The organism is Rhizobium sp. USDA 3886, assembly GCF_056279785.1.
In genome coordinates, this window is the sequence record NZ_JBWCDC010000001.1 from 2,062,178 (window position 1) to 2,958,546 (window position 896,369).

Annotated in this window: 859 protein-coding genes, 9 tRNA genes, 26 pseudogenes and 1 riboswitch (2 of these 895 running past the window's edge); of the genes and pseudogenes, 402 read left to right on the top strand and 492 right to left on the bottom strand. The window is 60.2% G+C overall.

Annotated features, from left to right (window positions below; genetic code table 11):
• From ppdK to ACZ9BX_RS10715, 5 genes are all read right to left on the bottom strand, one after another.
• Positions 1–96 carry the 5' end (the start) of a pyruvate, phosphate dikinase gene (gene ppdK / locus ACZ9BX_RS10695; RefSeq protein WP_476217745.1) on the bottom strand. It extends 2,577 nt beyond the left edge of the window, so only the first 96 of its 2,673 coding nucleotides appear in the window; the start codon lies at positions 94–96; the stop codon falls past the left edge of the window.
• Positions 97–499: 403 nt separating this feature from the next.
• Positions 500–3,961: a chromosome segregation SMC family protein gene (locus ACZ9BX_RS10700; RefSeq protein ID WP_476217747.1), complete on the bottom strand. Its 3,462-nt coding sequence runs from the start codon at positions 3,959–3,961 to the stop codon at positions 500–502.
• Between the two features lie 267 nt (positions 3,962–4,228).
• Positions 4,229–4,921, bottom strand: a complete 693-nt coding sequence (locus ACZ9BX_RS10705) for a DsbA family protein (RefSeq protein ID WP_027507677.1) — start codon at positions 4,919–4,921, stop codon at positions 4,229–4,231.
• Positions 4,922–5,141: 220 nt separating this feature from the next.
• Positions 5,142–5,408: a type II toxin-antitoxin system ParD family antitoxin gene (locus ACZ9BX_RS10710; RefSeq protein ID WP_476217748.1), complete on the bottom strand. Its 267-nt coding sequence runs from the start codon at positions 5,406–5,408 to the stop codon at positions 5,142–5,144.
• A 58-nt stretch (positions 5,409–5,466) separates the two neighbouring features.
• Positions 5,467–5,952 (bottom strand): DUF721 domain-containing protein, encoded by a 486-nt coding sequence (locus ACZ9BX_RS10715; protein ID WP_132560068.1) that lies wholly within the window; start codon positions 5,950–5,952, stop codon positions 5,467–5,469.
• A 97-nt stretch (positions 5,953–6,049) separates the two neighbouring features.
• Here ACZ9BX_RS10715 and mutY point away from each other — a divergent pair, with 97 nt between their 5' ends.
• Positions 6,050–7,141: an A/G-specific adenine glycosylase gene (gene mutY, locus ACZ9BX_RS10720; RefSeq protein WP_476217749.1), complete on the top strand. Its 1,092-nt coding sequence runs from the start codon at positions 6,050–6,052 to the stop codon at positions 7,139–7,141.
• Positions 7,142–7,143: 2 nt separating this feature from the next.
• A complete protein-coding gene (locus ACZ9BX_RS10725; protein WP_476217751.1) occupies positions 7,144–7,761 on the top strand; it encodes an HAD family hydrolase in 618 nt (205 codons plus the stop codon).
• Between the two features lie 122 nt (positions 7,762–7,883).
• Here ACZ9BX_RS10725 and ACZ9BX_RS10730 read toward each other — a convergent pair whose 3' ends face one another.
• From ACZ9BX_RS10730 to ACZ9BX_RS10740, 3 genes are all read right to left on the bottom strand, one after another.
• Complete coding sequence (locus ACZ9BX_RS10730; RefSeq protein WP_476217753.1) at positions 7,884–9,014, bottom strand: DNA methyltransferase; 1,131 nt, start codon at positions 9,012–9,014, stop codon at positions 7,884–7,886.
• Positions 9,015–9,303: 289 nt separating this feature from the next.
• Positions 9,304–9,651, bottom strand: a complete 348-nt coding sequence (locus ACZ9BX_RS10735; protein ID WP_476217754.1) for an antibiotic biosynthesis monooxygenase family protein — start codon at positions 9,649–9,651, stop codon at positions 9,304–9,306.
• Entirely contained in the window at positions 9,648–9,977 is a 330-nt protein-coding gene (locus ACZ9BX_RS10740; RefSeq protein ID WP_027507683.1) for an NIPSNAP family protein, read from the bottom strand. The genes ACZ9BX_RS10735 and ACZ9BX_RS10740 overlap by 4 nt, the downstream gene beginning before the upstream one ends.
• Positions 9,978–10,049: 72 nt before the next feature.
• Here ACZ9BX_RS10740 and ACZ9BX_RS10745 point away from each other — a divergent pair, with 72 nt between their 5' ends.
• Both ACZ9BX_RS10745 and ACZ9BX_RS10750 read left to right on the top strand, forming a co-directional pair.
• A complete protein-coding gene (locus ACZ9BX_RS10745; protein WP_476217755.1) occupies positions 10,050–10,736 on the top strand; it encodes an ArsR/SmtB family transcription factor in 687 nt (228 codons plus the stop codon).
• Between the two features lie 118 nt (positions 10,737–10,854).
• A complete protein-coding gene (locus ACZ9BX_RS10750; protein WP_476217756.1) occupies positions 10,855–11,544 on the top strand; it encodes an HAD family hydrolase in 690 nt (229 codons plus the stop codon).
• 20 nt (positions 11,545–11,564) lie between these two features.
• Here the strand turns inward: ACZ9BX_RS10750 and ACZ9BX_RS10755 are convergent, their stop codons facing one another.
• Entirely contained in the window at positions 11,565–12,212 is a 648-nt protein-coding gene (locus ACZ9BX_RS10755; RefSeq protein WP_476219975.1) for a hypothetical protein, read from the bottom strand.
• A gap of 198 nt (positions 12,213–12,410) precedes the next feature.
• On the opposite strand from ACZ9BX_RS10755, the gene thrC reads away from it, so the two are divergent.
• Genes thrC through ACZ9BX_RS10775 form a run of 4 tightly spaced genes read left to right on the top strand, consistent with a single transcriptional unit; the run spans position 12,411 to position 18,688 of the window.
• Positions 12,411–13,811: a threonine synthase gene (gene thrC / locus ACZ9BX_RS10760; RefSeq protein ID WP_476217757.1), complete on the top strand. Its 1,401-nt coding sequence runs from the start codon at positions 12,411–12,413 to the stop codon at positions 13,809–13,811.
• A gap of 25 nt (positions 13,812–13,836) precedes the next feature.
• Positions 13,837–15,135: a M16 family metallopeptidase gene (locus ACZ9BX_RS10765; protein ID WP_132559647.1), complete on the top strand. Its 1,299-nt coding sequence runs from the start codon at positions 13,837–13,839 to the stop codon at positions 15,133–15,135.
• A gap of 29 nt (positions 15,136–15,164) precedes the next feature.
• Entirely contained in the window at positions 15,165–15,779 is a 615-nt protein-coding gene (locus ACZ9BX_RS10770) for a GNAT family N-acetyltransferase (RefSeq protein ID WP_132559645.1), read from the top strand.
• The gene (locus tag ACZ9BX_RS10775; protein WP_476217758.1) at positions 15,776–18,688 is read left to right on the top strand and encodes an EAL domain-containing protein; all 2,913 of its coding nucleotides are present in this window, start codon (positions 15,776–15,778) and stop codon (positions 18,686–18,688) included. Before ACZ9BX_RS10770 ends, ACZ9BX_RS10775 begins: the two co-directional genes overlap by 4 nt.
• 172 nt (positions 18,689–18,860) lie before the next feature.
• On the opposite strand, the gene ACZ9BX_RS10780 is transcribed toward ACZ9BX_RS10775, so the two are convergent.
• Entirely contained in the window at positions 18,861–19,946 is a 1,086-nt protein-coding gene (locus tag ACZ9BX_RS10780) for a zinc-binding metallopeptidase family protein (protein ID WP_476217760.1), read from the bottom strand.
• A gap of 133 nt (positions 19,947–20,079) precedes the next feature.
• Positions 20,080–20,685, bottom strand: coding sequence for a YqgE/AlgH family protein (locus tag ACZ9BX_RS10785; RefSeq protein WP_027507692.1), 606 nt, complete (start codon positions 20,683–20,685; stop codon positions 20,080–20,082).
• Positions 20,686–20,825: 140 nt separating this feature from the next.
• Between ACZ9BX_RS10785 and ACZ9BX_RS10790 the strand changes: the two genes are divergently transcribed.
• The 3 genes from ACZ9BX_RS10790 (at position 20,826) to ACZ9BX_RS10800 (ending at position 22,950) form a co-directional block, all read left to right on the top strand.
• Positions 20,826–21,668, top strand: coding sequence for a protein-disulfide reductase DsbD domain-containing protein (locus ACZ9BX_RS10790; RefSeq protein ID WP_476217762.1), 843 nt, complete (start codon positions 20,826–20,828; stop codon positions 21,666–21,668).
• Between the two features lie 62 nt (positions 21,669–21,730).
• Entirely contained in the window at positions 21,731–22,216 is a 486-nt protein-coding gene (locus tag ACZ9BX_RS10795; protein WP_027507694.1) for a peroxiredoxin, read from the top strand.
• Between the two features lie 308 nt (positions 22,217–22,524).
• Entirely contained in the window at positions 22,525–22,950 is a 426-nt protein-coding gene (locus ACZ9BX_RS10800; protein ID WP_476217764.1) for an NUDIX hydrolase, read from the top strand.
• Positions 22,951–22,974: 24 nt separating this feature from the next.
• Here the strand turns inward: ACZ9BX_RS10800 and ACZ9BX_RS10805 are convergent, their stop codons facing one another.
• Entirely contained in the window at positions 22,975–23,781 is an 807-nt protein-coding gene (locus tag ACZ9BX_RS10805; RefSeq protein WP_476217766.1) for a nucleotidyltransferase domain-containing protein, read from the bottom strand.
• Between the two features lie 203 nt (positions 23,782–23,984).
• On the opposite strand from ACZ9BX_RS10805, the gene ACZ9BX_RS10810 reads away from it, so the two are divergent.
• From ACZ9BX_RS10810 to ACZ9BX_RS10825, 4 genes are read left to right on the top strand one after another with little or no spacing between them, the layout of a single operon-like run.
• Positions 23,985–24,107 carry a hypothetical protein gene (locus ACZ9BX_RS10810; RefSeq protein ID WP_281029310.1) on the top strand — a complete coding sequence of 41 codons (123 nt, stop codon included), beginning with the start codon at positions 23,985–23,987 and terminating at the stop codon, positions 24,105–24,107.
• Complete coding sequence (locus ACZ9BX_RS10815) at positions 24,104–24,844, top strand: metal ABC transporter ATP-binding protein (RefSeq protein ID WP_476217769.1); 741 nt, start codon at positions 24,104–24,106, stop codon at positions 24,842–24,844. Before ACZ9BX_RS10810 ends, ACZ9BX_RS10815 begins: the two co-directional genes overlap by 4 nt.
• Positions 24,841–25,713: a metal ABC transporter permease gene (locus ACZ9BX_RS10820; RefSeq protein ID WP_132559629.1), complete on the top strand. Its 873-nt coding sequence runs from the start codon at positions 24,841–24,843 to the stop codon at positions 25,711–25,713. The genes ACZ9BX_RS10815 and ACZ9BX_RS10820 overlap by 4 nt, the downstream gene beginning before the upstream one ends.
• 16 nt (positions 25,714–25,729) lie before the next feature.
• Positions 25,730–26,629 carry a metal ABC transporter substrate-binding protein gene (locus ACZ9BX_RS10825; RefSeq protein WP_476217772.1) on the top strand — a complete coding sequence of 300 codons (900 nt, stop codon included), beginning with the start codon at positions 25,730–25,732 and terminating at the stop codon, positions 26,627–26,629.
• 36 nt (positions 26,630–26,665) lie between these two features.
• Here ACZ9BX_RS10825 and ACZ9BX_RS10830 read toward each other — a convergent pair whose 3' ends face one another.
• On the bottom strand, positions 26,666–26,974 hold the full coding sequence (locus ACZ9BX_RS10830; RefSeq protein WP_027507698.1) for a Dabb family protein: 309 nt from the start codon (positions 26,972–26,974) through the stop codon (positions 26,666–26,668).
• 276 nt (positions 26,975–27,250) lie between these two features.
• Between ACZ9BX_RS10830 and ACZ9BX_RS10835 the strand changes: the two genes are divergently transcribed.
• Complete coding sequence (locus tag ACZ9BX_RS10835) at positions 27,251–28,450, top strand: NAD-dependent formate dehydrogenase (protein WP_165928106.1); 1,200 nt, start codon at positions 27,251–27,253, stop codon at positions 28,448–28,450.
• Between the two features lie 85 nt (positions 28,451–28,535).
• Here ACZ9BX_RS10835 and ACZ9BX_RS10840 read toward each other — a convergent pair whose 3' ends face one another.
• Positions 28,536–29,222, bottom strand: a complete 687-nt coding sequence (locus tag ACZ9BX_RS10840) for a GntR family transcriptional regulator (RefSeq protein WP_476217775.1) — start codon at positions 29,220–29,222, stop codon at positions 28,536–28,538.
• 216 nt (positions 29,223–29,438) lie between these two features.
• Between ACZ9BX_RS10840 and ACZ9BX_RS10845 the strand changes: the two genes are divergently transcribed.
• Positions 29,439–30,209 carry an alpha/beta fold hydrolase gene (locus tag ACZ9BX_RS10845; RefSeq protein WP_476217777.1) on the top strand — a complete coding sequence of 257 codons (771 nt, stop codon included), beginning with the start codon at positions 29,439–29,441 and terminating at the stop codon, positions 30,207–30,209.
• Between the two features lie 27 nt (positions 30,210–30,236).
• Here ACZ9BX_RS10845 and ACZ9BX_RS10850 read toward each other — a convergent pair whose 3' ends face one another.
• From ACZ9BX_RS10850 to ACZ9BX_RS10900, 11 genes are all read right to left on the bottom strand, one after another.
• On the bottom strand, positions 30,237–30,962 hold the full coding sequence (locus tag ACZ9BX_RS10850; protein ID WP_027507702.1) for an amino acid ABC transporter ATP-binding protein: 726 nt from the start codon (positions 30,960–30,962) through the stop codon (positions 30,237–30,239).
• Positions 30,940–31,599, bottom strand: a complete 660-nt coding sequence (locus ACZ9BX_RS10855) for an amino acid ABC transporter permease (protein WP_027507703.1) — start codon at positions 31,597–31,599, stop codon at positions 30,940–30,942. Before ACZ9BX_RS10855 ends, ACZ9BX_RS10850 begins: the two co-directional genes overlap by 23 nt.
• Positions 31,596–32,267 (bottom strand): amino acid ABC transporter permease, encoded by a 672-nt coding sequence (locus tag ACZ9BX_RS10860; RefSeq protein ID WP_027507704.1) that lies wholly within the window; start codon positions 32,265–32,267, stop codon positions 31,596–31,598. The genes ACZ9BX_RS10855 and ACZ9BX_RS10860 overlap by 4 nt, the downstream gene beginning before the upstream one ends.
• A gap of 75 nt (positions 32,268–32,342) precedes the next feature.
• A complete protein-coding gene (locus ACZ9BX_RS10865; RefSeq protein ID WP_476217781.1) occupies positions 32,343–33,128 on the bottom strand; it encodes a transporter substrate-binding domain-containing protein in 786 nt (261 codons plus the stop codon).
• Positions 33,129–33,132: 4 nt separating this feature from the next.
• Complete coding sequence (locus ACZ9BX_RS10870; protein WP_476217783.1) at positions 33,133–33,879, bottom strand: GntR family transcriptional regulator; 747 nt, start codon at positions 33,877–33,879, stop codon at positions 33,133–33,135.
• A gap of 169 nt (positions 33,880–34,048) precedes the next feature.
• Positions 34,049–34,852 carry an endonuclease/exonuclease/phosphatase family protein gene (locus ACZ9BX_RS10875; protein WP_476217785.1) on the bottom strand — a complete coding sequence of 268 codons (804 nt, stop codon included), beginning with the start codon at positions 34,850–34,852 and terminating at the stop codon, positions 34,049–34,051.
• 22 nt (positions 34,853–34,874) lie between these two features.
• Positions 34,875–35,315, bottom strand: coding sequence for a ribonuclease HI (gene rnhA / locus ACZ9BX_RS10880; RefSeq protein ID WP_132559615.1), 441 nt, complete (start codon positions 35,313–35,315; stop codon positions 34,875–34,877).
• On the bottom strand, positions 35,312–36,277 hold the full coding sequence (locus tag ACZ9BX_RS10885; protein WP_476217788.1) for a homoserine kinase: 966 nt from the start codon (positions 36,275–36,277) through the stop codon (positions 35,312–35,314). Before ACZ9BX_RS10885 ends, rnhA begins: the two co-directional genes overlap by 4 nt.
• A 63-nt stretch (positions 36,278–36,340) precedes the next feature.
• Positions 36,341–37,345 carry a 4-hydroxy-3-methylbut-2-enyl diphosphate reductase gene (gene ispH, locus ACZ9BX_RS10890; RefSeq protein WP_476217790.1) on the bottom strand — a complete coding sequence of 335 codons (1,005 nt, stop codon included), beginning with the start codon at positions 37,343–37,345 and terminating at the stop codon, positions 36,341–36,343.
• Between the two features lie 230 nt (positions 37,346–37,575).
• On the bottom strand, positions 37,576–38,328 hold the full coding sequence (locus ACZ9BX_RS10895; protein ID WP_476217792.1) for an SURF1 family protein: 753 nt from the start codon (positions 38,326–38,328) through the stop codon (positions 37,576–37,578).
• Positions 38,321–38,704, bottom strand: coding sequence for a DUF983 domain-containing protein (locus ACZ9BX_RS10900; RefSeq protein WP_476217793.1), 384 nt, complete (start codon positions 38,702–38,704; stop codon positions 38,321–38,323). Before ACZ9BX_RS10900 ends, ACZ9BX_RS10895 begins: the two co-directional genes overlap by 8 nt.
• A 126-nt stretch (positions 38,705–38,830) precedes the next feature.
• Here ACZ9BX_RS10900 and ACZ9BX_RS10905 point away from each other — a divergent pair, with 126 nt between their 5' ends.
• Entirely contained in the window at positions 38,831–39,472 is a 642-nt protein-coding gene (locus ACZ9BX_RS10905) for a chloramphenicol phosphotransferase CPT family protein (protein WP_476217795.1), read from the top strand.
• Between the two features lie 60 nt (positions 39,473–39,532).
• Here ACZ9BX_RS10905 and ACZ9BX_RS10910 read toward each other — a convergent pair whose 3' ends face one another.
• From ACZ9BX_RS10910 to coxB, 6 genes are all read right to left on the bottom strand, one after another.
• Positions 39,533–40,408: a cytochrome c oxidase subunit 3 gene (locus ACZ9BX_RS10910; protein ID WP_027507712.1), complete on the bottom strand. Its 876-nt coding sequence runs from the start codon at positions 40,406–40,408 to the stop codon at positions 39,533–39,535.
• A 60-nt stretch (positions 40,409–40,468) separates the two neighbouring features.
• Complete coding sequence (locus tag ACZ9BX_RS10915) at positions 40,469–41,077, bottom strand: cytochrome c oxidase assembly protein (protein ID WP_476217797.1); 609 nt, start codon at positions 41,075–41,077, stop codon at positions 40,469–40,471.
• Positions 41,078–41,081: 4 nt separating this feature from the next.
• Complete coding sequence (locus tag ACZ9BX_RS10920) at positions 41,082–41,219, bottom strand: hypothetical protein (protein WP_027507714.1); 138 nt, start codon at positions 41,217–41,219, stop codon at positions 41,082–41,084.
• Positions 41,219–42,175 carry a heme o synthase gene (locus ACZ9BX_RS10925; protein ID WP_086997933.1) on the bottom strand — a complete coding sequence of 319 codons (957 nt, stop codon included), beginning with the start codon at positions 42,173–42,175 and terminating at the stop codon, positions 41,219–41,221. The genes ACZ9BX_RS10920 and ACZ9BX_RS10925 overlap by 1 nt, the downstream gene beginning before the upstream one ends.
• A gap of 66 nt (positions 42,176–42,241) precedes the next feature.
• The gene (gene ctaD, locus ACZ9BX_RS10930; RefSeq protein ID WP_476217800.1) at positions 42,242–43,927 is read right to left on the bottom strand and encodes a cytochrome c oxidase subunit I; all 1,686 of its coding nucleotides are present in this window, start codon (positions 43,925–43,927) and stop codon (positions 42,242–42,244) included.
• Positions 43,928–43,945: 18 nt separating this feature from the next.
• Positions 43,946–44,833: a cytochrome c oxidase subunit II gene (gene coxB / locus ACZ9BX_RS10935; RefSeq protein WP_476219977.1), complete on the bottom strand. Its 888-nt coding sequence runs from the start codon at positions 44,831–44,833 to the stop codon at positions 43,946–43,948.
• Between the two features lie 344 nt (positions 44,834–45,177).
• Here coxB and ACZ9BX_RS10940 point away from each other — a divergent pair.
• The 3 genes and pseudogenes from ACZ9BX_RS10940 to ACZ9BX_RS10950 all read left to right on the top strand — a co-directional run bounded on the left by ACZ9BX_RS10940 (position 45,178) and on the right by ACZ9BX_RS10950 (position 47,808).
• Positions 45,178–45,808, top strand: a pseudogene (locus ACZ9BX_RS10940) (invasion associated locus B family protein).
• Between the two features lie 76 nt (positions 45,809–45,884).
• Positions 45,885–47,300: a metalloprotease TldD gene (gene tldD, locus ACZ9BX_RS10945; RefSeq protein ID WP_476217801.1), complete on the top strand. Its 1,416-nt coding sequence runs from the start codon at positions 45,885–45,887 to the stop codon at positions 47,298–47,300.
• A 16-nt stretch (positions 47,301–47,316) separates the two neighbouring features.
• Positions 47,317–47,808, top strand: coding sequence for a GNAT family N-acetyltransferase (locus ACZ9BX_RS10950; protein WP_476217803.1), 492 nt, complete (start codon positions 47,317–47,319; stop codon positions 47,806–47,808).
• Between the two features lie 42 nt (positions 47,809–47,850).
• Here the strand turns inward: ACZ9BX_RS10950 and ACZ9BX_RS10955 are convergent, their stop codons facing one another.
• On the bottom strand, positions 47,851–48,150 hold the full coding sequence (locus ACZ9BX_RS10955; protein WP_476217805.1) for a pyrophosphatase: 300 nt from the start codon (positions 48,148–48,150) through the stop codon (positions 47,851–47,853).
• An 80-nt stretch (positions 48,151–48,230) separates the two neighbouring features.
• Positions 48,231–49,493 (bottom strand): D-alanyl-D-alanine carboxypeptidase family protein, encoded by a 1,263-nt coding sequence (locus tag ACZ9BX_RS10960; RefSeq protein ID WP_476217807.1) that lies wholly within the window; start codon positions 49,491–49,493, stop codon positions 48,231–48,233.
• A gap of 220 nt (positions 49,494–49,713) precedes the next feature.
• On the opposite strand from ACZ9BX_RS10960, the gene ACZ9BX_RS10965 reads away from it, so the two are divergent.
• The gene (locus tag ACZ9BX_RS10965) at positions 49,714–50,760 is read left to right on the top strand and encodes a polysaccharide deacetylase family protein (RefSeq protein WP_476217809.1); all 1,047 of its coding nucleotides are present in this window, start codon (positions 49,714–49,716) and stop codon (positions 50,758–50,760) included.
• A 5-nt stretch (positions 50,761–50,765) separates the two neighbouring features.
• Here the strand turns inward: ACZ9BX_RS10965 and pdxH are convergent, their stop codons facing one another.
• The gene (gene pdxH / locus ACZ9BX_RS10970; RefSeq protein ID WP_476217811.1) at positions 50,766–51,386 is read right to left on the bottom strand and encodes a pyridoxamine 5'-phosphate oxidase; all 621 of its coding nucleotides are present in this window, start codon (positions 51,384–51,386) and stop codon (positions 50,766–50,768) included.
• 66 nt (positions 51,387–51,452) lie between these two features.
• On the opposite strand from pdxH, the gene ACZ9BX_RS10975 reads away from it, so the two are divergent.
• The 4 genes from ACZ9BX_RS10975 (at position 51,453) to ACZ9BX_RS10990 (ending at position 54,870) form a co-directional block, all read left to right on the top strand.
• Positions 51,453–51,911, top strand: coding sequence for an RT0821/Lpp0805 family surface protein (locus tag ACZ9BX_RS10975; RefSeq protein ID WP_476217813.1), 459 nt, complete (start codon positions 51,453–51,455; stop codon positions 51,909–51,911).
• Between the two features lie 242 nt (positions 51,912–52,153).
• Positions 52,154–53,311, top strand: coding sequence for a DnaJ C-terminal domain-containing protein (locus ACZ9BX_RS10980; protein WP_476217814.1), 1,158 nt, complete (start codon positions 52,154–52,156; stop codon positions 53,309–53,311).
• Between the two features lie 122 nt (positions 53,312–53,433).
• Positions 53,434–54,252 (top strand): enoyl-ACP reductase FabI, encoded by an 819-nt coding sequence (gene fabI, locus ACZ9BX_RS10985; protein WP_027507728.1) that lies wholly within the window; start codon positions 53,434–53,436, stop codon positions 54,250–54,252.
• A gap of 27 nt (positions 54,253–54,279) precedes the next feature.
• On the top strand, positions 54,280–54,870 hold the full coding sequence (locus ACZ9BX_RS10990) for a histidine phosphatase family protein (protein ID WP_476217816.1): 591 nt from the start codon (positions 54,280–54,282) through the stop codon (positions 54,868–54,870).
• Between the two features lie 6 nt (positions 54,871–54,876).
• Here the strand turns inward: ACZ9BX_RS10990 and ACZ9BX_RS10995 are convergent, their stop codons facing one another.
• Entirely contained in the window at positions 54,877–55,137 is a 261-nt protein-coding gene (locus tag ACZ9BX_RS10995; RefSeq protein WP_132559581.1) for a DUF1344 domain-containing protein, read from the bottom strand.
• A 245-nt stretch (positions 55,138–55,382) separates the two neighbouring features.
• Between ACZ9BX_RS10995 and ACZ9BX_RS11000 the strand changes: the two genes are divergently transcribed.
• The 3 genes from ACZ9BX_RS11000 (at position 55,383) to ribB (ending at position 60,920) form a co-directional block, all read left to right on the top strand.
• Entirely contained in the window at positions 55,383–58,562 is a 3,180-nt protein-coding gene (locus ACZ9BX_RS11000) for a bifunctional diguanylate cyclase/phosphodiesterase (protein WP_476219978.1), read from the top strand.
• A gap of 145 nt (positions 58,563–58,707) precedes the next feature.
• Entirely contained in the window at positions 58,708–59,805 is a 1,098-nt protein-coding gene (aroC, locus tag ACZ9BX_RS11005; RefSeq protein WP_476217817.1) for a chorismate synthase, read from the top strand.
• An 11-nt stretch (positions 59,806–59,816) separates the two neighbouring features.
• A complete protein-coding gene (gene ribB, locus ACZ9BX_RS11010; RefSeq protein ID WP_476217819.1) occupies positions 59,817–60,920 on the top strand; it encodes a 3,4-dihydroxy-2-butanone-4-phosphate synthase in 1,104 nt (367 codons plus the stop codon).
• A 285-nt stretch (positions 60,921–61,205) separates the two neighbouring features.
• Here the strand turns inward: ribB and ACZ9BX_RS11015 are convergent, their stop codons facing one another.
• Positions 61,206–62,402, bottom strand: coding sequence for a winged helix-turn-helix domain-containing protein (locus ACZ9BX_RS11015; RefSeq protein WP_476217820.1), 1,197 nt, complete (start codon positions 62,400–62,402; stop codon positions 61,206–61,208).
• A gap of 98 nt (positions 62,403–62,500) precedes the next feature.
• Here ACZ9BX_RS11015 and ACZ9BX_RS11020 point away from each other — a divergent pair, with 98 nt between their 5' ends.
• Genes ACZ9BX_RS11020 through ACZ9BX_RS11030 form a run of 3 tightly spaced genes read left to right on the top strand, consistent with a single transcriptional unit; the run spans position 62,501 to position 64,371 of the window.
• On the top strand, positions 62,501–63,175 hold the full coding sequence (locus tag ACZ9BX_RS11020; RefSeq protein WP_476217822.1) for an energy-coupling factor ABC transporter ATP-binding protein: 675 nt from the start codon (positions 62,501–62,503) through the stop codon (positions 63,173–63,175).
• On the top strand, positions 63,175–63,783 hold the full coding sequence (locus tag ACZ9BX_RS11025; protein ID WP_476217824.1) for an energy-coupling factor transporter transmembrane component T family protein: 609 nt from the start codon (positions 63,175–63,177) through the stop codon (positions 63,781–63,783). The genes ACZ9BX_RS11020 and ACZ9BX_RS11025 overlap by 1 nt, the downstream gene beginning before the upstream one ends.
• A 24-nt stretch (positions 63,784–63,807) precedes the next feature.
• Positions 63,808–64,371 carry a biotin transporter BioY gene (locus ACZ9BX_RS11030; protein ID WP_027507737.1) on the top strand — a complete coding sequence of 188 codons (564 nt, stop codon included), beginning with the start codon at positions 63,808–63,810 and terminating at the stop codon, positions 64,369–64,371.
• A 9-nt stretch (positions 64,372–64,380) separates the two neighbouring features.
• Here the strand turns inward: ACZ9BX_RS11030 and ACZ9BX_RS11035 are convergent, their stop codons facing one another.
• On the bottom strand, positions 64,381–64,782 hold the full coding sequence (locus ACZ9BX_RS11035; RefSeq protein ID WP_476217827.1) for an acyl-CoA thioesterase: 402 nt from the start codon (positions 64,780–64,782) through the stop codon (positions 64,381–64,383).
• 167 nt (positions 64,783–64,949) lie between these two features.
• On the opposite strand from ACZ9BX_RS11035, the gene ACZ9BX_RS11040 reads away from it, so the two are divergent.
• Both ACZ9BX_RS11040 and ACZ9BX_RS11045 read left to right on the top strand, forming a co-directional pair.
• Positions 64,950–65,885: a histone deacetylase family protein gene (locus ACZ9BX_RS11040; protein WP_027507739.1), complete on the top strand. Its 936-nt coding sequence runs from the start codon at positions 64,950–64,952 to the stop codon at positions 65,883–65,885.
• A 2-nt stretch (positions 65,886–65,887) separates the two neighbouring features.
• Positions 65,888–66,139, top strand: a complete 252-nt coding sequence (locus ACZ9BX_RS11045) for an exodeoxyribonuclease VII small subunit (protein ID WP_027507740.1) — start codon at positions 65,888–65,890, stop codon at positions 66,137–66,139.
• Between the two features lie 3 nt (positions 66,140–66,142).
• On the opposite strand, the gene ACZ9BX_RS11050 is transcribed toward ACZ9BX_RS11045, so the two are convergent.
• Positions 66,143–66,493: an HVO_A0114 family putative DNA-binding protein gene (locus ACZ9BX_RS11050; protein WP_476217830.1), complete on the bottom strand. Its 351-nt coding sequence runs from the start codon at positions 66,491–66,493 to the stop codon at positions 66,143–66,145.
• Entirely contained in the window at positions 66,490–66,921 is a 432-nt protein-coding gene (locus tag ACZ9BX_RS11055) for a toxin-antitoxin system TumE family protein (RefSeq protein WP_476217831.1), read from the bottom strand. Before ACZ9BX_RS11055 ends, ACZ9BX_RS11050 begins: the two co-directional genes overlap by 4 nt.
• On the opposite strand from ACZ9BX_RS11055, the gene ACZ9BX_RS11060 reads away from it, so the two are divergent.
• Positions 66,894–67,817 carry a pirin family protein gene (locus ACZ9BX_RS11060; RefSeq protein ID WP_476217833.1) on the top strand — a complete coding sequence of 308 codons (924 nt, stop codon included), beginning with the start codon at positions 66,894–66,896 and terminating at the stop codon, positions 67,815–67,817. The two genes, ACZ9BX_RS11055 and ACZ9BX_RS11060, sit on opposite strands and share 28 nt — an antisense overlap.
• Before the next feature lie 102 nt (positions 67,818–67,919).
• A complete protein-coding gene (dxs, locus tag ACZ9BX_RS11065; protein WP_476217835.1) occupies positions 67,920–69,836 on the top strand; it encodes a 1-deoxy-D-xylulose-5-phosphate synthase in 1,917 nt (638 codons plus the stop codon).
• A gap of 99 nt (positions 69,837–69,935) precedes the next feature.
• Here dxs and ACZ9BX_RS11070 read toward each other — a convergent pair whose 3' ends face one another.
• Positions 69,936–71,861 (bottom strand): methyl-accepting chemotaxis protein, encoded by a 1,926-nt coding sequence (locus ACZ9BX_RS11070; RefSeq protein ID WP_476219979.1) that lies wholly within the window; start codon positions 71,859–71,861, stop codon positions 69,936–69,938.
• A gap of 304 nt (positions 71,862–72,165) precedes the next feature.
• Between ACZ9BX_RS11070 and ACZ9BX_RS11075 the strand changes: the two genes are divergently transcribed.
• Both ACZ9BX_RS11075 and ACZ9BX_RS11080 read left to right on the top strand, forming a co-directional pair.
• Positions 72,166–72,912, top strand: coding sequence for a TlyA family RNA methyltransferase (locus tag ACZ9BX_RS11075; protein WP_476217837.1), 747 nt, complete (start codon positions 72,166–72,168; stop codon positions 72,910–72,912).
• Complete coding sequence (locus tag ACZ9BX_RS11080) at positions 72,909–74,159, top strand: class I SAM-dependent RNA methyltransferase (protein ID WP_132559555.1); 1,251 nt, start codon at positions 72,909–72,911, stop codon at positions 74,157–74,159. Before ACZ9BX_RS11075 ends, ACZ9BX_RS11080 begins: the two co-directional genes overlap by 4 nt.
• 87 nt (positions 74,160–74,246) lie before the next feature.
• Here ACZ9BX_RS11080 and mcpU read toward each other — a convergent pair.
• From mcpU to ACZ9BX_RS11095, 3 genes and pseudogenes are all read right to left on the bottom strand, one after another.
• Positions 74,247–76,341, bottom strand: a pseudogene (mcpU, locus tag ACZ9BX_RS11085) (methyl-accepting chemotaxis protein McpU).
• Between the two features lie 206 nt (positions 76,342–76,547).
• Positions 76,548–77,300, bottom strand: a complete 753-nt coding sequence (locus ACZ9BX_RS11090; protein ID WP_476217839.1) for a crotonase/enoyl-CoA hydratase family protein — start codon at positions 77,298–77,300, stop codon at positions 76,548–76,550.
• Positions 77,301–77,308: 8 nt separating this feature from the next.
• On the bottom strand, positions 77,309–79,087 hold the full coding sequence (locus ACZ9BX_RS11095; protein ID WP_476217840.1) for an acyl-CoA dehydrogenase: 1,779 nt from the start codon (positions 79,085–79,087) through the stop codon (positions 77,309–77,311).
• 200 nt (positions 79,088–79,287) lie between these two features.
• Between ACZ9BX_RS11095 and ACZ9BX_RS11100 the strand changes: the two genes are divergently transcribed.
• Positions 79,288–80,283 (top strand): transporter, encoded by a 996-nt coding sequence (locus ACZ9BX_RS11100; RefSeq protein ID WP_476217842.1) that lies wholly within the window; start codon positions 79,288–79,290, stop codon positions 80,281–80,283.
• Between the two features lie 55 nt (positions 80,284–80,338).
• On the opposite strand, the gene ACZ9BX_RS11105 is transcribed toward ACZ9BX_RS11100, so the two are convergent.
• Together ACZ9BX_RS11105 and ACZ9BX_RS11110 are read right to left on the bottom strand one after the other, a co-directional pair.
• Positions 80,339–80,851, bottom strand: a complete 513-nt coding sequence (locus ACZ9BX_RS11105; protein ID WP_476217844.1) for a BA14K family protein — start codon at positions 80,849–80,851, stop codon at positions 80,339–80,341.
• 159 nt (positions 80,852–81,010) lie between these two features.
• Positions 81,011–82,255: an aromatic ring-hydroxylating oxygenase subunit alpha gene (locus ACZ9BX_RS11110; protein WP_476217846.1), complete on the bottom strand. Its 1,245-nt coding sequence runs from the start codon at positions 82,253–82,255 to the stop codon at positions 81,011–81,013.
• Between the two features lie 383 nt (positions 82,256–82,638).
• Between ACZ9BX_RS11110 and ACZ9BX_RS11115 the strand changes: the two genes are divergently transcribed.
• Genes ACZ9BX_RS11115 through ACZ9BX_RS11125 form a run of 3 tightly spaced genes read left to right on the top strand, consistent with a single transcriptional unit; the run spans position 82,639 to position 85,731 of the window.
• Positions 82,639–83,247, top strand: coding sequence for a DUF6656 family protein (locus ACZ9BX_RS11115; RefSeq protein WP_027507754.1), 609 nt, complete (start codon positions 82,639–82,641; stop codon positions 83,245–83,247).
• A gap of 56 nt (positions 83,248–83,303) precedes the next feature.
• Positions 83,304–84,281, top strand: coding sequence for an L-threonylcarbamoyladenylate synthase (locus ACZ9BX_RS11120; RefSeq protein ID WP_476217848.1), 978 nt, complete (start codon positions 83,304–83,306; stop codon positions 84,279–84,281).
• Between the two features lie 19 nt (positions 84,282–84,300).
• On the top strand, positions 84,301–85,731 hold the full coding sequence (locus ACZ9BX_RS11125; RefSeq protein WP_100772529.1) for an FAD-binding oxidoreductase: 1,431 nt from the start codon (positions 84,301–84,303) through the stop codon (positions 85,729–85,731).
• A 12-nt stretch (positions 85,732–85,743) separates the two neighbouring features.
• Here ACZ9BX_RS11125 and ACZ9BX_RS11130 read toward each other — a convergent pair whose 3' ends face one another.
• The gene (locus ACZ9BX_RS11130) at positions 85,744–89,094 is read right to left on the bottom strand and encodes a DUF1217 domain-containing protein (protein WP_476217850.1); all 3,351 of its coding nucleotides are present in this window, start codon (positions 89,092–89,094) and stop codon (positions 85,744–85,746) included.
• A 311-nt stretch (positions 89,095–89,405) separates the two neighbouring features.
• Here ACZ9BX_RS11130 and ACZ9BX_RS11135 point away from each other — a divergent pair, with 311 nt between their 5' ends.
• Positions 89,406–89,972, top strand: coding sequence for a DUF6101 family protein (locus ACZ9BX_RS11135; protein WP_027507758.1), 567 nt, complete (start codon positions 89,406–89,408; stop codon positions 89,970–89,972).
• A 57-nt stretch (positions 89,973–90,029) separates the two neighbouring features.
• Here the strand turns inward: ACZ9BX_RS11135 and ubiA are convergent, their stop codons facing one another.
• The 5 genes from ubiA to ACZ9BX_RS11160 all read right to left on the bottom strand — a co-directional run bounded on the left by ubiA (position 90,030) and on the right by ACZ9BX_RS11160 (position 95,932).
• The gene (ubiA, locus tag ACZ9BX_RS11140) at positions 90,030–90,989 is read right to left on the bottom strand and encodes a 4-hydroxybenzoate octaprenyltransferase (RefSeq protein WP_476217852.1); all 960 of its coding nucleotides are present in this window, start codon (positions 90,987–90,989) and stop codon (positions 90,030–90,032) included.
• A 54-nt stretch (positions 90,990–91,043) separates the two neighbouring features.
• On the bottom strand, positions 91,044–91,529 hold the full coding sequence (locus tag ACZ9BX_RS11145; RefSeq protein WP_476217853.1) for a class I SAM-dependent methyltransferase: 486 nt from the start codon (positions 91,527–91,529) through the stop codon (positions 91,044–91,046).
• A gap of 67 nt (positions 91,530–91,596) precedes the next feature.
• Positions 91,597–92,178 carry a histidine phosphatase family protein gene (locus ACZ9BX_RS11150; protein ID WP_132559530.1) on the bottom strand — a complete coding sequence of 194 codons (582 nt, stop codon included), beginning with the start codon at positions 92,176–92,178 and terminating at the stop codon, positions 91,597–91,599.
• A 46-nt stretch (positions 92,179–92,224) separates the two neighbouring features.
• On the bottom strand, positions 92,225–93,484 hold the full coding sequence (locus ACZ9BX_RS11155; RefSeq protein WP_476217856.1) for a class I SAM-dependent methyltransferase: 1,260 nt from the start codon (positions 93,482–93,484) through the stop codon (positions 92,225–92,227).
• Positions 93,485–93,622: 138 nt separating this feature from the next.
• Positions 93,623–95,932: a Tex family protein gene (locus ACZ9BX_RS11160; RefSeq protein ID WP_476217858.1), complete on the bottom strand. Its 2,310-nt coding sequence runs from the start codon at positions 95,930–95,932 to the stop codon at positions 93,623–93,625.
• A 416-nt stretch (positions 95,933–96,348) separates the two neighbouring features.
• Here ACZ9BX_RS11160 and glyS point away from each other — a divergent pair, with 416 nt between their 5' ends.
• The 3 genes from glyS (at position 96,349) to ACZ9BX_RS11175 (ending at position 99,772) form a co-directional block, all read left to right on the top strand.
• Entirely contained in the window at positions 96,349–98,661 is a 2,313-nt protein-coding gene (glyS, locus tag ACZ9BX_RS11165; protein WP_476217860.1) for a glycine--tRNA ligase subunit beta, read from the top strand.
• Between the two features lie 74 nt (positions 98,662–98,735).
• Positions 98,736–99,116, top strand: a complete 381-nt coding sequence (locus tag ACZ9BX_RS11170) for a cupin domain-containing protein (RefSeq protein WP_476217862.1) — start codon at positions 98,736–98,738, stop codon at positions 99,114–99,116.
• Positions 99,117–99,277: 161 nt separating this feature from the next.
• On the top strand, positions 99,278–99,772 hold the full coding sequence (locus ACZ9BX_RS11175; RefSeq protein WP_476217864.1) for a 2-thiouracil desulfurase family protein: 495 nt from the start codon (positions 99,278–99,280) through the stop codon (positions 99,770–99,772).
• 65 nt (positions 99,773–99,837) lie between these two features.
• On the opposite strand, the gene ACZ9BX_RS11180 is transcribed toward ACZ9BX_RS11175, so the two are convergent.
• From ACZ9BX_RS11180 to ACZ9BX_RS11220, 9 genes are all read right to left on the bottom strand, one after another.
• Entirely contained in the window at positions 99,838–101,658 is a 1,821-nt protein-coding gene (locus tag ACZ9BX_RS11180) for a methyl-accepting chemotaxis protein (RefSeq protein ID WP_476217866.1), read from the bottom strand.
• 357 nt (positions 101,659–102,015) lie between these two features.
• Positions 102,016–102,480, bottom strand: coding sequence for a plant virulence effector HPE1-like domain-containing protein (locus ACZ9BX_RS11185; protein ID WP_027507768.1), 465 nt, complete (start codon positions 102,478–102,480; stop codon positions 102,016–102,018).
• A 107-nt stretch (positions 102,481–102,587) separates the two neighbouring features.
• Positions 102,588–103,859, bottom strand: a complete 1,272-nt coding sequence (gene purD, locus ACZ9BX_RS11190) for a phosphoribosylamine--glycine ligase (RefSeq protein WP_476217868.1) — start codon at positions 103,857–103,859, stop codon at positions 102,588–102,590.
• Positions 103,860–104,095: 236 nt separating this feature from the next.
• The gene (locus tag ACZ9BX_RS11195; protein ID WP_476217870.1) at positions 104,096–106,030 is read right to left on the bottom strand and encodes a DUF2207 domain-containing protein; all 1,935 of its coding nucleotides are present in this window, start codon (positions 106,028–106,030) and stop codon (positions 104,096–104,098) included.
• 43 nt (positions 106,031–106,073) lie between these two features.
• Positions 106,074–107,336 carry a 3-phosphoshikimate 1-carboxyvinyltransferase gene (locus ACZ9BX_RS11200; RefSeq protein WP_476217872.1) on the bottom strand — a complete coding sequence of 421 codons (1,263 nt, stop codon included), beginning with the start codon at positions 107,334–107,336 and terminating at the stop codon, positions 106,074–106,076.
• A gap of 92 nt (positions 107,337–107,428) precedes the next feature.
• The gene (locus ACZ9BX_RS11205) at positions 107,429–107,980 is read right to left on the bottom strand and encodes a LemA family protein (RefSeq protein WP_027507772.1); all 552 of its coding nucleotides are present in this window, start codon (positions 107,978–107,980) and stop codon (positions 107,429–107,431) included.
• Positions 107,981–108,312: 332 nt separating this feature from the next.
• Positions 108,313–109,272 (bottom strand): glycine--tRNA ligase subunit alpha, encoded by a 960-nt coding sequence (locus tag ACZ9BX_RS11210; protein WP_476217874.1) that lies wholly within the window; start codon positions 109,270–109,272, stop codon positions 108,313–108,315.
• Between the two features lie 95 nt (positions 109,273–109,367).
• Positions 109,368–109,559: a membrane protein gene (locus ACZ9BX_RS11215; protein WP_027507774.1), complete on the bottom strand. Its 192-nt coding sequence runs from the start codon at positions 109,557–109,559 to the stop codon at positions 109,368–109,370.
• 18 nt (positions 109,560–109,577) lie between these two features.
• Complete coding sequence (locus tag ACZ9BX_RS11220) at positions 109,578–110,438, bottom strand: S49 family peptidase (RefSeq protein WP_476217877.1); 861 nt, start codon at positions 110,436–110,438, stop codon at positions 109,578–109,580.
• Positions 110,439–110,602: 164 nt separating this feature from the next.
• Here ACZ9BX_RS11220 and ACZ9BX_RS11225 point away from each other — a divergent pair, with 164 nt between their 5' ends.
• Positions 110,603–111,943, top strand: a complete 1,341-nt coding sequence (locus ACZ9BX_RS11225) for an Nramp family divalent metal transporter (RefSeq protein WP_476217879.1) — start codon at positions 110,603–110,605, stop codon at positions 111,941–111,943.
• On the opposite strand, the gene ACZ9BX_RS11230 is transcribed toward ACZ9BX_RS11225, so the two are convergent.
• Complete coding sequence (locus ACZ9BX_RS11230; protein WP_476217881.1) at positions 111,921–112,712, bottom strand: tRNA1(Val) (adenine(37)-N6)-methyltransferase; 792 nt, start codon at positions 112,710–112,712, stop codon at positions 111,921–111,923. The genes ACZ9BX_RS11225 and ACZ9BX_RS11230 overlap by 23 nt on opposite strands.
• A 7-nt stretch (positions 112,713–112,719) precedes the next feature.
• Positions 112,720–112,947 (bottom strand): putative signal transducing protein, encoded by a 228-nt coding sequence (locus tag ACZ9BX_RS11235; RefSeq protein WP_476217883.1) that lies wholly within the window; start codon positions 112,945–112,947, stop codon positions 112,720–112,722.
• Between the two features lie 108 nt (positions 112,948–113,055).
• Between ACZ9BX_RS11235 and ACZ9BX_RS11240 the strand changes: the two genes are divergently transcribed.
• The 4 genes from ACZ9BX_RS11240 (at position 113,056) to moaB (ending at position 117,482) form a co-directional block, all read left to right on the top strand.
• On the top strand, positions 113,056–114,072 hold the full coding sequence (locus tag ACZ9BX_RS11240; RefSeq protein ID WP_476217884.1) for a polyprenyl synthetase family protein: 1,017 nt from the start codon (positions 113,056–113,058) through the stop codon (positions 114,070–114,072).
• A gap of 132 nt (positions 114,073–114,204) precedes the next feature.
• Positions 114,205–116,037, top strand: coding sequence for a tetratricopeptide repeat protein (locus ACZ9BX_RS11245; RefSeq protein WP_027507780.1), 1,833 nt, complete (start codon positions 114,205–114,207; stop codon positions 116,035–116,037).
• A gap of 6 nt (positions 116,038–116,043) precedes the next feature.
• Positions 116,044–116,931 carry a 4-(cytidine 5'-diphospho)-2-C-methyl-D-erythritol kinase gene (locus ACZ9BX_RS11250; RefSeq protein WP_476217885.1) on the top strand — a complete coding sequence of 296 codons (888 nt, stop codon included), beginning with the start codon at positions 116,044–116,046 and terminating at the stop codon, positions 116,929–116,931.
• Positions 116,931–117,482, top strand: a complete 552-nt coding sequence (gene moaB, locus ACZ9BX_RS11255) for a molybdenum cofactor biosynthesis protein B (RefSeq protein ID WP_476217887.1) — start codon at positions 116,931–116,933, stop codon at positions 117,480–117,482. Before ACZ9BX_RS11250 ends, moaB begins: the two co-directional genes overlap by 1 nt.
• Before the next feature lie 44 nt (positions 117,483–117,526).
• Here moaB and ACZ9BX_RS11260 read toward each other — a convergent pair whose 3' ends face one another.
• Positions 117,527–117,841 carry a hypothetical protein gene (locus tag ACZ9BX_RS11260; RefSeq protein WP_132559491.1) on the bottom strand — a complete coding sequence of 105 codons (315 nt, stop codon included), beginning with the start codon at positions 117,839–117,841 and terminating at the stop codon, positions 117,527–117,529.
• A gap of 186 nt (positions 117,842–118,027) precedes the next feature.
• Complete coding sequence (locus tag ACZ9BX_RS11265; RefSeq protein WP_027507784.1) at positions 118,028–118,546, bottom strand: glycosyltransferase family 2 protein; 519 nt, start codon at positions 118,544–118,546, stop codon at positions 118,028–118,030.
• A gap of 138 nt (positions 118,547–118,684) precedes the next feature.
• Here ACZ9BX_RS11265 and ACZ9BX_RS11270 point away from each other — a divergent pair, with 138 nt between their 5' ends.
• On the top strand, positions 118,685–119,842 hold the full coding sequence (locus tag ACZ9BX_RS11270; protein WP_476217890.1) for a PA0069 family radical SAM protein: 1,158 nt from the start codon (positions 118,685–118,687) through the stop codon (positions 119,840–119,842).
• A gap of 187 nt (positions 119,843–120,029) precedes the next feature.
• Positions 120,030–120,722 (top strand): ribonuclease HII, encoded by a 693-nt coding sequence (locus ACZ9BX_RS11275; protein WP_476217892.1) that lies wholly within the window; start codon positions 120,030–120,032, stop codon positions 120,720–120,722.
• A gap of 156 nt (positions 120,723–120,878) precedes the next feature.
• Here the strand turns inward: ACZ9BX_RS11275 and ACZ9BX_RS11280 are convergent, their stop codons facing one another.
• The 11 genes from ACZ9BX_RS11280 to apbC all read right to left on the bottom strand — a co-directional run bounded on the left by ACZ9BX_RS11280 (position 120,879) and on the right by apbC (position 131,101).
• Complete coding sequence (locus ACZ9BX_RS11280) at positions 120,879–121,322, bottom strand: DUF4168 domain-containing protein (protein WP_476217894.1); 444 nt, start codon at positions 121,320–121,322, stop codon at positions 120,879–120,881.
• Between the two features lie 178 nt (positions 121,323–121,500).
• Positions 121,501–122,181 (bottom strand): aminoglycoside phosphotransferase family protein, encoded by a 681-nt coding sequence (locus ACZ9BX_RS11285; RefSeq protein WP_476217896.1) that lies wholly within the window; start codon positions 122,179–122,181, stop codon positions 121,501–121,503.
• 162 nt (positions 122,182–122,343) lie between these two features.
• A complete protein-coding gene (locus tag ACZ9BX_RS11290) occupies positions 122,344–122,835 on the bottom strand; it encodes a F0F1 ATP synthase subunit B (protein WP_476217898.1) in 492 nt (163 codons plus the stop codon).
• A 3-nt stretch (positions 122,836–122,838) separates the two neighbouring features.
• Positions 122,839–123,483 (bottom strand): F0F1 ATP synthase subunit B, encoded by a 645-nt coding sequence (locus ACZ9BX_RS11295; RefSeq protein WP_476217899.1) that lies wholly within the window; start codon positions 123,481–123,483, stop codon positions 122,839–122,841.
• A 79-nt stretch (positions 123,484–123,562) separates the two neighbouring features.
• Positions 123,563–123,790: a F0F1 ATP synthase subunit C gene (locus ACZ9BX_RS11300; protein WP_027507791.1), complete on the bottom strand. Its 228-nt coding sequence runs from the start codon at positions 123,788–123,790 to the stop codon at positions 123,563–123,565.
• Positions 123,791–123,858: 68 nt separating this feature from the next.
• Positions 123,859–124,611 carry a F0F1 ATP synthase subunit A gene (locus ACZ9BX_RS11305; protein ID WP_027507792.1) on the bottom strand — a complete coding sequence of 251 codons (753 nt, stop codon included), beginning with the start codon at positions 124,609–124,611 and terminating at the stop codon, positions 123,859–123,861.
• 70 nt (positions 124,612–124,681) lie between these two features.
• Positions 124,682–125,026 carry an AtpZ/AtpI family protein gene (locus tag ACZ9BX_RS11310; protein WP_027507793.1) on the bottom strand — a complete coding sequence of 115 codons (345 nt, stop codon included), beginning with the start codon at positions 125,024–125,026 and terminating at the stop codon, positions 124,682–124,684.
• A gap of 282 nt (positions 125,027–125,308) precedes the next feature.
• Positions 125,309–126,487 (bottom strand): cell wall hydrolase, encoded by a 1,179-nt coding sequence (locus ACZ9BX_RS11315; protein ID WP_476217900.1) that lies wholly within the window; start codon positions 126,485–126,487, stop codon positions 125,309–125,311.
• A gap of 148 nt (positions 126,488–126,635) precedes the next feature.
• The gene (locus ACZ9BX_RS11320) at positions 126,636–128,534 is read right to left on the bottom strand and encodes a potassium transporter Kup (protein WP_027507795.1); all 1,899 of its coding nucleotides are present in this window, start codon (positions 128,532–128,534) and stop codon (positions 126,636–126,638) included.
• Positions 128,535–128,552: 18 nt separating this feature from the next.
• On the bottom strand, positions 128,553–129,530 hold the full coding sequence (locus ACZ9BX_RS11325; RefSeq protein ID WP_476217902.1) for a magnesium transporter CorA family protein: 978 nt from the start codon (positions 129,528–129,530) through the stop codon (positions 128,553–128,555).
• A gap of 410 nt (positions 129,531–129,940) precedes the next feature.
• On the bottom strand, positions 129,941–131,101 hold the full coding sequence (gene apbC, locus ACZ9BX_RS11330) for an iron-sulfur cluster carrier protein ApbC (protein ID WP_476217904.1): 1,161 nt from the start codon (positions 131,099–131,101) through the stop codon (positions 129,941–129,943).
• A gap of 512 nt (positions 131,102–131,613) precedes the next feature.
• Between apbC and ACZ9BX_RS11335 the strand changes: the two genes are divergently transcribed.
• On the top strand, positions 131,614–132,588 hold the full coding sequence (locus ACZ9BX_RS11335) for a small ribosomal subunit Rsm22 family protein (RefSeq protein WP_476217905.1): 975 nt from the start codon (positions 131,614–131,616) through the stop codon (positions 132,586–132,588).
• A 63-nt stretch (positions 132,589–132,651) separates the two neighbouring features.
• Here the strand turns inward: ACZ9BX_RS11335 and ACZ9BX_RS11340 are convergent, their stop codons facing one another.
• Positions 132,652–133,383 carry a helix-turn-helix transcriptional regulator gene (locus ACZ9BX_RS11340; RefSeq protein ID WP_476217907.1) on the bottom strand — a complete coding sequence of 244 codons (732 nt, stop codon included), beginning with the start codon at positions 133,381–133,383 and terminating at the stop codon, positions 132,652–132,654.
• 233 nt (positions 133,384–133,616) lie between these two features.
• Positions 133,617–134,411 (bottom strand): IclR family transcriptional regulator, encoded by a 795-nt coding sequence (locus tag ACZ9BX_RS11345; protein WP_476217909.1) that lies wholly within the window; start codon positions 134,409–134,411, stop codon positions 133,617–133,619.
• 97 nt (positions 134,412–134,508) lie between these two features.
• On the opposite strand from ACZ9BX_RS11345, the gene ACZ9BX_RS11350 reads away from it, so the two are divergent.
• The 5 genes from ACZ9BX_RS11350 (at position 134,509) to ACZ9BX_RS11370 (ending at position 138,588) form a co-directional block, all read left to right on the top strand.
• Positions 134,509–135,279: an SDR family NAD(P)-dependent oxidoreductase gene (locus ACZ9BX_RS11350; RefSeq protein WP_476217911.1), complete on the top strand. Its 771-nt coding sequence runs from the start codon at positions 134,509–134,511 to the stop codon at positions 135,277–135,279.
• Positions 135,279–136,196, top strand: a complete 918-nt coding sequence (locus ACZ9BX_RS11355; protein WP_476217913.1) for a 2-dehydro-3-deoxygalactonokinase — start codon at positions 135,279–135,281, stop codon at positions 136,194–136,196. The genes ACZ9BX_RS11350 and ACZ9BX_RS11355 overlap by 1 nt, the downstream gene beginning before the upstream one ends.
• A gap of 13 nt (positions 136,197–136,209) precedes the next feature.
• A complete protein-coding gene (locus tag ACZ9BX_RS11360; RefSeq protein ID WP_132560054.1) occupies positions 136,210–136,842 on the top strand; it encodes a 2-dehydro-3-deoxy-6-phosphogalactonate aldolase in 633 nt (210 codons plus the stop codon).
• Positions 136,843–136,846: 4 nt separating this feature from the next.
• On the top strand, positions 136,847–137,734 hold the full coding sequence (locus tag ACZ9BX_RS11365; RefSeq protein WP_476217915.1) for an SMP-30/gluconolactonase/LRE family protein: 888 nt from the start codon (positions 136,847–136,849) through the stop codon (positions 137,732–137,734).
• A gap of 242 nt (positions 137,735–137,976) precedes the next feature.
• Positions 137,977–138,588 (top strand): PRC-barrel domain-containing protein, encoded by a 612-nt coding sequence (locus ACZ9BX_RS11370; protein ID WP_476217917.1) that lies wholly within the window; start codon positions 137,977–137,979, stop codon positions 138,586–138,588.
• A 171-nt stretch (positions 138,589–138,759) separates the two neighbouring features.
• Here ACZ9BX_RS11370 and ACZ9BX_RS11375 read toward each other — a convergent pair whose 3' ends face one another.
• Together ACZ9BX_RS11375 and ACZ9BX_RS11380 are read right to left on the bottom strand one after the other, a co-directional pair.
• Positions 138,760–140,121, bottom strand: a complete 1,362-nt coding sequence (locus tag ACZ9BX_RS11375; RefSeq protein WP_476217919.1) for a putative bifunctional diguanylate cyclase/phosphodiesterase — start codon at positions 140,119–140,121, stop codon at positions 138,760–138,762.
• Positions 140,122–140,237: 116 nt separating this feature from the next.
• A pseudogene (locus ACZ9BX_RS11380) lies at positions 140,238–141,963 on the bottom strand (response regulator).
• A 180-nt stretch (positions 141,964–142,143) separates the two neighbouring features.
• On the opposite strand from ACZ9BX_RS11380, the gene mutL reads away from it, so the two are divergent.
• From mutL to ACZ9BX_RS11395, 3 genes are all read left to right on the top strand, one after another.
• Positions 142,144–143,985: a DNA mismatch repair endonuclease MutL gene (mutL, locus tag ACZ9BX_RS11385; protein WP_476217921.1), complete on the top strand. Its 1,842-nt coding sequence runs from the start codon at positions 142,144–142,146 to the stop codon at positions 143,983–143,985.
• 64 nt (positions 143,986–144,049) lie between these two features.
• A complete protein-coding gene (locus tag ACZ9BX_RS11390) occupies positions 144,050–144,280 on the top strand; it encodes a DUF2093 domain-containing protein (RefSeq protein ID WP_022716573.1) in 231 nt (76 codons plus the stop codon).
• Positions 144,281–144,294: 14 nt separating this feature from the next.
• Positions 144,295–144,504 (top strand): hypothetical protein, encoded by a 210-nt coding sequence (locus tag ACZ9BX_RS11395; protein ID WP_476217923.1) that lies wholly within the window; start codon positions 144,295–144,297, stop codon positions 144,502–144,504.
• Between the two features lie 296 nt (positions 144,505–144,800).
• On the opposite strand, the gene lpxK is transcribed toward ACZ9BX_RS11395, so the two are convergent.
• The 6 genes from lpxK to ACZ9BX_RS11425 form a co-directional block, all read right to left on the bottom strand.
• Positions 144,801–145,844, bottom strand: a complete 1,044-nt coding sequence (gene lpxK / locus ACZ9BX_RS11400) for a tetraacyldisaccharide 4'-kinase (protein ID WP_476217925.1) — start codon at positions 145,842–145,844, stop codon at positions 144,801–144,803.
• A gap of 103 nt (positions 145,845–145,947) precedes the next feature.
• The gene (locus ACZ9BX_RS11405; protein WP_027507810.1) at positions 145,948–146,667 is read right to left on the bottom strand and encodes an HAD family hydrolase; all 720 of its coding nucleotides are present in this window, start codon (positions 146,665–146,667) and stop codon (positions 145,948–145,950) included.
• A gap of 8 nt (positions 146,668–146,675) precedes the next feature.
• On the bottom strand, positions 146,676–147,995 hold the full coding sequence (gene waaA, locus ACZ9BX_RS11410) for a lipid IV(A) 3-deoxy-D-manno-octulosonic acid transferase (RefSeq protein ID WP_476217927.1): 1,320 nt from the start codon (positions 147,993–147,995) through the stop codon (positions 146,676–146,678).
• A gap of 181 nt (positions 147,996–148,176) precedes the next feature.
• Positions 148,177–148,416 carry a DUF4170 domain-containing protein gene (locus tag ACZ9BX_RS11415; protein ID WP_476219980.1) on the bottom strand — a complete coding sequence of 80 codons (240 nt, stop codon included), beginning with the start codon at positions 148,414–148,416 and terminating at the stop codon, positions 148,177–148,179.
• A gap of 61 nt (positions 148,417–148,477) precedes the next feature.
• Positions 148,478–149,287, bottom strand: a complete 810-nt coding sequence (locus tag ACZ9BX_RS11420) for a 3'(2'),5'-bisphosphate nucleotidase CysQ (protein ID WP_476217929.1) — start codon at positions 149,285–149,287, stop codon at positions 148,478–148,480.
• 29 nt (positions 149,288–149,316) lie between these two features.
• A complete protein-coding gene (locus ACZ9BX_RS11425) occupies positions 149,317–150,663 on the bottom strand; it encodes a TldD/PmbA family protein (RefSeq protein ID WP_476217931.1) in 1,347 nt (448 codons plus the stop codon).
• 119 nt (positions 150,664–150,782) lie between these two features.
• Between ACZ9BX_RS11425 and ACZ9BX_RS11430 the strand changes: the two genes are divergently transcribed.
• On the top strand, positions 150,783–152,591 hold the full coding sequence (locus tag ACZ9BX_RS11430) for a monovalent cation:proton antiporter-2 (CPA2) family protein (RefSeq protein ID WP_476217933.1): 1,809 nt from the start codon (positions 150,783–150,785) through the stop codon (positions 152,589–152,591).
• Here the strand turns inward: ACZ9BX_RS11430 and ACZ9BX_RS11435 are convergent.
• The 3 genes from ACZ9BX_RS11435 to ACZ9BX_RS11445 are packed head-to-tail and all read right to left on the bottom strand — an operon-like array spanning position 152,588 to position 155,914.
• On the bottom strand, positions 152,588–153,469 hold the full coding sequence (locus tag ACZ9BX_RS11435) for a patatin-like phospholipase family protein (protein ID WP_476217935.1): 882 nt from the start codon (positions 153,467–153,469) through the stop codon (positions 152,588–152,590). The genes ACZ9BX_RS11430 and ACZ9BX_RS11435 overlap by 4 nt on opposite strands.
• 26 nt (positions 153,470–153,495) lie before the next feature.
• The gene (rsmD, locus tag ACZ9BX_RS11440) at positions 153,496–154,056 is read right to left on the bottom strand and encodes a 16S rRNA (guanine(966)-N(2))-methyltransferase RsmD (RefSeq protein ID WP_132559438.1); all 561 of its coding nucleotides are present in this window, start codon (positions 154,054–154,056) and stop codon (positions 153,496–153,498) included.
• Positions 154,037–155,914, bottom strand: coding sequence for a pseudouridine synthase (locus ACZ9BX_RS11445; protein ID WP_476217938.1), 1,878 nt, complete (start codon positions 155,912–155,914; stop codon positions 154,037–154,039). Before ACZ9BX_RS11445 ends, rsmD begins: the two co-directional genes overlap by 20 nt.
• Before the next feature lie 91 nt (positions 155,915–156,005).
• On the opposite strand from ACZ9BX_RS11445, the gene ACZ9BX_RS11450 reads away from it, so the two are divergent.
• Together ACZ9BX_RS11450 and ACZ9BX_RS11455 are read left to right on the top strand one after the other, a co-directional pair.
• On the top strand, positions 156,006–156,443 hold the full coding sequence (locus tag ACZ9BX_RS11450) for a nucleoside deaminase (RefSeq protein ID WP_476217940.1): 438 nt from the start codon (positions 156,006–156,008) through the stop codon (positions 156,441–156,443).
• Positions 156,440–156,748, top strand: coding sequence for a hypothetical protein (locus ACZ9BX_RS11455; RefSeq protein ID WP_476217942.1), 309 nt, complete (start codon positions 156,440–156,442; stop codon positions 156,746–156,748). Before ACZ9BX_RS11450 ends, ACZ9BX_RS11455 begins: the two co-directional genes overlap by 4 nt.
• Before the next feature lie 12 nt (positions 156,749–156,760).
• Here ACZ9BX_RS11455 and ACZ9BX_RS11460 read toward each other — a convergent pair whose 3' ends face one another.
• The 4 genes from ACZ9BX_RS11460 to ACZ9BX_RS11475 all read right to left on the bottom strand — a co-directional run bounded on the left by ACZ9BX_RS11460 (position 156,761) and on the right by ACZ9BX_RS11475 (position 162,514).
• The gene (locus ACZ9BX_RS11460; RefSeq protein WP_476217944.1) at positions 156,761–157,384 is read right to left on the bottom strand and encodes a hypothetical protein; all 624 of its coding nucleotides are present in this window, start codon (positions 157,382–157,384) and stop codon (positions 156,761–156,763) included.
• 139 nt (positions 157,385–157,523) lie between these two features.
• The gene (gene ileS, locus ACZ9BX_RS11465) at positions 157,524–160,424 is read right to left on the bottom strand and encodes an isoleucine--tRNA ligase (RefSeq protein ID WP_476217946.1); all 2,901 of its coding nucleotides are present in this window, start codon (positions 160,422–160,424) and stop codon (positions 157,524–157,526) included.
• A 243-nt stretch (positions 160,425–160,667) separates the two neighbouring features.
• Complete coding sequence (locus ACZ9BX_RS11470) at positions 160,668–161,651, bottom strand: bifunctional riboflavin kinase/FAD synthetase (protein WP_476217948.1); 984 nt, start codon at positions 161,649–161,651, stop codon at positions 160,668–160,670.
• 14 nt (positions 161,652–161,665) lie between these two features.
• Positions 161,666–162,514: a TIGR01459 family HAD-type hydrolase gene (locus tag ACZ9BX_RS11475; protein WP_476217950.1), complete on the bottom strand. Its 849-nt coding sequence runs from the start codon at positions 162,512–162,514 to the stop codon at positions 161,666–161,668.
• 351 nt (positions 162,515–162,865) lie between these two features.
• Here ACZ9BX_RS11475 and groES point away from each other — a divergent pair, with 351 nt between their 5' ends.
• From groES to ACZ9BX_RS11490, 3 genes are all read left to right on the top strand, one after another.
• A complete protein-coding gene (gene groES, locus ACZ9BX_RS11480) occupies positions 162,866–163,162 on the top strand; it encodes a co-chaperone GroES (RefSeq protein ID WP_004675403.1) in 297 nt (98 codons plus the stop codon).
• 56 nt (positions 163,163–163,218) lie between these two features.
• Positions 163,219–164,859 carry a chaperonin GroEL gene (gene groL / locus ACZ9BX_RS11485; RefSeq protein ID WP_100773020.1) on the top strand — a complete coding sequence of 547 codons (1,641 nt, stop codon included), beginning with the start codon at positions 163,219–163,221 and terminating at the stop codon, positions 164,857–164,859.
• A 642-nt stretch (positions 164,860–165,501) separates the two neighbouring features.
• Complete coding sequence (locus ACZ9BX_RS11490) at positions 165,502–165,954, top strand: hypothetical protein (RefSeq protein ID WP_476217953.1); 453 nt, start codon at positions 165,502–165,504, stop codon at positions 165,952–165,954.
• Between the two features lie 102 nt (positions 165,955–166,056).
• On the opposite strand, the gene ACZ9BX_RS11495 is transcribed toward ACZ9BX_RS11490, so the two are convergent.
• Entirely contained in the window at positions 166,057–166,350 is a 294-nt protein-coding gene (locus ACZ9BX_RS11495; RefSeq protein ID WP_476217957.1) for an isocitrate lyase/phosphoenolpyruvate mutase family protein, read from the bottom strand.
• A gap of 62 nt (positions 166,351–166,412) precedes the next feature.
• Positions 166,413–167,126 carry a glutathione binding-like protein gene (locus ACZ9BX_RS11500; RefSeq protein WP_476217959.1) on the bottom strand — a complete coding sequence of 238 codons (714 nt, stop codon included), beginning with the start codon at positions 167,124–167,126 and terminating at the stop codon, positions 166,413–166,415.
• 216 nt (positions 167,127–167,342) lie between these two features.
• On the opposite strand from ACZ9BX_RS11500, the gene ACZ9BX_RS11505 reads away from it, so the two are divergent.
• Positions 167,343–167,789, top strand: coding sequence for a DoxX family protein (locus ACZ9BX_RS11505; protein ID WP_476217961.1), 447 nt, complete (start codon positions 167,343–167,345; stop codon positions 167,787–167,789).
• Positions 167,790–167,864: 75 nt separating this feature from the next.
• Here the strand turns inward: ACZ9BX_RS11505 and hisG are convergent, their stop codons facing one another.
• The 3 genes from hisG to hisS all read right to left on the bottom strand — a co-directional run bounded on the left by hisG (position 167,865) and on the right by hisS (position 171,523).
• Entirely contained in the window at positions 167,865–168,560 is a 696-nt protein-coding gene (hisG, locus tag ACZ9BX_RS11510) for an ATP phosphoribosyltransferase (RefSeq protein ID WP_476217963.1), read from the bottom strand.
• The gene (locus ACZ9BX_RS11515) at positions 168,557–169,678 is read right to left on the bottom strand and encodes an ATP phosphoribosyltransferase regulatory subunit (RefSeq protein ID WP_476217965.1); all 1,122 of its coding nucleotides are present in this window, start codon (positions 169,676–169,678) and stop codon (positions 168,557–168,559) included. The genes hisG and ACZ9BX_RS11515 overlap by 4 nt, the downstream gene beginning before the upstream one ends.
• A gap of 243 nt (positions 169,679–169,921) precedes the next feature.
• The gene (gene hisS / locus ACZ9BX_RS11520; RefSeq protein WP_476217967.1) at positions 169,922–171,523 is read right to left on the bottom strand and encodes a histidine--tRNA ligase; all 1,602 of its coding nucleotides are present in this window, start codon (positions 171,521–171,523) and stop codon (positions 169,922–169,924) included.
• A 136-nt stretch (positions 171,524–171,659) separates the two neighbouring features.
• Here hisS and ACZ9BX_RS11525 point away from each other — a divergent pair, with 136 nt between their 5' ends.
• The 4 genes from ACZ9BX_RS11525 to copM all read left to right on the top strand — a co-directional run bounded on the left by ACZ9BX_RS11525 (position 171,660) and on the right by copM (position 173,797).
• Complete coding sequence (locus ACZ9BX_RS11525; protein WP_476217969.1) at positions 171,660–172,418, top strand: hypothetical protein; 759 nt, start codon at positions 171,660–171,662, stop codon at positions 172,416–172,418.
• 220 nt (positions 172,419–172,638) lie between these two features.
• Positions 172,639–172,938, top strand: a complete 300-nt coding sequence (locus ACZ9BX_RS11530; protein WP_476217971.1) for a BrnA antitoxin family protein — start codon at positions 172,639–172,641, stop codon at positions 172,936–172,938.
• A gap of 53 nt (positions 172,939–172,991) precedes the next feature.
• Positions 172,992–173,348: a hypothetical protein gene (locus ACZ9BX_RS11535; RefSeq protein ID WP_476219981.1), complete on the top strand. Its 357-nt coding sequence runs from the start codon at positions 172,992–172,994 to the stop codon at positions 173,346–173,348.
• Positions 173,349–173,422: 74 nt separating this feature from the next.
• Positions 173,423–173,797, top strand: coding sequence for a CopM family metallochaperone (gene copM, locus ACZ9BX_RS11540; protein WP_476217973.1), 375 nt, complete (start codon positions 173,423–173,425; stop codon positions 173,795–173,797).
• A gap of 63 nt (positions 173,798–173,860) precedes the next feature.
• Here copM and ACZ9BX_RS11545 read toward each other — a convergent pair whose 3' ends face one another.
• Positions 173,861–174,910, bottom strand: a complete 1,050-nt coding sequence (locus ACZ9BX_RS11545) for an aldo/keto reductase (protein ID WP_476217974.1) — start codon at positions 174,908–174,910, stop codon at positions 173,861–173,863.
• 241 nt (positions 174,911–175,151) lie between these two features.
• Here ACZ9BX_RS11545 and ACZ9BX_RS11550 point away from each other — a divergent pair, with 241 nt between their 5' ends.
• Entirely contained in the window at positions 175,152–175,856 is a 705-nt protein-coding gene (locus ACZ9BX_RS11550) for an HAD family hydrolase (RefSeq protein ID WP_476217976.1), read from the top strand.
• Between the two features lies 1 nt (position 175,857).
• Here the strand turns inward: ACZ9BX_RS11550 and ACZ9BX_RS11555 are convergent, their stop codons facing one another.
• Positions 175,858–176,361: a hypothetical protein gene (locus tag ACZ9BX_RS11555; RefSeq protein ID WP_476217978.1), complete on the bottom strand. Its 504-nt coding sequence runs from the start codon at positions 176,359–176,361 to the stop codon at positions 175,858–175,860.
• A complete protein-coding gene (locus ACZ9BX_RS11560; protein WP_476217980.1) occupies positions 176,358–176,987 on the bottom strand; it encodes a DNA-3-methyladenine glycosylase I in 630 nt (209 codons plus the stop codon). The genes ACZ9BX_RS11555 and ACZ9BX_RS11560 overlap by 4 nt, the downstream gene beginning before the upstream one ends.
• A 212-nt stretch (positions 176,988–177,199) precedes the next feature.
• On the opposite strand from ACZ9BX_RS11560, the gene ACZ9BX_RS11565 reads away from it, so the two are divergent.
• Complete coding sequence (locus ACZ9BX_RS11565; RefSeq protein ID WP_027509997.1) at positions 177,200–177,943, top strand: L,D-transpeptidase; 744 nt, start codon at positions 177,200–177,202, stop codon at positions 177,941–177,943.
• 136 nt (positions 177,944–178,079) lie between these two features.
• Positions 178,080–178,751 (top strand): L,D-transpeptidase, encoded by a 672-nt coding sequence (locus ACZ9BX_RS11570; RefSeq protein ID WP_027509996.1) that lies wholly within the window; start codon positions 178,080–178,082, stop codon positions 178,749–178,751.
• 582 nt (positions 178,752–179,333) lie between these two features.
• On the opposite strand, the pseudogene glcF reads toward ACZ9BX_RS11570, so the two are convergent.
• The 3 genes and pseudogenes from glcF to ACZ9BX_RS11585 all read right to left on the bottom strand — a co-directional run.
• A pseudogene (gene glcF / locus ACZ9BX_RS11575) lies at positions 179,334–180,629 on the bottom strand (glycolate oxidase subunit GlcF); the annotation flags it as partial.
• A gap of 216 nt (positions 180,630–180,845) precedes the next feature.
• A complete protein-coding gene (locus ACZ9BX_RS11580) occupies positions 180,846–182,045 on the bottom strand; it encodes an FAD-binding protein (RefSeq protein ID WP_476217984.1) in 1,200 nt (399 codons plus the stop codon).
• Positions 182,042–183,481: an FAD-linked oxidase C-terminal domain-containing protein gene (locus tag ACZ9BX_RS11585; protein ID WP_476217986.1), complete on the bottom strand. Its 1,440-nt coding sequence runs from the start codon at positions 183,479–183,481 to the stop codon at positions 182,042–182,044. The genes ACZ9BX_RS11580 and ACZ9BX_RS11585 overlap by 4 nt, the downstream gene beginning before the upstream one ends.
• A gap of 136 nt (positions 183,482–183,617) precedes the next feature.
• On the opposite strand from ACZ9BX_RS11585, the gene ACZ9BX_RS11590 reads away from it, so the two are divergent.
• From ACZ9BX_RS11590 to ACZ9BX_RS11615, 6 genes are all read left to right on the top strand, one after another.
• Positions 183,618–184,514: a LysR family transcriptional regulator gene (locus ACZ9BX_RS11590; protein WP_476217988.1), complete on the top strand. Its 897-nt coding sequence runs from the start codon at positions 183,618–183,620 to the stop codon at positions 184,512–184,514.
• Between the two features lie 296 nt (positions 184,515–184,810).
• Positions 184,811–185,323 (top strand): NUDIX hydrolase, encoded by a 513-nt coding sequence (locus tag ACZ9BX_RS11595; protein WP_132559382.1) that lies wholly within the window; start codon positions 184,811–184,813, stop codon positions 185,321–185,323.
• Positions 185,324–185,385: 62 nt separating this feature from the next.
• Positions 185,386–186,885 carry an inorganic phosphate transporter gene (locus ACZ9BX_RS11600; RefSeq protein ID WP_476217990.1) on the top strand — a complete coding sequence of 500 codons (1,500 nt, stop codon included), beginning with the start codon at positions 185,386–185,388 and terminating at the stop codon, positions 186,883–186,885.
• 15 nt (positions 186,886–186,900) lie between these two features.
• Positions 186,901–187,638, top strand: a complete 738-nt coding sequence (locus tag ACZ9BX_RS11605; RefSeq protein WP_132559378.1) for a 16S rRNA (uracil(1498)-N(3))-methyltransferase — start codon at positions 186,901–186,903, stop codon at positions 187,636–187,638.
• Between the two features lie 148 nt (positions 187,639–187,786).
• A complete protein-coding gene (locus ACZ9BX_RS11610) occupies positions 187,787–189,160 on the top strand; it encodes a glutamate--cysteine ligase (RefSeq protein ID WP_476217992.1) in 1,374 nt (457 codons plus the stop codon).
• Between the two features lie 85 nt (positions 189,161–189,245).
• Complete coding sequence (locus ACZ9BX_RS11615) at positions 189,246–190,106, top strand: DUF937 domain-containing protein (protein ID WP_476217994.1); 861 nt, start codon at positions 189,246–189,248, stop codon at positions 190,104–190,106.
• An 88-nt stretch (positions 190,107–190,194) separates the two neighbouring features.
• On the opposite strand, the gene ACZ9BX_RS11620 is transcribed toward ACZ9BX_RS11615, so the two are convergent.
• Complete coding sequence (locus ACZ9BX_RS11620; protein ID WP_087003090.1) at positions 190,195–190,494, bottom strand: DUF1127 domain-containing protein; 300 nt, start codon at positions 190,492–190,494, stop codon at positions 190,195–190,197.
• A 203-nt stretch (positions 190,495–190,697) separates the two neighbouring features.
• On the opposite strand from ACZ9BX_RS11620, the gene ACZ9BX_RS11625 reads away from it, so the two are divergent.
• Complete coding sequence (locus ACZ9BX_RS11625; RefSeq protein ID WP_037141876.1) at positions 190,698–191,654, top strand: LysR substrate-binding domain-containing protein; 957 nt, start codon at positions 190,698–190,700, stop codon at positions 191,652–191,654.
• A 3-nt stretch (positions 191,655–191,657) separates the two neighbouring features.
• On the opposite strand, the gene ACZ9BX_RS11630 is transcribed toward ACZ9BX_RS11625, so the two are convergent.
• The gene (locus ACZ9BX_RS11630) at positions 191,658–192,287 is read right to left on the bottom strand and encodes a TetR family transcriptional regulator (RefSeq protein WP_132559370.1); all 630 of its coding nucleotides are present in this window, start codon (positions 192,285–192,287) and stop codon (positions 191,658–191,660) included.
• A 326-nt stretch (positions 192,288–192,613) separates the two neighbouring features.
• Between ACZ9BX_RS11630 and ACZ9BX_RS11635 the strand changes: the two genes are divergently transcribed.
• Entirely contained in the window at positions 192,614–193,519 is a 906-nt protein-coding gene (locus ACZ9BX_RS11635) for a hydrogen peroxide-inducible genes activator (RefSeq protein WP_476217997.1), read from the top strand.
• Here the strand turns inward: ACZ9BX_RS11635 and ACZ9BX_RS11640 are convergent, their stop codons facing one another.
• The 5 genes from ACZ9BX_RS11640 to ACZ9BX_RS11660 all read right to left on the bottom strand — a co-directional run bounded on the left by ACZ9BX_RS11640 (position 193,520) and on the right by ACZ9BX_RS11660 (position 198,181).
• Positions 193,520–194,395, bottom strand: a complete 876-nt coding sequence (locus ACZ9BX_RS11640; RefSeq protein WP_476217999.1) for a dienelactone hydrolase family protein — start codon at positions 194,393–194,395, stop codon at positions 193,520–193,522.
• Between the two features lie 83 nt (positions 194,396–194,478).
• Positions 194,479–194,898, bottom strand: a complete 420-nt coding sequence (locus ACZ9BX_RS11645) for an MAPEG family protein (protein ID WP_476218001.1) — start codon at positions 194,896–194,898, stop codon at positions 194,479–194,481.
• A 67-nt stretch (positions 194,899–194,965) separates the two neighbouring features.
• Positions 194,966–195,526: a hypothetical protein gene (locus ACZ9BX_RS11650; RefSeq protein WP_476218003.1), complete on the bottom strand. Its 561-nt coding sequence runs from the start codon at positions 195,524–195,526 to the stop codon at positions 194,966–194,968.
• A 2-nt stretch (positions 195,527–195,528) separates the two neighbouring features.
• On the bottom strand, positions 195,529–197,010 hold the full coding sequence (gene guaB, locus ACZ9BX_RS11655) for an IMP dehydrogenase (RefSeq protein WP_476218004.1): 1,482 nt from the start codon (positions 197,008–197,010) through the stop codon (positions 195,529–195,531).
• Between the two features lie 178 nt (positions 197,011–197,188).
• Positions 197,189–198,181, bottom strand: coding sequence for an MBL fold metallo-hydrolase (locus ACZ9BX_RS11660; protein WP_476218006.1), 993 nt, complete (start codon positions 198,179–198,181; stop codon positions 197,189–197,191).
• Between the two features lie 246 nt (positions 198,182–198,427).
• Between ACZ9BX_RS11660 and ACZ9BX_RS11665 the strand changes: the two genes are divergently transcribed.
• A complete protein-coding gene (locus ACZ9BX_RS11665; protein WP_476218008.1) occupies positions 198,428–199,849 on the top strand; it encodes an MFS transporter in 1,422 nt (473 codons plus the stop codon).
• Between the two features lie 3 nt (positions 199,850–199,852).
• On the opposite strand, the gene ACZ9BX_RS11670 is transcribed toward ACZ9BX_RS11665, so the two are convergent.
• The 3 genes from ACZ9BX_RS11670 to ACZ9BX_RS11680 are packed head-to-tail and all read right to left on the bottom strand — an operon-like array spanning position 199,853 to position 202,616.
• The gene (locus ACZ9BX_RS11670; protein ID WP_476218010.1) at positions 199,853–200,236 is read right to left on the bottom strand and encodes a VOC family protein; all 384 of its coding nucleotides are present in this window, start codon (positions 200,234–200,236) and stop codon (positions 199,853–199,855) included.
• Between the two features lie 58 nt (positions 200,237–200,294).
• Positions 200,295–201,014, bottom strand: a complete 720-nt coding sequence (locus ACZ9BX_RS11675) for an RlmE family RNA methyltransferase (RefSeq protein ID WP_476218012.1) — start codon at positions 201,012–201,014, stop codon at positions 200,295–200,297.
• 6 nt (positions 201,015–201,020) lie between these two features.
• Positions 201,021–202,616: a Ppx/GppA phosphatase family protein gene (locus ACZ9BX_RS11680; protein WP_476218014.1), complete on the bottom strand. Its 1,596-nt coding sequence runs from the start codon at positions 202,614–202,616 to the stop codon at positions 201,021–201,023.
• A 247-nt stretch (positions 202,617–202,863) separates the two neighbouring features.
• Here ACZ9BX_RS11680 and ACZ9BX_RS11685 point away from each other — a divergent pair.
• The 7 genes from ACZ9BX_RS11685 to ACZ9BX_RS11715 all read left to right on the top strand — a co-directional run bounded on the left by ACZ9BX_RS11685 (position 202,864) and on the right by ACZ9BX_RS11715 (position 213,279).
• Positions 202,864–202,937, top strand: a tRNA-Gln gene (locus tag ACZ9BX_RS11685).
• Positions 202,938–203,434: 497 nt separating this feature from the next.
• Positions 203,435–206,797, top strand: coding sequence for an adenylate/guanylate cyclase domain-containing protein (locus ACZ9BX_RS11690; RefSeq protein ID WP_476218016.1), 3,363 nt, complete (start codon positions 203,435–203,437; stop codon positions 206,795–206,797).
• Between the two features lie 408 nt (positions 206,798–207,205).
• On the top strand, positions 207,206–207,895 hold the full coding sequence (locus ACZ9BX_RS11695) for a peptidyl-prolyl cis-trans isomerase (protein WP_476218018.1): 690 nt from the start codon (positions 207,206–207,208) through the stop codon (positions 207,893–207,895).
• Positions 207,896–208,090: 195 nt separating this feature from the next.
• The gene (locus ACZ9BX_RS11700; RefSeq protein WP_476218019.1) at positions 208,091–209,098 is read left to right on the top strand and encodes a HupE/UreJ family protein; all 1,008 of its coding nucleotides are present in this window, start codon (positions 208,091–208,093) and stop codon (positions 209,096–209,098) included.
• A 161-nt stretch (positions 209,099–209,259) separates the two neighbouring features.
• A complete protein-coding gene (locus ACZ9BX_RS11705; RefSeq protein WP_476218021.1) occupies positions 209,260–210,237 on the top strand; it encodes a hypothetical protein in 978 nt (325 codons plus the stop codon).
• A 58-nt stretch (positions 210,238–210,295) separates the two neighbouring features.
• Complete coding sequence (locus ACZ9BX_RS11710) at positions 210,296–212,257, top strand: DUF3604 domain-containing protein (RefSeq protein WP_476218022.1); 1,962 nt, start codon at positions 210,296–210,298, stop codon at positions 212,255–212,257.
• Between the two features lie 746 nt (positions 212,258–213,003).
• Positions 213,004–213,279 carry a hypothetical protein gene (locus tag ACZ9BX_RS11715; protein ID WP_476218024.1) on the top strand — a complete coding sequence of 92 codons (276 nt, stop codon included), beginning with the start codon at positions 213,004–213,006 and terminating at the stop codon, positions 213,277–213,279.
• A gap of 312 nt (positions 213,280–213,591) precedes the next feature.
• On the opposite strand, the gene ACZ9BX_RS11720 is transcribed toward ACZ9BX_RS11715, so the two are convergent.
• Together ACZ9BX_RS11720 and ACZ9BX_RS11725 are read right to left on the bottom strand one after the other, a co-directional pair.
• Positions 213,592–215,217 carry a GMC family oxidoreductase gene (locus tag ACZ9BX_RS11720; RefSeq protein WP_476218026.1) on the bottom strand — a complete coding sequence of 542 codons (1,626 nt, stop codon included), beginning with the start codon at positions 215,215–215,217 and terminating at the stop codon, positions 213,592–213,594.
• Between the two features lie 206 nt (positions 215,218–215,423).
• Positions 215,424–216,206, bottom strand: coding sequence for an alpha/beta fold hydrolase (locus tag ACZ9BX_RS11725; RefSeq protein WP_476218028.1), 783 nt, complete (start codon positions 216,204–216,206; stop codon positions 215,424–215,426).
• Between the two features lie 143 nt (positions 216,207–216,349).
• Between ACZ9BX_RS11725 and ACZ9BX_RS11730 the strand changes: the two genes are divergently transcribed.
• Positions 216,350–216,817 (top strand): MarR family winged helix-turn-helix transcriptional regulator, encoded by a 468-nt coding sequence (locus ACZ9BX_RS11730; protein WP_476218030.1) that lies wholly within the window; start codon positions 216,350–216,352, stop codon positions 216,815–216,817.
• 20 nt (positions 216,818–216,837) lie between these two features.
• On the opposite strand, the gene ACZ9BX_RS11735 is transcribed toward ACZ9BX_RS11730, so the two are convergent.
• Positions 216,838–217,617: an SDR family oxidoreductase gene (locus ACZ9BX_RS11735; protein ID WP_476218031.1), complete on the bottom strand. Its 780-nt coding sequence runs from the start codon at positions 217,615–217,617 to the stop codon at positions 216,838–216,840.
• On the bottom strand, positions 217,617–217,937 hold the full coding sequence (locus tag ACZ9BX_RS11740; RefSeq protein ID WP_476218032.1) for a nuclear transport factor 2 family protein: 321 nt from the start codon (positions 217,935–217,937) through the stop codon (positions 217,617–217,619). The genes ACZ9BX_RS11735 and ACZ9BX_RS11740 overlap by 1 nt, the downstream gene beginning before the upstream one ends.
• 96 nt (positions 217,938–218,033) lie before the next feature.
• Between ACZ9BX_RS11740 and ACZ9BX_RS11745 the strand changes: the two genes are divergently transcribed.
• Positions 218,034–218,930 (top strand): LysR family transcriptional regulator, encoded by an 897-nt coding sequence (locus tag ACZ9BX_RS11745; RefSeq protein ID WP_476218033.1) that lies wholly within the window; start codon positions 218,034–218,036, stop codon positions 218,928–218,930.
• An 885-nt stretch (positions 218,931–219,815) separates the two neighbouring features.
• Here ACZ9BX_RS11745 and ACZ9BX_RS11750 read toward each other — a convergent pair.
• The 5 genes and pseudogenes from ACZ9BX_RS11750 to ACZ9BX_RS11770 all read right to left on the bottom strand — a co-directional run bounded on the left by ACZ9BX_RS11750 (position 219,816) and on the right by ACZ9BX_RS11770 (position 223,721).
• The gene (locus tag ACZ9BX_RS11750; RefSeq protein WP_476218034.1) at positions 219,816–220,622 is read right to left on the bottom strand and encodes a GNAT family N-acetyltransferase; all 807 of its coding nucleotides are present in this window, start codon (positions 220,620–220,622) and stop codon (positions 219,816–219,818) included.
• A gap of 59 nt (positions 220,623–220,681) precedes the next feature.
• On the bottom strand, positions 220,682–221,155 hold the full coding sequence (locus tag ACZ9BX_RS11755; protein WP_476218035.1) for a nuclear transport factor 2 family protein: 474 nt from the start codon (positions 221,153–221,155) through the stop codon (positions 220,682–220,684).
• Complete coding sequence (locus ACZ9BX_RS11760; protein ID WP_476218036.1) at positions 221,152–221,775, bottom strand: pyridoxamine 5'-phosphate oxidase family protein; 624 nt, start codon at positions 221,773–221,775, stop codon at positions 221,152–221,154. The genes ACZ9BX_RS11755 and ACZ9BX_RS11760 overlap by 4 nt, the downstream gene beginning before the upstream one ends.
• Before the next feature lie 121 nt (positions 221,776–221,896).
• A complete protein-coding gene (locus tag ACZ9BX_RS11765; RefSeq protein ID WP_476218037.1) occupies positions 221,897–222,886 on the bottom strand; it encodes an MBL fold metallo-hydrolase in 990 nt (329 codons plus the stop codon).
• A gap of 125 nt (positions 222,887–223,011) precedes the next feature.
• Positions 223,012–223,721: pseudogene (locus ACZ9BX_RS11770) on the bottom strand (alpha/beta hydrolase).
• Positions 223,722–224,007: 286 nt separating this feature from the next.
• Between ACZ9BX_RS11770 and ACZ9BX_RS11775 the strand changes: the two are divergent.
• The 3 genes from ACZ9BX_RS11775 (at position 224,008) to ACZ9BX_RS11785 (ending at position 227,040) form a co-directional block, all read left to right on the top strand.
• Positions 224,008–225,909, top strand: coding sequence for a PAS domain S-box protein (locus tag ACZ9BX_RS11775; protein WP_476218038.1), 1,902 nt, complete (start codon positions 224,008–224,010; stop codon positions 225,907–225,909).
• The gene (locus ACZ9BX_RS11780; protein ID WP_476218039.1) at positions 225,899–226,516 is read left to right on the top strand and encodes a response regulator transcription factor; all 618 of its coding nucleotides are present in this window, start codon (positions 225,899–225,901) and stop codon (positions 226,514–226,516) included. Before ACZ9BX_RS11775 ends, ACZ9BX_RS11780 begins: the two co-directional genes overlap by 11 nt.
• Before the next feature lie 170 nt (positions 226,517–226,686).
• The gene (locus ACZ9BX_RS11785; RefSeq protein ID WP_476218040.1) at positions 226,687–227,040 is read left to right on the top strand and encodes a cyclophilin-like fold protein; all 354 of its coding nucleotides are present in this window, start codon (positions 226,687–226,689) and stop codon (positions 227,038–227,040) included.
• Between the two features lie 448 nt (positions 227,041–227,488).
• On the opposite strand, the pseudogene ACZ9BX_RS11790 reads toward ACZ9BX_RS11785, so the two are convergent.
• The 3 genes and pseudogenes from ACZ9BX_RS11790 to ACZ9BX_RS11800 form a co-directional block, all read right to left on the bottom strand.
• Positions 227,489–228,036 (bottom strand): annotated as a pseudogene (locus ACZ9BX_RS11790) (transporter); the annotation flags it as partial.
• Positions 228,037–228,127: 91 nt separating this feature from the next.
• Positions 228,128–228,922, bottom strand: a complete 795-nt coding sequence (locus tag ACZ9BX_RS11795; protein WP_476218042.1) for a hypothetical protein — start codon at positions 228,920–228,922, stop codon at positions 228,128–228,130.
• 46 nt (positions 228,923–228,968) lie between these two features.
• Positions 228,969–230,276 carry an alpha/beta hydrolase gene (locus ACZ9BX_RS11800; protein WP_476219983.1) on the bottom strand — a complete coding sequence of 436 codons (1,308 nt, stop codon included), beginning with the start codon at positions 230,274–230,276 and terminating at the stop codon, positions 228,969–228,971.
• Positions 230,277–230,814: 538 nt separating this feature from the next.
• On the opposite strand from ACZ9BX_RS11800, the gene pepT reads away from it, so the two are divergent.
• On the top strand, positions 230,815–232,047 hold the full coding sequence (gene pepT, locus ACZ9BX_RS11805) for a peptidase T (protein WP_476218044.1): 1,233 nt from the start codon (positions 230,815–230,817) through the stop codon (positions 232,045–232,047).
• 22 nt (positions 232,048–232,069) lie between these two features.
• On the opposite strand, the gene ACZ9BX_RS11810 is transcribed toward pepT, so the two are convergent.
• The 6 genes from ACZ9BX_RS11810 to ACZ9BX_RS11835 form a co-directional block, all read right to left on the bottom strand.
• Entirely contained in the window at positions 232,070–233,692 is a 1,623-nt protein-coding gene (locus ACZ9BX_RS11810) for an ABC-F family ATP-binding cassette domain-containing protein (protein ID WP_476218046.1), read from the bottom strand.
• A 179-nt stretch (positions 233,693–233,871) separates the two neighbouring features.
• Positions 233,872–234,036 carry a DUF1328 domain-containing protein gene (locus ACZ9BX_RS11815; protein WP_132559334.1) on the bottom strand — a complete coding sequence of 55 codons (165 nt, stop codon included), beginning with the start codon at positions 234,034–234,036 and terminating at the stop codon, positions 233,872–233,874.
• A gap of 78 nt (positions 234,037–234,114) precedes the next feature.
• Positions 234,115–234,642, bottom strand: coding sequence for a hypothetical protein (locus ACZ9BX_RS11820; RefSeq protein WP_132559332.1), 528 nt, complete (start codon positions 234,640–234,642; stop codon positions 234,115–234,117).
• 78 nt (positions 234,643–234,720) lie between these two features.
• Complete coding sequence (locus tag ACZ9BX_RS11825) at positions 234,721–235,512, bottom strand: anti-sigma factor family protein (RefSeq protein WP_476218048.1); 792 nt, start codon at positions 235,510–235,512, stop codon at positions 234,721–234,723.
• The gene (locus ACZ9BX_RS11830) at positions 235,509–236,114 is read right to left on the bottom strand and encodes an RNA polymerase sigma factor (protein WP_132559328.1); all 606 of its coding nucleotides are present in this window, start codon (positions 236,112–236,114) and stop codon (positions 235,509–235,511) included. The genes ACZ9BX_RS11825 and ACZ9BX_RS11830 overlap by 4 nt, the downstream gene beginning before the upstream one ends.
• Positions 236,115–236,152: 38 nt before the next feature.
• Positions 236,153–236,698, bottom strand: a complete 546-nt coding sequence (locus tag ACZ9BX_RS11835) for a tetratricopeptide repeat protein (protein WP_476218050.1) — start codon at positions 236,696–236,698, stop codon at positions 236,153–236,155.
• A 169-nt stretch (positions 236,699–236,867) separates the two neighbouring features.
• On the opposite strand from ACZ9BX_RS11835, the gene ACZ9BX_RS11840 reads away from it, so the two are divergent.
• From ACZ9BX_RS11840 to ACZ9BX_RS11850, 3 genes are all read left to right on the top strand, one after another.
• A complete protein-coding gene (locus tag ACZ9BX_RS11840; protein ID WP_476218052.1) occupies positions 236,868–237,920 on the top strand; it encodes a type III polyketide synthase in 1,053 nt (350 codons plus the stop codon).
• The gene (locus ACZ9BX_RS11845) at positions 237,917–238,420 is read left to right on the top strand and encodes an isoprenylcysteine carboxyl methyltransferase family protein (RefSeq protein ID WP_476218054.1); all 504 of its coding nucleotides are present in this window, start codon (positions 237,917–237,919) and stop codon (positions 238,418–238,420) included. Before ACZ9BX_RS11840 ends, ACZ9BX_RS11845 begins: the two co-directional genes overlap by 4 nt.
• Positions 238,421–238,497: 77 nt before the next feature.
• Entirely contained in the window at positions 238,498–239,745 is a 1,248-nt protein-coding gene (locus ACZ9BX_RS11850) for an NAD(P)/FAD-dependent oxidoreductase (protein WP_027509953.1), read from the top strand.
• 27 nt (positions 239,746–239,772) lie between these two features.
• Here ACZ9BX_RS11850 and ACZ9BX_RS11855 read toward each other — a convergent pair whose 3' ends face one another.
• From ACZ9BX_RS11855 to ACZ9BX_RS11915, 13 genes and pseudogenes are all read right to left on the bottom strand, one after another.
• The gene (locus ACZ9BX_RS11855) at positions 239,773–240,159 is read right to left on the bottom strand and encodes an ester cyclase (protein ID WP_476218057.1); all 387 of its coding nucleotides are present in this window, start codon (positions 240,157–240,159) and stop codon (positions 239,773–239,775) included.
• 38 nt (positions 240,160–240,197) lie between these two features.
• Positions 240,198–240,731 carry a gluconokinase gene (locus ACZ9BX_RS11860; protein ID WP_476218059.1) on the bottom strand — a complete coding sequence of 178 codons (534 nt, stop codon included), beginning with the start codon at positions 240,729–240,731 and terminating at the stop codon, positions 240,198–240,200.
• A gap of 29 nt (positions 240,732–240,760) precedes the next feature.
• The gene (locus ACZ9BX_RS11865) at positions 240,761–241,714 is read right to left on the bottom strand and encodes a peptide ABC transporter ATP-binding protein (protein ID WP_087003149.1); all 954 of its coding nucleotides are present in this window, start codon (positions 241,712–241,714) and stop codon (positions 240,761–240,763) included.
• On the bottom strand, positions 241,711–242,727 hold the full coding sequence (locus ACZ9BX_RS11870; RefSeq protein ID WP_476219985.1) for an ABC transporter ATP-binding protein: 1,017 nt from the start codon (positions 242,725–242,727) through the stop codon (positions 241,711–241,713). Before ACZ9BX_RS11870 ends, ACZ9BX_RS11865 begins: the two co-directional genes overlap by 4 nt.
• Positions 242,727–243,638, bottom strand: a complete 912-nt coding sequence (locus ACZ9BX_RS11875; protein WP_476218061.1) for an ABC transporter permease subunit — start codon at positions 243,636–243,638, stop codon at positions 242,727–242,729. The genes ACZ9BX_RS11870 and ACZ9BX_RS11875 overlap by 1 nt, the downstream gene beginning before the upstream one ends.
• 10 nt (positions 243,639–243,648) lie before the next feature.
• On the bottom strand, positions 243,649–244,653 hold the full coding sequence (locus tag ACZ9BX_RS11880; protein WP_476218063.1) for an ABC transporter permease subunit: 1,005 nt from the start codon (positions 244,651–244,653) through the stop codon (positions 243,649–243,651).
• 86 nt (positions 244,654–244,739) lie between these two features.
• Positions 244,740–246,335: an ABC transporter substrate-binding protein gene (locus tag ACZ9BX_RS11885; protein ID WP_476218065.1), complete on the bottom strand. Its 1,596-nt coding sequence runs from the start codon at positions 246,333–246,335 to the stop codon at positions 244,740–244,742.
• Positions 246,332–246,637, bottom strand: a complete 306-nt coding sequence (locus ACZ9BX_RS11890; RefSeq protein ID WP_476218067.1) for a hypothetical protein — start codon at positions 246,635–246,637, stop codon at positions 246,332–246,334. Before ACZ9BX_RS11890 ends, ACZ9BX_RS11885 begins: the two co-directional genes overlap by 4 nt.
• Before the next feature lie 40 nt (positions 246,638–246,677).
• On the bottom strand, positions 246,678–247,154 hold the full coding sequence (gene rirA, locus ACZ9BX_RS11895) for an iron-responsive transcriptional regulator RirA (RefSeq protein ID WP_476218069.1): 477 nt from the start codon (positions 247,152–247,154) through the stop codon (positions 246,678–246,680).
• Between the two features lie 128 nt (positions 247,155–247,282).
• On the bottom strand, positions 247,283–247,504 hold the full coding sequence (locus tag ACZ9BX_RS11900; protein WP_476218071.1) for a M48 family metalloprotease: 222 nt from the start codon (positions 247,502–247,504) through the stop codon (positions 247,283–247,285).
• A gap of 14 nt (positions 247,505–247,518) precedes the next feature.
• Positions 247,519–247,929, bottom strand: a complete 411-nt coding sequence (locus ACZ9BX_RS11905) for a M48 family metalloprotease (protein ID WP_476218073.1) — start codon at positions 247,927–247,929, stop codon at positions 247,519–247,521.
• 137 nt (positions 247,930–248,066) lie between these two features.
• A pseudogene (locus ACZ9BX_RS11910) lies at positions 248,067–248,192 on the bottom strand (DUF898 family protein); the annotation flags it as partial.
• Between the two features lie 177 nt (positions 248,193–248,369).
• A complete protein-coding gene (locus tag ACZ9BX_RS11915; RefSeq protein WP_476218075.1) occupies positions 248,370–249,866 on the bottom strand; it encodes a CoA-acylating methylmalonate-semialdehyde dehydrogenase in 1,497 nt (498 codons plus the stop codon).
• A gap of 199 nt (positions 249,867–250,065) precedes the next feature.
• On the opposite strand from ACZ9BX_RS11915, the gene ACZ9BX_RS11920 reads away from it, so the two are divergent.
• Both ACZ9BX_RS11920 and ACZ9BX_RS11925 read left to right on the top strand, forming a co-directional pair.
• Entirely contained in the window at positions 250,066–250,398 is a 333-nt protein-coding gene (locus tag ACZ9BX_RS11920; RefSeq protein WP_476218077.1) for a putative quinol monooxygenase, read from the top strand.
• A 32-nt stretch (positions 250,399–250,430) separates the two neighbouring features.
• Positions 250,431–251,312 (top strand): LysR family transcriptional regulator, encoded by an 882-nt coding sequence (locus tag ACZ9BX_RS11925; protein WP_476218079.1) that lies wholly within the window; start codon positions 250,431–250,433, stop codon positions 251,310–251,312.
• On the opposite strand, the gene ACZ9BX_RS11930 is transcribed toward ACZ9BX_RS11925, so the two are convergent.
• The 5 genes from ACZ9BX_RS11930 to ACZ9BX_RS11950 form a co-directional block, all read right to left on the bottom strand.
• Positions 251,273–251,473, bottom strand: a complete 201-nt coding sequence (locus ACZ9BX_RS11930) for a hypothetical protein (protein WP_476218081.1) — start codon at positions 251,471–251,473, stop codon at positions 251,273–251,275. The two genes, ACZ9BX_RS11925 and ACZ9BX_RS11930, sit on opposite strands and share 40 nt — an antisense overlap.
• Positions 251,474–251,498: 25 nt before the next feature.
• Positions 251,499–251,933 (bottom strand): DUF4174 domain-containing protein, encoded by a 435-nt coding sequence (locus ACZ9BX_RS11935; protein ID WP_476218083.1) that lies wholly within the window; start codon positions 251,931–251,933, stop codon positions 251,499–251,501.
• Positions 251,934–252,068: 135 nt separating this feature from the next.
• On the bottom strand, positions 252,069–252,314 hold the full coding sequence (locus ACZ9BX_RS11940) for a helix-turn-helix domain-containing protein (RefSeq protein ID WP_027509938.1): 246 nt from the start codon (positions 252,312–252,314) through the stop codon (positions 252,069–252,071).
• A gap of 194 nt (positions 252,315–252,508) precedes the next feature.
• Positions 252,509–252,585, bottom strand: a tRNA-His gene (locus ACZ9BX_RS11945).
• A gap of 130 nt (positions 252,586–252,715) precedes the next feature.
• Positions 252,716–253,165 (bottom strand): phasin, encoded by a 450-nt coding sequence (locus tag ACZ9BX_RS11950; protein WP_027509937.1) that lies wholly within the window; start codon positions 253,163–253,165, stop codon positions 252,716–252,718.
• Positions 253,166–253,379: 214 nt separating this feature from the next.
• Here ACZ9BX_RS11950 and ACZ9BX_RS11955 point away from each other — a divergent pair.
• Positions 253,380–256,896, top strand: a pseudogene (locus ACZ9BX_RS11955) (ATP-binding protein).
• Between the two features lie 226 nt (positions 256,897–257,122).
• On the opposite strand, the gene ACZ9BX_RS11960 reads toward ACZ9BX_RS11955, so the two are convergent.
• Positions 257,123–259,075 carry an acetoacetate--CoA ligase gene (locus tag ACZ9BX_RS11960; protein ID WP_476218086.1) on the bottom strand — a complete coding sequence of 651 codons (1,953 nt, stop codon included), beginning with the start codon at positions 259,073–259,075 and terminating at the stop codon, positions 257,123–257,125.
• Positions 259,076–259,237: 162 nt separating this feature from the next.
• Here ACZ9BX_RS11960 and ACZ9BX_RS11965 point away from each other — a divergent pair, with 162 nt between their 5' ends.
• Positions 259,238–261,127, top strand: a complete 1,890-nt coding sequence (locus tag ACZ9BX_RS11965; protein WP_476218088.1) for an AsmA family protein — start codon at positions 259,238–259,240, stop codon at positions 261,125–261,127.
• A gap of 1 nt (position 261,128) precedes the next feature.
• On the opposite strand, the gene ACZ9BX_RS11970 is transcribed toward ACZ9BX_RS11965, so the two are convergent.
• The 5 genes from ACZ9BX_RS11970 to ACZ9BX_RS11990 all read right to left on the bottom strand — a co-directional run bounded on the left by ACZ9BX_RS11970 (position 261,129) and on the right by ACZ9BX_RS11990 (position 266,753).
• Positions 261,129–261,947 carry an ABC transporter permease gene (locus ACZ9BX_RS11970; protein ID WP_476218090.1) on the bottom strand — a complete coding sequence of 273 codons (819 nt, stop codon included), beginning with the start codon at positions 261,945–261,947 and terminating at the stop codon, positions 261,129–261,131.
• Between the two features lie 3 nt (positions 261,948–261,950).
• Positions 261,951–262,862 (bottom strand): ABC transporter permease subunit, encoded by a 912-nt coding sequence (locus ACZ9BX_RS11975; RefSeq protein ID WP_476218092.1) that lies wholly within the window; start codon positions 262,860–262,862, stop codon positions 261,951–261,953.
• Between the two features lie 3 nt (positions 262,863–262,865).
• Complete coding sequence (locus tag ACZ9BX_RS11980; protein ID WP_476218094.1) at positions 262,866–264,008, bottom strand: ABC transporter ATP-binding protein; 1,143 nt, start codon at positions 264,006–264,008, stop codon at positions 262,866–262,868.
• A gap of 95 nt (positions 264,009–264,103) precedes the next feature.
• A complete protein-coding gene (locus ACZ9BX_RS11985; protein WP_027509930.1) occupies positions 264,104–265,201 on the bottom strand; it encodes a polyamine ABC transporter substrate-binding protein in 1,098 nt (365 codons plus the stop codon).
• 139 nt (positions 265,202–265,340) lie between these two features.
• The gene (locus ACZ9BX_RS11990; protein ID WP_476218096.1) at positions 265,341–266,753 is read right to left on the bottom strand and encodes a helix-turn-helix domain-containing protein; all 1,413 of its coding nucleotides are present in this window, start codon (positions 266,751–266,753) and stop codon (positions 265,341–265,343) included.
• A 185-nt stretch (positions 266,754–266,938) separates the two neighbouring features.
• Here ACZ9BX_RS11990 and aceA point away from each other — a divergent pair, with 185 nt between their 5' ends.
• From aceA to ACZ9BX_RS12005, 3 genes are all read left to right on the top strand, one after another.
• Positions 266,939–268,228 (top strand): isocitrate lyase, encoded by a 1,290-nt coding sequence (gene aceA, locus ACZ9BX_RS11995; protein WP_476218097.1) that lies wholly within the window; start codon positions 266,939–266,941, stop codon positions 268,226–268,228.
• A 22-nt stretch (positions 268,229–268,250) separates the two neighbouring features.
• Positions 268,251–268,487 (top strand): SMc00767 family acetate metabolism repressor, encoded by a 237-nt coding sequence (locus tag ACZ9BX_RS12000; RefSeq protein ID WP_027509927.1) that lies wholly within the window; start codon positions 268,251–268,253, stop codon positions 268,485–268,487.
• 105 nt (positions 268,488–268,592) lie between these two features.
• Positions 268,593–269,684: a helix-turn-helix transcriptional regulator gene (locus tag ACZ9BX_RS12005; RefSeq protein WP_476218100.1), complete on the top strand. Its 1,092-nt coding sequence runs from the start codon at positions 268,593–268,595 to the stop codon at positions 269,682–269,684.
• Between the two features lie 2 nt (positions 269,685–269,686).
• Here the strand turns inward: ACZ9BX_RS12005 and ACZ9BX_RS12010 are convergent, their stop codons facing one another.
• The 5 genes from ACZ9BX_RS12010 to ACZ9BX_RS12030 form a co-directional block, all read right to left on the bottom strand.
• Complete coding sequence (locus ACZ9BX_RS12010) at positions 269,687–270,556, bottom strand: LysR family transcriptional regulator (RefSeq protein WP_476218102.1); 870 nt, start codon at positions 270,554–270,556, stop codon at positions 269,687–269,689.
• 303 nt (positions 270,557–270,859) lie between these two features.
• On the bottom strand, positions 270,860–272,704 hold the full coding sequence (locus ACZ9BX_RS12015; protein ID WP_476218104.1) for a methyl-accepting chemotaxis protein: 1,845 nt from the start codon (positions 272,702–272,704) through the stop codon (positions 270,860–270,862).
• A 213-nt stretch (positions 272,705–272,917) separates the two neighbouring features.
• On the bottom strand, positions 272,918–275,449 hold the full coding sequence (locus ACZ9BX_RS12020; RefSeq protein WP_476218106.1) for a methyl-accepting chemotaxis protein: 2,532 nt from the start codon (positions 275,447–275,449) through the stop codon (positions 272,918–272,920).
• 298 nt (positions 275,450–275,747) lie between these two features.
• A complete protein-coding gene (locus ACZ9BX_RS12025; protein WP_165928104.1) occupies positions 275,748–275,891 on the bottom strand; it encodes a hypothetical protein in 144 nt (47 codons plus the stop codon).
• Positions 275,892–276,041: 150 nt separating this feature from the next.
• On the bottom strand, positions 276,042–277,175 hold the full coding sequence (locus ACZ9BX_RS12030) for a BaiN/RdsA family NAD(P)/FAD-dependent oxidoreductase (RefSeq protein WP_476219987.1): 1,134 nt from the start codon (positions 277,173–277,175) through the stop codon (positions 276,042–276,044).
• Positions 277,176–277,348: 173 nt separating this feature from the next.
• Here ACZ9BX_RS12030 and ACZ9BX_RS12035 point away from each other — a divergent pair, with 173 nt between their 5' ends.
• The 5 genes from ACZ9BX_RS12035 (at position 277,349) to edd (ending at position 284,291) form a co-directional block, all read left to right on the top strand.
• Entirely contained in the window at positions 277,349–278,785 is a 1,437-nt protein-coding gene (locus ACZ9BX_RS12035) for a glutamine synthetase family protein (protein WP_027509921.1), read from the top strand.
• A 13-nt stretch (positions 278,786–278,798) separates the two neighbouring features.
• Complete coding sequence (locus ACZ9BX_RS12040) at positions 278,799–280,097, top strand: NAD(P)/FAD-dependent oxidoreductase (RefSeq protein WP_476218109.1); 1,299 nt, start codon at positions 278,799–278,801, stop codon at positions 280,095–280,097.
• Between the two features lie 135 nt (positions 280,098–280,232).
• Positions 280,233–281,708, top strand: a complete 1,476-nt coding sequence (gene zwf, locus ACZ9BX_RS12045) for a glucose-6-phosphate dehydrogenase (RefSeq protein WP_476218111.1) — start codon at positions 280,233–280,235, stop codon at positions 281,706–281,708.
• Positions 281,709–281,719: 11 nt separating this feature from the next.
• The gene (gene pgl / locus ACZ9BX_RS12050; RefSeq protein ID WP_476218113.1) at positions 281,720–282,418 is read left to right on the top strand and encodes a 6-phosphogluconolactonase; all 699 of its coding nucleotides are present in this window, start codon (positions 281,720–281,722) and stop codon (positions 282,416–282,418) included.
• Positions 282,419–282,470: 52 nt separating this feature from the next.
• Positions 282,471–284,291: a phosphogluconate dehydratase gene (gene edd / locus ACZ9BX_RS12055; RefSeq protein ID WP_476218115.1), complete on the top strand. Its 1,821-nt coding sequence runs from the start codon at positions 282,471–282,473 to the stop codon at positions 284,289–284,291.
• A 49-nt stretch (positions 284,292–284,340) separates the two neighbouring features.
• Here edd and ACZ9BX_RS12060 read toward each other — a convergent pair whose 3' ends face one another.
• The 6 genes from ACZ9BX_RS12060 to ACZ9BX_RS12085 form a co-directional block, all read right to left on the bottom strand.
• Complete coding sequence (locus ACZ9BX_RS12060) at positions 284,341–284,694, bottom strand: hypothetical protein (protein WP_037141864.1); 354 nt, start codon at positions 284,692–284,694, stop codon at positions 284,341–284,343.
• A gap of 169 nt (positions 284,695–284,863) precedes the next feature.
• On the bottom strand, positions 284,864–285,952 hold the full coding sequence (locus ACZ9BX_RS12065; RefSeq protein WP_476218117.1) for an ABC transporter ATP-binding protein: 1,089 nt from the start codon (positions 285,950–285,952) through the stop codon (positions 284,864–284,866).
• 20 nt (positions 285,953–285,972) lie between these two features.
• Positions 285,973–287,625, bottom strand: a complete 1,653-nt coding sequence (bglA, locus tag ACZ9BX_RS12070; RefSeq protein WP_476218119.1) for a beta-galactosidase BglA — start codon at positions 287,623–287,625, stop codon at positions 285,973–285,975.
• 35 nt (positions 287,626–287,660) lie between these two features.
• Positions 287,661–288,824, bottom strand: coding sequence for a carbohydrate ABC transporter permease (locus ACZ9BX_RS12075; protein ID WP_476218121.1), 1,164 nt, complete (start codon positions 288,822–288,824; stop codon positions 287,661–287,663).
• Position 288,825: 1 nt separating this feature from the next.
• Positions 288,826–289,839, bottom strand: a complete 1,014-nt coding sequence (locus ACZ9BX_RS12080) for a carbohydrate ABC transporter permease (protein ID WP_476218123.1) — start codon at positions 289,837–289,839, stop codon at positions 288,826–288,828.
• A gap of 166 nt (positions 289,840–290,005) precedes the next feature.
• A complete protein-coding gene (locus tag ACZ9BX_RS12085) occupies positions 290,006–291,367 on the bottom strand; it encodes an ABC transporter substrate-binding protein (protein ID WP_476218125.1) in 1,362 nt (453 codons plus the stop codon).
• Between the two features lie 274 nt (positions 291,368–291,641).
• Between ACZ9BX_RS12085 and ACZ9BX_RS12090 the strand changes: the two genes are divergently transcribed.
• Positions 291,642–292,664, top strand: coding sequence for a LacI family DNA-binding transcriptional regulator (locus tag ACZ9BX_RS12090; RefSeq protein ID WP_476218127.1), 1,023 nt, complete (start codon positions 291,642–291,644; stop codon positions 292,662–292,664).
• A gap of 2 nt (positions 292,665–292,666) precedes the next feature.
• Here ACZ9BX_RS12090 and folD read toward each other — a convergent pair whose 3' ends face one another.
• The 4 genes from folD to ACZ9BX_RS12110 form a co-directional block, all read right to left on the bottom strand.
• Complete coding sequence (gene folD, locus ACZ9BX_RS12095) at positions 292,667–293,566, bottom strand: bifunctional methylenetetrahydrofolate dehydrogenase/methenyltetrahydrofolate cyclohydrolase FolD (protein WP_476218129.1); 900 nt, start codon at positions 293,564–293,566, stop codon at positions 292,667–292,669.
• Between the two features lie 120 nt (positions 293,567–293,686).
• Positions 293,687–295,363 carry a GumC domain-containing protein gene (locus ACZ9BX_RS12100; RefSeq protein ID WP_476218131.1) on the bottom strand — a complete coding sequence of 559 codons (1,677 nt, stop codon included), beginning with the start codon at positions 295,361–295,363 and terminating at the stop codon, positions 293,687–293,689.
• 118 nt (positions 295,364–295,481) lie between these two features.
• Positions 295,482–296,321 carry a WecB/TagA/CpsF family glycosyltransferase gene (locus tag ACZ9BX_RS12105; RefSeq protein WP_476219988.1) on the bottom strand — a complete coding sequence of 280 codons (840 nt, stop codon included), beginning with the start codon at positions 296,319–296,321 and terminating at the stop codon, positions 295,482–295,484.
• Between the two features lie 266 nt (positions 296,322–296,587).
• Positions 296,588–297,520: a LysR family transcriptional regulator gene (locus tag ACZ9BX_RS12110; RefSeq protein ID WP_476218133.1), complete on the bottom strand. Its 933-nt coding sequence runs from the start codon at positions 297,518–297,520 to the stop codon at positions 296,588–296,590.
• Between the two features lie 95 nt (positions 297,521–297,615).
• On the opposite strand from ACZ9BX_RS12110, the gene ACZ9BX_RS12115 reads away from it, so the two are divergent.
• Complete coding sequence (locus ACZ9BX_RS12115) at positions 297,616–298,461, top strand: NAD(P)H-dependent oxidoreductase (RefSeq protein ID WP_476218134.1); 846 nt, start codon at positions 297,616–297,618, stop codon at positions 298,459–298,461.
• Here ACZ9BX_RS12115 and ACZ9BX_RS12120 read toward each other — a convergent pair.
• The 23 genes from ACZ9BX_RS12120 to ACZ9BX_RS12230 all read right to left on the bottom strand — a co-directional run bounded on the left by ACZ9BX_RS12120 (position 298,415) and on the right by ACZ9BX_RS12230 (position 319,672).
• The gene (locus tag ACZ9BX_RS12120; RefSeq protein ID WP_476218135.1) at positions 298,415–298,951 is read right to left on the bottom strand and encodes a hypothetical protein; all 537 of its coding nucleotides are present in this window, start codon (positions 298,949–298,951) and stop codon (positions 298,415–298,417) included. The genes ACZ9BX_RS12115 and ACZ9BX_RS12120 overlap by 47 nt on opposite strands.
• Positions 298,951–299,316, bottom strand: coding sequence for a hypothetical protein (locus ACZ9BX_RS12125; protein ID WP_476218137.1), 366 nt, complete (start codon positions 299,314–299,316; stop codon positions 298,951–298,953). Before ACZ9BX_RS12125 ends, ACZ9BX_RS12120 begins: the two co-directional genes overlap by 1 nt.
• An 11-nt stretch (positions 299,317–299,327) precedes the next feature.
• Positions 299,328–299,891 (bottom strand): rod-binding protein, encoded by a 564-nt coding sequence (locus tag ACZ9BX_RS12130; protein WP_476218139.1) that lies wholly within the window; start codon positions 299,889–299,891, stop codon positions 299,328–299,330.
• A gap of 31 nt (positions 299,892–299,922) precedes the next feature.
• Entirely contained in the window at positions 299,923–300,336 is a 414-nt protein-coding gene (locus tag ACZ9BX_RS12135; protein ID WP_476218141.1) for a hypothetical protein, read from the bottom strand.
• 5 nt (positions 300,337–300,341) lie between these two features.
• On the bottom strand, positions 300,342–301,094 hold the full coding sequence (locus ACZ9BX_RS12140) for a flagellar biosynthetic protein FliR (protein ID WP_027509901.1): 753 nt from the start codon (positions 301,092–301,094) through the stop codon (positions 300,342–300,344).
• Positions 301,091–303,178 carry a flagellar biosynthesis protein FlhA gene (gene flhA, locus ACZ9BX_RS12145; RefSeq protein WP_132559229.1) on the bottom strand — a complete coding sequence of 696 codons (2,088 nt, stop codon included), beginning with the start codon at positions 303,176–303,178 and terminating at the stop codon, positions 301,091–301,093. Before flhA ends, ACZ9BX_RS12140 begins: the two co-directional genes overlap by 4 nt.
• A gap of 89 nt (positions 303,179–303,267) precedes the next feature.
• On the bottom strand, positions 303,268–303,534 hold the full coding sequence (gene fliQ / locus ACZ9BX_RS12150) for a flagellar biosynthesis protein FliQ (protein WP_027509899.1): 267 nt from the start codon (positions 303,532–303,534) through the stop codon (positions 303,268–303,270).
• Between the two features lie 75 nt (positions 303,535–303,609).
• Positions 303,610–304,035 carry a flagellar hook assembly protein FlgD gene (gene flgD, locus ACZ9BX_RS12155; protein WP_027509898.1) on the bottom strand — a complete coding sequence of 142 codons (426 nt, stop codon included), beginning with the start codon at positions 304,033–304,035 and terminating at the stop codon, positions 303,610–303,612.
• On the bottom strand, positions 304,026–304,475 hold the full coding sequence (gene flbT, locus ACZ9BX_RS12160; RefSeq protein WP_027509897.1) for a flagellar biosynthesis repressor FlbT: 450 nt from the start codon (positions 304,473–304,475) through the stop codon (positions 304,026–304,028). Before flbT ends, flgD begins: the two co-directional genes overlap by 10 nt.
• Positions 304,472–304,819, bottom strand: a complete 348-nt coding sequence (gene flaF / locus ACZ9BX_RS12165) for a flagellar biosynthesis regulator FlaF (protein WP_027509896.1) — start codon at positions 304,817–304,819, stop codon at positions 304,472–304,474. Before flaF ends, flbT begins: the two co-directional genes overlap by 4 nt.
• A 36-nt stretch (positions 304,820–304,855) precedes the next feature.
• Positions 304,856–305,902: a flagellar hook-associated family protein gene (locus ACZ9BX_RS12170; RefSeq protein ID WP_476218145.1), complete on the bottom strand. Its 1,047-nt coding sequence runs from the start codon at positions 305,900–305,902 to the stop codon at positions 304,856–304,858.
• Positions 305,903–305,905: 3 nt separating this feature from the next.
• A complete protein-coding gene (flgK, locus tag ACZ9BX_RS12175; protein ID WP_476218146.1) occupies positions 305,906–307,402 on the bottom strand; it encodes a flagellar hook-associated protein FlgK in 1,497 nt (498 codons plus the stop codon).
• Positions 307,403–307,421: 19 nt separating this feature from the next.
• On the bottom strand, positions 307,422–308,732 hold the full coding sequence (locus ACZ9BX_RS12180; RefSeq protein ID WP_476218148.1) for a flagellar hook protein FlgE: 1,311 nt from the start codon (positions 308,730–308,732) through the stop codon (positions 307,422–307,424).
• A gap of 129 nt (positions 308,733–308,861) precedes the next feature.
• Positions 308,862–309,533, bottom strand: a complete 672-nt coding sequence (gene rem / locus ACZ9BX_RS12185) for a transcriptional activator Rem (protein ID WP_476218150.1) — start codon at positions 309,531–309,533, stop codon at positions 308,862–308,864.
• 281 nt (positions 309,534–309,814) lie between these two features.
• Positions 309,815–310,234 carry a transglycosylase SLT domain-containing protein gene (locus ACZ9BX_RS12190; protein WP_476218152.1) on the bottom strand — a complete coding sequence of 140 codons (420 nt, stop codon included), beginning with the start codon at positions 310,232–310,234 and terminating at the stop codon, positions 309,815–309,817.
• Positions 310,225–311,763, bottom strand: a complete 1,539-nt coding sequence (gene fliK, locus ACZ9BX_RS12195) for a flagellar hook-length control protein FliK (protein ID WP_476218154.1) — start codon at positions 311,761–311,763, stop codon at positions 310,225–310,227. Before fliK ends, ACZ9BX_RS12190 begins: the two co-directional genes overlap by 10 nt.
• 1 nt (position 311,764) lies before the next feature.
• Positions 311,765–313,069 (bottom strand): chemotaxis protein MotC, encoded by a 1,305-nt coding sequence (gene motC, locus ACZ9BX_RS12200; protein WP_476218156.1) that lies wholly within the window; start codon positions 313,067–313,069, stop codon positions 311,765–311,767.
• Positions 313,070–313,073: 4 nt separating this feature from the next.
• Positions 313,074–314,333 (bottom strand): MotB family protein, encoded by a 1,260-nt coding sequence (locus ACZ9BX_RS12205; protein WP_476218158.1) that lies wholly within the window; start codon positions 314,331–314,333, stop codon positions 313,074–313,076.
• Positions 314,330–314,968 (bottom strand): hypothetical protein, encoded by a 639-nt coding sequence (locus ACZ9BX_RS12210; protein WP_476218159.1) that lies wholly within the window; start codon positions 314,966–314,968, stop codon positions 314,330–314,332. Before ACZ9BX_RS12210 ends, ACZ9BX_RS12205 begins: the two co-directional genes overlap by 4 nt.
• A 193-nt stretch (positions 314,969–315,161) precedes the next feature.
• Complete coding sequence (locus ACZ9BX_RS12215) at positions 315,162–316,115, bottom strand: flagellin N-terminal helical domain-containing protein (RefSeq protein WP_476218161.1); 954 nt, start codon at positions 316,113–316,115, stop codon at positions 315,162–315,164.
• Between the two features lie 300 nt (positions 316,116–316,415).
• The gene (locus ACZ9BX_RS12220; RefSeq protein WP_132559211.1) at positions 316,416–317,321 is read right to left on the bottom strand and encodes a flagellin N-terminal helical domain-containing protein; all 906 of its coding nucleotides are present in this window, start codon (positions 317,319–317,321) and stop codon (positions 316,416–316,418) included.
• A gap of 246 nt (positions 317,322–317,567) precedes the next feature.
• Positions 317,568–318,479, bottom strand: a complete 912-nt coding sequence (locus ACZ9BX_RS12225; protein WP_476218164.1) for a flagellin N-terminal helical domain-containing protein — start codon at positions 318,477–318,479, stop codon at positions 317,568–317,570.
• Between the two features lie 284 nt (positions 318,480–318,763).
• Positions 318,764–319,672, bottom strand: coding sequence for a flagellin N-terminal helical domain-containing protein (locus ACZ9BX_RS12230; RefSeq protein ID WP_027509883.1), 909 nt, complete (start codon positions 319,670–319,672; stop codon positions 318,764–318,766).
• A gap of 382 nt (positions 319,673–320,054) precedes the next feature.
• Between ACZ9BX_RS12230 and ACZ9BX_RS12235 the strand changes: the two genes are divergently transcribed.
• Positions 320,055–321,986, top strand: coding sequence for an O-linked N-acetylglucosamine transferase, SPINDLY family protein (locus ACZ9BX_RS12235; protein ID WP_476218167.1), 1,932 nt, complete (start codon positions 320,055–320,057; stop codon positions 321,984–321,986).
• 86 nt (positions 321,987–322,072) lie between these two features.
• Here ACZ9BX_RS12235 and fliP read toward each other — a convergent pair whose 3' ends face one another.
• The 13 genes from fliP to flgF all read right to left on the bottom strand — a co-directional run bounded on the left by fliP (position 322,073) and on the right by flgF (position 331,043).
• Positions 322,073–322,810 (bottom strand): flagellar type III secretion system pore protein FliP, encoded by a 738-nt coding sequence (gene fliP, locus ACZ9BX_RS12240; protein WP_132559207.1) that lies wholly within the window; start codon positions 322,808–322,810, stop codon positions 322,073–322,075.
• Positions 322,807–323,328 carry a flagellar basal body-associated FliL family protein gene (locus tag ACZ9BX_RS12245; protein ID WP_476218170.1) on the bottom strand — a complete coding sequence of 174 codons (522 nt, stop codon included), beginning with the start codon at positions 323,326–323,328 and terminating at the stop codon, positions 322,807–322,809. The genes fliP and ACZ9BX_RS12245 overlap by 4 nt, the downstream gene beginning before the upstream one ends.
• A 12-nt stretch (positions 323,329–323,340) precedes the next feature.
• Positions 323,341–324,057: a flagellar basal body L-ring protein FlgH gene (gene flgH, locus ACZ9BX_RS12250; protein ID WP_132559203.1), complete on the bottom strand. Its 717-nt coding sequence runs from the start codon at positions 324,055–324,057 to the stop codon at positions 323,341–323,343.
• A complete protein-coding gene (locus ACZ9BX_RS12255) occupies positions 324,054–324,575 on the bottom strand; it encodes a MotE family protein (protein ID WP_476218172.1) in 522 nt (173 codons plus the stop codon). The genes flgH and ACZ9BX_RS12255 overlap by 4 nt, the downstream gene beginning before the upstream one ends.
• 17 nt (positions 324,576–324,592) lie before the next feature.
• Positions 324,593–325,714: a flagellar basal body P-ring protein FlgI gene (locus ACZ9BX_RS12260; RefSeq protein ID WP_027509877.1), complete on the bottom strand. Its 1,122-nt coding sequence runs from the start codon at positions 325,712–325,714 to the stop codon at positions 324,593–324,595.
• Positions 325,711–326,193 (bottom strand): flagellar basal body P-ring formation chaperone FlgA, encoded by a 483-nt coding sequence (flgA, locus tag ACZ9BX_RS12265; RefSeq protein WP_027509876.1) that lies wholly within the window; start codon positions 326,191–326,193, stop codon positions 325,711–325,713. The genes ACZ9BX_RS12260 and flgA overlap by 4 nt, the downstream gene beginning before the upstream one ends.
• 18 nt (positions 326,194–326,211) lie before the next feature.
• Entirely contained in the window at positions 326,212–327,000 is a 789-nt protein-coding gene (flgG, locus tag ACZ9BX_RS12270) for a flagellar basal-body rod protein FlgG (protein WP_476218175.1), read from the bottom strand.
• A gap of 20 nt (positions 327,001–327,020) precedes the next feature.
• The gene (gene fliE / locus ACZ9BX_RS12275) at positions 327,021–327,350 is read right to left on the bottom strand and encodes a flagellar hook-basal body complex protein FliE (RefSeq protein WP_086997674.1); all 330 of its coding nucleotides are present in this window, start codon (positions 327,348–327,350) and stop codon (positions 327,021–327,023) included.
• Positions 327,350–327,766, bottom strand: coding sequence for a flagellar basal body rod protein FlgC (flgC, locus tag ACZ9BX_RS12280; RefSeq protein ID WP_027509874.1), 417 nt, complete (start codon positions 327,764–327,766; stop codon positions 327,350–327,352). Before flgC ends, fliE begins: the two co-directional genes overlap by 1 nt.
• Before the next feature lie 4 nt (positions 327,767–327,770).
• Positions 327,771–328,163, bottom strand: a complete 393-nt coding sequence (flgB, locus tag ACZ9BX_RS12285) for a flagellar basal body rod protein FlgB (protein WP_476218176.1) — start codon at positions 328,161–328,163, stop codon at positions 327,771–327,773.
• Between the two features lie 159 nt (positions 328,164–328,322).
• The gene (locus tag ACZ9BX_RS12290) at positions 328,323–328,883 is read right to left on the bottom strand and encodes a flagellar protein (RefSeq protein ID WP_476218178.1); all 561 of its coding nucleotides are present in this window, start codon (positions 328,881–328,883) and stop codon (positions 328,323–328,325) included.
• A gap of 2 nt (positions 328,884–328,885) precedes the next feature.
• Positions 328,886–330,292, bottom strand: coding sequence for a flagellar protein export ATPase FliI (gene fliI, locus ACZ9BX_RS12295; RefSeq protein WP_476218180.1), 1,407 nt, complete (start codon positions 330,290–330,292; stop codon positions 328,886–328,888).
• Positions 330,293–330,308: 16 nt separating this feature from the next.
• Positions 330,309–331,043, bottom strand: coding sequence for a flagellar basal-body rod protein FlgF (flgF, locus tag ACZ9BX_RS12300; protein ID WP_027509870.1), 735 nt, complete (start codon positions 331,041–331,043; stop codon positions 330,309–330,311).
• Positions 331,044–331,296: 253 nt separating this feature from the next.
• Here flgF and motA point away from each other — a divergent pair, with 253 nt between their 5' ends.
• The 6 genes from motA (at position 331,297) to ACZ9BX_RS12330 (ending at position 336,478) form a co-directional block, all read left to right on the top strand.
• On the top strand, positions 331,297–332,169 hold the full coding sequence (gene motA / locus ACZ9BX_RS12305; protein ID WP_476218182.1) for a flagellar motor stator protein MotA: 873 nt from the start codon (positions 331,297–331,299) through the stop codon (positions 332,167–332,169).
• Positions 332,170–333,117, top strand: a complete 948-nt coding sequence (locus ACZ9BX_RS12310) for a FliM/FliN family flagellar motor switch protein (RefSeq protein WP_476218184.1) — start codon at positions 332,170–332,172, stop codon at positions 333,115–333,117.
• Between the two features lie 64 nt (positions 333,118–333,181).
• A complete protein-coding gene (gene fliN, locus ACZ9BX_RS12315; RefSeq protein WP_476218186.1) occupies positions 333,182–333,754 on the top strand; it encodes a flagellar motor switch protein FliN in 573 nt (190 codons plus the stop codon).
• 28 nt (positions 333,755–333,782) lie between these two features.
• A complete protein-coding gene (gene fliG / locus ACZ9BX_RS12320) occupies positions 333,783–334,823 on the top strand; it encodes a flagellar motor switch protein FliG (protein ID WP_476218188.1) in 1,041 nt (346 codons plus the stop codon).
• A gap of 129 nt (positions 334,824–334,952) precedes the next feature.
• Positions 334,953–336,032 (top strand): flagellar biosynthesis protein FlhB, encoded by a 1,080-nt coding sequence (flhB, locus tag ACZ9BX_RS12325; RefSeq protein WP_132559179.1) that lies wholly within the window; start codon positions 334,953–334,955, stop codon positions 336,030–336,032.
• Between the two features lie 5 nt (positions 336,033–336,037).
• Positions 336,038–336,478, top strand: coding sequence for a hypothetical protein (locus ACZ9BX_RS12330; protein ID WP_027509864.1), 441 nt, complete (start codon positions 336,038–336,040; stop codon positions 336,476–336,478).
• A 69-nt stretch (positions 336,479–336,547) separates the two neighbouring features.
• On the opposite strand, the gene visR is transcribed toward ACZ9BX_RS12330, so the two are convergent.
• The 13 genes from visR to ACZ9BX_RS12395 all read right to left on the bottom strand — a co-directional run bounded on the left by visR (position 336,548) and on the right by ACZ9BX_RS12395 (position 348,856).
• Positions 336,548–337,297: a transcriptional regulator VisR gene (gene visR / locus ACZ9BX_RS12335; RefSeq protein ID WP_476218190.1), complete on the bottom strand. Its 750-nt coding sequence runs from the start codon at positions 337,295–337,297 to the stop codon at positions 336,548–336,550.
• Positions 337,298–337,306: 9 nt separating this feature from the next.
• Positions 337,307–338,047 (bottom strand): transcriptional regulator VisN, encoded by a 741-nt coding sequence (visN, locus tag ACZ9BX_RS12340; protein ID WP_476218192.1) that lies wholly within the window; start codon positions 338,045–338,047, stop codon positions 337,307–337,309.
• Positions 338,048–338,629: 582 nt separating this feature from the next.
• Complete coding sequence (fliF, locus tag ACZ9BX_RS12345; protein WP_476218194.1) at positions 338,630–340,321, bottom strand: flagellar basal-body MS-ring/collar protein FliF; 1,692 nt, start codon at positions 340,319–340,321, stop codon at positions 338,630–338,632.
• Between the two features lie 111 nt (positions 340,322–340,432).
• On the bottom strand, positions 340,433–340,822 hold the full coding sequence (gene cheT, locus ACZ9BX_RS12350; RefSeq protein WP_027509860.1) for a chemotaxis protein CheT: 390 nt from the start codon (positions 340,820–340,822) through the stop codon (positions 340,433–340,435).
• A gap of 16 nt (positions 340,823–340,838) precedes the next feature.
• Positions 340,839–341,393: a chemoreceptor glutamine deamidase CheD gene (gene cheD / locus ACZ9BX_RS12355; RefSeq protein ID WP_086997698.1), complete on the bottom strand. Its 555-nt coding sequence runs from the start codon at positions 341,391–341,393 to the stop codon at positions 340,839–340,841.
• Positions 341,390–341,779: a response regulator gene (locus ACZ9BX_RS12360; protein WP_022718672.1), complete on the bottom strand. Its 390-nt coding sequence runs from the start codon at positions 341,777–341,779 to the stop codon at positions 341,390–341,392. The genes cheD and ACZ9BX_RS12360 overlap by 4 nt, the downstream gene beginning before the upstream one ends.
• Positions 341,779–342,822 carry a protein-glutamate O-methylesterase CheB gene (gene cheB, locus ACZ9BX_RS12365; RefSeq protein ID WP_476218198.1) on the bottom strand — a complete coding sequence of 348 codons (1,044 nt, stop codon included), beginning with the start codon at positions 342,820–342,822 and terminating at the stop codon, positions 341,779–341,781. The genes ACZ9BX_RS12360 and cheB overlap by 1 nt, the downstream gene beginning before the upstream one ends.
• The gene (gene cheR, locus ACZ9BX_RS12370; protein WP_476218200.1) at positions 342,819–343,730 is read right to left on the bottom strand and encodes a protein-glutamate O-methyltransferase CheR; all 912 of its coding nucleotides are present in this window, start codon (positions 343,728–343,730) and stop codon (positions 342,819–342,821) included. The genes cheB and cheR overlap by 4 nt, the downstream gene beginning before the upstream one ends.
• The gene (locus tag ACZ9BX_RS12375; RefSeq protein WP_476218202.1) at positions 343,727–344,194 is read right to left on the bottom strand and encodes a chemotaxis protein CheW; all 468 of its coding nucleotides are present in this window, start codon (positions 344,192–344,194) and stop codon (positions 343,727–343,729) included. Before ACZ9BX_RS12375 ends, cheR begins: the two co-directional genes overlap by 4 nt.
• Before the next feature lie 3 nt (positions 344,195–344,197).
• Complete coding sequence (locus tag ACZ9BX_RS12380; RefSeq protein ID WP_476218203.1) at positions 344,198–346,486, bottom strand: chemotaxis protein CheA; 2,289 nt, start codon at positions 346,484–346,486, stop codon at positions 344,198–344,200.
• 16 nt (positions 346,487–346,502) lie between these two features.
• On the bottom strand, positions 346,503–346,868 hold the full coding sequence (gene cheY1, locus ACZ9BX_RS12385) for a chemotaxis response regulator CheY1 (RefSeq protein WP_003570362.1): 366 nt from the start codon (positions 346,866–346,868) through the stop codon (positions 346,503–346,505).
• A complete protein-coding gene (locus tag ACZ9BX_RS12390; protein ID WP_086997710.1) occupies positions 346,865–347,161 on the bottom strand; it encodes an STAS domain-containing protein in 297 nt (98 codons plus the stop codon). The genes cheY1 and ACZ9BX_RS12390 overlap by 4 nt, the downstream gene beginning before the upstream one ends.
• 63 nt (positions 347,162–347,224) lie before the next feature.
• Positions 347,225–348,856 (bottom strand): globin-coupled sensor protein, encoded by a 1,632-nt coding sequence (locus ACZ9BX_RS12395; RefSeq protein ID WP_476218206.1) that lies wholly within the window; start codon positions 348,854–348,856, stop codon positions 347,225–347,227.
• Between the two features lie 641 nt (positions 348,857–349,497).
• Here ACZ9BX_RS12395 and ACZ9BX_RS12400 point away from each other — a divergent pair.
• The gene (locus tag ACZ9BX_RS12400; RefSeq protein WP_476218208.1) at positions 349,498–350,925 is read left to right on the top strand and encodes an ArnT family glycosyltransferase; all 1,428 of its coding nucleotides are present in this window, start codon (positions 349,498–349,500) and stop codon (positions 350,923–350,925) included.
• Here ACZ9BX_RS12400 and ACZ9BX_RS12405 read toward each other — a convergent pair.
• Positions 350,922–351,230, bottom strand: a complete 309-nt coding sequence (locus tag ACZ9BX_RS12405) for a helix-turn-helix domain-containing protein (protein WP_027509851.1) — start codon at positions 351,228–351,230, stop codon at positions 350,922–350,924. The two genes, ACZ9BX_RS12400 and ACZ9BX_RS12405, sit on opposite strands and share 4 nt — an antisense overlap.
• A gap of 34 nt (positions 351,231–351,264) precedes the next feature.
• Here ACZ9BX_RS12405 and ybaL point away from each other — a divergent pair, with 34 nt between their 5' ends.
• The 4 genes from ybaL (at position 351,265) to ACZ9BX_RS12425 (ending at position 356,948) form a co-directional block, all read left to right on the top strand.
• On the top strand, positions 351,265–353,067 hold the full coding sequence (gene ybaL, locus ACZ9BX_RS12410; RefSeq protein WP_476218211.1) for a YbaL family putative K(+) efflux transporter: 1,803 nt from the start codon (positions 351,265–351,267) through the stop codon (positions 353,065–353,067).
• 15 nt (positions 353,068–353,082) lie between these two features.
• Positions 353,083–353,502 (top strand): hypothetical protein, encoded by a 420-nt coding sequence (locus ACZ9BX_RS12415; RefSeq protein WP_476218213.1) that lies wholly within the window; start codon positions 353,083–353,085, stop codon positions 353,500–353,502.
• An 87-nt stretch (positions 353,503–353,589) separates the two neighbouring features.
• Entirely contained in the window at positions 353,590–356,151 is a 2,562-nt protein-coding gene (gene secD, locus ACZ9BX_RS12420; RefSeq protein WP_476218215.1) for a protein translocase subunit SecD, read from the top strand.
• Between the two features lie 89 nt (positions 356,152–356,240).
• A complete protein-coding gene (locus tag ACZ9BX_RS12425) occupies positions 356,241–356,948 on the top strand; it encodes a sensor histidine kinase (protein ID WP_476218217.1) in 708 nt (235 codons plus the stop codon).
• A 6-nt stretch (positions 356,949–356,954) separates the two neighbouring features.
• Here the strand turns inward: ACZ9BX_RS12425 and ACZ9BX_RS12430 are convergent, their stop codons facing one another.
• The 3 genes from ACZ9BX_RS12430 to ACZ9BX_RS12440 form a co-directional block, all read right to left on the bottom strand.
• Positions 356,955–357,392, bottom strand: coding sequence for a response regulator (locus ACZ9BX_RS12430; protein WP_476218219.1), 438 nt, complete (start codon positions 357,390–357,392; stop codon positions 356,955–356,957).
• A gap of 14 nt (positions 357,393–357,406) precedes the next feature.
• Positions 357,407–358,102 (bottom strand): response regulator transcription factor, encoded by a 696-nt coding sequence (locus ACZ9BX_RS12435; protein ID WP_476218221.1) that lies wholly within the window; start codon positions 358,100–358,102, stop codon positions 357,407–357,409.
• Between the two features lie 462 nt (positions 358,103–358,564).
• Positions 358,565–358,945, bottom strand: a complete 381-nt coding sequence (locus ACZ9BX_RS12440; protein WP_132559151.1) for a response regulator — start codon at positions 358,943–358,945, stop codon at positions 358,565–358,567.
• Between the two features lie 189 nt (positions 358,946–359,134).
• On the opposite strand from ACZ9BX_RS12440, the gene ACZ9BX_RS12445 reads away from it, so the two are divergent.
• The 7 genes from ACZ9BX_RS12445 to ACZ9BX_RS12475 all read left to right on the top strand — a co-directional run bounded on the left by ACZ9BX_RS12445 (position 359,135) and on the right by ACZ9BX_RS12475 (position 368,985).
• A complete protein-coding gene (locus ACZ9BX_RS12445; RefSeq protein ID WP_476218223.1) occupies positions 359,135–361,279 on the top strand; it encodes a sensor histidine kinase in 2,145 nt (714 codons plus the stop codon).
• Positions 361,266–361,691: a response regulator gene (locus ACZ9BX_RS12450; protein WP_476218224.1), complete on the top strand. Its 426-nt coding sequence runs from the start codon at positions 361,266–361,268 to the stop codon at positions 361,689–361,691. The genes ACZ9BX_RS12445 and ACZ9BX_RS12450 overlap by 14 nt, the downstream gene beginning before the upstream one ends.
• A gap of 3 nt (positions 361,692–361,694) precedes the next feature.
• Entirely contained in the window at positions 361,695–363,314 is a 1,620-nt protein-coding gene (locus ACZ9BX_RS12455) for a response regulator (RefSeq protein WP_476218226.1), read from the top strand.
• Positions 363,315–363,376: 62 nt separating this feature from the next.
• Positions 363,377–364,954, top strand: a complete 1,578-nt coding sequence (locus ACZ9BX_RS12460; RefSeq protein ID WP_476218228.1) for a VOC family protein — start codon at positions 363,377–363,379, stop codon at positions 364,952–364,954.
• A gap of 498 nt (positions 364,955–365,452) precedes the next feature.
• A complete protein-coding gene (locus ACZ9BX_RS12465) occupies positions 365,453–366,385 on the top strand; it encodes a glycosyltransferase family 2 protein (RefSeq protein ID WP_476218230.1) in 933 nt (310 codons plus the stop codon).
• Between the two features lie 53 nt (positions 366,386–366,438).
• Positions 366,439–367,929 (top strand): lipopolysaccharide biosynthesis protein, encoded by a 1,491-nt coding sequence (locus tag ACZ9BX_RS12470; RefSeq protein WP_132559139.1) that lies wholly within the window; start codon positions 366,439–366,441, stop codon positions 367,927–367,929.
• Positions 367,930–367,962: 33 nt separating this feature from the next.
• The gene (locus ACZ9BX_RS12475; RefSeq protein WP_476218232.1) at positions 367,963–368,985 is read left to right on the top strand and encodes a polysaccharide pyruvyl transferase family protein; all 1,023 of its coding nucleotides are present in this window, start codon (positions 367,963–367,965) and stop codon (positions 368,983–368,985) included.
• 1 nt (position 368,986) lies between these two features.
• Here the strand turns inward: ACZ9BX_RS12475 and ACZ9BX_RS12480 are convergent, their stop codons facing one another.
• Both ACZ9BX_RS12480 and ACZ9BX_RS12485 read right to left on the bottom strand, forming a co-directional pair.
• A complete protein-coding gene (locus tag ACZ9BX_RS12480; protein WP_476218234.1) occupies positions 368,987–369,883 on the bottom strand; it encodes a DMT family transporter in 897 nt (298 codons plus the stop codon).
• 125 nt (positions 369,884–370,008) lie between these two features.
• Positions 370,009–370,434 carry an OsmC family protein gene (locus ACZ9BX_RS12485; protein WP_476218236.1) on the bottom strand — a complete coding sequence of 142 codons (426 nt, stop codon included), beginning with the start codon at positions 370,432–370,434 and terminating at the stop codon, positions 370,009–370,011.
• Positions 370,435–370,552: 118 nt separating this feature from the next.
• Between ACZ9BX_RS12485 and ACZ9BX_RS12490 the strand changes: the two genes are divergently transcribed.
• The 8 genes from ACZ9BX_RS12490 (at position 370,553) to ACZ9BX_RS12525 (ending at position 382,841) form a co-directional block, all read left to right on the top strand.
• On the top strand, positions 370,553–371,764 hold the full coding sequence (locus ACZ9BX_RS12490) for a TIGR03862 family flavoprotein (protein ID WP_476218238.1): 1,212 nt from the start codon (positions 370,553–370,555) through the stop codon (positions 371,762–371,764).
• Positions 371,765–372,604: 840 nt separating this feature from the next.
• Positions 372,605–373,447 (top strand): hypothetical protein, encoded by an 843-nt coding sequence (locus tag ACZ9BX_RS12495; RefSeq protein WP_476218240.1) that lies wholly within the window; start codon positions 372,605–372,607, stop codon positions 373,445–373,447.
• Positions 373,374–375,305 carry a S8 family serine peptidase gene (locus ACZ9BX_RS12500; RefSeq protein ID WP_476218242.1) on the top strand — a complete coding sequence of 644 codons (1,932 nt, stop codon included), beginning with the start codon at positions 373,374–373,376 and terminating at the stop codon, positions 375,303–375,305. Before ACZ9BX_RS12495 ends, ACZ9BX_RS12500 begins: the two co-directional genes overlap by 74 nt.
• Positions 375,306–375,442: 137 nt before the next feature.
• Positions 375,443–376,081, top strand: coding sequence for a nuclear transport factor 2 family protein (locus ACZ9BX_RS12505; RefSeq protein WP_476218244.1), 639 nt, complete (start codon positions 375,443–375,445; stop codon positions 376,079–376,081).
• Positions 376,082–376,091: 10 nt separating this feature from the next.
• Positions 376,092–377,906 (top strand): hypothetical protein, encoded by a 1,815-nt coding sequence (locus ACZ9BX_RS12510; protein WP_476218246.1) that lies wholly within the window; start codon positions 376,092–376,094, stop codon positions 377,904–377,906.
• A gap of 132 nt (positions 377,907–378,038) precedes the next feature.
• Positions 378,039–381,323, top strand: coding sequence for an AAA family ATPase (locus ACZ9BX_RS12515; protein WP_476218248.1), 3,285 nt, complete (start codon positions 378,039–378,041; stop codon positions 381,321–381,323).
• Positions 381,324–382,376: 1,053 nt separating this feature from the next.
• Positions 382,377–382,565: a hypothetical protein gene (locus ACZ9BX_RS12520; protein ID WP_476218250.1), complete on the top strand. Its 189-nt coding sequence runs from the start codon at positions 382,377–382,379 to the stop codon at positions 382,563–382,565.
• A gap of 96 nt (positions 382,566–382,661) precedes the next feature.
• Positions 382,662–382,841 carry a hypothetical protein gene (locus ACZ9BX_RS12525; RefSeq protein WP_476218252.1) on the top strand — a complete coding sequence of 60 codons (180 nt, stop codon included), beginning with the start codon at positions 382,662–382,664 and terminating at the stop codon, positions 382,839–382,841.
• 390 nt (positions 382,842–383,231) lie between these two features.
• On the opposite strand, the gene ACZ9BX_RS12530 is transcribed toward ACZ9BX_RS12525, so the two are convergent.
• The 11 genes from ACZ9BX_RS12530 to ACZ9BX_RS12580 all read right to left on the bottom strand — a co-directional run bounded on the left by ACZ9BX_RS12530 (position 383,232) and on the right by ACZ9BX_RS12580 (position 390,058).
• Positions 383,232–383,528, bottom strand: coding sequence for a hypothetical protein (locus ACZ9BX_RS12530; protein ID WP_476218254.1), 297 nt, complete (start codon positions 383,526–383,528; stop codon positions 383,232–383,234).
• Positions 383,529–384,126: 598 nt separating this feature from the next.
• Positions 384,127–384,202: transfer RNA gene (locus ACZ9BX_RS12535), tRNA-Phe, on the bottom strand.
• Between the two features lie 181 nt (positions 384,203–384,383).
• Positions 384,384–384,593: a DNA gyrase inhibitor YacG gene (yacG, locus tag ACZ9BX_RS12540; RefSeq protein ID WP_476218256.1), complete on the bottom strand. Its 210-nt coding sequence runs from the start codon at positions 384,591–384,593 to the stop codon at positions 384,384–384,386.
• Positions 384,594–384,610: 17 nt separating this feature from the next.
• Positions 384,611–385,231, bottom strand: coding sequence for a Maf-like protein (locus ACZ9BX_RS12545; RefSeq protein ID WP_027509829.1), 621 nt, complete (start codon positions 385,229–385,231; stop codon positions 384,611–384,613).
• Positions 385,232–385,277: 46 nt separating this feature from the next.
• Complete coding sequence (infA, locus tag ACZ9BX_RS12550) at positions 385,278–385,496, bottom strand: translation initiation factor IF-1 (protein ID WP_003545338.1); 219 nt, start codon at positions 385,494–385,496, stop codon at positions 385,278–385,280.
• A gap of 119 nt (positions 385,497–385,615) precedes the next feature.
• On the bottom strand, positions 385,616–386,092 hold the full coding sequence (locus ACZ9BX_RS12555) for an arsenate-mycothiol transferase ArsC (protein ID WP_027509828.1): 477 nt from the start codon (positions 386,090–386,092) through the stop codon (positions 385,616–385,618).
• A gap of 5 nt (positions 386,093–386,097) precedes the next feature.
• On the bottom strand, positions 386,098–386,571 hold the full coding sequence (locus ACZ9BX_RS12560; RefSeq protein WP_027509827.1) for a UPF0262 family protein: 474 nt from the start codon (positions 386,569–386,571) through the stop codon (positions 386,098–386,100).
• Positions 386,572–386,574: 3 nt separating this feature from the next.
• A complete protein-coding gene (gene hisD / locus ACZ9BX_RS12565) occupies positions 386,575–387,873 on the bottom strand; it encodes a histidinol dehydrogenase (RefSeq protein ID WP_476218260.1) in 1,299 nt (432 codons plus the stop codon).
• Positions 387,874–387,909: 36 nt separating this feature from the next.
• The gene (locus ACZ9BX_RS12570; RefSeq protein WP_132559097.1) at positions 387,910–388,347 is read right to left on the bottom strand and encodes a DUF2948 family protein; all 438 of its coding nucleotides are present in this window, start codon (positions 388,345–388,347) and stop codon (positions 387,910–387,912) included.
• A gap of 118 nt (positions 388,348–388,465) precedes the next feature.
• Positions 388,466–389,758: a UDP-N-acetylglucosamine 1-carboxyvinyltransferase gene (murA, locus tag ACZ9BX_RS12575; RefSeq protein WP_476218263.1), complete on the bottom strand. Its 1,293-nt coding sequence runs from the start codon at positions 389,756–389,758 to the stop codon at positions 388,466–388,468.
• A gap of 105 nt (positions 389,759–389,863) precedes the next feature.
• Complete coding sequence (locus tag ACZ9BX_RS12580) at positions 389,864–390,058, bottom strand: hypothetical protein (RefSeq protein WP_476218265.1); 195 nt, start codon at positions 390,056–390,058, stop codon at positions 389,864–389,866.
• A gap of 152 nt (positions 390,059–390,210) precedes the next feature.
• Here ACZ9BX_RS12580 and ACZ9BX_RS12585 point away from each other — a divergent pair.
• From ACZ9BX_RS12585 to ACZ9BX_RS12595, 3 genes are all read left to right on the top strand, one after another.
• Positions 390,211–390,285 (top strand) — tRNA-Thr (locus ACZ9BX_RS12585).
• Positions 390,286–390,426: 141 nt separating this feature from the next.
• Positions 390,427–390,771 (top strand): hypothetical protein, encoded by a 345-nt coding sequence (locus tag ACZ9BX_RS12590; RefSeq protein ID WP_027513345.1) that lies wholly within the window; start codon positions 390,427–390,429, stop codon positions 390,769–390,771.
• A gap of 257 nt (positions 390,772–391,028) precedes the next feature.
• A complete protein-coding gene (locus ACZ9BX_RS12595; protein WP_027513344.1) occupies positions 391,029–391,271 on the top strand; it encodes a DUF982 domain-containing protein in 243 nt (80 codons plus the stop codon).
• A 254-nt stretch (positions 391,272–391,525) separates the two neighbouring features.
• On the opposite strand, the gene ACZ9BX_RS12600 is transcribed toward ACZ9BX_RS12595, so the two are convergent.
• Positions 391,526–391,786: a hypothetical protein gene (locus ACZ9BX_RS12600; protein WP_476218268.1), complete on the bottom strand. Its 261-nt coding sequence runs from the start codon at positions 391,784–391,786 to the stop codon at positions 391,526–391,528.
• A gap of 175 nt (positions 391,787–391,961) precedes the next feature.
• Here ACZ9BX_RS12600 and ACZ9BX_RS12605 point away from each other — a divergent pair, with 175 nt between their 5' ends.
• Positions 391,962–392,087, top strand: a complete 126-nt coding sequence (locus ACZ9BX_RS12605) for a hypothetical protein (protein WP_260307628.1) — start codon at positions 391,962–391,964, stop codon at positions 392,085–392,087.
• Between the two features lie 3 nt (positions 392,088–392,090).
• Here the strand turns inward: ACZ9BX_RS12605 and ACZ9BX_RS12610 are convergent, their stop codons facing one another.
• Positions 392,091–392,354, bottom strand: coding sequence for a BON domain-containing protein (locus tag ACZ9BX_RS12610; protein WP_476218271.1), 264 nt, complete (start codon positions 392,352–392,354; stop codon positions 392,091–392,093).
• 163 nt (positions 392,355–392,517) lie between these two features.
• Here ACZ9BX_RS12610 and ACZ9BX_RS12615 point away from each other — a divergent pair, with 163 nt between their 5' ends.
• Together ACZ9BX_RS12615 and ACZ9BX_RS12620 are read left to right on the top strand one after the other, a co-directional pair.
• Positions 392,518–392,778, top strand: a complete 261-nt coding sequence (locus ACZ9BX_RS12615) for a hypothetical protein (RefSeq protein WP_476219989.1) — start codon at positions 392,518–392,520, stop codon at positions 392,776–392,778.
• A 92-nt stretch (positions 392,779–392,870) separates the two neighbouring features.
• The gene (locus tag ACZ9BX_RS12620; protein ID WP_476218272.1) at positions 392,871–394,931 is read left to right on the top strand and encodes an ATP-dependent helicase; all 2,061 of its coding nucleotides are present in this window, start codon (positions 392,871–392,873) and stop codon (positions 394,929–394,931) included.
• Here ACZ9BX_RS12620 and ACZ9BX_RS12625 read toward each other — a convergent pair.
• The 4 genes from ACZ9BX_RS12625 to mscL all read right to left on the bottom strand — a co-directional run bounded on the left by ACZ9BX_RS12625 (position 394,928) and on the right by mscL (position 399,035).
• Positions 394,928–395,989 (bottom strand): enoyl-CoA hydratase/isomerase family protein, encoded by a 1,062-nt coding sequence (locus ACZ9BX_RS12625; protein WP_476218274.1) that lies wholly within the window; start codon positions 395,987–395,989, stop codon positions 394,928–394,930. The genes ACZ9BX_RS12620 and ACZ9BX_RS12625 overlap by 4 nt on opposite strands.
• Before the next feature lie 86 nt (positions 395,990–396,075).
• Positions 396,076–397,110: a UDP-glucose 4-epimerase GalE gene (galE, locus tag ACZ9BX_RS12630; protein WP_476218276.1), complete on the bottom strand. Its 1,035-nt coding sequence runs from the start codon at positions 397,108–397,110 to the stop codon at positions 396,076–396,078.
• A 203-nt stretch (positions 397,111–397,313) separates the two neighbouring features.
• Entirely contained in the window at positions 397,314–398,480 is a 1,167-nt protein-coding gene (locus ACZ9BX_RS12635; RefSeq protein WP_476218278.1) for a pyridoxal phosphate-dependent aminotransferase, read from the bottom strand.
• A gap of 120 nt (positions 398,481–398,600) precedes the next feature.
• Positions 398,601–399,035, bottom strand: a complete 435-nt coding sequence (gene mscL / locus ACZ9BX_RS12640; RefSeq protein ID WP_132560146.1) for a large conductance mechanosensitive channel protein MscL — start codon at positions 399,033–399,035, stop codon at positions 398,601–398,603.
• A gap of 216 nt (positions 399,036–399,251) precedes the next feature.
• Between mscL and ACZ9BX_RS12645 the strand changes: the two genes are divergently transcribed.
• On the top strand, positions 399,252–402,755 hold the full coding sequence (locus ACZ9BX_RS12645) for a hybrid sensor histidine kinase/response regulator (RefSeq protein WP_476218280.1): 3,504 nt from the start codon (positions 399,252–399,254) through the stop codon (positions 402,753–402,755).
• Here ACZ9BX_RS12645 and ACZ9BX_RS12650 read toward each other — a convergent pair.
• Positions 402,715–403,302 (bottom strand): TetR/AcrR family transcriptional regulator, encoded by a 588-nt coding sequence (locus ACZ9BX_RS12650; RefSeq protein ID WP_476218282.1) that lies wholly within the window; start codon positions 403,300–403,302, stop codon positions 402,715–402,717. The two genes, ACZ9BX_RS12645 and ACZ9BX_RS12650, sit on opposite strands and share 41 nt — an antisense overlap.
• A 136-nt stretch (positions 403,303–403,438) precedes the next feature.
• On the opposite strand from ACZ9BX_RS12650, the gene ACZ9BX_RS12655 reads away from it, so the two are divergent.
• Positions 403,439–404,641, top strand: a complete 1,203-nt coding sequence (locus ACZ9BX_RS12655) for an MFS transporter (RefSeq protein ID WP_476218284.1) — start codon at positions 403,439–403,441, stop codon at positions 404,639–404,641.
• 60 nt (positions 404,642–404,701) lie between these two features.
• On the opposite strand, the gene ACZ9BX_RS12660 is transcribed toward ACZ9BX_RS12655, so the two are convergent.
• The 8 genes and pseudogenes from ACZ9BX_RS12660 to ACZ9BX_RS12695 all read right to left on the bottom strand — a co-directional run bounded on the left by ACZ9BX_RS12660 (position 404,702) and on the right by ACZ9BX_RS12695 (position 413,227).
• Positions 404,702–405,034, bottom strand: a complete 333-nt coding sequence (locus tag ACZ9BX_RS12660; protein ID WP_476218286.1) for a hypothetical protein — start codon at positions 405,032–405,034, stop codon at positions 404,702–404,704.
• A gap of 116 nt (positions 405,035–405,150) precedes the next feature.
• Positions 405,151–405,528, bottom strand: coding sequence for a VOC family protein (locus ACZ9BX_RS12665; RefSeq protein ID WP_476218288.1), 378 nt, complete (start codon positions 405,526–405,528; stop codon positions 405,151–405,153).
• Between the two features lie 177 nt (positions 405,529–405,705).
• Positions 405,706–406,932: an HlyD family secretion protein gene (locus ACZ9BX_RS12670; protein ID WP_476218290.1), complete on the bottom strand. Its 1,227-nt coding sequence runs from the start codon at positions 406,930–406,932 to the stop codon at positions 405,706–405,708.
• A 3-nt stretch (positions 406,933–406,935) separates the two neighbouring features.
• Positions 406,936–407,376: a hypothetical protein gene (locus tag ACZ9BX_RS12675; RefSeq protein ID WP_476218292.1), complete on the bottom strand. Its 441-nt coding sequence runs from the start codon at positions 407,374–407,376 to the stop codon at positions 406,936–406,938.
• 274 nt (positions 407,377–407,650) lie between these two features.
• Positions 407,651–409,867 (bottom strand): FAD-dependent oxidoreductase, encoded by a 2,217-nt coding sequence (locus ACZ9BX_RS12680; protein ID WP_476218294.1) that lies wholly within the window; start codon positions 409,865–409,867, stop codon positions 407,651–407,653.
• 34 nt (positions 409,868–409,901) lie between these two features.
• Positions 409,902–410,093 (bottom strand): hypothetical protein, encoded by a 192-nt coding sequence (locus ACZ9BX_RS12685; protein ID WP_132560164.1) that lies wholly within the window; start codon positions 410,091–410,093, stop codon positions 409,902–409,904.
• 26 nt (positions 410,094–410,119) lie between these two features.
• Positions 410,120–411,328 (bottom strand): acetyl-CoA C-acetyltransferase, encoded by a 1,209-nt coding sequence (locus tag ACZ9BX_RS12690; RefSeq protein ID WP_132560166.1) that lies wholly within the window; start codon positions 411,326–411,328, stop codon positions 410,120–410,122.
• A 101-nt stretch (positions 411,329–411,429) separates the two neighbouring features.
• A pseudogene (locus ACZ9BX_RS12695) lies at positions 411,430–413,227 on the bottom strand (acyl-CoA dehydrogenase C-terminal domain-containing protein).
• 199 nt (positions 413,228–413,426) lie between these two features.
• On the opposite strand from ACZ9BX_RS12695, the gene ACZ9BX_RS12700 reads away from it, so the two are divergent.
• Positions 413,427–413,903, top strand: a complete 477-nt coding sequence (locus ACZ9BX_RS12700; RefSeq protein WP_476218296.1) for a VOC family protein — start codon at positions 413,427–413,429, stop codon at positions 413,901–413,903.
• A 34-nt stretch (positions 413,904–413,937) separates the two neighbouring features.
• On the opposite strand, the gene ACZ9BX_RS12705 is transcribed toward ACZ9BX_RS12700, so the two are convergent.
• The gene (locus ACZ9BX_RS12705; RefSeq protein ID WP_476218298.1) at positions 413,938–414,798 is read right to left on the bottom strand and encodes a DMT family transporter; all 861 of its coding nucleotides are present in this window, start codon (positions 414,796–414,798) and stop codon (positions 413,938–413,940) included.
• Positions 414,799–414,903: 105 nt separating this feature from the next.
• Between ACZ9BX_RS12705 and ACZ9BX_RS12710 the strand changes: the two genes are divergently transcribed.
• On the top strand, positions 414,904–416,325 hold the full coding sequence (locus ACZ9BX_RS12710; RefSeq protein ID WP_476218300.1) for an aminotransferase-like domain-containing protein: 1,422 nt from the start codon (positions 414,904–414,906) through the stop codon (positions 416,323–416,325).
• Positions 416,326–416,421: 96 nt separating this feature from the next.
• Entirely contained in the window at positions 416,422–416,793 is a 372-nt protein-coding gene (locus ACZ9BX_RS12715) for a hypothetical protein (RefSeq protein ID WP_476218302.1), read from the top strand.
• Between the two features lie 5 nt (positions 416,794–416,798).
• On the opposite strand, the gene ACZ9BX_RS12720 is transcribed toward ACZ9BX_RS12715, so the two are convergent.
• Positions 416,799–418,082 carry a cystathionine gamma-synthase family protein gene (locus ACZ9BX_RS12720; protein ID WP_132560178.1) on the bottom strand — a complete coding sequence of 428 codons (1,284 nt, stop codon included), beginning with the start codon at positions 418,080–418,082 and terminating at the stop codon, positions 416,799–416,801.
• Positions 418,083–418,533: 451 nt separating this feature from the next.
• On the opposite strand from ACZ9BX_RS12720, the gene ACZ9BX_RS12725 reads away from it, so the two are divergent.
• The gene (locus ACZ9BX_RS12725; protein ID WP_476218305.1) at positions 418,534–422,274 is read left to right on the top strand and encodes a peptidoglycan-binding protein; all 3,741 of its coding nucleotides are present in this window, start codon (positions 418,534–418,536) and stop codon (positions 422,272–422,274) included.
• A 64-nt stretch (positions 422,275–422,338) separates the two neighbouring features.
• Here the strand turns inward: ACZ9BX_RS12725 and ACZ9BX_RS12730 are convergent, their stop codons facing one another.
• On the bottom strand, positions 422,339–422,902 hold the full coding sequence (locus ACZ9BX_RS12730; protein ID WP_476218307.1) for a nucleotidyltransferase family protein: 564 nt from the start codon (positions 422,900–422,902) through the stop codon (positions 422,339–422,341).
• Between the two features lie 194 nt (positions 422,903–423,096).
• Between ACZ9BX_RS12730 and ACZ9BX_RS12735 the strand changes: the two genes are divergently transcribed.
• Positions 423,097–423,711 carry a C39 family peptidase gene (locus ACZ9BX_RS12735; RefSeq protein ID WP_476219991.1) on the top strand — a complete coding sequence of 205 codons (615 nt, stop codon included), beginning with the start codon at positions 423,097–423,099 and terminating at the stop codon, positions 423,709–423,711.
• 36 nt (positions 423,712–423,747) lie between these two features.
• A complete protein-coding gene (locus ACZ9BX_RS12740; protein WP_476218309.1) occupies positions 423,748–424,818 on the top strand; it encodes a D-alanine--D-alanine ligase family protein in 1,071 nt (356 codons plus the stop codon).
• A 15-nt stretch (positions 424,819–424,833) separates the two neighbouring features.
• Here ACZ9BX_RS12740 and ACZ9BX_RS12745 read toward each other — a convergent pair whose 3' ends face one another.
• Positions 424,834–425,043: a hypothetical protein gene (locus tag ACZ9BX_RS12745; protein WP_476218311.1), complete on the bottom strand. Its 210-nt coding sequence runs from the start codon at positions 425,041–425,043 to the stop codon at positions 424,834–424,836.
• Positions 425,044–425,273: 230 nt separating this feature from the next.
• On the opposite strand from ACZ9BX_RS12745, the gene ACZ9BX_RS12750 reads away from it, so the two are divergent.
• Positions 425,274–426,194: a sulfite exporter TauE/SafE family protein gene (locus ACZ9BX_RS12750; protein WP_132560188.1), complete on the top strand. Its 921-nt coding sequence runs from the start codon at positions 425,274–425,276 to the stop codon at positions 426,192–426,194.
• The gene (locus ACZ9BX_RS12755; RefSeq protein ID WP_476218313.1) at positions 426,194–427,000 is read left to right on the top strand and encodes a TIGR02186 family protein; all 807 of its coding nucleotides are present in this window, start codon (positions 426,194–426,196) and stop codon (positions 426,998–427,000) included. Before ACZ9BX_RS12750 ends, ACZ9BX_RS12755 begins: the two co-directional genes overlap by 1 nt.
• Here the strand turns inward: ACZ9BX_RS12755 and ACZ9BX_RS12760 are convergent, their stop codons facing one another.
• A complete protein-coding gene (locus ACZ9BX_RS12760; protein WP_476218315.1) occupies positions 427,001–427,507 on the bottom strand; it encodes a winged helix-turn-helix transcriptional regulator in 507 nt (168 codons plus the stop codon).
• 118 nt (positions 427,508–427,625) lie between these two features.
• Here ACZ9BX_RS12760 and ACZ9BX_RS12765 point away from each other — a divergent pair, with 118 nt between their 5' ends.
• The 3 genes from ACZ9BX_RS12765 (at position 427,626) to ACZ9BX_RS12775 (ending at position 429,414) form a co-directional block, all read left to right on the top strand.
• Positions 427,626–428,186: a dihydrofolate reductase family protein gene (locus ACZ9BX_RS12765; protein WP_476218316.1), complete on the top strand. Its 561-nt coding sequence runs from the start codon at positions 427,626–427,628 to the stop codon at positions 428,184–428,186.
• An 87-nt stretch (positions 428,187–428,273) separates the two neighbouring features.
• Positions 428,274–428,711 carry a universal stress protein gene (locus ACZ9BX_RS12770; RefSeq protein ID WP_086996817.1) on the top strand — a complete coding sequence of 146 codons (438 nt, stop codon included), beginning with the start codon at positions 428,274–428,276 and terminating at the stop codon, positions 428,709–428,711.
• Between the two features lie 121 nt (positions 428,712–428,832).
• Positions 428,833–429,414 carry a transglycosylase SLT domain-containing protein gene (locus tag ACZ9BX_RS12775; RefSeq protein ID WP_476218319.1) on the top strand — a complete coding sequence of 194 codons (582 nt, stop codon included), beginning with the start codon at positions 428,833–428,835 and terminating at the stop codon, positions 429,412–429,414.
• Between the two features lie 170 nt (positions 429,415–429,584).
• Here ACZ9BX_RS12775 and pdeM read toward each other — a convergent pair whose 3' ends face one another.
• From pdeM to ACZ9BX_RS12790, 3 genes are read right to left on the bottom strand one after another with little or no spacing between them, the layout of a single operon-like run.
• Positions 429,585–430,313: a ligase-associated DNA damage response endonuclease PdeM gene (gene pdeM, locus ACZ9BX_RS12780; protein WP_476218321.1), complete on the bottom strand. Its 729-nt coding sequence runs from the start codon at positions 430,311–430,313 to the stop codon at positions 429,585–429,587.
• Between the two features lie 19 nt (positions 430,314–430,332).
• Positions 430,333–432,843 (bottom strand): ligase-associated DNA damage response DEXH box helicase, encoded by a 2,511-nt coding sequence (locus tag ACZ9BX_RS12785; RefSeq protein ID WP_476218323.1) that lies wholly within the window; start codon positions 432,841–432,843, stop codon positions 430,333–430,335.
• 47 nt (positions 432,844–432,890) lie between these two features.
• Positions 432,891–433,526, bottom strand: a complete 636-nt coding sequence (locus ACZ9BX_RS12790) for a YitT family protein (protein ID WP_132560196.1) — start codon at positions 433,524–433,526, stop codon at positions 432,891–432,893.
• A 129-nt stretch (positions 433,527–433,655) separates the two neighbouring features.
• Here ACZ9BX_RS12790 and ACZ9BX_RS12795 point away from each other — a divergent pair, with 129 nt between their 5' ends.
• Together ACZ9BX_RS12795 and ACZ9BX_RS12800 are read left to right on the top strand one after the other, a co-directional pair.
• Positions 433,656–434,156 (top strand): RrF2 family transcriptional regulator, encoded by a 501-nt coding sequence (locus ACZ9BX_RS12795; RefSeq protein ID WP_476218325.1) that lies wholly within the window; start codon positions 433,656–433,658, stop codon positions 434,154–434,156.
• A gap of 23 nt (positions 434,157–434,179) precedes the next feature.
• Positions 434,180–434,641 carry a carboxymuconolactone decarboxylase family protein gene (locus ACZ9BX_RS12800; RefSeq protein WP_476218327.1) on the top strand — a complete coding sequence of 154 codons (462 nt, stop codon included), beginning with the start codon at positions 434,180–434,182 and terminating at the stop codon, positions 434,639–434,641.
• Positions 434,642–434,722: 81 nt separating this feature from the next.
• Here ACZ9BX_RS12800 and ACZ9BX_RS12805 read toward each other — a convergent pair whose 3' ends face one another.
• From ACZ9BX_RS12805 to ACZ9BX_RS12815, 3 genes are all read right to left on the bottom strand, one after another.
• Positions 434,723–434,857: a hypothetical protein gene (locus ACZ9BX_RS12805; RefSeq protein ID WP_281029313.1), complete on the bottom strand. Its 135-nt coding sequence runs from the start codon at positions 434,855–434,857 to the stop codon at positions 434,723–434,725.
• A gap of 98 nt (positions 434,858–434,955) precedes the next feature.
• Entirely contained in the window at positions 434,956–435,591 is a 636-nt protein-coding gene (locus tag ACZ9BX_RS12810) for a YitT family protein (RefSeq protein ID WP_476218330.1), read from the bottom strand.
• 216 nt (positions 435,592–435,807) lie between these two features.
• The gene (locus tag ACZ9BX_RS12815; protein ID WP_476219993.1) at positions 435,808–436,734 is read right to left on the bottom strand and encodes a class I SAM-dependent DNA methyltransferase; all 927 of its coding nucleotides are present in this window, start codon (positions 436,732–436,734) and stop codon (positions 435,808–435,810) included.
• A gap of 143 nt (positions 436,735–436,877) precedes the next feature.
• Here ACZ9BX_RS12815 and ACZ9BX_RS12820 point away from each other — a divergent pair, with 143 nt between their 5' ends.
• From ACZ9BX_RS12820 to ACZ9BX_RS12830, 3 genes are read left to right on the top strand one after another with little or no spacing between them, the layout of a single operon-like run.
• A complete protein-coding gene (locus ACZ9BX_RS12820; RefSeq protein WP_476218332.1) occupies positions 436,878–437,144 on the top strand; it encodes a DUF6460 domain-containing protein in 267 nt (88 codons plus the stop codon).
• A 2-nt stretch (positions 437,145–437,146) separates the two neighbouring features.
• Complete coding sequence (locus ACZ9BX_RS12825) at positions 437,147–437,644, top strand: CAP domain-containing protein (protein WP_132560204.1); 498 nt, start codon at positions 437,147–437,149, stop codon at positions 437,642–437,644.
• Positions 437,645–437,675: 31 nt separating this feature from the next.
• A complete protein-coding gene (locus ACZ9BX_RS12830; RefSeq protein ID WP_476218333.1) occupies positions 437,676–439,022 on the top strand; it encodes an MATE family efflux transporter in 1,347 nt (448 codons plus the stop codon).
• On the opposite strand, the gene ACZ9BX_RS12835 is transcribed toward ACZ9BX_RS12830, so the two are convergent.
• A complete protein-coding gene (locus ACZ9BX_RS12835) occupies positions 438,998–440,086 on the bottom strand; it encodes a quinone-dependent dihydroorotate dehydrogenase (protein ID WP_476218335.1) in 1,089 nt (362 codons plus the stop codon). The two genes, ACZ9BX_RS12830 and ACZ9BX_RS12835, sit on opposite strands and share 25 nt — an antisense overlap.
• Positions 440,083–440,437 (bottom strand): annotated as a pseudogene (locus tag ACZ9BX_RS12840) (DUF952 domain-containing protein). Before ACZ9BX_RS12840 ends, ACZ9BX_RS12835 begins: the two are co-directional and overlap by 4 nt.
• 119 nt (positions 440,438–440,556) lie before the next feature.
• On the opposite strand from ACZ9BX_RS12840, the gene ACZ9BX_RS12845 reads away from it, so the two are divergent.
• The 5 genes from ACZ9BX_RS12845 to ACZ9BX_RS12865 all read left to right on the top strand — a co-directional run bounded on the left by ACZ9BX_RS12845 (position 440,557) and on the right by ACZ9BX_RS12865 (position 443,697).
• Complete coding sequence (locus ACZ9BX_RS12845) at positions 440,557–440,958, top strand: hypothetical protein (RefSeq protein WP_476218336.1); 402 nt, start codon at positions 440,557–440,559, stop codon at positions 440,956–440,958.
• 90 nt (positions 440,959–441,048) lie between these two features.
• The gene (locus ACZ9BX_RS12850) at positions 441,049–441,696 is read left to right on the top strand and encodes a response regulator (protein ID WP_132560214.1); all 648 of its coding nucleotides are present in this window, start codon (positions 441,049–441,051) and stop codon (positions 441,694–441,696) included.
• Between the two features lie 104 nt (positions 441,697–441,800).
• Complete coding sequence (locus tag ACZ9BX_RS12855) at positions 441,801–442,466, top strand: S24 family peptidase (protein WP_476218339.1); 666 nt, start codon at positions 441,801–441,803, stop codon at positions 442,464–442,466.
• Positions 442,467–442,477: 11 nt separating this feature from the next.
• Positions 442,478–443,218, top strand: coding sequence for a thermonuclease family protein (locus tag ACZ9BX_RS12860; RefSeq protein WP_476218341.1), 741 nt, complete (start codon positions 442,478–442,480; stop codon positions 443,216–443,218).
• Positions 443,219–443,280: 62 nt separating this feature from the next.
• A complete protein-coding gene (locus ACZ9BX_RS12865; protein ID WP_027513295.1) occupies positions 443,281–443,697 on the top strand; it encodes a tellurite resistance TerB family protein in 417 nt (138 codons plus the stop codon).
• Here ACZ9BX_RS12865 and ACZ9BX_RS12870 read toward each other — a convergent pair.
• Complete coding sequence (locus ACZ9BX_RS12870; protein WP_476218344.1) at positions 443,691–444,563, bottom strand: transporter substrate-binding domain-containing protein; 873 nt, start codon at positions 444,561–444,563, stop codon at positions 443,691–443,693. The two genes, ACZ9BX_RS12865 and ACZ9BX_RS12870, sit on opposite strands and share 7 nt — an antisense overlap.
• A gap of 556 nt (positions 444,564–445,119) precedes the next feature.
• Positions 445,120–445,542, bottom strand: a complete 423-nt coding sequence (locus tag ACZ9BX_RS12875) for a hypothetical protein (RefSeq protein WP_476218346.1) — start codon at positions 445,540–445,542, stop codon at positions 445,120–445,122.
• A gap of 1,171 nt (positions 445,543–446,713) precedes the next feature.
• On the opposite strand from ACZ9BX_RS12875, the gene ACZ9BX_RS12880 reads away from it, so the two are divergent.
• Together ACZ9BX_RS12880 and ACZ9BX_RS12885 are read left to right on the top strand one after the other, a co-directional pair.
• Positions 446,714–446,878, top strand: a complete 165-nt coding sequence (locus ACZ9BX_RS12880; protein ID WP_476218348.1) for a hypothetical protein — start codon at positions 446,714–446,716, stop codon at positions 446,876–446,878.
• Positions 446,879–446,946: 68 nt separating this feature from the next.
• Positions 446,947–447,397: pseudogene (locus tag ACZ9BX_RS12885) on the top strand (helix-turn-helix domain-containing protein); the annotation flags it as partial.
• A gap of 81 nt (positions 447,398–447,478) precedes the next feature.
• Here the strand turns inward: ACZ9BX_RS12885 and ACZ9BX_RS12890 are convergent.
• A complete protein-coding gene (locus tag ACZ9BX_RS12890) occupies positions 447,479–448,441 on the bottom strand; it encodes a GNAT family N-acetyltransferase (RefSeq protein WP_476218350.1) in 963 nt (320 codons plus the stop codon).
• Between the two features lie 803 nt (positions 448,442–449,244).
• On the opposite strand from ACZ9BX_RS12890, the gene ACZ9BX_RS12895 reads away from it, so the two are divergent.
• Complete coding sequence (locus ACZ9BX_RS12895) at positions 449,245–449,568, top strand: site-specific integrase (protein ID WP_476218352.1); 324 nt, start codon at positions 449,245–449,247, stop codon at positions 449,566–449,568.
• A gap of 42 nt (positions 449,569–449,610) precedes the next feature.
• Here the strand turns inward: ACZ9BX_RS12895 and ACZ9BX_RS12900 are convergent.
• Positions 449,611–449,684 (bottom strand) — tRNA-Gly (locus ACZ9BX_RS12900).
• 45 nt (positions 449,685–449,729) lie between these two features.
• Positions 449,730–450,824, bottom strand: a complete 1,095-nt coding sequence (locus tag ACZ9BX_RS12905; RefSeq protein ID WP_476218353.1) for a 2'-deoxycytidine 5'-triphosphate deaminase — start codon at positions 450,822–450,824, stop codon at positions 449,730–449,732.
• Between the two features lie 73 nt (positions 450,825–450,897).
• Positions 450,898–450,976: riboswitch (SAM riboswitch) on the top strand.
• A gap of 46 nt (positions 450,977–451,022) precedes the next feature.
• Between ACZ9BX_RS12905 and ACZ9BX_RS12910 the strand changes: the two genes are divergently transcribed.
• Both ACZ9BX_RS12910 and apaG read left to right on the top strand, forming a co-directional pair.
• On the top strand, positions 451,023–452,207 hold the full coding sequence (locus ACZ9BX_RS12910; RefSeq protein ID WP_476218355.1) for an O-succinylhomoserine sulfhydrylase: 1,185 nt from the start codon (positions 451,023–451,025) through the stop codon (positions 452,205–452,207).
• 222 nt (positions 452,208–452,429) lie between these two features.
• Complete coding sequence (gene apaG, locus ACZ9BX_RS12915) at positions 452,430–452,822, top strand: Co2+/Mg2+ efflux protein ApaG (RefSeq protein ID WP_027510700.1); 393 nt, start codon at positions 452,430–452,432, stop codon at positions 452,820–452,822.
• On the opposite strand, the gene ACZ9BX_RS12920 is transcribed toward apaG, so the two are convergent.
• The 3 genes from ACZ9BX_RS12920 to ACZ9BX_RS12930 form a co-directional block, all read right to left on the bottom strand.
• Positions 452,823–453,818 carry an Hsp33 family molecular chaperone gene (locus ACZ9BX_RS12920; RefSeq protein ID WP_476218357.1) on the bottom strand — a complete coding sequence of 332 codons (996 nt, stop codon included), beginning with the start codon at positions 453,816–453,818 and terminating at the stop codon, positions 452,823–452,825. It abuts the gene before it with no gap.
• Positions 453,819–453,911: 93 nt separating this feature from the next.
• Entirely contained in the window at positions 453,912–454,829 is a 918-nt protein-coding gene (gene argF, locus ACZ9BX_RS12925; RefSeq protein WP_027510702.1) for an ornithine carbamoyltransferase, read from the bottom strand.
• A 40-nt stretch (positions 454,830–454,869) separates the two neighbouring features.
• Positions 454,870–456,069: an acetylornithine transaminase gene (locus ACZ9BX_RS12930; RefSeq protein WP_476218359.1), complete on the bottom strand. Its 1,200-nt coding sequence runs from the start codon at positions 456,067–456,069 to the stop codon at positions 454,870–454,872.
• A gap of 420 nt (positions 456,070–456,489) precedes the next feature.
• Here ACZ9BX_RS12930 and ACZ9BX_RS12935 point away from each other — a divergent pair, with 420 nt between their 5' ends.
• A complete protein-coding gene (locus ACZ9BX_RS12935; protein ID WP_476218361.1) occupies positions 456,490–457,023 on the top strand; it encodes a GcrA family cell cycle regulator in 534 nt (177 codons plus the stop codon).
• Between the two features lie 70 nt (positions 457,024–457,093).
• Here ACZ9BX_RS12935 and phoB read toward each other — a convergent pair whose 3' ends face one another.
• From phoB to phoR, 7 genes are all read right to left on the bottom strand, one after another.
• Positions 457,094–457,777 carry a phosphate regulon transcriptional regulator PhoB gene (gene phoB / locus ACZ9BX_RS12940; protein ID WP_027510705.1) on the bottom strand — a complete coding sequence of 228 codons (684 nt, stop codon included), beginning with the start codon at positions 457,775–457,777 and terminating at the stop codon, positions 457,094–457,096.
• A gap of 34 nt (positions 457,778–457,811) precedes the next feature.
• On the bottom strand, positions 457,812–458,525 hold the full coding sequence (gene phoU, locus ACZ9BX_RS12945) for a phosphate signaling complex protein PhoU (protein WP_027510706.1): 714 nt from the start codon (positions 458,523–458,525) through the stop codon (positions 457,812–457,814).
• Between the two features lie 34 nt (positions 458,526–458,559).
• Positions 458,560–459,375 carry a phosphate ABC transporter ATP-binding protein PstB gene (gene pstB / locus ACZ9BX_RS12950; RefSeq protein ID WP_027510707.1) on the bottom strand — a complete coding sequence of 272 codons (816 nt, stop codon included), beginning with the start codon at positions 459,373–459,375 and terminating at the stop codon, positions 458,560–458,562.
• 15 nt (positions 459,376–459,390) lie between these two features.
• Entirely contained in the window at positions 459,391–460,710 is a 1,320-nt protein-coding gene (pstA, locus tag ACZ9BX_RS12955) for a phosphate ABC transporter permease PstA (RefSeq protein ID WP_476218365.1), read from the bottom strand.
• Positions 460,707–462,188 carry a phosphate ABC transporter permease subunit PstC gene (gene pstC / locus ACZ9BX_RS12960; protein ID WP_476218367.1) on the bottom strand — a complete coding sequence of 494 codons (1,482 nt, stop codon included), beginning with the start codon at positions 462,186–462,188 and terminating at the stop codon, positions 460,707–460,709. The genes pstA and pstC overlap by 4 nt, the downstream gene beginning before the upstream one ends.
• A gap of 160 nt (positions 462,189–462,348) precedes the next feature.
• Positions 462,349–463,383 carry a substrate-binding domain-containing protein gene (locus tag ACZ9BX_RS12965; protein ID WP_476218368.1) on the bottom strand — a complete coding sequence of 345 codons (1,035 nt, stop codon included), beginning with the start codon at positions 463,381–463,383 and terminating at the stop codon, positions 462,349–462,351.
• Positions 463,384–463,574: 191 nt separating this feature from the next.
• Positions 463,575–464,795: a phosphate regulon sensor histidine kinase PhoR gene (gene phoR / locus ACZ9BX_RS12970; protein ID WP_476219994.1), complete on the bottom strand. Its 1,221-nt coding sequence runs from the start codon at positions 464,793–464,795 to the stop codon at positions 463,575–463,577.
• Positions 464,796–465,034: 239 nt separating this feature from the next.
• Between phoR and ppk2 the strand changes: the two genes are divergently transcribed.
• Entirely contained in the window at positions 465,035–465,916 is an 882-nt protein-coding gene (gene ppk2 / locus ACZ9BX_RS12975) for a polyphosphate kinase 2 (protein ID WP_476218370.1), read from the top strand.
• Positions 465,917–465,919: 3 nt separating this feature from the next.
• On the opposite strand, the gene ACZ9BX_RS12980 is transcribed toward ppk2, so the two are convergent.
• Entirely contained in the window at positions 465,920–467,104 is a 1,185-nt protein-coding gene (locus ACZ9BX_RS12980) for a regulator (RefSeq protein WP_476218371.1), read from the bottom strand.
• 278 nt (positions 467,105–467,382) lie between these two features.
• Here ACZ9BX_RS12980 and ACZ9BX_RS12985 point away from each other — a divergent pair, with 278 nt between their 5' ends.
• Together ACZ9BX_RS12985 and ACZ9BX_RS12990 are read left to right on the top strand one after the other, a co-directional pair.
• A complete protein-coding gene (locus ACZ9BX_RS12985; protein WP_476218373.1) occupies positions 467,383–468,342 on the top strand; it encodes an NAD(P)H-dependent flavin oxidoreductase in 960 nt (319 codons plus the stop codon).
• Positions 468,343–468,466: 124 nt separating this feature from the next.
• Positions 468,467–468,542: transfer RNA gene (locus ACZ9BX_RS12990), tRNA-Thr, on the top strand.
• A gap of 62 nt (positions 468,543–468,604) precedes the next feature.
• Here the strand turns inward: ACZ9BX_RS12990 and ACZ9BX_RS12995 are convergent.
• From ACZ9BX_RS12995 to ACZ9BX_RS13020, 6 genes are all read right to left on the bottom strand, one after another.
• Positions 468,605–469,483 (bottom strand): SDR family NAD(P)-dependent oxidoreductase, encoded by an 879-nt coding sequence (locus tag ACZ9BX_RS12995; protein WP_476218375.1) that lies wholly within the window; start codon positions 469,481–469,483, stop codon positions 468,605–468,607.
• The gene (locus tag ACZ9BX_RS13000; protein ID WP_476219996.1) at positions 469,480–470,268 is read right to left on the bottom strand and encodes a hypothetical protein; all 789 of its coding nucleotides are present in this window, start codon (positions 470,266–470,268) and stop codon (positions 469,480–469,482) included. The genes ACZ9BX_RS12995 and ACZ9BX_RS13000 overlap by 4 nt, the downstream gene beginning before the upstream one ends.
• A 10-nt stretch (positions 470,269–470,278) precedes the next feature.
• Positions 470,279–470,866 (bottom strand): protein-S-isoprenylcysteine O-methyltransferase, encoded by a 588-nt coding sequence (locus tag ACZ9BX_RS13005; RefSeq protein ID WP_476218377.1) that lies wholly within the window; start codon positions 470,864–470,866, stop codon positions 470,279–470,281.
• Positions 470,867–470,938: 72 nt separating this feature from the next.
• Positions 470,939–471,520: a hypothetical protein gene (locus ACZ9BX_RS13010; protein ID WP_476218379.1), complete on the bottom strand. Its 582-nt coding sequence runs from the start codon at positions 471,518–471,520 to the stop codon at positions 470,939–470,941.
• 152 nt (positions 471,521–471,672) lie between these two features.
• Complete coding sequence (locus ACZ9BX_RS13015) at positions 471,673–471,810, bottom strand: ABC transporter (protein ID WP_084606495.1); 138 nt, start codon at positions 471,808–471,810, stop codon at positions 471,673–471,675.
• 169 nt (positions 471,811–471,979) lie between these two features.
• Entirely contained in the window at positions 471,980–472,567 is a 588-nt protein-coding gene (locus ACZ9BX_RS13020; protein WP_027510719.1) for a L,D-transpeptidase, read from the bottom strand.
• Between the two features lie 269 nt (positions 472,568–472,836).
• Between ACZ9BX_RS13020 and ACZ9BX_RS13025 the strand changes: the two genes are divergently transcribed.
• Positions 472,837–473,595, top strand: a complete 759-nt coding sequence (locus tag ACZ9BX_RS13025; RefSeq protein ID WP_476219998.1) for an SDR family NAD(P)-dependent oxidoreductase — start codon at positions 472,837–472,839, stop codon at positions 473,593–473,595.
• Positions 473,596–473,616: 21 nt separating this feature from the next.
• On the opposite strand, the gene ACZ9BX_RS13030 is transcribed toward ACZ9BX_RS13025, so the two are convergent.
• Positions 473,617–474,522 carry a GntR family transcriptional regulator gene (locus tag ACZ9BX_RS13030; protein WP_476218382.1) on the bottom strand — a complete coding sequence of 302 codons (906 nt, stop codon included), beginning with the start codon at positions 474,520–474,522 and terminating at the stop codon, positions 473,617–473,619.
• 225 nt (positions 474,523–474,747) lie between these two features.
• Between ACZ9BX_RS13030 and ACZ9BX_RS13035 the strand changes: the two genes are divergently transcribed.
• The 7 genes from ACZ9BX_RS13035 (at position 474,748) to ACZ9BX_RS13065 (ending at position 482,713) form a co-directional block, all read left to right on the top strand.
• Positions 474,748–476,250 carry a UxaA family hydrolase gene (locus tag ACZ9BX_RS13035; protein WP_476218384.1) on the top strand — a complete coding sequence of 501 codons (1,503 nt, stop codon included), beginning with the start codon at positions 474,748–474,750 and terminating at the stop codon, positions 476,248–476,250.
• A gap of 30 nt (positions 476,251–476,280) precedes the next feature.
• Positions 476,281–477,300 carry an aldo/keto reductase gene (locus ACZ9BX_RS13040; RefSeq protein ID WP_476218385.1) on the top strand — a complete coding sequence of 340 codons (1,020 nt, stop codon included), beginning with the start codon at positions 476,281–476,283 and terminating at the stop codon, positions 477,298–477,300.
• A 10-nt stretch (positions 477,301–477,310) separates the two neighbouring features.
• Positions 477,311–477,757, top strand: a complete 447-nt coding sequence (locus ACZ9BX_RS13045) for an RbsD/FucU family protein (RefSeq protein WP_476218387.1) — start codon at positions 477,311–477,313, stop codon at positions 477,755–477,757.
• Positions 477,758–477,966: 209 nt separating this feature from the next.
• Entirely contained in the window at positions 477,967–478,953 is a 987-nt protein-coding gene (locus ACZ9BX_RS13050) for a substrate-binding domain-containing protein (protein ID WP_476218389.1), read from the top strand.
• Between the two features lie 122 nt (positions 478,954–479,075).
• Positions 479,076–480,626, top strand: a complete 1,551-nt coding sequence (locus ACZ9BX_RS13055) for a sugar ABC transporter ATP-binding protein (protein WP_476218391.1) — start codon at positions 479,076–479,078, stop codon at positions 480,624–480,626.
• Positions 480,627–480,654: 28 nt separating this feature from the next.
• Positions 480,655–481,629, top strand: a complete 975-nt coding sequence (locus ACZ9BX_RS13060; RefSeq protein WP_086996862.1) for an ABC transporter permease — start codon at positions 480,655–480,657, stop codon at positions 481,627–481,629.
• A 64-nt stretch (positions 481,630–481,693) separates the two neighbouring features.
• Positions 481,694–482,713 carry a zinc-binding alcohol dehydrogenase family protein gene (locus ACZ9BX_RS13065; protein WP_476218393.1) on the top strand — a complete coding sequence of 340 codons (1,020 nt, stop codon included), beginning with the start codon at positions 481,694–481,696 and terminating at the stop codon, positions 482,711–482,713.
• On the opposite strand, the gene ACZ9BX_RS13070 is transcribed toward ACZ9BX_RS13065, so the two are convergent.
• Together ACZ9BX_RS13070 and ACZ9BX_RS13075 are read right to left on the bottom strand one after the other, a co-directional pair.
• On the bottom strand, positions 482,710–483,432 hold the full coding sequence (locus ACZ9BX_RS13070; protein WP_476218395.1) for a copper homeostasis protein CutC: 723 nt from the start codon (positions 483,430–483,432) through the stop codon (positions 482,710–482,712). The two genes, ACZ9BX_RS13065 and ACZ9BX_RS13070, sit on opposite strands and share 4 nt — an antisense overlap.
• Positions 483,433–483,463: 31 nt before the next feature.
• Positions 483,464–484,675 carry a LysR family transcriptional regulator gene (locus ACZ9BX_RS13075; protein WP_476218397.1) on the bottom strand — a complete coding sequence of 404 codons (1,212 nt, stop codon included), beginning with the start codon at positions 484,673–484,675 and terminating at the stop codon, positions 483,464–483,466.
• Between the two features lie 41 nt (positions 484,676–484,716).
• Here ACZ9BX_RS13075 and ACZ9BX_RS13080 point away from each other — a divergent pair, with 41 nt between their 5' ends.
• From ACZ9BX_RS13080 to ACZ9BX_RS13110, 7 genes are all read left to right on the top strand, one after another.
• The gene (locus ACZ9BX_RS13080) at positions 484,717–484,911 is read left to right on the top strand and encodes an acetyltransferase (protein ID WP_476218399.1); all 195 of its coding nucleotides are present in this window, start codon (positions 484,717–484,719) and stop codon (positions 484,909–484,911) included.
• 182 nt (positions 484,912–485,093) lie between these two features.
• On the top strand, positions 485,094–486,002 hold the full coding sequence (gene osmF / locus ACZ9BX_RS13085) for a glycine betaine ABC transporter substrate-binding protein OsmF (protein WP_027510732.1): 909 nt from the start codon (positions 485,094–485,096) through the stop codon (positions 486,000–486,002).
• A gap of 61 nt (positions 486,003–486,063) precedes the next feature.
• Positions 486,064–487,230 (top strand): ABC transporter permease, encoded by a 1,167-nt coding sequence (locus tag ACZ9BX_RS13090; RefSeq protein ID WP_476218401.1) that lies wholly within the window; start codon positions 486,064–486,066, stop codon positions 487,228–487,230.
• Positions 487,227–488,171 carry an ABC transporter ATP-binding protein gene (locus ACZ9BX_RS13095; protein WP_476218403.1) on the top strand — a complete coding sequence of 315 codons (945 nt, stop codon included), beginning with the start codon at positions 487,227–487,229 and terminating at the stop codon, positions 488,169–488,171. The genes ACZ9BX_RS13090 and ACZ9BX_RS13095 overlap by 4 nt, the downstream gene beginning before the upstream one ends.
• Entirely contained in the window at positions 488,168–488,917 is a 750-nt protein-coding gene (locus ACZ9BX_RS13100) for an ABC transporter permease (RefSeq protein ID WP_476218405.1), read from the top strand. The genes ACZ9BX_RS13095 and ACZ9BX_RS13100 overlap by 4 nt, the downstream gene beginning before the upstream one ends.
• A 47-nt stretch (positions 488,918–488,964) precedes the next feature.
• A complete protein-coding gene (locus tag ACZ9BX_RS13105) occupies positions 488,965–489,360 on the top strand; it encodes a VOC family protein (RefSeq protein ID WP_132560284.1) in 396 nt (131 codons plus the stop codon).
• Positions 489,361–489,369: 9 nt separating this feature from the next.
• Positions 489,370–491,814: a glycoside hydrolase family 2 protein gene (locus tag ACZ9BX_RS13110; protein WP_476218408.1), complete on the top strand. Its 2,445-nt coding sequence runs from the start codon at positions 489,370–489,372 to the stop codon at positions 491,812–491,814.
• Positions 491,815–491,873: 59 nt separating this feature from the next.
• Here ACZ9BX_RS13110 and ACZ9BX_RS13115 read toward each other — a convergent pair whose 3' ends face one another.
• The gene (locus ACZ9BX_RS13115) at positions 491,874–492,266 is read right to left on the bottom strand and encodes a PRC-barrel domain-containing protein (RefSeq protein WP_476218410.1); all 393 of its coding nucleotides are present in this window, start codon (positions 492,264–492,266) and stop codon (positions 491,874–491,876) included.
• Positions 492,267–492,493: 227 nt separating this feature from the next.
• Here ACZ9BX_RS13115 and ACZ9BX_RS13120 point away from each other — a divergent pair, with 227 nt between their 5' ends.
• The 5 genes from ACZ9BX_RS13120 to ACZ9BX_RS13140 all read left to right on the top strand — a co-directional run bounded on the left by ACZ9BX_RS13120 (position 492,494) and on the right by ACZ9BX_RS13140 (position 498,124).
• Positions 492,494–494,194, top strand: a complete 1,701-nt coding sequence (locus ACZ9BX_RS13120) for a long-chain-fatty-acid--CoA ligase (RefSeq protein ID WP_476218412.1) — start codon at positions 492,494–492,496, stop codon at positions 494,192–494,194.
• A gap of 136 nt (positions 494,195–494,330) precedes the next feature.
• Complete coding sequence (pgi, locus tag ACZ9BX_RS13125; RefSeq protein ID WP_476218414.1) at positions 494,331–495,956, top strand: glucose-6-phosphate isomerase; 1,626 nt, start codon at positions 494,331–494,333, stop codon at positions 495,954–495,956.
• A 246-nt stretch (positions 495,957–496,202) separates the two neighbouring features.
• Positions 496,203–497,138 (top strand): HEPN domain-containing protein, encoded by a 936-nt coding sequence (locus ACZ9BX_RS13130; protein WP_476218416.1) that lies wholly within the window; start codon positions 496,203–496,205, stop codon positions 497,136–497,138.
• A complete protein-coding gene (locus ACZ9BX_RS13135) occupies positions 497,135–497,257 on the top strand; it encodes a hypothetical protein (RefSeq protein ID WP_476218418.1) in 123 nt (40 codons plus the stop codon). Before ACZ9BX_RS13130 ends, ACZ9BX_RS13135 begins: the two co-directional genes overlap by 4 nt.
• Before the next feature lie 63 nt (positions 497,258–497,320).
• On the top strand, positions 497,321–498,124 hold the full coding sequence (locus ACZ9BX_RS13140) for an alpha/beta fold hydrolase (protein ID WP_476218420.1): 804 nt from the start codon (positions 497,321–497,323) through the stop codon (positions 498,122–498,124).
• A 1-nt stretch (position 498,125) separates the two neighbouring features.
• Here the strand turns inward: ACZ9BX_RS13140 and ACZ9BX_RS13145 are convergent, their stop codons facing one another.
• Both ACZ9BX_RS13145 and ACZ9BX_RS13150 read right to left on the bottom strand, forming a co-directional pair.
• Positions 498,126–499,052 (bottom strand): carbohydrate kinase family protein, encoded by a 927-nt coding sequence (locus ACZ9BX_RS13145; RefSeq protein ID WP_476218422.1) that lies wholly within the window; start codon positions 499,050–499,052, stop codon positions 498,126–498,128.
• Between the two features lie 90 nt (positions 499,053–499,142).
• Positions 499,143–499,832 carry an orotate phosphoribosyltransferase gene (locus ACZ9BX_RS13150; protein WP_476218424.1) on the bottom strand — a complete coding sequence of 230 codons (690 nt, stop codon included), beginning with the start codon at positions 499,830–499,832 and terminating at the stop codon, positions 499,143–499,145.
• Between the two features lie 154 nt (positions 499,833–499,986).
• Here ACZ9BX_RS13150 and ACZ9BX_RS13155 point away from each other — a divergent pair, with 154 nt between their 5' ends.
• Complete coding sequence (locus ACZ9BX_RS13155; RefSeq protein ID WP_476218426.1) at positions 499,987–501,258, top strand: MgtC/SapB family protein; 1,272 nt, start codon at positions 499,987–499,989, stop codon at positions 501,256–501,258.
• Between the two features lies 1 nt (position 501,259).
• Here the strand turns inward: ACZ9BX_RS13155 and ACZ9BX_RS13160 are convergent.
• Positions 501,260–501,920 (bottom strand): annotated as a pseudogene (locus tag ACZ9BX_RS13160) (TetR/AcrR family transcriptional regulator).
• A 96-nt stretch (positions 501,921–502,016) separates the two neighbouring features.
• Between ACZ9BX_RS13160 and ACZ9BX_RS13165 the strand changes: the two are divergent.
• Together ACZ9BX_RS13165 and ACZ9BX_RS13170 are read left to right on the top strand one after the other, a co-directional pair.
• On the top strand, positions 502,017–502,841 hold the full coding sequence (locus ACZ9BX_RS13165; RefSeq protein ID WP_476218428.1) for an NmrA family NAD(P)-binding protein: 825 nt from the start codon (positions 502,017–502,019) through the stop codon (positions 502,839–502,841).
• A 2-nt stretch (positions 502,842–502,843) separates the two neighbouring features.
• Positions 502,844–503,326, top strand: coding sequence for an anthrone oxygenase family protein (locus ACZ9BX_RS13170; RefSeq protein WP_476218430.1), 483 nt, complete (start codon positions 502,844–502,846; stop codon positions 503,324–503,326).
• A 36-nt stretch (positions 503,327–503,362) separates the two neighbouring features.
• Here the strand turns inward: ACZ9BX_RS13170 and pyrC are convergent, their stop codons facing one another.
• The 5 genes from pyrC to ACZ9BX_RS13195 all read right to left on the bottom strand — a co-directional run bounded on the left by pyrC (position 503,363) and on the right by ACZ9BX_RS13195 (position 508,139).
• Complete coding sequence (gene pyrC / locus ACZ9BX_RS13175) at positions 503,363–504,403, bottom strand: dihydroorotase (RefSeq protein ID WP_476218432.1); 1,041 nt, start codon at positions 504,401–504,403, stop codon at positions 503,363–503,365.
• 89 nt (positions 504,404–504,492) lie between these two features.
• The gene (locus tag ACZ9BX_RS13180) at positions 504,493–505,119 is read right to left on the bottom strand and encodes a nucleoside triphosphate hydrolase (protein ID WP_476218434.1); all 627 of its coding nucleotides are present in this window, start codon (positions 505,117–505,119) and stop codon (positions 504,493–504,495) included.
• The gene (locus tag ACZ9BX_RS13185; protein WP_027510751.1) at positions 505,116–505,898 is read right to left on the bottom strand and encodes an ATP-binding cassette domain-containing protein; all 783 of its coding nucleotides are present in this window, start codon (positions 505,896–505,898) and stop codon (positions 505,116–505,118) included. The genes ACZ9BX_RS13180 and ACZ9BX_RS13185 overlap by 4 nt, the downstream gene beginning before the upstream one ends.
• 2 nt (positions 505,899–505,900) lie before the next feature.
• Positions 505,901–506,965 (bottom strand): ABC transporter permease, encoded by a 1,065-nt coding sequence (locus ACZ9BX_RS13190; protein ID WP_476218436.1) that lies wholly within the window; start codon positions 506,963–506,965, stop codon positions 505,901–505,903.
• A gap of 154 nt (positions 506,966–507,119) precedes the next feature.
• Entirely contained in the window at positions 507,120–508,139 is a 1,020-nt protein-coding gene (locus tag ACZ9BX_RS13195; RefSeq protein WP_476218437.1) for a substrate-binding domain-containing protein, read from the bottom strand.
• A gap of 239 nt (positions 508,140–508,378) precedes the next feature.
• Here ACZ9BX_RS13195 and ACZ9BX_RS13200 point away from each other — a divergent pair, with 239 nt between their 5' ends.
• Together ACZ9BX_RS13200 and ACZ9BX_RS13205 are read left to right on the top strand one after the other, a co-directional pair.
• The gene (locus ACZ9BX_RS13200; protein WP_476218439.1) at positions 508,379–509,626 is read left to right on the top strand and encodes an ROK family transcriptional regulator; all 1,248 of its coding nucleotides are present in this window, start codon (positions 508,379–508,381) and stop codon (positions 509,624–509,626) included.
• The gene (locus ACZ9BX_RS13205; protein WP_086996896.1) at positions 509,610–510,086 is read left to right on the top strand and encodes an RbsD/FucU family protein; all 477 of its coding nucleotides are present in this window, start codon (positions 509,610–509,612) and stop codon (positions 510,084–510,086) included. Before ACZ9BX_RS13200 ends, ACZ9BX_RS13205 begins: the two co-directional genes overlap by 17 nt.
• Positions 510,087–510,089: 3 nt before the next feature.
• Here ACZ9BX_RS13205 and ACZ9BX_RS13210 read toward each other — a convergent pair whose 3' ends face one another.
• The 7 genes from ACZ9BX_RS13210 to ACZ9BX_RS13240 form a co-directional block, all read right to left on the bottom strand.
• Positions 510,090–511,127, bottom strand: a complete 1,038-nt coding sequence (locus tag ACZ9BX_RS13210) for a 4-hydroxyproline epimerase (protein WP_476218441.1) — start codon at positions 511,125–511,127, stop codon at positions 510,090–510,092.
• A gap of 12 nt (positions 511,128–511,139) precedes the next feature.
• Positions 511,140–511,850 (bottom strand): SDR family oxidoreductase, encoded by a 711-nt coding sequence (locus tag ACZ9BX_RS13215; protein WP_476218442.1) that lies wholly within the window; start codon positions 511,848–511,850, stop codon positions 511,140–511,142.
• A 9-nt stretch (positions 511,851–511,859) separates the two neighbouring features.
• Positions 511,860–513,110 carry an NAD(P)/FAD-dependent oxidoreductase gene (locus ACZ9BX_RS13220; protein ID WP_476218444.1) on the bottom strand — a complete coding sequence of 417 codons (1,251 nt, stop codon included), beginning with the start codon at positions 513,108–513,110 and terminating at the stop codon, positions 511,860–511,862.
• 80 nt (positions 513,111–513,190) lie between these two features.
• Positions 513,191–514,444, bottom strand: coding sequence for an alpha/beta hydrolase (locus tag ACZ9BX_RS13225; protein WP_476220000.1), 1,254 nt, complete (start codon positions 514,442–514,444; stop codon positions 513,191–513,193).
• A 438-nt stretch (positions 514,445–514,882) separates the two neighbouring features.
• Positions 514,883–515,518 (bottom strand): TetR family transcriptional regulator, encoded by a 636-nt coding sequence (locus ACZ9BX_RS13230; protein WP_132560324.1) that lies wholly within the window; start codon positions 515,516–515,518, stop codon positions 514,883–514,885.
• A 15-nt stretch (positions 515,519–515,533) separates the two neighbouring features.
• Positions 515,534–516,196 carry a class I SAM-dependent methyltransferase gene (locus tag ACZ9BX_RS13235; RefSeq protein WP_476218447.1) on the bottom strand — a complete coding sequence of 221 codons (663 nt, stop codon included), beginning with the start codon at positions 516,194–516,196 and terminating at the stop codon, positions 515,534–515,536.
• Positions 516,197–516,442: 246 nt separating this feature from the next.
• Positions 516,443–516,757 (bottom strand): hypothetical protein, encoded by a 315-nt coding sequence (locus ACZ9BX_RS13240; RefSeq protein WP_476218449.1) that lies wholly within the window; start codon positions 516,755–516,757, stop codon positions 516,443–516,445.
• A gap of 213 nt (positions 516,758–516,970) precedes the next feature.
• On the opposite strand from ACZ9BX_RS13240, the gene ACZ9BX_RS13245 reads away from it, so the two are divergent.
• Positions 516,971–517,441, top strand: a complete 471-nt coding sequence (locus tag ACZ9BX_RS13245) for an aminoacyl-tRNA deacylase (RefSeq protein ID WP_476218451.1) — start codon at positions 516,971–516,973, stop codon at positions 517,439–517,441.
• 391 nt (positions 517,442–517,832) lie between these two features.
• Here ACZ9BX_RS13245 and ACZ9BX_RS13250 read toward each other — a convergent pair whose 3' ends face one another.
• The 5 genes from ACZ9BX_RS13250 to ACZ9BX_RS13270 all read right to left on the bottom strand — a co-directional run bounded on the left by ACZ9BX_RS13250 (position 517,833) and on the right by ACZ9BX_RS13270 (position 526,145).
• Positions 517,833–519,371, bottom strand: a complete 1,539-nt coding sequence (locus ACZ9BX_RS13250; protein WP_476218453.1) for a Fic family protein — start codon at positions 519,369–519,371, stop codon at positions 517,833–517,835.
• Between the two features lie 549 nt (positions 519,372–519,920).
• Entirely contained in the window at positions 519,921–521,810 is a 1,890-nt protein-coding gene (locus ACZ9BX_RS13255) for an adenylate/guanylate cyclase domain-containing protein (protein ID WP_476218455.1), read from the bottom strand.
• Positions 521,811–522,302: 492 nt separating this feature from the next.
• A tRNA-Arg gene (locus tag ACZ9BX_RS13260) sits at positions 522,303–522,379 on the bottom strand.
• Between the two features lie 121 nt (positions 522,380–522,500).
• Positions 522,501–524,003 carry an ATP-binding protein gene (locus ACZ9BX_RS13265; protein ID WP_476218457.1) on the bottom strand — a complete coding sequence of 501 codons (1,503 nt, stop codon included), beginning with the start codon at positions 524,001–524,003 and terminating at the stop codon, positions 522,501–522,503.
• Between the two features lie 144 nt (positions 524,004–524,147).
• Positions 524,148–526,145, bottom strand: a complete 1,998-nt coding sequence (locus ACZ9BX_RS13270) for a methyl-accepting chemotaxis protein (protein ID WP_476218458.1) — start codon at positions 526,143–526,145, stop codon at positions 524,148–524,150.
• A gap of 453 nt (positions 526,146–526,598) precedes the next feature.
• On the opposite strand from ACZ9BX_RS13270, the gene rpmH reads away from it, so the two are divergent.
• The 4 genes from rpmH to yihA all read left to right on the top strand — a co-directional run bounded on the left by rpmH (position 526,599) and on the right by yihA (position 529,729).
• Positions 526,599–526,733, top strand: a complete 135-nt coding sequence (rpmH, locus tag ACZ9BX_RS13275) for a 50S ribosomal protein L34 (RefSeq protein ID WP_016552555.1) — start codon at positions 526,599–526,601, stop codon at positions 526,731–526,733.
• Between the two features lie 20 nt (positions 526,734–526,753).
• Positions 526,754–527,152 (top strand): ribonuclease P protein component, encoded by a 399-nt coding sequence (gene rnpA, locus ACZ9BX_RS13280; protein ID WP_476218459.1) that lies wholly within the window; start codon positions 526,754–526,756, stop codon positions 527,150–527,152.
• Positions 527,152–528,945, top strand: coding sequence for a membrane protein insertase YidC (gene yidC / locus ACZ9BX_RS13285; protein WP_086996978.1), 1,794 nt, complete (start codon positions 527,152–527,154; stop codon positions 528,943–528,945). Before rnpA ends, yidC begins: the two co-directional genes overlap by 1 nt.
• A gap of 127 nt (positions 528,946–529,072) precedes the next feature.
• Positions 529,073–529,729: a ribosome biogenesis GTP-binding protein YihA/YsxC gene (gene yihA, locus ACZ9BX_RS13290; protein ID WP_476218460.1), complete on the top strand. Its 657-nt coding sequence runs from the start codon at positions 529,073–529,075 to the stop codon at positions 529,727–529,729.
• 51 nt (positions 529,730–529,780) lie between these two features.
• On the opposite strand, the gene ACZ9BX_RS13295 is transcribed toward yihA, so the two are convergent.
• The 3 genes from ACZ9BX_RS13295 to ACZ9BX_RS13305 form a co-directional block, all read right to left on the bottom strand.
• Positions 529,781–530,338 carry a fasciclin domain-containing protein gene (locus ACZ9BX_RS13295; protein ID WP_476218461.1) on the bottom strand — a complete coding sequence of 186 codons (558 nt, stop codon included), beginning with the start codon at positions 530,336–530,338 and terminating at the stop codon, positions 529,781–529,783.
• A 110-nt stretch (positions 530,339–530,448) separates the two neighbouring features.
• A complete protein-coding gene (locus tag ACZ9BX_RS13300; protein ID WP_476218462.1) occupies positions 530,449–531,168 on the bottom strand; it encodes an anti-sigma factor in 720 nt (239 codons plus the stop codon).
• Complete coding sequence (locus ACZ9BX_RS13305) at positions 531,165–531,704, bottom strand: sigma-70 family RNA polymerase sigma factor (RefSeq protein ID WP_027510775.1); 540 nt, start codon at positions 531,702–531,704, stop codon at positions 531,165–531,167. The genes ACZ9BX_RS13300 and ACZ9BX_RS13305 overlap by 4 nt, the downstream gene beginning before the upstream one ends.
• A 145-nt stretch (positions 531,705–531,849) precedes the next feature.
• Here ACZ9BX_RS13305 and argB point away from each other — a divergent pair, with 145 nt between their 5' ends.
• Positions 531,850–532,737: an acetylglutamate kinase gene (gene argB, locus ACZ9BX_RS13310; RefSeq protein WP_007529633.1), complete on the top strand. Its 888-nt coding sequence runs from the start codon at positions 531,850–531,852 to the stop codon at positions 532,735–532,737.
• 1 nt (position 532,738) lies between these two features.
• Here argB and ACZ9BX_RS13315 read toward each other — a convergent pair whose 3' ends face one another.
• Positions 532,739–533,518, bottom strand: coding sequence for an isocitrate lyase/PEP mutase family protein (locus ACZ9BX_RS13315; protein ID WP_476218463.1), 780 nt, complete (start codon positions 533,516–533,518; stop codon positions 532,739–532,741).
• Positions 533,515–534,594: a bifunctional transcriptional activator/DNA repair enzyme AdaA gene (locus tag ACZ9BX_RS13320; protein WP_476218464.1), complete on the bottom strand. Its 1,080-nt coding sequence runs from the start codon at positions 534,592–534,594 to the stop codon at positions 533,515–533,517. The genes ACZ9BX_RS13315 and ACZ9BX_RS13320 overlap by 4 nt, the downstream gene beginning before the upstream one ends.
• Positions 534,595–534,690: 96 nt before the next feature.
• Here ACZ9BX_RS13320 and ACZ9BX_RS13325 point away from each other — a divergent pair, with 96 nt between their 5' ends.
• Both ACZ9BX_RS13325 and ACZ9BX_RS13330 read left to right on the top strand, forming a co-directional pair.
• Positions 534,691–535,398 (top strand): pyrimidine 5'-nucleotidase, encoded by a 708-nt coding sequence (locus ACZ9BX_RS13325; RefSeq protein ID WP_476218465.1) that lies wholly within the window; start codon positions 534,691–534,693, stop codon positions 535,396–535,398.
• A gap of 110 nt (positions 535,399–535,508) precedes the next feature.
• Entirely contained in the window at positions 535,509–536,165 is a 657-nt protein-coding gene (locus ACZ9BX_RS13330) for an EF-hand domain-containing protein (protein ID WP_476218466.1), read from the top strand.
• A 48-nt stretch (positions 536,166–536,213) separates the two neighbouring features.
• On the opposite strand, the gene ACZ9BX_RS13335 is transcribed toward ACZ9BX_RS13330, so the two are convergent.
• Positions 536,214–537,080 carry an LOG family protein gene (locus tag ACZ9BX_RS13335; RefSeq protein ID WP_476218467.1) on the bottom strand — a complete coding sequence of 289 codons (867 nt, stop codon included), beginning with the start codon at positions 537,078–537,080 and terminating at the stop codon, positions 536,214–536,216.
• Between the two features lie 192 nt (positions 537,081–537,272).
• On the opposite strand from ACZ9BX_RS13335, the gene dapD reads away from it, so the two are divergent.
• The 3 genes from dapD (at position 537,273) to ACZ9BX_RS13350 (ending at position 540,023) form a co-directional block, all read left to right on the top strand.
• Positions 537,273–538,133 (top strand): 2,3,4,5-tetrahydropyridine-2,6-dicarboxylate N-succinyltransferase, encoded by an 861-nt coding sequence (dapD, locus tag ACZ9BX_RS13340; RefSeq protein WP_476218468.1) that lies wholly within the window; start codon positions 537,273–537,275, stop codon positions 538,131–538,133.
• A 113-nt stretch (positions 538,134–538,246) separates the two neighbouring features.
• Positions 538,247–539,440: a succinyl-diaminopimelate desuccinylase gene (dapE, locus tag ACZ9BX_RS13345; RefSeq protein ID WP_476220003.1), complete on the top strand. Its 1,194-nt coding sequence runs from the start codon at positions 538,247–538,249 to the stop codon at positions 539,438–539,440.
• Positions 539,427–540,023, top strand: coding sequence for a hypothetical protein (locus tag ACZ9BX_RS13350; RefSeq protein WP_476218469.1), 597 nt, complete (start codon positions 539,427–539,429; stop codon positions 540,021–540,023). The genes dapE and ACZ9BX_RS13350 overlap by 14 nt, the downstream gene beginning before the upstream one ends.
• Before the next feature lie 24 nt (positions 540,024–540,047).
• Here ACZ9BX_RS13350 and truA read toward each other — a convergent pair whose 3' ends face one another.
• The 3 genes from truA to def are packed head-to-tail and all read right to left on the bottom strand — an operon-like array spanning position 540,048 to position 542,340.
• Positions 540,048–540,851 (bottom strand): tRNA pseudouridine(38-40) synthase TruA, encoded by an 804-nt coding sequence (gene truA / locus ACZ9BX_RS13355; protein ID WP_476218470.1) that lies wholly within the window; start codon positions 540,849–540,851, stop codon positions 540,048–540,050.
• Positions 540,851–541,786 (bottom strand): methionyl-tRNA formyltransferase, encoded by a 936-nt coding sequence (gene fmt / locus ACZ9BX_RS13360; RefSeq protein WP_476218471.1) that lies wholly within the window; start codon positions 541,784–541,786, stop codon positions 540,851–540,853. The genes truA and fmt overlap by 1 nt, the downstream gene beginning before the upstream one ends.
• Positions 541,787–541,824: 38 nt before the next feature.
• Positions 541,825–542,340, bottom strand: coding sequence for a peptide deformylase (gene def, locus ACZ9BX_RS13365; RefSeq protein ID WP_476218472.1), 516 nt, complete (start codon positions 542,338–542,340; stop codon positions 541,825–541,827).
• 183 nt (positions 542,341–542,523) lie between these two features.
• Between def and ACZ9BX_RS13370 the strand changes: the two genes are divergently transcribed.
• From ACZ9BX_RS13370 to ACZ9BX_RS13380, 3 genes are all read left to right on the top strand, one after another.
• Positions 542,524–543,744: a DNA recombination protein RmuC gene (locus ACZ9BX_RS13370; protein ID WP_476218473.1), complete on the top strand. Its 1,221-nt coding sequence runs from the start codon at positions 542,524–542,526 to the stop codon at positions 543,742–543,744.
• Between the two features lie 50 nt (positions 543,745–543,794).
• Positions 543,795–544,694: a ribokinase gene (locus tag ACZ9BX_RS13375; RefSeq protein WP_476218474.1), complete on the top strand. Its 900-nt coding sequence runs from the start codon at positions 543,795–543,797 to the stop codon at positions 544,692–544,694.
• A gap of 228 nt (positions 544,695–544,922) precedes the next feature.
• Positions 544,923–547,265, top strand: coding sequence for a methyl-accepting chemotaxis protein (locus ACZ9BX_RS13380; protein ID WP_476218475.1), 2,343 nt, complete (start codon positions 544,923–544,925; stop codon positions 547,263–547,265).
• A 77-nt stretch (positions 547,266–547,342) separates the two neighbouring features.
• On the opposite strand, the gene ptsN is transcribed toward ACZ9BX_RS13380, so the two are convergent.
• From ptsN to lptC, 6 genes are all read right to left on the bottom strand, one after another.
• Complete coding sequence (ptsN, locus tag ACZ9BX_RS13385; RefSeq protein ID WP_027510792.1) at positions 547,343–547,807, bottom strand: PTS IIA-like nitrogen regulatory protein PtsN; 465 nt, start codon at positions 547,805–547,807, stop codon at positions 547,343–547,345.
• Between the two features lie 70 nt (positions 547,808–547,877).
• Positions 547,878–548,453 (bottom strand): ribosome hibernation-promoting factor, HPF/YfiA family, encoded by a 576-nt coding sequence (hpf, locus tag ACZ9BX_RS13390; RefSeq protein WP_027510793.1) that lies wholly within the window; start codon positions 548,451–548,453, stop codon positions 547,878–547,880.
• Between the two features lie 255 nt (positions 548,454–548,708).
• The gene (gene rpoN / locus ACZ9BX_RS13395; RefSeq protein WP_476218476.1) at positions 548,709–550,247 is read right to left on the bottom strand and encodes an RNA polymerase factor sigma-54; all 1,539 of its coding nucleotides are present in this window, start codon (positions 550,245–550,247) and stop codon (positions 548,709–548,711) included.
• Between the two features lie 156 nt (positions 550,248–550,403).
• On the bottom strand, positions 550,404–551,192 hold the full coding sequence (gene lptB, locus ACZ9BX_RS13400) for an LPS export ABC transporter ATP-binding protein (RefSeq protein ID WP_476220005.1): 789 nt from the start codon (positions 551,190–551,192) through the stop codon (positions 550,404–550,406).
• A gap of 39 nt (positions 551,193–551,231) precedes the next feature.
• A complete protein-coding gene (locus ACZ9BX_RS13405) occupies positions 551,232–551,837 on the bottom strand; it encodes an LptA/OstA family protein (protein WP_132560372.1) in 606 nt (201 codons plus the stop codon).
• A 14-nt stretch (positions 551,838–551,851) separates the two neighbouring features.
• The gene (gene lptC, locus ACZ9BX_RS13410) at positions 551,852–552,517 is read right to left on the bottom strand and encodes an LPS export ABC transporter periplasmic protein LptC (protein ID WP_132560374.1); all 666 of its coding nucleotides are present in this window, start codon (positions 552,515–552,517) and stop codon (positions 551,852–551,854) included.
• Positions 552,518–552,735: 218 nt separating this feature from the next.
• Between lptC and sppA the strand changes: the two genes are divergently transcribed.
• The 3 genes from sppA to ACZ9BX_RS13425 all read left to right on the top strand — a co-directional run bounded on the left by sppA (position 552,736) and on the right by ACZ9BX_RS13425 (position 554,459).
• Entirely contained in the window at positions 552,736–553,686 is a 951-nt protein-coding gene (sppA, locus tag ACZ9BX_RS13415) for a signal peptide peptidase SppA (protein ID WP_476218477.1), read from the top strand.
• A gap of 29 nt (positions 553,687–553,715) precedes the next feature.
• A complete protein-coding gene (locus tag ACZ9BX_RS13420; protein WP_027510799.1) occupies positions 553,716–554,015 on the top strand; it encodes an integration host factor subunit beta in 300 nt (99 codons plus the stop codon).
• A 111-nt stretch (positions 554,016–554,126) separates the two neighbouring features.
• Positions 554,127–554,459 carry a LapA family protein gene (locus ACZ9BX_RS13425; protein ID WP_132560378.1) on the top strand — a complete coding sequence of 111 codons (333 nt, stop codon included), beginning with the start codon at positions 554,127–554,129 and terminating at the stop codon, positions 554,457–554,459.
• Between the two features lie 7 nt (positions 554,460–554,466).
• Here ACZ9BX_RS13425 and ACZ9BX_RS13430 read toward each other — a convergent pair whose 3' ends face one another.
• Both ACZ9BX_RS13430 and ACZ9BX_RS13435 read right to left on the bottom strand, forming a co-directional pair.
• Positions 554,467–554,901: an N-acetyltransferase family protein gene (locus ACZ9BX_RS13430; protein WP_476218478.1), complete on the bottom strand. Its 435-nt coding sequence runs from the start codon at positions 554,899–554,901 to the stop codon at positions 554,467–554,469.
• 46 nt (positions 554,902–554,947) lie between these two features.
• Positions 554,948–555,400 (bottom strand): SRPBCC family protein, encoded by a 453-nt coding sequence (locus ACZ9BX_RS13435; protein ID WP_476218479.1) that lies wholly within the window; start codon positions 555,398–555,400, stop codon positions 554,948–554,950.
• Positions 555,401–555,515: 115 nt separating this feature from the next.
• On the opposite strand from ACZ9BX_RS13435, the gene ACZ9BX_RS13440 reads away from it, so the two are divergent.
• The 5 genes from ACZ9BX_RS13440 to olsB all read left to right on the top strand — a co-directional run bounded on the left by ACZ9BX_RS13440 (position 555,516) and on the right by olsB (position 561,241).
• Positions 555,516–556,613 (top strand): class I SAM-dependent methyltransferase, encoded by a 1,098-nt coding sequence (locus ACZ9BX_RS13440; RefSeq protein ID WP_476218480.1) that lies wholly within the window; start codon positions 555,516–555,518, stop codon positions 556,611–556,613.
• Entirely contained in the window at positions 556,610–557,470 is an 861-nt protein-coding gene (locus tag ACZ9BX_RS13445; RefSeq protein WP_476218481.1) for a TrmH family RNA methyltransferase, read from the top strand. The genes ACZ9BX_RS13440 and ACZ9BX_RS13445 overlap by 4 nt, the downstream gene beginning before the upstream one ends.
• Positions 557,467–557,970 (top strand): signal peptidase II, encoded by a 504-nt coding sequence (gene lspA, locus ACZ9BX_RS13450; protein ID WP_476218482.1) that lies wholly within the window; start codon positions 557,467–557,469, stop codon positions 557,968–557,970. The genes ACZ9BX_RS13445 and lspA overlap by 4 nt, the downstream gene beginning before the upstream one ends.
• A 55-nt stretch (positions 557,971–558,025) precedes the next feature.
• Complete coding sequence (locus ACZ9BX_RS13455) at positions 558,026–560,263, top strand: hybrid sensor histidine kinase/response regulator (RefSeq protein WP_476218483.1); 2,238 nt, start codon at positions 558,026–558,028, stop codon at positions 560,261–560,263.
• A 99-nt stretch (positions 560,264–560,362) separates the two neighbouring features.
• A complete protein-coding gene (gene olsB, locus ACZ9BX_RS13460) occupies positions 560,363–561,241 on the top strand; it encodes a l-ornithine N(alpha)-acyltransferase (protein ID WP_476220006.1) in 879 nt (292 codons plus the stop codon).
• A gap of 60 nt (positions 561,242–561,301) precedes the next feature.
• Here the strand turns inward: olsB and ACZ9BX_RS13465 are convergent, their stop codons facing one another.
• A complete protein-coding gene (locus ACZ9BX_RS13465; RefSeq protein WP_027510808.1) occupies positions 561,302–563,584 on the bottom strand; it encodes an NADP-dependent malic enzyme in 2,283 nt (760 codons plus the stop codon).
• Between the two features lie 111 nt (positions 563,585–563,695).
• On the opposite strand from ACZ9BX_RS13465, the pseudogene mutS reads away from it, so the two are divergent.
• The 4 genes and pseudogenes from mutS to murJ all read left to right on the top strand — a co-directional run bounded on the left by mutS (position 563,696) and on the right by murJ (position 571,315).
• Positions 563,696–566,423 (top strand): annotated as a pseudogene (gene mutS / locus ACZ9BX_RS13470) (DNA mismatch repair protein MutS).
• Positions 566,424–566,433: 10 nt separating this feature from the next.
• The gene (locus ACZ9BX_RS13475; protein WP_476218484.1) at positions 566,434–566,709 is read left to right on the top strand and encodes a hypothetical protein; all 276 of its coding nucleotides are present in this window, start codon (positions 566,434–566,436) and stop codon (positions 566,707–566,709) included.
• A 131-nt stretch (positions 566,710–566,840) separates the two neighbouring features.
• Positions 566,841–569,738, top strand: coding sequence for a [protein-PII] uridylyltransferase (locus ACZ9BX_RS13480; protein ID WP_476218485.1), 2,898 nt, complete (start codon positions 566,841–566,843; stop codon positions 569,736–569,738).
• Positions 569,735–571,315, top strand: coding sequence for a murein biosynthesis integral membrane protein MurJ (murJ, locus tag ACZ9BX_RS13485; RefSeq protein ID WP_476218486.1), 1,581 nt, complete (start codon positions 569,735–569,737; stop codon positions 571,313–571,315). The genes ACZ9BX_RS13480 and murJ overlap by 4 nt, the downstream gene beginning before the upstream one ends.
• 16 nt (positions 571,316–571,331) lie before the next feature.
• On the opposite strand, the gene ACZ9BX_RS13490 is transcribed toward murJ, so the two are convergent.
• Positions 571,332–571,760, bottom strand: coding sequence for a YcbK family protein (locus tag ACZ9BX_RS13490; protein ID WP_476218487.1), 429 nt, complete (start codon positions 571,758–571,760; stop codon positions 571,332–571,334).
• A gap of 377 nt (positions 571,761–572,137) precedes the next feature.
• Between ACZ9BX_RS13490 and ACZ9BX_RS13495 the strand changes: the two genes are divergently transcribed.
• The 16 genes and pseudogenes from ACZ9BX_RS13495 (at position 572,138) to trmB (ending at position 586,187) form a co-directional block, all read left to right on the top strand.
• Positions 572,138–572,542, top strand: a complete 405-nt coding sequence (locus ACZ9BX_RS13495; RefSeq protein WP_476218488.1) for a VOC family protein — start codon at positions 572,138–572,140, stop codon at positions 572,540–572,542.
• 89 nt (positions 572,543–572,631) lie between these two features.
• The gene (trpS, locus tag ACZ9BX_RS13500; RefSeq protein WP_476218489.1) at positions 572,632–573,696 is read left to right on the top strand and encodes a tryptophan--tRNA ligase; all 1,065 of its coding nucleotides are present in this window, start codon (positions 572,632–572,634) and stop codon (positions 573,694–573,696) included.
• 206 nt (positions 573,697–573,902) lie between these two features.
• Positions 573,903–574,394 (top strand): universal stress protein, encoded by a 492-nt coding sequence (locus tag ACZ9BX_RS13505; protein WP_027510816.1) that lies wholly within the window; start codon positions 573,903–573,905, stop codon positions 574,392–574,394.
• 128 nt (positions 574,395–574,522) lie between these two features.
• Positions 574,523–575,089, top strand: coding sequence for a NifU family protein (locus tag ACZ9BX_RS13510; RefSeq protein WP_132560408.1), 567 nt, complete (start codon positions 574,523–574,525; stop codon positions 575,087–575,089).
• A gap of 77 nt (positions 575,090–575,166) precedes the next feature.
• The gene (gene tsaB, locus ACZ9BX_RS13515; protein ID WP_476220007.1) at positions 575,167–575,826 is read left to right on the top strand and encodes a tRNA (adenosine(37)-N6)-threonylcarbamoyltransferase complex dimerization subunit type 1 TsaB; all 660 of its coding nucleotides are present in this window, start codon (positions 575,167–575,169) and stop codon (positions 575,824–575,826) included.
• Entirely contained in the window at positions 575,823–576,323 is a 501-nt protein-coding gene (locus ACZ9BX_RS13520) for a GNAT family N-acetyltransferase (protein ID WP_207917147.1), read from the top strand. Before tsaB ends, ACZ9BX_RS13520 begins: the two co-directional genes overlap by 4 nt.
• A 38-nt stretch (positions 576,324–576,361) precedes the next feature.
• The gene (locus tag ACZ9BX_RS13525; protein ID WP_132560411.1) at positions 576,362–576,790 is read left to right on the top strand and encodes a Fur family transcriptional regulator; all 429 of its coding nucleotides are present in this window, start codon (positions 576,362–576,364) and stop codon (positions 576,788–576,790) included.
• A gap of 30 nt (positions 576,791–576,820) precedes the next feature.
• Positions 576,821–577,618 carry a lyso-ornithine lipid O-acyltransferase gene (gene olsA, locus ACZ9BX_RS13530; RefSeq protein ID WP_476218490.1) on the top strand — a complete coding sequence of 266 codons (798 nt, stop codon included), beginning with the start codon at positions 576,821–576,823 and terminating at the stop codon, positions 577,616–577,618.
• A gap of 49 nt (positions 577,619–577,667) precedes the next feature.
• Positions 577,668–579,095, top strand: coding sequence for a tRNA (N6-isopentenyl adenosine(37)-C2)-methylthiotransferase MiaB (gene miaB / locus ACZ9BX_RS13535; protein ID WP_476218491.1), 1,428 nt, complete (start codon positions 577,668–577,670; stop codon positions 579,093–579,095).
• A gap of 13 nt (positions 579,096–579,108) precedes the next feature.
• The gene (locus ACZ9BX_RS13540; protein ID WP_027510823.1) at positions 579,109–580,161 is read left to right on the top strand and encodes a PhoH family protein; all 1,053 of its coding nucleotides are present in this window, start codon (positions 579,109–579,111) and stop codon (positions 580,159–580,161) included.
• Positions 580,161–580,676 carry an rRNA maturation RNase YbeY gene (gene ybeY, locus ACZ9BX_RS13545; RefSeq protein WP_476218492.1) on the top strand — a complete coding sequence of 172 codons (516 nt, stop codon included), beginning with the start codon at positions 580,161–580,163 and terminating at the stop codon, positions 580,674–580,676. The genes ACZ9BX_RS13540 and ybeY overlap by 1 nt, the downstream gene beginning before the upstream one ends.
• A complete protein-coding gene (locus ACZ9BX_RS13550) occupies positions 580,673–581,803 on the top strand; it encodes a hemolysin family protein (protein ID WP_132560421.1) in 1,131 nt (376 codons plus the stop codon). The genes ybeY and ACZ9BX_RS13550 overlap by 4 nt, the downstream gene beginning before the upstream one ends.
• A 78-nt stretch (positions 581,804–581,881) precedes the next feature.
• Positions 581,882–583,487, top strand: a pseudogene (gene lnt / locus ACZ9BX_RS13555) (apolipoprotein N-acyltransferase).
• A 150-nt stretch (positions 583,488–583,637) separates the two neighbouring features.
• On the top strand, positions 583,638–584,057 hold the full coding sequence (locus ACZ9BX_RS13560) for a helix-turn-helix domain-containing protein (RefSeq protein ID WP_027510827.1): 420 nt from the start codon (positions 583,638–583,640) through the stop codon (positions 584,055–584,057).
• A gap of 178 nt (positions 584,058–584,235) precedes the next feature.
• A complete protein-coding gene (gene metK / locus ACZ9BX_RS13565; protein WP_476218493.1) occupies positions 584,236–585,489 on the top strand; it encodes a methionine adenosyltransferase in 1,254 nt (417 codons plus the stop codon).
• Positions 585,486–586,187, top strand: a complete 702-nt coding sequence (gene trmB, locus ACZ9BX_RS13570) for a tRNA (guanine(46)-N(7))-methyltransferase TrmB (protein ID WP_476218494.1) — start codon at positions 585,486–585,488, stop codon at positions 586,185–586,187. Before metK ends, trmB begins: the two co-directional genes overlap by 4 nt.
• 9 nt (positions 586,188–586,196) lie before the next feature.
• Here trmB and ACZ9BX_RS13575 read toward each other — a convergent pair whose 3' ends face one another.
• The gene (locus ACZ9BX_RS13575) at positions 586,197–586,454 is read right to left on the bottom strand and encodes a BQ00720 family protein (protein WP_027510830.1); all 258 of its coding nucleotides are present in this window, start codon (positions 586,452–586,454) and stop codon (positions 586,197–586,199) included.
• A 47-nt stretch (positions 586,455–586,501) separates the two neighbouring features.
• Complete coding sequence (locus tag ACZ9BX_RS13580) at positions 586,502–586,927, bottom strand: Hsp20 family protein (protein WP_476218495.1); 426 nt, start codon at positions 586,925–586,927, stop codon at positions 586,502–586,504.
• A gap of 267 nt (positions 586,928–587,194) precedes the next feature.
• Between ACZ9BX_RS13580 and ACZ9BX_RS13585 the strand changes: the two genes are divergently transcribed.
• The gene (locus ACZ9BX_RS13585; RefSeq protein ID WP_476218496.1) at positions 587,195–588,139 is read left to right on the top strand and encodes a nucleoside hydrolase; all 945 of its coding nucleotides are present in this window, start codon (positions 587,195–587,197) and stop codon (positions 588,137–588,139) included.
• Between the two features lie 32 nt (positions 588,140–588,171).
• Here the strand turns inward: ACZ9BX_RS13585 and grpE are convergent, their stop codons facing one another.
• Together grpE and hrcA are read right to left on the bottom strand one after the other, a co-directional pair.
• On the bottom strand, positions 588,172–588,804 hold the full coding sequence (grpE, locus tag ACZ9BX_RS13590) for a nucleotide exchange factor GrpE (RefSeq protein ID WP_476218497.1): 633 nt from the start codon (positions 588,802–588,804) through the stop codon (positions 588,172–588,174).
• 98 nt (positions 588,805–588,902) lie between these two features.
• Positions 588,903–589,991 (bottom strand): heat-inducible transcriptional repressor HrcA, encoded by a 1,089-nt coding sequence (gene hrcA / locus ACZ9BX_RS13595; RefSeq protein ID WP_027510834.1) that lies wholly within the window; start codon positions 589,989–589,991, stop codon positions 588,903–588,905.
• Between the two features lie 183 nt (positions 589,992–590,174).
• Between hrcA and rph the strand changes: the two genes are divergently transcribed.
• The 4 genes from rph to hemW are packed head-to-tail and all read left to right on the top strand — an operon-like array spanning position 590,175 to position 593,172.
• Entirely contained in the window at positions 590,175–590,894 is a 720-nt protein-coding gene (rph, locus tag ACZ9BX_RS13600) for a ribonuclease PH (RefSeq protein ID WP_476218498.1), read from the top strand.
• Positions 590,891–591,307, top strand: a complete 417-nt coding sequence (locus tag ACZ9BX_RS13605) for a VOC family protein (RefSeq protein WP_476218499.1) — start codon at positions 590,891–590,893, stop codon at positions 591,305–591,307. Before rph ends, ACZ9BX_RS13605 begins: the two co-directional genes overlap by 4 nt.
• An 8-nt stretch (positions 591,308–591,315) precedes the next feature.
• Positions 591,316–591,960: an RdgB/HAM1 family non-canonical purine NTP pyrophosphatase gene (gene rdgB / locus ACZ9BX_RS13610; protein ID WP_476218500.1), complete on the top strand. Its 645-nt coding sequence runs from the start codon at positions 591,316–591,318 to the stop codon at positions 591,958–591,960.
• A 36-nt stretch (positions 591,961–591,996) separates the two neighbouring features.
• Positions 591,997–593,172, top strand: a complete 1,176-nt coding sequence (hemW, locus tag ACZ9BX_RS13615) for a radical SAM family heme chaperone HemW (RefSeq protein WP_476220009.1) — start codon at positions 591,997–591,999, stop codon at positions 593,170–593,172.
• Positions 593,173–593,175: 3 nt separating this feature from the next.
• Here the strand turns inward: hemW and ACZ9BX_RS13620 are convergent, their stop codons facing one another.
• Complete coding sequence (locus tag ACZ9BX_RS13620; protein WP_027510839.1) at positions 593,176–594,090, bottom strand: DMT family transporter; 915 nt, start codon at positions 594,088–594,090, stop codon at positions 593,176–593,178.
• Positions 594,091–594,301: 211 nt separating this feature from the next.
• Between ACZ9BX_RS13620 and gcvA the strand changes: the two genes are divergently transcribed.
• The 4 genes from gcvA (at position 594,302) to ACZ9BX_RS13640 (ending at position 599,397) form a co-directional block, all read left to right on the top strand.
• Positions 594,302–595,186, top strand: coding sequence for a transcriptional regulator GcvA (gene gcvA / locus ACZ9BX_RS13625; protein WP_476218501.1), 885 nt, complete (start codon positions 594,302–594,304; stop codon positions 595,184–595,186).
• Between the two features lie 152 nt (positions 595,187–595,338).
• Positions 595,339–597,507 (top strand): TonB-dependent siderophore receptor, encoded by a 2,169-nt coding sequence (locus tag ACZ9BX_RS13630; RefSeq protein ID WP_476220011.1) that lies wholly within the window; start codon positions 595,339–595,341, stop codon positions 597,505–597,507.
• Between the two features lie 28 nt (positions 597,508–597,535).
• Complete coding sequence (gene fhuF, locus ACZ9BX_RS13635) at positions 597,536–598,270, top strand: siderophore-iron reductase FhuF (protein ID WP_476220013.1); 735 nt, start codon at positions 597,536–597,538, stop codon at positions 598,268–598,270.
• Positions 598,267–599,397, top strand: a complete 1,131-nt coding sequence (locus ACZ9BX_RS13640) for an ABC transporter substrate-binding protein (protein ID WP_476218502.1) — start codon at positions 598,267–598,269, stop codon at positions 599,395–599,397. The genes fhuF and ACZ9BX_RS13640 overlap by 4 nt, the downstream gene beginning before the upstream one ends.
• Here ACZ9BX_RS13640 and ACZ9BX_RS13645 read toward each other — a convergent pair.
• The 5 genes from ACZ9BX_RS13645 to mutM all read right to left on the bottom strand — a co-directional run bounded on the left by ACZ9BX_RS13645 (position 599,394) and on the right by mutM (position 605,173).
• A complete protein-coding gene (locus ACZ9BX_RS13645) occupies positions 599,394–600,476 on the bottom strand; it encodes a saccharopine dehydrogenase family protein (protein WP_476218503.1) in 1,083 nt (360 codons plus the stop codon). The two genes, ACZ9BX_RS13640 and ACZ9BX_RS13645, sit on opposite strands and share 4 nt — an antisense overlap.
• A gap of 130 nt (positions 600,477–600,606) precedes the next feature.
• The gene (gene dnaA / locus ACZ9BX_RS13650; RefSeq protein ID WP_132561100.1) at positions 600,607–602,160 is read right to left on the bottom strand and encodes a chromosomal replication initiator protein DnaA; all 1,554 of its coding nucleotides are present in this window, start codon (positions 602,158–602,160) and stop codon (positions 600,607–600,609) included.
• Positions 602,161–603,026: 866 nt separating this feature from the next.
• A complete protein-coding gene (rpsT, locus tag ACZ9BX_RS13655; protein WP_027510846.1) occupies positions 603,027–603,305 on the bottom strand; it encodes a 30S ribosomal protein S20 in 279 nt (92 codons plus the stop codon).
• Positions 603,306–603,498: 193 nt separating this feature from the next.
• On the bottom strand, positions 603,499–604,272 hold the full coding sequence (locus tag ACZ9BX_RS13660) for an enoyl-CoA hydratase (RefSeq protein ID WP_132560450.1): 774 nt from the start codon (positions 604,270–604,272) through the stop codon (positions 603,499–603,501).
• A gap of 10 nt (positions 604,273–604,282) precedes the next feature.
• On the bottom strand, positions 604,283–605,173 hold the full coding sequence (mutM, locus tag ACZ9BX_RS13665; RefSeq protein WP_476218504.1) for a bifunctional DNA-formamidopyrimidine glycosylase/DNA-(apurinic or apyrimidinic site) lyase: 891 nt from the start codon (positions 605,171–605,173) through the stop codon (positions 604,283–604,285).
• A gap of 150 nt (positions 605,174–605,323) precedes the next feature.
• Between mutM and ubiE the strand changes: the two genes are divergently transcribed.
• The 8 genes from ubiE (at position 605,324) to ACZ9BX_RS13705 (ending at position 615,143) form a co-directional block, all read left to right on the top strand.
• Positions 605,324–606,100: a bifunctional demethylmenaquinone methyltransferase/2-methoxy-6-polyprenyl-1,4-benzoquinol methylase UbiE gene (gene ubiE / locus ACZ9BX_RS13670; protein ID WP_027510849.1), complete on the top strand. Its 777-nt coding sequence runs from the start codon at positions 605,324–605,326 to the stop codon at positions 606,098–606,100.
• 5 nt (positions 606,101–606,105) lie between these two features.
• Entirely contained in the window at positions 606,106–607,680 is a 1,575-nt protein-coding gene (gene ubiB, locus ACZ9BX_RS13675) for a 2-polyprenylphenol 6-hydroxylase (RefSeq protein ID WP_476218505.1), read from the top strand.
• Positions 607,681–607,775: 95 nt separating this feature from the next.
• Complete coding sequence (locus tag ACZ9BX_RS13680) at positions 607,776–609,335, top strand: aromatic amino acid lyase (protein WP_476218506.1); 1,560 nt, start codon at positions 607,776–607,778, stop codon at positions 609,333–609,335.
• Between the two features lie 46 nt (positions 609,336–609,381).
• On the top strand, positions 609,382–610,764 hold the full coding sequence (locus tag ACZ9BX_RS13685; RefSeq protein ID WP_476218507.1) for a dihydroorotase: 1,383 nt from the start codon (positions 609,382–609,384) through the stop codon (positions 610,762–610,764).
• Complete coding sequence (locus tag ACZ9BX_RS13690; RefSeq protein WP_476218508.1) at positions 610,761–612,023, top strand: Zn-dependent hydrolase; 1,263 nt, start codon at positions 610,761–610,763, stop codon at positions 612,021–612,023. The genes ACZ9BX_RS13685 and ACZ9BX_RS13690 overlap by 4 nt, the downstream gene beginning before the upstream one ends.
• Positions 612,023–613,120: a DUF917 domain-containing protein gene (locus ACZ9BX_RS13695; protein WP_476218509.1), complete on the top strand. Its 1,098-nt coding sequence runs from the start codon at positions 612,023–612,025 to the stop codon at positions 613,118–613,120. Before ACZ9BX_RS13690 ends, ACZ9BX_RS13695 begins: the two co-directional genes overlap by 1 nt.
• Before the next feature lie 3 nt (positions 613,121–613,123).
• The gene (locus ACZ9BX_RS13700; protein ID WP_476218510.1) at positions 613,124–613,468 is read left to right on the top strand and encodes a TfoX/Sxy family protein; all 345 of its coding nucleotides are present in this window, start codon (positions 613,124–613,126) and stop codon (positions 613,466–613,468) included.
• 13 nt (positions 613,469–613,481) lie between these two features.
• On the top strand, positions 613,482–615,143 hold the full coding sequence (locus ACZ9BX_RS13705; RefSeq protein ID WP_476218511.1) for a urocanate hydratase: 1,662 nt from the start codon (positions 613,482–613,484) through the stop codon (positions 615,141–615,143).
• Between the two features lie 15 nt (positions 615,144–615,158).
• Here ACZ9BX_RS13705 and ACZ9BX_RS13710 read toward each other — a convergent pair whose 3' ends face one another.
• The 5 genes and pseudogenes from ACZ9BX_RS13710 to ACZ9BX_RS13730 all read right to left on the bottom strand — a co-directional run bounded on the left by ACZ9BX_RS13710 (position 615,159) and on the right by ACZ9BX_RS13730 (position 617,980).
• Positions 615,159–615,560: a GFA family protein gene (locus ACZ9BX_RS13710; RefSeq protein ID WP_476218512.1), complete on the bottom strand. Its 402-nt coding sequence runs from the start codon at positions 615,558–615,560 to the stop codon at positions 615,159–615,161.
• Entirely contained in the window at positions 615,560–616,048 is a 489-nt protein-coding gene (locus tag ACZ9BX_RS13715; protein ID WP_476218513.1) for an SRPBCC family protein, read from the bottom strand. The genes ACZ9BX_RS13710 and ACZ9BX_RS13715 overlap by 1 nt, the downstream gene beginning before the upstream one ends.
• Positions 616,032–616,361, bottom strand: coding sequence for an ArsR/SmtB family transcription factor (locus ACZ9BX_RS13720; RefSeq protein WP_476218514.1), 330 nt, complete (start codon positions 616,359–616,361; stop codon positions 616,032–616,034). Before ACZ9BX_RS13720 ends, ACZ9BX_RS13715 begins: the two co-directional genes overlap by 17 nt.
• 51 nt (positions 616,362–616,412) lie before the next feature.
• Positions 616,413–616,722: pseudogene (locus ACZ9BX_RS13725) on the bottom strand (VOC family protein); the annotation flags it as partial.
• Between the two features lie 19 nt (positions 616,723–616,741).
• Positions 616,742–617,980 (bottom strand): MFS transporter, encoded by a 1,239-nt coding sequence (locus ACZ9BX_RS13730; RefSeq protein ID WP_476220015.1) that lies wholly within the window; start codon positions 617,978–617,980, stop codon positions 616,742–616,744.
• A gap of 112 nt (positions 617,981–618,092) precedes the next feature.
• Here ACZ9BX_RS13730 and ACZ9BX_RS13735 point away from each other — a divergent pair, with 112 nt between their 5' ends.
• Entirely contained in the window at positions 618,093–618,965 is an 873-nt protein-coding gene (locus tag ACZ9BX_RS13735) for a LysR family transcriptional regulator (protein ID WP_476218515.1), read from the top strand.
• Position 618,966: 1 nt separating this feature from the next.
• On the opposite strand, the gene ACZ9BX_RS13740 is transcribed toward ACZ9BX_RS13735, so the two are convergent.
• Positions 618,967–619,872, bottom strand: coding sequence for a LysR family transcriptional regulator (locus ACZ9BX_RS13740; RefSeq protein ID WP_476218516.1), 906 nt, complete (start codon positions 619,870–619,872; stop codon positions 618,967–618,969).
• Between the two features lie 122 nt (positions 619,873–619,994).
• On the opposite strand from ACZ9BX_RS13740, the gene ACZ9BX_RS13745 reads away from it, so the two are divergent.
• The 3 genes from ACZ9BX_RS13745 (at position 619,995) to coaBC (ending at position 623,228) form a co-directional block, all read left to right on the top strand.
• A complete protein-coding gene (locus ACZ9BX_RS13745; RefSeq protein WP_476218517.1) occupies positions 619,995–620,759 on the top strand; it encodes an SDR family oxidoreductase in 765 nt (254 codons plus the stop codon).
• Between the two features lie 262 nt (positions 620,760–621,021).
• Positions 621,022–621,939 (top strand): DMT family transporter, encoded by a 918-nt coding sequence (locus ACZ9BX_RS13750; RefSeq protein WP_476218518.1) that lies wholly within the window; start codon positions 621,022–621,024, stop codon positions 621,937–621,939.
• A gap of 77 nt (positions 621,940–622,016) precedes the next feature.
• Positions 622,017–623,228, top strand: coding sequence for a bifunctional phosphopantothenoylcysteine decarboxylase/phosphopantothenate--cysteine ligase CoaBC (gene coaBC / locus ACZ9BX_RS13755; RefSeq protein ID WP_476218519.1), 1,212 nt, complete (start codon positions 622,017–622,019; stop codon positions 623,226–623,228).
• Here coaBC and ACZ9BX_RS13760 read toward each other — a convergent pair.
• On the bottom strand, positions 623,215–624,024 hold the full coding sequence (locus ACZ9BX_RS13760; protein ID WP_476218520.1) for a class II glutamine amidotransferase: 810 nt from the start codon (positions 624,022–624,024) through the stop codon (positions 623,215–623,217). The two genes, coaBC and ACZ9BX_RS13760, sit on opposite strands and share 14 nt — an antisense overlap.
• A 520-nt stretch (positions 624,025–624,544) precedes the next feature.
• Between ACZ9BX_RS13760 and ACZ9BX_RS13765 the strand changes: the two genes are divergently transcribed.
• The 6 genes from ACZ9BX_RS13765 to otsA all read left to right on the top strand — a co-directional run bounded on the left by ACZ9BX_RS13765 (position 624,545) and on the right by otsA (position 630,763).
• Complete coding sequence (locus tag ACZ9BX_RS13765; RefSeq protein WP_476218521.1) at positions 624,545–625,222, top strand: FadR/GntR family transcriptional regulator; 678 nt, start codon at positions 624,545–624,547, stop codon at positions 625,220–625,222.
• Positions 625,219–626,508 carry a CynX/NimT family MFS transporter gene (locus ACZ9BX_RS13770; RefSeq protein WP_476218522.1) on the top strand — a complete coding sequence of 430 codons (1,290 nt, stop codon included), beginning with the start codon at positions 625,219–625,221 and terminating at the stop codon, positions 626,506–626,508. Before ACZ9BX_RS13765 ends, ACZ9BX_RS13770 begins: the two co-directional genes overlap by 4 nt.
• Positions 626,509–626,607: 99 nt before the next feature.
• Positions 626,608–628,101 carry a S10 family peptidase gene (locus ACZ9BX_RS13775; protein ID WP_476218523.1) on the top strand — a complete coding sequence of 498 codons (1,494 nt, stop codon included), beginning with the start codon at positions 626,608–626,610 and terminating at the stop codon, positions 628,099–628,101.
• 7 nt (positions 628,102–628,108) lie between these two features.
• Complete coding sequence (locus tag ACZ9BX_RS13780) at positions 628,109–628,510, top strand: GFA family protein (protein ID WP_476218524.1); 402 nt, start codon at positions 628,109–628,111, stop codon at positions 628,508–628,510.
• Between the two features lie 37 nt (positions 628,511–628,547).
• Positions 628,548–629,345: a trehalose-phosphatase gene (gene otsB / locus ACZ9BX_RS13785; RefSeq protein ID WP_476218525.1), complete on the top strand. Its 798-nt coding sequence runs from the start codon at positions 628,548–628,550 to the stop codon at positions 629,343–629,345.
• Positions 629,346–629,389: 44 nt separating this feature from the next.
• Positions 629,390–630,763 carry an alpha,alpha-trehalose-phosphate synthase (UDP-forming) gene (otsA, locus tag ACZ9BX_RS13790; RefSeq protein WP_027510872.1) on the top strand — a complete coding sequence of 458 codons (1,374 nt, stop codon included), beginning with the start codon at positions 629,390–629,392 and terminating at the stop codon, positions 630,761–630,763.
• On the opposite strand, the gene ACZ9BX_RS13795 is transcribed toward otsA, so the two are convergent.
• The gene (locus tag ACZ9BX_RS13795) at positions 630,744–631,664 is read right to left on the bottom strand and encodes a choline sulfate utilization transcriptional regulator (RefSeq protein WP_476218526.1); all 921 of its coding nucleotides are present in this window, start codon (positions 631,662–631,664) and stop codon (positions 630,744–630,746) included. The genes otsA and ACZ9BX_RS13795 overlap by 20 nt on opposite strands.
• A gap of 235 nt (positions 631,665–631,899) precedes the next feature.
• Here ACZ9BX_RS13795 and betC point away from each other — a divergent pair, with 235 nt between their 5' ends.
• Positions 631,900–633,414 carry a choline-sulfatase gene (gene betC, locus ACZ9BX_RS13800; RefSeq protein ID WP_476218527.1) on the top strand — a complete coding sequence of 505 codons (1,515 nt, stop codon included), beginning with the start codon at positions 631,900–631,902 and terminating at the stop codon, positions 633,412–633,414.
• Positions 633,415–633,439: 25 nt separating this feature from the next.
• On the opposite strand, the gene ACZ9BX_RS13805 is transcribed toward betC, so the two are convergent.
• Positions 633,440–634,147 (bottom strand): glutathione S-transferase family protein, encoded by a 708-nt coding sequence (locus ACZ9BX_RS13805; protein ID WP_476218528.1) that lies wholly within the window; start codon positions 634,145–634,147, stop codon positions 633,440–633,442.
• A 112-nt stretch (positions 634,148–634,259) separates the two neighbouring features.
• On the opposite strand from ACZ9BX_RS13805, the gene ACZ9BX_RS13810 reads away from it, so the two are divergent.
• Positions 634,260–635,156, top strand: coding sequence for a LysR substrate-binding domain-containing protein (locus tag ACZ9BX_RS13810; protein WP_476218529.1), 897 nt, complete (start codon positions 634,260–634,262; stop codon positions 635,154–635,156).
• Positions 635,157–635,164: 8 nt separating this feature from the next.
• Here the strand turns inward: ACZ9BX_RS13810 and ACZ9BX_RS13815 are convergent, their stop codons facing one another.
• Positions 635,165–635,467, bottom strand: a complete 303-nt coding sequence (locus tag ACZ9BX_RS13815; protein WP_476218530.1) for an ArsR/SmtB family transcription factor — start codon at positions 635,465–635,467, stop codon at positions 635,165–635,167.
• 51 nt (positions 635,468–635,518) lie between these two features.
• Between ACZ9BX_RS13815 and ACZ9BX_RS13820 the strand changes: the two genes are divergently transcribed.
• Complete coding sequence (locus ACZ9BX_RS13820) at positions 635,519–636,463, top strand: threonine/serine dehydratase (RefSeq protein WP_476218531.1); 945 nt, start codon at positions 635,519–635,521, stop codon at positions 636,461–636,463.
• On the opposite strand, the gene ACZ9BX_RS13825 is transcribed toward ACZ9BX_RS13820, so the two are convergent.
• A complete protein-coding gene (locus ACZ9BX_RS13825) occupies positions 636,464–636,991 on the bottom strand; it encodes an Lrp/AsnC family transcriptional regulator (RefSeq protein ID WP_476218532.1) in 528 nt (175 codons plus the stop codon).
• Positions 636,992–637,072: 81 nt separating this feature from the next.
• Here ACZ9BX_RS13825 and ACZ9BX_RS13830 point away from each other — a divergent pair, with 81 nt between their 5' ends.
• Positions 637,073–637,459 (top strand): RidA family protein, encoded by a 387-nt coding sequence (locus ACZ9BX_RS13830; protein ID WP_476218533.1) that lies wholly within the window; start codon positions 637,073–637,075, stop codon positions 637,457–637,459.
• A gap of 7 nt (positions 637,460–637,466) precedes the next feature.
• Here the strand turns inward: ACZ9BX_RS13830 and ACZ9BX_RS13835 are convergent, their stop codons facing one another.
• Positions 637,467–639,050: a peptide chain release factor 3 gene (locus ACZ9BX_RS13835; protein WP_476218534.1), complete on the bottom strand. Its 1,584-nt coding sequence runs from the start codon at positions 639,048–639,050 to the stop codon at positions 637,467–637,469.
• Between the two features lie 90 nt (positions 639,051–639,140).
• Between ACZ9BX_RS13835 and dut the strand changes: the two genes are divergently transcribed.
• Both dut and ACZ9BX_RS13845 read left to right on the top strand, forming a co-directional pair.
• The gene (dut, locus tag ACZ9BX_RS13840) at positions 639,141–639,611 is read left to right on the top strand and encodes a dUTP diphosphatase (RefSeq protein WP_476218535.1); all 471 of its coding nucleotides are present in this window, start codon (positions 639,141–639,143) and stop codon (positions 639,609–639,611) included.
• Positions 639,608–640,507, top strand: a complete 900-nt coding sequence (locus ACZ9BX_RS13845) for a GNAT family N-acetyltransferase (protein ID WP_476218536.1) — start codon at positions 639,608–639,610, stop codon at positions 640,505–640,507. Before dut ends, ACZ9BX_RS13845 begins: the two co-directional genes overlap by 4 nt.
• A 26-nt stretch (positions 640,508–640,533) precedes the next feature.
• On the opposite strand, the gene ACZ9BX_RS13850 is transcribed toward ACZ9BX_RS13845, so the two are convergent.
• Positions 640,534–641,016 carry an Lrp/AsnC family transcriptional regulator gene (locus tag ACZ9BX_RS13850; protein ID WP_063829607.1) on the bottom strand — a complete coding sequence of 161 codons (483 nt, stop codon included), beginning with the start codon at positions 641,014–641,016 and terminating at the stop codon, positions 640,534–640,536.
• A gap of 88 nt (positions 641,017–641,104) precedes the next feature.
• Between ACZ9BX_RS13850 and ACZ9BX_RS13855 the strand changes: the two genes are divergently transcribed.
• Positions 641,105–642,001: a DMT family transporter gene (locus tag ACZ9BX_RS13855; RefSeq protein WP_476218537.1), complete on the top strand. Its 897-nt coding sequence runs from the start codon at positions 641,105–641,107 to the stop codon at positions 641,999–642,001.
• On the opposite strand, the gene ACZ9BX_RS13860 is transcribed toward ACZ9BX_RS13855, so the two are convergent.
• Complete coding sequence (locus tag ACZ9BX_RS13860) at positions 641,988–642,548, bottom strand: cysteine hydrolase family protein (protein WP_476218538.1); 561 nt, start codon at positions 642,546–642,548, stop codon at positions 641,988–641,990. The two genes, ACZ9BX_RS13855 and ACZ9BX_RS13860, sit on opposite strands and share 14 nt — an antisense overlap.
• A gap of 104 nt (positions 642,549–642,652) precedes the next feature.
• Here ACZ9BX_RS13860 and ACZ9BX_RS13865 point away from each other — a divergent pair, with 104 nt between their 5' ends.
• Entirely contained in the window at positions 642,653–643,270 is a 618-nt protein-coding gene (locus ACZ9BX_RS13865; RefSeq protein ID WP_132560526.1) for a LysE family translocator, read from the top strand.
• A gap of 134 nt (positions 643,271–643,404) precedes the next feature.
• A complete protein-coding gene (cysK, locus tag ACZ9BX_RS13870; RefSeq protein ID WP_476218539.1) occupies positions 643,405–644,367 on the top strand; it encodes a cysteine synthase A in 963 nt (320 codons plus the stop codon).
• Positions 644,368–644,404: 37 nt separating this feature from the next.
• On the opposite strand, the pseudogene ACZ9BX_RS13875 reads toward cysK, so the two are convergent.
• Positions 644,405–644,704, bottom strand: a pseudogene (locus tag ACZ9BX_RS13875) (ATP-binding protein); the annotation flags it as partial.
• Between the two features lie 203 nt (positions 644,705–644,907).
• Here ACZ9BX_RS13875 and ACZ9BX_RS13880 point away from each other — a divergent pair.
• Both ACZ9BX_RS13880 and ACZ9BX_RS13885 read left to right on the top strand, forming a co-directional pair.
• Positions 644,908–645,585, top strand: coding sequence for a glutathione S-transferase family protein (locus ACZ9BX_RS13880; protein WP_476218540.1), 678 nt, complete (start codon positions 644,908–644,910; stop codon positions 645,583–645,585).
• A 317-nt stretch (positions 645,586–645,902) separates the two neighbouring features.
• Entirely contained in the window at positions 645,903–646,658 is a 756-nt protein-coding gene (locus ACZ9BX_RS13885; protein WP_476218541.1) for a DUF4336 domain-containing protein, read from the top strand.
• 299 nt (positions 646,659–646,957) lie between these two features.
• Here the strand turns inward: ACZ9BX_RS13885 and ACZ9BX_RS13890 are convergent, their stop codons facing one another.
• The 13 genes from ACZ9BX_RS13890 to ACZ9BX_RS13950 form a co-directional block, all read right to left on the bottom strand.
• Positions 646,958–647,146: a VOC family protein gene (locus tag ACZ9BX_RS13890; RefSeq protein ID WP_476218542.1), complete on the bottom strand. Its 189-nt coding sequence runs from the start codon at positions 647,144–647,146 to the stop codon at positions 646,958–646,960.
• Between the two features lie 153 nt (positions 647,147–647,299).
• Positions 647,300–648,247, bottom strand: coding sequence for a glutathione synthase (gene gshB, locus ACZ9BX_RS13895; protein ID WP_086993311.1), 948 nt, complete (start codon positions 648,245–648,247; stop codon positions 647,300–647,302).
• A 96-nt stretch (positions 648,248–648,343) separates the two neighbouring features.
• Positions 648,344–648,847: a cupin domain-containing protein gene (locus ACZ9BX_RS13900; RefSeq protein ID WP_476218543.1), complete on the bottom strand. Its 504-nt coding sequence runs from the start codon at positions 648,845–648,847 to the stop codon at positions 648,344–648,346.
• Between the two features lie 94 nt (positions 648,848–648,941).
• On the bottom strand, positions 648,942–650,048 hold the full coding sequence (locus tag ACZ9BX_RS13905; RefSeq protein WP_476218544.1) for a sn-glycerol-3-phosphate import ATP-binding protein UgpC: 1,107 nt from the start codon (positions 650,046–650,048) through the stop codon (positions 648,942–648,944).
• Between the two features lie 2 nt (positions 650,049–650,050).
• Positions 650,051–650,899, bottom strand: coding sequence for a sn-glycerol-3-phosphate ABC transporter permease UgpE (gene ugpE / locus ACZ9BX_RS13910; protein WP_476218545.1), 849 nt, complete (start codon positions 650,897–650,899; stop codon positions 650,051–650,053).
• Between the two features lie 10 nt (positions 650,900–650,909).
• Positions 650,910–651,794: a sn-glycerol-3-phosphate ABC transporter permease UgpA gene (gene ugpA / locus ACZ9BX_RS13915; protein ID WP_476218546.1), complete on the bottom strand. Its 885-nt coding sequence runs from the start codon at positions 651,792–651,794 to the stop codon at positions 650,910–650,912.
• Positions 651,795–651,855: 61 nt separating this feature from the next.
• Positions 651,856–653,181, bottom strand: a complete 1,326-nt coding sequence (gene ugpB / locus ACZ9BX_RS13920) for a sn-glycerol-3-phosphate ABC transporter substrate-binding protein UgpB (protein ID WP_476218547.1) — start codon at positions 653,179–653,181, stop codon at positions 651,856–651,858.
• A 128-nt stretch (positions 653,182–653,309) separates the two neighbouring features.
• Positions 653,310–653,675, bottom strand: a complete 366-nt coding sequence (locus ACZ9BX_RS13925; RefSeq protein ID WP_476218548.1) for a YraN family protein — start codon at positions 653,673–653,675, stop codon at positions 653,310–653,312.
• Entirely contained in the window at positions 653,672–654,586 is a 915-nt protein-coding gene (gene rsmI / locus ACZ9BX_RS13930) for a 16S rRNA (cytidine(1402)-2'-O)-methyltransferase (protein WP_476218549.1), read from the bottom strand. Before rsmI ends, ACZ9BX_RS13925 begins: the two co-directional genes overlap by 4 nt.
• Before the next feature lie 70 nt (positions 654,587–654,656).
• Entirely contained in the window at positions 654,657–655,130 is a 474-nt protein-coding gene (gene ybaK / locus ACZ9BX_RS13935) for a Cys-tRNA(Pro) deacylase (RefSeq protein WP_476218550.1), read from the bottom strand.
• Between the two features lies 1 nt (position 655,131).
• Positions 655,132–655,482, bottom strand: a complete 351-nt coding sequence (locus ACZ9BX_RS13940) for an ArsC family reductase (RefSeq protein WP_476218551.1) — start codon at positions 655,480–655,482, stop codon at positions 655,132–655,134.
• A gap of 1 nt (position 655,483) precedes the next feature.
• Complete coding sequence (locus tag ACZ9BX_RS13945; protein WP_476218552.1) at positions 655,484–656,545, bottom strand: M14 family metallopeptidase; 1,062 nt, start codon at positions 656,543–656,545, stop codon at positions 655,484–655,486.
• A 115-nt stretch (positions 656,546–656,660) separates the two neighbouring features.
• Entirely contained in the window at positions 656,661–656,807 is a 147-nt protein-coding gene (locus ACZ9BX_RS13950) for a hypothetical protein (RefSeq protein WP_476218553.1), read from the bottom strand.
• A 661-nt stretch (positions 656,808–657,468) separates the two neighbouring features.
• Here ACZ9BX_RS13950 and ACZ9BX_RS13955 point away from each other — a divergent pair.
• Positions 657,469–658,032 carry a methylated-DNA--[protein]-cysteine S-methyltransferase gene (locus ACZ9BX_RS13955; RefSeq protein ID WP_476218554.1) on the top strand — a complete coding sequence of 188 codons (564 nt, stop codon included), beginning with the start codon at positions 657,469–657,471 and terminating at the stop codon, positions 658,030–658,032.
• 298 nt (positions 658,033–658,330) lie between these two features.
• Here the strand turns inward: ACZ9BX_RS13955 and ACZ9BX_RS13960 are convergent, their stop codons facing one another.
• Positions 658,331–659,353 carry a LacI family DNA-binding transcriptional regulator gene (locus tag ACZ9BX_RS13960; RefSeq protein ID WP_476218555.1) on the bottom strand — a complete coding sequence of 341 codons (1,023 nt, stop codon included), beginning with the start codon at positions 659,351–659,353 and terminating at the stop codon, positions 658,331–658,333.
• A gap of 110 nt (positions 659,354–659,463) precedes the next feature.
• On the opposite strand from ACZ9BX_RS13960, the gene ACZ9BX_RS13965 reads away from it, so the two are divergent.
• The 11 genes from ACZ9BX_RS13965 (at position 659,464) to ACZ9BX_RS14015 (ending at position 671,670) form a co-directional block, all read left to right on the top strand.
• Positions 659,464–660,549: an ABC transporter ATP-binding protein gene (locus tag ACZ9BX_RS13965; protein ID WP_476218556.1), complete on the top strand. Its 1,086-nt coding sequence runs from the start codon at positions 659,464–659,466 to the stop codon at positions 660,547–660,549.
• Positions 660,550–660,571: 22 nt separating this feature from the next.
• Positions 660,572–661,777 carry an ABC transporter substrate-binding protein gene (locus ACZ9BX_RS13970; protein WP_476218557.1) on the top strand — a complete coding sequence of 402 codons (1,206 nt, stop codon included), beginning with the start codon at positions 660,572–660,574 and terminating at the stop codon, positions 661,775–661,777.
• 180 nt (positions 661,778–661,957) lie between these two features.
• Complete coding sequence (locus tag ACZ9BX_RS13975; RefSeq protein WP_476218558.1) at positions 661,958–662,878, top strand: carbohydrate ABC transporter permease; 921 nt, start codon at positions 661,958–661,960, stop codon at positions 662,876–662,878.
• 3 nt (positions 662,879–662,881) lie between these two features.
• Complete coding sequence (locus tag ACZ9BX_RS13980) at positions 662,882–663,751, top strand: carbohydrate ABC transporter permease (RefSeq protein WP_476218559.1); 870 nt, start codon at positions 662,882–662,884, stop codon at positions 663,749–663,751.
• Between the two features lie 56 nt (positions 663,752–663,807).
• On the top strand, positions 663,808–664,482 hold the full coding sequence (locus ACZ9BX_RS13985) for a cytochrome b561 domain-containing protein (RefSeq protein WP_476218560.1): 675 nt from the start codon (positions 663,808–663,810) through the stop codon (positions 664,480–664,482).
• 150 nt (positions 664,483–664,632) lie between these two features.
• Positions 664,633–665,637, top strand: a complete 1,005-nt coding sequence (locus ACZ9BX_RS13990) for a LacI family DNA-binding transcriptional regulator (protein WP_476218561.1) — start codon at positions 664,633–664,635, stop codon at positions 665,635–665,637.
• Positions 665,638–665,678: 41 nt separating this feature from the next.
• On the top strand, positions 665,679–666,971 hold the full coding sequence (locus ACZ9BX_RS13995) for an ABC transporter substrate-binding protein (protein ID WP_476218562.1): 1,293 nt from the start codon (positions 665,679–665,681) through the stop codon (positions 666,969–666,971).
• A 98-nt stretch (positions 666,972–667,069) separates the two neighbouring features.
• Complete coding sequence (locus tag ACZ9BX_RS14000; protein WP_476218563.1) at positions 667,070–667,996, top strand: carbohydrate ABC transporter permease; 927 nt, start codon at positions 667,070–667,072, stop codon at positions 667,994–667,996.
• Positions 667,989–668,882, top strand: a complete 894-nt coding sequence (locus ACZ9BX_RS14005; protein ID WP_086993346.1) for a carbohydrate ABC transporter permease — start codon at positions 667,989–667,991, stop codon at positions 668,880–668,882. Before ACZ9BX_RS14000 ends, ACZ9BX_RS14005 begins: the two co-directional genes overlap by 8 nt.
• 3 nt (positions 668,883–668,885) lie before the next feature.
• Positions 668,886–670,607, top strand: a complete 1,722-nt coding sequence (locus ACZ9BX_RS14010; protein ID WP_476218564.1) for a glycoside hydrolase family protein — start codon at positions 668,886–668,888, stop codon at positions 670,605–670,607.
• A gap of 19 nt (positions 670,608–670,626) precedes the next feature.
• Positions 670,627–671,670, top strand: a complete 1,044-nt coding sequence (locus ACZ9BX_RS14015) for an ABC transporter ATP-binding protein (protein WP_476218565.1) — start codon at positions 670,627–670,629, stop codon at positions 671,668–671,670.
• Between the two features lie 386 nt (positions 671,671–672,056).
• On the opposite strand, the gene ACZ9BX_RS14020 is transcribed toward ACZ9BX_RS14015, so the two are convergent.
• The 3 genes and pseudogenes from ACZ9BX_RS14020 to ACZ9BX_RS14030 all read right to left on the bottom strand — a co-directional run bounded on the left by ACZ9BX_RS14020 (position 672,057) and on the right by ACZ9BX_RS14030 (position 675,016).
• The gene (locus ACZ9BX_RS14020) at positions 672,057–673,814 is read right to left on the bottom strand and encodes a phospholipase D-like domain-containing protein (RefSeq protein ID WP_476218566.1); all 1,758 of its coding nucleotides are present in this window, start codon (positions 673,812–673,814) and stop codon (positions 672,057–672,059) included.
• Positions 673,815–673,936: 122 nt separating this feature from the next.
• Positions 673,937–674,231: pseudogene (locus tag ACZ9BX_RS14025) on the bottom strand (DinB/UmuC family translesion DNA polymerase); the annotation flags it as partial.
• 194 nt (positions 674,232–674,425) lie between these two features.
• Entirely contained in the window at positions 674,426–675,016 is a 591-nt protein-coding gene (locus ACZ9BX_RS14030; protein WP_476218567.1) for an SOS response-associated peptidase, read from the bottom strand.
• Positions 675,017–675,075: 59 nt separating this feature from the next.
• Here ACZ9BX_RS14030 and ACZ9BX_RS14035 point away from each other — a divergent pair, with 59 nt between their 5' ends.
• Entirely contained in the window at positions 675,076–675,582 is a 507-nt protein-coding gene (locus tag ACZ9BX_RS14035) for an SOS response-associated peptidase family protein (protein ID WP_476218568.1), read from the top strand.
• Between the two features lie 362 nt (positions 675,583–675,944).
• Positions 675,945–676,835, top strand: coding sequence for a LysR family transcriptional regulator (locus ACZ9BX_RS14040; protein WP_476218569.1), 891 nt, complete (start codon positions 675,945–675,947; stop codon positions 676,833–676,835).
• Positions 676,836–676,946: 111 nt separating this feature from the next.
• On the opposite strand, the gene ACZ9BX_RS14045 is transcribed toward ACZ9BX_RS14040, so the two are convergent.
• Together ACZ9BX_RS14045 and ACZ9BX_RS14050 are read right to left on the bottom strand one after the other, a co-directional pair.
• The gene (locus tag ACZ9BX_RS14045) at positions 676,947–677,099 is read right to left on the bottom strand and encodes a hypothetical protein (protein WP_476218570.1); all 153 of its coding nucleotides are present in this window, start codon (positions 677,097–677,099) and stop codon (positions 676,947–676,949) included.
• 54 nt (positions 677,100–677,153) lie between these two features.
• The gene (locus ACZ9BX_RS14050) at positions 677,154–678,803 is read right to left on the bottom strand and encodes an ABC transporter ATP-binding protein (protein WP_476218571.1); all 1,650 of its coding nucleotides are present in this window, start codon (positions 678,801–678,803) and stop codon (positions 677,154–677,156) included.
• Positions 678,804–678,955: 152 nt separating this feature from the next.
• Here ACZ9BX_RS14050 and ACZ9BX_RS14055 point away from each other — a divergent pair.
• The 9 genes and pseudogenes from ACZ9BX_RS14055 to ACZ9BX_RS14095 form a co-directional block, all read left to right on the top strand.
• Positions 678,956–679,072, top strand: a pseudogene (locus tag ACZ9BX_RS14055) (LysR family transcriptional regulator); the annotation flags it as partial.
• A gap of 157 nt (positions 679,073–679,229) precedes the next feature.
• Complete coding sequence (locus ACZ9BX_RS14060) at positions 679,230–679,370, top strand: hypothetical protein (RefSeq protein ID WP_476220086.1); 141 nt, start codon at positions 679,230–679,232, stop codon at positions 679,368–679,370.
• A gap of 137 nt (positions 679,371–679,507) precedes the next feature.
• Entirely contained in the window at positions 679,508–680,050 is a 543-nt protein-coding gene (locus ACZ9BX_RS14065; RefSeq protein ID WP_476218572.1) for a lasso peptide biosynthesis B2 protein, read from the top strand.
• Positions 680,051–680,135: 85 nt separating this feature from the next.
• On the top strand, positions 680,136–681,677 hold the full coding sequence (locus tag ACZ9BX_RS14070; protein ID WP_476218573.1) for an asparagine synthase-related protein: 1,542 nt from the start codon (positions 680,136–680,138) through the stop codon (positions 681,675–681,677).
• Positions 681,678–681,895: 218 nt separating this feature from the next.
• Entirely contained in the window at positions 681,896–682,258 is a 363-nt protein-coding gene (gene tnpA, locus ACZ9BX_RS14075; RefSeq protein WP_132568908.1) for an IS66-like element accessory protein TnpA, read from the top strand.
• Positions 682,255–682,602: an IS66 family insertion sequence element accessory protein TnpB gene (tnpB, locus tag ACZ9BX_RS14080; protein ID WP_006204819.1), complete on the top strand. Its 348-nt coding sequence runs from the start codon at positions 682,255–682,257 to the stop codon at positions 682,600–682,602. Before tnpA ends, tnpB begins: the two co-directional genes overlap by 4 nt.
• 72 nt (positions 682,603–682,674) lie before the next feature.
• Entirely contained in the window at positions 682,675–684,240 is a 1,566-nt protein-coding gene (tnpC, locus tag ACZ9BX_RS14085; protein WP_132568907.1) for an IS66 family transposase, read from the top strand.
• Positions 684,240–684,545 carry a hypothetical protein gene (locus ACZ9BX_RS14090; RefSeq protein WP_132568906.1) on the top strand — a complete coding sequence of 102 codons (306 nt, stop codon included), beginning with the start codon at positions 684,240–684,242 and terminating at the stop codon, positions 684,543–684,545. Before tnpC ends, ACZ9BX_RS14090 begins: the two co-directional genes overlap by 1 nt.
• A gap of 50 nt (positions 684,546–684,595) precedes the next feature.
• Positions 684,596–686,242, top strand: coding sequence for an ABC transporter ATP-binding protein (locus ACZ9BX_RS14095; RefSeq protein WP_476220016.1), 1,647 nt, complete (start codon positions 684,596–684,598; stop codon positions 686,240–686,242).
• Positions 686,243–686,321: 79 nt separating this feature from the next.
• On the opposite strand, the gene ACZ9BX_RS14100 is transcribed toward ACZ9BX_RS14095, so the two are convergent.
• From ACZ9BX_RS14100 to ACZ9BX_RS14115, 4 genes are all read right to left on the bottom strand, one after another.
• Complete coding sequence (locus ACZ9BX_RS14100) at positions 686,322–688,271, bottom strand: MacB family efflux pump subunit (protein WP_476218574.1); 1,950 nt, start codon at positions 688,269–688,271, stop codon at positions 686,322–686,324.
• A 3-nt stretch (positions 688,272–688,274) separates the two neighbouring features.
• On the bottom strand, positions 688,275–689,456 hold the full coding sequence (locus ACZ9BX_RS14105) for an efflux RND transporter periplasmic adaptor subunit (protein ID WP_476218575.1): 1,182 nt from the start codon (positions 689,454–689,456) through the stop codon (positions 688,275–688,277).
• Positions 689,438–690,079, bottom strand: a complete 642-nt coding sequence (locus ACZ9BX_RS14110; RefSeq protein ID WP_476218576.1) for a GntR family transcriptional regulator — start codon at positions 690,077–690,079, stop codon at positions 689,438–689,440. The genes ACZ9BX_RS14105 and ACZ9BX_RS14110 overlap by 19 nt, the downstream gene beginning before the upstream one ends.
• A 214-nt stretch (positions 690,080–690,293) precedes the next feature.
• Entirely contained in the window at positions 690,294–690,494 is a 201-nt protein-coding gene (locus ACZ9BX_RS14115; protein ID WP_476218577.1) for a hypothetical protein, read from the bottom strand.
• Positions 690,495–691,340: 846 nt separating this feature from the next.
• Between ACZ9BX_RS14115 and ACZ9BX_RS14120 the strand changes: the two genes are divergently transcribed.
• The 8 genes and pseudogenes from ACZ9BX_RS14120 to ACZ9BX_RS14155 all read left to right on the top strand — a co-directional run.
• A complete protein-coding gene (locus tag ACZ9BX_RS14120) occupies positions 691,341–692,231 on the top strand; it encodes a LysR family transcriptional regulator (RefSeq protein ID WP_476218578.1) in 891 nt (296 codons plus the stop codon).
• A gap of 131 nt (positions 692,232–692,362) precedes the next feature.
• Positions 692,363–693,166, top strand: a complete 804-nt coding sequence (locus ACZ9BX_RS14125) for a carbon-nitrogen hydrolase family protein (protein ID WP_476218579.1) — start codon at positions 692,363–692,365, stop codon at positions 693,164–693,166.
• A gap of 11 nt (positions 693,167–693,177) precedes the next feature.
• A complete protein-coding gene (locus tag ACZ9BX_RS14130) occupies positions 693,178–693,849 on the top strand; it encodes an RraA family protein (protein ID WP_476218580.1) in 672 nt (223 codons plus the stop codon).
• Positions 693,850–693,885: 36 nt separating this feature from the next.
• The gene (locus ACZ9BX_RS14135; protein WP_476218581.1) at positions 693,886–694,926 is read left to right on the top strand and encodes an ABC transporter substrate-binding protein; all 1,041 of its coding nucleotides are present in this window, start codon (positions 693,886–693,888) and stop codon (positions 694,924–694,926) included.
• A gap of 30 nt (positions 694,927–694,956) precedes the next feature.
• On the top strand, positions 694,957–696,069 hold the full coding sequence (locus ACZ9BX_RS14140; RefSeq protein WP_476218582.1) for an ABC transporter ATP-binding protein: 1,113 nt from the start codon (positions 694,957–694,959) through the stop codon (positions 696,067–696,069).
• Positions 696,066–696,947 carry an ABC transporter permease gene (locus ACZ9BX_RS14145; protein ID WP_476218583.1) on the top strand — a complete coding sequence of 294 codons (882 nt, stop codon included), beginning with the start codon at positions 696,066–696,068 and terminating at the stop codon, positions 696,945–696,947. The genes ACZ9BX_RS14140 and ACZ9BX_RS14145 overlap by 4 nt, the downstream gene beginning before the upstream one ends.
• A gap of 4 nt (positions 696,948–696,951) precedes the next feature.
• Positions 696,952–697,746, top strand: a complete 795-nt coding sequence (locus ACZ9BX_RS14150; RefSeq protein ID WP_476218584.1) for an ABC transporter permease — start codon at positions 696,952–696,954, stop codon at positions 697,744–697,746.
• A 45-nt stretch (positions 697,747–697,791) separates the two neighbouring features.
• A pseudogene (locus ACZ9BX_RS14155) lies at positions 697,792–697,924 on the top strand (spore coat protein U domain-containing protein); the annotation flags it as partial.
• 106 nt (positions 697,925–698,030) lie between these two features.
• Here the strand turns inward: ACZ9BX_RS14155 and ACZ9BX_RS14160 are convergent.
• A complete protein-coding gene (locus tag ACZ9BX_RS14160) occupies positions 698,031–698,234 on the bottom strand; it encodes a hypothetical protein (RefSeq protein WP_476218585.1) in 204 nt (67 codons plus the stop codon).
• Between the two features lie 362 nt (positions 698,235–698,596).
• Here ACZ9BX_RS14160 and ACZ9BX_RS14165 point away from each other — a divergent pair, with 362 nt between their 5' ends.
• Positions 698,597–698,881 carry a tetratricopeptide repeat protein gene (locus ACZ9BX_RS14165; protein WP_476220017.1) on the top strand — a complete coding sequence of 95 codons (285 nt, stop codon included), beginning with the start codon at positions 698,597–698,599 and terminating at the stop codon, positions 698,879–698,881.
• Positions 698,882–698,999: 118 nt separating this feature from the next.
• Here the strand turns inward: ACZ9BX_RS14165 and ACZ9BX_RS14170 are convergent, their stop codons facing one another.
• Positions 699,000–699,416, bottom strand: coding sequence for an LbetaH domain-containing protein (locus tag ACZ9BX_RS14170; protein ID WP_476218586.1), 417 nt, complete (start codon positions 699,414–699,416; stop codon positions 699,000–699,002).
• Between the two features lie 199 nt (positions 699,417–699,615).
• On the opposite strand from ACZ9BX_RS14170, the gene ACZ9BX_RS14175 reads away from it, so the two are divergent.
• Complete coding sequence (locus ACZ9BX_RS14175) at positions 699,616–701,502, top strand: GGDEF domain-containing protein (RefSeq protein WP_476218587.1); 1,887 nt, start codon at positions 699,616–699,618, stop codon at positions 701,500–701,502.
• 77 nt (positions 701,503–701,579) lie between these two features.
• On the opposite strand, the gene hisI is transcribed toward ACZ9BX_RS14175, so the two are convergent.
• A complete protein-coding gene (gene hisI / locus ACZ9BX_RS14180; RefSeq protein ID WP_476218588.1) occupies positions 701,580–702,080 on the bottom strand; it encodes a phosphoribosyl-AMP cyclohydrolase in 501 nt (166 codons plus the stop codon).
• Entirely contained in the window at positions 702,077–702,721 is a 645-nt protein-coding gene (gene folE / locus ACZ9BX_RS14185; RefSeq protein ID WP_476218589.1) for a GTP cyclohydrolase I FolE, read from the bottom strand. The genes hisI and folE overlap by 4 nt, the downstream gene beginning before the upstream one ends.
• Positions 702,722–702,816: 95 nt before the next feature.
• Between folE and ACZ9BX_RS14190 the strand changes: the two genes are divergently transcribed.
• The 3 genes and pseudogenes from ACZ9BX_RS14190 (at position 702,817) to cysS (ending at position 705,866) form a co-directional block, all read left to right on the top strand.
• Positions 702,817–703,275, top strand: coding sequence for a Fur family transcriptional regulator (locus ACZ9BX_RS14190; RefSeq protein ID WP_476218590.1), 459 nt, complete (start codon positions 702,817–702,819; stop codon positions 703,273–703,275).
• Positions 703,276–703,354: 79 nt separating this feature from the next.
• Positions 703,355–704,326, top strand: coding sequence for a CobW family GTP-binding protein (locus ACZ9BX_RS14195; protein WP_476218591.1), 972 nt, complete (start codon positions 703,355–703,357; stop codon positions 704,324–704,326).
• 151 nt (positions 704,327–704,477) lie between these two features.
• Positions 704,478–705,866: pseudogene (gene cysS, locus ACZ9BX_RS14200) on the top strand (cysteine--tRNA ligase).
• 313 nt (positions 705,867–706,179) lie between these two features.
• On the opposite strand, the gene ACZ9BX_RS14205 reads toward cysS, so the two are convergent.
• Positions 706,180–706,791, bottom strand: coding sequence for a TetR/AcrR family transcriptional regulator (locus ACZ9BX_RS14205; RefSeq protein WP_476218592.1), 612 nt, complete (start codon positions 706,789–706,791; stop codon positions 706,180–706,182).
• A gap of 97 nt (positions 706,792–706,888) precedes the next feature.
• On the opposite strand from ACZ9BX_RS14205, the gene ACZ9BX_RS14210 reads away from it, so the two are divergent.
• Positions 706,889–708,316, top strand: a complete 1,428-nt coding sequence (locus tag ACZ9BX_RS14210) for a coniferyl aldehyde dehydrogenase (RefSeq protein WP_476218593.1) — start codon at positions 706,889–706,891, stop codon at positions 708,314–708,316.
• A gap of 41 nt (positions 708,317–708,357) precedes the next feature.
• Positions 708,358–708,831 (top strand): GFA family protein, encoded by a 474-nt coding sequence (locus ACZ9BX_RS14215; RefSeq protein ID WP_476218594.1) that lies wholly within the window; start codon positions 708,358–708,360, stop codon positions 708,829–708,831.
• 358 nt (positions 708,832–709,189) lie between these two features.
• On the opposite strand, the gene ACZ9BX_RS14220 is transcribed toward ACZ9BX_RS14215, so the two are convergent.
• On the bottom strand, positions 709,190–710,086 hold the full coding sequence (locus ACZ9BX_RS14220) for a LysR family transcriptional regulator (RefSeq protein WP_476218595.1): 897 nt from the start codon (positions 710,084–710,086) through the stop codon (positions 709,190–709,192).
• 267 nt (positions 710,087–710,353) lie between these two features.
• Between ACZ9BX_RS14220 and ACZ9BX_RS14225 the strand changes: the two genes are divergently transcribed.
• Positions 710,354–711,091, top strand: a complete 738-nt coding sequence (locus tag ACZ9BX_RS14225; RefSeq protein WP_476218596.1) for an SDR family oxidoreductase — start codon at positions 710,354–710,356, stop codon at positions 711,089–711,091.
• Between the two features lie 174 nt (positions 711,092–711,265).
• Positions 711,266–711,865 carry an NADPH-dependent F420 reductase gene (locus ACZ9BX_RS14230; RefSeq protein WP_476218597.1) on the top strand — a complete coding sequence of 200 codons (600 nt, stop codon included), beginning with the start codon at positions 711,266–711,268 and terminating at the stop codon, positions 711,863–711,865.
• A gap of 154 nt (positions 711,866–712,019) precedes the next feature.
• Here ACZ9BX_RS14230 and ACZ9BX_RS14235 read toward each other — a convergent pair whose 3' ends face one another.
• From ACZ9BX_RS14235 to ACZ9BX_RS14270, 8 genes and pseudogenes are all read right to left on the bottom strand, one after another.
• Positions 712,020–712,634, bottom strand: a complete 615-nt coding sequence (locus ACZ9BX_RS14235) for a type IV toxin-antitoxin system AbiEi family antitoxin domain-containing protein (RefSeq protein ID WP_476218598.1) — start codon at positions 712,632–712,634, stop codon at positions 712,020–712,022.
• A 200-nt stretch (positions 712,635–712,834) separates the two neighbouring features.
• A pseudogene (locus ACZ9BX_RS14240) lies at positions 712,835–713,209 on the bottom strand (transposase); the annotation flags it as partial.
• A 159-nt stretch (positions 713,210–713,368) separates the two neighbouring features.
• Positions 713,369–714,484, bottom strand: a complete 1,116-nt coding sequence (locus ACZ9BX_RS14245; RefSeq protein ID WP_476218599.1) for an ABC transporter ATP-binding protein — start codon at positions 714,482–714,484, stop codon at positions 713,369–713,371.
• Positions 714,481–715,554, bottom strand: coding sequence for a carbohydrate ABC transporter permease (locus tag ACZ9BX_RS14250; RefSeq protein ID WP_476218600.1), 1,074 nt, complete (start codon positions 715,552–715,554; stop codon positions 714,481–714,483). The genes ACZ9BX_RS14245 and ACZ9BX_RS14250 overlap by 4 nt, the downstream gene beginning before the upstream one ends.
• Positions 715,551–716,726: a carbohydrate ABC transporter permease gene (locus ACZ9BX_RS14255; RefSeq protein ID WP_027510625.1), complete on the bottom strand. Its 1,176-nt coding sequence runs from the start codon at positions 716,724–716,726 to the stop codon at positions 715,551–715,553. Before ACZ9BX_RS14255 ends, ACZ9BX_RS14250 begins: the two co-directional genes overlap by 4 nt.
• A gap of 13 nt (positions 716,727–716,739) precedes the next feature.
• The gene (locus ACZ9BX_RS14260; protein ID WP_476218601.1) at positions 716,740–718,233 is read right to left on the bottom strand and encodes an ABC transporter substrate-binding protein; all 1,494 of its coding nucleotides are present in this window, start codon (positions 718,231–718,233) and stop codon (positions 716,740–716,742) included.
• 161 nt (positions 718,234–718,394) lie between these two features.
• Positions 718,395–719,054 carry an anhydro-N-acetylmuramic acid kinase gene (locus tag ACZ9BX_RS14265; protein WP_476220018.1) on the bottom strand — a complete coding sequence of 220 codons (660 nt, stop codon included), beginning with the start codon at positions 719,052–719,054 and terminating at the stop codon, positions 718,395–718,397.
• Positions 719,055–720,441: 1,387 nt separating this feature from the next.
• A complete protein-coding gene (locus ACZ9BX_RS14270) occupies positions 720,442–721,176 on the bottom strand; it encodes an SDR family NAD(P)-dependent oxidoreductase (protein WP_476218602.1) in 735 nt (244 codons plus the stop codon).
• 141 nt (positions 721,177–721,317) lie between these two features.
• Here ACZ9BX_RS14270 and ACZ9BX_RS14275 point away from each other — a divergent pair, with 141 nt between their 5' ends.
• Positions 721,318–721,896, top strand: coding sequence for a TetR/AcrR family transcriptional regulator (locus ACZ9BX_RS14275; RefSeq protein WP_086993442.1), 579 nt, complete (start codon positions 721,318–721,320; stop codon positions 721,894–721,896).
• A 186-nt stretch (positions 721,897–722,082) separates the two neighbouring features.
• On the opposite strand, the gene ACZ9BX_RS14280 is transcribed toward ACZ9BX_RS14275, so the two are convergent.
• The 3 genes from ACZ9BX_RS14280 to ACZ9BX_RS14290 all read right to left on the bottom strand — a co-directional run bounded on the left by ACZ9BX_RS14280 (position 722,083) and on the right by ACZ9BX_RS14290 (position 724,732).
• Positions 722,083–722,763 (bottom strand): FMN-dependent NADH-azoreductase, encoded by a 681-nt coding sequence (locus ACZ9BX_RS14280; RefSeq protein ID WP_476218603.1) that lies wholly within the window; start codon positions 722,761–722,763, stop codon positions 722,083–722,085.
• 3 nt (positions 722,764–722,766) lie between these two features.
• Positions 722,767–723,738 carry an alpha/beta fold hydrolase gene (locus ACZ9BX_RS14285; protein ID WP_476218604.1) on the bottom strand — a complete coding sequence of 324 codons (972 nt, stop codon included), beginning with the start codon at positions 723,736–723,738 and terminating at the stop codon, positions 722,767–722,769.
• 205 nt (positions 723,739–723,943) lie between these two features.
• Positions 723,944–724,732 (bottom strand): enoyl-CoA hydratase/isomerase family protein, encoded by a 789-nt coding sequence (locus ACZ9BX_RS14290; RefSeq protein WP_476218605.1) that lies wholly within the window; start codon positions 724,730–724,732, stop codon positions 723,944–723,946.
• 136 nt (positions 724,733–724,868) lie between these two features.
• Between ACZ9BX_RS14290 and ACZ9BX_RS14295 the strand changes: the two genes are divergently transcribed.
• Positions 724,869–726,098 carry a TetR/AcrR family transcriptional regulator gene (locus ACZ9BX_RS14295; protein ID WP_476218606.1) on the top strand — a complete coding sequence of 410 codons (1,230 nt, stop codon included), beginning with the start codon at positions 724,869–724,871 and terminating at the stop codon, positions 726,096–726,098.
• 58 nt (positions 726,099–726,156) lie between these two features.
• Here the strand turns inward: ACZ9BX_RS14295 and ACZ9BX_RS14300 are convergent.
• The 8 genes and pseudogenes from ACZ9BX_RS14300 to ACZ9BX_RS14335 all read right to left on the bottom strand — a co-directional run.
• Positions 726,157–727,002: pseudogene (locus tag ACZ9BX_RS14300) on the bottom strand (tyrosine-type recombinase/integrase); the annotation flags it as partial.
• A 287-nt stretch (positions 727,003–727,289) separates the two neighbouring features.
• On the bottom strand, positions 727,290–728,852 hold the full coding sequence (gene guaA, locus ACZ9BX_RS14305) for a glutamine-hydrolyzing GMP synthase (protein ID WP_476218607.1): 1,563 nt from the start codon (positions 728,850–728,852) through the stop codon (positions 727,290–727,292).
• A gap of 94 nt (positions 728,853–728,946) precedes the next feature.
• Entirely contained in the window at positions 728,947–729,585 is a 639-nt protein-coding gene (locus ACZ9BX_RS14310; RefSeq protein WP_132560696.1) for a 5'-methylthioadenosine/S-adenosylhomocysteine nucleosidase, read from the bottom strand.
• Positions 729,582–730,031 (bottom strand): PaaI family thioesterase, encoded by a 450-nt coding sequence (locus ACZ9BX_RS14315; RefSeq protein WP_132560698.1) that lies wholly within the window; start codon positions 730,029–730,031, stop codon positions 729,582–729,584. The genes ACZ9BX_RS14310 and ACZ9BX_RS14315 overlap by 4 nt, the downstream gene beginning before the upstream one ends.
• Before the next feature lie 118 nt (positions 730,032–730,149).
• Positions 730,150–731,241: a DUF1513 domain-containing protein gene (locus ACZ9BX_RS14320; protein ID WP_476218608.1), complete on the bottom strand. Its 1,092-nt coding sequence runs from the start codon at positions 731,239–731,241 to the stop codon at positions 730,150–730,152.
• Positions 731,242–731,245: 4 nt separating this feature from the next.
• A complete protein-coding gene (locus ACZ9BX_RS14325; RefSeq protein ID WP_476218609.1) occupies positions 731,246–732,340 on the bottom strand; it encodes an imelysin family protein in 1,095 nt (364 codons plus the stop codon).
• Complete coding sequence (locus tag ACZ9BX_RS14330; protein ID WP_476218610.1) at positions 732,340–733,878, bottom strand: di-heme oxidoreductase family protein; 1,539 nt, start codon at positions 733,876–733,878, stop codon at positions 732,340–732,342. The genes ACZ9BX_RS14325 and ACZ9BX_RS14330 overlap by 1 nt, the downstream gene beginning before the upstream one ends.
• A 47-nt stretch (positions 733,879–733,925) precedes the next feature.
• Entirely contained in the window at positions 733,926–735,200 is a 1,275-nt protein-coding gene (locus tag ACZ9BX_RS14335) for an imelysin family protein (RefSeq protein ID WP_476218611.1), read from the bottom strand.
• Between the two features lie 205 nt (positions 735,201–735,405).
• Here ACZ9BX_RS14335 and ACZ9BX_RS14340 point away from each other — a divergent pair, with 205 nt between their 5' ends.
• On the top strand, positions 735,406–735,918 hold the full coding sequence (locus ACZ9BX_RS14340; RefSeq protein WP_476218612.1) for an HPP family protein: 513 nt from the start codon (positions 735,406–735,408) through the stop codon (positions 735,916–735,918).
• On the opposite strand, the gene ACZ9BX_RS14345 is transcribed toward ACZ9BX_RS14340, so the two are convergent.
• From ACZ9BX_RS14345 to ACZ9BX_RS14365, 5 genes are all read right to left on the bottom strand, one after another.
• Positions 735,915–737,204 (bottom strand): RsmB/NOP family class I SAM-dependent RNA methyltransferase, encoded by a 1,290-nt coding sequence (locus ACZ9BX_RS14345; protein WP_476218613.1) that lies wholly within the window; start codon positions 737,202–737,204, stop codon positions 735,915–735,917. The genes ACZ9BX_RS14340 and ACZ9BX_RS14345 overlap by 4 nt on opposite strands.
• Positions 737,205–737,347: 143 nt before the next feature.
• Complete coding sequence (locus ACZ9BX_RS14350; protein ID WP_476218614.1) at positions 737,348–737,716, bottom strand: septal ring lytic transglycosylase RlpA family protein; 369 nt, start codon at positions 737,714–737,716, stop codon at positions 737,348–737,350.
• Positions 737,717–738,113: 397 nt separating this feature from the next.
• Entirely contained in the window at positions 738,114–738,986 is an 873-nt protein-coding gene (locus ACZ9BX_RS14355) for an SDR family oxidoreductase (protein WP_476218615.1), read from the bottom strand.
• A complete protein-coding gene (queG, locus tag ACZ9BX_RS14360) occupies positions 738,986–740,143 on the bottom strand; it encodes a tRNA epoxyqueuosine(34) reductase QueG (protein WP_476218616.1) in 1,158 nt (385 codons plus the stop codon). The genes ACZ9BX_RS14355 and queG overlap by 1 nt, the downstream gene beginning before the upstream one ends.
• Before the next feature lie 12 nt (positions 740,144–740,155).
• Positions 740,156–740,848 carry a glutathione S-transferase family protein gene (locus ACZ9BX_RS14365; protein ID WP_027510601.1) on the bottom strand — a complete coding sequence of 231 codons (693 nt, stop codon included), beginning with the start codon at positions 740,846–740,848 and terminating at the stop codon, positions 740,156–740,158.
• A gap of 149 nt (positions 740,849–740,997) precedes the next feature.
• On the opposite strand from ACZ9BX_RS14365, the gene ACZ9BX_RS14370 reads away from it, so the two are divergent.
• Positions 740,998–741,798, top strand: coding sequence for an undecaprenyl-diphosphate phosphatase (locus tag ACZ9BX_RS14370; RefSeq protein ID WP_476218617.1), 801 nt, complete (start codon positions 740,998–741,000; stop codon positions 741,796–741,798).
• A 52-nt stretch (positions 741,799–741,850) separates the two neighbouring features.
• Here the strand turns inward: ACZ9BX_RS14370 and ACZ9BX_RS14375 are convergent, their stop codons facing one another.
• The 7 genes from ACZ9BX_RS14375 to dnaN all read right to left on the bottom strand — a co-directional run bounded on the left by ACZ9BX_RS14375 (position 741,851) and on the right by dnaN (position 746,851).
• On the bottom strand, positions 741,851–742,003 hold the full coding sequence (locus ACZ9BX_RS14375; RefSeq protein ID WP_476218618.1) for a hypothetical protein: 153 nt from the start codon (positions 742,001–742,003) through the stop codon (positions 741,851–741,853).
• Between the two features lie 285 nt (positions 742,004–742,288).
• Entirely contained in the window at positions 742,289–743,269 is a 981-nt protein-coding gene (locus tag ACZ9BX_RS14380; RefSeq protein ID WP_476218619.1) for a complex I NDUFA9 subunit family protein, read from the bottom strand.
• Positions 743,270–743,382: 113 nt separating this feature from the next.
• On the bottom strand, positions 743,383–743,670 hold the full coding sequence (locus tag ACZ9BX_RS14385) for a DUF1330 domain-containing protein (protein WP_476218620.1): 288 nt from the start codon (positions 743,668–743,670) through the stop codon (positions 743,383–743,385).
• Positions 743,671–743,739: 69 nt separating this feature from the next.
• Positions 743,740–744,432 carry an orotidine-5'-phosphate decarboxylase gene (gene pyrF / locus ACZ9BX_RS14390; protein ID WP_476218621.1) on the bottom strand — a complete coding sequence of 231 codons (693 nt, stop codon included), beginning with the start codon at positions 744,430–744,432 and terminating at the stop codon, positions 743,740–743,742.
• A 1-nt stretch (position 744,433) separates the two neighbouring features.
• Positions 744,434–745,021, bottom strand: coding sequence for a histidine phosphatase family protein (locus ACZ9BX_RS14395; RefSeq protein ID WP_476218622.1), 588 nt, complete (start codon positions 745,019–745,021; stop codon positions 744,434–744,436).
• Between the two features lies 1 nt (position 745,022).
• Positions 745,023–745,616, bottom strand: coding sequence for a phospholipid N-methyltransferase PmtA (gene pmtA / locus ACZ9BX_RS14400; RefSeq protein ID WP_086993492.1), 594 nt, complete (start codon positions 745,614–745,616; stop codon positions 745,023–745,025).
• Between the two features lie 116 nt (positions 745,617–745,732).
• Positions 745,733–746,851: a DNA polymerase III subunit beta gene (dnaN, locus tag ACZ9BX_RS14405; protein ID WP_476218623.1), complete on the bottom strand. Its 1,119-nt coding sequence runs from the start codon at positions 746,849–746,851 to the stop codon at positions 745,733–745,735.
• Between the two features lie 324 nt (positions 746,852–747,175).
• Here dnaN and ACZ9BX_RS14410 point away from each other — a divergent pair, with 324 nt between their 5' ends.
• Complete coding sequence (locus ACZ9BX_RS14410; RefSeq protein ID WP_476218624.1) at positions 747,176–748,429, top strand: aminopeptidase; 1,254 nt, start codon at positions 747,176–747,178, stop codon at positions 748,427–748,429.
• Here the strand turns inward: ACZ9BX_RS14410 and ACZ9BX_RS14415 are convergent.
• Complete coding sequence (locus ACZ9BX_RS14415; protein ID WP_476218625.1) at positions 748,377–749,288, bottom strand: EamA family transporter; 912 nt, start codon at positions 749,286–749,288, stop codon at positions 748,377–748,379. The two genes, ACZ9BX_RS14410 and ACZ9BX_RS14415, sit on opposite strands and share 53 nt — an antisense overlap.
• Before the next feature lie 100 nt (positions 749,289–749,388).
• Between ACZ9BX_RS14415 and ACZ9BX_RS14420 the strand changes: the two genes are divergently transcribed.
• Positions 749,389–749,871 carry a MarR family winged helix-turn-helix transcriptional regulator gene (locus tag ACZ9BX_RS14420; protein WP_476218626.1) on the top strand — a complete coding sequence of 161 codons (483 nt, stop codon included), beginning with the start codon at positions 749,389–749,391 and terminating at the stop codon, positions 749,869–749,871.
• Here the strand turns inward: ACZ9BX_RS14420 and ACZ9BX_RS14425 are convergent, their stop codons facing one another.
• From ACZ9BX_RS14425 to ACZ9BX_RS14435, 3 genes are all read right to left on the bottom strand, one after another.
• Positions 749,872–750,462, bottom strand: a complete 591-nt coding sequence (locus ACZ9BX_RS14425) for an NAD(P)H-dependent oxidoreductase (protein WP_476218627.1) — start codon at positions 750,460–750,462, stop codon at positions 749,872–749,874. It abuts the gene before it with no gap.
• A gap of 8 nt (positions 750,463–750,470) precedes the next feature.
• Positions 750,471–752,051, bottom strand: coding sequence for an exodeoxyribonuclease VII large subunit (gene xseA, locus ACZ9BX_RS14430; protein ID WP_476218628.1), 1,581 nt, complete (start codon positions 752,049–752,051; stop codon positions 750,471–750,473).
• Positions 752,052–752,119: 68 nt separating this feature from the next.
• Positions 752,120–753,958, bottom strand: a complete 1,839-nt coding sequence (locus tag ACZ9BX_RS14435; protein ID WP_476218629.1) for a hypothetical protein — start codon at positions 753,956–753,958, stop codon at positions 752,120–752,122.
• A 159-nt stretch (positions 753,959–754,117) separates the two neighbouring features.
• Between ACZ9BX_RS14435 and ACZ9BX_RS14440 the strand changes: the two are divergent.
• The 4 genes and pseudogenes from ACZ9BX_RS14440 to ACZ9BX_RS14455 all read left to right on the top strand — a co-directional run bounded on the left by ACZ9BX_RS14440 (position 754,118) and on the right by ACZ9BX_RS14455 (position 756,614).
• Positions 754,118–755,121, top strand: a pseudogene (locus ACZ9BX_RS14440) (glycosyltransferase).
• A gap of 29 nt (positions 755,122–755,150) precedes the next feature.
• Complete coding sequence (locus ACZ9BX_RS14445; protein WP_132560740.1) at positions 755,151–755,855, top strand: class I SAM-dependent methyltransferase; 705 nt, start codon at positions 755,151–755,153, stop codon at positions 755,853–755,855.
• Between the two features lie 11 nt (positions 755,856–755,866).
• A complete protein-coding gene (locus ACZ9BX_RS14450; protein ID WP_476218630.1) occupies positions 755,867–756,229 on the top strand; it encodes a DMT family transporter in 363 nt (120 codons plus the stop codon).
• Positions 756,222–756,614 carry a GtrA family protein gene (locus ACZ9BX_RS14455; RefSeq protein WP_476218631.1) on the top strand — a complete coding sequence of 131 codons (393 nt, stop codon included), beginning with the start codon at positions 756,222–756,224 and terminating at the stop codon, positions 756,612–756,614. The genes ACZ9BX_RS14450 and ACZ9BX_RS14455 overlap by 8 nt, the downstream gene beginning before the upstream one ends.
• On the opposite strand, the gene ACZ9BX_RS14460 is transcribed toward ACZ9BX_RS14455, so the two are convergent.
• Complete coding sequence (locus ACZ9BX_RS14460; RefSeq protein WP_476218632.1) at positions 756,615–757,601, bottom strand: Gfo/Idh/MocA family protein; 987 nt, start codon at positions 757,599–757,601, stop codon at positions 756,615–756,617.
• A 180-nt stretch (positions 757,602–757,781) separates the two neighbouring features.
• On the opposite strand from ACZ9BX_RS14460, the gene ACZ9BX_RS14465 reads away from it, so the two are divergent.
• On the top strand, positions 757,782–758,729 hold the full coding sequence (locus ACZ9BX_RS14465; RefSeq protein ID WP_476218633.1) for an aldo/keto reductase: 948 nt from the start codon (positions 757,782–757,784) through the stop codon (positions 758,727–758,729).
• Positions 758,730–758,740: 11 nt separating this feature from the next.
• The gene (locus ACZ9BX_RS14470; RefSeq protein ID WP_476218634.1) at positions 758,741–759,184 is read left to right on the top strand and encodes an N-acetyltransferase family protein; all 444 of its coding nucleotides are present in this window, start codon (positions 758,741–758,743) and stop codon (positions 759,182–759,184) included.
• On the opposite strand, the gene ACZ9BX_RS14475 is transcribed toward ACZ9BX_RS14470, so the two are convergent.
• Positions 759,174–759,791 (bottom strand): hypothetical protein, encoded by a 618-nt coding sequence (locus ACZ9BX_RS14475; protein WP_476218635.1) that lies wholly within the window; start codon positions 759,789–759,791, stop codon positions 759,174–759,176. The genes ACZ9BX_RS14470 and ACZ9BX_RS14475 overlap by 11 nt on opposite strands.
• A gap of 169 nt (positions 759,792–759,960) precedes the next feature.
• Between ACZ9BX_RS14475 and ACZ9BX_RS14480 the strand changes: the two genes are divergently transcribed.
• Positions 759,961–760,320, top strand: a complete 360-nt coding sequence (locus ACZ9BX_RS14480) for a nuclear transport factor 2 family protein (protein ID WP_476218636.1) — start codon at positions 759,961–759,963, stop codon at positions 760,318–760,320.
• A gap of 64 nt (positions 760,321–760,384) precedes the next feature.
• On the opposite strand, the gene pheT is transcribed toward ACZ9BX_RS14480, so the two are convergent.
• The 5 genes from pheT to infC form a co-directional block, all read right to left on the bottom strand.
• Complete coding sequence (gene pheT, locus ACZ9BX_RS14485) at positions 760,385–762,808, bottom strand: phenylalanine--tRNA ligase subunit beta (RefSeq protein WP_476218637.1); 2,424 nt, start codon at positions 762,806–762,808, stop codon at positions 760,385–760,387.
• Positions 762,809–762,824: 16 nt separating this feature from the next.
• The gene (pheS, locus tag ACZ9BX_RS14490; protein WP_476218638.1) at positions 762,825–763,907 is read right to left on the bottom strand and encodes a phenylalanine--tRNA ligase subunit alpha; all 1,083 of its coding nucleotides are present in this window, start codon (positions 763,905–763,907) and stop codon (positions 762,825–762,827) included.
• A gap of 146 nt (positions 763,908–764,053) precedes the next feature.
• Positions 764,054–764,458 carry a 50S ribosomal protein L20 gene (rplT, locus tag ACZ9BX_RS14495; protein ID WP_027510575.1) on the bottom strand — a complete coding sequence of 135 codons (405 nt, stop codon included), beginning with the start codon at positions 764,456–764,458 and terminating at the stop codon, positions 764,054–764,056.
• 39 nt (positions 764,459–764,497) lie between these two features.
• The gene (rpmI, locus tag ACZ9BX_RS14500) at positions 764,498–764,701 is read right to left on the bottom strand and encodes a 50S ribosomal protein L35 (RefSeq protein ID WP_004108077.1); all 204 of its coding nucleotides are present in this window, start codon (positions 764,699–764,701) and stop codon (positions 764,498–764,500) included.
• 300 nt (positions 764,702–765,001) lie between these two features.
• A complete protein-coding gene (infC, locus tag ACZ9BX_RS14505) occupies positions 765,002–765,538 on the bottom strand; it encodes a translation initiation factor IF-3 (protein ID WP_037142171.1) in 537 nt (178 codons plus the stop codon).
• A gap of 182 nt (positions 765,539–765,720) precedes the next feature.
• Between infC and ACZ9BX_RS14510 the strand changes: the two genes are divergently transcribed.
• Together ACZ9BX_RS14510 and ACZ9BX_RS14515 are read left to right on the top strand one after the other, a co-directional pair.
• On the top strand, positions 765,721–766,521 hold the full coding sequence (locus ACZ9BX_RS14510) for an alpha/beta hydrolase (protein ID WP_476218639.1): 801 nt from the start codon (positions 765,721–765,723) through the stop codon (positions 766,519–766,521).
• 183 nt (positions 766,522–766,704) lie between these two features.
• On the top strand, positions 766,705–767,304 hold the full coding sequence (locus ACZ9BX_RS14515) for a transglutaminase-like cysteine peptidase (protein ID WP_476218640.1): 600 nt from the start codon (positions 766,705–766,707) through the stop codon (positions 767,302–767,304).
• Between the two features lie 170 nt (positions 767,305–767,474).
• On the opposite strand, the gene mbfA is transcribed toward ACZ9BX_RS14515, so the two are convergent.
• Positions 767,475–768,458 carry an iron exporter MbfA gene (gene mbfA, locus ACZ9BX_RS14520; RefSeq protein WP_132560762.1) on the bottom strand — a complete coding sequence of 328 codons (984 nt, stop codon included), beginning with the start codon at positions 768,456–768,458 and terminating at the stop codon, positions 767,475–767,477.
• 169 nt (positions 768,459–768,627) lie between these two features.
• Here mbfA and ACZ9BX_RS14525 point away from each other — a divergent pair, with 169 nt between their 5' ends.
• Positions 768,628–769,095: a group III truncated hemoglobin gene (locus ACZ9BX_RS14525; protein ID WP_476218641.1), complete on the top strand. Its 468-nt coding sequence runs from the start codon at positions 768,628–768,630 to the stop codon at positions 769,093–769,095.
• Here the strand turns inward: ACZ9BX_RS14525 and ACZ9BX_RS14530 are convergent.
• The 5 genes and pseudogenes from ACZ9BX_RS14530 to ACZ9BX_RS14550 all read right to left on the bottom strand — a co-directional run bounded on the left by ACZ9BX_RS14530 (position 769,092) and on the right by ACZ9BX_RS14550 (position 772,868).
• The gene (locus ACZ9BX_RS14530) at positions 769,092–770,003 is read right to left on the bottom strand and encodes an EamA family transporter (RefSeq protein ID WP_132560766.1); all 912 of its coding nucleotides are present in this window, start codon (positions 770,001–770,003) and stop codon (positions 769,092–769,094) included. The genes ACZ9BX_RS14525 and ACZ9BX_RS14530 overlap by 4 nt on opposite strands.
• A gap of 99 nt (positions 770,004–770,102) precedes the next feature.
• On the bottom strand, positions 770,103–770,657 hold the full coding sequence (recX, locus tag ACZ9BX_RS14535) for a recombination regulator RecX (RefSeq protein ID WP_476218642.1): 555 nt from the start codon (positions 770,655–770,657) through the stop codon (positions 770,103–770,105).
• 13 nt (positions 770,658–770,670) lie between these two features.
• Positions 770,671–771,696 carry a histone deacetylase family protein gene (locus ACZ9BX_RS14540; protein WP_476218643.1) on the bottom strand — a complete coding sequence of 342 codons (1,026 nt, stop codon included), beginning with the start codon at positions 771,694–771,696 and terminating at the stop codon, positions 770,671–770,673.
• 60 nt (positions 771,697–771,756) lie between these two features.
• Positions 771,757–772,278: a GNAT family N-acetyltransferase gene (locus ACZ9BX_RS14545; RefSeq protein ID WP_179213731.1), complete on the bottom strand. Its 522-nt coding sequence runs from the start codon at positions 772,276–772,278 to the stop codon at positions 771,757–771,759.
• Positions 772,279–772,297: 19 nt separating this feature from the next.
• Positions 772,298–772,868 (bottom strand): annotated as a pseudogene (locus ACZ9BX_RS14550) (helix-turn-helix domain-containing protein).
• Positions 772,869–773,013: 145 nt separating this feature from the next.
• Between ACZ9BX_RS14550 and lepA the strand changes: the two are divergent.
• Positions 773,014–774,846 (top strand): translation elongation factor 4, encoded by a 1,833-nt coding sequence (gene lepA / locus ACZ9BX_RS14555; protein ID WP_476218644.1) that lies wholly within the window; start codon positions 773,014–773,016, stop codon positions 774,844–774,846.
• Between the two features lie 137 nt (positions 774,847–774,983).
• Here the strand turns inward: lepA and ACZ9BX_RS14560 are convergent, their stop codons facing one another.
• Positions 774,984–775,436 carry a GFA family protein gene (locus ACZ9BX_RS14560; RefSeq protein WP_027510563.1) on the bottom strand — a complete coding sequence of 151 codons (453 nt, stop codon included), beginning with the start codon at positions 775,434–775,436 and terminating at the stop codon, positions 774,984–774,986.
• A 135-nt stretch (positions 775,437–775,571) separates the two neighbouring features.
• Positions 775,572–776,120 (bottom strand): sugar O-acetyltransferase, encoded by a 549-nt coding sequence (locus ACZ9BX_RS14565; RefSeq protein ID WP_476218645.1) that lies wholly within the window; start codon positions 776,118–776,120, stop codon positions 775,572–775,574.
• Between the two features lie 174 nt (positions 776,121–776,294).
• Between ACZ9BX_RS14565 and ACZ9BX_RS14570 the strand changes: the two genes are divergently transcribed.
• The gene (locus ACZ9BX_RS14570; protein ID WP_132560783.1) at positions 776,295–776,588 is read left to right on the top strand and encodes an Rdx family protein; all 294 of its coding nucleotides are present in this window, start codon (positions 776,295–776,297) and stop codon (positions 776,586–776,588) included.
• Positions 776,589–776,591: 3 nt separating this feature from the next.
• Here ACZ9BX_RS14570 and ACZ9BX_RS14575 read toward each other — a convergent pair whose 3' ends face one another.
• Positions 776,592–777,011, bottom strand: coding sequence for a BA14K family protein (locus ACZ9BX_RS14575; protein WP_476218646.1), 420 nt, complete (start codon positions 777,009–777,011; stop codon positions 776,592–776,594).
• Positions 777,012–777,214: 203 nt separating this feature from the next.
• Between ACZ9BX_RS14575 and ACZ9BX_RS14580 the strand changes: the two genes are divergently transcribed.
• Positions 777,215–777,301: transfer RNA gene (locus tag ACZ9BX_RS14580), tRNA-Leu, on the top strand.
• A 66-nt stretch (positions 777,302–777,367) separates the two neighbouring features.
• Here ACZ9BX_RS14580 and ACZ9BX_RS14585 read toward each other — a convergent pair.
• The 4 genes from ACZ9BX_RS14585 to ACZ9BX_RS14600 all read right to left on the bottom strand — a co-directional run bounded on the left by ACZ9BX_RS14585 (position 777,368) and on the right by ACZ9BX_RS14600 (position 780,989).
• Positions 777,368–778,003 carry an NrsF family protein gene (locus ACZ9BX_RS14585; RefSeq protein ID WP_476218647.1) on the bottom strand — a complete coding sequence of 212 codons (636 nt, stop codon included), beginning with the start codon at positions 778,001–778,003 and terminating at the stop codon, positions 777,368–777,370.
• Positions 777,990–778,556 (bottom strand): sigma-70 family RNA polymerase sigma factor, encoded by a 567-nt coding sequence (locus ACZ9BX_RS14590; protein WP_476218648.1) that lies wholly within the window; start codon positions 778,554–778,556, stop codon positions 777,990–777,992. Before ACZ9BX_RS14590 ends, ACZ9BX_RS14585 begins: the two co-directional genes overlap by 14 nt.
• A gap of 392 nt (positions 778,557–778,948) precedes the next feature.
• Positions 778,949–779,281, bottom strand: a complete 333-nt coding sequence (locus ACZ9BX_RS14595; protein ID WP_476218649.1) for a hypothetical protein — start codon at positions 779,279–779,281, stop codon at positions 778,949–778,951.
• 115 nt (positions 779,282–779,396) lie between these two features.
• Positions 779,397–780,989, bottom strand: coding sequence for a GumC family protein (locus tag ACZ9BX_RS14600; protein ID WP_476218650.1), 1,593 nt, complete (start codon positions 780,987–780,989; stop codon positions 779,397–779,399).
• 133 nt (positions 780,990–781,122) lie between these two features.
• Between ACZ9BX_RS14600 and ACZ9BX_RS14605 the strand changes: the two genes are divergently transcribed.
• The 10 genes from ACZ9BX_RS14605 (at position 781,123) to ACZ9BX_RS14650 (ending at position 793,825) form a co-directional block, all read left to right on the top strand.
• The gene (locus ACZ9BX_RS14605; RefSeq protein WP_476218651.1) at positions 781,123–782,187 is read left to right on the top strand and encodes a glycoside hydrolase family 5 protein; all 1,065 of its coding nucleotides are present in this window, start codon (positions 781,123–781,125) and stop codon (positions 782,185–782,187) included.
• Positions 782,166–783,434, top strand: a complete 1,269-nt coding sequence (locus ACZ9BX_RS14610) for a hypothetical protein (protein WP_476218652.1) — start codon at positions 782,166–782,168, stop codon at positions 783,432–783,434. Before ACZ9BX_RS14605 ends, ACZ9BX_RS14610 begins: the two co-directional genes overlap by 22 nt.
• A gap of 216 nt (positions 783,435–783,650) precedes the next feature.
• Positions 783,651–784,535, top strand: a complete 885-nt coding sequence (purU, locus tag ACZ9BX_RS14615) for a formyltetrahydrofolate deformylase (protein WP_132560795.1) — start codon at positions 783,651–783,653, stop codon at positions 784,533–784,535.
• A gap of 99 nt (positions 784,536–784,634) precedes the next feature.
• A complete protein-coding gene (locus ACZ9BX_RS14620) occupies positions 784,635–787,562 on the top strand; it encodes an aminotransferase (RefSeq protein WP_476218653.1) in 2,928 nt (975 codons plus the stop codon).
• Positions 787,563–788,082: 520 nt separating this feature from the next.
• Entirely contained in the window at positions 788,083–788,277 is a 195-nt protein-coding gene (locus tag ACZ9BX_RS14625) for a hypothetical protein (RefSeq protein WP_027510551.1), read from the top strand.
• A 123-nt stretch (positions 788,278–788,400) separates the two neighbouring features.
• Entirely contained in the window at positions 788,401–789,387 is a 987-nt protein-coding gene (locus ACZ9BX_RS14630) for a P1 family peptidase (RefSeq protein WP_476218654.1), read from the top strand.
• Positions 789,388–789,428: 41 nt separating this feature from the next.
• Complete coding sequence (locus ACZ9BX_RS14635) at positions 789,429–790,334, top strand: LysR family transcriptional regulator (protein WP_476218655.1); 906 nt, start codon at positions 789,429–789,431, stop codon at positions 790,332–790,334.
• A gap of 119 nt (positions 790,335–790,453) precedes the next feature.
• On the top strand, positions 790,454–791,986 hold the full coding sequence (locus ACZ9BX_RS14640) for an ABC transporter substrate-binding protein (protein ID WP_476218656.1): 1,533 nt from the start codon (positions 790,454–790,456) through the stop codon (positions 791,984–791,986).
• A 37-nt stretch (positions 791,987–792,023) separates the two neighbouring features.
• Complete coding sequence (locus tag ACZ9BX_RS14645) at positions 792,024–792,971, top strand: ABC transporter permease (protein WP_476218657.1); 948 nt, start codon at positions 792,024–792,026, stop codon at positions 792,969–792,971.
• A gap of 2 nt (positions 792,972–792,973) precedes the next feature.
• Positions 792,974–793,825, top strand: coding sequence for an ABC transporter permease (locus ACZ9BX_RS14650; protein ID WP_476218658.1), 852 nt, complete (start codon positions 792,974–792,976; stop codon positions 793,823–793,825).
• 2 nt (positions 793,826–793,827) lie between these two features.
• Here ACZ9BX_RS14650 and ACZ9BX_RS14655 read toward each other — a convergent pair whose 3' ends face one another.
• From ACZ9BX_RS14655 to ACZ9BX_RS14665, 3 genes are all read right to left on the bottom strand, one after another.
• Positions 793,828–794,682 (bottom strand): C40 family peptidase, encoded by an 855-nt coding sequence (locus ACZ9BX_RS14655; protein WP_476220020.1) that lies wholly within the window; start codon positions 794,680–794,682, stop codon positions 793,828–793,830.
• 10 nt (positions 794,683–794,692) lie between these two features.
• Positions 794,693–795,043, bottom strand: a complete 351-nt coding sequence (locus ACZ9BX_RS14660; protein ID WP_086993554.1) for a MarR family winged helix-turn-helix transcriptional regulator — start codon at positions 795,041–795,043, stop codon at positions 794,693–794,695.
• Between the two features lie 116 nt (positions 795,044–795,159).
• Positions 795,160–796,545 carry a leucyl aminopeptidase family protein gene (locus ACZ9BX_RS14665; protein ID WP_476218659.1) on the bottom strand — a complete coding sequence of 462 codons (1,386 nt, stop codon included), beginning with the start codon at positions 796,543–796,545 and terminating at the stop codon, positions 795,160–795,162.
• Positions 796,546–796,688: 143 nt separating this feature from the next.
• Here ACZ9BX_RS14665 and ACZ9BX_RS14670 point away from each other — a divergent pair, with 143 nt between their 5' ends.
• The gene (locus tag ACZ9BX_RS14670; RefSeq protein ID WP_476218660.1) at positions 796,689–797,513 is read left to right on the top strand and encodes a tetratricopeptide repeat protein; all 825 of its coding nucleotides are present in this window, start codon (positions 796,689–796,691) and stop codon (positions 797,511–797,513) included.
• A gap of 6 nt (positions 797,514–797,519) precedes the next feature.
• On the opposite strand, the gene ACZ9BX_RS14675 is transcribed toward ACZ9BX_RS14670, so the two are convergent.
• The 10 genes from ACZ9BX_RS14675 to ACZ9BX_RS14720 form a co-directional block, all read right to left on the bottom strand.
• Positions 797,520–798,149 carry a LysE family translocator gene (locus ACZ9BX_RS14675; protein ID WP_476218661.1) on the bottom strand — a complete coding sequence of 210 codons (630 nt, stop codon included), beginning with the start codon at positions 798,147–798,149 and terminating at the stop codon, positions 797,520–797,522.
• A 128-nt stretch (positions 798,150–798,277) separates the two neighbouring features.
• On the bottom strand, positions 798,278–799,261 hold the full coding sequence (locus tag ACZ9BX_RS14680; protein WP_476218662.1) for a type II secretion system F family protein: 984 nt from the start codon (positions 799,259–799,261) through the stop codon (positions 798,278–798,280).
• 16 nt (positions 799,262–799,277) lie between these two features.
• Positions 799,278–800,285, bottom strand: a complete 1,008-nt coding sequence (locus tag ACZ9BX_RS14685) for a type II secretion system F family protein (protein WP_476220022.1) — start codon at positions 800,283–800,285, stop codon at positions 799,278–799,280.
• Entirely contained in the window at positions 800,285–801,760 is a 1,476-nt protein-coding gene (locus tag ACZ9BX_RS14690) for a CpaF family protein (RefSeq protein WP_476218663.1), read from the bottom strand. Before ACZ9BX_RS14690 ends, ACZ9BX_RS14685 begins: the two co-directional genes overlap by 1 nt.
• A gap of 32 nt (positions 801,761–801,792) precedes the next feature.
• Positions 801,793–803,073 carry a CpaE/TadZ family protein gene (locus ACZ9BX_RS14695; protein ID WP_476218664.1) on the bottom strand — a complete coding sequence of 427 codons (1,281 nt, stop codon included), beginning with the start codon at positions 803,071–803,073 and terminating at the stop codon, positions 801,793–801,795.
• 17 nt (positions 803,074–803,090) lie between these two features.
• On the bottom strand, positions 803,091–803,828 hold the full coding sequence (locus ACZ9BX_RS14700; protein ID WP_476218665.1) for a CpaD family pilus assembly protein: 738 nt from the start codon (positions 803,826–803,828) through the stop codon (positions 803,091–803,093).
• Complete coding sequence (locus ACZ9BX_RS14705) at positions 803,825–805,330, bottom strand: type II and III secretion system protein family protein (RefSeq protein ID WP_476218666.1); 1,506 nt, start codon at positions 805,328–805,330, stop codon at positions 803,825–803,827. Before ACZ9BX_RS14705 ends, ACZ9BX_RS14700 begins: the two co-directional genes overlap by 4 nt.
• Positions 805,331–805,340: 10 nt before the next feature.
• Complete coding sequence (cpaB, locus tag ACZ9BX_RS14710; RefSeq protein ID WP_476218667.1) at positions 805,341–806,153, bottom strand: Flp pilus assembly protein CpaB; 813 nt, start codon at positions 806,151–806,153, stop codon at positions 805,341–805,343.
• Positions 806,154–806,263: 110 nt separating this feature from the next.
• Positions 806,264–806,776 (bottom strand): A24 family peptidase, encoded by a 513-nt coding sequence (locus ACZ9BX_RS14715; RefSeq protein ID WP_476218668.1) that lies wholly within the window; start codon positions 806,774–806,776, stop codon positions 806,264–806,266.
• Between the two features lie 82 nt (positions 806,777–806,858).
• Positions 806,859–807,056 (bottom strand): Flp family type IVb pilin, encoded by a 198-nt coding sequence (locus ACZ9BX_RS14720; RefSeq protein ID WP_476218669.1) that lies wholly within the window; start codon positions 807,054–807,056, stop codon positions 806,859–806,861.
• A 412-nt stretch (positions 807,057–807,468) separates the two neighbouring features.
• Here ACZ9BX_RS14720 and ACZ9BX_RS14725 point away from each other — a divergent pair, with 412 nt between their 5' ends.
• From ACZ9BX_RS14725 to ACZ9BX_RS14755, 7 genes are all read left to right on the top strand, one after another.
• Positions 807,469–807,882 carry a pilus assembly protein N-terminal domain-containing protein gene (locus ACZ9BX_RS14725; RefSeq protein ID WP_476218670.1) on the top strand — a complete coding sequence of 138 codons (414 nt, stop codon included), beginning with the start codon at positions 807,469–807,471 and terminating at the stop codon, positions 807,880–807,882.
• A 72-nt stretch (positions 807,883–807,954) separates the two neighbouring features.
• Positions 807,955–808,578 carry a TadE/TadG family type IV pilus assembly protein gene (locus ACZ9BX_RS14730; RefSeq protein ID WP_476218671.1) on the top strand — a complete coding sequence of 208 codons (624 nt, stop codon included), beginning with the start codon at positions 807,955–807,957 and terminating at the stop codon, positions 808,576–808,578.
• Complete coding sequence (locus ACZ9BX_RS14735; RefSeq protein WP_476218672.1) at positions 808,578–809,162, top strand: TadE/TadG family type IV pilus assembly protein; 585 nt, start codon at positions 808,578–808,580, stop codon at positions 809,160–809,162. Before ACZ9BX_RS14730 ends, ACZ9BX_RS14735 begins: the two co-directional genes overlap by 1 nt.
• A gap of 97 nt (positions 809,163–809,259) precedes the next feature.
• The gene (locus tag ACZ9BX_RS14740; protein ID WP_476218673.1) at positions 809,260–810,480 is read left to right on the top strand and encodes a phosphopentomutase; all 1,221 of its coding nucleotides are present in this window, start codon (positions 809,260–809,262) and stop codon (positions 810,478–810,480) included.
• Positions 810,477–811,445 carry an adenosine deaminase gene (locus ACZ9BX_RS14745; protein WP_476218674.1) on the top strand — a complete coding sequence of 323 codons (969 nt, stop codon included), beginning with the start codon at positions 810,477–810,479 and terminating at the stop codon, positions 811,443–811,445. The genes ACZ9BX_RS14740 and ACZ9BX_RS14745 overlap by 4 nt, the downstream gene beginning before the upstream one ends.
• Positions 811,446–811,550: 105 nt before the next feature.
• Positions 811,551–812,180, top strand: a complete 630-nt coding sequence (gene upp, locus ACZ9BX_RS14750; protein WP_027510526.1) for a uracil phosphoribosyltransferase — start codon at positions 811,551–811,553, stop codon at positions 812,178–812,180.
• Positions 812,181–812,305: 125 nt separating this feature from the next.
• The gene (locus tag ACZ9BX_RS14755) at positions 812,306–812,872 is read left to right on the top strand and encodes a TIGR02281 family clan AA aspartic protease (protein WP_476218675.1); all 567 of its coding nucleotides are present in this window, start codon (positions 812,306–812,308) and stop codon (positions 812,870–812,872) included.
• On the opposite strand, the gene deoA is transcribed toward ACZ9BX_RS14755, so the two are convergent.
• From deoA to ACZ9BX_RS14805, 10 genes and pseudogenes are all read right to left on the bottom strand, one after another.
• Positions 812,873–814,180: a thymidine phosphorylase gene (gene deoA, locus ACZ9BX_RS14760; protein WP_476218676.1), complete on the bottom strand. Its 1,308-nt coding sequence runs from the start codon at positions 814,178–814,180 to the stop codon at positions 812,873–812,875.
• A gap of 2 nt (positions 814,181–814,182) precedes the next feature.
• On the bottom strand, positions 814,183–814,959 hold the full coding sequence (gene deoC / locus ACZ9BX_RS14765; RefSeq protein ID WP_476218677.1) for a deoxyribose-phosphate aldolase: 777 nt from the start codon (positions 814,957–814,959) through the stop codon (positions 814,183–814,185).
• Positions 814,952–815,761: a purine-nucleoside phosphorylase gene (locus tag ACZ9BX_RS14770; protein WP_476218678.1), complete on the bottom strand. Its 810-nt coding sequence runs from the start codon at positions 815,759–815,761 to the stop codon at positions 814,952–814,954. Before ACZ9BX_RS14770 ends, deoC begins: the two co-directional genes overlap by 8 nt.
• The gene (locus ACZ9BX_RS14775) at positions 815,758–816,147 is read right to left on the bottom strand and encodes a cytidine deaminase (RefSeq protein ID WP_037130908.1); all 390 of its coding nucleotides are present in this window, start codon (positions 816,145–816,147) and stop codon (positions 815,758–815,760) included. The genes ACZ9BX_RS14770 and ACZ9BX_RS14775 overlap by 4 nt, the downstream gene beginning before the upstream one ends.
• Positions 816,148–816,150: 3 nt before the next feature.
• Positions 816,151–817,122 carry an ABC transporter permease gene (locus ACZ9BX_RS14780; protein ID WP_027510520.1) on the bottom strand — a complete coding sequence of 324 codons (972 nt, stop codon included), beginning with the start codon at positions 817,120–817,122 and terminating at the stop codon, positions 816,151–816,153.
• A 12-nt stretch (positions 817,123–817,134) separates the two neighbouring features.
• Entirely contained in the window at positions 817,135–818,238 is a 1,104-nt protein-coding gene (locus tag ACZ9BX_RS14785) for an ABC transporter permease (RefSeq protein ID WP_476218679.1), read from the bottom strand.
• Positions 818,239–818,245: 7 nt separating this feature from the next.
• Complete coding sequence (locus ACZ9BX_RS14790; RefSeq protein WP_476218680.1) at positions 818,246–819,757, bottom strand: ABC transporter ATP-binding protein; 1,512 nt, start codon at positions 819,755–819,757, stop codon at positions 818,246–818,248.
• A gap of 71 nt (positions 819,758–819,828) precedes the next feature.
• A complete protein-coding gene (locus tag ACZ9BX_RS14795; protein WP_027510517.1) occupies positions 819,829–820,821 on the bottom strand; it encodes a BMP family lipoprotein in 993 nt (330 codons plus the stop codon).
• Positions 820,822–821,046: 225 nt separating this feature from the next.
• A pseudogene (locus tag ACZ9BX_RS14800) lies at positions 821,047–821,262 on the bottom strand (peptide-methionine (S)-S-oxide reductase); the annotation flags it as partial.
• Positions 821,263–821,282: 20 nt separating this feature from the next.
• Positions 821,283–821,600 carry a hypothetical protein gene (locus tag ACZ9BX_RS14805; protein WP_476220023.1) on the bottom strand — a complete coding sequence of 106 codons (318 nt, stop codon included), beginning with the start codon at positions 821,598–821,600 and terminating at the stop codon, positions 821,283–821,285.
• Positions 821,601–821,822: 222 nt separating this feature from the next.
• On the opposite strand from ACZ9BX_RS14805, the gene ACZ9BX_RS14810 reads away from it, so the two are divergent.
• A tRNA-Ser gene (locus tag ACZ9BX_RS14810) sits at positions 821,823–821,912 on the top strand.
• A gap of 65 nt (positions 821,913–821,977) precedes the next feature.
• Here the strand turns inward: ACZ9BX_RS14810 and ACZ9BX_RS14815 are convergent.
• Entirely contained in the window at positions 821,978–823,222 is a 1,245-nt protein-coding gene (locus tag ACZ9BX_RS14815; RefSeq protein ID WP_476218681.1) for a DUF763 domain-containing protein, read from the bottom strand.
• A 114-nt stretch (positions 823,223–823,336) separates the two neighbouring features.
• Positions 823,337–824,377, bottom strand: coding sequence for a glutamine synthetase beta-grasp domain-containing protein (locus tag ACZ9BX_RS14820; RefSeq protein ID WP_476218682.1), 1,041 nt, complete (start codon positions 824,375–824,377; stop codon positions 823,337–823,339).
• Positions 824,378–824,784: 407 nt separating this feature from the next.
• Here ACZ9BX_RS14820 and ACZ9BX_RS14825 point away from each other — a divergent pair, with 407 nt between their 5' ends.
• Positions 824,785–824,976, top strand: coding sequence for a DUF2735 domain-containing protein (locus tag ACZ9BX_RS14825; RefSeq protein WP_476218683.1), 192 nt, complete (start codon positions 824,785–824,787; stop codon positions 824,974–824,976).
• A 54-nt stretch (positions 824,977–825,030) separates the two neighbouring features.
• Positions 825,031–825,999, top strand: coding sequence for a DUF72 domain-containing protein (locus ACZ9BX_RS14830; protein WP_476218684.1), 969 nt, complete (start codon positions 825,031–825,033; stop codon positions 825,997–825,999).
• Positions 826,000–826,005: 6 nt separating this feature from the next.
• On the opposite strand, the gene pncB is transcribed toward ACZ9BX_RS14830, so the two are convergent.
• The 7 genes from pncB to ACZ9BX_RS14865 form a co-directional block, all read right to left on the bottom strand.
• Complete coding sequence (gene pncB / locus ACZ9BX_RS14835; RefSeq protein WP_476218685.1) at positions 826,006–827,310, bottom strand: nicotinate phosphoribosyltransferase; 1,305 nt, start codon at positions 827,308–827,310, stop codon at positions 826,006–826,008.
• A 166-nt stretch (positions 827,311–827,476) separates the two neighbouring features.
• Complete coding sequence (locus ACZ9BX_RS14840) at positions 827,477–827,845, bottom strand: flagellar basal body-associated FliL family protein (protein WP_476218686.1); 369 nt, start codon at positions 827,843–827,845, stop codon at positions 827,477–827,479.
• Between the two features lie 98 nt (positions 827,846–827,943).
• Complete coding sequence (locus tag ACZ9BX_RS14845) at positions 827,944–828,903, bottom strand: 2-hydroxyacid dehydrogenase (RefSeq protein ID WP_476218687.1); 960 nt, start codon at positions 828,901–828,903, stop codon at positions 827,944–827,946.
• An 8-nt stretch (positions 828,904–828,911) separates the two neighbouring features.
• Positions 828,912–830,549 carry an ABC transporter ATP-binding protein gene (locus ACZ9BX_RS14850; protein ID WP_476218688.1) on the bottom strand — a complete coding sequence of 546 codons (1,638 nt, stop codon included), beginning with the start codon at positions 830,547–830,549 and terminating at the stop codon, positions 828,912–828,914.
• Positions 830,546–831,694 carry an ABC transporter permease gene (locus tag ACZ9BX_RS14855; protein ID WP_476218689.1) on the bottom strand — a complete coding sequence of 383 codons (1,149 nt, stop codon included), beginning with the start codon at positions 831,692–831,694 and terminating at the stop codon, positions 830,546–830,548. Before ACZ9BX_RS14855 ends, ACZ9BX_RS14850 begins: the two co-directional genes overlap by 4 nt.
• Entirely contained in the window at positions 831,694–832,779 is a 1,086-nt protein-coding gene (locus tag ACZ9BX_RS14860; RefSeq protein ID WP_476218690.1) for a microcin C ABC transporter permease YejB, read from the bottom strand. The genes ACZ9BX_RS14855 and ACZ9BX_RS14860 overlap by 1 nt, the downstream gene beginning before the upstream one ends.
• A 161-nt stretch (positions 832,780–832,940) precedes the next feature.
• On the bottom strand, positions 832,941–834,779 hold the full coding sequence (locus tag ACZ9BX_RS14865) for an extracellular solute-binding protein (protein ID WP_476218691.1): 1,839 nt from the start codon (positions 834,777–834,779) through the stop codon (positions 832,941–832,943).
• A 242-nt stretch (positions 834,780–835,021) separates the two neighbouring features.
• On the opposite strand from ACZ9BX_RS14865, the gene mepA reads away from it, so the two are divergent.
• The 6 genes from mepA (at position 835,022) to ACZ9BX_RS14895 (ending at position 840,967) form a co-directional block, all read left to right on the top strand.
• Positions 835,022–836,080 (top strand): penicillin-insensitive murein endopeptidase, encoded by a 1,059-nt coding sequence (mepA, locus tag ACZ9BX_RS14870; RefSeq protein ID WP_476218692.1) that lies wholly within the window; start codon positions 835,022–835,024, stop codon positions 836,078–836,080.
• Between the two features lie 85 nt (positions 836,081–836,165).
• Entirely contained in the window at positions 836,166–836,546 is a 381-nt protein-coding gene (locus tag ACZ9BX_RS14875; RefSeq protein WP_027510503.1) for a methylglyoxal synthase, read from the top strand.
• A gap of 20 nt (positions 836,547–836,566) precedes the next feature.
• Positions 836,567–837,583 carry a glucokinase gene (locus tag ACZ9BX_RS14880; protein ID WP_476220024.1) on the top strand — a complete coding sequence of 339 codons (1,017 nt, stop codon included), beginning with the start codon at positions 836,567–836,569 and terminating at the stop codon, positions 837,581–837,583.
• 95 nt (positions 837,584–837,678) lie between these two features.
• A complete protein-coding gene (locus ACZ9BX_RS14885) occupies positions 837,679–839,466 on the top strand; it encodes an ABC transporter ATP-binding protein (RefSeq protein ID WP_476218693.1) in 1,788 nt (595 codons plus the stop codon).
• A gap of 18 nt (positions 839,467–839,484) precedes the next feature.
• Positions 839,485–840,309 (top strand): 4-hydroxy-tetrahydrodipicolinate reductase, encoded by an 825-nt coding sequence (gene dapB / locus ACZ9BX_RS14890; RefSeq protein ID WP_476218694.1) that lies wholly within the window; start codon positions 839,485–839,487, stop codon positions 840,307–840,309.
• Positions 840,310–840,331: 22 nt separating this feature from the next.
• Entirely contained in the window at positions 840,332–840,967 is a 636-nt protein-coding gene (locus ACZ9BX_RS14895) for a 2,3-bisphosphoglycerate-dependent phosphoglycerate mutase (RefSeq protein WP_132560887.1), read from the top strand.
• A gap of 46 nt (positions 840,968–841,013) precedes the next feature.
• Here the strand turns inward: ACZ9BX_RS14895 and phnF are convergent, their stop codons facing one another.
• Positions 841,014–841,745 carry a phosphonate metabolism transcriptional regulator PhnF gene (gene phnF, locus ACZ9BX_RS14900; protein WP_476218695.1) on the bottom strand — a complete coding sequence of 244 codons (732 nt, stop codon included), beginning with the start codon at positions 841,743–841,745 and terminating at the stop codon, positions 841,014–841,016.
• 97 nt (positions 841,746–841,842) lie between these two features.
• Here phnF and phnG point away from each other — a divergent pair, with 97 nt between their 5' ends.
• The 15 genes from phnG (at position 841,843) to phnN (ending at position 854,320) form a co-directional block, all read left to right on the top strand.
• Entirely contained in the window at positions 841,843–842,310 is a 468-nt protein-coding gene (gene phnG, locus ACZ9BX_RS14905) for a phosphonate C-P lyase system protein PhnG (protein WP_476218696.1), read from the top strand.
• Positions 842,310–842,918, top strand: a complete 609-nt coding sequence (phnH, locus tag ACZ9BX_RS14910) for a phosphonate C-P lyase system protein PhnH (protein WP_476218697.1) — start codon at positions 842,310–842,312, stop codon at positions 842,916–842,918. Before phnG ends, phnH begins: the two co-directional genes overlap by 1 nt.
• Before the next feature lie 3 nt (positions 842,919–842,921).
• Positions 842,922–844,028, top strand: coding sequence for a carbon-phosphorus lyase complex subunit (locus ACZ9BX_RS14915; protein WP_476218698.1), 1,107 nt, complete (start codon positions 842,922–842,924; stop codon positions 844,026–844,028).
• On the top strand, positions 844,025–844,231 hold the full coding sequence (locus tag ACZ9BX_RS14920) for a hypothetical protein (RefSeq protein WP_476218699.1): 207 nt from the start codon (positions 844,025–844,027) through the stop codon (positions 844,229–844,231). The genes ACZ9BX_RS14915 and ACZ9BX_RS14920 overlap by 4 nt, the downstream gene beginning before the upstream one ends.
• Entirely contained in the window at positions 844,228–845,106 is an 879-nt protein-coding gene (locus ACZ9BX_RS14925) for an alpha-D-ribose 1-methylphosphonate 5-phosphate C-P-lyase PhnJ (protein ID WP_476218700.1), read from the top strand. Before ACZ9BX_RS14920 ends, ACZ9BX_RS14925 begins: the two co-directional genes overlap by 4 nt.
• Positions 845,103–845,879 carry a phosphonate C-P lyase system protein PhnK gene (phnK, locus tag ACZ9BX_RS14930; protein WP_476218701.1) on the top strand — a complete coding sequence of 259 codons (777 nt, stop codon included), beginning with the start codon at positions 845,103–845,105 and terminating at the stop codon, positions 845,877–845,879. The genes ACZ9BX_RS14925 and phnK overlap by 4 nt, the downstream gene beginning before the upstream one ends.
• Positions 845,880–845,891: 12 nt before the next feature.
• On the top strand, positions 845,892–846,602 hold the full coding sequence (phnL, locus tag ACZ9BX_RS14935) for a phosphonate C-P lyase system protein PhnL (protein ID WP_476218702.1): 711 nt from the start codon (positions 845,892–845,894) through the stop codon (positions 846,600–846,602).
• Positions 846,599–847,216, top strand: coding sequence for a DapH/DapD/GlmU-related protein (locus tag ACZ9BX_RS14940; RefSeq protein WP_476218703.1), 618 nt, complete (start codon positions 846,599–846,601; stop codon positions 847,214–847,216). Before phnL ends, ACZ9BX_RS14940 begins: the two co-directional genes overlap by 4 nt.
• A gap of 115 nt (positions 847,217–847,331) precedes the next feature.
• The gene (gene phnC, locus ACZ9BX_RS14945) at positions 847,332–848,177 is read left to right on the top strand and encodes a phosphonate ABC transporter ATP-binding protein (RefSeq protein WP_037142168.1); all 846 of its coding nucleotides are present in this window, start codon (positions 847,332–847,334) and stop codon (positions 848,175–848,177) included.
• 90 nt (positions 848,178–848,267) lie between these two features.
• Positions 848,268–849,176 (top strand): phosphonate ABC transporter substrate-binding protein, encoded by a 909-nt coding sequence (phnD, locus tag ACZ9BX_RS14950; RefSeq protein WP_476218704.1) that lies wholly within the window; start codon positions 848,268–848,270, stop codon positions 849,174–849,176.
• Positions 849,177–849,266: 90 nt separating this feature from the next.
• Positions 849,267–850,229, top strand: a complete 963-nt coding sequence (phnE, locus tag ACZ9BX_RS14955) for a phosphonate ABC transporter, permease protein PhnE (protein WP_476218705.1) — start codon at positions 849,267–849,269, stop codon at positions 850,227–850,229.
• A gap of 10 nt (positions 850,230–850,239) precedes the next feature.
• On the top strand, positions 850,240–851,748 hold the full coding sequence (gene phnE / locus ACZ9BX_RS14960) for a phosphonate ABC transporter, permease protein PhnE (RefSeq protein ID WP_476218706.1): 1,509 nt from the start codon (positions 850,240–850,242) through the stop codon (positions 851,746–851,748).
• 129 nt (positions 851,749–851,877) lie between these two features.
• Complete coding sequence (locus ACZ9BX_RS14965) at positions 851,878–852,573, top strand: DUF1045 domain-containing protein (protein WP_476218707.1); 696 nt, start codon at positions 851,878–851,880, stop codon at positions 852,571–852,573.
• An 11-nt stretch (positions 852,574–852,584) separates the two neighbouring features.
• Positions 852,585–853,724 carry an alpha-D-ribose 1-methylphosphonate 5-triphosphate diphosphatase gene (locus ACZ9BX_RS14970; protein ID WP_476218708.1) on the top strand — a complete coding sequence of 380 codons (1,140 nt, stop codon included), beginning with the start codon at positions 852,585–852,587 and terminating at the stop codon, positions 853,722–853,724.
• Positions 853,721–854,320 carry a phosphonate metabolism protein/1,5-bisphosphokinase (PRPP-forming) PhnN gene (gene phnN, locus ACZ9BX_RS14975; RefSeq protein WP_476218709.1) on the top strand — a complete coding sequence of 200 codons (600 nt, stop codon included), beginning with the start codon at positions 853,721–853,723 and terminating at the stop codon, positions 854,318–854,320. Before ACZ9BX_RS14970 ends, phnN begins: the two co-directional genes overlap by 4 nt.
• Positions 854,321–854,619: 299 nt before the next feature.
• Here phnN and ACZ9BX_RS14980 read toward each other — a convergent pair whose 3' ends face one another.
• Together ACZ9BX_RS14980 and polA are read right to left on the bottom strand one after the other, a co-directional pair.
• Entirely contained in the window at positions 854,620–856,887 is a 2,268-nt protein-coding gene (locus ACZ9BX_RS14980) for a DNA translocase FtsK (protein ID WP_476218710.1), read from the bottom strand.
• A gap of 157 nt (positions 856,888–857,044) precedes the next feature.
• Complete coding sequence (gene polA / locus ACZ9BX_RS14985; protein WP_476218711.1) at positions 857,045–860,035, bottom strand: DNA polymerase I; 2,991 nt, start codon at positions 860,033–860,035, stop codon at positions 857,045–857,047.
• A 98-nt stretch (positions 860,036–860,133) separates the two neighbouring features.
• Here polA and ACZ9BX_RS14990 point away from each other — a divergent pair, with 98 nt between their 5' ends.
• The 5 genes from ACZ9BX_RS14990 to ACZ9BX_RS15010 all read left to right on the top strand — a co-directional run bounded on the left by ACZ9BX_RS14990 (position 860,134) and on the right by ACZ9BX_RS15010 (position 864,127).
• The gene (locus tag ACZ9BX_RS14990; protein WP_476218712.1) at positions 860,134–860,511 is read left to right on the top strand and encodes a hypothetical protein; all 378 of its coding nucleotides are present in this window, start codon (positions 860,134–860,136) and stop codon (positions 860,509–860,511) included.
• Between the two features lie 358 nt (positions 860,512–860,869).
• A complete protein-coding gene (locus tag ACZ9BX_RS14995) occupies positions 860,870–861,286 on the top strand; it encodes a MarR family winged helix-turn-helix transcriptional regulator (protein WP_476218713.1) in 417 nt (138 codons plus the stop codon).
• Between the two features lie 244 nt (positions 861,287–861,530).
• Positions 861,531–862,919 (top strand): M20/M25/M40 family metallo-hydrolase, encoded by a 1,389-nt coding sequence (locus tag ACZ9BX_RS15000; protein WP_476218714.1) that lies wholly within the window; start codon positions 861,531–861,533, stop codon positions 862,917–862,919.
• Between the two features lie 53 nt (positions 862,920–862,972).
• Positions 862,973–863,158: a hypothetical protein gene (locus ACZ9BX_RS15005; RefSeq protein WP_476218715.1), complete on the top strand. Its 186-nt coding sequence runs from the start codon at positions 862,973–862,975 to the stop codon at positions 863,156–863,158.
• Positions 863,159–863,296: 138 nt separating this feature from the next.
• Entirely contained in the window at positions 863,297–864,127 is an 831-nt protein-coding gene (locus ACZ9BX_RS15010) for an SH3 domain-containing protein (protein ID WP_476218716.1), read from the top strand.
• Between the two features lie 190 nt (positions 864,128–864,317).
• Here ACZ9BX_RS15010 and ACZ9BX_RS15015 read toward each other — a convergent pair whose 3' ends face one another.
• Positions 864,318–864,500 carry a hypothetical protein gene (locus ACZ9BX_RS15015; RefSeq protein WP_476218717.1) on the bottom strand — a complete coding sequence of 61 codons (183 nt, stop codon included), beginning with the start codon at positions 864,498–864,500 and terminating at the stop codon, positions 864,318–864,320.
• A 235-nt stretch (positions 864,501–864,735) separates the two neighbouring features.
• Between ACZ9BX_RS15015 and ACZ9BX_RS15020 the strand changes: the two genes are divergently transcribed.
• The 4 genes from ACZ9BX_RS15020 (at position 864,736) to ACZ9BX_RS15035 (ending at position 870,974) form a co-directional block, all read left to right on the top strand.
• Entirely contained in the window at positions 864,736–867,021 is a 2,286-nt protein-coding gene (locus tag ACZ9BX_RS15020) for a transglycosylase domain-containing protein (protein ID WP_476218718.1), read from the top strand.
• Between the two features lie 277 nt (positions 867,022–867,298).
• Positions 867,299–869,209, top strand: a complete 1,911-nt coding sequence (dnaK, locus tag ACZ9BX_RS15025) for a molecular chaperone DnaK (protein WP_027510474.1) — start codon at positions 867,299–867,301, stop codon at positions 869,207–869,209.
• 78 nt (positions 869,210–869,287) lie between these two features.
• Positions 869,288–870,427, top strand: coding sequence for a molecular chaperone DnaJ (gene dnaJ / locus ACZ9BX_RS15030; RefSeq protein WP_476218719.1), 1,140 nt, complete (start codon positions 869,288–869,290; stop codon positions 870,425–870,427).
• 340 nt (positions 870,428–870,767) lie between these two features.
• The gene (locus ACZ9BX_RS15035; RefSeq protein WP_027510472.1) at positions 870,768–870,974 is read left to right on the top strand and encodes a hypothetical protein; all 207 of its coding nucleotides are present in this window, start codon (positions 870,768–870,770) and stop codon (positions 870,972–870,974) included.
• An 83-nt stretch (positions 870,975–871,057) separates the two neighbouring features.
• On the opposite strand, the gene ACZ9BX_RS15040 is transcribed toward ACZ9BX_RS15035, so the two are convergent.
• Complete coding sequence (locus ACZ9BX_RS15040; protein ID WP_027510471.1) at positions 871,058–871,414, bottom strand: helix-turn-helix domain-containing protein; 357 nt, start codon at positions 871,412–871,414, stop codon at positions 871,058–871,060.
• Between the two features lie 104 nt (positions 871,415–871,518).
• Positions 871,519–872,562, bottom strand: a complete 1,044-nt coding sequence (locus tag ACZ9BX_RS15045) for a SagB/ThcOx family dehydrogenase (RefSeq protein ID WP_476218720.1) — start codon at positions 872,560–872,562, stop codon at positions 871,519–871,521.
• A gap of 403 nt (positions 872,563–872,965) precedes the next feature.
• Between ACZ9BX_RS15045 and ACZ9BX_RS15050 the strand changes: the two genes are divergently transcribed.
• Entirely contained in the window at positions 872,966–873,184 is a 219-nt protein-coding gene (locus ACZ9BX_RS15050) for a hypothetical protein (protein WP_027510469.1), read from the top strand.
• Here the strand turns inward: ACZ9BX_RS15050 and ACZ9BX_RS15055 are convergent.
• Positions 873,181–873,984: a helix-turn-helix domain-containing protein gene (locus ACZ9BX_RS15055; protein ID WP_476218721.1), complete on the bottom strand. Its 804-nt coding sequence runs from the start codon at positions 873,982–873,984 to the stop codon at positions 873,181–873,183. The two genes, ACZ9BX_RS15050 and ACZ9BX_RS15055, sit on opposite strands and share 4 nt — an antisense overlap.
• Positions 873,985–874,157: 173 nt before the next feature.
• The gene (locus ACZ9BX_RS15060) at positions 874,158–874,481 is read right to left on the bottom strand and encodes a hypothetical protein (RefSeq protein WP_476218722.1); all 324 of its coding nucleotides are present in this window, start codon (positions 874,479–874,481) and stop codon (positions 874,158–874,160) included.
• 103 nt (positions 874,482–874,584) lie between these two features.
• Between ACZ9BX_RS15060 and ACZ9BX_RS15065 the strand changes: the two genes are divergently transcribed.
• Positions 874,585–875,373, top strand: coding sequence for a YdcF family protein (locus tag ACZ9BX_RS15065; RefSeq protein ID WP_476218723.1), 789 nt, complete (start codon positions 874,585–874,587; stop codon positions 875,371–875,373).
• A gap of 4 nt (positions 875,374–875,377) precedes the next feature.
• Here the strand turns inward: ACZ9BX_RS15065 and ACZ9BX_RS15070 are convergent, their stop codons facing one another.
• Complete coding sequence (locus ACZ9BX_RS15070; protein WP_027510466.1) at positions 875,378–875,845, bottom strand: hypothetical protein; 468 nt, start codon at positions 875,843–875,845, stop codon at positions 875,378–875,380.
• Positions 875,846–875,964: 119 nt separating this feature from the next.
• Here ACZ9BX_RS15070 and ACZ9BX_RS15075 point away from each other — a divergent pair, with 119 nt between their 5' ends.
• On the top strand, positions 875,965–876,600 hold the full coding sequence (locus tag ACZ9BX_RS15075; protein WP_027510465.1) for a trimeric intracellular cation channel family protein: 636 nt from the start codon (positions 875,965–875,967) through the stop codon (positions 876,598–876,600).
• 4 nt (positions 876,601–876,604) lie between these two features.
• Here the strand turns inward: ACZ9BX_RS15075 and irrA are convergent, their stop codons facing one another.
• Positions 876,605–877,021, bottom strand: coding sequence for an iron response transcriptional regulator IrrA (gene irrA, locus ACZ9BX_RS15080; RefSeq protein ID WP_027510464.1), 417 nt, complete (start codon positions 877,019–877,021; stop codon positions 876,605–876,607).
• A 298-nt stretch (positions 877,022–877,319) separates the two neighbouring features.
• Here irrA and fabA point away from each other — a divergent pair, with 298 nt between their 5' ends.
• Genes fabA through fabI (ACZ9BX_RS15095) form a run of 3 tightly spaced genes read left to right on the top strand, consistent with a single transcriptional unit; the run spans position 877,320 to position 879,929 of the window.
• A complete protein-coding gene (gene fabA / locus ACZ9BX_RS15085) occupies positions 877,320–877,835 on the top strand; it encodes a 3-hydroxyacyl-[acyl-carrier-protein] dehydratase FabA (protein ID WP_027510463.1) in 516 nt (171 codons plus the stop codon).
• A gap of 59 nt (positions 877,836–877,894) precedes the next feature.
• On the top strand, positions 877,895–879,118 hold the full coding sequence (fabB, locus tag ACZ9BX_RS15090; protein WP_476218724.1) for a beta-ketoacyl-ACP synthase I: 1,224 nt from the start codon (positions 877,895–877,897) through the stop codon (positions 879,116–879,118).
• Between the two features lie 4 nt (positions 879,119–879,122).
• Entirely contained in the window at positions 879,123–879,929 is an 807-nt protein-coding gene (gene fabI / locus ACZ9BX_RS15095; protein WP_476218725.1) for an enoyl-ACP reductase FabI, read from the top strand.
• 120 nt (positions 879,930–880,049) lie between these two features.
• Here fabI (ACZ9BX_RS15095) and ACZ9BX_RS15100 read toward each other — a convergent pair whose 3' ends face one another.
• The 11 genes from ACZ9BX_RS15100 to rimP all read right to left on the bottom strand — a co-directional run bounded on the left by ACZ9BX_RS15100 (position 880,050) and on the right by rimP (position 893,248).
• A complete protein-coding gene (locus tag ACZ9BX_RS15100; RefSeq protein ID WP_476218726.1) occupies positions 880,050–880,961 on the bottom strand; it encodes a nucleotidyltransferase and HEPN domain-containing protein in 912 nt (303 codons plus the stop codon).
• Positions 880,962–881,135: 174 nt separating this feature from the next.
• Positions 881,136–882,152: a class I SAM-dependent methyltransferase gene (locus tag ACZ9BX_RS15105; protein ID WP_476218727.1), complete on the bottom strand. Its 1,017-nt coding sequence runs from the start codon at positions 882,150–882,152 to the stop codon at positions 881,136–881,138.
• A gap of 75 nt (positions 882,153–882,227) precedes the next feature.
• Complete coding sequence (gene pnp, locus ACZ9BX_RS15110) at positions 882,228–884,369, bottom strand: polyribonucleotide nucleotidyltransferase (RefSeq protein ID WP_132560950.1); 2,142 nt, start codon at positions 884,367–884,369, stop codon at positions 882,228–882,230.
• Positions 884,370–884,707: 338 nt separating this feature from the next.
• Entirely contained in the window at positions 884,708–884,977 is a 270-nt protein-coding gene (gene rpsO / locus ACZ9BX_RS15115; protein WP_026283114.1) for a 30S ribosomal protein S15, read from the bottom strand.
• A gap of 156 nt (positions 884,978–885,133) precedes the next feature.
• Positions 885,134–885,985, bottom strand: coding sequence for an alpha/beta fold hydrolase (locus ACZ9BX_RS15120; protein ID WP_476218728.1), 852 nt, complete (start codon positions 885,983–885,985; stop codon positions 885,134–885,136).
• Between the two features lie 103 nt (positions 885,986–886,088).
• Positions 886,089–887,021 carry a tRNA pseudouridine(55) synthase TruB gene (truB, locus tag ACZ9BX_RS15125; protein WP_476218729.1) on the bottom strand — a complete coding sequence of 311 codons (933 nt, stop codon included), beginning with the start codon at positions 887,019–887,021 and terminating at the stop codon, positions 886,089–886,091.
• A gap of 12 nt (positions 887,022–887,033) precedes the next feature.
• Positions 887,034–887,441, bottom strand: coding sequence for a 30S ribosome-binding factor RbfA (gene rbfA / locus ACZ9BX_RS15130; protein WP_476218730.1), 408 nt, complete (start codon positions 887,439–887,441; stop codon positions 887,034–887,036).
• Between the two features lie 76 nt (positions 887,442–887,517).
• On the bottom strand, positions 887,518–890,187 hold the full coding sequence (gene infB / locus ACZ9BX_RS15135; RefSeq protein WP_476218731.1) for a translation initiation factor IF-2: 2,670 nt from the start codon (positions 890,185–890,187) through the stop codon (positions 887,518–887,520).
• Between the two features lie 99 nt (positions 890,188–890,286).
• On the bottom strand, positions 890,287–890,973 hold the full coding sequence (locus tag ACZ9BX_RS15140; protein ID WP_037144073.1) for an RNA-binding protein: 687 nt from the start codon (positions 890,971–890,973) through the stop codon (positions 890,287–890,289).
• On the bottom strand, positions 890,973–892,583 hold the full coding sequence (gene nusA, locus ACZ9BX_RS15145) for a transcription termination factor NusA (RefSeq protein ID WP_132560960.1): 1,611 nt from the start codon (positions 892,581–892,583) through the stop codon (positions 890,973–890,975). Before nusA ends, ACZ9BX_RS15140 begins: the two co-directional genes overlap by 1 nt.
• Before the next feature lie 59 nt (positions 892,584–892,642).
• Positions 892,643–893,248 carry a ribosome maturation factor RimP gene (rimP, locus tag ACZ9BX_RS15150; protein WP_476218732.1) on the bottom strand — a complete coding sequence of 202 codons (606 nt, stop codon included), beginning with the start codon at positions 893,246–893,248 and terminating at the stop codon, positions 892,643–892,645.
• A 235-nt stretch (positions 893,249–893,483) separates the two neighbouring features.
• Here rimP and ACZ9BX_RS15155 point away from each other — a divergent pair, with 235 nt between their 5' ends.
• Entirely contained in the window at positions 893,484–895,115 is a 1,632-nt protein-coding gene (locus tag ACZ9BX_RS15155) for an MFS transporter (protein WP_132560964.1), read from the top strand.
• Positions 895,116–895,196: 81 nt separating this feature from the next.
• Here ACZ9BX_RS15155 and ACZ9BX_RS15160 read toward each other — a convergent pair.
• Positions 895,197–896,369 (bottom strand): annotated as a pseudogene (locus ACZ9BX_RS15160) (lytic murein transglycosylase) (it continues 82 nt past the right edge of the window).

Here is an 896,369-nt window from a genome sequence, read left to right on the forward strand (position 1 = left end):
CTCGGCCAGATTGGCGCCCTTGCCGCCCAAAACGTCATGGTCCCGTGCGCGACCTTCCGCCTGCCCGTTGCCGAACGTATAGACCAGTTTGGTCATCTTCCCCCCGATATCAAAATCAGGACCAGCTTATTCCCTTGGTCCTGAAATGAAAATCGACAAATACGGCGAAATGTTGCACCGCACAATGGATGCGCACAGTTTCGAACCGTTTGAATGGAGGAGGGAAGAAAAAAAGCTTTGCGGGACTGCAACAACCGTCCCGCAAAGCCTTATTTCCGTCCAGCCAGGAAACTGGACGGGGGGTACGCTAAACCGGGTCAATCGGACCACCCTCGTCCAACATTATACCCGGCAAATCCAACATGCGCATAGCCGACCCTCAGGCCCGCCGCATGGAAACAACTTCTAATTCAATTCCGCAAAATGTGCATCACCCAATTGGGTTAACGCGTCCTTTGCGACCTGACCTTTTTTGGGTATTTATGAAAGCGCTTATTTTTCAAGCCGTTTCGCGAAGGCGTTCGGCGGTTTGCAGGTCGACGGAAACAAGCTGCGATACGCCCTGCTCCGCCATCGTTACACCAAAAAGTCGATTCATGCGCGCCATGGTGATCGGATTGTGAGTGATGATCACGAATCGGGTCTCGGTCGATGCGGCCATTTCATCCATCAGGTTGCAATAGCGCTCGACATTGTGGTCGTCGAGCGGCGCGTCCACTTCGTCGAGCACGCAGATCGGGGCCGGATTGGTGAGGAAGACGGCGAAGATCAGAGCCATGGCGGTCAGCGCCTGCTCGCCGCCGGAAAGCAGCGTCATCGTCTGCGGTTTCTTGCCGGGGGGGCGCGCGAGGATTTCGAGGCCCGCTTCCAGTGGATCGTCGGATTCGATCAGTTGCAGCTCCGCCGTACCGCCGCCGAAGAGGTGGGTGAAAAGGCGCTGGAACTGGCCGTTGACGACATCGAAAGCGGCGATCAAGCGTTCGCGGCCTTCGCGGTTGAGGCTCTGGATCGCGCCGCGGAGCTTGCGGATGGCATCAATGACGTCGTCGCGCTCCCTGATCAGCGCTTCCAACTTTTCGGTGAGCTCCTTCTGCTCTTCCTCGGCGCGGAGATTCACAGCCCCAAGGCGCTCGCGCTCCATCTTCAGCCGCTCCAGCTCGCGCTCGACTTCGCGCAGGTCTGGAACGGTCTGCATGGCCTGCAGGCCCGTCAGGCGGAACGCCTCGTGCGGCGGAACATTGAGCGCTTCCCGGATGCGGCTCTCGCTCTCCTGCCGCTTTTCGCGCGCCGAGACGAGGCGCTCTTCGGCGCGGCCTCGACGCTCTCGGCTTTCTGCGAGTTCGGAAAGGGCGGTGGCAGCCTTGTGATCGGCTTCGCGCTGCACGAGTTCGGCGGCAGCCAGAAGATCTGCGGCCCCCCGGCGTGCAGCTTCTGCTTTCTGCAGTTCGTTCAGCAGCGCATGGCGCTTGTCTTCGAACTCATCCGGCGCCATTTCGAGTTCGATGGCTTCTTCGCGGGCCTCCTCCTCGCGGTCGCGCAGGGTCGCTATGTGCTCTTCGGCGCCTGCGGCGCGCTGGCGCCAGGTCTCCCGCTCCTGGCCAATCGCCACGATGCGGCGCTGGCGGGCCTCGTTTTCGCGGTTCAGGCTTTCATGGCGGGCACGAGCTTCAGCCGCAAGGCCGCGATCGGTTGCGACCTCGGCCTGCTGAATGCGCAGCCGGTCGTCGAGCGCGACGATATCCGGCGCGTCCTCAAGCTCGATACGCGCATTCTCTTCCTGAACGGCGAAATCTTCCTGCTGCGACTGGATCTGGCTGACGGCTTCCGCGATCACGTCGCGGCGGCGGATGAGATCACCGGCGGCGCGTTCGGCAGCGGCCAGCGCGTCGCGCGCCTCGGCAAGGTGCCTTGCCGAAAGGCGGCTCATGTCCCGCACTTCGTTGAGCCTGCGTTCCTCGCCGCGAATGGCCTCGCTCGCCATTGCAAGCCGCTCTTCCGCTTCGGCCAGAACGTCGCGGGCAAGTGAAACTTCGCTTTCCAGCTCGTCGAGACGGTTCTTCTGGGCGAGGCGCAGGGCAGCCGCGCTCGGGGCGTCGGCGCCGGTTACATGGCCGTCCCAGCGGTAGACGGCGCCGTCCTTCGTCACCAGCCGTTGCCCGGGCTTCAGCTCCTTCATCAGCCGCGCGGCGTCGGCATCGGCGACGAGGCCGATCTGCTTCAAGCGGCGCGTTAGTGCAGCCGGCGCGCCGACATGGTTCCGCAAGGGCTCGGCGCCCACCGGCAGCGCGGGGTCAGACGCGCCGTCGCCATTTCCCGACCAGTGGGCCGGCGCCCTCGGGTCGAGAGGCGATTCCAGATCGTCGCCGAGTGCAGCACCCAACGCCGTTTCGAAGCCTCGATCGACACGGAGATCATCGGCAACGGATGGAAATTCCCCCGCCGCCGCACCTGCGGCAAGCATGCGCGAGATGGTGCGAGCTTCGGTTTCCAGCGCATTCAGCTTCGAGCGCGCCTCCTCGACCGGCCCGCGGGAAAGCGCTTCGGTCTCGCGGGCTGCGGCGAGCGCCTGTTCGACCGCCTGAATCACCGTTTCGGCTTCCGCGACGGCGATCTCCGCGGCTTCGACAACCGCTCGCTTTTCATCGGGATCGGGCAGCGCAGCGATCTTTTCGGTCACGCTGGAGAACTCGCGACTTGCCTCGTCCAGCTGCCGTTCGAGGCGCATCTTGCGGTCGGCGAGATCGCGGATCGCGCGTTCCAGCTGATGGCGTCCGGCCGCGGCCTCGGCGCGCTCCGCGGTCAGTGCCGCGAAAACATGCTCGCTGTCGGCAAGCTTTGCCGCCGCACCTTCGAAAGCTTCGCGCAACTCGTCGGCATGGCGTCCGGAATCCGCCAGTATTTCCGTAATATCCGCGTCCTCTGCGTCGAGACGCGCTAGGATTGCGGCATTGTCCGAGACCAGCCGCTCCTCGCGCTGAATGTCCTCGGCAAGCTGCGCCAAGCGGCGGGTCAGCTCGTCGCGGCGGCGCAGGATACGGTTCGCGTCATCCTCAAGCTGGGTCTTGGCGATCTGCAGCCGCTGGAGGGCGGCAGCGGCACGCGCCTCGCTCTCGCGCAGCTCCGGCAGCTTCAGGCTGGCGACGCCTTGGGCCTTTGCCGCCTCCATCTGGATCTGGGCCTTTTCCGCAACGACGACGGTCGCCTGGTTAAGGGCGCTATCGGCCTCGGCTTCCGCCTCCTTCGCCTGCACCCAGCGGATATGCAGGAGTGTCGCTTCACGCGCGCGGATTTCGGCGGACAGCGTCTTGAAGCGATTCGCCTGGCGTGCCTGGCGCTTCAGGCTCTCGATCTGGCCTTCGAGTTGCGAGGTCACGTCATCGAGGCGTTCGAGGTTGCCTTCGGCGGCGCGAAGCCGCAGCTCTGCCTCGTGACGGCGGGAATACAGGCCGGAAATGCCGGCCGCCTCTTCCAGCAACTGACGGCGGGCCTGCGGTTTGGCCGAAATCAGCTCGCCGATCCGCCCCTGGCCTACCATCGACGGTGAACGCGCGCCGGTCGAGGCATCAGCGAAGAGGAGCTGCACGTCCTTGGCACGGCTTTCCTTGCCATTAATTCGATAGATCGAACCCTGCTCGCGCTCGATGCGGCGGGTCACCTGAATTTCGTCGCTGTCGTTGAAGGCGGCAGGCGCCGTGCGCTCGCTGTTGTCGAGATAGAGCGCGACTTCGGCCGTGTTGCGCGCCGGGCGGTTTCCCGAACCGGAGAAGATCACGTCGTCCATGCCGGAGGCGCGCATGTTCTTGTACGAGTTCTCGCCCATCACCCAGCGCAATGCCTCGACAAGATTGGACTTGCCGCAGCCGTTAGGCCCGACAACGCCGGTGAGGCCCCGCTCGATGATGAATTCCGTCGGCTCGACGAAGGATTTGAAGCCGATGACGCGGAGCTTGTTGAACTTCATGCGAGGGCTCCGGAAGAAGCGGCGGAGGGTTTGATACCTCCCTCTGCCCTGCCGGGCATCTCTCCCATTGGCGGGAGGCGGCGGCTTCCCCAAACAACCGGGCCATCGGCTAAAACACTTGTGACGGGCGGGAGAGCTGCCCCATCCGATCTCCCCCCTTGTGGGGGAGATGTCCAGCAGGACAGAGGGGGGTGCTCGCGCCAAGCCTTGAAACGAAAAACAGGCAGACAGCCACGGCCAGCGCCCGTCATCGCCAAACGGTACGGATCAAAGCAGGCTGTCGATGAGGGCCGACATGGTGTCAACCGGCATGTCTCCAGAATAACGCTTCCCGTTGATGAGGAAAGTCGGCGTGGCATCGATGCCGAACTCCTTGGAGCCCCTTTCCCGCGTGGCGTTCACTTCATCCAGAAGCTTCTGGTTCGTCAAGCACTTCGTAAAACTATCCTCACTAAATCCAGCGAGTTTAGCCATCTGGAGAAGTGCAGCACGCCGATCTTCGGCGGCGGCCCAGGTTTCCTGCTGTTTGAAAAGCATGGAAACCATCGGGAAATACTGTTCCGGCGTGCTCAATTCTTCCGGCTTGGAGGCGTTGCAGCGGGCGAGCATGAAGGCTGCGGCAGCCGCCGGATCGAACGGGAATTCGCGGATGATGAAGCGCGCCTTGCCGGCATCCACGTACTTCTTCTTGATCTCGTCGAAGGTCGTGTTGTGGAAGTGGGCGCAATGCGGGCAGGTCATCGACATATATTCGACAATGGTGACCGGGGCATCTTCCTTGCCAAGCGCCATTTCCGGCAGCGGACCGGGCTTCAACACTTCCGTCATGTCGACATCGCCAGCCGGCTGCGGAAGTTCGGCTGCTGCGTTTGTCGCGCTTGCGACCGCAAGTGTCGCCGTCGCGGCGGCCATGCCGCTCAGAAGCTGGCGTTTCGTCAGTTGCATTTCAGAGATCAGCATGGGTTCCCCTAATCAAGAGTGGCGGCTGAATGTGCGATATAACGGCGCGCAGCCGCGAACAAGGCACGCTTCGCCAACTTTCTTCAAAGAATTGTGACCTGGTGGGACGAAAGCTTGCGTTGCACGCCACATCTGCAATTTTCAGTTTCGCCGCTTGCTATGTACTCGTAGATTTCGAGCAAATCCTTTTCTGACCTGGGGCGGAATACGACGCCGGCTGTCACTGTCCGCTCTTCATTCGCTCGGCATGGAGGCGCTCGATACGATCAAAAACGACATCCGCATTGATATCGAGAGCCGGATCATCAATCGCTTCACGGATTTTCTCGCGCACGATTTCGTTGAGCGCTTCCTCTTCGCGATCGAGCGCCCTCAGCGCTGCGCGCAAGACCTCACTGGCGGAACTGTACGCGCCGGATTCAAGCCGAGCATCCAAACTTTTCTGCTGGGAGCCGAGTGTGACGGTGATCGGTTTGCTGGTTCGCACCAACCCTGCCTTCTGTTGATAATTACACTGCAATACAGAAAGGCAAGTTCACGCGGCGCTATCGCCGCTTCCCCAATACCGCGGTGCCCAGCCGCTTCACCGCCTCGCGCAGCTTGTCGCCTTCGATACCTTCCATCATGCTTTCAAGCTTTCGGGCCGCCTCGCCCTTCAGCGGCTGCGGCGGACGCGATCGTTTGGCCGCCTGCGAAACCGGCTTCTGGACGATGCGGATCTGGTGGACGGCGGCGAAGCCGAAGAAGCTGTTGATGCGCTGGATGAGTTCGCCCTGCGCGTGGGTCAGGAACAAAGCGCGTGCGCCTTCGCAGGCGATCGTCAGGACGCCGGGCTTATAGGTGCCATTTTCATTGCCGCGCACCCAGGCGATCTTTTCTGGCCGCGTGCAATCGGCGAAATCCTCGCCGACGATTTCGTCCCAGCAGCCGAGCAGCGCGGTGTTGATACCGGCGCGTTTTGCAAGCACCGGATCGATGAGCCCGTTCGCCAGTTCGGATATCTGCTTTTCAGCTTTACGTGGATAACTCATCGAAACCTTCAGGTGCCGCCGCCATTCGGCGCTGCCGCCTTGATCGCGCAGCATTGCTCCGCCAAGTATAGGGCACTTCCCCGTCCCGCGGCAAATGATGACATCAACGATACTCGACGCGCCGACCGCGCAGCCCCTTCTCGACTGGTACGACCGGCATCACCGGGACCTGCCCTGGCGCGTTTCGCCGCCTATGGCGCGACGCGGCGTGAGGGCCGATCCTTATCGCGTCTGGCTTTCGGAGGTGATGCTGCAGCAGACGACCGTGCAGGCCGTGAAGCCCTATTTTGCAAATTTCCTGACGCGCTGGCCAACGGTTCGCGACCTCGCCGAGGCGCCGACCGAGGACGTTATGGCAGCCTGGGCGGGACTCGGCTACTACGCCCGCGCCCGCAATCTCAAGAAATGCGCCGAAGCGGTCGCCACGCAACATGGCGGCGTCTTTCCGGATACGGAGGACGGCCTGAAATCTCTGCCCGGTGTCGGCGACTATACGGCAGCGGCGGTCGCGGCGATCGCATTCAACCGGCAGGCCGCCGTCATGGACGGCAATGTCGAGCGGGTGATTTCCAGGCTCTACGCGATCGCCACGCCGCTTCCGGCCGGCAAGCCGCTGATGAGGCAGAAGGTGGCGCTGCTGACGCCGGCCACCCGCCCCGGCGATTTTGCCCAGGCCATGATGGATCTCGGCGCGACGATCTGCACGCCGAAGCGGCCGGCCTGCTCGCTCTGTCCGTTCAGGGGATCGTGCGAGGCTCTTCGCCTGCATGACCCCGAACAGTTTCCGGTGAAGGCGGCGAAGAAGGAAAAGCCGGTGCGCCTGGGTGCGGCCTTTGTCGCCGTGACGGCGGATGGCGAAATCCTCCTTCGGCGGCGGATCGCAAGCGGGCTGCTCGGCGGCATGACAGAGGTGCCGACGACGGCATGGACGTCGCGGATCGACGGCGAGACGTCCGCGGATGCGGCGCCCTTCCCCTCTCAGTGGGAGGAATGCGGCACCGTCACACATGTGTTCACGCATTTCGAGCTCCGGCTTTCGATCTACCGCGCCGCGATCCCATCGCACATTCAAATCGATGACGGATGGTGGGAAGCGGTTACAAATCTTGAAGCGCAGGCGCTGCCGACCATCATGAAAAAAGCGATCGCGACCGCTATTCCTCGTGCGTTTGCAATGCCCAAGGGGTGACCATGACTGCATCAATCCATCATATCGTTTTTGATATCGGCAAAGTTCTTATCCATTACGATCCGAATATTCCCTACAGCCGCCTCATTCCCGACGAGGCAGAGCGCAAGTGGTTCTTCGACAATGTCTGCACCCATGACTGGAACGTCGAGCAGGACCGCGGCCGCACCTGGGCGGATGCCGAAGCGCTGCTGATTGAAATCCATCCTTCGCGTGAAGAGCATATCCGCGCCTTCCGCAAGCACTGGCACGAGATGGTGCCGCATGCCTATGAGGGCAGCGTCGCGATCATGGAGGGACTGATCGCGGACGGCCGCGACGTGACGATGCTGACGAACTTCGCCTCCGATACGTTCCGCGAAGCGCAGAAGCGCTTTGCCTTCCTGACCAAGCCGCGCGGCGTCACCGTTTCCGGCGATGTCGGGCTGATCAAGCCGGATATCGCGATCTACGAAACGCATACGAGGAGCTTCGGACTCGAGCCGGCGGCGACGATCTTCATCGATGACGCGCCTGCGAATGTCGAAGGCGCCAAAGCGGCAGGATGGAACGCCGTGCTCTTCACCGGCGCCGACAAGTTGCGCAGCGATCTTGCCGACTATGGCGTGGGTGCAAGGTGACGGAGCTTGGCCTTCTCAAAGAAAAGGCGCCCGGGGATTGATCCCGGGCGCCGTAAGCCTTCTTCCGCAACTGGAGGTACAAAAACCGGAAGAAGGTAGTCTCGATAAGGTCAGGCCGCTGCTCATCCCGCCTTTGCCAGATCACTGCGGATCACGGACCGCAAGTCGTCGATGGGGCGCAGGGATTGCCCATCGTCAAAGTGCCAGAATGTCCATCCGTTGCATGCATCAAGCCCCTGCACCTTCGCGCCGAGACGATGAATCGAACCGGCCTCGCCACCGGAGGCCACCGTGCCGTCGGCGCGGACGATCGCGCTGTGGCGGCGGCGGGCATCTGTCAGCACCTGGCCGGGCTTGATGAGGCCGCTTTCCACCAGGACGTTGAAGGCGATGCGAACCTCCTGCTTCTTGCCGGTCATGACGGTCAATTCCGCCTTGCCGAGCGGCTCGACGGCGGCGATGCGGGCGGACGCCGCATCGATATAGTCCTGCTCGCGCTCGATGCCAACGAAGTGGCGGCCCAGGCGCTTGGCGACAGCGCCCGTGGTGCCGGAGCCGAAGAACGGGTCGAGGATGATGTCGCCGGGCTTCGACGACGCCATGATGACGCGGGCGAGCAGTGCTTCCGGCTTCTGCGTCGGATGCGCCTTCTTGCCGTCCTCGCCCTTCAGCCGCTCGGAGCCGCTGCAGATCGGGAAGAGCCAGTCGGAGCGCATCTGCACGTCGTCGTTCGCAGCCTTCATTGCATCGTAGTTGAAGGTATAGCCTTTGGCCTTCGCGTCCGGGCTTGCCCAGATCATCGTCTCATGGGCATTCTGGAACCGGCGGCCCTTGAAATTCGGCATAGGGTTTGTCTTGCGCCAGACGATGTCGTTGAGGATCCAGAAATTCAGGTCCTGCAGGGTGGCGCCGACACGGAAGATATTGTGATAGGAGCCGATCACCCAAATGGTGCCGGTCGGCTTCAGCACGCGGCGGCAGGCAAGCAGCCAGGCGCGGGTGAAGGCGTCGTATGCTTCGAAGGACGCGAATTGATCCCATTCGTCATCGACGGCGTCGACCAGTGACTGGTCCGGACGGTGGAGCGTGCCGCCGAGCTGGAGATTGTATGGCGGATCGGCAAAAATGACGTCGACGGAGTTGGTCGGCAAAGCTTCGAGGGCTGCAACACAGTCACCCTTGATGATCGTGTTGATCCAAGAGCCCGGTGTTGCGGAGGTCTTGAGATCGGCAAGCGGAAAAACAGACGCCATATGGATACTCGCTCATGCACATTACGCTTTTTACTCGCCGTTATGGTTACTCAAGTTGGTTACCAAAGCCTGAACCGGTGGATGATTTTGGGAAATTATTCGTAGTTGAGGGTGGTGCTTTAGCCGATTTGTCCCTTCTGGTTGCTGGCGATCCCCTCGGGCTCCGTCATCCTCGGGCTTGACCCTAGGATCCACCCATGGCCAAAATGCTTGAAGAATGGATCCTCGGGTCAAGCCCGAGGATGACGGAGAGTGGGGTTCCCTCTCCAAGCGAAACCCAGCCTCTAGACTAAGCCGTGTGCACCTTCAGGCTATCCGCCGGCGCCTCAGCCCGCTCGAACATGCCGTAGTCGCGGACGACGTGGCCGATGCGCAGGCGGTAGTCGGCGAAGATGCCGTTTCGGCCGGCCTTCTGCGCGGCGCGGTGAGCTTCGAGGTTGCGCCATTCTCTCACCGCCTCTTGGTCCCGCCAGAACGAGAGCGACAGCAGTTTGCCGCGCATCGTCAGGCTCTCGAAGCGTTCAATGGAGATGAAGCCGTCGATCTTTTCCAGTTCGGCGCGCAGGTCACCGGCAAGGTCGAGATATCTGTGGCGTTCGCCCAGATAGGGGACGACTTCGAAGATGACGGCGATCATGGCAGCACCAGCGGGGAATGAGGGACGGACACGTTCTTCAGGAAGATGCGGTCCTCCTTGAGAATGAAGCGTTCGCGTTTGGCGAACTCGTAGTTTTGCTTACCGAGCGGATCGGCTGCGAGGCGGGCGCGATAGGCCTCGTAAGCGGCAAGGCTTTCGATGTTATAGACGCCGTAGGCGGTTGTCGCAGACCCCTCGTGCGGACCGAAGTAGCCGATGAGATCGGCGCCGTTGCGTGGGATCGCCTGCCCCCAAACGCGGGCATATTCGGTAAAGGCATCCTTAGTGAAGGGGTCGATCTCGTAGCGGATGAAGCAGGTCAGCATCTCTTTCTCCTTTGCTTGTGAAAGGCGTTTTCGCACATTGCACGACGACAATGCTTCGGTTACGATCGAAGTATGAAGGAAGGACCGGACATTGCCCAGATCGGAGCGCTGATCGGCGATCCTGCGCGCGCCAACATGCTGGCTGCGCTGTCAGGCGGCCGGGCGCTGACGGCGACCGAGCTTGCTGCAGTCGGCGGCATCACCCTTCAGACGGCGAGCACGCATCTCGCCAAGCTCCAAACCGGCGGCTTGCTTACCCAGCGCAAGCAGGGCCGACACCGCTATTTCACACTCGCAGACGAGGCGACTGCCCGGCTGATCGAGAGCATGATGGGCTTCGCCGCCAGCCGCGGCCATCTCAGACACCGGACGGGTCCGAAGGAACCGGCGCTGCGCAAGGCGCGTATCTGCTACGATCATCTGGCCGGCGATTACGGCGTGCGCATGCTCGACAGTCTCGTGGCTTCGGGCGCGATCGACGCCCTCGGCGAAAGCCTGTCGGTCACGTCGAAAGGTGAAAGCCAACTGAAATGCATCGGCGTCGATATCTCCGATCTCAAGTCGTCACGCCGCCCGCTCTGCCGCTCGTGCCTCGACTGGAGCGAGCGGCGCGCGCATCTTGCCGGCAGCCTCGGCAAGGCGCTGCTTTCCAACTTCTTCGACAAGGGCTGGGCGCGGCGGACGGCGGGAAGCCGTTCGGTGATCTTCTCGCCAGAAGGCGAGCGGCACTTCCTGTCGCTCTTTCCGCTGGAAGCCTGACGGCCGACAGCAGCAGCCAGCCGCCCGCGAGGCGCATCCCAGCCATGCCCGCCTGCCGGTTGAGCTTTCGGCGTCCATCGTGTAAGTCGCATCATCCCCCAACAAGGCTTGAGAGTACATGGACGGCTTCGACCTCATCATTTTCGACTGCGACGGCGTTCTGGTCGATTCCGAAATTATCGCGGCGGACGTGGAGTCCAAGCTTCTGACGGACGCGGGCTATCCGATCAGCACCGAAGAGATGGCCGAGCGGTTCGCAGGCATGACTTGGAAGAACATCCTTCTGCAGGTGGAGCGCGAGGCGAGCATCCCGCTTTCCGCGTCGCTGCTCGACAAATCCGAAAAGGTGCTCGACCTGCGCCTCGAGCGCGACGTGCAAGCCATTCCGGGCGTCGAGTTCGCCGTCTCGCGCCTTGATCTGAAGCGTTGCGTCTGCTCGAATTCCAGTTCGCACAGGCTCGACATGATGCTCGGCAAGGTGGGATTGAAGAAGCTGTTTGCTCCGAATGTCTTTTCCGCAAAAGATCTCGGGCCGGATCGCGTCAAGCCGAAGCCGGACATCTTCCTGCATGGCGCCGAAAAGATGGGCGTTTCGCCGTCGAAGACGGTCGTCGTCGAGGATTCCGTCCATGGCATCCATGCGGCACGCGCCGCCGGCATGCGCGTCATCGGCTTCACCGGTGCATCGCATACCTATTCCTCGCACGCCGACCGCCTGACGGATGCCGGAGCAGAGACGGTCATCTCGCGGATGAACGACCTGCCGGGCGTGGTTGCCGCTCTTTCGGAATGGGCTGGCGTCCTCTGACGAGGAACGCCGAAGCGCCCTTAGCTGCTCTTCTTGGTCTTTGCGGCCTGCCCCTGATCGAAGCCGATATTGATGCGCACCAGTGCACCGGAGCCGACGGGCAGCTTGAAGCCGTCCTTGCGGAAGAGGACTTGAGCGGCCGTCTGCCCTGCCGGAATTTCGGCGGCAAACGGAACCACTTCCGAAGAGACGACATCCTGGCCGTCGTATGCGGTGATCCGCAGCGGCAGCGTGACGCGGCCCGGGCCGCCGGCTGGGCCGGCGATCAGGCGGATCTGCGCCACGACTGTCATCGACAGGTTCTGTTCGTTCAGCGTGCACTGGCGCGTGTAGTCGCCGATTGCCGCCTGATGGACGATCTGGCTGTTGTCACCCGTCTTGCCCTTGGCATAGGTGCGGAAGATCGCGTCCTGATCCTTCATGAAAATCTGCGGGCAGGTGCCCTGGACGACCGGCTGGGCGGCACCCTGAACGTTGGTCGCCGTGCCGATCGGCGCGTTGCTGGAAGAGGGATTGGCGGGCGCAAGCGGCATGATTTGAGCATTGCCGTTCGTCTGCGCCGCTTCGGTGGACTTGCTTTCGCCGCCGACACCCAGGGAGTTGCAGCTGGCAAGAAGAGCGGCGACAGATACGGAAACGATGAGACGCGAGACTTTGCCGAACACGATTATTCCACCCTCTTACAAAGTTTCTGGCAGGCCTCGAAGTCTTGTTTGCGGGGCCTTTCGTGACAGTTTGCGATGGTCTATATCAGCGGCGCAAAGAAAAATCGATTGGTTAAGCACCGTTTTGACGCACATTTCGATCTGCTGCAATTCCGGCGCCTGGCTCCTCCATCCGGATCTCTTCCGGCCATAACGTCAAGGATGAAGAACGTGGACTATATCTCGACCCGCGGCGAGGCCCCTTCCCTCGGCTTTTGCGATGCGTTACTGACGGGTCTTGCGCGCGACGGCGGTCTCTATGTTCCTCGCCAATGGCCGCACTTCTCCAAGAAGGAAATCCGGGCGCTGCGCGGCAAGAGCTACCAGGAGATCGCGTTTGCGATCCTTTCGCCCTTTACGAACGGCGAAATTCCCGCCGCCACCTTCCGGGCGATGATCGACGAAGCCTATGGCACTTTCCGGCATCCGGCGATCGCCCCCCTCGTCCAGACGGGAGCGAACAGCTTCGTCATGGAACTTTTCCACGGCACCACGCTCGCCTTCAAGGACGTGGCGATGCAGCTTCTGGCGCGTCTGATGGACTATGCACTGGAAAAGCGCGGCGAGCGAGCGACGATCGTCGGCGCGACGTCGGGCGATACGGGCGGGGCTGCGATCGACGCCTTCGCGGGCCGCGAACGCACCGATATCTTCATCCTCTTTCCGCACGGCAAGGTTTCGCCAGTGCAGCAACGGCAGATGACCACCTCGACGGCGGGCAATGTCCATGCACTGGCGGTCAAGGGCAATTTCGACGACTGCCAGAACCTCGTCAAAGCGATGTTCAACGATGTGGCCTTCCGCGACAAGGTTCGCCTTTCCGGCGTCAACTCGATCAACTGGGCGCGCATCATGGCCCAGATCGTCTACTATTTCACGACGGCGATCGCACTCGGCGGGCCGGACCGCAAGATTTCGTTCACCGTGCCGACCGGCAATTTCGGCGACATCTTTGCAGGCTACGCCGCGAAGCGCATGGGCCTGCCGATCGGCAAGTTGGTGATCGCGACCAACGAGAATGACATCCTCGCCCGCACGATGAGGACCGGCCGCTACGACATGAAGAAAGTGAAGGCGACAACCTCACCATCGATGGACATCCAGATTTCCTCGAACTTCGAGCGGCTGCTTTTCGAAGCCTACGACCGGGATGCTTCCAAGGTGCGCCATGCGATGGACAGCCTGAAGCAGTCGAACGGTTTCGAGATCACGCCGAAGGCGCTTGCCGCGATCAGGAAGGATTTCCGCGCCGGCCGCGCCAGCGAAAAGCAGGTGGCGCAGACGATCAAGACTACCTATGCCAAAACCGGCTATCTTCTCGACCCGCATTCCGCGATCGGTGTCTTCGTCGCCGCCAAGCACGAAAAACCGAACACGCCGATGGTGACGCTTGCGACCGCGCACCCGGCAAAATTTCCCGCAGCGGTAAAATCCGCCTCCGGTATTGACCCGGCGCTTCCGACGTGGCTTGCTGGTCTGATGCTTAAGGAGGAGCGCTTCCAAGTCGTCGATCAGGAACTTAAGGCCATTGAAGGCTTTATCGGCAAACACGCCCGGACGTGATGCGGCAAGCGCAGAAAGATAGCCAATGACAGTTGAGTGCACCCGGCTCAAATCCGGGCTGACGGTAGTAACCCAGACCATGCCGCATCTTGAAAGCGTCGCTCTGGGCGTCTGGATCAAATCGGGTTCGCGCAACGAGACGGAAGACGAGCATGGCATAGCGCATCTGCTCGAACACATGGCGTTCAAGGGCACGGCCCGCCGTTCGGCCCGCGACATCGCCGAGGAAATCGAGGATGTGGGCGGCGAGGTGAACGCTGCCACGTCGACCGAAACGACGTCCTATTATGCCCGCGTGCTGAAGGATTACCTGCCGCTTGCCGTCGATATTCTCGCCGACATCCTGACCGAATCGGCCTTCGAGGAAGACGAACTCGAACGCGAGAAGCAGGTGATCCTGCAGGAGATCAACGCGGCGAACGACACGCCGGACGACGTGGTCTTCGACAAGTTCTCCGAGACCGCCTATCGCGACCAGACGCTCGGCCGCGCCATCCTCGGCACGCCGCAAACCGTCGTCTCCTTCTCGCCGCAGCAGATCCGCAGCTATCTCGGCCGAAACTACACGACCGACCGCATGTTCGTCGTCGCCGCCGGGGCGGTCGATCATGACGAATTCGTGCGCATGGTGGAACAGCGCTTCGCGAGCCTGCCTACCGCGCCGAGCGCGCCGCCGGTCATCGAGACAGCCCGCTACATCGGCGGCAGCGTGCGCGAGACGCGCGACCTGATGGATGCGCAGGTCCTGCTCGGATTCGAGGGCAAGGCCTACCATGCCCGCGACTTTTACTGTTCGCAGATCCTTGCCAATATCCTCGGCGGCGGCATGTCGTCCCGCCTCTTCCAGGAAGTGCGCGAAATTCGCGGCCTGTGCTATTCGATCTATGCCTTCCACTGGGGCTTTTCCGACACCGGCATCTTCGGCATCCATGCCGCGACCGGCGGCGAGAACCTTCCTGAACTCGTGCCGGTGATCGTCGACGAGCTGCACAAGTCGGCAGGCTTCATCGAGCAGAAGGAGATCGAGCGCGCCCGCGCGCAGATCCGCGCCCAGCTTCTGATGGGGCAGGAAAGCCCGGCCGCACGCGCTGGCCAGATCGCCCGCCAGATGATGCTCTACGGCGAGCCTATCTCCAATCAGGAAATGATGGAACGGCTCGAGGGCATCACCATCGAGCGTCTCACCGACCTCGCCGGCCGCCTGTTCTTTGACACCGTGCCGACCCTTTCGGCAATCGGCCCGCTGGAGCGGCTTGCACCTATGGAAGATATCGTCGCCTCGCTGTCCGCTCCCTTAGTGCAGTCGAAAACAGCAAGCCGCTGAGCCGCGTTCCATCCTGCCGGGAGTGATCGATGCCAAAATCGGTTTTTCGGTTCCTGTCGCGGCAGCCGGAAGCGGTGGAGATCGAGAATGACCGCTATGCGCTGAGGCTTCCGCGCTACCAGGATTTCAACCAGTGGCACAAGCTGCGCGCCGCCAGCCGCAAGTTCCTGGAACCCTGGGAACCCACATGGCGGCGCGATGAGCTGACGGAGGGCGCCTATCGCGCCCGTGTCATCCGCGGCAAGCAGGAATACGCCTCCGGACAGGCGATCCCGCTGTTCCTGTTCCTGAAACCGGACATGGAACTGCTCGGCGGGATCACGATCGGCTATATCCGTCGCGGTGCGGCGCAGAGCTGCATGATCGGCTACTGGATGGGCGAGAAGCATGCCGGCCAAGGCCATATGTTCGCCGCACTTCAGTTGGTTATACCCTATATCTTCGCAGGGCTTGAGTTGCACCGTATCGAGGCAGCCTGTATTCCGGAGAACGCACGAAGCATTCGCCTGCTTGAAAAGGCTGGGTTTCAGCGGGAAGGCTATCTGCGCGGATACTTGAAAATAAACGGTCAGTGGCATGACCACGTGATGTATTCACTGCTTGCCACCGATACGGATACAGGCAGGAAAACCGACAGCCGATGACCACGAACCGCATGCTGCCCAAATCACCGTCCGGCCGATTGATCGCGGTGATCGCAGCTCTTTTCCTGTCGATGCTTGCATTGGCTGCAGGCGTTGCGCAGGCGGCGGAACCGGTGAAGATTTCCCGCGACGACACGGCGCTCGATCTGACCGGGACGACGGAAATCTATGCCAACCAGGGCGAGGCCTTCCAGGTTTCGACGGCTGCAGGCGCAGACGGCATCCGCCGGCGCATCGAGGTGCGCGCCAGCTCCGAAAATCACCAGGGTGACTGGGCCGTCTTTGCGCTCGCCAATGTCTCGGAAGAGCAGCTCGAGCGCGTTATCGTCGCTCCGCATTTCCGCCTTGTGAATTCCAAGCTTTTCTGGCCGGACCTCGGCTCGCAGCGCATCATGGCGATTACGCCGAGCGAAGGCTTTGCGCTCGACCGCCAGCCAAGCGACGAGGCCGACGTCTTCCGCATCACGCTGAACCCCGGCGCGGTCATCACCTTCGTTGCCGAGCTTGCGACGCCCGAGCTGCCGCAGATCTATTTGTGGGAGCCGGACGCCTATAAGGACACGATTAACGCGTTCACGCTCTACCGCGGCATCGTGCTCGGGATTGCCGGCCTGCTTGCCGTGTTCCTGACGATCCTCTTCGTCGTCAAGGGAACTTCGATGCTGCCTGCGACGGCGGCACTCGCCTGGGCGGTGCTCGGCTATATCTGCGTCGATTTCGGTTTCCTTGGCAAACTCGTCAGCGTCGCCTCGGCGGACCAGCGAATATGGCGCGCCTGTGCCGAAGTGGCGCTGGCGTCGAGTTTCGTGATCTTCCTGTTCACCTATCTGAACCTCAACCGGTGGCACACGCATCTCGGCTACGCCACGCTCGCCTGGGTGCTCGGCCTTGCGCTGCTCTTCGGCGTCGCGATCTACGATCCCTCGATCGCCTCCGGCATTGCGCGGCTTTCCTTCGCGCTGACTGCGACGATGGGCATCGTGCTCATCATCTATCTCGGCTTCAACCGCTACGACCGCGCCATCCTGCTGGTACCCGCCTGGGCGCTGATCCTGGTCTGGTTGTTCGGAGCATGGCTGACCGTGACAGGCCGGCTTGACAACGACATCATCCAGCCGGCGCTCGGCGGCGGCCTCGTCCTCATCATTCTGCTGATCGGCTTTACAGTGATGCAGCACGCCTTTGCGGGCGGCGCCTTCCAGCAGGGCCTGTTCTCCGATCTCGAACGGCAGTCTCTGGCGCTGACGGGCTCCGGTGATATGGTCTGGGACTGGGACGTGGCGCGCGACCGCGTCGTCACCATTCCGGATGTTTCCGTGAAGCTCGGATTGTCGCCTGGCACCATGCATGGTGCAGCCCGCAACTGGCTGCCGCGGCTTCACCCGGACGACCGCGACCGCTTCCGCGCGACGCTGGACGTGCTGCTCGAACATCGCCGCGGGCGGCTGAACCATGAGTTCCGCATCCGCGCCGAGGACGGACATTTCCATTGGCTGCTGATCCGCGCCCGGCCGGTGCTCGGCTCGAACGGCGAGATCATCCGCTGCGTCGGCACGATCGTCGATGTCACGGAGCAAAAGAATTCCGTCGAGCGGCTGCTGCATGACGCGTTGCACGACAATCTCACCGGCCTGCCGAACCGCCAGCTCTTCATCGACCGCCTACAATCGGTACTGGCGCTTGCGCCCGGTGGCGAAACGCTCAGGCCGACGGTGATGGTGATCGATATCGACCGCTACAAGCTGGTGAACGATTCGCTCGGCGTCGCAGCCGGCGACAACATTCTGATCGCGCTCACCCGCCGCCTCCGCCGTCTCCTGAAACCGCAGGATACCCTGGCGCGCCTTGCGGGCGACCAGTTCGGTCTCATCCTCGTTTCCGAGCGCGATCCGGCGAAGGTCGCCGATTTTGCCGATGCCGTCAGCAAGGCGATCATGGTGCCGATCAATTTCGGCAATCGCGAAATCATCCTGACGGCCTCGATCGGTCTTACCTCATGGGTCGATCAGCAGGAAAACGCCGCCGGCATGCTGAGCGATGCAGAGCTTGCCATGTACCGTGCCAAGCGCGCGGGCGGCAACCGCGTCGAACCCTTCCGCCCCGCCTTCCGCGATTTCGGCGCCGACCGCCTGCAGCTCGAATCCGACCTCCGCCGCGCCATCGAGCGCAAGGAACTGTCGATGGTCTACCAGCCGATCGCGCGGCTGGAGGATGTCGAGATTGCCGGCTTCGAGGCGCTGATGCGCTGGGAACATCCGAAGCGCGGCAACATTCCGCCATCGGAATTCATCCCGATCGCCGAAGCGTCGGATATCATCGGCTCGCTTGGCTTATTCGCGCTCGAACAGGCGACCAGCGACCTGATGGCCTGGCAGAACCAGACCGGCGAACTGCCGATCTTCGTCTCGATCAACCTGTCGAGCGTGCAGCTCCTCAACAACGAACTCTATGACGACGTGCGCTCGGTTCTTTCGAAGACCCATTGCGAGCCGTCGCGCTTGAAGCTGGAGCTGACGGAATCCATGGTCATGGAAAATCCGGAGCAGGCGCGGCTCGTGCTGCAGAAGCTCAAGGAGGCCGGCCTCGGCTTGGCGCTCGACGACTTCGGCACGGGCTACTCGTCGCTCGCCTACCTCACCCGCTTCCCCTTCGACACGATCAAGCTCGACAAGGCGCTGGTTCGCGACGACAGCGACAAGAAGGCAACCATCCTCAGGTCGGTCATCTCCATGGCGCGCGAGCTGGACATGCAGGTCGTCGCCGAAGGCATCGAATCCAATGAGGATGCCATCGAGCTTGCCAAGATGGGCTGCAGCTACGGCCAGAGCTATCTTTTCGGCCCGCCGATGGGCTCCGATTCCGTGCTGCGCCTGCTGAAGGAACGCTTCCCGCTGACGAAGCGGGCTTAAGGCATTTCAAATCAATGCTGGTGCGAATGGCCCCTCACCCTGCCCTCTCCCGAGGGGAGAGGCGAAGCCGAGATGCCGGTTACCTCCTCGATACATCCGAGAGCTTTGTGAGCGTCAGCCGCATATCCCTTCCCCCGGCGGGTAGAAGGTGCCGGCAGGCGGATGAGGGGGCTCACGCCGCAGTTCTCGGTGACAGCGCCGACGCATCCTGAATGAGCTTGTGCAGATATTCGAGCTTCGCAACGACGGCCCGGGACAGCACGAAAGGATAGGCGTCCGGCTGGCCCATGCTGCGCTGGATGGCGTTGATTGCGACGCTGAGCGGAACCCAGGCGCTGACGAGCTGTTCGGCGCTTTCCGCCCTGTATGGATTGAAATCCACTTCCGAAGCCATTTCCTCATGGCCGCTGGGATCGATGGCGATGCCGAAAGCTCGGGCTGTCTCCAGCGTATCGACGATATGGAGGTAGTGGGCGAAGCACTCGGCGAAGTCTTCCCATGGGTGTGAAGATGCATAGGCGCTGATGAACCTCTCCCGCCAGCCGACGGGCGGGCCGTTGGCATAGTGGTTCTGAAGGGCTGAGCGGTAATCCTGGCGTTCGTCGCCAAAGACGGCGCGGAAGGCATCGAGGCCGTTAACATCGCGCACCAGCTTGTTCCAGACGAAGTGGCCGGCCTCATGGCGGAAGTGGCCGAGCAGCGTGCGGTAAGGCTCGTTCATCATGGCGCGGGCCTGCTCGCGCGTGGCGTCGTCGGCTTCCGCCGCGCGGATGGCGATCAGGCCCTCCTCATGTCCGGTCCTCGCGGGAAGGATGTTGCCGTCATTCTGAACCGTATCTTCGAGGAAATCGAAAACGAGCCCGCCGGCGGGATCTTCCTGCCGGTCGGGATGCGGCAGGTTCCAGCGCAGCAGCGAATAGAAGAGATGGCGTTGCGCCTGGCTGATGCGGCGCCAGCGCGCAATGCCGTCCTGGGTTTGGGTATTCGGCACCAGCCTATTGTGGCGGCAGGCGATACAGAATTCATGGGTGTCATCCTCCGCAAGCAGCCAGTTGCAGATATCAAGACCGGCATTGGCGCAGAAACGGATCCTGCGTTCCGGATTTGTGACGAGCCGCCACTGCATTTCGTCGCGCGGCTCGAGCGCGTGCATGCAGAGATCGTCCGGCAGGAAGCCGAGGCGATGATTGCAGCGGACGCAATGGCGGTTGTCGAAGTGGACGACCTGGTCGCAATTGTCGCAGGCGAAGAGCCTCATGATTACCCTCAACGAATGCCGACGAACCAAAATGCCTGCTGCGCGGCGCGCAACAGGCATTTCGGCGGCGCGCCATCTGGCACGCTTGCCGGAAGAAAACGTCATGTCAACGAAATCGTTCCTGGATTAGAGATCACGCATGCCCGGCTTCGGCGGAAAGCATGGCGGCGGTAATGCCCATGCCCGCAAGCGCGCGTTCGTATTTGTCATCGAGATTGCGGTCGAAGATCAGCGCCTCATTGGCAGCGCAGGTCAGCCAGCCGTTGCTCGCGACTTCCATTTCCAACTGGCCGGCACCCCAGGAGGAATAACCGAGCATCATCGTTGCCCTCTTCGGCCCGCCGCCCTTGGAAATCGCGCGGACAATGTCGAGCGTTGCCGTCAGGCAGATATCGTCGCTGATCGGGATGCTGGAGTCGCTGATGTAATCATCGGAATGCAGCACGAAACCGCGGCCGCTTTCCACGGGACCGCCTGTCTGGATCGGGAAATCCCGGGCGTGCTCCGGCAGGACGATCGGCTCCTGGTCGTTGACCATTTCGAGATGCAGCAGTACGTCGGTGAACGTGAGGTTCTGGGGGCGATTGATGATGAAGCCCATGGCACCGGCCTCGGAATGGGCGCAGATATAGATGACCGAACGGAAGAAGTTGCTATCTTCCATGCCCGGCATCGCAATCAGGAACTGCCCGTCGAAAAAGCCGCGTTCCCGTCTGTTTTTCAGCGTGGATAGGGACATATTTCCTCCTGCTGCCAGACGTACCAACAGCCCTATAAAAGAAACATGGGGCAATGCTGCAGATCAATCAACCGAAAATGAAGAATTTAGATGGCCGAACTTCTGGCGGCGAAAGGCGATTTTCGATAAACCGTTGTTCCATGACGACTATTTCTATCGAATTTCGCCGGCTTCTGTACACCGCCGTCTGCGTGGCCGCCCTGGCCACCTCCGTCGGGCCGGTGCGCGCCGAAATGAGCGGCTGGGCCGACAATCAAGGCGGACGGATGCGGCTGATCGCGCTACCGCCGGACCTCGACGGCACGATGCGCGGCGCGCTGCAGATCGAGCCGCGGCCCGGCTGGATCACCTATTGGCGCGAGCCCGGCAACAGCGGGATACCGCCCCAGATCACGGTCGCGCCGGAAAGCGGCATCGAGCTGAAGGCAATCCGCTACCCGGTGCCGAAGCATCTCGTCGACGGCAAGATAGACGACATCGCCTATGACGCGCCCGTTTTGCTGCCGCTGACCTTCTCGGCGAAGGACGCCTCCCGGCCGCTCGAACTGAAGGCGAGCGCATTCATCGGCATCTGCAAGGATATCTGCATTCCGTTCCAGGCCGAATTCTCGCTTCCTGTTGGTTCCGCCAATCAATCCCGCCCGGAGGAAGAAGCGATTCTCAAGAATGCCGAGGCCTTCCTGCCGGAAGAGCCGTCGTCGCAGTTCAACGTGACGTCCCACACGTTTTCGGAAGACATGAAGCAACTCCGCCTGCAGGTTGCCCTGCCCGACGGCGGCGACACCGCGCCGGAGGTGATCCTCACGGGGCCGAACGGATACGTCTTCACCAGGAAGCTGATGAACAAGCGCGACGGAAAGAACTTTTCGACATCGATCGCCATCGACAAGCTTCCGAAGAACTATGAGGTTGCCGGGAAAAGCTGGAGCGTCCTGATCATCGACGGCGGCCGCGCCATGGAGACGCCGCTTGCCTTTGACTGACCGGCTTTTATAGTCGGCTCCAACCCGTCCCCGCCGCAATCATCTAGACCGAGGAGAAACCCATGACCATCGCGATCGGCGATAAGCTTCCTGCCGCCACATTCAAGGAAAAAACCGCGGATGGCCCCGTGGAGATTTCGACCGAGCAGCTCTTCAAAGGCAAGCGCATCGTGCTTTTCGCCGTACCCGGCGCCTTTACGCCGACCTGCTCGCTGAACCATCTGCCGGGCTATCTCGAAAACCGCGATTCCATCCTCGCCAAGGGCGTTGACGATATCGCGGTTCTCTCCGTCAACGACTGGCATGTCATGGGCGCCTGGGCCGAACAGTCCGGCGGCATGGGCAAGATCCACTTCCTCGCCGACTGGGACGCAGGCTTCACCAAAGCACTTGGCCTCGAAGCCGACCTTTCCGCCGGCGGCCTCGGCGTGCGGTCCAAGCGCTACTCGATGCTCGTCGAGGACGGCGTCGTGAAGTCGCTGAACGTCGAGGAAAGCCCCGGCCAGGCAACTGTCTCAGGCGCTGCGACGATGATGGAGCAGCTCTGAGACGACTGGCAAAGACGGCGGCTGAACCCAGCCGCCTCAGGCCGGTAAATTGGTTTATTTCCGCAGGTTCTTGTCGACCAGGAATTCAGGCAGGAACCGGCGCATGAGGCTGACTTGGCCGGCGAGTTTCCCGCAGTGTAGCGCCTTTTCGCCGCGGGATTGTCGCGGTGGATGGCGTTACCCGCGCAAAGATCGAAACGCGGGCGATACGTGTTGTTCAACCTGAATGATTTCAGGAGCGCTCGCCCGGGGATACTGCCTGCCACCAGATACGCATTGGCAAATTGTCGCCCCATCGTGAGGTTGTTGTGACGCGAATTGCATGCGCTGCTTTTGTAAGAAACGGCTTTATCTTTTTGGTGAAACGGGGACCGCATAAAGCCCGGTACCCAAGCCATTGGGATCTGGTGGGTGGCCATGTAGAGCCTGGCGAAACCATTGAGGCAGCTCTCGTCCGGGAAGCACAAGAAGAGGTCGGCTTAACGCCCTTGCGGTTTAACAGGGTCGCAGAGTTTTCAGAACTGCAAGCAGCCAGCGCTCCCCGCACCTGCTACCATGTTTTCGTGGTAACGGAATGGGATGGTGGCGAGCCAACACTGCTGGGTGACGAACACGCTGAGCTGCAGTGGGTTGCGATATCTCACGCTTCGAGTCTTGAAGGTATCGCACATCCGCAATATTCGCGTATTTTCTCCCATTTGCCGCTGTGTAGTGACGCCTTAGGACTGCTCTGACGCGAATCCGGATACTCGCGGCGGTTATTGCCAATCAATTGGATATTCAGTTCCGAATTCAGCCGTCAGCATCTGCCGCGTTGCCGCTTCGAAGCTATTCGGCCAAGGAATATTGAGTTTTTCCGCCAAGGCCCTGGCCCGAGGGAAAAAGCATCGCGCAATCTGAAAATTGGCCTCAATGACCTCGCCGCTTTCCGGCCTCGGAAACGGGAGGGATAGCAGCAGCTTCATATCCTCGGCGGGAAGAACCTTGCTCAAATGGAGAGCACCGCCGCGATCAGGCAAACTCACCTCTTCAAGCATCAAGCTCGTAAGATGATCCCGCAGCATCCCGGCACCAACCACGGCCGTAAGGTATTCGCCCCGGCCGGTAACCACCCGCAGCAAACCCAGAACACGGATGAACTCGCTGATCAAAAACTGCACGCGCTCAGGATCGGGTTTCCTGGCGGGCAAAGTTTCCGGCAAGGCATCATAGAAGCCTTGCGGATCGATGAGCGGCTTGATTGTATCGCGCGCTCGGCCGGAAAGCCCTGTTGGCGGCATAATGATCAAGTCGCAACGCAGCCAATCCACAGTGACTGCATTCAACAGCACACGGCTCTGGCCGCTTTGATTCCAGAAGACAATCGGGGTAATGCGCTCTAAAAGGCTGCGCCATCGGGTGGCAACTTCAGCATGCTCATTAGAATCGACAAGGGCTATCAGATCGACATCGCTGTATGCGTCAGCTGTTCCTCGACCATAGCTTCCTCCGAGAAAGAGCGCCTGAACCAATTTCTGGTCCGCTATCCTGATCGTGATCTGGCTTATCAAAGCGCTCTGATCCATAAGCCCCTCCTCCCTCGCAGCACTTCCGGCTAAAGGCGATATTTTCTACGTCTGAATTTTGCAACGTGACAAGGCAAGCTTTTGGCTTCCAGTCCTTATCTGTATCCGCGCTTTTTGCTTTTCGGCCGGCTCGACAACGCCGTCAATTTGACATATTCGTTATAACATATCTTGTAATGTTATTACATTTACGAGCATCACTTATGAACAGATTGCCTTTCGCCTCCGGTCTGCTCCTGCCCTCCGCCGCATCCCGTGTTGCCTGCGTGCTCGGTGTCATCGCCCTCCTCTGGGCGGCGATCCACTGGGCAATCGTCCTGCCATGAGCGGCGCACTGATCGGGCTCGACAACCTGACCGTCGCTTATGATCGGCACCCGGCGGTGCACCATGTTTCCGGTTCCATTCTCGCAGGCAGCCTGACGGCGATCGCGGGGCCGAACGGTGCGGGAAAATCGACGCTTCTCAAAGCCATCATGGGCGAGCTGCGGCCCGCCGAAGGGCGGATTTCCCATCGGCTGCAGCGCACGGATTTCGGCTACCTGCCGCAGGCGGCCGAGATCAACCGGCGCTTTCCGATCTCGGTGTTCGATGCCGTGCTGCTCGGTGCCTGGCGAAGCAGCGGCGCTTTCGGACGCGTCTCCGCGCACGAGACCGCCAAGGCCCGCGAAGCGCTTTCCGCGGTCGGGCTCGAAGGTTTCGAGAAACGCCATATCGGTTCCCTGTCGGCCGGGCAGTTTCAACGCGTGCTTTTTGCCCGGTTGCTGCTGCAGGACGCCAAGCTCATCCTGCTCGATGAGCCGTTTACCGCCATCGACGCCCGCACGACGAAGGATCTGCTCGATATCGTCGCGCGCTGGCACGGCGACGGGCGGACCGTCATTGCCGTGCTTCACGACTTCGACCAGGTGCGGGCGCATTTCCCGGAGACGCTGCTGATTGCCCGCACGCTGATCGGCTGGGGGCCGACCGGCGATGTGATGTCGGCCGCTAATCTTCTCAAGGCACGCGCCATGGCCGAGCGCTGGGACGAAGACCCGAGTGCCTGCGAGCCTGCGGCATGACGGCCTACGACATCTTCCTCGCGCCATTTGCCGATTACGGCTTCATGCGCCGCGCGCTCGTCGCCTGCCTTTGCCTCGGGCTCGGCGCCGGCCCGATCGGCGTCTTCCTGATGCTGCGGCGCATGAGCCTGATGGGTGACGCGATGAGCCATGCCGTGCTGCCGGGTGCGGCGATTGGCTACCTCGTTGCGGGATCGCTATCGCTCACCGCCATGGGCATCGGCGGCCTTATCGCCGGGCTTTCCGTCGCGCTGCTGTCGGGCATCGTCAGCCGGACGACGGTGCTGCAGGAGGACGCGAGCTTCGCAAGCTTCTATCTCGCGTCGCTGGCGCTCGGCGTGCTGATCGTTTCGCTGCGCGGATCGAACGTCGACCTGCTGCATGTGCTCTTCGGCACCATTCTGGCGATCGACGCTCCTTCCCTCGTCCAGATCGGGGCGATCACCTCGGTGACGCTCGTCGTGCTTGCCGTCATCTACCGGCCGCTGGTGGCTGAATGCTTCGACCCCGGGTTCCTCAGGGCCGTCGGCGGCCGGGGACCGGTCTATCACGTGCTTTTCCTGTTCCTCGTCGTGCTCAACCTCGTCGCCAGTTTTCAGGCGCTCGGCACGCTGATGGCCGTCGGCTTGATGATGCTTCCGGCGGCGATCGCGCAGCTCTGGTCGCGCAGCCTGCCATCGATGATGGCGATCGCGGCGATCAGCGCCACCTTCTCCGGCTACCTCGGGCTTATCGCCTCCTATCATCTCGAGCTCGCCTCCGGCCCGACCATCATCATGACGGCGGCGGTGATCTACGGGCTTTCCATCCTCTTCGCGCCGTCGGGCCTTGCCCGGCGCCTCTTTCCCCGCCCGCATCTGAAGGGCTGAACTCAAGGAGACTTCGATGATTTCCCGCAGACTGCTTCTTTCCGCGGCCCTTCCCGCGCTGATCGCCCTTTCGGCCTCATCCGCCTCTGCCGGGACGCTGAAGGTGGTCGCCTCCTTCACCGTGCTTGCCGATGTCGTCAGCCAGGTGGGCGGCGACCACGTGACTGTCACAAGCCTCGTCGGCCCGAATGGCGACCCCCACGAGTTCGAACCGTCGCCTGCCGATGCCAAGCATCTGAAGGCCGCGCAGGTGGCCTTCGTCAGCGGCGAAGGCCTGGAAGGCTGGATGGACCGGCTGATTTCCGCCTCCGGCTACAAAGGAACGCCGGTCACCGTTTCCGACGGCATCAAGACGCGCACGATGGAAGAGGACGGCGAGACGGTCACTGATCCGCACGTCTGGAACAGCCCGGTCAACGTGAAGGTCTGGGTCGCCAATATCGAAAAGGCGCTGTCGGCCGCCGATCCGGCGGATGCCGGCGCCTTCAAGGCGAATGCCGAGCGCTACACGAAGACGCTCGACGCGCTTGACGCCTATGCGCATTCGAAATTCGACGCGGTTCCAGATGACCGGCGCAAGGTGCTGACGAGCCACGACGCCTTCGGCTATTTCGGCCGCGAGTACAATGTCAGCTTCCTCGCGCCGCTGGGCATGTCGACCGAAACCGAAGCCTCGGCCGCCGACGTCGCCAAGCTGATCGAGCAGATCAAGACGGAACATGTGAAGAGCTATTTCTTCGAAAACTCTAACGATCCGCGCCTCGTCAGGCAGGTCGCCAAGGCAACGGGCGCCGAACCCGGCGGCGAGCTCTATGTCGAATCGCTCTCGGATGCGAAGGGACCGGCGCCGAGCTATGAGAAGATGTTTCGCTACAATGTCGACCAGATCGCCGCGGCGCTGGGAAAATCGAGCTGACTGCAGACAGGGCCGCGGAGAAATCCGCGTCCTCTCTCAGAGATTGAAATCGAAGACCAGGAGGCCGGCAAGGCCTCCATCCGTCGAGGAGATAATGCGCTCGCCGACGGCCACATGCTCGGGATGCACGAGATAGGCATCCCGTGCGCCTGCACTTTCGAAGGTCACAACGAAGCCATCGACGAAGCCGCCATGCAGCCCCTCCGGCGAGACGTTGGGCCCATGTTTGATGTCGAGAATGCCGGGAATCACCTGCTTCAATGCGACGACCGATTCGAACAGCGCCTGCTTCTCCTCGCCCGTCATCGCGGCCTTCAGCCGCAGAAATACGCAGTGCAGGATCATATGGTGGCCTCCCTATGGTGTTGCCGGCAGAATAGAGGGAACGAGGCAGAGGGCAAGGGGATTGCTGTGGACTTTCCGGCTACTCTCCTTGAAACCCTGTCCGGGTCCTCCACCTTTCCAGAGTGGTGCCAATTACGAATGCGGGAGCGCCAGGAGCGAGCCTGCTGGCCACAGATCATTCAGCAGAGCACATCGCCCTGCTGTTCGTCCGCATTGACCGGCGGCTATGAAAGATTCGGGGCCCTCCCTCTTCGTTTCAAATGAAGGGAGATGGAAATGGCAAAGGTCGTTTGCGTCCTCTATGACGATCCGGTCGACGGATATCCGAGCGCCTATGCGCGCGATGGCCTGCCGAAGCTCGAACACTACCCGGACGGCGAGACGCTTCCCACCCCGAAGGCCATCGATTTTCAGCCGGGGGTGCTGCTGGGCAGCGTTTCCGGCGAACTGGGCTTGCGGACGTTTCTCGAAAGCCAAGGGCACAGCCTGGTCGTGACCTCGGACAAGGATGGTCCCGGCAGCGTCTTCGAACGCGAGCTTGCCGAGGCCGAGATCGTGATCTCGCAACCTTTCTGGCCAGCCTACCTGACCGCCGAACGGATCGCCAAGGCGGCCAAGCTGAAGCTGGCAATCACCGCCGGCATCGGCTCGGATCATGTCGATCTCCAGGCCGCGATGGACCGCGGCGTCACCGTGGCCGAAGTGACCTACTGCAACTCGATCAGCGTGTCCGAACATGTGGTCATGACGATCCTCAGCCTTGCGCGAAACTATATCCCCTCCTACCAGTGGGTCGTGAAGGGCGGCTGGAACATAGCCGACTGCGTCGCGCGTTCCTACGACATCGAGGGCATGGAGATCGGCACGGTGGGCGCCGGGCGGATCGGCAGCGCAGTGCTGCGCCGGCTGAAGCCGTTCGACGTCAAGTTGCACTATACCGACCGCCACCGGCTTCCCGATGCGGTCGAGAAGGAGCTTGGCGTTACCTTCCACAAGACCGCGGCGGACATGGTGCCGATCTGCGATGTCGTGACGATCAACGCGCCGCTCCATCCGGAGACGGAAAACCTCTTCGACGCGGCGATGATCGCCAAGATGAAACGCGGCGCCTACCTGGTGAATACGGCGCGCGGCAAGATCTGTAATCGCGATGCCGTCGCGCGGGCACTGGAGAACGGCCAGCTTGCGGGTTATGCCGGCGATGTCTGGTTCCCGCAGCCTCCGCCTAAGGACCATCCGTGGCGATCGATGCCGTATCACGGCATGACGCCGCATATTTCAGGATCGTCGCTGTCCGCCCAGGCGCGTTACGCCGCCGGCACGCGGGAAATTCTCGAATGCTGGTTCGAAGGCAGGCCGATCCGCGAGGAATATCTGATCGTCGACGGCGGCAAACTCGCCGGCGCCGGCGCGCACTCCTACAGTGCCGGCGATGCGACGCGCGGCTCTGAAGAGGCGGCGCGTTTCAAGAGCTGAAGGCGGGTTATTCGGAAGGCCGGACCGGCTCTCGTTGCTCGCCGAGAGCCGACGCGGTTGCAGGCATGAATTACCGTCGGCAATGTTATGCCGACTTGTTCGCTTCAATGAAACGACGGAGCGCTGTGGCAGCGTTCAGCATATGTGCTCGCATGCGCCGAGATGCCATTTCGCCGTCACCCTCCGCGATCGCCTGCATGATGGCATCGTGCTCGTCCCGGGATTTACGCATCCGATCGCCTTGTCGAAGTTGCGTGCGCCGGAAGGCGTTCAGCCTCGTGCGCACCGCTATCGCTTGTTCGGCAAGAAAGCCGTTGTGGGTGGCGCGATAGATCGTCTCATGGAATTCGCGGTTGAAAGCATCGTACGCGTCAAAATCACCGTTCTCGACAATCTCGTGGGACATGTCGTGCAGTCCGATCAGGTGGCTTCGCTCCAGCGGAGTCATACGGTAAGTCGCAAGCCGCACGCACATGGCCTCGATTTCGGCCGACGTCTCAAACATGTCCATGATGCGCTCCGGGGTCATGCGAGCGACGACGACGCCTCGCCGTGCGCGAACCTCGACGAGGCCGCTGGCCGCCAATTGACGCAGCGCTTCCCGAACCGGAGTACGGGAGGCACCGAAACGGTCGGCGAGCTGCTGTTCGTCCAGCGAAGCACCCGCTGCCAGCGTGCCCGCTGCAATTTCATCCGTCAGCGCGTTGCGAATACGGTCAGACAGGAGTTCCCGATCATCGCCATCATCTCCAACTTCTGATCCGTTTGCCATGCAAAACCTCCCTGAACCGGTCGTGCTTCCGGCCCGTATGCGAATATGCGTAAACACAGGTTAAGCGCATGCAAAACCATTATCACGAAGCTGTTATGCATTCAATTATTGAAAAAATAACGTCATAAGAATACATTCTTCCGATCAATGTGACGTCCTGCATACATAAAAGCTTGCAAAGCCTTCAAATTATTCGACGCAGAAGGAAGCCAAATCATGATGATGACAAGACGTACTTTCTCAGCCGCCATCGTTGCCAGCGCTGCTGCCTCTCTTCTCTCAACCCGCAGCATGGCCGCACCCTCTGGTACGGTGAAGGCCCGCAACGTCGTCCTGGCGCATGGGCTGTTCGCCGATGGGTCGTGCTGGTCCGAGGTGATTACCCGACTGCAGGCGGCGGGATTCAATGCGACGGCCGTGCAAAATCCGCTAACGACGCTGCCTGAAGCGGTATCCTCCGTTGAGCGGGTGCTGGCACGGCAGGATGGCCCGACGGTTTTGGTCGGGCATTCCTTCGCCGGAATGATAGTCACGGAAGCCGGGATGCATCCTAACGTATCGGCACTCGTTTATGTCGCGGCGCGGGCGCCGGATGCGGGCGAGGATTATACGGCATTGGCCAAGACATTTCCCCCGCCGCCGGCTTCCGCAGGCATTGTTTTCGATGGCGACGAAGGGCGCCTCAGCGAGGCGGCATTCCTGCGTGATTTCGCGGGCGACCTACCGGAAGCAAAGGCGAAGGTGCTTTATGCAGTCCAGGCGCCATTCAACAAGGCTCTCCTTACAGGCAAGACCACACATGCGACTTGGCGTTCGAAGCCAAGCTGGTACGCCGTTTCGACAGAAGATCGTACGATCAATCCAGAACTCGAACGCTTCATGGCCAAGCGCATGGGAGCCAAGACCATCGAACTGAAGGCCAGCCATCTTTCACTGATTTCCCATCCCGATGAGATCACCCAGCTGATCATCGAGGCGGCGGGATAACATACGTGACCTGGCGGCGCGGGCCCCTCAATGCATGCCAAGAAACTGCTTGAGTTCGGCAGTCTTCGGATTTGCGAAGACGTTTTCCGGCCGGCCGATTTCGTGAACGCGGCCTTCGTGCATGAAGACGACCCGGCTGCAGACGTCGCGAGCGAACCGCATTTCGTGCGTCACCATCAGCAACGTCATCCCCTCGGCGGCAAGCTCGCGCACGACAGCCAGGACTTCGGCGACGAGTTCCGGATCGAGCGCGGAGGTGATCTCGTCGCAGAGCAGCGCGATCGGCTGCATCGCAAGCGCACGGGCGATCGCGACGCGCTGCTGCTGACCGCCGGAAAGCTCGTCGGGATAGGCGTCGAATTTGTGGCCGAGGCCGACCCGGTCGAGCATCTTGCGGGCGACCGCTGCGGCCTCCGCCTTCGGCGTCTTCTTGACGACGGACTGCGACAGCATGACGTTGCCGCCGGCCGTCAGGTGCGGGAAAAGATTGAACTGCTGGAAGATCATGCCGACCTTCAGGCGCAGCGCCTTCAGGTGCAGTTCGTCGTCCAGAAGCTGGGCTCCGGCCACCGAGATCGAGCCTTGGGTGATGCTCTCAAGGCCGTTGATGCAGCGCAGCAGGGTCGATTTGCCCGAGCCGCTCTTGCCGATGATGGCGATGACTTCGCCCGGATCCACATCCAGGTTGATGCCCTTCAGCACCTCGTTCGTGCCGTAGCTCTTGCGGACTTCAGTGATTTCGATGAGCGACATTGAGCTTCCTTTCGAGGATCTGGCTGCTCTTCGACAGAGGCCAGCAGAGCGCGAAATAGATGAGTGCGACGAGCCCGTAGACGGTGAAGGGCTGGAAGGTGGCGTTGGTGACGACGGTGCCTGCCTTCGACAGCTCGACGAAGCCGATGATCGAGGTGAGCGCCGTTCCCTTGACGACCTGGACGGAGAAGCCGACCGTCGGTGGCACGGCGACCCTCAGGGCCTGCGGCAGGATCACGTAGCGCATCTGCTGAAGCCGGCCCATGCCGAGGCTGGCAGAGGCCTCCCACTGGCCTTTTGCGACCGATTCGACGCAACCGCGCCAGATTTCGGCAAGGAAGGCGGCGGTCCAGAGGATCAGCGCCAGGCCGGCGGCAAGCCAGGCCGGTACATTGATACCGAACAGGCCGAGGCCGAAGAAGGCGATGAAGAGCTGCATCAGGAGCGGCGTGCCCTGGAAAAGCTCGATGTAGTATTTTGCAAGCGCCCGCAGCGATTTGCGCTTGCTGATGCGCAGGAGGAGCAGTCCGAGCCCGACCGCGCCGCCGCCGATGAAGGAAATGAGCGAGAGCAGGACTGTCCAGCGGGTGGCGAGCAGCAGGTTGCGCAGGATATCCCAGAGCGTGAACTCGATCATCGGGCAAGCCTCCTCGGGAAGATGAACCCACCGGCCACCGCCAGCACCTGCCTCAGCAGGATCGCCAGCGCCAGGTAGATGGCCGTCGAGACGATGTAGGCCTCGAAGGCGCGGAAGGTTCGCGACTGGATGAAGTTGGCGGCAAAGGTCAGGTCCTCCGCGGCGATCTGCGACACGACGGAGGAGCCGAGCATGACGATCACCACCTGCGAGGAGAGTGCCGGCCAGATGCGCTGCAGCGAGGGCACCAGTACGACGTGGCGGAAGGTTTCGAACGGCGTCATGGCGAGACTGGCGCCCGCCTCGAACTGCCCCTTCGGCGTCGCCTGGATGCCGGCGCGGATGATTTCGCAGCTATAGGCGCCGAGATTGACGACCATGGCGAGATTGGCGGCCGTCAGCTCGGAAAGCTGCAGACCCAGCGACGGCAGGCCAAAGAAGATGAAGAAAAGCTGGATCAGGAATGGCGTATTGCGGATCAGCTCGACGTAACCCGCGACCACAGGCTTCAGCCACGCCGGACCGAGCGCGCGCACCCAGGCACAGAAGGTGCCCAGCGAGATGCCGAGCACACCGCCGATCGCGACAAGCTCCAGGGTGATTACTATGCCCTTGACGACCTGTGGATAATACTGAAGCAGCCAACCGAATTCGAAATGGTAGCTCAAAACACTGTCCCCTCCTTGAATACCGACGGCGAGTAGTCACCCCGCGGCGGCGGGATGACCATGCTGGACCGGTTTTTAGAGGTCTTTCGGGAGATCGGTGCCGAGCCACTTCTGGGCAATGGCGTTCAGCGAACCGTCGGTCTTAGCGGTGGCAATGATGCTGTTCACCTTTTCGAGAAGCGCAGGCTGCTCCTTGCTGAGGCCGATATAGCAGGGCGAGTTCTTAATGAGGAACTTCAGTTCGGGACGCTTCGGCGGATTCTTGGCAAGGATGGCGGCGGCAACGACATTGCCGGTCGCAACAGCCTCGACCTGGCCGGAGAGGAAGGCGGAGATCGTGCCGTTGTTGTCCTCGTAGCGCTTGATCGTGACATCGGCAGACGCAATCTTCGTCAGCTCGAGGTCTTCGACGGCGCCGCGGGTGACACCGACCGTCTTGCCGGCCAGATCTTCCACCTTGGCGACGGAAAGATCGCCTGGCGCGAATACGCCGTTGAAGAAGGGCGCATAGGCCGTCGAGAAATCGATCACCTTTTCGCGGTCCGGATTCTTGCCGAGGCTGGAAATAACCAGATCGACTTTGTTCGTCTGCAGGTATGGAATGCGGTTGGCACTTGTGACCGGCACGAGTTCGGTTTTGACGCCGAGCTTTTCGGCAATCAGATTGGCCATGTCGATGTCATAGCCCATCGGCGCCATGTCAGTACCGACGCTGCCGAAAGGCGGGAAATCCTGCGGGACGGCGACGCGCAGCGTACCGCGCGCGGTGATGTCGGCCAGCGCATCGGCGTGGGATGCGGAGCCGAAACCGACGGCGGCCGCGAGCGTTGCGATTGCAAAGAATGTTCTTCTCGTCAGCATGTGTTCATTTCTCCTTTGAAGTTGCGGTTTTTCGTATGCCGGATGATTGGGAAGGCACGGTCCTGGGAGGGAGGGACAGGGAACTGCGCAGTTCCGAGAGAGGGTCCGGACGCGTCGTGAGGTCCAGGCCCGTTTCCACCTCGTCCAGATGTTCGACGGAGAGCTCGGCGGCCCTGACGAAATCGCCGGCTGCCATGGCCTCGAAGATGCGGCAGTGCCCCTCATGGGATTGCACTGCATGAAATTCCGACTGATAGAGCATCGAAATGAGGATCGTGCGGGCAGTGAGATCGCGCAGGATGTCGACAAGGATCGGGTTGCCGCCGAGTTCGGCAATGCGGATGTGGAAATCGCCCATGAGGCAGGTGAGACGCTGGCGATCCCCAACGGCCATCGCAGCCTTTTCCTCGTCGAGATGCGCGGTGAGAACCTTGCGGCCTTCGTCCGTCAGCGCCCGCATGCCGCGCAGCAGGCCGGATTCGATGACGCGCCTCGCCTGGTAGACGGTCATCGCCTCCTCGGCGGACGGCTCGACGACGAACCAGCCCCGGCGCGGGCTTACAGTGACGATGCCGCGCGTTTCCAGCCGCATCATCGCCTCGCGCACGCGGGTTCGCGAAACGCCGAACACGGCTGCAAGCTGGTTCTCGCTCAGCCGTGTACCGGGTCTGATCCGGGCGGAAAGAATGCCCGAAATGATGGCCTCTTCGATGTTGTTCTGCGCGGTCTCAGCTGTATGGCTATCTTGCATACAAGACGGGTAAGCAAGCGATATGCCAATTTCAGAAATGCTTCATCTACAAGGGTTTGCCTGCCCGCCGCGGAAGAAAGTGGCAGCAGTGATGACTATTTAAGCAGTTTTGTGCCCTGAATAATTTGGGAGCGCCGCTATCAACGGCAAAGCGTGAAAAGATAGGCGGCTAGCCGATCTCCAGCAGGAGCGGCCGATGATCCGACACTTCCGGTTCCGCAACCACATCGAACCTCGCAACCGCAACGTCAGGCGTCACCAGCATGTAGTCCGCAAAGCGCCCGTCTTTCGCGTAGTGCGATGTCCTCGTATCCGTGAAGCCGCGGGAGGTGACGAGATCGGTGAGGCCGAGCCCGCCGAGCGCATCGAATATTACGCTTCCGGGTAGCACGTTGAAGTCGCCGCAGACGACGAGGCGCTCCTCCTTACGCCAGATCTGCCGGATCAAACTGACGAGTGCATCGGCCTGTCCCCGGCGCGCGGGCGTATCGCCCTTGCCGGCCATGTCACGCAGGCCATGCAGTTGGGCGATTGTCACCGGATGGCTGGCCTTATAGTCGAACAGGCGGATGGCATGGGCGTTGCGGGCGCGCGGATGCGGACCATAGCCGTCTGCAAAGAAATCGCCATGTACGAAATCCATGGCATGGCCGATGACCGCAACCGACCTGCGCACGAACGTCGCCAGCCCAAACTCCGAAGGCACGCTGCTCCCGCCATCGAAGAGCTCGCCTTTCGCCGTCGGCGCGAAGAAGGCGTCATGCTCCGGAAGAACCGCCTTGATCTCCTCGAAGAGGTTGGCGCGCTGGGGCAGGATGTGGCTGCCGTCGCGATATTCCAGCCAGTCGCTCTTGACAGTGACGGAGCGGGTGACCTCCTGCAGGCAGAGCACGTCCGCCTCGATGGTTCCGAGATAGTCGATCAGCGGCTGATGCAGCTTGCCGCCCCAAGCATTCAGCGAAATGATGCGCAATGTCGCCTCCCCGGATTTCGCCCTACCGTTTCTTGAAGGGCGCCATGGCCATGCGCGCCAGTTCGTCGGCACGCTCGTTTTCCAGATGGCCGGCATGGCCCTTGATCCAGTGGAGCGTCACCTTGTGCTTGTTGCGCGCTTCCTCCAGCGCCTGCCACAGCTCGGCATTCTTCACCGGCTTCTTGTCCGCGGTCTTCCAGCCATTTTTCTTCCAGCCGAAAATCCACTTGGAAATACCGTCCTTGACGTAGGCGCTGTCTGTATAGAGATCGACCTCGCAGGGCGTCTTCAGCGCCGAAAGCGCCGAGATCGCGGCCATCAGCTCCATGCGGTTGTTGGTCGTTTCCGCCTCGCCGCCGGAAAGTTCCTTTTCGATGTCGCCGTAACGCAGGATCGCGCCCCATCCGCCGGGACCGGGATTGCCCGAGCAAGCGCCGTCGGTAAAAATATCGACGTGCTTCATGCCGAAAGCCCGTATTCGGCCGCCGATGCGACTTGCCGGTGGAAGCGCAGCTTGCGCAGATATTCGAGCGGATCCTTCTTGGTGACCATCGCGCCCTCCGGCGTGGTCAGCCAGTCATAGAGGCGGGTCAGGAAGAAGCGAAGCGCGGAGCCGCGGGCGAGCACGGGAAGTGCCGCGAGCTCTGCAGCGCTGAGAGGGCGGATGCTCTGATAACCTTCCAGCATGGCAGTGCCCTTGGTGATGTTATAGGCGCCGTCCTTTTCGAAGCACCAGGCGTTCAGGATGATCGAGACGTCGTAGGCGAGCAGATCGTTGCAGGCGAAATAGAAATCGATCAGGCCGGATAGTTCGTCGCCAAGGAAGAAGACGTTGTCAGGAAAGAGATCGGCGTGAATGATGCCCGCCGGAAGATCCTTCGGCCAGTGGGCCGACAGGAAATCGAACTCCCCGCGAATTTCAGCGCACAAGCCTTTTTCGACCTCGTCGGCGCGCGCCTCAGATTTGTCCCAGAGCAGCTTCCAACCCTCGAGCGACAGCGCGTTCGGCCGCTTCAGCTCGAAACTTTCGCCGGCAAGATGCATCTGTGCCAGGGCCTTGCCGACTTCGCGGCAATGTTTCGCTTCGGGCTTTCTCAGCCACATGCCTTCGAGGAAGGATATCAGCGCCGCGGGACGATCCGAAAGCGTGCCGAGCAGCGCGCCGTCCCTGCGCGGCAGCGGCAGCGGGCACGATACGCCGCGGGCGGCAAGATGCTGCATCAGGCCGAGGAAGAACGGTAGGTCGGATTTTTCGACACGCTTTTCATAAAGCGTCAGGATCAGCGGCTTTTTGGTGGTGTGCAGCAGGAAGTTGGAGTTCTCGACGCCTTCCGCGATCCCCTTGTAGGAAAGCAGAGTGCCGGCGTCATACTCCGTCAAAAACCACTTCAAATCATCTTCTGAAATATCGGTATAGACGGCCAAGGCGGACTCTCACATTAAATTTTGTTCTACGGCGGTTTGGGCTCGGAGTATGCGACACCCCCTCTAATCCCCGTTCACAAAGGCCATGTCGGCCGTCGTCAGCGCGATATTACGCAGTTCCCGGTTCACGAGGAAATGCTCGTTCTCCTGCACGGTCTCCGCAAGCTCGACCTTGGCACTAAAGCGCGACCGGAAGGCCTCGATGATCTCGTTGACGATCACTTCCGGTGCCGAAGCGCCAGCAGAAAGGCCGAGCGTCGAAATCGGGCCGATCTCGTTCCAATTGAGTTCAGCAGCGCGCTGCACGAGGATCGATTTCTTTGCCCCCGACCTCAGCGCGACTTCGACGAGGCGCTTTGAGTTGGACGAATTTGGCGCGCCGACGATGATGAAGAGGTCGCAGCCGGGTGCGGCCTGCTTGACGACTTCCTGACGATTAGTCGTGGCATAGCAGATCGAATCGGCCGCCGGTGCGGTCAGGTTCGGGAAACGCTGCTCCAGTCGCGCAATCACGCCGGCCGTATCATCGACCGAGAGCGTCGTCTGGGTGACGTAGCCCAGATTGTCGGGATCGGCGGGCTGATACGCATCGGCATCTTCGACGGTTTCGATCAGCGAGACGGAACCTTCGGGAAGCTGGCCCATCGTGCCGATGACTTCCGGATGACCGGCATGGCCGATCAGCACGACATGGCGTCCGAGACGGTTATGCCGCATCGCCTGCTTGTGGACCTTGGAAACCAGCGGACAGGTGGCATCGAGATAGAAAAGATTCCGCGCGTTCGCGTCTGCCGGAACGGACTTCGGAACGCCGTGCGCAGAAAAGACGACCGGCTGGGCGCGGTGCTCTTCCGGGATCTCGTCGAGTTCCTCGACGAAGACCGCACCCTTCGCTTCCAGTCCCTCGACGACGTAGCGGTTGTGCACGATCTCGTGGCGGACATAGACCGGCGCGCCGTAGGATTTCAGCGCCAGCACGACGATCTGGATGGCGCGGTCGACGCCGGCGCAGAAGCCGCGCGGACCGCAAAGCCTGATCGTCAAAGGAGGTTTCGCTGCGATGTTCATGTCGTTCCTTTAAGGCTGCCCTCGTTCCTGTGCTTGTCACAGGAATCCAGTGCGCCCAGGTCCTTGGGCGCGAAAGACTCATTTACGGTGCAGACGCGCCGTGGCTGGATTCCCGTGACAAGCACAGGAATGAGGGAAAATAGAGCTTCGTGCAGCACCACGGAAGAGACAGTCCCACGTTTACGACTTGAGCGACCTCTAGCCCAATATAGAAAAGAATTGAAGCGATACTATTGCGAAGTCCTGCCGCGCCCGCGGAACCACGAGATTACAACGATCACGACCAGCACCGCCGCCAAGCCATACCAGGTAAAGGCGTATTGCAGGTGGTTGTTCGGCAGGTCGACTTCGGTGACGCCGCCGATCGGCAGGCCCTTCGGGTTGGGCGTCGAATCGGCATCGACGAAGAACGGCACGACGCTCGCCTTGTCGAGGCCGGTGCTTGTCGCCATGACGTCGAGGTCCTTCCAATAGAAGATGTTCTTGGCCACATCGTTTTCCGGCACCACCCAGGAAGGCTTTCCGGGCAGCTTGTTGCGCGCCAGGCCGGTGACGGTCTGCTCGCCGGTCAGTTGGCCCTGCATGCGTTTTTCCGGCTCCTTGTTTTCAAAAGGAACGAAGCCGCGGTTGACGAAGAGATAACGTCCGCCGGCAACCTCAAGCGGCGTGTAGACGTAATAGCCGGTCCGGCCGCGCCAGGTGGCGAAGAAATGGCGCTCCTTGTCGTTCACATAGCGGCCGGTTGCCGTTACGGGGCGATATTCGATATCCGCGCCCGAGGCGAGCATCCGCTCGATATCGGCGAGCGGTACCGGAGCCGATGCGCGGCGTTCCGCGATGTCGGCGATCAGGCTCTCCTTCCAATACAGGCGTTCCACCTGCCAGGTACCCAGCGAAATGAGGATGGCGAGCGCAATCAGCACGGCAATGCCGGTGAGGACCGGCAGGCTGCGGCGTGCGGCGACGATCTCAATGTCAGTCACTGGAGATGCGTCCTTCACGGGCATTATGGCGGAACTGCATGGCGATCAGGATGCCCTTGCACCAACGCAGCGCCAACAGCGAAAGCATGATCGTCAGCGGAGCGAACAGCAGAATGTGCAGCCAGATTGGCGGCGAATAGTTCACCTCCAGCCAGAGCACAGAGCCGATGACGATGAAGCCGACGATGAGAATGACGAAGACGGCAGGGCCATCGCCCGAATCGGCAAAGGAATAATCGAGGCCGCAGGCAGCACAGCGCGGCTTCAGCGAGAGCAGGCCGTCAAACAATTTTCCCTGTCCGCAGCGCGGGCAGCAGCCCCGCATGCCGGTCTTTACGGGATCCACTGGGGGGAAATGTGCACTGTCTTCGCTCATCGTCTTCCTTTCGGCCGGGGTCATTTCCGGCCGTGCCTTAACTCTCCCATAAAGTATCCGCAGGACGAATGGAAATAGCTGCGCGATTTCGCCTCAGTGATTCGCGCCAACAGAAGAAGAAAACGGATGAGCAACGATAGCCCTGCCGGCCAGATCGTGATCCTGAACGGGGCGCCGCGCAGCGGCAAGACGACGATCGCGAGAACCATTCAGCAACAGTTTGAAGGACCGTGGATGAACCTCGGCGTCGATGCTTACAATGCCGCGACGCCGGCACGCTACCTGCCGGGCATCGGCCTTCGCCCCGGCGGCGAGCGACCCGACCTTGAAGAACTGGTGCCGTTCTTCTACGCGGCGCTCTACGAATCCATCGCCATCCATGCCGGGCTTGGGCTCAATATCGTCGCCGATCTCGGCCATCACGACGCCTATTCGCGGCCGCTCGGAATTCTTACGGATTGCGCCCGGCGGCTTGAAGGCTTCCCGGTTCTCTTCATCGGCGTGCTCTGCCCGCTCGACGTCATCATGAAGCGCCGCGACATCGAGGAGCCGGGACGCGAGCATCTTTACGCAAGAGGTAGCGACGAGGTTCCGGTTCCGGATGCCGTGCGGCGCTGGCAGGAAGAAGTGCACCGGCCGGGCATCTACGACCTTGAGGTCGATACGTCGGTGCTGACGCCATACGAATGCGCCGAGGCGATCCGGCAGCAACTCGATCTCGGCATTCCGGAGCCATCGGCCTTCGAGCGGATCGCTGCTTCAAGGTAGTCCATAGAAAAAGGCGGGCATCGGTTGGCGCCCGCCTTTTTTGATTTTCTCTGCGTTTTGTCAGCCGGCGACAGGTGCGCCCCAGCCGCCCCAGACATAGATGGAGAAGAACAGAAACAGCCAGACGACGTCAACGAAGTGCCAGTACCAGGCGGCCGCTTCGAAGCCGAAGTGCTGCTTCGGCGTAAAGTCGCCGCGGATCGCGCGGATGAGGCAGACTGTCAGGAAAATCGTACCGATCAGCACATGGAAACCGTGGAATCCGGTCGCCATGAAAAAGGTCGCGCCGTAGATCGAGTTCTTGAAGTCGAACGGAGCGTGGGCATATTCGTAGCCCTGGACGCTGGAGAACAGGATGCCGAGAAGGACGGTGAGCGTCAGACCCTGCACCAGCCCCTTGCGGTCGTTATGCAGGAGCGCATGGTGCGCCCAGGTGACCGTCGTGCCGGACAAAAGCAGGATCACGGTGTTGTAGATCGGCAGGTGCCAAGGATCGAGAACCTCGACGCCTTTCGGCGGCCACTGGCCACCTGTATATGCAAGGCGCGACGCCTGGATCGCTTCGTTCGCAAAGAGGCTCGCGTCGAAATAGGCCCAGAACCAGGCAAGGAAGAACATCACTTCCGAAGCGATGAACATGATCATGCCGTAGCGCAGGTGCAGCGAGACGACGCGGGTATGGGCGCCCTCATGGGCCTCCTTCACCGTATCGGACCACCAGCCGTACATGACGTAGAGGATCAGCGCGAGGCCGATATAGAACAGCCAGGGCTGGGCCCATTCGATGCCGAAGAGATGCAGCGAACCGCCATTCAGGTAGCGCATATAGCCGACGCCGCCGAAAGTGACGATAAAGGCGCCAAGCGACGCCAGAATCGGCCACGGGCTTGGGTCGATGATGTGGTAGTCGTGATTTTTCTGATGCGCATCGGCCATGTCAGATCCCCGGATGTCTTCCTTCGCTTCGCCTCCGGCATAGCCGGAAACGATCCTCAATCAAAGTTTCTTTTCAACCTTCTGCGCCCCACCCTCGTTCGAAGCCACGGGCTTCGGTCCCTCTTTCGGGTAGAACGTATATGACAGCGTAATCGTGTGGATGTCTTTCGACTCGACGGCCTTTGTAATATCCGGATCGATATAGAACACCACTGGCATTTCAAGCTTCTCGCCCGGCTTCAGGTCCGTTTCGGTGAAGCAGAAGCACTGGATCTTGTTGAAATAGACGCCCGCCTCGCCCGGCGTCACGTTGAAGACCGCCTGTCCGCGTTGCGTCTCGTTCGACTTGTTTTCCGCGACGAAATTGACCTGAATGGTCTCGCCGATGCGCGGATTGACCTCGCGCTGCACCGGCTTGAAGTCCCAGTACAGGCCCGACGCCACATTGGCGTCGAAGGTGACGCGCATTTTCCGGTCGAGGATGACGCTTGACGCCTGCTCGACGCGCTGCGTCGTGCCGTTATAGCCCGTCATCTGGCAGAAGATGCGGTAGAGCGGAACCGCGGCATAGCTCATCGCCGTCATGCCGACAACGAAGCTCAGGCACATGAAGACGACGGCGCCGTTGTTGCGGCCCTGCTTCGTCGGTGCGTTTGCGGTGTCGCTCATCAGCTCAGCCTCCGTGCCCGGTGAACTTCACGATGGTGATGGCGTAAAAGAGCACGCAGAGGCCCGCAAGCGCGAGGCCGAGGGCGACGTTCCGGTTGCGGCGCGACTTGCGCTGCGCGTCCGTGAGCTTGACGGTTTCCATTAGAACAAACCTCCTGCACGGGAGACCAGCATGGAAGCGAGCCGGTCTATCAACAGGGCAGAAAAGATGGCGAAGAGGTAAAAGATCGAGAAAGCAAAAAGCTTCTTCGCCGGGATCATCTTGAGATCGCCATCCGGCATACGCCAGACGGCGATGGAACAGTATATGAAGACCGCGCCGAGCGCCGCTGCGACGAGGCCGTATCCGACGCTCGCAAAGCCGAGAAACGACGGAACCACGCCGCACATGGCCGTCAATACGGCATAGGCGACGATCTGGTGTTTGGTAACGCGCTCGCCGGAGACGTTCGGCAGCATCGGCACACCGACGGCCTCATAATCGCGCATCTTGAACAAGGCAAGCGCCCAGAAATGCGCCGGCGTCCAGAGGAAGATGATGAGAAACAGGACGGTGCTTTCGATCGTCACCGAATTCGTCACGCAGGCCCAGCCGATCATCGGCGGGAAGGCGCCAGCGGCACCGCCGATGACGATGTTCTGCGGCGTCGAGCGCTTCAGCCACATCGTGTAGATGACGACGTAGAAGAAGATCGTGAAGGCGAGGATCGAGGCCGAGAGCCAGTTGACGGCAAGGCCGAGGATGACCACCGAAAAACAGGAGAGGATCAGACCGAAGGCCAGTGCTTCCTTCGGCGTGATGCGGCCTGCCGGAATTGGCCGGCGGGCGGTGCGGGTCATGATGGCGTCGATATCGGCATCGTACCACATGTTGAGCGCACCCGAGGCGCCTGCGCCGATCGCTATGCAGAGGATCGAAATCAGGCCGAGGACGGGATTGATGTGGCCGGGTGCCAGCACCAGGCCGGCAAAGGCCGTGAAGACCACGAGCGACATCACGCGCGGCTTCAGAAGCTCGAAATAATCGCGCGCACTGGCTTCCGACAGGAGATGTTCGCCGTCGTTCACAAGTACCTCGTGATTGTTTATGACCCTCATTCTTCCGTCCTGCATTCTTCAAGGCCGGACGCCGCATTTGCAAGCGGCGCCCGGGATATCAGCATCTTACTTGATGCGCGGGAGCTGTTCCCACTGGTGATATGGCGGCGGCGAAGGCAACTGCCATTCGAGCGTCGTGGCACCTTCGCCCCACGGATTGTCGCCGGCGAGGCGCTTCCTGGCGAAGGCTTCGAAGACGCCGAAGAGGAAGATCAGTACGCCGAAAGCCGAGATGTAGGAGCCGATCGAGGAAACATAGTTCCAGCCGGCAAATGCATCCGGATAGTCGATGTAGCGGCGCGGCATACCGGCAAGTCCGAGGAAGTGCTGCGGGAAAAACACCAGGTTGACGCCGATGAACATGATCCAGAAGTGTAGCTTGCCGACGAGCTCGTTGTACATGTAGCCGGTCATCTTCGGGAACCAGTAGTACCAGCCGGCGAAGATGGCGAAGACGGCGCCGAGCGACAGAACATAGTGGAAGTGAGCCACGACGTAATAGGTGTCATGCAGCGAGCGGTCGAGACCGGCATTTGCCAGCTGGACGCCGGTAACGCCACCGACCGTGAACAGAAAGATGAAGCCGATCGCCCAGATCATCGGCGTGCTGAAGGTGATCGAGCCGCCCCACATCGTCGCGATCCAGGAGAAGATCTTCACGCCCGTCGGAACGGCGATGACCATGGTTGCGAAGACGAAGTAGCGCTGCGCATCGAGCGACAGGCCGACCGTGTACATGTGGTGAGCCCAGACGACGAAGCCGACGGCACCGATCGCGACCATGGCGTAGGCCATGCCGAGGTAGCCGAAGACCGGCTTGCGCGAGAAAGTCGAGATGATGTGGCTGACCATACCGAAGCCCGGCAGGATCAGGATGTAGACTTCCGGGTGACCGAAGAACCAGAACAGATGCTGGTAGAGGATCGGATCGCCGCCGCCTTCCGGTGCAAAGAAGGTCGTGCCAAAGTTGCGGTCGGTAAGCAGCATCGTGATGCCGCCTGCCAGAACCGGCAGCGACAGCAAGAGCAGGAAGGCGGTGATCAGGACGGACCAGGCAAAGAGCGGCATCTTGTGCAGCGTCATGCCCGGCGCGCGCATGTTCAGGATCGTGGTGATGAAGTTGATTGCACCCAGGATCGACGAAGCGCCGGCCACATGCAACGCGAAGATCGCCAGATCGACCGCGGGGCCTGGTGTCCCGGAGGTGGCAAGCGGCGGATACATCGTCCAGCCGCCGCCCGCGCCGTAGGCGCCTGCCGGTCCCTCGACGAACATCGACAGGACGAGCAGCAGGAAGGCCGGAACGATCAGCCAGAAGGAGATGTTATTCAGGCGCGGGAATGCCATATCCGGCGCGCCGATCATGATCGGCACCATCCAGTTGGCAAAACCGCCGATCATTGCGGGCATGACCATGAAGAAGATCATGATCAGCGCGTGCGCTGTCGTGAACATGTTGAACATCTGCTTGGCGCCGTCGATGGCAGCATCGCCTTCGTAGCCGTAAACCATGGAAGCCAGGCCGTGGAAGATCTGGATGCCCGGCTCCTGCAACTCCATGCGCATGGCAACGGAGAGCGCGCCGCCGATGATGCCGGCGACAATCGCGAAGATCAGGTAGAGCGTGCCGATGTCCTTGTGGTTCGTCGAGAAGAACCAGCGATTGACGAAGCTCGGCTTGTGCGAGTGGTCGTGATGATCGTCATGCGCATGGGCGTCATGAGAATGATCGTGAGCGGAAGGTCCAGCCATTGTCCCGAGCCCCTTCTATTACTGAACGTTTTCGGCGACGTCGACGGTCTTTGCCTGACCGTCGGTGGCAGCCATGAGAGCCTTGTAGGCTCCGGGAAGATCAGAAGCAGCAGCCGTCAGCCACTGCTTGTACTTGTCTTCGGAGACGACGCGGATCGCGATCGGCATGAACGCATGGTCCTTGCCGCAAAGCTCGGAACACTGGCCATAGAACAGGCCTTCGCGCTCCGTCTTGAACCAGGTTTCGTTCAAACGCCCGGGAACGGCGTCGATCTTGATGCCGAAGGACGGCATGGCGAAGGCGTGAATGACGTCGGTCGGCGCGGCGGTCACGAGAACACGGACCGTCTTGTTGACCGGCAGCACGACTTCGTTGTCGACGGCAAGCAGGCGCGGATAGGTGGCGAGGTCGACCTTGCCGGCAGCCGCGCGATCCGGATCCTTGAGCAGATAGGAATCGAAAGTGAGAGGCGTCTCGCCCGAGCCTGCGTATTCATAATTCCACTGCCACTGGGTGGCCGTCGCCTTCAACGTGACATCCGGGTTTTCCGGCAGGGTGAGCTGCGCCGTCAAAAGGTTGAACGACGGAACAGCGAGGAAGAGGAGAATGAGAACTGGCCCGACGGTCCAGATGACTTCGATGATCGTGTTATGGCTCGTCTTCGATGGCACCGGATTTGCGCTGGCACGGAACTTGAAACAGACGACGAGCAGCAGCACGAGAACGAAAAGCGTAATCGGAACGATGAACCACAGCGTATATTGTTCGAACCAGCGGATTTCCCGCATGATCGGCGTCGCCGCCGGCTGCAGAGTTGCCTGCCACGGCAGCGGCTGATCGGCAAAACTGCCGGAAGCAAAAAGCAGACAGACCAGCGCGGTCAGTGCTGCATAAGCCTTCTTCATCACTTTAGTATCTCCCTCGAGCGCTTGATCTGCCACAAATCGAACGCAGAATCCTTGCCATCTTCAGCGCTTCAAACCACAGTTTGCCATCTACCGCAACAGGCCAGAGCGATTGTCTATGCGGCATTTTTGCCCAAAGTCAAATTCCGCAGCCAGGGCAAAACATTGCTGAAGATTTTCATGGTCATACGAAAAAGACCGGCCGGGGCCAATACGCCATTTCGACATTCTCGGCGAAAGGTCCTATTTCTGCCGTAGTCCCCCGGTTTTGACGGGGCGGGGCTTTTCATTTCCGATGGCGGCCTCCAACAATAGCGGCACTGATTCGAATTCCAGAGGTTTCCATGGGTTTCCGTTCCCTCGCGCGGTCGCTTATTCTGACCAGCAGCATCGCAGCCGCGGCGACAATCCCCGTATTTGCCCAGCAGCAGCCTGCACCGAAGCCGCCCGCGCAACAACCGGCACCGGCACCGGCCCAGCAACCGGCACCGGCCCCGGCCGGCTCCGCCGCAGCAGGCAGCGCCCGGACAAAGCCAGCCGCAGGCTCCCGGAACCGTAAAGTCGAACCACGGCGCCTGGTCCGTCGTCTGCGACAAGCCGGCCGGCGCTTCCGCCGAGCAATGCGCGCTGATGCAGAACGTGATTGCCGAAGACCGGCCGGAAGTCGGCCTCTCGGTCGTCGTGCTGAAGACCGCCGACCGCAAGTCGAAGATCCTCCGCGTTCTGGCGCCGCTCGGCGTGCTGCTGCCGAACGGCCTCGGCCTCAATGTCGACGGCAAGGACATCGGCCGCGCCTATTTCGTGCGCTGCTTTGCCGACGGCTGCTACGCCGAAGTCGTGCTCGAGGACGAACTGCTGAAGACATTCCGCAGCGGCACCAGCGCCACTTTCATCGTCTTCCAGACACCGGAAGAAGGCATCGGCATTCCCGTCGACCTCAAGGGCTTTGCCGAAGGCTACGACGTCCTGCCCTGATAAGGGCTTGCTCGAACAGCCCTGCGGACCTACATCGGCTTGGAAGCGTTTCTGCTTCGAAGCGGAGGATATGATCATGAATACCGACCTGCTGACGCTGTTCGACGCCGACGAAGCGACAATGCGCAAACATGTTGCCGAGGCGCTTTCCGGCTCCGATGACGGCGAGCTGTTCATCGAGCATGCGCAGGCGGAATCGCTGATGTTCGACAACGGCCGCCTCAAGGGCGGCAGCTTCAACACCGAGCAGGGTTTCGGCCTTCGCGCGGTTGCCGGCGAGGCCGTCGGCTACGCCCATGCGGGCGATCTTTCGGTCGCGGCGCTGAAGCGCGCGGCTGAGGCTGTCGGCGCGGTCACGAAAGGCTATTCCGGAAGCTATGCCGCCGCACCCCAACGCACGAACAAGAAATTCTACGGCGACGAGAACCCGATCGGCTCGCCGACCTTCGAAGAGAAGGTCAAGGTGCTGACCGATATCGACGCCTATCTGCGCGGCAAGGACGACAAGGTGCGCCAGGTGACGGCATCGGTCGCTGCGAGCTGGCAGGTTGTCGATATCCTTCGTGCCGACGGCCATCGCGTTCGCGATATCCGCCCGATGACGCGCATCAACATCTCCGTCATCGTCGGCGAAGGCGACCGGCAGGAGTCGGGCTCCTATGGCAGTGGCGGGCGCGTCGGCTTCGGCGATTTCATTGCCGAGGGAAGCTGGCGGTACGGCGCAGACGAGGCGCTGCGCCAGGCGCTCGTCAATCTCGAGGCGATCGAAGCCCCGGCGGGCACGATGGATGTCGTGCTCGGCTCCGGCTGGCCAGGCGTCATGCTGCACGAAGCAGTCGGCCACGGTCTCGAAGGGGATTTCAACCGCAAGAAAACGTCTGCCTTCGCCGGGCTGCTTGGCCAAATGGTCGCCGCACCAGACGTGACCGTCGTCGACGACGGCACGATCGACAGCCGCCGCGGCTCGATCACCATCGACGACGAGGGTACGCCGTCCGGCTACAATGTACTCATCGAGAACGGCAAGCTCGTCGGCTACATGCAGGACCGGCAGAACGCCCGGCTGATGGGCATGCAGCCGACCGGCAACGGGCGCCGCCAGGGCTATTCCCATGTGCCGATGCCGCGCATGACCAATACCTACATGCTCGGCGGCGACAAGACGCCGGAAGAGATCATCGCCTCGGTCAAAAAGGGCGTCTATGCCGTCTCCTTTGGCGGCGGCCAGGTTGACATCACGTCCGGCAAGTTCGTCTTCGGCTGCACCGAAGCGTACCTGATCGAAAACGGCAGGATCGGCGCACCGATCAAGGGCGCGATGCTGATCGGCAACGGCCCAGATGCCATGAAGCGCGTCTCGATGATCGGCAACGACATGAAGCTCGACACCGGCATCGGCAATTGCGGCAAGGCCGGGCAATGGGTTCCGGTCGGCGTCGGACAGCCACATCTGCGCATGGACCAGGTGACCGTCGGCGGCACGAAGGCCTAACGATCGGGAGGTGGCGATGAGCGAGATCGAGATCAGACCCTTCGCCGCCCCTGATATCGATGGCGTGTTTTCGGTCATTCTGCCGATCCAGCGTGACGAATTCGGCTTCGCGATCACCGCTGACGACCAGCCGGACCTGCAGGTCATCCCGGATTTCTACCAGTCCGGCAAAGGCCAGTTCTGGGTCGCGGAACTTGACGGCGTCATCGTTGGCACAGTCGGCCTCAAGGACATCGGCAACAACCGGGCAGCGCTCCGCAAGATGTTCGTCGCCGCACCCGTGCGCGGCCCCGGGCATGGCGTTGCCGCAAAGCTGCTCGACACGCTCCTTGCCCATGCCAAAGCGCACGGCATCCGAGACATCTTCCTCGGCACGACCGACAGGTTCCTGGCCGCGCATCGCTTCTACGAGAAGAACGGCTTCACCGAGATCAAGCGCGGCGACCTCCCCCGCTCCTTCCCGTTGATGGCCGTGGACAACAAGTTCTACCGGCGGGCTGTGGGTTAGGTGCGCTTCTTTTCAAGGCGGGCGACCGCGGAAAGCCGCGAGTTAGGGCCTGAACCGCCACTTCCGTTCGATCGCCGGATCGAGATCGATGTGGTTGCGGCGGGCAAAGAGCAGGATGTGGCCGAGCATGTCGGCCGTTTCGTCGGCGAGGTCTTGCTTCAGTTCGTCCGGCGTCTTGCCTTTCGGGCGCCCTCTGCCGCTCAAGCGGTTCCAGGCCTGCGTGAGTTCGCCCATTTCTTCCTGCAGCTTCAGGAGATACCAGTCCGGATCCCGTTCAATGCCATTCACTTCGGCGTAACGGCGGGAAGAGGATTCGAATTTTTCGGCGAGATCGGCAAGCATCGGCGTTCTCCTTTTGTATCCAAAGCAGGAGAATGCCGATTCGTCCGGATTGTCCAGCGAATGGCGTTCGGAGCTTAGCCTTAATTGGCGAGCAGCACGCAGTCGTAGGAGCGCTTCTTGAGGGCTTCGCAGGCGGTGGTGGCGGCCTTTTCGGTGGCGAAACCGACGAAGCGGGCGCGGTAGATGGCGTTGGCGCCAGTGCCGAAGGCTTCGGTATAGGGAGTTGCGGACTTCAGTGCCGCACCGCCTTCGGACTTGGCCTGGGCAAGCAGGGCACGGGCGGCATCGGCGCTCGGAGCGGCGGAAATCTGGATCTGCCGGCCTTGGGCCGACTGCTGCGGCTTGCCGACGTTGACCATTTCCTCAAGTGCTGCCGGACGCTCCAGGGGAACGGTTGCAGTGTCGGAATAACCGAGCGCGAAGGGAACATTGCCGGCTTCGACTTCGCTCTTCGTCGTGACGCCCGGAAGCGAGACGTCCGTACCGGCGGCGGCGGATGCAATCTCGACGGGTTGCTTCACGCCGGCGCTTGCAAGCAGCCTGCCACCGCTGGAGGCGCGGCCGAGATACTTGTCGAGAAGGGCTTCCATCTGAGCGTCGCGGCTGCGGGCCGTGCGACCGCCGAGGACGACGCCGACGACGCGGCGGTTGCCGTCGCGCACGGCGCTCACGAGATTGAAGCCGGAGGCATTGGTGTAGCCCGTCTTGATGCCGTCCATGCCCTGGTAGCGAACCATCAGGTTGTTATGGCCGCGGATGGTCTTGCCGCGGAAGGTGAAGGCCGTCATCGAGAAGAGACGGTACTCGCTCGGATAGTGCTTGAGCAGCGCAACGCCGAGCGTCGACATGTCGCGGGCCGTCGTCACCTGCCGCGCATCCGGCAGACCGGAGGCGTTATAGAAGGCGGTGCGGTTCATGCCGAGCTGACGGGCCTTCTGCGTCATAATGCGGGCGAAGTTGCTTTCGGAGCCCGCGAGCTTTTCGCCGACCGCGGCCGCGGCATCATTCGCGGACTTGACGATCATGCCATAGACGGCTTCGCGAATGGTAATCGTTCCGCCCGCCTTCACACCGAGCTTGGTCGGCGGGCGGCTGGCCGCGTATTTCGACATGACGATCGGCGTATCCCAGGTGATCTTGCCGCGCTTCAATGCCTCGAAGGTGAGGTAGAGCGTCATCATCTTGGTGAGCGAGGCCGGATGGTTCAGGACATCGCCGTTCTCGGAAGCGAGAACCTTGCCCGTTCGGGCATCAAGGATGAGGGAGGCGTTGCCGGCGATCGCCGCGAGGGGTGCCGAAACCGCAAACGTCACGGCTAAAAATGCGGCCACCAACCTTTTCATGAAATCCCCTCAATCAAAATGCCGCACCGGCGAAGTCAGATGTGTGTCCCGTTCTGCGACAGAAGCCGCTAATCTGGCGCGACTTTGAGGCAACGGACACCAATTTTTTGAGTTTTCTTTGCTCCTGGTGAACGGAACGTAAAGATTTCACTCGGAAATGCAACGTTCAACAACGCTTAACACCATAATTGATAGGCTCGCCCGTCTTCAGGGAGGCGGTATGCACAGGCTGTGGAAAAGTCGCGCGAAACGGATCGCCATCACCGGCGGGCTCGAGGCCGCTCATCTTGTCGCTGCTCTCCGGCTGATGCGCAACGCGCGCGGACGCGGCGCGATCTTTACCCTGCATCATGTCAGGCCGTACGAGCCGCATGCCTTCGAGCCGAACAGGCACCTGGAAATCACCCCCGAGTTTCTCGATGTGGCGCTGACGCGGCTTGCCCATGACGGTTACAGGTTCGTCGCGTTGGACGAGATTCCGGCATTGCTTTCCGGACCGGCCGGCGACCAGCCCTTTGCAGCGTTTACGCTGGACGACGGCTACCGCAACAACCTCGTTCACGCCTATCCGATCTTCGAGAAGCACGAGGCGCCCTTTACCGTGTTCGTGACAAAGGGCCTCACGGAGCGCACCCACACGATCTGGTGGGAGACGCTTGCCGCCATCCTGCGGAAGGCGGAAGAAGTCCGTTTCGATTTCGGCGCAGGCGAAGAGACGATCACGCTTGGCACACTGGCCGATCAGCATGCGGCATTCTCGCGATTTGCAGCGCATGTCCACCGCACCGACGAGGCCTCAGCGGTTGCGAAGATCGATGCGCTAGCCCGTCACCGTGAGATCGATCCGGCCGAACTCGTCGACGATCTCGTGATGGGTGCGGCGGAACTCAACCTTCTCGACGCAAGCCCCCTCGCCTCCATCGGCGCCCATACGGTCAGCCATCGCGCGCTTGCGCGGCTTCCAGAAGCCCAAGCGCGGGAGGATATGGCGCTTTCTGCCGATCACGTAGAGGCGATCACCGGCAAACGGCCAGAAGCCTTCGCCTTCCCTTATGGCACGCCCGAGGCCGCAACCTATCGCGAGGCGAAAATCGCGGCCGAACTCGGGTTCAAGGTCGCGGTGACGACACGGCCCGGCATCATGCGGCCGGACCTGCCCGGCGGCACGGCCTATTTGCCGCGGCTCTCGCTCAACGGGTTTTACCAGAGGCCGCGTTATGTCTCGGCGCTCGCCTCCGGCATCCCGCTGAAGCTGATGGGCCGATAAGCCCGTTACGGATACATCCTGACCTTTTCCCAATCGCCTTCCGCCGTTGTGCGGCGGAATTCGATGCGGTCGTGCAGGCGGAAGTTCTGGTCCTTCCAGAATTCGATCGAGACTGGCTTGATGCGGAAACCGGACCAATAGGGCGGCCGCGGTATTTCGCCGATGGCATAACGCGCCGTATATTCGGCAACGGCTTTTTCCAGCGCGAAACGGCCTTCCAGCGGGCGGGATTGCTTGGACGCCCAGGCGCCGATGCGGCTACCGCGTGCGCGGGTCTTGAAATACGCATCGGCTTCCTCGTCGGTCACGATTTCCACAGGACCGCGAACGCGCACTTGCCGGCGCAGCGTTTTCCAGTGAAAACACAGGGCCGCTTTTTTCTGTCCCAAGATTTCGCGGCCTTTCTGACTTTCAAAATTGGTGTAGAAGACGAATCCGTCGCTATCGAATCCCTTCAGGAGAACCATGCGGACATTGGGAAGGCCATCTTCATCGACCGTCGCAAGTGCTACCGCATTCGGATCGTTTATCTCGGAACCCTCGGCATCTTTCAGCCATTCGGCGAATAGCTTGAACGGCTCGTCGCGCTCGGTGAAGTCACTGCTTGTTAACTCATTTGCCGACATATTATCTCAAATGCCCCGGGTTTATTGGTTTAATGCCCAGCTTTTCACGACTGGACAGGACGCAGGGTGAAAGTCATAGCAAAGTCAAATCGCCATACAAAGGGCCGGCTATGCCGTTGTACCATGTTGTTCGTCATCGGAGCGGCGATGCTGCCGCTTTCCGGCTGCATGACGGGCGGATTTGACTTCTTGAGCGATTCCAAGGTGGACCGTTCAGTCGCCACCGGCACCGTGCCGCAGACGCCGCCGAGCACCGATACCCTTTCCGACGAAATGACGGTCCGCAACGCAGTCACCTCCGCCGACATCCAGAGGATGGCCGGTCAGCCACTGCCTTGGGCGAACTCCTCCACCGGCAGCGCCGGCGTCATAGACACGATCGTCGAGAATAACGACCAGGGCCAGGTCTGCCGCCAGTTCCGCACGACACGGCACTCCTATGCGGGCGTTGCCAAATTCTACGGCAAGACTTGCCTCGTGGGCGGCGGTAACTGGCAGCTGCTGAGCTTCCAGCCGGAAGGCTGATCCGCTTCAAAACATAATTAATCGCCGCCGCGATGCTTAGCAGAAAGCTAACCATTTGCGGAGAAAGCCGCATTCCCCTCCCCAAAAATAAGGACTGATTAGTAACTCTGACGCACGATCGGCTCACAGACGCGTGTTCCGGTTCCTCTCAAATGGGCCAGATGGCGCGCAGAGAGTTGTCATTGGGCTTCGGGGTGCTGGGCAAGGACAGGCACACCGCATCGGAACACCGGCGGTTTATTATGCGCGATCCTTACAAGATTTTGGGCGTTCCTCAGGACGCAGGGGCAGACGAGATCAAGGCCGCTTGGCGCAACAAGGCCAAGGCCGTCCATCCGGACCATAACCAGGGCGACCCGACGGCAACGGCGCGTTTCGCCGAGGTCGGTCGTGCCTATGAGACATTGAAGGACCCCAAGAAGCGCAGCCTTTTCGATACGGCGGCACGGATGGCGGAGGCGCGCGTGAGCGGCGATACGATCATGCAACAGCGGCAGGCCGCCCGCGAGGCGGCAGTCCGGGCGAAGGCAGCACAGGCGAATGCCGAACGGGTGATGGAAGAACTCACCCGCGCCAACGCGCAAAAGGCGGCGAGAGCCGCCACCGAAGCGGCAAAGCAGCAGCAGGCCAGCCCGGAATCGGCCGAAGACATGGTCGAGCGAATTTTTGGCGCGCAGGCTAAAGCTGCAAGCGCAGGTGCGACGGTTCATCCACAGGCAAATGCCAGCCGGCGACCGGAGGCGGAGGCAGGCAAACCGGAGGCGGAGGCAATCAAGCCCGAGGAGGAAGGTGCAGAAACTGCTGCCGTCGCGGCTGCTGGCGGTATTCTTCAGCCCTTGAGCATCCTGACGTCGCTCGTGCGCCGCTTCACCGGCAGCACGCCCGCACCGGAAAAGGCGCCGGACCAGTTTGCACAGACGACTGTAACAATAGAAGATATACTGAAAGGTAACTGGGCCACCGTGCAGCTCGGCGAGAGCCGCGAGGCAAGCTTCGCACTATCGGCCGGAACGCGGGAGGGCCATCAGGTCCGGCTGAAGGGTCAGGGCTACAAGCTGCCGAACATGCAGCGCGGCGATGCGGTCGTCAGCATCCACATCGAGCCCGACGCGCGTTTCACCGTCGATGGGTTCGACCTCCACACCGTGCTTCCTGTGACGATCGAAAATGCCGTTCTCGGCACCGACGCACGCATCGACGGACCGAACGGGCCGGTCGACGTCACCGTTCCCGCCTGGTCAGGATCCGACAAGACGATCCGAATCTCCGGCCAGGGCCTGCCCGACGACACCGGCGGAAAGGGCGACCTGGTCGTCGAACTGCGCATTATGTTGTGGGAAAAGCCGGACGATAAGGTCACAGATCTCATGCGAAGCATGCGCGAAGGGCTGTTTCTGTGAAATTTTCGTGACAAGCGCACCCTTTGTTACGATCCCTTACAGTTGATGATTGCCCGCAATCTTGAACCGGTGGACGGCCTATGCCATAGGCAATTTCCAATTGGATCATTAGGGGGCAAAATATGGCTCAAGCAACAGGCCTCATGTCAGGCAAGCGCGGCGTCATCATGGGCGTCGCCAACAATCGTTCGATTGCGTGGGGCATTGCCAAAGCCATTCATGCACAGGGCGCCGAAATTGCATTTACATATCAGGGCGATGCCCTGAAGAAGCGCGTCGAGCCGCTGGCTGCCGAACTCGGTGGCGTACTCGCCGGCCACTGTGATGTCAGCGACGAAGCGAGCATTGATGCCGTTTTCGAGAACGTCGAAAAGATGTGGGGCAAGATCGATTTCGTCGTTCACGCGATCGGCTTCTCGGACAAGGACGAGCTGACCGGTCGCTATGTCGACACTTCGCCGGACAATTTCGCCAAGACGATGCAGATTTCCGTCTATTCGTTCACGTCTGTCGCACGCCGCGCCGAGAAGCTGATGACAGAGGGCGGATCGCTGCTGACGCTCACCTATTACGGCGCCGAGAAGGTCATGCCGAACTACAACGTCATGGGTGTTGCCAAGGCCGCGCTCGAGGCGAGCGTCAAGTATCTCGCCGTCGATCTCGGACCGAAGAACATCCGCGTCAACGCGATTTCGGCAGGCCCGATCAAGACGCTCGCAGCCTCCGGCATCGGCGATTTCCGCTATATCCTGAAGTGGAACGAGTACAACGCTCCGCTCCGCCGTACCGTCACCATCGAAGATGTCGGCGATGTCGGCCTTTACATGCTGTCGGACCTCTCGCGCTCGGTCACGGGTGAAGTACACCATGCCGACAGCGGATATCATGTGATCGGGATGAAGGCGGTAGACGCGCCGGATATTTCGGTTATCAAAGACTGATCGAAGTCCAATCAAGCGGAACCTGCCTTGCTCATCTATGTGGTCCGACACGGTCAGACCGACTGGAATGCCGAACGCCGCCTGCAGGGCCAGAAGGATATTCCGCTGAACGCCATCGGCCGCGAACAGGCGCGGCTGAACGGCATCGATATGGCCGAGATTCTCAGGGTCGAAGCCATTTCCTTCGATTTCGTCGCAAGCCCGCTCCAGCGCACGCGCGAGACGATGGAGATCATGCGCGCGGCGATGGGCCTGCGGCCGAAGGAATACCGCCCGGACGATCGGCTGGTCGAGGTTTCCTTCGGCGACTGGGAAGGCTTCACGATCAAGGAACTGAAGGCGACGCAGCGCGAGCGCATCAACGAGCGCAATATCAATAAGTGGGATTTCATTCCGCCGGGCAACGATGCCGAAAGCTACGAGATAATGTCGTGGCGCATCCGCTCATGGCTGAATTCGATCGAGTGCCCGACCGTCTGCGTCACGCATGGCGGCGTTATCCGCAGCCTTTTCAAGATGATCGCGGACCTGCCGAAGCACGAGGCTGCCGAGGGGGAGATTCCGCAGGACCGCATCCTGAAGATCGACACCGCAAGAAGACTGATCGGCTGGATATAATCCCTCTCACTGCACGATATCGAGGTCGTTGATCACCCGCTTGCCATCGACTTCCGTGTAGAAGATCACCACTTTCACGCCGGCCTTCAGCCCCTCGAAGTTGAACTCCTCCGGCGCCTGATAGGTCTTGCCGTCATCAAGCGTCAGGCTGAGGCCGTTCATGTCGACCGTTTTGATGGTCGCTTCGACGTCGGCGCTTTCCGCAAAGCCGCTGATGGGCGACAGGAAACTTGCTGTAGCCAGCAGCGTGGCAACAAAAAAACGCATCGCGGCAACCCTCATGAAACTCGACGCAAAAATCCGGTGAGACACAGATAAGCTCCTGAATATGGCGAAAATTGCCCGGAAGAATGACTTTCCGCGCCTCATTGATGAATAGCATTTTAACAATAAGCAAGAGCAACCGCTAACCATTAGGGCGCACTTCATTACAAGCAACGAAGACGAACCATCGGGAAATCGTAAATTAACCGGTTCCTCCTAGAGTTCCGCCGAACAAGGGGGACGTGTTTTTGCTTTTGCGGCTCAGTGCCAATATTCATTTACGGCGGTTACTCAAGAATACCTGGGTCTCACTGCTGGTTTCCACTCTCGTCGCATTTGTGGTCGTTGGGGTCGGCTTCACACTCGATCGCGCAAATACGGCCGCCCATCTGCGGGAACTGCAGATTCGCACGGAAAACGAAGCAAGCCTTATTCGCGCTCGCATGGCGGCACAAATCAACATGGACATCACCGTCGCCCGCGATCTGTCCAACATGATTTCCGTGAGCGCGAAAACCAACCAGGAGGAGATGGAGCGCCAGATCAATTGGTTGCTCATCCAGAACCCCCATTTCATCAGTATCGCCGTCGCACCGGATTTCGTCGTCAGCAGCGTCTTCCCGACGCAGCCCGGCAAGAGCCGCATTGGCAAGGATGTGCGTCAAACGCTGATGCTGCGCCAGTCCGTCAGGCGCAATACGGGACACCAGCAGGCACGCTTTTACGGCCCGATCACGACCGGAAGCGGCAAGGGTGACTTTGCGATCTTCTTCCCGATCTTCGTCAAGGAGAACGGGCAGCGCAACGTCTGGGGTGCAGTCGAAGTCACCATCGACCGGGATATGTTCTACGAGAACACCGGTCTAAAACCCGCGCGCAACAGTGAAAACCAGGAGCGTTATCCGCATCTCGGCCACCTTTCGATCGCGGTGCGCGACCTGGGCACGGCGGCCGAGGCCTCCGCCCTTCCCTTCTTCGGCAGCGCCGATGTGTTCGACAAACAGCCGCTCCGGCGCAAGATCACTTTTGCTGGCGGGCGCTGGGAACTTTCGGCTGTGCCGATGACCGGATGGAACGAACCCCCGCCGAACCAGCTTCAGCTTCGCTTGATCATCATCGCCGCCGGCTGCGTCATCATCGTCCCGATCTTCTTCGCGACCCTGCTGCTTGGCGAGCGCAACCGCAATATCAGCGAGCTGGAGGCGCGCGAGGGGAAGCTGCTCGAGCTTTCGCAGCGGCTGAACCTGGCGCTGGATTCCTCCAATATCGGCATCTGGGAACTGCAGGATCATGGCCACAGCCTTTACTGGGATACGCGGGCCTCGGCTCTTCACGGCCAGCCTTCCGGCGACGGCAGTCATCCGCTTGAAAGCTGGCTCGAGGCAATCGTGGCGGCAGACCGGCCGATCGCCGAAACACACTTCTTCAACTGCAGCCTGGCAGGCACCTCCTGCACGGCTCAGTACCGCGTCAGGCTTTCGAACGGCGGCGTCCGGCATCTGCGGTCGGTCGGCTCCTTCTATACGGATGCGGGGGGAACCGGCAGGACGATCGGCATCGTCGCGGACGTGACTGCAGACGCTGAGGCTGCCGATATGCTGCGCAAGGCGAAGGAAAACAGCGACATCAAGAATGCCGAGCTGGAATTGGCGCTGGACGAACTCTCCCGCCGCGAGACGCAGCTTGCCGAACTTTCAACCCGCCTCGACCTGGCGCTCGATTCCTACCAATGCGGTATTTGGGAGACGACGCTCGGCGCCGCCGGCTCCGTCTGGGACGAGCGCATGCATGAACTCTACGGGTTAGAACCAAGGCATGGGTTCATGACCCAGGATGTCTGGCTTTCCCGCATTCATTCGGAAGATCGTGATCTTGCGCTCGAAAGCGCACGGCATTTCAAGAAGCTCGGCGACAAGCACACGCTCATCTGCCGCGTGCCGGCGGAGGACGGCAGCATTCGCTACGTCCGCTCGACCGGCAAGGTGCACCAGGCGGCAACAGGACAGCTGAAACTCATCGGCGTCGCGTTCGACGCCACCGAAGACGCGCTGCTGACAGCCGAGCTCAAGGCAGCCAAGGACGATGCGGTTGCCAAGAATATCGAGCTCGAACTTGCCAAGAATCGCATCGAGCACAATTCGCTGCATGATCCGCTGACGGCGCTTGCCAATCGCCGCAAGCTCGACATCGCGCTGGAAAATCTGACTGCCGGCAGCCGGTCGCAGCGGCAGAAATTCGCGATCCTCCATATCGACCTCGATCGCTTCAAGCAGATTAATGACACGCTCGGCCATGCAGCAGGCGATGCGATGCTGGTGCATGCTTCGAAAGTGCTTTCGGAGAATGTCCGCGGCAGCGATGTCGTCGCGCGTATCGGCGGCGACGAGTTCGTCATCCTCGCCCTCGATGTCGGCGACGAGGATATGGCCGCGCTGGCGGGCCGGATCATCGAAGAAATGCGCCAGCCCGTTAATTTCCAGGGCTTCCCCTGCCGCTGCGGCGTTTCGATCGGCATCGCGCTTGCAAACGGCATCCATGTCGACGCGCGCAAAGTGCTGATCAATGCCGATATCGCGCTCTATCGCGCCAAGAGCCTGGGTCGGAATCGCTACGAATTCTTCAACCAGAACCTCCAGGCCGACATCATCAACAGCAAGCGCACCGCCGACGAGATTCTCGCCGGCATCGAGAATGGCGAATTCACGGCCTGGTACCAGCCGAAATTTTGCGCACAGACTATGCAGCTCACCGGCGTCGAAGCTCTGGTGCGCTGGCATCATCCGGCCCGCGGCTTGCTGACGCCGGACAAATTCCTGCGCATCGCCGACGAGATCAACGTCGTGCAGGAGCTCGACCGCATCGTTCTCGAAACCGCGCTGAAGGACAAGATGCGCTGGTCAGCACTCGGCGTTGCCGTGCCGCAGGTCTCCGTCAACGTTTCGGCGCGGCGGCTGCACGACGGCAGCCTTTTTGAATCGCTGAGCGACCTGCAGATCCGGCCAGGCGAAATCTCCTTCGAGCTGGTGGAATCGATCTTCCTCGACGAGAGCGAGGACGTGGCGGCGCACAATCTCGACCGTATCAAGGCGCTCGGCATCGATATCGAAATCGACGATTTCGGCACGGGCCATACCTCGATCGTAAGCCTGCTGAAGCTGAAGCCGAAGAGGCTCAAGATCGACCGCCAACTGGTGCAGCCAATCCTCCATTCGCCGCAGGAACGCGCGCTGGTACGCTCAATCATCGATATCGCCCGGTCGCTCGGCGTCGAAACGGTGGCGGAAGGGGTCGAGACGATTTCGCATGCGGACATGCTGCGCGATCTCGGCTGCGACCTGCTGCAGGGATACGCCTTCTCGCGGCCACTCTCCTTCGACGACTTCACGGCCGCTGCAGCGGACGGCGCGCCATGGCGGCTCGCCTCCTGAGCGCATCGTTCGCAAGTTGCGGAAACAGCATTTCTTCCTCACGCGGATTTCGCGCAAAGAAAGGCTTTTGCCTCCACCTCTTTTTGGCCTATGAGTGTCGCGCATTTTGGAGAATGGCGCGGGTTGCCGCGCGTGGTCGGAACACATGTCGCACAATACATTCGGTCATCTCTTCCGCGTGACAACCTGGGGCGAGAGCCACGGGCCTTCGCTCGGCTGCGTCGTCGACGGCTGCCCTCCCGGGCTGCGCTTCAGGCTGGAGGACATTCAAACCTGGCTCGACAAGCGCAAGCCCGGTCAGTCGCGTTTCGTGACGCAGCGCCGAGAGGCGGACCTCGTGAAGGTGCTGTCCGGCGTGATGCTGGACGCCGACGGCGAGACGATGACCACGACCGGAACGCCGATCTCGATGATAATCGAGAACACCGACCAGCGCTCCAAGGATTACGGCGAGATTGCCCGGCAATACCGCCCCGGCCATGCCGACTACACCTACGACGTCAAATACGGCATCCGCGATTATCGCGGCGGCGGCCGCTCCTCCGCCCGCGAAACGGCCGCCCGTGTCGCGGCCGGCGGCATCGCCCGCCTCGTCGTGCCGGACATGAAGGTTCGAGGCGCCCTCGTGCAGATCGGCAAACACAAGATCGACCGCCAGAACTGGGATTGGAATCAGGTCGATCAAAATCCCTTCTTCTCGCCGGACGCCACGATCGTTCCCGTATGGGAGGAATATCTCGACGGCATCCGCAAGAACGGCTCCTCGATCGGCGCCGTCGTCGAAGTGGTGGCGGAAGGCGTTCCGCCCGGGCTCGGCGCGCCGATTTACGCCAAGCTCGATCAGGACATCGCCTCGCTGCTGATGTCGATCAATGCCGTGAAAGGCGTCGAGATCGGCAACGGCTTCGGTGCGGCCGAAATCACCGGCGAGGAAAATGCCGACGAGATTCGCATGGGCAACGACGGCAAGCCGCTGTTTCTTTCCAACCACGCCGGCGGTATTCTAGGCGGCATATCGACCGGCCAGCCGGTCGTCGCGCGCTTTGTGATCAAGCCGACGTCTTCCATTCTTACCGAGCGGCGCTCGATCGATGCCGATGGCAACAATGTCGATATCCGCACCAAGGGCCGGCACGACCCCTGCGTCGGCATCCGCGCCGTGCCGATCGGCGAAGCCATGGTCGCCTGCGCTATCGCCGACCATTACCTCCGCGACCGCGGCCAGACCGGCCGGCTGAAATAGGAACTGCTCCCATGCCTTATGACCAGAAGCGTGTCGTCGATGCCATCCGGGCGTTCGAAGCCGGCGAGATCGTCGTCGTCATGGATGACGACGACCGCGAGAACGAAGGCGACCTGATCGTCGCCGCCGTCCACTGTACGCCGGAGAAGATGGCCTTCATCGTGCGCCATACCTCCGGCATTGTCTGCACGCCCATGCCGAAGGAAGAGGCAAAGCGCCTGAACCTCAACGCCATGGTGGCAGAAAACGACTCCGCGCATACGACGGCCTTCACCGTGTCCGTCGATTTCAAGCATGGCACGACGACCGGCATTTCCGCTGACGACCGGACGCTCACGGTGCGCAATCTCGCCAATCCGAATGTCGGTGCGGCCGATTTCGTCCGTCCCGGCCACATCTTCCCGCTCGTTGCCCGCGAAGGCGGCGTCCTGATGCGCTCCGGCCATACGGAAGCGGCTGTCGATCTCTGCAGGCTTGCCGGACTGCCGCTGATCGGCGTCATCAGCGAGCTCGTCAACGATGACGGCACGGTCACGCGTGGGCAGCAGGTCATCGATTTCGCGGAAAAACACGGCCTGAAGCTCCTCTCGGTCGCCGACCTCATTGCCTATCGCCAGCGCAAGGAAACTCTGATCGAACTCGGCGACAGCTTCGATATCGAGACGCCGTTCGGCAAGGCCAAGGCACATACCTACTCACTCCCCTGGGATCCGATGCAGCACCTCGCCGTCGTCTTCGGCGATATCCGCGACGGCATCGACATCCCGGTTCGCCTGCATCCGGAAAACGTCGCCGAGGACCTTTTCGGCAAGAAGAGCCCGGTCGACCACTACATGCAGAAGATCGCCGAGGAAGGTCGCGGCATCATTGTCTACCTCCGCGAAGGCTCCGTCGGCGTCGGCCATTACGACAATGGCCGCAAGAGCCGCAGCCAGGACCGCGAATCCCACGCCGAAGCCAAGACCCGCGAAAGCGAGTGGCTGGAAATCGGATTGGGCGCACAGATCCTGAAAGACCTCGGCGTCAGCTCGATCAGGCTGCTGACGAGCCGGGAGCGCCACTATGTCGGCCTCGAGGGCTTTGGGATTAAGATATCGAAGACGGAGATTTGGTGAGATTCAGCTAAATAGTGTTGGCTGAGATTTGGAGATCGACAAGGCGATTGCTGCGATAGGTTATCGAGAAGCTGTACGAATCGGGCTGCCGAAGGTAATACCAGCGCCGCCACTGTCCTATTAGGCTCCTACAGCTCTCGGTATTCTTAGTGCATAGGAAGCTAAGCGTGCGATCGGAAACGTTTGGTTGAACGCGTGCAAAATCGTTGTAATCGAGATGGTGTGCGCTCAGCCAAGCAGCTCGAAGAATGCGGCGAAACTCGATAGAAGCAAGCATCGCTTTTTCTAGCCTCTCGTGTACCAGCCGTCGAGAAGCACAACCCTCTCCACCCCGGCAAACTTTGCCACGCGCTCCAGTTCCGCCTGCAGCCTTTCCAGGCGCCCAGCAGACGCTTTTACGCCAGGCTCCAGCCATAGCCGCTTGACGTCCAGCGTCCCCTTCTTGCGATCCGCCTTCATGTCGATGCGGCCGATGAGCTTGTCGCCTTCGAGCAGCGGGAAGACGTAATAGCCGTATTCGCGCTTCGGCTCCGGCACGAAGACTTCGATGCGGTAGAAGAAGCCGAACAGGCGTTCGGTGCGGTTGCGGTCGCGGATCATCGGGTCGAAGGGGCTCAAGACGCGAATGCGCGCCGGTGCATCGGGATAATCGTCAAGCATCGACAGAAAATCCATAAAGGCCCAGGAAGAGCGCGGCTTGCCGCCGAGTGCCGGTTCGATCAGTATTTCGGTCAGTTCTTCGCGATGCGCGCTGACCCACACCTTCGCCTCGTCCGGCGAAAGCAGGTTCCAGAAAGCAGCAATCTCGCCATGAGTCGCAAAGCCAAGCCGCTTCAACGCGCTTCGGCAGGCCCAGTCGACAAACTCCTCGCGGCTAACCTCCGGCTCGCGGAACTCCGCCGGGATGACACGTTCGACCAGATCGTAAATCTTCTGGAAATTGGATCGGCCGGCGATCGCGAACTTGCCGGTGTGCCAGAAATATTCGAGTGCGGTCTTGTTGGGGTGCCAGTTCCACCAGCCGCCGGAGGTGTGGCCATCAGCCTTGATCTCGCGCGCCATGATCGCGCCGTCGCGCGCCACGCGCTCGTAGGTCTCATCGAAGGCATGCTCGAAGCCCTCACCGCGCCATTTGCGCCAGCGCTCGACAAGCACTTCCTCCTGGTGCCGGAACTTGTGCTTCCAGTATTTGAAGAAGGCGCTTGGCAGGATCGAGGCGTCGTGCGTCCAATGTTCGAAGAGCGCGCCGTCCTTCTCCAGGAGCGCGGTCAGGTGTTCGCGTCTGTATGTCTGATTGCGGGAAAAGAGGATCTGGTGATGCGCCCGTTCCACCGTCTGGATGCTGTCCACCTGCACGAAACCGATTTCATGAATCAACTGCAGCAGTCCCGCCTTGGTCAGGGCGCGGTTCGGCGGCGTGCTGAGACCCTGTTTCGCTAGGAAGACGCGGCGGGCATCGCTGTTCGAAAGGAGATTCGTCATGGGCACATCATATTCGGGAAAATGTTCCTAGCCACCCGGTTTTGCACTTTTGCCGCTGCGGTTATAGAACCAGCATCGGATTGTGACAGGGGAATGATTTGAACATCCGCTTTGAAGGAGCTGCAGTCACTTATGGGACGCGGGAGGCTCTCTCACCACTCACCCTCACCCTCACTGAAAACCGCATCGGTGTGATCGGCCTCAACGGCTCGGGAAAGACGACCTTCGCGCGGCTGATCAACGGTCTAACGAAGCCGACGACAGGACGGGTGATCGTCAATGGCCGGGACACGGCCACCTCCCATTCCGCCCTTCCTGATGTCGGCTTCATTTTCCAGCAGCCGCAGAACCAGATCATCCTGCCGATCGTGCGCGACGACATCGCCTTCGGATTGAAGGGCCGCGGCTTTTCGAAGGCCGAGATCGAAGCGAGGGTCGAAGCTGCGCTCGGCCGTTTCGATGCCGCCCATCTGGCAGCGCGCCGGGCACACGAGCTTTCCGGCGGCGAGCTACAGATCGCCGCCCTCTCCGCGGTTCTGGTGACCGGCCCGGATATCCTGATCCTCGACGAGCCGACGAACCAGCTCGACCTCAAGAACCGCGCACTGGTACAGAAGATCATCAAGGGCCTGCCCGAAAACGCCATCGTGATCAGCCATGATCTGGAACTGGTCGCGGATTTCGGCCGCGTCCTGCTCTTCCACGAGGGCAGGCTTGCGACCGATGCACCAGCGGCCGAGGCAATCGCGCGCTACCGGGAGATTACCTGCTGATGCAATCGCTTTATGTCGAAGGAAACAGCTTCATGCACCGGCTTCCGGCGCGCTCGAAGCTGCTTGTTCTCGCGATTCTCGGCATCATTCTCTTCACCACCCGCAACATTCCGCTGCTTTCGATCGGCATGCTGATGACAGGCGCCGTCTATTTCAGCCTTGGCCTGTATTTCGGGCAAGCGATCGCGCGGCTGAAGCCCGTGCTGCTGACAATCCTCGTCGTGGCGCTCTTCAGCTTATTGTTCAATCCATGGCACGGTGCGGTCGTGGCGCTTTTGCGGCTGACGGCGTTGATGCTCTTTGCGGCGGCAGTCACGGCAACGACGACGATCAGCGAGTTCATCGACGAGATCACGCTGCTTGCCCGTCCGCTGGAGCGAGCCGGCCTGGTGGCGGCGAACGACGTCGGCCTGGCGGTCGGTCTCGTGGTCCGTTTCGTGCCGGAAATTCTGAGCCGCTACCAGGCGATCAAGGAGGCGCATGCGGCGCGCGGCATCAAGGTGCGGCCGGTCACGGTGCTTGCGCCGCTCATCATTCTCACGCTCAGAGATGCGGATAATATCGCGACGGCAATTGACGCGCGCGGCGTCCGGCGGCATGTCAGTTAATATTCTGTAAACACGGAGCCCATGATGAGCACCCGCGACCTCGTTCTCTCAGCCCTCTTTGCCGCAATCATCGTGGCGCTCGGCATTCTGCCGCCGATCACGCTCGGCTTCATCCCGGTGCCGATCACCGCGCAGTCGCTCGGCGTCATGATGGCAGGCGTCGTGCTCGGTGCGCGCCGCGGCGCAATCGCTGTGCTTATCGTCCTGGTTCTGGTCGCAATCGGCCTTCCGGTGCTTTCGGGCGGACGCGGCGGCCTTGCAGCCTTTGCCGCGCCGACGACCGGCTTCCTCGTCGGCTGGCTCTTTGCCGCCTTCGCCACCGGCTATATCGCCGAGCGCCTCGTGAAGGCGGAGCAGTCCGGCCTGGTGCAGACGGTCGGGTTCTTCCTCGCATCCGCGATCGGCGGCATCGTCGTTCTCTATGCTTTCGGGATCGCCTATCTCGCGTTTGCAGCCGGCATAGGCTTTCAGCAGGCTTTCGTGGGCTCGATGGCCTTCATTCCCGGCGACGTGATCAAGGCATTCGTCGCAGCGCTTGCCGGCCGCGCCGTCATGGCGGGCTATCCGCTGCTGCCGGCTCGTACCTAGGATCAGGGGCTAATCAACGAAAGTGTAGAGCCAGTCGCGCGTCACTTCGGGGAGCGCGGCAGGCGAGAGGTCTTCGCGGTTGCGCGCCTGCCAGATGATTTCGACCTCGGCGGCGCGTTCACCTTCCGCCTCGACTGCAATCAGGAAGCCGACGGAACGGACTCCGATCTTGTCGACCGCGGTGGTGAATTCCACCAGTTCGTCGTAATACAAGGGCCGGTGTAGGATGCAAGAAATCTTGCTTGCAGTATAAATTGGCTCGCCTTCCACTTCCGGCCGAGCCAGCCAGAAATTTACAAGTACGGACTCGGCATAGGAAATATAGGACGAGATGAACATCTCGCCGTGCATGTCCACATCTCGAAACGGGACACGTATTTCCGCTGCATTTGAGCCGCTTGACTTTGCCATCAGCATCCCTGTCCTTGCTCCCTTGCTCTCCTGCTGAAAGACTAGCGCAATGCAAGCCGAAGTAAACGGTGGAGATGACGGGCTCACGACAGCGTGCGTGTTGAAATTGCCGCTATTCGCGCCATCTGGTGTGGAACATGACTGGGGCAAGCGATAAGAGTATCCGCATGAGCACCCGCCTTTACGAACACCCGATCTTTCTCGAGCACGTCACGCCGGCAGGCCATCCCGAGCGCTCGGACCGGATGCGGGCGATCAACGTTGCACTCGGCCATCCGAATTTCGAGCAGCTGGACCGGAAGCAAGCGCCGCAGGCAAGCGAGGACGCCGTGCTGCTTGCCCACCCGGAAGAGCATCTGCGCGCCGTCATGCGCCAGATTCCCGAAGGGGACGGCGAGATCAACCAGATCGAGGCCGATACCTATGCGAGCCCGAAGAGCCTACAGGCGGCGCTGACTGGCGTCGGTGCGGCCATGGCTGCTGTGGACGACGTCTTCACAGGCAAGGCCGACAACGTCTTCGTCGCCGCCCGCCCGCCCGGCCACCATGCGGAAAAGACGACGGCGATGGGCTTCTGCTTCTTCAACAACGCGGCGATCGCCGCCCGGCATGCGCAGAAACGCCACGGCGCCGAGCGTGTGGCGATCGTCGATTGGGACGTGCACCATGGCAACGGCACGCAGGACATCTTCTGGGACGACGCGTCCGTGCTCTTCTGCTCGACGCATCAGATGCCGCTTTATCCGGGATCAGGAGCGAAGGACGAAAGCGGCAAGCACGGCACGATCGTCAACGCACCGCTTTCGCCGAACGTGGGCAGCGATCATTTCCGCGAGGCATTCAAATCGCGCGTGCTGCCGGCCCTAGTCGATTTCCGGCCGGATCTCATCATCATCTCCGCCGGCTTCGACGCGCATCACCGCGATCCCTTGGCGCAGATCAATCTCGTCGGCGAGGATTTCGACTGGGCGACCGGAAGATTGCTGGAGATAGCCGACAAAAGCGCCTCCAACCGGGTCGTCAGCCTGCTGGAAGGCGGCTATGATCTGGAAGGGCTTGCCGAATCGGCGGGCCTGCATGTGCTTCGATTGATGAAGGGTTGAGTATGACTGACAGCGCCAAACCGGAGGTTTCCGGTCTTTCCTTCGAAGCAGCGGTTGCCGAACTCGAAAGCATCGTGGCCCGCCTCGAGCGCGGCGACGTGGCGCTCGATGAATCCATCGAGATCTACGAGCGCGGCGAAGCGCTGAAGAAGCACTGCGAGACACTGCTTTCGGCCGCCGAGAACCGCATCGAGAAGATCAGGCTCGACCGCGCCGGAAAACCGCAGGGCACGGAACCGCTGGACGGGGCGTGAGGCCTAGAGAGCGATTATAGTCCTGATTTCGTTGTAGCCTGCTCGCAGACCATCATGATCCCGTTCGACAAGGCCTGCCTCCGAGAGGATTTCCACATCTTCGTGGACGCGGCGATAATCGCGCTTCAGGCTTTTCGCCAAAGCGGAAATGCTCGTCTGAGGATTGCGGTGCAGATGGCGGAGAAGTTCAAGCCGCTTTGCAGTCATCGTTCGCGAGAAAGCCTCCCACCCCACGAAGGTAAGATGATCCTCAGTGACGGGTTCGCCCATCTCGGCCTTGTGCCAGGCATCAGCGACGCGCTTTGCGACATCCTCAAAGGAGGAGCCGATATGCAGTTCTATATCCTTGCTCATATCCGTTCTCCTCTCAGCTTTTCCACGTCGCTCCGGAAATCTGCGATCATCTGCTCGATCGAGATAAATCCATAGCGTTCTTCGTGCTGATCGTAGTGCCGGTGATCGCCCTTGCCCCGCTCATTGTCATAGCAAATCAAACGCAATGCGGGCTTTCCGTAGAAAAGCAAATACTTCAAAAAGTGCTTGGAGCCTGGCATTTGCGCCGGCACACGCCACACCTTGATATCGATGATCGCGCCGTCGCCAAAAACGATCCGTTCGCGAAAGACGCGCTCAGCCTTCACAGGTAGGTTATGACATCGTTCGCCATATGACGTCAATCGACATAAAGTTTTTGCTATCCGTGAATGGTCATTGCCGCTAGTTTCGCCCTTGCAGTCCCCTTCGGAGAACCGCCATGTCCTTCTTCCCCGGTAAAGACCCACTGCCCGGTGACGCCTTCGCCTGCGACGCCATCGAGAATCTGATCATCCCGCGGACCAGCGATATCGGCGGTTTTCAGGTGCGGCGCGCGCTTCCGACGCGGCAGCGGCGGCTGGTGGGGCCGTTCATCTTCTTCGACCGGATGGGTCCGGCGATCCTGAAGCCCGGCGAGGCGCTCGATGTGAAGCCGCATCCGCATATCGGTCTTTCGACGGTCACGTATCTCTTCGATGGCGAAATCCGGCATCTGGACAGCCTCGGCACCGAAAAGGTCATTCGCCCCGGTGACATCAACCTGATGACGGCCGGGCGCGGCATCGTGCATTCGGAGCGCACGCCCGACAATCTGCGTGGCCACCCGCTGCTGATGTCGGGGCTGCAGACCTGGCTGGCACTGCCGGACGACAAGGAGGAAATCGACCCTTCTTTTGTCCATACTGAGAAAAGCGAGATGCCGCTGATCGATGAACGTGGCGTGAGAGGGCGCGTCGTCATCGGCTCCTTCGAAGGCATGACGTCGCCGGTCAAGGTGTTTTCGGACACGCTCTATGCCGACCTCGATATTGAACCGGGTGCGAGGTTCCCCTTCGGCGCGGCTCATGAAGAGCGCGCCGTCTATGTGCTTTCGGGCGAGGTCGTCATTGCCGGCGACCGTTTTGCCGCAGACCAGCTGCTCGTCTTCCGGCCAGGCGACGCGATCACGCTCGAAGCAGGCCCTGCGGGCTGTCATCTGATGCTTTTCGGGGGTGCGGCCCTCAACTCCAGGCGCTACATCTGGTGGAACTTCGTTTCCTCCTCCAAGGAGCGGATCGAGAAGGCGAAAGAGGAATGGCGCACCGGCCGCTTCGATATCGTTCCGGGGGACGAAGAGGAATTCGTGCCTTTGCCTGAAGAATGAACTCCTTTAGAATTATGGGGTTGCGGTTCTTGAAATGCACTTGTTTTGCCGCAATCTAGTCGAATAAGCAAAGCCAAGAACCATAAGAAAGAGCTCCCGCCCGTGACACATCAGCCGAAAACCCCGCTGCTCGACCAGGTCAAATATCCCGCCGACCTGCGCAAGCTCGAGGATCGCGACCTGCCGCAGCTTGCGCGCGAAGTCCGGGATGAGATGATCGATGCGGTCTCGCGCACGGGTGGCCATCTTGGCGCAGGCTTGGGCGTCGTCGAGCTGACAATCGCCATCCACAGCGTCTTCGATACGCCCGAGGACCGGCTGATCTTCGACGTCGGCCACCAATGTTATCCGCACAAGATCCTCACCGGCCGCCGCGAGCGCATCCGCACGCTGCGCCAGGAAGGCGGCCTCTCGGGCTTCACACGGCGCGCGGAGAGCGAATACGATCCCTTCGGGGCGGCGCACTCCTCGACCTCGATCTCCGCCGGCCTCGGCATGGCGGTTGCCGCAGAACTCAGCAACACCGACCGGCGCGTGATTGCCGTCATCGGCGACGGCGCCATGTCGGCCGGAATGGCTTACGAAGCGCTGAACAATGCCGGCGCACTCGATGCGCGGCTGATTGTCATCCTCAACGACAACGACATGTCGATCGCCCCGCCGACGGGGGCCATGAGCGCCTATCTCGCCCGCCTCGCCTCGGGGCGGACGTATATGGGCTTCCGCGATTTCGGCAAGAAGCTGACGGCCTATCTCGGCGAGAAGGTCGACCGGGCGCTCACCCGCGCCGTCGAACATGCGCGCGGTTATGTGACCGGCGGAACGATGTTCGAGGAAATGGGCTTTTACCATATCGGCCCGATCGACGGCCATTCCTTCGAGCATCTGCTGCCCGTGCTGCGCAATGTGCGCGACAACGCCGAAGGTCCGGTCCTGATCCACGTCGTCACGCAGAAGGGCAAGGGTTATCCGCCAGCCGAAGCAGCAGCCGACAAGTATCACGGGGTCAACAAGTTCGACGTCATCACCGGGGCACAGGCCAAGGTGAAACCGAATGCGCCGAGCTATACGAGCGTCTTCGCCGAAGCGCTGGTGCAGGAGGCGACGCTCGACGAAAAGATCGTCGGCATCACGGCGGCCATGCCGAACGGCACGGGCCTGGACAAGCTCGCCGAGATCTTCCCTGCCCGCTGTTTCGACGTCGGCATTGCCGAGCAGCATGCCGTCACCTTCGCCGCCGGCCTTGCCACCGAGGGGTACAAACCCTTTGCGGCGATTTACTCTACCTTCCTGCAGCGCGCCTACGACCAGGTCGTCCATGATGTCGCAATCCAGGGCCTGCCGGTCCGTTTCCCGATCGACCGCGCCGGCTTCGTCGGCGCCGACGGCCCGACGCATGCGGGATCGTTCGACACGACTTTCCTTGCGACACTTCCCGGTTTCGTCGTCATGGCTGCGGCCGACGAGGCGGAGCTGAAGCATATGGTGCGCACGGCAGCGGCTTATGACGAAGGCCCGATTTCCTTCCGCTACCCGCGCGGCGAAGGCGTGGGGGTCGAGATGCCGGCGCGCGGCGAAATCCTGGAGATCGGCAAGGGCCGCATCGTCAGGGAGGGCACCAAGGTCGCGCTGCTCTCCTTCGGCTCGCGGCTTGCCGATTGCCTGCTTGCCGCGGAAGACCTTGAAGCCGCCGGCCTTTCGACCACGGTTGCCGATGCGCGCTTCGCCAAGCCTCTGGATCATGGACTGATCCGCCAGCTCGCCCGCCACCACGAAATGCTGATCACCGTCGAAGAAGGCGCCATCGGCGGCTTCGGCAGTCATGTGCTGCATTTCCTCGCGACCGAAGGGCTGCTCGAAAGCGGCCTGAAGGTCCGCTCGCTCACCATGCCCGATATGTGGATGGAGCAGGCAAAACCCGAGGTGATGAACGCCCATGCCGGCCTCGACCGCGCTGGCATCGTATCGACCGTCTTCCGCACGCTCGGCCACGGCGCCGCCGTGGGCGTCGCGGGCTGACGGCAAGCGCTAAGAAAGGCAAAGGGCAGTGCAGCACACACCGCACTGCCCTCATCCGACCCTTTAGCTACTTTCTCCCGCCTGGAGACGGGAAGCCAATCAGAATTCCGTCCAATCGTCCTGGACGGCCGCGGCGGTTGCCGCCTTGCCGCCGAAGGCGCTGGCGAGCTTGCTGGTCAGCGCGCGAGCAGGCGATGCGACAGGGCGGGCGCCGGATTGTGCGGCAACTGTACGGGGCGTGGCCGCAGGTGCTGTCTGGCCGAGCTTGAACTGTTGCAGCAGGGCGTCCAGCGCGTGGGCTTCTTGGGCGAGCGCGTGGCTTGCTGCCGTCTGCTCTTCAACCATAGCGGCATTCTGCTGCGTTCCCTGGTCCATGTTGTTGACGGCGGTATTGATCTCCTGCAGGCCGATTGACTGTTCGCGCGTTGCCGTGACGATCGCACCGATGTGGCGGTTGATCTCCTGGACCTCGCTCACGATCTCGGCGAGCGCCTTGCCGGTTTCATCGACAAGCGAGACGCCGGTGTTGACGTGATTGCCGGAGGTATTGATCAGCGCCTTGATCTCCTTCGCCGCGTTGGCGGAGCGCTGAGCCAGTTCACGCACTTCCTGGGCGACGACGGCAAAGCCCTTGCCAGCATCGCCGGCGCGGGCGGCCTCGACGCCTGCGTTGAGCGCGAGCAGGTTCGTCTGGAACGCGATGTCGTCGATGACGCCGATGATGTTGCTGATCTCGCTCGACGATCTCTCGATCTGCTGCATGGCGGTGACGGCCTTGCGGACGACATCGCCGGAGCGCTCGGCGCCGAAACGCGCACGCTCGACCAGATGGCCGACATCTTCGGCGCGCTTGGCGCTGTCGCGGACGGTCGTCGTAACCTGCTCAAGTGCCGCGGCAGTTTCCTCGACGGCAGCGGCCTGCTGCTCGGTGCGGCGAGCGAGATCGTCGGCGGCAGAGCGGATCTCACCGGCGCCAGCATTGATCGCGGAAGCGTTGCGGCCGACCGCTTGCAGCGCCGACTGAAGCTTCTCGGCCGCATGGTTGAAGTCGTTTCGCAGGCTGTCGAACTGAGCGGAGAACGGCGCTGCGATGCGGCTTGCGACATCGCCGTTGGCAAGGTTCGAAAGACCGCTTGCGAGGCCCTCGATCACGATGCGAATTTCGGCTGCCTCGCGGGCCTTCTCCTCGTCGGAGAGCTGGCGCTGGCGTTCGGCGTCGTCACGCATGCGGTCGGTCTCGCCGGAAAGGCGCTGCTTTTCGATCGCGGCTTCCTTGAAGACGAGCACTGATTTTGCCATCAGGCCGACTTCATCGCCGCGGTCGAGCGCCGGCACGTCGATATCGTTATGGCCAGCCGCCAAGCGCCCCATGGCCGCGGTCATGCCGACGATCGGCTGTGCAATGGTGCGCGACAGAAGCCATGCCAGCACGGCTGCGGCAAGCGATGCGGCGATGCCGCCCGCGATCAGCGTAAAGGTCAGATCCTTGTTGGCGTCGAGCTGGGATGCAGCAAAGGCCGCCGACTTTTCTCGGGCGACTGCCTTGATCTTGGCGGAGGCCTGACGGAACCCGTCGAGCTGTCCCTTGGTGGCGTTCACACCGATCTTGACGACGTCAGCGATCGGCGTCTCGGTTTCCTTGCGCGCCTTGGCCTGCGGTTCGGCAAGTTCGTGGAAATAGAGATCGGCGGCCTTCTGCATGCCGTCGATCATGCCGACCAGTTCCACCTCGCCTGCAGCAGTCTGCTTCGCGGCGGCAATCGCCTTCAGCATCCGCTCGCGATTGGCGAAGAGATCGCCATAGGTGCTGTCGCTGCGGAAGAGGATGAAGCCGCGCAGGTTGACGGCCTGCTCTAGCATCGCCTGCAGCGCATCGTCGATGTGATCGACGAGGAGCTGCGATTTCTCCTGTTCGGCGGCGGCAGCGGCCGAGGCGCTCGCCTTGCTGTACACATAGGCTGAGACGGAAACGAAGATGAGGATCAGCGCGGCAAATGTTGCGGCAAGCTTTCCCTTCAAGGACATGTTGGCGAACACCGGTCAACTCCTGACAAAAACGGCGAAGCGGGCCGCGCGGGACGCAGCGGCACAGCGAATGAAACTGAAACATGATCTGCAGGTGGAGGTTATGATGCCATCATGGCAGGAAACGGCCGGGTGGACCGCTGCAATCGCGGCAAAGTTACGTGGGCGGGCTTTAAATTTGTTTAATCCGCGCTGCATAAAAATTGGGGTGCCGTTATATGCGGCCGTTGGCAGACCGCGCGGTCAGCACGGCCACGGCAACAAAAGGCTTGCAAGCGGCGGCTTTGCCGGTCATGGACAGCCAATGTCTAATCAGAACACCCAGCGCCTCGACCAGCTTCTCGTCAGCCTCGGCCTTTTTGCCAGCCGCTCACGGGCACGCGATGCCGTAAGCCGCGGCACCGTGAAGGTTAGCGGCGCTGTCGTCACCAAGCCGGGCGCTCTCTTTGCCGGAGATGCCGTAATCGAGATCGACGATCCTGCACAGGATTATGTCTCCCGTGCCGCGCTCAAACTCATTGCAGCGCTCGATCATTTCCATCTCGATCCGGCGGGCCACCACTGTCTCGACGTCGGCGCTTCGACGGGCGGCTTCACGGAAGTGCTGCTGGAGCGCGGTGCAGCGCATGTGACCGCCATCGACGTCGGTCACGGGCAGATGCATCCGCGCATCGCAAGCGACCCGCGGGTCAGGAATATCGAGGGGCTGAACGCCCGAAACCTGAAGGCAGAGGAAATTGGCCGGCCGATCACCTTCGTCGTCTCGGACGTTTCGTTCATTTCGCTTAAGCTGGCGGTGGCGCCTGCGTTGCAAATCGCCGAGCCCCGCGCGGTTGCTGCGCTGCTGGTAAAGCCACAATTCGAGGCCGGGCGCGAAGCGATCGGCAAGGGCGGCCTGTTGAAGGACCCCTCCTCCGCGCGTGCGGTTGCCGACGAGCTCGGGCGCTGGTTCGCCAAAGACATGGGCTGGAAGAGCCTCGGGCTCATCGCCTCGCCGATCGCTGGCGGCGACGGCAACCAGGAATTTCTACTCGCAGGAACGAAGCCGTGAGCACCGAAACAATCACGATCCTAAAGCTCGGCGCCCAGGGCGACGGGATTGCCGACGGCGCGGACGGCCCGATCTACGTGCCTTTCTCGCTGCCCGGCGAAAGCGTGGCGATCGCGCGCGTCAAGAACCATGGCACGATCATGTCGATCGCCAAGCCTTCGCCCGACCGGCAGGAGCCGCCCTGCCGCCATTTTGGCCCGGACGGTGTCAACGGCACCTGCGGCGGCTGCACGCTGCAACATATGGTGGATCAGTCCTACCGGGCCTTCAAGCGGCAACTGGTGCTCGATGCGCTGAAATCGAAGGGCATATCGGCCGAGGTAGGCGAGCTCGTCGCGGCGCATCCCGGCGAGCGGCGGCGCGTCGTCTTTGCGGCACGCAAGACCGAGAAGGATATGTTGATCGGTTTCAACCAAGCCGAAAGCCACCACATCGTTGCGATCGAGGAATGTCCCATCTCGTCGGCAGCGATCCTCGCGCGGCTGCCGGCGATCAAGGCGATTGGCGCGACACTTGCGACCAGCGCCGAAGCCTTCCGCATTTCAGTTCTTGAGACACTGTCGGGGCTCGATCTCGCCGTCGACGGGATCCAGAAGCTGCCGGACCCGCAGCGGCGCAAAGCGATCGAAACCGTGCTTGGCCTTCGCGGCATCGCGCGCGTTTCGGTGAACGGCGAAATCCTGGTCGAGCCGTCCAAGCCGACCGTCGATTTCGGTGGCGTGCAGGTCTCGCCGCCGGCTGGCGGCTTCACGCAGGCGACGAAGCCAGCCGAAGAGGCGATGGCCGAGCTGGTACTTGCCCATGTGGGCAAGGCAAAGCGCATCGCCGACCTCTTTGCAGGCGCCGGCACCTTTTCCCTTCGGCTTGCCCGGATCGGACGCGTGCATGCCGTTGAAAGCGATGAGAAAGCCCTTTCCGCACTCGACCAGGCGGCGCGCAGGACGCAAGGCCTGAAGCCGGTCAGCGTCGAGAAGCGCGATCTCTTCCGCCGCCCGCTGATGACGTCCGAGCTGAAAGTCTATGACGCGGTGGTCTTCGATCCGCCGCGGGCCGGAGCGGAATTCCAGTGCCAGGAGCTCGCTCGCTCGGCGGCGAAGAAGATTGCCGCCGTCAGCTGCAATCCGGTGACACTGGCGCGCGATCTCGCCATACTCATCGAGGGCGGGTACCGGATCACCGGCGTCACGCCGATCGACCAGTTTCTCTGGACCTCGCATGTCGAGGTGGTGGCGACGCTGGAAAAATAGACGCTGGCCGGGCCGCCATTGCGATCGAGCGCGCAAACAAAAATGCCCGCGGCGAGCGCGGGCACCTTCTGGTTTGAAGCGTCAGGATCAAGCAGCGCGGCGGCTGGCCAAAGCCGTCGTTGCGCGTCCCCCGGACTGCAGGTTGAACTGCGCCAGAAGCTGCATCAGCTTTGCGGCCTCCGTTGCGAGACCGTGGCTTGCTGCCGTCTGCTCTTCGACCATTGCGGCGTTCTGCTGCGTGCCCTGATCCATTGTGTTGACGGCTGTATTGATCTCGTGAAGGCCGGTCGATTGTTCGCGAGTGGCGGTGACGATTGCGCCGACATGACGGCTGATTTCCTGCACCTGCAGAACGATCGCCTCCAGCGCCTTGCCGGTATCGCCGACCAGCGTCACGCCGGAGCGAACCTGGGAATTCGAGGCGGTGATCAGGCTCTCGATCTCCTTTGCCGCCTTGGCGGAACGCTGCGCCAGTTCGCGGACTTCCTGCGCGACGACGGCAAAGCCCTTGCCTGCCTCGCCGGCACGCGCGGCCTCGACACCGGCATTGAGTGCCAGAAGGTTGGTCTGGAAGGCGATGTCGTCGATGACGCTGATGATGCTCGAAATCTGCTCGGATGACTGCGCGATCCCGTTCATCGCGACGACTGCCTTGCGGACGATCTCGCCGGACTCTTCGGCGCCGGCGCGCGTGCGGTTGACGAGATTGCCGGCTTCCTCGGCGCGGCGGGCCGTGTCCTTGACGGTCGTCGTGATCTCCTCGAGAGCCGCAGCGGTCTCTTCGACCGAAGCGGCCTGCTGCTCGGTGCGGCGGGCAAGGCCATCGGCGGCCGTGCGGATTTCCGAGGCACCGGCGTCGATCGCATGTGCGTTGTGGCCGACCGTCTGCAGCGCTGCGTGCAGCTTGCCGACGGCCGTGTTGTAGTCGCTGCGGAGACGGTCGAGATGTGCGGCGAACGGCGTTTCGATACGGTGGGCGAGATTGCCCTCCGAAAGCGCACCGAGTGCTCCAGCCAGCGCATCGACGGCGGTGCGGATTTCCGTTGCCTCGCGCGCTTTCTGCGCTTCCCGGTCCTGACGCTCGCGCTCGGTCAGCGCACGGCCGGTCTCGGCCTCGCCTTCCAGACGCTCGCGATCGATCGCATTGTTCTTGAAAACGGCGACCGCTTCGGGCCATCGAGCCGATCTGGTCACGGCGCTCCTCGCCGGGAATGGTGGCGGAGAGATCGCCAGCGGCCAGCTTCTGCATCGCAGCCGTCATAGCGGTGACCGGACGGATCACGAGGCCGTGCAGCAGCCATGCCATGGCGGCGATCATCAGACCAACGGCAAGAAGCGTGGCGATGGTCGCGGCGATACGGAACTCGTTCAGAGACGCGAAGGCCTTGTCGCTGTCAACGACGAAGCCGAGATGCCACTGAACTGTCGGCAGGCCATCGACCGGCAGGAAGCTGATGAGAACCGGCTTGCCGTCGAATTCGCTCTCGATCAGGCCGGAACCGATCGACGGCGTTGCATTCGGGAAGGTATCGGCAAGCGTCTTGGTAACGAGCTTGGCATCCGGATGGATGAGAATCTGGCCGCTCTTGTTGACCAGGAAAGCCATGCCTTGGCCGCCGAGATCGATCTCCTTGATCATCTTCACCATGGTATCGAGCGAGAAATCGCTGCCGACGACGCCGGCCAGCTTGCCGTCGCGCTTGACCGGAACGGCGGCGCTGATGATGAGATCGCCGCTCGAGGCGTCGGTATAGGGCTCGGTCAGCACAGGGGCGCCGGCTTTGACCGCGTCCTGATACCACGGGCGCTTGCGAGGATCGTAGTCCGCCGGGAGCGGCAGGTCCGGCCAGGAGGTGAACACGCCCTGCTCATCGCCGAGGTAGGTGCTGACGAACTGCTTCGTCAGGACGTCATTCTGCAATACGCTGACGACACCGGCGCGGTCGGTAGCCTTGGCGGAGGCGTTCGCGACCATGGCGGTCAGCGTGACGCGGCCGTTCATCCAGTTGGCAAGGCTGCGTGCAGCCTGCTCGCCGGAAGACTGGATATTCGCTTCGATCGAGGCCGTCGTGACACTGCGCTGGACCGAATTGATGTAATAGGAAAAGGCGGCAAAGGCCGCGAGAACGACGGCGGACGCGGCGACAAGGATGCGCGTCATCAAATTCGTTTTCTTTTTCAAGATAGGTTGCTTTCGGATCGTCTGCCGTCCCGCCGGCGCGCAGGCATGCGGGCGGGAGCGCTGAACGGGCAGAGGGCTCATGGAGACAAGGCTGCGCAAAGCGCCTCATGCGCCCGGACGACCGAATGGAATCAGCTCGTCACCCCCTGATTATTAGGGGTTGCTTAAAACAGGCTTAAAATTTAGCAGATATCCTTGCTTCGGCGTCAGCGGCGCATGAAGGCCTCGAAGGCAGCACGGGCTTCCGCGCTCTTCAACTGTGCGGCAAAATGCCGGGCCTCATGATCGATGCGCTCGATGATTTCCCCACGATCGCCGCGGATGAGATTGCGGGCGATCTTCAAGGCCTCCGGCGGCTTGGCAGCGAGTTTTGCGGCAGCTGCAAGTGTGAGGGATTCGACGTCCGCCGCGGCGCAGACTTTCCAGAGCAATCCTGCGTCCTTAGCCTCCTCCGCCGAGAAGGCTTCGCCGGCAGCGAGAAGCGCGAAAGCGCGCTGATGACCCATGATGCGCGGTGCAAGCAGACTGGAGGCGGCTTCGGGCACGAGCGCCAGATCGACGAAGGGCGTGCGGAACTGGCTGCGGTCGGAGGCGATCGTCAGATCGCAATGCATGTGCATCGTCGTGCCGATACCAATCGCCAGCCCATCGACGCCGGAGATCAGCGGCTTTTCGGCATTGACGAGCGCATAGAGGAAATCGAGAAGCTCACGGCCGAGGCTGCCGCCCATCGCGGCCGCAAGGAAATCACCAATATCGTTGCCCGCCGAAAAGGCGCCTTCCGTGCCGAGGAAGACCGTCGCGCGGACGGCACTGTCCTCGTTCGCGGCCTTGAGCGCTTCCGTCATCCGCACATACATGGCGCGGGTGATCGCGTTTTTCTTTTCCGGACGGTTGAAGCGAATGATCTGGACGCCGGGATGGTCGGCGGATTGTTCGACGACAATGTGATCGGACATCATGATCCTCAGGCAAGAGCAATGCGGGCAGCGGCGAGGCTTGCTGCGCCGTTGACGACGCTATCCCTCAACGCCGCGGTTTCCGGCAGCAGATTTTCGGCGGCAAAGCGGCAAAGGGCAATGCGGCTTTCGCCCGCACCGTCAGACACCCCGGCAAGCCCGCCCTTGGCGAGATAGCAGCCGGTCAGGACAAGGCCGAAGAGGCGCTGATAGGGTGTCGCGCCGGAAAGGGCTTCTGCCAGTTTGCCGTCCGCCTGCGCCTTCAGCAGCCAGGCAGTTGCCTGTTCCAGATCGGCGATGGCCGCATCAAGCCGCGACGCTGTTTCGCCGAAGCTGTCGAGGTTGGAACGGCGCACCTGATCGGCGGTATCGCGAAGCTCGGCGATGAAACCCTTGACTTGGCCGCCATTCGAAAGCGGCAGCTTGCGGGTGACGAGGTCAATCGCCTGGATGCCGTTGGTGCCCTCGTAAATCGGCGCGATGCGCGCGTCGCGCAGGAAGCGGGCGGCGCCTGTTTCCTCAATGAAGCCCATGCCACCATGAACCTGGATGCCGAGCGAGGAAACATCGACGCCGGCATCGGTCGAGAAGGATTTGGCGATCGGCGTCAGAAGCGCAGCGCGCTCCTGCCAGTGCTGCTTGTCTCCACTCGCGCGATGCGACATGTCGATCGCGTGGGCGCAGACGTAGGAAATGGCGCGTGAGCCCTGCGTCAGCGCCTTCATCGTCAACAGCATGCGGGCGACGTCCGGGTGCTCGATGATCGGGCTCATGCCGCTGCCGGTCCAGCCGGGCGCCCTGCCCTGCGTGCGCTCCCTGGCATAGGCGATCGCCTTCTGCGTTGCGGCTTCGGCGATCGCGACACCCTGCATGCCGACCGTCAGGCGGGCATTGTTCATCATCGTGAACATGCAGTTGAGGCCCTTGTTCTCCTCGCCGACGAGCCAGCCGACCGCACCTTTCTCCTCGCCGAACCTGCCGTCACCGTAGATCATCGTGCAGGTGGGCGAGCCGTGGATGCCCATCTTGTGTTCCAGTGAATGGCAGAAGAGATCGTTGCGGCGTCCGAGCAAACCATCGCTGTTGACGAGGAATTTCGGCACAAGGAACAGTGAAACGCCGCGCGTGCCGGCCGGTGCATCCGGCAAGCGGGCAAGAACGAGGTGGATAATGTTGTCGGTCGCGTCGTGCTCGCCCCAGGTGATGAATATCTTCTGGCCGAACAGGCGGTAGGTGCCGTCGACGCGCCGCTCAGCGCGGCTCTTCAGGCCGCCGACGTCGGAACCCGCATGCGGCTCGGTGAGGTTCATCGTTGCGGTCCACTCGCCGGAGACGAGCTTCGGCAGATATTTGCTCCGAAGCTCCTCACTGCCGTGAGCGCTCAGCGCCTCGATCGCTCCCATGGTCAGCGTCGGGCAGAGCGCGAAAGCGGTCGCACCGGAATTCCACATCTCAAGCGCGGCAACGTTCAGCATGTTTGGCAGGCCCTGGCCGCCATATTCCTCGGGGGCCGAAAGACCGTTCCAGCCGCCGGCGATCCAGTCCTGATAGAGCTTTGCCCAGCCGTCCGGGGTCTTCACGTTGCCATCGACGAGACGAGCCCCTTGGCTGTCGCCGATCTCCGCCAGCGGAGCAACCTCTTCCGTTGCGAAACGGCCGGCCTCGCTCAGGATCGCATCGACGAGATCTTCGCCGAGATCGCCAAACAGGCCCTTATCGATCGCGTCGCTCAGTCCTGCGACATGTTTCAGGGTGAACGCGATGTCCTCGACGGGCGCCTTGTACATATCATCTCCTCGCATCTCAAACGGAACCATGGTTCCGCGCCTCCGGTGGAAGAGCTAATTGATTTTTACGTAAACGTCAATTTGGAATTCGTGTTCCTGCATTTGGCGATATTTTGCCGTTTACGGACCTTCGCACTTGCACAAACAACCGTCATGGAGAATCTCTACGGAGACTGATCGCATCGAAAGGATCGCGACCGATGGACACATTGCCCGCCAATATACCAGGCCTCGTTTGGGCCTACAGCTTCCCGGCAGGAAGCGGCAAGGCGGTACGCCTGCAGAACAGCGCCTTTCCGGCCGAGCTGCTGTCCGGCGAAGGGTTTTACTGGCTGCATCTCAACCTCGCCGATGCGCGAGTTCCCGCCTTGCTCGATACGCTGGACGGCCTTTCCGAGGATGCCAAGGCGGCTCTGACGACGCGGGATACACATGCCGCGATCACCGTCGACGAACAGATGCTCTTCGGCACGCTGATCGATTGCCAGCGCGAATTCGACCAAGACACCGCCGATCTCGGCTGGCTGCATTTCGCGATCTCCGATCGCTTCATTATCACCACGCGGCTACAGCCGCTGCGCAGCCTCGAGCGGACACGCGCGATGATCGAAAAGAACTCGGCAAAATTCTCCCGGCCGGTCGACCTTTTCGAGCTACTGGTGATCGAGTTCCAGCGTACGCTGATTGCCGTCGTGATGGAACTCACCGAAGAGCTGAACCTCATCGAAGACTTCGTCTATGACAACGTTTCTCGCGACGAACGACGGCGGCTGGCGCCGGCACGGCGCACGATCGTGCGGCTCCATCGGCACCTCAGAAACGTGCTGACGCTCATGCGGCGCGCCTCGGCCTCCGACGAGGACGAGATGCCCTTCGGCTTCGAGGACATCGCCGGCAGGCTGACGAGCAGGCTGGAGGCGGTCGACCACGATATCTATGCGCTGCAGGAGCGCGCGCGCTTGCTGCACGAGGAAATCGACTCGAAGCAGTCCTCCGAGACCAATCGCCACCTCTATATCCTGTCGCTGATGACCGCCTTCCTGCTGCCGCCAACGCTGGTGACCGGCTTCTTCGGCATGAATACCACCAATCTCCCCTTCGCCGAAGGGGCCAGCGGTACGGCATATGCGGGCGCGTTGATCGTCGCTTCGGTACTGCTCGCCTGGTGGCTCCTTAAGCGTGTCAATATTCTTTGAAACGAAAAAGCCCGGCATCGCTGCCGGGCTGATCGATCCAAAGGTACGCCGAGCCTCAGTTATAAGGCGAGTAGCACTGCTGGCGCGGGCCGTTATAGGGCTGGAACGTATTGTCATAAGCGCGGTATGAACGGTAGCGGTTTGCGCACCAGGCAACATGGCCACCGCCGCCGCTGTAGGCCGGCGGGGCAACGTAGCGCGGCTGGGAAGCGATAGCGCCGCCGATGATCGCGCCGGCGCCGAAGGCAGCCAGAGGGTACCAGTAGCCGTTATACTCGCGATAGCCGCGGCGGTAGGAAGGGTAGCCGCGATAGCCACCATACCAACCTGGACGATAGGCCGGGCGATATGCGGGGCGGTAACCGGGGTAGTATCCGGGACGATAGCCTGGACGGTAACTGGGGCGATAGCCCGGCGGATAGTAGCGGCGGTACTGGACGTTCTGCACGTCCGATTTTTCGATCTGCGGTGCTGCCGGCATCTGAATGGCCTGCGACGGCACGAAGCTCGTCAGGACGACAACGGCGGAAAAGACTGCACTCGCAATCTTCTTACTGAGCCCATTCATTGTATTCTCCAATCCCAAGCGCGAATCTGGCCTCGCCGGTAACGCAGAGGTGCGGAACACTTTCCCAACACGCTCCGTTCGGCATGAATCGGATTTCTACCGGAATGCAAATGAACCGGGGATTAACCGGTTCATTTTCCGCAATTCGAACGGGAAAAATCAGGCAACGACGGAAAGCTGCGCCTGGTCGCCCTGAAGGCGGTTCACCATGAAGTTCGAATACCATTCGAGGAACTGCATGACGCCCCCTTCGTGGAGCATCGAATAGGGACCGGGCTCATAGGCCGGCGAGTGAATGCCGAAGGCATTTTCCTCGACGATGCGGCGATCCTGGTCGTTGGTTTCTGTCCAGACGTGCGTCAGTTCCTCGAGATTGTAGTCCACGCCCTCGACGGCGTCCTTGTGCACGATCCACTTCGTCGTGACTGCTGTTTCGTTGGCGCTGAGCGGCAGCACGCGGAAGGTGATCGCGTGGTCGCCGAGCAGGTGATTCCATGTCGTCGGATAGTGGAAGAGCAGCATGGTGCCGATGCGGTCGATTGTGACGTCCTCGGACAGCTTGCGCTTGACGGCCGGGCGGCCGGACATGGTGTAGCTTTCGGCATCCTCGATCAGCGGCATGCGGGCCGTGCGGAACTGGCCGTCGGGCGAGATCTGGAACTTGCTCGGAAGGCCGGCCGCCTCGCAGCGCGCCCAATGACCGGCGATTTCCGGATCGTCGGCACCTCCGTCCGTACCCGTGACGCTCGGGGCTTCCGGATAGGTGCGGCAGAGTTCGGGATGGTTGGCGGCGCAGTGATAGCACTCGCGATTGTTTTCCCAGACGAGCTTCCAGTTGCCCTTCTCGATAATGGTGCTCTGGAAGGCGACCTTGCCTTCGCTGAGACGGTGGGGAAGGATATAAGGGCTGACCATGTCGCGAACCGGCTGGAAGTCCGGCGCCGTGTCAGCCAGGCAGATGAAGATGTAGCCCGCGAAGCTCTCGCAATGCACGGGCTTCAGGCTGTAGCCGCTCTTGTCGAAATCATCCCCCATGTGGCGGGCGAAGGCGAGCTTGCCGTCGAGGTCATATGTCCACTGGTGATAGGGACAGACGAGACGGACCGACGAGCCGTGCTCCTTGGTGCAGACGCGCGAGCCGCGGTGGCGGCAGCTGTTGTGGAAGGCACGGATGACGTTGTCGCGGCCACGGACGATGACAACCGGATACTGGCCGATCTGAACGGTGAAATAGGCGCCCGGCTTCGGCAGTTCGCAATCGTGTCCCATGAACAGCCAGTCGCGATAGTAGATCATCTCCATATCGAGCTTGAAGTAATCTTCGTCGATATAGAAAGGCTGCTCAAGGCTGAAGCCTGCGTTCCGGTTCCTGAGCTGCCGCAAAACGTTGCTGCGAATATCCATCTGCTTATCCTCGTGCCATAGGCCGCCGCCGCGAAGGCGGGATGGAGGCGCCCGCTTCTTCTCCGTGCGGGAGAATTATCATGGCGCCATTTAAACACCGGCCATGACTGCGGCTTGGTTGTAATGCGACATCGGCTTCGAAATTGACGACAGCGCGGCGAGGCAAGATGATTTTCGGCATCCCCGCCGCGAAGCCTTCAAATGCGACATCCGAAAAGTTCAAATATGACGGCGGAATCAACCGCCCTCCAGCGGCATTATCGCATCTGCGACGCCCTTTCGCTACAGGCGCCCGCCATCATGCGCAAGAGACGGGTTTAACAGGCCATTAAGCATAAACTTCTATTCTTCCCTTATCGAACAAAGCAGATGGAATGCGAACCATGGCGAAACTTCGCTATTTCGACGCCAAAGAAGATGCCAGGCCACAGGACAAGAGACCTGCCGCACCGCATTCCGAATTTCTCCGCACCGGCAAGATCACTCGCGATCGGGCGCACTGGCTCGCCGAAGAACGCCGCTACCTGACGCATAAGGAAGTAAGCGAGAAAACCGGCCGGAAGCTGCAAACGGCAGGCATCAAGGCGCATCAGCAGATCAACGGCTTCCACCGCACGATCCAGTTTCCCAAGATGGTGTTTCACCGCACGCTCGCCGACAGCCCGCATCTCGGCTACTGCCATGTCACGGCCGCCCGCACAAAGTTCGACCGCTACGAGGACGTCAGCTGGGCCTTCTACATCGCCAACTTCTATGCCGACATCGGCGACAACGACAATTTCTTCCATCACATCGATATCAAATATTCCCGCATGTATTTCGCCGTCGCGATCAAGCCGGGCGAACATACGCCGGAGAAAATGACGATTGACCGCTCCATTCGCGGCAACGGCGTGCTCTTCAGAACCGACGATCCGCAGGTGGCCATCAGGAACGTCCTTCTGCTCGGCGCGCGCAACGAACAGCTTCGCGAAATCATCCGCCAGCTCTGATATTGATCGAAAGCTTTCAAAGGCCTATGGGACTGCCTGGAAACAACGGGCGGTACATGGCACGTATAATCGACATCGCAGAACATCGAGATGAAGCGCTGCAAATGGCGGCCGCCGTGCTTTCGGAAGGTTTTCCGGTCGCCATCCCGACCGAGACCGTCTACGGCCTTGCCGCCGATGCCACCAATGCGGCGGCGATAACCCGTATCTACGAGACCAAGGGGCGGCCGCGCTTCAATCCGCTGATCTGCCATATGAGCGACCTTGCGATGGCAGAGGACTATGCGGAGTTCGATCCGGTCTCGCGCGCGTTGGCGGAAGCCTTCTGGCCGGGGCCGCTGACGCTCGTCCTGCCCTTGAAGGCGGATAGCCATATCCATGCGCTAGCAACCGCCGGTCTGGATACGGTCGGCATCCGCGTGCCGAAGGGATTTGCGGGCGATCTGATCCGCGCCTTCGGCAAGCCGCTCGCAGCGCCCAGCGCCAACACATCCGGCAGGATCAGCGCCACCAGCGCCGCGCATGTCGACGCCGATCTCGGCAGCAAGATCAAGCTCATCATCGATGCCGGCGCCAGCACCGTGGGCGTCGAATCCACCATCGTCAAGGTGGAGGACGGCGAGTTGAAGCTTCTGCGGCCCGGCGGGCTTCCGGCATCCGAGATCGAACGCGTCGCCGGCAAGCGGCTGCGGCGCGCCGGAAAGGCATCAGCGGCGATCGAGGCTCCCGGCATGCTTGTCTCGCATTATGCGCCTGGTGCCAACGTCCGTCTCGATGCCGGGGCCGTCACACACGACGAGGCCCTGATTGCCTTTGGCTCTGCCGATGTCGTGGGTGCCAGCGAAGCCGCCATAGTGCTCAACCTCAGCCCCCGCGGCGATCTGGCCGAGGCGGCAGCCAATCTTTTCGACTACATGAAAAAGGCCGATGCCAGCGGCGCGGCAACGATCGCCTTTTCGCCGATACCGGACGAGGGTCTTGGCGAAGCGATCAACGACCGTTTGCGGCGCGCTGCCGGGCCGCGTGACGAATAACCAGGAAGGAATGAGCTCGATGAGCGCTGCCGTCTCCCCCGAACTTCTTGACCGCTTCGCCGCCATCGTCGGCGAGAAATACGCGCTGCGCAGCGAGGCCGAGCTTGCGCCGCACCTGATCGAGAACCGCGGGCTTTATCACGGTTCCTCCCCTCTCCTGCTCAAGCCGGCGAATGTCGAGGAAGTTTCGGCGATCTTGAAGCTTGCGACGGAAACCGGCACGGCGGTCGTGCCGCAGACCGGCAATACCGGCCTTGTCGGCGGCCAGACGCCGCGTGAGGGCAAGTCGGACATCATCATCTCGCTCGAACGCATGAACAGGATCCGCGACGTCGATCCGGTGGCGAACGTGCTGGTTGCCGACGGCGGCGCGATCCTTGCCGACGTGCAGAAGACGGCCGAGGCGCATGGAAAGCTTTTCCCTCTTTCGCTCGGCGCCGAAGGCTCCTGCCGGATTGGCGGTAACCTCTCGACGAATGCCGGCGGAACGGCGGTGCTGGCATACGGCAACATGCGCCAGCTCTGCCTCGGCCTCGAAGTCGTGCTGCCAACCGGCGAAATCTGGGACGGCCTGCGCCGCCTGAAGAAGGACAACACCGGCTACGATCTTCGCGATCTCTTCATCGGCGCCGAAGGCACGCTCGGCATCATCACCGGTGCTGTCCTCAAGCTTTACCCGCAGCCACTTGGCCATCAGGTCGCCTTTGCAGGGCTCAACTCCGTGGAGGAGGCGCTTGCCCTCTTCAATCTCGCGGGCAGCCTCTGCGGCACCTCGTTGACCGGCTTCGAACTGATGCCGCGTTTCGGCGTCGAGATCACCGCCAAGCATATCGAGGGCGTGCGCGATCCGCTGGAAACGGCTTACCCGTGGTATGTGCTGATCGACATCTCGACCTCGGATTCAGCCGAGACCGCCGAGCGGATGATGAATGCGCTGCTTGAACAGGGGTTTGAAGCCGGACTCGTGCAGGACGCGGCGATTGCCTCCTCCGTCGCGCAGCAGAAGGCGCTCTGGCACATGCGCGAGAGCATGTCGGAAGCCCAGAAGCCAGAAGGCGGCTCGATCAAGCATGATGTCTCCGTGCCGGTCTCGAAGATCCCGCATTTCATGCAGGAGGCCGGCGACGCCGTCATGGCGGTAATGCCCGGTGCTCGCATCTGCGGGTTCGGCCACATGGGCGATGGCAATATTCACTACAACATTTCCCAGCCGGTCGGCGCCGACAAGGACGCCTTCATTGCCCGCTGGCATGAGATGAACGAGATCGTGCACGGCATCGTGCTCTCTCACGGCGGCTCGATCTCGGCAGAGCACGGTATCGGCCAGCTGAAGCGCGACGAACTTGCCGCGATCCGCCCCGCCATCGAGATCGATCTGATGCGCCGCATCAAGCGCGTCTTCGATCCGGCGAACATCATGAACCCGGGGAAAGTGGTCAATGTGGAGTAAAAACGTGGCGGCCTAGCCGCCACCGGTCAGAATCTGCAGTGCCGGCGATTGCGTCGTGACATTCTGAATATCGTACATCGCCGTGAACCGCTTCAACAGCTTGTCGACCTTCTTCGAGTCGCCAAGATCCTTCAGGTCCACAAACTTTTCAAGAAGCGAGACCTGCTTCTCGACATCCATGCTGGAGATCTGGCTCGGCAGATTGTAGGCCGTCTGGATAACTTGGAAGAGAGCCTTGTCGCCGAGGATCGAATACATCGAGGTGACGTCCGGCGCCTTGCGGGCGAAGTAAAGCGCGAGGCGGGTGCCATCGTTCGACTCGCCTTCCTGCGTCTCGAGCGTCTGCCGCAGATAGGCATCCTGGGTGCGATCGAGCGCACCTTGATCCTGAACGGTGCCCAGCTTGGCGCGCGTGAGATTGCCGGCCGTGTCGAAGTTGAAGTCGGCGACGATGTTCTTGAACTTCGAGTCGGCCTTGGTGTTCAGATAGCTCTTTGCATCGTTGGGATCGGACGTGAATATCTTCTTCAACGTCTCTTCGTTGTAATCCTTCGGATCGAGACCGACAGACTTCAGGATGAAGTCCGTCAGCTCGCTGTTACTCAAGAAGTCGTCCAGCGACTTGACTTCTTCCATGCCCTTCGCAAAGGCATCGACCTCCTTGGTCGCATCCTTGGAAGCCTTGTCCCTGAGCGGCCCATCGTCCATGAACATAGTGGCATGCGATTTGTAATTCGTCGCATATTTTGCCATCGCTGCATCCGAAAGCGGCGCCAGATGCGGACCCACCTTGCCATCGCTGCCGAAATTGAAGGCGCGAGCAAAGTTGGTAATGCGCTCATCCTTGAAGGACGCCACGTAGCCCTTTGGGTCATAGGCGTCGCTCATCAGCAGCTTGCGCGCGACGGATTTCGGCAGGTCCGCTTCGGTCAGGCCGAATGCCTGCAGGGCGACATGATAGATATCGGGGAGATCGTCGTTCGTCGTGTCATGATCGCCACGCTTGTTGTCGCGCAAGAGATCGTTGATGTCTTCGATATCCGCAAAATTGTCGAGCGACGAGCTCGGCGTCATGCGAGATTTGTAGCTGGCGGTGATATCGGCGATATAGGCCTTCGCCTCGTCGTCGTAGCGAGCCATATACTGCTCAGACGTCTGCTGCAGAACCGCAGCACTCTGCGGGCCTGTCGAGGGGACTACCGTGCCGTCCGCCTGGAAATTGAATGCGGCAACGGCATCGGGATAACCTGCTGCCGGATCAAGCAGAGCCTGCTTGAAGTCGGCATCGCTCATCTCCGAGGGCACGTTGTAGGCGAGCTTTACAATGTTTGCCAGCTTGGGGTCCGCGATCAGGGCATCGACGCTGGAGACGCTTCTGGCATTCGCCGTGTAGTAGGAAAGGTTGCTTTGAAAATATGTGAGAGCATTGTCCCTCTCGCCAATATCCTGAAATGTCCCGGAAACCGAGCCGTCGGGCTGGAAATTAAAGACTGAATTCACATCCGAATAGCCCTGCGCCGCGGCAAAAGCCGGGTCAAGAAGGATATTCTTGAAGTCACTGTCGCTCATGTCAGCCGGGATGTCGTAGGCGCTCCGGTAGAAATTCACGAGCTTCGTGTCAGTCATGAAATCGTTGATGTTGGTCGGGCCAGTACCTGATCCCGTATAGTTCCCTACAAAATACGCCGTGCCATTGTTGTTAGCAGCCTGGGCCGTCGCCGAAGTCTGGTCCGCCGTCTGAGCCGGTTCGCTCCCCGCCACAGTGCCGTCCGCATTGAAATTGAACGCGTCGTGGACATTCAACAGCCCAAGCTGGTTTGCAAAGGCGCTGTCAACGAGCACCGCCCTCAAACCGGAATCGCTCAACTCATCGGATATGCCCAAGCCATAGCCGTATTTGCCGAGGCTGAAGGAGGCCTTGATGTAAGCGGTCATCCGGCTGTCGGCGATAAGATCGTCGACGTTGGTGATGGTTTTGATCTTCGCTTCGTAATGCGCCTTGTTGTATTCGGCTGCGGTCTCCGTCGTGTAGTAGACGTCCGGCTTATCGTCGTTGTCCACGACGACCGTGAGCGAGTTCAGATTATACTTCTCGATCAGACCATTTTTCTGCGCGGTCGTTTGCGCGGCACCGATGAGCGAGCCATCGGCATTGAAATTGAAGGCTGAAGCTGCGTCCGGAGCACCCAACGACGCCGCATAGGCCGGGTCGGTCAGCAGCTTCCTGAAGTTTGCTTCGGTCATGTCGTAAGGCATGCCATAAGCAAGTTTCACGAAAGCCGTGAGCTGCTGGTCGTCCACCAAATCGTCAAGGTCCGTCACGACCTCGACCTTTGTTTCGAAATAATGTGCAAGCTGATCAAAGAGTGCTGAACTGCCCGCTGTTTGAGCGGCAGTCTGGGCGCTGCCGTTGACGCTGCCATCGGTTTGAAAATTGAAGGCGGCGTTGAGGCCCGAGGCTCCCTTGCTGGCGGCAACCGTCTGATCCGTCAGAATGCTCTTCAGCTGCGCGTCCGCAACACTATCCGCCACGCCATAGGCAGCGCGCACGAAGATGTTAAGCTTCTGGTCGGCGAGTAGTTGATCCACATTGGTCACACTGCCGATCATGGATTCGAAATATGTCTTGCCGTTTGCGCTGGCCCTGCCGATCAGATCGCTGGTTTGCGCGTCGGTCTGCGCGGGCATCAGCGTCGTGGACGTATTTCCGTCGGCGCCGAAATTAAAATAGGAAGCCAGATCCTGGTATTTCGCATTGGCCTGCGTGTTGACGAAGCTCGTGGGATCGTTGCGGTCGCTTGTCAGGACTTTCTCGAGGAAATCTCTCGAGACGTATGTGCCATCGATGTTGAAGGTCTTCAGCACGTAATTCTTCAGGCGGGAATTACCAAGCAGATCATTCACATTCCGGACTTTGGATATGGCCAGCTCGAAATAGTCAGTTTCGACCGCGGCAGCCTGTTCGCCCTTTTGGAAAGACTGCGTATAGAGGCCGATCAGATCGTCTTCCTGGGCATCCGTCTGCGCATCGGGCTTCGGTGCATTGAAATTGAACGCCGCAGCAAAAGTTTTATAGCGCTGATCCGAAAGCTTGTTGGCGAAACTGTCGGGATCGGTCAGGTCGCTTTCCAGCACCTTCTTCATGAAGGCCTTGGCATAGGTCATGTCGTCAAGGCCATAGGCCTGCATCGCATAGCTGTAGAGCTTGTAGTCGCCGAGGAAGTCGTCGACGTCCTTCACCCTGTTGATATTGGCGGCGTAATATTCGGCGTCCCTTTTGATCGTTGCCTGCGAAGCAATGCGATCAAGACTCGTCTTCGGATCGCGACTTATGATCGCGTAGGCAACGGAGGCGGAAATCATGAATGCGCCCTTAAACAGCAAAACCTAAAAGAACAACGCGGGATCCTGCGCGTATTTTGCCATGGAAAGCTTACTTGAGACTTACCTGACGCTGTCCCGCTTTGACGCGACCACCCTCTCCGATCCGTTCATGGTCCGGAAACCCTGCCACATTGGTTTTTGATAACCATCAGGGAAGGCAAAGTTTTCTTAACCGCAAATTTTAAGTGGTCCGGAAGAGGCCCCGCCTATTGTCGAGGCATAGAGGGCGAAAAAGCCCCGAGGAGAAGACCGGAAACCGGCTCTCAGGTAAGACAAGGGTAGAAATGAACATGAACAACACCGTTATGAAGCCCGCTTGGGCTGGAACGACACTGCGTCTCGATCCGTCGCGCTTTCCCCAGCAGGTCAGCTACGCCATCCACGACTCCACAAGTGACGTCAGCATAACGATCGATGAACGCGGCGCCATCCTCCGCAAGATCCTTCCCTCCAGCGGTCTGCCGCTTTCCATCGCCCTGCCGAAGCGCGCCTTCAAAGGCGTTGCGGCCCGGGCGATCGACCATGGCGACGGCGAAGTGACCGTCACGCTGGAACTGCACCATGAAGACCCGGACCTCTGCGTGCCGCTGCTTGTCGCACATGATCTCTCCGATATCGCCGCCGACTGGCGGGGCTGGTCGGAAGCGTTCCGCATTCCGATGCTGATGGTGGAGGCCGACGGCATTGCCCGTCCGCTCGAAGATCATCTCGGCGATCTGCGCACCAGCCACATGAAGCCACGCCGCCGCCATTCCTACTTCGCCAATCGCCGTCCGCGCTTCCTAGTGCGCCGCACGATCGGCAAACTCGGCGTGACGATGAAGATCGAAGGCAAGGAAATTATCGCCCGCAATTAAGAATTCGGCGAGTGACCCAATCTGAAACCCGGCTTCGCGCCGGGTTTTTTGTTTCAATCAGGGAAGGGCAAAGAGCACCGAGACGAACAGTCCGGCAAAGATGATCAGGCCGACGCGGTTGTTCGACCGAAAAAGCGCCAGGCATTGCGTGGCGTCGTTTATATCGAGCCTGGCGATCTGCCAGGCGAACATGCCGGCGGCAATCAACAGCCCGATATAGGACGCGAAACCGGCGCCGGCCAAAACAAAGGCGAGCAGCATCAGGACTAGTGTTGTGCCATAAAGGCCGATCAGCCACTGCCGTGTCTGATCGCCGAAAAGCCGCGCGGTCGAACGCACGCCGATCAGTTCGTCGTCTTCCTTGTCCTGATGCGCATAGATCGTGTCGTAGCCGATCGTCCAGACGACGGAGGAAAGATAGAGCCCAATCGCAGCGAAAGAGAGCGTGCCGAATATGCCGGCCCAGCCCATCAGTGCGCCCCAGGAAAAGGCGAGGCCAAGGAAAAACTGCGGCCAGTCCGTGAAGCGCTTGGCAAACGGGTAGAGCGCGACGATGCTAAGCGACAGCACGCCTAGCATGACTGCGAACCAGTTGAACTGGAGAAGCACCAGCAGGCCTGCCAGCGCCTGCAGCACCATGAAGACCTTTGCCTGAGTGCGCGTAACGCGTCCGGACGGCAGCGGCCGTGAACGTGTGCGCGCGACCTCCATGTCGATATCGTGATCAACCAGATCGTTGTATGTACACCCTGCCCCGCGCATGGCAACGGCGCCGATGAAGTAGAGAAGCAGGTGAAACAGCATCTGCGAGCCGGAAAACAGGCCCTGCGCCGCGGCCGCATTCGCGGCAAGCGCCACCGACCAGAAGCAGGGCCACATCAGGAGCTGCCAGCCGATCGGCCTGTCCCAGCGCGCCAGCTGCGCATAGGGCCAGAGCCACGGAGGCAAGATCCGATAAACCCAATTGTCCGAAGGCGCATCGGCGACGCGCCCGTTAAAGCCGCCAATCTGTTGCATGCGGCCATCTAGCGACGGGGCGCGGCGCGGGTCAATAGCGCAGGCACCAGGCGCTCATCTTCGCCGATAGAGGAAGTAACGGCCTTTCCCGACGGATGCGGGCAGCGGCATTTCCTCCAGTTCAGGATGCATCAATTCCAGGCCGCTTACCGCCAATCCGCCCGGCGCCAGCACCGCAACCACTCTCGACGGCAGCCACTCCCGGATGACGACATCCTTCTCCGGATACCCGGTGCCGATATCGGCATGCCCGATAGCTGCCCTTTTGCCGGTATAGCTCAGGCAGGTTTCCTTGATATCGCCGAGCACCACATCGCCATCGTCGGGCCGGCAGCTTCCATGGGCGCCGTTTTCGCGATCGAATGCAATGATGTGCCGATTCGGGAAGCGCACTCTTAAGTGGCTGTAGGTTCTGCCGTTGCCGAGGCCGATTTCCAGTATCGGTCCATCGGGCAGGCTCGCCTGCTTTTCCGCGATGTAATCGAGAATGTCCCTCTGCGCGGAAATCCGGCTGATGAAATCGTCGAGACGTGTTCGCATAGACAGCTCCGGTTCTCGAGCTCGAAATAAGCTTTAAATTCAATAGTTCAATCACACCGCTCCGCTGCTAACGCTGGTTCCAGCGCCGGATGACCGGCTCGGTCAAGTCGTGCTCATAGCCGAGGGTGCTGATGCTTGCAGTGTCGAGGACGAAGCGCGAGCCGTCTTCCGGCGGCAGGCCGAGCCAGCGGGCGGCGAGCACGCGGAGGAAATGGGAGCTGGAGAAGATCAAGATCGGCGCGTTGGCGTCGCGAATTTCGCTGACGATATAGTCCGCCCTTGCACCGATATCCGGGGCCATCTCTCCCTCTGGACATCCGTCGCGGAACAATCGCCAGCCGGGTCGGGCCGCGAGGATTTCCTTTGTCGTGATGCCCTCGTAAGCGCCATAGTCCCATTCGGCGAGATCGGGCTTTATCATGGCATTTGCACCGAACCCGGCAAGAGCACAGGTGTTTCTCGCCCTTTGTGAGGGGCTCGACCAGACGGCGGAAGCCTCCAGTCCCTTCAAGCGGTCTGCGAGTTTGCGGGCGGCCGCCTCGCCGTTCGGGGTCAGGGGGATATCCGTTCTGCCGGTATGTTTTCCGGAGAGCGACCACTCCGTTTCGCCGTGGCGGACGAGATGGATTTCGGGGAATGCACTGCTCATCTGCATGCCTTCCTTAAAGAAAGGGCGCGGTCGCCGCGCCGTGATGTCAGAAAACCACCTTTTCCAAGGGCGGCCGTGTGGCCTCGAACTCCTTCAGCTTCGCCTCATTCTCGGCAATATAATTGCGGTTGTCCGGTGTCGAGTACTGGTTCTTGGAAATCTGGATCTGCATGACGAAGAGTTCGTCCCAGCGGAAGCCCATTTCAGAGCCGGCGAGATAAAACTCCCACATGCGGAAAAACCGCTCGTCGTAAAGGGCAACGGCCTCCGCCTTTCGCGCCACGAAGCGCTCCCGCCAGTGGCGGAGCGTATAAGCATAATGTAGCGGCAGGACTTCGATGTCCCTGATCAACAGCCCGGCCTTCTCGATCGCAGGCACCGTCTCGCCGATCGAGGGGATGTAGCCCTGCGGGAAGATGTATTTCTCGATGAAGGCATTCGTCGCAAAGCTCGGCTTTGGGCGGGCGATGGAATGCACGAGCATGACGCCATCGTCGGCGAGAAGCTCGTGCACCTTGCGGAAATAGTTGCCGAAATTGCCGATGCCGACATGCTCGAACATGCCGACCGAAACGATGCGGTCGAACTTCATGCCTGTCATCGTGCGGTAATCCTGCAGTTCGAAGCGGACGCGATCCGCAAGGCCACGCTTTTGGGCGCGCTCGCGCGAAATTTTCAACTGCTCCTCGCTGAGCGTGATGCCGGTGACATCGACGCCTGTCGTCGACTCCGCCAGATACATGCCCATGCCGCCCCAGCCGGAGCCGATTTCCAGAATGCGCTGATTGGGTTCCAGCAGAAGCTTGGCTGCGATATGTCGCTTCTTGGCGACTTGCGCCTCCTCCAGACTGATGCCCGGCGGGTCGAAATAAGCACAGGAATATTGCCAGTCTTCATCAAGGAAAAGTGCAAAAAGCTTTTCCGACAGATCGTAGTGGTGGGCGACATTGCGCTTGTTGTGATTGATCGGCAGCCGGCTCTTCAGCTGCTGCAGGGCGATGCGGCCGACCAGACGTGCGGCCATCGGAATATCGAAGATTTCGTTGGTGGTGTTCTGCTTCACCATCGAAAGGAAATCGTAGATGTTGCCCTGCTCAAGAATGAACCGGCCGTCCATGTACATTTCGCCGAGCTTGAGTGTGGGATCGCGGCGGATGAGCTTCTCGGCCTCCTCGTCTGCTACGCGGACGACGACCAGATCCCCGCGGCCATCGCCAATCGCATGTGTCTCGCCATTGGCCAGCGTGAGCTTCAGATTACCCTTGCAGATGATTTTTTTGACAATCGATAAAAATCCCGACGCCATGCACTGGGCCTCGCAAATGTGACAGGATGATACGGATTAAACTTAGTCCCTCTCCTCCGCCACACAAGCGCCGTATTTGGCAGTTCCGCAACAAGGCTGCCAAACTGTGACATTTTTGCAATGGGTGTAGCTAAGCCCTTATTTTCGCTTCATGGCCTCTGCGAGCGCAGCGCCGAAGGCGCCTTGTGTTTCCTGTCTCGGGACAAGCGGACGCCGGTCGTTCTGCGGCCGTGCACCCTGATTTCCACGAGGCTCGCCGCGCGGTGCCGAAGCCGGGGAACCGTCATCCTTGCGCATCGAAAGACCGATGCGCTTGCGCTTCGCATCGACTTCGACGACCCGCACCTTCACCACATCGCCGGCCTTCACAACTTCGTGAGGATCTTTGACGAAGCGGTCGGCTAGCTGCGAGACATGCACAAGGCCGTCCTGATGCACGCCGATATCGACGAAGGCGCCAAAGGCCGCGACGTTGGTCACCGTGCCTTCCAGCACCATGCCCGGCTTGAGATCAGAGATTTCGTTGACGCCTTCGGCAAAGGTGGCCGTCTTGAAGTTCGGGCGCGGGTCGCGGCCGGGCTTTTCCAGCTCGGTGAGGATATCCTTGACCGTCGGCAGGCCGAACTTCTCGTCGATGAACTGGCGCGGATCGATCGCCTTCAAAGCGGCGCTGTCGCCCATCAGCGAACGCAGATCGCGGCCACAGGCGGCGACGATCTTCTTCGCCACGCCATAGGCTTCCGGATGGACCGATGATGCGTCGAGGGGCTCCTTACCGTTCGGAATGCGCAGAAAGCCCGCCGCCTGCTCGAAGGTGCGGTTGCCGAGGCGGGCGACCTTCAATAGGTCGCGGCGGCTTCCGAACGGACCGTTCTGGTCGCGATGGACGACGATGGCTTCGGCAATCGACGGGCCGAGGCCGGAGACGCGTGACAGCAGCGGCGCAGAAGCCGTGTTGAGATCGACGCCGACGGCATTCACCGCGTCTTCGACGACGGCATCGAGCGATCGCGACAGCTTCTGCTGGTCCACGTCATGCTGGTACTGGCCGACGCCGATCGACTTCGGCTCGATCTTGACGAGTTCTGCCAGCGGATCCTGCAGGCGGCGGGCGATGGAAACGGCGCCACGCAGCGATACGTCGAGGTCCGGGAATTCGGCTGCAGCAGTCGCGGACGCGGAATAGACCGATGCGCCGGCTTCCGAAACGATAACCTTGGTGGGCTTTGCGCCCGGAAGATCGACCAGCATGTCGGCTACCAACTTTTCGGTTTCGCGGCTGCCGGTGCCGTTGCCGATCGAGATCAGTTCGACATTGTGCTTGCGGATGAGCGAGGCCAATTCCACCTGAGTGCCACGCACATCGTTCCGCGGCTGGAAGGGGTAGACCGTGGAGGTTGCGACGACCTTGCCGGTGCCGTCGACGACCGCGACCTTGACGCCCGTGCGGATGCCCGGATCGAGGCCCATCGTGGCACGCGAACCTGCAGGCGCCGCAAGCAGCAGATCCTTCAAATTACGCGCAAAGACGTGGATCGCTTCCTCTTCGGCGCGTTCGCGCAATTCGCGCATCAGGTCGAGCGACAGCGACATGGAAAGCTTCACGCGCCAGGTCCAGCTTGCGACATCCATCAGCCAGCGGTCGCTGGGGCGGTTCGGACCGATCTCGTAAGCTTCGGCGATCATCCGCTCGACTGGCTTGTTGGGCGAGGCGGTCTCGGCATCGGCTTCGATCGTCAGCGTCAGCACTTCCTCGTTCCAGCCGCGCAGCATGGCAAGCGCGCGGTGGCCGGGCACCGTCGCCCATCGTTCGGAATGGCCGAAATAGTCCGAGAACTTCTCGCCCGCCGCCTGCTTGCCATCCACGACCTTGGCCTTCAGAAGCGCGGCTCTGCGCATATGGGCGCGGAGCTTACCGAGCAGATCGGCATTTTCCGCAATGCCTTCCGCGATGATATCGCGTGCGCCTTCGAGCGCCGTTTTCACATCCGGCACATCGGCAGTGATGTAGCCTTCAGCCAGCGCCGCGGGTTCCTTCGAGCGGTCGGCGACGATCGCTTCGGCCAGCGGCCCGAGGCCGCGCTCGCGGGCGATTTCGGCACGGGTGCGGCGCTTCGGCTTGTAGGGCAGATAGAGGTCTTCGAGCTCCGCCTTGGTGGCGGCGCTCGCGATCTTGGCCATCAACTCGTCGGTCATCTTGCCCTGGCCGGCGATCGATTCGACGATCGTGTCGCGGCGGGCCTCCAACTCGCGCAGATAGACGAGGCGTTCGGCGAGCGTGCGCAGCTGCGTATCATCCAGCCCGCCCGTCACTTCCTTGCGGTAGCGCGCGATGAAGGGAACGGTCGCGCCCGCATCGAGCAGCTCGATCGCGGCTTTGGCCTGGTCCGGCCGGGCATTGATTTCGGAGGCGATGACTGCGGCAAGCGAGCGAAGGTCTGCGGTCATGGGATTTCCCTGAATTCACGAAAGTGCCGGGACCATAGCGGCGAAAAGCGGCAAGGCAATGCCCGAGATGGGTTTCCACAGAGAGGAGGCCCCACTAATGCGAAAACCTCCCACCCCTTTGGGACGAAGACGCCTCTCCAATCTTCGAAAGGCCCCTCCCCAACCCCCACAAGGGGGAGGGGCTTAACTGCCACCATCGTTCGCCGCAAAGCGACCTCTTCGTGGAACAACGCTGCGAGAGGGCATTAAGTGAGCGGCATCGTAGCCCCTCCCCCTTGTGGTGAGGGGTTGGGGAGGGGCCTTTATCGTGATCGCCCTCCTCCGCTTTTTTGCGGTTGTGCGAGGACCGCTTTCTTTGCTAGCAGAAGCCACCGTTTCAGACCGCTTTCTTCCGACGGTGCAAGGATCATAGTCACATGCCGAACCTGCTTCTCGAACTTCGCTCCGAAGAGATTCCCGCCCGCATGCAGCGCAAGGCCGCAGGCGATCTCAGGAAGCTGGTCACCGATGCGCTGGTGGAGGCAGGTCTTTCCTATGAGGGCGCCCGCGAATACTGGACGCCCCGGCGCCTAACGCTCGACATCCACGGCTTGACCGCCCGCTCCGCCGATGTGCGCGAAGAGCGCAAGGGGCCGCGCACCGACGCCAACGAGAAGGCAATCGAAGGCTTTTTGCGCGGCGCCGGCCTTTCCTCGATTGCCGAGGCGCAGGTGCAGAGCGACCCGAAAAAGGGCGATTTCTACATTGCCGTCGTTTCGAAGCCCGGCCGCGCCGCCGAAGAAATCATCACCGAGGTGATGCCCGGGATCATCCGCGATTTCCCCTGGCCGAAATCCATGCGCTGGGGCACGGCCTCATCGAGGCCGGGATCGTTGCGCTGGGTGCGCCCGCTGCAATCGATCATCTGCACCTTCGGCACCGAGCATGAGGAAACCTCGATCATCCCCTTCGAGATCGACGGCGTCGTTGCCTCCAACGTCACCTACGGCCATCGCTTCCATGCGCCCGGCGCCATTACCGTCAAGCGCTTCGACGACTATGCCGCAAGCCTCGAAAGGGCGAAGGTCATTCTCGACGCCGAGCGCCGCAAGGACATCATCCTGCACGACGCCCGCGACCTTGCTTTCGCGGCCGGACTGGAACTGGTCGAGGACGAAGGCCTGCTCGAAGAGGTCTCCGGCCTCGTCGAATGGCCGCAGGTGCTGATGGGCGCCTTCGAGGAGGATTACCTCTCGATCCCCTCCGAAATCATCCGGCTGACGATCAAGACCAACCAGAAGTGCTTCGTCACACGCAAACCGGGCGACGAGACGCTTTCAAACAAGTTTGTCCTCGTTTCCAACATTGAAGCGAGCGACGGCGGCAAGGAAATCATCCACGGCAACGGCAAGGTCGTCCGCGCCCGCCTTTCCGACGCGCTGCATTTCTGGAAGCGCGACCAGGGGAACTTGCCTGACCTGGAGACGCTGGAGGTTTCAGCGAAAAAGTTCGGGCTTGATCTGAAGAAGCCGCTGGATCAGCGGATGGCAAAGCTCGATGCGCTGCATGTGACGTTCCATGCTCATATTGGAACGCAGGGCGAACGGGTAACCCGCATTCGCACCCTTGCCGGCGAAATCGGGAAAGTGGTCGATGCAGATGCCTTAAAGGTCAGCCGTGCCGCAGTGTTGGCAAAAGCGGACCTGCGAACTGAGGTGGTCGGCGAATTCCCCGAACTGCAGGGCACAATGGGGAAGAAATACGCGCTGCTGCAAGGTGAAGATGAATCGGTGGCGGCGGCCGTGGAGGACCATTATAAGCCTCAAGGCCCCACAGACCGCGTGCCTACCGACAAGGTCGCCATAAGCATCGCTCTTGCTGATAAGGTCGACACGCTCGTTTGGTTTTGGCGCATAAATGAAAAACCCACCGGCTCAAAGGATCCGTTCGCGCTAAGACGCGCAGCGCTAGGATCTATACGGCTGCTGCTGGAACGAGGAATCAGAGCATCCCTCATCCCGCTGTTTCGCGCTGCGTTTCGCAGCGAATGGGCTGTGGCCTTCGCCAGCCATGAAGCTTCGATAGGACTCTTCGAGCTTAGGATCCAACAGGGTGAGGATAAGTCCGAATTCGAGAAGCTCATAAAAGAACAATACGCAGCTATCGAATACTGCAAAACCTATCTCGCTGACGGCCACCCAAAGACAATCGAGGAAGAATATGAGCTGGCAATCAGCCTCCTCTCCTTCTTCCACGACCGCCTCAAGGTCTATCTCCGCGATCAAGGTGCCCGCTACGATCTGATCGACGCCGTTGTCTCTCCCGAAGCCGACGACCTCCTGATGATCGCCCGCCGCATCGAGGCGCTGACGGCATTCATCACCTCGGAAAACGGCAAGAACCTTTTGGTCGGCACCAAGCGCGCGACGCAGATTCTCGCCGCCGAGGAGAAGAAGGGCACAGTGATCGCCGACGGCGTTTCGGAAAATCTGTTCCGGCTTGATGCCGAGAAAGAGCTCTTTTCAGCCATCACGGGGGCCTCGGCCGAGGCTTCCGCTGCAATCGCCAAGGAAGACTTCCGTTCGGCGATGGAGGCGCTTTCGAAGCTCCGCGCCCCGGTCGACCGCTTCTTCGACGACGTGCTCGTCAACGATGAAGACGCGGCGATCCGCGCCAACCGCCTCGCCCTGCTGCGGCTCATCCGCGAGGCGACGGGGACAGTTGCGGACTTCTCGAAGATCGCCGGATAGAATCCGGTCACAAACGTACAAGACGGCTGATCCATCCTTGTTTATCGACTGCAGCCTGCAGAATGGAGATCAAGATGGATCAGACGACCAAGGGCTACGCACCCATCAACTTTGCCGACAAGCTTTCGAAGTTCAGCGATCAGTGGCAGCCACGCGTCATTGCCGAACTCAATGACTATCAGTTCAAGATCGTCCGCATTGAAGGGGACTTCATCTGGCACGATCACCCGACGACAGATGAAGCTTTCATCGTTCTCGACGGTGTGCTCAGGATTGATTTTCCGGATGGCTCCGTGTCGATCGGCCCCGGAGAGATGTACATCGTCCCGAAAGGCGTCAAGCACAAGCCATACGCAGCTTCCGAAGTGAAGATGCTGCTCATCGAGCCGCGCGGAACACTGAATACCGGTGATGAAGGCGGCGAAAGGACGGCCCAGAACGACATCTGGATCTGACCGCCGCAAGACTTCGGAGCTAGATTTCTGGTGGGCAGAGAGACGTACCTCCCGCCTGGCGCTGGTTTCGCGATTCGATCGCATCGCTGCGGCCTGCTTCCGATGTCTGATAGCCCCCACTGGCACTGGCATTTGAGACGCAGCAGAGCTATCAGACAATCATGACCGGAAAAATTCTCGTCAGCGCCTGCCTCATGGGCCATGCCGTCCGTTATGACGGCCGGGCGAAGCCGCTTGCGCATCCGGCGATCGACCGGTGGCGGGCGGAGGGCAGGCTCGTGACGATGTGTCCGGAGATGTCGGCGGGCATGCCCGTGCCGCGGCCGCCGGCGGAAATCGCGGGCGGGGCGAGCGGCGAAGATGTGCTTGCGGGTAGAGCGCGCGTCGTCGAGATCACCGGCGACGATGTAACGGCGACATTCCGGCAGGCGGCAGAGAATGCGCTCAGGCTGGCTCAAGAGACGGGCTGCACCCACGCGCTGCTCATCGACGGCAGCCCCTCCTGCGGTTCCGGCTTCATTTATGACGGGTCTTTCAGCGGCGCGCAGCATAGCGGCAGGGGCGCCACCGCTGCCCTGCTGATGCGCGCGGGAATCCAGGTCTTCTCCGACCGGGAAATCGACCGGCTGGTGGAAAGCCTCGCCGCGGCCGTCTGAGAAAAAAGAAGCGGCCGCCGGATTTCTCGGGCGGCCGTAATGTGTTCCCTTTGAAAACGACTGGCTTAGGCCGCGCGGCGTGCCGGAGCAGTGATCGTCTGAGCCGCACTGCCGACACGGAAGCCGTGGATGAGGCCGAGCAGTTCGTCGGTATCGGCCGCCAGCGTTTCCGCCGATGCCGTCGTTTCCTCGGCCATCGCCGCATTCTGCTGCGTTGCCGTGTCGAGCTGGTTCATCGAGGACGCTATCGAGCGCAGCGTCGTGTCCTGCTCCGAGGCGCTGTGGGCGATCTTGGCGACGATCTCGTTGGCAGCCTTGATCTGATCCGAGATGCGCTTGAGCGCTTCCCCTGCCTCGCCGACAAGGCGGACGCCCTGATCGACCTGGCTGGAAGAACGGGCGATCTGATCCTTGATCTCCTTGGCGGCAGCGGCGGAGCGCTGAGCCAGTTCGCGGACTTCCTGGGCGACCACCGCAAAGCCCTTGCCGGATTCGCCGGCGCGTGCAGCTTCGACACCGGCATTCAGCGCCAGCAGGTTCGTCTGAAAGGCGATATCGTCGATGACTCCGATGATCTTGCCGATCTCGTTGGACGACTTTTCGATGCCGCTCATCGCTTCGATCGCTTCGGTGACGACCGCATCGCTGCGGTTCGCTTCGGTGCTGACGGCGTGTACGCGCTTGGCGGCCTCGTGCGCGCCTTCCGCCGTCTGTCGGACGGCGACGGTCAGTTCGTCGAGAGCGGCCGAGGTTTCCTCCAGACTCGCGGCCTGGCGCTCGGTGCGCTGCGACAGTTCGTTCGAGGCGCGGCGGATTTCCTCCTTCGCCATGCCGATATCACCGCCCTTGGCGCTGACCTTGGCCATCGCGGCTTCGAGATGCGAAAGCGCGTCGTTGAAGTTGTCGCGAAGGGCGGCGTATTTCTGGCCAATATCGGCGCAGCGAACCGTCAGATCGCCGCGGGCAATCAGTTCCAGTGCCTCGCCGATCGTGGAGACGACGCCTGCCTGCATACGGGCTTCTTCCTGCTGCAGGCGGAGATTGTTTTCGCGCTCGGCATTCAGTGCCAATTCCTGCTCGGCCTGATGCAGGGCCAGCGCCTGCCTTTCGCGGATTTTTTCCTGAAGCGCCTTCGTAGCCTTGGCCATCATGCCCACTTCATTACCCATATCGGCGTGGGGGATAGCAACCGACACATCCTCGTCGGCGACGGCCTTCAGGGCTGTGTGGACATCTGAAAGCGGCCTGGAAATACCGCGGATGACGAAATAGGCAGCCGCGATCGCAAGGATGAAAAGGACGAGGCTGCTGATGAGCGCCGTCATGATCCTGCCGCGCACTTGCACATCGAGATCGTCCATGTAGACGCCGGTGACAACCACGATCTTCCATGGCGCGAAGTCGAGCGCATAGGCGGTCTTCCGGAAAGTCGCATCCTTGGGCTCGCCTGGCTTGCTCGCATAGTAATCCGTCATACCGCCGCCGCTTTGGCCGAGCTTGACGAGTTCCTCGCGATACAAGTGGTTCTTGACATCCGGCTGGCCCTTCACGTTCTGGCCGACCTTGGTCTTGTCGTAGTGAAAGACGATGGTGATGTCGTAGTCATAGGCGAAAAAGTAACCGTCTGGATTATACTTCATGCCGGTAAGCGTGGCGTACGCCTGCTTCTTCGCGTCGTCCAGCGTCAGTTCGCCAGCTTCGACCCTGGACTGATAGAGCTTAAGGACGGAGACGGCGGATTCCACTTCCGTGCGCAGCATTTCGTAACGCTCGTTGTAGATGCCGTCGGCAGACGATTTGAGTTGCAGGCTGGTGGCGATCGCAAAGGCAATCATCAGGCCCGTCACCAGCAATATCAGTTGTTTTGAAATCTTTAGGTTTTTCATGAATGTCTCGCGAAAAATGGTGAGTTTGCAACACCGGATCGGTCAACTCCCGTCCCTTCGCGCGTGTCACCACGCACGTTCAGCAAGCGCAATCATGCTCACTCCGGTCCTCCGTAAGTAAAATTATTGTGAATGGCTGAATGATTACTTAACGCTTCTGAGATTGCTGAAGATCAACAGTGCCAAATCTGAGTCATGCTTTCTTGCACAATTTGCTCAGGTTGCATGAGTACTTTGCAATTCAATTAAAAAAGAATGCGCCCCTGCTTCTCTTCAGGAGCGCATTCAGTCCGCCAACGAGGCGGAACCCCGAACGATCAAAACTTTGATCGGGTCAGGGGCAGGGAACTTTGGAAATCACATCCGCAGCTTGAAGCCGGAAACGTCGAGCGGCGCGGTTTGTTCCATCGAGACGGACATGCCGGCAACAACAGGCTTCGCATCGCCTCCGATCACCGAGGTCGTTGCTGTGGGGTCTATGCCCTCGGCGGGAACGGTTTCCTTGAAGGCTGCAATGACTTCGGGCGTTGCCTTAGTCACGAAAACGACGGGCGAGCCGCCCATCCAGCCTTCGGTGCGGTAGAGCTTCGGCTCTCCTGCCACATCGCGGAGCGCGCTTTCCTGGATTGCGCCGGGCGGCAGCGCCGGCACCGTGTAGTCCTTCTTACGCTCGGTCGATTGCAGCGGCGGGCAGCTAGCGCAGGTCTCAGTCACGATGCTTTCGCCGCCGGTGCGCGGCGTCTTGCCGATCACCTCGATCGAAGAGGCCATCGCCGAACCGGCTGCCAGAAGAATTGCCGCACCGAGAATGAATTGACGCATGGAAGCTGCTCCGACTTACTATGGGAGCAGAATAGAGCGCCTTTATTTCCATCCCGTCAGGGGAAAGGGTAAAAATTTAGAGAACTGACCCGATTTTGGGCCGAAGGTTAAGCTTTTTCGCGCTCGATCGCCCGCCAGCCGATATCGCGGCGGCAAAAGCCGTTTTCCCATTCCACCTTGTCGACCAAGGCATAGGCGCGGTTCTGCGCCTCGCCGACGGTTCTGCCGGTGGCGGTCACATTCAGCACGCGGCCGCCGGTGGCGACAAGTTCGCCGTCCTTTAATGACGTGCCGGCATGGAACACTTTCGCGCCGTCGCCTGCCTCCGGCAACGAGACGATCGGCGTGTTCTTCTCGTAGGAGCCAGGATAGCCCTTGGAGGCAATCACGACGGTCAGCGCCGGATCGTCGCTCCACTCGGCCATGACTTTGTCGAGGGTGCCCTCGGCGGCTGCCAGCAGCAGCGGCAGCAGATCGCTCTTCAGCCGCATCATCAGCACCTGGCACTCGGGATCGCCGAAACGGACATTGTATTCGATCAGTTCCGGGCCTTTTGCGGTGATCATCAGTCCGGCGAAGAACACACCGGAGAAGGGGTACCCGCTTTCGGCCATGCCGCGGATCGTCGGCTCGATGATTTCCTTCATCGTCCGCTCGATCATTTCGGCAGTCATCACCGGCGCCGGCGAATAGGCGCCCATGCCGCCGGTATTGACGCCGGTGTCGCCCTCGCCCACCCGCTTGTGGTCCTGGACGGTTGCCAGCGGCAGCGCGTTCCGGCCGTCACACAGGCAGAAGAAGCTTGCCTCCTCGCCGTCGAGATAAGCCTCGATGACCACCTCGGCACCGGCTGCGCCGAACGCGCCTTCGAAACAATCGTCAACGGCGGCAAGTGCCTCCTCAACAGTCATCGCCACCGTCACGCCCTTGCCGGCGGCAAGACCATCCGCCTTGACGACGATCGGGGCACCCTGTTCGCGAATATAGGCTTTTGCCTTCGGGGCGTTGTTGAAGCGTTGGTAGGCGCCCGTCGGGATGTTGTAGCGGGCGCAGATATCTTTGGTGAAGCCTTTGGAACCTTCGAGCTGGGCCGCGGCAGCGGAAGGGCCGAAAACCTTCAAGCCATAGGCACGCAGGCGGTCGGCAAGGCCTGCAACCAGCGGCGCCTCGGGGCCGACGACGACGAAGTCGATCGCTTTTTCCCGGCAGAAGGCGGCGACCGCCTCGTGATCCTCGACATTCATGGATACGAGCGCTGCGTGCTCCGCAATACCCGGATTGCCCGGCGTGGCATAGAATTCCGTCATCAGCGGCGATTGCGCCAGCTTCCAGGCAAGCGCATGCTCGCGTCCGCCCGAACCGATCAACAGAACCTTCATGCCCGATCCTTTCCCGTTTCCGTCTGGCGGTTAAGGGGCCAAGAGCGAAAGGTCAAGTGTTGGTGGCGAGTGGGAGGGCTTAATCGCCTGCGATATACCGCGTGGGCCCCTTATCCGGCCCTTCAGGCCACCTTCTCCCCGAAGGGAGAAGGGAGCGGGACGTTGCGGCATATCCCTTCTCCCAGCGGGGAGAAGGCGGCGGCAGCCGGATGAGGGGCTGCCAAGCAGCGCGTCTTTTACCAGCCGCCGCCTCCACCGCCTCCCCCGCCACCACCGGAGGAGCCACCGCCGCCGGAAAAACCGGAAGAGGAACTGGAGGGTGGCGGCGAGGGAATGGTCGAGGCGATGGTCGACGCCATCGACGACGAGAAGCCGCCGATGCGGTCGGAGAAGCTGCCGCTGCTGAAGTTGCCGGAATACCAGGACGGGGCATAGGCCGCGGCCGCACCGGCAGCAGCCGCCGCGAGCCAGGTTTCGAAGGTGCGGGTCCAGGGCTTCTCGACACCGAGCGCAACCGCATAGGGCAGCAGCTTCTCGAAATGTTGCGGCGACATTTCCGGCGCACCGGCCATGTTCATCCGATCCTTCTCGGCAAGCGTCAGATACTGGCGAAGGCCGTCGATGCCATCCATCATCTTCGAGCCGAGCGGCGTCGGCGCACCCATGATAAAGACATAGAGCAGGTTGAGCAGCACGATGCCGCCGACTGCAAAGAGCATTGGTGTCTCGTGGAATTCCAAGAGCGTGGAGAAAAGCGCCAGACCCAGCGATGAAATGATGCTGAAGCCGATGAAGACAGCGAAGGCGATCGCGATCACCGCGACGATCTTGCCGCCCAAGGCCCCGCCGGGGCGGATCGATCTTGCAAAGCCTGCCACGAAGATGGCAACGAAGACGGAAACGACGATCGGGATGATCATAAGCGCGATCGTATCAGGCTCCAGCGTGCCGAAAACGAAGAGAGCGACGAGTGCTGCGACGCTGAGCGCGATGCCGCCTGCGGTATAGGCGGTGTTGGAATTATAGTATTTGCCGCGATGCTCCCGCTCGATCGAAGAGCGGAAGCTTTGGCCGACCGACTTCACACGTTCGCCGTTTGCCTTGTCGATCGTCAGTGATCCCTTGCTGCCGACGGCGTTCAGGAGGCTGGTATCGCCGGCTTCCAGCTTCTCTTTACCAGCCGGCTTTTCCGTGCGGCGCACGATGATCGATTGCTTGAGGTCTTCAAGAACGACATAGCCGCGAACCGCAAGGTTCAGTGCCGTTGCCGAAAGCGCCGACCAGCCCCCGCCGGAAAAGCCCCTGTTGTCGATATAATTGACGAGCGCAGGCGAGATGCCGTCCGGGGCGTCCCAGCGCGGCACAAGGACGCCGCGGGAAGGATCGCGCCCGACCTTCAACCAGGCGCGGGTGTAGTAGAGGAAAACAAGGATGAGGCCGCCGAAGCCGATGAAATAGTCCCGGTTGTCGCTCAACCACCATCGCTGCCGATCCTCGGCGCTCGGCGGATCGATCGCACCCTTCGGAAACTTGACAGCGATCGTCAGGCCCTCGTTGGCATTGAGCGACCTGGTTGTCGAGAAAATCGGTCGAGTGTCGCTGCCCGAGACGCGGGCATTCTTGTCCGTCGCGCCAAACGGGCCGGTGAAGAAATTCGTATCTGTTGCGCTAACACCATCCGGTAGAGTCACGGTCGCAGTCGCGGCCATGATCGGAAAGATCCAGCCATTGCCGGTGACGTTCCAGTAAAGCTCGTCGTGATCTTCGAAATACCGGATCTGGCGATTGGTGGTGTAGGTGAAGGCATATTGATGGCGGCCGGGCGGAAGCATGACGTCTTCCGACCCAGCATAGATGCGGATGCCGCCGGAAATGGATTCCGTCTTCCACGGCTCGTCATTTCCGTCGCGCTTCACCGAGACGACGTCGAAGTCGACGGTGCGGCGGCGGTCCTCGTCATCGACGAACGTCAGCGGAAAGTCGCGGAAGATGCCGCGCCTGATACGGTCACCTTCGGCATTGACGGTGATCGTCTCCGTCACCGTCATGGCGCCGCTCTTTTCGAGCTTTATATCCGATGCGAAGGAGTTGATGATCTCCGCAGCACTTGCCCTGTGCGCGACAAACGCCAGAAACAGAATGAAGCAAAGGCCGAAAAGCCGCCGGATCATCATACCTCTCCCCGCCGGCGGCGCGCTGCCGCCTCAGAAAATGTCAGCCCTCGTTCGCATATCTGACGCCCAGTCCCGCCAGCGTCCGCCAATAGGCAGGGAACGTCTTGCCGACGCAATCCGGATTAAGGATCGTGATACCGTCGATCTTCAGCCCGGCAAGCGCGAAGCTCATGGCGATGCGGTGGTCGGCGAAGGTGTCGATCTCGGCGGGAAGGTGCTTTCCGGCCAGCGACGGATCGGATTGAACGATGAGATCATCGCCTTCCTCGCGCGCCAGATCCGAGCGGATCTGCGTCAGGCCGGTCGATAGCGCGCGGATGCGGTCGCATTCCTTGACGCGCAGATTGGCGATGCCGACGAAGCGGACGGGCGTCCTGTTGAACGCTGCGAGCACGGCGAGCGTCGGGACAGCATCCTGCATCTGCGAGCCGTCGATTTCGGCCGGCAGGTGCGGGAATTTGGCGATCATATCGTAAGCCTTCGCGTCCGGCTGCGTGAAAGCGCCATTCGGAACGCCGAGGTCGATGGAGCCGCCGGTCAGGACTTCGGCCGCCCAGAGATAGGTTGCCGCCGACGCATCCGGCTCGATGACGAAATCGGCTGCGGAGTAACCGGTCGGCTCGACGCGCCAGACGACCGGGCTGGTCTTCTCGACACTCGAGCCGAAGGCGCGCATCGCCGCCGTGGTGAGATCGATGTAGCCGAGCGCGCCGATATCCTCACCGAGGAGTTCGATATCGACCGGACGGTCGCCGCCGGCCGCCATCATCAGCAGCGCGGACACATACTGGCTGGAGAGACCGCCATCGATCCCGATTCGGCTCGCCTCGAAGCGGCCGGTGCCATTCACCACCACCGGCGGGCAGCCGGTTTCGGCCGTCGCATCAATGCCGAGCGACCGCAGCGCGTCGACCAACGGGCCGATCGGGCGCTTGCGCATATGCTGGTCGCCGTCGATGACGACAGTGCCATCAACGAGCGCCGCAGCGGCCGTCAGGAAGCGCGTCGCCGTGCCCGCATTGCCGAGGAAGAGCGGTGCCTTCGGCGGCAGCAGCTTGCCGCTTCCGGTGACGACGAAGCTGGTATCGTCCGGCTCATCGATGGAGACCCCCATGGCGCGCAGGGCATCGGCCATATAGCGCGTGTCGTCGCTCTTCAGGGCGCCGGTCAAGCGGCTGGTGCCCTTGGCGAGGCCCGCCAGAAGCAATGCGCGGTTGGTGATCGACTTCGAACCCGGCGGCACCGCGCGCCCAACGAGCGCCGCCTTAACCGGGATGATGCTGAGTTTCTTGTCCTTGCTCATGACGCCTGTCTATTCCGTCCACTGCGCTGGCCGCACTGCGGCCTTAACCGGCCCTGCTCATAGCAGCTTTTGCGCAAAGGCAAACGCCCATATCAGAATTTGACGGCCGGAACGGCGCGGTCGGCCTCGTTGGTGATCTCGAAATATTCCCGCTTCTGGAAACCGAACTGCCCGGCGACCAGATTGGACGGGAAGCTCTCGACCTTGACGTTGAGATCACGGGCAGCACCGTTGTAATACCGGCGGGCCATCTGGATTTCGCTCTCCATGGTTTCGAGCGAGGCCTGAAGCTCGGAGAAGTTTTCGTTCGCCTTCAGGTCCGGATAGGCTTCCGCCAGCGCCAGCACGCGGCCGAGCGCCTGGCCGAGAAGGCCTTCCGCCTGCGCCCTGCCCGCAACATCGCCTGCCGGCACCGCCTGCGCCTTGTTGCGCAGCTCGACGACCTCTTCCAGCGTGCTCTTTTCGTGGGTGGCGTAACCCTTGACCGTTTCAATGAGGTTCGGGATCAGATCTGCACGGCGCTTCAGCTGCACATCAATGCCGGACCATGCTTCCTCAGCCATCTGCCGAGCGCGGACGAGACCGTTGTAGACAAAGACAAGATAAAGCGCGATCAGAGCGATCGCACCGAGAAGGATATACATCGCGAATTCCCCGCAACGGCGCAAATGTTGGTTGGAGACTATGCGGCTTCGGCCGGATTGTCATCCCGCATTTCCGCTCCTTCTCCGACAAATTCCACCATAACTAGTGAAATATCGCGATACCGCGCGCGGAGAATCGGCTGTATCTTTCTGTTACGCGACTGGTTGCGGCATACTTGAAACTCATGACGAGGAACAGTCAGACAATGAGCGCAGCAATCTTCTTATTGGGCCTGTCGGCGATCGCATCTCTTGTCGTCTTCCGGAACACCCCGCGGCCGGCACCCCGGCGCGTTATTATCCGGTCCAACAACCGCCACTGAGCGGTATTTTCAGGCGGCGGCGCTCGCGATGTTCACGCCACCCGCATCCGTCAGCAGGAAGGCTTCCCCGCAGGCCTTGGCGAGCGTGCGCACCCGCAGAATGTAACTCTGACGTTCGGTGACCGAGATCACGCCGCGCGCATCCAGCAGATTGAAGACGTGGCTTGCTTTGATGCATTGGTCGTAGGCCGGAAAGACGCATTTATGCAGCCGCTGATTGTCGCCGTCGCCCGGAGCACCGGCGGCGAGAAGCGCCTGGCACTCCTTCTCCGCATCGATGAAATGGCGATGCAGCATCTCGGTGTTGGCGAACTCGAAGTTGTGGCGCGAATATTCCTGTTCGGCCTGCAGGAAGACGTCGCCATAGCTGATCTTCTCGTCGCCTTCGCGGCCGTTGAAATTCAGGTCGTAGACGTTGTCGACACCCTGCACATACATCGCCAGACGCTCGAGACCATAGGTCAACTCGCCGGCGACCGGCGAGCATTCGATGCCGCAAACCTGCTGGAAGTAGGTGAACTGCGAGACTTCCATGCCGTCGCACCAGCACTCCCACCCAAGCCCCCAGGCGCCAAGCGTCGGGCTTTCCCAATCGTCCTCGACAAAGCGAATGTCGTGCAGCAACGGATCGAGACCGATCGCCGCCAACGAGCCGAGATAGAGTTCCTGCAGATTCGGCGGGTTCGGCTTCAGGATGACCTGATACTGATAATAGTGCTGCAGACGGTTCGGGTTCTCGCCATAGCGGCCATCCGAAGGGCGGCGCGACGGCTGGACATAGGCAGCCTTCCACGGCTTCGGGCCGAGCGCGCGCAGCGTCGTCGCCGGATGGAACGTACCGGCGCCGACTTCCATGTCGTAAGGCTGCAGGACCGCACAACCCTTGTCCGCCCAGTAGTTATGAAGCGTCAGGATCAGCGCCTGGAACGAGCGCTTCGGGTTCATATGGTCGGGGATCGATGCAGACATGGATGGCTTCCGAATTCGTACGAAAAGTGCGCGGACAGGTGCCACGGGAGGCGATAGGGGTCAAGGCTTTTGCGGAAATGCCCGTGACGCCAAGCCTACTCATCCTCCCGCTTCACACGATACTCGCCGGTCGCCGGGTCTTTGACGAGCGTGCCGACGGCGCCAGTCTGGCGTTCCTTTTCGGCACGGCGGGATTTTTCCTGCAGGCGCTTGGCATCGGAGATGAAGCGGCGGTAGAGCCACCAGGCGGCGCCGACCAGGATTATGATTGTTATAAGCTGCGCCATCTCCCTTCGCTTCTCCTCTCAGAGCCCGTAGCGGCCCCACAATGCTCTTTCTTCCGCCGCTTCGACAAGTCCTGCTGCGAAACCTGTTGCCACGCCATCAAACGAGATGGGCGATACACCTGGCACCCGCCGGCCAAAAAGGCTGCGGGCGGCGGTGACGAGCTGCAGCCTAGTCTTCGGGCCGTAGCGCCTTTTCAACTCCTGGCGCATGTCGCCCAGGCTGTCGACGAGGCCGAGTTCAAGCCCGCGCGTGCCGCTCCAGAATAGGCCGGAAAAGACGGTTTCGTCATCCTTCAATTTGCCGGCGCGGCGTTCGCGCACCATGGCGATGAAGACCTCGTGGATCTCGAGCTGAAGGCTTTTCAGATATTCGATGTCCTTCTCCTTTTCAGGCTGGAAGGGATCGAGGATCACCTTGTTTTCACCGGCGGTATAGACGCGGCGCTCGACGCCGATCTTCTTGAGGAGTTCGGGAAACCCGAAGCCGCCGGAGACAACGCCGATCGAACCGACGATAGAGGTTGGGTCGGCAATGATTTCATCGCCGGCAAGGGCAATCATATAACCTCCAGAGGCCGCCACATCTTCGATGAAGACCAGCACCTTCTTCTGCTTCTCACGGGCAAGCTCGCGGATGCGGGTGAAGATGAGCCGCGACTGGACCGGCGAGCCGCCAGGCGAATTGACGGCGATGGCGATAGCAGGAGCATCCTTGTCAGAGAAGGCTTTTTCCAGCACGGGCGCGACATTGGCGAGATTGAGCGTCGGGCGGAACTGGCCGCCGCCGCTCATGATTGCACCCTGGAGCCTGACGACCGGGATAACCACCCCTTCCTTGCGGAAACGCTTCGGTACCAGTCTTCTCAAAAATCCGGCCATTTCAAATCCTTCTCGCTCTCGGCGTCGCAATCCATGTATGCAATGGAACGGCAAACGCAATGGCCGCCTTCCCAAGGTGCATCCGATTTTTCATTTTGCGAATGACTTGCATTATCATTCTAATCGGGCATAGTGCGGACATTGGTACCAAAAGCGGAAATCACATGGATGTTTTGAAGCGTACTCCAAAAGGCGGCTGGCGGCACGACCGCGAAGAAGCCTCGCTTTCAGACGTTTATCGCACGATAGGAACAGGCCGCCCGGGATCGAAACTCCGGCGGATTGCCGCCTTTGCCGGCCCCGGCTACATGGTCGCGGTCGGCTATATGGATCCCGGAAACTGGGCGACGTCACTCGCCGGCGGCTCGAAATTCGGCTATGCGCTACTGACGGTCGCGTTGCTTTCGAACCTCATGGCGATCGTGCTGCAATCGCTTTGCGCCCGGCTTGCCATCGCCTCTGGCCGCGATCTGGCGCAGGCCTGCCGGGACGCTTTCCCAAAATTCGTTTCCGTGCCGCTCTGGGCTTTTGCGGAAATCGCCATCATCGCGACCGACATCGCCGAGGTGATCGGCACGGCGATCGGCCTCAACCTGATTTTCGGGGTCCCGCTGGAACTCGGCGTGCTGATCACGGCACTCGACGTTTTCCTCATTCTCTATCTGCAAAAGCTCGGCTTCCGCTGGATCGAAGCCTTCATCATCACGCTGCTCGGCGTCATTGCGCTTTGCTTCGGCGTGCAGATATTCCTGGCTGATCCGCAGTGGGGCGCTGTCATCAAGGGCTTCTTCCCGACGACGGAAATCATCAGCAATCCGGAAATGCTTTATCTGGCGCTCGGCATTCTCGGCGCGACCGTGATGCCGCATAATCTCTACCTGCATTCCGGCATCGTGCAGACCCGCGCCTACGGTCATACCGTGCCGGAAAAGCGGGAGGCGCTCACGTATGCGACGATCGACTCGACCTTTGCGCTCTGCTTTGCCCTGCTGATCAACGCCTCGATCCTGATCCTGGCGGCAGCCGCGTTCAACGCCCACGGCCGGACGGATATTGTCGAACTCGGCGAGGCGCATTCGCTGCTCTCACCGCTGCTTGGGCTTGCGATCGCGCCGACGCTTTTCGGTATCGCGCTGCTCTGCTGCGGCCTGAATTCGACCGTGACGGCAACGCTTGCGGGCCAGATCGTCATGGAAGGCTTCCTGAAGATCAAACTCCAGCCATGGGTGCGTCGTCTGATCACCCGCGCCATCGCGATCGTGCCGGCAGCCATCGTGACGATCTGGTACGGCAATCAGGGCACGGCACAATTGCTGATCCTGACGCAGGTCGTACTCAGCCTGCAGCTTTCTTTCGCCGTCTTCCCGCTGGTGATGTTCACCGCCAGCAAGGCAAAGATGGGCGAACTCGTCGCGCCCCGCTGGCTGAGCGCCATTGCCTACGTGGTCGCAATCGTCATCGCTGGACTGAATATCAAGCTGCTTATCGATTTCGTGACCGGCTAAGCCTCGCATAGGCCGCGCGGCCGTTGTTCAGATCATCGACTAAGGGGGAGAACTTATGTGTTCCCTCCTCGTGCATGATGAGCGGTGTGCGCAATGAAAGCCGCGCCCGCGACCCCTTGATCGCCGTCACCAGGATTCGGACGGCATTCTCGCCCTCGCGCGGGTGGATGGCGGTAATCTCTATGCCGCCGAAGCGCCGGCCGCAGGCGGTGATGATCTCGGCGATCGATTGCGGCCGCGCAATCAGCGACAATTGCCCTCCAGGGATCATGATCGCGCAGGCGGTACGAATCCAGCCTTCGAAAAGATCATCCGTCATCGCATGCGCCTCGGCCTTCAGGGCATCCGGCGTCCGCCGGTCGCCTGCGTCGTTGAAAGGCGGGTTCATGATGACGTGATGGAAGACCTCATCGGCAAGGCCCGCATCGTTTCGCGCCTTCGCCGTCAAGGTGACATCTGCCTCGACGACCGAAACGCGGCCTGCCAATTGGGCGTTTTCGGGCAAGGCAATGCTGCGCCGGGCGTAATCGGCCATTTCCGCAGAGCGCTCGAACAGCACAGCTTCCGCCTTCGGCAGCCGGGAGAGCACGGCTAACCCTGCAGCACCGGCGCCAGCACCGAGATCGGCGACCTTTATCGAGCGGTCATCGGCGACGAGGGCGGCCAGCAGCATGGCATCCATGCCCGAACGGTGCCCCCTGCCCTTCGGCTGGACGACGTGGAAGCGGCCGCGATGGAAGGCATCGATCGTGTCGGAAGCGCCGTTCATGGCCGCATCATTTCGCCGTGCGGAGTTCGCCGGCGAGGCCGGCATCCGTCAGGATGCGGCGGGCCTGATCGGCCCGCTCCTCCTCGACAAGCAGACGGCGCGGCAGCATGCCGAGCGAGCCTTCGAGAATGCTCATTCCCTGATCCGCGACAAAGCAATGAATCCCCGCATCCTTCAGCAGACTCTGCGCATAGGACAATAGAACAGGGTCATTGGCGCGGATAAGTTCATGCATTTGCGGTCAATTCCATTTCAATTCTGTGTTGCGCGACAATTCACCCCTTGCCGCTTCAATCGCCCCTTTCTATTGTCAATCCCAAAGAATGAACAGGAGTCCGGGTCGTTGGGCGTGGTCATACCGCTTGAAGAAAGCAAAAACAAACTGGCATCCGTCAAGCCCCTAGTCGATTTGACCCGGGCGGACATGGAGCGGGTCAACCAGCTTATCCTTTCGAAGGCCGGTTCCAACGTGCAGATGATCCCGGAGGTCGCAAACCACCTGATCTCTTCCGGCGGCAAGCGCCTGCGCCCTATGCTGACGCTCGCCTCGGCCTGTCTCTTCGACTACAGGGGCGAGAACCACGTCAAGCTGGCAACCAGCGTCGAGTTCATGCACACGGCAACGCTGCTGCATGACGACGTCGTTGATGAAAGCGATCTTCGCCGCGGCAAATCGACAGCGCGCACGATCTGGGGCAACCAGGCAAGCGTTCTCGTCGGCGACTTCCTGCTCGGCCAAGCCTTCCGCATGATGGTGGATGTCGGCTCGCTGGATGCGCTCGACGTCCTTTCGTCCGCCGCCTGCGTCATCGCAGAAGGCGAGGTGCTGCAGCTTTCCGTTGCCAAGAACATGGAGACGACGGAGGACGACTATCTTTCCGTCATCCGCGCCAAGACGGCAGCACTGTTTGCCGCTGCTGCCGAAGTCGGCCCGATCGTCGCGGACGCCGGCAAATCCGGCCGCAACGCGATGAAATCCTACGGCATGAACCTCGGCCTTGCCTTCCAGCTCGTCGATGACGCGCTGGACTATGGCGGCAAGGCTGCGGATCTCGGCAAGAATGTCGGCGACGACTTCCGCGAAGGCAAGATCACGCTTCCGGTCATCCTTGCCTATCGCCGTGGAACGCAGGACGAGCGGGCCTTTTGGCGCGATGCAATCGAGGGCGGCGACAGCACGGATGCCAACCTGGAAAAAGCCCTCGGCCTCATTACTAAATACGGCACGCTGAGCGACACGATTGCCCGGGCGGTCCATTATGGCACGATCGCCCGCGACGCACTGGCGCCGCTTCCCGAAACAGCCTGGAAATCGGCCCTCATGGAAGTGATCGACTTCTGCATCGAGCGGGTCAACTGATCAAAGGTCCTTGATCGCGGGCTGATTTTCTTGCGGGGCCGCTTCAAAAAAGCCATCCTATTGTGAATCAGTCATAACAACTGATTTCGCAGCCGGCCGGATGAATCGGCTGCCCTGATGAAAGGTTTTCTAATGCGGCAGAGATATGCCATCCGTCTTCTTTCGAGCGCAGCCCTTGCAGCGGTCCTTTCGCTCGGCGCGCTTGGCGGCGTGAATGCCGAAGAAGCGGCCAAGACGGATGATGCCAGCAAGAACGTGATCTTCGACCCGGATACGGTCGGTACCTTCGCAGGCGCATTCCTCGCTGCCCGCACGGCCGATGTCGACCATGATTACAAGACGGCGATCGAGCTCTACAAGAAGGCCCTGCAGATCGAACCGGGCAACCCGGAGATCCGCCAGCGCCTGATGATCTCGCTGCTTTTGAACGGCAACATCGAAGATGGCGTGAAATATGCCAACGACCTGAAGAAGGACCCGTCCGTCGAGCGCATCACCACCGTCGTGCGCAGCATGGATGCGATGCGCCGCGGCGAGTTCAAGACCGCCGAAGCGATCCTGAAATATGACGGCCCGAACGACCTCGACCGCATGATGAACGACCTTTTGCTCGCCTGGGCGCGCGCCGGCGCCGGCCGGAACAAGGAAGCGCTGTCGATGGTCGAGAAGATGAAGGGCCCGGAATGGTTCGGCATCTTCCAGAACTATCATGCGGGCGCGATTGCGATTGTGACCGGCAATGTGACGGCCGCGCGCAAGCATCTGAACGACGCGGTTCTGGACAAGGACGGCGGCGCGACCGCACCCGATACCTTCATGCGCTCGGTCATGGCGCTTGCCCGACTCGAAGCATCGCAGGGCAACAAGCAGAAGGCACTCGACGCGATCTCGGTCGGTGACAACATGCTGCCCAACTATGCTCCGCTGAATGCGCTGCGCCAGAGCATCGAGAAGGGCGAAAAGCCGGAACAGCAGGTGCGCACCGCCGCCCAGGGTGCTGCCGCCGTGCTTTTCTCCATCGGCAGCGCGCTGAACCGCGACGGCGCCGAGGACATCGTCTCACTCTATCTGCAGACCGCCAATACGCTTGACCCGAAAAGCGCCGATACGCTGGTCCTCCTCGGCGGCATCGCCGAAAAACAGGAGCAGACGGACCGCGCAATCGAATTCTACAGGCGCGTGCCGGAAAACTCGCCGATGCGCCGCATCTCGGAGCTTCAGCTCGGCCTTGCCTTGGCACAGGGCGGCAAGACGGACGAGGCCCGCAAGCATCTCAAGGCGCTGATCGATTCCGACCCGAAAGACGTCCGCTCCTATCTCGCTTATGGCAGCGTGCTTTCCGACGCCAAGGACTACGCGGAAATGGCGGAGAACTACGACAAGGCGGCGGAGGTGATCGGCCCGCTGCCGCGCCGCGCCGACTGGACGGTCTTCTTCCAGCGCGGCATCGCCTATGAACGCCTGAAGAAGTGGGACCAGGCGGAGCCGAACTTCCGCAAAGCGCTCGACCTCAACCCGGATCAGCCGCAGGTTCTGAACTATCTCGGCTATTCCTGGATCGACATGAACCGCAACCTCGACGAAGGCCTGACGATGATCAAGAAGGCCGTCGACCTGCGTCCGGACGACGGCTACATCATCGACTCGCTCGGCTGGGCCTATTACCGCCTGAACCGCTACGACGATGCCGTTGCCGAACTGGAGAAGGCCGCCGAGATCAAGGCCGGCGACGCGACGATCAACGACCATTTGGGCGACGCCTACTGGCGCGTTGGACGCAAGCTCGAGGCCGTCTATCAGTGGAACCGGGCGCTGGGCTCGGAGCCGGAAGAGAGCGAGATTCCGAGGATCAAGGACAAGATCGCCAACGGCCTGACGACGCAAAACGACGACGCCAAGGCTGCGGACAAGAAGCAGCCGGATCCGGCGCCTGTTACGCCGCCGCCGGCCGATAAGAAGTCCTGACGAGCCATGCCTGATGCGGGCATGAGCACCGGCTTCGCGGTTACCGAAGATGCTCTTGCGAAAATCAATCTGGCCCTGCATGTGACGGGCCAGAGAGCCGATGGCTATCATCTGCTGGACATGCTGGTGACCTTTGCCGGCCATGGTGACAGGCTGGGCTTTTGCACTTCGCCGTCGGACGGATTCACCATCAGCGGACGGTTCGGTTCCGCTCTCGGCATCGATTCCCGCAGCAATCTGGTGCTCAAGGCACGCGACATGCTTCGGCAGGCAGCGCTGGCGCAGGGCGACCATGCACCGCCGGTTCATATCCATCTCGAAAAGAACCTGCCGATCGCCTCCGGTATCGGCGGCGGCTCCGCGGATGCGGCAGCCGCCCTTCGCGGCCTCATGCGGCTTTGGAACCTCCGCCTGCCCGGCGGTAGGCTGTCGGCGATCGCTCTTGGGCTCGGCGCCGACGTTCCCATGTGCCTTGCGAACCGGCCGCTGATTGCGCGCGGGATCGGCGAAGAGATCGAACCCGTTTCGCTGCCCTCCTTGGCGATCGTGCTTGCCAATCCGCTGAAGGCGGTCTCGACGCCCGAAATATTCCGGCTGCTGACGGCGAAGAACAATCCACCGCTTGCCCTGCGCGGCGGCGACTGGCTGGCAGCGATCGAGGCCAGCCGGAACGATCTCGAGCCGCCGGCCCGCGAACTTGTTCCCGAGATCGAAGACGTCTCAGCGGCATTGAAGAGCGCTGGCGCAAGACTTGTCCGCATGTCCGGCTCCGGTGCGACGTGCTTCGGCATTTTCGGCTCAACTGAAGCGGCTGAGGCTGCCGCGGCAAAGCTTCACAGCGAACGGCCGGACTGGTATCTCCAGGCGACGGAAACGCTCTCGGGAGGCAGGTGATGGCAGGTATCGATGAACAGCGGCCGTTCATTCCCGTCGGCATTGCCGTGCTGACCGTTTCGGACACGCGCACGCTGGAGAACGACAAATCCGGCGACACGCTTGTGGCGCGGATCGCCGCGGCCGGCCACAGGCTGATCGACCGCGCCATCGTGCGCGACGACAAGGCAGCCATCGCGGCCCGGGTCAACGCCTGGACGGAGACCGACGGCATCGACGTGGTGATCACCACCGGCGGCACCGGCTTCACGGGCCGCGACGTGACGCCCGAAGCGCTGGAGCCGCTGTTCGAGAAGCGCATGGACGGCTTTTCGGAGGTCTTCCACCGCATGTCCTATGACAAGATCGGCACCTCGACGATCCAATCGCGGGCGACGGCGGGGGTCGCCAAGGCGACCTTCATCTTCGTGCTACCCGGCTCGCCCGGCGCCTGCAAGGATGCCTGGGACGGCATCTTGAAGGCGCAGTTGGACTACCGCCACATGCCCTGTAATTTCGTGGAGATCATGCCGCGGCTCGATGAGCATCTGAGGCGCGGTGCGGCGAAATAGAAAAAGCATTGCCCTCGCCGCGCCAAGGGCAATACTTGCGTTCGCTATGTGTGCGGGCCCGGCAGACCGGGTATCGTTTCCCAGCTATCACCCGACAGCAGCAAGCAGCTGACGCCGTGAACGTCCGTTATGATGAGCGTCCAGGTACCGCTTTCGGCGGCATAGACTTCAAGAATAGCGTTCTGGTTGATCAGACCGACTGCCGTGAGCTTTTCGGCAAAGTTCTTGTCCAGGAAACTGACGACTTCGGATCGGCCTGCGCAACTGCGCATCATCTGCGATGCTGCCGAATGCGGATGCGCGATGATCAATGTCGTCAATATGACGGCCAGCGGGCCGCGGATCATATTGCGTTTCATGACGCACCTCCTTCCGCCGGGAAAACCGGCAGAAGAGGAGACTTCCGCTGTGACCTGTTCTGCCGTCTACCGGCATTCCATGGTCAACCGCCATAAAGCGAGGCGCTCGGGCGGCGCCACGAGCAAATTATAGCGCGAAATCGTATCGGGCACCATTTCTTTGCGCATTCATCGAAACGGCAATGACTACCGTGCGGCGCGGGCGACCCAGGAAGGAATCAGCTCGCTGGAAAGCTTGCGTAGCTTTTGTCCCGTTGCGAATTCCGAAAGGCGCATCCCGCTTCTTGCGGCGGCGATCGCCTGCTTCTTCGGCAGGAGAAGACCGAGTTCCAGAGGCGGCGGCGAACGGCCGACCCGCTGAAAGAACGGGCGTCTGTATCCGCGCGAGGCGGTGAAGCGCGCCGGCACCTTGTTCAGGGCGACATATTCGGCGATCTCATCTATCCAGCCGGTCTGCGGCCGCGCGCCGGGCTCCACGAAAAGCAGCCACTCGCCGCGGGCCGAGCGCAATATGTCTTTGATATCCCACTGTGAATGGAACCGGCATCCAGCCGCATCGGCCACGCTGGACGTGCCGTCGCGCGAGCCGTGGTCGAGCACGACCACGTCGCTTACAAGCCCTTCGACTGCACCCGCCACCAGCACCGATAAAGTCTGCGCCAGCTCGGGTTCCTGATCCTGGCACTCAAGAACGACCGTCAACATTGCCTGTTTATAAAGCGCCGCACAAAAATTTGCCAGCGCCACTTTCCTCGTTTTGTTCTTGCATTGTTCTCCTTTCCACGATAGGAATTTAATCATCGAGACGGACGAAGGCAATCGCCTTGGTCGCGGGAGAATCCGATGAACAAACAGTCCCTTGCAGGGCAGGCCGCGTTTGCGCCTGCCAATACGGCGGATGTTGCCGAAGCGATGATCACCTCTTCCAGCCTTCGCATCGAGGTCGACCGGCGCCGCGGCCGTGCGGCCGGACTGAACCCCAGCGGGCGCTTCGAGCCGACGCGCCGCGAGACTTTCGACGACGGCTGGCAAACGCTGGAAGAACTGCCGCCGTTCAAGACCGAAGTGCAGATCGAAAAGCCGCGCACGGCAATTACCCGCAATGAGTCGCCGGACATTCCCTTCGACCGTTCGATCAATCCCTATCGCGGCTGCGAGCATGGCTGCATCTACTGCTTCGCCCGGCCGACGCACGCCTATATGGGTCTTTCGGCGGGCCTTGATTTCGAAGCCAGGCTGTTCGCCAAGCCGGATGCGCCCAAGCTTCTGGAGCGGGAGCTTGCGAAGCCTGGCTACAAGCCGCGGGTGATCGCGATTGGCACCAATACCGATCCATATCAGCCGATCGAGAAGGAATGGCGCATCATGCGGCAGATCCTCGAGGTGCTGAACAAGGCGAATCATCCGGTCTCGATCGTCACAAAGTCGGCGCTGATCCTGCGAGACATCGATATTCTCAAGGAGATGGCTGCCAAAGGCCTTGTGCGCGCATCACTTTCAGTGACCACGCTCGACCGGAAGCTCGCGCGCACGATGGAACCGCGCGCAGCAACGCCGCCGCGGCGCCTGGAGGCAATCCAGGCCCTGAGCGAAGCGGGCATCCCGACCTCGGTGATGGCCGCCCCCATGATCCCCGCGCTCAACGATCACGAGCTGGAACGCATTCTCGACGCGGCGAAGGCTGCCGGTGCGCTGGAGGCGGGCTACGTCATCCTGCGTCTGCCGCTGGAAGTCGCTCCGCTCTTCCGTGATTGGCTGCTACAGAACTATCCGGACCGCTACCGGCACGTCATGTCGCTGGTGCGCTCAATGCGCGGCGGCAAGGACTATGACGCGGACTTCGGCAAGCGCATGAAAGGCGTCGGCCCCTATGCCTGGCAGATCGCCCGGCGCTTCGAGATGGCGACGAAAAGGCTCGGCATGACGAGGCGCAGCATGCCGCTTCGCGACGATCTCTTCGTACCACCGGACGGCAGCGGCGTGCAGCTTTCGCTGCTTTAGCCGCCCGTCCGAGCACCGGCGTTCCCTCAGATCGCCCAGCATAACGAGTTACCCCCGCAGGAGGCCGCCGCCCTGGCCTCTTGCAGCCGCGAACGGCTCCCCTGCCCGTTTGCGGTCTAAGCCCCCGGTACGCCGCCCTGATCCGGGGGCTTGCAGGAAATCGGGTTGGTGTGCGAGGTTCAGCCGCATGAAACCTCGCACGCCACCCGATTCTCCTCTGCTTTTCGAAGAGGTGCCGCTCGTTCCGGACTTCAAGCTGGAATTGAAGGCGCGAAAGGCCGGCCACTGGCCGGTCGCAGGCGCCGATGAAGCAGGGCGCGGCCCTCTGGCCGGGCCTGTCGTCGCCGCCGCCGTCATCCTCGATCCCAGGCGTATCCCGGACGGGCTGAACGATTCCAAGCAGCTTTCGGCGCAGCGGCGTGAAGAGCTCTTCGTCCAGATCCTCGCAACCGCGACGGTTTCCATCGCGTCGTCCAGCTCCACCCGCATCGACCTCACGGATATCCGCAAGGCGAGCCTAGACGCCATGCGCCGGGCGATCTGCGGCCTTGCTATCCCCGCAAGCTATGTGCTGACCGACGGCCTCGACGTGCCGCCGGGCCTCGAGTGCCCAGGGCAGGCCGTCGTCAAGGGCGACGCGCGCTCGGTCTCGATCGCCGCGGCCTCGATCGTTGCCAAGGTGACGCGTGACCGGATGATGGCGCGCGTACATCTCGTCTTTCCCGACTACGGCTTTGCCGCGCATGTAGGCTATGGCACGGCGCAGCACCGCGCCGGGATCGAGCAGCATGGCCCCTGCTCGCTGCACCGCATGAGCTTCCGGCCGTTGAAGAAGAACGGCACCGAAGGCGCCATGATGGACGAAATGTTCGAGGAGTAACTGCTGCCAGTGCGGAACTGGCTTGCGACAGAAACCTGCGTTCCGGCTTCAAAGAAGCGGCATCTTCCGCTCACACATGATGATTGAAGCGGCCATTCAGGCCGCTTCAATGGAACCAGTAACCACACCGACTCAGGTGCAGTCCCGGCGCACAGCTTACTGCTGCGTCGCGGGCGGCTGCTGCGCGGGCGCGGATTCCTGAAGCTTTTCCTGAACTCTCTTCACGAGCGCCGGATCCTGCTGCGCGGCGGTTAGAATTGAGTTATATTCATCCAGCGATATCGGGGAGGCCTCCACGGCCTGAACCATTTGCTTGCTGGCCTCGGTCTGCAGCTGTTGCTTCGCTGCCGTGTCCTGTGTTGCTCCGATCTTGGCCGAGTATTCCTGCCGAACCTTGTCGACCTGGAGATAGGCGACCGCAAAGGCCTCGATCTTCTGATCGCTGACGGCCGCGGGTGCACCTTGGCTTCCTGTTTGTCCTTGTTGGGCCGGCTGCTCCGGAGCAGCCTGCTGTGCGGAGGCAGGGTTGCTGAGAAACATCAAGCTGAGAGCTGCAGCGGTCAACGATGCAACAGGGGTATATCGAGTGATCATATTCATTCCTCTGTGATGGCGTGGACGACGGCATACTGCCTTGGCCGCCGGTTAGGGTCGAGGAACGATCCGGCGACAGTGTGACTCTCAGACGTTTTCGGTGTGGCAATAGCAAGGCGATCTGCCGACCATCGAGCGGCAGCTTTATGGCAGGCTTTGCCGATTCGGCTTGCTGCCCGCCCAATCAAGTGGCCATGAGTCCGGCCGCGATTTGATCCCGATGCACGCGGATGTAGCCGACATCATCGCGATAAAGCCGATGATGGCCCTGCTCGATATCCCTACGGTATTTTTCCGATCCCTGCGCTGCCTCCGCTTCCATGAAAGCGACGAGCCCCTTCAAACGCTCAATGACAAGATCGGGCAAAGCGGCGCGCTGATCGGCTGGTAGGCCGTAAGTGTCGAGGAAGTCCCGCGCCCGGCTGATCTGCTCTTCTATCGTGACGATGCGCTCTGCCGCGATATGTCTCGACAGAGGCGCCCACCGATAGACGGCATAAGCGATATCCCAGGTTCTTGGGCCGGGATGTGCAGCCTCGAAATCGATGATGCCTATCGCTTTGCCAGCATGTATGACAACGTTGTACGGCGCAAAATCGCCGTGACAGATGACTTCAAACGGCGGCTGCGGCTTCAGCTGCCAGATGCCTTCGGCGAGCGGCTGAAAGGACGCCGAGCAATCGTGGTAGATGCGCAGCAATCGCGCCGCAGAAGTCAGTACCGTGACCGAACGCATTTGGAGATTATCGAGGTCGCCGCTCTCACCCTCGATAAAAGTCACGCGCTCGAAATTCTCGTCATAGCCCGCCGATCGGGGCGCAGCATCGAAGCCGCCCTGCTTCACGTGCTCAAGCAAAGCGTGCACATTCGTAGTCCATGGACGCGTGGCACGCCATACAAGCCCGTCACGCAAGATCGGTCCGGACCCGTCTCATCCGTCGGCATCGGCGACTCCCTGGCAGCTGCACCGCCGCCAATAAAAAAGCCCCGTTGCCGGGGCTTTTCCAGATCAACATGAAAAGAGTGCTCAGTTCAAGCGTGTCTTCACTTCGCCGACGGCGCCCTTGAAGAGGTCGGCCTGGACCTTGCCGTCGGCCTTCTTCGCGAGGACCCTTTCGGCCGCGGCAATCGCCAGATCGACGGCGGCCGAACGGACGGCCTTCATCGCATCGGCTTCCGCCTGCTTGATCTTCTGTTCCGAAAGGGCCGTGCGGTTGACGACGAACTCCTCCGTCTTCTTCTTCGCTTCGGCGGTCAGCATCTCGGCTTCGCGCTCGGCGGCGGCGACGATATGCGCAGCCTCCGCTTCGGCTTCCTTGCGCTTGCGCTGGTATTCGGCCAGCAGATGCTGGGCCTCCTCGCGCAGGCGCTTGGCTTCGGCCAACTCGTTACGGATCTGATCGGCGCGGTCGTCGAGCGACTTTGCCATCATGCCCGGAACCTTCAGGTAGACGACGAGGGCCAGGAACAGGACGAGGCCGACAAAGGCGAAGAAAGTTGCATCAAAAGCAAATTCCATCGATCAAGCCTCCTTCTTGGCGGCTGCGACAGCAGCAGCAACATCGGTCTTGGCGGTTGTGCCGCCGATCAGCTGTTCGATAACGGCAGCGGCCGTATCCTCGGCAATTGCGCCGACGTCTGCAAAGGCCTTGGCCTTGATCTCGCCGATGCGGCCTTCGGCAGCCTTCAGCTTCTCGGAGAGGCTGGCTTCGACGGCGCGGCGATCGTCTTCGGCCTTGGCCTTGGCGGCGTCGCGAGCGGCCGAGCCGATCGAGTTCGCCTTGGCCCGGGCCGCAGTGAGTTCAGCTTCATAGGCTGCAACATCCGCATCGGCTTCCGCCTTCAGGCGGCTTGCCTCGTCGAGATCCTGCGAGATGCGCTTGTGGCGCTGCTCCAGGATACCGCCGATGCGCGGCGTGATGACCTTTTGCATGAGCAAGAAGAAAATGGCGAACGTGATCGCCAACCAGAGAAGCTGGGACGCGTAAGTCGACGAATCGAAAGGCGGGAAAACGCCGCCGCCGCCATGCTCGCCACTGGGAACGCCGGTCTCGGTATGGACCGAGCCGGGCGCCGGAGCGGCATGCGGGTCCGTCGCGGGCGCTGCACCCGGTTCTGCCGTTCCCGCCGGAGCTTCTTGAGCATAGGCCGGGGTCACAAAAAACATGCTCACCTCCAGGTGTACTGCAAATACAAAGGATCACGGCTTGCTGGTCGCAGGCCGTGATCCCTCAATCCCGCCAATATTAGACGGCGAAGAGCAGAAGGAGAGCGACGAGCAGCGAGAAGATGCCCAGAGCTTCCGTAACGGCGAAGCCGAAAACCAGACGGCCGAACTGGCTGTCAGCAGCAGACGGGTTGCGCAGAGCGCCGGCGAGGTAGTTGCCGAAGATGTTGCCAAGGCCGAGAGCCGTACCGGCCATACCAAAGCAAGCCAGACCTGCACCGATGAACTTTGCTGCTTCCGCTTCCATGTTGAACTCCTTTGAAATGGTTGTTGCGGCGAATTGACTGACGCCCTTTGACGTCAATGTCGGTATCCTTAGTGGCCACCCGGGTGAATTGCGTCGTTGAGGTACATACAAGTCAACACCGCAAAAACGTAAGCCTGGAGGAAGGCGACGAGGAACTCGAGACCGGTCAGGGCGACCGTCATGATGAGGGGAAGAATGGCGCCGCCAACACCGAGTGCACCGAAGGCTCCAAGCGAGGCGACGAAGCCTGCGAACACTTTCAGCGTGATGTGACCGGCGAGCATGTTGGCGAAAAGACGAACAGAGAGTGAAATGGGGCGGGACAAGAAGGAGATGATTTCGATCGTCACCACCAACGGCAGAAGAATGCCCGGAACGCCCGAGGGCACGAAGACATTCAGGAAATGGAAGCCGTGCTTGTAGAAGCCGTAGACGAGAACCGTGCCGATGACGAGCAGCGCCAAGGCGAAGGTGACGATGATCTGGCTCGTCACCGTGAAGAAATACGGGAACATGCCAAGCAGGTTCGCCGTCAGCACGAACATGAAGAGCGAGAAGACCAGCGGGAAGAACTGCATCCCCTTGGTTCCTGCACCTTCCTTCAGCATTCCGGCGATGAACTCGTAGGACATTTCCGCGACCGACTGTGAGCGGCCGGGAACGATCGCACGGTTAGACGTCGAGAAATAAAGGAAGCCTGCGGCAACGGCAGCGGATGCCGCCATGAAGAGAGAAGCGTTGGTGAACGAGAAATCAATTCCGCCGATTTCGATCGGCACAATCTTCTGGATCAGGAACTGATGGGTCGGATCGTTAGCCACCGCTTGTTCTCTCTTCTTTGGCCCGCGATTGCGGGATCATCACACTGGGCAAGGCGCCTGCCGCCCTGCCCTATTTCTTGCCGTTTTCGGCCTCTCCAGGCCCCGGTTTCGCAACCTTGCCTGCAGAACGAAGAACGTTCAAAACACCGGCACAGAATCCGAGAAGCAGAAGAACAATCATTCCCCAAGGCGCCGTGCCGACAAAACGGTCCAAAAGATAGCCAAGAAGGGCACCGACGACGATCGCGGAAATGAACTCGCTCGAAAGCTTCATCGCCTCAGCATAGCCTTTGCGGCTTACCTCGGCGCGGGCTTCGTTCGCCTCGTCCTCTCCCGCATCTATGCGCTTGGCTTTGAGCTTCGCTCCCAGCTGCGCACGGCGCTTTTCAAGACTTTCCTCGCGGTCATCCGTCATGGCTTCCTCCTCGTCTTCCGCTGTCCGCGATCCCCGCTACCCCGGTTTTCAGGACAACGGACACAAGGTGTGAAAACCTTTCGGCCCGTTCTGAAGTCGCGCGCAACATAGTTTTAGGGGAAACCATAGTCAAGGCGTAGGAAGCTTATGTCCAGCCATAAAATTATCGTTCGGAATCAATGATTTGATCCGAACTTTTGGCCACCTTGAAAATTCGAGCGAAAGAATCCGCTTTCGAAGCCGATAATGGGCAGTGAAATCCGCTGCCGGACCGACTTTTCGTCAGCTCCACCCGCCGCCATAGGTGCGATAGAAGACGTGCAGGCCGATGCGGCCGACCTTTTCCATGGTCCTTGCCCATTTCGGCCGGACATAAACTGCATGGTAATGGGTGGCGGACCCGACCTGCGGAAGCCAGATCTTGCCGGCCGTGACTGCCATGGCGACGTCGCGGGCAACGCGCCAGTGATTTTCGGAGTTCACGCGGTCGCGGATATTGTCGCAGGCAAAGGAAAACTGGCAGCGGTTCCGCCAGTCTTCGTTCTGGTAGACCACGCCGCAGATGGTTTTCGGATAGGCCGGGTTCCTGACGCGGTTGAGGATGACCTGCGCGACCGCCGCCTGCCCCTTTACCGGTTCGCCGCGAGCTTCGAAATAGATGCCGGACGCAAGGCACTGCTGCTCGCGCGCCGAAAACACGCTGGCGGGCAGGATGCTCGCCGCCCAGGCATGATCGCCGGCGCGTATTTGGGGAACGAAACGGCCGTCATTTGCCTGATCGGCAAGGATCGAATCGAAGGGCGATTGACGGGCGTAGTCCGGGGCTGCCGGCGCATAGGCGGTCGCCAACACGTCCGCCTTGTCGTTTGTAACAAGGCTTGCAAGCATCGCCGAAACACCAGGCGACGGCATGACCGGCTGCTTCCTGTAGAAATTGGTGGCGATTTCGATTTCCTTGCCCACGATCTTCGGCTTCACGAAGGCGGACTTGTCCTTGAGATCGAAGCTCGGCTGGAACAGGAGCTGCGTGCGCTGGAGAATGGAGCCTGCGGAGAAATCCTTCGGCGGCTGCATCTTCTCGACGGCCACGATGCGGCCCTTCTTGGTCCCGCGGTTGACGCGCTCCTCATCGGGCGTCGCCTCGTGGCCCTTGCCCTTCGCGACGAAGGCGACCTTGCGGCCATCCGGAAGAACCATGCCCGCGCCGGCCGCTATCGTTCCCGTCACGATCGGATCTGCGAAAGCGAGTTCGGCCTGATGAATGGAGCCGGCGGGTGAATTGGTCATCACCATGCGCCAGTTGTCACGGCTTTGATCAAGCCCCGCGAGCATGGCGGCGAGATCGGCATGCGATGCGACGGTGGGGAATGCGAGCCACCCGCAAATGCCGAAGATGGCGGGTGAAATCCAGCTCTGAGGGAGGGAACGCAGCTTGCTGCGAACAACGCGATTTCGACGCAACGCCAGACTCCGGACACGGGACGCTTCAACAGTCAGACGAAAATCACCCATTAACCTTGATGCTTGGTTAATGCGGTGTCCCAGAATTCATCCGTGAGCGGTTTTTCGGCTTCTCCCCTGGCGGGGAGAAGAATGTTTGGAAGGAATGTCAGATGATGACGTGCGAGCCGAGTTCGACCACGCGATTCGCCGGAAGGCGGAAGTAGTCGGAGGGGTTCGCCGCTGCGTTGGCGAGCGCGATATAGAGCCGGTCTTGCCAATAGGGCATTCCGGACTTCGCATCCGGCACTAGCTTGCGCCGGCCGAGATAGAAGGAGGTCGTCATGATGTCGAACTTCAACCCGGTCTTTCTGAGTGCCGCGAGCGCTTGGGAGACGTTCTGCGTTTCCATGAAGCCGAAGAGCAGTTCGACACGCGAGAAGCGCTCGGAAACCTGATCGACCTTGTAGCGTTCAGAGTTCGCAACGCGCGGCTTGTTGACCGTGCGGATCGTCAGGATGACGTTGCGGTCATGCAGGACGTGGTTGTGCTTCAGATTGTGAAGCAGGGCGGCAGGCGCCGACTCCGGATCGCTGGTGAGGAAAATCGCAGTACCGGGGACATGGGCGGGCGAATGATCGCTCTTGCGTTCGATAGAGCTGACGAATGACGGCAGTGGGATGTCGGTGTGCCGGGTCTTTTCCATGAGCAGCGCCGTGCCGCGGCGCCAGGTCCACATGACAACGATGAAGGCGGTGGCGATCAGGATCGGGATATAGCCGCCGTCATGGATCTTGAGCAGATTGGCACCGAGGAAGATCAGCTCCAGCACAAGCAGCGGCACGAGAACGATGGCAGCCACCGGAATCGACCAGTTCCAGCGCGTCCGCACGAATTCGAAAGCCATGATCGTGGTGACGACCATCGCGCCAGTGACCGAGATACCATAGGCCGTTGCAAGAGCTTCTGACGTCTGGAACGTGATAACCAGGAACATGACGCCCAGAAAGAGCACGGTGTTGACGGTCGGCAAGAATATCTGCCCGGTATTGGTCTCCGAGGTGAAGAGGATCTCCATTCGCGGCAGGAAACCGAGGTTGATGCCTTGGCGCACAAGCGAGAAGGCGCCCGTGATTACCGCCTGGCTGGCGATGATCGTTGCGGCCGTCGCCAGAATGACAGCGAAAGGCAGCGCCCACTTCGGGAACATCAGATAGAAGGGGTCGGACATCGCCTCCGGATTGCCGAGGACGAGCGCGCCCTGGCCGAGATAGTTCAGCGCGAGCGCAGGAAAGACCAGTACGAACCAGGCCCACTGGATCGGGCGGCGGCCGAAATGGCCAAGGTCGGCATAGAGCGCTTCGGCGCCGGTAACCGTCAGGAAGACCGCGCCCAGAACGACGATGCCGTAGAATCCTTCGTCGAGCAGGAAGCTGACGGCATAATACGGATTGAAGGCTGCCAGGATGCCGTAGTCGTCGGAGATGTGCGAAACGCCGGCAATCGCTAGGACGATGAACCAGAGTGCGGTGATCGGTCCGAAAAAACGACCCATGGCGCCAGTACCGTGCGATTGGAAAACGAAGAGCAAGACAAGAATGGCGGCCGAAATCGGCACGATGTAAGCCGACAGGCTCGGGGCCATCAGCTTGACGCCTTCAACGGCAGACAGAACCGACAGCGCCGGCGTGATCATCGCGTCGCCGAGGAACAGGGCCGCACCCGCCATGCCGAGGGTAAGCAGCAACGCGGTGTGCCCGTTCGCCGTCTTCATCAACAGAGCAAGCAGGGAGAGCGTACCGCCCTCGCCCTCGTTATCGGCGCGCAGCAGCAGCAGGACATATTTGAGGGTGACGATGATCGTCAGCGCCCAGAGCATCAGCGAGATAAGGCTGATGATCTCGAAACGGGTGAGACCATCATGCGCGACCGGCTTCAGCGCTTCGCGGAATGCGTAGAGCGGGCTGGTGCCGATATCTCCATAGACGACACCGACGGAGCCGAGCGCAAGATAGAAGAGTTTGCGCGGCGTCATGTGGCGATCGTGCGAATGGCTTTCGTTGGACATCAGGTGACAACAGGCTCCTTAGAGCCAGCCTTTCCATCGGAAAAAGAGGAACGGAATGACAGCGGATAGCACCATCAGGCCCAGCGAAGAGGGGTAACCCGCGGCCCATTGCAGTTCCGGCATGAATTCGAAATTCATACCATAAATCGATGCGACAAGTGTGGGCGGCAAGAACACGACGGATGCGATCGAGAAGATCTTGATGATCGAGTTCTGCTCGATATTGATGAGGCCGAGCGAGGCGTCGAGCAGGAAGGTGATGTTTCCGGCGACGTAAGAGGCGTGCTCCGTCAGCGACTGGATATCGCGCGAGACGGTGCGCGATAGTTCCTTCGTCGCCTGATCCTTCTGAACCGCGGGGATCGTGTAGAAGAAGGTCATGAGGCGCGCGAGCGAGGCGAGGCTGTCTCGCACCTTGCTGACAAGGCGCTGGTGGCCGGCGATGTCGCGGAGCTTTACCTCGAGATAGTTCGAGGGTTTGCGAACCTTCTTGGCGCGGTCGCCGAAGACGTGCATCGAAAGGATGTCGATGCGGGCAACCGAGACCTCGAGGATTTCCGCGGTCCGGTCTGTGATCGTCTCAAGCAGCTTGGCAAGCAAGGCAGCGCCGCTTCGCCACTCTTCCGGCACCCGATGAAGGGCTGCAATAAACAGCCCAAAGGATTTCGGATGGGCGTAACGAATGGTGATCAGCCGATTTCCGATAAGGATAAAAGCGACATCCGTCAGCGTCGGCGCCTCGGCCTCGGCCTTCCAGACCAGCGAAGCCGTCATGAACGCAGCACCATTTTCAGTGTAGAGGCGTGCCGACGGTTCGATATCCTTCAGGTCGTCGCGGGTCGGAACCTCGATACCGACGATCTTTTCGACGTAGAGCTCCTCCTCCCGGGTCGGTTCTAGCAGATCGATCCACACCGCATCGTCCGGAAACTCCGCGCCGTGCGACAGATCGCGGATTTCGACCGACTTGCAATTTGAACAATAAGCAGTGATCACCGGGCGTTGCTCCAGCCGCCGGCATGCCTTGCAATGCCTGCGCTTTTCATCGAAAGCCTTTCACTGGAACGGCCGCCGTCACGGCGCCGTACGGGCTAACAGTCTTCGATCTTGCCAGACGCGGAAAAACGTTCATACAACTCCAGCTGCATCCGGTCACAACCCGGCCATGCATTCTGCTCAACCGCATCGCAGTCACCAATCCTTCGATCGACAAGATAACTCCGAACATGCAGGCTGGCCGAAACTTTTCAAGCAGGGCGGCCATCATCGAGCATCCGCAGAAACCGCCATCATGGCGACGGCGGGCCATATGACGGAAAGCTGTGAAATAATCAAGTCATCTTACGCGAACCGGGCAATTTCACCACATTTCCCCCCTAATTTGGGTATGCGGCGGACTGAAACAGCTACTCGAAAACGATCGTCGGCGCCTGGCGCTGCGGCTGACCGCCGAGCTGTTCCCAGACCTTCGAAGCGATATTGCGATAAATGCCCGCCACAATGCCGTTCGGCTCGGAGGCGACGAGCGGCGTGCCTGCATCCGAGGTTTCGCGGATATTGATCGTCAGCGGAACCTCGCCAAGGAAGGGCACGCCAATGCGCTCGGCTTCCTTGCGCGCACCGCCATGGCCGAAAATGTCGTAACGCGTACCGGTATCCGGCGCGATGAAATAGCTCATGTTCTCGATGATGCCGAGAACCGGGACTTCCACTTTGCGGAACATATTAAGCCCCTTGCGGGCATCGACAAGCGCCAGATCCTGCGGCGTGGAGACGATGACAGCACCCGCAAGCGGCACCTGCTGGGCCATCGTCAGCTGCGCATCGCCGGTGCCGGGCGGCATATCGACGACCAGTACGTCCAGTTCGCCCCAGGCGACTTCACGCAGCATCTGCATGATCGCCGACTGCACCATCGGGCCGCGCCAGATCATCGCCGTCTCCTCATCGACGAGGAAACCCATCGACATGACCTTGAGGCCGTAATTTTCCATCGGATTGATGATGCGGCCGTCGATCTGCGTCGGGCGGCCGGAAATCTTCAGAAGACGCGGCATGGAGGGGCCGTAGATATCGGCGTCGAGAATGCCGACGCGAAGCCCGTTCGCCTGCAGGCCGAGCGCGAGATTGACGGCCGTCGTCGACTTGCCGACGCCGCCCTTGCCGGAGGCAACCGCTATGATCGCATTGATGCCGGGCACGCCGATCTTGCCGGCGCGCGGCGGCTGTTGTTGCGGGGCATGTGCATGGCCCTCATGGCCGTGGCTGGCATGAGCTGCTGCGGGACGCGCGGCGGGCGCGGATGCGGGGGCCGCCTTCTTGTCGGCGGTCAGTGCCACGAGCGCACCCTTCACGCCCGGCAGTTCCTTGATGACGCGCTCGGCGGCCAGACGCAGCGGCTCAAGCTCTTTGGCGCGCTCGGCCGGAACGGTGATCGAGAAATAGACCTTGCCGTCCGAAATGAAGACGTCGGATACCATGCCGAGCTCGACAATATTATGTTCGAGATCGGGACCACGCACGGTCTTCAGCGTTTCGAGAACCTGTTCCTTGGTGACGTCCGTCATTCCACCCTCACGCACAGTCTTTGAAAAGAGGTAGATAGTGGAGGGCTGTGGCTTCGCCAAACGAAATCGGCATCAAGGGCGACGGAAATCGCGCTCGATCAAGTTCGTGGCGAAATCCGTTGCGGCCATCTGGTCCGCCGGGCTTTCGCCCCGATGGCCGCAACGGTCTGCCCGATACCCGGCGCAACGCAGGCCGAAGTAGAACAATGTCCGGAAATAACCAGAGGGAAAATCACACCAAAACACGGGGTGGAGCGACATCATGGGAGGGTCGTTACAAAAAGGCAACAACCGCCGCCGGCAACGGCTGCAGGAGACATGCATCAACGCTGCCGGACGGCGGGTTGCCGATGGCGCCATTCTTTTTTGGCGCTCTTCCAAAGTCCCCTCTGGACCTCTGAAGACTAGGAAGCAAGGCCCGTGCCAGATGATGATAGGCAAGCGCTTCATATGCCGCTTGGCATGGCAGTTACCCGGCTGTATGGCGTGATCGATCAATACGGGCGACAGCGATGGAATTGCCAAGAATATTGCGTGAACAGGTGGAGGAGATGCTGGAGGGCCAGCCGCTCGACGGGCTGAAGCGCGCCGCAGCACGCCTTTCCAGCCGCTATCGCCAGGAACTGCGCGACGGCAGCTTCCACATCAGCGACGGTCTTGCAGCCAAGGCTTATCTCGCCGCACGGCTGCCCGCCACATATGCCGCGACCCGCGCCGCCTATGAAATGATTTCGGAAGTCCGGCCCGATTTCGCGCCTGAGCATTTCGTGGATGTCGGGGCTGGTCCAGGCTCGGCACTCTGGGCCGCCGCTGGCTGCTGGCCGGAGATCAAAAGCGCCGTGATGGTGGAGGCAAGCGACGCAATCCGCGACGTCGGAAGAAAACTCTCGGAGAGGCTCGACCTTCAGACAGATTGGCTGGATGGCAATCTTATCAAGGCGTTGCCGAAAATCGCGCCCGCCGATCTTGTCACCATCGCCTATGTGCTCGATGAGATAGAGCCGCATCAGATCGCCGCGTCGATCGACAAGCTCTGGGCCCTGACGCTAGACACACTCGTCATCATCGAACCCGGAACACCGGCCGGCTGGGACCGTATTCTCACGGCGCGTGATCTGCTCCTCTCAAAAGGGGCGCACCTGATAGCACCCTGCCCGCATGCAGCGGACTGTCCTCTCACGCGGCCGGATTGGTGTCATTTTTCACGTCGCGTCGCCCGTTCGAAAATGCACCGGCTGGTCAAGGATGCGGACGTGCCGTGGGAGGACGAAAAATATATCTTCATCGCCGCAAGCCGTTTCGCAGACGAGGCTCCCCAGGCCCGCATCATCGCGCCGCCTCAGGGCTCGGGCGGTGTGACCAGGCTGAAGCTCTGTCAAAGCGACGGAACGGCCGGCGAGCGCACCTTCTCCAAACGCGACGGCGCCACCTTCAAATGGGCGCGACGGGCGAATTGGGGCGACGCGCTGGAAAGCGACGGACAATAGCAACGGATGAAGGAAGCAACCCTGCTCATCTTTTGAGCCAAACTGCCAATATTTTCAGCAGGGTCACTTGATGATGCCGACGCGCAGCGCCTTTGCGACGGCCTGCGTCCGGTTGACCGTGTCGAGCTTCTTCGTTGCGCGATTCAGGTAGTGATTGACGGTATGCTCCGAGAGATTGAGGATATCGGCGATTTCCGCACTGGTCTTTCCTGCCGCCGTCCAGTTCAGGCAATCGATTTCGCGATCCGTCAGTGCATCCGTCATGCGCGTATCGAGACTGCGGATTTCGGCGAGCCTGTCGAAGACATGGATAGAGATATAGAAAAGGTCCCGCATCTCCTCCGGCGCGAAGGGTTCGCGATCGCCCGCGAACGAGACCGCACCCCGCATGCCTGATGGCTCGTGTGTCGGGAAAAACGCGCAACGCATCATCTTGAAGCGCTCGAAAAGCGTCACGGCCATTGAAGTCTTGCCGTCGTCCCGCCGATGGCCCTTGGTGACGTCGACGAAAAAGGGAACCGACGAAGTGCGCAGACGGCGTATGACAGGGCTGTTCGCCAGCAGGTTTTCCTGATCGTAAAGCGACAGGAGCTCGGCCGGCCAACTGGTGATCACCGTCGCACTTTGGAGTTCGAATGACGTGACCGGTGGCAAGTTGAGGACCATGAACGCCCTGCTCCGGCAAGCTTCCGTCACGCGCTTCATGAAGCGGAAGATGTCGAACTGGGTCTTCAGGCCCGCAATTTCCTGAATATATCCATCTGCATCGAAAGATGCCCGTGACAGTGCTGTCATCTACTTTTCGTCTTCTCAAGAGCGGCGGCGCCGTTTCAGATCAATTTGTGCCCGCAAGCCAAACGCGCCCGCATGAAATAAAAAACAACCTGGCCGAAATACAATGGCCGAAGAGACTATACGTTTTAACAAACTACCGCAGTTGGCGTGATTCGCAGCTAAATCTCAATATCGCACGCATCATAAGCGTGCTCTGTGAAAGCGTCCACCCGAATGCATCGTCACGTAGGCTGCTATCGGCGCGGGCCGAGACGGACGCGCATCGCATCCGCGATGCATTCCGCAGCCTGCTTTATGGGGGCCGCCCATTCCTCGAGACGCTCGATCGTCAGCCTGTAGGCCGGACCGGTGATCGAAACGCCGCCGGTAAAGCTTCCATCCTCCATCCCGATTGGCGCCGCGATGCAGCGGATACCTGGCTCGTGCTCCTCGCGGTCGAAGGCGAAGCCGGTTTTGCGGATTATCGTCACTTCGGCCAGCAATGCCTCGGCCGAAACCAGGGTCTGCGGCGTAAAGCTATCGAAGGAGAGTCTTCGCACCAGCGCTTCCAGCGCATCGTCCGGCAAAACCGAAAGAGCAGCCTTGCCGACGCCGGTGCAATAGACCGGCGAGGCGTTGCCGATCTGCGAATACATGCGAACAGACTGCTGGCCTTCGATCTTGTCGAGGTAGATGATAGAGGCTCCGCGCAGAACGCCAAGATGGACGGTCTCGCCGCTCATCTGCTGCAGATGCCTGAGATGCGGTTCGGTAATCAGCCGGAATTCGTTCTTCGCCCAGCTTCGCGACGCGAGATCGAGAAGCCGCAATCCCGGCGCATAGCGTCCGTCGGCGTCGAATTCCAGGAGCCCTTCTTCGACGAGATGGGCGAGTTGGCGGTGCAACGTGCCGCGCGGCTGGCCGGCGAGAGCAAGAATATCGGTAAAGCGCAGGGGACGTTCGGCATGCGTCACGAGGTCGAGCAGCGCTATCGCCTTGCCCAATGTCCCCGTTTCACTTTCTCTCGATATATCTTTTCGTAGAGCCATTGATTGCCTACCGTCGGCCTTGACACAGCTGGCAGCGTAATCGGATAGTTCCAAATAGTCAAATTGAGTTCCAAATAACGGAACATTGGAGAGCACCGTGACCTGTATAGTCGCGCAGTTTCCGGAATTCAGGGATCGTAGCGTGCTCGTAACGGGCGGCGGCACCGGCATCGGTGCGGCGATCGTCGAGGGCTTCGCCCGGCAGGGTGCGAAGGTTTCCTTCATCGACATCGCCGAAACGGAAAGCCGGGAACTCGCGATGCGGCTCTCCCGCGATTGCGAGCATCCTGTGCATTTCTTCAAGGCCGACCTTCGCGATATCGGCGCGATCCGGCAGACCGTCGATGCGGTGGTCGCACAATCGGGACCGATCACTGTGCTCGTCAACAATGCGGCCTGGGACGACCGGCATGATTTCGACGCAGTCACCGAAGAATACTGGGACAACAACCAAGCGACGAACCTCCGCCATGTCTTCTTCACCGCCCAGGCTGTCGCGCCATCCATGCGGGCGGCAGGCGGCGGCGCGATCATCAACATGTCATCGATCGCCTTTCTCCTGAACATGCCGGATTTTCCGGCCTATTCCACTGCCAAGGCCGGCGTGATCGGTCTCACCAAGAGCCTGGCGGGCAAGCTTGGCCCGGACAATATCCGCGTCAACTGCATCCTGCCAGGCATGATCGTGACCGAACGGCAGATGAAGCTCTGGCTGACCGAAGAGGGCGTTGCGCAGACCATCAAGCGGCAATGCCTCAAGAAGGTCCTGCATGCCGATGCGATCGTCGGTCCGTGTCTGTTTCTTGCATCCGACTGCGCGACCGCGGTGACGGCGCAGTCCTTGATTGTCGATGGAGGCATTTTCTGATGGCAAATCCCGCTTATGTCGCGGTGGATTGGGGTACGAGCAGTTTCAGGCTCTGGCTGATCGGTAAGGACGGCAGCGTTCTTGGCGAGCGCCGCAGCGGCGAAGGCATGACAACGGCGGCCAGGACCGGCTTTGCCGATGTGCTGGCGTCGCATCTCGCCGCACTCTCGGTGCCCGAAAACGTGCCGGTCATCGCCTGCGGCATGGTCGGCGCCAAGCAGGGCTGGATCGAGGCGGGCTATATCGACGTGCCCGCCTCGATTTCTTCGATCCTCGCCGGCGCCGTTTCCGTTCCGGGCCAAAGCCGGGATGTCCGTATCCTCCCCGGCCTTGCCCAGCGCGACAAGGCATCGCCCGACGTCATGCGCGGAGAGGAAACGCAATTGCTCGGCGCACTTGGCCCCGACAGCAAGGGATTGCAGGCCGTCTGCATGCCAGGCACGCACTCGAAATGGGTTCATGTCCAGGATGGCGAAGTGATCGGGTTTTCGACCTTCATGACCGGCGAACTCTTCGACGCGATCAGCAAGCATACGATCCTGTCGCATGCCGTTGCGGGCGCCGACGAGGCTCAGGCGGGCAATTCCGCCTTCAAGGCAGCGGTTTCGGCCGCTTTCAGGCAGCCTGCCATTGCGTCCAACCTTCTCTTTACCGCACGCTCGGGCCAGCTTCTTCACGGACTGACGGCGGCCGGTGCGCAGGCAAGGATTTCCGGCACACTGATCGGTCTCGAAATCGCCGGCGCGCTTTCCGATGCTCCGAACGACACGCCTGTCACGCTCGTCGCTTCGGGCCACCTCCAGGGCCTTTATGAAACGGCCTTCAAGTTCCTATCTGTAAAATACACCGCCATCGATGCCGACACGGCCGTGCGCCGCGGGCTTTCGGCCGCTGCCGAAGCCATCTGGCCGAATTGAGGAATTTCTCATGATCAACCGCATCCCTTTCCCTTCCATGAAGCGTCCGCTCATCGCCATTCTGCGCGGCATCAAGCCGGAGGAAACCGAAAGCGTCGTCGGCGCGCTGATCGAGAACGGCCTCACTGCGATCGAAATCCCGCTGAATTCGCCCGAGGCCTTCAAGTCGATCGAAATTGCCGCGAAAATGGCGCCGCCGGGATGCCTGATCGGCGCGGGCACCGTGCTGACGGTCGATGCCGTCGACAGCCTTCACAACGCCGGCGGCAAATTGCTCGTCACGCCGAATGTCGAGCCTGACGTCATCGTCCGCGCGCGCAGCTACGAGATGGTCTCGATGCCGGGCGTCTTCACGCCGACCGAGGCCCTCGCCGCCGCCCGCGCAGGCGCTACGGGCCTGAAGTTCTTCCCCGCCAGCGTGCTTGGACCTTCGGGCATAACGGCCATTCGCGCCATTCTGCCGCCCGATCTCGTGATTGCGGCGGTCGGCGGAGTCTCCGACAAGAATTTCGCGGACTACACGAAAGCGGGCATTCTAGCCTTCGGCCTCGGCACCAGCATTTACATGCCCGGAATGACGGCCGCAGAGGTTGCCGAGCGCGCCAAGGCCACCATTTACGCCTATGACGCAGCCGTGGGAGCGTAGGCATATGACTGAGATTTACGAGTTCGAGGGCAAAACGCTTTGCAATACCAGTTCGGTACTTGGCGAAGGCCCGACCTACGATCCGGATACCGACACCGTCTGGTGGTTCAACATCCTCGGCAAGGAACTGCACGAATTGAATCTCGGCACTGAGGAAAAGAAGATGCATCCGCTTCCGATGATGGCGAGCGTGCTTGCGCGCATCGACGCCAACCGCCAGCTTCTCGCAACCGAAGAAGGGCTTTTCGTCCGCGATATTGGCAACGGCAATCTGACCTTCTATGCCGCGCTTGAAAACGACAAACCGGAAAACCGCTCGAACGACGGCCGCACGCACCCATCTGGCGCACTCTGGATCAGTACGATGAGCAAGCGGGCGGAGAGCCAGGCAGGCGCGATCTATCACGTTGCAGGCGGCAAGGTGACGAGGATCTTCAGCGGCATCAGCATTCCTAATTCAATCTGCTTCTCGCCCGACGGCACGACCGGCTATTACACGGATACGCGCATCAGCCGCCTCATGCGCGTGATGGTCGATCCGCAGACGGGGCTCCCGGCGGGCGAGCCGATCGTGATGGTCGACAGCATGGATGATCCCGGCGGCCTCGATGGTTCTGTCTGCGACGCGGACGGCTATATCTGGAACGCGCGCTGGGGTGCAGGCGTCGTCGACCGGTACAGCCCTGACGGCCTGCGTATCGCCCGCTACAAGGTTCCTGCCGCACAGCCCTCCTGTCCGGCCTTCATCGGCGTCAATGCGGACCGGCTGGCAGTGACGACCGCCTGGGAAGGGCTCGACGACACCGCGCGCTCATCGCAGCCGCAGGCCGGTGCGCTGCTGGAGCTTGGCGTGACGGTTAAGGGCGTTTTCGACCCGGTCTACGTGCTCTGAAAGGCAAACCTTCAACGACAACGGCGCGTTTCCGGCGGAAGCGCGCCGTTTTCGTTGCGGCCGCCAAAATCACACGCATATCGATAAAAATTCCGTGAAGATCGCGCGATTTTCGGTGTCTATTCCCGGAACCAAAAGCCTATCCAGTCATTTTCCTTTTGAACCGGCACGGAAAAAGACGCCAAGAACAGAACCGGCGGCCGCGCTTAAGACCACTCGAGGAACACAAAGGTAGGTTCGAAATGACACGCAAACTTCTGACGACCGTTGCCGCTGGCGCCTTGTTTGCCACGGCTTTCGCGCCGGCGGCATTCTCGCAGACTGCACCGCAGCCGGCCACCCCCGATGCAACCCAGACGGCTCCGGCCGACCCGGCAGCACCAAAGATGCCGAATGCAACCGCTCCGGCTGGTAACGAGGCCCAGGCTCCGGCCCCGGCCCCAACGACAGATACGGCGCAGGCAGGTGCTGGCGGATACCTGACAGAACAGGGTCCGGACCAGATCAGCGCCAATTCCTATATTGGCCAGTCTGTCTATAACGGCCAGAACGAAAGCATCGGTAGCGTCAACGACCTGATCATGAAGAAAGATGGCGGCTTGGTTGCTGCTGTGATTGGTGTTGGCGGCTTCATTGGTATCGGCGAAAAGAACGTCGCAGTGCCGATGGACAAGATCACCGTTGCCCAGAACACTCAGGACGGCAGCCTTAAGCTGACGACCTCGGAAACGGTAGACTCTCTGAAGGCCGCTCCTGAATTCAAGACCCTGCAGGCCCTGGCTGCTGAAAAGGCTCCGGCGCCTTCGGGCACGATGCCGTCAGACCCGACCGCTACGGGTTCGACCAATAAGTAATCCCGCGCGGTGAGTATAGCGTAGGCGGCGGTGCCCAGTTGGGCGCCGCCGTTTTCTATAGAAGAGAGTAAAAGTGCGAGGCGTCGTAGATTGCCGCATGGACATCAGTGTCAGATGCTTGAACAAGGATCATGGCGCGGGGCAGGATGAATTGCATGCCTTGCACAGGTCTCAGGCCGGCACGCGATCGATCGCGGTCGCATCGTAATAGTTCTCGTGGAGGAAGCGCAACGTCGCGATACCGTCTGCCGGCTTGCCAAAATGGTAGCCCTGCCCCATGCCGCAACCGAGCGACCGCAACTTCACGGCCTCCGAATAATCTTCGATGCCCTCGGCAACCACTTCGAGATCGAGCCCCTCGCACATCGTCAGGATCGCCTTGATGATATGCTCGGAGGCGCGATCGGAATTGATGCGCGAGACGAAGGCGCGGTCGATCTTCACCTTGTCGAAGATGAAGTCGCGCAGGCGCCCGAGGCTCGATTGACCGGTGCCGAAATCGTCGAGCGAGATGCGCACGCCCGCCTGCCGCAGATCGGAAAGGATGCGGTGGGCGGTGTCGGCAGAGCTCATGACGGCCGTTTCGGTGATTTCCAGCTCCAGCCGGTGCGGATCGAATCCGACGCGGCCGAGGATGGAGAGCACGTTACTGCTCGTGCCGGGATCCATGAGCTGCGCGGAGGACAAGTTGAAGGACAGGAACAGTTCGCGGGGCCAGGAGAGTGCTGCTTCCGCCGCCTTCCGAAGCAAGGTTTCCGACAGCGCGTCGATAAAGCCGCGTTCTTCGGCAAGCGGCACGAAGACGCCCGGCGAAACGAAACCGAGATCAGGATCGTTCCAGCGTGCCAAAGCCTCAAAACCGACGACCTGACTATTCGACAGGGAGACGATCGGCTGGAAATGCACATCGATGGCGTCCGAGATGATGGCATTTCGGAGCGCCTGCTCGAGTTGCGTCGCGCGCTTCATCTCCTGCGCGATCTCGCGCGAATAGACGGTGATCTGGCTGCGGCCGCGGCGTTTGGAACGATAGAGAGCGGTTTCAGCGCTTTTCAGAAGCTCATCGAATTCTGCGCCGGCAAAAGGGTAGATCGCAAAGCCGAAGGAGGAGGAAAGCCGGACATTGCGGTCGCCGAGATCATAGGGCGCCGACAAGACCTCGCGGATCATCTGGCCGAACTTTTCAGCACTCGCGCGCTCGAAGATCAGCGGCAGCACAAAAGCGAACTCGTCACCGTCGTGGCGGGTGACCAGTGCGCCGTCCGGAATACATGCCTTCAGGCGATGAGCCACCTGGCAGAGAATTTCGTCGCCGGCTGCAGAACCGAAGAGGTCATTGATCGGCTTGAAAGAATCGAGGTTTGCGATGCCGACGGTGAACGGCGCCGGATCGCTCGCGCGTTCGGTGGAAATCTGGGTGACCCTGTCGCGCATGCGGTGTCGGTTGCCGAGCCCGGTCAGCGGATCGGTGTAAGCCATGACCTGTAGCTCGTTCTGGCTCACAGGCAAGAAGGGTATGTCCACCGACTTCATCGTTCAACCTGAGATTTCGTCACTCCCTTCGGGAAGAATGGCGGGCAAGTCTTAACAAACCGATAGTAAGCCGGCTCGAAGCCGTGCCCGGCATGAGCCAGCGGCAACGTTTCCGCTCAGAGGCGTGCCCGCAGCGGCTCGCCGGCAAGATGCTTCTGGAACAGCGTCTCCAATATGTCCGGGCTGACTGGCTTCATGATGACGTCGTCCCATTCCCGCCTTCGCACACTCGGCGCGATCCCGCTCGAATGCCTGCGTCAGGACGCCGATGATTGGCGTCCTGTTCGGATGGCCATCTTCCATCTGGCGGATCACGCGCGCCGCCTCGAAGCCGTTCAATCCCGGCAACGAAATGTCCATCAGCACGATCTGCGGCCTGTGTTCCGCCCAGAGACGTACCGCCTCGTCGCCGCTCGGCGCGATCAGGTAGCGATAGCCCAATCCCTCCAGGATCTGGGAGAAGACGATCTGGTTGATGTCGTTGTCTTCCGCTACCAGCACCTCCAGCAGATCTGTCTCGGAAACGGTGTTGATTTCCCAGTCAGCCTCGCCCACGGCTGCGGAAGCACGGTTGTTACGGTTGAAGTGGCGGGCGATCTGGAAGGTCAGCTCATTGGCAAGCTGGAAGCCGTCCATGACCAGCGCCGGGATACCATAATGTCCAGCGAGCTCCAGGCAGCGCATGCCCATCTGATTGTCGACGATCAGAAGATCCAGCGAGATGCCGGACGAGGTTGCGATTTCGAGGAAGCGCTCCTCCTCGTCATCGCCGCGAACCGAGCAGGCCTCGAAGCCATATTTCGCAAGGGTGCGGAGTGCGGCCGTTTCGGCAGCGAGGTCGGCGGTGACGACCAGAATCTTGCGGCCGGAGAAATTCTCCGGAACGATCGTCTCCATGGCGGCCGGCGGCCGGCGCTCGTTGTCGCCATTCAGCGGTACATAGGCGCGGCGAAATGACTGGCTGCTGGAAGCGGTGACGGATGTTGCCTGCTCGAATTCGTCGAGATCGGCGCCATCACGCGGCAGATCCTGCATCGTTGATACGATGAAATAGCGCCCCGGCTTGCCAATGCGGTGCTTGCGGCTGACAATGTCGCGCTCCGAACCGTCGCGGGCGACCTGCCGCTGCCGCACGACCGACATTTCGCCCGTCTCCAGGACATGCCGGTCGCTGTCTTCGAAGCGTTTGGCGATATCTGGGGAGAAGAGGTCGCCGCTCTTACGGCCGAGCACTTCCTCGGCGGTCGTCTGGTATTTCTCGCAGAAGGCGATGTTGACCGCGACATAGGTGAGATTGCGATCCTTGACGAAGAGCGGGAACGGCAGATTGTCGAGGACATCCTCGGTCAGCTGCACGCGTTGGAGGTCGGAGCGCCACTGCTCTTCGCGCTTCTTCTCCTCGGAAATATTGGAAATGATCGATACGCAATAGCCGCTCGGCAGACGGCGCTTGACCAGACGGATCCAGCGGTCGCTGCCATGGCGCTCGACGATTTCGAAGCGCTCGCGCCAGTGGGACGCAATCTTCTGGGACAGCCAATCCTCGCGTCCGAGCGGCACGCCCGGTTGCCTGGCTGGATATTGCTGGCGCACGCCGGTGTCGTAGACGGCGCCGAGAAAATCGCGAAGCCGGGTTCCAGGCTTCAGCGTCACGGATGAAATCGGGAAGAAATCGAGCACCTGACGGCTCGCGAAGATCATTTGATCGTTCTTGTCGTAGATGATAAGAGCAGCCGAAAGGCCATCCGAAATGGCGTCGAAGAGCGCTGCCTGCAGGTCGATTTCGGCCGGCATTTCATCGCTCACGGATGATGCGTCCGCCTTTTCGAAGCCGGCACTCATTACTTCACGTCCCACATCTATCCGATTTCATAGCACTGTCTGGTTGTGTGCGATCAAAATGCCAGCTTTCTCCTAACGGCGGCTTAACGCTAAGCACCCCAATTCATGGGGGAAACACAGTCCCTGCGGATGGAGCGTTTTCGCCCTTCCCTCGGCCACGCGAATCCACGAAAATGAAGCATGGCCATCAGACAGCTCTCCGAAACGCTCATCAACCAGATCGCCGCCGGCGAAGTCATCGAACGCCCGGCAAGCGCGGCGAAGGAGCTGATCGAAAATGCGCTGGACGCCGGCGCGACCCGCATCGAGATCGCCACGTCCGGCGGCGGCAAAGGCCTGCTGCGGGTCAGCGACAACGGTTCGGGCATGGATGCGGCCGATCTCGAACTTGCCGTGAAGCGGCATTGCACCTCGAAGATTTCCACGACGCTCGACGACATCCGCACACTCGGCTTTCGCGGCGAAGCGCTGCCTTCGATCGGCTCCGTGGCGAAGCTCAGCATTTCCAGCCGCCGCAAGGATAGTGCGGACGGCAGCGAGATTGCGGTTGCGGGCGGCAAGGTGCTGCATCTGAGACCCTCGGCCGCCAACCCCGGCACGATCGTCGAAGTGCGCGACCTGTTTTTCGCAACGCCCGCGCGATTGAAATTTCTCAAGACAGAGAAGGCGGAAGCGGCGGCCATCACCGACGTCGTCAAGCGCATGGCGATCGCCTTTCCCGGCGTTCGCTTCGTGCTCTCCGGCACCGATCGCAGCACGCTTGAATTTCCGGCGACCGGACAGGATCACCTCGCGCGCATGGCGCAGGTGCTCGGCAAGGAATTCCGTGACAATGCGATCGAGCTCGATGCTGAGCGCGAAGGCATCACACTCACCGGCTTTGCCGGCGTGCCGACCTTCAACCGCGGCAACTCCGCCCATCAATACGCCTTCGTCAACGGACGGCCGGTCCAGGACAAGCTGATCCTTTCGGCGATCCGCGGCGCCTATGCCGAGACGATCCCCGGCGGGCGCTATCCGGTGGCCGTCCTGGCGCTGACGCTCGATCCGGCGCTGGTTGATGTCAACGTGCATCCGGCGAAGTCGGACGTGCGCTTTCGCGATCCGGGCCTTGTGCGCGGCCTGATCGTCGGCGCGGTGCGCGAGGCGCTGGCGCGCCATGGAAGCCGGGCGGCGACGACCGGCGCGGACGACATGCTTCGCTCCTTCAGGCCCGGTTTCAAGCCGAGCTACCAGCGGCCGCAGCAAGCCGCATGGTCGGCCGAGACCTCCCCATCGCGCCCCTTTCAGACCGCAAACGGCGGTTTTGGTCAGACCTCAAATGGCCGTTTTGGCGAAAGGCTGCAGGCGTCCTTCGACGGGCTGAGCATGCCGACCGCACGCGCCGAACCGCAGGCGCAGGCATGGCAGCAGCCCGCACCGGCCGAAGAGCCGCCGCCGCGTTACCCGCTCGGCGCCGCTCGGGCGCAGATCCACGAAAACTACATCGTCGCGCAGACGGATGACGGGCTTGTCATCGTCGACCAGCACGCCGCGCATGAGCGGCTGGTGTTCGAGGCAATGCGCAAGGCGCTGCATTCGAAGCGGCTGCCGTCGCAGGTGCTGCTAATCCCGGAAATCGTCGACCTTCCGGAAGAAGATTGCGACCGGCTGATGGTGCATGCCGAAGGCCTCGGAGAACTTGGGCTTGCGATCGAGCGCTTCGGGCCGGGGGCGATTGCCGTGCGCGAAACGCCGGCCATGCTCGGCGAGGTCGATGCGCAGGGCCTCATCCGCCAGCTTGCCGACGAGATTGCCGAATGGGATACGGCTTCCGGCCTTTCGGCCAAGCTCGAATACGTTGCCGCGACTATGGCCTGCCACGGCTCGGTGCGCGCCGGCCGCAGGCTCCGGCAGGAGGAAATGAACGCGCTGCTTCGGCAGATGGAAGTGACGCCGGGCTCCGGCCAGTGCAATCACGGGCGGCCGACCTATATCGAACTGAAGCTGGCTGATATCGAGCGCCTGTTCGGACGCAGCTGAAAAGGCTGGCAATAATGCTTTCGGCGCGATATTGGCAGTCGAAGGCAACAGGGAACGGAGCAGGATGAACTTGTTTGAAGGAAACGGAAACCGCGAGGCGAAGATCCGCTATCTCGATGCAGATTTCCAAATCCTGTCGCCGGGCTCCTACGTGATCTGCGCCATGACCGGCAAGCATATCCCGCTCGACGAGTTGCGCTACTGGAGCGTCGCCCGCCAGGAACCCTATGCGGACGTCGTTTCTTCGCTCGAAGCCGACAAGCGCGCCGGCGTTCTGCCGAATCAAAAGCGCTGATCCAGGAAACGCTGGTGAAAGAGCGCTCACTCGGCCGCCCGATCATTCATGCCGCGAGGCGCATTCCGGAGCGCAATATTCACGAAGGCCTGAGCGTCAGTCTTGAGCCGCTGAGCGAGGCACATGTTGAAGCGCTGTGGAGCCCGGCAGCGAACGCCCCTTCGTCGTTCGACTATCTGCGTTATGGCCCATTTCCGGCTTCCGGCAGTTTCGTGAGTTCGTAGCGTCGCTGGGAGCGCGCGCCGACCAGCCCTTCTGGGCAGTTCGCCCGAAGATCAGCGCTTCCGCCGAAGGCTGGCTCTCGCTTTGCGACATCTATGCCGAGGACTCGTCGATAGAGATTGGCAGCGTCTGGTTTTCGCCGCGGATACAACGAACGCGCGCCGCCGCGTAAGCCGTGTTTCTATTGATGCGGCATGCACAAGGCGGTGATCGAAGCTTGGCTCGACGAGAGCAATTTTGGCTCTGACGGCATTGCCAAGGTCAGTCTTTCCGAAATCCGCGGCAGGCGCCCCTAAACTCACCCGGACTTCCGGCCTTTCCTCAGCCGCCGCTCCCGGCAGGCTTCAATCGCACGATCGATTATGAGACCGGGCGCCTGCGGGTCTTCGAAGGCCATTTCGACTTCTATGACGCGGCATTTGGCGGCGAGTTCCTCTGCCTTGCCATGGTGTCCGGCAAGCCGCACGAAGTCCTTCGAGGTCGTGACGATCAGCAGGTTTTCGCGTTCGGCGGTCGACAGCAGATCGGTGATCTCATCGTCGCTCAGGTGTTCGTGGTCGCCGAAGGATCTGCCAATCGCGATTTCGGCGCCGAGCGACTCCACCGTCCGGAAAAACTTGTCCGGATCGGCAATGCCTGCGAAAGCCAGCACCTTCCGGCCGGTAAGATCGTTCTCGCCGCAAACCTTCAGCGATGCGGTAAAATAGGGTTTCGCGGCGCGGGCAGCCATGCGGACGATCGCGTCGGCGGCATTGGCCGTCCCCACCTTCAAAAGCGCGCTGGCATAGCGCATCTGCACGGAAATCGGCGCGCGCACCGGGCCACCCGGCACCGTGTGCCCATTGCCGAGGCCGCGCGTCGCGTCGATGACGAGCAATGCGTAGTCGATCTCCAGCCGTGCGCTCTGGAAGCCGTCATCCATGATAATGAGGTCCGCGCCTTCTCTCACCAGCCTTTCGGCGCCTTCGACGCGGCGGCGGGAAACGACGGTCAGCGCCTCGCGGGCAAGCAGCAGCGGCTCGTCGCCGACGGCGACCGCACGATGATGGGCGGGATCGACGACCACCGTGACGTCCAGAGAGCCGCCATAGCCACGGCTCAGGAAGCCGGGCTTCAGTCCCTTGGCCTTGGCGGCACGGGAGATCGTCAGCGCCGTCGGCGTCTTTCCGGCACCGCCGACGGTGAAGTTGCCGATGCAGATGACGGGAACAGGAAGGGAGGCGCGGCGCGCATGGACCATCCGGTAGCCGGCGATCCGTCCATACAGGAAGGAAAAGGGCGAGAGCGCCCATGCCCGCCAATCAGCTTTCGTCCACCAGAACGGCGGCGCCTCGGATACCATATTTGCCGCCCTACGCTCCTCCGGTGCCCTCCGGCAACCGGCTGCCCCCTCGACTGGCGGGAAAGAAAGGGCAAAATTGCAGAAAAAGCAAGCTTCGGTGAAATCACGCCGGCTGATGGTCCGGAAGAAGCGCCTCGAGTTCGGTGATATCATTGAGGCAATAATCGGCTGCCGCCGCCAGCGATTCCCGCGAGCCTGTGCCCGTCAGCACGGCGACCTTGAGCCCGGCCTCGGCATTGTGGCCCATATGCAGATCGTGATTGTTGTCGCCGACGACCGCCACTTGCGCTGGCGTGAGCCCCGTCGCCTTACAGAAGCCGAGGACCATTCCAGCATCCGGCTTGCTACCGAAACCGCTGTCGTAGCCGGCGATGTAGTCGATGAATTCCGCGAAGCCGAAGCGCTGCGCCGTCTGGCGGATGGAGCGCTCGTTGTCGCTGGACGCGACCCCGAGCTTGAAGCCGCGGCGATGCAAGCGCCCGAAGAAGGCGGCAAGATCGGTGACCGGGACGGAGAAGTCTGCGGCATGGGAAAAGAGTGCGTCGAGCTTGATCGTCATTTCCGCGACATCGAGCCTGGAACCCGCCGCGACCAGCCCCTCGGCGATCTGCCTGGTGTTGCCGGCGGCCAACAGACTGTCGGGCACGATATGGCCGCTCACCGGGTCCATCCCGGTCGCCTTCAGCAGATGGTCGGCCAGAGCCGGATCGTCTTGCGAGGCGATGCGCGCCAATTCGCGGTTCACCGGCAGCCAGCTTTCATCGTAATCGAGCAGCGTGCCATCCTTGTCGAAGAGAATTCCCTTGATGTTCGCAGCCGTCATCTTTTCCTTCAGCCCTCTGCCATGGTCTTCGGCAGCAGTCTTGCCTTCACCGTGAGCGGATTGATGTAAGGCTCGAGAGACTTCACCGTCGCCGTCAGCGCGCCGCGCATTTCCTGCACGGCCATGATACCAGCCTCGATCATATTGCGCCGCGCCTCGTCATTGATGAGCAGATAATGCACGCCCTTGGCCAGCATCTCGGTATCGCGCACCATGCGGGCGCTGCCGCGGCGGGCGAGCTTCTGATAGGCGTCGCGGAAATTCTGGACGTTGCTGCCGGAAAGCACCGCACAGCCGAGCATGGCTGGCTCCAGCGGGTTTTGCCCGCCTTCGGCAAAGAGCGAACGGCCGACGAAGGCAACTTCCGTCAGTCGCAGGTAAAGACCCATTTCGCCGATCGTATCACCGAGAAAGATGTCGATATCCGGCGACAGCACGTCGTTACGCGTGCGGCGGGCAACCTTGAGGCCCTGCTTGACGAGCATTTCCTCGATCTCATCGGAGCGCTCGGGATGGCGCGGCACGATGATCGTCAGCTGGCCGTTGCGCTCCTTCAGCGTTCGATGGACGACTGCCGCGGCATTCTCCTCGCCCTCGAAGGTCGAGATCGCGGCCCAGGTTTTGCGGTCCCCGATCTGCTTCTTGTAGCGGGCGAGGACGGATGCGTCATAAGGCGGTGCGTCGGTATCGACCTTGAGATTGCCGGAGGTCGTCACATGCCTGGCGCCGAGATCGCGAAACCGCTCGGCATCAATATCCGACTGCGCGATGACGAGCGCGAGATTTTCAAAGAGCGCTTCGGCAATGGACACGCGCCGCTGCCAGCGCGCGAAGGAGCGATCCGACATGCGCGCATTGACGAGGATCTGCGGAATGCGGCGGCGGCCGAGTTCCATGACGGTGGCCGGCCAGATCTCGGATTCCGCGATGATGGCGCAATCGGGCTGCCAGTATTCCAGGAAGCGGCTGACGGCAGGTTTCAGGTCGAGCGGCACATATTGGTGGATCGCCTCGTTTCCGATGCGCTCGGCGGCGAGCCTTGCCGAGGTTATAGTTCCGGTGGTCAGGATCACATGAATATCGCGGCGGCGGATTTCGCGGATGAGCGGAATGACAGCGTTGGTCTCACCGACGCTTGCGGCATGGAACCAGACAAGCGGCCCCTGCGGCCGGTTTGCGCTAGCATAACCAAAGCGCTCCGTGCGGCGCGCACGCTCTTCCTTGCCCTTCGCGGTCCGGTAGGCGAGATAGGCACCGACCAGCGGCGAAGCGACTACCCCCGCGGTCCGGTAGACGCCCAGCGCGAACCGCGCTCTCGGCGAACTCATCTAAAACGCCTCCGATCAGCAATGATCGACATCAAACCCATTCCCCAATTATTGTTGCGGCCGGAATGACCGAGTAATTTGTTCAGAATGCGTCAATCGATAGCGCGCATCTGGCAATGCGCGGGACGGCGCTGCCGATTGAGCGGCCATCGATGCATAAAACGCTTAAAAATCAGTTGGTTCAGGACTGATCCTGCGGGTCGAGCAAGCGGTGCATATGAACAATGAAATAACGCATATGCGCGTTGTCCACCGTCGACTGCGCCTTGGCCTTCCAGGCCGTCAGCGCAGAGGCATAATCCGGGAAAATGCCAACGATATCGAGATCGTTCAGATCGCGGAATTGAACGTCGGTCAGGCTTTCCAGTTCGCCGCCAAATACGAGATGCAAGAGCTGCTTTTTGCCGCCAGATTCCGTCATTTTCTTCTCTTTCTTTTCTGGTCTCCTCCGCGCTTTCATCTGCGGGATTTTGACGCAAACGTCAACTGCTTCGTATGCCAGCAAGCCCTTCGAGAAACTCCGCAACGCGAGGGCCGGCAGCGCCGCAAAGCTCGGCATGACTGACCTCAGGACGGTTGTAGAGCACCGCGCGCCCATCGAGATCGGTCAGCCGGCCGCCGGCGCGTTCGAGGATGAGATCGGCGGCCGCAAGATCCCAATCATGCGAATTGCGCTTGACGAAGGTGCCTTCGAGACGGCCGTCTGCGACCATCGCGATGCGATAGGCGAGCGAGGGCACATGCTTCACCCTTTCGATTTTCCGCCGGAAAGGATCGGGGGACGCCTTCAGGATGTCTTCGCCGATCGCAAAACGGCTGACGGTATCCGGTCCCTTGGCGGATACGGCTATTGGCTTGCCGTTCTTCGTCGCGGAACCGGCTTCGACCGCCTCGAAAAGCTCGTCTAGGGCGGGCGCGTAAAGCACTCCGGCAACTGGCCTGCCGCGGTGGACGACGGCGACGCTGACACACCAGAGATCTAGGCCGCCAAGGAAGGCGCGCGTGCCGTCGATCGGATCAATGACGAAAAGCGTCTCAGCCGACAGACGGGCGGCGCTGTCTTCGGTCTCTTCGGAGAGCCAGCCGTAATCCGGCCTGGCGAGGCGCAGGATGGATTCAAGCTTTTCGTTGGTGGCGAAATCGGCAGCGCTGACGGGCGAGCGCCCCCCATTCTTCCACCAGACTTCCGGCGACTGATTGAAGAAGCCGAGAGCGACATCACCCGCCTGCTTCGCGGCATCGGCGATCAATTCGAGATCGCTCCGCCAGCGGGCCGTTTGAACGTCACTCATTGCATCAATCCAATTCAAGGTCAGGGCGCTTAGCGTCCCGCCAGCGTCATACCCTCGATCGCCAGCGTGGGAGACGCAACGCCGTACTTGCGGTCGATGTCGTTTGCGGGCGTCACGTGCATGAACATCTCCTTGAGGTTCGAAGCGATCGTCACTTCGGAGACAGGGAACGTCAATTCACCGTTTTCGACCCAGAAGCCGGTCGCGCCACGGCTGTATTCGCCGGTGAGCATGTTGACGCCCTGGCCGATCAACTCGGTCACATAGAAGCCGTTCCCGACGCTCCGGATCAGCTCTTCGGGCGAGATATCACCCGGCTCCAGAGCGAGGTTCGTCGAAGCGGGCGTCACCGAATTGCCGCTGCGCACGCCGCGGCCGTTGGTTTCCATGCCGATTTCACGCGCCGTCGCAGTCGAAAGGAACCAATGCTTCAGGACGCCGTCCTCGATCATCACCAGCCGCTCGCCCGAAATGCCTTCGCCGTCGAAAGGACGCGAGGACGGGCCGCGGACGATCAGCGGATCATCGGTAATCGAAAGGCCATATTTCAAGACCTGCTGGCCCATCTTGTCGCGCAGGAAGCTGGATTTGCGTGCAACCGACGCGCCATTGATGGCGCCGGCGATATGGCCGACAAAACCGCGAGCCATGCGCGGATCGAAGACGACGGTAACGTCCTTGCCGGTATCGACCTGGCGCGGATTGAGGCGCTTGACCACGCGCTCGCCGGCGCGGCGGCCGATCTCGGCGGCATCGTCGAGCTCGGAATAATAAAGACGGCTGTCGTAATCGTAATCGCGCTCCATGCCGGTGCCTTCTCCGGCAATGACGCTGACGGAGCGGCCGAACCGCGAGCCCATATAGCTGCCCTCGAAGCCGTGCGAGGTGACGAGGACCATTCCGCCGTAGCCGGCGGAAGCCCCGCCGCCGGACGAGTTGGTGACACCCTTGACCTCAAGTGCCGCGGCCTCCGTCGCAAGGGCTGCCTCGCGCAACATGCCGGCGGAAACCTCCGCCGGATCGAACAGCTCCAGATCGGGATAGGACTTCGCAAGCCGCTGCTCGTCCGCAAGGCAGGCGAAGGGATCTTCGGGCGAGACTTTCGCCATCGCGACAGCACGTTCGGCGAGCGCCTGCAGATCGAAACCGGGATTGGCGGAAACGCTCGCGACCTTCCGCCCAACGAAGACGCGCAGCGAGAAATCGTCGCTTTCAGACGATTCCGTGCCTTCGACTTTGCCGAGGCGGACGCTGACGGATTGCGAGCGCGAGCGCACGACAACCGCATCGGCGGCATCGGCACCAGCCTTTCTGGCGAGATCGATCAACTGGCTTGCACGGGAAAGAAGTGTCGAGGAGTCTATTTCTGAGGACATGAGTTGGCCTTTCCTTGGGCTTCCATTTATTGTGCACTTCCGAAAGCATCAAGGCCGCGGCCGCCGATTCTTTTTCGCGCGGCTTGCGCGCATCCCGCCATTGAAAGAAACTCCGCGACATGTCCGCCCCCAATGCCCTCTTTTCCGAAACAATCCTGCTGCTCGGCGGTGCGGTCGTCGCCGCGCCCATTTTCAAGAAGCTCGGGCTCGGCACGGTGCTCGGCTATCTTGCCGCGGGCGTCGTCATCGGCCCGATATTTCACGGCATTACCGACGGCGAACAGATTTTGAGCGTTGCCGAGCTCGGTGTCGTCTTCCTGCTCTTCATCATCGGCCTCGAGCTGAAGCCGTCGCGGCTATGGCAGATGCGCCGGGATATCTTCGGTCTCGGCACCGCGCAGGTAATGCTGACGGGATTGTCACTGACGGCGCTTGCTTATCTCTCCGGCGTGCTCGATTGGCGGGGGAGCATCGTTGCGGGCTTCGGGCTGGCGCTTTCCTCCACTGCCTTTGCGATGCAGATTCTCGACGATGACGGCGAGGTGAACACAAAATACGGGCAGCGCTCCTTTTCGATGCTGCTCTTCCAGGACCTGGCGATCGTTCCGCTGCTCGCGCTGATCACCATCCTCGACGGCGAAACCGGCAGCAATGCGCCGCTTCTGGATTTTGCTATCGCGGTCGGCGCCGTCGGCGCGATGATCGTCATGGGACGCTACCTGCTGACGCCGCTTTTCCAAGTGATCGCAAGGACTGGCGCACGCGAGGCGATGATCGTCGCCGCCCTCTTCGTCGTTATGGGATCGGCAAGCCTGATGCAGTTCGCCGGGCTTTCCATGGCCATGGGCGCGTTCCTCTCCGGCGTCATGCTCGCCGAATCCTCCTACCGCCACGAACTTGAGGCGGATATCGAACCTTTCCGCGGTGTGCTGCTTGCTATCTTCTTCATGGCGGTCGGCCTGTCGCTGGAACTTGAGGTGCTGATCGACAACGCGCTCTTCATCGTCGCCGCCGTGCCGATCGTGATGGCCGTCAAAGCGCTGATCATCTACGGCCTCTGCCGGGTGAGCGGCTCCTCGCACGACGATGCTATCCGCATTGCTTTCCTGCTGCCGCAGGGAGGCGAGTTCGGTTTCGTGCTGTTCACGACCGCGGGTGCCGCAGGCCTTATGCCCTTTAGCACCGCATCGCTTCTCGTGGCGATCGTTACCCTCTCGATGGCGCTGACGCCGCTCGGGGCAGCACTTTCGAAGCGCATGCTGAAAGGCGACGAGCAGGAGGAGCTCGATGAGGATTTCGAGGGCGCGGGCGCCGATGTGCTGATGGTCGGCTTCTCGCGTTTCGGCCAGATCGCCGCGCAGATCCTGCTCGCGGGCGGGCGGGACGTAACCGTCATCGATTTCTCCGCGGACCGTATCCGCCAAGCTTCGTCCTTCGGCTTCCGTATCTACTTCGGCGACGGGACACGAAAGGACGTGCTGCGCTCGGCCGGCATCGAAAGGGCGAAAATCGTCATCGTCTGCACGCAGAAGCGGGAAATCACCGACAAGGTCGTGGACCTCGTGCAAGCCGAATATCCGCATGCGAAGCTGTTCGTGCGCTCCTATGACCGCGTCCATTCGATCGCGCTTCGCAACAAGAACGTCGATTATGAATTGCGCGAAACGCTGGAATCCGGCCTGCTGTTCGGTCGCCGCACGCTTGAAGCACTTGGGGTCGACGAGGCGGCCGCTTTCGAGATCGGCGAGGATATCCGCAAGCGCGATGAGGAGCGGCTGGCGCTTCAGGTAACCGGCGGGCTGCAGGCGGGGCGCGACATGCTCTTCTCGCAGCCGGTCCGGCCGGAACCGCTGGTGAAGCCGAAGCGAGCCATGGATTTCGACGAAGACCCGCTGGCGGGCACGGCGGAGGTCACGGCAGACGCCTAAGCCCTGAGGCGGGCTTCGAATTCCTGATCGAGTGCGCGCTTCAGTTCGTCCTTGACGCCCGCCGACATCGCCAGCACTTCGCGCGCCTTGAGAAAATCCATGACGCCGGTGCGGCCGACGGCGGGGCGCAGGAAGATCTGCGGCGACTGAAGCTTGAGTTTCAGCGTGATTGCCGTCTGCATCATCAGCTGGCCGGAACCGAAAATGCTTTCCATGCGGTTTGGAATATGCGTGCCGTCGCCTTCCGGCGCGCCGACGACATCGACGCCGATGACGATATCGGCGATATCCATCAGGCACTCGTAGGGAACCGGATTGCTGATGCCGCCATCGATCATCACCCGACCGTGGAGGCGCACGGGCATGAAGACTGCTGGGATGGAAGACGATGCGGCGAGCGCCGGAAACAGCGCTCCTTCGCCGATGATGACTTCGCTCTGCCCGTAGTAATCGGTCGTGATGACGTTCATCGGAATAGGCAAATCTTCGAAGCGATCGGGCAGGCCGGCCGGCAAGAAGGCCTTGAGGATGCGCTCGAGATTGAACTGGCCGATACGGATGCCCTTTGCGACGGCATCCCGGACCGTCTGCGGCCGAAGACCCCAGATGCGGCTGACGACAGCTGTCCTGTTGCCGACCGTCATCAGCGCGTGCTCGCGGATCGCTTCGCCCGTCATGCCGGCCGCCATGCCGGCACCCATGATCGCGCCGATCGACGCGCCGGAAATCGCGACAGGGCGGATACCGAGCTCATCCAGCGCCTCAATCACGTGTATATGGGCAAGCCCACGTGCGCCGCCGCCGCCGAAGGCGATGGCCACGGTCGGCATGCCGCTTGGAACAGGCATGTCGTTACTCGCAATAACCGCCTGCCGCACGAACTCAACTCCGGATGACCCGCCGCCTACAGAGGCTGGTAGCGGAAGAAATGTACCCTTGTATCGCCGAAGACACGGTCTTCCAGAAAGAGATAGGAAGGATCGGCGGAAACGGCAACATCCGAACGCTCTTCCAGAACGGCGATCGCGCCCGGCGCGAGCCAGCCGCCCTTGGCGGCAGCGGCCATCGCCTTTTCGCCAAGACCCTTGCCATAGGGCGGATCGGCGAAAAGCATGTTGAACGGCTCGAGATTGCCAACGGAGCCCAGATCCGTGGCGTCACGCCGCAGGATGCGGGTGCGGCCGTGAAGACCGAGGGCGTCGATATTCTCCCAGAGAAGCCCCCTTCCCTCGACGCTGTTTTCGACGAAGAGCGCATGACGGCAGCCGCGCGAGACGGCTTCAAGGCCGACGGCGCCGGTGCCGGCAAAGAGATCGAGAATCCGGGTGCCGTCGATGCATTCCGGATAGGCGTGACTCAGGATGTTGAACAGGCTCTCCCGCGTCCGGTCGGCAGTCGGCCGGATATCATTCGACTTCGGTACGGCGAGCGACCGTCCGCGAAACTCACCGCCGACGATCCGCACCGCGCGTCATTCCCTTTCCTTTTGGTCCACCCCGCGAAGGCCCACCCGAAGGCTTGCCGCCACCGCCCGGCCGATCGCCCTTGGGCTTGCCGGAGAAATTCTTGGAGCCGCCACCCGGCTTGCCGCCGAAGCTCTTGCCACGCGGTTTGTCGCCCGCAGGCTTATCGCCAAACGGCCTTTCGCCGCGCGGACGTTCGGAGCGACCCTCGCCGGGAGCGCTGCGGGCAGTGCGCGGACGATCGCCGAAGGAACGAGGACGCTCCTCACCCTCTTCGCGTGGTCGGCGGTCAACACGGGGCTTGTCGCCAAAAGGACGGTCACCACGCGCGGGACGGTCACCGAAAGAACGGGGACGTTCGCCACCCTCAGCACGTGGTCGGCGATCGCCGCGAGGCTTGTCGCCGAAAGGCCGATCCCCACGCGGAGGACGGTCACCGGACGGGCGGTCGCCACGAGCCGGGCGGTCGCCAAAACCGCGATCCGGGCGTGCAGGACGATCGCCGAATGAGCGCTTGCGGCCAAAACCCTCCCCGTCATCCTTGGACTTCGGCGAAACTTCGCTGGAGCGGATCCACTCGCCTTCTTCGTCGCGGGCGCGGTTGATCTGCACACGTGGCCGGTCGTCGCCGTAGCTGGAGGGCTGCGGCTTACTGCCGCCCGGCTTCTCGCCACGCTTGCGGGCGGTCTCGGCATTCTTCGCAGCCTTGGCGGCCGCCTTTTCGCCGAGCGGACGGGCGCCGGGTGCCATCCACACGTTGGCGTTCCTGCGGCTGCCAACTGGGGGGCGCTTGGGCCGGTCGTCTTCCTTTCTGCCACCATCGCGGCCGCCTTCACGACGGTCATCCCGGCGATCGTCGCGCTTGGTGTCGAGGCGGCTCAGTGCACGCTCGCGCTTGTCTTCCGGCTTCCACGAACGTTCGCGGCGCTCCGGCCTTGCTTCAGCCTCTTCTTCGGCAGCAACAGCGGGGCTATTGTAGATCGGCGCGTCGAAATTCGCCTTGGCGTCCTCGATCAGACGCGGACCAAGCTGGTCGCGGAGGGTGCGTCCGCGCACTTCGACAACCTCGCGCTCCGGCAGGTCGCCGAGCTGGAACGGGCCGTAGGAAATACGGATGAGGCGGTTTACGTCGAGGCCGAGAGCGCCGAGAACGTTCTTGATTTCGCGATTCTTGCCTTCGCGCAGGCCCATCGTCAGCCAGACATTCGAACCTTGTGTACGGTCGAGCGTCGCTTCGATCGCGCCGTAAAGCACACCGTCGACGGCAATGCCGTCCTTCAGCTTGTCGAGCGCCTCCTGATCGATCTCACCGTGGGCACGGACGCGGTAGCGGCGCAGCCAGCCGGTGGTCGGCAGTTCGAGCGCGCGGGCAAGACCGCCGTCATTGGTCAGCAGCAGCAAACCTTCGGTATTGATGTCGAGCCGGCCGATCGACATGACGCGCGGCAGCTCTTCCGGAAGATTGTCGAAAACCGTCGGGCGGCCTTCCGGGTCGGAATTGGTGGTCACGAGGCCGGCCGGCTTGTGATAGAGCCAGAGGCGCGTGCGCTCGATGCCGCGGATCGGAACGCCGTCCACTTCGATCTTGTCGGCGAGCGTCACGTTGACGACTGGCGTGTCGAGCGTCTTGCCATTCAGCGTGACGCGGCCTTCCATGATCATGCGCTCGATGTCGCGGCGCGAGGCGACGCCTGCGCGCGCCATGACCTTGGAGATGCGTTCCGCCTTGGTCTCGCCTTCGGCCTCTACGGCTGCAGCCTTCGTGGGCACGCTTCTTGCCGGTTTGCCTTCGGTTTTCGGCCGCGCATCGCGCTCGAAGGGCTTGCCGCCCGGCCGTTTTGGCTTGTCTTTGAATGTCATTTGTTGTTTGCCTGCCTTTTGGGGCCTGTCTATCAGGTCACGCCCCTGCGGTTAAGTGGGAATTTGCCGGATCGTGAAGACAAATTGGTTTATGGAGATGGCGCTCGACGAAGCGCGGGCGGCGGGCGGGCGCGGCGAAGTGCCTATCGGCGCCGTGGTGGTGCTTGATGGCGCCGTCGTTGCGCGCGCGGGCAACCGGACGCGGGAACTCAACGATGTCACGGCGCATGCCGAGGTCGTTGCGATCCGGATGGCCTGCGAAGCCCTAGGGCAGGAGCGTCTGGTTGGAGCCGATCTCTATGTGTCGCTGGAACCTTGCACCATGTGTGCGGCGGCCATCTCGTTCGCGCGCATCCGCAGGCTTTACTACGGCGCAGAAGATCCGAAGGGCGGGGCGGTCGACAACGGCGTGCGGTTCTACGCACAGCCAACATGCCATCATGCGCCGGAGGTCTATTCCGGTTTGAACGAAACGGAATCAGCAGATATTCTCAGGACGTTCTTCGCCGAAAAGAGGCAGCTGCCATGACACCGGCCATCCTTGTCCTCGCCGCCATGATTGCGCTCGCTGCCTGGGCTTACTGGGCAGTCGCGCCGGGTGCCGAAAAAATCCCGATGCAATGGTCTTTGCGGGGCAATGTGAATTGGTCGGCGCCGCGGCTTATCGCTTTCGGCTTTGTGCCGGTGCTCGCCATCGCCATTAGCATCCCAATAACTGCGAGCGGCCTGATCGGCGCAAATGCACTTCTGCTCCCCGCCTGCATTCTCTTCGGATGTCAGTTGCTGCACATCGTACTCGTCCGCCGCTGGTCCGCGGCGCCGCGGCAAGCCTGAGATGGCCTGAACTTACTGAAGGAAGTTCCACCACTTCTTGCCGGTACCGGCGACGGCGGCATCCTTCTTGCGCTGCTTCGCCTTCTTGAGTTCGGGCTCCCCGAGATCTTCCAGCTTGGCGGGATCGTCGACCTGACGATAGGTCGTCGGCGGATCGGAAATGTAGCGGCGCTGATCGAGATAGGCACCCTTCTGCAGGGCGCGGGCTTCGCGATAGGCCTTGGTCTGCGCGTCCGTCGTCTGGCGGCCGCCTTCCACGCCGTTCTTGGCGAGCGGCGAGACGTAGGTGTACTTGTCCTCGTTCTCGTCCGCTTCCTTAACGAGGCGTGCACGGGTTTCTTCCGGCGACTCGACCCACTGAGGATTTTCCTTGCTGGCGATCGTCTGCTGCGGCTCGACCAGCGTTTCCTTCGACGCTTGGGCCGGCAGGACCAGCGTCGGGCGCGGCGTGTACTTGACGCCCTTGTTCTTCGGCTCTCGGGGAGCCAAGGACACGGACTGGCCGAGATCGTCGCCGAGCTGCGACATCGCCGTCGTGCCGGTGCCGTAGGTCGGGCTGCAGCCGGACGCTATCGAGCCCGCCGCCACAACAACAGTCAGGCAAGCGCCTACACGGAACCAACGCTTTGCTAACATGAAAACCCTTCCAGCCATGCCGGTGCAATCATCGCCCTACCGGATAATCGTCCCCCTGACGTAAAAATCCGGCCATTTTCAGGCAGCTTTTACCGGATGAACTGCAAAAGAGCAATTCATCCGGCAATTTTCTTCAGTATTACAATCCGAGTTCACGCAATGCAGCAGCATCGCGTGCCGATACATCCGGATACTGCGGATCGGAGCCGACATCCTTGGTGATACGCCAGGAACGGGCGCATTTGGTGCCCTCGGCAAGCTTTGGCTCGACGCTGACGCCTGGAACTTCCGGTAGCCGGAAGGCTTCAACCGGACCTTTGCCGCCATCAACGCCGATGTCCGAGGTGATGCAGATTTCCGAGAAATCCAGGCCGTCGAGAGCGGCACGAAGCGCGCCGTCCGTGACATGCACGACGGGTGCCGCTTCCAGCGACGAGCCGATCCGCTTGTCCTTGCGCTCGATCTCCAGAGCGCCGGTGACAACCGATCGGATCGCACGGACCTTCTTCCACTTGGCAGCCAGCGCCTCGTTCCTCCATTCCGCCGGGATTGCCGGGAACTGTTCGAGATGAACCGAGACCGCCGATGGATCGCGCGACAGCCATGCCTCTTCCATCGTGAAGGGCAGCATCGGCGCCATCCAGGTCACCATGCAATCGAAGATGTTGCGGATGACATGGAGGGCCGCACGGCGGCGCAGGCTCGACGGCGCGTCGCAGTAGAGCGCGTCCTTGCGGATGTCGAAATAGAAGGCCGAGAGTTCGACATTGGCGAAGTCGATCAGCGCGCGGGCGATCTTCTTGAAGTCGAAGGCATCGTAATTTTCGCGCACGAGCTCATCGAGTTCCGCCAGGCGGTGGAGCATCAGCTGCTCCAGCTCCGGCAGGTCGGCGAGCGCGATCACCTCGCCCTTGTCGTGGGCAAGCGTGCCGAGCATCCAGCGGATCGTGTTGCGGAGCTTGCGGTAGGCATCGACGTTCGTCTGGATGATCGTCTTGCCGACGCGCAGGTCGTCCGCATAGTCGGAGGTCATGACCCAGAGGCGGAGGATATCCGCACCTGCATCCTTCATGACTTCCTGCGGCGCAGTCACGTTGCCCTTGGACTTCGACATCTTCTCGCCCTTCTCGTCCATGGTGAAGCCATGGGTGAGGACGGCATTGTAGGGCGCGCGGCCGCGGGTGGCGGCCGATTCCAAGAGTGAGGAGTGGAACCAGCCGCGATGTTGGTCCGAGCCTTCAAGGTAGAGGTCGGCCGGCCATTTGAGGTCCGGGCGGTCTTCCAGCGTGAAGGTATGCGTCGAGCCCGAGTCGAACCAGACGTCGAGGATATCCATGACCTGCTTCCACGGCTCGTTCGCCTTCTTTCCGAGGAAGCGCTCACGCGCGCCTTCGGCGAACCAGGCGTCGGCGCCTTCCTTTTCGAAGGCTTCGAGGATGCGGGCGTTGACCTCGTCGTCCTGCAGGATCTGGCCCTGCTCATCGACGAAGACGCAGATCGGCACGCCCCAGGCGCGCTGACGCGAAAGCACCCAGTCGGGGCGCTGTTCGATCATGGCGCGCAGGCGGTTCTGGCCGGCGGCCGGCACGAAGCGGGTCTCGTCGATCGCGTTCAGCGCGCGGGAGCGCAGCGTCGCGCCGTTGCCAAGTTCCTTGTCCATATAGACGAACCACTGCGGCGTGTTGCGGAAGATGACCGGCTTCTTCGAGCGCCACGAATGCGGATAGGAATGTTTGAGGCGGCCGCGTGCGAAGAGCGCGTGACGGGCGATCAACGCCTTGATGACGCGCTCGTTGGCATCGCCCTTCTTGCCGCTGTCGTCGATGACGCGCGCCGCGCCGCCTTCCGCGTCCGGACCAAATCCGGGCGCATCGACGGTGAAGAAGCCCGCGTCGTCGACCGGGAACGGGATCGTGGAGGAGATGCCGCGCGCTTCGAGCTCCCGTACATTGTCCATCCAGGCATCGAAGTCTTCGCGGCCGTGGCTGGGGGCCGTATGGACGAAACCGGTACCGGCATCATCGGTCACATGCTCGCCATCAAGCAGCGGCACATGGAAATCATAGCCGCCGCCCAGGCCATGCAGCGGGTGCGCGCAGGTGACGGCGGCAAGTTCATCCGCTTTGATATCGCGAACGAAATTGAAGGTCACCTTCGCCTTGGCTGCGGATTCCTCAGCCAAGCGCTTGGCAAAGATCAGCTTCTCGCCCGGCTGCGGACCGAAGTCGTTCTCGGCGGTCGCAACTTCATAGAGACCGTAGGGGTAGCGCGACGAAAACGCGATCGCCCGGTTCCCGGGGATCGTCCAGGGAGTCGTCGTCCAGATGACCACGAAGGCGCCGGCCAGGGCGGCAGGGCCTTCCGCGACCGGAAACTTCACCCAGATCATGTCGCTTTCGACATCGGCATATTCGACCTCGGCTTCCGCCAGCGCCGTGCGCTCGACGACTGACCACATGACCGGCTTGGAGCCGCGGTAGAGCTGGCCGCTTGTCGCGATCTTCAGAAGCTCGCCGGCGATGCGGGACTCCGCGTGGAAGTTCATCGTCGTATAGGGATTGTCGAAGTCGCCTTCGATGCCGAGGCGCTTGAACTCCTCGGACTGCACCTTGATCCAGCCGGCGGCGAAGTCGCGGCATTCCTTGCGGAATTCGTTGACCGGAACCTCGTCCTTGTTCTTGCCCCTCTCGCGGTACTTCTCCTCGATCTTCCATTCGATCGGAAGGCCGTGGCAGTCCCAGCCGGGAACATAGTTGGCGTCAAAGCCGCGCATCTGGAACGAGCGGTTAATGACGTCCTTGAGGATCTTGTTCAGCGCGTGGCCGATATGGATGTTGCCGTTGGCATAGGGCGGGCCGTCGTGGAGGACGAATTTTTCGCGCCCGGCGGCAGATGCGCGCAGCTTCTTGTAGAGGCCCATCTGCTGCCAGCGGGCGACGATTTCCGGCTCCTTCTGCGGCAGGCCGGCACGCATCGGGAAGTCGGTTTCGGGCAGGTAGAGGGTCTTCGAGTAGTCGATCTTTTCGGCTGTGTCGGTCATGTTCAGCAATCGTTTCTAAGCGCCTTCAAGGCGCGACGGCTTCAAAAATGTCTGGTGACGGAAGCGCTCGTTTGCCCAAGCGCCAAAAACCCGGACCTTCCGGCGGCTTAGCGCGCGCGGAAGGCCGGGCCGATAATTCGCATCGCACTCGGCAGCCGGACGTTATTCATAGCGCCGGTTCATAGGCGTTTTTACCGGGAAAAGGAAGAGGGATTTGAGCCCGCGCGAACCAGCGTCGCGGCGTCAGACGAAACAAAGCTTGAGGTCGAGTTCGCCAAGCGGCCGGACACCCGCAAGCAGCGCCCTCGCCTCCTGCTCGTCGCGCTTGATCTGGTCAACGAGCGGTTCCAACCCCTCGAACTTCAGTTCGGGCCGCAGGTAGCCGAAGAAGGAGACGGAACAGGTCCGGCCGTAGAGGTCGCCACTGAAATCGCAGAGGTAGGTCTCCAGTAGCGGCGTGCCGTTTTCGATCACCGTCGGGCGGCGGCCGTAGCTCGCAACCCCATCGTAAAGCCTGCCGTCGTCCAGGCGGAATCGAACGGCATAGATGCCGGCGGCAAGTTCGGCCTCCGGCGGAAGCTGCATGTTGGCAGTTGGGAAACCAAGCTCGCGGCCAAGCTTTTCGCCGCCGATTACCTCCGCCTCTAGTGTGTAGCGGTAGCCAAGCTCCGCTGCGGCTTCGCTGACATTGCCGTCCTTCAGGAGCGTGCGGATATAGCTTGAGGAGACGACCTCGGCATTCTCGTCGCGGAAGGCGTCGATCAGCGTGACGCCGAAGCCGTATTTGTGACCGGCATCCATCAGGAAGGCCGGGCCGCCCTCGCGGTTCTTGCCGAAATGGAAATCGAAGCCGGTGACGACTTCGGAGGCGCCGAGCCAATCCTTCAGGATGCCGTGGATGAAATCGTCCGGCGAGCGCTGCGAGAATTCGCGGTCGAAGGGATATTCGATGACGGCGTTGAAGCCGAGCGTCTCCAGGATGCGAGCTTTCAGCGGCGCCGGCGTAAGACGGAAAACCGGCGTTTCCGGCCTGAAGACGGTGCGGGGATGCGGCTCGAAGGTCAGCACTAGCGCCGGGATGCCGCGTTCCTTGGCGATTTCCAGCGCGCGGTTCAGCACCGATTGATGGCCGCGATGCACGCCGTCGAAATTGCCGATGGCAATCACCCCGCCCTTCAGATGAGCGGGCAAGGGTTCGCGGGTTTCATTGCGGTGGAAAACGGTCATCGGCGGGCTTCTTCTTATGCGAGGCGCGGCATCCACCACTTGGGCGCGGCCCTCTCGCGTTCGAGATAGGCATGCAGGATCGCCTCGTCGGTCTCGCCGTTCAACGTGTATTCCTTCGCGTGAATACCGCCGCTGATATAGAGAAGATCGAGGCCGTAATCGAGAGCGCCGCGCACATCCGTCGGCATGCCGTCGCCGATGGCGAGAATGCGGCTCTTCGGGAAATCGCCGTGGAGTTCGTGCGCGGTTGCCAGCACGGCGTCGTAGATCGGCGCGTGCGGCTTGCCTGCAATGCGGATCTCGCCGCCAAGCTGGTGGTAGTAGGCAGCCATGGCGCCGGCGCAAGGTATGATGCGATGGCCGCGCTCGACGACGAGATCGGGATTGGCGCAGATCATCGGCACGTTGCGCGCCTGAAAATACTTGAGCATCTCCGTATAGTCTTCCGGCTTTTCCGTCTCGTCGTCGAAGAAGCCAGTGCAGACCACGGCTTCAGCCTCCTTCGCATCGACGCGCTCAACACCGAGGCCTTCGATGAGCGCCAGATCGCGGTCAGGGCCGAGCAGGAAGACCTTTTTCGGGCCTTCGGCAATCAGGCGCCGGGTAACATCGCCGGAGGTGACGATGCGGTCATAGGCACCGTCTTGGATGCCGATCTGGCGAAGCTGGGCGACCACCTGCGGGGCGATGCGCGGGGAATTGGTGATGAGGATGACGGCTAGCCCCTCGCCGCGTGCGGCCTCCAGTGCGGTGGCGGCCTTCGGGAAAGGATCGACGCCATTGTGAAGCACACCCCAGACATCGCAGAACACCGCATCATACTGACTGGTGATCTCCGCAAAACTTCCAATCCGCTTGGCCATCCGATTTCCCGATTTGCTTTCAGTCAGGCGTGACATTGCAAAGGCATGCGGCGATGGCAAGGGATTTTCAGACGATCGCCGGCAAAAACCGCGGGAGGATTGCCAGAGAAACGCGACGGCTTCCGCAAGCCCGCCGAAGCTCAGGCAGTCAAAGGCATCGAATCGGCCAATGCTTCAGACAATTCCCCACCCTCTTCACAATTCCGGCACAAAATTCCGTGATGGGTCTTCTTGACTCCTTCTGGAGCCATCCCTAAATGCTCGGCGGTAGCACTCCTCAACGGAGAGTGCTAGCACTCATCCATGTGGGCCGCCCGGCCTGCGAATGTCATTTGATCGAGGGATTAGACAATGGCAAGCACCAACTTCCGCCCCCTTCACGACCGCGTCGTCGTTCGCCGCGTTGAATCCGAAGAAAAGACTAAAGGCGGCATCATCATTCCCGACACCGCCAAGGAAAAGCCGCAGGAAGGCGAAATCGTCGCCGTCGGTTCCGGCGCTCGCGACGAGTCCGGCAAGGTCGTCGCTCTCGACGTCAAGGCTGGCGACCGCGTTCTGTTCGGCAAGTGGTCCGGCACCGAAGTCAAGATCAACGGCGAAGATCTGCTGATCATGAAGGAAGCCGACATCATGGGCATCATCGGCTGATCCAGCCGATCGCTTTTTCCCGAAATTGCTGACAACCCTATTCTGGAGTTTTCAAAATGGCAGCTAAAGAAATTAAATTCGGCCGCACCGCGCGCGAAAAGATGCTGCGCGGCGTCGATATCCTCGCTGACGCAGTCAAGGTAACGCTCGGCCCCAAGGGCCGTAACGTCATCATCGATAAGTCCTTTGGCGCTCCGCGCATCACCAAGGACGGCGTCTCGGTCGCCAAGGAAATCGAACTTGACGACAAGTTCGAGAACATGGGCGCCCAGATGGTCCGCGAAGTTGCTTCGAAGACCAACGACATCGCCGGCGACGGTACCACGACCGCGACCGTTCTGGCTGCGTCGATCATCCGCGAAGGCAACAAGGCGGTTGCCGCCGGCATGAACCCGATGGACCTCAAGCGCGGCATCGATCTTGCCGTTGCTGAAGTCGTCAAGGATCTCCAGGCCAAGGCCAAGAAGATCTCGACCTCGGAAGAAGTTGCGCAGGTCGGCACGATCTCTGCAAACGGCGACCGGCAGGTCGGTCTCGACATTGCCGAAGCCATGCAGAAGGTTGGCAACGAAGGCGTCATCACCGTCGAAGAAGCCAAGACCGCCGAAACCGAACTCGAAGTCGTCGAAGGCATGCAGTTCGACCGTGGCTACCTCAGCCCGTACTTCGTGACTAACCCGGAAAAGATGGTTGCTGACCTCGACGACGCCTACATCCTTCTGCACGAGAAGAAGCTCTCGAACCTGCAGTCGATGCTCCCGGTTCTCGAAGCTGTCGTCCAGACCGGCAAGCCGCTGCTCATCATCGCTGAAGACGTCGAAGGCGAAGCGCTTGCAACACTCGTCGTCAACAAGCTGCGCGGCGGCCTGAAGATCGCTGCCGTCAAGGCTCCGGGCTTCGGCGACCGCCGCAAGGCCATGCTCGAGGACATCGCCATCCTGACGGGCGGCACGGTGATCTCCGAAGACCTCGGCATCAAGCTCGAGTCCGTTACCCTCGACATGCTCGGTCGCACCAAGAAGGTTTCGATCTCCAAGGAAAACACCACGATCGTCGACGGCGCCGGCGCCAAGTCGGACATCGAAGGCCGCGTTGCCCAGATCAAGGCGCAGATCGAAGAAACCACCTCCGACTACGACCGCGAAAAGCTGCAGGAACGTCTTGCCAAGCTCGCCGGTGGTGTTGCCGTCATCCGCGTCGGCGGCTCGACGGAAGTCGAAGTGAAGGAAAAGAAGGACCGCATCGACGACGCCCTCAATGCGACGCGCGCTGCTGTTCAGGAAGGTATCGTCCCCGGCGGCGGCGTTGCCCTGCTCCGTTCCTCCGTCAAGATCACGTCCAAGGGTGTGAACGACGACCAGGAAGCCGGCATCAACATCGTTCGCAAGTCGCTGCAGTCGCTGGTTCGCCAGATCGCTGACAACGCTGGTGACGAAGCTTCGATCGTCGTTGGCAAGATCCTCGACAAAAATGACGACAACTACGGCTACAACGCCCAGACGAGCGAATATGGCGATATGATCGCCATGGGTATCGTCGACCCGGTCAAGGTCGTCCGCACGGCTCTGCAGAACGCAGCTTCGGTTGCTTCGCTGCTGATCACCACGGAAGCCATGATCGCCGAGCTGCCGAAGAAGGACGCTCCGGCTGGCATGCCGGGCGGCATGGGCGGAATGGGCGGTATGGACATGATGTGAGACTGAGGTCTCGCATCTGAGCCATCCGGTTCAGTTCAGGAAGGGCGGTCTTCGGGCCGCCCTTTTTGTTTTGAGCGCGATTCACAGCTGCGCATGCGCGGGGCAAAGCCGCCGACTTGGTAAAACGTTTAACTTGGCTTGCCCTCCTGCCGCCACCAGCCTGGAGCTTGCGCCAAGCTTGCGCCGCCAGATTTTCGGTAAGCGCTCAAATCCCGATCCGAGACGCATTTGCATAGGCAGAAACTGCCGCTTTGAGATGTGAAATTCGTCATAATCGATCAGAAATTGAGGATTTTTCATCTTCTGTCGGCTGTTTCAAGACACGTTGCCGGCCGCACGGCCTTGGCGCGCTAGGGAATTAGCCTTGAAAAAGCCGTTGCCGTTTGGCGAAAAGCTCCTATAAATCCGCGCTGCAATTGATGCGCGTTCGAGGAACGTTTTTCGCCCGCCAGCGACGCCGCAACGCGATTGTAACATGCGCGAACATTCGGCCACGAACGTCTCCGCGATAAGCAAGAGCAAGCCTCAATGCCCCCGCCGGCGATCGAGGTTCCAGACCGCAGGCATGATGCCCGGCGCCGTATGACCCTGTTTCGCTCAGACTACAGCGCAGCGAAGACTGCGCCCGAACCGGGGAACCCCTTGTTTAAGATCGCCAAAGCAACTGTTGCCGCCCCCTTGATGCCTGGCTCGCTGGATATGGCCCATCACAACCAGGAAATGCTTGCGCAGTTTTCGGTTTCGGAGTCCTGGACCGGAGAATTTTCGAGCGGTATCATCCGCCTCGGCGATTGGAGCAGCACGCTGCATGGCTTTTCGATGCAGGAATGCGGCCTTTTGAGCCTGCTGCGCTGCTACGATCCGAAAGATCGCGCCCATATCCTCGCGCTTTTCGAGCAAGCTGCAACGCTTTCATCGTCCTTCTGTTTTTCCACCACGATCATCATGCCGAACGGCCTGCTCCAGCCGGTTTTCTGCATGGGCGAGTCGAGCGGAGTGGAGGAAAAATTCAGCGGTAGCATGGCGGGAGTCTTCCTCTTCCCACGCTTCAAGCTGGAAGGCGCCAACCAGACCGCAGGCCGCCAAGCTTCCTAGGAATAGAAAAGGCCGGTCCTGTGGCCGGCCTTAACTAGAATGCAGAAGGCTTTTCAGCGACAACGGAATTGGAAGCGAATGTCAGGGATTTCTGCGACATTCTCATGCCTTCGTTGCTCCGGTGAAAAACCCCTCCAACTCCGCAAAGCCCATAGCCTGGTCTGAGAAATGGAAGGTACCTGCCGATCGCATTTCCCGCGCCGCATTCACGAAAGTGCCGAAGGCGAGCCTCGCCAACCCCGAACCGACGCTGATCCGTTTGACGCCCGCTTCCGCCAACTCAGCTACGCAGAATGTTGCGCCGGGCATTCCCATCACAACGTTGACGGGTTTCGTCACGGCCTCGCAAACCAATCGGATCGTGCCGAGGTCATCAAGGCCGGGTGCGTAGAGCACGTCAAGCAAAGCCGCAAATTTTAGAGGCCGGTCCCGTGGCCGGCCCCTTCCTTTGGGCCGGACTACTCCTCCGGCTTCACGGGGATGTTCAGGCCCTTGGCGCTGGCCGGGCGCGCAATGCAACGATCGAGCCAGGCCATGACGGACGGGAACTTCGCGTAGTCCAGGACTTCCCGGCCGCCGTAGAAGACATCGGCGCCGCGGATCCATGGGAATGTGGTGATGTCCGCTATGGTGTAGGCGTCGCCCATGATCCACCGCCGTCCCTTCAGGCGAGCTTCCAGCACGCTCAGCAGCCGCTTGGCTTCGTCGCGGTAACGCTCCATCGGATAGGAATTGTTGGCGACCTTGTCGGCCGCGAATTTGTAGAAGTGGCCGAACTGGCCGAGCATCGGGCCGATGCTCGCCATCTGGAAGAATACCCACTGGATGGTCTCGTAGCGACCCGCAGCATCCGGCGGTAGGAGTTGGCCGGTCTTTTCCGCGAGATAGAGGAGAATCGCACCGGATTCGAAAAGGCCGATCGGCTTTCCGCCCGGCCCGTTCGGATCGATGATCGCCGGGATGCGGCCGTTCGGATTGAGCGAGAGGAATTCGGGGGACTTCTGATCGTTGGTTCCGAAGGAGATGTAATGAGGCTCGTAAGGCAGGCCAAGTTCTTCCAGGGCGATCGATACCTTCACGCCGTTCGGCGTTTGCAGCGAATAAAGCTGAACCATATTCGGGTTCTGCGCCGGCCAGCGCTTGGTGATCGGAAATGCGGAAAGGTCTGCCATGCGGTTTCTCCTGGGGGTGGAGGCCGAACATAGAAGACCGGCGGAGCAAAAGACAAGCCGTTCAACGGGAGTGATCGTTTCAGATTAGTGAACAAACCATCCTCTTTTGTTTATCTTCTCACTGCAGCTAAAAAAGGCGACAACACCGGCCAATCGGGGTTCAAACGGTGCCGGGGCACGGGGACCTCCAGAGCAATTCAAACGGAGATCACGTCCATGTCGAATACCAATAACATCGTCCTTCTTGTTGCCCGCATCCTGCTTTCGTTCATGTTCATCATGTCCGGCTTCGGCAAGCTTGCCGATCCGGCCGGTACGGCCGGCATGATTGCCGGCGCCGGCCTTCCTGCCGCGACGCTTCTGGCCTTTGCCGCTGGCCTCTTTGAGCTTGTTGCGGGCGTTGCTGTCCTCGTTGGCTTCCAGACCCGCATCGCCGGCTGGGCGCTCGCCGTCTTCTGCGCCTTCACTGGGTTCGTCTTCCACAGCGGCACGATCAACCTTCCGGATTTCCCGGCTGCAGCCAATGGCTGGATCAACCTGCTCAACCAGATCATGCTGATGAAGAACCTGACACTGGCTGGCGCCTATATCCTCCTCGCCACCTTCGGCCCAGGCGCCTATTCGCTCGACGCACGCCGCGGCGCATATGCCGTCGCCGCCTAAGCGCGCAACACCTCCCAAACATAAGACAACCCGCTGTCGGAAGACGGCGGGTTTTTCATTTGGTCTGCGCTAAAATTAAAGGGCGTTGCGGACCGCGTCGACAATCCTTGCCACAGACGGCTCGTTGGCGTGACTGTCCTTGCGGGCGCGGACAAGGCAGGCTTCCGAGCGCAGGATCACGCCGTCGTTCAGCACCCGCAAATGGTTTGCCCTCAAGGTGGAGCCCGTCGTGGTGATGTCGACGATGATGTCGGCCGAGCCGGAGGCGGGAGCCCCCTCCGTCGCGCCAAGGCTTTCGACGATACGATAAAGCTGGATGCCATGCTGGCTGGAGAAGAACTGCTGCGTCAGCCGCCAGTACTTGGTCGCGATCGCCAAACGCCGGCCATGGCGGGCGCGGAAATCGGCCGCAACGTCGCCGAGATCGGCCATCGTATCGACATCGAGCCAAATCTCCGGAACGGCCACCACCACGTCGGCGCGGCCGAAACCGAGGCGGGCGCAGATTTCCACCCGTTTGTCAGCTTCCGCCAGGCCTTCCCGCACGAGGTCTTCACCGGTCACGCCGAAGTCCACCGTACCGTTGCCGAGTTCGCGCGAGATTTCAGAGGCGGAGAGGAAGGCGATCTCGACGTCGTCCCAGCCCTCGACACGGCCGCGATAGGAGCGGTCATTGCCGACCGATGCGATCGTCATGCCGGCGCGTTCGAAGAGCGCCGAGGCATCGTCCTTCATCCGGCCCTTGGAAGGCAGCGCGATGGTGATGGTCATGGGGCCGCCCTTTCCGTTTCGATGCGGTCGAGCCAGAGCGAGAAGCCGACGGCCGGAATGCGGTCCCTGGCGCCCAGCAGCGTCAACAGTTTGTCAAAGCGGCCGCCGCCTGCGAGCACGGCGGACGATCCTTGGATGCCCACCTCGAAGACAAGGCCGGTGTAATAATCGAGCGGGCGGCCGAAGGCGGCGCGATAGCCGACGGAGGCAAGATCGATCCCGGCATTGCCGAGGGCGGCCACCCGGCCATCGAAGCGGGAGAGCGCGTTGCCGAGCTTCAGGCCGGCAGTATCGGCAAAACCCGCCAGGGCAGCCGACGCGTTGACGAGTGGCACGCTGAGGGACAGGAACTCTTCCAGCACGCGGAAGGCCGCGTCATTGAGGCGCGTTTCGGAAAGGACCAGTTTCTCCTTCAGGCGGCGGGCGATTTCGGCCGGCGAGCGGCTGGCGTTCGAGGAATAACCCGTCCTCTGCATCGTCGCGTCAATGTAGGCGATGAGTGCCGCCTCGTCGTCGGCGGCAACCAGCCGGGCGACATCGTCATCCAGGCCGGTCACGAATTGCGGGCTGACGAGGCTTGCGAGCAGCGCTTCAAGCTGGCCCATGTTGCCGAAGGCGTGGATCAGCCGCTTCTGCCAGCCGAGCGGCAGGCCGAGCGCCTGGACCACGGCTTCGAAAACGGCTTGATCGCCAAGCGTGACTGACAAGCGCTTGCCGGGAAGAAGCCGTGCGAGAATATCGGTCGCATCGCTGATTGCGCGGGCGTCGGCGCTGGCGATATTGATGTCGCCGAGGTCTTCGATGCCTGCCTGATAGAATTCGTTTCCGCCCTCGCGGCGCTGGCGGAAAACCTCGCCGAGATAGGAATAGCGCTTCGGCGTACCGGTCGCCGCCTCGATGTGGCGAATGCAAACGGGAATGGTGAATTCCGGGCGCAGGCAGAGGCTGGCGCCGGTCTCGCTCTCCGTCATGAAGATGCGGCGGCGGAGATCTTCGCCGGCGATGTCAAGGAAGGGCTCGGCCCGCTGGATGACCGGCGTATCGATCCGCTCCGTCTTGCGGGCGGCAAATTCATCCAGCAGATCACCGGCGAAGTCGGGCAGGTTGATCAGGGGCATGGGGTGGCTCCCAAATAAAGTCCCCTCCCCGACCCCTCCCCACAAGGGGGAGGGACTAACCTGCGGCGGCCGCCGAAAGAGAAAACCCCTCCCCTCCGCCTCGCTCCGACCCTCCCCACAAGGGGGAGCGTTAGAACTGCCGCGCCACTGCGGAACAGACCGCAACGCAAGAAGGATGGAACGGCAAGCGCCAACCGCCAACATGCCCCCTCCCCCTTGTGGGGAGGGTTGGGGAGGGGAAAACTACGCATTCGACCCCGCCTTCGCGCGATCCTCCGTCTGCGCCGCCAAAATCTCTTTCACCTTGGCCACCAGATCTGCCTCGGCGACGGTTTCCTGCGCCACACGCGCCTCGCGCCAACTGGCATTGTCCTCGATCTCGCCGGACAGGCGCTTGCCTTCGATCAGATCCTTGATCTGCACGACGCCCTCAGCACGCTCGTCGCCCCCCTGGATGATGGCGATCGGGCAGCCGCGGCGGTCGGCATATTTCAGTTGGTTGCCGAATTTCTTCCAGTTTCCCTGGTACATCTCGGCGCGGATGCCGGCGGCGCGCAGCTCTTGCGTCATGCGTTGATAGCGCCCCATGCTTTCGACATCGCCATCCATGACGGTGACAAGCACCGGCTCGACGACCTCGCTCTGGCCGAGCTTGCCGAGGTTTGTCAGCGCCGTCATCAGGCGCGAGACGCCGATCGAGAAACCCGTCGCCGGAACCGGCTGGCCCATGAAGCGGGAGACGAGGCCGTCGTAACGCCCGCCGCCGCCGACGGAGCCGAAGACGATCTTTTCGCCTTTTTCGTTGGTGACGTCGAAAAGAAGTTCGGCTTCGTAGACCGGGCCGGTGTAGTATTCGAGGCCGCGAATAACAGTCGTGTTGATAGCTATTCGATCTGGCCCGTATCCTGCCTGTTCGAACAGCGCCAACATCAGCTCAAGTTCCTCAATCCCAGCGTTCCCGCTTGGCGTTTCACCCACAATCCCCCTAGCAGCCTCGATGGAGTTCCAAGAATTGTCGACCCAAAGGATGTCGTCTTCTTTGGAAGGGCGTCCTATCAACGGATGGACCCTGCTTCGAGACTGATCTGCGGGTGTGAGGCTAGAGCCGGATAGAAAAGGAATGATCAGGCCGATTTGGGTCTGAGCAAGACCTGCACCTTTAGTGAAATCACCACTTTCATCCTTGCGGCCAGTCCCCAACAGCTGGATTACGCCGTCTGCACCAAACTTATCGTGCTTATCCAGCGCGCGAAGAACGGCAAGCTTCTGAAGGGGGTCCGACACTTCGATCTTTTCCATCAGACCGTCAAGAACCTTGCGGTTATTCACCCGGATCACATAATCCCCGCGCTTGATGCCAAGCGCTTCCAGCGTATCGGCCATCATCATGCACATTTCCGCATCGGCCTGGACGCCCGGGGCACCGACGGTGTCGGCGTCGAACTGCAGGAACTGGCGGAAGCGGCCGGGGCCCGGCTTTTCGTTGCGGAAGACGTAGCCGGCGCGGTAGGTGCGGTAGGGAAGCTGGATCTCGTTGAAATTCTCCGCGACGTGGCGGGCGAGCGGCGCCGTCAGGTCGTAGCGCAGGCTCATCCACTGGTCGTCGTCGTCCTGCAGTGAGAAGACGCCCTCGTTCGGGCGGTCGCTGTCCGGCAGGAACTTGCCGAGCGCATCGGTATATTCGAAGAGCGGCGTTTCGACGGGATCGAAACCATAATGCTCGTAGACTTCGCGGATCTTCGCGGTCATCTCGTTGACGGCGCGGATATCGGCGGCCGAACGGTCGATGAAGCCGCGCGGCAGGCGAGCCTTGAGCTTTTGTGGTTTCTTCTGCTTGTCGTTCATTTCCAACGCATTCCGCTCAATCGTGACAGTGGCGGTTTCCTAGCGGATTGGGCGGGGTGCGGCAAGGGCGAAGGGACTTGAAGCGCAAGCCGGAATCGAAGATCGAAGGACAGCCCACCGAATTGCGGGACCGACCATGATCACTGAAGCGCTTCACTATCTCGCGACGCTGCCCGTTACCGGCAAGGCGAACCGCAGGTTCATCCGCTATTCGATCAATCTCTGGTCCCGCGCCCGGCGCTGCAGCCGGGAATGGGCGACGCATGAGGAGAACAGCCGTACAGCCATCCTCTCCGCGATGGACGGTCTTCGTCAGAAACGCACCGCCGTCGTGCTCGGCTCCGGCCTGCTCCGCGACGTGCCGATCGGCGCACTTTCGAAGAGTTTCGATACGGTCGTTCTTGTCGATCTCCTGCACGTCGCTTCGGTGCGCCTTTGGCTGCACGCGAAGGGCTACCGCAATGTCCGGCTGATCGAGCGCGATCTCTCCGGTTATGACGAAGTTGCGGCAGGGCAGAACGCGGAGCCGCTCGGCTTCCTGCGAACTGTGCCCTATCTCGATTTCGTCGTCTCTGCGAACCTGCTCTCGCAGATCGGCCGCGGCGTGAAGCGGCGTATCGAGGCGGAGCAGCCGAACGGGATGCCGGACGACACCGTCGCGCGACTGCTCGGCGCTCATCTATCCGGCTTGGCTGCCCTACCCTGCCGAACTTGCCTCCTCACCGACGTCTCCTATGCCGTCATCGACCGCAACGGCAAAACCCACGAGGAAGCCGACCTATTGCATCGCATTGCGCCGCCTGCAGCCCGGGCCAACTGGTCATGGCCGGTCGCACCGCTCGGCGAAGAAAACGCCGACTACCAGATCATCCACAAGGTCATTGCCGCCTACTGAATTGCAGGCCATCGTCGATACAATCAATGATTTATCATATCACTTTTAATTTGCCGTATTCTGCGCCGGGCAAAGCGTAGACGAATCATGGCGATCAGGCGCTTTGCGATGGGCGATTGCCGCGATCTTTGCAAAACTGGGCATCGAAGGCATCTCGATAATTTCCATGAGACCCCGCACGCAAGAACGAAAGGAGGCTGCTGAATGACGTCCAAGAAAATTGAGACCCAGACAGACCGAATTTCGGGAAGGCAGAGGCTATTCCAAGCAGGACCGGGACGAGGTCTCCGACAATCCCGAATGGACTGGAGAGGACTTCAAGAAGGCTCGCCCGTTTGCCGAAGTCTTCCCTGAGCTTGCCGAGGGCATCCGCCGTTCGCGCGGGCGGCCGGGGGTCGAAAAACCGAAGCGGCAGATCTCGCTGCGCCTCGATCCGGATGTGATCGATGCCTTCAAGACGACCGGCAAGGGCTGGCAGGGCCGCATCAACGAGGCGCTGCGCGAGGCGGCCAAGCTTTGAAATTCACACATGGGCCGCTTGGCTTCCCTACCGGGCGTGCCTATCTTGGTGGCATGCGTGTCTTCGCCATCACGACGATGCTTTTCGGCTGGCTGTTCTACAGCGCGATGTCCGCGCTGGCGGGCTGCCCCATGTGCGCGTCGATGCAACAGCCTATCGTGGCCGAAACTCATCGCGATATGGCCGGTATGGACATGGCGGCTCATGAAAAGACTGACACGAGCAAGGATCCCTGCACAACAGGCGACGCGGCGCATATGGCCTTTTGCGCTGTATGTCTTATCGTACCGCCGCCGCTCATGATCGATACTAGCGCGAAACCTGTTTTCGCCTATCCTTCACCGGGCGTTGCGCATGCGCTCGCCGATCTTCGTCCTGCCCCGCACGCGCCGCCTCCCCGCCTCGTCTGACAATACTTTCCGTGTACCGAAGCGCGGTATCTGCCGCGCATAAGCACTCATGTCAGACAGAGGAAGGAAGTCCCATGTCTTTGAAAATTATCGCCTTTACTGCAGCCTTCGCCTTCGCCGCCCCGGCGCTTGCCCAGGATAAGCCGATGCATATGAATATGCAGATGAACATGAGCAAGCCGACGGGCGTCCAGGGGCCTTCAAGCCAGGCCTTTGCCGAGGCGAACGCCAAGATGCACGAGGATATGGCGATTGAAATGACGGGCGATGCCGATGCCGATTTCGTTCGCAGCATGATCCCGCATCATCAGGATGCGATCGACATGGCAAAGATCGAGCTGCAATACGGCAAGGATCCGAACATCCGCAAACTCGCCGAAGCGGTGATCAAGGCCCAGGAAGCGGAGATCGCAGACATGAACGCCTGGCTTAAGGCCCACGCGAAATAAGCTAACCGCCGAAGGCAACGGAAACGCCGATGCTTCACGCATCGGCGTTTCCGTTTTCTATTCTCAGGCGTTCGGCTCGAAGGGTTCCGGACGGCGGGCGGCACCCTGGCGGGTCAGCATCCAGCCCGGATATTCCGGTGCTAGCGCGCTGACCTCATCGAGCTTTTGCATGTCGCCGGCATCGAGCTTCAGCTTGACGGCGGCAAGGTTCTGGTCGAGCTGATCGATGCGTCTGGCGCCGATGATGACGCTGGTGACGAAGGGCTTGGCGAGAACATAGGCGAGTGCGACGGTCGCAACGCTGCTGCCGTGTTTTTCGGCGATCTCGCGCATGACGGTAACACAGGCCCAGGCTCTGTCCTTGTCCACCGGCGGGAAATCGAAACTGGCGCGGCGGCCCTCGCCGTTCCCAGGCGCACCCGGGCCAAACTTCCCGGAGAGCAGTCCGCCGGCGAGCGGCGACCAGACCATCAGCCCGATCTTCTCCTCATTCATCAGCGGCACGATTTCGCGTTCGAGATCGCGGCCGGCGATGGAGTAGTAGGCCTGGACGGTCTCAAAGCGGGCAAAGCCGCGGCGCTCGGAAATGCCGAGCGCCTTGGCGATCCGCCATGCCTGCCAGTTGGAGACGCCGATATAGCGCACCAGACCGCGTGAGACGAGATCGTCGAGAGCACGCAACGTCTCGTCGATCGGCGTCACGGGATCGGTTGCATGGATCTGGTAGAGATCAATGTGATCCGTCTGCAACCGCTTCAGGCTGGTTTCGACGGAATCCATGATGTGGCCACGCGACGCGCCGCGATCGTTCGGCTTGTCGCCCATCACGCCGTAAACCTTGGTGGCGATGACGACGTCCTTGCGTGGGACGTCGAGGTTCTTCAGCGCTTGGCCGAGCAACCTTTCGGACTCGCCAGAGGAGTATACGTCGGCGGTATCGATGAAATTGACACCGGCTTGAAGCGAGCGCGCGACGATCTGATCCGCCGCCTTCTGGTCCACGTCGGCAATCGAGGCCCACATTGTGCCGCCGACCGCTTCGCCGAATGTCATGGTGCCGAGGCAGATTTCCGAGACGAAAAGTCCCGTATTTCCGAGTTGATTGTATCGCATAGAGAAATTTCCTTGTGTCGGCCGCAAGCGGGCGCTTGCGGACTGCTGAGCGATATTTTTTGATTATCGGCCTGCACATATCAGGCACAGCCGGGGCTGGCTGCAGGGTAGGCGTTATTTACCTAATCCCGATTGTTTGCTTTTCAACGCCGCTGCAGCGTGCTGCGACGAAAAAGCAAAAGCCCTTGTCTCGACGCGGCCGCTCAATAGATTGCGGCTTCATGGGTTGCAGGAGCCTGAGATGAGCAAGCATGCGCTGACGACGATTGGCTTCGATGCCGATGACACGCTTTGGCAGAACGAACAATACTACCGGCTGACCGAAGAGCACTTCAGGGAATTGCTCGCCGATTTCGCCGAGGGTCCGAAGATTTCGGAACGCCTGCTGGAATCCGAAAAGCGCAACCTCAGCCACTATGGCTTTGGCATAAAAGGCTTCACGCTGTCGATGATCGAGACGGCGATCGAAATCACCGAAGGCAAAGTGCCGACGAGCGTGATCGCCCAAATTCTCGATACGGGCCGCGATCTTCTGTCCCATCCGGTCGAGACCATGCCGCATGTGCGCGAAACGCTGGAAGCACTGGCCGGAAATTATTTGCTGGTACTGATCACCAAGGGCGACCTGTTCGACCAGGAACGCAAGCTCGCCCAATCGGGCCTCGGCGATTTCTTCGATGCCGTCGAGATCGTCTCAGAGAAGACCGCGGTCACCTATCGCCGGATTTTCGCGAAGGTCGGCGATGGGCCGGAACGGGCGATGATGGTCGGCAATTCACTGAAATCCGACATCGTGCCGGCAATTGCCGCCGGCAGTTACGGCGTCTTCGTGCCACATGAGCTGACCTGGGTTCTCGAGCACGTCGACGAACCGAAGGATGCGCCGCGCTTTCGCAAGATCGCCCATCTCGGCGAGCTTCGCGGCCTGCTCGACGGATTACCCTGACCTACTCGCCGGTGCCGGATTTCGAAGGGGCGGGCGGAAAAAGCGAACGGCGCTCAGGCTCTTGCGGGGTGGCGGGCTGCGGCTCGCCGGCTGGCTGAGGCTCGACGAGCAGCGTATAGGGCGCTCCAAGGCCACGGCGCGGCGAGGCCTTGGAATAATAAGGCCGCAGAAACCACGTGGTGTTTTCCTTTACGGTCACATCAAGCGTCGTGCCGTCCTCGTCGGTGCCGAAGAAGGCTTCGTCATCCGGCTTCGAAAGGTCGAAGATCGCAAGAAAGGCGAACTGGCTCTTGGTCGTGAAACTGATCTTCACGTGCTGGCCGGCGCGCACCGGCAGGGTATAGACATGGCTGTTGCCGAATTTGGTCCAGCCTTTGATCTGCATGGTAACAGCCGGAAACTGGAGCTTCTCCAGCTTCTCGCCGGGATCGAGCGGCGGCGCCTGGGCAAATGCCGCCGTAGCGGACAATAGGACTGCCGCAACGGTTCCGATCCAAGCTTTCATGGGCGTAGCAATGCCGCGCGCATCGCCTCCACTTCGGCGCGGCAAAAGCAGCCTTCGATATGATCGTTGACGAGACCCATTGCCTGCATGAAGGCATAAACTGTGGTCGGACCGACAAAGGTCCAGCCGCGCTTCTTCAAATCCTTCGATATCCTGATAGAAACCGGCGTCGTCGGATTGGCCGCCACATGCTGGCGGTCAACACGGGTCGGACGTTCGTGAAGTTGCGGCTCATAGCTCCAGAAGTAATGCGCGAGCGAGCCGAATTCGGTCCGTAGCGCGATCGCGCACCTGGCATTGTTGATCGTTGACACGATCTTGCCGCGGTGGCGGACGATTCCGGCGTCGGCGAGGCAACGCTCGATATCCTGCCCGTCGAAGAGCGCGATCTTTTCGAAATCGAAGCCTGCGAAGGCGGCGCGGAAACTCTCGCGCTTGCGCAGAATCGTCAGCCAGGAGAGACCGGACTGAAAACCCTCGAGGCAGATTTTCTCGAAGAGACGGATATCATCGGTCACGGGACGGCCCCATTCCTCATCATGATAACGCATGTAGTCGGGGAGATTCGCGTGCCAATGGCAGCGGCTCTTGCCGTCTTCGCCGGTGATAACGCCCGATTCGCTCATTCTTCTCCGCAGCTCCTGCACTCGAAAATCCGGCTTTACCATTTGCCAACCTTGTTTCCAAATCGAACAGTAACCCTGACGAAAAGTTTATTCCGCCGGCCGGCTTCTAATGAATCGATCTTTACCATTCGCTCGCGGGATGGTGGCAGCATCCCAGCAGGCGGAAATGCCGCCTTCATGCATTTTCGGCCATTTTGTAGAGAGTCCGTCCGATGATGAAATCCATCTTGATTGCCGCCGGCCTGATTGGCCTTCTTGCCTCACCGACGCTCGGCGACGATCGTTATGCGAGCCGCCCGCCCGTCGTTCTCAGCCCCGATCTCACCGCGCCGTGGCTCAACCAACTCGGCGGCGGTAGCGTCCGCCCTGTCGTCTATCAGCGCCCTGCCGTACAGCAGCGTGGCTTCGGCTTCTTCCAGCGCCGGTTCTTCCGCCGCGCACCGGCCGCGCAGCAGGTCGCGTCCGTTCATCCCGGAGTACCGGTGATCCGCCATCAGATCGAGCCGCAATATCTACCGCAGATGGTCGATTACCAGACCAAGGAAAGACCGGGGACGATCGTCATCGACACCAACAACCGCTTTCTCTATCTCGTGATGGCGAACGGCAAGGCGCGACGTTATGGCGTCGGCGTCGGCAAGCCGGGCTTCGAGTGGGCCGGCGTGCACAAGATCACCCGCAAATCGGAATGGCCGATTTGGACGCCACCTTCCGACATGATCAGCCGCGAAGCCGCGAAAGGGCATTACCTGCCCGCACGCATGGATGGCGGCCCGGAGAACCCACTCGGCTCCCGCGCCATGTATCTCGGCTCGACGCTTTACCGTATCCACGGCACGAACGCGCCCTGGACAATCGGCAGCGCCGTTTCCTCCGGCTGCATCCGCCTGCGCAACGAAGACGTTGTCGACCTTTACGAACGCGTCACCGTGGGTACGCGCGTTATCGTCATGTAATGGCCGGATTTAGTTCCGCTCTGCAAGAACAGCCGGCCGGCACACTCAAAAATTGCTATGGTGGCGGCAACTGATCTTGAATCGGGCTGAAGTTCAGGTAGCTTCAGCCCGATCTTGCTTTTGAGGGGAATCAATCATGCTGAAAGTCGCCTCCGGCCTCATGGCCGCCGGCATTGCGTTTTCCGTCGCAATAACGCCCGCCGTTGCCCAACCGGCGCGCGATGCAGCGCCGGTCGTCCGCGTCGCGCAATCGAAGTTCGTCAAGCCGCAATATAAGCGCAAGCTCGTGCGGCTCGTAACCGACGAAGCACCCGGGACGATCATCGTCGATACCAACAACAAGTATCTCTACTTCGTCGAGTCGAAGAACCGCGCCACGCGCTACGGCATTGGTGTCGGCCGCGACGGCTTCGGCTGGTCGGGCGTCGTCAAGGTCGGCCGCAAGGCAGAATGGCCGAGCTGGACGCCGCCAGCCGAGATGCGTGTCCGCGAAGCCCGCAAGGGCCACATCATTCCGGCCTTCCAGGAGGGCGGCGAGGACAATCCGCTCGGTGCACGCGCCATGTATCTCTATAAGGGCGGCCGCGACACCATTTTTCGCATCCACGGCACCAATCAGCCGTGGACGATCGGCCTCAATATGTCTTCCGGCTGCATCCGCATGATGAACAACGACGTCATGCACCTTTATTCACGCGCTCCGGTCGGCACGAAGGTGATCGTCATCGGCCCCGGCAACAAGCAGGGCAACGTCGCGTTCCAGGACAGGGGCATCGACGTGCTGCGCACTGTCTTCGGTGGCGGCTGATACGTCGCTGATGACCTGATGACGAGGGCGGCTTTGCGCCGCCCTTTCATATCGACGTCAGGTGAAATTGTTACGGCCTGTTCAATCCGGCGCGGCTCACTTGGAGCCGCAGCTGACCTTGCCGCTGGCGGTGAACGGCTTTCCGTCCCCGCTGATCATCAGTCCGTAGGTACCTGAAAAGTTCTTCCCGCGGCCTTCGGCGAGAATGACGAGGCTCAGCGACTGGTCTTTGGCATCTTCGCCGCCATCATCGAAAATCTCGAGGCGGAGTTCACCGTCATGCGACCAGCGGTTCGTGAGTTTGCTGGAATCGAACACGCGTTTCCTGAAAGCGCCGGGAACCGAGGCATTCTTGACCATCAGCGCGCCGCGGAAATGATTAAGCTTATGGCCTGCCTCGTCCTGAAAGCCGCTTTCGATCGTGAACCGGGCGCTATTATCGTCCGTCGAGCAAAAGAAGCGGCTGTCGGCGTGAGCGGCACCTGCCGCGCCAAGCAAACCTGCAAGCAAAGTGATTGTACGCCGCATAGCGCCGAACTCCGTGACCGGCCGAAAACCGGCCGGTCTCACGCTAGCGGAAAAACCTCTTAATTTTTGCGGTATCTCGCCACCATAGGCCCAATCAAGCAATTCAACCGTATGCAGAATTGGGATCGCCGTACCGGTGGCGATCTGCGTGATGCAGCCGATATTGCCGGTCGCGATCACATCCGGCTTCGTCACCTCGATATTCTTCACCTTGCGCGCCTTCAGTGCCTCAGAGATATCCGGCTGCATGATGTTATAGGTTCCGGCCGAGCCGCAACAGAGATGACCTTCCGCCGGATCGCGCACCGTGAAGCCGGCCGCTTTCAGAAGCTGCTTCGGCGCCATGGTGATCTTCTGGCCGTGCTGCATGGAGCAGGCAGAATGATAGGCGACCGTCAGGCCCTTCGGCATAGTGGCAGGCAGGTCCAGCGAGGCCAGGTATTCCGTGACGTCCTTCGCCAGTGCCGAGATGCGCGCCGCCTTTTCTGCATAGGCGGTATCGAGGCGGAGCATGTGGCCGTAGTCCTTAATCGTCGTGCCGCAGCCGGAGGCGGTGATGATGATTGCGTCCAGACCGCCCTTTTCGATCTCGCGCATCCAGACGTCGACATTCGCTCTTGCGCTTGCAAGCGCCTGTTCCTCGCGGCCCATGTGATGCACCAGCGAGCCGCAGCAGACCTCGCCAAGAGGCGCCACGACCTCGATGCCGAAGCGCGTCAAAAGCCTGATCGCCGCTTCGTTGATGGCGGGATCGAGGACCGGCTGGGCGCAGCCGGTCAGGATCGCGACCCGGCCGCGCATTTCCACCTTCGGAGCATAGACCGCCGGCCGTGAGAAGGGCGACGGCGCTGGAATGTGCCGCGGCGCAAGCGCCAGCATCGCGGCAAAGGGCTTCAAGGCTGGCGCACGCATCAGACCCTTGAGCGGTCTACCGACCTGTGCAAGCTTCAATGCCAAGCGGAAGCGGCCCGGATAGGGCAGCACCGCCGCCAGAATGCCGCGCGTGACCCGGTTCATGAACGGACGTTTATAGGTCTTCTCGATATGCGCCCGGGCATGATCGACGAGATGCATGTAGTCGACGCCGGATGGACAGGTCGTCACACAGGCAAGGCAGGAAAGACAGCGGTCGATATGCATCACCACTTCGGCATCGGCGGCCCGGCCGTTCTCCAGCATGTCCTTGATGAGATAGATGCGGCCACGCGGGCTATCGAGCTCGTTGCCGAGCGTCACATAGGTGGGACACGTCGCGGTACAGAAGCCGCAATGCACGCATTTGCGCAGGATCTTCTCGGATTCGGCGACATGCGGATCGGTTAGCTGCTCGGCGGTGAAGTTGGTTTGCATCAGGCAACTCCCGGCCGTAGGGAGGCATACCGCGCTCTGTCCTGCCGGACATCTCCCCCACAAGGAGGGAGATCGGATGAGGCGGGCTCATTGTCTCTCAGGGCACGCGGGTGCGGAAGTGGGGCAACCCGTCTATTGCCGATCTCCCGCCTTATGGGGGAGATGTCCCGTAGGGACAGAGGGGGGTGCTGCCACGATCGGATAACGGCCATCATATCACCCCATCTTTCCCGGATTGAGTATTCCCACGGGATCGAATTTCTCCTTCACCCGCGCAGAAAGCTGCGCGACGGCTTCAGGCTGCGGCTGGAACGCCGACACGGCAGCGCGCGCCGTGTCACTTGCCCGGATCAGCGTGACATGGCCACCTCCGAGCGCCTTGACGACGCGGCGGATCAGCTCCGCCTCTGGATCCGCCTCCATTCGCATCCAGACCAAGCCGCCCTGCCAGTCGTAAAACGCATCGACGCCGGCTTCGAGGCGGAGGGCGGCGACGAGCTGATGGCCGATGGTCGGGGCGACGGACGCGCGCCAGACCGGACGCATCGTTCCATCAGCATAAGGAAGCACATCGCGGACTTCGCGCCAGAGCTGGCGGCTGGCGAACTCACCCAATCTCGCGACCGTGCCGAAGGCCGACATCGCCGAGGCCAGCTTTTCAGCGCGCGCTTCGACGGAGCCAGGCAGACCTTCGATCCTGAGAATGGTCGCCTCGCCCTCCGGCAGCTTGCCGCCAAGGAATTTCCAGGTAACGGTCAAGGGAAGGTGAGCAGCCCCTGAGACCTCGACTGGCTGCGCCATCGCGGCGGCCATCGCGCCCGCCGCTTCCGCGTCGTTGAGGCTGGAGATGACGATCGTCTCTTCTGTTTTCGGCCGCGGCGGCACGCGGAAGGTGACTTCCGTCAATAGACCGAGCGTGCCGTGCGAACCGGTGAGAAGCTTGACGAGATCGAGGCCGGTGACGTTCTTCATCACCCGTCCTCCCGCCTTGACGATCTCGCCCTTGCCGTTGACGAAGCGGATGCCGAGCAGGCTGTCGCGTGCGGCGCCCGCGACGAAGCGGCGAGGACCGGAGACGTTGGCGGCAAAGACGCCGCCGATGGTCGGCTCACCGGACGTGCCCATGACTGGGCGGTGGTCCATCGCCTCGAAAGCCAGCATCTGGCCGTTTCCCGCAAGCGCCGCCTCGACCTCCGCAAGCGGCGTTCCGGCACGCACGGTCATGACCATCTCGCCGGGATTGTAGGAGACGATCCCGGTCAGACCAGTCGAGCACAACCGGTCCTCCGCCTTCACGGCATTGCCGAAGCCCGAGCGCGTGTTGCCGCCACATACGGCAAGCGCCCTGCCCGCGGCCGCGTGTTCACGGATGATCGAGGCTGCGGCCTTGTCCGTCTCCGGCAGAAAATCGGTCATGTGGCGCCGCGTCCGTCTAGCGGAAAGACCTTGGATGGATTGAGCAGCCAGCCGGGATCGAAGGCGGCGCGCACCGCCATCTGCTGGGAGAGATCCACGTCGGAGAACTGATGCCGCATCAGCTCGCGCTTCTCGATGCCGACGCCATGTTCGCCCGTGAGACAGCCGCCGGCATCGACGCAGAGCTTCAGGATATCGTTGCCCGCGGCCTCCGCGCGCGCTGCGTCTTCCGGATCGTTGGCATTGAAAAGGATCAAAGGGTGCATGTTGCCATCGCCGGCGTGAAAGACGTTTGCGACGCGAAGGCCGTAGGAATCGACAATCTCCGACGTCTTTTTCAGCACGTAGGAAAGCTGACTGAGCGGCACCGTGCCATCCATGCAGATATAGTCCGCGACCCGGCCCGTGGCTCCGAATGCGGACTTGCGGCCCTTCCATATCTGCGCCGCCTCCGTCGCTGACTGGCTTTCGCGGATGGTCTTTACGCCATGGCGGCGGGCGATCTCGACGATGCTTTTCAGCGTGTCGTCCATTTCCGCCTCCGAGCCCTCGACCTCGACGATCAGCAGCGCGCCGGCATCGAGTGGGTACCCCGCATGGGCAAAGGCCTCGCATATCTCGATTGCCGGCTTATCCATGAACTCGATCGCCACGGGGATGATGCCTGCCGCGATGATATCGGCAACACAGGAGCCTGCCTCCTCGGACGTATCGAAACCGAAGAGCACCGGCCGCGCGCCCTCGGGCTTGGCGATCAGACGGACCGTCGCTTCGGTGACGATGCCGAGTTGGCCCTCGTGGCCGCAGACCAACCCCAGCAGGTCGTAACCTCCGGCATCCAGCGCCTTGCCACCGAGCTCAATGACGGTTCCATCCGCCAGCACCATCTTCACGCCCAGCAGGTTGTTGGTCGTGACGCCGTATTTCAGGCAGTGCGCGCCACCGGAGTTCATGCCGATGTTGCCGCCGATGGTACAGGCCAATTGCGAACTGGGATCGGGTGCATAGAAGAAGCCGTCCGCGGAGACGGATTCTGAGATGTTGAGGTTGGTGACACCTGCTTGGACGACGGCCGCGCGGTTTTGATAATCGACCTCCAGAATGCGGTTCATCTTCGAAAGGCCGATCACGACCGCATCCTCCTGCGGGATGGCGCCGCCCGAGAGCGACGTGCCTGCCCCGCGCGGCACGACCGGAATGCCGTAGCGATGGCAATATTTCATCACGGCCGCGACTTCGGCGGTGGTGCGCGGCAAGGCGACGGCAAGCGGCACACGGCGATAGGCAACGAATGCGTCGGTTTCGAAGGGCACGAGTTCGCGCGCTTCATGAACGAGACATTCGGGCGGCAGCAGGTCGACGAGATCGCCGACGATCTGGCGGCGGCGGGCCAGCACATCGGCACGCGGAGCGAGAAAAGAGATGGCGTCGGACATGGCGCGCTTCCTTCGGACGAATGGCGGCGAAACCGGCGCGTCCTCCACGACAACCGGCCCGTTCGGCTTAGCACTTTCCCGAAACTGGCGCAAATGCTAGGCATTTATGCCAAAAGGGAAAAAGTCTAAAACCAATATGACAAATCTGGGTGATCTCGAGATATTTGCCAAGGTCGTTTCGACCGGCAGCATGTCGCTTGCCGGGCGCGTGCTCGGCTTTTCGCCGGCCGTTGTTTCGAAGCGTATCAAACGGCTGGAAGACAGGCTCGGCACACGGCTCTTGCAACGCACCACCCGGCAGATTTCGCTGACCGAGGCCGGCCAGGGTTTCTATGATCGCGTGCTCGGCATCCTCGCCGGTCTGGAGGAAGCGGAATATTACATCTCCGGCCGCTCGGCGCTGATGCACGGCACATTGAAGATCTCGGCACCAACCTCGTTCGGCCGCATGCATATCGCGCCGCATCTCAAGACATTCATGGACGCGCATCCGGAGCTTGTGATCAACCTCGTGTTGACGGATGAATTCAGCGATATCGTCGGCGGCGGTTTCGACCTTGCAATCCGCATTGCCGAGCTTGCCGATTCGAGCCTCGTCGCCAGACGGCTTGCGCCGGTCCGGCGCCTGCTCTGTGCTGCACCCTCCTATCTCGAAGCGCATGGGATGCTGCAAAGCATTGAGGACCTGAAGAACCATCGCTGCCTGCCCGCACATAACAACGATGCCTGGCGGCTCGAAGGTCCAGGCGGCGCGATGAGCCTGCGGCCGGAGGGCATGCTTGTTACCAATTCGAGCGAGGTGATCCGCGAGGCGGTGATTGCCGGGCTGGGCATCGCGTTGCGCTCCACCTGGGATGTCGGCGAGGAACTCAAGAGCGGCAAGCTCGTGCAGGTGCTGCCGGCCTATGAAGGATCGCGCAACGTGGCGCTGTCTGCGGTCTATCCCAGCCGGCAGTTTTTGCCGGCCAAGGTTCGCCTCTTCATCGACTATCTGGCCGAGCTCTATGGCCCGGTTCCCTACTGGGAACTCTAGGCAACAGATGAGAGTTGAGCAGTGGAAGACAAATAGCCACCATATCTTGAAAGAATCCGGAGGAACAATTGCCCCCGGCATTGAATGAGACGTCAGCCGGGAGCATATTGAACACCTGTGCAACGACGGAATCAGGACGTGATTCGGCGGGATTCCGAAGCGCAGCGGTCATGAATTTCCTTATTTGGAAATCAATCGTGTTCCGCACCGTCGAACGGCGTATGGATCGCGCAAGCTTTCCATGCGATGATTATATTAGTGATTCATGAGGTAGACTCAAAAAGGTGACCCGACAATTGACGATTCTAGCCCGACTGGCTTCCGATGTGCAGCTGATGTTCCGGCGCCCGCCGCGCCTGCAATATGCCGCGCTCTGCTACCGGGTAAAGAAGAAGGTCAATAACGTCGAGGTCCTGTTGATGACGAGCCGCGATACGGGCCGCTGGGTCATTCCCAAGGGCTGGCCGATGAGCGGCAAGTGCTCCTATGAGGTCGCAGCCCGGGAGGCCTTTGAAGAAGGGGGCGTCCGCGGCGCTGTCGAGCACGAGCCGCTCGGCTCCTACACCTATCCGAAGGTACTGAAGGACGGGCTGAAGGTGACCTGCAAGGTTCAGGTCTATGTGCTCGAAGTCGCCGATATCGCCAAAAACTTCAAGGAAAAAGGCGAGCGCAAGATCGAGTGGGTCTCCTGCGACGAGGCAGTCAAGCGCGTCAACGAGCCCGAGCTTCGAGATCTCTTCCTGCTCTTCAAGAGCAAAATGGCTGAGCGGCTTCAGGCAAGCTTACCCAAGCAGATTCCGGCGGAATGATTCCTGCCATCTTGCGCTGCTAGAAATAACGGCGCTAATGCAGGCTTCGACCAAGGAACAGCATGCCCAGCCGCACTCCCGTTTTAACGAAACGAACGCTCGACAAGGACCTCGACAAGATCACCCATGCCGAGGATGCGGCTAAGTTCGTCTCGCGGAAGCTGGTGGCGCCGGGCCTCGGCCTGATCTTCCTTGGCTTGGCCATGCTTTTTGCGGGCGTTTACGTCTTCGACCGGCCAGGTGCCGTTCTCATCATTGCAGCCGCCGCGCTCGGGGCCTACATGGCCATGAATATCGGCGCGAACGACGTGACGAACAATGTCGGCGCTGCCGTCGGCGCGCGTGCCATGACGATGGCGCAGGCGCTTGTCATTGCGGCCATCTTCGAAGTCCTCGGCGCGACGATTGCCGGTGGAGCGGTGGTCAGGACGATCTCGTCGAGCATCGTCGATGCCGTGCAGGTGCCGGAAGGGCGGCTTGCCTGGATCATGATGGCGGCATTGATGGCCGCCGCGCTCTGGATCAATCTTGCGACATGGCTGAACGCGCCGGTCTCTACCACGCATGCGATCGTCGGCGCAGTGATCGGCGCCGGAATTGCCGCTGTCGGGCCTCAGCCCGTCAACTGGCAGGTCATGATAGAGATTTCCTCCAGCTGGATGACCTCGCCCCTGATCAGCGGTGTGATCGCCGCCGGCCTGCTTTTCCTCGTCAAGACCTTTATTATCTACCAGGACGACAAGGTCGCCGCAGCGCGGCGCTGGGTTCCAGTGCTGATCGCCATGATGGCAGGCGGTTTCACAGCCTACATGGTACTGCAGCTTGTATCTCCCGGCCGATTTTCGGCGCTAACTATCCTTGCATTCGGGCTACTTGTTTGTTTCGTTGCCTGGATTGCCGCAATGCCGATCGTCGCACGGCAATCGCAAGGCCTCGAAAACCGCAACAGTTCGCTGCGCGTTCTCTTCAAATTCCCGCTGATCGGCTCTGCGGCGCTGCTTTCCTTCGCGCACGGCGCCAACGACGTTTCGAACGCCATCGGCCCGCTTTCGGCGATCGTGCGCGCAACGAGCGATCTTTCGGTGATCGGGGAAAGCAGCGCGCCGCTCTGGGTGATGCTGATCGGTGCCCTCGGTATTTCCGTCGGCCTGCTGCTTTTCGGCCCTCGCCTCATCCATCTCGTCGGCGAGCAGATCACCAAGCTCAATCCGATGCGGGCCTATTGTGTCGCGCTCTCGACAGCCTTTACCGTCATCGTCGCTTCTTGGTTCGGGCTGCCGGTCAGCACGACGCATATCGCGGTCGGCGCGGTCTTCGGCGTCGGTTTCTTCCGCGAATGGTACACGCGCAATTCCAAGCGCCGTATCGAATATATGCACCGCAAGGCTGAGGCCTGGGCGATCGATGAACCGGAAGATCCGAACGTTCATGAGGCGCGCCGCCGCTATCTGGTGCGGCGTTCGCATTTCATGACTATTGTTGCCGCCTGGATCATCACTGTTCCGGCTTCGGGCGCGCTTGCGGCGTTGCTCTATTGGGTTATGTTCGCCCTTTTCGTTTGATCGGGATTATTTGAGATGCGCGCCAATTTCCGCATGCAGCGGCTTTTCGTCGATGCTTCCTTGTCGCCGGGCGCCGCTGTGGAGGCTAGTTCCGACCAGTACAATTATCTCGCCAATGTGCTGCGCATGACGGACGGCGCCGAAATTCTGGTGTTCAACGGCCGAGACGGAGAGTGGAAGGCAAGCCTTTCCTTTCCGACCCGCAAGCGCATCGTGCTGATGCCGACCGAGCAGACCCGGCCGCAGCCGGCACCGTCCGACCTGCACTACCTCTTTGCGCCGCTGAAGGTCGGCCGCCTGGATTACCTCGTGCAGAAGGCGGTCGAGATGGGCGCAGGCGTGCTGCAGCCGGTCATGACGCAACATGTTCAGGGCAAGATCACCAACCTCGACAAGCTGAAGGCCAATGCCGTCGAGGCGGCAGAGCAATGCGGCATCCTCGCCATCCCGGAAATCACCGAGCCGGTGAAGCTCTTCGACCTGCTCGACAACTGGCCGAGGGAGCGGCGGATCGTCTACTGCGACGAGGGCGATACGGGGCAGAACCCGCTGCCGCTGCTTTCAAAGATCAAAGAAAGGCAGCTTGCGCTTCTCGTCGGGCCGGAAGGCGGCTTCTCGGAGGAGGAGCGTAACCGGCTGCGCGGTTTGGATTTCGTGACGGCCATCCCGCTCGGGCCGCGTATCCTGCGCGCCGACACGGCTGCGGTCGCGGCCATGGCGGTGATCCAGGCAGCGGTCGGCGACTGGAATTAACCTTCAAATCAGGCTCCGTTGAAACAGCCTGCTATTTTTTTGATGCGTCGTTGAAAGAATTTCACTTGCAACATAGGTGAGAGCGGCACTAATCACCCTTCCAATTGTCCGGACTACCGGGCGTTCCCCAGAATACAGGTTACGTTGAATGGCTCGCGATACTACAGACCAGACGCCGATTTCTTCGGTGCAGGAGCTGACCGATTATATCGCCGCGGGGAACAAGCCGAGCGAGAAATTCCGCATCGGCACCGAGCATGAGAAGTTCGCCTTCTTTCGGGCGGGCAACAACCCGGTTCCCTATGCCGGCGAAGCCAGTATCTCAGCTCTTTTGAAGGGCCTGCAGGTGAAGAACGGCTGGGAGCCGATCATGGACGGCGACAATATCATCGGCCTTTCCGAGCAGCACGGCATGGGCGCGATCTCGATCGAGCCGGGCGGCCAGTTCGAGCTTTCCGGCGCGCCGCTGGAAACGATCCACGAGACCTGCAGGGAATCCAATTCGCACCTCGCGACGCTGCGCGAAATCGCCGAACCGATGGGCATCCGCTTCCTCGGCATCGGCGGCAGCCCGAAATGGACGCTCGCCGAAACGCCGCGCATGCCAAAATCCCGCTACGATATCATGACCGGCTACATGCCGAAGGTTGGTACCAAGGGTCTCGACATGATGTACCGCACCTGCACGATCCAGGTGAACCTCGACTTCTCCTCCGAAGCCGACATGCAGAAGAAGATGCGCGTGTCGATGAAGCTTCAGTCGTTGGCAACCGCGCTCTTTGCCTCCTCGCCCTTCACAGAAGGCAAGCCGAACGGGCTGCTTTCCTGGCGCGGCGACATCTGGCGAGACACCGACAACCGGCGCTCCGGTCTACTCGATTTCACCTTCCGCGACGACTTCGGCTTCCATCACTATATGGAATGGGCGCTCGACGTGCCGATGTATTTCATCGTCCGCGACGGCCACTATCACGACTGTACTCACGTCACGTTCCGCCAGTTCATGAATGGCGCGCTGAAGGGCGAGGTTGCCGCTTGGGAGCCGACGATGGGCGACTGGACGAACCACCTTTCGACGCTCTTCCCCGATGTTCGCCTGAAGCGTTTCCTCGAGATGCGCGGTGCGGACGGCGGCCCGTGGCGCCGCATCTGTGCCCTGCCCGCCTTCTGGGTGGGCCTGCTTTACGACGAAGCCGCGCTCGATGCGGCCGACCAACTGACGAGGGACTGGACTTTTGCCGAAGTCAGTGTGCTTCGCGACGCCGTTCCGGCAGCGGGCCTGAGGGCCGAATTCCGCGGCCATGCCCTTTATGAAACCGCCCGCGAGGTCATCGGCATTTCGAAGGCGGGTCTGAAGTCGCGCAACCGGCTGAACAAGGAAGGCCAGGACGAGAGCATCTTCTTGTCGCCGCTCGACGAGGTGATGGCGAAGAAAGCCACGCTCGCGGAGGACCTGCTGGCGCGTTACAACGGCCGCTGGCAGCACTCCGTCGAGACGGTCTTCGAGGAATATCAGTACTGAAGCCTTCGGCAAAAAGCCGTTTGCGCATTCCCATTTCCGTTTATAGTGGCGATTCACAAGCACTACCAAGCGGGGGAGGACTGTCATGCTGCCACTCTTCGACATGATGATGCAGGCACAGAATGGCGCGGCGATGGATGCCATCTCCAAGCAGTTCAATCTTGCCCAAGAACAGGCAACCAAGGCGATGGCGGCGCTGATGCCTGCCTTTTCCGCCGGGCTGAAACGCAGCACGAGCAATCCCTATGACTTCATGGGCCTGATGCAGGCGGTCGCGTCCGGCAACTATGCCAAATATTTCGAAGATATGACGAAGGCCTTCACGCCGGAGGGCATCTCCGACGGTAACAATGTCCTCGGCCAGCTTTTCGGCTCCAAGGAGGTCTCGCGCGCCGTCGCCGCACAAGCCGCGCAGATGACCGGCATCGGCCAGGAGATCTACAAGCAGATGCTGCCGGTGATAGCCGATACGCTGATGGGCGGGATCTTCAAGCAAACGACCGGACAGATGGCCTTGCCCGTCAACCCCTTCGTCAATACCGCGATGGGCGAGACGATCCAGAAATGGCTGGAAAGCACCGGTTTTGCGCCGAAACCGAAAACGGCACCCGAGCCGAGCATCTTCGACAATCCGTTCACGCAGGCGATGCAGCTGATGTTCAGCACGCAGCGGCCGGAATCCAAGAAGGCTCCCGCCAATCCGTTCCTCGACAATCCTTTCGCCAAGGCCTTTCAGGACATGATGGGCGGCCTCAACCAGCCGGCGATGCAAAAGGCGTCGGAGCCGCCGAGGGAAGAGGCCAAGGAACAGGCGGAGAACTATGTGAATATGCTCAACACCATGTTCGACAGCGGCCTGGAAGTGCAGAAGAATTATCAGAAAAGCATGGAAGCTATTTTCGATTCCTATCTGCCTAAGAAGGGCCAACCTACCCCCAAAACATAAAAAAACCCGGAGACGGCTTGGGAAAGCCGGTCACCGGGTCAAGGGGCAGGGCTATTGGCTATCACCCTGCGGGGAAAACTGGCCGCTCCTAATCGACGCAGGAGCGGAATATCGCGAGGCGCCAGCGGCGGCGCGCCGAGTTCGTCAGATGTGCCGACGGGTCCTCGAAGAAGGTCGACGTCAACAGTGCGGCGGTGACGTCGGCCCGTGTCAGGCCGATATCCCGCAACTGATTGTCATCGAGATCATTCAGGCCATTGATCGCTCTCCGATTGCGGAATGAGCGAAAGAGAGCCGTCAGCGGCGCAAGGGTTCCGCCGAGACGCTGGGAAAACGTCGCAGGCTGCCTGGCACAGTCGAGTTCTACTGTCTGGTCAATCATGCGCATCGAACTCTCCTTTCTTTCGGGCGCAACAGCCCGCCCCTCCCGCGAGGTCTGAGCGGGAAGAAGGAGGGCTGAAACCTAGGCGGGACAGCAGGGTGTCTGTCCGTCACTTTGCTTGATTTGCATCCCGAAGATGCCAAAGACCTATTGATCAGTCCAACGAATGTTTCTAATGATTATTATCAGAGATCGTTATAGGTGAGCCCATGTCCGCGCCTCTTGATACTGACCAGTTGCAGACTTTCATCGCCATCATAGATTCCGGCAGCTTCACCAAGGCCGCTGATCGCGTCTACAAGACGCAATCCGCCGTCTCGATGCAGATGCGCCGCCTGGAAGAGCGGCTCGGCAAGCAGCTCTTCATCAAGGACGGCCGCGGCAACCGGCTGACGGTCGAGGGCGAGAAGCTTCTGAATTACGCTCGCCGTATCATCCGCCTCAACAACGAGGCGATCGCTGCTTTCGACGACAACCGCCTCGAAGGCATGCTGCGCATCGGTACGCCGGACGACTACGCCGACCGCTATATGCCGGAGATCATCGGCCGTTTCGCCAAGACCCATCCGAATGTCGAGCTTTACATCGTCTGCGAGCCTTCGGTGGATCTGGCCGAGCGCATGCACAAGGGCGAGCTCGACATCGCGCTGGTAACGCATAACCCGCGGGAACGCATGTCCGATGTCGTCAGAACCGAACCGCTCTGCTGGGTCGGCTCCGCCAACCACCCGATCCGCGACGACGCGCCGGTCCCGCTCGCTGTCGGCCGCCGCGATTGCCAGTGGCGGCAGCTCGCCTGCTCTGCGCTCGATGCCGTGGGCCGCGAGCACCAGATTCTCTTCACAAGCTGGTCATGCACAGTGGTTGCCGCTGCCGTGCTTGCCGGCATGGCGGTTTCGGTGATGCCGGAATCGGCATTGCGGACCGGCATGAAGGTGCTGAGCCAGGCTGACGGCTTCCCTGCCCTGCCGCCGGTGCAGATCGGCATCATGAAGCGCCCGGGAGTTTCTATCTCGCTGATGAATGCGATCACGGCGCATATCACCGCCTGCCTCGACAACATCACGCCCGCGGTGGTCGACGACAATCTGGAGCCGGATGTGAAGACGGGTTATGCACGGCAGTATCCGCGCCTCAAGGCCGCCAATATGGTGCCGAGCTGGTAGGCTTCAGGCTGCCTCGGCAAAAAGCGAAGCGCGGATGACGCGCTTCCATTCGTCCAGCATCCTTTTTGCCAGCTTTTCTTCGCTCTTGACCGCGAGGCGGATCGACGCGCCGATCAGGTGGCTGAAGAGGTACGTGCGCGCCTGCATGTCGACCTCCGGCATCTCCGGGGCGATGCGTTTTATCGCCTCGAGGAAGATTTCGGCCACGCGATTGCTGTGGTCGATATTGAGCTGCAGAAGGTCCTGGTCGGTCTCCGTTCCCATCCAGACACCGAGATAGGTGGGGTCGTTGCGGTATTCATCGTAGTACCAGTCGATCATCACCGAGATCAGATCCAGTGCTTCATCGAGGGACTGGACGTTGGCAAACATGGCAGCCGTTTTCGCCTGGACTGCGGCCGCATGCCGGTCGAAGAGCGCTTTGACGATCGCCGCCTTTTCCGGGAAGTACTGGTAGACTGAACCGATCGGAACCTTGGCGGCGGCGGCAAGCTCGGTCATGCGCATGGCGCTGACGCCCTTTTGGGCGATCAGCTCTGCGGCAGCGGCAAGGATCAGATCGAGTCTCTGGATGCTGCGTTCCTGCTTCGGCTTCCGGCGGAGGCCGATGCGATCCATACCCTGCGCGCTCATATCGCTCCCACAATTTATAGTTGAGCGGCGGCAGATGGCTCAAACCGACGCATCCGAGCGATATGGCACGCAGGCATTCATGCGCCGTAAATCGAAAAGCTCGCATTTTAACGGATGCCGGAAGCATGTGAAAATCGGGGCGATTAGCCCCGATTTGGTCAGTCAAAGCTGTGAATCAGTTATTCGGCAGCCGGCGATCGGACATGAAATCCTCCTTACGGTGAGTTTTGAAAACCCTCTGCGAGTTCCAACGGCATTGTTCTCCCATTGACATTCGATAATTTCCAATTCGTATTTGATGAAGGTATCAATCGGAAAAACTTATCATGTTGACGCTTCGCCAGATGCGCTATTTCGATGCCCTTGCTACCACCCGGCATTTCGGGCGGGCCGCCGAGATGGTTCACATCAGCCAGCCGGCGCTTTCAGTGCAGATCATGGAAATGGAGGAATATCTCGGCGCCAAGCTGATAGAGCGGATGCGCACCAACACTATGCTTACCCAAAAGGGCGAGGAGGTTCTGCTGCATGTGCGCGCAATCCTCCAGCAGGTCGATCTGCTCGAGCAGACGGCCAGGAAGGGCGGCGGCCCGCTGGAGGGGCTGATCCGCATTGGCATCATTCCGACGGTGGCACCCTATCTCGTGCCTCAGTTCATTCCGCATCTGCGCCGGACCTATCCGTCCGTCGACGTGGAGCTCAAGGAAGCAATGACTGACCGGCTCATGGCCGATCTTTCGGCAGGCAGGCTAGATGCCGTCATCGCCGCCCTGCCCCTCGACATCGAAGGCATCAAGACGCGGCCGCTCTTCACCGACCGCTTCTATATGGCGGTCGCCGAGAACGGCGAAAACGTGTTGCTGTCGCCGCTCACCGAGAACGAGGTGAATGTCGACCGGTTGCTGCTTCTGGAAGAGGGCCATTGCCTGCGCGATCAGGCGCTTGCCGTCTGCAGCGCCAGCAAGCGGAGCCTGGTCAATTTCGGTGCGACCTCCATGGCGACCCTGCTGCAGATGGTGTCGCACGACATGGGCATGACGTTGATCCCGGAAATGGCGATCGCCACGGAGACCAGCCGCAACTCGATCCGTATCGTGCCTTTCGCCGAGCCTCAGCCCTCGCGCGAGATCGGACTTGCCTGGCGGCGCAGCAGCCACCGCGCCAAGGAGATGGACGCGCTGGCGGAGGCGATCATTGCCGCCTCGCCCGTTGCGCGCGATGCCGCCGCCTGATCAGGCAAGATTCTTCTTCAGGAACTCGACGGTGCGGCCCCAGGCAAGATCGGCCGCTTTCTTGTCATAGCGTGCTGAAGACGTGTCGTTGTTGAAGGCATGGTTGGCGCCGTCGTAGATGAAGATCTGGAAGCTCTTGCCATTTGCCTCCAACGCCTTCTTGTAGGCGTCGATGCCGGCGTTGATGCGGTCGTCGAGACCGGCATAATGCAGCATCAGCGCCGCCTTGATGTTCGGCACCTCTTCCGCTTTCGGCTGCGCGCCGTAATAGGCGACCGCCGCCTTCAGCTCCGGCGATTTCGTCGCAAAATTGTTGGCCACCCCACCGCCCCAGCAAAAGCCGACAACGCCGACGTTGCCGTTCGAAACCGGGAGTGTCTTCAGGTATTTGAGGCTCGCTTCGGCATTCGCGACAGTCGCGGCAGCCTCAAGCTTGCTGAACATTTCCCGCGCCTGATCTTCGTTTTCCGGTGTGCCGCCGAGCGGCGAAAGGAGATCCGGCGCCAGCGCTACGAAGCCTTCCAGCGCCATGCGGCGGGCGACGTCGCGGATATGCGGGTTGAGGCCGCGATTTTCGTGAATGACGATGACGCTGCCGAGCTTTCCGGAGGCGTCCTTCGGCTCGGCCAGATAGCCTTTCATCTCGCCGCTGCCGCCGGGATAGGCGACGTCGTCAGCCTTCAGCCGCTCGTCGTTGGCCGGGACCATTTCGGCGCTCGCCTTGTTCGCCGCCAGCATCGGCGCGATGACGGCGGCAGCACCCGCCGATCCTGCAAGCTTCGTCAGCTTGTCCATGAAACTGCGGCGATCGAGCGTCAGATGCGTATATTCATCGTAGGCGTTTATCATCGCCTGCGTGATTTCCGGCTTGTCCATGTGAACCTCCTGTTTCCTACGCAGCTCAGTGCCAAGTGAGGGAAGATAGGTCAGGGCCTGGTAACGCGAGGAACAAAACTGCGTTACCCGCTGAAGGCCATCCAGCCGGCGAGCCACGCCCACATGGCGGCAAGCACCACATAGCCCGCAGCAAAGAGTGGACTGCGGAAACGCATGCGATTGCTCGTCACATGTACGAACGCGTGGGCGTACCGCAAAGCGACAAAACTCCAGGCGAGCACGAGGGCAGCCAGATTGTCGGCCTCGGTGATGTAAAGCAGGATGCAGCAGACATAAAAGAGAACCGGCAGCTCGAACTGATTGGCGATGCTGTTCTTGACGAAGAGGCTCTCCGGCGGCTCGCTGCGGTTTTCTCGATAGTCCGAAAGCCGCGCCTTACCCGCCCGCACCGCCTTCCGGCGGCGGACGCTCAGCAGTATGAAGAGGCCATAGACCAGCGCGACATGGGCGATGATGGGCCAGAACATCTCGTAGCCGGTCATGGTGTCTCCTTCGCGGCTTCTCTCATATTTTTCAAAGCAGTAGAGGAAAATCCCGGCGCTTGCCAGCCTATCGCCGGTCGATATCGCCGGGTGAGAGACGGATCAGAAGGAAGCGAAGGATGACGATTGCCGAGACGACGAGTGCTGCGAATTTCAGCTTTGTCATCCAAGGCAGCAACGCCGCGGCAGATGAAGCGGCGTTGTCGTCGCCGAAGGCAATCAGGCTGGAGATATTCTCAGCATAATCGGCAAGGCCGTAGATGAACGGCAGGGCATAGATCGCCTTGATCAATGCTGGATGCATCGGCTTGCCGAAATAGCTGCCGCCTGGCTGGAGCTTCAGGAAAATCGAGAAGAGTAGCATCGTCACCAGCGCGGGGAGGACGAGCTCCGGGCCGAGGTACATGCCGCGTAGCAGCGCCTGCGCGACATCGTTCTCGCTCAGCAGCTTCTGCATGGCGGCAACCGTGGGCTGATCATAGCCGGTGAAATAGGTATCGAGCACCGCTTCGCCGGTTTCATGCTGGAAAGGCAGGACGAAGCCGAAGGTCGTCCATGCCAATACTGCAAGGCAGAGAATGGCGAGCAGCCCGATCATCCAAGATGGTATCCGGCTACCCGCAGTCATGATCAGGCGCCTACGCCCGGATAGTTCGGGCTCTCGCGGGTGATCGTCACGTCGTGGGCATGGCTTTCGCGAAGGCCGGCGCCGGAGATGCGCACGAAGGTCGCGCGTTCCTGGAACTCCTTGATATCCCTGCCGCCGACATAACCCATGGCCGCCCTCAGTCCGCCTGTGAGCTGGTGCAGGACGCCCGATACCGGCCCCTTAAACGGCACTTGGCCTTCGATGCCTTCCGGCACAAGCTTCAGCGTGTCGCGGACTTCCGCCTGGAAATAGCGGTCCGCCGAACCGCGCGCCATGGCACCGACGGAACCCATGCCGCGATAGGCTTTGAAAGAGCGGCCCTGATAGAGGTAAACTTCGCCCGGGCTTTCATCGGTGCCGGCGAGCAGCGAGCCGACCATGACAGCCGACGCGCCGCAAGCGATCGCCTTGGCAAGGTCGCCGGAGAACTTGATGCCGCCGTCGGCGATCACCGGAATATCCTGGGCACGTGCGGCTTCGACAGCCGACATGATGGCAGCGAGCTGCGGCACGCCGACACCGGCGACAATGCGCGTCGTGCAGATCGAGCCCGGGCCGATGCCGACCTTGACGGCATCCGCGCCGGCATCGATCAGCGCCTTGGTGCCATCCGAGGTCGCGACGTTGCCGGCCATGACGCGGACCGAGTTGGACAGTTTCTTGACGCGGGTGACGGCGTCGAGAACACGCTGCGAATGGCCGTGCGCGGTATCGACCACGAGCAGATCGACACCGGCTTCGATCAGGCGCTCGGCGCGCTCAAAGCCATCATCGCCGACGCTGATGGCGGCAGCAGCGCGAAGACGGCCCTGCGCATCCTTGGAAGCATTCGGGTTCAGCTGCGACTTTTCGATATCCTTGACGGTGATGAGGCCAACGCAGCGGCCTTCCGGATCCACGACGAGCAGCTTTTCGATGCGGTGCGAATGCAGCAGGCGCTTGGCCTCCTGCTGGTCGACATTCTCCTTCACCGTGATGAGGTCCCGCGTCATCAGCTCGTGGATCTTCTGCGCCGGTTCGGAAGCAAAGCGGACGTCGCGGTTCGTCAGGATGCCGACGAGGCGGCCGGACTTTTCAACGACCGGAATGCCGGAAATACCGTGCGTCTTCATCAGCGACAGAGCTTCGGCGAGCGTCGCATCCGGGCCTATCGTCACCGGGTTGATAACCATGCCGCTTTCGAACTTCTTGACCTGCCGGACCTGCTCGGCCTGCTCGATCGGGGTCAGATTGCGATGAATGACGCCGAGACCGCCGGCCTGCGCCATGGCGATCGCCAATCGGCTCTCAGTGACGGTGTCCATTGCCGAGGAGAGGATCGGGATGTTTAGGTCGAAATCGGTTGCGATGCGCGTTGCGATGTTCGTCTGACCGGGCATGACCTCGGAGTGACCGGGCTGCAGGAGCACGTCGTCGAAGGTGAGCGCGTCCGCTCCGGTTGCCGTTTCTATGATGCGAGCCATGGCCAATTTCCTTCAATCGAGAAAAATGCGACCCACCCGGAACGAATCGTCCGCACCGGTGGTGTGCAAGGGTTGCTTTGGAAGTTGGCGAGGGCTCGTAACACGTCTGTGAGAGGAAGGGAATAGCAAAACGCCCGGCGCATGCACCGGGCGTGTAATGGCTGCCATGCGCCTGGGATCAGATGTCGAACTGGTAGGTTTTCGGCACGAAACGGTAGCCCGTTCCCTCCTTCACCGCGAAGCCGACGGCAGGGAACGGCATATGGTAGCCGAGGAAGGCCGCCTTGTCGGTCGCGATCATATCGAAGACCTTCTTGCGCGAGGCAGCGGCCTGCGCCTTGTCCATGTCGAAGCGAACCTCCCATTCGGGATAGAGGAGCGACAGGATGTAGTGGTTGGCGGTGTCGCCGGCAAAGACGATCCGCTTGCCATCCGATTCGGCATGGAAAATCATGTGGCCCGGCGTATGGCCTGGCGCCAGCATCGCGGTCACGCCGCTCACGATCGAATCTCCTTCCTTGATGAAGGTGGTCTTTTCGGCGAGCGGAACGACATTGGATAGAACAGCCTTGTGACCGCCTTCGGCCGGCGTTCCCTCACGCGCCTTGCTGGACCAGAAATCGTATTCCGCCTGACCTGCCACATAGCGCGCATTCTTGAAGGCCGGAGCGCCGTTTTCCATGAGGCCGCCGATGTGATCGCCGTGCATATGGGTCAGCGCGACGACGGTAACGTCGTCTGCCGAATAGCCCGCAACCTTGAGGCTGTCCTGCAGCTTGCCGAGGCCCCGCTCGCGGCCGGCGGCACCGAAGCCAGTGTCGACCAGAACGACGTCCGAGCCGGTATCGATCAGCGCCGGCGCATAGCTGTTCACGAATTTCTCCGCCGGCAGGAAATTGTCGCCGAGCAACTTCCTGACCACTTCGGGATCCTGGTTTGTACCGAAAGTTTCGAAGGGCTTGTCCAGGACATTGCTGCCGTCTCTGATCGCAACGATCTTGAAGGAGCCGAGCTTGAACTGGTTGATCTCGGGCAGCGCCATTGCATTCATATTGCTTTGTTCTCCGCTTACGGCCGCTGAAGCCGTTGCTCTTAAAATAACAGGCGCAGCGAGCAGGCCGATGCCTGCGGCAAAAAGCGTGCGCCGCTTCATCCCCAACGAAGCTGCCATATATCGATCCTCCAATAGTGTGCGGCGCGTCGCCGCACCGACGCTGATGATTCTTGCAGCCGGGATTCTCGCCCCGGGCGGCTCAAACATATGTCAATTTTGAAAGGAGAAGTTGTCCGGCAAGCCGTCTCACGCACTAGTGATACGAACGTGTAACTCCAGCAGTTTCGGGGATTGGCAGAGGCGGCAACCGGGACTAAACAGCACATGCTCCCCGCCACCTCCGAGTCGTCAAGGCTTTTGCCTATGAACCGCATCGTTCCGCTGATACTCGCCGTCGCGCTCTTCATGGAGCAGATGGATTCCACCGTCATTTCGACCGCCCTGCCCGCGATCGCCAACGACCTGCATGTCGGGCCGATTACGCTGAAGCTGGCGCTGACCTCCTACATGGTGTCGCTTGCGGTCTTCATTCCGGTCAGCGGCTGGATGGCGGACAGGTTCGGCGCCAAGCGCATCTTCCGACTTGCGATTTGCGTCTTCGTCATCGGTTCGATCTTCTGCGCGGCATCCTCAAACCTGGTCGAATTCGTCTTCGCCCGCTTCCTGCAAGGCATGGGCGGTGCGATGATGACGCCGGTCGGCCGCCTCGTTCTCCTGCGTACCACCCAGCGGAGCGAACTGGTTTCCGCCATGGCGCTGCTGACGATTCCTGCCCTTATCGGTCCGCTCGCCGGTCCGCCGCTCGGCGGCTTTATCACCACTTATTTCAGCTGGCACTGGATCTTCCTGATCAACGTGCCGGTCGGCATCATCGGTGTCTGGCTCGCGACAATCTTTCTGCCGGAGGTTGAAGCAACGATGCCGCCGAAACTGGATTTCACCGGCTTCATGCTGACCGCGCTTTCCGCCGCGGGTGTCGTTTTCGGCCTTTCGGTCGTCAGCCTTCCGGCACTACCGCCGGCGATCGGCGTCACGTCCACCTTGATCGGCTTCCTTTGCGGCTATCTCTATGTGCGTCACGCCAAGCGCCATCCGGCCCCGATCCTGAACTTGAACCTCTTCCGTAACCCGACCTTCCGCACTGCGACGACGGGCGGCAACCTGTTTCGCATCTGCATCGGCGCCATGCCCTTCCTGACGCCGCTCATGCTGCAGCTCGGCTTTGGCCTGACACCGTTCCAGTCCGGCCTCATCACTTTTTCCGGCGCAATCGGCGCAATCACCACCAAATTCATGGCGCGTCGCGTTTTCGCCGCTACCGGCTTCCGTACAACGCTTCTTTCGGCAGCCGCGGTCACGACTATCGTTACAATCGCGACAGGCTTCTTCACGCCCGCAACGCCGCATCTCGTCATCATCGCGGTGCTGCTCGTTGGCGGCTTCTCACGCTCCTTCATGTTCACCGGCGTGAACGCGCTCGCCTTTGCGGACATTGACGACAAGGAGGCAAGCCAGGCAACCTCGATGAGTTCGGTGATGCAGCAGATCAGCCTCGCGCTCGGCGTCGCCGTGGCGGCAGCGATCCTCGAGACGTCCATCTATTTCCGCGGCGAGGCGCTGCAAGTCGCCGACTTCCACGTGGCCTTCTACGTCATCGCCGGACTGACGGTCGTGGCGATGATCCCCTTCATCCTCATGGACAGGAATGCAGGAGCACTGGTTTCCGGCCATGGCGCCAAGCGGGTCCGGCCGGCCATCGAGGCCGAGCAGCAGGCCGTGAAGTAGCGGCTATTTCGGACTTTCGCAGACGGCGGCAAGCTTGTTGCCGTCGGGATCGCGGACGTAGGCGGCGTAGAAATTCGCGTGGTAGGAGCGCAAGCCGGGCTTACCGTCATCAGTACCGCCTGCCGCAAGTGCTGCCGCATAGAACGCATCGACATCCGCGCGAGTTTCGGCGCTGAGCGCGACCATGGAACCATTGCTGCCGGTGGCGCGGCGGCGATTGAATGGCGTGACGATCCAGAGGCGCGACCGCGTGTCGCCGTCGGCGGAGTAACCGATCTCTTCGTCAGAGAGACGTTGTAGCTTGTAACCGAGCACCGGCAGCACGGCGTCATAGAAGCGCCGGGCGCGTTCGATGTCGTTGGTTCCGAGAGTGACATAGAGAAGCATGAGGTCGCGGCATTCCAATCCTGTAAGCCGTCATCATCGCCATAGACGATACCAAAGATCAAGCTTCCGCAACGTCGGTGGCCGGCTTGCGGCCTTTAAAGCCCTTCGCCAGCAGGAACATCTCGACCGATTCGGCGCGCGAGGAAGCGGGCTTGACGTGCACAACCTGGCGGAAATGCTGTTTCAGCATGTTTAGCAATTCGCGCTCCGTGCCGCCCTGAAAGGTCTTGGCGAGGAAATGGCCGCCCTCGGCCAGAACCTCAACGGCAAAGTGCGCCGCGACTTCGCAGAGATGCATCGTGCGCAAATGGTCGGTGCGGTGGTGGCCGGTGGTTGGTGCCGCCATGTCGGACATCACCAGGTCCGGCGTGCCGCCGACCGCTTCCATCAGTTTCGCCGGCGCTTCCGGATCAAGAAAATCGAGCTGCAGGATCTTCACGCCGGGAAGCGGCGCCATTTCCAGGAAATCGATGGCCGCAACGCGGATATCCTCGTCGGTCGAGCCGGTCACCTTTGCGGCGATCTGCGACCAGCTGCCCGGTGCGGCCCCAAGATCGATGATGCGGCGCGCGCCTTTGAGGATATTGTGCTTCTCGTCGATCTCCAGCAGCTTGAAGGCAGCGCGGGCCCGATAGCCTTCGAGCTGCGCGCGCTGCACGTAAGGATCGTTGATATGGCGCTGCAGCCACTGGCGCGATGAGGCCTTGAGCTTCTTTTTCTTGACGCGCTGGCCGAGCTTGCGGCCGGTGCGGTTGCCCGCGATCGGTGCCTTGGTCATTCTTTCCTACCTTGCGCGCTGGCCGCGGCGGTTTCGATGACGCCGCCAGACGCCGTCGTCCGCCATCATGTCGGTCAAGAGGCCTTCCCTCAAGCCGCGATCGGCAACGCGCATGCGCGGGCTCGGCCAGCGGCGGCGGATCGCCTCCAGAATGGCGCAGCCGGCGAGCACCAGATCGGCGCGGTCCGGCCCGATGCAGGGATTGGCGGCGCGGCTTTCGAAATCCCAAGAGAGGAGCTTCGCCTGCATGGCCGAGACCTCGTCATCGGAAAGCCAGATGCCATCCACCTTGCGGCGGTCGTAGCGCGGCAGGTCGAGGTGGACGCCAGCCAGCGTCGTTACCGTGCCGGACGTGCCGATCAGGTGAAAGTCGCCGGAATGTGCGATCTCAATTTCCGGGCAGTCGAAGCGCGCAAGCATGCCCCCCACTTCCGACACCATGGTCTCGAAGCTCTCGGGCGTTACATGTTGCCCGCCATGGCGCTCGGACAGCGTGACGACGCCGACCGGCAGCGAGGTCCAGTGGGTTATGTGATTGGCAAGGCGGCTGAAGCGGCTCTCGCCGATACGGATCACAGCGATTTCCGAGGAACCGCCGCCGATATCGAAAAGCACGACTGAACGTGTTTCGCGGCCGACCAGTGACGAGCAGCCGGATACGGCAAGGCGCGCTTCGGTTTCGCGGTCGATGATCTCGAGTTCGAGGCCGGTTTCCGCCACGACGCGCTCAAGGAAAATGTCGCCGTTTGCGGCCTGACGGCAGGCTTCGGTAGCGATCAGCCGCATGCGGCGGATCTCGCGGCTCTTGAGCTTTGAGGCGCAGACACGCAGCGCATCGACGGCGCGGTCCATCGCCTCGCTGGAAAGGCGGCCACTAGCGGCAAGCCCCTCGCCGAGGCGGACGATTCGCGAAAAGGCATCGACGACGCGGAACTGGCCCGGCCGGGTGGGTTGGGCAATCAGCAGGCGGCAGTTGTTCGTGCCGAGGTCAAGCGCGGCATAGAGTTCGTCCGGCCAGGGATGCTCGCCGGCGTGGTCGCGGCGCTCGCGTTCAGGCGGCCGGCCGCTGCTATTGAAGCCACCGTCGCGAGGCTCGGAATGCCCATTGGCTTTTGAGATCACTGGGGCTTTCGCGATAGCTGGAGCTCTCGCAATGGCGGAATTCTTGGCAGTAGCAGCAAGTTCGGCCGTGATCGCTGGCTGATCGACGGCCTTGCCGGGCGCCAGCGGTCGTCCCTGCAGGCCGCGTTTTCCCCGGTGCTTGCGACGGTTGCGGCGGCTGGACGAAGCCTCACCATCTGCCCGCGCGACTGGAGCCGGCTTTTCATGCTGCTGGATCGCTGGGGATGCATCGTCACGGCGCTGGCCGCCGTTACTGCGGCGGCGGCGTTTGCGCTTGCGGGCCGGGTTCCCGGCCGCAGCTTCCATCGGGCGCGCTGCCTCTCCGGATGTCTCGGAGGAGGCCTGCGAAGCGGCATGAGGCGCGTTGCGGGGCTGGTCGCCCCGTTTGCCCTTGCGGCGCCGGGATTTCTTGCCGTCCCTGCGCACTGCCGCTGACGCCCCGTCAAATTGCGGCTTTGCGCCGCCTTCGGGGTCTTCCACGTTTCGTTTTCCACGCGCCGCGCAAGTCCATGACGGTATGCAGCAGGCGCTCATTAGATTTTTGCGTTGCCGCGAGAATACCAGCGCGATGCAAAATCGCCAAATTCTTTTTGGATTCAAAAATAGAGACCTGCTCAACCTCACCCGATCAGGGTGCAGAAATTTTCCAAACAGGTATTTGCATTCCTCCGGCTTTTGTTTATAAGCGCCGCACACCAGCGGAGCCGCTTTGACGGCCGCACGCTGCTGGGGAATAGTTCAATGGTAGAACAGCGGACTCTGACTCCGTCGATCTTGGTTCGAATCCAGGTTCCCCAGCCAATTCTCTCTAAAACCCCTGAATTCCTTGATTTTCCAGTCGTGCCGGATATCGTTTTGGCATTATTGGCGACCTGATGCCCAGAACTGTAGCCCACAGGTGATGCCCCCCGCCAAAGTCGCGTGGCGGCGTCGCAGGTGGCAGGCAAGGGCAACTACCCCAAGGGACTGCAGACCCTAGTTAATGGCTATCAAAGGTCGGATTTCAAAGCCTTGCCATGATCGGGTTCCGAGCAGGGACCTCGACGCAGAATATTTCAGTCCGCGTTTCCAATGCCCCGTTCGCGGTTGCCGTCGCGCACCGCGAAGCTGGAAGGTCGCGGGCTAATCGCGAACCCTGACGAGCCTTCAGGAAAGGCGTTGGTGGTCGACCGCTTGCTGCTCGTGGGACTGAATTGACGAGGACTGATCAGGGCGACAGGTGTAAGCTGTATATCCTCGACTCGTGGGAAAGCGCCTCAGAGCAATCCGAATTCGACCATGTCAGAGGATGCTAGGTCATGCCCGACATCGGAGACTGGCTCGCCAGCATCAGGCTTGAGCGGTATCGCCAAACCTTCTTGAAGAACGGCATCGATCTCGATGTCGTCCACGATCTCACCGATGCCGACCTCAAGGAGCTCGGACTGTCCCTTGGTGACCGCAAGCGTTTTCTCAGGGCGGCCGCGGCTCTGGCTCAGCAGTCGCCGCCGCCCACGGCGGCACTACGTCCCTCCGTGTCACCGATCCACAGCGAGGCGGAACGGCGACAGCTTACGGTGATGTTCTGCGATCTCGTTGGATCGACAGCACTCTCCGCCCGCCTCGATCCAGAAGACCTACGGCAGTCGATCGTTGCGTACCGTGCTTGCGCCACCGAGATCGTCGGCCGGTACGACGGTTTTGTTGCCAAGTATATGGGCGACGGCGTCCTCGTATACTTCGGCTATCCCCAGGCTCACGAGGAAGATGCCGAGCGGGCCGTGAGGGCCGGCCTCGCGGTCGTTGAGGCCGTGGACCGGCTGGATGCGGCCGGCGAGCACCTGGCTGTTCGGATCGGAATCGCCACTGGCCTGGTCGTGGTGGGTGACATCATCGGCACCGGCCAGGCCGAGGAATGCAGCGTCGTAGGTGAAACGCCGAACCTGGCGGCCCGCCTACAGGAGTTGGCCGGATCCGGCACAGTGGTCATTGCCGAAGCAACACGCGCACTGCTGCGGGGCCAGTTCAAGCTCGAAAGCATCGGACTGCGGCCGATCAAAGGTTTTTCCGGGGCGGCTGAAGCGTTTCGGGTGCTCGGCGAAGTGCGTAGCGACGACCGCTTCGAGGCCGGTCACGCGACCGTGCTGCCGTTGGTCGGCCGTGACCCGGAACTCGCATTGTTGGTCGATCGCTGGACTCAGGCCAAGGCCAAGGAAGGTCAGGTCGTCCTGCTCGAGGGTGAGGCCGGAATCGGCAAGTCGCGTCTCGCCCTGGCCCTTCGCGAGCGTCTCCTTCGAGAACCACACAGGTTGCGCCGCTACTTCGCGTCGCCATACCACATCAACAGCGCGCTTCGTCCGGTGATTGGCCAGCTTGAACAGGAAGCGGGATTTGAACGCGAGGATTCGTCGGTCGTGAAGCTCGCCAAACTCCAGGCGCTGATCGCGGAACAGGTGGGTGAGGTGAGCGAAGCGCTCCCATTGTTGGCCGAGCTTCTCGGAATTCCAGGCACTGGCCGCTGTCCAATACTGGATCTCGCGCCCCAACAGCGTAAGAACCGAACCTTCGACGTGCTCATCGCCCAGCTTAGCAGACTGGCTGCGAAGCAGCCGGTGCTCCTGGTGCTTGAGGACGCTCACTGGCTGGACGCGAGTAGCCTTGAGCTGTTCGGCTTGTTCGTGAACCACATCCGGCAGCTCCCGGTGCTGCTGGTCATTTCCCACAGGCCCGAATTCGTCCCGCCCTGGCGTAGTTACCGGCACGTGACAAAGGTGGTCCTGAATCGCCTCGACCGGATGCACGCTCAATCGCTGGTCGAACGGCTGACCGGCGGAAAGGCACTGCCTGCCGGAGTGCTCGATTACATCCTGGTCAACACCGATGGCGTACCGTTGTACCTTGAGGAGTTGACCAAAACCATGCTCGAATCTGGTCTCCTGGGAGTGGCCGGCGATCAGTTTGGACTGGCTGCACATATGCCGCCGCCGACGATCCCGGTAACGCTATACGACTCGCTGATGGCCCGCCTCGACCGCCTCGGCAGGGCCAAGGTGGTGGCCCAGATCGGCGCCTGCATTGGGCGCGAGTTCTCCTATGAGCTGATTGCGGCGTTAGCAGTGCTCGATGAGCATGAGCTGCAGAGGAGCCTTGATCAACTGGTTGCTACTGAGCTAGTTTTTCGGCGCGGAAGCCCCCCTAACGCGATCTACAGCTTCAAGCACGCGCTCGTCCGAGATACTGCATATCAGTCGCTCCTCAAGAGCCGCCGCCGGGAACTACATCGCCGTATTGCGCAGGTCTTCGAAGAACTCGCCCCACATGTCGTGTCCGCTCAGCCGGAGCTCCTGGCCCATCATCTGACGGAGGCAGGAGAGCTGCCGCAAGCCGTCGTGTTCTGGCACCGGGCCGCCGAGCACGCAAACGAGCGGGCGGCGAATGCCGAGGCCGTCGGCCATTTGGCCAAGGCACTCGACCTGCTCGCCCAGATGCCCGAGAATCCGGAGCAACTCGAGCTTGAGCTGACGTTGTTGATCACCATGGGACGAGTGCTTACCGCCGCGAAGGGCTATGGCCACCCGGAGGTCGAGCGCGTCTACAACCGTGCTCTCAACCTGGCGGAGCGGATCCAGGAAACGCCGAGGCTGTTCCCGGTGCTCCTCGGTCTCACCATTCATCATGCGGTGCGGTCCGAGCTTTCCGCGGCGCGGGACCTTGGCGAACGGCTTCTGAGGTTGGCGCAGCAGATCTCGGATCCTGTGCTCGTGGTGGAAGCGTCCTATGCTTTGGGCATTACCTGCTCCTGGCGTGGCGAATTCGCCTCGGCATGGAAGCACTTCGAGCACGGGATCAGCCAATACGACATCGCCCAGCACCGGGCCCATCTAGCGCTCTATGGACAGGATGGAGGACCGATCTGCCTGTGCCGTGGCGGCATGGCGCTGTGGTATCTCGGCCACGACGACCGGGCGCTGGAGCTGATGGACGAGGCGCTCGCCATGACCGCGAGCCTCAGGCATTTGTTCAGCCGTGCCTATGTACTGACATGGGCCGCGATTTTGCAGGTGCATCGACGCGACATCGCCAAGGCGCAAGAGGCGGCGGAGTTGGCGTTGGCGTTCGCGGCCGAACACGAATTTCCATTCTGGCACACCCAGGGAGTCTTCCTGCAGGGGTGGGTGCTGGCGGAGCGGGGCCAGATCGCGGAAGGCATCGAGCGGTTGCGAGACGGGTTGGCTGGCATGCAGGCGATCGGGTCAGGAATGACGGCGCCTTGGGCGATGGGCTTACTCGCGGAGGCGCATGGAAAGGCTGATCGTTTTGCCGAGGGTAGCACCTTGATTGACGAGGCGCTTACCATTGTCGCACGCACTGGCAACCGCTGGTGCGAGGCGGAGCTACATCGGCTCAAGGGCGAACTCATATCATTGAGCTCAGGATGCGATCCTGCCGAAATCGAGGCGTGCTTCCGCTGTGCGCTCGACATCGCCCGCATGCAGGAGGCGAAGATGTGGGAACTGCGCTCGGCGGTGAGTTTGGCCCGGCTTTGGCGAGCACAGGGTCTTAGGGCGCAGGCCTGCGAGCTGCTCATGCCGCTCCTCGGCTGTCTCTCTAACGGCCACAGGACGCTCGATCTTCAGGATGCTCAAGCGATCCTTGAGAGCTGCGGAGGTAGTAGCACCTGAACACTTGCTCCGCTGCCACGACTTTGTCGTAACTCCCGATGGAGCGATGATGGATAATTTCTCCCTCGTCGCGCTTGTGCAACGTGATTCCATATCGAGTCAATCTGTGGTCGCAAAAAAATGTTGGCAGGGGACCCTTTTGAAGAGTGGAACTTGCTTCCGAACTAACGATGCTCTCAACCTGGAACCGAAAAGGCGAAGGGCCACGTCTTTCAGTCGCCCGGCCCGCACCGGTGAAATAATCCCATCCGCCCCCTATTGAAGCCACGTGATGCTGTTCGTCGTAGTTCGGGACTGTCGTCTTGCCAAAGACAACAAACAGTAGCAGTATTTCAGCGATTCCGAATATTCGCGCCCCCCCGCCTTGACAATGCCTCGTGAGCACTCCTGCATCTGAAGGGATGTCCCGTGAACCTCCTCAGGGAACCACTGCTCCACTTCGTCCTCGGAGGCGCGCTGTTGTTTGCGGGATACGCATGGCTGGACCGTGAACAGACCAATGCCAGCCGCCTCGAACCGGTCCGGATTGGTGAAGGCGAGGTACGCTGGTTGAAGGAGACCTGGGTCAACCAGTGGCTCCGCGCACCTAACCCTCAAGAGCTGCAAGAGCTTGTCGCCGATCTCGTGTCCGAGGAGCTGCTCGCCCGCGAGGCGCGGGAAATGGGTCTCGACAGGAACGACACGATCGTGCGTCGCCGCCTGGCACAAAAGCTGAAGTTCCTAGTCGAGGACACCTCGGGTCTCATCGAGCCAAAGGAAGGAGAGCTTCGGCAATTCTATGAGGCCAACGCCGCCCGCTTCCGAAGCGGCGCGCGGGTGTCTTTCACGCAAATCTTCTTCAACCCGGCGCTGCGTAAAGACGCCTCCTCGGATGCAAAGGCGGCGCTTGTGGAGCTAAAGGGCGCACGCGATACCGACCTTGCGGCGATGCTCGGTGACAGACTGTTGCTTGACGCCGAAATCCGCGATGCAGACGAGCAGGCGGTATCCGGCATGTTCGGGCCGGATTTTGCGCGGGCGGTTTTCGCCCTCAAGGCCCGGCATGTGGAGCGAGCCGGTCAAATCTGGATACGGCATTCATCTTGTCTCGATTGCTAGCAGCAGCGCCGGGAGGCAGCCCCCCTTTGAGGAGGTTCGCGATGAGGTCCTGCAGGAATGGCGACGTGAGAAAGAGAGAATCGCAAATCGGGATTACCTTGCTCGACTTCGCGAGAAATATGGGGTCGTGCTCGACGCTAGCGTAAAGGAATTGCTCGGCACCGAGGATCGTGTCGCTGACACGGCAGCCGCACGATGAGGCGGATCTGGAACTCCGGCGCGGTGTTAGTGCTGTTGACACTCAGCATTGGCCTTATTTCCCTAGTCGGTGCGTCCGCACATGAAGTGCGTCCTGCCTACCTCGAACTCCGCGAAGATGTGCCCAACGAGTTCAGCGTTCTACTCAAGACGCCCATGCGTGGCGACGCACGGCTGGCGCTGGCTGCGGTATTCTCGGGTAAGGTTGAGAACATCACGCCGACCGTCTCGCGCCCGACTGGCGACGCCATGGTTCAGACCTGGCGTATGCGGACGATCGAGCCGCTCACCGGCCAAAAGGTTTTGATCGACGGGCTGCGGAGCACCATGACAGACGCGCTGGTGCGGGTCGAGTTTGCCGGTGGCGGCGCATGGGTCGCGCGGCTAACGCCCGGCGCGCCGGAGGCCACCATTCCCATGACACAGACCCGCGGGATGGTGGCCACCACTTATCTCAAGCTCGGGATTGAGCACATTCTGCTAGGATTCGATCACCTGCTATTTGTGCTTGCCCTTCTCATCATCACGCAAGGAAGCTGGCGGCTCGTAAAGACCGTCACTTCATTTGCCGTTGCCCATAGCATCACGCTGGCGCTGGCGACGCTCGGCTTTGTTCACGTACCCTCGCCGCCCGTGGAGGCCGTGATCGCATTGTCGATCGCGTTTGTCGCGGTCGAGATCGTCCACCTTCGACAGGGGCGCAGAAGCCTTTCTGCCCGAGCACCTTGGATAGTGGCCTTCGCCTTCGGGCTTCTCCATGGCTTCGGCTTTGCCGGTTCCCTGAGTGAGATCGGATTGCCGGCGGGACAGATTCCATTGGCCCTGCTGTTCTTCAACGTCGGGGTGGAGATTGGTCAGCTTCTTTTCGTCGGAGCCGTGCTTGCACTTGTCGCACTCATCCGATCAGCCAAGCGGCCTTTGCCCGCCTGGCTCGAACTCGTGCCGCCATACGCCATCGGCACGGTCGCTATGTTCTGGGTCATCGAAAGGGTCGCGGCGTTTTAAGATCATCAGGGGGATGGCACATGGACACCTCATTCGCGTTCATCGCAGCTCGCGGGCCAATGAACGCCGTCCTGGCTTGGCTGATACCTATGATTGCTGTTGCGGTTCTCGTCGTCGCGACGCCCGCTGACGCGTGCGTGCTCTGCTTGCCCTATCCTCAAATGACGAATGCCGATCAGGTCATTGGAAGTGATACGGCGGTTTTCGCCCGCGAGAATCCGGCAAAGCCTTTCTCCTACGTGGTGCTGGAAACATTCAAGGGACATTACGACGGCAGCGTGATCCCTCTGTTCCTCGATTCGATGACAGGTCGCGCCCTCCGGCTGAATCCGACTGTTCAGGTCATTCTCGTTCAGAACCGTCCCGGCGGGATCTGGAAGGTCCTAGGTTTGGCGGGAAGCGAGTATCAAGGTGTGATGCGCCAGGTCGCCATTTGGGATGTGGGCTCGAAGACGCCAGCCGAACGCACGATATTCTTCGCCCCTTACCTTCGGCACGAAGATCGCAGTCTCGCGGAGCTGGCCTTTCTTGAGGTCGGGCGCGCGCCCTACGCAACGCTGCGCGATCTCAAAACAAATGTGGGGCGAGATGACATTTATCGAATCGTCAACGACTTCTTTCATGTCGAATGGCATGGGCTCTATATCCTCATGCTCGGCACGTCGGACCGACCGGACGACATCGCCTTCGTTCGCGGAAAACTGAAGACTGCGGCGAAGTATGGGCTAACGACCAACCTCGCTGCTTATGCCACTGCACTCATCGAGATGACGGGCGCGGACGGGGTGAGGCAGCTTGCGGAAGAATACTTCGCCGAGCCGAGCCGAAGTAACGGCGAGTTGCTCGAAATCGTGAAGGCGCTGTCGGTACAGGGAACGGGCGGGGCAGTCGAATTGCGGGCCTCGATCGTCGACGCATATGGCGGTTTGCTGGCGGTTCATCCCGAGCTTGCCGGGTATGTTGCAAATGATCTGTCCGACTGGAAGGTGACTCGTTTCGTGCCCCGGCTACGTGAAATTCTGAATGCTGGCGTCGGCCTGGACGACGCATCGCATTTTGCAGTCGCCGTGTACCTTTCAAGCGCCGATGAAGGCGGGAGCTCCGAGGGCGGGCTCACTCCGTCCGATGGTCTCCGATGAGCAGTTTCCAGGGAATAATTGGCTTGGCATGCACCAACCGAACAACATGGAGGAAACAATGAAAACCCATCGCCTTTTGCCGCTTGCTTCAGCCGTTATCCTTGTCGGAGTCCTGACAGGCATTTCACCTGCCGCGTCACAGGACGATACGGCAGCCCTCGATTCGGGGACTCTCAACAAGGAAACCGCCGACCAGCTCTATCCGACCAAGCGGCCCTATTCGCCCTATGCCGGCCGAAAGTTCCCGACGCGGCCGCTGTTCGGCGACACGCACCTGCACACGTCCTTCTCTATGGACGCGGGCGCCTTTGGCGCCCGGCTGGGACCAAGGGACGCCTATCGCTTCGCCAAGGGCGAGGAGGTCACATCGTCCACTGGCCAGCCGGCAAAGCTGTCGCGACCGCTCGACTTCCTCGTCGTTGCCGATCATTCCGACAATATGGGCTTCTTCCCCGACCTGTTTGCCGGAAACCCTGCGATGCTCGCCGATCCGACCGGCCGTAAATGGTACGACATGATTCAATCTGGCAAGGGAGCCGATGCAGCTATCGAGATCATCGTCGCTTTTTCCCATGGAACCTTCCCCAAGGATCTGATGTATTTTCCCGGTACGACCGCGTATCGGGGCGCCTGGCAGGAAACTATTGCCGCTGCAGAGGAGCATAACGATCCTGGCCGCTTCACCGCCTTCATCGGCTACGAATGGACATCCAACACCGGCGGCAACAATCTGCATCGCAACGTCATCTTCCGCGACAATGGCGACAAGGCGAGCCAGGTTGAACCATTTACGGTCTATCCGCCCATGGGCAGCGACAATCCGGTCGACCTCTGGAAGTGGATGGAAGCCTACGAAAGCAAGACCGGCGGAAACGTGCTGGCCATTGCTCACAACGGCAACCTAAGCAACGGCACGATGTTTCCAATCGTCGAGGCTTTGGGAAAGAGACTCGACAGCCAATATGCCGAAACCCGCGTGAAGTGGGAACGGCTCTACGAGGCGACGCAGACCAAGGGCGATAGCGAGGCGCATCCCTTCCTGTCGCCGAACGACGAGTTCGCCGATTTCGAGCGATGGGACAAAGGAAACCTCGACGGAAGCGTCGCAAAGACCAAGGAGATGCTGGAGTTCGAATATGCGCGCTCGGCGCTGAAAAACGGCTTGAAGCTTGACAAGCGACTCGGGGTCAATCCGTACAAGTTTGGACTGATCGGCAGCAGTGACGCGCACAACTCGCTGAGCGCGCTGGAGGAAGACAATTTCTTCGGCAAGACAGTGCCCCAGGAGCCGAGCCGGGAGCGCACCACCGCCGCGTTCATCGACAACAAGCAAACCGGCGTGAAGATCATGGACTGGGAGGTTTCCGCTTCGGGTTACGCAGCCGTCTGGGCCATGGAGAACACGCGCGAATCCCTATGGGATGCGATGGAGCGGCGCGAAACCTATGCCACTACAGGCCCACGCATGGCGGTGCGCCTGTTCGGCGGATGGGATTTCAACGCCGATGACGCCAACACCAGAAATCCGGCCATCGCCGGCTATACCAAGGGCGTGCCGATGGGCGGCGACTTGGTGGCGGCGCCCGAAGGCAAGGCGCCGACCTTCCTGGTTGCCGCACTGAAGGACCCGATCGGCGCGAACCTCGACCGCTACCAGATCGTCAAGGGCTGGGTCGACGCCGCCGGCGAGGTCCATGAAAAGATCTATGACGTCGCCTGGTCGGGCGACCGCAAGCCCGGCGTCGACGGCAAGCTGCCGGCGGTGGGCAACACGGTCGACGTCGGCAATGCGACGTGGAAGAACACGATCGGAGCGCCCGAACTGGTCGCCGTCTGGACCGACCCGGAATTCGACCCAGCGCAAAGCGCCTTCTACTACGGCCGGGTGCTGGAGATTCCGACGCCGCGATGGACCGCTCATGACGCCAAGTACTACGGCGTTACGGTGCCGCCGGAAGCCAAGATGGAAATCCAGGAACGCGCCTACACATCGCCGATTTGGTATTCACCTACGCCTTGAACAGGTCTCGTTTGCGGGCCGCGCGGCTCGCGTGTGCGATGCCGCCACTCGCCTTGACGGTTTGGATAACGATTTACGTGAAGCCCGCGTTCGATGGCCGCGTTGGCCGGCGAAGGCCTGGCGTTGATCGATGGCCGATTCACCGTCGCCCGTTCGATTTGATGCTTTCCACTCCGCTGCCCACGGCTGGCGCGAGCGAACCGTCGCACACCCACTTTAAATGAAGATTTAAAGCCTTCGCGCGTTTCCGTTTCGGCGGAGCCAGCGGAAATTATTGCCGTTCAACCCTCCAGTTGATTGAGGCCCAAAGCCAGGGCACAAAGGTGGCATCCACGGTCGCTCACGACAGGAAAACAGAGGGAATTTCAAGGCTTTTCCGCTAAGCTTTTGAAATCATGTGAGAATCCAAGGTCCCTAGGCAAGCCATTTTTGGACCTATTCCCTCAGTTTAATAGCTGCCATTCCCCACCAGAAAAAGTGACGTCTTTGCAGCTACTTGGCGCGATTTCGCGTCAAGAACCATGTGACGTCCTCCAGATCCCAGGGATACCTGGAGCTCTGTAAAAAGACGGCTGGGGACCCTGGTCGACTGCCTCAAACAAGCCGTGACCAATGACAGTGTCGAGGCCGGTAGCTGTCATTCCGCTGTCGGCCAGAGCCTAGCATATATACCAGTCCGTCGCTCACCTCATGTCGGTCGTCTCAAGGCCACAACCGACTTTCAGAAGCCTTGGCCTCGGGTGCCGATGATGCGGGCGATCGACAAGGGCTTGGTGAATTCGCGCGTCGGTGTCGTTTTGGTGACCCCGGCTATGTTGCGGCGCCTCCCGGCAGAAGGCATCGCAGACAAAGAGCTTTCGGCGCTAGTCCGGCGAGAGCGGCTCGTCCCGGTTGTTCACGGAACGACCTATGAAGAGCTTGAACAGGTCAGACTCCTGCTAGCCTCCCGAGCCGGGCTGAATACTGCCGAGGAGCCGATGGCAGAAGTCGCCGCTAAAATCGCCGAACTGGTCGCTACTTAGTTATGCCGGAGGTCAAATCGAGGGCGAATCGATGTTTTTCGTCGGATACCGCAGGTTTCTGCGGCGACTTGGCTTCCTCCTGCACTTCGACAATTTCGGAAGTGACTGTCTGCTTTTGCGGGCTCTATCTCGGAGCCTCAATGCCCGATTGGGTGCGCGACACTGCCGTCAATATGCTGAGCACAACTCAGTAAGCGCTCATCTGTTGAGGCGCTAGTAGAAGGTCTTGAAACACGCCGAACGGTTGACCCAAGAGGGCGCAAAGAGCTGGACCCCAGTGTATGCTGGCCGCCGAGCTCTTCTAAAGCATCTTCAGGCGAATGGAGCGACACCACTCAAGTCAGCAAGACCATGCGTCTTCCTGATCAAATCGCCTGCGCGCTCTCCGATGACGACACACGGTGCCATCGTGTTTCCGGTGGTGATACGCGGCATGATCGAGGCATCTGCGATACGAAGACTTTCAATCCCGTAGACCTTGAGCTCGTTATTGACCACGGACATGCTGTCGCGTCCCATTTTGGCCGTGCAGGACTGGTGCCAGTAAGTGACGGCCGACTTTCGGATGAAATCGATCATCCCTGCCCGGTCGCGTGTGCCCGGAGCTGCCTCGCTCGTGACCAGCGGCGTGAAGGCGTCGCTGTTTCCGAGTTCGCGGCACAGCTCAACCGCGGCCAAGGCGGCAGCCATGTCTTCCGGCTCACTGAGAGAATTTGGTTCAATCAGGATAGGGTCGTTTGTATTGGGGCCGGAGAGCCTCAGCCGGCCACGGCTTTTCGGCTGCGCAAGCCCTGAAACCATCGTCCAGCCATGCGCCGGGGTTTCCAGACCTGTTTCCGCCGGCGAAGGTACGGCGAACTCCAACTGGCACTGAAGAATGTCCGGCTGAGAGAGGCGAGAGTCGCTTTTCCAGAAGAGTTTTGCTTCGCAACCTCCCCCACCGACGCCCTCCGGCTTTCGATATGCCCACGTGCAGCCGAACGCGAGATGATCCTGATGATTTCGACCCACACCAGGGAGATGCTGCACGACAGATATCCCGTGAGCTTTCAGTTCATCCTTCGGGCCAATGCCTGACTGCATCAGCACCTTTGGCGTGTTGATCGCACCCAGCGACAACACCGTTTCGCATCGCGCAGTGAACGCACGCCGCTGACCGTTGACGAGAACCTCAACGCCTGTCGCCCGTTTGCCATCGAAGATGATGCTCGTGACCAACGCGTCGGTGAGGACCGTAAGGTTTGGTGACATGAGCGGACGAACATAGGATCCGAATACGGACTCCCGCTTGCCATCCCGGATGCGCAGTTCCGCGATCGATGCACCTCCGGCACTTTCCATCAGTTCGCCGTTCGGAGTGTCGAATACCGGAATGCCAATCGCCGATGCAGCGTTCAATAGAGCCTCCGCGATGGGCTGTGGCGAACGTGGCTGGGCGACATAAACCGGCCCTCCAGCGCCGCGGCGCACAGCATCTGGCGGGCCGCGCCAGTCTTCGATCCGCCGATAGTAGCCGAGAACCGATTCATAGCCCCAGGCTTCATCGCCCGCTTCGGCCGCGAAATGATTCCAGTCTTCCTTGTGGCCTCGCGCCCAGACCATGACATTGATGCTCGAGCCGCCGCCCAGACCCTTGCCCATGCTGAGAGGAAGCCGCCTACCGCAGAGCTCAGGCGCCGGCTCTCCAACGAAACCCCAGTCACGGCTCGTGCCGAGATTGAGTGGCCATTGCGCCGGGTCTCTAACAGACTCGGCTACGTCATCGCCGCCTGCCTCAAGAAGCAAGACGCGGGCGTTTCCGCATTCTGCCAGTCGAGCGGCAATGACTGAACCACTGGAGCCGGCTCCACATACGATAAAATCAAAATCGTCTGAAACCTCATGACGTGTTGGTGCCGGATTTTCATGTCGGTTTAGGTCATGCGTATTCTGATCCACGGGGTTACCCTTGTGAATTGATGAGCTTAAATTGTGAGAAATGGCGGTGAGCGCTAACGGCTCAAAGGCGCAATCGATCTCAATTGGAGATCGACGGTTTTCCATACTGGCTGCAGTGCCGAGCGTAGTGGGAGGTGAGGACGTTCCAGCATGCAATCATCGGAACAGGGATGCCTGTCCCGATGATAAAGCTCGAATGATCATCCTTACTGCGCCGAAACAGTTTTCGCGGCCTCGTCGATAGTGTCCGCCACCACCGTCGGCTGCGTCATGAACAGCGCGTGGCTTGCTGAAACCTTCGTAATCTTGGCTTTAATCCGCTCTGCCATATGGATCAGCATGGCTTGGTCGAATGCCTTGTCTTCGGTGGCGATGACAGCCCAGCTTGGCTTGGTTCGCCAAGCAGCGTTTTCCAGCTTCGTGCCGAACGCCGACATGTTGATGGGGACCTGCGCGTCCCGCATGAAGGCGACGTCGGCGTCGCTGACGTCATGCGCAAATCCCGCCTTGAATTTTTCGGGGCTGACATAACCAAAACCATCTTTCGTGGTCTCGATGACGAATTCCGTTGCAGGGGCAAAACCTTCATACTGCTGGGCCGTCGTCTCGCCTGCGTCCGGTGACAGCGCGGAGACGTAGACCAGCCCCGCGACCTTCGCATCGATGCCGGCTTCCGTAATGACTGTACCACCCCATGAATGGCCTACCAGAATGGCGAGACCATCCTGTCGTTCGATTGCGCGCCTGGTGGCGGCAACATCGTCTTCGAGGGAGGTCAACGGATTCTGGACGACGGTGACGCGATATCCGCGCTTCGTGAGATTGTCGTAGACGCCCCTCCAGCCAGAGCCATCGGCGAAGGCACCGTGAACGAGTACAACGTTTTTCACGGTCTGGTTTTCAGGGATTATGTCCGCAGCGTTCGCAGGCACTGCGGCGGATATTGCGGCTGCGGCTGCGACGGCGGCCAATATGGTCCTGGTGGTCATGGCTTTCTCCTCTTTGTGTATGCGATAACTGTTATCGCGATAACTATAAGCTGGCAGATTTCATTTTTCGTGTCAACATCATTTATCGCGATATTGTTTTTTGCGGTATCATTTGCTATTTCTGAGCCGATAGGAGTTTACAAATGACCGAACGGCATAACGATCCACCAGCGCTTCATGATCAGCTTTGCTACGCAATCTACACCGCGGGCATCGCTATTCAGCGCGCCTATAAGCCATTGCTCGACCAACTGGGCTTGACCTATCCGCAGTACCTCGTGCTCAACGTCCTCTGGCGTGAGGATGAGCAGACGGTTGGTGCCATCGCCCATACCCTCGCTCTGGAATCCAGCACGCTTACGCCACTTCTGAAGCGTCTTGAAGCATCGGGTTTGCTGCGACGGACACGAAATCTGAGCAATGAACGGCAGGTTGTCGTTGCATTGACGAACGAGGGACGCACGTTGCAGCACAGGGCCGGCTGCCTCAGCGACACCCTGCTCGCAACCTCTACACAGACGCCTCAGGAGTTGGCATCCTTGAATCGCGATGTCCGGCATCTCCGCGACGCCATCTATTCACAGATCGGCGGCTGGGACACACCCGCCTGATCCGTGAAGGCGTCTCGTCCCTAAGCTGTTGGCACAGTTCCTCCATCGATGGTGTATTCGGTACCAGTGATCGATGCAGCGCGATCCGATGCCAGGAAGGCAATCAGGTCTGCGACTTCCGTCGGCTTGGCCGGGCGCCCGAGAGGTATGCCACCCAAGCTATCCATGATAATTTTCTTGCCGCCCTCAAGGTCCGTGCCCGCCTTGTCCGCCAAGCGCTGGGCCAAGTGGACGGACGCTTCCGTTTCGATCCAACCCGGAGAAACTCGCACGACGCGGACGCCCTTGGGCGACACCTCCTTGGACATGGCCTTGCTATAAGTCGAGAGTGCTGCCTTGGCTGCAGCGTAAGCGGTAGTCGCTTCCGGGAGAGGCAGCACTCTTTGGATGGACGTGACATGCACAACCACACCGGTTCCGCGTGCGACCATGTCTGGAACCAGTTCGCAATCGAGTCGAACAGCGGGAAAAAGATTGAGAGACATTTCTTTGTGCCACTCGGCATCAGTTAGCGCCCCAAAGCCACCGCCGGCTGCTGACGAGCCACCCAGCATATGAACGATGATATCGATGTTGCCGAGACGTTGACGCGCAACGTCCGCGACGGCCGCGCACCCCTCTTCAGTCGTGAGATCGGCCTCGACAAACAATTCCTTCGGCAGGTTCTCAGGACGTGCCCGCGCGGTCGTCAACACCTGCGCGCCGAGTTCCCGAAACAGGCTGACGGTCGCAGCCCCGGCGCCCTTGGTTCCAGCAGTGATGAGGGCTCGTTTGCCTCTCAGGTTGAGAAAGTCTGTCATCACCGGATCTCCAGCTTAGCGATCTTGCCGTTCTTGATGGTGAAGGCATATGAGAGCGTCACCGGACTGCCGGGAAACTGGCCGCTAACTTTGGCTCGGACGAGCACTCTGTTGCCGTCAATGGTGGATTCCAAAGGTTCAGAAACGTACTGAGTCGCCTTCTTCGCTGCCACCCACCATTCACGGATTGCGACGACGCCTTGATGGCGCGATCCCTCATCTTCGACAACGGCTTCGATCGCAAAGGTGTCCGACAGCGCATCCGCGTTGCTGCCGCTGTCAGCGTCAAAGTACATGTTCACGATATCGGGCATATCCATTGTGTTTCTCCTCACTGGTTGACCCGATAGTTAGCGCTCGACCATTGCGTAGATAAGTGGGATAAACCGGCATGCGGTAATGAACAGACCGGGACAATGGAACAGACCAGCCTGAAAGAACTTGAAGCGGTTATTGCTATTGCCCGGCGTGGGACATTCCGCGCAGCGGCCATCGATCTCGACATGTCCACGACCGCGCTGAGCCACACAATTGGCAGGCTTGAGGCGGGGCTGGGAGTGCGATTGTTCAACCGCACCACACGCAGCGTGTCGCTCACAGATGCCGGCAAGCTCTTTGTGCAGCAGGTGGCGCCGTCGCTCCAGGATCTCTATGCCGCTTTGGATTCGGTGCGTGCGCAACGTGAGACACCTTCCGGAACAATACGGATCAACGCGGCGCCGTTTGCGGCTCGCGCCATCATCTCACCGCTCGTGATTGAGTTCCTGCGCCGCTATCCCGACATGAATGTCGATATTGTAACTGAAGGAAAGATGGTTGATATCGTCAAGGACGGGTATGATCTGGGGGTTAGGGTTGCGGGCCTCGTTCCCAGCGACATGATTGCCGTTTCGCTCGGCCAGCCCCAGCGACATGCTGTGGTTGGGTCTCCTGAATACTTCGAGAGGCATGGGAAGCCGGTGGTCCCTCCCGACCTTCTCAGCCATCGATGCATTCGCGTTCGCCTGCCCGATGGCTCCTCGTTTCGGTGGCGTTTCGAGAAGGACGGGGAGCAGGTGCAAATCGATGCACGCGGTCCGATATCCCTGGACGAGGCTGGCCTCACAAGAACCGCTGTCCTGGAAAGCGCCGGTATAGGCTACATCTTCGAGCAAGACATTTTCCCGGACATTGAGGCGGGGCGCGTCGTCCGTGTACTGGAAGACTGGACGCCACCATATCCGGGGCTTTGCCTTTACTACCCCGGGCGCCGAAATCTGTCAGCCGGGGTGAGGGCGTTCTTGGAACTTGCGCGTGAGCTCTCGCGACAGTGAGCTAATTGAACCGCCAGTGGAGAAGCTTGTTTGTCTCTACAACGCTCCAAGCGGACACAGAGGCGGGGCCGGATGGCGCCGGTTGCAAATCTCATTGGTGACGGGCCCCTTGGTGTCCGACTCCCATGCGTCGACCGATAAGACTCCGGCCGCGTGGCAAACGTCTCGTACTGCTTCAAGTGAGATGTTGCAGTCTAAGCCAACACAATTGAATCCGGTGCAACGACGACGCTCCGGCGTGTGCGCTAACCATGGAGCGGCAAATTTTATCTCAGCGACTGATATGCGGGCGCGAAGCTGCCGTGCGCGTTATGACCGCGGGACGGCGAACCTGGGTCCAAGAGCGGAAATTATTGCCGCTACCCCGCCTGTTGACTGATGCCCAAAGCCAGGGCACAAAGGTGGCATCCACGGTCGCTCGCGGCGGAAAAATATAGGGAAATCAAAGGCGATTTTGCTGAGCCTTTGAAATCATGTGAGAATCCAAGGTCCCCAGGCAAGCCATTTTTGGACCTATTCCTCCGGTTAATAGCTGCCACTCCCCACCAGAAAAAGTGACGCCTTTGCAAGCTACTTGGCGCTATTTCGCGTCGAAACCATGCGACGGCCTCCAGATACCGGCGATGCCTGAAGCTCTGTAAAAAAAGGCTGGGGACCCTGTTCGACTGCTTTAACAAGCCGTGGCCCTAAGCCGCCGTCCGCAGGAGGTGCTCCGGCGCGCAGTGATGCACAGAGGGCTCAAAGGTGCGGCCGAGATCGATGATCAGCATCAGCATCTACGATAACAGCGCGTACTGGAGTTGCGTCTTTACCAAACAGGATCAGGTTTCTGGTTGTCGGTCCAAGAGTTCACGCGATGACCGAAAGGATGACGCCATCGATGGGTTACAGCTTGAAGTTCTTACGGTTATATGCGTGCCGGAAACCCATTTTTCTGAGGTTTTCATAGGAAATACTGGGTTTGCCAAATGAGGGTACTTCTGTTTCGACGACGAACGTCGAGACGCCTTGTGTGATCCCGTGATCGGTGCGGATCTGGATGAGCGCCTTTTGAACGCCGCGATTTCGGAATTCAGGAAGTGTGGTACCACCACCCAACCACGCATATGTCCCGGACACGTAGATGGCGCCAGTTCCGATAGGCGTTTCACCATCCAAAGCGAAAAAACATGACCAGCCCTCTTTGTCCACAATGGCTGACCAAAGGGAAGCCAAGGTTAGCGGGAAACTGAAACCCTTGCACATCATCGATCCGAAGAGCGCGGCTTCGTCAACTTTTACCCGTCGGGTACGGACACCGCCCGGTAACTCGAGGCGGCTAAAGGGAGCGCTGCGGCTAAGCTTTGCCCATCCGGGACCGTGTTCATGCAGATCCTTACTTTGGATCCAGTTTCTCACCTCGTCCGAGGCCGCGTCTGCATTTAGTTGCAGGAACCGGTTCCCTGCCTTTCGTCGCATCCAGTTATATGCTTTGTCCAGATCCTCGACAGAGCCTAGCCCCAGAATGCGATTGAGGCCGATCGCAGGTGCGTTTGGCAGCGAGACCGCGCATCCTCCGTTGATGGGAAGGCATTCGAATTGCTCCTCATCCCGGAGATGTTCGGGTGAGAGCCTGTGCAGATCCACGAAGGCCTTGGCCTCAGTGGCGTCTTCCTCCGCTGGGAGGGAGCGTTTAAAAAAAAGGGAAATCAAGATTGGCTCCTGAGCCGCTGCCTTTGAGTGCCAGATGAACAGAGACAGGCTACTCTCGACTAAAAGCCGAGTTCGCTGAGTCCAGGATGATCATCTGGCCTGCGGCCAAGCGGCCAGTGGAAGCGGCGGTCCTCGGCGCGGATAGGCAGGTCGTTGATGCAGGCGTAACGCTTTCGCATCAGGCCACTATCGTTGAACTCCCAGTTCTCGTTGCCGAACGATCTGAACCAGTTCCCACTGTCGTCATGCCACTCATATGCAAACCTGACGGCAATTCGGTTGCCGCCGAAGGCCCAGAGTTCCTTGATCAACCGGTAATCCAGCTCTCTCCGCCACTTTGTCGAAAGGAACGCTACGATCGCTTCGCGCCCGCTCACGAATTCAGCACGGTTACGCCACTGGCTGTCTACCGTATATGCCAGAGCGACCCTCGCCGGGTCGCGGCTGTTCCAGCCGTCTTCAGCAAGACGAACTTTCTCGACTGCGCTTTCAAACGTAAAAGGCGGAAGGGGTGGTCGTTGAGCTTCGGTCATCTTTCAGGGTTCTCCAACCGTGCGCGCAAAGTCGCGTTCTCGGTTTCCATTCGCTGCAGTTGCTCACGAAGAGGAGCGACAGCTTGTTCAACCTGCTGCTCGGTGTAGCGCGGGATGATGTGCTGTGGGCAATTCCAATCGAACGCCTCAAGCCGAAGCTTGAAGATCCGTTCCGCCCTTCCTTTGTAGGTCGGGTCGGACACCAGATCCGTGAGTTCCTGGTCAGCATCAAGCGCCAGTCGCTCCACATACGCATAAATTTTGAGCCGTGCCCGCCGCACATAATCTATCAAGAACAGACAGGCCCGATCGTTAGCTGCAAAATTGCCGGCGCTGATGTACTGGCGATTACCCCGGTAGTCGGCGAAGGCCATCGTGCGCTGATCGACGACCTTAAGGAAGCCGGCTTTTCCTCCACGGTGTTGAACATATGGCCAACCCGTTTCGGAGACCGATGCCATATAGAAGCTGTCACGTGAGGCGATGAAGGCGATCTCGTCTTCGGTGAGGGTGTCTGAAGGGCGGTTGTCAGCGCCCAGCCATATCTGGTCCACCCCCATGTTCGCCTGAGCTGCTCTGACGCTCGGCGTCACAGCAACCTCAAGAAAATGATATGGCATGCCTATTCTCCTTGCTCAGGCAGGCTCGCATCGTTGTCTCACGGTGCGAGCCCGTATCTATCTTTGGCGGGCCCAATTCAGTGCCTTGCAATTTTGCCCTTCAGACCGCTGAACGCGGACATCAGTCCTGCAAGGCCCAGTCTGCGACCTGCCAGCGCATCTCGCCACGATCGGCGACGATACGGCCGAGCCCGGGGAACGGCATGTGCGTGGCGGCGATGAGCGCACCCTCCGACGCGGCACGCGGAAAGAAGCGATCGCGCATGGCTTTCGCTGCGGCACGGTCCTGCTCAAACAAGAAGAACACATCGGTCGCGGCCGGATGCACGACCGGAAAAATCATATCCGAAACCATGATCATGCTCTTCCCGCCATCTTCGACCCGCACGCCGATATGGCCGGGTGTATGGCCGGTCAGGTCGACGATTGAAACGCCCCGCATGATCTCACGCTCTCCGTCGATCGCTTGGAGCCTCGGATATAGCCGCACGACCTCCTCCGCCATCCTAAAGCTCGTCTGCAGGTAATCAGGCGCGCCGTTGCGCTTGGCCGGATCGGTCCAATGGGTGACGTCGCGACGATCGATATAAAGATCGGCCTCGGGGTAGTTGTTCTTGCCTCCCAGAACAAGCCCGCCCATGTGGTCTTGGTGCATATGCGTCACGATGACCGCGTCGATCTGGTCGGGCCGCAGACCGAGCGCTGCGAGTGCCTGTGGCAACTGTCCAGTCTGCCCGATCGAACCAGCCGCCCCTGCATCGATCAGGATGCGGCGCTCACCATCCTCGACGAGATATTGATTGAAGAGGAACCGAACCCCACTCGGCCGAGCGGTAAACTGTGCGCTTGCCGCGCTCTCGACCTCGGGCGCCGCACGTCCCGGAAAGTAGTCGTCATACGGCATGTCGGCATAGCCGTCCGTCAGGGCCGTAACGGTGAACCGGCCGATGCGGATCTGTGCGAACGGGGTCACCGCAACAGGCTCCCTGGCAGTGTCCTGTGTCGCCGCACCGGCTGGGGAAAAGTCTAGCAGGCCTCCACCGAGGAGGCTTCCCCCGATGAGGCCAAGAGGTAGGGCGCCGGCAAAGGCGCGACGTGAAAGTTGAGGCATGACGTCTTCCTCCCGATCGGTCGGTGATGCTCGCGGCGTTGGCGAACGTGTAGGCATGAACAATTTACGCATCTTACTTCCCCAGTTGATGGTCGATGGGTTCACCGCGGCTGGTTTTCCGGGCGTCAGCTTTTTGTTGCTTCGGTTTCAGCCGCGGCCTTAGTAATCGCTGCGACTTCGTCAGGCTGTGACAACATCACCGCGTGGCTGCTGCGCACTTCCACGACCTTCGCGCCTGCTCGCGCCGCCATCATTGCCTGCGCTTCAGGGGGGATCATTCGATCCTCGGTGGCAAGCAGGTAGAAGGAGGGCTTGGCTCTCCACGCCGGCGAAGTGATCTTGCCCTGAACCGCTTCCAGCCCCCAAGGCCGTTGGGCGACGGCCATGAAACGGCGGCGAAGGCCATAGGAAACTTCGCGGGATCCACCCGGATAAATCCATCGGTCGGCGGAAGGAGGGGAGCTTTTTCAGCACCTGGAACATCCTGAGAAGCCAGATCGAATACCGACTCCCCGACTTCCGGTACGAAGGCGGCCAAATAGACCAGGCAACGGACCTTTTCATCGGCCCCGGCTTCCGTGATTACGGCGCCACCATACGAATGTCCAACGAGGACGACCGGAAAGGTTGCCTCCGCAATCGCGCTCCGCGTGCGCTCGACATCGTCGCTCAAGCTGACGGCAGAGTTCTGCACGACGAGAACTTCATAACCGTCATGCGACAGAACCTGAAAAACCGTCTGCCATCCGGAGGCATCTACAAATGCCCCGTGTACGAGCACGATTGTGACGGATTTGTTGGCGGTATCTGCAAGTTTTTGTACCTGAAGTGTCATGGGTCAACCTCCAAGGTTGCTTCAAATCCGGTCTGACCGAGCTTAGGAGAATAGGCACGTATCGCTTGTGCAGATCGCCTCCTGGGTACGCCGGCGCTGACACTTATTTTCTCTTCATGAGTAGGCCGGTTCTGGCCCGGTCTCAATTGCGATCTAGGTCACATGAAACTAGACGGAGGCACTGCAAAAATAGACCTTCGTCTATCAATCTTGCCTAACGCAGCGCCGGGAAAGGGAGTAGCTTTTCAGCCCTCTGCTGGAAACGCGAAGAGCTGAGGGGATCGACTTGGAGAAACAGAGGGACGCCGATGCGATCATTGACCTGATCCCGGCAATGGCATGGTCCACAACGTCTGATGGCATGCTCGATTTCGCCAATCAGCACTTTCTTGAATACATCGGCTTGCCACTTGCAGATATTGCCGGTGAGGATTTCTACCGTCTTTTTCACCCCGATGACGTCGCTCATTTAGGCTCGGAGTGGCGGAGTATCATGGCTTTCAAAACGGGAAGGGAAGTCGAAGGTCGGATTCGACGCGCGGATGGCACCTATCGCTGGTGTAGTCTTCGGCAGAAGCCTCACCTTGATTCCAAGGGAAACGTCGTGAAATGGTATGGTGTTGTTCTTGATATCGAAGATCGTAAACAAGCTGAAGATGCGCTCAAAGAGACAAAATCGGCACTTGCGGCGAGCGAAGAAAATCTCAGGCTCATCATCAATTCACTTCCGGTTCTCGTATGGTCTGCGCGGCCCGACGGAAGTGCCGATTTCGTCAACAAGAGTTGGCTTGACTACGCCGGACTGCCGGCTGAGCAGATCCTTGAATGGGGTTTTCTGGACCTTTACCATCCCGATGATATTCCCGAGATGGTGGAGATCTGGAAGCGGGACCTTGAGCACTCCGATCATACCCAGTTGAAAGGTCGCATCCGTGGGGGAGATGGACGATACCGCTGGTTCTATTTCTCCGGTCGGAAACTGACGGATGCCAACGGAATCGTGCGCTGGTTCGGTGTCAACATCGACATTGAGAACTTGCAGTATGCCGAGAATGCTCTTCGAGAGAGCGAAGCCGCGCTCAGAGAGAGCGAACACAAGCTCCACCTCATCATCAACACGATCCCTGCCATGGCGTGGTCATGCACGCCGGATGGGCGGCTTGAATACTGGAACCAGCATCTAACCGATTTTGTCGGCCTTCCCTTCGAAGAGATCGTAGGCTTCGGTTTTTACCGGATGTTTCATCCTGATGACGTTGAACGCATGCGCACGAGCTGGGAAGAAGTCGTTGCCACCAAGCAGCCCAATCCAGTAGACGCCCGTATCAGACGGTTCGACGGCGAATACAGGTGGTTCAACCTCCAACAAAGTCCACTACTCGATCCAGAAGGAAATGTCGTGCGGTGGTACGGCGTTGTTGTGGACATCGAGGATCGCAAACGAGCGGAAGAGTCACTTCGGCAGAGCCAGAGCCACCTTGCACACGTTACCCGGCTGACCACCATCGGCGAGCTGGCCGTCTCGATAGCACACGAGATCAATCAGCCGCTCATGGCGATCGTTACCAATGCCGGGACCTGCCTGCGCTGGCTTCAGGACGGACATACAGATCTTGAGCAGGCTCGCCTGGCCGCGGAGCGGGTTGTGCATGACGGGCATCGTGCCGGCGAGATTGTCGCCAGCATACGTGCAATGGCCCAGAGATCTCCTGTACGGATGGAGAGGACCGACTTTAAGCGAGCGCTACATGATGTGCTTTTTCTTCTGCGGGAAGAGCTGCAATCGCGGCGCTTGGAGGTCGTAACGGATCTTCCGCCAGAACCCATCGATGTCTTAGGTGATCGCACGCAGCTACAGCAGGTTCTTCTTAATCTAATAATGAACAGCGGTGAGGCGACACCTCATGGCGCGGAGGCAGTGATCAGGGTGAGTTGTACGCAGAGCCAAGAGGGCGAAGTTGAGGTCAGCGTTTCTGATACGGGGCAAGGGATATCGCCCGAACAGCTCGACCGGGTATTTGAGCCGTTCTATACCACGAAATCCGATGGGATAGGGATGGGCCTTTGTATCTGCCGCTCCATCGTTGAAGCTCACGGAGGGCGCATCTGGGCTACAACCAATCATCCTCGCGGAAGCTCATTCAACTTCACGCTCTCCAACTTCAAGGACATGTCCGTTGATCAATGACAGGAAGAACAGGCGACCCACTGTCATTGTCATAGATGACGATCAAAGTGTCCGCGAGGCCCTCAAGGGGCTGTTCGAGTCCGTGGGCCTAAGTGCTGAGACACACGGCTCCGTCAAAGAGTTCATAGCCGCAGACGATCCCGAAAAAGCTGGATGTATCGTCCTCGACATTCGCCTTCCCGGCCAAAGTGGACTTGAGTTTCAGGAGGCGTTGGCGAACAGCATTCTTCCTCGGTCCGTCGTCTTGATTAGCGCCCATGTCGATGTGCCCATGGCAGTGCGGGCGATGAAGGCGGGCGCTATAGACGTTCTTAGCAAGCCGGTTCGGGAGCAGGATCTGTTAGAAGCCGTCAACCGCGCGATCGCCAATGACGCCGCTCGCCGAGAGGAAAGAACAGCGAAAGTTGCAATCCAATCCAGATATATGACGCTAACGGAACGTGAGCGACAGATTATGGCATTAGTGATCGCCGGTAGACTGAATAAGCAGATTGCCGCAGAGCTTCAAATCGCAGAGCCAACGGTGAAGCTTCACAGGGGCCACATGATGCAAAAAATGAAGGCAACATCAGTCGCCCATCTCGTCAAGATTGCTGATGGCCTGTAGGTGCTTTTTGAGCCGAAATCCCAGAGGCACCGGCGGCGAGCACCCGTCAGCCTGCAATAGCGCTTTCGGCTTTTGTGACCCACCAGACGCAAAACCGAAACGGAGGCGAACACGTGCTTAAGACAATGTTTGCCTCTGCTGCGATCGCCATAGGAGCGACTGGATCTGTCATGGCCCAAGAGACTATCCGAATTTCTTCCGCATGGGGCGAAGTCACCGCCACCCTCGCCGACAATGAGGCTGCCAGATCCTTGGCCCAGATGCTGCCACTGACGATCGACATGTCGGACCATCTGCGCCAGGAAAAAACCGGAAATCTACCCTCCGTCCTGCCTGAGGTAACACGGCAGAGAGACTTTTCTGTCGGCACGCTCGGCCTGTGGAGTTCAGATCATTTCGTGATCTACTATCGGAGCGGCCGCGTTCCCTCCCCCGGCATCATCATCCTAGGACACGTGAACGGCGATGTTTCGATCTTCGACTGTCCGGGATCCGTCACCGTAAAGCTCGAAGCGGCCAACTGAGCGACGCATGAAGCCGTTGCCGCTCCCGCATCTGCTGCTCGTGATCCCGACCTCAGGCAGTGGGTAAATGTCTGTTCATGGGGAGTGTCAGAGCAGACCTATACGACCGACATTGGGGGGCGCATGGCGGCCCCCATTCGTGTTTTCCGGACGGCGGCCACAATGCGGGAAGCGGAAATTATTGCCGGTAAACCCGCCTGGTTGACTGATGCCCAAAGCCAAGGCACAAAGGTGGCATCCACGGTCGCTCGCGGCAGGAAAACAGAGGGAATTTCAAGTCGATTTCGCTAAGCTATTGAAATCATGTGAGAATCCATGTTACCCAGCCAATTCTTGCTAAATCTCGTTATTTCCTTGATTTTTCGGACGTGCCTGAACCCGTTTCGGCGTCAGCGACCTGACGCCCACTGTAGCCCACAGGTGATGCCCACGCGAAAACCGGATGCGTGGCCTCGCCGGTGGCGTACGACAGGAAGGGCTGGACGAACGTGCTCCTGATATCGCTTCGGTCGTCGCTGCCTGCGAACGACCAGATGTCGTTGGCAAGCACGCCATTAGGTCCAGGACCCTCCTGGTTCAGTGCCACTACCGTCGGCCCGGCACCCATTTCTCACCGCCAAGCAAGTCGTCCGTCGCCGTCGGAATCAGAAACACCGGACGGCACCCCAGATGATGCCACTCCCGGTCGGCTTTGCGGGCGACAGGAAGAAGTTTTGCACGAGATCGCCTAGGCCGAACTGCGAGCCGGATGGGCCTGCTACGTCATTCTGCCATGTCACAGGAAGGATGGTGCGCGAAATGACGTTCCAGTCTCGTTCAGCGATATGGAATGACCGGCTGGATATTGAGCGTCGCCTTATCGCCATCGAGGGGGCCGTGGCCGTGGTCGCGGTTGAACTGAAAGGGTACGCTGATCAGCGATGCGATCGGGTTTGAAAGCTTCTTTGCGAGTTCAGTACTCGAATCCTGGGCATGAAGCGAACCCGCCCAAGCGATGAAGAGGCGAGGTGCTTGAAGGACGTGATCGACATTGCTTCCCCTTTATCTGTGGACCCTTTTTCATTGGTGCTCCGCTTTGACCGGTGGGCTAGAACTTTATGGCCAGCCCCAGGATCGGTCCTTGCTGGACGACGTCGAAAATGAAACCGTCATCGCTATAATCAACTCCAAGCGCTCGATATCCGGCGATGGCTGAAATCCTGTCGTTGAAATCGTAGCCGACGCCCAAGGCGACATCCCAGTCGATGTCGGCTCCACCGCCGCCGACCAGTCCCCAGCCCGTCAGATAGATCTCCGGCGTGAAGGAGTATTTCCCGCGCAAGCCGACCATGCCATCTGCCCATGTGGCGCTGTCGCTTGCATCAACACCGCCGAGCAGACCGCCATTGAACGACAGCGTCGTGTCGACCGACCAGAGCCTCACGCCACCGACGACGTCCAGGTGTCCCGACGGGCCGTCAAGGACGGCGTAGCCCACGCCGAGCAGGCCCGCGAACGTCTTCGAATTCACCTCGACATCGGTCGCCAATACTCCGAATGGTGTTTCGCCGTCGGCGGAGAGCTTCGTGTAGATGACGTCGCCGATAACACTGAAACGGTCGTACCGGGCTTCGCCCGCCGCCATGAAGGCGAAGTCGAGATTCTTCAGGATATCCCCGAAATCGGCATCGATGTGCACCGTGGTGGGAATCCCGAATTGCGCCGTATCACCCGAGATGCCGGCTATCCAGAAATATGGAGCGATCGAAAAAGTCCAGCCATCCGCGGCTTCCGCTGGCTTTGGTTCCTGCGCCAGGAGAGGCGCTATGTCGGCCGCCTGGGCACCGCCGCAAATCATGGCGGCGACAGCCGCGCAGAGCCCGAGTTTCAAAAACTTCGTCATCGTCCTATCCCTTTCTGTCGGAAGGCACCGCTGCCCCGTTGCTTCCTCAGTTCCGCGCCGCGCGGCATGCCGGATCCCGTGTCGCTGCCTGCTTCGATGTGCAATCGTTCACCGCAATCTTCTGCTCTCCACGGACGCGTCCAGCCATCCCGGGTACGTGGTGGGCGTAGTTGTCTCGGGTATCCGGATCCACCGCGGCGACCGGGGCGGCAAGGATCAGACCTGCGGCGTTGCCGGCCGCTGTCGCTACCCCCGTCGTTCCCGCAATGAGGTGATCCCCAAGGCCCATCCGGCTGTCGGTCAGCGTCTGGCCCTCGGAGATGCGTGCGCCGATGAGCTGGACCACCTGCGGGGATTCTGCGAACTTGCTGTGGTGGAGACCGTCGCCGGCCTTCACCTTCGTCAGATCGATGACGGTGATGCTGTTGTCGGCCAGTTCCTGCTTGTACGGATCGGATTCAGGATCGATCGAGCCCAGCCGCGGGATGTCGCCCCAGACCCTGCGCGAAAAGGCGAGCGCGCGGTCATCGCGGGATACGAACAATGTGAATCGTGGCTGCCGCATGCCCATGTCCTCGATCTGCGAGCGGAACACGTCGACATCGACGTCCGGAGCAGCAAGCATCACATTCTTGAACTTCGGGGGCAGACCACCGTTGCGGATCGCCATTTGGCGTAACCCTTCGAGGGCCAGCCAGTTGCCCATCGAATGCGCGAGGATAGAGACCTCCTTCACTTCCGGATCGGCGGCCAGATACTGAAACAATTTCTCCAGGGCGTTGCGCGTGTAATTGGTGCTTTCGCGGTCGTAGCCATAGGCAAGCAAGCTACCCCGCGATGGCCACGTCACCAGCACAGGCGCACTCTTGACGCCTGAGTCATGAACGATCTGCGCGAAGCGGTAGACGGAGTCCTCGAAGCGGTTATTGAACCCGTGGATGAAGACGAGCACGCTGCGATCGGGGCTCTTCTTCACCGCGGCATTGAGCCAGGTCTTTGCCTCCTCTTGGCCGATCTCTTCCGCCTTGAGCGTCGCGAAATCAGTCGCTGGATTGGAAGGAAGCCTCTTCGGCCAGGCGACATCGCCGACCTTGCGGATCGGAGGAATCGACACCGTGATGTCCGCGAACGCAGGCGCGCGCGCCCGCTCGCCCGTGAACATCTCTCCGGCATGCTCCGAGCGGCCACGCGTGGTGGTGATCAGCATGCTGACCCGGCTCGAACCAGGCGACGCGTCGGCAACGGGCGCCAACACGTGCTTTGGATGCCCACCACATCCCGCAGGGACGATGAGCGCAACGCAAAGCGACAGCCGCCGAAGACAACGAAGAGACGATGATACGGTGACGCGGATGCCACCACTGCGTAGACTGCTCACGCTTCCCCCGAGCCTAAGTCATGTTCATTTAGCGCAGCAAGCATCCCCAAGCCGTCTGCGCATTCGCAAAGACAAATCAGCTCTCTTCAAATAGCAAGTATTGCGGCAGAAGCACAGCAATACTTGCTCGTGCTGAGGTGACCGGCCCGGCCGTATATCTTTGTCATCATTTCGTGCCGGTTACTTCCCGCAATTGCCTCACCACCTCTGCAAACTGTGGACCGCCTGGCCGCAGGCTGGCAAGCGCCTCGGCATATTCCAGTCTCTCCGGAAAGCGTCTGAGCTTCAGTCCATACCTGACCGCGGTACAGAGCAGATCGCCGTCCGGCTCTCCAAGGTTGAGTTCATATTCGCACGGGTATTATGCAAGTCTACAATTTCAGATTTAATTTTAAAATAGTTACACGCCATTCCTTTCTCGTGCAAAGCGCGCTGGAAATCAAAAATTCCTTCACCACGACGCGGATGAAGGTTACAGCAATCCATCGCTGACGATCATGCATTGGACCTGCCCATGACCGACACTGTTACCGATCGCTTCCTCCGCTATGTCGTTATCGACACGCAATCGGATCCCACATCGTCGACGCAGCCTTCCACCGAAAAGCAGAAGAACCTCGGCCGGATGCTGGTCGATGAACTGCTGGCAATTGGTCTTGCAGACGCGCATCTCGACGAGCACGGCTACGTCTACGCGACCATTCCGTCCAATGTAGACAAGCCAGTGCCGGTCATCTGCTTTTGCTCGCATATGGACACGGCGCCGGACTTCACCGGAACCAACGTCAGCCCGCAGATCGTGCGGAAGTATCGCGGCGGCGACATAAGGCTCTCAGGCGATCCGCGGCAGGTCATTCGCGTCAGCGACAATCCGGCGCTCAACGACCAGATCGGCAGCGATGTCATCACCACCGACGGTACAACGCTGCTCGGCGCCGACGACAAGGCCGGCATTGCCGAGATCATGACGGCGGCGCAAATCCTGGTCGACAATCCGGATATCAAGCACGGGACGATCAAGATCCTCTTCACGCCGGACGAGGAAATCGGCCGTGGCGTCGACAAGGTCGATCTTGAAAAGCTCAGCGCCCGGTTCGCCTACACCATGGATGGCGAGACGGCCGGCCATGTCGAAGACGAGACCTTCTCTGCTGATGGCGTCGAGATCACTGTTCAAGGCGTGGCCATCCATCCCGGCTTCGCCAAGGGAAAGATGGAGAACGCCATCAAGATCGCCGGCGCGATCATCAGCCGGCTGCCGAAGGATTTGGCACCGGAGACGACGGCGGGCAGAGAGGGATTCGTGCACCCGACGGGCGTCACGGGCTCAATGGAAAAGGCAGCCCTCAACCTCATCGTCCGTGACTTCAATGACGATGGCCTCGCGGCCAAGGAAGCCATGCTGGAGACGATCGTGAAGGAGATCATGGCGGACTATCCCGGCTCCTCCTACAGCTTTAAGGTCAAGCAGCAGTACCGTAATATGAAGGTGATCCTCGACCGTCATCCGGAGATCGTCGAGAACGCCGTCGAGGCCGTTCGGCGCGCAGGCATGGAGCCGGTACGCGGCAGCATTCGGGGCGGCACCGACGGCTCGCGGCTTTCGTTCATGGGCCTGCCCTGCCCCAACATCTTCGCCGGCGGCCACGCCTTCCACTCGCCGCTCGAATGGGTCAGTCGACAGGACATGGAAAAGGCGGTGGCGACGCTCGTCGAACTGGCGAAAATCTGGGAAGAGCGCGCTTAATCGCGCTCTTACTGCTCTTTACTCAACTGCGCAGGCCGGGCGCCTCATGGCCGGTGCGCGCCACGTATTCCGTGTAGCCGCCGCCAAATTGGTGAATGCCTTCTGGGGTCAGTTCCAGCACCCGATTGGACAGAGCGCCCAGGAAGTGCCGGTCGTGCGAGACGAACAGCATCGTGCCCTCGTACTCGGAGAGAGCCTTGATGAGCATTTCCTTGGTGTCCAGATCCAGGTGGTTCGTGGGCTCGTCCAGCACGAGGAGGTTCGGCGGATCGAAGAGCATCGTCGCCATGACGAGCCGCGCCTTCTCGCCGCCCGAGAGCACCCGGCATTTCTTCTCGACATCGTCGCCGGAAAATCCGAAGCAGCCCGCCAGAGCGCGCAATGAGCCCTGCCCTGCCTGCGGGAACTTATCTTCCAGCGACTGCAGTACGGTGCGTTCGCCTTCAAGAAGGTCCATGGCGTGCTGGGCGAAATATCCCATCTTCACGCTGGCGCCCAGCGCGACGCTTCCCTCGTCCGGCTCCGCCGAACCCGCAACCAGCTTCAGAAGCGTCGACTTTCCGGCACCGTTAATGCCCATGATGCACCAGCGCTCGCGGCGCCGAACCATGAAATCCAACCCCTCGTAGATGGTTCGGCTGCCGTATTTCTTGTGCACGTTCTTCAGGTTGATAACATCCTCGCCCGAGCGCGGTGCCGGCAGAAACTCGAACGAGACGACCTGGCGGCGCTTGGGCGGTTCCACCCGGTCGATCTTCTCCAGCTTCTTCACGCGGCTCTGCACCTGCGAAGCATGCGAGGCGCGGGCCTTGAAGCGCTCGATGAACTTGATTTCCTTGGCGAGCATCGCCTGCTGGCGCTCGAACTGCGCCTGCTGCTGCTTCTCGTTCTGCGCCCGCTGCTGCTCGTAAAAGGCATAGTCGCCCGAGTAGCTGTTCAAGTTGCCGCCATCGATCTCGATGATCTTGGTGACGATGCGGTTCATGAACTCGCGGTCGTGCGAGGTCATCAGCAGCGCGCCATCGTAACCTTTCAGGAACTCCTCCAGCCAGATGAGACTTTCCAGATCCAGATGGTTGCTGGGTTCGTCGAGCAGCATGACGTCCGGGCGCATGAGAAGAATGCGGGCGAGCGCCACACGCATCTTCCAGCCGCCCGACAGCGCACCGACATCACCGTCCATCATTTCCTGGCTGAAGCTCAGACCGGCCAGGACTTCGCGTGCGCGTCCTTCGAGAGCGTAGCCGTCCAGTTCCTCGTAGCGCGCCTGCACCTCGCCGTAGCGCTCGATGCTCACATCCATATCGTCGGCTTGTTCGGGATCCGACATGGCAGCCTCGAGCTCCCGCAATTCGGCCGCAACGATGCTCACGGGGCCGGCACCGTCCATCACCTCGGAAACGGCGCTGCGGCCCTCCATTTCGCCGACATCCTGGTTGAAGTAGCCGATGGTCACGCCCTTATCGGCAGAAACTTGCCCTTCATCAGGCTGCTCCTCCTGCGTGATCATCCGGAAAAGAGTCGTCTTGCCGGCGCCGTTCGGACCGACGAGACCGACCTTCTCGCCTCTGTTGAGCGCCGCGGTCGCCTCGATGAAAAGGATGCGGTGGCTGTTCTGCTTGCTGATGTTTTCGATACGAATCATATGCGGATAAGGACCTAGAAAAGTTTTTCGGAGGCCTTATGCCACGGGTTGCAGGGTCTGTCGCAAACTTTCGGCATCAAAATCTGTTTGCGATGCCGGGATGGCGGCATCGCGCCTCATCGATACAAAAAAACCCGGCGCCGCGGCACCGGGTTTTTTCAACGTCTCATTTCGTCGCACTATTCGCGGCGCATCAGGCGCATGACGAGCGATACGACGAACAGCACCAGGAATATGAAGAAAAGAACCTGTGCTATGGAAGCCGAAGCGCCTGCGATCCCGCCAAATCCAAGAATGCCGGCAATCAGGGCTACGACGAGAAATACCAAAGCATAGTAAAGCATGGTGAACTCCTCTTTCGATTCTGACCTATCAACGGCTATCCTTGGCAATTGGTTCCAGAACGCCTAGTTTCAGGGGCATCAGCCAAACTGGACGAGACGCTGATGCGAGCCGTCACCTTGGTCGGGGGCAGGCGGCTCGGCTGCTTCTAGGTAGAACTTCACGGGCGCTGTCAGCACGAACCAGATGCATGCGCCTGTCATGAAGGCTGATCCGACCGGATCGTCGATGCGTGTTGCGAACGGCAGCCCGGCCGAGGCGAAGAGAACGGTCATCCGCAGAGACCATTCCGCCTCACGCTTGCTGATCGCTCGGGCTCGGAGCGATTTGTAGCGCCGGGCGTCATAGCCGCCGCTTCCCATGGATGCGGAGGAAGCCAGCTTCCAGATGGACGGCAGAGCCAGCATGAACAATGCTGCAAGGCTGAGGGCAAGGGGCTGACTCGAAAGATGGTACCGGCTTGCGATTGCCAGGAAGGAAAGCGCCGCCAGGTTCCACACTGGCTCCAAACGCTCCGGATGCTGTGCCGTGTAGACATGCCAAACCCGCAGCGTACGCGCCGCGCCGGAAAGCAGCGGCTCGTCGATATAACGATTGATCCAATCCATGCTGAAATGCCGGTCCCTGTCGCATCGAGATGATCGGCAACACCATGCAATCTCGTCATCATGATGGCGGCACGGCATTCATGCCGTCAATTTTGACCTGAGGTTATCGACGATTTCCTGCATGCGGTCTGCCGGGGCATGGCCGATCAGCATGAAGGCATGGCTCCGGCTGGACCAGTAGATGACATTCATGCCATTGCGGCCCTCGATGTCTGGCGTCTTTTCGCCCTTGTCCGAGCGGATGATGCAGAGCGCCATCGGGCCGGTCTCGGGATCAAGATAGGCGATCTGCGCAAGCGGTTTTTCGTCATATTCCAGGAGCAGTACGCGCTTGAAGTCGACCCCCTGCAACGCAACCATCCCGGGAGAAAGCGCAAGGCCGAGCTTTCGGTCGATCTGGGCAAGCTGAATGCTCTGCACATCGGCAGGCGGAACGGGACCTGCCAGCGTGTCCGGCGTGTAGAGCGAGATATATTCGGCGACGACAGCGCGCCATTCGGCCCCCTCGTCCTTCGAAAGGTTGCGGCTGATTCCGAGATAGGCGCGGTCTGCAATGACGCCGGCGACGACCGAGGCGGCCAGAGCACCGAGAAAGCCGCGTCGGCTCATAAAGCTAGGCGCTTTGCCTTCCTGCTTCGAGTGGATCGCGGCAAGCATCGATTCCAGGCTAGCTTGCGGTGCTGCAGCAAGTAGCGGAGCAAAGGCGTCCTTGAACGGCAGGTTGCTGCGAGACAGGAATTCCAGCCGCGCAGCCACGCGTTCGTCGGCATTAACGAGCGCTTCGATGCGCGCGGCATCCTGCGGCGGCAGTTCGCCGTCGATGAAGGCAGTCAGCTCTTCGTCAAAGGGTATGTTGATGTCGTTGCTCATTGCCGTCCCTCGTCCGAAATGGCGCCGGAAAGCGTCGCACGCGCTGCCGCCAGCCGGCTCATCACCGTTCCGATCGGTATAGCCAATACATCCGCCACCTCGCGATAGGAGAGCCCTTCCACATAGGCGAGGAAGACGGCGCTGCGCTGTGCTTCCGGAAGCGCATCCACCTGCCGCAGCACCTGGTTTGCCATGACATGCGTTTCGGTGTCGCGGGCTCCGTCGAAGACCAGCGCTTCCTCCGGAGCAGCGAAACCCGCGCCTTGGCGAACCTTGCGGGAGCGGATCTCGTTCAGCCAGATCGAATGCAGGATCGAAAACAGCCAGCGATCGAGCCGCGTTCCCTGTTCGAATTGCCCGCCGCGTTCCAGCGCCCGGACGCAGGTCTGCTGCACGAGGTCGTCGGCCACATCGCGCTGCCGCGAGAGCACGAGACCATAGCGCCAGAGCCTGGCAAGGTTCTCCGTCAGGCCTTTCCTGATATCCGCTTCGCTCGCGATGGCCGCCTCCGCCCCAGTTCGTCCTCCGGGGATCGCCAACCGAAGCGGCGATCCCGTTTCCAGACGACTATAGGCAGGAAATGTGGTGCGCGCGACCGGCATTCGATTATCTCTCCTTGCCGCCCCGCGCCGCCTCGATTTCAGATCTTCGACGGATCGAGGATCACCGCGTTGAGGTCCTGATATTCCTCGCAGCCCGTGCCGCAGATCGCCTTGATCATGTTCAGCTGCTCCTTGGCGAGATCGACGCGGCCTTTGACGACGTAGGCTTCGCCGAGATACTCACGGACCTTCGCATATTGCGGATCGAGCTTTACCGACTGAAGGTAATAGGAGATGCCTTCATCTGTGCGGCCGAGCTTGCGGGTGGCATAGCCGCGATAATTCAGCACTTCCGCATTGTTCTGATCCTTGACGGTGTCGAGCATGGCCAGCGCTTCCTCGTATCGGCCAGCCTTCGCCAGCGAATAGGCATAGTCGGTACGGTTCTCATCCGTCACATTGGCGCTCTGCTGCTTCACACACTGCTTCGACCTCTTGTCATAGATCTGACCTTTCTTGCAGGTGGGTGTGCCCGCGCCGCCGCCACCACCGCCGCCGACGGCGAAGACCGGGGTGGAAAGCATGGAAGCGGCGATGCAGCCGCCGAGGACGAGAGAAGCGATACGGACAATCGTAGTCGTCATGGGATATCTCCGGGAAAATGACGTTGCCGCGAAAGAACACCCCTACCCCGCATTTTATTCGGGTGGCGCAAGGCATTTCCCATCACATTTTTGTGACGTCGGCGGCGGGAATAAATCGCCGTCAGAAGTGTTCTTCGTATTGCCGTCGGGGGGCAAAAAGGAGAATGCCGTGAACGATACGGTCCAATTTCTGAGCCTCGCCGTCGCCGTGCCCGAGCACATCATCACGCAGACGGAAGCAGCCGAGGCATCGGCCCGCCTCTTTGCCGGCCGCTTCGAGGATTTTCGGCATCTTGCGAGCGTCTTCGACAATGCCGGCATCGCCAAGCGGCATGCCGCGCGGCCACTCTCATGGTTCGATGAGCCGCATGGCTGGCAAGACCGGATGGAGGCCTATGCCGAGGTTTCAAGCCGCCTTTTCGTCGAAGCGGCGACCAAGGCACTGCGCCAGGCCGATCTCAAGGCAAGCGACGTCGATTGCGTCGTCACCGTCTCCTCTACCGGGTTTATGACGCCGAGTCTGGATGCGCAGCTTGCCGAAAAGATGGGGTTCCGGGCGGATATAGAGCGCGTGCCGGTATTCGGGCTCGGCTGCGCCGCCGGCGTCTCGGGATTAGGCATCGCGTCGCGCTTGGCGAAGGGCAAACCGGGCAAGACCGTGCTCTTCGTGACGATCGAGCTTTGCACCCTCGCCTTTCGGCTGGACGAGCTGACGCGGCCCAATATCGTCGCAACCGCGCTCTTCGGCGATGGTGCCGCAGCATGCGTGCTTCGAAACGGCGGAGATGGCATAGCCGAAGTGGAATCGAGCGGCGAACATCTGTTTCCCGACACTCTCGACATCATGGGTTGGAAGATCGACGACACGGGCTTCGGCATCGTGCTTGCGCAGTCGCTGCCGCCCTTCGCGGAGACGGAGCTCGGTCCCGCTGTGGACGGGATACTCGCCCGCAATGGCCTTTCACGCCCGGACATCAGCCGCTTCATATGCCATCCGGGCGGGACCAAGGTGCTGGCGGCAATGGAAAGCGCGCTTTCGCTCGCGCCAGGTTCGCTGGATCACGAGCGCGCGGTGGTTTCCGATTATGGCAACATGTCCTCGCCGACCGTGTTCTTCGTGCTGGAACGAGCGATCCACGCGGGCCTGCCCGAACGCGCGGCGATGATCGCCATGGGACCAGGTTTCTCCGCGAGCTGCGTCACGCTGCGGAGAACTGCATGATGCCCGCCTCCATTGCGCTTCTGACCTTCGTCACGCTCCAGCGCCTCAGTGAGCTTGTCCTTGCCAGGCGCAATACGGCCGCGCTCTTTGCAAAAGGCGGATACGAGACCGGGGCAGAACATTACCCCTACATGGTCGCACTGCACGCGACCTGGATCGGCGGATTGTGGCTGCTTGCCACGGACAAGCCGATGAACTTTTTTTGGCTCGGCATCTTCCTGTTGCTGCAAGTCATCCGCCTCTGGGTGCTTGCCACTCTCAAGGAGCGGTGGACGACGCGGATCATCGTTCTGCCTGCGGCACCGCTCATCCGCAGCGGACCCTATCGCTTCATGCGGCATCCCAATTATGCGGTGGTCGCCGGCGAGATTGCGGTTCTGCCGCTTGCCTTCGGCATGCCGCTCTACGCAGCCGCTTTCACGATCCTGAACGCGCTCATGCTTGCCATTCGCATCCGGGCCGAAAATGCCGCACTCAAAACGGCAATGATTTTGAAATGAAATGCGATTTTTCAATTGCGCCTTCGCGATCCTAAGGGCATTTTCGACCCTTGGAATTCAGTGGGCTGCAAGAAAAAATGACCAAGAACGCAATCGTGCTCGGTGCCGGCATCATCGGTGTCTCGGCCGCAATTCATCTGCAACGGCGTGGGCGGCAGGTAACGCTGATCGACCGCAAGGATCCCGGCAGCGAGACCTCGTACGGCAATGCGGGATTGATCCAGCGTGAAGGTGTCGTGCCCTACGGCTTTCCCCAGCAGATCGGGCTGCTGCTGCGCTATGCGCTGAACAACCGCATCGACGCGCATTATCACCTGAAGGCGCTCCCGGGCCAGCTCGCCTTCCTTGCCCGCTACTGGTGGAACTCCAATCAACGCCGCCACGAGATGATCACCCGCGCCTATGCGCCGCTGATCGAGAACTCGATCCTGGAACACAAGGACCTGATCGAGGCGTCACATGCAGAGCAGTTGATCCGGAAAGACGGCTGGATGAAGATCTTCCGGACCGAGGTAAGGCGCGACGAAGAGCTTGCCGAGGCCGGAAGCTGGCAGAAGGAATTCGGCGTCAGCTACGAAACGCTGTCTTCCGCGGACATTGCACGCATGGAGCCGAGCCTCATGCAGACCTTCGCCGGCGGCATTCGCTGGCGCGACCCCTGGTCGGTCCTTGACCCGCAGGCGCTGACTGCCGCCTACCGCGCCTATTTCGAAAGCCTTGGCGGCCGCTTTGTCATCGGCGATGCCGCTTCGCTCGGCCAGTCGGGTTCCGGCTGGAAAATCATGACGTCCGAAGGTTCGCTCGAGGCAGACGACGCGGTGATGGCGCTCGGCCCCTGGGCTGCGGTTGCCACCAAGCGGCTCGGCTATTCCTTCCCGCTTGGCGTCAAGCGCGGCTATCACATGCATTATGCCGCGGAAGGCAATGCGGTCCTCAACAACTGGACGCTCGATGCCGAGCGCGGTTATTTCCTCGCGCCGATGAACCGCGGCATCCGGCTGACCACCGGCGCGGAATTTGCCGCACTCGACGCGCCGAAGACGCCGGTTCAGCTCGACCGCGCGGAAAAGGTCGCCCGCGCCGTCTTCCCGCTCGGACGCCGGCTCGATCCCGAGCCATGGATGGGTGCGCGTCCCTGCACGCCGGACATGATGCCGATCATCGGCAAGGCGCCGCTGCACAACGGCCTGTGGTTCGCCTTCGGGCATGCGCATCACGGCCTAACGCTCGGTCCGGTGACCGGCCGCGTGCTGGCGGAACTGATCACCGGAGAAACGCCGTTCATCAATATTTCCGCCTATTCGCCGCAGCGCTTCAATCCGTAGCGGCAGGACAACACGTGGCGGCTTTCATCAGAGCTGTGCTTCGATCGCCGCCTTGTCGATGACCGACCATACCTCGTCGATCTTTTCCCGATCGAAGCGATAGAAGACGTTTTCGGTGAAAGAGACGCGCTTTCCGTTGACTGGAAGGCCGAGGAACGTACCCTGCGGCGTGCAATCGAAAGCGAGCCGGCTAGCGACAAGGGGCGGGTCGGATGTGAGCAGTTGGACGTCGAAACGAAGGTCGGGGATCGCCTGGAAATCCCGCGCCAGCATCGCCTGATAGCCTGGCAGGCCGAGCTGCCGGCCATTGTGGCGCACATGGTCGCCGACGAAGCGCCCCAGCCGATGCCAGTCCTGCGCATTAAGACACGCGATGTAATCGCGATAGATCGCTGAAAGTTCATCTTTGCTCAACGCGAGTCCTCCGGCTCTGGCTTCTGCGGCGGCCGTAGTCAGGAAACGCCGAGCGGCGCGAGCTTCTTTCTAGCCTCTTCGGCAATGCCTTCGACTGTGTCATCGATATCGACGGTCACTACACCAGGTTCGCCCGTTGGCGCTTCCAGCGTTTCGAGCTGGCTTTCAAGCAGGGACGACGGCATGAAGTGCCCCTTGCGATGCCCCATCCGCTCGGTCAGCAGTTCCCTCGAGCCTTCGAGATAGACGAAAAATAGATTGCCGCCGGCCGCAGCGCGCAGGCGCTCACGATAGAGGCGCTTCAGCGCCGAGCACGTGACGATGACACCCTCGCCTTTTGCTAGGGCGTCCTTCATGGCTTCGCCAATGAGATCGAGCCAGGGCATGCGATCCGCATCGCTCAATGGAATCCCTTTCGACATTTTCTCGACGTTGGATGCCGGATGAAGCTGGTCGCCTTCGATGAAGCCGAGGCTCAGCGCCTCCGCCAGCTTCTCGCCGATTGAGGATTTTCCGGAGCCGCTGACGCCCATGACAATGATTGCGTGGGCCTTGTTCGTCCGCTCCGGCATTTCAGTCCTCCGTCGTCGCCTGCATCCGCTCAGTCGAGCGGGAAATGACAGGCGTATTTTTGTTCACCCTCTCCACTTAGTTCAGGCTCTACCCGGCGGCAATAGTCCTGCGCCTTCCAGCAGCGCGGGTTGAAGTGACAGCCGCTCGGCGGCTTCAGCGGCGAGGGAAGCTCGCCCTGGAGACGGATACGGTTCTTAGCGCGATCGGGATCGGCGATCGGCGTCGCCGACAGAAGTGCCGCCGTATAGGGATGACGCGGATGCGCAAAGACTTCCGCTGCGGGCCCGGTTTCGACCGGGCGGCCGAGATACATGACCATCACGTCGTCGGCGATGTGGCGGACGACCGACAGGCCGTGCGAGATGAAGAGATAGGCAAGGCCCATCTCCTTCTGCAGGTCCATCAACAGGTTCAGCACCTGTGCCTGGATGGAGAGGTCGAGCGCCGAAACCGGCTCGTCGAGCACCAGCACCTTCGGCCGCAGCATGAGTGCGCGAGCAATGGCGATACGCTGGCGCTGGCCACCGGAGAACATATGCGGATAGCGGTCATAGTGCTCAGGCCGCAGACCGACGCGCGCCATCATTTCCTCCGCCTTCCGGCGTCGCTTGGCGGCATCCAAGTCGGTGTTGATCTTCAGCGGCTCTTCAAGGATTGCACCGACCTTCTGGCGCGGATTGAGCGATCCGTAAGGATTCTGGAAAACGATCTGAACCTGGCTGCGCAGGGTGCGGTCGCCGACGCGGGCAGGCTTGCCATCGATCAGCAGTTCGCCGGCCGTCGGGTCTTCGATCATGGTGACGAGGCGCGCAAGCGTCGACTTGCCGCAACCGGATTCGCCGACAACGGCGAGCGTCTTACCGGAGTAGAGGCTGAAGCTCACGCCGTTCAGCGCCTTGACGGTCGCCTCCGGTTTGAACATGCCGCGATTGACGGTGTAGAAACGGGCAAGATCCTTGCCCTCGAGAACGGCGCCGGTCATACGAAGTCTCCAGCGGATTGCTTCAGCATCACGCCGGGGTGACCGAGCGGCTTGCCGTCTTTCAAAGGATAGTTACAGAGTGCGAGGCCGAGCTCCGGCCCCTGACGGACAACGCCGCGATCGCACTCGACCGTGGCATAGCCGCAGCGTGGTGCGAACAGACAGCCGCGCGGCCGGTCATGCTGACCGGGAACGACACCGGCTATCGACGGCAAATGCTGGCCGACTTGGGCACGCTCCGGCAGGGCGGAAAGCAAGGCGGCGGTGTAGGGATGATGCGGGTCGCGGAAGAGTGCCTTGACCGGCTGCTCCTCGACCTTTTGTCCGGCATACTGAACCTGCACGCGCTCGGCGGTTTCGGCGACGACACCCATATCGTGGGTGATCAGCACCAGCGCCATGCCCTGCTCCTTTTGCAGGCGCACGAGCAGGTCGAGGATCTGCGCCTGGATAGTCACGTCAAGTGCGGTCGTCGGCTCGTCGGCGATCAAGAGCTTCGGATTGCAGGCGAGCGCCATGGCGATCATCACGCGCTGGCTCATGCCGCCGGACATCTGGTGCGGGAAATTCGACAGGCGATCTTCCGGCGCCGGGATGCCGACGAGGTTCAGGAGCTCGATCGAGCGCTCGCGGCGCTCCTTGCGGTTGAGGCCCATGTGCACCCGCAGACTCTCGCCAAGCTGGAAGCCGACGGTAAAGCACGGGTTCAGGCTCGACATCGGCTCCTGGAAGATCATCGCCATGTCCTTGCCGATGATCCTGCGGCGCTGGCGGCCGGAAATGCCGACGAGCTCCTTGCCGTCGAAAGTCATGCGGTCGGCAGTGATCTTCGCCGTCCAGGGCAGAAGGCCCATCATGGCGAGCATGGCAACGGACTTGCCGGAGCCGGATTCGCCGACGATCGAGAGGATCTCGCCCTTGTCGCAGCTGAGCGATACGCCGTCGACGGCGCGGAAGAGGCCGGAAGACGTCTGGAATTCGACGGTCAGATTCTGAATATCGAGAAGTGGCATCATGACCTCTTCAGCTTGGGATCGAGCGCATCGCGCAACCCGTCGCCCATCAGGTTGATGGCGAGAACGGTGACGAGGATGGCAAGACCCGGGAACGTTACGACCCACCAGGCGCGCTGGATGAATTCTCGCGCTTCGGCGAGCATGGTGCCCCATTCGGGTGTGGGAGGCTGCGCGCCCATGCCGAGGAAGCCGAGGGCAGCCGCGTCCAGGATCGCCGCCGAGAAGGCGAGCGTCGCCTGAACGATCAGCGGCCCCAGACAGTTCGGCAGGATGGTCTTGAACATCAGCCGCAAGGTGCCGGCACCGGCAACGCGGGAGGCAATGACATACTCCTTCTCACGCTCGGCCATGACCGAGGCGCGTGTCAGGCGTACGAAATGCGGCTGGTTGACGATGGAGATTGCAATCATCGCATTGACGAGACCGGGTCCAAGGACCGCGACCAGCACGAGGGCCAGAAGCAGCGACGGGAAGGCCAGGATGATGTCCATCAGGCGCATGATGGCGATATCAATGCGGCCGCGGAAATAGCCGGCCACGAGGCCGATCAGAACGCCTGCGATCACCGAGATCGTCACGACGACAACACCGATGAACAGCGAGAAGCGCGCGCCGTAGATCAGGCGCGAGAGAATGTCGCGTCCGACAGCGTCCGTCCCAAGCGGGAAGGACGAGCTGCCGCCTTGCATCCAGAAAGGAGCGAGAAGCAGCATCTGCCGGTTCTGCTCGTTCGGCGTATGCGGCGCAACGAGCGGCGCAAGCAGCGCCACGACGAGAATGACGATGAAAACGGCGAGGCCGATGACGGCGCCCTTATTTCGCGAGAAATAATACCAGAATTCCGCAAGAGCGGATGGGTGGGCGATTTTTGCAGCGACCGTGCCGGTTTGGATGTTTGTCGTACTCACGGGACCGCTCCTAGTGCCGAATGCGTGGGTTGATGAAGCCGTAGGTGATGTCGACGATCAGATTGACCAGCATGATGATGCCGGCAATCAACAGAAGACCACCTTGGACGACTGCATAGTCCCGCCTGAACACCGAATCGACCATCCACTTGCCGATACCGGGCCAGGAGAAGATCGTCTCGGTCAGGATCGCGCCCGCGAGCAGGACGCCGATCTGCAGACCGATGGTCGTCACAACCGGTATCATGGCGTTGCGCAGCGCATGCACGCCAACGACCCGAAGCGGCTTCAGGCCCTTGGAGCGCGCAGTACGCACATAGTCTTCGCCAAGCACTTCGAGCATCGCCGAGCGCGTCTGGCGCGCAATGACAGCAAGCGGGATGGTGGCAAGCACGATCGTCGGTAGAATAAGATAGCTGACAGCGGAGCGGAAAGCGCCCGCCTGACCGGATAGCAGGCTGTCGATCAGCATGAAGCCGGTGACCGGCTTGAAGAAATACATGAGCGAGATGCGGCCCGAAACAGGAGTCCAGCCGAGATAGCCGGAGAAGAAGATGATGAGCAGCAGACCCCACCAGAAGATCGGCATCGAATAGCCGACAAGGGCGACCCCCATCACGCTTTGGTCGAACCACGTGCCTCGCTTGACGGCGGCAAAGACGCCGGCGGGCACGCCAAGACAGACCGCGAGAAGAATGGCACACAGCGAGAGCTCGAGCGTTGCCGGGAAGAGCGCGCTAAAATCACCGAGAACCGGGCGCTTCGTGACGATCGACGTTCCGAAGTCGCCCTGTAGCACCTTGCCGAGGTAATCGAAGTACTGGATGTACATGGGCCGGTCGAAACCGAGATCGTGCATGATCTGGGCATGACGCTCAGGCGCCATCACGCGTTCACCCGACAAAAGCATGACGGGATCACCGGGAAGCATGCGGATGAACGAGAAGGCAATGAGCGTGACACCGAGGAATGTTGGGATCAGGACCGCGAGGCGCCCGATGAGAAATCGCAACATGGCAGATGTTCCAATAGTTTCCGGCGGTCAGGGAACCTGACCGCCGGCCAGCCCGGTTTTCACCGGGCATTCTTGCATAGTTCTTGTTATTCGGAAATGTCGACGCCGTCGAAGCGGTGGTAGCCGAGCGGATCCTGCACGAAGCCGGAAACCTTCTTGCTGACGGGGATGAAGACGAGCGAGTGATCGAGCGTTGCCCAGGGAGCTTCCTTCTTAAAGATCAGCTGAGCCTGTTCGTAGAACTTGGTGCGCTCTGCAACGTCGGCCGTCGTCTTGGCCTTGATCATCAGATCGTCGAATTCCTTGTTGCACCACTGCGCACGGTTGTTACCGCCGACAGCATCGCAACCAAGCAGGGTGTGCATGAAGTTGTCCGGATCGCCGTTGTCGCCGGTCCAGCCGAGGATGACGGCACCGTCACGGTCCTTGGCGGACGAGAGCTTCAGGTATTCGGCCCATTCATGGGTGACGATCTCGACCTCGACGCCGATCTTCGCAAGGTCAGCCTGCATCAGTTCAGCCGCGCGGCGGGCGTTCAACATGTACGGACGCGAGACGGGCATCGCCCAGAGCTTCATCTTGAGATCCTTGACGCCGGCATCGGCAAGCATCTTCTTTGCCGCATCCGGATCATACTTGTCGTCTTCGACGGCATCGTTGTACGACCACATCGTCGGCGGGATCGGGTTCTTGGCAACCGCTGCAGCGCCCTGGAAGACGGCATCGATGATCGCCTGTTTGTTGATCGCCATGTTGAGAGCCTTGCGGACTTCAACCTTGTCGAACGGCGGGACCAGCGTGTTGTAGGCGACGTAGGAAACGTTGAGGCCGGCCTCTTCAAGCACGGTCAGGTTCTCGTCCTTTTTCAGTTCGGCGACATCTGCAGCATTCGGGTACGGCATGATGTGGCATTCGCCGGCCTTCAGCTTCTGCGCGCGGACGGCAGCGTCGGAGGTGATCGCGAAAACGAGATCATCAACCTTTTCCTTGCCCTTGAAGTAGCTCTCGTTGGCCTTGTAGCGGATGACGGCATCCGGCTGGTAGGCGACGAAGGTGAACGGACCGGTGCCGAGCGGCATCTGGTTCATCTGGTTCATCTTGCCGTCGGCGGCGAGCTTGTCGGCATATTCCTTCGACAGGATCGACGCAAAGTCCATGGCAAGATCGGCCATGAAGGGTGCTTCAGAGTGCGTCAGCGTGAACTTGACCGTCAGGTCATCGACCTTCTCGATGGACTTGATGAGCTCCGGGAAGCCCATGCCGGCGGCGTATTCATAAGAACCGCCCTCGACATACTTGTTCCACGGATTGTCGGCCTTTAGCTGGCGCTCGAAGGAGAAGATGACGTCGTCGGCGTTGAGATCGCGCGTCGGCGTGAAGAATTCAGTGGTCTGGAACTTGACGCCCGGCCGCAGCTTGAAGGTGTAAACCATACCATCGTCGGAAACGGTCCAGCTTTCGGCGAGACCCGGCTCGATCTCGGTGCTGCCGTGCTTGAATTCGACGAGGCGGTTGTAGACCGTGCGCGAGGTCGCATCGAAGGTCGTGCCTGCGGTGTAGAGGCCCGGATCGAAGCCTTCCGGCGAACCTTCAGAGCAATAGACAAGGGTTTTTGACCAGGCCGACGTCGCCATGACCGAAGCCAGGGCCGTCGCTGCCAGCAGGACGGAGAGCTTTTTCATAATTTTGTTTCCCAGGTTTGTTCTTTTTTGATCTTTGGAGATCGAGCACAAATATTCCCGATCAGCGGGCCGATGGAACGATATTTATTTGCTGAAAGCAACGGTATCCGCAGAAAATTTTTCCAGTCGGACAACTTTAGAAATTTTCCGTCAAAAATCGGCCTCATTTGGAAATAATCGGGCGAATGAGGCCGAACTTTTGTCGCTTTTGGTATAATTTCGCGCTTTTTGGATACACAAAAAGCCTCTCCGCATTCAATTCGGCAGGCCGAAAACGCAAGAACCGCAGTTGCATGCTGCAACTGCGGTTCTTGCGTATATTCGACTATTACGTGCCGGAGGTTAAGCAGCCGGAACGCTAATTGCGGGCTTGCGGTAATCCTCACCGGTCAGACCGAGGAGGAAATTGATCTGCGGCCGCGCCCTCACCAGATCGTCGATCGAATATTCGGCCAGCACGTCGAAGAAGGCGTTGAGCGCTTTGCGAAGCGCCGAGTTCAGACCGCAGCTGTCGACCAGCGGGCATTCGGCTGCGCTGTCTTCAAAGCATTCGGCCATCGCAAAGCTGTCTTCGGTGACTTTGACGACGTCGAAAAGGCTGATCTCCTTCGCCGGTTTGCCAAGTCGGACGCCACCGTTGCGGCCTCGAACGGTTTCGACAAGGCCCGCTTTGTTCAGCGGCTGGAGAATCTTGAACAGGAAGAGTTCAGAAACCCCGTACGCCCTGGCAATTTCGGGAATCCGGCTCAGACGCCCTTCATTGGCAGCGCAATACATCAACATGCGAACCGCATAGTTGGTCTGCTTCGTCAATCGCATGCCGTTCTCCTGAATCGCGTGGGCTCAATGCCCGTATGGAAGCTATATAGTGGCTTTCCTAGTTTTGAACAATTCCAAAATATGAAATTTGCATTCACGTTTGCGCCGCTGGCCGCTGCCGTCCGATTTCAGTCGGCGTCTGCGGCGTATTTCGGGATGGCTTCTTTCCTGTCAGGCGTACCAGGATGCGTGGAAAGCATTCTGGTTTTGGAGTGGTCACCGAGCATCGTCTCGATCGTATCGAAAAAGCGCGCGATCGCGGCCGGGTCCATGCCGGAATTCCTCATGAGATCGAGGGACCGGCGATCGGCTTCGCCTTCGGCGGATCGCGAGTAGGAAAGCGCCAGCAATCCGCCCCCTTGGGTCAGTGCCTGATCCGACGTCGCCAGGGATCAGCATCACCAGACCCGCGACGCGATAGGTTTGGCACAGGCTGTGGCTTGTGCTCGATATGGCCGATCTCATGGGCAAAAACGGCAGCAGTCATTTCAGTGTCGCCGCCTGCCAATTCCACGGGTTCGTCCGTGATGACGATATTGCCGTCCGGAAGCGCAAAGGCATTCGGGCCAATCCGGCCCCCGGAGCGGAGGTTGAGCTTGCAGCCCTTGACGCCACCCTCCGCACCGGCTGCCACGCGCTCGAACCGCTCGAGGATATCTTGCCGGCGATCCGCAGACCGGCGGCTCGGCGAAAAGGCGGTATTGTCGAGAGCGTTGATGGCACCGGATGAAATCAGCTGCGGCGGAGGCGTAATGAGGACTACAACCTCGACCATTGCCGGAAGCGCATAGCGATAGATATTGAATGCCAGCAGAACAACGCCGAGGGTAAATAGAAGGATGCGCGGATGAAACTTTTGCAGGTGATAGGCGCGGCTGACGGCCTTCCCTCCCCAGGCCGAACCTTCGCCTAGGCGGAATAAATACCCAGCGTGACGATCGTGAGAAGCACGTTCACGATCCAGATGCCGAAATACTCCGAAGCGCTGCCCGTGAATTTCGCGTGTTGAAACGGATTTGCCGGCGTGTCCGCCAGCATCTGGTTCTTAAAAAGCACCCGCTGTTTTCCTACCCCTTCGCCGACCTATGCGGCGTCTGCACGAAAACTCGCCACTCTTCCTCAAGTTGAGAAGCACGCGTCAACAAATTTAACAACTTAACATCGTAAAATTGGGGGCGGTGTGGCCCCCAATCGGTATTAATCTGCTCTTCGATCCTACTTCATCGTCGGCATGACGAATTCAGCGCCGTCCTTGACGCCTGACGGCCAGCGGGCGGTGACGGTCTTGGTCTTGGTCCAGAACTTGATCGAGTCCGTGCCGTGCTGGTTGAGGTCACCGAAGCTCGAGGCCTTCCAGCCGCCGAAGGAGTGGTAGGCAAGCGGAACCGGGATCGGGACGTTGATGCCGATCATGCCGATGTTGATACGCGAAGCGAAGTCGCGGGCGGCATCGCCGTCGCGGGTATAGATCGCAACGCCGTTGCCGTACTCGTGCTTCATCGGCAACGACAGGGCTTCTTCGTAGTTATGAGCGCGGACGACAGAAAGCACAGGTCCGAAGATTTCGGTCTTGTAGATGTCCATGTCCGGCGTGACGTGGTCGAACAGCGAGCCGCCGACAAAATAGCCGTCTTCGTAACCCTGCAGCTTGAAGCCGCGGCCGTCGACGACGAGTTTCGCCCCCTGCTCGACGCCGCGATCGATCAGGCTGTTGACGCGGGCATAGGCTTCCTTGGTGACAAGCGGCCCCATGTCGGCCTTCTCATCGGTGTAGGGGCCGATGCGCAGCGACTCGATCTTCGGTGTCAGCTTCTCGACGAGGCGGTTTGCGGTTTCCTCGCCGACCGGAACGGCAACCGAGATCGCCATGCAGCGCTCGCCCGCCGAACCATAGCCTGCGCCCATCAACGCGTTGACGGCTTGGTCCATGTCGGCATCCGGCATGATGATCATGTGGTTCTTGGCGCCGCCGAAGCACTGGGCACGCTTGCCGTTCATGGCGGCCGTACCATAGACATAACGGGCGATCGGCGTGGAACCGACGAAGGTGACGGCGCCGATATCCGGGTCCGTCAGGATCGCATCGACGGCGGCCTTGTCGCCGTTGACGACGTTCAGGATGCCTGCCGGAAGTCCGGCTTCGATCATCAGTTCGGCAAGACGCAGCGGAACGGACGGATCACGTTCGGAGGGCTTGAGGATGAAGGCGTTGCCGCAAGCAATTGCGGGGGCAAACATCCACATCGGGATCATGGCCGGGAAGTTGAACGGAGTGATGCCGGCGCCGATGCCGACGGCCTGGCGGATGGAGTACATGTCGATCGCCGGGCCTGCGCCTTCGGTGAATTCGCCCTTCTGCAGATGCGGAATGCCGCAGACGAATTCACAGACTTCAAGACCGCGGACGATATCGCCCTTGGAGTCTTCGACGGTCTTGCCATGCTCCTTGGAGAGCAGTTCGGCAAGCTCGTCCATATGCTTGTTCAGGAGTTCCACGAACTTGAAGAAAACGCGGGCGCGACGCTGCGGATTGGTTGCGGCCCACTTCGGCTGCGCCGCCTTGGCATTTTCGACCGCGGCGCGGATTTCCTCGACGCTTGCGAGCGCCACGGTTGCCTGAACTTCGCCAGTGGCCGGATTGTAGACGTTGCTGCTGCGGCCGCTTTTGCCCGCAACATGCTTGCCGCCAATGAAATGACCGATCTCGTACATGGATGTGCCTCCTCTTGAATTCCCTTGATAGCGCCACAATCGCACTTCAATTTGCACAAATCAATGCACTGCGATAAGCAACCGTTGTGCAAAAATCGAAGCCCCAACGTGCGAGCACTCCTCCAGCAGGCCTTCTCCAAGGCGCAACCCTGGACAGCCGCGCGCAAGAGGCTGAACTCAAGAGGAGGGTCGTCCATCGATGAGCGGCAAACGTGTCGTGAGAATGGCGGAACTGGAGATAGACCCCGCCCAGCTCGATGCCTATCGTGCGCTCCTGGCTGAAGAAATCGAGGCGTCGGTCGCGTCCGAACGAGGCGTGCTGACCTTATACGCGGTCTCGATCAAGGATCGTCCAGAAAAAATCTGCATCTTCGAAGTCTATGCCAGCCAAGAGGACTACGAAGCGCATCTCCAGACGCCGCATTTCCTCAGGTACAAGACGTCGACCGCCCACATGGTCACGTCGCTGTCACTCATTGATGTCGATCCCATCATTCTGCGCGGTAAGACCGGCAATCATTTGGCGACGTAGGTTCGGGACTCGGGCAGCAAGGACTTAAGGACATGAACTGGGACGACGTCCGCATCTTCCTCGCCGTAGCCAGAACGGGGCAGATCCTTGCCGCCTCCAAGCGGCTGGGGCTCAACCACGCCACCCTCTCGCGGCGCGTGACGTCGCTCGAGGGGGCACTGAAGTCTCGGCTCTTCACCCGCCGCACCAATGGCTGCGAGCTGACTGCCGAAGGCGAAGTGTTCCTCGCCTCGGCAGAGCGGATGGAGACGGAGATGCTCGCCGCGCAGGCTAACCTCGGTCGCACCGACACGGCTATCGCCGGCACGGTCCGGGTCGGGGCGCCGGACGGCTTCGGCGTTTCCTTTTTGGCCCCGCGTATCGGACGGCTGATCGAGCGTCATCCGGAGCTGAAAATCCAGTTGGTGCCAGTGCCGCGCTCCTTCTCACTATCGCAACGCGAGGCGGACATCGCCATCACGCTGGAACGGCCCGAACAGGGTCGCCTCGTATCCTCGAAGCTGACCGACTATACGCTCGGGCTCTATGCCTCGCGCCGCTACGCTGAACTCAACGGCTTGCCCGACAACAACGAGGCGCTCAAGCAGCATCGCCGCATCGGTTATGTGGAGGACCTGCTCTTTTCTCAATCGCTGAATTTCACCGGCGAGGTCATGCGCAACTGGAGCGCTGGCTTTGAGATCTCCTCGGCGACCGGCCAGACGGAGGCAGTGCGCTCCGGGGCTGGTGTCGGCATCCTGCACGACTACATCGCCCGGCAGTATGACGAACTGGTTCGTATCCTGCCCGACGTCTCGATCCGGCGCGCCTACTGGACGACTTATCACGAGAGCGCCCGCGATCTGGTGCGCGTGCGCACTGTCGCCGACTTTCTTCAGGAAGTGGTCGGCGCAGAACGGCAGATATTCCTCTGACCGCCGGCCTGCTTTGGAGGCTCTTCGTTTTCGTCCGGATTGGGATTGGGCGTCTCGTCCGGCAGGCGATCGGGATCGGGCTCCTTGACGGGCGGCTCCGGTTTCCAGCCAGGTCCGGGCATCGGCGGCTGATCGGGAATAGGTTCGTTGGGAACGGACATCCTGCTCCTTCCGTCTTCTATTTGCTTATTTGTCGGGTTTCAGGGATTCGGCCGCACGCATCGGCATGCTGTCGATGATGGCAAGGAGTTCGCCGTTGCTCACCGGCTCGCTCACCTTGAGTTTCACCGTTCCATCCTTGCCGACCAAAACAGCTCCGAATTCGCCGGCCTCGGGAGCATCGAGCTCCTTTCGAAGCGCCTTCTCGTTCAGATTGCCGCCTCCGCCGAAGATCGGCTTGACCGTGCTGCCGGAAACCTTGAGAACGACCATATCGCGCTCCTCCAGGCCGGTGCGATCGGCAAGTAGCTGGTTTTCCTGGCGGGCGGCGCGGCTGTTGTCCTTGTCGGCGAAAATGACCAGAACCCGGCTCTTCCATCGAAACTGTTCGAGGCTAGCGACCGCCTGGGCGCCGCCCGTCTCCTCGACCTTGGTCGCACCGTAAAGAAAGGTTTTCGGCATCCTCATTCTCCCGTCCGTCTGTAGAACGGCCGGAGGGATGGGCAGGTTCCATCATTTCGGATGGCATGGCGCAAAGCCACACGAAAAAAGCCGGTCAAAATCTGACCGGCTTTTTAGTTCGTTCACATTGTCATCTTACATAGGAACGAAGTCGGACGGCGGAACCTGCAGGGCGGCAGCAATGCGCCGCAGCTTTGCGGGATCGGCATTTTCCCCATTTTCGATTTCGATGATTTCATTGGTGACGAGGCCACAGGTGACCGCTAGGTCATCGACGCTGTAGCCTACGGCTTCGCGCGCTTTCCTGACCTCGGCGGCAACGTTGATCGCTGAAACCACCGTCGCTTTGGATCCATCCAGATTCTTGAGAGAAATGGACATTAAAGTCTCCTTCTAAAAGCACTCTTGATGTAACCCCCGGCGCAAAATGACACTCCCGCTCACATTTTGCAACGCAATATAACACAAAGTTTACCTGCGTTGCCGGGAGTAGATAGGCGGCACATGCCGGAGGGCAATGGTCAGCAAACGATAAGCCGAATGGCTCGATATGCTGAATTCGTTTTTGAGAGGAATGGTACGGTTGGGGGGGATCGAACCTCCGACCTCAGGTGCCACAAACCTGCGCTCTAACCAACTGAGCTACAACCGCACAAATCGCGCCCGGCGCGACGGGGGTCACATACGAGGACTTGGAAATTAATTCAAGCCCTATCTCCCCTCAATGTACAAAAAGGCCGGACATACGGTCCAGCCTTTTGTTTTGTTGCACCGGTCGCGGATCAGGCAACCTTGAAGGAGGCCATGACCTTTTCGGCAGCTTCCTTGGTGGGCTTTGCGAGCTTTTCAGCGACCTGCTTGGAGGTTTCCTGCATCGACTTCGCCTGCTCAACGGTCAGTTCCGCCTGCTTGCGCAGGAAAGCGGTCTGAAGTTCGACGAGCTCTGCAATCGACTTCACGCCGAGCAGCGCTTCCATGTGCGACAGCGAATTTTCAGCGTTTATGCGGAGCGCGTCAATCGCCTTCAGGCCGATTTCGACAGTGCCGGCCTGCGCGGTCTGAACCGTGGCTTCGAGGGTCTTGCCGGCATCTTCGCCAGCGGCCTTCATCTTTGCATAGGCTTCACGCGACTGCTGGGCGCCTTTTTCCGTGAAGTCACGGAAGGATTCAGCGAACTTGGACGGGTCGAAAGAGGACATTGAAAAAACGTCGTCGATCTTTATGTTAGCCATCGAATTAAGCTCCTTGGGTTCAGGCGGATAACGCCTGCGTAGTTTGGATGCATCTTATATAGGCAAGTTTATTGTGCATTGCAACATAATTTGTGCGCCGCACAACGAATTAACCTTTCCGCCCGAAATCCGCCCCCCAAGCTGGACCCGTTTCCGGCGCATCGTTATTAATAGACTGTTAACTTGAAGAGGCCGAAAGGGACAAGGTTCCGACATGCCCGCAGTCCAGTACCCGTTCATCGACATCGCCGTGCATCAGCGGGTGCGGGAACGCTTTTCGCGCGGCGAAGCGTTATTGCTTTTCTCGGCCGACCTTTCCCGTCTGCTCTGGGCCAACGGCGCCGGCGCGGAACTCTTCGGCCAGACGGCGGTCTATGATCTTCTCGATCAGGGCGTGAACCGCGCCGACATCACCTTCCGTCAGATCGAGACCACGGCCCGCCAACTCGCCGCGGTCGGCGACAGCAGGAACCTGATGATCCGGATTGCCAAAGGCTTCCAGCGGGCGCCGGCGCAGGCAACAGCCGAACTGATTGGGCTCTCCTCCGGCGAGCGCGCCATTCTGTTCTCGGTCCCCGTTTCCTCAAAGCCGCTTTCCGCCGCGGAGTCCGCAGCGCGAATGCTTGAGGGGCTCGACGATCCCGATACGCACATGGCCGTGATCGGCGCGGAAGGCGAAGTCATTGCCTCCTCGCCCGGCTTTGCGTCGCTCGGCATCACCCAACAGACGGCGAAGACGCTGACAGGTCTGGCAGGCACCCATCCCGACCGGCTCGTCAAGCGGCCGGTCGCCACCGGCAAGGGTTACCTGCCCGCTGCCGTCGGTAAGCTCAGCGACGAACCGGCGCTCAATCTTCTCTTCGCCGTCGAAACCGTGCTCGGCCATCTCGACCCGATCGACGCGGCAGCGCCGGAAGAACCGTTATCCACAGCCGCCGTTAACCATATCGATGAGCCGAGGGGCGCGAAATTCGCCGACGCGCTCGATGCTGTTGCGGACATCGAGGATGTGGAAGAGGCGCTTGAGAGTGTCGACGGCGAGGAAGCCGAGAGTGCAACGGAAGCTGCGGATGAGCCAGTCACCGACCATGAGGAGCAGCAGGAGCTTATCTTATCCGAGCCGGAACGACCTCCTGCAGACTATACGGCGGAGCTGGAGACCGAGACGGAACCCGCCTCAGCGCTGATCGAGGCCGAGCCTGCCGAAAACAATCCAGGGCATGGAACCGAGCCCGGCGGCGAAGACAGGGCTGAGGGCAAGCCTGTATCCGAGGGCTTTAAGTTCAAGCCGAACAGCCGGGCGACGCGCTTTGTCTGGAAGATCGATGCTGACGGCCACTTCAGCGAAGTGTCGGGCGAATTCGCAGATGCCGTCGGTCCGCACGCCGCCAATATTATCGGCGCGGCCTTCTCTGACATTTCGGCGCTCTTCAATCTCGATCCCGAAGGGAAGATCGTCGACGCACTCGAACGCCGGGACACATGGTCCGGCAAGACAATCCATTGGCCGATCGAGGGAACGAGCCTGATTGTTCCGGTCGATCTCGCCGCGCTGCCTACCTATACGCGCAACCGGGAATTCGACGGTTTCCGCGGCTTCGGTGTTGTCCGGCTTTCCGACACGACCGAGGATCCGCTGGCGCTCGGCCTGACCCTCGGCCCAGATGCCGCCGGCCGCGACGCGACCAGCCTCGACCAGCCGCCGGAAAAATCTGCGGAAGAGGCTGCGCCAGAGGCATCTGACGTGCAGCCTCAGCCGGAAGCCCCGGCAGCCGCACTTGAGCCCGAGGCAGCCTCCGAAGCCGAGCCTCGCGAAGAGCGGCCAGCCCTGCGTGTCGTGGAAACGCCGAGTCGGCGGCTGACGGACAAGATCATTCAACTCCATGGCGCGGGTCCGACGCTGAGCGCGGCAGAGCAGGCAAACTTCCGCGAGATCGCCAAGCGGCTGGAAGCTTTCGGCGTTCGCGACGAGGAGCCCGCGCCTGCAGAGGGCGCGGCTGCTACTGGACCGGTGGAGCCTGCCGAAGGCGAACCGGACGAGCAGATCTTCGAGAGTGCGATTGCCGCCGAAGAACCGGCCGATGCGGCGGAATCTGCTGACGAAGGTGATGACGCGGCTCAGCCGTCCGAGCTGGACGAGGATGATGCCACCGAAGGCCTGCACGAAACCTTCAGCCCGATCGAAGTGCTGCACAGCGCCATTCCGCCGCGGGTGAAGATGACGGACGGGCTATCGGCCAACACCATCGACCAGTTGCCGGTTGCCGTGCTGGTCCATGCCGGCGATGCGCTGATCCATGCCAATCCCGAATTCATGCGCCTGACCGGCTATGCGTCTCTTGAGGATCTCAGCGATGTCGGCGGGATCGACGCGCTGCTGCAGCGCCGCGACCTGGACGAAAAAGCCGGACGCCCGGGCGCAATGATGCTCGTTACCGCCGACGACGCACTTATGCCGGTTACCGCCCGCCTGCAATCGATCCGCTGGGAAGAATCCAGCGCACTCATGCTTGCTCTGATGCCGGTCGAAGGCAGCGACGTGGCGCCGGCCCAGAACGAAGAGGCACGCCTGGACAGCCGCTCCGACCGCATGGTCGAGAAGGTTGCCAAGCTGCAGATCGAGGTGGAAGAGCTTCGCTCCATCCTGGAGACGGCGACGGACGGCGTGGTCGTCATCGGCGCCGAGGGCGACATCCGTTCGATGAACCGCTCGGCGAGCGCGCTTTTCAACTACGATGAGGAAGAGACACGCGGCAAGCCCTTCGTGATGCTCTTCGCGCATGAGAGCCAGAAGGCGGTGCTCGACTATCTGAACGGCCTTTCCGGCCATGGCGTCGCCAGCGTTCTGAACGACGGGCGCGAAGTGATCGGGCGTGAGTCATCCGGCGGCTTCGTGCCGCTGTTCATGACTATGGGCCGGCTGACCTCCTCCAGCGGTTATTGCGCCGTCATCCGCGACATCACGCAGTGGAAGCGCACCGAGGACGAGCTTCGCAATGCCAAGGGCGCCGCTGAAACGGCGAACGCCCACAAGACGGATTTCCTGGCGCGTATCAGCCACGAAATCCGCACGCCGCTCAACGCCATCATCGGCTTCTCGGACATGATGGCGAGCGAGCGCTTCGGGCCGATCGGCCATCCGCGCTACATCGAATATGCAAACGACATCGGCCGCTCCGGCCGCCATGTGCTCGATATCGTCAACGACCTGCTCGATATCTCGAAGATCGAAGCGGGCGAGATGGATCTCGATTTCGCATCCGTCGGCCTCAACGAGGCGATTTCGGAAGCCGTGGCACTGGTCCAGCCGCAGGCGAACGGCCAGCGCGTCATCATCCGCACGGCGCTGTCGCAGTCGGTTCCGAATGTCGTTGCCGATCTCCGTTCGATCAAGCAGATCGCCCTCAACATCCTTTCAAACGCCATCCGCTTCACCCCGTCGGGCGGCCAGATCGTCGTATCGACGTCGTATGAAGCCAGTGGCAGCGTCGTGCTGCGCGTGCGCGATACCGGCATCGGCATGACGCGCAGTGAACTCGACCAGGCGATGAAACCGTTCCGGCAGGTTTCCGCGCAGTCGCGCCACCGCGGCGACGGCACGGGTCTCGGCCTACCGCTGACCAAAGCGATGGTGGATGCAAACCGGGCGATCTTCTCGATCAATTCGGGCGCCGAACGAGGGCACGCTTGTGGAGGTCACCTTCCCGTCGCAGCGCGTGCTGGCAGGCTGAATCAAAAAAGGCAGCCGAGAAAGGCTGCCTGGAATTTGGTGCTGTTCAACAAGACCTTAGTCGATCAACATCATGTTTCGGGGAGCCCGGTTGGCCCCAAGCTGCGTTGTTCATTTGCAGCCCTAAGTTACCTTTACCTTTGACAAACCTTTCTTAATAAAAGGTTTCCTGGCCGATGAAGCTATAAACCGTGAAAGCTTGTAGTTTTCACTGCATTTGATTGAAGTCAGAAGCGCAATTCCTCGAGCCCGACGAACAGGTCGAGCGCCTCGGGATTGGCGAGCGCCTCCTTGTTCTTCACCGGCCGGCCATGCACGACCTCGCGCACCGCCAGCTCGACGATCTTGCCGGATTTGGTGCGCGGAATATCAGGGACCGCGATGATCTTCGCCGGCACATGGCGCGGCGAGGCGCCGGTGCGGATGCGGCTCTTGATGGCTTTGACGAGTTCGTCCGTCAAGGCTGCACCCGGCGCGAGGCGAACGAAAAGCACCACGCGCACATCGTCCTCCCAATCCTGGCCGATGCAGAGCGCTTCGGCCACTTCCTCCATTTGCTCGACCTGATTGTAGATCTCGGCGGTGCCGATACGCACACCGCCGGGGTTCAGCGTCGCGTCGGAGCGGCCATGAATGACGAGACCGCCATGCTCGGTCCATTCGGCAAAATCGCCATGACACCAGATATTGTCGAAGCGCTCGAAATAGGCCGCCTTGTATTTCGCGCCGTCCGGATCGTTCCAGAAGCCGGCCGGCATCGACGGGAAGGCCTTGGTGCAGACCAGTTCACCCTTCTGTTGGCGGACGGGCTTGCCTTCATCGTCCCATACGTCGACGGCAAGGCCGAGGCCCGCCCCCTGAATTTCGCCGCGCCAGACAGGCTGCAGCGGATTGCCGAGCACGAAACAGGAGACGATATCCGTGCCGCCCGAGATCGAGGCCAGCTGGATGTCTTCCTTGATGCCCTCGTAGACGAAGGTGAAGCCTTCGGGCGAAAGGGGCGATCCCGTGGATGTCATCAGACGCAGGCTCGAAAGATCGTGGGTGGTCCGCGGCGTCAGCCCGCCCTTGCGCACCGCATCGATATATTTTGCGGAGGTGCCGAAGACCGCGAATTTTTCAGCCTGCGCATAATCGAACAGCACATTGCCGTCCGGCGCGAAGGGCGAGCCGTCGAACAGGCAGAGCGTGACGCCGGTGGCAAGGCCGCTCATCAGCCAATTCCACATCATCCAGCCGCATGTGGTGAAATAGAAGAGCTTTTCGCCCCGCTTCAAACCGCAATGCAGCACATGCTCCTTCAGATGCTGCAGCAGCGTGCCGCCGGCGGAATGAACGATGCATTTTGGCACGCCGGTGGTGCCGGAGGAGAAGAGAATATAAAGCGGATGCGCAAAAGGAAGTCGCACGAACTCGACGGCTTTGGGCTGGTACGGCCTAATGAATTCTTCCAGCGTCTTTGCTTTGGGCGTTTCGCCCGCAACCGCTGCGGCATCGCCGGCATAGCGGACAACCACCGCCGGAGCGCCGAGGCTCTTTGCGACCGCAGCAACCTTCGCCTTTACGTCCTGCAGCTTGCCGCCATACCAATAGGCGTCGCAGGCAATGAATAGCTTGGGGCCGATTTGCCCGAAGCGGTCGAGGACACCCTGTTCGCCGAAATCCGGTGAACAGGAGGACCAGATGGCGCCGATCGAAGCGGCAGCCAGCATGCAGGCGACCGTTTCCGGCATGTTCGGCATCATCGCGGCGATGCGATCCCCCTCGCCGATACCAAGCGCGCGATAGGCCTGCTGCAGCCGTGATACGAGCGCGTGGAGCCGGTCCCACGACCAGCGATATTCGACTTTGTCCTCGCCGCGGAAGACGATTGCGTCAGCCGGCCCTTCGCTCGATAGCAGGTTCTCGGCGAAATTCAGTTTCGCATCAGGAAAGAAGCGAGCCTTGAGCATGAGATCGCCATCGGCGAGCGCTCGTGCGCCTTGCTCCCCCTTCACGCCACAGAATGCCCAAACCGAGGTCCAGAACTTTTCGCGCTCAGCGATCGACCAAGCGTGAAGGTCCGGATAGGTTTCGAGCTTCAGACCAAACTCGGCGTTGCAGCGCTGCATGAAGGCATGCATCGGGCTTGCTTCAATCGACTCTCTCGAAGGTACCCAAAGCGGCACTGTATCACTCATTTAATCTCCTCCCCTATTATTTGCTATATACCATGCTGCACCGCATTATAAAGTGTGCATCGCCCCGGACGCGGCTCTCCGGATTTGCATCTATCCGCCGTTTCATATATCCGGCGAAATCAGCACATAACGGATAAGCAGCTGAAAATACTGGCGGAGCTTATGGGTACGTCAAGACAACCAAAATGGCGGCGCAAGATGATACCCGTTTCCCGCTGGCTGCCCGGGTTTGCGCGGGTTGCAACTGGCCTCCTCCTTGTTGCCGCTATCGTTTTCGTGGCGCTGCGCGTCGCAGCCCCCTACCTCGTTTCAAGCGGGCTGGTGCGCTCCGGCATCGAGGACGTCGTGTCGAAATGGACCGGCTATCAGGCCGAAATCAAGGGCACGCCAGTCCTGGAATTCTGGCCGACGCCGCGCATCAGATTGAATGAGATCATCATCCGGCAGCCTGAAAGCAGCGGCAACAAGCTGCTCGGCACGATCGAGAGCCTTTCGGCCGATTTCAGCCTCGTCGATGCCATTCGCGGCCGTGCCAGCTTTCACGAGTTCCATCTGCTGCGCCCCAATCTTTCCCTTACGCGCGACCAACAGGGGCTGATCGACTGGACCTATGCGGGGCAGCTTGCGAAGGCGATCGACGGCGCGCGCCAGGAAGGCGGTACCGAAATCCTCGATCAAAGGCTCGACGCAACCATCGGTGCAATCACCGTCGAGGACGGCACGCTCAATGTCGCCGATCTTGCGAGCGGCAAGACCTATCATTTCGAAGGCGTAACCGCCGATATCACCTGGCCGCGGCTTTCAAGCCAGATGACGGCGGTGCTGATCGCGAGAACGAGCGGCGAAGACCTGAAGCTCGACTTCTCTTCCAACAGCCCGCTGCTGATTTTCGGCGGCAAGGTTGCTCAGATCAAAACCGCGCTCACCTCCAGGCTCATAACGGCAGAATTCACCGGTATTGGCGGTATCTCCAGCCTCGCCGGACTGTCCGGCAACACGGCGGTCAATATTCCGGACCTGCCAGCGCTATTGGCCTGGTCCGGCAAATCCATTCCGGGCATCGAGACGCTGAGATCGTTTTCGATCGAGAGCGATGTATTTTCCGCCGCCAATGGCCTGCGCTTCAATGAAGTCGCGCTTGGGCTCAACGATGCGAATGCAACCGGCGTCATGGACATTTCCGTTGGCACGAACGCGCGGGCAAAGCTCGGCGGCACGCTGGCCTTCGACCATATGAACCTCAAGCCCTTCTTCGACGCCTTTGCCCTTCGTCTGGCCGCTGGCGAGGCAGGCGCGCCGGAAGACGGCGGTCCGCTGCAGAAGCTTGATGTCGACCTCAGGCTTTCCGCCAAGGGAATGCAGCTTCCGCCTTTCCAGCTCTCCGATGTCGGGGCAAGCATCATCGTTTCCAGCAACGAGGCCAAATTCGATATCGGCGACAGCCAGTTCGAAGGCGGCGAAATGACGGCGCATCTCGAGGCAATGCGCGGGGACTTCGACGGCGGCGGCAAGCTGCGAGTTTCGATCCGCGGCGCCGATTTTGCGGGGTTGACCGAGCGGCTACAGTTGAAGGGTCCGCTACCGCTCGCGAACGGATCGCTCGACATTTCGCTGAAAACCAGCAAGCCAATCTGGACGGCAGGCGCTGCCGACGTGAGCGGACAGCTGACGTTCCGTGGCAACGCGGGCTCGATTGCCGGTCTTGACGCCGAAGCCATCCGAAGCCAGGCCGCGCTGCAGAAATTCTTCCCGCTGAGTGCCGTTTCGGGCCGGGCATTTGACTTCAACCGCATCGACATAACCGCTACCCTTGCGGATGGCTCGGCGGAGCTTCGCGGCGTCAGCGTTCAAGGCGCAGACGAGACGCTGACCCTTTCGGGCATCATCCCATATGAATCCAACGGACTGGCTCTTTCCGGATCGCTGCAGGCGACGGATGCCGCCAAAACGGCAGAATTGCCGCCTCTGCCGTTCTTCGTCGGCGGCTCTTGGCCGAATCCGGTGATTTCGCCGGTGCCGGTGATCGATCAGCAGGCTCCCGGCGTCCAGTGATTCAGGCGGCGTTCGCCGCCGTACGCTCATCGCGCTCCCGCTGCACCTCGCGGCGCTTGGTTACGATCGAGGCGCAGATGACGCCAACCGTCACGACGCCGATCAGGATCGTGCAGACCGCGTTGATTTCAGGGGTCACGCCAAGACGCACCTGGCTATAAATTCGCATCGGCAGGGTCGTGGCGCCCGGACCTGACGTAAAGCTCGCAATCACAAGGTCGTCAAGCGACAGCGTAAAGGCCAGAATCCAGCCAGAGAAGACGGCAGGCGCAATGATCGGCAGCGTCACCTCGAAGAAAGTCCGAACCGGCGGAGCGCCGAGGTCCTGCGCCGCTTCTTCGATCGAATGATCGAAACTCACCAAGCGCGACTGCACGACGACCGCCACGAAGCACATCGTCAGCGTCGTATGCGCCAGCGTGATCGTCCAAAAGCCACGGTCAAATCCGATCGCCACGAAGAGCAGGAGCAGCGAAAGACCGGTAATCACCTCCGGCATCACGAGCGGCGCGTAGACCATCCCTGAGAAAAGCATGCGGCCGCGAAAGCGCGGATAGCGCACGAGCGTGAGCGCCGCGAGCGTGCCGAGAACCGTCGCCAGCGTGGCGGAGAGCACGCCGACGCGCACCGTCACCCAGGCGGCATCGAGCAGCGCCTGATTATACAGCAACTGCGTGTACCATTTCGTCGAGAAACCGCCCCAGACGGTGACGAGTTTCGACTCGTTGAACGAGAAGATCACGAGCAGCACGATCGGCAGATAGAGGAAGGCAAAGCCGAGCGTGATCGAGACGATATTGAAGCGGGTCCATTGCAGCATGGCTTACCTCCCCTGCTCGTCGGCTTTGGCTTGCGCGTTCTGGAAGAAGACGATCGGGATTACCAGGATCAAAAGCAGGATCGTCGCCACCGCGGAGGAGACCGGCCAATCGCGGTTCGAATTGAACTCGCTCCAAAGCGTCTTACCGATCATCAGCGTCTGCGATCCGCCGAGCAAGTCGGGGATGACGAATTCGCCGACGGCCGGGATGAAAACCAGCATGCAGCCGGCGATAACACCGGGTAGCGACAGTCGGAACGTGACGCGCCAGAAGGCCGTGATCGGCGGGCAGCCGAGATCCTGCGCGGCCTCGACCAAGGTGCCGTCCATCTTCTCCAGCGAGGAATAGAGTGGCAGCACCATGAACGGCAGGTAGGAGTATATGATGCCGATATAGACCGCGATGTTGGTGTTCAGGATGATGAGCGGACTGTCGATGATGCCGCTGGCGAGCAGCACCTGGTTCAGCAAGCCTTCCGGCTTTAGGATCGCGATCCAGGCGTAGACGCGGATCAGGAAGCTCGTCCAGAACGGCAGGATAACGAGCATGAGCAGTGTCGGGCGGATGCTGCGCGGGGCCTGCGCCATGCCATAGGCGATCGGATAAGCGATGAGCAGTGTAAGAAAAGTCGAAACCCCGGCAATGACGACGCTCGAGACATAGGCGTTGAAATACAGCGGATCATCGATGAGATAGCTGTAATTGTCGAAGGACAAGGTCGATAGCTTGTCCCAGAAGCCGGCCCAGCCGTCGCCGGGCGAGAAGACGGGCATATAGGGCGGCATCGCGATCGCCGTCGTCGACATCGAGATGCGGAAGACGATGAAGAACGGCGCGAGGAAGAAGATGAGCAGCCAGGCATAGGGAATGATGATCACAAGGCGGCTGTAGATCGCGGAACCGAGCTTGCCCATGGATCAATCCCTCAGAAGCACGCCGGCATCATCGGCGAAGGAGATCCAGACTTCCTGATCGTATGTGAAGGGATCGTCGACCGCGCGCTGCGCGTTGAGCGAGGAAGCCTTCACGACCTTGCCGGTCTTCAGCTTGACGTGGAAGACCGTCATGTCGCCGAGGTAGCCGATGTCCCAGAGTTCACCGGAAGCCGCATTGACGGATGGGTTTGGCGGCGGATGACGGAGCACCTTCAGTTTTTCCGGACGGACCGCAAAGCCGGCGTTGCTGCCGTTTGCAGGCTTGTCAGATGTCGCGACCTTGATGGTAAAGCCGCCCTCGACTGCAATCTCGACCGTGCCGCCTTCGGCGGAGGTCACCTGGCCGTCGAAGATGTTCACATCGCCGATGAAATCCGCAACGAATCGCGAGTTCGGCGCCTCGTAGATTTCCGCCGGCGTCGCCACCTGGACGACCTTGCCGTGGCTCATAACGGCGATGCGATCCGCCATCGTCATCGCCTCTTCCTGGTCATGCGTCACGACGACGAAGGTGAGGCCGAGATTCTGCTGAAGATCCATGAGCTCGAACTGCGTTTCCTCGCGCAGCTTCTTATCGAGTGCGCCGAGCGGTTCGTCGAGCAGCAGCACTTTCGGACGCTTGGCGAGCGAGCGGGCGAGCGCCACGCGCTGACGCTGCCCGCCGGAAAGCTGGTTCGGTTTGCGGGAGGCGAACTGCTCCAGCTTCACCATCTTCAGCATCTGCAAAACGCGCTCGATAATCTCGTCCTTCGGCATGCCGTCCTGGCGAAGGCCGAAGGCGATGTTCTTCTCGACCGTCATGTGGGGGAAGAGCGCGTAGGACTGGAACATCATGTTGACGGGCCGCCTGTAGGGCGGGGTACCTGCCAGGTTCGTGCCATCGAGGATCACTTCGCCGGAAGTCGGCTGCTCGAAGCCCGCCAGCATGCGCAACAGTGTCGACTTGCCGCAACCCGATGCACCAAGCAATGCAAAGAACTCGCGATGATAGATATTCAGCGACAGATCATTCACGGCGGTAAAATCGCCGAACTTCTTCGTCACGTTCTTGAAGGAGATAAACGGTTTGGAAGCCGGATCGGCCCAAGGCGCGAAGGTGCGGCGAATATTGCCAAGTGACTTCATTTGGTTCCCCGAGACATGATTTGAGAACCGGCCCTCCCCACAGCCGGCAGCCGTCAAGAAAAGGCCCGGGCGTTTCCGTCCGGGCCTGAATTTCCTTATTGGCCGGTGACGACTTTCGTCCAGAGCCGGGTCGCGGTGCGCTGCGTTTTCGGCTCCCAGGGCGAGACCGTGAAGAGCTTCTTCATCACGTCTTCGGTCGGATAGATCGCCGGATCTTCGAGCACGTCCTTGCTGATGAACTGCTGGGAAGTCTTGTTGCCGTTGGCGTAGAAGACATAGTCGGTCGCCTTGGCGATGACCTCCGGCTTCATGATGTAGTTCAGAAACTCGTGTGCTTCGGCAGCATGCGGCGCATCAGCGGGGATCGCCATCATGTCAAACCACATCTGGGCGCCCTGAGACGGGATCGAGTAGTTGACCTCGACATTATTATTGGCTTCGGCAGCGCGGTCGCGGGCCTGCAGCATATCGCCGGAATAACCGAAGGCGATGCAGATGTCGCCGTTAGCGAGCGCATTGATATATTCAGACGAGTGGAACTTGCGGACGAAAGGACGGATGGAGGTCATCAAGTCCTCAGCTTTCTTGAAGTCATCCGCGCTGGTCGTGTTCGGATCGACGCCGAGATACTGGAAGGCAGCAGAAAGGACATCCTTCGGCGCATCGAGCAGATAGATGCCGCAATCCTTGAACTTCTCGGCAACCTTCGGATCGAAGATCACTTCGAGCCCCGGCGTGGCGTCAGGCCCGAGAATTTCGGCAACCTTTTTGACGTTGTAGCCGATGCCGTTCGTGCCCCACATGTAGTCGATGGCGTACTCGTTGCCCGGATCATACTGCGCCGTGCGCTGCTGGATCACATCCCACATGTTGGAAATGTTCGGCAGCTTCGACTTGTCGAGCTTCTGGAAAACGCCGGCCTGGATCTGGCGCTGCAGGAAGTCCGCGGTCGGCACGACGACGTCATAGCCGCTGCCCCCCGCAAGAAGCTTCGTCTCGAGCGTCTCGTTGGAATCGAAAGTGTCGTAGACAACCTTGATGCCGGTTTGCTTGGTGAAATCCTCGAGGATGGAACTGTCGATATAGTCCGACCAGTTATAGACGTTGACGACGCGCTCCTGCGCGAAGCCCGGCGCCGCAGCGAAAACGGCAACGACGGCCGTGGCCGCAAGTCTTGCGATTCTTGACCTCATATTATCTCCTGTCCGTTCTTATTATTGGCAATTGCAGGCATCACCCCGGACACCTTTTCCCTCTGGATTTTGGATTAGAGTAGAAAGGATTCTGTGAGGCGACAAGCGAAAAATCCTGCACTCTCAATGATTTCACCGATCACTGAAAATCGAAGGCACCGAGCCCCGCCACCATCTCATCTAAGCCAAGCGGGCGAGTGACAGGCGGCTCGGCACGCGCAAGACAGCCCTTCCTTTCGCAGAGGCGGCAGGCCGGCCCGATTGCCACCGGATGCGGGGTCGCAGAAAGGGCCTGGCCATATGTCGTGTTGTCTTTGAGCGCGATGTCGCAGCCGAGCAGAACTGCAGTACGCCGGACCCGTTCGCCAAAGGGCGCATGCGGCCCTTCGAGCGTCCGCGCTATGGTAAGATAAGCGGAGCCATCCGGCATCTCGGCAGCCTCGGCCAGAACCTGGCCCGGCTGGAGAAAGGCAGGATGGATGTTGAGCTTCGGACAGCCGCCGCCGAAGCGCGCATGCGGAAAACCTGCCGCTCCGCCCCGCCGCAGCCGATGGCCCGCGGTATCGATCTCCATGATAAAGAACGGAACGCCGGCGTTCGCCGGCCGCTGCAGCATCGTCAGCCGTGTCGCAGCCTGGCCGAACGAACAGCCGAAGCGAGCGCAGAGAATATCGATGTCGTAACGCGATGTCTTTGCTGCGGAGAGAAACGCGTCATAAGGCATCATCAGCGCAAGGGCTGCGTAACGCGCGAGCTCGAAGCGGGCAATGCGCCTCGCCTCCTGCGTCGAGAGGTTGAGTGTTTCCAGCTCTCGCATAATGGCTTCGCGAAGCGCGAGCGTCGCGACCTCGACGGCGACTTCCTGGATCTGATCGGAAGCCGCAAGGCGCTCCGAAATGAAAAGCCGCATCGAATGCCGGTCGAAGCGGCGGCGCAGATCGGGCATCACATGCACCGGCAGGATGCGGACGCTGATGCCGTGCTCCTTCTGCAACCAGCCCTTAAGGACCTGCGCGCGCTCACCCGCCGGCAGAGCGACGAAGAAAGCCTCAGCGGCCTCTTCAAGCGCGCCAAAATAGGCAGAACGGCGTTCCAGCACGTCGCGCACTTCATCTGCCGGCAGCCGCGCGCCGGCGGCCGGAGCCTGTCCGTCGCCAGCCATCAGGACCGTCAAGTCGGAGAGTCGCGCAGCCTGCTCGCGATAGGCGCGATAGAGCTTCACGACGCCGCTTGCAGCATTGGGTGCGGCTTCGGCGACTTCGATGAGTTCCTGGTCTCCGGGCAATTCGCCCGAAAGCAACGGATCGGCAAAGACTTCACGCAGTTGGGCGAGATTGTTTCCGGGCTCGCTCTGCAGTTCCTCCAGGTCGACCTTGTAGACCGACGCCAGCTTCAAGAGGAGTTGCACCGTCAATGGCCGCTGATTGCGCTCGATCAGGTTGAGGTAGGATGGCGAAATTCCCAATCCCTCGGCCATCGCCGTCTGGGTGATCGCCAAGCCGTTGCGAATGCGGCGAACTTTCGGACCGGCGAATATCTTCCGCTCGACCATTCGACACCTCCCGTATCGACATGAATTTACAAGCATTTACAGATTTACAAACTTGCTTTGTAAATGCTCCCGCAACCTAACCTCAATTTCTTCCCAAAAATCAAGCTTTCTCTGGCGGCTTCGAGGATTTTTGTAAATTATGTCACACAGCCGAATGAGGCACATTCATCGAGAAGGAGGAAATCGTGACAGAATTTGACAAGCTTATCCGCAATGCGCCGGCAGGCCGTTTCGACGGTATCGAGCGACCCTATTCGCCCGAGGACGTGAGGAGATTGCGAGGCTCCGTCGAACTCCGCTATTCGCTTGCCGAGATGGGGGCGAACCGGCTGTGGCAACTGCTGCGTGAGGACGATTTCGTCAATGCGCTCGGTGCACTTTCGGGCAATCAGGCAATGCAGATGGTCCGTGCCGGGCTGAAAGCGATCTACCTCTCCGGCTGGCAGGTCGCAGCCGATGCGAATACGGCTTCGGCGATGTATCCCGACCAATCGCTCTATCCCGCCAATGCTGGACCGGAGCTCGCCAAGCGGATCAACCGCACGCTTCAGCGCGCCGACCAGATCGAGATATCGGAAGATCGCGAACTTTCCGTCGAAACATGGTTTGCGCCAATCGTTGCCGATGCTGAAGCCGGCTTCGGCGGACCGCTCAATGCCTTCGAGATCATGAAGGCCTATATCGAGGCCGGCGCTGCCGGTGTCCACTTCGAGGATCAGCTAGCATCGGAAAAGAAGTGCGGGCACCTCGGCGGCAAGGTGCTGATCCCGACGGCGGCGCACATCCGCAATCTGAACGCGGCGCGGCTTGCCGCAGACGTGATGGGTGTTCCGACCCTCGTCATTGCCCGCACGGATGCGGAAGCGGCCAAGCTTCTGACCTCGGACATCGACGAGCGCGACCAGCCCTTCGTCGATTACGACACCGGCCGCACGGTCGAAGGCTTCTATCAGGTGCGCAATGGCCTCGATCCCTGCATCGCCCGTGCGGTTGCTTACGCGCCGCATTGCGATCTCATCTGGTGCGAAACCTCCAAGCCGGATCTGGAGCAGGCGCGGCGCTTTGCGGAGGGCGTGCACAAGGTCCATCCCGGCAAGCTGCTCGCCTACAACTGCTCGCCGTCGTTCAACTGGAAGAAAAACCTTGACGACGCGACGATCGCCAGGTTCCAGCGGGAGCTCGGCGCGATGGGCTACAAGTTCCAGTTCATCACGCTAGCCGGTTTCCACCAGCTGAACTTCGGCATGTACGAACTGGCACGCGGCTACAAGGACCGGCAGATGGCGGCCTATTCGGAACTGCAGCAGGCGGAGTTCGCCGCCGAGGCACAGGGCTACACCGCGACCAAGCACCAGCGCGAAGTGGGAACCGGCTATTTCGATGCCGTATCGCTCGCCATCACCGGCGGCAAGTCCTCGACCACTGCCATGAAGGAATCGACCGAACATGCACAATTCAAACCCGCAGCCGAGTAGCCACACCAAAGGAGAAAAGGCCATGGCTTCCATCGCACGTGTCCGCGAAAGAGCGGAAGAACAATCCTCCAGCATGAGCGCCGATCAGCAGACGATGATCCGCATGCTCGCAAACGATCTGCACAGGCTGAACCAGTCCGTCATGAAGGCCGTCGAGGCGGGGGTCTCGGTCGAGCTCGTGCGCTCCGCCCGCCACCATGGCGGAGACGGCAATTGGGGCGATCTCCTGATCCCTGTCATCGTCGCCAACAGGATGTAGGATAAAAGATGGCGGCGCCGCGGCGTCGCCATCTGCGTTATTCGACGTAATTGTCACTGTCACGAAAGGCGGGCATAATAAGCATCCGCTCATATGAGATGTCTGATGCCCGCCACGACGCATGCCAATCTCGAATCTCTCACTGACCTGGTCTACGGCGCATTGTTTGGCGAAACGGACTGGCAGGACTTCCTCGACACCCTCAACACGAGGATGCCCGATGCGAAGACGACGCTTTTTTATCACGACAGCGTCGCGGGTGCCGGTGCCTTTTCGCTATGCTCAGGTTTGGACGGTTCCAGTCTGGAAGACTACAACCGGTATTATTGCACCGTAAACCCGTGGATGCCGAAGGCAGCCGTCCGGCCGGTCGGCCTCGGCGTCATCGCGGACCAGATGCTGCCGCATGCCGAACTCGTCAAGACGGAATTCTACAACGAGTATCTGCGCAGCATCGGTTGTCGGAGCAGCGTCGGCGTGACGATTCTGCGCGAGAACAGCAGGTCCTTCAATCTCTCGACGCTGACATCGAGCACCGACACCGGCTTCAATCGCCTCAACGCCGATCTCCTGACACAACTCGCACCGCATTTGCAACGAGCCTTCGATTTCATGCGCAGGGAAAAAGCGAGCAATGAGACGGGCCGTTCGCTGTTCGACGCCATCGGTGTCGGCCTCGTCTATATCGGCGAAGGCTGCCAGATCCGGTCGATGAACCTTGCCGCGGAACAGATGTTCGCCGAAGATGCCGGGATCAGTGTCACGCCAACAGGACATCTCGTCTGCAGCGACCGGGATTTCCTCGGGCGTCTTACCTCCGCTTCACGCTACCGCGCCCCCGCCGCGGCAGAACCGTTCATCGCGAGATTCAGGTCTTCCTGCGCGTCGTTCAAATGCACGCTCGTGCGCCTCACGTCCGATTTGATGACCGAGTTCCTGCAGGGGCCGACGGCGGCACTCATCATCGAGCGCATGCCCGTGGCATGCCCGGAACTGAACGACCGTTTGTCCGCAAAGGAGCAACTGACCGCAGCCGAGCTGCGGATCGCCTCCTCCATCGCGGCAGGCCTTTCGCCGCGCGAGGCGGCCAGGCTGCATGGCATCAGCTACGAGACGGCCCGGACGCATCTGAAGAACATCTATTCCAAGCTCGGCGTGAACAGCCAGGTCGCGCTCGTGAGACGTCTGATGCCGTAGAATCAGCTGCGACTGGCGCGCTTTCCGGCGAACAGATCGGCATAGCTTTTCAGCAGCTTTGTCATACGGTCGGCGACGGTGCGGATTTCCGGGCGGTGGCGATCCTCGTTGTTCAGCACGATCCATTGCCGGTGGCGCAACTCCGTCAGTTCGCCGCCGAGCCGCTGCAGCTCCGGATCGAGATCACCCACGAAGCAGGGGAGCACCGCCTTTCCCGCACCGGCCCGGACGAGATCCGGCAGCGAACGCGGCCTGTTGACCGTCGCAACGACGGGCTCCGACGCCTGGCGGTGCGGCCAGCGGAGATAGGCGGAAATGGCATCATCCTCGGCGACCGCAATCCAGCGGTTTTCGACCTCGCCGGCATTGCGCCGGACATAGACGGCATAGGCGACTTCCCCCAAAAGCCGAGCAGCGAGATTGGATTCGTCCGGCTCGAAGGCGCGAATGCCGATATCGCTCTCGCGGTAGGCGAGATTGGCGCGCGCCTCGCCGATCGTCAGCGCGATGTTGAAACCGTCGGCAGGTATGCGGATCGCGGAGAAGTTTTCGGTCAGCATCCAGGCAACCCAGGTTCCGGCTGCGATCTTTACCGTTACGCCTCCTTCGCCTGCCTGGCGCCAGGCATCCACCTTCCGGGCAGCGGCTTCCATCTCCTGAAGGTGGTCGAGGAGGATCTGGCCATCGGCCGTCAGGCGGTAGCCGGTCTGGCTGCGGGCGAAAAGCATCCGCCCCGTTTCCTGCTCCAGCTCAAGCATGCGCCGTCCAATCGTGGCCGGGCTCAAGCCGGTCGCCGCGCTCGCACCGGTCAGCCCGCCGAGGCGCGCGACCTGCAAAAAAAGCTGATAGGAGTCCCATGCGGCGTTTTTCATTGATGAAAAACATAGCCGGATCTTCGATGTTTATGAAGCGATTTTTGATGTGTATTTGAAAGGATGTCTTTTAATGGAGGACATCACAATGATCGATCAGATCATGATTGCCAGTTTCCTCGGCCTTTCGCAGAGCTGCCAGCCCATCCAAAAACGTGCCAGGACTGAGGACGAATTCTACAGGGATTTTGGAAGCTCGCCTATCGTAAGCGTTGGCAGGTGGCTCAACAGCATCGGCGCAAAAAAGCAAAAGGACCGCGCGTTACCGGCGCGATCCTCCATACCTTCAAGCTGCAGGCCCGATCAGGCTGCCCGCCTTGCCCGGCCGTGAGACTGTACCGACGCTTCGATGCGGAACTGCTGCAGCAGGCTCATCAGCGTGTCGGCCTCGTCGGCGAGCTGACGGCTTGCCTGTGTGGTTTCCTCGACCATCGAAGCGTTTTTCTGGGTCATCTGGTCCATGGCATTGACCGAACCGTTGACCTCCTGCAGCGCCGCCGACTGATCCTGGCTCGCGGTGGCGATGGTTTCGACGTGTTTGCTGATCGCAATGATCTCCTCGCTGATTGAAGCGAGCACGCTGCCGGTCTTCTGGACCAGCGCAGAGCCGACCGTGACCTCCTGGCTGGATTTCTCGATCAGGCCCTTGATCTCGCGGGCGGCATCGGCCGAGCGCTGCGCCAGTTCGCGGACTTCCTGAGCGACAACCGCAAAGCCCTTGCCCGCCTCGCCGGCGCGCGCCGCTTCGATACCGGCATTGAGGGCCAGGAGGTTCGTCTGGAAGGCGATGTCATCGATGACTTCGATGATCTGCTCGATCTGCCGCGACGCCTGCTCAATGCGGCCCATAGCGGCGACAGCGTCGCTGACGACCACTCCGGAGCTGTCGGCAGTCTTTTTCGTGGAGGTGACCGCGTTGTTGGCTTCGCGAGCGCGCTCAGCGGACGAGCGGACGGTCACGGTGATCTCTTCGACGGCAGCCGCCGTTTCTTCCAGGTTTGCCGCCTGCGCTTCGGTGCGCTTCGAAAGCTCGCCGGCAGAAGTCAGCATTTCGCCGCTGTTGCGCTGGATGGCATTGGCGTTCTCGCGGATCTGCACGAGGGTATCCTGCAGGCGGACAAGCGATGTGTTGAAGTCGACGCGAAGCTGCTCCAGCCGGCCGACGAACGGCGTCTCGATCGTCTCTGAGACATCGCCCTGGGCGAGGCGCCCGAGGCCAGTTGCAAGCTGGTTCACGGCGAAGTCGATCTGACCATCGAGCGAACGCTTATCGGCATCGTTGCGGGCACGCTCGGCTTCGCTCAGCGCGCGCTGTTCCGCAGCCTGCGTCTCGAGATCCTGCCGGGCGCGGGCGCTGTCGCGGAAGGCAACCAGAGCGCGGCCGATCTCGCCGAATTCGTTGTTCTTCTCAAGACAGGGGATCGTGCTGTCGAGTTTACCGGCGGAAATCGAGTGGACCGTTTCCGTCAGCGCAAGCAGCGGCCTCACGGACGCGCGGATCGCGAAGAAGGCAAGCATGCCGACAAGCAGCATGACGGCAGCGCCGGCGCCGAGAACCATAGTCTGCAGATGATTGATGCGGGCGAAATAGACCTCCATCGGAATGCCGATGAAGAGGATGCCGACATTGGCGCCGGCCGCACTCTTGACCGGGAAGTAACCGGTCATGAAGTTCTTGCCGAAGAGCTGCGCGGGACCGTAGTAGGCCTTGCCGTTTGCGAGAGCCGGCTGCGCCGGATGATCGGCGGCAAGCTTGGTGCCAACGGCACGGCTGCCGTCTTCCTTCTTCACATTGGTCGAAACGCGGACATAGTCGTTGCCCTGCTTCTGAAAGACTGTTGCAACGCCGGCAATTGATTGGGCCGTGCGATCGACGAGAGCGTGATCCTTGAGTTCGAGAATGCCATCTTCCGTCACGGAGAGAAGTTCGTCACCCGTGACACCGACAGCCGCATTCGCATCCGCGGCACCATAAAGCACCGCCATGGTGCGGCTTGCGCCTTTTGCGTCCGAAACGGCGCTTTCCATCACGTCGCGGCTGAGATTGTGATAGGTGACAGCGACGATCGCGGCGGTGCTGACGACGAGCAGAGCGAGCGTGATCGCAACAACCTGACGCACGATGGACGTCGAAAAGAAACGCGGCATGAAGGCCTCCGGTGAATACAACTATAGTAAGAATAGGCTAAAAGCGTTAAGGAATTCCTCGGTTTCCCGGCTTCTTCAGAGGAAGCGTCCCTTTCGCCTGCTGGGTAACAACTGGCGAGGTTTTGGAATGCGTAGACCGGCATAGCAAATTGCAACCATAGGAAAGCGGCCCCGGAAGCCGGAGCCGATTCGCGAATTGCAAGATGATGCCGATTATGCCGCGCGGTAGATCGCCGCCTCGGAACTTTCGCCGTCGATCTTGAACTGCTGGACGAGACCGAGGAGCGCATCCGCCTGACCGGCAAGCTCGCGGCTTGCGGCGGTCGTCTCTTCGACCATCGCGGCATTCTGCTGGGTCATCTGGTCCATCTGATTGACGGTCGAGTTGACTTCCTGCAGCCCGCTCGACTGATCATGGCTTGCGCGGGCGATCATCTCGACATGCTGGCTGATCGTCACGATCTGGGCGCTGATCTTGGCAAGCACCGTGCCGGTCTCCTGAACGAACTGCGAGCCTGAGCTGACCTCCGTCGTCGACTTGTTGATCAGGCCCTTGATTTCCTTTGCAGCAGCGGCGGAGCGCTGCGCCAGTTCACGGACTTCCATGGCAACGACCGCGAAGCCCTTGCCTGCGTCGCCGGCACGTGCGGCTTCGATGCCGGCATTCAGCGCCAGGAGGTTGGTCTGGAAGGCGATCTCGTCGATGACGCCGATGATCTGCTCGATCTTGCGGGACGCGTCCTCGATGCGGGTCATCGCATCGATGGCATTGCTGACGACCGTTGCCGAGTCGTCGGCGCTGCGCTTGGCCTGGCGAACGATCTGGTCGGCATCCTTGGCACGCTCTGCCGACGAACGGACGGTGACGGTGATCTGATCGACGGCGGCAGCCGTTTCCTCGAGAGAGGCGGCCTGATGCTCCGTCCGTTTCGCAAGGTCCTCGGCGGACTGCGCCATCTGATTGCCGTTGCCCTGGATCATTTCAACATTGTCGCGGATCTGGCTCATCGTTGCCTGGAGACGCAGCATAGAACCGTTGAAGTCCTGACGCAGCTGCTCGAGGCGGCCGATGAAAGGCGTTTCGATCGTGGTGGAAATGTCGCCCTGCGCCATCCGCTCAAGGCCGGCCGCAAGCTCGTTGACGGCGAATTCGATCTGGCGATCCATCTCGCGCTTTTCGGCGTCGTTGCGCTGGCGTTCCTGTTCGGCGGCCGCGCGCTCTTCTTCGCTCTCTTCCTCGATGCGGATCTTCGAGATCGCATTTTCCTTGAAAATGCCGAGGGCGCGGGCCATGTCGCCGATCTCATCGGACCGTTTTTCGCCGGAAATACTGGTATCCAACGAACCGTCGGCGATGCGGCGCATGGCGGCCGTGATCTGGCCGATCGGACGCTGCAGCGTCAGCACGAGGGCGAAGCCGCCGATGATCGAAACGAGGATGCCGAGGCCGGTCGTCAGAACGGAGATGCTGTTTGCCTGCGTGCGCTCAGTTCCGGCCGACTGCTTCTGCAGCTCGGCGAAGGTGGTGAGTTGGCCCCAGACGCTGTCGAGCTGCTGACGGGCGGCTGCATAGTCGGTAGTACGCTGGGCGATCGTCGCGACCAGCTTTTCGCCGTCGCTGTCCATGGAAGCAAGTGCGGGCGACATGACGGCAACGATGTCTTCCGCGAAGTCCATGCCCTTGGCGCTTGCCAGCAATGTGTTCAGGTTGGTGCCAAGCGTCGTGATTTCCTGATGCAGGCGAACGCGGTTGTCCGGATTCGGCTTGGCGGTGAAGTCGCCGAGCACCAGCTGCAGCGAATAGATCGAGATCTCGAGGCGGCGAGTATCCTCGAGAACGGAGTTCGTCTGAGCAATGCGGCCGTCGAGTTCGACGAACGTCGTCGTCGCTTCCCGCATCATCTGCGTTGCCGTCAGCTGCGTATAGGTCGACATCTGGCGGAAGCGAGAAACGAGGCGGCCAAGGTTGGCGATCGCTTCGTCGGTCGCTGCATCAGGTGCCGCGGCCTGCGTCTTGAGGTCGCTGATCGTCTGGGCGATCGACTGCGTCATACTCTTCTGGTTCTGCGGCACGGAGATTTCGATGAGGCGCTGCGCTTTGGCGATCTGCGGGATCGCGTCGGTGACGACTTTCAGCTTATCGGCGGCCGCCTGCGCCTTGTTGAAGGCTGCCATGACGGAGGCAAGCGTATCGCCACCCTTCAACAGCCGGTCTGCGGCGCGGAGCGTCGCGGTGGCATTGCCTTCATCGTTGCGGATATTTTCCTGGAGCTGCTGTGCGTCGTAATTGACGTTGAACCGGCTGCTGATCAGCGTCTTCTGTGCGTCGTCGATCGACTTGCGGAGCGCCAGCTCCTGTTCATGAAGAGACCATAGCTTGCCGACGGTATCCGCAATCCCAGCCGTGCCGTTTGACGCGGCCTGCAGGTTTTCGCGGCCGTCCTTGTCGCCGATCTGGTCCAGGGTGGCTTTCAGCGTATCCTGCTGCGTCTTGATGTCGGCGTAGAGCTTGTCGCGCGCTTCCTGGTTGGTAACCTGCAGGAAATCGCCCATCGAACCATAGAGATCCTTGAAGCCGCTCAGCGATTGGAGAACGCTGTTCGAAATCTCCATGCGGCCCTGCAGCAGGCCGGAAGCATAGAGGCCTGTCAGGCCGACGGCGGAAATGGTGACCACGAAAGGCAGGACGAAGATCAGGACCTTGGTCTTGATCTTGAAGCGCGAAAGAATCTTGTCAATAAACATGGCGATACCGGCCTTCCATACACCACTCCTCCCACCGGCTGAAATCGGCGCCGGCCGAGTGCATCGAGCTGACTGTGAGACACTGGGGAAACCCGAGGGGTCAGGCGGCAGTCATTGCCAAATCATCGCAAGCAGCAGAAGGCGGCGATGCCCAAACATTCGCGGTGAATGTGACAGAGGATATCTTAATTTTCGGATAAGCTGATGCAATCGAAATCGCATCGTTGCATGGCGGGCGTCCGCGCAACCGGTTTGCCGCGCAAGGGCAAACCTCAAAAAGGACGACGAAGGAAATGCCTTAAAGGGCGTGAGCGATCAGGAGGGCCACAAGTGCGGCCGTTGCGCCGGTCGCGAGCATGAGGAAGCGGACGGCTGCGAGCTTTGTATCAGGTCTTGCCTGAGCGATTGCAATGGCGCGGGCGCGTTGTGTGTTCCTGTTCATGCGTAGAACCTCACTTCCTTCAAGACTCAACAATCCACCAAAACGGCTTGCCGGTAAAGCTTAATTTAGGAAGCTCTTTCCATACGGCCATTGGGACACGATGGCGCACCGTGATTAAGAAGTCTTGAATCCCGTTCCCCAGATTCGTCCCTACAAGGATTCGCCTGCGGCAAAGCCCGAGGCCCAGGCCCATTGGAAATTATAGCCGCCGAGCCATCCGGTCACGTCGACGCATTCACCGATGAAATAGAGGCTGGGCACGCCTTTTGCCTGCATCGTGCGGGAATCGAGTCCGGCGGTATCGATGCCGCCGAGCGTCACTTCCGCGGTGCGATAACCTTCGGAGCCGGAAGGCTTGATCTTCCAGTTCTGCGCTGCATCGCAAAGACGGATGAGCACCTTGTCGGAGAGGTCGGCCATGTTGCCTGATATGCCTTCGCGCTCCGTCAGATATTGCGCCAGCCGCTTCGGCAGGATTTCCCCGAGCACCGTCTGCGCCGACTGACGGCCGTTTAGTTGCTTGGCTTTCTTCAGATGCAGAAGAAGATCGACATCCGGCTCGATACCAATGGCGATCTCGTCTCCCTCCCGCCAGTAGGAGGATATCTGCAGGATCGCCGGGCCGCTGAGACCGCGGTGGGTAAAGAGCAGGGCTTCACGGAAGCCGGTTTTTTCATGCCGGATTTCGGCGGGCGCCGAGATGCCGGATAGCGGCGCAATGCTCTCCAGCAAGAGGGGATCAAGCGTCAGCGGGACGAGACCGGGGCGCGTTTTGAGCAGCGAGAGACCGAACAATTCGGCGATGCGGTAGGCAAAACCCGTTGCCCCCATTTTCGGTATCGACTTGCCGCCGGTCGCCACGACGAGCGAAGTACACTCGTATTCGTCGTCGGATGTCCTGACGCGAAAGCCGTCGATGCCTTTTTCGACGGCCAGGATTTCGGTCTGCAACCGCAGTTGTACGCCTGCCGCCTGCATCTCGTCGAGCAACATGCGTATGATATCCCTGGCGCTGTCATCGCAGAAGAGTTGGCCGAGCGTCTTCTCGTGCCAGGCAATCCCATGGCGGTCGACCATGGCGACGAAATCGGCCGGCGTGAAGCGGGCGAGCGCGGATTTGCAGAAATGGGGATTGGCCGACAGGAAATTCTTCGGGCCGGCATTGACGTTGGTGAAGTTGCAGCGGCCGCCGCCCGAGATGCGTATTTTCTCGCCCGGCGCTTTCGCGTGATCGAGCACGACCACTGAGCGGCCGCGCTGCCCGGCGCGGATGGCGCACATCATTCCGGCGGCGCCCGCGCCTATGACGATCACGTCGCTCTTCAGTCTCAAGCCATTTTCCTTCCGTGAATGGGCTTTCTTTTTCTATCGAATGGCGAAAGTCAACGCTGCCGCCCCTCGCCAATTGCCAAACTCCGGCTATGATGACCTTCCGATCAACCGCGAACATGTGTGTCATGTCACCAAAAAAGACGACGCTGAAACCTGCTAGAAACGTGCCTGCCTCTACGAAAATTCCCCCGGATCCCGGATCTTCGCGCGGTGTGGCAAACTGGAAGGAAGCGGCGCAGTGGCTTCGCACACGCGGCATCGAGGACATCGAATGCATCACTCCCGACCTCGCCGGCGTTCCGCGCGGCAAGATGATGCCGACCTCGAAATTCACCTCCAATACGTCGCTCGCTCTGCCCTCGGCGATCTATCGCCACACGATCTCCGGCGAATATCCCGAGGAGACCGAGAGCTTCCGCTACGAGCCGCGCGACAGCGACCTAAAGCTGATGCCCGATCTTTCGACGCTTTCCGTCGTTCCCTGGGAGACGGACCCGACGGCGCAGGTGATCTGCGACATCGTCAACTCGGAAGGCGAGGAGGTCCCCTATACGCCGCGCAACCTCCTCAAGCGGATCATGGGTCTGTACGCCGAACGCGGCTGGAAGCCGGTTGTCGCGCCGGAGATCGAATTCTATCTCGTTGCCAACAACGACGATCCCGACTATCCGCTGCGCCCGCCGAAGGGCCGCTCAGGCCGCTCGATCCTCGGCGGTCAGGGCTATTCGATCGCCGGCATCAATGAATTCGACGAACTGATCGACGATATCTACCACTTCTCCGAGAAGCAGGGCCTAGAGATCGATACGCTGATCCACGAAGAGGGTCCGGCGCAACTGGAGATCAACCTGCGCCACGGCAACCCGATCGAGCTTGCCGACCAGGTCTTCATGTTCAAGCGCACGATCCGCGAGGCGGCGCTGAAGCACGATATCTACGCGACCTTCATGGCGAAGCCGATGCAGGGCCAGCCGGGCTCGGCGATGCATATCCACCAGTCGGTCGTCAATATCGAGACCGGCAAGAACGTCTTTTCCAATCCCGACGGATCGGCGTCGAAAGAGTTTTTCCACTTCATCGGCGGCATGCAGAAATACGTGCCGAGCGCGCTTGTGATGCTCGCGCCTTACGTCAACTCCTACCGGCGCCTCGCTCCGAACATGTCCTGCCCGGTTAACAACGCCTGGGGTTACGACAACCGCACCACGGCATTCCGTGTGCCGGTTTCCGACCCGCAGGCGCGGCGTGTCGAAAACCGTCTGCCGAGCTCGGATGCTAACCCTTATCTGGCGTTGGCCGCGTCGCTGGCATCCGGTCTTCTCGGCATCATGAAGGAAATCGAGCCCACGGCACCGACCGAGGACGCCGCCAACGAAGGGTCGATCGACCTTCCACGCGGCCTGCTCGAAGCCGTTGCCTTGATGGAAGATGAACCGGCATTCGAGGAGGTCTTCGGCAAGGAATTCATCGGCCTCTATGCAGGCGTGAAGCGGGGAGAGTTCGAAACCTTCATGCAGGTGATCAGCCCCTGGGAACGCGAATTCCTGCTGCTCAACGTGTGAGGAGGCTCACCTCATGACGGTGCAAGAAAACTGGCAGAGCCCCATCGCGCCCGGCGTTTCTTGGTATCAGGCGACGGTGGGGGAGCGGCCGACCTATCCGGAGCTTGACGGATCGAAGACATGCGACGTCGCCATCGTGGGCGGCGGCTATACCGGTTTGCAGGCGGCATACAATCTGGCGAATGCCGGTGTTTCGGTCATCCTGATCGATGCCTGCCGTTTCGGAGACGGGGCATCCGGCCGCAACGGCGGGCAGCTCGGCACCGGCCAGCGCTCGTGGCCGGAGGAGTTGGAAGAGAAGATCGGCTACGAACGTTCCAAGGCACTCTTCGATCTTGCGGAGGCTTCCAAGAAACACCTGCTTGATTTTGCGACCGAGTATCAGATCGACATCGAATTCATGCCCGGTCAGATGAACGTCTCGCACAAGGAAAGCTACAAGCGCTACTATTACGAAAATGCCGAGATTGCAGCGTTGCGCTACGATTATCCACATCTGCGATTCATGGACAGGGAAGAGACGCAGGAACGCCTTGGCTCCAAGCGCTACTACTGCGGCGTGCGCGACACCGGCACCGGCCACATTCATCCGCTGAAGCTGCTGATCGGGTTGGCGCGCGTTGCGGCCAAAGCGGGGGCGCAGATTTTCGAGATGACCAAGGCGACCGCAATCCGCCAGGGCAGCGGCAAGGTGACGATCGAAACGCCGAAGGGCACGATCACCGCCGGCCGCGCGCTGATTGCCTGCAACGGCTATATCGGCAATCTGGAGCCGGTAACGGCAAGCCATGTCATGCCGATCCGCTCGTTCATCGGCGCAACCGTGCCGCTCGACAAATATCCCGCCGTGCTTCCCGGCGGGGAGGCCGTCGCCGACTCGCGTTTCGTCGTGCGCTATTTCCGGAAGTCCAAAGACGGGCGGCTGCTCTTCGGCGGCCGCGAAGCCTATACCGCCGACAATCCGCGCGAAATTAGCGAACATATCCGCCGCCAGATCGCCGAAATCTATCCGGATCTCAAGGACATCGAGATCACGCATGCCTGGGGCGGCAGCGTCGGCATAACGATGCCGCGCCAGCCCTTCGTGCGCGAAGTGATGCCGGGCGTTACCTCGATCGGTGGTTATTCGGGCCATGGAGTGATGCTGTCAAATTACTGCGGCAAACTTTATGCAGAAACGGTGCTTGGAAAATCCGCCGATCTCGAGCTCTTCAAGGCGCTCGATATTCCGGCATTTCCCGGTGGTGCGGCAATGCGCGCACCGTTGCTTTTCCTGGCCTTGTCGTGGTTCGCGCTGCGCGACAAGTTTTAGGGGCGATTGCGGGATTTCCTCCCGGGGCAATTCGCTTTAAAACCGGGACCGGACAGATTCATTGCATCGCACACTGGCTTTTTTAAATCGATTAGATTAAAACGGCCGCAACCAGCCTGATTGAGAGAAGAGCTCATGAGCAGCCAGATCATTCCCGTCGAACCCTTTGATTATGTCGTCTTCGGCGGCAGCGGCGATCTTGCCGAGCGCAAGCTCCTTCCCGCCCTCTATCACCGCCAGATCGAGGGCCAGTTCACCGAGCCGACGCGCATTATCGGCGCTTCGCGCAGCCCGCTTTCCGACGACGAATACCGCAAGTTCGCCAAGGATGCCCTCAAGGAGCATCTGAAGAAGGGCGAATATGACGATGCGGAAGTCGAGAAATTCTGCAGGCGCCTTTTTTACGTCTCCGTCGACGCGCGTTCTGACGGCGGCTGGGATCAGCTGAAGAAGCTGCTGGAGGAGGGCAAGGACCGCGTCCGTGCCTTTTATCTTGCCGTCGCACCCGGCATCTTCGGCGACATCTCCCAGAAGATCGCGGACCACAAGCTGATCACCAAGTCGACCCGCATCGTTGTCGAAAAGCCGATCGGCCGCGACCTTTCCTCGGCGCTGTCGCTGAACGACACGATCGGCCGCGTCTTCAAGGAAGAGCAGATCTTCCGTATCGACCACTATCTCGGCAAGGAAACGGTGCAGAACCTGATGGCGCTGCGCTTTGCGAACGCCCTCTACGAGCCGCTGTGGAACGCCAATTACATTGACCACGTGCAGATCACGGTTGCCGAAGCTGTTGGCCTCGAGGGACGCGCGGGCTACTACGACACTGCCGGCGCATTGCGCGACATGGTGCAGAACCACATCCTGCAGCTCCTCTGCCTGACAGCCATGGAGGTGCCGTCGTCGATGGATTCCGAAGCTGTCCGCGACGAGAAACTGAAGGTACTCCGTGCCCTGAAACCGATCGATGCGTCGAATGTCGAGCAGGTTACGGTTCGCGGCCAATATCGCGCCGGCGCTTCTGGCAGCGGCCCGGTCAAGGGCTATCTGGAAGAGCTCGAAGGCGGCGTTTCCAACACCGAAACCTTTGTTGCCATCAAGGCCGAAATCAACAACTGGCGCTGGGCAGGCGTTCCTTTCTTCATACGCACGGGCAAGCGCCTTGCCGGCCGCATGTCGGAAATCGTCATCACCTTCAAGCCGATCCCGCACGCGATCTTCGATCAGGCGGCCGGACGCATCAACCAGAACCAGCTCATCATCCGCCTGCAGCCGGACGAAGGCGTCAAGCAATCGCTGATGATCAAGGACCCCGGCCCCGGCGGCATGCGCCTGCGCAACGTTTCGCTCGACATGAGCTTTGCGTCAGCCTTCAACGTGCGCAATCCGGACGCCTACGAGCGCCTGCTGATGGACGTCGTCCGCTCCAACCAGACGCTCTTCATGCGCCGCGACGAAGTTGAAGCCGCGTGGCGGTGGGTCGACCCGATGCTCAAGGGTTGGGAAACGACCGGCCAGCTCGTTCAGGGCTATACCGCCGGCACCTGGGGCCCGAGCCATGCCATCGCGCTCATTGAGCGTGAAGGCCGCACCTGGCACGACAACATCTAGGATCGCGAGCGATGGCAGCCACCTTGCATGCTTTTACCAATGCCGCGGAACTCGCAAGCAGCCTTGCAGACGAGGTGACGGAGCGGCTTTCTGCAGCGATCACGGCCCGCGGAGTGGCCAGCATCGCCGTTTCCGGCGGTTCGACCCCGAAAGCCTTCTTCCAGGAACTCTCCACCCGCGGCCTCGACTGGAGCAAGGTGACGGTCACGCTTGTTGACGAGCGCTTCGTTCCCGCGGACAATGAACGTTCGAACCATCTGCTGGTCGCGAACAACCTGCTGCAGAACAAGGCGAAGGCAGCGCGCTTCGTGCCGCTCTACCAGAAGACGGACTCTGCCGAATATGCGGCAAAGCTCGCGACTGCCGAGACGAAAGCGATCAGCAACCCGTTCGACGTGGTGATCCTCGGCATGGGCGGCGACGGCCACACCGCATCGTTCTTTCCCGGCGGCAGCAACCTTGCTGCCGCACTCGATCCGGCAACGCCGCGTGGCATCATCACAATGGAAGCCAAAGGCGCCGGCGAGCCGCGCCTGACCTTCACCTTCTCCAGCCTTCAGGATGCCGCGCTCCTGGTGCTTCACATCGAAGGCGCGGGCAAGAAGGATACGTTGGCGAAAGCGGAAGATGCCGGAGAAGAAGCAGAGATGCCGATCCGGGCCGTTCTGCGCCGGGCGGCTTCCCCCGTCGAAATCTACTGGGCGCCGTAAGGCAGAGCCGCCGAACATAAAACTTGAGAGCAACAAAGGCAGGATACCTCCCATGTCCGCTAACGCACGCATTTCCGCGATCACATCCCGCGTCGTCGAACGATCGAAACCGACGCGCGAACGATATCTGGAGCGCCTGCGCGCCGCGGCTTCCAAGAGCGTGAACCGCTCGATCCTCGGCTGCGCCAACCTCGCGCACGGCTTTGCGATCTGTTCGCCCGCCGAGAAGGATGCACTGGCGGGCGACCGTGTGCCCAATCTCGGCATCATCACCGCTTACAACGACATGCTCTCGGCCCATCAGCCGTTCGAGACCTATCCAGCGATCATCCGCGAAGCTGCGGCGGAAGCCGGCGGCATTGCCCAGGTCGCCGGCGGCGTCCCTGCCATGTGCGACGGCGTCACGCAGGGCCAGCCGGGCATGGAGCTGTCCCTCTTTTCCCGCGACCTGATTGCCATGTCTGCAGGCATCGGGTTATCGCACAACATGTTCGACGCAGCGCTCTTCCTTGGCGTCTGTGACAAGATCGTGCCGGGTCTGGTGATTGCTGCGCTTTCCTTCGGCCACCTGCCCTCGATCTTCGTTCCGGCAGGGCCTATGACCAGCGGGCTTCCCAACGACGAGAAGTCGCGTGTCCGCCAGCTCTATGCGGAAGGCAAGGTCGGCCGCGCGGAGCTGCTCGAAGCAGAGTCCAAATCTTATCACGGCCCGGGCACATGCACCTTCTACGGTACTGCGAATTCGAACCAGATGCTGATGGAGATCATGGGTTTCCATCTGCCCGGCTCTTCCTTCATCAATCCGGGCACGCCGCTGCGCGAAGCGCTGACGCGCGAGGCGGCAAAGCGCGCGCTGGCGATCACCGCGCTCGGCAACGAATTCACGCCGGCCGGTGAAATGATCGACGAGCGTTCCATCGTCAACGGCGTCGTCGGCCTGCATGCGACCGGCGGCTCCACGAACCATACACTGCATCTCGTCGCCATGGCGCGCGCTGCCGGCATCCAGCTTACATGGCAGGACATCGCCGAGCTCTCCGAGGAAATCCCGCTGCTTGCCCGCGTCTATCCGAACGGTCTGGCGGATGTGAACCATTTCCACGCCGCAGGCGGCATGGGCTTCCTCATCAAAGAGCTTTTGAAGAAGGGCATGCTGCACGATGACGTGCGCACTGTTGCCGGCCAAGGTCTCGAAGCCTACACGATCGACATCCGCCTCGGCGACAACGGCACGGTAGTTCGTGAACCGGCGCCGCAGAAGAGCCACGATGCCAAGGTGCTCGCCACCATTGAAACGCCGTTCCAGGCGAATGGCGGCCTAAAGATGCTGCGCGGCAATCTCGGCAAGGCGGTCATCAAGATCTCCGCGGTAAAGCCGGACCGCCATATCATCGAAGCGCCGGCGATCGTCTTCCACAGTCAGCAGGAACTGCAGGACGCCTTCAAGGAAGGCAAGCTCAACCGCGACTTCGTGGCGGTCGTCCGCTTCCAGGGTCCGAAGGCGAACGGCATGCCAGAGTTGCACAAGCTAACGCCACCGCTCGGCGTGTTGCAGGACCGCGGTTTCCACGTCGCGCTGCTGACGGACGGACGCATGTCCGGTGCGTCGGGCAAAGTGCCGGCTGCGATCCATGTCACGCCGGAGGCCGTCGAAGGCGGGCCGATCGCCCGCATCCAGGACGGCGACATCATCCGGCTTGATGCGATCCGCGGCACGCTGGAAGTCCTCGTCGATGCCGCCACCCTCGCAGACCGCGAGCCGGTGACGGCCGACCTCTCCGACAACGAATTCGGCATGGGCCGCGAGCTCTTCGCCCCGTTCCGCCGCGCCGTCGGCGCCTCGGACCACGGTGCCAGCGTCCTCTTCCACTAACGCAAAAAAGCCCGCGCTCGCGGGCTTTTTTAATTCCAATGCCGTCCGATCAGGCGCGGACGTCGAGAACGTAGTCGCGGTGCGCCGGATGCGTGCTGTAGACGAAGATCTTGTTCATCTCCTTCTGCGTCAGCAGGCGCAGAAAGCGAACTTCGATGGTGTTGTTGGTATTCACCCGCATCAGCATGCAGCCGACCTTGGTGATGCGCGCGTCCGGAATGTCCAGATAAAACTGCTTCGGCAGAGTGAATTGCGTCAGGATCGCAAGGACCGCGCTGCTCATCGAGATTCGGATAATGTCGCAGCGCCGAGACGCCATGTGCATGACGCCCTTCTCGGTATATTCGATACGCGCCGCGTTCATCGTATCCTCCATTTTGAACCGCTGTTCGCGGTCGTACATGAAGGATTCTTCCTTGTTCAGAAAATGCCCTGGAGGCAATGGATTGGATGCACCCACGACCCTAATTCCCCTTAAAACTATAAGGCGAAGCTAGCAGCGGATGTTTAACAGAAGGTGATGATCGCGGCGTTTCCGGCGCTCACAAAAGAAGCGCCCAAAAAATGGTTTCCTACTTTCTGTAAGTGTGGCCTTCCGCATCGAAAAGATGCAGCTTCGAGCGATCGGCGGCGAACCTCATGTTCTGCCCCTTCTTGATGTCGGTAATGCCCGGAAGCTTGACGATGATCGGTTCTCCCGGCACCAGGCCTTCGATGTAAAGCAGCGTGACTTCGCCGAGCGCTTCGACGATCGAGACCTTGCCTTCGAACATGTAGTCGTCGCCATTGGCGATCTGAAGGTCTTCGGGGCGCACGCCGAAGCTTACCGTCTTGCCCTTTTCGGAAGCGGCGGTCGGAATGTCGAGCGTGACGGACTTTCCGCCTGTCAGCGTGATCGTCGTGGTGGCACCCGCTTCACTGATGGTCGAGGGAATGATGTTCATGGCCGGAGAGCCGATAAACTTCGCGACGAAGAGGTTTGCCGGACGCTCGTAGAGCTCCAGCGGCGCGCCAACCTGTTCGATGTGGCCGGCCGATAGCACGACGATACGGTCGGCAAGCGTCATCGCCTCGACCTGGTCGTGGGTGACGTAGATCATCGTCGTATCGGCCATCTGCTCGTTGAGGCGGGCGATCTCGATGCGGGTTGCGACGCGTAGCGCCGCGTCGAGGTTCGACAGCGGCTCGTCGAAGAGGAAGACTTTCGGATCGCGGCAGATGGCGCGGCCGATCGCAACGCGCTGGCGCTGGCCACCGGAAAGCGCCTTCGGCAGGCGATCGAGATAATTGGTAAGTTGCAGGCTTTCGGCAGCGGCCCTCACCCGCCTGTCGATCTCCTGCTTGCTTTCGCCGGCGATCTTCATGCCGAAGGCCATGTTGTCGTAAACCGTCATGTGCGGATAGAGCGCATAGGACTGGAACACCATGGCAATGCCGCGCTTCGACGGCGGCACGTCATTGACGAGCTGGCCGTCGATATACATGTCGCCGCCGGTGATGTTCTCCAGCCCGGCTATCATCCGCAACAGGGTCGACTTGCCGCATCCGGACGGTCCCACGAAGACGATGAACTCACCCTGATTGATCTCCAGGTCGATACCATGCAGCACGTCCACCGATCCATAAGACTTGCGGATTTCCTTAAGCGTCAGTCCCGTCATCGAATGCCTCCCTCTGATACTTACGCGAGACGGGCGAAGTGTGCCCCCCAAGCCGGAATATCGATCTTCCCGCCGTAGTTATTGCTGGTGAACCCATGCCCCGTCAATGTCTGCCAATCGCCTGCGGGCAATGTTACGGCAGCTTCGCCCGGGCTCATGTTGAAAATGCAGAGCAATTGCTCGTTGCCATGTCTGCGTGTGAAGACAAGCGCATCACCTTGCGGCTGCTCGAATTCGATCTCGCCCTTGGCAAAAGCCGGGTAATGCTTGCGGAAGGCGAGGAAGCGGCGGTAGTGCTCGAGCACGGAATTCTCGTCGCCCTGCTGCACGCTGACGGCGCGCAGGATATGCTCGACCGGAACCGGCAGCCACGGCGTGACGGTTGAGAAGCCGCCCTGGGAAACCTGCGAGTCCCAGACCATCGGCGTGCGGCAGCCGTCGCGTCCCTTGTATTCCGGCCAGAACTGGATGCCGTAGGGGTCCTGCAGGTCCTGATAGGCAAGATCGGCTTCGGTCAGGCCGAGCTCCTCGCCCTGATAGAGGCAGACGGAGCCGCGCAAGGTCATTAGCAGCGAGGCATATTGCTTGGCAAATGCGTCATGATCGGCGACGAGCGAACCCCAGCGGCTGACGTGACGCATGACGTCGTGATTGGAGAATGCCCAGCAGGCCCAGCCATCGGGCGCGGCGGCGCCGAAATCCTTCATCACCTCTTCGACACGCTCCGGGGAAAGCGGATCGGGAGCGAGGAACTCGAAGGCATAGCACATATGCATCTTGTCGTTTCCGGAGGTGTATTCGCCGACGATCTCCAGGCCCCGCTGGCTATCGCCCACTTCGCCGACGGCTGCAATTGCTGGAAACTCTTCCAAGACAGCGCGGAAACGCGTCAAGAACGCGATATTCTCAGGGCGGTTCTTGTCGTAGACGTGTTCCTGGAAATTATAGGGGTTGACCGCCGGCGCGGTCGAAGCATTGCGGCGTGCAGGCGGCAGAGCCGGGTTGTCGCGCAGTTGCTGGTCGTGGAAATAGAAATTGATCGTGTCGAGACGGAAGCCGTCGACGCCGCGCTTTAGCCAGAAGCGGACGACGTCGAGCAGCCGGTCCTGCACTTCCGGATTGTGCAGGTTCATGTCCGGCTGCGAGGTCAGGAAGTTGTGCAGATAATACTGCATGCGCCGCGGATCCCACGCCCATGCCGAGCCGCCGAAAATCGACAGCCAGTTGTTCGGCGGCGTGCCGTCCGGCTTGGCATCCGCCCAGACATACCAGTCCGCCTTTGCATTCGTCTTGCTGGAACGGCTTTCGGCGAACCACGGATGCTGGTCCGAGCTGTGCGAAATGACGAGATCGATCATCACCTTGATGCCGAGGCGATGGGCCTCTGCTATCATCGTGTCGAAATCCACCAGCGTGCCGAAGATCGAATCGACGTTCTCGTAGTCCGAGACATCGTAGCCGAAATCGCGCATCGGCGAGGTGAAGAAGGGCGAAATCCAGATCGCGTCAGCGCCGAGGCTTGCTACATGCGGTAAACGGGCGGTGATGCCCTTCAGGTCACCGATGCCGTCGCCGTTCGAATCCTGAAAGGAGCGCGGATAGATCTGATAGATTACCGCGCCGCGCCACCAGTCCTTATCGACCGTCAAAGTGGATTGGGATGCTATGCTCATGTGTGTTCCTGTGGGATGTGTCGTCTTGGGATGGATCAGCCCCCCTTGACCGAACCCGTAAGCAGCCCGCGTACCAGATAGCGCTGTAGCCCGAAGAACACGAGCAGCGGCACGACGATGGTAACGAAGGCGGACGCCGTCAGGATTTCCCAGTTGCCGCCGCGCGAGCCAAGTAGCGCGTTCAGCGCGCCGGTCAGCACGAGGTGCTGCCTATCGGTGCCGAGGAAGACCATGGCGACAAGCAGGTCGTTCCACACCCAGAGGAACTGGAAAATCGCGAAAGACGCGAGCGCGGGAAAGGATAGGGGCAAAACGATGCGGACGAAGATCTCAAAGTCGCTTGCGCCATCGACGCGCGCCGATTCGATGATCTCCTTCGGCAGCCCTGCGATATAGGCGCGGAGCAGAAAGATGGCGAGCGGCATGCCGAAGGCCGTGTGTGCCAGCCAGATGCCGGGATAGGTCTTCGACGGAACGTCGAAAGCCGAGCCCACCATGTTGTAGAGACGCAGCAGCGGGATCAGCGACATCTGCAATGGCACGACAATAAGGCCGACGACGAGGGCGATTAGCAAGCCACGGCCCGGGAATTCCATCCAGCTCAGGGCGTATGCCGCGAAGGCGGCAATCAGGATCGGAATGATGGTTGCCGGAATGGTCACAGTCAGCGAGTTAATAAACGACTGGCCTATCCCCTCGCCTGTGAGCACGGTCTTGTAATTCTGCAGCGTGAATTCGGGCGGCGTTGAAACCGCGACATAGACGCGGCGGCCGGCGTCGTCATCCGTGAAGGCGGCGTTCTTCATATAGCGATAAGTGCCGTCCTCATTGACCTGGAGGCTGAGGCCTTCGCCGAGATTGGCTGTCTCGCCCGCCTGGTAGGCTGACGGCTGCTGGATGCGTGTGCCGAAAGCCTTCAACGAGCGACCATTCTGTCCCTCCAGCAGATTGCCGGAAATGACGTAGGTGGCGCCTTCCTGTTTCTGCTGGTCGGCGGTACCGACACGGGCGGCAACCGTGCGTGTCGAGCCGGCAAAGGCCGTCCACCAGCCGGAAACGACGATCTGGTCCTTATCGCGTACGGCGCTGACGAAGATGCCGAGCGTCGGGATCAGCCAGATGATGACGATCAGAAGGACGCAGACGTGAACGAAGAGACGCGCCGGGCCGATCTTGAGGAAGCGTGCTGACAATGTCATCTCAGTTGCCTCCGAGTTCGCGGTTCGCGCGGCGGACGTTCCACACCATGATCGGCGTCACGGCCAGCATGATGATGAGGGCGATGACTGCGCTTCGGCCGGAGTCGCCACCACCGCGGAACATCCAGTTGAACATCAGGTTGGCGAGCACCATCGAGTCCCACTGACCGTTGGTCATGGTCAGGACGATGTCGAAAACCTTGAGGACGAGGATGGTGATCGTGGTCCAGACGACGGCGATCGAGCCCCAGACCTGCGGCACCATGATGCGCCAGAAAATCTGCCAGCCATTGGCGCCGTCGATGACGGCAGCCTCGATCGTTTCTTCCGGTATGCCACGAAGGGCGGCCGAGAGAATGACCATCGCAAAGCCGGTCTGGATCCAGATGAGGATTACCATCAGGAAGAAATTGTTCCAGAAAGGAACGGATATCCAAACCTCCGGCGTGCCGCCGAAGAGCTGTACGATTGCATTCAGGAGGCCGATCTGGACGTCGTTGCCGCCGCGATATTCATAGATGAACTTCCAGATGACCGAGGCGCCGACGAAGGAGATCGCCATCGGCATGAAGACGATGCTCTTTGCGATATTGCCCCACCAGATGCGGTCGGTCATGACGGCGATGACCAGGCCGAAGAACGTGCAGGCGGCCGGAACGACAGCGAGCCAGAGGATATTGTTTAAAATCGATTGGCGGAATTCGCGGTCGCCGAAGGCCCACTGATAATTGGCCAAGCCCACGAAATTCGAGCCGGAACGGTCATAGAATGACAAAATAAGCGTCGCGATGACCGGATAGACGAGATAGACGATCAGCAGAAACAGCGCCGGGCCGAGAAAGAGCCATGGGCGGATCATCGCGCGGCGGTTAAGATTGCGCGTAGCCGCGCGCATGCCGCCGTCTTTGACTGGCAGCGCCAGATCCAGAATCTTGTTCGAGAAATAGAAGTAGGCCGAGCAGGCGAATACCGCCACGACCACAACGCCCAACGCGGAAACTATCTGCGACAGCATTCGTCCCTCCCGTGCGACCCCTGACTATCTTGAAGGGCTGACACCAGTTACCGTCAACTTCTTTGTTGCATTTGATCACAGTATCCGGCGTTGGCCGGACCCCCACAGCTCCGGCCATCATACCAGCAATGCCGCGGGTTTCCCCCGCGGCACCGATTATCGATGATTACTTGATGGCATCCCAGGCGGCCTGGACTTCCTTGCCTGTGTCTTCCGCAGACTTGCCGCCGACGAAATCGACCATGCCGGTCCAGAAGGCGCCTGCGCCGATCTTGCCGGGCATGAGGTCAGAACCGTCGAACCGGAAGGTCGTGGCCGTCGTCAGGATCTCGCCTTCGCGCTTCATCTGCTCGTTGGCGTAGGCCGCGGTGCTGACGCCCTTGTATGGGGTCAGGAAGCTCGACTGCGCCATCCAGACCTCATGCGCGATCGGCGTCTTGAGGAACTCGACGAATGCGCGAGCAGCCTTCGAGTCCTTGGTGATCGACACGAGCGTGCCGGCACCGAGAACCGGCTTGCCGAGATCGGCGTGCGCTGCGAAGGTCGGCATGTAGAAGAAGTCGGCATCCTGGCCGAGCTTCGTGCCCTCCGGGAAGAAGGAGGGGATGAACGAAGCCTGATGGTGCATATAGCACTTCGGCGGAACGGCGAAGAGACCCTTCGGACTGTCGCGGAAATCGGTCGAAGCAACGGCCGCAACGCCGCCATCGACATAGCTCGCGTTCTTGGCGAACTTTCCGAATTCATCGATCGCGGCAATGACCGCCGGGTCGGTGAATTTCACTTCGTTCGTGGTCCACTTGTCATAGACATCCGGCTTCTGCATGCGCAGCATGAGGTCTTCGATCCAGTCGGTTGCCGGCCAGCCGGTCGCACCGCCGGAGCCGAGGCCGATGCACCACGGAACGCCACCATCCTTGACGATCTGGTCCGTCAGGGCATGAAGCTGTTCCATCGTGGTCGGAACCTTGTATCCGGCTTCCTTGAAGTTTTCCGGAACGTACCAGACAAGCGACTTCACGTCGGCCTTGTAAGGGAATGCGTAGTAGCCGTCCTTGCCGTCCTTGCCTTTGTAGGTGCCGTAACCGACCCAGCTATCGCCGGCGCCGTAATTTTCCTTCACCCACTTGGAATTCTCCTCTCCCAGCGGCGTCAGGAGCCCCTTGCTGGCGAGATCGGCAAGAAGGCCCGGCTGCGGCAGGATCGCGACGTTCGGCGGCGAGCCCGCTTGCGTATCGATGACGATCTGCTGTTCGTAGTTTTCGGAGGACGAATAGGTGGCGTCAACGCCCGTCGCCTCGGTGAAATAAGCGAGAATGCTGCGGAAGAAGGCTTCGTCCTCACCGCGCCACGGCCCGAAGATCGTCAGCGGCTCACCTTTCAAATCGGCGTGAGCAGCTTTGAACTCGTCATAGCTCTTCCAGTTGAACTTCGTATCCTGACCGGGTGAAAACTTCAGATCGGCAGCAGAAGCTGCCCCGGCAACCAGCGCCGCCGCGGCAACGCCCATCAAAAGAATCTTCTTCATGTGATCAACCTCCCATCACAATCCCAACGGCGCTTCCCAACCTCCCGAGAGCGAATTTTCAAAGCGCTTTGACACTCATTTCACTTTCGGCAGAAAAGAGTCAAGCCATTTCCAAAATACCGCGGAATGAGACGCTTTGATTGCCCATTGCGGCGGCACCTGAAGGGGAATATGGAGCGATTTTTCTTGAGTCAAGCGCCATAGCTGATACATAATTGAAAGCGCTTTGGGCACACATGGGAGGTGTGTGGGCGCTGAGGAGGAAACGCGGCCGGTGAATCTCAAACAGCTCTCGGAATTGCTTGGTCTTTCGCAGACGACCGTCAGCCGCGCGCTCAATGGCTATCCTGAAGTCAGCGAGGCAACGCGCGAACGGGTGCTGCGCGCTGTGAAGGAAACCGGATACCGCCCAAACAAGGCGGCTCAGCGTCTTGCGACCGGTAAGGCGGGCTCGATCGGACTGGTGATGCCGATGGCGCATGGCCATCATTCAGACGTCCATTTCGGCGAATTTCTGGCCGGCCTCGGCGAGGAAGCCGTCCGGCAGGACTTTCATTTTGTCATCATGCCCTCGGACCCGAACGATGAAGTGGCAGCGCTGCGCCGCCTGGCGATCAGCGGCAATGTCGATGCGCTTTTCGTCGCCTATATGCGCGCCCATGATCCGCGGCTTGTGATGCTGAAGTCGCTGGCGATGCCTTTCATCGTCCATGGCCGTTCGTTCGGATCGGAGCCGGACTATCCCTACCTCGATGTCGACAACGAGGCCGCTTTCTACGATGCGGCGAAACTGCTGCTGCAGCTTGGTCACACGCGGTTCGCGCTGATCAACGGACCTGAGCATCTCGATTTTGCGATTCGACGGAAAAATGGCGTCGCGTTGGCGCTCTCCGAACGTGGGCTGACGCTCGCCGAAACCTGCGTCAGCCACTCGCTGATGACCGACGAGCATGGGCTGATCGCGATGGAGCAGTTTCTGCAGCTTCCGAAGCCTCCGACCGCCCTGCTGTGCTCCAGCACCGTGCTCGCACTCGGCGCGATCCGCGCCCTGAACCAGGCCGGATTGAAGCTCGGTGAGGATATCTCGCTCATCGCCCATGACGACGAGCTGCCGCTTCTGAAGCCGGAGAACTTTTCGGTCCCGCTGACGACGACGCGCTCGTCCCTTCGTGCCGCCGGCGCCCGCATTGCGCAGCGCCTGATCGGCACCGTCAAAGAGGCCGGCTCCTTTCCGGAGCAGGAGCTGTGGAAAGCTGAGCTGGTCGTCAGGGCCTCGACCGGCCCTGCCTCGCAATAGGCTCAGAACGTCGGCGGTGTCTGTCGGGCTGCGCGATGCGCGGCAATGACGGTATTGGCCATCAGCATGGCGATCGTCATCGGACCGACGCCACCTGGAACCGGGGTGATCACCGCGGCAACATTGGATGCTTCCTCGAAGGCGACATCGCCGACGAGCCGTGTCTTGCCCTCGCCCCTTTCCGGCGCGGCAATGCGGTTGATACCGACGTCGATGACGGTAGCGCCGGGCTTTACCCAATCGGCTTTGATCATCTCGGGGCGGCCGACGGCGGCCACCAGGATATCGGCATTGCGGCAGACGGCCGGTAGATCCTTGGTACGCGAATGAGCGATCGTCACCGTCGCGTTGGCATTGAGCAGCAACTGCGCCATCGGCTTGCCGAAGAGGTTCGACCGGCCGACGACGACGGCGTTCAGCCCGGACAGGTCCTCGCCGTGCATGCGGCGGACGAAGACCATCGCGCCAGCCGGCGTGCAGGAGACGAGGCCGGTTTCAAGGTCGCCGGTTGCAAGCTTTCCGGCATTGACGACGTGCAGTCCGTCGACATCCTTTTCCGGCAGGATCGACTGAATGATCGGCTCGGATTTCAGATGCTTCGGCAGCGGCAGCTGCACGAGGATGCCATGAATTGAGGGATCGGCGTTGAGCGACGAAACGAGTGCGGCAAGCTCTTCCTGCGTCGTGTCGACCGAAAGCGTGTGCTGCACCGACTTGAAGCCGCATTCCTTGGCCATCCTGCTCTTCGAGCTGACATAGGCATGGCTTGCCGGATCGTCGCCGACGATCACCACGGCAAGGCCGGCCTTCACGCCGCTCTGCTTTTCCAGCGAAGCCGTCGCCATCTTTACCGTTTCGATTACCGAAGCCGCTACCTGCTTGCCATCGATCACTGTCGTCACGCGATTCTCCTGCCCTGCGTCGCGCGCAAGCTAGGCTCTCGCCAGCCGCGCTGTTTGCCTCAGAACGCCGTATCCTGTTTAAAAGCGGCAAATGCAAGAGCTATGATGCCGCGGCAGGGATCAACGATAGTCTGCGCCGTGGGATTGCAGCCTGTCGCGCAGGCCGGCGAGTCGATCGCGCAGCAGTTCGAGTTCGCCGGCTACCGCCTCCGGCTGTTCCGGGACCGTTAGCGTCTCCGCTACAGGTACGGGGCGCCGTCGCACGCGGCGGAAACCGAGCATGCCCGCAAGACCGATCGCCATTCCGAGTGCAATCCCGACGGCGGAGCGAACCAGCAGTCCGGGGCCGGCAAGAACGGTAGTGGTTTCTATCGGCTTCACGGCGGTGATCGGAGCGGCGGTGGAAGCCGTCACCGTAACGGCATCCGCCATCCGCGATCTCGCCGCCTCCGTCTTGTCGCGCAGTTCCGTCAGTTTCGCGAGATCGACGCCGGTGTCCCGGCTCTGAGCGATCAGCGCATTGCGCTGATCGTTCAGCGTCTTTCGTGCTTCTGCGACGGCCTTGAGAGCGGCATTTGCCTCCTGTGCCTGACGCGCCAACTCTTTCGTGACCTTGTCCTTGAGGCCATCAACGACAGCCTGCTGTCCGAGAAGGCGCGGATGGCGCGGGCCGAGCTCGGTCGAAAGCAGCGACAGCGTCGTCTTCTCGGTGACGTATTTGTCGCGCGCGTCCTGCAGCGCCGGCGAGATCGCTTCGAGCGGCAAGGAGCCATTTAGCACATCGCCGGGCTTGGCCGCCTTCAGGCGATCGGCCTCTTGCTTGGCAAGCGTGATTCGCTGCTCGGCGATCTTAAGATCGGCGTCAAGCTGGTTGATGCGCTGCTGAAGATCGCTTGCGACTTTGACGTTGCCTTCGCCGCTGCTTGCGTTGAAGGCGGCCAGCTTCGCCTTCGCATCGTCATAGGCCTTGCGCAACCCGGCACCTGCTTCCGCCGATACAGGAGTGCCGCCGGACGTCAGCATACCGGAAAGCCAGGAAGCGATACGCGAAGACTTGGCGCTATCGGCCGTCGTGACTTTCAGACGGACTGTGCCCTGCGTTCCATCCGCATTTGCCTCGACCATTCCCGCAAGAGCCGCTTCCGCGCGCGACGCCGAGTCGGCCGCCGCGCCGCTGCCCGAAAGGAGATCGAGCGCGACGCCGATCGTGGATTGCCTGCCAGTGAACTCCGGATCGCGATCGAGCTTCAAAGCTCCGACGGCGGCAGACATGGTGCGGGCGGAAAGCAGGCGTTTCAGGGCTGCCGCGGTCATGGCGCCGCGCTCCGCATTGTCCGCCTGCACATGAAATGCCGCCTCCGCCGCATAATGCGCGGGTTCCGCCGGCGTCAGCAAGGGAACGCCCGCGCCGATCAAGGCAGCAACGGCGATTGCGCCGATCGGCTTTGCCAAACTGCGGCGACGGACGGGACGCGCGTTGAGATTTGCTGCATCTACCCGCCGGACGTCGACAGGCGCAGATGATTTGGGCTGCGGCGACTCTGGGGGACGGACATCGTTTGCGGCATGCGGCCGGGTTCCGAGGATTGTCTCGATGCGGTCGACCAGATGCGGCGGCTCTGGCAGTGCGCTCCGCTGTTGGCGCTGCTCTTCGAGTGCTTTCCCGATGACATTCAGCAGTTCGGCCTCCGAGGGGCGAATCGGCAGGGTGTCGAGATTGCGGCCTCGAACATCGACACGCGTCGTCGCTGCCGGCGGCCGTCCCTGAGTGCTGCTTCTTAACCTGCTGTCATACATGACGCCATTATCTCATGCGCACGAGCCGAGTCACCTGTCCGCAGGAAGCGGATGATTAAGGCACTCTAAATATTCATGGCAAAGAAATGGTTAACCGTGCGAGGCAAGAAGCAGGGTCTCAGTGAGCTGCCTCGTTCTGCTCCTGCGGTAAGGGCAAGGGAACGTTGCTGCCCACCTGGCTAAGGATGCGCTCGCGGCGGTTGAAGCGGTAGTGCATCACGTAAAACAGAAAAACCGGGATGCCGAGCACATAGCGCCGCCACAGCCTGGCCGGCTCCTGCAGCAGACGGTAAGCCCATTCCAGACGCATCACGCGAACCATTTCCGGAGCGCGGGGAACAGCCCCCGAAATGAAATCAAAAAGCGCCCCGACAGTCAGAACAAGCCGGGCGTGATCGGCGCGAATGTGATGATGCGCCCACTTCTCCTGCAGCGGTGTTCCCATGCCGATGATCAGGATGTCGAGCTTCTGGCGCCCGACCTCGTCAATGAGCTCCGCCGGGTTCTCCTTATCGAAATAACCGTCCGAAACGACGACGAATTCGTGCCAGGGCGCATGCTTGCGGAGATTCGCCGCGGCCTTTTCGACGACCTCGCGCCGGCCGCCGATCAGGCCGACACGGCGCGGATTTTCCATATAGGTCAGAAACGCGGGAACGAAGTCCGTTCCATTCAGATTGGCAGGAAACGGAGCACCGTGCGCTATCTGTGAAGCGATGTTCAGGCCGATGCCGTCCGGCAGGACGAGATTCTGCAGGAGGATATCCCGATATTCACCATCGCGCAGCGTCGTCAGCATGTTGTGAGCGTTGACGAAGGAAATGACGGTCTGGCCGACAGGAAGCGACGCAAGCTCGTTGATGAAGACGAGCGCGTCGTCCCACCCGAGGTCGCATACCGGCACGTCGAAGATCGTGCGGCGCGATGCGAGAACCGCGAAATTCGCGATCAGGTTCATTCCAACCTCCAGCCAGGGGTGCTTCATGCGCCCAGCATCCCGGAAAACATAAGATCCATTCTGCACCAGCAGGTTTCATGAACCAGCAGCGTCCCGCCCGCCGCCGCAAGTCCCGAATGCTGCGCCAAGCCTATGAGGCGAGCTATAGCAGGTCTGTTTCAAGCAACTCTTAGGAAAGTCGCTCGAATTTCGCTGCTGCCGTCAAGGTTTTGTTAAATTTATGCGCCAAAGCAAAACTGTATTGAGGCGCTATTGATGCTCACCGATTAACGCTCCGGCTGTGGCTTCCCGATCCCCGGAATGCCGCCAATCTGCCCGACGAGAAACTCGACCAGCAGCCGGACCCTGGCGACGCCTGCCCGCTCCGGAACGATCAGCATGCTCAGCGGGATGTGCGGCAGCGAATAGTCCGGCAGGATCGCCTCAAGCCGGCCGGCTGCCAGGAGGTCATCGACAAGCCACCGATGGGCGGGTGCGATGCCGCGTCCGGCGACGAGGGCCTCGCGCGCTGCGAGCCCATGGTCGACCCGGAAGCGACCGCCGAACGGCACGGCATGGCGCTCGCCGCTTGGTCCTTGCAGGGCAAGCGTGTCGCTGCCCGCCACGTTCGACATGCGGATGCCCTCATGGGCGGACAAATCCTGCGGGACGGCCGGCCTGCCCCGCGCTGCCAGATAGTCCGGCGCTGCGACCAGTAAGCGCCGCGACTGGCCGAGCGCCCGCAGCTTCATGGAACTGTCGGTGAGCGGGCCTAACCGAAGGGCGATATCGACGCCTTCCCGCACAAGGTCGACGCGCTCATCGGTGAGGCTGAGGTCGATCCCGATATCTGGATAGCGGTCCTGAAACGCGAAGGTCAGCCGGCTGACGTGCAAAACCCCGAAAGCTGCGGTACAGGATATCCGGATCGTGCCGGCCGGCGCGCCGCGCGTCCCCCGCGCCTCATCGCCGGCCTGTTCCACAAGGCGCAGGATCTGGAGGCTATTGGCATAATAACGGCTGCCTTCGTCTGTCAGCGTCACACGCCGGGTGGTCCTACTGAGCAAAGGTACGCCGACGGCCTCTTCAAGCTCCCGCAAATGCCGCGTGACAGTCGACTGACCGACGCCGAACTCGCGCGCAACCGCCGACAGGCTGCCACGCTCGGCAACGCGGACGAAGGTGCGCATACGTTCCAATGTGACGTCTGAATTATCCATTATTCGGCATAATCTTATGCATTATGCACATCTACTGGATGGTTTATGTCCTGTCTACCTATGAGCCAGTTCTCACACTCACAGGATCACTGACCATGAAAGTTCTGCTTGTCTTCGCTCATCCCGAACCGCGCTCGCTCAACGGTGCGCTGCGCGACATCGCCATCAAGGAGCTCGAGGCCCAAGGCCACGAGGTGCGCGTGTCCGACCTATATGCCAAGGGCTGGAAATCCGAGGTCGACCGCGCCGACTTTCCGTCGTTGGCATCCGAGACGCGGTTCATTCCGGCTGCGGCATCCAAGAAGGCTTTTGAAACGGGTGAGCTGACGGAAGACGTCAAGATCGAGATCGATAAGCTTCTATGGGCCGATATGCTGATCCTCCAGTTTCCACTCTGGTGGTTCAGCATGCCGGCCATCCTCAAGGGTTGGGTCGAGCGGGTCTATGCCTATGGGTTCGCCTACGGCGTCGGCGAGCACAGCGACAACCGATGGGGCGATCGCTACGGCGAAGGAACTTTGGCGGGCAAGCGGGCGATGTTGATCGTAACCGCCGGCGGCTGGGAGGAGCATTACTCGGCCCGCGGCGTCAACGGGCCGATCGACGACCTGCTGTTCCCGATCAATCACGGGATCCTTTATTACCCGGGCTATGACGTCCTTCCGCCTTTCGTGGCCTACAGGGTCGATCGTCTCGACGAGGCCGGCTTCGAGCGCGCCGCCGAGCACCTGCGCGAGAGGATGCGCACGCTCGAGTCCACCCTGCCCATCCCCTACCGGCAGCAGAATGGCGGAGACTATCTGATCCCCAGCATGCAGCTCCGCCCCGAGCTGGGCGAACCGGGCGCGTCCGGCTTTGCACTTCACCTGAACGGCGCAGGCGAAGCCGGCGAGACTAGTGGGCAGTGGCCGCCGCAGCTTCAGGCGGCGGGGGCTCGATGATCTTGACCGGATCGGCCGTTTTCCTCTGCTGACCGGAGGCGTTGGCTTTGACGTCGTCCTTGGAAAGGTAGTCGAGCTGCTCCAGCATGACCTCGGAGACATATTCGCCGCCGAGTTTCTCGTTCATGCCTTTCTTGATCGCCTCGCGGAAGGCTTGGGGATCGAAGGATTTCAGCTTGCTGATATCGACCATCTTGTTGCCGACGAGCAGGGTAAAGAGCTCGTCGGTCGTCATTTCGGTCAGTGGCAGGGTCATTCCCTTCACCGTGTCCTTGTTCATCATGAAGGACACCCGCCCGAGGAAATAGCCGGTCACCGCACCATCGCCGATGATCGGAACGGTAATCGTCTCGCCCTTAACAAGCTCGAGCTGGCCCTGTTTCGAATCGTCAGCCGGCGGCGCCGGCGCCGTCGCCAGTTTCACGGAGAAATAGACCGAAGCCAGCGTGATGGCGCAGACCCAGATGCCTGTCAGGACGAGCTTCACCATCAGGCATCACGCGCGACGAACTGTTCCTGGGAATAGGTGCCGTCGGCGTCCGCATCCTGAACGGCGTCCTTCAGAAGGTCGGCAACCGCACGAACGGCTTCGAGATGCGCCTCAACGCGCCGGGCGTTGAGCGTCAGCTTCTGCTTCAGCCCGTGAAGCTGTTCGAGATGCGACGCGGCAAGCTCGGCCGGATCCGTATCGCGAAAGAGCATCGACAGCTCATAAAGGCAGCGGCTCTTGTGCGCATTCGAGACCTTGAGATCGAATTGCGGGTCGCTGCCGATCCGCGTGTTCTCGTTGTCAATGATCATTTCCAGGCGGCCGAGGACCGACTTGATACGATATTCGTTCGAGATGATTTCCATTTTATCCTCGGCTATGCTTCATTATTGATCTTGGCATCCGCCGTCGGCGTGCCGAATGTCTTGCGCTGGAATTCGTCGATCATGCTGAAGGCGACCTTGCGGTCATCCTGGTCCGCCGACGCGTTCACGATGGCGCCTTCCTTCTTGCGAAGAGCCTCGTTATACATCTGCTTGGCTATGCCGACGCCGTCACCTTCGGAGATGACGTTGCCGAGCTGCTCGGCCATCATGCCCTTCCAGATGTCGCCCGTGGCGCCTTTGCCGTAAACCTGCTCGCTGTCGCTGGGCAGCATGTTCTTGATGAAATTCTGAAGCACCATGGCCTCGAACTTCCGGTAGATTTCCGGAATCTCCTCGGTCTTGGCGCGATTCTTGACGTTGTCGAGACCGGTCTTCTCGGTGGCGCCGTCAAGCACGTCGACCTTAGCAGAGAAGCCGTCGCCGTTTTCGGTAAGGCTCGTTGCGCGGAAGGCGGCGCGGCTCGCTTTCAATTTTTCCTGGGCCACCTGAACCTCCATCGGGTCGGCGGCTTTGACAACATCCAGGACCAGATCACTCGGGGGTGAAATAGCCAATGTCACAATCCTCTAAATTAAGTTGTAGGGATTATGGTTTTTGAAGCTTGCTGGAGGCTTGTGTTGCAAATTTCTGATCGATGACGTCGTAGACCGCGTTGTCATCGGCCTCGCGCCTTTCGGCTTCAAGGGCTTCCTTCATGCCCTCTTCCAGCCGGTCGCCCTTTGCCCGCTCGCGCTGCAGGCGCATCTCGTGCAACTGCTGCATGCCGGTCAGTTGCTTGTCCTTCGTGCTCAATCGCTCGAAGCGATCGGCATAGCTTTGCGAAAAAGCGCGATGGACGGGATCCAAGGAGCCGAGCGCCGTGACGACGTTGTCGATCGATTGGTTGACCTCGGTGCGCTGCCGGCTCGTTTCGGCAAGGTCGTATTCCGCCATCTGCTCCAGATGCCGCTGGACTGCGACGAGCCGCTTCAGTTTTTCGGAACGCGTTTTGTCCGTCATCCACGCTACCTTCCGATGAATACGCTCGGGAAGGACTGCGCGTACTGGCTGATCAAGGCGGCAACCGCAAAATAAAACAGGAACAGGCCGCCAAGCAGCATGTAGGGCGTCGAGATGAAATAAACCGGAATCTGCGGCGCCAGCTTGTTGATGAAGCCGATCGAGACGTTGAACATCATGCTATAGATGAGGAACGGGCTTGCGAGCCGGAGCATGATGTAGGTCGTCGATTGCAGCGTATCGGTGAGCGAAATCAGATTGGCGCGCATATCTGCGATGCCGCCGAAGGGCATCGTCGTGTACGAATCGATCAGCGCCCGGAACACGACGTGATGGAAGTCCATCATGAAGAGGATCATCATTCCCGCAAACGTGATGAAGCCGGAAAGACTCGTTTCCACCGAATCTTCGATGATATCCGACGCCCCCGGCGAGGTGTATCCGACCATCATGGCGATGATGCTGGCGGCGAACTGAAAGCCGAGCGTGTAAAAACGTGCCAGCAGGCCGTACATGACGCCGATCAGCGATTCGCTGACGATGAGCCCGATATAGGTCGCGCCGGTATTGCTGACTGCCGGATAGACCGTATCCCAAAGAACCGGCAGCACGGCGATCGACAGGCCGCCGGCGACAAAGACTCTCAGCAATTCCGGCACGCGCGCTGAAGAAAAGCCTGGCATCACAAGGATACAGCCGCCAATCCGGCAGAAAACCAGAAAGAGCGCCAGGACAGTCCCCTGCGGGTCGGAAATCATGAAATAGAGCCCAGAATCTTTATCTCGATGCCCTTGGCAAGTTCGACGTGCGAGAGGACCGGAAGCGTGGCGAACAGCCGTTCGATGATCATGCGCACATAGGAGCGTGTTTCCGGCGACGTGACAAGGGCGAATGGCAACCCGCGATCCATGAATTCACGGATAACCTTCGTTGCCTGCTCGCTGAACTCCTCAAGGCTGCGCGGGTCGATGTCGAATTCGACGACCTCGCCTTTGTTGTCGCGCTTGAGCGCCTGGTGGAAGGCCATGTCCCATTTGCTGCCGAGCCGCAGGACGCGCAATACGCCGTTGTCCGCCAGGTCTCCGCAGAGCTGCTGCGCCATGCGGATGCGCACATGCTCGACGATCTGTTCCGTCTTTCGGACATGTGGAGCAAGCTCGGCCACGGCTTCCAGGATCAGATGCAGGTTGCGGATCGAGACGCGCTCGGCGAGCAGCAGTTTGAGGACGGCCTGCAGGCCCGAATAGGACATATGCGAGGTGCAGATCTCGTCCGCGAGCTTCTTGTATTCGGGATCGAGACGATCGATCAGCACCTTCACGTCCTTGTAGGACAGAAGCTGCGGCAGGTTGTTGCGGATGACCTCGCTCATGTGGGTGAGGACCACCGAGACGTTGTCGATCGGCTGGAACCCTTCGCGTTTCAGGTCCTCTGCGAAAGCCTCGAGAATGGAAACCGCAGGCATACCGAAGGCCGGTTCGCGGATTTCGTCGCCGGGAATGCGTGGCTTGCGGCCGGAACCGGTGACGACCAAGACTTCGCCGACGCGCAGTGCGTTCGACGCCACCGTCGTGCCGTGGATGCGGATCTGGTAGGACTTTTCGGGAATGTTGATATCGTCCGTGACCTTGATCTCCGGAACGACGAAGCCGTATTGCGTCGCAAATTTCTTGCGCATCTTGCCGACGCGGAAGGCGAGTTCCTGATGCGCGCCGAGGAGGCGGGTCGACACCATCTTGCCGAGCGCGAGTTCGATTTCCGAGGTGCGCAGGACCGATTTGACGGAGTCCTTTTCGAGCTCTTTGGTCTGAACGACCTTCTTTTCCTCCTGCTCGCGGCGGACCTTATTTTCCGCTTCGATCTGACGCGGGATGAACCATGCGCCGAATGCCATAAGGCCGCCGAGGGACAGGAACGGAAGCATCGGCAGGCCGGGCATCAGACCCAGGATCGCCATCAGCACGGCTGAGACTGAAAGTGCACGCGGATAACCGCTCAGCTGATTGACGACGGCCTGGTCCGTCGAGCCAACGGTGCCGCCGCGTGAAACGAGAAGGCCAGCGGCCAGGGAGACAATGAGGGCCGGCATCTGAGCGACCAGACCGTCGCCGACCGAAAGCTTGACGAAAACATCGGCTGCTTCGGAGATCGGCATGCCGTGGCGGAAATAGCCGATGATGATGCCGCCGAAGATGTTGATGGAGGTGATGATAAGGCCGGCAACCGCATCGCCGCGGACGAATTTGGAGGCACCGTCCATGGCGCCGAAGAAGGAGCTTTCCTCTTCCAGCTCCTTGCGGCGGCGTTGCGCCTCCTTCTCGTCGATGATGCCTGCCGAAAGATCGGCGTCGATCGACATCTGCTTGCCGGGGATGGCGTCCAAGGTGAAGCGCGCGCCGACTTCCGCAATACGCGTCGCACCCTTGGTGATGACGATGAAATTGATGGTGATCAGGATCAGGAAGACGATCAGACCGATCACGAAGTCACCGGACATCACCAGGCTTGCAAAGCCCGCGATCACACCGCCGGCGGCATCATGTCCCTCATTGCCATGCGAAAGGATCACGCGCGTCGTCGCAATGTTCAGCGACAGCCGCGTCATGGTCGCGATCAGCAGGATGGTCGGAAAGGACGAGAATTCGAGAGGCTTCTGGATCCAAAGGGCAACCATCAGGATCAGAACGGAAAACGCGATCGAAAATGCTAGCCCCAGGTCGATCAGAAATGGCGGAATCGGCAGGAAGAGTACGCAGATGATGACCATGATGCCGAGGGCAAAACCGACATCGCGTAGGCTTGGAGCAGATTTCGGAAGGGGTAGTGCGGGTGGTTGCGCCATTTCGATTCCGTCTCTTCATGAGAGGAGGCAGGTACAGCCCTGCCCAATACGGATCGAGAATTAACCAGCGAAGCTTGCGCGAAGGTGGTTCAGAAGCCGGACTGGATGCGCGAGAAGACCATGTCGGTGAAAATGGAGATCTGGGAGCCCACAAACGGAGCGGATATGCCGACGGTAATGAGAACGGCGACAATCTTCGGAACGAAAGTGAGCGTCGCTTCCTGAATCTGCGTCAGCGCCTGGATCAGCGCGATGACGAGGCCGACGATCATGGCGGCCGCAACCGCGGGACCGGCTGAGATCAGAACGGTCCAGATCGCCGCCTGGAAAAGGTCGAGTGCATCGGCTTCATTCATCGTCAGGCAACCTCATATCGCCTTCCGGTCCGCCCCGCAGAAGCCGGACCGTTATTGCGTTTATTGCAAGTCAGTTCAAGACGACGTGTCTGTCGCCGGCGCTTTATCCGCGAGCGTGATTCCCGCTTGTATGAGAATACTCTTCCCGTCCGTCGTCGTCGCGATAATTCCGTCGGAATACACCTTGACCGAGGCGACGGTGCCTTTGACGGTGCCGTCGGCGCTTTCCATGTACTTGCCGATATAGCTGCCTGCCTGAGTGAGGCTGGAGCTTGCGAGCAGCGTGTCCAGTTTCGTGTTGGTCTGGATCGTCTGCTCGACCTGCGAGAAGCTCGCGAGCTGGGACATCTGTTCGCCGGCGTCCATCGGATCCGTCGGATCCTGGTTCTTCATCTGTGCGATGAGCAGCTGCAGGAAGTTGTCGTAGTTGAGCGTCGCCTTCTGCTGCGCAGTCGTCGTGGTCGACGTCGTGCCGACGTTGGAGACGCCATCTACCGCCATGGTGCGATCTCCTTGCGGATCTGCTCGACCATCGCCGGGTGCATTTCCTGGTTGTTCAGGATACCGTCCTCGATTGTGTAGAGCGCGCGGATGGCCTTCAGGGCATCGAATGCGCGGCCCGTCGAGACGAGGCCATCGATGCGCTTCAGTTCGGCGAGAACCTCCTCGTTCTTGAAGCAGGTCAGCAGCATGGTGATCGACTTGCGGAACATCGTCGTCGACTGCTCCTTGCCTTCCGGATTGATCAGGATCATCTGCGCGATGAAGTAGAGCTGGCGCAGCGGCGTCGTGGCGTCTTCCGGCTGAAGAACATGATTTTCCAGAAGAAATGTCACATCATTCAGGAACTCCAGCGCGACCTTGCGGTCAACGCGCAGGACCGCGCCGTTGATGAAGATCCTCTCTCCGGCTTTAAGCGAAATGCGAAGTGTACTTTTCATTTAAGTCCATCCCTGATGATGGTGGTAACGTCGATAATGCCTTGGTAGTTACTTGACTGACGTCGCCTGATCTTGTCGCATTCCTTCAAAATCCAGATTGCGATCGAAATCAGGTTGGCCCGCAGCTCGATCTCGAGCTGATTGTCGGGGTGCTTGAGATCCTCGACAAAACTCACCCAAACACGCCGGGTGTAGAACAGTGCCTCAACGGATTCCCGGCTGTACTTTTCCTTGTCGCGCGCCAGCGAGAGCAATTCGATTGACCGGTCGAGAACTTGCCGCTCCCGCTCTTTCGCGTCGGTCACCGAGTCTTGCATGACCTCGGCATAAGAGAATTGATACATTCATGCATCCTTCTTTGTATTGCGCGCCTTTGATCATCAAAGGTAGTTCACGAGGCTCAGCTGCTGTATTTTCGATACGATCGTGTAAGCAGTTTCCAGCTGCGTTTCCAAAGTCTTGACGAGGGTCGAAGCTTCCGCCGGATCGACACCCTGGAGGTCCACAACCTTGTTGTTGATGATGGCAGCCTGAGCATCGAGAGCGTCGTTCGCTTTCTCGACACGCTCCTGCGACAGGCCGAGCTGGCTCTGTTGCGATACGAGGCCCGAGGTTGCCTGTGCGGCATAGCCGATGGCGCGTGAGGAAACCGCGTCCATGGCGTCAGTGGAAAGACCCTGGTCGATCAGCGCATTCGTCATGACTGTCGCCATTGCCAGGTAGCGCATGCCGTCGGAATTGGCGTTCGTGGACGAGGTGATGACTTCCGAGTTGCTGATCCGGCTCGTCATGTTCTGGTCGGAAGCCTTGGACCAGCCGGTGGTCGGATTCGTCCACGCGGCAGCGCTGAACATCGGCTCCACGGTGTTGGTCATGAAGGTATTGATTTCAGCCGCCGACAGCGCGCTGACCGGCTTGCCCAGCCCGGTTGCATAGGAGTTCAAATCGGTGACGATCTGCGCCTCGACGGTCGCGCTGCGATCCGTCAGCGGCGGGACATCCGTATTGATGCCGGAAAACAGGTATTCGCCGTTGGTGATCATGTTCCCGGAGTCCATCAGCTGCGAAAGTGCCGCTGCCGAGGACTGGAGGGTCACGGTGATGGCAGTCGAGGCCTGGCTTCCCTTGAGCGCTGTCAGGTTCTTGACCAGAGCGTCGCTGGCCTTCTGCATATCGGCCAACCCGCTCTGGGACATCTCAAGACGAAGATTGACCGTCGAGTTGCTGTCCTTGAACGAGGAGATACGATCAAGTTCGCGCGAATAGTTCACGCTCTTGGCGGCGTCGATGCCGAGCGATACGCCGATATCGGCGTAGGTCTTCGTCGTGGCTTCGATCGAAGCCTTGACCATCTGGTTCTGCGACTGGCGGATCGTCATTCGCATGGCGTTCTGAATGGCTGAACTAGAAATAAAAGAGCTCTTCATGGCTTAACTCGCTATATCCAGCAATGACTTCAACATTTCATCGACGGCGTTCAGAATCTTCGTCGCCGCCTTGTAGGATTGCTCGATGTCGAGAAGCAGCGTCAGTTCCTCGTCTAGGTTGACGCCGGTCTCGTTGGAATAGGCCTCGTCGGACCGGGAATACGCTGCCGCGGTGATCTCCGCAGCGCCACTTGCGTCGCTGCGGTACTGTTCGAACCAGCCGATCGAGTTCGACGAGAAATCCATGATGCTAACGTTCGAATCGATGCCCGTTGCCGAGTTGAAGCCGATGACGCCGGCGCCTGGATCGAAATCCATCTTGGCGCCCATGGCCGTGTAGAGCTTGTCGAGCTGCGCGGTGTAGCCGCCGTTAGCGGCGGCATTCTGATTGAAGGCGGCGCCGTTGATCGAACCGTCACGCAGCTTCATCGGATCGCCGCCCAGAGAGGTCACCACCGCCGGATTGACCGAGATGGAACCGGCAATGCCGTCGATGATCGTGGCCGTCGTCGGCGTTCCGCCGGCAGCACCGCTCGGCAAGGTCCAGGTAAAGAGACCCGGCTGCGTGCTGGTTGCAGTCGTGTTCGTTTCCGAAAACAGGGCGACGAGGCCTTTGGCGATTTCGTCGAGCTGGGATTGGAATGTCGGTGCGACCTCGTCGCGAAGCTGGAGGAGCGCCTGGAGACTGCCCTGCGCCGACGTCGTACCGCCAGAACCCTTGCCGAGCGCCACGCCATCGATGTAAACGCCGTTGCCGTCGGTGGAGGCGCCGTAGCTCTGGGTCGGCTTGAACGTCACCGTGCGCGGAATGGTCTCGAAAAGCGTCACCCCGTCCGAGGTGTAGAGCACCATGTCATTGTTATCGCGCGTAACAGTGGTGACGCCCACAATCCCCGAAATCTGCTTGAGCAAGGCATCGCGCTGATCGAGCGCTTGCGACGGATCGGCACCGGAGGACGTGGCGGACTTGACGGCGTTGTTCGCGGTCTCGAATTGCGCCAGAAGCTCATTCAGCTCCTCGACGGAATTCGCAATCGATTTGTCGGCATTCGTCCGCACCTGCTGGACGGCGCTGGTCGCATTGTTGAGCGAGTTCACGACGTCCTGTGCTGCCGTGATCGCCCCCTGGGCCGCAATCGTGCTGTTCGGCGCGGCTCTGAATGCACTAAGTTTGTCGCGGAAGGCAGCCAGATAGGTTGAGGGTGCCGTCTCGTATGCGTTGCCGCCGATGACCGACTTGATGTCTTCGAGACCATTGAGAAGGGTCTGCTGCGCACTGTCCTGAGAATTGCTCTTCAGATACTGCCGCAGGAGAGCGTCCTCCTGCGCGCGGTTGATCTTGACCACCTGCGCGCCGTTCAACGAGGTGGTGAGCATCGCCTGCCGACGCACATAATCCCTATTGCCGGCATTGGCGATATTGTTCGATACGACGCTGCTCTGAGCGCCCGTATTGTTGAATATGCTCTGTGCCGTATTAAGTGCGGAAGTGAGCGACATGGCTTAGCCGTTACCTTACTTATCTCTTGAGGTTGACGAGAACGTCCATCAAGTCCGAACCCGTCTGGAACACCTTCGAGTTTGCCGTATAGCTGCGCTGCGACTCGATCATTTCCGTCAACTCGCCCGCCATATCGACGTTCGAGCCTTCGAGAGCGCCCGACTGAATCTTGCCGAAGCCGCTTGTCTGCGGGAAGCCGGTGACGGTAACGCCGGACCTGCCGTTTGCCGAGTAGACGTTGCCGGACATCAGCGTCAGCAGGTCGGGGCTCGGGACCGTTGCGAGCGGAATTTGGAAGATCGGCTTGGTACTGCCATCGTCATACTTGGAATACACCACGCCATCGGCGTCGATCGTGATGTCGATCGGAGAATTCGCGCCCTGTCCATCCACGTTGCCCGTGCCGGAGAAGTTGTCGCCGACCTGGGAAAGATCGAGGCTCATATTGATGGTGAGACCAGTCACCGGATCGACAATGTCCGTGGTGCCGGTGTGCGTCGCATCTGTCAGCATCTGCCCCGAGCTGTTGAAATATACCCGCTTCACGTCAACGGCGGGAGAAGTGTACGGGAAGGAGCTCGTGCCGGTCGCGGCCTTGTCGGCATTGCGGAATACGGCCATTTCCCATTCGTAGGCGGTGCCAGTCGGCGGCAGCGGCGCTGCGGCCGTGACCGGAACCTTCGTGAAATAGATATCGTACATCACCTTGCTGCCGAGCTTGTCATAGGTGACGATCGAGTATTTCTGCGTGTCGGATGTGGCCGTTGCGGCGTTTGCGCTCGGAAGGTTGGCAGGAACGGTCACGATGGGCGAGGACGGTTTGAGGTTGCCCGTCCACGTCCCATTCGCCGTCGGCACCGCTTCCAGCTTCTGATCGCCGAGGACATTGATCGGAACGAGACCATCGAAGCCGTTGACGACGACAGCCGGAGCAGAAGCACCGTAGGGATAACCCATCAGCGTGTAGCCTGCCGAATTGACGAGGTTGCCTTCGTCGTCCTTCGTGAAGTCGCCGGCGCGGGTCAGGACCGGCGTGCCGTCTGCGCCTTCCACGATGAAGAAGCCGTCGCCGGAGATGGCGAGGTCATAACCCGAAGTCGTGTAAGAGATGTCGCCCTGATCGGAAACAGCCTGACGGACGGACGTCTGCACACCACCGGAATTGTAGTTGCCTGCCGTGGACGGCAGGACGAGGGAGGAGAAAGCCGTAGAGACGGCCTTGTAGCCCGTGGTGTTTGCGTTCGCGATGTTGTCGGCAACGGTGCTCAGGCGGTTTGCCTGTGCATTCATGCCGGACACTGCCGTCTTCATGCTGCCAAAAATGCTCATCTGAAAACCCCGTTTTCCTTGATAGCTTGGAGAGTATTTGGCGGGCCTTGCGTGAAGCTGTCTGTAGCGGAGCTGCCGGATCGAAATATTGAAGGCACGTTTCCGCGAGCCAGGCCCGCCGCTGAAAAATCAGTTCCAGTCGATGCAGTAGCCAAGGAAGCGCTTCGAATCGATCGGGTCGACGCCGAGCGTCTTGCGCAGCTTCTTGCGCAGCTTGGAGATATGACTTTCAACGACGTTTTCTTCGACTTCCTCGTCGAAGATGCCGTAGATGGCGTTGAATATCTGGGTCTTGGTGACGCGGCGGCCGCGATTGGCGATCAGGTATTCCAGAATGCGGCGTTCGCGGCGGGGAAGCGCAAAGACTTCGCCGTTGATTTCCGGATCCCGGCCGTCCGAAAAGACGCGGATCGCGCCGATATCGGTGTGGGTCGAAATCGCCTTCAGGCGGCGACGGATTGCCGCGGCGCGCGCCAGGATTTCGCGGGGGTGGACCGGCTTGCGGACAACGTCGTCGACGCCGCAATCAAAAAGTGCAAGGGTGTTTTCGAGCGAATGCTGGTCGCTGACCGCGATCACCGGCGCCTGGGAGCGATCCCTTATCGCCCGCGGCAGCTCAAACATTTGCTGGCCTTGGCCGATCAGGAAAGCTTCGACGGCCGCTATATCGGAATCCGCCGCCGTTTGCACCCACTCGCCAAATTCGCCTGGATCAAAGCCGGTTGAGGGAATGCCCTCCCGGCCAAATAATGATGTGTAACCATCTTTCACGAGCTCACGCTCATCAACCACTACGATCATTCGTCCGCCTCCGAATCAGTGTGGCACCTCAATGATCTATGGGTACGAATCGCACGAATCTGGGACAAGCTGCTGGAACTTAATGGCAGGAATTAATAGTTGATTAAGAATTGGGTCCCGATTTGATCTATATGTAGTATGCCTTGTCGGTTACGCACACAAAAATTTCGTGGAAAAGTTAACAGGCGGTAAATTAGTCCTTGTGCATCCAATTTTCGGCCAATTCCTGCCACATTATGGCACGATTCCGTTTTGTTCACGGTTTACTATTTTTGATTGCATCAGTTCCGGCAGAAGTTACTCGCATTGGGAGTCCACTTGCCATAGCCAGTGGCGACCAGATTGGCGATCACGCGGCAGACATACCGCTTCTGCGCAGGGTCGTTGTTCGGTCCGGCGTGGTATCTCGCTACCGCCATCGTCCAGGTTTCATGCCGGTCATGAAGATTACGGAGGAACTTCGCCGCATATTCGACATTGCGGTGCGGGTCGAACATAGCTTCCGCCGAGCTGAAATTCTCTCCATGAAAGTAATGGTTGATCTGCATGCAGCCGATGTCGATGAGCTTGGCTCCGCTTTTGCGCGCCGAATAGAACTGCATCATGGCGTCCTGCTCGGACGGCGGAAAGACTGCCTTGCCTTCTATATTGAGCGCAAAAGGATAGAGCGACCCCTTGCGTCCGGTCTCCGTCAGGCCCACGGAATAGAGAATGCCTTCCGGTATGCCGTATTTGGCGGCAGCGGATTGGATTTCGTTTTCGCAGGCTCCGTTGGAGGCGCTCGCCTCAGAGGTAAACGCCCGCCAGGAGTACTGCCGCCAATGGCGCCAGAAGCAATATCTTCAACATCGGTCCCCCCTGCATCGCTGAAGCCTCCATTGCCGCGCTGTGCCGTCTGAGTGTGGCGCTCGCGTGCCTCACCGCCCTGCCCCTGCTGCAGAGATTGCTGCTGGGAAGACTGCTCTTGCGCATTTGCCTGGCTGCCCGCAGCCGGCTTTTCGACCGGCGCCATGCTGATGGTGACGTTGTCGATGACATAGCCCTGGCTGCGGAGCGCCTCGACGATCTTGCCATGGTCCTCCTTGAGCTGCCTATAAGCCGCACCGGTTTCGACCTTCAGATCGACGTTCAGGGCATCGCCGGAAAGGCGCATCGTTGCCGTCACGAGGCCGAGGTCGATCGGCGTCATCTGGATCTTGAGGGTGTTAACCACCTTGCCAGTGCTCGTCCATTCGGCGGCATTCGAGAGCGCGGAGCCCGGCTGCATTGCGCGCGTCCACTCGCTGTCACCGAGGATTGAAGCAGTCACGGATGCGGAATTCTGCGCGAGGCCGATATAACGGCGCGAATCGAGAACCGTGACGTTTTCGATATCGCTCTTCGCCTTGCCGGCGGGCGCTTCCTGATCAGCACCGATATGGATGTCCATGGACTCGCCGCGGCCGTCGGCGCGGCTCAGACGGAACGTCTTGCCGTCGAGATTGGCTGCGCCATCAACGGCCGGCATCTGCGCGTCGTCCTTGCCGGCGCTGATCGCTGCCAGGGCATCGGCCGCGGGCGCGATACCGGTGTCACGGCCATGGAGGTTGGCACCCTTCTCCTTGCCAACGCTATCGTCCTTCGCATTCACATGGACCGCGGACAGGAGTGCCGCAGGGATTGCGGCAACGGAGGTATCCTTGTTCAGAAGCCCAAGCGCATCGGCGGCAGAGGTCGTGTCCGAGAGCGAGTCTTCATCGTCTCCGGCCGTACTCTCCAAAGCTTTATCCGGCTTGGCGCCCTTTGCAGCCTGCGCTTTCGCGTCTTCCACGACCTTGCCGGTATCCCCCTTGGCGTGGAACTTCACCGAAGCCGTATCGACGCGGCCCTTTACCTGTTCGTTGCCGGATTTGCCCGTGGCAGTCGCAATCGTCTGCGGCTGCACCGCGGCCTGTTGCTTCAAAGATGCGTCACTGAGTGCGATCATCGGTTTGCTGCGGGCACGCTCTCGCAGGTTAAGAGCGACGATATCGGCGGCGCTTTCATCGCCGGCCGTCTGGGGGTCTTCAGCCGTGGATGTCTTTGCGGTCTCGTCGTCGGCGTTTTTTTGAGAATTGCTTCCGGCCTTGGAGAGCACGTCCGAGAAGCCACCCTTGCCGGCGTCGTCGCCCGTTGCTGCGTGGCCATTGCCTCTAGCAGGCTGCGGCGCTTCCGTTGCGGCCGCTCCGCTCAAAACGTTGATATCGATCATTTCAATTGCTCTCTTGGCTCAAGAGACCGTCGATTTCATCGAGTTTCGAACGGCTCGTCGTCACAAAGGATTTGAATGACGGGTCAGCCTCCTGCTTCGCGCCGTCCGGCATCAGCGCCGGCGCCGCCCCATCGTCAACAGGCTCGGAGGGCGCCGCGATCTGTGCGGGTTGCGATCCGCCTACCGCAGAAGCGGCGGCCTGTTCAGAAGTGATTTCTTCATTAGCAGGTTTAGATTCGGACGCTTGCGTCAAGCTTGCCGGATCCGGCGGCTGCAACACCTGTTCCGCAATTGATTTGGCCGCAGCGCGTAGCGCGCGGTCGCGCGGGGAGAGCTCGCTGTCGGCAACGCTGCTGATGCTCTTTGCGGCAGCGTCCACATCAGGCGTGGAGACGGAGGCCATGTTGCCGTAAAAATCGGCGAGCGCGCCGAGCGCATTGTTCGCATCACCGGCAAGCGATTGCGCATATGCGGCCGCCGTTCTGGCAAGCTCCGCCTTGCCGGCAATGCCGGCGGCGCGTGCAATGCGAAGATAGACCTCGCGCCGCCGTGGCTCGTCCATGAAGGAGAGGATGCTGACGACATCCTCCGTCTTCACCTGGTTATGGTCGACGATCAGCTTGACGAAGAGATCAGCGAACTGGCTCGCATAAGGCGAATGGAGGAAGCGCCGCACATAGCGCTGCGAATAGGCAAGCCCCTTCTCGACGAGGCCAGCCTCGACGCAAATCGCCACCGAGCGGCGGAGGGCTGCTTCCTCAACGATGGTACCCGGCGCGGAAAGCCGAGCCTGGTCGTAGAGCTTCAATGCTTCGTCAGGACTCCGCGCCACCATGACATTGCCGCCGACAAGAGCGAGATAGGGGCCGATTTTCTTGTCGCGATATTCGTTGGCAGTATCAACCAACGTCTTTGCGACGAGCAGACCCTTGCCGCTCAGGTATTTGCGCAGGACATCGGTTACGCGACTATCGAAATAGCCGTTCACATCCCGGGCGATGAGATATTCGAGCGTCGCTGGATTGCCGCCGCTCATGGCATAGACGAGGGCCGCATCGACATTGCGGTCATCATCGAAGATCGAGGCGTCCGCAGAACGCAGGCGCTGGTCGACCGTACCGAGCATGAAGCGCTGCATCTCCGCCGCCGAATGGTCGCCGAGGGCGACCGAATCCTGCACGAACTGCAGCGAGCGCAGCATCTTGTACGGTGCCAGGCTCTCCTGCTCCTCACCCGCAGCGACGGCCGGCGAAGCGATCGCCAGTCCGAGAGCTAGGAGAAGATGCCGGTGCTGCGGGCGCGCCATGAGACTATCCTTGATCCGCCTGAACTAGGATTTCGATACGGCGGTTGGCGGCGTTGAACGGATCGTCGGGAAGCTTCAGCCTGCGATCGGCGAAGCCGGAAACCTGGGAGACGCGCTTCTCGTCCACTCCGCCGCGAACGAGCATGTAATAGGCTGCCTGCGCGCGATCCATCGAGAGACTCCAGTTCTCGTTGTCGGCGCCCTTGTATTGACGGCCGTCCGTATGGCCACGGATCACGACTGCGCCCTGACGGCTCTTCAGGATTTCGCCGATCTTCTCCATCACCAGCACCATTTCCTTGCGCGGAACGGCGGACCCGATGTTGAACATGGAGCTGTCGCTCTGATCAGCGATGCTGACGAGCAGCCCGCCTTCGGCTGCCGTAACGGTCAAGCCCTCTGCAAGCTTGCCCGCAACGCCGCTGATCTGCTTGGCGATCTGCTGCTGCAGTTCCTCGGCCTGCTTCTGTTCATCGCCGAGCTTCTCCGCATCGGCCGGCGACGGGTCGCCGGGTTTCCGTTCGTCGGCTGCGCCCGGCTTGTCTTGCGGTTCGCCGGCGGTGGCGGACGCCTGATTCGCGGTCGCGGGCTTCATAGCCTCCGCCTTGGCCAGTTCGGTCGCATCGGGTTTCTTCTCTGGGTCGGCCTCGCCGGCTGCGGCCTGTTCGGCCTTGTCCGTTTGTGTGACCTCGACCTGCTTCGTCCAGAAGTCCGGATCGAACGGATCGCGATATGCTTGGCCACCATCCGCACCGGTTGCAGGGCCGGAATCGCTCGCCCCGCCCTCGCCTTTCGCGCTGACATTTGCCTGCTGGCCGACTTCCTGGGCGATTTCAGCAAGGACCGAATAGGGATTCTCGAAGAAATCGGCTTCGGAGTAATTCGTCTGGTCGCCCGAGGTCGATGTCTGATCGTCGCCGTTTGCTGCGGACGCACCCTTGGTAGGTTCGTCCTCCTTCTCCTTCGACTTGTCCTGCTTCTCCTGGCCATCGGCCTGATCGACAGGCTTCTTCAAGCCCTTTTCGGTGGGCTTTTCATCGGCGAGTTTGATCGGATTGAAATAGGTGGCGACCGAGGCCTTGGTTTCCTCGTTCGCCGCGTTGACCAGCCACATGACGAGGAAGAACGCCATCATCGCTGTCATGAAGTCGGCATAGGCGATTTTCCACGCACCGCCATGTGCGCCGTCATGATCGCCGCCGCCGTGCCGCTTGACGATGATGACTTCGTTCCTGCCGTGGTGGTGGTTTTCGCTTTCGCTCATGCAAGAACTTTCTTCAGGCTGGCAGACCAGGCGGAAATGCGCGTGACCAGCACGGAATCACCAACTTCAACGGCAAGATCGACATCATCGCTCTCCTGATGACGCAACAGATCCGGCCTTTCACCCATTTCGGCCTTCAGTAATTCGAAGAGCCGCACCGGGCCTTTGACCGTCATCGAGCCTGCCGCGCCTTCCGAAATCGCTTCGCGCAACAAGGTCGCAAGACTTGAGACCGCCTGAGCCGTGAGCGCTTCCGTCAACACCGGCGCAACCGCCTTTGCGGTCGCCGCGCTCACGAGATTTGCGACCTCGGCGGCGATCTCATCGAGACGGCGCGCAATCACAGCTGCCGTCTCTTCTTCGTGTCTTGCCGTCAGCTCTTCGATCTCGCGCTGGTGCACAAGAGCGACTGTCTGAGCCTCCAGCTCGTATTTTTCCGTCAGCTCGACTGTTGCCGCGGCATAGCCCTCGCCATAGGCCACGCGGCGCTCGGCTTCGAGATCGACCGGAGGTTCTTCCGGGATGTCCGGCAAGCCGCCGAAGACGTCATCTGCGAAACTGTCCTTGTCGACCGGCGGCGCGGCAGGTTTCGTCTCACCGAAGTCCTTCAAATACCGGGAAAGCATAGCGCTCATCAAAACCACCCGGCATCTGCAATCAATTCCGACATGCGCGCCCCGCTTGCACGAACCAAATCCTCACGCCGGCAACGAACACGAAGGCATTCTTCAGCCCTCGGCACAGGTCACAGCGTCTCTTGTTCAGACTAGAAAGCCAAACTTGCGCGAGGATGAATGGCAGGCTTTTCGCCTGCCGTTCAGGCTGACACTACTCGAGCAGGATCAGGACCTTGCTCGCGGACGTATTCATGATCGAAAGTGCTTCGGTTGCCATGTCACGTGCCGTTTGAGCTGCGGACAGGCGGATCGACGCTTCGTCCATATCGGTATCGACAAGGGCGCCGATACTGGTCTTCAGCGATTTCGAGAGCGTGGCGACGAAATCCTGCCGGTCTTCGATACGCGCATTCATCGTGCCGAGACCTGCGGCGGCCGTATTGAGGCTGGAGAGGATATTGTCCAATACCGTCAGCATGTCCTGCAAGTCCTGCGACGTCGAACTCGCGGAAATCGATATTTCAGTACCGGTCGCCGGTGTCGTCGAGCCTGCATCGAGCAGATAGTAGTTGCGGGCCGGTACGGCATCCGGATCGGCATTGATCGATTTCGTCAGCAGACCGCGGCTGGCATCGTTCGTGTCGATCATGATCGTATTGGCCGCCGGATAGGTAATATTCTGCGGGTAATATTCACCGTTCGAGCCCCGGACGAAGCCGCCGATGACCGATCGCTGCGCGGGCGCCGTCGCGTCCCGGTTCAGGAGCCAGTTCTCGCCGGAAAAGTTGACGGAGTTTACGGCGCTTTCCAATTGCGTCTTATACTGCTCCATCGTGACGCTGAGCTTGTCGCGATCGTTGGCCGGGTCGGTCGCTGATACGACGGTCTTGCGGATCTCGGAAACCACATCGATCAGTGATGTCATTGCCGTATAGGCGGTATCGACCTTCGCGGCACCGAGACCGAGCGCATCGCCGATCGTCTTCAACGCATTCTCGTCTGACCGCAAGGTCGTTGCGGAAGCCCAAGAGGATGCATTGTCCGCCGCCGTCTGGACGCGCAGCTCCGATGATACCTGCCGCTGAACGGTATCGGCTTCCTTGCTAACGCCGCGAAGAACAGTGAGCACGTTCAACGCGCCTACGTCTGTGATCGTGTAGGCCATCGATAAATCCCTGAAACGAAATGAATGGGACAGGCCGGATTGCCGGCAGCGACTTAACTGGCTTCATGCCGCCGGCTGGTCCCTCCAGGCCGGTGTGTCGCAAACAAATCAACTCTACAATGACGTTAACCCGACATTCACCTTGACGGCAAGAGGTTGAAAGCGCTCGCCGAACGCGCTGGCAAGCTTGACGCAAGCTCTTGATTTCCAAAACCGAAATCGCGCCAAAGCGGCGCGATTTGCTGTCTGTCGATGCGGCTGTGGATCGCCGCATGAATGGTTGTAGCTTCAATCGGAAGCTTAATTTTGGAAGAGCGACAAAATATTCTGCGCGCTGGAATTCGCAATCGACAGCGACTGGATCGCAAGCTGCTGCTGTGTCTGCAGCGCCGTTAGCTTGCTGGACTCTTCTTCCATGTTCGCATCAACGAGACGGCCGACGCCTGAATCGATCGAATCGCTCAGAGCCGAGACGAAGCCTTCCTGCAGCTGGATGCGCGTCGAAATCGAGCCAAGCTGGGAGGCTGCTCTTGTCATCGCCTCAAGGCCGAGTTCAACCGCCGTGAGCGCCAAGGAAATTCCATCCGTTCCGAAGGATGTAATGTCCATCGAGTAGATGGAACCGATGGTGCCGTTCGAGGAACCGATGATACCGGTCGAGGTTTCGATCGCGCCGCCGCTCATCCCGAACAGAACGTTGCCGGTCGATGAGGAGTCGAGCTTATAATCGGTGGTGGTAACGGATGTGTTTCCGTTGCCATCGCGGACGAAAGAGGAGACAACGCTTTTGGTCTCGCTGCCTGCGACCCAGTTTTCGCCGGAGAAGGATGCGGATTGCGCAATGCTGAGGAGCTGCGCCTGCAGCTGCTTGATCTCTTCCTGGATTTTGGTTCTGTCGACACCCTTTTCGGTCGCAGCAACCAGCTTGGCCTTGATTTCGGTCACAACGTCGACGGCGCTGTCCATGGCGGAATAGGCGGTATCGACCTTGGCGGCACCAAGCCCGAGAGCGTCGGAGACAGCCGAAAGCGCCTTGTTGTCGGAGCGCATGGTTGTTGCGATCGACCAATAGGCAGCATTATCGGCTGCCTTTTCTACGCGATAACCAGATGAAACATGATTTTGAGTTTCTTCCAGGCTGTCGTTGATGCCGCGCAGCGTCTGGAGAGCGGCCATTGCCGCGACGTTGGTCAAAATGCTGGTCATAAAATGATTGCCCCTTGTTGGCACACATTCAGGAAGGGACATTCCGGACTACCGGGAGCGGCGGTCAGCTTTCATGCCTGTTAACCGAAAATCAATATTGGTTAACCCGCCGTCTCGTTGAGCGCAGAAGATGCCAAAATGGTTAACAAATGGTTAACGCCAACAGAAAAAGCCGCGCTTCGACGGAGCGCGGCTTCCTGATTGCGGCCCGCCGGCAGCGCCGGCAGGCGATTTTTCGTCGACCTATTAGCCGCGGAAGAGCGACAGGATGTTCTGCGAAGAGGAGTTGGCGATCGAGAGAGACTGGATCGCCAGCTGCTGCTGCGTTTGCAGGGCGCTGAGCTTGGAAGATTCTTCTTCCATGTCGGCATCGACGAGACGGCCGATACCGGAGTCGATCGAGTCGCTCAGAGCCGATACGAAATCGTCCTGTAGTTCAATGCGGGTGGAGATCGAGCCGAGCTCTGCGCCAGCCGAAGTCATCGCCTTCAGTGCGGATTCGACGTTGGACAGAGCCGTCGAAAGCTGGCCCAGCGTGAAGTTGGTGATGTCCATCGAGTAGACGGAACCGGTTGCGCCCGTCGAAGTACCGAGGATGCCGGTGGAGGTTTCGATCGTGCCACCGCTCATACCGAACAGGACGTTGCCCAGCGAGGTGTTGTCGAGCTTGTAATCGGTCATCTTGACCGAAACACCGTTCGAGCCATCGCGAACGAAGGTCGAAACAACGCTCTTCGTGGTGTTATTTGCGCCGGCAACCCAGTTTTCACCGGAGAAGGAAGCCGACTGAGCAATGCTCATCAGCTGTTCCTGAAGCTGATCGATTTCTTCCTGGACCTTGGCCTTGTCGACGCCGTTTTCGGTCGCGGCAACCAGCTTGGCCTTGATTTCGGAAACGACGTCGATGGCGCTGTCCATCGCGGCATAGGCAGTGTCGACCTTGGCAGCACCGAGGCCGAGAGCATCGGAAACGGCCGAAAGCGCCTTGTTGTCGGAACGCATGGTCGTTGCGATCGACCAGTAAGCGGCGTTGTCAGCAGCCTTGCCGACGCGCAGGCCAGACGAAACGTGGTTCTGGGTTTCGCTGAGACCCTGGTTAATGCCACGGAGAGTCTGGAGAGCTGCCATTGCAGCATTGTTGGTAACGATACTCGTCATGTCTATTTGCCCCTTTGGCAGGAAAAACAAGGAAGGGACATTCCGGAATTTTTAGCCGGCCCACCGCGATCAGCATCATGCCTGTTAACCATTTCTATTAAGGTTAACTCGCCGTTTCGATGGGCCTAGAAAACAGCAAGATGGTTAAGGAATGCTGAAGTCAAATAGGAAATTTAGTTAATGAAATCTGAATGTTAAATGCAGTTTGGTTAACCTGTTCTTAAAACATTTCTCGGCCGGGAGTAACCCGGCCGAGAAACCCGTACTTGTCGGTTCGACCGCTCTTAGCGGAAGAGCGACAGGATGTTCTGCGAAGAGGAGTTGGCGATCGAGAGAGACTGGATCGCCAGCTGCTGCTGCGTCTGCAGGGCGCTGAGCTTGGAAGATTCTTCTTCCATGTCGGCATCGACAAGACGGCCGATACCGGAGTCGATCGAGTCGCTCAGAGCCGATACGAAATCGTCCTGCAGCTCAATACGGGTGGAGAGCGAGCCGAGCTCGGCACCAGCCGAAGTCATCGCCTTCAGTGCGGATTCGACGTTGGACAGAGCCGTCGAGATCTGGCCCAACGTGAAGTTGGTGATGTCCATCGAGTAGACGGAACCGGTTGCACCGCTCGAGGTACCGAGGATACCGGTGGAGGTTTCGATCGTACCGCCGCTCATGCCGAACAGGACGTTGCCCAGCGAGGCGTTGTCCAGGATATAGTCGGTGGTCTTGACGGACACGCCATTCGAACCATCGCGAACGAAGGACGAAACAACGCTCTTCGTGGTGTTGTCTGCGCCGGCAACCCAGTTTTCGCCATTGAAGGAAGCCGACTGAGCGATGCTCATCAACTGCGCCTGCAGCTGGCCGATTTCTTCCTGGACCTTGGCCTTGTCGACGCCGTTTTCGGTCGCGGCAACCAACTTGGCCTTGATTTCGGAAACAACGTCGATGGCGCTGTCCATCGCAGTATAGGCGGTGTCAACCTTGGCAGCACCCATACCGAGAGCGTCCGAAACGGCCGAAAGCGCCTTGTTGTCGGAACGCATGGTCGTTGCGATCGACCAGTAAGCAGCGTTGTCGGAAGCCGCGCCAACGCGCAGACCCGTCGAAACGTGGTTCTGAGTCTGGTTCAGGCCCTTGTTGACGTTACGCAGCGTCTGGAGAGCTGCCATGGCAGAGTTGTTCGTATTAATACTTGTCATAAGTCTGTCCCCTAGAAAACTAGATACAAAAAGGAGGACATTACCGGACTGCTTACCGGCGATGACGGACCAGCTTCATGCCCCTCGGTGCCCTGTATTCTTGGCCCAAACCCGTCATGTCGGGGAGCAATCTCGCAGGCAATGCTTGCCAACTTCTTAAAAACGAAGCAGTGCCCGAACGCGGGCAGCAGGCGTAGTTAATGCGCGGTAAATATCTGTAATCTCAGGCTAAAAACATTTCATAGAGCGCATTTGCTGGCCACCTGTTTCAAGCAAGCTTCGCCCGGCATTATGCGATTACCAGGGTTGGGATAATTGCGCCTTTGCGGCGCCGTGGCCCCCGCGCGACCCTGAATGGCGACATTCAAACGGACATTTCCGCATGGAGTTGGTTTTGAACAGCAAAGTTTCGTTTTCGGCAGCCTCCAAAGACTACCAGATGGGCCGCTACACCCAATCGCTTGTGACACTGAACCAGCTCATCGACAGGCAACAGGACGCCAAGACCTACGCGCTGCTTGCGAAGAACCTTCTACAGTTGGGCTTCAAGGCGGATGCGGCAAGATCCTATGCGCTCGCTGCTCAATACGACAGCCCGAATGCCTACGAATACCAGAAGCAGGCTGCACGTCTGCATTTCGAGAGCGGGAACGAAGACGACGCATTGCTGATCGGCATGCGCAATCTTTCGAAGGCGCAGGATGACGCTGAACTCGCCTATATCCTGACCTCGATTTACCTGAACCGCCAGCAGCGCGACATCGTGAAGCCGTTCAAGAGAGTGCTGTCGGAAAGCGCCAATCCGGACCACTCCAGGCTCGCCGCCCTGCTTCTGACTGACGATCTGCATGACCAGACCAACCAGATGCTCGCGCGCAATCTTTTCAAGCGGTACCCCGGCAATATCGCTTTCCGCTTTCTCTATCTAGTCTTCTTGCGCGAGTTCAACGATTTCGACGAAACCGAGAAGCATAGCGGCCCGATCATCGAGCGCATCGCCAAAGGCGATCTCGACGTGCTTCGCAAGGACAACCCGTTCTACCATCTTCACTGGAATGGCGACGAGAGGCTGAACCGGCTTGCCACGATCGGTACGACGCCCCTCAATCCGGAACGCGTCGCCATGCGACGCAAGATGCCGCATGCTTGGTCCGACAAGATCCGCGTCGGCTACATGTCCTCGGACTTCTGGGATCACCACGCGACGATGAAGCTCCTGCAGCGCATCCTCGAACTGCACGACACGGGTCGCTTCGAAGTCACCCTGTTCTGCCACACCGAGCCGGAGCATCTCACGAAGAACACGACCGACCGCAGCCGTTGGGGAAAGGTCGTCGATGTGTACGGCCTTTCCAATGAAGCAATCGCTGCCATCGTTCGCGAGCACAACATCGATATCATGGTGGACCTGAAGGGCCACACCGCTGGCAGCCGGGCGTCGTCTTTCAATCTGCCGCTGGCGCCTGTTCACGTCGCCTGGCTCGGTTTTCCGGGCAGCACGCTCAACATCGATCTCGACTACGTCATCGGCGACCGCTTCGTCCTTCCGGATGCCGCAAAGCCGTATTACCACGAGAAGTTCTGCCGGATGCCGGAAAGCTACCAGCCGAATGACCCGACGAACCGTCCGAAACCCAAGCCGGTCACGCGGGCCGATCTCGGCCTGCCGGAAGATGCCTTCATCTTTGCTTCGTTCAACGGCAACCGGAAAATCATCGCCCAGACGATCGACATCTGGTGCAATATCCTGAAGCGCGCCCCGAACAGCGTCCTTTGGATCATGTCAAACGGGGCGCGGAACCATGCAAATCTCTCGAAGAGGTTCCAGGAGGCCGGCATATCGCCGAAGCGCATCATCTTCTGCCCGCGCGTCACCTACGAAGAACATATTACGCGCCAGCGGGCGGCCGATATCGGCATCGACACATTCCCGGTCAACGGCCACACGACCACGTCGGAGCAGCTCTGGGGCGGTCTGCCTGTCCTGACAGTCAAGGGCACGAACTTCGCGTCGCGCGTCAGCGAGAGCCTGCTGCAGGCGATCGGCCTGCCCGAACTGGTGGCCGAGGACCTGAAGACTTATGAAGACATGGCCGTCGAGCTGGCGCAAAATCCTGAAAAGATCGCCGAGTACAAGGCGCGCCTGAAAGCCAACGGCCCGATAATGCCGCTTTTCGACGCCGAACGCTTCTGCGATCACCTGGAAACGGCCTACGAGATGATGGCTGAGCGTGCCAGGAACGGCCTTGATCCCGATCACATCGACGTGCCGGCTTTGCCGCCGCGTGCAGAGCCGTTTTACTCGGCGGAATAACGGCCGCATAAGGAAACCGCCGGGTGCACGCCCGGCGGTTTTTCATCGCGGCCATGCCGGCCGATCGGAATTTTCGTTAGCGAAGATCAGCTGAAGGATCGCACCAGACTGCCGACCAAGAGGTTCCAGCCATCGATCAGCACGAAGAACAGGATCTTGAACGGCAGCGAGATTGAGGTCGGCGGCAGCATCATCATGCCCATCGCCATGGTGATCGTCGCAACGATCAGGTCGATGACGAGAAACGGCAGAACGATCAGGAAGCCGATCTCAAACCCGCGCCGGATCTCCGAAATCATGAAAGCCGGAATGAGAACGCGGTAGTCGATCTGGGCACCGGTCTGGACGGTCTGGCCGCGCTCGCGCGCGAGGTCGACGAAGAGCGCCAGGTCCTTGTCGCGCGTGTTGGCAGCCATGAAGGTGCGGAAGGGCTCGGCGATGCGCTGCACGGCTTCCTGTTCCTGGATCTGGTTGGCAAGCAGCGGCTGCACGCCGTTCTGCCAGGCCTGATCGAAGGTCGGCGACATGACGTAGAAGGTCATGAACAGCGCCAGCGAAAGCAGGATCATGTTGGAAGGTGTCGACGAAAGCCCCATGCCCGTGCGCAGGATTGAAAAGGCGATGACGAAGCGCGGGAAGCTCGTCACCATGATCAGGATGCCGGGAGCGATCGAAAGGACGGTCAGAAGGCCGAAGGTGCGGATGATCCAGGCGGCGACGGAGCCATCGACAGGTATGTTCAAAAGATCCGTCGGCAGCTGCTGGGCAACCGCCAATTCCGGCGCCGCCGTCATGGCAGCGAAGAAAATTATGAATCGAATCATTCGATGACAAAGGTCCTGAACATGACCTTCGATACGCGTCCTTGCGAGCGCAGGTCAACACGTTCCTGTATGTCATCCTTGAGATATTGAAAGCCGCGCGGCCCTTCGATCTGCTGAAGGGAAACGGTGCGGATGTAAGCCAGGATATCCTGGTGAATATCCTCGGCCACCTTCACATCCGGCGGGCCGTTGAAGAGCAGCGCCACTTCGAGGCGGATCCAGTTTTCCGAGGGATAGGCGAGGTTCGACGTGATCGGCTCGAGCTGAACGACGTTGTTCGCCTCGGTGGAGATGTGCGGCAGCCCGCCCTCGCCTTCCGGCTTCTCTTCGCCGCCCGCCGAAACCGTTTCTGCCGCCGCCTCGGCCTGCTCGGCGCTCTTGACGTTCGGCGCAATCATGGTGCCGACGAACCAGCCGCCGCCGGCACCAAGAACGGTGAGCGCGAGCAAGCCTGCCGCCATGATCAGCATGGCGGATTTCGTTTTCGGCTTGCCTTCGGTTTCTTCTGCGTCTGCCATGGTCGTCCGGCCCTAGAGCGGCGAGAAGAGATCGATGGCCTGCTGGCCGCGCGGCGGCTGCTGCACTTCCATCAGACGGCCGCGGCCGCCGTAGGAGATGCGCGCTTCGGCGATCTTCTCGTAAGAGATCTGATTGTCGGAATCGACGTCCTGCGGGCGCACGATACCGGCGACGTTGAGGATGCGGATTTCCTGGTTCACGCGGACTTCCTGCGAGCCGCTGATGACGAGGTTGCCGTTTTCGAGGATGCCTGTGACCACGGCGGCGACGAGGAGCGTCAGCTTTTCCGAGCGTTCGATCTTGCCCTTGCCATCGGTGCTGGTGTCCGAGCCATAGGTTATGTCCGTCTGGGAATTCGGATTCCAGCCCAAGATGTTTGCGTCTACGTCCCAATTGAGGCCGCTCGAATTCTGGCGGCTGCGATTGGTTTCGTTGTCGAACGTCGCCTTGTCGTTGATTTGGATATTGACCGTCAGGATATCGCCGACGTTGAGCGCGCGCGCATCCTTGAAGAGGGCCGCCTGGGAATCGCTCCACAGCGAATAGCCTTGCGCTACTTGGCGCGGCTGCTTCGGATAAAGTGCCATCTGGGGTGTCTGGCCATAGGCAAGGCCGCTGCCGATCGGACTCATGGCGGGTGCCCGGCCGATCTCCCTCACAGCCTGCGGCGACTGGCACCCTGCAAGAAGGGCAACGACGGCAATGGCAGCCGGGAAACGCTTGTTCATGAAGGATCCTTCGACGTATTGGGATCGGACGCACTGGCGATGATATTGGCGATGACTGCCGCTTTCAGCGGGTCCATCTCGTTCAGGATCACGCTCGATTGACGCGAGCCGAGCCGCATGATCACCGCCGCTGCGACCTCGATCTTGACTTCCTGAAGCTGCAGCGCCGCCGCATCCGGCTTCATGTTCTTGTAGATATCGGTGAGACCCGCCTCGGCCTGCTTGATGAAGTCGTTGCGGCGCTTCAGCCAGTCCTGATATTCGGCCTTGCGCTTGTCCATCTCCGCCATGCGGGAGTCGATATCGGCGCGCAGCTTCTCGAGTTCCTGCTTCTGCAGCAAATAGCGCTGGTCGCGCGCCGGATCGGCGATGTTGGTGCAGAATTGCCTGATTTCCTCTTCCGACGTCAGGTCTCCGGCTGGCCTTGCCGCTTCCTGGGCGAAAGCGCTGGGGATGGAGAGAAGAACGACTGCGGCAAACGGTAGCGAGAACCGCCGCAGCAGATCAGAGATATTCATGTTGAACTTCGAGCCGATCATTGCAGTACGAGCTCCGCCTGCAGGGCGCCAGCGGACTTAATGCCCTGCAAGATCGCGATGATACCATCCGGTTTGACGCCAATGTTGTTGAGACCTGCAACCAGAGTCCTGAGGTCGGGACCGTCGAGGATCGCGACGCGCCCGCCGTTCTGCTGTGCGGCGATATCGGTCTGCGGCTGAACGGCAGTGACGCCGCGCGAGAAGGGTTCCGGCTGGATGATCTGCGGCAGCTCGGTGACCTGCACAGTTAGCGTTCCGTAGCTCACCGCAACCGGCGAGATGCGGACATCCGCTCCGATGACGATCGTGCCCGTGCGTTCGTTGACCACGACCTTCGCCGGCGTATCGGTCTCGACGACGAGGTTTTCGATATCGGCCATCAATCGCGTCAGGTCCGCCACGCGCGGCTTCTGGACGACGACTTCCTGCGCGTCCCTCGCCTCGGCGAGCGGACCGCCGAAGCGGGCAGCGGCATAGCCGTTCACCACATCGGCAATGCGCACGGCCGTCGAGAAGTCCGGATTGCGAAGCTGCAGCACCAGATTGACAGAATCCTTGAAGTGCGAGGGAAGCTCGCGCTCGATAATTGCACCGCCCGGAACGCGGCCGGCGGTCGTGACGCCCTCAGTCAGGGTTGCCGCCTGGCCCTGCGCCTGAAAGCCGGACACGACGACGGAGCCTTGCGCGACCGCGTAAATCTGGCCGTCGGCGCCCGATAGCGATGTCATGATGAGCGTGCCGCCGCGCAGCGAAGTCGCATCGCCCAGCGAACTGACGCTGACGTCGATGCGGCTGCCGGGGCTGGCGAAAGGCGGAAGGTTTGCCGTGACCATGACAGCTGCCGTATTCTTCGCGTTGGACTCGCCGCCTTGCGTCGAAATGCCGAGGTTCTGCAGCATGGCGCGCATCGACTGTTCCGTGAACGGCGAGGCGCGGAAGCCGTCGCCCGTTCCCTGGAGACCGACGATGAGACCGTAGCCGATGAGCTGGTTGTCGCGTCCGGCCTGCAGTGAGGCGATGTCCTTGATGCGCGAAGTCAGCGCAAACGCCGGCGTCACATGCGCCATGCACATGGAAAGGGCCGCGAGCGCGGTGAGAATGCGAGAGACAATCTTCATTTTGCCGCCACGTGTATGGTGCCGTTGGCAAGCACTGTGCCGCTGACGATGACGCCCGAATCCATGTTACGAGCGCGGATGACCTGACCTGTCGAGCCATCCTCTAGCGGAGAGCCCGCTGCGGAGATGGTCATGTTGCCGATGTTGAAGACGAGGCGGATCTGCGAACCGCGCGTCACCGTGTAGGGCTCACGCAACGCCGAGATGGAGATGGTCCGGCCGGGCAGCAGCGTGCGCTTCGAGATCATGCCGCGAACTTCCTCGATGGATTTCGCGTAGCCGCCCGCAAGGTTCGGGTTGGTCACTTCGACTTCCTGAAGCTGGCCGCCGCTGATCGTTTCCCCGGGATAGATGATAGCCGTCGGCACGACCGCATAGCCCGTGCCGGCACTTGCCGCGCCGGGGATGAAAATGCCTGCAGCAGCAACCGCGGCCAATGCCGTCAAAGCGACGATATTTCTCGCCCGGCGAAACATCATGTTCGGCCCTTTCCTCTTTTACTTCAGGTTCTTGCTGACGATGGAGGCCATTTCGTCGGCAGTGGTGATGACCTTGGAATTCATCTCATAGGCCCGCTGGGCCGATATCAGTTCGGTAATTTCCTTCACCGGATCGACGTTCGAGGATTCCAAGTAGCCCTGCTTCATGTATGCAAAGCCCTCTTCGTCCGGTGTGCCGACGACCGGGTCGCCGGAGGCGGGCGTCTGCTGGAAGAGGTTGTCGCCGAGCGGCTGAAGGCCGGCCTCGTTCACGAAACTCGCAAGCGTCAGCTGGCCGAGCGTTGTCGGATCCGTCTGGCCCGGGAGCTTGGCGGTGACTTCACCGGAGCGGCTGATCGTCAGTTCGGTCGAGCCGGTCGGAATGGTGATGCCGGGCACGACTTCGTAACCATCGACGGTGACGAGCTGGCCCTGATCGTTCTTGTTGAAGGCGCCGGCACGCGTGTAGAGCGTCGTGCCGTCTGGAGCCTCGATCTGGAAGAAACCCTCGCCGATCAGCGCGACGTCGAGGTCGTTGCCGGTCTGGCTGAGTTCACCCTGGATGTGCAGGTTGCGGATCGCCGATGTTTGCACGCCGAGACCGATATTGGCGCCTTCCGGAACGATCGCCTGATTGGCGCGATTTGCCACGCCCTTGGCGCGTTCGGTCTGGTAGAGAAGGTCGGTGAACTCGGCGCGTGCGCGCTTGAAGCCCGTCGTATTGATGTTCGCGATGTTGTTCGCGATCACTTCGAGGTTGGTCTGCTGGGCATCCATGCCGGTTGCCGCAATGGCGAGCGCTCTCATCGGTTCGTCCTTAAATCCAGTTACATCTGCATCTTGGTGACTTCGAGAAAGGCCGACACGACCTTGTCACGGATTGCTATTGCGGTTTGAAGCGTCTGTTCGGCCTGCAGCATGGAATCGACCACTTCGCGGGTCGTCGCCGTGCCCTTGATGCCGGCGAAGGACATGCTTTCGGCGCCCTTCATGGTGTCAACGGCCTGGGTTGCCATGTTGCCGAGAATGGCGGCGAAGCTCTGGTCGTTCTTGGCGCTCTCGGCTGCCGAAGAAGCCGTGGAGGAATTCTCGGTCGCAACGCTGCCGATGCCGCGCGTGAGAGAGAGAGAACTGACGTTCTGTACGTTATTGATCATTATTGGCTCTTCAGAAGATCGATCGTGGAGGAGATCAGGTCGCGGGTCTGCTTGATGGTCTGCAGGTTGGCGTCATAGGAACGGTTGGCTTCGCGCATGTCCGCCATCTCGACCAGCATGTTGACGTTCGGGAGCTTGACGACGCCGCGCTCGTCGGCGGCGGGGTTGCTCGGATCGTATTCGGTGGTGAAATCGGCCTCGTCGACGCCGAGCTTCTTGACGCCCACCGTCGTCACGCCGCCTGCGCGATCAACTTCTTCGCCGAACGTGATCGTCTTGCGGCGATAGGGATCGGCGCCGGGCGTATCACCGGTCGAGCGGGCGTTTGCGATGTTTTCCGAGACGATGCGCAAACGCGTCGACTGCGCTTCGAGTCCGGAACCTGCGATCTTCATGGCTGCTGTCAAAGGATCCACGGCATTACTTCCTTACGGTCATCAACATCATTCGATGAAAGGAGCCGACCAGCGAGGTATTCAGCTCATACTGACGCTTGATTTCGCCACTCTTGGACAGTTCCTCGGCCAGACCGACGGTGTTGCCGGATTCCTGAACGCCGATCTCCTGGTCGAGGGCCGCTTCCTTGACGTCGATGTCGCCGCTGGTGCTGAAATCGTTGCCGCTGAAATGCGCCGGGTTGGTGCGGGCCATCGTGATATCGGCCTTGTCGAGAACGGCCTCGAAGGGCGTCACGTCCTTGGCACGAAATTTCGGCGTGTTAGCATTCGCAATGTTGCCGGCCACAACCTCCTGACGGATCGTCAGCCATTCCGCCTGCCGCGAGGCCAAGTCGAAAAGTTGAATCGGTTGCATGGGAACTCTCCGTTTTTACTGAGAGGACCCTACGGCGGTAATCTTGCGTCAGACTTACGGAGAATTCAGGCTTCGCTGCGGCCAGTTTTATTGGCCGTACCAAAAAGGAAAGAGGCCCGTCGCCTTCGCGCGGAGCCTCCAGCAGGATCGCTGCAGCGATCAATTGTTCTGGTAGACTTGGCCCCTGGAAGTCACGATCACCCATTTGCCGTCGCGCTCTTCTAGCGTGGCGAGGCGGCTTTCGTCCGGGAGGATCGATCCGACGCGCACGACATACATGCCCGAAGAATCCTCGATCAAGGCGCGGCCGTTCGCAACGTGCAGGAGCTTGAAGCCGGAAACGGCAGGGAACGGCTGGTCTTCGGGCACCATGGCACCCCTGTCGCTCTCCTTGCCGACATTCGAAACCGTCGCGGTCGTCAGCGGGTCAAAGGGAAGCTCTGGCTTGTTCTCGACCTCGTTCTTGTTGACCATGGCAAGCGGCGAGACACTGAAAACATTGCGCGCCGGCCAGTCCGGCAGGTCACGGCTCCGATCGCTCTGCGCGACGTCAATGCCGAACTTGTCCTCGTTGAAGAAGACGTACCAAGGAAAAAACGCAGCAGCACCTGCAAGCGTGAGCCCTACCACAGTCAACACGCGGTCGAGCATCAGCGCTTGCCGCTTTTCCCGTGGCTTCAAGGGAGCGATGCGCTCATCATCGTCTTCGAATTTCGTCAAAGCTAACCTCTGGGTCTCGTCGGGATCGTTGCCGGCTGGTTCGGAATTCCGGCAGCGGTCTTGAGAGCAGCCGCCAGGTCAGCAAAGGCATCGACCGACGCGCGATCTCCCGGAGACTGTTTCAAAACATCGTAAATAATTGGTACCTGCTTGACCGCCATGTCCAAATCCGGATCAGCGCCCGGCCGGTAGCCGCCGATGAGACGCAGGTCGCGCGTTTCCTCGAAGCGATGGATCAGCGCCTTCAGGCGCGAGACGAGCTTTTCCTGATCCGGCGTCCAGGCCTTGCGGGCAAGGCGCGAAATGGACGCCAAGGGGTCGATCGGCGGGTAACGGCCTTCTTCCGCAAGGCTTCGCTGCAGGACGATATGGCCATCGAGAATGCCGCGCGTCGAGTCGGCGATCGGGTCGTTGTGATTGTCGCCATCGACGAGGATCGAGATGATCGCGGTGATCGTTCCCGTGCCTTCCGGGCCGGGACCGGCGCGCTCTAGCAGCCGCGGCAGCTCGGTGAAAACGGATGCAGGGTAACCGCGGGCGACCGGCGGCTCGCCGGATGCGGTCGCTACCTCGCGGATCGCATGGGCAAAGCGCGTGACGCTATCAACGATCAGCAGTACGTTGTCGCCCTGGTCGCGGAAATGTTCGGCGATCGTGACCGCAGTCAACGGCGCCATCTTGCGCAGCATCGGGCTTTCGTCGCTGGTCGCGACCACGGCGATCGATTTCTTCATGTTCTCGCCGAGCGTATCCTCGATGAATTCGCGCACCTCGCGGCCGCGTTCGCCGACGAGCGCAATCACTACCTTGTCGAAGGTATCGGCCATTGCAAGCATCGAGAGAAGCGTCGATTTGCCGACGCCCGAGCCTGCGAAGATGCCGAGGCGCTGGCCGTGGCAAAGCGGAGAAAAAATGTCGATGGCGCGGACGCCTGTCCGGAAGCCCTTCTCGACACGTTTGCGGGTCATCGAAGGCGGCGCGGTATTGGAGATTGAACGGCGATCGAGGCCATCGACGATCGGGCCAAGGCCATCGATCGGTTCGCAGAGCGAATTGATCGTGCGGCCGCACCAGCTTTCGGCCGGCGATATGCGAAAGGCGCCTTTGCGGATGACCGTATCGTGGATGCCGATCGGTTCGCCCGGCTCGATCGGGCAGACATAGGCCAGTTCCGGTTCCACGCGGACGACCTCACCGAGGTGGATGCCAGTCGCCGACTTGTGGGCGACAAACTCGCCGAGACGGACCTGCCGGGAAAGGCCGCTCACCGTATAGTGGCCAGCGGCAATGGTCTGCACATGGCCACCATGCGCGACCGCAAATTCCGGCTTAGCATAGCGGCTGACGAGGCCGGCCAGGTGCCCCAGCTTCGGCGAAAGCTCGTCTTCGGTCAGCGTTGTCTTACTCATCCGTCAAACCTTCCGCTTAGCGGCTGCCGCCTAGCGTCTTGATCGCCTCGTTGAAGGAGTTTTCACTGTCGGTCGTCAGCGAGGCGATGCTTTCGAACGCGCGGTTGACTTCTATCAGCTGGGTGATTTCGCGCATGGCGTTGACGTTGGAGTTTTCGAGATAACCCTGCTCGACGCCGATATTGAACCGGTCGGTCACGGCCCGCGGTGTTTCCGTGGTCATGACGCCGCTGTTCTCATAGCGGAGGTAGCCCTTGTCGATATCGGCTTCAAAGAGACCGAGCGACGCGACCTGCCGGCCGCCTTGATAGATCATGCCGTCATTGCCGACCCTGGGTTCGCCGCCCGCCGTGTTCAGCTGGATCGGGGCACCGCCGGCGTCAAGGACCGGGTATCCGCGGATCGACACAAGTTCGCCTGTGTCCTTCATGGTGAAGCGGCCATCCTTGGTCAGAACCTGGCCCGCCGGCGTATCCAGAGCGAACCAGGCATCGCCCTTGATCGCAAAATCCAGCATGTTGCCGGTGTGCTGCAGTTCGCCGCTGTCTCCGGAGAGATAGTCGTTGCCCTGCGAGACGAAGGCAACCTTCGCGTTTAGCTTGTTGTCCGTGTCGCTAAGCAACTGATTGAACTTGACTTCCGTCCCGCGAAATCCGGTCGTGTTCACGTTCGCCATGTTGTCCGCGATCGTCGTCAGGCGCTTTTCGAGTGCCATCTGGGATGACAAGGAAACATAAAGACCGGATTGCATCTGAATAAGCTCCTGGCATTGGCGATGAACGGAACGAAAACCGGGGTTCCTGTCGCTTGTTCGACCACGGTTTTCGCTGAGGCGGCATCTCAGAAACGGGCGAATCGGCCCACTCGTCACCCTCAATCTGACGGCAAATCCTTGCGCGAAACTGGCATGCAAAATGCAAGCCGCAAGCGCCTAACCATCAGCCTCACGCAAGCCAGCAACCCTATCCCTTGGGTTGAAAACAACGTTCAGGTTTGGACTGACGATGAATATCATTATCGGATTAGTGATCACGGTCGGCTGTATTATCGGCAGCTTCATGGCGATGGGGGGAGAGATCGAGGCTCTGTTTCAGCCTTTCGAGTTCGTCATCATCGCCGGCGCCGGTCTTGGCGGCTTTATCATGGCGAATCCCATGAAGGTCGTGAAGGATTCAGGCAAGGCGCTCGCCGAGGCGTTCAAGCACTCCGTTCCGAAGGAGCGCAACTATCTGGATACGCTCGGCGTTCTCTATTCGCTGATGCGCGACCTGCGCACCAAATCGCGCAATGAGATCGAAGCACATATCGACAATCCGGCGGAATCTTCGATCTTCCTGTCAGCTCCGACGATCCTGAAGAACAAGGAACTGACGGCATTCATCTGCGACTACGTCCGTCTGATCATCATCGGCAATGCCCGCTCGCATGAGATTGAGGCACTGATGGACGAAGAGATCAACACGATCCTGCACGACAAGATGAAGCCCTACCACGCCATCTCGATTATGGGCGACTCCTTCCCGGCGATCGGCATCGTCGCGGCCGTCCTCGGCGTCATCAAGGCCATGGCGCATATCAACGATTCGCCGGAAGTCCTCGGCCACCTCATCGGTTCGGCCCTCGTCGGCACGTTCCTCGGCATCATTCTGTCTTATTCGGTCTGCGCGCCGCTGGTTTCGCAGATCAAGGTCGTGCGCACAAAGCAGCATCGCCTCTACGTGATCGTGAAGCAGACCCTGCTTGCCTACATGAACGGCTCCGTTCCGCAGGTGGCTCTCGAATACGGCCGCAAGACGATCTCGGCATACGAGCGTCCATCGATCGACGCGGTCGAACAGGAAATGATGAACCCGGGTGGCGAGAACAAGGCGGCCTAAGTGACCATGAGCAACCTTTCCCCTCAAAGGCCGGCGATGGACCCGGTCCTTCTTGCGAAGCTGACCGGGCGCCTCGGCGACCGAGCGACCATAGAAAAGCTCTGCGTTTCACTGTCGGAGGTCTATGGCGAATTCCTGCCGGATATTTTCAAGAGCGAAACCGGGCTGGACATTGCCGTCGCCTATCTTGGCTGCAGTTCCGGCTACAAGAACGACCTGATCGCCGACCTCGGCACCAATGTGACCCTTGTCGACGCGACGCTGCGCAACTGGTCGCAGAATATCACCTTTGCCTGCGGCAACAGCTTCGTTATCACACTGATGGAAAACCTGCTTGGCGCTGCGTCCGATACGATCGAACAGCCGGCCGACAGGTTGCTCTCGGTAATCGAACTTGAACTTGCGGTCATGGTTTTCGAGAAGATCGCCAATGTCTTCCGCTCCGCAGTCAATCCACCGGGCGGTTTCGAGCCCAGCCTTGAGCCCCCGCACGCGCTGGATTCGCGTGCCCGGCCCTCCAAAGACACGCCGGACGAATTCGCCTCGGCGATCAACATGACGATCACGCTTTCGGACATCACATCCGAATTCTCGGTGATCGTGCCCCAGGCGCCGCTGCTGAAGACGCAGATTTCGGCGCCGAAGGCGAAGACCCAGTCCGCCAAGTCTGAGGCATGGACCGAACAGCTCAGCGAACAGGTCCACCGGTCGCATGTGACGCTCGACGCGAAAATCCGCCTTCAGGACCTGACGCTGCGCACGATCTCGAAGCTCGCACCGGGCGACGTTATCCCCTTCCGCGACACCGGCGACGTCCGCGTTGAGGTCAGTGCCAACAGCAAGGAATTGTATGTGTGCGAGTTCGGGCGTTCCGGCGAAAATTACACCGTCCGGGTCAAAGATACGATCAGCTCCGATGACGAGCTCATCCGTCATTTAATGAATTAATCGGTTCCCGTCCCTTTCGCTGCAACGGCAGTTTGAGGCAAGTTTCAACTGGAATAGTGATTTCATGGCTACGAAGAAAACACAGCAGAACGACGATCTGTCACTGGAGCTTCCAGGCAACGAAGCTGACCTCGATCAGGCGATCGATGATCTCCGCGGGGTTCTGAAGCAGGATACGGACGGCGGAGTTCCAGAGTTGGGCGAAGAAGCCGATGTTTTCGGCGCCGGAACCGGTACCGATCTGTCGGCTTTCGGCGATTTCGGCAGTGACAGCACAGCCGAGACACCCTTCGGCAACGGCGACTTTGGCGGCTCTTCGGATTTCGGCGATACCGGTTTCTCCGCGGCGAGCGTCGAACCGGCGCCGCTTGGCAGCGCGCTTTCTTCGAACTTCGAACTGATCATGGACATTCCGATCGACGTCCAGATCATGCTCGGCAGCAGCCGCATGCAGGTTTCCGGCCTGATGAATCTCAACGAAGGTGCCACCATTGCCCTCGACAAGAAGATCGGCGAGCCGGTTGAGATCATGGTGAACGGCCGCAAGATCGCACGTGGCGAAATCACCGTCCTGGAGAATGACGACACCCGCTTTGGGGTTAAACTGATAGAAGTTTTGAGCACCAAAAAAGCCTGACCCCGGTTAGGGGCGGAGAGGTTAGACCATGATGGACTTTGACGATTTCGGCGGCGCACTTGCCGGGAAACCGTTGACCCAGGCTGAAAAAGCAGCGGCTGTACTCCTCGCTATGGGGAAGGGAGTCGCAGGCCGGCTGTTGAAATATTTCACCCAGGCCGAGTTGCAGACGATCATATCTTCCGCTCAGGCTCTGCGAGCCATTCCGCCGGACGAGCTGCTTGGCCTGGTGGCCGAATTCGAAGATCTCTTCACCGAAGGCGCCGGCCTGATGGACAATGCCAAGGCCATCGAGAGCATTCTCGAAGAGGGCCTGACGCCGGACGAGGTAGACAGCCTTCTCGGCCGCCGCACAGCATTCCAAGCATACGAAACCTCCATCTGGGACCGTCTCGGCGAGGGGGATCCGGCCTTCATCGGCAAGTTCCTGCTGCGCGAACATCCGCAGACCGTTGCCTATATTCTTTCGATGATGCCGTCTTCCTTCGGCGCCAAGGTGCTGATGCAGCTTCCGGACAGCCGCCGCGCGGACATCATGAACCGCACCGTCAACCTGAAATCCGTCAGCCCCAAAGCCGCTCAAATCATCGAAAAACAGGTGATGACGCTGCTGGCCGAAGCCGAAGCCGAGAAGAACTCGATCGGATCGAACAAGGTTGCCGAACTCATGAACGAGATGGACAAGCCGCAGGTCGACACGTTGCTCACCTCGCTGGAGTCGATCAGCCGCGAATCCGTCAACAAGGTTCGCCCGAAGATCTTCCTCTTCGACGACATTCTCTACATGCCGCAACGCAGCCGCGTCATGCTGCTCAACGATATCTCCGCCGACGTTCTCACCATGGCTTTGCGCGGCGCGTCGGCCGAAATCCGCGAGGCAGTTCTCTCCTCGATCAGCCCGCGCCAACGCCGCATGATCGAATCGGACCTGCAGAGCGGCACTGCCGGCATCAATCCGCGCGAGATCGCCATTGCCCGGCGTGCCGTCGCCCAGGAAGCGATTCGCCTGGCAAACTCCGGCCAGATCCAGCTCAAGGAGGCGGAGAGCGGAGCGCCGGCAGCCGCCTAAGCTTCTGCTTCTGTTGACAACCCGGCGAGAAACCGTTCCCGGCGTTGATCACGATGTACCGCAAGACTACGCTTTTCGGAACGGGCCGCGCCTTGCTGCGGCCCTTTCCATTGATGGAGGGCCGCGAACTTGGCTGATGAAGACAAGGACAGCAAAACAGAAGCCCCGACGGCGAAAAAGCAGGCCGACGCGGCCGAGAAAGGTAATACGCCCTTCTCACGCGAAGTGCCGATCTTCGCCACCGTTCTTGCGACCTTTATCTATCTGACCTTCTATCTGCCCGATGGCATCAGCCGCGTCAGCGAATCGCTTCGTGACATCTTCGAACAGCCGGACCAGTGGAAGATCGAGACCGGACCGGACGCGATGTCACTCTTCGTGCATCTCGGCTGGGTGAGCGCCGTGCTTCTCACCCCGGCCATGCTGCTGTTCATGATCTTCGGCGTCGTAGCCTCCATAAGCCAAAATCTTCCTACTCCAGTTCTCGAACGCATCCGTCCGCAGCTGTCGCGCCTTTCGCCGGCCAAGGGCTTTTCGCGCATCTTCAGCGTGCCCGGCTTGATCGAATTCGGTAAATCGCTCTTCAAGATCCTGATCGTCGGAGTGATCATGTTCTTCGTGCTGAAGAGCGAATATTTCAACGCGATCGATGCGATGTTCTCCGACCCACAAACCTTCTTCGAGCGGACGATGACGATCATGCGCAAGATCGTGCTGGTCGTACTTTTCGCAACGGCCGTCGTTGCGATCGCGGACTTCTTCTGGTCGCGACATCACTGGTTCACCGAACTCAAGATGACGCGGCATGAAGTGAAGGAAGAAAACAAGCAGGCGCAGGGCGACCCGTTCGTGAAGGGCCGCCAGCGCTCGCTGATGCGGGACCGTGCCCGCCGCCGCATGATTGCCAATGTCGAACGCGCCACGCTCGTCATCGCCAACCCGACACACTATGCCGTGGCGCTGCGTTATGTGCGCGAGGAAAACGATGCGCCGGTGGTTCTCGCCAAGGGCCAGGACCTTATTGCGTTGAAAATCAGAGAGATAGCCGAAAAGAACGGGATTCCTGTTTTCGAGGATCCGCCCCTTGCCCGCTCCATGTTTGCGCAAGTCTCGATCGATAGTGTCATCCCGTCAGTATTCTACAAGGCCGTGGCAGAGCTCATTCACCGGGTTTATGCTGCCGACGCCAGGAACAAACGGGTAAGATAAGCCGAATGAAGAAATGCCCCTACTCTTCTCAGCGTGAAAGAATTCTTGCCGAAGCCATCAGCCCGGTTGCGACCGAGCTTCGGCTTCTCGATGCTTCGGATCTCATTTCGCTGCTGCGCTTCGAGTATTACGGCAGCATCGCCGATCTGGTTGCGTCGGCTGCAGAGCTGTTCTTTCATCCCGGCACCGTCAATTTCGGCCTTGGGGGCAGTTATACGCTGGAATGGGGCGGCAAGCCCGAGGTCGTCCTCGATCTCGAGATCAAGCCACGCGGCGTGACGGTCTATGCGCAGCTCACCATGGCGGAGCAGCATGCCGGCATCGAGATCAACCATATCGCCTTCCAGGATCCGTCTGCCGATCCGGACGTGAACACGGCCTTCCTCGAACGCAGCCTGCGTGAAAGCCGGTACAATACCCGGCCGCTTCAGGCGCTTGCGGGCTGATCGATACTTCAGTTTCAGGCTTGGAAGGACCCGGCCGGTTTATCCGCGCCGGGTTTGGCAATTGGCTCGTCAGCTGATGTAGCCGAGGCGGATCGCCTTGGCAATCGCCTGGATGCGGTTGACCGAATCCAGCTTGATCGTCGCCGAGCCGAGGTAAGCATTCACGGTATGAACTGAAAGTCCGAGCTTGTCGGCAATCTCTTCGCTGATACGCCCGTCGCCCGCAAGCTGCAGGCAGGCAATCTCGCGCTCGCTCAGTGTTTCCGCCGCCGCTACGCGGCGCTCATCCATCGAGAGCAGATCCATCATGATCTGGCAGCTGCGGCCATGAAGCTCCACGATCAAGTCGCTGCCGGGATCGAGATAATCGCCCATGAAGATGACGAATCCGTTTCCTGCAGTACCGAGCCGCACAGGAAAAGCGAGGCCTGAAAATGGCAGAATGCCGTCCTTCAGGCGCGTCATGAACGGCGCGAAATCGGTCGAGCCGGGCGCGGCGCGATCATGGCCGCCGGCCCAGGACAAGGGCAAAAGGGATTTTTCGATGTGGTCCAGCAGCGCATCGCCATAGGCATCCACAAGTGCCTTGCTGGAGGCCACCGCAGCCGAAAGCCCCCAGTTTTCCAATTCGCAGACCAGACGCTGCTTCGCAGGCAGGCCCGAGCCGCTCATCCGGTAGACCGCGAAATTCTGGGCGTCCGCCAGCTTCTGCATCGCGACCAGCCGCGGGAAGAGATCGGAGCGGCTGCTTCCCCTGTTCACACGTATGCTGCGGATGTGTTCCGTACTACCCATCGCCCTGCTTGACGAATGCCCCATAAATTCCCCTCAGACGAGATTATTTCTCACCGCAAACGCTATCGCCTCGGAGCGAGTCTTAGTCGCTGTCTTTCGCATGACGCTCGTAATGTAGTTGTTGATCGTATTGCGGGAGATGCCTAGGATCATCGCGATCTCATCGCTGGTTTTGCCTTCGGCGATCCAGAAGAGACATTCGAGCTCCCGCTCCGTCAGCTCGAAATCGCGGTCCACCCGGGTGCCGGCGCACTGGAGGGAGCTCGCGAGATAGCCTGCCAGAAGCCCGACGTCCCTCAGCCGTTCCGGCGACAGGATAAACCCGTCATCGAAGAGAAACATCAACGAGAGCCGCGAGCGACCGACATTGAACGTCAAGGAACAATACTGGCGGCTGGCGCCATCCGGCACATGGGCATTGTCGGGAAGGAGTGCAAAATGCGGCTGGAAGAGCTGCATGCATTTTTCCAGCTCGGTCGTGCGCGCATAGCTGTTGGTCAATGCCGCCGCCAGATCCTTCACGAGGTCGAACGGCCAGTCCGAGGACACGATAAAATCGAGGCCGGCTTCCTGAATGAGATCGGAGCGCGCCAGCAGGTAATGCGACGCCCCAACGTAATCCGTCAGCGTGCGAAGTGCCGCCTGCAACCTGCCGCTGTCGGCAATTTCGCTAAGTTGCCCAATGAGCTCCTCGCGGGAGCAAAGGCTGATAGCCTGGAGACCGACGAAATTCGCGGCCTGATTTTCGCCCTTAAGCAGTGTGTGCATATCCATAGGCAGCGTCCCGCGCGGCTGAGTGCCCGTCTCTGCAAGGCATTGTTGGGCAGGACCTACGCGGCCTGCGGCAATGACTAAACGAATCACCCAAGGGTAAGTCAGACGTTAGAAACTACCATATCCGAGTTCTTGGGATTTACTCTTGCCGCTTTCCGTGCGCGTGATTCGCGCCCAGACATCGCTTGATTAGATAGTCTTGAACCTATGGTGATCCTCTCAGTCTCGCAACACAACACTCGCTATAGGCGAGTCATCCATATGAGCAATTCTTTGACGCAATTCATACATACTTTAAATGCAGCTAATTCTAATTTGAATATCACGAACAAATCCGCCGGTACTGCACGTCACATATGACTATGTATTTATGAAATAAAACTTTCGACCTTAAACAATCTTCCTGCCAAGCGATTTCTTCTGATTTATAGAAGCGAACCGTTCGCTCTCGCCTGATCCGGCAACAATCAAGCACCTTTTCAATCTTGTGCAAAATATGTCCCGCTCGGGTAGCTGCTGATAACAAATCCGTGACCACGCTGACGGTGGGCATTAAAAAAGGCCGGTCTCCCGGCCTTTCGTTTAAGCGGCGTTGTCCACGGCCCATTTCCTGAGGATTTTCGCGGCGCGCTCCTCGTTGATCTCGACCATTCGCGCGAGCTTCCGTTCCGGGCCTTCCTTGACGCGGCGGTTGAAGTTTCCGTCGTCGTCGCCCAGGCTGAGCAGATCCTCCGTGCTGTCGAAGCCGAAGTCCGAGCCGAAGCCGTCCATGAGCGCGCCGCCGGCAGCCGTTCCTCCGGCCGGTGCGAAATCCGGCAGTTCCAGGCCTACGCTTTCGGCAGACGTGTCGCCGATTGCGCCCACGCCGCCACCGCTGATGCTGCGCACCAGAGGCCGCACGCCCATCCAGACTACCACGAAGGCGACGCCCAGGAAGGCAAGCGAGTTGATGATGCCGGCCAGGTTGCGGCTCAGCATGTCGAGGATGCGAACGCCGCCGGCGGCATCTTCGAGAAGCTGGTTCTCGAGGAAATCCATCGCCGTGACCGTGACGACGTCGCCTCGATCGGCACTGATACCGGCTGCAGACGTCACGATCTTGTTCATCTCGGCGAGATAGGCGTCGATCTTTGCCTGATCGGCAGGTTCGCCAACCATCTGGGCGACACGGCCCTTGTTGACGACAACGGCAATCGAAAGCTTCTCGATCTTGTAGCTGCTACGGGTCGTGGCCGTGGTCTTGCTGTTGATCTCGTAGTTGGTCTGCTCTTCCTTCTTGTCCGACTTGTCTTGCGATTCCGGATTGTTGCTTCCGCCCTGCTCGGGTGCGGCCTGCGGAACGTTCTGCTCGACGGTCGTCGCGTTGTCGGACTGCTTCTGCTGCGACTGCGAGGCTTCCTTGGTGGTGCGCACGGACCGCTCCACCTTCGATTCCGGATCGTAGACCGTCTCCTGGATCTGCTGCGCGTCCGTGTTGAGATCGGCCGTCACGCTGGAGCGGAAATTGTCCATGCCGAGGAAGGGCGCCAGCGCCTTGTCGATATTCGATTCGACTTCCTGCTGGACGTTCTGGACGATGTTTAGCGAGCGGTTCAGCGAGCTGTTGCTCGCCTCGTCGCCGGAGGCCAGCAGCTGGCCGGCGGAATCGAGAATCGTCACGTCATCGACGTCAAGCCCCGGCACGGCCGAGGCGACGAGGTGGCGGATCGAGGTGGCTGCACTTCGGCCCGCCGCAGCACTCGCCCGGATCATGACGGAGGCCGTCGGCTTCTGCTCCGCCTTACGGAAGTTTCCGACCTCCGGCATGACGATATGGACGCGTGCGGCGGTGATGCCGGAGATGGACTGAATGGTGCGGCCTATTTCACCCTCGAGCGCACGGACGCGCGTGACTTCCTGCATGAACGAGGTAAGGCCGAGCGAGCCGACATTGTCGAACAATTCGTAGCCTGCGTTGGCGCTGTTCGGCAGCCCGCGCTCGGCAAGCAGCAGGCGGGCCTTGCCCGTCATGCCGGCGGGCACCGTAATGCTCGAACCGTCGGAACCGACCTGGAAGCCGATATTGGCTTCCGCAAGAGCCATGCTGATTTGATTGAGGTCAGGAGTATCAAGGCCGACATAGAGCGTTTCCTGCGCCGGCTTGTTGACGAAAAAGGCTGCAGCCAAAATGATTGCGATGGAAAAAACGCCAACACCAGCGAGTGCCAACAAGCGGGTTCGCCCCAGCGAACCTAAGTTCCTAGTGAGCTGAACTAATTGATTTAACAGATTCATTCTGTTCTCGCACCGATCCGTCAAAGACAAAACAGGCTTATTGCCTCATTCCTTGATAGACGGCGAAACTTGTGCGAGCGTTTCGTCAGGGCAGGCTGGGAAACTGAAAAATCAGAAGAAATCGAAGTCGCCGGCCGCCTTGCTGAGCGGTTGGGAATGGCCGTGGCGCGTGGCGCCGCCGAGCGCTTTCTGCATTTCGGCAAGCTTGACGAGACTGAGCGCGGTCGCGACGTCAACAGCCCAGCTTTGCGGAATTTCACCTGTGATGGTGTCGATGAATTCAGCCAGACCACGGGCTTTCTGGACGGCAAGATCAATGCCCTGCATGATTTTCATGCTGTCCGGCGAATTCAGGACATCGGCGCCGCCGATTTCGAGAAGCTGCGGCTCGATGCGTTCGATGAGGTAAGCGACATCATGCAGTTCGGAAACGATGCGCATGAGGATATCCGGAAGCGCCTCGACCGGCGAAGGCGGCTCGATCGGTCCACTGAAAGTCATAGAAAAATCCTTGTCATCAGAAAAATTCGATACTTGTTTCGACCGGCTTCTGCGGCGTGACGGGACGCTGTTCGAGAGCCACCGTTTTCTGCGTTTCGGCGCCTGTCAGGGGGTACTGGCGCGCGCGGCCTGAAACCGGCCAGTATTCGAGCTTGCGGCCATGTTCGCCGCCGGTGCTGGAGCTGACGACCGGGATGCCTTCGTCCCTCAGGAACTGCATGGCGAAGGCGGCGTTCTGTTCGCCGACATTGGAGAATGTCGAGATCGTCTTCGCCCCGCCGAAAATCTTTGCCTCCAGGCGGTCGCGGCGCGCGCCCTGCTTCAGAAGGCCGTTGATTAGCAATTCCATCAGATGAACGCCATAGCGTGTGGCGTCCCCGCCGCTCATCGGCGTATTGCCCGTGCCTGGCAGCAGGAAGTGGTTCATTCCGCCCACGCCGGCCACGGGATCGCGCAGACAGGCAGCCACACACGAGCCAAGAATGGTCGTCAGAACCGCGCCCGGATCATTCAAGACCTTCCATTCGCCTTGAATGATATGAACGCGGCGGGCTGCTGCCTCGACATTCATTTCAGCGCTCCAAACACGGCTTCGATAGCCGCTTTCATCTTTTCGATGGTGAAGGGCTTCGCAAGCACGTTGTTGGCGCCGAGCTGGGCAGCCTTCTGCACGAGAGCGCGATCGCCCTGCGCCGTCAGGATGATGAAAGCGGCCTTCTTGGTTGCCGGATTGGTGCGCACGGCCTGCAACAGGCCTAGACCATCCATCTTTGGCATGTTGAAGTCCGAAATCACCAGGTGATGCGGCTGCTGGGCCATGATCTTCATGCCCTGCTCGCCGTCGCCGGCAGCCGTGATCTGCTTGAAGCCGAGCTGGGTCAGCGCATCGCTGAGCAGCAACCGGCTCGTGACCTGATCGTCGACGATCAGAACTTTGATTTTCTCCGCAATCGACATTATTCTGTCCCTTCCTTTCGGGCGGCTGTCATTTTCAGTATTTCTTCGCCGATGGCATTCAGTGGCAGTTGCTGCTCAACGGCACCGAGTTCATAGGCCACTCGCGGCATTCCGTAGACCACGCAGGTCTTTTCGTTCTGTCCGAGAGTGCGCGCGCCTGCATGGCGCATCTTCAAGAGACCAGCCGCGCCATCGCGGCCCATGCCTGTCAGGATCACGCCGACCGCATTGCGTCCGGCAAGTTCGGCAACGGAATCGAAGAGAACGTCGACCGAGGGGCGATGTCCGTTCACCGGATCGCGCTCGACGAGACGGCAACAGGGAGCCGACGCATTCGCGACCTGCAAATGACGTTCTCCGCCTGGTGCCAGATAAATCTTACCAATCTCTAAACGTGCGCCATCCGTCGCCTCTTCGACGACCGGAGCACAGAGGCGGTTAAGGCGCTCAGCAAAGCTTTTCGTGAAGGTCGGCGGCATATGCTGGGTAATGACCGTCGGCGGGCAGTTCGCCGGAAACTTCTGAAGCACCGCGATCAGTGCTTCGACGCCGCCCGTCGACGAACCGATCGCAACGATCTTGCGGCCGACCCGGAAATCGGCGACCGATACCGGCGGAACCGGAGTTGCAGCCGGATGCACGAACTGGCGTTGCGTGCGCGCGGCAGCCTTGACCTTCTCGGCGAGGTCGCCGAACGGGCGCAGCTCGCCGGGGGCAGGCTTCCCGACGCAATCGAAGGCGCCGATTTCGAGCGCAGCCAGGGTTGCTTCCGCGCCGCGGTGCGTCATGGTGGAGACCATGATGACCGGCATGGGGCGAAGCCGCATGATCTTCTCGAGGAATTCCAGGCCGTTCATGTTCGGCATCTCGATGTCGAGCGTGACGACATCGGGATTGAGCTTCTTGATTGCCTCGCGCGCTTCCAGTGCATCGCCCGCCTGGCCGATGACGCTGACCTCCGGATCGGAACTCAAGACGGCGCTTATCAGCCCGCGCATCGTCGGGGAGTCGTCAACGACGAGAACTCTTGCCGGTGCGCTCATCCCTTTCTCCCCAGTCCCTTCGCCGTGTGGCGATACGTCGTGACGCCGATATTGTCGAAGACGTGCTTTGCTTCGCCGGATACGCGCTCGGAGTGGCCGATGTAAAGATGTCCGCCTTCAGGCAGCAGTTCGGCAAAGCGCGACCAGATCTTCATCTGCGTCGGTTCGTCGAAATAGATGACGACGTTGCGGCAGAAGATGATGTCGAACTTGCCCTTGAAGGGCCACTGCGCCATCAGGTTCAGTTCGTTGTAGGTGATCAGGCGCTTGACGCGGTCATCGACCTGGAATTTACGGCGGCCATCCACGTTAACTTCCATGAACCACTGCTTGCGCATGGCCGGCGACACGGTTTCGAGAGCCGTCTCGTCGTAGGATCCGGCGCGAGCGAGATTGAGTATCTTTGGGTCGATATCGGTTGCCAGGATCTTGAAATCGTAGTCGGCGACATTCGGCATCATCGAAAGCACCGTCAGCGCAATCGAATAGGGCTCCTGCCCGTCGGAAGATGCGGCCGACCAGATACGGACACGCCCGCCCATCTTGGCACGGTTCAGAAGCTCCGGCAGCACATGGTCACGCAAGTGCTCGAAGTGGTGGTTCTCGCGGAAGAAGCGCGTGAAATTGGTGGTCAGATGCGAAAGCATTTCGCGGCGCGGCGCCGCACCGGCGGGTGAGGAGACCAGCGAACAGTATTCGCGGAAGCCCGAAAGGCCGAGATTGCGGATATGCTTGGAAAGACGCGAATAAACCAGTGAAGCCTTGGTCTCGTTCAGGAAGATCCCCGCATCTGAGTAGATCATCGCAGCGATTTCCGTAAGGTCGCGGCGCGTCAGCGGATATTCGCCGCTCGCCAGAACCTCGTCCGGGTTCCCCTGCCTGAGATCTTTTGCACTCAACGCATTCATGCAGCTTCGCTTTCCGTATCGGGGAAGAGGGCTTCCAGTTCGACCAGGCAGATCATCCGTTTTTCGATTGCAAGAATGCCGCGGGCGAACTGGCGTTCTGCGTCGGAAGAGATTTCCGGCGTCGGTTGAATATTGTCGTCGGTCACGGTGAGGATGTCCGAGACCGCGTCGACGAGCAGACCGACGACCTTCCGCCGGACCTGCGCGACAATGATGACGTGGCGTACCGACGGCTCGGCGGGCTTCATGCCGAGCCGCGCCGAAAGATCGATGATCGGCAGCACCGCGCCGCGGAGGTTGATGACGCCCTTCATGTAGCCTGGCGAATGCGGCATGGCCGTTGCCGGCGTCCAGCCGCGGATTTCGCGAACCGACATGATGTTTACGCAAAATTCCTGGTCGCCGATGCGGAACGCGATGAGTTCGCGATCCCCCTGGTTCAGATTTTTCACGGCGTACGACATGGCTTATCCCACTGCTGCCAACGACATTTCAGGCTTCAGGGCCTGGCCGCGCGAGGCGCCGACAACGGCATCGACATCGAGGATGAGCGCCACGCGCCCGTCGCCGAGGATGGTTGCCGCGGCGATGCCCGGCACATGCGTGTAGTTCGCCTCCAGGCTCTTGATAACGACCTGCCGTTGGCCCTGGATCGCGTCGACCATGAGCGCGCGCTGGCCGCCACCTTCGGATTCCACCAGCAGTGCGACCCCTTCGACCGGATTTGCCTGCGTGGCGCGGAAGTTCAGGATGCGGCCGACATCGACCAGCGGGCAGAACGAGTTGCGGATCGAGATCAGGCGGTGGTTCGCACCGAATGAGTGGATCGCAGCTGCTTCCGGCTGCAGTGTCTCGACGATGGCTGTCAGCGGAACGACAAGCGTCTGGCCGGCGACCGTGACCACCATGCCGTCGAGGACGGCGAGCGTAAGCGGCAGACTCATCGTGAAGACGGAGCCTTGGCCTGGCTTGGACGTGATGTTGATGCGCCCGCCAAGGGCCTGGATCGAGCGCTTGACGACGTCCATGCCGACGCCGCGGCCCGAAATGTCGGAGATCTTATCGGCCGTCGAGAAGCCGGGCAGGAAGATCAGGTTGTCGATCTCCTCGTCCGAAAGGTTTGTGTCGGCGGGGATCAGGTCGTTGTCGATCGCCTTCTGGCGCACCTTCTCGCGATTGATGCCGGCGCCGTCGTCGGCCAGCTCGATCAGGATGCGGCCGGAACGGTGTTTTGCCGTCAGGCGAACCGTGCCTTCGGTATTCTTGCCGGCTGCGGCACGCTTTTCCGGTGTTTCGATGCCGTGGTCGACGGCATTGCGGATCATGTGCGTTAGCGGTTCTGCCAGTTTGTCGATGACAGTCTTGTCGACTTCGGTGTTTTCACCTTCCGTAATCAGGCGGATGGTCTTGCCCGTCATGTCGGCGATTTCGCGAACGATGCGCGACATGCGCTGGAAGACCGGCTTTACCGGCTGCGCGCGGATCGCCATCACCGAATCCTGGATCTCGCGGGTGAGCTGCTGCAGCTCTTCGAGGCCCATATTGATGGACGAGGTGCCGGTCGTGTCGTTTTCGATGACGCTCTGCGACAGCATCGCCTGGTTGATGACCAGCTCGCCGACGAGGTTGATCAGGCGGTCAACGCGATCGAGATCGACGCGGATCGTCTGACCTGCGCCTGCTGCGGCATTGTTCTGGGCAGCAGCGGCACTTGCTGCAGCGGCCGCAGCAGATTCCCTCTTTTCGACGCGGGCGGCCGCGGCCGCCATCTGGGTTACGTTCGAGGCCGTCTCTGCGGCAGCGACGGCAGTAGCCGCATCCGACGTCGGCTGGTGGGCGGGAAGCTCGGCGGCACCCTCATCTAAGATCGAAAGGTCGAAAGGAACCGGGATCATCGGCAGTTCGTCGTTGGACGACACGGCGGACTCGGCTTCGACAGCCTCGACCGTCAGATCGCAATCCCATTCGGCGAATTCGAACACGGTGCGAATGGCGTCCTCGCCCTTGTCCGTCATCACCGTGATGTTCCAGCTAAGATAAGCAGCCTCCGCATCAAGATCGTCGAGACCCGGCAGATCGTCCATGTTGCAGTAACTGCTCATCTCGCCGAGGCGGGAGAGATCGCGCAGCAGAAGCGTGGCGTCGTTGCCCTTAGAATAGAGGTCGGAGCGCGGCTTGAAGGTGATTTCATAGACAGGAAGACCGGAGCCGGCCTCGTCCTCACCGCCGAAATCATCGAAGGAGAAGGGTATCGGCTGGAAACCGCTGTCGTCGGCCGTCTTGGGGGCCTCCACTGCTGGGGAAAGCGCCGGAGCCGCCTTTGCGGCAGGTTTCGATGCCGGCGCTTCAGCGGCTGCGGACGGAGACGGCAGCTCTCCATTCGCCAGCGCTTCCAGTTCCTTCACCAGACCGCGGCTGCGGCTTTCGTCGACGCTGCCGCCGTCGCGGGCGGCATTGGTGAGGTCCGCCAGCACGTCGGCGGATTTCAGCATGACCTTCAGGACATCCTGTGTGGGCTCAAGCTTGTTGGAACGAACGCAATCAAGTGTGGTCTCGAACACATGGGCGAAAGCGACGAGATCGTCCAGACCGAAGGCGCCGGCGCCGCCCTTGATCGAATGGACGGCACGGAACACCGCATTGATGGTTTCCGGATCGCGATCGCCATCATTCATTTTCATGAGACCGGATTCCAGTTCGGCGAGCTGCTCCTCGCATTCCTGGAAAAATATCTCTTTGATTTCGTTCATATCCATGGAGAAAATCCTGGGTTTAAGCGGTTACGCGCTCAATGGCATCGATCAGCTTGGCAGGGTCGAACGGCTTGACGATCCAGCCGGTGGCTCCGGCTTGGCGGGCACGGTTCTTCTTTTCCGCGTCGCTTTCGGTCGTGAGCACCAGGATCGGGATCGCCCGGTATTTCTCGTTGCGGCGGACACCTTCGATGAAACCGAAGCCATCGAGGCGCGGCATGTTGATGTCGGTCACGATGACGTCCGGGTTGGATTCTTCCAGGACTTCAAGACCTTCGACACCGTCTTCGGCCTGAATCGTCTCGAAGCCCGCATTGTTCAGCGTCACGAGAAGCATGTTTCGGATCGTCCGTGAATCATCCACGGTGAGCACTTTTTTCTTCATTGCCGGGTCTCCTTGGCAAGCAGGTGGTCGATGTCGACGCCAACCAGCTGCATGGTTTTGTGAAATGCATCGGACACTTTCGTGAAGGTGAACGAATGCTTGTCCTGGTCCCAGGTCTTCGCCGCAGCCATCAGAACCTGAGCGCACAGGCCGCCGAGGCGCTCGACTGCGGATGCATCGACCGAAAGATCGCCGCCGCGCACTGACATGAGCTTGTCGCGCAAGGCCGAAGCCTCGTTGAGATCAAGCACCGCGGCCAAATTCAGTGTCTTCCCACTCTTCCTTGCTGCCATCAGCTTTTCCTTGTCCCGTTGTCCCCTGCCCGCAAAAATGAGGCGAGGTCGTATTCCGATAGGTCAATAAGCATTTCGGGCGCCTCCGAAACTCGCAGCCGGACGCGAAAACCCGAAATCCTCGTTGTCGTATTCCTCGTCCAGTGTGGCGGGACGGGCCGTGATCTCGATGCTGCGTTGGCGGGAAGCGCGAAGCGGCGCCGTTTCAACCCGCCCAGTTTCGCGGGCGCTGCGGAATTGGCGGATCGTCTGCCCGAGTTCGAGGATCACCGTGTATAGATGATCGGCACCTTCGGCCGCGCGGTTGGCGGATGCCGCGCTGTCGGCAACCTGCGCGCCAAGCGCCTTGACGTCCGCCGTTACCATATCGAGGCTTGCAGCGTGCTCGCCCGTCTGGCTTGCAATCGTTGCGATCGCAGCATTGATGCCGGTTACCTGCCGCACGATGCTGCCGATCGAATCCTGCGTGCGGCCGACCATCTGAACGCCGGCATCGACCTGCGCCTTGGTGGTCGTGACAAGGGTTTTGATTTCGCGGGCGGCTTCGGCAGAACGCTGGGCAAGTGCGCGCACTTCCTGCGCCACGACCGCAAAGCCGCGACCGGATTCGCCGGCACGTGCAGCCTCGATGCCGGCGTTCAACGCAAGCAGGTTCGTCTGGAAGGCGATCTCGTCGATCGCGCCGATGATCTGGCCGATCTTTTCGGCGGACTGTTCGATATCCGCCATCGCGCTGATAGCACGGCCGACAACGTGACCGCTCTCTTCGGCGGCGGCACGGGTGGAGGCCGCGGCCTTTTCGGCGGCGCGGCTTTCCGCTGCGCCGTCGCGGACATCCCCGGCGATCGCTTCGAGCGCTGCTGCTGATGTCATGAGCTGCGCGGAATGACCGGCCGCATTGCCCGAAAAGCTCTGCGAGGCAGCCGCAAGCGAACGCGTGGAAAGTTCGGCTTTCGTGGTGTGCTCGCTGATTGCGACAAATTCCGCCTGAAAGCCGTCGAGTGCCGCGTTGAGCGCACCGGCGATATCAGCGTAGGTACCTTCGCCATCGGTGGCTGCGCGCACGGTCAGGTCGCGGGCTGCAAGGCCGTCGACCACGTCACCGAAAATCCGAGCGATCTCCGTCCGGTCGTTTTCGCGCTGCTCGGCAAGCGCGCGTTGCTGCGAGGCGCGCAAGGCATTGAAACGCAGCGAGACGGCGATTTCGACATCCACCATGACGAGGCGGATAATCGCCGTCATCATCTCGGAGACCTCTTTCGCGCGGCGCTTGGCGCCTGGCAGCAACGGCTTGCCTGCAAGCTCGCCCGCCAGACCCGAAATGATGTGCTCCAGCATGACGCCATGGCCGGCAACGTGCCAGCGCGGATCAAACCCCATCTTGCTTTCGGTATCGGCAAGAACCTTGACACGCTCGGCGTAGAGGCTGTCGAAGCGCGCATCCGTCAGCACGTCCCAATGGGAGGACTGGAGATCATGCAGGCGATCGAGCTGGCGCTCGTTCTGGAAATTGCGGGCTGCGTCCGGAAAGGACTGGAAGCGCTGGAACAGGTCGCGAAGACCGCTCTTCAGCCGGGCTTCGAGCATCGGCCGGTGACGGCGCACTGCCTCGCATTGCGCGGCATCGAGACCGGCAAAGCGCAGGCGATCGCGAAGGCTGCCTGCCTGCGCGCCTTTGGCCTGATCTGATGGCATGTCCTGCCCCAATGCCTATCCCCAACCACATTCCGGATACGGTCCGGTGAAAAACCTTTGTGCTCCATCCGATGTGCGCACTGCAGGGAAACGACCTGTGTAACCGCCGGCGCAAACCGGAGGGCGGACGTATCCCGATCAGCAAATCTGTTTCGGAAAAGAGATGGATACCGGATCGAGCCGGTACGGCGGGACGGCGTCATGCCTGGTGGGAACGAGCAAACATCTTCCCATTCCGACGTGTATCGCAATGTTTATGGTTAATTCCTTGCTTGAAGGTTAATTGGCGTTTTCACAATCCGCCCTTTCCAAGCATTCCGAACGCATTCAGCGAAATAGTCTCTGGGCGTTGCAGGCGCGCTACAAGTCCCGCACAAGCTCTATGTTATATCCCACCTGTTAGACATGACATGATGTCGTTAAGGATAGAGCAATGATTGTTCTCGGACTGGGTTCCTGCCTCATCGCAATCGCGACGCTGGCCGCCGTCGCCCTGCTCGAGCGGATCGAAGCCAGTCGCGGCGCAACCACCCTTCGTGTGCTCTGAACCTGCGGCATAGTGCGGCGTTCTGCGCCGCCCCTGTTGGCAGCCCCCTTCCTCTGATGTATCGCAGGCGCCTCAAGCTCAGCGGACGTTGTTCATGACTGCCAGGACAGGCCTTTTCATCATTCTCGCCGTCACTCTGTGGCGTATCGTGATGCTGCATTTCGACACGACGGATTTCTTCGTCGACGAGGCACAATACTGGCTCTGGTCGCAGAATCTCGACTTCGGCTATTATTCGAAGCCGCCTATGATCGCCTGGCTCATCCGCGCGATGACGGAAATTTCGGGCTCCACCGACATTTTTTGGGTGCGCCTTTGCGGGCCCCTCGTGCACGTGGCCACCGCGCTGTTGCTGATGCAGTTCGCCAGGCGAGTTGCCGGTCCTAAGATCGAAGGCTGGACCGGCGCTATCTACATCACGATGCCTGCCGTCGCGCTCTCCTCCGTGTTCTTTTCTACCGATGTCGTCCTTCTGTTTTTCATGACGATCGGCCTTTGGGCCTATTTCGGCCTGAGCGAGAAGCGTTCGGTCGTGCTCGCACTTGTCATGGGCCTTGCCTTCGGGTGTTCCTTCCTGTCGAAATACGCGATCCTTTTCATCGTACCCGGCGGATTGATCGCGCTGCTTCTTGTTCCGGCTGCGCGTATTGCCTGGCGCGACTTCTTCATTTCCGTGGCGACCGCGCTCATCGTCGCCTCACCGAACCTTTGGTGGAACGTCACTCACGACGCGACGACCGTCCGCCACACCGAGGACATCGCGAAGTGGGACCAGATGCAACTGAACTTTGGCGGTGCGCTCGAATTCTTCGCCGCCCAGTTCGGCGTCGTCGGGCCGATCGTCTTCTTCGCCATGCTTTGGGCGACGTGGCGCATGATCAAAGGCAAGAGCGACGAGAAGGAAAAACTCCTCATCTGGCTTTCCATGCCCGTCGTCCTGCTGATTACGCTGCAGGCCTTCGTCGCCAAGGCCGAGGCGAATTGGGGGGTGTCGGCCTATGTCGCAGGCACAGTTCTTGCTGTGTCAGTCCTCACGCAGCTCTGGCCGAAGGGCCTGCGCATCTCGCTCATCATCGGCGGCCTCGCAAGCTTCCTGTTCCCGCTCGCCGCGATCTTTGCACATCAGCTTGTCCTTCCGGGCGGAAATGAAGCGATGAAGCGCTATCTCGGCCGCAGCGAGATCAGCCGAGAGGTCGGCACGCTCGCCAAGCAGGCCGGTGTCGGCACCGTCGTCACCGACAACCGCGATTTCGTCGCCGACATGTTCCATACGCTGAGAGACGAGCCGCTCAAGATCTACTCGCGTCCGCCCGCCGGCTTCCCGGCCAATTACTATGAGCAGAATTTCGCCCTGCCTGCGGATGTGCAAGATCAAGTCCTCTTCGTCACGCACAATGAGCTGACCTGTACGACCGCTGCGCCTGAGTTGGTCAAAAGCTGGCAACCGGCGGACGGTTACTACCGCGGCAAGACGATCAACGCCTACAAGGTGCCGGCCGTCTGCCTGCGACCGCAGGGTTAAATGCTGCGCGCGGGAGGCAGGCAGAGCCCTATCCCCGCCCCTTCGATCTCAACGAAACGGACGCCGCCGTCCTCGAAGGCGAGGCGCAGCTGCGCCTCGGTGGCGCGATGGATTTCATGGTACTGCCCTTCGTAGTCGCGTATCGTGCTGCGGGAGACCGCCGCCTTCGCGGCAAGGTCCGCCTGCGTCCAATCGAGCAACCCTCGTGCGGCACGGCATAAAGCAGGTGTCAGAATAGTTTCCTTTGCGCCTTGACCCATAATCCCAAACCACCCATATTGGTCAACATACGCCATATATGTCATGTTTTCAACGGGAATTCCAGATCGGGAGGGAGCAATGCCGCACGATACGCCTTTGATTTCGACGATCGTCGGAGGTCTCGTGCTGGCCTTTATCCTGGGCGCCATCGCCAACCGGTTGAAGCTGCCGCCGCTCGTCGGCTACCTGCTCGCCGGCATTCTCGTCGGGCCGCATACCCCGGGCTATGTCGCAGATCAGGATCTTGCGCCCGAACTCGCCGAAATCGGCGTCATCCTGCTGATGTTCGGTGTCGGCCTTCACTTCTCGCTCAAGGACCTGCTTTCGGTTCGGGGCATCGCCGTGCCGGGCGCCGTCGTTCAGATCGCCTTTGCAACCCTCCTCGGCTGGGGCCTCGGCGCGCTGATGGGCTGGCCAACAGGCGGCAGTCTCGTCTTTGGTCTTGCCCTCTCCGTCGCCTCGACCGTCGTTCTCCTAAAAGCGCTGCAGGAACGCCGCCTCGTGGAAACCGAGCGAGGCAAGATCGCTGTCGGCTGGCTGATCGTCGAGGACTTGGCCATGGTCCTCGCGCTCGTGCTGATACCCGCAGCCGCCAGCATCGGTGGTGGTGAGCACGCGCCGGTCGAACCGCTTTCGGCCGGCCTCAACCGCCTGTTCGGGCTCGACCTCGGCATCGGCGGCATTATCGGCATGACGCTGGTGAAGGTGGCGCTCTTCGTCGCCCTCATGCTGGTCTTCGGCCGCAAGCTCATTCCCTGGACGATGCATAGGATCGCCCATACCGGCTCGCGCGAACTCTTTCGCCTCGGCGTGCTCGCCATCGCGCTCGGCGTCGCTTTCGGCGCCGCGAAGCTCTTCGGCGTGTCGCTGGCGCTTGGCGCCTTCTTTGCCGGCATGGTGCTTGCCGAAAGTGAGCTCAGCCATCGCGCCGCTCAAGAAAGCCTGCCGCTTCGCGACGCGTTCGCTGTTCTCTTCTTCGTCTCCGTCGGCATGCTCTTCGATCCGAACATCCTGATCGAAAAGCCGCTGCCGCTCCTGGCGACCGTCTTCATCATTGTCATCGGCAAGTCCGTCGCCGCCTTCCTCATCGTGCTGCTCTTTAGAAAGCCGGCCGGCACAGCCCTGACAATCTCCGCAAGCCTGGGGCAGATCGGCGAATTCTCCTTCATCCTCGCCGCCCTCGGCGTCGATCTGGGCCTGCTGCCGCAAGAGGGCCGCGACCTCATCCTTGCCGGCGCGATAATTTCGATCATCCTCAATCCGCTGCTCTTCTTCGCCTGCGACCGCATGCGCCCGCTTCTCGAGCGTCCAAAGCGGGAGGAGGCTCCGGTCGACGCAGCCGAGGCACCCATCGAGCCCGCCGAACCCGAAGACGAAATCCAGCCGACGTCGCTTTCCGGTCATGCCATCCTCGTCGGCTACGGCCGGGTCGGCAGCATCGTCGGTCAGAACCTCAAATCTTCGGGCACGCCTTTCTTGGTCATCGAGGATTCCGAAAAGCGGATCGAAGAGCTTGCCGCGCAAGGCGTCGAGACGATTATCGGCAATGCCGCCGCCCGCGAAGTGCTCGATCTCGCCAATCTTCCCGGCGCGCGCAGCCTGGTGATTGCCATTCCGAATGCCTTCGAAGCCTGCAGCGTTGCCGAATACGGCCGCAGTGTGAACCCCGCGATCCTGATCGTCGCCCGCGCGCATTCGGATGCCGAGGTCGACGAGTTGAAGCAATACGGCGCCGATACCGTCATCATGGGCGAGCGAGAAATCGCCATGGGGATGGTTGACCGGCTCGCCCAAGTGCATCATGACAGTCCGGCCTATGAAGATGGGCATGGGACTGATACAATTCCGGGCACGGCCGCAGCGCCGTCCGAGAAAGAATGACGGGTTTTTGCGCTTTTGAGCCGATTTGAGAGCGAGATCGCAAAGAATGACGGGGAAGGCCTCGATGCGCGCCGCTTGAGCGCCCGCATCGCTGTTTCGCTCGTCCTTGCGATTACCGCTTATATCGGCCTTCTCATCGGCGGCAATCTCATTCCCGGTCCCGTGGCCTCAGACAATAATGCGCTGACCCTGCCCGGCAAGGAACCGCAGCCGCTCCAGCTGACCGCGCGCGAGGCGGTTCGCGGCATTCTCGCCGCCGATCGCAAGGTTGCGCCGAAACAGACGCTTCACGATTTTGGCCCGGTGTCCCTGCCGGTGCCGCCGCATCTCGAATTCGCAGAGTGGGGCCTGCCTGCGGCTCTGCCGCCGGTCGATACTGCTCTTCGTCCGGCCGCTCTGCCGGGCAATCAGCCGCGAGCCCCGCCCGCCGCTTGATGTCGCGACCATCGCGCCTCCGCAACACCACATGACACACCGCCAGCGCACCGCGCCGGTATATGCATATTCAAGGAATACAACGACATGCGCACCTCACCATGGCTGGTGCTCACCTATACGGTGATCATTCTCTTCGGCATTCTCACGGCATTGCCGAACGTCGTGCCGCAAAACGTCCTCGACCGCGTGCCTTCCTGGCTGCCTCATGATCAGGTCTCTCTCGGTCTCGACCTTCGCGGCGGCTCTCACCTGGTTCTCGAAGTCGATGAATCGGAACTGACGAAGGAACGCCTGCAATCGCTCCTGCAGGATACCCGGCGCGTGCTGCGCGAAAAGGGTGTTGCAACCAGCTCGGTCGCCCGCAACCAGGGCCAGATCGTCGTGACGCTGACGGACCCGACACAGCGCGATGCTGCCATCACCGATCTGCAGGCGCTGGCGAACCCGGTTGGCGTCGGCCTCACCGCCGGTCAGTCCGATCTCGATATCGCTGCCAGCGGCACGAACAACATCACGATGACCTTCTCGAAGGCCGGCATCACGCAGAACGTGAACTCGGCCGTCGAGCAGAGCCTCGAGGTCATCCGCCAGCGCGTCGACCAGGTCGGCGTCGCCGAACCGACGATCCAGCGCGTCGGCGGAAACCGTATCCTCGTCCAGCTTCCGGGCACGCAGGATCCGAGCCGCCTGCGCCAGTTGCTCGGCTCCACCGCCAAGATGACGTTCCACATGCTTGCCCCGAGCAATGCCCCCGCACCGGGTGTCACCATGATGAAGGACGATGAGGGCAATACCTATCCGGTGGAAGACCGCGTCGAAATTTCCGGCGACCGCCTTTCCGATGCCCGCGTCGGCTTCGACCAGAACACCCGCGAGCCGATCGTCAGCTTCCGCTTCGATAGCGCCGGCGCGACCCGCTTTGCGGATATTACCCGGCAGAATGTCGGCAATCCCTTCGCCATTGTCCTCGACGGCAAGGTATTGAGCGCGCCCGTCATCCGCGAACCGATCACCGGCGGCTCCGGCCAGATTTCCGGCAGCTTCACAGCAGAAAGCGCCACCACGCTTGCGGCCATGCTGCGCGCCGGTGCACTTCCCGCCAAGCTGACGGTCATCGAGGAGCGCACTGTCGGCGCCGATCTCGGCGGCGACGCCATCAAGAAGGGCCTGACCTCCGGTCTCATCGGCTTCGCGCTGGTCGTCGGCTTCATGTTCTTCCTCTACGGCGGCTGGGGTCTGCTCGCCAACGTCGCGCTCTTCCTGAACGTGATTTTGACCTTCGCCGGCCTGACGCTGATCGGTTCGACGCTGACCCTGCCTGGTATTGCCGGTGTCGTCCTCGGCATCGGTCTGGCGGTGGATGCGAACGTTCTCATCAACGAGCGTATCCGTGAAGAGACCCGGAAGGGCCGTGGCGCCTTCGCCGCCATCGACGCCGGCTTCAGCCGCGCCTACTCGACCATCGTCGACAGTAACATGACGGCGCTGATCGCGACCGTGCTGCTGTTCTGGTTCGGCTCCGGCCCGGTTCGCGGCTTCGCCGTCACCATGGGCCTCGGCATCATGATCTCGATGTTCACCGCCGTTTCCATCGTCCGTGTCGCGATGATGGCGATCGTCCGCCGTAGGAAGATGAAGGTCATCAACATCAAGCCACTGCTTCCGATCAGCCTCGTCCCGGACGGCACGCAGATCCAGTTCATGAAGGCGCGTTTCTTCGGGCTTGCGCTTTCCGCCGCGCTTTCCATCATTTCCGTCGTGCTGTTCGTCACGCCTGGCCTCAACTACGGCGTCGACTTCCGCGGCGGCATCCAGTTGGAAGTGAAGACGGCACAGGCCGCCGATCTCGCCTCCTTCCGTGAAGACCTTGATGCACTCGGCCTCGGCGAAGTGGCGCTGCAGTCCTTCGGCGACAGCAATCATATCCTCATCCGCGCCGAGCGCCAGCCGGGCGGCGAGGAAGCGCAGACGACCGCCGTCAATCAGCTGAAGGCGGAGATCGTCAAGGTCGATCCGTCGGCAACGATCGAGCGGACGGAAGTCGTCGGCCCGAAGGTCAGCGGCGAGCTCGCGGTCGCCGGCATTCTTTCGGTCGTTCTCGCAAGCTTGGCGATGCTCGTCTATATCTGGGCGCGCTTTGAATGGCCGTTTGCGGTCGGCGCCATCGCGACCCTCGTCCTCGATGTGACGAAGACCATTGGTTTCTTCGCGCTCACCGGGCTCGACTTCAACCTGACGGCCATCGCGGCGCTTTTGACGCTGGTCGGCTATTCGGTGAACGACAAGGTCGTGGTCTATGACCGCATGCGTGAAAACATGCGCCTCTACAAGTCGATGCCGCTTCGCGAGCTCATCGACAAGTCGATCAACGAAACGCTCGGCCGAAGCCTCTACACCTCCGCCACCGCCTTTCTCGCCATGCTTCCGATGGCGATCTGGGGCGGCAGCGCGGTCGAGAGCTTCGCGATCCCGATGGTGTTCGGCATTGCGGTCGCCGCGCTCTCGTCGGTTTTCATCGCAGCGCCGATCCTGCTCTTCCTAGGTGACTGGCGCCGCCGCCACGCCAAGGCCGCGGCGGCCTCCGCCGGCGCCGAGGCGGAGATCATCCCACCGGAAGCCGCCGAGCCGCGCAAGTCAATCGGCTAAGAAACCTTCGACAGACATGTTCCGAGAGGGCGCCGGTTGCCGAACCGGCGCCCTCTTTCTATCTTCCCTTCAATGAAGTGAGAGGTTGTATGTCATCCGGTCCAATGCCAACTGCTGTTACCAGCGCCAGCGAGGAGCGCATGAGGCGTTTTCTGGCGACCGCTTCGCACGACCTTCAATCGCCGCTCCGGCACATCGCGATGTATGCGGAAATCCTGCTGGACGAACTCAGTGAGACGCTCGATAGCGAACAGCGCGAAAGCCTCACGGCAATCCTTCAGAAAGCCCAGACCGCGCAGCGCCTCACCAAGGCACTGATGAGCTTCGCTGCGGGCACGCCGCAGGTTTCGCCCGCCCCGGTGGAACTCGGCCCGATCGTTGACGGTCTCTGGACTGAATTGAAGGCCGAGGTGGGGGCCCATGACGCGACCTTCAGCCATCACACACTTCCAAGCCTCAACAGCGATGCCGCCCTTCTCTCGACCGCGCTGAAGAACATCCTCGCCAATGCGCTGCTTTATCGGGGTGCCGCGACACCGCATGTCGAACTGGCGGCGGAAAGGAGCGGCAGCGACTGGCTGATCCATGTTTCCGACAACGGGCGAGGCATTGAGCCAGCCCATCAGGAGCGGATATTCGAACCTTTCTGGAAGCTGCCCCAGCCAGACGCCGTGGCCGGCGCCGGCCTGGGGCTGACGGCCGCTCGCGAGCTCTTAACCGCGATGGGCGGCAACCTGACGCTCAGCCATTCGGACCAAACGGGAAGCCGTTTCACGATCCGGCTGCCCGCCGCCTGATCGCGATCAGATCGTATAGTCATCTTTCCAGTAGTCGGGCAGGTCGTACTTTACGTACTCGCGGATAATGTATTGCAGCGTCCGCGCGTCGATTTCATCCTTGCCGATGCGGAAATCGACGCCATAATCCGGAAACTGCTGAAAATAGCCGCCTGAGATATCCGTAGAAACGACGCCGATCGGCCCCGTGAAGCCGATGGCGCGAAGCTCCGGCACCGTCTCGCGGAAATCGGCATTCGGCAGCAGCCGGTTGTCGAGCAGAATGAGGTCGAACCGCTCGCCCTTGACCTTCTCCAACGCGTCGCCGATCGACTGCGAATACTCGATATCGACGGCAGGCTCGGAAAGGCTGCCGATCTTCTTCTTCAGCGACCTGAATTCGACGAATTCGTCATCCACGAACAGGACTTTGACGGCGTCTCCCGGACCCGCTGCGGTGCTCATGCTGTTGTCTCCGGTCACGAAACCAAGCCATTCCTGAGGGCGATCGCCACCATATGAACGCGGTTCACCGCATTAAGCTTCCTGACCGCCGCCGTGATATGAGAATTTACGGTATGTTCCGACAATCCGAGAATGATCGCGATCTCCGCTGAAGTCTTGCCTTCGCTGGTCCATTTGACGATTTCCGCCTCCCGCTGCGTCAGGCGCCCTGACATCTCTTGCGTCAAGATTTCCTCGTAAAGCTTGTCAAAAATGCGCATGGCATCGAGCAGAACGTCGGCAACTTCTCCCTGATCGGGCTCCGACCGCGTGCCGCTGAGGACGAGGCAGTAGCGCCGCCCCTCCGGCGTGAAGAGAGGAATGAGCAGAAACGTATTGCGGTTGAATTCATTGAATACGAGGTCAGCCTCGATTGACCCGCTCTTGCCGTAGACAGGCGTCGTCAGAAACTGCGCGGTTTTTGCCTTGACGGGACCCAGCGCTTCCTTGAGCATCTGGATGAAAAGCGGGGCCCGGCGTTCGGCAATATTGGTGATGACGATTTCACGCTCGCCGAAAGGTGCATTCGCCTCGGAAATGCGCGCAAGCGCGAAATTGTCAAAGCGATAGTGATGCGCCGCCGCCTTGAAGAGGCGGAAAAAGTCGGTGCGATTGATCGCCCGGCTAAGCTCGGGCCCGGTATGAAATGGAACCGCCGCAGCATTGGTCATTACAGCAAAATCCCTATGTCGAATCTCCGGAAATCACCGTCATCCCGAAATCTTGGGATATACGTCGCGCATGCAAGAAGTTACAAAAGTTGCGAGACAATTGATAAGGATAACGGAGTGGGGACTTCCAGTATCCTGAAGGCGGAACGGCATCAATTCTCTCAACCGCAAGTGATACACAGGACAGTCGTAATTCTTACCTAGGTATCGCAATTCCGTTGTTCACCATCCATGAAGAGCGGAAGAAGTGCCGGAAGTAAGCACGAGAGAGCTGATAGGTCCACTCAGCTAGGGGTTGGCTGGAATTCGTGGCGGCGAATCTGGACAGGTCGGCTCTCTCAGTGCTCAAATCACTCCTCTTCCCCAGTGGTTGTATCTTGAAATCCTGAAACAGCCTTGTCAATCGCCGTTTCCAGCCGCGCTTGGCGCCGGATTTACAGCTGTTTGCGTGCTATTTTGCATTCAGCGCAACGTTCGAGGACGCAGAATTGCCGCAAAGTCGAGAGGTTTTTGCAGAAAGGAATCAGCGCCTGCAGCCAGGGCGCGCTCGCGATCTTCCTCCGCATCCGAGCCGCTGCAGACACAAAGCCGTATCGGGATGAACCGAGCCTCCATGCGAAGCCGCGCGATGAGTGCGAGACCACTGTCGAGGGGCATATAAAGATCGGCGATCAGCATGTCCGGAAGTGCTGCGCTTTTGGCAAATCGCTGCTCCAGGGCGGTCAAAGCCGCCTCTGCTGTTGTAAAACAGAAGAGATCAACAGCGATCCGCTCCTTCTTGCGGATGTAGTCGAGGTAGAAAAGATCATCTCTGCTGTCATCGATATAAAATATGACCGGCATCGGTGCTTGCATCCGGCGACCCCGGAATGCTCCTCGATTGTGCGTTTTTGCCAGACTAGCCGTATTTTCCGGCAATCGATAGCGGCGGCAGGCCTCAACCGCTGAATCAGCCGCGCAACCATACGTTTTCCTATTGTGTCTTTCGGGATTTCAGCAAGAATTGGCACCCGATCGGGGAGGCTTGACGACGTGTGGAATGCGGCATGGCTACAGGACGACCCGCAAAGGACGGGGAAGCGCTATCGCTCCGCCGTCATCGTCATCGGCCTTCTGCTCGTCCTTCTCGGCCTGACTGTACTTGCGGGCTGGTTGTTGCGGGTCGAGGTCATCACGTCTTTCGTTCCTGATTTCCCCTCGATGGCGTTCAACACGGCGCTCTGTTTTGTTCTGTCAGGCATCGCACTTTCCACGTCCGCCAGGCGCCGGCCGCTGGCGTCCCTTCTCTCAACGATCGCCTCCGCGTCCGTCGTCCTGATTGTGCTCGCCCGGTTGATCGAGATCGCCACCCTCGGTCGCACCGTTCATAACGTCGACCGGCTGTTGACCAACATTCTTATTCCTCCGGATTTTGCCGCGCAGATCGGCGGCGGCATGGGGCCGAATGCTTCGCTGATCTTCCTGCTCGGCAATCTGTCGCTGATCGCATCCCAGAACTGGCGGGAAGCCCGGGCCCCGCTTATCCAGGAACTGATAAGCTATGTCGTCGTCACGCTCGGCATGATCGCCCTTGCCGGCTATGTCACGAATGCCGAACAAGGCTACCGCTGGGGGCCTTATGCAGCGATGGCGCTGCCGACGGCAATTGGCGTGGTGACCTTCGGTGGGGGATTGCTCGCAAGCGCCTGGTGGCGGCAGCCCGAAAGCCGCGGTCGCATACCGCTCTGGGTTCCGGCGCTCGTGTGCTTCACCGGACTTCTCGCAGATCTCTACACGCCCCTTGGAGTGGCGAACGGCATTCTCTACGTGCCGCTGGTGTTGACCGCCCTCTGGTTCAGGAACCGGAAGGCGTCGCTTCTCTTCGCCCTCGTGTGCACGATCCTCGTCCTGCTCGGCTTCTTTGCCGTCCGCCACGATAGTGCGAGTCTCTGGCACGAGATCACGAACCGGTCGATCACCGTCGTCATGCTGTGGCTGATTGCCTTGCTTGTGTTCTACTATGTTCGGAACAGGATGAGCCTGGAGACCGAGCGCATCCGCTTCAGTGCGTTGGTGCGCAATACGCCGGACGCGGTACTCACGATCGATGAAAAGGGAACGATCTCGAGCTTCAACCCAGCCGCCGAACAGATGTTCGGCTACGCGCCGCAAGAGGTGATCGGCAGGAACGTCAAGATGCTGATGTCGGAGCCCTATCATTCGGAGCACGACGGCTATCTCAGCCACTATGCCGAAACCGGCGAGCAGCGGATCATCGGCACGACACGCGAGGTTTCCGGGCGGCGCAAGAACAATGCCGTCTTTCCACTCGACGTTTCCATCAGCGAGGTGAAGAGCGGCGGAATAAAGACCTTTGTCGGGATCCTTCGCGATATCAGCGAGCGCGTGAACCAGGAGGAGCGGCTGAGGACGACGCTGGCGCAGCTTGAAGACTATACCGCCGATCTGGAGCGCAGCAATCACGACCTCGACGAGTTCGCCTATATCGCTTCGCATGATTTGAAGGAGCCGCTGCGCGGGCTACATAACCACTCGCGCTTCCTGTTGGAGGACTACGGGGGCCAGCTCGATGACGATGGCGTGCGGCGCCTCAACCGCCTGGTGCGGCTCAGCCAGCGCATGGAGAAGCTGGTCAACGACCTCCTCTATTTCTCGCGGATCGGCCGCCAGCAGCTTGCGGTGAAGCGCACCGATATCAACCTCGTCGTCAAGGATGTGGTCGCCACCATGGAATTGCTTCTGGAAGAGCGGCATGCCAAGGTCGTCATCGACGGCCAATTGCCTGAGGTGGTCTGCGATGCGCCGCGGCTCACGGAAGTCTTCCGGAACCTCATTACCAATGCGATCAAATACAACGACAAGCCCCGACCGCTCGTCAGCATCGGCTATCTCGAGCGCTTCGTCGCCAGGGACGGCACGACGGCGCATAACGTCTTTTTCGTCAAAGACAACGGCAAAGGCATAGCCAAGGAATTCCATGAGGATATTTTCCGCATTTTCAAACGCCTGGAAAAATCGCAGGATTCGGATGACGGAACGGGGGCCGGTTTGACCTTCGTCCGCAAGATTATCACCCGTCACAATGGCGAGATATGGCTGGAATCGGAAATCGGCATCGGTACGACGTTCTATTTCACTTTGGGCAGGAAGCGCGAGGGCCAGAATGCAGCAGCGTGACACGCAACCAATCCTCATCGTCGAGGATAGCGAGGACGACTTCGAGGCGACGATCCGCGCTTTCAAGCGCACGAACCTGCGCAACCCGATCCACTGGGCGGCTTCGGGACAAGAAGCTCTCGATATGCTGACGGCCATGAGCCCGCGGCCGGGCCTGATCCTGCTCGATCTCAACATGCCGGGGCTCGACGGCCGCAAGACGCTGGAGGCGATCAAATCCAATGCGCACTGGCACAAGATACCGGTCGTCATCCTGACGACCTCCGACGATGAGCGCGACATCGAGGGCTGCTATGCCCTCGGCGCCAATACCTATGTGCAGAAGCCCGTCGATCTGGACGGCCTTTTTGCAGCCATACAAAGGCTGAAGGAATACTGGTTCGAGATTGCCATACTGCCCTTAGAGGAGTGACGATTGGCAGAAGTCTGCTCGATACTGATCATCGACGACAACATCGACGACCGCGAGGTCTACCGGCGCATGCTGGACCGCGTACCGGGCACCGCCTACGCTGTATCCGAGGCCGAAACCGGAGACGAGGGCCTCGTGCTGATCAGGGAAAAACGGCCGCACTGCATCCTGCTCGATTACTCTCTGCCCGGCCGCGACGGCCTCGGCATTCTTGCGGAGATCCTCAAGCTCTATCCATCCGCCAATGTCATCATGCTGACGGGCCAAGGCAACGAGACGGTTGCCGTCGAAGTGATGAAGAGCGGCGCGCGGGATTATCTGACCAAGGATGCGCTGTCGCCGGAAGCGCTGCACCGCTGCATCCAGAATGCCATCATGCATGGCGCGCTGGAAACCAAGCTGGAGCAGAAGCGCCAATCTCTCGAAATCTTCACGCGTGCGATGGCGCACGACCTCAAAGAACCGCTGAGAACCATCAAGTCCTTCAGCAAGATCCTGCACGGTTCCTCTTCACTGCCAGCCGAGGATCGCGAGCTTCTCGACTACGTGCTGAGCGCCGCCGACCACATGGAGGACCTGATCGTTAAGGTTTCGGGTTTTACCAAGCTCGAAGTTGCCGCCGACCTCGAGCTGAAGCCCGTCGCGCTCGCTTCGGTGCTCGATCAGGTGGAGGATAATCTCCATCGGCAGATCGAAAGCGGTCAGGCAGCGATCACTCGCGGGGACCTGCCGGAAGTAATGGGCGATGCGACGTTGCTGATCCAGCTTCTGCAGAACCTCGTCTCGAATTCCATCCGCTATTGCGAGAACCGCACGCCGGAGATCAGGATCGCCGCGACGGCAAACAGCGGCATTTGTCGTCTTTCCGTCAGCGACAACGGTCCCGGCATCGATCCCCAGCATTGCGAGCTGATTTTCCAGCCGTTCAAACGACTCGTCGGCCGCGGCATCGAAGGAACCGGCCTCGGCTTGGCCATCTGCCGTCGCATAGCGCAGCTGCACGGCGGCGCGATCTGGTGCGAGGCGCGTGGCGGCGAAGGCACGACCTTCATCCTCGAAGTGCCCCTTGCCCTGGCAGCCGCCGCAGCACCCATGGCTATGCCTGCCGCTCAACGCGTCCGGCCGTACGAACATGCGACGGAGGCGACCCGCAGGCTTGCTGAAGTATTGCTCGTCGAAGACAGCCCAGCCGACATACAGCTTCTGAAACTGAAGCTCATGCGCCGCGAGAAGGTCAGCTTCAATCTTCATGTCGCGGCGAACGGCCGCGAGGCGATGCGGCTGCTCGAACAGCGTGCCGCAATACCGGATCAGCCGCCGATGGACCTGATGCTGCTCGACATCAACATGCCGCTCATGGACGGCTTCGAGGTCCTGAGTGCGCTTGCAGCTGACGGACGGCTCCGCGGCATTCCGGTCTGCATCCTCAGCACATCAAGCGACGAAGGCGATATTCAAAGGGCGAAGGAGCTCGGCGCGCTCGCTTATATGGTGAAGCCGCCAACCCTGCAGCAACTGGAACAGATGCTGGAGGACGTTGGTACGTTGAAACTGCAACCGCTCGGCGATTCGCTCGTTCTGTGTGTAGAACAATCAAGGCAATCTTCTACGGCACTGGCATGACTTTCATATCGGCTCTCGTTCTGGCATTGCTCGCTACTCCTATCCAATCTGGACTGCTCTCAATGGTTTCTGGCATACATCACGTGACGGCGATTACCCGCAAAGTGCAAGCGAACGTCGACTTCTACGCAGGCTTCCTCGGCCTGCGGCTTGTCAAACGGACGGCCGGATTCGAAGACGCGACGCAGTTGCATCTCTTCTATGGCGACGCTGCCGGCACACCCGGTTCGCTTCTCACCTTCCTCGCGTGGGAAGACGGTTCACCAGGACGCGCGGGCTTCGGGCAGATCAGCGAGATCGCGCTTGCCATCGACCCTACGAGCATCGGCTACTGGCTGACGCGGGCCATGAGTTTCGGCCTGCGCATGGAGGGGCCGGGAGACGAGTTCGGCGAGACGGTGCTGCGTCTCAAGGATCCCGACAACATCATCCTGAAGCTCACCGGCAACAAGGAACTGAAGAGCGCCGCGCCCTGGCGTGGCGGTCCGGTGCCGGTCGAGCACGCCGTGCAGCGCATCCGCGGCGCGACCATGCTGACGGAAGTGCCTGAGGAAAGCCGCAGCTTCCTCGAAAGACACTTCGGCTATCGCTTCCAGGTGAGCAAGGGCGCGATCGATCGTCTCGTCTCGCAATCGGGCGACGTCATCGATGTCCGCAATGCCCGCGGCTTCTGGTCCGGTGCGCCGGGAACAGGCACGGTCGATCACGTGGCTTTCCGCGCCACCGACGACGCGCAGTTGTCGACAGTTCACGAAGCGCTCCGGGAGACGAACTTCTCGGCAACCAGCATGCATGACCGCAAATATTTCCGCTCGCTCTATGCCCGCGAGCCTGGCGGCACGCTGGCCGAACTTGCGACGGACAAGCCCGGCATGACCGTCGATGAACCGGCCGAAACCCTCGGCTCCATGCTCTTCGTGCCGCCGAAGGATCCAATCACCAATCTCGAGGACCTGAAGGTGGTCCTGCCGCAGTTCTCCATGCCCGGCGAGCCCCGCGTGAACTATCGCGACCTGCCCTTCGTCCACCGCTTCTACACACCACCGGATCCGGACGGCAGCGTGTTCGTGCTGCTTCACGGATCGGGCGGCAACGAGACGACGCTGATGCCGCTGCTGCATAAGGTGTCGCCGCGCGCCACACTGCTCGGCGTGCGCGGCCGCGCAACGGAAGAAGGCTTCCCGCGCTGGTACAAGCGCATAACGCCATTCGCCTTCGATCAGGACGACATCAAGAACGAGGCGGAAGCCTTCGCCGCCTTTATCGACAGCGCCGTCAAATCCTATGGCCTCGATCCGAAGAAGATCATCTATGTCGGCTATTCCAACGGCGCCAATCTGCTGAACTCGCTGCTCTACCTGCATCCGAGCCTCGTGCACCGCGCCGTGCTGCTCCGCTCCATGCCGGTCCTGACGAACTATCCGCGTGCCGACCTTACGGGCACGGATCTGCTCGTCATCAGCGGCAAGACCGACGCCTATGGCCGGTATGCGAACGAGCTTCAGACACGGCTGAAAACCGCCGGCGCGACCGTCGATTCGGACGTCATCTCCGGCGGCCATGACCTCGGCGATGCCGATGTGCCGATCATCCAGAAGTGGCTTCTGCAGAAAACCCGCCAGGCCAGCGCCCCGCAATAACGCCCTGGAAAGCCTTCCGAAGCGTGATGATTTCTTGGAACGGACTTCCTCCAACGAGTTTAGTCCAGATGTGTTTCCAACCATTATCTTTGCCAGAAGGACTTTTTTGCTCAACTCTTGTCGGCATCACTCAATTCGATGATCTCTGCATTTGCCTCAATGAAAACGGAAACATCCCATCGCCATGAGGTAAAATATTACTTGAATCATTTCGAAGAAATATACGATACATCCATAAAATAAAACATAACAAAACACAGGCAAATTTTCTCAAGGCTATACACTCTGTCTATAAATACAATAGCCATCAAATATTATTACATGTTTCTTCGTTGGAGTTTCTAACTCTCGTCAAACGACACGTCTTCGTCAACAAATTACCTCATTTCTTCTGTTTTTACCGTATCTGTTCTATTTTGCTGCAGCGCAAAAAATCCTTGCCGAACCTTGATGTGCGGCCTATCTTCACCCGGACATCGATCGCAGAAGGGGAAATGAATGCCTCCTCGGCCTGTTGACATCAGCCTGATCATCTCTTCGAGAAATCGGGCCTATGGCCTATTGAACTGCCTGGATGCCATCGCCGCCGCCGCGCGGCAGGCAGGCCATTTGCGCCTTGAACTCGTCTTCGTGGACAATGGGTCGACCGACGACACCTCGGACGTCTTCCGCAAATGGGCGGCCTTGGCGCCGATCGATACCAATCTCATCTACGAAACGCTGCCCGGCCTTGCCAATGCCCGCAATAGCGGGATTGCCGCCGCCGCCGGCCGTCTCCTTGCCTTTACAGATGATGATTGCGAAGTGTTCCCCGAGTACTTCACGACCATCGATGCCGCCTTCGCCGATGATACCGAGATCGTCATGCGAGGAGGGCGGGTCGAGCTCGGTGATGCGCGCGATCTTCCGGTCACCATCAAGACCGAACGCGAGCCCGCCGCATTGACCAGCGAGCTTCATGCCGGCGGTTTCATCCACGGCTGCAACATGGCCTTCCCGAAGGCGCTTTGCGAAGCGATTGGCCTCTTCGATCCGCGCTTCGGCGCCGGATCGCCCTTCCGCTCGGGGGAGGATACGGATTACATTCACCGCGCCTTCAACGCCGGCATCCGTGTCGAATATTCCCCCGATGTCGTCGTCAAGCACTTCCATGGCCGCCGCAAGATCGAGGACATTCACCGCCTGCACGCGGGCTATGCCTTCGGCAATGGCGCGCTCTATGCGAAATACATGTTCGACCGGCGCTCCAACATGCGCGGCATGCTGCGCTGGGATATCCGCCAGGCAATCAAGGAAGCGATCAGCGGTCGCAGGATGAGCGACGAGATGGGGCTCACCTATCGCCGCCAGCTTCGCGACAATATCACCGGCATGCTCGCCTATTGGCGGAGCGCCAAGGCGAAACGCGCGACATCAGCGATCCGCAGCTGATCCGTCATCGCCGCAATGCCCTCGATTGCGCACCACATTCGATTGGAGCCTGAATGGCAGATAATGCAGTTGCGCATGCCGACCTGAAGAAGAAGACGGCGCTCTCCGTCCTCTGGTCGGTGATCCGCGTCGCGTGGAGCACCGTCGCAACCTTTGTCATCTTCGTCATCCTTGCCCGCATCCTCGGGCCCGCTGATTTCGGAACCTTCGCGCTCGCAAGCCTTTTCGTCGAGATCGGCCGCGTGCTCGCCTATGCCGGGCTTGGCGATGCGATTACCCGGCAGCTCGATCTCGACGAGGAACTCGCCGATACCTGCTTCTGGGCAACGGTCGCCTTCAGCGCCGTCGTCGCCTCCCTCGTCTTCGTCTTCGCGCCCTATTACGGCCAGCTCGTCCGCGATCCTTCGGTGGCGGGCATCCTGCAATGGCTGGCGCCGCTGCTGCCCCTTTCGTCGCTTGCAGTTATTCACAATGCGCGGCTGGCACGCGATTTCGGCCACAAGAGCCTTGCGGCGCAGAGCATCGCCGCGAGCCTGCTCTCCGGCATCACCGCCGTCGTCTGCGCCTGGCTCGGCTGGGGCATCTGGGCGCTGGTGGCGCAGACTGCGGTCACTGCCGCCGTCACCGTCGTCCTCGGCTGGGTGTCGTACCCGTGGATGCCGCGCCTGCGCTTCAATCTCGAGAAATTCCGTTCGGTCTTCCTCTTCAGCGTCAGCCTCGTGGTCACGCAGCTCATGTGGATGCTGCTTGCCCGCGTGCAGGATATCTTCATTTCCCGCTGGTACGGCGCCGTTGAAGTCGGCCGTTACCGCATCGCCTGGCGGCTGATTGAACTAATCGGCCAGGCCGTCCTTGCGCCCATCGGCAGCGTTTCGCTCGTCACGCTGTCGCGCCTGCAGAACGATCGCACCGCCTTCCGCAATGCCTACAACAAGATCGTCGGTGCGGCCGCTCTCGGCACGATCCCGCTGCTCTTCGGTTTCGGCGCGCTGTCGAACGACATGATCGCCCTGCTCTTCGGCGACAAATGGGGCAATGCCGGCGATATCGCCACCGTGCTGGTGCTGATGTCCGTGCCGTTTGTGACGAACTTCTTCGCATCCTCGGCGCTTTCCGCGGCCAACCGTGCGGAATCGATCCTCTCGGTGGCCGCCCTCCAGCTTGTGGCGACGCTGATCCTCACCTGGCTACTGATCCCCTACGGCATCCTCGCGGTTGCGGCAGGCTATGTGCTGCGGGCCTGGCTGACGATGCCTTACCAGCAATATGTGCTGAGCAAGTATGCCGGGATCGATGCAGCCGGCACATTCAAGGCGGTCGCCCTTCCCTTCTGTGGCAGCGCGGTTATGGCTGTCTGCGTCTGGTTCGCCCATCCCTACATCGCCGAACATCTGCAAAGCCGCTGGATAGCTCTCGGCGCCAGCATCGGGCTCGGCGCAATCGTCTATCTGGCCTTTCTGCCGATCTTCGGCAGAAAGGCCATCCGTCCCTATATCGCACTCGGCAAGTCGCTGCTGCCGTTCGGCAAACGCGCCGAGGCCTAGCTTCGCAGCCAGGCCAGTAAACAGGAGCCTTTCATGCAGGAAACCAACATTACGATCATCAACCGCCTTCAAGGACTGATCGCCAACAACCTCTCCGATCTCGTCGATCCGGCGGAGCGCTTCGCTCTGCTCGATTTTCCCAACCACTACAATATCGGCGACAGCGCCATCTGGCTCGGCGAGCTTGCCTATTTCGACCGCCGCAAGACGCGGCCGGCTTATGTGACCGAGATTCCGACCTATGACGAGGAGCGGATGCTCGCGACGATTGGCAGTGGCCGTATCTTCCTGCACGGCGGCGGCAATTTCGGCGACATATGGGCCGGCTACCGTCAGTTCCGGGAAGGCATGCTGACGAAATTCAAGGGCCGGCCGATCATCCAGATGCCGCAGACGATCCATTTCAAGGAACAGGCCAATATCGACAGCACGGCCCGCGCCATCGAGCAGCACGGCAACTTCACCCTCCTGGTGCGCGACAAGAAGAGCCTGGAATTCGCGCGCCGCTGGTTCCAGTGCGACACGCGCCTTTGCCCGGACATGGCCTTCTGCATCGGCCCGGTCGCGCGCCCGGCACCGCAGCACGAGCTGCTGCTCAATCTCCGCGAAGATCAGGAAGTCGGGACACCGCAGGATCTCACCGCTGCCACGGGACGTCCCGGCACCGTCAAATCCGATTGGCCGGATGAGCCCGCCGATTTCCAGCGGCAGACCAAGCATACCGCGATCCTGAAGGGCCTGATGTCCGGCAAGATCGGCGGGCGTGCCCGCATGACGGAGCTTGCCTATCGCGAGCGCGCGCAGCAGCGTTTCGATCGCGGCGTGGCGCTGCTCGGCTCGGCCCGTCAGGTCATCACCGACCGCATGCACGGCCACATCATGTGCGTATTGATCGGCGCCGATCATTGCGTGCTGGACAACAGCTACGGTAAGACGAGCAGCTTCATCGAAGCTTGGGGTACCTGCAATACGGAAAAGGCAACGCTTGCCGCCACCGTCGACGAGGCGCTTGCCATCCTCGATGCCCGGCGTGTGAGGCCTGCCGCGGTCGCCTGATCTAACCTCGCCGGGCGATCATGATCCCGGCGAGCACCACTGCGCCGCCGATCGCCTGCATTGGACCGATCGCTTCGCTCAGCAAAATCCAGGCAAGGATCGCCGCGACGACCGGCTGGAGCAGCAGCGTCAGCGAGGAGAAGGCGGCCGGCAGATAGGCGAGCGCATAAGCGATCGCTACTTGCCCGCCGGCATGGCTGACGAAGGCGAGGCCGAAAACCATCGCCCAGCCATAGGCGGTGGCCGGTAAGATCTGATCCTCGAAGGCCAAAGCCAGCGGAAAGATGGTAACCGCGGCAGACGCCGTGCTCCAGAGCATGATTCGGATGGTATCGAACCGGCTTCTAAGCCTGCCGATCGCAAGGATGTAGCCGGCGTAGAACAACGCCGCGACGATCGCGATACCATCGCCCGCCAGATCCCCGTTCCCAAAGGCCGAAGGCCCGCCCTTCAGGATGACGACGCCGGCCAATGCCAGCGCCAGACCGATAACGAAGAGCCGCGTCACGGCCGCGCGGAAGAACAGGAAGCCGATAATCGTGACGAAGACGGGCGCAAGGTTCGCCAGCAGCGTCGCATTGGCGACCGACGTCATGGTGATCGAGAGATGCCAGGCAGCAAGATCCATGGCGAGGATTACGCCCGGCAGGACTAGCAGCCCATAATCCGAAAGCTTTTCCGGTTTCGGTCCGGCATCCTTGCCCTTGATCAACGAGAATAGGACGATCGGTATCAGGGCGAGCGCAACGCGCCAGAACGCGGTCGCCATCGGCCCGACTTCCGACAGCCGCACGAAGATCGGCGAGCCGCCGATCGCCGCCCCGCCAACGATCAGTGCCGCGAGGGCAAGGCGATTGGAAGGTGCTGTCTCGACGGTTGCGGAAGCGGCTTGCGACATGATCTCGATGCTTTCTGCGCCGCGTCCAGTGAAAGCGGCGATCGGCAGCGAGTTACCAGATGAAAGCAACCGAAGATAGCGCAGGAGCGACAATGGCGGGCAAAAGTGATTGATGTCCGGTTGCCTCAGCCGGAAATCACCGTTGCGAATTCCGGCTTGCCGCGGATCGTATTGCTCACCGTGCAGATCTCTTCCGCCGCATGAGCGATCTTCTGCCGCGTCTCCTCGTCGATATCGCCCTTGATGCCGAAGGCGATATTGAACGTCATGACGCGCGAAGGCCCTTCCGTCGCTTTCTCGCCCGTCACATCCGCCGTCAATTCGGTGATCCTGTCGAGCACGCCCATCTGGCTTGCGGCGATGCGCGCGCTCAGCACCAGGCAGGCGGAAAGCGAGGAATAGAGCAGGTCCAGCGGGTTGAAACCCGGCTGCGACGGGCTTGTGACGATGTCTAGCTCTCCCTTCGTCATCGAGGTGACATGCGGAAAGCCGGTGCGCCCTAGAACGGCGGTGGCGCCAGTTGGTCTTTGTTTTGCCTTGAGGTCGGCCATGCCGCGAAACTCCGTTGATCGTGGGATCTCAAATTAGTGAGTTTGCCGGTGGCCCGCAACGAATCCGCTTTCCGCAAATCCAGAGACGCGCGGGCGTGAATCCTGTATCAGGCGAGCCATGAAGAAAAAACAGATCGCGATCATCGGCGGCGGGCCGGCGGGCCTGATGGCGGCCGAGGTGCTTTCGGCATCCGGCCACGCCGTCACCGTCTACGAAGCCATGCCCACGGTGGCGCGCAAATTCCTGCTCGCTGGAAAGTCCGGCCTCAATATCACTCATTCGGAAGATTACGCGCGCTTCGTCACCCGCTTCGGCAAGGCGTCCGACCGGTTGCGGACCGCCTTGGACGGCTTCACACCCGACGATGTCCGCGCGTGGGCGGAGGGACTGGGCACCGAGACCTTCACCGGTTCGTCGGGCCGCGTCTTCCCGAAGGTCATGAAGGCCTCGCCGCTCCTGCGCGCCTGGATCGCACGTCTTGAGGGGCAGGGCGTCGAAATCCTGACGCGCCACCGCTGGACCGGTTTCGAGGCGGATGGTTACGCGTTCGAGACGCCGAAAGGCTGTCTCGTCGTCCACCCTGATGCCGCCTTGCTGGCCCTTGGCGGAGCCAGCTGGCCGCGCCTCGGCTCGAATGCTGCCTGGGTGCCCTGGCTCCGGGAAAAGGGCGTGAGCATCGCGCCGTTCCAACCCGCCAATTGCGGCTTCGACGTCGATTGGAGCGAAACCTTCCGCGAGCGTTTCGCTGGCGAGCCACTCAAGTCCGTCACCGCCACCTCGCCCACCGGCACCTTTCCCGGCGAGTTCGTCATCACCCGCCACGGCATCGAAGGCAGCCTCGTCTACGCCCATTCCGCAGCACTGCGCGACACGCTCGCAAGCGGCAAGCCCACATCCCTGCTCATCGATCTCGCACCCGGCCGAAGCACTGAGCGCCTGGCAAAGGACCTCGCCCGGCAGAACAGGAAAGCCAGCCTCTCCAACCGCCTGCGCAAAGGCGCCGGCCTCGACGGTGTCAAAACCGCCCTGCTGCGCGAGCTCGCCAGCGAAACCGGCCTCCAGGACGCTTCGAGGCTTGCAAACCTCATCAAATCCCTACCGATCCCACTCACCCGCCCCCGCCCCACCACTGAGGCCATATCCTCCGCCGGCGGCATCGAATGGAGCGCGCTTGACGACAGCTACATGCTAGAAGTCATCCCCGGCCTCTTCGCCGCCGGAGAAATGCTCGACTGGGAAGCGCCGACAGGCGGGTATCTGCTGACGGCGTGTTTGGCGATGGGGAGGGCTGCCGCCATCGGACTCGATAGCTGGCTTGAAAGCCAATAACAGCCATCTGGATCATCGCGGGAGGAAGAATGGTGCCGTGTAGTGGTTCTGGAATGCAATAGAGAATGCCAATAATCTCTCCGGTATCATCACCCTGATATTGTCGAATGAGTCTCATCCTGTATCGATCCTGTGGTGTTGGGGCTCGTTTACCCTGTGGTTAAGCGTTGCAGAAAGGGCGTCACGTTCCCTAGCGCGGAAGCTGCTGTCGAACACTGGACCGCCGACCTATTATGGAACACACATCACAGACCTCGGTGCCTTCGCGGTCACCACCTGTCATCCAGACGAGTTGGTAGCGACAACGTCGCCCATGTCGGCGGGCCAATGAATGGCCACGGCTTCCGCGCCTACTGTCCCAGCCAATGATTCGAGCCGTTGACACCGGCGCCATCGCCGTTCTCGACGATCTCGGCAGCCACAGATCCAAGGCGATCCGCGAGCCGTCAAGCCAAAAGGCTCAAGACTATAATTCCTGCCAAAATGCTCATCCGACCTCAGTCTGGCGAAAAGCATGCTAGAGGAGCAAATGTCGGCTGCGGGAGGCACAAAAGAGAGAACTATTGAAGAACAAGTCACTATCCGGGATACCTCGCGTTTCGATAAAACAAAGGAATTCAAAAGCTACTTCTAAAAATCAGGATATTTTTGCGTCAATATATGAAGTCCTATAATGCATAGGAGCTATTTGCTCTTCATTCTAACACGGCTATACTTCTGCGCCTCAGAAAGCCACTTGACCCGGCTTGGTTGGCGCGGGTTAGTGCCGGAGCCGACACACTGTTACGGCGTGGAAGCCGACTTGTGCAATCCACGGCAGCGTTGCTTGGAGAGAAACCCATGCGGATCCTCACTGTTCTTGCTGCAATAACAGTCGTGTTGCTGGTCGGCGGATACGCGGCGGGCCAGGAGCCGACGGACTTTCTGGAGTTGCAGGGCGAAAAGGTTCCGCTCTCGATCAACTCCAGTCGGGTCGGCATTCTTGCCCGCGAAGAGGCTACGTTCGAGAAGGTCAGGGATTTCGCGGCCGATCGCGGGTACAAAATCGCGGAGCAATTGCCGGGAGGACTGTACATCCTTGATATCGGCCGCAGGCAGCGGGCTGAACTGGTTCAGCTTCCACGCATCCTGAAGCGGGAGGGCGACGAGCTGATAGCCCAAGCCGGTGTTGTCGGGACGGCGCCTGGCATTGACACCCCGCTCATCGTCACCGACGAACTCCTCGTTCAGTTCAAGCCTGAGGTCTCGGGCGAGCGGATACGGGAGCTGATCGGCGAGAATTCGGTGTCGATCGTAGAGGCCAGTATTTATTCCGCGAACCAGTTTGTCTTACGGGTCGACGAAACCTCGAGGGCCGACGCTTTGCAGCTCAGCGCCCGGTTTCAATTGATGACCGATCTCGTTGAGTTTGCGCATCCCGACTTCATCACCGTCGTCGAGCCGCGCGAATTCGTGCCGAACGACCCGTTATTCGGGCAGCAATGGCATCATCGCAACACCGCGCAGGGCATGGGTACTGAGGATGCAGACATCGACACGTCGCTGGCGTGGGATATGGAGCAGGGCGGGGGCCGGTACAACGATTGCGATTATCGACTTCGGCTTCGAGATGACGCACCCGGACCTGCAGCCCAATTTGTGGGAGAACGCGAGCGAGATTGGCGGCACCACCGGAGCCGATGATGACGGCAACGGCTATATAGACGATGTTAACGGCTGGGATTTCGTCCAGAATGACAACGATCCCTCAGGGCCCGATAGCGCCGCCGGCAGTAGGCACGGCACGGCCGTCGCCGGTGTGGCGGCAGCAAGAGGCAACAACACGCTCGGCGTCACGGGCAGCTGCCCTCAATGCAGCATGATGCTGCTCCGCATTGGCGCGGCATCAGCGGTTTCGAAGGTCGCCGCGGCGATCCGCTATGCCGAGCGCAACGGTGCAGCAGTTATATCGAACAGTTGGGGTTATCCTGCGGCTCCGGCGCTCGAGAATGCTCTGAATAGCGCGGCAACGTCGGGCCACGGGGGGCTGGGCAGCGTCGTCTTCCTTGCCATGCACAACTCACACGTCGACGATTGCGGCTCCTCGCGCCTTCCGTCCCTGGACAGCGTGATCGCGGTGGGGCGTTCGACCAACCGGGACTTGTCCGACGATCTTGCCTCCTTCGGAACGTGCCTGGATCTCCTGGCTCCGACAGCCTGGCTGTCGACCATCTCTTCGGGCCGGGGAACGTTGTGGATCACCACAACCGACATGTTGGGATACGCAGGATACAACAGCAATGACATCCTTGCTCCCTGCCCGGAGCTAGTTCCGCCGCCCGCCGACGCGCTCGACTACACGCGCTGCTTCATCGGCACGTCGTCGTCAACACCTTTGACCGCCGGGGTGGCGGGCCTGGTCCTCGCCGCGAGCCCGGGTCTCACTCGGCTGGAGGTTCAGCGCCTGCTGCAGGACACGGCGGACAAGATCGAGGATTCAGTCGGCGCCTATTCTCCGGGCAACGGGTTTAGCGCCCCGTCATCTGGCGCACCTGGCCACGGCTGGGGGCGCCTCAACGCGTTCGAGGCCGTGCGCGCTGTTGGTTCTGGCGCTCAGGGCGGCCGCGCCGGCGTCGACCTCTTTCTGCGCGACAACCGCCTGGACTGGGGCAACACCGGGCAGCCTAGCAATACGCTGTTCGAAGCCCCGCGTGGCACGATCGGCCATTGGGAGAGCATGGACATAAAGGTGGACGCCCCGCCATACCAAACGGCGCCGAGCGCTGCGACATTCGAAAACTTTACCGATGAGACGCCCAGCGCCGTGAGTGGCGACGTCAACCGGGTCTATGTTCGCATGCGCAACCGCGGCCCTGAGGAGGCCGCGACGGCGACGGTCAAGGTGCACTGGGTGCAGTTCGGCACTGCGTTGCCGCCGCTGCCGGCCGACTTTTGGACGCAGTTTCCGGCCGACTCTACGGATACGTCGCAATGGCATCCGCTCAACTGTGCCGGCTCGAGCGCGACGACATGTACAGTCGCAAATCTCGACTACTCGGGCGCCTCGGTAGCGATGACAAGCGACGACGCAGCCCGGCTCGTGCAGTTCGACTTTCCGGCGCCTGCAGTCGACCCGGCTTTATCGAGCCACTTCTGTTTGCTCGCGATGGTGGATTCCCCACAAGACCCTATCTCGCAGGCTTCAAAGGCGAGCTTCTTCGTCGATGGGATAACGCCTAACGATAACAACGTTTCGCACCGCAATTATCTGAATCTGCCTATCATGCGCTCTTTAGTCGAGCGGCTCCTCGTCCGGAACCCGTTCGACAGGCCGATACGGACCGAACTTCGCGTGACGGCGCCGGCTGATTGGGAGGTATCGAGCGACCCCCTCAAGGTCGGAAAGCCGTTCGATCTCAAACCGTTAGAGCAGGTTCCTGTCACCGTGACGATCGGGAACGCATCCGGAAAAGGCGCCGTGACTCTGTCGCAGGCGGAGGTGGAAGGCAAGAAGACCACGCTCATCGGCGGATTGAGCCTGCGCTTCCTGCCGGAAGATTAGTTGTTCGTCCGCCATCAACGAAGTGGTCTACCACCGCGTGACAATACTGGCGGGCCGCAATCAATGCGCTTTTGGCGTTGCTCTTGACTGAACATCGAGTGCGCATTCCGTGCAACTATCGAGCAAGAGGGGATACCATGAAAGACCATAAGAAATTTTTCTTTGTTGACCGGTCGATCCCGGCGGCACTTGCCCTTGCCGTCGGAATCCTGCTGGCGCCCTGCCAATCGGCATTTGCCGCCGACTGCACAGTGAAGCAGCCGGAGCCTCCGATCGAAGCCGGTATCGAAACGCAATGGGGTGGCGTCACTGTGCCGGCTGACGACCGGCAAAAGATCAACGACCTGTTCAGCCGCTTTGCCTGGGCTCTTGATCAGCGTGACGCCGACAGGTTCGCGGCTTTGTTTACTGACACCGGAAGCTACGAGGTCTGCACCGGTGAAGGAAACGTTCGAATCTACATCGCTCCATCGAATGTAGAAATCAAAATGAAGATTCGAGAAGAGTTCGACCAGACAGAAGATGTATTCCAACCCCGACACGTTCTTGCCAATACTCTTCTGCGCAGCAGTCCCGACAAGGTCCAGGCCATACTCGACTCGAAGACCACGATGATGGTCACTGTTCAACGGAGCGACGGCGATCGAGTGCAGCCGGAGCCGGACTATACGGCCGACATAAGAGGTACCCTCGAAAAGGATGGTGCCGGGAACTGGAAGTTCACGAAGCTGACGGTCTACGCCGACACACCGGAATTCGAGCCCATGGGACGGTGAGTTGCGGCACTTGCGCACAAAACTGGTCGCCGGCTCGGCTGTCATCACAGCAATCGCCTTTACCAGCCTGGCAGGCAATTCCGGTGGACCGGTGTGGCCCACGCCGATCCCGGACGAGACCTTCGCCGATGCCGTGCTACGCTGGAACGAGGACATATTCTGGGAGCCGGCTTCCGAGAGCAGCGATGCCGTTACGCGGTTTGGCGACGAGGCTCGCGCCGTCTTCGGGCCGATTCCTGAAGCAGACTGCGGTAGCGCGGATGCGAGAACCTTTCCGCTCGAAGTCGACGGCAACATCGTCGATCTGGTTCCCAATCCGGACAGGCCCGGTGGCGCCCTGGAGTTTCAGCATCGCGACGTCTCCGGCAACGTGGTCAAATGGACCACGAGCATCCCGAAGTGCGACAAGCCTTCGCTGGCTGGCACCGTCGCCTATTGCGGCCTGAACTCGCGCTTGCGTCGTGTTGTTCGCGGCAATGTGGAGTGGCTGTTCTTCTGCCGCAAGTCGAACAGCAGCCGCGAAGTCGCGAATGATCCCTATTGGCAACGCTCCGATCCACGCTTTGCGCTCCTCGGCACGATCGGCTTTAACAAGAGCTCCGGCGAGATCGTGTTCTTTGACGGACGTAAGGATCAAGCCGAGTTCGACTGGTCGAAACCCCTTGTCCCGCCGGGCGGCCGCTCCTACGCCGACGCCACCGGGCGGGCCGCCGCGGCAACGCTGTACGACCCTACATTGCAGGTTCGATGCCATTCATGCCATGACAACAAAAGTCCTTACGTCGTCGATCCACACGCGGGACAGTCGAGGGTCGGGTATCTGCTGGGAGGCAATGATGCTCGGGCGGCTGCATTTGGTCTCGGCGACTATTTGCCCGAAAGACCTCGGCTCGAAGGCGCTCCGTTCCGCATCATCGGGTCCGGATACACCAGCAGGTACGACGGCGACATCGCGCGTGCCAGGACGGTGCGGGATCCGACCGGGAACTGCACGAACTGCCACACGCTTACGACCCAGCTGACAGGCAGGCGCCTGGCGGCGGATGCCGTCGCGCGCCAACCGTTTATATCCAATCCCGGCTGGGGGCAGACGCTCGTCCTTCAGGACGAGAAAAAGACACTCCGGCAGATTGACAGACACAGAACTGACTGGGCGCGCCGCGGCGGCGCTGGCAAGATCCACCCGTGGATGGTACCTGGGGGCGGCAATGACCTGTCCGCGATGAGCCCGGAAATAGGTACTTCGGACTGGAAAAAATTGAGCACCTGCTTATGGGGCGCCGGCGGCGCGGAGTGCGGCTATCGGCCTCTCTACACGCCCTGCCCCGCTCCGGAGACGGACGGCACCAGGCTCGTCGACGCAGCTGTCGAAGTCCTGCCGGTGCCGCCTGATGGGGCCGATGCCGGTCGCGCGCTTCGTGTCAGCTGGAAATATGTCAACGACTACGGCGGGGTTCCCGAACGCGATGACGTGCGATTCAATGTGGCGATCCGCCAACAGGCGATCGCGGCGTCCGGCGGCACTCCCGTAGCCGGCTATCCGAGCATGGAGGACGCCAAAGGAACGGGATTTACCCTCGTCAGGCAGGGGATCGCGATCTCCGTCACGGCAAGGCTCATCCAGAATGTTTCCTATGCGGGGCACACGCGGTGGACGGAGCCTGCTCCATCCAGATCGCCTCGGCTGTTCGAATTGTATCTGCCCGCGGTCTGCGGTCAGCGTTATCTCCTGCGAATTGCCCCCAAGCGGTTTTGCTTCGATCAGAGCAACATTGCCTATGGGCCGGCAGATCATCTGCTCTACACCGACGTGACCTGCGGGTGACCGGGGCCTCGACATTCATCCGCTCCTGTTGGGTTGACAGCCGCTAGGACCGGCCACATCGTTGCTGTGCCTACTGTCCGACTCTGTCCGCTCGATGAGAGCGACTACAGGCTGCGCACTGGGAGCTATATAATGGACGACGTTGCGAAATGGCTCGGCGGCTTGGGGCTTCAGCAGTTTGTAAGTACCTTCGCGCGCTTCCAGATAGACTTCGACTCTCTGCGGCTTCTCTCGGACCAGGACTTGCAGGAAATGCAAATCCCGCTCGGTCCGCGCAAGAAAATGCTGGCCGCCATCAAGTTGCTGGACGAGGAAGGCCCGCCTCAGGATGCTACGGAGCGGCGGCAGATAACTGTTCTGTTTTGTGACCTCGTAAACTCAACGGAGTACGCTGTTCGGCTAGAACCGGAAGATTTCAGGAAATTGACGGAGAGCTATCTTCAGCGATGTACCAACATAGTGAAAATCCGCGGTGGAATGATTGTAAATTACAGTGGCGACGCTCTCCTGGCATTGTTTGGATATCCGATCACAGAAGAGGATGACGCCGACCGTGCAATACAGGCGGCGTTGGACATCGTACAAATCGCGCCAAACATCGATGTCCCCGGTGGACCTGTCCAAGTGCGTGTCGGAGTTGCAAGCGGCCTTTCGGTAGTGGCCAAGCTTTTCGACGCACCGGAGGGCGGACCGCCTGTCCCTTTTGGCCACCTTCCGAGCCTGGCTCAAAGGTTGCAAGCTCTCGCTCTCCCTCAAACCGTCCTGACGGATCAGCATACTTACAATGCAACAGCCGGCGCGTTCGAATTCACAGACATGGGGCTGCATTCGCTGAAGGGATTGCCCGAACTCCGGGTCTGGCGTGTTGACCGTCCTCGAGTCCTCGAAAGCCGGTTTGCCAAGAAGACCAGATTGTTCAAGTTTGTCGGCCGAAGCGCGCAGCTGCGCAGGCTCGTCAGGCATTGGGACAAGGTAGTCGCGGAACGTCGCGGTCGGGTCGTTATTCTATCCGGAGAACCAGGCATCGGAAAATCCCGCCTCGCCTTCGAGGTCCAGCAGCGGATCCCGCGATGCACGCATTTGGCGCTTCAGTGCTCGGCGACTTTCTCCAACAGCGCCTTCTACCCATTTCTCAATCTTCTGAAACGCTACGCGGGAATCCGGGACGGGGATCCACCAGACGTCACGCGGCCCCGGCTCGAGGCTATTCTGGCAACGAGTGGCATTCCGAAAGAAGTATCGCTGCCGATATTCGCGAGGCTCTTGTCCATTCCGCAGTTGTTCACTCCCCAGCCAGATTCTCCACCTGTAGAGTTGAGCTCCCGACGCCAGCAGGCCATTTCGCGCCGGGTCCTGGTGGACTGGTTGCATCATGTCGCTCAACTCAATCCCGTTCTCACCACGTTCGAGGACGAGCAATGGATTGATCCGTCGTCCCGCGACGTCCTGGACGTGCTTATCAACGAGGCGCCCTCGCATCCGATGCTGATATTGGTGACCAGTCGCGGAAAGTCCGCGGGGACGGGCGCGAAAGCCAGGCATTTATTCGAAATTGAACTGACGCGCCTGAGCTGGCATGAGTCCCGGACGCTGGTTCATGACGTTGCAGCAGGCGCAAACCTTTCAGAGGAGGCCCGCGCACGCGTCCTCAACAAGGCCGAAGGCGTGCCGCTTTATGTCGAGGAACTTACGCGCGCGGCAATGGAGACGGGACTGCCTCTCGAGCATCGGGAGCAGGAGGCCCCAAAACCTGACATCCGCGTTCCCCGGGTCTTGCAACTATCCTTGCTGTCGCGCTTGGACAAGCTGGGGCCGGGCAAGGTGATTTCGCAGATGGCGGCGGTCATTGGCCGCGAGTTCGATCTCAAGCTGCTGGCCCATCTCTGCGGTCTTTCGACGCGGGCTCTCGGCTCCGCGATTGTGCGACTGACAGATGCGGGGCTCGTTGCACCTCAGCTCTCCGCAAGTCGATCCTCGTACGCATTCACGCACGCTCTGCTGCAGGAGGCGGCTCGTAGCACGCTGGTACGCGAGCGCCGCCAGGAGCTGCATCGACTGGTGGCGCAAGCCATCGAAAGCCTGGACCCAAAGAATGCGGCAGAACATCCTGAGCTGCTTGCCCAGCATTTCGCAGAGGCTGGTATGTTTGATCGGGCGGCCGACTGCTGGCTCTCTGCCGGCCGCAATGTGGCAAAGACCTGGGCCAAGGTCGAGGCAGCCAACATGTTCGCGATGGGTCTGGCTTGTCTCGAACGGCTGCCGGCTTCGCGGGCGCGCAGCGAAAAGGCCCTGCGCTTCGAACTTGAGCGGGGGGATGTTCTGTACGCTACATTCGGATATGTGACGCGCGAGGGTAGTACAGCGTATCGCAACGCCATGCGTCTCAGCCAAGAGCTTGGCGACTCGGAGGCGCTGATCAGCGCTCTAGACGGCCTGTTCGGCACCGCCTTCAACTCGGCTCGTTTCACCGATGCCGAATGGGCTAGCGACCAGCTGATCGAAATTGGCAGAAAAAGCGACAGCCTCAGAGCGCGCGTTCTCGGCCTGCAGTTCAAAGGCATGAGCATCTTTTGCGGCGGCAACTTCAGGGGCGCCCGCCGCTATCTTGAACGGTCGCTCGGCTATGAGTCGCAGGCCGAGTTGGTCGGCAGCGATTTCCCGAGCATGGCCTATCTGTATCTTTCCTGGACAATGCACCTTCTTGGCCACCCGAAGCAGGCATTCGAGCAGTACAGTAAGGCGGAAGTCGTGACGCGCAAGCAAGCCGCGGCCCGGGTTGAGCGATGGGAATATAGGCTGTCTGCTTGCCTGGGCAACGGTTGTATATTGTTAGCCCTGCAGAACAACACTGCCAGGCTGAAGCACGCGACTGAGGAGCTTGTGCCGCTGGCTCATGAGCATGGGCTCAAGCTTTGGGAAAATATGGGAAATTTCTTCAAAGGCTGGGCGGCGGGCAGTGCGAATCACGATCCCGCTGGATTGCAGAGCATGCAAACGGTTTGCGACGGGCTTGGAGAGCAAAAGATCGATAAGTCTTGCTACTTGGGGCTGCTTGCGAATGCCTACATTCAATCAGGTGATCTCAGAAAGGCCGCTGCAGCGATTGAACAAGGGCTGGAGCACGCCCAAAGCACGGGCGAATACTATTTCGTCGCAGAACTCACTCGGCTTCGCGGCGAGGTCCAGCTCCAGCTGAGAGACGACCCAGTAGATGCAGAGGCCTCTTTCCGTGAAGCGATGGATCTTGCGCGCGAGCAAGGTGCGAAAACCTGGGAAGTCAAGGCAACCCAAAGTCTGGCTTCCCTTTTGGATTCGCTTGGGCGCCAGCGTGAAATTGACAATGAGTTCGAACCGGTCCTCGCAAAGCTCAGGCGCAGGCCAAGAGGGCGACGCCCGGCCGCTTCCCGACTTCCATAAACTGCGAGGGCGATGTCACGTTGTCCAGGGCTTATTGGATGGAGACAAATCGTTGGCCATATGGCGTTGCATCTCGTTGCATGGTGACAAACAACTCATTGTCGAAGCGCGTTCAGGATTGGCGACCGAAAGCCGTGTCGTGCCGGTCCTTCGCGTTCATATATCCCACGAGGGCACTTGCAAGGCCAATCGATAAGCGAACTTGAACTGCGTCCTCCCATACCGCGACCTGATCGCTTCTTCGATGATCTATGATACGGTAGGTTCCGTTGTTTTCCCGCTCGATTTCGTATCTCATCGCTGCGCCTATCTTGAGCTTCAGCCGACATATAAAGCCGTATTCTAGCTGATTCGTCATTTGTCATACTATCTCAGTTAGCAAAGACTAATAAACTATACCTTTGGCTCACTCTCGGCTGCCTTAGTACGCCTTTTGGTTGACCTGAACGGTCCCCTAGCGCTGCACTGAACGGCAGTCGGATCAAAAGACACCGATTAGAAGGCACTCGAATGAACATTCTTGGCCTTCAATGCCCCCTTCATAGCCCCCTTCATAGCCCCCTTCATAGCCCCCTTCATAGCCCCCTAGCCTCCGCCCCTGCCTTCACAGGATACAGCATCTAGTGTGAAACGCTGATTTCATTGTGGAATTAGACGCGTTGTGACAAAAGAAGGTGACAATGGGTCGACCGACGCGGCGCATGAGGCAGATCGAAGGGGGTACCGGGGGGTCACCGCGTGTGCTGCATATCCGATGGGTCGCTCAGAAATTTGCAACAAATATTCCGAGGTCTGCGTTTTAGGTTTACCTAAAGTAACCTACGGTGACCAATGCCCTACAGGCGGTACGGTTTAGAGGAGAACCCTGACGGCACGTGGCGTGTCATAGACTACCGCGAAGGAAGGGCTGCGGAAGCGAACGGAGCGGTTCTCGATCGGTTACCTCACGATACCGCTAGCAACCTTGAATTTATCCTTAACGCCCAAGAGAAGGGGACGAAGAAGGGGAAGAGGAGAGCCAGATCTGCGCCACAGCACCCAAAGGCACACCTTATGGCAACCGAGCGATATAGCCGTCACAAGAACCTGAACGTCTACTGGACGGTAGTCGATGCGATAACCGGACAGCCGGTCGTTATCGATGGGATCGTCATGGACATGCTGTCCGAAGAGGAGGCCGACGAGTTGGTCGAGCGGCTGAACCGTAATGAGAATGAAGAGGGACCCCTTAAGCGGCCCTGAGGTTGTCCCTGAATGGCAGCTATGCGTCCACCGGGGTAACGGATCGATGAACCCTCACTTATATTTCCATCGAACGAAACAATAAGGAGAGGAACAATGAGATTTCCGATCAACCCGAGGTACCACGCTAAGAAGCTTCAGAGCGGCCACTGGTCTGTCTATGACATGCACACCGGGGACACCGCCAATGTCAACGGGATCGTCCTTCGCAAGCTGGACAAGGAGATGGCCATCGATCTGGCCAATACGCTGAACCCTATGGTCCCCTCAAGGTGATCCCTAAGGAGGTAGGCTCTGCCTCTGACCTGGGTCTCCGCCGACAGAGCAGCGACTTCTCTAAGGCATGAAGTCCAGCCACCCAGTACGCACGCAGCGACCGACCGCTTCACTGCACCGTTTCTCGCGTAGAAGCCCAACGCAAATAGCTGGCGTAGGGATGTGGATTAAATCTGTTCAAGACAGCCCGGAGTTTGCTGGCATCTACCCCTAATGATCTAATTGTCGCCAACAAGGCCAGCGTCTCGATTGCGGCAGTGGCAGTCACGAAACCCCGGAAATCAGTCTCGTGGGTGTCGCTATCTCCGTGGGCCGCTTTGTCTCTGATTTTTTTCGCTTTCTTACAGTCAACGGCAAATGTCTCGGGCAGGAAGTTATCTCCGTAGAGTTCTATGACGTCTCGTATGCATCGCTCAAATCGATCATTGAGGGTAAGCGACTAAGCTCGTTCAGCACTTGCTTCAGTCTTAGTGTCGTCACGCCGAGTGCTTCAAAGCTGGCCAAGCCGGTGCAGTCCTTGGCGAAGCTCTTGATTTTTTTCTCATCGACAACGTTGTCGACTACATAATCTGGAATTGCCTCAAACCATGCCATGGCACGCAAAATATTACTCCGATTGACCTCCTCACCGCCGTTAGCGAATTGAGAAGCTAACCAATAGGCAACGGCCCATTGCTCCCGTCTCATTGGCCATTTCTCAACGGAGTTGACGGTCAACGAGCGATCGGCCTCATCTCCTGTCTTGCGCCGAGGGCCAGCGCCCGGAGTAACGCCATATCGGTGCTAGCGATCCCGTAGGCGTCGCCGCAATCGTCCTTCGGGATTTCGCCGCAATACTCTCGGCAATGACCTCACGGGCCACCACCTCGGCATCGTCTGGGTCCCCTTGGCCTCGCCAATCAGGAGCGAGCCCCAGTTCAGCGATGTGTTCATTCGCCCACTTGAAGCGCTCAAGCGGCGTCCTCGGGGCAACTGCGTGTTGCGGGTTCTCAGCCGCTCGCAGCACCATTGCCAGTCGTCGCTCGGCGTCTTTATGGGCTTGGGGCCATCGTCGAATAACCTCAGCCTCTGTCCTGCCGAGCGGGATTACTATCTCACGTTTCCCAAACGCCTTTTGGAGCGCGGTCGGAACCTTGCGCCTGTATCGGAAGTGGTTCTTTCGAGATTGTACGTAAGGGAGATCGATCATCATACTCGGTGTTCCTCTCGGTGGACCTCGTAGGGTACCTCGCGGAACGCTTAATACATTGCAATCGTTGAGAAATAAGGCTTCCCGAATGGGAAATGGTGCCCAGAGCCGGAATCGAACCAGCGACACGCGGATTTTCAATCCGCTGCTCTACCAACTGAGCTATCTGGGCATCCGTGCTTCGCAGGCCATTCTTCGCTGAAGGAAGAGCGGGGCCTTGGTTCACCCCGGAAACGAGCGGGGTTATAGCATCTTGTCCGGCCATGGCAAGCATCAAATGACAGTTTTTCGGCGGCTGGGGATATTTTGCGGATTTGCGAGCAAATTGAAGGGGTTCGCTGTGGATTTTCCCGCTACTCTTCGTCGTCGTAGTCCGCCTTCTTCTCGTCCTCGGTGACCGGAATGGCATAGGCGCCCGTCAGCCAGCGGGAGAGATCAGCCTCGCGGCAGCGGTTGGAGCAGAAGGGGTAATGGTCGCGGTGCGAGGGCTTGCCGCATTCCGGGCAGGGGCGCGCCTTGCGCAGCGGTGCAACCTTGGCGGCTGGTTTGTTCTCTTCCGGCATAACTGTCTCCTCTGGGCTCAGCCCTCGGGCCACCGGCTATGCACGTCGAAGCCTTCGCCGGTCAGCAACAGGATGGTTTCATAAAGCGGCAGGCCGACGACATTGGTGTAAGAGCCCACCATTTTCTGCACGAAGCTGCCGGCCAGGCCCTGGATGCCATAGGCACCCGCCTTGCCGCGCCACTGCCCGGAGGCAAGATAGTTCTCGATCTCGAAAGCGGAAAGGCGTTTGAAGCGCACCTTCGTCTCGGCAACCTTCTGGCGAACCTTACGGTCGGGCGTTACCAGGCAGACGCCGGTATAGACCCAATGGCTGCGGCCGGAGAGCAGGTGTAGCGAGGCAGAGGCCTCGTCGGCGAACTCGGCCTTGCCAAGAATGCGGCGGCCGACGGCAACCACGGTGTCGGCGGCAAGAATATAGCTGCCCTTCCAGGCCATGTCGCCCTTGATCGCGGCAAGGGCGGCTTCCGCCTTTTCCGTCGACAGGCGCCGGGCGAGCGAGCGCGGATGCTCGGATTTCCTCGGCGTCTCGTCAATATCCATCGGCAGCAGGCGCGAGGGCTCGATGCCTGCCTGGTTGAGCAGGTCGACACGGCGCGGCGAGCCGGAAGCCAGAATGAGCTTGTATGTGAGCGCCATGGACCCTCGACCGGAAACGGAAGCCCTTCAGGCTTCCGGGCCAAGCCTATTTGAAACGATAGGTGATGCGGCCCTTCGTGAGATCGTAAGGCGTCATTTCCACAAGAACCTTGTCGCCGGCGAGCACCCGGATGCGGTTCTTGCGCATGCGGCCTGCCGTGTGGGCGATGATTTCGTGCTCGTTTTCGAGCTTCACGCGAAAGGTCGCGTTCGGCAGAAGTTCGGTCACAATACCCGGGAATTCGAGGACTTCTTCTTTAGGCATATAAAGGTTTTCTTCCTGTCGGTTGAGATGGCGGCATTGGCCGCCTCAAAATTTGCGCGGAAACTACACAATCAGGGGTCATTTGTGAACCTCGTTGATCGGGCTTTCTTCCTTTTGTTTCACGCCGATTGCGCGGCGATGCCATTTCTCCTGACGAGCCGGGTTTCGATGAGCTGTTCAAGGTGGTCGCGCACCTCACGGTAGGCATCCAGAATCTGCTCGCGGGTCCCGGTTGCGACCGTCGGATCCATCGTCGGCCAGTAGACCACATCGACGGCGCTTGCCCGCGTCAGCTCTAGTGCGGCGTGATGGGCTGGCGGCGAGAGCGTGATGATGAGATCGAAGTAATCGTCCTCGAGTTCGTCAAGCGTCTGCGGCTGGCGACGCCCAAGCGAAAGGCCGATTTCCTCGAGCACGACGTCGACGAAGGGATCGCGCTCGCCGGCGCGAACGCCTGCGGAGCGTATATAGGTATTCCTGGGCAGGATGCTACGGGCGATCGCTTCGGCGATCGGCGAGCGGATGGCGTTCAACCCGCACATGAAGAGAATCGCGCCGGGCGCCTTTCCTACTGCCGTGGTGGGAGCCGGCGCCATCGCGATCATCCGCGCCAATAAAGCACGCAGACCAGCGTGAAGATGCGGCGTGCCGTGTCGAAATCGACCTCGATCTTGCCGGCAAGCCGGTCTTTCAGCGTCTGCGAGCCCTCGTTGTGGATGCCGCGCCGTCCCATGTCGATCGCCTCGATGCGGCTAGGCGAGGCGGAGCGGATCGCCTCGTAATAGCTCTCGCAGATCATGAAATAGTCCTTCACGATCCGGCGGAAGGGCGTCAGCGACAGGATATGGGTCGCAACATCCCGTCCGTCTTCCGTGGTGATCGCAAAGACGAGCTTGGAGTCGACCAGTGAAATCTTCAGCCGGTAGGGTCCGCCGCTATGGCCAACCGGCTCGAAGCTGTTTTCCTCGATGAGATCGAAGATCGCAACGGCCCGCTCATGCTCTACATCGGGCGTCGAACGGCCGATCGTATCGTCAAGGACGATATCAGAAAGCCGGAAGTCGCCCTTCGCCATGCCTCACCTTTCGAGATTGAGGCGGATCGCGACCGATCGCGCATGGGCATCGAGGCCTTCGGAAACCGCAAGCGCGATCGCCGCTGGACCGAGGTCGCGCAGCTGCTGCGGGCCGAGCCTAAGGATCGAGGTGCGCTTGACGAAATCGAGCACGGAAAGGCCGGAGGAGAAGCGGGCAGAGCGCGCCGTCGGCAGGACGTGGTTCGAGCCACCGACGTAATCGCCGATCACTTCCGGCGTATGGGCGCCGACGAAGATCGCGCCGGCATTGCGGATTCCAGCGAGCAGGGCATCCGGATCAGCCAGGGCAAGCTCCAGATGCTCGGCGGCGATGCGGTTGGCGAGTGGGATGGCGTCCTTCAGGTCCTTCACCAAGATGACCGCACCGAAATCCCGCCAGCTGCGGGCGGCGGTTTCCGCGCGGTTCAAGGTCTTCAACTGGCGCTCCACCGCGGCTTCGACGGCCTTGCCGAATTCGGCGTTGTCGGTGACGAGGATCGCTTGCGCGCTGGCGTCATGTTCGGCCTGAGCCAGAAGATCGGCCGCGATCCAGTCCGGATTGTTGTCCTTGTCGGCGATCACCAGTACTTCGGACGGACCGGCGATCATGTCGATGCCGACCGTGCCGAAGACGTGCCGCTTGGCGGCTGCAACATAGGCGTTGCCCGGGCCGGTGATCTTTGCGACCGGCGCGATCGTCTCCGTGCCGTAGGCAAGCGCGGCAATAGCCTGCGCGCCGCCGATACGATAGATTTCCGAAACGCCGGCAAGCTTGGCCGCGGCGAGCACCGCCTGATTGACCGTTCCGCCGGTAGCAGGGACCGCGATGACGATGCGCTCGACGCCGGCAACCTTTGCCGGCACCGCATTCATCAGCACCGAACTCGGATAGCTTGCCGTGCCGCCCGGCACGTAGAGGCCGACCGCCTCGATCGCCGTCCAGCGCGAGCCAAGCTCGACGCCCATAGCATCCTCGTAGATATCGTCCTTCGGCAACTGGCGGCGGTGATGCGATTCGATGCGGACGGCCGCAACCTTCAGCGCGCCCAGCACTTCGGCAGGCACGGCTTCCACTGCGGCATCGATTTCCGCTTCGCTCACACGCATCGGCACATTGGCAAAATCGATGCTGTCGAATTTCTTCGAGTATTCGGCAAGCGCTGCGTCGCCGCGGGCGCGCACGTCGTCGATGATGGCGCGAACCACCACATTCACGTCTTCCGAAACTTCACGCTTGGTTGTCAGAAATGCGGCAAAGCGCTGCTCGAAACCGTCCGATGCCTGATCCAGCCAGATTGCCAACGCAGATATTCCTTCTCAATTCGACACGGGAAGTCTTCAGGCGCCGGGGTGGCGCGGCTTGGAGGTGGTTTCCCATGCTCCACCGATATCCGCAAGCAGCACTTCGATGCATTCGACATCGAGGAGGATCTCGGCTGCGCCGGCAAGCGTCAGCTCGATCGTCCCCTCCGGCCCCTCGCCTTTCTGCTCGAAGCCGATGGACAGCAGGGACAGCACCTCGTCGCGCCGCTTGCGGTCGATCCCAGCGGAGCGGACGGCCAGAACCCGCTTGAGGACCAATGCCGCCCGATGGCGCTCGAAGCCCTTGCGTTTATTGAGGGCATCTTCCCAGACAAAGCGGTTGGCGGCTATCGAAAACTGCCCGCTGCGCGGCGACCATGTCATGTCGCCGACCTTGAAGACGCTGTCCTGCATATGGGCGGAGACCACCGCGAGGTCTTCACTATCGAGCGCAAGAAGCTTCAGATCTGTCATGCAGGCAAAACCCCTGGTTCTATCGCGCACCGCCGGGATGGCGATGCGTCAGACAAGGGAAATAGGATGCTGCGGCGGAATGCGCAACCGGGATTAAGGGCGTAGAGACGCCCCTTCCCTATTCGCTGACGCGCTCGACGATCGCGCCGCAGCGGGTGAGCTTTTCTTCCAGCCGCTCGAAGCCGCGATCGAGGTGATAGACGCGCGAGACCATCGTCTCGCCTTCGGCGGCAAGACCGGCGATTACCAGCGAGACGGAGGCGCGAAGATCGGTGGCCATCACCGGTGCGCCCTTCAGCCGCGGCACGCCCTCGATCTTCGCCGTCTGTCCGGAAAGCGAGATCTTCGCGCCGAGGCGGGCAAGCTCCTGCACATGCATGAAGCGGTTTTCGAAGATGGTCTCCGTCACGTGCGAAATACCGGAGGAGCGTGTCATGAGCGCCATGAACTGCGCCTGCAGGTCCGTCGGGAAGCCCGGGAAGGGATCGGTCACGATGTCGACCGGCCTGATGCCCGCGCCGTTGCGCCTGACGCGCACACCGTTGTTGGTCGACGAAATTTCCGCGCCGGCGCGGCGGAGCGTCTCGAATGCCGTTTCAAGCAGAGCCGCATCGGTGTTTTCCAGAACGACGTCGCCGCCCGTCATGGCAACGGCCATGGCGTAGGTGCCGGTCTCGATGCGGTCCGGCAGAACGCGGTGGCGCGCGCCGGAAAGCGACTGCACGCCTTCGATGGTGATCGTCGAGGTGCCGTGGCCGGAAATTTTCGCGCCCATGGCGTTCAGGCAGTTGGCGAGGTCCACAACTTCCGGTTCGCGGGCGGCATTGCCGATGACCGTGGTGCCGCGGGCAAGGGTCGCAGCCATCATCATCACATGGGTCGCGCCGACGGAAACCTTCGGGAAGGTATAGCGCGTGCCGATCAGGCCGCCGTTCGGCGCCGTCGCGTTGATATAGCCGCTGTCGATTTCGAGATTTGCTCCGAGCGCCTTGAGTCCTTCGAGGAAAAGGTCCACCGGACGCGTGCCGATGGCGCAACCGCCAGGCAGAGACACGCGGCAGTGGCCTTCGCGCGCCAGAAGCGGACCGATGACCCAGAAGGAAGCGCGCATCTTCGAGACCAGCTCATAGGACGCGGTCGTATCGACGATGGTGCGGCAGGTGAAATGGATCGTGCGCGCATAGGAGTCTTCCTGGCGCTCGCGGCGACCATTGACAGCAACGTCGACGCCGTGATTGCCGAGAATGCGCATCAGCAGTTCGACATCAGCCAAGTGCGGCACGTTTTCGAGCGTCAGCGTATCGCTGGTCAAAAGCGAGGCGATCATCAGCGGCAGGGCGGCATTCTTGGCGCCGGAAATCGGAATGATGCCATTGAGCTCATTACCGCCGACAATTCTGATACGATCCATATGGACTTACGGGCTGTGCCCGCCTTTCTGAAAGTTCTGCCTTTAAAAGGGATGGGGGTCTTTAGACGAATTCCGGGCACGCTTCAATTCGCCGTGGACCGAACATTATGATTCGTCCATTTTTGCGGCAGGAAGGCCATTCGTCTCGTCTGCTTGCCCCGAACGGCGCGCGCGCGTCTGCTGTTTGCGGCGAGTGAGATTTTCACGGAGCTTTTCGGCAGCGCGCTCGCGGCGCCGTTTCGCCTGCTCTTCGATCACGGCCTTGCGGCCCTTTGTGGCATTTTCCGTCTTGTCGTCCATGTTTGATGTTTAGCGGATTCCGCCTCCCGCAAAAAGGGCCGTCGCCTTAATACATGCGAAGTTGGAATTTGCGGCTTGCGCTTGTCAAGAAGCTGTGGCAATAGGCCCCCCGTTCACGCATCGCAGCCGTCCGGCTCATGCGTCCTGGTCCTGCTGCCGTAGCTCAGTGGTAGAGCACACCCTTGGTAAGGGTGAGGTCGGTGGTTCAATCCCACTCGGCAGCACCAGTTTTTCCCGGAAAAAAGTTCTTCGCGATCCGTCCCATGATAACGCGTGGTCATACCTGAGGCCCTTGCTCAACTCCTTGTGATCGAACCCTGCCCCGCGGACTGCGGTTCTATGATTAGGCAATCACGGAGGACGCTCTCATGTTTATTCGTCTCATCGCGGGTTCGATCGTGGCGGCTGCCGTCGCAACCACTGCCTTCGCACAAACGACCGGCACCCAAGGAGGGTCGGGCAGCGGAACCACGATAGCTCCCAATCTCAATGATACCGGCTCGGGCACGACAACACGCACGAATCCCGGCATCTCCAACAGCACGATCAATCCCGGTGCCGTCGATCTGAACAGGAGCGGCAGCACGGTCAACCCAGGCGGCGTCAACCCTGCAATCCCGTCACCGTCGACGACATGCACGAATTCAGCGGCAGAGCAGGATAGTGCGGCAACAGGGACCTCCGGGCTCGGTTGCCCGCCTCTTCCTCGATAAGGACTGGCGAGACGCCAATCTGGCTGCAGGGCGCGCTGATTGCAAAAACGAGCGGTCATCCGATAAACGTGATCCGCTCGCCAGCGCCATTTTGTCATCAAATTCAGTCCGGTTTCACGCCTCCACGCCCGTCGCGATCAAACCCGATTGCCGACAATAAATAACCAGCTAATATAACCCATGTGTGCACAGCCCTTGCGAGGGGAACGCAACGGGCTGGATGTGCGTTTTGGCGTAAACACCGGAGGAATACGCCTATGGCAACGGAAAGATGGGACAATCCAGTCAAGGTCGGGTTCGAAAACGCCGATGCGCGAACTGTGAACGGCCCGTTCGATGCATTGAAATGCCTCACCGATCTTTGGCCCGCAACGCGCGGGCTTCGCTATCTCAAGGCCCGCAGCGCCTGCCGCGCGGCACTGGATGGACGCAAGACCGCCGAGGAAGCCCGCGCCGAGTTTCTGGCAGCGGCGGAAGAAGCCAAGCTGAAGCTGCACTGACGAGCGCGACAGGCGCTTGCGGCATCAACCGGAACATTCTTCTCCGTGCCGTTACGGCACGGCCAACTATTTTCATTAACTGTTGAACCAGGATAGGCTGGAAACCCATTTTAAAGCGGTTGCGCGTCTGCGGCCGCCGCCAATAGAACGCCGCAGCCATCATGATGATGGTTAGAGGCTCGTTCCCTCTGCTCCAAGCAGGCGAGCCTCGTCCGAGCGCGATCACGCAAACACCCCATGGCTGTTTTTGCTTTTCAGCAGCCACTGTCGTTTTCCATTTCGACATAGCCGACGCCGATGATGGTGCCGTCCGGGGCACGGATGAAGGATGGCAGATAATGCGCTTCGGCCGGAGTACAGCCGGGCGCGGCCGTATATTCATTGAGTGCAATCTGATCCTGCGGCAGCGCAGAATAATAATTGATACCGATTTCGAGCGCAGCGGACGCAGATGTGGCAAATGCGGCAGATGCAGCAAGAACGGCGCCGCCGCCCAGATGGAATATCATCCTCATAACAGTCTCCAGCGTTGAAATTCAGACGATCAAACACGTGAGATGCAGTTTTTGTTCCAGTTTTTTTCTTGCACATTTTCGCAAGAATCTTTCGGAACTTTTCTCGCTAGAGAAAGTTTAATTAAATTAGTCCGGAATCACGTTATTCAAAGTAGAAATTGCTATGAGAACACTGATGCTTGTCATTATTGCAGCGATGGTCGCGTCGATTCTCAGTATCCTGGTGATCAAACCTTTCGACAAGGGCGCGGGAAAAGACGACACGCCGGCGGCGACCATCCAGCAGCCGGAACCGAACTGACGGTCACCGCCGCAGCAGCCGGCTTTTGACATAGCCTTTGCCTACGATGTCCTCTGCAATCTCCGCAGCGCGATCCTCGTCGCCTTTCCGACGGACGAAGCCTTCCAGAACGACATAGCGGCCGAGAACCACAACCGTGATTTCGCCGGCGTCCAAGTCGTAGGCCGCGCGGAGGGCGCTTTCCACCGACGCTTTCGTGGCTGAACTGCTATGCCCCTCATTGCAGCAACTCTCATATTCCTTCCAGGTTTCGAGCCGAAGTACCACGGCCGCTGCCTCCACCACAGGATCATGCCGTTAACGCTCCAACCCGGCTTTTCGTTGCGTGCCCGGGGTAGCTCATTGGGAAACAAGCATTATCTTGGAACTGCCCTTGGCGTGCACTGGCAGGTTGCCCATATGCGATGGATCGGTAGCCGAGGGTGGTTCAATGAAAGTGATCATTTCTGCTTTTCTCGCGGCGGTTCTGCTCTGCGCTTGCACGTCCTCCGGCACATCGGAGCCCACGCCCATTCCTGGCAGCCTGACCCATGGCGGGCAGCCGCGAACGAAACTGGCCAAATCGCCCATCGGCAGCGCCGTCTACAACAATTTCAACGATTCAAGCGGCAACCGGGTCGAGGAAACATATATCCTTCAGCCGGATCGCAGTCTCAAGCTCATGCGGCAGCAAGTCATGTCAATCCACTGAAGCGCGCTTGACAGGAATCATTATCGAGAACATTCAAGGAACACCTAATCTGTCCGTGCCGTAACGGCGCGCGGACACCAACGGACGGCTGGATGTATCTCGAAAAGCTCAATCCACAGCAGCGCATGGCGGTCGAACACGGCACGCTTGCCGGCGGCAGCCATGTCGCCGGCCCGCTGCTCGTCATCGCCGGCGCGGGTTCCGGCAAGACCAACACGCTGGCGCACCGCGTCGCCCATCTGATCGTCAAAGGCGCCGACCCGCGCCGCATCCTGCTGATGACTTTCTCCCGCCGGGCGGCCGGCGAGATGGCGCGCCGCGTCGAGCGCATTTGCACTCAGGTCCTCGGCAGCAATTCCGGCATCATGGCCGATGCGCTGGCCTGGAGCGGCACCTTTCACGGGATCGGCGCGCGGCTGCTTCGCGACTATGCCGAGCAGATCGGCGTCGACTCCGCCTTCACCATCCACGACCGCGAAGACAGCGCGGACCTGATGAACCTCGTTCGTCACGAGCTCGGCTTCTCGAAGATGGAAAGCCGCTTCCCGACCAAGGGGACCTGTCTTGCGATCTATTCCCGGGCCGTGAATTCGGAAACGGAATTGTCTCTGATCCTGCGTGACGCCTTCCCCTGGTGCGCCGCATGGGAAAAACAGCTCCGCGAACTTTTCGCCGCCTATGTCGGGGCCAAACAGAACCAGAACGTCCTCGATTACGACGACTTGCTGCTCTACTGGTCGCAAATGGTTGCCGAACCAATGATCGCCGAGGATATCGGCGGCCGCTTCGATCATGTGCTCGTCGACGAATATCAGGATACGAACCGGCTGCAGGCCTCGATCCTGCTTGCTTTGAAGCCTGAGGGACAGGGGCTGACCGTCGTCGGCGACGATGCGCAGTCGATCTATTCCTTCCGCGCGGCCACAGTCCGCAACATCCTCGATTTCCCGGCCTTGTTCACCCCGGCAGCCAGCATCGTGACGCTCGACCGGAATTACCGGTCGACGCAACCTATTCTCGCCGCGGCCAATGCCGTCATCGATCTCGCCTCGGAACGTTTCACGAAGAACCTCTGGACAGAGCGGCAATCCGGCGAACGCCCGCGCCTCGTCACCGTGCGCGACGAGGCCGACCAGGCCCGGTATGTCGCCGACAAGGTGTTGGAGAACCGCGAAGAGGGCACGCGGCTGAAAAGCCAGGCCGTGCTCTTCCGCGCCTCGCACCATAGCGGCGCGCTGGAAATCGAACTCACGCGCCGCAACATTCCCTTCGTGAAATTCGGCGGCCTGAAATTCCTCGATAGCGCGCATGTCAAGGATATGCTGGCCGCGCTCCGCTTCGCTCTCAATCCGCGCGACCGGGTTGCCGGCTTCCGGCTGATGCAGATCCTGCCGGGCGTCGGGCCTTCGACGGCCCAGCGGGCGCTCGACCAGATGGCGGAGGACCCAAACCCATTGCAGGCGCTCGCAGCCATGTCCGCTCCGCCGCGCGCCGGCGAGGATTGGGTCTCGTTCGTTTCGGTCATGCAGGAGCTGAAGACGGGGAAAGCCGGCTGGCCCGCCGAAATCGGTCTGGTCCGGGAATGGTATCAGCCGCATCTCGAGCGGCTGCACGAGGACGCCGCAACGCGTCAGGCCGACCTCCTGCAACTCGAGCAGATCGCCGGCGGCTATCCCTCGCGCGAGCGCTTCCTGACCGAACTGACGCTCGATCCTCCTGACGCGACCAGCGACCAGGCGGGCGTGCCGCTGCTTGACGAGGACTACCTGATCCTTTCGACTATCCATTCCGCCAAGGGCCAGGAGTGGACCAAGGTCTTCATGCTGAACGTCGTCGACGGCTGCATTCCGTCGGACCTCGGCGTCGGCACCAGCGCGGAAATAGAGGAGGAGCGGCGCCTGCTCTATGTCGCGATGACGCGCGCCAGGGACAATCTCGATCTCGTCGTCCCGCAGCGTTTCTTCACGCACGGGCAAAACGCGCAGGGTGACCGGCACGTCTATGCCTCGCGCACCCGCTTCATCCCGGCGACGCTGCTGCAGTTTTTTGAAGTCTGCGGCTGGCCGCAGGGCAAAAGCGAGAACGCATCCGCGCAGCAGGCGCGCCAGATTCGAATTGATGTCGGCGCTCGCATGCGCGGCATGTGGCGCTAGAGGGCAAGAGGGCTACTGGGCGGTTTGAGGAACGGCGCGATCACCTCTTCATTCACCGCCTCGATGGTCGCGGGCAACCATTTTGGATTTCGATCCTTGTCGATCACCGCCGCACGCACGCCTTCATAAAAATCCGCGGACTTCAATGTTTGCAGGCCAGCACCTAGCTCGCGGTTCAGGCATTCGGCGAGGCTTGCGCTTCGCCGCCCCTCCCTCAGCAGACGCAGGGTCAATTTTAGGCTCGTTGGCGAACGCGTCTGCAGGGTCTTCCGTGTCTTGGCGGCGAATTCGCCTTTGTCAGCGGCAAGCGCTTCCAGAATCTCTTCGACGCGATCGAAACAGAAGGCATGGTCGATCGACGGACGAATGGCCTGCAAGCGGCTTTCGCCCGGCTTGCCGGAAAGATGTTTCAGCAGCGCATCACAAGCTACCGGCGACGAGCCGGCCGGCATCCGCGCCAACGCATCGATGACATCTGGCAGCCGCGACGACGGGATCTCAAAATCGGCAAGGCCGGCATAGATGGCGTCGGCCGCATTCAGCTCCTGCCCGGTCAATCCTGCCCAGGTTCCCGTTTCGCCGGGCATGCGCGGCAGCAGCCAGGTCGCTCCGACGTCCGGGAAATAGCCGATGCCGGTCTCCGGCATCGCAAGCCTCGTCCGCTCTGTCACGATGCGGTGCTGCCCGTGCGCGGAAAGGCCGACGCCGCCGCCCATGGTGATGCCGTCCATCAGTGCGATATAGGGTTTGGCGTAGTTTGCGATGCGGTGATTGAGTGTGAACTCCTCGCGCCAGAACGTCTCGGCTACGTCGGTATTCGAACGCCCGCTTTCATGCAGAACGCGAATATCCCCACCGGCGCAGAAGCCGCGATCACCCTCGCCGGTCACCACCACACTTGTGATACCGTCATCCTCCGCGAACTCGTCAAGCGCGGTCTCGATCATGCGCACCATGTCGAGTGTCAGGCTGTTCAGAGCTCGCGGCCGGTTGAGCCGGATGATGCCCGCCGTGCCGCGCCGTTCGATAATGACTTCGCGCTCGTGATTGTTCTGCATGTCCACGGTCCGCCCTCGATTGACCCTCCTATCAATAAACAGGCGGGCCGCTTCATTCCAGTGGACTTTGCATCAACAAAGACCAGTCAGAAGGATGCGGCGGCAAGCGCGCGGCGCATTTCGTGCAGATCCTCGACCCGACGCGTGATCAATTCCAGTTCCCAATCCAGCGCGCTACGGACGATCGTCTCCAGTGAGTCGTATTTCGGCGTCCACTCCAGCATGCGATGCGCCAAGCTAGCGTCGGCGACGACGCTTGCGGCATCGCCCGGACGGCGGGGCGCCATATGGATCTTGAACGCGTGACCATGCAGGCGCGTCACCATGTTCAGCACATCCAGCACCGAATAGCCCGAACCATAGCCGCAATTCGCCACCAGCGATCCTTTACCCCTTCGCAGATGCTGCAGCGCCTTGAGGTGGGCCTCAGCGAGATCGGTGACATGGATATAGTCGCGCACGCCGGTGCCGTCATGCGTCGGGTAGTCGATGCCGTAGACATGCACGCTGTCTCGCCTGCCGAGTGCGGCCTCGCAGGCGACCTTGATGAGATGCGTCGCACCGCTGGTCGATTGTCCGGCTCGCCCGTGCGGATCGGCACCCGCGACGTTGAAATAGCGCAGCGTCACATAGTCGAAATCATAGGCCGCAGCAGCGTCGCGCAGCATGAATTCGGTCATCAACTTCGATTGGCCATAGGGGTTTTCCGGATTGAGCGGCGCGGTTTCCTTCACCGGCTCGGAACCCTTCTGCGGACCGTAGACCGCCGCCGTCGATGAGAAGACGAGGTGGCGCACCCCGGCAGCGATCGCCGCGCTCATCAGCGCACGCGTCTTGCCGGAATTGTTGTCGTAATAGGAAAGCGGATCGGCAACCGAGGCCGGAACGACCGCGGAACCTGCGAAATGGATGATCGCCTCGATATCGTTCTCGATGAAGATCGTCTTCAAAACCTCGGCATCGGCGACATCTCCTAGGTAGAAGCGCGCCGCTGGCGCGACCGCCCAGCGAAAGCCGGTGGAAAGGCGATCAAGGACGACGACGTTCTCGCCTGCATCGAGCAGTGCCCAGACCATGTGGCTGCCGATGTAGCCGGCACCGCCCGTCACCAAAATTGACATATCCCCGCCCCCTTTTTCTATCGGACGGGGGTATCTGACGCGGTTATTCCTTTCAGATTTTCTTATCGAGCGCCCGTTCTGGCACCTTTGGACCGGTAAGTTTGATGCTGTGGTTAGGGGCTGATTTCCACCTTTGCTACAATTTTAGCGAACTATCGTTTCGGGCATCAAAAAGGCCCGACAGCGAGGCCGGGCCTTGGTGGTCAGAGCTTCAGAATGTAATCGCAGAGCTTGTCGGCTGCTGCCTTGACCTGCTGCGGATCGCGCAGGAAGCAGGCTCGCAGGAAGAGTTCGCCGCCTGCGCCGAAGGCGGTACCGGGCGCCAGGCCAACGCCTGTTTTGTCGACGATATCCAACGCCGCCTTGCGGCTGTCGGTGACGCCGTCGATCTTCAGGAAGGCGTAAAGCGCACCGTCCGGCTTCAACGTCTCGACGCGGTTTGTGGCCATTAGCGCATCACAAAGAATGTCGCGGGAAAGTGCCGCTTTCCGGACATTGGCCTCGACGAACCCGTCGCCTTCGTTGAGGGCTGCGACCGCACCTTTCTGCATGAATTGCGCAACGCCCGAGGTCGAATACTGGATCAGGTTTTCAAGCACCTGCCCCGTTTCCGGCGGCGCTACGATCCAGCCGACGCGCCAGCCGGTCATCGACCAATTCTTCGAGAACGAATTGACGAACATGATCTTGTCGTCCGGCGACATGACGTCGAGGAAAGAAGGTGCCCGCCCGCCGGCATAGAAATAGCGGGCGTAAATCTCGTCCGCCATGATCCAGAGATCGTGCTTGCGGGCGAGTTCGAGGATGTCTGCGAGGTCTTTTCTTGTCGCGGTCCAGCCTGTCGGGTTGGATGGCGTGTTAACGAAAAGCGCTCTTGTTTTCGGCGTGATCGCCGCATCGATACTGTTGAGATCGACCGCCCATTTGCCACCTTCGAACTGTAGCTGGACGCCGACCGAACGGGCTCCGGCAATTTCAAGTGCGGCGGCGATATTCGGCCAGGCGGGCGTCAGATAGACCAGCTCGTCTCCCGGCGAGGTCAGCGCCTGCACAGCGATCTGGATCGCCTGCATGCCCGATCCGGTCACATAGAAATGCTCCATCGGCAGCGTGACGCCGAAATGCCGGGCGTAGTAATTTGATAGCGCCTGACGAAGCTCCGGAATGCCGCGCTGCCACGTGTAGAAGGTCTCGCCCTCTGCCAACGCATCCATTGCCGCCGTGCTGATGAAGTCCGGCGTCGGAAGATCGCCCTCGCCGACCCAGAGCGGCAGCAGGCCGTCGCGGCCACGGGCATAATTGACGACTTCGACGATCCCGCTTTCTGGCGCCGAAACGGCGCGCGGGCTGAGGCTATTCATAATCGACATGAAGATCTCCGGTTTTCGCCTTCATAAAGCAAAACCGGGGACGAATCCCATGAGAATGCGTGATGCGGTATCGATTTTCGTTATGAATGAGCCCTGTTAAATACAGGGCTCCGAACCCGATCAAACTGCCGGGCGCCTGGCCAGCAGATCGCGGATTTCCGTCAGGAGCGCGACATCAGCCGGCGGCGGTGCCTCTTCCGCTGCCTTTTGCTCGTTGCGCTCGACCTGTTTGCGCAGCAAGTTCACGCCCTTGATCATCAGGAAGATGATCCAGGCAAGGATCAGGAAATTGATGATCACGGTGATGAAATTGCCATAGGCGAAGACGGCGCCCTGCGCACGGGCGGCGGCAAGCGTCGGCGCGTTGACCGCAGATGAAAGTCCAACGAAGTAGTTGGAAAAATCGAACCCGCCGAAAAGGGCACCGACGATCGGCATGATGATATCGTCGACCAGCGATTTGACGATGCCGCCGAAAGCACCGCCAATGATGACGCCGACGGCAAGGTCCATGACGTTGCCTCGGGCGATAAAGGCCTTGAACTCATTGAGCATCCGATCTGTCTCCCTCTGATGTACCCTGACGATAGTCCGTTGTTTTTATTAGCTACATCTCTTGATTGATTATTCAATTGCAAAATTGAAACAGCCGGGGGTCTTCCCGCATCTTGGACTTAATGCCTAGATCATCGCAATTTCCAAGTCAGACGATTTCCCTTAGTCTTGATGTCTTCTGGGAGAACCGGCGGATCGTGCGCCGGTGGAGGGTCAATGCTGCCAGGCTGGGTCATCATCGCTTTTGCCTTCGGCTACCTGCTGCTGCTGTTCGCGGTCGCAAGCTATGGCGACCGTAGAAGCCAGAAGCTGGGCATACCAGACGGCGGCTGGCCGGTCGTCTATGCGCTCAGCCTTGCGATCTACTGCACTTCCTGGACCTATTTCGGCAGCGTCGGGCTTGCCTCTCAGCGCGGCCTGGAATTTGCCGGCATCTATATCGGCCCGATCCTCGTCTTCACGCTCGGCATGCCGGTGCTGCGCCGGATCATCGAGCTTGCAAAGGCCGAAAAGCTTACCTCCGTCGCGGATTTCATCGCCGCCCGCTACGGAAAGAATCCGACGGTCGCGACGACGGTGGCGCTGATCTCGCTGGTCGGCACAATCCCCTATATCGCACTACAGCTGAAGGCGATCAGCAGCACCGTGACCGCAATCGTCAATCCGTCGGATTACGGCATCGGCAGCGGCAATCTCTACTTCCTCGACCTGCCGCTGATCGCGACCTTGGTGCTTGCCTGTTTCGCCGTCATGTTCGGCACGCGGCATACCGATGCGACCGAGCACCAGGACGGCCTGATCCTCGCCGTTTCGATGGAATCTCTCGTCAAGCTCGTCGCCTTCCTGACCGCCGGTGTCTGCGTCGTCTGGTTCCTGTTCGACGGGCCTGCCGACCTTTGGCGGAAAAGCGTGGACAACGAGTTGGTCAACGCAACCCTTGACTTCCGGACGCCGGTCAGCCGCTGGATCACGCTGATCGTGCTGTCGGCCTTTGCGATCATCTTATTGCCGCGCCAATTTCACGTCACCGTCGTTGAAAACCGCTCGGCGAAGCAGCTGCGGCTCGCGGGCTATCTCTTTCCGATCTATCTCGTCGCCATCAATCTCTTCGTACTTCCGGTGGCAATCGGCGGCCTGCTGATCTTTGGCGGCGCGGGCAACGCCGATTTTTACGTACTGTCGCTGCCCATTGCCGGCCAGATGTGGCTGGTTTCGCTGATTACCTTCATTGGCGGTTTTTCGGCAGCGACAGCGATGGTCATCGTCGATTCCGTCGCGCTTTCGATCATGGTGTCGAACGACATTATCATGCCGATCTTCCTGCGCCGGAAGCTCGCCGGACGTGCCGGCCAGCGCGACAACTTTGCGAAGAGCCTCCTCAACATCCGCCGCAGCGCGATCTTCGCTGTGCTTCTGCTCGGCTACGCCTATTACCGCTCGACTGACAGCACGGCGGGTCTCGCCTCGATCGGCCTCCTGTCCTTCGCCGCGATCGCCCAGATCGCGCCTGCGCTTTTCGGCGGCCTTATCTGGCGGCGGGCGAACGCGCGCGGCGCCATCCTTGGCCTCACGTCCGGCTTCGTTATCTGGTTCTACCTGCTTTTCCTGCCTTCGCTCGGCGGGCCGGATTATTCCTATGTCGCCACCGCCTTCCTCAGCTTCATCTTCCCGGGCACGGCGCTCTTTGCGTCGGTGAACGCCGATCCGCTGGTCAACGCCACGGCGATGAGCCTGCTCATCAATACCGGCTTCTTCATCATCGGCTCGATGACGCGCAACGCCCGTCCACTGGAGCGCATCCAGGCGGGCATCTTCGTGAAGCGGCAGTCGCGCTCGCAATTTGCGACCCGCGGATGGAAGACCCGCATCAGCGTCGGTGATCTGAAAACGGCAATCTCGCGCTATCTCGGCGAAGAGCGCATGCAGCGGTCGCTTGCGACATACGAACAGAATTCCGGCCGCAGGCTGGAGGACGACCAGCCGGCCGACATGGCGCTCATCCACTTCACCGAACAATTGCTCGGCAGCGCCATCGGTTCTTCCTCCGCGCGGCTGGTGCTTTCGCTAATCCTGCAGAAGACGGAGGACGCGTCCGCCGATACGGCTTGGCTGCTCGACCAGGCAAGCGAAGCGCTGCAATACAATCAGGACATGCTGCAGACGGCGCTTTCGCAGATGGACCAGGGCATTGCCGTCTTCGACAGCTCCAATCAGCTGACGATCTGGAACCGTCGCTTCCGCCAGCTTCTCGACCTGCCGGAAGATGTCGGCCGTGTCGGCTTTCCGCTTTCGGAGATCGTGGCGATCTTGAGCCAGCGCGGCGACATCCCGGCCGCCGAACTCAGCCAAACCGTCCGGCATTTTCTGACGCTCGACAAACCCTTCTCCCTCGTTCTCGGTGGCGGTGAGAGGATTATCGAAGTGCGGTCCAACGCCATGCCGGACAAGGGCATCGTTGCGACCTTTACCGACATTACCCAGCGCGTGGCGGCCGACCAGGCACTGAAGCAGGCAAACGAAACGCTAGAGCAGCGCGTCGCCCAGCGAACGGCGGAACTGACGCGTGTCAACCGCGAACTTGGCGAGGCGAGGGCGGCCGCCGATGAGGCGAACATCGGCAAGACCCGTTTCTTTGCCGCTGCCGGCCACGACATCTTGCAGCCGCTGAATGCGGCGCGGCTTTATTCCTCCGCGCTCGTCGAGCGTATCGCGCAGTCCGAAAACGGTCCGATCGTGCGCAATATCGATTCCGCGCTGGAATCGGTCGAGACCATCCTGGGCGCCGTTCTCGATATCTCGAGGCTCGACACCGGCGCCATGCGGCCGCGGCTGACATCCGTGCCGCTTGCCGGCCTGCTCGCACGCATCGAGACCGATTTCGCGCCGGTTGCCCGGGCGAAGAAACTGAAGCTTGTCATCATGCCGACATCGCTAAAGGTCCGCTCCGACCCCAACCTGCTGCGGCGCCTCGTGCAGAACCTCGTTTCCAACGCCATCAAATATACGTTGACCGGCAAGGTGCTCGTTGGGGCCCGGCGGCGGGGCAACCAGGTGGTGATCCAGGTGATGGATTCGGGCATCGGCATTCCGCCTTCGAAATTCCGCACCGTGTTCAAGGAATTCGCGCGGCTCGACGAAGGCGCGAAGACGGCCTCCGGCCTCGGGCTCGGCCTTTCGATCGTCGACCGCATCGCCCGCGTCCTCAACCATCCAGTCGAGCTGCATTCGACTCATGGCAAGGGCACGGATTTCCGCATCGTCATGCCGCTCGATGTTTCGAAAGTGAGCGAGACCTCTCCTTCCCACGCACCGGCCGATCGTGTTCCGCAGCCGCTCAAGGGGCTCAGGATCCTCTGCATCGACAACGAAGCGAAGATCCTCGAAGGCATGCGTCTCCTGATTTCCGGCTGGGGCTGCGAGGTGGAGGCCATCCACTCCCTTGCCGCGGCTTCGACCTTCGGCACGCGTCAACCCGCGCCCGATCTCATCATCGCGGACTATCATCTCGGCGACGGAACCGGGATTTCCGCGATCCTGAATTTGCGGGAGCGCTTCGAGACCGATCTTCCGGCGCTGCTGGTGACCGCCGACCGGACGCCGGAGGTCAGGGTGGAGGCGGAGCGCCATGGCATCGCCATCCAGCACAAGCCGGTGCGCCCGGCGGCGCTTCGCGCCTTCATCACGCAGATTTCCGGGCTGAAGCGTGCCGCGGCGGAGTGATCTCCATGACGCCGTTCACCAAGTCGCGGACGCGGTCGGTCGAGGGCGCGTTGCCGAAGAGAATTCGATACATGATCGGCGAAACGACACGGTCCATGACGGCGTCGACCTCCGGAAAACTCTCGCCGCGAGACGCGGCGCGCGCGGCGATCATTTTGATCTGCTGCATCGTATAGCCGCAGCACTGGTAAGCGCCGGTGCCGCCCTGTGCGGCGAGCACGTCGCGGATCATCTCACGGCCCGGGCCTGACGACATTTCCTCGGAATATTGCTCCGCCCAGGTCTGCAGGTCCTGCTGCGCGCTGCCGGTGTCGATCGGCTCCATATCCGGACGCAAGCGCTCAACGGCGACGTCGGCCAGCAATTCCTGCAGGTCGCCCCAGCGGCGATAAATCGTGGAGGGCGTCACGCCGGCTTCCACAGCGATCAGTGGGACGGTCACCTCCGCACGATCCATCTTCGAAAGCAGGGACCGCACGGCTTTATGGACCGACGCCTGGACCCTTGCGCTCCTGCCGCCCGGACGCGGGCCTTCCTTTCCTGCCATGCCTTCAACCCACGTTTTCCACCCGGCGCTTATGGTTCAAAAACTTTGATAGTACCATTAACGCAAATAATTTGCTTTTAACGCGGCATCCCCTACATCAGGCAAACGCAACGATTTAGCTTTAAGGGGTATATAGATGTTCTCGGTCAGCAAATCCAGAGAGACTGCCGCTTCCCCGAAAAACCCGATCGCCTTCCATGCCGTGACGCTCGCCACCTTCTTCGGCGCGTCGGCAGCGCCGACGCCGCTTTACCGGATTTACGAAGAGAGCTTTGCGGTTTCGCCGGTGCTGATCACGGTGATCTTCGCGGTCTATGCCTTCGCGCTTCTGGCGGCGCTGCTGATTGCCGGGTCGATCTCCGATCATCTCGGCCGCAAGCCGGTGATCTTCGGCGCGCTCACCATGGAGATCGCGGCAATGGTACTGTTTACGGTAGCAAGCGGACCGGGCTGGCTGATCGCGGCGCGGATCGTGCAGGGGCTTGCGACCGGCATTGCGGGCGCCTCGATCGGGGCGGCACTTGTCGACATCGACCGGGTAAAAGGCCAGCTCGTCAATTCGATCGCGCCACTTTCCGGCATGGCGGTCGGCGCGGTCGGCACCAGTGCGCTCATCCAGTACGGCCCCTTCCCGCTGCATTTCGTCTACGGCCTGCTGCTTGCCGCCTTCGTGGTCCAGGCGCTGGCAATCTGGCTGACGGCGGAAACCGGCGGCACCCGGCCGGGCGTCATCGGCTCACTGAAACCCCGTATCGCGATCCCGGCGCAGGCGAAGCGGCCACTGGCACTCGTTACGCCGATCAATATCGCCAACTGGACGCTCGGCGGTTTCTACCTCTCGCTCGTGCCTTCCCTCGTGGTCTCGACGACCGGCAACCGGGCGCCGCTGACGGGCGGAGCGGTGGTGACGGCATTGATGCTTTCGGGGGCGGCCGCCGTCTTCCTGCGCCGGGCCAAAAGCCCGCGGGCGAACCTCACCTTCGGCGTTTCGGCGACAACGCTCGGCATGTTGACGGTCGTCGCCGGCGTGCATCTGACGAACGTGCCGGTGCTGATCCTCGGCACGCTTTTCACCGGCATGGGCTTTGGCACGAACTTCCTTGGCTCGGTCGGAACCATCCTGCCGCTTGCCAAGCCCGACGAGCGCGCCGGACTGCTTTCGGCCTTCTACATCCAGAGCTACCTCGCCTTCAGCCTGCCCGCAATTCTCGCTGGCTTCCTGGCAAAATCGCTCGGTTACGCGCCGACGACCGATATCTATGCGACGGCGATCATTCTGGTCAGCTTCGCCGGGCTGATGGCCGTGCGCGCCGAACGGGCAAAGACTGCGGTGGCCTGAGCCCTGCGCTTCATGCGCCGTTTTCCTCATTCTCCGCATCGCGCAGACGGCTCCCTCCGATCAGCGCATGGCGGCGCAGGTGCTCCTCATAATGCTCCGGCCCGTTGAGCAGGATGTCGTGACGCTCGTCGTTGTTATGGGCGCAGGGCGGGCGCTGTCGCGGATATCCACCCTGCCCTGCGGCCGGAGCTCGCCGAGGCCGGCCTTCGCGCGGCGGCACCGCGGCAGGCGGCAATCACGCCAGTAGCCCAGTAAACTCGTGAAACGGCGGGTGTTGACCAATGACACTTCGCCCCGAATTTCAAACGGCAGATCGTAGAATTCATCCTCGGGGAGCACGCCGTAACGCGCGATCAGCTCCGCTTCCTCTTCCCGCACCGGAAGAGCGCGCATGACAAAGGCGAAAAATGACGGAAATCTTTTGTAAGCGATTGATTTTTGGTGGGGTCGAAAATTTTTTCATGCGCGGTGGGGAAAGTGGGAGGTTGATTCGCTGCAAGGCGATTTCCCTATCGCATAGGCACGATGCAGAACTGGTTGCCTTCCGGGTCCTTCATGACGGTATAGCCTGCTTCCTTTCGCTGGACCCTGCCGCCAAGCGCGATGATGCGTTCGATCATGGCCGGAACATCATCGACGGCGATGTCCAAATGGACCCGGTTATTGCTGTAATCGCGCAGCGGGACGCGCTGGAAGCAGAGCGACGGGCCAGGGCCATCCACCATCACCGTCGGATCCGTCTCCGCCGTAAAGCCAAGCTTCGCCAGCCGGCTGATTTCGGCCTCGTCATAGGGGCGGATTTGATAGCCATCGAGGAGGGCCGCCCAGAAGGCGGCAAGGCGCGAGGGGGTTTCGGATTCGAAAACGATTTCAGCGATGGTGGCCATGGAAGGTCTCCCGAAGGTGGTGCGGGAGATTTTATGAGGAGCGGCGTGTGATGCAACGGCAATAAAGGCGGGAGGACTGCAGCCGGCTTGCGGAAGCACAGAAATGCGATCCATCAAGCTTTGCGTGCGACGACGGCCGACGCGGTCATTTCACTACTCGAGATTTCCGGCAGCCCTTCAGTGGCCCGAGAACACCAGGGTCTGCACGGGGAGGAGCATCGCCTGCATCCGCAAGATCATGGCGTGCACCAGCCCGACGGCGTCGACAACATGCAGGAACAGCCATCGCATCGTGCCGATATTCTCGTCGGCGAGCGCCTCGTGATTGCTCGTGTAGGCGTTGGCGATGCAACTGCTCCCCGGCGGAATGTCATCAAGTTCTCCAGGAAAGAGCGGCTGCAGAAAGACGGTCAGGGTTCCCGGACGCGCCATTTGCTGGACATCGATAAGTTGATCCGTCGGACGTAACTGTCCAGCCGCGATCACATCCTGAACGTCAGTCACCACCAGTGGAATGATGGTAAACGGCTTTCCGATGCAGGTTGCTTCGGCGATCATTCCAGGCTTCATCACCTGCGCTTCGATCTGCCCGAAACCGGCGATCAAGGTGCCTCGCCCTGCTTCCGCAGGAACGAGAATGCCGGCCGGACGCAGCATCGCGTTGACGACATCGCCCGGACGCAGCGTGAACTGCTGCACGGTGCCCGCAACGCCGGCCCGAACGAGGGTCTTGTCCAGTTCCACCTGGGCCTGCGCCTGCGCAGCTTCGGCGCTTGCCTTTTGCGCCGGCAACAGGACATTGATCTTGGCTTCGAGAGTCTGCTTGTTGGCAAGCACCGCACTCACCGCACCCTTGCGGCTTTCGACGGTGTTTTCCAGACGGACGACCTCTCTTCGGGCGACGGCATCGTTCCTCAACAGCTGGGACTTCATCTCGTATTCGTCCACCGCCACCTGAAGGGCGCCCTCGGCCTCCTGGATCTGGCCGTCTGCAGCGGCCAGTTCGGTTTGAGCCACCGCGGTTTCCGCTTCGACTTCCGCGATCTTTCGACGTGCCGTCTCCAGCGCGGCTTTCTGCAGCGAGTCGTCTAGGCGGAACAGCGGTGCACCGGCGGCCACCTTCTCGTTGACGCCGACATAGACTTCGTCGACGCGTCCGACCGCTTCCGGCAGGATCGTCACCGTGCGGAATATCGCCGTGACATTCTTGGTCGAGGGATGGAAATAGAAGATCATGGTGATCAGCGAAATGGTGAGGATCAGGCAGGCGGAAATACCCCAGCGCAGTTCGTACCACACGCTGTAAAGCGTAATTTCGCGACCGATCCGCTTTCCCTGAACATAACGCCGATAAAGATAATCGGGGAAGATGGTGAGCATAGAGCAGAGCATCAACTCGAACATGGATCAGACACCCTCTCCGTGCACACCGGTCTTCGACTTCACCTCGGCCGGCTCCACCGGCTCTTCGGTTATCAATGCGGGATCGCCGCTTGTTACTGGATCACGGCCGGCAAGCTTTGCCAGCGATTGCGCGATCGAGTAGAGCGGCGTACTAAAGTCCGGGATGCGGACAAAGGCCAGCAGCAGGCCGGCAATCCAATAGAGATGGTTGTGCGTGAAGAGCGAGATCAGCACCAGGACCGCCACGACTTCCATCTGCACCTTGTTGGTGCGATGCGCCATGCGTTCCGGAACGGCATGGAGCTGGAAGTAGAGGTTGCCGATCACGAGAACGGCAACAATCAGAAAAATGGCAACGCCATTGAAGAGATAATCGGCTTGCCCTGGCTCTGTAATAAAGCCTGGCACGTGATCAACCGCGGCCGGATGCATCGATTGCGCCATTTACATTCCCCCTCCCAGCTGGAGAATCATGATGACTTCAGCAATACAAGCAGAATGAGCAGAAAACTCTATATATTTTCACAGAATCGCAGGCTTTGATTTTTCTGACACCAAGTCCGGTAAATTTGTTGGCTTCAAGTTCCCCGCATGATGAATTTACCGTCCAGAATGCCATACAATTCTGCGTATGCTTCTCACTATATCATACGAAGGCGACCGCCTGCCATAACTTGGATGACACGGGCTCTTGCAGGTGGAGGCTGAAAGAAGCGGCTCAAGCCGCCTCTTTCTCCTTCGCATAGGGGTCAAACCGCCCGTAGAATGTCTCGCCCTTCGCCGCCATATCCTTCAAGAGCGCCGTCGGCTTAAAATGTAATCCGTAAGCTGTAGCTAACGTTTCGCAGAGCTCCACGAAGGTCTTCGCGCCCATGCCGTCGATGTAGCTCAGCGCGCCGCCGGTATAGGGGGCAAAGCCGAAGCCGAGGATGGAGCCGACGTCGGCTTCGCGGGGGTCGGTGACGATGCCCTCTTCCACGGTGCGGGCAGCCTCGAGAGCGATGGTGACCAGGAAGCGCTGCTTCAGGGTGTTGATGTCGATCTTGTCCGCATCCTTCTGCGGGTAGAAGGTCTTGAGGTCGGGCCAGAGCGACTTCTTGGCGGGCTTCGGCGGGTAATCGTAGAAGCCCTTGGAATTCTTGCGGCCGAAGCGGCCTTCCTTTTCGACCATGCGGGAGACGAGCTCCATGTGGCGGGGGTCGACGGCTTGGTCGCCCAGGTCCGCCACCGTGGCGTTGAGGATCTTCAGCGACAGGTCGATGGCGACCTCGTCATTCAGCGCCAGCGGGCCGACCGGCATGCCGGCCATCTTGGCGGCGTTCTCGATCATCGCCGGCGGCACGCCTTCGATCAGCATGTCGTAGCTTTCGGCCATGTAGCGCAGCACGCAGCGATTGACGAAGAAGCCGCGGGTGTCGTTGACGACGATCGGCGTCTTCCTGATGGCTGCGACGTAATCCAGCGCTACCGCGAGCGCCTTGTCGCCGGTTTCCTTGCCGAGGATGACTTCCGTCAGCATCATCTTTTCGACGGGGGAGAAGAAGTGGATGCCGATGAAATCGGCTGGGCGCTTGGAATTCTTCGCCAGGCCGGTGATCGGCAGGGTCGAGGTGTTGGAGGCGAAGATCGCGCCTTCGGGCAGCACTTCCTCGACGGCCTCGATGACGTCCTTCTTGACCTCGCGATCTTCGAAGACCGCTTCGATGACGAGATCGGCGTCCTTGAGATCGGCGTAATCGACGGAGGGCGTGATGCGGGCGAGGATGGCGGCGCCCTCCTCCTGCGTAAGACGTCCCTTACCGATAGAGTCCTTCACCAGCCCTTCGCCGGTCGTCTTGCCCTTGTTGGCCGCATCCATATCGCGATCGATCAGGGTGACGTCGATGCCGGCTGCGGCCGTGACATAGGCGATCGAGGCGCCCATGAAGCCGGCGCCGACGACGCCGACTTTCTTCAGCTCGGTCTTGGGCACGCCTGCCGGGCGGCGGGCGCCCTTGCCGAGTTCCTGCATGGAGATGAAGAGGGAGCGGATCATCGAGAAGGCTTCGGTGGTCTGCAGCACCTGCGTGAAATAGCGCTGTTCGATCTTCAGCGCCGTATCGAAGGGCACCTGCAGGCCTTCATAGACGCATTTGAGAATGGCGAGCGCGCCGGGATAATTGCCGGCGGTCTCCCGGCGGAGGATCGCGGGTGCGGCGGGCCAGAGCTGGGCGGCCGCCGGAGTCCAGATGCCGCCGCCAGGCGCCTTGAAACCCTTCTCATCCCAGGGGGCCACGGGTTTCAACCCGTCCTTGATCATCTGTTTGGCGGCGGCGATCAGCTGATCCGGCTCGACCACCTGATGCACGAGGTTCATCGCCTTGGCGCGGGAGGCCGAGAGCGACTGACCGGTCGTCATCATCTGCAGCGCCGACTGGGCATCAGCAAGGCGCGCGACGCGCTGCGTGCCGCCGGCTCCCGGGAAGATTCCGACCTTGACCTCGGGGAGCGCGATCTTGACCGACTTGGCATTGGACGCGACGCGACCATGGCAGGCGAGCGACATTTCCAGGGCGCCGCCCATGCAGGTGCCGTTGATCGCCGAGACCCAAGGCTTGCCGCAGGTTTCGAGCTTGCGGAAGAGGCCGGTCATGCGGCCGACGAGATCGAAGAGTTTTTGCGCAGCTGTCTCAGGGTTTGCTGCCTTTTCCTGTTGGTAGAGCGTGAACATCGACTTGATCATCGAGAGGTCCGCACCGCCGGAGAAGGTGGATTTGCCGGAGGTGATGACGACGCCCTTGATGGCGGTATCGGCCACGGTCGCGTCGACGATGGCGTTCAGCTCGTCCATCACCTCTTCGGTGAAGACGTTCATGGACTTGCCGGGCATATCCCAGGTGACGAGGGCGATGCCGTCGGCGTCGGTTCTGACGGTGAAGTTCTTGTAGGTGCTCATTGGGGATTTCCTCTTCCCTAAATTTCTCAAGCTTTCAAAAGACGCCGAGTAGGTAACAACTCACGCCAATGACCAAGACGAGGAACACCAGCAGGAAGCGATTCTCGCTCCGCAGTCGCCGCGCGTGCTCCTTCGGATTGACATGGGATGCCTCGGCAGAAGCTTGTTCCATGTCCTTATCCAGATTCCGAAGCTCGAAGTGACGTTTCGTCTCGTTCTGGCTCATTGGCTCGTCTCCGCTCTGCAATCCCCTTAGACGCGTTCAATCACCGTCGCCGTGCCCATGCCGGCGCCGATGCAGAGGGTGACGAGCGCGGTGTTGAGATCGCGGCGTTCGAGCTCGTCCAGCACCGTGCCGAGGATCATCGCGCCGGTGGCGCCGAGCGGGTGACCCATGGCGATGGCGCCGCCATTGACGTTGATCTTGTCGTGATCGATGCCGAAGGCCTGCATGTAGCGCAGCACGACGGCGGCGAAGGCTTCGTTGAGCTCGAAGAGGTCGATGTCGGAAAGCTGCATGCCAGTGCGCTTCAGCAGCTTTTCGGTCACGTCGACGGGGCCGGTCAGCATGAGGGCCGGGTCGGAGCCGATATTGGCGAAGGCCCTGATGCGGCCACGGGGCTTGAGGCCCATGCTTTCACCGCCGGCCTTGGAACCGAGCAACACGGCGGCGGCGCCATCGACGATGCCCGAGGAATTGCCGGCGTGGTGGACGTAGTTGATGCGCTCGACCTCCGGATGGGCCTGGATGCCGACGGCCTCGAAGCCGCCCATCTCGCCAGGCATCTGGAAGGAGGGGTTGAGAGAGGCCAGCGCCTGCATATCGGTGCCGGGGCGCATGTGCTCGTCATGAGCGAGGATCGTCAGGCCGTTCTGGTCTTTGACCGGGATGACGGAATTCTTGAAGTAGCCCTTCTCCCAAGCGTTCGCCGCGCGCTTCTGGCTCTCGACGGCATAGGCGTCGACGTCGTCGCGGCTAAAACCGTATTTGGTGGCGATCAGATCTGCCGAGACGCCCTGCGGCATGAAATAGGCGGGGAAATTCACCGACGGGTCCATGAACCAGGCGCCGCCGGACATGCCGAGGCCGACGCGGGACATGCTTTCGACGCCGCCGGCAATGACGATGTCATCGGCCCCTTGCGAAATCTTGCCGGCCGCGAAGTTCACGGCATCGAGACCGGAGGCGCAGAAGCGGGAGATCTGGATGCCGGGGGCGTGCGTCGAATAGCCGGCCTCGAAGGCGGCGGCCTTGGGGATGACGGCGCCGGCATCCATCACCGGATCGACGCAGCCCATGATGATATCGTCGACCGTCTTGGTGTCGAGCCCGTTGCGGTCGCGGATCGCCTCCAGCGTCTTGGCCGCGAGGCGGACGGAGGGCACCTCGTGCAGCGAGCCGTCCTTCTTGCCGCGGCCGCGCGGCGTGCGGACGTGATCGTAAATGAAAACCTCGGTCATTGTCTCATCTCCCTGGGTGGCAAACGACTTGCCTCAAATCTGGTCACGGCGGGGAGAGAAAGACCCCCGCCCAACCCTCCCCACAAGGGGAGGGAGCAGGATCAAAATGCCTCGGCGGGCAAAGTCATCATCGTCTCGGCGCCGGTTTCGATGCGGGCCTTGCGCAGCGCGGTTTCCGGCATGATGCGCTCCATGAAGAAGCGGGCGGTCACGAGCTTGCTCCGCAGATAGCTTTCGCGCGAGGTATCGCCCAAGGCAAGGCCGTCCTCGGCGGCTTTTGCCATTTTCGCCCACATGTAGCCGAGAACGACGAGGCCAAAGAGATGCATGTAGTCCGTCGAGCCGGCGCCGGCATTGTCGGGCTTTGCCATCGCATGCTGCATGAACCACATGGTCGCCGCCTGCACGTCGTTCAAGCCCTTCTTCAGGTTCTTGGTAAAGAAGGTCATCTTCTCGTCGTTGCGGTTCTCCTCGCAGAAATCGCCGATCTCCTTGAAGAGCGCCACGACGGCGCGGCCGCCGTTCAAGCCAAGCTTGCGGCCGACGAGGTCGAGCGCCTGGATGCCGTTGGCGCCTTCGTAGATCATGGCGATGCGGGCGTCGCGCACGTACTGGCTCATGCCGTGCTCTTCGATGTAGCCGTGGCCGCCGAAGACCTGCTGGGCCATGACGGCATGATCGAAGCCCTTGTCTGTCATCACGCCCTTCAGGATCGGGGTGACGAGGCCGAGAATATCGTCCGCCGTCTGGCGTTCGGCATCGTTCGCGGAGCGGTGGGCGATGTCCGACTTCAGCGCAGTCCAGAGCAGGAAGGCGCGGCCGGCCTCATTGAAGGCGCGGATTGTCATTAGCGTGCGGCGGATATCGGGATGGACGATGATCGGATCGGCTTGTCTATCCAGCGCCTTCGGGCCGGAAAGCGAACGGCCCTGGATGCGCTCGCGGGCGTAATTTACGGCGTTCTGATAGGCAATTTCCGAGATCGAGAGGCCCTGCAGGCCAACGCCGAGGCGGGCCTCGTTCATCATCACGAACATGGCGTTCAGGCCGCGGTTTTCCGCGCCGATCAGGAAGCCGGTCGCCTCGTCGTAGTTCATGACGCAGGTGGCGTTGCCGTGGATGCCCATCTTGTGCTCGATCGCGCCGCAGGAGACCGCATTGCGGTCACCCGGCATGCCGTCGTGCTTGACGAGGAATTTCGGGACGATGAAGAGCGAGATGCCTTTCGTTCCCTCGGGCGCACCCTCGATGCGGGCCAGCACTAGGTGGACGATATTGTCCGTCATGTTGTGCTCGCCGGCGGAGATGAAGATCTTCTGGCCGGAAATCTTGTAGCTGCCGTCGACCTGCGGCATGGCTTTGGTGCGTAGCAGACCGAGATCGGTGCCGCAATGCGGCTCGGTGAGGTTCATGGTGCCCGACCATTCGCCGGCAACCATTTTCGGCAGATAGGTCTGCTTCTGCTCATCCGAGCCATGGACAAAGATCGCAGCGATCGCGCCCTTGGGTCAGTCCGGGATACATCATCAGCGACATGTTGGCGGCGGAGGTATATTCGCCAACGGCACAGTGGAGCGTATAAGGCAGCCCCTGCCCGCCGAATTCTTCGGGGACCGCCAAGCCTACCCAACCGCCTTCGCAGTAGGTCTTGTAAGCTTCCTTGTAGCCCTTCGGGGTCGTGACCGAGCCGTCGTCCGCCCGCCTGCAGCCTTCCTGATCGCCGGAATAATTCAGCGGGAAGAGCACTTCCTCTGCCACCTTTGCCGCCTCGCTCAGAATGGCCTCGACCATATCCGGCGTCGCGTCGCCAAAGCCCGGCAGATTATTGTAGCGCTCGATAGCCAGCACGTCGTTCAGCACGAAGAGCGTGTCGTTAACCGGGGCCTTGTAGACTGGCATCGTTCGAATTCCTCCAATTCGGCAACCGGACGGGACCGGCATTTGAGAGTCTCTTACAAAATATTGACGTTTGCGTAAACGTCAAATTCTGCATTCGCGCAAATTTGTAGGAAAGAATCCACTACGCCTGTCGGGTGACCTGCGCTTGAAACGTCCTTCGACTGTCAAAACTCAGTAATGGACGAGGGAGGCTATCTAAATGACTAAGGTCAGCACGAATATCTGGTTCGAAAAGGACGCAAAGGACGCCGTCGAATTTTATGTCTCGATGGTGCCGAATTCTTCCATCCGGCGCACGACGGTGGTTCCCGCGGACACGCCGAGCGGGCCGGAGGGCAGTTGCAAGGTAATCGAGTTCAGGCTTGGCGACCAGGAATTCACGGCGCTGGAGGCCGGGCCGCTCGACCCGCTCAATCATTCCTTTTCAATCGTCGTCGCATGCGAGACGCAAGCCGAGATCGACCGGATGTGGGACGGCTTCCTGGAGAACGGCGGCGTGGGGGAGGCATGCGGCTGGCTGAAGGATCGCTGGGGGCTTTCCTGGCAGATCGTACCGCGCGTGCTCAGCGAGATGATGGCCGACCCGGACCGCGCCAAGGCGCGGCGCATGACCGAAGTCATGCTCAACATGGTCAGGCTCGATCTTGCGAAGCTGGAAGCGGCATTCCGCGGCTAAGCGGGATGCCGGATCCGCAGTTCCGCCTGCGGCGCTATCGAGCAAATTTCTTCGCGCCAGCGACGCAGGCGACCACGGCCAGCGTAACCGCAAACATGCCTGCACTTACCGTCTCATGCAGGAGCGCAGCGGCAAGTGCGAGGCTGAAGAAGGGCTGTAGCAATTGCAACTGGCCGACGGCTGCGATACCGCCGAGCGCAAGGCCGCGATACCAGAATATGAAGCCGATCAGCATGCTGAAAAGCGAGACGTAAGCAAGGCCGATCCATGACGTGCTCGCGGCATCCGGGAAGGACGGCGGCCTGACGGCGACAGACAGCACGAGCATGACCGGCAGTGAGAGAACCAGCGCCCAGGAGATCACCTGCCAGCCGCCCAGCTTGCGCGACAGCCGCCCGCCTTCGGCATAGCCCAGCCCGCAGACGACGATTGCCGCCAGCATCAAGAGATCGCCGACCGAGGATGCGGAGTCTTCTCGCATCAGCGCAAAACCGGCGACGATGGCGCTGCCGAGGCAGGAGAACAGCCAGAACACCGGACGCGGGCGCTCGCCGCCACGCAGCACGCCGAAGACGGCGGTCGCGAGCGGCAGCAGACCGATGAAAACCGTCGAGTGAGCCGAGGTGATATGCTTCAGCGCAAATGCGGTGAGGAGCGGAAAGCCGATGACCACGCCGACCGACACGACCGCGAGCGAGAGAAGATCGGCGCGGCCGGGGCGCTTTTCGCGAAAGGCGAGCAGCAGGCAAAGGGCAAGGATGCCTGCAATCGCGGCGCGGGCGACGGTAAGGAACAGCGGATCGAAATTTGCGACCGCCACGCGCGTCGCCGGAAGCGATCCGCTGAAGATCAGCACGCCCAGAAAACCATTGATCCAGCCGCCTGTCTTATCCATCGTCATGCTCCTTAGCTGCTGCCGCTATGAACCGAAGGGCATGGCGGCGCCAGCGACAATGCTGTACAGTTTTGACAAACTGTTATGGATACGGATGCAGTACAGATGGAACAAACGGTCAAGGGAGCGGAGGGCGGCAAGCGCATTGAAGCGGTGATGGCGGAAATCCGCAGCCGGATCACAGCTCGCAGGCTCGTGCCGGGGTCACGCCTGCCTTCGGTGCGCGCCTTCGCGAAGACGATGCAGGTCTCGCCTTCGACCGTCGTGGAGGCCTATGAGCGGCTGGCCGCCGAAGGCCTGATCCGTTCGCGGCCGGGTTCCGGCTTTTATGTTTCCAGTCCGCTGGCGCCGCTTACGCTTTCCGAGATCGGGCCGAAGCTCGATCGGGCGATCGATCCATTGTGGGTCTACCGGCAGTCGTTGGAAGACGGCCCCGAACTACTGAAACCCGGATGCGGTTGGCTGCCGGCGAGCTGGATGCCAGAAGCGGCAATACGGAAAGCGCTTCGTGCCATCTCCCGCGGCGAAGGACGCGTGCTCGCAGACTATGGAACGCCGCTCGGACTGCCACCGCTCAGGCAACTGCTCTCGCGCCGCATGGGCGAGCGCGGCATTGCAGCGGCTCCCGACCACATCATTCTTACAGAATCGGGCACGCAGGCAATCGACCTCCTGTGCCGCTTTCTGATCGAGCCCGGTGATGCCGTATTGGTGGACGACCCGTGCTACTTCAATTTCCATGCACTGCTGCGCGCTCACCGGGCCAATGCCATCGGCGTTCCGATGACGCCCGACGGGCCGGATATCGAGGCATTCGCGCGGGCAATCGATGAGCACCGGCCGCGGCTCTACATCACCAACTCATCAATCCATAACCCGACAGGCGCGACGTGTTCACCGGTTGTGGCACACCGCCTTCTGAAGCTTGCCGAGCGTGCGGGGCTAACAATCATCGAGGACGATATCTTCGCCGACCTTGAGCACGAACCCGCGCCTCGTCTTGCCGCCTTCGACGGGCTGGAGCGCGTGGTCCATATCGGCAGCTTCTCCAAGACGCTTTCCGCTTCTGTCCGTTGCGGCTTCATCGCCGCGAGGCCGGAGTGGATCGAGCCGCTCACCGATCTCAAGATGGCGACAAGCATCGGCGGCGGGCGGCTCTCATCCGAACTGATCCTGCTGCTCCTCAAGGACGGCAGTTATCGCAAGCATCTCGATGCACTGCGCGTTCGTCTCTCAAAGGCCATGGACGAGACGGCTGCGCAGCTCGCGCCGCTCGGCATCACGCCATGGATAAGGCCGCAGGCCGGCATATTTCTCTGGTGCAGGTTGCCGGACGGCATAGACGCTGCCGATATTGCGCAAGCCTGCCTTGCCGACAACATCGTTTTAGCCCCAGGCAATGCCTTCAGCCTGTCGCAGACAGCACGCGGCTTCCTTCGTTTCAATGTGGCGCAATCGGCCGATCCGAGGATTTTCCGATCGCTGGAAAGGGCGTTGAACAATGCGGCGTGCGGCGCGGGCCGCTGACTCGGCAACCACTGGCCGAAAGCAGCGTTTGCTTCTACGGGCGAACAGGCTACATTTCGCTGGCTAACCGAAGAGAGCCCTGGGAGGAGCGATTTCATGAGACGAATGTGGCCTGAGGAGTTCAATTCCATCCTGAGCGGTGCAGAGGAAGTGACATTGACGTTGCCGGCGGTCATCCATGAGGACGGATCGCGCAGCGAGGCGGTCAGCAGGCAGGCTTTGAAAATCCGCATTCCGATGGAGGATTACGAGCGCATCTGGCCATTGGCGGAAGCACGCTACCGGCTCAGCGGAAAATTTGCCGGCAAGGCGATCACGCTGATCACCACCAATCCGCATTACCATGCCTGGCACCCGGCTGACGGCGGCAGCGTCGAGAACACCTCCGATAGCGGCAGGCACTACACGACGAATTACATCGTCGCGCATTTTCTGCTCGACGATGTACGGGAGACGGCGGCGGCCTGAGCCCCTTATGCTTCGTCCAGAGCGAGCGCCAGATCGGCGATCAGATCATCCGGGTGCTCGATGCCGATCGACAGCCGGATGGTCGATTCCAGAACGCCGATGCGCTGGCGCACATCTGCCGGCACACCGGAATGGGTCATCGCAGCCGGATGGCTGGCGAGCGATTCCGTGCCGCCAAGGCTGACGGCAAGCTTGAAGATCTTCAACGCGTTCAGGAACTTGAACGAGGCCGGCTGGCCGCCATTGATATCGAATGAGAATGTGGAGCCGGCGCCGGTGCACTGCGCGGCAAAGGTGCGGCCGACCGGCGATTCCGGATCGTGGTACGGCAGATAGTGGATCTTCTCGACCTTCGGGTGGTCGCGGAGGAAGTCCGCGACGGCGCGCGCATTGCTGTTTGCCCGCTCCATGCGGATCTGCAGCGTTTCCAGCGAACGGCCGAGCATCCAACAGGAATGCGGATCGAGTTGCGTGCCGATCGAGCCGCGCAGCGCCTTCACCTGTTTGACAATCGCCTTGGGACCGAGGACGGCGCCGGCGATGAGGTCCGAATGGCCGCCGACATATTTGGTCAGCGAATAGAGCGAGATATCCGCGCCGTGTTCGATCGGTCGCTGGAAGACCGGGCCGAGCAGCGTGTTGTCGCAGACGACGATCGGCGTGTGGCCTTGCGTCTTTCCGACCGCATCGGCGATGCGGCGGATCATGGCGACATCGACGAGGCTGTTCGTCGGGTTGGCGGGCGTTTCGACGAGGATGACCGAGACGCGGCCTTTCGACACGGCCTCGTCAGCGGCGGCTCTGACCGAAGCCTCGCTGACGCCATCGGCGAATCCGACGGTAGCAACGTCGAGATTGTGGAAGGTCTTCGCCAGCAGCGTTTCGGTGCCGCCATAAAGCGGCTGCGAATGAAGGATCGCATCGCCGGGCCGGACGAAGGCAAGCAGCGTGGTTGCGATCGCCGCCATGCCTGACGAGAAGAGCGCGCCGCTTTCCGTCCGCTCATAGACGGCGAGCCTGTCTTCGACGATCTCGCTGTTCGGGTGGTTGAAGCGCGAGTAGACGAGGCCTGCACCCTTGCCTTCCGGCGGTTCGCGGCGGCCCGACACATAGTCGAAGAAATCGCGCCCATCCTCTGCGGTGTTGAAGACGAAGGTCGAGGTCAGGAAGACCGGCGGCTTGACCGCGCCTTCGGAAAGCTCCGGATCGTAACCGTAGTTCAACATCAGCGTTTCCGGATGCAGCGCGTGATTGCCGATATGGGTTCTCGAAGGATGCGGCGCGGTCATGACGGTCTCCTCGGCCGATGGATTGGAACTGAAACGGCAAATTATATCAAATGCGAAGGCACGTTCCTGTTATTTGGCGCAGGAGGATGTCTTTGGAAGCGACTCCCGCGGAGCAATGCGAAATATGGTGCAGACGATTGCCGCTGAGACCGACCGGCCAGCCTGGTGATGAAACCCATCGGGAAACGGCGCATTCGGCCCGAAATCTGTGCCGGATTATTCAAACGTTAAAAAAATATCGCGGAAATTAACGGCTTGTTTACCACGTTTCGTGAAAGGTGCGGAGTGAGCAGTGGTGATCCGCATTCCTTTTTCAAGTTTCGCGTTTACTTGGAGTGCCGCTACGCCGTTCAAGTTGAGAAAAGTCTAATCAACTGCTCTCCGGTGAACGGTCTCTCAAGCCAATTGCCTGGCCCTGACGGGGGTCCGAGCAGACGAAGCGAGCAGGAAGATGAACGGATCGCGATCCAATATCCCCCGGCATCCCGACAGGGCATCGCTCGATGCGCTGAACCGCACGATCGAGGGGTTAGAGGCGCGCATCGAAGGGCTGATGGGCAAGGGCAACCGCGAACCGAGGCAGCAGCCCGCCGCGCCCGAGCGCGAAAGCTACAGCAGACCCTACGAACCGAGACAGCCTTATGCGCCGGCGGAAACCCGGCCCGATCCGCTTGCAGAAATCCGCGAGCGCCAGCGCACGCTCGACGCCGGCCGTGAACGGCCAGCCTACCATGAACCGGCGCCGGTTTCGCGCATGCCGGCACCGCAGGCTGCACCTGTCTATGGCACGTTGCCCGACACGATGACCGAGATCGCCCAGGCTCTTGTCAACCTACGCCAGGACCTGAAGCGCGACATTTCGGAGGGTGTGGCACGCGAGATGAATGCGCTGCGCACGGAACTGCGCGAGATCAAGACGAGCGCGCAGGACGGACGTTTCGCCGACGACATCCGCGAAGACATGAGCCGGTTGGCCCAGAGCATCAACCAGCTCTCCAGCCATTCCGCGGGGCCTGAGGCTGCGGGTCTGCGCAGCGAATTCGAAGAGCTGCGGTCGCTGATGGACGGGCTCGCCCGCGAAGATTCCATCCGCCACATGGAACGCCGCTGGGACGGCTTCGAGAACCAGCTGCATGCGCTGGATACGGCAGGCCTGCAGGAAGAGTTGGTCTCGCTCGCCTACCGGCTCGACGACATCAAGCGCCACATCGGCGGCATGGGCGAAAGTCCGGCGGTGCGCGCGCTGGAAGACAAGTTGATCTCGATCGCGACCGCGATGGAACAGTTCGGCAGCATGATCCAGCCGCATGACCGCGCCATGGCCGAGCAGTTTGCCGCGATGGATACGCGCCTTGACGAAATCAGCCGTGCGATCGCGGCAAGCGGCCGAAGTGCTGCAAGCGGCGACCCGGCGCTGATGCATCGCCTCGAAGGCCGGCTGAATGCGCTGGCCGAACAGATCGACATGGTGGGCCGAAGCGCGGAAAGCCGCGCCCTACCCGCCGAAGGCCTCGCCGACCGGCTGGAAATGCTGACGCTGCGCGTCGAGGAACTGGCCAATACAAAAGCGACGGCACGGCTCGACGAGCGGCTCGAGCAGCTTTCCTTCATGCTCGAGCGCGCCCAGAAGGCGGTTCCGCAGGCAGATCTCAACGGCACGCTCACAGACATCTCCCGCAAGATCGACGCGTTGGAGAGCGGCGCGGTCAACGACGTACTGGCGGAGCGGCTGGATTATCTCGCTCGCCGTATCGACCAGATGGAAGTCCAGCCTTTGACCGCTGCGGCTGCCGATGATGGTGCGTTCCGCCGCATCGAGGGACGGCTCAGCGACATCGCGGCACGCCTTGAGGAAAGCACGGCCGCACCTGCGACGGATTCGCGAGCACTCAAGAACCTCGAAGACCAGATCGCCAACCTCTCGGCGCTGATGAACACGCCGCGCGCGGGTGACGGCATTCCGGTCGAGCTCGACCGCCGCATGGGCGCGCTCGAAGACTACATGGCGACCAGCGACGAATACATCATCGAGGCGGCCCGTCAGGCAGCCGAAGCCGTCGTCGAGGCCTATTCCCGCAATGGCGGTTTGCAGGCCGGCACGGTCCCAGCCGCCGACATGTCGGCGCTGAATGCGCTCGCCGAAGATCTGCGACAACTGGAAGAGCTCAGCCGCAGCAGCGAGGATCGCACACACAAGACCTTCCAGGCGCTGCACGAGACGCTGGTCCAGATTGCCGAACGCCTTGACGACATGGACACCCGCAGCCGGCCAGCGGCCCGCATGCCGGCCGCCAGTGCCGATTTCGAGATCGATCCTTACGCACTGGTCCCCGCCGGCGCCGAGGAAACCGAAACGCAAGCCGTGTTCGGCCAGAAGGGTGCCTCGCCGCTGATGCGTGCGGCGGATTCCGTCAGCGAGCCTGTGGTTCCCACAGCCGAGACGAGCGCGATTGCGATCGAAGCCGCGACCAAACCCGCTCCGGCCGCAGGGCCAGTGAAGGGGAGCCTGCTTGCGGCCCTCGGCAAGCGGCTGATTCCGGGCAAAAGGCAGGAGAAGGCGAAGGTTGTCGAGCGGACCGTCATCGATCCCGCGCCGTCGATCGATCCAGTCGATCTTATGCCCAGCGACGAAGCGTCGAACGAGCCGCTGGAGCCGGGCTCGGGCGCACCGGATGTGAAGAAGATCCTGGAGCGGGTGCGCGCCAGCCAGGCGGCGGCCCGCAACAATCCAAAGCCGGCAACGGAGAACGAGCGCGCCGACTATATCGCCGCCGCCCGCCGTGCGGCTCAGGCGGCCGCCATGGAAGCCGATCCAAGGGCGCAGCCAGTCAAAGCCGAGAAGAAATCCAAGGCGCCGAAGCCTGCCGGCGGCGCCAGCGCCTTCAGCCGCTTCCGCCGTCCACTCCTGCTCGCTGCCGGCGCCGTGCTGCTCGCCATCATGGCCTTCCCGCTCGCCCGCACGCTGACGAGCGGCGAACAGGCGCCTCCGGCCGAAGTCTCGGTGCTTTCGGATGCCGCGCAGAACCCCGTTGCAGCCGACAGTTCGGCCATGCCCGAACAGAGTGTGGAAGCAACGGCAGCCGGTATTCCGGCAGAATCCACGGAACCCGAGGCCATGGCACAGCCCATAGCCGAGACGGCGCAAGCCACGACCGAGGCCGTGCAGCCTGCGCCGACCGATCGCCTGACCGACACCGTACCGCTTGACGGTGAAGGCGCTTCGACGCTGATGCCGGGGGGACCGGCGCAGGATGCGGCTGCGTTCGCACCCAATGATGCTCCGGCTTCCGCAAACGTCACGCCAGCGGCACCTTCCATCTCCGTGCCGGGCACCATTCAGCCGCAGGCGCTTGCCGATGCCGCCCGCCACGGCGATCCACTCGCACTCTTCGAGATCGGCGCACGCTACACGGAAGGCCGCAACGGCCTGACGGCCGACCAGGCGCAGGCTGCCAACTGGTATCAGTTTGCAGCCGACGAGGGCTTTGCTCCGGCGCAGTACCGCCTCGGCAGCATGTACGAGAAGGGGACCGGTGTTACGCGCGACATCGGCAAGGCCAAGGCCTTCTACGAGCAGGCCGCCAATCAGGGCAATGCCAGCGCCATGCACAATCTGGCCGTGCTCTACGCCTCCGGCGCGCTCGGCGAGCAGGATTATGCGGCCGCGGCAAACTGGTTCACGAAGGCTGCCAATCTCGGCATCACCGACAGCCAGTTCAATCTCGCCATCCTTTGCGCCCGCGGCAACGGTGTGGCCCAGGACCTCGGCGAAAGCTACAAGTGGTTCGCCGTCGCCGCTGAGGGCGGCGACAAGGATGCAGGCGCCAAGCGCGACGAAGTGGCAAAGGCCATGAAGCCCGCCGATCTCGAAAAAGCCCGTGCTGCAGCGGGCGCCTGGAAGCCGCAGCCTCTCGACAATAAGGCGAACGGCATCGAAATTCCGGATGGCTGGGCGGGCAACGGCACGAAGACCTCGACCGTTGACATGAAGAAGGCGATCCGCAACATCCAGGCAATCCTCAACCACAGCGGCTTCGACGCCGGGACGCCGGACGGCGAGATGGGCGCGAAGACGACGGCGGCGATCAAGAGCTTCCAGAAATCGATCGGCCAGGAGCCGAGCGGCAGAATCAACGACGACACGGTAAAGGCGCTCCTGGAGCGCAACGCCAAGAACACGACCAAGGCTTGACGGAAGAACAAGGAAAGCATTCGATCCCGACTGTGGTCAGAGCACCGCCTTTTCTTCCGTCAGCTCACAAAGTGATGATCGAGAGCCATGGCCAACGAGCGAGATACTCGTCACATTTCCGCCTGAACAAATCCGGCTGAGGATTGAGTGGGTTCATTCGCAGAATGCCGTGCCACATGTCGTCGAGCTTGTCCGGTGCGTAGAGACCGCGGTCCTCGATGCGTATTCCAATCCGCGTGCATAAGGTAAGATAGCGGTCGATACCGTCTTCGACGTTCTTCAGGAACGGATATGGCTTCCCGAATTTCTCTGAGTACCACAGGTGAACGCGAGCCTGGTTCTTGATCTCGACCTTTTCCGAGAGTTCGCCCAGCAATTCCCTGGCACGGCGGATGACCATGTCCTCCGCTTCCCAGGAGAGGTCACGGTCGTCGAAGTAAAAAACATCGTAATCCTTGATGCCAAATTGCGCATCATTCCCGCTTTTGAGATTCCAGACGGTCTGGACGAGGCACCCGGCAGTCAGCATGCACTGCGGTAGCTGCAGAGCGGACAGCTCCTCCAGCAACTGGACGTTAATAGGATTCTCTCTGACGTAAGCGAAGAACTGCTGCTCGGTGATCGACAAAGTTGCTCTCCTTGCGATCAGGTTGGGATTGCCTTGGTTCTCGACGTCAACGACCCTCCGATAGTCGCCCACCTTCCTTGTGGCATACTATCTATACCGCAATTTTGAACGGCCTTTTTGCGTCCGCCGCAAAAGGGTCGTTTTGCTTGTGGAATTTCCCGGCGTGATTGATCACCGATGGGGGATTCGTGAATATTCGGCGGGCTGACGTGCCCTATTTCAGCCAATGGGAAACGCCGGAGATGACGCTGCCGGTCGTGGCGGAGGGTTCTGCTGCGCTCATGCGCGATCCGCTGTGGCGGCATTCCGGCGCGGAGACGATCGAGGAATATGCCCGCTGGGCCATCAATGTCTGCGGCATGGCCTGCCTGAAGATGATCCTTGCCGCGCGCGGCGAAATCCATCCGACGCTCGAGCTTGCCCGCGGCTGCACGGCCTATGGCGGCTATGTCGTCAACGAAGCCGAAGCCTCGATCAAGGGACTGATCTATGCGCCTTTCGTCAAGTTCGTCACCGAACGTTTCGGGTTGGGTGCGGAGACAAAGACGAATGTCGATACGGCCTCCATTCCCGAACTCCTTTCGACGCGGCAGTTCTTCATCGCCTCCGTGCATCATGCAATCCGCTGGCCGGAGCGCGCGCCGCCGTCCAAAGGTGGCCACCTCGTTCTGGTAACGGCCGCCTCGCCCGAGACCATCCGCTTTCACAATCCGTCAGGACACAATCCGGAAAGCCAGGCGCATGTGACGCTGCCGCTTGCCGTCTTCGACCGCTTCTTCGCCAACCGCGGCATCGCCGTCGGCTTCTAAGTCTTTTCAACGACAAGTCATCCCGGAGACACTTACATGATCGATGCATCGAACCGACTGCGGATTGCCGTGCTATTCGGCGGGCGCTCGACCGAGCACGATGTCTCTGTGCTTTCGGCGACGAACGTGATGCGTGTGCTGGGACCTCAAAAATACGATGCCATTCCGGTGTTCGTTACCCGCGAAGGACAATGGCTGTTGAGCAGCTTCGAGGATGGAACGCTTGCGAAACCCGAAAAAGGGACCGAGGTCTGCCTCGTACCGGGCGGACGCGGGCGTGTGTTCGCAATTCCTGCTGGCGGATCGGCTTACGAACTGCCCACGATCGACATCCTCTTTCCGGTCCTTCACGGCCTGCATGGTGAGGACGGCTCGGTGCAGGGCCTTGCGGAGGTTGCCCGCGTGCCACTCGCCGGCTGCGGCATTCTCGGATCGGCGACTGCGCTGGACAAAGACATCGCCAAACAACTGCTAAAGGCGGCCGGGGTGCCGGTCGCGCGCTCGATGACGATCCATGAGGGTACAGAACCTTCCCTCGCCGCACTGGAAAGCGAACTCGGCCTCCCGCTCTTCATCAAGCCGGCGCGGCAGGGCTCGTCGGTCGGCGTCAGGAAGATCCATGCCAGCCAGGAATTCGAGGGGGCACTGACCGAAGGCTTCAAGCACGATCGCAAGCTGCTGGCGGAGGAATTCGTTCGCGGGCGCGAGATCGAATTCAGCGTGCTGGAGGATACGGCGAGCAACCTCTTCGTCTCGCGGCCGGGCGAGATCGTGCCGGCGGAAAGTCATGGCTTCTATAGCTACGATGCGAAATACATCGACGAGGACGGCGCTGCGCTGAAGGTGCCGGCCGAACTGCCGCCGGAGGTCGAGGCTGGCATGCGGGATATGGCCGCAAGGGCTTTCAGGGCCGTCGGCTGCGACAGCATGGCGCGCATCGACTTTTTCCTGACGCCGGACATGCAATTCCTGGTCAACGAGATCAACACCATCCCCGGCTTCACCGATATCAGCATGTATTCCAAGGCAATGGCGGCAAGTGGCGTCAGCTACGCCGAGATCATAGACCGGCTCGTGGCGCATGGGCTGGCACGCGCCGGTCGATGACGATGCGGTAGCCCGTCAAGCATGGCTCTCGACCAGCCTTGCAAGCTGCTCGATAACCGAGGCCCAGCCATCGTAGAAGCCCATTTCGAACGGCTCCGAGACGTCGCTGATGCTAGCCAGGCCCTCGCCCAAGCGGCCAAGCACGGCACGGCGCGTCGGGTCCGCGAGCGCCAGAAAGATACCGCTTAGCTGTTCTGAATACTGATCAATAAGGCGAAGTATCATGGGGGAAACACTTAGCGCAGGAGCTAAGTGTTTCCCGGCGAAGAAACTCCTCGCGCCGTCGTCACAAAATCTGAAAAAAGCCAAATTAATCGGAACTTATCGCTCGCGTCATGCGCGGATCGCGTGTCGTTTATCGAAAGCCTCTGGCAACGATTTCACCGTATGATACGCCATTCGAACGGTACGCAAGACGCCTGCCCGGCGGGGCAGTTCATAATTCGGGGTCGGCTGTGACAATCTATCTGCCCATAGCAGAATTGTCGGTGAACATCTTCATCATCCTCGGCATGGGTGCGGCCGTCGGCTTCCTGTCCGGCATGTTCGGCGTCGGCGGCGGGTTTCTGATCACGCCACTGCTCATCTTCTACAACATTCCGCCCGTGGTCGCCGTCGCGACCGGCGCGAACCAGGTGGTCGCCTCCTCGATCTCCGGTGCGATTACGCATTTCAGGCGCGGGACGCTGGACGTGAAGCTTGGGACCGTACTGCTTGTCGGCGGTCTTACAGGCGCGACGATCGGCATCTGGATCTTTTCGCTGTTGCGGCGGGTCGGCCAGCTCGATCTCATCATCTCGCTGATGTACGTTATCTTCCTCGGCACGGTGGGCGGGCTGATGCTGCTTGAAAGCATCAACGCCATGCGGCGCGCCGCCAAGAACGTGCCGCCGACACCGCGCCGGCCCGGGCATCATCACTGGGTCCACCGCCTGCCGCTCAAGGTGCGGTTCAAGAAGTCAAAGATTTTCCTCAGCGTCATCCCGATCGTTGCGCTCGGATTCGGGATCGGAATCCTGACTTCCATCATGGGCGTCGGCGGCGGCTTCATCATGGTGCCGGCGATGATTTACCTGCTGCGTATCCCGACCAATGTCGTGGTCGGTACATCGCTGTTCCAGATCATCTTCGTGACCGCCTACACCACCGTGGTGCAGGCCGCGACGAACTTCTCCGTCGATATCGTGTTAGCCTTCATCTTAATGGTGGCCGGCGTCGTCGGTGCGCAATACGGCGTGCGCGTCGGCCAGAAACTGCGCGGCGAACAATTGCGGGCGCTGCTGGGGCTGCTCGTTCTCGCTGTCGGCATCCGCCTTGCGGTCGCGCTGGTCGTGACGCCCGCCGACGTCTATTCCGTCGTGATGGGGGCGTATTGATGAGACGGTTGCGCCTTTGCCTTTTCGGTTTCTTCTGTCTGCTGCCGGGGCTTGCCGCCGCGCAGATGCTGCTGCCGGGGCAGAACTCCGAAGAAGGGCGCGAGGGGCTGGAGATCGGCACCTCCAGCAGCGAAATCGCCATCACCTCCGATTTCCGCGGCGCGGATCTGACGATCTTCGGGGCGCTGACCAATACCGACAACCTGCTGCTTGCCGTCGGCCAGTACGACGTCGTCGTCGTCCTGGAAGGGCCGCGCGAGGATGCGACAGTGCGCAAAAAGCAACGCGTCTTCGGCATCTGGATCAATACCGATTCGATGACCTTCGAGGGCGTACCGCATTCCTATTCGATGTCGAGCTCGCGCTCGATCGACGATGTCGTGACGCCGCTCGACGTCGCCGACCAGGGGATCGGCATCGACCATATCCCGCTGACCCCCGTCGGCTTCGTTGGAGACGGCAGCAGCCTCGGCGAGTTCCGCACTGCTTTCCGTCGGCTGCAGCAGACCGGCGGGCTCTACGAACGCGACCCGACCGGCGTGCGCTTCGTCAGTTCCAATCTTTTCAAGGCAAGCCTCCGCCTGCCGGCCAACATCCCGAACGGCGTGCACACGGTGCGCGCCTATCTCTTCAAGAGCGGCATGTTCATAACGCAGAAATCGGTGCCGCTACGCGTCATCAAGACTGGCATCGAACAAATGATCACCGACGCAGCCCATGAGCAGCCGATCCCCTACGGCATGTTCGCCGTCTTCCTGGCGATCGTGACCGGCTGGAGCGCCAGCATCGTCTTCCGCAAGGATTGATCAGGCGGACTTCTTCTTTTTCGCGACGACATCGAGATAGGCCTCGGTCAGGCGGCCGAGCACCGAGAGCGTTCCGGGCGGCAACTCTTTGCCGAGGTGCTTTGCCCGCAATTCGTCCATGAAATCTTCCCAAAGCTGCGGGCCGCCATTTTCCAGCAGTTCGGCACGAATGGAAAGCTCTTCCGACACCGGCAGATGCTTGCGGCCCCAGGCACCCATATGGGCGAAGAGCGGAACGAGATCGATCGCCATTTCGGTGAGGCTATAGATTGCCTTCTGCTTGTGCGTGGGGTCGTCTGCCCTGGTCAGCAAGCCCTTGTCCACGAGGCGGCGCAGGCGGTCGGCAAGGATGTTCGATGCTATGCCCTCCTCCGAATTCTGCAACAGCTCGCGGAAATGACGGCGGTTGCCGAACATGATGTCGCGGATGACGATCAGGCTCCAACGGTCGCCGAGGATTTCCAGCGTCAGATTGATCGGGCAGCCGGAGCGGTGAAGGTCGTTCATTTTCATCTCCAAAAAACCACTTGCATTTTGCCATCAGTTTATCTAGCTTTCAACCGATTGCTATTTGCAACCAGTTTTGATCGTGATATGCCTAAACAAGCAGATGGAGGAAATGGACATGAGAAAGCTTGTGATCTGGAATCTGATGACGCTCGACGGCTACTTCGAAGGCACGAAGCCGTGGGATATCGACTTCCACAATCTGGTCTGGGGACCGGAACTGCAGAAATATTCCGAACAATTGGGTGAGGAAGGCGACCTGCTCGTCTTCGGCCGGAAGACCTACGAGGGCATGGCCGCCTACTGGCCGACGGCGGAAGAGGACGGCAGGATCAAGGACTACATGAATAACATCCCGAAGATCGCGGTGTCGCGGACGATGACGGAGCCGGGCTGGAACAATGCCCGCGTTGTCAGCGATCCGGTTTCCGAGCTTCAAAAACTCAAGAAGGAGGACGGCAAGACGATCTTCATCTTCGGTAGCGCCGAACTCTGCGACTCGATGCTGAAGGTCGGTCTCGTCGACGAGATCCGCATCTGCCTGGTGCCGGTGATCCTCGGCGCCGGCAATCCGCATTTCAAGGCGACGAAAGAACAACTGCCGCTGAAGCTGCTGGAGGCAACGCCGTTGAAGACTGGCGGAGTGATCCTGCGTTACGAGCCGGTCAAGGCGGCGTGACGCCGGCATTCGCGACAGTTTGATGCAGATCAAGGTGTTAGGCTGATTCCTCCGTCAACATGTGAGCGTTGAAGGAGGAACCAGTCTATGCACAAACACATTCTCATCCCGACCGAGGGTTCGCAGCTTTCCACCGATGCGCTTGAAAAGGCTCTTGCCTTTGCGAAGGAGATCGGCGCCAAGGCAACGGTCCTGACCGTTGTCGAACCGTTCCATATCTTTTCCACGAATATCGATCAGCTCGAATCCACGCGCGAAAACTATGACCGTCACAGCAAGGAAGCGGCAGACCGGATCCTGGCGGATGCCGGCGCCCGGGCCAGGACGCATGGCGTCGATTGCGACACGACCCAGGTGACCAGTCACGAACCGGCGAAGGCGATTATCGATACGGCCGCGCAGCGCGGCTGCGACCTGATCGCCATGGCATCGCACGGACGCGAAGGCTTCACCGCATTCATGGTCGGCAGCGTGACGATGAAGGTGCTCGCCCATTCGAAGACCCCGGTTCTGGTCTACCGGTGATCGGATCAAGCGCCTGCGGCGGCGGGGGCAAGCTTCGACGCGATGTGCAAGTTCACCTTTGACTAAAAACCGAGTGTTAAGATTTACGAGTTAGTAATCTCTCGAAACGAGAGGTTCTGTTTTGCGTACCCGTAGTCTTCTCGCCCCGGTGCTTCTGGCGCTTGCAGCCGGCTGCGCGACGGCACCTAGCCAGACCAGAGACATCTGCGCCGTCTTCGACCAGCGGAACGGTTTCTTCAGCAATTGGGAGCGCGAGGCCGAGCGGGCCCAGAAGAAATACGGCGTGCCGGTTCCGATCCTGATGGCGACGATGTATGTGGAATCCGGCTTCCAGCCGAATGCCCGTCCGCCGCGCACGAAACTTTTCGGCTTCATTCCCTGGACGCGCCCTTCGACTGCCTACGGTTATTCGCAGGCGCTCGACGGCACCTGGGACCACTATCAGTCGGCGACCGGCAATTGGGCTGCGCGACGCACCAACTTTGCCGACGCGATCGACTTCATCGGCTGGTACCATTACAGCAACAGCCAGGCGACGGGCATCCAGCTCAACGACGCCTACAGCCTTTATATCGCTTACTATTCGGGACCGGCAGGCTACAGACGCGGCGACTGGCGCTCGAATGCGCAGTTGCAGAAGACGGCGCGAAGATTTGCGAACATGGCGGCGACCTATCAGCAGCAGTTGCAAGGGTGTGATTGAGGGTTTTCCGTCTCCCCAGCGGGGAGACGGTGGCCTGAAGGGTCGGATGAGGGGGCGGGCACGGCAAACTCGTCTTCGCTCTCCGCTCACAGGCTCGCTCCTTCCTCGCTCACCCCTTCATCTGTCCTGACGGACATCTTCTGCCTGCTGGGGAGAAGAGAGAACCGGTGCTACCCCCGCAAATTCCCGTATCTTATCGAATAAATCCGATCCCGCCCCAGCAGATGAGCGACCAAGGACGGCCTGTCGAACAGGCCCGTCATCGCCTTGTGGCCGAGGTCCAGTCCGCCGGCCATGACGCCGAAGGCGGGCATGAGGAGGCGGGCGCCGTCGGTGGCGAAGCAGGGGCGGCGAACGGCTTTCTCCCGGCGGCGGACGGTGGCGGCGGGGTGCAGGTGGCCGGCGATTTCGCCTTGCTGCAGGCCGCCCCTTGGCTCATGACGGAAGGTTAGGTTGCCGTAATGCATCTCATCGACCGAAGAGCCGGGCAGATCGACCGTGCCGTCAGGGTCGTGATTGCCGTTGATCCATATCCATTCGCGGCCGCGGGCCATGTCGACGATCAGGGTGCGGGAGTTTTCCGGCAGATGCGCCGAGCCGACACGGTCGTGAAAATTATCGCCGAGCGAGACGACGAGCTTCGGATTGTAGCGCGCGATGACGGCGGAGAGGACGGTGAGCGTCGCCAGCGTGTCGTAGGGCGGCAGCAGCATGCCGCGGCGGGCGAAGGCCGCACCCTTTTCGAGATGCAGGTCGGAAACCACGAGGATGCCGGCATCCGGCAGATAGAGCGCGCCGAGCGGATCGCAGACGGCCGCGACGCCATGAACAGCGGTCTCGACGCCGGGCATCGGGACCAATCCGTTCAATTCGCATGCAAGCGCCAGGCGGTTCATCATTCTCGTCTATCCTGCGTTATCAAGCCAGCGCTTCAGCGATCAGATCGCCGGCCGCTTCGGCGAGCACCGCATCGTGGGCCTCGCCGTGAACGGGCTCCTTGCCGATCTCCAGCATCACCGGTACGGCGAGCGGGGAAATGTGATCCAGCGCGCGATGCGTGATGTGACCCTTGATTCGTCTCAGCATATCGCCAAGCCGGGAAATATCCAAAAGGCCGCTCGCGGCGTCCTGGCGCGTCGCCTGCAGCAGAATGTGGTCCGGCTCGTGGCTGCGCAACACGTCGTAGATCAGATCGGCGGACACCGTCACCTGCCTTCCGGTCTTTTCCTTGCCTGGGTGGCGGCGCTCGATCAAGCCTGCAATCACGGCGCAATTGCGGAAAGTGCGCTTCAACAGGAAGGATTCGTCGAGCCAGGCTTCGAGATCGTCGCCGAGCATGTCCTCATCGAAGAGGTCGGAAAGGCTGAGACGGCCGTTCCGGATCATCAGGCCCATGTCCTCCAGTCCCCAGATGCCGAGCGAATAGTCTGTGGCGACGAAGCCGAGCGGCTTGGCGCCGGCCCGCTCCAGGCGGCGGGTGAGCAGCATGCCGAGCGTCTGATGCGCGAGGCGGCCCTCGAATGGATAAGCGACCATATAGTCGCGGCTGCCGCGCGGAAAAGTCTCGATCAGCAGTTCGTCGCGCTTCGGGAGCATCGACTTGTCCTTTTGCAGCGACAACCAGTCACGCACCTGATCCGGCAAGCGATGCCAACGGTCGGGATCGGCGAGCATGGAGCGCACCTGATCGGCAAGATAGGTCGAGAGCGGAAACTTGCCGCCGGCATAGGAGGGGATTTTCGGATCGAAGGAGAAGGCCTGGGAGACAAGCGCTTCGTTTTCCCGGATGCCTTCGAAGCGGAGCACCTTGCCGGAGAAGATGAAGGTGTCGCCCGGTGAAAGCTGTTCGAGGAAATATTCCTCGACCTTTCCAAGGGTGCCGCCGCCGCGGCCGATCTTGCCTGTCTCGCCGCGCTTCACCATCCGGATATTGAGCATCGGGCTTTCGACGATCGTGCCGAGATTCAAGCGGTACTGCTGGGCGACACGCGGATTGGAGACGCGCCAGAGCCCGTCCTTCGTCTTGCGGATCCGGGCGTAGCGCTCGTAGGTGCGCAGCGCATAGCCGCCGGTCGCGACGAAATCGACGATCTGCTCGAAGGTTTCCCAGGAGAGATCGGCATAGGGAGAGGCGCTGGTAATCTCGCCGTACAGCTCCAGCATGTCGAAAGGCTCGGCGCAGGCCATGCCGAGGACGTGTTGGGCGAGCGCATCGAGCGCGCCCTTGCCGATGGGCGGAGTGTCCTGCGCTCCGATATAATTGGCGTCGAGGGCTGCCTGACACTCCATGACCTCGAAACGGTTGGCGGGAACGAGGATCGCCTTGGAGGGCTCGTCCATGCGGTGATTGGCTCGGCCGATGCGCTGGGCAAGGCGCGAGGCGCCCTTCGGCGCGCCGACATGGATGACGAGGTCGACGTCACCCCAGTCGATCCCGAGATCGAGCGTCGAGGTGGCAACGACAGCCCGCAGCCTGTTGGCGGCCATGGCCGCCTCCACCTTGCGGCGCTGGGCGACATCGAGCGAGCCGTGATGCAGCGCGATTGGCAGGTTCTCCTCGTTCACCGTCCAGAGTTCCTGGAAGAGCATTTCAGCCTGCGATCGCGTGTTGACGAAAAGCAGCGTCGTCTGGTGCTCAGTCAGCTGCCTGTAGATATCGGGGATGGCGTATCTGGCGGAATGGCCGGACCAGGGGATATGCTCCTCCGTCGTAAGGATCGAGATATCCGGTTTGGCGCCGCCTTCGACGGTCACCAGGCCGGCGTGCCGTTCCCTGCCCTCCTCCTGCGCAACCAGCCATTTCTGCAGGTCCATGGGCTCGGCGACAGTGGCGGAGAGGCCAATGGTCCTGAGCTCGGGCACGAGGCGGCGCAGCCGGGCAAGGCCGAGGGACAGCATATGGCCGCGTTTCGACGTGACGAGCGAATGCAGCTCGTCGAAAACGACATATCTCAGGTCTTTGAAGAAGCGTTCCGCCTCCCTGTTGGCGAGCAGCAGCGCCACCTGCTCCGGCGTCGTCAGCAGGATATCGGGCGGATTGAGCCTCTGGCGCTGGCGCTTGGCGTTCGGCGTGTCGCCGGTGCGGTTCTCGACGGTGACCGGCAGGCCCATCTCACCGACCGGCTTCATGAGGTTGCGTTCGATATCGACGGCGAGTGCCTTCAGCGGCGAGACGTAGAGCGTGTGGATGCCCGTAAAGGCGGAGCCCGGCAGGCGTTTGCCGCGGCGCGTGAGATCGGTCAGCGCCGGCAGGAAACCGGCGAGCGTTTTTCCGGCGCCGGTCGGCGCGATCAGCAGCGTGCTTTCGCCTGCTTCGGCGCGGGCCAGCAATTCCAGCTGATGGGCGCGGGGCCGCCAGCCCTTTTCCGCGAACCAGCGGATGAAGGGGGCGGGCAAGGCGGCGCGGGCTTCGGAATCGATCTGGTCCACGGGACAAAGGTAGTGAAACCGACGTGAAAGAGAAGAGCGGCCGCGCCTCACATGGCGATATAGCGGTCCTTGCGATGGTTGATGGCGAGCGTGAGGTTCAGCACCATGGCGCCGAGCACCGAGCAGGCGATAATGAAGGGGCTGGCGACGAAGAAGGAAAGTGCCAGAATGAGGCCATCGAAACCGAGCTGCACGATGCCCGCACGCCAACCGAAGCGATCCTGGATGTAAAGCGCCAGGATGCCGATGCCGCCGAGGCTTGCGCGATGGCGGAAAAGCGCCAGCATGCCGGCGCCGATGACAAGACCGCCGAAGAGCGCACCGGCGACCGGATCGACATGCGAGAGGCCGAGGAAGCGCGGGGCGATCTCCGACAGTGCAGAAGTGAGCGCGATCGCCATAAAGGTCTTGACCGTGAAGGCAGGCCCGAGGCGGCGGAAGGCGAGATAATAGAACGGCAGGTTCACACCAAAGAAGCAGAGGCCGAAACCCCAGCCTGTCGCATAGTGCAGCAGGAATGCCATGCCTGCGGTGCCGCCTGCCAGAAGGCCGGCGCTGGAGAGAAGCGAGACGCCGAGCACGGCAAGCATGCTGCCCGCTACAAGCCCCTGCGTGTCATCGAAAAGCGAGTGTCTGTCCGGCGACGAGTTCAGAAGTCCGGCGAAAGCGGCTTTTGCTGCCATTGTTTTCCCCTTGGTATTTTCGGTTGTTCTATCTTGCCTTTCGGCCTTGGCAAGCAGGATTTCGTTCGGCTGTTGACTCATCGATTAATCATGGATATTTTTTATCCACGAATTGAAGAGGACTCCCGCATGAAAATGGGTGACGGCGTCGAACAGGCGATCCACAGCGTCGCGATGCTTTCCGGGCTTTCAGAAGGCGGCGTGCTGTCGGCGGCTGCGATCGCGGAGTTTCACGGTGTTTCGACGAGCTATCTGCTGAAGCACCTGCAGGCGCTGTCCGGCGTGGGCATTCTCGACACGGTGCCGGGGCCGAAGGGCGGGTATAAGCTCGCGAAAGAACCCGAAGACATTTCCCTGCTCGATATCGTGCTCGCTGTCGAAGGGCCAGAACCGGCTTTCCGCTGTGCCGAAGTCCGCCAGCGCGGGCCAAACCCGCTGCCGCAGCGCTATTTCACCAAGCCCTGCCAGATCAACGCTGCGATGCAGAAAGCCGAGCGCGCCTACCGCGCCGAACTCGCCAAGACCAGCATCGCCGACATCCTGACGGCTCTCTCTGCCGCAGACGACGGCGGGATCGCCGGACGCGGCTGCGCATTCCTTGAGACCCACGAACGCAAGACGGCTCGCTGAGCCATACCTAAAGGAGAAAGACAATGCAGGCACGTTTCAACTTTGCAAAGGCCTCGCCCGAAGCCTACAAGGCGGTTGCCGCCCTGGAGCAATATGTCCAGGGCTCCGGCCTTGAACGGCGCTTCATCCACCTCATCAAGCTGCGCGCCTCGCAGATCAACGGCTGCGCCTACTGCGTCGACATGCACGTCAAGGAAGCCCGCCATGACGGCCTTGGCGAGCAGTGGATCAACCTCATCTGCGCCTGGAAGGAATCGCCGGTCTACGACGCAAAGGAGCGTGCCCTGCTCGGCTGGGTCGATGCGGTGACGAGGATCGCGGAGACCGGCGCACCGGACGCGGACTTCGAAGCCCTGAAGGCGCATTTCAGCGAAGAGGAAGTCACCAACATCACGGTGGCGATCGGCGCGATCAACGTCTGGAACCGGTTGGCCGTCGGCTTCCGCAGCCAGCACCCAATCGATCAGCCGGCGAAGGCTGCGTGAGGAATTTTGCGCACAGCAAAAAGCTTGAGGCAATGCTTGAAGCGACCGACCCGATGAAAATCGGGTCGGCAAAAATTTCGATCAGCTGCTACGGGCACCTGATCCGTCGAAGTTATTGATAAGTTCACGGATGACTTGGGCGATCTTTTCCGCGGAGGAGCCCTTGGCATACTCCTCGTTCATGCGGCGTCTGATAAGTTTTTCCAACTCTGACATATCTTCACCTCATCTATCCGGCGCGAGGCGAGTGTCGCTCTCGGCCTGAGAGGAGGCAAGTTACGATTTGTTTATGATTGAACTGCCGCTTCGCGAACCTACAGCGCGATATAACGATCCGCGCGGTGGTTGATGGTCAGGAAGAGATTGAGGACGACCGCGCCGAGAACGGAATAGAGAACCACCGGCGGCGTTGTGACGAAGAAGGCGGCGGCAAGCACGCACATGTCGACGGAAAGCTGCACAAGACCGGCGCGGATGCCGAAACGCTCCTGCATATAGATACCGAGAATGCCGACGCCGCCGAGGCTGGCGCGATGGCGATAGAGCGCAAGCAGGCCGAAGCCGAGCAGTAGGCCGCCGAGAAGCGCTGCCCAGGCTGGATGGATGCTGGAAATCTCAAAGAAACGCGACTGCACATCGGCAAGCGCCGAGGTGAGGCCGATGGCGACGAAGGTCTTGATCGTAAAGGCGATGCCGAGGCGCTTCCAGGAAAGATAAAAGAACGGCAGGTTGAGCAAGAAGAAGGCAAGGCCGAAATTCACGCCGAAAGCGTAATGCAGCAGGAAGGCGATACCGGCGGTGCTGCCGGTGAGAAGGCCGGCGCTGGCGAGCACATAAAGGCCGAGTGCGGAAACGAGGCTGCCGGAGAATATGCCCTGCACATCCTCGAGCGGCGTATGGCGCGTCGCGCTGGTGTTCCAGAAACCGAGGGCACTGATGAACTGAGCCATGCCGGCAATCTCCAACAGCAGAAGAATTCAAGCGCGCCGGAGAACGTTTCCCGCGCAACGGATTGTCTATGGTGAACAGCCTGAGGCGCTCCTGATTGTTCTTCCGCGGCGCCGGTCAGCTATGATGGGAATTATCGAGCTTTTCGCAGTTGCGAGCAAGCGAAATATGTAAGCGATACTGACCTATTTCAAATCGAAAGATTTGTGCGCGAAACGTTACCGCCGTGCAAGGAACAGAATGCCGGCGACTGGTTTGCCGCCATCCTGTCGAATCGTGGTTTTGATGGTCTCGATAATCTCGAGGCTATAGCGGCTGCAAAGACCGCGAACATGGGCTTCCGTGTGCGCATAGCGCAGTGATGGCGCGAGGTGGAAACCGTCGCCCTCGCCCGCGTCTTCGACCGAGAACGCGAAATCTGCGCTGGGGGCGGCGAGGCGATCGACGATCGCGAAAACGCTTTCGAGATTGCCGAGATACATGAGCACATCGGCAGCCGTAATCAAATCAGCGCGGTATTCCGTACCATCGGCAAAGACGCCGGAGGCTTCAGGCGCAAGAGAAAGGTCGGCTTGGGCCAAGTGATCGTAGACTGCCTTCTCCTCGGCCTTGGCGAGCATTTTTTGTGAGAGGTCGTAGCCTTCAAGCCGTCCGGCACGGGCGCGGATCTCCGGTCCGAGAAGGCCGGTGCCGCAGCCGAGATCAATGGCGAGCGAATATTTGCGGCCGGTAGCGGCAAGGAGCGCTGCGAGTTTTTGCGGAACGGTATAATCCAGCTTTTCGACGAGCGAGGTTTCGAAACGGGCGGCATAATCATCGAACAGCCGCTCGACATAGCGGCTCGGCGGTTGCTCCGGCATTTCGGCCTCGCCAAGCAGGGCAAGCTTGAGGCTTGCGCCGAAAATATCCTCCGGATCGAGCGACAGCGTCTTCCGATAGGCTTCGATCGCGGATCCCACGTTGCCCGCCTTCTCCCGGTAGGTCGCGAGGCGATACCAGCCGGCGGCCCAGGCGGGCGTCAGCTCCAGCGCCTGCTCCATCAGTTCGGCGGCCGCATCCGCCTCACCGCCCTCGTCGAGCATCTTCGCATAATCGGCGCGACGATCGGCGATGACGTCGCCTGAGGAAAACTGGCTTTGCTGCATGATGTGGCCCGTTGAACGCCTGCGCATTTGGCGGCGGCCACAAAAAAACTCAAGTCCTATTTCAGAGGCGGAACGGCCAGTTCCGGAAAAGGCTTGCGGGCGACGCGCCGCAACCGTATTTCAGGGCAAACAGGAGATGGCGCATGTCCGATCAGGTAAACAAATTTCTAGGTGACTCGCTCGGCCGCACATTGGTGAAGCTCTTAGTCGTTTCGCTGATCGTCGGTTTCGTGATGACCGTTTTCGGATGGGCACCGCTGGACCTCGTCTACGGCGTCCAGGATTTCATCCGCGAGATCTGGTACCGGGGTTTTGCAGCGCTCGGTCGCGTCGGCGATTATCTGCTGCTTGGCGCAACGGTCGTCATCCCGATCTTCATTATCATCCGTCTTTTCAACTTTCGCCGGTAAACATGACATCCATCGATCTTTCCAGGCGCAATCTGCTGCGCTTTTCAGGCCTTGTCTTCCTGACGGGCGTCGCAGGCTGCACGACCGCGCCCAGAATGTCTTCCACGCCCTCGGACGGAGAGGACGAGACAACGGCGGCGCTGCCGCTCGTCAACCAGCTTCGTGCCAAGAATGGGCTGACGGCGCTTCGCGTCGATCCGGCGGCAAGCGCTGCGGCGATCTACCAGGCCAAGCGAATGGCAAGCGCCGGCAAGATGACGCATCTGATGGGCATGGCCGACAGTTTTGGTGCACGCGTGAGGAAAAGCGGCGTGCAGCTTCCGGCCGCAGAGAATATCGCCGCGGGCCAGCAGAGCATCGATGCCGTGGTGACGGCCTGGATCAACTCGCGACATCATCTCGAGAACATGCTGGGAGGCTATAACGGGCTCGGCGTCGCCGTTGCGCACAATACGTCTTCCCGGAGCGTGCCCTATTGGGCCATGGTTCTTTCCAGCTGAGGCGATTCTGCCTCTCAAGATCGAGGCAGAAATGGATCACCGCGGGCGCGAAAACCGGCTGGCATTCGATGTGACGCACCGGCTGGTGCTGTCGATCGCCATTCCGATGACGCTCGGCTTCACGACGACGCCGCTGCTCGGCCTCGTCGGTACCGGCGTCGTGGGCCATATGGGCGAGCCCGATGCGCTTGCCGGCCTTGCGATCGGGGCAATGCTCTTCGACCTTCTCCTCGGCAGCTTCAACTTCCTGCGCGCTTCGACCACGGGGCTGACGGCACAGGCGCTCGGGCGGCACGATACGCATGAGCAGCAGGGCGTTTTCTGGCGAGCCATGGTTTCCGCACTCGGTTGCGGCCTTGTTCTTCTCTGTCTCTCGCCGCTACTGCTTTCGGCAGGGCTGGCACTGATGGGACCCGAAGCGGCCGTCGCGCAGGCGACGAATGTCTACTTCTCCATTCGGATCCTTGCCGCCCCTGCGGCTCTCGCGAATTACGCGATCCTCGGTTTCGTGCTAGGGCGCGGGCAAGGCGGCACCGGCCTTTTCCTGCAGGCGCTGATCAACGGTATCAATATCGTGCTCGCGATCTATCTCGGCCTCTGGCTCGACTGGGGAGTCGCCGGCGTCGCCTGGGGCACGATGGTTGGCGAGACGGCCGGTGCGGTGGCCGGCCTCTTCCTCGTTCTCAGAAGCTTCGAAGCCTCCGAACGGCCAAGCCGTGCGGAAATCTTCTCGCGGCACAGGCTGGCGGAGCTCTTTGCGCTCAATCGCGACATCCTGATCCGCACCTTCGTGCTGATCGGCTCCTTTGCGATCATGACGCGGATCGGCACGAGCTTCGGCGCCGTCACGCTCGCCGCCAATGCCGTGCTGATGAATTTCTTCCTGCTCTCCGGCTATTATCTCGACGGGCTTGCCAATGCCGCCGAGCAGATCACCGGACGGGCGATCGGCGCGGCCCACCGGCCGGCCTTCGACCGCGGGCTGAAACTCACTGCCATCTGGTCCTTCGGCCTGGCGGCGTCCGTTTCCGCCTTCTTCCTTGGCGCCGGTCCCTGGCTGATTTCCGCGCTGACGACCTCGCCGGAGGTGCGGGCAGCGGCAGAAACCTATCTGCCTTGGGCGGCGATCACCGGACTGACGGGCGCACTCGCCTTCCTGATGGACGGCGTCTTCATCGGCGCGACATGGTCTGTCGACATGCGCAACCGTATGCTGATGTCATTTGCCGGCTATCTTGCCGCGCTCGCGGTCTTCGTGCCGCTCTTCGGCAATCACGGGCTCTGGCTGTCGATGAACGCCTTCCTGCTGTTCCGCGGCTTCTTCCTCGCAATGCTGGTGAAGCCGCGGGCCGATCAGACGTTCCGAGCCGCCCAGTGATCGGCGCGGGTGTCGCGCAATTCGCGGATCGACGTGACCTTTTCACGGTCGAGGAGCCTTGAGAGGCCGCGGACGATCTCGCCCGGTAGGCCAGGACCCGCGTAGACCATGCAGGAATAAAGCTGCACGAGATCGGCCCCTGCCCTGATCTTTTCGAGCGCGGTTTCCGCCGAAGAAACACCGCCGACACCGACGATCGGGAGTGCGGCGCCGACGCGCTTGCGCATTTTCGCAAGAATCGCGGTCGACTTCTCGAAGAGCGGCTTGCCCGAAAGGCCACCGGCTTCCTTCGCCTGCCGCTGATCCTTCAGACCGTCGCGGGCAAGCGTCGTGTTCGAGACGATCAGGCCGTCCAGCCCATGGGAGAGAACTTCGGCCGCGATATCGTCCATCCCTTCTTCCGTGAGATCGGGCGCAATCTTGAGGAAGACCGGAATTTTCCGGCCAGACCTCGCGGCCTCCTCGTCGCGGGCGGCAAGCACGGCGGACAGGAGAGCGGCCAGGCTTTCGCGCGCCTGCAGGTCACGCAGGCCAGGCGTATTCGGCGAAGAGATGTTGGCCGTGAAATAGCGCGCAACGGAATAGAAGCGGCGAATGCCGGCCACATAGTCGCCGATGCGGTCTGCGCTGTCCTTGTTGGCGCCGATGTTAACGCCGATAATGCCTTCGCGGCGGATCGCCGACAGGCGCCGGAAGACCGCATCATGGCCCTCGTTGTTGAAGCCGAGGCGGTTGATGACCCCTTCGTCTTCCACCAGACGGAAGATGCGCGGGCGCGGATTGCCCGACTGCGGCTTCGGCGTCACCGTGCCGATCTCAGTGAAGCCAAAGCCGAGCTTCAGGAGGGATTCCGGCACTTCGGCATTCTTGTCGTAACCGGCCGCCATACCGAGCGGGTTGTCGAAGGTGAGGCCGGCGACCGTCTGCACCAGCCGCGAATCTGGAGAAATACGGCAAGCGGGAACCAAGCCGGATTTCAGCGCAGCGATCGACATGCCATGCGCCGTTTCGGGATCGAAGAGGAAGAGGCCCTTGCGGGCAGCGCTCTTGAACACATTAATCATGGCAGGAGTTCCGGGAAGATATGCTGTCCGGCATCATCGAGCGGAAGCGGCTTTTCCCAGATGACGGCCGAAAGGGGCAGTTCGGCATAAAGATGCGGGAAGAGATCGCCGTCTCGGGAGGGTTCGAAGATCAGCTTGTCGCCGAGCTTGCCGCTATCGATGGCGACGAGCAGCAGGCCCGGCTGGCCTGCGAAAAACAGCGCCGCCGTCTGCCGCACCTGTTTTTCCGTCGAGAGATGAATGAAAACCGTCTTGCAGGTCGATGCCTGCGCCGCGAAAAACGCCGCTTTGCCTGGCTTCCTGCCAGAGCGCCTCGGTCACGATCTTGTAAACGACGGGTGTCACGCTCATGATGGCCTCATGCAATGGCTGATGCTGTTGGTGAGCGCTTTGCCGGAAAGGAACGGCGATGTCCACGACTCCCCGCCGAAAAACAGGATAGCCGCAACAGAAATCCGGAGGATCATACCATGAAGACGATAACAATCGGGATTGCCGCAGTTCTTCTTCTGCCGCTGACGGCGCTCGCGGCCGAGCCGGACCCGGCGCGCTTCCAGCTCGAGCGGAGCGGCGACCATTTCGTCCGTCTCGACAAGCACACGGGTGCGATATCGCTTTGCGAAGAAAAGGACGGTTCGTTGGTCTGCCGTATGGCGGCCGACGAACGCGCTGCTTATGACGACGAGCTCGACCGGCTTTCCGACCGCGTGACCGCGCTCGAAAACAAGAGCATCGTCAACAAGGCGCTGCCCACCGATGCCGAGATCGACCGCTCGATCAGCATCATGGAGCGGATGATGAAAAGCTTCATGGGCATGGTGAAGCAATTCCAGGAGGAAGAAAAGACCGCGCCTCTTCCGCAGAAGACCTGATTTGATGTAGTAATATGAAGAGGACGGCATGTGCGGCGGGTATCCCGCGCACGAGGAGGATGAAATCGGGCTCTTGGGAGGGGGTTTTCGATGCAGGAACAGACGATCATCATTGCGGACGACCACCCGCTTTTCCGGGATGCGCTGCGCCAGGCCGTGACCGGCATGGAGGGGCAGCACACGATCGTCGAAGCCGGCGATTTCACGGCCGCGCGCGCTGCCGCTACCAATCATCCGGATGCGGATATCCTGCTGCTCGATCTTGCCATGCCCGGCGTCAGCGGCTTTTCCGGGCTGATGGCGCTGCGCTCCGAATTCGCCAGCCTGCCGATCGTCATCATTTCCGCGACCGATGACGCGACGACGATCCGCCGTGCGCTGGAGCTCGGCGCTTCCGGTTTCATTTCCAAATCGTCCGGCATCGAAGATATCCGCAGCAGCATCCAGGCGGTACTTGCCGGCGATATCGCAACGCCGGAGAATTATCGCGACGGTGAGGAACAAGACCCGGACGTGGCCGACCTCATTCACCGCCTGCACACGCTGACGCCGCAGCAGAGCCGCGTGCTCACCATGCTCGGCGAAGGCCTGCTCAACAAACAGATCGCCTACGAGCTCGGCGTTTCCGAAGCAACGATCAAGGCGCACGTCTCTGCCATCCTCCTGAAGCTCAACGTCGACAGCCGCACGCAGGCCGTCATCCAGCTCGGCAAGATCAACATGGCGATGGTTGCCTGACGCCAAGACAGGATTTTATTCCTCCTTTCTCTTTACTATGAAAAAGCCTGGCATTAATCTTCCTGCCGATTGGAGAGCGGCGCCGGGGCGCAGGACCAAGCAAGATGCTGTCACACGAGCAGATTTGGGGAGCGATCGACAGGCTTGCCGAACGGCATGACCTGACACCGTCTGGTCTTGCGCGCCGTGCCGGCCTCGACCCTACCTCCTTCAACAAATCTAAGCGGTTGTCTGCCGATGGCCGGCTGCGCTGGCCTTCGACGGAATCGATCGCCAAAGTGCTCGATGCGACGGGCGCCACCATGGAGCAGTTCATGGGCTTCATGCGGCCCGCAAACAGCTTCTCCGGTCTGCTGGATGGCGCATCCCCCCCGCAGGGAGGCTCCATTCCCCTGCTCGGCTTCGCACAGGCCGGTGCGGGCGGCTTTTTCGATGATGGCGGTTTCCCGGCTGGCCAAGGGTGGGATGTGGTGGAATTTCCGGCCGCACCCTCGCAGAAAGCGGGCGTCTATGCCCTCGAAGTGCAGGGAGACAGCATGATGCCGCTTTATCGCGACGGCGACGTCCTGATCGTGGAGCCGGGCGGCCAGGTGCGCCGCAACGACCGCGTCGTCGTCAGGACGCGCGAGGGCGAGGTGATGGCCAAGGTGCTGCTACGCCAGAGCACACGCTCCATCGAACTGATGTCCCTCAATTCCGAACATCCGAACCGGACGATCGAGTTTTCCGATGTGGATTGGATCGCGCGCATCATCTGGGCCAGCCAATAGGAAAATCTTCCATGCGGCCTGCAGCACTTCTGACAGCTGTTGCGGGAATAACAATCGTCGCCGTGATGCTGGCGGCAGGCAGGGAGCGGTTTGCCGGGCCGGATGTGGCGACGACCGCGAGCGAAGATCCCATCACAGCGGCCAAATCCGAGGAGGTACCAAAGCCGCCAATTGCCCTTCCCGATCCAAAGATCAGCATGAACGCGCGGCCGGTCGACCAAGCAAGCCAGTTCTATCCGGCTGAGGCGGAGGGCAAGCCGCTGGAACGGGTTGCCGCGCCCGAATCGGAAAAGCCAAAGCCGGAGCCGCAGAAAGCCGCAACATTGCCGAGGCCGGTCGCCGAGAGTGCTGGCATTCTCGCCTTCGGCGACAGGAAGCTGCAGCTTGCCGGCATCGTTCCGACACAGGCCGACAAGGTTTGCAAAGAGCTGGATGGGAACGAATGGCCTTGCGGAATGCTTGCCAAGACGAATTTCCGGCTCTTTCTGCGGCTGCGCTCAGTCACCTGCGATCTGGAGGACGCCAACTGGACCGGCATCACGACCGCCTCCTGCAAGATCGGCGCGCAAGATCTTTCCGAATGGCTTGTCGAGAACGGCTGGGCCGATGCAGTCGCCGGATCGCCGCTTACCGGAGCGGGCGAAAAGGCGAAGGCGGAGAAGAAAGGCGTCTATGGCGAGGATCCGCGCAAGGGCGCGCCGCTGACGCTGCCGCCCGGACCGCCGCCGGATAATCCTCTCGATCCGATCTAGCGATCCCTTGTAATGGCGGACGGCAGTTCCTAAACTCCTGCCGAAGCAGAGGGAATGACCGAATGAACAAGCCGCTTTCCGCCCATGATGCCCTGATTTACGTGATGGTGATGGCATCCGCCGTCGACAGCACGATGAACGACCGGGAGATGGAGCGCATCGGCCAGCTGATCGGCTTTCTGCCAGTGTTCAAGGATTTCGATGACGACAAGCTGATTTCGATTGCCCGCGACTGCGCAGCGCTGCTGGCCGGGCCGGAAGGTCTCGATGTCGTTTTGGAAACTGTGAAGGACACGCTGCCGGCGCGGCTCTACGACACCGCCTATGCGCTTGCCGTCGAAGTCGCTTCCGCCGACCTTTCCGTCAAGGCCGAGGAGCTTCGGCTGCTCAGCATGCTCCGCGACCGGTTGGGTCTCGACAAGCTTACCTGCGCGGCCATCGAACGCAGCGCGATCGCCCGCTTCCGCAACGGTCAATAGAGCCCATAAGGGAAATAACGCAGGTACATTTCCTGCAGGCGGCCGTTTCTGGAAAGTGCTGCAAGCGCGTGATCCAACGCTGCCGTCAATACGCTGTCGTTCTGGCGAAGCATGATCGTCATGCCCTCTCCCAGAAACTGCTCCGACAAATAGGGGCCATCGAAGAGCGCGCAGCATTTGGCGGATGCCTGAGAGGAAACCCAGAAGGACAATTGCAGGGCGTCGGCGAAGGCAGCGTCCACCTTGCCATCCCTCAGGGCCGTCAGCAGTGCCTCCCTATTCTCGAAAAGCACGGCTTTTATTGCCGGAAAGTAGGCGGCAAGCATGGCCTCATGTACGGTCGCCTTGATGACGCCGACCGGTCGGCCAGACAGCGCTGCGGCGGTATCCCCTTTGATCTCCGCTTTCGCATTGCGCACGAAACGGGCCGGGAGCATGAGGTAGGGACGGCTGAAGGTAAACTGCTTGCGTAAGTCTGAAGTTACGGCCAACCCCGCGATGACGGCATCGCCCTGGGAGGCCGCAAGCGTCTCCTTCAAATCGGCAAAGGGCAGCGCCTGGATCTCGCATTTTGAAGCCACTTCCAGTTCATTACATATCTCGCGCGCCAAATCGATATTGAAGCCCGACAGCTTGCCATTCTGGTCGGTAAAGTTGAAAGGTGGGAAATCGACCGCGGTCAGGAAGCGCAGGCGGACGAGCGAAGAGAGGTCCGGCTTGGCAAGCCTTTCACGGGCGTCAAAAAGCAGCGGCAGCGACGATGGCGCCTGCTGCGCAAACGTCGTCCCTGCAGAAAATACAACCAAGGACAGCCAAAAAGTTAAAAGTCCCTTAAAACTTAGGGACGCAGGGAAAGATTGTCTCACTATCATCCGGCTCGGGTTAGGGTCGGGGCATCGCCGCTTGGCGATGGTGTATCAGAGTCATCCGTATTGGGAAATATGCGCCGGGCCGCACCACCGGCCATAAAAGTGCGCCAGCAGTCAGTCATGCGCCTTCATCAGCGGGAGCAGATCGTAGACGAAAGCACCTGCTTTCGCGATGTGATTGCCGTTCTTCTGAAGCTGGGCATCGGCTAGCTGAGCGGGTGAAGGGAATCGAACCCTCGTATTCAGCTTGGGAGGCTTCGAGAACCTTGAGAAAAATCAATGCGGCGTTCACGCTGGCCGACTGATCCACAGATGTTTTCGGATTTAGGTAGCAAACGCCACCAGCGCAAGGGGCAGCATTCGGCCCGAAGCTGCCCCTCTACAGAAACGCTTCGAAAGTCCGGATAGGTAGTTTTCTCCCGTACGTCTCACCGATCCGAACGTGCAGGTGGTGCCAACAGTGGACATTCCTGCATATAGATCGCCCACATGGCGGCAACGACGTCTTCGGCTCCCTAGAGCCGCCGTTGCCGCACTTCCGCGCGTCGCCTCCTTATGCGGTCATCAAATCGATGACCCGCATGATCGCGACCGAATTGCTCGTGTTTTGGGTGCCTTCTGTCGTATCGGCATTAGCGCAGGTCCAAACATCGCCCTTCTTGACCGTGAACTTTTTTTCGTTCTGAACGACCGAAAGTTCTCCCTCAGTCATATGGCAGAGCATGTCGTTCTTCATCATGTTGTCCGGCGTCTTCGCCCCAGGTTGGATAACAACATCCCGCAGTTTCACCATTTTATAAGCTGGTATGACCGAAGCCCGCTCACCGAGCGCGACAACTCTGACACCGGGTCCGGTCTCCTCGCCCTCATCGGGGCCGTAAGTCTGGGCGGCTGCTGGCGTCGCCCAGGCAATCAGTGGCGTTGCGGCCGTTGTAAGACCGAGTGCGAGCGTGGTTCTACGATTGACGGCTTCCATTGTGTCCTCCCTAGCCAATTTGTTAGGATGAATATTATGGATTTCTAAAGCAACCTCGGCGCGATCATGGCGGTTGTCAAATCAACAAATCAACTCTTTGGAAATGGCTTGCCGCGTCCTATGGAGGCGTACGTTCCGCCAATTCGATCATGCGGCGACCGCTAATGAGCGGCCGCAATGGGGCATCAGTGAGCGTTCGGCCGGAACCGATGGGCTTCCGCTCGCATTCCGGCCGTCCTGATGTTTGGCGAGATTGTGGCATTTGCCGCGTCGGAAACACGCTTTCGCTCATCCCGCTTAAATACTGAAGCGGGGGAGATGCGTCATTCTCCAATGCTAGATGTTGTTAACACCTGTGCGAACGGGATAAGCCATTTTTCTTTTCATCCTGCGTTCAGGATCGATTTTCGAGAATAGACCATCTTCTTGAGAGTGCTGAACCATGACCAGAGATGATTTCGCTGCGAACGATGCACCAATGCAGAACGAAGATATTGTGATCTGCAAAAGAGTCTTCGATCATATCTGCGCGACCGGGAACATAACGGGTGACGACGCCTGCGACGAGCTCGCAACCCAGATCATCTATTTCTTTCAGCACGGCGTCACGAACGAAGACAGCTTGGAAAAGCTACTCGTGAGCATTGCAGAGAAACAGAGGTAGACGTGAATATGCCAATACGCCCGCAGTATTACGCCAGACACGACGGGGACGGCAGCTGGTCGATTGTCCATACGCAAACGCATAAGGTCGCTGTAATTGCTGAAACTCTGCCGCTAACACGCCTGGATGAATCCACCGCCATGGAGATTATCGAAGCCCTGAGTGAGAGGTATTCGGCGTCCGAAACGCCGGCACCTTCCCTGAAGGCGCAGGGGAACGGCCTAAGCCGTTTTAACTAATTTGCTCTCTTTTGATCGTCTGTCATTCTGGTAGTGCGTGGCGGAGGCAAACCCTTCCCTTATGTCACGCGGTGCGAAAGGGCTCGCGTTGATCGATGGCCAGCGCGAGCCTTCCTCTATTCAGGCAGGAGCACCGATAATCAGCTCTCGCACCTCCCAATCTTGGGGCTTTGCTCTTCCCGATACAGCGAGTATGTCTGTGCGTAACACCGACGCAGAGGACGATTATCATGTCGAGTTTTGAAGCCTGAAGGGAAAGCGGCATATCTTGCAACATTATGTCGACAAGGCCGGGGCGCGCGCCGCAAAGGCTACGGAAGATCGAGATTTCGAACTGGCTGATCTTCTGGGCAGCCTCAGCAGCATTATTCGCGAGGACATTCAGGTCCTGGACGGTGAAATCGCTGATCGGGAGTATGAAGAAGACAACTAGTGGTCTGCGCCTGACGGAAGAGTCCGATCTGGGATTCCTTTTGGCCAGCGTGCATGCGAGGCTGTGGCATGCGCACTGGCATTTCCATCAATCTTACCCCTCCGACCGGCAGCGCCTTGAGGCTGTCGCCAGCAACCGGAACACGGCTCAGAAACATGTCTGGCGGGCAGTTATCGTGCTGCTGAGCGCCGATGGCGTCTGCACCACCGAGATCATGCGCCGGACCGGCACCTCTAAGACCTGCGTCTGGCGCTGGCAGGAGCGCTTCATGCAAGAAGGTGTCGACGGCCTGCTGCGCGACAAGACTCGCCCCTCCCGGATCAAGCCGCTTGTCCCTGATATGGCCGAGCGGGTAGTCAACCTGACGCTTTCTGACCCACCGGTCGAGGCAACCCACTGGACTCATGATGGCTAGGGAGAGTGGCATCAGCGCCAGTGCCGTACGGCGCATCTGGCGAGCCCAATGGTCTCGAGCCGCATCGCTATCGCCAGTTCAAGCTCTCCAACGATCCCAAGTTTGGCAGAAGCTCAGAGACGTGGGCTCTACGTCGATCATCATCGTGGCCGTTAGGCGTGGGCACCAAGCGTTAGATTCCATCCCTAGCGCCAGTCGTCGAGCACGAAGACGCCGGCGCGACTGTAACCCGGCTCATTTGGCCTGTGCATCGTGACCCCTTGGATTTCGGTTCGAAAGCCACGCCCGACCAAGTGCCGGTACGCCTCGTGGCGGGCCATGTTCACCCCGGCCAGCAGCTTGGGCATCCCCTCCGCTACGGCAAGCGCCTCGCAGGCATGCAGCAAGCTGTCGAAGGTCTCCCCAGCCGCCGATCCTGGACGCACGGTCCCGAACTTGATGAAGCAAGCACCGTCGCCTGCTTCGCTGCGCGGCCCATGGTGGCACACGGCAAAACCGTCCAAGCCCGCACCCGCCATATCGCCGAGCAGGACCGTCTCCCCAAGCTCCTGCGCCTCTACGGCCTGGATCTCCGCCCCCAGGTCGAGCCCGTCGTAAAGGGCGCCGGTCAGGTCACGGCAGGACTTCAGGCATTCCACTCTCTGCTCCTCTGTCAGATCGGAATACCGCGACCAGCGCACCGGCTCGGTCTGGTTGTGACGGACCGGCGCCGACATGATGGCCGTGAGGAAACGAGCCCAGTAGCCGTACTTCTGGTACAGGCCCACGTGCTTGGCGCTCTGGGCGAAGGTGAACAGGCCTGCATGCCGCGTGCCCCATTCATCGAAGCTCGCCGTGACGGCCTCGACGAGCCGCGCGCCGATGCCCCGGTCCCAAAGGTCGGGGCGGATCGTCAACGGTCCGAAGAAGCCGACGCTGCCCCAGCGGGTTGCGAAGTTGGAGCCCACCAGTTCACCGCCCACCTCCGCGGCGAAGGCGGCGACGTAGGGCGCCTGCCAGCGGCCGCGTACGTAGTCGCGGTCGGACCAGAACGTCTCTGGTTCGGGTGCTCCCAAGAAGGTGCCAAAGGCCAGCCGGAAAATTCTTTCGGCTTCCGGCAGATCGGTCTCGGCCAGCGCGCGGATGGCTACGCTAGGTGCAGTTCCCATATCGCCCTCCCTGGTTCGCTAAGGGATGCAGCGCCCGATGCGCTGCCCAAGGGCGCTGCAGTCGGGCTGTATTCTACTCTTCTCCAGAGGAATAGTCACACGCATGGGAGATGTCGGCCACCGGATCGGTCCTCTGGAGTTCGGTACCATCCGTCAGGCTTCTGCCACTAGGAACAAACAACCGCCTCGGATGTTCGGCCGAATGGACCGTGCGGCCAAACTCTCCTGTAACCATGCTTTTGCCCATGCACGCGGCTGTGCGGTCCGCCTCAATCTTCGCGCATTGGGTTCTTACCGTACGGAAAGCTTTTTTGTGTGCTGGCGGAACGCTCTAGGCAGTTAAGTCGTTGAAATAGCGGATTGCGCGGCCAAACGCGCATCCAGCCGGCGACTTGGCCCTGCGCTGAACACCCCGTCGGTCAGGGCCGTTTTTGTCCGGAACCGCACTAATACCTTTGGGCTAGTTTACCGGCAGACAGTCTCGCCCATTTTATAAGGGCCGCGCACCCCTATGAGCGGTATTCGTCACTTTTCTCTTGCCCCGCCGATCGACAGCGGGGCTTTTTTTGAACGTCTGGGAACTTCGCGCAGCACGAGATGTTAGGCACCATCAGGCGGCATCCACGTAGCTCCAACCGATCCGCGCGATCGTGCCAAGAGGTTGCGTCATCCTCTAGCACGATGCGGTGAGGGTTCGTCTCAACGACCCTTCATGACGAGCCCTTGCCGTTCGGTCTATCCTCACCTTGAAGACCAGCAAGACGGGAGCTGCGGTCGCTCGCGACCTTAGGAGCTACCCGCTCGTGACCGAGGCTCTGAAAGCCTACACGCTTCCGGAAATTGGCCCTGTGGTGATCGGTGAGGACTACGGGAAGCCTTATTGGGAAAACCGCTATGCAGAGAAGTTCCGCAAGGTTCGAGATGCTGCCGGCGTCCCCAATAACGTCTGGTCGATGGACACGCGGGCAGGCGCCGTTTCGGAGACCGTCGAGGCAACCGGCTCGATCGAAATGGCAAGCAATCTCGCGACCCATTCGACCGTGAAGATGACGAAAAAGTACAGCCGTGGCGATGGACTTGAGGCTAGCCGCAAGATCGCTGAGGCCCGCGCCGAATCGCGTAAGTGAAACGGCAGTGAAACGCCGATATACTTAAGTTATTGAAGTTGCTGGAGCGGGTGAAGGGAATCGAACCCTCGTATTCAGCTTGGGAAGCTGCTGCTCTACCATTGAGCTACACCCGCAATGACGGAAGCCTTCCAACAGATGGATGGCGGTGTCAAGGCATCTCAGATGCGGAAATGTTTGGAGAGCTTCAGGCCCTGAGCCTGATAGTTCGATCCAAGGCCGGAGCCATAGAGGCTTTCGGGCTTTTCCAGCATGTGCTCGTAAACCAGGCGGCCGACGATCTGGCCGTCCTCGAGGATGAAGGGCACTTCGTGGCTGCGGACCTCGAGGACGGCACGGCTGCCCATGCCGCCGGCGGGCGCGTGGCCGAAGCCCGGGTCAAAGAAGCCGGCGTAATGCACGCGAAACTCGCCGACCAGCGGATCAAAGGGCGTCATTTCGGCGGCATAGTGCGGCGGAACGTGCACGGCCTCGCGCGAAACGAGGATATAGAACTCATCCGGGTCGAGGATCAGCTCGTTGCTGCCGCGACTGTAAAGCGGCTCCCAAAAATCGAAGATATCGTGCTCGGCCTTCTTGTCGACATCGACGACGGCCGTGTGATGCTTGCCGCGATAGCCGATCAAGCCCTCCTTGTCGCCAGCCAGGTCGATCGAGAGCGCAATGCCGCCGCCGGAAACGTTGGGCTTGGCGCTTGCGACCAGCGTTTCCGCATCATGCAGCGCCTGCAGCTCCGGCTCGCCGAGAATCGAATGCCCGACGCGGAAACGTATCTGCGAGAGGCGCGAGCCGCGGCGCACGACGACGGGGAACGTGCGCGGGCTGATTTCCAGATAGAGCGGGCCGGAATAACCGGCAGGAATCTTGTCGAATTCCTGCGCGTAGTCGGTAATGACGCGGGTGAAGATGTCGAGGCGGCCGGTCGAGCTTTTAGGATTGGCCGAGGCAGACATTTCAGTCGGAAGATCGAGCCGCTCCATCAGAGGCACGATATAGACGCAGCCCGTTTCGAGCACGGCACCTTCGGAGAGGTCGATGACATGCAGGCTCAGCCGGTCGAGCTTGTCGGCAACGAGATGCGATGGACCCGGCATGAAACTGGCCCTAACGCGGAACGCCTTGGCGCCCAGGCGCAGGTCCAGGCTGGCCGGCTGGATCTGATCGCGGTCCAGTTCCCGCTCCGTCGTGAGGCGGCCGGTTTCAAACAACGCGGCTATTGCGCGATCGGCCAAGATTCCAGTTTCGCGAGCCATCATGCTCCATCCATAATTCGCTTCCGACAAAACCAAACTCAAGGAATTGACGCAAGAAGCTAACAGCAGTATTGCAGCTTTATCCCGTGGTGATTTGGCCGGTCGGCTTGCAGCCACGTTAAAAAAGTGGCTAAAAAGACCGGGTATGAAACCGGTCTGCTTTTGCGGCCGGTTTTTTTGTTGTTTGAAGGTGGTGATGGCATGAGCAAGACTTGGCGCCCGGCAACTCAACTCGTTCACGGCGGAACCCTGCGCTCGCAATATGGCGAGACTTCGGAAGCGATCTTCCTGACGCAGGGTTTCGTCTACGATACGTCGGAAGCGGCTGAAGCCCGCTTCAAGGGCGAGACGGACGGCTTTATCTACGCCCGCTACGGAAGCCCGACCAACGACATGTTCGAAAAGCGGATGTGTGCGCTCGAAGGCGCCGAAGACGCCCGCGCCACCGCTTCTGGCATGGCTGCCGTCACCGCGGCGATCCTCTGCCAATTAAAGGCCGGCGACCATATCGTTGCCGCCCGTGCGCTCTTCGGCTCCTGCCGGTGGGTTGTCGAAACGCTGGCGCCGAAATACGGTATCGAATGCACGCTCATCGACGGCCGCTACCTCGAAAACTGGGAAAAGGCGATCCGTCCGGCGACGAAGGTCTTCTTCCTTGAAAGCCCGACGAACCCGACGCTGGAAGTGATCGATATCGCAGGTGTTGCCAAGCTCGCCAATCAGATCGGCGCGAAGGTGGTCGTCGACAACGTCTTTGCGACGCCGCTCTTCCAGAAGCCTCTGGAACTCGGCGCCCATATCGTCGTCTATTCCGCGACCAAGCATATCGACGGCCAGGGCCGCTGCCTCGGCGGCGTCGTGCTTTCCGACAAGGAATGGATCGACGAAAACCTGCACGACTACTTCCGCCATACAGGCCCGGCCATGTCGCCATTCAATGCCTGGACGCTTCTGAAGGGCATCGAAACGCTACCGCTGCGCGTCAAGCAGCAGACGGCAAGTGCGGCCACGATCGCCGACTTCCTCGCCGAGCAGAGGCAGGTGGCAAACGTGATCTATCCGGGGCGCAAGGACCATCCACAGGCCGACATCATCGCCAAGCAGATGTCCGGCGGCTCCACGCTCGTCGCATTCGAGCTGAAGGGCGGGAAGGAAGCCGCCTTCGCGTTGCAAAATGCGCTCGATATCATCAAAATCTCAAACAATCTCGGCGATTCCAAGAGCCTGATCACCCATCCGGCAACCACGACGCACAAGAACCTGACCGACGAAGCGCGCGCGGAACTTGGCATTTCCGCCGGCACGGTTCGCCTTTCGCTCGGCATCGAGGATGCAGAAGACCTCATCGAAGATTTCGCTCAGGCTCTTTCAAAGGTTAGGTCCTGAACTTGCAATAGCGACGGCCGGACCTTGCCGGCCCGGCCGGATGCTCCACCTAATAAATGGCGCAAGAGTCTTGCTTCAATGCGGAAATGAACTTTGATAATTAGGATTAATGTTCGAAACGACGTGTAATCACGCTGTTTGAAGGATGATGCATGTGCCGTTTCTTGACGGATCGAGCGCTGCATAAGATACGGGTAACATATCTTGGCTATGGTGTAAGGCATGTACCGCGCCCTCACACGAGATATCGAAGTCGTCGTCGAGCCCTTTTATCTGGAGGAGCAATCCGATCCGGACGACGATCGCTATGTCTGGGGCTACCGGATCGTTATCAGCAATAAATCGGACCTGACCGTGCGGCTCATCAATCGCTACTGGAACATCACCGATCAGAGCGGCATCGTGGACGAAGTGAGTGGCCCGGGCGTCGTGGGCGAGCAGCCCCGGCTGGAACCCGGCGATACCTACGAATACTCATCCGGCTGTCCGCTCGATACGCCCTCCGGCCTCATGTTCGGCCATTACCAGATGGAAACGGATGACGGAGAGCTTTTCGATGTCGAAATACCCGCCTTCTCGCTTGATTCCCCCGGGCTGCTCAGAGTGCTGAACTGATCATTCGGCAGCCGATGCGACCTCCACGACTTCAAAACGATAGGTCGTGGAGCAGAATTCGCAAGTGACGGCGATCTCGCCGTTCTCCTGACTGGCATCGATCTCTTCCTCAGAAAAGCCCTTCAGCACGTTCTTGATCTTGTCGCGCGAGCAACTGCAGCGATCGATGACTTCCCGGGTGCCGAAAACACGCACTCCGCGCTCGTGGAAGAGGCGGAAGAGCAGGCGTTCGATGCCGACCTGCGGATCCGTCAGTTCGTCCGCATCGATGGTGTCGACCAGCGCGCGCGCTTCGGTCCAGGCGTCGTCTTCCTTGTGTGCCAGCGCGGCGTTATCGCCGTCGCCGCCGTGGAGGTCGCGCTGACGCATACGCTCCGGCGCTTCCGGCAAGAATTGGGCAATGAGCCCGCCCGCCCGCCAGCGGTGGCGCGGCTGGCCCGCCTGGTCGCGATCGAGCAGTTCGGCGGCCGCCAGGCGGACGCGCGTCGGGATTTGCTCCGACTGTCGGAAATAGGTGCCGGCGATATCTTCGAGTGAGGTGCCGTCAAGCGCCACGATGCCCTGATAGGGCTGGCTGAACTTGCCCTGGTCGATAGTGAAAGCCAGCACGCCCTTGCCGAGAAGCTGTTCCGGCTCGGTTTCGCCGGCAGCGACCGCCTTGTCGAGCAAGGCCTGATCGAAGCGTGCATAGGCGCGTACGTTCTGCGGCGTCGAGAAATCGGCAACGAGAAGATCGACAGGGCCGTCGCCTTTTGTCTGCACCGTAAATTTGCCTTCGAACTTGAGGGACGTCCCGAGAAGTACCGTCAGCACGATGACTTCGGCAAGCAGCCGGGCGACGGGTGCAGGATAATGATGGCGCGCGAGGATCGCATCCAGCATAGGCCCGAGTTGGACGGCGCGGCCACGCACATCGAGGCCTTCTACCTGAAATGGGACTACGTGATCATCGCCAGCGAAATCGAACTCGCCGAGAGCCCTTGCAATTTCTGCCATGGTCTTACTCCTAGTAGTCCAGGCGGCGGACCAGAGGTCTTTTCGCCCGTGCCGCCACGAGGCCATCAGGCCAGACGTGACGCCCAGTATGGTTCAGATCGCGCCCAGGCACCATGCAAGAATCGACTTTTGCGCATGAAGACGGTTCTCCGCCTCATCGAAGACCACGGATTGCGGGCCATCGATCACATCGTCCGTCACTTCCTCGCCGCGATGGGCGGGCAGGCAATGCATGAACAATGCATCCTTGCCGGCCTTCGCCATCAAAGCCGAATTGACCTGATAGGGCTGGAAGACGTTGTGACCGCGGGCCCGATGTTCCTGATTCATGGAGACCCAGGTATCGGTTACCACACAATCGGCGCCTTCGACCGCACGGTCGGCGTCATGGCCAAGCATGATTTCGGCGCCCTCATTGCGAGCCCAGTTGAGATAGTGATCCTTGGGCTCGGAACCAAGAGGCACAGCCATATTCATGCGATAGCCAAAACGGGCCGCACCTTCGACCAGCGAGTGCAGCACGTTGTTGCCATCGCCGGTCCAGGCAATCGTCTTGCCCCTGATCGGACCGCGATGCTCCTCGAAGGTCATGATATCTGCCATGATCTGGCAGGGATGCGTGTCGTCCGTCAGCGCGTTGATGACCGGCACCGTCGCATGTTCGGCGAGCTCCAGCATGCGGTGGTGCTCCGTGGTGCGGACCATGATCGCATCGACATAGCGCGAGAGCACCTTGGCCGTATCGCCGATCGTCTCGGCGCGGCCAAGCTGCATCTCCGTGCCGGAGAGGAAAAGCGTTTCGCCACCGAGCTGACGCATGCCGACATCGAAGGAAACGCGTGTACGCGTAGAGGGTTTCTCGAAGATCATCGCCAACATCTTGCCCGCGAGCGGCTTATCGCCTTTGCCGGCCTTGAAGGCCTGCTTGCGGACGATCGCATCATCCATGATGGCTCTGAGATCGGATGCGGTTACCGCCGAGAGATCGAGAAAGTGTTTGGGGGAAGCCATGTCGTTCTTACCTGTATGCGCCTTGAGGGGCGTTATCCGTTCAAGCCGTCTTCCTGGTCTTTGCCGCGCGAATGCTTTCGGCAGCGCGCTCGACGCGGGCAAGGCCCTCGCGGGCTTCCTCCGCCGTGACGACCAGAGGTGGAAGGAGACGGATGACATTATCGCCCGCCGGAATGGCCAGAAGATGAGCAGCACGAATGGCCTGCAGCAGTTCGGAAGACGGGACGGCAGCCTTGATGCCGAGCATCAGGCCTTCGCCGCGCACATCTTCGATGATATCCGGATAGCGATCCTTCAGCGAGGCAAGGCCCTGGCGGAAGACGAGCGCCACATCGCGGACATGCTGCAGAAAGCCGTCGGCGAGGATGACGTCGAGCACCGCGCTGCCGACCGCCATGGCAAGCGGATTGCCGCCATAGGTGGAGCCATGCGTGCCGGCCTTCATGCCGGAGGCGGCATCCGCGGTCGCCAGGCAGGCGCCGAGCGGGAAGCCGCCGCCGATACCCTTCGCTACCGCCATGATATCCGGCGTGACGCCCGACCATTCGTGGGCAAAGAGTTTGCCGGTACGGCCAACGCCAGTCTGGACCTCATCGAGGATGAGCAGCAGACCCTTCTCATCGCAGATCTGGCGGAGTGCCTTCATGAACTCATGCGTCGCCGGACGGACACCGCCCTCGCCCTGCACCGGCTCTATGAGGATGCCGGCGGTCGCATCGGTGATCGCTGCGCGGACCGCCTCGATATCGCCGAAGGGGACCTGATCGAAGCCCGGCGCCTTCGGGCCGAAGCCCTCGAGATACTTCTCCTGACCGCCGGCGGCGATTGTCGCCAGCGTGCGGCCATGAAAGGCGCCTTCGAAGGTGATGATGTGGAAGCGCTCGGGATGACCGTTGGAATACTGATAGCGGCGCGCAGTCTTGATCGCGCATTCCAGCGCCTCGGCGCCGGAATTGGTGAAGAACACCTTGTCGGCGAAGGTGACGTCAGTCAGCCGCTTGGCAAGCGCTTCCTGGCCGGGAATTTCATAGATATTCGACAGGTGCCAAACCTTGTCGGCCTGCGCCTTCAGGGCTTCGACAACATGCGGATTGCCGTGGCCGACGGAAGTCACTGCAACGCCTGCGCCAAAATCCAGATATCGTTCGCCGCCTTCAGTGATCAGCCAAACGCCCTCACCTCGCTCGAACCGCAAAGGGGCGCGAGAATAGGTGTCATATAGCGGCGCGGCTTGAGCCATGGCGCGATCTCCTGTCATCGTTAGGGCAACCAGACTCCGGCTAAAAACCGGGTCCGAAAAATTAAAAATGCCGCCTTTCGGCGGCGAGTGCCACTATTGACGTTTCGCACCGCGATGTCAACAAAACTGCGGGCTTCGTGCGCCATGGGACCACCTCCCCGAACGAGGTCATTTATCAACAGCTAATGTTGCAGAAATGACTCGCTCGGGAAGCAAGTTGGGGAAAACTTGAAATTCGATTCATCCGGATTCCCGCGACTCTTGTCACGGAGTCAGCCTCACACTAGGTTAAAACTCAATTACTAGACTGCATGCGGCGGAACTAGTCACCACAATTGGTCAGGCGTTTCCTGCTTCGGATGTATCCGGAGCAAGGGTGGGGGATTCTGCCTTCACAACGCTAAACGGCGGAGACAGGGCATGAACTGGACAGACGAGCGAGTCGAAAAACTCAAAAAGCTTTGGTCCGAAGGACTGAGCGCGAGCCAGATCGCTGCGCAGCTCGGCGGAGTGAGCAGGAACGCGGTGATCGGCAAGGTCCACAGGCTTAGCCTTCCGGGCCGCGCCAAGGCCGGCGGCACCGCGGCGGCCGCACGCGCGCCGAAGCGTAATACCTCGGCTCCGCGCGCACCGAACTATGCATCGCGGATCGCGACCCGCACCGTCACGCGCCAGCAGGGCGCAACGATGCTCAAGGAAGAGATCGAAATCGATCTCATGGAGGAGGTAAACTATCGTCCGGCCGCAAACGTGGTCGTGCCGATCTCCCGCCGCCTCGGCCTGACGGAACTCACGGAACGCACCTGCAAGTGGCCGGTCGGCGATCCGCTGAAGGATGATTTCCACTTCTGCGGTTGCGATAGCCCGGACTCTTCACCCTACTGCAGCTATCATGCGCGCCTTGCCTATCAGCCGGTCAACGAGCGCCGCAGGACAGCAGCTCGCGCAAACTGAGCCGGATAAAAGACAAACGGAAACGGGCCTCGCGGGCCCGTTTTTTGATGTCCGGCAATGGAAGCGGCAATCAGGATTCCATGGAATATCCGGCACCGCGGACGGTGCGAATGACATCCTGCATGTTGGAGAAGTTCAGCGCCTTGCGCAGCCGGCCGACATGGACGTCCACAGTGCGCTCATCGACATAAATGTCGTGGCCCCAGACACCGTCCAGAAGCTGCGAACGCGAGAAAACGCGGCCGGGCGACGACATCAGGAATTCCAGGAGGCGGAATTCGGTGGGGCCGAGGCGAACTTCGCGGCTTTTGCGGTGAACACGATGCGTTTCGCGGTCGAGTTCGATGTCGCCGCATTTCAGCACCGTCGAGAGCACCTCAGGCTTGGCGCGGCGCAGCATCGCCCTGACGCGGGCAACGAGCTCCGGCGTCGAAAACGGCTTGACGACATAGTCGTCGGCGCCGGTCGAAAGGCCGCGGACGCGCTCGCTTTCCTCGCCGCGCGCCGTCAGCATGATGATCGGCAGGCGCTCGGTCTCCGGACGCATGCGCAGGCGGCGGCAAAGCTCTATGCCCGATACGCCCGGCAGCATCCAATCGAGGATCAAAAGGTCCGGCGTGCGCTCCTGAAGCCGGATTTCGGCCTCGTCGCCACGCAGGATGGTATCGACCTCGAAACCTTCGGCCTCAAGGTTATAGCGAAGAAGCACACTCAGTGCCTCTTCGTCTTCAACGACTGCAACTCTCGGGATCATTCGGTTCGGTCTCCTGAGGGCCGGTTCGGAATTGTCATTCCGTGACCGCGCCGACGGTGTTGGCAGTATCGTCCTTCGGACGTTCGCCTTCCGGCTGGGCGCCGGTCGCCATGTAATAGATCGTTTCGGCAATGTTGGTGGCATGGTCGCCGATGCGCTCGATGTTCTTGGCGCAGAAGAGAAGATGCGTGCAGCTGGTGATGTTGCGCGGATCTTCCATCATGTAGGTCAGAAGCTCGCGAAACAGCGAAGTGTACATCGCGTCGATTTCCTCGTCGCGCTCGCGGATCGACTTCGCCCTGTCGGCGGCACGGGTCGTATAGACGTCGAGCACTTCCTTGAGCTGGACGAGCGCCAGTTCGGAAAGATGCTCGAGGCCGCGGGCGAGCTTACGCGGAACGCCGGTGCTTTGCACCGCGATGACGCGCTTGGCCGTGTTCTTGCCGAGATCGCCGACGCGCTCAAGGTCGGCTGCGATACGGATCGAGCCCATGATCTCGCGAAGGTCGGAGGCCATCGGCTGGCGGCGGGCAATGGTGACGACCGCCTTGTCGCCGATCTCGCGTTCGGCATGATCGAGGATCACGTCGTCGGAGATGACCTTCTGGGCCAGAGCCGTATCGCCGTTGACAAGGGCGCGGACTGCGTCGGACACCATCTGCTCGGCAAGCCCACCCATTTCCGAGATGCGGCGGGTTAGGAACTTCAAATCGTCGTCATAGGCAGAAAAGATATGGGTCGATGCCATGGGAATTGTCCTTGAATAGCCTGAACGCCGCAACTCAGCCGAAGCGGCCCATGATGTAATCCTGGGTGCGGGGGTCGTCCGGGTTGGTGAACATCTTGTCGGTGTCGTTCTCCTCGACGAGATTGCCGAGGTGGAACATAGCGGTCCGCTGCGAAACGCGGGCCGCCTGTTGCATCGAGTGCGTCACGATGACGATGGTGAAGTTCTCGCGCAGCTCATGGATCAGCTCTTCGACCTTGGCAGTCGCAATCGGATCGAGCGCCGAGCACGGTTCGTCCATCAGGATGACTTCCGGGCTCACGGCAACGGCACGCGCGATGCACAGACGCTGCTGCTGGCCACCGGACAGGCCGGTGCCGGATTCATGCAGGCGATCCTTGACTTCGTTCCAAAGGCCGGCGCGCTGCAGCGACTGCTCGACGATCTGGTCCAAGTCCGCCTTCGACTTCGCCAGGCCATGGATACGTGGCCCGTAGCTGACGTTCTCGTAGATCGTCTTCGGGAACGGGTTCGGTTTCTGGAAGACCATGCCGACGCGGGCGCGGAGCTCCACGACGTCGATATCCGGATCGTAGATATCCTCGCCATCAAGCGTGATCTTGCCTGTCACGCGGCAGTTGTCGATCGTATCGTTCATGCGGTTCAGGCTGCGCAGGAAGGTAGACTTGCCGCAGCCGGAGGGGCCGATGAGCGCGGTAACCGTGTTCTCGCGGATGTTTAGCTTCACGTCGAAAAGCGCACGCTTATCGCCGTAGTAGACCGACACGTCCTGGCCGATCATCTTGTACGGGATCGTATTCATTTTCTGGTCCAGAGCCTTCTCAACTGCTGCTTCAGTCAACATGTTCATGACTATGTACTCCGTTTACCAGCGACGCTCAAAGCGCCGGCGCAAGAGGATGGCTCCGAGGTTCATGACGATCAGGAACAGGAGCAGGACGATAATGGCGCCAGACGTGCGCTCGACGAAGGCGCGTTCGGCTTCGTTGGCCCACATGTAGACCTGTACCGGCAGCGCCGTGGACGGGTCGAGCGGGGTGCTCGGCGCGCTGGCGACGAAGGCGACCATGCCGATCAGGAGAAGCGGTGCGGTTTCTCCGAGCGCGTGTGCCAAACCGATGATCGTGCCGGTCAAAATACCGGGCATCGCAAGCGGCAGGACGTGGTGGAACACCATCTGCATCTTCGAGGCGCCGAGGCCGAGAGCCGCCGCGCGGATCGACGGCGGGACAGCGCGCAGTGCTGCGCGGGTGGCGATGATGATCGTCGGCAGCGTCATAAGCGTCAGCACCAAACCGCCGACCAGTGGGGCCGAGCGTGGCAGGCCGGCGAAGTTGATGAAAACAGAAAGACCGAGCAGACCGTAGACGATCGAGGGAACGGCAGCGAGGTTGTTGATGTTCACCTCGATCAGGTCCGTCACCTTGTTCTTGGTCGCGAATTCCTCAAGGTAGATCGAGGTGCCAACGCCGATCGGCAGCGACAGAACGAGAACGATCAGCATCAGGTAGAGCGAGCCGACAAGAGCGACGCCGAGGCCGGCGGCTTCAGGACGGCTGGAGTTGCCATGGGTGAAAAGTCCGGTGTTGAACTCCTTGAAAAGCGCTCCGTTCGTCTTCAGCTCGTTCATCCAGCCGACCTGCTTGTCGTTCACCTTACGGTTCTTCTCATCGACGGCAAGGTCGATCTGGCCCTTGTTGGCGCTGTCGACATTGGCGTCGGCCAGAACGGTCACATTGACGGTCTTGCCGATGATCGACGGGTCGGCGACAACCATGTCACGCAACTGGATCGGCGCGCTCTTGGAGAGCATCGCCGTCGCCTCACGGACATCCGGGCGGCTGGAGGCGTTGATGTTCAACTCCTTGACAAGCGCATCACGCAGCAGCGCGCCGTAATTGGCTGCAATCAGCACCGACGGATCGGTGGCCCGCTTGTTATCCGGGTCGATGGTCTTTTCAGTAAATTCGACCGGAAGCGAGATCACCGTCTGCTGGAAGGCAGTGTAGCCGTTGCGGATGACCGTCGACAGCAGGAACGCCAGGAAAATCAGGCCGAAGGAGATAGCGGCAATGCCATAGGCCCTGAAACGGCGCTCCGCAGCATAACGGCGCTTGATGCCGATATCGCGGCGCTCTGGCGCCTTGGAAATGGTGCCTGCAATGGGGGAAACAATATTCGTCATTCGTACTGCTCCCGGTATTTGCGCACGATGTAGAGCGCGTAGATATTAAGGCAAAGCGTGATGAAGAAGAGCGTGATGCCGAGCGCGAAGGCGACCAGCGTCTGCGGCGAGGTGAATTCAAGGTCGCCGGTCAGCTGGTTGACGATCTTGACGGTCACCGTGGTCATCGGCTCGAAGGGATTGATCTGTATACGCGCAGCGACACCGGCGGCCAGCACGACGATCATGGTTTCGCCGATGGCGCGTGAGGCCGTCATCAGGAGTGCGCCGACGATGCCCGGCAGAGCTGCCGGAAGCACCACCTTCTTGATCGTTTCCGAGCGCGTGGCGCCGAGGCCCAGCGAACCATCACGCAGCGCGCGCGGCACCGCGGTGATGATGTCGTCCGACAGCGAGGAAACGTAGGGGATCAGCATGATGCCCATGACGATACCGGCCGTCAGAACGCTCTGCGCCTGAATGAAGTTGCCGTAATTGCCGGTGAGAAGGCCGTTCACTTGCGCAGACAGATCGCGCAGGAACGGGCCGACGGTAACAAGGGCAAAGAAGCCGTAGACGATGGTCGGGATACCGGCCAGAACTTCAAGAAGAGGCTTGGCGAGCGATCGAACCTTCGGAGCAGCATATTCAGCCATATAGATGGCGGCGAAAAGGCCAACCGGCACTGCGACCAGCATGGCAACAAAGCCGATATAAAGCGTGCCGAGCAGCAGCGGGATGAGGCCGAACTGACCGAAAGACGAGCCGCCTGCGCCGGCAAAACGCGGATCCCAGACCGTGCCGAAGAAGAAGTCGGTTGCCGGAACCGTTGCGAAGAAGCGGATGGCTTCGGACAGCATCGAAAAAACGATGCCGACCGTGGTCAGGATCGCAATGGATGATGCAACGAGAAGTGCCCAGAGCATAACACGCTCGACACGGTTGCGAGCCCGGAAGCGCGGCGCAATACCACGAAGCGCATAGAATGCGCCGCCGAGAGCGAGCACGAAGACAACCGCGGTCATGATCATGCGGCTGCCTGCGGCTTTGGCATTCAGTGTCTTCGCTGCATCGATCATGAAAGGCTGCGGCTCACCGGCGAGCGGAACACCCTTCCCGTTGAGCTTTGCCTGAATGGCTGCGGTATCGGAACCGAGCACACTGATCTCATCTGACGTCAACAGGTTCATGCCGCGGGCGATGGTCGCGACCATGCTGTAGCTCAGATCCTGTTCTGCGGCGGTCTTCGCCTTCACGTCGTCGGGGAAAGCGTCGCGGACAGCGGATTCGACGATCCCCGGGCTTGCGGCGAGCCAGATGCAGAGAATGATAAGCGCAGGGAGAGTCGACCAGATGGCTGCGTAGGCACCGTAGTAGCCCGGCCGCGAATGAAGCGCGGACGGCTTGCCGCCGGCAAGCGCCATGGCACGGCTGCGAGCGGCCACATAGGCCAGCGCGCCAAGCACCACGAGACACAAGAGTATGATGGATGTGCTCATTCGTTACGTCCCCAGGCTCACGACCCAAAAGCACCCGCAGACCATCCTGCGCGGCTTCCCAATCATGGAGAAACTTGAAACCCTGCCGCCACTAGGCAAGGGGCAGAAGCAGTCGAATAAAATGCCGGCGCGGCCTCAGGCACCGCGCCGGCACAACCCATTACATGGTCTTTTCGGCTTCGACGTTCTTGCGGATCTCTTCGCGCTCTGCATCCGGAGCAGCGACGAGGCCGTATTCGACGAGCGGGCCATCAGGACCGATCATCTGGTCGGAGACGAAGAAGTTCACGTATTCCTTCAGGCCCGGAACGGCGCCGAGATGTGCCTTCTTGACGTAGAAGAACAGCGGGCGGGAAACCGGATAGGTGCCGTTGGAGATTGTTTCGGTCGACGGAACGACGCCGTTGACAGTTGCAACCTTCAGCTTGTCGGCATTGTTTTCATAGAAGGAGAGGCCGAATACGCCGACGCCGGTCTTGTTGGCGGCGATGCGAGACAGGGTTTCCGTGTAGTCGCCATCGATGTCAACGGCGGCGCCGTCCTTGCGAACTGCGACGCAAGCCTTAGCCTGGGCAGCCTTGTCGGAGATTTCCTTGGCGATAACGTCGGTCGCGCCCGAAGCCTTGCAACCTGCGGCAAGAACCTTTTCTTCGAAGACTTCGCGCGTGCCGTGCTTTTCGCCCGGAATGTAGGCGGCGATTTCAACGTCGGGAAGGTTCGGGTTTACTTCCGACCACTTCTTGTAGGGGTTGGCGACGAGCTTGCCGTCGACGACGACCTGAGCGACGAGCGCCTTGTAGATGTCTGCCGGAACGTAGGCGACGTCCGAGTTGGCGGTGTCAGTTGCGAAGACGATGCCGTCATAACCGATCTTGACTTCCTGGATATCCGTTACGCCGGCTTTCTTGCATGCCTCGACTTCACTATCCTTGATTGACCGCGAAGAGTTCGCGATGTCGATCGTGTCTTCACCGACACCCTTGCAGAACTCCTTGAGGCCTGCGCCCGAGCCGCCGGATTCGACGATCGGCGTCTTAAAGTTCGAGAACGTTTCGCCGAAGGATTCGGCAACAATCTTCGCATAAGGCAGGACGGTGGACGAGCCGGCGACCTGAATCTGGTCACGGGCGGCGGCGGCGCCTGCGAAGGCGACGGTGGCAGCGAGTGCTGCAACGGTTAGCTTAAGAGTGTTCATCAAAATCTCCCGGCATGGGCTTGTGTGAGCAGGGCCCCGGGCCCTCGCGTTGCCTTTTTCATCGGCAGCATCTCTTTACTGCCTGATGCCAGGAGCTTTTATGTCATTTTGATGAAACATTTATGACAGTTTATGTAATTGATTTTAAACAGGAAAACCACATCCACCGACCGACGTTCTTCAGTTTTATGTCAAAAACGCACGGTGAAGTCCGTTCCCCTGCCGATTTCGGACTTGACGATCAGCCGTGCGCGGTGGCGCGTCAGGATATGCTTGACGATCGCGAGCCCAAGGCCGGTGCCTTTTTTGGAGCGGCTATCTTCGATATTGACGCGATAAAAGCGCTCCGTGAGGCGCGGTACATGCTCGGCAGGGATGCCCGGCCCCTTGTCAGCGATGCTGACTTCAACCGCCTCACCAGGCGCGTTTTTGACGCGAACATCGACGACCTTGCCCTCCTGGCCGTACTTGCACGCATTCTCCATGAGATTTTCAAAAACCTGGACCAATTCGTCGCGGTCTCCGAGAACCTCCGCCTTGCCTTCCGGCAGGTGCAGGTTGATCTCGACGCCCACCTCCTTGGCGAGCGGCGCGAGCGAATCCCTGACGTGGCCGAGCAGCGGCACGAGATCGACCTTCTCGTCCGGTGCGATGTGCGACTTGAGCTCGAGACGGGAAAGCGAGAGGAGATCGTCGACGAGGCGGCTCATGCGGGTCGTCTGGTCGAACATGATGCCCAGGAAGCGCTCCTGCGCCTTCGGATCATTCTTTGCCGGACCCTGGATGGTCTCGATGAAACCGCGGAGCGACGCAAGCGGGGTCCTGAGCTCATGGCTGGCATTGGCGACGAAATCCGACCGCATGCGATCGATGCGCCGCACTTCGGAAATATCGCGGAAGGAGAGCAGAAAGAGGCGCTCGCCGCTCCCCGCGCCATCGAAATCGATCGGCGCACTGCGCACGATATAGACGCGCTCCGACGGCAGGCGCTCGGAATGCTCGATCTGATTGGGGGCATTGGTGGCGATTGTCTCGCTGACCATGTCCAGAATGCCGGGCGAGCGCAGGCGGGCAGAAATATGCGCCCCGATCAGGACTTCACCAAAGGCCTTTTCCGCGGCGCGATTCTGGAAGAGAACCGAGGCGTCGCCCGAAAGGAGCATCACGGGAATGTCGAGGCCGGCCAGCGTCGCGGAGACGGCGGGCACCAGGCTTGCGGGGGCCTCGGGTTCGATTTCCGGCGCCTCCGCAAGCTTGGCCTGCACTGCTGGCATGCTGTTTAGCAGCACAATGGCGATCATGAAGACAACGAGCGCCAGCACTGCCCACTTGTTCATGCCGGCCGCAAGTGCAATGAGGCCAATGACGATCGCCGCAAGCAGGACCGTTCGCTGCTGCCGGATGCGGGCCATGAGCCCCGTTGTCCATGGCGTTTCGTCTTCCAAGTGTGCCTCGTGCGCCGCAAATCGAGTCGTTCTTATGGTTTCGAACTTTGCCTGATAGCCGGGATTCATGACAGAAGTTTTCAGTTACTGCCACTAATCGCAAAAGCTGCAACCGAAACGCACAGAAATTTCCCTCTCTCGATGGATTTGATTTTCAACGGAAAATATGATCGCCTGCAAGGAAAGCCACAGCCGGAGGAGGATATATGGCCGAAGCTGTAGAAAGCCGCGCGGTTGAACTGGACATCAGGGCCAAGAAACGCGTCTTCGATGTCGACGATCCGGCGCTTCCGGATTGGATCGATGAATGGGCGCTGGAATCCGGGGAGTTCCCTTACAAGAAAAAGCTGAAAGAGGAAGAGTACCTCGAAGAGCTGGAAAAGTTGCAGATCGAACTGGTCAAAGTGCAGTTCTGGCTGCAAGCAACTGGCAAACGGGTGATGGCGCTCTTCGAAGGCCGCGATGCGGCTGGTAAGGGCGGCGCGATATCGGCCTCCTCCGCCCACATGAACCCGCGCCTTGCCCGCGTCGTCGCACTCGCCAAGCCAAACGACCGCGAACTCGGCCAATGGTATTTTCAGCGCTACATCGCGCAGTTTCCGACGGCCGGCGAGTTCGTTCTCTTCGACCGTTCCTGGTACAACCGCGCGGGCGTCGAGCCGGTCATGGGGTTTTGCACACCGAAGCAATATGAGGATTTTCTCAAGCAGGCGCCGCAGCTGGAAAAGATCATTGCCCACGAAGGTATTCACTTCTTCAAGTTCTATCTGGATATCGGCCGCGAAATGCAGCTGAAGCGCTTCCACGACCGCAGACACGACCCGCTGAAGATGTGGAAGCTGTCCTCGATGGATATCGCGGCGCTCACCAAATGGGGCGACTACAGCGAGAAACGCGACCGGATGCTTAAGGAAACGCACACGGAATTTGCGCCGTGGACGGTCATCCGAGCCAACGACAAACGGCGGGCGCGGGTCAACCTCATCCGTCACATGCTGAAGAAAATGGATTACGACGGCAAGGACGAAAAGGCGATCGGCGATCTCGACGACAAGATCATCGGCGCAGGGTCCGGCTTTCTGAAATAATGGTCACTGCCCCGGCAGAATGCGCACGGCGTAAAGGTTGATGCCCCGCGCCTTGCCGTCGACATCGCTGTTGATCATCAGCCTGCCATCGGCACTCGGCGCCAGCGACCGGTCGAAGGTAACCTGAAGCAGTGCGTCGGATTTTTCGCGCGTGACGCTGAAGCGATGGCGGGAGCAATTGCCGAGTGTCTGGAAATTGCATTCGACCGTGATCTGTGTCGGCTCGTCGCTCGTCGACTGCAGCGTGATCGCAATCGTCGAAGACTTGCCGGCGAGTTGCTGAAGCACGTCTCTCGGAACGCTGATGCCGATATTGCCATCGGCGCCGTTGCTTTCCGAGATCAACCGAATGGCCGGACCGTCGTTTTCGGCGATGTTTTCCGTCCGTGCCCGCGGGCCGCTTTCGATCCTGGCGGCGTCCGAAGGCTTGAATATCTCGATCCATTCCGCAGAAAAGCTGTTTTGCGGATCGATCGTCACCGGCTGATCGACATGCGGCGCCGTGTTCGCAGCATTTTCGTCCGCACCGTCGAAATCTTCCGGCTCGGTACTGGCAGGCGGGTTGGCGACGCTCGTGTCGCGCTCGGCCGCCGTCAGGAAGAGGCCGGACTTATAGGCCCACCAGGCCCCCATGCCAATGAAGGCAATCAGCACGCACCAGACGAGCAGCCGAGAGAAGAATTTCCGCGGTTTGCGGCGCTTCGCAGCCCCCTCCGGCCGGAAATCCATGTGGGCCGCGGTCCGGCTTTCGGCTGCGAAACGTTCGCCGGCCTGAGGTGCGGCACCGAGATGATCGGTCGCGGCAGCATGGACGTCATCAAGCCTCGACTCGTCATAGACGGGCCTTGCCGAATAGCCTCGTGTTTCACCGCCGACCTGAGGCGCGTCATCTTCAAAGCGCTCGTCGCGCCGGACCGGCGGCGGGATCTCCGCAACGGGTGGAACGGGCACTTCCGGCGGCCCTTGGCGCGGATGCAGACGCTCGCGTTCTTCGGCCTCGATCATGTGAATAGTCGTTTCGAGCCGATGGCGATGATGCGCAATCGCTTCCCGGTCGGTGATATCCTGCTTGCGAAGGCCGGCCTCCAGCGCCTGGCGGGCCGATTGATAAATCCTTGCGCGGACTTCCGGATTATCGCGATCGGAGTTGTTAAGCGCCGTTCTGATTGCCGTTTCTAATCCGCTCACATCCGATCCTTCATGCTGGCATCAGGCATCACCCTGAAATCTTTACAAATGCCTAACAAAACTCGGTAGCGTCAATGGCTGAAAACCGCAAGTCTTGCGGCAGGCAGCATGCCGCATCGCAGGGAATAAATATGCCCTTTAGGCCGCTTGCCCACTCACCCGGATAGCCGATCTTCCAGGAATCGACAGATCGGCACTCAAGCACGCTCTTTTCCTCGTTCATCAAGTCTGCTATCAAATTGACGTTTTCGTAAACGTCAATATTAATGGTGAACGCTGTGGCTCTTCCTAAAATCCTCACGGAAAATCTGAGACTGCCGGTCCTTGCTTCACCGCTCTTTATCATCTCCCACCCGGCTCTGACATTGGCGCAATGCAAGGCAGGCGTGATCGGCGCCTTCCCGGCGCTGAATGCCCGGCCGGAAAGCCAGCTCGACGAATGGCTGGCAATGATCACCGAAGACATCGCAGCCTATAACGCCGCCAACCCAGACAGGCCCGCAGCACCCTTTGCCGTCAACCAGATCGTCCATATGTCGAACAAGCGGCTGGAGCACGACCTGCGCCTCTGCGTCAAATACAAGGTGCCGATCGTGATCTCTTCGCTCGGCGCAGTCCCCGAGGTGAACGCAGCGGTGCACTCCTACGGCGGTATCGTGCTCCACGACGTCATCAACAACCGCCACGCCAATTCGGCGATCCGGAAAGGTGCGGACGGGCTGATCGCTGTTGCGGCAGGCGCCGGCGGGCATGCCGGCACGCTGTCGCCCTTCGCTCTGGTGCAGGAAATCCGTGAATGGTTCGACGGGCCGCTGCTCTTGGCAGGCGCGATCGCCACCGGCGGCGCGATCCTTGCGGCGCAGGCAATGGGCGCGGATATGGCCTATATCGGAACGCCGTTCATCGCAACCGGGGAAGCGCGCGCCACCGACGCCTACAAGCAGGCAATCGTTGCGGGTGCAGCAAGCGATATCGTCTATTCCAACTATTTCACCGGCGTGCACGGCAACTACCTGAAGCCATCGATCCAGGCCGTTGGCCTCGACCCGGACAACCTGCCGATGGCAGACCCGTCGAAGATGGATTTCGAACAGGCCGTAGGCGGCGCGAAGGCCTGGAAAGACATCTGGGGTAGCGGCCAGGGCATTGGCGCAATCAAGGCCGTCGAGCCGGTTGCCAAGCTTGTTGACAGACTGGAGGTCGAATACCGCGAGGCGCGCGCCCGCCTCGCGCTCTGAGCCGCGCCACCTTCCGCAGAGGGCGTCTTTTTTGCCAAAGGCACGACAGAGCGCTTGAAATCTTCAAACAATGCCTGTATCAGCGCCATGCAAATCGCGGGCCGCACAATTCGGCCGCTAGGTTGCCGCTTTAGCTCAGTCGGTAGAGCACATCATTCGTAATGATGGGGTCACGTGTTCGAGTCACGTAAGCGGCACCAGTCTTTCCAAGATCAGCTTCTTTTGACGAAAAGCAGGGGCCTGTTGGCGCTACCGACTGCAATCAACCGCTTCCGGCGTCAATCCCCCGATGGCGGATGCGGCAGCATTCGTTGAAGGTCTTTCCGGAGCCACAGGGGCATGGATCGCCGCTGCGGCGCTGTAGGCGGCCGATCAGGGGGAGCGTCGCTGCGGAGGGCAGCAAGGCCGCGGCAAGGGCGACAAGCTTGGCCGAGATGCCGGGGACGACGAGGCGGCGGCCGGATTTGAAGCCGCGCCAGGCGCGTTCGGCCACGTAATCCGAGTCGAGCTTGGGCAATATCTTGAACAGCTGTGCCCGGCCGGCGCCGGATTTTTCGAGGAACTCGGTCGATACAGGCCCCGGCGCGACGCATGTGACCGTCACGCCCGTGCGGCGTAATTCCTGATGGAGCGCTTCCGAAAAGAAGCGCACGAAAGCCTTGCTTGCGTAATACAGGGCCATGTTGGGCCCGGGCGTGAACCCGGCTATGGAGCCGAGATTGAGCACGCCGCCGCGCCCGCGCGCCGCCATTCCCGGCAGGAAGCGAAGGGTCAGGTCGCTGAGGGCGCGTATGTTGAGATCGATGATGCCAAGCTGATCATCCACGGGAAGGAGCGTCGCTGAACCGCGCAATCCGTATCCGGCGCTATTGACCAGAACATCGCAGAACAACCCGTTCGCAGACAGGAAGTCCTGCAGACGCGCCGAGGCATCGGCCGCAAGCAGATCCAATTCCAGCGTGAATGCCTCGCCGCCTTCCGCCCGCACCTCCACCGCGGTAGCAGCCAAGGCTTCCGGCGAGCGCGCAACAAGCACGATGATGGCGCGCTCGCGGGCGACGACTTTGGCGATCGACCTGCCGATGCCACGCGACGCACCGACCACGACGACAGCCGGCCGAAACTCACTCTGCATAATCATGCCGCCGCCCCTGACGACGACGTATCGGGAGCGCGGGCACCTTGCGGGGCGATATTCCTTACCTCGCTGGCGACTTCACCGTTCAATATTTTTTCGAATCGCTCCAGCGCCCGAGCGACATTGGCGCCGTCCATGACCCTGTGGTCGTAGTGGATGCGGACGGTGACCGATCCATCCGCCGAGATCGGGCCGTAGTTGAAGATCGTGGTCAAAGGCGAAAGCGGATTGAGGGATTCCGCCCCGAGACCGGAATAGACCGACAGCTGGAATGTGCCGAACCGGCGGGCGCGCTGCCGCCCGATATTCAGTCCGAGCCACATCAGCAGCCACCTTAAAGGCACCGGCGCACGGGCAAACTTCAATGCGCGCCGGAACTCCTTGATCTCCGGCACCGGGCGCGAGCGTACCGCTTGGATCAGGGCCTCAATTTCGGCGATCGGCCGCCGCTCTGGGGCCTTGATAGAGCTCAGCAAGACGATTCGCTCGCCGTCATATTCGCGCTCATGGGCAATCGAGGCCACGCTTTCCGGGTATTCATAGAGCTGTGGCCTCGGAAACTTGACGTAAGCGCGCCTAAGATCCGGCGTCTCCTGAGAGAGAAGCGCGTACCCCTTCAAGAAGAGTACGGTCCAGGAGGGCTTGCTCGGCTGCGCCATTCTGGCCTCCTGGAGCGGGGCAAGGTTCATCTGCCGCTGCACGGTGACCCGCGGCACGCCGATCGAGAACCGCATCAGATCGCCGACAAGGCGGCGCGCCGCCGAAAGCTTGATGGTTCGGCCTCTCATCATGCCTCCTCTAATAGAGATAGGGAATAATTCGCCTGGTCCGGTCCATGTAGGCGCGGTACTGCGGGCCGAAAATTTCGAGCATCATACGCTCTTCCTTGTCCACCCGTAGGAAGAAAAGGATTGCGAAGCCAGTCAAGCCTGCGAGCCCTACCACCCAATTGGACAGCAGAAAGGCTTGGCCAAGGGCCATGAGCAGGAAAGACGTGTACATGGGATGACGGACGAAAGCATATGGACCGCTGCAAATCAGCTGATGCTGGTCGCGAATCTCCAGCGTGATCGACCAGTTGCGGCCGAGTTCCTTATGGGTCCTGCGAAAGACCCACATGGCGGTGGCAAAGAGTACCGCTCCGACGGCCACGGCCCAGGCGCGGGCCGGATAATCGGCTGCTTCCGGCATGCCGGTGGCGACATAGAATCCCGGCGCGATCGCAAGGCCCAGTAGCGCCGACGCAAGCCCGATCTTCTCTGTACGCGAGCGGCGGTGGCTGACGACACGCACGCGTTTGGCGCGGCGCTCGAAGGGATATCGGATAACATACCAGGCAACGACGCCGAGCACCCATAGAATCTTGCCGACAACAGCTATGCTCAATTCAAGTCACCGGAGCCCTTCTGCGTCCTGCAATCGACTGGATGGAAGCGGTAACAGCATGCCGCCTCGCATTTAGGTATTCATTTCCCGAAGCTGCGTCACGAATTGTTGCGGACGGAGCCAGATGCTGGGTGCCTTATAGCCCATCGATTGAGCGATTTCTGCTACGAAAGCGTTGCAATTGTAAACCGTAGCCTGCCAAAATTTGGACTTGGCCTTCAGCTTGCGTATGAAGGCAACGGTCTCGTTGTATTCGGATGGAGTCAGCAGGACTCGCCAGCTTGCCGACCTGTAGGCCTCCTCCAGATCACCGTCACTGGCCCCGGTTTCCGCCGGCACAGGCAGGAAGTGGCCGAGAACATAGGGACCCGTATCATTGGTCGCAGGAGCAAGCCCCGCGACTTCCGGATTGACCATCCCGCCGGCTTTGTTCAATCGCCCAAAAACCACGTAGGTGTGGCCGTAGCTCAGCGCATAACGCGAGCGGAATTCGACGAAATATTGGCCTTCTCTTTTTTGCGATGATTCGCCAACCAACGCTCCGCGCGCGTCCGAGACGAATCGCGGCTGCGGAGGCTCGTCTTCTGTCTGGCATGATGTGAGCGCGAGAGCAAATAGAATTACAAGTGACAGATGGCCCTTAGCAAGCGTCATCGCTACACTTTATCTCCCGGATCGAGCGAGCAAAAACACTGCTCTGCTTACCGGCCAATCTTTGCACTGCAAGCTTTGAGGCAGGTCCAGCCCGGACTGCACGATGTGGGAAGGGCCACGAATGCCCCCTCCCATTCAGCAACAGTTAGTTGCTACTTATACACTGGTGCCGGCGCTGCTTCTGCTGCGGGCGGCGGGGCCTTCCCCTTGCCTTTACCGACCGCTCCGCAAGCGGTCAGGCTTGCGACGGAAAACAATGCAACCAGGCACATGATCAGAATTCTGCTCATCAGTAGTCCTCTCCTTAGCACGGAATAGGTTATCGAAGGCAACGCTTCTACTAATAGCGGCAAAATAGGCCTAAGCCAAGTGCAGAAAGGACACAACTTGCCTTCCGTGCGGCCCGGGCGCCTCATAATGCCTAACAGATCGTGGCATTATCGACGCAAAATGTAAGCATCATATGACCAATACCGGTGTTCCCACCGGAACTCGGTTGTAGAGATCGACAATGTCTTCATTGGTCAAGCGAATGCATCCATTGGACACCGCCTGCCCTATCAACCATGGCTCGTTCGTACCATGCAGCCGGAAAAGAGTGTCCTGTCCGCCGCGGTAGAGATAAAGGGCGGCGGCGCCAAGCGGATTGTGCGGCCCACCCGAAACACCGCCGGCATACTGCGCCAGATGCGGCTTGCGCCGAATCATGCTGGCGGTGGGCATCCATGAGGGCCATTCCGCCTTGCGTCCGATGGCCGCTCTTCCCTTGAGCGTGAGCCCCTCCTCGCCAACGGCGACGCCATAACGCAATGCGCTGCCGCCGCCTTCGACCAGATACAGATAACGCTCGTAGGTGTTGACGACGATGGTTCCCGGCTGCTCGTTTCCGTTATACTGGACCTGCCGCCGCCGGTAGCGGGAACTGGGACGCGGCGTTGACGAAAACATCGACCCCACCTGCCATCCCGTCGTTGAAGCACATCCAGATACCATCAAGGCCAGACTGCCCAGCAAGAGCCCCCGGCGCGCAATGCGTTTTTTGTCCATCTCTACCTGCTAAGCAATCGATCGGCCCTTATCATCCGTCTTTAGCATCCCGCTGCCGACCGGCCAAGCCTCGCGTTAAAGATGAAAGGTACAAAAGCTTTCGTTCGCCTTGAGCACGCTCTGCCGTACTTCAAAGACCGGGCGCTGCCAACCGGGAGTGGGAGGGGCGAAGGACTGGCAAGACAAAGCGACCGCGGCTATGAAAGCTCTTGCATCAATAGCATGCCTCTGCTCGACTAGCAGCAGCAGGGGTAATGAGGAGGGACATGATGACGACGCCTGACTTTACGGGGAAAGTCGCGCTCGTAACCGGCGGAGGCTCCGGTATAGGTGCAGCCATTTGCCGGCAGCTCGCTGACGAAGGAGCGGAGGTTATTGTTGCCGATCTCGATGCTGACGCCGCACGCGACCTTGCCGCGGAGATCTGTTCGCAAGGTGGTCGGGCGCGGGACTTTGCGGTCGATGTCACGGACGCCGGGGCTGTGGAAAAGCTGATCGGCTACGCTGTCGAGACATGCGGCGGCCTGCACCTGGCGGTTAACAACGCGGGCGTAGACGGGGCCCGGAAGGCGACGGCAGACTACCCGCTCGATAACTGGCACAAGCTGATGGACGTCAACCTGAACGGCGTTTTCTACTGCATGAAGTATGAGATTGCCTCCATGCTGCAACGCGGCGGAGGGGCCATCGTCAACATGTCTTCAGCCCTCGGTTCCGTTGGATTGCCATTTACGGCAGCCTATACGGCCGCCAAGCACGGAGTTGTCGGCCTGACCAAGGTTGCCGCAATCGAATATGCGCGACTGGGCATCCGCATCAATGCGGTTGGGCCCGGTTGGATCGAAACACCGCTCCTGACCGAGCATCTGGCGGTAGCAGGAAGCCGGCGTATGGAAGCGCTTCAGCCGATGGGCAGGCGCGGCCGGCCAGAGGAAGTCGCAGCGCTCGTCTGCTTCCTCCTGTCCGAACAGGCGAGCTTCATCACCGGAAGCTACCATCTCGTGGACGGGGCTTACACCGCCCATTAGCTGCGTCTGTGAGCCGGTTGCCTAAGTTGCCGCCACTTCGGCAAGATTCTGCGGCAGCGACTGAAGGAGGGTCTGGCGTGCAGAACGCAGATGCAGGCGGCAAGAAAAGTCGATTGCCGCCTGATCGCGCGATTCCAGCGCCGCGATATAATCGAGATGCTCATGAATGGCGCGTTCGTTGCGCTGGCGGGCAAACGCCTTGTTCCACTGGTAGTGATAGTGAAAGATGATTGCGATCGCATCATAGAAGTCCGCGATGAAACGGTTCTTCGCGGCGCCATGGATCAAGAGATGGAAGCGCTCGTCAAGGGCTGAGAATTCCTTGAAGCGCGCAGCAAAATCGTTGAGCATCGCATGATGCTCGGCCTTGATATCGGCCAGCGCCGTCCAGGCTTCGCTTTCGATGGGCAGCCTACCAAACTCGGCGGCCGAATGCAGCTCGAACATTTCGCGGACATCCGCGAGTTCCAGTGCGAATTCGCGGGTGAAGCCCTTGAGGATCCAGTGGCTGTTGGGGCGCTTTTCAATAAGGCCGAAGCGTGAGAAACGGATGAGGAATTCGCGGACGCTGGTCGTGCCGGTGCCAATCTCCCGGGCCAGTTCCAGCTCGTTGATCTGCATGCCGGGCGCGGCATCATCCGACAGAATGCGCTGCATGAAGCTGCGCTCGATGATGTCGTGCAGCGAATCCGTCTCCTCGGAGGGAAAGAGATCTTCCTCGGTCGGAACACGCAGAACGATTTTCTGGCGCTTGTTCCATTGGATGATGCCTTCATCGTTCAGGCGGGTCAAAATTGCCCGGGCCGTGCTGCGGCTGATACCGAGCTGCGCGGCGATTTCGGGTTCGGACGGCAAGGCTGCATCCTGGCGCAGAGCAGCGGCGTACCTGTTGTAAGCTTCCTTGAAGACCGTATTCTGTCTTGCCATGCCACCCCGCTCTTTCCCTGCACGACCTTTCGAACTTGCAAAACCGCAAAGCCTGAGGCGCCAGGAGCTAATCGACTGCGGCCTTTTCTAGCCGCCTGCGGCTGTTTGCCTCCCTTGCCGACAGGAGTAATATTGCCGTTGACTTGAAAATGTTTATTGTAGATAAAAAACAAAATCAACGCGTATTTCGCCGATGCAGCGGGCGCTTCCTCAGGGAGAAGATAATTGGACAAAATGCCTTGGCTCATCCTGTCTGCCGGAGACAACGTCGCCGTCGCAACGGCCGCGATCGAAGCCGGCGCAACCATTGCGGGTATCCTGACCCGGCAGAAAATCGAGCCCGGCCACAAGGTTGCCATCGCCGACATCCCGCTCGGCACACCGGTAGTAAAATATGGCCAGGCGATCGGCCGCACCACGGCCGACGTGAAGGCCGGCGACCATATCCACAGCCACAACCTGCATTTCGAGAACGACCGTCTGGCGGCAACGGCAAATTCCGCGCCGGAAGCGGCGACGGCGGAAGACCGTGCGCGAACCTTCATGGGCTACCGCCGTGCGGACGGCCGCGCCGCGACCCGCAACTATATCGGCATTATCGCCAGCGTGAACTGTTCCACCACGGTCTGCCGCGCGATCGCAGACGAGGCCAATCGCACCATCCTGCCGTATTACGAGGGCATCGACGGCTTCGTACCGATCGTGCATGACCAGGGCTGCGGCATGAGCTCCACGGGCGACGGAATGTCGGTCCTGCACCGCACGCTTGCGGGCTACACGCGCCATGTCAATTTCGGCGGCGTGCTGATGATCGGTCTCGGCTGCGAGGTGAACCAGTTGACGCTCTACGGCCAGAGCGGTGCGGGCAATTCCAAGCGGCATTTCAACATTCAGGATGCCGGTGGCTCGCGGCGCGCCGTCGAACGCGCCATGGGCATGCTCCGGGAGATCGCCGCCGATGTCGGCAAGGAGCGGCGCACACCGATCCCCATCAGTGAGATCATCATCGGCCTTCAATGCGGCGGGTCGGATGGCTTTTCGGGTATTACCGCCAATCCGGCGCTCGGCGTCGCGGCCGATCTTCTGGCCGCTGCCGGTGGTACCGCGATCCTGTCTGAAACCTCGGAAATCTACGGCGCTGAGCATCTGCTGCGCAGCCGCGCGATCAACGAGGATGTGGCAAGGAAGCTCGATGACAAGATCGCCTGGTGGGAGAAATATGTCGCGCTGCATGGCGCATCTCTCGACAACAACCCCTCGCCCGGCAACAAGCGTGGCGGATTGACGACCATTCTCGAAAAGTCTCTCGGCGCAGTCGCCAAGGGTGGACGATCGCCGCTGACGGCCGTCTACGGCTATGCCGAGCGTGTTACGGCACCGGGCCTCGTTTTCATGGATACCCCCGGATACGATCCGGTTTCCGCGACGGGGCAGGTCGCAGGTGGTGCAAACCTGATCGCCTTCACGACCGGCCGGGGCAGCTGCTTCGGCTGTCGTCCGGCGCCTTCGATCAAGCTCTCCAGCAATTCGGCGCTCTATTTGTCGATGGAGGAGGACATGGATATCAATTGCGGCACGATCGCCACTGGCGATGCGACGATCAGCGGCAAGGGGCGCGAAATTTTCGACCTCATCATCGATACGGCTTCCGGCAAGAAGACGAAGAGCGAGGAGTTCGGCTACGGCGACAACGAATTCGTGCCGTGGCATTTGGGAGCAACGCTCTAAGATAGAGTTCGGCTCTTCACGGGAGGGAAGATGAAGACGAGGAAGATCGGCAAGACGGAACTCAATGTCACCGAAATCAGTTTTGGTGCGGCGGCTCTTGGCGGCCTGTACCGCGCCTGCCCGCGCGAACAGGCTATGGAGACGTTGGAGGCTGCCTGGACGAGCAACATCCGCTATTTCGACGTGGCTCCCTGGTATGGGCTTGGCCTCGCCGAACGCCACGTCGGCGATTTCCTGAGGGCGAAGCCCGAGAACGAATACGTGCTCTCCACCAAAGTCGGCCGGCTTTTGCGGCCCGTGCCAACGGGCACCGTGCCGGATTACGGCTATGTCGACCCGCTCTCCTTCGATGCCGATTACGACTACTCTTATGACGGCATCATGCGATCCGTCGACTTCAGCTATGCACGCCTCGGTCTCAACCGGATCGATATCCTCTATGTGCACGACATCGGCGTTTACACGCATGGTGCCGCGAGGAATGCCATCCACCTGAAAAATTTTCTCGAGTCCGGCATCAGGGCGCTTGAGCAGCTGAAGTCGTCGCGCGCGATCAAGGCTTTCGGCCTAGGAGTCAATGAGGTCCCTGTCTGCCTCGACGTCATGCGCAACGCCGACATCGACGTGATCCTGATGGCCGGGCGCTACACGCTGCTCGATCGCTCCGCTGTGGCCGACCTCCTGCCGCTCTGCCGTCAGAAAGGCACGTCTCTGGTCGTTGGCGGTGTTTTCAACTCCGGCATCCTTGCAACCGGTCCGGTGCCGGGCTCGCATTTTGATTATATGCCCGCCACACCGGACGTGCTTGCCAAGGTGGGTGCGATGGAAGACATCGCCAAACGCCACGGCGTTCCGCTTGCGGCCCCTGCGCTGCAATTCCCGCTCCGCGATGCAGCCGTTTCTTCCGTGCTGATCGGCACGGCGAAAGCGTCCAGCCTCGAACGCAACATGGAACTCTTCGAGCCCGCACTACCCGATACAATCTTCCCTGAATTCGACCCCCTGACACTCGTCGCGCCGCCGCTCGGCGAAGACGCCGTGCGCGTTTAAGGACCAGACGATGCTCAAAGGAATTCACCCTGTTCTCAGCCCGGATCTTCTACGCGCCATAGCGCGTATGGGGCATGGCGACAACATTGTCATTGCGGACGCCAACTTTCCCTCCAGCACTATGGGACCGGATGTGATTCGTGCCGACGGCGTAACGGCGACGGAAATGGCCGAAGCGATCTTGACGCATATGCCGCTGGACACGTTCGTTCCGGAAACGGCATGGCGCATGGAGGTCGTCGGCGATCCCGGGGCCATGCCGGAGGTTTGCATCGAGTTCCAGGAGATCGTGAACAAGCGGGCTGGCGATTTCAGGATCGCATCGCTTGAACGCTTCGCATTCTACGAACGAGCCAGGAAGGCTGCGTATATAGTCGCGACAACCGAATTCCGGCTGTATGGAAATCTTATTCTGAAGAAAGGCGTCGTGCATCCGCATGAAGTCTATCGCGGCTGAGATTTATTTTAGAATGCAGTTTAATTTATTTAAAAACAGGAGCTTGAGAGTATAGTCGAAACACTCGCAGCCGGCCTCCAGCCACTTGCAATTTGAAAGGGTCTCGGCTAGCTTCCTTCTGTAACTGTTTTTTATCGATAAAAAATCGTCCGCCTGCGTTCAGCGGTCTGGTTTCTTGGAGGAGAACGCACCTTGAGAGGAGAACCCACATGCGCATGAAATCCATTCTGTCCCGTCGAGCCTTTACGGCTCTCGCGGGCGCCGCCGCCATCGCAACTGCAATGCCGTTGCCGTCCTTCGCAGCCGACGTGACGATCCCGATCATCGTCAAGGATACGACGTCCTTCTACTGGCAGATCGTGCTCGCCGGCGCCCGCAAGGCCGGCAAGGACCTCGGCGTCAACGTGCCGGAACTCGGCGCGCAGGCCGAATCCGACATCAACGGGCAGATCAGCATTCTTGAAAACGCCGTCGCCGGCAAACCAGCCGCCGTCGTCATTTCGCCGACCGAATTCAAGGCACTCGGCAAGCCGATTGACGAAGCCGCCAAATCGGTTCCGATCATCGGCATCGACTCTGCCGCCGATTCCAAGGCATTCAAGTCGTTCCTGACGACGGACAACGTTCAGGGCGGTCGTATCGCAGCTGACGGTCTGGCTGCTGCCATCAAGGAAATGACGGGCAAGGAAGAGGGCGAAGTGGTGATCCTCACCAATCTTCCGGGCGTCGGCTCGCTCGAGCAGCGCCGCGAAGGCTTCCTGGATCAGGTGAAGACCAAGTATCCCGGCCTGAAAGTCATTGTCGACAAATACGGTGACGGCCAGGCAACGACCGGCCTGAACATGATGACCGACCTGATCACGGCCAACCCGAACCTCGTCGGCGTCTTTGCCTCCAACCTAATCATGGCGCAGGGCGTTGGCCAGGCGATCGCTGAAAACAAGCTCGGCGACAAGATCAAGGTTGTCGGCTTCGACAGCGACGACAAGACGGTCGGCTTCCTCAAGGAAGGTTCGCTTGCCGCCCTCGTCGTTCAGGACCCGTATCGCATGGGCTATGACGGCGTGAAGACGGCGCTTGCCGTGTCCAAGGGCGAGAAGGTCGAAGAAAACGTCGACACCGGTGCTAACCTCGTCACGAAGGCAACCATGAGCGACCCGAAGATCGACGCTCTGCTCAACCCGAAGGTCAAGTAAGTACGAGCCGAGGCTGCGCGCGAGAAATCCCGCGCAGCCCTTTTCTTCACCTGTGTTATCGTTTTGCCTGAGGGGCGCGGATCGCTGGTGAAGAGACAGCAATTCGTGAGGAGGAGACGTCCATGAGCCTGGAAGAGGTCAGTCATCGCCACGACGACAGCGCGACGCTCAAAGAAGCAGACCGCATTCCTGCGGGCTCACCGATCCTCGAGCTCAGGGCATTGCAGAAGAATTATGGCTACGTCCAGGCGCTAAAGCCCGCGACGATGACGTTTCTGGCCGGCGAAATTCACGCGATTGTTGGCGAAAACGGTGCGGGCAAATCAACCCTCATCAAGTTGCTGACCGGTGTGATCAGCCGAACCGCCGGCGAAATTTTCTGGTGCGGACATCCGGTTGCACTTGCGACGCCGAACGAGGCGATTGCGCGCGGTATCAACGCCGTCCATCAGGAGGTGGTGCTTTGCCCGCACCTGACGGTCGCGGCCAATCTCTTTCTCGGCGACGAAGTCAATCAATACGGCCTCATGCGAAAGAAGCAGATGGTCAGGATGGCGCAGGCCGTCCTCGACGATCTCGGCTTCGGCCTGCCGGCAAATGTCCTGCTGAGTTCACTCACCATCGGCCAGCAGCAGCTCGTTGCAACGGCACGCGCAGCTATGCGCGGCACCCAGTTCCTCATCTTCGACGAGCCGACGGCTTATCTTACCCGACAGGAATCCGCCCAGCTCTTCAAGCTCATCCGTCGCCTGCAGGGCGAGGGTGTGACGATCGTCTACATCAGCCACCGCATGGAGGAAGTCTTCGAGCTTGCCGACCGTGTCTCGGTGCTGCGCGACGGCACCCATGTCGGCACGCGCGCGATCGGCGAGACGAACGATGCGGAGCTGATCGCGCTGATGATCAACCGTTCGATCGAGCAGATCTATCACAAGGAAGATATTCCGATCGGCGAAACGATCCTGGATGTGCGCGGGCTTTCGGGACCGGGTTTCGAGGATGTGTCACTGACCGTGAAGGCCGGCCAGATCGTCGGGCTTTACGGCCTGATCGGAGCAGGACGCAGCGAATTCGCACTCGGCCTCTACGGCCGCGAAAAGACGACGGCCGGCGAAATCCGCTGGATGGGCCAGCAGGTCGACATCAAGAACGAACGCACGGCGATGGAGCTCGGGATCGCGCTTGCGCCCGAGAGCCGCCGCGACCAGGGGCTCTGCCTCAACCTGTCTATCAGTCTCAACATCAACCTGCCGGTCTTCAAGAAGCTGAGCAAAGGCCCCGTCATTAGCCACAGCGAGGAAGCGCAGAATGCCGACCGGCAGATCCGCAATCTTTCGATCAAGACCCCGAGCCGCCGCGTGCTCGCGTCCAGCATGTCCGGCGGCAACCAGCAGAAGGTCGTCATCGGAAAATGGCTCAGCCACGGCGCGCGGCTCTTCATCTTCGACGAACCGACGGTCGGCGTCGACGTCGGCACCAAGGCCGAAATCTACCGGTTGTTTGCCAAGCTTCTAAAGGACGGCGCAGGCATCATCTTGATCTCGTCCTACCTGCCGGAAGTCTACGAGCTTGCCGACCGGCTGCATGTATTCCGCCGCGGCCAGTTGGTCGCAAGCCACGACTACCACGCGGCGACACATGAAGAAGTGCTCGGCGAAGCGATCGGCGGCTGAGTAAAAGAATAAGAGGGAGAGAGAACCAATGACTGTAACCCCGACGGAAATCGTCGCGCCGCCGCCGCGCCGAAAAGTGAACATCCTGTTTAGCTTGACCCTGATCGGGTTGCTTCTCTTCCTCTGGATCCTCCTCGGCATCGTCACCGTCAGCTTCTGGACGCCGCTCAATATATCGAACTTGCTGCGGCAGGGCGCGATGACGGCAATCCTGGCGCTAGGCCAGACCTTCGTCATCATCACGGCGGGCATCGACCTATCCGTCGGCGCCATCGTCGGCTTTGCCGGGGTCATCCTCGCATGGCTTCTGCAGGCGGGGGTTCCGGTTTGGGCGTCCATCATCATCACGCTGCTGATCGGCGTCGGGATCGGAGCCTTTCACGGCTTCGGCATCGTCAAGATGGGTCTGCCGCCGTTCATCATCACCTTGGCGACGCTGACCTCGTTGCGCGGTATCGGGCTGCTCATCACCAACGGATCGACAATCAATATCGTCAACGAGCCTTTCACGAACTTCGCCCGCGCGAACTTCCTCGGCGTGCCGAGCCTCTTCTGGATGGTCATACTCGTCGCGGTTCCGTCTTTCATCTTCCTGCATCTGAGCCGCTGGGGCCGCTATCTCTTCGCGGTCGGCTCCAACCGCGAGGCGGCGCGCCTTTCGGGCGTGCGCGTCGACGGCATGATCTACCTCGCCTATATTCTCTCGGCGACCTTCGCCGCCTTTGTCGGCGTGCTGCTTGCCTCGCGCATCGCGATCGGCAACGCGACCCAGGCCGATGGCTGGGAACTGCAGGCGATCGCCTCTTCCGTGATCGGCGGGACCAGTCTCTTCGGTGCGATCGGTTCCGTGCACGGCCCGCTGATCGGCGCCTTCATCCTGGCCACGATCAACAACGGCGCGAACCTCCTGAACGTCAACTCGTTCTGGCAGCGTATCATCACCGGCCTGCTGATCATCGTGATCGTCTATTTCGATCAGTTGCGCCGCCGCCGGAGCCAGTGAAAGCGAAACATCGTGAAGCCGGTCCCGCGACCGGCTTCTTCATGTTCTGAATGCGAGATTCATCATGAAAGCAGTGCTTTGCCAGAAGCCCGGCGTGCTCGAAATGGTCGAGCACCCCTCCCCCGGAACGCCTGAGCCCGGTTGGGTCCGGCTTGCCGTCAAACATGTCGGCATTTGTGGCACGGACTATCACATCTTCGAAGGCAAGCACCCCTTTCTCGAATATCCGCGCATCATGGGCCACGAAATCTCGGCAACCGTGCTCGAGGCGGGTGACGGCGTCGCCCTGGCTGCCGGAACGCCGGTGATCGTCAACCCCTATCTTTCCTGCGGCAACTGCGTTGCCTGCCGGCAAGGCAAACCGAACTGCTGCACGAATATCAAGGTGCTCGGCGTCCACACCGATGGAGCGTTCTGCGAAGAGATCACCGTTCCGGCCGGCAATCTCTATGCCGCGAAGGGCCTGAGCCTAGAGGCCGCCGCAACCGTGGAGTTCCTGGCCATCGGCGCACATGCCGTGCGTCGTTCCATGGCGCCTGCCGGTTCCCGGTCGCTCGTCATCGGCGCGGGTCCGATCGGGCTTGGCGCGGCGATCTTCTCACGGATTGCCGGACATGACGTGACGCTGCTCGACACCAGTTCCGAACGGTTGCAGATGGCTTCGGAGCGATTCGGCTTCACCTCCGGCATTGTTGCAAATGACGGGACGGCGGAGGCGGTGAAGGCCAAGACAGACGGCGAAAGCTTCGATGCCGTTTTCGACGCGACAGGCTATGGTCCTTCGATGGAGAAGGCTTTCCGCTTCGTGGCGCATGGCGGCGCGCTGGTGCTGGTCAGTGTCGTGAAGGACGATATCCGCTTTTCCGACCCGGAATTCCACAAGCGCGAAATGATGGTGATCGGCAGCCGCAATGCGACGCGTGCGGATTTCGAGCATGTGGCGGATTCGATCGTCAAAGGTCTTGTGCCGGTCGACAAGCTGATCACCCACCGCACGACACTTGCGGACGCGCCGCGCGACCTCGCCCGCTGGGCACATGAAAAGACCGGCCTGATCAAGGCAGTCATCAAGGTCGGTGCTTAGGCTACATCGATTGCCTGGCGCACCTGCCGGACAACTGCAGTATCCGTCCGGTAGGAACCCGGCACCTCGAAACCGAAGGAGACGGCACGCGGATCCATGGTTGCAGCAGGCGAACTGCAGGAGCCATGGATCTCGCGGGCGCCCGTTGCGCGCAGAATTTCCGCAACATTGCCGGGGCGCACGCCGCTGCCCGGCATGATCGAAATCCGGCCGGCGGCCTTCGCGGAGAGACGTCTCAACGTTTCGAGGCCATCCATCGCTCTCGGCGTGCAGCCGGAGGTGAGGATGCGCTCGCAGCCGAGCTCGACGGCCTGCTCTAGTGCAACATCGGCATCCGGCACGAGGTCGAAGGCGCGATGCAGCGTCGAACCCAGACCGGCAGCATTCGCCTTCAAGCGGCGGATAAGCGGCATGTCCAGCGTGCCATCGGGACGGTTGGCACCGAGGACGACGCCGGCGAGGCCGAAAGCGCGCACGGCATCGATATCCGCCATCATTGCATCCTCGTCCGCTGCGTCGAAGATGAAGGGGCCGGCATGCGGGCGGATCATAGCGTAAACCGGGATCGGCGCTGAGGTGGCGGCCTTCATGAGACCCGCGGCCGGTGTCAGGCCGCCCAGTTCAAGAGCCGAGCAAAGCTCGATGCGGCCCGCGCCGCCTTCGATTGCAGCAGCAAGGCCTTTCGGGCTATCCACGCACACTTCCAGCAAAACCGGCATCTTTTAATCTCCTTCATCCGCCGACACTCTCTTAGGCGACAGCAGCGGTTTTCGCGACAGGCTCCGAGATGATCTTGTGCACAGCTGCAGCAATCATGGCGCAGGCATCCGCCGATGCTTTCCGGTGATTGCAGGCGACATGATAGGAAATCGGGATATGTTCCGCGAGCTCGACGATACGCACGCGGTCGGCGATCGGCAGTGCGCTGACGCGCCCAAGGAACGAGACATAACCGTGGTTTGCGACAAGATCGACGATGACCGGCAGTGAATCCGCCGCCATGATATCCTGGTTGCGAAAACGGCGGCTTACGGCGCGCTCGCGGCTCAACGCCGTTGCGGCATCGCCCAGGCCTGTCCGCTCGCTCGGCGTGCAGATGGGATGCCCGGCGACAAGATCAGCGACGGTCGATGCCGTACTTCCAGGCGGCGCGATTGCGACCAGATCGGTGCGAAGCAGCTCGCGATGCTCGAAGGCCTCCAACCCAAACACCGAATCCAGGATCGCCACGTCAATACGTCCGGATCTCAGGGCCTCCCGCAGATCGTCGGCGGTCATCGAGATCAGCGAGATGGCATTCTTGCTGCGCCCCGCATTCCAGTCGGCCACCAGAGCGCTCAGGCAGCGCGCAACCCAGCTTTCGGCACCGGTCGGAATGATCGACCCGATGCGTAGTGAGCGTGCCACCCGCCGATAGCGCTCATCGGCCGCCGATTTGAGATCATTCCAGGCCTGGCTCACCGCCGAAAAGATGCTGTAGGCCGACCTTCCCTTCCGGGTCAGCGCCGAGCCCTGCGCCTGACGTTCGAGAAGCTGATGCCCGATGAACTTCTCAAGATTGGCAATTTGCAATGAAAGTTGCGGCTGGCCAAGCCGAAGACGCCGGGCGGCGCGATTGATGCTGCCCTGATCCGCCACTTCCAGAAAGCGCTCGATCGTTACGATCTTGATTGGAATGCGCGAGGCCCAGCTTTCGAAGGCTACAGCGGGTTCGCCGGCGAGTTCATGGAGTTGCGCTATCGCGAGCATGATAGGCTGCAACCCGTCGCGCACCTTGCCGCTTGCGATTAGTTTGACGAGTTCTCCGGAACTGCGCTCGGTCAGCTTGATCGCAAGTTCGCTCTCAAGGTTGCTGACCGCCGCCGACACCGTGGAAGCCGCGAGCGAGAAGCGCCGCGCGGTCTCGCGCACCGAACCCGAGGCGAGGACATGGCTGGCGACAAAAAGAGCACCGAGATGCAAAGGCATTCTCCGGAAGTGACTGAAAAATCGGACGATATGATGTGTTCGCTAAAAAAGATATCCCTGCTTCGGAATTGGCGGGCTATCGTCTTTTCAAGAACAAATCCGCGCGCGGCAGCAGAGCCGATAAAGAGCGCCGGAAGACTGCGGAAACACGCAAGGGAACAAAAACAAATCGCCGCGGCCTTGCAAAAGGAAATGCAATTTCGCGCGCGGTGATGCTTTCATGGCGATAATCGTGCCGCAACGGCAGATACTGGAGAGGGGTTGCATCGATTTTTCGAGAGCGCACACTATTTCCATGATGCTCGTATCTCCGGCGTGATCGCGGCTTTTCTGCTTTCGCCGGCGGATTTCATGCGCGAAGGTTCCCGCCGGAACCTCGCGAGTCAAACGGTGTTAACCAAGGGGACACTCCATGCTCAAGAAACTCGCGCTTGCCGTCTCACTTTCCGCCTTTGCGGCGGGTGCGGCCCATGCTGCCGACGTCGTCGTCTCGTCGAAGATCGATACGGAAGGCACGCTGCTTGGCAACGTCATCGCGCTGGCTCTGGACGCCAACGGCATCAAGACGCAGGACCGTATCGCACTCGGCGCGACGCCGGTCGTGCGCAAGGCGATCACGGCCGGCGAAATCGACATCTATCCGGAATATACCGGCAATGCCGGCTTCTTCTTCAACAAGGCCGACGATGCCGCCTGGAAGAACCTCGACCAAGGCTACGAAATGGCCAAGAAGCTCGACTACGACGCCAACAAGATCGTCTGGCTGGCGCCCTCGCCTGCCAACAACACCTGGGCGCTCGGCATCCGCAATGACGTCGCCGGTCCGAACAACCTCAAGACCATGTCCGATTTCGGCAAATGGGTGGCCGACGGCGGCGATGCGAAGCTTGCAGCTTCCGCCGAGTTCGTGAACTCCGCCGGTGCGCTTCCCGCCTTCCAGACGACCTACGGCTTCCAGCTGAAGCCGGACCAGATGGTTGTTCTTTCCGGCGGGGACACGGCGGCGACCATCAAGGCTGCTGCCGACCAGACGAACGGCGTCAACACCGCCATGGTTTACGGCACGGACGGCGCGATCGAGGCTGCGGAACTTACCGTTCTCGCAGACGACAAGAGCGTGCAGCAGGTCTATGCGCCGACCCCAATCATCCGCGAGGCGGTGCTGAAGGCGAACCCGAAGATCGAGGAAATCCTCGCTCCGATCTTCAAGAGCCTAACGGCGGATGAACTGCGCAAGCTGAACGCCAAAATCCAGGTCGAAGGCGAGCCGGCGAAGTCCGTTGCCGAAGCCTATCTGAAGGAAAAGGGGTTCCTGAAGTAATTTTCTGGTGCTCCGCCCTCATCGCGGGGCGGAGCACTTCTTTCCGGACAGGGATGGATCGATGGAAGAAACCTTAGCGGTCCGCAAACTGGATCGGCTCGGCGTGGTTCTCGTGGCTGCCGGCGTCATTGCCACGGCACTTTTGCCCTTCATCTATGTGAAGGCAAACCGCATCGCCTCCGGCAAGCCGATGCTGCTTACGCAGCTTGTCGACCAGCCTTCCGTCATCATTCTCACGCTTCTGCTCGCCGCCACCGCATTTGCAGCGCTCTGTGTGCAAAGCGCTGCACTGCGGCTCGCGATCGCGACGCTTGCACTGGCAGCGCTTATCGCGGCACTTGGCCTCGTCGCCACGGGCTTCACCCCACCCAACAGCAATGCAGCGCGCATGACGCCGGGAGGCGGCTTTTGGGTGCTCTTTGCCGTCGTCGGTCTCGTCACCTCGGATGCCCTCGTCAAAATCCGGCTGACACCGTGGATGCGGGTCGCGGCACTGGTCATCTATACGGCGCTGTTGGCCGCCTACCTCTCTTCAGGCCTGCTCGACAGCCTGTCGATCATGAAAGAGTTTGCGACGCGATCGGCGCAGTTCCGATCGGAGGCCATTGCCCATCTGCTGCTTGCCCTCGGTTCCGTTGCGATAGCCATCGTCCTCGGTCTGCCGCTCGGCGTCCTCTGCTTTTGGGTACCCAGGTTGCGTGCCGCCGTACTGCAAGGGCTCAGCCTGATCCAGACTATTCCAAGCCTTGCGCTCTTCGGTATCCTGATGCTGCCGCTCGGCTATATCGCGACGCATGTGCCGCTTGCGGCGGACCTCGGCATCCGCGGTATCGGCACGGCACCGGCGCTGATCGCCCTCGTGCTCTATTCGCTGCTGCCGATCGTCGCCAATACGGTCGTCGGGCTTGAGGGGGTCGATCCCTCCGTGCGGGATGCAGCCGCCGGTATGGGGCTGACGCGCCGGCAGATCCTGACCGGCATCGATATGCCGCTTGCCTTTCCAGTCATTCTCACCGGCATCCGCATCGTGCTGGTGCAGGCGATCGGCCTCGTGACGATTGCAGCGCTCATCGGCGGCGGCGGCTTCGGTATTTTCATTTTCCAGGGTCTAGGCCAGACCGCCATGGACCTTGTGATGCTCGGCGCCGTACCGACCGTTTTCTTCGCCTTCTCATCGGCCGTCATCCTCGATGCGGTCATCGACAGCATTCGGGGATCCGCCGCATGACCATGATCGAGATCAGGAACGTCACCAAGCGCTATGGCGCCGCAACCGTCGTCGACGATGTCTCGATGAGCGTCGAGAAAGGCTCGATCACCGTCATCGTCGGCACGTCCGGCTCCGGCAAATCGACGCTGATGCGGATGATCAACCGGCTGGTGCCGATCACCGAAGGGCAGATCTTCGTCGCCGGGCAGAATGTCATGGATGTGCCAGCGACCGAGCTGCGCCGCAAGATCGGCTACGCGATCCAGGGCCATGGGCTCTTTCCGCACCGGACCGTGGCGCAGAATATCGCAACCGTACCGGAATTGCTGGGCTGGGACGCAGCGCGCACCGCCGGGCGCGTCAACGAACTGCTCGGCCTCTTCAATCTCGATCCGGCGACTTTCGCCTCCAAATATCCGCATCAGCTTTCCGGGGGTCAGCAGCAGCGCGTCGGCGTTGCCCGAGCGCTCGCAGCGGAGCCGGAGCTGCTGCTGATGGATGAACCCTTCGGCGCGCTCGATCCGGTCATCCGCGGGAAGGCGCAGGACGATCTTCTGGCGATACAGAAGCAATTCGGCACGACCGTCGTTCTCGTGACCCATGATATGGACGAGGCCTTCCACCTCGGCAACCAGATCGCCGTCATGAGCGAGGGCAGGCTGCTGCAATGCTCGACGCCGGAAAAGATACTGACGGAACCGGCCGACCCCTTCGTGCAGCAACTGACTGGCACCTCCGATAGAGCCTTGAAACTGATGTCGCTGCTGCCGCTCAAGGCAAGTATGGCGCCTGCTAAGACCGGACTGCCCTATGTGCTGCCGCAGTCGATCAGCCTTCGGGACGCATTGGCGGAAATGATCTGGCAAGGGGTCGAGGAGGCAGCGGTGCAGGATGCCGACAGGGCGCCGGTCGGCTCGATCTCCATGACGCGGCTTCTCGAACTGGGCCGCAAGGCATGAAGCTTGTTGTCGCCAACCTCTTTCGTGTCGTGGCGCTGGTGATGCTCCTGATTCTGCTTTTCAGGACGGAGTGGCTTTCCTTCATACTGGTGGCGCTGACCAACAACAACGCGCCGCCGGTCTACACGCAAAACAGCCTGCCGTCGCTTGCCTTTGGCCACCTCGAATTGGTCGTCGTCTCGATTGTCGGCAGTGCCATCCTGGCGGTTCTGGCCGGCATATTCGTAACGCGGAAAAGCGGCGAGGACTTCCTGCCGCTGTCACGCGCAATCGCCAATGCCGGGCAGACCTTCCCGCCGGTGGCCGTGCTGGCGCTTGCCGTTCCTGCCACAGGCTTCGGCGCCGCGCCGACCTTGATCGCGCTCTTTCTCTACGGCTTGCTGCCGATCTTCGAGAATACCGTCTCTGGCCTGCGGCAGGTCTCGCCGTCCGTTCTCGATGCCGCCGACGGCATGGGCATGGATGCGACACAGCGGCTTTTCCGCGTTGAGCTGCCGCTTGCGCTGCCACTCATCCTCGAGGGCCTCAAGGTCGCGACCGTCATCAATATCGGCACGGCGACAATCGGCTCGACGGTTGCGGCAAAGGGTCTCGGCGAAGTCATCATCGCCGGCCTGATCTCCGACAATACGGCATTCATCCTGCAGGGCGGCCTTATCGTCGGCCTGATGGCCGTTCTGATCTACGACGGTATGGGGCTCGTCGAAAGCGCGATCACGCGAAGAATAGGCTTGCGCCCGGCATGACAGGGCAGCTACCAAGGCTGCCATAGTGTCGGCAACGGGAGGCCGCCTTGGCAAAGATGATCCACTCCATGATCCGCGTTCTCGACGAGGCGCGCTCGGTCGATTTCTACAGCAAGGTCTTCGGGCTGACAGTTGCCGACCGGGTCGATTTCGACACCTTCACGCTGATCTATATGAGCAATGCCGAGACCGGCTTCGAGCTAGAGCTGACGGTCAACAAGGGCCGTACCGCATCCTACGATCCCGGTGATGGCTATGGTCACCTCGCCTTTTCGGTCGATGAGGTCGCCGTCGAACATGAGCGATTGACGAAGGCCGGGCTCAATCCCGGCAAGCTTGTCGAGCTCAACCGCGATGGCAAGCTCTTCGGCCTGTTCTTCTTCATTACCGATCCCGACGGCTACAAAATCGAAGTGCTGCAACGCCACGGCCGTTTCCAATAAGAGCTTTCGATGATCGAAAAAACTGAACTCCGTAGCGGCTGGACGCTTTCCTGCAACGATACAGGACGCCCCGGATTACCCGAATCTATTCCCGCGACCGTTCCCGGCTGCGTGCATCTCGACCTCTTGGCAAACCGGCTGATCCCCGATCCCTATCCCGACGTCAACGAGATCACCAACGACTGGATCGGCAAATCGGAGTGGGTCTATCGCTGCAGCTTCGAAGCAGCTTGCGATGAGGGCAAGGCTCATGAGCTGGTTTTCGACGGCCTGGATACGATCACGACGATCCGATTGAACGGCGAAGAGGTGGCTCAAACCTTCAATCAGCATCGCACCTACCGCTTTGACGTTTCAGTTTTGCTGAAGAGCGGCATCAACGAACTCAGCGTCACCTTCCACTCCGCCTATGCCTATGGCGCGGAAATGGAGAAGCATTACGGCTACCGCCCCAACAATTATCCCGGTCCTGGAAACCTGATCCGCAAGATGGCCTGCAATTTCGGCTGGGACTGGGGACCGACCCTGGTGACGGCGGGAATTTGGAAGCCGGTGCGGCTGGAAAGCTGGGATCGGGCACGACTGGCCGAGACGCGGGTATCGGCGACGCTTGCGGGTGGCGATGGCCTGGTGAAGATCCATGCCAAGCTGGCACAGCATGGCGCGCCGCGCGCCTGCAGGATCGTCACCGCGATTGCGGGCGTATCTCATACGGCCGAGATTGCGGAAGGTGCCGGAGACGTTAGCTTCGACATCTGCGTTCCTTCGCCAGAGCTTTGGTGGCCGCATCATCTTGGCGCACAGCCGCTCTATGCGCTGAAGATCGAGTTGCGCGATAGCGTAAGCGATGACCTACTCGATAATTATTCAAAGGAAATCGGTTTCCGCTCGGTGCGGCTGGATACAGCACCGGATGAACATGGTTCGGCCTTCACTTTCGTAGTCAACGAAGTGCCGCTTTTCATCTGCGGCGCCAACTGGATTCCGGATGACTGCTTTCCGTCCCGCGTGACCCCCGAGCGCTACATTTCGCGCATCGACGAGGCGAAGGCAGCGAACATCAATATGCTGCGCGTCTGGGGCGGCGGCATCTTCGAGCGCGATGAATTCTACGAGGCCTGCGACCGCGCCGGCATGCTGGTCTGGCAAGACTTCCTCTTTGCCTGTGCCGCCTACCCGGAGGAAGAACCGCTCCGTAGTGAAGTGGAAGCCGAAGCGCGTGACAATGTCGTCAGGCTGATGCCGCATGCCTCGCTGATCGTCTGGAACGGCAACAACGAGAATATCTGGGGCTTCGACGAATGGGGCTGGCGGCCGGTCATCCAGGAAGGCGTCACTTGGGGTCTCGGCTATTATCTCGACCTACTGCCTAAGCTGTGTGCCGAACTCGATCCCGACCGGTCCTATTATCCCGGCAGTCCCTATTCCGGCACCATGGATATTGCGCCGAATGCCGACGAACATGGCTGCAAGCATATCTGGGATGTGTGGAACGACGTCGGCTACGAGGTCTATCGCAACTACATCCCGCGCTTCTGCTCCGAATTCGGCTGGCAGGCGCCGCCGAATTGGGCGACGCTCGAAGAAAGCGTGCATGACAATCCGCTGACACCACAATCACATGGCGTCTTCCATCATCAAAAGGCGACGCAGGGCAATGAGCGGCTGATCCGCGGCCTTGCCGGCCATTTGCCGGTGCCGAAGTCGATGGACGACTGGCATTTCGCCGCGCAGTTGAACCAGGCGCGCGCGATCCGCTTCGCCGTCGAACACATGCGCTCGCACCGCGGCATCTGCAAAGGCGCGGTCGTCTGGCAGTTCAACGATTGCTGGCCGGTAACCTCATGGGCAGCACTCGATTCCGCGGGGCGGCGCAAGCCGCTCTGGTACGCGCTGCAGCAGGCCTTCGATCCGCGTCTGCTGACGATCCAGCCGAGGGGAGACAAACTCGCCGCCGTTGCCGTCAACGAGCGGACACTTTTCTGGCGATCGAAAATCAGCGGCAAGCGCATGAAACTCGATGGGACAGTGCTAGCGGAATTCGAGTTCTGGCGGCTGCTCTGCGACAGGTTCGAGGCGAAGGAATTCATCCTGGCAGACGACATCGCCACTCCGGATGCGGCTGATGACGAGGTCGTCGTCGTGCAGATGCTCGACAAACGCGCCTTCCACTATTTCGTCGAGGATGTCGACTTGAAGCTGCCGAAGCCGCAGTTCGATGTCGCAGTCACCCGTGTTGCCGACGGCTGCGAGGTGAAGGTCACAGCCAGAAGCTTTTTGAAGGATCTTTGCCTGGTGGTGGACCGGCTCGATCCGGCTGCGGTGGTGGATTCGATGCTCGTTACCCTGCTGCCGGGTGAAGCCCATGTTTTCACACTGAAGACGCAGATGGTATTCGCTGCGGAAGACATCGTTCCCGGAAGGGCTCTCCGCTCGGCCAACGATCTTGTCTAAAGACGCCAAAAGGCCCCGCCAGCCGCGGGGCCCTTTCCGGCTCGTCCGCGCGGACGACGTTACATCCAGTAAGGCGGCACGCCGTAGTAGTCATAGATCCGGCGGCCATTATCGTTGTACCAGCTGTCGTCATCGTCCGCGTAGCTCGGTGCGCCCTCGATCTCTTCCTTCGTCAGATCGATGCGATAACCGTCAAGTTCCGTGTCGTAGTTCAGCTTTTCCCAAGGCAGCGGGTAATAGTCGTTGCCGATGCCCAGGAAGCCGCCGAAGCTCAGCACGGCATATGCCACGCGGCCATCCTGCTTTCCGATGATCAAGCGCTCGATCGAGCCGATGTGCTTGCCATCGGCGCCATAGACACGGGTACCTTCAACACGGTCGCTTGCAATCAGCGACGGGGTATCCTTCACGTTGGGATCGTGGCGGCTGACATCAGTGTCCTCATTGAGCATTTCTGCGTCTCCTTGCTTGTCAGTCATGAAAATAAAACGCGTCTTCGGATTCAAAAGTTCCGGACTATCGTATGTGGAGGCACGTTGACGTTTACGTCAAAGTTAGTGTAACTCTAATCCCGCTTGAACCGTTCAGGCAATGGCATAAGCTGCCCTTCGGAGGATGGAGGATCATCCGACCGGCAGCCGCAGACCGGCATCCGTGGCCGGGTAGGGAGAGAGACACGATGAGCAGCATTTCCGTCCACCCGGGTGGCGCAGAGCGGGAAAAGCCCTGGCTTGCCACATATCCAGCCGTCGTTCCGGCCGAACTGCCGCCACCGGAACACGAATCGCTGGCGGAGCTGCTGCAAAAATCCTGCGAGAATTATGCGAATCGCGTTGCATTTTCGAGCATGGGCAAGGCGCTCACGTATCGAGAGCTCGGAGAGCAGACGCGCAAAGTTGCCGCCTGGCTGCAAGGCACCGGTCTTCAGAAAGGCGATCGGGTGGCCGTGATGATGCCGAACGTGCTGCAGAACCCTATCGCGGTTTACGGCATCCTGCGCGCAGGCCTGGTCGTCGTGAATGTCAATCCGCTCTATACGCCGCGTGAACTGGAACACCAGCTGCGCGATTCAGGCGCGAAGGCGATCTTCGTATTGGAGAACTTCGCCCGCACGGTGGAACAGGTACTGGCAAAGACCGACGTGCGCCATGTGGTGGTGACTTCGCTTGGGGAAATGCTGGGCCCAAAGGGATTGATCGTCAATCTCGTCGTCCGCAAGGTGAAAAAGCTGGTTCCTTCCTGGTCGATCCCGCAGCACAAGACATTCAAGCAGATACTAAGCGAGGGCGCACGCAGGCCGCTGCAACCGCCGGCCATCAAGGGCAGCGATATCGCCTTTCTTCAATATACCGGCGGCACCACGGGTGTAGCCAAGGGGGCGGTGCTGACGCACCAGAACCTCCTTGCCAATAAGCGGCAGTTGCAGCTCTGGCTGAAATCCGCCTTCGAGCTCAAGAAGCAGCCGGACGTGCTGAATTTTATGTGCGCGCTGCCGCTTTATCACATCTTCGCGCTGACGGTGAATTCGCTTATGGGCATGTCGCTCGGCGCGCACAACATCCTGATCGCCAATCCGCGTGACATTCCGGGTTTCGTCAAGGAATTCGGCAAGTCGAACGTCCATATCTTCCCCGGCCTCAATACGCTTTTCAACGCGCTGATGAACAATGCCAATTTCGCCAAGCTCGATTTCTCCTCGCTCATCATGTCGCTTGGCGGCGGCATGGCCGTGCAGCGGCCGGTCGCCGAGCGCTGGCTGAAGATGACGGGCTCGCATATCACAGAGGGCTACGGCCTTTCCGAGACCTCGCCGGTCGCAACTGCCAACCGCTTCGATTCGCCGGAATTCACCGGTTCGATCGGCTTGCCTCTCCCCTCTACCGAGATCGACATCCGCGACGAAAACGGCAATTCCCTGCCGCTGGGCGAGATCGGCGAGATCTGCATCCGGGGGCCGCAGGTGATGGCCGGCTACTGGCAGAAGCCGGAGGAGACCGCGAAGGTGATGACGGCGGACGGCTTTTTCCGTAGCGGCGACATGGGCTTCATGGACGAGCGCGGCTACACCAAGATCGTCGACCGCAAGAAGGACATGATCCTGGTTTCCGGCTTCAACGTCTATCCGAACGAGGTCGAGGAAGTCGCCGCCATGCACCCGGGCATCGTCGAGGCCGCCGCAATCGGCGTGCCGGACGGCCATTCCGGCGAAGCGGTGAAACTCTTCGTAGTGCGGAAAGACCCGGCGCTGACTGAGGCCGATGTGAGAGCCCATTGCGCCGCCAACCTTACCAACTACAAGCGTCCCCGCCATATCGAATTCCGCACCGAACTGCCGAAATCGCCGGTCGGCAAAATTTTGCGCAAGGATCTGCGCGGCTGATTTGACACCTGCATGAAATTTAGAGCCATCCCGCTGGTGCGGGTGGCTTTTTTGCATTCCGGCGGTGGCTGAACTTGATTTGCGCCCTACAAAGCGAATAGTTTCCGCAACCCTTTCCGCCTTCAAGGAGCCTCCCATGAACGCCATCGTCGAACAGCTGAAGAACACTGCGGCCGCCACGAAGGCAACCGATATCCGCGCTGCCTTTGCGGCCGATCCTCAGCGCTTCACGCGCTTCACCGCCTCGCTTGACGACCTTTTGATGGACTATTCGAAGACTGCCATGAACGGCGAAATCCTGGCGCTTCTCGTCAAGCTCGCTGAAGAAGGCGGTGTAGAGAAGAAGCGCGAGGAAATGTTTTCCGGCAAGGCGATCAACTTCACGGAAGACCGCGCCGTTCTGCACACGGCGCTTCGCAACCGCTCCAACACGCCCGTGCTCGTGGATGGCAAAGACGTGACGCCGGATGTCAACGGCGTTCTCGCCGCCATGGGCAAGTTCGCCGACGGCATCCGCTCCGGCGCGCTGAAGGGTGCGACGGGCAAGCAGATAACCGACGTCATCAATATCGGCATTGGCGGCTCGGACCTCGGCCCGGTCATGGCGACGTTGGCGCTCGCGCCCTTCCATGATGGCCCGCGCGCGCATTTCGTCTCCAACATCGACGGCGCCCATATCGCCGATATCCTGAAGCAGGTTCAGCCGGAAACGACGCTCTTCATCATTGCCTCGAAGACCTTCACGACGATCGAGACGATGACCAATGCGCAGACGGCGCGCAACTTCATCGCCAAGGTGCTGGGTGAGGCTGCGGTGCAGCACCATTTCGCCGCCGTCTCAACGGCGCTCGACAAGGTTGCCGCCTTCGGCATCGACAGCGAACGCGTCTTCGGATTCTGGGACTGGGTCGGCGGGCGCTATTCCATCTGGTCGGCCATCGGCTTGCCGCTAATGATCGCGATCGGACCGGAAAACTTCGGCAAGTTCCTTGACGGCGCGCATGCTATGGACAATCACTTCCGTAAGGCACCGGTTACCGAAAACCTGCCGATGCTGCTCGGCCTCATCGGCTTCTACCATCGCAATGTGCTGGGTTACTCCACCCGCGCGATCCTGCCCTACGACCAGCGCCTGTCGCGCTTTCCGGCCTACCTGCAGCAGCTCGACATGGAATCCAACGGCAAGGGTGTGACGATCGACGGCACGCCGGTCGAGAGCAATTCCGGTCCGGTGGTCTGGGGCGAGCCTGGGACCAACGGCCAGCACGCATTCTTCCAACTCATCCACCAGGGGACAAGCATTATTCCCGGTGAATTCATGATCGCCGCCAACGCCTTCGAGCCGGAACTGCGCCACCAGCACCAGTTGCTGATGGCCAATTGCCTGGCACAGTCCGAAGCGCTCATGAAGGGCCGCACTTTCGAGGAAGCCAAAGCGCAGCTCACAGCCAAGGGGATGGACGACAAGAAGGCCGATTTCATCGCGCCGCACCGGGTCTTCACCGGCAACCGGCCTTCGATCACCTTCGTCTACGATAAGCTGACGCCCTATGCGCTCGGCCGCCTGATTGCGCTCTATGAGCACCGTGTCTTCGTCGAAGGCGTGCTCTTCCGCATCAACTCCTTCGACCAGTGGGGCGTCGAGCTCGGCAAGGAACTGGCGACCGGCCTGCTGCCGGTCATCGAAGGCAAGGAGAGCGCGGCAGGGCACGATTCCTCGACCCAGGGGCTTGTTGCAGCATTGGCGAAGCTCGCCACGTAGATCACTCCAATCCATCGGGTTTGCGCCCAGGGGCGATGGCAGTCGGCTCCTCCTCCCAGAGCGACATATGCGGACGTATCTCGCCGAGTGGCTGGCGTTGATCCGAACCAGGTGAGAAGCCGGCGACAGTGACGTTTGGTGCCGAAGACAATCGGTAACACTCTCGCTTTGCGCCGAAATATGGTTGTATTATATGAAGCGTTCGCGTAATGAGTTTAGATGCGCAACAACCGATGAGCCGCTACGATGGATGAGATTCCCACCGAAGGCTTCGACGCGGCCGTGACCCTGACAGACCATCTCGACCATTTGCCCGACAAGAAGCGCCGGGAGCTCGCCCGCATTCTGCAGATCCTGTTTTTCGAGGTCGAGCAGTTCCGCGCCACCAAGCTGTCCGGCAGGAAAGCGGCCGGCAAGGTGCTCAAGGTGATGCTCTACGGCTCGTACGCCCGCGGCGACTGGGTTGAGGATCGCGCCAGCGGCTACCGCTCCGACTATGACCTTCTGATCGTCGTCAACACCAAGAGCTTTGCCGAGGAACATGAGCTGTGGGAGGCGCTGGAGGAACGGCTGCTGCAGGAGCAGATCAGCCACCGGATCGAAACGCCGGTGATCCCGATCGTGCACTGCCTTTCGGACGTCAACGACCAGTTGGCACGCGGCCGGCCGTTTTTCACCGACATCGCCAGGGATGGCATCGTGCTCTACGAGGAGCCCGGCCATCCTCTCGCCCAGCCGAAGGCGCTGACACCACAGGAGGCAACGGCTGAAGCGCAGCGGTATTTTGATCAGTGGTTTCCGACCGCTTGCCATCGATTCGAACTTGCAGAGATTGCAGCTTCGAAAAGTTACTCCGTTGAGGCAGCCTTCGACCTTCACCAAGCGACAGAGCGCTTTTACCACTGCGTCTTGCTGACCCTAACCCTCTACAGCCCGAAGTCGCACCGCATCAAGGTGCTGCGCTCGCAAGCCGAAAGCGCCGATGCGCGGCTGGTTTCCGCCTGGCCGCGCGACACGCGTTTTGCCCGCCGTTGCTTTGAGCTTTTGTCTCGCGCGTACGTCGAGGCGAGGTACTCGTCGAAATACGTGATCAGCGATGAGGAGCTGCAATGGCTTGTCACCCACGTGAAGGACTTGCAGGCGCTGGTGGAGACGATCTGCAAGGAGCGTCTCGACTCATGAAGCCCGATCTCGCGATGTTGAGTGGTGCAAATCCGTTCTGGGACCACCATATCGGTCTGACATTCGAAGAACACGACGGCTATCGGATCGTGCTTCAAGACACTGGATCGGATCTGTGATTTTCATTTGAAGCTGTCGAAACGCGCCACATCTGATCGTCTGTATCAGGAAGGGAGAGCCAAATGAGTGTGATGGACGACGAGCTCAAGATTTTTGAGGCAGAGGGCGCGCAGCCGCTGCCGGCCGTAGCATCCGCAGGTTTCGTCGAGCATGATGGTGCCAGTATCTGGTACGCCACTTACGGGGCCGGTCCTGCGGTGATCCTACTGCATGGCGGGCTTGGAAATAGCGGCAATTGGGGCTACCAAGTGCCGGCGTTAATCGAGTCCGGCCGGCAGGTTGTGGTCATCGACAGCCGTGGGCATGGCCGCAGCACCCGCGATAGCCAGCCCTATAAATACGAGCTGATGGCTTCGGACGTCCTGGCGGTCATGGATCATTTAGAGCTTGCCAAAGCAGCGCTCGTCGGCTGGAGCGATGGCGCCTGCACCGCGCTCATCCTTGCCGATCAGCATCCGGACCGCGTCTTCGGCGTCTTCTTCTTCGCGTGCAATATGGATCCGAGTGGCACGAAAGAGTTTGTCGCGACACCGGTCATCGATCGCTGCTTCAGCCGGCACAGGAAGGACTATCAGGCACTATCGGCAACGCCCGATCAGTTCGATTCCTTTGTTCAGGACGTCAGCAGGATGATGGCGACCGAGCCCAACTACACAGCGAGCGATCTCGAGCGGATCAAGGTGCCAGTCGCGGTCGTGCTGGGTGAGCGCGACGAATTCATTAAGTCCGAGCATGCCGACTATCTCGCGCGCACCATCCCTGATGCAGAGCTCATCCTGCTGCCTGATGCCGGCCACTTCGCGCCACTGCAGCGGCCCGAGCACTTCAATCGTGAAGTGATCGGCTTTCTTGATCGGCTTGCGTAGCTCAAAGGCCGATTTCGTGCGCCCAGGGCGGGTTGGCGCCGGCACGCGAAACGGTGACGGCCGCGGCCTTCGCCCCAAGCGACAGAGCGTTGTGCAGCGCCTTTTCGTCGAGGGAGGCAACCTGGCCCTTGGTCAGCAGATTATCCATCTTCAGCGAAGCGAGAATTCCGGCATCGAAGGTGTCGCCGGCGCCGACAGTATCGACGACGGTGACGCGCTGGCTCGCCACAGCGACCTTGCGATCCTTGGTGTAGCCCTCCGCGCCCTCCGCGCCCTTGGTGATGACGACGAGCTTGGCGCCATGCTTCAGCCAGTAGGCGGCCAGATCGTCATGGCTACCTTCGAGGCCGAACCAATCGAGATCCTCGTCGGAGAACTTGACGATATCGGCCTTCGCCGCCATGCGCTTGATGCGCGCCATGTGGGCTTCCTTGTTCTTGATGAAGCCTGGGCGGATGTTCGGATCGAGCGAGATGACGCGCTTCTCCGCCTCACGATCGAGCAGCGCTTCGTAGGTTTCGCCGCAGGGGCTCGGGATCAGGCTGATCGCGCCGAAATGCAGCGCCTCACAATCGTCGCCGAGGAGCGGCAGGTCGTCTGTGGTGATCATGCGGCCGGCCGTGCCTTCATCGTAGAAGGCATAAGTCGCCTGACCGTTCACCAGCTTAACGAATGCGAGCGTCGACGGGCGGGGCGATATGGCGCAAAGGCTGAAATCGACATTGCTGGCGACTAGAGTCTCGCGCAGGATATCGCCCATCATGTCATCGGCGATGCCGGTAAAGAAGGACGTCGGAACGCCAAGCCTGCCGAGCGCAATCGCCGTGTTGAAGATCGCTCCGCCGGCATAGGGCGCAAAGCTCCTTTCGCCGAGCGTCGTCTCCCGCGGCAGCATGTCGATCAACGCTTCGCCACAGCACAAAATCATTCCGGCCTCCCAACGTATGGTGAATTTCGATCTTCAAATCGATTAGATAATTTCGTGGCAAAAGCAAAGCCGCACTTCGTCTATCTGCCGTTAAAGCGACGAAACGCCGCCGTTGCGGCCTGACCAGGCGAGCGGCGCGTCGAGGAAGGCTTCCACTTCGCTGAGCGTCTTCTCGTCGAAAAGCTCCTGTGCTTTCGCAACAGCCAGAACGTCGCGCCAGGTAGCGATGTAGTGCAGCTTCACCTTCCCGTCAGCAAAGCGCAGCGCGCCTTCGTCAAAGATGCCGTAGTAGAAGAGTGCAATGCCGTGATGAACGATGCCGCCAGCCGCGCGGACGGCATCGATGAACTTGAACATGCTGCCGCCCGCCGTCGTCAGATCCTCGATGACAAGGACGCGCGAACCTTCCGGCATATTGCCTTCGATCTGCGCATTGCGACCATGACCCTTCGGCTGTTTGCGGACATAGATCATCGGCAGGCCGAGTCGGTCGGCAAGCAGCGCGGCGAAGGGAATGCCTGCCGTCTCGCCGCCGGCGATGCAATCAAACTGTTCGAAACCGGCGTCACGAAGGACGACGCCTGCGGCAAAATCCATCACCGTGGAACGGATGCGCGGGAAAGAGAGCAGCTTGCGGCAATCGATATAGACAGGGCTCGCCATGCCGGAGGAGAGCTTGTAGGGCTGAGCGGCGTTGAAATGGACCGCCTTGATCTCCCAGAGCATCTTCGCCACCAGTTCGGCCATGACGGCGCGGTCGGGAAAAGTCGTCAAGGGCATCGCTCTCTCCTTCGCTTAAATCCATGAGGCAATAGCAGCAAGCGCGCAAAGATTCCAGAACTGCGGTGGGCCGGCGTCAAGAATAGCAATGAATGCGTCAACTCTTTCAAACATTTCGGATTGTGCGATGGCGCAACAGGAATATCGTTAGGCCATGGAACATATCGAAATCTTTCAGCGTCTCGGTGTCGCGCTTGCGATTGGCCTGCTTGTCGGCGTCGAGCGGGGCTGGCGGGAGCGCGAGGTCCGGGCGGGCGGCAGGACCGCGGGCATCCGCACATTCGCCCTTACGGGTTTTCTCGGCGGAATAGCCGGGACACTGCATTCGATAGTCGGCCCCTTCCTGCCGGCGACGGTCGCGGCGCTGCTCGGCCTTGCCTATATCGCCGGGAATTGGCAGGAGACGCAGGAAGACGAAGATTACAGCATAACCTCGGTCGTGGCCGCGCTGGCGGTTTTCGGCCTCGGCGTACTCGCGGCTGTCGGCGACATCGTGACTGCGGCTGCAAGCGGCGTCGTGATGACCATAATTCTTGCGGCGCGCCACAGCCTGCATGGCTTTTTGAGAGGTTTGACCTGGCCGGAGCTTCGCTCTGCGCTGGTGCTGCTTGCCATGACCGTGGTTGCTTTGCCGCTGCTGCCGGACAGGCCGCTCGATCCTTGGGGGGCGCTCAACCCCTTCTCCCTATGGGTGCTGACCATTACCATCGCCGCGCTTTCCTTTGCCGGCTATGTCGCCATCAAACTGACCGGCACGGGCCGCGGTATTCTGCTGGCGGGCGCGGCCGGGGGACTGGTTTCTTCCACTGCGCTGACGCTCTCCTTCGCCCGCTATTCCAAGCAGGCGCCTCAGGGTTCGACGCACCTGGCGGCCGGAGCGGCCGTCGCTGGCGCCTTGTCCTTTGCCCGCGTCCTTGTCATCGGCGGCGCCTTGTCGCTCGACTTGATTCCTCCGCTTGCGGCCGGCCTGATCCCGGCGATCATCGGCTTCCTGATTGCGGGCTTCTTCTGGGTCTGGCGCTCCGGCTCCGCGAGGGAGGTGCCGGAAATTGAGCTGAAGAACCCGTTCGAACTGCGCATGGTCTTCTCCTTTGCCGCGCTGCTTGGGTTGATCACCCTGATTTCAAAGATGGCAATCGATTATATCGGCGCGTCGGCACTTTACGCCGTGGCCGCGATCTCCGGGCTGGTCGATGTGGACGCCATCACACTTTCGACGGCGCGCCTTATGGGCACGGCGATCAATGCCAAAACCGCTGCCGACGTCATCCTCATAGCCGTCGCTGTCAATGTCGTGACAAAGGCGGTACTGGCCTTCACCGCCGGCAAGCGGGAATATGGTGTAGCTTTGGCATTGGCGTCAGCGGTCGCCGTCGCCATGGGAGCAATCGCCTATTTCATGCTCCGCAGCTTCATGCCAGACTAAATCACGGGTTGTCGAGAAGCCGGCCGATATCGGCCGGCAGCATCCTTTTGTAGAGCGCGATCGCGGTCCGCCCCCTCCTCCTCGCCGACCGAGATCGAATAACGCACGGCGGCCGCAAGCAAATGCATCGTCAGCCGCGCAATCGCCAGCAATTCGCCTCCTTCACGCTCGGGCCACAGTTTTTCCAAAACCTCAAACAGTCTTTGCGAGTGGAATTCCATGTCTTCGGCATCGACTTGCTGCAGCAGCTTGTCGGCCTGGGTCGCATGCCAGATGTCGCGCATGACCGGTTCTCTGCGGAAGAAATCACAATACTGATCGACGACGTTGCAGAGCGCCCGCTGCAGCGCTTCGGCGCTCGTCACCTTGGCCAGCTCTTCTTCTACGCAGTGCCTGCCCTGCTCGTTGAAGCGTTCGGCAAGCGTCCGGATGATGGAACTCTTGTCCGGGAAATACTGATAAAGAGCGCCGAAGGAAAGCTCCGCCTTTTCAACGATTTCGCTCATCTTCAGGGCGTCGCTGCCGTTCTTTTCGATCAGTTCCATTGCCACCGACAGGATCTTCTCGAAGCGTTCCCGCCCACGCTGCTGGCGCGGGATTCGGCGTGGCCGGCCGGCCGACTGCAATCCTCTTTTACGCCTAACTGCGGTCTGTTCTGGCATTCGGTACTCCAATTTTCTATTGACGGAGAAAATAAGAGAGTTTATCCCATTATGCAAATAAGAGATTTTCTCTTATTCCATGGAAGGAGCAGTCCAATGCAGAATTCCGAAATCATCCTTGTCGGCGGCTCGGGGAAAACCGGCGGTCGCGTCGCCGCCCGGCTCGAAAAGCGCGGCATCAAGTCCCGGCTCGCCTCGCGTTCCAGCACCCGCCCTTTTGATTGGGAGAACAGAGCAACCTGGTCGGCCGCGCTTGAGGGCGCCACCAGCGCCTATGTCACCTTTCAACCTGATCTCGCCGTGAGCTGGGCCGCCGACGCCATTGGCGCCTTAGCGAAGGCGGCCGCGGATTCGGGCTTGCGGCACATCGTGTTGCTCTCCGGCCGCGGCGAAGACGGCGCGGAACGCAGCGAAGAGATGCTCAAGACCTCCGGCATCGGCTACACGATCCTGCGCGCCTCCTGGTTCTGCCAGAACTTCAGCGAAGGCGCGTTCGTGGAATCGATTGTCGAGGGAGAGCTGGCTCTGCCTGCAGGCGAGGTAAAGGAGCCCTTCACCGATGCCGACGACATTGCCGACGCTGCCGTTGCCGCGCTGACCGACCAGCGTCACCTCGCCAAGACCTACGAATTGACTGGACCACGTGCGCTCACCTTCCGCGAGGCGGTGTCGGAGATTGCGACGGCAACTGGCCGGACAATCCGCTATCGCCAGGTTTCCATGGCGGACTTCAAGGCCGGGCACTCCGCGACCGGCGTACCGGCAGGAACGATCGATCTTCTCGAGGAGCTCTTCGGCAAGGTTCTCGACGGCCGCAATTCGCGCGTCATGAACGGCTTTGCCGAAATCCTCGGGCGGCCACCAAAAGACTTCAGCCAATATGTCCGCGAGACCGCGGCGACCGGCATATGGGGGGCATGAACATGGGAATGATCCTCACTCTTGCGCTCGTCGCCGCTGCGATCGGCAGCGGAATTGTCGCCGGCATCTTCTTTGCCTTCTCGACCTTCATCATGACCGCCTTTTCGCGTATTCCACCGGAACAGGGCATCGCGGCAATGAATTCGATCAACGTCACGATCGTGCGCTCGCCGTTCATGCTGATCTTCGTTCCGACCGCCATACTCTGCGTTCTGATCGCCGTCCTGGCCATCATCGACTGGCGTGGAGGCGCTGGCGTCTGGATGCTGGCTGGTGCCAGCCTCTATGTCATCGCATCCTTCATCTCGACGATCGTCTTCAATGTGCCGATGAACGACGCACTAGCAAAGGTAAGCGGCAACGGCGCGGAAGCCGTCAGCGTCTGGAATACCTATCTGAAGGACTGGACCTGGTGGAACCACGTCCGCACGATAGCATCGCTGCTTTCCGCAATCGCCTTCGTGCGCGCCTTGATGGTCCTTTGAAGAAAGCGGGAGGGCGTTGCTCCTCCCCGCCCGTTGTCAGCGTTCGACATCCCAGTGTAGCGGGAACATCGGATCGAACACCGTCACGGTTCCGGCTCCGGTTTCGATTTTTTCCGGAAATGTGACAGGCACTTCGCGCTTCACCAGCGTGATGAGCTCTTCGTTCGGCGGCAAACCATACCAGGCCGGGCCGTTCAGCGAGGCGAAGGCTTCGAGCTTGTCGAGCGCCTCTTCCTGCTCAAAAGCATGGGCGAGGCAGCTCATCGTGTTGATCGAAGTATAGATACCGGCACAGCCGCAGGCGCACTCCTTCAGCGGGTCGATATGCGGGGCTGAATCCGTGCCGAGGAAGAAGCGCTTGTCGCCGCTCACGGCGGCCGCGCGCAGCGCCAGACGGTGGTTTTCGCGCTTGGCGACGGGCAGGCAGTAGTAATGCGGCCGAATGCCGCCGACGAGGATCGCGTTTCGGTTGATGATCAGGTGGTGCGTGGTGATGGAGCCGGCGAGATTGGCTTTTGACGACTTGATGTAGTCGATGCCGTCCGCCGTTGTCACGTGTTCCATCGTGACCTTCAATTCCGGCAGGCGCTTGCGCAAGGGATCGAGGACGGTCTCGATAAACACTGCCTCGCGGTCGAAGATATCGACCTCCGGCGTCGTGACTTCGCCATGCACGCAAAGCGGCAGGCCGATCTTCGCCATCCGCTCCAGCACTGGCATGGCCTTTTCCATGTCACGCACGCCACTATGGGAATTGGTGGTCGCACCCGCCGGATAAAGTTTCACCGCCGTGATCAGTCCGCTTTTCTTGCCTTCCTCGACATCATCGGCGCTCGTATGCTCCGTTAGATAGAGCGTCATCAGCGGCTCGAAGCGATCACCGGCCGGCAGTGCCTTCATGATCCGCTCGCGATAGGCTTTCGCATCCGCCGTCGTCACGACCGGCGGAACGAGGTTCGGCATGATGATGGCGCGCGCAAAGTTGCGGCTGGTATCGCCGATCACACCTTCAAGCATAGCGCCGTCGCGCAGATGCAGGTGCCAATCGTCAGGGCGGCGGATGGTGAGGGACTGCATGCGCTAACTCCGGCAGGGCGGCTTTTAAATCCTGCCCGCGCATTATCACCCCGGCACGGCTTATGGCAAACATTTTGCCGCTTTAATTGTCAGGCGATTTCGAGCGTTACATCGGCGGGACGGCGGTTTTCCAGGATGAGCCTGCCATTCGGCAGGTCATTGCCATAGACCTTGGCGCTTGCTTGCTCTTCTGTCAGCTTGTAGCCGCGCCAGCGGGCCCAGAGCCGCTCTTCCAGCACCTCGATCGGCGGGGCAAGCATAATGGAGTAGTCGAAGATGCCCTCAAGCTCCGCCCATTTGCCTTGGTTGAACAGAAGGTAGTTGCCCTCGACGATGATGAAGCGGTGCTCCGGCGACACGACGCGGGCCGACGCGATGGCGATCTCGCGCGACCGGTCGAAGACCGGGATCAGCACCTCCTGGTCGGCGCGCTTGACGGCGCGGATGATATCGAGGAAGCCGCGCACATCGAACGTCTCCGGGATGCCCTTGCGGGCGAGCAGGCCGCGTTCGATGAGGATCGCATTGTCCATGTGAAAGCCGTCCATGGGCAATACTTCCGCACTTTCACCCTTGGCTTTCAACGCATCGGCGAGATTATCCGCCATGGTCGACTTGCCGGAGCCGGGCGGGCCAGCGATGGCAATCAGGAAGCGCTTGGTATCGCCAGCGCGGCTGATAACCTCGCCGGCGATTTCCCCGACGGTTACGCTCATGCGGCAACCGGATCCGTCGGAACAGTCTTGGCGCCGGTCATGAATGCCACCGCGTCGGACATGGTGTATTCCTTCGGATTGATGACCGTCAGGCGGCGTCCGAGCCGGTGGATGTGGATGCGATCGGCGACTTCGAAGACATGCGGCATGTTGTGCGAGATGAGCACGATCGGCAGGCCGCGGGACTTTACGTCAAGGATCAGCTCCAGCACGCGACGGCTTTCCTTCACGCCGAGTGCGGCTGTCGGCTCGTCCATGATGACGACCTTGGAACCGAAAGCGGCCGCGCGCGCGACCGCCACACCCTGGCGCTGGCCGCCGGACAGCGTTTCGACCGCCTGATTGATGTTCTGGATCGTCATCAGACCCAGTTCCGAGAGCTTCGAGCGGGCGCGCTTTTCCATCGCCGGCCGGTCGAGCATGCGGAACCAGCTGCCGAGCACGCCCGGCCTTCTGATCTCGCGGCCAAGAAACATGTTGTCGGCAATCGACAGAGCCGGAGAAAGCGCAAGGTTCTGATAGACGGTCTCGATGCCCGCCTCACGTGCCTCCATAGGCGACCTGAAGTGCACCGGTTTGCCCTCCAACGTGATCTCGCCTTCGTCGGGCGTGACTGCACCGGAAATCGCCTTGATGAGCGACGACTTGCCGGCGCCATTGTCGCCGATGACGGCGAGGATTTCGCCGGGATAGAGATCGAAGTCGGCGTTGTCGAGCGCGGTGACGCGTCCGTAACGCTTGACGAGGCCGCGGGCGGTAAGGATGGGTTCAACAGCCATGATTACACCGAAACCTTTCTGATCCATTGGTCGATGGCAACGGCGGCGATGATGAGCACACCGGTCAGCAGGACTTTCCACTGGGGGTCGGCCCCGAGCATATTGAGGCCCATGGACACGACGCCGACGATCATCGCGCCGAACAAGGTGCCGAGGATGGAACCGCGGCCGCCGAAGAGCGAGATCCCGCCGATCACGGTCGCCGTGATCGCCTGAAGATTGTAATCGGTGACCGCAGAGGATGGCGAAATGGAGCCGTTGCGGCCGATCGATACCCAGGCTGCAAAAGCGGCGATCACACCCGAGATCGCATAGACCGTGAGCAGCACGCGCTTGGTTTGGATGCCCGAGAGCTTTGCCGCCTCCGGATCATCGCCGACCGCATAGACATGCCTGCCCCAGGCCGTGTGATTGAGAACATACCAGAGCACGAGCACCAGCAGCACCATCGCGATGACGCCAAGCGTCAGGACCGCATTGCCGACCTTGAAACTGAGCGCGAAGAAATGCAGCAGCGGCGCCTGTGCATCCACGTCCGCATCGCGGATCGTCTCGTTTGCCGAGTAGATGAAATTCGTCGCCATGACGATGTTCCAGGTGCCGAGCGTCACGATGAACGGCGGCAGCTTCATGTAGGCGACGAGGAAACCGTTAAGCAAGCCACATGCACCGCCGACCAGCATGCCGAGGATGACGGCGATCGGTGTCGGAATTCCGTACGTGATGGCACAATTGCCCATGATGACGGCGGAAATGACCATGATGACGCCGATCGAAAGATCGATGCCGGCGGTCAGGATGACCAGCGTCTGGGCAGCGCCGAGAATGCCGACGATGGCAATCTGCTGCAGGATAAGCGTCAGCGTGTAGGACGAAAAGAACCGCCCGCCGATCGCGATGCCGAAAATGATGATCGCAAGCACCAGCACGATCAGCGGCACCGCTGCCGGCGTCGAATGCAGGAAGTGCTGCGCACGCTTCAGAAATGAGATTTCCTGGTGTTCAAACGACGCGACATTCTTGTCGCTGCTGTCAAGAACCCGTTCGAAGTCCTGTGCTCCGGTCATTTTTCCTCCTCCGCTTTCGCGCCGAACCGCGCGCGGAAGCTGTTGCCCATCTTGCTCCGGTCTTCGAACGCCGGTTCTTGAGGCAAGAGCTTATCGTCTGTCGAAAGCGGCCGGGGATCAAGCCCCGGCCGGTGTTCTGGCTAGAGAACCGGGCTCAGCCCCAGCACTTGTCGGTGCCGACCTTGGTGTCGATTGATTCGACGCCGGAAACCGGCTTGTCGGTGACGAGCGAAACGCCGGTGTCGAAGAAGGACTTGCCTTCGGTCGGCTTCGGCTTTTCACCGCTGTCGGCGAACTTCTTGATCGCCTCGACGCCGAGAGCCGCCATCATCAGCGGGTACTGCTGCGAAGTGGCGCCGATGACGCCGTCCTTGACCGACTGGACGCCCGGGCAACCGCCGTCAACCGAAACGATCAGCACATTGCTCTCCATGCCGACGGCCTTCAGCGCCTGATAGGCACCCACAGCGGCCGGCTCGTTGATCGTATGGATCACGTTGATGCTCGGATCCTTCTGGAGAAGGTTTTCCATGGCCTTGCGGCCGCCTTCTTCGTTGCCGTTGGTCACATCATGACCGACGATGCGCGGATCGTCCTCATCGCCGATCTTGTTTGGATCCTTAGTGTCGATGCCGAAGCCCATCATGAAGCCCTGGTCGCGCAGAACGTCGACGCTCGGCTGCGACGGCAACAGATCGAGGAAGCCGACCTTGGCATCCTTTGCCTTGTCGCCGAGTGTTTCCTTGGCCCACTGGCCGATCAGCTTGCCGGCGAGCAGGTTGTCGGTCGCAAAGGTCGCGTCAGCGGCATCAGCCGGATCGAGCGGCGTGTCGAGCGCGATGACCAGCAGGCCAGCGTCGCGCGCTTTCTTGACCGACGAAACGATGCCCTTGGTATCGGATGCAGTAATCAGAATGCCCTTTGCGCCATCGGCAATGCAGCTTTCGATCGCGGCAACCTGGCTTTCGCTGTCGCCGTCGATCTTGCCGGCGTAGGACTTCAGTGTAACGCCTAGCTCCTTCGCCTTGGCCGTTGCGCCTTCCTTCATCTTGACGAAGAACGGATTGGTGTCCGTCTTGGTGATGAGGCAGGCGGAAACATCTGCGGCCATGGCCGGAGCGGAAAAGGCAACGCCGAGTGCAAGCGTGCCGAAAGCCAGAACTGATTTCTTCATGAACTCCTCCCAGAGATTTGCCGGAACGCCCGCATGGCAGAACCGGAATTTGAGACACAGGACGACATCGCGGATTCAGTCAAAAGGCCTCCTCCAAAGCCGTCCCATACTGTTGACGATCGCAATTAAAAACGAAAAGAAATTCGCTTGTCAATAAATAAATCCAATTGAATTATTAATTCCATGTGGCATGTTGATTAAAAATCGGGCATAGGCCAATGAACGGGAGGAGTGGCCCAATGTCGTCCTTGGACGGTCCGACGCACGCGCCGGGCACACCACCAATTCTAAATCCGGCGGGAGGCGCGAACCAGGTCAGGGTGCGCGCCTATAACGAGCGGCTGGTCCTTTCGCTGGTGCGCCTTTACGGCTCGCTTTCGAAGGCCGACATCGCACGCCGCAGCGGCCTTTCTGCTCAAACCGTTTCCGTCATCATGAGGGAACTGGAGAGGGAGGGGTTGCTTTCAAGAGGCGAACCCGTCCGCGGTCGCGTCGGCCAGCCGTCGATCCCGATGCGTCTCAATCCCGACGCCGTCTATTCCTTCGGCGTAAAGATGGGCCGGCGCAGCGCCGATCTGGTTTTGATGGATTTCGTCGGACGCATCCGCATGCAGTTGCACCGGACATATGCCTATCCCCAACCCGACGAAATTCTCGCCTTTATCATTTCTGGTATCCGGGAGCTTGAAAGCAGGCTCAGCGACAGGCAACGGAGCCGGGCCGCAGGAATCGGCATTGCCGCGCCCTTCGAGCTTTGGAACTGGGCAGACGAGGTCGGTGCGCCGGAGGGCGCAATGGAAGTCTGGCGCGGGTTCGATCTGCAGGCCGAAGTCGCCGCGCGCGTCTCGTATCCGGTCTATCTGCAAAATGATGCGACCAGCGCCTGCGGTGCGGAGCTCGTCTTCGGCGTCGGCCCGTCCTATCCGGATTTCGTCTATTTTTTCATCGGTTCTTTCATCGGCGGCGGCATTGTCCTCAATTCAGCGATCTTCTCCGGGCGCACAGGCACCGCCGGCGCGATCGGACCGCTTCCGGTACGCGGCAAGAACGGCGAAAACCGCCAGCTTCTCGATATCGCCTCGATCTTCGTGCTCGAAAACATGCTGCGCGAGAAAGGCATCGATCCTCAGCCGCTTTGGTATTCTGCCGACGACTGGGTTGACTTCGGCGAGCCGATGGAAACCTGGATCCAGGACACTGCGAAAGCGCTGGCTCAGGCGATCGTTGCCGCTGCCTCGATCATCGATTTCAGTGCTGCCGTCATCGACGGCGGCTTCCCCGGCTGGGTGCGCACGCGTATCGTGAACGCGACAATCCGCGAGGCCGCGAAACTCGACCTGCAGGGTGTTGTGATGCCAGAGATCATCGAGGGCGTGGTGGGCGCGCAAGCGCGCGCGATTGGTGGCGCGAGCCTGCCGATTTTTGCGCGCTATCTAACCGACCAGAACGTGCTTTTCAAGGAGATTGAAAATGCTGAAGGGACTTGATCCGCTCTTGAGTCCGCAACTGCTTTCGACACTGCGCGAGATGGGCCATGGCGACGAGATCGCCATCGTCGACGGCAATTATCCGGGTGTCGAGCATGCGCGGCGGCTAATCCGCCTCGACGGCCACGGCATCGTGCCGGTGCTCGACGCAGTTCTAAGCGTGCTGCCGATCGACGATTTCGTGCCTGAGGCGATCTTCCGCTCGACCGTCAAGGCCGAGCGCGACAAGCTCGATCCCGTGCATGAGGAAATGATCGACTGCTGCGCCAAGCACGAGCCGCACCGCGACGTGACGCCACTTGTCGGCCAGGATTTCTACAATCGTGTGCGCGCCGCCCACGCCGTCATTCAGACGAGCGAGCCGCGCCTCTACGCCAACATCATCCTGCGCAAGGGCGTCATCTACCCGAAGGCTGCCGGCGAACATGTCAAGACGACCGTCGAGCCTTTCGACTATTGACGCTCAAATCTCGCCCGCCTGCGGTCCCCAGACATCTGTCAGCGCGAAGCCGCCCGAGTGCGGGTCGAAAGGGTCGAGCGCCACCTGCGACAGGCCGAAGGTGAAACCGCGGCCGGTGATCGTCGGGATGATGGCCGGGCGGCCTGCAACTTCGGTTATCGCCTGCAAGCCGACCTCGAATTCAGAGCCGATGATCGAGCGCGACTTGAAGATGTCGCCGGCCTTGGCCTTGCCGCGCGCATGGAGGGCCGCCAGGTTCGCCGAACTGCCGGTGCCGCAGGGCGAGCGGTCGGCGCGGCCGGGCCACATCGTCGTGCAGGTGCGCACCGCGCCATCCGGCTCTCGATCGCGGAACATCACATAGGCAACGCCGGAGATCGCCGGAATTTCCGGATGCACGACCGGGATATCACGATTGATGATTTCCTTGAGGATCATGCCTGCCTGAACGAGGCCTGCGGCATTTGCCTTCTCGATCGTCAGGTTGATCTGGCGGACATCAATCAGCGCATAGAAGATGCCGCCATAGCAGATGTCGGCTTTGACCTTGCCCCAATGCGGCGTTTCGATCTCGACGTCCAGCTGATGGACGAAGGCCGGAACCATGGTGAGCCGCACCTTCTCGCAGCGACCGTCGCGGCAGGTTGCCACCGCCTTAACCAAACCGGCAGCGGTCTCGAGTGTAACGACCGTTTCTGGTTCCTTCATCTCGACGATGCCGGATTCGAGCAGCGCGGTGGTGACGCAGATCGAATTCGAGCCGGAACTCGCATGCGCCTGATCCGGCTGAAGAATGACGAAGGCTGCATCGGCATCGGGATGCTTGGCGGGCAAAAGCAGATTGACGGACCCGATCGGCGCGCCGCGCGGCTCGAGGCAGAGGAAGCGGCGAAGCTCAGTGCCCTTGGGATCCGTATTCAACCAATGAAGCTGTGCGGCGACCGTCTCACCGGGGATCTTCGGCACGCCGCCGATCGCGACCCTGCCGATCTCGCCTTCGCAGTGAACGTCCAGAAGCTGGATGGTACGCTTCCACCTCATTTTTTACTCCTATCAAACGTGACGCGTGACGCCGCCATCGACGCGGATATTCTGACCCGTGATATAGCCCGCGCCATCAGAGAGCAGGAAGGCTGTGGTCTTGGCGATTTCTTCCATATGACCGATGCGCTTCATCGGGATCTTGTCGGCGGTTTCAGGCTTGTGGTTGAGGCTGTCGATATAGCCGGGCAGGATGCAGTTCATGCGGATATTATCCGCAGCATACCGATCCGAATAAAGCTTCGTGAACGCGCCTGCCGCCGCGCGATAGGTGCAGGAAACGGGGAAGATCAGCGACGGCTCATAGGCGGCGAAGGTCGTGATGTTGACGAAGGCGCCCTTGCCTTGCTTCAGCATGACAGGCGTCACGAGGCGTGCCATGCGCACCAGCGACAGGATCATCATGTCGGAACCGAGCGTCCACATCTCGTCAGTAATGTCCAGGAGATCGCCCTTCGGCGGATGACCGGTGTGGTTCACGACGGCGTCGATGCGGCCATAGGTCTTCATCGTCAGGTCGAAAATCGCCTGGATGTCTTCGGCTTTTTCCGCCACGCCGCGTGACGCAATGCCGCCAAGCTCGAAGGCCAGCTTTTCGCAGCTTTCGGAAGGCGACATCAGGGCCAGAAGATAGCCTTGCGCGGCCAGTTCGCGGGCGATCGCCTCGCCCATGCCGCGGCCGCCACCGGTAATCAGCGCTACGGGCTTCGTGCTATCGGACATTGGTTCCTCCTAATATCGGTTTATGCGGAAGGGGATTATGTCGACCGTGGGTTTGACGCCCATCACCATATCGGCGATCAGCCGCGCTGTCGTCGCCGAAAGCGTCAGGCCGAGATGGCCGTGGCCGGTTGCATACCAGACGCCCGGCATCTTCGATGAAGGCGAGATAATCGGGATCGTATCCGGCAGTGCCGGGCGATGACCCATCCACTCGGTCGTCTCTTCGATCGTCAAACCCGGCAGCGCGCGTTGCGCATGGCGCACGAGCACCCACGGGCGGCGGAAATCCGGCGGCGCGTCGAGACCCGCCAGTTCGACGTTGCCGCCGACGCGAATGCCGCCGGCCGTCGGCGTGACCATGAAAGCGCGATGCGGCCAGATAATCGAATAGCGCATCGAGATGCCGGGCTTCATGATCTGCGTGTGATAGCCGCGCTCCGTCTCCAGCGGGATCGGCTCGCCAAGCTTTGCGGCAAGATCGCGCGTGTGCACGCCGGCTGCCAGTACCACCGAGTCGACCTCGATGCGACCACCGCCTTCGAACAGTACGACAGCATCGCCCGCCGGCCTGCGTTCGATATTGCGCACGGTACCCGGCACGAAGCGCGCGCCCGCCGCCTGAGCGGCATCCGCAAGCTTGACTACCAATTGGTAGGGATCACGGATCGATCTATTGTCCGGCAAAAGCACGGCCATGGCGATCGAAGGCGAAAGCTCCGGCTCGTAGTGGCGGATCGCGCCGCCGTTCAGGACCTCGAAATCGAAGCCGTAGCGCTGCATCATCTCGATATGGTCGCGGTCGGCGGCGAATTCAGCTTCCGTTTCATAGATGGCGAGGCAACCCTCCTCCGTCATGAGTTCCGGCGCGCCGATTGCAGAAAGCATGGTTCGGAAATCGCCAGGCGCTTGGCGGGTCAGACTCATGCCCGCATCTTCGATCTCGCGCAACCGGGACGGACGGCCGGCAGCAATGAAGCGCAGGAACCAAGGCAGCATTTTGGGAGCGTAAGACGGCCGCACCCAAACTGGGCCCTGGGGGTCCATCAGCCAGCCGGGAATCTTCTTCCACGTCGCCGGACCGGAACCCGCCGCAAAATCGAGCGCGATGCTCGCCATGTTCCCGTAGGACGTGCCACGACCCGGTTCGCCCTTGTCGATCAACGTCACCTGAAATCCGCGCCGCTGCAGTTCGAAAGCAATCGACGCCCCAATTACGCCTGCGCCGACAACGGCGACGGTCTGCTTCCTCTCATTCGCCATATCATCATCCATCAAGGCAAGGCTTCAGCGCCACGATTTCCTGTGATATATCAGAATGGAATGAATGCCTATGAGGAATTTTATTGTGTCGGCAAACCGGCGCCGACAGTATCGCCGACAGAGCCCGCGGTATTTTCCATCGACTGGCCGAAGCGCTTTAGCTGGGCATCATAGTTGCGGCGCGTGCGCGGATCGAAGATCGCAATCGGCGTGCTGACGGCAACGCTGGCCGCACTTCCGACCGTTTGCGCGGCGCCCATTGCGACCGCCCCGACCGCTTCGCCGAGACCGACCTGCGAGTCCGTAATCGTCTGGCCGGCGATCAGCCGGTCTCCGATCAGCTTCACCACTTCCGGGCTTTCAGCGAATTTGCCGTGGTTCAGCCGGTCGCCACCCTTGAGCTTGGTGAGATCAAGGACGGTAATGCCCGCCGCCTCGAGCTTGCTGCGATAGGGCTCCGCCGAAGGATCGATCTGGCCGAGGCGATCGACATTGCCGGAAATGCGGCGCGAAAGCGCCAGCGCGCGGTCGTCCCGCGAAACGAAGATGGTGAAGTGCGGCCTGTCCTCGCCGAGGCTCACGAACTGCCGGCCGAAGACATCGACGTCGAGATCGGGGGAGGCAAGGATGACGTTGTTGATCTTGCTTGCGACGTGCCCATCCCGGATCGCCATCTGGCGCAGCGCCTCGACCGTCAGCCAGGTGCCCATCGAATGGGCCATGATCGTGATATCGCTGACTGCCGGATTCTGGGCGGTGCGGCGCAGAAGCTCTTCCAGAGCATCGCGGGAATAATTCGTGCTTTCCTTGTCGTAGTTGTAGTCGAAGATGCTGCCGCGCGACGGCCAGGTGAAGACGACCGGCGCCACGTCCGCATGCGAATCGTGAACGATCTGCGCGAAGCGGTAGACAGAATCCTCGTAGAGATTGTTGAAGCCATGGACGAAAACCAGCACACGGCGGCTCTTCGGCATATGGCTCTTCAACCAGACCTCTCCTGCCCGTTCGCCTTCCAGCGGATCGACCGACACGGTGACGAAATCGCGGAGCGAATTTGCCGGCAGGCGCTTCGGCCATTGCACCTGACCGATCTTGCGATTGGCATCCGGCGGTATCGAAACGTTGACCGCATTGACCATCAGGCCGGTGCCGCGCTCGCCGGAAAAAAGGACGGCGGGGTCGTTGTCCCGTGCGCGCGTGGTTGCGACAAGAAGATCGACTTTCGAGGTGCCCGGCTGCACCGACCCCACAGGCGTCATCACGCCGATGTGCCGTCCGCCGCAGGCCGATAACAGGAAGGCAGCGAGCGTCAAGCTCGCAAGCGTCTTCTGCATGGCCCCCGATCCGTCAAACATCCCTACTCCAACATCGACGCCTGGCTGAACGCACTACGGCTGCTGCTGCTCAAATAAGCCGTGGGCGCGACGAGAGTCAAATAAGGCAACGGCTGGATGGCCATCGCGTAGATGGGCAACTGATTTTCCAGGGCTGAAATAGAAAAGAGCCCGGCGCGGGAGGAGGTGCACCGGGCTCTTGATCCTGACTGGCAACTGGGAGGAGGAGTGTTACCAGTCTGCGTAAGAGCGCTGGGAGGAGGAGTGCGCTGCTTACGAAGCTATTAATACCTAATCGATTTGATCGAGAACAGGGTTATTACCGCAATGCAGCAATGCGTCCTTCGCATGGCTCGACGCCAAAATTTGCGAAGACGCCTCATTTTGTAGCAATTTTGATCAGCTGGTCAAAAAATCATTCCGACAGAGCGCGATAGCCTAACGCCGATTTTTCGCCTCATCGCCAAAATCCGCCAGCATCTTCCAAAGATCCGCAAAAAGCTCTCTGGCAAAGGCCTCGAACGGGCCTTCTGACGGACGTTCCTGCCAGCGTTCGCCGCCGACGCGCAAGGCTCCGATGACGACCGCCGAGAGGAGGCGCATGCGTGCCCGGACTTCCTTCCCTTGGCCGCCTCTTGCGATCAGTGCTTCCGTCAGCTTCTGCTCAAGTTTTGCATACTTCATCTGATCGCGCGCTTTTAGCACCGGCGTGCGACGGATGAGTTCGCCAAGGGCGAGACCGCGTTCATTGGCAGAAGCGACGACGGTCTCCACGATCGCTTCTTCAACGACCTTCAGGGGCGGCTCGCTCTTCGGCCTTGCGGCGATGGCAGCCATCAGATGGCCGGCAAAGGAATCCTGCCAGGCGAAGACGACCTCTTCCTTGGAGGGGAAATAATCGAAAAAGCTGCGCTTCGATACGTCGGCGGATTCGGTGATGTCCTCGATCGTCGTGGCATCGAACCCGCGTTCGAGGAACAGCGTCATTGCCGCCTGCTCGATGCGCTCGCGCGTCTGCCGCCGCTTGCGTTCGCGGCGGCCTTCCATCGCGCCGGCTTTTTTCAATTCAGTCATCTGCGTTCGGTTGCCTCAGCCGTCAGTCGCTTTGGCGGCCGCGCCGATTTCCTCTTCCCTGCGATGATATTTGAAGCGCTCCCGCGAGAGCTCAAGCGGCTTGCGGCGCGAAATTCTGTAGACTGCAGCAGGCGGCAGGTTACGCATCGTGCCGCCGATATGCGTTGCCTTGAGCCCCATGCGGTCGAGGATCGGACGCGGCACGGGGCAGCGCGGCCCATAAGTGAACTGATAAAACGCACCGCCGGGCCGCATGTAGGTGAAAGCACCGGCAAGGATGGCCGTGATTTTGCGTGGCGACATCGAAAGCAGCGGCAGACCGCTGATCACCGCCCCCACCGGCTCCCCTTCGAAGATGTCGGCGTGAGCCAATTGACCCGCGTCCATCTGCAGGACGCGAGAGTACGGAAAGCGTGCTTTAAGGTTGCTGATGAATTCAGGCCCGTATTCGATCAGCGTCAAATCCGCCTCTCTGACGCCTCGGGCGAGCAGCGCGCGTGTGAAAACACCCGTGCCAGGCCCCAGTTCGATGATCGGCCCGTCAAGCGCGGCGATCTCCTTCGTCATCAGCTTGGCGAGCGAAACCCCAGAGGGAGCGATCGCGGCGACGCGGAGTGGATTGCTTACCCATGAGCGGAAGAAACGCAGGAAATCGGAGCATATAATGTCTGCGGTCATGTTGATTAGCCCACTTTTTTTGAAATGCAATGTGATTATCCCGCCGCCATCGCCTTCAGATTGGCAATTCCAAGGCGTCACTGGCCCGGCGCAGCGCACGTCCAGTCTTTCATCCCAATTGAATGGGATCTATCCTTCAATTATTGCAGTTTTATATCTATTGCATTTTTGCACTTAGTGCAATGCATAACTGCCACACCGGCCAGCAGTTTCACCTAACGTCAACGAGAGCGTGCTTAGGCTGCCTTATCGATCGTAGACCGCGCGATAGCCTTCGGACGAAGCGCAGGCATCATACTGTCTGCGCGCAGCGCCGCGTGAGAGCGCTTCCGCTTCGGCGCCATGGTAATCGCCAGTCATCTGAGCGCGCAGTTTGTATTGCTGCATTGCTTCGCCATACATCGCATTGGCTTCGCCGATGCACATGACGTGGGCAACGAATGGCGGATTGACCGGGCTGCCGACGGGATAGAGAACCGGCTTGTCGGCATAGGTGGCGCATCCGGCAAGAACGGCCGCGATCGGCGCTATCGAAATCACAACCAGGGTTCTCGCCTTCATAATTCTCTCCAATGCGCCCGCTCCGCACCATCGCGGCGCAGAACGCAGATACAGGCGCAAGATTGCGCGAAGCTAAGCGAAGGAGATCGATGACCGTAACAGGATGGTCTCCCAACCACTTACATTTGCGGCTGCCCATTCGCCGTTGACTTCCCGGATGATGAGAGGAAAATGTCCTTCTATGCGTCCCACGCAACATAAGGAGTGCCTACGATGACGATCGCAGGAAAACTTCAGGACTATATCGCCGGTGAGGGTATCGCTTACGACACCGTCGCTCATCACCGCACAGCAACAACCAGCCAGTCGGCGCAAGCCGCGCATATTCCGGGCGGCAGGCTGGCCAAATCCGTGGTCGTACATCACGAAATGGGGTACGTCCTAGCCGTTGTTCCGAGCACACACCGGATCGAGCTCTCCACATTGCAGGATCTGATGAACAGGCGTCTTGGTCTCGCCTCGGAGGAGGAGGTCAGCTCGCTTTTTTCGGATTGCGACGTTGGCGCAGTACCGCCCATCGGACCCGCTTACGATGTGCCAGTGATCCTCGACGAAAGCCTCGGCGACGCCAGCGACGTCTATTTCGAAGGTGGCGACCACAAGACACTCGTGCATGTCAGTGGGCCTGCTTTTCGCAGCCTGATGAAGGATGCGCAAATCGCCCGCTTCAGCCACTTGCCGTAGATGTCACGATCCTGGGCTGCGCGCCTTGTGGCGGCCGACGGATTCATGATGTGGCGGTAGCCCAGCCCATGACCGATCCCATACGGCCTTGTGCCAGAGAGCGTATCAGAAGCGGCGCTTTACGTGGCGGTCTTTAAATTTGCAGATTGAGAAGAATGGCGCGCGCCACCGGGTGATGATGCTAATTGTCTACTCGTTAGACACGTTTCTCATAGATTGGTATCCAAATTCATGGAACCTGAGCAACGGAAGCCATCGTCAGAGGCTGTAACCGCTTTTCACGGGCGCCCTCTGCTCGAAGCCGCCATTCCTGTTGGCTATGCCGCCTTGAACGGCGGCGTTTCCCACCACTCGCCGTTGCCGGAGACAAGTAGGTTAAACACCACCGCCCTCATGCCGCCTTCTCCATGGACCACTGCACGCGCTCGGCGAGAAACGCGGCGAACGGGCGAATGTCCATATCCACGCTCGCGCTCTCCAGCGCTGCCAGATAGCGGGCCCGGTCATCGACACGAACAACTGTCCATGGATAGCCCCCTGAAGCCAGCATGGAGTTCATGAGGAAGCGGGCTATGCGCCCGTTTCCATCAGGGTAAGGATGGACGTATCCGACGAGCCAGTGACCGAGCACGGCGCGCACACTCGGCTCCGTCTCCTGCTCGAGTAAATCAAAGAGCGCGGACATGCCTTCCGGCACAACCTCCCACCGCGACGGCACGTGACGGGAGCCGCGCAGATAAACCGGGTGATTGCGATAGCCGGCGAGCGCGCCCGCACGCAGGATGCCCGCGGCGACCGATGGCTGGAACAACTCACGATACCAGCCACGATGTGTTTTGCGAACGAGCGCACCGGGCGGCGCGCCGCCAATGATGGAAGCGACCGATTCTTTTACCTGCTGAAAGGCCTGCCAGTAACCGCGCGCGGCCAAGGCGTCGCGGTTCTTGCGGTCCTCTTCATCAACAGCCGGATTCCAGTTGCCTTGCCGGACGCGGTCTATGAGGTCGGGCGTGACGCTGTAGCCCTCAATCGACAGGGAATGATAAGCGTCGCTCTGATATATGTCGTCGACAAATTTCAGGTAGGAATTCCTGTCAGACGGCAGGCCGGGCGCCGCCGGAAACGTGTCAGTAACGGCTTGGCGTGTGCTTTCCCAGATCGCCTGCAGGCGGCCGACAATCGGCGGCGCGCCGACGGTGATTGCCGGTACACGCTCCTGCGGTGTGAAAGGGTCGGCTTCGCGCACGTCGTAGCCTGCGCCTTTCATCGTCTTGGTAATTTCGTCGGCGAACTGGGGCCGTCCGGCGCGCCGGAATGCGCCGGCGAGGCGTCCGGCGACGGCTGAATGCCCGCCGTCCAGCAAACGCTCTAGGATGCCGGAAACATCTCTGACGGCGGCGAGGGCCGTCTGCGCTTCAATCGGCGCGCGCTGGAAAAACGCTTCGGGCACCCTCACGAGGGCAGCGTCGGACACAACCAGGCGTAGCCCGTCTTTTTCAACGAGGTCATCGGCCGGCGGCATTTGTTTTTGCCGGAGGTCGTAAAGCGACGTTCCAAAGAGAAGCTGCAGGTTGTTGTTCGTGCCTTTGGGACTGTAGACGATGACCTGCGGCGGGATGGCTGTCGCTTCCGCATGAAGCGAGAGTGATTGCTCGGGCGAGAAATGCCACTCGTTGCCAAACCTCTCGCGGCAGTAAAGCGCGCAAAACTCCCAGAACGATGCATACCAGGGGGTGGTGTCGCCCACCTGGGCCTGGGGGCCCGTGGAAACAAGCCATCCTTTTATGACTTCGCGCAGGAAGCCGTTTTGAAGGAGGCGCTCACGATGCACCCGCCCTATCTCCGCTGAACGGAACACGCGGCGCCCCCCGCTCTGCAGCGCTTTTAGAGTATCCAGTGAGTCTGCGAGCTTCTCGTGTGGGGCGGCCATGTCCGTGTCTTTGCAAGTTTTCTATGTCGTGCGATCACAAGTATATGATGCTGGATCAGCGCAAGTCAATTCTGCAGTGCGATAACAAGTTTTTTCTGCTGCGCATTCGCACGTATATCATGCTAACACTCTGTTACATATATGATAATGTGCATTGTCAAAGTGCAGGATTCGGGGAAATTGCGTGCTTGGCTTGAAGCCGGCATGACAGGGATGCGAGCGAAGGGTTTGACGCTCCGCAGTTCAGCGAAGGAGGAACGTACCCAACAAGAAAACCTTCATCGTTGCTGTGCTTACAGTGGCTTGTCAGCGATCACCAAGGTGCTCCCTGTTCAAAGGCAGCCGCGCTAATCTGAAGTATTTAAAGGGAAAAATGGCGCGCCGGACGAGATGAAACTGGGCACCGCTATGTCATTGCTGCGCCTATTGATTTCTGAGAACATCCTCGGAACGGAAGGTCGGCTTTGCGCCTTTCTCGCGGTCAGTGAAACGAAGGTCCGTCTCGGACCCTTCGAGACGTTTGTCATTCGTGGCCGCCATTCAACGCGATTACGGCGACGCACACTCCGGAAGGCGCAGCGGCTTCTTTATCTTCGCGAGCTCTTCTGCCTTGGCGCAGTCCGCAAAGCCGGCGAGCCGCATGGTTTCGATCAACCGCTGGCGCTCCGCTTCATTGAATCCGGGCTGATTGACAAGTCCCTCGACGGTCAAATTGGGAAACCGCCTGAGTGCGTCCGTTACTGAGACCTTCGCCTCTTCAGTTCGGCCAACAGCCGCAAGCGCGCCAGAACGCATCACCCAGTGTTTCCTTCCATAGTTTTCCGGCGTCAAGCGGTCCAGCATCCGCAGGGCATCCTCATACCGGCCCGCCATGAAGTAGGCGTGAGTGAAAATCCTGGCACTCCACATCGGGAAACCGGGGTTGAGACTGACCGCCTTGTCGACCAGTTGCGCGCCGCGCTCAGGCTCGCCGAAGGTCGAGGCCCAATCGATGTAGAAAGTCAGAACTTCGAACTGGCCGGGAGCGAGGCGCAGTGCGGTATCGAACTCTGCCTTGGCGCGTTCCAATTCTCCTTTGTCACCCAAAGTGCTCGCGTAGACGACATGTGCCTCTGCATCGCTCGGATCGAGCCGGACGGCGCGCTCGGCTGCCTCGGCAGAAAGAGCCCGGTTCTTGTTGGGTTCAACCCCAAAACCGGCCAAGATAACATGGGAATGGCTAAGTTCGACCCAGGCGCGGGCAAGGCCGGGGTCCAATTCGACCGCGCGGGTGAGCAGCTTGACGGCCTCCTCGACATCCGCCTGATTGACTTGCTCGAGTTTCTCGGTGCCGAGCAGATAAAATTCGTAGGCATTGAGATTCTCGGGCGGCTTTCGGTGGGCGGTGATGCGGCCCGCCTCCTGGACCAAACCTGCGCCGCCGCCGAGGCGGTTCGAAATCTGCTCGGAAATTTCGATCTGGATTGCGAACAAGTCCTCGTCCGGCCGGTCCCAGCGCTGCGACCAAATGTGTTTGCCCGTTTTGGCGTCGATGAGCTGCGCCGTAATTCTGACGCGGTCAGGCTGACGCTGGATGGAACCCTCGACCACAAATCCTGCGCCAAGCGCCTTACCCACTTCACTCGGCACGGCTGGTTGGTCCCGGTATTTTTCAGTCGAGTTACGGGCGATCACCTGGAATTCAGGGAACCCCGCCAGATCGGTGATTATGTCCTCAGTGAGGCCATCGGCGAGGCGTCCGGTCGCCTCGTCGCCGCCATAGTTGTCGAACGGCAGCACCGCTACCGACGGTTTGCCGCCTAATGTCGCAGTCGGCCAGAATTGCCAGGCCGTCCCGGCCAAAACCAGAATAAGGACTGGCACGGCTGCTGCTGCCCAAACCCAGCGCGGAGGCCATGACCGCGCTGGTTGGCGTGGGACTTGTCCCTCAAGGATAACGCGGAAGGCCTGCACCGGTTCGGCGATATTCTTCACCTTCTGGTCGCCCATCGGCTCGAAGCCGAAAGCCAGCTTCTTCTCAACCTCCCTGGCGACCTTTCCCGAGACGCAGATGCCGCCCGGGTCTGCCAACTGCTGAAGCCTGGCAGCGACATTGACGCCCTCGCCGTATCGGTCCTCGCCGTCGACGATCACCTCGCCGAGATTGATCCCGATCCTGACCCGGATCCGCTGGTCCTCGGGAACGGCTGCATTCCGTTCCGCCAGCCCGCGCTGCAGCGAGACGGCGCACTCCACGGCGTCCACCACGCTGCCAAATTCGGCGAGCATCCCGTCGCCCATAAGCTTGAAAATCTGGCCGTGATGGCGGGCAATCTCCGGCTCAAACAGTTCCTTGCGTCCGGCACGAAGGCGCTCGAATGTGCCAGCCTCGTCGCGTTCCATCAGCGCGGAATAGCCCACGACATCAGCAGCGAGGATGGCGGAAAGCTTGCGGTCCATTGGTTCGGCCTAACTTCACCGGATTATAGGACTGGTCGCACTTAAATGAAACGACCGACCTCAACAGCGCTTCAGGGGAACCCGCGCTTCATCCAACACTTCTACTGAACGCCGCAGGCAGTCCCCCCGGTGTGGAATGCCCATGTGAGCCCGATTGTTCGTGTGCCTCCTGCAAGTCGCTTGCAATGTGAGGATCGTCGTCGAACGCAGCCCCACGGACCGGTGTGGGTGGCGAAGCGGCGCATGGCCTAGCCTTAGCCTTAGTCCATTTCCGCAAGTTTCGAGACATTCGAGCTGGCCTCCCGGAATGACCGACTCGGGTCCAGACTGTGTAAAAGCGCTGTTTATGAAAGGTTTAAAGACGCTCGAAAAGACGCGTCATGTCGCCGAGCTTCGTGTCGCGCATCGAGGCGGCAAGAACGCTTCGGAAACACAATCCGGGAACGTGCCGGGAATGCCAGGAACGGCGTTTATGGAAGCCTTAGGGAAAAATGGCGCACCCGGAGCGATTCGAACGCCCGACCCCCAGATTCGTAGTCTGGTGCTCTATCCAGCTGAGCTACGGGTGCGTGCCAAAGCGGCCGTGCCGCTTGCGTGGGCGATCCTCTAAAGCGTCCTTTGGGCGAATGCAATAGCAATTCGAAAAAAATCATGACTTTGGTTGCGGATGGCTGAGTTGCGGAATTTGCATCACTTTTCCGCCTGGGTGCGCGAACGATAGTCCTCCAGCGAAACCGGCCGGTCGGGGATCTCGATGCGGAACTGCGTGCCGGCCGTTGGTTTTTCGACGAGAGCGATCGTGCCGCCATGCGCAAGGACCAGTTCGCGCGCGATTGTCAGGCCAAGACCCGTGCCGCCGCTGCGCGCCGAACCACGGAAGGCCGCAAACAGATTCTGCCGGGCCTTCACCGGCATGCCTGGCCCGGTATCATCAACGATGATGCTGACGACGCTGCCGACCCGCTGTGCCGACACCGTGATGCGTTTGACGCCGTCGGAAGCCGTTTCGCCGGTCAGCGCCTGCAACGCATTGCGGCAGAGATTGTGGATCACGCGGAAGATCTGCTCGCTATCGGCGTCAATTTCTATGTCCGGCGGCATTTGCTCGGCAAACTCCACGCCGCTATGCGGATCGATCGCCAGCATATCGCGCACCTCCTGCGTCAAATCGTAGAGCCTGACGCGCCGGCGGCGCGGCGCCGATTCGCTTGCCTGCCCGAAGGAGAGCACTTCCGTCGTATAGCCGACTGCGCGATCGATCGTGCGCAGCAGCTTTGGTGCAAAGCTCTTTACCATCGGGTCATCGACATCCACGAGACGGTCAGACATCAGCTGCGCCGAGGCGAGGATGTTGCGCATGTCGTGATTGATCTTGGAGACCGCAAGGCCGAGTGCCGCGAGATTCTTCTGTTGCTTCAGCGTCTTTTGCAGCTCCATTTGCATCGCCGTCAGATGCCGTCCCGCGACCGCCAGTTCATCGCGCCCGCCGTCGCCCACGAAGACATGCTGCGGGTTTTCCGGATCGGCTGAAAATTGCTGCATACTGCCGGTCAGCCTGCGGATCGGGCGGATCAGGATGCGGTTGATGACGAAGAAGATCAGCGTCGCGGTAAAGAGCGAGATCAGCACGGAGAGAAGCAGAACATTGCGCGCGTAGACGAGCATCGCCGTGCGCAAGGGCTTTTCCTTCATCAGCACTTCGACGCCCATGTTCGTCTCGCCGACCGGACCGTAAACGCGGATGATGCGGTTGCCGCCAAAAAGCAGCGTGTCCAGCGCGTCTCCCATGGAACTGATCGGCGTGGTTTTGGTCAGGTCGTATTGCTCATCGACGGATGTCGGCATGCTGCTCATCGCGAGAAGCCGGGAGGTGCCTTCCTTGCGAAGAACGATCGCCTTCGTGCCGGTCGCCGCCAATGTCTCCTTCTGCAAAGCGCGCGGCAGTTCGACGGGCTGCAGACCATCGATGACGATGGCGGCGGCGGCAGCCGTGTTCAGCTTGTCCTCCAGCCAGCGGATGCGCATTGTCGCGATGGACGGGAAGAACACCAGCACTTCGGCGAGCATGATAAAGAGGACGGTCAGCCAGAGCAGTTTGCCCGACAGGCCGCCGAACGCGCCCGCCGGACGGCCATTCACGCTGTCCATCGCACTATCGACGTTCGAATTTTCGCCTTGGTGTTGCTCCGGCATTGTCATTCCGATCGGCGGAAGCGCCTGACACTCACCCTTTATAATACCCGATCGAACTGCGCTTTCAAATCTTCGCGAACAACGGCATGCCGTTACAAAAGAAAACGCCGCCCGGAGGCGGCGTTTTCCGACTGTCGAAGATACTCAGAACTCTTCCCAGTTCTGGCCGGCGACCGCCGCGTTGCCGTTGAAGGCCCGCGAGACGGTATTCATTACCCGGCGCGCCGGCGAGGCGACCGGACGATGTTCTTCGCGGCGGGCAACGGCGACCGGCATAGCAGCCGCATTCGATATCCTGAAGCGGGCGATAAGATTGACGAGGCCGTCGGCTTCTGCGGAGAGCTTGTGCGTCGCAGCCGAGGTTTCCTCGACCATCGCTGCATTCTGCTGCGTCACCTGGTCCATCTGGTTTATCGCGGTGTTGACCTCCTTGAGGCCGGTCGACTGCTCCTTGGCGGCGGTGGCGATCGAGTGAATGTGATCGTTGATCGCAATAACACGGGTTTCGATCTCGCCAAGCGCCTCGCCCGTCGCCTGCACCAGCTTCACGCCGACATGAACTTCATCGCCGGATTTGGTGATGAGCGCCTTGATATCCTTTGCTGCCGTTGCCGAGCGCTGGGCAAGTTCGCGAACTTCCTGCGCGACGACGGCGAAGCCCTTGCCTGCGTCCCCGGCACGTGCCGCTTCGACACCCGCATTCAGTGCTAGAAGGTTGGTCTGGAAAGCGATCTCGTCAATCACGTTGATGATCTGGCTGATCTCGCGCGATGCCTGCTCGATGCGGCCCATGGCATCGACTGCGTTACGGACGACGACGCCGGAGCGGCCGGCATTGTCCTTCGCTTCCGAGACCATGATGCTGGCCTCCTGCGCCCGTTCCGTCGAGTTCTGCACGACGGCCGTGATCTCATCGAGGGCTGCGGAGGTCTGCTCGAGGGCTGCCGCCTGTTGCTCCGTGCGCCTGGAGAGGTCATCGCTGGCAACGCGGAGCTCGTTGGTGTTGCCATTGATCGCTTCGGTGGTCTCGCGGATCTCGCGCATGGTCGTCTGCAGCGTCTGGAACGTGTTGTTGACGTTCTGCTGCAACTCGGCGAAGACACCCTGGAAGTCGCCGCGCATGGTCTGCATCAGATCGCCATCCGCAAGACTTGCAATGACGCGGCGGGTTTCGCCGACGCCGGCATCGACGCTCGAAAGCAATGTATTGATATTGCCTGCGAACTGATTGAGATTCTCGTCCTCATAGTCCTTCTCGATACGGCGGCTGAAATCACCAGCAGCTGCGGAAGCGACCACCACGGACATGCTGGACTGCAGGTCATCGCTCTTGGCGCGCATGGCCGTTTCCTGCGCATTCAGACGCTTGATGGCAAGGCCGTTTTCCTTGAAGACGGCGACGGCGGCTGCCATCTGGCCGATTTCGTCGTTGCGCCCGGCATAAGGCACTTCCGCCTCGAAATTGCCGTTGGCGACTTCGTTGATCGCGGCGGTGACGCGCTTGATCGGACGGCTGAGATGATTGGTGCCGATGTAGAAGCCCATGCCGACGCCTGTCGAAATACCAACGCCAGCAATGGCGAGCACGAGCCAGAACAGCGACGCACGGAAAGCTTCGATCTCGGCATCGACAGCCTGCAGCTCGGCCTTGTCGGTCTTTACGATCGAATCGATCTCGGCCTGGAAGGCCTTTCGGTTCGCACGGTTTGCCTCGTTGTTGCCTTGGGTGTTCGCAGCTGCCGGACCGACTTCGGTGCCGAGGCGGGCCGTCTCGGTGCGGAAAGTGCGAAACTCTTTGGCGCGTTCGACGAGCTTTCCAAAGCTTTCCTTCTGGCTTTCGGGAACCAGCGGCGCCCATCCGGCGATGACCTTGTCGATCTCATCGAGATCGGCCGTCAGGCCCTTGGCGAAGTTACCGGTATCCTTGATTTCCTTCGCCGCGTAGATACCGCGGGATTCCATAACCGTCGCAGTCACGAAGCGGTTGAGCCGCTCGCCAGCATAGGCGCGCTGTGAGGCACTCTTATACGCGCTGAATTTATTGTTGTACTCGTTCATGGCAACGAGGGCGGTCGCGCCGATAATAAGGGCGACAGCTGCCATAACGGAAACGAGCAAATTGATCTTGCCGCGGATTTTCAAAGGAATGCCTCCTGAGGGACTAACGACAGTCTGGAAAGCAAATTCCCAGCCGATAGGATGAAGATCGGCTAAATTTCTTAATGTTACATTTCGAATGCGATGATTTAGTACTACAAAAAATTACCCATATTATTCGGACATCGACGGCTTTCTTCGCAAAAATGGCATGGACTTGAGAAAAAAATCGCAGATCGCATGTCCGTTAGCACGGAACCAGCAAAATTCAACCTTTCGATGCATTGAGCGTAATCGTTAATACCACGATGCGAATTTTCGCAGTGTCAAACGGCCGACTGATGAATCACCGGGCGATAATTGACTTCTTGGGGCTTCATCCGTATAAGCCGCCGCACGTTCGGTCACTTTGGTCTTTGGCCTCGCCCGTTCGAAAAACAACGCTCCTTGCAATATATGCAAATTCAAGAAGGGCCGCACTCCGCGGTGTTTAAATAAATGAAGCGTACCTACCAACCATCGAAGCTTGTCCGCAAGCGCCGCCACGGTTTCCGTGCGCGTATGGCCACCAAGGGCGGCCGCAAGGTCATCGTTGCCCGCCGCGCGCGTGGCCGCAAGCGTCTTTCGGCCTAAGGCCGATTGCCCGGTTAAAGATGGCGGGCGAAATGACGACCACTGAAAAAAATATTGCAGGGCGGCTGAAAAGCCGCCCGCAATTTCTTGCTGTCCGCAACGGCGAAAAGCGCAGGGGTGGCCTCTTCCTGCTTGAGGTTTTCGACCGGAACGAGCCCGAGACCGAAGCCCGCGTCGGCTTCACCGTCACCAAGAAACATGGCAACGCAGTTGAACGGAACCGCATGCGCCGCCGCCTCAAAGAGGCGGTGCGGCTTCATGCGGGGTTTGCAATGCAGCCCGGACACGACTATGTGGTTGTCGCGCGAAGAGACTGCCTCACGGCGTCCTTCAAAGAATTGAGCGCGGAGCTTAAGGCACGCGTCGAAAACAAGCCGAAACACAGGCGATCCTCCGACGGACGCCCCAGGAACGTATGATGCAAAACAACCGCAATTATTTCATTGCGATCGCTCTTTCGGTGCTGATCGTTCTCGGCTGGCAGTTTCTTTACATGAATCCGCGGATCGAGGCTCAGCGCAAGGCGCAGGAAGCCCAGAAAGCGCAGCAGCAGACCGAACAGACGCAGGCCCCTGCCGCAGGCGGCCAGCCCGCACAGCAGCAAACAAGCGGCGCCGCGCCGACCGGCCAGGCGGCTGCGACCGCAACGCGCGAGGAAGCGCTTGCCAAGGCGCCGCGTGTTGTGATCGACACGGAAGCGCTCGCAGGCTCCATCAACCTGGCGGGTGCCCGCCTCGACGACCTGAAGCTTAAGGGCTATCACGAGACCGTCGACAAGAGCAGCCCGATCATTACGCTTTTCTCGCCGGCCGATACCAAGGATGGCTACTTCACCGAACTCGGCTATATCGGTAGCGACCAGACCGGCGCGGTTCCCGGCGCGTCGACCATTTGGACGGCGCCGGAAGGCGCCAAGCTCACCGACAAGTCGCCGGTGACGCTGACCTATACCAACGACAGGGGCCTGACCTTTGCGCGGACGATTTCAGTCGACGACCGCTACATGTTCACCGTCACGGACAAGGTGACGAACAGCGGCAGCGCTCCGGCCTCCATTTCCTCCTACGGCCGCGTTACCCGCTACAACAAACCGACGACGCCCTCCGTTTACGTCCTGCATGAGGGCTTTATCGGCGTCATCGGCGACGGCCTGGTCGAGAGCAAGTACTCTGCTGTCGAGGAGGAAGCCGTCACGCCCGCCAAGTCCACCGGCGGCTGGCTTGGCATGACCGACAAGTACTGGGCCGCGACGATCGTCCCGCCGCAGAAATCGGCTTATGAAGCGCGCTTCTCGCATTTCACCGACGGCCAACCACGCTATCAGGCTGACTACAAGGAAGACGCCGTAACGGTTGCCCCCGGACAGTCCATTGAACTCAAGAACCTCGTCTTCGCCGGCGCCAAGGAAGTTCCGGTCATCGACGGTTACGAGGCCTCCTATCAGATCCCGCGTTTCGACCGCCTGATCGACTGGGGCTGGTTCTATTTCATTACCAAGCCGATGTTCAAGCTGATGGATTTCTTCTTCCGCTACTTCGGCAACTTCGGCGTCGCGATCCTAATGACGACGATTGTCGTCAAGGGCCTATTCTTCCCGCTTGCCAGCAAGCAGTACGCCTCGATGGCGAACATGAAGCGCGTGCAGCCGAAGATGGAGGAGCTCAAAGCCAAGTTCGGCGACGACCGCATGGGCCTGCAGCAGGCGATGATGCAACTCTACAAGGAAGAGAAGATCAATCCGATTGCCGGCTGCTGGCCGATCGCGTTGCAGATTCCGGTCTTCTTCGCGCTCTACAAGGTCATCTACATCACGATCGAAATGCGGCATGCGCCGTTCTTCGGCTGGATTCAGGATCTCTCGGCTCCCGATCCGACCACGATCGTCAACCTCTTCGGCCTGCTCCCCTTCGAAGCGCCCGCCCTCCTGCATCTCGGGATATGGCCACTCATCATGGGTGTGACGATGTTCGTGCAGATGCGCATGAACCCGACGCCGCCCGACCCGACACAGGCGATGATCTTCAACTGGATGCCGCTGGTCTTTACCTTCATGCTGGCAAGCTTCCCGGCCGGCCTCGTCATTTACTGGGCCTGGAACAATACGCTCTCCGTTATGCAGCAAGGGGTCATCATGCGCCGCCACGGCGTGAAGATCGAGCTCTTCGACAATCTCAAGGGCTTGTTCCGGCGAAAACCGGCGCCATCGAAATGAATGAAAAGCCTCGCTTCGGCGGGGCTTTTTCTTTTCGGCAAAAGAGCGCACCGAGTGCATCGGTTGACAAAATCGCCCGAAACCTGAATGCCATACACGCAATGAATTAGGACGCTGGAAAAGCGGAATGACGCAAAAGAACGAAAAGCCACTCTTCGGGCGCCCATGGATCTTCATCCGCGGCGTGCCTTCCATGAAGTTCCTGCCGCCGGAAGGGCCACTGGAAGTGGCATTTGCCGGACGCTCGAATGTCGGCAAGTCGTCACTCATCAATGCGCTTGTCGGGCATAAGGGGCTGGCGCGTACCTCGAATACGCCGGGCCGGACGCAGGAGCTGAACTACTTCGTGCCGGACGGTTATTCCGGCGAAGGCGGCGACCTGCCACCGATGGCGCTCGTCGATATGCCGGGCTACGGCTATGCGCAGGCGCCGAAGGATCAGGTCGATGCCTGGACGAAACTTGTGTTCGATTATCTGCGCGGCCGGGCAACGCTGAAGCGCGTCTACGTGCTGATCGACAGCCGCCATGGCATCAAGAAGAACGACGAAGACGTTCTGAGCCTGCTCGACAAAGCCGCCGTTTCCTACCAGATCGTACTGACCAAGACCGACAAGATTAAACCGCCCGCGGTCGCCAAGCTGCTTACGGACACCACCGAGAAGATCAAAAAGCGTCCGGCGGCCTTCCCGCTCGTCATCGCAACCTCCTCAGAGAAGAGCGAGGGATTGGACGAGTTGCGCCAGGCGATTGCGGATACAGTTGAGATTTCCTACTGGAAATGAAGGAGGCGCCCCCGAGGCGCCTCCCTCCTTCGTCCTGCAATCCCAGTCCAATCACGTCTTAGGCAGAAGCACCTTGTCAACGACATGGATAACGCCGTTCGACTGCTTGACATCGGCGATCGTCACATGTGCCGTGCCTCCCATTTCATCGGTCAGCGTGATCTTGCCCATGCTCTCCTTGGCCTTCAGCACGCAGCCGCCCACCGTCTTGATGTCGTGTTCGCCGCCATCGTCCTTGATCATTTTGGCGACGGTCTTCGCCATCGCATCGGCAGCGACCACGTGACAGGTCAGCACCTTGACGAGCGCGGCCTTGTTTTCCGGCTTCAGAAGCGCCTCGACCGTGCCCTTCGGCAGGGCGGCGAAAGCCTCGTTGGTCGGTGCGAAGACCGTGAACGGGCCTTTGCCTTCGAGCGTGCCGACGAGCCCGCCAGCTTTAACCGCGGCGACTAGGGTGGTGTGGTCCTCCGAGTTGACAGCATTTTCGATGATGTTCTTCGTCGGGTACATCGGAGCGCCACCTACCATGGGGTTCTTGGCCTGCGCAGCGAAGGCGGTTGCGGATATGGCAGTGGCAAGCGCGATGTTGCGCAAAGCAGACTTCATCATGATCGTTCTCCTCACGTCCGGCGCCGGTTCGCGTGCGGAATGCCTCGGCCCGCCCGGACACCGAGATGTACGGGGCGATGCAGGAAGAGTTTCAGAGGAGACGATTTTGTCTAGCGGCGATGCGTGGTGCCGCTGGCGACAACTGGTCCCGTCGGTGCACCGGTCGTCGAGCCGCCAAAAGGCTCAAGGCTGACGGCGAGCGTCACGCCTTCGGCAATATTGCCGCGCAGATCAGCGGGGATGATAAGCTCACCATTTTCACCCGGCTGGAAAATACCGAGCGACCTGGGAGCTCCGCTTCCGGGAACCAGCCAGAGCTCCAGCGATTTTTTCTCTGTGCCGCCGGCCGCGACAGGAACAAGGCGGAGGCGGCCGCTTTCGGCGTGGTAGGAGGCAAGCAGATTGACTTGGCTGTCGGCGGACGACAATTCGGCGACCAGCGACGACGAACCATTCGGCGGAACAACGCCGGAGGCGAAGATGATTGCGCCGATTGCGACGACCAGCGAGGCGAAGGTCAGCGAGCGCCAGAAGACAGCGGAATTCCAAAGGCCCCGCGAGAAGGACCGCGAAAGCTCCGGCTCGCCGAAAAGGCGCGCCTCGATCTGCTTGAAGGTTTCCCGGTCCGGGGTCGCGGCTACCTCATACTCATCGTTGAAAGCAGAGAGGTTCGTTTCCCAGCGGCTGACGATCGCGGCAAACTGGCGGTCCCTGCGCATGCGCTCCTCGACCACACGGCGATCCTGAAACGAAAGAACACCAAGCACGTACTCGCCGGCGAGCACTTCATCACGGGAGCGGCCTCCCTTGCTTTGATCCGGCGATGTCATCGCTCCATGCACTCTCTCAGCTTCAAAAGGCTGCGCCGCAGCCATGTCCGCATGGTGTTCAGCGGAACGCCAAACTGATCGGCAAGTTCCTGGTAGCTCAGTCCTTCGACATAGGCTCTCTTCACCGCCTGCGCCCGATCAGCTTCCAACTCTTCCATGCAGGTGTCAATCCGCCTTCCTTCATCGGACAGCACAGCCTGCTTTTCCGGGTCGAGGCCGGGATCGGGAAGATCGTATTCACTGTTCAACTCGTCGGCGACAGGCTTTCGCGCCCGCATCGCATCGATCGCCTGGTTGCGGGCAATCGCTGCAAGCCAGGAAGACGGCGCGCCCTGAGTCGCGACGAAGGCGCCGGAGCGCTGCCAGATCTTTACATAGACCTCCTGCAGGGCCTCCTCGGCTTCAACGCGATCGTTCAGGATACGCAGGCATATGGAGAAAAGTTTCGGGCTCGTCTCCTTGTAAAGATCGGCAAAAGCCCTCCGGTCGGCCATGGCGATGCGGCCTATCAATTGCGCGATTTCATCGCTCGTCATGCCGCGGCCCATCTATCTTTGACACGATGCCAATAAAGGGCGACGGCTCAAATTGACAAGAGGCACAGCAACTAATGCGCCGGGCATTATTCCATCTGTCAAAAACTTGAGATAAAAGGCCGCGATCCATTCTGCGGGGTATGCCATGAACCAGTCCGAAAGCGAAACCCAAGCACGCCTTCTCGCACAGGCGCTGCCTTTCATGCAGCGCTACGAGAATAAGACGATCGTCGTCAAATACGGCGGCCATGCCATGGGCAATCCCGAACTCGGCAAGGCTTTCGCCAGCGACATCGCGCTTTTGAAGCAGTCCGGCGTCAACCCGATCGTCGTCCATGGCGGCGGTCCGCAGATCGGCGCGATGCTGACGAAGATGGGCATCGAGTCGAAGTTCGAAGGCGGTCTTCGCGTCACCGATGCCAAGACGGTCGAGATCGTCGAGATGGTGCTTGCCGGCTCCATCAACAAGGAGATCGTGGCGCTCATCAACCAGACGGGCGAATGGGCGATCGGGCTTTGCGGCAAGGACGGCAACATGGTCTTTGCCGAAAAGGCGCAGAAAAAGGTCAAGGATCCGGATTCGAATATCGAGCGCGTGCTTGACCTCGGCTTCGTCGGCGAAGTGGTCGAAGTCGACCGCACGCTGCTCGACCTGCTCGCCCGCTCGGAGATGATCCCGGTCATCGCCCCGGTCGCCCCCGGCCGCGACGGTGCGACCTACAACATCAATGCCGACACTTTCGCAGGCGCTATCGCCGGGGCGCTGAACGCCACGCGCCTGCTCTTCCTGACGGACGTTCCCGGCGTGCTCGACAAGCAGGGAAATCTGATCAAAGAACTCTCCGTTGCTCAGGCGCACGCGCTGATCGCCGACGGCACGATTTCCGGCGGCATGATCCCGAAGGTCGAAACCTGCATCGACGCGATCAAGGCCGGCGTCCAGGGCGTCGTCATCCTGAACGGCAAGACGGCCCATTCCGTGCTGCTCGAAATCTTCACCGAGCACGGCGCCGGAACGCTGATCGTTCCGTAATTCAAGCTTGGCCCGCGGCGGCGAAAACCGCCTCGGCTGCCTCCTTCAACTTCTCCATCATTGCGCGATAAGGCCCCGGCCCATAACTGACACGGCCGACACCGAGCGTTGCCAGCGTCTTCACGTCCGGCACGCCTTGCCGCATCATGATGTTGACCGGCCGTGTAACCGCTTCACAGAGCCGGCGGATCAGGTCCTGGTTCGACAATCCCGGCGCAAAGAAGCCGCTGGCGCCAGCCTCAGCATAGGCGGCTGCCCGCTCGATCGCCTCGTCCACCAGCGGCACATGCCGGTCGGGATCGGAGAATTTGAGGAACAGGTCGGTGCGGGCATTGATGAAGAACGGAATGCCCTTCGTCTCGGCCATCTCGCGGATGGCGCGAATGCGTGCGACCTGCTGATCGATCGGATGCAGCCCGTTGCCGCCGACGACCTGGTCCTCGAAATTGATGCCGACGGCGCCTGCATCAATCAGCTTCGCAACGTTGGCGGCGGCTTCCGCTGGCTCGGTCGAATAGGCGCCCTCGAAATCCACGGAGAGGGGCAAGTCGTTGGCAGCAGTGATCGATTGCACTGTTGCGACAAGCGCCTCCAGCGGGATTTTTTCGCCGTCGGCATAACCTTGCGCCGCGGCAACCGACCAGCTGCCTGTCGCAAGCGCCCTGGCGCCTGCGTCGCTGACTGCCTTCGCCGTACCGGCATCCCAGATGTTGTAGAGGACGACAGGATTGCCCTTCCGATGAAGTGCGCCGAACGCCTTCGCCTTTTCCACGTGATTCATTGAACTTCCTCCTCAAACAGCCCTGGGGGCCTCATTTTTCCTTCGTGACGTAAAAGCCATTGCTTGCGCCAGAGCCCGCCGCCATATCCGGTCAGCGATCCGTCCGCGCCGACCACGCGATGGCAGGGGATGACGATGGCGAGCTGGTTTGCGCCGTTGGCCCGACCGACCGCGCGCATCATCTGCGGATTTTCCATTTCCCTTGCGAGATCACCATAGCAACGCGTTTCTCCGACAGGAATTTCCAGAAGCTTCGCCCAGACCGCCCGCTCGAAGGCCGTGCCGTTGCCGAGCGCCAATGGTGTCTGGAAATCTGCGGATTTGCGCTCGAAATAGGCCCGCAGCTCGGCATCGATCTGCTCGATCGCAGGCGTTCGCCCGGCGGCAACGGAGGAGTGCGTCTTCCGCTGCAGGTTTTCCAGTTCAGCCGGCAGCGCCTTCCGATCATGGAATTCCAGAAGATGCAGGTGCGTCTGATCAGCCACCGCGACCATCGGCCCGAGCGGCGTTTCGAACCAGTCCGCAAAGAGCAGTTCCCGGTTCTGTGACATGGCAGGCGCCTTGCCAATCAATCGCTGAAACGCGGCGCGAAACCCGCTGCCCGACTCGTAACCGGCATCCAACTGGGCATCGATGACGCGGGCGCCGCCTGCGAGCTGTCTTGCCGCCTCGCCGAGGCGCCGGTATCGGGCGATGTCGAGGAAGGTCACGCCAAGCGATCGTTTGAACGCACGCCGCACGGTGGAAGGATCATAGCCGTTGCGGATCAAGTCGTCCTCGGTCCATCGCGCCGCCGGATCGCGGTCGAGCGCTTCCAGCAGTTCGCCGACGATCGGTTCCCTGCCCGTCTGTTCCAGCGGCTTACAGCGCTGGCAGGGCCGGAAACCGGACTGTATGCAAGTGGCGATGGAACCGTGGAAGAGCGTGTTCTCCCGCTTCGGCTTGCGGGCCGGACAGGTCAATCGACAGAAGACGCCGGTCGTCCTCACGCAGACATAGGCGAGCCCCTCATAATCGGAGCTGCGGGCGATCAGCGCATCATAGAGCGTATCTTCATTGGGGAGATCGAAAAGCATGAAAGCCTTTTATCATCCCTTCCCGTTGCCGTCCGTCGAAAATCGGGCGTCTATTTTTTGTTCGGCAATTTCCTTGGCCCGTGCCATAACGCCGCCATGACCAAGATAGATCGTACTCCGACCAAAGCCGATTTTGCGCATGTGACCGAATGGGTCTTCGACCTCGACAACACGCTTTATCCACATCACGTGAATCTCTTCGCGCAGATCGATAAGAACATGACGGCCTATGTTTCTGCCCTCCTCCAGATGGAGCGGGACGAGGCACGCAAGCTGCAGAAGCAATATTATCTCGATCATGGCACGACGCTGCAGGGTCTGATGATCCATCACGGCGTCGATCCGAACGACTTTCTGGAAAAGGCCCATGCCATCGACTATTCGGGCCTTACGGCTCAGCCGGAATTGGGCGCGGCGATCAAGGCACTTCCGGGCCGCAAGTTCATCTTCACCAACGGCAGCGTCAAGCATGCCGAAATGACCGCCGGTGCGCTCGGCATCCTCGAACATTTCGACGATATCTTCGACATCGTCGCCGCGGATTTCGTGCCGAAACCGGCGCATGTCACCTATGACAAGTTCATGGCGCTAAAACGCGTCGAAACCGGCAAGGCGGCCATGTTCGAGGATCTCCCGCGCAACCTTGTGGTTCCGAAGGCGCTCGGCATGCAGACTGTCTTGCTCGTGCCGAACAATCTCGAGGAAACCGTCGTCGAATGGTGGGAACAAACCAGCGGCGACGAGGATCATATCGATTTCGTCACCGACGATCTGGCTGGGTTTCTGGCAAGGGTTGGGGACTAGGTTACGAAAGTTTCACCGAGCTTACCCATGTTTGATTGGTCAAATTGACACATTGGCGCTACCTTTCGAGCGTGATCCCCAGCGAGATTGCGAACCCGAAAGGAAATACGATGTCTCGGAACACGCTGACACTGATCGCACTTTCCTCCGTCATGATCGTCGGTGCTGCAGCCGGCGCCAGTTTTGCCGCTCCTGGCGACAGGGCCCGCCAACCGTCGCGCCAGATGATGGGCGACGGTATGCGCGCTGAAGCAATGCGCGAGGTTGCCTTTGTGCGTATGTTGAAGCAGTTCGACACCAGCAAAGACGGCCAGATTTCCAAACAGGAAGCCCAGGACGGCATTGGGAAGGTCTTTGCCGCGATCGATGCAAATAACGACGGGTCGCTGACGCCGGGCGAGATCCGCAAGTACCATGAAGCCCAAATGGAGGACCGCAGGGCACGGGATGACCAAATGGGCGCCAATGACGACAGCGTGCCCAACGCTCCGCGGACGGCCGACAACGGCGACCAGCCGAAGATTCCGAAGCGCGCCGACCGTGATCGAGGCGACGGCGATCGCGGCCGCGGCGATCAGCGCTGGGGGATGCGCGACGGTGGCAGGATGATGTTCACGTCTATGATGCGCCGCGTGGACGCGGACGAGAACGGCCAGATTTCCAAGCAGGAGGCCGAGGCTGCCTTCGACATGTTCTTCATTCGCATGGATCGCAGCAAGGACGGCGTGATCTCGATCGACGACATGCCGGATCGACCGCTCCTGTAAGCTGGAATTTATCGAAACCGATGCCCGCCGCAATTCGAGGCGGGTTCTTTATGACTCATGCTCGTAAAAATCCTGGATGATCTTCCAGGCAGCATCCGCCGAATCGACGAAGCTGATCAGCTTCAGGTCGTCAGGCGCGATCGTGCCGAATTCGGCAAGTGCCTCGAAATTGACGATGCTGCGCCAGAACTTCTCGCCGAAGAGAATGAGCGGCATCTTTTCCATGCGTCCCGTCTGGATGAGCGTCAGGCATTCGAAGAATTCGTCGAGGGTTCCGAACCCTCCCGGAAATACCGCGATCGCTTTCGCCCGCACCATGAAATGCATCTTGCGGATCGCGAAATAATGGAAATTGAAGCTGAGCTCCGGCGTCACATAGGCGTTTGGGGCCTGCTCGTGCGGCAGCACGATATTGAGGCCGATCGAGGGGGCGCCTTCATCGGCCGCTCCGCGGTTTCCCGCTTCCATGACGCCCGGACCGCCGCCCGTTACGATCACATACTCATGGAAATCGAAGCTGGCGGAATATTTTGAGCATAGCCGGGCGAATTTGCGTGCCTCGTCATAGTAGACGGAGGCTGCCTCCAGATTCGCACGCTGGATGTCGTTGCGGGCTGCCCATGCGCTCTGGCCAGGGGCGGGAATACGCGCGCCGCCGAACAAGACCACGGTGGATTTGATGCCGCGCTCCGTCAGCATCATCTCGACTTTGAGGAGTTCCAGTTGGAGACGGATCGGCCGCAATTCCTCGCGGCAGAGAAAGTCGTCGTCGGCATAGGCGAGGCGATAGGAAGGAGCAAGCGTTTGCGGCGTCTTCGGCACGGCCAGTGCGCGATGCCTGTCGATCTCGCTCGATTTCAGCGGAGCCCAGACTCCATTCTTGCGCCTGGGCTTGCCATTCTTTCCCTTCACCATTTCAAAATGCCCTTCAAGAAAGCCGGCAATACTTGCCGGGTATGTCTATAACGCCTTGAATCCAGAAACGATCTCGTTCGAAAAATCATTCCATTTTAGCCGCTCATGCGATAGAGCAGATCGCATCCCGCCGATCACAATTCCCGGAGACTTCTCAGTCTCAGGATAAAGTTCGAAGTTTAAGGAATTCTCATGAGCGCCACCAACCTCGCATCCCTCGAAAAGACCATCGAAGCGGCCTTCGACAACCGCGAAAACGTGAACGCGTCGACGAAAGGCGAAGTTCGCGAAGCTGTCGAGGCAGCGCTCGAACTCCTCGACGGTGGCAAGGTTCGCGTCGCCGAGCGCGGCGCCGATGGCATCTGGACGGTCAATCAGTGGCTCAAGAAAGCCGTCCTGATTTCCTTCCGCCTGAACGACATGGAAGTCGTCAAGGGCGGTTCAGGCAATTCCACCTGGTGGGACAAGGTGCCCTCCAAGTTCGAAGGCTGGGGTGAGAATCAGTACCGTGCCGCGGGCTTCCGCGCCGTTCCGAACTGCGTCGTCCGCCGCTCGGCCCACATCGCCAAGAACGTCGTGCTGATGCCCTCCTTCGTCAATCTCGGCGCCTATGTCGATGAAGGCACGATGGTCGATACCTGGGCCACCGTCGGTTCCTGCGCGCAGATCGGCAAACATGTGCATCTCTCCGGTGGTGTCGGCATCGGCGGCGTGCTGGAGCCGATGCAGGCCGGCCCGACGATCATCGAAGACAACTGCTTCATCGGCGCCCGCTCGGAGGTCGTCGAAGGCTGCATCATCCGCGAAGGCTCGGTGCTCGGCATGGGCGTCTTTATCGGCAAGTCGACCAAGATCGTCGATCGCACCACCGGCGAAGTCATGTACGGCGAAGTGCCGCCCTATTCCGTCGTCGTTGCCGGTTCCATGCCGAGTGCCAACAAGACCATGGCAAACGGCCAGCCTGCACCGCATCTCTATTGCGCCGTGATCGTCAAGCGCGTCGACGAACGGACCCGCTCGAAGACCGGCATCAATGAATTGCTGCGCGACTAAGCTTTCAGTGACAGCCGGATTCCGATCCGGTAAACAGACGGCGTTCTTTTTTCAGCGAGGCGGTTCGCCGCCTTGCCATGTCTTTGCCATTCCCGCCGGATAATTCGACGCTCATGACCGCCACCGATCCCGTCGCCAATCTTCAGACGCTCATCCGCTGCCCCTCCGTGACGCCTGCCGAAGGCGGCGCGCTTTCTGCGCTCGACGCCATGCTCTCGCCTCTGGGTTTTACGGTGGACAAGGTGAAAGCGACGGAAGCCGGCACGCCCGACATCGAAAACCTTTACGCGCGCCTGGGCAGTGACGGCCCGCATCTGATGTTCGCGGGACACACGGACGTCGTCCCGGTTGGCGACGAAGCCGCATGGACACATCCGCCCTTCGCCGCCGAGATTGCTGGCGGCGAGCTCTTCGGTCGTGGCGCGGTCGACATGAAGGGCGGGATCGCCTGCTTCGTGGCAGCCGTTTCCCGGTACGTCGAAAAACATGGAAATCCAAAGGGCTCGATCTCCTTCCTGATCACCGGCGATGAAGAAGGCCCGGCGATCAACGGCACGATCAAACTCCTGCAATGGGCGACAGAACGCGGCGAGCGCTGGGATGCCTGCCTCGTCGGCGAGCCAACCAATCCGGATGCCCTCGGCGAGATGATCAAGATCGGCCGCCGAGGTTCACTCTCCGGCAAGATCACGGTGCACGGCGTTCAGGGCCACGCCGCCTATCCGCACCTCGCAGACAATCCGGTACGCGGCATGCTGCAGCTCACCAGCGCATTAATGGATCCCCCCTTCGACAATGGAACGGAGAACTTCCAACCGTCGAATCTCGAAGTGACGACCATCGATGTGGACAATCCGGCCACCAATATCATTCCGGCGAAGGCAACGGCGAGCTTCAACATCCGCTTCAACGACACCTGGACGGTTGACACGTTACAGGTGGAAATCCTCCGTCGTCTTGACGTCGCTGCCAAGGACGGCGTGTTGCGCCCCGGCCGTGAGCCGGTAAGATATGACATAGTCTGGGCCGACCGGCCGAGCCATGTCTTCCTCACCCACAACAACGCACTGATTGCATCACTCTCCTCTGCCGTGGAAAGCATTGCAGGCAAGGCACCGAAGCTTTCGACCACCGGCGGCACGTCGGACGCGCGTTTCATCAAGGATTATTGCCCGGTCGTCGAATTCGGGCTCGTCGGGCAGACCATGCACATGGTCGATGAACGCGTTACCGTTTCCGATCTCGAAACGCTGACGCAGATCTACGAAGCCTTTATCGAGCGCTGGTTTGTGAATGCCGGGGCTTAGGGAGGTTCAATACTATCTGTCGGGTTTGTGGCTGCTGATCCGTATGGATACGCGCGGCTTCCGGCTTCTCGACATGTCAGACCGCGGCGTCAACCGCTCTTTCTGGGCGATGGCCTGGTGCCTGCCGCCGATGGGCATTTCGTGGCTCTGGTGGCGTCAGGCTTTCCTGCAGTCGATGCCGCCGCATGTCGAAGTCGGCCTGCCCTTCTATTTCCGCTTGGGTCTGGTCGAAATCGCCAACTGGTTCGTGCCGCTGGTCTTTGCTGGACTGTTGCTGTTTGCCTTCCGCATGGGTGATCGCTTTGCCGCCGTGGTCGTCAGCGTCAACTGGCTGGGCGTGCCGCTTTCCTACATCAACGGTCTGCTGCTGGCGCTGGTCTTCTTCATTCCCGGCGCCATCAGCGTCGTGTCGGTCCTGCTCCTGGTCTTCATGATGGCGCAGGTCTTCATGCTTGCAAGGATTTTGCGGATGATCTTCCACGGCCACGGGCTGATGGTCGGGGCGCTGACGCTGGCTCTGCTGGTGCCGACCATGATCTTCGCTGAATATCTCCAGCGCTTCCTTGGCATTTATCCGGTCTAGGCCGACGATCTGGCGTAGTTCAGGTCATGACAGATCGTCATCACCATTTTCTTCTGTCCGCTTGCGCCGGTCGATGATGACCGCCGGATAATCGACCTGCATGAAATAAAGCCCCTCCGGCGGGGCGACCGGACCGCAGGCCTTGCGGTCCCGTGCTTCGAGCGCGGCACGCACATCCTCCGGCGTCCACTTGCCTTCTCCCGCGAGCTTCAGCGTTCCAGCGAAGGAGCGGATCTGGTTGTGCAGGAAGCTCTGCGCCGTTGCGCGGATTTCGATGAGTTCGCCGTTCCGCGTCACGTCGAGCCGGTCGAGCGTGCGGACCGGGCTGTTTGCCTGGCAGTGCGCGGAGCGGAAGGTGGTAAAATCATGCTTGCCGACCAGGATCTGGGCGGCCGCGTGCATCACGTGATGATCGAGCGCCTTCGGCACCCACCAGGCCTTGCCCGCTTCGAGCGCCAGCGGCGCGCGGCGGCTGACGATGCGGTAGAGATAATGCCGCCGGAGCGCCGAGAAGCGGGCGTCGAAGAATTCGCTCGCCACCGTCACGTCGAGGATCGAGACGGCCTCGCCGGCAAGCTTCAGATGGGCATTCAGCGCATTCTGCAACTTGAAGGGCGACCATTCCTTCGCGAGATCGGCGTGGATCACCTGCCCCATCGCATGCACGCCGGAATCCGTGCGACCCGCACCGCGGATCGACACGGTCTCGCCGCTCGCCGACAGGATCGCCTTCTCGATCGCCCCCTGTGCCGACGGCCCGTTTTCCTGCCGCTGCCAGCCGACATAGGCACGGCCGTCATATTCGACCGTCATGCGGTAGCGCGGCATCAGGAAAGCCTCGTGCCCACAGCAAGCGGCGTCCCGCGCAGGAAATCGGCGGCGGCGAGCGGCTTGCCGCCGGCCTTCTGCAGCTTCGTCAGCCGTACCGCGCCGGAAACGCAGGCAACCACCAGATCGTCCGTCAGCACCTCTCCGGGATTCCCCTGCCCTTCGGCAGGCATCGAACCCAACACTTTCACCCGCTCCGGCTTGCCGCCGATCCCTATCTCGAACCAGGCACCCGGAAATGGCGACAGTCCGCGGATATGATTGTGAACGTCCGTTGCACCCCTGCCGAAATCGATCCGCGTCTCGCCCTTGTCGATCTTCGCGGCATAGAGGACTCCCTCTTCCGGCTGCGGCGTCAGCGGCAGGTCGCCCATTTCGAGCTTGACCATCGCTTCAGCGATGGCCTTCGCGCCGACGTACATCAGCTTGTCATGCAGTTCACCGGCCGTCATGTTCGGTCCGATCTCGACTTCGCGGGTCAACGCGACGGGGCCGGTATCGAGCCCCTTGTCCATCTTCATTACCATCATGCCGGTCTTTTCGTCGCCTGCCATGATCGCTCTCTGGATGGGTGCTGCGCCGCGCCAGCGCGGCAGCAGCGAGGCATGGCCATTGTAGCAGCCGTTTCGCGTTCCGTTCAAAATCGCCTCCGGCAGCAGCAGCCCATAGGCGACGACAACCGCCACATCCGCATTGAGCGCCCGGAAGCGCTCCCGTTCTTCCGGCTCCTTGAAATTGACCGGTGTGAAGACCGGCAGGCCGAGGAGTTCGGCGGCCTGATGCACCGGCGACTTCTGCAGGTCGAGACCGCGCCGTCCGCCCGGCCGCGGCGGCTGCGTATAGACCGCAACGATCTGATGCCCCGCATCCACCAGCTTGCGCAGGGTCAGGACCGAGAACTCCGGCGTTCCCATGAAAATGATGCGAAGCGACATTCTATCCCGCCAGGTTTTAGGGCCGCCCGCCGCCCTGTCTAAATCGCCTTCGACTTCGCCGCCTTTGTGAACTTCTTGATCACCATTTCGCGCTTCAGCCGCGAGATATGATCGATGAAGAGTACGCCGTTCAAATGGTCGATCTCATGCTGTAGGCAAGTGGCGAGAAGGCCATCGGCCTCCACGGTCTGCTCCTTGCCGTCGCGATCGAGGTATTTGACCGTCACAGCCGCCGGACGCTCGACCTCGGCATAATAGTCCGGGATGGAAAGGCAGCCTTCTTCATAGACAGATCGCTCACCCGAAGACTTGAGGATCTCCGGATTGATGAAGACCTGCGGCTGTTTTTCCTCGCCCTCGCGCGAAACGTCGATCACCAGCATACGGCGCGGCACGCCGACCTGAATTGCAGCCAGACCGATGCCCGGCGCGTCGTACATCGTTTCCAGCATATCGTCGGCAAGACGCTTGAGATCGGCATCGACCCGCTCGATCGGCTTGGAAACCTGGCGGAGAACGGGATCTGGAAGAATGATAAGTGGCTTGATGGTCATGGCGTTCCCATAACCTATCTTTTCCGGCTAGGGAATTATCCTGAAACCCCGGAAGGCGCTTTTTTGCGCCGCCTTTCGGAATTTGCCGCATTCGGTTAGGTTGCGCGGCACTCCGGAAATTGCGCTGTGGATTTGTTCACGTTTTGATCTAGCCATTGCCTCCGAGTTTGTTATTGTGCGCGAATGAACAACGCTACCGACTCGCTGACGATTTCGCTCGCCGGGCTCAGCCCGGTCATCCTTGCTCTTGCCGGCGGCGCTATTGCTGTTGTTGTCGTGGTGCTCGTTCTGCTGTTCAGGAACGGCAATCTCCGCCGCGAGCAGAATGAGGAGGCAGCGATCCGGGCCGCGGAAGCCGATGCCCGAATGTCCGAGCTTCTGAAGATCCAGGCCGAGATGAAGGGACGCATCTCGACGATGGCTGAGGTCTTCGGCACACGTCAGGCCGAACTCAACCAAGCGATCGGTCAGCGCCTCGACGGCATGTCGCAACGCGTTAACACGACAATCAGCGAACAGACGAAATCGACGCACGAGAACCTTCAGCGGCTGCAGGAACGGCTTGCCGTCATCGATGCGGCTCAGAACAACATCCAGACACTGGCGAAAGACGTCGTCGGGCTTCAGGCTATCCTCTCCAACAAGCAAACGCGCGGCGCCTTCGGCCAGTCCCGCATGGAGACAATCGTCGCCGACGGCCTGCCGATGGGTGCCTATGCTTTCCAGCAGACGCTTTCAAACGGCTCGCGGCCGGACTGCACCGTGCGCATGCCGAACAGTGCACCGCCCCTGGTCATCGATGCCAAATTTCCTCTCGAAGCATGGAATGCCATTCGCGACGCGGGCAATCCGGACGCCACCAAACTTGCCTCGCAACAATTCCGCCGCGACATGGAAATCCATATCCGCGATATCTCGGAGAAGTATCTTATCCAAGGTGAGACACAGGAGACGGCATTTCTCTTCGTTCCTTCGGAATCGATCTTCGCTGAAATCCACGAGAATTTCGAGCCGATCGTCCAGAAAGCGCATCGTTCCCGCATCGTCATCGTTTCGCCTTCGCTGCTGATGCTGTCGATCCAGGTCATCCAGGCCGTTTTGAAGGATCAGCGCATGCAGGCGCAAGCGCACGTCATCCAGGGTGAGGTAGCAATCCTGATGGATGATCTCGGGCGGCTTGATGAGCGCGTGCGCAAACTGCAGACTCATTTTTCCCAGGCACAGCGGGATATTGATCAGATCATCACGTCCAGTGACAAGCTCTCCAAACGCGGCGCAAAGATCGAAGCGCTGGAATTCGAGGGCGGAGGAGCACTCAAGCAGGAACGTGAAAGCGGACCTCCGGCGAAGTCGGTCGAGAGCCGCACCGGGCTTCTTAAACTCCGGGTGGTTGACGAAGAGTGAGCCCATCGGGCAGTGTCCGTCCGCATAAGAAGCATGACGGGAAACCCTTTATGATCACAGTTTTCGGCTCCATCAACATGGACCTCATCGCCACGACCGATCGCCTGCCGAAGCCCGGCGAAACGGTGGCCGGCAACGGCTTTGCAACGGCGGCCGGCGGCAAGGGAGCCAACCAGGCATTGGCCGCGCGACGTGCCGGCCAAGTGGTCCATATGGTGGGCGCAGTCGGCAAGGATGAATTCGCTGCTCCGGCGCTTGCGCTTCTCGATCAGGCAGGCACCCGCCTTGCAGGTGTCAAGCATGTCGAAGGGCCGACGGGAACAGCGCTGATTATTGTTGGTGGAGACGGCGAGAACATGATCGCCGTCGTGCCGGGCGCAAACGGGACTATCACGGCTGGGGACGCCGATGCGGCAATCGGCGCCATGAGCAAAGGCGATATCCTGATGCTGCAGTTCGAAGTGCCCGCGCCGGCGGTTGAGCGTGCGCTAACCGCAGCCAAGGTCAAGGGCGTCACGACCGTCCTCAATCTCGCCCCGCTTATTGCGGACGCCCCACGGCTCGGGCGTCTCGCCGATATCGTCATTGCCAACGAGACGGAGTTCGAGCGGCTTGCCGGCCAGGACAACATGAGCACAGCTGACCGCGAAACGGCGTTAAGGCGCCTGCACGAAGAGACGGGACAGACATTGATCGTGACGCTCGGCGCAGACGGCGTGATCGCAATCCGGGATGGTGTCGTTACACGAGCGAAGGGACTGAAAATCGAGCCGGTGGATACCGTCGGCGCTGGCGATACGTTCTGCGGCTACTTTGCCGCAAGCCTCGATGAAGGCCTCGATTTTGAGGCTTCGCTGCGCCGGGCCGCCATCGCCGGCTCGCTGGCCTGCCTCAAGGCCGGAGCACAGCCATCCATTCCCTTGTCCGCCGAAGTCGCAAACAAGATATAGTCTTGTCTATTTTGACCGAACACTCGAAGAAATATGAATCAACTCAATATATTAGCAGAATGAATCGATATAGTTTCATTCAAATTTAAGGGATTTCCGGCGATCTTTCTTTGATCGCCTGGCTTTTCTCGAAGGCCCTGGCACGTCACGGCTGCTCCATGACGGCGCGGCATTTCCTCCCCGTGCCGGAGAATGCGCCTCCGGTGCGTCGCCACTGCCGAGGAACCCATGTCCATCTTCCGCATGAAGTCGCTTGCCGCAAAGCTCATCCTCATTACAGGCGTGGCCATCGCGCTTGTGATGCTGATCTCCAACCTTTTCCTGATCGACCAAACGCGCGATCGCGTTCAGATGCTGACGATGGACCAAGCCAATCTCGAGGCGAAATCAATTGCCAACGAGATCGCTGCAAATGTAGGCGAGTTGGCGAGCGCCGCGCGCTCGATGTCGGGCGTCGTCGGCCGCGGTCACGAAGGCAAGACCTTCGACCGCAAGGGCATCGTAAACATCCTCAAGGCTAACCTCGAGCAGAATGCTTTTGCCTTCGGAAGCTGGTTCTGCGAACAGCTCGGCGCCTTCGACGGCAAAACAACCGAGATCGCCGATAAGCTCGATGAGGGCACGAACAAGAACGGCGCCTTTACGCCCTATTGGTCGAAGACGAGGGGAGGCGCCATCCAGTTTTCGACCTTCGACAACGATTATGCCGCGGAATGGTGGAAACTTGCGGCCGAAAGCGGCAAGGGCGCCATCACCTCACCCTATCTCGCCGAAGGCACCGATGTTCCAACGCTGCTGACCTCCATCGCCTATCCCGTCATGTCCGGCGGCAAGATGATTGGTGTCGAAGGCGTCGACATCTCGCTCAAATCCCTCACCGACAAACTGCAGGCATTGCATCCCTTCGGTTCGGGTCGCGTCACCCTCGTTGCGCAAAACGGCAACTGGATCGTGGCGCCGACGAAAGAACTGATGTCGAAACCCTATGGCGACGGCGAAGGTGCGGCCGAAGTTCAGACAGCGCTAGCCTCGATGACATCAGGTGTGGTTCGTAACCTCGCCTTTGATGGCTATGAACCTTTCGACCGCGTCGTTTATCCGTTTGCCGTGCCGGATCTTCATGCAACGTGGGTCGTGCTCGTTGATGTTCCCCACAGCGCCATTAACGCACCAGTGCGCGATCAAACCTTCATGATGATCGCCGGTGGCATTGTTGTCCTCGGTGCCGTCATGCTGGCTCTCTATTTTGCCGTCCGCTCTTTCGTGCAAATGCCTCTTGGCTCGCTGGTTGCGAGTGTCAAAGCGCTTAGCGACGGCAAGTATGAAGAGCCGGTCACCGGTCAGGACCGCGCGGACGAAATCGGTTCCGTCGCCAAAGCCCTCGAAGGATTCCGGTTTGCGCTTGCCGATACGCAACGGCTCGAAGCAGAGGCTGACAATCAGCGCAGTGCCGCCGAAACTGAACGCAGCCGTTCTGAAAGCGAGCGGCAGGAGTCGGTCGCGCTGCAGCGCCAGATCGTTTCCATCGTCGGTGCCGGGCTCTCCGAACTATCGCAGGGCAACCTCGGCCATCGCATCACAGAGGCGTTCCCCGGCGAATACAACAAGCTGAAGCAGGATTTCAACGCTGCGCTTGCCAGTCTTGAAGAGACGATCAACACGATGAACGTCAGCGTCGTGAACATTGGCTCGGGCACCAGCGAAATCAGCAACAGCGCCTCGGATCTTGCCAAGCGCACGGAACAGCAGGCGGCAAGCCTGGAAGAAACCGCCGCCGCGCTCAACGAGCTGACCGTTCAGGTCAATTCGAGTGCTGACAATGCGCGGACGGCCGCCGGCAACGTTAATCTCGCCTGCGAAGACGCAGAAAAATCCGGCGAGGTGGTGCAAAAGGCAATCGCCTCCATGCACGGCATCGAGCAGTCATCGACTGAAGTCTCTCGCATCATCGGTGTCATCGATGAAATCGCCTTCCAGACAAACCTCTTGGCGCTCAACGCAGGCGTCGAAGCGGCGCGCGCCGGTGAAGCGGGTAAGGGGTTCGCTGTGGTTGCTCAGGAAGTCCGCGAGCTGGCCCAACGCTCTGCAAATGCAGCCAAGGAAATCAAGACGCTCATCAACACCTCAGCCATCCAGGTCAAGGAAGGCGTCGATCTCGTCGGCCGGGCCGGGGGTACGCTGCATAAGATCGCCGAGCAGGTGATGGGCATCAACGGTCTCATCCGCCAGATCTCAGCCTCCGCAAGTGAGCAAGCGATCGGCCTCAAGGAAATCAACCAGGCGATGAACCAGATGGACCAGGTGACCCAGCAGAATGCGGCAATGGTCGAAGAGGCGACAGCAGCCAGCGTTGCGCTGAACGACGAAGCGCAGACGCTGAAGGCCCTCGTCCTTCGCTTCCGTGTGTCTGGTCAGGGGAACGCCACGGCGCTGCGCTCGGCGGCACAGCAAATGCGCGCCCCTGCAACTCCGGCGCCGACCTACCGTTCTCCGGCTCCCGCGCCACGCCGAGCTGTGCCACAGTCGCACGGTTCGGCTGCCGTTGCGCAGGACAACTGGGAAGAGTTCTGAGGCAGGGCTCGGCACTGATGAAAAGAGGCGTCCGGACAACCGGGCGCCTCTTTTTATTTTAGACGATCGTCCGCCGCTCAGGCAGCGTTTGATGCTTGCTCTTCGTTGAGGAAGGCATAAATCGCCGATGCGGAATCGGTGGCGCGCAGCTTCGCGACGAGATCGTGATCGCGAAGCACCCGCGCAATGCGCGACAGCGCTTTCAAATGGTCGGCGCCCGCCCCTTCCGGAGCGAGAAGCAGAAACACCAGATCGACCGGCTGGTCGTCCAGCGCTTCGAAATCGACTGGACTTTCCAGCCGTGCAAAGACACCGACAATCGAGCGGGTGCTGGCAAGCTTGCCGTGCGGAATGGCGATACCATTGCCGACACCCGTCGAGCCGAGACGCTCACGCTGCAGAACGACGTCGAAAATTTCCCGCTCGGAAAGGCCGGTGATTTTGGAGGCCTTTGCCGCCAATTCCTGAAGCAACTGTTTCTTCGAATTTACCTTTAGGGCGGGAATGATCGCATCTTGGTGCAGCAGATCTGCCAATGCCATTTCTTTTTCCTTCTGTCGCCGAAACCGGATGATCGGGAGAGCGGCGTCCCCGCCGCTCATCGCCCGGATGTCAGCTCTTGATATTGGCCGCGTCGATCCAGCCAATATTGCCGTCATGCCTGCGGTAAACGATGTTCAAATGTTCCTTGCCCGGGCTACGGAACAGAAGCAGCGGCTCATCCGTCATATCGAGCGCCATCACGGCGGTCGCGACGGACATGGTTTTCAACTGCTTCGTGCTCTCGGCAACAATGACCGGGGCGAAATCGTCGGGAACCTCTTCTTCATGATCCGGGACCGCGTCCATGACCGTATAGGCGACTTCCGCAGACCCATTCAGATGGTTTCCGGCATGATGATCCTTGAGCTTGCGCTTGTAGCGGCGGAGACGCTTTTCGATGCGCTCCGAAGCTGCATCGAATGCGAGCTGCGGGTCCATCGCTTCGCCTGCCGCATGCAACACCACCCCGCTGTCGAGATGAAGCTTGCAATCGGCAGAGAAGCGCGAACTCGATTTCTCCACAATCACCTGACCGGAATAGCCCCCGTCAAAGTATTTCGTGATGGCCATGTCCATTTGGTCCTCGATCCTTTGACGGAACGAGTCCCCAATTTCCATGTGTTTACCGGATACACGCACACTCATCGAGTTTCCCTTCTTATAGTGGTTTGCGGTACCAGTTTACGCCAACGCCACACCTCATCCAAGCACTTCACGTAGACTCAAGCAAGATCGGCTTAAGTCGCGTGCTCCAAGCGCCCTGAGGATGATGGGGATAAGTCCAAACGCTGTTCACAGCGCCAATTGCGGCGGGCTTCTAGCGGTAGACTATCGAAATGTCAACGGGTGCGCCGCGGCGCGAATATGGAAATTCAGTCAAGGGTTGATTTAGCTCGGCTTTTAAAAGCCCGCAACCTTCGCCAATGCCCGCTTTTCGCGCCGCCGCTGAACGGAGGACGCGATATTCATCGCCTCGCGGTACTTTGCAACCGTACGGCGAGCCAGATCGATGCCGTCCTTCTTCAGCATGTCGACAATGTCATCGTCGGAGAGGACAGCATCCGGGCTTTCCCGCATGATCAGAGAGCGGATCCTGTGGCGAACGGCCTCAGCAGAATGGCTGTCGCCGCCCTCCACCGCGCTGATCGAAACCGTGAAGAAATATTTGAGTTCGAAGAGGCCGCGCGGCGTCAGAATGTACTTATTCGAGGTGACGCGGCTGACGGTCGACTCATGCATCTTGATGGCATCTGCGACCGTCTTCAGATTCAGCGGGCGCAGGTAATCGACGCCATGCATCAGGAAGGCGTCCTGCTGGCGGACGATCTCGCTTGCCACTTTCATGATCGTCTTCGCGCGCTGATCGAGACTGCGCGTGAGCCAGTTGGCGCTCTGAAGGCATTCGGACAAGAATGCGTAATCGCCGCCGTTCTTTGTAACCTTGGCGAAATAGGATTGATTGACGAGCACGCGCGGGAGCGTATCCGGGTTCAGCTCTACCAGCCAGCTTCCATCAGATGACAAACGCACGACGACATCCGGCATGATCGCTTCGGAAAAGCTGGCCTCAAAGCCGCTGCCGGGTTTCGGATTCAGCTGGCGAATCTCCGATAGCATATCAAGCAAGTCTTCCTCGTCCACGCCGCAAAGCCGCTTCAGCGTCGCGAAGTCGCGCCGTGCCAGCAATTCGAGGTTGGAAACGAGGGCCTGCATGGCAGGATCGAAGCGATCCTTCTGTTTTAGCTGGATCGACAGGCATTCGGCCAGGGTGCGCGCAAAGACGCCAGGCGGATCGAGGGTCTGTAACTCGGTAAGAACACGTTCGGCGGCCGCAGGATCGGTGCCCAGTCTTTCACCGATGCCGACGGGGTCGCTCTGCAGGTAACCCGCCTCGTCGAGCTGGTCGATTAACTGCTGCGCGATCAGCCGGTCACTTGCATCCGGCAGGACGAATGGAATCTGCTGGGCAAGGTGATCTCTGAGAGAGACCTGGCCGGCAACAAAATCGTCGAGATCGTAATTCCCTCCGTCGCCGCCTCCCGGCATCGACTTCCACTGGCTGATCAGCTCCGGCGCATCGGCCCGCGGCGGCGCCCCATCATCCTGGTAGACGTTCGCATAATTGGCGTCCAACTCCTCACTCAGCTGGCTGGTACTGCCGCCGTTGCCGTTGTCGTACCAGTCTCCGGAAAGTGCATCGAGGCGGTCATCATCTTCATCGCCCTGGCGGCCGTGCAGTTCATCCTGCACATCGGGATCGCTGCCCGTTTCGGCGTCATCTGACGGAAATTCGAGCAATGGGTTCTTCTCAACTTCCTGCGCAATGAACTGGACAAGCTCGAAGTGCGTCATCTGCAGCAACTGGATGGATTGCATCAGTTGCGGCGTCATCACCAAGGACTGGTTCTGTCGCAGGAAAAGATTGGCAGACAGGGCCATAGCGGACGCGAAACTCCCGTTCAATTCCTCCGGGAAACCGCGTTCGAGAAGAGTTCGGGCCGCGGAAATCCAACTTGGCCCAAAAATTGCTTTTTTATTCTATTTGGTCAAGCGCAAGTATGACAGGAAGGTGAATTTCCGTCGCCTTCGATCCTATCAAAGGCTGAATTTGTCACCAAGATAGAGCCGGCGCACTTCCGGATTGTTGACGATGTCGTTCGCGCGGCCATGCGTCAGCACTTCGCCGGCATGGATGATATAGGCTCGATCGATGAGGCCCAGCGTCTCGCGCACATTGTGGTCGGTGATCAAAACGCCGATGCCGCGTGCCGTCAGATGGTGCACGAGGTTCTGGATGTCCGCGACCGAAATGGGATCGACGCCAGCAAAAGGCTCGTCAAGCAGCATGAAGGTCGGATCGGTTGCAAGTGCGCGTGCAATTTCCAGACGCCGGCGCTCACCGCCCGACAAAGCGACAGCCGCCGATTTTCGCAGCTTGGCGATATGGAATTCCTCCAGAAGCTCATCGAGCTTCTTCTCCCGCTCCGTCTTGTCCTTCTCATGCACTTCGAGCACGGCGCGGATATTCTCTTCGACCGTCAGGCCGCGGAAGATCGAGGCCTCCTGCGGCAGGTAGCCGACACCGAGACGCGACCGGCGATACATCGGCATCGTCGTCACGTCATTGCCATCGATCTCGATCGTGCCTTCGTCCACCGGCACGAGACCGGTGATCATATAAAAGCAGGTTGTCTTGCCGGCACCGTTCGGTCCCAGAAGGCCGACAGCTTCGCCGCGCCTAACGACCAGCGAGACGCCGTTGACAACACGCCGTGTGCTATAGGTCTTCGTCAGACCGCGTGCAATCAGCGTGCCGTTGTAACGGCTCTTGTCGCCGCCAGCGGCAGAGTCCGCGGCCGATTGCGGCCCGGCCTTGCCGAACATGGTTGAAAGCGAGAATAATTTCACGTCGGGAGGCCGGTTTCAGTTCTTTTTCTGGGATTTTGGATCAAGCTGAATCTGGACGCGCCCCCCGCAGCTATCCAGTTGCGCCCGTCCGGTCTGCATATGAACGGTGAGCTGGCAGCCTGTGAAGACATTCGGGCCATCCGACAGTACAACCTTGTCGCCCTTCAGAACGAAGAGCTGCTGTGCCATATCGAAGGAGCCGTTGTCGGCGGTTGCTGTCTGCGTGCCGGAGCTCAAGAAAACCTTATCGGTCACAATGATACGGTCGATGTCGGCATTGCCGGACGAGATCGACGCCGCTCCAGCGTCAGTCTTCGCGCCGGCTGGCTGCGAGTCACCTGCCTTTGCCTTGTAGAAGACCGTCATATGACCGGCCTGCAAGGTCGTCTTCCCCTGGACGACTTTTACGTTGCCGGTGAAGTCGGCCTTGTGCTCCTGATCTTGAATCTCGAGCTTGTCGCTTTCGATCTGGATCGGTTGATTGCTGTCGAGCTTCAGGCCATCCATCTGACTGGTGGTCGCCTGTGCAAAGGCCGCCCCTGCCACTAGCAGAAGCGCTATCGCGCTGCGGGCAAATGTTACGCCTGACTTACGAATTGAAAAGTGACAATCTATTGTCATGAGTGACCCGGCTGTTAGGTGCCCTGTTTACGGATGACGGATGGATCGACATTCATGCGAACGTTCCCCTCGAATGTGATCACGCGCCCCTTATCCGTCATCTTGAGCGACTGCGCAACAATCGAAGCGCCGTCTTTTTGAATCTCGATAGGGTCGTCCGTTGTCATTTTGCCGCCCTTGATATCGAGCTTGGCAGATTGAAATTTCGCCGTCAGACCGTTGCTCAGCAAAATCGTGAATGGGTCTCTCAGAGCAAGGTTGTCCGTGGATCGATCATAATCGGCCGTGGCAGCCTCGACGCGGGCGATCAGATCATCGCTGACCGGCACCGCAGCCTTGATCGTTTCGAGCGTGATAAGGTTCGGATTCTTGATGTCCTGCAGCGCGCGCTCGGCAAGCATCGAATAGTTGATGCCGTCGGCATTACGGCCGGCGATCGCCGGCTTTTCCATGACGATCTTGCCGTTTTCGATCTTGGCGCCTTCGATCTTGAGGTTCTCGGGCAGGTAAGCCCGGACCATCGAGACCGCAATGAAGACAAGCGAAATGGTGACAGCAGCGATAGGCAGCAATATCTTCAAGCGGCGGACACGTGCAGAATGGAAGAGCGCGGCCGCATAGGCGCTCTGTACAGGCCTGACAAAGGCAGGCTTCCCGCTGCTGTTCAATGTGTTGAGCATTAACATGTCCGTGTCTGTTGATCGGCAACCCTATATAGGAACTATGCCCGCCAATCACAGATCGTTTCGCATTATTACACTAGCTTGCCAATATGGATTTTTTTCTGCAACTAGCAAATAAGGCATGAAAATGAAGTAAACCGGGATTTCCGAAGGGGAATGCCACCTTATCTGATGCCATGTTGCATGAAGCCGGCGCGCCGGCTCTGGAGGACTTTATGGACAGTTCGACGATCGCTGATCGCCGCAGGCTTCGCCGCAAACTCGGCTTCTGGCGCATTGCGGCGGTGGTACTCTTGGTCGCGCTTGGCTTTGCTCTTTACCAATTCGTCGCAGGCGACATCGCCACGCAGCGGCCGCACATCGCCCATGTGACGATTTCCGGCCTCATAACCGACGACGACGAGTTGCTTGAGAGGCTGAAGAAGATCGAAGAGAACGACCGGGTCAAAGGCGTCATCGTCTCCATTTCTTCGCCGGGCGGCACGACGTATGGCGGCGAAAAGATATTCAAGGCCATCCGGGCGATTGCTGTGAAGAAGCCGGTCGTCTCCGATGTCCGGACGCTTGCCGCTTCCGCAGGCTATATGATCGCGGCCGCCGGCGACACGATCATTGCTGGCGAAAGCTCGCTCACCGGTTCGATCGGCGTGATTTTTCAGTATCCGCAGATCCAGCCGCTGCTCGACAAGCTCGGCGTCTCGCTTCAGGAGATCAAGTCGTCGCCGCTGAAGGCAGAGCCATCGCCCTTCCATGCTGCCAGTGAAGAGGCGAAAACCATGATCAATAATATGGTCATGGACAGCTACGCCTGGTTCGTCGACCTTGTTGCCGACCGCCGCAAACTGCCGCGCGACGAGGTGCTGAAGCTCGCCGACGGCACTATTTTCACCGGCCGTCAGGCGGCGAAGGTCAAGCTCATCGACCAGGTCGGCGGCGATCCGGAAATCCGCAATTATCTCGCTACGCGGGATGTCGGCAAAAACCTTCCGGTCGTTGACTGGGACAAGACGAGCACCACGCCTTTTCTGCTTGCGGGGGCTGTTTCCAGGCTCGCAGCTCTGCTCGGCTATGGTGATCTCGTAAGGAGCCAGGACATCGAGGGAATTCTGCCACAAAAGTTGCTCCTTGACGGGCTCGTTTCAGTTTGGCAGGTTGGCCGCGATTGATAAGAAATCAATAATTTAAGGGGGCGACCGTGATCAAGTCGGAATTGGTGCAGATCGTTGCCGCGCGCAACCCGCATCTTTATCACCGGGATGTCGAGAATATCGTCAACGCGGTTCTCGACGAGATCACCGATGCGCTCGCAGCGGGCAACCGTGTCGAGCTTCGCGGTTTCGGTGCATTTTCCGTCAAGAACCGCCCTTCGCGCTCCGGCCGCAATCCGCGTACCGGCGACACCGTCTTCGTCGAAGAAAAGTGGGTGCCCTTCTTCAAGACCGGCAAGGAGTTGCGCGAGCGGCTGAACCCCGGCCAGCCCAACCACGACGATTGAGCTTCGTCCGGACCGCGTCGAAACCGCGCTTGAACTTCGCGCGCACCTTTCTATTCTGCTGAGCAGTCATGCGCCGCATCGAAGCGGCGCGACCACGCGTGGAGGCCATGGATGGCGAAGAAGATCATTAACCTTTTGATTTTGCTGCCGCTCGGCATCATTCTCATCGTCTTCTGTGTTGCTAACCGGCAGAGCGTGACGCTGGCATTCAACCCCTTCCGGCCCGACGATCAGGTTCTTGCGCTTTCTGCGCCTTTCTTCGTGTTCATCTTCGTCGCGTTGATTATCGGCATGCTGATAGGCTCGGCCGCCACATGGTTCGCCCAGAGCAAACACCGCAAGCGTGCGAAAGTCGAGGCGAAGGAAGCCGTTCGCTGGCAGAGCGAGGCGGATCGGCACAAGAGCCGCGCGGAGGAGATCGCCGGCCAATTGCCCTCCCGCTGATCGACCATCAGGCAGGAATGAAGCTCAGTTCCTCGTAGTCGCCTTCGGCGGACGTGCCATTGCCAGTGACCACAAAGCCGCGGCCGGCATAGAATGTCTTGGCGCTTCTGTTGTTGACCAAACACTTCAACCGGTATCTACGACGCGGCCACCCCGGCAAAGCCTTCAGCAGCGCGGTACCGACACCCTCCCCCTGCCATTCCTTGCGAATGTAGAGCATGTGGATGAAATCATCCGCGGGCCAGAGTGTCATGAAGCCGGCAATCTCGCCCTCCGGCGCTTCGGCGACCCAGACAATTTCACCCTGCGAATGCGCGAGGAACTCCTCATGGCGAAATTTGCCGGGATCGACCCAAGTAAAGGTCTGCCTGCGCACGTTGAGATAGATATCGCTGAGCTGCCCGTTGTCTGAAGGGCGCGAATTTCTGACTGTGTATTTCATAGATGCGACTTAGAATAGGCCGAAGACCGTGCCAAGCCTTGAGCCGCTATTGCGCGGCCTTTTCGCTGACGACCGTATTGAAATCCGAGAAGAACTGCTGCGCAAGCTTTTGCGAGGTCGAATCCACCAGCCGCGCTCCAAGCTGGGCAAGCTTGCCGCCGACCTGTGCTTTGACCGCAAATTGCAGCACTGTCTCGGCACCTTCCGCCGTCAAGGTGACGTCGGCCCCGCCCTTGGCAAAGCCTGCTACGCCGCCCTTTCCCTCACCCGAGATCGTGTAGCTCTCAGGCGCGTTGACATTTGTCAGTGTCACCTCACCGTTGAAGGTCGCCGAAACGGGGCCGATCTTGACCTTGACGACCGCCGCAAGCTCGGTTGGCGACTTCATCTCCAGGCTTTGACAGCCGGGGATGCATCGCTTCAAGACTTCTGGATCATTCAAGGCTATCCACACCGCATCGCGCGGTGCATTGATACGTTCCTCGCCAGTCATGTCCATACGAAACCCTCCCGTTCCATTTCTCCAAACTATCACAGCCGGAAAGCACTTTGCCAAGGTGGCACGGGAATGCTATTTGCACGGGCTCCATCAAACTTAAGACGCGGAAAACACGTTGAGACAGAAAGAGCGCCGGCCGGGCCATAAGCTGCAGCCTGCCGGCTCCCCTGGCAATCGCCGTAATGACGAGCACTCGAGCCGCCCGCCAAAAGCGGTTAAACCTCTGGCCGCACGGGAGACCGCGCGAGAGGCAGCCGCGCCTGCTGCAAGCGAGCGGCCGTTGAAGAACCGCGCCGGCGACCGTCCTCATGAGCGTGTTCCTGTTATTCTGGAATCCCTCGGCGCAGGCGATTTTCACCTCATCGACAGCGGCAACGGCCTGAAGCTCGAACAATACGGCCCCTATCGCATCGTCCGACCCGAGGGTCAGGCGCTCTGGCAGCCATCGCTGGCAGCCCATGTCTGGGAAAAGGCCGACGCGATCTTTACCGGCGATACGGACGAGGAAGGCACTGGCCGCTGGCGCTTTCCGAAGGAGGCGCTTGGCGAGACCTGGCCATTGAACCTCTTGAACGTAGATTTTTACGGGCGTTTCACGTCCTTCCGCCACGTGGGCGTCTTTCCCGAGCAGATCGTCCACTGGAGCTGGATGAAGGAGCAGGTCGAGGCGGCCGGGCGGCCGTTGAAGGTGCTGAACCTCTTCGGCTATACCGGCGTTGCATCGCTGGTTGCGGCAGCGGCCGGCGCGGAAGTCACCCATGTCGACGCCTCCAAGAAGGCGATCGGCTGGGCGCGTGAAAATCAGGCGCTTGGCCGCATGGAAAAGCTGCCGATCCGGTGGATTTGCGAAGACGCGATGAAGTTCATCCTCCGCGAGGAACGCCGCGGCAACACCTACGACATCATCCTCACCGATCCGCCCAAATTCGGCCGCGGCCCGAACGGCGAGGTCTGGCATCTCTTCGAACACCTGCCATTGATGCTCGATGTCTGCCGCGATATCCTGTCACCGCAGGCGCTCGGCTTGGTGCTGACCGCCTATTCCATCCGCGCAAGCTTCTATTCGATCCACGAATTAATGCGAGAGACGATGCGCGGCGCAGGCGGCGTGGTGGAATCCGGCGAGCTCGTGATTCGCGAGGCGGGCCTTGACGGCAAGACGAAGGGCCGCGCGCTATCGACCTCCCTCTTCTCCCGCTGGGTGCCGAAATGAGCCATGAACATCGAGGCCACGGCCCGCATAAGGTCGGACATGTGAAAGAGGTTACCTCGCTTGCCAATCCGATCATCAAGGACATCAAGGCGCTGACCAACAAGAAGTCGCGCGAGGAGAGCGGCACCTTCATGGCGGAGGGCCTGAAACTGGTGATCGACGCGATCGAGCTCGGCTGGACGATCCGCACGCTGGTTTATGCCAAGGCCGCCAAGGGCAAACCGCTGGTCGAGCAGATGGCAGCAAAAACCGTTGCGTCCGGCGGCCTCGTTCTCGAAGTCAGTGAAAAGGTCATTTCCTCGGTCACGCGGCGGGACAATCCGCAGATGGTGGTCGGCATTTTCGAGAGCCGCTGGAAGCCGCTGAAGGACATTCGCCCGAAGGATGGAGAGACCTGGATTGCTCTGGACCGTGTGCGCGATCCCGGCAATCTCGGCACGATCATCCGCACGGCGGATGCCGCAGGCGCCTCCGGAGTTATCCTCGTCGGGGAAACGACCGACCCGTTTTCCCTTGAAACCGTGCGCGCCACGATGGGCTCCGTCTTCGCCGTGCCCGTCGCGAAGACGACGCCTGAGGAATTCATCAGCTGGAAGAAATCTGCCGGCGTGTCCGTCGTCGCCACGCACCTTGCAGGCTCCGTCGATTACCGCACGATTGATTACAAGAAGAAGCCAGTCGTTCTCCTGATGGGCAACGAGCAGTCCGGCCTGCCGGATCAGTTGGCGAAGGAGGCCGATGCACTTGCGCGCATCCCCCAGCAGGGACGCGCGGACTCCCTCAATCTCGCCGTCGCCAGTGCCGTGATGCTTTTCGAAGCGCGCCGCCATCTCCTTTCACTTTCCGAGGGCAAATGACCGAAAAGATGCTTGACCGTCCGGCGCTCTTCTCGCGCCCGGCGCCGATCCTGATCTTCATTCTCATCGCAGTCGTCGTCGACCAGGTCGTCAAGATCGCGGTCGATCGCTATTTGCCGCTTCAGGAAGCCGTGCCGGTGATCCCGATGCTGGCGCTCTACCGCACCTACAATCTGGGCGTCGCCTTTTCGATGCTGTCGGGCATGGACGGCTGGTTCATCGTCGGCATGCGGCTCGTTATCGTGGCCTTCGTTCTCTGGCTCTGGCATCGGACCTCGAAGGACCGCTGGATTGCGCATATCGGTTTTGCGCTGATCATCGCCGGTGCGCTCGGCAATCTGATCGACCGCTTCCTCTACGGCCACGTCATCGACTACATTCTCTTCCACACCGAAAGCTGGTCCTTCGCCGTCTTCAATCTCGCCGACAGCTTCATCACGGTCGGTGCCGGCTGCGTCATTCTCGATGAGCTTCTGCAGCCGAAAAAGATGGAAAGCTAAAATCTTACGCTTTTCCTGAAGGCATTCGGAACGGCGCATATGTTAGCCAGCAATTATGCACAGTCTGGCCCAATTGCAGGAACGTCTCGCCGCCGCATTCGGCGCGGCCGCCAAACCGCATGATCCGCGGGCCGCAGACGATGTTTTGCCGCCGGCGCCAGCCGCCCCAAAGCAAAAGCATCCGCTGCGCACCCTTCTCTTTTACTGGCTCGGCGGCCTTGGCCTTCTTGCTGCGATCGCACTCCTTGCACTCGGGCAAGCGGGCGGACCTCCGCTGCTTTCCGCCGGCCTTGCGATCCTTGCCGTAGCGCTTGTCGGTTATGCATTGCTGGTGAAGCCGCGCCAGCGGGCCGGCAATCAGCCGCAAGCAATTGATGCAGCTGAACTTTTCGCCAATGTTCATGACGCCCTCGGCGACATAACGGTTACCCGTACCATCGATCGGCGGATCATCGGCGCCAATGCCACCTTTCGCCGGCTGACGGGCCGCCTGAAGCCGGAAGGCCAGACTTGCGAAGAAATCGGCATCGCCTTCCGCCCTGGCGCTGAGCCATATCGTTTCGATGTCGAGATCTCGACGCCGGAAGGCCAGCGCATCTTCGTCTGGCATGATGTCGTCACCCGCGATCCATCGAACGGCCGTCTGCTACTGCAGAGCGTCGCCCGTGACGTGACCGCCGAACATCTTTCAGCGCAGGCGCGCGAAGAGGCGCGCCAAAAGGCCGAATACAACAGTGCTGCAAAATCCCGCTTGCTAGCGACCGTCAGCCACGAGATCCGAACGCCACTGTCCGGCATCCTCGGGATGACTCACCTGCTTACGCAAGCGCAAATGACCCAGGAGCAGCAGAACTATATCGACGGCATCCGTCAGTCAGGTCATGCGCTGACCCAACTTGTCGAAGACCTCCTCGATTTCTCGACGATCGAGGTCGGCCGCTTCCAGCTTCGTCCACGGACCGAATCGCTGCGCCAGCTACTGGAAAGCGTCGTCGAGATGCTGGCACATCGCGCCCACGAAAAAGGCATCGAGATCGGTGCGACGGTCTCTTCCGACGTGCCGGAATTCATGAGTTTCGATCCGGCACGACTGCGCCAAGTGCTCTTTAACGTCATCGGCAATGCAGTGAAGTTCACCCGGGCAGGCGGCGTCTTCATCCGCGTATCCTTGCGCGGCGACGACCTCATGATCACGGTGACAGACACCGGCCCAGGGATGACCGCGGAAGAGCAGGCCCGGATCTTCGGCGAATTCGAGCAAGGGGGAACCATGATGGAAAAGAGCGGCGGCACCGGGCTCGGGCTCACCATCTCCGCTCGCATCATGCGCGAATTCGGCGGTTCGCTGACCGTCGCCAGCGAAAAGGGCAAGGGCAGCGAATTCACGATCTGCTTTCCTGCAACCATTCCAGTAGAGGCTCGCGGCAGCTTCAAATCGCTGCTTGCCGGCAATATCGTGGTGCTTCTTGCGCCGGCTGGTGCCGCCCGCGCCGCAATCGCCGAGACCATCGTCGCGCTCGGCGGCGATTGCCATCTGGTGGCCGACGGCGAAAAAGCCCGGGAGACGCTTCTCAACATTGCGGGTAAGGGCCACCGCCCGACGGATATCATCATCGATCACCGCATGTCTGCCGAATTTACCGAACATCTTGCCGACCGCGTTGAAATTGCCGCGCTTGGCCTGCGCAAGACCCTTCTCGTCAATCCGGAAGAGCGTAACGCCCATCCGCTTGATCTCTTCGATGCCTGGCTTATCCGGCCTCTTCGCGAGCAATCGCTGATCGACGTGCTGCGCGGACGCATGCGCGGTATGGAAAAGCGCGATGCGCTTAACGACAACCAGCCTGGCTTCACCGCCGCCATTCCCGAAGCGAATATGCCGGGCGGGCTGAACATCCTGCTCGGAGAAGACGACCCGATCAATGCGATGCTCATCCGTGCCATGCTGGAGAAGGGCGGACACAAGGTTCAGCATGTCGAAGACTTCGAGACCTTGCTGGATTGCGCACTTGCCGAAGGCAGCACTCGGCCCGACATCATCATCAGCGATCTCACGATGCCGGGCGGCGAAGGTGTTGAAATGATTGGCCGGCTGCGCGGTCATGAGCGGCGGCTGCAAGTCGTTCCGGTGCCCGTCATTGTTCTGACCGCCGACAAACGCGACGAGTCGCGCCGCCAGGTCCTGCTTGCCGGTGCAAACCGTGTGATGCTGAAACCTGTCGATCCAATCCGACTACTGACGGAAGTCCATGCCGTGGCAGCCCTTTCCGCCCGCCGAGCCGAAGCGCTCTGAGCGGGGTGACATAAGCGTCATTTTTCCGTAAAGTCCATGTCACTTTCCTGTCGCATAGAAGTGTTTTATGACGCGTTATGAGCCGGCAACGGGAGAATCATCATGTCCATCGACATCCTTAATCGCGACACAACGGCGGAGGTTTCTCGGCCTGCAGCGCCCGTCGCGCCGAAGGAAGGCGACGTCCTTGGCCGCATCGGCAACCTGGAGACCCGCCTTGCCCGCACTGCTCGCGAGATCGATGCTGCGCAGCATGTGCGTTACCGCGTTTTCGTTCAGGAAATGCAGGCGCAGCTTCCGCCAGAGGCCATGCGCCGCGAACGCGACGTCGACGCTTACGATGCATTCTGCGATCACCTTCTCGTTCTCGACCGCTCGATCGAAGGGGACAGCGAAGACCAGATCGTCGGCACTTACCGCCTGCTGCGCCAGGAGGTGGCGATGGCAAATGGCGGTTTTTACTCGGCTTCCGAATTCGCGATCGGCGAGCTTCTTGCTCGCCATCCGGACAAGCGCTTCATGGAACTCGGCCGCTCCTGCGTGCTGCCGGAATACCGCACGAAGCGCACAGTGGAACTTCTCTGGCAGGGCAACTGGGCCTATGCCCTGAGGCATGGCATGAGCGCCATGTTCGGCTGCGCTTCCTTCCCGGGTGTGCACCCTGAGAGCCATGCGTTGGCACTTTCCTTCCTGCATCACACAGTCCTCGCCAAGGACGAATGGGCGGTTGGCGCTCTGCCGGATCTGGCCCGGAGCATGGATCTGATGCCGCCGGAAGCCGTTAATCCTAGGAAGGCGCTGATGGCGCTTCCGCCGCTGATCAAGGGCTATCTCCGCCTCGGCGCCATGGTCGGCTCCACGGCGGTGGTAGACCATGCGTTCAACACGACGGACGTACTAATCGTGCTGCCAATTTCCAGCATCTCAGATCGGTATCTGAATTACTACGGCGCCGACGCCGGCCGCTTCGCGAGCTGATTTTCCAGAAATTCAATCAAAGCTCGCCTCGAAAATTCGAGGCGAGCTTTTTTGTTGCCATCACCCCGCCGAATAAGCTGCGATCGCCGCCATGTTGACAATGTCGGAATCCTTGGCGCCCATCGAGGTGATCTGAACGGCTTTATCGAGGCCGACAAGGATCGGGCCGATGACCGTCGAGCCGCCGAGTTCCTGCAGCATCTTCGTGGAGATCGAAGCGGAGTGGAAGGCCGGCATGACCAGCACGTTGGCGGGGGCGGACAAGCGGCAGAACGGGTACTGCTCCATCACCTTGCGGTTCAGCGCCACGTCCGCGGCCATTTCGCCGTCGTACTCGAAATCGACGCGGCGCTTGTCGAGAATCTTCACCGCTTCACGAACGCGCTCGGAACGTTCGCCCGAAGGATGGCCGAAGGTGGAATAGGCAAGCAGTGCAACGCGCGGCTGGTAGCCCATGCGACGTGCAAGGCCTGCCGCTTCCTCGGCAATGTCGGCCAGCTCCTCTGCTGTAGGCATATCGTGCACCGCAGTATCCGCGACAAAGACAGTGCGACCGCGGACAAGCACCAGCGACACCCCGATAACACGGTGGCCCGGCTTCTCATCGATGCAGCGGCGCACATCTTCCAGCGCCGTCGAATAATTGCGCGTGATGCCGGTTACCATACCGTCCGCATCGCCGAGCGCCACCATCGTCGCGGCGAAATGATTCCGATCGTTATGGATTAGGCGCTGCGCGTCGCGGTGCAGATAACCCTTCCGCTGCAGCCGGGCATAAAGGTAGTCGGTGTAGGCCTCGATGCGGGTCGATATGCGTGCATTGACGATCTCCAAGCCTGGCCGGTTGAGATCGATGCCGGCGCGCTCCGCTGTTGCACGGATCAGGTCTTCGCGGCCGAGAAGGAGTGCCGTGCCGAGCTGCTGGTTGGCGTAGGACATTGCCGCACGCATGACCTGCTCTTCTTCCGCTTCGGCAAAAACCATCCGTTTCGGACGGCGGCGCACCCGCTCGTAAAGGCTCGCAAGCGTCGAGGCGATCGGATCGCGCCTTGCCGATAGCTCACGGCGATAGCCGTCCATGTCGGTGATCACCTTGCGGGCGACACCAGTTTCGATCGCAGCTTCCGCCACGGCCGCCGGGATTGCCGAAATCAAGCGCGGATCGAAGGGTACCGGAATGATGTACTGCGCGCCGAAGCGCGGCCGGTTGCCCTGATAGGCTGCGACAACGTCGTCCGGCACATCCTCGCGGGCCAGATTGGCAAGCGCCTTGACCGCGGCAATCTTCATCGCGTCGTTGATCGTGGTGGCCCGCACGTCGAGCGCGCCGCGAAAGATGTATGGAAAGCCGAGAACGTTGTTGACCTGGTTCGGGTAGTCCGACCGTCCCGTTGCCATGATGGCGTCATCGCGGATGCGGGCGACTTCCTCCGGCGTGATTTCCGGATCGGGATTCGCCATCGCGAAGATGATCGGCCGGTCGGCCATCGAGCGGATCATTTCTTCAGAAAAGGCGCCCTTCTGCGACAAACCGAGCACGACATCGGCACCCTTCATCGCATCCGCTAGCGTGCGGGCCTTCGTCTTGACCGCGTGTGCCGATTTCCACTGGTTCATGCCTTCGGTGCGGCCCTGATAGATCGCACCCTTGGTGTCGACGAGGGTGATGTTCTCCGGCGCAAAACCCATCGACTTGATGAGTTCGACACAGGCGATTGCCGCAGCTCCTGCGCCGTTGCAGACGAGTTTCGTCGTCTTCAGGTCACGTCCCGTCAACTCCAGGGCATTGATGAGGCCGGCCGTTGCAATGATCGCCGTGCCGTGCTGGTCGTCGTGAAAGACCGGAATATCCATCAGCTCGCGCAGGCGCTGCTCGATGATGAAGCAGTCGGGCGCCTTGATGTCCTCCAGATTGATGCCGCCGAAGGAAGGCCCCAGAAACCGCACGCAGTTGATGAACTCGTCGACATTTTCCGTGTCGACTTCGAGGTCGATGGAATCGACATCGGCAAAACGCTTGAAAAGGACGGATTTGCCTTCCATGACCGGCTTGGATGCCAAGGCGCCCAGATTGCCGAGACCGAGAATCGCCGTGCCGTTGGAGATGACGGCTACCATATTGCCACGTGTCGTATAGTCGTAGGCAGTGCCCGGATCGGCGGCGATTGCCTTCACAGGCGCCGCGACGCCCGGCGAATACGCGAGCGACAGATCGCGCTGCGTCGCCATCGGCTTCGTCGGGTTGATTTCCAGCTTCCCAGGCCGTCCCATGGCGTGGAATTCAAGCGCTTCATTGTCGGTAACGGACGTCACCGGCCGCGGCTTCTTTTCGATATCAGGCATTCTTCCTCCAACGTCCTGTGGGTGACGCCTTGCTCTTCCTCAATGGCGGTTGTCATCTATAGCGGCGGGCGGCTAGGGTTGGCACCTGTTTTTTTGGAAAATTGCACCTCCGTGAACCAACGAATAGACGCCAGGAACGAAGCCTTTTCGGCTGCCGAGCTTGCCACGGAGGAAAGCCGTGCTTCGGCCACGCCGATGATAGAGCAATTCATCGAGATCAAGGCAAACAACCCCGACTCGCTGCTTTTCTATCGGATGGGCGATTTCTACGAATTGTTCTTCGAAGACGCCTTGGACGCCTCGCGCGCGCTTGGCATTACGCTCACGAAGCGCGGTCAGCACATGGGGCAGGATATCCCGATGTGCGGCGTTCCCGTGCATGCCGCAGACGACTATCTGCAGAAGCTGATCGGGCTCGGCTTCCGTGTCGCCGTCTGCGAACAGGTCGAAGACCCGGCGGAGGCGAAGAAGCGCGGCTCGAAATCCGTCGTCAAACGCGACGTCATCCGCCTTGTCACGCCGGGCACGATTACCGAAGAAAAGCTGCTATCACCCTCCGAATCGAACTATCTGATGGCGCTTACCCGGATTCGCGGCGCGACCGAACCGCTGATGGCGCTGGCCTGGATCGATATTTCTACCGGCGTTTTCCGCCTCGCCGAGACGGAAGGTTCGCGGCTGCTTGCCGATATCCTGCGCATCGATCCGCGTGAACTGATCCTGCCGGATACGATGTTTCACGATCCCAGAGCTGAAGCCGGTCTTCGACGTGCTTGGCCGCACTGCGGTTCCGCAGCCTTCCGTGCTTTTCGACAGTGCGACAGCAGAAACCCGCATCTCCCGCTATTTCGGCGTTTCGACGCTCGATGGCTTCGGCACCTTCTCCCGCGCCGAATTGGCAGCCGCCGCGGCAGCTGTTGCCTATGTCGAAAAGACGCAGATCGCCGAACGCCCGCCACTTGGCAAACCGGAGCGCGAAAGCGGCGCCTCGACGCTCTTCATCGATCCCGCGACCCGCGCCAACCTCGAGCTCGCCCGCACGCTTTCGGGGGACCGCAACGGTTCGCTGCTGAAAGCGATCGACCGGACGGTCACCGGCGGAGGAGCCCGCCTTCTCGCAGAACGGCTGATGTCACCGATGACCGATCCTGACCGCATCAACGAGCGGCTGGATTCGATCGGCTTCCTGATGGAGGAACCGAGGCTTTGCGGCGACCTGCGCGACGCGTTGAAGCACGTGCCGGATATGCCGCGCGCACTGTCCCGCCTCGCGCTTGACCGCGGCGGCCCGCGCGACCTCTGGGCGATCCGGCAAGGGCTTGGTGCTGCTTCCGATCTCGCGAAGCTGCTAGGCAATTCGCTTTTGCCGGAAGAACTCAGTGCTGCCCTTTCCGGCCTGCAGGCGCTGCCTTCATCTCTCGAATCTATGCTTACCAAGACTCTCGCCGACGAACTTCCACTCTTGAAGCGCGATGGTGGTTTCCTGAGGGACGGCGCCAATGCCGAGCTTGACGAAGTGCGGGCTCTTCGCGATCAGTCGCGCCGGGTCATCGCCGGATTGCAATTGCAATATGCCGACGAGACCGGCATCAAGTCGCTGAAGATCAAGCACAACAATATCCTCGGCTATTTCATCGAAGTGACTGCCGGCAATGCCGGCCCGATGACGGATACGGCGGAGGCCAAGGCGCGTTTCATCCACCGTCAAACCATGGCGAATGCCATGCGCTTTACGACGACCGAGCTTGCCGACCTTGAAAGCCGGATCGCAAATGCCGCAGATCGCGCCTTGCAGATCGAGCTCGAAGCCTTCGAACGGATGACGGCTGCCGTTGTCGCTGAAGCCGAGGCGATCAAGGCCGGCGCCCGCGCGCTTGCCGTCATCGACGTTGCCGCGGGTCTGGCACTGTTGGCCGAGGAACAGGCCTATTGCCGCCCGCTCGTCGATGCTTCGAAGATGTTTATGATCGAAGGCGGACGCCACCCTGTTGTCGAACAGGCGCTGCGGCGCCAGTCTTCCGGACCTTTCGTCGCCAATAACTGCGATCTCTCGCCTGTCGCGGACGGCAAGGATGGGGCGATCTGGTTGCTGACCGGTCCGAACATGGGCGGTAAGTCGACATTCCTGCGCCAGAACGCGCTGATCGCCATCCTGGCGCAGATGGGTTCCTTCGTGTCCGCAACCTCCGCTCACATCGGCATCGTCGACCGGCTCTTCTCCCGTGTCGGCGCTTCTGACGATCTCGCCCGCGGTCGCTCGACCTTTATGGTGGAGATGGTCGAAACGGCGGCCATCCTCAACCAGGCGACCGATCGTTCGCTCGTCATCCTCGATGAAATCGGCCGCGGGACTGCAACGTTCGATGGGCTTTCGATCGCATGGGCTGCTGTCGAGCATCTGCACGAGGCGAACCGCTGCCGTGGCCTCTTCGCTACGCATTTCCACGAACTGACGGTGCTATCTGAAAAGCTTGCCCGGCTATCGAACGCCACCATGCGCGTTAAGGAATGGGATGGCGATGTCATCTTCCTGCACGAGGTGGGACCGGGTGCGGCGGACCGTTCCTACGGCATCCAGGTTGCGCGTCTTGCAGGCCTGCCAGCGTCCGTCGTCGCGCGCGCCCGCGACGTGCTGACGCGGCTGGAAGATGCCGACCGCAAGAACCCGGCAAGCCAATTGATAGACGATCTGCCGCTCTTCCAAGTTGCCGTGCGGCGAGAGGATGCCAATCGCGGGCCGTCCAAGATCGAGGAAGCGTTAAGGGGAATGAGCCTCGACGACCTGACGCCGCGCGAGGCGCTTGACGCGCTTTATGAGCTGAAGAAAAAACTGAAATAGGAGCGCGCCGATGTTCATGGAGGGCCTGCTGCGCGAAACCCAAAAGCTCGCCAATATCTTCACGGCGATGGAAGCGCTGCGCCTTGCCGACGAGCACGGCAATCCACGCGGCTGGGCCTCGCCCTTCGGCCTGCTGCAGATCACTAGGTGCTGCGCCATCATCTCCGATCTTGCCCTTTCGATCGCCAAGGCCGGCTACCGCGAATGCGACAAGGCAACGCTCGACGAAATCGCCAGCGAAACCCGCAAGGTTCTCTATTCGGTGAATGCGCAAGTCGGCGCTTGAGCGCCAGGCTTCCCGAGCCTATCTGCGGCACAGCACCCGAACGATTGGCGCGGCAACACCTTTTCGCCAAAATTAAGGGTTCTTGCAGTATGAAGACCCGTGTCAAACGCGGGGTAAAGAGGCTATAGCGCATGCAGACGAAACGAGACGCGGTCGCACCGCGCGAACAGGAAGCCGCTCCGCGCATGGCGACGATGAGTGACATCGATTTCTCGGAAATTCTCGACACGGCCCTTTTGCAAAAGCTCTGCGGCGCCGTTGCCGAAGCCAACAAGACCCGACCAGACGTCATGCGCTCCGACCTGCTTGCTGTGCTCAAAAAGGCAAGCAGCGACGGCCGCCAAAAGGCGTGCGCGCTTCTCTCTGCCGATGGCAGCGGGCTGAACTGCGCCCGGCGCATCTCCTGGCTGCAAGACCAGATCACGACGGCACTCTACGAGTTCGTCTGCGCATACGTGTTCCCGAAGCAGAAGGACAAGTTCGCCGTGACGGCGGTCGGCGGCTATGGCCGCGATACGCTGGCGCCGGGCTCCGATATCGACCTGCTCTTCCTCTTTCAGCCAAGGCCGGCAGAGGAGACGCACAAGGCTGTCGAGTTCATGCTCTATGTCCTCTGGGATATGGGCTTCAAGGTCGGCCACGCAACGAGGACGATCGAGGAGTGCATGGCGCTCTCCAGGTCCGACATGACGATCCGCACGGCGATCCTCGAGATGCGCTACATCTGCGGCCTGAAATCGCTCGCAACGGAACTTGAGACCCGTTTCGACAAGGAGATCGTGACCGGCACCGGCCCGGAATTCATTGCCGCCAAGCTTGCCGAGCGCGACGAGCGCCACCGCAAGGCAGGCGACACACGCTACCTCGTCGAACCCAACGTCAAGGAGGGCAAGGGCGGACTTCGCGATCTGCATACGCTCTTCTGGATTTCGAAATACTATTATCATGTCCGAGATACCGTCGAACTCGTCACGCTCGGCGTTCTCTCCAAGCATGAATACCGCGTTTTCGAAAAGGCCGACGATTTCCTATGGGCCGTGCGCTGCCACATGCACTTCTTGACGGGCAAGGCGGAGGAGCGGCTTTCCTTCGACATCCAGCGGGAGATTGCCGAAGCGCTCGGATATCATACGCGTCCCGGCCTTTCGGCCGTCGAGCGCTTCATGAAGCACTATTTCCTGGTGGCGAAGGACGTCGGCGACCTGACGCGCATCCTCTGCGCGGCGCTCGAAGATCAGCAGGCGAAATCGACGCCGGGGCTCACCGGTGTGATCAGCCGCTTTGCCCATCGCAGCCGCAAGATCGCCGGCAGCACCGAATTCGTGGAGGATCGCGGCCGCATCGCGCTTGCCAGCCCGGACGTGTTCAAGCACGATCCCGTCAGCATCATCCGTCTTTTCCATGTTGCTGATATCAATGGCCTCGAGTTCCATCCCGATGCACTGAAGCGGGTCACGCGATCGCTCAACCTCATCGACAACAAACTGCGCGAAAACGACGAGGCGAACCGCCTCTTCATGTCGATCCTCACCTCCAGGGGCGACCCAGCGCTCATTTTGCGTCGCATGAACGAAGCAGGTGTGCTCGGCCGCTTCATCCCGGAATTCGGCAAGATCGTCGCAATGATGCAGTTCAACATGTACCACCACTATACGGTGGATGAGCATCTGATCCGCACCGTCGACGTGCTCTCGGAAATCGACAAGGGCAAGGCCGACGACCTGCACCCACTCGCCAACAAGCTGATGCCGGGGATAGAAGACCGGGAGGCTCTTTATGTCGCAGTCCTCCTTCATGACATCGCCAAGGGCCGCCAGGAAGACCATTCGATCGCCGGCGCGCGCGTAGCCCGCAAGCTCTGCGCACGCTTCGGCCTATCGCAAAAGCAGACGGAGCTCGTCGTTTGGCTGATCGAGGAGCATCTGACGATGTCCATGGTTGCCCAGACCCGAGACCTTACCGACCGCAAGACGATCACTGACTTCGCCGATCGCGTTCAATCGCTCGATCGCCTGAAGATGCTGCTGGTCCTGACGATCTGCGACATTCGTGCCGTCGGCCCCGGCGTCTGGAACGGTTGGAAGGGTCAGTTGTTGCGCACGCTCTATTACGAAACCGAACTGCTGCTTGCCGGCGGCTTTTCGGAGGTGTCGCGCAAGGAGCGCGCCAATTCCGCGGCCGAAGCGCTGTTCAATGCGCTTTCCGATTGGAGCCAGAAGGATCGCAAGACCTACAGCAAGCTGCACTACCAGCCTTACCTGCTTTCCGTGCCGCTGGAAGACCAGGTCCGTCACGCCCATTTCATCCGCCAGTCGGACAAGAACGGCCAGGCGCTCGCGACAACCGTGCGAACGGACAGTTTCCACGCGATCACCGAAATCACCGTGCTCTCGCCAGACCACCCGCGCCTGCTCGCCGTTATTGCCGGGGCATGTGCGGCCGCTGGCGCTAATATCGTCGATGCACAGATATTCACGACGTCGGACGGACGCGCACTGGATACGATCCATGTCAGCCGCGAATTCCAGGACGATGCCGATGAGCTTCGCCGCGCCGGCACGATTGGGCGCATGATCGAAGACGTATTGTCGGGCCGCAAGCGGCTGCCGGAAGTCATCGCTACGCGTACGAAGAACCGCAAGAGGAGCAAGGCCTTCGTCATTCCGCCGTCGGTCAACATCACCAACAACCTGTCGAACAAGTTCACTGTCATCGAAGTCGAATGCCTTGACCGCACCGGCCTGCTTTCGGAAATCACCGCGATGCTTTCTGATCTTTCGCTCGACATCCAGTCCGCCCGCATCACCACCTTCGGCGAAAAGGTCATCGACACCTTCTATGTCACGGATCTCGTCGGTCAGAAGATCTCCAGCGACACCAAGCGGGCCAATATCACCGCCCGGCTGAAGGCCGTGATGGCCGGCGAAGAAGATGAGCTCCGCGAACGGATGCCCTCCGGCATCATCGCGCCCGCCGCCTCCGCGCGGACTTCGCAGCCGAGCGAAAAGAAAGCCGGGTCTACGGCATGAGTCTCGTCAAGAAATTCGCCACCGTCGGCGGCGCGACCCTCGGCAGCCGCATCTTCGGTTTTGCCCGCGAAACGCTGATGGCGGCGGCTCTCGGCACCGGCCCCATGGCTGACGTCTTCTACGCGGCCTTCCGCTTTCCCAACCTCTTCCGCCGGCTGTTTGCCGAAGGCGCCTTCAACGCTGCCTTCGTACCGCTCTTCGCCAAGGAGATTGAAGCGAACGGCACGGAAGGAGCAAAGCGGTTTTCGGAAGAGGTTTTCGGCGTGCTTTTTTCGGTGCTGCTGCTCATCACCATCGTGATGGAGCTTTGCATGCCGCTGCTTGTACGCTTCATCATCGCGCCGGGCTTTGCCGACGATCCGGACAAGTTCTCGATTACGATCCGCATGGCGGCGGTGATGTTCCCCTATCTCATGTGCATGTCGCTGACGGCGATGATGAGCGGCATGCTGAATTCGCTACACCACTTCTTCGCCGCAGCGGTCGCGCCGATCTTCCTCAATGTCGTGATGATTGGTGCGCTCTTCTACGCTCTCTACACCGGCGCGGAACCACTCGCGACCGCCTGGTATCTCTCCTGGGGCGTGCTGGGGGCCGGTATCCTGCAGCTCGCTGTCGTCTATATCGGGGTCCTTCATGCAGGCATGAGCATCGGCTTTCGCTTTCCGCGCATGACGCCGAACGTCAAGCGGCTGCTGATCCTCGCAGTCCCCGCCGCGGTCACAGGCGGCATCACGCAGATCAACCAGCTGATCGGCCAGGCGATCGCCTCGTCCCGCGACGGTGCCATCGCCGCCCTGCAATATGCGGATCGCATCTACCAGCTGCCGCTCGGCGTCGTTGGCGTTGCCGTCGGTGTCGTATTGCTGCCGGAGCTTGCCCGCGCTTTGAAGGGCGGCAATCTGCGTGAAGCCGGGAACCTGCAGAACCGTTCAATCGAATTCGTGCTGTTCCTGACGATCCCCGCGGCCTTCGCCCTTTGGGTCCTCGCCGACGAGATCATCCGCGTGCTTTACGAACGTGGAGCCTTCCATCAGGAGAACACAGCGCTCGTCGGTTCGATACTCGCGATCTACGGCATCGGCTTGCCGGCCTTCGTGCTCATCAAGGCGTTGCAGCCGGGCTTCTATGCCCGCGAGGATACCAAGACGCCGATGCGCTTTTCGGCCGTTGCCGTCGGCGTCAACTGCGCCACGGCTCTGACGCTTTTCCCCTATCTCGGCGCACCGGGCATCGCGGTGGCGGAAGCAGCCGCCGGCTGGATCAGCACGGTATTGCTTTTCGCAACGCTGCTGCGCCGCGGCCATCTTAACTGGGAATGGGCGCTGGCCCGGCGGGCGGCTCTGCTCGTCGTATCGGCATCCGTGATGAGCGGCGGCATCGTCTTCCTGCAGCATCGCTGGGAACCGTGGCTCGCTTCAGGTGCCCATCTGGCGACCAAGGCCGGTACGCTCGGCCTTTTGATCGCCATTTCGATGATCGTCTATTTCGCGACCGCCTTTTTGATTGGCGGCGCCGATGTCGGCATGATCCGGCGAAACCTCAACCGAAAGCCTTCGCCCAAAGCCGAAGGATGAACCGCAGCCTTTGTTATCAGCAGTGGCTCCAGCGCCGCTTCGGCCCGATGTCGACGTGGACGATGCCGTTGCAGTATCGCCCAATACCGCCGATACCCGGCGCCGTCTGCGCTGCCGCGACGATCGTCCGTTCCGATAGGCCCGGCACGCGGATGTCGGCTGCGTTGCAATGGCGATGCTGAGAATGCGCGCGGCCGGAATGCGGCCGGTGGCCGGACGTGACTATCGGTCTTCGGCCGGTCTTGGCCGCGATATGCGCGAGAACGGCTCTGAGTTTTGGCGGGAAGCAGCCGATTCTGACGCTCACGGTCTGAACCGTATAGGGCAGCGATGTCGTGTACTTGAGAAGTCTTACCGGGGGTTTTTTACTGTTCTGCGCGCCGGCATTGACGCAACAGGACAAGGTGAACAAGCCAGCAAGAACGAGTGATAAAATCGTATGCATGACGTCCCCTCCAGATAGAGCGCAGTGGATTTCCACTGAGGCTCGGATTGGCGTCGAGAACGTTCATTCGAAAAGTGGCCAATTTGTGAAATTTTATGCCAACTCACTAAGTGAGACACCCTCATATTATTGACCTAATTAAAAAGTTGATAGCTAAAATTGAGTATAAAATACTCTCTACCATTCGATGAAAATCAAGACCTTGCAACAAGGCGCATTAGAGGGAACAGGCCACCAGGAGAAAGGCGCCATAATTCGAATTAGCGCCGCCGACAATTTAATTTGGCACGATCAAAAAGCTGTCCTGCCGGAGCAAGCTCTCTTGACCAAGTATCGAGTCCCCGCAACAAAAGATCTCTCGAAGCCGGAGTTTATACGTGCGCCAATCCCTCTTCCTGGTCACCCTCGTCATCGATGACTACGACCGCGCCAAGGCTTTCTACTGCGGCGCGCTCGGCTTCGACTGCCTACAGGACGAAATGCAGCCGGATGGCAAGCGCTGGGTAGTGGTGAAGCCAAAAGGAGGCGATGGCGCAGCGTTCCTTCTTGCCCGGGCAGTCAATGACGCACAGAAAGCGGCAATCGGAAATCAGACCGGCGGGCGTGTCGGCTTCTTTTTGAACACTGACGATTTTGCACAAGATCGTGCCGCCATGCTGGCCAAGGGCGTGCGCTTTCTCGAAGAACCGCGGCATGAGGTCTACGGAACGGTGGCCGTGTTTTCGGATCCTTACGGCAACACTTTCGATCTGATCCAGCATGCCGCACCGGCCGCCTCTTGATTGCAGTACCGAGCACGTGCATAAGCCGCCGCGTTAGCATCATGGGCGTCTCTGCCCTGGGGCCCTCCACCAGCCTAATCGAGGATGACGTGACCGAATTCAAGAAGCTCGTATTTTCCGGCGTTCAGCCGACCGGCAATCTCCATCTCGGCAACTATCTCGGCGCGATCCGCAAGTTCGTGGCGCTGCAAGAAGGCAACGACTGCATCTATTGCGTCGTCGACCTGCATTCCCTCACTGCGCAGCTCGTGCACAACGACCTACCGGGCCAGATCCGCTCGATCGCCGCAGCGTTCATCGCCTCCGGCATCGATCCGGAAAAGCATATCGTCTTCAACCAGTCGGCCGTGCCGCAGCATGCCGAACTCGCCTGGATCTTCAATTGCGTCGCCCGCATCGGCTGGATGAACCGCATGACGCAGTTCAAGGACAAGGCCGGCAAGGACCGCGAAAACGCCTCGCTCGGCCTGCTTGCCTATCCGAGCCTGATGGCCGCCGACATCCTCGTTTATCGCGGCACGCATGTTCCGGTCGGCGACGATCAGAAGCAGCATCTCGAGCTTGCCCGCGACATCGCGATGAAGTTTAACCTGGACTATCAAGATCACATCCGCCGCGCCGGCCAGGGCGTCGACATCACCGTCGGCGACGAGCCGGTGCACGCCTATTTCCCGATGGTCGAACCGCTGATTGAAGGCCCTGCACCGCGCGTGATGTCGCTGCGCGACGGCACCAAGAAGATGTCCAAATCCGATCCGTCCGATCTCTCGCGCATCAACCTGATGGACGACGAGGACGCGATCTCGAAGAAGATCCGCAAGGCGAAGACCGATCCGGACGGCTTGCCGAGCGAGGTCGAAGGCCTGAAGGGCCGCCCGGAAGCCGACAACCTCGTCGGCATCTATGCGGCGCTTGCCGACAAAACGAAAACTGAGGTGCTTGCCGAATTCGGCGGCCAGCAGTTTTCCGTCTTCAAGCCGGCGCTGGTCGATCTCGCCGTTCAGGTGCTCTCGCCGATCACCGGTGAAATGCGCCGCCTCATGGACGACACCACCCATATCGACGCAATTCTCCGCAACGGCGGCGAACGCGCCCGGGCCCGGGCCGAAGCGACCATGAAGGACGTCCGCGACATCATCGGCTTTCTCTATTGAGACAGCCTTTCTTCTCGCCTCGGGGAGAAGATGTCCGAAGGACAGATAGGGGTGAGCGACGAAAGGTGCGAACGGCCTGAGCAAACGCGAGGGACGATTGCCATACGCAGCCCTCATCCGACCCTTCGGGCCTCCTTCTCCCCGAGGGAAGAAGGGATAAAGGAGGGGCTTGCAAATTTTCCGGATCAGGTGTCAGAGTCCGCGCCATGGTATCAAAGCGACTCTCACGGCTCGAAGGGCATCGCCGCAAGTTCATGGCGGTGATCGATGGTACGCCGGAATGCCAGAGCGCCGTGCATTATGCCGGCAGGCGCGCCAAGAATTCCAATGGCGGACTGGTTCTCGTTTACGTAATTCCCGAAGGCGATTTTCAGCAATGGCTGGGCGTCGAGGAGATCATGCGAGCCGAAGCCCGCGAGGAAGCCGAAGCCGTCGTCTCCAAGTCGGCGCAAGTGGTGCGCGAATCGATTGGCATCGAACCGGAAATCGTCATCCGCGAGGGCAGCGCGGTCGAAGAGATCAATGCAGTGATCGAAGAAGATCGCGACATTGCGATCCTGGTGCTGGCCGCAAGCTCGGCCAAGGAGGGTCCCGGACCTTTGGTATCGTCCGTTGTCGGAAAAGCAGCTACCTTTCCTATCCCTGTTACCGTGTTGCCCGATACGCTGACGAATGAGGAATTAGACGCGCTGGCGTAAGACAGAATGTCGAACGGAGACTATTTGTGGAGTCTTTATCTCTTGAATAGCGCCGCCGATCGGCTTATTTTCTTTTGAAGAATTCTAAAGACGGCCTGAGCGACAACCTGGCCCGCATGGAGAGCGAAATGTTCATTCAGACCGAAGCCACGCCGAATCCGGCCACCCAGAAGTTCCTGCCGGGCAAGGTCGTGATGGAAACTGGTACGGCCGAGTTCCGCAGCGTCGAGGAAGCTCAGGCTTCGCCGCTCGCCGCCCGCCTTTTTGAAATCCCGGGCGTCACTGGCGTCTATTTCGGCTACGATTTCATCTCCGTTTCCAAGGAGAACCAGGAGTGGCAGCACCTGAAGCCTGCCATCCTTGGCTCTATCATGGAGCACTTCATGTCCGGAAAGCCGGTCATGGGCGACGCCTCCGTATTTTCGGAAGAACTCGATGCGGACGGTGAATTCTTCGATGAGGCCGACGAGACCATCGTGCTCACCATCAAGGAACTGCTTGAAACCCGCGTGCGCCCGGCAGTTGCCCAGGATGGCGGCGACATCACGTTTCGCGGCTTCAAGGACGGCAAGGTCTATCTCAACATGAAGGGCTCCTGCTCCGGCTGCCCCTCTTCGACGGCAACACTGAAGCATGGTGTCCAGAACCTGCTTCGCCACTTCGTTCCCGAAGTGCAGGAAGTCATCGCAGCCTGACGATCTGTTCAAAATTCATCCGGCTCAGCATTGCGCCGGATGAATTTATGATAGGCTTTTATTCGGAAATTGATGACATGATTGTTCTGGCGCTCGACACGGCTGGTGTGGATTGCGCTGCCGCTCTCTACGACAGCGGCAGGGATGCGGTGCTGGGGGAGGCATCGGACTTGATCGGCAAGGGCCATGCAGAGCATTTGATGGGAATCATCGACCGCGTGCTCAAGCAGGCGGACATGAAACTCGCGATGGCCGAACGTGTTGCCGTTACGATCGGTCCCGGCTCCTTTACCGGAATCCGCGTTGGCGTTGCCGCAGCACGCGGCTTCGGCCTTGCGCTTAATATCCCCACTGTCGGCATCACGACGCTGGAGACCATGGCCGCCGCCCAGCGCGAGAAGACGCCCAGCCGCCCCGTCCTTGCCGCCATGGACGCCAAGCGCGGCGAAATCTACCTCCAGAGCTTTTCCGCTGACGGCCTGGCGTTCGACGAACCTCGCGCAGTGACAGTCGAGGAAGCGCAGGCTTTCGCGGCCACCTTCGACGGCGAGATAACCGGATCTGCAACGCCGCTGCTGAAACCCAACGCGACGGGCGAACACGCCAATAAATTCCCCATTTCCATCGTGGCACGCCTTGGTGCGGCCGCCGATCCCGGTTCAGGAAAGCCGAAGCCTCTTTATCTGCGCGGACCCGATGCCAAACCGCAGGCCGGGTTCGCGATCGCGCGAGTATGACCATGCTGGAATCCTATCTGACTCTGAAGCCGGCTTTCGAGATCGTCGCAATGGACAATGACGATTGCCACGCGGTTGCCGTGCTGCATGGCGAACGCTTTGCCCGCCCGTGGGGCGACGGCGAGTTCTATAGCCTGCTCAGCCAGGACACCGTCTTCGGTTTCGTCGCGCGCCAAACCAACGCTTTCCTGAAAAAGCCTCTGCCGGGCTTCGTGCTTGCCCGCCAGGTCGCCGGCGAAGCGGAAATCCTGGCAATCGCCGTGCAGGCGAAGGTTGCCGGCGCCGGCCTCGGCTGGCGGCTGATGCAGGCGGCGATGCGCGAAGCCAAGCTGCGCGGCGGCGAAAGCATGTTCCTGGAAGTCGACCACGGCAATGCAGCCGCCCTCGGCCTCTACCGTAAGCTCGGCTTTGAGAAAGTCGGCGAGCGCCGCGGATACTACAAGGATGCGAACGGTGCGGTTTCCACGGCGCTTGTCATGAAGCGCGTTCTTCGCTAGTGCCGTTTGAGAACCGGAATCTGGAATGAAGGCCGCCAATGACCGACACAGCCAAGACCCTTGAGGAGCTTTGCACCGAGCGCGGCATGCGAATGACCGAACAGCGCCGCGTGATCGCCCGTATCCTTGAAGAGTCGGAAGATCACCCGGATGTCGAGGAACTGTACCGTCGCTCAGTTAAGGTCGATGCAAAGATTTCGATCTCCACCGTCTACCGCACCGTCAAGCTCTTCGAAGACGCCGGCATCATCGCCCGCCATGATTTCCGCGACGGCCGTTCACGCTATGAGACGGTGCCGGAAGAGCATCACGACCACCTGATAGACCTGAAGAACGGCGTGGTCATCGAATTCCGCTCGCCGGAGATCGAAGCCCTGCAAGAGCGAATTGCCCGCGAGCATGGCTTCCAGCTCGTCGATCACCGGCTGGAACTCTACGGCATTCCGCTGAAGAAAGACGAACGCTGAGCCGATGACCGCAGCCGCAGGGAGTTCGCGTTGATCGTCTGGCTGCGCATCGCCTATGCCGCGGTCGTCATCGCCGCCGCCAGCATGCCGCTGATGCCATTGCAGCTTCTCAGCCTCCATTTCGACTGGAAGCTCCGCCGCATCCTTCCGCGTCTTTGGCACCGCGCTGCCTGCCACGCACTCGGAATTCGCGTGAAGGTCCACGGCAAGCTCGAAGGGCGCAGGCCGCTGATGCTATGCGTCAATCACGCGTCGTGGATGGATATCATGGTCATGTCCTCGGTCGCCGATGTCGCCTTCATCGCCAAAGTAGAGGTGCGCGACTGGCCCATCTTCGGGCTGCTCGCCCGCCTGCAGAAAAGCGTTTTCATCGTCCGCGAAGAAAAGCGGAAGACCGGCAGTCAGGCAAGCGAGATTGCGGACCGCATGGCGGACGGCGAGATCATCGTGCTCTTTCCCGAAGGCACGACTTCGGACGGCAATCGTTTGCTGGAGGTCAAATCCTCGCTCTTCGGAGCGGCCGCCATGGCCGTGCCGCACTCGCCGAACGGCTCCGTCTTCGTGCAGCCGGTCGCGATCGCCTATACCAAGGCGCACGGCGTTGCGATGGGCCGCTATCACCGCCCGCTGGCCGGCTGGCCCGGCGACGTGGAACTCGTGCCACACCTGATGGACGTCGTGAAATGTGCGGCGCTCGATGCCGAGGTCTCCTTCGGCGAGGCGGTCGAATACCGCTCTGATTCGAACCGGAAGGACGTCAGCGCCACCATCGCCCGCCGCATCCGTGCCATGCTCAACAGCCGCCTGCGCGGCCGCGAAATCTCTTGAGGAAAAATTTCGATTTTCTATAGGGCAAAAAACCACTAAATAGCCCGCCATGACCCAAGACACCGCCCTTCTTCCGCCCCCGGAGACCATCCCCAGCGAAGGCCTCCGCAATGGCAGCAACAGCCGCAAGGTTTTCATCAAGACTTATGGCTGCCAGATGAACGTCTACGACTCGATGCGCATGAGTGATGCGCTCGCCCGCGATGGTTACGAGCCGACGGAGAATATGGAGGAGGCCGACCTCGTCCTGCTCAATACTTGTCACATCCGCGAAAAGGCCGCCGAGAAGGTCTATTCGGCGCTCGGCCGCTTGCGCGATCTGAAGAAGAAGAAGGCTGCCGACGGGCGCGAGATGATGATCGGCGTCACCGGATGCGTTGCCCAGGCCGAGGGCGAGGAAATCCTGCGCCGCGCGCCTGCCGTCGATGTGGTCATCGGCCCGCAGACCTATCACCGCCTGCCGGACGCGCTGCGGCGTGCCAAGGAAGGCCATCGCGTTGTCGATACGGAATATGCGCTGGAAGACAAGTTCGAACACTTGCCCATCGCCGAAACCAGAAAGATCCGTTCGCGCGGTGTCACTGCATTCCTGACGGTGCAGGAAGGCTGCGACAAGTTCTGCACCTTCTGCGTCGTGCCTTACACGCGTGGTTCGGAGATCTCCCGGCCGGTCAGCCAGATTGTCGAAGAAGCACAGAACCTCATCGAAGGCGGAGTGCGGGAAATCACATTGCTCGGCCAGAACGTCAACGCGTGGCATGGCGCCGGGGCCAATGGCGAGGAATGGAGCCTTGGCGATCTGCTCTATCGCCTCGCTGAAATTCCGGGGCTTGCCCGGCTCCGGTACACCACCAGCCATCCGCGCGACATGGACGACCGCTTGATCGAGGCGCATCGCGAGCTGCGGGCGTTGATGCCCTACTTGCACCTGCCGGTGCAGGCGGGCTCGGACCGCATCCTGAAAGCCATGAACCGGCGCCATACAGCAGCGGAATATATGGCGCTCATTGAGCGCATTCGCGCAGCCCGCCCCGACATCGCGCTGTCGGGCGATTTCATCGTTGGTTTTCCCGGGGAGACAGACGAGGATTTTGACGCTACACTGAGTTTGGTGGAGGAGGTTCGCTATGCGCAGGCTTTCTCCTTCAAATATTCGACGCGGCCGGGTACGCCCGGGGCGGAACTGAAGGACCAGGTGCCGGAAGAGATCAAGGCAGAACGGCTCGAGCGCCTGCAGGCGCTTCTCCTCAAGCAGACGCAGGAATTCAACAGATCCTGCATCGGCAAGGAAATCGATTTGTTGCTTGAAAAGCCCGGCCGGATGCCGGGACAACTTATTGGGCGTTCTCCCTGGCTTCAGTCAGTGAATGTTGATGCAAAAGCATCGCAAATCGGTGACATTATCAAAGTGCGAATCACCGGAACCGGAACGAACAGCCTGTTTGCCGAGTTTGCAGAGGCTGGGGTTTTAACCTAGGGAGCTCGACCGCTTGAACGGACAAGAATTGGTTTCTTCTTCACCGCGCCACCCACGCATTGCGAGCGACGCCAATCACTTCGTCCTGACGTTCGAGAACAACCGGTTCGCCAGCGAGCTATTCGGTCAGTTCGATCAGAACCTGAAGCTTCTCGAGGAGCGGCTGCATATCGACGCGCGCGCGCGCGGTAATTCCGTTGTCATTACTGGCGATGTCGTCGCCACCAATCAGGCCCGGCGTACGCTGGACTACCTCTATGAAAAGCTCCAGAAAGGCGGCAGCGTGGAACGATCCGACGTGGAAGGCGCAATCCGCATGGCGGTTGCCGCCGACGATCAGTTGAGCCTGCCGACCATGGAGAAAAAAGCCAAGCTCACCATGGCGCAGATTTCGACACGCAAGAAGACGATCGTTGCGCGGACGCCGACGCAGGACGCCTATATACGCGCCATGGAACGCGCGGAACTGGTCTTCGGCGTCGGCCCAGCCGGCACGGGCAAGACCTACCTCGCCGTCGCACATGCGGCCCAGATGCTGGAGCGCGGCGCTGTCGAGAAGATCATCCTTTCGCGGCCGGCGGTCGAGGCCGGCGAGCGTCTTGGCTTCCTGCCTGGCGACATGAAGGAGAAGGTCGATCCCTATCTCCGGCCGCTCTATGATGCGCTCTACGACATGATACCGGGAGACAAGGTCGAGCGCGCGATCACGGCTGGCGTCATCGAGATCGCGCCGCTCGCCTTCATGCGCGGGCGCACGCTCTCGAACGCGGCCATCATTCTCGATGAAGCTCAGAACACAACATCGATGCAGATGAAGATGTTCCTGACGCGCCTCGGCGAGAATTCACGCATGATCGTCACCGGCGATCCAAGCCAGATCGACTTGCCGCGCGGCGTGAAATCCGGACTTATCGAAGCGCTGCATCTGCTTGACGGCGTGGAAGGAATTTCGACGATCCGCTTCAAGGATGTCGACGTCGTTCGCCATCCGTTGGTCGGACGGATCGTAAGGGCCTACGACGCCACCTATACGACGCGGCCGGAAGACGCCGGCCCGCAGGTCTGATGGCCGAACTCGACATCCAGATCAGCATCGAGGAAGGCGACTGGCCCTCCGAGGATGAACTTCAGGCTTTGGCGGAACGCGTGCTGGAAGCGGCGGCGACGTTTCTCAAGAAAAATGAGAAGCAGCCGTTTCCCACGACAGCAACTGAGCTTTCGCTTGTCTTCACGGATGACGAATCCATCCGCACCATGAACGCCGAATGGCGCAAGAAGGACAAGGCCACCAATGTTCTCTCCTTTCCGGCTTTTCCGATAATCCCAGGAAAGATGCCAGGTCCGATGCTTGGTGATATCATTATCGCCAGGGAGACCGTCGAACGGGAAGCGCGGGAGCTCGAAAAGCCGTTCGAAGACCATCTGACACATCTGATGGTGCATGGTTTCTTGCATCTCTTCGGCTACGACCATATGAATAATGACGAAGCCGAAATTATGGAGGGGTTGGAGACTCGCATTTTGGCAGTACTCGGCCTATCTGACCCATACGAGGGTCAAGACCTTAAAATGGAACCATGAGCGACTTTACAACGAAACCGGCGGCGGACACCAAGGACGCCGATCAATCCTCCTCCTCAGATGAGGCGGGCAGTAGTAGCAGGCATTCCGGACGATCATTCTGGGCGCGCGCCGCCCGCATCCTTCGCCCGCAGCAGGGCTCGCGCATTCGCGAAGATCTCGCCGACGCGCTGATGACTAACGATACCGGCGACGATGCCTTTTCGCCCGACGAGCGGGCGATGCTTCACAACATCTTGCGTTTCCGCGAAGTGCGCGTTGCCGACGTCATGGTTCCGCGCGCCGACATCGAGGCGGTCGACCAGAACATCACCATCGGTGAATTGATGATCCTCTTTGAGGAATCAGGCCGCTCTCGCATGCCGGTCTATGCCGATACACTCGACGATCCGCGCGGCATGGTGCATATCCGCGACTTGCTTTCCTATGTCGCCAAGCAGGCGCGCAACAAGCGCCGGACAGGCTCCAAGACTGTTAAGCCGGTTGTCGAGATCGCTACCGAGAACATTCAGAAGCCGGCGCGCTCGGCAAAGCCGAATTTCGACCTTGCGCGCGTCGACCTGCAGAAGACGCTTGCCGAGGCCGGCATCGTCCGCAAGATCCTTTTCGTGCCGCCATCGATGTTGGCATCCGATCTGCTTCGCCGAATGCAGGTGAACCGCACGCAGATGGCGCTGGTCATCGATGAATATGGCGGCACCGATGGGCTTGCTTCGCACGAGGACATCGTCGAGATGGTAGTCGGCGATATCGATGACGAGCATGATGACGAAGAGGTCATGTTCAAGCGAATTTCCGAAGACGTCTTCGTAGCGGATGCCCGCGTCGAACTGGAAGAGATTGCAGAGGCGATCGGCCCGGATTTCGACATCAGCGAGCAGGTGGACGAGGTCGATACGCTGGGTGGCCTTATCTTCTCCGCCCTCGGCCGCATTCCGGTTCGGGGCGAAGTCGTCCAGGCTCTGCCGGATTTCGAATTCCACATTCTTGAGGCCGACCCGCGCCGGATTAAGCGGGTGCGCATCACCCGCAAGCGTCAGGCAATCCGCCGCCGCGTCAAGGCAGACGACAGTGTGACTGGACCTGAATCGGCTGACGAACGGCCTGCCGAATCAACATCGAACTGATTTCCGTGAGGCACGACAAAGCGCCGCTTTTTTGAAAGACTGCGGACCGGGTTGATTCGCGGCGTGAATGGAGTGCGCATGGAGCGGCTTGCGGACAAGGTCATCCTGGTCTGGGGTTTCAAACGGGCAGTGCTGGCGGTCTTTGCCGGCGCATTCGCCGTTCTGGCGCTTCCGCCGATCGGCTTTTTCGCAGCGATGTTCCTTTCATTCACGCTCCTCGTCTGGCTGATCGACGGCGCAACTGCCTCCCCCGAGGCGAGCTTCCTCGGCCGCCTCTGGCCCTCATTCGTGATCGGCTGGCTCTTCGGCTTCGGCTATTTCGTCGCAGGCCTTTGGTGGCTCGGCCATGCCTTGATGATCGACTCGGAAGAATTTGCCTGGGCGCTGCCATTGGCGACCCTCGGCCTGCCGGCGGTGCTGTCAATCTATTATGGCCTCGCTGCAGCTATCGCCCGTGTCTTCTGGTCGGACGGGATGGGCCGCATTGCGGCGCTCGCCGCAGGCTTCGGCCTCTTCGAGTGGTTGCGCACGCGTCACTTTCACGGGCTTTCCCTGGAATGCGATCGGCTACGGCATCATGCCTATGCCGCTGATGATGCAATCCGCGCATATCATCGGCGCCATGGGCGTGACTGCGCTTGCCGTCTTCGTCTTCGCTGCGCCTGCCCTTCTCGGTACACGTCAGGGTGCGACGATGGGTGTGGGACTCGCCACACTGCTCTTTGCAGCCCATCTCGGTTATGGCGGCTATGTCCTTTATCTCGCGCCGAAGGCTCCGCCGCTGCCGCAAGAGAAGCGGCCGGTGATCCGCCTTGTGCAGCCGATGATTGATCAGGCTGCCAAGCTCGACAACAATGCCGATCGCTCGGCGATCTTCGAGCTTCACTTGAAGCTTTCCGCCGAGGCGCCGAAGGATGGAGGAAAGAAGCCGAACATCATCGTCTGGCCGGAGACGTCGATCCCTTTCATCCTCACCGATAATCAGGATGCCCTTACCCGGATCGCCGATACGCTCGACGACGACCAGATTCTGATTGCAGGTGCTGTTCGCGCCGAAGAGATGGGGCCGGGAAACCCCGTGCGCTACTACAATTCGATCTATGCGATCGACGGACGCGGCCAGATCGTCACGGCTTCCGACAAGATGCATCTCGTTCCGTTCGGCGAATATGTACCGTTCGAGAATATCCTCGACAATTTCGGCATCAAGAATATCGTCGAAATGCCGGGCGGGTTCTCTGCCGCGGCGACGCGCCATCTCCTGGAACTGCCGACGGGACTGAAGCTCTATCCTCTCGTCTGCTATGAGATCATCTTCCCGGATGAGATGACCGGCGACATCGCTGATGCGGGCGCGATCCTGAACATCACGAACGACGCCTGGTTCGGCAATACGCCTGGCCCTTATCAGCATTTCCAGCAGGCGCGGGTACGTGCCGTGGAGACCGGATTGCCGCTGATTCGCGATGCCAACAGCGGCATTTCAGCTATCGTGGACGCCCACGGCCAGATTGTCGCAGGACTGGGTCTCAATCAAGCAGGCTTCGTCGACGCAACTCTTGAGGGATTCGGCAGCGCTTCTCGGAGTTCGTTTTCGCGGCAAGCTTACTTCTGGTTGACTGAAACGTTACTGATTTTGATTGTGTCGATTTCCCGTTTTGGTTTTATTTTCAAGCCGAATTGACCAAAAACCCCTAAAATTGCATAGTGGTCGCGATCGGCGTTGTTAACGTATGCTTGATGATAGGGTTTACGCCGCTTACAACGTGGCGTTACGGATGGGTCTGGGCACTGCCGGTTTAACCAGGTTGAAATTCTTTGCTAGGGCACGACCATGATTGAAAACAAGAAGAAGCCTAACCCGATCGACATCCACGTCGGCAGTCGCATTCGGCTTCGCCGTACAATGCTTGGCATGAGCCAGGAGAAGCTGGGCGAGAGCCTCGGCATTACCTTTCAGCAGATCCAGAAGTACGAGAAGGGTACGAACCGCGTCGGTGCGAGCCGCCTGCAGAACATCTCGAGTATTCTCAACGTCCCGGTTTCCTTTTTCTTCGAGGACGCTCCGGGCGATCACGCCGGCGGATTGACCGGCATGGCAGAGGCATCGAGCTCGAATTATGTTGTCGATTTCCTCTCCTCCTCGGAAGGGCTTCAGCTCAACCGGGCCTTCGTAAAGATTTCCGACCCCAAGGTTCGCCGCAAGGTCGTGGAGCTTGTGAAGGCGCTGGCCGCCGAGGCCGACGCGGACTGACCCCTTTGATGACCGCAGTTTTGAAAGGTGGTCGAAAGGCCACCTTTTTTGCGTTTTATGGGCAAAATTTACCATTTCGCTGCAGATATAAAGATATATATATGTCCTTCTGTGCTTGTTTTTCGAACGCGAAATGAGTACCAACTACACGGCTTTTGTTCTTTGAGGGGAATCCCGAATGCGCGCGAATTATCTTTTCACCAGCGAGTCAGTTGCCGAAGGTCACCCGGACAAGGTGTGTGACCGCATCTCCGACGAGATCGTAGATCTGGTCTATCGTGAAGCGGCCAAAACCGGCATCAACCCCTGGGGCGTGCGCATTGCCTGCGAAACCCTGGCGACGACGAACCGCGTTGTGATCGCCGGTGAAGTCCGTCTGCCACCGAGCCTGATGAAGAAGGATAAGAACGGCAACGACGTCATCAACCCGTCGAAATTCAAGGCTGCAGCCCGCCGCGCCATCAAGGACATCGGCTACGAGCAGGAAGGCTTCCACTGGAAAAAGGCAAAGATCGACGTGCTGCTGCACTCGCAGTCTGCCGATATCGCACAGGGCGTCGACAACGCAGCCGACCAGCAGGGTGACGAAGGTGCCGGCGACCAGGGCATCATGTTCGGCTACGCCTGCAAGGAAACGCCGGACCTCATGCCAGCTCCGATCTACTACTCCCACAAGATCCTGCAACTGCTGGCCACAGCCCGCAAGAAAGGCGACGGCGATGTCGCCAAACTTGGCCCGGACGCCAAGAGCCAGGTGACCGTGCGCTACATCGACGGTAAGCCTGCCGAAGTGACCTCGATCGTTCTTTCGACCCAGCATCTCGATGACAGCTGGGATTCGAAGAAGGTTCGCGCCGTCGTGGAGCCTTACATCCGCGAAGCGCTGGGCGATCTGCCGATCGCCAAGGAATGCAACTGGTACATCAACCCGACCGGCAAGTTCGTCATCGGCGGCCCGGACGGCGATGCTGGTCTTACCGGCCGCAAGATCATCGTCGACACCTATGGCGGTGCCGCTCCCCACGGCGGCGGCGCATTCTCCGGTAAGGACACGACCAAGGTCGACCGGTCCGCAGCCTATGCTGCCCGCTATCTTGCGAAGAACGTCGTCGCCGCAGGTCTTGCCGACCGCTGCACGATCCAGCTCTCCTATGCGATCGGCGTCGCACAGCCGCTATCGATCTATGTCGATCTGCACGGCACCGGCAAGGGCGTGACGGAAGACCAAGTCGAGGCAGCGATCCGTAAGAACATGGACCTGTCACCGACCGGCATCCGCCGCCATCTCGACCTCAACAAGCCGATCTACGCCAAGACATCGGCCTATGGCCACTTCGGCCGCAAGGCAGGCCGTGATGGCTCGTTCTCATGGGAACGCACAGATCTCGTCAAGGCGCTGAAGGAAGCCGTGAAGCTTCGGGCGGTGGCATGACGGATATGGAGCGCCGGGCGCGCGCGACCGAGGCTTTCTTCGGTCGCCGCAAGGGAAAGGCTCTCCGCGAACATCAAGCGGAAAGACTTCATACGCTGCTCCCGGCATTCCTCATCGATCTTTCGGCGGCTCCACCAGAGCCGCTGAAAAACCTCTTTCCGGTTCCGACTGAACGGCTGCGCCTAGAAATCGGCTTCGGCGGTGGCGAACATCTGATCCACCGCGCGCTGGAAATGCCCTCCACCGGCTTCATCGGCGTCGAACCCTTCATCAATTCCATGCAGAAACTGCTGGCGAGCATCGAGGCGAAGGGTGCAAAGAATATCCGCGTCTATAACGACGATGCAACGCAACTGCTCGACTGGCTGCCCGACGGCTGCCTGGATCAGATCGATCTGCTCTATCCCGATCCATGGCCGAAGCGGAAGCACTGGAAACGGCGCTTCGTTTCCAAGACCAATCTCGACCGTTTCCATCGCGTACTGAAGCCCGGCGGGCTCTTCTGCTTCGCCTCGGACATCGATACCTACGTGAATTGGACGCTGCTGAAGTGCCGCGATCACGGCGGCTTCGACTGGCTTGCGGAAAACGCCGCCGACTGGCTGACGCCCTATGAGGGTTGGCCGAGCACACGCTACGAGGCCAAGGCCCGGCGGGAGGGCAGATCCTCCGCCTATCTGACGTTCGAGAAGCTCTAAGCCTGCTTTTTAGTGCAGGCTTACCGTCTTCAGTTCGTCTTCAGCTGCCTTGAAGAAGGTGCTGGAGCGATTATCCGTGAGCAGGATCGGCGTTCCGTCTGCGCCGAAGAGGGCCCAAAGGTCCACGCCCGGATCGATATCCGGCGCTTCGGGGAAGCACTTCGACACCTCATCAGTGCGCATCTTGCGGATATAGGCGACCTCGCCGTTGCCGATACCGGCTAGCTCGGACTTGGTCAGGTGAGAATTCGCTTCTTTCATCAACATTCCTGTACCTCCGGGAGAAGGGACCAACAGCCGAATGGGCCGTTGTCCTACTGTGAGACCGAAATGTTAATTTTCTTCACCATGCGCGCCGGTTCCGGACGAATGAGATCGACGGCCAGCAATCCGTTCTTGAGGCTGGCGCCCAGAACCTGCATGCCATCTGCCAACACGAACGTGCGCTGGAACTGACGGGCGGCAATACCACGATAAAGATATTCATGCTCGCCCTGCTCGACCTGGCGGCCGCGGATTAACAGTTGGTTCTCTTCGATGGTAACGTCGAGCTCTTCTTCACTGAAGCCCGCGACAGCAAGCGTGATGCGCAAGCGTTCAGGCGCCCCGTGACCGGCGGCGATACGTTCGATATTGTAGGGCGGGTAACCGTCGCTTGCCTTGGAAATGCGTTCAAGCGTCTTTTCCATGGCATCGAAGCCCAGAAGCAGCGGGCTGGCGAAAGGTGTCATGCGGCTCATCTTTCAAAGTCCTTGATGCAAGCGACCTTCCCGGACCTAGGCGTAGCATCCGGACGCCGTTAATATGGGAAGCGTGTACCTTTCGCGCAAGACATATGCGGCGCATCGCCGACATATGAATTTAAGACGGTTGGACTCAAGCAGTTGCTTGACAAAGATCATGGCGGCTCGCATCAAATCGTCGCCCGCAACGGCTGCGCCGATCTGCGACGGAAAGATAAACGAACGGTGCCTGCCACGACGTGCACCTTGAGACGGAACGACGAAATGGCGACCCCCAGAAAGATCATCATCGACACCGATCCCGGCCAGGACGATGCAGCGGCCATCATGCTTGCCTTCGGCAGTCCCGAAGAGCTGGAAGTGCTCGGCATTACGACCGTCGCGGGCAACGTGCCGCTTTCCTACACGAGCCGCAATGCGCGCATCGTCTGCGAGCTCTGCGGACGGACCGACACGAAGGTTTTTGCAGGTGCGGATGCACCAATCGCGCGCAAACTGGTCACGGCCGAGCACGTGCACGGAAAGACCGGCCTCGATGGACCTGAGCTCGATGAACCGACAATGCCGTTGAAGGCAGGGCACGCGGTCGACTTCATCATCGAGACGCTTCGCCGCGAGCCGGGAGGCATGGTGACGCTTTGCACGCTGGGACCGCTCACCAATATCGGCATGGCCTTCCAGAAAGCGCCGGATATCATTCCGCGCATCCGCGAACTGGTGATGATGGGAGGCGGGTTCTTCGAGGGCGGCAACATCACACCGGCCGCGGAATTCAACATCTATGTCGATCCGGAAGCGGCCGACATCATCTTCCGTTCGGGCGTGCCGATCGTGATGATGCCGCTCGACGTGACGCATCAGCTGCTGACGCGGAAGGATCGCGTAAAGCGCATGGCCGATCTCGGCACGGCACCGGCGAAAGCAATGGTCGAAATGCTGGAGTTTTTTGAGCGCTTCGATGTCGAGAAATATGGCTCCGACGGCGGACCGCTGCACGATCCGACTGTCGTCGCCTACCTGCTAAAGCCGGAGCTTTTCAAGGGCCGTGACTGCAATGTCGAGATCGAGGTGAAGTCGGAGCTGACGGTGGGCATGACGGTCGTTGACTGGTGGCATGTGACCGACCGTAAGCGCAATGCCAAGGTGATGCGCTATGTGGATGCGGACGGCTTCTTCGATCTACTGATCGAGCGCTTCGCCCGCATCTGATTTTCAGACTGATTATTGAGGCGTCTGAGAGATCAGGCGTCCTTTTCGGTGAACGCCGTATTGATATCCGCTTCCGCAGCCTTCGGGCCGCCCTTGGCGACGCCAACCATTGCCGGGCGAAGAACCCGCTCGCCGATCGTGAAGCCTGCCTGAACGACCTGGACGACCGTGTTGTTCGGCACTTCGGCATTCGGGATCTCGAACATCGCCTGATGGAAGTTCGGATCGAACTTCTGGCCTACCGGATCCAGCTTGCGGACGCCGTGACGCTCAAGCGCGGAGAGCATCGAGCGCTCGGTCATCTCGACACCTTCGATCAATGTGTCGAGGCCCGCCTCGCCCGCTTCCTTCGCTTCGGCTGGGATGGCATCGAGCGCGCGGCGCAAATTATCCGAGACGGCAAGCATATCGCGCGCGAAGCCCGCGACTGAGTAGGATTTTGCATCCTTCACATCGCGCTCAGTGCGACGTCGCAGATTATCCATTTCGGCGGCAAGGCGCAGATAGCGCTCACGCAGCTCGACATTTTCAGCCTTGAGCACTTCAAGCGGATCCGGCTGTGGCGGCGCTTCCACCGTGGTTTCGTTCTCGACGTTTGCGGCAGCGTCGTCTGCGGCTTCAGCCGCGGCAGCGTCAGGTCCGTTTTTCGTCGTTTCGTCCGTCATGACGGTCTCCGGTAGTGGTTTTCTTGAGATGCGCCCGATATCGAACTTCGATCGCAAAAAATCAAGTCTGCGTGACAAAGAAGGAGAAATTCGGGAGTTTACAGCGTGCCGCGCGCAAGCCGGGAAATTAGCTGCGCTGTGTAGTCCACCATCGGCACGATGCGCGAGTAATTGAGCCGCGTCGGACCGATGACCCCAACGGCACCGACAATGCGGTCGTCATCATCGCGATAGGGCGCAACAATCAGCGAGGAGCCGGAAAGCGAAAAGAGCTTGTTCTCAGAACCGATGAAGATACGCACGCCCGGGCCGGTTTCGGCAAGATTCAGCAGCTCGATTAGGCTGTCCTTCTTTTCGAGATCGTCGAAAAGCATGCGCAGACGGTCAAGGTCCTCCGCGCCAGCCAGGCCCTCGAGCAGATTGGATCGGCCGCGAATGATAAGCTGCGGTGGCTTGCCTTCATCCGCATCGCCAGACCAAACGGCAATGCCGCGCTCGACAAGGTCCCTGGACAGCGCATCAAGCTCGTGGCGGACGTTCTCCTTTAAGTGACTGAGCTGCTTGCGCAATTCCGGCAAAGTCTGGCCGGACATATGGGCATTGAGGAAATTCGCGGCCTCCGTCAGCTGCGACGATGTAACGCCTGCTGGCAATTCGATAATGCGGTTTTCGACCTGATCGTGATCGCCGACGAGCACGGCCAGCGCCTTGGTGGGCTCCAGGCGGATGAATTCGACATGCTTGAGGACCGGATCGCTCTTCGATGTGATGACGAGCCCCGCGCCCCGCGAAATGCCAGACAGCATCCGGCTTGCCTCGTTCATCATCGTTTCCACAGGAGCATTAAGGCTTTCAGGACGAACCTGGCGGTCGATGTTCGCACGGTCCTCGGCGGAAAGGTCGCCGACCTGCATGAAAGCATCAACGAAGAACCGAAGGCCGCCCTGCGTCGGCAAGCGTCCCGCGCTGACATGTGGCGAGTAGATCAGGCCTAGCGCTTCCAGGTCGCTCATCACATTGCGCACGGAAGCGGGCGATAGGGACATAGGCAGGATGCGCGAGAGATTGCGGGAGCCGAGCGGCTCGCCACTTTCCAGATAGCCCTCAACGATGCGGCGGAAGATTTCCTTAGAGCGTTCATCCAGCGCCGCAACGGCATCCGAAACCGACGTCGACCTGAACCCCATGAATTTCCTTTGACCTGCGCGCTGATGACGATCCCTAAAATATAGCCGTTCTCGCCCTCGTAGCAAAAGGGAATTTGCAAATGGTTGCCGCCAATCGTAGAAGCGGTCGATACCATTGAGCACTTCACGATGTTATCCGAAAACCGCTTAACGCATTTCGGCATCATGCTTCAGGAGATTAGAATGCGGCCTTCAGGCAGAAAAACCGACCAGATGCGCAAGGTCACTTTCGAGCGCAATTTTTCAAAGCATGCGGAAGGTTCCTGCCTCGTGAAATTCGGCGATACGCATGTGCTCTGTACCGCAAGCCTGGAAGACAAGACGCCGCCGTGGCTGCGCAATACAGGAAAGGGCTGGGTCACGGCCGAATATGGCATGCTACCGCGCGCAACCGGCGAGCGCATGAAACGCGAGGCCGCAACCGGCAAGCAGGGCGGGCGCACGCAGGAAATCCAGCGCCTCATCGGCCGTTCGCTCCGTGCCGTCGTCGACCTTAAGGAACTCGGCGAACGCCAGATCACGCTCGACTGCGACGTTATTCAGGCTGATGGCGGTACGCGCACGGCCTCTATTACGGGCGCCTGGATTGCGCTGTACGACTGCCTGAAATGGATGGAGGCCCGCAACATGATCAAGGTCGAGCGCGTGCTCAAAGATCACATCGCCGCAATTTCCTGCGGCATCTTCGCCAGCCAGCCGGTGATCGACCTCGATTATCTCGAAGATTCCTCCGCAGAAACCGATGCGAACTTCGTCATGACGGGCGCAGGCGGCATCGTTGAAATTCAGGGTACCGCGGAGGGCACACCGTTCACCGACGGGGAATTTGCCGCGCTGATGACGCTGGCGAAAGCCGGCATTGCGGAGCTCGTCAACATGCAGAAACAGGCCATCGCCGGATGACTGCCCTGCTGGAAGGCATGCTGGAGACGGCGCTCTATGCGGATGATCTCGACAAGGCCGAGGCTTTCTACGAAGGCGTGCTCGGCCTTGCCAAGATCGCGCGCGCCGGAAACCGGCATGTCTTCTTCCGCTGCGGGTATGGCGTGCTGTTGATCTTCAACCCCGAAGAAACGGTGAAACCGCCGGCAGCCGATGCCCTGCAGGTGCCGCCGCATGGCACGAAAGGTCAGGGCCACGCATGTTTCCGGGTGTCAGGTAAGAACATCGATGCCATGGCGGCGAAGCTCAAAGCCGCGGGCATCGAAATCGAATCCGAAGTGTACTGGCCGAACGGCGGCCGCTCGATCTATTTTCGCGATCCAGCAGGAAACAGCCTCGAATGCGCCGAAGCCAGAATCTGGGGCATTGAATAGGACCAACCATGCGCAAGCTTGAAACGAAGACGATCGTCGTCGCCAGCCACAATGCCGGCAAGATCCGCGAGATCCAGGATCTGATCGGACCGCTCGGCTTCACCGCCAAATCGGCAGCAGACCTCAACTTCATCGAGCCGGACGAAACCGGCACGACCTTCGAGGAAAACGCGACGATCAAGGCGCTCGCCTCTGCCAAGGCAGCAGGAATGCCGGCGCTTTCCGACGATTCCGGACTGGTGATTGATGCGCTTGGCGGCGATCCGGGCGTCTATACGGCCAACTGGGCCGAAAAGCCGGACGGCACGCGCGATTTTGCGATGGCCATGGAAAAGGTGCAAAACGCTCTGGAGAAAGCCGGGGCTGTGAAGCAGGAGCAGCGGACCGCGCGCTTTGTCAGCGTGCTCTGCCTCGCCTGGCCGGACGGTCATACGGAGCTTTTCCGCGGCGAGGTCGAAGGCACCGTCGTCTGGCCGCCGCGCGGCACACAGGGTTTCGGCTACGATCCGGTCTTCCAGCCGGAAGATTACGGCATCACCTTCGGCGAGATGAGCGCCGAGGAGAAGCACGGCTGGAACATCGGCAAGCCGCAGGCCCTGTCGCACCGGGCGCGCGCCTTCAAACTCTTTGTCGAAACCTACCTGGAAGCGTAAGGTCGGTTCGTGGAGATTCTCGATACGCCAAGCTTGATGCGCGATGCGACGCTTCTGCCCGATACCGGAGAGCCCGGTTTCGGCGTCTACGTGCATTGGCCCTTCTGCGCGGCGAAATGCCCCTACTGCGACTTCAACAGCCATGTCCGCCATCAGCCGGTGGATCAGGAGCGATTCACCGCTGCCTTCCTGAAGGAGATGGCCACCGTTCGCCGTATGAGCGGACCGAAGACGGTGACGAGTGTCTTCCTTGGCGGCGGCACGCCGTCGCTCATGCACCCGGCAACAGTGTCAGCCATTCTCGACGGCATCTCGAAGCACTGGCATGTGCCGAACGGCATCGAGATCACCATGGAGGCGAATCCGTCGAGCGTGGAGGCTGAGCGCTTCCGCGGCTATCGCTCGGCAGGCGTCAACCGCGTGTCGCTCGGCGTTCAGGCGCTAAACGACCGGGACCTGAAATTCCTCGGCCGCCTGCACGATGTCGCCGATGCGCTGAAGGCGATCAGGCTGGCGCGCGACATCTTCCCGCGCATGTCCTTCGACCTGATCTATGCCCGCCCCGACCAGACGGTCGAGGAGTGGGAGAGGGAACTGAGGGAAGCGATCTCCTACGCGGTCGATCACCTCTCGCTCTACCAGCTGACGATCGAGGAAGGCACGCCGTTCTACGGCCTGCACAAGGCCGGTAAGCTGATCGTTCCTGATGGCGACCAGTCGGCAGATCTCTACGAGGCGACGCAGGAGATCACGGCGCGCGAAGGCATGCCAGCCTATGAGGTTTCCAACCATGCGCGGCCCGGCGCGGAAAGCCGCCACAACCTCACCTACTGGCGCTACGGCGACTATGCCGGGATCGGCCCCGGCGCGCATGGCCGCCTGACGCGTGGGCCAGAGAAGATCGCAACGGCGACCGAGCGCAAGCCGGAGGCCTGGCTCGAGCTTGTAGAACGCGACGGACATGGCATTCTGGAGCAGGAGCGGCTCGGCTATGACGAGCAGGCCGACGAGTTGCTGCTCATGGGGCTTCGGCTGAAGGAGGGCGTCGATCTTGCCCGCTGGCAGCATCTTTCCGGTCGGGATCCGGACCCGAAGCGCGAGGAATTCTTGCTGGAGCACGGCTTCATCGAGCGAATCGGCAATTCCCGGCTTCGCTGCACGCCGTCCGGCATGCTCATCCTCGATTCCGTCGTCGCCGATCTCGCCTGCTGAGCCTCAGGCTGCCCGCCTTTTTCCAAGCGACATCAGCCGCCCGTCGATCGCCGCTAGACCGACCGCGATCGTCGCCATGCCTATCAGATGTTTTGCCTGCAGCTGCTCGCCGAGGATGATCGTCCCCAACAGAATGGCGCTAACGGGAATCAGGAAGGTCACCAGCGCCAGGTTCGTCGCGCCCGCTGTTGCGAGAATACGGAAGAAAAGCAGATAGGCGATCGCCGTTGAAAGCAGCGCCAGACCAAAGAGCGCCAGCCAAATTTCGATGTCGGGAACAGGCAATGTCCAAGGCCGGTCGGCAATCAGCGCGATCGGCAGCATCAGGATGGTGGATGCCGTGACCTGGCCCGCTGCAGGCAGCAGCGGCGGCAGGCCCATAGCGCGGAAGCGGCGTCCCCATATACCGGCGAAAGAATAGGAGACAGCAGCACCAAGAACCGCGAGCTGCGCCAGTACATTCGCGCCGATATCGTGAAGCACATCGAAACCGATCATATAGGCCACGCCGGCAAAACCGATAAGCACGCCGATCAGGCGATTGCCGGTCATCTTCTCGTCGACAGTCAGGATATGGGCGACAACGACCGTGAAGAGCGGCGTCGTGGCATTCAAGATCGATGCCAGGCCGCTTGCAATATGGGTCTGGCCCCAGACGATGAGGCAAAAGGGGATCATATTGTTCAGCACGCCCATGCCGAAGAAAGCGACCCAGCTCTTGCCGTCACGCGGCATTGTATGACCCATGAGCCGCACGATCACATTGAGCGCGACCGCAGCCAGCAGCACGCGGCCTGTTACGATCGTAAACGGCGGCAGCGCCTCCACCAGAATGCCGTTGAAGAGGAAGGAGCCGCCCCAAAGGAGGGAGAGGACCAAGAGCATTCCCCATTCGGCTAGGCCCATCTGTTTCTGCATCTCTGTCTCCTTCATTATTTGCGGGCTTACGACACGGCGGCGCCTCTCGCCACCCGTTTCTTGCGCGCCAGTCTCTGCCAGCTGCGATTTGTGCTCGACGATTATCGCTTCGTGATTCTGTTTTTAGATCGCTTTCACTCTTGATATTATTTCTATAATTCTACTTCGACAAACGAGTCTTTTTCGATGTACGCTTTAGCTGAGCTAAATCATGAGCGAATTTCTGCCATCTCTTTCGGCCCTGCGAGCTTTCGAAGCTGCGGCGCGGCATCTCAGCATGACGCTGGCGGCGAAGGAGTTGCACGTGACGCCTGGCGCCGTCAGCCTGCAGATCCGCGATCTGGAGGCTGTACTCGGCGTACGGCTTTTTGACCGGAAAACGCGGGCGCTCGCCCTCACCGTCGAAGGCGCGGACTACTTCACCACACTGCAGACCGCCTTTCGGCTGATGCGGGAGGCGACCGCGGCGCTTACGGCGCGGGCACGCGGCTCCGTGCTGAACGTCACCTGCACGGCAGGCTTCGCGACCTATTGGCTGGTGCCGCGGCTTCGACGTTTCGAAGAGACCCATCCGGAAATCGACGTGCGCATCAGCGCCTCGCATCGTGTGCTCGATTTTCAGCGCGACGGCATCGATCTGGCCATCCGGCACGGACTAGGCGGCTATGACGGCCTCGTCAGCGAGCGGCTGGTGGATGACGAACTGGTGCCAGTCTGCATCCCACGGCTGGCGGCAGAGCTTGGAGACCACCCCTCGCCAGACACGCTTGCCGGCTTCCAGTTGATCCATGATGTCTACCGGCACGACTGGAAGCTCTGGCTCGAGGCAGCAGGCGCGACGAAGGTGGACGCCTCGCGCGGCCCGATCTTCATGCATGGCAATGGCGCCTACGAAGCCATGAAGGCCGGTCTCGGTTTTGCATTGATGCGGCGCTCGTTCTTGGAGAAGGAGCTCGCCGAAGGCGCCGTCGTCGCGCCCTTCCCGCTTGGCGTTGCGAGCCGCCTCGCCTTCCATCTCGTCTATCCGGGCGCTGCGCTCGAACGCCCGGCCGTTGCGACCTTCCGGCGCTGGCTGCTTTCGGAATCGAAGAGCTAACCACTCCCGCCGTCGCCCGTCTTCCTTCTAAAAAGTGGAGAATTTTACTCATAAAAGGTTTTCATCCGGCTTTTTGTTGACTATTACACTCATGAAATCATTTAAAATGAACTGCCGAGAGTCGTAAGCTGATGAAAATACACGTTTTTGCTATGAGATCGCTGCAGGCATCCGCATTGGCGGGCGCCGCGATGGCCCATCTTCTTCTGCCGGCCGCCGCACAGGATGCTCCTGCCGACAGCCCGCAGAATGATGGTGCCACAGTGCTGCAGGACATCGTCGTCAATGGCGGCAGCGGCGGCGTGATTCAGGCGGACGGCTATGTCGGCAAGAGCAGCGCGACCGGCGCGAAAACAGACACACCGTTCATCGAGACGCCGCAGTCGATCTCGTCCGTGACGGAACAGCAGCTCAAGGACCGCAACCCGCAGACGTTGCTCGACACGCTTGCTTATACGCCGGGTACACGCGTCGGCGCCTATGGCTTCGATCCACGTTTCGACAGCTTCACGGTGCGCGGCTTCGATGTCACCTATTCCGGCGTCTTCCGCGACAACCTGCGCCAGCCAGGTGCCGGTTCCTCGCTCTTCAAGACCGAACCGTACGGCCTTGAGGGTGTCTCGATCCTGCGGGGCCCATCTTCAGCACTCTACGGTTCTTCCGGCGCTGGCGGCCTCTTTAACCTCATCACCAAGCGCCCAACGGAAGACCCCTACCATGAGCTCCAGCTCCAGTACGGCACCGAGCAGCGCTATCAAGGTCAATTCGACTTCTCCGGCCCGGTCAACGACCAGGATCCCTTCTACTATCGCGTTACGGGTCTCTACCGTGACGCCGACACGGAACAGATCAGCGTTCCGGATGATCGCATCTACATCGCTCCTGCTTTCATGTGGAAGCCAGACGAGGACACGAAACTCACCATTCTCGGCGAATATTCCCGAACAAAGACAGGCGGCACCGCGGCCTACTACAACGACCCGCTAACCGGCGAAGTGACGGACTATTTTGCAGGCAATCCGGCTTTCAACGATTCGATCCAGAATCAGGGACGCATCGGCTATGAATTCGAGCACCGGCTGAACGATACTTTCGTATTTCGCCAAAACGCTCGCTCTTCGACGCTCAATATCGATGCCGACTGGGCTTTTGCTTACGCCCCCAATGCAGTTGATCCCTCGCTCATCGACCGCAGCGCCGGCACCTTTGACGAGCGGCTGAACGTCTTTACGATCGACAACCAAATCGAGGCCAAGTTCGATACCGGCGAACTCGACCACACGCTGCTAACGGGGCTTGATTTCACTCGGTTGCAGTGGCGCTCGCTCGACGGCCGCGGCGTCTCTCCGCCGCTCGACACCAACAATCCGGACGCAGGCGCCCCGGTTCCGCATATCGATTACCAGACGCGCACCATCCAGGACCAATGGCAGGTCGGCACATACGTGCAGGACCAGATCCGCTACGACGCCTGGACACTGACGCTGGGGGGGCGCTACGACTGGGTGTGGACCGACACCGACAATACGAATCTCCTCGCCGACACCACCGATACGATCTCGCAAAAGGACAACGAGTTCTCCGGACGCGTCGGCCTGAGCTACGAGACCGATTTCGGCCTTGCGCCCTATATCAGCTATTCGACCGCCTTCTCGCCGAATGCCGGCATCAACCAGGAGACGGGCCAGCCCTTCAAGCCGACCTTGAGCGAACAGGAAGAGATCGGCGTCAAATATCTGCTGCCGAACAGCAATACGCTGATCACCGCCGCGCTATTTAACATCGACCAGAAGAACAGCCTCTACTACGAGGTCGTCAACCTGCCGACGGGTCCGGCCAACATCCAGGTGCAGCGCGGCCAGATCCGTTCGCGCGGCTTGGAGCTGGAGGCGAATACAAGCCTCGACAACGGCCTGTCGCTGGTCGCGTCCTACACCTACACGCAAGCCAAGATCCAGGAGGGCGCGACGGGTACGGTCGGCAATTATGTCTCATCGGTGCCAAAGCACATGGCCTCGCTTTGGGCGAACTACACGTTTCAAGAGAGCAGCCCTGTCTACGGCCTCGGCATCGGGGTCGGCGCTCGTTACCTCGGCAAGAGCTACACAAGCGACTACAATACGGCGCAGAATGGCTCCCGTGTGCTCTTCGATGCCGCGATCAGCTACGATTTCGCAGCGCTCGACACGAAATATGAAGGGTTGAGCCTCCAGGTTAATGCTACCAATCTCTTCGACCGCCGCGAGCCCGTCTGCTCAGCGGGCTTTTGCTACCGCGACCAAGGCCGCGCCGTGATCGGCAGCCTACGCTACACATGGTAGCCCGATGGCAAGCGCATCGCGTCAGGACATGAACATGCAAGACAGGCCGCGTGACCTGTCGCCTGCCTTTTCCGGCGAGCATTCCTGGTGCCGGGACAAGATGATGCTGAGCGAGGACCTTGCCGGCGGTGTGCCACTGCCGGCCTTTTTCCGGGACGGCGGCTTTCAGCGGGCGATCGACCGCTATGCGGAGGTTTCCGGCGGCAGTGACCGGCGCGCCATCGTTTCCATGTGGTCGCTCTATTACTTCTCCGGGCTCTCGATTCCCTACCTGCTTGCTCGGCGCTTGGCCGCGCAGGCCCTTCCCGTCGCCTTCGAGGAGATGACGATCGCACTGGAGGATACCGGCCTGCCGCGCGCCTTTGGCGTTCCGCATGCCGGTACGATCGAAAGCGAGATCGAGACCGAGAGTTTCGCGACCGTGGGTCCCCTGCTTGAAACCCATCTCGGCGAGGCCGTCATGCGGTTGAAGGCCTGCGGCATCTCGGCAAAGCTCTGCTGGAACAACGCTGCCGTCTATATCGATTACGCATTGCGGCTCACGGGAGGAGAGCCCTCAGGCGGCGGCCCCGACCTTCCACTCTTCCTGCGCGGATGTCTGCCGGATGGCGGCGTAAATCCGTTTTGCGGCTGCGTGAGCTATCTGGATGAAGAAGGTGAGCAGGTCGCACGCCGAAAGGTCTGCTGCCTTCGATACATGCTTCCTGGAATTCCAAGCTGCGGCAAGCTCTGCGCATTGCCAAGCCAGAGGAACCCGCAATGACACGATCTTCCATGACGCGGCGCAGCTTTCTCGCTGCGGCGGCTTCAGCCGCTGCCGGCGCTCCCTATCTTGCCAGGGCACAATCCCGCTGGCCGCTAACGGTGACTGACGCCATAGGGCGGACGGCGACCATTCAAAAGAGACCGGAAGCCGTGATCCTTGGGACGGGATTCAACCTTATCGCCCTGTCGCTGATCGATCCTGATCCCGTCAGCTTGCTCGCCGGCTGGGCGAACGACATGAAAGGTGACAATCCCTTCATCTACGAGGCGTTCCGGAATAAATTTCCAGCAATCGAGGCCGTGCCTTACGTTGGCAACGGGCAGGCGGATGGCCTGTCCTTCGAGGCGGCGCTGTCGCTCAATGCCGATCTCGCGATCATGGGCATGTGGCAGGCTGATAGCGAACTCGGCCGGCGCGCGATGCAATACCTCGAATCGGTCGGGGTCCCGGTCGTCGTCGTTGATTTCAGTCGCGACCCGCTGAGAACCACACCGCGCGACATGCGCCTTCTCGGCCGGATCTTCGAGCGCGATCAGCAGGCCGAGGATTTTGCGAGGTTCTTCGAGACGCGGCTGGCGCGCATCAAAGCCACGACAGCGAGTACGACAGATAGCGGCCCTCTGGTGCTGATGGATGCCTATCCGAGCGATGTCCGCGGAAGCTGGGCGATCGGCCGCACCGGGCTCGGAGAACTGATAGTGCTGGCAGGCGGCCGCAACGCCGCCGACAAGAACCTGCCGCCACAGGGCGGACCGGTGACCGCGGAATATATCCTCGCAGCCGATCCGGATGTCTACATTGCTACCGGATCGCCCGGCGGAACCTACACGGCTTTTTCCGTCGGTCCCGGCGTCGATCCGTCGGAAGCGCGCCGCTCGCTTGGGGAAACGGTGAAGATGCCGAATCTTGCGCCGCTGAAGGCGGTGCGGGAAGGCAGGGTCCACGGCCTATGGAACTTCTTCAATGCCGTGCCGCTCAACATTCTGGCAGCCGAAGCGGTGGCGACCTGGGTCCGGCCGGACCTCTTTGGCGATGTCGACCCGGCAAGCAGTCTTGCCGAGCTCAACGATCGCTTTGCGGCCGTGCCTATCGAAGGCGCCTATTGGACGAGCCTGAAGGCCTAACGGTGGCTTGCAGCGCTGGCCTTGAACAGGCTTCCGGTTGGCGTCTGCAGGAACATGTCGAGCGGGATGTGCTCCTGATGCAGGAAGCCCGTTGCCGGCAGCAGGCCGTCGCGGACCATTTCGATGACGGCGACGACGGAAGCCGACGTCGTCCAGGCAATCGCCGTGCGGCGCGCGCCGGCGATCTCGATCGGATAATAGGCCCGCACGAACTCCTTGCGGCGGAGGCTTCTTGCCTCCGTGCCTTCGGCAGCAACATGGACATAGACCACATCGTCCTCGACCGGCGGCTTAGCATTGGTCAGGATTTCGCCGGCGAGCTTTCGCTGGTCCCGCATCAGCAGCTCATGGAAGAAGAAATTCATCAGGTCCATATGGCCCGGATAGCGCATCGTCTTGTAGTCGAGATTGTCGACCTTGCCGTGCAGCGTATCGCACATCGTGCCGAGACCGCCCGACGTGGTGAAGGCTTCGAGCTTGACGCCCTCGACATAGACCGTTTCATGCCATTCCATCGGCGAGACGAGCTTGCGCATGCCGCCTTCGATGACTTCGCAATCGTTCAGATATTCGTTGACGACGCCTTCCGGCGACCAGTTGAAGGCATAGCCGAGCAGACCCGTCGGGTTCTGTGGCAGGGCGCCGACACGCATGCGGATCGAGCGGCAGCGATCAAACCCATCAGCAAGGCTTGCACCGACGATGCCGACGAAGCCTGGCGCTAGGCCGCATTGCGGAGCCATCAGGCCGCGCGACGTCTTTGCGAGTTCGATGATGAAATTGGTGGTCGGAACATCTTCCGTCAGATCGAAATAATGGATGCCTGCCGCGTGGGCGGCCCGTGCAAGCTCGATATTGAGGTGATAGGGCAGACAGGAGAGCACGGCTTCCATGCCGGAAAGCACCTCCGTCACGAAGGCCGAGTTGGAAATATCGCCAGCACGGCATGTGAACGGCACTTCGGCCTGCGGCAATTGCGCATCGACGCCCCTAACTTCGAAGCCGCCCTCATGCAAAAGCGTTGCGGCCAGCCGTCCGACCTTACCAAGGCCGAGAACGGCGATCTTTTTGAAACTCATGTCTGCCCTCCCATGCGCCGTCGAATTCCGGCGCTCATTTCACGGTGTGCGGCTGTATAGAATAAAGAACTCATAAAAGAAAACGGCCGGAATTGCTTCCGGCCGCAAATTTCGGGTGGAGGATCGCCGATTATTCGTTGATCAGGCGCTTCAGAAGCTCGACCTCATGCGAAAGCTTGGTGTCTCCCGCAATCAATTCCTCGATCTTGCGAACGGCGTGCAGCACAGTCGTATGATCGCGTCCGCCGAAGCGGCGGCCGATTTCCGGGAAGGAGCGCGGCGTCAGCGTCTTCGCGAGATACATGGCGATCTGCCGTGGCTTGACGATAACGCGCGTGCGGCGGTTCGAAACCAGTTCCTGACGCGAGACATTGTAGTGGCGCGCGACGATGCGCTGGATGTCTTCGATGCGCACACGGCGTGGCTCGCCGGAACCGACCAGATGGGCAAGTAGCTCATCCACCCGTTCGATCGACAGGTTCGGCTCGAAGGAGCGCCGGAAGATCAGCTGATTGAAGGCGCCTTCGAGTTCGCGGCCGCTTGCCGTCACGCTACGGGCAACGTGCGAGAGCAGTTCGGCCGGGATTTCCAAAGACGGATCCTCTAGACGGGCCGCAGCCAGGCGGCGCTTCAGAATCTCGAGGCGCATCTCGTAGTCCGGCGCATCGAGTTCGATCGCCACCCCGCCCTGCAGACGGGAACGTACCCGCGGGTCGAGCGATTCAAGCTCCCAAGGCGCCCTGTCGGCGGCAACCACCACCTGCTTGGCGCTATCGAGCAGCATGTTAAGCAGATGGCAGAACTCATGTTGGATCATCTTGCCCTGCAGGAACTGCATGTCGTCGATGATCAGAAGGTCGATATTGCGGAGCGAGTCCTTCAGCGTCAGCGCATTGTTGTCCCGGATCGCCGTCGCGAAACGCCACATGAAATACTCAGCAGTTAGGTAAACGACACGCAGCGCCCGCGGATTCTGGACCGCTGCATTGGCGATCGCCTGCAGAAGGTGGGACTTGCCGAGACCGACATTCGAATGAATGAAGAGCGGATTGAAGCGCACAGCACCCTGCCCTGCTTCCGCGATCGTCTTTGCTGCCGCAAGCGCGACGCGGTTCGAACTGCCTTCGACGAAAGTGTCAAAGGTGAAGCGCGAGTCGAGCGGCGAGCCGAAGAGGGGCTGGCCAGCCGTCGCGGGACGCGCTGCAGCAACAGCCGAAACGGCTTGTTGAACCACTTGACCTGCAGGCTGAGCAGCAAGAGGGCGACGCATCGGTGCCATCTGGGAGGCCGGCTCTTGAATAGCCACCTCATCCACCGGCTTCAGACCGGCACGCGCTGCTGTACGGACGAGAATTTCCACCTTCAGGATTTCAGCATCTTCCTGCTGGAAAAGGCCGGTGATGAGATCGAGATAACGGTTGTTGATCCACGACTTGAGAAATGTGGTGGGAACCGAAAGACGCACGACGCTCTTTGAAACCGAATGCAGCTTCAGACGTGCGAACCAGCTTGCATAAACGTCCGGACCAACCTGGGCCTTCAGACGCGCACCGACACGTTCGAAAAGTATGCCATGCTTCATCTCTCCTTTTTCCCCCGCCGCATCCGGGCAAATAGAGCTAAACGCCTGCGGTGCCTTATCCCCATTTTCAAGAGCACCCGTCGTCAATGAATTCACTTGCATCATGCCGCCTTCCAAATTGATTTCATCGGGCGGATATCAGCCAGCCGCCCGATCAATTTTCCCCGTTCTGGCACGCCGGCAGCCCGTTCATAGGCCATCATGCATGCCGGTTCACACAAACACCGTCCCGCCTAGCGAGACCGACGCAGAGGACCGTGGCAGACACCGCGTTCATGCGGTCCCTGTCATGTTCACTACGCCAAGGTGGCTGCCAGGCCTCGTTTCCCGGCCAACCGCCCAAACGCAAATATACTATCCCCATCCCCTTCGGCTCACCTTAGGCGTGCAGCCGCTGAGCGCACAAAGCATCCTCGTTCCGCGACCAGCCACGGTCCCGGCGCAAATTGCTCAAGTGCTTGAAAAAACGGAGAGATAAACTGCTCCGTAGCAAATGGCACAAACCCATCGGCCTGCCGGTGTGGCAGTTTTGACTAAGCCTTTGCAGGTGATGTCCGCGCCCTTTGCTGGACGCCATTTAGGCAGGATCAGTTGCGGAGATCAATGATGAATTTTACGCAAAATTAAGAAGCGGCCATTGACTCCGGCGCCCGCTTTTGGGCGTCACGCCAATGTCAAAAAAGAATCGCAGGAGAATCAAGGAGATTCCCTAAGTGGGTATTTTGGACACGCATTGAAAGAAAAAAAATAAAAATCCGCTTGACTCACAACTAAGCCCGCCGGAAGGCAGGAGAGTCGCCCAAGCTGGAAACATCCTTGCGCAACTATTTGATTTTAAACATTTTTTCGTGTCACCTCAGTGACACGAAACAGTCGCTAAATTAACCAATCCGGCGGAGATCGTTAGAATCGAAAAAGCCCGGCTTGATTACCGGGCTAATCATAACGATCAATCTGTTAACGAAAGATTATGCGGCCGAAGCTGCCGACAGCGCCTTCACGCGAGCAGCGAGGCGCGAGACCTTGCGGGATGCCGTGTTGGCGTGAAGCACGCCCTTGCTTGCAGCGCGCGCCAGTTCCGGCTGAGCTGCGAGGAAGGCTTCCTTTGCCTTTGCAGCATCACCAGCCGCGAGTGCCTCTTCGACTTGGCGAACGAAAGTGCGAACGCGCGAGCGACGAGCCTTGTTGACGTCGGTACGGCGGGCGATCTTGCGGGTCGCTTTTTTCGCCGAAGTTGTATTGGCCATGGATGCCTCTCTCAAGAATTCGAACAAACTCCGGCATTACCGCGGGCCTTGCGGCCACAATATCCAGCAATGCGGGAGCATAAACGGAAAACCTGATCGGCTTCCCGAACCGTGGGCGGGCATATAGCTCTAAAGCCGACCCGCGTCAACGCGCATTTTCAAGGAAACGCCGCCTTTCTCCGTGGAATGAAGATCAGCGGTGTTTAAAGGCCGGTTTGCGCTTCTCGATGAAGGCAGCCATGCCCTCCTTCTGATCTTCCGTTGCAAAAAGGCTGTGGAACAGACGGCGCTCGAAACGCAGGCCCTCCTCCAGCGTGGTTTCCAGCGCGCGATTGACCGCCTCTTTGGCCATCAGCACCGAGGGCTGCGACAGCGACGCGATCTTGGCCGCTGCCTCCAGCGCTTCGTCGAGAAGCCGTTCCGGTGCGACCACACGAGAAACGAGCCCTGCACGTTCTGCTTCCGCCGCGTCCATCATGCGGCCGGTCAGCACCATATCCATCGCCTTCGACTTGCCGACCATACGCGTCAAGCGCTGCGAGCCGCCCATGCCGGGGATGACGCCGAGCGTGATTTCAGGCTGACCGAATTTCGCGGTTTCCGATGCAATGATAAAGTCGCACATCATCGCCAGCTCGCAGCCGCCACCGAGCGCGAAGCCGCTGACGGCAGCGATCACCGGCTTGCGGGCCTTGGCAATCTCATCCCAACCGCTGATGAATTCGGCCTTATAGATATCTGCAAACTGCAGCGGCTGCATTTCCTTGATATCGGCGCCGGCTGCGAAAGCGCGTTCCGAGCCCGTCAGAACGATTGCGCCGATCGCCTCGTTGGCGTGGAAATCAGCATAGGCATGCTTCAATTCCTTGAGTACCGTGGAGTTCAGCGCGTTCAGCGCCTGCGGCCGGTTCAGCGTAATCAGACCGACATTGCCGCGGGTTTCGACGATCAGCGTTTCATAGGCCATGTTTCTCTCCCTATTTCTGGCAGTCCGGGCAATAGAAGGTGGAACGCCCTGCCTGCACGATGCGCGAGACCCTACCGCCGCAACCGGGTGTGCGACAAGGCAGACTTTCGCGGTCATAGACCGAGAAGGAATGCTGGAAATAGCCGAGCGAGCCGTCGGTCTGGATATGGTCGCGAAGTGACGAGCCGCCGGCCTTGATCGCATCGGCGATGACATCGCGGACCGATGCGACGAGAAGGTTTAGCTGCTCCTTCGGCTTTCCGGTTTTGCTGACCAGCGTTCCAGCAGCACGCGTCGGCATCAAATGCGCGCGCCAAAGCGCTTCGCAGACATATATATTGCCAAGCCCGGCGATGTTTCTCTGGTCGAGAAGCGCACCCTTCAGCGGTTGTGCCTTTCCGGCAAAACGCTGCGCAACATAAGTGGCGCTCAGCTCGTTGCCGGTCGGCTCCGGCCCGAGGCCGAAGAGGAAAGGACTGTTCTGAAGCTCAGACCGATCGGCGATATCCATGAAGCCGAAGCGGCGCGGGTCATTATAGATGACGCGGCGCTCACCACCCTTGCCTTCCAGATGGAAGATCGCATGGTCATGCTTCTCGTCCTTCGACCGCTCGTAGCGAAAATCGCCAGGCGTTTCGCTGACTGGCCCCTGCTCGATGCGGAAGGAGCCGGACATGCCAAGATGGGAGATAATGGTTTTGCCGCTGTCGAGATCGATCAGCAGATACTTGGCGCGGCGGCCAAGTCCGATAATGGTGCGGCCTGAAACCTGGTCTTCGAAATTTTCCGGAAAAGGAAAGCGCAGATCGCCGCGGCGAAGCTCCAGCCTCTCGATGCGGGCACCCTCCATGGCGGGCGAAAGACCGCGCTTCACCGTTTCGACTTCTGGCAATTCCGGCATCTTAACCCATCTGTATTTAAACGTGTTTCAACTGCGGACGATGTGGGTTATAGCGCCAGTAAGCCGCGGGTATTACCCGCCCCCACAGATAGCGTCTTAAGCGACCTTTCGCTATGGTCGCGTACCGATTTCGAGTAACGGAGTAGTCCGATGCCAGAAAGCCGCACTTCCGCCGATGGCGGCATGGAAACGTCCTACGGCTTCCGCGAGGTGCCGAGCGGCGAGAAGCAGGGTCTCGTCAACGACGTCTTCCACAAGGTCGCCAGACGCTACGATATCATGAACGATGTGATGTCGATGGGTATGCACCGCGCCTGGAAGGATGCGATGGTTGCGGCGCTCAATCCGCGCAAGGAACCGGGCTACAAGGTGCTGGATGTAGCGGGCGGCACGGGCGACATCGCCTTCCGTATCGTTGAGGCGTCGAACCGCATGGCGCACGCGACCGTGCTCGACATCAACGGCTCCATGCTGGGCGTCGGCTCAGAGCGGGCAGAGAAGAAGAAACTCTCCGACAATCTTACCTTCATCGAGGCCAATGCCGAGGACCTGCCCTTCGAGGCCGGCAGCTTCGATGCCTACACGATCGCCTTCGGCATCCGCAACGTGCCGCGCATCGACGTCGCGCTCGCGGAAGCCTTTCGCGTGCTGAAGCGCGGCGGTCGGCTGCTCGTGCTGGAATTTTCGGAAGTGGACATGCCTCTTCTGGACAAGGTCTACGAGGCCTGGTCTTTCAACGCCATTCCGAGGTTCGGCAAGGCGATTACCGGTGACGCCGAGCCCTATCAGTATCTCGTCGAATCCATCCGCAAGTTCCCGAACCAGGAAAACTTCGCGGAAATGATCCGAAAGGCCGGCTTTTCGCGCGTGACCTACACCAGCTATACCGGCGGGATCGCGGCCTTGCACTCGGGCTGGAAACTTTGATCTAAATGAGTGCTTTCGGAGCATATTTCCGGCTCGTGCGGGTCGGCTGGATTCTGGTGCGCGAGGGCGTTGTTTCGGCCTTGCCCTCCGAGGGATTGCCGCCGTCCGTTAGCGTCGCGAAATCCTTTGTCGGCCTGTTTGCGCGCAGCCAGGCGAAAACCAAAAAACGCAGCGATCGGCTGGCCCAGGCAGTCGAGCGGCTCGGACCTTCCTATGTGAAGATTGGGCAGTTCCTGGCGACTAGGCCGGATGTCGTAGGCGTGGAGTTCGCTGACGACCTTTCGCAGCTTCAGGACCGGATGGCCTTCTTCCCGATTGCGGCGGCAAAGGCAAGTATCGAAGGTTCGCTCGGCCGCCCGATCGAAGAGCTTTATGCGAGTTTCGACGATCCGATTGCCGCAGCCTCTATTGCGCAGGTGCATCCTGCAGAGGTGAATACCCCCAATGGCCGCAGGAAGGTCGCGGTCAAGGTCGTGCGTCCCGGTGTGCGGCAGCGCTTCGCCCATGACATCGAGGCGATGTACCTCGTCGCCAGTGTGCAGGAGCGCTTCATGCCTTCGAGCCGGCGGCTGAGGCCGGTCGAAGTGACGAAGACCCTCGAGCAGTCGACCAAAGTCGAGATGGATCTCCGGCTTGAAGCGGCGGCCCTTTCGGAGATTGCCGAAAACACGGGGCAGGATCCGGGCTTCCGCGTTCCGAAGGTGGATTGGGAGCGCACCGGCCGCGACGTCATAACCATGGAGTGGATCGACGGCACGAAGATGTCCGATGTCGAGGGGCTCCGCAGCGCCGGGCACAATCTTAACACGCTTGCCGATAGGCTGATCCAATCGTTCCTGCGCCACACGCTGCGCGATGGCTTCTTCCATGCCGACATGCATCCCGGCAATCTCTTCGTCGATTCGGGCGGCATGATCGTCGCCGTCGACATGGGGATTGTCGGTCGGCTTGGAAAGAAGGAACGGCGCTTCCTCGCCGAAATCCTCTATGGCTTCATTACGCGCGACTATGTGCGTGTTGCAGAGGTCCATTTCGAGGCGGGCTATGTGCCAGGCCATCACAATGTCGAAAGCTTCGCGCAAGCAATCCGGGCGATCGGCGAGCCGATCCATGGCCAGCCGGCCGAAACGATCTCGATGGGCAAGCTGTTAACGCTGCTGTTCGAGGTGACGGAACTTTTCGACATGCAGACCCGGCCCGAGCTGGTGATGCTGCAGAAAACCATGGTGGTCGTCGAAGGCGTCTCGCGCATGCTGAACCCGCGTTTCAACATGTGGAAGGCATCGGAGCCAGTCGTCGGAGATTGGATTCGCAATAATCTCGGCCCGAAGCGGGTCGTCACCGATCTCAAGGATGGGCTGAAGGCTGCCGTGAAGCTTGCGGAAGCCGTTCCGGAAATCGCCGCGCAGACCGAGAAATTCCATCACCAGCTGCTGCATATGAGCGAGCATGGACTGCGCTTCGATCCGCAGACAGCGGAAGCGATCGGCAAATCCGAGGCACGATACAGCCGATCCGGCCGCCTCGCGCTCTGGATTATCGCGTTGACGCTTCTCTATATAGCCTGGATGTTGAGCTGAGGCTCAGACACAAACAATCACATGCTGTGTTCGGCATTTGGGATATCCCACAATGCGCAGTGCTCGCTTAGTCTCGCATTCAAGGAGACCTGCAGATGAAGCATGAACGCCCTGGCATCGAACTTTCCGGCCAACCATTCGGCTTTGGCGACATGGTGAGGATAGGGTCCGGCAGGGTGGCGCTATCAGCTTCGCCGACGGGCATGGCACGCGTGGCGATCGCGCGTTCCGTCGTCGAAGAAGCGATCCGGGCTGGCATTCCCGTTTACGGTTCCACTACCGGCGTCGGCGCGATGAAGGACGTCGAATGGTCGGCGGAGGAACTCGATACCTTCAACCTGGGCCTCGTGCGCGCCCATCACTTCGGCACCGGCACGCCCTTTTCCAGCGCTGTCGTGCGGAACGCCATGGCGATCCGCGTCAATACCGCGCTGACGGGCCAGGTCGGGTGTACGCCGGAACTCATAGAAACCTATCTGCGGCTGCTCAGGGCTGACCTCATCCCGCTCGTGCGGCGCACGGGCTCGATCGGTTGCGCCGATATCGGCCTCATGGGACAGATCGGAGCGGTTCTGACCGGCGTCGGCGAAGCCGTCTATCGCGGCAAGCGCATGCAGGCGGCCGACGCCTTCCAGGCGGCGGGGCTGGAACCGGTCACCATGGCGCCGCGCGACAGCCTTGCTTCGCTCAGCATCAACGCGGTGAGTTTTGCATCTGCCGCCGAGGCGACGCGCAATGCGGCGGCTTCGATTCGCGTTCTGCTCGCAACCGGCATGATGGCGGCCGGCGCTCTTGGCGCGTCACGCGACCCCTGGCGGGCAGTACGCCATGTCGGCACCCCGCGGGAAGCGCTGATCGGCTCGTGGTTGTGCAATGCATCAGAGGCTTGGGAATGGCCGGTGGCCACCCACGTGCAGGACCCGCTCAGCCTTCGCATGATCGCCCAGGTCTTCGGCGCGGTGATCGAGAACCTACTTTCGACCGGTCACAAGATCCTTGCTGCCACCGGCCGTTCGGACGACAATCCGGTCGTCGTCGAGGGCCGGGTGATGACGTCCGGCGGTTCGCTACCTCTCGATGTAACGATCCTGCTCGAATCGGCAGCACTCTGCATGGCGCATGCGGCACGCAATTCTTTCAACCGCTGCGTCCTGCTCGGCAACGGACAGCGGCGCGACCTGCCCGTGAACCTCGTGCCGCCCGGCCGGATTGCGACCGGCTTCGGGCCGATCATCAAGCTCGCCGGCGAGATCTTTTCACGCGTGCTTTCCATGTCCAACCCGGTGTCCGCCCAGTCGCTGGTGGTTGCGGCGGGGCTTGAGGACGAAGCGGCTTTCCTGCCGCTGGTGATCGAGCGCTTCGAGCGGCAGATGCGGGCGCTGAAGCGTCTTGCCGCTCTCGAGGCTCTGCTGGCATCACAGGCGGCCGACATTCTCGGCGACCGGCCCGAGGGCGTTGCGGGCATGATTTACGATGTCGTCCGCAAGCACGCCGATTTCTACACCGTCGATCGCCCCCTTTCGGCGGAGGTCGAAGCGATCGAGGAAGAACTCGGGTCCGATGAGTTCGTCTCGAAGCTGATCGAGCCTGTTCCGATCGCCGCCTTCGACGATTTCTTCGCCCTCGGCTCGGTGGAACGCATCGACGGAGACTGACGCAGGAAGCGGTCGTCATCTGAGCTTTTAACCGGAGGAAAACAGCGTGGCTGATTTCGATCTCGTTTTGCAAGGTACCGTCGTGCTGCCGGAGCGCATCCTCGATGAGGGTTATGTTGCAGTGCGCAACGGCAAGATCGCCGAGGTCGGCATCGGCGTGCCGCCCGCGGCCAAGGAGCGGCACTTGCTCGGCAAGGCGCTGATCCTGCCCGGTGCGATCGATGCGCAAGTGCATTCGTTGAGCCAGAAGGATCAGGAGGACTTCATCTGGTCGACGCGTTCGGCGGCTGCCGGCGGCGTCACGACGATCGTCGACATGCCTTATGACGAAGGCAATCTCGTCTGCTCGGCGGAAGCGGTGAAGAAAAAGATCAACCATGCGAGCCCGCAGGCGCGTGTCGATTTCGCTCTCTATGGCACGGTCAGTCCTGAAGAAGGTGCGGCCCGAATACGCGAAATGGTGGATGCCGGGGTCGCCGCCTTCAAATTCTCGACGTTCGGGACCGATGCGAAGCGTTTCCCGCGCATTCCCCCTGCCCTCCTTGCCGAATGCTTTGCCGCAATCGCCCCGACCGGGCTGACGGCCGGTGTTCACAACGAAGACGATGAAGCCGTTCGAACTTACATGGAGAAGGTCAAGGCAAGCGGCGTGACCGACTGGCGTGCCCACGGTCTTTCACGCCCGCCGATCACCGAACTGCTCGCCATGCACACGATCTTCGAGACTGGCGCTTATACCGGCTGCCCGGCGCATGTCGTGCATTGCTCGCTCGGTCGCGGCTACGATATTGCCCGTGCCTATCGCCGCGGCGGCTTCGAGGCGACGGTCGAATGCTGCATTCATTACCTGACGCTTGACGAGGAAAACGACGTGAGGCGCCTCGGCGGCAAAGCGAAGATCAATCCGCCGATCCGGCCGCGCGCCGAGGTGGAAACGTTGTGGCGCAAGATAGCGGAAGGCAATGTCTGGCTGGTGTCGACCGACCATGTGAGCTGGTCAGAAAACCGCAAGACCAATCCGGACATGTTGGCGAATGCCTCGGGCGTGCCGGGGCTCGAGGTCATGGTGCCGCTCTTCGTCAAGGGAGCGTTCGAGCGGGGCATTCCACTCACGTGGGCCGCGAAGCTGATGGCCGAAAATCCGGCGAAGCATTTCCGCCTCGACCACATCAAGGGCGCACTGACGCCCGGCAAGGACGCCGACATCGTCGTGCTGGAGCCGCGAGAGAGTGTCTACGACGCTGCCGTGAGCGGTAACAACGTCGTCGGCTGGAGCCCTTATAGCGGTATCCGTTTGCCATGGACAATTTCGGCGGCATATCTGCGCGGCAGCCAGATAGCCGATGGCGCGAAGGTGCTTGCAGAGCCCGGCACGGGACAATTCGTCCGTCCGCTGCCGCGCCAGATCATTTCCGGAAAAGCCGCATGAGCCGCAACCTGCCCGTCAACGCCGATCGCATCGCCGAGGATATCGACGCACTGGCAAAGATCACCGAGCCCGATCATCCATGGACACGCCGGGCCTTCTCGCCGCTGTTTCTCGATGGCCGCGCCTATATCGAAGCGCGCATGAAGGCGGCCGGGCTGGAGACACGGATCGATGCGGCCGGCAATCTGATCGGACGCCGGGTGGGGACGAAACCGGGTCTTGGCACGATCATGGTCGGTTCGCATTCCGATACTGTGCCGGATGGCGGGCGCTTTGATGGCATCGCGGGCGTGATCTCGGCGTTGGAAGTCGCCCGGGCGCTGAACGATCGGGGAATCGTGCTAGAGCACGATCTGGAGGTCGTCGACTTCCTCGCGGAAGAAGTCAGCATCTTTGGCGTTTCGTGCGTCGGCAGCCGCGGCATGACCGGGCAGCTTCCGGAGGCATGGCTTTCGCGCACTAGCGGCGACCGCGACCTGGCTGAGGGGATTGCGCAAGTCGGCGGCCGTCCAAGCGTGCTGCTGCAACAGAACCGGCCCGATATTGCCGGCTTCCTCGAACTGCATATCGAACAGGGGCCTGTGCTCGAGAACGAGAAGAAAGACGTCGGCATCGTGACGGCCATCGCTGGCATCACCCGGATTGAAATTACAGTCGAAGGCCGAGCGGACCATGCGGGTACGACGCCGATGGATGGCCGCGCGGATGCGCTGGTCGCCGCCTCGCGACTGGTGCTCGATATCCGCAACGCGGCAGGCGAGCGTGCGAAGACGCCGGGCCATTTCGCCGCGACCGTCGGCGAATTCCGGATAGAGCCGAATGCGGCCAATGTCGTACCTTCCAAAGTCGTGCTGTTGATCGACGGGCGCGCGGAAATCCGCAACGACATGGAAGCCTTCTGCGAATGGCTGGATGCGCATGTCGTCAAGCTTGCGACCACCCACGGCGTGACGATCGAACCACCGAAACGCGTTTCAGACAACTATCCGACACCCGGAGATGCCAGCTTGCTGCAGACGCTGGAGCGCGCCTGCGACGCAGTCGGCGCGAAACACCGGCGCATCGCATCCGGCGCAGGGCACGACACCGCCTGGATCGCCAAGGTGGCACCCGCGGCAATGATCTTCGTGCCTTGCAAGGAGGGCCGCAGCCACTCGGCCGACGAATGGGCGGAAAATGACGACATCGCGCTTGGCGCGGCGGTGCTTTTCGAAGCGGTGCGGGAGATGGACAAGGCGCTGAGCAAGGAGAAGGCCTGATGGGACGGATACTCGTTGAGAAGGACGTCGAGGCGGCAGTCAAGGGTGGCTCCGTCTATGCAGCAGGCGGCGGCGGCTGGGCCGATCACGGCCGTATGCTGGGTTATGCCGCGGTCAGCATCGGCAAGCCGGAACTCGTTTCCATCGATGAACTTAATGACGACGACTGGATCGCGACGGCAGCGGCGATCGGCGCGCCAGCCTCCACGACGCCTTGGGAAATGCAGGGCATCGATTACGTGAAAGCCGTCCAGCTTCTTCAGGACGAACTCGGCGAAAAGCTCTCCGGGCTCATCATCGGGCAGAACGGCAAATCCTCGACGCTGAATGGCTGGCTGCCCTCGGCCATTCTCGGCACGAAGGTTGTCGATGCGGTTGGCGATATCCGGGCGCATCCGACCGGCGACATGGGCTCGATCGGCATGGCGGGTTCGCCGGAGCAGATGATCCAGACGGCCGTTGGCGGAAACCGCGCGGAGAACCGCTACATCGAGCTTGTGGTGAAGGGTGCGACCGCGAAGATCTCTCCGATCCTGCGAGCCGCCGCGGACCAATCGGGCGGCTTCATCGCCAGCTGCCGCAATCCGCTGCAGGCATCCTATGTGCGCACGCATGCGGCACTCGGCGGCATCTCGATGGCGCTTGCGCTCGGCGAAGCGATCATTGCGGCGGAGAAGAAGGGCGGACCGGCCGTCATCGATGCGATCTGCAAAACAACCGGCGGCAGCATCCTCGCTGAAGGCATCATTACCATGAAGGATGTCGTCTACACCAAAGAAGCCTTCGACATCGGCACGATCGTCGTCGGCTCCGGCGCCAAAGCCGTGACGATGCATGTGATGAACGAATACATGGCCATCGACGATGCCGATGGTAAGCGCGTGGCGACGTTTCCCTCTGTCATCACGACGCTTTCGCCGGAAGGTGAGCCGCTCAGCGTCGGCCAGCTCAAGGGCGGCATGCAGGTTTTCATCCTACATGTACCCATGGAAATCATTCCACTTTCTGCAAGCGTCCTCGACCCAACCGTCTACCCGCCCGTGGAAGAAGTGATGGGTATTGAGATTGGGCGCTATGCCTTGGCGGCAAAGGCGTGACTTATGGCGCGGGATGCCGGTCTTGAGGAACTGATGAGAGAAGAGCTCAGCGGCCATCCTGGTCTCAGCGAAAAGGCCATGTTCGGCGGCTGGGGCTTTCTGTTGAACGGCAACCTTCTCTGTGGTGCGCGAGAGGATGGCATGCTGGTTCGGCTCGGCAAAGGCAATGACGGGTGGGCACTGGCGCTACCGGGAGCGGTGCAGATGCTGTCGGGCGGGCGCCTGATGCAAGGCTGGGTGCGCGTCAATGCCGATGTGTATGGCGAGGATGCACTGCGAAAGCGTCTGCTTGATGCGGCACTCGCCTATGTGGAGATGCTGCCGGGGAAATCACAAGACAGGACTTGAGGAAGGACATTCCATGCCGAAGCCTAATCCACGTCATCCAAAATTTCCGATTCCCGGCGGGCTGGAGCTGCGGGCCAAGGGTTGGCGGCAGGAAGCGTTGCTGCGTCTCCTCGAAAACGTGCTTGCCGTCGGCGAGGACCCGGACAATCTCGTCGTCTATGCGGCACTTGGCAAGGCCGCGCGCAACTGGGCGGCGCATAAGGGCATCGTCAAGGCGCTGACGGAGATGGAGGAGGATCAGACCCTGCTGATCCAGTCCGGCAAGCCGATCGGCCTCGTGAAAACCCATGCCAGGGCACCGCTCGTCATCATGGCGAACTGCAATATCGTCGGCCAATGGGCGAAGGCCGAAGTGTTTTACGAACTGCAGCGCAAGGGATTGATCTGCTGGGGTGGGCTGACGGCGGGCGCCTGGCAATATATCGGCAGCCAGGGTGTCATCCAGGGCACCTACGAAATCTTCATGCGTATCGCCGAGCGACGCTTCGGCGGCGATCTCTCCGGCCGCTTCGTGCTCACCGCCGGCCTTGGCGGCATGGGCGGGGCTCAACCGCTCGCCGGCCGCATGGCAGGGGCCGCGATCCTCTGCGTCGATATCGACCCCGAGCGGGCGAAGAAGCGCCAGCAGATCGGCTACCTGCAGGAGATCACACCTGATCTCGATACCGCACTGCAGATGATCGATACGGCCGTGAAGGAAAAGCGCGCGCTATCTGTCGGCCTCGTCGGCAATGCGGCCGAGATCTACCCGGAGATCGCCCGGCGCGGCATCGTGCCGGATATCGTGACGGACCAGACCTCGGCGCATGATCTCGTCTATGGCTACGTGCCGAAGGGCATGAGCCTTGCCCAGGTCAAGGAACTTCGCGATGACGGCCAGGGCCAGTTGATGGCCGCAAGCCGCGCCTCGATCGTTCAGCATGTAACGGCGATGCTGGAGTTCCAGAAGAAAGGTTCCGAAGTCTTCGACAACGGCAACTTGATCCGCACACAGGCGAAGGAAGGCGGCGTTGCCAACGCCTTCGACATTCCGATCTTCACCGAAGCCTATCTGCGGCCGCTGTTTGCCCGGGCGATCGGCCCATTCCGTTGGATGGCGCTTTCCGGCGAAGAAAGCGACATCGCCAGGATCGACGATCTGCTGCTCGAAATGTTCCCGGACAACAAGATTATCACCAACTGGATCCGGCTTGCCCGCGAGCATGTGCCCTTCGAGGGCCTGCCGGCGCGGATCGCCTGGCTCGGCCACGGCGAGCGCACCGCGCTTGCCCGCCGCGTCAACGAATTGGTCGCCAGTGGAGATCTGAAAGGTCCTGTCGCCTTCTCGCGCGATCATCTTGATGCCGGCGCTATGGCGCATCCGAACATCATGACCGAGCGCATGAAGGACGGCTCCGACGCGATCGCCGACTGGCCGCTGCTCGATGCCATGATGCTCTGCTCCTCGATGGCCGACCTCGTCGTCGTCCATTCCGGCGGCGGCGGCTATGCCGGCTACATGACCAGTTGCGGCGTGACTGTCGTCGCCGACGGCACGGCGGCTGCCGACGAACGCCTCGACCATGCGCTCACCAATGATACGGCGCTCGGCGTCATGCGCTATGCGGACGCCGGATACGAGGAAGCGCTGGACGAAGTGCAAAAGAAGGATGTGCCGTATATCCGGCTTGATTGAAATATCGGCGTTCCATCAAAGATGCCGCGTCTCCTCCGGCGGACCGTCATAGCGGTCGCGCAGGCCGTCGACGAAGGCAATGGGTGCGGCGATGAGCTCTTCAGCACTCGCATCGTCCAGACAACTTACGGCGATCGCGTAGAAGGTGCCGAGATGTTCGTTTTCACCCCAATTGTAGGAGCTGATGCCGCACTCCTTGCAGAACAGATGATGCAGTTTGCGGGAGGCGAACTGATATTCTCCGAGCTTTTCTTCCCCTGATAGAAGGCGAAAATCCTCCGGCTGGGCCACCGCCAGCCAGTTGCGCTTCTTCACGCAGATCGAGCAATTGCAGCGGAACGTGCCGGCCGACAGATCGAGCCTGGTTTCGTAGCGGATTGCGCCGCAATGGCAGCTGCCGTGATAGGTCTTCTTCATTACTTCCTCCTTTTGACTGCGGCTTCCGCGTAGGCGGCGGCCTTATCGAGCGCCTCGCGCCAACCTTCCGACTGTAATTTGAATTCGGTATCGCTCGGCAGCTCGCGCTTACGGAAGGTGAGGCGCGTACCATCGCCCCGTTCTTCCAACTCGACGGTTACCCGCATCTCGTGCTCCGGCTTTCCGGCGTCATTTTCCCAGGCAAAGGTGAAGACGAGGCGTTCCGGCGGACTGATCTCAACGTACCGGCCCCGGCTCCAGTATTCCTTGCCGTCCAGCCCGAGAATGCAATGACGCCAGGCGCCGCCTTCGCGCAGATCGACCGAAACCGAGGATGCCGAGCAATGGTGCGGACCCCACCATTTCATCAGGTGCTCCGGCTCGGTCCACAGGCTGAAGACAAGCTCGCGCGGCGCATCGATCTCGCGGGTGAGCACGATCTCACGGCTGCGACCGCCGGCGACGCGGATTTCATTTCTTGCCTTCATCCTCGTTCTTCCTTGGCTTGAGGGTGGCTGCGTAGGCTTCCAATCTGTCGAGGCTTTCGCTCCAGAACCGGCGGTAGGTGTCGAGCCAGTCATCAACACCGCGAAGTGGCCCTGCCTCCAGTCTGCAGGGTCGCCACTGTGCTTGCCGTCCTTTTGATACGAGGCCGGCATTTTCCAGCACTTTCAGATGCTTCGATACGGCAACGAGGGACATATCGAACGGTTCGGCGAGTTCGGATACCGAAGCCTCGCCGTGCGCCAGCCGTGCGAGGATCGCGCGGCGGGTTGGATCGGCCAGAGCCGAAAACGTCATGCTTAGTCGATCGGCAGACACAGTAAACTCATCAGTTAATTAACCTATGGATTAAATATATGTACGGACGAAGGCGCCTGTCAAGCCTATGCCTGACAGCGTTTCAAAGGATCGGTTGGATACTTCGATGAGATTGCCATCCGGATCGAGGAAATAGACCGAGCCGGTAGTAGCGGTGGCGCCAGCGCGCTCGACCGGCCCTACCTCGATTGGAACATCCGCCGCTTCGAGCAAGCGCTGTCTCGGCGATAAAGCAGAGGTCCGCAGAACCCGGCGCCGGATGCCTTGCCTTGGGCACGAACTCGCGTCCGACCTGGTGCAGGTTGATCTTCTGATTGCCGAATTTCAGTGCCTTGCGGCCTCGAGGTCGCTGATGCGGATCATAACTTTCTCCTCGAAAAGCTGCGTGCGGCGCAGGCCGCCGCAAAGGCGAGGGCCAGCATGCCGAGCGTGAAGAAGACGACAGCCGACCAGCCTTCGATGGCAAAGAACCAGCCGCCTGCCGAGCCCATGACGCTCGAACCGACGTAGTAACCAAGCATATAGAGCGACGAGGCATGCCCCTTCGTGCCTCTGGCAAGCTTGCCGACGAGGCCGCTTGCGATCGAATGGCTCATGAAGAAGCCACTGGTGAGCACGATAATGCCGAAAATGATGATCGGCAGGGAGGCGGAAAGCGTCAGGGCGCTGCCGGCGGCGGTAATTGCGATGCTCGTCAGCAGGACAGCGAAGTGGCCGAAGCGATCGCCCAGGATGCCACCGATCGAAGAGGCGCCGATGCCGAAGAGATAGACGGCGAAGATCAGACCGAGTTCGGTCTGCGTCAGATCATAGGGTGCTGCGACAAGCAGGAAGCCGGCATAATTGTAAATTGTGACGAAGGATCCCATCGCGAAGAAGGCAATGGCGAAAATGAACGGCAGCGCCGGATTGCGGACGTGCCCGAGCCAGGCCCTTAGGTGGAACTTCGGATCGAATCCAGAGCGGCGGGCGAAATTCCGCGAGGGCGGCAGCAGGGCGATGAAGCCAATGGCTGCGGCAAGGCCGATGGCACCGACTAGAAGGAGCGCCGGCCGCCAACTCAGATATTCCGCGAAGATGCCGGTCAGCACTCGGCCGGACATGCCGCCGAAGGCGGTGCCGCCGACATAGAGGCCCATCGTAGCGCCGAGGCCGCGCGGATCAATCTCCTCAGCGAGATAGGCCATGGCGACCGCCGGAACGCCGCCGAGCACCAAACCCTCCAGTGCGCGAATGACGAGCAGCAGATGCCAGCTCGGCGCAAAGGCCGTAGCGATCGTCAGCAATGCGGCCCCGACGAGCGAGATCGACATCAGGCTGCGGCGGCCAAGACCTTCCGAGACGGCGGCAGCGCATATAATGGCAACGGCAAGGAAACCCGTCGACAGCGAAAGTGCCAGCGAGCTTTCCGCGGGGCTGGCGGAGAATTCATCCGCAAAGATCGGCAGCAGCGGCTGGACGCAATAGAGCAGCGAGAAGGTGGAGAAGCCCGAGAGGAAGAGTGCAAGACTGGCACGGCGATAGGAAGCCGTACCGCGCGTCAGGTATTCTTTCGCCGGCGATTTCGCCGGCGTCTCGACCGGGGAAATGTCGCTCATCCTGGCTGCGGTCTTGTGCATGGCTCAAGCCTTTCGCCATTCATCTAGTCAGAAGGGCATAAGTTGTCCAATATATGGCACTGACGTTTCTGATATGTTTTGGAGATACCAGATGGAGCTTCGGCATATTCGCTATTTTCTGGCGGTCGCGGAAGAAGGCAATTTTACGCGGGCGGCCGCAAGGATCGGCATCGGCCAGCCGCCGCTCAGCCAGCAGATTCGCGATCTCGAAGCTGAGGTCGGTGCGGCCTTGTTTCATCGCGTGCCGCACGGCGCGGAATTGACGGTGGCGGGCGAGGCGTTTCTAGGCGAAGCCAAAGCGTCGCTTGCTTCTGCCGAGAAGGCGAAGCTTGCCGCGCAGCGTGCCAATCGCGGCGAGACGGGCAAGCTGGCGCTCGGCTTTACGGCATCCTCGGCGTTCAATCCGGTGGTCAGCGCGACGATCAGACGGTTTCGTGCGCAGTGGCGGGAAGTACGGCTGTCTCTGACGGAAATGAACACGCTGGCGCTGATGGAGAGGCTCAATAGCGGCGAACTGGATGCGACCTTCATGCGCCCAAGCCTCGACGATCCACCGGGCGTGCGCCTGAAGCGTCTTGATGACGAGCCGATGGTGGTCGCCCTGCCTGCAAACCATCCGCTGGCGAAGTACGAGCGTCTGCCTTTGGCGCTGCTGTCGAAAGAGCCGTTCATTCTCTTCCCGCGGCTGGTTGGCCTCAGCCTCTTCGACGATGTCGTGCTCGCCTGCAGGAAAGCGGGTTTCGAACTGACGGTGGCACAGGAGGCGCCACAAATTTCCTCCGTCGTCAATCTGGTCGCGGCAGAACTTGGAGTGTCGATCGTTCCGGCATCGATCGCACAGATCAGGCTCGATGGCGTCGCCTATCGCCCGATCGACGGGCCGCCTGCTGTCGCGCGGCTGGCGCTTGCCGTGCTGAAGACGCAGCGCTCGCCGGTAACGGAAAACCTGATGAGCCTGCTTTGATTTAGCCTGCAGGATCCCAATAAGGCGGATCGCCGAAGGCTTTTTTCAGGTGATCGGCTATGGCGCGGAGTTTGGCGGAAGGGTTGCGGCCTTCCGGATGCGCCATGTAGATGAACTCAGCTTCGGGCTTGTAGCCGACATCAATCTCGACGAGCTTGCCTTCGCGGATTGCCGGACCGGCAATGAAGGTCGGCAGCAGCGCAATCCCGAGTCCGGCGATTGCCGCATCGCGAAGCATGTCGCCATTATTGATACCCATCGCCAGCTTCGCACGCACGACGATTGCACCCTCCGGGGTCTGGAAGCGCCAGTCCGCGATGCCGCGATTAGTGTAGAACAGGCCTCGATGATCATCGAGATCGGCCAATGTCGCCGGTGTCCCGTGGCGGTCGAGATAGGCCGGGGAAGCCGTCAGCAGACGGCGGCTACGCGTGAGCTTCCAGGCTACCAGGCGGGAATCGGCGATCGGCCCATGGCGGATAATGGCGTCGTAGCCTTCCGACGAGGCGTCCACGCGACGGTCATCAATGTCGAGCGTCAGCGCGATTTCGGGGTGCTCGGCCAAAAACGGATAGAGCGCCGGACCAAGATGCATGCGACCGAGGGTGACAGGTGCTGCAATACGCAAGGGACCGGCGAGCGTACCTCGGCGTTCGGCCATGTCGGCTGCGGCCTCTTCTATCTCACGCAGGATTCGAAGCGCACGCTCCATAAAAGCCGTGCCGTCTTCCGTCAGCGTTAGCTTGCGTGTCGTGCGGTGAAGCAGCATCCCGCCGAGTGTCTTTTCCAGATCAGCCAGCCTTTCGCTGACAACGGATTTCGACAGGCGGAGGCGCCTCGCAGCCTCGCTCACGGAACCTGATTCCACCACTGCGACGAAAACCGCTATCCCTTCGATCTTGATCATCGTTCGGCATTTCCGAATTCGAGTTCCATCATATGAAGACTAATCCGAACGCATGGAAAATGCCATCTTCAACGCATCGAAGGGGCCGCAGACGCTGTCCCTCCCAACTAGGAGATGGAACAATGAACCGCTTGAATAACAAAGTCGCAATCATCACCGGAGCAAGCTCCGGCATCGGCCGCTCGACGGCAAAGCTCTTCGCCGCTGAAGGCGCCAAAGTCGTCATTGGCGCGCGTCGGCAGGCAGAACTCGACAGCCTCGTCGCGGAAATCAAGGGTGCCGGCGGCGAAGCCTTTGCAGTCGCTGGCGACGTGCGCTCGGAAGACTATCAGAAGGCACTTGTCGCTGCCGCGATTGAAAATTACGGCAAGCTCGACATCGCCTTCAACAATGCCGGCATGCTCGGCGAAGCTGGTCCGAGCACGGGCGTTTCCGAGGCAGGCTTCAACGAAGCTCTGGCGGTCAACCTCACCGCCTCTTTCCTGGGCGCCAAACACCAGATCGCGGAAATGGCGAAACACAGCGGCGGCTCGGTGATCTTCACCTCTACCTTCGTCGGCTACAGCTTCGCCTTCCCGGGCGTTGCCGCCTACGCCGCCAGCAAGTCCGGACTGATCGGCCTGACGCAGGCACTTGCTGCCGAGTTCGGCCCGCAGAATGTCCGCGTCAATGCCATCCTGCCCGGCGCAGTCGATACCGACATGTATCGCGAGATGAACGATACGCCGGACAAACAGGACTTCATCACCAATCTGCACGCCCTGAAGCGCGTCGCAACGCCGGAAGAAATAGCCCGCTCCGTCCTCTACCTTGCCTCCGACGACTCGAGCTTCGTAACAGGCACGGCTTCGCTGCTCGACGGCGGCGTTTCAATCACTCGCACGTAACCGCAGCGCGATTATCTGCCACTCAAACCACCAGGGTTATCGCGAACGCTTTTAAATGCACATCGACCTATCAACAGCTGCATGAATCCTCCCAATGGATTCATGCAGCTTTCCATCCGAAATACGCTTTCCTGTTGGCCTCTTCCAGCGATCAAGGCTGGAAAACAGATGTCGCGGCTGAGACTTGTCCCTCATGGTTATCCCGCATATCACTCGAGCGTCCTTTTTGCTTTTCGGGGCACTCTCTACCCTCAGGTGAACCATGCTCATCGGTGTCCTTTGCGGCCTCGCCACATGCGCTTTGTGGGGACTGACTTTCGTCGTGCCCCGCGCCATTGCGCCATTCAACACGATGGACCTGACAATCGCGCGCTACGGGCTCTTTGCCGTGGCGAGCGTGGTTCTGATGGTCAATCCACGCTTCCGGCCGAGGAACATAAAGCCTCGGCTTGCAGTCACCGCACTGCTTCTCGGCGGTGTCGGCTATGTCGGCTATTTCGTCAGCGTCGCCTATGCCGTTCGGCTTGTAGGCGCTGCCATTCCGCCGCTCGTCATCGGGACCATGCCGGTGATTCTCGCGATCATTGCGAATTTTCGCGACCGCTCCGTTGCCTGGCAGATGCTCGCCCTGCCGCTGCTCTTGATTGCAGCGGGCATCGGTTGGGTGAATGTCTCGATCTTTTCCGCCACGCCTTCCGGCGATGAGGCAGCGATCATCCTGGGTATCGGCTCAGCGCTGATCGGTCTTGCATTGTGGGTCATTTACGGACTTGCGAGCACGGCGGCAATGCAGTCGCCGGAGGCGCCGGATATCCTGCAATGGACAGGCCTTCAGGGTATCGGCGCAGGTATCGGTAGCCTCGTGCTCATCCCATTCACTTCGATCGGCACGGACATCGTCTTCACAGGCGCCGAGGTTTTACGATTCATTCTCTGGTCGCTCATCATGGGGCTCGCCGGAGCGTGGTTGGCGACGCTGCTCTGGATGATCGCTTCAAAGCGGCTGCCGCTTGCGCTTGCCGCGCAGTTGATCGTTGCCGAAACGATCTTTGGACTGATCTTCGGCTTCCTCTTCGAGCAACGCCTGCCGACGCTCGCGGAAGCAGGCGGCTCCATTCTCCAACTCGCGGGCGTCGGACTTGCGATCGCGATCTTCACTCCGAATGGCCGGAGAGCTTAGGCGCGCCGTGATGATTGCATGTTATCCGCCAAAGGCTTAGGGTCGGCAGTGGTCAACAAGGCGACGGGTAGAAGGCCATGGCTCTCAGCGGCAAACGCATCCTGCTTATCATTTCAGGCGGCATCGCGGCCTATAAGAGCCTCGACCTGATCCGGCGCCTGCGCGAGCGCGGGACCTCGGTACGTCCGGTGATGACGAAGGGCGCGCAGGAATTCGTGACGCCGCTTGCCGTCGGTGCGCTTGCTGCAGACCACGTGTTCACCGATCTCTTTTCGCGGCAGGACGAGCAGGATGTCGGCCATATCCGGCTTGCCCGCGACTGCGACCTCATTGTCATCGCGCCGGCGACGGCCGATCTGATGGCCAAGATGGCGAACGGTTTCGCGGACGATCTGGCCTCGACCGTTTTGCTCGCGACGGACAGGCCGGTCCTTGCCGCGCCGGCGATGAACCCGAAGATGTGGTCGCACGCGGCGACGAAGCGGAATTTCGACATCCTGAAAAGTGATGGAATCCGTTTCGTCGGGCCGATGGCGGGCGAGATGGCAGAGGGCAAGGAGGTCGGCACCGGCCGCATGGCTGAACCGCTGGAGATCGTAGCCGCCGCGGAAGCGTTGCTTGACGATGGACCGAAGCCGCTTGCAGGGCGCAGGGCGATCGTTACCTCAGGACCGACCCACGAGCCAATCGACCCCGTCCGCTACATCACCAATCGCTCCTCCGGCAGGCAAGGGCACGCGATTGCCGCGGCACTTGCGAGGCTCGGCGCGGATGTGACGCTCGTCTCCGGACCAGTGGCGATTGCCGATCCCGTCAGCGTCAGGACGATTCATGTCGAGCGCGCCGAAGAAATGCGCGATGCGGTGCTCGGGGCGCTGCCGGCCGATATTGCCGTCATGGTGGCGGCCGTGGCCGACTGGCGCGTGGCCTCTGCCGCCGATCAGAAGATCAAGAAACATCCGGGCGAGTCCATCCCGACGCTGTCTCTCACCGAAAACCCGGACATCCTTAAAACCGTCGGTCACCACACGATGCGACCAAAGCTGGTGATCGGCTTTGCCGCCGAGACGCAGGATGTGGAAAGCAACGCCAAGGCCAAGCTCGAGCGCAAGGGCGCCGACCTGATCGTTGCCAACGACGTCTCTGCGGCGACGGGCATCATGGGCGGCACGCGCAACAGCGTGAAGCTGGTCAGCCGAAGCGGTGTCGAGAAATGGCCGGATCTCGCCAAGGAAGAGGTTGCGGAAAAGCTGGCGGCGCTTATTGCCGAGCGCTTCAGGCAGGAATAGCGATATCCGCCACTACGCCGCTGCGCTTTTCCGGCTTGAAGGCGGCGACCTCGATGCCGTTCTCGCCAATCGTAACTGCGCTACCGTCCGGTATTTCGGCCCAGGCATCGATGTCGTCGTTCAACGGCTCGGAAACAAGGCAATGTCCCTGGCGCATCGGTGAGGCATAAAGCGTCGGCGCCCTTCGATCGGTTGCATAACGAATTCCGTATAGCGACTGTCCGTCGGAAAACGCGGCGGTGAAACGCAGATGGGCTCTGCCCAGGATGTTTTCAGCAAGCCCTTCGACGAAGCTCACCATTTCCGCCATCGCAACGAGCGGCGCCTGGCGCAGGCCGAATTGCAAAGCGAGCAGGAACATCAGCTCGGAGTCAGTCGTGCCGCTGCGAACATTGAAGAGCTCGTCATCGAGCATCGCCTCCATGGCACGGCGCAGGCGCTCGAAGCCGCCGATCTGGCCGTTGTGCATGAAAGACCAATTCTCGTGCGTGAAGGGATGGCAATTATCGCGCCGTGTGCCGCCTCCGGTGGCTGCTCGAACATGGGCCAGGAAAAGCGACGAGCGGATTTGCCGTGCCAGGCTCTTCAGATTGCAGTCGGACCATGCGGGAAGGATGTCGCGATAGCGGCCCGGCTCCGGCCGGTCGCCATACCAGGCAATACCGAAGCCGTCGCCATTCGTTGCGGTCTTGGCGCGGGTGGCGCAATGGGATTGTTCGATGAGTGAATGGGCGGGAGAGGACACCAGTTCCTCGAGATAGAGGGGGTCTCCACGATAGGCTGCCCAGCGACACATGCTTTTCTGACTCCGGAACCCGCCGTCTCAGCAACGGGACTGATTGGAAATGCCCGATCGATTGTCGAGCGCGATGGTGAATAAAAACTTAACGATTGCAAATTTTGCAAGGCGGCATGCGGGTTGGAAACACTGCAGGCGATCACATTCGGCGATCACGTTTCTTCGTTTGTGAACATTGGCTCTCGGCCACGTCACGGCGGACATCGCAAGAATTTCCCTTGCATCATCGAAATTTTTCCTTACCTTTTGATCATCAGCAACAGAACGAAAGGAAGGTGATCCAATGTCTAATGAGATTTCGGACCTCGTAACGGGCATGGGAGAGGTGACGAAAGCGAGGCAGCCCTCGCTCTAATCCCCGCCTTCCTGGGGCCGCCTTGACGGTCCAGGCCAGTTAACAGGCCAAACTCATGGAAAGGGTCGCTGAGGCGGCCCTTTTTATTTTGCAGATTTTCTTTGACAGCCGCCGAGGCGCTGGCATATTCATAAAGTCATCTGATGACTTTATGAATATGCCATGCAGCCGCTCAACAAAACAAACTTGGCCGAGACCGCGATTGAAGCAATCCGCGGCGAGATCCTCGCGAAGCGATGGAGCGTCGGCGACAAGCTGCCGAACGAGGCGGCACTTTCCGCCGCGCTGGCAGTCAGCAGGGGCACGATCCGTGAGGCCGTGCGCGTGCTTGTCTCTCAGGGCTTGCTCGAAACGCGGCAGGGCTCCGGAACCTACGTCCTTTCGACGATGGATGCGACTCGGCCGCTGACGATGGCCCGGCGGGCAAGCCTGCGCGACCAATTCGAAGCGCGTTGCGCCCTGGATGTCGAGGCGGCCCGCCTCGCTTCGCTGCGGCAGACGCCGGAAATCATCACTCGGCTGCGCGACCTTCTGGCCAAGCGCGGCAATTACGAAGGCGGCGACAAGGCGGCTTTTATCGAGCGCGATCTTACCTTTCACAAGGCGATCATCGCAGCCTCGGGCAACCGGGCGATGATCGAGATCTATGACTTCTTCTCGGCTTCGATCGCCGAAACCATCGAGGCAACTCTCGGGCAGGATATTCCCGAACCCAACATGCAGGCGCACGTCAGTATCATCGATGCCATCGAGACCGGACGCCCCGCGAAAGCTGATACCGCCGTGCGCCGCTTCATGCAGCCGGTGATCGCCGCCCTTGAACGGATGATTCTTTCATGACCACCTCCATTTCTAATACAGCCGAGGCTCTCGATGCCATCGACGAGCAGTTGATCGACGCCGAGGCGGACAGCATTCCCGCACCGGAAGCGCCTGCACAGTCGACAGCGGCAAGCCGCATCATTCTCGGCGTCAGTCTGTTGCTCATTGCCTTCAACCTTCGCCCGGTCTTTTCCAGCGCATCGGCGCTGCTGCCGGAAATTCGCTCAGGTCTCGGCCTTTCGGCTCTCGGCGCGAGCCTGTTGACCACGCTTCCCATCGTTTGCCTGGGTGTCTTTTCACCGCTCGCGCCAAAGCTGGCACAGCGCATGGGTGCCGAGCGAACGCTCCTCGGCGTGCTGTTGCTGCTGGCGCTCGGCACGGCCATGCGCGGGCTATCCTCTGTTCCGCTTCTCTTTCTCGGAACAGCACTCGCTGGTGCTTGTATCGCCATCGGAAACGTCCTGCTTCCCGGCCTGGTCAAGCGCGACTTCGCCGACCGTACCGCGCTGATGACCGGCTGTTACACGATGGCGCTTTGCGCCGGCGCGGCGAGTGCTGCCGGTTTCACGCTGCCAATCGAGCACACGCTCGACGGATCGCTGGAGGGCGCTCTTGCCGCCTGGGCATTGCCCGCCTTCGTCGTCGCTCTGATCTGGCTTCCCCAGGTTCTCGGGATTCCGGCTCAGCCGCGCCGGAGCGGTTTCAGAGTCGAGGGGCTTTGGCGCGACCGGCTTGCCTGGCAGGTCACGCTTTTCATGGGCCTTCAATCAGCGCTGGCCTATTGCGTCTTCGGCTGGCTCGTGCCGATCCTTCGCGAGCGCGGACTCGACGGTGTGACTGCCGGCGCCATCGTTTCGGTATCAGTCGTGGTGCAGGCCGCTGCTTGCCTCGTGACGCCGCAGATTGCCGTGCGCGGCAAGGACCAGCGGCTGATCAATGCGTCGCTTTGTATCATTGCCGTGGTAGCCCTGCTCGGCTTGCTCTTCGCGCCGCTTTCGACGGTCTGGCTTTGGGCGGCGCTGCAGGGAATAGGACAAGGCGGCCTGATTGCAGTCGCAATGACGACAATCGTGCTGCGCTCGCGCGATCCGCATGTCGCAGCTCACCTATCCGGCATGGCACAATGCGTCGGCTATCTGCTGGCCGCTGTCGGCCCGCTGATCGTCGGGCTCATTCGCAGCGCCACGGGAGGTTTTGCCTGGTCCGCGATACTCTTCGTTCTGCTCGGACTTGGAGCCGCGATCAACGGCTGGAATGCCGGACGTGCACTGTACGTCAATGCGCGGACGATCCAGAAGACGTAAGCGCCCCTCCTCACCTGCATATCACCATCTCTTGATACCTCTCTGGGATCGCAGATGTTACGCTGCCGCTGATCGTGTTCCATCGCCCAGGAGGAAAGAGTGTCCTTCCGATCTGCCATCCTGTTCGCCCTGCTGGCTCTTGCCGCACCTGCTATCTCGAATGCCCAGGAGCGGCCCGGCGTGTTGAAGCTGTTGCCGTCCGATTCCGTGACCCAGCATGAGGGGAACATCGGCGGCCGCAGGCAGGCCTATACGGCGACGGCGGGCACGCTCGATCTCTTCGGTCAGGACGGCTCGCGGACAGGCGCGATATTCTACACCGCCTATACCGCCAAGGAGGGTGTAGCCGACCGGCCCATCACCTTCGCGTTCAATGGTGGTCCGGGTGCTGCCTCCGCATTCCTGCATCTTGGGCTCGTAGGGCCGCGCATATTGGATTTCGGCCCGCAGGCCCGGGACGGCGCAAACGCGAAGCTCGTCGATAACCCACAGAGCTGGCTCGATTTTACCGATCTCGTGCTGATCGATCCGATCGGCACGGGATGGAGCCGCACAGCAAGAGCCGACGACGCATCGAATTACTACAACGTCAGCGCCGACGCGCAGAGCATCGCAAAGGCGATCGCGCTTTATGTCGCGCATAACAATCGCTCAGGCTCACCAAAATATCTTCTCGGCGAAAGCTATGGCGGTTTCCGAGCGGCGAAGGTCGCCGCAGCCCTTCGGCAAAGCCAAGGCGTCATCGTCTCCGGCGCGATCATGCTCTCGCCGTTGCTAGAGGGCCAGTTGATGTTCAATGCAGACCGGTTTGCACTTGGGGCTGCTCTCGAGTTCCCGTCGCTCGCCGCCGCTGAAGCCGAACGCCGCAAGACCTTCGACGAGAGGACGCAGCAGGACGCGGAGAAGTTCGCGCTCGGCGAATATCTGACGACCCTGGCCGGACCGGCGCCGGTGGGGGACGCTGCGAAAGCATTCTATGGCAAGGTCTCAGCGATGGCCGGCATTCCCGAAGACGTCGTCACCCGAAACCGCGGCTTCCTGGGCAACGCCTTTGCCAAGAATTCCGCCAGGTCGCTAGGCGAGGTGATGAGCCCCTACGATGCTTCGTTCGCAACGCTGGACCCTTATCCGGAGTCAGACTCCGATCGTGGTGACGATGCGGTCCTCGACGGCTTCACGCGCGCTTATGGGGGCGCTTTTGCCGATTACGCGCGCAACGAACTCGGCTTCAAAACCGAGATGACCTATGCGCTGCTCGAAAGCGACGTCAGCCGTCAGTGGGAATGGGGGGGTGGACGCGGCGGCGGCTCCCGGCTGCAGGCGAGCATAACGGACGACATCCGCGAATTGCTGGGTTCCAACCCAAGCTTTCACTTGCTGATCGCACATGGTTACAGCGATATCGTCACGCCCTATGGCGTTAGCCGCTATGTCGTGGACCATCTGCCTGAAAGCCTCACCCGAGGCCGTGTAAGCCTGGACGTCTATCGCGGTGGCCATATGTTCTACACCAATGTGAAAGCGCGGGCCGCCTTCACCGCCGATGCCAAGGCCTTCTATGGCCACCATCCGGCGACTCAGCTGGCGGATTGAGGAGCAGATGCACGTTACCGGTGGATGCCATTGCGGCGCGGTTGCCTATGAGGCCGAGATCGATCCGGAGCGCGTCAGCATCTGTCATTGCACGGATTGCCAGCGGCTGACAGGGACGGCTTATCGCGTCAGCGCGGTTGCGCGGCAGGAGAACTTCCGGCTTCTCCGCAGCACGCCGAAAATCTATGTCAAGCATGGCGAAAGTGGCGCGCGCAGCCGGCAATTCTTCTGTCCGGATTGCGGTTCGCATCTCTATCGCATGGGAGAGGACAACGCCTTCGTCGGCATCCGCGTCGGCACGATCGATCAGCGGGCCGAGCTGCGGCCGCGCAAGCAGATCTGGTGCCGCTCCGCTCTGCCCTGGACCGCCAATATCGAAGGCCTGCCGCGCTTCGAAACGGAAAGCTAGGGTTGCCTGAAGCGGGGCCTGACATAGATAGAGCCTCATGTCATACCAGAAGCAGCCTCTCAGCGCCTCGAAACCGGATACGGTTTCAGGGAAAGATTCCATTCTCGCTATTCTCTCCGCCGAGCCGGAAAAATGGGCTCTCTTCCTTGATATTGACGGGACCTTGCTCGAGCTAGCCGAAACGCCGGACGACATAGTCGTTCCGCCGTCGCTGCCTGCAAATCTCGACACCTTGTCGACAAGGCTCGGGGGTGCACTAGCCCTCGTGACCGGCCGGCGGCTTGATTATGCCGACCAGCTTTTTTCGCCGTTTCACTTTCCGATCGCTGGGCTTCACGGCGCCGAGCGGCGAGACCCGGATGGACGCGTGCGCCAAGCCGAAGTAACAGCGGAATTCGAGCGGCTGAAGGAGGATCTCACCGCCGAGACTGCAGGTTGGGCGGGCGTTCTGATCGAGGATAAGGGAGCGGCAGTCGCCGCGCATTATCGGCTTGCGCCAGAGAGAGAGCTCGAACTCGAACCATTGATGGAACAGGCGCTTAGCCGAGCGGGACCGAACTGGACGATCCAGCACGGCAAAATGGTCATCGAAATTCGTCCCGCCAGCGCCGACAAGGGCAATGCGGTCGAAGCCTTTCTCGCACAGCCGGTCTTTGCCGGCAGACGCGCCATTGCGATCGGAGATGACGTGACCGACGAAGCGATGTTTCGCACGGTCAACCGGCTTGGCGGCCATTCGGTCCGCGTCGGGCCGCTTTCGCCTGCGAGTGAAGCGCGCGGCTCCATCCCCTCTGCCGAGGCTTTGCGCGGCATCATTGCGACATTGGCCTCCTGAAGATTTGAGCACTCGTAATATTTTCTTGTATGAAAGGACCTGGCATGGGCCGTCTCGTCATTGTCTCCAATCGCGTGCCCGTTCCCGACAAGGGCGGCATTGCGCCCGCCGGCGGGCTGGCGGTTGCCCTGAAGGCAGCGCTCGAAGAGCGCGGCGGCATATGGATGGGCTGGTCGGGAAAATCGAGCGGCGAGCATGAGCCGCCGCCGCTTGCACGGCTGCAGCAAGGCAATATCACCTACGCACTGACGGATCTGACCGATACCGATGTGGATGAATACTATCACGGCTTTGCCAACCGCGTTCTCTGGCCGATCTGTCACTACCGGCTGGATCTCGCGGAATACGGCCGCAAGGAGATGGCTGGCTATTTCCGCGTCAACCGTTTTTTCGCCCATCGACTGGCGCCGCTGATTGAACCCGATGACCTCATCTGGGTGCACGACTACCACCTGATCCCGCTCGCTGCAGAGCTGCGTCAAATGGGTCTGAAGAACCGCATCGGCTTTTTCCTTCATATTCCCTGGCCGCCTGCGGACGTAATCTTCACGATGCCGGTTCACGAGCAGATCATGCGTGGCCTCTCGCACTACGATGTCGTCGGCTTTCAGACGGATCACGACCTTGAGAATTTTGCCGGATGTCTCAGACGGGAAGGTATCGGCGACGAGCTTGGCGAAGGGCGCTACAGTTCCCACGGCCGGACTTTCAAGGGCGGCGCCTATGCGATCAGCATCGAGACCGCAGCCTTTGCCGAATTCGCCCAAAAGGCCGCGACCAACAGCATGGTCAAAAAAGCGCGTCTAAGCATAGAAGGCCGCAGCCTGATCATCGGCGTCGATCGTCTCGATTACTCCAAGGGAATTACGCAGCGCATCGACGCTTTCGAGCGCTTCATCCTTGCAAACCCAGCGCAGCAGGGGCGCGTCACCTATCTGCAGATCACGCCGAAATCTCGCTCCGAAGTGCCGGAATACGAAGCCATGCAGCGCACCGTGGCCGAGCAGGCCGGCAGGGTGAACGGCGCTCTCAGCGCCGTCGATTGGGTGCCGATACGCTATATCAACCGCTCCGTCGGCCGCCACATTCTTGCGGGGCTTTACCGGCTCGGCAAAGTCGGCCTCGTGACGCCGCTCCGCGACGGGATGAACCTTGTAGCGAAGGAATATGTGGCCGCGCAGGATCCGAACGATCCGGGCGTGCTCGTGCTTTCGCGTTTCGCCGGTGCCGCCCGTGAATTGAAAGGCTCCCTACTGGTCAACCCTTATGACATAGAGGGTACGGCAAACGCGCTGGCCCGCGCGCTCAGTATGCCTATGGAAGAGCGGAAAGAGCGCTGGCAGATGATGATGGACCATTTGCTGGAACACGATGTTTCGCGCTGGTGCCGGGATTTTCTCAAAGATCTTGCGCCTTGACCGGGTCCATGCCTGCCTCAGAGATCAGCCAGGCAGCAAGCCGATCGGTCTCTGCGCTCTGCGCTTTCGGCGGCAAAAGCCAGTAGCCGCGGTCCTTCGCCTCCAGCATCGGTCCGGCCGCGACGAGCATACGTGACGAGAGAAGCGAATCGACCAGACCCATCCAGCCGATCGCCAGCCCCTGCTCACCGATCGCCGCCTGTACGACGAGCGAATAGGTGTTGAAACTGAGCTCGCCCTGCCCTACGGCCGCATCACGGCTGATGCCGAGTTCGGCGAGGTAACTCTTCCAATCGAACCACGGCGACGGCGCGCGCGTATCGAGATGCAGAAGACGCGCGCCGGCAATCTCGAACGGATCGAAGAAGGGGCCGTTCCGATCCAGAAAGCCTTGGGTGCAAATCGGGACGACCCTTTCCGGCAGAAGTAGCGTCGCGTTTCTGCCGAATTCCTGCCGCGTTCCGAAAACGACGGCAATGTCGCCATCCGGCGGGCCCTGCTCCATGCGCTGCGTCGCGACGATCTGGATGTCCATTTCCGGATAAAGCAGGCGGAAGGTATGCATACGCGGAATCAACCAGAGCGACGAGAAAGCATAATCCGTTCTCAGCCTGATCGCGGGGCGTTCGGACTGGCTGCGGAAGCTGCGCACCAACGCGTCGACATCATCGACCGTGCGAGAGGCGACGTCGAAAAGCCGGCGTCCCTCCGGCGTCAACTCGACACCGCGATGCTGCCGCTGCAGGAGGCTGACGCCCATCTGCTCTTCGAGGCGGCGGACCTGATAGCTGACGGCAGGCTGGGTCAGGCCGAGAATTCCGGCGGCAGACGAGAGACTGCCCATTTTCCCCACCGCCGCAAATACGCGAACCCATCCAAGGTCGATTGGTCGCTCCGCCATAAAAAATCCTTTGATCATCCATTGAAAAAAGCCAGCTTCACAAAGGAAACCAAACTGATGTTCAATAAATTGCTCGAATAACAGAGGAACTGCAATGAAAAGAATTTTACGCATGAACCGGATCGCTGCAGGCTTCCTTCTCTCCACCGTCTCCAGCGTGATCGCTTGACGGCGAGCCTGCTGCAGACGCAGTAAAAAGTTCTCTCGGCCTCTAATATCCAAGGACAGACTACGCATGGCGCGCCCGAATATCCTTATCTTGATGGTCGATCAGTTCAACGGGACCTTGTTTCCGGACGGACCGGCCGAATTCCTCTATGCGCCGCATCTGAAGGCATTGGCGGAGCGCTCCGTGCGCTTCGCCAATACCTATACGGCAAGCCCGCTCTGCGCGCCGGCGCGGGCTTCCTTCATGTCCGGCCAACTCCCAAGCCGGACGCGCGTCTATGACAACGCCGCGGAGTTCGCTTCCGACATCCCAACTTACGCGCACCACCTGCGGGCCGCCGGATATCAAACGGCGCTTTCCGGCAAAATGCATTTCGTCGGCCCGGATCAGCTTCACGGCTTCGAGGAACGGCTGACGACCGATATCTATCCTGCCGATTTCGGCTGGACGCCCGACTATACGAAACCCGGCGAACGGATCGACTGGTGGTATCACAACCTCGGTTCCGTCACCGGCGCCGGTGTCGCCGAAATCACGAACCAGATGGAATATGACGACGAGGTCGCCTATCACGCGACCCGCAAACTCTACGATCTTTCACGCCGTCAGGACGAGCGGCCGTGGTGTCTGACTGTCAGCTTTACGCATCCGCACGACCCTTACGTTGCGCGGCAGAAATTCTGGGACCTCTATGAAGACTGCCCGGCGCTCGACCCGCAGGTCGGACCAGTGCCCTTCGACGAGCTTGACCCGCATTCGCAGCGCCTGCTCGAGGCGTGCGATTACGAGGCTTTCGACATTACGCCCGAGCAGATACGCCGGGCGCGGCAGGGCTACTTCGCCAATATCTCCTATGTGGACGAGAAAATCGGCGATATCCTCGACGTGCTTGAGCGCGGACAGATGGCGGAGAACACCGTCATCCTCTTCGTCTCCGATCATGGCGACATGCTTGGCGAACGGGGGCTTTGGTTCAAGATGTGCTTTTTCGACGGGTCGGCGCGCGTCCCGCTAATGATTGCCGCACCTGGCTGGAACGCAGCGCGAATCGATCAGCCGGTTTCGACGCTGGATGTAACGCCGACACTGGCGGGCCTTGCCGGTCTCGACATAAGCTCGCTCAAGAAATGGACCGACGGCGAGGATCTGGCGCCGCTCGCTATCGGCACGGGCAGCCGCGGGCCTGTGCCGATGGAATATGCGGCGGAAGGCTCGATCGCGCCGCTCGTCTGCCTGCGCGCCGGGCGCTACAAGCTGTCGCTCTGCGAAAAAGACCCGCCGATGCTCTTCGACCTTGATGCAGATCCGCACGAACTTAAGAACCTCGCTGTGGACCCTGCCTATGCCGCGATGCTCACGGCATTGACCGAAGAGGCAAGCAAACGCTGGAATCTCACAAGCTACGACGCAGCAGTGCGCGAAAGCCAGGCACGCCGCTGGGTCGTCTATGCGGCGCTGCGCAATGGCGCCTATTATCCCTGGGATTACCAGCCGCTGCAGAAGGCATCTGAGCGCTATATGCGCAACCACATGGATCTCAACGTGCTGGAAGAGAACCAGCGATATCCGCGCGGAGAATGACCCGCACGGACATTTTTGCAACGTGTCAGGCTGCCTGCTTCAGGTAGCCCAACGCTTCATCCAGCGAGACGTGACCGAGGAAGCGGCCGCTGCTTTCGACCTGTTGTTCGTGTTCGATCGCCAAGGCAAAGCGCACCGCCGGATTTTCCTGCAGCCTTTCATAAAGGCTATTCAATGCCGGGAATTGCTTGCGATCCACGACATTATGGACGTCGTTCCAGCGGGCGATGCCGGCGAAATAAGCGTCAGCAAGGCTGGGTCCTTTGTCAAGCAGCCACATGCGGCCGTCAAGGAGTTGCTCGAGTACGCTATGCACCTTCTCGACCTTGGCAACGCCATAGGCGACCAGTGCCTTCTTTGCCTCCGGCTCCAGCTCATGTTCGATCGAATACCAGAGGGGGCTGAAGGCGTTGAAGAAGCTGGTGTTGAGATAGGCAAGCATCTGGTTCAGCCTGTCGAACTCAGCGCTGCCCTGTGCAAAGCCAAGACCCTTGCCGATATGGTCGGAGGCGATGCAGTTGAGAATGGCCATGCTCTCGCTGATGACGCGGCCATCGCCAAGCATGAGCGAAGGTGTTTCGCCGATCGCGTTGATGCGTTTGTAGTCGTCACCCGATACTACCTTCGGCATCTCGACACGGCAAAGGCGGTAGGGTTTGCCTAACCATTCGAGCGCGACGATGGAGCCGAAGGAGCAGCCTTCGGGCACGCCGTAAAACAAAATCGGAGACATTCATCATTCCTTTCAGTTTGAACTGATTTCACGATCGGAATATCGTTTTGTAGACGATCAGTGAAAAGCAGCCAAAAATGCACATCAAAGTCTATGAATTTGGAAGATCGAATTGAGCTCCTTCAATCTCAATGACCTCAACCTCTTCGTTCACGCAGTCGAAAGCGGCAGCTTCACGGCCGCTGGACGGCGGCTTGGTGTTCCCAAATCAACGGTGAGCAAGCGGGTTGCGGAACTGGAGGCGAAGCTGGGCGCGCGACTGATCCAGCGCACCTCGCGCAGCTTTTCGCTCACAGATTTGGGACGCGATTTCTTTGAGCACGCCCAGGCATCCGTGATCGAAGCGGAGATGGCGGAGAGCATTGTTCGATCGCGTCTCAGCGAGCCGAGTGGCACGGTGCGTATCACGGCCTCGGTGCCGACTTCGCAGTTTACGCTAGCGGAGCATCTACCGGAACTCGCAATCCGATATCCGAAGCTCAAGGTTTCCCTGCATGTCACCGATCGCTTTGTCGACATCGTACAAGAGGGCTTCGATATTGCAGTACGCAGCCATCAGCTGCCGCTTGCCGATTCAAGCCTCGTGCAGCGCAAACTGGCGGAACACGAATTCTTTCTTGTTGCCGCGCCATCCTATGCGGACAGGCACGGGGTTCCACAAAGGCCGGAAGAGCTCGCGGCGCATGCTGCCGTCATGCCCAGTCTCTCCGACACGGTCTGGCGGCTTTTCTCCACCTCGGGGGAAGAGAGGTTGGTCAAACCACACCCAGTGATGGCAGCCGACGAACCTTTCGTCTTGCTGAGAGCTGCAGCGGCGGGAATGGGAATCACCATTCTTCCGACGTCCGTCTGCCGAGAGCCTATCGAGCAAGGTCAATTGCTCCGTGTCCTGCCCGAATGGACAGCGGGTAGGATTGCGACAACGGTGCTCGTGCCGCACCGGCGTGGCCAACTGCCATCGGTACGCGCCACCGTCGAATTCCTGAGTGAGCGGCTAGGTCAGCTATGAGCGCCCGGTCATAGGCTTGCGAAAAGCCCCTGCTTCAGCGCCGCGATGCGCTCCTCGTTGCGGCGATAGAATATCCATTGCTTGATACGCTTGGCATGCACCAATTCCGCCTGCACGAGGATACGCATATGTTCGCTGAGGGTGGCGGCATTTATCCCGAGTTTGCGGGCGATCAGCAGCGCGCACACGCCATCCTCGACCAGATCGCCATCAACCTGCGGCTCGAAATGAACCCGTGGCTGCTTCAGCCATTCGAGAATAATGAGGCGCTTTTCATTCGCCAAGGCTTTGAGAACATCAACATCTTGCATTTCGTCATTTTGCCAAGTAACAAAATCTTGTCAATCCATGGGAGAGCCTGCATGCCGATCGAAACCGCCCTTTCTCTCGAACGCATTTCCGAAACCGAAGGGCTGATCCGCCCCTATATCCGCCGCACACCCGTGATGCGCGTCGACATGCAGGATTTCGGCGGAGCGCCGCTCAAGGTCGATCTCAAGCTCGAATGCCTGCAGCATTCCGGCTCCTTCAAGGCACGCGGCGCCTTTTCCCACCTCCTGACGCGGCAGGTGCCTGCGACCGGCGTCGTGGCAGCCTCGGGCGGCAACCACGGCGCGGCCGTTGCCTATGCCGCATCGCAGCTTGGCGTCCCGGCCACCATCTTCGTGCCGAGCGTCACCTCGCCTGCCAAGGTGGAGAAAATCCGCGCCTACGGTGCCAATCTGGTTACCGGCGGCGAGCGTTACGCCGATGCGCTAGCGGCGAGCGAGACCCATGCGCGGGCGAGCGGCACGCTTGCCATACATGCCTACGACCAGGTCGAGACGCTGCTCGGCCAGGGAACGCTTGGCAAGGAGATCGAAGAGGACGTGCCGGACATCACCACATTGCTGGTCGCGGTCGGCGGCGGGGGATTGATTGGCGGCATCGCCGCGTGGTTTCGCGGCCGGGTGAAGATCGTGGCCGTCGAATCCGACGGCGCGCCGACCCTCTACGAAGCCTTCAAGGCCGGCAAACCGGTGGACGCTCCTGCAGGCGGCATCGCGGCAGATTCGCTCGCCCCGAAACGGGTCGGCGAACTGATGTTTCCCCTCGCGCAGCAATTCGTGCAGCCGCCGGTGCTGGTAACGGATGACGAAATCCGCGCTGCCCAGAAAACCCTATGGGAAGGGGCAAGAGTCGTCGCCGAGCCGGGAGGTGCTGCGGCATTCGCAGCCGTGCTTTCCGGCAAATATGTTCCGACGCGGGATGAGCGCGTCTGCGCGTTGGTCTGCGGTGCCAATACGGCAGCGGTGAGGTTCGACTGACTATTCCGGCGGCAACGGCACAGAGGGCCACTCGGCCGTCACTTGCGCCTGTACCGGCCGGTCGAGATAGGTGGAGAGCGCGACATAGCTGCGCGTGCCGCGAACGCCCGGCACGGAATGAATCTGGGCGAGTAGAAATTCCAGCGCCTGCGGATTTTCCAACCGCACCTTGAGGATCATGCTGGTATCCCCGGCGACCGAGTGCATTTCTTCCACTTCCGGAAACCGGCTGATCTGCATCAGCCGTTCGCTCTTGCCCCAGCCAGCCGCCTCCACATGCACGAAGGCCAACAACGGCTTGCCGACTGCTGTACCATCAAGCCGGGCGACCACATCCCGGATGACGCCGGACCGCTTCAGCCGCTTGACCCGTTCGTGCACCGACGGCGGCGAGAGCCCCACCTTCTCCCCAAGCGCGGCATAGCTTTGGCCCGCATCGGCGGCGAGCGCCGCTAATATCTTTCGGTCGAACGGATCGATTGAAGCGCTCTCACGCCGCTTTTGCCGAATGCCTTCTGTATTTTCCATCCACACGTCTCCTCTGCTTCTCAGCCGAACTTTATTCGGCAAAATAGCGGCAAGGCCATATAGAGTTCCAGAGGAGCAGAAATGGAAATGATCGTTCGCAATCCACACGACGGCATCTATGCCGCAACGCCTGATTACGTGCATGCCATGGAGGTGCGTCAGCCTGAACGTCTTGTCTTCGTCAGCGGAACGATGGGCCTTGACCCCGCTGGCAGAGCCGGCGCCGACCTAAACTCCCAACTCCACCTGATCTGGTCGAACCTCAGGCGAATTCTGGCAGAGGCTCAGATGACCACGAAGAATATCGTGCGAGTGACCAGCTACCTGCGCGACGTATCCTTCGCCGAGGCAAATCAGAATGCACGGGTGGCGGCGCTCGGAGGGCATCGGGCGCCGACAACAGCCATCGTCGTCGAAACGCTGCAAGACGACTGGCTGGTCGAGATCGAGATCATTGCCGCGGCGTGAATGGAAATCACGCCGCTTTGGCGATGTGATATTCCTTGATCGCGACCATCTTGATCGCTGGATAGCGCTCCGCCTCGTAGCGCAGCGAGAAGCTGTCCTGCGCCAAGAACACCGGATCGCCGTCGAGATCGCGGGCGATATCGCCGCGTTTGACTGTCAGGAACTTTTCGAGTTCAGCCGGCTGATCGGCCGAAATCCAGCGGCAGACGGAAAAGCGCGACATTTCAAAGGAAACCGGTAGGCCGTATTCCGCCTGCAGGCGCTCCTTCAGCACGTCGAGCTGTAGCGCGCCGACAACACCAACGATCGCCGGCGAACCGTCTTCCGGAGAAAAGAGCTGGACGACGCCCTCTTCGGCCATCTGCTGCAGGGCTTCCTTGAGCTTCTTTGCCTTCATCGCATCTTCAAGACGGACACGGCGAAGGATTTCCGGCGAGAAGTTCGGTACGCCCTGGAACACCAGCGCTTCGCCTTCCGTCAGCGTATCGCCAATGCGCAGCGTGCCGTGGTTCGGAATGCCCACGACGTCGCCCGCAAAGGCGGTATCCGCAAGCTGCCTCTGCGAGGCGAAGAAGAACTGCGGCGCGGTTAATCCCAGCTGCTTGCCGGTGCGTGACAAGCGCGCCTTCATGCCGCGTTCCAGCTTGCCGGAGCAGATGCGGGCAAAGGCGATGCGGTCGCGATGGTTTGGGTCCATGTTGGCCTGGATCTTAAAGACGAAGGCCGTCATCTTGTCCTCGGCCGCATGCACCGTCCTTAAATCGGCAACCTGGTCGCGCGGCGGCGGCGCGAAGTCTCCAAGCGCGTTGATGAGATCGCGGACGCCGTAATTGCGAAGCGCCGAGCCGAAGAAGACCGGCGTCATGTGACCCTCGAGGAAGGCCTTGCGGTCGAACGGCCGGCAGGCCTCCATCGCGAGCTCCGTTTCGTCGATAAACACTTGGCGTTCGTTTTCCGGCAACCGATCAGCGACGCTCCGCGGACCGTTGACCGGCGTTGCTTCCACTTCTGTGTCTGAACCGCGCACAGTGTTGGTCGCCAGATGATATGAGCCGCAGAAGGTTTTGGAGCGGCCGATGGGCCAGGTGATCGGCGCGGTATCCAACGCCAATTTCTCCTCCACCTCATCTAGGATCTCGAACGGATCGCGGCTTTCGCGGTCCATCTTATTGATGAAGGTGATGATCGGGATGTCGCGCATACGGCAGACTTCGAAGAGCTTCAGCGTGCGCGGCTCAATGCCTTTGGCGGCGTCGATGACCATGACGGCCGCGTCCACCGCCGTCAGCGTGCGATAGGTGTCGTCCGCGAAGTCTTCGTGGCCGGGCGTGTCGAGGATGTTGAAGACGTTGTCGCCATATTCGAAGGTCATGACGGAGGTGACCACCGAGATGCCGCGCTCGCGCTCGATCTTCATCCAATCCGACCGGGTCTGGATACGGTCCTTCTTCGCCTTGACTTCACCGGCGAGCTGGATTGCGCCGCCGAAAAGCAGCAGCTTTTCGGTGAGCGTGGTTTTGCCCGCATCGGGGTGTGCGATAATAGCGAATGTGCGGCGGCGGGAAACCGCCTCGGCGAGGCTTTCGGCCATGGTGTGAATCCTGTGGAATTGCCGCGTATCTAGCGATTAAAGCCGACCATTGCAATTGACCTTGGGCGTCCTGGCGCAAAGTAATGGCTCATGACCATTCACAACGACATCCGCCCGCAGCTTAACCTTGTCCGTTTGCCGAACGGCGAAGGTCTCGACCTGCCCTCCTATGAAACGAGCGGCGCCGCCGGCATGGATCTTCGGGCGGCTGTTGCCGGCAACGAACCGACGACGCTTGCGCCCGGCAAGCGCGCACTGGTGCCGACCGGCTTCATTTTCGAAATTCCGGATGGCTACGAAGCGCAGATCCGCCCCCGCTCCGGCCTCGCCTTCAAACACGGCATCACCTGCCTCAACACGCCAGGCACGATCGACAGCGACTATCGCGGCGAAGTGAAGGTGCTGCTCGTCAATCTCGGCGATGAGACTTTCGAGATCACGCGCGGTATGCGCATCGCGCAGATGGTAATCGCCCCGGTCACGCAGGTGCTGGTTGCGGAGGTCACCCAAAGCAGCGCAACTGCGCGCGGCGCCGGCGGCTTCGGCTCGACTGGCATATGAGCAAGTCTTTCGACAGTGCCGGGCTTACCTTTCGTCAGGACTATTTCGATGATCTGGCGGCATGGACCGCGCTCGTCTCTCTCCTCGACGATACATTCGGCATTGACATCGGGCCGCTGCAACAGCTCGGCGGCCCGGATCCGACAAGCATGCCTTTCGGCTGGTTTGCCGCCGACGGCACCCTTGCCGCCAACCTGTCCGCCTTTGCCATGCCGCTCGTCATCAATGGCCGGCGGATCAACGCGGCCGCCTTTCAATCCGGCGCCGTCCGCCCGCCGTGGCGCGGGCGCGGGCTTTACCGCGACGTGACACGGAAAGCGCTTGAATGGTGCGAGAGCCAACAGTTCGAAGCTATCGTGCTCTACACCGACAAGCCCTCGCTCTACCAACCTTACGGCTTCCGCAGCCTGCCGATGCAACGCTACTCCGGGGCAGCACCAAAGCTACATCCCGCGACAGAGCCTGCCCGGCCGCTCGATCCGAGAAACGGGACCGAACTTGCCCCGTTGCAAGAAGCGCTGAAGACGCGTGCGCCGGTTTCGGATGTGCTGGCTGTTTCGGGCAATGCAGCGATGTTTCTCATCAATACGCAACTCGATCCCGAGGTTCGTTTGAGCTGGCTCGATGCCGAGCAAACCGTCGTCGCATGGAAGCCCGGAAAGGCTGGCCGCTTCAGCCTGCTCGACGTCGTCGCTGCGGAAATTCCGCCGCTTGCCGTCATCCTCGGTGGGCTCGGCGTGACACCTGAACATGTCGACGTCTTCTTTTCACCGGACAAGCTTGAGTGGCGCGGAGAGGCGCTCAGCATCGACAACGGTACGGCCTTCATGATCCGGAGCACGGCTGATCTCGCGCCTGCGTCTCCCGCGATGCTCTCGCCGATGGCAGACTTCTAAACGGTTCAGCTCACGGGCCCATCTACTCAGCGGGTGGAAAGCGGCGGCAGCCTGCGTTTGACGGGGGAAGCCTTGATCATCGAGGTGTTGGTCTCGGCCTTCTCGGCCACCTTGTCCAAAATACCATCGAGTTCTCCCATCGAGCGGACGACGAGGCGGGCGATGAAGCAATCGTCGCCGGTCACCTTGTCGCATTCGATGAATTCCGGCGTCTCCTGAATTATGCGTTCGACAACGTGCAACTGTCCCGGCAGCGGCCGGACACGAACGATCGCCTGCAGCGGATAGCCGAGGGCGGCTGGATCGATATCGATCGTGAAAGCCTTGACGATGCCGCGCTCCTCCAGCCTGCGCAGCCGCTCCGCCGCGCTTGGCGACGAAAGGTTGGCGGCCTGCGCCAACTCCTTCAACGAAATGCGTGCGTTCTGCGCCAGCGCATCGAGGAGACGCTGGTCGATGATATCCAAGCGAGACGCCTCATTAGCCACCAACGCGATTTTACCTTTCATTATTAGGAGAAGATCGATTGTCGCGCATTGCAGATTATAGAAGTTGCCATCCAAACACAATAATCTCCAACACGCAAAGGAGATCGCAATGCAGAACGATATAGGAAAAGGCACGGCTGAGATGACGGCCGCAATGGTAATTTCCGGGACGATCGGCTGGTTCGTCGTCATGTCCGGCCAGCCTGTGAGCGGGGTCGTTTTCTGGCGTTGCCTGTTTGGTGCTGCGAGCCTTCTTGTCATCTGCGGCGCCCTCGGATTCCTGAAGCCCGGCATTCTCTCGCCGAGAACTTTTGGCATCGCCGTGCTCGGCGGGATCGCCATCGTGCTGAACTGGCTGCTGCTTTTCGCCTCCTATTCGCACGCATCGATCTCGATCGCGACGACCGTCTACAATACCCAGCCCTTCATGCTGTTGGCGCTTGGCGCCGCATTCCTCGGCGAGAAGATCACGGCAGCGAAACTCTTTTGGCTGGCCCTCGCCTTTGCCGGCATGATGGCGATTGTCGAGGCCAAACCTGAGGCCGGGGGCATTTCAGCAAGCTACGGGCTGGGTATTGCGCTGGCACTTGGAGCAGCCTTCTTCTATGCGCTGGCGGCACTTGCTGCAAAGTGGCTGAAAGGTACACCGCCGCACCTGATCGCGCTCATTCAGGTTTCGACCGGCATTCTCATGCTGGCGCCCGTGACTGACTTTTCGGACCTGCCGACGACCGCCGGATCGTGGTCCATTCTGGTGGCGATGGGCGTCGTTCATACCTGCTTGATGTATGTACTGCTCTACGGCGCGATCCAGAAGCTGCCGACACATCTCACCGGCGCGCTTTCCTTCATCTATCCGATCGTTGCGATCGCGGTGGACGGCCTGGCTTTCGGCCATGCGTTGCAGCCGCTGCAGATCCTCGGTGCGGCAATCATCCTTGTTGCGGCCGCCGGCATGAATCTCGGCTGGACGCCAGGGCGTTGGCTGCGGCCTATCCGAAACTGATCGCAGCTGCCTTCGCAAGCCGGATTTCGTGGCTGCCGGCATCGAACTCATCGAGCACGGCGTTGTGATGGGCGATGATCTGCTCGAAGCGGAGTTCGCCCATGTCCGCGGTCATGTGCCCATCGGAAAGTAGCTTCACGTCGTAGCCGAGCGAAACGGCGCGGCGTGCGGTGGTATCAACGCAGAACGGGGTCATGCAGCCGCCGACCACCAGCCTGGTGATGCCGTTCTCCTTGAGGCGCTGCTCAAGTTCGGTTTCGAAAAACGAGTCGCAGCTGCGCTTGTGAACGACGATCTCGCGATCTTGAGGCGCAATCTCGTCACGCAACTGCCAGCCTTCGCTGCCTGCCGCAAGACGGTGGGACGCATGCCCGTCATGCTGGACGATGACGACCGGTGCATTCACCGCGCGGGCCTTCTGGAGAACCTCTGCGAGACGCGCCACCGTCTCGTCCAGCGCCCTGTCGATCAAGGGCTGGCGTGTGGGGCTTCCGAGGCCTTTCAAGATGGCATTCTGAACATCGATGAGCAGCAACGCGGTTGTCATTTGTTTTCTCCTTCTCGGCGCCCTTTTATCTGATTCGATCGTGTGACTTCATCTTGAAAGCAGCCCATAGCATCAGTAAAAGAAGCTGCCTGAGGAGAGCAAAGATGACCGTTGCAGCCCTGCTTGCCTATAGCGGCGCCCTTTTCATCGCCGCGATCATTCCCGGACCCGGCATCACCGCGATCGTCGCCCGCGCGCTCGGCTCGAATTTTCGCGAGACCTTTTTCATGGGTCTCGGCCTTGTTCTCGGCGACATTACCTATCTGACGGCGGTGATCCTCGGGCTCTCATTCGTGGCGCAGACCTTCACCGGGATTTTCCTCGTCATCAAGTTCGCCGGCGTGCTTTACCTCTGCTACATTGCCTACAAGCTCTGGACCGCAGGTCTTTTGCCGCAGGATATTGCCGCACGCAAATCGAGCAGCGTCGGAATGTCCTTCCTGTCCGGCCTGCTGGTAACGCTCGGCAATCCGAAGACGATGCTCTTTTACGTAGCCCTCGTGCCGACGCTGATCGACATCAACCATATCGGCCTTCGCGAATACGGCATACTTCTGATCGCAACCTTCATCGTGCTGCTGGTGGTTTTGATCCCCTACATGCTGCTTGCGGCGCGCGCCCGCACGATGCTGAAACAGCCCCGTGCGCTGCAAGCGCTCAACCGGGTTGCGGCAAGCATCCTGGCCGGAACGGCAGCCTTTATCGCCGCGCGCGCTGCCTGAAAAAATCATTCGACAAAGCATCGTTTTCAAACGATTTTTTCTCTCGGACAGCGGTTCCGTGGATCAAGGCCCTCTGGCCTGCTTCGGCCTTTGACCCTATTCTCTCGCCCAACAATCATTAAGGGAGCGCACTCATGTCGAGAAAACCGGGCCGCGGCCGCATCTACTCGTCGATCACGGAAACCATCGGCGATACGCCGATCGTCCGCCTCGACAAGCTCGCCAAGGAAAAGGGCGTGACGGCCAATCTGCTCGCCAAGCTCGAATTCTTCAATCCGATTGGTTCCGTTAAGGACCGTATCGGCGTCGCCATGATCGAGAGCCTCGAAGCACAAGGCAAGATTGCGCCCGGCAGGACGACGCTCATCGAGCCGACCTCCGGCAATACCGGCATCGCGCTCGCCTTTGCCGCCGCCGCCAAAGGCTACAAGCTAATTCTCACCATGCCGGAGACCATGTCAGTCGAGCGCCGCAAGATGCTGGCGCTGCTCGGCGCCGAACTCGTGCTGACCGAGGGGCCGCGCGGCATGAAGGGCGCAATCGCCAAGGCGGAGGAACTTGCGGCGACGCTTCCCGACGCCATCATTCCGCAGCAGTTCGAGAATCCGGCCAACCCGGAAATCCACCGCAAGACGACGGCCGAGGAAATCTGGAACGATACGGAGGGTGCCGTCGACATCCTCGTTTCCGGCATCGGCACCGGCGGCACGATCACCGGCGCCGGCCAGGTTCTGAAGTCGAAGAAACCAGGCATTAGAGTAATCGCCGTGGAGCCGGAAGAATCTCCCGTTCTTTCCGGCGGCCAGCCGGGACCGCACAAGATCCAGGGTATCGGCGCAGGCTTTGCGCCGGCCATCCTCGATACGAAAATCTATGACGAAGTCGTCACCATCAACAGCGCGCAGGCGATGGAAACCGCGCGCCTGGTCGCCAGGCTTGAAGGCGTTCCAGTCGGCATTTCCTCGGGCGCGGCGCTGGCGGCAGCAATCAAAATCGGCAGCCGCGAGGAAAATGCCGGCAAGAACATCGTCGTCATCATCCCATCCTTCGCCGAGCGCTATCTTTCGACCGCTCTTTTCGAGGGGCTCGGAAACTGAGTTTTCCAGCGGAATTCGGGCGCGCTTCGGCGCCCTTTTGGCGCAGGGAATCCAGCGCCTGCGGCGAAAACTCGGGGAACTCGTCTAGGAAAGGACGCCGTGGTGTGTTAGCGAGACGTCGCCGAGGCGCGCCCGCAGACCGCCGCCGACAAGGGCTGTCATGGTCGCGGAATGATGGGGTGTGCGGAACGGCCCGCGGTCCGAGACGCTTGCCGCCGGAAAGCTGACCGGCAATCGAATGGATCATCGAGACTTCAAGAAGCTCCGCGGCCGAAAGCGGCGGCAGAATGGAAGGCAGCCGCGCGGCAAGCATCGACTTGCCTGAGCTGGGCGGACCACCATCAGCGCGTTATGCCGACTTGTCCGCTTTGCGCCACTGAGGAGACCGTGGGTACGCCTCCTTCGCGCCAGAAGCTGCCACCGACCGACGAGGCGATCTGATCCGCAACCGCGTATAGTGCGATCGCCGAACAGGATCGCTGGGCAGCCGTCATCTGCCTCAGGAAACGCACCGGGAAAACTTACTACGGGGAGAGGCCGATGTACATTCTCTATGGGGGTGACTTCACCCGCGCACCGCTTGTCCAATGGGTGCTTGGGGAAGGCAAAATAGAGTACGAACTCAGAAAAATAGACATTTTGAACGGCGAGCACTGCTCTGCGACATTCCTCGCCATGAACCCAGCCGGCTTGGTGCCAGTGCTGATTACCCCTGAGGGCGACGCACTCTATGAAGTAGCCGCTCTGATGCTATACTTGGCTGACCGGCACCAACTCACAGATCTTGCTCCTCAATTGACGGATCCGGACAGGGGACTTTTTCTCTCTACGGTTTTCCACATCGCCGCGGACATACAATCCGAGATGAAGCGCTTCCATTTCCCGCACCGCTTCTCGTTGAGAAGAGAGGATAACGCCGGGATCCAGGATCTGGCAAAGTCGCTCGTCCTCAGCCGCTTAAACGTCATGAATACTAGACTGGCAAAAAGGGGGCCATATGTCCTAGGAACCCGCTTCTCTCTTGCAGATTTCTATTTGAGCTTTTGGGTCGCGTATCTCGACCACGAAGCCGTATGCATGCATTTTCCGTCAATTGCCACGCTGTACGATTTGGTTCGATCTCGTCCAAGCGCAGCCCCCTACCTCGAGGAGACCGAGAGGATGGCCGAGACCTATGCAGAGATGATGAAAAAGAAACCCGGCGGCGTCATCACCTAACCACAGCCTGCGCTTACATTTCACGGTCCGATGTCATCTGAACGCCATTGAGGATGCACCTCTTCGTGCGCGGCGACAGGCGACGCTAGGCTCGTCCAGCCTCGGTCTAGCTCTAACTTAGCTAGTGGTTCCCACCTAACATAAGAGTCCGATTTGGGCAGATTGCAGTCGAATGGCCTTGGCCGAAATGCGCCAGGAGCCGACTTTCCCGGCGCTTCTCCAGAGCCGCCGTTCGCCCAACGCCTCAAACCTACACCGAAGCAGACGTCGGCACGGGTAGCCAGCCTGCGCTAAGATGCGGTAATCTTGACAGCAACATGGGTGCCTCCCTCTACGAGCCGATAAACGTCTACAAGCCACTTGCTCCGGACATCGGCATCGTCGATGGTCCCTTGGAATACTTGACTGTAGGCGGACTTAAGCTGCCGCTTCCGTTCACGACACGAATGACTGTGGTTCGCCTTCCAAGCGGTGACCTCTTCCTTCATTCGCCGATCAAGTTCGACGCGAGGCTGGCCGAGGAACTGCAAGGTGTGGGGAGGGTTCGCCATCTCGTATCGCCAAACCAATTCCACTACGCGCACATCGGGGAATGGGCGGCGGCGTTTCCCGATACGATCACCTGGGCGTCACCGCGTGTGCGCCAACGGGCACGGGCACGGCATGTGGCTGTCGACTTCAAGAGAAACCTGGAAGCCAGTCCGCCTGAAGAATGGCGTCGAGAGATCGATCAAGTGCTTTTTCCCGGCGGCTATTTCAAAGAGTTCGTTTTTTTCCACAAGGCGTCGAGGACGCTGATACTCACCGACGCTATCATCAACATCGAACTGGACAAGATTTCCGAGCCATGGCGAACGGCCACTAAGCTCACTGGGATGTATCATCCCGGCGGTCAAATATTCTTCGGTATGCGGCTGCCGTTACTCGTGCAGCGACGGAAGGCAAAGGCTGCAATCGGAAGGATCCACTTATGGCAGCCGCAGCGAATCGTGCTCAGTCATGGCCGCTGCTTTGATGCAGATGCGGACAAGGTCATCCGAAGGATATTCGGAGCACCGCCCTACGGAGGGTAGTTTGTCCCTTGCGGGCGCGGGATAAGTGCGATGTCGGCTCTCCACCCCGTTTGAGACGTAGAACGCTCCATCGCGGTATAATCCGAGCCCATGCCCCGGCCGGCTCGATCGCGGCATTTGCCGACCTTAATTGCGTTTCTCCAAACCTGCCGTTCGCGCTACAGCCTGATACGACCCGATGCAGTCGATGACGGGAGAACAGGTGTGAGGCAGGATCAGCCCAATGCGGACCTTCGCGATTAGTCTAGCCAAAGCTCCTGCTTGCGTTTTTTAAAGCCGAGCACCCGTTTGCTATCGGTCTACTGTGCGACCTCGCCCTCCATTCCATCCGGGTCCTTGAAGGTCACCAGACGGATAGCGCCGAAATCCGTAATGGTCCCATCGGAAGCGCCGGCCTTCACCAGACGTCGCCTGACTTCCTGCAAGCGCTCTTCATCGTCTACCTTCAGCGCGAGATGATCTATGTGACCTCTCTTCCCCATCTGCATCGACCCATCTTCAAACCCCGTCGGTTCCGGCATTTGGAACGGATGAAGGGCAAAACCACCTCCAACGTCGATATGGCGCTGACTGCCGTCATCAGGCCAAGCGCAATCCGCAAGGCGAAGTGCGTCCTTCCTTCGGCAGATCGGCAGGCGCGCTTAAGGCCGTTTGCGCTCAATTGCATCCCAGAGAAGGCTTGCGATATCCGCGCCGCCGAACTTGCGAACCTCGCGAAGTCCGGTCGGCGAGGTAACGTTGATCTCGGTCATATAGTCGCCGATGACATCGATGCCAACGAGCAGGAAGCCGCGTTCCCTGAGCGCCGGACCGATGCGCTTGCAGATTTCCTTTTCGCGCGCAGTCAACTCAGTCGCTTCCGCGCGGCCGCCGACATGCATGTTGGAGCGGCTGTCGTGCTCCGCCGGCACGCGGTTGATTGCGCCCGCCGGTTCGCCGTCGACCAGAATAATGCGTTTGTCGCCCTTGCGGACATCCGGGAGATACTGCTGGGCGATGAAGGGTTCGCGGAAGAGCTGGCCGAACATTTCGAGCAGCGAGGAGAGGTTGCGGTCATCCCTCGTCGAGTGGAAGACGCCGGCACCGCCGTTTCCGTAAAGCGGCTTCAGGATGATATCGCCCATCTCGTCGCGGAAGCGACGGACTTCGGCAGCGTCCTTGGTGATCAACGTCTTTGGCATGAGGTCGGCGAATTCGGTGACGAAGATCTTTTCCGGCGAATTGCGCACCCAGGCAGGATCGTTGACAACGAGCGTCTTGGGGTGAATGCGCTCCAAAAGATGCGTCGAGGTGATGTATGCCATGTCGAAGGGCGGGTCCTGGCGGAGCAGCACGACATCCATGGTCGAAAGGTCGACACGTTCGGGCGCACCGAGCTCGAAATGATCGCCCTTCACGTCGCGCAGCAGCATCGGCTCGACGGAGGCATAAAGCTTGCCGTCGCGGAGGCTCAGCCGCTCAGGAGTATAATGGAAAAGCTTGTAACCCCGGGCCTGCGCTTCGAGGCTCATGGCGAAGGTGGAATCGCCTGCGATATTGATGCCCGCGACATGGTCCATCTGGACCGCTACGTTCTTGATCTTGGCCATTTCCGTCCCTCAGTGAGTGCCGGACAGATGTAGGTCGCAAGCAGAGCAAACGCAACGGCCAGCCAAGGACTTCCGAGCGCTGGCATCAAGGATTTTTCAGGCCGCGAGCCCCTGCTGGCCGCCGCTGCGCATCAGGTTGCGAAGACGGTAGAGGATTGCCACAGGCTTGGGGAAGGGCTTGCGCAGAAACGCAATCTTCCGGACGTAGTTGTCCACCCGCCAGCTCGCCCATGTGCCGCCCGCGAAGAAGGCAACATCGCCGGCGCGTAGCGTGCGCTCCGTTCCATCTTCGGCGGTGATGTGAACCTCGCCTTCGAGGATCATCACCGTCTCGTCCCAGCCGAAGAACCATCGGAATTCGCCGGCTGTGCAATCCCAGATCGCCGTCAGCGAAGCGTCGTCATGGCCGCGGGAATGTTCCGCCGTGCGCGCCTGCGGGTCGCCACCGACGACCCAGTCAGGATTGATCGGGGTCGATTTCATCGGCAGATGGTCGCTGGAGTGCGCGACGAAATTCTTGCCGGGCGTTGGCGCGATGGCATACGGCACCGAACGCGCAGCCATTGCGACCGCGCTTGCGAGCATGAGCTTCATGGCCATGGACCACCCCCAATTTGTTACCCCGATCATTGCGGAATAGCAGAGAGTCGTAACGGAGGCGTTCAAGGGGCCGCTAAAATTTTAACGATGCGTTTCAAACCTTTACGACATCAGCAACTGTCGGATGATGGGCAGTGACCACAGCACCGGCACCGATTCGTTTGCCTGTGTCGTGCGCAAAGAAATGCAGCTTCTCCGGCGGGATCACGAAACGCAACTCTGATGCCAGTGCCGTTTCGGGGGAAACGACAGCCGTTAGCGGCTGATCGCCCAAAAGACCATGCACGAGCCGCTGCGAGCCGAGTTCTTCAACATATTCCACCGTCAATGGCATCGCAAATTCATTTGAACCCGCCAGCCGCAGATCCTCGGCGCGAATGCCGATAGTCACAGGGCCGGAGGCAGGCACGTTACCTGCGAGATCGATCAAGGTCGGGCCGAGTCCCAGCTTGTCGCCATGCAGTTCGCCCTTCAAGAGGTTCATGGCTGGCGAGCCGATGAAGCTTGCAACGAAGGTGGAGGCAGGCGTGTGATAGACATCGAGCGGCGCGCCGATCTGCTCGATCCTGCCGCCATTCAGCACGACAAGGCGATCGGCCAGCGTCATCGCCTCCAGCTGGTCGTGGGTGACGTAGATCGAGGTGGTGCCGAGACGGCGCTGCAGGCGTTTGATCTCGCCGCGCATCGAAACACGGAGCTTGGCGTCGAGGTTCGACAGCGGCTCGTCGAAGAGGAAGACAGCCGGCTTACGGACGATTGCTCGGCCCATCGCAACGCGCTGACGCTGGCCGCCGGAAAGCGCCTTGGGCTTGCGCAGCAGATAGGGCTCGATCTGCAGCATGCGGGCAGCTTCTGCAACGCGCGCTTCGATTTCCTCCTTTGGCGTGCCGCGGTTCCTCAGGCCATAGGCGAGATTGTCATAGACAGACATATGCGGATAGAGCGCATAATTCTGGAAGACCATGGCGATGTCGCGGTCGGCAGGCTCGACATTGTTGACGACGCGATCGCCAATCTTCACCCGGCCTTCCGAAATGGTCTCAAGACCCGCGATCATGCGCAGCAGCGTGGACTTGCCGCAGCCCGACGGACCGACAAGCACGATGAATTCACCATCCCTGATATTGATGCCGACGCCGGAAACGGCCTTAACGCCACCGTGGTAGATCTTGCCGACGCTTTCGACCTCGATGGAAGCCATTGTCATTTCTCCGTTTCGACCAGGCCTTTAACGAAGAGGCGCTGCATGACGATGATGACGAGAACCGGCGGCAGGGTGGCCAGGATGACACCGGCCATCACCAGGTTCCATTGGGTATCGCCGTCGAGCACCGAGGCGAGGCGCTTGATGCCCATGACGGCCGTGTAATATTGCGGATCGGTGGTGATCAGCATCGGCCAGAGATACTGGTTCCAGCCGTAGATGAAGAGGATGATGAAGAGCGCTGCAATATTGGTGCGCGACAACGGCAGCAGGATATCGCGGAAGAATTTCATCGCGCCGGCACCATCAACGCGGGCCGCTTCCATCAGTTCCTCAGGGACGGTCAGAAAGAACTGGCGGAACAGGAAGGTCGCGGTCGCGGATGCGATCAGCGGAATGACAAGACCGGGATAGGAGTTCAGCATGCCGAGATCGGCAACGACCTTGTAGGTTGGCAGGATGCGGACTTCGACCGGCAGCATCAGCGTCAGGAAAATGATCCAGAAGGCCACTAGGCGCAGTGGAAAGCGGAAATAGACGATCGCGAAGGCCGAGATGATCGAGATTGCGATTTTGCCGACGGCGATCAATATCGCCATCAGCAGGCTGTTTGCGAGCATCAGCGCGAAGGGTGGAGCGCCTGCCACCGAATTGCCGACGTTCAACAACTGGCTGAAATTCGACGCCAGTTGATCGCCCGGAAGCATCGGCACGAGGCCGCTCATGAAATCGCTCGCGCCGTGGGTGGAAGCAATGAAGGCAAGGTAGACCGGGAATACCACAGTTGCGGCGCCAATGATGAGGATCAGATGTGTGAGGAAATTCAAATAGGGACGATTTTCGACCATCGCATGAGCCTCAGTACTGCACTTTGTTTTCGATCCAGCGGAACTGGACGACAGTGAGCGCGACGACAATCAGCATCAGCACGACGGATTGGGCGGCGGACGGCCCCAGGTTCAGCCCGACGAAACCGTCGGCATAGACCTTGTAGACCAGCGTGTTGGTCGATTGCGAAGGGCCGCCGGAGGTCGTCGAATCGACAATTGGAAAGGTGTCGAAGAGCGCATAGGTGATGTTGATGACCGCCAGGAAGAACGTCGTCGGGGAGAGCAGCGGGAAAATCACCGTCCAGAAGCGCTTGAAGGGACCAGCGCCATCGATCGCCGCCGCCTCGATCACCGATTGCGGCACGGACTGCAGGCCGGCGACGAAGAAAAGGAAGTTGTAGGAAATCTGCTTCCAGGCCGAGGCAACGACGATCAGCATCATGGCATCGCCTTCATGCAGCCGATAATTCCAGTCATAGCCGAAATACCGCAGCCCATAAGGCAGGATGCCAATGCTGGGGTTGAACATGAACCACCAGAGCAGACCGGCGGCGGCCGGAGCAACCGCATAGGGCCAGACGAGCAGCGTCGTATAGAACCGGCCACTCCGCAGCACGCGGTTGACACAGACGGCAAAGAGCAGCGACAGGCTCATGGACAGTGCCGTCACCGAGACAGCGAAGATGAGAGTCACCCATAGCGCATTCAGATAATCCGAATTCTCGAAGAGCCTGGTGTAGTTGCTGAACCAGACGAAAGTGGTCTTCATGCCGAAGGGATCTTCGCGCAGGAACGATTGCCGAAAAGCCTGGAATGCAGGCCAGATGAAGAAAATGAGGGTAATCGCGAGCTGCGGCGCCAAAAGAACGTATGGCAAGACGCGGTTCGAAAAGATGGTGCGTTTTGTCTGCATGGCTCGCTCGCATGGAAAGGTCCTCCCCGTGTGGGGAGGACTCAAGGGTCGGCTCGCGAACCTAGTTCGAATTTGCAGCTTCGAATTCGCGCAGCATGGCGTTGCCTTCCTTGACGGCTGCGTCGAGCGCCTGCTTTGCCGTCTGCTTGCCTGAGAGCACGGTTTCGAACTGCTGGTCGACAACGTCGCGGATCTGCGTGAAGTTGCCGAAACGAACGCCTTTGGAATTGTCGGACGGCGTGCCACGGGTGATTTGCTTGATGCCAACGTCGGAGCCCGCGTTCTTTTCGTAGTAACCCTGCGACTTGCCGAGATCGTAAGCAGCATTGGTAATCGGCAGGTAACCGGAGAACTGATGCCAGTCAGCCTGAACTTCCGGCTGGCTGAGATAGGTGAAGAACTTGGCAACACCCTTGTAGACTTCCGGCTTCTGACCGTTCAGCGTCCAGAGCGTTGCGCCGCCGATGATCGAGTTCTTCGGATCCTTGGTGACGTCGTCGTAGTAAGGCAGCGTCGAGAAGCCGACCTGGAAGTTCTTGGCGTTGGCGATGACGCCGGCGCGCGAGCCCGAGGAGCCCATGTAGATGGCGCACTCCTGCGAATAGAACTTCGGAGCAGAGTCAGGACCACCGCCCGGACCGCCGTACTGGAAGTAGCCGGCGTCCTGCCACTTCTTCAGGTCGTCCCAGAGACGAACCTGGGTCGGGCCGTTGAAGGTGAATTCGGCAGCCGGACCGCCGAAGCCGTTCTGAAGCGTGCCGTAAGGCAGGTCATGGATGGCCGAGAAGTTTTCGAGGCCGATCCAGGTTGCAGCATAGGTGATCGTAAAGCCGCACTTTGCAGCACCGGAGGAAACGATCTTCTTGGAAAAGTCTGCAAGTTCGGCATAGGTCTTCGGGGCAACGTCCGGATCAAGGCCGGCCTTCTTGAAGACGTCCTTGTTGTAATAGAGGATCGGCGTCGAGGAATTGAACGGGAAGGACAAGATGTTGCCTTCCGGATCGGAATAGTAGCCGACGACGGGAGCGATGAACTTCGACGGATCCCACGGCTCGCCTTCATCGGCCATCAGCTTATAGACCGGGTAAATAGCGCCTTTGGCGGCCATCATCGTGCCTGTGCCGACTTCGAAGACCTGAACGATGGCAGGCTGCTGACCGGCGCGGAAAGCGGCGATCGCGGACGTCAGCGTTTCCGGATAGGTGCCCTTGAAAACCGGAGTGACGTGATAATCAGACTGGCTTTCATTGAATTTCTGGACGATCTGCTCGAGCTTCTTGCCGAGTTCGCCACCCATGGCGTGCCACCAGGTGACTTCGGTCGCAGCAAAGGACGTGGATGCAGACAATGCGACCGCAGCGGCGGCCAAAGAAAGCTTCTTGAACATGGATAAAATCCTCTCCACCAGTCGTTGGGGTGAGGACACGCAATAGAGGCCTTGTATGACGCCTCCTTAACAGTTCAGTGACAGAAAGATTACAAAAACCGGATGTTTTGCACGCCTATGCAAAGCAATCAAAAAGCGTCCGGAAAATGCCGGGGCAGACGGCCGGGCATTACTGCTACAATATCATCTCGTTGCGACAAACGGCCATGATCCGGCTGGTGCGAAAGCCAGAGATCGCTGGCGTCACGGATACGTTTTTGGGCAGCGTAACGAACCGCATCTATGGCACCCATTTCGTCGCGCCGGGCCCTTACCTCGACGAAGACTGCCAGGTCGCGCTTCCAGGCGATGATATCAATCTCGCCGAGCTTGATGCGATGGCGGAGCGCCACGATGCGATAGCCCTTCAGCATCAAAAAGAGTGTCGCGATATATTCCGAGACGTAGCCGCGGCGCTGCGCCTTTCGCCGGCTAATGATCGCGCCCGCTATCACTCATTCCTAACCTTCATATCGAGCAGACGCTGGTAGAGTTCCTTGCGTGGCAGACCGGTGAGGCGTGCGGCTTCCGCGGCCGCCTTTGCCGTCGGCATGGACGTGACGAGGTCAGCAAGGATGGCGGCGACATCCGCTTCGTCCACCGGCTGCTCTTCCGGAGGGCCTATGACGAGCACGATCTCGCCCTTCACGTTGTCGTTTTCGGCATAATGCGCCGCAAGCTCCGCGAGCGTGCCGCGGCGGAACTCCTCATAGGTCTTCGTCAACTCGCGGCAAACGGACGCCCTGCGGGTAGACCCGAGCACGTCGGCAGCGGCAGCCAGCGTCGCGCCGATCCGGTGCGGCGATTCAAAGAAGAGGAGCGTCGCCGGCGCGACGGCAAATTCCGCCAGCCGGTCACGCCGCGCCTTGTCCTTCGCCGGGAGGAACCCCGCGAACAAAAAGGCGTCGTTCGGCAGACCCGAGCCGACGAGCGCGGCAAGCGGCGCCGATGCTCCGGGAATGGGAACGACGCGGTAACCGGCTTCGATCGCCGACTGTGCAAGGCGATAGCCGGGATCGGAGACAAGCGGGGTCCCGGCGTCGGAGACGAGTGCGACAGACTTGCCTGCTTCCAAGGCCTGCAGCAATCGCGGACCCGCCTCATCTGCATTGTGCTCATGATAAGCAAAGGGGCGGTTATGGATACCGTATCGATCGAGCAGAACGCGGGTCACGCGCGTGTCCTCGCAGGCAAGCACATCGGCACCCGCCAGCGTTTCCAGCGCCCGCAAGGTTATATCGCCAAGGTTGCCGATCGGCGTCGCGACAAGATAAAGTGCCGCTTCCAGCGGGCGGGCTGGGATGGCGACATTGTGCAGGCGATAGCTGTTCCGGCTATCCCCGGGTGATGCTTCCTTGACGCTCACCGTTCTTATTCCCTCGTTGCTGTCTGGCTGGAAACTTTGACCTTTCAGAATGCCGTCACCTCGCAGCTTGCTAGGCGATGAGCGGTACCGCCCTGGCGTTCAATATTTTCAAAGCATCCCGCGGCGCAAGACGCACCTGCAATCCGCGCTGACCGCCATTCATGTAAACCAAAAGTTCATTGAGTGCTGCTTCCTCCAGCGCCGTGGGAACCAGCTTTCTCTGGCCGAATGGACTGATGCCGCCGACATGATATCCGGTCAGCCGCTCGGCGTCCGCCGGCTTCATCATATTTGCCGACTTGCCGCCGAAGGCGCTCGCAAGCTTCTTCATGCTGACTTCACGATCGGACGGTACAACGACGCAGACCGGCTTGCCATCCACTTCCGCCATCAATGTTTTCAGCACGCGATGCGGCTCCTCGCGCAGCGCTTCGGCGGCTTGGAGACCGACACGATCGGCATTCGGATCATAGTCGTAGTCATGTACCGTGAAACCGACGCCGGCTTTGGCAAGAACATGCGTGGCACGCGTCGTTTTTGACATCTTATGTTCCGAATTCTGTCCCGTAATTCTCAGGCTTGAAGCCGATCAGCAGCTTGCCGCCCGCTTCAAGAACCGGCCGCTTGATCATCGACGGCTGGTCAAGCATCAGGGCAATCGCTTTTTCTCGTGTGAGGTTTTCGCGGTCGGCGTCCGGCAGTTTGCGGAAGGTCGTGCCAGCACGGTTGAGCACGGTGTCCCATCCGGCTCTGTCGACCCATTGCTCCAGATGGGCGCGGTCGATACCCACGGCCTTGTAGTCGTGAAAATCATAGGCAATGCCGTGCTCTTCCAGCCAGGCGCGCGCCTTCTTCATCGTGTCGCAATTCTTGATACCATAAATGATGGCAGTCATCTTAGTCCTCGAGGGTTCCGGCTTTGCGTACCATGCCACTGGGCCGGCTGCAGGCGATCTTCATCAGGTCGGCGCGTCGGCGCACCAGCCGGTCGGAAGTGCGGGTGACAATAAGGCCGGCTTGCGGCGCACGAATTTCAATGCTGCCGTGCGCCATGCCGGGACGGGTGACAATCGTTGCCAGCAGATCGCCTTCGGTAACCTCTTCACCGATATTGCAGTGAAAGAGGACCGTGCCGGACTCCGGCGAGCGGATCATCTCGATATTGTCCAGCGGCACGGCCGGACCAGCGAACGTGCTCGGCGATATGCTCTGATCTCTGATGATCCCGCGTGCCGCGAGGAAGCGCCACAGGCCTTCTGCATCCGCCTTGGCCATGTGCGGATAGACATCGCGTTTGCCGCGAAGCTCCACGGTGACAGAAAGCTTGCCAGGAAGACGGGCGTGCTTCTCGCCGGGCACTTCATATTTCCAGGCAAAGCCAATTGCCTCCTCAAACGCCGAGCTCTCGCCGTCTGAAAGCAGCACCGCGTCCATCGCCAAGGCGGCGGCAAGGTCGCTTGCCTCCGGCCAGAACGTCTCATCGATATAGGCGTATTGCAGGGATTCGTCGTCGCAATGCAGATCGAGCACGAGATCGGCGCCAAGCGCCACATGCATCAGCTGCCGCTTCAGCTGGTCGGTTGCCGAGTAACGATCGAGATCTTCGATTAGGCTATTGCGGTCCCGCAGCGAAATCAGCGGGAAATCCCGGTTGAAATTGGTCCGTGAGCCGAGATCGAAACGGCCCTGCAGTTCGCCGAAATGCGACTGCGCTGCGCCAATCGGATTGGCCTGCGGCGCGATCGTGATGTCGCCCGCGATGCTGCCGGCACTTTCTGCATCACGTAGTTTCTCGCACAGGAAGTGCAAAAGCGCTGTGCCCGGAAGCTCGTCGGCATGAAGCGCCGCCTGGATATAAACCTTCGGCGCTGCCGGGTCGTCACCCTTGAACCGAAAAACCGGCAGACGCCACTCGATGCCGGGCGTGTCGCCGGGAATGATGATTTCGGAAACATCCATGCTACGTCGCTCCGCAAATTCTGCTCAACGGAGCTTTATGCGAGTCCGGCGGACAAGTGCAAGGCGGCAGAGCGCCGCCCTTCGCTTGAAGCAAAGCGCATTTGCGCTATCCCTGCTATCCGATCAGCGGCCAGCGGCCGATATGCTCATGTTTGCTTTTGCCAACAAGACTGTGAACGAGAACGAATTCGCGGACCGTCGAGCGAAGTGGCGCATCAAGATAGGTCTCCGGAATGACGTTTCGATTGTAAAGCAACGTCATGTGCGGTTCCATTGTAACGCTGCCGGTGACGTTCACGCCGCTGCCGCAAAGCGCGAGCGCCAGCTGCCGATGAAGCGATATGACTTCATTGCGCCCCTAGCTGGCACAAGGAACCAGTGGGTGCCGGTTCTGCCTGAAGCGCTCAGCGCGCGATTGAACTCCAGTGAAAACGGCGCCATGCGGATGCAAGCCGCAGCCGCCATCGCGGCAAATACTGCATCGCCAGGCAGCCTTTCCCATTGCCCGACGCGATACAGCGAAACATGAAGCAGATCGCGCGGTCGCGGCCGCCCCTGTAAACCAAACCTATTTTGAAGATCTGACGCAATGCTGGCGGCACGAACACCAATTGCCAGTCAGGCAAAATCGCAAAATACAGGTTGGAGCTTCCGTTCCGAATGTCCCCGCGAGGCGGCGGACTCCGGTTTCTACGTGGGCGAAAGGAAGTTCGAATTGTTCCGGGACAGGCATGCGTCGCGGTCGCCTCCTTCTTTCCTGGCTCTCGAAGTCTACCGAACTGAAGTCAAATGCAAGAACAGAAATAGAACATCGATCTCTTGGCCAAGGACGCGCGAAATGGCAAACTACGGCAAGAATCGGGTTGAAATGGCGGTGCGGCTGCACGATTTTCAGGTGAAGTAAAAAGCACGGAGGCGATATCATGGCTGAGAAAGCGCACCAGTATCTGATCTTTGAAACCGCTGCCGGCTTCTGTGGAATTGCCTGGAACGATGTCGGCGTCACACGTTTCCAGTTGCCAACGAAAGCCGCGGATGCGACGGAGCGGCTGCTTTTGCGCCGCCTTCCGGCGGCCGAACCAGGCATGCCGACGCCTGAGGTTGACGAGGTGATCACTGCTGTAAAACGCTACTTCAACGGCGAAAAAATAGATTTTTCAGGTGTAAAGCTCGACCTTGAGGGGCAGGATGCATTCTTTAAGAGCATCTATGCTGCTGCGCGCCACGTCGGCTGGGGCCGAACGACTACGTATGGCGCGCTGGCGAAGGAGCTTGGCGCCGGCCCGGAGGCGGCGAAGGATGTGGGCCAAGCGATGGCGAAGAATCCAATTGCCCTCATCATCCCGTGCCACCGGGTGCTCGCCGCAGGCGGCAAGATTGGCGGATTTTCGGCGCCGGGCGGCTCGAATTCCAAACTCAGAATGCTCGAACTGGAAGGTGTCCGTCTCGCCCCGCCGGAGCCGGCGCAGCAATCGCTGGGATTTTAAGCAGTGGGAATGAAAAGCATTCCCACTCGATTGTATTGAGCGATCCTAACGCTTTGATCTAACAGCGGATTTTTCGAACGCTACGAAGAACCAACTCTGCGATCCGTCAGAAATTTCCGCTCTTGATTTCAAACGGGAATTTCTGCGATTCGCGATCTGCTTGGTTTCAGCGACTATCGGCATCGATCGGACGATTTTCGAAGTCTCGAGCTAGAAGAGCGCATTTGGCCTGGAGCACAAAAGACCGTCAGCTTCGCATCCGTGTTATCGTTATCAAGCTTACTACAATGACTTTGGCTCAGAATTGCAAGCGTGTCGTCGCACCCGCAATGACTTCGACGGGCAGACAAATACTGCTTGGAACTCTGGAACCTCTGATGCGCGCCAGCAGGTTGCGTGCCCCCATTACGCCCATCAATCTGCGTGGGGTGGAAACGGTCGTCATCGGCACGGATAGCACTTTGGTTAACCCGAGCGCGTTGAAGCCGACTACTCCTATGTCCCGCGGAATCTGCAATCCAAGCGCTTGGCAAGCCGTTGACCCGCCGAACGCAAGATGGTCATTGAGATAAAAGATGACGTCCGGCTTATACTCGCTCGATTCAGCGAGCAACGTTAGCGTGCCAGTGCGACCGGCCTCAAAGGCATTTGTCTCGACGGGACGCGCTATCGAAGCCTCTCTCCTTGAAGTAGTTCCAAAGGCCGCCATGAAGCCAGCCAGGCGCTCTTCGGCGCGCGGATCCCGAAATTCCGGGGCGCCGACGAAAGCGGGCCGCCGATAGCCAAGCCTGAAAACGTGCCTCCCTATCGCAAGGCCGGCGGCATAGTGGTCGATGCCCACGCAAATATCGATAGGATCGTCTGTGTATTGCCACAACTCGAGAGTGGGCACGCCTCGTACTTTCAGGCAATCGCGAAGTTGTGGATCGGAGTGGGCGCCCGTGAGAATCATAGCAGCCGGTCGCCAGGACAGAACCCGTTCAACCCATGCCAGCTCGGCTGCCGGGCTGTAGTCGGTTGTATCGATTACTGTCTCGTAGCCAGCGGACTGGAACGTGCTGCGCGTTCCCTCCAGTATTTCCGCGAAGACGTCATTGAACAATGTCGGAACGGAAATACCAATCAAGTTCGAGCAAGGTTGGCTGAGCGCCCGTGCCGTGCTGTCGGGAACGTAATTCATCGCTTCGGCCATGCGCAAGATTGCGGACCGGGTGCTCTCTGACACGCCTTCGATGCCTCGCAGCGCGCGTGATACACTCATTGTGCTCACCCCGAGTGCCCTCGCTATATCAACTGTCGTACAACCACGCTTTCTTCGCACCGGCGCCTCCCAGCAACGTTATCGGTAACGCTGATTCCCCAGATCAAAATCTTCCTCGTGTTCAAAATATACGCCATTGGTATCGATAACAAAACCGCTGGGGGAGCACTGTGCCGCAGATCGTATTTGAACACGTCACTAAGCGATTTGGGTCGCTTGAAGTTCTGCCGCCAATCGACCTAACCCTGGAGAACGGCGAGTTTACCGTTCTCGTCGGGCCCTCCGGTTGTGGAAAGTCGACCACCTTGAGGATTCTTGCCGGATTGGAACAGTTGAGTGGCGGCGAGATCTATTTTGATGATCGCGCCATCGGTCGGCTGGAGCCGAAGGAACGCGACATCGCGATGGTGTTCCAGGACTACGCGCTGTATCCGCACATGAATGTCGCGCGAAACATGTCTTTTGGTCTGCGCCTGGCACGCGTACCCAGGCCTGAGATCGACGCCCGCGTCCAACGGGTAGCTAAGATGCTGAGCATCACGCACCTGCTCGAGCGCAAGCCGGCGGAACTCTCTGGGGGGCAGCGTCAGCGCGTGGCGATGGGGAGAGCCTTGGTGCGCGACGCGTCGACTTTTCTCTTTGACGAACCTCTGTCGAACCTCGACGCCAAATTACGGGCCCAGATGCGAACTGAGCTCGGCGAAATGCGCGACCGGCTGGAAAAGAACATGGTCTATGTCACGCATGACCAAGTCGAAGCAATGACCCTCGGCGATCGCATTGTTGTGATGAACGAAGGAGTCGTTCAGCAACAGGGAACGCCCGAAGAGCTCTTCAAGCGGCCGAACAACAAGTTCGTGGCGGGTTTTATCGGCAGTCCGGCGATCAATTTCATCGATGGCATGCTCGTCGAGGAAAAGGGCCGCCTTTGGGCTCGCGGAGCCGGGTTCCTTCTGCCTTTGTCCGAGGAGACGGCAAATCGGGTCCGTCCTCACAAGGCAAGCGAGGTCACACTCGGCATTCGGCCCTCTTCCATCATCTTGGACGCCGACTCCGGCGCACCCATCGAGTTGCAGGTGGTCGTTTCCGAATATCTCGGAGCGCAAACGACCCTCGTTACAAAGTTGCCGAGCGGCGAGGAAGTACTTGTCGAATTGCCATCCGCCGTGTCCCCACGACCAGGGACCTTGGCGGCGTTCGGCGTCGTGACGGACGACATCTTGATCTTCGACCGCACGACCACATTGAGACTTTGATGACTGCAAAGGGAGGACGAAAATGCGCAGACTACCCATTCTAGCAGTGGCATTCGCCGGTTTCTTGCTACAAACCATAGCGGCCAGTGCGAACCCGTATGAGGCATACAAAGGCACCACGCTCGTGGTGAATTTCCCTGCCCACCCACACTACGACGCCGTGGTGAAAGTCCTGCCGCAGTTCACGGCCGAGACCGGGATCGAGGTCGAGGTCGATCAACTCGAGTATCTCAAGATGCGCGAGAAGCAGACGCTTGAGCTCACCAAAGCCGAGGGCGATTACGACTTGATTTCCTACGTCGTGTTCTCGAAGGCCGACTATGTGTATGCCGATCAGCTTGAGAACCTCGCAAAATATTTCATGAACCCGAGGCTTGCCGATCCGACCTATGATGCCGCCGACATCATAGCCGGCTATATACAGAACATCGGTATCGCAGGTGGCACCAAGGGATATTTGCCAGGGCCGACGGGTTCGCTGTTCGGGCTCCCGTTCGGCGCGGAGACCTCAATTCTTGGCTATCGCAAGGACATTTTCGAGAAGCACGGCCTGAAGGTGCCAGAGACTTACGAGGAGCTCCTCGAGCTGGCTTGCCGAATTCCCCAGCTTGAGCCAGGCATGGGCGGGCTCGCCAGCCGTGCGGCATCCGGGCAGCATGCGAGTCATGCCTTCCTGTTGCACCTGGCGCCGCTCGGAGGCCGCATCTTCGATGAAAACTGGAACCCGGTCGTCAATAACGAGAAGGGCATAGCTGCAGCCGATGCTTTGAAGAAAATCGTCGACTGCGGACCAGAGGGGGCCAAGACCTTCGGCTTCGCTGAGGCTGGCACGGCTTTTCTTCAGGGCAAAACTGCGATGTATTTGGACAGCACTGTTTTCGCGGGACAGGTCAACGATCCGACGAAAAGCCAAGTCGTCGGCAAAGTGGGTTGGGCGCTGCATCCGAAGAGTGTGCGAAGAGGTTCCCAGACGGGCGGCTTCGGTCTGGCTATTCCAAAGAATGCCGCTCACAAGGAGGCGGCGTTCCTGCTCCTGCAGTGGCTCACCTCCAAATATGCCGACAAGCTGATTGCGCTGGAGGGTGGAAACCCGATTCGCCGATCGACTCACGATGACCCGGAAGTCAACGCCACGTTTCCCTACATGGCAACATTCGGCAAGGCGCTCACTTACGCGGATCCCGACTGGCGCCCAATCATCCCAACCTGGGGAAAAGATCAATGGTGATCTCGGAACGGCACTGAGCAAGGTGCTCACGGAGGGACTTGACGCAAAGACCGCTCTCGACGGGGTTGCCGAACGCGCTCGGTCTTCCATGCAAGAGGCCGGCTATTACAGCTGGCAGTAATCGCTGATTTCGCGCTGCGCGGGCCGGGTGCCGGCCCGCTTAGAATCTACATGGAGGACATGATGCAGGCCGCCAACGTAAATCGGCTGACCCCTTACTTGTTTCTCGCGCCAGCTACGCTCATTCTCGGCGCTGCGTTGCTCTACCCGATCGGCTACATGATCTATGCCAGCTTCTTGAACTGGAATCCCAGTCAACGGATCGGTGAGGCGGACTGGGTAGGGCTCGGCAACTATGCGAAGCTTCTCAGCGACACCCAGTTTCACGAGAGCGTCGCAGTTACCATCACTTTCGCCGGGGTAGTCGTGGCTGCCGAGATGGTGCTGGGCGTAGGCCTCGCACTTCTGCTGGATCGCAATATCCGCGGATTGTCGGTATTGAAAACTTTGTTCATCCTGCCGATGATGATCGCGCCAATCGTTGTTGGATTGATGTGGCGGTACATGTACCATCCGACAGTCGGCGTCTTCAACCGAGCGTTGGTGTCTCTCGGCTTCGAGCCGGCCCCCTGGCTGTCCGAGAGCCGATGGGCTCTTACCTCTGTCATCATTGCAGACATATGGCAGTGGACTCCGTTCATCTTCATTCTATCGCTCGCTGCCCTTCAATCACTCCCCCGCTCCACATTGGAAGCTGCCAGGATCGATGGTGCGACCGGCTGGCAGCAAGTGCTCTATATCAAGCTGCCGCTGATGCTTCCTGTCTTGGTTGTTGCGACTTTGCTTCGGCTGATAGATGCGTTCAAGGTTCTCGAAGTGATCCTGGTCCTGACGAACGGAGGGCCAGGTCTGTCCACCGAAATCCTTTCGCTGCGCATTTCTCGTACGGCGTCAGAGTTTCGCGAGCTTGGGCTGGCGGCTGCAATGTCGAACCTGTTGCTTGTCCTCCTCCTCGGGCTGACGCTTGGGATGTTCACTTACAACAAGATGATTGAAGGCCGTGCGGCGCGACTGCGGACCGCAGCCCTGAAAGGCGAATAATAGATGATCGCGCGTGACCAGAAAACGAACCCCTCTTTTTATGCTCTTCTGGCAGTCCTGGTGATGATGGCTGTCGGGCCGATCGCGCTGATGCTTCTTACTTCACTGCGGCTGAACGTCGATATCATGTCCGATGGCGCTAGCCTGTTCTTCTTACCAACATTACACAACTACGAGAAGGTGTTGTGCGACGTGCTCTGGTTTTCGCCGCGGAATGTAGGTCGTTGTGACCCGACCTTCGCGCGTTCGCTCGGAAATTCCCTGATCGTCGGCTTGGCGTCGACCGCCCTGACGCTCGTTATCGGTTGCATGGCAGCGTACGCGCTCGTCCGCTTTCGGTTCATGGGCCGTGACGTCGTTTCTTTGACGACGTTGATCATGCGCATGGTGCCGCCAGCGGTACTCCTCGTTCCGGTGTTTGGAATATGGACCTACCAATTCGGGCTCGATGGAACGCTCACCGGACTTGTTCTGGTCTACGTCGCGATGAATCTTCCCTTCGTGATATGGATCCTGCAGAGTTTCATCGTGCAGGTTCCGATCCAGCTCGAAGAAGCGGCCCGGATGGACGGCGCTGGCCCATTGCAGGTGTTTTTCCTGGTGGTGTTGCCGGTCATCCGGCCAGGACTTGCAGCAGCGGCGATATTCACGTTCCGCATCGCCTGGAATGAATTCCTCCTTGGCAACGCGTTGACCAATAGGCACACCCGAACCGTGCCGGTGACGATCGTCAACTCGCTTACCGAATACGATATCGATTGGGGCGTCGTCATGGCAACCGGCATGTTGCTAGCGATCCCTCCGATCATCTTCACCTTCGTCGCTTCAAGGCAAATCATTACAGGCATGACCGCCGGCGCTGTGAAAGGGTGACAATGTTCGAGTGGCTGCTCGCGCCCTGCGATCCGACAAGAGTTCATGAAGTCGGAATGCACCTGTCATGGCACGCGCGATCAATGGTGATGGCCTGGTCGGTACTCGTCCCCATCGGCGTGATCGCAGCGCGATTCTTCAAGATCTTCCCTGGCCAGGACTGGCCTCGTGTGTTGGACGATCGCCGATGGTGGCACCTTCATCGCGGCGCCCAGTACGCCGCGTTGGCGCTGATGCTGATTGGCTTGCTCCTGATACTTTCCGCTCCCGCGGCAACCAAATCGATTACCGCCTCGTCTTGGGCGCATCAGCTGACAGGATGGGTGGCCCTGGCACTCGGCGGCATGCAGTATCTTACGGGATGGCTCAGAGGAACGAAGGGCGGCCCATCGGCACCGGCCGCAGACGGCAGCTGGAGCGGCGATCACTACGATATGACACGCCGCCGCCGTCTCTTTGAGCGCATTCATAAGTCAATGGGATATATGGTGATGCTGGTCTCCATGGCCGCCGTTTCAACCGGTCTTTGGCAGGCGAACGCCCCGCGGTGGATGCTCCTGTTCATCGGCACATGGTATCTGATGGTGGCGGTGGCGTTTGCCATGCTGCAGCGGAGAGGGATGGCGTATGACACGTATCAAGCCATCTGGGGTCCAGATCCGCGCCATCCGGGCAACAGCCTTCGGCCGATTGGCGCGGGTGTCAGAAAGCTACCGCCTGAAGTCGAATAGCCCAAAGACCCGAGACGTCTCAGGCGTCTTCCCCCCGCGGCATCATCATCCAATTCGGCCTCGGCGGCGACATGAGCCTGCCGATGGACTTGACTCACTTGAACTCAATGGGTATTGCGATTGGGTAATCGATAACCCAAGGCGACCCCTGTGACCGCTTCCCTCAACGACATAGCCGAACGTGCCGGCGTTTCGGTCAAGACGGTGTCAGGCGCATTGCATGGCGGCTCGGCGCGGATGTCGGAGCAGACCAAGCAGCGCATCAAGGAGATTGCCGAGGAACTCGGCTATGTCACCAATCTGGCCGCGCGCAGCATGCGCCAGGGCTGGATGCCGCTGATCGGTGTTGTCGCCGACGAATTGATCACCTCGCCATTTGCGACTGAAATTATTCGCGGGCTCGATGGCGCCGCGCGGACGGCAGAGATGGCCGTCTTCGCGATGACGTTGAGCGGGCGGCGCGACGTGGCCTCGGTGATCGAGGAGGTTCGGCGCTTCCGACCGCGGGCGATCGCCTATGCCGCCATGTACCATAAGGTCGTGGCGTTGCCGGAGGCGTTTGTCGATACGGTCGGCGTGATGATCAATTGCCGCGACGCAAACGACCGGGTAACCGCGCTGGTACCGGATGAAACAGGCGCTGCGCACGAGATCGCCAGTTACTTGATCGGTGCCGGCCGGCGCAACATCGCCTTCATCAATCTACCGGGCCTGCTCGCCGGAGATCTACGCGAGGCGGGTTTTCGCCAAGCGTTGACCGAAGCAGGCCTTGACGGCACCGGCGCAACAGTCTTGCCGGCCGTGCGCCGCGGCATCTACAGCGACAGGGCGCCGAGCCTCGTTCTGTCGCATATCACCGAACTGATGGGCAGCGCCGAGCGCCCCGACGCTATCCTGTGCGGCAACGACCGGGTTGCGATGGAGGTCTACGCGGCGCTGCGCCGGGTCGGCGCCCGGATTCCGGACGATGTCGCCGTCGCCAGCTTTGACAATCAGATCGAAATCGCCTCGCGCCTCGATCCGCCGCTGACAACCATGGCGCTGCCACATCGCGCCATGGGTCGCATGGCCGCCGAGATCTTGCTTGTGGGCGATGCGACACCCGGCGAGGTGCGAAAGCTGCCGTTCCAACTTGTGAAGCGATCATCCGTATAAATGCAATTGGAAGTGAAACCCGTTGAGGAGGAGTGAAGCAAATGGGTAATCGTTTACTTTCTATGCTCGTAGCATCCGCGGCGCTGGGATTCGCCATAAGTCCGGCCGAATCAAAGACCGTCATCCAGGTCATGCATCAGGGCGATCCCGATACGGTTTCGGCCTATGGCGCGGTGGCCAAACGCTTCGAAGAGGCTAATCCGGACGTGGATATCGAACTGATCTACGCGCCGCACGACGCCTATAACGAGAAGTTCAGCGCCGCCGTCATGTCCAAGCAGATGCCCGACATCATGGAGCTCGACGCGCCATTTCTCGCAAACTACGTCTGGTCCGGCTACCTGCAGAAAATCAAACCTTTGATCGATCCGGGTGTCCTCGACGACATGACAGACTCCAACATCGCCCAGGGCACCTATCCCGTCGACGAGGACCTCTATGCGCTCGGCCTGACGGACTCCTCGGTCGTCCTTTACGGCAACAAAAAGTATCTCGAAGCGATTGGCGCCCGGATTCCCAAATCCGTCGACGACGCCTGGTCGCAAGAGGAGTTCGAGGGCTACCTCGAAAAGCTGTCGAAGCTCGAAGGCGTCAAATGGCCGATCGACACGTTTCGCGGCTACGGCATCAAGACCGAATGGATCACTTATGCCTATAGCCCGATTCTGCAATCGGCAGGCTGCGACCTGATCGACCGGAAGACCTGGAAATCCGTGGGAACACTTGACAGCGAACCTTGCGTCGATGCGCTGACGTTGATGCAGACTTGGGTCAAGAACGGCTGGGTCGTGCCGCAATCCTCCGGTACCAACCAGTTCTACGCCGAAGGGCATCCGGCTGCTCTCGCGCTCGGCGGCCATTGGGTCTACGCGGAAGCCGCCGCCTCGATGAAGGACGACATCGTCGTCATGCCGCTACCCAAATTCGGACCGAAGGGCGCAAGTCCGAACGGCACCTGGATCTGGGCCATCACCACGGCCTCCAAGCATCCTGATATCGCCGGCAAGTTCGTAAGCTTTATGCTCAAGGACAAGCAGTTTCGCGAACATGCGCGGGATACGTCTGCCTATCCGGGATTGAAGAGCTTTGCCGCGGAATCTCCGCTCTACGCCACTGGCGGCCCGATGGCCATTGCCTTCGAGCAGGCCTCAAAGACGGCGATCGCCAGGCCGCCGCATCCCGCTTATCCGACGATCACCTCCACCTTCATGCAGGCGGTAGATGAAATTTTCAATGGCGGCGACGTCAAGGCGGCGCTGACCGCCGCGGCCGAGAAGATCGACGAGGACATCGAAGACAACGACGGCTACCCGCCCTTCAACGAGCAGCAATGATGACGAGGTGGTCGCGCGGTGCCAATCCGCGCGGCCACCCGATGACGGTCGCCGCATGACGATCGACCGGTCCGCGATCGAGTGAGGAGGAGGAGATCATGACCTTGCAGCAACCAGCGCCCATGACGCGTCCCGTGGGGCGCGGAGACAGAGTCCGAATGTTCCAGGAGATCGGGATGCTGGCGCCCGCGCTCGTGTTGCTGACGATCTTCCTGGTCGTGCCGTTCCTTCTGTCGTTCTGGACGGCAATGACCAATCAACCCCTGGTGCCGCGCCCGACACCGGTCCGCTTCGTCGGCTTCACCAATTTCCTGCGCATCTTCAAGGACGATCTCTTCTGGACTTCGCTCTGGAACGTATCGCGCTTCACCTTCTGGATTCTGCCGGCTCAATGCGGCCTGGCATTTGCCACCGCATTGCTGCTGCACCAGAAGCTTCCGTTCCGAAATTTCTTCCGTGGCCTCTTCTTCCTGCCCGCGATCACCTCGATCGTTGTCGTCTGCGTCGTCTGGGGCACATTATTCCAGTATCCTACCGGACCGCTTAACCAGATCCTCGGCTTCGCCTCGGGCGGATACATCCAGCCGATCGATTGGCTCGGCGATCCGGAATGGGCGATGTTCTCGATCGTCCTGCTTTCGGCATGGCAGGCCTATGGCTTCCAGATGATCGTCTACCTCGCTGGTTTGCAGGGCATTCCCGACGAACTCTACGACGCAGCCAAGATCGACGGCGCCAATGTCCTTCAGCGCTTCTGGCACGTGACCATGCCAGGTCTCAGGCCGACGCACATCTTCGTGTTGGTCATCACCACCATTCAGGCCTTCAAGCTCTACACCCAGGTCGCGATCCTGACCCAAGGGGGGCCGAAGAGCAGTACCGAAACCGTGGTGCATTACATGGTGCGCGCCGGCTTCGAGGAACAAAAGCTTGGATATGCGTCCGCCGTATCGGTCATCCTCTTTCTGATCGTTCTCGTCATCGCGCTCGTGCAGCGCCAGCTCCTGAGGCGTTACGATGTCTGATCTCGCTCTTTCCGCAATGAATGCCGAGGCAAAGCGTGAGCGCTCGGCGGCCGGTTCCCTGCGCATCGTGCAGACCGCCTGCATCTTCGTCATCGCGCTGGTCATCATCTCGCCACTGTTCATGCTCGTCATCGCCAGCCTGAAGGACGACCGGTTCCAGATTCTGGCCGACATGGGCAGCTTCAGGGCCTTCTGGGTATCGAATCCGACGCTCTCGAATTTTGCGGAGGTCGGAAACCTCTCGGGCGAACTCGCCTTCGGCCGCTATCTCGTCAATTCGCTAATCATTCTGGCCTCGACCGTGAGCGCCGGCCTCATCGTCAATTCGATGGCCGGCTTCGTGCTGGCCTGGGGCTCGCTGCGCGGGCGGGCGCTGATCCTGTCCCTTGTGATCGCTCTCTATGTCATCCCGCAGGAGAGCATCATCATGCCGCTCGTCATCATGGTGTCGCGCGCCGGCATGACCGACACCTTCGCCGTCCAGATCGTGCCGTGGATCGCGAGCCCGCTTTATATCTACCTCTTCTACCAGTTCTTCGCGCAATTGCCCAAGGAACTGTTCGAAGCGGCCCAGATCGATGGCGCCTCGGTATTCCGTATCTACCGGTCGATCTTCCTGCCCCTGAGCCTGCCGGCGCTCGCCACCGTCTCGATCCTCATGGGGATCGAGACTTGGAATCAGTATCTCTGGCCGATCCTGGTGACGCAGACCGACTATGCACGGCCGATCTCCGTCGCCATCGCGACCTTCTTCGGCCAGGACAGTATCTACTGGGATCGCGCCATGGCCGCCTCCGTCCTTATGATGCTCCCGATCCTCGCCCTCTATCTCGTTTTCCAGCGTTGGTTCGTCAGTTCCTTCGTGGGCTCCGCCGTGAAAGGTTGATAAATGACACCTCATGCAAACCCCACTTCGCTTGTCGATGGCAGCACCGAGACGCTGAGCGCTGTGCTGCCTGCCGGTACCACGCTGCATGCGTGGCTCAAGGCCGCCCATCCGGGCAGGCCCGCCGAGCTGAAGGTAGCCCAGGGGGAACGCGAGCTCGCTTGTCTCATAGCCAAAAACGCCGAGGAGTTCGAGCTCCTGACGCTGGCGGTCGAAACAGGCGGTGAAACGTTATTCAGTTATGACACCGCCACCACTGTCATCTCGATCATCTATGCCTACGCGCCGGCCGACGTCCTGGATAAGGGCATGACCGTACTTTACAGCGCTAACGCCAATGCGGCACCTGACGTCCCCGACGGCTATCATTTCCGGCCGCCCTTCGGCTGGATGAACGACCCGAACGGCTTCGGTCGTTTCGGCGACAAGGTGCACCTTTTCTATCAGCACTATCCGCATAGTCTGCGCTGGAACACGATGCATTGGGGCCACGCCGTCTCCGACGACCTCCTCCGCTGGACGCATCTGCCGATCTTCCTCTTTCCCTCGGCGGAGCTTTCGGCGCGGGCCGATGGGCGTGGCGGCGCCTTTTCCGGCACGGCAATTCCGCTCGGAGAAGACGCACCCGGCGTCCGCGTCTTCTTCACCGAGCAGTTCAGGGATCGCGTGCCCGAGGAGCAAATCCAGCTGACAGCCGTCAGCAATGACATGGTCACTGCAAACCCGCCGGAGGTCATCCTCCCGGAGCGCCCAGCAGGCCTCGACCTGACGCTCGATTTTCGCGATCCCTATGTCGTTAAAGGTCCGGATGGACGCTGGAAAATGCTGCTCGGATGCCGAGACCATGCCGGCGGCGTCATCCTGCTTTACGAAACCAACGATCCAGGGGCTGCGGGCAGCTGGACGTTCGTGGGCATTCTTCACCGCGAGGATCGTTTCGGCATGACGGCGGCCGAATGCCCTTGCATCGTGCCGCTCGATGGCCCGGCGGACGATCCTCAAACCCGTTGGGCACTGACTTTCGGACTTCTCACGAGCCGTGATCCGGCAACCGGCCGGCGCAATATCACCATTGCCACTGTCGGCCGTTTCGACGGCCGGAACTTCATCAAGGAATTCGAACAGGAACTCGATTTCGGAACCGACGCCTATGCCTTCCAGGCCTTCGTGGACGGCTCGGGCCCGGTTGGTATCGCCTGGCTGGCCAATTGGACTGATGTCTCTAACAAGGCGGATTTTCCCTCGGCGATGACGCTGCCACGACAGGTCCTTCTTCGGGACGGCGCGCTTCTGACACCACCGGTCGCGGCTGTCGAGCGCCTGCGCCAACGACCTGTCGACGACATCATGCTGCGTTCCGGCGAAACGGTCGGTCTCGGCAATGGAGCCGTCGAGATCGTGATCGATCTCGCAGCGCCCGGCGCGGTGTTCGATCTCGAGCTTGATCATCCCGATGTCGAGCTCGGATTGAGGGTCGGTCAGGAAGGCTTGAGCATCATCTACGACATCCGCAACGGCAAATCGCCGCCGCGCTACATCGCGGCCGGCGCGCGTCCTTCGACGCTTCGGGTCTTTCTGGACGTGGGCTCCATCGAGGTCTTCGCCGACGAAGGTCGCTGGACTGGGACGAAACGACTGCCGGGGTTGGGCGCTGTTCGCTCGGCGCGCCTGGTCGCCCCCCAAGACAATGTCGCGACCGCGCGCATCTGGCAGCTCAAGCTCTGACCGAACCGAGGAGGAAATCATGGCAGCCATATCGATCGAAGAGGTTCGCAAGCAATATGGCGCGGTGCCCGTAATCCACGGCGTCTCCGTCGACATCCAAGACGGTGAATTCGTCACCCTCGTCGGCCCTTCCGGCTGTGGCAAGTCCACGCTGCTGCGCATGCTTGCGGGGCTCGAGGATATCAGCGCCGGCGAAATCCGCATCGGCGGCCGCATCGTCAACGATGTCGCGCCGAAAGAGCGCGACATCGCCATGGTGTTCCAGAGTTATGCGCTCTACCCGCACATGACGGTCGCGGAAAACATGGGATTTGCACTCAAGCTGAAAGGTCAGGACAGGGCGACGATCCAAAAACGCGTTGGAGAGGCCGCTGATATTCTGGCGCTTGAACCGCTGCTCGACCGGCTGCCCAGGCAACTGTCAGGCGGCCAACGTCAACGCGTTGCGATGGGGCGAGCCATCGTTCGTCATCCGCAGGTGTTTCTCTTCGACGAACCGCTTTCGAATCTCGACGCCAAGCTCCGCGTCACGATGCGTGCGGAGATCAAGGAACTTCATCAGCGGCTGAAGACCACGACCGTCTATGTCACCCACGACCAGATCGAAGCCATGACCATGGCCGACAAGATCGTGGTGATGCGGAATGGTCGCGTCGAGCAGATCGGCAAACCGCTCGAATTGTTCGATCGTCCGGTAAACACCTTCGTGGCAACATTCATCGGCTCGCCCTCGATGAATCTCTTTGAGGGCAAGGTTTCGGCGGGCAAATTCGTCATAGGCGGCGCAGCATTGCCGCTGCCGTCTGGTCAGGACGGTGCTGCTGCCAAAGCCTATGGCATTCGGCCAGAGCATCTCTCCATCCACGAAGGCGGAGCATCCGCGACCGTGGTCGTCGTGGAACCGACCGGGTCCGAAACGCAAGTCATTGTCAGGCTCGGAGATGTGGATGTGACCTTGCTATTCAGGGATCGTGTCGAGCTTCGTCCGGGACAGACGATATCGATCGCTCCGGATCTGACCAAGGTTCATCTGTTTGGTGAGGACGGAAGGCGCGTGAATTGAGGTCCGTTCGGGACGGAGGTTGCACTCAAGGTGTCTCGAATGGTGGTTTGTCGTGCGTGCTCAGAGAGGGAGCTATTTGGTGGAGCGGAATGTCTCCAGAGTGCCTGCCTGAGCAGCGTGTAGAACACAGCTCTTGATCGTTTTCAGCTCGGCCAGAAGCGCAGCTTCGGGCCAGTCAGACGACCAAGAGCAGCAACCTGCGCTACAATCGAAATCCCCTGTTCGGAAGCAGGGGCCGTCGGGAGCTTCGACCACACTCTCGCTTTGCGGAAACGGGTCTTCCTTCCCGAGTCTATCGAAATGGAGAAGACGAACGAGCGCTGGGTGAAGAAGAAGTCAGCCGAGTCGGAAAGCGCCATCTTGTTTTGAGGCTTTCCGGCTCCGCATCAGTCGGCGCGTGCAAAAAGCTGGCGATCGCGCGCGCGTACCGGATCGGTCCAGTCACGCTCGAACCAGGCCGCTTCGCCCGCCTGCGGTGGCAATCGCAGCTCAAGGGGATGCCCGGTTTCTTCCCCATCTTCGGATGCCACGCGGAATCGATAATGGTCGTACATGCGCAGCGCTTCGATCATGTAGCTGGTCGCCACCGTGCGATCGCGGACGAGCACCAGATTTTCGCCGTTCTTGAGGTCGGCCGGTTCCGAGAAATTGTAGGAGCCGAGGTAGACCCGCGCCGTCGGCTTGCCGAAATCCAGCACGACAAATTTGTGGTGCATCCTCGTCCCGCGCTGATTTCCATGGACACCGGCAAGACCGGATGGTTCCGTCAGGAACGGCGGAGGGACGTTGCCCGTCAGTGCTGCGGCCCGCACGACGCGGCGGCGATTGTCGGGACTAAACACGGTCAGTCCCAGGTTTTCCGCTTCGACCCGCCCGTCTGCAATGCCCATGACATGCACATCCGGCTTTCGCATCGCCCGCCCCAAGGCCGGACCGATCGGCCCCCTGGTGGTCTGGCCGAGGAAAGCAAGTGAGAAGAACACACTCGACCCGGCAGCGTCGATGTCGGCGCCGATCTCGTTGAGGAGGCCATTGGCTTCGCTGTGCGGAGAAAAGGCGACCTTGGCGTCGACGCCGTCCAGCCCCAGGTCATGCCAGCCGACGGAACTGGCCGAGGCGATGAAATCCCCAGCGCCTCCCGCCGTGAAGTAATTCTCGAAGGCGGCAAAATAATCTCCCACCGCGCTTGCGCTGTGAACGACGAGGCTATTGTTCGACTGAACATAAAAGCCCCGCCAACTGTGGTTCGTCGAACCGTAGACGACCGTATCGATATCGCCCCCGCGGACCGCGATCGACTTATGATGCTGCAGGTTTGCCATGTTCTGGCGCTTCACGTTTGCCGCGCCGGCCGAGGCGATCAGGCGTTCGGTCGCATGGGTCTCGGGTGAGTCTGGTCGTCCGTGTCCCTTGGTTCGCGCGCTGTCATCGATAATGATCTTGAGATTTGGCCCAAGCGCTTCCAGCCGTTCGACCACTTCCGGCAGATTGAGGTCGTAAGCAATGACGCGGACCTCCGCGCCTTCGTCGCGTGCGCGTTCGAGCAGCGAAAGCGTTTCCGCGCGCGCTTCGAACCCCATCCAGGCGAGAGCTCGGTCAGCATCGGCATGGGTGGGCACGAAGTCCAAGCCCTCATCCCCATCAGGCGGCACTAGCGTGATCAATGGCCCGCCGGCTGCGAAGTTACGCACAAATGCCTGCGATGAGACAAAGCCCCGAGTGAAGGCGACGTTGAGCTTGCCGGGAATGGTTTCGCGCATCAGCGCGAGTTCCGCTTCCTGCGCCTCGCCGGCGGTCAGCGCGCCATCGCCACCCATGAACATCGGCATCACTCGATAGACAAAGGCGCCCGGCAGATCTGCATTGAAAGGAAAATGCACCCAGCGAAATTTTTGGATCGGCGCGTCCGTGGTGCGAATGCCGTCATCAGGGACATCCTGGCCAGGGAAACCGATGCGATTTCGAACATTCTTGAAGAAGTCGGTTCCAGGCTCACGATACTGGATCGCAAAGCCGACGAAACTGGCCGGGGGCCGGCCGTCCTTCCAGTCCATTCCCAGAAGCAGCATGCCATCGCCGCGATGGATGGTGAGAGAAAATACTGCCGCCGCATTCTTGCCAGTGACCCGATAGTTCGTATCCACACCCGCCTCCCTCCGTTGACTGGCCGAAATCTACCACGGTTGTGCGACAGTATGGAGATGCGCGATAAAGTTTCAGTCCAAAAATAGTACGGGTGAGAGCATATGGATCCGGACGATGCGGTTCATAAAGCAAGTGCGAGCTGCGGTTCGTCTTTCTCATCATCATGGTCGAGGGACGAGAGGGTCACGCCCAGCAGTCGGATTCCTTTCGGAACAGGAAAGATCGGAAAGAGCAACAGCTCCACAATGGCAGCGATTTCGGCCGCGCTCGTGGCCGGTACGCCTGCGGTCTTGCTCCTGGTGATCTGCGTGAAATCCGCCCACTTCACCTTCAGCGTCACGTTCTTTGCCGCGAATGCCGTTGGTCTCGCAATAGCGCCAAACCTTGTCGATCAATGCCTGCAAGGCGGCGCGGGCGGCCCTCCACATCACTATGCGCCAGAAGATCCGTATGAAGGCTTCGAGGACGACAACAACGAAAGATAGCGAACAACGCTAGCACTCTGTGATTGGCTCCGGCACGGAGCCGGATTTCGCTAGCGATGATCATCTTCGAGCGTCGGGTCGCAGCGGCAGTTTGTCGTGTCGTGCGACGACATACGCATTTTGCGTCACCCTATCTGCTCGACGTGCAGCATGCCGGGCGAAAGCGGCTTTATCAGTGACTTTGCCGGAACGGACGGGTCGAGCCAGTCAGCCCATGCGTCGCGATCGAGAATGACGATCTGCCGATCATGGTATGGCGCGATGTCGGGCCCGGGCTCCATGGTCAGCATCGTGAAGGCTTCCCCGATGTCCTTCGTCTCACGCCAGATGCCCGCGATGCAGAAAATCGGCTCGTCCTTCTTCGTGAACAGCCATTTGTCCTTGCGCTTCTTTTCCTTCTCTGTGGGATCGGTAAACTCGTAGAAGCCGTCCGCCACGATCAGGCAGCGGTTCGACGTGAACTCACGACCGTCCGAGCGGAAGTTGTAGACAGGCCGCTTGTTCTGCCCGGGCCAGCTCCAACGCCGCTGGACCAGTTCGCCTTCGCCGCGAACGTCGTCGACCGTTCGGACGATCGGTCCCATATCGGTAATTTTGATGTCGTCGCGGGGCTCGAGGTTAGGCGCGCCCTCACCAAACCGGATCTTGATCTTCAGGTCAGCGAAGTCCTCGACGATCGTCGCGACATCGACCTTCAAGCGATAGTCATTGCACATCGGACCTCCTTCTCGATCACGGTTGCCTCTCGACAAGGTTCTTGTTATGTTCGCATACTATGAGCGCGAAGGTTTTCGATCCCGACGCAGAGCTCGACGAACGCCGCGTCATCATAAGGCGCGAAGGCAGCAATGTTGAGATGGTCGAGCTACCTTGGGGCCTTCAGCCTCGTGAGGCTGGCGGCAAGCCCTTCACTGTGATCCGTTCGGAAGGCCGCACGTTTCCAAGCCACCGTTGCCTCGTTCCTGCCTCGGAATTTCGTCGTCGCAGGCACGGCAAACTCTTGAGGTTCTCGCTGTCGGACGGGGACTGGTTCTATTTCGCTGGCATTTGGAGACCTGCGACCCGGGATTGGCCGGAGGCCTACGCCATCCTGACGATCAGGGCGAATGAGGACATCGTCCCCTATCACGATCGCCAGATGGCGGTGCTTCGCCGGGATCAGCGAATCGAATGGCTCGACTTGACCAAGCCGGAAGCCGAGTTACTACAGCCGTTGCCGATAGGTACTTTTCATGTCTTCGCCCAGGAGCCCAAGTCCGACCAGATGATGCTGATCCTCTGATCGCTTGGAGGAACAACAGTGCCGGTACAGTGCGCAATTGATTAGCATCGGGAGGCCATTGCGTTCTGCGTGACGCCACCCATCCGGTGGTTTTGATCGGATAGACAAGCCTTCCGATCGAAATTTCTCTCGCGCGGTGCAGCCCCACTCGACGTCCCTCGATTTTTCGGTGTTATACGTTATAACATTTCATTTATTCGCATAACATGGGTGAAAGCGTCCCAAGTGCTTCAAACAGCCTGACGTAGGCGGTCAGGGAGAGTGCGGACACGTTGGACCTTCCTTCTTCTTGTTGTTGACCGCGCCCGGTCTATCTGCATGATGCAAGGAATCAAGTTAGATAGTATCTGGTATGTAGATAGATGCCCGTTTCCATGGATCAGTTGGAAGCCTTCGTTGCGGCCGCCGAACACGGATCGTTCTCCGCCGCAGGCCGGGCCTTGCGAAAAGCGCAGTCGGCCGTCAGCACGCAGGTTGCAAATCTTGAGGAGGACCTCGGTCTCGAACTGTTCAGCCGATCAGGACGCAATCCGGTACTGACTGCGGCCGGGGAACGGCTCCTGCTTGAGGCCAAGGTGATCCTGGATCGCCGCGAGCACCTCATCGGTGTCGCCAGCAGCTTCGAAGCCCGTGTCGAGACGCGTCTGGTCGCCGCGATCGATGAGCTCTACCCGGATCGGGAATTGGGCGCAGTTTTCTCGGAGTTTGTGTCCCACTTTCCGCACGTCGAGCTCGAGCTCTTGTTTCCGATGATGGAAGATGTCAGCCGCCTTGTGTTGGATGGAAAGGCCGACGTGGGTGTTACGTGGCGTCAGTACTCTCAGCCCGCTGAGCTTGGATTCCAAATCCTTGGATTGGTTCCGCTCATAATGGTGTGCGCAAAGGATCACCCGCTGGCGAAGGCTGATGTCGGCTGGGAGGAACTTAAGCGCCATCGGCAGATCATGGTTGCCGTTCGGAGCGAAGGGCGGGCAAAACAGCGATTGCGAACGGCTGCGGAAGTCTGGTGGGTCGAAAGTCAATGGGTGATATTGCAGTTGGTCAGGCACGGGATCGGTTGGGCGCTTGTTCCCGACCACATCATAAAATATTCGCCGCATGCCGCCGATCTTGTTACTCCCGCGCTGCAGTTTGGCGACGGCCAATTTCCCGTCGCATTGGAAATGGTCTGGCATAAGCAACGGCCTTGCGGGCCAGCTGCAAAGTGGCTTCGTCGGCGCCTCGCTGCTACGAATATCAATGCCTGCACGTGAATGGCACTCTAGCGCGGCCCATCCGCCCTTCCCGCCATTCGCCGGTGCCGCAACGGCCTTCGACGCGATCCGGTCTGCCGGCCGCCGCGCCATGTAGGCTTTGGTCGCGAGCTAATCGTCCGTCGCTTTCTCCAGCTCCCGCGCCAGACGCGGCGGAAACGCGAAGGTGCGGCCACCCGATCGAGCTGCTTGTTGTAGCGTTCCAACGCCGCGCTGTTCCGTCTCGCGGCTGCGCCTCATCGCGGCATCCGTCAGTTCAACCACGGATTTCCCGCCATCTGTCGAGGAAGTGCTGTTGCTGCTCGGGGTAAGGCGGCCTCATCTGGAGCAAGCCACGACCTTATCCCTCTCGGCGATGACGCTCCGCCGGTGGGTGATCGCGAGCACAGTCACATCCGTGGCGAGCACGCGGATATGCTCCATGATGTCGCGTTCGGTCGCCTCGTCGAGCGCCGAGCTGGCCTCGTCGAGAAAGAGGATCGCCGGATCGCCGTAAAGCGCGCGGGCGATGGCAATGCGCTGACGCTCGCCGCCCGACAGCTTCAGGCCCCGCTCGCCGACCGTCGTCTCGAACCTATCGGGTAGAGCCTCTATGAAGGACAGAATCGCCGCCTTCTCGGCCGCCCGGCGCAAGCGCTTCTCATCGCCCGGCCGGCCGAGAATGATGTTGTCGGCCAGGCTCTCGTTGAGCAGCACGACGTCCTGCGGCACGACGGCGACCGCGCTGTACCAATCGGCCCGGTCGATGGTCGCTAGATCGACGCCATCGACAAGGATGCGACCCTGATCCGGCTCGACCGATTTGAGCGCCAGCTTGAAGATGGTCGACTTGCCGGAGCCGGTCTCGCCGACGAGGAAGGTGATCCCGCCGCGCTCGGCCGTGAAGTCGATATCCTTCACGCCACGCCCGTTGCCATAGGCGTAGCCGACACCCTCGGCGACGATGCGCCCCTCGCTCGGCACGAAGGTCGGCGCATGCGAGACCTGCCGCTCCTCGGGCGCCGCCCACATGGTTGCGAGCGGGACGAGGGCCGCCCGCGAGCGCGCCACGTCATCGATGGCGTGGGCGATCATCTCGAACGGCATGTTGAGCTGCAGCAGCAGTGTGTTGAACAGCACGATGTCGCCGATGGTCAGCGCGCCGACCTCATATCGCGGCACGAGCAGCCAGAAGGTGACGGCGAACTGGACCGTGAGACCGAGCCCGAGGAGCGCGATGTACCCGACACGCTGCAGCACATAGGCACGCCAGTTGTCGCGTACGTCGGCGGCCTTCGCCGTGAAGCGCCGGCTCATCCAGCCATGGCTGCCGAAATGCCGCAGCGTCTCCATAGCGTTCATGGCATTGCCGACGAAGCGGGCATTCTCCTGGCCGGCCTCGATGGCGTTGTCGAGGAAGACGCGGGCCCGACGGGCGGAGATCAGCGTCAGCGTGACAGCGGCGACGCCATAAATCACGACGACCGCAGCCACCTCGATATTGATCAACGCGCCAAGGGTGATGAGCGTGAGCAGGATCTGCGTCGCGCCGGGGATGAAAACGATGAGGCCGAGTTGCACCAGCGTCGTTAGCGCCTCGCGCCCACGCGAACTCGCATTCTGGATCTCCGCCGGATTGTACTCGACGAAGAACGCGCTGGTCTTCGTCAGGATGCGTTCAAAGAAGCGCGTGCCGCTGATGAAGCCGAGATTCTCCGCGCTCATGAAGGACAGGTACTGCATCATGTGCTGCAGCGCCGACGAGAGCCCTAAGAGCACGGCATAGGCGACGAACCCCCAGGCGAGCACTGGCAGGAAGCCCTTCTGCGGCAAGCGGTCGATCAAGCGCGAGAAGAGAAAGGGCGCGGCGACGCTGGCGACACTGGAGAGCAAGACGACGACCGCCACGAGGAGCAGCATCCAGCGGTCGGACTTCCAGTAGGCGCGGAGGATTTCGGAGATCGGAGCCAGAACGGCAGATTTGGTCATCAGTCGGCACAGATCGGGTTCGGGGACAGCCAGGCTCTCGACCGCCTGACGACGCGGGCCTAGTGGTGGACATAACTTGATGGACTGTGCTCTCCGGCCGTTGGGTATATCAAGTTAGATAGTATCTGGAATTTAGATAGAATTCCGTTTCCATGATTTCCATGGATGAGTTGGAAGCCTTCGTTGTGGCCGCCGAACACGGGTCGTTCCCAGCCGCGGGCCGGGCTTTGCGAAAAGGGCAGTCAGCCGTGAGCACTCAAGAATCCTCGAGGCTAGCTCCTGCTGACGACGCGAAGGACTCCTTGCTGTGGCCGCGAATGCGCTTCGCCATCGACTGGCGGGCCATTTTATATCCACATTATCACCCACCCCGGCGATTTCACGTTTACCCTTCACCTGCCTTGTTTGACATGAAAGGAGACCATCATGGCAAGGGAAGAAGCACTGCAACCCGCATCGGTGGAAACGGCACGAGTTGTTGACCTTGGCGACGCAACCGAAACAACCCTCGGCAACAACAAGGCCGGCGTCCATGAACCGCTTGGCCCGCGCCGCTATCGCCGGTAATATTCTCCCATGAAGCGAGAATATCGGTGGTGCGAAGTGTTTTTCGCGCCACCCTCTCGCTTCTACCGCGATTTGAGCTGCTTCGATGTGGCCGCAATAACTCAAGTCAGACCAACATGTTTGCAAGACTTCACAGCATGGAGGTCCATCTCGACCTCGACCAAAACCGCTACAGCGGGATTCCCCTGAGCCAGGAACCAGTTGACTTCCGCGCGATGGCGAGCGTCTTTCGTGATTATTCCACGCATGCGTTTGAGGCCTCCGAGGACGTCCTTCTCTTTCCCCGGTTTCAATGGGTGAGCTTGCGCGCTAGGGTCCACCGTTGGAGGTCGATTAAATCTATCGCAAAAGCTGCAGAAAAATGCACAAAGAAGATGGCGAAGATACCGGCAACTCCACATGAAGACATTGCGACACTGATTGCTATTTACAATCGACTGAAGACTTTCCGGATTTTCCCGCTCAGTTGCATACCGGATTCTCTCGCCTGCCTCTTCTTCCTCGTAAATGAGGGCTGCAGGGCTAACTTCGTGATTGGGGTCCGAGAAAACCCATTCATGGCACACGCATGGCTCGAAATTAATGGAGCTGTAGCAAATGACGTCGTTGCAAACGTTTTCCATTACACCCCCATCCTGGAAACAGCCAACGAGGACTATCTACGGCAAGTTTCGGGTTGACAGGCTGGTGACGGCTGGATTGTGTAAGTTCGTCCTAGGGTGCGAGATCTATCAGATCGGTCGCTTTCAACAGAGCGATGCATATATGGTTGCGAACTTCGCCCTCAACATCAGAGGCAGCAGAGATGTTCGTGAGGAAACCCGATCAATTTTAGAACACTTGGTAGGTGACGGGATACTGATCGTCTCGACCTCGCGCCATAGTACGCTTCTAGTCCCCGCATTCTCGGAGTTTAGTATTTTCGCCTGGCACGATGGATCGGAAATAGTCCTGTTTGATGCATATGAGAGCTTTAGGGCGTTCCTTGATGAACAAGGCATCAGCGCCGGGATCAACCGGAACAGAATCAGCCAGTTCCTAGCGAGCGACCGCATTCATAACCATCAGTCTACATTTTCCGGGCTGGTGGAAGTTGAGCATGGATCGTCAGTTACTTCCCTGTCTGGCGAGCCAATTACGTCGTTGATTGAGCTCAACCATCTTCCCGATCTAGTCTGCAATGCTGTTGATACTTCCCTGTCCTACTCGGATGCCTCAGAAACCGTGAGGAGCCTCGTATTTGAGGCGGTGAAGGCAAAAGCATCGCCTAGCGATGTGGGGATAAGCACGTCCGGTGGCTTCGACTCATCCCTGCTTGGGCTGCTGTATGGACGGGAATTTCCCGACAAGGTGCCTCATCTGTATCATGTCTATTCGTCGGCAATTCACGGCTTCAACGAAATTGACTACTTCAACGATGTGCGGCAACGCCTTGAGCATCGTGTCACATGGCTCGATACGGAAAACACCAGGGACCGCCGCTTGGATTTCCCGCACATGGTACCGGCATTCCGGCCCCCTTTGGTGTCGGGCTGGTATGAGCGAAATTGGATGCTTTATGCCGCTGCGAAGGCCGATGGCGTCAAGACGCTCCTGAGCGGCGACGGCGGCGATCAACTGATGCTGTGCCTAGATGAAATGTCATTGGCCAACGAATTCCATGAAGAAGGCATCACGCTTTTACGCTCGGTTGTGAACGAAGCGTTGTTGAAACAGACTTCCATCTGGGGAGTACTCTATGCGTGGCTGAGCCGACGATCCGACCGCTCCATGACGCGCTGGATAGAGTCCGATCTCGACAACATCACCCCGGTTCTGCGCTTTCTGAAGGATAAACACCTTTTTCCATCAGACACCTTCACCGATTCCGCACGCTACAAGAGATTGTCGATCTCCCGCCGCTTCCAGATATGCACGCTGAACGACGCGAAATACAACTCACTCGCAGAGGTATTAGGCATATGCGAGCGGAAGCCATTTCTTTACTGGCCACTCGTTCGCTTCTGCATTTCTTGCCCGCGATCGATCCTCTTTGGCGGCGGCAGGGAGCGCGGGCTTTTCCGACACGCTTTTTCCGATGTCCTACCACGTTCGGTTGCAAACCGGATCGGCAAGTCGGGGGACCTAAATGTCCGGAACCTATTCGATTACGAGGCGGTCAAGAATAAGATTCTCGCCTCCGATTTCATCGCTGACTTTCTGAACATGGATGCCGTCTCAGCAATCAATCCGCACCATTTAGACGATGAGACAGCAGAGTTTATCATGCGTTGCGCGACCGTCGACGCTTATCTAAAGACACTTTAGGGGAGATCTACTTGTGCTCGTTCGGATACAACTCGCGCGTTTGTGAGGCATTTCGCGGAAATCTCCTGCATGTGTAAATTAGACACTACTGATGTTAAGGCGCTGCGAACAATCGTGAGCGTCCGGTGAGCGGTTTTTGCTGATCGGGCAAATCAGGCGATGTTCTGGCATTAGAACCAGCATTAGTGCTGACATTAATACCAGATCAAAGAGGTTTCATGGCTCGAATTGAGATCATGTCCGGTACTGAGCGCAGACGGCGCTGGTCGGACGAGGCGAAACTGAGGATATTGGCGGAGGCGGATGAACCTGGCGCTCGCATTGGTGATGTGGCTCGCCGGCATGACATTCATCCTGGGCAGATCCGCTTGTGGCGGCAGTCATTCAGCTATGTTGACCGACCGGCGATGTTCCTTCCGGTTGAGATCACCGAGGAGGTGGGCGTAAGCCAGGCGTCTACCACGCTGCCGAGGCCAGCGGTTGTCGAGATCTTGCTCCGAAACGGTCGGTGCTTGAAGGTTCCGATTGACGTTGAACTGAAGCTGCTTATGTCGCTGGTGGCCTGTCTGGAGGCGGCATGATCGGGCCTTCGGGGAATGTGCGTGTCTATCTGGCCTGCGGGGTGACGGATATGCGGCGTGGCATTGATGGTCTATCGGCGCTGGTCGAGACGGCGATCAAGGAGGCACCGGGCTCCGGCGCGATCTTCGGCTTCCGCGGAAAACGCGCTGATCGGATCAAGCTTCTTTGGTGGGACGGTCAAGGGTTCTGCCTGTTCTACAAGATTTTGGAGCGCGGATACTTTCCCTGGCCGACGGCGAAAGAGGGCGTGGCGCACCTGACGCAGGCGCAGCTTTCGATGCTCGTTGAGGGGATCGATTGGCGACGCCCGGCGTGGACTTCCGCTCCCGGTCGAACGGGATAAAAGCTATATTTTGCAGGGGCATCCGGGGTATATTGGTGGCGTGCCAGGGGCAAATCGGCTAGATTTGCGGGTATGGAAACAGCGCCGCTGGACAGTCAGGACGAGCTAACTGCTTTGCGCGCACTCGTCGCGGAACAGGCGGCGAAACTTGAGAGCCAGGAAGCCGAGGTCATCAAGCGCGACTCCATAATCGGGCTGTTGCGGGCACAACTGGAATTGCTCCGACACCGGCAGCATGGCGCGTCTTCGGAAAAGATCGACCGGAAGATAGAGCAATTCGAACTGATGCTGGAGGAGATTGAGGCCTCCCGTGCCGAGGCTGAAATGCGCTCCGGGAAAACTCCTCTGCCGGAGTTGGACGACGCGCCGGACAAGCCGAAGCGCAAACCATTGCCCGATGGTCTTCCCACCGAAGAGTTGGTCTATGCGGCCCCCTGCAATTGCCCGACCTGTGGTGGCACATCGTTCCTGAAGGCCGCCGACAGGGTGGTCCAGGTGTTGGAGCACGTGCCGGCGTCGGTCAAGATTGTCCGCCATGTCGAAAAGCGCATGATCTGCAGGGAGTGCGATACGACGGTGGCTGGCGAGATGCCGACCCTGCCGATCGAGCGCGGCAAACCCGGACCGGGACTGCTCGCCCATATCATGATCGCCAAATTCGACGATCACATCCCCCTCTACCGCCTGTCCGAGATGTACGATCGGTTGGGGATAGACATCTCCCGATCCGTAATGGCTGACTGGGTCGGCCGCGTATCGGGTCTGCTTGCGCCGCTCGTCTTTGCTATCAGGGCCCATATCGCCGCGCTTGACCGAATACATACGGACGATACCCCCGTCGATGTTCTCGACCCCGGACGGGGCAAGACAAAAACCGGCAGGGTCTGGGTCTACGTCTTCGACGGCAGTGGCTATCAAGCCGCCACTCCCGGTGCCATCGCTTATTACTATAGCCCTGACCGCAAGGGCATGCATCCGGCTGACCACCTCGCAAACTTCAGCGGTGTGATGCATGCCGATGGCTATGGGGGTTACAAGAAGCTCTACGGCAACCAGATCGTCGAGGCCGCCTGCATGGCGCATGTGCGCCGCAAGTTCCATGACGTGATCAAGCTGAAGCCATCGCCGATCGCTGACGAAGCGCTATCGCGCATCGGCGCGCTCTACGATATCGAGGATCGTATCCGCGGCATGCCGGCCGACCAGCGGCGTACACTGCGCCAACAACACGCCAGGCCCATTCTGGAAGAACTGAAGGTCTGGATCGAAGAGACGCTTTCGACGTTGCCGCAGAAGCAGAAGCTGGCCGAGGCAATGCGATATGCCCTCTCTCGATGGGCAGCGTTGAGCGTTTACATCGACGATGGCCGTGTCGAAATCGATAACAACATAGCTGAACGAGCCATGCGTCCACTTGGAATTGGAAGGAAAAATTGGCTCTTCGCCGGCTCGGATAAGGGCGGTGAGCGCATCGCCAACATCCTGACCATCATCGAAACGGTCAAATTGCACGGCCACAATCCGGAGGTCTATCTGACAGACGTCCTGACCCGGATCCAGGATCACCCCAAGGGCCGACTTGAGGACCTATTGCCCTGGAACTGGACGCCAGCGAAAGACCGATGCGAGGTTGCGTGATGGCACGCTCGAGGTTCATCTACACGCTCAAGCAAGTCGCCGTCATGATCGGCGAGAACCTCGAACTGATCGAAGAGGTGACCGCCAACTCGGACAACATCTCCGAGGGCGAACTGGTTTACGTCAGCGATGGCAGTGAAGATGGCACGAAGCGTCTGACCGAGAATGGTATCGACGAACTTCAAAATCTCCTAACCGACATAAGGACGTGGGATGGTGGTATCCACCAGTTCCTCGTCGACGAACAATGCGACCCCGAGATCATCGAGCGCGTCATGGCAGATGAAATGAAACGCGTCCTATAGCTTCGCTCCCTCAACCACGCGAAAATGAGTTCACCGGACGCTCACGAACAATCTTCCAGGGTGCTTCGAAGCGCCATGTTGCTTTCGTCCTAGGCCTCATTGCTCTCAATACGGTTGCGACGATAGGCACGCCCGTTATCTTCGGTCGTCTCATCGATGGCCTCACAGCCAGATCGTTGGCCTTTCCGGCGCTGCTTTTCTGCCTTTATGCATTGGTCGTCGGCAGCGCTCGCTTCATCAATGATTTGAGTTTCCGGCTTGTCGAGTTCATCGAGCTAGACGTCATCCACCATGCGGGCGTGAAGCTATTCGATGCTGTTTTGAGGAAGAAGGCTTCCCTGTCGCATCACTACCAAGCCGGCTTCATGGTCAACGCCGTGAGAAATATGCAGGATTCCTATGGGGTCTACGTCTTTCTTGTTTTTAGCACTCTGTTCCCCTCCGTCCTCGAAACAATCGTAGCTGCATTCGTCGTCGCTGCGGTCATCAATTGGCAGATTGGGCTACTTGTTCTCGCTTACGCCATCGCCATTGTCGCATTGACTTACATCTCCAATGAAAAGGCAAAGATAAAGCAGGAGGAGGCTATTGCCACACTGGCCGAAAGTGCCGAAGTCTTGGGTGAAGCAATGGGGTCGTTTCAGGTCATCAAGGCGGCCCAGGGCGGTGGGTGGTTCGCGCAAATCTACCGCTCCTTGCGAGAAGAGGCGCGACGAAATTGGCAGCAGTACCACCGGATTCGTTTGACGTTTGCTTTGGCCCGGTCGCTTGCATTCGCTCTACAATTGGCCTTGATGTATTTCGTTTCCGTGCGCCTCTATGAAAGCGGAGCAATCTCGGTTGGCCAGATCGTAATCTTCAATGGGCTCATATTACAGCTAAACCGGCCGTCTGAGCTGATCGCTGGAGCACTGGAAGACCTGCTTTCCGCGCGGCAGCTACAAGATGGCTATAACAAGATTATGGACTATCCCGAGTTCTCAGCTATCGCCATCGCCAAATCGTGTTCCATGGTGGATCGCGAGGCCGGCCAACAGAACGCCGTCGAGTTCCGGAACGTGACATTCTCTTACGATGGTGGGGAGCCTGTTTTGGACAATTTCAGCACTCGTTTTCAGAAAGGACGTCTAAACTTTATTACTGGCCCGAGTGGGGTGGGCAAGACAACATTGCTGCGCCTGTTGCTCCGTTTCGTTGAAGATTACGATGGTGACATCACGATCTTGGGGCGGGATCTTGTCTCGTACAGCGAGCCCGAGCTTTTCTCTACGATTGGGTATGTCCCTCAATCTCCGGATATCCTGGCAGCCTCACTCGCCGATAACGTGAGACTCGGAAGCAATATCACAGATGAAGCAATAGACGAGGCGCTTCAAAAGGTTGGCCTCATCCGGATGGTACAGCGACTTCCTCAGAGCATCCACACGCATGTCGGTCGAGGCGGGGTGGCTCTGTCGGGTGGAGAGATGCAGCGAGTGGCGATAGCCCGCGCTATCATTCAGAGGCCGCGGGTTCTGCTCCTGGATGAACCAAGCTCTGCCCTGGATGCTCACACGGAGCGCAACATCTTCAAGCATCTCAGAGTGCTGCGTTACGATATGACGATCATAGCCATCACCCACCGGACGTCGATGATCGAGGAGGATGACTTTGTGTTGGATTTCGCAAAAGGATCTAAGTCGAGATCGGATAATTGAGTTGTAGCGGAGCGAGGTCATCGGAAGGACGCAGCAAAACAGAAAAGCATACAGAGCGAGGAACATCGTCATGCTGAGGCTAGTCGCGAGCCAGAGCATCGACAGGTTTGAGTTGCGCCGCTCTCCTCGCGGGGAAGAAGCCGAATATCGCCCCAATCACCAGGGCCATTGCGCAACCGATCACAACCGCCTGCCACGAGATCACCATGGGAATCGGTACCCCTACGTAATCGGTCAGCTTGCCAAGGCCGAAGGCGAGGGCAACACCGGCGCAGCTCCCCATGGCTGTGATGGCAAGCGCCTCTATGAGAAACTGCATCAAGATATCGCTCGGCCGGGCACCCACGGCCATTCGGAGGCCGATTTCATTGGTGCGCTCGGTGATTGACACGAGCATGATGTTCATCACGCCCACGCCTCCGACCAGGAGCGCAACGGCCGCGATGGACGCAACCAGGATCGAAAGGGTTTGCGTCGTCGCCTGAATCGTCCTTCGGAGCTGATCGCTGTTGAACGTGAAGAAATCGCGCGTGCCGTGACGCTTCTCCATGAAGGCGATCAAGGCTTGTTCGGCCGCGTCCGTGCCAACGTCCTCGTTGATGCGAACGACGATCTCCGAAAGCCGTTGTGACCCCGAGATGCGGGAAAACATGCTGTTGTACGGCACGAAGACCTGCGGCCGCTTGTCCTGACCCAAAGATCCGCCAAGCTCACCGATGACACCGACGATCACGAAGGGCACACCCTTTACGACAAGGATCTCGCCAACCGGGTTCCTCGAATCCCCGAAGAACGTCCACCGGGCGTTGTCCTCAATGATGGCCTCCTGGAGGGCGTGACTGTCATCGTTGCCCGTGAAGCGATTGCCCTGCGCGATGGGCAGGCGCGCGACCTCGAAATAGGCGTTGCTCACGCCGTTAATGACTCCGTCGACGGTTCTGCTGTCGAACACGAGCTTTCCGGTATCTCTGGCCAGCGGACTGACGCTGTTGACGTAGGATTGTTCCACCAGGGCGGCCGCATCGTCCGGGGTGAGCGTATCGACGTTCTGTGCATTTTCGTCATCCCATCCCTTGCCAGGGAGGATGCTGATCGAATTCGCGCCGAGGCTGTTGATCTGATCCAGAACGATCCTCTGGCCGCCTTCGCCCAGGCCGACAACGGCGATCACGGCGACGATCCCCACGACGATCCCGAACAATGTGAGGGCGGAGCGGAGCCGGTGTGCCGCTATCGATCGTAACGCTATTCTGGCCGCCTCTGACAATCTCCTGATGAAGCTCGCGAGGAAGCCGGCCTTTTCCTCCTGTCCAACCGGACCGGGCGCAGCGAGCGCCACGCTCGAGGTGTTGGGCCAGTCGGAAACGATCTCCCCATCATTGATCTCGACGATACGGTCGGCGTGCTGTGCCGCGGCCATATCGTGCGTGACCATGATAATTGTGTGCGCTTCCGCATGAAGGGTCTTCAGAAGATCAAGGACGGTGGCGCCGGTCTTGGAATCGAGTGCACCGGTCGGCTCATCGGCAAGGATGACCTTTCCGCCGTTCATTAACGCCCGCGCGATCGACACGCGCTGCTGCTGTCCGCCCGACATTTCCATGGGGCGGTGCTCCAGCCGGTCTTCAAGGCCGAGTTGCGTGAGCAATTCGCGCGCTCTAGCCTCCCGTCTCGACTTTGAGACACCTTTATAGACGGCCGGCAACTCGACATTCGACATCGCGCTCATGGAATTCAGAAGCTGGTATCGTTGGAAGACGAACCCGAAATGCTTGCGCCTGAGTTCCGCAAGCCCGCCCTCGTCGAATCTCGATACATCCTGGCCGGCCAAGCGATAGGTGCCGACAGTCGGCGTATCTAGGCACCCGAGGATGTTCATGAGGGTCGACTTGCCCGAACCGCTCGCCCCGACAAGCGCGACGAATTCACCTCGATCAATGTCGAGGTCGATCCCTTTCAGGGCCTCGACCGCCTCGTTTCCCAGGACGAATGATCGGCCGAGGCCGCGTAGCTCGATCAAGTGCGCCATGGTTCAGCTCGCGCTCGCCGGCGCTGCGGTGTCGAGCAAGACGCTCTGCCCTTGCTGGAGCCCTTCGAGTACCTGGGCGTTTATCTTGTCCGTATAGCCGATGCGAACCTTCCGTTCTGCCACCTTGCCGCCTTCGCCCCTGACCTTAACCAGATACGATCCATCGGCCTGACGGAGCGAAAGCGCTCCCCACGGCACGAGCGGGACGTTGTCGGCCCTCCCGATCGATATGCGAACCTGAGCGGTCATCTTGGTTCGCAACTTTTCCTCCGGGTTCTTCACCCTGAGCACGCCATGATAATAGATGGCATTGTCCTTCGACGTGTCCTTCGCGAGATACTGCGTTGGCTCGTTAGCGATGGACGGCGGAGCGTACTCGACCGTTTGAAGCGGAGCGTGGTAGCGGGTCTGCGGGTCTCCGATGATCGTGAACCAGGCCTCTTGGCCGGGCTTTGTGCGCCAGACGTCGGCTTCCGAAATGCGGATCTTCACCACCATCTCATCAAGGTTCGCGATTACAGCGACCGTCGGGGAGGTTTGCGCCGAATTGAGCGTCTGTCCCACTTCGACCGGGACCGCCAAGACCTTGCCCTTCATGGGTGCGATTATCCGTGTATAGGAGAGGTTGGCTTGGGCAGTCTCAAGGTCGACTTCGCTTTGCTCGATCTGCGCGTCCAGCGAGGCCAGTTCCGCCACCAACCTTTGATACTTCGCTTCGGCTTCCTCAAAAGCCGTTCTGGGCACGGCATCGTGTTCGCTTAGGCTCTGTTGTCTTTTGAAGGAAGAATCGGCATGTCGGATTTCGATCTGCTTCACCCGCCTCTGAGCTTTCATATCCTCGACCTTGGCCTTCGCTATTCTCAAAGCATTTTGCTGTGGAACAGAGTCGATCTCGGCAAGCAGGTCTCCAGGCATTACCGATTGACCAATACGAACATGGACTGCCTTGATCTGGCCTGTTACCTGAGCGCCGACGCGGACCATGGCGGACGGCTCAAGGGTACCAAGCGCCAGAACGACCTCCTCTACCGTCCCCTGTTTGATAGTGGCCGTCACGCCGCTGGCCACCTCATCCGAGGATGAGGCCGGTGAGAACACAAAATATCCGGCGACAAGCAATGTCGCACCAACTGCTAAAATTGCACTTCCGCCGTAACGCCCTACGTTCAACGCAATCGCCTCCACGTGAACGGCTTCATGCTTTCACCTTCGCCAAAAATGCCGGGGAATGTCTCGATAATATTGTCGAACAGGTCCCTCACGATTTCTGCGCTAGCTTCAACTCTATTCGCGACAAATAGTTCTGAGAAGTCTCGCAAGCCGTCGCAAAGATACTCAATCGTATTTTCGTCGTTGAGATATATATTTCTATATATCCAAATCCTATCCCAAACACCTCTAATGAAGTCTCGCTCTGATTCAGAGAATATCCGGTTGATTATAAAGTCATGCGCCTTGAGATACTCACATCTCTTGCTGATTTTTTCTACTTCGAAGTTAGCATCATAAATTCCTTTATTAACATTCATTGCGATACATCTTTGTGAAGCGTAAATGTAGCTAGATTTTAGCTGTTCTAAATAAAATATTGCGCTTGATCCAGTGATTTTCTCGACAAAAAACCCACGATTCCTTTCTCGGCGAAGAAGACCGCGCTCGGTCAGTCTAAGAAGCGCCTCACGGATCGGGACAACACTAGTGTAATACTCTGCCGCAAGCTGTCGCGGGTCAAAAAAATGCATTGGCTCATATCTGCCGGAAATGACATCCCTGCGCAGCGTCTCGTAGATTTCAACACTCGTCGCCACCCCTGGCCTCCATGCAAGTTTAATGTGGCGTCCATGCTCTTTCCTTTTCTGGGCGGGGTCGCATAGATCGCGGAACGTGTCGCCGGACGCCCCAGAATCAGGCGGCTCCGCGATTCAAATAAGCTAAGGCAGGCGGATGGTGCGCGCGCTGTATCCTTTTCCATGAGAGGCAGCAGCGGTCCAAGCCCGCAGCAGCCGGAAACGGCGAACGACATCACAGGGCCCGGCCGCTCCCCACAAACGTGGTGCAGCGCAGGTTGCAGAGCCGGGTCGCCTTCATGACGATGATCATGCTCGACGACTGCGCTGGCGTCTCATCCACCGGAATTTGTTCGATCTGGTGAAGCGTAGGCTTTGCATCGGCAAAGAGCGGGCTTCCAAAGACCGACTTCTCGTGATCGTTCGATGAGTCCATGAAGCTCTTCAGGCCCGCGCGCAATGCCACGACATCGCGGCTGGCGATGATGAGGCCGGTTGACTCGACGCCATCGGCGGTGCGTCGCCTGTTCCTTCTTGAAGCTGCGTGTCAAAGCGCATAGCGCTGGTCCTCCGAGCTGGGTTCCGTTCACGATAGTCTACCTGCGTGATGACGCGCATCAAGTTAGATACTATCTAAATTATAGATAGTTCTCTGCTTTCATAGATTATGGCGGGAATCTTCGTTGCTGCGGCCAACAAGGGGCGTTTTCTGCTACGGGCCGGGCTTCGCGAGAAGCGCAGTCAGCAATCAGTTGCAAATCTTGAGGAGGATCTTGGTCTCGAGCTGTTCGACCGATCAGGACGCAATCCAGCACTCAAGCAGGGAACGGCTCCTGCTTGAAGCCAAGGTGATCTTGGACCGTCGCGAATCCGCTCAGCTGTTCGTCGGGAGTGGCGTAAACGTGCCTTTTCCGAAGGCCCGGACATTGAGCTATCCAGAGTCAGTTGAAATCAAAGGATAAAACATCAGCAATTTCGATGGCTTGCCAAGGATTCGGAGGGCGGGCACTCTATCCAGCTGAGCTACGGATGCCTGAACGGCGCCATGATCTGCATGCGCGAAGCATTACGTGGCGAGGAGATTGCGGCTGTAGAGCACTCGGCCGTTCTGATGCGCGTGGTGTCCCCTTGGTCGTCAGGGGTTCGCGGCGCTGGTCCATCGCCTGACTGACCGCTGTCCGAAGCCGGCCGGCGCGAGGTCGGAAGCGTCGCAGTCGAATAGCGCGGGCATTGGCATCACGCGTCATTTGCAGGAAGATGCCTCCGGAAAGGATCGAGCAACATGAACCTGCGCTTCGTCGAAACGTTCCTCTGGATCGTCCGCCTCGGCAGTTTTAGTGCTGCTGCGGAGAAATTGAGTACAACTCAGGCTTCGATTTCCAACCGCATCGCTACACTCGAGCGCGAGCTCGGTGTTCAGCTGTTTGATCGCGATATGCGCACTGTCAAGCTTACACCAGTCGGGCAGCAAGCGGTCTCCAAAGCGGAAGAGATCGTGAAGGCCGTTGGAGAATTTCGCGAGGCGATTGCCGATCCGACCAGCTTAAAAGGGTCAGTCAGTATCGGCACGATCGACTCCATTGTTCACTCGTTTCTGCCACGCCTTGTCGAGCGGGTGCAGGAGCGCTATCCGGGGATCGCCATCGATCTCAATGTCGACACGAGCCTCAACATGGCGCGGGAAATCATTGAACGGAAAATCGACCTAGCGTTGATTATGGGTCCAGCGCTTGATCATGGATTGATCAACATCAATCTTGGGACGTATGGCTGCGTCTGGGTGGCAAGTCCAAAATACGGCTTGGCGGGCAAAAAACTGACACTTGCGGACCTTGCAAGCTACCCATTGCTGGCCTTTTCAAAAGGAAGCGTTCCTCATCATGGGCTGTTGCAGCAGTTTCGCGAAGCGGGGCTTGAGGTGCCGGCGATCTCGAATTCCAACTCGCTTGCCACCATCATGCGCCTTGCCAAAGATGGTCTTGGTGTCGCGCCCCTGCCGCGCGTCATCCTGGGCGAATATATTGAGGCAGGTGCGTTGGAGATTCTTGACGTTACACCGGCATTTCATCCGCTTACCTTCCATGCGGTCTATGCCGATCACCCGGACAGTCTTCTGCCGTCGATCATTGCCCAGATGGCAGCTGAAGTATCGCTCTGCATGGCGGATGAGTAAGAGCATTTCGATCGAATGCAACAGCCAGCCACGAATGCATAAGAAAATTCTATAGGACGGCTCAATTATTTCGAGTTTGTCTCACCACGATATTTTGCGCACGATCCCTTCACCGAAATGGAGGTATGAGCGTGAAAGTCAGTCTGGTGCAAATGAACTCGCAAGACAGCAAGGCCGCAAATCTGGAAATCGCGGCACGTTTGATCAACGAAGCCATTGAGAATGATGCCCCTGATCTCGTCGTGTTGCCCGAATACTATGCCTTCCTTGGCGAGGGCCGGGACAATATCTACGCCAATGCCGAGACGTTTCCGGATGGCGACGGCTACCGGCTGATGTCGGGACTGGCCGCAAAGCATAGTGTTACGATTCATGCTGGCAGCATCGTCGAACAGGATGGCAACAAATATTACAACACGACGATCGTCTTTGGGCCTGACGGCAAGGAACTGGCGAAATACCGCAAGATTCACTTGTTCGACGTGGATACGCCAGGCGGCACGGTCTACCGCGAGTCAGATACGATCAGCCGCGGCGATGAGGTCGTCACGTATCACGTTGGCAGCACAAAAGTCGGTTGCGCTATTTGCTATGATGTGCGCTTCCCCGAATTGTTCCGCAAACTGCGCGACGAGGGTGCCGAAGTCATCGTTCTTCCTGCAGCGTTCACGCTGATGACCGGCAAGGACCATTGGGAAGTGCTTGCCCGCGCCCGTGCCATCGAAACGCAGACCTATTTTCTTGCGGTGGGGCAGACACTTTCCCACGCCGAGGGACGCAAATGGTGCTGGGGTCATTCCATGGTCATCGACCCATGGGGGCATATAGTGGCGCAATGCTCGGATGGCGTCGGAACCACCAGTTCCAAACTGGATCTCGGCTATGTCACAAAAGTACGCGGCGATGTTCCCGTTGCCCGTCACCATGTTCTTTGAGAGGTCAGCCCATGTTTGAAGTCAATGAAATGCCGCGTCAGATCGATGCTGATTTGATCAAGCTCATGGAACGGGTCGAGACAGCCACGATTGGACATTTCCTGCATTCAGGTTTCGTCGATCGGGAAATCCGAGCTGTTCTGCCGGAAAAACGTGTCGCTGGAACTGCTGTCACCATTCGGATTCCGCATGCGGATTCGACTATCCTGCATTACTTGACCAAGATTGTCCGTCCTGGCGATTTCGTTGCAATCGAACGGTGTGGCGATGATCGCCATGCCTGCTGGGGCGGCGTTGTGACACACGCCATGAAGCTGGCCGGCGTTGTCGGCGCGGTAATCGATGGTCCCGCGACGGATTTCTCCGAGATACGCAAGGTGCAAATGCCAATGTGGTGCCGCGGACCGTCACCGATAACGACCAAAATTCTGGGTCTGGAAGGGGCGATCAACGTCTCGGTCACGGTCGGCGGTCAAGTCATCAACCCAGGTGATGCTATCATCGCCGATGAAAGTGGCGTCGTTATCCTGGCACCATCCCAAGCCCGGGCTGCCGCTGAGAAAGCGCTCGGCATGCAGGAAAACGAAATCGTATTGCTCGAACGCTTGCGCAAAGGTGAATTCCTTCCCGACATTTCGGGGGCAACGAAAATCGTGGAGGGCCAGAAGCGCCAGGTCGCCTGATCGATTACATTCAACTCATAAAAAACAGGGAACGAGATGATGTTTGCAAGACTTTCAATTGCTGTTTCAGCGCTTACGATCGCCGCGGTCACCAGCGCATCGGCAGAGACCGTAACGCTGACGGCCTATAGCGGGATCTTTCAAGAACACTATACGAAGGCCGTCATCGAGCCGTTCATGAAAAAATATCCTGATATCACCGTGCAGTTCTATGGCATGCCGAACTCGGCGCAGATGCTCGGGACCCTGCGTGCGCAAAAGAGCAGTCCGCAAGTAGATGTGGCGATACTTGACGTGAGTGTGGCGAAGGCGGGCACGGATGAGGGCCTGTTCGACAAGGTCGATGAAAGTGTGTCTGCAAACGTCAAGGATCTTTATCCGAACGCTCACGCCGAAGGTGTTGCAGGCGTCGGCGTTACCTTCGACAATCTGGTGATCATCTACAACACTGACAAGGTGAAGACAGCCCCGACCTCGTGGAACGCCCTTTGGGACAAGCAGTATGAAGGGAAGGTGATCATACAGGCTGCTCCGGATATTCAAGGAACAACATTTACGATCATTTCAAACAAGCTTGCCGGTGGTGGAGATTACAAGACCGACGTTTCGGCAGGCATCGCCAAGATTGGTGAACTCGCTCCGGGCGTGCAGACCTGGGATCCGAAGCCGGATGTCTACGCTCCAATCGCCAATGGACAGGCCGCCTTGGGTATCGGCTGGAATGCGCGCGCTCAGATCTACTCCGGAACCTCTGGTGGAAAACTGGGCGTTGCCCTGCCGCAAGAAGGCAGCGGTTTCCAGATCAATACGATCAATCTAGTGAAGGATGCTCCGGCGAGCGATGCGGCGAAGAAATTCATTGATTACGCACTCAGCCCTGAAGCCCAGGCGGCTTTCACCAGCGAAATGTTCTATGCTCCAACGAATTCCAAAACTGTCATCGCACCAGATGCTTTGAAGCGCACCGCCGCAGACGATATGGACAAGATGATCGATATTGACTGGCTGGCAGTGGCGAAAGTCCGTGATGGCATCACCGAGCAATGGCGTCGTCGCATCATTCCGCTCAGCCGCTAAACTTCAAGCCGTGAAAATTTGGAGGCTTCCATGATGCATCAGACCATCAAACGCGATGGCGTTGAAACGATTGGCGATCCGTATCTCTGCTTGGAAGGTATCAAGAAGAAATATGGTCCTGTCGACGTTATCTCAAATCTGAATCTCGAGGTCCGCAAGGGCGAGCTGATCGCTCTGCTTGGCCCTTCTGGATGCGGCAAAACGACAACTCTGCGTATGATTGCGGGATTGATTTCTCCCTCTGCCGGAAAGATCGCTGTCGAGGGACGCGACATTACCCAAATCGCACCTCATGGCAGGGACATGGGGCTTGTCTTTCAAAGCTATGCCCTGTTTCCGCATATGACCGTGGCGAAGAATGTCGCTTTTGGTCTCGAAATGCGCGGCCTGTCGCGTTCCGATATTGCCAACAAGGTGGCCAAGGCGCTTGCCATGGTCCAGCTTGGCCATCTTGCCGAGCGAAAACCACGGGAGCTGTCCGGTGGTCAACAGCAACGCGTTGCCTTGGCTCGCGCGCTTGTTATCGAACCGTCCATTCTGCTGCTCGATGAACCACTCTCTAATCTCGACGCAAAACTGCGCGATGAAATGCGCACTCAGATCCGGGACATACAGCAGCAACTGGGCATCACAACAGTTTTTGTCACGCATGATCAGGTGGAAGCCTTGAGCATGTGTGATCGTATCGTGGTCATGAAAGGCGGACTGATTGAACAGGTCGGCACGCCGCATGAGATTTACGAGCGGCCGGCGACACCGTTCGTGGCTTCCTTTGTCGGTCGCACGAACCGCGTCAAAGGCAAGCGCACGGCAGACGGTTCTATACGAATTGGTTCAACGGCCATTCGGTCGACAAAACCGGCGGGACAGGACGACGTTGTGGTGATGGTGCGCCCACACCGTCTTCATATCGATTGGAACGCAACGTCACCGGAACAAGATGAAACGGCAAACCGAACGGCCGCTATGCTTTCGCGTATTACTTTTGTCGGCGACGTCATCCAGTATCATTTTGATGTCGACGGTTCCGAGTTTATCGTCGAAGAATCGACCAAAAAATCTCAAATCAGCCGTCGCCAGGGTGACAAAGCCGTTCTCTCCTGGAGTGTCGAGGACACGCTCGTCTTCGGAGCGGATCAATGACGACGGCAACTCTTGATATACCTCTCAGCGACCAGAAATCATCCAGCGCTGCCGGCATCGCTATTACCTTGCTGTTGCCAATCGCTCTGGTCAACGCCATCGGATTTATTCTTCCGGTTCTCAATCTGGCAAGAATGTCCTTTAACGAAGCACTGCCTGGCGGCGGGATTGCAGAGGCGTTCACTGCAGCCAACTGGACGGGATTGCTTGAGGATAGTTTCTATGTCGAGCTGATCACGAACTCGATCGTGGTCAGTTTGGGGATTACCCTCGCGACCCTGTTGGTGAGCTATCCCATCGCCCTGTATCTTCATCGGGCGTCCGGTGCGTGGCGGACATTCTTGACGGTTCTCGTCATCTCACCGCTCCTCACCTCAGCGGTCGTGCGGACCTATGGCTGGATCGCCCTACTGGCCGAACAGGGGCCGGTTGCCAATGTGATTGCGTCGATGGGATTTGAGCCGCCGCGTATGATGTTCAACACCACCGGCGTCGTCATTGGACTGACCGAGATCCTGATGCCCTACATGATCTTGTCGTTGATGGCTGGATTTGGGCGGCTCGACCCCAAGGTAGAGGAGGCAGCACGAACTCTCGGTGCGCCACCATTCAGGACGTTCTGGCGGGTGATCCTGCCTCTCACTCTACCAGGTATCGCCCTTGGCTGCCTTCTTTGCTTTGTCCTCGCCATCTCTTCCTTCATTACGCCGAAGCTGATGGGCGGCGGACGGGTATTCTTGCTTGCGACGGAAATCTACGATCAGGCAATCGTAACATTGAACTGGCCGCTGGCTGCGACGTTGTCGATGCTGGTGCTCGTCATTTTCGGTGCTGCATTGGCTGTCTACTCGCGCATCCTGCATGTAACCGAAGGGTAACGGTATGGAAGAAAATCCCACCTCCTGGTTTATGCGTATAGCCGTTACCATCCTGTTCCTGTTTCTTCTGGCGCCGGTCCTGCTCGTGTTTCCGATCTCTTTCAGCGGCGATCAGATCCTCGCCTTTCCGCCGAGCTCGTGGTCGCTGCGATGGTATGAGGCCTTGCTCGGAAACAGCGTCATGATGTCGGCGTTTCTGACAAGTCTCGGGCTTGCAACCGTCGTTACCGTTTTGTCGTTGATCATCGCGATTCCCGCGTCTTATGCGATTGTCCGGTTAAAGGTCATAGGGTCGGAATTCCTGTTCAACCTTTTCACCGCCCCATTGCTGTTGCCGACAATCGTTCTCGGGTTGGCCATACTGATTATTTTTGCATCGATGGGTCTGCTGGCAACATTCACAGGTCTTATTATTGGCCATCTGGTGATCACACTTCCCTATGCGTTGCGGGTGCTCTCCGTATCACTCGGCAACCTTAACCTTGCGTGTGAAGAGGCAGCTTCGTCGCTAGGAGCCAAGCCCCTGGCCGTTTTCGGGAAGGTCACGCTGCCGATGATGGCACCGGGCATCGTTGCGGCTACGGCGCTCTGTTTCCTTGTGTCATTTGATGAAGTGGTCATCACGCTGTTTCTGACGGGACCGAGAATGACCACGTTGCCCGTTGAGCTATTCCATCATGTCGAGAGTCAGGCGGATCCGTTAGTGGCAAGTATCTCAGTTCTGTTGATCCTGATGACGCTGGCAGTGGTTATGATCGTGGACCGGACAATGGGTCTGACGAAGGCCTTCGTGAAGTAATGGATTTCTCATGCAGGCTCCTCCGGTGCGTGTTGGCTGGAAAGGCCAGGCAGCACGGTTCCGGGGACCCGGAAACGGCGCAGCAGCGCTACTGACCGTCTATGGTCGTGTTCAGCCGCAAACGACCTCGTCCCCCGGCGTCTATACGGACACTGTTGTCGTCACCGTAACCTACTGATCGAGACTTGCGCGAGTGGCACCGCACCAGCTTTTCTTGAAGACCATTGATGCCGCGTTCCCTTGTCATCCATCCCGGGTAAGTGGAATGGGCGAAAGCGGGAGGATCAAACCGGTGAGGCGATTGCTAGGATCGTAGCAATTAACAGCAATAGCGGACCCATCCATTTAAAATAAGTTACAAGCTTTGCAAGCCACGCATTCTGATCACGTTGGTTGGGAGTTAGGAATGTAAGATAGCCGAAGCCTACCGCTGTCATCCATAGTCCCGCACAAAACATGATGAACTCGTCGATGTAAGCTGCAACCACGGCTGTCCTCCTGTCATTCCATTACCAAAAGTCGATTCAACAGAGTCTTGAAGGGGAAGCAAGAAAGCAAGGCATTTGTGCAAGCATATTCGAAGCGGTAAGGCGTCTCAAAGTCCGTTTTTAAACGTCATGTGTTCCTCGCGATCCTGCGCACGAGCAGCATGACGGAGGCAGCATAAAGAAAGGTTGCAGCGGAATTAATGGTTGCTTCACTCAACCAGACTTGAAATGAGCCCTCTAATGAAAATGAGGAATGTGGTAATGAGCAATCAGGACAACGCTGATATCACTGCCGCTAAAATGGTCGCAATTCGCCAAGCCGCGAACAAGGCAATGTCGATGCGCAATATCTATTGGGCTTGTTGAAAGAGGACGGTGACGGCTGTGATAGTGATCCAATAGAAGCCGTTAAATGGTACCGCGAAGCTGCAGATCAGGATCATGCCGGTTCGCAGTACAGGCTAGCGCAATTGAACGAGCACGGCATAGGCTGCGAAATCAATCTGACAGAAGCCTTCAAATGGTACCGTCGCGCAGCGCTTCAGGACTATCCGGATGCGAGAGAAGACCTCTTCGGGTTATGTCGGGCACATCCAGACTTACCACTTCCGACATCAGAGTTGCTCGATGGCAAAGGTCGTTCCTGATGGCAAAATCACGACAACATTCAATCTGTCAGGCATGAGCTATGACCAACTGGTTGTTGGGCATGGTGAGCGACTTTCAAAACGAGCTCTTAGCAAATCTCGCCTCGAAGTTGACTGATTAGAACTCATTCCTCAGCTTCCGATAAGCGCGGGCATGACCGACATTCGTCCGCGCCACATGCTCCGAGAATGCCGTCACGTCGATCGTTACCTGCTGAATAGTTGCGAGATCCGAATCCGAATGCACCGTTGTCGTTGACGGGACATGAAAGCCCGCCGGCAAATGGCACCCCTCGACTACAGAGTTGTGCCGGTTCGCCGCGCCATTCCCGACAGTGCAATTAAACAGCACTGAATTGAAGCCAACGAAAACGTCGTCACCGATCGTGCAAGGACCGTGAATGATCGAGTGATGCGCGATCGATGAGTGCGATCCGATCGTCACCGCCTCTCCTGACTTGGATTGGATCACGACTCCGTCCTGGATATTCGTTCCCTTTTCTGATGCGAATTGGCTCCAGGTTGGCGGCTTCATCCGTCTCGTCCGCAGGGATCACGGCGTAGGGCCCAACTGTCGCTGCGCAATCCCGGGCCTGGCTTGCATTCAATAAATTTCTAACCAAATGCTTTCACCAAAATGAAGGCCAAGTACGCTATGGCGTTTGTCGAGACATGCCGCTTAGCGATGTCGTAGCATCAATCGAAAACGCTAACGTGCTGGTCAGTTCATTCACATGCTCAAGGGCTTCATTCCACTTAAATTCAAGTTAGACAGCTCTATTACTGATAAGCACTCGGCTGGCGGCACCGCCCAGGCTCGGTTCACTCAAGGATTCTTCCAGCGTAGCTTTGATCGCAAGCTGTTAATCCGCGTCTTCCTGGCCATTATTTGCACAACGATTCTCGCTTTCTCGATCGTTGCGCCGACCTATCGCGACTTCACCCTCTCGCGACAGAACCTCCATGATATCCAGCAATACAGACTCGTCCTCGATACGGCAAACTTCCTGTCCGCCGAGCGCGGTCCCGCCAACGTCGTCATGTCCGAGGAACCGTCCCTCGATAGTGCGGGGATGAAGCGATTGGTAGAATTCAGGAAGCGTAGTGATGCCGCCTTAGCGAAGCTCGCCGATGTGTCAGACGTTCCCCTCGGATTACACAATCACACCGTCCCACCGGACATGCTGCAACCGGTCCGCTACCAACTCGCCCTTGCACGAAGCAAGGTTGATAGAATCGCGGCAATCCCGAGAGCTGCGCTGAAAACGGCCGAAATCGAGGACGCGATCGAGAGCATGTTCGAGGTATCGGAGCTATTCCGGGCGGTGATCGCCTGGAATGCCGACGAACTCGTCCAGCACGACACGGGGCTCGCGGCACCTGCCCTTCTAGGGCAGATGCTCAGCGATCTCCGCGAATACGGCGGCAGAGTCGCCTCTCAGATCATCGCCCCACTCACGACAGGGCAGGGATTGCCGCTGCAGAATGTGATCGAGAGCCGTCGCAGCCAAGGAAGGCTCCTCGAACTCTGGCAGCTGATTAACAGCCAGAACGCCCTCTACAGTACGCCGTCACTGGTAAAGAGCCGCGAGGAAATTGAACGGCTCTTCTTCCGCGGTGGCCTTGATCTGGTCGACCAGGTTATCGACGAGGGCCCGCGCGAGTCGCGCTACACCCTAACCGCGACGGAATTCACTGAGCGCTTTGTCCCAACAATGCGGCCGATCGAAACATATCGAAGCGAGTTCCTCGACGCCGTCGTCGAAAAGTTTGCCGACGCAAGAACAAACGCCCTCATCGGCCTCGCGATAGTGGTGCTGGTGACGGCCATCGTTCTTGCGACGCTCATTGGTATCATCCTCTCGGTGCGAACACATGTGTTTCGTCCGCTCATGCAAGCGCATGACGACGTCCTTCGACTGGCAGAAGATCGCCCCATTGCTACCGCGACTAGGCCGACCCAGGCCGGAGAGATTCGCGACCTTTTTCAGGCGATCGAAGTCCTTCAGGGCAAGCTTCAAGAGCGCGCCTCCCTCACGAGGGAATTGAAAGTCCAGGCGGAAACTGACGGACTGACGGCGCTTCTCAACCGGCGGATGCTCGACCGCTTCGCCCAGTCGTCGCCGATTGGAGAACGCACGAACGACAGCATGTGCCTTATCCTCATGGACATCGACCATTTCAAGAAGGTGAACGACACCTACGGACATGTCACGGGCGATCGCGTGCTCATCCAAACCGCGGAACTCTTGCGGTCCCAACTGCGGGCCGGCGATCTGATCGCCCGCTTCGGCGGCGAAGAATTCGCGGTTCTCGTCTCCAGCAATGATCTCTCCGGCGCCATTTCGATTGCAAGAAAGATCCGCCTCGCTATGCAACGAGAGACGTTCACGACACCCGATGGAACACCCTTCCGCGTGACAGCGAGCTTCGGCGTCGCGTCCGGCCGACGTGGCGAACGCGCGTGGTCGGAATTGATCGAGCTAGCAGATATTGCCCTCTACCGCGCGAAATCGGACGGTCGCAATCGTGTTCGCTTCGCGCGAAACACGCTCTCAGCGCCGGCCATAATGTCTACGACACGCGATAATCTGGCACTGGAACGACGTTCGCCCAAATAGCTTAAGTACGGAACCTGCGGTGCAATCCGCTTCATAACGCGAGTTCCGTACATGAGGTGCGCGATGCGTGGGACTCGTCACAACTGCGTCGGGTTCGGTGCGTGCCCGTAGACGGCGACCGGATCGAAGACCTTTGCCGTCTCCTCCAAGGTAAGAATAATCGGGGTCTCGCCGAGAGGCCCAACGGGGATCGAGCGATAGAAGCACGACCGGTAGCCCACATGGCAGCTCGCGATGCCCGCGACCTCGACCCGCAACCAGATCGCGTCCTGGTCATCATCAACGCGTATCTGCATGACTTTCTGAACAAGCCCGCTCTTCGCCCCCTTGTGCCACAAGCACTGCCGGCTACGACTCCAATAGTGCGCTTCGCCCGTCTCGATCGTCTGCAGTAATGCATCCGCGTTCATCACGCCCATCATAAGGACCTCGCCCGATGAGGCTCCGGTCGTCACGACGGGGATCAAACCTTCAGCGTTGAACTTCGGCGCACGAAGTGAGCCTTCCTCGACTCCTTCAATCGTCAACCGCGGCGCAAACTGTTTCGGCCGATCACCGCCACGATCAATCCTACTCATCCGAACGCCTCCCGCGATCCCGAAATCGAACCGAGGAAGTCGCGCCGAAGCTCGGTATCCGTCTCGAAGGCGCCTATCAGGCGGCGTGTGACCATGGTGACACCGGGCTTTCGGATCCCACGCGTCGTCATGCACATATGTGCCGCTTCGATCACCACAGCGACACCTTTCGGCTTGAGCACCTCATCGATGGCATCGGCGATCTGCGCCGTCAGCGTCTCCTGAATTTGCAGCCGCTTGCCGTAGACCTCGATCAACCGGGCGAGTTTGCTGATCCCGACAACGCGGCCCGAAGGGAGATAGGCGACATGGGCCCTGCCGATGATCGGAACAATGTGGTGCTCGCAGTGCGATTCTAAGCGAACGTCGCGCAGCACGACCATGTCTCCATAGTTCTGCGTCTCCTCGAAGGTTCGGCCAAGCAGATCCACCGGATCGATGCGATACCCTTCGAAAAACTCCTCATAGGCCCGCACCACACGATCCGGCGTTCCGACCAAACCTTCGCGGTCCGGATCATCGCCCGCCCATTCGATCAACGTCCGAACCGCGGCCTCGGCGGCCTCGCGCGTCGGGCGCTTTCGTGGCGCATGAGATGGCCCCAAGCCCACGATGGGCTTCCTCAACAAAACGTCACTCATGATTTCTCCAGTCAGCTAGTTGCGAATGATCATGCAACGTTATAACGTATCGTTCAAGAGACTATCTCGCTCGCCATGAAATGATGGAGAAATCCATGGCCCAGCACACGCCGCCGCACGGGAGACCCGTTTCGCAAGCGGTCGTTGACGCGGCGCTCGACGCCGTCGCCAGGACTTGCCACGAGCGTGGGCTGCAATTCACAATGATCTGCCGACAGGTGATGGAAACCCTGATCTATGCCCGACAGCCGCTCGGCGCTTATGAGTTGATACCTGCGCTCGAATTCCTACAGGACCAGTTTTTCGTTTCTCGCATCGAGAGCCGAAACGCGTTCGTGCCCTGCGCGCACCCCGATCACCCGCACGCATGCGTGTTCTTCATTTGCGACAATTGTGGCGCTTCCACCGAACTCGAAGATTCCACTATCGAGAAAGCAGTTACCCGCGATGCCGCATCACTCGGCTTCCGCATCGCTCGCCACGTGGTCGAACTGCAGGGCACCTGCGCGACCTGCCTCGCCACCGGCAGTCACGCAGCCGCCCATCACTCATAGTGCTTCAGCCCGAAAAGAGGCAGGCCTCAAGGCCGCCTCTGATACGGCTCGCCAATAACCAACAGGAGATGCCACAATCATGCAGCCCGCTTTGTCACAAACGCCCGTCACGGTCCTCACCGGATACTTGGGCGCCGGAAAGACCACGCTCCTCAACCGGATTCTCACCGAGAACCACGGCAAGAAGTACGCCGTTATCGTCAATGAATTCGGCGAGGTCGGCATCGATAACGATCTGATCGTCGATGCCGACGAAGAGATATTCGAGATGAACAACGGCTGCATCTGCTGCACCGTGCGTGGCGATCTCATTCGCATCATCGACGGGCTCATGCGCCGCCGCGATCGCTTCGATGCCATTCTGGTCGAGACGACAGGTCTCGCCGACCCAGCTCCCGTCGCCCAGACCTTCTTCGTCGATGAGGATGTCCGCTCGAAGACCAAGCTCGACTCGATCGTCACCGTCGTCGACGCCAAGCACCTGCTCGGCGAAATCGACGAGGCACACGAAGCGCAAGAACAACTCGCCTTCGCCGACACGATCCTGATCAACAAGACTGATCTCGTTTCTGCCGACGAACTCAAGCAGGTCGAAGATCGTATTCGGCGCATCAATCCGACGGCGACGCTCCATCACACACAGCGCTGCAATATCGATCTCGACCAGGTGCTTGGCCGTGGCGCTTTCGACCTCGATCGCGTTCTGGAAGTCGAACCGGACTTTCTCGACGAGTTCCACGAGCATGAACATGACGACCATGTCGCAAGCTTCGCACTTGTCGCCAAGGAGCCCCTGGATCCCAACACATTCCTGCCTTGGCTTGGCACGATTATCCAGCACCTCGGCATGGATATCCTTCGTATGAAGGGCATCATCTCTTTCAAGAATGATGATGACCGCTTTGTCGTGCAGGCCGTTCATATGCTCCTCGACGGCGACCATCAGCGCCCCTGGAAGCCCGACGAGGAACGCGTCACCCGACTCGTCTTCATCGGTCGCAACCTTCCGAAGGAGGTCATCGAAGCAGGCTTCAACGCATGCCGGGCGTAAGCGCTGCGAGAGCCGTTTCAGGAGCCTCGCCGGTTCAGCGGTGGGGTCTCCAACGTTTTCAGCATCTCCTTGGCGAACCGAACTGTTGCGACGTGGATATCCGCCTCTTCTGAGGCACCACGCAACACGTTCGGCGCATCAAGGACCTGTCATGTCTATCATCCTCACCAACAGCCTCGGAGGCCGTAAAGAGCCCTTCGTTCCGCAAGACCCCGCAAATGTTCGCATCTACGTTTGCGGCCCGACTGTTTACGACTACGCCCATATCGGCAATGCCCGACCGGCCGTGATCTTCGACATCCTGGTCAGACTGCTTCGCGACCGCTTTCCGGCGGTCACCTATGCCCGCAATTTCACTGACGTCGATGACAAGATCAACGATGCGGCGCGTGCTTCTGGCGAGCCGATCGGCGCGATCACCGAACGTTATATCGACGCCTATCATGCTGACATGGCCGCGCTCGGCGTTCTCCCACCGACTGTCGAACCTCGCGTCACCGACCACATCCCGGAAATCGTCGACCTGATCGGTCGATTGCTCGCCTAAGGTCATGCCTATGAAGCCAAAAACCACGTCCTCTACCACATTCCTTCCTTCCCGGCCTACGGCGCGCTGTCCCGCCGGGCACCAGACGAAATGATCGCCGGCGCCCGGATTGAGGTCGCGCCCTACAAGAAGCACCCGGCAGACTTCGTACTGTGGAAGCCCTCCGCGGTCGACCAGCCGGGGTGGGACAGCCCGTGGGGGCGAGGCCGCCCAGGCTGGCACATCGAATGCTCGGCGATGATCGAGCGGCATCTCGGATCGCAGATCGATATTCATGGCGGCGGTCAGGACCTGATCTTTCCGCACCACGAAAACGAAATCGCGCAAGGAACGCGCGCGACCTATTGGCTGCACAATGGGTTCGTCACCGTCGATGGGCGGAAGATGTCGAAGTCGCTCGGCAATGTGTTGCTCGTGCGGGATCTTCTCAGCCAGGCACCCGGCGAAGCGATCCGCTACACCCTTCTCACCGCGCACTATCGCCAGCCGCTGGACTGGAGCGACCGGGCGCTTCAACAATCCCGGCGCAGCCTCGACCGCCTCTACGCCGCGCTGCGCGATCTCGGTGATGTCACCGACCAGACCGCCGATCCAACGCCCTATGTCGGTAGCTTCCGGGCCAAGCTCGATGACGATCTAAACACACCTGCTGCCCTCGCAGAGCTCTTCGGTCTTGCGCGCATGGCACAAGTCGAGCGGTCGCCCCGCATTCGCGCTTCCTTGCGGGCGGCCATGCTGAACGCTGGCGCTCTGCTCGGGCTGATCCAGCAGCCGCCAGCTCAATGGTTCGGAGCCAATAGCGGCCTCCCCATCGATGAGGCCGAGATCGAGAAGCTAGTCGCCGCTCGTAATACCGCGCGCGCAAAGTGCGATTTCAGCACTGCCGACCAACTCCGTGACCAACTCTTGGCGCTGGGTATCGTGCTCGAGGATCGGGCCAAGGCTACGGTTTGGCGAAGAGCGGCGACTGCCCAATTGGAGGTTCCGCAATGATTTGCATCACGCTTCACCCCAGCGCTTCGTTGGCAATCCCAACATGCTTGAGGAGAGAGCGGATGAGTCAAGGCCCGTAGTAGCATCACGGAGACGATTAGACGGCAGCACCTTCGCAAGATCGTGCCGCTTGCTGACGGCACGATCGACGAGATCAAGTAGGATCGTCAGCTCGTAGATCGTTCAATGTGCCGCTTTCCGTACATCGAGCGCCACCAGGCATCCTCGTAGGATCGCGCTGCCGGAAACGCCCGAAGACTTGCCGCGCCGGATTTCCCTTCACGACGAAGACGTCAACCATGCGCGTATCGTGTCATGTTGCTGGGTTCCCCAGCCCTTCCACCAGCGTGCTCAATGCCGCATCCAAGGGGGCCAATCCCACTTTCTCGGGCACCAAGAGCCCATCGATCGCAAGCATGGTCATACCGTGGATGAGGCCCCAGCCGGCCGCCGCCTGACCTTCTATAGGCCGCTTGCGAATGCTCCCCGCGGCTTGGCCGCGCCGGAGGATCTCGAGGAGAACATCGAATACCGCCAGCGCCCGCTCATTGAGATGCATTCCCACCGCCTTCCCCTCCTCCGCGCTAAACATCAGGCGGTAGAGAGCCGGGTTGTCCGTTCCGAACGCGACGTAGGCACGAGCTATCGGAGTAATTTCGTCGCGCAGAGTTGTGGGCGCTTCGGACTTCGCAGCGGATAAGGATTCGCGCAGCCGATCGAACCCAATCATAGCGAGTTCTGTAAGCAGCGCGGCCTTATCTGAGAAGTGCTTGTACGGTGCCCCGTGGCTTACGCCAGCCCGGCGGGCGACTTCCCGCAGCGTGAACTGCCAGTCCTTCTCCTCCCGAAGCATATCCAAAGCCGTCTCGATAAGAGCACGGCGGAGGTCACCGTGGTGATAGGTGCGGCTGGGTGCGTCCTGCATGGTACCTCAAAGTTTCTTGTGGTTACATTGTTGACAGTGGTTACTTTAGCGCCTATGTCAATGGCATAAGTTTCTCTTGTCTACATTGGAGTGGACCATGAACGCAATCGAAAAAATCACCGACGCTGATCGGCTAGGCAGTCTCCTCGCGGCACAGCGTGCTGCCTTCCTGCGTGACGGAGCGCCTTCGCTGGCGCAGCGGCGCGCTGATCTGACTAGGTTCAGGGCCACGATAATCGGGCACCGCAAAGCGATCGAAGATGCCATCAATACCGATTTCGGGCATCGCTCGAGGTATGAAACGGCGATCATGGAGGTTGGAGGGGTCGCCGAGGGCACGAAGTATCTGATCCGCAACCTTCGCAAATTCATGGCGCCGACCCGCCGACACGTTGCTCTGCACATGCGGACGGGCAACGCCCGCATTGAATATCAGCCGCTTGGCGTCGTCGGCGTGATGTCACCGTGGAACTATCCGGTGAACCTCGCGCTGATGCCGGTCGTAACAGCCATCGCTGCCGGAAACCGGGTGATGCTGAAACCTTCGGAGTTTACACCCGTCACCAATGCGCTACTCGCAAAAATGTTCGGCGAGATATTCTCCGAGGACCAGTTCGCGATCGTGACCGGTGACGCGGCGGTAGGGGCGGCATTCACCGCCCTGCCGTTTGACCATCTCATCTTCACCGGCAGCACCGCAGTGGGGCGGGCGGTGATGAAGGCTGCCAGCGACAACCTTGTCCCGATCACCCTTGAACTGGGGGGCAAATCGCCGGTCATTGTCGCCAAAGGCCACTCCCTCGACCAAGCGGCGGCGTCCATTGCTTTCGGCAAGCTGCTCAACGCTGGCCAGACGTGCATCGCCCCGGATTACGCACTCGTCCACGAAACCGACGTCGAGTCGTTCGTCGGGGCGTATGACCGGAAAGTCGCGTCCTTCTATGCGGACGGGCCGACGAGTAAACACTATACTTCCATCATCAATGAGCGGCACCACGCTCGGCTCCAGGGCCTGATCGAGGATGCTGGAGCCAGGGGAGCGCGGATTATCGAGGTCGGCAACCGGCCCGGTGATGCATCTCGTCGCCCCAACACGCTGGCGCCAACCGTTGTGCTTGGCGTCACAGACACCATGCGCATCGCTCATGAGGAGATCTTCGGTCCGGTCCTGCCGGTCTTTCCGTACCGCGACATCAGCGATGCGATTGCCTATGTGAACGCCCGGCCTCGGCCGCTCGCGCTCTACTATTTCGGCGCTGATGATGAAGACCGACGCATGGTGCTGAGCCGAACAACCTCAGGAAACGTCACTATCAACGGGACGATCATGCACATCGCCCAGGATGACTTGCCCTTCGGCGGCGTCGGGCCCAGCGGTATGGGCGCTTACCATGGCGTCGAGGGCTTCCGTACGCTCAGCCATGCCAAGGGTATCTACGAGCAGGGTCGCTGGAACCTCTCCAATCTGCTCCACGCTCCGTTCAGACAGCCGATCGATATCATCCTCAACATGATGCTTCGGTGACCAGCATGCCGTCATCAAATCAAGCTCAGGAGCATCCGCACATGACCACCCATACATCGTTGCCGCTACGCGGTTCCTGCGAGTGCAGCGCTTGCTCGTTCGAGGTGCATACGTCGCCGAAAGCCAGGTTCCGGTGCCACTGTCTGATCTGCCAGGCGTTTAACGAAAAAACGTTCGCGGATGTAGTCGCCGTTCGCGCCAGGGATGTCGTGCTGAAAAACGCCGGCAATATCTCATTCAAGAAATACCGTCCGCCGCCGAACTTCAATCGCGGGGTCTGCCGGACTTGCGGCAAGCCCGTTGTGGAGGTTGCGGGCGTCGGGCCGCTCAAAGTGATGTTCATCCCGGCCAGCAATTTCGAACCCGAGGCCTGGCTGCCGCCGGTTCGGATCGACATATTCTATCACCGTCGTATGCTGGACATGCCCGATAGCGTACCCAAATACAGCGGCTATTTTGCGAGCGAGTTGGCCATCGGGAAATTGATCATGAGTGGCTTGCAGGGCGCCGGCTAAAGTACTGTTCGCGCGCAAACGCCCCCCCTGAAGAGCAGCTTTCACATTAGATTTCAAGCCTTGATCTGCAAAAAGTACCGTCAGACCGATCCGCCGCACTTTCGCCCGCGATTTGCTCGGTTTCAAAGACTATCGATATCGGTTGGTCTATTTTCCTCGGAGTTCTCCGCAAAAGCGGCGTCTCCAGCCCTGCCAAAAAGACTGTCAGCGATGGTGAAGTCCGTCGCCGTCAGTAGTGTGGCCCTCGCGCCGGTTGCGATACGGCGCAACATTCGCGGATTGAACGACGCCGCTTCAAGCGATCGCAGCTCGGCTTCCGACCGGATTACGGCAAGCGTCGCCGGCGACCTGCCGGGCGTCAGTCGCGCGATATGGACAGCCCCGCGATAAGCGGAGCGTACGCGGCGAGCCTGCGGGATACGAACTCCGTGAAGAGCCGCACGCGCTTCGTCTTGCGTGTCTCCCCCTGTGTGAGAAGCCAGAGCGTTCCGTACATGTGCAGGTCGGTGCCCGGCACCCTCACCAGTAGGGGGTCGGCATCTCCGACGAAGCATGGCAGTGTCGTGATCCCGAGCCCTTGCCGTACAGCAACGATCTGCGCCTCGGCGTCCGTGGTCCTGAATGGGACCCCCGTGGTGCGAACCTCACCCTCGCTGGCCCAATCCGGAATTCCATGAATGCTTATGACGATCCACCGGATGGGATCAGGCGCGCCCGCACGCCATGCGGCTAGTCGATCGCAGGACATGTAGACGCCGCCGAACAGCTCCGGTCCCTTCAGGCCGTGAAGGTTGAGCGGCAGGGTTTTGCGGTCGTAGACGACGCGGATCGCCACGTCGGCCTCTCGGTTGGTCAGATTTGCCAGCTCGCCGGACGACAAGACTTCCATCTCGATGTCCGGATGCAGACGCGCGAAATCGGCGAAGTCCGGCATGAGCAGGTGTGTCGCGAGGGTCGGAGCCAACGTCACCCGCAGAAGCCCGCGCACGCTCTGGTCGCGCCCGAAGACGCGCGTCTCCAGCTGGTGCGACGACGCTTCCATCTGGTTCGCGAGCTCGAGGACCTCCTCGCCCGCAGCCGTCAGGCGGTAGCCCGTAGGCAGCTTTTCGAACATCTGCGCCCCGAGGCGTTCCTCGAGCTGTGCGATGCGTCGCAGCACGGTCGAGTGATACACCCCGAGGCGCTCGGCGGCACCCCGCACTGAGCCTCCGCGCGCCACGGCAAGAAAGTAGCGAATGTCATCCCAGTCGATCATGGTGCAATCCGGCACCGCGCGGTGCGCCTTCCAAAGCCCGTATCTAACGCATCGTACAGCAGTACTGGCGGTCATCATACCTTATGCCGACGAGCGCGGGCCAATTCCGAACGGCGGACACCGATCGTCGCGGCTGGCGTCAGTCGTCCAGCCGGATCGATTTTGCACCACCGATGTGCGCGCTTCCGCACTCAACAACTGATGCGGGCGGGCCCATTTCGAGGTCTCGGGGCCAGATGCTGTCCCGACACCGCGACAGGAGAAGGTATGGGAAAGCTTGAAGGTAAGGTTGCAGTCATCACGGGTGGTACCTCCGGTATGGCGCTTGAGACGGCGAAACTATTCGTCGAAGAAGGGGCCTATGTATTCATCACCGGCCGGCGGCAGGAGGTCCTCGACGAGGCGGTGAAGGCGATTGGCCGCAACGTGACCGGCGTGCGCGCCGCCCCCGCCAACCTGGCGGACCTCGACCGGCTCTACGAGAAGGTGAAATCCGTAAAGGGCCACATCGACATCGTCTTCGCCAGCGCCGGCGGCGGAGAAGTCGACAAGCCGATCGGGTTGATCTCGGAGCAGTTGGTCGACGATACGCTCAATCTCAACGTCCGCGGTACGCTGTTCACCGTCCAAAAGGCGCTGCCCCTGATGCGCGATGGCGGCTCGATCATCCTCAACGCCTCGAACGCGCACCTCAAGGGATATGCTGGAGCAAGCTTGTACGCGGCTGCCAAGGCGGCGGTCAGGTCGTTTGCGCGAAGCTGGACGAACGACCTGCAGGACCGAAAGATCCGGGTGAACAGCATCAGTCCGGGAGCGATCGGCGACACGGCCGCCTTCGCCCAAATTTCCAAAGAGTTGACGGACTACTTCGTCTCGCTGGTTCCGTTGGGACGCTTCGGGCTTTCTACGGAGATCGCGGCTGCGGTCCTCTATCTCGCCTCGGACGACAGTCGTTTCACGACGGCCATCGATCTCGTTGTCGACGGGGGCATGTCGCAGGTCTGACCCCGACGCCGTCCCGCGGTTGGCCCTCCAATGGCGGGATCACTAGGCGCGGAGCCTAGAGCCCTGATGCAATTCGTTCCCAGGCGCGCGCGCAAAACTTGATCGATTGGGCGAGCAACCTAACCAACGTTCGCTTTGCGAACTTTAGTTTTAACGCAACATCGGAGAAACATTATGAGCTACGCAATTGTAGGATTCGGTAAGATAGGCCAGGCCCTCGCCCACGCCTTCGCCCGTAAAAACATCGAGGTGACCGTCGCGAGCCGCCAGCCGCCCGAGGCGTTGACGCCGCAGGCTCGGGCGATTGGACCCACGGTCGTCGCCAAGTCGCTGCGGGAAGCACTCGAGGCCGACACAATCATCTTGGCGGTCCCGTTCGGGGAGCATCGCGCGGTTGCGAAGGCCCTGCCGAGCTGGGAAGGCAAGACGGTCATCGACGCGATGAACGCGTTTCCTGTTCCTGAAGAGCTGGACGGCCTCCCGTCCTCCGCCTTCGTTGCGAAGGCCTTCACCGGCGCCAAGTTCGTGAAAGGCTTCAATCACCTGGTTGCAGCCACCCTGGCTACCGATCCGGTCGTCGAGGGCGGCCACCGGGTCGTCTTTCTGTCGAGCGACGACGAGGACGCGACCGCTCCCGTGGCGGCCTTGGCCAAACAACTCGGGTTCGCACCCGTCAAGCTGGGAAAGCTCAACGACGGTGGCGCGCTGGTGCACGCATGCGGCCGCACTTGGGGCCAGCTCATCTTCCAGGATTTGTGCAAGAAGGAGCAGTAATCGATCTACGACCATGTGGTCGACGCCGAGAACTGGTCGCGCGCGCCAACGTCTTCGAGCAGCGCGCGACCGAATATTTGAAGGCCACAAAGTCGCGAAGGTTGGGGTGGGCCTGACGGCGTATGGGCGCCGTTCGAAGAGCTCATCGGCGCCTTCATGAAACCATGGCCTCGATGTAGGGACGCATTACTGTCTGGACGCGATCGATCTCAGCGTAACGCCAAAGCTCGTTTAGCCCCGCCCGACCCTTTCGCGATTTGATGAGGTCCCGCAGTGCCTCGATCGCAACATCGAGGCCGATCTTGTTGCGGTGCTTGAAACAGTCAGCGACGGTCTTCGCCGGCGGCGTGATCGGGACAGACACGCCGTCGACCTGATGAGTCTCTATACCGGCCCTCAGCGCCTCACCGCTGGCGCGGACGATCTTCAGCGAGACCGATGGATTGGTCGGCGCCCAGTCCTTTGGCCCAAGCAGCATCCACACAGCATGCGGCGTCTGGGTCGTGAGGTTGTGGAATTGCAGCGCCGACAGCAGGCCGATGACCCCTTTTGGCTGTATACGTGCGGCTTCAGCCAGGCTGGTGGCGCTGGCGACCTCAGCGTTTGCCAGTTTATAGAGGCCACGACCGACCTGCTGGAGAATTCCCTCGTCGCGCAGCCTTTGCAGGTAGACACGCGGCACGCCGGCTGCATCGAAATCGCGACCCCGCGCGATTCCTTGTAGTCGTGCGACCTCTAGGGCGCGATCTCGGTGGGTTTGGGCAATCATAATGGATGTTATAAACCCTCGGTCTTAATTTACAATATACAAGGATTTGTAACAGAAGCGGCGGATAGATGTCTGCTTCAACCGTACTTCGAAGGCTTGCGGGACATTGCCTTTGACGACGACGTGAAAGCGACCGTCGAAGATACGGAAGGCTATCGGGTCTCCATGCTGCGATTTAGCGGCGCCGAGCGAACTATTGCCCCGAATCGGCTCGCATAGGCCAGGAAGACACCGACCTGGCAGTTCTCGATGCGGCCCGCCGTGCCCGAATACCGCGCAACCCCGACCGACCGATCCCCCTTCTTCAGAAAGCCGGTCTCGTCGACCACCAGCACCCCGTCCGGATCGCCCAACGCCTCAATCACATAGCCATGCACAAGATCGCGCAATGCATCCGCCGACCAGGAACTGCGCCCCAAAAGCGACTGCATCCGGTAGGGACGCTCCAGCCCCGCAGCCTCCGCCATCAGCCAGCCAGTCTTGCGCTCAATCCCGCACAGCAAGCCGTCCAAAAAGGCGCAACCCGTCTCCTTCAACTCGCGCCGCCGGAACACGGGCGAAAGTCGCTCCTTCAGCGCCGAAAGCTCCCGCTCTCATGCCAACAGCGATCCCGACCAAGTCGCGATCGACATCCAATTCCCTCCTGGTTTTCAAAGGAGGGAATTACATCAAACTCAAAACCGCAACTGTAGTACTAGTTCACCAGATGCAGGCTTGGAGCCTGCAAGAATCGGTCAGGATACGGACATGAGCCGGGCCGCCAGGCGCACACCTGAATGGGCGTCGAACAGAAAGCCTCGATCGAGCGGAAAGTGCACGGCAACGGCCTTGTCGAAGTCGATGTCGTAATCCCTCGGCATCTTGACCGACAGGCTCTCCTTGCCCACCACGAGCGTGACCAACGTCACGTCGCCGGTAGGCTCAGCGGCGTAGACCGTAGCATCGAACAGACCAGCGCCGGGCTTGACGATGTCGGCGTCTTCCGCGCGGAAGCCCATGACCACATCCTTGGTCATGGTTCCCTTTTCTGCTGCCACCGGCAGGCTCACACCGTGGCTCTCGAAGCGATTGTTCTCGATCCACCCGCGCAGGAAATTCATCGGCGGCGAGCCCATGAAGCCGGCGACGAACAGGTTCGCCGGGCGATCATACACCTCGCGGGGGGTGCCGATCTGCTGCAGCACACCGCGGTCCATAATCGCAACGCGATGCGCAAGGGTCATGGCCTCGACCTGATCGTGGGTGACGTAGACGGTGGTCACCCCGAGCTGGTGCTGCATGCGCTTGAGCTCGGCGCGCATGAAGCCGCGGAGCTTCGCATCGAGGTTGGAAAGCGGCTCGTCCATCAGGAAGGCCGAGGGCCGCCGCACGATGGCCCTTGCCAAGGCCACGCGCTGACGCTGGCCGCCGGACAGCTGGCGCGGGTACCGGTCGAGGAGATCCTCCATATGGACCTGCGCAGCAGCGTCGCGGACAGCAAGCTCCCGCTCCTGCTTCGACACACCACGCACCTTCAGCGGAAAATCGATGTTCTCGGCGACGGTCTTGTGCGGATAGAGGGCATAGGACTGGAACACCATCGCCACGTCGCGGTACTTCGGCAGTATGTTGGTGACGTCGGTATCGCCGAGCACCACCTGCCCCGAATCGGCGGTTTCCAGGCCGGCTATGATCCGAAGCCCGGTGGTCTTGCCGCAACCGGAGGGCCCGAGCACCACCAGAAACTCACCCGGCGCAACGTCGATACTGAGATCCTTAACGACGTGAACCGCACCGAACGATTTGTTCAGGCTGCGCAGCGACACCCGCTGCGCTCGATGACCGGTGTCGATGCCCCTATCCACGTTCATCCCTTCACTGCCCCCAACAGTATCCCCTTGGAAATGAAGCGCTGAAGCACGAGCGCCATCAGTACGACCGGAATGATCATGACGATGATGACCACCGCCATGCTCCACCACAGGATGCCGCGCTCGCCCGCATTCATGGCGGCGACCAGGATAGGCATGGTCTGCGCATTGGACGTCGAAAGAAACAGCGACAGCAGGTACTCGTTCCAGCACAGGATCAGCACCAGCAGCGTCGTCGCCGCGAGACCGGGTTTCGCCAAGGGCAGGATGATCTCGACGAAGGTGGTAAAGCGGGTGGCGCCGTCGAGCTGCGCGCTCTCGTCGAGGTCGGTCGGAATGGTGACGAAGAAGTCGTACATCAGCCAAACGACGATCGGCAGGTTTACTACCGTGTAGGCGAGGATCTGCGCGATGTGGGTGTCGAGCAGCCGAATGCTCTGAAACATCATGTAGATCGGAATGACGGCGACGATCGGCGGCAGAATGCGCTGCGAGATCATCCAGAACAGGATATCTCCGTTCCCCAGCGTGGCCTTGAAATGGTGACCAACAGCGCGGGCGAGAACGAAGAAGACCGCGAGCGCGACGGCAAGCGACAGACGCCAATCGACCCCCCAACGGCCGACCACCACCGCCATCGCGACCAAGCAGAGAACGAAGAGAACGATCGTCGCGAATTTGGGCTTGTACTGAATGCGCCCCAAGGCATAGGCGGCCATCGAGCCGATGGTGACGCAAAGGGCTGTGGCGAGAAGCGCGATGATGATCGAGTTGATGTAGGCCCTCAGCGTGTCCTCGTAGTCGAAGACGAACAACTCGCGCCATGCATGCAGGCTCGGCGTGAAGTCGATCCAGGGCAGGTAGACTGGGCCGGCGTTGACGTCGGCTGGCAACTTGAACGACGTGATCAGGAGCCAATAGAGCGGAAACAGGACGAACACCGCCCAAAGGATCAGCAGGCCGTAGACGATGACGGCCGTGGCCGGCGCCATCTCCTTGATCGACTTCGGCTCGAACCACCGCCTGAGCAGGGATCTCTGGGGTGACATCCGGATGTCTTGCGTGATCATGCCGGCCTCAATCGCTTGAGGACGAGGAGATTGAAGAAGGAGACGCACAACACCACCGTCACGAACAGAAGTAGGTAGGCGATCGCCGCAGAATCCCCGAGGTTCAGCGCCCGCCATGCAAAGAATGAATGAAGCGTCATTGACTCGGTCGCGATGCCGGGGCCCCCGGACGTCATGATGTTGGGGAGGTCGACCAGCTTGAAGGCCTCGATGATCCTGATCAGCATCACCGTGGCGGCAACCGGCGCAATTTGCGGCCAGGTTATTTCCTTGAACACCTGCCAACCGCTGGCACCGTCGACCTGGCCGGCCTCCACCTGATCACGGGAAACATTCTCAAGCGCAGCAAGCAGGATGACGAAGATGAACGGGATCCACTGCCAGGAATCGCCGATCACGATGAACAAGCGGGCAGTCCAGGCATGGTTAGCCCAGCCGAAGTCACCGAGGCCGATCCACTGCCAAACCGGCGAGAACGGACCCTTGGTCGTGTCCGCCAGCATGCGGAAGCTGTAGCCGATGCCGATCGGCGTTATCATCAAGGGGATGAAGAAGACGACGCGGAAGAAGGTCCGGCCCTTAATCGGCTGGGCGCAAAGAACGGCGAGGCCAAGGCCGATCAGGAACTGGATGGTGCACCCGACGAGCACGTAGAAGATGGTCACGCCGAGCGTGCCGAACGGATTGCCGCTGAACAGCGTCGCGGAAAAGAGAAGCGCCAGTCCGAATCCCACGCTGGCGGTGATCAGCCGGCCAATAAAGCCGAGGATCGCGAAGCCTCGCTTGGCGTAGCGGTAGAGCCACCAGATGAGGCCGGCCGCGCTCGCGATCGTGACGATCCAGCCAAGCAGGCTGATGCTGGTGAAGGTCCCGAGGAAATGGAACTGCTCGGTGCCGAAGAACTGCTTCCGGAAGTTCCTCAGGCCGACGAACTGGACCTGATAGGAACCGGCCCTGAGGCGGATGTTGGAGAAGGCGAGCACCAGCGACGCTATCGTCGGGAATACCGAGAAGATGAGAATCATGATCACGGCGGGGGCGATGAAAAGCTGGCGCGAATGGCGGTCGAGCCACTCGTTCAGCCTCGCCCTCGTCGTGACGGAAGCATTGAGGCCGGCCGGGGCGACACGCCCTAGCTGACTAGTTGTCGTTGGTCCAGTACCGGAGGTCACTGACTCTCAACCCTCAGTTGGTGATGCCGAGCGAGGACTTGTACAGGTCCTTCTGCTTGTCCCGGTCCAAACGCTCGGTGATCTCTTCCCAGCCGGTCTCGACGTTCGCCACCGCCTCTTCAGCAGTGATCTCGCCGGCAAGGAAGCGAGCGAGCTCGCGGTCGAGCACGACACCCTGATACTCGGCGGTCCCCGGGATTTTGAGGTCCGAGGCCATGTTCGGGTTGTTCAGGCTGTCTTTGATGGCGCCAAGATAGTTCTTGGCTGACTCCTCTGTGAACCCGGCCTTGATCCACGGCTCGAGATTGTCGAGCTGCGAGTTGCGGTACGGGTTGTAACCAGTCCAGCCCATCGTCACGTCGACATTCGATTGGGCCGCCTGGTTCATGTAGGACAGGAAGTCATAGCCGGCCTGCTTCACCTTGTCGTCAGCCTTGGCGTTGATACCGCCGGTCCAGCCACCGAACGCCGCGAACGGCGAGTAGTTGATGCCGTCGATCGCATGCGGGCAACGGGTGGCATCGCAGTCGACCAGCTTGCCGGTGGCCTTGTCGAGCACCTTCTTGGTGCCCATCATGACGGTGGCGCCCATCTTGTTCTTGATCGCCTCGCCGCCCGGGTCGAGAGACAGGGGGCCGATGTCGCCCCAGTCGATGGCCAATGCACAGCGACCAGTGGTGACGAGCGCCCGGGTGTCGCCGATGTCGTGGTTGAGCTCATCGGGTGGTCCGTATTCGCCGTTCTCCTTGTAGACCTTGAAGGCCTCAGCCCAGGCTTCGTTATTGACCAAGGGCTTCATGGTCGCGGGATCGAAGAACATACCCTCACCGGTGCCCTGAGTCTGAACGTAGGCGGCAGCGATCGACATGAGGGCGAAGTATGACTGCGCGTTCCGCTTCTTGAACATGCAGGAGCCGAAATCCGGCATGCCGTCGCCGTTCAGGTCCTTGCCGTTGGTCGCTGCAGCAACCGCATGATACTCGTCCCAGGTGCGCGGCGGCTTCAAGCCCACCTGGTCCAGAATGTCCTTGCGGTAATATACCATCTGGAAGTCGCCATCGACGGTGATCAGGTAGGTCTTGCCGCCGACCTTCTGGTTATACTCGCGGAAGAACGGAGCAATGTCGTTGATGTCGATCTTGGTGTCCTTCGCGACATAGTCGGTCAGGTCCTGGAGTAGACCGGCGTCGACATATTCGGGCGCCCAGCTCGAAGCAAATACGCCGATGTCGATGGAGTTGGTGGCGGTCGCCCAGTCGGTGAGAAGTTTCTGGAACAGCTCCGCGAACGGGACTTCGGCGACCTCGATCTTCGCCCCGGTCATCTCGGTGAATTCCTTGCCGCGCTCGACAAGACGCTGGGCAATAACCGGTCCGGGCCGGGTCATGATCCTGACCGTGACGCCGTCATACATTTTCTGCGCTGCCGCAGGCCCGCTCGCCGCGACACCGGCCATGGCCATTGCACCGAGAAGGAGTGGGCTCAAAAGTTTTCCAATGTGGTTCATTCGTTACCTCCCTTTGTTGGTTCGCTCGCCCTGATGTCATTGATTCCTACGCCAATGCCTTTTCAAGGACATAGATCCCGTCGGGCCTGGATATGGTTAGGCTAGCCGTGTCTTTCGCCTGGCGGTTCCCCTCCTAAGTCTGTCCTTTCGCCGATCCTCCATCAAGGCCAGGTTGGCTCGTCTCCATAAGCCGCATATTCGGTTACTCCCTTTGCAAGGCGAGGCTGCACCAGCTTGCCAAGGATTCCAAACCGGGTCGCGCCGGAAGCAGCGGGTATGTTGTTGGCGAGCTGGTTGACCGTGGCGTAGGCAAGCGTCGCAAACTTGATCGCCTCCCTGAACTGCGCCGGAACGCCAAACTCGTCAGATGTCGTCAGGCGCAGACCCTTCGGCATGTATTCCCGCAGCCTACTCATCAAGTAATGATTCCGGGTGCCTCTGCCACTGGCCATGATCACCGATATTTCGCTTAGCATTTTGACGCTGTCGGTGATCGAACGCGTGATCGCGTACGCGGCAAACTCGGTCAAAGTCGCCAGCAAATCCTCTGTCGAAAGATGACTGAACTCCTCCATCTGGCGGTCAAGATAGGAGGAGCCGAAGTCGAGACGCGAGGCGCTCCGCGGGATCGGTCGCTTGAAGAAGTCGCGCTCTTTCAATCTCCCCATCAGCATGTCGGCGACCTTGCCCTTGGAGACGACTTCGCCGTCCTTGTCATAGGGCCTGCCCAGAGATTGTAGAACAACTTCGCAGGTAGCGTGAGCAAATTTGTGAATATCTGTTGGGTTACGCAGGTTGCGTCGGTGCGGCTCTCGATGAATTGCTGGAAACGAGCGTGCGCAAGGCCAACTAGTATGTCTTAGACAGGCTCAACAGCGCGGCGTGATCGGAGAGGCCGACCTCATGCAGCCCGGTGTCCTCGACACGCGTTGGGCGCTCGCGCTGCACTTTTCGCCACCCCCCTCACGGCACTTTCAGTCGTCGACGCGGCTCCTGCAATCGATTTCTGTCGTAATCGCCGGCCGCTCGCGCTTCAGCCATTGTGAAGGGGGCATGCCCATGCGTGCAGCAAATAGATGCATCGAGGCGGCCAGCCGTCGTGGCGCTCGCACCGTGGGCATCCATACTGCCGCCTTTATGAAGGTTGCGTGCCACCTGTATGAGAAGCGGCTTTGTCCGCTGCCGCAGATACGACCTGCTCGTATCTTCACCTTCGACAGGGCGTCGGTGACGAGCAGCTTATCGCCTGTCGGCTGGACCTAGCCGCGCCCTCGTTCGGCGACATCTGAAGGGCTCTGAGAGCCTCCCAATTGCACTCCATAGTACGTCAGAGTACGCCACAAACTCGAGCTCTATTTACTTCCCGAGCGACCGCATCCAAATTGAAGCGAAGAGAGCGAATGCGCCACCCCTTCACTCCCACACGATTATTCAGGATCATCTCAACCTGTTGAATTTGCTAGAGAAAATATTTTCTCATCCAATTACTACCGGCCCGGGACCCGTCAGAAACCTACGATCCTGATTTCGTTCGCGAATTTCTGCTGACCTCCGCAAGCCATCTATCGACTACTATTGGCTCTTTGCGCGCCATTCCAGGTCTGACGCTCGAACCGAAATCACGGCCAAAAGTACCGTCAGCGTGGACAAGATCGGACGCCTACGCGAACGGGCAAGGTCTGGCCTGCATCAAACCTCCTCCAACCACAGGAGGGTAGACATGACCAAGAAGCCAAGCCGCGTTCGCATCCTGATGATGCCCTATCAGGGCAAACTCAGCCGGCGTTCTTGGCTTCCATGAGGAACTTGAGGATAACGTCACCGGCCTTTGCTGCCCCTTCGCCTTCGGGTCCATGAAGACCAACGGCTGGAGGGCGGCCTCAATCAGCGTAAGCGAGCGCCGGCGTGCGGGCGGCGGGCAGCCGCGAGCAACGCGCCAGCTCATAATACTTTCCGTGTTGATATTGATTCCCCGGCACTCAACGGAGCTGGGATTATCCGTTTCGCTGCATGGCGATCTTCGCATATACGTCCCGACGTCAACGACTTCCGCGCGGCCGGACTGTGACCGTTCAGCGCGGAAGTCGTCCACCATGGACACGCTAGAGCAGGATGCAATTCGCATGATCTTATCCGAAAAGTCTGCAACTTTTCGGGATCATGCTCTAGTTCCCTCCGGTTAACCGCTTCCCGCGATCCGGCGCGATTTCAGATGGCCGAGAAGCCGCCGTCGACATTCAACTCCATCCCATTCACGAAGCTCGAATCGTCTGAAGCAAGAAACAGCGCGACCGCCGCAATTTCCTCGGGACGACCCATCCTGCCGCGCGGGATCAGGGATTCGAACATCAGCTTCGCCTCCTCGGTGAGAACCTGGTCCTGCATCGGTGTGGCGATCGGCCCCGGGTGCAGCACGTTCACCCGGATATTCCTGCCCTTCAGTTCGTTGAGCCAACCGCGTGCGAATGCGTGCAGCGTCGCCTTGCTCGCCGCATACACGCTGTAGCCAGGAAAACCTTTGATCGAAGCAACCGACCCGGTCATGAAGATCGATCCGCCATCGTTGAACAGCGGCAACGCCTTCTGGACTGTAAACAGCGTGCCGCGCGCATTCAGGTTGAAGGTCGCATCGAAGTGCTGCTCGGTGATCTCGCCCAGTGGGACGCCTTCGCCCGTGCCGGCGCTCGCATACAGGATGTCGATCTTGCCCTTTTCCCGCTTGACTGTGTCGAACAGGCGGTCGAGGTCGTCGAGATTGGACGCGTCGCCGCGCACGCCGGTTACGTTCCGGCCGATCAGCTTGACGGCCTCGTCCAGCGATTCCTGCCTCCGGCCCGTGATGAAAACATAGGCGCCTTCTTCAACGAACCGCTTGGCGCTCGCCAGCGCCATACCGCTCGATCCACCCGTGATGACTGCAACCTTACCTTCAAGCTTTCCCATGACTTCTCCTTATCGTCGTGTTGGACAGCGCCTGTTGCCATTTATCCACATGCACTGTATTGTATGGATCACTGATCCGTTTTGGCAATCGGATCGCCGATCCACATATATGGATCATTGATCCGCTTATCAAGGCAGTCCATGCGAGCCGACGCAGAAAAAAATCGCAGCCAAATTCTCACGGTCGCGCGTGACGTCGTCACCGAGCATGGTACCGACGCGTCGATGCGCGATATTGCCCGCCGCGCCGGCGTCGGCTTGGCCACGCTGCTTCGTCATTTCCCGACGCGAGAAGCCCTGTTCGAAGCGTTGCTGTGCACCAATCTGGACGCACTGACGCAGAAGGCAGACGAACTCGAAGCGTCGACTTCGGCTGACGAAGCACTTCTCTCCTGGTTTCGAGAATTGGTGGCATTCACCCAAAGCTATAGGGGCGTTGTCGCCATGATGGCGGCCGCCCGCACGAACCTGGACTCCGCTCTTTATGCTTCATGCGCAGCGGTGCACGCAGCAGGCGCGCGACTACTGCTCCATGCTCAGGGCGAGGGAACGGCGCGCGCCGATATGAGTGGGGACGACCTGTTCGCCCTGATAACGGCTCTCGGCTGGGCGGTCGACCAACCCTCATTCGCGCCACGGGCAGATCATCTCGTTCACCTCATTACGAGCGCCATCCTGACAAGCCCTTCAAGCAACGATGCCAAGCAGGCAGCGTGTTGAATCAGATCAGCAATCGGATCATCGAAGTTATTTTTCGGAATCATCCCGGATGGGCGTGAACGTCGCGATGTGGGCACAAAGGAGACTCGCGCACCGTTCGCACGCGTTGTTCCGCGATTACCGGTGCGGGCAACGTCGGTGCCCGCGCTGATGCTCCGCACCGCGGCATGCGCCTTTCCTTCTTTGTCACGCTTGCCCCGGCTCAGCCGCAAGCGATTTTGTAAGGCGCGCCGCCAGCTGTTCTCCCGCTTGCTTGGCGGCGGCGTGCGCCTGCTTAAGATTGGACGCCGCGAGGTCCCGCAAAGAGGCCATAGCGGGATTAACATCAGCGAGGGTCAGCTCAACATCGATGAGTTGGAGGTCCAATCCCCAGTTGTCTTCGAAGATGCGCCTAAGCCAGGGCGTCGCGTGGTCCCAGCCTTCCTTGGGCATGCCAGGGCCGTACGCGCCTCCACGCGCTGAGATCAGATAGGCGGGACGCTTCGAGATCGGCGACGGCACCTTAACGGTGAAACGCGGTTCGGTGACCAGAAGGTCAATCCACGCCTTAGCGTGTTGCGAAACAGCGTAATTGTAGAGCGGAACCGAAAAAATGAAGGCATCTGCTGCCAGCATCTCATCGGCCAATTTGGTTGCCAGCGCTGCCGCCTCCACCTCCTCCGTCGTGTGTTCGCTGAGGGCCTTTGGACCAGCCTGCACGGCACGGGCCCAAGCTGTTGCAGGCAGGGGTGAAAGGCCAACGTCCCGCCTCACGACATCCAGCTCTGCCAGTTGCGTTCGGATAGAGTCCTCGAGCGTTGAAGCTAGAGCGCGGCTTTGAGAGCCGACGGCACGAATGCTTGCATCCAAACGAAAAATCGTCGTCACGGCTCAAGCCTTCCTCTTGTTGAGAAAGGCGACCAGCGCCTCATTCACTGCCTCAGACGCCTCGAGCTGTGGCCAGTGCCCGACGCCCTCAAGTGGTAGAAACCCCTGGAGGTTTGGCACGGCCGGCTTGAGATCTTCCTCGTTCAAAGCTCGCATCTTAACCATGCTGTCTGCTGTGCCATACGCAAAGAAGGCTGGCTGTTGGATCTTCGCCCCGGCAAATGCTTTTGCTTGGTCGAAATAGGGCTGCATGCCGCGATAGATATTCAGTGGGCCGTGGAAGCCATCACGCTGGAAGCCTGCGATCATCGTCTCGGCGTCCTCACGGTCAGCGAAGGGCGGGATGCCGATCGGGGATGGCCGGTGCATATCTTTGCTTGGGTCCATCGGACCCCATGCTTCGGAAGCATTGGGCAACCCCGACATCCAATAGAGAGCGCCCGGGAAAGTCGTGGCCGCATCCGCCCACTCCTGGTCGGCCTCCGGCTTCATGTGACGGAACATATAAAAGGCTCCCTCCTTGCCGGCGGCCTTCAGCATTTCGAGCATGCTGGGCCCCGCACCCGGTAGCACCGGAGGGACACTGAGGCCGAAGACCGCGTCAAACAGATCCGGACGCATCACCGCCGCGTTCCAGCTCACCGTCGCACCGAAGTCGTGGCCGACCAGGGTAGCGCGCTCGATCCCGAGTTTCGCGAGGATGCCGACAAGGTCTCCGACATGGTAGAGAACCGTGTAGAGCGCGGCGTCTTCAGGCTTGGAGCTATCGCCGTAGCCACGCGTATCGAACGATATCGCACGGTAACCCGCGGCCGCGACTGCCGCCATCTGCCGGCGCCAGCCCCGCCATCCGTCAGGAAAGCCGTGAACGAACAGCACAGCCGGGCCATCGCCTTCCTCGACAACGTTCAGCTTGACGCCATTGGTTTCTACAAAGGTCTGCTTCAGCGATCTATTCCGATCCACGAAAGTCATCTTTCATGCTCCATTTGAATTGTGAAATTGACGCACGCGATGCGGCGACCGCTGAGATCGATCTGTGAAGTATACAGTTCGATAATAGTTCGCGTGCGATCGAGATGGTGTTCGGGTTACTTTGAACTCTCTGTCATCCGTCTCGGAGTCAGTCGCAGACTAACCACTGCCTGACTCCGAGAATTGATGTCAGCACCGGATCGAGTTACTTCCCTGCGAACTGGATCTTCGGGATCGGCTCGTGTTTGCGCACAGCCGCGACCGCAATGGCCATTCCCTCTGCGCCATCCTTGGTGTCGAGGATGCCAGCGCCGAGCTGGGTGGAGATTATGTCGGCAGCCGCAACGCCGCCGGTAGCCCAGGTGTGGATGAGCGTGCGCGCCTTGCCGTACGCGAGGGTCGGCCCTGTCGCGAGATGCCGCACGAGTTCGTCGGAGACCTCCTCCAACTTGCCGTCAGGCGCTGAATGGGTTGCGATACCCAGATCGACTGCGACCTTTCCGAAAATTGGCTCCGAAAGCAGGACGAAGCGAGTAGCGAGTGTTTTGCCGACGCGATCGGCGAGCCGCTGCACCCCGCCTGCCATTGGAATGCCGCCGACCGACACTTCCGGGAGGACGAGCATCGCCGACTCTGCGACGACCAGGAAATCGAACGCCAGGAGCAGTTCGAAACCGCCGCCCAAGGCCATCCCTGCTACCGAAGCAACCGTGGGGACGGGCAGTTCCTCGATGAGACGGATCGAAGCCAGGATGTCGGCCGCAAACGCTTCGAGAAATTTCGAGCCCTTGTCACCGATGGCGCCCAGATCGTCTGCCACGGCGATGTTGCCGGACGCGGACGTCAAGTGAAGGACGCGGATGTCGCTTGCATATGCCTGGCGAACGGCGGCCCGCAGCGACGAGGGAAAGTCGGACCCTGGCTCGCTGTCTGTATCACCGAGCAAGATCAGTTTGCCCACCGCACCGTGTTGCTCGAAGCGGAACGAACTCATGTTTTACCTCCTAGTTTGCTGACTATCTAGCCAGGCAGGCCTAACGCCTGCTACAAAATGGCCCGTGTCTCACGTCGCGATTGGCGGATGACCAAAGCCGATTATGTTATGTACGTTACAGAATGGAGTGCTGTCAATGGCCCGCCCCCGCGCGTTCGAAGAAAGTGAAGTGCTAGATCGCGCGGCGGACGTCTTCGGTCGCCGGGGCTACGACGGCTCAACCATGGCGGAACTGACGGCCGCAATGGGCTTGAACTCTCCCAGCATCTACGCGGCTTTCGGAAGCAAGCGCGGGCTTTTCGACGCTGTTCTCGGCCGGTGTAGTGCGCGCGAGGACGAGCACTGGGAGTGGGCGCTCACAGCCCCCACGGCCGAAGAAGTCGTCAAGCGCTTGCTGACGACCTCGCCAGCGCAGGAGTCTAGCCGCATACTCGTTCATGCGGGCTTGGCGATGGGCAGTGAGAATGCCGACATTCCCGCTGCCCTGCTTCATCGCCGCCAATCGGCAGAACTGAAACTGCGAGACCGGTTCGAAGAGGCGAAACGGAGTGGCGAACTCCCTGTGGACGCTGATGCCTCAGGGCTGGCGAGCTATGTGACGTCGGTTCTCGGCGGCCTCGCCATGAAAGCCGCCGGCGGCGCGCCGCACGACGACTTGCGAGAGGGTGCCGAACAGGCGATGGCGGCCTGGCGGGCGATCAGCGACGTTGCGGCCGCCGCGAGCGCTTCAACGAGGGGATCGACGCCGGCCGATCAACTTCGCGAACCACGAAAATTCAGTGCTGACGCAGCGCTCGATGCCGCCATGAAGGTTTTTTGGACCAAGGGTTTCGCGGGCGCGTCGCTGAATGATCTGACCGAGGCCATGGGAATTACCCGCCCAAGCCTCTATGCCGCATTCGGCAACAAAGAAGCGCTCTTCTTCAAGGCCCTCGAGCTCTATCAATCCCTTCGAGGGGACTACATGGCTAGAGCGCTCCAGTCTCCGACAGCGCGAGGCGTTTTCGAAGCAATCCTGAGGGGGACGCTACGCACCCAACTGGCGGAGGGACAACCGCGCGGCTGCCTCATGGTCCTTAACTCAATGCCGGGCGGCGATGAGGCGCAGGTGATCCGCAACGAGATCCTCAGGCGCCAGGCCGTCGGGCGCGATCTGCTCGCCGCCCGGTTTGAAAGGGCCAAGATCGAGGGCGACCTACTGCCCACCGTAAATGTCGACGGCCTTGTGCGTTTCGTCCAATCCATGATGAACGGCATCCTCATGCAGGGGGCGGCAGGGGCAAGCCGAAGCGAGCTTGAGGGACTCGTCGAGAGCAGCTTGGCTATGTGGACCGCATCCGCCCAATTACCGATCGATAAAGATTAGGCGCGACTGGCAAATATCAACATCTTTACCGATCGGTATAGCGATCTTCTCTCGGGCGTGCCATCATGATGTCGAGAGTCTGGCGCGAGAGATAAACGTTGTGAGCCTTCGATCGCTTCATGCGCTCCTTCGGGATCGTCCAGACTGCATTCTCGAAATCCACCTCATCCCAGACTGCATCCTGCAGCTCGCTCTTTCGCACCATCGTCAACAGATACAGTTTCATACCCAGCCGGATAGTCGGTAGCGTCGCGATGTTCTCGAGCTGCCTAAGCATGATCCGGATCTCGGTAGGAGACAGCGAGCGATCCTTCGGTACGAAGGTCGCGATTGATGCCGGGCCGACGTCGTCGGCCGGGTTTGCGATTTTCTCGCCGTGCAGGATGGCGTAGATTTGCTTCAGGATATCCCGAACATGGATCGCCGTCGCCGGCGCGCCGCGATCGACGATCTTCCCGCAGTGCGCACGCAGATCGTCCGGCGTGATCTCCGTGAGAAGCCGATTGCGCCATACTGGAAGGAGTTCCCTTTCGAAGATCGAACGCCTCATCGCCCGCGTGCTGTCAGCCATCGGCGCATTCACGAGCCACTTCTCTCCGAATTCCCCAAAGCTCTTAGCTTCCTTGAGCCGCCGCTTCTCGCGCTGCTTCTCGATCGCAGGCGATCGCCCTTCGCTGATAGCGCGCCGCGCATCGATGCAGAGCTCGCGAGCGCGGGCGAGTGAGATCCCGTCGCGCCCGTACTTGCCAAGGTAGATGGTCTCGCGCCGCCCGTTCAGGCGATAGTCAAGGCGAAAGGATATCGCTCCCGAAGGCATGACGCGAGCGTACATGCCGTCCCGATCCGCGACTTTGTACATCTTGCTCTGTGGCTTCAGTGCCTTGATCGCAGCATCCGTCAGCATTCCGCGCCACCTCCAAAAAGTACCGTCATATGGTTTTGGGTGGTCCTCTGCGTGTGACTTAGTATCAGATACTTACAGCCCAAAAAGTACCGTCAAGGACCTCATCTGCCCTGACGGTACTTCGGATTTTGGAGCTGATCAATATGGCCGAGGCCCGTCACGTGGACCGTCAAGCCTGATTTCTGGCCATCGATAGAAGCCGATAGATGCCGAGGTAATTTTTATTATTTATCAGCGTGTTATGGCGAACAATGGCGTGGTTTTGGATACCGTTGGAGGGGTAAAAATTATTCCCACTCGATCGTGCCAGGCGGCTTCGACGTTACGTCATAAACCACGCGGTTGATGCCGCGCACTTCGTTGATGATGCGGGTTGCGGCGCGGCCAAGGAATTCCATGTCGTAGTGATAGAAATCCGCGGTCATGCCGTCGACCGAGGTGACGGCGCGGAGCGCGCAGACGAATTCGTAAGTGCGGCCGTCGCCCATGACGCCGACGGTCTGGACCGGAAGCAGCACGGCGAAGGCCTGCCAAATGGCATCGTAGAGACCGGCCTTGCGGATTTCGTCGAGATAGATGGCATCGGCTTCCCGCAGGATGTCGAGCTTCTCGCGAGTGATGCCGCCCGGGCAGCGGATTGCAAGACCCGGCCCTGGGAAGGGGTGACGGCCGATGAAGCTGTCGGGCAATCCGAGCTCCTTACCGAGCGCGCGCACTTCATCCTTGAAGAGTTCGCGCAGCGGCTCCACGAGCTGCATGTTCATGCGCTCCGGCAGGCCGCCGACATTGTGGTGCGACTTGATGGTGACCGACGGGCCGCCGGTGAAGGAGACGCTCTCGATGACATCCGGATAGAGCGTGCCCTGGCCCAAGAAGTCGGCGCCGCCGAGCTTCTTCGCTTCTTCCTCGAAGGTTTCGATGAACAGGCGGCCGATGATCTTGCGCTTGGTTTCCGGATCGCTGACGCCTTCGAGCTCGCCGATGAACCTGTCTGAGGCATCGACATGCAGCAGATGCAGATTGTAATGCTCGCGGAACATCGCGACGACGTTTGCCGCCTCGTCTTTCCGCATCAGACCGTGATCGACCAGGATGCAGGTGAGTTGGTCGCCGACGGCTTCATGGATCAAGAGCGCTGCGACCGAGCTGTCGACGCCGCCGGAAAGCGCGCAGATGACGCGCTTGTCGCCGACCTGCTGGCGGATCTGTTCGACCGCCTTCTGGTGATAGGCCGACATCGACCAGTCGCCCTTGATGCCGGCGATGTTGTGAATGAAGTTGCCGATGAGCTTCGCGCCATCCGGGGTATGCACGACTTCCGGATGGAATTGCACGCCATAATATTTGCGTTTTTCGTCGGCAATGAAGGCATATGGCGCGTTGGAGGAAGTCGCGACGACCTCGAAGCCCTTGGGCAGCGCCGTGACGCGGTCGCCATGGCTCATCCACACCTGATGGCGCGATCCGGAGGACCAGAGGCCCTCGAAGAGCTGGCAATCCTTGTCGACGTCCAGAAAAGCGCGGCCGAATTCGCGGTGATGACCGCTCTCGACCTTGCCGCCGAGCTGCATGCACATGGTCTGCTGGCCGTAGCAGATGCCGAAGACCGGCAGGCCGCTGTCGAAGATAATCTGCGGCGCGCGCGGCGAACCCTCATCGACCGTTGAAGCCGGGCTGCCGGACAGGATCACAGCTTTCGGTTGAAGGCGCTTGAAGCTCTCTTCGGCGGACTGGAAGGGAACGATCTCGCAATAGACACCGGTCTCGCGCACGCGGCGTGCGATCAGCTGGGTCACTTGGCTGCCGAAATCGACAATGAGAACGCTGTCGGGATGTGCTGTCTGGGTCATGGCGAGCCTTTAATGAAAAGCACCCGTTCTGGCAATGCAGGAAATCGGCCGAGCCGGGATTTTATTGTCCTGATTGTCCCTGCTTCAAGGCGTTTTAGAACCAAAAGACACCGTCTTCCAATGCTGTGAACAGACTGTCGACGGCATAGGAGAGCTTACGGTCGATCACGTGCAGATATTCCGTCCAGCCCGAAATATGCTGCAGCTCTTCGACGCCATCGGAAATGCCGCGAAGGCCGATCAATGGCAGGCTATAGCCTTGGCAGGCGCGGAGGATCGCGAATGTTTCCATGTCCACCATGTCGGCAGCGATGTTCTTGTAGGCCGGTCCCGATATGACGTTACCGCCGGTCGAAAGGCTGGCCTCTGGAATGCCGGGAATGCGAAGCGGCAGATCGATGACGGCAGGAAGGTCGAGGAAGGGCGTGCTGCCTTTCTCGAAGCCGAGCGGCGATGCATCCATGTCGCGATAGGAAACGGACGTAACCTGATAGACCTCCGTCTGCTCCAGCGTTGCGGAGCCTGCCGAGCCGAGAGAAACGACAAGCTGCGGCAGGTCGTCGGCCTGATCGAGCCGGGAAAGCGTCTTCGTCATCGCGATCGCAGCCTCGACCGGACCGACGCCAGTCATCAGCGGCTCGAAGCGGGAGCGCAGGAAGGGACCGTATTCGGCTTCGGCCGCCATGACGAAGAGGATGGACTTGCCGGCCACCGGCTTCAGTTCGAATTTCATCCCGTAATTCCTTCTCTGCCGCGGACGACCATCATCGTTCCCGTCATGGAGGCGATCAGTTTGGCCGGTCCGTCGTCAATCGCATAGCCGCGCCCGTCGGCAACGATGATGTTGGAGCCGGGTTTGGTGATCTCGCCGCGAAACAGGAAGCGTTCCCCCCGCCCAGGCGACATCAGGTTGACCTTGAATTCGATCGTGAGGATCGAGGCATCGGCGTCGATGACGCTGTAGGCGGCAAAGCCGCAGGCGCTGTCGAGCGCTGCCGAAATGACGCCGGCATGAAGAATGCCATGCTGTTGCGTTAGCTTGACGTCGAAGGGCAGCTCGATCTCCACCACGCCGTGCTCGACCCGCGTCAGTTCGGCGCCGATCGTTTCCATCGCCGCCTGGCGCGCGAAGCTCTGCCGGATCCGCTCGCGGAAATCACCGCTGTCCCTAACATTCATGCATTTGTCCCCTTGCAACCGCGAAAGTGGCACGGCACGCCGGATTCGACAAGGATGAGCAGGGGGAAATCAGTTCCAGATAGATGGTCGCGCCGTTGACGACTGCCGCACCGAGGATTCAGCCGCGCCCGCGCTTAATCCCGACGATATGCTGGTCCCATGCCACATCGCTGCGCGTCGCAAGGAATTTCCCGTCATAGGAAGAAACCGCAAATCCGTGCCGAGCGGGGGCGATGCCGGAAGCATCGGAGATCATGTCCTCGGCCAGTACGTTGCCGGAGCGGGCATCGATCGTCACGGAGGCTCCCTTCGGCGAGGTCACACCGACGAGGCCGTCCTTGCGGTTGACGGCGATGGCGCCGACATAGTTGCCGAGCCGGCGGGTGGTTTTCTCCGGCAGGTCGATGAAGGTTAGCTCCTCGCCTTTGGCGAAGCGGCCGACGAGCGGTGGCAGGTCGTTGCGGTGGCCTTCGTACTGGCATGCGAACCACACGCTGCCACCAGCGTCGATATCGACGTGACGGGTCGAGACCTGCGACCATTGCGGCGGCAGAACATGTTTTTCGACGAGCATGCCATTCGCCGCATCGATCAGCGTCAGTGACGGCTGCATGTTGCCGAGGTTGAGCTTCATGCGACCGGAATCCGGATGGGTTTCGATGCCGCCATTGGCGACGACAAGCCAGCGGCCGTCGTCGGAGACAGTCATATCGTGAGGGCCGACCCCATAGGTCTCGAACTCGCCGATGCGGGCGAAGCGGCTTGTCGCATCATAAAGACCGATCATGCCGCGATTGCCGTCGAAATCGTTCTCGCTGGCGTAGAGAACGCGTCCGTCCGGCGAAAAGGCGCCGTGCCCGTAAAAGTGGCGACCTTCGGCGGATGTGATGACGATCGGTTCGCCCTTATTCCAAGGGTCGAAGATCATTGCGTAGGTGCCGGGGCGACGGGCAAAGGCGACCGTCTTGCCTGTGGCCGGACTGAAGGCCATGCCGTGCGCGCGAGTGGGGAGTGTTATCTGATCAACGATTTCCCCACGCTCGGTCACGGTTGCGACAGCAAAGGAGCCGTCGGCGGCGCGGATGCCCGAGGCATAGACCGCATCGGCGCGCTCAAGTGCCAGCAGCCCGCGCGGCTGCAATGCGGCGAGAAAGCTCAGCCCCGCTGCCTTGACTAAACTGCGCCGGTCGATGGCAGCGCTCCGCCACATCGGCTCAGTCCCCGTCGGAGAAGGAGAAGCCGGCGGAAAGGCCGATTGCGCCGCCATATTCGTCGCTTATGCGGGTGATCAGCGCGCGGCTTGTTGCCAGAAATGCGTCAAGCTTGGCTTTCTCCGCATCGCTGGTGGCCACGTCGATATCCGGATTGAGTTTCGGGACTGTGTCGAGCAGCGTTTTGAAGTTCGCCTCGATCGCATCGGCGATGGGCTTCTTGTCGGCAGGCAGGAGCTCCGCCATTCCAGCCTTTTGCCAGAGCGTGCGCAGTCCCTCGATGTTTGCCGTCATCGACTTCCAGGTGTTTTTCGAGCGCCAGTAGATAGCCATGCGCGGGCGCGGCGCGGTGTCCCGGCCTTTGTAGAACAGCTCCAGCCGCTGATCGCGGACGGTTTCGGCGCCGTGGACAAGAATGCCGAGAAGCGCGGTCGCCGCTTCCTTGTTATCCATGAAATCTTCGCTTTGGGGACCGGGACGTTTCCAGCTTGCCTGCACACCATCCGGCTTCTCCCAAGCCGCAACGACTTCGCCGGCCTCCCGCTGGATATTGCCCGCGACAGCCGCGCCGTATTGGCAGCGGAACCCGTTCTTTTGACCAACCAGCTGATCGGAGCCGTTGCCGTAAAGCACGTATTCCAGTGCCGTGAGACCCTGCAGGGCAACGCTCTTTCCGCCAATCGCATCGACTGTCGCATCCTTCGGGTCGGCCTTGGCGAGCAGCGCCTGCACCTGCCTGAGACCCACGCCCTTGCGGTCAGGGAAGAAGAGGATGTGTTCGAAGAGGTTGTCGTGCATCACCGGGCCGGTCTGTACGATTTCGATGATCGACCAATAGCGGATCGTATCGTCGAAGGCAGATTTGGCCTTGTCCAGAGTCTGCTGGGTCCCGTTGTCACAGAGATCCTTCATCGCCGTCGTCAGGCGTGCTGCAGACTGCTGCATATTGCGGTAGCCGGGCCGGATCACCTCATCGACGGCGCGCGCCATTACAGCCGGGACAGCCTCCTCGTTCAGCCCCGCCGGCGTCGACGCAGTCTGCGCAGTTGCCGATGTCGCAAGCACGAGCGAAAGCAGGAGAGGTTGCCAAAGGCGCATTACAGGGACTCCAGGAATCTGATCAAGGCCTCTCTATCGTCTTTCGGCAGAGAGGAGAATGCATCGCGGGCCTTTTCCGCTTCGCCGCCGTGCCAGAGGATCGCTTCGGTGAGATTTCTGGCGCGGCCGTCGTGAAGGAAAAAGCTGTGCCCGCTGACAGTCCGGGTCAGTCCTATACCCCATAGCGGCGGCGTGCGCCATTCACGTCCGCTTGCGCGGCCAACTTGCTGGCCATCAGCAAGACCCTCACCCATGTCATGCAGCAGGAAGTCCGAATACGGCCAGATAAGCTGAAAAGACTGGGCCTTTTCGGCCGCATCCCGACGGGTGACGAATTTGGGCACGTGGCAAGATATGCAGCCGGACCGATAGAAAAGTTCCTTGCCCCGCAGCGTCTCCGGGAAGCTTGCCTTTCGCCGCGCTGGCACGGCGAGGTTAGCGGAATAGAAGGTCACGAGGTCGAGGATAGGCCCGGGTGCCTCTTCATTGCCGAGGCGCTTTTGAACACCGGTCGGCATTTTTTGGCATTTCATCTCGGCCTGCGTGCAATCGCCATGCGCATCCGGCCGGTCGGGCGTCGATATGCCGATGTCGCTCAAGAAAGCAGCAGCGCTCTGGTCGCGCACTGTCGCATTCTGCGCCTTCCAGCCGAAGCGGCCAAGGGTGGCTGCGCCGATGCGAGAATCGCGAACAATGGCAGCCTTGCCCGAAATGCCGTCGCTATTCTTGTCGTCCGGATCGGCATGCGCAAGGATATCGGCTGTCGGAATGGCTTCAATGAGGCCCAGCCCGATCATCGCCGGGGCAACACGCGGCGATATCGTCGTTGCCGGGTCGAGCGGGCCGTAAGCTAGATCCTTGATTTCGTAGGTCGGCGCGCGCAGTGAGACTGTTTCTCCACCGGCAAGCGTAACGGTCTTTGGCGTATAGCGGATTGCCATCTTGCCTTCGGCGGCGAGACCGGGCACGGCAAGATCCTGCAGCTGATGGCCATAAGCAGGGTCGGGGAAATTGACGGCGTTAGCATTTGCGATCGCCTCTCTTTCTTCCGGTGTCGCCGCTGCTCGTGCAAGGCGAAGGAACATCGAAGTGGCGCTGACGCCGCCTTCAGGTGGCTTGCCGCGTCCGTCGTTCACGTGGCAGCTCATGCACGAGCGCGCATTGAAGAGCGGCCCGAGTCCGTCCGATGCCTGTGTCGAGGATGGTGCGGAAACCCAGAGCTTCTTGAAGAGTGCGTTGCCGAGATTGAAGTTCTGCTCTTGCTCGAAGGAGATGTTCCCCGAGATATGCGAGAAGGAATCCTGTGTAACCGGATCAATCGATGTGGCGGCACCCGCCTGCATCGCTTCATATGGCTCGGCCTTGGAAAAATCACTCGCCGGGCGCGTCACGGCCTCGGCGCGCTTCAAATCGGCATCGGAAAGGTCTGTCCGTTTCGCCGGAAGATCGAAGTTGGCGGCAATGGCCGCTGAAAGGCCGGCAAGCGTGGCGCAGAAGGCTGCGCTGAAGTAAAGGCGGCGAGCCGGATTATGCGGCATTTTCGGGGTTCGGGCCGCTTCGGTTCGGAAGCGACCCGCCTTTTTGCTTATTGGAAGACAGCGTTAGGATTATCCAGGCTGTCGGAACCTTCAAGCTGAACCGTACCGAGATCGAGTGCGGCAATAACGCGTTGGATCGACTTCGTCTGGTCGATGAGGCCGTCGATGGCGGCTTGAACGGCGGCGTTGCCATCCTTGTTGCCTTCGGCGATCATCTGGTCGTATTTCTCGACCGTCTCGCCGCGCTTTGCCATGGCGTTCATCGCATCAAGCGTCGTCTTCAGCTTGCCCGCCACCTCGGCATCAAGCGCCTTGTCCTTGGCGGCAACGAGATCGTGCAGTGATGCGCCGGTCAGTTTCGTTCCGTCGACGCGGGTGTAATCCCCGGTGTAAGCGGCGGCGATGCCGACCGCATCGTTAAGGTGCGAGTTATAGGTGTTGTCAGAGAAGCAATCATGCTCCTCTTCCGGATCGTGCAGCAACAGGCCAAGCTTCATGCGCTCGCCGGCGAGTTCGCCGTAGGAAAGTGAGCCCATGCCGGTCAGGATCGCGACGAGGCCGACCTTCGGATCAGCTTCGACGTTCTTCGTCGCAGCACCGTCAGCCGCCCAATTGTCGGTCATTTCCTGCAGGTCGGAGACGAGCAGCGTGGAGGCCGACTTCAGATATTCGGCACGCCGGTCGCAATTGCCATGCGTGCAATTCTTGAGGTCGTAGTCCGTTGCCGGGCGGTCGCCCGACCCAGGACCTGTACCGTTCAGGTCCTGGCCCCAGAGCAGGAATTCAATAGCATGGTAGCCGGTCGCGACATTGGCTTCGACACCGCCTGCTTCCTGCAACGTGCCGGACAGGAACTCCGGCGTCAGCTTTGAAGCGTCGACATCCTTGCCGTCGATCTTGATCGTCTTGTTGGCGATGACGTTTGCAACAAAGAGCGCGTTTTCGTCGCTCTCCGTACCGTAGGACGCATCAACGTAATCGATCAGGCCCTCATCGAGCGGCCAGGCGTTGACCTTGCCTTCCCAGTCATCGACAATCGGATTGCCGAAGCGGTAGACTTCCGTCTGCTGATAGGGAACACGGGCCGCAAGCCACGCATCCTTGGCGGCCTTCAGCGTCTCGTCGTTCGGCGCCTTCAGGAAGGCATCGATCGCCTTGTCGAGCGCCTTCGCGGTGATCAGCGAATCTTCGTACTTGGCATGGGCCACTTCGGCATAATGCTTCACGACGGCGGCAGCGTCGGTGTCTGCGAGGGCCGCGGCGGGGAATAGGGGGGCTACCGCCAGCGCCAATGCTGCGCAGAAATTCTTGTTGAGCTTCATGATCCTCTCCTGTGACGGATATCCGTCTGAAATCACCCAAATCTCTTCGCGCAAAAGAAAACCAGTGTCAAACACTCTAGTTTGGAATGATTTTAAGGATGGAATTTGTCTGAAAGCGCGTGATTAGAAAGGACTTTGCTTGGAAAAAGGCAGAAGGTTGATCTATTAGCGTGCAATTGCTCAATTTCTGATCTGGATTCCCCGCGTGCGCCATCACATCAGGCATTTCATCCATCGTCACGAACAAAAAGGTGAGACTCATCACCATCTGAAATCCGGCATAGGCGCGATGGTGGGCATGCTTTCCGTTGGAGCGTTGACGATCGCGACGGGCATTCCGCTGCTTATTGCACCCTTCGGCGCGAGTGCTGTCCTGCTTTTCGGCCAGCCGCAGAGCCCCCTTGCTCAACCGGTAAACGTCCTCGGCGGCTATCTGCTGGCGGCGCTGATTGCTGGTCTGGCCGCCTTCTTCTTTCCGGGCATCTGGTGGGCTGGGGCGGTCGCGGTCGGTCTTGCGATTGCTGGCATGCTGCTGTTGCGGATCACGCATCCACCGGCGGGTGCGGTGCCGCTTGTGGCGTTCGGCTCGCATCTCGGTGGGCTGACGCTCTTTACCGTCGTTTTTCTGGGCGGCGTCCTGCTGGTGGCGATTGCCGTGGTGCACCACTTAATCCCACCGCGTCTTCAATACCCGTTGCGTGCGCCGGAGGCGCCTTAAGCTTTCCGGTGCATCCGGCAGAAGAAAAAGCCGTCCGTATCAGTCGATGCCGGTGTCAGCGTAACTGTTTCACCGTCTGACGAACGCGGGCGCGGTGCATCCTTGCCGAACAGATCGTTCCATGCAGGCAGGGCGCTTTCGATGGCGAATTCCGGATTTTCCGTGGTGAAGCGACGGACCTGCGCCTCATTCTCCTGCGGCAACACGGAACAGGTGACGTAAATCAATTCGCCGCCGGGGCGAACGAAGGCGCTTGCCTGTTTCAGCGCATCCAGTTGCTGGCTGGTGCGTTCATCGAGATTTTTCGCCGTCAGCCGCCATTTGGTATCCGGGCGGCGGCGCCAAGTGCCGGTGCCGGTGCAGGGTGCATCGACCAGCACCTTGTCGCAGCGAGCGCGCAGGCTCGAAAGCGCCTTCGCATCGTCGTGCACTTGAACATTGCGCGTACCGGCGCGCTTCAGACGCTCGATGATCGGCGCGAGGCGTTTGCGGTCGGCGTCATAAGCATGGATCTGGCCTTTATTGTGCATCGCTGCCGCCATGGCCAGGGTCTTGCCGCCACCTCCGGCGCAATAGTCGAGCACCTGCTCGCCATCTTTCGGCAGCACCAGATCGGCAACGATCTGCGATCCCTCGTCTTGAACTTCGAACCAGCCTTTTTGAAAGGAAAGCTCAGCCGTGACATTCGGAAGCCGCGAGGCGCCTTCACCGGCAGGAATCCGGATGCCGTACCGCGCGATCTTCGCTTCATGCGCGCCAGCTCTTTCAAGCGCCTTGACCGCCTTTTCGCGGCTGGCCTTCAGGATGTTGGCTCGCAGGTCGAGCGTCGGGCGGGAGGCGAGTGCCTGCGCTTCGGCAAGCCAGCTATCGCCGAATGCCGTCTCGAAGGAGCTTTGCACCCACTCGGGAATATCACCCTGGGCATGGGGAGGCGCGGAGGAAAGAGCCCGGCTCTGGAAGGCTGCGAGCGCTGCATCGGGCAGAGAAGGCGGCGCGAACCTGTCGTCGGAAAGTTCGGCGGCAAGCGCTTCCGGCGTGAACCGCCATTGGCGGAACATGACGGCATAGGCAATCGCCAGCGGGCTGTCATCATCCATCAGAAACGAATGCGAAAGCCGCATGCGCAAAGCATCATAAACGATGTTGCCGATTGCGGCGCGATCGCCGGACCCTGCGAAGCGATGCGCGAGGCCCCAGTCCTTCAGCGCGTCGGCGACAGGTCTTTTGCGCTGATCGATATCAGCAAGAACCGAAATCGCCCCCTCGAGGCGGCCGCCCAAACGCATTCACAAAACTCCTGTTGCCACGAACGTGTGAACGATCCGCGGGAAGCGTGACTGACGCTGCGGATGATTTCACAAGTCTCAACCGCGTGGTAACCGCGATTGACGGCAAGAGCAAGCGCCGTCCGGCGCTGGTAGCGGACGCCTTAGCTGGCGGCGACGACTTCGTAGCAGACCTTGGCAGTACCGGAGCGGACCATACCGATGTTCTGTGCGGCGGCGCGCGAAAGGTCGAGAACACGGCCGCGGATGAACGGGCCACGGTCATTGACGCGAACGATGACGCTGCGGCCATTGTTGCGGTTGGTGACTCTAAGCTTGGTACCGAACCGAAGCGAACGGTGAGCGGCAGTCAAAACGGCAGGATTCATACGTTCGCCGGAAGCTGTTTTGGAATGCAGTGCGTACCACGAAGCGCCGCCACATCCGGCTGCAGCAAATCCTTCGGCAGGAAGGATGAAAGAACTAGCTGCAATAGCTGTGACAATGACTATAGAACGGCTGATATTCTTCAAAACGGATTACCCCTCAACTATTGAATTCCGCCTTTACGGGCGGCGGGGCTTAAATCCGGCGAAAAGTGGCAAAAAAGTGCCGCCGATTATCACGGAATGTTACAAGCTGTAACACTTGTGAGTCCGGAGGAATTCGAGTTGAAAAAGTTCGACTACCGGAAAAATGGAAAAAAGATAAGAGAATCAGGTAAAATTAGAACAAATTTTTCTGCTGCAACGCGCCGTGACGCTTTGTTAAAAAAGTAACAAAAATAATTTTCCGATCTCGCCACAATTGATGCCTCATTTGCGCAAATTCAGAGGCCATTAACCATAATGCGAGCGAAAATCAGATCGCAAAAATTCCAAAGTAGGAATTTTCTACTCATTTCGAATATGCTGGAATCGCGTATTCAGGTTAACCGCGCCACCGTCCGCTCTGCCACAATTGTGCAAGCGACATCGGGTAGTTCGGGAAGGAAAAGGTGTAGCCCGCGGCTTTCAATTTGGCGTTCGAAACGCGCTTATTTTCGCCGTAGAACGAGCGTGCCATCGGCGTCAGCTCGGCGGTTTCGAAGGGCTGTTCCGGAGGTGGCTCAACACCCATCAGCCGCGCTGCTTCGACGATGACATCCTGCGGCGGGCCAGGCAGGTCATCCGTCACATTATATATGCCACCAAGGGACCGGTCCGCGAGGTAGCGCGCCGACGCGCCGATATCCTCAACGCGGATGCGATTGAAAACCTGATCCTTCTTGATCAGGCGCCGGGCCGTGCCTCGGTCGAGATTGATGAACGCGTTGCGGCCCGGGCCGTAGATGCCCGACAGCCGCAGTACGGCAGCCGGAATACCGAGGTCCCTGCCAAGCGCCAGCCACGCATCCTCCGCCTCGAGCCTTTCCTTCGATCGCCCGGAAACAGGGACGCAGACCGTCTCTTCGCTGACCCACGCACCCTTGTGGTCGCCGTAAACGCCAACAGTGGAAAGATAGCCGATCCACTGCAGCGCCGGCATCATCTTGCCGAGTTCGGCGCCTGCGCGATTGATCAGCGGGTCCCCGGCTTCCCGCGGAGCGATCGACTGGACAAGGTGTGTGACGCTTCGCATGGCCTCAAGCAAGGCGTCGCTGATGATCTCGCCGTCGAAAATGAAGGCTTCGATCCCTTGGCTGCGGAGCAGCTCAGCCTTGTCAGCCGATCGGGTTGTGCCGGAAATGCGGACGCTTGCGGCCGAGAAAGCCTTGGCAATCGCCGTGCCGGAATAGCCACAGCCGAAAATCATCACATGCATCACACCACTCCCGCCAATTGCCATTCCGCACGCACGTCAGCGTCCGGCTCATCCGGCCTTTGTGCCGCAAAGGCGCCAAATTCGCCAGGCTCCATCAATCGCGAAAGCGCCCAGATTGCCATGCCGCGAACAGCTGGAGACGCATCGGCCGCCAACCGCCGGCATTGACCGATAAGGCCGCGATCGCCGGAATTTCCGGCGGCGATCAGCACGTTGCGGATAAAGCGGTTCCTGCCGATGCGCTTGACCGGAGAGCCACTGAAGAAGATCCGGAAAGCCGCGTCATCCAGCGTCAGAAGAAAGGCGATCGACGGCTCTTTCAGGTCTTCGCGCGCCTGCAGCTTCATTTCGGATGCCGAGGCAGCAAACTTGTTCCATGGACAAGCGGCAAGACAGTCGTCGCAGCCATAGATACGATTGCCGATCAGCGGCCGGAATTCGGGATCGATCGGGCCTTTGTGCTCGATCGTCAGGTACGAGATGCAGCGCCGCGCGTCGATCTGATACGGCGCTGGGAATGCATTGGTCGGACAGGCATCGAGACAAGCGCGGCAGGAGCCGCAATGATCGATCTCAGCGCCATCTATATTGAGATCGGCTGTTGTGAACATCGAGCCGAGGAAGAGCCATGAACCGTGGCTGCGGCTGACCAGATTGGTATGCTTGCCCTGCCAGCCGAGACCTGCTGCGGCGGCGAGCGGTTTTTCCATCACCGGTGCCGTGTCGACAAAGACTTTGACGTCGACGCCTGCCCGTGCCGTAAAGCGGGTCGCGATCTCCTTGAGCCGTCCCTTGATGACGTCGTGATAGTCGCGATTGCGTGCATAGACGGAGATTGCCGCCTTGTCCGGCTTTTCAAGAATCTGGCGCGGGTCTTCCCCGGGGCCGTAATTGAGGCCGAAGACAACGATGGACTTCACATCGCTCCAGAGCGTGCGAGGATCGCCACGGCGATCGCGCGTTTCCGCCATCCATTCCATCGTGCCGTGACGTCCGGCATCGATGAATTCGCCAAGCCGTTCCTTCGCTTCGGGAATCGAATCCGGCCGCGTGATGCGACAGAGATCAAAGCCGAGTGCTGCCGCCTCGGCATGAACAAAGGCGGTCAAATTGTCGCGGCGCTTGCGTTCCTTATCGTCTGTCATCCGTTCGGGCATCGAAAGCCCTCGTCAGAAATCCAGGTCTGCGTAGTGAGAGACCGGTGTCAGTCCACGCACCCGCTCCGTCAGCAGCGGGCGGAAGGATGGCCGTGATTTCATGCGCTGATACCAATCCTTGGCGATCGGCGATTCAGTCCAATCGATCTCGCCGAGATAGTCGAGGATCGAGAGCGAAGCGGCCGCCGCAAGGTCGGCATAGCTCATGCGGTCTCCTGCCAGCCACTGCCGCGAACCGGCAAGCCAGGTCAGGTATTTCATATGCTGGCGGATATTAGCGCGTGCCGTGCGCAGGATTTTCGAATCCGGTGCACCGCCGCCCTGATCTGCGCTCATCTGCAACTTATACACGCGCTCCCGTGCCAGAGGCCGGGTTACATCCGTCTCCATTTTCTGCATGAACCACTCACCGAGGCGCCGGATCTCCGCGCGCTGGAAAGGATCTTCCGCAAGAAGACGCCTGTCGCGCTTCAGCACGCCGTGCGTTTCATCGAGATATTCCGAAATGACGGCCGCGCCGCAAAGCGCGCGCATACTGTCGTCCACATAGACCGGCAAGGTACCGGCGGGGTTGAGCGCCAGAAAGTCGCGCCGCTTTTCCCAGGTTTGCTCTTCAATAAGATCTGCCTGAAAGCCATACTCGCTCAGAATCAGCCGCACGAAGCGTGAAGCGGATGACATAGGATGATGATAAAGCGTCGGCATCGATACCCGAATTGTTGATTTGTCGCGGCATGCTCGGGGGCATTCATACTCATAGCGCCCTAGTCATGACTCATTCGTTGCAGCTATAGGAGCTTGGCCCCTTCAATACAAGCAAATCGGGTCCCACCCCGTCTCACAAGGGATAAAACATGGCTGATATCTTCAGTGCGCTCATTCTCGGCCTTATCGAGGGCCTCACGGAATTCATACCGGTCTCTTCGACAGCCCATGTCCTGCTGGCAGGCCACTTCCTGGGCTTTCGGTCTCCGGGCAATACATTTGTCGTTCTCATCCAGCTCGGCGCAATCCTTGCGATTCTTCTCGTCTATTTCAAGCGACTGCTGAGCCTTGCCCTTGCTTTGCCGCGTAGTGCGCGGGCGCGGCATTTCGTCCTTGCCGTTCTTTTTGGCTTTCTGCCGGCAGCCGTTATCGGCGCCATTGCGCATGACTTCATCAAGAACGTGCTTTTCGAAACACCGATGCTGATCTGCGTCGTCCTCATTCTCGGCGGCCTCGTCCTCCTTGCCGTCGACAAGATCCAGTTCAAGCCCAAATATCATGATGTGACGGAGTTTTCGCTGCCGATGGCCGTGAAGATAGGTTTCTTCCAATGCCTGGCAATGATCCCGGGGACATCCCGCTCTGGCGCCACGATTGTGGGCGCATTGCTGATGGGCGCCGACAAGCGTTCTGCGGCAGAATTCTCGTTCTTTCTGGCCATGCCGACGATGGTCGGCGCCTTTGCGCTGGACCTCTACGAAAACCGCAATGTGCTGAGCTTTGATGACGGAATGCTCATCGTCGTCGGCTTCGTGGCGGCTTTCGTCTCGGCGCTCTTCGTTGTTCGCGCGCTGCTCAATTTCGTCTCGATCCGGGGCTATGCGCCCTTCGCCTGGTGGCGAATCTTCATCGGCGCGGCAGGCCTGATCGGCTTGACGTTGTTCAGCTGATTTTCAGGGAATTGACATCAGGGGCGGCTCTGGAAAGAGCCGGCCTTTGCCCTCAGTGGCTGAGCGAGGCGGTGGAGCAGGGATCGATGCCATAAGCCGGCGCGCAACCGCCCTTCACCGCTGCGACCGAGCCGGGCGCAATGAAGGAGCCTGCGAGGATAACCAGTGCCGCACACGCAAAAAGAAGCGCGATTGACTTGCCCATCGAATAAAGCCTTTCAAAGTCGATTTAGCGCGCCGCAAAAGGCGCTGAGTCCATCTCAGGACGCGCGGGGTGTGTAGTCAGTGGAGTAGCAAATAGCAATAAATGTTCCTGCTAAATGTGGCGTTAATTTCACTAATTTTTTGATGCGTCTTTTATGCAACGCCATTTTGGCGTGACGCCGTAGAAAGCACGCTAAACTTGCGCCGGATCTGTCTCAAAGACGCAAAAATGAAAAACACCGCCCGCGGATAAACACAAGCGGCGCTCAACTGCTGCGGTCGTTCCTCAGGCTGCTTTTCCCGAGCCCGTGTACTGGCCATGCGGGCGATAACGCACCAGATAGGACGGCAGTACGGAGGTCAGCATTGTCGGCGTAACTCCGAGGGCCTTCAGCGTGTGGCCATCCACTTCGGCCTTCGTTGAAACGACGTTGTCGCGCTTCAACAGGCGAACCTGATCGGCCGTGATCGGGGGCTTAATGAAGGGAACGAGCGACGCGACGCTGCCGATCAGCGAGGCAATACTGAAGGGAATGGAAACCAGCCGGTTCTTGCGGGCGGTAACCTTCAGCATGACCTGAAGACATTCGCGGAAGGTCAGCACTTCCGGACCACCGAGTTCATAGATCGCCCCGCCCGCAGCCTTGCCCTCGATGGCACGTGCTACGGCTTCTGCCACGTCTTCAACGTAGACCGGCTGCAGCTTCGTCTTGCCACCGCCGATGAGCGGCAGAACCGGCGAAAGACGGGCCATCTCCGCAAATTTGTTGAAGAAGCCGTCTTCCGGCCCGAAAACGATCGACGGGCGGAAGATCACAGCGTCCTTCTTGATCGAAAAAATTGCCGCCTCCGCGCGCCCCTTGGTGCGGGCATAGCTGGAATCCGAATTCGCGTCGGCGCCGATTGCCGAAATATGGATGAGCTTCGCGCCGGAGGCGCGGGCGGCTTCAGCGACAGCACGCGCACCGAACTCCTGGATCGCATCGAAGGTGTTGCGGCCGGTCTCGAAGAGCACGCCGACACAGTTGATGATGAAGTCCGCACCCTCGACGGCTCGATCGACCGAGTTGCGGTAGCGCAGGTTAGCCTGAACGAACGAAATCTGGCCGACATTGCCAAGTGGCTGCAGGAAACCTGCAAGATCCGGGCGACGCACTGCGACGCGAATTCGATAGCCGCGCTTTGCGAGCGCACCCACGATATGCCTGCCGATAAAGCCGGAACCTCCGAACACAGTCACGAGCGGCGGCAGGTTGGCAAGGGTCATGGCAGGTTCCTCGAAAGGCTTGGATGGATGCGTTGGTCGGCACTCGTATTAACCGAAACCCGGCGCGACGGAAAGATCCCATCGCGCTCGAGTTTTGCGGATGCGAAGAGTGCTCAGACGCCTTCCACGACGACCATTTCCGCGTCGGCAGCTTCCTGGCGGATCTTGGCGGCGATCTGGTATTCCGGTGAATTATAGCACTCGACCGCATGCTTCACCGAAGGAAATTCGATGACGACGTTTCGGGCGCGCGACTTGCCTTCGAGTTCGGTGATTGCGCCGCCGCGGGCGAGGAAGTTTGCACCGTATTTCTCAAAGGCCGGCTTGGCTGCCGCGACATAATCCTTGTAGCGCTCGGAATCGCGGACATCGACGCGCGCGATCCAGTATCCCTTTGCCATGGTCTTCCTCCTGTTGACGGTCGAAATTGCGGGGGCAGGCAACGCGCGACCCATATCCTTCGTCAGGCGTCAGAGAGCGGTTTCCATTTCGGCAAGAATGCCACGCGCCGCCTCCTTCGGATCGGGCGCCTTGACGATCGGCCGTGCGACGACGAGGTGGCTCGAGCCAGCCTTCAGCGCATCGGCCGGCGTCATCACCCGCTTCTGATCGCCCTTTTCGCTGCCTACCGGGCGGATGCCGGGGGTGACGATCGCCATGTCAGGTCCGACGATTTTCCGAACGGCGGCGGATTCTTCGGCGGAGCAGACGACGCCGCCCATCCCGGCGAGCAGCGCCTGCTCGGCGCGGCGCAGCACCAGCGTATGCGGGTCGTATTCGTAACCCGCAGCGATCAGATCCTGCTCGTCCATGGAGGTGAGAACGGTCACGCCAAGCAGGCAGAGGTCCGAGCCTTTTGCAGCCTCCACAGCAGCCTTCATCGCCTTGGGATAGGCATGCAGCGTCAGCATCGACATGCCCATTTTCACGATATTCTCGACGCCGGAAGCGACCGTGTTGTCGATATCGAGCAACTTCATGTCCAGGAAGATCTTCTTGCCGTCCTGCGCAAGATCGCACGCGAATTCCAGGCCGCCGGCAAAGACGAGCTGATAGCCGATCTTGTAGAGGAGAATGTCGTCGCCGAGCGTCGAAACGATCTTTTCCGCCTCGCCAAGTGTCGGAACATCCAGCCCGACGATCAGCCGCTCGCGTGCGTTCATCTCACATCCATCCCTGCCAGTTTTCCATGGGCGTCCAGTCGCATGATAAGCGCCGGTCCGCAAGGCTGAAACAATAGAGGTTGCCGCCGCCGGGCGGCTGATCGCGATCGCGCGCGATGGCGCGGCTCTCAAGATGGCATTTCAGCAGCGTGCCGACGCCACCATGCCCGACAAAGGCGATCGGCTCGCGCGGATCGTGGTCGACGAGAACGGTTTCGAAGGCCGAAACGATGCGGTGCTGCGCATCGGCGGCACGCTCCCAGCCCCTGAAACTGTTCTGCGGATGGGCGAAGAACCAGTCGGCCGCTTTTTCGAATTCCGGAGGCGGCAGGAAGCCGGTCGCGGAACGGTCGTTTTCGTGCATGCCGTCCCGGATTTCGATGGCCACGCCCGCCGGAGTAGCCAAGATTTCCGCGGTTTCGATCGCCTTCGTCTCATCGCTCGAAACAATACGCCGCAGTTGCCTCACCCAAGCGTTTTCAGCCGCCTTGTGGGCGCGCGCCTCTCCGATCTCCGATAACCCCCATCTGGGCACCGGGACGTTCGGATCGATTTTCACTTGTGGGTGGGTGATGTACAGCCCGTACATTTCAGCCGCGTCTGTAGATCCAGAGCTGGGCCGGCGGGATATTGCGGACGATGAAATCGAAATGCTGGATGTGGTAACGCTCCGGCCGCGCGATGATCGGCGAGACGGGGCCATAAGAAATCTGCACGACCGGCCGACCTGCCGGAATACGGTCGAGCAAGCTTTCGAGAAGCGCAAAGCGCGCCTGCATCGGAAAGTTCAGGAGCGGGACAGCCGAAACGACGGAATCAAATGTCTGATCCTTGAGGTCGCCGAGCGTCTTGTCGAGGTCGAAGGCGTCGCCATTGATGAAGCGGACGCCGGGGTAGAGGCGCACGAGATGCTCGTAAAAATCCGTCGAATATTCGATGGCGACAAGGCTCTCCGGCTTCACGCCGCGCCCGAGGATCGCCTTGGTAATGGCGCCCGTGCCGGGGCCGAGTTCAAGGACCGGAAGCCCTGAATTCAGGTTGATGACGCTCGCCATCTTGCGGGCGGTGATGGAGGAGGTCGGGACGATGGAGCCGACAGTCTTCGGCCCCTGCATCATGCCCTTGAAGAAGCGGATTTCCTCATCGAACTTCTTGCCGAGCCGTTCTTTCAGCCGCAACGCCATGCCGTCCTCCACGAATAATGCACCAAACCGCCAGCTCTCTATTTGCAATCCTCTGGCGCAAAAACAAGACCAAACGTCGCAATCGGCAAACTTTGCACGGCAAATGCTACGCGCGTTTACACGCGCATCGGCATCAGAACGTAAAGTGCATCGTCGCCAGCGGTATCGCGAATAAGCGTCGGCGAGCCCGCATCGGCAAACAGGAAAATCGCCTGATCGCCGGAAAGCTGCGCCGTGATGTCGAGCAGATATTTGGCATTGAAGCCGATTTCCATGGAATCCGTATCGTAACCGACGGCGACTTCCTCTGTCGCGCTGCCGGAATCCGGATTGTTGACGGTGAGCAAAAGCTGGCCGTCGGAAAGTGCGAGCTTCACGGCGCGGCCGCGCTCGGAAGAAATCGTCGACACGCGATCGACAGCCTGGGCGAACGTCGAGCAATCGACGCGCATTTCCTTGTCGTTGCCGGTGGGGATCACACGCTGGTAATCCGGGAAGGTTCCGTCGATGAGCTTGGAGGTCATGACGATCGAGCCGATGCTGAGGCGGATTTTGGCATCCGAGACTTCGACCGTGACCACCGCATCGGGATTGTCGACGAGTTTCTGCAGTTCGCCGACCGTCTTGCGCGGAATGATGATGCCCGGCATGCCTTCGGAGCCGGAAGGCGCCTTCACGTCGGCGCGTGCAAGGCGGTGGCCATCCGTCGCCACGGCGCGCAACTTAAGATCCCCGTCGCTTTCGATCGTGTGCAAGAAGATGCCGTTCAGATAGTAGCGCGTTTCTTCGGTCGAGATCGCAAACTGCGTGCGGTCGATCAGCATCTTGAGATCGGCCGCCTTCAGCTTGAAGGAATGCGTGAAGGTGCCGGCGGTGAGGTCCGGGAAATCGGATTCCGGCAGGCACTGCAGCGAGAATTTCGAGCGGCCGGACTGGACAGCCATGGAGCCGCCATCTGTCGATGTCGCCAATAGAACTTCAGAACCGTCTGGCAGTTTGCGCACGATGTCGTAAAGAAGATGCGCCGGAACCGTCGTGGCGCCGCCCTGCTCGACATTGGCGGGCGTGGCTTCAGTCACTTCGAGGTCGAGATCCGTCGCCTTCATGTCAAGGTTCTGGCCATCTGCGCGCAGCAGGATATTGGACAGGATCGGAATCGTGTTGCGACGTTCGACCACGCGGTGAACGTGGTTCAGCGACTTCAAAAGGTTTGACCGCTCAATAGTTATACGCATGGGATGCTACCGCTTTCGACCGTTACTGCCCGGCACGCAAGACGCGCCGAAAGATGCTGTCCGGCTCCGGGCCGGAGGAGTGGACAGGCAAAATGGCAGAACTTTACCGGCGAATGCAAGGGGTGCGAGACACGGCAGCGCTGCAATTGCCATTTTCCGGCATGGATGCTCACAGAAATCCAATCATCCGCAGAAAACATTGTGGCGAAACCTTATGGCTCACGTGGCCTTCGCTCGCAAAATCGCCCGCCCGAGCTTCATTTTCGCTATAAAGGGGTCTAAGTCTGGCATCTTCAGAGAGTCGATTTCAGGAGGTAGCCGGCCATGACGTTCATGCCCCAGAGTCAGAATTCCGTCGATCCGATCAAGCTGGAGAAACTCGCGGAGGTCGCGGTCAATGTTGGCCTGCAACTTCAGAGGGAGCAAGATCTGGTGATTACTGCTCCGGTTGTCGCGATGCCGCTGGTTCGCCTGATCACCAAGCATGCCTATATGGCCGGTGCCGGTCTCGTCACGACGTTCTATTCCGACGAAGAGACGACGCTTGCCCGCTATCAATACGGCAGCGACGAAGGCTTCGACCGTGCCTCCGGCTGGCTCTACGACGGCATGGCAAAGGCCTATCAAAATGGCGCGGCGCGCCTCGCAATTGCCGGCGACAATCCAATGCTGCTTTCCGAACAGGATCCAAACAAGGTCGGCCGCGCGAACCGGGCGAATTCCACCGCCTATAAGCCGGCGCTGGAAAAGATCTCGAACTTCGACATCAACTGGAACATCGTTGCCTATCCGAACCCATCCTGGGCGAAGGTCGTATTTCCGGACGATCCGGAGCCGATTGCGGTCGCGAAACTGTCAAAGGCAATCTTTGCCGCCTCGCGCGTCGATCTCGACGATCCGGTCTCAGCGTGGAGGGAGCACAACGCGAACCTTGCCACACGCTCATCCTGGCTGAACGGCCAGCGCTTCGCCGCGCTGCATTTCAAGGGACCGGGCACCGACCTGACCGTTGGCCTTGCCGACGGTCATGAGTGGCATGGCGGTGCCTCCGTCGCCAAGAACGGCGTCACGTGCAACCCGAATATCCCAACCGAAGAGGTCTTCACGACACCGCACGCGCTGCGCGTCGAGGGCCATGTCTCAAGCACCAAACCGCTCTCGCATCAAGGCACGCTGATCGACAACATCCAGGTTCATTTCGAAGAGGGCCGGATTATCGAGGCCAAGGCTTCGCGCGGCGCGGAGGTATTGAACAAGGTGCTCGATACCGACGAAGGCGCGCGGCGTCTCGGCGAAGTGGCGCTGGTGCCGCATTCGTCGCCGATCTCGGCGAGCGGCATCCTGTTCTACAATACGCTTTTTGACGAAAACGCCTCGTGCCATATCGCGCTCGGCCAGTGCTACTCGAAGTGCTTCCTGGGTGGCGCGCAGCTCAGCCAGGATCAGATCAAGGCCCAGGGCGGCAATTCCAGCCTTATCCATATCGATTGGATGATCGGCTCCGACGAGGTGGATATCGACGGGGTCAAGCCGGACGGCTCGCGGGTTCCGGTAATGCGGCAGGGAGAATGGGCCTGACGGGCGCCATCGCCCTCTGGCTGACCCAGACGCTCGCCAGCACAAGCGCGAATCCGAAGAGCTGCGCGGGCGTCAAGCTTTGGCCGAGCGCCAACCAGCCGAGAAGCGTCGCGACGAGCGGGCTTAGGAAGCCGAGCGACGCGGCCGCCGACGGCTCGATCTTCGACAGGCCACGGAACCACACGACATAAGTGAAGGCGGCGCCGATCAATCCCAGATAGGCCATGCCAAGCACATTTGCCGCCGTCGGCACCGGAAGAGCCGGTTCGAACATCAGCGCGACCGGCACGAGCAAAAGCCCGCCGGCGGTCAATTGCCATGCCGTGAATGTGAGGTTCGAGACCGGCGGCGCCCAACGGCGCGTCAGCACCGTGCCGAAAGCCATCGAGACGGCGCCTGCGAGACCCGCGGCAACACCAATCGGATCAAGCGCAGCCTTTGGTGTTAACACCAGCAGTGCGACGCCGGCCATTCCGGCCAAACCTGCCAGGACGGCAAGAAGCTTGATCGGCTTGCCAAGAAAGAAGCGCGATAGCGCGATGACGATCAGCGGCTGGACGGCTCCGACCGTTGCGGCAACGCCGCCCGGAAGCCGGTAAGCGGAGACGAAAAGCATTGCCCAGAAGAACGAGAAGTTCAGCGCGCCGAGGATGAAGACCCTGCCCCACCAGATGCCGCACGGCAAGCGGCGGACGGTGACAAGAAGCAAGAGACCCGCAGGCAAGGCGCGCAGCATTGCAACAGTCAGTGGATAGCCGGCAGGCAGGAACGCGGTCGTTACGAAATAGGTGCTGCCCCAGATGGCTGGAGCAATGGCCGTCGTCAGGACATCGGCTGTATAGGTGCTATTTTTCTTCATATCAAGAATCTCTACATCAAGATAAGGCTCAACATAGTGGTATTTATCTTGACGTCAAGACATCTTGTGCTATCGCTCGTTTATCGAAGGTGAGGAAGCAATGGACCGCGTCGATAAAATCCTGTCCCAATGGCAACGTGAGCGGCCAGACCTCGACGTCGAAGCGATGGGCATCCTGGGGCGCCTCAAGCGGCTGACGACGCATCTCGGACGCGAGGTTGAACAAGTGCTGCTGCAGCACGGGCTGTCGTCGTCCGCCTTCGACGTGCTCGCAACGCTTCGGCGATCCGGAGCGCCCTATCGCCTCTCACCAGGCGATCTTCTGGCGATGACGATGGTGAGCTCCGGTACGATGACCAACCGCATCGACCAGCTCGAGAAAGCAGGTTTTGTCGAGCGCGTGCTCAACCCCGACGATCGGCGAAGCGTGCTGATTGCATTGACGGAGAAAGGGTTTGCAGCCGTCGAGACCGCGGTCGGTGCGCATGTCGCCAATCAGCAGCGGCTCGTCGAAAACCTCAGCGATGAAGACAAGGCAGCGCTCGACGCGCTGCTGCGCAAATTTCTCACGAAATTCGAATAGTCAGATCGCGCTCAGCGCCTTGCGCACGCGATCAAGATGAGCTTGGCGTTTGGCGGCCGTCGCGCGATCCATATCATGCAGGCTGAGCATGCGAAAATTGAGGCGATTGGAGCAGAAGTTCGCGATGCCGCGCTTCAGCAGCCGGCGCACCGGATTGCCCATATAGAGATGAACCAGCCACCACGGCGAGCCTGTCGTCGTCAAAGCCCAAAGCAGCCTAATATTGGTCAGCTGCGGAACGATCCGCCCGCCGGCCGCATCGTGCGAGAAGGCAACACCGGGCGCGAAGACCCGATCGAAGAAGCCCTTGAGGATCGCCGGAAAGTTGAACCACCACTGCGGAAAGACAAGGATCAATCCATCGGCCGCCTTCAGCCGCTCCACGATCTTTGAGACGCTGGAGGCATCATAGGGGATGTCGAAGTAGCCGCCGCGCTCGGCCTTCGTGAGGCGGGGATCGAAATCCTCGGCATAGAGATCGAGCAGATCAACCGCATGACCGGCTTCTGCCAGAGCTTCACGCGCAGTCTTTGCAACAGAGGCGGCAAAACTCTCATCGAGCGGATGGGCGAGTACCAGGAGGATACGCATCGGTTGTCCTAGAATAGGCTGCCCTGCTTCGGCGGCGCGGTCGGCTCTTCCGGCTTCGGCGAGCGTTTCCTCGGCGGCGCACCGCCTTCGGTCGTCACGGCGCCGACGCGGCCGTCGGCAAACTCGATCGAAATGGCGCTGCCGGCTGAAAGTGCCGCGGCCTGCGATACCGGCCGGTTTTCATCGTCGCGGATGACTGCATAACCGCGCTTCAAGACGTTTTTGTAGGAGAGAGACTGCAGCACGCGGTCCTGTGCCGAAAGCTCGCCCCTTGCCCGTGTCAACTGATGGCGGACAGCGGTATCGGCGTGACGGGACAAGTTTGCCAGATGGTCGCGCATGCGCGCCGTCTGCGTTTTCAAGCGCATAGGCAGGGAGACAAAGACGACATCGGCGCGGCCGACACGGGATTTAGAGCGATCGATCAGTCGCTCCACCATGCGCTCCGCCCGCGTCATTCGCTCGGCAAGTATCTGGCGGCGCTCGGCAATGCGGTTAGAAAGCACGTCCGGCCTCAGATGCGAGGCGGTGCGCTCAAAGCTCCGGCGTTTATTGATGGTGTTGAGTTCCAACCCGCGGCCAAGGCCCGACGCTGCCTCATCGAAACGCCGGCGTGGCATCGCAAGCAGCTGATCGAGCGACGGCAGCGCCCGCATCAGCGAGCGAACCGCCTGCCGCCGCTGATCCATCTGGCGGCTCGTACAGCCTTGCAGGCGAGCTGAAAGTGCCGAAACCTGCGCCTCCAGTTCGGCCTTGACGGGAACGGCCATTTCCGCAGCACCCGTCGGCGTCGGCGCACGCACATCGGCCGCATAATCGATCAGCGTCCAGTCCGTCTCGTGGCCAACCGCGGAGATAAGCGGAATTTCACTTTCAGCAGCGGCGCGCACGACGATCTCGTCGTTGAAGCTCCAGAGGTCTTCGAGGCTGCCGCCGCCGCGGGCGACGATCAGCACATCCGGCCTCGGCACTTCGCCGCCCGGCTGGACGCCATTGAAACCGCGGATGGCATTCGCCACCTCCTCGCCGGAACCATCGCCCTGCACCTTGACGGGCCAGACGATAACATGGACGGGAAAACGATCGGAAATGCGGTGCAGGATATCGCGAATGACGGCGCCCGTCGGCGATGTGACGACGCCGATGACCTTCGGCATGAACGGCAGCCGCCTCTTGCGCGCCGCGTCAAAAAGACCTTCAGCACCAAGCTTGCGCTTGCGCTCCTCGATCAGCGCCATCAGCGCGCCGGCGCCGGCTGGCTCCAGCGTTTCAATGACGATCTGGTACTTCGATGAGCCGGGGAAAGTCGTTACCTTGCCGGTGGCGATTACCTCCATTCCTTCTTCCGGCCGGAACTTCAGCCGCGAGAATGTGCCCTTCCAGATGACGGCGTCGATACGTGCGCGATCGTCCTTCAGCGAGAAGTAGGCATGACCCGATGAATGCGGGCCGCGATAGCCGGAAATTTCGCCCCGCACCCGCACTTGATCGAAGGCGGTTTCGACCGTGCGCTTGATCGATCCCGAAAGCTCGGAGACCGAATATTCCGTCAGGTTCGTGGGCGAATCGGTGTCGAAGACATTACTCATCCTTCCTTTCTAGCGAAAGCGGAGGGAAAGATCAGCCTTAGGCGTCAAGGATTTTGCAGAGCGGCCTGTCAATCCACCGGCTTGAAGAGATAGTATTCGACGCTCTTGGCTTTGGCGAACGGGCGTAGGTAAGACGGAATATTACCCTTCGCGAGCTGAGCGTAGAGCCCTTCCGATTTCAATTTCCGGAGCGCGGCGGTCGAGGGGTCGTCTTTGCAAAAGGCAAGCATGGTGACGCCGGCCCCGCGCAGGAAGGCTTCCGCCTCCTTTGGGTCGGAAAGACCGATATGAAGTTCGGTCAGCATGCCCTGCGGATTGCGGTGATACGGCGCGGTCAAAACGTGCTGGCCGGTGAACCGCAGGATTGGAACACCCATTTCCGAAGAAGCCGCGATCATGCCAACTGGTATGGTGTTGAGTGGCGCCACAGCATCTCTGGACTTGCAGGAATTCGTTTCGTCATCCTCCTTCGCGGCATTTTGTTTTTCTTCCGGCGTCTCGCGTTGTATCTCGACAAAGCCACCCGCCACCGCCCACGCGGCCGGCACGCTCGCCAGCACGACCATGATATAGCAAAGAGCCGCAGCGATATTTTCCCGTTCGCCATTCGAAAACCGGCGCATATCGATAATCAGCAGCGCGAGCGGCAGGATTGAAATCATGTTCGAGAAGGCGGCGCCCCGAACCTGCACAAGTGCAATCGCCCAACTCACACCCAGCAGGAGCAGCAGGATCAGATGAATCTCCACACGATCGCGATGAAAGATGCGGAAGACGCAGGTGCCGACACCAAGTAGACCAACGGCATAAAAGGCACCGAGCGAATAGGGCTCGGTACGCCCCATCGCAATGATCGACCGCGCCTCAGAGATACCGTTAAGCCATAGCTCGATCAGCATGGGATCGAGATCGTTCATTGGATTGTGCAAGCATTGCGGCGCGATCACGAGCGCGGATACGGCGACAATAGCGCCAACACCGGCAAGAGCGACAAAACGCAGAGAACGCGACAGATGGCTGGCGCAAACGGCCACGGCTAGGAGCAGGCCTCCGCCAGTCGCGGAGAGACTGTAAAAGCCAAGCGAGAGGCTGTCGCAGGTTACAGTTGAATACAGGCTGGGGGGAATCGTACCGAAGAAGAAAATGCTGATGAAGAGCGCCATGGATAGACCGAAGGCTTTTGCCGCCGCCGCATAGGTTTCCCCGTGCCAGGCCCAGGAAATCGCGACCGTGATGCAGACGGCCGCAACAACCGGTGTCGTTTCGGCGCCGATCGCGATTGCAAGAGCGGCGCAGAATCCCGCGATGGTATAGCTCCAGGCGCGATATTTCTCATCCAGCAACATCGCAATCATCATGGCGACGAGGCAGAGTTGCACATTATGATGATCAATTGCACCTGGCAGGAACCGGCCGCTTGTCATCACCATCAGAGCAGTTAGACCCAGCGAAATGTGCATGGCCGCGATGCCGCCGATGCGGCGCGCGGCTATCGCCATCGCGAGCATCAGAGGGATAATGAGCGAAAGCGGCCAAACAGCAAGTGCAACAGTCTCGGCTTTTTCTGTCGACAGGAAGAGGCCGAAGAACCTGATCAGCGAGGCTAGCGGCAAGTCGACGAGTCGCGACCAATGCATCAACGTTCCGCCGACACCAAGCCGATACTGCGTGAGATCGAACCAGCCTTGGCCAGCAAGCAGGTCGCGCACCTCGACAAGCCGCATGCCGTCATCGTTGTCAGGGCCGACATAGTCCGTGGCATTCGGCAGCTTCATGGCTGCTATCGCCGCGATCAGCACACCGCTGTAGATCAGGACGGATGGCCAGAGACGCGTCAGCAAGGTTCGCAGCTTCGTCAGCGAAAATGCCGAAGTGGCCCTGCCGGTTATCTCTGCAACATTCGTCATTGGGATACTGTCCGTCTTGAACTCGACGGACTTTAGCCTTCGTGAATCAAGAAAGAGTAAAGCGCACCAAAAGTAGCCACGGTCTCTGTCTGCGCTATAGCGTCTTATTAACAATGGATGCTTTAGACTGCTCGCCGACCAAGAACGGTGGGTAGGATCATGACGCGATTGCCGCCAGAGAGCTTGAATATTGCTGTGCTGCTACCTTGCTATAACGAAGCGGCAACGATCGGCGCAGTCGTCCGCGGTTTCAAAGCGGCACTGCCGCATGCCCAGATCCACGTCTACGACAACAATTCGACCGACGGGACCGCGCTCCACGCCATGCTCGCAGGCGCCGCCGTCGTTCGCGAGCGGCGTCAGGGCAAGGGTCATGTGTCGTGCGCCGCATGTTCGCCGATATCGACGCTGACATCTATCTGATGGCGGATGGCGACGGCACCTATGCGCCGGAAGACGGCGAAGAGCTGATCCGCACGCTGCTGACCGAACGCGCCGACATGGTGGTCGGAACGCGGCGCGGCGTTCATGCGGACGCAGGACGCGACGGACATGCTTTCGGCAACCGCATCTTCAACATTCTCTATCGCACGATCTTCGGCCCTGACTTCACCGATATTTTCTCAGGCTACCGGGCCTTCTCGCGCCGTTTCGCGAAAAGCTTCCCGGCCGTTTCCGGCGGTTTCGAGATCGAGACCGAAATGTCCGTTCACGCGTCGCGGCTCAAGCTGCCGGTCGCCGAACTGGAACTCGACTACGGCCGGCGCCCGGAAGGCTCGCACTCGAAACTTTCAACCTTCAAGGATGGCGGCAAGATCCTCTGGATGTTTGCCATGCTGATGAAGGAAACGCGGCCCTTTGCCTTCTTCGGGCTTATCAGCGCGTTCTTCATGCTGTCGAGCATGGGTTTCATGACGCCCGTGCTGGCGGAGTATTTCGAAACAGGCCTCGTCAAACGCATGCCGACATGGGTCCTCTCCATGGCGCTGATGATGATCTCGTTCATGGTCTTCACCGCCGGCCTGATCCTTGACTCCGTCGCCCGCTCGCGTGCCGAGCAGTTGCGCATCCATTACATCAACGTCGCCGCGCTGAGTCAGGGTGCGATGCCGGAAAAACCCATCGACGCCGCACGAAGCGGCAAGACCGCCCGTATCGCTTGATTGCTTCCGCTCAAGGTGACGCCACTTCCATGAATAGAGAAACCACAAACCGCATCCGTTTCGTGCTGGAAGATATCCTACCGCCGTTTATCCGCGATTCAGGTGCATTCCGCTGGGCTGCACAGCGCGTCTGGGGCGCCCATATCACCCATCTAGCGAAATTCCGCGAGCGCGCGCCATTCCTTTCGGAAAAAGAGTATGCCGAGCTTTACCGCAATCATCCCCGCGTTCACGAAGGCACTGACAATTCGGTAGCCTGCATCCGTCGCATCCTCGGATCGATCGAGGGCGAGACGGTCTGCGACATCGGGTGCGGCACCGGCGCGCTGCTCAGCCGCATTCAGTCGGCGCATCCGGAACTCCATCGCCTCACCGGCGTCGACTTCGTGATAGACGACGCGTCACGCCTTTCCGGCATTGAATATGTCGCCGCCAAGGTCGAAACCCTCCCCTTTGCAGACGCGGAATTCGACACGGTCATCTGCACACATGTGATCGAGCATATTCTCGACTACCGGCGGGCGATCGCGGAACTGCGCCGGATTGCAAGACGCCGCCTCATCATCGTTGTGCCGCGTGAGCGCGAATACCGCTACACGTTCAACCCGCACTTCAACTTCTTCCCTTATACGCACTCCTTCCTGAGAGCTGTCCAACCGGTGCCTTCAGTCTACGTCTGCGAGGATATAGGTCGCGACATCTTCTATTCGGAAGAAAGAGGTGCCGCGGATTGAAGGACGGTTCGATGCTTTCCACTTTTTCAGCGAGCACGTGGATTGGCCTTATCGGCACGCCGCTGCTGATCGCCTCGGGTCAGGTGCTGTTCAAACTGACGAGCGCGACCGCAGGCGAACTCAATGTCCGCAATATCCTTGCGCTGCTTCTCAATCCCGTGCTGCTCGCAGCACTGCTCCTTTACGCGCTCGGAACGATTATCTGGATCTACGTCCTGAAAGCCGTCCCTCTGACGATTGCCTACTCCTTCATGGGATTGACCTTCTGTTTCGTTCCTTTGCTAGCGCAGGTCTTTCTCGGAGAGGCTCTTACTGTACGCTACGCCATTGGCGCCATTTTCATCATAGCCGGCATGCTGGCGATCAATGGCTGACGGTTCTTCCAATCGAATTTTGTTATTCCTGCGCTTTGTCGCATTGTTGCTGCTCGGACTGATGATAGATGCGCTACTCTTCCATTTGCTGCTGAATGCGGCGTTTGGCCCGCTTCTCGCGCGGACACTGAGCCTTCTTGCAGCACTTGCCATCACGCTCGCATTGCTGCACCGCATCGATCTCAGAGCACGCAATCGATTGTCGACAGAACGCCCTGGCCTTGCCGCAATCTTAATAATCGCGGCCATTCTGAACCAAGGCCTCTACGCCACGCTCGTAACGGCATTGCCGTCTCTGCAGCCGTTGGCGGCGATGGCTCTCGCCTCCACCGCCACACTGTGCTTTGCATTTTTCGGCTACCTGCGGTTCGCGTTTCGCAAATAATCAAACCGGCTCCCAGCCGTCCTTCTCGCTGGCGCGGTAGATCGCGTCGATCACCTTCTGGTTCAGCTTCGAGCTTTCGAGCGTCACCACCTCTTCCTTCTCGCCCTTCGCAGCGCGGGCAAAAGCTTCAGCTTCGCGCCTATACTGGCGGCTGTCCTGGAAGCGGAAGATGGTCGACTCGTTGTGGCTGCGGTTGGCGAGTTCGAGTTCCTCCGGCCCCCAGCGGTCGGCGTTGAAGGGCGACTTTACTTCGATGTAACCCTCGGTGCCATGGAAGACCATGACCTGGCGGTTTGCCATCTGGGTGGATATGTAGAAACTCAGCTCGAAATCGCCGAAGTCGGCCTTCACGCTCGAATAAATATCGGTACCGAATTCCGGGTCGCGTTCGGTGACGGCCTGGATGCGCACTGGTTCCTTGCCGGTCGAGAACCGCGTGCTGATGGTCGGATAAACGCCGATATCGGGCAGGCCGCCGCCGCCGAGTGCGGGAATGTTGCGCATATTGCCGGGATCGCGATTAAAATAGGTGAAGGCACCCTGGACATGGCGAAGCTTGCCGATCGCACCATCGGCTATCAGCGTGCGGACCTTCCGCCAGACCGGCGCGTAGGTCACCATGTAGGCTTCGGTAATCAGGACCTTATTGCGATCGCGCGCAGCAATGAGGCTGTCGATCTCGCCGGCATTGAGCGCGATCGGCTTTTCGCAAAGGACATGCTTACCGGCGTCTGCCGCCTTGATGGTCCATTCGACGTGCTGCGAGGTTGGCAGCGGAATGTAGGCGGCATCGATCACGTCGGAGGCGAGCATCTCCTCATAGGAACCGAAAGCATGCGGTACGGAAAAGCGGCTGGCCATCTCTCGCGCCTTTTTCAGGTCGCGGCTGGCAATTGCGGTGACGACGCAGTTTTCCGCATCCTGAATGGCGGGAACGACGAGTTCACGGCCGATCTTTGCCGTCGAAATGATACCGAAACGGAGCATGGCTTAGCCTCCCAGAGCTTGAATGGGCGCAACCTTATTCAGGGGTGGCGAGCGACGCAATGGCGCGCGCGCAAATCACGGAAGTTTGGTTTTCCTCCGCCGGAACCTGCGCTAGTTTACCCCCGGCGGCGCTCCGTCGCATCCGCACTTTCAATCAAATCAGCATTTTAGGAGAACGCCATGAAGATGCGCAGGCTTGGAAAAACAGGTATTTCAATCTCGCCTATCGTCTTCGGCGGCAATGTCTTCGGATGGACCGCCGACGAGAAAACGTCGTTTGATATTCTCGATGCATTCTTCGACGCGGGTCTCAACACCATCGATACGGCCGACGTCTATTCATCCTGGGTGCCCGGCAATAAAGGCGGCGATTCAGAGGAGATCATCGGCAAGTGGCTGAAGAAGGGAAAATTCCCTCGTGACAGAGCAATCATCATCACCAAGGTCGGCTCCGACATGGGCCACGGCAAGACGCTGAAAGAGCAATATATCCTGGAAGCCGTGGAGGATTCGCTTAGGCGCCTAGGGACGGATTACATCGACCTCTACCTCTCGCATTGGCCAGACGAAAATACGCCTTATGAAGAAACGCTCGGCGCCTTTGCCAAGCTGAAAAAGCAGGGCAAGATCCGAGCGATCGGTTGCTCTAATCTTGATGCCGGCCAGCTTCAGGCATCCTTCGATGCCGCTGAGAAGGCTGGCGTTCCTCGCTACGATGTGCTGCAGCCCGAATATAATCTCTATGAGCGCTCCAGCTTCGAAGGCCGGCTTGCCGATCTTTGCGTCAAGGAAGATATCGGCGTCATCACCTATTTCAGCCTCGCAGCCGGCTTTCTCTCCGGCAAGTACCGCAGCAAAGCCGATACGAAGGGCAAGGCCCGCGAGGACCGGGTCTCGAAATATCTCGACGACAAGGGCATGCGCATTCTTGCCGCACTTGATCAGATTTCCGCCGAGACGGGCGCGAAACCTGCCGAGATCTCGCTCGCCTGGCTGCTCAACAAGAAAGGCGTGACGGCACCGATCGCCAGTGCTACGAGCACCCCTCAGCTCGACAGCCTTGTAAAAGCGGCTGAACTTGAGCTTTCCGACGAAGCAATGAGACTGCTCGACAGAGCTGGCGCCTGAGGGGGAATGACATGACCGTGACAATCCGCGATGCGAGACCGGAAGACGAAGCGCGTTGGCGCGGACTCTGGAAGGATTATCTCGCCTTCTACGAAGTGACGGTCGATGAGGACATTACCGATTCAACGTGGCGCCGGGTTTTCGATCCGGCTTCGGCGATCTTCATGCGCGTTGCGGAAGTCGATGGAAACGTGATGGGCTTCACCCTATCACTGACGCATGAAGGCACGTGGATTCGCGGCAAGGACTGCTATCTCGAAGATCTCTTCGTCGATTCTGCCGCCCGCGGCAAAGGGGTCGGCCGGGCGCTGTTGGATGACCTCGTGTCTCTCTGCAAGCATAACGGATGGTCGCGGCTTTACTGGCACACCAACGAACAGAACAAGACGGCACGTGCGCTCTACAACAGCTATGTCGAAAGCGATGGACACATCCGCTATCGCATCAGTTTCTAAGCCGCGGAAGACCCTCGTAGAACTTCGAATGATCACCTTGCCAATTCGCCATACCAGGCTTGGTGAGGGTGCCGCGCGGCCGCACATAGCTCTGGATCACACGCTTTGGCCGCTCGTGCCATTGGATGTTGAAGGCCCATAGCTTCGGAAAGAAGCAGAGCGCTGCGTAGGGCAGATGATCGTGGATCCACCATGCAAGCTTCTGCCAGTCTTCCTCATCGCGATAAGTATCGATCATCCAGGGTACGACGACACAGGCCGTCGCCCCCATGCAGCCATCGAAATCATTTCTGTCCCAGATATGGTCCGCGGCACTTGATGCATTGGTCGAGCAATTGAGCTTGTTTTTGTTTCCGAACTCGTTGACTGCGGCGGAACGGTAGCCCGAGCGGATGTGCAGTCTGCCGAACGTTGCCTGAAGCGGTTCGAGCAGTTCCTTGCAAAGCCGCCTGCCCGCCTCGATCGCCAGGTCCGGATCGTCGGGAATGTTCGGAATTCGATAGAAATCGGCGATCTCGGAATGCAGGAAATCGCGGAAGAAGAAATTCTTCGAAAGCCGCGCCCGGCCCATATCCTCGAGCGACTTCATCGATCCAGGCTTCTTCATGCACCTCTCCATCTACTGGTACGACCCTATCCCGCCATCCGGCTATTGCCACCCGGAAATTGCGGGGCTCCAGTCTTACCAGCCGCTCCAGCTTGGCACGGCTTGCCGGAAGAGAGCCTGGCTCTAAATCTTCCAGCGTTATGATGACGCCGATACAAGGGTGCGAGATATGTCCGAACAGCAGGCAGTCGAAGCAGTCGTCCACCTCTACGTCGAAGGCATGACCTTTGCCAACGAAGCGGCTTTGCGAAAGGCCTTCCATCCGCAAAGCGCAATCATCGGTCACTACGAAAATATGGTCGAATGGCTGACGCGCGACGAATTCATCGCTGCGATCACGGCCGAAGGCGCCGCTCCGCCGGGTACGCAACCCTATATGGACATAACAACGATCGATATCGCAGGCGATGCCGCGATGGTGAAGGTGACTGACGAATTCGCGGGGATGCGATTTACCGATTATCTGTCGATGCTGAAGATCGACGGCCGCTGGACCATCGTCAACAAGCTTTACTACCTGCATGCCTGATGACGCAGCTTTCAGTGCTTCAGGCCGGCGAAGCCGCCAGCCCGGAGCGCCCATCATGTGCTTGTCAGCCTCGCAGCACGCCGCCGGTGAATTTCGCCACGCTCGCCACGATCCTCTGCGTCAAGGCTTCGAAATCCTCGTCCGTCAGCGTCCGCTCGACGGGCTGGATCTGCACTTCGATCGCAATCGACTTCTTGCCTTCACCAAGCGACGCGCCTTCGAAAATGTCGAAGACATTGACGCCGGTAACTAGCTTGCGGTCGGCACCGCTCGCGGCCCTGATGATCGCGCCCGCTTCTACCGTCCTGTCGACGACGAAAGCGAAGTCGCGCTTGACGGCCTGGAAGGGCGAAAGCTCCAGCGCCGGCTTGGTGCGCGTCGCCTTCTTCTTCGGCTCTGGCATGGCGTCGATATAGACTTCGAAGCCGCAGAGCGCACCGGAGACATCAAGCGCTTCGAGCGTCGAGGGATGGAATTCGCCGAAATAGCCGAGGACGACCTTCGGGCCCATCTTGATCGTGCCCGAGCGGCCGGGATGGTACCATTCCGGTCCGCCCTGCTCTATCTGGATGTTGCTCATCGGCAAGCCGCAGGCCTCGATCACCGCCAGCGCATCGGCCTTGGCATCGAAGACATCGACTGGCTTGCCGCCGCCCTTCACATTATTCGACCACATGCGGCCGGAGCCGGCGAGCGACGCCGTGCCGCGGCGAATGCCACCGGCAACACGGCGCTGGCCTTCCGGCCTGTCATTCTCATAGGTGCCGGAAACTTCGAAGATCGCCACATCGCCGTAGCCCTTGTCGGCGTTGCGCTGTGCCGCCGTCAGCAGACCCGCCAGGAGCGAGGGGCGCATGTCGGACATTTCGGCAGCGATCGGGTTTGCAAGCTTCAGTGCCGGCGAGCCGCCGCCGAACAGCTTCGCCTGCTCTTCCGAAATGAAGGACCAAGTGACAGCCTCCAGCATGCCGCGCGAGGCAAGCGCCCGCTTGGCCATGCGGTTGCGAATCTGCAGCGTCGTCAGGATCTTGCCGTTAACCGCGGCATGGCTTTCCAGCGGCGCCGGCTTAATGTTGTCGACGCCATGGATACGCATGACTTCCTCGACGAGGTCGGCCTTGCCATCGACGTCCGGACGCCAGGAAGGAACAGCGACGGAGACACGTTCGCCCGAACCTGACACCAGGAAGCCGAGGCGGGTCAGGATATCCTTGCTCTCCTCGGTCGAGACTTCGAGGCCGGTCAAGCGCTTGACTTCCGAATAAGGGAAATCGACGACATTCGGCTGATAGCCCTTGTAGCCAACGACATCCGCCTTCGCCGGCGTGCCGCCGCAAAGTTCGAGAACGAGTTCCGTCGTGCGCTCCAGACCGGGAACCATATATTCCGGATCGACACCGCGCTCGAAGCGATAGCGGGCATCGGTGATGATGCCGAGCGTGCGGCCCGTCTTGGCGATGTTCATCGGGTCCCAGAGTGCGCATTCGATCAGCACGTCGGTCGTGTTTTCGTCGCAGCCGGAATGCTCGCCGCCCATGACGCCGCCGATCGACTCGATGCCATCCGCATCGGCGATGACGACGTTATTAGGCCCAAGCTTGTATTCGCGCTGGTCGAGCGCGAGCACCGTCTCGCCTTCCTTGGCGCGGCGAACCGTCAGATGACCGCTCACTTTTGCAGCGTCAAAGACGTGCATCGGCCGCCCCTGATCGAAGGTCATGTAGTTGGTGATATCGACCAGCGCATTGATCGGGCGCAGACCGATTGCCAGCAGGCGCTGCTGCATCCATTTCGGGCTCGGGCGGTTCTTGACGCCGCGCACGAGGCGGAGCGCAAAACCTGGGCAGAGTTTTTCGTCATCAAGATCGAGCCTTACTTTGACGGGTGTCTCGCCTTCGACGGCAAAGGACGGTGCAGGCCGTGCCTTCAGCGTGCCGAGACCCGACGCGGCCAAATCGCGCGCGATGCCGTAGATGCTCGTGCAGTCCGGACGGTTCGGCGTCAGGTTGATCTCGATGACCGGATCGTCGAGATGGGCATAAGCCGCATAGCTGGTCCCAACCGGCGCGTCTTCGGGCAGATCGATGATGCCCTCATGATTGTCAGAAATCATCAGCTCCTTTTCGGAGCACATCATGCCATGGCTTTCGACGCCGCGGATATTGCCGACGGAAAGTGTTACGTCGATGCCGGGAACATAGGTGCCCGATGCGGCAAATGCGCCGACGAGACCCGCCCGTGCATTTGGCGCGCCGCAGACGACCTGGACCGGCGGACCCTTGCCGGTATCAACTGAGAGAACCTTCAGCCGATCGGCCTGCGGATGTTTTTCAGCGGAGAGAACCTTGGCAATGACGAAAGGCTTGAAGGCTGCCTTGTCATCGACATCTTCGACCTCCAGCCCGATCATCGTCAGGCGGGCGCAGATTTCATCGAGGGTGGCATCCGTTTCCAGATGATCCTTCAGCCAGGAGAGTGTGAATTTCATAATCTCAATCCTCCCTTTACGCGCTCAGACCGCCGAACAGCGTCGGCATGTCGAGCGGGCGGAAGCCATAATGGGTCATCCAGCGAATATCGGCGTTGAAGAAGTCGCGCAGGTCCGGCATGCCGTATTTGAGCATGGCGATGCGGTCGAGGCCCATGCCCCAGGCAAAGCCCTGATATTCGTCCGGGTCGAGACCGCCATAGCGCAACACGTTCGGGTGCACCATGCCGCAGCCGAGGATCTCCATCCAATCCGTTCCTTCGCCGAACTTGACGATCGGGCCGGAGCGGTCGCACTGGATATCAACCTCGAAGGACGGCTCGGTGAACGGGAAGAAGGACGGACGGAAGCGCATCGTCACGCTGTCGACCTCGAAGAAGGACTTGCAGAACTCCTCAAGCACCCAGCGCATGTTGGCGACATTCGCCTTCGTGTCGATCACCAGTCCCTCGACCTGATGGAACATCGGCGAATGAGTTGCATCCGAATCCTGGCGATAGGTCTTGCCAGGGATGATGATGCGGATCGGTGGCTTCTGTGCTTCCATCGTGCGCACCTGCACCGGCGAGGTGTGCGTGCGCAGTACCTTGCGCTCGCCGTTTTCATCCGGCTGGAAGAAGAAGGTGTCGTGCATCTCGCGGGCTGGGTGGCCTTCGGGGAAATTCAGCGCCGTGAAGTTGTAATAGTCGGTCTCGACATCCGGACCTTCTGCGATCGAGAAGCCCATGTCGCCGAAGATCGCGGTGATCTCGTCGACGATCTGGCTGATCGGGTGGATGCGTCCGCGCTCGGCGGGCGATGAGCGGACCGGCAGGCTGATGTCGACCGTCTCCGCCTTCAGGCGGGCATTGACCGCTGCCTCCTTGAGCGTCGCCTTGCGCGCGGCAAGCGCTTCTGCGACCTCATTTTTGAGGACGTTGATTGCAACGCCCTTGGTCTGGCGCTCTTCGGGCGACATCGTGCCGAGCGTCTTCAGGAGCTCGGAAACAGAGCCTTTTTTTCCGAGGGCTGAAACGCGCACGGCTTCCAGCGCCGGTTCGTCATCGGCGGCAGCAATTTCCGCAAGCAGCGATGATTTGAGATGGTCGATATCTGACATCGTCAATTCTTTCCGTCCAGGATCAGGCGGGTAATCGGAGGCTGGTGAAAGCCGGGAAGAAGTACAAAGAAAGAAAAACCCGCGCCAGCCCAAACCAGCGCGGGTTTCCCAAAATTCAAAAAAGCGTCAAGCTTGGGAAGCGCTGGTTAACGAACCGCGCCTTCAAACTCGTTCTTCGTACCGGCTTCCTTGAGGTACTCAAGAGCCTTCTTGGAGGCTGTGACCAGCGCGCTGAATGCTTCCGGCTCATGGATTGCCATGTCGGAGAGAACCTTGCGGTCGACTTCGATGCCGGCCTTATTCAGGCCGTCGATGAAGCGGCCGTAGGTCAGGCCGAATTCGCGGACGGCAGCGTTGATGCGCTGGATCCAGAGCGCGCGGAAATTGCGCTTGTTCACCTTGCGGTCGCGGTAGGCGTACTGCTTGGCGCGATCGACTGCAGCCTTGGCGGTACGGATGGTGTTCTTGCGGCGGCCGTAGAAGCCTTTTGCTGCCTTCAGAACCTTCTTGTGCTTGGCGTGAGAGGTTACGCCTCTTTTTACACGTGCCATTTCATGATCTCCTTAATCTAAAGCGTTCGCGGAATAGTCTTAGAGACCGTTCGGCAGGTAGTTCTTCACGACCTTGCGGCCGTCGGGTTCAGCGAGAACCATCGTGCCACGTGCGTCGCGAATGAACTTGTTGGTACGCTTGATCATGCCATGGCGCTTGCCAGCAGCGGCGGCCTTGACCTTGCCGGTCGCGGTGATCTTGAACCGCTTCTTGGCCGAGGACTTCGTCTTCATCTTGGGCATTTTGCTACTCCGTTTCTGTCCTCCCTGCACGCTTCTTCAAAGAAGCCCTTCTGCGATGTCCGGTTTTGCGGAGTCGCAACAAGGTGCGGGAGCGTTTGTTGTTGATCTGCGGGTATGGCGACGAAACCGTCCCGCAAGCATTCGAAACTGCCACGGCATGCCCTGCCGGTCAGTTCGGACGCGCGCTTATACCCGCAGCGCCATAAAAGTGCAACGGGGCAGGCAAGGAATCTTCAGCCGCACAAAAAAACAGGAAAGCCGCCCTTGCGGACGGCTTTGATGCGTCGATGAGGACCGCGCTCACTTCGGCGCGAGCACCATCATCATCTGGCGGCCCTCAAGCTTTGGCTCGGCTTCGACCTTTGCAAATTCCAGCGTGTCGGCCTTGACCTGCTGCAGAAGCTTCATGCCGAGTTCCTGGTGGGCCATTTCGCGGCCACGGAACTTCAGCGTCACCTTGACTTTGTCACCTTCCTCGAAGAAGCGGCCCATAGCCTTCATCTTCACCTCATAATCATGAGTGTCGATGTTCGGACGCATCTTGATTTCTTTGACTTCGACGATTTTCTGCTTCTTGCGGGCCTCGGCAGCCTTCTTCTGGTTGGCGTATTTCAGCTTGCCCAGATCGAGAATCTTGCACACAGGCGGTTCGGCGTTGGGAGAAATTTCCACAAGGTCGAGACCGGCTTCTTCAGCCATTCTCAAGGCCTGGTCGGTGGGCACCGCGCCCAAATTCTGTCCTTCAGCATCAATCAACTGAACCTTGGGAACACGGATTTCCCGGTTCGAACGCGGCCCTTCCTTCACGGGCGCGTCGGTTTTAAAAGGTCTGCGAATGGTCGTACTCTCCTCGAGTTGTTTCGGATTGCAGCTTCGCGCTTCCATTTGGGGGCGCAAACAAAGTCTCAAAGTCTCGCTTACGCTGCGATGTCGTCAATAACACGCTTTAGCGGAAAAATCACCTGCTGTCAGCCTATCGAGAATCTGTTTTATAGGATCAAACAACGGGAGTTCTGCTTATGTCCGAAGCAATAGCCACATCCGAACCGCAGTTCCTGACAGTGGGCGAAGGCGATGCGGAGCGAAGGATTGCTTTCATCATTCGCGAAGCTGTCTCGAAGGATCGCAGCCCGACCTTCGTCTGGCTCTCCGGCTACAGGTCGGACATGAGCGGAACAAAGGCGATCGAGCTTGATCGTCTGGCCGGCGAACTCGGACTTGCCTGCATTCGCCTCGACTATTCGGGCCATGGTCTTTCCGGGGGGCAATTCATAGACGGAACGATTTCCCGCTGGCTGGAAGAGGCACTTGCCGTCATCCTTCATACGAAACCCGAGAGTATCATCGTCGTCGGCTCCTCGATGGGCGGCTGGATCGCGTTGCGACTGGCGCAGGAGCTTGCAAAGCTGGACGCTGCGCCAAAGCTCGACGGCATGGTCCTGATCGCGCCGGCACCCGACTTCACCTCGGAGCTCATCGAGCCGCATCTGAGAAAGAAGGACCGCGTCTCGCTCGCGGAACGCGGCTATTTCGAAGAGAAGTCCGAATATAGCCCGGAACCGAACATCTATACCCGTGCCCTGCTCGAAGACGGACGCGAAAACCGGGTCCTGACCGGAATTATCGAGACAGGCTGCCCGGTGCATATCCTGCAAGGCATGAAAGATCCGGACGTTCCCTACAGTCATGCCATGAAGCTGATAGAACACTTGCCCGCCGACGATGTCGTGCTGACTTTTATCCGCGACGGCGACCATCGGCTATCCCGGCCGCAGGACATCGAACGGATGTTGTCTGCCGCCAAGGGCCTTATTCATTGATCGAAAGACGGCGCCGCCTCCGACAGAAGGCGGAATCGCATCCGCCGCATAGCATGAATTCGTGTGTCATTTTAACCATGTCGGTGGGTTGAAGCGGCCTTGCAAGAAGTAATGATTGACTCCTCAACCCCCTCTCCGTTAACTCTTTGTTAATAAATACAAGGGCGATGCAGGGAAACGGGCGTGCGGATAAAGGGTTACTTGGTGGCCACAATGGCCATGTTTGCGATGTCTTCGGCCGCATTACCGGCCCCCACGAAAAACCTCTCGATGGTCACCGGCGGCGCTACCTCGCAGCCGATTGGCCATTATGATTTCTGCCAGACCCATCGGGCCGAATGCGGCGCGGATCGGAATGCAGGGCCTGCGGAAATGAAGAGTGAGAAGTGGGCTCTCGTCCGCTCGGTCAATTCCACCGTCAACAGCACCATCACCCCGATGACGGACAAGGAAATCTACGGCAAAGACGAAATCTGGGCTTACCCGACAACGGCGGGCGACTGTGAAGACTTTGCGCTCCTGAAGCGCCGCATCTTGATCCAGCGCGGTTTTGAGCCGGCAAACCTTCTGATGACCGTGGTTCGCAAGCCGGATGGCGAGGGCCATGCCGTGCTGACGCTGCGCACGGCCGAAGGCGACTTCATTCTCGACAATCTCGCTTCAAGCGTGAAGCCCTGGTTCGATACGCCGTATTCCTTCGTCAAGCGCCAGTCGAGCTTCAATGCCGGGCGTTGGGTCACCATAGAGAATGGCTACGACGTGCTGGTCGGCGCACTGAAGTAAGCAATCTCACAATATGAATGAATGCAAAAGGCCGGCTGAATGCCCGGCCTTTTTTCTTTTGGCTTTGTTTGCCGCGGCTGAGCCGGCCCTTCGCTTCGGCTGAGGGCGTTCGGCGCTGCAATCGATCCACCGGATCGATTGCCCGGGCTTTACCCGGCCGCGTCTCCCCCTCACCCATTGCCGATCAGGATGCCGGCGGCCAGCACCAGGCAGCCGCCAAGCACGACCTGAAAGGCCGCGCGCAGGAACGGCGTTTCCATATATCTGTTCTGGATGAACGCAATCGCCCATAGCTCGAAAAAGACGATGACGACGGCAGTGATCGTCGCGGTCCAAAATTGTGGAATGAGGTAAGGCAGCGCATGGCCGAGGCCGCCGAGCGTTGTCATGATGCCACAGGCGAGACCGCGCTTGACGGGCGAACCGCGCCCGGAAATCTTGCCGTCGTCATGTGCGGCTTCCGTGAAGCCCATCGAGATACCGGCGCCAACCGAAGCCGAAAGGCCGACTAGAAAAGTCTGCCACGTATCCTGCGTCGCAAAGGCGGCGGCAAAGATCGGCGCCAGCGTCGAGACGGAACCGTCCATCAGGCCCGCAAGGCCAGGCTGCACATAGGTAAGCACGAATTGCCGCCGCGCATTTTCGTCCTCGGCGTCCTTAACGTCTTCCGGCGTATGCTTGTCGCCGAGCATCTTGGCAATGTCTTCATGACCCTGTTCGGCAAGCGCCAGATCACCGAGCAACTGGCGTGTCGAGGCGTCCGAAGTCTGCTTTGCTGCCTCAACATAGAAGCGGTAGGCCTGTTCCTCCATCGTTTCGGTTTCCTGCCGCACCGCTTCCAGCGACAGGTTCTTGCGCAGCCAGTCCGGCTTGCGCTCATAAAAGCCCTGCACATGCTCGCGGCGGATCAGCGGAATGCGTTCGCCGAAACGCTGCCGATGGATTTCAATCAGCGACTTGCGGTGCGTATCCTCGACCTCAGCCATATCCTCGAAAACCTGAGCCGAGGCGGGATAGGCAGCTTTCAGCATGTCGGCATAGGCGAGATAGATGCGGGCGTCGTCCTCCTCCGAAGCAATCGCGAGTGCCAGAATTTCCTGTTCCGACAATGACTTGAATGAACGTTTGGACGACCTGAAAAACCGCGGCAGCATGGCACGCTCCATTTTAGAATTATTCTAAATCTAGACAGTGCGCCGTAAAGCGTCAAGCATCCGGCGGTCGATCTGACAGATTGCCGCAAGACGAATTGTGTACTTCAGTTGGAAACTGCAGATGCCTATATGATGCGTGCCGCAAGAAAGTGGCCATTCGGGGTTTAAGATGAGCGGTGAATTGCAGGGCCGGGCGGCAAATGTTGCCGCAATCCGCGAGCGGGCGGAAACGGAGATGAAGGCGATGGGCATCGACAATGCCTTCATCGACAGGCTGGTCGAGACCTTCTACGGCCGCGTCCTTGCACATCCCGAACTCGGCCCGGTTTTCGACGCCCGGCTTTCCGGCCGTTGGCCGGAACACATGTCGAAGATGAAGAATTTCTGGTCGTCCGTCGCATTCCGCAGCGGCGCCTACGGTGGGAAGCCCGTGCAAGCACATGTCGGTGTTGCCAACATGACGCCAGCTCTCTTTCCGCAATGGTTGGAGCTCTTTGCCGCAACGCTCGACGATATCGCTCCTAATGCCGAGGCAAAGGCGTGGTTCATGGCGACAGCGGAACGCATCGCGAAGAGCTTGACGCTTTCGCTATTCTACAACCCCGCACTCGACGATCCGGCGCGCAAGCCCGCCTAAGCTTTTTCCGTCGAAAAGGTCGCACCTGCGCTCGCTGCAACGACCAGAGCGGTGCCAAGCATCTGCAACATCGTCATGGGTTGGAAGAGGATGAGGAAGCCCGCAAGCGCGCCAATTGCCGGCTCCAAGCTCATGAGGATACCGAAAGCGGCCGTCGTCATCCGCCGTAACGCAATCATTTCCAAGGTATAAGGCAGGAGCGGAACAAGGATCGCCAAACCCGCCATCTCGACGAGGCCGTAGCCATCGAGGTTCGGCACGGCGCCCGCAAAGCCGAAGGGCGTGGCGACCACTGCGGCCACGATCAGCGACATGGAGAGGCCTTCGAGCCCTTGGAAAACCGCTCCGACCTTCTTCGTCAGCATGATATAGCACGCCCAGCCCGCGCCGGCGCCGAAGGCGAAGAGCACGCCAGGCAGATTGCCGACCCATTCCTCCCCGTTATAAGCGAGGAACAAGACGCCGGCGGCGGCAATTGCCGGCCAGATCAGACGGCGGGTAAGGCCGTAACCGAACGTCGCGACGGAAAGCGGGCCAAGGAAATCGATCGCGACCGCAAGCCCCAGGGGAATTCGCTCGATTGCCGCGAAGAAGGACATGGTCATCAACGCCGTCGTCGTGCCGAGAACCAGCGCGCCGATCCACTGCTCGCGGCTGTAGCGGAGCAATGGCGGACGAATGGCGATCGCAAGGATGACTGCCGCGAAAACAAGCCGCAGCCAAGAGGCACCGGCGGATCCATAGGCTGCGATCGCGCCGGAGGAGAATGCCGCGCCAAACTGAATAGATGACATCGACAGCAGGCACATCAGCGCACCGGCCGCAACACCGCCGGAAAATGCGGGCGCTGCTGCAGTCAACGCAACGGCACTGCCGTTTGCCGCTGGCTCGCCTGTCTTCTGATCCATTTCCCGCTCCTGATTTGCACCACTGATACGAAGGCAATGGCAGAACGGCAAATGCAAACTTCTGATCCGGACATAAGCGGGCTTTATGAACGGAGGCCGCTAAAGCGCCCGCCTGGTTTCGAGCACCTCGTCAGCTTCACTTGCGCTCATGCCAAAAACTTTTTTGCCGATCTCAAAGCTGAATCCATTGCGGGCGAAAGCTGAAAGCTCCTTCGCCTTCCGCTTCTCATCAAGGTCGCCACGCCGGAATGGCCCAAAGGCGCGCTTGCGGGCGAAGACGACGGCGGCGAACAGATCGTCGGCATACTCCAGCGCGGTATCGACGATATCGCCTGCCACTCCTTTCGAGGAGAGTTTCTGCGCGATGACCCGTTTCGATTTTCCGCCGCGCACGGCCGAACGCGTGCTCGCCGCAGCATAGGCGACATCGTCGAGCGCCTTCTGGTCATAGGCGAATTTGATTGCTGAACCGGCAAGCGCCGTCAACTGCGCCGGACTGATGTTTTCGAACTTCTGCTTCGCCTTTCGCGTGATCGCATCGAAGAGCTGTTTTTCCGTCATCATCCGGCGCTCGAGGCGATAGATCGTCGAGTTGCGTGCCCAGGAGAGCATGCGCAGCGTCGGAACATCGGATTGCTGATCTTGATCGTCCATCGGCAGGGCTTTTCTAACCCTCGAGGCCCTTCAGCATGTTGGCGACGTTAAGGCCGATTCCCGGTACGCCATAGCCGCCCTCCATGCAGGTCAATACCGGAAGATCCGCTTTGGCGATCATCGCGCCCATGCGCATGAAGTCATCTGAATTGAGCTTGAAGAAGGAGATCGGATCGCGTTCGAAGGTATCGACTCCAAGCGAGACGACGATGGCTTCGACTCCGAAAGCCTTGATGCGCGAAAGCGAATCCGCAAGCGCTGCCGACCAAGCAACCCAGGCCGTGCCGCGCGGCAACGGGTAGTTCGCATTGCAGTGCTCGCCATCACCCTCGCCGGTTTCATCGGCATAGCCCCAGAAATAGGGAAAGGCGTTGGCAGGTTCGCCGTGCAGCGAGGCGAAGAAGATATCGCCACGGCGATAGGTGATGTCCTGCGTGCCGTTGCCGTGATGGAAATCGACATCGAGGATCGCGACCTTCTTCGCGCCGAGATCCAGCAGGCGCTGTGCCGCGACGGCGGCATTGTTGATGAAGCAATAGCCGCCGAAAAGATCGATGCCCGCGTGATGGCCGGGCGGGCGGCAGAGCGAAAAGGCGAAGCGATTGCCGGCGTTCAGCCAGTCGGCACCGGTGAGCGCGCATTGCATCGAAGCGATCGCCGCCTCGTAGGTGCCGTTGGTGATCGAGGTTTCGGTGGCATTGGCGTAATAGCCAAGCATGCCATCGATATCGTTCGGCACGCGCTGCGTCGCGCGGCGAACCGGGAGCGAGGTCGGGATCGCTTCGCCCGCAGCGCCGCTCGCCTTCCACAAACTCCAAGCCTTCGACAGGAAATCGATATAGCCGGCATCATGGACTTTCAGAGCCGTTTCCAGTCCATGCCGCTCCGGCACGACAATATCCGAAAAGCCCGCCTCCTTCACCGCCTCCAATATCCACTCGGCGCGGAAAGGGCCTTCGAATGGCGTCACAAGAAGACCACCATGCAGTTCGGTCTTCGCATCACGCAGCTTGTGGTCTTCGGAATAGATGACGCGCACCGACTTCTCCCTGATTTATTTGTCGGATAAGGCGCGGCGGATGCACGCCTTGTCAATGGCTTAAGCGGCGATGCGCTTGTAGAAGAGCGTGGTCGCGCAATAGCCGCCCTCCGGCCACATCGCATAGTCGGGGATGACGCCGGCGTGCTGCCAGCCGAGGCGCGGATAGATTACCTCCGCTTCGCTGCCGGTTGCGGTGTCGAGCACCAGCAGACGCTTGCCGTGTTTTGCGGCTTCGCGTTCGATCGCCTCCATCAACAGCCGCGCCAGGCCCTTACCGCGCGCAGCACGATGCACGAGCAGTTTCTTCAAATCGCCACGATGCGGCTGGTTCGGCATCGAGGCGAAGCCTACCTGCACCGTCCCGACGATCTTTCCGTCGAGTTCCGCAACGGCCAGCAGAGTGACCCCTGCCTCGACACTTTCGACGATGCCCTGCCAGTAAGGCTCGGCATCGACTGGCGTATAAGGCTGCATAAAGCCAACGGATGCGCCGCCATTGACGCAATCCGCAAGCACTTCGCAAAGATCCGGAATGGCCGTGCGGGCCTGTTGTGCATCGAGAATACGAACGGTCATCATCTGCTCCTGAAAAATCAAATCAGCGGCGGCTGCGGTTGAGGACAACGCAATAGCGGCGCGGGTTTGCTGGTGGGATTGTGGAAGGCATGCCCTTCGCCGACCGGCATGAAGAGGCAATCGCCGGGGAAGAGGCGATATACCGTTTCGCCGTTGGTCATCTCCATCTCGCCTTCGAACACCCAGACGTGCTGCGTCATGCCATGGCTTGCTGCATGCGGCGGAAAGCTGACGCGGGCGCCGGCCGGAAACTCTACGTCGACGATATCGACCTCGGACGAGGTTCCAGGCGGCGAAACGGAGCGGCGGACGTAACCGGTTTCTGGATCGCGCCACACCTGCTGCTCGTGGCGTCTCGCCAGCGGCGAGACTTCCTGCCCCTCATCGGCAAAGAAGGCCGAAAGCGAGAGTTCCAGCGCAGCACAGACCCTTGCAAGCAGCGAGGCCGTCGGGCTCACCTCCGCCCGCTCGATGCGCGAGATCATCGCGCGGCTGACGCCGGAGGCATTGGCGAGATCATCCAGCGTCAGGGCCTTTTCGATCCTGAGCTTGCGGATGCGGTTGCCGATCGCCGTTTCGAGTTCCTGTTCCATCACGTTGGGGCTCATTGATTCTACTATAAGAGAAATACATGACCAGATAGTGGAATCAAGCAGTTTTGTGGTCGCCTTTGCCCGGTATTTTTATCCTAAACGGAGTCCTGCTTTTCCGCTTTGCGGCAGGGGACGGCACTGCTATATGGCGCGCATGAGCACCAATCCGACGACTCCGCTGTCCCATATCCGCAATTTCTCGATCGTGGCCCACATCGACCACGGCAAATCGACGCTTGCCGACCGCCTGATCCAGACGACCGGCGGCCTTGCCGCGCGCGAAATGTCCGAGCAGGTGCTGGACAATATGGATATCGAGCGCGAGCGCGGCATCACCATCAAGGCGCAGACCGTGCGCCTGCACTACAAGGCGAAGGACGGCGAGACCTATATCCTGAATCTGATCGACACGCCCGGCCACGTTGACTTCGCCTACGAAGTCTCGCGGTCGCTGTCGGCCTGCGAGGGCTCGCTGCTCGTCGTCGACGCGAGCCAGGGCGTCGAAGCCCAGACACTCGCCAACGTCTATCAGGCAATCGACAACAACCACGAGCTCGTCACCGTTCTCAACAAGATCGACCTGCCGGCGGCAGAACCTGAGCGCATCAAGGAGCAGATCGAGGAAGTGATCGGCATCGATGCTTCCGAGGCGGTGCTGATTTCTGCCAAGACCGGGCTCGGCATTCCCGATGTGCTGGAAGCGATCGTTAACAAGCTGCCGGCGCCGAAGAGCCCGGGTGGCGAAAAGGCGCCGCTGAAGGCACTGCTCGTCGACAGCTGGTACGATGCCTATCTCGGCGTCATGGTTCTGGTGCGCGTCATCGACGGCGTTCTGACCAAAGGCCAGACGATCCGGATGATGGGCACGGGGGCCAAGTATCAGGTGGAGCGCGTCGGCGTACTGACGCCGAAGATGGTCAATGTCGATTCCCTTGGCCCTGGCGAGATCGGCTTTATCACCGGCAGCATCAAGGAAGTGGCCGATACCCGCGTCGGAGATACGATCACCGAGGACAAGCGACCGACGGCGGAAGCGCTGCCGGGTTTCAAGCCCGCCCAGCCCGTCGTCTTCTGCGGACTCTTCCCGGTCGATGCCGCCGATTTCGAGAATCTGCGCGCCGCGATGGGCAAGCTGCGCCTCAACGACGCCTCCTTCTCCTTCGAGATGGAATCCTCCGCGGCGCTCGGCTTCGGCTTCCGTTGCGGCTTCCTCGGCTTGCTTCATCTCGAAATCATCCAGGAGCGCCTGGAACGCGAGTTCGACCTCGACCTCATCGCGACGGCGCCTTCCGTCGTCTACAAAATGTACATGACCGACGGTACGGAACGCGAGCTGCACAATCCCGCCGACATGCCGGATGTCGTGAAGATCTCCGAGATCCACGAGCCCTGGATCAGGGCCACGATCCTGACGCCGGACGATTATCTCGGCGGCATCCTGAAGCTCTGCCAGGACCGGCGGGGCATCCAGATCGAACTTACTTATGTCGGCACGCGCGCGATGCTGACATACGATCTGCCGCTCAATGAAGTTGTCTTTGATTTCTACGACCGGCTGAAGTCGATCTCGAAGGGCTACGCCTCCTTCGACTATGCGCTGACCGACCACCGCGAAGGCAATCTCGTGAAGATGTCGATCCTCGTCAACGGCGAGCCGGTCGACGCGCTGTCGATGATGGTGCACCGGATGGCTGCCGAAAAGCGCGGCCGCGATATGTGCGAGAAGCTCAAGGAGCTGATCCCGAAGCACATGTTCAAGATCCCGATCCAGGCCGCGATCGGCGGCAACGTCATTGCCCGCGAAACCATCTCCGCGCTGCGCAAAGACGTGACCGCCAAGTGCTACGGCGGCGACGCCACCCGCAAGCGCAAGCTGCTCGACAAGCAGAAGGCGGGCAAGAAGCGCATGCGCCAGTTCGGCAAGGTGGAAATCCCGCAGGAGGCGTTTATTGCGGCGCTGAAAATGGGCGACGAGTAAAGCCTTCCCCTTCGACGTTATGCGCATATTGTATGCGCATAACACAACTTCGATGGACTACCGCCATGCGTCGACCTGCCCGGAAGGGCCGCGCTTGGCTTCAGTGCAAGGGGTCAGAAATCGGAAGGCTTCTAAGCCTATCCCCGCGCCATATACTCCTTGACCAACCCCTCGTAGGCATTCATTTCCGGCAGCGTTTCATAGCTATACACCGCGCCGGTTTCCGCAAATGACAGCTTCTCCCTTGTCCAAGTCTCGATGAAGGGCGTGAACCAGCTTGCATCATCCAGCATGGTGGCGCGCAGATTGACGAACCAGTCCATGCCTTCCGGACGGGTGAACATCCAGCTCATGCAGTGCGGGCAGAAATAGTGTTTTGTCACGCCATGCAAACCGCCGATGACGGGCTCGCCTCGAGTGACTTCGAAGCCTTCCGCCGGAATCGCGGCGCTCAGAGAATAGGCGCTAGACGACATTTTCTGGCAGCCGGTGCAATGGCACGCCATGGTCAGCAGCGGCTTTGCGCTTACCTTCAACCTCACCCGGCCGCAACGGCAGCCGCCTTCCCATGGCAAGTTCTTGTTGATCATCGGGTTCTCCTCCCTGTTCGCCGTTGATCTAGCGTCATCTGCCGTCAATCAAGATCAGTGCGCGCTTGCAATGGCTTCGCGACCGGCGCTGCGCGCTCTCCCCTCCACCAGGGAAAGGCAAAGCAGAGAAGGCGCTTATGTTCTGCCATGTATCCGCGCCGGATTACCGGTGACCGTCGCACCGGCCGGCACATCTTTCGTCACAACTGCGCCCGCGCCGACGATCGCGCCGTCCCCAACCGACACGCCGAGGATGATCGCACCGCCGCCGATCCAGACATCTTCGCCGATCATCACCGGCCGCGCCATCTCGATCCCGGCTTTGCGAAGAGCGACGTCCTTGTGATGCTCGGCACAATAAATATGCACGCCCGGCCCCAGCATGGACCGATCGCCGATCACCACTGTTCCCGAATCGAGGATGGTGCAGCCTGCATTGAGGTAGACGCGACTGCCGAGGGTTATGTTCACGCCATAGGAACAATGGAACGGCGCCTCGATGAACGCGTCGGCAGGCGCCTTCGCGAGCAGCGCCGCCAGCGCTGGCGCGATGCTGCCGCGTTCGTCCGGCAGCATCGTGTTGTGCTGGTAAACGGCGTTGCGCGCCAGCTGCCGCAACGCCTCGAGTTCGCCATCGAGGCAGCAATACCATTCACCGGCCGTCATCTTCTCCCGCTCGCTCATCTGTCTCTCCGATGTTGGCCGCCTGCGTGTTAAGCGCATTGTGCCGCGAGAAGCGGGGCACCCGCGATGCCCCAGCTGACCTGCAACATGAACATGTGACGGCCTGTCGACGCAAGCCGGGCGTTGCGAAGCGGCCACGAAGGCCCTAAATCAAACCTGAAAGGGAGCCCGCCGATGACCGAAAAAGCCCGTGTGACGATCCTCTACTGCACCCAATGCAATTGGCTGCTGCGCGCCGGCTGGATGGCGCAGGAACTACTGCACACATTTTCGGACAGCCTCGCCGAAGTGGCGCTCATTCCCGGCACGGGCGGGAATTTCGAGATCCGCGTCAACGGCGACCTCATCTGGGAACGCAACCGCGACGGCGGTTTTCCAGGACCGAAGGAGCTCAAGCAGCGAGTGCGGGACATCATCGAGCCCGGCCGCGATCTCGGCCATGCCGACCGGGTTTCGCTGGAGAGCTGACACTCAGTCAAAGGGCGAATTGCAGGTCTTGTAGATGCCCTCGTAGGTCACGAAACGATCGGTCCGCGGATTGTAGGTCCGGTACTGATTTCGGCACCATTCGACATGCATATCTTTCGCTGGCGGACGTATCCGCCGGATCGGCGGCGGATCATAGGAAAGCTGCGGCCTGGGCTGGGCGCGCGGCTGGTAATAGGTCGGCCCTCTCGCTCCCGGCGGTCGATAGTTTGGCTGGATATAGGAAGGGCGGTGCCACTGCTGGGGCCCGAAGCCGAAGCAGCCGCGATAATCGCAATAGGTCGACTGCACATTGATGATTGCCGGATTGCGCGGCTGTGGCGGCACGAGCGGAGGCGCGGCACCGGCTGCAAGGGGCACAAAACCGATGACGGAGCCCAAGATGATCGTTCGAAGCGCAGACATCACTGAATCCTTTCTGCTGCTGCAGATATAGAACAACCGCCGCCGCATAGCATCCACCACAAGGTCGAACGCCGTTCAGTTCGGCGTGATCGCCCCAACCCGGCTTCTTCGGGAAACGTATCCGGTCTTTTTTGCCGACTGTCAGGAAAACTTCAAAAACCCGGTTGACAGCAAAGAGCCACCCCCGTACATGGCTCTCCGTCGCCCAGATGGCGGAATTGGTAGACGCGCCAGCTTCAGGTGCTGGTACCCGAAAGGGTGTGGAGGTTCGAGTCCTCTTCTGGGCACCATTCCATTTCCAAGATAGCAAAAGAGCCGATGCCAACGGCCACGGTCTCGTGACCGCCGCTGTCTTCTTACCACTTCAGATATCGTGATCCGATTAGCGCGCCGAGGGCGGTGACTGCGGCGATTGCCGTGGTGTACCAGACCGCGAGAAACAGCGGGCTGTCGTCCGGGCAATGCCAGGCGTAAAGCGCTGCCGCTATGCCGCCAGCGGCGAGGCCTGCGGCCGCGCCGGCAAGGGCTGGGCGTTCCGGAGCGCCGTTTTTCAGTGCCCAGAGGAACCCGGCAAGCGGCGCAAACGATAGGATCGAGATGAAGAACAGGCAGAAGCGCGCGTTGCGGCCCAGCATCGCGGTTTCCCATGCATCCTGCGGAATGGCCATCAATTCGGCTGCAGTGCCTGCCGCGAGCAGGATTAGCGGCACGAACAGTGCTAGGCTTGAAAGCCTCAGCGACACGGCCGGCCGGCCAATGCGAAAGACAAGCCCGCAAGCGGTGACGGCGAGCGTCAGGGTCACGAACATCTTGAAGAGCACACGTGCGGTTTCGATTGCGCTTGCCATGTCGTGGCGGATACCGACTGCCGACAAAAACAACGCTGCAGAGACCGCCACGCCGATCAGCAGCCCACCCATGAGCAAGGGGCCGAGCCGCGTGCGGACAGGCGCGTCTTGTGCCAGGAGGCTGATCAGGTCATCGGTCTTCACTCGTCTCACTCCGGTATAAGGCCGCCAGCGACTTCAGCGCACGGTGCAGCGCAACGCGCACCGCACCTTCGCTCATTTTCAGCCTTTCGGCCGTTTCGCGAACACCTGCTCCCTCGATCGAAATCGAGCGCACGATATCACGCTGCGGATCCTTCAGGCGCTTCAACATATGTTCGGCATCGAGCCGATCCAAATTGCCCGCCTGTTCTTCCGCTTCGAGCGTTGCCATCACGTCATCGATCGGCACATCGATGTGACGGCCGCGGCGGCGCAGGCTGTCAATCAGCTTGTTGCGCACGATCGTCGACAGCCAAGGACCGATCGGGCGCGCCGGATCCCAGGTTCCACGCTTCAGGTGAACGGCCAGCAGCACCTCCTGCACGACGTCTTCCGCCTCGCTTGCCGCCGCGCCGAACTGGTCGCAGCGTCTGCGGGCCATGGCGCGTAAATGAGGTGTCACAGCTGAAAGAAAGCGGTGATAGGCCTGCGCATCGCCACCCATGGCGCTACGCATCCAGCCTGCCCATTCCTCTTCCCGCGCCGAATATCTCACCCGACATCTTCCTCTACGAGACGGCACACATTTTTGTTACCGGCCGTTCGAAATTCTTTTCGCCACACCCAGAGAGCGCCGCTCTCAGGCGTTTTTCTCCCGCAATCGCGCAAACGGCAAGCCCGGCCGGCGAAAAAGTGCTCGGCTAAGGCTGCAAGATGTGCGGCGAGTCACGGATCGATAAACGGCACCCGATGTCCGTCTGGAACAGGTAGACTGCATTTTCGCTTACCTGCCAGGGGTCGACCTCGGTTTCTCGGCATGACGCTGGTGATCGAAGTCTTCGTCTATCCCGACGCACGGCACCTCGGCCGTCTGCTTCCTGGTCATCATCGCAGGCGGACCGGGACGCGTCTCAGGCGCGCGGCATTTTTCCTGCACGGCACGAGGTGTCAGCGCACAGGCTGATAGTGGCCTCTCGCTGGCACCTGCGTGCCCTGGCTCACATAGCCGTCACGATCGCACACATAGACGATGGTCGGCATGCCGCCGGAGCGGAAAATCCAGTCCCCATTGCGGCGGATGCCGCGCGTTTCGGTGCGGCAGGCATATTGCTCCTCATCCTTCTTGTCCGGCTGAGACTTGACCCCGGGGAGATCGGGATAGGGATAGAGCGACTGAACGTCTGCTTTGCCCGCACGATTCCAATCCGTTGCAAAAGCCGGTTCGGCAATCAGACTGCTGGCAACAGAAAGGGCAGCGAGCAAGATTGGCAGGGATCGCATATCGGTGGCCTTTCATTGCCGGACGGACGCCAGTGGCGTTCACCTTCGGATTTAGGAAGCGTCCCGGCGGTGATCAAGCTTTTGGCAGCAAGGGCAACGACAGATCGATCCGGCCCTAGGCTTCTCGGCGGAAATAGCCTCGGACGAGCGGATGCGCGAAGAGGCTTGCAAGGATCGCAATCGCAGCGCCGGCGGCAAAGCCGGCGAAGAGCCCGCCGATAACGCCGGCCGCCAGCAGAACCTTCTTGCCGGGACCGTCCGGTTTCGTTGGCGGTTCGGCTTCTGAAATGACGCGGATGTTGCTCTGAGGTAGGTTCTGTTCCTCGGTCGTCTGGCTGGAGCGCTTCAGAACGGTCTCGTAGATTTCGCGGGCGGCCGTCGCCTTGCGCTGCAGTTCGTTGAGTTCGACCTGCTTGTCGGATGTGGTCGCCTGCAGCGCCTTTTGAATGTTCAGTTCCTTGGCGATCGCGTCCTCGGCTTTCTTCGCCTGGTCGTAATCGGCGCGCGCCGAGGTCACCATGCGCTGCAATTCACCCTTTATCTCGCCCGAAATACTCTGCAGCGACGAGCGGGCGGCCTGCAGTCGCGGATGCCGGGCGCCCATCTGGCTCTCGAGGCTGCCGACAATTGCGGCCTGCGTAGCATATTGCTGTCGAAGGCTCGCGAGCGACGAGTTCACCGAATTGCGGTCCGTCTGGCTGTTGGCGACAATATCCTCGAAGCTCATGTTCGCGGCCGCATCCGCGCGAGCCTTGGCCTGGATGGTTTTTTCCTGTGCGGTCAGCAAAAGCGTATTCAAGGACGCAAGGCGCTGGTCGGAGATCAGATTGCCCTCCGTCGCCGCCATGTCGTTGTCGGCGCGGAAGGTTTCGACGGCTTGCTCGGCCTCCTGCACCTTCTGGCGCAGATCGGTCAGGCGAACATCAAGCGTTGCGGTGGTATTTTCGTATAGACCGGTCGAGGCACTGCTTTCCTCCTGCATGAAGGAAGTCACGACCTGGTTTGCAAGCGTGGCGGATTTCTCCGGATTATTCGTTACCGCCGTCAAGGATACGACATAGGTGCTGCTCTGCCGGGTGATCGTAAGCGCCGTCTGCAATGCACTGACCACGGCCGCATCGTCGCTCCGGCCGCCGTTGAATTCCGGATCCTGCGCAAGCTTCATGGTATCGGCAACCCGGCGCAACACATTGCCGGACATCAGGATCTGCACCTGGCTGTCGATCATCGACGAGATCATCTCCGGCGAGATCGCCGATGATTGCGGCGCCGGATCAGCAAGGCCGATCTGGCGCGGATCGAAATAAAGGCTGGTGCTCGCGGTGAATTTCTGCGGCAGCGACGGTAGCAGCGCTCCGCCCGCCAATGCGCCGAGCACGGCAAGACCGAGAACAATCAGCCTTCTGTTCCAGATTGCAAAAATGATCGATCGCGTATCAAGAAGCGGCGCGTCGGGATCGACGGAAACCGGTGCCGGACGGACAACATCGCGCTCCGGCTGCGGTGGCAAAGGCGGCGTCTGGTCGCGCAGATCTCTTTCCGCGGGAGCGGGCGACTGCGGTGCTTCCGGCTCGAAAACAGGCTTTGCGAAGTCGCCAGGTCTCAAGACTGGCGTGCGCGCAGGAGAGCTTTCCGGCGCGGTTGGCGCAGGCTCGTAGCTTCGCCAGCTAGGCAGCCGGCTGACTCTGTTCCTGTCGAATTGGCTCATAGACACACTCGTGACCCGCCGACGCAGACCTTTGGCGGAGGCAGATCAACTTTAGAAATCCTTAGCTAACGGAGCGTTAAGATACCCTACCCGATATTGCCGGAACATGGCAAAGCTCCTGAAAGCGAGATCAATGAAAGCCGCCTTTTCGCCCTGGCGCCGCATGCTGACGATCGCCGCGGCAATAGTGCTGCCATTGCACGCTGGCCTTGCCGAAGCAGCGGGGCCTTGCTTTCGCGGCATCAATCTTTCCGGTGCGGAGTTCGGCAATCCGGGTGGAGAGATTTTCAAGGATTATGCTTACCCCTCAGAAGAGACGATCGGCTACTTCCGTAAGAAGGGGATGAATATCGTTCGCTTGCCGTTCTTGTGGGAGCGACTGCAGCCCGAACTCGGGCAGGCCCTGAACGACGATGAGCTCCAGCGCATCAAGGATACGGTGACCCTTTTGCGCAAACACAAGATGAGCGTCATTCTCGATCCACACAATTATGCCCAATACAAGAAAGCGCAGGTCGGAACGCCGCCGGTGACGACGCTGGCATTCGCCGATTTCTGGACTCGGCTCGCCGTCGAATTTGCCGATCAGCAGGACGTGATTTTCGGGCTCATGAACGAGCCCTATGACATCGCCAGCGACAAATGGTTGAGCGCTGCCAATGCCGCGATCCGCGGCATCCGTGCGGTCGGCGCCGGCAATCTCATCCTCGTGCCAGGCACGAAATGGACGGGAGCCCATTCCTGGCAGTCAGACGGCCCGGGCGGGCCGAACGGCACCATAATGCTTGGCGTCAAGGACCCGCGCAGGAACTATGCCTATGAGGTTCACCAGTACTTCGACAGCGATTCCTCCGGTACGCACGAGGAATGTTCCGGCAATGAGAACGCCAGGAAGGCTATCGTCAGCATGTCTGATTGGGCGCGCAAGCACGGCACCCGAGTGCTGCTGGGCGAATTCGGTGTCTCGCAAGCGCCGGAATGCGTCGCCGGATTGAAAGCGGTTTTGGATACGATGCAGGAAAACGGCGACGTCTGGCTCGGCTGGACATACTGGGTCGCAGGCGATTGGTGGCCGCAAACCGAGCCGTTGAACGTGCAGCCGCACGACGGCCATGAACGAAAGCAAATCACAGTGCTGGAGGCTGCCGCTAAGGCGCCGGCTCCCGCAGAGGACGCATGCCGGACACGAGGCAGGTGATGATGGCACTGCGGGAAGCATTAGCAAAGGAACAGATCGACTACGGCCTCCTGGCCGTCGGCGTATTGTCGGTTACCTACAATTGCCTTCTCGCCTTCATCAATCACAACATCACGCCGCTTGCGTCGTCGCATGTCGTCCTCAGTGAGATCCTGCTGCTGGTCTATAGTTTTGGCTTCATATTGAAGCGCGGGCTCTACGAGGAGGATCTCGCGCCTCTTGGCTATTTGCTGGCGACGATTTTCCTCACGATCTATGTGATGGTCACCAACCGCGCAGGCTATATCGACCACCTGCGCAACGTGCTTATCATCTTCGCCTTCGTCATCATGGGTCGATGGACGAACGAGCGAACGCTGAAGCTGATCTTCAAGACCTGCTGCATTGTTGTGCTGGCGGTGCTGATCTGCGAAATCGTCTCCGTACAAGCCTATGTAGCATTGTTCCATCCGGCCGAATATTTCGAGAACACTCGCGGTGTGCCGCGCGCCACCTATAGCGACATCGGCCTTTTCCGCGGCGCCCTTGGCTTCCCGTCCCGCTTTTCCTTCGGGATCATCGATCACCGGTCCTCATCGATCTTCCTGGAGCAGGTATCGCTTGCCAATTTCTGCGGTGTACTAGTCATCTATCTCGTCAGCTTTTCCAATCGCTTGAGATTATTCGACCGGCTGCTTTTCCTCTTCACCGTCGTGTTGATTCTGGTCACCAACGACACGCGCACGATGCTTATTTTCAGCGTGGTCTGCCTCGGTGGATACTTTATCTATCCGTGGATTCCGAAGATCTGCGATTTCTTGATGATGCCGGCGATCATCACCATGGGCTTTGTCATCCATGCATTCCGCCCTGATGCCCATGACGACGATTTCGTCGGCCGCATCAGCGGGACCGTTCGAAACATCTTTGCCATGGACATCCCGGCGACTCTTGGCCTTGAACTCGAGAAAGCCACGACTTTCGTCGACAGCGGCTACGTCTACATAACCTACGGCGCGACGATCTTCGGCCTCATCCTCTTCTGGCTGTTTGTCTCTTTTTTCCCGGCAGGCGAGACGCCGAACCAGAAGCGTCTTGCGCATTCGCTATCGCTTTTCATGTTCCTGAACCTGATGATCGGCTCCACGGCGATCTTCTCCATGAAGACGGCCGGCCTTGTCTGGCTGCTCGTTGGGTTCCTGAAAGTCAACGAGGGCGTGCGCGGGAAACGCGCTGTCGGTAAAGTAGGCACGCCGATTTCCGCCTGAACGGTTGCGCGGCGGGGATACGAGACGCCGCAGGCGGGACGGAGTCTCGCTATGACTTCCGTAAGTTGGAGCTCGATGCATGGATGCAAGAGCCTGCAAGTCCTTGACAGCTTCTTTTGCAAATTCTTGCACGAATGAAAGAGCCACGCCCTATGCGGCGTGGCTGCTTTAATCTAAGCAGACCTGCCGGTTATTGCCGCGAGAGGGAAGAGGGCCATGACGAACTATGTGCTGACAGTATCGTGCAAATCGACGCGCGGGATCGTGGCTGCGATTGCGAATTATCTCGCCGATCAGGGCTGCAACATCGTCGATAGCTCGCAGTTCGACGACCTCGACACCGGCAAGTTCTTCACTCGCGTCAGCTTCATCTCCGAAGAAGGCGTCGGCCTTCCGGCGCTGACGGAGGGTTTCAAGCCGATCGCCGAGAAATTCGGCATGGACGCCGAGATCCACGACGGCAGTGCCCGCATGAAAGTGCTGCTGATGGTCTCCCGCTTCGGCCACTGTTTGAACGACCTGCTCTACCGCTGGAAGATCGGCGCGCTGCCGATCGATATCGTCGGCGTCGTCTCCAACCACTTCGACTACCAGAAAGTCGTCGTCAACCACGACATTCCCTTTTATCACATCAAGGTCACCAAGGAGAACAAGCCGCAGGCCGAAGCCCAGCTGCTCGATCTCGTCGACCAGACCGGCACGGAACTGATCGTGCTCGCCCGCTACATGCAGGTGCTTTCCGATGCGATGTGCCGCAAGATGTCCGGCAAGATCATCAATATTCACCATTCCTTCCTGCCGAGCTTCAAGGGCGCTAACCCCTACAAGCAGGCTTATGAGCGCGGCGTGAAGCTGATCGGCGCCACGGCGCATTACGTGACGGCCGACCTCGACGAAGGTCCGATCATCGAGCAGGACACGGCGCGCATCACCCACGCCCAGAGTGCGGACGACTACGTCTCGATCGGCCGCGATGTCGAAAGCCAGGTACTGGCGCGGGCCATCCACGCCCATATCCATCGTCGCGTCTTCCTCAACGGCAACCGCACCATCGTCTTCCCGGCAAGCCCAGGTTCCTACGCATCCGAACGGATGGGTTGATCTCTACCCAAAAGGGCAACGGCGCAAAGCTTGCTTGCTCATGACATGAATTCGATTATCTGCTTATGTGAACAATCGAATCATGCCGTGGGGGATGCCATGACCGACGATGCGCGTGCTGATCGTATGGAACTGCCGCGCCCGGACGTAACGTCGGCGGAAGCAGAAAGCATCCTGCAATCGCGCTACGGCCTTCAAGGCACGATCACTGAACTCGGCAGCCAGCAGGACCGCAATTACCGGATCGACACCGGCGACGGCAGCTATGTGCTGAAGATCTGCCACATGGCTTACGATACGCTGGAGCTCGAGGCGCAGAATGCAGCAATCCGGTATCTGACCAGCAAGGACGGCGCGCCGCGTGTCCCGAGGGTCATGAGCTCGACGGATGGTCAGGACATCATCGCCGTCACGGTTCGCGAACAGACCTTCAAGGTACGTCTGCTCGGATATCTCGAAGGCGAAGGTCTGACGCATCGCAAATACCTGCCGAAGGCTTCCGTCGCGGCCCTTGGTGCGCTTTGCGCCCGGCTGGCGCAGGCGCTTGCGGATTTCAACCATTCGGGCCTCGACCGCAGCCTGCAGTGGGATCTGCGTCGCGCCGGACCTGTTGCCGTTCAGCTGCTTTCGGCAATCACCGATGGCGCTGCACGCGACCGGATCGCAAAGAGCATGGTGCTCGCCGTACGCCGCATCCAGCCGCTCGCGCCATCGCTCCGCGTTCAGGCCGTGCATCATGACGTAACAGGCGACAACGTCGTCTGCCGGATCGATGCGCAAGGACGGCCGATGCCCGATGGCGTCATCGATTTCGGCGATATCATTCGCGGCTGGCTCGTCGGCGATCTAGCCGTGACCTGCGCCTCGCTGCTGCATCAGGCCGATGGCGATCCATTCTACATCCTGCCCGCGGTCAAAGCCTATCACGAGATCTATCCGCTGACGGACGAGGAGCTGAAGGCGCTTTGGCCGCTAGTCGTCGCGCGTGCGGTCATTCTGGTTGCGAGCAGCGAACAGCAGATTTCGATTGATCCGGAAAACGACTACGTCCGCAACAATCTGGCGCTTGAACGGCGAATCTTCGACACGGCCATGTCTGTTTCCTTCGGCTTGATGGAAGCCGCGATCCTCGAGGCTGTTGGCGCCGGGACGACGCCGATCGATATGTCCGGCTGGCACGTGCTTCTGCCGGAGATCGACCTTGCAAACATCGCCTATCTCGACCTCGGCGTTCAGAGCCCGCATTTCGCAGCCGGTAACTGGCTGAATGCGGAAATGGACTGGCGGCTTTTGGCACGCGCGGCGAATGAGGCGGGCATAGCGGCGACCCGCTACGGTGAATACCGGCTTTCGCGCGCCGTTCTTCGAAGTGCCAGGCAGCCGTCGACCTACGCGCTCCACAATGACATCTGCCTACCCGGAGGAAGCAGCGTCGCTGCCCCTTTTTCCGGACGCATCGATTGCAAGAACCACCATCTCGTCCTGATCGGCAACGACATCAATCTGCATCTCGACGGCCTGGATCTGTCTGTTGAGGATGGCGTGGAGGTTGAACAGGGGCAGATCATCGGCACGGTCTCGGGCGAGGCCTCTTCGCTCGGCGGCTTGCGTATACAGCTTTGCACGGTTCCTGCGCTCGAACCGCCGCTCTTTGCCGCACCGCAGGAGGCAGCCGCCTGGTCGGTCCTTTGCCCATCACCCGCGGGTCTGCTTGGACCGGGCGCCAACGCGCCCAGGCCTGAAACGGTAGAATTGCTTGCGAGGCGTCAGGCGCATCTCGCAAAGCCGCAGAAGAATTACTACGAGGTGCCGCCGCAGATCGAGCGCGGCTGGAAGGAACACATGTTCGATGTCGAGGCGCGCGCCTATCTCGACATGGTCAACAATGTCACGATTCTCGGCCACGGGCACCCGCGCCTGGCAGAAGCGATCGGCGAGCAATGGCTGAAGCTCAACACCAATTCGCGCTTTCACTATGCGGCGATCGGCGAATTCTGCGAGCGGTTGGCGGCCTTAGCGCCCGACGGACTGGACCGCGTCTTCCTCGTCAACAGCGGGTCGGAGGCGAATGATCTGGCGATCCGGCTTGCCTGGGCGCATACGGGGGCGCGCAACATGCTCTGCCTGCTGGAAGCCTATCATGGCTGGTCGGTTGCCAGCGACGCCGTCTCCACCTCGATTGCCGACAATCCTCAGGCGCCGACGACCCGACCGGATTGGGTGCATGCCGCCGTTTCGCCCAACACCTATCGCGGCGAATTTCGTGGGCCGGATTCGACCGGAGACTATCTCGCCGCGATGGTGCCTGTGCTGCAGTCGATCGACGCCAGCGGGCAAGGGCTTGCGGGCTTCATCGCCGAATCGGTCTATGGGAATGCCGGCGGCATTTCCTTGCCGGATGGATATCTAGCTGAAGTCTATGCTCAAGTTCGCGCCCGCGGCGGAGTCTGCATAGCCGACGAAGTGCAGGTCGGCTACGGCAGGATCGGCCATCACTTCTGGGGATTCGAGCAGCAGGGCGTCGTGCCGGATATCCTCACCATCGCCAAGGGCATGGGCAACGGCCACCCGCTCGGTGCCGTGATCACGACGCAGGCAATTGCCGAATCGCTGGAGAAGGAAGGCTATTTCTTTTCCTCGTCCGGCGGCAGCCCGGTCAGTTGCATTGCCGGCATGACGGTGCTCGACATCATGGTAGACGAAAAGCTGCAGGACAACGCACGCGAGGTGGGCGATCATCTCAAAGGTCGGCTTGCCGCACTGATCGACAAGTATCCGATTGTCGGCGCCATCCACGGCATGGGCCTCTATCTCGGGCTTGAATTCGTCCGCGACAGAACGACGCTGGAGCCAGCGACACAAGAGACGGCGGCCATCTGCAATCGTCTTCTCGAACTCGGCGTGATCGTGCAGGCAACCGGTGATCACCTGAATGTGCTGAAAATCAAGCCGCCGCTTTGCCTGACTATCGAGAGCGCCGACTTCTTCGCGGACATCCTGGAAAAGGTCCTTTCCGAGGGTTGGTGACCGCTCCTCCGCCATTAACCAATGCGGTCATTTCGAGGCTTTCGGTTTTTTAATCAAAAGCCCCATTGCCGGAATCAAAACGACTTCCTATGTCTGTCCCGGTGATCGAAACGAGGCTTCCGGCCGTCACGCAATTTGCACAAAGATCTGATAGTGTTCTTTCGGCAAATACGACTGTGACGGAATTATTTTTTTCGGATCGTCGAGATTTTGACACGTTTCGGAATATGATTCTGATGGACTGTCCTTTATTCTCTACAAACAAGGTAGATTATAAATACAATCGTCGCCGGTCCCGAGCCTTTCGAGACCCTCACGAGTGCAACGCCAACACAAGGAACGAGACATGATTGATATCGATATTCTCGCCACCCTTCTCGGGCGAATTGTACTCGGCAATGACCGTCCGGGCGCCCTCTCCCGCTCGAACTGTCGAATGTGATCTTCGTCCCTCCTTTCAACGGTATCAGACAAGTCAATTCGTCATCGCCTCGCAATCCGCGCGGCAGGAGTACTACGCATGAAAAAGCAAGTTATCGAATATGCAGGCGTTCCCGTCGGGATCGTCATTCCAGATGAAGACCGGCTGAAGTTCATCGCCGTGAAATTTCACGTGCACGACCTCGACGAGCAGCGTTTCAGCTCGCCGGACGAGGTGAAGCTTGCGATCCACGACCTGATGACCCGGCGCCATCCAAAGCCAATCCATGCCTGAAAACAGGCTTAGATTTCCGCGCTTCGTCGCTTTCCAAAGTTTATGACCGGTCCCGAAAAAGCGGCCGGTCTTGTTTTTTTGTGCTGGTTGCGATCCTATCCGACGTGAACAAGGACGGCGCATTTGCTCAATCTCATTACCGATATCGAGGGCGTTTCGATCGGCCACGTAACGGACCTGAAGCTCGGTTCCGGCGTCACGACTATTATTTTCGACGAACCGGCGACGGCTTCGGCCAGCGTTCTCGGCGGCGCGCCTGGCAGCCGGGACACGGCGTTGCTCGATCCTTCGATGACGGTCGAGAAGGTTGATGCCTTCGTTCTTTCCGGCGGCTCGGCCTTTGGGCTGGATGCGGCAGGCGGCGTACAAGCCGGCTTGAGGAAGGCCGGCCGCGGCTTCCAGGTGGGCACAGTGCGTGTTCCGATTGTACCCCAGGCAATCCTTTTCGATCTCTTGAACGGCGGCGACAAAGATTGGGGCCTGCATTCGCCTTACCGGGAGATGGGCTATGCGGCCTTCAAGGCAGCGGCGAAAGGCGAATTTCCGCTCGGAACGGTGGGTGCCGGAACAGGTGCCACGACGGCAACATTCAAAGGCGGGCTCGGCTCGGCAAGCACGGTCAGTAGCGCTGGGCATCGGATCGCGGCAATCGTCGCGGTCAATGCGCTCGGTTCGGCAACGATCGGCGACGGACCGCATTTCTGGGCGGCACCCTTCGAAAGCGGCAACGAATTCGGCAGCCTCGGAATGCCCGCGACGATCGACCATCGCTTGCGGCTCAAGGGCGTGGTGGCACCTGCAACCACGATCGGTGCGGTCGTGACCAATGCGGCGCTGACGAAGGCCGAGGCTTTCCGGCTTTCGCTGGGCGCACATGACGGGCTGGCAAGGGCATTGGTTCCGGCACACTTACCTCTGGACGGCGATACCGTTTTTGCCGCTTCGACGTGTGCACGACCGATGGCCGACATGGGCGAGCTGATGGAGCTTTGCCACCTCGCAGGAGTGGTCATGGCGCGTGCCATCGCGCGCGGTGTTTACGAAGCGACGGCGCTGCCTTACGAGGGTGCGCAGAGGGCGTGGCGGGAGCTTTATCCGGGCGGACGCTGATCGCCTGGACAGAGAGAAGAGCCCAAGCGGCGGGAGAGAAAATGCAGATCCGGGCCCTGATGTATTTCGACGAGTTGGTCAGGACCAAATCCATGCGCCAGGCGGCCGAGAACTTGGGCGTTGCGCCGACTGCCGTCAGCCGCCAGATCGAGAATCTCGAAGAGCATTTCGGTGCTGCTCTCGTCGAACGCAGCGCGCGCGGCGTTAAGCTGACGGCCGCGGGTGAACTGCTTGCCGCACGCGCCGGACGGACACTTCGCGAACTCGAGCATGTGCAGCAACTGATCGAAGACCTGAAAGGGCTCGCGCGCGGCCGGGTGACCATCTACGCCAATGGTGCGATCGTCACCAGTCTGCTTGCACCCGCGCTCTCGGAATTCAGCCGCAGCTTTCCCAATATCCGCTTCGAGGTGATGATCACCAGCGCCCGGCAGGCCATCGAGGCGGTGAACGCAGCGCGGGCCGATATGGCGCTGACACTTTTTGCTCCGCCAATGTCCGATGCAAAAGTGGTGACACGCTTTGAAATCGCTTATGACGTGATCGTTTCGGCACAGGATGCCGCGGCAGGCCGCAAGGAAATCACCCTTCGCGAACTTGCACGCTACACACTCGCTCTGCCCGAGAAGTCCTTTGGTTTCCGCCAGAGCTTCGATGCGCTTGTCGAGCGACAGGGGCTGACGATCGATCCGGTTTTCACCGTCAGTTCGCTGGAAATGCTCAAGGAACTCGTGCTCAGCGACAGCGCGGTAACGCTGTTGCCGGCGCTTGCTGTCCGCCGCGAGATCGAGGCAGGCCAGCTTGCTGCCATTCCACTTGCCGGCGAAAACTCCATCCGCACGCATGTCGAGCTTTCGATCGCGCCGGATCGGCAACTCTCCTTCGCAGCGGACAGGCTCATCGGTTTCATCGAAAATTTCATGCGGACGAAACTGAAGGGCCGCTGAGGCTGGTCGAGCAGGACGACTTGCATTTTCTCTTTTTTTAGTGTGTAGCTTTTTTCGATGCACAATGAACACATAATGTGCGCACTACTTCACATCGCCTTTTTGGGATCCGCAAAATTATGATCACCAGCCTTCTGCCGGCGCCTTTCACGCGACTTGCTCACCGCCTTTCCCTCAGCGCTGCTCTTTCCGTCGCGATGATGGCAAGCGCCGTCGTGCCGGCTCATGCGGCCAAGACGGCGCTCAATCTCGGCATGAGCGTCGAACCGGCGGGGCTCGATCCGACGATCGCTGCACCGGTCGCGATCGGTCAGGTGACCTGGCAGAATGTCTTCGAAGGGCTGGTTGCGATCGATGAGAGCGGCAAGGTCCGGCCGCAGCTTGCCAAGAGCTGGGAAATTTCGCCGGATGGGCTGACCTATACGTTCAAGCTGCAGACCGGCGTCAAATTCCATGACGGCGAACTCTTCGATTCCACGACGGCAAAATTCGCGCTGGACCGCGCCCGCGGCAAAGACTCTACCAATCCGCAGAAGCGCTTCTTTGCTCCGATCGCCTCGATCGACACGCCGGATTCCGAGACGCTCGTGTTGCATCTTTCGCAGCCGACGGGAAGCCTGCTTTACTGGCTTGGCTGGCCGGCATCGGTCATGGTCGGCCCAAAGTCGGCTGCAACCGACAAGACGAAGCCGGTCGGCACCGGTCCTTTCAAATTCGTCAACTGGGCGAAGGGCGACAAGGTTGAGCTTGTCAGGAACGAGCACTACTGGAACAGCCAGGTGTTCGTGAAGCTCGACAAGGTGACTTTCCGGTTCATCGCCGATCCGCAGGCTCAAGCCGCCGCACTGAAGGCAGGCGACGTGGACGCCATTCCGGAATTCGCCGCACCCGAGCTGATGAGCTCGTTCGAAGGCGATCCGCGGCTAGTGACGAAGGTCGGCAATACCGAACTCAAGGTCGTTGCCGGCATGAACAATGCCAAAAAGCCTTTCGACGACAAGCGGGTTCGCCAAGCCCTGATGATGGCGATTGACCGTCAGACCGTGATCGACGGCGCCTGGTCGGGTCTCGGCACGGCGATCGGCAGCCATTATACGCCGAACGATCCGGGCTATCAGGACATGGCCAGCGTACTGCCCTATGATCCGGAAAAAGCGAAGGTGCTGCTTGCAGAAGCCGGCTATCCGAACGGCTTCAGCTTCACGATCAAGTCGCCGCAGATGGCCTATGCGCCGCGCAGCGCCCAGGTGATGCAGGCAATGTTTGCCGAGATCGGCGTGACCATGAATATCGAGCCAACGGAATTTCCGGCGAAATGGGTGCAGGATGTGATGAAGGACCGCGCTTACGAGATGACTATCGTGGCGCATGCCGAGCCGATGGATATCGACATCTATTCGCGCGATCCCTACTACTTCAACTACAAGAACCCGACCTTCAACGATCTGATGAAGAAGGTGCAGGAGACGACCGATCCCGTCTTGCAGAACAAGATCTACGGCGAGGTGCAGAAAATCCTCGCCGAGGATGTGCCGGCGCTTTATCTATTCGTCATGCCGAAGCTCGGCGTGTGGGACAAGAAGCTGAAAGGCCTATGGGAAAACGAGCCGATCCCTTCGAACGTTCTGACCAACGTGTCGTGGGAGGAGTGATTTTCCGCAACGAGATGGTAACGACTGGGGGCGGGACGTGATCACGGTTCTTGGCCGGCGCTTTTCCGGACTAATCCTGACGCTTGCCACCGTCTCTTTCCTGATTTTTGCTGCCATGGATCTTCTGCCCGGCGATCCGGCGTCGATCATGCTCGGCACTTCGGCAACAACCGAAACGCTGGCAGCGCTTCGGCATGAACTTGGGCTTGATCAACCTCTGCTCTTTCGCTACGGCCAATGGGTCGCCGGGGTGTTTTCCGGTGATCTCGGGCAGTCTTATACCTATGGCGTGCCGGTCGCGGGGCTGATCCTCGAGCGGCTGGCGGTGACGCTGCCGCTGGCGCTGCTCGCTATCCTCCTTTCCGTCGCCATCGCCGTGCCGCTCGGCACTTTTGCAGCGGCGCGACGAAACGGCATCGCCGACGTCGTCGCAACGCTCTTTTCACAGGTAAGCATTGCCGTTCCGGCTTTCTGGGTATCGTTGCTGCTGATCATCCTGTTCTCAACGACGCTTGAACTCATGCCGGCCGGAGGTTTCCCAGGGTGGAGTGCGGGCCCCTGGCCTGCGTTTCAGGCGCTGATTATGCCTGCCATGGCCCTGGCGCTGCCGCAGGCAGGCGTCCTGACACGCGTCACTCGCTCGACGGTCCTGGAAACACTGCACGAGGATTTCACGCGGACGGCACTCGCGAAAGGGCTTTCGGCGCGCGCAGTCTTGTGGAGGCACGCGGTGCCGAACGCGCTGGTGCCGATCCTGACGATCCTTGGGCTGCAGTTTACATTCCTCGTGGCGGGCGCGGTTCTGGTCGAAAACGTCTTCAACCTGCCAGGTCTTGGACGGCTTGCGTTTCAAGCATTGTCGCAACGCGACATCATTGTCATGCAGGATGTCGTGCTGTTTTTTGCCGCGCTCGTCGTCGTCATGAATTTCCTCGTCGATATGTCCTATCTCGCGGTCGACCCGCGATTGCGAAAGGATGTGTGACGATGGTGATCGCTTCCGGTACCGCCACCAGACGGCGCTCATTCACGATTAGCCGGCAAATTAAGCTTCTTACCGGCGCATCCATCATCGGATTGCTCGTGGCAATCGCGCTTCTGTCGCTCGTCTGGACGCCGCTGCCGCCCGCAAAGATGCAGATCATTCACAAACTGCAGCCGCCCTTCGCCTTCGGGCTGTTCGGCACCGATCAATTCGGCCGCGACGTTCTTTCGATGCTGATGGCCGGATGCTGGAATTCGCTGTCGATCGCCATCGCCGCGGTTGCCATCGGTGGTGCGGTCGGTTCGATTGCCGGCATCTCAGCCGCGGCGATCCGGGGCATTTTCGAAACATTGCTGATGCGCGTCTGCGACGTCATCTTCGCGCTGCCGCCGATCCTCTCCGCGATGATCCTCGGCGCTTTCCTAGGCCCCGGCAGGTTTACGGCGATCACGGCGATTGCCGCCTTCATGATCCCGGTCTTCGCGCGGGTCACTCTCGCCTCGGCCCTGCAGGCCTGGAGCCGCGACTACGTGCTGGCGGCGCGCGCGATCGGCAACAGCCGCTTGACGATTTCGGTGCGCCACGTGTTGCCGAACATCATGAACCAGATCACCGTTCATGCGGCGATCCAGCTCGGGTTGGCGATCCTCACCGAAGCGGGATTAAGTTTCCTCGGCCTCGGGGTCGCCCCGCCGGTGCCGACCTGGGGCCGGATGCTCGCCGATTCCCAAACCTATCTTGGGCTGGCGCCGTGGCTTGCCATCCTGCCCGGGCTTGCGATCGCGCTTGCCGTTCTCGGTTTCAACATGCTGGGGGACGGACTGCGCGATTTCTTCGACCCCCGGCGTTTCTAAAATCAGACCGGACGGCGGTAACCAGTTGGCTGTTGGTAAAGCTGGCCGATACGCTTAACAGCGGCTTCAAAATTCTCGCGGGCGACAGTCATCGTGTAGCCGTTGGCATGAATGATCGTTTCCGGATCCTCCATGATTGCGACATGCCCCTTCCAGAAGACGAGGTCGCCGCGGCGAAGTTCGGAGCGATCGATCGCCTCGCCGAGGCCGGCTGCCTGCATGTCCGTGTCACGAGGCGCGCTTCGACCGGCCATCTGCGTGGCAAGCTGCACAAGGCCGGAACAATCGATGCCCAGGCCTGAGCGGCCGCCCCACAAGTAAGGTGCGTTCATGAAGCGCGATGCGATCTCGACATAATCGTGGTCCTTGCCGTTAGCAACAGGCTGGACATGCCTTGCAAAGATCGCAGTACCATCTTCAAGCACGGCGTAGTGATTTCCGCGCGCTTCCGCCTCCCCCGCGACCCTGACGCGGCTGCCCATGGAAAGCACGGATTTATAAGGCTTTCGCAATTCGGGTTCCGGATAGAGGAAAGTGCGCTGCACAGTGATGATATGCGTCGGTTCTCCTTGAGCGTCGGACAGCATTTCCTCCGGCAGGTAGCCGACATACCCATCCGAACAAGCCTTTACCCAGCCCCAGCCGCCGGCGCGGTCAAAGACGGTCACGTCTTCACCGAAGAGCAGTTCCGTATCGATGCCGACTGAAATATCCGGTTGCGGACGAAGCGGCGCAACCGGAACGGCGATCCGCGCCGGGGTACCGGAAACAAAACGCAAGGCTTCGACCTTGCCTTCCAGACTCGCTTCGGCTAGGTCCGGCCGATAGGCATGCAGGCGGCGGTCGAGCATCGTCAGTTCCATTCCCTTATATTGGCAGGCGGCGCCCCTGGTCACGCACCAGGTCGCCGAGTTTCTCGAGATAGAGCGCGCCACCGACGGTGCGCTTGATGATCACATTCCGCCGGTCGCTCTCATCGCGTGCCCGATCGACTAAGCCCATTTCGCCCATGGTATCGAGCGCACGAGTGATGACCGGCTTCGTCACGTTCAGCGTTGCGGCGAGCCCCCGCACGGTATGGGGTGGCGGCACCAGATAGATATGCAGCAGGATCGCCATCTGTCGCAACGTCAAATCACGTTCGTCGTGACGCACCTGGTCGAGGGTAACGCCGTGCCAAAGCCCCAGCGCCTGCGAGGCGGTCAATTCGATCGGCAAGGATCCTCCGGAAAATCATTACGCAAGCGTTTCATTCTCCCGCAGCGGATCCCGGTGTGCAAGAGGCGACAGAATCTGCCGCCTCGCAAAGTGAATAAAATTTTAACGATCGTCGATCAGCCGCGGCGGATATGGTTGTAGAGCGCGCGGATCGCCTGAGCCTCGCCGCCGCCTGGCGAATGAGCGCGCTCGGTCGGCGCCCAGCCGTAGATGTCGAAATGCGCCCAGCTCTTCGTATTGCTGACAAAGCGTTTCAGGAATAGCGCCGCCGTGATCGCGCCTGCCATGCCGCCCGCCGGAGCATTGGTGATGTCGGCGATCTTGGCGCGGATATCCTTGTCGTAGCCCATATAGAGCGGCAGCCGCCACAGAGGATCGTCGGTCTCGAGGCTCGCTTCAGTCAGATCGTGGGCAAGGTTTTCGTCATCCGTGAAGAACGGCGGGAGATCGGGACCGAGCGCGACGCGGGCAGCGCCCGTGAGCGTCGCCATATCGATCAGCAGATCCGGTGCCTCTTCGTCGGCGTAAGCCAATGCGTCGGCAAGGATCAGGCGGCCCTCGGCATCGGTATTGTCGATCTGAACGGTTAGACCCTTGCGGCTCTTGTAGACGTCTCCCGGGCGGAACGCATTTGCCGAAATCGAATTTTCAACGACAGGAATGATGACGCGGAGGTCGACCTTCAGCTTCGCGTCCATGATCATCAGCGCAAGGCCCATTACATTCGCTGCGCCGCCCATGTCCTTCTTCATCAAAAGCATGGAGGAGGCAGGCTTGATGTCCAGGCCGCCGGTATCGAAGCAGACGCCCTTGCCGACAAGCGTAACCTTGCGGTGGCCCTTCTTCCCCCAGCGCAGTTCCAGGAGGCGCGGCGCATCGGCGCTGGCGCGGCCAACTGTGTGGACCAGCGGGAAGTTCTCCTTCAGTAGATCGTCGCCGATGATGACCGACATTTCCGCCTTGTAGTGCTCGGCAAGGCCGCGGAAGGCGGCTTCGAGCTGTTCGGGGCCCATATCATTGGTCGGCGTGTTGATGAGATCGCGGGCAAGGAAGACGCCTGCGAGCTGGCGCTTGATATCCGCACCTTCAGCATCGCGCGGGATCATCAGCGTCGCGGCCGCCTGCTTGTCGGAACGGTAGCGGTCGAAACGGTAGCTGCCGAGCCCAAAACCGAGCGACAGGCGGTTTGCCGTCAACGGTGCGGTTTCGATGTGCCAATCGCCGGCCGGCAGCGAGCGGGCAAGTTTGCCGGTGATATAGGGTTGTTCCGATGGATTAGTGCCGAGGCCGAAAAGCGCTCCGCCGAGGTGCCCCTCCGCAGTCGGGATAAGCAGCAGGGAACCGCTTTCCGCCCTGTAGCCTGCCTTCTTCGCCCAACCGAGCGCGATCGGATCGATCGTGCCGGTCTCGATATGCGCCGGCGTGACCGCGAAGATCGGCAAGGTGGAACCGCCTTTCGTGTTGAACGGCGTCGGTCTCTCGATGAACTGATAGGGGGCCATATTTATCCTTCGGCGATGTGCGGGAATCGTTTTTTAACGGTCCGTTAGGGTTAACAGACTATTGCTGGAGTGAAGATTGCGTCAAACCTTTCCCTGTTCCGCTTAGAGGCCAGGCGCCAAATTTCTGAATTCAGGAAAGCGCGATGCCTCTCCCGGCCATCAATCCCTCCAAGAACCGTACTCTCCACTGCGCCGTAGCCATAATGATCGTCGTGGCGCTCGCGGGTTGCTCGACGACCAAGGACAAGATGACGACGGGTTCGGTTCCGAAGCTGACAAAGCCGGTCGAAACCATGGATGCGAACGAGCTTCACGCAATGACGGAACGGGTCGGGCAGGCCTACGAGAAAAACCCACGCGATCCGGTAAACGGCGTCAACTATGCCAACCTGCTGCGCATGGCCGGGCGTGATGCGCAGGCGCTTGCCGTCATGCAGCAGGTTGCGATTTCCAATCCGAAAGACCGCAATGTCCTGGCCGCCTACGGCAAGTCCCAGGCAGCCGCCGGACAATTCCAGCAAGCGCTCGACACGATCGGCCGGGCGCAAACCCCGGACCGGCCCGATTGGAAGCTCATTTCTGCCCAAGGCGCGATTCTCGACCAGATGGGCAAGCCCGGCGATGCGCGTGCGCGTTATCGCGATGCGCTGGACATCATGCCGAACGAGCCTTCCGTGCTTTCAAATCTCGGCATGTCCTACGTGCTGACAGGCGATCTCAGGACCGCCGAAACCTATCTCAAGCAGGCGGCGAACCAGCCGGGCGCCGATAGCCGCGTCAGGCAGAACCTCGCCCTTGTCGTCGGACTGCAGGGACGCTTCCCAGAAGCCGAAGAGATCGCCCGCCGCGAGCTCGCGCCGCAGCAGGCCGACGCCAACGTCGCCTATTTGCGTTCGATGCTTTCCCAGCAGAATTCCTGGCAGAAGCTCGCGGCAAAGGACACCGCGCAGGCAAGCAATACCAACTGATTTCGATTACCGAAGAATCGCGCCGGAAATCAAACGCAAACCCAGCCCGCCCATGACGAGCCCGGCAGCGCGGTCGATCCAGTGCTTAGCGCCCAAATAGACCTGGCGCGGACGGCGGGCCGAGAAAGCCAGCGCCACGATCGCATACCATCCGGCCTCAATCGCGAAGATGCCGATCGGCAGACCGATGATGACACCTGCAGGTACGGTTTTCGGCAGAAAAGCCGCGAATATACTCGCATAGACGATGATGGTCTTCGGATTGCTGAGCTGCGTCAGCAGCGCCATCGAGAAGCTGTGGCGGAGCGACGCCCTACCCGCGACCGCACCCGACACCTCAAGAGGTTCCTTTGCGCCCTGCCAGATCCGGAACGCGATATAGACGAGGTAGGCGCCGCCGGCGAACTTCAACACCAGGTAAAGCCACGCGAACTGCGTCAGCAACGCCGTCAGGCCCGCAAGCGCGAGAATGCCGAAAATGACGCCGCCGACACCCATTCCGAGCGCCGCTGCCAAGCCATCAACGCGAGAGCGGGAAATGGCGATGCGCGAGACGACGACGAAACTGGGGCCGGGGCTCATGGCGCCGACGATCAGTGCTGCAAAAATGCTGGTGAGAATGGCTGCGGAAGACATGAACACTCACTCCTGATTTCGACCAGACGAGCAGGGGTCACATCAGCGCTTCCCGATGGTCCTCCATCTCATTCGCCAGTCACGCAAAAACATTGGCTAGCTCGTTTCGCCACAGCCTGCAAGCGGTGTCAGAACCTGTCGGCAACCTGAATGCCGGCCGGGCCGAGAATAACCGCAACGAGAACGGGAAGGAAGAACAGGATCATCGGAACGGTCAGTTTCGGTGGCAGGGCGGCGGCCTTTTTTTCAGCCTCGTTCATGCGCTCGTCACGGCCTTCCTGTGCGAGAACGCGTAGCGCCTGCGAAATCGGCGTGCCGTAACGGTCGGCCTGGATGAGGGCCTGTGTGACCGACTGCACAAGACCGATCTGCGTGCGCGTGCCGAGATTCTCGAGTGCCTGGCGGCGGTCGGGCAGGAAGGAGAGTTCAGCTGTCGTCAACACCATTTCTTCGGCAAGAGGCGGCGACTGTTCGCCGAGTTCCTCCGACACGCGTCGCATCGCCGCCTCAATCGAGATGCCGGATTCGACGCAAATCAGCATCAGGTCGAGCGCGTCCGGCCAGGCGCGCTTGATCGAGTGCTGGCGCTTCGACATGCGGTTCGAGATGAAGATGTTCGGCGCGTAGAAGCCGAGATAGCCCGTGCCGACCATCGCCAGCAGGCGGATGGGAAGCGGCTTGGTGGCAAGGTTTCCGAGACCGAAAATCCAAAAGACGGCGACCGCGAGAAAGGCAAACGGCAAAAGGAAGCGAGCGACGAGAAATGTGTTCAAGGCGTTTTCGGAGCGATAGCCGGCTGCCCGCAGCTTGTTCATCGTGTTTTCGTCGACCAGCGCTTGGCGAAGATTGAAGCGTTCGACGATCTGGCGGACAGAGCGATTGTTCTGGTTGCGAAGTGACGCCTTGCTTCCCGACTCCGTATTCATACGGGCACGCTCGCGGGCACGAATCTGGTCACGCTCCGTCGAGACGGCGCGCATCCGCTTGTTGAGGTCGCCGCGCTCGAAAAAGGGAACGGCGATCGTATAGAAGGTTGCGAAGACGGCAATCGCGACGAGAAGCGCTACCACCATGGCCGGATCGGTTAATCTCGCTGCAAGATCCGATGACATGGCGCGTCCCTTCCCGTTAGATGTCGAAATTGACCATGTTGCGCATGACGAAAATACCGATCGACATCCAGACCGCCGAAGCGCCCATGATGAAATGCCCGCGCGGATCGGTGAACAGGATCATCATGTATTGCGGTGACGTGAGGTAAACGAGCGTGGCGACGATGAAGGGCAAGGCGCCGATGATGACGGCGGAAGCCTTGGCTTCCATCGAAAGCGCCTGCACCTTGGCCTTCATCTTCTTGCGGTCGCGCAGAACCTTCGAAAGGTTGCCTATCGCTTCGGAAAGATTACCGCCGGCCTGCGACTGAATGGCGATGACGATCGCGAAGAAACTGACTTCCTGCAACGGCATGTAGTTGGTCATGCGCGCGCAGGCGTCGGGAACGCTGAGGCCGACCTGCTGCGATTCCACGACCCGGCGAAATTCAGTTTTCACCGGATCGCGGCCTTCGTTTGCGATGAGACGGATCGCATCGTTCAGCGGCAGGCCGGACTTGATCGAACGCACGATGACGTCGAGCGCGTTCGGAAATTCGTTGAGGAATTTGTTCTGGCGGCGCTTGATCAGGAAACCCAGTATCCAGCGCGGCAGGCCGAGTCCAGCAACGACTGGAAGCGCAAGAACGACCAGCATCGGCGCGCCAGCGAGCAATGCGATGAGCATCAAGAACAGCCCGAAGGCGGCGCCGAACATGTAGAATTTGGCGGGCGTGATGGCAAAGCCCGCCTGAGTCAGCCGCGACTTCAGAGACAGTTTCCGTTTTGTGTTTTCCTGCTGGCGTTTTTCGAGGTCCTTGAGATTGTCCTGCACCGACTTGCGGCGTTTCGACATTTCCTGCACACGGTCCCGTGCGGCCTTGACCTTCACCCGGTCGGTCTCGTTTGAGGCGACGCGGCTGACGCGATTGGCAGCCTTCTTCTCGGTCTCCATACGGCTGAAGAGCAGGCCATAGCACACCGCGCCCGCTGCGACCGCAACCAGCGCGATGATGGCAAGCACTATCGGATCAAGGCCGAACATCATACTTCCTTCGACTTTTCTTCCATCTGATCCAAGGCGGCGGCAAGGCGCTTTTCTTCGTTGTAGTAGCGCGCGCGATCCCAGAAATGCGGTTTGCCGATACCGGTCGACAGGTGACGCCCGATGAGGCGGCCGGCGGCGTCCTCGCCGTCGATCTCGTAGCGCATCAGGTCCTGGGTGATGATCACATCGCCTTCCATGCCGATCACCTCGGTGATCGCCGTAATACGCCGCGAGCCGTCGCGCAGGCGCGCTGCCTGAATGATCACGTCGATCGAACCGGAGATGATTTCGCGAACAGTCTTCGCCGGCAGACTGTAGCCGCCCATCGCGATCATGGATTCGATACGGCTCAGACATTCGCGGGGCGAGTTCGAGTGGATCGTTCCCATTGAGCCGTCGTGACCGGTGTTCATCGCCTGCAGAAGGTCGAAGACCTCCGGTCCACGCACTTCGCCGACGATGATACGTTCCGGACGCATACGAAGGCAGTTCTTGACGAGGTCGCGCATGGTGATCTCGCCTTCGCCTTCGATGTTCGGCGGACGGGTTTCCAGCCGCACCACATGCGGCTGCTGCAGCTGCAATTCCGCCGTATCCTCACAGGTGATAACGCGCTCGTCCCTGTCGATATAGTTCGTCAGGCAGTTCAGAAGCGTCGTCTTGCCGGAACCGGTACCGCCGGAGATCACGACGTTGCAGCGGACCCGGCCAATGATCTGCAAGAGCGTCGCGCCTTCAAGCGTGATCGCGCCGAAGCGGACAAGCTGATCGAGCGTCAGCTTGTCCTTCTTGAACTTACGGATGGTAAGCGCCGGGCCATCGATTGCCAGCGGCGGGGCGATGACGTTGACGCGTGAGCCATCCGGAAGACGGGCGTCGCAGATCGGGCTCGATTCATCGACGCGGCGGCCGACCTGGCTGACGATGCGCTGGCAGATGGAGAGAAGCTGGCCGTTGTCACGGAAGCGAATTTCGGACTCGATCGTCTTGCCGCCGACTTCGATGAAGGTCTGGCCGGCGCCGTTGACCATGATGTCGGCGATGTCGTCGCGCGCGAGCAGCGGCTCCAGTGGGCCATAGCCGAGAACATCGTTGCAGATGTCTTCGAGCAGCTCTTCCTGCTCGGAAATCGACATCGCGAAGTTCTTGATGGTGATGATATCGTTGACGATATCGCGGATTTCCTCGCGGGCGCTTTCCCCATCCAGCTTGGCGAGCTGGGACAAATCGATCGTATCGATCAGCGCCGAGAAAACCTGCGCCTTTGTGTCGTAATATTCGTCGGTGCGAGCCGGCCGGCGGCGCGGCGGCGTCTGCATGGGCGGCGGCGTCACCTGATACCGGCCAGCCTCTCTTGCCGGCTCGACCAGCACGGCGGGCGCGGAAGCGGGAGCCGCAGCGGCTGACGGCGGTGGCGGTGCGCTTACGCCGCCGCCCTTTCCTTGGCCTTCATTTCCGCGTTTTCCGAACATGCCACAAAATCCAATCTACTCGTTTTCGTCTCTTACCTGGCGCGCTTCAGCAGTCCCATCAGGCCGCCGCGCTTTGCCTTCCTGATGGCGATACGGCCGGTGACGATGTGTGCCAGCTGCGAGAAGGTCTCGGCGGTGGGTGATTTCGGGTCCATCTCGGAGATCATGCGGCCGCTGTTGGCGGCATTGCCGAACAGACCGACGTCGAAAGGAATGATCGCGATTGGCTCGATCTCAAGCGGTTCGCAGAAATCGGATGGGGCGATTTCCGGCCGTTTCGGCATGCCGACCTGATTGAGGATCAGATGCGGCATCTTGTCGTTCGGGCGCAGCTTGCGCAGGGCGTCGAGCATGTTCTTTGCGTTGCGCAGGTTCGCAAGATCGGGAACGGCGCAGATGACAACCTCATCCGCCGCAGCCAGGACCGATCGCGTCCATTCCGACCAGGCATGCGGAACGTCGAGCACCGTCACCGGCGCACTGCGCTGCAGGACTTCAAGGACTGGCTGAAAAGCCTGGCCATCGAAATCATAGGCGCGATCAAGAATCGATGGTGCTGCAAGCAGCGACAGATGTTCCGAACATTTCGTCAGCAAACGATCGAGGAAAACCTCGTCAAGCCGATCGGGAGCAAAGACCGCCTCGGCGATCCCCTGCGTCGGGTCCTGGTCGAAATCGATGTTGGCCGTGCCGTAAGGCAGGTCGAGATCGGCGAGGATCGTCTCGGTCGAGAAGAGATTGGAAATTCCGAAAGCGCAGTTGTGCGCGATCGTCGAGGCACCCGTGCCTCCCTTGGAGCCGATGAAGGCGATGCTGCGGCCAAGCGGCTCGGCATCCGGATCGACGAAGATCGACGCCATGGCCATCATGATGTCCGGCATCGCGACCGGCTGGACCATATATTCGGAAATGCCGTTGCGGATCAGCTCGCGGTAAAGCGCGATGTCGTTGTAATAGCCGATGATGACGACCTTGGTGCTCGGATCGCAAACGGCCGCTAGCGGCGCGAGCTCCGAGAGCAGGCTTGCCGCATTGGCCTTGGTTTCGAGGATGATCAGATTGGGGGTCGGGGCACTGGCGAACATGTTGGCAGCCGCCGCGATGCCGCCGCTGGTGATCCGCAGGCTGACCTTCGACATCCGCCGGTCGTTGCCGCAGCGCTCCATCACACGCTGAAGCGCCTCGCTCTCGCAGAAGGCATGCACGGAGATACGCGGCAGCGGCCGCATGTTCTCCAGCTCGCCCATGCGAACGGCGTCTTCCGCGTGCTGAAGCTCCGTCGTGTTCTTGATCTCGTATTCGATAGGGCTCATGGTTTCGATGCTCCCCACTAGAAACCACCTGACGAGGACTGTTCGAGGACAGTCCTGTATTCGCGGTATTCGGTGATGGCGTCATTGCGGCGCGCGGCATCGATCGGAGTCATGCCGCGCGGCGCGATGAAGTCTTCCGGATTGGCGATCTGTGCGGCCAGATTGTTCTGGGTGGCGCAGCCAAAATTGTAATAATTCTGGTTGTCGAAACCGCCGCCGATATCCTTCGGCCATTGGCCGCACTGGGAGGTCATGGCCGTCATGCCGACGAAGCTGAGGCGGATCGGCGCCGCGTCGCCAGGCGCTGCCGAATAGCTCGCATTGACGATCTTCGAGCTCGGTATCCCTCTCTTCGAGAGCTCGGCCCGTACCTGGTTCCGCACCTGGCTTGCCGCGGCCGCGTTAGGCGAGCCTTGGGGCGTCATGACATAAACCGGTCCGGAAGCCCGGGAGATATAATTGGCCGCGAAGCCGCGGACCATGTCACGCTGGGCAATCGTCAAGCGCCGATCGGTCGAAGCGACCGGGATATCGACCGTCTGCTCCGCCTCCGCCACCACGATCGGATGGCGTTGCCGGTAATCGTCGGGAATGCCGCCGGTCGTCAAATTGTCGCGGGGAGCCGCACAGCCGGAAAGCATCGCGGCCGCAAGCGCCGCCGCGCCAAGCATGGCCGATCGCCTCGTGGTTTTCCTGTATTGAGCCATCGCCTGATCACCATATCGTTTCATCGTTTTCGATCCTGCGCCGCTCATTTGTAGATAAACCCAATGGAACCGTGGAATTGCGCGTCGGCGACCGGTAGTTCGCGGCGGCCGTAAACCTTGTTGACACGGTTCATGAAGAACGCCTGTCCATCATGCTCCGGACTGAAATTGTCGTCCGGCCTGTTGAGCTCGTTGCGGGCGACGGGGCGTACCAGATAGGGGGTCGCGATGATCACGAGCTCGGTTTCGTCGCGCTGCACCGTTCTTTGGCGGAACAGCGTCCCCAGCAGCGGGATCTTGTTCGCGCCCGGCGTGCCATTCGATGTCTGCGAGACGTTATCCCTGATCAGGCCGGCAAGCGCGATCGAGCCGCCGGACGGAAGCTCGACGGATGTCTCCGCCGAACGGCGCTGGTAGGTCGGCTGCGAACCCGAGACGGATGGTGCCGGCTCGGACACATTGGTCTTGATTTCAAGGCTGATGCGTCCCGAGGAGAGAACCACCGGCTTGAAGGCCAGATTGATGCCGTAGTTATAAGGAACCACGGTCACGTTCCCGTCGTTGTCAGTGGTCGAATAGAGAACCTGACCGCCGGAATTAAAGGTTGCGGCCTGACCGGAAATTGCCGTCAGCGTAGGTTCGGCCAGGGTTCTGACGACTTTTGCCTGCTCGAGCGCGCTCAGATACGTCGATATGTCATATTTGCCGATCGAGCTCTTGAAGAGAGCTGCAAGTCCGCCGCCGAGGGTTGCAGTGGAGCCACTCGATGAAGGTGAACCGAGTTGCGCTACTGTCATTCCTGAGGAATTCGATACGAGATTGTCGAAGCCGAGCTGTTTCAGGATTTCGCGGCGAACCTCGGCGATCGTCACCTTGAGCGTGACCTGATCCTCGCCCTCAATCTGCAGCAGGTTGACGACCTGCGATTGCTGGCGGGCCTCGGCGAAAAGCGCGACATCGCCCCCCGATGCGCTGCTGGAGGCCGTTTCGGTTCGCGTCGTCGCTTCGCCACCGGTCAGGAACGCCTGGGCAAGGTCGGCGGCTTGCTTGGCGTCCTGTGGCGTGCGGACCGTGCCGGTCAGCACGATATTGTCCGACACGATCTCGACCTTGATGTTGGAGTCGACGATGAAACGCCTCAGGTTCGTCTCGAGGCCGGAGACATCGCGCTCGATTTCGATATCGAGGCTCACGACTTCCTGGCCATCGCTCCCGAAAATGAAGATGTTCGTTTGGCCGACTTTCTTGCCGAAAAGATAGATGCGGCGCGAGGTACGCGTCACTGCATCGGCCATCGACGGATCGGAGACGAGGATGTCATGCGCTTCCTCGGGTAGATCGACGACCACCGCCTTGTTGAGGCCGAGCCTAACGCGGCGGTGGGCGCCGGGACCGGTCCGCGAGATCTGGATGACGCCTTCCGATTCCGCATGCGCAATGCCTGCGCCAACCAGTGGCGCGAAGGCGGAGGGCGTCAGCCCCGAAATAGCCGTTGTCAGCGTGAGGAAGCCCGCGAGGAGAGACTTGGTGCGCCGCATTGTGTTGACCATTAATTTCCCCTTACTCGGCCTTTGGCGCACTGCTGTCCGTGACGATCGAACCGGACTTGATGACCTGAACCAGCGCGCTTCCATTGTCTCCGTTCAGGAGATAATCGGCAGCGCTCGTATCCTGCTCCTGCGCGTCGGCGACGGAACGCAGGGCAAGCGACAGTTTGTCGGCCATTTGCTGCGCGACAGTCAGAACTTTCGTTTGGTCGGGCGTCAGTTCCAGGGTCGCCGTGGTGCCCACGACCGCCTTGGAACCATCGTCCTTTTCTTGAATCTGCTGATCGATGGCGAGAACGCGGACATTGCTCAACACGGCTTCCGTCAGGAACTTTTCGCTTCCCTGCGCCCTGCGGACCATAATGACGTCGACACGGTCGTTCGGCAGGATGAAGCCGCCGGCGCCGGTTGCGACCGAGATTTCCGTAGCGACGGCGCGTTTGCCGGCGGGCAGAAGCGCCGAAAGGATGCGGCTGTTGGAATCGGCGATTTTTTCGGGACGGATCGGCTCGCCTTCGAAGATCGGCAGGCGGATCACCGCGCCCTGCATATCCTTGATCGCATCGGGCTTGTCGGCTTCGGTGATAAAGCCCTGAACGACCGCGCCACGCGGCCAGGGCATCCAGTGAACCGCCTTGTCGTCAACGCGGGCGCCGACGGGCAGATTGGCGCTGGAGACCAGCACATTGACCGTGGGCTCCTTTTCGACGACCGATTGGACCTGCGTGACGACACCACCCCGCCCGGCAAGCTTCATCGCCAGCAGACCGGCGAGGCCAGCGGCAACGACGGCCACTGAAAGTATCATCAAACGGGCGGGCTTCATTATTCAGTCCTCGGGAGACGGTATGTTCACCCCGAAGAATGCTCAGGAATTGGTGTAATTATAGTTAACGGATCACTTACATTTTAAGTTAACGGAGGTTTAAATCGCCGTTATTTCAGTGATTCCATCGCAGCAATCAGCAGCGGCGAATACGGAAACGCCATGAAGCCGCCGATGGCGATGGCGATGCCGTAAGGAATCTTCTTCGCCAGCAGGAGCGAATTCGGCACCGGCAGGCCGATGGCAAGGATCGTGTTAGCCTGCGACCGTATCATCAGAATGGCAAATGTCAGCAAGCCGCCGATAACACCAACGCAGCAAACGAACAGGATCAAGCTTTGATTGAAGCCAAACCAGAGTGCGGCGGCGGTAAGAAGTTTCGCGTCTCCTCCACCCATGACATTCAAGGCAAAGAGCGCAAAGCAGCCGCAGAATACGGCGAGACCTGCGGCAAGATGCATGCCGATCACCGGGATTGCCATCCCCGCAAGCGGCGCGATGATCAGAAATGAAGTGGCGAGAATAAGTGATACACGGTTCGGTATCGTCATCGAAATAAGATCGGCGAAAGCCGCTATCGCAAGACAGAGAGGAAAAATCACAAATATTGCGGCTGCTGTCATCCGCGTCTCCAGTGCGAAATAGAAAAGGCTCACCGCTTCCAGCCGTGAGCCTGATCTCATCATTCGTTGCTGCCGGCGATCATCACGGGATGGTGACGTTGCCCTTCGCGGCCGCTCCGTTCATGGTCTTCGAAAGATTGGTGAACGTGTTATTGAGCGTACCGCCGAGGCTCGTCGCACCGGCGATGAGCGCTACGGAAATCAGCGCTGCGATCAGGCCGTATTCGATTGCGGTCGCGCCGGATTCGTCCTTCAGAAAACGGCTAAAAAGCTTGGTCATGGTTACTCCTAACTCCAGTTGAGGTTCAGCACGTCCGCCAACTGTGCCGTTGATCGGATGCCACAACCTAGCGAGGGGCGATTTCAATCGGCTTAAGGAAGAGGGTTACCAGATCGTAAATGCTAAAGTAGAAACTGCCATGGTAAGCATTGCGTTACTCGGATATATTCAAATTTATCTATATTACGAATCTTATAAAACACCGATCTTCGGGATGCGCCAAAACGTTACATAGGCTGCGTCATTACAGATCATCGCACTCAGGAAATTCTTCTCACATGACCCAATTCGGACAAATACGTGCCGTCACCGGGCAGGTCCGGCGATTCTTAAAGCTTCGTTCACCATTTTTTTCCATTCTGTTTTGAGATTTCTACCGGACTCTGATCCGGATTCCAGTAAAGAGAGCCACATGCCACCGAGCGGCAAGACTATCCCTTTTACCGCAGCCGCCATCCTCGTTCTTTGCGGGCTTCAGGCTCCCACGCGCGCCGAGGAAGACGTGCTGCGCGTCTATATGGATCATGCGCGCGTCTTGAAGCTCGACCGGCCGGCCAGCAAGGTGATCATAGGCAATTCCAAGGTTGCAGACGCGACCGTTGCCGATCCGAAGACAATCGTGCTGACAGGCCGCAGCTTCGGGACGACAAACCTGGTGCTGCTCGATGCCGATGGCAATGCGATACTCGACGAGACGGTCCTCGTCTCGATCGATGAAGGCAACACCGTTCGCGTCTACCGGCAGACCGATCGCTCGGTCCTTTCCTGTACGCCGAACTGCGAACAGCACACGCAGCAGAACAACGCGGCGGATACCGGCGGCTGAGGAAGCACCGTCCGTTGAATTGTTGACCCGCCCTGAAACGGAAAATCAACGAAAGCCCTCTACGATCGGCGCATGAACGTTCTTCCGGATGGCGCTACGGCGACCAGTGATCACCAGGCAGAGGCAATCTGCACACCGTCGGCTAAGCGGACCGGTTGGCGGGCTTTTGCGCGCTCGCGCGACGGATCGGCAGCGATAGAATTCGCGCTGCTCGCCATCCCCTATTTCATGGTGATCTTCGCAATCCTGGAGACCTTCATCGCCTTTGCCGCGGAAGAACTGGTGTCCAACGCCGTCGACACCATGAGCCGCAAGATGCGGACCGGACAGATTACCTCTACCGTTGGTGAGGCGGCATTCCGGCAGGAGTTTTGCGACGAGGTCTCGATCCTGATCCAGTGCTCCGCAGCCGAGATCGCCACGCCGGACAAGCTCAGGCTCGATGTCCGCACATTCAGCAAATTTTCCGAAATCCCCGCCGCTGTTCCAATGAATGCGACGGGCCTCGATGCATCGGCGATGCAATATTCACCCGGCGGCTCCGGCTCGATCAACATGGTTCGCGCCTATTACCACTGGCAGGTCATCACCGATCTTATCCGGCCCTATATCACACCATACCGCACTGCCGACGGATCAAGGCTGAACGACTACCTGATCGTCGCCACCGCCGCCTTCCAAAACGAGCCATACTGATGACGGCGAACGGAACGCTGATGCGGCTGAAAGACAAGCTCGTCCGGTTCGGACGCGACCGCAGCGGCGTCGGCGCAATCGAGTTCGCCATCCTCTTTCCCGTCCTGGTGATGCTCTATATCGGCGCCTTCGAGATCACCATTGGACTGAGCGTCAGCAAACGCACCAGCCGCGCGGCCGGCTCGATCGCCGATCTGATCACACAGCAGAACGACGTGACCAAGAGTTCGCTGACCGAGATCAGTTCTGTTGCCGGCGCGATTTTCACTCCCTTCGATACGACCGGCATGCAGATCAAAGTGACCGGCATCAACATCGATGCCGCGGCCAACGCCAAGGTTTTCTGGTCCTGGGCGAACAACACCACGACAGCGCCCTACGCGGCCAATACCGCCGTCACCGACGTCCCGGCCGACATGAAAAAGGCAGACAGCTTTCTCGTGCGGGCCGACCTCAGCATTCCCTACAAGCTGTTCGCATTCGGCCCCGATTTTCTTCCAGGCGACATGCAGGAACTCACCATCCGGCGCACCTATTATTACCGCCAGCGGCAGGGCGATAATGTCGCCTGCGGCGATTGCTGATCGGGATCCCTTCCGAACTTTGAAATTTGCCAAGCCTGCGGCAGCATTATATGCCTGAGCGGAATTGCGGCTCTGGCCGCCAGCTTGATGGGTAAAGATGGCACGTGCATTTCTCTTCGTTCTCGATTCCTTCGGCGTCGGCGGCGGGCCGGATGCGGCTCAATATGGCGACGAAGGATCGGATACGCTTGGCCATATAGCGGAGTTTTGTGCGGCTGGCGCTGGCGACAGGGCGGGCTTGCGCTCCGGCCCGCTTTCGCTTCCCAATATGTCGGCGCTCGGGCTGATGCAGATCGCCAAGACCGCAACCGGACGCTTTCCGGCCGGCATGCCGGTTCCCGATAAAGTCTACGGCATCCATGGCTGCGCCACCGAAATCTCCCGCGGCAAGGATACCCCGTCTGGCCATTGGGAAATTGCCGGAACGCCCGTGACCTTCGATTGGGGTTATTTCCCCACGGAAGGCGAAGCCTTTCCGCCGCAATTTATCGAGGCGCTTTGCAGCGCTGCAGAGGTTCCAGGCATCCTCGGCAATTGCCATGCCTCAGGCACGGAAATCATCGCCCGCCTCGGCGAGGAGCATATCCGCACCGGTAAGCCGATCTGCTATACCTCGTCCGACTCCGTTTTCCAGGTCGCGGCGCACGAGACGCATTTCGGCCTCGACCGACTGCTCGGCTTCTGCCGCATCGCCCGGGCGCTGCTCGATAGCCATAATATAGGCCGGGTCATCGCCCGGCCTTTCGTCGGCGAGACCTCCTCGACATTCGAGCGCACCGGCAATCGCCGCGATTTTTCGGTGCCGCCTCCGGAGCCAACACTGCTCGATCGTATCGTCAAGGCGGAGCGCAACGTCCACGCCATCGGCAAGATCGGCGACATCTTCGCGCATCAGGGCATTTCAAGGGTCATCAAGGCGAATGGCAATGATGCACTGATGGACGCGTCGCTTGCCGCTATGGAAGAGGCGAAGGACGGCGACCTCGTCTTCACGAATTTCGTCGATTTCGACATGGTTTATGGCCACCGGCGCGATGTGCCTGGCTATGCCGCGGCGCTCGAAGCCTTCGATGCGCGGCTGCCGGATGTGCACCGCAAGCTTGCGCCCGGCGATCTCGTCATCCTGACGGCCGACCACGGCTGCGACCCGACCTGGCGCGGCACGGACCATACGCGCGAGCGCGTGCCGATCATCGCTTACGGTCCGGGGCTGAAGTCGCGCAATATCGGCGTCCGCAGCACATATGCCGATATCGGCGCGACGGTTGCCCGGCATCTTGGCATCGCCGCCGGGCCGCACGGGAGAAGTTTTCTGTGACATCGCATTTGAAGAAGGTCGAGCTGCACTGCCATCTGGAGGGCGCGGCGCCCCCAGCGCTGACGGAAGCCCAGGCACGCAAATACAATACCGATATCAGCGCCTATCTCCGTGACGGGGCATATGTCTGGCACGATTTTGCCAGCTTCCTCGAATGCTACGATAATATCTCCAAGGTCTACAGGACTGATGAGGATTACGCACTGCTCACCGAGACCTATCTGCAGGAGCTTGCAGAGATCGGCACGGTCTATAGCGAACTCACCGTTTCGCCGGATCACGGCGGGCGTATCGGGCTTGGCGCAGATGCCTATATCGCCGGCATCTGCAAAGGCATTCGCCAAGCGAAGGCAAAAAGCGGCATCGAAGCGCGGCTGATCGTAACCGGCGAGCGGCATTTTGGACCCGAGAGCGTGGTCGCCGCTGCCGAATACGCGGCTAAAGCCAACAACCCGCTAATCACCGGCTTCAACCTCGCCGGCGAGGAGCGAATGGGGCGTGTGGCGGATTATGCCCGCGCCTTCGATATCGCCCGCGACGCCGGTCTTGGCCTCACCATCCACGCCGGCGAAGTCTGTGGCGCCTTCAGCGTCTCCGACGCGCTCGACGTCGTGCGTCCGTCGCGCATCGGGCATGGCGTTCGCGCGATCGAGGATGCGGATCTCGTCAGGCGGCTTGCCGATCTCGGCACCGTTCTGGAGGTTTGTCCCGGCTCAAACATCGCGTTGAACGTCTTTCCCGATTTCGCGTCCCATCCCTTGCGCACGCTCAAGGAAGCCGGCGTGCGCGTGACGATCAGTTCCGACGACCCGCCCTTTTTCCATACCTCGCTGAAGCGCGAGTATGAGCTGGCCGCCAATGCATTCGGCTTCAGCGACAGCGAAATCAACGAACTGACGCGGACCGGCATCGAAGCGGCTTTCGTCGACGAAGCAACCCGCATGGCGCTGCTCGCCCGGCTTTGAGCGGCCCGGGCTTGGGGATCAAGCCATGAAAATCGCCTCCACTCTTGCGGTTGGGGCGCTTTCCATGAAAGAAACGTCCGATAAGAACAAAAGGAAGGCTCGGCCATGGAAGGCGTCATCGTCATCGATCACCCGCTTGTGCAGCACAAACTCACCATCATGCGGCGCAAGGAGACGTCGACGGGCAGTTTCCGGCGGCTGCTCCGCGAGATCTCGACGCTGCTCTGCTACGAGGTGACGCGCGATCTCGAACTGACAATGGAAACCATCGAAACGCCGCTGCAGACCATGGAATCGCCGATCCTGGAAGGCAAGAAGCTCGTCTTCGCCTCGATCCTGCGCGCCGGCAACGGACTGCTCGAAGGTATGCTCGATCTGGTGCCTTCGGCTCGCGTTTCCCATATCGGCGTCTATCGCGACCACGAAACGCTGCAGCCTGTGGAATATTACTTCAAGGCGCCGGAGGACGTGGCGGAGCGTCTCATCATCGTCGTCGATCCGATGCTTGCGACCGGCAATTCCTCAATTGCCGCGATCGAAAAACTGAAAGAACGCGGCGCGCGCAATATCCGCTTCCTCTGCCTGCTCGCCGCTCCAGAAGGCCTCAGGAATTTCCGCGCGGCACACCCCGATGTGACTGTCTTCACGGCAGCGATCGACAGCCACCTGAACGAGAAGGGCTACATCATGCCAGGCCTCGGCGATGCCGGCGACCGCATGTACGGCACGAAGTAGTTCAGCTTTCCTTTACCAAATCTAAAGACATCGAAGGCCCGGAGCATTAATCCGGGCCTTTTTAACTTCGCCATTAGCGACTTATCAGCAATTGCGGCGTAGCAGTCTTGAAGACTCGAGCCCGCATGAGGCGGGGTTTATACAGGCAGGATTTCTGTTTCATGCTCATGCGTATCGTCATTTTCGCGAGCATTATCGCCGCACTCGCCACTCAGGTGCCCTCATTCTTCGGCGGCAGCCAGTCCGTTGCCGACACGGTTTCTGCCAGCGCTGTTTCAACCCCGGCGCCTCAGCCTGCGGCGCCCGCCCCGGTTTCCGGCAACGGCCGCATGCACCTTCAGGCCGATACGCGGGGGCACTACACGGGCGACTTCAAGATCAACGGCAAGCCAGTACAGGGCCTGATCGATACCGGTGCCACCTATGTGGCACTGAACGAAAGCCTTGCGCGCCGTCTCGGCTACGGGGGCAATCAGCTCGATTTCCGCCATGCCGTGAACACCGCCAACGGCCAGGCCAAGGCCGCGCATGTCACGCTCGATCGCGTGGAGATCGGTGGCATCCGCGTGCAAGACGTGGAAGCCTTCGTGCTCAAGGATGATGCGCTTTCGACGACTCTGGTCGGCATGAGCTTCCTGAAGAAACTCGAATCCTACTCCGTTGCCGACGGCTCACTGAATCTGAAGCAATAATCAAATGCGGCCGGAAATCACCGGCGGCAGGGAAGGCTCGTTGCCGGAGATGCGGTAGCTTGCCGTGATCGAGGCTGCCGCCTTTTGCGCCGCCGCCTCATCTGCGGCACGAACGATCGCGATCGTATCACCCTTTTCGACGCGGGTGCCGAGCGGCAGCAGGGCGGAGAAGCCGACGCGATGATCGATTTTGTCTGCCGGGTGACGCCGCCCGCCGCCGAGATCGATAACGGCCATGCCGACATCGCGCGCATCGCAGGCCGAGAGCCATCCGCTCTCTCTTGCGAGAACCGGCCTTTCGACCGGCGCTTTCACCAGATAATTTGCGGGCTTTTCGACAAGATCCACCGGGCCGCCCAGCATATGCACCATGCGGCCAAAGACTTCGGCAGCCTTGCCGGACGCTAGTGCCGCACGTGCTTTCGCTTCGCCATCGTCCAGAGACGCCGAAACGCCGGAACGCACAAGCATCTCGGCTGCAAAGGCCAGGACGACGGCCTCAAGCCGGGTTCCGGCTTTCTTCCCTGCCAGGAAATCCAGGCAGTTCCATATCTCCACGACGTTGCCCGCCGCGTCCGCCAGCGGCTGGTTCATGTCGGTGATCAAGGCCGAGGTCTTGACCCCCGCCCCGTTTGCCACGTCGACTAGGGACTGCGTCAGAAGCTTTGCCTGCTCGTGATCGGCCATAAAGGCGCCGTTGCCGGTTTTCACATCAAGCACCAAGGTCTGAAGTCCAGCCGCGAGCTTCTTGGAAAGAATGGAGGCCGTGATCAGCGGAATGGAATCGACGGTCGCTGTAACATCGCGCACGGCGTAGAGCCTGCCGTCGGCAGGCGCCAACGAACCCGTCTGCCCGATGATGGCGCAGCCCACTTCCTTAACGACTTTGCGGAAAAGAGCAGCGTCCGGCGTAATTCCATAGCCGGGAATGGATTCCAGCTTGTCGAGCGTGCCGCCGGTGTGGCCGAGGCCACGGCCGGAGATCATCGGCACCGCAAGGCCGCAAGCAGCCACAATCGGCGCCAGCATCAGCGAAACGTTGTCGCCGACCCCGCCGGTCGAATGCTTGTCGGCAATTGGGCGATCGATCCCGGGCCATGTGAGCATATCCCCTGAGCGCGCCATGGCGAGCGTCAACGCGACGGTCTCGTCGTGCGACATGCCCTTGAACCAGACGGCCATCGCAAAGGCACCGATCTGCCCCTCTGATAACTCGCCGGTGGCAAGGGCCGCAACGAAGGACTGGATCTCATCCGCGGAAAGGACGCCACCATTCCGCTTCTGCCGGATGATCTCCTGCGGGATCATGCTCAATAGCTCGAGGCCTTGGCGGGCGCTGACTGGGCGCCGCTGAGGACAGCGAGAATGTCATCGAGCAGGCCGGAGGCCCCGAAACGGAAGGTGGACGGCATCGGCCAATCCGGCGTCATGATCGTTTCCGTAAGGCTGAGATAAAGGGCGGCATCGCCGACGGAGCCGATGCCACCGGCCGGCTTGAAGCCTACCTTGCGGCCGCTTTGGCGGATCGCGCGGATCATGATATCTGCAGCTTCGAGCGTCGCGTTGACGGCGACCTTGCCGGTGGATGTCTTGATGAAGTCTGCGCCGGCATCGATTGCAAGTTCAGATGCGCGGCGAATGAGGCCGGGATCCTTGATCTCGCCCGTCTCCAGGATGACTTTCAGCAGCACGCCACCGGTGCATTCCGCGCGCACCGCCGTCACCATGTCGGTCACGGCCTTCTCGTTGCCATTGAGGAATTTGCGGTAGGGAATGACCAGATCTACCTCGTCCGCACCATCTGCAATAGCTTCGCGCGTTTCGGCGGCGACATCGGCCACTTCCATATCGCCGGACGGGAAATTGACGACCGTCGCGATGCGGACGGGATGACCTTTGCCGAGAACCGTGCGGGCATGTGCCACGAAGCGCGGCCAGATGCAGATCGCGGCACTATTCCCGTAGGGCGTCTGTGCGCGGGCGCAGAGCGTATCGATCTGCTCTTCGGTGCAATCGTCCTTGAGATTGGTAAGGTCAAGGAGCGACAGCGCGACGGCTGCCGTTTCCTTCTGCGAGTGACTACTCATTATCGCTTCCTCCACCCGCAATCATTTCCTTTAAGATTGCGGCGAGACGCGCGCCGCCGACGGGCGCCATGTCTTTTGTTTCTTCGTGGCTGAGTTCGGAGCCGGTCATGCCAGCCCCATAATTGGTGATAACCGAGGCTGCGGCAACCCTCAAACCCAGCATTCGGGCGATGATGACCTCCGGTACGGTCGACATGCCGACGGCATCCGCACCGAGAATCCGCGCCATACGGATTTCCGCAGGCGTTTCGAAGCTTGGTCCCGAAAACCACATATAGACGCCGTGAGAGAGCTTGATTCCGAGCTCCTCGGCCGCCTTGCGCATGGACATGGAAAGGTCGCGATCATAGGCGCTCGTCATGCCGACGAAGCGGCGGTCGCTTTCTTCGCCGATCAGCGGATTCATGCCGGAATAATTGATGTGGTCGGTGATCTGCATCACCGACCCCGGCGGCATTTCCTCGAGTAGCGAGCCTGCGGAATTGGTCAGGAACAGTGACTGCACGCCAAGGCCTTTCAACACCTCAAGCGGCAGTCGCATGGCGCTGGCATCGCCTTTTTCGTAATAATGGACGCGGCCCGACAGCATGATGACCGGCACGCCGCCGAGATGGCCGGCAACGACCTCGCCGGCATGCCCGGAGACGGCGCTGACAGCAAAGCCCGGCAGATCCTGATAGGGAATTCGCACCGCATCCGTCAGTTCGCTTACCAGCGAGCCTAGGCCGGAACCGAGCACGATGCCGTGACGCGGCACGAGCCCACCGAGTTTGCCGACGAGCAGATCGATCGCGGCGTTCATCCGAGTTCAGTCTCGAAGCTGAAGGGAAGAAGCTCCTCCATCGTCATGGTCTTCTTCACGCCCACCTCATCGCAAAGATAGATCTTCGTATCCTTCGACGCGAATTCAGAGATCTTCTGCCGGCAGCCGCCGCAGGGCGGGCAGAGCGGCAGCTTCTCGGCGATGACCGCCATTTCAACAATCTTCTTCGCTCCGCCCATGATCATGGCGCTGATGGCCGTCGGCTCGGCGCACCAACCCTGCGGGAAGGAGAGGTTTTCGATATTGGCGCCGGTATAAACCTTGCCGTCTTCGGCGCGGATTGCCGCACCGACCGGGAATTTGGAATAGGGCGCATGGGCAAAGGCCATGGCGCCGCGAGCTGCTTCGAAAAGGTCGTGCGACATGTTTCAACGCTCCTTCGTATAGGGGACGCCACCAGCCTTCGGCGGCGTTGCGACGCCGATGAACCCAGCAAGCAAGATACATGTGAGAATATAAGGCAGCGCCTGGAATATCTGCACCGGCACTGCGCCGATCAGCGGCACCTGCTTGCCCTGCATGAAGTTCGCCAGCGCATCGAGGAAGCCGAAGAGCAGGCAGGCGAACATCACCGGCACCGGCTTCCATTTTGCGAAGACCAGGGCGGCAAGGGCGATATAACCCTTGCCTGCCGACATATCCTTGATGAAAGCGGCCGATTGCGCGATCGCCAGATAGGTGCCCGAGAAGCCGCAAAGAATGCCCGCGCACATGACGGCTCGATAGCGCAGCCAACTGACCGAGATACCGGCGGTATCGACCGCACCGGGATTTTCGCCGACGGCACGAAGGCGCAAGCCGAAGCGCGTCCGAAAGAGGATCCACCAGGAGAGCGGGACTGCCAGGAATGCGAGATAGGTCAGGATGTTGTTGCCGGAGATCACGTTGGAATAAAGCGGACCGATGATCGGAACCTCCCGCATCACGTCTGCGCCCGGAAGCGCGATCGGCGAAAACCGGCTCGCCGGGGAAAGCTGCGGCGTGCGGCCGCCCTGGCCGAACCAGGCCTGCCCAAGCACAATCGTGATACCGGCGATGAAGAAGTTGATGGCGACGCCCGAGATGATCTGATTGCCCCGATTGGTGATGGATGCAAAGCCATGCACCAAACTCAGCGCGACGGAGCAGAGGATGCCCGCGACGAGGCCGAGCCAGGCGGAGTCGGTGATGTATGCAACGCAGGCGGCGGCAAAGGCCGCGCCCAGCATCTTGCCTTCAAGGCCGATGTCGAAAACGCCGGCACGTTCGGAAAAGAGGCCTGCAAGGGCGGTAAAGATCAGCGGGATCGAGAGCCGGATCGTTGAACTCAGAACGTTGATGAGGATGTCATAGTAATCCATCGTCCGCTCCCCTCACTTGACCTTGAACTGTTGGTAGATTCGGACAAGCGCCGGGCGGAGCATATATTCGAGCGCGCCTGCGAAGAGAATGACCAAGCCTTGAATCACCAGGATCATTTCGCGAGTGATGTTCGGCATCTCGAAGGAGACCCAGTCACCACCCTGATAGAGGATGCCGAAGAGGATCGCCGAGAAGATGATGCCGACGGGATGATTGCGTCCCATCAGCGAGACGGCAATACCGACGAAACCGGCCCCGCCGACAAACTCGACCTGCAGGCGGGCGGAGGAGCCCATGACCGGGTTCAGCGCCATCATGCCGGCCAGCGCGCCGGAAAGCAGCATGGCAATCATCACCGTGCGGGCATAAGGAATGCCTGCATAGGAGGCGGCAGTGGGACTGACACCGAGCGTGCGCATCTCAAATCCAAGCTTCGTGCGCCAGATGAGCAGCCAGACGAAGTAGGCGGCGACAAGGGCGATGAGGAAAGAGACATTGAACGGCGCGGCCCCAAGCTTCGCACCGAAGAGGTTCATCACCCATCCGAGCTTCGGCAATTGGCCGCCTTCGAGGAAGGTGCGCGTTTCCGGCGCCATCTTGCCGGGGACGATCAGCACGTGAACCAGCAGGTAAACCATCAGCGCCGCGCCGATGTAGTTGAACATGATGGTCGTAATGACGATGTGGCTGCCGCGTTTTGCCTGGAGGAAGGCCGGAATGAATGCCCAGGCGGCACCGAATAGGCCTGCACCGACGACCGCAACCGGCATGGTGACATACCAGGGCACGAAGCGGTCAAGGGCCAGCGCCGCCAATGCGCAACCGAGGCCACCGAGATAGGCCTGCCCCTCCGAGCCGATGTTGAAGAGACCGGCATGAATGGCAACTGCCACAGACAGGCCAGTGAAAATGAAGCTTGTGGCGTAATACAGCGTGAAGCCGATGCCTTCGCCACTGCCGAGTGCCCCCTCGATCAGCAACGAGAGGGCGCCAAGCGGACTTTCGCCGATCAGCCAGACGACGAAGCCGGAGATCAGGAAGGCAACGATCAGGTTCAAGACCGGGATGAGGCCGTAGGTGATCCAATGTGGAAGAGGAACGGAAGCAGTGCTCATTAAGGCCTCACGCGGCAATGCCGGCCATCATCAGGCCGAGGGTCTGTTCACCGGCATCGGGCGTCTTCTCGCCAACGACATGGCCGGCAAACATGACAAGGATACGGTCTGAAAGGGCGCGGATTTCATCGAGTTCGACGGAGACGAGCAGGATCGCCTTGCCCGCGTCGCGCATCTCGATGATGCGGCGGTGGATGAATTCGATAGCGCCGATATCGACGCCGCGCGTCGGCTGGCCAATAATGAGTGCGGCAGGGTCGCGCTCGATTTCGCGGGAAACCACGATCTTCTGCTGGTTGCCGCCCGAGAAATTGGCGGTCTTCAGCCGCGGGTTCGGCGGGCGGATGTCGTATTTCTCGATCTTCTCCATGGCATCCTTGCGGATCGCATCAAGATCGAGCAGCGGACCTCTGCTATAGGCAGGATTGCGGTGATAGCCGAGAACCGAGTTCTCGTATTCCTCGAACTTCAGCACGAGGCCCATATGGTGGCGGTCCTCGGGAATATGGGCAAGGCCCAGTTCGCGCAGCCGTGCCGCGTCGGCCTTGTCGATCGTCTGGCCATCAAGGAAAATCTCGCCGGAATGCGGCTTGCGGATGCCCGCTATCGCCTCCAGCAGCTCCGATTGGCCGTTGCCTGCAACGCCTGCGATACCGACAATTTCGCCGGCCCGGACATCGAAGGAGACATTGTCGACCATTGTCACGCCGCGATTATCCTTGACCGTCAGGTTGCGGACCGACAGCAGCACATTGCCGGGTGTCGCCTCGCCTTTCTGAACGCGCAAAAGAACACGGCGGCCGACCATGAGTTCGGCGAGTTCTTCGACCGTCGTTTCCGCGGTCTTGCGGGTCGCGACCATTTCGCCGCGGCGCATCACCGAAACGGTGTCGGTGATGGCCATGATTTCGCGAAGCTTGTGCGTGATAAGGATGACCGTCTTGCCCTGATCACGTAGCACCTTGAGGATGCGGAACAGGTGGTCGGCTTCAGCGGGTGTCAGGACGCCGGTCGGCTCGTCGAGGATCAGGATTTCGGCGCCGCGATACATGGCTTTCAGGATTTCGACGCGCTGCTGCAGGCCGACCGGTAGCTGCTCGATCAGCGCATCCGGATTGACCTCCAGGCCGTATTCCTTCTCCAGCCGTCTCAATTCGGCGCGAGCAGACGCAACGCCCTTCGCCAACAGCGCCCCGCCTTCGGCGCCGAGCATGACGTTTTCCAGGACCGTGAAATTATCGACCAGCATGAAGTGCTGGTGGACCATGCCGATGCCGGTTGCAATCGCCGCCTGACTGTCGCGGATGGTCACCGGCTGACCGTTGACCCGGATTTCGCCGGCGTCGGCGTGATAAAAACCGTAGATGATCGACATCAACGTCGACTTACCAGCACCGTTTTCCCCGATAATACCGTGGATCGTGCCCTTGGCGACGGTAAGGTTGATGTCCTTGTTTGCGTGAACGGCACCGAATTTCTTATCGATGCCCACAAGTTCGATAGCGGGCGTGTCTGTCACTGCAGGCTCCAAATACGAAAAGGGCGTATGGCGGAAAAAACTGGCCGCCATACGCCCATCTCAGTCGCGGATCACTTCGGGCAAGAGTTGTCCGTCGTGTAATCGTGAACCTTGATGGTTCCTGCGATGATGTCAGCCCGTGCCTTGTCGACGGCGGCTTGCATTTCCGGCGTGATCAGCGGCTTGTTGTTGTCGTCGATCGCAGCGCCAACGCCGTCTTCCTTGACGCCGAGAGCCTGCACGCCGCCGGTGAACTTGTCGTTCTTCGTATCGGTGTAGGCGTTGTAGACGGCGAGATCGACGCGCTTGACCATCGAGGTCAGCACGGAGCCCGGATGCAGATGGTTTTGGTTGGAATCGACGCCGATCGAAAGCTTCTTGTTGTCGGCAGCCGTCTGGAGAACGCCGAGGCCGGTCGCACCTGCCGCCGCATAAATGACGTCAGCGCCCTGGTCGATCTGGTTCTTGGTGAGCTCGCCGCCGCGAACCGGGTCGTTCCAGGCAGCACCGGTCGTGCCGGTCATGTTCTGAAAGACTTCAATGTCAGCCTTGACGGAGCGGGCGCCCTGCTCATAGCCGCATTCGAACTTACGGATCAGCGGAATATCCATGCCGCCGACGAAACCGACCTTGCCGGTCTTGGAAGCCATGCCGGCGAGAACGCCGACGAGGAACGAACCTTCTTCTTCCTTGTAGACGACCGAGCGGACATTCGGCTTGTCGACGACGGAATCTACGATGATGAACTTGGTGTCCGGGAATTCAGCAGCGACCTTTTCGATTGCCGAGGTCCATGCGAAGGACACGGCGACCACCGGGTTGAAACCGCGGCTTGCGAAGTTGCGGATCGCCTGCTCACCCTGTGTGTCGCCGGTCGGCTCGAAGTCGCGATAGGCAATGCCGGTTTCCGCCTTGAACTTCTCAGCGCCATTATAGGCTGCTTCGTTGAAGGACTTGTCGAACTTTCCGCCAGTGCCGTAAACGAGAGCCGGCTTGACGTCGGCAGCGAGCGCCGTCGTGGACATCGCGGCCACGGCCAGGAGAGAAAGAAGGGTTTTTTTCATAGTGCAGCCCTATTGTTGCTATTTGTTTGGGTCCTCCCGCAAGCCTTTGGCAGGCATGTCTGCGGAACCACCGGCCTCCCCCCGGAGGCCTGGCTGGGCGCATCCTTGCATGGCTCAAGGAAAAATTCACGAGAAATTTTTCGGCTGGTAAAAAATCCGAATAGATGCTGAAAATCAGCCCATATGGGCTGATTTTTGCGCAAAATGAGCTGCTAAAATGCGATTTTACTGACCAATCGGGCAGCTCACTCCGGTTCGGCGGAGACCGCAATAACCATCCGGATTCTTCGCCAGATACTGCTGGTGGTAATTCTCGGCATAGTAGAATTCACCTGCCGGAGAGATCTCCGTGGTGATCTTCGACATGCGGCCGGCAGATTTGAGAGCCGCCTGGAATGTGTCGCGTACGCGCTCTGCCGTCGCAAGCTGTTCCGGCGCCGTCGTCAGCGCCGCGCATTTTGTTACGCAGTAAATCGGCCCGCCACCGGCGGTTTTTTGTAGCCGATCATCCAAAGCAGCAGAGCGATCACCAGAAAGACGGCAAAAGCGGGCTGGAGCATCAGCCATTGGAATACGAAGGCATAAAAGCGCGGGTGCACATAGTAGGAAACGGACGACTGCAGTGCCGAGAGCGACGAAGGGCTCAAATCCTGCCAGGCACCGCCCATGGGTGTCACCACGACAGCCGATGCCGCAACGGACTGAATTGAATCGATCGTCCCTGCAATCACGGCCACAGCGAGCGCAACAAGGCTAGCCAAACGCAACAAGAAACGCATCAATCCCTCCGACGCACTACCCCCGGATTTTCCGGTCAGCCGCGCCATTCTCCACCCTGGCTAATAAATAATTATCTCACGATCAAAGCGCAATGGACAGCGCGGGCGGAGTTTTATCGGAAGAAGTCAAAAAACTGTTAGATTTAGGTTGATCCCCGAAAATTCATCGGTATATATCGCGCCGTTCCGACGATTTGCTCCTCTCCGGGTGCGAACGCAAATGGACAGGTGGCCGAGTGGTTGAAGGCGCACGCCTGGAACGCGTGTGTACGTGAAAGCGTACCGAGGGTTCGAATCCCTCTCTGTCCGCCATTTCTCAATAAAAATCAGGCACTTCTTGTCGTGCTGAAAAGCACGTCAAAGCAATTGAAGATTAGCTAATTAAACTTCTCTTCTTCCCAGCCGAAGACGCTTCTGCCGCCCCAATCGGGTGAGTTGCGGAATTCGCCGGCGACGATCTCCTTGAGGTCTGGGCCTGTAACATATCGCTCGAGTTGACGGGACTGGTCGTCGAGGCGTTTCAGCGCCTGCAGTTCCTCCTCACGGCCGAGCCTGCCCTTCTGCACGGCTGACTTCATCACCTTGATCGTCTCGTCATAGACCTTCAGCGGGACGGGAAATGGATGCCGGTCCTTGCCGCCGTGGGCGAGCGAGAAGCGCGCGGGATCGGAAAAGCGACAGGGCGCACCATGAACCACTTCGGCGACCATCGCGAGCGCCTGCACCGTTCGGGCTCCGACGCCGGGCACGAGCAGAAGCTGCTCAAAATCTTCCGGTCCGCGGTCGGCGGCGGCTGCAAGATTGCCATGCAGGCGCTTCATGTTGACGTCCTTTTCACGAACGTCGTGATGGGCGGGCATGAGGAGATGGGGTAGCAGCGGCTGGTCCGGCTGCGGCGCAGGTTTCGCGAGATCGAACGCCAAGGCTGCCGCTTCGCGCAGAATACGATCCGGCCCGAGCGTCGCCAGAAGATCAAGCTGCCCCGTGCGCGAACGCTCGGCACGCCTGTCGGCTAAATTGATGATATTGCCCTGGCTGCGGCCCTCGATTGCCGTGTGCGGCGAATTGACGAAGCTCTCGAGACCTTCTGACAGCCAGTGATAACGCCGCGCCTGCCGCTTGTCGCCATTCATGCCTTGCTGCACGACAACCCATTTGCCGTCGTCGGTGACAATGAAGCCATGGAGGTAGAGAGCGAAGCCATCCTGGACGGCGGCGCTATCAACCTTCGCGACGAGCCTGCTCGCAGTCGCAAGCGAACCTCCGTCGAAGCCGACACCCTCACCAATCGCAACGAGTTCGTCCGGTGTCTTGCGGGAATGGGCGCCACGGCCGCCGCAGACATGCAGGCCGAGTTCGCCGGAAAGCGGCGTTAGCCCGCGCTTGAGGGCGCCGAGGACGCTGGTTGTTATTCCGGAGGAGTGCCAATCCATGCCCATGACGGCGCCGAAGGACTGGAACCAGAAGGGATGCGCAAGGCGGCGAAGCAGTTCATCCCGGCCGTAATGTTGCACGACCGCTTCGGTGATGACGGCACCAAGCTTCGTCATCCGCTCGCCGAGCCACCTCGGAACTCTGCCGCCGTGCAAGGGAAGATCAGCGCTGCCTGCTCGTTGTGCCATGCCGCAAATATAGCGCGGCCCGTGACGCGAAGGAATGTTTTCCTTGAGATGATTCGCACATAAAAAAACGCCGGTTGCGATGCAACCGGCGCCCTTGGGAGGAAAGCCTGGGGTTTAGGCAGCCGCCGAAGCGAAGCCGGAGGTCGGGACTTCCGAGATCGTCTTCAGAACCTGCGAAGCGATCTGGTAAGGGCAGCCCTGCGAGTTCGGGCGGCGATCTTCCAGATAGCCCTTGTAGTCGTTCTTGACGAAGGAGTGTGGAACGCGGATCGACGCGCCGCGGTCGGCAACGCCATAGCTGAACTTGTTCCACGGAGCCGTTTCGTGCTTGCCGGTCAGGCGCAGGTGGTTGTCCGGGCCATAGACGTTGATGTGGTCCTGCAGGTTCTTATCGAACTGAGCCATGAGTGCTTCGAAATAGGCCTTGCCGCCGACTTCGCGCATGAACTTGGTCGAGAAGTTGCAGTGCATGCCCGAGCCGTTCCAGTCCGTGTCGCCGAGCGGCTTGCAGTGGAATTCGATGTCGATGCCGTACTTTTCGCAGAGGCGGAGAAGCAGGTAGCGAGCCATCCAGATCTGGTCGGCGGCGCGCTTGGAGCCCTTGCCGAAAATCTGGAATTCCCACTGGCCCTTCGCCACTTCGGCATTGATGCCTTCGTGGTTGATGCCAGCGGCCAAGCAGAGGTCGAGATGCTCTTCCACGATTTCGCGGGCAACCGAGCCGACGTTCTTGTAGCCGACGCCGGTGTAATACGGACCCTGCGGAGCCGGGTAGCCCTGCTCCGGGAAGCCGAGCGGACGGCCGTCTTCGTAGAAGAAGTATTCCTGCTCGAAGCCGAACCAGGCGTCTTCATCATCAAGGATGGTCGCGCGGCTGTTCGACGGATGCGGCGTGACGCCATCAGGCATCATGACTTCGCACATGACGAGAACGCCGTTCGTGCGGGCCGGATCCGGATAGAGGGCAACCGGCTTCAACACGCAATCGGAGCTGCGGCCTTCGGCCTGCATCGTGGAGGAACCATCGAAGCCCCAGAGCGGAAGCTGCTCGAGCGTCGGAAATTCAGCAAATTCCTTGACCTGCGTTTTGCCACGCAGGTTCGGTGTCGGTGTGTAACCGTCGAGCCAGATGTACTCGAGTTTATACTTTGTCATTGGCCAGTCTCTCAAACGTAAGGGTGTGAGCAAATCCCGAAAGCGACCGCTAAGCGCGTGCTTGATCACCACCGGATGTCAGATGCCAAGCACGTGCCGTGCCAGTTTGGAGAGGGCACAAGGACTGTGACGAAACGTGTAGCGGGAATCAGCTCGGGGCAATCGTCGATTTTCAACGAAAGCGAGGGTTTAGGGGCATGGAACCGATCGGTGCACAGGACGTTTTTTTGGTCGACCCCTAAAGCCTCAAAAAGGTGCAGGCAGTGCTAGTATTTTACGCGTCTTATCAAGTGCTTATGAATATCACAATTATTGGCGTTTTTTTAGGCTGTTTGCGCAAATGATGAGCACTCTGTTACTATGAAATGCCGGGCAACCGGTATGCGAAGATAATGGAAGGCAATTCGATGCCAGCAAATGTTCATCGCGAATCCGCGAAGATCTATCAGTTCCCAGTAAAATTCCGCAGGCCGGGCGAACGCTTTGGTGCCCGCCACCCGCTCGACATCGATCCCGATGTCTGCGACGCCGCCTTCGATTCCTGGTATCACGAAGACGCCATCCGCGAAGCTGACGAAAAGCGGAAACCGCAAGCCTGAATATCTGACCGACGCGGCGGGGGAACAAGCGGCCGCGGGGTCAGTTTGTCTTTCATGGCAAGGAAAGGCACCATCCGTATCGGCATATCCGGCTGGACCTATGTGCCGTGGCGCGGGGTATTCTATCCTGAGGACCTGCCGCAGAAGCGCGAACTGCATTTTGCCGCGCGCAATTTTACCTCGATTGAAATAAACGGCACGTTTTACGGATTGCAGAAGCCTGACGCCTTCGCGCACTGGCGGGAGGCGACACCGGACGGCTTTGTATTCGCCGTCAAAGGTTCACGCTACATCACGCATTTGAAGCGGCTTCGCGATGTCGAGACGCCGCTCGCGAATTTCATGGCGTCCGGGCTTCTGCGGCTGGGGCCAAAGCTCGGCCCCATTCTTTGGCAGTTTCCGCCAACCATGAAATTCGACGGTGAGCGTTTCGCGCGATTTATGGCAATGCTGCCGAAAGACACGGATGAAGCGACGAAGCTTGCAAGGTGGCACGATGACCGGTTGAGCGGCCGTGACTGGCTGGAAAGTGATGTGCAGCAGCCCCTTCGTCACGCTCTTGAAATTCGCCACGACAGTTTCTGCACCAGGGAATTCATCGAGTTGCTGCGCGAACATCAGGTCGGCCTCGTCTGCGCCGACTCGGTCCAATGGCCCCTTCTGATGGATGTCACCGCAGATTTCGTCTATTGCCGCCTTCACGGATCCGAGGAACTTTATGTCAGCGGATACGACGATGCGGCGCTCGATGTCTGGGCCAAACGTATCGCGGCATGGGCGCGTGGACACGAGCCGGAAGATGCCAATCGCGTGCTGCCGCCGCTCAAGAGGTCAGCCAAAGGGCGCGACGTTTTTGTCTATTTCGACAACGACGCGAAGGTGCACGCGCCCGCGGATGCACGTTCGCTTGCCGAGAAGCTTGGTGTTACCTTCTCACTTGAAGACGCTGCCACGTCGTCAACGCCGCCAAAAAAGAGCCGGTGGAGTGGGGAGGATGCGAGAGCGAACTGGCCCTCCCCATGACCTCAATCAGACAAGAACCGTCTGCTCGGTGCGGTCTTCCGCGCCGAAGAATTTGAGGTAACGCTCGACTTCTGCCGGGTCTCCGGTTGCCTTCTGAGGATTGTCGGAGAGCTTGACCGCCGGGCGGCCGTTCGCCTCGCTGACCTTGCAGACGATTGAGATCGGATTGAGGCCGGAAATTTCGGTCGGCGCGCAGCCTGCGAAATCGTTGGTCAGGTTGGTCCCCCAGCCGAAGCTCATGCGCACGCGGCCCTCGAAATGCTTGTAGGTGTCGATGATCGCATCGACGTCGAGACCATCCGAGAAGATCAGCAGTTTCTGGCGCGGATCGCGGCCCATTTTCTTCCACCAATCGATGATCTTCTCGCCGCCCTCGATCGGCGGTGCACTGTCGGGGCGGAAGCCGGTCCAGTCGGCGACCCACTCGGGCGCGTCACGCAAAAAGGCTGCAGTGCCGAACGCATCCGGCAGGACGATCAGCAGGTTACCACCATAGAGCCTGTTCCAATCGCGCAGGATCTTGTAAGGCGCGTTGCGCAGCTCCTCGTCGGTGTCGGCAAGCGCTGCGGCCACCATCGGAAGCTCATGAGCGTTCGTGCCGACCGCCTCCAGATCGGAATCCATAGCGAGCAATACATTGCTTGTGCCCGTGAAAGCGGGGCCGATGCCCTCCTTCAACGCCTCGACACACCAGCGTTGCCACAGGAAGCTGTGGCGGCGGCGCGTGCCGAAATCGGAGATACGCAGGCCCGGCAATTCACGCAGCCGCTCCACCTTCGCCCACATCTTGGCCTTGGCGCGTGCATAAAGCACATCGAGCGTGAAGGGACCGAGCGCCTTCATCGCCGAGCGCGAGCGCAGCTCGTTGATAATCGCCAGCGCCGGAATTTCCCACATCGTCGTCTCTTTCCACGAACCGTGGAAATCGAGCACATACTGGCCGTCCCTCTTCGACAGCTCGTATTCCGGCAGCTGGAAATGAGAGAGCCAAGCAAGGAACTCCGGCTCAAAGATCTGTGCACGGCCATAGAAGCTGTTACCTGCGAGCCAGATCATCTCCTTCTTGGAGAGCCGTAGCGTGCGGGCATGATCGAGCTGGGCGCGCAGTTCCCCCTCATCGATCTCCTCGGCAAGACGGACGCGCTTAGTGCGGTTGATGAGCGTGAAAGTGGCGCTGACATCCGGATAAAGCTTCCAGATCATTTGCAGCATCAGAAGCTTGTAGAAGTCCGTATCGATGAGGCTGCGGACGATGGGATCAAGCTTCCAGGCGTGATTGTAAACGCGCCTTGCAATATCTGTCTTGGCCATGCTCCACCCCGTCCCAATCCGGTCGGGTGCCGCAAAAGGCCGGCACACGACGACCGGCTCGTGCGCCTTCTTATCGAAAAATCAGCTGATAATGTCCAGTACAAATAAAAACCCCGCCGCAGCAAGGCGGCAGGGCCTCTTTCGATGATCCCCTTGGGACTCAAGCCTATTGCGCAGGCTGAGGCGGCGCAGGTGTGGCAGGCGTCGCGGGTTCAGCGTTCGGTGTCGGCGGCTGCGTGTTGGGCGTTTCCGTGGGAACGGCACTACCATTCTGCATGGATGGCGGCGCAGCGGGTGCCGGCGGCTGGGACTGCAGTTCCTGACCGGGCTGCTGTGGCGCTACTTCATCGGCTTCGCGGTTGCCCCAGATTTCGACTGGAATCCAAACGATGAAGGCAAGAATGAGCGCAACGACCAGGACCATCAGGATGCGGGCGCCGGTGCGGCCCTGCTTTGCCTTCACCGCAGGGACCTGCTCTTCGGCATGCCGCTTGCTATCGGAGTTTTCCCAGCGCTTTTCCATCTGATGAGCCATCTTCGTCTCCCTTCCGATGTCTCGCGGACCGTACGCCGATCCGCCCCAGAACCGTTGTTAGGGGCAACGAATATGCTGCTTCATGGTTCCGCCGGGCCTCAATAGCCAGCCTTCCGGTCCACCACGAACTCCAGCGGCTCGCCGCGCTCATAGCGGGCGATCTGCGCCTCGACATACCGGAAGAGCGCATTCTCTTCCGAGATTGCGGCATCATGCGGGGTGATGAAAACGTTCTCCAAACCCCAGAGGGGATCGTCCGCCGGAAGCGGCTCGACCTCGAATACATCAAGCGAAGCACCGCCGAGCACACCGCCTTCAATCGCCGCAACAATATCGCGCTGCACCTGGCTCTTGCCGCGGCCGGCATTGATGAAAACCGGCTTTCCGAGCGCACCATCCGGACGGAGCTTTGCAAACAGCTTCGCATTGTAGAAGCCTGTCGTTTCCGGTGTCAGCGGGAGCAGTCCGACGAGGACATCCGTCTTCGACAAGAAGGTATCGAGCTCGCTTGCATCGAAGGTTTCGACCTCATCGAGCCGTTTGCGGCTGCGTGACCAGCCAATGACGTTGAAACCCATGACCTTGAGCTTCCGGACTGCGTCCTGGCCCAGCACCCCGAGCCCCATGACGCCGACGGTGATTTCCGCAGCTTCCGGCGGCGCCATCTGGCTCCAAATCCGGTCGCGCTGGTGCCGGTCGTGCGCACGTTGCTGACGCAGATGCGTCAGGCACTGCAGCACTATCCATTCGCTCATGCGCACCGTCAGGCTGCTGTCAACAAAGCGGACGATCGGCACGTCGGGCAAACCCGAAAGGTTCATGAAACTATCGACGCCGGCACCGCCTGAGAAGATGACCTTCAAGTTCGGTGCGCGTTCGAAAAGATCGGCATCAGGCTTCCACAGCAACGCATAGTCGATCGCGCTCAGGTCGCGGCTCTTGGTCGCAGGATCGGCAATATTGATGCTGCCGCGATCCGGAAAGGCGGTTTTCAGAATGCGGGCGATGCCTTCGGGATTGAACTTCAGATCGACGAGAACGGGAGGTCTTGCGGACATGATCTTCTTTACTGCTGCACGGCAGGCGTCGGCACTGCCTCGATATTGAAAGCGGCGGCCATCAGCGCCTTGGTGTAGTCGTGTTTCGGCGCGCGGAAGATCTGCCCCGACGGCCCTTGCTCAACCACCTTGCCGAAACGCATGACGATGACATCGTTGGCGAGCGCTTTGACGACCTTCAGGTCGTGGCTGATGAAGAGGTAGGCTAGATCGTGCTTCTTCTGCAGGTCGCGCAACAGATCGACGACCTGTGCCTGGACGCTCATGTCGAGCGCCGATGTCGGCTCGTCGAGCATGACGAAGCGCGGCTTCAGCACCATGGCGCGGGCAATCGCGATGCGCTGACGCTGGCCGCCGGAGAATTCGTGCGGGTAACGCCAGCGGGTCAGCGGGTCGAGGCCGACCTCCTCCAACGCCCAGCACACGCGCTGGTCGCGCTCCTCATGCGACAGCGAGCGCTCATGGACTTTCAGCCCTTCTGCGATGATATCGCCGACCGACATGCGCGGGCTGAGAGAGCCGTAAGGATCCTGGAACACGACCTGAAGCTGGTTGCGCAGCGGCCGCATTTCGGTGAACGAATAGTCCGCTATGTCCCTCCCGACGAAACTGATGCGTCCCTTGGAGGAAATCAGGCGGGTGAGCGCTAGGCCAAGTGTCGTCTTGCCCGAGCCGGATTCACCGACGACACCAAGCGTCTGGCCGGCACGCAGCGAAAGATCAATGCCGTCGACGGCCTTCACATGATCCACGACCCTGCGCATCAGCCCTGCCTTGATGGGGAACCAGACGCGGATATCCGAACCTTCCATCACCACCGGCTTGGATGGATCGGCGAGAGGCGGCTCGCCACGCGGCTCCGCGGCAAGAAGATGACGCGTGTAATCATGCTTCGGATTGCTGAAAACCTCTTCGACGGCTCCCGTCTCGACAATCTTGCCCTTCGTCATGACGCAGACACGATCAGCGAATTTGCGGACGATGCCGAGATCATGGGTGATGAAGAGCAGCGACATGCCATGCTCGCCTTTCAGCTTGCGCAGCAGATCCAATATCTGTGCCTGGACGGTGACATCGAGCGCCGTCGTCGGCTCGTCGGCAATCAGCAGCTCGGGCCGGTTGGCAAGCGCCATCGCGATCATAACGCGCTGGCGTTGGCCGCCGGAGAGTTCGTGCGGATAGGCTTTCAGCCGCTTTTCCGGCTCGCGGATGCCGACCTGGTTCAGGAGTTCCAGCACCCGCGTGCGGGCCGCTTGGCCGGTCACGCCCTGATGCAGATCGAGGATTTCGGCGATCTGCTTTTCGATGGTGTGGAGCGGGTTGAGCGAGGTCATCGGCTCCTGGAAGATCATCGTGATATCGTTGCCACGCACGTCGCGAAGCGCCTTCTCCGATGCCTTGAGCAAATCCTTGCCCTTGAAGAAGATTTCGCCGCTCGGGTGGCTTGCTGCCGGATAAGGCAGCAACCGCAGGATGGAGTTTGCGGAGACCGACTTGCCCGACCCGGATTCGCCGACCAGCGCAACAACCTCGCCCTTTTTTATCTCGAAGGAGATGCGATCGACAGCCAGCGATGTTTCGCCGCTTTGGTGGAAGGCGACGGAAAGATCGCGGACGGAGAGAAGAGGTTCAGGGATCTGGCTCATGCGAAGGTCTTTCTCGGGTCAAACGCGTCGCGCACGGCCTCGCCAATGAAGATCAGCAGGGAAAGCATGATCGACATAGTGAAGAAGGCTGCCAGCCCTAACCATGGCGCCTGAAGATTGGCCTTGCCCTGCGCGATCATCTCGCCGAGCGACGGTGAGCCGGGCGGCATGCCGAAACCCAGGAAGTCGAGCGAGGTCAGCGTCGTGATCGAGCCGGACAGGATGAAGGGCAGGAACGTCAGCGTCGCCACCATCGCGTTCGGGAGCATATGGCGCCACATGATCGTCCGGTTGTTGACGCCGAGCGCGCGGGCGGCGCGGACATATTCGAAGTTGCGGGCGCGCAGGAACTCCGCGCGGACCACGCCGACGAATCCGACCCAGGAGAAGAGCAGCATGATGCCGAGCAACACGAAAAAGCCCGGCGGCAGGATCGCGGCGATAATCAGCAGAATATAAAGTACCGGCATCGATGACCAGATTTCGATCAAGCGCTGCAGAAGCAGATCGGTCCAGCCGCCAAAATAGCCCTGCACGGCGCCAGCGGTCACGCCGACAATTGCCGAGCAAATGGTCAGTACCAGGCCGAAGAGCACGGATATACGGAAACCGTAGATGATGCGCGCCAGAACGTCGCGTGCCTGATCGTCGGTGCCGAGCCAATTGAGATTGCCGTAGTTGCAATTGGGATCGTTGACGCCCTGCGGATAGCCTGCGCAGCGCTCCTCCTTGCTCATCAACCAGAACGGCGGCGTCGGCGCGGAATGCGGGATGTTGGAATTCACCGATCGGTAGGAATAATGGATCGGCGGCCAGATCATCCAGCCATTGGCTTTGATCTCATCGGCGATGACATCCGAGCGGTAGTCCGTTTCCGCGAGAAAGCCGCCGAACTTCTCCTCCGGATAATCCACCAGTACCGGAAACAGGATCTCGCCCTTGTAGGATGCGATGATCGGCTTGTCGTTGGCAATGAACTCCGAAAACAGGGTCAGGACGAACAGCACCATGAACAGCCAGAAAGACCAGTAGCCGCGGCGGTTTGCCTTGAAATTCCGCCAGCGGCGGATGTTCGTCGGGGAAAGCAGGCCCTTGCGCGGCGGCTTGACCGGCGTAACGGGCGTCGGATTGGCAGCCGTATCCATCAGACATCCCTCCGCTCGAAATCGATGCGTGGGTCGATCCAGGTATAGATCAGGTCCGAGAGCAGGCTGACGAAAAGGCCTAGCAGCGAGAAGATATAAAGTGTTGCAAAGACGATCGGGTAATCGCGATTGACGACCGAGAGATAGCCGAGGCGACCGAGACCATCGAGCGAGAAGATATTTTCGATCAGCAGCGAGCCGGTGAAAAAGGCGGAAATAAAGGCGCCCGGAAAACTGGCGATGATGACCAGCATGGCATTACGGAAGACATGACCGTAAAGCACCTGCCGCTCGTTCAACCCCTTGGCGCGCGCCGTCGTCACATATTGCTTCTTAATCTCCTCGATGAAGGAATTCTTCGTCAACAGCGTCGTCGTCGCGAAGGCGGAAAGCGAAAGCGAGATCAACGGCAGCGTCAGGTGCCAAAAATAATCGAGCGGTTTTTGCCACCAGGCGAGCTGGTCGAAATTATCCGACACCAGGCCGCGGAGCGGGAACCAGTCGTAAAATGAGCCGCCGGCGAAAAGCACGATCAGCAGGATACCGAACAGAAAGCTCGGCACGGCGTAACCGACGATAATGGCGCCGGATGTCCACACGTCAAAAGTCGAGCCATCCTTCACAGCCTTGCGGATGCCGAGCGGAATGGAGATGGCGTATGAGAAAATCATGATCCAGATGCCGAGCGAAACCGAAACCGGCAGCTTTTCCTTGATGAGATCGAGCACCGACGTATTGCGGAAGAAGCTCTCGCCGAAATCGAAACGGATGTAATTCCACATCATTTCCAGAAAGCGCGTCAGCGGCGGCTTGTCGAAGCCGAATTGCTTTTCGAGTTTGGCGATCAGTTCCGGATCGAGGCCCTGGGCACCACGGTATCTGGAACCGCTGTCATCGAACTGCTGTCCGAGATCGCCGCCACCGGAAATCCTTTGGTCGGCATTATCGGCCTGACCGGTCAGCTGCGCGATGACCTGCTCGACAGGGCCGCCCGGCGCAAACTGGATGACGGTAAACGAAATTGCCATGATGCCGATAATCGTCGGTATCATCAGAAGCAGGCGTCGAAGAATGTAAGCTCCCATCAGCGCGCGGCCTTCCAGGTCTCGAAATTCACAAGGGTGCGCGTCGCATCAGGAGTCTTCAATCCGCCAGCCTTCCCGCCGGGCGCACCGGCTTTTCAGGGTTTTCCGAAGTGATTCGGGTGGTCCATTTGGACCCCAGCCGCAGTGCCAATGCAAGCCCGCTATTTCGCCTCCTTCGACCACCAAACGTCCGGGAAGCCGAGGGCGTAAGTCGGCAGCTCGGCGGGCCGCGTGATCGTGTTCCAATGGGCAATCATATAGGCGTCACGATAGAAGAGCGGGATGACATAGTGGTTGGCAAGCAGCACACGGTCCATGGCTTTGATCGCCGCCACCTGTTCGTCGCGGTTCGGCGCAAAGATGATCATTCGAACAAGCGCGTCGACTGCTGGATTGGCAATACCGGCATAATTGCGGGAGCCTTGTTGGTTAACCGAGCCTGATCCCCAGTAGTCGGCTTGCTCGTTGCCAGGATTCATCGTCTCGGCCCAGACGTTCCAGATCATGTCGTAGTCGAAACTACGCACCCGATTGGTATATTGCGAGGCATCGACGGTCCGCACCCGCGCGTCCACGCCGATCTTTTTGAGATTGTTGACATAAGGCACGACCCAGCGCTCCAGCATCGGGCTGGACAGCAGGATCTCGAAACTCATAGGCTGACTGGTTTTGGCATTGACCATGCGATTGCCCTTGAGGACCCAGCCAGCCTCCTTGAATAAGGCGATTGCTTTGCGCAGGTTGTCGCGGCTCTTCTGTGGATCGCCGGTAACCGGATTGCTGTAGGGTGTCGTGAAGATTTCCGGCGGCACCTTGTCCTTCAAGCCTTGGAGAATCTCCAGTTCCCGGCCCTGCGGCAGGCCGGAAGAGGCCAGTTCCGTATTCCAGAAATAGCTGTCGATGCGCTTGTAGCTGTTGAAAGCGACCGTGCGGTTCAGCCCCTCGAAATCGAACCCGTAATTTAAAGCCTCGCGTACCTTCTCGTCCTTGAAGAGGTCACGCCGCATGTTGGGCACCAGAGCCTGCAGGATGCCGGTAGCACGCAGCGGGTTGGCGACTTCCTCCTTCTTGACGCGTCCTTCCTTCACGGCCGGAAAGTCGTATCCGGTCGCCCAGCGGTTTGCTTGCGTTTCCTGCCAGAAATCGATGTTGCCGGAGCGGAAAGCCTCGAATTCAACGTCACGGTCGCCGAAATAGGTATATGTGACCGAACGAAAGTTGTTCTGGCCGACATTCACATTGAGGTTCTCCCCCCAATAATCGTCTCGCAGATCATAGCGGATGGTCGAGCCTGCGGAAAAGGCAGCGATCTTGTATGGTCCCGACCCCATCACCGGCTCAAGCGTTGTCTTCGAAATATCCCGGGGCTTGCCGTCCGGGCCGGTGCCCTCCCACCAATGTTTGGGGACTACAACGAGCTGGCCGAGAATATTAGGCAATTCCTTGTTGTGTTTTTCATCGAAGGTGAATTTTACGTCGCGATCACCGACCTTCTCTGCCTTGACGACATGCTGATAATAATTGGCCTGAAGCGGATTATGTTCTTTTGTCTTGTCGAAGCTGAAGATGACGTCCTCAGGCGTCACCGGTCGCCCATCCGCCCACTTCGCCTCCGGGCGAAGCCGGAATGTCGCGTTCGACACGTCGTCGGGATAAGAAACGCCCTCCGCCAGAAGGCCATATGAGGCAAGCACCTCGTCGTCGGCGGATTTCAGCAGGGTTTCGAAGGTCAACGTCAGCCCGGTCGCAACCTCACCCTTCGCGAGCAGCGGATTGAAGGTGTCAAAGGTGCCAGATGTCGAAAGCCGCAGATTCCCGCCCTTCGGCGCGTCCGGGTTAACGTAGTCAAAATGCTTGAAGCCGGGCTGGTATTTGAGCTCGCCTATGGTCGACGTGCCGATCCTGAAGTTCTGCTCCTGCGCCGAGGCTCCCGGAGGCGAGAAGATCAAGGCAACCAGAGCAACAGCGAACATACTTCTTTTCGACCATGCAACCGCCATTCACGAAACCTCATATTATTTTAGCTTTCTTCAAGAATACGGGAAATACAGGCAAAAAACAGGAGAGTGTGACGTTTTCGGCCATCTCGCAACATTTTGATCGTGTGCGAGCCGCCAGGACATGGCTTCCTCCGGCCGCTACTGCACAAACGTCATCCCTGCTGCCAGAACATCGATTCACCAAAATTGCTTTTCACGGTAGACTCGATGCAAATCACTCTGGCAGACATTCAGGATACCGCATGACATTCCGCCTCGCTCCGTCTTTCCAGACAATCGGCAGACTCGCGTTGGCGGGTATTATTGGTGCAAGCCTGATTGCGGGCGACGCGAAAGCGCAGCAGAAGCAGCCGAGCCCCGGCAGCGCCAAGGCACTCTTCGGTTCGGCTTCCCTACCGGCGAAGGGACCGGCTCGACCGATCGGTTTCTATTCGAAAGGGTGCATGCTGGGCGGCGTTGCCTTGCCCGTGGATGGTCCGACTTGGCAGGCGATGCGCCTTTCGCGCAATCGCCGCTGGGGCAATCCGGCCATGATTGCGCTGCTTGAGCAATTGTCCCGCGATGCAAGGCAGCAGATCGGCTGGCCGGGGCTGCTCGTCGGCGATATATCGCAACCTCGGGGCGGACCGATGTTCAATGGCCACACCTCGCATCAGGTCGGCCTTGATGCCGACATATGGCTGATGCCGATGCCCACACGCCGGATGACGGCAGAGGAGCGCGAAGACCTTCCCTTCACCACGATGCTGCAGAAGGAGAAGTTCCTGACGATTAATCCCAGGGTCTGGACGCAATCCCACGCCGAATTGCTGATGCTTGCGGCAAGCTACTCTCAGGTGGAACGCATTTTCGTCAATCCTGCAATCAAGAAAAAGATGTGCGATACCTGGAGGGGCGACCGCACGAACCTCGGCAAGCTGCGCCCGATATACGGCCACGACTCGCATTTTCACATCCGGATGAAATGCCCGCCAGGCGCTGCGGACTGCAAGCCGCAGGCGCCAATCACGGACGGCGATGGCTGCGGAAAGTCGCTGGCCTGGTGGTTCACCAAGGAGCCGTGGGCGCCGCCGAAGCCCGATGCCCGGCCGCCTAAACCCCCGCGCGAAATCATGGTAGCCGATCTTCCGAAGGTATGCGCCGCCGTTCTGGATGCACCGGCCGCCGCATCGATGACGGCATCGACTGATGGCGGCTCGACCGCAACTGCCCTGACCGCGGCACCAGCAACACCTGCGGCGGCCGGAGACCTGCTTCCTGCCGTCGGCCCGGTTCCCACCGACAAGCCCCTGGTGCAATGATAGTGGAAATGCTTGTTTTTCTAATCGTGGGCTTGGTATAGAAGCGGCCAAATCGATTGAATCTATGGGATGGAGGTTCTTTTTCATGGCCGGCGGCAAATGCCTTGCATTGATTGCGCATGACCAGAAGAAGAACGAGATGGCGGAATTCGCCCGCCGCAACAGGAACCAGCTGTCCAAATGGAAGATCGTGGCGACCGGAACAACCGGCGGCCGCGTCCTCGATGCGGTCCCCGATCTCGATGTCACCCGTCTGAAAAGCGGGCCGCTCGGCGGCGACCAGCAGATCGGCGCATTGATTTCAACCGGTGAAGTCGGCGCACTCATCTTTTTTGTCGATCCATTGACGCCGATGCCGCATGATGTCGACGTGAAGGCATTGATGCGGCTTGCGATCGTTTACGATATTCCAATGGCGCTAAACGAAGCGACTGCCGAAAAACTCATCCCGACTCTGAACGCCTAGACACGGAACCGGCTATGTCCATGCCCAACACCAGCGATGCCCTGCCTTTTCCGATCCTGATCGGCGATATCGGCGGAACGAATGCGCGCTTCTCCATTCTTGCGGACGCTTCGGCCGAGGCCGTCAATTTCGCGAACGTTCGCACAGCCGATTTCGAAACCATCGACGAAGCGATCCTAAAGGGCGTCTTTGCAAAGACGGAGATGCGCCCGCGCGCGGCTATTCTCGCCGTTGCCGGCCCGATCAATGGCGATGAAATTCCGCTGACCAATTGCGACTGGGTCGTCCGTCCTCATACGATGATCGAAGGTCTCGGCATCGAGGACGTGATTGTCGTCAATGACTTCGAGGCACAGGCACTGGCGATTTCCGCGCTCGGTGACGGCGAGCGCGAGTGCATTGGTGCTGCATCCGGAGAGATCGTCGCTTCCCGCGTCGTGCTCGGACCCGGAACCGGCCTCGGCGTTGGCGGGCTCGTCCGAGCGCAAGGTTCATGGATTCCCGTGCCGGGCGAAGGCGGCCATGTCGATCTCGGACCACGCAGCAAGCGAGACCTGGAGATCTTCCCATATATAGAGACGATCGAGGGCCGTGTTTCGGCGGAGCAGATCCTTTGCGGACGCGGCATTGTCAATCTCTACCGCGCGATCTGCAAGGCGGATGGCATCGAGCCCAAATATCGCGATCCGGCCGACATCACTTCTCACGCGCTTGCCGGAACCGATACGACTGCCGTGGAGACCATCTTCCTTTTTTCAACCTACCTCGGCCGTGTCGCAGGCGATATGGCGATGATCTTCATGGCCAAAGGCGGCGTCTATCTTTCCGGCGGCATCTCGCAGAAGATATTGCCGGCATTGAGGCAGCCGGAGTTCCGAGCCGCTTTCGAGGACAAGGCGCCGCACTCTCACTGGCTGAAGGCGATTCCGACCTATGTCGTGACCCACCCGCTGGCGGCTCTTGCAGGCCTTTCGTTCTACGCCCGCCGGCCGGCAAGTTTCGGTGTCTCGACCAAGGGCCGCCGCTGGCGCGGTTAATGCCAGTCTAGCCAAAGGCGCGCCAACTCTTTATAGAGCCGCCCCAAGCGCGCGGCTGATGCCGTGCGCGTTATCCGAGACAGGAAGCACAATTTTTGGATTCGTCCGCGAGCAAAAAGAGCACCGTCAGCAGCGATACCGTCACCGGCATCTTGAAGCGCATTATCGCAGAAAACGGCCGTGATCATATCGGTGGATATGCTTTTGCGATCAGCTGTCTGATCGTTGTGGCCCTTTCGACGGCGTTCACTGCGTGGATCATGAAGGTGATCATTGACGAGGCCTTTGCCAATCGCCGTGCGGATATGGTGTGGATCATTTGTCTTTCGATCTTCATCGCATTCGTGCTGCGCGGTTTTGCGAGCTACGGCCAGGCGGTGGCGCTGTCCAGGATCGGAAACAACATCGTGGCACGCTATCAGCGGCGCCTTTATGCTCATCTCATGACCCTGTCCGTCGGCTTCTACAACCAAGCCCGTTCGGCGCATATTGCGGCGCAAGTCAGCCAGAATGTCGGCGGCATCCGCGATGTCATGAACCTGACGATCACATCGACTGCGCGTGACCTGCTCACCTTCATCGCATTGATCGGCGTGATGGTTTTTCAGGATCCGTTGCTAAGCCTTGCAGTCTTCATTCTAGCTCCGCCGCTCCTCTATGGCTTGCGATATCTGTCCAAGCGCCTACGTCAGGCGACCAAGGAGGCGATTTATCTGAACAGCCATGTTCTGGGTGCGATGCAGGAGACGATCCAGGGGATCGCCATCGTTAAAGCCTTCACCATGGAAGGCGAACTGGAGCGCAAGCTCAACAAGCTCGTCGCTGCGGCAGAAGGCCGCGCAAACCGCATCGCCCGCCTGTCTGAGCGGAATGCGCCGATGACGGAAACCTTCGCCGGTTTTGCCGTTGCGAGCATCCTTGCCTATGCCGCCTACCGGTCGATCTATCACAACGTGCCGCCGGGGGCGTTCTTTTCCTTCGTAACAGCACTGTTGCTCGCTTACGACCCTGCCCGCCGCCTTGCAAGACTGCAGGTCCAGCTGGAGCGAGCCGTCGTCAACGCCCGCATGATCTACGAATTGCTCGACATGGAGCCGCGTCAGCGTGATCTTCCGGATGCGAAACCGCTAAATGTCACAGATGCCCGCATCGAATTCCGCGATGTATCGTTCGCTTACGGTACAGATCCGATCCTCAACGCCGTAAAGTTTGTTGCAGAAGGCGGCAAGACGACGGCGCTTGTGGGTCCATCCGGCGCCGGAAAGTCGACGGTCATCAATCTCATTCCGCGCTTCTTCGATCCGAAGAGCGGAGAGATTTTCATCGATGGCCAGGACATTGCGCACGTCACCAAACAGTCGCTTCGCCAGCAACTCGCCTATGTGTCGCAGCAGCCGTATCTATTCGAAGGCACGATTCGCGAAAACATCCGCTATGGGCGCCCGGAAGCGACGGATGCCGAAGTGGAAGAGGCCGCCCGGCTTGCCTACGCCCACGAATTCATTCTCGCGCAACCCAACAGCTACGATACGCCTGTCGGTGAAAATGGCGTGACGCTTTCCGGCGGCCAGCGCCAGCGTCTGTCAATCGCCCGGGCGCTCGTCCGCAAAGCGCCGATCCTGCTTCTCGACGAGGCTACATCGGCACTCGATACGGAATCCGAAGCGGCCGTACAAAAAGCGCTCGATGAAGCGATGACCGGTCGCACCGTCGTCGTCATCGCCCACCGGCTCTCGACGGTCGTGCGCGCCGACAAGATCGTCGTGATGCAGCAGGGCCGTGTCGTCGAGGAAGGCAATCACGAGACGCTTGCGAAGCTCAACGACGGACTTTACGCTCGCCTCAACAATCTTCAGCGGCCTGCCGCCTCGGATTCTCTTTGATACGGATTGTGAGCTGACATGAGCGACGCTGCGATGAAGCTGGTGGTGGTTGGGGCAGCGGGCCGCATGGGACAGACGCTGATCCGACTTATTCATTCCATGGAGGATGTCACGCTGCATGCGGCCGTCGCCCGGCCCGGCTCGCCGTTCGTCGGCAAGGATGCAGGCGAAATCGCAGGCCTTGGACCAAATGGCGTCACCATTGGGGACGACCCCCTCGCGGCCTTTCTTCACGCCGATGGCGTCCTGGATTTTACAACGCCCGGGACGACAAACGAGTTTGCCGCACTCGCCGCTCAGGCGCGCATCGTCCATGTCATCGGCACCACTGGGTGTTCGGATGCGGATAATGCCAAGATTGCGGCAGCATCGCGTCATGCGCGTATCGTAAAGTCCGGCAATATGAGCCTTGGCGTGAACCTTCTCAGCGTTTTCGTAGAGCAGGCCGCACGAGCGCTCGATGCTGCCGATTGGGATATCGAAATCCTCGAAATGCACCACAAACGCAAGGTTGATGCGCCGTCGGGCACCGCTCTGCTTCTGGGAGAAGCTGCTGCCAAAGGCCGCAACATCGACCTGTCATCGCAATCCGTCCGCGTCCGCGACGGCCATACTGGGGCGCGCGAAACGGGTACAATCGGCTTTGCGACGCTGCGCGGCGGTTCGGTGATCGGCGAGCACTCCGTGCTCTTCGCCGGCGAAGGCGAGATCGTGTCGATGTCGCACAGCGCCGCCGATCGCTCGATCTTCGCGCGTGGCGCCATCAAAGCGGCGCTTTGGGCCCGCGACAAGAAGCCCGGCTTTTATTCCATGCTCGACGTGCTCGGGCTCTCCTCACATTGATCTCATTACGGAGGCATATTTCATGAGCGGCACCCTCGTCCTCGTTCGCCACGGCCAGAGCGAATGGAACCTGAAAAATCTCTTCACCGGCTGGAAGGATCCGGATCTCACGGAACTCGGCATCGAAGAAGCCAAGACGGGCGGTCAGGCGCTTGCCGACTACGGTATAAAATTCGATGTCGCCTTTACGTCTGCGCTCGTACGCGCGCAACACACGCTGACGCTCATTCTCGACAAAATCGGCCAGCCGGACCTCAAGACGATCCAAGATCAGGCTCTGAACGAGCGCGATTACGGCGACCTCTCGGGCCTCAACAAGGACGATGCCCGCGCCAAATGGGGCGAGGAGCAGGTTCACATTTGGCGGCGTTCCTACGACGTCCCGCCTCCTAGTGGTGAAAGCCTGCGCGACACCGGCGCGCGCGTCTGGCCTTACTATCTCACCGAGATTCTGCCGCGCGTGCTGCGCGGTGAAAAAGTGCTCGTCGCTGCCCATGGTAACTCGCTGCGTTCGCTGGTCATGGTGCTTGACCGCCTGACCAAGGAGCAAATCCTGGCGCTCAACCTGGCAACCGGCGTCCCGATGGTCTACAAGCTCAATGTCGACTCCACCGTCGCTTCCAAGGAAGTGCTCGGCGATATGTCCGGCGCGCATTAAGCCTACGGCATCTCCGCTCAGAAGCCGGGCTCGCTGCCCGGCTTTTTCAATTCTCTATCGTGAACTGCACCCTATCCGCTGCAAAGCGGCTGATCGAGTATTGCACCGGCACGCCCTCAATATCCGTATTCATTGCCTTGGTGATGAGCAGGATGGCACCCGGCGTCAATTCCAGGGTCGTGATGTCGCGTGAATCAGCATGAGCGGCCGTGATCTCTGTCGTTGCGCGGACGTAATCCGGCAAGCCAAGTTCGGCGAAGGCCTTGGTGATCGATTCCGTCTTGCGATAAGCTTCGTCGATGCCGGCAAACCGGTCCGCCGGAAACCATGTCGTCGCGCAAGACACCGGCCGTTTGTCGGCCATACGCAATGTCTCGAGGCGGATCACGGCAGCCCCGGGTCTAAGTCTCAGCCAGCGTGCAACTTCCGCATCGGCTCTCTCCTCGGTATGGTCGAGCAATAGCCCGCGCATCTCGCGCGCCTGGGCACCGATACCGGCGGTGAAGCGCGTGCGACGGGTGATCGGAAAATTCAGCCGTTCCTTCCGCTCGATCAGGGTACCGCGGCCCTGCACCGCGCGCACGATGCCTTCCTGAGCCAGGGCGGCAAGCGCGCTTCTGACCGTATGACGATTAACGCCGAATTGCAGCGCCAGAACCGTTTCCGGCGGCACCATGCCGGTCTCGTCGTAGGCCCCGGTATTGATTGCGTCGCGAATACGGTCCGAGATTTGGCGCCAGAGCGCCACGCCCGTCTGTCGTTGCACTTGTTCTGCCATCTGACCCCTTGATGTCACACGCTTGTCACGTCGGCGATTTAAGCGTAATCATATCTTGTATAGTTGTCTATATCAATAGACATTTAAGGATGCGGTGATGACCTTAGCGGAGAACAATGCGGCGGCGAACGGCGAGCGCAAGCGCGCTGCCGGCCTGCTCGCGCGGGCTGAACGACACGAGCTTGTCGAGGCTTTTGAAGCTCTCGCAGAAAAGCCGGTGGTTCAGCCTGTGCGCGGGCCGGAAACCGGCCTCGTGATGGTGCGTGGCCGCATCGGCGGCGGCGGCGCGCCCTTCAATCTCGGCGAAGTCACTGTCACGCGCGCAACGATACGGCTTGGTTCGGGCGCCGTTGGTCATGCGCAGGCGCTCGGCACCGACCGCGAAAAGGCACGGCTTGCCGCGATTTTCGACGCGCTCTGGCAGGACGACGCGACGAAGGGCTTCATCGAGGAGAGACTGCTTTTGCCGATCGCGGCGCGAATTGCTGAGACCGATCGCCGCAAGGCAGACGAAACGGCGGCGACGCGGGTCGATTTCTTCACCATGGTGCGCGGAGACGACTGATGAGCCTCAAGATCGAAGCCCTGACCGGTGGCTTTCCCGAACCGGTCTTCCAGTCCCAAAGCGTCTTCAAGTCTATGATGGATAGTATGGCGCGGCCCGGCACAATCCAGACCATTGCACCCGAAGTCGCGCCACCTGCGCCGCTTGGTACAGCCGCAGGCGCGATTGCGCTGACGCTGTGCGATCACGATACGCCGGTCTGGCTGTCTTCCGGGCTCGCGAAATCCGCGATGCCCGATTGGCTCGGCTTTCACACCAGCGCGCCCGTGGTGCCGGAAAGGGCTGAAGCCCGCTTTGCCTTTATTGAGCACGGCGTGACGCTTTCCTCGTTAGGACTCTTTGCCTTAGGTACACAGGAATATCCCGATCGCTCGACGACGCTGATCATCGAACTTGCAGGACTCGAAGGTGGCCGCCGGCTGGCGCTAACTGGCCCCGGCATTCAGAGCGTGACCGAGATTGCGCCTGTCGGCCTGCCGGAGACCTTCCTGCGGCTCTGGACGGAAAACCGCGCCCTCTTTCCACGCGGCATCGACCTCGTGCTGACGGCAGGCAGCCGTTTCCTCTGCCTGCCGCGAACCACCAAGATCATCGCAACGGAGATGTGAGCCATGTATGTTGCCGTCAAAGGAGGCGAGGCCGCCATTGAGAATGCCCACCGCCTGCTTGCCGATCGCCGCCGCGGCGACCGGTCGCTCCCTGCGATCGGTATAAACCAGATCGTCGCGCAGCTCGCCCTTGCCGTCGACCGCATCATGGCCGAGGCCTCGCTCTACGACCGCACGCTCGCCGCACTTGCCGTCCGCCAGTCGCGTGGCGACATGATCGAGGCGATTTTCCTGCTGCGTGCCTATCGCACGACGCTGCCACGCTTCGGATACTCGAAACCGCTCGATACCGCGACGATGAAGATCGAGCGCCGCGTTTCCGCGACCTACAAGGATCTGCCTGGGGGCCAGCTTCTCGGCCCCACCTTCGACTACACGCACCGACTGCTCGATCCTTCGCTGCTTTCCGACGAGGCCGTTGAAGAGCCATCGCAACGTCCTGCCGAAACCGGCCGCGTCATGCGCGTGTCGGAAATCCTTGGCCAGGAGGGGCTGATTGAGGCCGACGGCGATATGCCGGAGGATCACGAAATCGGCGACCTTACCCGCGAACCGATGGAATTTCCGATGAGCCGCGACCTTCGCCTGCAGGCGCTTGCGCGCGGGGACGAGGGCTTCCTTCTGGCGCTCGGCTATTCCACGCAGCGAGGCTATGGCCGCAACCATCCCTTCACGGGGGAAATCCGTATCGGTGACGTCGAGGTGGAATTCGACGTTCCGGAACTCGGTTTTGCCGTATCGCTCGGGACAATCCAGGTGACCGAATGTCAGATGGTCAACCAGTTCAAGGGCTCAGCCAAAGCGCCGCCGCAGTTCACGCGCGGTTACGGCCTCGTCTTCGGCCAGAGCGAACGGAAAGCGATGTCGATGTCGCTGGTCGATCGGGCGCTGCGCGCCGAGGAGTTCGGGGAAGACATAACAGCACCGGCACAGGACGAGGAATTTGTCATTTCTCATTCCGACAATGTCCAGGCGACTGGCTTCGTCGAGCATCTGAAATTGCCGCATTACGTGGATTTCCAGGCCGAACTGGACCTTGTCCGGCGCATGCGCCGCGACTTCGAGACTGCTCGAAACGGCGGCAGGGACTTGCAGGAGGCGGCAGAATGATGCGCGCCGCCAAAAGGCTTTCAGTCGCCGCCATCCCCGCTATCGCCGTCGTCCAAGTCGAAGCTGCTGCCCTTTCCGGAACCGAAGATCTGGCGGTGGAGAAACGCAAGCGCAATGGCCGCCAAGAGCACGGCAGTCGAGAGCATTTCAGCGTCGAATTCCAAGCCGTTCCCTCCCTTTTGCTTGAAGGTAACCGCAAATGACGGAGCTAGCCACCTACAACTTCGCGTATCTCGACGAGCAGACGAAGCGGATGATTCGCCGCGCGATCCTGAAGGCGATTGCGATTCCCGGGTACCAGGTGCCTTTCGCCTCCCGCGAAATGCCCATGCCCTACGGCTGGGGCACGGGCGGGGTGCAGGTAACGGCCTCGATCATCGGGCCGGACGATGTACTGAAGGTCATAGACCAGGGTGCCGACGACACCACGAATGCAGTGTCCATCCGTGCTTTCTTCCAGAGGGTTGCAAACGTCGCGGTGACCACCCACACCAAAGATGCGACGATCATCCAGACACGCCACCGGATTCCGGAAGAAAAGCTCGGAGCCAACCAGGTGCTCGTCTACCAGGTTCCGATCCCGGAGCCGCTCCGCTTCCTCGAGCCACGCGAAACCGAAACGCGCAAGATGCATGCGCTGGAAGAATACGGCCTGATGCATGTGAAGCTTTACGAGGACATCGCGCACAACGGCCGCATCTCCAAGACCTACGCCTATCCGGTGAAGGTCGCCGGCCGCTACGTCATGGACCCGTCGCCGACGCCGAAATTCGACAATCCGAAAATGCATATGTCCGACGCGCTACAGCTCTTCGGCGCTGGCCGCGAGAAACGCATCTATGCGGTTCCGCCCTATACCGAGGTCGTCAGCCTCGATTTCGAAGACTATCCGTTCGAGATTCAGCGCTTCGGCAAACCCTGCGCATTTTGTGGCGCGCAGGAGGTCTATCTCGACGAGGTAATTCTCGACGACAAGGGCGGACGCATGTTCGTCTGCTCCGATACCGACCATTGCGAAGACCGCCGCGAGCAGGGACATGCCGGCGAGATGCTTGCGCCGAAGGAGGCTGCGGAATGAGCGACACACCTCTTCTCAAAGTCAACGACGTTTCGAAATTCTACGGCAATCGTGTCGGCTGCCGCAATGTCTCCTTCGAGCTCTGGCCGGGCGAGGTACTGGCCGTCGTCGGCGAGTCCGGTTCCGGAAAGACGACGCTACTTAACTGTATCTCGACGCGCTTGATGCCGACGACAGGCAGCGTCGAATATCACATGCGCGATGGAAACTATCGCGATCTCTACCGCATGAGCGAGGCGGAGCGCCGCTTCCTGATGCGCACTGATTGGGGGTTCGTGCACCAGAATCCGGCCGACGGCTTGCGCATGACGGTGTCGGCCGGCGCCAATGTCGGCGAACGGCTGATGGCGATCGGCGACCGGCACTATGGCAAAATCCGCTCGACCGCCATCGACTGGCTGGAGCGTGTTGAAATCGACGCCGGCCGCATCGATGATCAGCCTCGCGCTTTCTCGGGCGGCATGCGCCAGCGTCTGCAGATCGCCCGCAATCTCGTCACCAGCCCGCGGCTCGTCTTCATGGATGAGCCAACCGGCGGTCTCGACGTCTCGGTTCAGGCGCGCCTCCTCGATCTGGTTCGCGGGCTCGTCAACGATCTCGGCCTCTCGGCCATCATCGTCACCCACGATCTCGCCGTCGCGCGCCTGCTCTCGCATCGTATGATGGTGATGAAGGACGGCTATGTCATCGAACATGGCCTCACCGACCGGGTGCTCGACGACCCGCGCGAGCCCTACACGCAATTGCTCGTCTCATCGATCCTGCAGGTCTGAAAGGCAACAACCATGGCAACGCCCCTCGTCGTTTCCGAAGTTTCGAAGTGCTTCACCATGCATTTGCGCGATAACATCAAACTTCCGGTCGTCTCTGATGTCGCCTTCTCCGTTGCCGCCGGCGAATGCGTCGTCCTCGGTGGTCCTTCGGGCATCGGCAAGAGTTCGCTGCTCAAGATGATTTATGGCAACTATGCCGTAGATACCGGACAGATCCTCGTCAGCCACATGGGCCGTGTCGTCGATCTCGCCGCTGCGGACCCGCGCACTGTCATCGATGTCCGCCGCCATACTCTCGGCTATGTCAGTCAGTTCCTTCGTACCGTTCCGCGTGTTGCCGCGATCGATGTCGTTGCCGAACCGCTGCTTGCCCGCGGAGAGACCGCTGCCACCGCACGCGAAAAAGCGGCGGCCCTGCTTGAAAGGCTGAACCTTCCCCAAGCGCTATGGCGGCTGCCGCCTGCGACTTTCTCGGGTGGCGAGCAGCAGCGTGTCAACATCGCTCGCGGTTTCATCACCGAGCATACGGTCCTGCTGCTCGATGAGCCGACCGCTTCTCTCGACGCAAAAAATCGCGCCGTCGTCGTCTGCATGATCGCAGAGAAGAAAGAGGCGGGCGTAGCCCTTCTCGGCATATTCCATGACGAGGAAGTACGAGAGGCGGTGGCCGACCGCATCCTCGACGTCCAGCAGTTTTCGCCGCGAAAGGCGCTTGCCGCATGAGCCGGAAGCTGGGCGACACGCCCTATATTCATGAGACCGCCTTTGTCAGCGATGCCACGCTTGGCCGTTATACGGAGATATCCGAACGCTGCCGGATCAGCGAAGTCGAATTCGGCGATTATTCCTACATCATGCAGGATGGCTCTATCTGGTGCGCGACGATCGGCAAGTTCGTGAATATTGCCGCCGCCGTCCGTATCAACGCGACCAACCATCCGACATGGCGCGCGACGTTGCATCACTTCACCTATCGCGCCGCAGACTATTGGCCGGATGCGAATATGGAGACGGATTTCTTCGAATGGCGACGCTCCAACCGCGTCGCCATCGGCCATGACGTCTGGATCGGCCATGGGGCAACCATCTTGCCCGGCGTCACCGTCGGCAACGGCGCGGTGATCGGCGCAGGTGCCGTCGTCTCAAAGGACGTCGCGCCCTACACGATCGTCGGCGGCGTTCCCGCAAAGCTTATCCGCGAGCGTTTCCCCAGGGAAATCGGCGAGCGGATGGACAGACTTGCGTGGTGGGATTGGGAGCATTCGAAGCTGCGTTCAGCACTCGAGGATTTCCGGGCGCTTTCGGCGGAAGATTTCCTTAGCCGGCATAATAGCTAAAGCCCTGTTCATAAGGCCGATTGTCACAGCACTTACACAAAACTGACATTGGGGGTTCATCGAGCCCGACTAATGCACTCCTGACGCAGGCCCTTAGAATGCGAGGTAGAGCATGATGTTCGAACTGAAGGATGTCACCCGCCGTTTTGGTGCAAAGCTGGCCGTGGATTCCGTCACGCTCGACATGCCGCAGGGCCAGATGGTCGGCATCATCGGGCGCTCGGGTGCCGGGAAATCCACGCTGCTTCGCATGATCAACCGGCTGCAGGAGCCGACTTCCGGATCCATTCGTTTCGGCGGCGTCGAAGTCTCCGCCCTTCGCGGCGAGGCCTTGCGCAACTGGCAGCGCGATTGCGCGATGATCTTCCAGCAGTTCAATCTCGTCCCGCGCCTCGACGTTCTGACCAATGTCATGCTCGGCCGCCTCAATCACCGCCCGACCATGCTGAGCCTCCTCAACATCTTTAGCCGCGACGAGCGCATTCATGCGATTGCGGCCCTGGAACGCCTCGGCATCGAGCAGACGGCGCTGCAGACCGCCGGCACGCTTTCCGGCGGCCAGCAGCAGCGGGTGGCGATCGCGCGCGCCCTTATGCAGAACCCGAAGATGGTGCTCGCCGACGAGCCGATCGCCTCGCTCGATCCGCTGAACGCCAAGATCGTCATGGACGCGCTGCGCGACATCAACGAGCGCGAGGGCATCACCGTCATCACCAACCTGCATACGCTCGATACGGCACGCAATTATTGCGAGCGCATCGTCGGCATGGCCGCTGGTCGCGTCGTTTTCGACGGCAAGCCTTCAGAGCTGACAGCGGCTGCGGTCAAGGAAATCTACGGCACCGACAAGGATGGCGCCGGCATCGACGAGACCATGACGTCCACCTCGATCAAAATTCCCGCGCCAGCCGCGGTTCAAGCATCCGCCGGCCTGCAACCGGTTGCCCTGGCAGGCCTCTGAGAGAGACGGCCGTGATCGATTGCCTGCCTCAAGAGCACACTTCTTCGTAACAGCAAGACCACCGGGGAACCGGTTAATCAGGAGAGACCCATGTTGAAGAAAGCACTCTTTGCCGCGACAGCGCTTCTGGCGCTTGCCGGCGCTGCCGCCGCCGAAGACCTCAAGGAATTCCGCGTCGGTATTCTCGGCGGTGAAAACGAAGCTGACCGCCTGCGCAACTACCAGTGCATGGTCGACAAGCTGCCATCCGTTCTCGGCGTGGAAAAGGTTTCACTGTTCCCGGCCGCCGATTATGACGGCGTCATCCAGGGCTTGCTCGGCGGCACGCTTGACTATGCCGAACTCGGTGCATCCGGCTATGCCAAGATCTATCTTGCAAACTCGAAGGCTGTGGAGCCGATCCTGACCACGGTTCAGACCGACGGCTCCATGGGCTACTACTCGATCATGGTTGCCCGCAAGGATTCGGGCATGACGAAGGTCACCGACATCAAGGGCAAGAAGCTCGGCTTCGCCGATCCGGACTCCACTTCCGGCTACCTCATCCCCACGGTCACCCTGCCGGAAGCCCTCGGCGGCAAGCCCGTCAAGGAACTCGTGGCTTCGACGGGCTTCGGCGGCGGCCATGAGAACCTCGTTCTCGAAGTGCTGAAGGGCACCTTTGATGCCGGCACGACCTTCGGCTCCGGCATCGGCGATTTCAAGGACGGCTACACCTCCGGCAATCTTCGCAAGATGGTCGACAAGGGAGTCCTCAACATGGACGATCTGGTCGAACTCTGGAAGTCTCCGCTGATCCCGAACGGCCCGGTCGTTGTCCGCACTTCCATGAACGACGATATGAAAGCCAAGTTCAAGAAGTTCATGATGGACCTGCCGACGAGCGACGCTGCATGCTTCTCGGCTATTCAGGGCGGTAACTTCAAGGGCTTCGCCGAAGTCAATGCGGACTTCTACAAGCCGATCATCGACGCCCGCAAGGCCACGATCGGCGGCTGATCGCCCACGATTACGACAGCGCCGCCGACGGGATTCCGCCGGCGGCGCTTTCATGTTGAGTCCACCTCGTGCGCGGAATGGGATAACGGGATGACGTCCACCACACTGCAGCCGTTTTTGAGCGAGACAGGGGCGCTCGTCGAACGCCATTGGCAGGAGCTCGCAGCTCGCCGCCGGCTTTATACCGTTTTCAGCCTCGCAATCCTGATCCTCGCTCTGAGCGGGTCCCTCTGGTTCGCCAACGAGACCAACTCGGGGAAATTCCTGGATCGGCTGCCGCACCTTTTCGATTTCGTCGGCGATCTCGTTCCGCGGGACGGCATGGAAATCTGGCGCGCCATGTTCGACCTCCCTTCGCCCTACTATGATGGCAGCCTCCAGTACGACTATCCGGACGGCCGGCACTACATCACCGGAAGTTTCTATATTCCGGAATATTTCTACAAGATGGCAGAGACGCTGAACATCGCGATCTTCTCTACTGTCATCGGCCTGTTTTTCGGCTTCATCCTGTCCTTCATCGCCGCGAAAAACATGACCCGCAATATCTGGATACGCGGCATGGCACGACGCTTCATGGAAATCCTCAGGGCTTTTCCCGAAGTCGTTCTCGCCGGCTTCTTCCTTGCAATCCTCTCTCTCGGCCCCCTTCCCGCTGTCATCGCGGTGTCGATCCACACGATCGGAGCACTTGGCAAGCTGTTTTTTGAGGTCATCGAAAATGCCGACATGAAGCCCGATGAGGGATTGAAGGCCGTGGGAGGCAACTGGATTGAGCGCGCATGGTTCGGCATGGTCCCGCAGGTGCTGCCGAACTTCATGAGTTATTTCCTGCTGCGCCTCGAAATCAATGTCCGAGCCTCCACCGTCATCGGTGCCGTCGGCGGCGGCGGCATCGGTGAGCAGTTGCGCCTGTCGATCAGCCGCGGACACGAGGCTAAGACCTTGGCGATTATCATATTGCTGCTGCTGACAGTCATCGCTGTCGACCAGTTCTCGGCCTGGCTGAGGCGCAAGCTGGTGGGCGACCATGCATTTCAGACCATTGCATAAGGACCGCGCCATGCCCTCCCTGAATGCCGCCGAAATGGAACGTATCGCCGCCGGGCATCCGGAAATCTTCAACCGCTCCGTCTGGCGGCGGTTTCAGGTTGCGCTCATCGTGGCCGCCCTCGTTCTCTACGTCCTTTATGCCTGGTGGTTTTTCGCAGTCGGAAAAGTATTCGGCGAGGCCAACTGGGGTATCGCCGGCAATTATCTGGCCGACTGGGTTTCTTACGAAATCCGTCCCGATATAGAGATCAATCCCGACGGCAGCATGCGGATCACGTATTCGCGCTTCGATCCCATCGGCCCCAATCCGAACCCTGATTGGTTGGAGGCGAAACGCGAAATCGTTAGCCGCATAATCGAAGCTCCGGCGACGGCACCCGCTACGACTGCGCCGTCCGCTCCATCCTCAAGCTTCAATTTCATGGCCGGCGCCTCGCAGCAGCAGGCCGCTCCCGCAGAGACGGCCAGAACCGACGTACGCACGGAGGAAGTCGTCACCGAAGCGCTGGTCCACATGGGCGCGTCACGAACAGCGGAGATCCGCCCGAAAGAGGTTGTCCTGACACGCAACGACGAACGCGTGACCCTGACATTGGATACAACCGCGGAACGGGTGACCGCCCAAGGCAACCTTCCGGAATGGGCGGAGCAGCGCTCTCCAGGGGGGCGCGTGATCGCATACTTCGGCCTTTCCGGTTGGGCGGAGATCTCCTCCGACCGCGTGAGGGTCCACAAGCGCTTCCTGGGCTGGGCGAACTTCGTGTTCGACACCAATTCAGCTTTCTTCGGCAAGTCTGCCGGTGAGGTGGCCTCTCTGATCCTGTCGAGCGAACACATCGATCCGCGGCAGAGCAATCTGTCGCTCGCCTGGAACGACTTCCTCTACAATCCGTCCTGGCAACATCTCGACGTGTGGACAAAACTGCTGCAGACGGTTGTCATGGCCTTTGTCGGCACGCTGTTTGCCATGCTCGTCGCCTTCCCACTGTCCTTCATCGCCGCCAGGAACATTTTCCGCAATCGGCCGGCCAATCAGCTGACAAAGCGATTCTTCGACTTTCTGCGCTCGGTGGATATGCTGATCTGGGCGCTGTTCTTTACCCGGGCGTTCGGACCTGGTCCTCTCGCCGGCATTTCAGCCATCTTCTTCACCGATACGGGAAGCCTCGGCAAACTTTACTCGGAAGCGCTCGAAAATATCGATGACAAGCAGCGCGAGGGCGTGAAATCGGTAGGCGCACATCCAGTTACGGTGCAGCGATATGGTGTGGTACCGCAGGTGATGCCGATTTTTGCTTCTCAGGCGCTCTATTTCTGGGAGTCCAATACCCGTTCCGCCACCGTTATTGGTGCCGTCGGCGCCGGGGGCATCGGTCTGAAACTCTGGGAGGCCATGCGCACCAATTCGGACTGGGAAAATGTCGCCTATATGGTCATCCTGATCCTGATCGTCGTCTTCTTGTTCGATGCCGCATCAAACGCACTCCGCCACCGGCTGATGGGCACGAAAGCGCATTAAAAGTTGATGGGGCGGCAGCCTCATCATCATTCTGTCATGGAAATCTTTTAGCCGGGAGCCTGCTTGCGGTCCGCGGCCAAATCACTGACATTGCGGCCCCTGCTTGAACATATTTTCAGGACAAGAACGTTGCGCTACGCCCTTTATTTCACGCCGCCAAAGGACGATCCTCTGACCGGCGCCGCCTCGATCTGGCTTGGGCGCGACGCATTTACGGGCGAAGCTTATCCGGCTCCCGAGGAAGATGGGATGCCTGCCGCAGAACAGTTCGAACTGACAGCCGATCCGCGCCGATACGGCTTTCATGCGACGATCAAGGCGCCCTTCGCTCTCGCCTCATCGGTCACCGAAAGGGACCTGATGGCAGTCGTCGAGGATTTCGCCGACCGCACGCCGGCATTCGATATCCCGGAGCTTGTCCTCGGGCAGATCGGCCGATTCTTTGCGCTGGTTCCTGGCTTTATGCATGCGCCGCTTCAGGATTTCGCGGCAGGCGTGGTAAAGTCCTTCGAGCCGTTTCGCGCAGCACTTTCCGAGGCCGATGTTACAAGGCGAAAGCCTGAACAACTGACGGAAAGCCAACGTTCCAACCTCATGCGCTGGGGCTATCCTTACGTGATGGAGGACTTCGGCTTTCACATGACCCTGACCGGCCAGGTGCCCGAAGAGCGCTCGGCACTGATGAAATCGATCCTGGAGAAGCGTTTTGCCGATTTCATCGGCCGGCCGCTTTCCATTTCCGGCCTCGCAGTCTTCATCGAAGAAGAGCGAGGCGCGCTGTTCAAGATTCATTCATGGCTGCCGCTTGCTGGCGCCAAACGCTGAGAGATCGACAGATGACCAAAGAGATAGTCCTTTCCAACGCCCGCATCGTTCTTGAAGACGAGATCGTTGATGGCTCGCTTTTGATCCGCGACGGTAAAATTGCTGATATCTCGAAAGGCAATTCGGCAAACGGAGAGGATTTCGAGAGCGATTACCTGATCCCTGGTCTCGTCGAACTGCATACCGATCATCTCGAAGGCCACTATTCGCCGCGTCCAGGGCTTCGCTGGCATAAGACGGCGGCCATTCAGGCCCATGACGCGCAGATCGTCACCTCCGGCATCACCACCGTCTTCGACTGCCTGCGCATGGGTGCGGACGAAGACGGCGGCTTTGAACATGGCGAAATGCGCGAGATGGCCGATGCCATCCAGAAGGCAGAGCGGGAAGGCCGGCTTCGAGCGGAACACCTGATCCACCTGCGCTGCGAGGTCTCGGCCGACAATGTGATGGAGCATTTCGCGGATTTCGAGAACGATCCCTATGTCCGCCTCGTTTCGCTGATGGACCACGCGCCGGGCCAGCGTCAGTTCCAGACGATGGATCAATACGTCTTCTATTATCAAAAGAAGCGCGGCCTTTCGGACGAGGAGTTCGCGCGCTTCATCGAAAAGCGCCTCAACGAATCCGCCCGCAATTCGACGCCGCACCGCACCGCAATCGCCGAGGTCTGCAAGGCGCGTGGTATCACCGTTGCGAGCCACGATGATGCGACGCTTGCCCACGTCGATGAGGCGATGGAGAACGGCGTGCGCCTTGCGGAGTTTCCGACGAGCTTCGATGCCGCCAAGGCATCGCATACGCACGGCATGAGCGTGCTGATGGGCGCTCCCAACGTCGTGCGCGGCAAGTCCCATTCAGGCAATATCGCTGCTCGCGACCTTGCCGAATGTGGCGTGCTCGACGTGCTTTCTTCTGACTATGTGCCGCTCAGCCTGCTCTACGCACCCTTCATTCTTGCCGACGAGCTGGAAACGATCTCATTGCCGAAGGCGATCGCGATGGTGACGGCGACGCCGGCACGTACCGTCAGCCTCAACGATCGCGGCAGAATCGAAACCGGCCTTCGCGCCGATCTTGTCCGCGTCTTCCGCGACGAAGGCGTACCGGTGACCCGCTCCGTCTGGCGTGAAGGGCGCCGGGTCGCATGATTCCGTCGCACGAACCGCACCTAGTACCTGGCACCGAGCGGGGCATCATGGTCGTTGTCGTCGGCCCAAGCGGCGCCGGCAAGGACACTCTGATGAACCTGGCGGCCAAGCATTTTGCCGGCCGTCCCAACGTGCACTTCGTTCGCCGCGTCATCACGCGGGACGGCGATGCCGGCGGCGAAGACCATCTCTCCGTTTCCGAGGGAGGCTTCGTTTCGATGGAGCAATCCGGCAACTTCGCGGTATGGTGGGAAGCGCATGGGCTGAAGTATGGCATTCCGGCAGAGGTTTCCGTCGCACTGGCGAAGGGGCACCTGGTGATCGCCAACGGCTCCCGTTCGGCTCTCCACCGTTTTCAGGCCGTTTTTCCTCGTCTCAAGGTCATCAACGTGACAGCGCGCCCGGAAGTGCTGGCCGGACGTCTCGAGGCTCGCGGCCGCGAGACCCACGAGGACATCATGGCCCGCCTCGCCCGCGGCTCACTCACCGTGCGCGGCGACTACGACGTCACCGAGTTCGACAACAGCGGTTCGCTGGAACAGGCCGAGCGCAAGATCGTCGACACGCTCAACGGCTTCCTCGCTGAAATCGCTTAGCCGGCTAGGAGAGCTCCTGACCATCGTAATCGTTCCCTACTTACGGTGCTGCACGGCTCTACCGCTGCACTTCTGACAATGCTGTGCTCAGGGATCGCATTGCCTTGCGCGGATATCTGCGAACGTATTCCCGAAGGGCCGAAGCCCATGTGGCTCTCAAGCTTCGGCTCATGGATGAAGCCAATGGCGACTGGAGCTACTGCACCGGCGGCAAGTCTGCGTTCGTGCGTGAGGCCGAACGGCTTGCTGGATTGGGTTAGTTGCAGCCGGCGGGCGGATTATAGTACCTGCGCTGGCAACTATTCGCCGTCCGCTCGTCCCGACACGATCTCACGCTTGCCGACATGGTTGGCCGGTCCGACGAGGCCTTCCTTTTCCATGCGTTCGACCAGCGATGCGGCGCGGTTGTAGCCGATGCCGAGGCGGCGCTGGATGTAGGAAGTCGAGCATTTCTTGTCGCGAAGCACGACCTTGACGGCCTGATCGTAGAGCTCATTGCCGTCCTCGGATGCCGTGGCGCTCTTGTCGAAGACGGCGCTGTCTTCCGGCTCGGCATCTTCCTCTTCATCCGCGGTGACCGTCTCCAGATATTCCGGACGGCCCTGCGTCTTCAGATGTGCGACGACCTTTTCGACTTCGAGATCGGAGACGAACGGGCCGTGGACGCGGGAAATCCTGCCGCCGCCCTGCATGTGCAGCATATCGCCCTGGCCGAGGAGTTGCTCGGCACCCTGTTCGCCAAGGATCGTGCGGCTGTCGATCTTCGACGTCACCTGGAAGGAGATGCGGGTCGGGAAATTCGCCTTGATCGTGCCGGTGATGACATCGACCGAGGGACGTTGCGTCGCCATGATCAGGTGAATGCCGGCGGCGCGCGCCATCTGGGCGAGACGCTGGATCGCGCCTTCAATCTCCTTGCCGGCGACCATCATCAGGTCGGCCATTTCGTCGACGATGACGACGATATAGGGCATCGGCGCCAAGTCCATTTCCTGCTGCTCTTCGATCGGTGCGCCTGTGCCCCTGTCGAAGCCGGTCTGGACCATGACGTGGATGGTTTCGCCCCTGTCGCGCGCCTGCGCCACGCGGCCGTTATAGCCGTCGATGTTGCGCACGCCGAGGCGCGACATCTTGCGGTAACGCTCCTCCATTTCGCGCACCGCCCATTTCAGCGCCATCACGGCCTTCTTCGGATCGGTGACGACGGGCGTCAGCAGGTGCGGGATGCCGTCATAGACCGACAGTTCCAGCATCTTCGGATCGACCATAATCAGGCGGCACTGCTCCGGCGTCATGCGATAGAGAAGCGACAGGATCATCGTGTTGATCGCGACGGACTTACCGGAGCCAGTGGTGCCGGCCACCAGTAGATGCGGCATCTTCGCAAGCTCGGCAATCACCGGCTCGCCGCCGATTGTTTTGCCAAGGCCGAGCGCCAGCTTGTAGCCGCTCTTCTCGAAATCCTGGCTTTCGATCATTTCGCGGAAATAGACGGTCTCGCGGATGGCATTCGGCAATTCGATGCCGATGACATTGCGGCCGGGCACGACGGCAACGCGGGCGGACAGCGCTGACATGGAGCGGGCGATATCGTCAGCCAGGCCTATGACACGCGACGACTTCACACCGGGTGCGGGCTCGAATTCATAGAGCGTGACGACCGGACCGGGACGCACATGGATGATCTCGCCTTTGACGCCGAAGTCTTCCAGCACGCTTTCCAGCAGTCCGGCATTCTGCTCCAGCGTTTCCTGCGACATGATCTCGCCCAGACGCTCCGGAGGCTCCTGTAGCAGTGCGCGCGGCGGAAATTCGTAGCCGGATGGATCGATATTCGCCGGGATAATCTTCTGGGTCACGGCACGCGGTGCTGGCGCCAGATGTGCAGTGGCCTGCACGCGAACCGGCATCGGCGCGATCGGCTGCGTTTTCGCGATCACCGACGCGGCCGGTTGGGTTTGTGGGGCCGCCGTCGATATAGGCTTTGCAGGTGCTGGAGCGGCCATTGCTGTGGCCAGTGCATTAGTGCGCGCCGGCGGCCTCCCTCCCGGACGCCACTCCATCACGCGGAAGCGCGAGATAATCGATTCCGGCGTGGCCATAATCTTCGGCAGTGAAGCAGTTGGAGCGATAATCGGGGCCGCGGCCGCTTCCTCGAAGGCCATGACTTCCCAGAAAGCGAAATCGGAAATGTCCGCAAGCTCGGACGACGCGCGGAATTCCGGTTGAACCGCAGCGACATGCTCCGGATGGTCGCTCTCGGGCACATCCCGAACATAGATATCGAATGGCACATCGATCATGATCGGAGCGCTCGGCTCGGCATCAACAGCCGACTCTTCGCTGACGGCTTCCTCACGAATCGCTTGTTCCGACTCGGTCGGCGGGCGGCGTTTGCTGATCAGGTTTTCCGGTGTGCGGGTAAAACGCACGTTCGGTGCGAGCGAGAAATTGCTCTGCCAACCCGGCGCTGCGGGAGCGACATTCATGTCACCGCCTGCATGCTGTACGTCGATTTCCGAGGAAAATTCCTCGGCATCCGTCAAGTTCGTTCTGGGAAAACGCATGCGACACGCTACTCGCTCAATTTCTGACCCAACCGGATTAGAAAATGAAGGTTAACAAGTTCCTTCCAGTCGCACCTAAACGGCACACCTCCCGAAGCCTAAATTGAGCATTATCAATTGGTTATGCTACTGAGAAAAATCTTCGAGGACGAAGCGCTCAGTGCGCTTCTTCCCAATTGGTGGCGGCGCGCGCATCGACCTTCAACGGCACGCGCATTTCAAGCGCCGGCATGGCGGCATTTTCCATGACGGAAACGATGATCGGCATCGCCTTTTCGACGTCGGCATCCTCAACCTCGAAGACCAGCTCGTCGTGCACCTGCAGCAGCATGCGGACCCGATTCGCAAGACCGGCTTCGGCGAGCGCGGGCTCGATCTTGATCATTGCCCGGCGAATAATATCGGCCGCCGAGCCCTGGATCGGCGCGTTGATCGCAGCACGCTCGTTGAAGGCACGCACTGAAGGATTGGACGAGCGGATTTCCGGGTAGTTGATTCGCCGCCCGAAGATCGTCACGACATAGCCCTTGTCGCGCGCCATCTGCTTGCGGCTGTCCATGTAGTCGCGGATGCCGGGGAAGCGCTCGAAATATTTCTTGATGTAGTCACCCGCTTCGGAGCGTTCGATCGAGAGCTGGTTGGCAAGGCCAAACGCGGAAATGCCATAGATGATGCCGAAGTTGATCGCCTTGGCGCGGCGGCGCACCTCCGCCGGCATGCCGTCGACCGGAACGCCAAACATTTCGGAGGCCGTCATCGCGTGAATATCTATACCTTCGGCAAAAGCCTGGGTCAGTTGCGGGATTTCCGCGACATGCGCGAGCACGCGCAGTTCGATCTGGCTGTAATCGGCCGAGATCAGCTTATGCCCGGGCACGGAGATGAAGGCGGTGCGGATTTTTCGGCCTTCCAACGTGCGCACCGGAATGTTCTGCAGATTCGGCTCGGACGACGAAAGGCGCCCCGTCGTCGTCGAGGCCAGCGAATAGGAGGTGTGGACGCGCTTCGTCTGTGGATGCACATAGCCCGGCAGCGCATCGGTGTAGGTGGATTTCAGCTTGGTCAGCTGACGCCAATCGACGATCTTGCGCGGCAGCTCGTAACCCGCGGTTGCAAGCTCCTCCAGCACGCTTGCCGACGTCGACCATTGCCCAGTCTTCGTCTTGTTGCCACCGGCAAGCCCCATCTTGCCGAAGAGGATGTCACCAAGCTGCTTCGGCGAGCCGATCGTGAACTTCTCGCCCGCCAGCGTGTAGATTTCGTCCTCCAGACGCGCAGCTCCTTGTGCCAGTTCGCCGGAAAGGCGGGACAGAATCTGGCGGTCGACGGTGATTCCTCGCTCCTCCATGCGCGCGAGCACCGGCAGCAGCGGCCGTTCCAGCCGCTCGTAGACGGCTGTTAGCGTTGCTGCGGCAAGCCGCGGCTTCAGCACCATCCAGAGCCGCAGCGTCACATCGGCGCCTTCGGCGGCATAGTGTGTGGCGCGGTCGATATCGACAAGGTCGAACGTGACATTCGCCCTGCCGCTTCCTGCGATATCCTTGTAAGCGATCGGCTTGTGGCCGAGAAATTTCTCGGAGAGCGAATCCATGCCATGCGCGCCAATGCCGGCGTCGAGCACGTAGGACATCAGCATCGTGTCATCGAAGCTCTTTGTCTCGACGCCGTAGCGCTTCATCAGCAGATAATCATATTTCAGGTCCTGCGCGACCTTGAGGATGGACTCGTCTTCGAGCAGCGCCTTGAGCCGCGGCAACGCGTCCCGCATCGGTATCTGGTTGTCCGCAACCCCGCCGCCAAGGAGATCGCTGACGCCGTTCCTATGGCCGATCGGGACATAGGCGGCGCGGGTCTTGAGGCCCGTCGGGTTCTTGTCGTTGTCGGCAATCGCCATCGAGAATCCGACCAGCTCCGCCTGCATCGCATCAAGCGAAGTGGTTTCGGTATCGAAGGCGACGAGGCCTGTTGCCCGCGCATCGCCAATCCATTTGTCGAGCGTCGCGAGATCGCGGATCGTCACGTAGGTAGAATGATCAACCGGCAACGCTGCAAAGGCTTCGGCGCGCGCCTTGGCAAGTTCGGCGGGGGTAAAGCCTTTGCCGGCGGGCTTGGCCTTCGCCGGAATCGGAACGGCAGCGCCCTCAACGTCCGGAATGCCGCCTGCAACCGGCTCCGGTTCAACGGCATCAAGATCGGGGCCGTGCGCAGCAGCACCCCACTCGACCTTTACGTCGGCCGCCTCGATGGCGCTCGCATCGCAATTGCACGCCTCCGCCACACGGCGCGTCAGCGTCGTGAATTGCAGCGCCTTCAGGAAGCCGATCAACTTCGGACCGTTCTGCACTTCGAGAACGAGGTCGTCCAGACCAAGCACCAGCGGCACGTCAGATCGCAGCCGCACCAATTCGCGCGAGAGCCTTGCCTTGTCGGCATTTTCGAGAATCGCCTGGCGGCGCTTTTCCTGCTTGATCTCATGCGCACGGTCCAGCAGCGTGTCGAGGTCGCCGTATTCTGCAAGAAGCTGTGCGGCGGTCTTCGGACCGACGCCAGGAATACCCGGAACATTATCGACCGAATCGCCGGTCATTGCCTGCAGGTCGATCATCTTTTCGGGGGAGACGCCCCATTTCTCGATGACGTCCGGGATGCCGATCTGCTTGTCCTTCATGCTGTCGTACATGTGGATGTTCGGCGTTACGAGCTGCATCAGATCCTTGTCGGACGAGACGATCGTCACATCGGCGCCGGTCGCTTCCGCCTGGAGGGCATAGGTGGCGATGATATCGTCCGCCTCGAAACCTTCGGTCTCTATGCAGGGCAGGTTGAAGGCGCGCGTCGCCTCCCGGATCAGCCCGAATTGCGGTATCAGTTCATCCGGCGGCGCAGAGCGGTTCGCCTTGTAGGCATCGTACAAGTCCTTGCGGAAGGTCTTTGCCGAGTAGTCGAAGATTACCGCAAGGTGCGTGGGCGTGACGCCGACGGACGTGTCGCGCGCATCGGTCAACAGCTTCCAGAGCATGTTGCAGAAACCGGAAACGGCGCCGACCGGCAGGCCGTCGGACTTGCGCGTCAGCGGCGGCAGAGCGTGAAACGCCCGGAAGATGAAACCCGAACCGTCAATAAGGAAAAGATGATCGCCTTTTTTCATGGTTGCATGGATAGCGTGGCGGGATGGAAACGTCCATTGCACATGCTGTTTGCGGTACTATTTATTGCTGACCTTTTGCCTTCGAAATGGAATTGCCTATGGAAAAGCGCAGCATCGCGGTCGCCTATGCCGTACCGCTTATTCTCATGGCAATCGTTCTTGCCAGCTCCTATGCACTGGGTGACGGCCCTGCGGTTATCTTTCGCAAAGTGCTTTTCGCGCCTGTGTTCCTGCTGGCGACCAAGGGTTTGCGAACCTTCTTTCCGCAGCATCTGGATCGCACGCGAAGCTTCAGCACCCAAGCAGAATTTCAGCTGTTGAACGCCTTGCTCATTTCTGCCTTTCTGATCTCGGTCGGCCCTTACGAATCGCTTCGCATCGTTCCGCTGATCTGCGCCTTTGCCGGCATGGCCATCCTGATCGCCGGATGGAATCTTGCATTCTTCTGGCATGATCGTCGAAGGGCTCAGGACTAGGACTTTGCGGCCCTCACCGAACTGTTACCAATTTGTAATTGTCGGTTCGGCCGGCTTCCCTTGAAAAACCACATTCCCGATCACAAATCATAGTCACCGGCGTTTGATCGCGCCGAGGGTCTGATTACCGGCTTGTCCCCCGCCGCATCAGACTTGGACAAAGGCCTTATCCCCCTCTCCGGGCCTTTGTCCCCATTTTCAAGCCGCCATGGCCAACCTCCAGGCCATGGCGGCTTTGTTTTTCCGCAGAGATGCACATTTATGAAGCTCAAGGGCAAATTTTGATCCATCGCATGCGACTTGTTGCATTGTTTCGCATCCGTTTTTGAGCCTAACTGCAATCATGGGATTTAACAGGATGGATTCGGGAGCATACCTTGCAAGCCAGCTGGCCAAGGGTTTTGCCCGCTCGCTGCAGCAGCGCGCGGCGGGGCTCGGTTTTTCTCCCGGGCAATTCCCGGTCCTTCTCGAACTTTGGGCGGAAGACGGCCTGACGCAGAAGCAATTGCTCGAACGCGTCGATATCGAACAGGCGACAATGGCCAATACGCTTGCACGCATGGCGCGCGACGGTCTCATCGAGCGCCGCCCCCATCCTTCCGACAAGCGAGCACAGCTGATCTTCCTGACGCCCATCGCACGGGCGATCGAAGATGAGGCTGTCAGGACAGCGCGCGAGGCTGACCTTGCGCTTTTCCAAGGTTTCAAGACCTTCGAACGCGAGCTGATGCTGGAATATATCCGGCGCCTTCTCGAAAACGCGAAGAAAATCTGATCCCTATTCGGCAGCTGGAACATCCCGTGAGCGTTTTCGCAACGGTCCATCGGCGCGCGCCGAAAGCAAGCCTTCGCGCGCCGTCAGCTTTTGCGCTCGGCTCGATATCAGGCTTGCCGAGCATATCGCGGCCTTTGTGCCTTCGTAGGACGGCTTGTTAACGGCTTCCAAATTCCGACTTTTCTTCCTCGAAACGTCCCCACCTTTGGTCTATCGTCCGGCCAAATTTCAAAAGGAGTCGGAAATGACAGACGTAACCCCGGTGCTTTCGCGCGCGGATCAGAATCTCGGTTCAAGCCTCGACAGACTATTCGAGTTGCTGCGCATCAAATCGATCTCGACCGACCCGGCTTACAAAGCGGATTGCCACATGGCGGCTGAATGGCTGGTCGCCTATTTGAAGACGCTGGGCTTCGAAGCTTCCGTTCGCGATACTCCCGGCCACCCGATGGTCGTTGCGCACCATGCAGACGCCGGTGCGGATGCGCCGCATGTGCTATTCTATGGTCATTACGACGTTCAGCCGGTCGATCCAGTTGAGCTCTGGGAAAACGATCCCTTCGAACCCGCCATCACGGACATGGGCAACGGCCGAAAGATCCTGACCGGCCGCGGCACTGCGGACGACAAGGGCCAGCTCATGACCTTCGTCGAAGCTTGCCGGGCCTATAAAGAGGTCAACGGCGCGCTTCCCTGCCGGATTACCATCCTCTTCGAGGGCGAAGAGGAATCCGGCTCGCCCTCGCTCAAGCCCTTCCTGGAGGCAAATGCGGCCGAACTGAAGGCCGACTACGCGCTTGTCTGCGATACCGGCATGTGGGATCGTGAGACCCCGGCAATTGCTGCTACCCTTCGGGGCCTTGTTGGCGAAGAAGTCGTCGTTACGGCAGCAGACCGCGATCTGCATTCCGGGCTTTTCGGCGGCGCGGCTGCAAATCCAATCCATGTCCTGACAGCGGCGCTTTCCGGCCTCCACGACGAAACCGGCCGCGTTGCGCTCGAGAACTTTTATGAAGGCGTCGAGGAAACGCCTGCAAACATTAAGGCCTCATGGGAAAAGCTCGGCCAGACCGCTGAAAGCTTCCTGGGCCAAGTCGGCCTTTCGGTGCCGTCGGGTGAAAAAGGCCGCTCCGTTCTGGAACTCACCTGGGCGCGCCCGACGGCTGAAGTCAACGGCATATGGGGCGGCTATACCGGCGAGGGTTTCAAGACCGTGATTGCCGCCAAGGCTTCGGCCAAGGTTTCCTTCCGCCTCGTCGGCAAGCAGGATCCGGCAAAGATCCGAGAAACGTTCCGAAGCTATATCCGTTCGAAAATTCCTGCCGACTGCTCGGTCGAGTTCCATCCTCATGGCGGTTCGCCGGCAATTCACCTTCCATACGATTCTCCGGTGATCACCAGGGCGAAGAGCGCTCTTTCCGACGAATGGCCGAAGCCCGCCGTCGTCATCGGTATGGGCGGCTCAATTCCGATCGTCGGCGATTTCCAGACAATGCTCGGCATGGAATCGCTGCTTGTCGGCTTCGGCCTTTCGGATGATCGGATCCATTCGCCCAACGAGAAATATGAGCTCGCCTCCTACCACAAGGGCATCCGCTCCTGGGTGCGCATCCTCGACGCGCTGGCAGCCTGAAACAAAAAGCGTGCCTCGCAATTTAAGCGGGCACGCATTCAGACGAAGGCCGGATGGAACCGGCCTTTCGTCATCCGCTTCGCTTCAATGCCAGTACATCCGTGGTCAAGGAAAAAGCGGACATTGCAGCCAATTGGCTGCGATCTGTTGAGCCTCAAATCGGAAGCCGCCCCGGCAATTTCAAGGCCCAGAGCCCGGATTCTTCCGTTCAAGCTGTGTTCATGCAAGATGTGCTATAAACCATTGAAAGACAAGACGAATGATTGCCGTCTCACAAAAGCCGGCAAGCGTTCTGACTATGCCCCGGAAACGGCAAAAGCCGAAGTAAAAACAAATACCGGATGTGGCATGACGTCTGCTTCCCAGGGAGTTGAAACGTGAAACGCACCCTTTTGAAAATTGCCGCGACCGGCATGCTCTTGCTTGTTCCGCTGATCGCTCAGGCCGCAGAAGGCTTCGCGACGACGAACGTCAATATGCGCGCCGGCCCAAGTACTGCGTATCCGGCGGTCACCGTAGTTCCGGCCGGCGAATCCATCGAAATTTTCGGCTGCCTTGCCGATGTTCCATGGTGCGACGTGGAGTTCTACGGCGGCCGTGGCTGGGTGCACGGCCGATATATCCAGGCGCTTTATCAACAGCGCCGCGTTTATCTCGGGCCTCAATATTATCGCCCGCTCGGTATTCCCGTCGTTGTCTTCAGCTTCGGCAGCTATTGGGATCGCTATTACCGCGACCGTGACTTCTATCGTGACCGCGATCGCTGGCGCCGCGGACCAGACTTCTATCGCGGCCCGGACCGCCGTCCGGAACCTTACCGGGGGCCCAGTCGCAGACCTGATTTCGAGCCGAGGCCAGCTCCGCAATTCGAGCCGAGGCCAGCTCGGCGCCCGGAATTCGACCGGCGACTGGAACGGAGGCCCGATTTTAGCCGTACGCCTGAAAGGCGCCGTGAGTTTGATGATCGTCCGGATCGCCTGCCGAATTTCGATCGTGCGCCCAGCCGGAGGCCTAATGTCGAGAGGCAGCCGGACTTCAACCGTGAACTGCGCAATGACGGCGATCGCGGCCGCCGGAGTTTCGAACGTCGGGGCAATGATGACAATCGCGTCATCCGCCGGGGCGATGATAACCGTGGCGGTGATAATGACCGCCGCAGGCCACGGCGGGGTGCCTGCAAGCCAGGCGAACCGGGCTGCCGGAACTAACCAATGAAGGTCCAGGGCGGCGGAAATGCCGCCCTCTCCATTGCAGAGTTGAAAAAGCCCGACGCTCCAAGAAGGAGGCGCCGGGCCTGATTTCGATCGGCCGTGTTGAGGGGAGACGACCGATCCATCACGGGACTTGAGGGCTGTCCCGCTATGGTAAAAACTAGTGGGACAGCTAAAGGTTCCCAAATTACCAAACAGAAGCTTTTCGTTCAGAGCCTGCCGTAAGTTCGTGCATCTCTGCAAACGGGCCGTGCAGCATTTTCAGGCGGCTTTCTTCCATCTTGCCCTGCCGACATTGCCGCGCAAATTCATGGACGCTCCAGATTTCGCGAAGCCTGGTCTCATCTATTCTCTTAAGATCAATGCTCATAATAATTGCCTATCTATTGCGCTTATTGCTTTTTTCTTCGGCGCAAGGTGGCGCGATATATGTCAGTTCTGTGACAATCGCAACGAATGGCAGCCATGCGCAAGCGGCACGGCTGAAGCCGCTGTCGAGACCGCTTGCCGGCAGTCTTAACCACCCCTTAAATCGCCGTATTTACAGTCCACCCGGATGATTGCGCAAAGAGCGCTTGCGACACATGGGGTGCGGCCGGTCCACGATGGCAGGTAGGGGCAGATCACGTGATAGAATCGAACCGTCCTTCAGCGGCCGTAGCCGCTATGAAGACGACGACGATTTCTCGCTGGATGACGACGACCGTGTCGCGGGCGGACGCGGAACCAGACGTTCTTCCTCGGAACCCACACGAAACCGCGCACCAGACAGGAAAAGGCGCGGCAGACGCGAGCGGCCGGAACGCCAGGATGGCGGCCTCTTCCGTTTTATCCGCCGTGCGGTCTATTGGTGCGTCGTTCTTGGTATCTGGGCCGGCATCGGCGTGGCTGGCCTGGTTTTCTACTATGGCTCGCGCATGCCGAGTGCCAGCACGTGGGCGATCCCTGACCGGCCGCCGAACGTCAAGATCACATCCGTCGATGGCAGCGTGATCGCCAATCGCGGCGCCACGGGCGGCGAGGCACTGTCGCTCGATCAGATGTCGCCTTATATTCCCGAGGCGATCGTTGCCATTGAAGATAAGCGCTTCTATTCGCATTTCGGCGTCGACCCGATGGGGCTTGCCCGCGCCCTCATCAATAATTTGACCGGCCAGCCCATCCAAGGCGGCTCGACGCTGACGCAGCAGCTCGCAAAGAACCTCTTCCTCTCACCGGATCGCACGCTGGAGCGCAAGGTCCAGGAAGTGCTGCTATCCTTCTGGCTCGAGCAGAAATATACGAAGGACCAGATCCTTGCGATGTATCTGAACCGCGTCTTCTACGGCTCGAATGCCTATGGCGTCGAGGCCGCCGCCCGCCGCTATTTCAACAAGTCTGCGCGCGACGTGAATCTTGGTGAAGCGGCTTTGCTCGCCGGTCTCGTCAAGGCGCCGTCACGCCTTTCTCCGGCCCGCGATCCCGAAGCCGCAAACGTCCGTGCCCAGGTCGTGCTGCGGGCCATGCGCGATCAGGGCTATATCACCGACAACGAGGTGAAGACGGCGATGACGCAGACGCCGTCCAAGGCGAAGAGCTACTGGTCGGGTGCCGGTCAATATGTGGCCGACATGGTAATGGACGAGCTTGCCGGACTGGTCGGCGAGGTGAAAGAAGACCTCATCGTCGACACGACAATCGACAAGGGGCTGGAAAAGAAGGCCGAGCAGTCGCTGAACGACATTCTCGGAAAGGACGGCGCAAAACTCGACGCGTCTCAGGCTGCTCTCGTCTCGATCGACGGGACCGGGGCGATCCGGGCACTTGTCGGCGGCAGGGACTATGCCGAAAGCCAGTTCAATCGGGCCGTCAAGGCGAAACGCCAGCCTGGTTCCTCGTTCAAGCCTTTTGTCTATGCCGCTGCGCTCGAAAAGGGGCTGACGCCTTATTCAGTCTTCAACGACGCGCCGATCCGCATCGGCAACTGGACGCCTGAAAACTACGAAAAGAAATACAATGGTGAGGTGACGCTCGCGACTGCTCTTGCGAAGTCGTTGAATACCGTCGCAGCCCAACTCGTCATGTATGACGAACCGGAGCAGGTGATCAAACTCGCCCACCGTCTCGGCATAGAGACCGAGCTGCAACCGAATGCCTCGATCGCGCTCGGCACGTCGGAGGTATCGCTCATGGAACTCACTGCGTCCTACGCCTCCTTCATGAACGGCGGCTATAAGGCAACCCCGCATGTGATCCGCCGGGTGACGACCGCCGAAGGCAAGGTTCTTTATGAGAACACCTATGACAACCCGCCTCGCGTTCTTTCCGAAACGGTCGCCGCCAACATGAATGCGATGATGATGGGCACGATCGAGACCGGCACGGGCAAAAGCGCCAAGATTCCTGGCTGGCAGGCCGCCGGCAAAACCGGCACAACGCAGAATTCCCGCGATGCGCTCTTCGTCGGGTTCACCAGCAATCTGACAACCGGCGTCTGGTTCGGCAATGACGACGGCACGCCGATGAAGAAGGTCACTGGCGGCGGCCTGCCGGCGAAGGCGTGGCAGGAATTCATGATTGCCGCTCATAAGGGCCTTTCGCCTGCTCCGCTTTTCGGCAATGGTCAATTCATCTCGGACCCGAATGGATTCGGCAACCAGCCGATGGCGCAGGGTGAACCGCAGCCGATGCAGGAGCAGCCGACAACGATTAGCGGCATCATTTCCGGCGTTTTCGGAGGTCGGACCAGCACGGAGGCGCAAACATCCTTTCCTCCGGCACCCGGTCAGCAGCAACAGGCCGTAGCCGCCCCGGAAGGACCGATTCCGCCGGGAGACGTCGGCGGCCCGGCAGCAACATCTTCCCTCCAACCGCGCCGGACCACGTTGCTTGATCTGATCATGGGACAATAGCGAAAGCGCCTCATGCCAAGCGCAAGCCGGCTTTGTTAAGTCCGCCGAGGCGCGAAGGGTAGCGGACTTCTTTCACGCGCTGTAGAAAGTGAATGCAACACGTTCGTTTTGCTGGATCTCGGGCTCATTCTCGCCTTGCAGTCAAGAAAACCGCTCCTTATATACGCCGCATCACCGCAATCACGATTGCGTTAATTCCGAAGACCCACATCCCGTAAGGGGCTGTCAGGAAATGCCTTCGCGGGGTTCCGACAGCTTGCTTCAAGGAGTAAATGACATGGCAAAAGTAATTGGTATCGACCTCGGAACGACAAATTCCTGCGTCGCTGTCATGGACGGCAAAGACGCGAAGGTCATCGAGAACGCGGAAGGCGCGCGTACGACCCCTTCCATGGTGGCATTTACCGACGATGGCGAACGCCTTGTCGGCCAGCCGGCAAAACGCCAGGCCGTCACCAATCCAACGAACACGCTCTTCGCCGTCAAGCGCCTGATCGGCCGCCGCTACGAAGATCCGACCGTTGAGAAGGATAAGGGTCTTGTCCCCTTCAAGATCTCGAAAGGCGATAATGGCGACGCCTGGGTCGAAGCCAATGGCAAGGGCTATTCGCCCGCGCAGGTCTCCGCAATGATCCTTCAGAAGATGAAGGAAACTGCTGAATCCTACCTCGGTGAAAAGGTCGAGAAGGCCGTCATCACGGTTCCGGCATACTTCAACGACGCACAGCGCCAGGCAACCAAGGACGCCGGCAGGATCGCGGGTCTTGAGGTTCTGCGCATCATCAACGAGCCGACCGCAGCGGCGCTGGCTTACGGCCTTGACAAGAAGGAAGGCAAGACGATTGCCGTCTATGACCTTGGCGGCGGTACTTTCGATATTTCGATCCTCGAAATCGGCGATGGCGTCTTCGAGGTGAAGTCGACCAACGGCGACACCTTCCTCGGCGGTGAAGACTTCGACATGCGTCTCGTCGAATACCTCGCTGCCGAGTTCAAGAAGGACAATGGCATCGATCTCAAGAACGACAAGCTCGCTCTTCAGCGCCTGAAGGAAGCTGCCGAAAAGGCCAAGATCGAGCTCTCGTCCTCGCAGCAGACCGAAATCAACCTGCCGTTCATCACGGCTGATGCTTCCGGTCCGAAGCACCTGACGCTGAAGCTGACACGCGCCAAGCTCGAGAGCCTAGTCGACGACCTCGTTCAGCGCACGATCGCGCCGTGCAAGGCAGCCCTCAAGGACGCCGGCGTCACGCCCGCCGAGATTGATGAAGTCGTTCTCGTCGGTGGTATGAGCCGCATGCCGAAGGTTCAGGAAGTCGTCAAGCAGCTGTTCGGCAAGGAGCCGCACAAGGGCGTCAACCCGGACGAAGTCGTTGCTCTCGGCGCTGCCATCCAGGCCGGCGTTCTGCAGGGCGATGTCAAGGATGTTCTGCTCCTCGACGTAACTCCGTTGTCTCTGGGCATCGAAACCCTCGGTGGCGTCTTCACCCGTCTGATCGAACGCAACACGACGATCCCGACCAAGAAGTCGCAGACCTTCTCGACTGCCGATGACAATCAGCAGGCTGTCACCATCCGCGTTTCGCAGGGCGAACGCGAAATGGCTGCCGACAACAAGCTGCTCGGCCAGTTCGACCTTGTCGGCTTGCCGCCGGCACCGCGTGGCATGCCGCAGATCGAAGTCACCTTCGATATCGACGCCAACGGCATCGTCAACGTTTCGGCCAAGGACAAGGGAACCGGCAAGGAACAGCAGATCCGCATCCAAGCCTCCGGCGGCCTTTCGGACGCCGACATCGAGAAGATGGTCAAGGATGCAGAATCGCATGCTGCAGAAGACAAGAAGCGCCGCGAGACCGTAGAAGCCAAGAACCAGGCCGAGAGCCTGGTCCACTCGACGGAAAAATCGCTGAAGGATTACGGTGACAAGGTCTCCGAGGCCGACCGCACCGCGATCTCCGATGCTATTGCGGCTCTGAAGTCTGCAGCCGAGGCGACCGATCCGGATGCAGAGGACATCAAGGCCAAGACGCAGACTCTCATGGAAGTATCCATGAAGCTCGGCCAGGCGATCTACGAGGCCCAGCAGTCGGAAGCCGGTGCGGCAGATGCTTCGGCAGGTGATGACAATGTCGTCGATGCCGACTACGAAGAAGTCAAGGACGACGACCGTAAGAAGTCCGCATAATCCGCAACGAGGCGGTTATGCTAAACACTGCAATCCGGCTGCCGAAGGGCAGCCGGAAATCCATTTCCGGGGTTTAAATTGGCAAAAGCGGACTTTTACGAAACTTTGGGCGTCGCCAAAACGGCGGATGAAAAAGAGCTGAAAAGCGCCTTCCGCAAACTGGCAATGAAATATCATCCGGACAAGAACCCGGACGATAAGAACGCCGAAATCAAATTCAAGGAAATCAACGAAGCCTATGAGACGCTGAAGGATCCACAGAAGCGCGCAGCCTACGACCGTTACGGTCACGCAGCCTTCGAGCATGGCGGCATGGGTGGTGGCGGCTTCGGCGGCGGTGGTTTTGCCGGCGGCGGCGGTTTCTCGGATATCTTCGAAGATATCTTCGGCGAAATGATGGGCGGCGGGCGCCAGCGCCAACGCTCTGCCGGTGGCCGGGAACGCGGTGCCGATCTTCGCTACAATATGGAAATTTCGCTGGAAGAAGCCTTTTCCGGCAAGACGGCGCAGATTCGTGTTCCAACCTCGATCACCTGCGATATGTGCTCAGGTTCCGGCGCCAAGCCCGGCACACAGCCGAAAATCTGCGGCACCTGTCAGGGATCCGGCCGCGTTCGCGCGGCGCAGGGCTTTTTCTCGATCGAACGAACCTGCCCGACCTGCCACGGCCGCGGCCAGATCATTCCCGATCCATGCCCGAAGTGCCATGGACAGGGCCGCGTGACGGAAGAGCGTTCGCTCTCGGTCAATATACCGGCCGGCATTGAAGATGGTACGCGCATCCGCCTGCAGGGCGAAGGCGAGGCCGGCATGCGCGGCGGACCGGCGGGCGATCTCTACATCTTCCTGTCGGTGAAGCCGCATGAATTCTATCAGCGCGATGGAGCGGACCTCTATTGCGCCGTTCCGATCTCGATGACAACGGCAGCACTCGGCGGCACTTTCGACGTGGCGACGCTCGATGGCACAAAATCGCGCGTGACCGTTCCGGAAGGGACACAGGCCGGTAAGCAGTTCCGCCTCAAGGGCAAGGGCATGCCGGTGCTGCGCTCCAGCCAGACGGGCGACCTCTACATCCAGATCCAGATCGAGACGCCACAAAAGCTCTCAAAGCGCCAGCGCGAGCTGCTGCAGGAATTCGAACAGCTTTCCTCCAAGGAGAACAACCCGGAATCAACGGGCTTCTTTGCCCGCATGAAGGAATTCTTCGAAGGATAAGGGCCGACGCGCAAACATAATTCAGATTGAAGCCGGGCTTTCCTTCCCGGCTTTTTTCATGTCGTAGAGATCTATAGGCAAGGCGCCGGCGGCCATTTTAAGGGCAACCCTTCGATCGTGCGATGGGCGGTAAGCCACCACTGGCATATGGCGCGTATGTTTCAAAACCGCACGAATTCGGAATCGCTCCGCAGACCAATTCTGTTCCAATTTGAAACACAACAAACCGGCAATATGTCCTGCGTTAACGCAGGCTGCGGATGCCGCTTGCAACCTGCTGAAATGGCATCACTATTATCCTTGGAATTCTGGGGAACAAACCAAACTTAGGGTCACTTCCATGACGGCAGCAGCCTCCTTGCCCTTCCAGCCGGATGACGTCGACGTCCTTGCCGGCGCACTTTATACTTGGTGTGCGGAGCACAACATCAAGCTTCGCAGCCAGCAAGGACTGTCGATCGCCAGCATCGCGATCGACCTTTATCACGCCGGTCATCATACGCAGGACGAATTGCTCGTCGCGCTGCACGAACGCGAACTTCACTAGAAAATCCGGACCAAAAGAAACTCGCCCTGCGGCGGGCATGAGGTACCGGGATTGTCTTTTGTTATGGCGCCGCGATGGGAGCGTCAGGCGGCCTTTTCCGTGCTCATCAGCGTCAAAATCGTCTTGACCGCCTCCTTGCCTGCTGGCGAGCGAAGCCTGTCGTAATTGATGGCCAGTTCATAAGCTTCAGGGCTCAGTTCAACCTTTGACGGGAACTGCGCCATTTCCGTGCCCTCAAAGAGCGCTGAGATTTCGACGCCAAGAAAGACCGCGATCTGATGCAACTTGCTGGCTGAGACGCGGTTGGTGCCTTTTTCATATTTCTGGATTTGCTGAAACGTTAGGCCGAGAGCTTCCCCCAGCTCCAGTTGCGAGACACGGCGGCGGGCACGAAGCTGTCTGACATTGCGACCGACGAGAATATCTACCGGATCTGGCACCTAAGCATTCCCTCACATATTAACAAATTGCTTATAGCAATATGCCGGTTATTGAAAATAACTCAACCCATCAGTTGCAAAATTCAACCGACTTTTTTTGGGCCTTACGCAGCGTCAGGGAAGCCGAGCGTCAGTGCGTAGATCGGCGCATGGGCGGGGTTGCGGAGGCCTATTAGTTCACCAATCATCGTGTGGCTCAGCGCCGCCGTCGGGCAGGCTGTCATGCCACGGGCGGTGGCGGAAAGCATGATATTCTGGCCGATGTGCCCCGCCTCGATCATGACCACACGATAGGCATTGGCATCGCTGTATTTCCACATGGTGCGGTCCATGTGGGCGACGAGAACGATCATACAGGGCATGGTATCGGCCCATTCCTGGCCGCCCACGAGATCGGCAAGCAAAGGCGAAGCATCCGATATCTTCGCCAGTGAATGCTCAAAGGCCGAATAGTGGTAGATGCCCGGCGCCAGCCCGTCGACTGCCTTGACGAAGACATAGGCCTCGTAGGGGTTGCGTGCGCCGCCGGAGGGCGTCATCGACAACGGCAGCGTCACCACGGCATTTCGAGCAGTGCCGGTAATTCCAAGGCCTGCGAAAAGCGCTTCGGAAAGTGCTGGCAGTGACACGGCTTTCGCGAGACCTTTGCGTTGAGTGCGCCGCTTGGCCATCAGTTGCAGTAACGAATTGCCGGAAAGCACCTCTGGGAGCGCAGTGACGTCCACTCGCCCCGAATTGAGGCTGTAGAGCTCGATCTCACCGTCGCTGGCGAATGCAGCCCGCTGTAGATCCTCGGCCTCATTTAGCGACATGTATTCAGGATCCTGAACACAGAAATGCATCAGTGCCGCGGGCACGCCCCATTTCCAATGCCGGCGGAAGGCGTCCTCGCGCATTTCAAGGTTAGACCCTTCAACGACCAGTGCGGACATCTCGACAAGCGCCGCAAGCGTTTCATCGAGTTCGTCCTCGCTATAGCCCGGCGCCTGCTCGCGGATCGCTGCGCGGTCACTCCAGTCGGCAACAGCGCGCAAAAAATCCAAGAGATCCGGGCTGCACTCGAAGACAGCCTTGGTAAGGAAATTACAGGCAACGAACTCGTCACCGTCATTGTGAAAGACGAGCGTGCGGGAGGAGCGATATCGCATGGCAGGAAAATGCCCGCCGTGGCTTATTCGCCCGGCAGGCACCTCATCATTTAATCGATGCGGAACATCATGCCGCGGCTCACAAAAGTCGGCTTGGCCTTGATTGCAGTAACCTTAAGGTTCGGCTTGCTCTTCTTCTGCATGTCCGTTCTCCTCGGTTCGAAGACGATCGATCCTGATCGCGGGCCGAACAATGAGGTGCCAACCGCAAACATTCAATTAATTCACAAATATTAGTTTGATACATCCGAGTGATACATTGCTTCAGCTTAACGTCAAAAACCAACTATTTCTGAATTAAAATCGTTATCATTGGGTTTATGCAGAAATATCTAGCTCAAAAATGCGAACTATGCCAATCATAATGCGCAATTGAACTCTACGTGACCGACGGAGAAGCACGATGGACCAGAAAAAGACTGTGCAAGCCAAACAAGCGCTGAATTTTGATGATGGCGTCGGTGACTATGCGATCGATATGCTGAATACGCTGATCGCGCAGAGTCGGAGCGCCCGGCAGCCCATGCTGACTTACCTTTTGTCGATGGCGCTGATTGAGGCGCACCGCGTCAATGTGGATCACGCTCCGGTAACCCATGAAGCCGGGCTTTCACTGAACTAGCCGAGGTCGCGTGTAACCGCGGAGATAAAATCGGCGCGTTGCTGCACAATCATATCCCGCACGATCCGCGGAACGGCCTCATCGGTCGTTCGATAGACCTTCGCGAGGCGCAGCGCCGTTCTGAGGTTGATCTTCGCGCTCAGCGGCACCATCACAACCGCACTGAAGGATGGTCCAGCCGGAGTAAAGATCATGGCATGGCCACCAAGCAACTTCTCCGAGAAGGGCAACCACCAGAGACGCATCAGCGTCGGCTCCTGTGTGCCGATCTGATTGGCGGCCACAAAGGAAAGACAATTAAGACGCTCGACGACGATGCCCTTGTGATCACCGGTGAAGCGCGACCAGTACTCGCCCCTCTTTACCGCGCGATTGGTGAGGCGCCGGAAAGTCGTGGCACTTCCCTGCTTGGCAATAACGATAACAGCGCAGAGCAGGCTCCCCGGCGTACTCGGGATCGTCATGTAGGCATGATAAATGCCAGGCGCGATACCGGCGGACGGATCGGCAAAGAGGAGCGGCTCGAGCGCATCCCGCGCCGCAGATAGGATGCGCTGCGCTGACGGGCGGCCGTGGTCCAAATCGACCGAAACCGGCCGCTGGTACATCTCCTCCTCGGTGACCCCGAGATATTGGCAGATTTTTTTGACAGAGGCGCGGCCCGGCGCGCGCCGTGCCTGAAGATAGGATTCAATCTGCGAGCGGCCGATTTGCATGCCGCGCGCGGCAGCGCTGATGCTGCCCGCCTTGGCAAGACAGAGGCGCCGTAGATTTTCGGCGAAATTCTCGAGTGCAGACATGTCCGCGATGGCTTCCAGGCGATGAGTCGGCCTCAAACTAGCGGCTCGAAAGACGGAACACAAACGGGCGGCGAGACAAATCCGGGGATGATCCCCATTGAGGGCTGAGCTGCACATCGATAGGCAGTATCGGCAGGCCGTGGTGAGCTGCCGGTATATTTTTTCGTTATGATTCAACGATGAATGATGCGATACGCCGGACAACCGGCATGACCTGCAACAGCACCGGAAAAGCGAATCCAGGACAGTGCCCATGTGGATGGCCACATGGTAAGCGTAAGCGGGCCGATACCTTGCGTGCGGACAATACTGATGGCGGAGGTGACACTGATGGCGGAGACGACGCCTCTCATCAGCATCGACGGGATAAATGGCACGACAATCGCGTTATAGCGTTTGGGGAATTTGCCACTGCCGGCCGAACCAATTGCGCAATGCTCAGGCGGCGGATTGCGCGTTGATTGACGTAAACGCTTACGGAGCTTCGCTTGAAGCAACGGTGTTCCTATGCCCGAAAGCCCAGCCGTGCTGTGCGTCTGTCATTCCCGTCATGACCGAATCGGATAGGATGCCGCTGAACTTAGCACAGGGGGGCCATCGTTGTTTCTGTTCTCAAAATTAGTCTGGGTCTTCGGCCAGCCGCTTTCGCTGGTGTTCTTCCTCATTCTCTTCGCATTCCTTGCTGTGGTTCTCCGCTTCAGGCGCCTCGGCGCGTTTTTCTCTGCATTCGCCACGCTGTTGCTCTTCGTCGTCCTCTTCACCACGACAGGCAATTACCTCCTCCAGGGCCTGGAGTTGCGTTTTCCAAAGCCGGACCGTGATCCAGGTAACTTGCAATGCATGATCGTTCTCGGCGGTGCATTTGAAAATGAAGTGAACACGACCGGCCACGGAATCGAGTTCAATGCGGGCGCAGACCGTTTTGTCGAAGCGCTGCGGCTGGCGCAGAAATACCCGCAATCGCGCATTCTGGTCTCCGGCGGAGATGGCTCGATTTCCGGAAAATATGAAGGCGACGCGGCCGCCTCGGCACGCTTCTTTCCGCTCTTTGGGGTTCCGCATGAACAGCTCATCGAAGAGAGGACATCCCGCACGACCTTTGAAAACGCGATCAATACAAAGGAACTGCTTGCAAGCCAGGGACTGGCGAACTGCCTGATGATCACATCCGGCTATCACATGCCGCGTTCGGTCGGCATTTTCCGCAAGCAGGGCATCGATGTCGTGCCGTGGCCAACGGATTACAGGACGGACGGCCATGTAACGCTCGGCCTCGACTTCACGCAACCGAGCCAGAACGCCCAGAACATGGCGACTGCCGTGCGCGAATGGTTCGGCCTTATCGGCTATTACTTTGCGGGCCGAACGTCGGCGCTTTATCCCCGCTGAGCCGCTATTTCTTCGAAATTGTGACGAATTTCGTGCCACGCACGCGAGCCGTGACGACGCATGGACCGCTATCGGTGCGATCGCAGAAGCGCGGATGCATCTTCATGGCCAGCACCATATTGCCGAAGCGCTTGATGAAGTCGTAGCCATAGATCTGCGCGGTCGCAATCATGAAATAGCCGCCCTCGGCCACCTGCAGATAGAAGTTATAGGTGCAGCCATCATCATTGCACTGCGGCCCCTTCTTTCCGTCGCAGGTCAATTCGCCCTCGTTGACCACAACATCGATAAGGCCGTCATTGTTGATGTCCTGACGTGTGATGTAAGCGTCCGAAAATTCGGCCTTCGTACATTGCTCGGTGAAATGCTTCTTCTCGTAGATTTCCGGATCCGAGATCAGCGATTGCTGTGCAGAGGCGGACGGAGCCACAAGGAGGGCTATGACGTTCAGGACGATGAGAAGCGCTTTCACGGCTTTCCTCTTTTGTCGGATAGACACTAACAGCCGCGCATTCTAGACGATCCGCCTTGCGCCGCCCTTGCCACCATGATTCAGTTCAGCATCGTCTGCCGGCTCTTGGGGGGCCAATCATGTCTCTGCTCGCTTATCTCGATTATGCCGGCATCGCGCTCTTTGCCGCGACGGGCGCACTCGCCGCCTCGCGCAAACAGCTCGATCTCATCGGCTTTCTCTTCTTCGCAATGGTGACGGGCACCGGCGGCGGTACGGTGCGCGACATTGTGCTTGGCCGCGTGCCGGTGTTCTGGGTGCTGAATCCGGCCTACATCGTCATCTGCTGTCTGGTGGGCATCGTGGTTTTCTTCACCGCCCATCTCGTGGAGTCACGTTATCGCCTGCTGATCTGGCTCGATGCGGTGGGGCTTGCCGCCTATTGCGTCATGGGTGCAGCCAAGGGACTTGCTGCGACGGGCTCGCCGACGATCGCGATCGTGACAGGGACACTGACGGCAACCTTCGGAGGCGTGCTGCGCGATCTGATGGCTAACGAGCCTTCCGTGCTCCTGAGGCCCGAAATCTACATCACGGCAGCGCTCTTTGGTGCGGGCATCTTTACCGGCGCGACTGAACTCGGCCTGCCGCTCTATATGGCTTCCGCGTTCGGCGTCATCGGCGCCTTCGCCGTACGCGGCGGTGCATTATGGTTCGGATGGACGTTCCCGACCTACATGCACAAACCCGGCCGCCACCCTGACGATGTCATGTGAAAAATCAGCGCTTCGGGCGCAGGCGGATCACCACGTCGACATGAGCAATTTCCATACCCGCCGGTGGCTCCGGCAGATTGCCGATCGTCAGGTTGCTGACGGGAATATCCAGCACCTCGTTATCTCCTTCGACAAAGAAGTGATGGTGATCGGAAACGTTGGTGTCGAAATAGGTCTTGGCGCTCTCGACGGCGAGAACGCGGATCATGCCTGCCTCGGTAAACTGATGCAGCGTATTGTAGACCGTAGCCAGAGAAACCGGCACACCGGCGGTGACCGCTTCTTCGTGCAATTCCTCGACCGTCAAATGCCGGTCGCCCTTGGCGAAAAGCAGATCGCCTAGTGCAACACGCTGACGCGTCGGCCGCAGGCCTGCGCTACGCAGTCTGGCTTCAATTGCGATCGGGGCTGCAGCCGCCATCAGGAAAGAACTCCGGTTATTCTAGCGTCAATCAATCAGGTTTCCTAAGCCATATAACTTTTGCGCGGAAGCCTTTCAATAGTTTCAATGGGGACAATGGACCTCGAAACGCCGGAAAATCGGGCTTTTAACGCAATTGGGTCTGGCCGGGGCCTTGGCCTTCCTGTATGCGACCACCAAATAAGGCGACAAGTCAGTTCAGGACGGCGGGAGAACTAGTCATGCTTATGCTTCATTTTCCTCGGAACTTGGACTAAACACTCACTCCATAGGCACGTGCGGGGGAAACAGAGTTTTGATGACAACGAAACAATCCAGCTTCACTTATGAGGAAATTCTGACCTGCGGCCGCGGCGAAATGTTTGGCCCGGGTAACGCGCAGCTGCCGCTGCCGCCGATGCTGATGTTCAATCGCATTACGCAGATTTCCGAAGACGGTGGACCGCACGGCAAGGGTTTCATTCGGGCTGAATTCGACATCACACCGGACCTCTGGTTCTTCCCCTGCCACTTCATGGGTGATCCCGTGATGCCTGGCTGCCTGGGCCTTGATGCCATGTGGCAGCTGACCGGCTTCTTCCTCGGCTGGCTCGGCGAGCCTGGCAAGGGCCGCGCGATCTCGACCGGCGAAGTCAAGTTCACCGGCATGGTGACGCCGAAGACGAAGCTTGTCGAATATGGCATCGACTTCAAGCGCGTCATGCGCGGCCGCCTCGTGCTCGGCATCGCCGACGGCTGGATGAAGGCCGATGGTGAGGTCATCTACAAGGCTACCGATCTGCGCGTCGGCCTCTTCCAGGAAAAGGCCGCCTGACTGTACCGGGTGAAACGGCCCGGTATTCCAAGATAGAAAAAACGAAAAGGTCGAAACACATGAGACGGGTAGTTGTCACGGGTCTGGGCGTTGTTTCCTCGATCGGCAATGATGCCGCTGAGGTCACGGCCTCGCTGCGCGATGCCAAGTCCGGCATTTCCTTCTCCAACGATTTTGCCGAGCATGGCTTCAAGTGCCAGGTCTGGGGTCGTCCCAGCCTCGATCCGACCGATCTGGTCGATCGCCGCGCCATGCGCTTCCTGTCGCAGGGCGGCGCCTGGAACCATGTCGCGATGAAGCAGGCGATTGCCGATTCCGGTCTCGAAGAGTCCGTGATCAGCGGCAACGAACGCACCGGCATCATCATGGGCTCCGGCGGCCCGTCCACGCGCACGCTAGTCGAAGCCGCCGAGATCACCGTCAAGAACAACAGCCCGAAGCGCATCGGCCCGTTCGCCGTGCCTAAGGCTATGTCTTCGACGGCATCGGCAACGCTTGCGACGTGGTTCAAGATCCATGGCGTCAACTACTCGATCTCGTCGGCCTGCTCGACCTCTGCACACTGCATCGGCAATGCCGCGGAAATGATCCAGTGGGGCAAGCAGGACGTGATGTTCGCTGGCGGCCACGAAGACCTCGACTGGACCATGTCCAACCTCTTCGACGCGATGGGGGCGATGTCCTCCAGGTTCAACGACACGCCGGAGAAGGCTTCGCGCGCCTACGACGTCAACCGTGACGGCTTCGTCATCGCCGGTGGTGCCGGCGTTCTCGTACTCGAAGAACTGGAGCATGCCAAAGCGCGCGGCGCGAAGATCTACGCTGAGATCGTCGGCTACGGCGCGACCTCCGACGGTTACGACATGGTCGCCCCCTCTGGCGAGGGCGCCGTGCGCTGCATGCGTCAGGCACTCGCGACGGTGAAGGGTGATATCGACTACATCAACACCCACGGCACCTCTACGCCGGTAGGCGACAGCAAGGAAATCGGCGCGATCCGGGAGGTCTTCGGCGACAAGATGCCTCATATCCAGTCGACCAAATCGCTGACGGGCCATTCTCTCGGTGCTGCCGGTGTCCAGGAGTCGATCTATTCGATCCTAATGATGCAGGAAGGCTTCATCGGCGAAAGCGCCCATATCAAGGAAGTCGATCCTGAATTCGACGGCGTGCCGATCGTCCGCAAGCGCATCGACAATGCCAAGATCGACATCGCCCTGTCCAACTCCTTTGGCTTCGGTGGCACCAACGCGACGCTCGTTTTCCAGCGCTATAACGGATAAGAACATGACGGCAATCATGCAGGGTAAGCGCGGGCTCATCATGGGCGTCGCCAACAACCATTCTATCGCCTGGGGCATATCAAGGGCGCTTGCAGCCCAAGGCGCCGAACTTGCCTTCACTTATCAGGGAGAGGCGCTTGGTAAGCGGGTGAAACCGCTCGCTGCTGAAGCCGGCTCGGATTTCGTCGTACCCTGCGACGTCGAAGACATCGCCTCGGTCGACGGCGTTGTCGACGCACTCAAGGAGCGTTGGGGCAAACTGGATTTCATCGTTCATGCCATCGGTTTTTCCGACAAGAACGAGCTGAAGGGCCTTTACGCGGACACCACGCGCGAAAACTTCAGCCGCACGATGGTGATATCCTGCTTCTCCTTCACGGAAATCGCCAGACGCTGCGCACCATTGATGAACGAAGGCGGCTCGATGCTGACGCTGACCTATAACGGTTCCACACGCGTCATCCCGAACTACAACGTCATGGGGGTCGCAAAGGCGGCTCTGGAGGCGTCCGTGCGCTATCTCGCCGCCGACTACGGTCCGCGCGGCATCCGCGTCAATGCCATCTCCGCAGGCCCGATCCGCACGCTGGCCGGCGCCGGCATTTCGGATGCCCGTGCAATCCTCTCCTGGAACCAGCAGAATGCTCCCCTCCGCAAGACGGTCAGCATTGATCAGGTCGGCAATTCCGCCCTCTACCTGCTCTCCGACCTGTCCGCAGGCGTGACCGGCGAAATCCATTTTGTGGACGCTGGCTACAACATAACCTCGATGCCGACGCTGGATACGCTGCGCAAGGCAGATGTAGAGTAAGCGAGGCGCTTAGTCGCCGGCGGCGCCTGTTGCTCCAAGGCGGCAGGGCACCGGTTTTCTATCAGCGAAACGGCCCACAGCGCGTATCTGCTCAGTTACTGGATAAAGTTCGGAAAGCCGTCAATTGCCACCGCTTGCCCGCTCCAATTCCGAAAGGCGCTCCTTACAAATCGCCGCGACAACCTGGTGCAAGTGTTCTGTCCGCTCAAGCAGCCAGGCTAGCGCTTCTTCGGTGATCTCGAAGTGCTTCGAGTACCGCGCCTTCACATAGGCTTCGTTGAGGATGTTGTACCAAGCGGTATAGCGGTGCTGGTCACGCGGCCAGGCGTCGATGAGCCGGCGGTCCTGATCTTCAGCCAGCCCGCGCAGGAATTTCAGATTGTGCGACGGCGGGCTGTAGTTGGTGAGGGTCAAGAGTAGGCAGGAATAGGCAGTTTCAACGGCTTGGTGGAAATTGAAAGCCGCATGATTGGGCTTGCTATCAGAGATCGCATATCGAGCTAACTGGCAAAAATATTCAGCGCTTGCAAACTGCCTCTCGAAGTGTTCCTTCGCCACCCTGTACGCATCGAGGGCGGAGAGCTTTTTCGGTTCGGCCAGCGGCCGGTCGTCGAGCTCGTAGAGCACGATGCCCTCGCGCAAGATGTCGACGAAGAAATACTGGCCGTCGGCCAGGAAGTTATTGACCTCCCTGGCACCATGGACGATCAGCCCGACCGGGGTCTTCACGCCTTTGTCCCAGAGCAGCCGGTCGGTCGCTTTCTCCCAGTATTGCGGTTCTGCCAGCTGCTTGGAATTGACGATGACGAGGATGTCGTAGTCGGAGCGGTAGCCCTTCATCGTGTGCGGCTCGTCGACCCAGGTGCCGCGGCAATACGAACCAAAAAGGAGAATCTTTAAGATCCGGCCGCGCTTCTTGAAGGCGGCAGACGTGCCTGACAGCGCATCGGCGAACTCCTCATGGATGATCGCAACGACGCGGGCAAGCTCGCGCTGCTTTTCTTCCGGCAGATGTTCCAGGGACGATCGCATGGTCCATCGATAGGCCAAAGACGATTCGCCGTCTACTACTGGAAACTGTAGGAACCGCCGTAGGAAGATGCAGCGGGTTGATCCGGCGGGGCAACCAAATCGATGATCTACGGCGTCGCCGAGTGACTACAATTGGATTGACGCAAATGAAAAAGCGACCACTGGCCGCCTTTCTTATTTCTTCGCCCAGAGCACCTTGAAGCGCGCGTTGCGGCAGGTTTCGCCGCTTTCCTTGAAGTTTGCAGCGAGCACCGGCTCGTAAGGCAGGCCGCGATTGGCGACGAGCATCAGGCGGCCGCCACCGCGTAGCGCCGATGCCGCCGTCTTGATCATCGCCTGGCCGAGCGAAGGCTCCGCCGCGTGTCCTTCATGGAAGGGTGGGTTCATGATGATCAAATCGTACTTGTCCTTGACCGGTTCAGCCGCCAGATCGTGCCAGAAGAAGCGCGCCGGCGCGTTCGGGCAGTTCTCCGCCAGATTGGCCTTAGCAGCTTCGAGAGCGGCGTGGTTGGCTTCATATAGATCAAGGCGGCTGACGCCTGGCGAACGTTCGGCCTGTTCCACCGCGAGATAACCCCAGCCGGCGCCGAAATCGGCCACGTCGCCGGTGAAGTCTGTCGGCAAGCGCGAGGCGAGCAGTTCGGATCCGTCGTCGATGCGGTCATGCGAGAACATGCCGGCGCGGGCCTGGAAGCGGCCGTCGACGCGTACCGGCGCCTTGGCGAATTTCGAAACAATTTCACTGATATCCGTCGGGCATGCGAACCAGAAGGCAACGCCATGAAATTTGGGCATATGCTCGATCTCGAGACCGAAACCTTCCATGCGCTTGCGCAGCGGCTGGATGCCGTCTTCCTTGCCGCCGGCGACGACGATCAGGCCGCCCGCCTTCACGAGGGAAAGTGCGGCTGCGATATTCGCTTCGTTCTCGCCTTTGTGCTTCGTGCAGAGCACGAGTGCCGCATCATAATCTTCGCCGTCGATCTCCGGCGACGCTTCGACGCGCTGCGACAGAAGCTGCCTGTAGAGCGGCCGGAAGCCCTGCACGGCGCTGAGGGATGCTCCAAAGCCCTCCGGCAGCACAAAGCCTGCCTCGGCCCCCAGGAACAGCACACGCTCACCGTCGCGCGGCGCCTCGATGGTACCGCTCACAAAGGGGTGGAACAGGGTCTTCAGCGTTTCGCGACTCATAATCTCTTCTCGACTTCGAATACAAAAAGGGCGCGGGAAAACTCCCGCGCCCATGAACGGTTGGAAAGGCGCGGCTTACTCGGCCGCTTCTTCCTTCTTCTTTTCGCCGGCCGGGAGTTCCTGGCCGGTCGTCTGGTCGACGACCTTCATCGACAGGCGGACCTTGCCGCGCTCGTCGAAGCCGAGGAGCTTGACCCAGACCTTCTGGCCTTCCTTGACAACGTCCTGCGTCTTCGCGACGCGCTCAGAAGCAAGCTGCGAGATGTGGACGAGGCCGTCACGGGCGCCGAAGAAGTTGACGAAGGCGCCGAAGTCGGCGGTCTTGACGACCGTGCCTTCATAGATCTGACCGATTTCCGGTTCTGCGACGATCGAGTGGATCCACTTGCGGGCCGCTTCGATTTCCTTGCCAGAAGACGATGCGATCTTGACGGTGCCGTCGTCTTCGATGTTGATCTTCGCGCCGGTCTTTTCGACGATCTCGCGGATGATCTTGCCGCCCGAGCCAATGACTTCACGAATCTTGTCGACCGGGATGTTCATGACTTCGATGCGAGGGGCGAATTCGCCGAGCTGGCCACGGCTCTCGGTGATGGCCTTCGCCATTTCGCCGAGGATGTGAGTGCGACCGCCCTGGGCCTGGCCGAGAGCGACCTTCATGATCTCTTCGGTGATGCCGGCAATCTTGATGTCCATCTGCAGCGAGGTAATGCCGTCGGCAGTACCTGCAACCTTGAAGTCCATGTCGCCGAGATGGTCTTCGTCACCAAGGATGTCAGAGAGGACGGCGAAGCGATCGCCTTCCAGGATCAGACCCATGGCAATACCGGCAACCGGCTTGGCGAGCGGAACGCCAGCATCCATCAGAGCGAGCGAAGTCCCGCAAACGGTGGCCATCGAGGACGAGCCATTCGATTCAGTTATCTCGGAAACAACGCGCAGCGTGTAGGGGAACTGCTCGGCACTCGGCAGCATCGGGCGGATAGCTCGCCATGCGAGCTTGCCGTGGCCGATTTCGCGGCGGCCCGGGGAGCCCATGCGGCCAGTCTCGCCAACGGAGTAGGGCGGAAAGTTGTAATGGAGCAGGAAGCGCTCCTTGTACATGCCAGTCAGGCTGTCGACGTATTGTTCGTCCTCGCCGGTGCCGAGGGTAGCAACAACGATTGCCTGCGTTTCACCACGGGTGAAAAGCGCGGAGCCATGGGTACGTGGCAGGAGGCCGACTTCCGAGACGATCGGACGAACGGTCTCGAGGTCGCGGCCGTCGATGCGGCTCTTGGTGTCGAGAATGTTCCAGCGAACGATCTTCGCCTGCAGGTGCTTGAAGATCGCGCCGACTTCTTCAGCGGTATACTTGGCTTCGCCTTCCTCAGGAAGGAAGCGTTCCTTCACCTTTGCCTTGACGGCGTCGACAGCAGCGTAGCGTTCAGCCTTCTGCGTGATCTTGTAGGCTTCGCGGAGTTCAGCTTCGAAATGCTTCAGCATCTCGCCCTCAAGCTCGGAATAGTCTTCCGGCTGGAAGTCGCGCGGTTCCTTGGCAGCTACTTCGGCGAGCTTGATGATCGCGTCGAGAACCGGCTGGAAACCACGATGACCGAACATCACGGCACCGAGCATGACGTCTTCCGGCAATTCCTTGGCTTCGGACTCAACCATCAGAACGGCGTCGTGCGTGCCTGCGACAACGAGATCAAGCGTCGACTCGTCCATCTCGTCGAGATGCGGGTTGAGGACGTATTCTCCATTGATATAACCGACGCGGGCGCCGCCGACCGGGCCCATAAAGGGGACGCCGGAGAGCGTCAGGGCTGCGGAGGTCGCGACCATCGACAGGATGTCAGGGTTGTTTTCGAGGTCATGCTGGATAACAGTGACGACGACCTGCGTGTCGTTCTTGTAGCCTTCCGGGAAGAGCGGGCGGATCGGGCGGTCAATGAGGCGGGAAACGAGGGTTTCGTTTTCGCTCGGACGACCTTCGCGCTTGAAGTAGCCGCCAGGGATCTTGCCGGCTGCGTAGGTCTTTTCCTGGTAGTTAACGGTCAGCGGAAAGAAGTCCTGGCCTGGCTTCGGCGCCTTGGCGGAAACGACGGTGGCAAGAACCACGGTTTCGCCGTAGGTCGCGAGAACGGCACCATCGGCCTGACGGGCGATCTTGCCGGTTTCGAGCTTCAGCGGGCGGCCTGCCCACTCGATTTCCACGGTATGGGTATCGAACATATGTCTCGTCCTTCGATGCGGGAGCGCGCGCCGTCGCGGAAAGCGCAGCGCACAGTCGACCGCAATTGGTGTGACGTATCATGGGCAAGACAACGGGAGGCTTTTCATCCTCGGTTTTCTGAGAAACCGGACCAAAGCCCTCCTTAAAAGACTTTGGCCGAAAGCATCCGGCAATCCTGCCCCATGACAGGTCAACGGTTGGTTTGGCAGAACCGGCCCATCCGGGTCTGCCTGAGTTTCCTCCACGCGAAGATAGGGCGCGGCGGCAGAATTTCATGGGCTTTCGAGCCCCTCAAAAAATCCGGCGGGTGCCCATAAGGAACGCCCGCCGGAAATCATTAGCGGCGGATACCCAGGCTGGTGATCAGCTTGGTGTAACGGCCTTCGTTCTTCTTCTTGAGATAGTCAAGAAGCGAGCGGCGGCTCGAAACCATCGTCAGCAGGCCACGGCGGGAATGGTTATCCTTCTTGTGGCCCTTGAAGTGTTCCGTCAGGTTGTTGATACGTTCGGTCAGGATCGCAACCTGAACTTCCGGAGAACCGGTGTCGCCTTCGAACGTTGCGTATTCCTTGATGAGAGCCGTCTTGCGCTCAGCTGTAATCGACATCGGATGTTCCTTTCTATGAGAGGAGATTAGGTCGCCAAAAGCCGGGATGCCGTCCAGCTTCGGCCGCGAATGCACTCAGGTCCTGCCTGATGCTGGCGCTGCCTATAAACCAAATGAGCCTCGATGGAAAGGGGCTCGCGCCAGATGGCGGATTTATCATTTACCCGCCATCGCGTCACGTATCATCGCATTGTACCCTTCGGGATCCTGCAGCATCGCAAAATGGCTGGCATCCTTCAGAATGACGAGCTTGGCGCCGGGAATCTCCTTCGCCATCGTCTCGGTGTGATCGAACTTGATCGCTTCGTCGTGATCGCCGATTGCCAGAGTGACGGGCACGGCGATCTTGCCGAGGTCGGCAGCAGTCCAGGCGGGCTCGCTCATCCACATCGCCGAAATCTGGTTGACGAACGCGTCATATTCGTTCGGCGTCGGCGAGAGCTTCTTGTAGGCCTCGCCCGCGACATTGATGTAGTCGTTGAAAGTCCTGTTGGTCATCACGTCCGGCTTCACTCCGTCCGTCGTCACATTCGCTGCCTGCGCAATGACACGCGTCAGCTTCTCGGGATGCTTCATCGCCATGTCGATGCCGATAATGCCTCCATCCGACCATCCGACAAGCGTGACCTTGTCGAGCTGCAGATAATCGAGCAGCGCAACATAATCGGAAGTCATGAGATCGTACCCGAAAGGCTGCCCGCTGCGTGTCGAGCGCCCGTGTCCGCGGCTGTCAGCAACGATCACCCGATGATCTTTGGCAAAATCCTCGACCTGATGAGCCCAGACATCCGCACTGCCGAGGCCGCCGTGGATAAAGAGGATCGGATCGCCTGCACCGTACTCGGCGTAGTACATCTTGATGTCGTTCACTTGCGCCATGCCGCTTGTCTTTGCTGGCGGCATGGGAGGAAAGGCGGGCAGTTCCGCCCAGCGTTCGGCAGGCTCGGCATTTGCGGCCATGAGAACGGCCGAAAAGAACATCGCGATTCCAAATACAACTGCGCGCATGAGCCGCTCCTCAACCTGGGCGGCCTCTATAGCCGCAAGGAGGCGAAGCATAGCTCAAGGCGAATGATTGACAATTGCCACCGAAAGGATGCGTTGCCGAACCTCAAACGAAGACGCGCTTCGGGCGGAACTCTCCCTGGCCGATCTCGCCGATCGCGATAAGCTTGCCGCGCGCCGTCGCATAGGCTTCGCTTTCGACAACTGGTGCATCCCGGCCTCGCACGAGAATGGGATTGCCCATCCTCAAGCGATGTGCCTGATCATCATTGACCACGAGGTGCGGCAGCGAGGACAGGGCTTCGCTGGTATCGATCAGCAGGGCATCGAGCGCGGCAAGGCGCTCATCCATATCCTCGATCATTTCGAGCGCGACGAGGTTTGCGAGCGGCACCATGCTCTCTTCGGCGAAAGGCGCCACGAAGGTCCGGCGCAGCCCCGAGATATGGCCGTAGCAGCCGAGCTCGCGGCCAAAATCACGAGCGAGCGCACGCACATAGGTGCCCTTGCCGCATTCGACCTCGAAATGTGCAGTTTTCTCATCCGGGCAGGTAAGCAGCGTCAGGCGAAAGATCTCGACCTCGCGGGAAGGGATCTCCACCGCCTCACCGTCGCGCGCCAGATCATAAGCGCGCTCGCCGGCGATTTTGATCGCCGAGAATTGCGGCGGCACCTGGCTGATGACACCGGTATGTTTCGGCAGAAGATCGCGGATCTGCTTTTCTGTCGGGCGCTTGTCGGAGCTTCGGGTCACTTCGCCTTCGAGGTCGTCGGTTGCGCGTTCCTCGCCCCAGGTCACGGTGAATTCATAGATCTTGCGGCCGTCCATGACGTAGGGAACGGTCTTCGTCGCATCGCCCAGCGCAATCGGCAGCATTCCAGACGCCAGCGGATCGAGCGTGCCGGCATGGCCGCATTTTTGCGCCTTGAAGAGCCACTTGATCTTGGAAACGGCTTCGGTCGAACCGAAATCGACAGGCTTGTCGAGGATCAGCCAGCCGGAAACCGGGCGGCCCTTGGGTTTGCGTGGTTTGGACATACGCTTCTTCTGCTATTGTTCTTCAGTGTCGTCGTCGAGATCACGCTGGACCTCCGGCGAGCGCAGCAATTCGTCGATCTTCTTGTAGTTATCGAAGCTCGTATCGTCGCGGAAACGGACCTCCGGCATATATTTCATCTGCCGGAGTTGCGGGCCGAGACGGCCGCGGATGTATCTGGCGTTGCGGTTCAGCGCATCGATGATGGCGCCGTGATCGGAAACGCCAAGCGGCGTCACGTAGGCGGTTGCGATCTTCAGGTCCGGCGACATACGGACTTCAGAAATCGAAATGACGGTGTTTTCGATCACGTCATCGCGCACTTCGCCACGCTGGAGAACCTGCGTGATTGCGGCGCGAACCTGCTCACCGACGCGCAGCATGCGCTGCGAGGGTGCCGAGGATGTGGGTTTTGCTGTCATTGTTCTTTGCCCTGAAAAGGTTCGGGCGCCGGCCTCTCATGATCCGGCGCCCGTCCAAAGTTCTAGTTTTGCGCCGTCAGAGCGTGCGGGTGATGTGCTCGACGCGGAAGCATTCGATCGTGTCGCCTGCGCGAATGTCTTCGTAATTCTCGAAAGCCATACCGCATTCCTGGCCGGAATGCACTTCCGAGACTTCGTCCTTGAAGCGCTTGAGCGTCTTGAGCTTGCCTTCGTGGATGACGACGTTGTCGCGGATGAGGCGGACGCCGACGCCACGCTCGACCTTGCCTTCGGTAACGCGGCAGCCTGCAACCTTGCCGACCTTGGTGATGTTGAACACCTCGAGGATCTCGGCATTGCCGAGGAATGTTTCGCGCCGCTCCGGAGAGAGCAGACCGGACATCGCCGCCTTAACGTCATCCACGAGGTCGTAGATGATGTTGTAGTAGCGGATTTCGATGCCCTGACGCTCGGCAAGCGTACGCGCTTGCGCATTCGCACGAACGTTGAAGCCAATGATTGCAGCACCTGATGCTTCCGCGAGGGAAATATCCGACTCGGTGATACCGCCAGCCGCAGAGTGTACGATGCGGGCGCGAACTTCATCCGTTCCGAGTTTGTCGAGCGCACCGGCAATCGCCTCGATCGAGCCCTGCACGTCGCCCTTGACGACCAGCGGGAACTCCTTGACGCCGGCAGTCTGAAGCTGGCTCATCATCTGTTCCAGCGAGCCGCGCTGACCCGAATGGCGGGCAGCAGCCTTGTCTCGGGCGAGACGCTGGCGGTACTCGGAAATCTCGCGGGCGCGAGCTTCGTTTTCGACAACGGCGAACTTGTCGCCCGCCTGCGGCGTGCCGGAAAGACCCAGAACCTCGACCGGAGTGGCCGGGCCTGCTTCCTTGACATGCTCGCTCTTGTCATCAACCAGCGCACGCACGCGGCCCCAGACATCGCCAGCCACGATGATCTGGCCAGGCTTCAGCGTGCCCTTCTGGACGAGGACCGTTGCGACCGAACCACGGCCGCGGTCGAGCTGCGCTTCGATCACTGTACCCTCGGCCGTCCGGTTCGGATTGGCCTTGAGGTCGAGGATTTCGGCCTGCAGCAGGATCGCTTCGAGCAGCTTGTCGAGGTTGGTTTGGTTCTTCGCCGAAACTTCGACGTCGAGCACTTCACCGCCCATGGACTCTACGAAAACCTCGTGCTGCAGAAGCTGTGTGCGCACCTTCTGCGGATCGGCCGTCGGCTTGTCGACCTTGTTGATCGCCACGATGATCGGAACGCCTGCCGCCTTGGCATGGTTGATCGATTCGATGGTCTGCGGCATCACGCTGTCGTCAGCCGCAACCACGAGGATTGCGATGTCCGTCGCCTGCGCACCACGAGCACGCATCGCCGTAAAGGCTGCGTGGCCGGGGGTGTCGATGAAGGTAATCTTCTGACCGTTCTGCTCGACCTGGTAGGCGCCGATATGCTGGGTGATCCCGCCGGCTTCCCCGGCCACCACGTTCGCATGGCGAATGGCGTCGAGCAGCGAGGTCTTGCCATGGTCGACATGGCCCATGATGGTGACGACCGGCGGACGCGAAACCTGTTCGCCCTCGTCATCCGTCACATTGAAGATGCCGAGTTCGACGTCGGATTCGGAAACACGCTTGACGGTGTGGCCGAACTCGCCCGCGATGAGTTCTGCAAGGTCGGCGTCGATGACGTCGCCAGGCTTCATCATCTGGCCTTCCTTCATCAGGAACTTGATGACGTCGACGGCACGTTCCGACATGCGCTGCGACAGTTCCTGAATGGTGATGGTTTCCGGCAGGATGACTTCGCGCATAACCTTTTCGCGCGTTTCCTGCATCTGGCTGCGGCGGAATTTCTCCTGGCGGCGACGCATAGCGGAAAGCGAACGGCCGCGCGCATTGCCGTCGTCATCGACGTTTGCCGTTGTGATCGTCAGCTTGCCGCGGCGGCGCTCCTCTTCGGTCTTCGGACGCGTCGTCACCGGTTTTGCCGGTTCCGGGCGAACGACCCTGCCACGGGCAGGAGCCCCACGAGGAGATCCGCGCTCTTCCTCCTCACCTTCCGGACGACGGCCGCGGACAACCGGTGTCACCCCAGCTGGAGCCGGACGAGCAGGAGTAGGCACAGCGGTCTCGGGACGCACGGCCGAAGCCGGGCGCGGAGCCTCTGCCTGGACGTTGGCAGCTTCTGGCGCAGGAACCTCGGCCGGCGCAGGAGGACGGGCGGCCTCTTCGGCTGCGCGGCGGGCTGCTTCAACCGCCTCCGCTTCGCGACGGACGGCTTCTTCGGCTGCACGGCGCTTTTCTTCTTCAGCGCGGCGGATCGCATCTTCTGCATCGCGGACCTGGGCAAGCGCCAGCGCGCGCCGGCGGGCATCCATTTCCTCGGGCGAAAGATGATTCAAGACAACCGGACGCGGGCGGTCCTGCTGGCGAGGAGCCTGCGAAGCTGACTGCTGCGGACGCGGCGGCTGGCCGCCCGGCTTTTGGATGCGCGGCGCAGGGGCCTGCGCCGGAGCGGATTCTGCCGCGCGGGGTGCCGGTGCCGGCGTTGCCGGGCGATCGTCTTCAGGACGCATCGGGCGCCGCTTGCGAGTCTCGACAACGACCGCCTTGGTGCGACCGCGGCCCATATCCTGGCGCACAGTTCCCTGGCTTATCCCCGATGGTTTCAAGGTAAGCGTCTTCTTTGCTCCAAGCGTCTTGTCGTCATTGCTATCAGTCATTCGTTCCCGTTCCTTCGGACAGGGAGCGATGACGTCATCAAACCCTGTCGTTCAAATGCTTTTCGATCAATGATGGGCCGGCCGGTGCCGGTCGCCGCATCATTGTTTTTGCTGGCCAGCGCCGCCTGGTGCTCGGGATTGACCGCCGCTGCGGTACTTTTCGAGCATCTTTGCGCGCTTCACTACACCCTCACCTGCCTGCCCTGCAAGCACCGCGGCATGGATAAAAGCATTCTGGCCCATCACGCCTTCCATTTCGCTCTCCGAGAAGAGACGGAAGGAAGGTATTTCCTCCTCGGTTTCCATTCCGAGGTGCCAGGCCTTGCGAGCCTGATCGATTTTTCTCACGCCATCGTCCGCAGCATCCGTCGAATGGAACACCGCGAGTGCCGCTCCGCTTCTAACTGCGGCATCCACTTTCGAGGAGCCGCTGACGAACTGGCCCGCCTTGCGCGCCATGTTCATCATCTGCATCAGATGCTGTGCGAGCAGCCGGTCGACGGTTTCACCCAGATCGGCAGCTACCTTCACATCCGCCTTCAGTGCACGGGCGAAAGACTTCTTCGCCACCGCCTTGTCGACCAACGCGCGATCAAGCTTGACCCAGCAGCCGCGCCCCGGAAGCTGACGCTTCAGATCGGCGACAACTGTCCCGTCGGGAGCCGCGACAAAGCGGATCAACTCATCCACCGATCCGCTTTCACGCGTCACGATGCACATGCGGCCGTTCACGTCATAACCTGCAAGATCATCATCCTCAGGAGAAGCGTGCAGCTCCGCGATCATTATGCGTCCTGCTCGGCAGCGTCGGCGTCGGCTTCGACAACTTCAGCGTCCTTCGCAAGATCTTCCGCGGTGATCCAGCCGGCGGCGATGCGCGCCTGGACGACCATCTGTTCGGCCTCGACGCGCGAAACGTCGAACTTCGAGAAGAGGCCCTCGAACTTCTTGGTTTCGCCGTTCTTGCGCTCTGTCCAGCCGACGAGATCGTCCGCCGCGCAGCCCGCGAAATCTTCCAGCGTCTTGATGCCGTCTTCGCCGAGTGCCACCATCATCTGCGCGGTCATGCCGTCGATCTGACGCAGGTCGTCGGAAACGCCGAGCGCCTTGCGCTTCTCGTCCATCTCGGCTTCAAGCTTTTCGAGATACTCGCGGGCACGCTGCTGGATTTCCTGCGCCGTCTCTTCGTCGAACCCATCGATCGACGAAATTTCGTCGAGGTCGACGTAAGCGAGTTCTTCAACCGCAGCAAAGCCTTCCGAGGCCAGAACCTGGCCGACCATTTCATCGACGTCGAGCGCATCCATGAAGAGGTTAGTGCGTTCGTTGAATTCCTTTTGACGGCGTTCGGATTCTTCGGCTTCCGTCATGATGTCGATATCCCAGCCGGTCAGCTGCGAGGCGAGGCGAACATTCTGGCCGCGGCGCCCGATCGCCAGAGACAGCTGCTCGTCAGGAACTACGACTTCGATGCGTTCTGCATCTTCATCGAGAACGACCTTAGCGACTTCAGCGGGCTGCAGCGCGTTGACGACAAAGGTCGCCGGATCCTGCGACCAGGGGATGATGTCAATCTTTTCGCCCTGAAGCTCGCCGACGACGGCCTGGACGCGTGAACCGCGCATACCGACGCAGGCACCGACCGGATCGATCGAGCTATCGTTCGAAATGACAGCGATTTTGGCGCGCGACCCCGGGTCACGGGCGACCGAGCGAACCTGGATGATGCCGTCGTAGATTTCCGGCACTTCCATGGTGAAGAGCTTGACCATGAACTGCGGATGCGTGCGCGACAGAAAAATCTGCGGACCGCGCTGTTCACGGCGGACATCATAGACATATGCGCGAACGCGGTCGCCGTAACGGACGTTTTCACGCGGGATCATTTCGTCACGACGGATAATGCCTTCGCCACGGCCGAGATCAACGATGACGTTGCCGTATTCAACGCGCTTGACGGTGCCGTTGACGATTTCGCCGACGCGATCCTTGAATTCGTCGAACTGCCGGTCACGCTCGGCTTCGCGCACCTTCTGGACGATGACCTGCTTGGCCGACTGGGCGGCGATACGGCCGAAATCCATCGGCGGCAGCGGATCGGCGATGAAGTCGCCAAGCACTGCGTCGGGGTTGCGGTCGCGGGCCAGCTCCAGCGGGATCTGCGTGGAGTAGTCTTCTGCCTTCTCGACGACTTCGAGCAGTCGCTGCAAGCGGATTTCACCGGTCTTCGGATTGATATCGGCGCGGATGTTCGATTCCGTGCCGTAACGGGAGCGCGCCGCCTTCTGGATCGCATCCGCCATCGCGGCAAGCACGATTTCGCGGTCGATGACCTTTTCGCGCGCCACTGCATCTGCGATCTGCAGAAGTTCGAGCCGGTTCGCACTGACTGCCATTGTCTTATCTCTCCGTCTTGGCCTTCCGGGTTCCCGTCCCTGGAGCCGTAGTTGATCGGTTATTCTTCGTCTTCCGCTTCGTTCTGGTTCGCTGCCTGCGCTTTCGCGGCCTTATCGGCGCGCAGCGCATCGCGGATCAGATCGTCGGTCAGAATGAGCTTCGCATCGCTGAGCGCCGTGAAGGGAATGGTGACCTTCTGCTCTTCGCCATAGGCAACCTGGTCACGTTCGAGCGTGAAACCATCCGCATTCGCTTCGATGATCTTTCCGCGAAAGCGCTTGCGGTTGCCGATTATGATCGACGTTTCGCACTTCACAAGGTGTCCTTGCCAACGGGTGAAATCGGATTTCCGCACCAAAGGGCGGTCGACACCGGGCGAAGACACCTCCAGATGATACTCCCGATCGATCGGATCTTCCACATCAAGAACCGGAGAAATAGCCATCGAGACCTCTTCGCAGTCTTCGACGCTCATCGTGCCATTGTTGCGCTCTGCCATGATCTGCAGCGTAGCGCCGTTCTGGTTGAGCATGCGCACGCGGGTCAGGCGGAAGCCCATGCCGACGAGCACAGGTTCGATGATATCGGCAAGGCGCTGGTCAAGCCCGGTTTCGGTAATCAGCCGCGGCTCAAGTTCATTGTCTGCGTTCGTCGGATCCGACAAGCGATGCGCTCCTCGCAATTTTCATGCATTTGGACGATCGCGCTAATAAAAAAGAGCGGGTCCTTGCGGCCCACTCTTCATCGCACGATCAAGAATTTGAGTGCCATATAGGCCCGTTTTTACGAAATTGCAAGCTCTCGGCTCAAATGCGCCGCGGCGGCGCAATCGCGCCTAGCCACCGTCGAGGTTCATCATATATTGGAGCCGAGGGAGAATTTAGCAAGCGGGAGGAATCGTGCCATCCAATTCATCAACGCTGGCGCCGCTGAAGCATGAAACCTACCGCACAATCTGGTTCGCAAGCCTCGCCTCGAATTTCGGCGGGCTGATCCAGGCTGTAGGGGCCGCGTGGATGATGACGACCCTCACCGCTTCCGAGGACATGGTGGCACTTGTCCAGACCTCGACGGCACTTCCCATAATGCTGTTTTCGCTTATTTCGGGCGCGCTCGCCGACAATTTCGACCGGCGGCAAGTGATGCTGACGGCGCAATTTCTCATGCTTGCCGTCTCGACGATCCTCACCGCCTGCGCCCTGCTCGGCTGGATCACACCCTGGCTGCTCCTGCTCTTCACGTTCCTGATCGGCTGCGGTACGGCGCTCAACAACCCTTCCTGGCAGGCTTCCGTCGGCGACATGGTGCCGCGTGTGGACCTGCCGAACGCGGTGACTCTGAACAGCATGGGCTTCAACATGACCCGCAGCGTCGGCCCCGCCATTGGCGGCGTCATTGTCGCGACGGCGGGTGCTGCCGCTGCCTTTGCCGTGAATACGATGAGCTATTTCGCCCTGATCTACGCATTGATGCGCTGGAAGCCGTCGCTGCCCGCTTCCACCCTTCCACGCGAAAGCCTCGGAAGTGCGATCTCCGCCGGCCTTCGATATGTCTCGATGTCGCCCAACCTTGAAAAGGTGCTGATCCGCGGCTTGATCTTCGGCGTCGGCGCGAGCTCGGTTCTCGCGCTTCTGCCGATCGTCGCAATCGATCTCGTCGCCGGCGGGCCCCTGACCTACGGCTTCATGCTCGGCTCCTTCGGTATCGGCGCGATCGGCGGCGGCGCGCTCAATGCTAGGCTGCGCGAGATGTTCAGCAGCGAAACCATCATCCGCTACGCCTTTGCCGGCTTTGCCGGCAGCATGGCGATTGCCGCATCGAGCCCGTTTGCCGTGCTCACCTCGGCCGGGCTGCTCGTTTCCGGCGCGTGCTGGGTGCTGGCGCTATCGCTGTTCAACACGATCGTCCAGCTTTCGACGCCTCGCTGGGTTGTCGGCCGGGCGCTGTCGCTCTATCAGACGGTCACCTTCGGCGGCATTGCCGGCGGCAGCTGGCTCTGGGGTGTGGCCGCCGACCGCTTCGGCGTTTCGAACGCGCTCTATGGCTCGGCCGCGGTAATGCTGATCGGCATTGTCGTCGGCTTTCGTTTCTCGATGCCGGCCTTCGCCTCGCTCAATCTCGACCCGCTCAACCGCTTCATCGAGCCCGCGCTCGGTCTCGACATCACGCCCCGGAGCGGGCCGATCGTCATTCAGGTCGATTATCAGATCGGCGATGACGACCTGCCGGAATTCCTGAAGCTGATGGGGGAACGGCGGCGCATCCGCATCCGCGATGGAGCGCGCAACTGGGCACTCATGCGCGACCTTGAAAGTCCCGGCACCTGGACCGAGACGTATCACACGCCGACCTGGGTCGAGTACATACGCCACAATCAGCGCCGCACGCAGGCCGATGCTGAAAACTATGATCGCCTGCGCGCCCTCCACCGAGGCACGGCTGCGCCGCATGTTCACCGCATGATCGAACGACAGACCATCCCGCCCTCCGACGACGTCTTCCACAAGGCGCCGATCGATCTTCATCACTGACACACCGCGATGATCTACTCATTCCGAAAAGCGCGGTTTTACTGCGAGCCATGAAGGGCTGAAACGCAACCTCTAAGGACTTTATTTCAGCTTGCCCTTCATCGAAACATCGGGGAAACAGGTCGGTTGCATGCCGTTCTTTTCCTGCCATTGCCCGATTGAGCGGCGGGTCTTGTAGCCCGGCAAGCCGTCCGATCCGCCGATGTCGTAGCCTTGGCGTTCCAGCGCCTTCTGCATTGCCGCCACATCGGAGCGCAGCATTTTGCCGACATCGCCCCAAGCGCCCTGAAAAGCGCCAGAGCCATGGGCGATCCGGTCGGCGAGGTTGCCGATGTAGAGCGCGTAGAGATCGGAGTTGTTGTATTCCTTGATGATGTAGAAGTTCGGCGTGACGATGAATTCCGGCCCATCACGCCCGGCCGGCACCAGCATCATGCCTTCAGCCTTCATCTCGCCGGATGGAAAGGCCTTGCCCGAGATGCGATCGATGCCGAGCGAAGCCCAGTGCGAGAGCGGCTTTGCAAGGTCCGGTCCTTCCTGCGCGCAGGAGACTGTTGCCGGGATCGTCACCTCAAAGCCCCAATCGCGGTTGCGCTGCCAGCCCTTCTTGACAAGATAGTTGGCTATGGAGGCAAATGTATCCGGTACGGACGTCCAGATATTGCGGTGCCCGTCACCATCGAAATCGACCGCATATTTCAGATAGCTGGTCGGCATGAATTTGCGGCTGGCCGAGGGCGCCCGCCCAAGAGCTCTTGAAATCGGCAGGCGTCACATCACCGCCATCGAGAATGTGAAGTGCGGCAATCAGCTCGACACGGAACATTTCTTTGCGGGTCGACATGAAGGCCTTGGTCGCCAGCACCGCGATTGCCGAATTGGGGATCTTTGCCGCCCCGAATCCCGTCTCGCGGCCCCAGATCGCCAGCACAATCGAACCCGGCACGCCATAAGTCTTTTCGATGCGCTTCAGAGTCGAGGCATATTGCGAGGCAAAGCCACGTCCGATTGCCGCCAGCTTCTTCAGCCGGTCCTCATTGAAATACGGACCCGGCGAAGAAAACTCCGCCTGCGTCTGCTTGCGTTCCTTCGGCGGTGGGAATCCGGGAGGTGCAAGATCGGGGAGACTCCAGTTGAGTACCACGCCCGAAAAAGCCGCCTGGAATGTCTTTGCTGATATGCCGTTTTTCTCCGCTTCCAGACGCAATTCACTCAAAACCCATTTCCGAAACTGCGCTTCGACATCGGCTTTCG

What these genes read in the sequence shown, in the direction of transcription:
- gcvA (WP_476218501.1), top strand. Translation starts at nt 594,302, where the DNA reads ATGAGCGAATTTCTGCCATCTCTTTCGGCCCTGCGAGCTTTCGAAGCT.
- hemW (WP_476220009.1), top strand. Translation starts at nt 591,997, where the DNA reads ATGCGCGATGCGACGCTTCTGCCCGATACCGGAGAGCCCGGTTTCGGC.
- ACZ9BX_RS13815 (WP_476218530.1), bottom strand. Translation starts at nt 635,467, where the DNA reads ATGCAAGATGTTGATGTTCTCAAAGCCTTGGCGAATGAAAAGCGCCTC.
- ACZ9BX_RS12590 (WP_027513345.1), top strand. Translation starts at nt 390,427, where the DNA reads ATGTTTATTCGTCTCATCGCGGGTTCGATCGTGGCGGCTGCCGTCGCA.
- cheT (WP_027509860.1), bottom strand. Translation starts at nt 340,822, where the DNA reads ATGACTTTCAGTGGACCGATCGAGCCGCCTTCGCCGGTCGAGGCGCTT.
- ACZ9BX_RS11230 (WP_476217881.1), bottom strand. Translation starts at nt 112,712, where the DNA reads ATGAACGGCGCTTCCGACACGATCGATGCCTTCCATCGCGGCCGCTTC.
- ACZ9BX_RS13845 (WP_476218536.1), top strand. Translation starts at nt 639,608, where the DNA reads ATGAGCAAGTCTTTCGACAGTGCCGGGCTTACCTTTCGTCAGGACTAT.
- rpsT (WP_027510846.1), bottom strand. Translation starts at nt 603,305, where the DNA reads ATGGCCAATACAACTTCGGCGAAAAAAGCGACCCGCAAGATCGCCCGC.
- ACZ9BX_RS11635 (WP_476217997.1), top strand. Translation starts at nt 192,614, where the DNA reads ATGTTGACGCTTCGCCAGATGCGCTATTTCGATGCCCTTGCTACCACC.
- ACZ9BX_RS13115 (WP_476218410.1), bottom strand. Translation starts at nt 492,266, where the DNA reads ATGCTCAATGAGGACACTGATGTCAGCCGCCACGATCCCAACGTGAAG.
- fabA (WP_027510463.1), top strand. Translation starts at nt 877,320, where the DNA reads ATGACAACGAAACAATCCAGCTTCACTTATGAGGAAATTCTGACCTGC.
- ACZ9BX_RS11885 (WP_476218065.1), bottom strand. Translation starts at nt 246,335, where the DNA reads ATGAAAAAGCTCTCCGTCCTGCTGGCAGCGACGGCCCTGGCTTCGGTC.
- ACZ9BX_RS12485 (WP_476218236.1), bottom strand. Translation starts at nt 370,434, where the DNA reads ATGGCCGACCTCAAGGCAAAACAAAGACCAACTGGCGCCACCGCCGTT.
- ACZ9BX_RS12520 (WP_476218250.1), top strand. Translation starts at nt 382,377, where the DNA reads ATGGCAACCGAGCGATATAGCCGTCACAAGAACCTGAACGTCTACTGG.
- ACZ9BX_RS12110 (WP_476218133.1), bottom strand. Translation starts at nt 297,520, where the DNA reads ATGGATAATTCAGACGTCACATTGGAACGTATGCGCACCTTCGTCCGC.
- ACZ9BX_RS14170 (WP_476218586.1), bottom strand. Translation starts at nt 699,416, where the DNA reads ATGAAGCCGCCAACCTGGAGCCAATTCGCATCAGAAAAGGGAACGAAT.
- ACZ9BX_RS12475 (WP_476218232.1), top strand. Translation starts at nt 367,963, where the DNA reads ATGCAGGAAACCAACATTACGATCATCAACCGCCTTCAAGGACTGATC.
- rnpA (WP_476218459.1), top strand. Translation starts at nt 526,754, where the DNA reads ATGGCGGGCGAAATGACGACCACTGAAAAAAATATTGCAGGGCGGCTG.
- phnK (WP_476218701.1), top strand. Translation starts at nt 845,103, where the DNA reads ATGAGCGACACACCTCTTCTCAAAGTCAACGACGTTTCGAAATTCTAC.
- ACZ9BX_RS10705 (WP_027507677.1), bottom strand. Translation starts at nt 4,921, where the DNA reads ATGCTGATCTCTGAAATGCAACTGACGAAACGCCAGCTTCTGAGCGGC.
- ACZ9BX_RS11275 (WP_476217892.1), top strand. Translation starts at nt 120,030, where the DNA reads ATGAAACCTCGCACGCCACCCGATTCTCCTCTGCTTTTCGAAGAGGTG.
- ACZ9BX_RS13825 (WP_476218532.1), bottom strand. Translation starts at nt 636,991, where the DNA reads ATGGAAAATACAGAAGGCATTCGGCAAAAGCGGCGTGAGAGCGCTTCA.
- ACZ9BX_RS11155 (WP_476217856.1), bottom strand. Translation starts at nt 93,484, where the DNA reads ATGGCGTCGGGATTTTTATCGATTGTCAAAAAAATCATCTGCAAGGGT.
- phnF (WP_476218695.1), bottom strand. Translation starts at nt 841,745, where the DNA reads ATGGCAGAACAAGTGCAACGACAGACGGGCGTGGCGCTCTGGCGCCAA.
- murA (WP_476218263.1), bottom strand. Translation starts at nt 389,758, where the DNA reads ATGGATCGTATCAGAATTGTCGGCGGTAATGAGCTCAATGGCATCATT.
- ACZ9BX_RS14315 (WP_132560698.1), bottom strand. Translation starts at nt 730,031, where the DNA reads ATGAATGTTAGGGACAGCGGTGATTTCCGCGAGCGGATCCGGCAGAGC.
- ACZ9BX_RS13335 (WP_476218467.1), bottom strand. Translation starts at nt 537,080, where the DNA reads ATGGTGAAGGGAAAGAATGGCAAGCCCAGGCGCAAGAATGGAGTCTGG.
- ACZ9BX_RS14640 (WP_476218656.1), top strand. Translation starts at nt 790,454, where the DNA reads ATGATCACCAGCCTTCTGCCGGCGCCTTTCACGCGACTTGCTCACCGC.
- ACZ9BX_RS11040 (WP_027507739.1), top strand. Translation starts at nt 64,950, where the DNA reads ATGAGCACCCGCCTTTACGAACACCCGATCTTTCTCGAGCACGTCACG.
- ACZ9BX_RS14335 (WP_476218611.1), bottom strand. Translation starts at nt 735,200, where the DNA reads ATGAAGCTCAACAAGAATTTCTGCGCAGCATTGGCGCTGGCGGTAGCC.
- ACZ9BX_RS11415 (WP_476219980.1), bottom strand. Translation starts at nt 148,416, where the DNA reads ATGACGGAATCTGGCGGCAAAAAGCAGCTCTTGCATCTCGTATTTGGC.
- ACZ9BX_RS14250 (WP_476218600.1), bottom strand. Translation starts at nt 715,554, where the DNA reads ATGATCACGCAAGACATCCGGATGTCACCCCAGAGATCCCTGCTCAGG.
- rpmH (WP_016552555.1), top strand. Translation starts at nt 526,599, where the DNA reads ATGAAGCGTACCTACCAACCATCGAAGCTTGTCCGCAAGCGCCGCCAC.
- yidC (WP_086996978.1), top strand. Translation starts at nt 527,152, where the DNA reads ATGCAAAACAACCGCAATTATTTCATTGCGATCGCTCTTTCGGTGCTG.
- ACZ9BX_RS14780 (WP_027510520.1), bottom strand. Translation starts at nt 817,122, where the DNA reads ATGGATTACTATGACATCCTCATCAACGTTCTGAGTTCAACGATCCGG.
- ACZ9BX_RS13135 (WP_476218418.1), top strand. Translation starts at nt 497,135, where the DNA reads ATGAAGCCCGATCTCGCGATGTTGAGTGGTGCAAATCCGTTCTGGGAC.
- hrcA (WP_027510834.1), bottom strand. Translation starts at nt 589,991, where the DNA reads ATGGGGTTCAGGTCGACGTCGGTTTCGGATGCCGTTGCGGCGCTGGAT.
- fliK (WP_476218154.1), bottom strand. Translation starts at nt 311,763, where the DNA reads ATGATCGATATCAACGTTTTGAGCGGAGCGGCCGCAACGGAAGCGCCG.
- ACZ9BX_RS13195 (WP_476218437.1), bottom strand. Translation starts at nt 508,139, where the DNA reads ATGAAGAAATCAGTTCTGGCTTTCGGCACGCTTGCACTCGGCGTTGCC.
- rbfA (WP_476218730.1), bottom strand. Translation starts at nt 887,441, where the DNA reads ATGACAGCAAAACCCACATCCTCGGCACCCTCGCAGCGCATGCTGCGC.
- ACZ9BX_RS11460 (WP_476217944.1), bottom strand. Translation starts at nt 157,384, where the DNA reads ATGTTAGCAAAGCGTTGGTTCCGTGTAGGCGCTTGCCTGACTGTTGTT.
- ACZ9BX_RS11570 (WP_027509996.1), top strand. Translation starts at nt 178,080, where the DNA reads ATGCTGAAAGTCGCCTCCGGCCTCATGGCCGCCGGCATTGCGTTTTCC.
- ACZ9BX_RS14725 (WP_476218670.1), top strand. Translation starts at nt 807,469, where the DNA reads ATGCCACCGAGCGGCAAGACTATCCCTTTTACCGCAGCCGCCATCCTC.
- ACZ9BX_RS13835 (WP_476218534.1), bottom strand. Translation starts at nt 639,050, where the DNA reads ATGGCCGAAAGCCTCGCCGAGGCGGTTTCCCGCCGCCGCACATTCGCT.
- ACZ9BX_RS10765 (WP_132559647.1), top strand. Translation starts at nt 13,837, where the DNA reads ATGACAGTTGAGTGCACCCGGCTCAAATCCGGGCTGACGGTAGTAACC.
- ispH (WP_476217790.1), bottom strand. Translation starts at nt 37,345, where the DNA reads ATGAACATCGCAGCGAAACCTCCTTTGACGATCAGGCTTTGCGGTCCG.
- rph (WP_476218498.1), top strand. Translation starts at nt 590,175, where the DNA reads ATGCGGCCTTCAGGCAGAAAAACCGACCAGATGCGCAAGGTCACTTTC.
- deoA (WP_476218676.1), bottom strand. Translation starts at nt 814,180, where the DNA reads ATGATCCCGCAGGAGATCATCCGGCAGAAGCGGAATGGTGGCGTCCTT.
- ACZ9BX_RS13370 (WP_476218473.1), top strand. Translation starts at nt 542,524, where the DNA reads ATGAACAACGCTACCGACTCGCTGACGATTTCGCTCGCCGGGCTCAGC.
- pdeM (WP_476218321.1), bottom strand. Translation starts at nt 430,313, where the DNA reads ATGATGAACCGCCTGGCGCTTGCATGCGAATTGAACGGATTGGTCCCG.
- ACZ9BX_RS13200 (WP_476218439.1), top strand. Translation starts at nt 508,379, where the DNA reads ATGTCGTCCTTGGACGGTCCGACGCACGCGCCGGGCACACCACCAATT.
- apbC (WP_476217904.1), bottom strand. Translation starts at nt 131,101, where the DNA reads ATGACGGACGTCACCAAGGAACAGGTTCTCGAAACGCTGAAGACCGTG.
- ACZ9BX_RS11370 (WP_476217917.1), top strand. Translation starts at nt 137,977, where the DNA reads ATGACACGCAAACTTCTGACGACCGTTGCCGCTGGCGCCTTGTTTGCC.
- ACZ9BX_RS11470 (WP_476217948.1), bottom strand. Translation starts at nt 161,651, where the DNA reads ATGACCGTTTTCCACCGCAATGAAACCCGCGAACCCTTGCCCGCTCAT.
- ACZ9BX_RS14755 (WP_476218675.1), top strand. Translation starts at nt 812,306, where the DNA reads ATGAGGCGGGGTTTATACAGGCAGGATTTCTGTTTCATGCTCATGCGT.
- ACZ9BX_RS14850 (WP_476218688.1), bottom strand. Translation starts at nt 830,549, where the DNA reads ATGAGCCAGATCCCTGAACCTCTTCTCTCCGTCCGCGATCTTTCCGTC.
- ACZ9BX_RS12725 (WP_476218305.1), top strand. Translation starts at nt 418,534, where the DNA reads ATGAACGGATCGCGATCCAATATCCCCCGGCATCCCGACAGGGCATCG.
- ACZ9BX_RS13795 (WP_476218526.1), bottom strand. Translation starts at nt 631,664, where the DNA reads ATGGCGGAGCGACCAATCGACCTTGGATGGGTTCGCGTATTTGCGGCG.
- phnH (WP_476218697.1), top strand. Translation starts at nt 842,310, where the DNA reads ATGAGCCTCAAGATCGAAGCCCTGACCGGTGGCTTTCCCGAACCGGTC.
- ACZ9BX_RS13170 (WP_476218430.1), top strand. Translation starts at nt 502,844, where the DNA reads ATGGGAATGATCCTCACTCTTGCGCTCGTCGCCGCTGCGATCGGCAGC.
- ACZ9BX_RS13045 (WP_476218387.1), top strand. Translation starts at nt 477,311, where the DNA reads ATGCTCAAAGGAATTCACCCTGTTCTCAGCCCGGATCTTCTACGCGCC.
- ACZ9BX_RS12685 (WP_132560164.1), bottom strand. Translation starts at nt 410,093, where the DNA reads ATGAGCCAGAACGAGACGAAACGTCACTTCGAGCTTCGGAATCTGGAT.
- guaB (WP_476218004.1), bottom strand. Translation starts at nt 197,010, where the DNA reads ATGGCTCGCATCATAGAAACGGCAACCGGAGCGGACGCGCTCACCTTC.
- phoR (WP_476219994.1), bottom strand. Translation starts at nt 464,795, where the DNA reads ATGGCCCGCATCCGGCAGCAGCGAACGGTCCTGCTTGCGGCGATCGTC.
- ACZ9BX_RS11430 (WP_476217933.1), top strand. Translation starts at nt 150,783, where the DNA reads ATGTCCGCCCCCAATGCCCTCTTTTCCGAAACAATCCTGCTGCTCGGC.
- ACZ9BX_RS11130 (WP_476217850.1), bottom strand. Translation starts at nt 89,094, where the DNA reads ATGATTTCCGCCTCCGTTGCCTACGCGATCATAAGTCGCGATCCGAAG.
- ACZ9BX_RS12810 (WP_476218330.1), bottom strand. Translation starts at nt 435,591, where the DNA reads ATGGCTCAGTTCATCAGTGCCCTCGGTTTCTGGAACACCAGCGCGACG.
- ACZ9BX_RS14235 (WP_476218598.1), bottom strand. Translation starts at nt 712,634, where the DNA reads ATGATTGCCCAAACCCACCGAGATCGCGCCCTAGAGGTCGCACGACTA.
- ACZ9BX_RS10790 (WP_476217762.1), top strand. Translation starts at nt 20,826, where the DNA reads ATGACGACTATTTCTATCGAATTTCGCCGGCTTCTGTACACCGCCGTC.
- ACZ9BX_RS14380 (WP_476218619.1), bottom strand. Translation starts at nt 743,269, where the DNA reads ATGACCCTTGCCAACCTGCCGCCGCTCGTGACTGTGTTCGGAGGTTCC.
- ACZ9BX_RS14825 (WP_476218683.1), top strand. Translation starts at nt 824,785, where the DNA reads ATGCCAGCAAATGTTCATCGCGAATCCGCGAAGATCTATCAGTTCCCA.
- ACZ9BX_RS14595 (WP_476218649.1), bottom strand. Translation starts at nt 779,281, where the DNA reads ATGCGATCCCTGCCAATCTTGCTCGCTGCCCTTTCTGTTGCCAGCAGT.
- queG (WP_476218616.1), bottom strand. Translation starts at nt 740,143, where the DNA reads ATGCCCGAACGGATGACAGACGATAAGGAACGCAAGCGCCGCGACAAT.
- ACZ9BX_RS14450 (WP_476218630.1), top strand. Translation starts at nt 755,867, where the DNA reads ATGCTTTCCACTTTTTCAGCGAGCACGTGGATTGGCCTTATCGGCACG.
- ACZ9BX_RS11590 (WP_476217988.1), top strand. Translation starts at nt 183,618, where the DNA reads ATGACAAATCTGGGTGATCTCGAGATATTTGCCAAGGTCGTTTCGACC.
- ACZ9BX_RS11565 (WP_027509997.1), top strand. Translation starts at nt 177,200, where the DNA reads ATGATGAAATCCATCTTGATTGCCGCCGGCCTGATTGGCCTTCTTGCC.
- rpoN (WP_476218476.1), bottom strand. Translation starts at nt 550,247, where the DNA reads ATGGCCCTGTCTGCCAATCTTTTCCTGCGACAGAACCAGTCCTTGGTG.
- ACZ9BX_RS14385 (WP_476218620.1), bottom strand. Translation starts at nt 743,670, where the DNA reads ATGGCAAAGGGATACTGGATCGCGCGCGTCGATGTCCGCGATTCCGAG.
- ACZ9BX_RS14410 (WP_476218624.1), top strand. Translation starts at nt 747,176, where the DNA reads ATGACGTTCATGCCCCAGAGTCAGAATTCCGTCGATCCGATCAAGCTG.
- ACZ9BX_RS13030 (WP_476218382.1), bottom strand. Translation starts at nt 474,522, where the DNA reads ATGGCAAGACAGAATACGGTCTTCAAGGAAGCTTACAACAGGTACGCC.
- recX (WP_476218642.1), bottom strand. Translation starts at nt 770,657, where the DNA reads ATGGACGATCAAGATCAGCAATCCGATGTTCCGACGCTGCGCATGCTC.
- ACZ9BX_RS13330 (WP_476218466.1), top strand. Translation starts at nt 535,509, where the DNA reads ATGTCTCGGAACACGCTGACACTGATCGCACTTTCCTCCGTCATGATC.
- ACZ9BX_RS13265 (WP_476218457.1), bottom strand. Translation starts at nt 524,003, where the DNA reads ATGCCGGAGCAACACCAAGGCGAAAATTCGAACGTCGATAGTGCGATG.
- ACZ9BX_RS12910 (WP_476218355.1), top strand. Translation starts at nt 451,023, where the DNA reads ATGAGCAAGACTTGGCGCCCGGCAACTCAACTCGTTCACGGCGGAACC.
- ACZ9BX_RS13645 (WP_476218503.1), bottom strand. Translation starts at nt 600,476, where the DNA reads ATGAGTTTCAAAAAGATCGCCGTTCTCGGCCTTGGTAAGGTCGGACGG.
- ACZ9BX_RS14680 (WP_476218662.1), bottom strand. Translation starts at nt 799,261, where the DNA reads ATGTCATCGGATCTTGCAGCGAGATTAACCGATCCGGCCATGGTGGTA.
- ACZ9BX_RS14855 (WP_476218689.1), bottom strand. Translation starts at nt 831,694, where the DNA reads ATGGATACGGCTGCCAATCCGACGCCCGTTACGCCGGTCAAGCCGCCG.
- ACZ9BX_RS14685 (WP_476220022.1), bottom strand. Translation starts at nt 800,285, where the DNA reads ATGTTCGGCCTTGATCCGATAGTGCTTGCCATCATCGCGCTGGTTGCG.
- ACZ9BX_RS12405 (WP_027509851.1), bottom strand. Translation starts at nt 351,230, where the DNA reads ATGACATATATGGCGTATGTTGACCAATATGGGTGGTTTGGGATTATG.
- ACZ9BX_RS12030 (WP_476219987.1), bottom strand. Translation starts at nt 277,175, where the DNA reads ATGATGTGCGCCATCCGCGCCGGGCAGCGCGGCCGCTCAGTGGTCGTG.
- ACZ9BX_RS12205 (WP_476218158.1), bottom strand. Translation starts at nt 314,333, where the DNA reads ATGAGCGAAAGCGAAAACCACCACCACGGCAGGAACGAAGTCATCATC.
- ACZ9BX_RS12215 (WP_476218161.1), bottom strand. Translation starts at nt 316,115, where the DNA reads ATGGCCTACACGATCACAGACGTAGGCGCGTTGAACGTGCTCACTGTT.
- ACZ9BX_RS14565 (WP_476218645.1), bottom strand. Translation starts at nt 776,120, where the DNA reads ATGAGCGAGCGGGAGAAGATGACGGCCGGTGAATGGTATTGCTGCCTC.
- ACZ9BX_RS14320 (WP_476218608.1), bottom strand. Translation starts at nt 731,241, where the DNA reads ATGTGGCGGAGCGCTGCCATCGACCGGCGCAGTTTAGTCAAGGCAGCG.
- ACZ9BX_RS12360 (WP_022718672.1), bottom strand. Translation starts at nt 341,779, where the DNA reads ATGTCGATTGCGGAGAAAATCAAAGTTCTGATCGTCGACGATCAGGTC.
- ACZ9BX_RS12470 (WP_132559139.1), top strand. Translation starts at nt 366,439, where the DNA reads ATGGCAGATAATGCAGTTGCGCATGCCGACCTGAAGAAGAAGACGGCG.
- ACZ9BX_RS14100 (WP_476218574.1), bottom strand. Translation starts at nt 688,271, where the DNA reads ATGGCGCACTTGATCGAGCTACGCGGCCTCGGCCGATCATTCGTCCTG.
- ACZ9BX_RS10965 (WP_476217809.1), top strand. Translation starts at nt 49,714, where the DNA reads ATGCACAGGCTGTGGAAAAGTCGCGCGAAACGGATCGCCATCACCGGC.
- ACZ9BX_RS12065 (WP_476218117.1), bottom strand. Translation starts at nt 285,952, where the DNA reads ATGACGGGACTGACGCTTAAGGAAATCCGCAAGTCTTATGGATCGGTG.
- ACZ9BX_RS14695 (WP_476218664.1), bottom strand. Translation starts at nt 803,073, where the DNA reads ATGAGCCCTATCGAATACGAGATCAAGAACACGACGGAGCTTCAGCAC.
- ACZ9BX_RS14510 (WP_476218639.1), top strand. Translation starts at nt 765,721, where the DNA reads ATGTCCGAAGCAATAGCCACATCCGAACCGCAGTTCCTGACAGTGGGC.
- ACZ9BX_RS13185 (WP_027510751.1), bottom strand. Translation starts at nt 505,898, where the DNA reads ATGGCTGTTGAACCCATCCTTACCGCCCGCGGCCTCGTCAAGCGTTAC.
- ACZ9BX_RS14480 (WP_476218636.1), top strand. Translation starts at nt 759,961, where the DNA reads ATGTCCGAACAGCAGGCAGTCGAAGCAGTCGTCCACCTCTACGTCGAA.
- ACZ9BX_RS11205 (WP_027507772.1), bottom strand. Translation starts at nt 107,980, where the DNA reads ATGTATATCCTTCTCGGTGCGATCGCTCTGATCGCGCTTTATCTTGTC.
- pstB (WP_027510707.1), bottom strand. Translation starts at nt 459,375, where the DNA reads ATGAACATGTTGACTGAAGCAGCAGTTGAGAAGGCTCTGGACCAGAAA.
- ACZ9BX_RS11270 (WP_476217890.1), top strand. Translation starts at nt 118,685, where the DNA reads ATGAACAAACAGTCCCTTGCAGGGCAGGCCGCGTTTGCGCCTGCCAAT.
- ACZ9BX_RS14635 (WP_476218655.1), top strand. Translation starts at nt 789,429, where the DNA reads ATGCAGATCCGGGCCCTGATGTATTTCGACGAGTTGGTCAGGACCAAA.
- ACZ9BX_RS13995 (WP_476218562.1), top strand. Translation starts at nt 665,679, where the DNA reads ATGGGTAATCGTTTACTTTCTATGCTCGTAGCATCCGCGGCGCTGGGA.
- pyrF (WP_476218621.1), bottom strand. Translation starts at nt 744,432, where the DNA reads ATGAACGCACGCGAGCGGCTGATCGTCGGGCTGGATGTTCCGACACTT.
- ACZ9BX_RS11990 (WP_476218096.1), bottom strand. Translation starts at nt 266,753, where the DNA reads ATGGTCGAGCGGAAGATATTCGCCGGTCCGAAAGTTCGCCGCATTCGC.
- cpaB (WP_476218667.1), bottom strand. Translation starts at nt 806,153, where the DNA reads ATGAAGCCCGCCCGTTTGATGATACTTTCAGTGGCCGTCGTTGCCGCT.
- ACZ9BX_RS11525 (WP_476217969.1), top strand. Translation starts at nt 171,660, where the DNA reads ATGATCACTGAAGCGCTTCACTATCTCGCGACGCTGCCCGTTACCGGC.
- ACZ9BX_RS14600 (WP_476218650.1), bottom strand. Translation starts at nt 780,989, where the DNA reads ATGAGCCAATTCGACAGGAACAGAGTCAGCCGGCTGCCTAGCTGGCGA.
- ACZ9BX_RS10855 (WP_027507703.1), bottom strand. Translation starts at nt 31,599, where the DNA reads ATGATCGAGTTCACGCTCTGGGATATCCTGCGCAACCTGCTGCTCGCC.
- glyS (WP_476217860.1), top strand. Translation starts at nt 96,349, where the DNA reads ATGCCGAACCTGCTTCTCGAACTTCGCTCCGAAGAGATTCCCGCCCGC.
- ACZ9BX_RS15120 (WP_476218728.1), bottom strand. Translation starts at nt 885,985, where the DNA reads ATGCGCGCAGTTGTATTTGGAATCGCGATGTTCTTTTCGGCCGTTCTC.
- ACZ9BX_RS13235 (WP_476218447.1), bottom strand. Translation starts at nt 516,196, where the DNA reads ATGACCGCAGACATTATATGCTCCGATTTCCTGCGTTTCTTCCGCTCA.
- ACZ9BX_RS11260 (WP_132559491.1), bottom strand. Translation starts at nt 117,841, where the DNA reads ATGAAACGCAATATGATCCGCGGCCCGCTGGCCGTCATATTGACGACA.
- ACZ9BX_RS11645 (WP_476218001.1), bottom strand. Translation starts at nt 194,898, where the DNA reads ATGACCGGCTACGAGATGTTCTGGCCCATCATCGCCCATGTCGCGCTG.
- ACZ9BX_RS13300 (WP_476218462.1), bottom strand. Translation starts at nt 531,168, where the DNA reads ATGACATCGCCGGATCAAAGCAAGGGAGGCCGCTCCCGTGATGAAGTG.
- polA (WP_476218711.1), bottom strand. Translation starts at nt 860,035, where the DNA reads ATGAAAAAAGGCGATCATCTTTTCCTTATTGACGGTTCGGGTTTCATC.
- ACZ9BX_RS12715 (WP_476218302.1), top strand. Translation starts at nt 416,422, where the DNA reads ATGAGACGAATGTGGCCTGAGGAGTTCAATTCCATCCTGAGCGGTGCA.
- ACZ9BX_RS15020 (WP_476218718.1), top strand. Translation starts at nt 864,736, where the DNA reads ATGGCAGGTAGGGGCAGATCACGTGATAGAATCGAACCGTCCTTCAGC.
- ACZ9BX_RS14175 (WP_476218587.1), top strand. Translation starts at nt 699,616, where the DNA reads ATGCTCAAGGGCTTCATTCCACTTAAATTCAAGTTAGACAGCTCTATT.
- ACZ9BX_RS11245 (WP_027507780.1), top strand. Translation starts at nt 114,205, where the DNA reads ATGCGGCAGAGATATGCCATCCGTCTTCTTTCGAGCGCAGCCCTTGCA.
- ACZ9BX_RS11970 (WP_476218090.1), bottom strand. Translation starts at nt 261,947, where the DNA reads ATGCTGCAATGGACCCGCTTCAATATCGTCTCGATCACGCTCGGCTTT.
- ACZ9BX_RS13060 (WP_086996862.1), top strand. Translation starts at nt 480,655, where the DNA reads ATGACTGTAACCCCGACGGAAATCGTCGCGCCGCCGCCGCGCCGAAAA.
- ACZ9BX_RS12400 (WP_476218208.1), top strand. Translation starts at nt 349,498, where the DNA reads ATGACTGCCAGGACAGGCCTTTTCATCATTCTCGCCGTCACTCTGTGG.
- dapD (WP_476218468.1), top strand. Translation starts at nt 537,273, where the DNA reads ATGAGCGCCACCAACCTCGCATCCCTCGAAAAGACCATCGAAGCGGCC.
- apaG (WP_027510700.1), top strand. Translation starts at nt 452,430, where the DNA reads ATGTACCGCGCCCTCACACGAGATATCGAAGTCGTCGTCGAGCCCTTT.
- ACZ9BX_RS14120 (WP_476218578.1), top strand. Translation starts at nt 691,341, where the DNA reads ATGAACCTGCGCTTCGTCGAAACGTTCCTCTGGATCGTCCGCCTCGGC.
- ACZ9BX_RS14705 (WP_476218666.1), bottom strand. Translation starts at nt 805,330, where the DNA reads ATGGTCAACACAATGCGGCGCACCAAGTCTCTCCTCGCGGGCTTCCTC.
- ACZ9BX_RS11835 (WP_476218050.1), bottom strand. Translation starts at nt 236,698, where the DNA reads ATGACGACTACGATTGTCCGTATCGCTTCTCTCGTCCTCGGCGGCTGC.
- infA (WP_003545338.1), bottom strand. Translation starts at nt 385,496, where the DNA reads ATGCCTAAAGAAGAAGTCCTCGAATTCCCGGGTATTGTGACCGAACTT.
- betC (WP_476218527.1), top strand. Translation starts at nt 631,900, where the DNA reads ATGGCGCGCCCGAATATCCTTATCTTGATGGTCGATCAGTTCAACGGG.
- ACZ9BX_RS13620 (WP_027510839.1), bottom strand. Translation starts at nt 594,090, where the DNA reads ATGCAGAAACAGATGGGCCTAGCCGAATGGGGAATGCTCTTGGTCCTC.
- truB (WP_476218729.1), bottom strand. Translation starts at nt 887,021, where the DNA reads ATGTCCAAACCACGCAAACCCAAGGGCCGCCCGGTTTCCGGCTGGCTG.
- ACZ9BX_RS13455 (WP_476218483.1), top strand. Translation starts at nt 558,026, where the DNA reads ATGCACAGTCTGGCCCAATTGCAGGAACGTCTCGCCGCCGCATTCGGC.
- ACZ9BX_RS13770 (WP_476218522.1), top strand. Translation starts at nt 625,219, where the DNA reads ATGACCACCTCCATTTCTAATACAGCCGAGGCTCTCGATGCCATCGAC.
- ACZ9BX_RS11105 (WP_476217844.1), bottom strand. Translation starts at nt 80,851, where the DNA reads ATGAATGGGCTCAGTAAGAAGATTGCGAGTGCAGTCTTTTCCGCCGTT.
- ACZ9BX_RS14740 (WP_476218673.1), top strand. Translation starts at nt 809,260, where the DNA reads ATGGCACGTGCATTTCTCTTCGTTCTCGATTCCTTCGGCGTCGGCGGC.
- ACZ9BX_RS11580 (WP_476217984.1), bottom strand. Translation starts at nt 182,045, where the DNA reads ATGACCGATTTTCTGCCGGAGACGGACAAGGCCGCAGCCTCGATCATC.
- ACZ9BX_RS11665 (WP_476218008.1), top strand. Translation starts at nt 198,428, where the DNA reads ATGAACCGCATCGTTCCGCTGATACTCGCCGTCGCGCTCTTCATGGAG.
- ACZ9BX_RS14845 (WP_476218687.1), bottom strand. Translation starts at nt 828,903, where the DNA reads ATGTCCGCAAGACCTCCCGTTCTCGTCGATCTGAAGTTCAATCCCGAA.
- ACZ9BX_RS10810 (WP_281029310.1), top strand. Translation starts at nt 23,985, where the DNA reads ATGAACAGATTGCCTTTCGCCTCCGGTCTGCTCCTGCCCTCCGCCGCA.
- otsB (WP_476218525.1), top strand. Translation starts at nt 628,548, where the DNA reads ATGTCATACCAGAAGCAGCCTCTCAGCGCCTCGAAACCGGATACGGTT.
- ACZ9BX_RS12595 (WP_027513344.1), top strand. Translation starts at nt 391,029, where the DNA reads ATGGCAACGGAAAGATGGGACAATCCAGTCAAGGTCGGGTTCGAAAAC.
- pheT (WP_476218637.1), bottom strand. Translation starts at nt 762,808, where the DNA reads ATGAAATTCACACTCTCCTGGCTGAAGGATCATCTGGAAACGGATGCC.
- ACZ9BX_RS11980 (WP_476218094.1), bottom strand. Translation starts at nt 264,008, where the DNA reads ATGAAGTCACTTGGCAATATTCGCCGCACCTTCGCGCCTTGGGCCGAT.
- ACZ9BX_RS14435 (WP_476218629.1), bottom strand. Translation starts at nt 753,958, where the DNA reads ATGACGAATGTTGCAGAGATAACCGGCAGGGCCACTTCGGCATTTTCG.
- ACZ9BX_RS14015 (WP_476218565.1), top strand. Translation starts at nt 670,627, where the DNA reads ATGGCAGCCATATCGATCGAAGAGGTTCGCAAGCAATATGGCGCGGTG.
- edd (WP_476218115.1), top strand. Translation starts at nt 282,471, where the DNA reads ATGTCCGCTAACGCACGCATTTCCGCGATCACATCCCGCGTCGTCGAA.
- pnp (WP_132560950.1), bottom strand. Translation starts at nt 884,369, where the DNA reads ATGTTCGATACCCATACCGTGGAAATCGAGTGGGCAGGCCGCCCGCTG.
- ACZ9BX_RS11455 (WP_476217942.1), top strand. Translation starts at nt 156,440, where the DNA reads ATGACACCGGCCATCCTTGTCCTCGCCGCCATGATTGCGCTCGCTGCC.
- fabI (WP_476218725.1), top strand. Translation starts at nt 879,123, where the DNA reads ATGACGGCAATCATGCAGGGTAAGCGCGGGCTCATCATGGGCGTCGCC.
- ACZ9BX_RS13100 (WP_476218405.1), top strand. Translation starts at nt 488,168, where the DNA reads ATGAAGCTTGTTGTCGCCAACCTCTTTCGTGTCGTGGCGCTGGTGATG.
- ACZ9BX_RS14875 (WP_027510503.1), top strand. Translation starts at nt 836,166, where the DNA reads ATGGCCGGCGGCAAATGCCTTGCATTGATTGCGCATGACCAGAAGAAG.
- miaB (WP_476218491.1), top strand. Translation starts at nt 577,668, where the DNA reads ATGACCCAAGACACCGCCCTTCTTCCGCCCCCGGAGACCATCCCCAGC.
- ACZ9BX_RS13375 (WP_476218474.1), top strand. Translation starts at nt 543,795, where the DNA reads ATGATCACAGTTTTCGGCTCCATCAACATGGACCTCATCGCCACGACC.
- ACZ9BX_RS10955 (WP_476217805.1), bottom strand. Translation starts at nt 48,150, where the DNA reads ATGCTTGCCGATCTCGCCGAAAAATTCGAATCCTCTTCCCGCCGTTAC.
- ACZ9BX_RS11035 (WP_476217827.1), bottom strand. Translation starts at nt 64,782, where the DNA reads ATGGCAAAGTCAAGCGGCTCAAATGCAGCGGAAATACGTGTCCCGTTT.
- ACZ9BX_RS12230 (WP_027509883.1), bottom strand. Translation starts at nt 319,672, where the DNA reads ATGACAAGTATTAATACGAACAACTCTGCCATGGCAGCTCTCCAGACG.
- tnpA (WP_132568908.1), top strand. Translation starts at nt 681,896, where the DNA reads ATGGCTCGAATTGAGATCATGTCCGGTACTGAGCGCAGACGGCGCTGG.
- ACZ9BX_RS12020 (WP_476218106.1), bottom strand. Translation starts at nt 275,449, where the DNA reads ATGTTTATTGACAAGATTCTTTCGCGCTTCAAGATCAAGACCAAGGTC.
- phnE (WP_476218705.1), top strand. Translation starts at nt 849,267, where the DNA reads ATGACGTCCACCACACTGCAGCCGTTTTTGAGCGAGACAGGGGCGCTC.
- ACZ9BX_RS14000 (WP_476218563.1), top strand. Translation starts at nt 667,070, where the DNA reads ATGACCTTGCAGCAACCAGCGCCCATGACGCGTCCCGTGGGGCGCGGA.
- ACZ9BX_RS13055 (WP_476218391.1), top strand. Translation starts at nt 479,076, where the DNA reads ATGAGCCTGGAAGAGGTCAGTCATCGCCACGACGACAGCGCGACGCTC.
- ACZ9BX_RS14665 (WP_476218659.1), bottom strand. Translation starts at nt 796,545, where the DNA reads ATGGCCCCCTATCAGTTCATCGAGAGACCGACGCCGTTCAACACGAAA.
- deoC (WP_476218677.1), bottom strand. Translation starts at nt 814,959, where the DNA reads ATGAGTAGTCACTCGCAGAAGGAAACGGCAGCCGTCGCGCTGTCGCTC.
- mscL (WP_132560146.1), bottom strand. Translation starts at nt 399,035, where the DNA reads ATGCTCAATGAGTTCAAGGCCTTTATCGCCCGAGGCAACGTCATGGAC.
- ACZ9BX_RS11830 (WP_132559328.1), bottom strand. Translation starts at nt 236,114, where the DNA reads ATGCCGGTCGCGCGCACCACATTTCCTGCCTATAGTCGTCTGGAAACG.
- ACZ9BX_RS14195 (WP_476218591.1), top strand. Translation starts at nt 703,355, where the DNA reads ATGCAGCCCGCTTTGTCACAAACGCCCGTCACGGTCCTCACCGGATAC.
- ACZ9BX_RS11250 (WP_476217885.1), top strand. Translation starts at nt 116,044, where the DNA reads ATGCCTGATGCGGGCATGAGCACCGGCTTCGCGGTTACCGAAGATGCT.
- dnaK (WP_027510474.1), top strand. Translation starts at nt 867,299, where the DNA reads ATGGCAAAAGTAATTGGTATCGACCTCGGAACGACAAATTCCTGCGTC.
- fliI (WP_476218180.1), bottom strand. Translation starts at nt 330,292, where the DNA reads ATGAGTAAGACAACGCTGACCGAAGACGAGCTTTCGCCGAAGCTGGGG.
- ACZ9BX_RS12080 (WP_476218123.1), bottom strand. Translation starts at nt 289,839, where the DNA reads ATGCTGTCGCAGATAGTTTCCGCGTTGGGCGTTGTGGTCGTGGCGGTA.
- dapE (WP_476220003.1), top strand. Translation starts at nt 538,247, where the DNA reads ATGACCGCCACCGATCCCGTCGCCAATCTTCAGACGCTCATCCGCTGC.
- galE (WP_476218276.1), bottom strand. Translation starts at nt 397,110, where the DNA reads ATGTCAATTTTGGTGACGGGCGGTGCCGGCTACATCGGCAGCCACATG.
- flgD (WP_027509898.1), bottom strand. Translation starts at nt 304,035, where the DNA reads ATGGCGGTAGATGGCGTCTCCAACGTCGGCACGACGTCGACCACGACG.
- ACZ9BX_RS12135 (WP_476218141.1), bottom strand. Translation starts at nt 300,336, where the DNA reads ATGACGGACAAAACGCGTTCCGAAAAACTGAAGCGGCTCGTCGCAGTC.
- ACZ9BX_RS11785 (WP_476218040.1), top strand. Translation starts at nt 226,687, where the DNA reads ATGGCCCAAGAGACTATCCGAATTTCTTCCGCATGGGGCGAAGTCACC.
- ACZ9BX_RS12820 (WP_476218332.1), top strand. Translation starts at nt 436,878, where the DNA reads ATGTCCGATCAGGTAAACAAATTTCTAGGTGACTCGCTCGGCCGCACA.
- ACZ9BX_RS14560 (WP_027510563.1), bottom strand. Translation starts at nt 775,436, where the DNA reads ATGATCAACAAGAACTTGCCATGGGAAGGCGGCTGCCGTTGCGGCCGG.
- ACZ9BX_RS13575 (WP_027510830.1), bottom strand. Translation starts at nt 586,454, where the DNA reads ATGTTGATGAAAGAAGCGAATTCTCACCTGACCAAGTCCGAGCTAGCC.
- ACZ9BX_RS14425 (WP_476218627.1), bottom strand. Translation starts at nt 750,462, where the DNA reads ATGCGTATCCTCCTGGTACTCGCCCATCCGCTCGATGAGAGTTTTGCC.
- ACZ9BX_RS13640 (WP_476218502.1), top strand. Translation starts at nt 598,267, where the DNA reads ATGACACGATCTTCCATGACGCGGCGCAGCTTTCTCGCTGCGGCGGCT.
- lptC (WP_132560374.1), bottom strand. Translation starts at nt 552,517, where the DNA reads ATGCTCAACACATTGAACAGCAGCGGGAAGCCTGCCTTTGTCAGGCCT.
- ACZ9BX_RS14465 (WP_476218633.1), top strand. Translation starts at nt 757,782, where the DNA reads ATGAAGATGCGCAGGCTTGGAAAAACAGGTATTTCAATCTCGCCTATC.
- tnpC (WP_132568907.1), top strand. Translation starts at nt 682,675, where the DNA reads ATGGAAACAGCGCCGCTGGACAGTCAGGACGAGCTAACTGCTTTGCGC.
- ACZ9BX_RS14310 (WP_132560696.1), bottom strand. Translation starts at nt 729,585, where the DNA reads ATGAAATTCGAACTGAAGCCGGTGGCCGGCAAGTCCATCCTCTTCGTC.
- ACZ9BX_RS13255 (WP_476218455.1), bottom strand. Translation starts at nt 521,810, where the DNA reads ATGGACCGCAAGCTTTCCGCCATCCTCGCTGCTGATGTCGTGGGCTAT.
- ACZ9BX_RS10820 (WP_132559629.1), top strand. Translation starts at nt 24,841, where the DNA reads ATGACGGCCTACGACATCTTCCTCGCGCCATTTGCCGATTACGGCTTC.
- ACZ9BX_RS14330 (WP_476218610.1), bottom strand. Translation starts at nt 733,878, where the DNA reads ATGCCGCATAATCCGGCTCGCCGCCTTTACTTCAGCGCAGCCTTCTGC.
- ACZ9BX_RS10795 (WP_027507694.1), top strand. Translation starts at nt 21,731, where the DNA reads ATGACCATCGCGATCGGCGATAAGCTTCCTGCCGCCACATTCAAGGAA.
- ACZ9BX_RS14285 (WP_476218604.1), bottom strand. Translation starts at nt 723,738, where the DNA reads ATGACTTTCGTGGATCGGAATAGATCGCTGAAGCAGACCTTTGTAGAA.
- ACZ9BX_RS13120 (WP_476218412.1), top strand. Translation starts at nt 492,494, where the DNA reads ATGAGCAGCATTTCCGTCCACCCGGGTGGCGCAGAGCGGGAAAAGCCC.
- ACZ9BX_RS11615 (WP_476217994.1), top strand. Translation starts at nt 189,246, where the DNA reads ATGCTGCCACTCTTCGACATGATGATGCAGGCACAGAATGGCGCGGCG.
- phoB (WP_027510705.1), bottom strand. Translation starts at nt 457,777, where the DNA reads ATGATCCCGAGAGTTGCAGTCGTTGAAGACGAAGAGGCACTGAGTGTG.
- ACZ9BX_RS10950 (WP_476217803.1), top strand. Translation starts at nt 47,317, where the DNA reads ATGAGCGAGATCGAGATCAGACCCTTCGCCGCCCCTGATATCGATGGC.
- ACZ9BX_RS14625 (WP_027510551.1), top strand. Translation starts at nt 788,083, where the DNA reads ATGAAAAAGCAAGTTATCGAATATGCAGGCGTTCCCGTCGGGATCGTC.
- ACZ9BX_RS12795 (WP_476218325.1), top strand. Translation starts at nt 433,656, where the DNA reads ATGAAAATGGGTGACGGCGTCGAACAGGCGATCCACAGCGTCGCGATG.
- ACZ9BX_RS10835 (WP_165928106.1), top strand. Translation starts at nt 27,251, where the DNA reads ATGGCAAAGGTCGTTTGCGTCCTCTATGACGATCCGGTCGACGGATAT.
- ACZ9BX_RS12450 (WP_476218224.1), top strand. Translation starts at nt 361,266, where the DNA reads ATGCAGCAGCGTGACACGCAACCAATCCTCATCGTCGAGGATAGCGAG.
- ACZ9BX_RS12710 (WP_476218300.1), top strand. Translation starts at nt 414,904, where the DNA reads ATGGAACAAACGGTCAAGGGAGCGGAGGGCGGCAAGCGCATTGAAGCG.
- ACZ9BX_RS11670 (WP_476218010.1), bottom strand. Translation starts at nt 200,236, where the DNA reads ATGCTTCTCTATGTCACTCTCGGAACCAACGACATCGAACGCGCCCGG.
- ACZ9BX_RS14770 (WP_476218678.1), bottom strand. Translation starts at nt 815,761, where the DNA reads ATGAACGCCGCGATCGATCTGCTCGTCGGCAAACTCGGTGGGCTCGTG.
- ACZ9BX_RS12800 (WP_476218327.1), top strand. Translation starts at nt 434,180, where the DNA reads ATGCAGGCACGTTTCAACTTTGCAAAGGCCTCGCCCGAAGCCTACAAG.
- ACZ9BX_RS13220 (WP_476218444.1), bottom strand. Translation starts at nt 513,110, where the DNA reads ATGGCGAATGAGAGGAAGCAGACCGTCGCCGTTGTCGGCGCAGGCGTA.
- ACZ9BX_RS10725 (WP_476217751.1), top strand. Translation starts at nt 7,144, where the DNA reads ATGACTGCATCAATCCATCATATCGTTTTTGATATCGGCAAAGTTCTT.
- ACZ9BX_RS11915 (WP_476218075.1), bottom strand. Translation starts at nt 249,866, where the DNA reads ATGTACGAGATCGGTCATTTCATTGGCGGCAAGCATGTTGCGGGCAAA.
- mbfA (WP_132560762.1), bottom strand. Translation starts at nt 768,458, where the DNA reads ATGCTGCCGCGGTTTTTCAGGTCGTCCAAACGTTCATTCAAGTCATTG.
- fabB (WP_476218724.1), top strand. Translation starts at nt 877,895, where the DNA reads ATGAGACGGGTAGTTGTCACGGGTCTGGGCGTTGTTTCCTCGATCGGC.
- ACZ9BX_RS11425 (WP_476217931.1), bottom strand. Translation starts at nt 150,663, where the DNA reads ATGTCCTCAGAAATAGACTCCTCGACACTTCTTTCCCGTGCAAGCCAG.
- ACZ9BX_RS12655 (WP_476218284.1), top strand. Translation starts at nt 403,439, where the DNA reads ATGTTCTCGGTCAGCAAATCCAGAGAGACTGCCGCTTCCCCGAAAAAC.
- ACZ9BX_RS11355 (WP_476217913.1), top strand. Translation starts at nt 135,279, where the DNA reads ATGGCAAATCCCGCTTATGTCGCGGTGGATTGGGGTACGAGCAGTTTC.
- ppk2 (WP_476218370.1), top strand. Translation starts at nt 465,035, where the DNA reads ATGGCCGAAGCTGTAGAAAGCCGCGCGGTTGAACTGGACATCAGGGCC.
- ACZ9BX_RS11535 (WP_476219981.1), top strand. Translation starts at nt 172,992, where the DNA reads ATGCGTGTCTTCGCCATCACGACGATGCTTTTCGGCTGGCTGTTCTAC.
- ACZ9BX_RS12670 (WP_476218290.1), bottom strand. Translation starts at nt 406,932, where the DNA reads ATGTTCGAGTTGATGCTCTGCTCTATGCTCACCATCTTCCCCGATTAT.
- ACZ9BX_RS11235 (WP_476217883.1), bottom strand. Translation starts at nt 112,947, where the DNA reads ATGCATGAACTTATCCGCGCCAATGACCCTGTTCTATTGTCCTATGCG.
- ACZ9BX_RS11845 (WP_476218054.1), top strand. Translation starts at nt 237,917, where the DNA reads ATGATGCCCGCCTCCATTGCGCTTCTGACCTTCGTCACGCTCCAGCGC.
- ACZ9BX_RS14920 (WP_476218699.1), top strand. Translation starts at nt 844,025, where the DNA reads ATGATGCGCGCCGCCAAAAGGCTTTCAGTCGCCGCCATCCCCGCTATC.
- ACZ9BX_RS13350 (WP_476218469.1), top strand. Translation starts at nt 539,427, where the DNA reads ATGCCGGGGCTTAGGGAGGTTCAATACTATCTGTCGGGTTTGTGGCTG.
- ACZ9BX_RS11625 (WP_037141876.1), top strand. Translation starts at nt 190,698, where the DNA reads ATGTCCGCGCCTCTTGATACTGACCAGTTGCAGACTTTCATCGCCATC.
- ACZ9BX_RS11735 (WP_476218031.1), bottom strand. Translation starts at nt 217,617, where the DNA reads ATGACAGACTTTCTCAACCTGAGAGGCAAACGAGCCCTCATCACTGCT.
- copM (WP_476217973.1), top strand. Translation starts at nt 173,423, where the DNA reads ATGTCTTTGAAAATTATCGCCTTTACTGCAGCCTTCGCCTTCGCCGCC.
- ACZ9BX_RS13250 (WP_476218453.1), bottom strand. Translation starts at nt 519,371, where the DNA reads ATGGCCGCCCCACACGAGAAGCTCGCAGACTCACTGGATACTCTAAAA.
- ugpA (WP_476218546.1), bottom strand. Translation starts at nt 651,794, where the DNA reads ATGCAGACAAAACGCACCATCTTTTCGAACCGCGTCTTGCCATACGTT.
- tldD (WP_476217801.1), top strand. Translation starts at nt 45,885, where the DNA reads ATGAATACCGACCTGCTGACGCTGTTCGACGCCGACGAAGCGACAATG.
- ACZ9BX_RS13215 (WP_476218442.1), bottom strand. Translation starts at nt 511,850, where the DNA reads ATGTCCGATAGCACGAAGCCCGTAGCGCTGATTACCGGTGGCGGCCGC.
- ACZ9BX_RS13900 (WP_476218543.1), bottom strand. Translation starts at nt 648,847, where the DNA reads ATGGCCATGAAGCTCATGCTCGCAAGCGCGGTCGCAATGGCTGCGCGT.
- ACZ9BX_RS13760 (WP_476218520.1), bottom strand. Translation starts at nt 624,024, where the DNA reads ATGTGTCGCTGGGCAGCCTATCGTGGAGACCCCCTCTATCTCGAGGAA.
- ACZ9BX_RS13380 (WP_476218475.1), top strand. Translation starts at nt 544,923, where the DNA reads ATGTCCATCTTCCGCATGAAGTCGCTTGCCGCAAAGCTCATCCTCATT.
- ACZ9BX_RS14355 (WP_476218615.1), bottom strand. Translation starts at nt 738,986, where the DNA reads ATGCATGTGATGATTTTCGGCTGTGGCTATTCCGGCACGGCGATTGCC.
- ACZ9BX_RS14940 (WP_476218703.1), top strand. Translation starts at nt 846,599, where the DNA reads ATGAGCCGGAAGCTGGGCGACACGCCCTATATTCATGAGACCGCCTTT.
- ACZ9BX_RS13780 (WP_476218524.1), top strand. Translation starts at nt 628,109, where the DNA reads ATGCACGTTACCGGTGGATGCCATTGCGGCGCGGTTGCCTATGAGGCC.
- ACZ9BX_RS14115 (WP_476218577.1), bottom strand. Translation starts at nt 690,494, where the DNA reads ATGGACTCATCGAACGATCACGAGAAGTCGGTCTTTGGAAGCCCGCTC.
- ACZ9BX_RS15055 (WP_476218721.1), bottom strand. Translation starts at nt 873,984, where the DNA reads ATGTCTGCACTCGAGAATTTCGCCGAAAATCTACGGCGCCTCTGTCTT.
- def (WP_476218472.1), bottom strand. Translation starts at nt 542,340, where the DNA reads ATGACCATCAAGCCACTTATCATTCTTCCAGATCCCGTTCTCCGCCAG.
- ACZ9BX_RS11940 (WP_027509938.1), bottom strand. Translation starts at nt 252,314, where the DNA reads ATGTCCATTTCTCTCAAGAATCTGGATGGATCCAAAGCGACGGTGGTT.
- ACZ9BX_RS13945 (WP_476218552.1), bottom strand. Translation starts at nt 656,545, where the DNA reads ATGGATGTTTCCGAAATCATCATTCCCGGCGACACGCCCGGCATCGAG.
- ubiE (WP_027510849.1), top strand. Translation starts at nt 605,324, where the DNA reads ATGCCAGAAAGCCGCACTTCCGCCGATGGCGGCATGGAAACGTCCTAC.
- ACZ9BX_RS13805 (WP_476218528.1), bottom strand. Translation starts at nt 634,147, where the DNA reads ATGTCTCCGATTTTGTTTTACGGCGTGCCCGAAGGCTGCTCCTTCGGC.
- secD (WP_476218215.1), top strand. Translation starts at nt 353,590, where the DNA reads ATGCGCACCTCACCATGGCTGGTGCTCACCTATACGGTGATCATTCTC.
- ACZ9BX_RS13190 (WP_476218436.1), bottom strand. Translation starts at nt 506,965, where the DNA reads ATGACCGGAGCACAGGACTTCGAACGGGTTCTTGACAGCAGCGACAAG.
- hisI (WP_476218588.1), bottom strand. Translation starts at nt 702,080, where the DNA reads ATGAGTAGGATTGATCGTGGCGGTGATCGGCCGAAACAGTTTGCGCCG.
- moaB (WP_476217887.1), top strand. Translation starts at nt 116,931, where the DNA reads ATGGCAGGTATCGATGAACAGCGGCCGTTCATTCCCGTCGGCATTGCC.
- ACZ9BX_RS12515 (WP_476218248.1), top strand. Translation starts at nt 378,039, where the DNA reads ATGGACGACGTTGCGAAATGGCTCGGCGGCTTGGGGCTTCAGCAGTTT.
- ACZ9BX_RS12620 (WP_476218272.1), top strand. Translation starts at nt 392,871, where the DNA reads ATGTATCTCGAAAAGCTCAATCCACAGCAGCGCATGGCGGTCGAACAC.
- ACZ9BX_RS13705 (WP_476218511.1), top strand. Translation starts at nt 613,482, where the DNA reads ATGCCGAAGCCTAATCCACGTCATCCAAAATTTCCGATTCCCGGCGGG.
- ACZ9BX_RS10980 (WP_476217814.1), top strand. Translation starts at nt 52,154, where the DNA reads ATGCGCGATCCTTACAAGATTTTGGGCGTTCCTCAGGACGCAGGGGCA.
- ACZ9BX_RS13425 (WP_132560378.1), top strand. Translation starts at nt 554,127, where the DNA reads ATGGCGAAGAAGATCATTAACCTTTTGATTTTGCTGCCGCTCGGCATC.
- ACZ9BX_RS13325 (WP_476218465.1), top strand. Translation starts at nt 534,691, where the DNA reads ATGACCAAGATAGATCGTACTCCGACCAAAGCCGATTTTGCGCATGTG.
- ACZ9BX_RS14295 (WP_476218606.1), top strand. Translation starts at nt 724,869, where the DNA reads ATGGCCCGCCCCCGCGCGTTCGAAGAAAGTGAAGTGCTAGATCGCGCG.
- ACZ9BX_RS13295 (WP_476218461.1), bottom strand. Translation starts at nt 530,338, where the DNA reads ATGATGAAGTCTGCTTTGCGCAACATCGCGCTTGCCACTGCCATATCC.
- ACZ9BX_RS12850 (WP_132560214.1), top strand. Translation starts at nt 441,049, where the DNA reads ATGCAGGAACAGACGATCATCATTGCGGACGACCACCCGCTTTTCCGG.
- ACZ9BX_RS10770 (WP_132559645.1), top strand. Translation starts at nt 15,165, where the DNA reads ATGCCAAAATCGGTTTTTCGGTTCCTGTCGCGGCAGCCGGAAGCGGTG.
- ACZ9BX_RS13040 (WP_476218385.1), top strand. Translation starts at nt 476,281, where the DNA reads ATGAAGACGAGGAAGATCGGCAAGACGGAACTCAATGTCACCGAAATC.
- visN (WP_476218192.1), bottom strand. Translation starts at nt 338,047, where the DNA reads ATGGATATGCACACACTGCTTAAGGGCGAAAATCAGGCCGCGAATTTC.
- ACZ9BX_RS11160 (WP_476217858.1), bottom strand. Translation starts at nt 95,932, where the DNA reads ATGACCGCAGACCTTCGCTCGCTTGCCGCAGTCATCGCCTCCGAAATC.
- ACZ9BX_RS10925 (WP_086997933.1), bottom strand. Translation starts at nt 42,175, where the DNA reads ATGAGGGTCATAAACAATCACGAGGTACTTGTGAACGACGGCGAACAT.
- infB (WP_476218731.1), bottom strand. Translation starts at nt 890,187, where the DNA reads ATGACTGATAGCAATGACGACAAGACGCTTGGAGCAAAGAAGACGCTT.
- ACZ9BX_RS12525 (WP_476218252.1), top strand. Translation starts at nt 382,662, where the DNA reads ATGAGATTTCCGATCAACCCGAGGTACCACGCTAAGAAGCTTCAGAGC.
- ACZ9BX_RS14060 (WP_476220086.1), top strand. Translation starts at nt 679,230, where the DNA reads ATGGCAAGGGAAGAAGCACTGCAACCCGCATCGGTGGAAACGGCACGA.
- ACZ9BX_RS13015 (WP_084606495.1), bottom strand. Translation starts at nt 471,810, where the DNA reads ATGAGCAGAATTCTGATCATGTGCCTGGTTGCATTGTTTTCCGTCGCA.
- ACZ9BX_RS12180 (WP_476218148.1), bottom strand. Translation starts at nt 308,732, where the DNA reads ATGAGCATTTTTGGCAGCATGAAGACGGCAGTGTCCGGCATGAATGCA.
- ACZ9BX_RS12120 (WP_476218135.1), bottom strand. Translation starts at nt 298,951, where the DNA reads ATGGTGAAGCTCGTCCTGACAGGCATCTGGGTCTGCGCCATCACGCTG.
- ACZ9BX_RS11985 (WP_027509930.1), bottom strand. Translation starts at nt 265,201, where the DNA reads ATGAGGTCAAGAATCGCAAGACTTGCGGCCACGGCCGTCGTTGCCGTT.
- ACZ9BX_RS14880 (WP_476220024.1), top strand. Translation starts at nt 836,567, where the DNA reads ATGCCCAACACCAGCGATGCCCTGCCTTTTCCGATCCTGATCGGCGAT.
- flgB (WP_476218176.1), bottom strand. Translation starts at nt 328,163, where the DNA reads ATGCAACCGATTCAACTTTTCGACTTGGCCTCGCGGCAGGCGGAATGG.
- hpf (WP_027510793.1), bottom strand. Translation starts at nt 548,453, where the DNA reads ATGAGTGTGCGTGTATCCGGTAAACACATGGAAATTGGGGACTCGTTC.
- ACZ9BX_RS13890 (WP_476218542.1), bottom strand. Translation starts at nt 647,146, where the DNA reads ATGCAGATGGGGAAGAGAGGTCACATAGATCATCTCGCGCTGAAGGTA.
- cysK (WP_476218539.1), top strand. Translation starts at nt 643,405, where the DNA reads ATGTCGAGAAAACCGGGCCGCGGCCGCATCTACTCGTCGATCACGGAA.
- ACZ9BX_RS13305 (WP_027510775.1), bottom strand. Translation starts at nt 531,704, where the DNA reads ATGACGAGCGATGAAATCGCGCAATTGATAGGCCGCATCGCCATGGCC.
- ACZ9BX_RS14345 (WP_476218613.1), bottom strand. Translation starts at nt 737,204, where the DNA reads ATGCGTTTGGGCGGCCGCCTCGAGGGGGCGATTTCGGTTCTTGCTGAT.
- ACZ9BX_RS14220 (WP_476218595.1), bottom strand. Translation starts at nt 710,086, where the DNA reads ATGATCGACTGGGATGACATTCGCTACTTTCTTGCCGTGGCGCGCGGA.
- ACZ9BX_RS12435 (WP_476218221.1), bottom strand. Translation starts at nt 358,102, where the DNA reads ATGACCAATGCTGCGGCGGTTCCATTTCATACCGGGCCCGAGCTTAGC.
- cheR (WP_476218200.1), bottom strand. Translation starts at nt 343,730, where the DNA reads ATGAATGCGTTGAGTGCAAAAGATCTCAGGCAGGGGAACCCGGACGAG.
- motA (WP_476218182.1), top strand. Translation starts at nt 331,297, where the DNA reads ATGAATATCATTATCGGATTAGTGATCACGGTCGGCTGTATTATCGGC.
- ACZ9BX_RS12460 (WP_476218228.1), top strand. Translation starts at nt 363,377, where the DNA reads ATGGTTTCTGGCATACATCACGTGACGGCGATTACCCGCAAAGTGCAA.
- ACZ9BX_RS11960 (WP_476218086.1), bottom strand. Translation starts at nt 259,075, where the DNA reads ATGAGTGATACAGTGCCGCTTTGGGTACCTTCGAGAGAGTCGATTGAA.
- ACZ9BX_RS14690 (WP_476218663.1), bottom strand. Translation starts at nt 801,760, where the DNA reads ATGTTCGGAAAACGCGGAAATGAAGGCCAAGGAAAGGGCGGCGGCGTA.
- ACZ9BX_RS10905 (WP_476217795.1), top strand. Translation starts at nt 38,831, where the DNA reads ATGAGCAACGATAGCCCTGCCGGCCAGATCGTGATCCTGAACGGGGCG.
- ACZ9BX_RS14210 (WP_476218593.1), top strand. Translation starts at nt 706,889, where the DNA reads ATGAACGCAATCGAAAAAATCACCGACGCTGATCGGCTAGGCAGTCTC.
- ACZ9BX_RS13820 (WP_476218531.1), top strand. Translation starts at nt 635,519, where the DNA reads ATGCCGATCGAAACCGCCCTTTCTCTCGAACGCATTTCCGAAACCGAA.
- ACZ9BX_RS12495 (WP_476218240.1), top strand. Translation starts at nt 372,605, where the DNA reads ATGCGGATCCTCACTGTTCTTGCTGCAATAACAGTCGTGTTGCTGGTC.
- ACZ9BX_RS13585 (WP_476218496.1), top strand. Translation starts at nt 587,195, where the DNA reads ATGGCGACCCCCAGAAAGATCATCATCGACACCGATCCCGGCCAGGAC.
- ACZ9BX_RS12615 (WP_476219989.1), top strand. Translation starts at nt 392,518, where the DNA reads ATGAAAGTGATCATTTCTGCTTTTCTCGCGGCGGTTCTGCTCTGCGCT.
- ACZ9BX_RS13430 (WP_476218478.1), bottom strand. Translation starts at nt 554,901, where the DNA reads ATGAAATACACAGTCAGAAATTCGCGCCCTTCAGACAACGGGCAGCTC.
- ACZ9BX_RS11505 (WP_476217961.1), top strand. Translation starts at nt 167,343, where the DNA reads ATGTCGAATACCAATAACATCGTCCTTCTTGTTGCCCGCATCCTGCTT.
- ACZ9BX_RS14415 (WP_476218625.1), bottom strand. Translation starts at nt 749,288, where the DNA reads ATGAAGAAAAATAGCACCTATACAGCCGATGTCCTGACGACGGCCATT.
- ACZ9BX_RS14225 (WP_476218596.1), top strand. Translation starts at nt 710,354, where the DNA reads ATGGGAAAGCTTGAAGGTAAGGTTGCAGTCATCACGGGTGGTACCTCC.
- ACZ9BX_RS13980 (WP_476218559.1), top strand. Translation starts at nt 662,882, where the DNA reads ATGATCGCGCGTGACCAGAAAACGAACCCCTCTTTTTATGCTCTTCTG.
- ACZ9BX_RS12040 (WP_476218109.1), top strand. Translation starts at nt 278,799, where the DNA reads ATGACGGTGCAAGAAAACTGGCAGAGCCCCATCGCGCCCGGCGTTTCT.
- otsA (WP_027510872.1), top strand. Translation starts at nt 629,390, where the DNA reads ATGGGCCGTCTCGTCATTGTCTCCAATCGCGTGCCCGTTCCCGACAAG.
- ACZ9BX_RS13510 (WP_132560408.1), top strand. Translation starts at nt 574,523, where the DNA reads ATGTTCATTCAGACCGAAGCCACGCCGAATCCGGCCACCCAGAAGTTC.
- ACZ9BX_RS12015 (WP_476218104.1), bottom strand. Translation starts at nt 272,704, where the DNA reads ATGCCGCGTTTCTTTTCGACGTCCATCGTGCGTCAGGTTGTTGCGATC.
- ACZ9BX_RS13165 (WP_476218428.1), top strand. Translation starts at nt 502,017, where the DNA reads ATGCAGAATTCCGAAATCATCCTTGTCGGCGGCTCGGGGAAAACCGGC.
- rpmI (WP_004108077.1), bottom strand. Translation starts at nt 764,701, where the DNA reads ATGCCCAAGATGAAGACGAAGTCCTCGGCCAAGAAGCGGTTCAAGATC.
- ACZ9BX_RS13715 (WP_476218513.1), bottom strand. Translation starts at nt 616,048, where the DNA reads ATGAAGGCAAGAAATGAAATCCGCGTCGCCGGCGGTCGCAGCCGTGAG.
- ACZ9BX_RS12845 (WP_476218336.1), top strand. Translation starts at nt 440,557, where the DNA reads ATGAAGACGATAACAATCGGGATTGCCGCAGTTCTTCTTCTGCCGCTG.
- ACZ9BX_RS12805 (WP_281029313.1), bottom strand. Translation starts at nt 434,857, where the DNA reads ATGTCAGAGTTGGAAAAACTTATCAGACGCCGCATGAACGAGGAGTAT.
- ACZ9BX_RS12255 (WP_476218172.1), bottom strand. Translation starts at nt 324,575, where the DNA reads ATGAATATCTCTGATCTGCTGCGGCGGTTCTCGCTACCGTTTGCCGCA.
- ACZ9BX_RS14145 (WP_476218583.1), top strand. Translation starts at nt 696,066, where the DNA reads ATGACGACGGCAACTCTTGATATACCTCTCAGCGACCAGAAATCATCC.
- ACZ9BX_RS11675 (WP_476218012.1), bottom strand. Translation starts at nt 201,014, where the DNA reads ATGACCAAGGCACCGATCGCGGGCAACCGCACCGGCCGCAAGCTCGGC.
- ACZ9BX_RS10840 (WP_476217775.1), bottom strand. Translation starts at nt 29,222, where the DNA reads ATGGCAAACGGATCAGAAGTTGGAGATGATGGCGATGATCGGGAACTC.
- ACZ9BX_RS12765 (WP_476218316.1), top strand. Translation starts at nt 427,626, where the DNA reads ATGAGAAAGCTTGTGATCTGGAATCTGATGACGCTCGACGGCTACTTC.
- ACZ9BX_RS14675 (WP_476218661.1), bottom strand. Translation starts at nt 798,149, where the DNA reads ATGTCTTCCGCAGCCATTCTCACCAGCATTTTTGCAGCACTGATCGTC.
- fliE (WP_086997674.1), bottom strand. Translation starts at nt 327,350, where the DNA reads ATGATCAATAACGTACAGAACGTCAGTTCTCTCTCTCTCACGCGCGGC.
- hisS (WP_476217967.1), bottom strand. Translation starts at nt 171,523, where the DNA reads ATGAACGACAAGCAGAAGAAACCACAAAAGCTCAAGGCTCGCCTGCCG.
- ACZ9BX_RS13765 (WP_476218521.1), top strand. Translation starts at nt 624,545, where the DNA reads ATGCAGCCGCTCAACAAAACAAACTTGGCCGAGACCGCGATTGAAGCA.
- ACZ9BX_RS14460 (WP_476218632.1), bottom strand. Translation starts at nt 757,601, where the DNA reads ATGCTCCGTTTCGGTATCATTTCGACGGCAAAGATCGGCCGTGAACTC.
- ACZ9BX_RS12935 (WP_476218361.1), top strand. Translation starts at nt 456,490, where the DNA reads ATGAACTGGACAGACGAGCGAGTCGAAAAACTCAAAAAGCTTTGGTCC.
- ACZ9BX_RS13865 (WP_132560526.1), top strand. Translation starts at nt 642,653, where the DNA reads ATGACCGTTGCAGCCCTGCTTGCCTATAGCGGCGCCCTTTTCATCGCC.
- ACZ9BX_RS11810 (WP_476218046.1), bottom strand. Translation starts at nt 233,692, where the DNA reads ATGATTCGTATCGAAAACATCAGCAAGCAGAACAGCCACCGCATCCTT.
- ACZ9BX_RS14395 (WP_476218622.1), bottom strand. Translation starts at nt 745,021, where the DNA reads ATGTACGGGCTGTACATCACCCACCCACAAGTGAAAATCGATCCGAAC.
- ACZ9BX_RS13880 (WP_476218540.1), top strand. Translation starts at nt 644,908, where the DNA reads ATGTACATTCTCTATGGGGGTGACTTCACCCGCGCACCGCTTGTCCAA.
- rirA (WP_476218069.1), bottom strand. Translation starts at nt 247,154, where the DNA reads ATGCGATTGACGAAGCAGACCAACTATGCGGTTCGCATGTTGATGTAT.
- ACZ9BX_RS11290 (WP_476217898.1), bottom strand. Translation starts at nt 122,835, where the DNA reads ATGGAATTTGCTTTTGATGCAACTTTCTTCGCCTTTGTCGGCCTCGTC.
- ACZ9BX_RS14575 (WP_476218646.1), bottom strand. Translation starts at nt 777,011, where the DNA reads ATGTCTGCGCTTCGAACGATCATCTTGGGCTCCGTCATCGGTTTTGTG.
- ACZ9BX_RS12430 (WP_476218219.1), bottom strand. Translation starts at nt 357,392, where the DNA reads ATGAGCACCGCAGCGGGTCCGGGAGACGCCGTCAAAGTCCTGTTCGTG.
- mutY (WP_476217749.1), top strand. Translation starts at nt 6,050, where the DNA reads ATGACATCAACGATACTCGACGCGCCGACCGCGCAGCCCCTTCTCGAC.
- ACZ9BX_RS11920 (WP_476218077.1), top strand. Translation starts at nt 250,066, where the DNA reads ATGAGCGGCAAACGTGTCGTGAGAATGGCGGAACTGGAGATAGACCCC.
- ACZ9BX_RS13095 (WP_476218403.1), top strand. Translation starts at nt 487,227, where the DNA reads ATGACCATGATCGAGATCAGGAACGTCACCAAGCGCTATGGCGCCGCA.
- ACZ9BX_RS10960 (WP_476217807.1), bottom strand. Translation starts at nt 49,493, where the DNA reads ATGAAAAGGTTGGTGGCCGCATTTTTAGCCGTGACGTTTGCGGTTTCG.
- fliG (WP_476218188.1), top strand. Translation starts at nt 333,783, where the DNA reads ATGATGGACTTTGACGATTTCGGCGGCGCACTTGCCGGGAAACCGTTG.
- sppA (WP_476218477.1), top strand. Translation starts at nt 552,736, where the DNA reads ATGGACAGTTCGACGATCGCTGATCGCCGCAGGCTTCGCCGCAAACTC.
- irrA (WP_027510464.1), bottom strand. Translation starts at nt 877,021, where the DNA reads ATGGCGGCTGCAGCCCCGATCGCAATTGAAGCCAGACTGCGTAGCGCA.
- ACZ9BX_RS12680 (WP_476218294.1), bottom strand. Translation starts at nt 409,867, where the DNA reads ATGAGCACCTACAAGAACTTCACCGTCAGAACCGACGCCGACGGCATC.
- ACZ9BX_RS12245 (WP_476218170.1), bottom strand. Translation starts at nt 323,328, where the DNA reads ATGGCAGACGCAGAAGAAACCGAAGGCAAGCCGAAAACGAAATCCGCC.
- xseA (WP_476218628.1), bottom strand. Translation starts at nt 752,051, where the DNA reads ATGAGTAATGTCTTCGACACCGATTCGCCCACGAACCTGACGGAATAT.
- bglA (WP_476218119.1), bottom strand. Translation starts at nt 287,625, where the DNA reads ATGAGCATAGCATCCCAATCCACTTTGACGGTCGATAAGGACTGGTGG.
- ACZ9BX_RS11560 (WP_476217980.1), bottom strand. Translation starts at nt 176,987, where the DNA reads ATGAGCGAATCGGGCGTTATCACCGGCGAAGACGGCAAGAGCCGCTGC.
- ugpB (WP_476218547.1), bottom strand. Translation starts at nt 653,181, where the DNA reads ATGTTCAAGAAGCTTTCTTTGGCCGCCGCTGCGGTCGCATTGTCTGCA.
- ACZ9BX_RS12745 (WP_476218311.1), bottom strand. Translation starts at nt 425,043, where the DNA reads ATGATACTTCGCCTTATTGATCAGTATTCAGAACAGCTAAGCGGTATC.
- rplT (WP_027510575.1), bottom strand. Translation starts at nt 764,458, where the DNA reads ATGGCACGTGTAAAAAGAGGCGTAACCTCTCACGCCAAGCACAAGAAG.
- ACZ9BX_RS13315 (WP_476218463.1), bottom strand. Translation starts at nt 533,518, where the DNA reads ATGAATCACGTGGAAAAGGCGAAGGCGTTCGGCGCACTTCATCGGAAG.
- ACZ9BX_RS11550 (WP_476217976.1), top strand. Translation starts at nt 175,152, where the DNA reads ATGAGCAAGCATGCGCTGACGACGATTGGCTTCGATGCCGATGACACG.
- ACZ9BX_RS11545 (WP_476217974.1), bottom strand. Translation starts at nt 174,910, where the DNA reads ATGCGATACAATCAACTCGGAAATACGGGACTTTTCGTCTCGGAAATC.
- ribB (WP_476217819.1), top strand. Translation starts at nt 59,817, where the DNA reads ATGCCTTATGACCAGAAGCGTGTCGTCGATGCCATCCGGGCGTTCGAA.
- ACZ9BX_RS12465 (WP_476218230.1), top strand. Translation starts at nt 365,453, where the DNA reads ATGCCTCCTCGGCCTGTTGACATCAGCCTGATCATCTCTTCGAGAAAT.
- ACZ9BX_RS10825 (WP_476217772.1), top strand. Translation starts at nt 25,730, where the DNA reads ATGATTTCCCGCAGACTGCTTCTTTCCGCGGCCCTTCCCGCGCTGATC.
- ACZ9BX_RS12390 (WP_086997710.1), bottom strand. Translation starts at nt 347,161, where the DNA reads ATGGCAGCAAGGAAGAGTGGGAAGACACTGAATTTGGCCGCGGTGCTT.
- ACZ9BX_RS12930 (WP_476218359.1), bottom strand. Translation starts at nt 456,069, where the DNA reads ATGGCTCAAGCCGCGCCGCTATATGACACCTATTCTCGCGCCCCTTTG.
- ACZ9BX_RS12875 (WP_476218346.1), bottom strand. Translation starts at nt 445,542, where the DNA reads ATGGAAGCCGTCAATCGTAGAACCACGCTCGCACTCGGTCTTACAACG.
- flaF (WP_027509896.1), bottom strand. Translation starts at nt 304,819, where the DNA reads ATGTATCAATTCTCTTATGCCGAGGTCATGCAAGACTCGGTGACCGAC.
- ACZ9BX_RS11215 (WP_027507774.1), bottom strand. Translation starts at nt 109,559, where the DNA reads ATGGCGCAGCTTATAACAATCATAATCCTGGTCGGCGCCGCCTGGTGG.
- ctaD (WP_476217800.1), bottom strand. Translation starts at nt 43,927, where the DNA reads ATGGCTGGACCTTCCGCTCACGATCATTCTCATGACGCCCATGCGCAT.
- ACZ9BX_RS13130 (WP_476218416.1), top strand. Translation starts at nt 496,203, where the DNA reads ATGGATGAGATTCCCACCGAAGGCTTCGACGCGGCCGTGACCCTGACA.
- ACZ9BX_RS10750 (WP_476217756.1), top strand. Translation starts at nt 10,855, where the DNA reads ATGGACGGCTTCGACCTCATCATTTTCGACTGCGACGGCGTTCTGGTC.
- ACZ9BX_RS11765 (WP_476218037.1), bottom strand. Translation starts at nt 222,886, where the DNA reads ATGCCTCAACTTTCACGTCGCGCCTTTGCCGGCGCCCTACCTCTTGGC.
- pncB (WP_476218685.1), bottom strand. Translation starts at nt 827,310, where the DNA reads ATGGCCAAGACAGATATTGCAAGGCGCGTTTACAATCACGCCTGGAAG.
- ACZ9BX_RS14270 (WP_476218602.1), bottom strand. Translation starts at nt 721,176, where the DNA reads ATGGGAAAGCTTGAAGGTAAGGTTGCAGTCATCACGGGTGGATCGAGC.
- ACZ9BX_RS13230 (WP_132560324.1), bottom strand. Translation starts at nt 515,518, where the DNA reads ATGACTGAATTGAAAAAAGCCGGCGCGATGGAAGGCCGCCGCGAACGC.
- ACZ9BX_RS14090 (WP_132568906.1), top strand. Translation starts at nt 684,240, where the DNA reads ATGGCACGCTCGAGGTTCATCTACACGCTCAAGCAAGTCGCCGTCATG.
- phnE (WP_476218706.1), top strand. Translation starts at nt 850,240, where the DNA reads ATGCCCTCCCTGAATGCCGCCGAAATGGAACGTATCGCCGCCGGGCAT.
- ACZ9BX_RS11030 (WP_027507737.1), top strand. Translation starts at nt 63,808, where the DNA reads ATGAGCACCCGCGACCTCGTTCTCTCAGCCCTCTTTGCCGCAATCATC.
- ACZ9BX_RS12115 (WP_476218134.1), top strand. Translation starts at nt 297,616, where the DNA reads ATGAAAGTTCTGCTTGTCTTCGCTCATCCCGAACCGCGCTCGCTCAAC.
- groL (WP_100773020.1), top strand. Translation starts at nt 163,219, where the DNA reads ATGGCAGCTAAAGAAATTAAATTCGGCCGCACCGCGCGCGAAAAGATG.
- ACZ9BX_RS11195 (WP_476217870.1), bottom strand. Translation starts at nt 106,030, where the DNA reads ATGATCCGGCGGCTTTTCGGCCTTTGCTTCATTCTGTTTCTGGCGTTT.
- ACZ9BX_RS13245 (WP_476218451.1), top strand. Translation starts at nt 516,971, where the DNA reads ATGACGATCGCAGGAAAACTTCAGGACTATATCGCCGGTGAGGGTATC.
- ACZ9BX_RS14610 (WP_476218652.1), top strand. Translation starts at nt 782,166, where the DNA reads ATGCCGGACACGAGGCAGGTGATGATGGCACTGCGGGAAGCATTAGCA.
- phoU (WP_027510706.1), bottom strand. Translation starts at nt 458,525, where the DNA reads ATGGCATCGACCCATATCTTTTCTGCCTATGACGACGATTTGAAGTTC.
- ACZ9BX_RS11220 (WP_476217877.1), bottom strand. Translation starts at nt 110,438, where the DNA reads ATGGCCGGATTTTTGAGAAGACTGGTACCGAAGCGTTTCCGCAAGGAA.
- dut (WP_476218535.1), top strand. Translation starts at nt 639,141, where the DNA reads ATGACCATTCACAACGACATCCGCCCGCAGCTTAACCTTGTCCGTTTG.
- ACZ9BX_RS13090 (WP_476218401.1), top strand. Translation starts at nt 486,064, where the DNA reads ATGGAAGAAACCTTAGCGGTCCGCAAACTGGATCGGCTCGGCGTGGTT.
- ACZ9BX_RS11175 (WP_476217864.1), top strand. Translation starts at nt 99,278, where the DNA reads ATGACCGGAAAAATTCTCGTCAGCGCCTGCCTCATGGGCCATGCCGTC.
- ACZ9BX_RS13050 (WP_476218389.1), top strand. Translation starts at nt 477,967, where the DNA reads ATGCGCATGAAATCCATTCTGTCCCGTCGAGCCTTTACGGCTCTCGCG.
- ACZ9BX_RS13850 (WP_063829607.1), bottom strand. Translation starts at nt 641,016, where the DNA reads ATGAAAGGTAAAATCGCGTTGGTGGCTAATGAGGCGTCTCGCTTGGAT.
- ACZ9BX_RS11815 (WP_132559334.1), bottom strand. Translation starts at nt 234,036, where the DNA reads ATGCTTTACTATGCTTTGGTATTTCTCGTCGTAGCCCTGATTGCCGGC.
- mutL (WP_476217921.1), top strand. Translation starts at nt 142,144, where the DNA reads ATGGCCATCAGACAGCTCTCCGAAACGCTCATCAACCAGATCGCCGCC.
- ACZ9BX_RS11825 (WP_476218048.1), bottom strand. Translation starts at nt 235,512, where the DNA reads ATGAGCAACGACATCAACATACCCTTTGACGAAGAGCTGACTGCCTTC.
- ACZ9BX_RS10775 (WP_476217758.1), top strand. Translation starts at nt 15,776, where the DNA reads ATGACCACGAACCGCATGCTGCCCAAATCACCGTCCGGCCGATTGATC.
- nusA (WP_132560960.1), bottom strand. Translation starts at nt 892,583, where the DNA reads ATGGCAGTCAGTGCGAACCGGCTCGAACTTCTGCAGATCGCAGATGCA.
- ACZ9BX_RS13155 (WP_476218426.1), top strand. Translation starts at nt 499,987, where the DNA reads ATGGAACATATCGAAATCTTTCAGCGTCTCGGTGTCGCGCTTGCGATT.
- ACZ9BX_RS14795 (WP_027510517.1), bottom strand. Translation starts at nt 820,821, where the DNA reads ATGAAAAAAACCCTTCTTTCTCTCCTGGCCGTGGCCGCGATGTCCACG.
- ACZ9BX_RS15050 (WP_027510469.1), top strand. Translation starts at nt 872,966, where the DNA reads ATGGACCAGAAAAAGACTGTGCAAGCCAAACAAGCGCTGAATTTTGAT.
- ACZ9BX_RS11150 (WP_132559530.1), bottom strand. Translation starts at nt 92,178, where the DNA reads ATGAGCAGTGCATTCCCCGAAATCCATCTCGTCCGCCACGGCGAAACG.
- ACZ9BX_RS12645 (WP_476218280.1), top strand. Translation starts at nt 399,252, where the DNA reads ATGCTGCCAGGCTGGGTCATCATCGCTTTTGCCTTCGGCTACCTGCTG.
- ACZ9BX_RS13150 (WP_476218424.1), bottom strand. Translation starts at nt 499,832, where the DNA reads ATGCCCTTGACGACTTTTCCCGACCGCGCCGTCATGGCCGAACTGGTG.
- ACZ9BX_RS10870 (WP_476217783.1), bottom strand. Translation starts at nt 33,879, where the DNA reads ATGCAAGATAGCCATACAGCTGAGACCGCGCAGAACAACATCGAAGAG.
- ACZ9BX_RS14830 (WP_476218684.1), top strand. Translation starts at nt 825,031, where the DNA reads ATGGCAAGGAAAGGCACCATCCGTATCGGCATATCCGGCTGGACCTAT.
- ACZ9BX_RS12505 (WP_476218244.1), top strand. Translation starts at nt 375,443, where the DNA reads ATGAAAGACCATAAGAAATTTTTCTTTGTTGACCGGTCGATCCCGGCG.
- ACZ9BX_RS12105 (WP_476219988.1), bottom strand. Translation starts at nt 296,321, where the DNA reads ATGAACCTGATCGCGAATTTCGCGGTTCTCGCATCGCGCCGCACGATC.
- ACZ9BX_RS14730 (WP_476218671.1), top strand. Translation starts at nt 807,955, where the DNA reads ATGAACGTTCTTCCGGATGGCGCTACGGCGACCAGTGATCACCAGGCA.
- ACZ9BX_RS12700 (WP_476218296.1), top strand. Translation starts at nt 413,427, where the DNA reads ATGACTAAGGTCAGCACGAATATCTGGTTCGAAAAGGACGCAAAGGAC.
- pgl (WP_476218113.1), top strand. Translation starts at nt 281,720, where the DNA reads ATGGCAGCCACCTTGCATGCTTTTACCAATGCCGCGGAACTCGCAAGC.
- ACZ9BX_RS13110 (WP_476218408.1), top strand. Translation starts at nt 489,370, where the DNA reads ATGATCGAAAAAACTGAACTCCGTAGCGGCTGGACGCTTTCCTGCAAC.
- fliQ (WP_027509899.1), bottom strand. Translation starts at nt 303,534, where the DNA reads ATGAATGAAGCCGATGCACTCGACCTTTTCCAGGCGGCGATCTGGACC.
- dapB (WP_476218694.1), top strand. Translation starts at nt 839,485, where the DNA reads ATGAGCGACGCTGCGATGAAGCTGGTGGTGGTTGGGGCAGCGGGCCGC.
- ACZ9BX_RS12260 (WP_027509877.1), bottom strand. Translation starts at nt 325,714, where the DNA reads ATGAAGATTGTCTCTCGCATTCTCACCGCGCTCGCGGCCCTTTCCATG.
- ACZ9BX_RS14545 (WP_179213731.1), bottom strand. Translation starts at nt 772,278, where the DNA reads ATGATGACCGTTCGTATTCTCGATGCACAACAGGCCCGCACGGCCATT.
- ACZ9BX_RS14785 (WP_476218679.1), bottom strand. Translation starts at nt 818,238, where the DNA reads ATGAGCACTGCTTCCGTTCCTCTTCCACATTGGATCACCTACGGCCTC.
- ACZ9BX_RS14570 (WP_132560783.1), top strand. Translation starts at nt 776,295, where the DNA reads ATGACCGAAAAAGCCCGTGTGACGATCCTCTACTGCACCCAATGCAAT.
- ACZ9BX_RS10715 (WP_132560068.1), bottom strand. Translation starts at nt 5,952, where the DNA reads ATGAGTTATCCACGTAAAGCTGAAAAGCAGATATCCGAACTGGCGAAC.
- ACZ9BX_RS14205 (WP_476218592.1), bottom strand. Translation starts at nt 706,791, where the DNA reads ATGCAGGACGCACCCAGCCGCACCTATCACCACGGTGACCTCCGCCGT.
- ACZ9BX_RS14245 (WP_476218599.1), bottom strand. Translation starts at nt 714,484, where the DNA reads ATGAACGTGGATAGGGGCATCGACACCGGTCATCGAGCGCAGCGGGTG.
- ACZ9BX_RS11795 (WP_476218042.1), bottom strand. Translation starts at nt 228,922, where the DNA reads ATGACGAAGTTTTTGAAACTCGGGCTCTGCGCGGCTGTCGCCGCCATG.
- ACZ9BX_RS15000 (WP_476218714.1), top strand. Translation starts at nt 861,531, where the DNA reads ATGACAGACGTAACCCCGGTGCTTTCGCGCGCGGATCAGAATCTCGGT.
- ACZ9BX_RS13505 (WP_027510816.1), top strand. Translation starts at nt 573,903, where the DNA reads ATGGTATCAAAGCGACTCTCACGGCTCGAAGGGCATCGCCGCAAGTTC.
- ACZ9BX_RS10915 (WP_476217797.1), bottom strand. Translation starts at nt 41,077, where the DNA reads ATGAGCGACACCGCAAACGCACCGACGAAGCAGGGCCGCAACAACGGC.
- ACZ9BX_RS12100 (WP_476218131.1), bottom strand. Translation starts at nt 295,363, where the DNA reads ATGTATGACAGCAGGTTAAGAAGCAGCACTCAGGGACGGCCGCCGGCA.
- visR (WP_476218190.1), bottom strand. Translation starts at nt 337,297, where the DNA reads ATGGGGCATTCGTCAAGCAGGGCGATGGGTAGTACGGAACACATCCGC.
- ACZ9BX_RS13950 (WP_476218553.1), bottom strand. Translation starts at nt 656,807, where the DNA reads ATGACGTTGCTTTACAATCGAAACGTCATTCCGGAGACCTATCTTGAT.
- flgG (WP_476218175.1), bottom strand. Translation starts at nt 327,000, where the DNA reads ATGAGAGCGCTCGCCATTGCGGCAACCGGCATGGATGCCCAGCAGACC.
- ACZ9BX_RS14775 (WP_037130908.1), bottom strand. Translation starts at nt 816,147, where the DNA reads ATGTCGCACGACCTTTTCGAAGCAGCTCGCGGCGCCATGGCCTTTGCC.
- ACZ9BX_RS14230 (WP_476218597.1), top strand. Translation starts at nt 711,266, where the DNA reads ATGAGCTACGCAATTGTAGGATTCGGTAAGATAGGCCAGGCCCTCGCC.
- ACZ9BX_RS11375 (WP_476217919.1), bottom strand. Translation starts at nt 140,121, where the DNA reads ATGAAGTCGGTGGACATACCCTTCTTGCCTGTGAGCCAGAACGAGCTA.
- ACZ9BX_RS12010 (WP_476218102.1), bottom strand. Translation starts at nt 270,556, where the DNA reads ATGAAAAACGCCGCATGGGACTCCTATCAGCTTTTTTTGCAGGTCGCG.
- ACZ9BX_RS14620 (WP_476218653.1), top strand. Translation starts at nt 784,635, where the DNA reads ATGACCGACGATGCGCGTGCTGATCGTATGGAACTGCCGCGCCCGGAC.
- ACZ9BX_RS11120 (WP_476217848.1), top strand. Translation starts at nt 83,304, where the DNA reads ATGGCACGTATAATCGACATCGCAGAACATCGAGATGAAGCGCTGCAA.
- ACZ9BX_RS11715 (WP_476218024.1), top strand. Translation starts at nt 213,004, where the DNA reads ATGATGCGGGCGATCGACAAGGGCTTGGTGAATTCGCGCGTCGGTGTC.
- ACZ9BX_RS14840 (WP_476218686.1), bottom strand. Translation starts at nt 827,845, where the DNA reads ATGGCTCATCAGATGGAAAAGCGCTGGGAAAACTCCGATAGCAAGCGG.
- ACZ9BX_RS11500 (WP_476217959.1), bottom strand. Translation starts at nt 167,126, where the DNA reads ATGGCAGACCTTTCCGCATTTCCGATCACCAAGCGCTGGCCGGCGCAG.
- ACZ9BX_RS11650 (WP_476218003.1), bottom strand. Translation starts at nt 195,526, where the DNA reads ATGACTGCGGGTAGCCGGATACCATCTTGGATGATCGGGCTGCTCGCC.
- thrC (WP_476217757.1), top strand. Translation starts at nt 12,411, where the DNA reads ATGAAGAACGTGGACTATATCTCGACCCGCGGCGAGGCCCCTTCCCTC.
- ACZ9BX_RS14050 (WP_476218571.1), bottom strand. Translation starts at nt 678,803, where the DNA reads ATGACCAAATCTGCCGTTCTGGCTCCGATCTCCGAAATCCTCCGCGCC.
- ACZ9BX_RS11975 (WP_476218092.1), bottom strand. Translation starts at nt 262,862, where the DNA reads ATGGGCAAGCTCGGTTCCGCGATCTACAGCCGCCTTGTGATCATCATT.
- ACZ9BX_RS14895 (WP_132560887.1), top strand. Translation starts at nt 840,332, where the DNA reads ATGAGCGGCACCCTCGTCCTCGTTCGCCACGGCCAGAGCGAATGGAAC.
- ybeY (WP_476218492.1), top strand. Translation starts at nt 580,161, where the DNA reads ATGGCCGAACTCGACATCCAGATCAGCATCGAGGAAGGCGACTGGCCC.
- ACZ9BX_RS12570 (WP_132559097.1), bottom strand. Translation starts at nt 388,347, where the DNA reads ATGACAGATCTGAAGCTTCTTGCGCTCGATAGTGAAGACCTCGCGGTG.
- ACZ9BX_RS12480 (WP_476218234.1), bottom strand. Translation starts at nt 369,883, where the DNA reads ATGTCGCAAGCCGCTTCCGCAACCGTCGAGACAGCACCTTCCAATCGC.
- ACZ9BX_RS10865 (WP_476217781.1), bottom strand. Translation starts at nt 33,128, where the DNA reads ATGCTGACGAGAAGAACATTCTTTGCAATCGCAACGCTCGCGGCCGCC.
- ACZ9BX_RS12815 (WP_476219993.1), bottom strand. Translation starts at nt 436,734, where the DNA reads ATGCAGCAAAGCCAGTTTTCCTCAGGCGACGTCATCGCCGATCGTCGC.
- ACZ9BX_RS13225 (WP_476220000.1), bottom strand. Translation starts at nt 514,444, where the DNA reads ATGCAGAAGACGCTTGCGAGCTTGACGCTCGCTGCCTTCCTGTTATCG.
- ACZ9BX_RS13700 (WP_476218510.1), top strand. Translation starts at nt 613,124, where the DNA reads ATGGCGCGGGATGCCGGTCTTGAGGAACTGATGAGAGAAGAGCTCAGC.
- lpxK (WP_476217925.1), bottom strand. Translation starts at nt 145,844, where the DNA reads ATGGTATCCGAGGCGCCGCCGTTCTGGTGGACGAAAGCTGATTGGCGG.
- ACZ9BX_RS11880 (WP_476218063.1), bottom strand. Translation starts at nt 244,653, where the DNA reads ATGTTGCGATTTCTCATCGGGCGCCTCGCGGTCCTGATCCCAACATTC.
- ACZ9BX_RS14420 (WP_476218626.1), top strand. Translation starts at nt 749,389, where the DNA reads ATGGACCGCGTCGATAAAATCCTGTCCCAATGGCAACGTGAGCGGCCA.
- ACZ9BX_RS11585 (WP_476217986.1), bottom strand. Translation starts at nt 183,481, where the DNA reads ATGTCCGACGCCATCTCTTTTCTCGCTCCGCGTGCCGATGTGCTGGCC.
- ACZ9BX_RS12605 (WP_260307628.1), top strand. Translation starts at nt 391,962, where the DNA reads ATGCTTGTCATTATTGCAGCGATGGTCGCGTCGATTCTCAGTATCCTG.
- pmtA (WP_086993492.1), bottom strand. Translation starts at nt 745,616, where the DNA reads ATGGCGTTGCGGCTGAAAGAACGGCTCGGCAAGAAGTTCGATGAGGAA.
- ACZ9BX_RS12235 (WP_476218167.1), top strand. Translation starts at nt 320,055, where the DNA reads ATGGAGTTGGTTTTGAACAGCAAAGTTTCGTTTTCGGCAGCCTCCAAA.
- ACZ9BX_RS11870 (WP_476219985.1), bottom strand. Translation starts at nt 242,727, where the DNA reads ATGCCACTTCTCGATATTCAGAATCTGACCGTCGAATTCCAGACGTCT.
- ACZ9BX_RS14190 (WP_476218590.1), top strand. Translation starts at nt 702,817, where the DNA reads ATGGCCCAGCACACGCCGCCGCACGGGAGACCCGTTTCGCAAGCGGTC.
- ACZ9BX_RS14035 (WP_476218568.1), top strand. Translation starts at nt 675,076, where the DNA reads ATGAGCGCGAAGGTTTTCGATCCCGACGCAGAGCTCGACGAACGCCGC.
- ACZ9BX_RS11340 (WP_476217907.1), bottom strand. Translation starts at nt 133,383, where the DNA reads ATGACAGCACTGTCACGGGCATCTTTCGATGCAGATGGATATATTCAG.
- purD (WP_476217868.1), bottom strand. Translation starts at nt 103,859, where the DNA reads ATGAAGGTTCTGTTGATCGGTTCGGGCGGACGCGAGCATGCGCTTGCC.
- ACZ9BX_RS14215 (WP_476218594.1), top strand. Translation starts at nt 708,358, where the DNA reads ATGACCACCCATACATCGTTGCCGCTACGCGGTTCCTGCGAGTGCAGC.
- ACZ9BX_RS12170 (WP_476218145.1), bottom strand. Translation starts at nt 305,902, where the DNA reads ATGAAGAGCTCTTTTATTTCTAGTTCAGCCATTCAGAACGCCATGCGA.
- ACZ9BX_RS12210 (WP_476218159.1), bottom strand. Translation starts at nt 314,968, where the DNA reads ATGAGCGCTATGCTTTCCCGGTATTTGAAGGACTTCGGTGAGACGAAA.
- ACZ9BX_RS12825 (WP_132560204.1), top strand. Translation starts at nt 437,147, where the DNA reads ATGACATCCATCGATCTTTCCAGGCGCAATCTGCTGCGCTTTTCAGGC.
- osmF (WP_027510732.1), top strand. Translation starts at nt 485,094, where the DNA reads ATGCTCAAGAAACTCGCGCTTGCCGTCTCACTTTCCGCCTTTGCGGCG.
- ACZ9BX_RS13475 (WP_476218484.1), top strand. Translation starts at nt 566,434, where the DNA reads ATGTTCATGGAGGGCCTGCTGCGCGAAACCCAAAAGCTCGCCAATATC.
- ACZ9BX_RS13070 (WP_476218395.1), bottom strand. Translation starts at nt 483,432, where the DNA reads ATGCCGGTTTTGCTGGAAGTGTGCGTGGATAGCCCGAAAGGCCTTGCT.
- ACZ9BX_RS10745 (WP_476217755.1), top strand. Translation starts at nt 10,050, where the DNA reads ATGAAGGAAGGACCGGACATTGCCCAGATCGGAGCGCTGATCGGCGAT.
- ACZ9BX_RS14290 (WP_476218605.1), bottom strand. Translation starts at nt 724,732, where the DNA reads ATGAGTTCGTTCCGCTTCGAGCAACACGGTGCGGTGGGCAAACTGATC.
- fliN (WP_476218186.1), top strand. Translation starts at nt 333,182, where the DNA reads ATGGCTACGAAGAAAACACAGCAGAACGACGATCTGTCACTGGAGCTT.
- ACZ9BX_RS10830 (WP_027507698.1), bottom strand. Translation starts at nt 26,974, where the DNA reads ATGATCCTGCACTGCGTATTTCTGCGGCTGAAGGCCGCGATGACGGGC.
- ACZ9BX_RS12330 (WP_027509864.1), top strand. Translation starts at nt 336,038, where the DNA reads ATGAAGAAATGCCCCTACTCTTCTCAGCGTGAAAGAATTCTTGCCGAA.
- ACZ9BX_RS13180 (WP_476218434.1), bottom strand. Translation starts at nt 505,119, where the DNA reads ATGAGCGTAACCGTCGGGGAAATCGCCGGCGAGGTTATCAGCCGCGCT.
- ACZ9BX_RS12060 (WP_037141864.1), bottom strand. Translation starts at nt 284,694, where the DNA reads ATGTACGACCGCGAACAGCGGTTCAAAATGGAGGATACGATGAACGCG.
- metK (WP_476218493.1), top strand. Translation starts at nt 584,236, where the DNA reads ATGCGCGCGAATTATCTTTTCACCAGCGAGTCAGTTGCCGAAGGTCAC.
- ACZ9BX_RS14070 (WP_476218573.1), top strand. Translation starts at nt 680,136, where the DNA reads ATGGTTGCGAACTTCGCCCTCAACATCAGAGGCAGCAGAGATGTTCGT.
- ACZ9BX_RS11050 (WP_476217830.1), bottom strand. Translation starts at nt 66,493, where the DNA reads ATGAGCAAGGATATAGAACTGCATATCGGCTCCTCCTTTGAGGATGTC.
- ACZ9BX_RS14455 (WP_476218631.1), top strand. Translation starts at nt 756,222, where the DNA reads ATGGCTGACGGTTCTTCCAATCGAATTTTGTTATTCCTGCGCTTTGTC.
- mutM (WP_476218504.1), bottom strand. Translation starts at nt 605,173, where the DNA reads ATGCCGGAATTGCCAGAAGTCGAAACGGTGAAGCGCGGTCTTTCGCCC.
- ACZ9BX_RS12440 (WP_132559151.1), bottom strand. Translation starts at nt 358,945, where the DNA reads ATGCCGGTCATATTTTATATCGATGACAGCAGAGATGATCTTTTCTAC.
- ACZ9BX_RS10735 (WP_476217754.1), bottom strand. Translation starts at nt 9,651, where the DNA reads ATGATCGCCGTCATCTTCGAAGTCGTCCCCTATCTGGGCGAACGCCAC.
- ACZ9BX_RS14445 (WP_132560740.1), top strand. Translation starts at nt 755,151, where the DNA reads ATGAATAGAGAAACCACAAACCGCATCCGTTTCGTGCTGGAAGATATC.
- ACZ9BX_RS14735 (WP_476218672.1), top strand. Translation starts at nt 808,578, where the DNA reads ATGACGGCGAACGGAACGCTGATGCGGCTGAAAGACAAGCTCGTCCGG.
- ACZ9BX_RS11730 (WP_476218030.1), top strand. Translation starts at nt 216,350, where the DNA reads ATGACCGAACGGCATAACGATCCACCAGCGCTTCATGATCAGCTTTGC.
- flbT (WP_027509897.1), bottom strand. Translation starts at nt 304,475, where the DNA reads ATGAAAAGTACACTTCGCATTTCGCTTAAAGCCGGAGAGAGGATCTTC.
- flgA (WP_027509876.1), bottom strand. Translation starts at nt 326,193, where the DNA reads ATGATGTTTCGCCGGGCGAGAAATATCGTCGCTTTGACGGCATTGGCC.
- ACZ9BX_RS12675 (WP_476218292.1), bottom strand. Translation starts at nt 407,376, where the DNA reads ATGGCGCAATCGATGCATCCGGCCGCGGTTGATCACGTGCCAGGCTTT.
- ACZ9BX_RS11620 (WP_087003090.1), bottom strand. Translation starts at nt 190,494, where the DNA reads ATGCGCATGATTGACCAGACAGTAGAACTCGACTGTGCCAGGCAGCCT.
- ACZ9BX_RS14970 (WP_476218708.1), top strand. Translation starts at nt 852,585, where the DNA reads ATGACCAAAGAGATAGTCCTTTCCAACGCCCGCATCGTTCTTGAAGAC.
- ACZ9BX_RS12580 (WP_476218265.1), bottom strand. Translation starts at nt 390,058, where the DNA reads ATGGACGACAAGACGGAAAATGCCACAAAGGGCCGCAAGGCCGTGATC.
- ACZ9BX_RS12755 (WP_476218313.1), top strand. Translation starts at nt 426,194, where the DNA reads ATGAGACGGTTGCGCCTTTGCCTTTTCGGTTTCTTCTGTCTGCTGCCG.
- ACZ9BX_RS13210 (WP_476218441.1), bottom strand. Translation starts at nt 511,127, where the DNA reads ATGAGGTGGAAGCGTACCATCCAGCTTCTGGACGTTCACTGCGAAGGC.
- ACZ9BX_RS14325 (WP_476218609.1), bottom strand. Translation starts at nt 732,340, where the DNA reads ATGCGCCTTTGGCAACCTCTCCTGCTTTCGCTCGTGCTTGCGACATCG.
- ACZ9BX_RS11725 (WP_476218028.1), bottom strand. Translation starts at nt 216,206, where the DNA reads ATGACCACCAGGACCATATTGGCCGCCGTCGCAGCCGCAGCCGCAATA.
- groES (WP_004675403.1), top strand. Translation starts at nt 162,866, where the DNA reads ATGGCAAGCACCAACTTCCGCCCCCTTCACGACCGCGTCGTCGTTCGC.
- ACZ9BX_RS14370 (WP_476218617.1), top strand. Translation starts at nt 740,998, where the DNA reads ATGGCTGATATCTTCAGTGCGCTCATTCTCGGCCTTATCGAGGGCCTC.
- ACZ9BX_RS11115 (WP_027507754.1), top strand. Translation starts at nt 82,639, where the DNA reads ATGGCGAAACTTCGCTATTTCGACGCCAAAGAAGATGCCAGGCCACAG.
- ACZ9BX_RS12660 (WP_476218286.1), bottom strand. Translation starts at nt 405,034, where the DNA reads ATGCGCGCTCTTCCGGTGCGGGAAGAGGAAGCGGAGCTGATCGCGCGT.
- ACZ9BX_RS15100 (WP_476218726.1), bottom strand. Translation starts at nt 880,961, where the DNA reads ATGCGATCGTCCCTGGAACATCTGCCGGAAGAAAAGCAGCGCGAGCTT.
- ACZ9BX_RS12085 (WP_476218125.1), bottom strand. Translation starts at nt 291,367, where the DNA reads ATGAAGAAGATTCTTTTGATGGGCGTTGCCGCGGCGGCGCTGGTTGCC.
- phnL (WP_476218702.1), top strand. Translation starts at nt 845,892, where the DNA reads ATGGCAACGCCCCTCGTCGTTTCCGAAGTTTCGAAGTGCTTCACCATG.
- cheB (WP_476218198.1), bottom strand. Translation starts at nt 342,822, where the DNA reads ATGAGCGCACCGGCAAGAGTTCTCGTCGTTGACGACTCCCCGACGATG.
- ACZ9BX_RS13680 (WP_476218506.1), top strand. Translation starts at nt 607,776, where the DNA reads ATGAAGCATGAACGCCCTGGCATCGAACTTTCCGGCCAACCATTCGGC.
- ACZ9BX_RS11555 (WP_476217978.1), bottom strand. Translation starts at nt 176,361, where the DNA reads ATGAAAGCTTGGATCGGAACCGTTGCGGCAGTCCTATTGTCCGCTACG.
- ACZ9BX_RS11755 (WP_476218035.1), bottom strand. Translation starts at nt 221,155, where the DNA reads ATGACCGAAGCTCAACGACCACCCCTTCCGCCTTTTACGTTTGAAAGC.
- motC (WP_476218156.1), bottom strand. Translation starts at nt 313,069, where the DNA reads ATGGCGCGCCCGCAGCACCGGCATCTTCTCCTAGCTCTCGGACTGGCG.
- ACZ9BX_RS11405 (WP_027507810.1), bottom strand. Translation starts at nt 146,667, where the DNA reads ATGACGGCTGCGAACATCAAGGGAATTCTCTTCGACAAGGATGGCACG.
- ACZ9BX_RS12865 (WP_027513295.1), top strand. Translation starts at nt 443,281, where the DNA reads ATGAACAAGCCGCTTTCCGCCCATGATGCCCTGATTTACGTGATGGTG.
- ACZ9BX_RS13140 (WP_476218420.1), top strand. Translation starts at nt 497,321, where the DNA reads ATGAGTGTGATGGACGACGAGCTCAAGATTTTTGAGGCAGAGGGCGCG.
- ACZ9BX_RS12760 (WP_476218315.1), bottom strand. Translation starts at nt 427,507, where the DNA reads ATGAACGACCTTCACCGCTCCGGCTGCCCGATCAATCTGACGCTGGAA.
- ACZ9BX_RS14995 (WP_476218713.1), top strand. Translation starts at nt 860,870, where the DNA reads ATGGATTCGGGAGCATACCTTGCAAGCCAGCTGGCCAAGGGTTTTGCC.
- ACZ9BX_RS11925 (WP_476218079.1), top strand. Translation starts at nt 250,431, where the DNA reads ATGAACTGGGACGACGTCCGCATCTTCCTCGCCGTAGCCAGAACGGGG.
- ACZ9BX_RS13000 (WP_476219996.1), bottom strand. Translation starts at nt 470,268, where the DNA reads ATGAGAGGCCGAACCATCAAGCTTTCGGCGGCGCGCCGCCTTGTCGGC.
- lspA (WP_476218482.1), top strand. Translation starts at nt 557,467, where the DNA reads ATGACCGAAAAGATGCTTGACCGTCCGGCGCTCTTCTCGCGCCCGGCG.
- ACZ9BX_RS14130 (WP_476218580.1), top strand. Translation starts at nt 693,178, where the DNA reads ATGTTTGAAGTCAATGAAATGCCGCGTCAGATCGATGCTGATTTGATC.
- ACZ9BX_RS11640 (WP_476217999.1), bottom strand. Translation starts at nt 194,395, where the DNA reads ATGGACAAGCCGGAAATCACGCAGGCGATGATAAACGCCTACGATGAA.
- ACZ9BX_RS11935 (WP_476218083.1), bottom strand. Translation starts at nt 251,933, where the DNA reads ATGCCGAAAACCTTTCTTTACGGTGCGACCAAGGTCGAGGAGACGGGC.
- phnG (WP_476218696.1), top strand. Translation starts at nt 841,843, where the DNA reads ATGACCTTAGCGGAGAACAATGCGGCGGCGAACGGCGAGCGCAAGCGC.
- ACZ9BX_RS13240 (WP_476218449.1), bottom strand. Translation starts at nt 516,757, where the DNA reads ATGAAGGCGAGAACCCTGGTTGTGATTTCGATAGCGCCGATCGCGGCC.
- ACZ9BX_RS13580 (WP_476218495.1), bottom strand. Translation starts at nt 586,927, where the DNA reads ATGAGCCGCATGACACCTTTCGCCAGCCCGCTGCTTCTGGGCTTCGAT.
- ACZ9BX_RS11950 (WP_027509937.1), bottom strand. Translation starts at nt 253,165, where the DNA reads ATGGCTAACATAAAGATCGACGACGTTTTTTCAATGTCCTCTTTCGAC.
- gshB (WP_086993311.1), bottom strand. Translation starts at nt 648,247, where the DNA reads ATGGCCAAGATCAAGAACGTAGCGGTCCAGATGGACCATGTCGCGGGC.
- argF (WP_027510702.1), bottom strand. Translation starts at nt 454,829, where the DNA reads ATGGCTTCCCCCAAACACTTTCTCGATCTCTCGGCGGTAACCGCATCC.
- ACZ9BX_RS11060 (WP_476217833.1), top strand. Translation starts at nt 66,894, where the DNA reads ATGTCCTTCTTCCCCGGTAAAGACCCACTGCCCGGTGACGCCTTCGCC.
- ACZ9BX_RS11820 (WP_132559332.1), bottom strand. Translation starts at nt 234,642, where the DNA reads ATGGATTGGATCAATCGTTATATCGACGAGCCGCTGCTTTCCGGCGCG.
- ACZ9BX_RS11090 (WP_476217839.1), bottom strand. Translation starts at nt 77,300, where the DNA reads ATGTCCGATCACATTGTCGTCGAACAATCCGCCGACCATCCCGGCGTC.
- ACZ9BX_RS11850 (WP_027509953.1), top strand. Translation starts at nt 238,498, where the DNA reads ATGACCAAGAACGCAATCGTGCTCGGTGCCGGCATCATCGGTGTCTCG.
- ACZ9BX_RS11135 (WP_027507758.1), top strand. Translation starts at nt 89,406, where the DNA reads ATGAACAACACCGTTATGAAGCCCGCTTGGGCTGGAACGACACTGCGT.
- ACZ9BX_RS10850 (WP_027507702.1), bottom strand. Translation starts at nt 30,962, where the DNA reads ATGTCGCTCATCGAAATCACTGAAGTCCGCAAGAGCTACGGCACGAAC.
- ACZ9BX_RS13830 (WP_476218533.1), top strand. Translation starts at nt 637,073, where the DNA reads ATGGAAATGATCGTTCGCAATCCACACGACGGCATCTATGCCGCAACG.
- ACZ9BX_RS12125 (WP_476218137.1), bottom strand. Translation starts at nt 299,316, where the DNA reads ATGGAAATCATCTCGAACGAATATCGTATCAAGTCGGTCCTCGGCCGC.
- ACZ9BX_RS11905 (WP_476218073.1), bottom strand. Translation starts at nt 247,929, where the DNA reads ATGGTCGAGGTTGTAGTCCTCATTACGCCTCCGCCGCAGCTGATTTCA.
- pstA (WP_476218365.1), bottom strand. Translation starts at nt 460,710, where the DNA reads ATGACGAATATTGTTTCCCCCATTGCAGGCACCATTTCCAAGGCGCCA.
- ACZ9BX_RS11390 (WP_022716573.1), top strand. Translation starts at nt 144,050, where the DNA reads ATGAACTTGTTTGAAGGAAACGGAAACCGCGAGGCGAAGATCCGCTAT.
- ACZ9BX_RS11690 (WP_476218016.1), top strand. Translation starts at nt 203,435, where the DNA reads ATGCCCGACATCGGAGACTGGCTCGCCAGCATCAGGCTTGAGCGGTAT.
- ACZ9BX_RS14260 (WP_476218601.1), bottom strand. Translation starts at nt 718,233, where the DNA reads ATGAACCACATTGGAAAACTTTTGAGCCCACTCCTTCTCGGTGCAATG.
- ACZ9BX_RS11600 (WP_476217990.1), top strand. Translation starts at nt 185,386, where the DNA reads ATGCCCAGCCGCACTCCCGTTTTAACGAAACGAACGCTCGACAAGGAC.
- coxB (WP_476219977.1), bottom strand. Translation starts at nt 44,833, where the DNA reads ATGAAGAAGGCTTATGCAGCACTGACCGCGCTGGTCTGTCTGCTTTTT.
- ACZ9BX_RS10780 (WP_476217760.1), bottom strand. Translation starts at nt 19,946, where the DNA reads ATGAGGCTCTTCGCCTGCGACAATTGCGACCAGGTCGTCCACTTCGAC.
- ACZ9BX_RS11210 (WP_476217874.1), bottom strand. Translation starts at nt 109,272, where the DNA reads ATGTCTGCATCGATCCCCGACCATATGAACCCGAAGCGCTCGTTCCAG.
- dnaN (WP_476218623.1), bottom strand. Translation starts at nt 746,851, where the DNA reads ATGCGTATAACTATTGAGCGGTCAAACCTTTTGAAGTCGCTGAACCAC.
- pdxH (WP_476217811.1), bottom strand. Translation starts at nt 51,386, where the DNA reads ATGTCGGCAAATGAGTTAACAAGCAGTGACTTCACCGAGCGCGACGAG.
- ACZ9BX_RS12545 (WP_027509829.1), bottom strand. Translation starts at nt 385,231, where the DNA reads ATGGCGCTCACATACAAGCTCATTCTGGCTTCCGGCTCGCCGCGCCGT.
- ACZ9BX_RS15015 (WP_476218717.1), bottom strand. Translation starts at nt 864,500, where the DNA reads ATGAGCATTGATCTTAAGAGAATAGATGAGACCAGGCTTCGCGAAATC.
- ACZ9BX_RS11345 (WP_476217909.1), bottom strand. Translation starts at nt 134,411, where the DNA reads ATGGCTCTACGAAAAGATATATCGAGAGAAAGTGAAACGGGGACATTG.
- ACZ9BX_RS11660 (WP_476218006.1), bottom strand. Translation starts at nt 198,181, where the DNA reads ATGGCAGCTTCGTTGGGGATGAAGCGGCGCACGCTTTTTGCCGCAGGC.
- rnhA (WP_132559615.1), bottom strand. Translation starts at nt 35,315, where the DNA reads ATGAAGCACGTCGATATTTTTACCGACGGCGCTTGCTCGGGCAATCCC.
- ACZ9BX_RS13065 (WP_476218393.1), top strand. Translation starts at nt 481,694, where the DNA reads ATGAAAGCAGTGCTTTGCCAGAAGCCCGGCGTGCTCGAAATGGTCGAG.
- ACZ9BX_RS14815 (WP_476218681.1), bottom strand. Translation starts at nt 823,222, where the DNA reads ATGGCACAACGAGCAGGCAGCGCTGATCTTCCCTTGCACGGCGGCAGA.
- ACZ9BX_RS13320 (WP_476218464.1), bottom strand. Translation starts at nt 534,594, where the DNA reads ATGCTTTTCGATCTCCCCAATGAAGATACGCTCTATGATGCGCTGATC.
- flhA (WP_132559229.1), bottom strand. Translation starts at nt 303,178, where the DNA reads ATGGCGCAACCACCCGCACTACCCCTTCCGAAATCTGCTCCAAGCCTA.
- ACZ9BX_RS12705 (WP_476218298.1), bottom strand. Translation starts at nt 414,798, where the DNA reads ATGGATAAGACAGGCGGCTGGATCAATGGTTTTCTGGGCGTGCTGATC.
- ACZ9BX_RS10815 (WP_476217769.1), top strand. Translation starts at nt 24,104, where the DNA reads ATGAGCGGCGCACTGATCGGGCTCGACAACCTGACCGTCGCTTATGAT.
- ACZ9BX_RS12690 (WP_132560166.1), bottom strand. Translation starts at nt 411,328, where the DNA reads ATGACCGAGGTTTTCATTTACGATCACGTCCGCACGCCGCGCGGCCGC.
- ACZ9BX_RS12855 (WP_476218339.1), top strand. Translation starts at nt 441,801, where the DNA reads ATGCTGTCACACGAGCAGATTTGGGGAGCGATCGACAGGCTTGCCGAA.
- ACZ9BX_RS10845 (WP_476217777.1), top strand. Translation starts at nt 29,439, where the DNA reads ATGATGATGACAAGACGTACTTTCTCAGCCGCCATCGTTGCCAGCGCT.
- ACZ9BX_RS12075 (WP_476218121.1), bottom strand. Translation starts at nt 288,824, where the DNA reads ATGACATTGTCAGCACGCTTCCTCAAGATCGGCCCGGCGCGTCTCTTC.
- ACZ9BX_RS13855 (WP_476218537.1), top strand. Translation starts at nt 641,105, where the DNA reads ATGCAGAACGATATAGGAAAAGGCACGGCTGAGATGACGGCCGCAATG.
- dnaA (WP_132561100.1), bottom strand. Translation starts at nt 602,160, where the DNA reads ATGCAAGTGAATTCATTGACGACGGGTGCTCTTGAAAATGGGGATAAG.
- trmB (WP_476218494.1), top strand. Translation starts at nt 585,486, where the DNA reads ATGACGGATATGGAGCGCCGGGCGCGCGCGACCGAGGCTTTCTTCGGT.
- ACZ9BX_RS14470 (WP_476218634.1), top strand. Translation starts at nt 758,741, where the DNA reads ATGACCGTGACAATCCGCGATGCGAGACCGGAAGACGAAGCGCGTTGG.
- ACZ9BX_RS12835 (WP_476218335.1), bottom strand. Translation starts at nt 440,086, where the DNA reads ATGATTAATGTGTTCAAGAGCGCTGCCCGCAAGGGCCTCTTCCTCTTC.
- yihA (WP_476218460.1), top strand. Translation starts at nt 529,073, where the DNA reads ATGACGCAAAAGAACGAAAAGCCACTCTTCGGGCGCCCATGGATCTTC.
- ACZ9BX_RS11745 (WP_476218033.1), top strand. Translation starts at nt 218,034, where the DNA reads ATGGAACAGACCAGCCTGAAAGAACTTGAAGCGGTTATTGCTATTGCC.
- ACZ9BX_RS11095 (WP_476217840.1), bottom strand. Translation starts at nt 79,087, where the DNA reads ATGTACAAGGCGCCCGTCGAGGACATCGCGTTCACCCTGAAACATGTC.
- flgH (WP_132559203.1), bottom strand. Translation starts at nt 324,057, where the DNA reads ATGAACAAGCGTTTCCCGGCTGCCATTGCCGTCGTTGCCCTTCTTGCA.
- fliP (WP_132559207.1), bottom strand. Translation starts at nt 322,810, where the DNA reads ATGATTCGATTCATAATTTTCTTCGCTGCCATGACGGCGGCGCCGGAA.
- ACZ9BX_RS14715 (WP_476218668.1), bottom strand. Translation starts at nt 806,776, where the DNA reads ATGACAGCAGCCGCAATATTTGTGATTTTTCCTCTCTGTCTTGCGATA.
- ACZ9BX_RS12790 (WP_132560196.1), bottom strand. Translation starts at nt 433,526, where the DNA reads ATGGCAGCAAAAGCCGCTTTCGCCGGACTTCTGAACTCGTCGCCGGAC.
- ACZ9BX_RS10995 (WP_132559581.1), bottom strand. Translation starts at nt 55,137, where the DNA reads ATGCGTTTTTTTGTTGCCACGCTGCTGGCTACAGCAAGTTTCCTGTCG.
- ACZ9BX_RS10700 (WP_476217747.1), bottom strand. Translation starts at nt 3,961, where the DNA reads ATGAAGTTCAACAAGCTCCGCGTCATCGGCTTCAAATCCTTCGTCGAG.
- ACZ9BX_RS13735 (WP_476218515.1), top strand. Translation starts at nt 618,093, where the DNA reads ATGGAGCTTCGGCATATTCGCTATTTTCTGGCGGTCGCGGAAGAAGGC.
- ACZ9BX_RS12530 (WP_476218254.1), bottom strand. Translation starts at nt 383,528, where the DNA reads ATGAGACGGGAGCAATGGGCCGTTGCCTATTGGTTAGCTTCTCAATTC.
- ACZ9BX_RS11445 (WP_476217938.1), bottom strand. Translation starts at nt 155,914, where the DNA reads ATGACATTCAAAGACAAGCCAAAACGGCCGGGCGGCAAGCCCTTCGAG.
- ACZ9BX_RS12380 (WP_476218203.1), bottom strand. Translation starts at nt 346,486, where the DNA reads ATGGATATGAACGAAATCAAAGAGATATTTTTCCAGGAATGCGAGGAG.
- upp (WP_027510526.1), top strand. Translation starts at nt 811,551, where the DNA reads ATGGAAGGCGTCATCGTCATCGATCACCCGCTTGTGCAGCACAAACTC.
- ACZ9BX_RS11075 (WP_476217837.1), top strand. Translation starts at nt 72,166, where the DNA reads ATGTCTAATCAGAACACCCAGCGCCTCGACCAGCTTCTCGTCAGCCTC.
- ACZ9BX_RS12560 (WP_027509827.1), bottom strand. Translation starts at nt 386,571, where the DNA reads ATGGCGAAGGGCGACTTCCGGCTTTCTGATATCGTCCTTGACGATACG.
- ACZ9BX_RS14650 (WP_476218658.1), top strand. Translation starts at nt 792,974, where the DNA reads ATGGTGATCGCTTCCGGTACCGCCACCAGACGGCGCTCATTCACGATT.
- ACZ9BX_RS12600 (WP_476218268.1), bottom strand. Translation starts at nt 391,786, where the DNA reads ATGAGGATGATATTCCATCTGGGCGGCGGCGCCGTTCTTGCTGCATCT.
- ACZ9BX_RS14010 (WP_476218564.1), top strand. Translation starts at nt 668,886, where the DNA reads ATGACACCTCATGCAAACCCCACTTCGCTTGTCGATGGCAGCACCGAG.
- ACZ9BX_RS12860 (WP_476218341.1), top strand. Translation starts at nt 442,478, where the DNA reads ATGCGGCCTGCAGCACTTCTGACAGCTGTTGCGGGAATAACAATCGTC.
- ACZ9BX_RS14990 (WP_476218712.1), top strand. Translation starts at nt 860,134, where the DNA reads ATGGAAAAGCGCAGCATCGCGGTCGCCTATGCCGTACCGCTTATTCTC.
- ugpE (WP_476218545.1), bottom strand. Translation starts at nt 650,899, where the DNA reads ATGGTCGAAAATCGTCCCTATTTGAATTTCCTCACACATCTGATCCTC.
- ACZ9BX_RS11365 (WP_476217915.1), top strand. Translation starts at nt 136,847, where the DNA reads ATGACTGAGATTTACGAGTTCGAGGGCAAAACGCTTTGCAATACCAGT.
- ACZ9BX_RS12890 (WP_476218350.1), bottom strand. Translation starts at nt 448,441, where the DNA reads ATGGGAACTGCACCTAGCGTAGCCATCCGCGCGCTGGCCGAGACCGAT.
- ACZ9BX_RS12395 (WP_476218206.1), bottom strand. Translation starts at nt 348,856, where the DNA reads ATGCCATCAGATCAGGCCAAAGGCGCGCAGGCAGGCAGCCTTCGCGAT.
- ACZ9BX_RS13905 (WP_476218544.1), bottom strand. Translation starts at nt 650,048, where the DNA reads ATGGCTTCCATCGAGGTCGAAAGCGTCGGCAAGATCTACCACGGTGGC.
- ACZ9BX_RS12025 (WP_165928104.1), bottom strand. Translation starts at nt 275,891, where the DNA reads ATGAACAGGAACACACAACGCGCCCGCGCCATTGCAATCGCTCAGGCA.
- ACZ9BX_RS12830 (WP_476218333.1), top strand. Translation starts at nt 437,676, where the DNA reads ATGGATCACCGCGGGCGCGAAAACCGGCTGGCATTCGATGTGACGCAC.
- ACZ9BX_RS15105 (WP_476218727.1), bottom strand. Translation starts at nt 882,152, where the DNA reads ATGAGTCGCGAAACGCTGAAGACCCTGTTCCACCCCTTTGTGAGCGGT.
- ACZ9BX_RS10785 (WP_027507692.1), bottom strand. Translation starts at nt 20,685, where the DNA reads ATGTCCCTATCCACGCTGAAAAACAGACGGGAACGCGGCTTTTTCGAC.
- ACZ9BX_RS15075 (WP_027510465.1), top strand. Translation starts at nt 875,965, where the DNA reads ATGTCTCTGCTCGCTTATCTCGATTATGCCGGCATCGCGCTCTTTGCC.
- ACZ9BX_RS11185 (WP_027507768.1), bottom strand. Translation starts at nt 102,480, where the DNA reads ATGCGTCAATTCATTCTCGGTGCGGCAATTCTTCTGGCAGCCGGTTCG.
- fliF (WP_476218194.1), bottom strand. Translation starts at nt 340,321, where the DNA reads ATGAATCTGTTAAATCAATTAGTTCAGCTCACTAGGAACTTAGGTTCG.
- ACZ9BX_RS12490 (WP_476218238.1), top strand. Translation starts at nt 370,553, where the DNA reads ATGAAGAAAAAACAGATCGCGATCATCGGCGGCGGGCCGGCGGGCCTG.
- ACZ9BX_RS13435 (WP_476218479.1), bottom strand. Translation starts at nt 555,400, where the DNA reads ATGGACATGACTGGCGAGGAACGTATCAATGCACCGCGCGATGCGGTG.
- lepA (WP_476218644.1), top strand. Translation starts at nt 773,014, where the DNA reads ATGGCGCGCATGAGCACCAATCCGACGACTCCGCTGTCCCATATCCGC.
- ybaK (WP_476218550.1), bottom strand. Translation starts at nt 655,130, where the DNA reads ATGTCAAAAACGACGCGTGCCACGCATGTTCTTGCCAAAGCCGGCGTC.
- ACZ9BX_RS12770 (WP_086996817.1), top strand. Translation starts at nt 428,274, where the DNA reads ATGCACAAACACATTCTCATCCCGACCGAGGGTTCGCAGCTTTCCACC.
- ACZ9BX_RS13660 (WP_132560450.1), bottom strand. Translation starts at nt 604,272, where the DNA reads ATGGCCTATGAAACGCTGATCGTCGAAACCCGCGGCAATGTCGGTCTG.
- ACZ9BX_RS12635 (WP_476218278.1), bottom strand. Translation starts at nt 398,480, where the DNA reads ATGTCGATTATGAATAGCCTCAGCCCGCGCGCCGTTTCGGCGCCAGAA.
- ACZ9BX_RS11125 (WP_100772529.1), top strand. Translation starts at nt 84,301, where the DNA reads ATGAGCGCTGCCGTCTCCCCCGAACTTCTTGACCGCTTCGCCGCCATC.
- cheY1 (WP_003570362.1), bottom strand. Translation starts at nt 346,868, where the DNA reads ATGAAGAAAAAAGTGCTCACCGTGGATGATTCACGGACGATCCGAAAC.
- ACZ9BX_RS12500 (WP_476218242.1), top strand. Translation starts at nt 373,374, where the DNA reads ATGACGCACCCGGACCTGCAGCCCAATTTGTGGGAGAACGCGAGCGAG.
- ACZ9BX_RS12905 (WP_476218353.1), bottom strand. Translation starts at nt 450,824, where the DNA reads ATGATGGCTCGCGAAACTGGAATCTTGGCCGATCGCGCAATAGCCGCG.
- ACZ9BX_RS14030 (WP_476218567.1), bottom strand. Translation starts at nt 675,016, where the DNA reads ATGTGCAATGACTATCGCTTGAAGGTCGATGTCGCGACGATCGTCGAG.
- ACZ9BX_RS11760 (WP_476218036.1), bottom strand. Translation starts at nt 221,775, where the DNA reads ATGCCATATCATTTTCTTGAGGTTGCTGTGACGCCGAGCGTCAGAGCA.
- ACZ9BX_RS11100 (WP_476217842.1), top strand. Translation starts at nt 79,288, where the DNA reads ATGGACACATTGCCCGCCAATATACCAGGCCTCGTTTGGGCCTACAGC.
- ACZ9BX_RS14065 (WP_476218572.1), top strand. Translation starts at nt 679,508, where the DNA reads ATGGAGGTCCATCTCGACCTCGACCAAAACCGCTACAGCGGGATTCCC.
- yacG (WP_476218256.1), bottom strand. Translation starts at nt 384,593, where the DNA reads ATGCCGGAAGAGAACAAACCAGCCGCCAAGGTTGCACCGCTGCGCAAG.
- phnN (WP_476218709.1), top strand. Translation starts at nt 853,721, where the DNA reads ATGATTCCGTCGCACGAACCGCACCTAGTACCTGGCACCGAGCGGGGC.
- ACZ9BX_RS11070 (WP_476219979.1), bottom strand. Translation starts at nt 71,861, where the DNA reads ATGTCCTTGAAGGGAAAGCTTGCCGCAACATTTGCCGCGCTGATCCTC.
- ACZ9BX_RS15140 (WP_037144073.1), bottom strand. Translation starts at nt 890,973, where the DNA reads ATGATCGCGGAGCTGCACGCTTCTCCTGAGGATGATGATCTTGCAGGT.
- mepA (WP_476218692.1), top strand. Translation starts at nt 835,022, where the DNA reads ATGACATTCCGCCTCGCTCCGTCTTTCCAGACAATCGGCAGACTCGCG.
- hisG (WP_476217963.1), bottom strand. Translation starts at nt 168,560, where the DNA reads ATGACCATCACCATCGCGCTGCCTTCCAAGGGCCGGATGAAGGACGAT.
- ACZ9BX_RS11965 (WP_476218088.1), top strand. Translation starts at nt 259,238, where the DNA reads ATGGGTACGTCAAGACAACCAAAATGGCGGCGCAAGATGATACCCGTT.
- tsaB (WP_476220007.1), top strand. Translation starts at nt 575,167, where the DNA reads ATGATTGTTCTGGCGCTCGACACGGCTGGTGTGGATTGCGCTGCCGCT.
- ACZ9BX_RS13690 (WP_476218508.1), top strand. Translation starts at nt 610,761, where the DNA reads ATGAGCCGCAACCTGCCCGTCAACGCCGATCGCATCGCCGAGGATATC.
- rem (WP_476218150.1), bottom strand. Translation starts at nt 309,533, where the DNA reads ATGATCGTAGTGGTTGATGAGCGTGAGCTCGTGAAAGATGGTTACACA.
- ACZ9BX_RS11610 (WP_476217992.1), top strand. Translation starts at nt 187,787, where the DNA reads ATGGCTCGCGATACTACAGACCAGACGCCGATTTCTTCGGTGCAGGAG.
- ACZ9BX_RS13730 (WP_476220015.1), bottom strand. Translation starts at nt 617,980, where the DNA reads ATGAGCGACATTTCCCCGGTCGAGACGCCGGCGAAATCGCCGGCGAAA.
- pgi (WP_476218414.1), top strand. Translation starts at nt 494,331, where the DNA reads ATGAACGCCATCGTCGAACAGCTGAAGAACACTGCGGCCGCCACGAAG.
- phnC (WP_037142168.1), top strand. Translation starts at nt 847,332, where the DNA reads ATGTTCGAACTGAAGGATGTCACCCGCCGTTTTGGTGCAAAGCTGGCC.
- ACZ9BX_RS14135 (WP_476218581.1), top strand. Translation starts at nt 693,886, where the DNA reads ATGATGTTTGCAAGACTTTCAATTGCTGTTTCAGCGCTTACGATCGCC.
- ACZ9BX_RS14700 (WP_476218665.1), bottom strand. Translation starts at nt 803,828, where the DNA reads ATGAGCGGCGCAGGATCGAAAACGATGAAACGATATGGTGATCAGGCG.
- ACZ9BX_RS12650 (WP_476218282.1), bottom strand. Translation starts at nt 403,302, where the DNA reads ATGGCAGGAAAGGAAGGCCCGCGTCCGGGCGGCAGGAGCGCAAGGGTC.
- ACZ9BX_RS13205 (WP_086996896.1), top strand. Translation starts at nt 509,610, where the DNA reads ATGCTGAAGGGACTTGATCCGCTCTTGAGTCCGCAACTGCTTTCGACA.
- ACZ9BX_RS12000 (WP_027509927.1), top strand. Translation starts at nt 268,251, where the DNA reads ATGGCTTCCATCGCACGTGTCCGCGAAAGAGCGGAAGAACAATCCTCC.
- ACZ9BX_RS14005 (WP_086993346.1), top strand. Translation starts at nt 667,989, where the DNA reads ATGTCTGATCTCGCTCTTTCCGCAATGAATGCCGAGGCAAAGCGTGAG.
- ACZ9BX_RS14150 (WP_476218584.1), top strand. Translation starts at nt 696,952, where the DNA reads ATGGAAGAAAATCCCACCTCCTGGTTTATGCGTATAGCCGTTACCATC.
- ACZ9BX_RS12555 (WP_027509828.1), bottom strand. Translation starts at nt 386,092, where the DNA reads ATGGCGCCGGCTCCCACCACGGCAGTAGGAAAGGCGCCCGGCGCGATT.
- ACZ9BX_RS13975 (WP_476218558.1), top strand. Translation starts at nt 661,958, where the DNA reads ATGATGCAGGCCGCCAACGTAAATCGGCTGACCCCTTACTTGTTTCTC.
- ACZ9BX_RS13605 (WP_476218499.1), top strand. Translation starts at nt 590,891, where the DNA reads ATGACTGCCCTGCTGGAAGGCATGCTGGAGACGGCGCTCTATGCGGAT.
- ACZ9BX_RS11630 (WP_132559370.1), bottom strand. Translation starts at nt 192,287, where the DNA reads ATGAGCGCGCAGGGTATGGATCGCATCGGCCTCCGCCGGAAGCCGAAG.
- ACZ9BX_RS11320 (WP_027507795.1), bottom strand. Translation starts at nt 128,534, where the DNA reads ATGTCCAACGAAAGCCATTCGCACGATCGCCACATGACGCCGCGCAAA.
- ACZ9BX_RS11705 (WP_476218021.1), top strand. Translation starts at nt 209,260, where the DNA reads ATGACGAATGCCGATCAGGTCATTGGAAGTGATACGGCGGTTTTCGCC.
- pyrC (WP_476218432.1), bottom strand. Translation starts at nt 504,403, where the DNA reads ATGCAGTCCCTCACCATCCGCCGCCCTGACGATTGGCACCTGCATCTG.
- phnD (WP_476218704.1), top strand. Translation starts at nt 848,268, where the DNA reads ATGTTGAAGAAAGCACTCTTTGCCGCGACAGCGCTTCTGGCGCTTGCC.
- ACZ9BX_RS11865 (WP_087003149.1), bottom strand. Translation starts at nt 241,714, where the DNA reads ATGACCGGCGCCGTTCTCGAGGGCAAGGATCTTGCCCGTTTCTACACC.
- ACZ9BX_RS10900 (WP_476217793.1), bottom strand. Translation starts at nt 38,704, where the DNA reads ATGAGCGAAGACAGTGCACATTTCCCCCCAGTGGATCCCGTAAAGACC.
- rdgB (WP_476218500.1), top strand. Translation starts at nt 591,316, where the DNA reads ATGCGCAAGCTTGAAACGAAGACGATCGTCGTCGCCAGCCACAATGCC.
- fhuF (WP_476220013.1), top strand. Translation starts at nt 597,536, where the DNA reads ATGAACATGCAAGACAGGCCGCGTGACCTGTCGCCTGCCTTTTCCGGC.
- ACZ9BX_RS12625 (WP_476218274.1), bottom strand. Translation starts at nt 395,989, where the DNA reads ATGCAGAACAATCACGAGCGCGAAGTCATTATCGAACGGCGCGGCACG.
- ACZ9BX_RS12740 (WP_476218309.1), top strand. Translation starts at nt 423,748, where the DNA reads ATGATCGATGCATCGAACCGACTGCGGATTGCCGTGCTATTCGGCGGG.
- ptsN (WP_027510792.1), bottom strand. Translation starts at nt 547,807, where the DNA reads ATGGCATTGGCAGATCTGCTGCACCAAGATGCGATCATTCCCGCCCTA.
- flgK (WP_476218146.1), bottom strand. Translation starts at nt 307,402, where the DNA reads ATGTCGCTCACTTCCGCACTTAATACGGCACAGAGCATATTCAACAAT.
- ACZ9BX_RS12995 (WP_476218375.1), bottom strand. Translation starts at nt 469,483, where the DNA reads ATGATTATGCAGAGTGAGTTTCGGCCGGCTGTCGTCGTGGTCGGTGCG.
- ubiB (WP_476218505.1), top strand. Translation starts at nt 606,106, where the DNA reads ATGAGTGCTTTCGGAGCATATTTCCGGCTCGTGCGGGTCGGCTGGATT.
- ACZ9BX_RS13010 (WP_476218379.1), bottom strand. Translation starts at nt 471,520, where the DNA reads ATGACGCTTGCTAAGGGCCATCTGTCACTTGTAATTCTATTTGCTCTC.
- ACZ9BX_RS11280 (WP_476217894.1), bottom strand. Translation starts at nt 121,322, where the DNA reads ATGAATATGATCACTCGATATACCCCTGTTGCATCGTTGACCGCTGCA.
- pstC (WP_476218367.1), bottom strand. Translation starts at nt 462,188, where the DNA reads ATGAGCACATCCATCATACTCTTGTGTCTCGTGGTGCTTGGCGCGCTG.
- ACZ9BX_RS14275 (WP_086993442.1), top strand. Translation starts at nt 721,318, where the DNA reads ATGCGAGCCGACGCAGAAAAAAATCGCAGCCAAATTCTCACGGTCGCG.
- ACZ9BX_RS10805 (WP_476217766.1), bottom strand. Translation starts at nt 23,781, where the DNA reads ATGGATCAGAGCGCTTTGATAAGCCAGATCACGATCAGGATAGCGGAC.
- ACZ9BX_RS13405 (WP_132560372.1), bottom strand. Translation starts at nt 551,837, where the DNA reads ATGACAATAGATTGTCACTTTTCAATTCGTAAGTCAGGCGTAACATTT.
- ACZ9BX_RS14040 (WP_476218569.1), top strand. Translation starts at nt 675,945, where the DNA reads ATGCCCGTTTCCATGGATCAGTTGGAAGCCTTCGTTGCGGCCGCCGAA.
- ACZ9BX_RS13985 (WP_476218560.1), top strand. Translation starts at nt 663,808, where the DNA reads ATGCACCTGTCATGGCACGCGCGATCAATGGTGATGGCCTGGTCGGTA.
- ACZ9BX_RS11225 (WP_476217879.1), top strand. Translation starts at nt 110,603, where the DNA reads ATGGATGTTTTGAAGCGTACTCCAAAAGGCGGCTGGCGGCACGACCGC.
- ACZ9BX_RS13465 (WP_027510808.1), bottom strand. Translation starts at nt 563,584, where the DNA reads ATGCCTGATATCGAAAAGAAGCCGCGGCCGGTGACGTCCGTTACCGAC.
- ACZ9BX_RS11335 (WP_476217905.1), top strand. Translation starts at nt 131,614, where the DNA reads ATGGAATTGCCAAGAATATTGCGTGAACAGGTGGAGGAGATGCTGGAG.
- ACZ9BX_RS15035 (WP_027510472.1), top strand. Translation starts at nt 870,768, where the DNA reads ATGACGGCAGCAGCCTCCTTGCCCTTCCAGCCGGATGACGTCGACGTC.
- lptB (WP_476220005.1), bottom strand. Translation starts at nt 551,192, where the DNA reads ATGTTCGGCAAGGCCGGGCCGCAATCGGCCGCGGACTCTGCCGCTGGC.
- ACZ9BX_RS15005 (WP_476218715.1), top strand. Translation starts at nt 862,973, where the DNA reads ATGGAACCGGCCTTTCGTCATCCGCTTCGCTTCAATGCCAGTACATCC.
- ACZ9BX_RS13020 (WP_027510719.1), bottom strand. Translation starts at nt 472,567, where the DNA reads ATGGACAAAAAACGCATTGCGCGCCGGGGGCTCTTGCTGGGCAGTCTG.
- ACZ9BX_RS11450 (WP_476217940.1), top strand. Translation starts at nt 156,006, where the DNA reads ATGGAGATGGCGCTCGACGAAGCGCGGGCGGCGGGCGGGCGCGGCGAA.
- ACZ9BX_RS11145 (WP_476217853.1), bottom strand. Translation starts at nt 91,529, where the DNA reads ATGCGAACACGTCTCGACGATTTCATCAGCCGGATTTCCGCGCAGAGG.
- ACZ9BX_RS13940 (WP_476218551.1), bottom strand. Translation starts at nt 655,482, where the DNA reads ATGACTGCCATCATTTATGGTATCAAGAATTGCGACACGATGAAGAAG.
- fabI (WP_027507728.1), top strand. Translation starts at nt 53,434, where the DNA reads ATGGCTCAAGCAACAGGCCTCATGTCAGGCAAGCGCGGCGTCATCATG.
- ACZ9BX_RS14820 (WP_476218682.1), bottom strand. Translation starts at nt 824,377, where the DNA reads ATGACAAAGTATAAACTCGAGTACATCTGGCTCGACGGTTACACACCG.
- murJ (WP_476218486.1), top strand. Translation starts at nt 569,735, where the DNA reads ATGAGTCTCGTCAAGAAATTCGCCACCGTCGGCGGCGCGACCCTCGGC.
- ACZ9BX_RS12035 (WP_027509921.1), top strand. Translation starts at nt 277,349, where the DNA reads ATGTCACCAAAAAAGACGACGCTGAAACCTGCTAGAAACGTGCCTGCC.
- ybaL (WP_476218211.1), top strand. Translation starts at nt 351,265, where the DNA reads ATGCCGCACGATACGCCTTTGATTTCGACGATCGTCGGAGGTCTCGTG.
- ACZ9BX_RS12375 (WP_476218202.1), bottom strand. Translation starts at nt 344,194, where the DNA reads ATGTCGTACGCCGTGAAAAATCTGAACCAGGGGGATCGCGAACTCATC.
- ACZ9BX_RS12920 (WP_476218357.1), bottom strand. Translation starts at nt 453,818, where the DNA reads ATGGCAGAAATTGCAAGGGCTCTCGGCGAGTTCGATTTCGCTGGCGAT.
- ACZ9BX_RS11475 (WP_476217950.1), bottom strand. Translation starts at nt 162,514, where the DNA reads ATGGCCAAGCGGATTGGAAGTTTTGCGGAGATCACCAGTCAGTATGAT.
- ACZ9BX_RS13695 (WP_476218509.1), top strand. Translation starts at nt 612,023, where the DNA reads ATGGGACGGATACTCGTTGAGAAGGACGTCGAGGCGGCAGTCAAGGGT.
- ACZ9BX_RS13480 (WP_476218485.1), top strand. Translation starts at nt 566,841, where the DNA reads ATGCAGACGAAACGAGACGCGGTCGCACCGCGCGAACAGGAAGCCGCT.
- ACZ9BX_RS11045 (WP_027507740.1), top strand. Translation starts at nt 65,888, where the DNA reads ATGACTGACAGCGCCAAACCGGAGGTTTCCGGTCTTTCCTTCGAAGCA.
- aroC (WP_476217817.1), top strand. Translation starts at nt 58,708, where the DNA reads ATGTCGCACAATACATTCGGTCATCTCTTCCGCGTGACAACCTGGGGC.
- ACZ9BX_RS12720 (WP_132560178.1), bottom strand. Translation starts at nt 418,082, where the DNA reads ATGACCGCGCCGCATCCTTCGAGAACCCATATCGGCAATCACGCGCTG.
- zwf (WP_476218111.1), top strand. Translation starts at nt 280,233, where the DNA reads ATGAGCAGCCAGATCATTCCCGTCGAACCCTTTGATTATGTCGTCTTC.
- ACZ9BX_RS13860 (WP_476218538.1), bottom strand. Translation starts at nt 642,548, where the DNA reads ATGACAACCGCGTTGCTGCTCATCGATGTTCAGAATGCCATCTTGAAA.
- pheS (WP_476218638.1), bottom strand. Translation starts at nt 763,907, where the DNA reads ATGTCAGATATCGACCATCTCAAATCATCGCTGCTTGCGGAAATTGCT.
- ACZ9BX_RS14670 (WP_476218660.1), top strand. Translation starts at nt 796,689, where the DNA reads ATGCCTCTCCCGGCCATCAATCCCTCCAAGAACCGTACTCTCCACTGC.
- ACZ9BX_RS13550 (WP_132560421.1), top strand. Translation starts at nt 580,673, where the DNA reads ATGAGCGACTTTACAACGAAACCGGCGGCGGACACCAAGGACGCCGAT.
- ACZ9BX_RS14375 (WP_476218618.1), bottom strand. Translation starts at nt 742,003, where the DNA reads ATGGGCAAGTCAATCGCGCTTCTTTTTGCGTGTGCGGCACTGGTTATC.
- ACZ9BX_RS13720 (WP_476218514.1), bottom strand. Translation starts at nt 616,361, where the DNA reads ATGACGTTTTCGGCTCTGGCCGATCCAACCCGCCGCGCGATCCTCGCA.
- ACZ9BX_RS11170 (WP_476217862.1), top strand. Translation starts at nt 98,736, where the DNA reads ATGGATCAGACGACCAAGGGCTACGCACCCATCAACTTTGCCGACAAG.
- ACZ9BX_RS13745 (WP_476218517.1), top strand. Translation starts at nt 619,995, where the DNA reads ATGAACCGCTTGAATAACAAAGTCGCAATCATCACCGGAGCAAGCTCC.
- ACZ9BX_RS10910 (WP_027507712.1), bottom strand. Translation starts at nt 40,408, where the DNA reads ATGGCCGATGCGCATCAGAAAAATCACGACTACCACATCATCGACCCA.
- ACZ9BX_RS11265 (WP_027507784.1), bottom strand. Translation starts at nt 118,546, where the DNA reads ATGTTGACGGTCGTTCTTGAGTGCCAGGATCAGGAACCCGAGCTGGCG.
- ACZ9BX_RS11700 (WP_476218019.1), top strand. Translation starts at nt 208,091, where the DNA reads ATGAGGCGGATCTGGAACTCCGGCGCGGTGTTAGTGCTGTTGACACTC.
- ACZ9BX_RS13970 (WP_476218557.1), top strand. Translation starts at nt 660,572, where the DNA reads ATGCGCAGACTACCCATTCTAGCAGTGGCATTCGCCGGTTTCTTGCTA.
- ACZ9BX_RS13025 (WP_476219998.1), top strand. Translation starts at nt 472,837, where the DNA reads ATGACGACGCCTGACTTTACGGGGAAAGTCGCGCTCGTAACCGGCGGA.
- ACZ9BX_RS12425 (WP_476218217.1), top strand. Translation starts at nt 356,241, where the DNA reads ATGTCATCCGGTCCAATGCCAACTGCTGTTACCAGCGCCAGCGAGGAG.
- ACZ9BX_RS11025 (WP_476217824.1), top strand. Translation starts at nt 63,175, where the DNA reads ATGCAATCGCTTTATGTCGAAGGAAACAGCTTCATGCACCGGCTTCCG.
- ACZ9BX_RS11295 (WP_476217899.1), bottom strand. Translation starts at nt 123,483, where the DNA reads ATGTTTTTTGTGACCCCGGCCTATGCTCAAGAAGCTCCGGCGGGAACG.
- ileS (WP_476217946.1), bottom strand. Translation starts at nt 160,424, where the DNA reads ATGACCGACACAGCCGAAAAGATCGACTACTCGAAGACCCTCTACCTG.
- ACZ9BX_RS14860 (WP_476218690.1), bottom strand. Translation starts at nt 832,779, where the DNA reads ATGGGAGCTTACATTCTTCGACGCCTGCTTCTGATGATACCGACGATT.
- folE (WP_476218589.1), bottom strand. Translation starts at nt 702,721, where the DNA reads ATGAGTGACGTTTTGTTGAGGAAGCCCATCGTGGGCTTGGGGCCATCT.
- ACZ9BX_RS11310 (WP_027507793.1), bottom strand. Translation starts at nt 125,026, where the DNA reads ATGACGGATGACCGCGAGGAAAGTCTTGAAAAGCGCCGTGCGCAGCTG.
- ACZ9BX_RS13955 (WP_476218554.1), top strand. Translation starts at nt 657,469, where the DNA reads ATGGCTGAGAAAGCGCACCAGTATCTGATCTTTGAAACCGCTGCCGGC.
- truA (WP_476218470.1), bottom strand. Translation starts at nt 540,851, where the DNA reads ATGCCGCGCTACCGCATGACGGTCGAATATGACGGCCGTGCCTATGTC.
- ACZ9BX_RS13630 (WP_476220011.1), top strand. Translation starts at nt 595,339, where the DNA reads ATGAGATCGCTGCAGGCATCCGCATTGGCGGGCGCCGCGATGGCCCAT.
- pepT (WP_476218044.1), top strand. Translation starts at nt 230,815, where the DNA reads ATGACCGACACTGTTACCGATCGCTTCCTCCGCTATGTCGTTATCGAC.
- ubiA (WP_476217852.1), bottom strand. Translation starts at nt 90,989, where the DNA reads ATGCAACAGATTGGCGGCTTTAACGGGCGCGTCGCCGATGCGCCTTCG.
- ACZ9BX_RS12005 (WP_476218100.1), top strand. Translation starts at nt 268,593, where the DNA reads ATGCCCGCCACGACGCATGCCAATCTCGAATCTCTCACTGACCTGGTC.
- ACZ9BX_RS14805 (WP_476220023.1), bottom strand. Translation starts at nt 821,600, where the DNA reads ATGCGTTTCTTGTTGCGTTTGGCTAGCCTTGTTGCGCTCGCTGTGGCC.
- waaA (WP_476217927.1), bottom strand. Translation starts at nt 147,995, where the DNA reads ATGAGTTCGCCGAGAGCGCGGTTCGCGCTGGGCGTCTACCGGACCGCG.
- ACZ9BX_RS11200 (WP_476217872.1), bottom strand. Translation starts at nt 107,336, where the DNA reads ATGAGCAAGGACAAGAAACTCAGCATCATCCCGGTTAAGGCGGCGCTC.
- ACZ9BX_RS13525 (WP_132560411.1), top strand. Translation starts at nt 576,362, where the DNA reads ATGACCGACACAGCCAAGACCCTTGAGGAGCTTTGCACCGAGCGCGGC.
- argB (WP_007529633.1), top strand. Translation starts at nt 531,850, where the DNA reads ATGAACCAGTCCGAAAGCGAAACCCAAGCACGCCTTCTCGCACAGGCG.
- ACZ9BX_RS14365 (WP_027510601.1), bottom strand. Translation starts at nt 740,848, where the DNA reads ATGCCGACGCTTTATCATCATCCTATGTCATCCGCTTCACGCTTCGTG.
- grpE (WP_476218497.1), bottom strand. Translation starts at nt 588,804, where the DNA reads ATGACGGACGAAACGACGAAAAACGGACCTGACGCTGCCGCGGCTGAA.
- ACZ9BX_RS10730 (WP_476217753.1), bottom strand. Translation starts at nt 9,014, where the DNA reads ATGGCGTCTGTTTTTCCGCTTGCCGATCTCAAGACCTCCGCAACACCG.
- flgF (WP_027509870.1), bottom strand. Translation starts at nt 331,043, where the DNA reads ATGCAATCCGGTCTTTATGTTTCCTTGTCATCCCAGATGGCACTCGAA.
- ACZ9BX_RS13750 (WP_476218518.1), top strand. Translation starts at nt 621,022, where the DNA reads ATGCTCATCGGTGTCCTTTGCGGCCTCGCCACATGCGCTTTGTGGGGA.
- ACZ9BX_RS11930 (WP_476218081.1), bottom strand. Translation starts at nt 251,473, where the DNA reads ATGTCCGTTCCCAACGAACCTATTCCCGATCAGCCGCCGATGCCCGGA.
- ACZ9BX_RS14925 (WP_476218700.1), top strand. Translation starts at nt 844,228, where the DNA reads ATGACGGAGCTAGCCACCTACAACTTCGCGTATCTCGACGAGCAGACG.
- ACZ9BX_RS12965 (WP_476218368.1), bottom strand. Translation starts at nt 463,383, where the DNA reads ATGAACACTCTTAAGCTAACCGTTGCAGCACTCGCTGCCACCGTCGCC.
- ACZ9BX_RS13520 (WP_207917147.1), top strand. Translation starts at nt 575,823, where the DNA reads ATGACCATGCTGGAATCCTATCTGACTCTGAAGCCGGCTTTCGAGATC.
- ACZ9BX_RS11110 (WP_476217846.1), bottom strand. Translation starts at nt 82,255, where the DNA reads ATGGATATTCGCAGCAACGTTTTGCGGCAGCTCAGGAACCGGAACGCA.
- ACZ9BX_RS12225 (WP_476218164.1), bottom strand. Translation starts at nt 318,479, where the DNA reads ATGACGAGTATCGTTACCAACAATGCTGCAATGGCAGCTCTCCAGACT.
- ACZ9BX_RS13490 (WP_476218487.1), bottom strand. Translation starts at nt 571,760, where the DNA reads ATGCATACGATTTTATCACTCGTTCTTGCTGGCTTGTTCACCTTGTCC.
- ACZ9BX_RS15045 (WP_476218720.1), bottom strand. Translation starts at nt 872,562, where the DNA reads ATGCGATATCGCTCCTCCCGCACGCTCGTCTTTCACAATGACGGTGAC.
- ACZ9BX_RS12220 (WP_132559211.1), bottom strand. Translation starts at nt 317,321, where the DNA reads ATGACCAGCATTTTGACCAACGTCGCGGCAATGGCCGCTCTCCAGACG.
- rpsO (WP_026283114.1), bottom strand. Translation starts at nt 884,977, where the DNA reads ATGTCGATTACAGCTGAGCGCAAGACGGCTCTCATCAAGGAATACGCA.
- ACZ9BX_RS14530 (WP_132560766.1), bottom strand. Translation starts at nt 770,003, where the DNA reads ATGGATCAGAAGACAGGCGAGCCAGCGGCAAACGGCAGTGCCGTTGCG.
- tnpB (WP_006204819.1), top strand. Translation starts at nt 682,255, where the DNA reads ATGATCGGGCCTTCGGGGAATGTGCGTGTCTATCTGGCCTGCGGGGTG.
- guaA (WP_476218607.1), bottom strand. Translation starts at nt 728,852, where the DNA reads ATGACCCAGACAGCACATCCCGACAGCGTTCTCATTGTCGATTTCGGC.
- fmt (WP_476218471.1), bottom strand. Translation starts at nt 541,786, where the DNA reads ATGTCGCTTCGCATCATTTTCATGGGAACGCCGGAGTTCTCGGTCCTG.
- ACZ9BX_RS11015 (WP_476217820.1), bottom strand. Translation starts at nt 62,402, where the DNA reads ATGACGAATCTCCTTTCGAACAGCGATGCCCGCCGCGTCTTCCTAGCG.
- ACZ9BX_RS14980 (WP_476218710.1), bottom strand. Translation starts at nt 856,887, where the DNA reads ATGCGTTTTCCCAGAACGAACTTGACGGATGCCGAGGAATTTTCCTCG.
- ACZ9BX_RS11180 (WP_476217866.1), bottom strand. Translation starts at nt 101,658, where the DNA reads ATGAAAAACCTAAAGATTTCAAAACAACTGATATTGCTGGTGACGGGC.
- ACZ9BX_RS10740 (WP_027507683.1), bottom strand. Translation starts at nt 9,977, where the DNA reads ATGCTGACCTGCTTCATCCGCTACGAGATCGACCCCTTCACTAAGGAT.
- ACZ9BX_RS13145 (WP_476218422.1), bottom strand. Translation starts at nt 499,052, where the DNA reads ATGATTTTGTGCTGTGGCGAAGCGTTGATCGACATGCTGCCGCGGGAG.
- ACZ9BX_RS14475 (WP_476218635.1), bottom strand. Translation starts at nt 759,791, where the DNA reads ATGAAGAAGCCTGGATCGATGAAGTCGCTCGAGGATATGGGCCGGGCG.
- ACZ9BX_RS11420 (WP_476217929.1), bottom strand. Translation starts at nt 149,287, where the DNA reads ATGAGTGACGTTCAAACGGCCCGCTGGCGGAGCGATCTCGAATTGATC.
- ACZ9BX_RS14720 (WP_476218669.1), bottom strand. Translation starts at nt 807,056, where the DNA reads ATGACCAAGCTTTTTAGCCGTTTTCTGAAGGACGAATCCGGCGCGACC.
- ACZ9BX_RS14865 (WP_476218691.1), bottom strand. Translation starts at nt 834,779, where the DNA reads ATGGCGGTTGCATGGTCGAAAAGAAGTATGTTCGCTGTTGCTCTGGTT.
- coaBC (WP_476218519.1), top strand. Translation starts at nt 622,017, where the DNA reads ATGGCTCTCAGCGGCAAACGCATCCTGCTTATCATTTCAGGCGGCATC.
- ACZ9BX_RS11605 (WP_132559378.1), top strand. Translation starts at nt 186,901, where the DNA reads ATGCGCGCCAATTTCCGCATGCAGCGGCTTTTCGTCGATGCTTCCTTG.
- ACZ9BX_RS11710 (WP_476218022.1), top strand. Translation starts at nt 210,296, where the DNA reads ATGAAAACCCATCGCCTTTTGCCGCTTGCTTCAGCCGTTATCCTTGTC.
- ACZ9BX_RS11740 (WP_476218032.1), bottom strand. Translation starts at nt 217,937, where the DNA reads ATGGATATGCCCGATATCGTGAACATGTACTTTGACGCTGACAGCGGC.
- ACZ9BX_RS14915 (WP_476218698.1), top strand. Translation starts at nt 842,922, where the DNA reads ATGTATGTTGCCGTCAAAGGAGGCGAGGCCGCCATTGAGAATGCCCAC.
- ACZ9BX_RS14605 (WP_476218651.1), top strand. Translation starts at nt 781,123, where the DNA reads ATGAAAGCCGCCTTTTCGCCCTGGCGCCGCATGCTGACGATCGCCGCG.
- ACZ9BX_RS14525 (WP_476218641.1), top strand. Translation starts at nt 768,628, where the DNA reads ATGAGCGGTGAATTGCAGGGCCGGGCGGCAAATGTTGCCGCAATCCGC.
- ACZ9BX_RS12140 (WP_027509901.1), bottom strand. Translation starts at nt 301,094, where the DNA reads ATGATTTCCGACCCGCAGGGGACTGTCCTGGCGCTCTTTCTGGTTTTC.
- ACZ9BX_RS11515 (WP_476217965.1), bottom strand. Translation starts at nt 169,678, where the DNA reads ATGCCCCTGATCAACCTGCCCGACTTCGCCGGTGATCTGCTGGATGAA.
- ACZ9BX_RS13560 (WP_027510827.1), top strand. Translation starts at nt 583,638, where the DNA reads ATGATTGAAAACAAGAAGAAGCCTAACCCGATCGACATCCACGTCGGC.
- ACZ9BX_RS11300 (WP_027507791.1), bottom strand. Translation starts at nt 123,790, where the DNA reads ATGGAAGCGGAAGCAGCAAAGTTCATCGGTGCAGGTCTGGCTTGCTTT.
- ACZ9BX_RS11860 (WP_476218059.1), bottom strand. Translation starts at nt 240,731, where the DNA reads ATGCCGGAGCGGACGAACAAGGCCCACGCAATCATTGTCATGGGCGTC.
- purU (WP_132560795.1), top strand. Translation starts at nt 783,651, where the DNA reads ATGACGAACTATGTGCTGACAGTATCGTGCAAATCGACGCGCGGGATC.
- ACZ9BX_RS10920 (WP_027507714.1), bottom strand. Translation starts at nt 41,219, where the DNA reads ATGGAAACCGTCAAGCTCACGGACGCGCAGCGCAAGTCGCGCCGCAAC.
- ACZ9BX_RS13710 (WP_476218512.1), bottom strand. Translation starts at nt 615,560, where the DNA reads ATGAAGAAGACCTATCACGGCAGCTGCCATTGCGGCGCAATCCGCTAC.
- ACZ9BX_RS14140 (WP_476218582.1), top strand. Translation starts at nt 694,957, where the DNA reads ATGATGCATCAGACCATCAAACGCGATGGCGTTGAAACGATTGGCGAT.
- ACZ9BX_RS13445 (WP_476218481.1), top strand. Translation starts at nt 556,610, where the DNA reads ATGAGCCATGAACATCGAGGCCACGGCCCGCATAAGGTCGGACATGTG.
- ACZ9BX_RS13885 (WP_476218541.1), top strand. Translation starts at nt 645,903, where the DNA reads ATGGGTGCCTCCCTCTACGAGCCGATAAACGTCTACAAGCCACTTGCT.
- ACZ9BX_RS13740 (WP_476218516.1), bottom strand. Translation starts at nt 619,872, where the DNA reads ATGATCAAGATCGAAGGGATAGCGGTTTTCGTCGCAGTGGTGGAATCA.
- cheD (WP_086997698.1), bottom strand. Translation starts at nt 341,393, where the DNA reads ATGAATGTCGAGGCAGCAGCCCGCCGCGTTCATATCATTCAAGGCGAA.
- ACZ9BX_RS12665 (WP_476218288.1), bottom strand. Translation starts at nt 405,528, where the DNA reads ATGGCCACCATCGCTGAAATCGTTTTCGAATCCGAAACCCCCTCGCGC.